875 protein-coding genes, 27 tRNA genes, 6 rRNA genes, 2 other RNA genes, 15 pseudogenes, 2 riboswitches and 1 other annotated feature (1 of these 928 only partly in view) are annotated in these 922,746 nt (G+C 43.5%); of the genes and pseudogenes, 775 read left to right on the forward strand and 150 right to left on the reverse strand.

Annotated elements, in window-relative coordinates; genetic code table 11:
- From dnaA to J1C77_RS00015, 3 genes are all read left to right on the forward strand, one after another.
- Window positions 1–1,353, forward strand: a complete 1,353-nt coding sequence (dnaA, locus tag J1C77_RS00005) for a chromosomal replication initiator protein DnaA (RefSeq protein ID WP_002922822.1) — start codon at window positions 1–3, stop codon at window positions 1,351–1,353.
- A gap of 158 nt (window positions 1,354–1,511) precedes the next feature.
- Complete coding sequence (gene dnaN, locus J1C77_RS00010; RefSeq protein ID WP_002922820.1) at window positions 1,512–2,648, forward strand: DNA polymerase III subunit beta; 1,137 nt, start codon at window positions 1,512–1,514, stop codon at window positions 2,646–2,648.
- Between the two features lie 127 nt (window positions 2,649–2,775).
- Entirely contained in the window at window positions 2,776–2,970 is a 195-nt protein-coding gene (locus tag J1C77_RS00015) for a DUF951 domain-containing protein (RefSeq protein WP_002894296.1), read from the forward strand.
- A 125-nt stretch (window positions 2,971–3,095) separates the two neighbouring features.
- Here the strand turns inward: J1C77_RS00015 and J1C77_RS00020 are convergent, their stop codons facing one another.
- The gene (locus tag J1C77_RS00020; protein WP_002922817.1) at window positions 3,096–3,587 is read right to left on the reverse strand and encodes a DUF1307 domain-containing protein; all 492 of its coding nucleotides are present in this window, start codon (window positions 3,585–3,587) and stop codon (window positions 3,096–3,098) included.
- Between the two features lie 166 nt (window positions 3,588–3,753).
- Between J1C77_RS00020 and ychF the strand changes: the two genes are divergently transcribed.
- From ychF to purH, 51 genes are all read left to right on the forward strand, one after another.
- The gene (gene ychF / locus J1C77_RS00025; protein WP_002922816.1) at window positions 3,754–4,869 is read left to right on the forward strand and encodes a redox-regulated ATPase YchF; all 1,116 of its coding nucleotides are present in this window, start codon (window positions 3,754–3,756) and stop codon (window positions 4,867–4,869) included.
- Window positions 4,870–4,942: 73 nt separating this feature from the next.
- Entirely contained in the window at window positions 4,943–5,512 is a 570-nt protein-coding gene (pth, locus tag J1C77_RS00030) for an aminoacyl-tRNA hydrolase (protein ID WP_002922815.1), read from the forward strand.
- The gene (mfd, locus tag J1C77_RS00035; protein ID WP_002922813.1) at window positions 5,505–9,008 is read left to right on the forward strand and encodes a transcription-repair coupling factor; all 3,504 of its coding nucleotides are present in this window, start codon (window positions 5,505–5,507) and stop codon (window positions 9,006–9,008) included. The genes pth and mfd overlap by 8 nt, the downstream gene beginning before the upstream one ends.
- Window positions 9,009–9,098: 90 nt before the next feature.
- Window positions 9,099–9,365 carry an RNA-binding S4 domain-containing protein gene (locus tag J1C77_RS00040; RefSeq protein ID WP_002894302.1) on the forward strand — a complete coding sequence of 89 codons (267 nt, stop codon included), beginning with the start codon at window positions 9,099–9,101 and terminating at the stop codon, window positions 9,363–9,365.
- Window positions 9,358–9,726: a septum formation initiator family protein gene (locus tag J1C77_RS00045; RefSeq protein ID WP_002894303.1), complete on the forward strand. Its 369-nt coding sequence runs from the start codon at window positions 9,358–9,360 to the stop codon at window positions 9,724–9,726. Before J1C77_RS00040 ends, J1C77_RS00045 begins: the two co-directional genes overlap by 8 nt.
- Window positions 9,727–9,728: 2 nt before the next feature.
- Complete coding sequence (locus J1C77_RS00050) at window positions 9,729–9,857, forward strand: SP_0009 family protein (protein WP_002922810.1); 129 nt, start codon at window positions 9,729–9,731, stop codon at window positions 9,855–9,857.
- On the forward strand, window positions 9,850–11,133 hold the full coding sequence (locus tag J1C77_RS00055) for a serine hydrolase (RefSeq protein ID WP_002922809.1): 1,284 nt from the start codon (window positions 9,850–9,852) through the stop codon (window positions 11,131–11,133). Before J1C77_RS00050 ends, J1C77_RS00055 begins: the two co-directional genes overlap by 8 nt.
- A complete protein-coding gene (tilS, locus tag J1C77_RS00060; RefSeq protein ID WP_002922808.1) occupies window positions 11,130–12,407 on the forward strand; it encodes a tRNA lysidine(34) synthetase TilS in 1,278 nt (425 codons plus the stop codon). The genes J1C77_RS00055 and tilS overlap by 4 nt, the downstream gene beginning before the upstream one ends.
- A 4-nt stretch (window positions 12,408–12,411) precedes the next feature.
- Window positions 12,412–12,954 (forward strand): hypoxanthine phosphoribosyltransferase, encoded by a 543-nt coding sequence (gene hpt, locus J1C77_RS00065; protein ID WP_042763234.1) that lies wholly within the window; start codon window positions 12,412–12,414, stop codon window positions 12,952–12,954.
- A 17-nt stretch (window positions 12,955–12,971) separates the two neighbouring features.
- Complete coding sequence (ftsH, locus tag J1C77_RS00070) at window positions 12,972–14,951, forward strand: ATP-dependent zinc metalloprotease FtsH (protein ID WP_002894312.1); 1,980 nt, start codon at window positions 12,972–12,974, stop codon at window positions 14,949–14,951.
- 104 nt (window positions 14,952–15,055) lie between these two features.
- Window positions 15,056–15,127: transfer RNA gene (locus tag J1C77_RS00075), tRNA-Glu, on the forward strand.
- Window positions 15,128–15,132: 5 nt separating this feature from the next.
- Window positions 15,133–15,206: transfer RNA gene (locus J1C77_RS00080), tRNA-Asn, on the forward strand.
- A 210-nt stretch (window positions 15,207–15,416) separates the two neighbouring features.
- A complete protein-coding gene (locus J1C77_RS00085; protein ID WP_002894314.1) occupies window positions 15,417–15,902 on the forward strand; it encodes a sigma-70 family RNA polymerase sigma factor in 486 nt (161 codons plus the stop codon).
- A gap of 265 nt (window positions 15,903–16,167) precedes the next feature.
- Window positions 16,168–17,715: ribosomal RNA gene (locus J1C77_RS00090) — 16S ribosomal RNA — on the forward strand.
- 64 nt (window positions 17,716–17,779) lie between these two features.
- Window positions 17,780–17,852, forward strand: a tRNA-Ala gene (locus J1C77_RS00095).
- 127 nt (window positions 17,853–17,979) lie between these two features.
- A 23S ribosomal RNA gene (locus J1C77_RS00100) occupies window positions 17,980–20,880 on the forward strand.
- Window positions 20,881–20,996: 116 nt separating this feature from the next.
- Window positions 20,997–21,112, forward strand: a 5S ribosomal RNA gene (gene rrf, locus J1C77_RS00105).
- The 16S, 23S and 5S rRNA genes sit together here with 18 tRNA genes alongside, the layout of an rRNA operon.
- A 3-nt stretch (window positions 21,113–21,115) precedes the next feature.
- Window positions 21,116–21,188 (forward strand) — tRNA-Val (locus J1C77_RS00110).
- Window positions 21,189–21,204: 16 nt separating this feature from the next.
- Window positions 21,205–21,277 (forward strand) — tRNA-Asp (locus tag J1C77_RS00115).
- A 32-nt stretch (window positions 21,278–21,309) separates the two neighbouring features.
- Window positions 21,310–21,382: transfer RNA gene (locus J1C77_RS00120), tRNA-Lys, on the forward strand.
- Window positions 21,383–21,387: 5 nt separating this feature from the next.
- Window positions 21,388–21,469: transfer RNA gene (locus J1C77_RS00125), tRNA-Leu, on the forward strand.
- Window positions 21,470–21,485: 16 nt separating this feature from the next.
- Window positions 21,486–21,558, forward strand: a tRNA-Thr gene (locus J1C77_RS00130).
- 14 nt (window positions 21,559–21,572) lie between these two features.
- Window positions 21,573–21,644: transfer RNA gene (locus tag J1C77_RS00135), tRNA-Gly, on the forward strand.
- Between the two features lie 7 nt (window positions 21,645–21,651).
- A tRNA-Leu gene (locus J1C77_RS00140) sits at window positions 21,652–21,737 on the forward strand.
- A gap of 31 nt (window positions 21,738–21,768) precedes the next feature.
- Window positions 21,769–21,842: transfer RNA gene (locus J1C77_RS00145), tRNA-Arg, on the forward strand.
- Window positions 21,843–21,862: 20 nt separating this feature from the next.
- Window positions 21,863–21,936 (forward strand) — tRNA-Pro (locus tag J1C77_RS00150).
- A 5-nt stretch (window positions 21,937–21,941) separates the two neighbouring features.
- Window positions 21,942–22,015: transfer RNA gene (locus tag J1C77_RS00155), tRNA-Met, on the forward strand.
- A 13-nt stretch (window positions 22,016–22,028) separates the two neighbouring features.
- Window positions 22,029–22,102: transfer RNA gene (locus J1C77_RS00160), tRNA-Ile, on the forward strand.
- A gap of 12 nt (window positions 22,103–22,114) precedes the next feature.
- Window positions 22,115–22,204 (forward strand) — tRNA-Ser (locus J1C77_RS00165).
- A gap of 19 nt (window positions 22,205–22,223) precedes the next feature.
- Window positions 22,224–22,297: transfer RNA gene (locus J1C77_RS00170), tRNA-Met, on the forward strand.
- Window positions 22,298–22,302: 5 nt separating this feature from the next.
- A tRNA-Phe gene (locus J1C77_RS00175) sits at window positions 22,303–22,375 on the forward strand.
- A gap of 20 nt (window positions 22,376–22,395) precedes the next feature.
- Window positions 22,396–22,466, forward strand: a tRNA-Gly gene (locus J1C77_RS00180).
- Between the two features lie 34 nt (window positions 22,467–22,500).
- Window positions 22,501–22,574, forward strand: a tRNA-Ile gene (locus tag J1C77_RS00185).
- A 9-nt stretch (window positions 22,575–22,583) separates the two neighbouring features.
- Window positions 22,584–22,671, forward strand: a tRNA-Ser gene (locus tag J1C77_RS00190).
- Window positions 22,672–22,743: 72 nt separating this feature from the next.
- Window positions 22,744–23,559 (forward strand): rod shape-determining protein MreC, encoded by an 816-nt coding sequence (gene mreC / locus J1C77_RS00195; protein WP_002922805.1) that lies wholly within the window; start codon window positions 22,744–22,746, stop codon window positions 23,557–23,559.
- A gap of 1 nt (window position 23,560) precedes the next feature.
- Window positions 23,561–24,061, forward strand: a complete 501-nt coding sequence (gene mreD, locus J1C77_RS00200; RefSeq protein ID WP_002916819.1) for a rod shape-determining protein MreD — start codon at window positions 23,561–23,563, stop codon at window positions 24,059–24,061.
- 96 nt (window positions 24,062–24,157) lie between these two features.
- A complete protein-coding gene (gene pcsB, locus J1C77_RS00205) occupies window positions 24,158–25,372 on the forward strand; it encodes a peptidoglycan hydrolase PcsB (protein WP_011836283.1) in 1,215 nt (404 codons plus the stop codon).
- Window positions 25,373–25,496: 124 nt separating this feature from the next.
- Window positions 25,497–26,462: a ribose-phosphate diphosphokinase gene (locus J1C77_RS00210; protein WP_002894321.1), complete on the forward strand. Its 966-nt coding sequence runs from the start codon at window positions 25,497–25,499 to the stop codon at window positions 26,460–26,462.
- Window positions 26,463–26,776: 314 nt separating this feature from the next.
- Complete coding sequence (locus J1C77_RS00215) at window positions 26,777–27,346, forward strand: LPKTxAVK-anchored surface protein (RefSeq protein WP_002905703.1); 570 nt, start codon at window positions 26,777–26,779, stop codon at window positions 27,344–27,346.
- A 94-nt stretch (window positions 27,347–27,440) separates the two neighbouring features.
- Window positions 27,441–28,283 carry a class B sortase, LPKTxAVK-specific gene (gene srtB / locus J1C77_RS00220; RefSeq protein WP_002922803.1) on the forward strand — a complete coding sequence of 281 codons (843 nt, stop codon included), beginning with the start codon at window positions 27,441–27,443 and terminating at the stop codon, window positions 28,281–28,283.
- 179 nt (window positions 28,284–28,462) lie between these two features.
- Entirely contained in the window at window positions 28,463–29,635 is a 1,173-nt protein-coding gene (locus J1C77_RS00225; protein ID WP_002922801.1) for a pyridoxal phosphate-dependent aminotransferase, read from the forward strand.
- On the forward strand, window positions 29,628–30,401 hold the full coding sequence (recO, locus tag J1C77_RS00230; protein ID WP_002922799.1) for a DNA repair protein RecO: 774 nt from the start codon (window positions 29,628–29,630) through the stop codon (window positions 30,399–30,401). Before J1C77_RS00225 ends, recO begins: the two co-directional genes overlap by 8 nt.
- A 5-nt stretch (window positions 30,402–30,406) precedes the next feature.
- Entirely contained in the window at window positions 30,407–31,405 is a 999-nt protein-coding gene (gene plsX / locus J1C77_RS00235) for a phosphate acyltransferase PlsX (protein WP_002922797.1), read from the forward strand.
- Between the two features lie 2 nt (window positions 31,406–31,407).
- Window positions 31,408–31,656, forward strand: coding sequence for an acyl carrier protein (locus J1C77_RS00240; RefSeq protein ID WP_002907649.1), 249 nt, complete (start codon window positions 31,408–31,410; stop codon window positions 31,654–31,656).
- Window positions 31,657–31,807: 151 nt separating this feature from the next.
- On the forward strand, window positions 31,808–32,515 hold the full coding sequence (gene purC / locus J1C77_RS00245) for a phosphoribosylaminoimidazolesuccinocarboxamide synthase (protein ID WP_002905710.1): 708 nt from the start codon (window positions 31,808–31,810) through the stop codon (window positions 32,513–32,515).
- 19 nt (window positions 32,516–32,534) lie between these two features.
- On the forward strand, window positions 32,535–36,269 hold the full coding sequence (locus tag J1C77_RS00250; RefSeq protein ID WP_002920490.1) for a phosphoribosylformylglycinamidine synthase: 3,735 nt from the start codon (window positions 32,535–32,537) through the stop codon (window positions 36,267–36,269).
- 98 nt (window positions 36,270–36,367) lie between these two features.
- A complete protein-coding gene (gene purF / locus J1C77_RS00255; RefSeq protein WP_002922794.1) occupies window positions 36,368–37,810 on the forward strand; it encodes an amidophosphoribosyltransferase in 1,443 nt (480 codons plus the stop codon).
- Between the two features lie 39 nt (window positions 37,811–37,849).
- Entirely contained in the window at window positions 37,850–38,872 is a 1,023-nt protein-coding gene (purM, locus tag J1C77_RS00260) for a phosphoribosylformylglycinamidine cyclo-ligase (RefSeq protein WP_002917939.1), read from the forward strand.
- A complete protein-coding gene (gene purN, locus J1C77_RS00265) occupies window positions 38,869–39,420 on the forward strand; it encodes a phosphoribosylglycinamide formyltransferase (protein WP_002922792.1) in 552 nt (183 codons plus the stop codon). The genes purM and purN overlap by 4 nt, the downstream gene beginning before the upstream one ends.
- Before the next feature lie 44 nt (window positions 39,421–39,464).
- Entirely contained in the window at window positions 39,465–39,929 is a 465-nt protein-coding gene (locus J1C77_RS00270) for a GNAT family N-acetyltransferase (RefSeq protein ID WP_002922789.1), read from the forward strand.
- Between the two features lies 1 nt (window position 39,930).
- Window positions 39,931–41,478: a bifunctional phosphoribosylaminoimidazolecarboxamide formyltransferase/IMP cyclohydrolase gene (purH, locus tag J1C77_RS00275; protein ID WP_002922788.1), complete on the forward strand. Its 1,548-nt coding sequence runs from the start codon at window positions 39,931–39,933 to the stop codon at window positions 41,476–41,478.
- A gap of 136 nt (window positions 41,479–41,614) precedes the next feature.
- Here purH and J1C77_RS00280 read toward each other — a convergent pair whose 3' ends face one another.
- The gene (locus J1C77_RS00280) at window positions 41,615–43,570 is read right to left on the reverse strand and encodes a GBS Bsp-like repeat-containing protein (RefSeq protein ID WP_002922787.1); all 1,956 of its coding nucleotides are present in this window, start codon (window positions 43,568–43,570) and stop codon (window positions 41,615–41,617) included.
- 320 nt (window positions 43,571–43,890) lie between these two features.
- Between J1C77_RS00280 and purD the strand changes: the two genes are divergently transcribed.
- The 9 genes from purD to J1C77_RS00325 are packed head-to-tail and all read left to right on the forward strand — an operon-like array spanning window position 43,891 to window position 51,731.
- On the forward strand, window positions 43,891–45,150 hold the full coding sequence (gene purD / locus J1C77_RS00285; RefSeq protein WP_002920486.1) for a phosphoribosylamine--glycine ligase: 1,260 nt from the start codon (window positions 43,891–43,893) through the stop codon (window positions 45,148–45,150).
- Window positions 45,151–45,204: 54 nt separating this feature from the next.
- Window positions 45,205–46,398 carry an ATP-grasp domain-containing protein gene (locus tag J1C77_RS00290; RefSeq protein WP_002917927.1) on the forward strand — a complete coding sequence of 398 codons (1,194 nt, stop codon included), beginning with the start codon at window positions 45,205–45,207 and terminating at the stop codon, window positions 46,396–46,398.
- A gap of 19 nt (window positions 46,399–46,417) precedes the next feature.
- Entirely contained in the window at window positions 46,418–46,906 is a 489-nt protein-coding gene (purE, locus tag J1C77_RS00295; RefSeq protein ID WP_002917921.1) for a 5-(carboxyamino)imidazole ribonucleotide mutase, read from the forward strand.
- A complete protein-coding gene (gene purK, locus J1C77_RS00300; protein WP_002922786.1) occupies window positions 46,893–47,984 on the forward strand; it encodes a 5-(carboxyamino)imidazole ribonucleotide synthase in 1,092 nt (363 codons plus the stop codon). Before purE ends, purK begins: the two co-directional genes overlap by 14 nt.
- Window position 47,985: 1 nt before the next feature.
- Window positions 47,986–48,249 carry a hypothetical protein gene (locus J1C77_RS00305; protein ID WP_002931759.1) on the forward strand — a complete coding sequence of 88 codons (264 nt, stop codon included), beginning with the start codon at window positions 47,986–47,988 and terminating at the stop codon, window positions 48,247–48,249.
- Window positions 48,250–48,269: 20 nt separating this feature from the next.
- The gene (locus tag J1C77_RS00310; protein WP_002922785.1) at window positions 48,270–48,497 is read left to right on the forward strand and encodes a hypothetical protein; all 228 of its coding nucleotides are present in this window, start codon (window positions 48,270–48,272) and stop codon (window positions 48,495–48,497) included.
- Window positions 48,498–48,546: 49 nt separating this feature from the next.
- A complete protein-coding gene (locus tag J1C77_RS00315) occupies window positions 48,547–49,527 on the forward strand; it encodes a hypothetical protein (protein ID WP_042763077.1) in 981 nt (326 codons plus the stop codon).
- A gap of 41 nt (window positions 49,528–49,568) precedes the next feature.
- Window positions 49,569–50,861: an adenylosuccinate lyase gene (purB, locus tag J1C77_RS00320; protein ID WP_002922783.1), complete on the forward strand. Its 1,293-nt coding sequence runs from the start codon at window positions 49,569–49,571 to the stop codon at window positions 50,859–50,861.
- A gap of 9 nt (window positions 50,862–50,870) precedes the next feature.
- Window positions 50,871–51,731: a hypothetical protein gene (locus J1C77_RS00325; protein ID WP_002922781.1), complete on the forward strand. Its 861-nt coding sequence runs from the start codon at window positions 50,871–50,873 to the stop codon at window positions 51,729–51,731.
- Between the two features lie 263 nt (window positions 51,732–51,994).
- Here the strand turns inward: J1C77_RS00325 and J1C77_RS00330 are convergent, their stop codons facing one another.
- Together J1C77_RS00330 and J1C77_RS00335 are read right to left on the reverse strand one after the other, a co-directional pair.
- Complete coding sequence (locus tag J1C77_RS00330) at window positions 51,995–52,561, reverse strand: NAD(P)H-dependent oxidoreductase (protein ID WP_002922778.1); 567 nt, start codon at window positions 52,559–52,561, stop codon at window positions 51,995–51,997.
- The gene (locus tag J1C77_RS00335; protein WP_002922773.1) at window positions 52,558–53,154 is read right to left on the reverse strand and encodes a TetR/AcrR family transcriptional regulator; all 597 of its coding nucleotides are present in this window, start codon (window positions 53,152–53,154) and stop codon (window positions 52,558–52,560) included. The genes J1C77_RS00330 and J1C77_RS00335 overlap by 4 nt, the downstream gene beginning before the upstream one ends.
- 216 nt (window positions 53,155–53,370) lie before the next feature.
- Here J1C77_RS00335 and dhaK point away from each other — a divergent pair, with 216 nt between their 5' ends.
- The 3 genes from dhaK to dhaM are packed head-to-tail and all read left to right on the forward strand — an operon-like array spanning window position 53,371 to window position 55,323.
- Window positions 53,371–54,360 (forward strand): dihydroxyacetone kinase subunit DhaK, encoded by a 990-nt coding sequence (gene dhaK, locus J1C77_RS00340; RefSeq protein ID WP_002922771.1) that lies wholly within the window; start codon window positions 53,371–53,373, stop codon window positions 54,358–54,360.
- A gap of 10 nt (window positions 54,361–54,370) precedes the next feature.
- Window positions 54,371–54,949, forward strand: a complete 579-nt coding sequence (gene dhaL, locus J1C77_RS00345; RefSeq protein WP_002922769.1) for a dihydroxyacetone kinase subunit DhaL — start codon at window positions 54,371–54,373, stop codon at window positions 54,947–54,949.
- Window positions 54,949–55,323: a dihydroxyacetone kinase phosphoryl donor subunit DhaM gene (dhaM, locus tag J1C77_RS00350; protein ID WP_002898815.1), complete on the forward strand. Its 375-nt coding sequence runs from the start codon at window positions 54,949–54,951 to the stop codon at window positions 55,321–55,323. The genes dhaL and dhaM overlap by 1 nt, the downstream gene beginning before the upstream one ends.
- Before the next feature lie 328 nt (window positions 55,324–55,651).
- Here dhaM and J1C77_RS00355 read toward each other — a convergent pair whose 3' ends face one another.
- Entirely contained in the window at window positions 55,652–56,368 is a 717-nt protein-coding gene (locus J1C77_RS00355; protein ID WP_002901967.1) for a GntR family transcriptional regulator, read from the reverse strand.
- Between the two features lie 139 nt (window positions 56,369–56,507).
- Between J1C77_RS00355 and J1C77_RS00360 the strand changes: the two genes are divergently transcribed.
- The 32 genes from J1C77_RS00360 to J1C77_RS00515 all read left to right on the forward strand — a co-directional run bounded on the left by J1C77_RS00360 (window position 56,508) and on the right by J1C77_RS00515 (window position 87,540).
- The gene (locus tag J1C77_RS00360) at window positions 56,508–58,295 is read left to right on the forward strand and encodes a glycoside hydrolase family 35 protein (RefSeq protein WP_002922768.1); all 1,788 of its coding nucleotides are present in this window, start codon (window positions 56,508–56,510) and stop codon (window positions 58,293–58,295) included.
- The gene (locus J1C77_RS00365) at window positions 58,292–58,768 is read left to right on the forward strand and encodes a PTS system mannose/fructose/N-acetylgalactosamine-transporter subunit IIB (protein ID WP_002898809.1); all 477 of its coding nucleotides are present in this window, start codon (window positions 58,292–58,294) and stop codon (window positions 58,766–58,768) included. Before J1C77_RS00360 ends, J1C77_RS00365 begins: the two co-directional genes overlap by 4 nt.
- Before the next feature lie 25 nt (window positions 58,769–58,793).
- A complete protein-coding gene (locus tag J1C77_RS00370) occupies window positions 58,794–59,699 on the forward strand; it encodes a PTS mannose/fructose/sorbose/N-acetylgalactosamine transporter subunit IIC (protein ID WP_002922767.1) in 906 nt (301 codons plus the stop codon).
- Window positions 59,686–60,510: a PTS system mannose/fructose/sorbose family transporter subunit IID gene (locus J1C77_RS00375; RefSeq protein WP_002914222.1), complete on the forward strand. Its 825-nt coding sequence runs from the start codon at window positions 59,686–59,688 to the stop codon at window positions 60,508–60,510. Before J1C77_RS00370 ends, J1C77_RS00375 begins: the two co-directional genes overlap by 14 nt.
- A gap of 11 nt (window positions 60,511–60,521) precedes the next feature.
- Complete coding sequence (locus J1C77_RS00380) at window positions 60,522–60,926, forward strand: PTS sugar transporter subunit IIA (protein WP_002894390.1); 405 nt, start codon at window positions 60,522–60,524, stop codon at window positions 60,924–60,926.
- A gap of 310 nt (window positions 60,927–61,236) precedes the next feature.
- Window positions 61,237–62,415, forward strand: a complete 1,179-nt coding sequence (locus J1C77_RS00385) for an SIS domain-containing protein (RefSeq protein ID WP_002922765.1) — start codon at window positions 61,237–61,239, stop codon at window positions 62,413–62,415.
- Window positions 62,416–62,429: 14 nt separating this feature from the next.
- A complete protein-coding gene (gene lacD / locus J1C77_RS00390) occupies window positions 62,430–63,467 on the forward strand; it encodes a tagatose-bisphosphate aldolase (RefSeq protein WP_002922764.1) in 1,038 nt (345 codons plus the stop codon).
- Between the two features lie 24 nt (window positions 63,468–63,491).
- Window positions 63,492–64,538, forward strand: a complete 1,047-nt coding sequence (locus J1C77_RS00395) for an aldose epimerase family protein (RefSeq protein WP_002922763.1) — start codon at window positions 63,492–63,494, stop codon at window positions 64,536–64,538.
- Between the two features lie 560 nt (window positions 64,539–65,098).
- Window positions 65,099–66,097: a Holliday junction branch migration DNA helicase RuvB gene (ruvB, locus tag J1C77_RS00400; protein WP_002922762.1), complete on the forward strand. Its 999-nt coding sequence runs from the start codon at window positions 65,099–65,101 to the stop codon at window positions 66,095–66,097.
- The gene (locus J1C77_RS00405; RefSeq protein ID WP_002922760.1) at window positions 66,094–66,663 is read left to right on the forward strand and encodes a nucleotidyltransferase family protein; all 570 of its coding nucleotides are present in this window, start codon (window positions 66,094–66,096) and stop codon (window positions 66,661–66,663) included. Before ruvB ends, J1C77_RS00405 begins: the two co-directional genes overlap by 4 nt.
- A 274-nt stretch (window positions 66,664–66,937) precedes the next feature.
- Window positions 66,938–67,360, forward strand: a complete 423-nt coding sequence (locus J1C77_RS00410; protein WP_002922758.1) for a low molecular weight protein-tyrosine-phosphatase — start codon at window positions 66,938–66,940, stop codon at window positions 67,358–67,360.
- The gene (locus J1C77_RS00415; protein ID WP_002901981.1) at window positions 67,353–67,778 is read left to right on the forward strand and encodes an MORN repeat-containing protein; all 426 of its coding nucleotides are present in this window, start codon (window positions 67,353–67,355) and stop codon (window positions 67,776–67,778) included. Before J1C77_RS00410 ends, J1C77_RS00415 begins: the two co-directional genes overlap by 8 nt.
- On the forward strand, window positions 67,768–69,573 hold the full coding sequence (locus tag J1C77_RS00420; protein ID WP_042763073.1) for an acyltransferase family protein: 1,806 nt from the start codon (window positions 67,768–67,770) through the stop codon (window positions 69,571–69,573). The genes J1C77_RS00415 and J1C77_RS00420 overlap by 11 nt, the downstream gene beginning before the upstream one ends.
- Window positions 69,574–69,594: 21 nt before the next feature.
- Window positions 69,595–69,867 (forward strand): hypothetical protein, encoded by a 273-nt coding sequence (locus J1C77_RS00425; protein WP_002894417.1) that lies wholly within the window; start codon window positions 69,595–69,597, stop codon window positions 69,865–69,867.
- Between the two features lies 1 nt (window position 69,868).
- Window positions 69,869–70,228, forward strand: a complete 360-nt coding sequence (locus tag J1C77_RS00430; RefSeq protein ID WP_002922755.1) for a hypothetical protein — start codon at window positions 69,869–69,871, stop codon at window positions 70,226–70,228.
- Window positions 70,219–71,844, forward strand: coding sequence for a virulence protein (locus J1C77_RS00435; protein ID WP_002922753.1), 1,626 nt, complete (start codon window positions 70,219–70,221; stop codon window positions 71,842–71,844). The genes J1C77_RS00430 and J1C77_RS00435 overlap by 10 nt, the downstream gene beginning before the upstream one ends.
- Window positions 71,845–71,858: 14 nt before the next feature.
- Entirely contained in the window at window positions 71,859–72,485 is a 627-nt protein-coding gene (locus J1C77_RS00440) for a hypothetical protein (RefSeq protein WP_002922751.1), read from the forward strand.
- Window positions 72,482–73,105 (forward strand): hypothetical protein, encoded by a 624-nt coding sequence (locus J1C77_RS00445; RefSeq protein ID WP_002922750.1) that lies wholly within the window; start codon window positions 72,482–72,484, stop codon window positions 73,103–73,105. Before J1C77_RS00440 ends, J1C77_RS00445 begins: the two co-directional genes overlap by 4 nt.
- A gap of 356 nt (window positions 73,106–73,461) precedes the next feature.
- On the forward strand, window positions 73,462–76,116 hold the full coding sequence (gene adhE / locus J1C77_RS00450) for a bifunctional acetaldehyde-CoA/alcohol dehydrogenase (protein ID WP_002922749.1): 2,655 nt from the start codon (window positions 73,462–73,464) through the stop codon (window positions 76,114–76,116).
- 362 nt (window positions 76,117–76,478) lie between these two features.
- Window positions 76,479–76,652, forward strand: a complete 174-nt coding sequence (locus tag J1C77_RS00455) for a hypothetical protein (RefSeq protein ID WP_002922744.1) — start codon at window positions 76,479–76,481, stop codon at window positions 76,650–76,652.
- Between the two features lie 82 nt (window positions 76,653–76,734).
- A complete protein-coding gene (locus tag J1C77_RS00460) occupies window positions 76,735–77,415 on the forward strand; it encodes a DUF6796 family protein (protein ID WP_002922742.1) in 681 nt (226 codons plus the stop codon).
- Between the two features lie 116 nt (window positions 77,416–77,531).
- Window positions 77,532–78,533: an alpha/beta fold hydrolase gene (locus tag J1C77_RS00465; protein WP_002922740.1), complete on the forward strand. Its 1,002-nt coding sequence runs from the start codon at window positions 77,532–77,534 to the stop codon at window positions 78,531–78,533.
- A 377-nt stretch (window positions 78,534–78,910) separates the two neighbouring features.
- On the forward strand, window positions 78,911–79,609 hold the full coding sequence (locus tag J1C77_RS00470; RefSeq protein WP_002922738.1) for an N-acetylmannosamine-6-phosphate 2-epimerase: 699 nt from the start codon (window positions 78,911–78,913) through the stop codon (window positions 79,607–79,609).
- 13 nt (window positions 79,610–79,622) lie between these two features.
- The gene (locus tag J1C77_RS00475; protein ID WP_002922736.1) at window positions 79,623–80,759 is read left to right on the forward strand and encodes an ABC transporter ATP-binding protein; all 1,137 of its coding nucleotides are present in this window, start codon (window positions 79,623–79,625) and stop codon (window positions 80,757–80,759) included.
- A gap of 257 nt (window positions 80,760–81,016) precedes the next feature.
- Window positions 81,017–82,336, forward strand: a complete 1,320-nt coding sequence (locus J1C77_RS00480) for an ABC transporter substrate-binding protein (protein WP_002922735.1) — start codon at window positions 81,017–81,019, stop codon at window positions 82,334–82,336.
- A 95-nt stretch (window positions 82,337–82,431) separates the two neighbouring features.
- Window positions 82,432–83,319 carry a carbohydrate ABC transporter permease gene (locus J1C77_RS00485; RefSeq protein ID WP_032906291.1) on the forward strand — a complete coding sequence of 296 codons (888 nt, stop codon included), beginning with the start codon at window positions 82,432–82,434 and terminating at the stop codon, window positions 83,317–83,319.
- Between the two features lie 16 nt (window positions 83,320–83,335).
- On the forward strand, window positions 83,336–84,166 hold the full coding sequence (locus J1C77_RS00490; RefSeq protein ID WP_002905745.1) for a carbohydrate ABC transporter permease: 831 nt from the start codon (window positions 83,336–83,338) through the stop codon (window positions 84,164–84,166).
- 4 nt (window positions 84,167–84,170) lie between these two features.
- A complete protein-coding gene (locus tag J1C77_RS00495; protein ID WP_002922732.1) occupies window positions 84,171–84,623 on the forward strand; it encodes a YhcH/YjgK/YiaL family protein in 453 nt (150 codons plus the stop codon).
- Window positions 84,624–84,644: 21 nt separating this feature from the next.
- Window positions 84,645–85,295, forward strand: coding sequence for a DUF624 domain-containing protein (locus J1C77_RS00500; RefSeq protein ID WP_002922731.1), 651 nt, complete (start codon window positions 84,645–84,647; stop codon window positions 85,293–85,295).
- 34 nt (window positions 85,296–85,329) lie between these two features.
- Window positions 85,330–86,247, forward strand: a complete 918-nt coding sequence (locus J1C77_RS00505; protein ID WP_002922729.1) for an N-acetylneuraminate lyase — start codon at window positions 85,330–85,332, stop codon at window positions 86,245–86,247.
- A gap of 33 nt (window positions 86,248–86,280) precedes the next feature.
- Window positions 86,281–87,165, forward strand: coding sequence for an ROK family protein (locus J1C77_RS00510; protein ID WP_002922727.1), 885 nt, complete (start codon window positions 86,281–86,283; stop codon window positions 87,163–87,165).
- Window positions 87,166–87,210: 45 nt separating this feature from the next.
- A complete protein-coding gene (locus J1C77_RS00515) occupies window positions 87,211–87,540 on the forward strand; it encodes a hypothetical protein (RefSeq protein WP_002922726.1) in 330 nt (109 codons plus the stop codon).
- A gap of 98 nt (window positions 87,541–87,638) precedes the next feature.
- Here J1C77_RS00515 and J1C77_RS00520 read toward each other — a convergent pair whose 3' ends face one another.
- A complete protein-coding gene (locus J1C77_RS00520; RefSeq protein ID WP_002922725.1) occupies window positions 87,639–88,703 on the reverse strand; it encodes a DUF4839 domain-containing protein in 1,065 nt (354 codons plus the stop codon).
- Between the two features lie 92 nt (window positions 88,704–88,795).
- A complete protein-coding gene (locus J1C77_RS00525) occupies window positions 88,796–89,635 on the reverse strand; it encodes a MurR/RpiR family transcriptional regulator (protein WP_002922724.1) in 840 nt (279 codons plus the stop codon).
- Between the two features lie 414 nt (window positions 89,636–90,049).
- Here J1C77_RS00525 and J1C77_RS00530 point away from each other — a divergent pair, with 414 nt between their 5' ends.
- The 13 genes from J1C77_RS00530 (at window position 90,050) to thrC (ending at window position 103,935) form a co-directional block, all read left to right on the forward strand.
- Window positions 90,050–90,373, forward strand: a complete 324-nt coding sequence (locus J1C77_RS00530; RefSeq protein WP_002922723.1) for a hypothetical protein — start codon at window positions 90,050–90,052, stop codon at window positions 90,371–90,373.
- Window positions 90,363–92,318 carry a V-type ATP synthase subunit I gene (locus J1C77_RS00535; RefSeq protein WP_002922722.1) on the forward strand — a complete coding sequence of 652 codons (1,956 nt, stop codon included), beginning with the start codon at window positions 90,363–90,365 and terminating at the stop codon, window positions 92,316–92,318. Before J1C77_RS00530 ends, J1C77_RS00535 begins: the two co-directional genes overlap by 11 nt.
- Before the next feature lie 132 nt (window positions 92,319–92,450).
- The gene (locus J1C77_RS00540) at window positions 92,451–92,930 is read left to right on the forward strand and encodes a V-type ATP synthase subunit K (protein WP_002898768.1); all 480 of its coding nucleotides are present in this window, start codon (window positions 92,451–92,453) and stop codon (window positions 92,928–92,930) included.
- 10 nt (window positions 92,931–92,940) lie between these two features.
- On the forward strand, window positions 92,941–93,531 hold the full coding sequence (locus J1C77_RS00545) for a hypothetical protein (RefSeq protein ID WP_002922721.1): 591 nt from the start codon (window positions 92,941–92,943) through the stop codon (window positions 93,529–93,531).
- Window positions 93,532–93,541: 10 nt separating this feature from the next.
- Window positions 93,542–94,555, forward strand: a complete 1,014-nt coding sequence (locus tag J1C77_RS00550) for a V-type ATPase subunit (protein WP_002922720.1) — start codon at window positions 93,542–93,544, stop codon at window positions 94,553–94,555.
- Window positions 94,542–94,862 (forward strand): V-type ATP synthase subunit F, encoded by a 321-nt coding sequence (locus J1C77_RS00555; RefSeq protein ID WP_002894448.1) that lies wholly within the window; start codon window positions 94,542–94,544, stop codon window positions 94,860–94,862. Before J1C77_RS00550 ends, J1C77_RS00555 begins: the two co-directional genes overlap by 14 nt.
- 7 nt (window positions 94,863–94,869) lie before the next feature.
- Window positions 94,870–95,571 (forward strand): GNAT family N-acetyltransferase, encoded by a 702-nt coding sequence (locus tag J1C77_RS00560; protein WP_042763067.1) that lies wholly within the window; start codon window positions 94,870–94,872, stop codon window positions 95,569–95,571.
- Window positions 95,572–95,686: 115 nt separating this feature from the next.
- Window positions 95,687–96,976: a hypothetical protein gene (locus tag J1C77_RS00565; protein WP_002917866.1), complete on the forward strand. Its 1,290-nt coding sequence runs from the start codon at window positions 95,687–95,689 to the stop codon at window positions 96,974–96,976.
- Window positions 96,977–97,013: 37 nt separating this feature from the next.
- Window positions 97,014–98,804 carry a V-type ATP synthase subunit A gene (locus J1C77_RS00570; RefSeq protein WP_002922714.1) on the forward strand — a complete coding sequence of 597 codons (1,791 nt, stop codon included), beginning with the start codon at window positions 97,014–97,016 and terminating at the stop codon, window positions 98,802–98,804.
- Window positions 98,791–100,185 (forward strand): V-type ATP synthase subunit B, encoded by a 1,395-nt coding sequence (locus J1C77_RS00575; protein WP_002902006.1) that lies wholly within the window; start codon window positions 98,791–98,793, stop codon window positions 100,183–100,185. The genes J1C77_RS00570 and J1C77_RS00575 overlap by 14 nt, the downstream gene beginning before the upstream one ends.
- Window positions 100,182–100,805 (forward strand): V-type ATP synthase subunit D, encoded by a 624-nt coding sequence (locus J1C77_RS00580; RefSeq protein WP_002894455.1) that lies wholly within the window; start codon window positions 100,182–100,184, stop codon window positions 100,803–100,805. Before J1C77_RS00575 ends, J1C77_RS00580 begins: the two co-directional genes overlap by 4 nt.
- Before the next feature lie 436 nt (window positions 100,806–101,241).
- Window positions 101,242–102,339: a LysM peptidoglycan-binding domain-containing protein gene (locus J1C77_RS00585; protein ID WP_002922711.1), complete on the forward strand. Its 1,098-nt coding sequence runs from the start codon at window positions 101,242–101,244 to the stop codon at window positions 102,337–102,339.
- Between the two features lie 111 nt (window positions 102,340–102,450).
- Entirely contained in the window at window positions 102,451–103,935 is a 1,485-nt protein-coding gene (thrC, locus tag J1C77_RS00590; RefSeq protein WP_002922710.1) for a threonine synthase, read from the forward strand.
- Window positions 103,936–103,978: 43 nt separating this feature from the next.
- On the opposite strand, the gene pulA is transcribed toward thrC, so the two are convergent.
- Window positions 103,979–106,054: a type I pullulanase gene (pulA, locus tag J1C77_RS00595; RefSeq protein WP_002922707.1), complete on the reverse strand. Its 2,076-nt coding sequence runs from the start codon at window positions 106,052–106,054 to the stop codon at window positions 103,979–103,981.
- A gap of 117 nt (window positions 106,055–106,171) precedes the next feature.
- Complete coding sequence (locus J1C77_RS00600) at window positions 106,172–107,155, reverse strand: LacI family DNA-binding transcriptional regulator (RefSeq protein ID WP_002922705.1); 984 nt, start codon at window positions 107,153–107,155, stop codon at window positions 106,172–106,174.
- Window positions 107,156–107,591: 436 nt separating this feature from the next.
- Between J1C77_RS00600 and malQ the strand changes: the two genes are divergently transcribed.
- The 5 genes from malQ (at window position 107,592) to nrdI (ending at window position 112,646) form a co-directional block, all read left to right on the forward strand.
- The gene (malQ, locus tag J1C77_RS00605) at window positions 107,592–109,103 is read left to right on the forward strand and encodes a 4-alpha-glucanotransferase (protein WP_002922704.1); all 1,512 of its coding nucleotides are present in this window, start codon (window positions 107,592–107,594) and stop codon (window positions 109,101–109,103) included.
- 33 nt (window positions 109,104–109,136) lie between these two features.
- The gene (gene glgP / locus J1C77_RS00610) at window positions 109,137–111,398 is read left to right on the forward strand and encodes a glycogen/starch/alpha-glucan family phosphorylase (RefSeq protein ID WP_002922703.1); all 2,262 of its coding nucleotides are present in this window, start codon (window positions 109,137–109,139) and stop codon (window positions 111,396–111,398) included.
- Complete coding sequence (locus tag J1C77_RS00615; RefSeq protein WP_002902014.1) at window positions 111,380–111,544, forward strand: hypothetical protein; 165 nt, start codon at window positions 111,380–111,382, stop codon at window positions 111,542–111,544. Before glgP ends, J1C77_RS00615 begins: the two co-directional genes overlap by 19 nt.
- Before the next feature lie 32 nt (window positions 111,545–111,576).
- On the forward strand, window positions 111,577–112,095 hold the full coding sequence (locus tag J1C77_RS00620) for an ABC transporter permease (protein ID WP_002902015.1): 519 nt from the start codon (window positions 111,577–111,579) through the stop codon (window positions 112,093–112,095).
- 62 nt (window positions 112,096–112,157) lie between these two features.
- The gene (nrdI, locus tag J1C77_RS00625) at window positions 112,158–112,646 is read left to right on the forward strand and encodes a class Ib ribonucleoside-diphosphate reductase assembly flavoprotein NrdI (RefSeq protein WP_002894111.1); all 489 of its coding nucleotides are present in this window, start codon (window positions 112,158–112,160) and stop codon (window positions 112,644–112,646) included.
- A gap of 31 nt (window positions 112,647–112,677) precedes the next feature.
- On the opposite strand, the gene argS is transcribed toward nrdI, so the two are convergent.
- Window positions 112,678–114,366 carry an arginine--tRNA ligase gene (gene argS / locus J1C77_RS00630; protein ID WP_002902017.1) on the reverse strand — a complete coding sequence of 563 codons (1,689 nt, stop codon included), beginning with the start codon at window positions 114,364–114,366 and terminating at the stop codon, window positions 112,678–112,680.
- A 300-nt stretch (window positions 114,367–114,666) separates the two neighbouring features.
- Here argS and argR point away from each other — a divergent pair, with 300 nt between their 5' ends.
- Together argR and mutS are read left to right on the forward strand one after the other, a co-directional pair.
- The gene (gene argR / locus J1C77_RS00635; protein ID WP_002902018.1) at window positions 114,667–115,104 is read left to right on the forward strand and encodes an arginine repressor; all 438 of its coding nucleotides are present in this window, start codon (window positions 114,667–114,669) and stop codon (window positions 115,102–115,104) included.
- Window positions 115,105–115,182: 78 nt separating this feature from the next.
- Window positions 115,183–117,732: a DNA mismatch repair protein MutS gene (gene mutS / locus J1C77_RS00640; protein WP_002922702.1), complete on the forward strand. Its 2,550-nt coding sequence runs from the start codon at window positions 115,183–115,185 to the stop codon at window positions 117,730–117,732.
- 48 nt (window positions 117,733–117,780) lie between these two features.
- On the opposite strand, the gene J1C77_RS00645 is transcribed toward mutS, so the two are convergent.
- Complete coding sequence (locus tag J1C77_RS00645) at window positions 117,781–118,251, reverse strand: DUF3021 domain-containing protein (RefSeq protein WP_002922701.1); 471 nt, start codon at window positions 118,249–118,251, stop codon at window positions 117,781–117,783.
- A complete protein-coding gene (locus J1C77_RS00650; RefSeq protein ID WP_002922700.1) occupies window positions 118,248–118,688 on the reverse strand; it encodes a LytTR family DNA-binding domain-containing protein in 441 nt (146 codons plus the stop codon). The genes J1C77_RS00645 and J1C77_RS00650 overlap by 4 nt, the downstream gene beginning before the upstream one ends.
- 184 nt (window positions 118,689–118,872) lie before the next feature.
- Between J1C77_RS00650 and mutL the strand changes: the two genes are divergently transcribed.
- On the forward strand, window positions 118,873–120,816 hold the full coding sequence (mutL, locus tag J1C77_RS00655) for a DNA mismatch repair endonuclease MutL (protein WP_002922698.1): 1,944 nt from the start codon (window positions 118,873–118,875) through the stop codon (window positions 120,814–120,816).
- 35 nt (window positions 120,817–120,851) lie between these two features.
- Here the strand turns inward: mutL and J1C77_RS00660 are convergent.
- Window positions 120,852–121,356, reverse strand: a pseudogene (locus J1C77_RS00660) (RDD family protein).
- Window positions 121,340–121,846 carry a helix-turn-helix domain-containing protein gene (locus tag J1C77_RS00665; protein WP_042763228.1) on the reverse strand — a complete coding sequence of 169 codons (507 nt, stop codon included), beginning with the start codon at window positions 121,844–121,846 and terminating at the stop codon, window positions 121,340–121,342. The pseudogene J1C77_RS00660 and the gene J1C77_RS00665 overlap by 17 nt, the downstream one beginning before the upstream one ends.
- 168 nt (window positions 121,847–122,014) lie before the next feature.
- On the opposite strand from J1C77_RS00665, the gene ruvA reads away from it, so the two are divergent.
- Window positions 122,015–122,605 (forward strand): Holliday junction branch migration protein RuvA, encoded by a 591-nt coding sequence (gene ruvA, locus J1C77_RS00670; protein ID WP_002922693.1) that lies wholly within the window; start codon window positions 122,015–122,017, stop codon window positions 122,603–122,605.
- A gap of 9 nt (window positions 122,606–122,614) precedes the next feature.
- Complete coding sequence (locus J1C77_RS00675; RefSeq protein ID WP_002922692.1) at window positions 122,615–123,187, forward strand: DNA-3-methyladenine glycosylase I; 573 nt, start codon at window positions 122,615–122,617, stop codon at window positions 123,185–123,187.
- A 9-nt stretch (window positions 123,188–123,196) separates the two neighbouring features.
- Here the strand turns inward: J1C77_RS00675 and J1C77_RS00680 are convergent, their stop codons facing one another.
- Window positions 123,197–124,045, reverse strand: coding sequence for a helix-turn-helix domain-containing protein (locus J1C77_RS00680; protein ID WP_002922691.1), 849 nt, complete (start codon window positions 124,043–124,045; stop codon window positions 123,197–123,199).
- Between the two features lie 346 nt (window positions 124,046–124,391).
- On the opposite strand from J1C77_RS00680, the gene J1C77_RS00685 reads away from it, so the two are divergent.
- From J1C77_RS00685 to J1C77_RS00705, 5 genes and pseudogenes are all read left to right on the forward strand, one after another.
- Window positions 124,392–124,613 (forward strand): hypothetical protein, encoded by a 222-nt coding sequence (locus tag J1C77_RS00685; protein ID WP_002922690.1) that lies wholly within the window; start codon window positions 124,392–124,394, stop codon window positions 124,611–124,613.
- A gap of 112 nt (window positions 124,614–124,725) precedes the next feature.
- Entirely contained in the window at window positions 124,726–126,708 is a 1,983-nt protein-coding gene (locus J1C77_RS00690; RefSeq protein WP_002922689.1) for a hypothetical protein, read from the forward strand.
- The gene (locus tag J1C77_RS00695) at window positions 126,708–127,331 is read left to right on the forward strand and encodes an ATP-binding cassette domain-containing protein (protein ID WP_002922687.1); all 624 of its coding nucleotides are present in this window, start codon (window positions 126,708–126,710) and stop codon (window positions 127,329–127,331) included. The genes J1C77_RS00690 and J1C77_RS00695 overlap by 1 nt, the downstream gene beginning before the upstream one ends.
- Window positions 127,328–127,819 (forward strand): hypothetical protein, encoded by a 492-nt coding sequence (locus tag J1C77_RS00700; protein ID WP_002922685.1) that lies wholly within the window; start codon window positions 127,328–127,330, stop codon window positions 127,817–127,819. Before J1C77_RS00695 ends, J1C77_RS00700 begins: the two co-directional genes overlap by 4 nt.
- Before the next feature lie 63 nt (window positions 127,820–127,882).
- Window positions 127,883–128,410: pseudogene (locus tag J1C77_RS00705) on the forward strand (ATP-binding cassette domain-containing protein); the annotation flags it as partial.
- 194 nt (window positions 128,411–128,604) lie between these two features.
- On the opposite strand, the gene J1C77_RS00710 reads toward J1C77_RS00705, so the two are convergent.
- Window positions 128,605–129,012 (reverse strand): helix-turn-helix domain-containing protein, encoded by a 408-nt coding sequence (locus J1C77_RS00710; RefSeq protein ID WP_002922683.1) that lies wholly within the window; start codon window positions 129,010–129,012, stop codon window positions 128,605–128,607.
- A 270-nt stretch (window positions 129,013–129,282) separates the two neighbouring features.
- On the opposite strand from J1C77_RS00710, the gene J1C77_RS00715 reads away from it, so the two are divergent.
- The 33 genes from J1C77_RS00715 (at window position 129,283) to J1C77_RS00875 (ending at window position 161,247) form a co-directional block, all read left to right on the forward strand.
- Window positions 129,283–130,539 (forward strand): competence/damage-inducible protein A, encoded by a 1,257-nt coding sequence (locus tag J1C77_RS00715; protein WP_002922680.1) that lies wholly within the window; start codon window positions 129,283–129,285, stop codon window positions 130,537–130,539.
- A gap of 57 nt (window positions 130,540–130,596) precedes the next feature.
- A complete protein-coding gene (recA, locus tag J1C77_RS00720; RefSeq protein WP_002922678.1) occupies window positions 130,597–131,745 on the forward strand; it encodes a recombinase RecA in 1,149 nt (382 codons plus the stop codon).
- An 85-nt stretch (window positions 131,746–131,830) separates the two neighbouring features.
- Window positions 131,831–132,229: a transcriptional regulator Spx gene (gene spx, locus J1C77_RS00725; protein ID WP_002894078.1), complete on the forward strand. Its 399-nt coding sequence runs from the start codon at window positions 131,831–131,833 to the stop codon at window positions 132,227–132,229.
- Window positions 132,230–132,369: 140 nt separating this feature from the next.
- Complete coding sequence (locus J1C77_RS00730) at window positions 132,370–132,942, forward strand: SP0191 family lipoprotein (RefSeq protein ID WP_002922677.1); 573 nt, start codon at window positions 132,370–132,372, stop codon at window positions 132,940–132,942.
- A gap of 105 nt (window positions 132,943–133,047) precedes the next feature.
- On the forward strand, window positions 133,048–133,590 hold the full coding sequence (locus tag J1C77_RS00735) for a hypothetical protein (protein ID WP_002907743.1): 543 nt from the start codon (window positions 133,048–133,050) through the stop codon (window positions 133,588–133,590).
- 177 nt (window positions 133,591–133,767) lie between these two features.
- Window positions 133,768–134,034, forward strand: a complete 267-nt coding sequence (locus J1C77_RS00740) for an IreB family regulatory phosphoprotein (RefSeq protein ID WP_002894075.1) — start codon at window positions 133,768–133,770, stop codon at window positions 134,032–134,034.
- Window positions 134,034–134,453: a Holliday junction resolvase RuvX gene (gene ruvX / locus J1C77_RS00745; protein ID WP_002922672.1), complete on the forward strand. Its 420-nt coding sequence runs from the start codon at window positions 134,034–134,036 to the stop codon at window positions 134,451–134,453. Before J1C77_RS00740 ends, ruvX begins: the two co-directional genes overlap by 1 nt.
- A gap of 24 nt (window positions 134,454–134,477) precedes the next feature.
- The gene (locus J1C77_RS00750; protein WP_002894073.1) at window positions 134,478–134,789 is read left to right on the forward strand and encodes a DUF1292 domain-containing protein; all 312 of its coding nucleotides are present in this window, start codon (window positions 134,478–134,480) and stop codon (window positions 134,787–134,789) included.
- A gap of 181 nt (window positions 134,790–134,970) precedes the next feature.
- The gene (locus tag J1C77_RS00755) at window positions 134,971–136,203 is read left to right on the forward strand and encodes a bifunctional folylpolyglutamate synthase/dihydrofolate synthase (RefSeq protein WP_002922671.1); all 1,233 of its coding nucleotides are present in this window, start codon (window positions 134,971–134,973) and stop codon (window positions 136,201–136,203) included.
- Between the two features lie 57 nt (window positions 136,204–136,260).
- On the forward strand, window positions 136,261–136,740 hold the full coding sequence (locus tag J1C77_RS00760; RefSeq protein ID WP_002922670.1) for an SP_0198 family lipoprotein: 480 nt from the start codon (window positions 136,261–136,263) through the stop codon (window positions 136,738–136,740).
- A gap of 194 nt (window positions 136,741–136,934) precedes the next feature.
- Complete coding sequence (cls, locus tag J1C77_RS00765; protein WP_042763064.1) at window positions 136,935–138,470, forward strand: cardiolipin synthase; 1,536 nt, start codon at window positions 136,935–136,937, stop codon at window positions 138,468–138,470.
- Between the two features lie 177 nt (window positions 138,471–138,647).
- Window positions 138,648–138,791 (forward strand): hypothetical protein, encoded by a 144-nt coding sequence (locus J1C77_RS00770; protein WP_002899268.1) that lies wholly within the window; start codon window positions 138,648–138,650, stop codon window positions 138,789–138,791.
- Between the two features lie 38 nt (window positions 138,792–138,829).
- A complete protein-coding gene (locus J1C77_RS00775) occupies window positions 138,830–140,377 on the forward strand; it encodes a hypothetical protein (RefSeq protein WP_002922669.1) in 1,548 nt (515 codons plus the stop codon).
- Window positions 140,378–140,598: 221 nt separating this feature from the next.
- Window positions 140,599–142,794: an anaerobic ribonucleoside-triphosphate reductase gene (nrdD, locus tag J1C77_RS00780; protein WP_042763226.1), complete on the forward strand. Its 2,196-nt coding sequence runs from the start codon at window positions 140,599–140,601 to the stop codon at window positions 142,792–142,794.
- 1 nt (window position 142,795) lies between these two features.
- On the forward strand, window positions 142,796–142,936 hold the full coding sequence (locus J1C77_RS00785; RefSeq protein WP_002894059.1) for a hypothetical protein: 141 nt from the start codon (window positions 142,796–142,798) through the stop codon (window positions 142,934–142,936).
- Window positions 142,937–142,988: 52 nt separating this feature from the next.
- Window positions 142,989–143,486 carry a GNAT family N-acetyltransferase gene (locus tag J1C77_RS00790; RefSeq protein WP_002922667.1) on the forward strand — a complete coding sequence of 166 codons (498 nt, stop codon included), beginning with the start codon at window positions 142,989–142,991 and terminating at the stop codon, window positions 143,484–143,486.
- 9 nt (window positions 143,487–143,495) lie between these two features.
- Window positions 143,496–144,041, forward strand: a complete 546-nt coding sequence (locus tag J1C77_RS00795) for a GNAT family N-acetyltransferase (RefSeq protein WP_002922666.1) — start codon at window positions 143,496–143,498, stop codon at window positions 144,039–144,041.
- Window positions 144,007–144,606 (forward strand): anaerobic ribonucleoside-triphosphate reductase activating protein, encoded by a 600-nt coding sequence (gene nrdG, locus J1C77_RS00800; RefSeq protein ID WP_002899261.1) that lies wholly within the window; start codon window positions 144,007–144,009, stop codon window positions 144,604–144,606. The genes J1C77_RS00795 and nrdG overlap by 35 nt, the downstream gene beginning before the upstream one ends.
- A 203-nt stretch (window positions 144,607–144,809) precedes the next feature.
- Window positions 144,810–146,318, forward strand: a complete 1,509-nt coding sequence (locus J1C77_RS00805) for an LCP family protein (protein ID WP_002922665.1) — start codon at window positions 144,810–144,812, stop codon at window positions 146,316–146,318.
- A complete protein-coding gene (gene cps4B / locus J1C77_RS00810) occupies window positions 146,315–147,046 on the forward strand; it encodes a capsular polysaccharide biosynthesis protein Cps4B (protein WP_002922663.1) in 732 nt (243 codons plus the stop codon). The genes J1C77_RS00805 and cps4B overlap by 4 nt, the downstream gene beginning before the upstream one ends.
- Window positions 147,047–147,053: 7 nt before the next feature.
- A complete protein-coding gene (locus J1C77_RS00815; RefSeq protein ID WP_002894051.1) occupies window positions 147,054–147,749 on the forward strand; it encodes a Wzz/FepE/Etk N-terminal domain-containing protein in 696 nt (231 codons plus the stop codon).
- Window positions 147,750–147,759: 10 nt separating this feature from the next.
- Window positions 147,760–148,458: a polysaccharide biosynthesis tyrosine autokinase gene (locus J1C77_RS00820; RefSeq protein ID WP_002894050.1), complete on the forward strand. Its 699-nt coding sequence runs from the start codon at window positions 147,760–147,762 to the stop codon at window positions 148,456–148,458.
- A gap of 38 nt (window positions 148,459–148,496) precedes the next feature.
- Window positions 148,497–149,873 (forward strand): sugar transferase, encoded by a 1,377-nt coding sequence (locus J1C77_RS00825; RefSeq protein WP_002922661.1) that lies wholly within the window; start codon window positions 148,497–148,499, stop codon window positions 149,871–149,873.
- A 34-nt stretch (window positions 149,874–149,907) separates the two neighbouring features.
- Window positions 149,908–151,080 carry a beta 1-4 rhamnosyltransferase Cps2T gene (gene cps2T / locus J1C77_RS00830; protein WP_042763062.1) on the forward strand — a complete coding sequence of 391 codons (1,173 nt, stop codon included), beginning with the start codon at window positions 149,908–149,910 and terminating at the stop codon, window positions 151,078–151,080.
- Between the two features lie 3 nt (window positions 151,081–151,083).
- Window positions 151,084–152,241, forward strand: a complete 1,158-nt coding sequence (locus J1C77_RS00835; protein WP_002922659.1) for a glycosyltransferase family 4 protein — start codon at window positions 151,084–151,086, stop codon at window positions 152,239–152,241.
- Window positions 152,242–152,243: 2 nt separating this feature from the next.
- Window positions 152,244–153,242, forward strand: coding sequence for a Stealth CR1 domain-containing protein (locus J1C77_RS00840; RefSeq protein ID WP_049547592.1), 999 nt, complete (start codon window positions 152,244–152,246; stop codon window positions 153,240–153,242).
- 34 nt (window positions 153,243–153,276) lie between these two features.
- Window positions 153,277–154,239 carry a glycosyltransferase family 2 protein gene (locus tag J1C77_RS00845; protein WP_002922656.1) on the forward strand — a complete coding sequence of 321 codons (963 nt, stop codon included), beginning with the start codon at window positions 153,277–153,279 and terminating at the stop codon, window positions 154,237–154,239.
- Window positions 154,240–154,278: 39 nt separating this feature from the next.
- Window positions 154,279–155,439, forward strand: a complete 1,161-nt coding sequence (locus J1C77_RS00850) for a hypothetical protein (protein WP_002922655.1) — start codon at window positions 154,279–154,281, stop codon at window positions 155,437–155,439.
- The gene (locus J1C77_RS00855; protein WP_002905538.1) at window positions 155,436–156,848 is read left to right on the forward strand and encodes a flippase; all 1,413 of its coding nucleotides are present in this window, start codon (window positions 155,436–155,438) and stop codon (window positions 156,846–156,848) included. The genes J1C77_RS00850 and J1C77_RS00855 overlap by 4 nt, the downstream gene beginning before the upstream one ends.
- Before the next feature lie 9 nt (window positions 156,849–156,857).
- On the forward strand, window positions 156,858–157,961 hold the full coding sequence (gene glf / locus J1C77_RS00860) for a UDP-galactopyranose mutase (protein WP_002922652.1): 1,104 nt from the start codon (window positions 156,858–156,860) through the stop codon (window positions 157,959–157,961).
- A gap of 25 nt (window positions 157,962–157,986) precedes the next feature.
- Entirely contained in the window at window positions 157,987–159,048 is a 1,062-nt protein-coding gene (locus tag J1C77_RS00865; protein WP_002922648.1) for a hypothetical protein, read from the forward strand.
- Between the two features lie 23 nt (window positions 159,049–159,071).
- Window positions 159,072–160,088, forward strand: coding sequence for a UDP-glucose 4-epimerase GalE (gene galE, locus J1C77_RS00870; RefSeq protein WP_002922645.1), 1,017 nt, complete (start codon window positions 159,072–159,074; stop codon window positions 160,086–160,088).
- A gap of 184 nt (window positions 160,089–160,272) precedes the next feature.
- On the forward strand, window positions 160,273–161,247 hold the full coding sequence (locus J1C77_RS00875) for an acyltransferase family protein (protein WP_002922642.1): 975 nt from the start codon (window positions 160,273–160,275) through the stop codon (window positions 161,245–161,247).
- Window positions 161,248–161,324: 77 nt separating this feature from the next.
- On the opposite strand, the gene J1C77_RS00880 is transcribed toward J1C77_RS00875, so the two are convergent.
- Complete coding sequence (locus J1C77_RS00880) at window positions 161,325–162,197, reverse strand: RluA family pseudouridine synthase (protein ID WP_002922641.1); 873 nt, start codon at window positions 162,195–162,197, stop codon at window positions 161,325–161,327.
- 176 nt (window positions 162,198–162,373) lie between these two features.
- Here J1C77_RS00880 and pbp2a point away from each other — a divergent pair, with 176 nt between their 5' ends.
- The 4 genes from pbp2a to nusG all read left to right on the forward strand — a co-directional run bounded on the left by pbp2a (window position 162,374) and on the right by nusG (window position 165,872).
- Window positions 162,374–164,602 carry a penicillin-binding protein PBP2A gene (gene pbp2a, locus J1C77_RS00885; protein ID WP_002894025.1) on the forward strand — a complete coding sequence of 743 codons (2,229 nt, stop codon included), beginning with the start codon at window positions 162,374–162,376 and terminating at the stop codon, window positions 164,600–164,602.
- Between the two features lie 68 nt (window positions 164,603–164,670).
- Window positions 164,671–164,823 (forward strand): 50S ribosomal protein L33, encoded by a 153-nt coding sequence (gene rpmG / locus J1C77_RS00890; RefSeq protein ID WP_002894024.1) that lies wholly within the window; start codon window positions 164,671–164,673, stop codon window positions 164,821–164,823.
- 9 nt (window positions 164,824–164,832) lie between these two features.
- Window positions 164,833–165,012: a preprotein translocase subunit SecE gene (secE, locus tag J1C77_RS00895; RefSeq protein ID WP_002894022.1), complete on the forward strand. Its 180-nt coding sequence runs from the start codon at window positions 164,833–164,835 to the stop codon at window positions 165,010–165,012.
- Window positions 165,013–165,335: 323 nt separating this feature from the next.
- Window positions 165,336–165,872: a transcription termination/antitermination protein NusG gene (gene nusG, locus J1C77_RS00900; protein WP_002894018.1), complete on the forward strand. Its 537-nt coding sequence runs from the start codon at window positions 165,336–165,338 to the stop codon at window positions 165,870–165,872.
- 86 nt (window positions 165,873–165,958) lie between these two features.
- On the opposite strand, the pseudogene J1C77_RS00905 reads toward nusG, so the two are convergent.
- Window positions 165,959–166,710, reverse strand: a pseudogene (locus J1C77_RS00905) (hypothetical protein).
- Between the two features lie 134 nt (window positions 166,711–166,844).
- Window positions 166,845–166,915 (reverse strand) — tRNA-Cys (locus J1C77_RS00910).
- A gap of 306 nt (window positions 166,916–167,221) precedes the next feature.
- On the opposite strand from J1C77_RS00910, the gene rpsB reads away from it, so the two are divergent.
- Window positions 167,222–168,004, forward strand: coding sequence for a 30S ribosomal protein S2 (gene rpsB / locus J1C77_RS00915; protein WP_002894015.1), 783 nt, complete (start codon window positions 167,222–167,224; stop codon window positions 168,002–168,004).
- Window positions 168,005–168,076: 72 nt separating this feature from the next.
- The gene (gene tsf, locus J1C77_RS00920) at window positions 168,077–169,120 is read left to right on the forward strand and encodes a translation elongation factor Ts (RefSeq protein WP_002894014.1); all 1,044 of its coding nucleotides are present in this window, start codon (window positions 168,077–168,079) and stop codon (window positions 169,118–169,120) included.
- A 99-nt stretch (window positions 169,121–169,219) separates the two neighbouring features.
- On the opposite strand, the gene J1C77_RS00925 is transcribed toward tsf, so the two are convergent.
- The gene (locus J1C77_RS00925; RefSeq protein ID WP_002922633.1) at window positions 169,220–169,708 is read right to left on the reverse strand and encodes a hypothetical protein; all 489 of its coding nucleotides are present in this window, start codon (window positions 169,706–169,708) and stop codon (window positions 169,220–169,222) included.
- Window positions 169,709–169,854: 146 nt separating this feature from the next.
- Between J1C77_RS00925 and J1C77_RS00930 the strand changes: the two genes are divergently transcribed.
- The 9 genes from J1C77_RS00930 to J1C77_RS00970 all read left to right on the forward strand — a co-directional run bounded on the left by J1C77_RS00930 (window position 169,855) and on the right by J1C77_RS00970 (window position 178,330).
- Window positions 169,855–170,319, forward strand: a complete 465-nt coding sequence (locus J1C77_RS00930) for a CtsR family transcriptional regulator (RefSeq protein WP_002922632.1) — start codon at window positions 169,855–169,857, stop codon at window positions 170,317–170,319.
- The gene (locus J1C77_RS00935) at window positions 170,320–172,749 is read left to right on the forward strand and encodes an ATP-dependent Clp protease ATP-binding subunit (protein WP_002920392.1); all 2,430 of its coding nucleotides are present in this window, start codon (window positions 170,320–170,322) and stop codon (window positions 172,747–172,749) included. It begins immediately after the preceding gene.
- A gap of 92 nt (window positions 172,750–172,841) precedes the next feature.
- Entirely contained in the window at window positions 172,842–173,585 is a 744-nt protein-coding gene (locus tag J1C77_RS00940; protein ID WP_002922631.1) for a DUF4272 domain-containing protein, read from the forward strand.
- 42 nt (window positions 173,586–173,627) lie between these two features.
- Window positions 173,628–174,113 (forward strand): hypothetical protein, encoded by a 486-nt coding sequence (locus tag J1C77_RS00945; protein WP_002899229.1) that lies wholly within the window; start codon window positions 173,628–173,630, stop codon window positions 174,111–174,113.
- Complete coding sequence (locus J1C77_RS00950; RefSeq protein ID WP_002894007.1) at window positions 174,097–174,498, forward strand: DUF4430 domain-containing protein; 402 nt, start codon at window positions 174,097–174,099, stop codon at window positions 174,496–174,498. Before J1C77_RS00945 ends, J1C77_RS00950 begins: the two co-directional genes overlap by 17 nt.
- Before the next feature lie 184 nt (window positions 174,499–174,682).
- Window positions 174,683–175,741, forward strand: a complete 1,059-nt coding sequence (locus J1C77_RS00955) for an AAA family ATPase (protein ID WP_427195105.1) — start codon at window positions 174,683–174,685, stop codon at window positions 175,739–175,741.
- A gap of 21 nt (window positions 175,742–175,762) precedes the next feature.
- Entirely contained in the window at window positions 175,763–176,578 is an 816-nt protein-coding gene (gene pnuC / locus J1C77_RS00960; protein WP_002922625.1) for a nicotinamide riboside transporter PnuC, read from the forward strand.
- Between the two features lie 54 nt (window positions 176,579–176,632).
- Complete coding sequence (locus tag J1C77_RS00965; RefSeq protein ID WP_002922623.1) at window positions 176,633–177,421, forward strand: NUDIX domain-containing protein; 789 nt, start codon at window positions 176,633–176,635, stop codon at window positions 177,419–177,421.
- Window positions 177,422–177,580: 159 nt separating this feature from the next.
- Entirely contained in the window at window positions 177,581–178,330 is a 750-nt protein-coding gene (locus J1C77_RS00970) for a hypothetical protein (protein ID WP_002922622.1), read from the forward strand.
- A gap of 39 nt (window positions 178,331–178,369) precedes the next feature.
- Here J1C77_RS00970 and dusB read toward each other — a convergent pair whose 3' ends face one another.
- Together dusB and hslO are read right to left on the reverse strand one after the other, a co-directional pair.
- The gene (gene dusB / locus J1C77_RS00975; RefSeq protein WP_002922618.1) at window positions 178,370–179,347 is read right to left on the reverse strand and encodes a tRNA dihydrouridine synthase DusB; all 978 of its coding nucleotides are present in this window, start codon (window positions 179,345–179,347) and stop codon (window positions 178,370–178,372) included.
- Complete coding sequence (gene hslO / locus J1C77_RS00980; RefSeq protein WP_002922615.1) at window positions 179,334–180,206, reverse strand: Hsp33 family molecular chaperone HslO; 873 nt, start codon at window positions 180,204–180,206, stop codon at window positions 179,334–179,336. Before hslO ends, dusB begins: the two co-directional genes overlap by 14 nt.
- 111 nt (window positions 180,207–180,317) lie before the next feature.
- Between hslO and J1C77_RS00985 the strand changes: the two genes are divergently transcribed.
- Complete coding sequence (locus J1C77_RS00985; protein WP_002922613.1) at window positions 180,318–181,136, forward strand: ADP-ribosylglycohydrolase family protein; 819 nt, start codon at window positions 180,318–180,320, stop codon at window positions 181,134–181,136.
- A 93-nt stretch (window positions 181,137–181,229) separates the two neighbouring features.
- On the opposite strand, the gene gshAB is transcribed toward J1C77_RS00985, so the two are convergent.
- Window positions 181,230–183,482, reverse strand: a complete 2,253-nt coding sequence (gene gshAB, locus J1C77_RS00990) for a bifunctional glutamate--cysteine ligase GshA/glutathione synthetase GshB (RefSeq protein ID WP_002922611.1) — start codon at window positions 183,480–183,482, stop codon at window positions 181,230–181,232.
- Between the two features lie 297 nt (window positions 183,483–183,779).
- On the opposite strand from gshAB, the gene J1C77_RS00995 reads away from it, so the two are divergent.
- From J1C77_RS00995 to J1C77_RS01075, 17 genes are all read left to right on the forward strand, one after another.
- A complete protein-coding gene (locus J1C77_RS00995; RefSeq protein ID WP_002899212.1) occupies window positions 183,780–185,072 on the forward strand; it encodes an adenylosuccinate synthase in 1,293 nt (430 codons plus the stop codon).
- A 244-nt stretch (window positions 185,073–185,316) separates the two neighbouring features.
- Window positions 185,317–185,787, forward strand: a complete 471-nt coding sequence (gene tadA / locus J1C77_RS01000; protein ID WP_002922608.1) for a tRNA adenosine(34) deaminase TadA — start codon at window positions 185,317–185,319, stop codon at window positions 185,785–185,787.
- Between the two features lie 34 nt (window positions 185,788–185,821).
- Window positions 185,822–185,907: signal recognition particle sRNA small type (gene ffs / locus J1C77_RS01005), an RNA gene on the forward strand.
- Window positions 185,908–186,213: 306 nt separating this feature from the next.
- Complete coding sequence (locus tag J1C77_RS01010) at window positions 186,214–187,563, forward strand: glucose-6-phosphate isomerase (protein WP_002902099.1); 1,350 nt, start codon at window positions 186,214–186,216, stop codon at window positions 187,561–187,563.
- Window positions 187,564–187,747: 184 nt separating this feature from the next.
- Entirely contained in the window at window positions 187,748–188,548 is an 801-nt protein-coding gene (locus J1C77_RS01015; RefSeq protein WP_002902100.1) for an SDR family oxidoreductase, read from the forward strand.
- A 62-nt stretch (window positions 188,549–188,610) separates the two neighbouring features.
- Window positions 188,611–190,437, forward strand: coding sequence for a BglG family transcription antiterminator (locus tag J1C77_RS01020; RefSeq protein WP_002902101.1), 1,827 nt, complete (start codon window positions 188,611–188,613; stop codon window positions 190,435–190,437).
- On the forward strand, window positions 190,437–190,934 hold the full coding sequence (locus J1C77_RS01025; protein WP_002902102.1) for a transcriptional regulator GutM: 498 nt from the start codon (window positions 190,437–190,439) through the stop codon (window positions 190,932–190,934). Before J1C77_RS01020 ends, J1C77_RS01025 begins: the two co-directional genes overlap by 1 nt.
- Window positions 190,931–191,473 (forward strand): PTS glucitol/sorbitol transporter subunit IIC, encoded by a 543-nt coding sequence (srlA, locus tag J1C77_RS01030; RefSeq protein WP_002902103.1) that lies wholly within the window; start codon window positions 190,931–190,933, stop codon window positions 191,471–191,473. Before J1C77_RS01025 ends, srlA begins: the two co-directional genes overlap by 4 nt.
- 16 nt (window positions 191,474–191,489) lie before the next feature.
- Window positions 191,490–192,470 carry a PTS glucitol/sorbitol transporter subunit IIB gene (gene srlE, locus J1C77_RS01035; RefSeq protein ID WP_009660130.1) on the forward strand — a complete coding sequence of 327 codons (981 nt, stop codon included), beginning with the start codon at window positions 191,490–191,492 and terminating at the stop codon, window positions 192,468–192,470.
- Window positions 192,471–192,568: 98 nt separating this feature from the next.
- On the forward strand, window positions 192,569–192,949 hold the full coding sequence (locus J1C77_RS01040) for a PTS glucitol/sorbitol transporter subunit IIA (protein WP_002902105.1): 381 nt from the start codon (window positions 192,569–192,571) through the stop codon (window positions 192,947–192,949).
- 323 nt (window positions 192,950–193,272) lie between these two features.
- Window positions 193,273–194,130, forward strand: a complete 858-nt coding sequence (locus J1C77_RS01045; RefSeq protein WP_002902109.1) for a hypothetical protein — start codon at window positions 193,273–193,275, stop codon at window positions 194,128–194,130.
- Window positions 194,131–194,209: 79 nt separating this feature from the next.
- The gene (locus tag J1C77_RS01050) at window positions 194,210–195,145 is read left to right on the forward strand and encodes a hypothetical protein (protein WP_002902110.1); all 936 of its coding nucleotides are present in this window, start codon (window positions 194,210–194,212) and stop codon (window positions 195,143–195,145) included.
- Between the two features lie 30 nt (window positions 195,146–195,175).
- Window positions 195,176–196,189, forward strand: coding sequence for a hypothetical protein (locus J1C77_RS01055; protein WP_002922596.1), 1,014 nt, complete (start codon window positions 195,176–195,178; stop codon window positions 196,187–196,189).
- A 349-nt stretch (window positions 196,190–196,538) separates the two neighbouring features.
- Entirely contained in the window at window positions 196,539–197,237 is a 699-nt protein-coding gene (gene dapD / locus J1C77_RS01060; RefSeq protein WP_042763054.1) for a 2,3,4,5-tetrahydropyridine-2,6-dicarboxylate N-acetyltransferase, read from the forward strand.
- 77 nt (window positions 197,238–197,314) lie between these two features.
- Complete coding sequence (locus tag J1C77_RS01065; protein WP_002922592.1) at window positions 197,315–198,448, forward strand: N-acetyldiaminopimelate deacetylase; 1,134 nt, start codon at window positions 197,315–197,317, stop codon at window positions 198,446–198,448.
- 20 nt (window positions 198,449–198,468) lie between these two features.
- On the forward strand, window positions 198,469–199,008 hold the full coding sequence (locus J1C77_RS01070; RefSeq protein ID WP_002922588.1) for a 5-formyltetrahydrofolate cyclo-ligase: 540 nt from the start codon (window positions 198,469–198,471) through the stop codon (window positions 199,006–199,008).
- A complete protein-coding gene (locus J1C77_RS01075) occupies window positions 198,989–199,672 on the forward strand; it encodes a rhomboid family protein (protein WP_002922585.1) in 684 nt (227 codons plus the stop codon). The genes J1C77_RS01070 and J1C77_RS01075 overlap by 20 nt, the downstream gene beginning before the upstream one ends.
- A gap of 98 nt (window positions 199,673–199,770) precedes the next feature.
- Here the strand turns inward: J1C77_RS01075 and galU are convergent, their stop codons facing one another.
- Together galU and J1C77_RS01085 are read right to left on the reverse strand one after the other, a co-directional pair.
- Complete coding sequence (gene galU / locus J1C77_RS01080; RefSeq protein WP_002893959.1) at window positions 199,771–200,676, reverse strand: UTP--glucose-1-phosphate uridylyltransferase GalU; 906 nt, start codon at window positions 200,674–200,676, stop codon at window positions 199,771–199,773.
- 16 nt (window positions 200,677–200,692) lie between these two features.
- The gene (locus J1C77_RS01085; protein WP_002922579.1) at window positions 200,693–201,715 is read right to left on the reverse strand and encodes an NAD(P)H-dependent glycerol-3-phosphate dehydrogenase; all 1,023 of its coding nucleotides are present in this window, start codon (window positions 201,713–201,715) and stop codon (window positions 200,693–200,695) included.
- Between the two features lie 159 nt (window positions 201,716–201,874).
- Here J1C77_RS01085 and J1C77_RS01090 point away from each other — a divergent pair, with 159 nt between their 5' ends.
- The 4 genes and pseudogenes from J1C77_RS01090 to J1C77_RS01105 all read left to right on the forward strand — a co-directional run bounded on the left by J1C77_RS01090 (window position 201,875) and on the right by J1C77_RS01105 (window position 205,352).
- Window positions 201,875–203,581, forward strand: coding sequence for an ABC transporter ATP-binding protein (locus tag J1C77_RS01090; protein WP_002922577.1), 1,707 nt, complete (start codon window positions 201,875–201,877; stop codon window positions 203,579–203,581).
- Between the two features lies 1 nt (window position 203,582).
- A pseudogene (locus tag J1C77_RS01095) lies at window positions 203,583–203,721 on the forward strand (ABC transporter ATP-binding protein); the annotation flags it as partial.
- Window positions 203,697–204,428: pseudogene (locus J1C77_RS01100) on the forward strand (ABC transporter ATP-binding protein); the annotation flags it as partial. The pseudogenes J1C77_RS01095 and J1C77_RS01100, both read left to right, overlap by 25 nt.
- Before the next feature lie 135 nt (window positions 204,429–204,563).
- Window positions 204,564–205,352, forward strand: coding sequence for an ABC transporter ATP-binding protein (locus tag J1C77_RS01105; protein ID WP_412774867.1), 789 nt, complete (start codon window positions 204,564–204,566; stop codon window positions 205,350–205,352).
- A gap of 117 nt (window positions 205,353–205,469) precedes the next feature.
- Here J1C77_RS01105 and J1C77_RS01110 read toward each other — a convergent pair whose 3' ends face one another.
- Complete coding sequence (locus J1C77_RS01110; RefSeq protein ID WP_002922575.1) at window positions 205,470–207,443, reverse strand: peptide ABC transporter substrate-binding protein; 1,974 nt, start codon at window positions 207,441–207,443, stop codon at window positions 205,470–205,472.
- A 228-nt stretch (window positions 207,444–207,671) separates the two neighbouring features.
- Between J1C77_RS01110 and J1C77_RS01115 the strand changes: the two genes are divergently transcribed.
- Window positions 207,672–208,361, forward strand: a complete 690-nt coding sequence (locus J1C77_RS01115) for a gamma-glutamyl-gamma-aminobutyrate hydrolase family protein (protein WP_002893948.1) — start codon at window positions 207,672–207,674, stop codon at window positions 208,359–208,361.
- A gap of 633 nt (window positions 208,362–208,994) precedes the next feature.
- Here J1C77_RS01115 and J1C77_RS01120 read toward each other — a convergent pair.
- The 16 genes from J1C77_RS01120 to J1C77_RS01195 form a co-directional block, all read right to left on the reverse strand.
- Window positions 208,995–209,339, reverse strand: a complete 345-nt coding sequence (locus tag J1C77_RS01120; protein WP_042763052.1) for a hypothetical protein — start codon at window positions 209,337–209,339, stop codon at window positions 208,995–208,997.
- 159 nt (window positions 209,340–209,498) lie between these two features.
- Window positions 209,499–209,690 (reverse strand): hypothetical protein, encoded by a 192-nt coding sequence (locus J1C77_RS01125; RefSeq protein ID WP_002922570.1) that lies wholly within the window; start codon window positions 209,688–209,690, stop codon window positions 209,499–209,501.
- A gap of 938 nt (window positions 209,691–210,628) precedes the next feature.
- Window positions 210,629–211,894, reverse strand: a complete 1,266-nt coding sequence (locus J1C77_RS01130) for a phage portal protein (RefSeq protein WP_042763051.1) — start codon at window positions 211,892–211,894, stop codon at window positions 210,629–210,631.
- Between the two features lie 115 nt (window positions 211,895–212,009).
- Complete coding sequence (locus tag J1C77_RS01135) at window positions 212,010–212,348, reverse strand: hypothetical protein (RefSeq protein WP_002922568.1); 339 nt, start codon at window positions 212,346–212,348, stop codon at window positions 212,010–212,012.
- Window positions 212,349–212,398: 50 nt separating this feature from the next.
- Window positions 212,399–212,977, reverse strand: coding sequence for a hypothetical protein (locus J1C77_RS01140; RefSeq protein WP_042763050.1), 579 nt, complete (start codon window positions 212,975–212,977; stop codon window positions 212,399–212,401).
- 161 nt (window positions 212,978–213,138) lie between these two features.
- Window positions 213,139–213,297, reverse strand: coding sequence for a DUF2292 domain-containing protein (locus tag J1C77_RS01145; protein ID WP_002922566.1), 159 nt, complete (start codon window positions 213,295–213,297; stop codon window positions 213,139–213,141).
- A gap of 562 nt (window positions 213,298–213,859) precedes the next feature.
- Entirely contained in the window at window positions 213,860–215,500 is a 1,641-nt protein-coding gene (locus J1C77_RS01150; protein ID WP_002922564.1) for a phage/plasmid primase, P4 family, read from the reverse strand.
- Window positions 215,497–216,012, reverse strand: coding sequence for a hypothetical protein (locus tag J1C77_RS01155; protein WP_002922563.1), 516 nt, complete (start codon window positions 216,010–216,012; stop codon window positions 215,497–215,499). The genes J1C77_RS01150 and J1C77_RS01155 overlap by 4 nt, the downstream gene beginning before the upstream one ends.
- Window positions 216,009–216,296: a hypothetical protein gene (locus J1C77_RS01160; RefSeq protein WP_002922562.1), complete on the reverse strand. Its 288-nt coding sequence runs from the start codon at window positions 216,294–216,296 to the stop codon at window positions 216,009–216,011. The genes J1C77_RS01155 and J1C77_RS01160 overlap by 4 nt, the downstream gene beginning before the upstream one ends.
- Before the next feature lies 1 nt (window position 216,297).
- Complete coding sequence (locus tag J1C77_RS01165) at window positions 216,298–216,516, reverse strand: hypothetical protein (RefSeq protein ID WP_002922559.1); 219 nt, start codon at window positions 216,514–216,516, stop codon at window positions 216,298–216,300.
- Complete coding sequence (locus J1C77_RS01170) at window positions 216,509–216,769, reverse strand: hypothetical protein (protein WP_002922558.1); 261 nt, start codon at window positions 216,767–216,769, stop codon at window positions 216,509–216,511. Before J1C77_RS01170 ends, J1C77_RS01165 begins: the two co-directional genes overlap by 8 nt.
- Window positions 216,759–217,055, reverse strand: coding sequence for a hypothetical protein (locus J1C77_RS01175; protein WP_002922557.1), 297 nt, complete (start codon window positions 217,053–217,055; stop codon window positions 216,759–216,761). The genes J1C77_RS01170 and J1C77_RS01175 overlap by 11 nt, the downstream gene beginning before the upstream one ends.
- 205 nt (window positions 217,056–217,260) lie before the next feature.
- Window positions 217,261–217,500: a hypothetical protein gene (locus tag J1C77_RS01180; RefSeq protein WP_002922555.1), complete on the reverse strand. Its 240-nt coding sequence runs from the start codon at window positions 217,498–217,500 to the stop codon at window positions 217,261–217,263.
- A 12-nt stretch (window positions 217,501–217,512) separates the two neighbouring features.
- Entirely contained in the window at window positions 217,513–217,743 is a 231-nt protein-coding gene (locus J1C77_RS01185; RefSeq protein ID WP_002922554.1) for a hypothetical protein, read from the reverse strand.
- Window positions 217,740–218,147 (reverse strand): DUF1492 domain-containing protein, encoded by a 408-nt coding sequence (locus J1C77_RS01190; RefSeq protein WP_002922550.1) that lies wholly within the window; start codon window positions 218,145–218,147, stop codon window positions 217,740–217,742. The genes J1C77_RS01185 and J1C77_RS01190 overlap by 4 nt, the downstream gene beginning before the upstream one ends.
- A 256-nt stretch (window positions 218,148–218,403) precedes the next feature.
- On the reverse strand, window positions 218,404–218,592 hold the full coding sequence (locus tag J1C77_RS01195) for a hypothetical protein (RefSeq protein WP_042763222.1): 189 nt from the start codon (window positions 218,590–218,592) through the stop codon (window positions 218,404–218,406).
- Window positions 218,593–218,764: 172 nt separating this feature from the next.
- Between J1C77_RS01195 and J1C77_RS01200 the strand changes: the two genes are divergently transcribed.
- From J1C77_RS01200 to J1C77_RS01255, 12 genes are all read left to right on the forward strand, one after another.
- A complete protein-coding gene (locus J1C77_RS01200) occupies window positions 218,765–219,256 on the forward strand; it encodes a helix-turn-helix domain-containing protein (protein ID WP_053092410.1) in 492 nt (163 codons plus the stop codon).
- Between the two features lie 295 nt (window positions 219,257–219,551).
- A complete protein-coding gene (locus tag J1C77_RS01205; RefSeq protein ID WP_002922544.1) occupies window positions 219,552–220,448 on the forward strand; it encodes an Abi family protein in 897 nt (298 codons plus the stop codon).
- A gap of 288 nt (window positions 220,449–220,736) precedes the next feature.
- On the forward strand, window positions 220,737–221,882 hold the full coding sequence (locus J1C77_RS01210) for a tyrosine-type recombinase/integrase (RefSeq protein ID WP_042763047.1): 1,146 nt from the start codon (window positions 220,737–220,739) through the stop codon (window positions 221,880–221,882).
- Window positions 221,883–221,976: 94 nt separating this feature from the next.
- A complete protein-coding gene (locus tag J1C77_RS01215; RefSeq protein ID WP_002922541.1) occupies window positions 221,977–222,423 on the forward strand; it encodes a dUTP diphosphatase in 447 nt (148 codons plus the stop codon).
- 9 nt (window positions 222,424–222,432) lie between these two features.
- Window positions 222,433–222,891: a cysteine hydrolase family protein gene (locus J1C77_RS01220; RefSeq protein WP_002922540.1), complete on the forward strand. Its 459-nt coding sequence runs from the start codon at window positions 222,433–222,435 to the stop codon at window positions 222,889–222,891.
- 18 nt (window positions 222,892–222,909) lie between these two features.
- Window positions 222,910–223,425 carry a histidine phosphatase family protein gene (locus J1C77_RS01225; RefSeq protein ID WP_002922539.1) on the forward strand — a complete coding sequence of 172 codons (516 nt, stop codon included), beginning with the start codon at window positions 222,910–222,912 and terminating at the stop codon, window positions 223,423–223,425.
- Between the two features lie 6 nt (window positions 223,426–223,431).
- On the forward strand, window positions 223,432–224,799 hold the full coding sequence (gene radA / locus J1C77_RS01230; protein WP_087941942.1) for a DNA repair protein RadA: 1,368 nt from the start codon (window positions 223,432–223,434) through the stop codon (window positions 224,797–224,799).
- Between the two features lie 116 nt (window positions 224,800–224,915).
- Window positions 224,916–225,632 (forward strand): TIGR00266 family protein, encoded by a 717-nt coding sequence (locus J1C77_RS01235; RefSeq protein ID WP_002902140.1) that lies wholly within the window; start codon window positions 224,916–224,918, stop codon window positions 225,630–225,632.
- Window positions 225,633–225,745: 113 nt separating this feature from the next.
- Window positions 225,746–226,441: a TIGR00266 family protein gene (locus tag J1C77_RS01240; RefSeq protein ID WP_002902143.1), complete on the forward strand. Its 696-nt coding sequence runs from the start codon at window positions 225,746–225,748 to the stop codon at window positions 226,439–226,441.
- Between the two features lie 147 nt (window positions 226,442–226,588).
- Window positions 226,589–227,086, forward strand: coding sequence for a beta-class carbonic anhydrase (locus J1C77_RS01245; RefSeq protein WP_002922537.1), 498 nt, complete (start codon window positions 226,589–226,591; stop codon window positions 227,084–227,086).
- Between the two features lie 97 nt (window positions 227,087–227,183).
- Window positions 227,184–228,050 carry an ABC transporter permease gene (locus tag J1C77_RS01250; RefSeq protein WP_002902146.1) on the forward strand — a complete coding sequence of 289 codons (867 nt, stop codon included), beginning with the start codon at window positions 227,184–227,186 and terminating at the stop codon, window positions 228,048–228,050.
- Window positions 228,047–228,805: an ABC transporter ATP-binding protein gene (locus J1C77_RS01255; RefSeq protein WP_002922536.1), complete on the forward strand. Its 759-nt coding sequence runs from the start codon at window positions 228,047–228,049 to the stop codon at window positions 228,803–228,805. The genes J1C77_RS01250 and J1C77_RS01255 overlap by 4 nt, the downstream gene beginning before the upstream one ends.
- 150 nt (window positions 228,806–228,955) lie before the next feature.
- On the opposite strand, the gene J1C77_RS01260 is transcribed toward J1C77_RS01255, so the two are convergent.
- Window positions 228,956–230,437, reverse strand: coding sequence for a M protein trans-acting positive regulator PRD domain-containing protein (locus tag J1C77_RS01260; protein ID WP_002922535.1), 1,482 nt, complete (start codon window positions 230,435–230,437; stop codon window positions 228,956–228,958).
- Between the two features lie 293 nt (window positions 230,438–230,730).
- On the opposite strand from J1C77_RS01260, the gene J1C77_RS01265 reads away from it, so the two are divergent.
- From J1C77_RS01265 to rpmH, 16 genes are all read left to right on the forward strand, one after another.
- Window positions 230,731–230,970 carry a GlsB/YeaQ/YmgE family stress response membrane protein gene (locus J1C77_RS01265; protein ID WP_002920347.1) on the forward strand — a complete coding sequence of 80 codons (240 nt, stop codon included), beginning with the start codon at window positions 230,731–230,733 and terminating at the stop codon, window positions 230,968–230,970.
- Between the two features lie 55 nt (window positions 230,971–231,025).
- Entirely contained in the window at window positions 231,026–231,607 is a 582-nt protein-coding gene (amaP, locus tag J1C77_RS01270) for an alkaline shock response membrane anchor protein AmaP (RefSeq protein ID WP_002922534.1), read from the forward strand.
- Between the two features lie 11 nt (window positions 231,608–231,618).
- On the forward strand, window positions 231,619–231,789 hold the full coding sequence (locus tag J1C77_RS01275) for a DUF2273 domain-containing protein (protein WP_002905455.1): 171 nt from the start codon (window positions 231,619–231,621) through the stop codon (window positions 231,787–231,789).
- A gap of 17 nt (window positions 231,790–231,806) precedes the next feature.
- Window positions 231,807–232,397 (forward strand): Asp23/Gls24 family envelope stress response protein, encoded by a 591-nt coding sequence (locus J1C77_RS01280; RefSeq protein ID WP_002907890.1) that lies wholly within the window; start codon window positions 231,807–231,809, stop codon window positions 232,395–232,397.
- Between the two features lie 76 nt (window positions 232,398–232,473).
- The gene (locus J1C77_RS01285) at window positions 232,474–232,677 is read left to right on the forward strand and encodes a CsbD family protein (protein ID WP_002893927.1); all 204 of its coding nucleotides are present in this window, start codon (window positions 232,474–232,476) and stop codon (window positions 232,675–232,677) included.
- Window positions 232,678–233,457: 780 nt separating this feature from the next.
- Window positions 233,458–235,125, forward strand: coding sequence for a ribonuclease J (locus J1C77_RS01290; RefSeq protein ID WP_002899143.1), 1,668 nt, complete (start codon window positions 233,458–233,460; stop codon window positions 235,123–235,125).
- Window positions 235,126–235,198: 73 nt separating this feature from the next.
- Window positions 235,199–235,978 carry an alpha/beta hydrolase gene (locus tag J1C77_RS01295; RefSeq protein ID WP_042763046.1) on the forward strand — a complete coding sequence of 260 codons (780 nt, stop codon included), beginning with the start codon at window positions 235,199–235,201 and terminating at the stop codon, window positions 235,976–235,978.
- 106 nt (window positions 235,979–236,084) lie between these two features.
- On the forward strand, window positions 236,085–237,542 hold the full coding sequence (gene gltX, locus J1C77_RS01300; protein WP_002922531.1) for a glutamate--tRNA ligase: 1,458 nt from the start codon (window positions 236,085–236,087) through the stop codon (window positions 237,540–237,542).
- Window positions 237,543–237,631: 89 nt separating this feature from the next.
- Window positions 237,632–238,267, forward strand: coding sequence for a DUF6287 domain-containing protein (locus tag J1C77_RS01305; RefSeq protein ID WP_002922529.1), 636 nt, complete (start codon window positions 237,632–237,634; stop codon window positions 238,265–238,267).
- Window positions 238,268–238,442: 175 nt separating this feature from the next.
- Window positions 238,443–239,642 carry an argininosuccinate synthase gene (locus J1C77_RS01310; RefSeq protein WP_002922527.1) on the forward strand — a complete coding sequence of 400 codons (1,200 nt, stop codon included), beginning with the start codon at window positions 238,443–238,445 and terminating at the stop codon, window positions 239,640–239,642.
- Window positions 239,643–239,656: 14 nt separating this feature from the next.
- Complete coding sequence (gene argH, locus J1C77_RS01315) at window positions 239,657–241,042, forward strand: argininosuccinate lyase (RefSeq protein WP_002922525.1); 1,386 nt, start codon at window positions 239,657–239,659, stop codon at window positions 241,040–241,042.
- 148 nt (window positions 241,043–241,190) lie between these two features.
- A complete protein-coding gene (gene rnpA / locus J1C77_RS01320; protein WP_002893914.1) occupies window positions 241,191–241,550 on the forward strand; it encodes a ribonuclease P protein component in 360 nt (119 codons plus the stop codon).
- Window positions 241,534–242,349 (forward strand): YidC/Oxa1 family membrane protein insertase, encoded by an 816-nt coding sequence (locus J1C77_RS01325; RefSeq protein ID WP_002922524.1) that lies wholly within the window; start codon window positions 241,534–241,536, stop codon window positions 242,347–242,349. Before rnpA ends, J1C77_RS01325 begins: the two co-directional genes overlap by 17 nt.
- A 21-nt stretch (window positions 242,350–242,370) precedes the next feature.
- Window positions 242,371–243,396, forward strand: coding sequence for an RNA-binding cell elongation regulator Jag/EloR (jag, locus tag J1C77_RS01330; protein WP_002917779.1), 1,026 nt, complete (start codon window positions 242,371–242,373; stop codon window positions 243,394–243,396).
- Window positions 243,397–243,445: 49 nt separating this feature from the next.
- Complete coding sequence (locus J1C77_RS01335; RefSeq protein WP_002922523.1) at window positions 243,446–244,078, forward strand: hypothetical protein; 633 nt, start codon at window positions 243,446–243,448, stop codon at window positions 244,076–244,078.
- 138 nt (window positions 244,079–244,216) lie between these two features.
- On the forward strand, window positions 244,217–244,351 hold the full coding sequence (gene rpmH / locus J1C77_RS01340) for a 50S ribosomal protein L34 (protein ID WP_002893904.1): 135 nt from the start codon (window positions 244,217–244,219) through the stop codon (window positions 244,349–244,351).
- A 61-nt stretch (window positions 244,352–244,412) separates the two neighbouring features.
- On the opposite strand, the gene J1C77_RS01345 is transcribed toward rpmH, so the two are convergent.
- On the reverse strand, window positions 244,413–245,030 hold the full coding sequence (locus J1C77_RS01345) for a helix-turn-helix transcriptional regulator (protein ID WP_002922522.1): 618 nt from the start codon (window positions 245,028–245,030) through the stop codon (window positions 244,413–244,415).
- A gap of 24 nt (window positions 245,031–245,054) precedes the next feature.
- On the opposite strand from J1C77_RS01345, the gene J1C77_RS01350 reads away from it, so the two are divergent.
- On the forward strand, window positions 245,055–245,519 hold the full coding sequence (locus J1C77_RS01350) for a pyridoxamine 5'-phosphate oxidase family protein (protein WP_042763045.1): 465 nt from the start codon (window positions 245,055–245,057) through the stop codon (window positions 245,517–245,519).
- 11 nt (window positions 245,520–245,530) lie between these two features.
- Complete coding sequence (locus tag J1C77_RS01355) at window positions 245,531–246,091, forward strand: DNA-3-methyladenine glycosylase I (RefSeq protein ID WP_002922520.1); 561 nt, start codon at window positions 245,531–245,533, stop codon at window positions 246,089–246,091.
- A gap of 130 nt (window positions 246,092–246,221) precedes the next feature.
- On the opposite strand, the gene J1C77_RS01360 is transcribed toward J1C77_RS01355, so the two are convergent.
- Genes J1C77_RS01360 through J1C77_RS01370 form a run of 3 tightly spaced genes read right to left on the reverse strand, consistent with a single transcriptional unit; the run spans window position 246,222 to window position 248,343 of the window.
- A complete protein-coding gene (locus J1C77_RS01360) occupies window positions 246,222–247,637 on the reverse strand; it encodes a DUF4153 domain-containing protein (protein WP_002922519.1) in 1,416 nt (471 codons plus the stop codon).
- A 2-nt stretch (window positions 247,638–247,639) separates the two neighbouring features.
- Window positions 247,640–247,858, reverse strand: coding sequence for a helix-turn-helix domain-containing protein (locus tag J1C77_RS01365; protein ID WP_002899126.1), 219 nt, complete (start codon window positions 247,856–247,858; stop codon window positions 247,640–247,642).
- Between the two features lie 8 nt (window positions 247,859–247,866).
- On the reverse strand, window positions 247,867–248,343 hold the full coding sequence (locus tag J1C77_RS01370; protein WP_002917772.1) for a DUF2975 domain-containing protein: 477 nt from the start codon (window positions 248,341–248,343) through the stop codon (window positions 247,867–247,869).
- Between the two features lie 205 nt (window positions 248,344–248,548).
- On the opposite strand from J1C77_RS01370, the gene J1C77_RS01375 reads away from it, so the two are divergent.
- The 7 genes from J1C77_RS01375 to J1C77_RS01405 all read left to right on the forward strand — a co-directional run bounded on the left by J1C77_RS01375 (window position 248,549) and on the right by J1C77_RS01405 (window position 254,549).
- Window positions 248,549–249,631, forward strand: a complete 1,083-nt coding sequence (locus tag J1C77_RS01375; RefSeq protein ID WP_002922517.1) for an ArsR/SmtB family transcription factor — start codon at window positions 248,549–248,551, stop codon at window positions 249,629–249,631.
- 130 nt (window positions 249,632–249,761) lie between these two features.
- Window positions 249,762–251,003 (forward strand): MFS transporter, encoded by a 1,242-nt coding sequence (locus tag J1C77_RS01380; protein ID WP_002922516.1) that lies wholly within the window; start codon window positions 249,762–249,764, stop codon window positions 251,001–251,003.
- A 95-nt stretch (window positions 251,004–251,098) separates the two neighbouring features.
- On the forward strand, window positions 251,099–251,869 hold the full coding sequence (locus tag J1C77_RS01385; RefSeq protein ID WP_002922515.1) for a TatD family hydrolase: 771 nt from the start codon (window positions 251,099–251,101) through the stop codon (window positions 251,867–251,869).
- Window positions 251,862–252,446 (forward strand): ribonuclease M5, encoded by a 585-nt coding sequence (rnmV, locus tag J1C77_RS01390; RefSeq protein WP_042763218.1) that lies wholly within the window; start codon window positions 251,862–251,864, stop codon window positions 252,444–252,446. Before J1C77_RS01385 ends, rnmV begins: the two co-directional genes overlap by 8 nt.
- Window positions 252,436–253,200, forward strand: a complete 765-nt coding sequence (locus tag J1C77_RS01395; protein WP_042763043.1) for a hypothetical protein — start codon at window positions 252,436–252,438, stop codon at window positions 253,198–253,200. The genes rnmV and J1C77_RS01395 overlap by 11 nt, the downstream gene beginning before the upstream one ends.
- A 12-nt stretch (window positions 253,201–253,212) precedes the next feature.
- Window positions 253,213–254,085, forward strand: a complete 873-nt coding sequence (gene rsmA, locus J1C77_RS01400) for a 16S rRNA (adenine(1518)-N(6)/adenine(1519)-N(6))-dimethyltransferase RsmA (protein ID WP_002922511.1) — start codon at window positions 253,213–253,215, stop codon at window positions 254,083–254,085.
- A gap of 56 nt (window positions 254,086–254,141) precedes the next feature.
- The gene (locus tag J1C77_RS01405; RefSeq protein ID WP_002922509.1) at window positions 254,142–254,549 is read left to right on the forward strand and encodes a hypothetical protein; all 408 of its coding nucleotides are present in this window, start codon (window positions 254,142–254,144) and stop codon (window positions 254,547–254,549) included.
- A gap of 15 nt (window positions 254,550–254,564) precedes the next feature.
- Here the strand turns inward: J1C77_RS01405 and J1C77_RS01410 are convergent.
- Window positions 254,565–254,647 (reverse strand) — tRNA-Leu (locus J1C77_RS01410).
- 194 nt (window positions 254,648–254,841) lie between these two features.
- On the opposite strand from J1C77_RS01410, the gene J1C77_RS01415 reads away from it, so the two are divergent.
- From J1C77_RS01415 to J1C77_RS01550, 28 genes are all read left to right on the forward strand, one after another.
- Window positions 254,842–259,524: a Cna B-type domain-containing protein gene (locus J1C77_RS01415; RefSeq protein ID WP_002922506.1), complete on the forward strand. Its 4,683-nt coding sequence runs from the start codon at window positions 254,842–254,844 to the stop codon at window positions 259,522–259,524.
- A 233-nt stretch (window positions 259,525–259,757) separates the two neighbouring features.
- Window positions 259,758–260,636: a ribosome small subunit-dependent GTPase A gene (gene rsgA / locus J1C77_RS01420; RefSeq protein WP_002922504.1), complete on the forward strand. Its 879-nt coding sequence runs from the start codon at window positions 259,758–259,760 to the stop codon at window positions 260,634–260,636.
- A gap of 11 nt (window positions 260,637–260,647) precedes the next feature.
- Window positions 260,648–261,307: a ribulose-phosphate 3-epimerase gene (gene rpe / locus J1C77_RS01425; RefSeq protein ID WP_002922502.1), complete on the forward strand. Its 660-nt coding sequence runs from the start codon at window positions 260,648–260,650 to the stop codon at window positions 261,305–261,307.
- Window positions 261,300–261,932: a thiamine diphosphokinase gene (locus J1C77_RS01430; RefSeq protein WP_427195107.1), complete on the forward strand. Its 633-nt coding sequence runs from the start codon at window positions 261,300–261,302 to the stop codon at window positions 261,930–261,932. The genes rpe and J1C77_RS01430 overlap by 8 nt, the downstream gene beginning before the upstream one ends.
- A gap of 1 nt (window position 261,933) precedes the next feature.
- The gene (rmuC, locus tag J1C77_RS01435; RefSeq protein WP_042763042.1) at window positions 261,934–263,190 is read left to right on the forward strand and encodes a DNA recombination protein RmuC; all 1,257 of its coding nucleotides are present in this window, start codon (window positions 261,934–261,936) and stop codon (window positions 263,188–263,190) included.
- Complete coding sequence (locus tag J1C77_RS01440; RefSeq protein ID WP_002922490.1) at window positions 263,180–264,124, forward strand: 3'-5' exoribonuclease YhaM family protein; 945 nt, start codon at window positions 263,180–263,182, stop codon at window positions 264,122–264,124. Before rmuC ends, J1C77_RS01440 begins: the two co-directional genes overlap by 11 nt.
- 92 nt (window positions 264,125–264,216) lie before the next feature.
- A complete protein-coding gene (purR, locus tag J1C77_RS01445; protein WP_032905583.1) occupies window positions 264,217–265,032 on the forward strand; it encodes a pur operon repressor in 816 nt (271 codons plus the stop codon).
- Window positions 265,033–265,053: 21 nt separating this feature from the next.
- Window positions 265,054–265,518: a hypothetical protein gene (locus J1C77_RS01450; protein ID WP_002922485.1), complete on the forward strand. Its 465-nt coding sequence runs from the start codon at window positions 265,054–265,056 to the stop codon at window positions 265,516–265,518.
- Between the two features lie 215 nt (window positions 265,519–265,733).
- Window positions 265,734–266,147, forward strand: coding sequence for a 30S ribosomal protein S12 (gene rpsL / locus J1C77_RS01455; RefSeq protein ID WP_002893867.1), 414 nt, complete (start codon window positions 265,734–265,736; stop codon window positions 266,145–266,147).
- A 19-nt stretch (window positions 266,148–266,166) separates the two neighbouring features.
- On the forward strand, window positions 266,167–266,637 hold the full coding sequence (rpsG, locus tag J1C77_RS01460; protein ID WP_002893865.1) for a 30S ribosomal protein S7: 471 nt from the start codon (window positions 266,167–266,169) through the stop codon (window positions 266,635–266,637).
- A gap of 240 nt (window positions 266,638–266,877) precedes the next feature.
- A complete protein-coding gene (gene fusA / locus J1C77_RS01465) occupies window positions 266,878–268,959 on the forward strand; it encodes an elongation factor G (RefSeq protein WP_002922484.1) in 2,082 nt (693 codons plus the stop codon).
- A 323-nt stretch (window positions 268,960–269,282) separates the two neighbouring features.
- Window positions 269,283–270,290 (forward strand): type I glyceraldehyde-3-phosphate dehydrogenase, encoded by a 1,008-nt coding sequence (gap, locus tag J1C77_RS01470; RefSeq protein WP_002893859.1) that lies wholly within the window; start codon window positions 269,283–269,285, stop codon window positions 270,288–270,290.
- 350 nt (window positions 270,291–270,640) lie between these two features.
- On the forward strand, window positions 270,641–272,452 hold the full coding sequence (gene glmS / locus J1C77_RS01475; protein ID WP_002920298.1) for a glutamine--fructose-6-phosphate transaminase (isomerizing): 1,812 nt from the start codon (window positions 270,641–270,643) through the stop codon (window positions 272,450–272,452).
- 214 nt (window positions 272,453–272,666) lie between these two features.
- Window positions 272,667–273,713, forward strand: a complete 1,047-nt coding sequence (locus J1C77_RS01480) for a uroporphyrinogen decarboxylase family protein (protein ID WP_002922482.1) — start codon at window positions 272,667–272,669, stop codon at window positions 273,711–273,713.
- A 56-nt stretch (window positions 273,714–273,769) separates the two neighbouring features.
- Window positions 273,770–273,970: a hypothetical protein gene (locus J1C77_RS01485; RefSeq protein WP_002922481.1), complete on the forward strand. Its 201-nt coding sequence runs from the start codon at window positions 273,770–273,772 to the stop codon at window positions 273,968–273,970.
- 87 nt (window positions 273,971–274,057) lie between these two features.
- Window positions 274,058–275,059 (forward strand): uroporphyrinogen decarboxylase family protein, encoded by a 1,002-nt coding sequence (locus J1C77_RS01490; protein ID WP_002922480.1) that lies wholly within the window; start codon window positions 274,058–274,060, stop codon window positions 275,057–275,059.
- 15 nt (window positions 275,060–275,074) lie between these two features.
- The gene (locus J1C77_RS01495; RefSeq protein ID WP_002922478.1) at window positions 275,075–275,959 is read left to right on the forward strand and encodes a transporter substrate-binding domain-containing protein; all 885 of its coding nucleotides are present in this window, start codon (window positions 275,075–275,077) and stop codon (window positions 275,957–275,959) included.
- A gap of 206 nt (window positions 275,960–276,165) precedes the next feature.
- Complete coding sequence (locus J1C77_RS01500; protein WP_002905414.1) at window positions 276,166–276,858, forward strand: amino acid ABC transporter permease; 693 nt, start codon at window positions 276,166–276,168, stop codon at window positions 276,856–276,858.
- A gap of 3 nt (window positions 276,859–276,861) precedes the next feature.
- On the forward strand, window positions 276,862–277,548 hold the full coding sequence (locus J1C77_RS01505; protein ID WP_002893845.1) for an amino acid ABC transporter permease: 687 nt from the start codon (window positions 276,862–276,864) through the stop codon (window positions 277,546–277,548).
- A 12-nt stretch (window positions 277,549–277,560) separates the two neighbouring features.
- Entirely contained in the window at window positions 277,561–278,325 is a 765-nt protein-coding gene (locus J1C77_RS01510) for an amino acid ABC transporter ATP-binding protein (protein ID WP_002899083.1), read from the forward strand.
- Between the two features lie 456 nt (window positions 278,326–278,781).
- Window positions 278,782–280,920, forward strand: a complete 2,139-nt coding sequence (locus J1C77_RS01515; RefSeq protein ID WP_002922475.1) for an ATP-dependent Clp protease ATP-binding subunit — start codon at window positions 278,782–278,784, stop codon at window positions 280,918–280,920.
- Between the two features lie 257 nt (window positions 280,921–281,177).
- Complete coding sequence (locus tag J1C77_RS01520) at window positions 281,178–281,447, forward strand: hypothetical protein (protein WP_002922471.1); 270 nt, start codon at window positions 281,178–281,180, stop codon at window positions 281,445–281,447.
- Between the two features lie 57 nt (window positions 281,448–281,504).
- Entirely contained in the window at window positions 281,505–281,840 is a 336-nt protein-coding gene (locus J1C77_RS01525) for a CPBP family glutamic-type intramembrane protease (RefSeq protein WP_235787769.1), read from the forward strand.
- Window positions 281,841–282,327: 487 nt separating this feature from the next.
- Window positions 282,328–282,600 (forward strand): TIGR04197 family type VII secretion effector, encoded by a 273-nt coding sequence (locus J1C77_RS01530; RefSeq protein WP_002922464.1) that lies wholly within the window; start codon window positions 282,328–282,330, stop codon window positions 282,598–282,600.
- 12 nt (window positions 282,601–282,612) lie between these two features.
- The gene (locus tag J1C77_RS01535; RefSeq protein WP_002922457.1) at window positions 282,613–282,975 is read left to right on the forward strand and encodes a hypothetical protein; all 363 of its coding nucleotides are present in this window, start codon (window positions 282,613–282,615) and stop codon (window positions 282,973–282,975) included.
- Window positions 282,965–284,545 carry a hypothetical protein gene (locus J1C77_RS01540; protein WP_002922456.1) on the forward strand — a complete coding sequence of 527 codons (1,581 nt, stop codon included), beginning with the start codon at window positions 282,965–282,967 and terminating at the stop codon, window positions 284,543–284,545. The genes J1C77_RS01535 and J1C77_RS01540 overlap by 11 nt, the downstream gene beginning before the upstream one ends.
- Before the next feature lie 17 nt (window positions 284,546–284,562).
- Window positions 284,563–284,883, forward strand: coding sequence for a DUF4176 domain-containing protein (locus tag J1C77_RS01545; protein ID WP_002922454.1), 321 nt, complete (start codon window positions 284,563–284,565; stop codon window positions 284,881–284,883).
- Window positions 284,873–285,283, forward strand: coding sequence for a hypothetical protein (locus J1C77_RS01550; protein ID WP_002922449.1), 411 nt, complete (start codon window positions 284,873–284,875; stop codon window positions 285,281–285,283). Before J1C77_RS01545 ends, J1C77_RS01550 begins: the two co-directional genes overlap by 11 nt.
- A 132-nt stretch (window positions 285,284–285,415) precedes the next feature.
- On the opposite strand, the gene J1C77_RS01555 is transcribed toward J1C77_RS01550, so the two are convergent.
- Window positions 285,416–285,556, reverse strand: a complete 141-nt coding sequence (locus tag J1C77_RS01555; RefSeq protein ID WP_173361598.1) for a hypothetical protein — start codon at window positions 285,554–285,556, stop codon at window positions 285,416–285,418.
- Between the two features lie 370 nt (window positions 285,557–285,926).
- On the opposite strand from J1C77_RS01555, the gene J1C77_RS01560 reads away from it, so the two are divergent.
- From J1C77_RS01560 to J1C77_RS01595, 8 genes are all read left to right on the forward strand, one after another.
- Window positions 285,927–286,184 carry a hypothetical protein gene (locus tag J1C77_RS01560; RefSeq protein WP_002893837.1) on the forward strand — a complete coding sequence of 86 codons (258 nt, stop codon included), beginning with the start codon at window positions 285,927–285,929 and terminating at the stop codon, window positions 286,182–286,184.
- Window positions 286,185–286,562: 378 nt separating this feature from the next.
- A complete protein-coding gene (gene tkt, locus J1C77_RS01565; RefSeq protein WP_002922447.1) occupies window positions 286,563–288,539 on the forward strand; it encodes a transketolase in 1,977 nt (658 codons plus the stop codon).
- A gap of 177 nt (window positions 288,540–288,716) precedes the next feature.
- A complete protein-coding gene (gene yajC, locus J1C77_RS01570; RefSeq protein WP_002893835.1) occupies window positions 288,717–289,052 on the forward strand; it encodes a preprotein translocase subunit YajC in 336 nt (111 codons plus the stop codon).
- Window positions 289,053–289,281: 229 nt separating this feature from the next.
- Complete coding sequence (locus tag J1C77_RS01575) at window positions 289,282–290,031, forward strand: isoprenyl transferase (RefSeq protein WP_002922446.1); 750 nt, start codon at window positions 289,282–289,284, stop codon at window positions 290,029–290,031.
- 18 nt (window positions 290,032–290,049) lie between these two features.
- Entirely contained in the window at window positions 290,050–290,853 is an 804-nt protein-coding gene (locus tag J1C77_RS01580) for a phosphatidate cytidylyltransferase (protein ID WP_002922445.1), read from the forward strand.
- 227 nt (window positions 290,854–291,080) lie between these two features.
- The gene (rseP, locus tag J1C77_RS01585; protein WP_002922444.1) at window positions 291,081–292,337 is read left to right on the forward strand and encodes an RIP metalloprotease RseP; all 1,257 of its coding nucleotides are present in this window, start codon (window positions 291,081–291,083) and stop codon (window positions 292,335–292,337) included.
- A gap of 65 nt (window positions 292,338–292,402) precedes the next feature.
- Window positions 292,403–294,253, forward strand: a complete 1,851-nt coding sequence (locus tag J1C77_RS01590; RefSeq protein WP_002922443.1) for a proline--tRNA ligase — start codon at window positions 292,403–292,405, stop codon at window positions 294,251–294,253.
- An 89-nt stretch (window positions 294,254–294,342) separates the two neighbouring features.
- Complete coding sequence (locus tag J1C77_RS01595; protein WP_032905620.1) at window positions 294,343–294,723, forward strand: PH domain-containing protein; 381 nt, start codon at window positions 294,343–294,345, stop codon at window positions 294,721–294,723.
- Between the two features lie 55 nt (window positions 294,724–294,778).
- Here J1C77_RS01595 and J1C77_RS01600 read toward each other — a convergent pair whose 3' ends face one another.
- Window positions 294,779–295,321, reverse strand: a complete 543-nt coding sequence (locus tag J1C77_RS01600; protein ID WP_002922441.1) for a hypothetical protein — start codon at window positions 295,319–295,321, stop codon at window positions 294,779–294,781.
- 166 nt (window positions 295,322–295,487) lie between these two features.
- Here J1C77_RS01600 and J1C77_RS01605 point away from each other — a divergent pair, with 166 nt between their 5' ends.
- The 5 genes from J1C77_RS01605 (at window position 295,488) to J1C77_RS01625 (ending at window position 302,334) form a co-directional block, all read left to right on the forward strand.
- Entirely contained in the window at window positions 295,488–299,876 is a 4,389-nt protein-coding gene (locus tag J1C77_RS01605; protein ID WP_049547652.1) for a PolC-type DNA polymerase III, read from the forward strand.
- Window positions 299,877–299,887: 11 nt separating this feature from the next.
- Window positions 299,888–300,574 (forward strand): class I SAM-dependent methyltransferase, encoded by a 687-nt coding sequence (locus J1C77_RS01610; protein ID WP_032906159.1) that lies wholly within the window; start codon window positions 299,888–299,890, stop codon window positions 300,572–300,574.
- Window positions 300,575–300,593: 19 nt separating this feature from the next.
- On the forward strand, window positions 300,594–300,746 hold the full coding sequence (locus J1C77_RS01615; RefSeq protein ID WP_042763034.1) for a hypothetical protein: 153 nt from the start codon (window positions 300,594–300,596) through the stop codon (window positions 300,744–300,746).
- A gap of 21 nt (window positions 300,747–300,767) precedes the next feature.
- Window positions 300,768–302,009 carry an aminopeptidase gene (locus J1C77_RS01620; RefSeq protein WP_002922433.1) on the forward strand — a complete coding sequence of 414 codons (1,242 nt, stop codon included), beginning with the start codon at window positions 300,768–300,770 and terminating at the stop codon, window positions 302,007–302,009.
- Between the two features lie 94 nt (window positions 302,010–302,103).
- A complete protein-coding gene (locus tag J1C77_RS01625) occupies window positions 302,104–302,334 on the forward strand; it encodes a GlsB/YeaQ/YmgE family stress response membrane protein (RefSeq protein WP_002893807.1) in 231 nt (76 codons plus the stop codon).
- 61 nt (window positions 302,335–302,395) lie between these two features.
- On the opposite strand, the gene def is transcribed toward J1C77_RS01625, so the two are convergent.
- A complete protein-coding gene (gene def / locus J1C77_RS01630; RefSeq protein WP_032905622.1) occupies window positions 302,396–303,010 on the reverse strand; it encodes a peptide deformylase in 615 nt (204 codons plus the stop codon).
- A gap of 211 nt (window positions 303,011–303,221) precedes the next feature.
- Here def and J1C77_RS01635 point away from each other — a divergent pair, with 211 nt between their 5' ends.
- From J1C77_RS01635 to rpsO, 3 genes are all read left to right on the forward strand, one after another.
- The gene (locus J1C77_RS01635) at window positions 303,222–304,391 is read left to right on the forward strand and encodes an MFS transporter (protein WP_002911656.1); all 1,170 of its coding nucleotides are present in this window, start codon (window positions 303,222–303,224) and stop codon (window positions 304,389–304,391) included.
- A gap of 11 nt (window positions 304,392–304,402) precedes the next feature.
- Window positions 304,403–305,131, forward strand: coding sequence for a pseudouridine synthase (locus J1C77_RS01640; protein ID WP_002922432.1), 729 nt, complete (start codon window positions 304,403–304,405; stop codon window positions 305,129–305,131).
- A gap of 166 nt (window positions 305,132–305,297) precedes the next feature.
- A complete protein-coding gene (gene rpsO, locus J1C77_RS01645) occupies window positions 305,298–305,567 on the forward strand; it encodes a 30S ribosomal protein S15 (RefSeq protein ID WP_004193424.1) in 270 nt (89 codons plus the stop codon).
- 500 nt (window positions 305,568–306,067) lie between these two features.
- Here rpsO and J1C77_RS01650 read toward each other — a convergent pair whose 3' ends face one another.
- A complete protein-coding gene (locus tag J1C77_RS01650; protein ID WP_002922430.1) occupies window positions 306,068–306,994 on the reverse strand; it encodes an alpha/beta hydrolase family protein in 927 nt (308 codons plus the stop codon).
- 288 nt (window positions 306,995–307,282) lie between these two features.
- On the opposite strand from J1C77_RS01650, the pseudogene J1C77_RS01655 reads away from it, so the two are divergent.
- From J1C77_RS01655 to J1C77_RS01675, 5 genes and pseudogenes are all read left to right on the forward strand, one after another.
- Window positions 307,283–307,696: pseudogene (locus J1C77_RS01655) on the forward strand (YjdF family protein).
- Between the two features lie 188 nt (window positions 307,697–307,884).
- Complete coding sequence (locus tag J1C77_RS01660; RefSeq protein WP_002899027.1) at window positions 307,885–308,106, forward strand: DUF4649 family protein; 222 nt, start codon at window positions 307,885–307,887, stop codon at window positions 308,104–308,106.
- An 18-nt stretch (window positions 308,107–308,124) separates the two neighbouring features.
- On the forward strand, window positions 308,125–308,439 hold the full coding sequence (gene trxA / locus J1C77_RS01665; RefSeq protein WP_002922416.1) for a thioredoxin: 315 nt from the start codon (window positions 308,125–308,127) through the stop codon (window positions 308,437–308,439).
- Between the two features lie 156 nt (window positions 308,440–308,595).
- Window positions 308,596–309,006 carry a hypothetical protein gene (locus J1C77_RS01670; protein WP_002922412.1) on the forward strand — a complete coding sequence of 137 codons (411 nt, stop codon included), beginning with the start codon at window positions 308,596–308,598 and terminating at the stop codon, window positions 309,004–309,006.
- Window positions 309,007–309,198: 192 nt separating this feature from the next.
- Window positions 309,199–310,170: a hypothetical protein gene (locus J1C77_RS01675; protein ID WP_002922409.1), complete on the forward strand. Its 972-nt coding sequence runs from the start codon at window positions 309,199–309,201 to the stop codon at window positions 310,168–310,170.
- Window positions 310,171–310,402: 232 nt separating this feature from the next.
- Here the strand turns inward: J1C77_RS01675 and J1C77_RS01680 are convergent, their stop codons facing one another.
- The 3 genes and pseudogenes from J1C77_RS01680 to J1C77_RS01690 all read right to left on the reverse strand — a co-directional run bounded on the left by J1C77_RS01680 (window position 310,403) and on the right by J1C77_RS01690 (window position 314,396).
- Window positions 310,403–311,050 carry a hypothetical protein gene (locus J1C77_RS01680; protein WP_002922406.1) on the reverse strand — a complete coding sequence of 216 codons (648 nt, stop codon included), beginning with the start codon at window positions 311,048–311,050 and terminating at the stop codon, window positions 310,403–310,405.
- 74 nt (window positions 311,051–311,124) lie between these two features.
- A complete protein-coding gene (pepF, locus tag J1C77_RS01685; RefSeq protein ID WP_002922405.1) occupies window positions 311,125–312,921 on the reverse strand; it encodes an oligoendopeptidase F in 1,797 nt (598 codons plus the stop codon).
- 115 nt (window positions 312,922–313,036) lie between these two features.
- Window positions 313,037–314,396 (reverse strand): annotated as a pseudogene (locus tag J1C77_RS01690) (MFS transporter).
- 425 nt (window positions 314,397–314,821) lie between these two features.
- Between J1C77_RS01690 and pnp the strand changes: the two are divergent.
- From pnp to J1C77_RS01735, 9 genes are all read left to right on the forward strand, one after another.
- Window positions 314,822–317,023, forward strand: a complete 2,202-nt coding sequence (pnp, locus tag J1C77_RS01695) for a polyribonucleotide nucleotidyltransferase (protein ID WP_002922399.1) — start codon at window positions 314,822–314,824, stop codon at window positions 317,021–317,023.
- A gap of 91 nt (window positions 317,024–317,114) precedes the next feature.
- Entirely contained in the window at window positions 317,115–317,732 is a 618-nt protein-coding gene (gene cysE / locus J1C77_RS01700) for a serine O-acetyltransferase (protein ID WP_002899011.1), read from the forward strand.
- 30 nt (window positions 317,733–317,762) lie between these two features.
- Window positions 317,763–317,981, forward strand: a complete 219-nt coding sequence (locus J1C77_RS01705) for a YdeI/OmpD-associated family protein (protein ID WP_002922398.1) — start codon at window positions 317,763–317,765, stop codon at window positions 317,979–317,981.
- Window positions 317,982–317,994: 13 nt separating this feature from the next.
- A complete protein-coding gene (locus J1C77_RS01710) occupies window positions 317,995–318,759 on the forward strand; it encodes a nucleoside phosphorylase (protein ID WP_002922396.1) in 765 nt (254 codons plus the stop codon).
- Between the two features lie 8 nt (window positions 318,760–318,767).
- Window positions 318,768–319,289, forward strand: a complete 522-nt coding sequence (locus J1C77_RS01715; protein WP_002922394.1) for a dihydrofolate reductase family protein — start codon at window positions 318,768–318,770, stop codon at window positions 319,287–319,289.
- A 17-nt stretch (window positions 319,290–319,306) separates the two neighbouring features.
- Window positions 319,307–320,650 carry a cysteine--tRNA ligase gene (cysS, locus tag J1C77_RS01720; RefSeq protein WP_042763030.1) on the forward strand — a complete coding sequence of 448 codons (1,344 nt, stop codon included), beginning with the start codon at window positions 319,307–319,309 and terminating at the stop codon, window positions 320,648–320,650.
- Window positions 320,643–321,035, forward strand: a complete 393-nt coding sequence (locus tag J1C77_RS01725) for a Mini-ribonuclease 3 (protein ID WP_002922388.1) — start codon at window positions 320,643–320,645, stop codon at window positions 321,033–321,035. The genes cysS and J1C77_RS01725 overlap by 8 nt, the downstream gene beginning before the upstream one ends.
- Window positions 321,036–321,054: 19 nt before the next feature.
- Window positions 321,055–321,486 carry a DUF6892 domain-containing protein gene (locus J1C77_RS01730; protein ID WP_002922387.1) on the forward strand — a complete coding sequence of 144 codons (432 nt, stop codon included), beginning with the start codon at window positions 321,055–321,057 and terminating at the stop codon, window positions 321,484–321,486.
- 286 nt (window positions 321,487–321,772) lie between these two features.
- Entirely contained in the window at window positions 321,773–322,195 is a 423-nt protein-coding gene (locus J1C77_RS01735) for a hypothetical protein (protein ID WP_002905370.1), read from the forward strand.
- Between the two features lie 124 nt (window positions 322,196–322,319).
- Here the strand turns inward: J1C77_RS01735 and J1C77_RS01740 are convergent, their stop codons facing one another.
- A complete protein-coding gene (locus J1C77_RS01740; RefSeq protein ID WP_042763028.1) occupies window positions 322,320–323,276 on the reverse strand; it encodes an aromatic acid exporter family protein in 957 nt (318 codons plus the stop codon).
- 151 nt (window positions 323,277–323,427) lie between these two features.
- On the opposite strand from J1C77_RS01740, the gene rlmB reads away from it, so the two are divergent.
- The 5 genes from rlmB to rpsI all read left to right on the forward strand — a co-directional run bounded on the left by rlmB (window position 323,428) and on the right by rpsI (window position 326,566).
- Entirely contained in the window at window positions 323,428–324,156 is a 729-nt protein-coding gene (rlmB, locus tag J1C77_RS01745; protein ID WP_002914047.1) for a 23S rRNA (guanosine(2251)-2'-O)-methyltransferase RlmB, read from the forward strand.
- Window positions 324,153–324,674, forward strand: a complete 522-nt coding sequence (locus J1C77_RS01750; RefSeq protein ID WP_002922384.1) for an NYN domain-containing protein — start codon at window positions 324,153–324,155, stop codon at window positions 324,672–324,674. Before rlmB ends, J1C77_RS01750 begins: the two co-directional genes overlap by 4 nt.
- On the forward strand, window positions 324,664–325,527 hold the full coding sequence (locus J1C77_RS01755) for a DegV family protein (protein ID WP_002922382.1): 864 nt from the start codon (window positions 324,664–324,666) through the stop codon (window positions 325,525–325,527). The genes J1C77_RS01750 and J1C77_RS01755 overlap by 11 nt, the downstream gene beginning before the upstream one ends.
- A 180-nt stretch (window positions 325,528–325,707) precedes the next feature.
- Window positions 325,708–326,154, forward strand: coding sequence for a 50S ribosomal protein L13 (rplM, locus tag J1C77_RS01760; RefSeq protein WP_002893769.1), 447 nt, complete (start codon window positions 325,708–325,710; stop codon window positions 326,152–326,154).
- A gap of 19 nt (window positions 326,155–326,173) precedes the next feature.
- Entirely contained in the window at window positions 326,174–326,566 is a 393-nt protein-coding gene (gene rpsI / locus J1C77_RS01765) for a 30S ribosomal protein S9 (RefSeq protein WP_002893764.1), read from the forward strand.
- Between the two features lie 106 nt (window positions 326,567–326,672).
- Here the strand turns inward: rpsI and J1C77_RS01770 are convergent, their stop codons facing one another.
- From J1C77_RS01770 to J1C77_RS01865, 20 genes are all read right to left on the reverse strand, one after another.
- Window positions 326,673–327,896: a site-specific integrase gene (locus J1C77_RS01770; RefSeq protein ID WP_002922380.1), complete on the reverse strand. Its 1,224-nt coding sequence runs from the start codon at window positions 327,894–327,896 to the stop codon at window positions 326,673–326,675.
- Window positions 327,897–327,950: 54 nt separating this feature from the next.
- The gene (locus tag J1C77_RS01775; protein ID WP_042763025.1) at window positions 327,951–328,223 is read right to left on the reverse strand and encodes a helix-turn-helix domain-containing protein; all 273 of its coding nucleotides are present in this window, start codon (window positions 328,221–328,223) and stop codon (window positions 327,951–327,953) included.
- Between the two features lie 19 nt (window positions 328,224–328,242).
- A complete protein-coding gene (locus tag J1C77_RS01780; RefSeq protein ID WP_002922378.1) occupies window positions 328,243–329,304 on the reverse strand; it encodes a phage tail tip lysozyme in 1,062 nt (353 codons plus the stop codon).
- A gap of 8 nt (window positions 329,305–329,312) precedes the next feature.
- Window positions 329,313–329,537: a hypothetical protein gene (locus J1C77_RS01785; RefSeq protein WP_002922377.1), complete on the reverse strand. Its 225-nt coding sequence runs from the start codon at window positions 329,535–329,537 to the stop codon at window positions 329,313–329,315.
- Window positions 329,538–329,539: 2 nt separating this feature from the next.
- Window positions 329,540–331,435, reverse strand: coding sequence for a hypothetical protein (locus tag J1C77_RS01790; protein WP_002922376.1), 1,896 nt, complete (start codon window positions 331,433–331,435; stop codon window positions 329,540–329,542).
- 12 nt (window positions 331,436–331,447) lie between these two features.
- Window positions 331,448–333,970, reverse strand: a complete 2,523-nt coding sequence (locus tag J1C77_RS01795) for an ATP-binding protein (protein WP_002922374.1) — start codon at window positions 333,968–333,970, stop codon at window positions 331,448–331,450.
- 11 nt (window positions 333,971–333,981) lie between these two features.
- Complete coding sequence (locus tag J1C77_RS01800) at window positions 333,982–334,398, reverse strand: conjugal transfer protein (protein WP_002922373.1); 417 nt, start codon at window positions 334,396–334,398, stop codon at window positions 333,982–333,984.
- Window position 334,399: 1 nt separating this feature from the next.
- Window positions 334,400–334,627: a hypothetical protein gene (locus tag J1C77_RS01805; RefSeq protein ID WP_002922372.1), complete on the reverse strand. Its 228-nt coding sequence runs from the start codon at window positions 334,625–334,627 to the stop codon at window positions 334,400–334,402.
- 17 nt (window positions 334,628–334,644) lie between these two features.
- Complete coding sequence (locus J1C77_RS01810) at window positions 334,645–335,637, reverse strand: conjugal transfer protein (RefSeq protein WP_002922371.1); 993 nt, start codon at window positions 335,635–335,637, stop codon at window positions 334,645–334,647.
- Between the two features lie 9 nt (window positions 335,638–335,646).
- Window positions 335,647–336,198 carry a hypothetical protein gene (locus J1C77_RS01815; protein WP_002922368.1) on the reverse strand — a complete coding sequence of 184 codons (552 nt, stop codon included), beginning with the start codon at window positions 336,196–336,198 and terminating at the stop codon, window positions 335,647–335,649.
- Window positions 336,199–336,204: 6 nt separating this feature from the next.
- On the reverse strand, window positions 336,205–336,657 hold the full coding sequence (locus J1C77_RS01820; RefSeq protein WP_002922365.1) for an LPD11 domain-containing protein: 453 nt from the start codon (window positions 336,655–336,657) through the stop codon (window positions 336,205–336,207).
- A gap of 9 nt (window positions 336,658–336,666) precedes the next feature.
- Entirely contained in the window at window positions 336,667–337,053 is a 387-nt protein-coding gene (locus J1C77_RS01825) for a hypothetical protein (protein ID WP_002922363.1), read from the reverse strand.
- A complete protein-coding gene (locus J1C77_RS01830) occupies window positions 337,031–338,263 on the reverse strand; it encodes a replication initiation factor domain-containing protein (RefSeq protein WP_002922361.1) in 1,233 nt (410 codons plus the stop codon). The genes J1C77_RS01825 and J1C77_RS01830 overlap by 23 nt, the downstream gene beginning before the upstream one ends.
- A 211-nt stretch (window positions 338,264–338,474) precedes the next feature.
- Complete coding sequence (locus J1C77_RS01835; protein WP_427195109.1) at window positions 338,475–340,115, reverse strand: FtsK/SpoIIIE domain-containing protein; 1,641 nt, start codon at window positions 340,113–340,115, stop codon at window positions 338,475–338,477.
- Window positions 340,116–340,121: 6 nt separating this feature from the next.
- On the reverse strand, window positions 340,122–340,532 hold the full coding sequence (locus J1C77_RS01840; RefSeq protein ID WP_002922355.1) for a DUF961 family protein: 411 nt from the start codon (window positions 340,530–340,532) through the stop codon (window positions 340,122–340,124).
- Window positions 340,533–340,567: 35 nt separating this feature from the next.
- Window positions 340,568–340,882 (reverse strand): hypothetical protein, encoded by a 315-nt coding sequence (locus tag J1C77_RS01845; RefSeq protein WP_002922354.1) that lies wholly within the window; start codon window positions 340,880–340,882, stop codon window positions 340,568–340,570.
- Between the two features lie 120 nt (window positions 340,883–341,002).
- Complete coding sequence (locus J1C77_RS01850; RefSeq protein ID WP_002922353.1) at window positions 341,003–341,230, reverse strand: hypothetical protein; 228 nt, start codon at window positions 341,228–341,230, stop codon at window positions 341,003–341,005.
- A gap of 4 nt (window positions 341,231–341,234) precedes the next feature.
- Window positions 341,235–341,465 carry a hypothetical protein gene (locus J1C77_RS01855; RefSeq protein ID WP_042763023.1) on the reverse strand — a complete coding sequence of 77 codons (231 nt, stop codon included), beginning with the start codon at window positions 341,463–341,465 and terminating at the stop codon, window positions 341,235–341,237.
- An 85-nt stretch (window positions 341,466–341,550) separates the two neighbouring features.
- Complete coding sequence (locus J1C77_RS01860; protein ID WP_002922350.1) at window positions 341,551–341,829, reverse strand: type II toxin-antitoxin system YafQ family toxin; 279 nt, start codon at window positions 341,827–341,829, stop codon at window positions 341,551–341,553.
- On the reverse strand, window positions 341,830–342,102 hold the full coding sequence (locus J1C77_RS01865) for a type II toxin-antitoxin system RelB/DinJ family antitoxin (RefSeq protein WP_002922347.1): 273 nt from the start codon (window positions 342,100–342,102) through the stop codon (window positions 341,830–341,832). It abuts the gene before it with no gap.
- 957 nt (window positions 342,103–343,059) lie between these two features.
- Here J1C77_RS01865 and J1C77_RS01870 point away from each other — a divergent pair.
- Both J1C77_RS01870 and J1C77_RS01875 read left to right on the forward strand, forming a co-directional pair.
- Window positions 343,060–343,422: a helix-turn-helix domain-containing protein gene (locus J1C77_RS01870; protein WP_002922345.1), complete on the forward strand. Its 363-nt coding sequence runs from the start codon at window positions 343,060–343,062 to the stop codon at window positions 343,420–343,422.
- Window positions 343,423–343,428: 6 nt separating this feature from the next.
- Window positions 343,429–344,280 (forward strand): ImmA/IrrE family metallo-endopeptidase, encoded by an 852-nt coding sequence (locus J1C77_RS01875; RefSeq protein ID WP_042763021.1) that lies wholly within the window; start codon window positions 343,429–343,431, stop codon window positions 344,278–344,280.
- A gap of 27 nt (window positions 344,281–344,307) precedes the next feature.
- Here the strand turns inward: J1C77_RS01875 and J1C77_RS01880 are convergent, their stop codons facing one another.
- Complete coding sequence (locus J1C77_RS01880) at window positions 344,308–344,655, reverse strand: hypothetical protein (RefSeq protein ID WP_223338222.1); 348 nt, start codon at window positions 344,653–344,655, stop codon at window positions 344,308–344,310.
- 87 nt (window positions 344,656–344,742) lie between these two features.
- Window positions 344,743–346,293, reverse strand: coding sequence for a DNA cytosine methyltransferase (locus J1C77_RS01885; RefSeq protein ID WP_002922338.1), 1,551 nt, complete (start codon window positions 346,291–346,293; stop codon window positions 344,743–344,745).
- A gap of 193 nt (window positions 346,294–346,486) precedes the next feature.
- Between J1C77_RS01885 and J1C77_RS01890 the strand changes: the two genes are divergently transcribed.
- Genes J1C77_RS01890 through J1C77_RS01910 form a run of 5 tightly spaced genes read left to right on the forward strand, consistent with a single transcriptional unit; the run spans window position 346,487 to window position 352,883 of the window.
- The gene (locus J1C77_RS01890; RefSeq protein ID WP_002922337.1) at window positions 346,487–346,948 is read left to right on the forward strand and encodes a helix-turn-helix domain-containing protein; all 462 of its coding nucleotides are present in this window, start codon (window positions 346,487–346,489) and stop codon (window positions 346,946–346,948) included.
- Window positions 346,948–348,168, forward strand: a complete 1,221-nt coding sequence (locus tag J1C77_RS01895; RefSeq protein ID WP_002922334.1) for an MvaI/BcnI family restriction endonuclease — start codon at window positions 346,948–346,950, stop codon at window positions 348,166–348,168. The genes J1C77_RS01890 and J1C77_RS01895 overlap by 1 nt, the downstream gene beginning before the upstream one ends.
- A 14-nt stretch (window positions 348,169–348,182) precedes the next feature.
- Window positions 348,183–349,361: an SIR2 family protein gene (locus tag J1C77_RS01900; RefSeq protein ID WP_042763215.1), complete on the forward strand. Its 1,179-nt coding sequence runs from the start codon at window positions 348,183–348,185 to the stop codon at window positions 349,359–349,361.
- Entirely contained in the window at window positions 349,358–351,265 is a 1,908-nt protein-coding gene (locus J1C77_RS01905) for an ATP-binding protein (protein WP_002922332.1), read from the forward strand. Before J1C77_RS01900 ends, J1C77_RS01905 begins: the two co-directional genes overlap by 4 nt.
- A gap of 19 nt (window positions 351,266–351,284) precedes the next feature.
- A complete protein-coding gene (locus J1C77_RS01910) occupies window positions 351,285–352,883 on the forward strand; it encodes an Abi family protein (protein ID WP_002922331.1) in 1,599 nt (532 codons plus the stop codon).
- A gap of 356 nt (window positions 352,884–353,239) precedes the next feature.
- On the opposite strand, the gene J1C77_RS01915 is transcribed toward J1C77_RS01910, so the two are convergent.
- From J1C77_RS01915 to J1C77_RS01925, 3 genes are all read right to left on the reverse strand, one after another.
- On the reverse strand, window positions 353,240–353,461 hold the full coding sequence (locus tag J1C77_RS01915; protein WP_002893762.1) for a tyrosine-type recombinase/integrase: 222 nt from the start codon (window positions 353,459–353,461) through the stop codon (window positions 353,240–353,242).
- Window positions 353,462–353,705: 244 nt separating this feature from the next.
- Entirely contained in the window at window positions 353,706–354,314 is a 609-nt protein-coding gene (locus J1C77_RS01920; RefSeq protein WP_002893760.1) for a DUF1269 domain-containing protein, read from the reverse strand.
- A 66-nt stretch (window positions 354,315–354,380) separates the two neighbouring features.
- Window positions 354,381–354,671 (reverse strand): hypothetical protein, encoded by a 291-nt coding sequence (locus J1C77_RS01925; protein ID WP_037614148.1) that lies wholly within the window; start codon window positions 354,669–354,671, stop codon window positions 354,381–354,383.
- Between J1C77_RS01925 and J1C77_RS01930 the strand changes: the two are divergent.
- The 9 genes and pseudogenes from J1C77_RS01930 to J1C77_RS01970 all read left to right on the forward strand — a co-directional run.
- Window positions 354,665–354,808 (forward strand): annotated as a pseudogene (locus J1C77_RS01930) (IS982 family transposase); the annotation flags it as partial. The gene J1C77_RS01925 and the pseudogene J1C77_RS01930 overlap by 7 nt on opposite strands.
- Before the next feature lie 3 nt (window positions 354,809–354,811).
- A pseudogene (locus J1C77_RS01935) lies at window positions 354,812–355,145 on the forward strand (diacylglycerol/lipid kinase family protein); the annotation flags it as partial.
- Window positions 355,146–355,293: 148 nt separating this feature from the next.
- Window positions 355,294–355,884 (forward strand): annotated as a pseudogene (locus J1C77_RS01940) (IS256 family transposase); the annotation flags it as partial.
- A 180-nt stretch (window positions 355,885–356,064) separates the two neighbouring features.
- On the forward strand, window positions 356,065–356,343 hold the full coding sequence (locus J1C77_RS01945; protein ID WP_002893755.1) for a DUF6110 family protein: 279 nt from the start codon (window positions 356,065–356,067) through the stop codon (window positions 356,341–356,343).
- 1 nt (window position 356,344) lies between these two features.
- A complete protein-coding gene (locus tag J1C77_RS01950; protein WP_002893754.1) occupies window positions 356,345–358,408 on the forward strand; it encodes a heavy metal translocating P-type ATPase in 2,064 nt (687 codons plus the stop codon).
- Between the two features lie 299 nt (window positions 358,409–358,707).
- Window positions 358,708–359,322 (forward strand): CadD family cadmium resistance transporter, encoded by a 615-nt coding sequence (locus J1C77_RS01955; RefSeq protein ID WP_002908712.1) that lies wholly within the window; start codon window positions 358,708–358,710, stop codon window positions 359,320–359,322.
- A gap of 11 nt (window positions 359,323–359,333) precedes the next feature.
- Entirely contained in the window at window positions 359,334–359,672 is a 339-nt protein-coding gene (gene cadX / locus J1C77_RS01960) for a Cd(II)/Zn(II)-sensing metalloregulatory transcriptional regulator CadX (RefSeq protein ID WP_002908713.1), read from the forward strand.
- Window positions 359,673–359,715: 43 nt separating this feature from the next.
- Window positions 359,716–359,850, forward strand: coding sequence for a hypothetical protein (locus tag J1C77_RS01965; RefSeq protein WP_263281412.1), 135 nt, complete (start codon window positions 359,716–359,718; stop codon window positions 359,848–359,850).
- Between the two features lie 69 nt (window positions 359,851–359,919).
- Window positions 359,920–360,204: a hypothetical protein gene (locus J1C77_RS01970; RefSeq protein WP_014334291.1), complete on the forward strand. Its 285-nt coding sequence runs from the start codon at window positions 359,920–359,922 to the stop codon at window positions 360,202–360,204.
- A gap of 422 nt (window positions 360,205–360,626) precedes the next feature.
- On the opposite strand, the gene J1C77_RS01975 is transcribed toward J1C77_RS01970, so the two are convergent.
- Together J1C77_RS01975 and J1C77_RS01980 are read right to left on the reverse strand one after the other, a co-directional pair.
- Window positions 360,627–361,505, reverse strand: a complete 879-nt coding sequence (locus J1C77_RS01975; protein ID WP_002922329.1) for a LysR family transcriptional regulator — start codon at window positions 361,503–361,505, stop codon at window positions 360,627–360,629.
- 127 nt (window positions 361,506–361,632) lie between these two features.
- Entirely contained in the window at window positions 361,633–361,983 is a 351-nt protein-coding gene (locus tag J1C77_RS01980) for a helix-turn-helix domain-containing protein (protein ID WP_002922328.1), read from the reverse strand.
- A 370-nt stretch (window positions 361,984–362,353) separates the two neighbouring features.
- Here J1C77_RS01980 and J1C77_RS01985 point away from each other — a divergent pair, with 370 nt between their 5' ends.
- The 6 genes from J1C77_RS01985 (at window position 362,354) to J1C77_RS02010 (ending at window position 367,511) form a co-directional block, all read left to right on the forward strand.
- Window positions 362,354–363,979 carry a malolactic enzyme gene (locus J1C77_RS01985; RefSeq protein WP_002922326.1) on the forward strand — a complete coding sequence of 542 codons (1,626 nt, stop codon included), beginning with the start codon at window positions 362,354–362,356 and terminating at the stop codon, window positions 363,977–363,979.
- A gap of 76 nt (window positions 363,980–364,055) precedes the next feature.
- Window positions 364,056–365,003, forward strand: coding sequence for an AEC family transporter (locus J1C77_RS01990; RefSeq protein ID WP_002922320.1), 948 nt, complete (start codon window positions 364,056–364,058; stop codon window positions 365,001–365,003).
- 555 nt (window positions 365,004–365,558) lie between these two features.
- On the forward strand, window positions 365,559–365,861 hold the full coding sequence (locus J1C77_RS01995; protein ID WP_006151097.1) for a TMEM175 family protein: 303 nt from the start codon (window positions 365,559–365,561) through the stop codon (window positions 365,859–365,861).
- Window positions 365,786–366,145 carry a hypothetical protein gene (locus J1C77_RS02000; protein ID WP_000397555.1) on the forward strand — a complete coding sequence of 120 codons (360 nt, stop codon included), beginning with the start codon at window positions 365,786–365,788 and terminating at the stop codon, window positions 366,143–366,145. The genes J1C77_RS01995 and J1C77_RS02000 overlap by 76 nt, the downstream gene beginning before the upstream one ends.
- On the forward strand, window positions 366,142–366,465 hold the full coding sequence (locus J1C77_RS02005) for a potassium channel family protein (RefSeq protein WP_000825751.1): 324 nt from the start codon (window positions 366,142–366,144) through the stop codon (window positions 366,463–366,465). The genes J1C77_RS02000 and J1C77_RS02005 overlap by 4 nt, the downstream gene beginning before the upstream one ends.
- Window positions 366,462–367,511 carry a DUF389 domain-containing protein gene (locus tag J1C77_RS02010; protein ID WP_000126416.1) on the forward strand — a complete coding sequence of 350 codons (1,050 nt, stop codon included), beginning with the start codon at window positions 366,462–366,464 and terminating at the stop codon, window positions 367,509–367,511. Before J1C77_RS02005 ends, J1C77_RS02010 begins: the two co-directional genes overlap by 4 nt.
- Window positions 367,512–367,991: 480 nt before the next feature.
- Here the strand turns inward: J1C77_RS02010 and J1C77_RS02015 are convergent, their stop codons facing one another.
- Together J1C77_RS02015 and J1C77_RS02020 are read right to left on the reverse strand one after the other, a co-directional pair.
- The gene (locus J1C77_RS02015; RefSeq protein ID WP_002922315.1) at window positions 367,992–369,128 is read right to left on the reverse strand and encodes a YcjF family protein; all 1,137 of its coding nucleotides are present in this window, start codon (window positions 369,126–369,128) and stop codon (window positions 367,992–367,994) included.
- Window positions 369,128–369,355 (reverse strand): hypothetical protein, encoded by a 228-nt coding sequence (locus J1C77_RS02020; RefSeq protein ID WP_002922313.1) that lies wholly within the window; start codon window positions 369,353–369,355, stop codon window positions 369,128–369,130. Before J1C77_RS02020 ends, J1C77_RS02015 begins: the two co-directional genes overlap by 1 nt.
- A 461-nt stretch (window positions 369,356–369,816) precedes the next feature.
- Between J1C77_RS02020 and J1C77_RS02025 the strand changes: the two genes are divergently transcribed.
- The 4 genes from J1C77_RS02025 (at window position 369,817) to J1C77_RS02040 (ending at window position 377,277) form a co-directional block, all read left to right on the forward strand.
- On the forward strand, window positions 369,817–370,260 hold the full coding sequence (locus J1C77_RS02025; protein ID WP_002922312.1) for a hypothetical protein: 444 nt from the start codon (window positions 369,817–369,819) through the stop codon (window positions 370,258–370,260).
- Between the two features lie 307 nt (window positions 370,261–370,567).
- On the forward strand, window positions 370,568–371,818 hold the full coding sequence (locus tag J1C77_RS02030; protein ID WP_002922311.1) for a dicarboxylate/amino acid:cation symporter: 1,251 nt from the start codon (window positions 370,568–370,570) through the stop codon (window positions 371,816–371,818).
- 14 nt (window positions 371,819–371,832) lie between these two features.
- Window positions 371,833–372,771 (forward strand): ATP-grasp domain-containing protein, encoded by a 939-nt coding sequence (locus tag J1C77_RS02035; protein WP_002922310.1) that lies wholly within the window; start codon window positions 371,833–371,835, stop codon window positions 372,769–372,771.
- A gap of 279 nt (window positions 372,772–373,050) precedes the next feature.
- Window positions 373,051–377,277: a GH32 C-terminal domain-containing protein gene (locus J1C77_RS02040; protein WP_002922304.1), complete on the forward strand. Its 4,227-nt coding sequence runs from the start codon at window positions 373,051–373,053 to the stop codon at window positions 377,275–377,277.
- 147 nt (window positions 377,278–377,424) lie between these two features.
- Here the strand turns inward: J1C77_RS02040 and J1C77_RS02045 are convergent, their stop codons facing one another.
- A complete protein-coding gene (locus J1C77_RS02045) occupies window positions 377,425–378,261 on the reverse strand; it encodes a MerR family transcriptional regulator (RefSeq protein WP_002922302.1) in 837 nt (278 codons plus the stop codon).
- A gap of 86 nt (window positions 378,262–378,347) precedes the next feature.
- Here J1C77_RS02045 and J1C77_RS02050 point away from each other — a divergent pair, with 86 nt between their 5' ends.
- Window positions 378,348–379,382: an NAD(P)H-dependent amine dehydrogenase family protein gene (locus tag J1C77_RS02050; protein WP_042763012.1), complete on the forward strand. Its 1,035-nt coding sequence runs from the start codon at window positions 378,348–378,350 to the stop codon at window positions 379,380–379,382.
- Window positions 379,383–379,440: 58 nt separating this feature from the next.
- Here J1C77_RS02050 and J1C77_RS02055 read toward each other — a convergent pair whose 3' ends face one another.
- Window positions 379,441–382,548: an LPXTG-anchored zinc carboxypeptidase gene (locus J1C77_RS02055; RefSeq protein ID WP_002922300.1), complete on the reverse strand. Its 3,108-nt coding sequence runs from the start codon at window positions 382,546–382,548 to the stop codon at window positions 379,441–379,443.
- 255 nt (window positions 382,549–382,803) lie between these two features.
- Here J1C77_RS02055 and J1C77_RS02060 point away from each other — a divergent pair, with 255 nt between their 5' ends.
- The 38 genes and pseudogenes from J1C77_RS02060 to J1C77_RS02245 all read left to right on the forward strand — a co-directional run bounded on the left by J1C77_RS02060 (window position 382,804) and on the right by J1C77_RS02245 (window position 422,150).
- The gene (locus tag J1C77_RS02060; protein WP_002893729.1) at window positions 382,804–383,070 is read left to right on the forward strand and encodes an ACT domain-containing protein; all 267 of its coding nucleotides are present in this window, start codon (window positions 382,804–382,806) and stop codon (window positions 383,068–383,070) included.
- 10 nt (window positions 383,071–383,080) lie between these two features.
- On the forward strand, window positions 383,081–384,418 hold the full coding sequence (locus J1C77_RS02065; protein ID WP_002922299.1) for a PFL family protein: 1,338 nt from the start codon (window positions 383,081–383,083) through the stop codon (window positions 384,416–384,418).
- Between the two features lie 132 nt (window positions 384,419–384,550).
- Window positions 384,551–385,447, forward strand: a complete 897-nt coding sequence (locus J1C77_RS02070) for a hypothetical protein (RefSeq protein ID WP_002922298.1) — start codon at window positions 384,551–384,553, stop codon at window positions 385,445–385,447.
- A gap of 131 nt (window positions 385,448–385,578) precedes the next feature.
- On the forward strand, window positions 385,579–386,280 hold the full coding sequence (locus tag J1C77_RS02075; RefSeq protein ID WP_002922297.1) for a histidine phosphatase family protein: 702 nt from the start codon (window positions 385,579–385,581) through the stop codon (window positions 386,278–386,280).
- Window positions 386,281–386,379: 99 nt separating this feature from the next.
- On the forward strand, window positions 386,380–387,078 hold the full coding sequence (locus J1C77_RS02080) for a histidine phosphatase family protein (RefSeq protein ID WP_002922296.1): 699 nt from the start codon (window positions 386,380–386,382) through the stop codon (window positions 387,076–387,078).
- Window positions 387,065–387,853: a M15 family metallopeptidase gene (locus J1C77_RS02085; protein ID WP_002893723.1), complete on the forward strand. Its 789-nt coding sequence runs from the start codon at window positions 387,065–387,067 to the stop codon at window positions 387,851–387,853. The genes J1C77_RS02080 and J1C77_RS02085 overlap by 14 nt, the downstream gene beginning before the upstream one ends.
- 214 nt (window positions 387,854–388,067) lie before the next feature.
- The gene (locus J1C77_RS02090; RefSeq protein ID WP_002911709.1) at window positions 388,068–388,391 is read left to right on the forward strand and encodes a PadR family transcriptional regulator; all 324 of its coding nucleotides are present in this window, start codon (window positions 388,068–388,070) and stop codon (window positions 388,389–388,391) included.
- Complete coding sequence (locus J1C77_RS02095; RefSeq protein WP_002922294.1) at window positions 388,391–388,963, forward strand: DUF2812 domain-containing protein; 573 nt, start codon at window positions 388,391–388,393, stop codon at window positions 388,961–388,963. The genes J1C77_RS02090 and J1C77_RS02095 overlap by 1 nt, the downstream gene beginning before the upstream one ends.
- A 41-nt stretch (window positions 388,964–389,004) precedes the next feature.
- The gene (locus J1C77_RS02100; RefSeq protein ID WP_042763009.1) at window positions 389,005–389,844 is read left to right on the forward strand and encodes an ABC transporter ATP-binding protein; all 840 of its coding nucleotides are present in this window, start codon (window positions 389,005–389,007) and stop codon (window positions 389,842–389,844) included.
- On the forward strand, window positions 389,837–390,565 hold the full coding sequence (locus J1C77_RS02105; RefSeq protein ID WP_002922291.1) for an ABC transporter permease: 729 nt from the start codon (window positions 389,837–389,839) through the stop codon (window positions 390,563–390,565). The genes J1C77_RS02100 and J1C77_RS02105 overlap by 8 nt, the downstream gene beginning before the upstream one ends.
- A 163-nt stretch (window positions 390,566–390,728) precedes the next feature.
- The gene (hrcA, locus tag J1C77_RS02110; RefSeq protein ID WP_042763211.1) at window positions 390,729–391,763 is read left to right on the forward strand and encodes a heat-inducible transcriptional repressor HrcA; all 1,035 of its coding nucleotides are present in this window, start codon (window positions 390,729–390,731) and stop codon (window positions 391,761–391,763) included.
- A gap of 35 nt (window positions 391,764–391,798) precedes the next feature.
- On the forward strand, window positions 391,799–392,335 hold the full coding sequence (gene grpE / locus J1C77_RS02115; RefSeq protein ID WP_002905347.1) for a nucleotide exchange factor GrpE: 537 nt from the start codon (window positions 391,799–391,801) through the stop codon (window positions 392,333–392,335).
- A gap of 15 nt (window positions 392,336–392,350) precedes the next feature.
- Entirely contained in the window at window positions 392,351–392,743 is a 393-nt protein-coding gene (locus J1C77_RS02120; protein ID WP_002922287.1) for a hypothetical protein, read from the forward strand.
- Window positions 392,744–392,867: 124 nt separating this feature from the next.
- The gene (gene dnaK, locus J1C77_RS02125; RefSeq protein WP_002922286.1) at window positions 392,868–394,697 is read left to right on the forward strand and encodes a molecular chaperone DnaK; all 1,830 of its coding nucleotides are present in this window, start codon (window positions 392,868–392,870) and stop codon (window positions 394,695–394,697) included.
- A gap of 227 nt (window positions 394,698–394,924) precedes the next feature.
- Window positions 394,925–395,557 (forward strand): DJ-1/PfpI family protein, encoded by a 633-nt coding sequence (locus tag J1C77_RS02130; RefSeq protein WP_002922285.1) that lies wholly within the window; start codon window positions 394,925–394,927, stop codon window positions 395,555–395,557.
- A 198-nt stretch (window positions 395,558–395,755) separates the two neighbouring features.
- Entirely contained in the window at window positions 395,756–396,889 is a 1,134-nt protein-coding gene (gene dnaJ, locus J1C77_RS02135; protein ID WP_002905343.1) for a molecular chaperone DnaJ, read from the forward strand.
- A gap of 320 nt (window positions 396,890–397,209) precedes the next feature.
- Window positions 397,210–402,942 (forward strand): ZmpA/ZmpB/ZmpC family metallo-endopeptidase, encoded by a 5,733-nt coding sequence (locus J1C77_RS02140; RefSeq protein ID WP_002922282.1) that lies wholly within the window; start codon window positions 397,210–397,212, stop codon window positions 402,940–402,942.
- 256 nt (window positions 402,943–403,198) lie between these two features.
- Entirely contained in the window at window positions 403,199–403,948 is a 750-nt protein-coding gene (truA, locus tag J1C77_RS02145; protein ID WP_002905341.1) for a tRNA pseudouridine(38-40) synthase TruA, read from the forward strand.
- On the forward strand, window positions 403,938–404,699 hold the full coding sequence (locus tag J1C77_RS02150; protein WP_002922273.1) for a bifunctional hydroxymethylpyrimidine kinase/phosphomethylpyrimidine kinase: 762 nt from the start codon (window positions 403,938–403,940) through the stop codon (window positions 404,697–404,699). Before truA ends, J1C77_RS02150 begins: the two co-directional genes overlap by 11 nt.
- On the forward strand, window positions 404,689–405,171 hold the full coding sequence (locus J1C77_RS02155) for an ECF transporter S component (protein ID WP_002898943.1): 483 nt from the start codon (window positions 404,689–404,691) through the stop codon (window positions 405,169–405,171). The genes J1C77_RS02150 and J1C77_RS02155 overlap by 11 nt, the downstream gene beginning before the upstream one ends.
- A gap of 12 nt (window positions 405,172–405,183) precedes the next feature.
- Window positions 405,184–405,747 carry a TIGR01440 family protein gene (locus J1C77_RS02160; protein WP_002898942.1) on the forward strand — a complete coding sequence of 188 codons (564 nt, stop codon included), beginning with the start codon at window positions 405,184–405,186 and terminating at the stop codon, window positions 405,745–405,747.
- A 79-nt stretch (window positions 405,748–405,826) separates the two neighbouring features.
- Window positions 405,827–407,110, forward strand: a complete 1,284-nt coding sequence (gene tig / locus J1C77_RS02165) for a trigger factor (RefSeq protein ID WP_002922272.1) — start codon at window positions 405,827–405,829, stop codon at window positions 407,108–407,110.
- A gap of 185 nt (window positions 407,111–407,295) precedes the next feature.
- Window positions 407,296–407,886, forward strand: a complete 591-nt coding sequence (rpoE, locus tag J1C77_RS02170) for a DNA-directed RNA polymerase subunit delta (protein WP_002898937.1) — start codon at window positions 407,296–407,298, stop codon at window positions 407,884–407,886.
- Between the two features lie 120 nt (window positions 407,887–408,006).
- Window positions 408,007–408,690: a B3/B4 domain-containing protein gene (locus tag J1C77_RS02175; protein WP_002922268.1), complete on the forward strand. Its 684-nt coding sequence runs from the start codon at window positions 408,007–408,009 to the stop codon at window positions 408,688–408,690.
- A 195-nt stretch (window positions 408,691–408,885) separates the two neighbouring features.
- Window positions 408,886–409,587, forward strand: coding sequence for an ABC transporter ATP-binding protein (locus J1C77_RS02180; RefSeq protein WP_042763006.1), 702 nt, complete (start codon window positions 408,886–408,888; stop codon window positions 409,585–409,587).
- 1 nt (window position 409,588) lies between these two features.
- Window positions 409,589–411,300, forward strand: a pseudogene (locus J1C77_RS02185) (FtsX-like permease family protein).
- Window positions 411,301–411,340: 40 nt separating this feature from the next.
- Window positions 411,341–411,427, forward strand: a pseudogene (locus tag J1C77_RS02190) (B3/B4 domain-containing protein); the annotation flags it as partial.
- Between the two features lie 198 nt (window positions 411,428–411,625).
- On the forward strand, window positions 411,626–413,239 hold the full coding sequence (locus tag J1C77_RS02195; protein ID WP_002922263.1) for a CTP synthase: 1,614 nt from the start codon (window positions 411,626–411,628) through the stop codon (window positions 413,237–413,239).
- 70 nt (window positions 413,240–413,309) lie between these two features.
- Complete coding sequence (locus tag J1C77_RS02200) at window positions 413,310–413,720, forward strand: GyrI-like domain-containing protein (protein WP_002913977.1); 411 nt, start codon at window positions 413,310–413,312, stop codon at window positions 413,718–413,720.
- A gap of 144 nt (window positions 413,721–413,864) precedes the next feature.
- A tRNA-Leu gene (locus J1C77_RS02205) sits at window positions 413,865–413,950 on the forward strand.
- Between the two features lie 177 nt (window positions 413,951–414,127).
- Complete coding sequence (locus tag J1C77_RS02210) at window positions 414,128–415,009, forward strand: class II fructose-bisphosphate aldolase (protein WP_002905307.1); 882 nt, start codon at window positions 414,128–414,130, stop codon at window positions 415,007–415,009.
- 317 nt (window positions 415,010–415,326) lie between these two features.
- The gene (locus J1C77_RS02215) at window positions 415,327–417,759 is read left to right on the forward strand and encodes a pneumococcal-type histidine triad protein (protein ID WP_002922262.1); all 2,433 of its coding nucleotides are present in this window, start codon (window positions 415,327–415,329) and stop codon (window positions 417,757–417,759) included.
- A 20-nt stretch (window positions 417,760–417,779) separates the two neighbouring features.
- A complete protein-coding gene (locus J1C77_RS02220) occupies window positions 417,780–418,697 on the forward strand; it encodes a metal ABC transporter solute-binding protein, Zn/Mn family (protein WP_002922261.1) in 918 nt (305 codons plus the stop codon).
- Between the two features lie 220 nt (window positions 418,698–418,917).
- Window positions 418,918–419,910: an ABC transporter ATP-binding protein gene (locus J1C77_RS02225; RefSeq protein ID WP_002922260.1), complete on the forward strand. Its 993-nt coding sequence runs from the start codon at window positions 418,918–418,920 to the stop codon at window positions 419,908–419,910.
- Between the two features lies 1 nt (window position 419,911).
- On the forward strand, window positions 419,912–420,730 hold the full coding sequence (locus J1C77_RS02230; protein ID WP_002922257.1) for an ABC transporter permease: 819 nt from the start codon (window positions 419,912–419,914) through the stop codon (window positions 420,728–420,730).
- A gap of 1 nt (window position 420,731) precedes the next feature.
- Entirely contained in the window at window positions 420,732–421,517 is a 786-nt protein-coding gene (locus tag J1C77_RS02235; protein WP_002905302.1) for an ABC transporter permease, read from the forward strand.
- A 50-nt stretch (window positions 421,518–421,567) separates the two neighbouring features.
- Window positions 421,568–422,026, forward strand: a complete 459-nt coding sequence (locus tag J1C77_RS02240) for a GNAT family N-acetyltransferase (RefSeq protein WP_002902392.1) — start codon at window positions 421,568–421,570, stop codon at window positions 422,024–422,026.
- Window positions 422,027–422,077: 51 nt separating this feature from the next.
- Window positions 422,078–422,150: transfer RNA gene (locus tag J1C77_RS02245), tRNA-Thr, on the forward strand.
- A 52-nt stretch (window positions 422,151–422,202) separates the two neighbouring features.
- On the opposite strand, the gene J1C77_RS02250 is transcribed toward J1C77_RS02245, so the two are convergent.
- Window positions 422,203–422,466 carry a SemiSWEET family transporter gene (locus J1C77_RS02250; protein WP_002902394.1) on the reverse strand — a complete coding sequence of 88 codons (264 nt, stop codon included), beginning with the start codon at window positions 422,464–422,466 and terminating at the stop codon, window positions 422,203–422,205.
- A gap of 272 nt (window positions 422,467–422,738) precedes the next feature.
- On the opposite strand from J1C77_RS02250, the gene J1C77_RS02255 reads away from it, so the two are divergent.
- The 16 genes from J1C77_RS02255 to J1C77_RS02330 all read left to right on the forward strand — a co-directional run bounded on the left by J1C77_RS02255 (window position 422,739) and on the right by J1C77_RS02330 (window position 436,969).
- The gene (locus tag J1C77_RS02255) at window positions 422,739–423,185 is read left to right on the forward strand and encodes a LytTR family DNA-binding domain-containing protein (protein WP_023917202.1); all 447 of its coding nucleotides are present in this window, start codon (window positions 422,739–422,741) and stop codon (window positions 423,183–423,185) included.
- Between the two features lie 5 nt (window positions 423,186–423,190).
- Entirely contained in the window at window positions 423,191–423,853 is a 663-nt protein-coding gene (locus tag J1C77_RS02260; protein ID WP_002905297.1) for a LiaF transmembrane domain-containing protein, read from the forward strand.
- Between the two features lie 126 nt (window positions 423,854–423,979).
- Window positions 423,980–424,168 (forward strand): 50S ribosomal protein L28, encoded by a 189-nt coding sequence (gene rpmB / locus J1C77_RS02265; protein ID WP_001140948.1) that lies wholly within the window; start codon window positions 423,980–423,982, stop codon window positions 424,166–424,168.
- 141 nt (window positions 424,169–424,309) lie between these two features.
- A complete protein-coding gene (locus J1C77_RS02270) occupies window positions 424,310–424,675 on the forward strand; it encodes an Asp23/Gls24 family envelope stress response protein (protein WP_002893676.1) in 366 nt (121 codons plus the stop codon).
- A 2-nt stretch (window positions 424,676–424,677) separates the two neighbouring features.
- Entirely contained in the window at window positions 424,678–426,342 is a 1,665-nt protein-coding gene (locus J1C77_RS02275) for a DAK2 domain-containing protein (RefSeq protein ID WP_002922255.1), read from the forward strand.
- Between the two features lie 109 nt (window positions 426,343–426,451).
- Complete coding sequence (locus J1C77_RS02280; RefSeq protein WP_002922254.1) at window positions 426,452–427,051, forward strand: SP0191 family lipoprotein; 600 nt, start codon at window positions 426,452–426,454, stop codon at window positions 427,049–427,051.
- Between the two features lie 416 nt (window positions 427,052–427,467).
- Entirely contained in the window at window positions 427,468–428,343 is an 876-nt protein-coding gene (locus J1C77_RS02285) for an ABC transporter ATP-binding protein (protein ID WP_002922253.1), read from the forward strand.
- Window positions 428,344–428,353: 10 nt separating this feature from the next.
- Window positions 428,354–429,088 carry an ABC transporter permease gene (locus J1C77_RS02290; RefSeq protein ID WP_002893671.1) on the forward strand — a complete coding sequence of 245 codons (735 nt, stop codon included), beginning with the start codon at window positions 428,354–428,356 and terminating at the stop codon, window positions 429,086–429,088.
- A gap of 4 nt (window positions 429,089–429,092) precedes the next feature.
- Window positions 429,093–430,193 (forward strand): sensor histidine kinase, encoded by a 1,101-nt coding sequence (locus tag J1C77_RS02295; protein WP_002922252.1) that lies wholly within the window; start codon window positions 429,093–429,095, stop codon window positions 430,191–430,193.
- On the forward strand, window positions 430,190–430,789 hold the full coding sequence (locus tag J1C77_RS02300; protein WP_002922250.1) for a response regulator transcription factor: 600 nt from the start codon (window positions 430,190–430,192) through the stop codon (window positions 430,787–430,789). Before J1C77_RS02295 ends, J1C77_RS02300 begins: the two co-directional genes overlap by 4 nt.
- A gap of 260 nt (window positions 430,790–431,049) precedes the next feature.
- A complete protein-coding gene (locus tag J1C77_RS02305) occupies window positions 431,050–432,750 on the forward strand; it encodes an acetolactate synthase large subunit (RefSeq protein WP_002922249.1) in 1,701 nt (566 codons plus the stop codon).
- The gene (gene ilvN, locus J1C77_RS02310) at window positions 432,743–433,219 is read left to right on the forward strand and encodes an acetolactate synthase small subunit (RefSeq protein ID WP_002898887.1); all 477 of its coding nucleotides are present in this window, start codon (window positions 432,743–432,745) and stop codon (window positions 433,217–433,219) included. Before J1C77_RS02305 ends, ilvN begins: the two co-directional genes overlap by 8 nt.
- 64 nt (window positions 433,220–433,283) lie before the next feature.
- The gene (gene ilvC, locus J1C77_RS02315; RefSeq protein ID WP_002902418.1) at window positions 433,284–434,306 is read left to right on the forward strand and encodes a ketol-acid reductoisomerase; all 1,023 of its coding nucleotides are present in this window, start codon (window positions 433,284–433,286) and stop codon (window positions 434,304–434,306) included.
- A 99-nt stretch (window positions 434,307–434,405) separates the two neighbouring features.
- On the forward strand, window positions 434,406–435,656 hold the full coding sequence (gene ilvA, locus J1C77_RS02320) for a threonine ammonia-lyase IlvA (RefSeq protein WP_002922248.1): 1,251 nt from the start codon (window positions 434,406–434,408) through the stop codon (window positions 435,654–435,656).
- 56 nt (window positions 435,657–435,712) lie between these two features.
- On the forward strand, window positions 435,713–436,645 hold the full coding sequence (locus J1C77_RS02325) for an SPFH domain-containing protein (protein WP_002898882.1): 933 nt from the start codon (window positions 435,713–435,715) through the stop codon (window positions 436,643–436,645).
- 108 nt (window positions 436,646–436,753) lie between these two features.
- Entirely contained in the window at window positions 436,754–436,969 is a 216-nt protein-coding gene (locus tag J1C77_RS02330; RefSeq protein WP_002893653.1) for a hypothetical protein, read from the forward strand.
- Window positions 436,970–437,063: 94 nt separating this feature from the next.
- Here the strand turns inward: J1C77_RS02330 and J1C77_RS02335 are convergent, their stop codons facing one another.
- Entirely contained in the window at window positions 437,064–437,804 is a 741-nt protein-coding gene (locus tag J1C77_RS02335) for an amino acid ABC transporter ATP-binding protein (protein ID WP_002893646.1), read from the reverse strand.
- On the reverse strand, window positions 437,801–439,366 hold the full coding sequence (locus J1C77_RS02340; RefSeq protein WP_002922245.1) for an ABC transporter substrate-binding protein/permease: 1,566 nt from the start codon (window positions 439,364–439,366) through the stop codon (window positions 437,801–437,803). Before J1C77_RS02340 ends, J1C77_RS02335 begins: the two co-directional genes overlap by 4 nt.
- Window positions 439,367–439,497: 131 nt before the next feature.
- Here J1C77_RS02340 and J1C77_RS02345 point away from each other — a divergent pair, with 131 nt between their 5' ends.
- The 9 genes from J1C77_RS02345 (at window position 439,498) to sufB (ending at window position 449,751) form a co-directional block, all read left to right on the forward strand.
- Window positions 439,498–441,393, forward strand: a complete 1,896-nt coding sequence (locus tag J1C77_RS02345) for a DUF2207 domain-containing protein (RefSeq protein ID WP_002922242.1) — start codon at window positions 439,498–439,500, stop codon at window positions 441,391–441,393.
- Window positions 441,394–441,532: 139 nt separating this feature from the next.
- Entirely contained in the window at window positions 441,533–442,375 is an 843-nt protein-coding gene (locus tag J1C77_RS02350; protein WP_002922240.1) for an undecaprenyl-diphosphate phosphatase, read from the forward strand.
- Between the two features lie 175 nt (window positions 442,376–442,550).
- Window positions 442,551–443,303, forward strand: a complete 753-nt coding sequence (gene mecA, locus J1C77_RS02355) for an adaptor protein MecA (protein WP_002922238.1) — start codon at window positions 442,551–442,553, stop codon at window positions 443,301–443,303.
- Window positions 443,294–444,460 (forward strand): glycosyltransferase family 4 protein, encoded by a 1,167-nt coding sequence (locus tag J1C77_RS02360; protein WP_002893637.1) that lies wholly within the window; start codon window positions 443,294–443,296, stop codon window positions 444,458–444,460. Before mecA ends, J1C77_RS02360 begins: the two co-directional genes overlap by 10 nt.
- 89 nt (window positions 444,461–444,549) lie before the next feature.
- Window positions 444,550–445,320, forward strand: coding sequence for a Fe-S cluster assembly ATPase SufC (gene sufC / locus J1C77_RS02365; RefSeq protein ID WP_002922237.1), 771 nt, complete (start codon window positions 444,550–444,552; stop codon window positions 445,318–445,320).
- A gap of 41 nt (window positions 445,321–445,361) precedes the next feature.
- A complete protein-coding gene (sufD, locus tag J1C77_RS02370) occupies window positions 445,362–446,624 on the forward strand; it encodes a Fe-S cluster assembly protein SufD (protein WP_002922236.1) in 1,263 nt (420 codons plus the stop codon).
- Window positions 446,625–446,664: 40 nt separating this feature from the next.
- A complete protein-coding gene (locus J1C77_RS02375; protein ID WP_002922235.1) occupies window positions 446,665–447,897 on the forward strand; it encodes a cysteine desulfurase in 1,233 nt (410 codons plus the stop codon).
- The gene (sufU, locus tag J1C77_RS02380; RefSeq protein WP_002905277.1) at window positions 447,884–448,321 is read left to right on the forward strand and encodes a Fe-S cluster assembly sulfur transfer protein SufU; all 438 of its coding nucleotides are present in this window, start codon (window positions 447,884–447,886) and stop codon (window positions 448,319–448,321) included. The genes J1C77_RS02375 and sufU overlap by 14 nt, the downstream gene beginning before the upstream one ends.
- Before the next feature lie 17 nt (window positions 448,322–448,338).
- Complete coding sequence (gene sufB / locus J1C77_RS02385) at window positions 448,339–449,751, forward strand: Fe-S cluster assembly protein SufB (protein ID WP_002922234.1); 1,413 nt, start codon at window positions 448,339–448,341, stop codon at window positions 449,749–449,751.
- A gap of 123 nt (window positions 449,752–449,874) precedes the next feature.
- Here sufB and pbp3 read toward each other — a convergent pair whose 3' ends face one another.
- On the reverse strand, window positions 449,875–451,143 hold the full coding sequence (gene pbp3 / locus J1C77_RS02390) for a D-alanyl-D-alanine carboxypeptidase PBP3 (RefSeq protein ID WP_002922233.1): 1,269 nt from the start codon (window positions 451,141–451,143) through the stop codon (window positions 449,875–449,877).
- A gap of 293 nt (window positions 451,144–451,436) precedes the next feature.
- Between pbp3 and J1C77_RS02395 the strand changes: the two genes are divergently transcribed.
- From J1C77_RS02395 to J1C77_RS02450, 12 genes are all read left to right on the forward strand, one after another.
- A complete protein-coding gene (locus tag J1C77_RS02395) occupies window positions 451,437–453,392 on the forward strand; it encodes a peptide ABC transporter substrate-binding protein (protein ID WP_042762998.1) in 1,956 nt (651 codons plus the stop codon).
- Between the two features lie 176 nt (window positions 453,393–453,568).
- Window positions 453,569–455,539, forward strand: a complete 1,971-nt coding sequence (locus tag J1C77_RS02400; protein ID WP_002922231.1) for a peptide ABC transporter substrate-binding protein — start codon at window positions 453,569–453,571, stop codon at window positions 455,537–455,539.
- A 232-nt stretch (window positions 455,540–455,771) separates the two neighbouring features.
- The gene (locus J1C77_RS02405; RefSeq protein WP_002922229.1) at window positions 455,772–457,757 is read left to right on the forward strand and encodes a peptide ABC transporter substrate-binding protein; all 1,986 of its coding nucleotides are present in this window, start codon (window positions 455,772–455,774) and stop codon (window positions 457,755–457,757) included.
- A 64-nt stretch (window positions 457,758–457,821) separates the two neighbouring features.
- The gene (locus tag J1C77_RS02410) at window positions 457,822–459,318 is read left to right on the forward strand and encodes an ABC transporter permease (protein WP_002911777.1); all 1,497 of its coding nucleotides are present in this window, start codon (window positions 457,822–457,824) and stop codon (window positions 459,316–459,318) included.
- A complete protein-coding gene (gene oppC / locus J1C77_RS02415) occupies window positions 459,318–460,244 on the forward strand; it encodes an oligopeptide ABC transporter permease OppC (protein ID WP_002898857.1) in 927 nt (308 codons plus the stop codon). Before J1C77_RS02410 ends, oppC begins: the two co-directional genes overlap by 1 nt.
- An 8-nt stretch (window positions 460,245–460,252) precedes the next feature.
- Window positions 460,253–461,320 carry an ABC transporter ATP-binding protein gene (locus J1C77_RS02420; RefSeq protein WP_002898856.1) on the forward strand — a complete coding sequence of 356 codons (1,068 nt, stop codon included), beginning with the start codon at window positions 460,253–460,255 and terminating at the stop codon, window positions 461,318–461,320.
- A gap of 10 nt (window positions 461,321–461,330) precedes the next feature.
- Window positions 461,331–462,257 carry an ATP-binding cassette domain-containing protein gene (locus J1C77_RS02425; protein WP_002922228.1) on the forward strand — a complete coding sequence of 309 codons (927 nt, stop codon included), beginning with the start codon at window positions 461,331–461,333 and terminating at the stop codon, window positions 462,255–462,257.
- A gap of 304 nt (window positions 462,258–462,561) precedes the next feature.
- A 16S ribosomal RNA gene (locus tag J1C77_RS02430) occupies window positions 462,562–464,109 on the forward strand.
- 64 nt (window positions 464,110–464,173) lie between these two features.
- Window positions 464,174–464,246: transfer RNA gene (locus J1C77_RS02435), tRNA-Ala, on the forward strand.
- A gap of 127 nt (window positions 464,247–464,373) precedes the next feature.
- Window positions 464,374–467,274, forward strand: a 23S ribosomal RNA gene (locus J1C77_RS02440).
- A 116-nt stretch (window positions 467,275–467,390) separates the two neighbouring features.
- A 5S ribosomal RNA gene (gene rrf, locus J1C77_RS02445) occupies window positions 467,391–467,506 on the forward strand.
- A 5-nt stretch (window positions 467,507–467,511) separates the two neighbouring features.
- Window positions 467,512–467,585, forward strand: a tRNA-Asn gene (locus J1C77_RS02450).
- Between the two features lie 238 nt (window positions 467,586–467,823).
- On the opposite strand, the gene J1C77_RS02455 is transcribed toward J1C77_RS02450, so the two are convergent.
- Window positions 467,824–469,188 (reverse strand): aspartate kinase, encoded by a 1,365-nt coding sequence (locus J1C77_RS02455; RefSeq protein ID WP_002922227.1) that lies wholly within the window; start codon window positions 469,186–469,188, stop codon window positions 467,824–467,826.
- A gap of 250 nt (window positions 469,189–469,438) precedes the next feature.
- Between J1C77_RS02455 and J1C77_RS02460 the strand changes: the two genes are divergently transcribed.
- The 17 genes from J1C77_RS02460 (at window position 469,439) to J1C77_RS02540 (ending at window position 487,006) form a co-directional block, all read left to right on the forward strand.
- The gene (locus J1C77_RS02460; RefSeq protein WP_002908889.1) at window positions 469,439–470,230 is read left to right on the forward strand and encodes an enoyl-CoA hydratase; all 792 of its coding nucleotides are present in this window, start codon (window positions 469,439–469,441) and stop codon (window positions 470,228–470,230) included.
- Window positions 470,231–470,371: 141 nt separating this feature from the next.
- Window positions 470,372–470,806, forward strand: coding sequence for a fatty acid biosynthesis transcriptional regulator FabT (locus J1C77_RS02465; protein WP_002901186.1), 435 nt, complete (start codon window positions 470,372–470,374; stop codon window positions 470,804–470,806).
- Complete coding sequence (locus J1C77_RS02470) at window positions 470,806–471,780, forward strand: beta-ketoacyl-ACP synthase III (RefSeq protein ID WP_002922214.1); 975 nt, start codon at window positions 470,806–470,808, stop codon at window positions 471,778–471,780. The genes J1C77_RS02465 and J1C77_RS02470 overlap by 1 nt, the downstream gene beginning before the upstream one ends.
- A gap of 55 nt (window positions 471,781–471,835) precedes the next feature.
- A complete protein-coding gene (locus tag J1C77_RS02475) occupies window positions 471,836–472,060 on the forward strand; it encodes an acyl carrier protein (protein ID WP_002893611.1) in 225 nt (74 codons plus the stop codon).
- 136 nt (window positions 472,061–472,196) lie between these two features.
- The gene (gene fabK / locus J1C77_RS02480) at window positions 472,197–473,171 is read left to right on the forward strand and encodes an enoyl-[acyl-carrier-protein] reductase FabK (protein ID WP_002902460.1); all 975 of its coding nucleotides are present in this window, start codon (window positions 472,197–472,199) and stop codon (window positions 473,169–473,171) included.
- Entirely contained in the window at window positions 473,164–474,084 is a 921-nt protein-coding gene (gene fabD, locus J1C77_RS02485; RefSeq protein ID WP_002922212.1) for an ACP S-malonyltransferase, read from the forward strand. The genes fabK and fabD overlap by 8 nt, the downstream gene beginning before the upstream one ends.
- 12 nt (window positions 474,085–474,096) lie before the next feature.
- Window positions 474,097–474,831 carry a 3-oxoacyl-[acyl-carrier-protein] reductase gene (gene fabG, locus J1C77_RS02490; protein ID WP_002922206.1) on the forward strand — a complete coding sequence of 245 codons (735 nt, stop codon included), beginning with the start codon at window positions 474,097–474,099 and terminating at the stop codon, window positions 474,829–474,831.
- A gap of 64 nt (window positions 474,832–474,895) precedes the next feature.
- On the forward strand, window positions 474,896–476,128 hold the full coding sequence (gene fabF / locus J1C77_RS02495; RefSeq protein WP_002922205.1) for a beta-ketoacyl-ACP synthase II: 1,233 nt from the start codon (window positions 474,896–474,898) through the stop codon (window positions 476,126–476,128).
- Window positions 476,129–476,134: 6 nt separating this feature from the next.
- A complete protein-coding gene (accB, locus tag J1C77_RS02500; protein ID WP_002922204.1) occupies window positions 476,135–476,623 on the forward strand; it encodes an acetyl-CoA carboxylase biotin carboxyl carrier protein in 489 nt (162 codons plus the stop codon).
- Window positions 476,620–477,042 (forward strand): 3-hydroxyacyl-ACP dehydratase FabZ, encoded by a 423-nt coding sequence (fabZ, locus tag J1C77_RS02505; protein WP_002922202.1) that lies wholly within the window; start codon window positions 476,620–476,622, stop codon window positions 477,040–477,042. The genes accB and fabZ overlap by 4 nt, the downstream gene beginning before the upstream one ends.
- An 18-nt stretch (window positions 477,043–477,060) precedes the next feature.
- Complete coding sequence (locus tag J1C77_RS02510; protein WP_002922201.1) at window positions 477,061–478,428, forward strand: acetyl-CoA carboxylase biotin carboxylase subunit; 1,368 nt, start codon at window positions 477,061–477,063, stop codon at window positions 478,426–478,428.
- A gap of 99 nt (window positions 478,429–478,527) precedes the next feature.
- Window positions 478,528–479,391 carry an acetyl-CoA carboxylase, carboxyltransferase subunit beta gene (gene accD, locus J1C77_RS02515; RefSeq protein WP_002901174.1) on the forward strand — a complete coding sequence of 288 codons (864 nt, stop codon included), beginning with the start codon at window positions 478,528–478,530 and terminating at the stop codon, window positions 479,389–479,391.
- Window positions 479,388–480,158 carry an acetyl-CoA carboxylase carboxyl transferase subunit alpha gene (locus J1C77_RS02520; RefSeq protein WP_002922199.1) on the forward strand — a complete coding sequence of 257 codons (771 nt, stop codon included), beginning with the start codon at window positions 479,388–479,390 and terminating at the stop codon, window positions 480,156–480,158. Before accD ends, J1C77_RS02520 begins: the two co-directional genes overlap by 4 nt.
- 199 nt (window positions 480,159–480,357) lie before the next feature.
- On the forward strand, window positions 480,358–480,906 hold the full coding sequence (locus J1C77_RS02525) for a carboxymuconolactone decarboxylase family protein (RefSeq protein WP_032911848.1): 549 nt from the start codon (window positions 480,358–480,360) through the stop codon (window positions 480,904–480,906).
- A gap of 18 nt (window positions 480,907–480,924) precedes the next feature.
- Window positions 480,925–481,989: an acyl-CoA dehydrogenase family protein gene (locus J1C77_RS02530; protein WP_002922197.1), complete on the forward strand. Its 1,065-nt coding sequence runs from the start codon at window positions 480,925–480,927 to the stop codon at window positions 481,987–481,989.
- Between the two features lie 72 nt (window positions 481,990–482,061).
- Window positions 482,062–482,979: a TDT family transporter gene (locus tag J1C77_RS02535; RefSeq protein WP_002922196.1), complete on the forward strand. Its 918-nt coding sequence runs from the start codon at window positions 482,062–482,064 to the stop codon at window positions 482,977–482,979.
- Window positions 482,980–483,307: 328 nt separating this feature from the next.
- Window positions 483,308–487,006 carry a pullulanase gene (locus tag J1C77_RS02540; protein ID WP_002922195.1) on the forward strand — a complete coding sequence of 1,233 codons (3,699 nt, stop codon included), beginning with the start codon at window positions 483,308–483,310 and terminating at the stop codon, window positions 487,004–487,006.
- A 95-nt stretch (window positions 487,007–487,101) separates the two neighbouring features.
- On the opposite strand, the gene J1C77_RS02545 is transcribed toward J1C77_RS02540, so the two are convergent.
- Window positions 487,102–488,067 (reverse strand): LacI family DNA-binding transcriptional regulator, encoded by a 966-nt coding sequence (locus J1C77_RS02545; RefSeq protein WP_002922193.1) that lies wholly within the window; start codon window positions 488,065–488,067, stop codon window positions 487,102–487,104.
- Window positions 488,048–489,502 carry a sucrose-6-phosphate hydrolase gene (locus J1C77_RS02550; protein WP_002922192.1) on the reverse strand — a complete coding sequence of 485 codons (1,455 nt, stop codon included), beginning with the start codon at window positions 489,500–489,502 and terminating at the stop codon, window positions 488,048–488,050. The genes J1C77_RS02545 and J1C77_RS02550 overlap by 20 nt, the downstream gene beginning before the upstream one ends.
- A gap of 195 nt (window positions 489,503–489,697) precedes the next feature.
- Between J1C77_RS02550 and J1C77_RS02555 the strand changes: the two genes are divergently transcribed.
- The 49 genes from J1C77_RS02555 (at window position 489,698) to J1C77_RS02795 (ending at window position 535,508) form a co-directional block, all read left to right on the forward strand.
- Complete coding sequence (locus J1C77_RS02555; protein WP_002922191.1) at window positions 489,698–491,662, forward strand: sucrose-specific PTS transporter subunit IIBC; 1,965 nt, start codon at window positions 489,698–489,700, stop codon at window positions 491,660–491,662.
- 157 nt (window positions 491,663–491,819) lie between these two features.
- Window positions 491,820–492,719, forward strand: coding sequence for a fructokinase ScrK (scrK, locus tag J1C77_RS02560; RefSeq protein ID WP_002922190.1), 900 nt, complete (start codon window positions 491,820–491,822; stop codon window positions 492,717–492,719).
- A 46-nt stretch (window positions 492,720–492,765) separates the two neighbouring features.
- Window positions 492,766–493,176 carry a peptide deformylase gene (locus J1C77_RS02565; protein ID WP_002910562.1) on the forward strand — a complete coding sequence of 137 codons (411 nt, stop codon included), beginning with the start codon at window positions 492,766–492,768 and terminating at the stop codon, window positions 493,174–493,176.
- Window positions 493,177–493,254: 78 nt separating this feature from the next.
- On the forward strand, window positions 493,255–493,590 hold the full coding sequence (locus J1C77_RS02570; RefSeq protein WP_002903845.1) for a hypothetical protein: 336 nt from the start codon (window positions 493,255–493,257) through the stop codon (window positions 493,588–493,590).
- A 174-nt stretch (window positions 493,591–493,764) separates the two neighbouring features.
- Window positions 493,765–494,223, forward strand: a complete 459-nt coding sequence (locus J1C77_RS02575) for a MarR family winged helix-turn-helix transcriptional regulator (RefSeq protein ID WP_002922188.1) — start codon at window positions 493,765–493,767, stop codon at window positions 494,221–494,223.
- Window positions 494,216–495,982 (forward strand): ABC transporter ATP-binding protein, encoded by a 1,767-nt coding sequence (locus J1C77_RS02580; RefSeq protein WP_002922186.1) that lies wholly within the window; start codon window positions 494,216–494,218, stop codon window positions 495,980–495,982. Before J1C77_RS02575 ends, J1C77_RS02580 begins: the two co-directional genes overlap by 8 nt.
- Window positions 495,972–497,729 carry an ABC transporter ATP-binding protein gene (locus J1C77_RS02585; protein ID WP_002922179.1) on the forward strand — a complete coding sequence of 586 codons (1,758 nt, stop codon included), beginning with the start codon at window positions 495,972–495,974 and terminating at the stop codon, window positions 497,727–497,729. The genes J1C77_RS02580 and J1C77_RS02585 overlap by 11 nt, the downstream gene beginning before the upstream one ends.
- A 299-nt stretch (window positions 497,730–498,028) precedes the next feature.
- On the forward strand, window positions 498,029–499,387 hold the full coding sequence (locus tag J1C77_RS02590) for a cobyrinate a,c-diamide synthase (RefSeq protein ID WP_042762988.1): 1,359 nt from the start codon (window positions 498,029–498,031) through the stop codon (window positions 499,385–499,387).
- A 1-nt stretch (window position 499,388) separates the two neighbouring features.
- Window positions 499,389–500,339, forward strand: coding sequence for an adenosylcobinamide-phosphate synthase CbiB (cbiB, locus tag J1C77_RS02595; protein ID WP_002922174.1), 951 nt, complete (start codon window positions 499,389–499,391; stop codon window positions 500,337–500,339).
- Between the two features lie 9 nt (window positions 500,340–500,348).
- Window positions 500,349–501,047 carry a cobalt-precorrin-8 methylmutase gene (locus J1C77_RS02600; RefSeq protein ID WP_002910554.1) on the forward strand — a complete coding sequence of 233 codons (699 nt, stop codon included), beginning with the start codon at window positions 500,349–500,351 and terminating at the stop codon, window positions 501,045–501,047.
- Complete coding sequence (locus J1C77_RS02605) at window positions 501,048–501,752, forward strand: cobalt-precorrin-8 methylmutase (protein ID WP_002922172.1); 705 nt, start codon at window positions 501,048–501,050, stop codon at window positions 501,750–501,752. It abuts the gene before it with no gap.
- Window positions 501,752–502,879, forward strand: a complete 1,128-nt coding sequence (cbiD, locus tag J1C77_RS02610; RefSeq protein WP_002922170.1) for a cobalt-precorrin-5B (C(1))-methyltransferase CbiD — start codon at window positions 501,752–501,754, stop codon at window positions 502,877–502,879. Before J1C77_RS02605 ends, cbiD begins: the two co-directional genes overlap by 1 nt.
- Window positions 502,870–503,502 carry a cobalt-precorrin-7 (C(5))-methyltransferase gene (locus tag J1C77_RS02615; RefSeq protein WP_002922168.1) on the forward strand — a complete coding sequence of 211 codons (633 nt, stop codon included), beginning with the start codon at window positions 502,870–502,872 and terminating at the stop codon, window positions 503,500–503,502. The genes cbiD and J1C77_RS02615 overlap by 10 nt, the downstream gene beginning before the upstream one ends.
- The gene (locus J1C77_RS02620; protein ID WP_002896464.1) at window positions 503,474–504,043 is read left to right on the forward strand and encodes a decarboxylating cobalt-precorrin-6B (C(15))-methyltransferase; all 570 of its coding nucleotides are present in this window, start codon (window positions 503,474–503,476) and stop codon (window positions 504,041–504,043) included. The genes J1C77_RS02615 and J1C77_RS02620 overlap by 29 nt, the downstream gene beginning before the upstream one ends.
- The gene (locus tag J1C77_RS02625) at window positions 504,043–504,816 is read left to right on the forward strand and encodes a cobalt-precorrin-4 methyltransferase (RefSeq protein ID WP_002896463.1); all 774 of its coding nucleotides are present in this window, start codon (window positions 504,043–504,045) and stop codon (window positions 504,814–504,816) included. The genes J1C77_RS02620 and J1C77_RS02625 overlap by 1 nt, the downstream gene beginning before the upstream one ends.
- The gene (cbiG, locus tag J1C77_RS02630; RefSeq protein WP_002922166.1) at window positions 504,806–505,867 is read left to right on the forward strand and encodes a cobalt-precorrin 5A hydrolase; all 1,062 of its coding nucleotides are present in this window, start codon (window positions 504,806–504,808) and stop codon (window positions 505,865–505,867) included. The genes J1C77_RS02625 and cbiG overlap by 11 nt, the downstream gene beginning before the upstream one ends.
- Window positions 505,868–505,943: 76 nt before the next feature.
- Window positions 505,944–506,669 (forward strand): precorrin-3B C(17)-methyltransferase, encoded by a 726-nt coding sequence (cobJ, locus tag J1C77_RS02635; protein ID WP_002896461.1) that lies wholly within the window; start codon window positions 505,944–505,946, stop codon window positions 506,667–506,669.
- Window positions 506,666–507,415, forward strand: a complete 750-nt coding sequence (cobK, locus tag J1C77_RS02640; protein WP_002910543.1) for a precorrin-6A reductase — start codon at window positions 506,666–506,668, stop codon at window positions 507,413–507,415. Before cobJ ends, cobK begins: the two co-directional genes overlap by 4 nt.
- Before the next feature lie 18 nt (window positions 507,416–507,433).
- The gene (gene cobA, locus J1C77_RS02645; RefSeq protein ID WP_002922165.1) at window positions 507,434–508,873 is read left to right on the forward strand and encodes a uroporphyrinogen-III C-methyltransferase; all 1,440 of its coding nucleotides are present in this window, start codon (window positions 507,434–507,436) and stop codon (window positions 508,871–508,873) included.
- Between the two features lie 13 nt (window positions 508,874–508,886).
- Window positions 508,887–509,654, forward strand: coding sequence for a sirohydrochlorin cobaltochelatase (locus J1C77_RS02650; protein WP_042762983.1), 768 nt, complete (start codon window positions 508,887–508,889; stop codon window positions 509,652–509,654).
- Window positions 509,655–509,663: 9 nt separating this feature from the next.
- Complete coding sequence (locus tag J1C77_RS02655) at window positions 509,664–510,365, forward strand: cobalt-factor II C(20)-methyltransferase (protein ID WP_002922163.1); 702 nt, start codon at window positions 509,664–509,666, stop codon at window positions 510,363–510,365.
- Between the two features lie 69 nt (window positions 510,366–510,434).
- The gene (locus J1C77_RS02660; protein WP_002901131.1) at window positions 510,435–511,169 is read left to right on the forward strand and encodes an energy-coupling factor ABC transporter permease; all 735 of its coding nucleotides are present in this window, start codon (window positions 510,435–510,437) and stop codon (window positions 511,167–511,169) included.
- Entirely contained in the window at window positions 511,166–511,471 is a 306-nt protein-coding gene (locus J1C77_RS02665) for an energy-coupling factor ABC transporter substrate-binding protein (RefSeq protein ID WP_002910535.1), read from the forward strand. The genes J1C77_RS02660 and J1C77_RS02665 overlap by 4 nt, the downstream gene beginning before the upstream one ends.
- Window positions 511,472–511,588: 117 nt before the next feature.
- Window positions 511,589–512,263: a CbiQ family ECF transporter T component gene (locus J1C77_RS02670; RefSeq protein ID WP_042762980.1), complete on the forward strand. Its 675-nt coding sequence runs from the start codon at window positions 511,589–511,591 to the stop codon at window positions 512,261–512,263.
- 62 nt (window positions 512,264–512,325) lie between these two features.
- Window positions 512,326–513,141, forward strand: a complete 816-nt coding sequence (locus J1C77_RS02675) for an energy-coupling factor ABC transporter ATP-binding protein (protein ID WP_002922161.1) — start codon at window positions 512,326–512,328, stop codon at window positions 513,139–513,141.
- The gene (locus J1C77_RS02680) at window positions 513,126–514,625 is read left to right on the forward strand and encodes a cobyric acid synthase (RefSeq protein WP_427195124.1); all 1,500 of its coding nucleotides are present in this window, start codon (window positions 513,126–513,128) and stop codon (window positions 514,623–514,625) included. The genes J1C77_RS02675 and J1C77_RS02680 overlap by 16 nt, the downstream gene beginning before the upstream one ends.
- Window positions 514,622–515,197, forward strand: coding sequence for a cob(I)yrinic acid a,c-diamide adenosyltransferase (locus J1C77_RS02685; RefSeq protein WP_002922153.1), 576 nt, complete (start codon window positions 514,622–514,624; stop codon window positions 515,195–515,197). The genes J1C77_RS02680 and J1C77_RS02685 overlap by 4 nt, the downstream gene beginning before the upstream one ends.
- Before the next feature lie 11 nt (window positions 515,198–515,208).
- Window positions 515,209–515,640: a precorrin-2 dehydrogenase/sirohydrochlorin ferrochelatase family protein gene (locus J1C77_RS02690; protein ID WP_002896443.1), complete on the forward strand. Its 432-nt coding sequence runs from the start codon at window positions 515,209–515,211 to the stop codon at window positions 515,638–515,640.
- Window positions 515,641–515,655: 15 nt separating this feature from the next.
- Complete coding sequence (gene hemA / locus J1C77_RS02695) at window positions 515,656–516,909, forward strand: glutamyl-tRNA reductase (protein ID WP_002922152.1); 1,254 nt, start codon at window positions 515,656–515,658, stop codon at window positions 516,907–516,909.
- Window positions 516,896–517,816 (forward strand): hydroxymethylbilane synthase, encoded by a 921-nt coding sequence (gene hemC / locus J1C77_RS02700; protein WP_002922149.1) that lies wholly within the window; start codon window positions 516,896–516,898, stop codon window positions 517,814–517,816. The genes hemA and hemC overlap by 14 nt, the downstream gene beginning before the upstream one ends.
- Complete coding sequence (locus J1C77_RS02705) at window positions 517,801–518,526, forward strand: uroporphyrinogen-III synthase (RefSeq protein WP_002922147.1); 726 nt, start codon at window positions 517,801–517,803, stop codon at window positions 518,524–518,526. Before hemC ends, J1C77_RS02705 begins: the two co-directional genes overlap by 16 nt.
- Window positions 518,513–519,484, forward strand: a complete 972-nt coding sequence (hemB, locus tag J1C77_RS02710) for a porphobilinogen synthase (RefSeq protein WP_002922145.1) — start codon at window positions 518,513–518,515, stop codon at window positions 519,482–519,484. The genes J1C77_RS02705 and hemB overlap by 14 nt, the downstream gene beginning before the upstream one ends.
- A gap of 43 nt (window positions 519,485–519,527) precedes the next feature.
- Window positions 519,528–520,826, forward strand: a complete 1,299-nt coding sequence (gene hemL, locus J1C77_RS02715; RefSeq protein WP_002922144.1) for a glutamate-1-semialdehyde 2,1-aminomutase — start codon at window positions 519,528–519,530, stop codon at window positions 520,824–520,826.
- Window positions 520,819–521,403: a bifunctional adenosylcobinamide kinase/adenosylcobinamide-phosphate guanylyltransferase gene (cobU, locus tag J1C77_RS02720; protein WP_002922142.1), complete on the forward strand. Its 585-nt coding sequence runs from the start codon at window positions 520,819–520,821 to the stop codon at window positions 521,401–521,403. The genes hemL and cobU overlap by 8 nt, the downstream gene beginning before the upstream one ends.
- Window positions 521,400–522,128 carry an adenosylcobinamide-GDP ribazoletransferase gene (cobS, locus tag J1C77_RS02725; protein WP_002922141.1) on the forward strand — a complete coding sequence of 243 codons (729 nt, stop codon included), beginning with the start codon at window positions 521,400–521,402 and terminating at the stop codon, window positions 522,126–522,128. Before cobU ends, cobS begins: the two co-directional genes overlap by 4 nt.
- Window positions 522,125–522,697, forward strand: a complete 573-nt coding sequence (locus J1C77_RS02730; protein ID WP_002922140.1) for a histidine phosphatase family protein — start codon at window positions 522,125–522,127, stop codon at window positions 522,695–522,697. The genes cobS and J1C77_RS02730 overlap by 4 nt, the downstream gene beginning before the upstream one ends.
- A gap of 51 nt (window positions 522,698–522,748) precedes the next feature.
- Window positions 522,749–523,852, forward strand: a complete 1,104-nt coding sequence (locus J1C77_RS02735; protein ID WP_002922137.1) for an NADH-dependent flavin oxidoreductase — start codon at window positions 522,749–522,751, stop codon at window positions 523,850–523,852.
- 175 nt (window positions 523,853–524,027) lie between these two features.
- Window positions 524,028–525,563 (forward strand): ABC transporter substrate-binding protein, encoded by a 1,536-nt coding sequence (locus J1C77_RS02740; protein WP_002922135.1) that lies wholly within the window; start codon window positions 524,028–524,030, stop codon window positions 525,561–525,563.
- A gap of 3 nt (window positions 525,564–525,566) precedes the next feature.
- Window positions 525,567–526,349, forward strand: a complete 783-nt coding sequence (locus J1C77_RS02745) for an ABC transporter ATP-binding protein (RefSeq protein ID WP_002922132.1) — start codon at window positions 525,567–525,569, stop codon at window positions 526,347–526,349.
- Complete coding sequence (locus J1C77_RS02750) at window positions 526,346–527,116, forward strand: ABC transporter ATP-binding protein (protein ID WP_002922130.1); 771 nt, start codon at window positions 526,346–526,348, stop codon at window positions 527,114–527,116. Before J1C77_RS02745 ends, J1C77_RS02750 begins: the two co-directional genes overlap by 4 nt.
- Window positions 527,106–528,089, forward strand: a complete 984-nt coding sequence (locus J1C77_RS02755) for a M14 family metallopeptidase (RefSeq protein WP_002922125.1) — start codon at window positions 527,106–527,108, stop codon at window positions 528,087–528,089. The genes J1C77_RS02750 and J1C77_RS02755 overlap by 11 nt, the downstream gene beginning before the upstream one ends.
- Complete coding sequence (locus tag J1C77_RS02760; RefSeq protein ID WP_002922121.1) at window positions 528,082–529,077, forward strand: ABC transporter permease; 996 nt, start codon at window positions 528,082–528,084, stop codon at window positions 529,075–529,077. Before J1C77_RS02755 ends, J1C77_RS02760 begins: the two co-directional genes overlap by 8 nt.
- Window positions 529,070–529,879 carry an ABC transporter permease gene (locus J1C77_RS02765; protein ID WP_002922119.1) on the forward strand — a complete coding sequence of 270 codons (810 nt, stop codon included), beginning with the start codon at window positions 529,070–529,072 and terminating at the stop codon, window positions 529,877–529,879. The genes J1C77_RS02760 and J1C77_RS02765 overlap by 8 nt, the downstream gene beginning before the upstream one ends.
- Window positions 529,880–529,964: 85 nt before the next feature.
- The gene (gene nikA / locus J1C77_RS02770; protein ID WP_002922116.1) at window positions 529,965–531,572 is read left to right on the forward strand and encodes a nickel ABC transporter substrate-binding protein; all 1,608 of its coding nucleotides are present in this window, start codon (window positions 529,965–529,967) and stop codon (window positions 531,570–531,572) included.
- 91 nt (window positions 531,573–531,663) lie between these two features.
- Window positions 531,664–532,605, forward strand: a complete 942-nt coding sequence (locus J1C77_RS02775) for an ABC transporter permease (RefSeq protein ID WP_002922114.1) — start codon at window positions 531,664–531,666, stop codon at window positions 532,603–532,605.
- The gene (locus J1C77_RS02780; protein WP_002922112.1) at window positions 532,598–533,404 is read left to right on the forward strand and encodes an ABC transporter permease; all 807 of its coding nucleotides are present in this window, start codon (window positions 532,598–532,600) and stop codon (window positions 533,402–533,404) included. Before J1C77_RS02775 ends, J1C77_RS02780 begins: the two co-directional genes overlap by 8 nt.
- Window positions 533,392–534,183: an ABC transporter ATP-binding protein gene (locus J1C77_RS02785; protein ID WP_002922110.1), complete on the forward strand. Its 792-nt coding sequence runs from the start codon at window positions 533,392–533,394 to the stop codon at window positions 534,181–534,183. The genes J1C77_RS02780 and J1C77_RS02785 overlap by 13 nt, the downstream gene beginning before the upstream one ends.
- Window positions 534,170–534,880 carry an ABC transporter ATP-binding protein gene (locus tag J1C77_RS02790; protein WP_002922109.1) on the forward strand — a complete coding sequence of 237 codons (711 nt, stop codon included), beginning with the start codon at window positions 534,170–534,172 and terminating at the stop codon, window positions 534,878–534,880. The genes J1C77_RS02785 and J1C77_RS02790 overlap by 14 nt, the downstream gene beginning before the upstream one ends.
- A gap of 52 nt (window positions 534,881–534,932) precedes the next feature.
- On the forward strand, window positions 534,933–535,508 hold the full coding sequence (locus J1C77_RS02795) for a flavin reductase family protein (protein ID WP_002922108.1): 576 nt from the start codon (window positions 534,933–534,935) through the stop codon (window positions 535,506–535,508).
- Between the two features lie 33 nt (window positions 535,509–535,541).
- Here the strand turns inward: J1C77_RS02795 and queG are convergent, their stop codons facing one another.
- Window positions 535,542–536,684: a tRNA epoxyqueuosine(34) reductase QueG gene (queG, locus tag J1C77_RS02800; RefSeq protein ID WP_002922107.1), complete on the reverse strand. Its 1,143-nt coding sequence runs from the start codon at window positions 536,682–536,684 to the stop codon at window positions 535,542–535,544.
- 183 nt (window positions 536,685–536,867) lie between these two features.
- Between queG and J1C77_RS02805 the strand changes: the two genes are divergently transcribed.
- From J1C77_RS02805 to recG, 31 genes are all read left to right on the forward strand, one after another.
- The gene (locus J1C77_RS02805; protein WP_002922106.1) at window positions 536,868–537,524 is read left to right on the forward strand and encodes a hypothetical protein; all 657 of its coding nucleotides are present in this window, start codon (window positions 536,868–536,870) and stop codon (window positions 537,522–537,524) included.
- 305 nt (window positions 537,525–537,829) lie between these two features.
- Window positions 537,830–539,146 carry a phosphoserine phosphatase gene (locus J1C77_RS02810; RefSeq protein ID WP_011836560.1) on the forward strand — a complete coding sequence of 439 codons (1,317 nt, stop codon included), beginning with the start codon at window positions 537,830–537,832 and terminating at the stop codon, window positions 539,144–539,146.
- A 39-nt stretch (window positions 539,147–539,185) separates the two neighbouring features.
- Window positions 539,186–539,620 (forward strand): EutP/PduV family microcompartment system protein, encoded by a 435-nt coding sequence (locus J1C77_RS02815; protein WP_080558718.1) that lies wholly within the window; start codon window positions 539,186–539,188, stop codon window positions 539,618–539,620.
- A gap of 63 nt (window positions 539,621–539,683) precedes the next feature.
- Window positions 539,684–540,778, forward strand: a complete 1,095-nt coding sequence (cobD, locus tag J1C77_RS02820; RefSeq protein WP_002922100.1) for a threonine-phosphate decarboxylase CobD — start codon at window positions 539,684–539,686, stop codon at window positions 540,776–540,778.
- Window positions 540,771–541,637: a hypothetical protein gene (locus J1C77_RS02825; protein ID WP_002922097.1), complete on the forward strand. Its 867-nt coding sequence runs from the start codon at window positions 540,771–540,773 to the stop codon at window positions 541,635–541,637. Before cobD ends, J1C77_RS02825 begins: the two co-directional genes overlap by 8 nt.
- Window position 541,638: 1 nt before the next feature.
- Entirely contained in the window at window positions 541,639–542,706 is a 1,068-nt protein-coding gene (gene cobT, locus J1C77_RS02830; RefSeq protein ID WP_002922095.1) for a nicotinate-nucleotide--dimethylbenzimidazole phosphoribosyltransferase, read from the forward strand.
- 12 nt (window positions 542,707–542,718) lie between these two features.
- Entirely contained in the window at window positions 542,719–543,318 is a 600-nt protein-coding gene (locus J1C77_RS02835; RefSeq protein ID WP_002922092.1) for a cob(I)yrinic acid a,c-diamide adenosyltransferase, read from the forward strand.
- Window positions 543,319–543,578: 260 nt separating this feature from the next.
- Window positions 543,579–543,727, reverse strand: a riboswitch (adenosylcobalamin (AdoCbl) riboswitch).
- Window positions 543,728–544,037: 310 nt separating this feature from the next.
- Complete coding sequence (locus tag J1C77_RS02840) at window positions 544,038–545,180, forward strand: 1-propanol dehydrogenase PduQ (protein WP_002896393.1); 1,143 nt, start codon at window positions 544,038–544,040, stop codon at window positions 545,178–545,180.
- Between the two features lie 96 nt (window positions 545,181–545,276).
- Window positions 545,277–545,621 (forward strand): BMC domain-containing protein, encoded by a 345-nt coding sequence (locus tag J1C77_RS02845; RefSeq protein ID WP_002898216.1) that lies wholly within the window; start codon window positions 545,277–545,279, stop codon window positions 545,619–545,621.
- A 24-nt stretch (window positions 545,622–545,645) separates the two neighbouring features.
- Window positions 545,646–546,221 (forward strand): ANTAR domain-containing response regulator, encoded by a 576-nt coding sequence (locus tag J1C77_RS02850; RefSeq protein ID WP_002902510.1) that lies wholly within the window; start codon window positions 545,646–545,648, stop codon window positions 546,219–546,221.
- Window positions 546,221–547,657 (forward strand): sensor histidine kinase, encoded by a 1,437-nt coding sequence (locus J1C77_RS02855; RefSeq protein ID WP_002922090.1) that lies wholly within the window; start codon window positions 546,221–546,223, stop codon window positions 547,655–547,657. Before J1C77_RS02850 ends, J1C77_RS02855 begins: the two co-directional genes overlap by 1 nt.
- Before the next feature lie 113 nt (window positions 547,658–547,770).
- A complete protein-coding gene (gene eutA / locus J1C77_RS02860) occupies window positions 547,771–549,204 on the forward strand; it encodes an ethanolamine ammonia-lyase reactivating factor EutA (RefSeq protein WP_002922089.1) in 1,434 nt (477 codons plus the stop codon).
- A gap of 31 nt (window positions 549,205–549,235) precedes the next feature.
- The gene (locus J1C77_RS02865; RefSeq protein WP_002903902.1) at window positions 549,236–550,606 is read left to right on the forward strand and encodes an ethanolamine ammonia-lyase subunit EutB; all 1,371 of its coding nucleotides are present in this window, start codon (window positions 549,236–549,238) and stop codon (window positions 550,604–550,606) included.
- 16 nt (window positions 550,607–550,622) lie between these two features.
- Window positions 550,623–551,543 (forward strand): ethanolamine ammonia-lyase subunit EutC, encoded by a 921-nt coding sequence (eutC, locus tag J1C77_RS02870; protein ID WP_002919542.1) that lies wholly within the window; start codon window positions 550,623–550,625, stop codon window positions 551,541–551,543.
- A 15-nt stretch (window positions 551,544–551,558) separates the two neighbouring features.
- Entirely contained in the window at window positions 551,559–552,212 is a 654-nt protein-coding gene (gene eutL, locus J1C77_RS02875; RefSeq protein WP_009659835.1) for an ethanolamine utilization microcompartment protein EutL, read from the forward strand.
- Window positions 552,213–552,227: 15 nt separating this feature from the next.
- Window positions 552,228–552,791, forward strand: a complete 564-nt coding sequence (locus J1C77_RS02880; protein ID WP_002922086.1) for a BMC domain-containing protein — start codon at window positions 552,228–552,230, stop codon at window positions 552,789–552,791.
- A 6-nt stretch (window positions 552,792–552,797) separates the two neighbouring features.
- Window positions 552,798–554,276 carry an acetaldehyde dehydrogenase (acetylating) gene (locus J1C77_RS02885; RefSeq protein WP_002901059.1) on the forward strand — a complete coding sequence of 493 codons (1,479 nt, stop codon included), beginning with the start codon at window positions 552,798–552,800 and terminating at the stop codon, window positions 554,274–554,276.
- A gap of 34 nt (window positions 554,277–554,310) precedes the next feature.
- Complete coding sequence (gene pduA / locus J1C77_RS02890) at window positions 554,311–554,592, forward strand: propanediol utilization microcompartment protein PduA (RefSeq protein WP_002898203.1); 282 nt, start codon at window positions 554,311–554,313, stop codon at window positions 554,590–554,592.
- A 55-nt stretch (window positions 554,593–554,647) separates the two neighbouring features.
- Window positions 554,648–554,923: a propanediol utilization microcompartment protein PduA gene (gene pduA / locus J1C77_RS02895; RefSeq protein ID WP_002896373.1), complete on the forward strand. Its 276-nt coding sequence runs from the start codon at window positions 554,648–554,650 to the stop codon at window positions 554,921–554,923.
- A gap of 196 nt (window positions 554,924–555,119) precedes the next feature.
- Window positions 555,120–555,761: a hypothetical protein gene (locus J1C77_RS02900; RefSeq protein ID WP_002901058.1), complete on the forward strand. Its 642-nt coding sequence runs from the start codon at window positions 555,120–555,122 to the stop codon at window positions 555,759–555,761.
- Window positions 555,762–555,784: 23 nt separating this feature from the next.
- Window positions 555,785–556,411, forward strand: a complete 627-nt coding sequence (gene eutD, locus J1C77_RS02905) for an ethanolamine utilization phosphate acetyltransferase EutD (protein ID WP_002922083.1) — start codon at window positions 555,785–555,787, stop codon at window positions 556,409–556,411.
- 31 nt (window positions 556,412–556,442) lie between these two features.
- Window positions 556,443–557,090: a hypothetical protein gene (locus J1C77_RS02910; protein ID WP_002922081.1), complete on the forward strand. Its 648-nt coding sequence runs from the start codon at window positions 556,443–556,445 to the stop codon at window positions 557,088–557,090.
- Between the two features lie 14 nt (window positions 557,091–557,104).
- Window positions 557,105–557,386, forward strand: a complete 282-nt coding sequence (locus J1C77_RS02915; RefSeq protein WP_002896356.1) for a EutN/CcmL family microcompartment protein — start codon at window positions 557,105–557,107, stop codon at window positions 557,384–557,386.
- A gap of 16 nt (window positions 557,387–557,402) precedes the next feature.
- Window positions 557,403–558,497: an ethanolamine utilization protein EutH gene (locus J1C77_RS02920; RefSeq protein WP_002896353.1), complete on the forward strand. Its 1,095-nt coding sequence runs from the start codon at window positions 557,403–557,405 to the stop codon at window positions 558,495–558,497.
- Window positions 558,498–558,514: 17 nt separating this feature from the next.
- Window positions 558,515–558,964, forward strand: coding sequence for a cupin domain-containing protein (locus tag J1C77_RS02925; protein ID WP_002922079.1), 450 nt, complete (start codon window positions 558,515–558,517; stop codon window positions 558,962–558,964).
- Window positions 558,965–559,465: 501 nt separating this feature from the next.
- The gene (gene secA / locus J1C77_RS02930) at window positions 559,466–561,985 is read left to right on the forward strand and encodes a preprotein translocase subunit SecA (protein ID WP_002922076.1); all 2,520 of its coding nucleotides are present in this window, start codon (window positions 559,466–559,468) and stop codon (window positions 561,983–561,985) included.
- A gap of 21 nt (window positions 561,986–562,006) precedes the next feature.
- Window positions 562,007–563,038 carry a 3-deoxy-7-phosphoheptulonate synthase gene (locus J1C77_RS02935; RefSeq protein WP_002919532.1) on the forward strand — a complete coding sequence of 344 codons (1,032 nt, stop codon included), beginning with the start codon at window positions 562,007–562,009 and terminating at the stop codon, window positions 563,036–563,038.
- Window position 563,039: 1 nt separating this feature from the next.
- Window positions 563,040–564,071 carry a 3-deoxy-7-phosphoheptulonate synthase gene (locus J1C77_RS02940; RefSeq protein ID WP_002901052.1) on the forward strand — a complete coding sequence of 344 codons (1,032 nt, stop codon included), beginning with the start codon at window positions 563,040–563,042 and terminating at the stop codon, window positions 564,069–564,071.
- Window positions 564,072–564,182: 111 nt separating this feature from the next.
- Window positions 564,183–564,545 (forward strand): holo-ACP synthase, encoded by a 363-nt coding sequence (acpS, locus tag J1C77_RS02945; protein WP_002922074.1) that lies wholly within the window; start codon window positions 564,183–564,185, stop codon window positions 564,543–564,545.
- Window positions 564,535–565,641 (forward strand): alanine racemase, encoded by a 1,107-nt coding sequence (gene alr, locus J1C77_RS02950; RefSeq protein WP_042762974.1) that lies wholly within the window; start codon window positions 564,535–564,537, stop codon window positions 565,639–565,641. Before acpS ends, alr begins: the two co-directional genes overlap by 11 nt.
- Window positions 565,642–565,746: 105 nt before the next feature.
- Entirely contained in the window at window positions 565,747–567,762 is a 2,016-nt protein-coding gene (recG, locus tag J1C77_RS02955; RefSeq protein ID WP_002922069.1) for an ATP-dependent DNA helicase RecG, read from the forward strand.
- Between the two features lie 714 nt (window positions 567,763–568,476).
- On the opposite strand, the gene J1C77_RS02960 is transcribed toward recG, so the two are convergent.
- Window positions 568,477–569,439 (reverse strand): asparaginase, encoded by a 963-nt coding sequence (locus tag J1C77_RS02960; protein WP_002922068.1) that lies wholly within the window; start codon window positions 569,437–569,439, stop codon window positions 568,477–568,479.
- A 180-nt stretch (window positions 569,440–569,619) separates the two neighbouring features.
- Between J1C77_RS02960 and J1C77_RS02965 the strand changes: the two genes are divergently transcribed.
- The gene (locus J1C77_RS02965) at window positions 569,620–571,011 is read left to right on the forward strand and encodes a Cof-type HAD-IIB family hydrolase (protein ID WP_042762973.1); all 1,392 of its coding nucleotides are present in this window, start codon (window positions 569,620–569,622) and stop codon (window positions 571,009–571,011) included.
- A 25-nt stretch (window positions 571,012–571,036) separates the two neighbouring features.
- Here the strand turns inward: J1C77_RS02965 and J1C77_RS02970 are convergent, their stop codons facing one another.
- Window positions 571,037–571,489, reverse strand: coding sequence for a universal stress protein (locus tag J1C77_RS02970; RefSeq protein WP_002896311.1), 453 nt, complete (start codon window positions 571,487–571,489; stop codon window positions 571,037–571,039).
- Window positions 571,490–571,831: 342 nt separating this feature from the next.
- Between J1C77_RS02970 and J1C77_RS02975 the strand changes: the two genes are divergently transcribed.
- The 11 genes and pseudogenes from J1C77_RS02975 to J1C77_RS03025 all read left to right on the forward strand — a co-directional run.
- On the forward strand, window positions 571,832–573,046 hold the full coding sequence (locus tag J1C77_RS02975; protein WP_009659361.1) for a pyridoxal phosphate-dependent aminotransferase: 1,215 nt from the start codon (window positions 571,832–571,834) through the stop codon (window positions 573,044–573,046).
- Between the two features lie 312 nt (window positions 573,047–573,358).
- Window positions 573,359–575,935, forward strand: a complete 2,577-nt coding sequence (locus J1C77_RS02980) for an SEC10/PgrA surface exclusion domain-containing protein (RefSeq protein ID WP_087941937.1) — start codon at window positions 573,359–573,361, stop codon at window positions 575,933–575,935.
- A 201-nt stretch (window positions 575,936–576,136) separates the two neighbouring features.
- Window positions 576,137–576,925, forward strand: coding sequence for a GTP-sensing pleiotropic transcriptional regulator CodY (gene codY, locus J1C77_RS02985; RefSeq protein ID WP_002896308.1), 789 nt, complete (start codon window positions 576,137–576,139; stop codon window positions 576,923–576,925).
- A complete protein-coding gene (locus J1C77_RS02990; protein ID WP_002922065.1) occupies window positions 576,925–577,482 on the forward strand; it encodes a cysteine hydrolase family protein in 558 nt (185 codons plus the stop codon). Before codY ends, J1C77_RS02990 begins: the two co-directional genes overlap by 1 nt.
- A 311-nt stretch (window positions 577,483–577,793) precedes the next feature.
- Window positions 577,794–579,530: an aspartate--tRNA ligase gene (aspS, locus tag J1C77_RS02995; protein WP_002922064.1), complete on the forward strand. Its 1,737-nt coding sequence runs from the start codon at window positions 577,794–577,796 to the stop codon at window positions 579,528–579,530.
- 203 nt (window positions 579,531–579,733) lie between these two features.
- Window positions 579,734–580,036, forward strand: coding sequence for an Asp-tRNA(Asn)/Glu-tRNA(Gln) amidotransferase subunit GatC (gatC, locus tag J1C77_RS03000; RefSeq protein WP_002896305.1), 303 nt, complete (start codon window positions 579,734–579,736; stop codon window positions 580,034–580,036).
- Window positions 580,036–581,502, forward strand: coding sequence for an Asp-tRNA(Asn)/Glu-tRNA(Gln) amidotransferase subunit GatA (gatA, locus tag J1C77_RS03005; protein ID WP_002922062.1), 1,467 nt, complete (start codon window positions 580,036–580,038; stop codon window positions 581,500–581,502). Before gatC ends, gatA begins: the two co-directional genes overlap by 1 nt.
- Window positions 581,502–582,935 (forward strand): Asp-tRNA(Asn)/Glu-tRNA(Gln) amidotransferase subunit GatB, encoded by a 1,434-nt coding sequence (gene gatB / locus J1C77_RS03010; protein ID WP_002922060.1) that lies wholly within the window; start codon window positions 581,502–581,504, stop codon window positions 582,933–582,935. The genes gatA and gatB overlap by 1 nt, the downstream gene beginning before the upstream one ends.
- 91 nt (window positions 582,936–583,026) lie before the next feature.
- Complete coding sequence (locus J1C77_RS03015; RefSeq protein WP_002922059.1) at window positions 583,027–583,383, forward strand: hypothetical protein; 357 nt, start codon at window positions 583,027–583,029, stop codon at window positions 583,381–583,383.
- 121 nt (window positions 583,384–583,504) lie between these two features.
- Window positions 583,505–584,551 carry a 2,3-butanediol dehydrogenase gene (locus J1C77_RS03020; RefSeq protein WP_042762971.1) on the forward strand — a complete coding sequence of 349 codons (1,047 nt, stop codon included), beginning with the start codon at window positions 583,505–583,507 and terminating at the stop codon, window positions 584,549–584,551.
- Window positions 584,552–584,658: 107 nt separating this feature from the next.
- Window positions 584,659–584,906: pseudogene (locus J1C77_RS03025) on the forward strand (EamA family transporter); the annotation flags it as partial.
- Window positions 584,907–584,971: 65 nt separating this feature from the next.
- Here the strand turns inward: J1C77_RS03025 and J1C77_RS03030 are convergent.
- A complete protein-coding gene (locus J1C77_RS03030; RefSeq protein ID WP_002922053.1) occupies window positions 584,972–585,598 on the reverse strand; it encodes a TVP38/TMEM64 family protein in 627 nt (208 codons plus the stop codon).
- A gap of 178 nt (window positions 585,599–585,776) precedes the next feature.
- Between J1C77_RS03030 and J1C77_RS03035 the strand changes: the two genes are divergently transcribed.
- The 12 genes from J1C77_RS03035 (at window position 585,777) to J1C77_RS03090 (ending at window position 594,192) form a co-directional block, all read left to right on the forward strand.
- Window positions 585,777–586,451 (forward strand): hypothetical protein, encoded by a 675-nt coding sequence (locus tag J1C77_RS03035; protein ID WP_002922052.1) that lies wholly within the window; start codon window positions 585,777–585,779, stop codon window positions 586,449–586,451.
- A gap of 194 nt (window positions 586,452–586,645) precedes the next feature.
- A complete protein-coding gene (locus J1C77_RS03040; RefSeq protein ID WP_042762970.1) occupies window positions 586,646–587,173 on the forward strand; it encodes a YqeG family HAD IIIA-type phosphatase in 528 nt (175 codons plus the stop codon).
- A gap of 2 nt (window positions 587,174–587,175) precedes the next feature.
- Window positions 587,176–588,282, forward strand: a complete 1,107-nt coding sequence (gene yqeH / locus J1C77_RS03045) for a ribosome biogenesis GTPase YqeH (RefSeq protein WP_002907110.1) — start codon at window positions 587,176–587,178, stop codon at window positions 588,280–588,282.
- A gap of 107 nt (window positions 588,283–588,389) precedes the next feature.
- The gene (gene yhbY / locus J1C77_RS03050) at window positions 588,390–588,701 is read left to right on the forward strand and encodes a ribosome assembly RNA-binding protein YhbY (RefSeq protein WP_002896287.1); all 312 of its coding nucleotides are present in this window, start codon (window positions 588,390–588,392) and stop codon (window positions 588,699–588,701) included.
- A 28-nt stretch (window positions 588,702–588,729) separates the two neighbouring features.
- On the forward strand, window positions 588,730–589,362 hold the full coding sequence (locus J1C77_RS03055) for a nicotinate-nucleotide adenylyltransferase (RefSeq protein WP_002907109.1): 633 nt from the start codon (window positions 588,730–588,732) through the stop codon (window positions 589,360–589,362).
- Complete coding sequence (gene yqeK / locus J1C77_RS03060; protein WP_002922050.1) at window positions 589,359–589,958, forward strand: bis(5'-nucleosyl)-tetraphosphatase (symmetrical) YqeK; 600 nt, start codon at window positions 589,359–589,361, stop codon at window positions 589,956–589,958. The genes J1C77_RS03055 and yqeK overlap by 4 nt, the downstream gene beginning before the upstream one ends.
- Window positions 589,955–590,458 (forward strand): cysteine hydrolase family protein, encoded by a 504-nt coding sequence (locus J1C77_RS03065; protein WP_002922049.1) that lies wholly within the window; start codon window positions 589,955–589,957, stop codon window positions 590,456–590,458. Before yqeK ends, J1C77_RS03065 begins: the two co-directional genes overlap by 4 nt.
- A gap of 9 nt (window positions 590,459–590,467) precedes the next feature.
- Window positions 590,468–590,833 (forward strand): ribosome silencing factor, encoded by a 366-nt coding sequence (gene rsfS, locus J1C77_RS03070; RefSeq protein ID WP_002922048.1) that lies wholly within the window; start codon window positions 590,468–590,470, stop codon window positions 590,831–590,833.
- Window positions 590,834–590,920: 87 nt separating this feature from the next.
- A complete protein-coding gene (locus J1C77_RS03075) occupies window positions 590,921–591,337 on the forward strand; it encodes a hypothetical protein (RefSeq protein ID WP_427195145.1) in 417 nt (138 codons plus the stop codon).
- A gap of 15 nt (window positions 591,338–591,352) precedes the next feature.
- Window positions 591,353–592,087 (forward strand): class I SAM-dependent DNA methyltransferase, encoded by a 735-nt coding sequence (locus J1C77_RS03080; protein ID WP_002922046.1) that lies wholly within the window; start codon window positions 591,353–591,355, stop codon window positions 592,085–592,087.
- Window position 592,088: 1 nt separating this feature from the next.
- On the forward strand, window positions 592,089–593,183 hold the full coding sequence (locus J1C77_RS03085) for a nucleotidyltransferase (protein WP_002922045.1): 1,095 nt from the start codon (window positions 592,089–592,091) through the stop codon (window positions 593,181–593,183).
- Between the two features lie 205 nt (window positions 593,184–593,388).
- Window positions 593,389–594,192 carry a DUF6612 family protein gene (locus J1C77_RS03090; RefSeq protein ID WP_002922044.1) on the forward strand — a complete coding sequence of 268 codons (804 nt, stop codon included), beginning with the start codon at window positions 593,389–593,391 and terminating at the stop codon, window positions 594,190–594,192.
- A gap of 90 nt (window positions 594,193–594,282) precedes the next feature.
- Here J1C77_RS03090 and J1C77_RS03095 read toward each other — a convergent pair whose 3' ends face one another.
- Complete coding sequence (locus J1C77_RS03095; RefSeq protein ID WP_002922043.1) at window positions 594,283–594,435, reverse strand: hypothetical protein; 153 nt, start codon at window positions 594,433–594,435, stop codon at window positions 594,283–594,285.
- Here J1C77_RS03095 and J1C77_RS03100 point away from each other — a divergent pair.
- The 14 genes from J1C77_RS03100 (at window position 594,434) to J1C77_RS03165 (ending at window position 606,266) form a co-directional block, all read left to right on the forward strand.
- Complete coding sequence (locus J1C77_RS03100) at window positions 594,434–594,799, forward strand: hypothetical protein (protein WP_002922042.1); 366 nt, start codon at window positions 594,434–594,436, stop codon at window positions 594,797–594,799. The genes J1C77_RS03095 and J1C77_RS03100 overlap by 2 nt on opposite strands.
- Before the next feature lie 267 nt (window positions 594,800–595,066).
- Window positions 595,067–595,783 (forward strand): YebC/PmpR family DNA-binding transcriptional regulator, encoded by a 717-nt coding sequence (locus J1C77_RS03105; protein ID WP_002901009.1) that lies wholly within the window; start codon window positions 595,067–595,069, stop codon window positions 595,781–595,783.
- A gap of 123 nt (window positions 595,784–595,906) precedes the next feature.
- The gene (locus J1C77_RS03110; protein ID WP_002922041.1) at window positions 595,907–597,013 is read left to right on the forward strand and encodes a DUF4352 domain-containing protein; all 1,107 of its coding nucleotides are present in this window, start codon (window positions 595,907–595,909) and stop codon (window positions 597,011–597,013) included.
- A gap of 112 nt (window positions 597,014–597,125) precedes the next feature.
- Complete coding sequence (locus J1C77_RS03115; RefSeq protein WP_042762968.1) at window positions 597,126–598,268, forward strand: M20 peptidase aminoacylase family protein; 1,143 nt, start codon at window positions 597,126–597,128, stop codon at window positions 598,266–598,268.
- Window positions 598,269–598,385: 117 nt separating this feature from the next.
- Window positions 598,386–599,213, forward strand: a complete 828-nt coding sequence (locus J1C77_RS03120; protein WP_042762967.1) for an amino acid ABC transporter substrate-binding protein — start codon at window positions 598,386–598,388, stop codon at window positions 599,211–599,213.
- A gap of 116 nt (window positions 599,214–599,329) precedes the next feature.
- A complete protein-coding gene (locus J1C77_RS03125) occupies window positions 599,330–600,712 on the forward strand; it encodes a M20/M25/M40 family metallo-hydrolase (protein WP_002922036.1) in 1,383 nt (460 codons plus the stop codon).
- A gap of 21 nt (window positions 600,713–600,733) precedes the next feature.
- Window positions 600,734–601,327 carry an MptD family putative ECF transporter S component gene (locus tag J1C77_RS03130; protein WP_002922034.1) on the forward strand — a complete coding sequence of 198 codons (594 nt, stop codon included), beginning with the start codon at window positions 600,734–600,736 and terminating at the stop codon, window positions 601,325–601,327.
- A 31-nt stretch (window positions 601,328–601,358) separates the two neighbouring features.
- Window positions 601,359–602,204 carry an SAM hydrolase/SAM-dependent halogenase family protein gene (locus tag J1C77_RS03135; protein ID WP_002898098.1) on the forward strand — a complete coding sequence of 282 codons (846 nt, stop codon included), beginning with the start codon at window positions 601,359–601,361 and terminating at the stop codon, window positions 602,202–602,204.
- An 11-nt stretch (window positions 602,205–602,215) separates the two neighbouring features.
- Window positions 602,216–602,758, forward strand: a complete 543-nt coding sequence (locus J1C77_RS03140; RefSeq protein ID WP_002900998.1) for an ECF-type riboflavin transporter substrate-binding protein — start codon at window positions 602,216–602,218, stop codon at window positions 602,756–602,758.
- Between the two features lie 315 nt (window positions 602,759–603,073).
- Entirely contained in the window at window positions 603,074–604,060 is a 987-nt protein-coding gene (locus J1C77_RS03145; RefSeq protein WP_002922032.1) for a rhodanese-related sulfurtransferase, read from the forward strand.
- 15 nt (window positions 604,061–604,075) lie between these two features.
- Complete coding sequence (locus J1C77_RS03150) at window positions 604,076–604,384, forward strand: putative quinol monooxygenase (protein WP_002922031.1); 309 nt, start codon at window positions 604,076–604,078, stop codon at window positions 604,382–604,384.
- Window positions 604,385–604,623: 239 nt separating this feature from the next.
- Window positions 604,624–605,427: a helix-turn-helix transcriptional regulator gene (locus J1C77_RS03155; RefSeq protein ID WP_032912510.1), complete on the forward strand. Its 804-nt coding sequence runs from the start codon at window positions 604,624–604,626 to the stop codon at window positions 605,425–605,427.
- Window positions 605,428–605,483: 56 nt separating this feature from the next.
- On the forward strand, window positions 605,484–605,897 hold the full coding sequence (locus J1C77_RS03160) for a VOC family protein (protein WP_002922030.1): 414 nt from the start codon (window positions 605,484–605,486) through the stop codon (window positions 605,895–605,897).
- A gap of 9 nt (window positions 605,898–605,906) precedes the next feature.
- Window positions 605,907–606,266 (forward strand): TfoX/Sxy family protein, encoded by a 360-nt coding sequence (locus tag J1C77_RS03165; RefSeq protein WP_002922028.1) that lies wholly within the window; start codon window positions 605,907–605,909, stop codon window positions 606,264–606,266.
- Window positions 606,267–606,305: 39 nt separating this feature from the next.
- Here the strand turns inward: J1C77_RS03165 and J1C77_RS03170 are convergent, their stop codons facing one another.
- Entirely contained in the window at window positions 606,306–606,557 is a 252-nt protein-coding gene (locus tag J1C77_RS03170) for a hypothetical protein (protein ID WP_002922026.1), read from the reverse strand.
- 3 nt (window positions 606,558–606,560) lie between these two features.
- Between J1C77_RS03170 and J1C77_RS03175 the strand changes: the two genes are divergently transcribed.
- The 6 genes from J1C77_RS03175 (at window position 606,561) to J1C77_RS03200 (ending at window position 612,483) form a co-directional block, all read left to right on the forward strand.
- The gene (locus J1C77_RS03175) at window positions 606,561–607,478 is read left to right on the forward strand and encodes a DUF4299 family protein (protein WP_002922024.1); all 918 of its coding nucleotides are present in this window, start codon (window positions 606,561–606,563) and stop codon (window positions 607,476–607,478) included.
- Between the two features lie 180 nt (window positions 607,479–607,658).
- A complete protein-coding gene (locus J1C77_RS03180) occupies window positions 607,659–607,919 on the forward strand; it encodes a SemiSWEET family transporter (RefSeq protein ID WP_002922021.1) in 261 nt (86 codons plus the stop codon).
- Window positions 607,920–608,139: 220 nt separating this feature from the next.
- Complete coding sequence (locus tag J1C77_RS03185) at window positions 608,140–608,901, forward strand: nucleoside phosphorylase (RefSeq protein WP_002922019.1); 762 nt, start codon at window positions 608,140–608,142, stop codon at window positions 608,899–608,901.
- Between the two features lie 9 nt (window positions 608,902–608,910).
- Complete coding sequence (locus J1C77_RS03190) at window positions 608,911–610,596, forward strand: ABC transporter ATP-binding protein (RefSeq protein ID WP_002922017.1); 1,686 nt, start codon at window positions 608,911–608,913, stop codon at window positions 610,594–610,596.
- Window positions 610,589–611,425, forward strand: a complete 837-nt coding sequence (locus J1C77_RS03195) for an energy-coupling factor transporter transmembrane component T family protein (protein WP_002922015.1) — start codon at window positions 610,589–610,591, stop codon at window positions 611,423–611,425. The genes J1C77_RS03190 and J1C77_RS03195 overlap by 8 nt, the downstream gene beginning before the upstream one ends.
- A gap of 107 nt (window positions 611,426–611,532) precedes the next feature.
- The gene (locus tag J1C77_RS03200) at window positions 611,533–612,483 is read left to right on the forward strand and encodes a hypothetical protein (RefSeq protein WP_049547432.1); all 951 of its coding nucleotides are present in this window, start codon (window positions 611,533–611,535) and stop codon (window positions 612,481–612,483) included.
- Between the two features lie 90 nt (window positions 612,484–612,573).
- Here J1C77_RS03200 and rsmG read toward each other — a convergent pair whose 3' ends face one another.
- The 5 genes from rsmG to J1C77_RS03225 form a co-directional block, all read right to left on the reverse strand.
- The gene (rsmG, locus tag J1C77_RS03205) at window positions 612,574–613,287 is read right to left on the reverse strand and encodes a 16S rRNA (guanine(527)-N(7))-methyltransferase RsmG (RefSeq protein ID WP_002922011.1); all 714 of its coding nucleotides are present in this window, start codon (window positions 613,285–613,287) and stop codon (window positions 612,574–612,576) included.
- A gap of 80 nt (window positions 613,288–613,367) precedes the next feature.
- On the reverse strand, window positions 613,368–614,111 hold the full coding sequence (locus J1C77_RS03210; protein WP_002922010.1) for an ABC transporter ATP-binding protein: 744 nt from the start codon (window positions 614,109–614,111) through the stop codon (window positions 613,368–613,370).
- Between the two features lie 57 nt (window positions 614,112–614,168).
- Window positions 614,169–616,505 (reverse strand): ABC transporter permease, encoded by a 2,337-nt coding sequence (locus J1C77_RS03215; RefSeq protein WP_002922009.1) that lies wholly within the window; start codon window positions 616,503–616,505, stop codon window positions 614,169–614,171.
- Window positions 616,480–617,763 (reverse strand): MFS transporter, encoded by a 1,284-nt coding sequence (locus J1C77_RS03220; RefSeq protein ID WP_002922008.1) that lies wholly within the window; start codon window positions 617,761–617,763, stop codon window positions 616,480–616,482. The genes J1C77_RS03215 and J1C77_RS03220 overlap by 26 nt, the downstream gene beginning before the upstream one ends.
- Before the next feature lie 61 nt (window positions 617,764–617,824).
- Window positions 617,825–618,442 carry a TetR/AcrR family transcriptional regulator gene (locus J1C77_RS03225; protein ID WP_002922007.1) on the reverse strand — a complete coding sequence of 206 codons (618 nt, stop codon included), beginning with the start codon at window positions 618,440–618,442 and terminating at the stop codon, window positions 617,825–617,827.
- A gap of 153 nt (window positions 618,443–618,595) precedes the next feature.
- On the opposite strand from J1C77_RS03225, the gene J1C77_RS03230 reads away from it, so the two are divergent.
- From J1C77_RS03230 to J1C77_RS03250, 5 genes are all read left to right on the forward strand, one after another.
- On the forward strand, window positions 618,596–619,165 hold the full coding sequence (locus J1C77_RS03230) for a LemA family protein (RefSeq protein ID WP_002915741.1): 570 nt from the start codon (window positions 618,596–618,598) through the stop codon (window positions 619,163–619,165).
- Window position 619,166: 1 nt separating this feature from the next.
- The gene (htpX, locus tag J1C77_RS03235; protein ID WP_042762965.1) at window positions 619,167–620,063 is read left to right on the forward strand and encodes a zinc metalloprotease HtpX; all 897 of its coding nucleotides are present in this window, start codon (window positions 619,167–619,169) and stop codon (window positions 620,061–620,063) included.
- 76 nt (window positions 620,064–620,139) lie between these two features.
- Window positions 620,140–621,519 carry an ABC transporter permease gene (locus tag J1C77_RS03240; protein ID WP_002922004.1) on the forward strand — a complete coding sequence of 460 codons (1,380 nt, stop codon included), beginning with the start codon at window positions 620,140–620,142 and terminating at the stop codon, window positions 621,517–621,519.
- A 459-nt stretch (window positions 621,520–621,978) separates the two neighbouring features.
- Complete coding sequence (locus J1C77_RS03245; RefSeq protein WP_002922003.1) at window positions 621,979–622,860, forward strand: helix-turn-helix domain-containing protein; 882 nt, start codon at window positions 621,979–621,981, stop codon at window positions 622,858–622,860.
- A gap of 69 nt (window positions 622,861–622,929) precedes the next feature.
- On the forward strand, window positions 622,930–627,624 hold the full coding sequence (locus J1C77_RS03250; protein WP_002922002.1) for a glycoside hydrolase family 70 protein: 4,695 nt from the start codon (window positions 622,930–622,932) through the stop codon (window positions 627,622–627,624).
- Window positions 627,625–627,753: 129 nt separating this feature from the next.
- Here J1C77_RS03250 and J1C77_RS03255 read toward each other — a convergent pair whose 3' ends face one another.
- Both J1C77_RS03255 and J1C77_RS03260 read right to left on the reverse strand, forming a co-directional pair.
- The gene (locus tag J1C77_RS03255) at window positions 627,754–628,995 is read right to left on the reverse strand and encodes a hypothetical protein (RefSeq protein WP_002922001.1); all 1,242 of its coding nucleotides are present in this window, start codon (window positions 628,993–628,995) and stop codon (window positions 627,754–627,756) included.
- 351 nt (window positions 628,996–629,346) lie between these two features.
- A complete protein-coding gene (locus J1C77_RS03260; RefSeq protein ID WP_002922000.1) occupies window positions 629,347–630,216 on the reverse strand; it encodes an Rgg/GadR/MutR family transcriptional regulator in 870 nt (289 codons plus the stop codon).
- Window positions 630,217–630,315: 99 nt separating this feature from the next.
- Here J1C77_RS03260 and J1C77_RS03265 point away from each other — a divergent pair, with 99 nt between their 5' ends.
- Entirely contained in the window at window positions 630,316–630,846 is a 531-nt protein-coding gene (locus J1C77_RS03265; protein ID WP_002900960.1) for a YceD family protein, read from the forward strand.
- Between the two features lie 289 nt (window positions 630,847–631,135).
- Here the strand turns inward: J1C77_RS03265 and J1C77_RS03270 are convergent, their stop codons facing one another.
- The 4 genes from J1C77_RS03270 to J1C77_RS03285 are packed head-to-tail and all read right to left on the reverse strand — an operon-like array spanning window position 631,136 to window position 633,874.
- The gene (locus J1C77_RS03270) at window positions 631,136–631,429 is read right to left on the reverse strand and encodes a DUF5960 family protein (protein WP_042762963.1); all 294 of its coding nucleotides are present in this window, start codon (window positions 631,427–631,429) and stop codon (window positions 631,136–631,138) included.
- Window positions 631,407–631,781 (reverse strand): hypothetical protein, encoded by a 375-nt coding sequence (locus tag J1C77_RS03275; RefSeq protein ID WP_049547436.1) that lies wholly within the window; start codon window positions 631,779–631,781, stop codon window positions 631,407–631,409. The genes J1C77_RS03270 and J1C77_RS03275 overlap by 23 nt, the downstream gene beginning before the upstream one ends.
- Window positions 631,778–633,193 carry a Y-family DNA polymerase gene (locus tag J1C77_RS03280; protein ID WP_002921997.1) on the reverse strand — a complete coding sequence of 472 codons (1,416 nt, stop codon included), beginning with the start codon at window positions 633,191–633,193 and terminating at the stop codon, window positions 631,778–631,780. The genes J1C77_RS03275 and J1C77_RS03280 overlap by 4 nt, the downstream gene beginning before the upstream one ends.
- A 3-nt stretch (window positions 633,194–633,196) precedes the next feature.
- Window positions 633,197–633,874 (reverse strand): helix-turn-helix domain-containing protein, encoded by a 678-nt coding sequence (locus tag J1C77_RS03285; protein WP_002921996.1) that lies wholly within the window; start codon window positions 633,872–633,874, stop codon window positions 633,197–633,199.
- A 142-nt stretch (window positions 633,875–634,016) separates the two neighbouring features.
- Between J1C77_RS03285 and J1C77_RS03290 the strand changes: the two genes are divergently transcribed.
- The 15 genes from J1C77_RS03290 to trpA all read left to right on the forward strand — a co-directional run bounded on the left by J1C77_RS03290 (window position 634,017) and on the right by trpA (window position 647,219).
- The gene (locus tag J1C77_RS03290) at window positions 634,017–634,505 is read left to right on the forward strand and encodes a YcxB family protein (protein ID WP_002921995.1); all 489 of its coding nucleotides are present in this window, start codon (window positions 634,017–634,019) and stop codon (window positions 634,503–634,505) included.
- A 69-nt stretch (window positions 634,506–634,574) separates the two neighbouring features.
- Window positions 634,575–635,123 (forward strand): 16S rRNA (guanine(966)-N(2))-methyltransferase RsmD, encoded by a 549-nt coding sequence (rsmD, locus tag J1C77_RS03295; RefSeq protein WP_002921994.1) that lies wholly within the window; start codon window positions 634,575–634,577, stop codon window positions 635,121–635,123.
- Window positions 635,113–635,607: a pantetheine-phosphate adenylyltransferase gene (gene coaD, locus J1C77_RS03300; protein WP_002921993.1), complete on the forward strand. Its 495-nt coding sequence runs from the start codon at window positions 635,113–635,115 to the stop codon at window positions 635,605–635,607. The genes rsmD and coaD overlap by 11 nt, the downstream gene beginning before the upstream one ends.
- Window positions 635,594–636,637 carry a SepM family pheromone-processing serine protease gene (locus J1C77_RS03305; protein WP_002921992.1) on the forward strand — a complete coding sequence of 348 codons (1,044 nt, stop codon included), beginning with the start codon at window positions 635,594–635,596 and terminating at the stop codon, window positions 636,635–636,637. Before coaD ends, J1C77_RS03305 begins: the two co-directional genes overlap by 14 nt.
- A 181-nt stretch (window positions 636,638–636,818) precedes the next feature.
- Window positions 636,819–637,400, forward strand: coding sequence for a YutD family protein (locus tag J1C77_RS03310; RefSeq protein ID WP_002921990.1), 582 nt, complete (start codon window positions 636,819–636,821; stop codon window positions 637,398–637,400).
- Window positions 637,397–638,485, forward strand: coding sequence for a 23S rRNA (adenine(2503)-C(2))-methyltransferase RlmN (rlmN, locus tag J1C77_RS03315; protein WP_002921987.1), 1,089 nt, complete (start codon window positions 637,397–637,399; stop codon window positions 638,483–638,485). The genes J1C77_RS03310 and rlmN overlap by 4 nt, the downstream gene beginning before the upstream one ends.
- Window positions 638,472–639,011 carry a VanZ family protein gene (locus tag J1C77_RS03320; protein WP_002921985.1) on the forward strand — a complete coding sequence of 180 codons (540 nt, stop codon included), beginning with the start codon at window positions 638,472–638,474 and terminating at the stop codon, window positions 639,009–639,011. Before rlmN ends, J1C77_RS03320 begins: the two co-directional genes overlap by 14 nt.
- A 75-nt stretch (window positions 639,012–639,086) precedes the next feature.
- Window positions 639,087–639,316 (forward strand) — a binding site (T-box leader).
- A 61-nt stretch (window positions 639,317–639,377) separates the two neighbouring features.
- Window positions 639,378–640,559: a tryptophan synthase subunit beta gene (trpB, locus tag J1C77_RS03325; RefSeq protein ID WP_002921983.1), complete on the forward strand. Its 1,182-nt coding sequence runs from the start codon at window positions 639,378–639,380 to the stop codon at window positions 640,557–640,559.
- Window positions 640,560–640,962: 403 nt separating this feature from the next.
- A complete protein-coding gene (gene trpE, locus J1C77_RS03330) occupies window positions 640,963–642,321 on the forward strand; it encodes an anthranilate synthase component I (protein WP_002921981.1) in 1,359 nt (452 codons plus the stop codon).
- The gene (locus J1C77_RS03335; RefSeq protein ID WP_002921980.1) at window positions 642,318–642,881 is read left to right on the forward strand and encodes an aminodeoxychorismate/anthranilate synthase component II; all 564 of its coding nucleotides are present in this window, start codon (window positions 642,318–642,320) and stop codon (window positions 642,879–642,881) included. The genes trpE and J1C77_RS03335 overlap by 4 nt, the downstream gene beginning before the upstream one ends.
- Before the next feature lie 10 nt (window positions 642,882–642,891).
- Window positions 642,892–643,896, forward strand: a complete 1,005-nt coding sequence (gene trpD, locus J1C77_RS03340; protein WP_002921979.1) for an anthranilate phosphoribosyltransferase — start codon at window positions 642,892–642,894, stop codon at window positions 643,894–643,896.
- The gene (trpC, locus tag J1C77_RS03345; protein WP_002921978.1) at window positions 643,893–644,660 is read left to right on the forward strand and encodes an indole-3-glycerol phosphate synthase TrpC; all 768 of its coding nucleotides are present in this window, start codon (window positions 643,893–643,895) and stop codon (window positions 644,658–644,660) included. Before trpD ends, trpC begins: the two co-directional genes overlap by 4 nt.
- On the forward strand, window positions 644,647–645,234 hold the full coding sequence (locus J1C77_RS03350) for a phosphoribosylanthranilate isomerase (RefSeq protein WP_002921977.1): 588 nt from the start codon (window positions 644,647–644,649) through the stop codon (window positions 645,232–645,234). Before trpC ends, J1C77_RS03350 begins: the two co-directional genes overlap by 14 nt.
- Window positions 645,224–646,447 carry a tryptophan synthase subunit beta gene (trpB, locus tag J1C77_RS03355; RefSeq protein ID WP_002896202.1) on the forward strand — a complete coding sequence of 408 codons (1,224 nt, stop codon included), beginning with the start codon at window positions 645,224–645,226 and terminating at the stop codon, window positions 646,445–646,447. The genes J1C77_RS03350 and trpB (J1C77_RS03355) overlap by 11 nt, the downstream gene beginning before the upstream one ends.
- Entirely contained in the window at window positions 646,440–647,219 is a 780-nt protein-coding gene (trpA, locus tag J1C77_RS03360; RefSeq protein ID WP_002921976.1) for a tryptophan synthase subunit alpha, read from the forward strand. Before trpB (J1C77_RS03355) ends, trpA begins: the two co-directional genes overlap by 8 nt.
- Here trpA and J1C77_RS03365 read toward each other — a convergent pair.
- Window positions 647,188–647,850, reverse strand: a complete 663-nt coding sequence (locus J1C77_RS03365; RefSeq protein WP_002921975.1) for a prepilin peptidase — start codon at window positions 647,848–647,850, stop codon at window positions 647,188–647,190. The two genes, trpA and J1C77_RS03365, sit on opposite strands and share 32 nt — an antisense overlap.
- Before the next feature lie 166 nt (window positions 647,851–648,016).
- On the opposite strand from J1C77_RS03365, the gene J1C77_RS03370 reads away from it, so the two are divergent.
- From J1C77_RS03370 to J1C77_RS03380, 3 genes are all read left to right on the forward strand, one after another.
- Entirely contained in the window at window positions 648,017–648,532 is a 516-nt protein-coding gene (locus J1C77_RS03370; RefSeq protein ID WP_002921972.1) for a Dps family protein, read from the forward strand.
- A gap of 91 nt (window positions 648,533–648,623) precedes the next feature.
- Complete coding sequence (locus tag J1C77_RS03375; protein WP_002921971.1) at window positions 648,624–648,842, forward strand: YqgQ family protein; 219 nt, start codon at window positions 648,624–648,626, stop codon at window positions 648,840–648,842.
- A gap of 1 nt (window position 648,843) precedes the next feature.
- The gene (locus tag J1C77_RS03380; RefSeq protein ID WP_002900929.1) at window positions 648,844–649,224 is read left to right on the forward strand and encodes a rhodanese-like domain-containing protein; all 381 of its coding nucleotides are present in this window, start codon (window positions 648,844–648,846) and stop codon (window positions 649,222–649,224) included.
- Window positions 649,225–649,288: 64 nt separating this feature from the next.
- Here the strand turns inward: J1C77_RS03380 and J1C77_RS03385 are convergent, their stop codons facing one another.
- Complete coding sequence (locus J1C77_RS03385) at window positions 649,289–650,014, reverse strand: 16S rRNA pseudouridine(516) synthase (RefSeq protein ID WP_002921970.1); 726 nt, start codon at window positions 650,012–650,014, stop codon at window positions 649,289–649,291.
- Between the two features lie 180 nt (window positions 650,015–650,194).
- On the opposite strand from J1C77_RS03385, the gene typA reads away from it, so the two are divergent.
- The 13 genes from typA to ileS all read left to right on the forward strand — a co-directional run bounded on the left by typA (window position 650,195) and on the right by ileS (window position 665,181).
- The gene (gene typA / locus J1C77_RS03390; RefSeq protein WP_042762961.1) at window positions 650,195–652,042 is read left to right on the forward strand and encodes a translational GTPase TypA; all 1,848 of its coding nucleotides are present in this window, start codon (window positions 650,195–650,197) and stop codon (window positions 652,040–652,042) included.
- Window positions 652,043–652,065: 23 nt separating this feature from the next.
- Window positions 652,066–652,335: a DUF3165 family protein gene (locus tag J1C77_RS03395; RefSeq protein WP_002898040.1), complete on the forward strand. Its 270-nt coding sequence runs from the start codon at window positions 652,066–652,068 to the stop codon at window positions 652,333–652,335.
- 219 nt (window positions 652,336–652,554) lie between these two features.
- Window positions 652,555–653,907: a UDP-N-acetylmuramoyl-L-alanine--D-glutamate ligase gene (murD, locus tag J1C77_RS03400; RefSeq protein ID WP_042762960.1), complete on the forward strand. Its 1,353-nt coding sequence runs from the start codon at window positions 652,555–652,557 to the stop codon at window positions 653,905–653,907.
- A gap of 1 nt (window position 653,908) precedes the next feature.
- The gene (locus J1C77_RS03405) at window positions 653,909–654,979 is read left to right on the forward strand and encodes a UDP-N-acetylglucosamine--N-acetylmuramyl-(pentapeptide) pyrophosphoryl-undecaprenol N-acetylglucosamine transferase (protein WP_002921967.1); all 1,071 of its coding nucleotides are present in this window, start codon (window positions 653,909–653,911) and stop codon (window positions 654,977–654,979) included.
- A complete protein-coding gene (locus J1C77_RS03410; protein ID WP_002921961.1) occupies window positions 654,976–656,187 on the forward strand; it encodes a cell division protein FtsQ/DivIB in 1,212 nt (403 codons plus the stop codon). The genes J1C77_RS03405 and J1C77_RS03410 overlap by 4 nt, the downstream gene beginning before the upstream one ends.
- Window positions 656,188–656,308: 121 nt before the next feature.
- Window positions 656,309–657,667, forward strand: a complete 1,359-nt coding sequence (gene ftsA / locus J1C77_RS03415) for a cell division protein FtsA (RefSeq protein ID WP_002904044.1) — start codon at window positions 656,309–656,311, stop codon at window positions 657,665–657,667.
- Between the two features lie 16 nt (window positions 657,668–657,683).
- Entirely contained in the window at window positions 657,684–658,961 is a 1,278-nt protein-coding gene (gene ftsZ / locus J1C77_RS03420; protein WP_011836648.1) for a cell division protein FtsZ, read from the forward strand.
- Between the two features lie 8 nt (window positions 658,962–658,969).
- Complete coding sequence (locus J1C77_RS03425; RefSeq protein ID WP_002921960.1) at window positions 658,970–659,641, forward strand: YggS family pyridoxal phosphate-dependent enzyme; 672 nt, start codon at window positions 658,970–658,972, stop codon at window positions 659,639–659,641.
- A 9-nt stretch (window positions 659,642–659,650) separates the two neighbouring features.
- Complete coding sequence (locus tag J1C77_RS03430; RefSeq protein WP_002921959.1) at window positions 659,651–660,238, forward strand: cell division protein SepF; 588 nt, start codon at window positions 659,651–659,653, stop codon at window positions 660,236–660,238.
- 5 nt (window positions 660,239–660,243) lie between these two features.
- On the forward strand, window positions 660,244–660,519 hold the full coding sequence (locus J1C77_RS03435) for a YggT family protein (protein ID WP_002921957.1): 276 nt from the start codon (window positions 660,244–660,246) through the stop codon (window positions 660,517–660,519).
- Window positions 660,516–661,301 (forward strand): RNA-binding protein, encoded by a 786-nt coding sequence (locus tag J1C77_RS03440; RefSeq protein ID WP_002921947.1) that lies wholly within the window; start codon window positions 660,516–660,518, stop codon window positions 661,299–661,301. The genes J1C77_RS03435 and J1C77_RS03440 overlap by 4 nt, the downstream gene beginning before the upstream one ends.
- A gap of 9 nt (window positions 661,302–661,310) precedes the next feature.
- Complete coding sequence (locus J1C77_RS03445) at window positions 661,311–662,105, forward strand: DivIVA domain-containing protein (protein WP_002898030.1); 795 nt, start codon at window positions 661,311–661,313, stop codon at window positions 662,103–662,105.
- A 283-nt stretch (window positions 662,106–662,388) separates the two neighbouring features.
- Window positions 662,389–665,181, forward strand: a complete 2,793-nt coding sequence (ileS, locus tag J1C77_RS03450; RefSeq protein ID WP_002921939.1) for an isoleucine--tRNA ligase — start codon at window positions 662,389–662,391, stop codon at window positions 665,179–665,181.
- A gap of 136 nt (window positions 665,182–665,317) precedes the next feature.
- Here ileS and J1C77_RS03455 read toward each other — a convergent pair whose 3' ends face one another.
- A complete protein-coding gene (locus J1C77_RS03455) occupies window positions 665,318–665,773 on the reverse strand; it encodes a MarR family winged helix-turn-helix transcriptional regulator (protein WP_002921938.1) in 456 nt (151 codons plus the stop codon).
- A 22-nt stretch (window positions 665,774–665,795) separates the two neighbouring features.
- Here J1C77_RS03455 and J1C77_RS03460 point away from each other — a divergent pair, with 22 nt between their 5' ends.
- Entirely contained in the window at window positions 665,796–666,230 is a 435-nt protein-coding gene (locus J1C77_RS03460) for a GNAT family N-acetyltransferase (RefSeq protein ID WP_042762957.1), read from the forward strand.
- Between the two features lie 26 nt (window positions 666,231–666,256).
- Here J1C77_RS03460 and J1C77_RS03465 read toward each other — a convergent pair whose 3' ends face one another.
- On the reverse strand, window positions 666,257–666,559 hold the full coding sequence (locus tag J1C77_RS03465; RefSeq protein ID WP_002898025.1) for a DUF1827 family protein: 303 nt from the start codon (window positions 666,557–666,559) through the stop codon (window positions 666,257–666,259).
- 67 nt (window positions 666,560–666,626) lie between these two features.
- Complete coding sequence (locus J1C77_RS03470) at window positions 666,627–667,076, reverse strand: NUDIX hydrolase (RefSeq protein ID WP_002921936.1); 450 nt, start codon at window positions 667,074–667,076, stop codon at window positions 666,627–666,629.
- A gap of 224 nt (window positions 667,077–667,300) precedes the next feature.
- On the opposite strand from J1C77_RS03470, the gene J1C77_RS03475 reads away from it, so the two are divergent.
- Entirely contained in the window at window positions 667,301–668,200 is a 900-nt protein-coding gene (locus J1C77_RS03475; protein WP_002921934.1) for a helix-turn-helix transcriptional regulator, read from the forward strand.
- A gap of 59 nt (window positions 668,201–668,259) precedes the next feature.
- Entirely contained in the window at window positions 668,260–668,874 is a 615-nt protein-coding gene (locus J1C77_RS03480; RefSeq protein WP_002921933.1) for a GyrI-like domain-containing protein, read from the forward strand.
- A 48-nt stretch (window positions 668,875–668,922) separates the two neighbouring features.
- Here the strand turns inward: J1C77_RS03480 and J1C77_RS03485 are convergent, their stop codons facing one another.
- Window positions 668,923–671,193 carry an ATP-dependent Clp protease ATP-binding subunit gene (locus tag J1C77_RS03485; RefSeq protein WP_002915692.1) on the reverse strand — a complete coding sequence of 757 codons (2,271 nt, stop codon included), beginning with the start codon at window positions 671,191–671,193 and terminating at the stop codon, window positions 668,923–668,925.
- A gap of 249 nt (window positions 671,194–671,442) precedes the next feature.
- On the opposite strand from J1C77_RS03485, the gene J1C77_RS03490 reads away from it, so the two are divergent.
- The 29 genes and pseudogenes from J1C77_RS03490 to J1C77_RS03630 all read left to right on the forward strand — a co-directional run bounded on the left by J1C77_RS03490 (window position 671,443) and on the right by J1C77_RS03630 (window position 696,948).
- Window positions 671,443–671,673 (forward strand): DUF1797 family protein, encoded by a 231-nt coding sequence (locus J1C77_RS03490; RefSeq protein WP_002896146.1) that lies wholly within the window; start codon window positions 671,443–671,445, stop codon window positions 671,671–671,673.
- A gap of 189 nt (window positions 671,674–671,862) precedes the next feature.
- The gene (locus J1C77_RS03495; protein ID WP_002921925.1) at window positions 671,863–672,717 is read left to right on the forward strand and encodes a bifunctional methylenetetrahydrofolate dehydrogenase/methenyltetrahydrofolate cyclohydrolase; all 855 of its coding nucleotides are present in this window, start codon (window positions 671,863–671,865) and stop codon (window positions 672,715–672,717) included.
- Window positions 672,714–673,487 (forward strand): HAD hydrolase family protein, encoded by a 774-nt coding sequence (locus J1C77_RS03500; RefSeq protein WP_002921924.1) that lies wholly within the window; start codon window positions 672,714–672,716, stop codon window positions 673,485–673,487. Before J1C77_RS03495 ends, J1C77_RS03500 begins: the two co-directional genes overlap by 4 nt.
- 107 nt (window positions 673,488–673,594) lie before the next feature.
- Entirely contained in the window at window positions 673,595–674,437 is an 843-nt protein-coding gene (locus J1C77_RS03505) for an NAD(P)H-hydrate dehydratase (RefSeq protein WP_002921923.1), read from the forward strand.
- Window positions 674,413–674,648: pseudogene (locus tag J1C77_RS03510) on the forward strand (initiator RepB protein). The gene J1C77_RS03505 and the pseudogene J1C77_RS03510 overlap by 25 nt, the downstream one beginning before the upstream one ends.
- Entirely contained in the window at window positions 674,593–675,933 is a 1,341-nt protein-coding gene (gene xseA, locus J1C77_RS03515; RefSeq protein WP_002921922.1) for an exodeoxyribonuclease VII large subunit, read from the forward strand. Before J1C77_RS03510 ends, xseA begins: the two are co-directional and overlap by 56 nt.
- Window positions 675,911–676,123 carry an exodeoxyribonuclease VII small subunit gene (locus tag J1C77_RS03520; protein WP_002896137.1) on the forward strand — a complete coding sequence of 71 codons (213 nt, stop codon included), beginning with the start codon at window positions 675,911–675,913 and terminating at the stop codon, window positions 676,121–676,123. The genes xseA and J1C77_RS03520 overlap by 23 nt, the downstream gene beginning before the upstream one ends.
- Window positions 676,120–676,995, forward strand: coding sequence for a polyprenyl synthetase family protein (locus tag J1C77_RS03525; RefSeq protein ID WP_002921920.1), 876 nt, complete (start codon window positions 676,120–676,122; stop codon window positions 676,993–676,995). Before J1C77_RS03520 ends, J1C77_RS03525 begins: the two co-directional genes overlap by 4 nt.
- Window positions 676,988–677,803, forward strand: a complete 816-nt coding sequence (locus J1C77_RS03530; protein ID WP_002921916.1) for a TlyA family RNA methyltransferase — start codon at window positions 676,988–676,990, stop codon at window positions 677,801–677,803. Before J1C77_RS03525 ends, J1C77_RS03530 begins: the two co-directional genes overlap by 8 nt.
- Complete coding sequence (locus J1C77_RS03535) at window positions 677,796–678,227, forward strand: arginine repressor (RefSeq protein WP_002902614.1); 432 nt, start codon at window positions 677,796–677,798, stop codon at window positions 678,225–678,227. Before J1C77_RS03530 ends, J1C77_RS03535 begins: the two co-directional genes overlap by 8 nt.
- 8 nt (window positions 678,228–678,235) lie before the next feature.
- Window positions 678,236–679,894, forward strand: coding sequence for a DNA repair protein RecN (gene recN, locus J1C77_RS03540; RefSeq protein WP_427195146.1), 1,659 nt, complete (start codon window positions 678,236–678,238; stop codon window positions 679,892–679,894).
- Window positions 679,895–679,946: 52 nt separating this feature from the next.
- Window positions 679,947–680,675 carry a metallophosphoesterase gene (locus J1C77_RS03545; RefSeq protein ID WP_002921908.1) on the forward strand — a complete coding sequence of 243 codons (729 nt, stop codon included), beginning with the start codon at window positions 679,947–679,949 and terminating at the stop codon, window positions 680,673–680,675.
- 283 nt (window positions 680,676–680,958) lie between these two features.
- Window positions 680,959–681,792 carry a DegV family protein gene (locus tag J1C77_RS03550; protein ID WP_002921902.1) on the forward strand — a complete coding sequence of 278 codons (834 nt, stop codon included), beginning with the start codon at window positions 680,959–680,961 and terminating at the stop codon, window positions 681,790–681,792.
- 112 nt (window positions 681,793–681,904) lie between these two features.
- Window positions 681,905–682,180 carry an HU family DNA-binding protein gene (locus J1C77_RS03555; RefSeq protein WP_002896125.1) on the forward strand — a complete coding sequence of 92 codons (276 nt, stop codon included), beginning with the start codon at window positions 681,905–681,907 and terminating at the stop codon, window positions 682,178–682,180.
- Between the two features lie 233 nt (window positions 682,181–682,413).
- Window positions 682,414–682,563 carry a hypothetical protein gene (locus J1C77_RS03560; protein ID WP_002921901.1) on the forward strand — a complete coding sequence of 50 codons (150 nt, stop codon included), beginning with the start codon at window positions 682,414–682,416 and terminating at the stop codon, window positions 682,561–682,563.
- A gap of 237 nt (window positions 682,564–682,800) precedes the next feature.
- Entirely contained in the window at window positions 682,801–683,121 is a 321-nt protein-coding gene (locus tag J1C77_RS03565; RefSeq protein ID WP_002896121.1) for a hypothetical protein, read from the forward strand.
- A 204-nt stretch (window positions 683,122–683,325) separates the two neighbouring features.
- Entirely contained in the window at window positions 683,326–683,769 is a 444-nt protein-coding gene (locus J1C77_RS03570) for a Fur family transcriptional regulator (protein ID WP_002896119.1), read from the forward strand.
- A gap of 467 nt (window positions 683,770–684,236) precedes the next feature.
- Window positions 684,237–684,983, forward strand: coding sequence for a hypothetical protein (locus J1C77_RS03575; RefSeq protein ID WP_002921900.1), 747 nt, complete (start codon window positions 684,237–684,239; stop codon window positions 684,981–684,983).
- A 149-nt stretch (window positions 684,984–685,132) separates the two neighbouring features.
- Window positions 685,133–685,825: a phosphoglycerate mutase gene (locus J1C77_RS03580; RefSeq protein ID WP_002896114.1), complete on the forward strand. Its 693-nt coding sequence runs from the start codon at window positions 685,133–685,135 to the stop codon at window positions 685,823–685,825.
- 209 nt (window positions 685,826–686,034) lie between these two features.
- On the forward strand, window positions 686,035–688,101 hold the full coding sequence (gene pbp2b / locus J1C77_RS03585; RefSeq protein ID WP_002921899.1) for a penicillin-binding protein PBP2B: 2,067 nt from the start codon (window positions 686,035–686,037) through the stop codon (window positions 688,099–688,101).
- Between the two features lie 103 nt (window positions 688,102–688,204).
- The gene (gene recR / locus J1C77_RS03590; protein ID WP_002921897.1) at window positions 688,205–688,801 is read left to right on the forward strand and encodes a recombination mediator RecR; all 597 of its coding nucleotides are present in this window, start codon (window positions 688,205–688,207) and stop codon (window positions 688,799–688,801) included.
- 218 nt (window positions 688,802–689,019) lie between these two features.
- On the forward strand, window positions 689,020–690,066 hold the full coding sequence (locus tag J1C77_RS03595; RefSeq protein ID WP_042762954.1) for a D-alanine--D-alanine ligase: 1,047 nt from the start codon (window positions 689,020–689,022) through the stop codon (window positions 690,064–690,066).
- A 75-nt stretch (window positions 690,067–690,141) separates the two neighbouring features.
- Window positions 690,142–691,512: a UDP-N-acetylmuramoyl-tripeptide--D-alanyl-D-alanine ligase gene (locus tag J1C77_RS03600; protein WP_002921892.1), complete on the forward strand. Its 1,371-nt coding sequence runs from the start codon at window positions 690,142–690,144 to the stop codon at window positions 691,510–691,512.
- Window positions 691,502–692,113 carry an NUDIX hydrolase N-terminal domain-containing protein gene (locus J1C77_RS03605; RefSeq protein WP_002897995.1) on the forward strand — a complete coding sequence of 204 codons (612 nt, stop codon included), beginning with the start codon at window positions 691,502–691,504 and terminating at the stop codon, window positions 692,111–692,113. Before J1C77_RS03600 ends, J1C77_RS03605 begins: the two co-directional genes overlap by 11 nt.
- Before the next feature lie 107 nt (window positions 692,114–692,220).
- Window positions 692,221–692,907, forward strand: a complete 687-nt coding sequence (locus J1C77_RS03610) for a TIGR02206 family membrane protein (RefSeq protein ID WP_002921890.1) — start codon at window positions 692,221–692,223, stop codon at window positions 692,905–692,907.
- 18 nt (window positions 692,908–692,925) lie between these two features.
- Window positions 692,926–693,612, forward strand: a complete 687-nt coding sequence (locus J1C77_RS03615; protein WP_002910285.1) for a TIGR02206 family membrane protein — start codon at window positions 692,926–692,928, stop codon at window positions 693,610–693,612.
- A gap of 433 nt (window positions 693,613–694,045) precedes the next feature.
- Entirely contained in the window at window positions 694,046–695,590 is a 1,545-nt protein-coding gene (locus J1C77_RS03620) for a peptide chain release factor 3 (RefSeq protein WP_002897991.1), read from the forward strand.
- A gap of 346 nt (window positions 695,591–695,936) precedes the next feature.
- Complete coding sequence (locus J1C77_RS03625; protein WP_002921889.1) at window positions 695,937–696,152, forward strand: hypothetical protein; 216 nt, start codon at window positions 695,937–695,939, stop codon at window positions 696,150–696,152.
- A 31-nt stretch (window positions 696,153–696,183) separates the two neighbouring features.
- Entirely contained in the window at window positions 696,184–696,948 is a 765-nt protein-coding gene (locus tag J1C77_RS03630) for a CPBP family intramembrane glutamic endopeptidase (protein WP_002921888.1), read from the forward strand.
- Window positions 696,949–697,086: 138 nt separating this feature from the next.
- On the opposite strand, the pseudogene J1C77_RS03635 reads toward J1C77_RS03630, so the two are convergent.
- Window positions 697,087–697,503: pseudogene (locus J1C77_RS03635) on the reverse strand (hypothetical protein).
- 521 nt (window positions 697,504–698,024) lie between these two features.
- Between J1C77_RS03635 and J1C77_RS03640 the strand changes: the two are divergent.
- The 4 genes from J1C77_RS03640 to icd all read left to right on the forward strand — a co-directional run bounded on the left by J1C77_RS03640 (window position 698,025) and on the right by icd (window position 704,127).
- A complete protein-coding gene (locus J1C77_RS03640; RefSeq protein WP_002921883.1) occupies window positions 698,025–698,933 on the forward strand; it encodes a magnesium transporter CorA family protein in 909 nt (302 codons plus the stop codon).
- Between the two features lie 211 nt (window positions 698,934–699,144).
- Window positions 699,145–701,808, forward strand: coding sequence for an aconitate hydratase AcnA (gene acnA, locus J1C77_RS03645; RefSeq protein ID WP_002921879.1), 2,664 nt, complete (start codon window positions 699,145–699,147; stop codon window positions 701,806–701,808).
- A gap of 2 nt (window positions 701,809–701,810) precedes the next feature.
- Window positions 701,811–702,929: a citrate synthase gene (locus J1C77_RS03650; protein WP_042762952.1), complete on the forward strand. Its 1,119-nt coding sequence runs from the start codon at window positions 701,811–701,813 to the stop codon at window positions 702,927–702,929.
- The gene (gene icd, locus J1C77_RS03655; protein WP_002921876.1) at window positions 702,916–704,127 is read left to right on the forward strand and encodes an NADP-dependent isocitrate dehydrogenase; all 1,212 of its coding nucleotides are present in this window, start codon (window positions 702,916–702,918) and stop codon (window positions 704,125–704,127) included. The genes J1C77_RS03650 and icd overlap by 14 nt, the downstream gene beginning before the upstream one ends.
- A gap of 36 nt (window positions 704,128–704,163) precedes the next feature.
- Here icd and J1C77_RS03660 read toward each other — a convergent pair whose 3' ends face one another.
- Window positions 704,164–704,562, reverse strand: coding sequence for a hypothetical protein (locus tag J1C77_RS03660; protein ID WP_002921874.1), 399 nt, complete (start codon window positions 704,560–704,562; stop codon window positions 704,164–704,166).
- Window positions 704,563–704,919: 357 nt separating this feature from the next.
- On the opposite strand from J1C77_RS03660, the gene J1C77_RS03665 reads away from it, so the two are divergent.
- From J1C77_RS03665 to J1C77_RS03690, 6 genes are all read left to right on the forward strand, one after another.
- A complete protein-coding gene (locus tag J1C77_RS03665; protein ID WP_002921873.1) occupies window positions 704,920–706,491 on the forward strand; it encodes a DEAD/DEAH box helicase in 1,572 nt (523 codons plus the stop codon).
- Between the two features lie 343 nt (window positions 706,492–706,834).
- Window positions 706,835–707,311 (forward strand): PTS sugar transporter subunit IIA, encoded by a 477-nt coding sequence (locus J1C77_RS03670; protein ID WP_002921872.1) that lies wholly within the window; start codon window positions 706,835–706,837, stop codon window positions 707,309–707,311.
- 20 nt (window positions 707,312–707,331) lie between these two features.
- Window positions 707,332–707,637, forward strand: coding sequence for a PTS sugar transporter subunit IIB (locus J1C77_RS03675; protein ID WP_009659841.1), 306 nt, complete (start codon window positions 707,332–707,334; stop codon window positions 707,635–707,637).
- A gap of 31 nt (window positions 707,638–707,668) precedes the next feature.
- A complete protein-coding gene (locus J1C77_RS03680) occupies window positions 707,669–709,144 on the forward strand; it encodes a PTS galactitol transporter subunit IIC (RefSeq protein ID WP_002910271.1) in 1,476 nt (491 codons plus the stop codon).
- A 256-nt stretch (window positions 709,145–709,400) separates the two neighbouring features.
- A complete protein-coding gene (locus J1C77_RS03685; RefSeq protein WP_002904081.1) occupies window positions 709,401–710,147 on the forward strand; it encodes a DeoR/GlpR family DNA-binding transcription regulator in 747 nt (248 codons plus the stop codon).
- 182 nt (window positions 710,148–710,329) lie between these two features.
- A complete protein-coding gene (locus J1C77_RS03690) occupies window positions 710,330–710,863 on the forward strand; it encodes an isoprenylcysteine carboxyl methyltransferase family protein (protein WP_002915656.1) in 534 nt (177 codons plus the stop codon).
- A gap of 44 nt (window positions 710,864–710,907) precedes the next feature.
- On the opposite strand, the gene J1C77_RS03695 is transcribed toward J1C77_RS03690, so the two are convergent.
- From J1C77_RS03695 to J1C77_RS03710, 4 genes are all read right to left on the reverse strand, one after another.
- On the reverse strand, window positions 710,908–711,774 hold the full coding sequence (locus J1C77_RS03695) for a DapH/DapD/GlmU-related protein (RefSeq protein ID WP_002921871.1): 867 nt from the start codon (window positions 711,772–711,774) through the stop codon (window positions 710,908–710,910).
- A complete protein-coding gene (locus J1C77_RS03700) occupies window positions 711,767–712,030 on the reverse strand; it encodes a GIY-YIG nuclease family protein (protein ID WP_002896092.1) in 264 nt (87 codons plus the stop codon). The genes J1C77_RS03695 and J1C77_RS03700 overlap by 8 nt, the downstream gene beginning before the upstream one ends.
- Window positions 712,020–712,766 carry a tRNA1(Val) (adenine(37)-N6)-methyltransferase gene (locus J1C77_RS03705; protein ID WP_002921870.1) on the reverse strand — a complete coding sequence of 249 codons (747 nt, stop codon included), beginning with the start codon at window positions 712,764–712,766 and terminating at the stop codon, window positions 712,020–712,022. The genes J1C77_RS03700 and J1C77_RS03705 overlap by 11 nt, the downstream gene beginning before the upstream one ends.
- 129 nt (window positions 712,767–712,895) lie before the next feature.
- Window positions 712,896–715,235: a cation-translocating P-type ATPase gene (locus tag J1C77_RS03710; RefSeq protein ID WP_002921869.1), complete on the reverse strand. Its 2,340-nt coding sequence runs from the start codon at window positions 715,233–715,235 to the stop codon at window positions 712,896–712,898.
- A gap of 157 nt (window positions 715,236–715,392) precedes the next feature.
- Here J1C77_RS03710 and J1C77_RS03715 point away from each other — a divergent pair, with 157 nt between their 5' ends.
- The 26 genes from J1C77_RS03715 to J1C77_RS03840 all read left to right on the forward strand — a co-directional run bounded on the left by J1C77_RS03715 (window position 715,393) and on the right by J1C77_RS03840 (window position 741,298).
- On the forward strand, window positions 715,393–716,133 hold the full coding sequence (locus tag J1C77_RS03715) for a lysophospholipid acyltransferase family protein (RefSeq protein WP_002896089.1): 741 nt from the start codon (window positions 715,393–715,395) through the stop codon (window positions 716,131–716,133).
- A 72-nt stretch (window positions 716,134–716,205) separates the two neighbouring features.
- Window positions 716,206–716,754 carry an HXXEE domain-containing protein gene (locus tag J1C77_RS03720; protein WP_002921868.1) on the forward strand — a complete coding sequence of 183 codons (549 nt, stop codon included), beginning with the start codon at window positions 716,206–716,208 and terminating at the stop codon, window positions 716,752–716,754.
- A 145-nt stretch (window positions 716,755–716,899) separates the two neighbouring features.
- Window positions 716,900–717,580, forward strand: a complete 681-nt coding sequence (locus tag J1C77_RS03725) for a helix-hairpin-helix domain-containing protein (protein ID WP_002921867.1) — start codon at window positions 716,900–716,902, stop codon at window positions 717,578–717,580.
- Window positions 717,564–719,804, forward strand: a complete 2,241-nt coding sequence (locus tag J1C77_RS03730; RefSeq protein ID WP_002921866.1) for a DNA internalization-related competence protein ComEC/Rec2 — start codon at window positions 717,564–717,566, stop codon at window positions 719,802–719,804. The genes J1C77_RS03725 and J1C77_RS03730 overlap by 17 nt, the downstream gene beginning before the upstream one ends.
- Window positions 719,805–719,929: 125 nt before the next feature.
- A complete protein-coding gene (locus J1C77_RS03735; RefSeq protein ID WP_002921865.1) occupies window positions 719,930–721,036 on the forward strand; it encodes a DUF805 domain-containing protein in 1,107 nt (368 codons plus the stop codon).
- 257 nt (window positions 721,037–721,293) lie between these two features.
- A complete protein-coding gene (gene holA / locus J1C77_RS03740) occupies window positions 721,294–722,340 on the forward strand; it encodes a DNA polymerase III subunit delta (protein ID WP_002921857.1) in 1,047 nt (348 codons plus the stop codon).
- A gap of 62 nt (window positions 722,341–722,402) precedes the next feature.
- Window positions 722,403–723,008, forward strand: coding sequence for a superoxide dismutase SodA (sodA, locus tag J1C77_RS03745; RefSeq protein WP_002896081.1), 606 nt, complete (start codon window positions 722,403–722,405; stop codon window positions 723,006–723,008).
- Between the two features lie 135 nt (window positions 723,009–723,143).
- On the forward strand, window positions 723,144–724,223 hold the full coding sequence (locus tag J1C77_RS03750; protein ID WP_002934461.1) for a serine hydrolase: 1,080 nt from the start codon (window positions 723,144–723,146) through the stop codon (window positions 724,221–724,223).
- 210 nt (window positions 724,224–724,433) lie between these two features.
- Window positions 724,434–724,574, forward strand: coding sequence for a hypothetical protein (locus J1C77_RS03755; RefSeq protein WP_002897970.1), 141 nt, complete (start codon window positions 724,434–724,436; stop codon window positions 724,572–724,574).
- 265 nt (window positions 724,575–724,839) lie between these two features.
- The gene (locus J1C77_RS03760) at window positions 724,840–725,340 is read left to right on the forward strand and encodes an ABC transporter ATP-binding protein/permease (RefSeq protein ID WP_002921856.1); all 501 of its coding nucleotides are present in this window, start codon (window positions 724,840–724,842) and stop codon (window positions 725,338–725,340) included.
- Window positions 725,341–725,355: 15 nt separating this feature from the next.
- Complete coding sequence (locus J1C77_RS03765; protein WP_002921855.1) at window positions 725,356–726,420, forward strand: ATP-binding cassette domain-containing protein; 1,065 nt, start codon at window positions 725,356–725,358, stop codon at window positions 726,418–726,420.
- Window positions 726,421–726,434: 14 nt separating this feature from the next.
- The gene (locus tag J1C77_RS03770; protein WP_002921854.1) at window positions 726,435–726,920 is read left to right on the forward strand and encodes a hypothetical protein; all 486 of its coding nucleotides are present in this window, start codon (window positions 726,435–726,437) and stop codon (window positions 726,918–726,920) included.
- A gap of 172 nt (window positions 726,921–727,092) precedes the next feature.
- Window positions 727,093–728,892 (forward strand): serine hydrolase domain-containing protein, encoded by a 1,800-nt coding sequence (locus J1C77_RS03775; protein ID WP_002915643.1) that lies wholly within the window; start codon window positions 727,093–727,095, stop codon window positions 728,890–728,892.
- Window positions 728,893–728,922: 30 nt separating this feature from the next.
- Window positions 728,923–729,747: a CPBP family intramembrane glutamic endopeptidase gene (locus tag J1C77_RS03780; RefSeq protein WP_002921852.1), complete on the forward strand. Its 825-nt coding sequence runs from the start codon at window positions 728,923–728,925 to the stop codon at window positions 729,745–729,747.
- A 128-nt stretch (window positions 729,748–729,875) separates the two neighbouring features.
- Window positions 729,876–730,784 carry a CPBP family intramembrane glutamic endopeptidase gene (locus J1C77_RS03785; RefSeq protein WP_002921851.1) on the forward strand — a complete coding sequence of 303 codons (909 nt, stop codon included), beginning with the start codon at window positions 729,876–729,878 and terminating at the stop codon, window positions 730,782–730,784.
- Between the two features lie 202 nt (window positions 730,785–730,986).
- Window positions 730,987–731,274, forward strand: a complete 288-nt coding sequence (locus J1C77_RS03790; RefSeq protein WP_002897962.1) for an autorepressor SdpR family transcription factor — start codon at window positions 730,987–730,989, stop codon at window positions 731,272–731,274.
- On the forward strand, window positions 731,252–731,761 hold the full coding sequence (locus J1C77_RS03795; RefSeq protein ID WP_002915640.1) for a hypothetical protein: 510 nt from the start codon (window positions 731,252–731,254) through the stop codon (window positions 731,759–731,761). The genes J1C77_RS03790 and J1C77_RS03795 overlap by 23 nt, the downstream gene beginning before the upstream one ends.
- A 494-nt stretch (window positions 731,762–732,255) precedes the next feature.
- Window positions 732,256–733,044, forward strand: coding sequence for a YhfC family glutamic-type intramembrane protease (locus J1C77_RS03800; RefSeq protein WP_042762946.1), 789 nt, complete (start codon window positions 732,256–732,258; stop codon window positions 733,042–733,044).
- Window positions 733,022–733,303: an autorepressor SdpR family transcription factor gene (locus J1C77_RS03805; protein ID WP_002900829.1), complete on the forward strand. Its 282-nt coding sequence runs from the start codon at window positions 733,022–733,024 to the stop codon at window positions 733,301–733,303. The genes J1C77_RS03800 and J1C77_RS03805 overlap by 23 nt, the downstream gene beginning before the upstream one ends.
- Complete coding sequence (locus tag J1C77_RS03810) at window positions 733,290–733,787, forward strand: DUF1648 domain-containing protein (RefSeq protein WP_002921849.1); 498 nt, start codon at window positions 733,290–733,292, stop codon at window positions 733,785–733,787. Before J1C77_RS03805 ends, J1C77_RS03810 begins: the two co-directional genes overlap by 14 nt.
- A gap of 47 nt (window positions 733,788–733,834) precedes the next feature.
- Window positions 733,835–734,521: a Crp/Fnr family transcriptional regulator gene (locus J1C77_RS03815; protein ID WP_002921848.1), complete on the forward strand. Its 687-nt coding sequence runs from the start codon at window positions 733,835–733,837 to the stop codon at window positions 734,519–734,521.
- 291 nt (window positions 734,522–734,812) lie between these two features.
- The gene (arcA, locus tag J1C77_RS03820; protein WP_002921838.1) at window positions 734,813–736,042 is read left to right on the forward strand and encodes an arginine deiminase; all 1,230 of its coding nucleotides are present in this window, start codon (window positions 734,813–734,815) and stop codon (window positions 736,040–736,042) included.
- Between the two features lie 49 nt (window positions 736,043–736,091).
- The gene (argF, locus tag J1C77_RS03825; protein WP_002897953.1) at window positions 736,092–737,108 is read left to right on the forward strand and encodes an ornithine carbamoyltransferase; all 1,017 of its coding nucleotides are present in this window, start codon (window positions 736,092–736,094) and stop codon (window positions 737,106–737,108) included.
- A gap of 166 nt (window positions 737,109–737,274) precedes the next feature.
- On the forward strand, window positions 737,275–738,222 hold the full coding sequence (gene arcC, locus J1C77_RS03830; RefSeq protein WP_002921836.1) for a carbamate kinase: 948 nt from the start codon (window positions 737,275–737,277) through the stop codon (window positions 738,220–738,222).
- Window positions 738,223–738,427: 205 nt separating this feature from the next.
- Complete coding sequence (locus J1C77_RS03835) at window positions 738,428–739,939, forward strand: YfcC family protein (protein WP_002921834.1); 1,512 nt, start codon at window positions 738,428–738,430, stop codon at window positions 739,937–739,939.
- A 21-nt stretch (window positions 739,940–739,960) separates the two neighbouring features.
- The gene (locus J1C77_RS03840; protein ID WP_002921833.1) at window positions 739,961–741,298 is read left to right on the forward strand and encodes a dipeptidase; all 1,338 of its coding nucleotides are present in this window, start codon (window positions 739,961–739,963) and stop codon (window positions 741,296–741,298) included.
- A 138-nt stretch (window positions 741,299–741,436) separates the two neighbouring features.
- On the opposite strand, the gene J1C77_RS03845 is transcribed toward J1C77_RS03840, so the two are convergent.
- The 3 genes from J1C77_RS03845 to J1C77_RS03855 are packed head-to-tail and all read right to left on the reverse strand — an operon-like array spanning window position 741,437 to window position 743,141.
- Window positions 741,437–741,907 (reverse strand): arginine repressor, encoded by a 471-nt coding sequence (locus J1C77_RS03845; RefSeq protein WP_002896068.1) that lies wholly within the window; start codon window positions 741,905–741,907, stop codon window positions 741,437–741,439.
- Between the two features lie 16 nt (window positions 741,908–741,923).
- Window positions 741,924–742,952, reverse strand: coding sequence for a tRNA preQ1(34) S-adenosylmethionine ribosyltransferase-isomerase QueA (gene queA / locus J1C77_RS03850; RefSeq protein ID WP_002919395.1), 1,029 nt, complete (start codon window positions 742,950–742,952; stop codon window positions 741,924–741,926).
- A gap of 9 nt (window positions 742,953–742,961) precedes the next feature.
- Complete coding sequence (locus J1C77_RS03855) at window positions 742,962–743,141, reverse strand: hypothetical protein (protein WP_002897949.1); 180 nt, start codon at window positions 743,139–743,141, stop codon at window positions 742,962–742,964.
- Between the two features lie 134 nt (window positions 743,142–743,275).
- Between J1C77_RS03855 and J1C77_RS03860 the strand changes: the two genes are divergently transcribed.
- From J1C77_RS03860 to J1C77_RS03975, 24 genes are all read left to right on the forward strand, one after another.
- A complete protein-coding gene (locus J1C77_RS03860; protein ID WP_002921832.1) occupies window positions 743,276–743,983 on the forward strand; it encodes a glucosamine-6-phosphate deaminase in 708 nt (235 codons plus the stop codon).
- Between the two features lie 150 nt (window positions 743,984–744,133).
- A complete protein-coding gene (locus J1C77_RS03865; RefSeq protein ID WP_080980209.1) occupies window positions 744,134–745,489 on the forward strand; it encodes a DUF1958 domain-containing protein in 1,356 nt (451 codons plus the stop codon).
- 94 nt (window positions 745,490–745,583) lie between these two features.
- Complete coding sequence (locus J1C77_RS03870; RefSeq protein ID WP_002921830.1) at window positions 745,584–746,753, forward strand: MFS transporter; 1,170 nt, start codon at window positions 745,584–745,586, stop codon at window positions 746,751–746,753.
- Between the two features lie 115 nt (window positions 746,754–746,868).
- On the forward strand, window positions 746,869–747,813 hold the full coding sequence (locus J1C77_RS03875) for a competence protein CoiA (protein ID WP_002921829.1): 945 nt from the start codon (window positions 746,869–746,871) through the stop codon (window positions 747,811–747,813).
- A 35-nt stretch (window positions 747,814–747,848) separates the two neighbouring features.
- Window positions 747,849–749,651: an oligoendopeptidase F gene (pepF, locus tag J1C77_RS03880; protein ID WP_042762943.1), complete on the forward strand. Its 1,803-nt coding sequence runs from the start codon at window positions 747,849–747,851 to the stop codon at window positions 749,649–749,651.
- A 1-nt stretch (window position 749,652) separates the two neighbouring features.
- Window positions 749,653–750,336, forward strand: coding sequence for an O-methyltransferase (locus J1C77_RS03885; RefSeq protein WP_002921827.1), 684 nt, complete (start codon window positions 749,653–749,655; stop codon window positions 750,334–750,336).
- Window positions 750,337–750,449: 113 nt separating this feature from the next.
- Entirely contained in the window at window positions 750,450–751,457 is a 1,008-nt protein-coding gene (gene prsA / locus J1C77_RS03890) for a peptidylprolyl isomerase PrsA (protein WP_002921825.1), read from the forward strand.
- A 140-nt stretch (window positions 751,458–751,597) separates the two neighbouring features.
- Window positions 751,598–752,179, forward strand: coding sequence for an LURP-one-related/scramblase family protein (locus J1C77_RS03895; RefSeq protein ID WP_002921824.1), 582 nt, complete (start codon window positions 751,598–751,600; stop codon window positions 752,177–752,179).
- 38 nt (window positions 752,180–752,217) lie between these two features.
- Window positions 752,218–754,836 (forward strand): alanine--tRNA ligase, encoded by a 2,619-nt coding sequence (alaS, locus tag J1C77_RS03900; protein ID WP_002921822.1) that lies wholly within the window; start codon window positions 752,218–752,220, stop codon window positions 754,834–754,836.
- Between the two features lie 241 nt (window positions 754,837–755,077).
- Window positions 755,078–756,100, forward strand: coding sequence for an N-acetyl-gamma-glutamyl-phosphate reductase (gene argC / locus J1C77_RS03905; protein WP_002921821.1), 1,023 nt, complete (start codon window positions 755,078–755,080; stop codon window positions 756,098–756,100).
- A gap of 17 nt (window positions 756,101–756,117) precedes the next feature.
- The gene (gene argJ / locus J1C77_RS03910) at window positions 756,118–757,311 is read left to right on the forward strand and encodes a bifunctional glutamate N-acetyltransferase/amino-acid acetyltransferase ArgJ (protein WP_002921815.1); all 1,194 of its coding nucleotides are present in this window, start codon (window positions 756,118–756,120) and stop codon (window positions 757,309–757,311) included.
- A gap of 11 nt (window positions 757,312–757,322) precedes the next feature.
- The gene (gene argB / locus J1C77_RS03915) at window positions 757,323–758,060 is read left to right on the forward strand and encodes an acetylglutamate kinase (RefSeq protein ID WP_002921813.1); all 738 of its coding nucleotides are present in this window, start codon (window positions 757,323–757,325) and stop codon (window positions 758,058–758,060) included.
- Between the two features lie 2 nt (window positions 758,061–758,062).
- The gene (locus J1C77_RS03920) at window positions 758,063–759,205 is read left to right on the forward strand and encodes an acetylornithine transaminase (protein ID WP_002921811.1); all 1,143 of its coding nucleotides are present in this window, start codon (window positions 758,063–758,065) and stop codon (window positions 759,203–759,205) included.
- Between the two features lie 146 nt (window positions 759,206–759,351).
- Window positions 759,352–759,684: a hypothetical protein gene (locus J1C77_RS03925; protein WP_002921810.1), complete on the forward strand. Its 333-nt coding sequence runs from the start codon at window positions 759,352–759,354 to the stop codon at window positions 759,682–759,684.
- Between the two features lie 18 nt (window positions 759,685–759,702).
- Window positions 759,703–759,912 (forward strand): helix-turn-helix transcriptional regulator, encoded by a 210-nt coding sequence (locus J1C77_RS03930; protein ID WP_002921807.1) that lies wholly within the window; start codon window positions 759,703–759,705, stop codon window positions 759,910–759,912.
- Window positions 759,913–760,003: 91 nt separating this feature from the next.
- Complete coding sequence (locus J1C77_RS03935; RefSeq protein WP_002921806.1) at window positions 760,004–760,768, forward strand: DUF3169 family protein; 765 nt, start codon at window positions 760,004–760,006, stop codon at window positions 760,766–760,768.
- 28 nt (window positions 760,769–760,796) lie between these two features.
- Window positions 760,797–761,339: a DUF3267 domain-containing protein gene (locus J1C77_RS03940; RefSeq protein ID WP_002921805.1), complete on the forward strand. Its 543-nt coding sequence runs from the start codon at window positions 760,797–760,799 to the stop codon at window positions 761,337–761,339.
- On the forward strand, window positions 761,336–762,037 hold the full coding sequence (locus J1C77_RS03945) for a CPBP family intramembrane glutamic endopeptidase (protein WP_002921799.1): 702 nt from the start codon (window positions 761,336–761,338) through the stop codon (window positions 762,035–762,037). The genes J1C77_RS03940 and J1C77_RS03945 overlap by 4 nt, the downstream gene beginning before the upstream one ends.
- A 21-nt stretch (window positions 762,038–762,058) precedes the next feature.
- Window positions 762,059–762,712, forward strand: coding sequence for a CPBP family intramembrane glutamic endopeptidase (locus J1C77_RS03950; protein WP_002921798.1), 654 nt, complete (start codon window positions 762,059–762,061; stop codon window positions 762,710–762,712).
- Window positions 762,713–762,873: 161 nt separating this feature from the next.
- Window positions 762,874–763,791 carry a diacylglycerol/lipid kinase family protein gene (locus tag J1C77_RS03955; RefSeq protein ID WP_002921796.1) on the forward strand — a complete coding sequence of 306 codons (918 nt, stop codon included), beginning with the start codon at window positions 762,874–762,876 and terminating at the stop codon, window positions 763,789–763,791.
- 351 nt (window positions 763,792–764,142) lie between these two features.
- Entirely contained in the window at window positions 764,143–765,078 is a 936-nt protein-coding gene (locus J1C77_RS03960; protein ID WP_002904132.1) for a helix-turn-helix domain-containing protein, read from the forward strand.
- A gap of 181 nt (window positions 765,079–765,259) precedes the next feature.
- Complete coding sequence (locus J1C77_RS03965; RefSeq protein ID WP_002921794.1) at window positions 765,260–767,683, forward strand: GBS Bsp-like repeat-containing protein; 2,424 nt, start codon at window positions 765,260–765,262, stop codon at window positions 767,681–767,683.
- A gap of 94 nt (window positions 767,684–767,777) precedes the next feature.
- Window positions 767,778–768,392 carry a DUF6287 domain-containing protein gene (locus J1C77_RS03970; protein WP_002904134.1) on the forward strand — a complete coding sequence of 205 codons (615 nt, stop codon included), beginning with the start codon at window positions 767,778–767,780 and terminating at the stop codon, window positions 768,390–768,392.
- A gap of 77 nt (window positions 768,393–768,469) precedes the next feature.
- Entirely contained in the window at window positions 768,470–768,775 is a 306-nt protein-coding gene (locus tag J1C77_RS03975; RefSeq protein WP_002900763.1) for a hypothetical protein, read from the forward strand.
- 58 nt (window positions 768,776–768,833) lie between these two features.
- On the opposite strand, the gene nrdF is transcribed toward J1C77_RS03975, so the two are convergent.
- The 3 genes from nrdF to nrdH form a co-directional block, all read right to left on the reverse strand.
- Window positions 768,834–769,793: a class 1b ribonucleoside-diphosphate reductase subunit beta gene (nrdF, locus tag J1C77_RS03980; protein ID WP_002921790.1), complete on the reverse strand. Its 960-nt coding sequence runs from the start codon at window positions 769,791–769,793 to the stop codon at window positions 768,834–768,836.
- Between the two features lie 156 nt (window positions 769,794–769,949).
- A complete protein-coding gene (nrdE, locus tag J1C77_RS03985) occupies window positions 769,950–772,109 on the reverse strand; it encodes a class 1b ribonucleoside-diphosphate reductase subunit alpha (RefSeq protein WP_002921787.1) in 2,160 nt (719 codons plus the stop codon).
- A gap of 160 nt (window positions 772,110–772,269) precedes the next feature.
- The gene (nrdH, locus tag J1C77_RS03990; protein WP_002897920.1) at window positions 772,270–772,488 is read right to left on the reverse strand and encodes a glutaredoxin-like protein NrdH; all 219 of its coding nucleotides are present in this window, start codon (window positions 772,486–772,488) and stop codon (window positions 772,270–772,272) included.
- A gap of 597 nt (window positions 772,489–773,085) precedes the next feature.
- Here nrdH and J1C77_RS03995 point away from each other — a divergent pair.
- The 28 genes from J1C77_RS03995 (at window position 773,086) to J1C77_RS04130 (ending at window position 802,261) form a co-directional block, all read left to right on the forward strand.
- The gene (locus J1C77_RS03995) at window positions 773,086–773,349 is read left to right on the forward strand and encodes a phosphocarrier protein HPr (protein WP_002921782.1); all 264 of its coding nucleotides are present in this window, start codon (window positions 773,086–773,088) and stop codon (window positions 773,347–773,349) included.
- Window position 773,350: 1 nt separating this feature from the next.
- Window positions 773,351–775,084: a phosphoenolpyruvate--protein phosphotransferase gene (gene ptsP / locus J1C77_RS04000; RefSeq protein WP_002900755.1), complete on the forward strand. Its 1,734-nt coding sequence runs from the start codon at window positions 773,351–773,353 to the stop codon at window positions 775,082–775,084.
- Window positions 775,085–775,319: 235 nt separating this feature from the next.
- Complete coding sequence (locus J1C77_RS04005; RefSeq protein ID WP_002921780.1) at window positions 775,320–776,744, forward strand: NADP-dependent glyceraldehyde-3-phosphate dehydrogenase; 1,425 nt, start codon at window positions 775,320–775,322, stop codon at window positions 776,742–776,744.
- 385 nt (window positions 776,745–777,129) lie between these two features.
- The gene (gene glgB / locus J1C77_RS04010) at window positions 777,130–779,040 is read left to right on the forward strand and encodes a 1,4-alpha-glucan branching protein GlgB (protein WP_002902694.1); all 1,911 of its coding nucleotides are present in this window, start codon (window positions 777,130–777,132) and stop codon (window positions 779,038–779,040) included.
- A gap of 6 nt (window positions 779,041–779,046) precedes the next feature.
- A complete protein-coding gene (locus J1C77_RS04015) occupies window positions 779,047–780,189 on the forward strand; it encodes a glucose-1-phosphate adenylyltransferase (RefSeq protein WP_002897914.1) in 1,143 nt (380 codons plus the stop codon).
- Window positions 780,179–781,318, forward strand: a complete 1,140-nt coding sequence (glgD, locus tag J1C77_RS04020; protein ID WP_002921778.1) for a glucose-1-phosphate adenylyltransferase subunit GlgD — start codon at window positions 780,179–780,181, stop codon at window positions 781,316–781,318. Before J1C77_RS04015 ends, glgD begins: the two co-directional genes overlap by 11 nt.
- Window positions 781,315–782,745 carry a glycogen synthase GlgA gene (gene glgA, locus J1C77_RS04025; protein WP_002900748.1) on the forward strand — a complete coding sequence of 477 codons (1,431 nt, stop codon included), beginning with the start codon at window positions 781,315–781,317 and terminating at the stop codon, window positions 782,743–782,745. Before glgD ends, glgA begins: the two co-directional genes overlap by 4 nt.
- Before the next feature lie 212 nt (window positions 782,746–782,957).
- Window positions 782,958–785,354: a glycogen/starch/alpha-glucan phosphorylase gene (locus J1C77_RS04030; RefSeq protein WP_002921776.1), complete on the forward strand. Its 2,397-nt coding sequence runs from the start codon at window positions 782,958–782,960 to the stop codon at window positions 785,352–785,354.
- Between the two features lie 142 nt (window positions 785,355–785,496).
- Window positions 785,497–785,997, forward strand: a complete 501-nt coding sequence (locus J1C77_RS04035) for a phosphatase PAP2 family protein (protein WP_002921775.1) — start codon at window positions 785,497–785,499, stop codon at window positions 785,995–785,997.
- Between the two features lie 125 nt (window positions 785,998–786,122).
- Entirely contained in the window at window positions 786,123–787,064 is a 942-nt protein-coding gene (gene manA / locus J1C77_RS04040; protein ID WP_002921773.1) for a mannose-6-phosphate isomerase, class I, read from the forward strand.
- Between the two features lie 264 nt (window positions 787,065–787,328).
- Window positions 787,329–787,529: a F0F1 ATP synthase subunit C gene (locus J1C77_RS04045; RefSeq protein ID WP_002896005.1), complete on the forward strand. Its 201-nt coding sequence runs from the start codon at window positions 787,329–787,331 to the stop codon at window positions 787,527–787,529.
- A gap of 35 nt (window positions 787,530–787,564) precedes the next feature.
- Complete coding sequence (gene atpB / locus J1C77_RS04050; protein ID WP_002896002.1) at window positions 787,565–788,281, forward strand: F0F1 ATP synthase subunit A; 717 nt, start codon at window positions 787,565–787,567, stop codon at window positions 788,279–788,281.
- An 18-nt stretch (window positions 788,282–788,299) separates the two neighbouring features.
- On the forward strand, window positions 788,300–788,794 hold the full coding sequence (gene atpF, locus J1C77_RS04055; RefSeq protein ID WP_002921770.1) for a F0F1 ATP synthase subunit B: 495 nt from the start codon (window positions 788,300–788,302) through the stop codon (window positions 788,792–788,794).
- Window positions 788,794–789,330, forward strand: coding sequence for a F0F1 ATP synthase subunit delta (locus J1C77_RS04060; RefSeq protein ID WP_002921768.1), 537 nt, complete (start codon window positions 788,794–788,796; stop codon window positions 789,328–789,330). Before atpF ends, J1C77_RS04060 begins: the two co-directional genes overlap by 1 nt.
- Before the next feature lie 15 nt (window positions 789,331–789,345).
- A complete protein-coding gene (atpA, locus tag J1C77_RS04065) occupies window positions 789,346–790,851 on the forward strand; it encodes a F0F1 ATP synthase subunit alpha (RefSeq protein WP_002904152.1) in 1,506 nt (501 codons plus the stop codon).
- A 15-nt stretch (window positions 790,852–790,866) separates the two neighbouring features.
- Window positions 790,867–791,748, forward strand: a complete 882-nt coding sequence (locus tag J1C77_RS04070; RefSeq protein WP_002895995.1) for a F0F1 ATP synthase subunit gamma — start codon at window positions 790,867–790,869, stop codon at window positions 791,746–791,748.
- A 38-nt stretch (window positions 791,749–791,786) separates the two neighbouring features.
- Window positions 791,787–793,193, forward strand: coding sequence for a F0F1 ATP synthase subunit beta (gene atpD, locus J1C77_RS04075; RefSeq protein WP_002895993.1), 1,407 nt, complete (start codon window positions 791,787–791,789; stop codon window positions 793,191–793,193).
- Window positions 793,194–793,203: 10 nt separating this feature from the next.
- A complete protein-coding gene (locus J1C77_RS04080; protein ID WP_002921766.1) occupies window positions 793,204–793,623 on the forward strand; it encodes a F0F1 ATP synthase subunit epsilon in 420 nt (139 codons plus the stop codon).
- A 174-nt stretch (window positions 793,624–793,797) separates the two neighbouring features.
- On the forward strand, window positions 793,798–794,028 hold the full coding sequence (locus J1C77_RS04085; RefSeq protein ID WP_002895990.1) for a DUF1146 family protein: 231 nt from the start codon (window positions 793,798–793,800) through the stop codon (window positions 794,026–794,028).
- 67 nt (window positions 794,029–794,095) lie between these two features.
- Window positions 794,096–795,376, forward strand: a complete 1,281-nt coding sequence (gene murA, locus J1C77_RS04090; protein WP_002921764.1) for a UDP-N-acetylglucosamine 1-carboxyvinyltransferase — start codon at window positions 794,096–794,098, stop codon at window positions 795,374–795,376.
- Window positions 795,369–795,551, forward strand: coding sequence for a DNA-directed RNA polymerase subunit beta (locus tag J1C77_RS04095; RefSeq protein ID WP_002917490.1), 183 nt, complete (start codon window positions 795,369–795,371; stop codon window positions 795,549–795,551). Before murA ends, J1C77_RS04095 begins: the two co-directional genes overlap by 8 nt.
- Window positions 795,552–795,609: 58 nt before the next feature.
- Window positions 795,610–796,470 carry a DNA/RNA non-specific endonuclease gene (locus tag J1C77_RS04100; RefSeq protein WP_002921762.1) on the forward strand — a complete coding sequence of 287 codons (861 nt, stop codon included), beginning with the start codon at window positions 795,610–795,612 and terminating at the stop codon, window positions 796,468–796,470.
- Between the two features lie 176 nt (window positions 796,471–796,646).
- Entirely contained in the window at window positions 796,647–797,366 is a 720-nt protein-coding gene (locus tag J1C77_RS04105; RefSeq protein ID WP_042762941.1) for a matrixin family metalloprotease, read from the forward strand.
- 4 nt (window positions 797,367–797,370) lie between these two features.
- Window positions 797,371–797,736, forward strand: a complete 366-nt coding sequence (locus tag J1C77_RS04110; protein ID WP_002921757.1) for a hypothetical protein — start codon at window positions 797,371–797,373, stop codon at window positions 797,734–797,736.
- Window positions 797,737–797,835: 99 nt separating this feature from the next.
- On the forward strand, window positions 797,836–799,731 hold the full coding sequence (locus J1C77_RS04115) for an ABC-F family ATP-binding cassette domain-containing protein (RefSeq protein WP_042762939.1): 1,896 nt from the start codon (window positions 797,836–797,838) through the stop codon (window positions 799,729–799,731).
- Between the two features lie 45 nt (window positions 799,732–799,776).
- Window positions 799,777–800,133: a hypothetical protein gene (locus J1C77_RS04120; RefSeq protein ID WP_002921752.1), complete on the forward strand. Its 357-nt coding sequence runs from the start codon at window positions 799,777–799,779 to the stop codon at window positions 800,131–800,133.
- Between the two features lie 4 nt (window positions 800,134–800,137).
- The gene (locus tag J1C77_RS04125; protein WP_002921751.1) at window positions 800,138–801,001 is read left to right on the forward strand and encodes an XRE/MutR family transcriptional regulator; all 864 of its coding nucleotides are present in this window, start codon (window positions 800,138–800,140) and stop codon (window positions 800,999–801,001) included.
- A gap of 78 nt (window positions 801,002–801,079) precedes the next feature.
- The gene (locus J1C77_RS04130) at window positions 801,080–802,261 is read left to right on the forward strand and encodes an MFS transporter (RefSeq protein ID WP_042762937.1); all 1,182 of its coding nucleotides are present in this window, start codon (window positions 801,080–801,082) and stop codon (window positions 802,259–802,261) included.
- An 18-nt stretch (window positions 802,262–802,279) separates the two neighbouring features.
- Here the strand turns inward: J1C77_RS04130 and J1C77_RS04135 are convergent, their stop codons facing one another.
- From J1C77_RS04135 to murT, 3 genes are read right to left on the reverse strand one after another with little or no spacing between them, the layout of a single operon-like run.
- Window positions 802,280–802,537: a LapA family protein gene (locus J1C77_RS04135; protein WP_002895980.1), complete on the reverse strand. Its 258-nt coding sequence runs from the start codon at window positions 802,535–802,537 to the stop codon at window positions 802,280–802,282.
- Window positions 802,538–802,555: 18 nt separating this feature from the next.
- Window positions 802,556–803,341: a lipid II isoglutaminyl synthase subunit GatD gene (gene gatD / locus J1C77_RS04140; RefSeq protein ID WP_002921749.1), complete on the reverse strand. Its 786-nt coding sequence runs from the start codon at window positions 803,339–803,341 to the stop codon at window positions 802,556–802,558.
- The gene (gene murT / locus J1C77_RS04145) at window positions 803,341–804,684 is read right to left on the reverse strand and encodes a lipid II isoglutaminyl synthase subunit MurT (RefSeq protein WP_002921748.1); all 1,344 of its coding nucleotides are present in this window, start codon (window positions 804,682–804,684) and stop codon (window positions 803,341–803,343) included. Before murT ends, gatD begins: the two co-directional genes overlap by 1 nt.
- Window positions 804,685–804,916: 232 nt before the next feature.
- Here murT and cdaA point away from each other — a divergent pair, with 232 nt between their 5' ends.
- From cdaA to J1C77_RS04180, 7 genes are all read left to right on the forward strand, one after another.
- Window positions 804,917–805,765 carry a diadenylate cyclase CdaA gene (gene cdaA, locus J1C77_RS04150; RefSeq protein ID WP_042762935.1) on the forward strand — a complete coding sequence of 283 codons (849 nt, stop codon included), beginning with the start codon at window positions 804,917–804,919 and terminating at the stop codon, window positions 805,763–805,765.
- Window positions 805,753–806,517 (forward strand): CdaR family protein, encoded by a 765-nt coding sequence (locus J1C77_RS04155; protein ID WP_002921744.1) that lies wholly within the window; start codon window positions 805,753–805,755, stop codon window positions 806,515–806,517. Before cdaA ends, J1C77_RS04155 begins: the two co-directional genes overlap by 13 nt.
- A 94-nt stretch (window positions 806,518–806,611) precedes the next feature.
- The gene (glmM, locus tag J1C77_RS04160; RefSeq protein ID WP_002921743.1) at window positions 806,612–807,964 is read left to right on the forward strand and encodes a phosphoglucosamine mutase; all 1,353 of its coding nucleotides are present in this window, start codon (window positions 806,612–806,614) and stop codon (window positions 807,962–807,964) included.
- Window positions 807,965–808,093: 129 nt separating this feature from the next.
- The gene (locus J1C77_RS04165) at window positions 808,094–809,770 is read left to right on the forward strand and encodes an Ig-like domain-containing protein (RefSeq protein WP_087941934.1); all 1,677 of its coding nucleotides are present in this window, start codon (window positions 808,094–808,096) and stop codon (window positions 809,768–809,770) included.
- 117 nt (window positions 809,771–809,887) lie between these two features.
- Window positions 809,888–810,016, forward strand: coding sequence for a DUF4044 domain-containing protein (locus J1C77_RS04170; RefSeq protein ID WP_002895969.1), 129 nt, complete (start codon window positions 809,888–809,890; stop codon window positions 810,014–810,016).
- Between the two features lie 50 nt (window positions 810,017–810,066).
- Window positions 810,067–811,377: a GTPase ObgE gene (gene obgE, locus J1C77_RS04175; RefSeq protein WP_002921741.1), complete on the forward strand. Its 1,311-nt coding sequence runs from the start codon at window positions 810,067–810,069 to the stop codon at window positions 811,375–811,377.
- An 11-nt stretch (window positions 811,378–811,388) separates the two neighbouring features.
- On the forward strand, window positions 811,389–811,550 hold the full coding sequence (locus J1C77_RS04180) for a hypothetical protein (protein WP_002895966.1): 162 nt from the start codon (window positions 811,389–811,391) through the stop codon (window positions 811,548–811,550).
- A gap of 88 nt (window positions 811,551–811,638) precedes the next feature.
- Here the strand turns inward: J1C77_RS04180 and J1C77_RS04185 are convergent, their stop codons facing one another.
- A complete protein-coding gene (locus tag J1C77_RS04185) occupies window positions 811,639–812,190 on the reverse strand; it encodes an ECF transporter S component (protein ID WP_002921740.1) in 552 nt (183 codons plus the stop codon).
- Window positions 812,191–812,203: 13 nt separating this feature from the next.
- A complete protein-coding gene (locus J1C77_RS04190; protein WP_002921738.1) occupies window positions 812,204–813,175 on the reverse strand; it encodes a nucleoside hydrolase in 972 nt (323 codons plus the stop codon).
- 120 nt (window positions 813,176–813,295) lie between these two features.
- Window positions 813,296–813,340, reverse strand: a riboswitch (PreQ1 riboswitch).
- A 132-nt stretch (window positions 813,341–813,472) separates the two neighbouring features.
- Here J1C77_RS04190 and J1C77_RS04195 point away from each other — a divergent pair.
- The 4 genes from J1C77_RS04195 to whiA are packed head-to-tail and all read left to right on the forward strand — an operon-like array spanning window position 813,473 to window position 816,681.
- Window positions 813,473–813,853 (forward strand): RidA family protein, encoded by a 381-nt coding sequence (locus J1C77_RS04195; protein ID WP_002895964.1) that lies wholly within the window; start codon window positions 813,473–813,475, stop codon window positions 813,851–813,853.
- A gap of 55 nt (window positions 813,854–813,908) precedes the next feature.
- Window positions 813,909–814,799, forward strand: coding sequence for an RNase adapter RapZ (gene rapZ / locus J1C77_RS04200; RefSeq protein WP_002921728.1), 891 nt, complete (start codon window positions 813,909–813,911; stop codon window positions 814,797–814,799).
- Window positions 814,796–815,773, forward strand: a complete 978-nt coding sequence (locus tag J1C77_RS04205; protein WP_002921727.1) for a YvcK family protein — start codon at window positions 814,796–814,798, stop codon at window positions 815,771–815,773. Before rapZ ends, J1C77_RS04205 begins: the two co-directional genes overlap by 4 nt.
- On the forward strand, window positions 815,770–816,681 hold the full coding sequence (gene whiA / locus J1C77_RS04210) for a DNA-binding protein WhiA (protein ID WP_002912116.1): 912 nt from the start codon (window positions 815,770–815,772) through the stop codon (window positions 816,679–816,681). Before J1C77_RS04205 ends, whiA begins: the two co-directional genes overlap by 4 nt.
- Before the next feature lie 33 nt (window positions 816,682–816,714).
- Here whiA and J1C77_RS04215 read toward each other — a convergent pair whose 3' ends face one another.
- Both J1C77_RS04215 and J1C77_RS04220 read right to left on the reverse strand, forming a co-directional pair.
- Window positions 816,715–817,683, reverse strand: a complete 969-nt coding sequence (locus tag J1C77_RS04215) for an NAD(P)/FAD-dependent oxidoreductase (RefSeq protein ID WP_002921725.1) — start codon at window positions 817,681–817,683, stop codon at window positions 816,715–816,717.
- A 111-nt stretch (window positions 817,684–817,794) separates the two neighbouring features.
- Window positions 817,795–819,111, reverse strand: a complete 1,317-nt coding sequence (locus tag J1C77_RS04220) for an FAD-containing oxidoreductase (protein ID WP_002921724.1) — start codon at window positions 819,109–819,111, stop codon at window positions 817,795–817,797.
- 188 nt (window positions 819,112–819,299) lie between these two features.
- On the opposite strand from J1C77_RS04220, the gene J1C77_RS04225 reads away from it, so the two are divergent.
- From J1C77_RS04225 to rpsU, 6 genes are all read left to right on the forward strand, one after another.
- Entirely contained in the window at window positions 819,300–819,656 is a 357-nt protein-coding gene (locus J1C77_RS04225) for a DUF1304 domain-containing protein (protein WP_002921722.1), read from the forward strand.
- Window positions 819,657–819,769: 113 nt separating this feature from the next.
- Window positions 819,770–820,147: a BlaI/MecI/CopY family transcriptional regulator gene (locus J1C77_RS04230; RefSeq protein ID WP_002895954.1), complete on the forward strand. Its 378-nt coding sequence runs from the start codon at window positions 819,770–819,772 to the stop codon at window positions 820,145–820,147.
- 15 nt (window positions 820,148–820,162) lie between these two features.
- Window positions 820,163–821,620 (forward strand): M56 family metallopeptidase, encoded by a 1,458-nt coding sequence (locus J1C77_RS04235; RefSeq protein WP_002921720.1) that lies wholly within the window; start codon window positions 820,163–820,165, stop codon window positions 821,618–821,620.
- Window positions 821,621–822,000: 380 nt separating this feature from the next.
- Window positions 822,001–822,732 (forward strand): polyphosphate polymerase domain-containing protein, encoded by a 732-nt coding sequence (locus tag J1C77_RS04240; protein ID WP_002921718.1) that lies wholly within the window; start codon window positions 822,001–822,003, stop codon window positions 822,730–822,732.
- Window positions 822,733–822,743: 11 nt separating this feature from the next.
- A complete protein-coding gene (locus tag J1C77_RS04245; RefSeq protein WP_002895949.1) occupies window positions 822,744–823,427 on the forward strand; it encodes a DUF4956 domain-containing protein in 684 nt (227 codons plus the stop codon).
- Between the two features lie 147 nt (window positions 823,428–823,574).
- Window positions 823,575–823,751, forward strand: a complete 177-nt coding sequence (gene rpsU / locus J1C77_RS04250) for a 30S ribosomal protein S21 (protein WP_000048054.1) — start codon at window positions 823,575–823,577, stop codon at window positions 823,749–823,751.
- A gap of 113 nt (window positions 823,752–823,864) precedes the next feature.
- Here the strand turns inward: rpsU and mscL are convergent, their stop codons facing one another.
- Window positions 823,865–824,248 carry a large conductance mechanosensitive channel protein MscL gene (gene mscL, locus J1C77_RS04255; RefSeq protein ID WP_002904176.1) on the reverse strand — a complete coding sequence of 128 codons (384 nt, stop codon included), beginning with the start codon at window positions 824,246–824,248 and terminating at the stop codon, window positions 823,865–823,867.
- A 154-nt stretch (window positions 824,249–824,402) separates the two neighbouring features.
- On the opposite strand from mscL, the gene dnaG reads away from it, so the two are divergent.
- From dnaG to J1C77_RS04355, 20 genes are all read left to right on the forward strand, one after another.
- Window positions 824,403–826,187: a DNA primase gene (dnaG, locus tag J1C77_RS04260; protein ID WP_312022633.1), complete on the forward strand. Its 1,785-nt coding sequence runs from the start codon at window positions 824,403–824,405 to the stop codon at window positions 826,185–826,187.
- A gap of 2 nt (window positions 826,188–826,189) precedes the next feature.
- The gene (gene rpoD / locus J1C77_RS04265) at window positions 826,190–827,302 is read left to right on the forward strand and encodes an RNA polymerase sigma factor RpoD (protein WP_002897871.1); all 1,113 of its coding nucleotides are present in this window, start codon (window positions 826,190–826,192) and stop codon (window positions 827,300–827,302) included.
- A gap of 116 nt (window positions 827,303–827,418) precedes the next feature.
- Complete coding sequence (locus J1C77_RS04270; RefSeq protein ID WP_002921714.1) at window positions 827,419–827,757, forward strand: metal-sulfur cluster assembly factor; 339 nt, start codon at window positions 827,419–827,421, stop codon at window positions 827,755–827,757.
- Window positions 827,758–827,838: 81 nt separating this feature from the next.
- Window positions 827,839–828,187: a transfer-messenger RNA gene (ssrA, locus tag J1C77_RS04275) on the forward strand.
- A gap of 166 nt (window positions 828,188–828,353) precedes the next feature.
- Window positions 828,354–829,199 carry a DUF695 domain-containing protein gene (locus J1C77_RS04280; protein WP_002921713.1) on the forward strand — a complete coding sequence of 282 codons (846 nt, stop codon included), beginning with the start codon at window positions 828,354–828,356 and terminating at the stop codon, window positions 829,197–829,199.
- 38 nt (window positions 829,200–829,237) lie between these two features.
- Window positions 829,238–829,325, forward strand: a tRNA-Ser gene (locus tag J1C77_RS04285).
- A 209-nt stretch (window positions 829,326–829,534) separates the two neighbouring features.
- Window positions 829,535–836,995 carry an accessory Sec-dependent serine-rich glycoprotein adhesin gene (locus J1C77_RS04290; protein ID WP_087941957.1) on the forward strand — a complete coding sequence of 2,487 codons (7,461 nt, stop codon included), beginning with the start codon at window positions 829,535–829,537 and terminating at the stop codon, window positions 836,993–836,995.
- Between the two features lie 343 nt (window positions 836,996–837,338).
- Window positions 837,339–840,563: an SP_1767 family glycosyltransferase gene (locus J1C77_RS04295; protein ID WP_427195152.1), complete on the forward strand. Its 3,225-nt coding sequence runs from the start codon at window positions 837,339–837,341 to the stop codon at window positions 840,561–840,563.
- Window positions 840,564–840,579: 16 nt separating this feature from the next.
- Window positions 840,580–841,584, forward strand: a complete 1,005-nt coding sequence (locus J1C77_RS04300; RefSeq protein WP_002921703.1) for a sugar transferase — start codon at window positions 840,580–840,582, stop codon at window positions 841,582–841,584.
- Between the two features lie 32 nt (window positions 841,585–841,616).
- Complete coding sequence (secY2, locus tag J1C77_RS04305) at window positions 841,617–842,840, forward strand: accessory Sec system protein translocase subunit SecY2 (RefSeq protein ID WP_002921702.1); 1,224 nt, start codon at window positions 841,617–841,619, stop codon at window positions 842,838–842,840.
- Window positions 842,841–842,848: 8 nt separating this feature from the next.
- The gene (asp1, locus tag J1C77_RS04310; RefSeq protein WP_002921701.1) at window positions 842,849–844,429 is read left to right on the forward strand and encodes an accessory Sec system protein Asp1; all 1,581 of its coding nucleotides are present in this window, start codon (window positions 842,849–842,851) and stop codon (window positions 844,427–844,429) included.
- Window positions 844,419–845,948 carry an accessory Sec system protein Asp2 gene (gene asp2 / locus J1C77_RS04315; RefSeq protein ID WP_002921696.1) on the forward strand — a complete coding sequence of 510 codons (1,530 nt, stop codon included), beginning with the start codon at window positions 844,419–844,421 and terminating at the stop codon, window positions 845,946–845,948. The genes asp1 and asp2 overlap by 11 nt, the downstream gene beginning before the upstream one ends.
- Window positions 845,945–846,424, forward strand: coding sequence for an accessory Sec system protein Asp3 (gene asp3, locus J1C77_RS04320; RefSeq protein WP_002921695.1), 480 nt, complete (start codon window positions 845,945–845,947; stop codon window positions 846,422–846,424). The genes asp2 and asp3 overlap by 4 nt, the downstream gene beginning before the upstream one ends.
- Entirely contained in the window at window positions 846,417–848,798 is a 2,382-nt protein-coding gene (secA2, locus tag J1C77_RS04325) for an accessory Sec system translocase SecA2 (RefSeq protein WP_002921693.1), read from the forward strand. The genes asp3 and secA2 overlap by 8 nt, the downstream gene beginning before the upstream one ends.
- Window positions 848,799–848,810: 12 nt before the next feature.
- Window positions 848,811–850,331, forward strand: a complete 1,521-nt coding sequence (gtfA, locus tag J1C77_RS04330) for an accessory Sec system glycosyltransferase GtfA (protein WP_002921691.1) — start codon at window positions 848,811–848,813, stop codon at window positions 850,329–850,331.
- Window positions 850,315–851,667 (forward strand): accessory Sec system glycosylation chaperone GtfB, encoded by a 1,353-nt coding sequence (gene gtfB, locus J1C77_RS04335; protein WP_002921690.1) that lies wholly within the window; start codon window positions 850,315–850,317, stop codon window positions 851,665–851,667. Before gtfA ends, gtfB begins: the two co-directional genes overlap by 17 nt.
- Complete coding sequence (gene asp4, locus J1C77_RS04340; RefSeq protein WP_002897858.1) at window positions 851,660–851,842, forward strand: accessory Sec system protein Asp4; 183 nt, start codon at window positions 851,660–851,662, stop codon at window positions 851,840–851,842. The genes gtfB and asp4 overlap by 8 nt, the downstream gene beginning before the upstream one ends.
- Before the next feature lies 1 nt (window position 851,843).
- Window positions 851,844–852,065 (forward strand): accessory Sec system protein Asp5, encoded by a 222-nt coding sequence (gene asp5 / locus J1C77_RS04345; RefSeq protein ID WP_002921688.1) that lies wholly within the window; start codon window positions 851,844–851,846, stop codon window positions 852,063–852,065.
- 173 nt (window positions 852,066–852,238) lie between these two features.
- Window positions 852,239–852,619, forward strand: coding sequence for a CidA/LrgA family protein (locus J1C77_RS04350; protein WP_002900667.1), 381 nt, complete (start codon window positions 852,239–852,241; stop codon window positions 852,617–852,619).
- Window positions 852,612–853,307 carry an LrgB family protein gene (locus J1C77_RS04355; protein ID WP_002900665.1) on the forward strand — a complete coding sequence of 232 codons (696 nt, stop codon included), beginning with the start codon at window positions 852,612–852,614 and terminating at the stop codon, window positions 853,305–853,307. Before J1C77_RS04350 ends, J1C77_RS04355 begins: the two co-directional genes overlap by 8 nt.
- A 42-nt stretch (window positions 853,308–853,349) precedes the next feature.
- Here the strand turns inward: J1C77_RS04355 and J1C77_RS04360 are convergent, their stop codons facing one another.
- Window positions 853,350–854,183, reverse strand: coding sequence for a hypothetical protein (locus J1C77_RS04360; RefSeq protein ID WP_002900664.1), 834 nt, complete (start codon window positions 854,181–854,183; stop codon window positions 853,350–853,352).
- A gap of 14 nt (window positions 854,184–854,197) precedes the next feature.
- Entirely contained in the window at window positions 854,198–854,905 is a 708-nt protein-coding gene (locus tag J1C77_RS04365) for an ABC transporter ATP-binding protein (protein WP_002900663.1), read from the reverse strand.
- Window positions 854,906–855,085: 180 nt separating this feature from the next.
- Between J1C77_RS04365 and J1C77_RS04370 the strand changes: the two genes are divergently transcribed.
- The 5 genes from J1C77_RS04370 (at window position 855,086) to J1C77_RS04390 (ending at window position 862,469) form a co-directional block, all read left to right on the forward strand.
- Window positions 855,086–858,196 carry a DNA polymerase III subunit alpha gene (locus J1C77_RS04370; RefSeq protein ID WP_042763208.1) on the forward strand — a complete coding sequence of 1,037 codons (3,111 nt, stop codon included), beginning with the start codon at window positions 855,086–855,088 and terminating at the stop codon, window positions 858,194–858,196.
- Between the two features lie 84 nt (window positions 858,197–858,280).
- The gene (gene pfkA / locus J1C77_RS04375) at window positions 858,281–859,291 is read left to right on the forward strand and encodes a 6-phosphofructokinase (protein WP_002895919.1); all 1,011 of its coding nucleotides are present in this window, start codon (window positions 858,281–858,283) and stop codon (window positions 859,289–859,291) included.
- Window positions 859,292–859,347: 56 nt separating this feature from the next.
- Window positions 859,348–860,853 carry a pyruvate kinase gene (gene pyk / locus J1C77_RS04380; protein ID WP_002921681.1) on the forward strand — a complete coding sequence of 502 codons (1,506 nt, stop codon included), beginning with the start codon at window positions 859,348–859,350 and terminating at the stop codon, window positions 860,851–860,853.
- Between the two features lie 181 nt (window positions 860,854–861,034).
- Window positions 861,035–861,592: a signal peptidase I gene (gene lepB, locus J1C77_RS04385; protein ID WP_002921679.1), complete on the forward strand. Its 558-nt coding sequence runs from the start codon at window positions 861,035–861,037 to the stop codon at window positions 861,590–861,592.
- 139 nt (window positions 861,593–861,731) lie between these two features.
- Window positions 861,732–862,469, forward strand: coding sequence for a hypothetical protein (locus J1C77_RS04390; protein ID WP_002921678.1), 738 nt, complete (start codon window positions 861,732–861,734; stop codon window positions 862,467–862,469).
- 32 nt (window positions 862,470–862,501) lie between these two features.
- On the opposite strand, the gene J1C77_RS04395 is transcribed toward J1C77_RS04390, so the two are convergent.
- The gene (locus J1C77_RS04395; protein WP_002921676.1) at window positions 862,502–863,698 is read right to left on the reverse strand and encodes a cation diffusion facilitator family transporter; all 1,197 of its coding nucleotides are present in this window, start codon (window positions 863,696–863,698) and stop codon (window positions 862,502–862,504) included.
- Window positions 863,699–863,956: 258 nt separating this feature from the next.
- Here J1C77_RS04395 and pcrA point away from each other — a divergent pair, with 258 nt between their 5' ends.
- From pcrA to J1C77_RS04435, 8 genes are all read left to right on the forward strand, one after another.
- Window positions 863,957–866,245, forward strand: a complete 2,289-nt coding sequence (gene pcrA, locus J1C77_RS04400; protein WP_002921673.1) for a DNA helicase PcrA — start codon at window positions 863,957–863,959, stop codon at window positions 866,243–866,245.
- Window positions 866,242–866,640, forward strand: a complete 399-nt coding sequence (locus tag J1C77_RS04405) for an NUDIX hydrolase (RefSeq protein ID WP_002921672.1) — start codon at window positions 866,242–866,244, stop codon at window positions 866,638–866,640. Before pcrA ends, J1C77_RS04405 begins: the two co-directional genes overlap by 4 nt.
- 98 nt (window positions 866,641–866,738) lie before the next feature.
- Entirely contained in the window at window positions 866,739–868,019 is a 1,281-nt protein-coding gene (locus J1C77_RS04410) for an O-acetylhomoserine aminocarboxypropyltransferase/cysteine synthase family protein (protein WP_002921671.1), read from the forward strand.
- A gap of 162 nt (window positions 868,020–868,181) precedes the next feature.
- Window positions 868,182–869,108: a glycosyltransferase family 2 protein gene (locus J1C77_RS04415; RefSeq protein WP_002921670.1), complete on the forward strand. Its 927-nt coding sequence runs from the start codon at window positions 868,182–868,184 to the stop codon at window positions 869,106–869,108.
- Window positions 869,105–870,589 carry a glucosyltransferase domain-containing protein gene (locus tag J1C77_RS04420; protein ID WP_002921669.1) on the forward strand — a complete coding sequence of 495 codons (1,485 nt, stop codon included), beginning with the start codon at window positions 869,105–869,107 and terminating at the stop codon, window positions 870,587–870,589. Before J1C77_RS04415 ends, J1C77_RS04420 begins: the two co-directional genes overlap by 4 nt.
- Before the next feature lie 261 nt (window positions 870,590–870,850).
- A complete protein-coding gene (gene rfbD, locus J1C77_RS04425) occupies window positions 870,851–871,705 on the forward strand; it encodes a dTDP-4-dehydrorhamnose reductase (RefSeq protein WP_002921668.1) in 855 nt (284 codons plus the stop codon).
- Between the two features lie 280 nt (window positions 871,706–871,985).
- Window positions 871,986–872,744 (forward strand): triose-phosphate isomerase, encoded by a 759-nt coding sequence (gene tpiA / locus J1C77_RS04430; RefSeq protein ID WP_002900651.1) that lies wholly within the window; start codon window positions 871,986–871,988, stop codon window positions 872,742–872,744.
- Window positions 872,745–872,809: 65 nt separating this feature from the next.
- Window positions 872,810–876,991 (forward strand): GBS Bsp-like repeat-containing protein, encoded by a 4,182-nt coding sequence (locus J1C77_RS04435; protein ID WP_002921667.1) that lies wholly within the window; start codon window positions 872,810–872,812, stop codon window positions 876,989–876,991.
- 32 nt (window positions 876,992–877,023) lie between these two features.
- On the opposite strand, the gene J1C77_RS04440 is transcribed toward J1C77_RS04435, so the two are convergent.
- The 4 genes from J1C77_RS04440 to J1C77_RS04455 are packed head-to-tail and all read right to left on the reverse strand — an operon-like array spanning window position 877,024 to window position 881,600.
- On the reverse strand, window positions 877,024–878,259 hold the full coding sequence (locus J1C77_RS04440; protein WP_002921663.1) for an aminoacyltransferase: 1,236 nt from the start codon (window positions 878,257–878,259) through the stop codon (window positions 877,024–877,026).
- Between the two features lie 14 nt (window positions 878,260–878,273).
- Window positions 878,274–879,488: an aminoacyltransferase gene (locus J1C77_RS04445; protein ID WP_002921662.1), complete on the reverse strand. Its 1,215-nt coding sequence runs from the start codon at window positions 879,486–879,488 to the stop codon at window positions 878,274–878,276.
- Window positions 879,488–880,297 (reverse strand): sugar-phosphatase, encoded by an 810-nt coding sequence (gene yidA / locus J1C77_RS04450; protein WP_002921661.1) that lies wholly within the window; start codon window positions 880,295–880,297, stop codon window positions 879,488–879,490. Before yidA ends, J1C77_RS04445 begins: the two co-directional genes overlap by 1 nt.
- 1 nt (window position 880,298) lies before the next feature.
- The gene (locus J1C77_RS04455) at window positions 880,299–881,600 is read right to left on the reverse strand and encodes an HD domain-containing protein (protein WP_002915501.1); all 1,302 of its coding nucleotides are present in this window, start codon (window positions 881,598–881,600) and stop codon (window positions 880,299–880,301) included.
- A 115-nt stretch (window positions 881,601–881,715) separates the two neighbouring features.
- Here J1C77_RS04455 and J1C77_RS04460 point away from each other — a divergent pair, with 115 nt between their 5' ends.
- The 3 genes from J1C77_RS04460 to J1C77_RS04470 all read left to right on the forward strand — a co-directional run bounded on the left by J1C77_RS04460 (window position 881,716) and on the right by J1C77_RS04470 (window position 885,964).
- On the forward strand, window positions 881,716–882,102 hold the full coding sequence (locus J1C77_RS04460; RefSeq protein WP_042763207.1) for a DUF1934 domain-containing protein: 387 nt from the start codon (window positions 881,716–881,718) through the stop codon (window positions 882,100–882,102).
- A 285-nt stretch (window positions 882,103–882,387) separates the two neighbouring features.
- Window positions 882,388–885,084: a cation-translocating P-type ATPase gene (locus J1C77_RS04465; RefSeq protein ID WP_002921658.1), complete on the forward strand. Its 2,697-nt coding sequence runs from the start codon at window positions 882,388–882,390 to the stop codon at window positions 885,082–885,084.
- 88 nt (window positions 885,085–885,172) lie between these two features.
- Window positions 885,173–885,964 (forward strand): DUF2785 domain-containing protein, encoded by a 792-nt coding sequence (locus J1C77_RS04470; RefSeq protein ID WP_002921657.1) that lies wholly within the window; start codon window positions 885,173–885,175, stop codon window positions 885,962–885,964.
- Here J1C77_RS04470 and J1C77_RS04475 read toward each other — a convergent pair.
- Complete coding sequence (locus J1C77_RS04475; RefSeq protein ID WP_002921655.1) at window positions 885,958–886,818, reverse strand: metallophosphoesterase; 861 nt, start codon at window positions 886,816–886,818, stop codon at window positions 885,958–885,960. The two genes, J1C77_RS04470 and J1C77_RS04475, sit on opposite strands and share 7 nt — an antisense overlap.
- Before the next feature lie 309 nt (window positions 886,819–887,127).
- On the opposite strand from J1C77_RS04475, the gene prfB reads away from it, so the two are divergent.
- From prfB to ftsX, 3 genes are all read left to right on the forward strand, one after another.
- Window positions 887,128–888,223 (forward strand): peptide chain release factor 2 gene (gene prfB, locus J1C77_RS04480; RefSeq protein WP_152905387.1). Its coding sequence is split into 2 segments (ribosomal slippage): window positions 887,128–887,199 and window positions 887,201–888,223, totalling 1,095 coding nucleotides; the frame shifts between segments, so codons are not numbered across the junction.
- Between the two features lie 44 nt (window positions 888,224–888,267).
- Window positions 888,268–888,960 (forward strand): cell division ATP-binding protein FtsE, encoded by a 693-nt coding sequence (gene ftsE, locus J1C77_RS04485; RefSeq protein ID WP_002895890.1) that lies wholly within the window; start codon window positions 888,268–888,270, stop codon window positions 888,958–888,960.
- Entirely contained in the window at window positions 888,953–889,879 is a 927-nt protein-coding gene (gene ftsX / locus J1C77_RS04490; protein ID WP_002895888.1) for a permease-like cell division protein FtsX, read from the forward strand. Before ftsE ends, ftsX begins: the two co-directional genes overlap by 8 nt.
- 69 nt (window positions 889,880–889,948) lie before the next feature.
- Here the strand turns inward: ftsX and J1C77_RS04495 are convergent, their stop codons facing one another.
- Complete coding sequence (locus J1C77_RS04495) at window positions 889,949–890,587, reverse strand: MBL fold metallo-hydrolase (protein ID WP_002921654.1); 639 nt, start codon at window positions 890,585–890,587, stop codon at window positions 889,949–889,951.
- A gap of 135 nt (window positions 890,588–890,722) precedes the next feature.
- Here J1C77_RS04495 and J1C77_RS04500 point away from each other — a divergent pair, with 135 nt between their 5' ends.
- The 9 genes from J1C77_RS04500 to J1C77_RS04540 all read left to right on the forward strand — a co-directional run bounded on the left by J1C77_RS04500 (window position 890,723) and on the right by J1C77_RS04540 (window position 902,612).
- Window positions 890,723–893,167, forward strand: coding sequence for a bifunctional DnaQ family exonuclease/ATP-dependent helicase (locus J1C77_RS04500; protein WP_002921653.1), 2,445 nt, complete (start codon window positions 890,723–890,725; stop codon window positions 893,165–893,167).
- A gap of 99 nt (window positions 893,168–893,266) precedes the next feature.
- Window positions 893,267–894,247 (forward strand): YeiH family protein, encoded by a 981-nt coding sequence (locus J1C77_RS04505; RefSeq protein ID WP_002921652.1) that lies wholly within the window; start codon window positions 893,267–893,269, stop codon window positions 894,245–894,247.
- A gap of 12 nt (window positions 894,248–894,259) precedes the next feature.
- Window positions 894,260–895,492: an FtsW/RodA/SpoVE family cell cycle protein gene (locus J1C77_RS04510; protein WP_002895877.1), complete on the forward strand. Its 1,233-nt coding sequence runs from the start codon at window positions 894,260–894,262 to the stop codon at window positions 895,490–895,492.
- 72 nt (window positions 895,493–895,564) lie between these two features.
- Window positions 895,565–896,113, forward strand: coding sequence for a DJ-1 family glyoxalase III (locus tag J1C77_RS04515; RefSeq protein ID WP_002921650.1), 549 nt, complete (start codon window positions 895,565–895,567; stop codon window positions 896,111–896,113).
- A 233-nt stretch (window positions 896,114–896,346) separates the two neighbouring features.
- Entirely contained in the window at window positions 896,347–896,913 is a 567-nt protein-coding gene (locus tag J1C77_RS04520) for an HAD-IA family hydrolase (protein ID WP_042762929.1), read from the forward strand.
- 12 nt (window positions 896,914–896,925) lie between these two features.
- Window positions 896,926–898,875 carry a DNA topoisomerase (ATP-hydrolyzing) subunit B gene (gene gyrB, locus J1C77_RS04525; RefSeq protein ID WP_002921648.1) on the forward strand — a complete coding sequence of 650 codons (1,950 nt, stop codon included), beginning with the start codon at window positions 896,926–896,928 and terminating at the stop codon, window positions 898,873–898,875.
- A gap of 86 nt (window positions 898,876–898,961) precedes the next feature.
- Window positions 898,962–900,686: a septation ring formation regulator EzrA gene (gene ezrA, locus J1C77_RS04530; RefSeq protein ID WP_002897820.1), complete on the forward strand. Its 1,725-nt coding sequence runs from the start codon at window positions 898,962–898,964 to the stop codon at window positions 900,684–900,686.
- Between the two features lie 150 nt (window positions 900,687–900,836).
- Complete coding sequence (serB, locus tag J1C77_RS04535; protein WP_032908843.1) at window positions 900,837–901,484, forward strand: phosphoserine phosphatase SerB; 648 nt, start codon at window positions 900,837–900,839, stop codon at window positions 901,482–901,484.
- 9 nt (window positions 901,485–901,493) lie between these two features.
- Window positions 901,494–902,612 carry a glycerate kinase gene (locus tag J1C77_RS04540; protein WP_002921646.1) on the forward strand — a complete coding sequence of 373 codons (1,119 nt, stop codon included), beginning with the start codon at window positions 901,494–901,496 and terminating at the stop codon, window positions 902,610–902,612.
- Here J1C77_RS04540 and J1C77_RS04545 read toward each other — a convergent pair.
- Together J1C77_RS04545 and J1C77_RS04550 are read right to left on the reverse strand one after the other, a co-directional pair.
- Complete coding sequence (locus J1C77_RS04545; protein ID WP_002921644.1) at window positions 902,609–902,947, reverse strand: hypothetical protein; 339 nt, start codon at window positions 902,945–902,947, stop codon at window positions 902,609–902,611. The genes J1C77_RS04540 and J1C77_RS04545 overlap by 4 nt on opposite strands.
- Before the next feature lies 1 nt (window position 902,948).
- Window positions 902,949–903,398 (reverse strand): DUF1694 domain-containing protein, encoded by a 450-nt coding sequence (locus tag J1C77_RS04550; RefSeq protein WP_002921642.1) that lies wholly within the window; start codon window positions 903,396–903,398, stop codon window positions 902,949–902,951.
- 208 nt (window positions 903,399–903,606) lie between these two features.
- Here J1C77_RS04550 and eno point away from each other — a divergent pair, with 208 nt between their 5' ends.
- Together eno and mgtE are read left to right on the forward strand one after the other, a co-directional pair.
- Window positions 903,607–904,911 (forward strand): surface-displayed alpha-enolase, encoded by a 1,305-nt coding sequence (gene eno / locus J1C77_RS04555; protein WP_002904241.1) that lies wholly within the window; start codon window positions 903,607–903,609, stop codon window positions 904,909–904,911.
- 350 nt (window positions 904,912–905,261) lie between these two features.
- Window positions 905,262–906,602, forward strand: coding sequence for a magnesium transporter (mgtE, locus tag J1C77_RS04560; protein ID WP_002921639.1), 1,341 nt, complete (start codon window positions 905,262–905,264; stop codon window positions 906,600–906,602).
- A 48-nt stretch (window positions 906,603–906,650) separates the two neighbouring features.
- On the opposite strand, the gene J1C77_RS04565 is transcribed toward mgtE, so the two are convergent.
- Together J1C77_RS04565 and J1C77_RS04570 are read right to left on the reverse strand one after the other, a co-directional pair.
- On the reverse strand, window positions 906,651–906,836 hold the full coding sequence (locus J1C77_RS04565) for a hypothetical protein (RefSeq protein ID WP_002921637.1): 186 nt from the start codon (window positions 906,834–906,836) through the stop codon (window positions 906,651–906,653).
- Window positions 906,837–906,904: 68 nt separating this feature from the next.
- Complete coding sequence (locus J1C77_RS04570) at window positions 906,905–907,915, reverse strand: lactonase family protein (RefSeq protein ID WP_002921635.1); 1,011 nt, start codon at window positions 907,913–907,915, stop codon at window positions 906,905–906,907.
- 241 nt (window positions 907,916–908,156) lie between these two features.
- Between J1C77_RS04570 and J1C77_RS04575 the strand changes: the two genes are divergently transcribed.
- The 11 genes from J1C77_RS04575 to J1C77_RS04625 all read left to right on the forward strand — a co-directional run.
- A complete protein-coding gene (locus J1C77_RS04575; RefSeq protein ID WP_002895853.1) occupies window positions 908,157–908,429 on the forward strand; it encodes a hypothetical protein in 273 nt (90 codons plus the stop codon).
- Between the two features lie 28 nt (window positions 908,430–908,457).
- Complete coding sequence (locus tag J1C77_RS04580; protein ID WP_049547914.1) at window positions 908,458–909,723, forward strand: efflux RND transporter periplasmic adaptor subunit; 1,266 nt, start codon at window positions 908,458–908,460, stop codon at window positions 909,721–909,723.
- Window positions 909,710–910,384 carry an ABC transporter ATP-binding protein gene (locus J1C77_RS04585; RefSeq protein ID WP_002895848.1) on the forward strand — a complete coding sequence of 225 codons (675 nt, stop codon included), beginning with the start codon at window positions 909,710–909,712 and terminating at the stop codon, window positions 910,382–910,384. The genes J1C77_RS04580 and J1C77_RS04585 overlap by 14 nt, the downstream gene beginning before the upstream one ends.
- Window positions 910,385–910,459: 75 nt before the next feature.
- Window positions 910,460–911,614 (forward strand): ABC transporter permease, encoded by a 1,155-nt coding sequence (locus J1C77_RS04590; protein ID WP_373197449.1) that lies wholly within the window; start codon window positions 910,460–910,462, stop codon window positions 911,612–911,614.
- Window positions 911,615–911,635: 21 nt separating this feature from the next.
- On the forward strand, window positions 911,636–912,292 hold the full coding sequence (locus J1C77_RS04595) for a response regulator transcription factor (RefSeq protein WP_002897805.1): 657 nt from the start codon (window positions 911,636–911,638) through the stop codon (window positions 912,290–912,292).
- Window positions 912,289–913,662: a HAMP domain-containing sensor histidine kinase gene (locus J1C77_RS04600; protein ID WP_002921631.1), complete on the forward strand. Its 1,374-nt coding sequence runs from the start codon at window positions 912,289–912,291 to the stop codon at window positions 913,660–913,662. Before J1C77_RS04595 ends, J1C77_RS04600 begins: the two co-directional genes overlap by 4 nt.
- Window positions 913,663–913,832: 170 nt before the next feature.
- Window positions 913,833–915,011: an AI-2E family transporter gene (locus J1C77_RS04605; RefSeq protein WP_002921630.1), complete on the forward strand. Its 1,179-nt coding sequence runs from the start codon at window positions 913,833–913,835 to the stop codon at window positions 915,009–915,011.
- A complete protein-coding gene (locus J1C77_RS04610) occupies window positions 914,998–916,227 on the forward strand; it encodes a tetratricopeptide repeat protein (protein ID WP_080980284.1) in 1,230 nt (409 codons plus the stop codon). The genes J1C77_RS04605 and J1C77_RS04610 overlap by 14 nt, the downstream gene beginning before the upstream one ends.
- Window positions 916,228–916,374: 147 nt before the next feature.
- Window positions 916,375–917,094: an acetolactate decarboxylase gene (budA, locus tag J1C77_RS04615; RefSeq protein ID WP_002921628.1), complete on the forward strand. Its 720-nt coding sequence runs from the start codon at window positions 916,375–916,377 to the stop codon at window positions 917,092–917,094.
- A gap of 72 nt (window positions 917,095–917,166) precedes the next feature.
- Window positions 917,167–917,658 carry a flavodoxin family protein gene (locus tag J1C77_RS04620; protein ID WP_002906824.1) on the forward strand — a complete coding sequence of 164 codons (492 nt, stop codon included), beginning with the start codon at window positions 917,167–917,169 and terminating at the stop codon, window positions 917,656–917,658.
- A 171-nt stretch (window positions 917,659–917,829) separates the two neighbouring features.
- On the forward strand, window positions 917,830–922,746 hold the start of the coding sequence (locus J1C77_RS04625) for a CshA/CshB family fibrillar adhesin-related protein (protein WP_002921626.1). The gene runs 5,262 nt beyond the window's last position; the window shows 4,917 of its 10,179 coding nt (coding positions 1–4,917); it begins with the start codon at window positions 917,830–917,832; its stop codon lies off the right edge, out of view.

Here is a 922,746-nt window from a genome sequence, read left to right on the forward strand (position 1 = left end):
ATGACCAAAGAACAGGACTTTTGGAATCGTATTTTAGAATTGGCTCATGCTCAGCTAAAACAGACAACTTATGATTTCTTTGTTGCTGAGGCTAAGCTTGTTAAAGTTGAAGAAAAACAAGCTATTATTTTCCTGGATAGTCCGGTGAAACAACTATTTTGGGAGCAAAACTTAGTAGGAGTTATTCTTACTGCAGGATTTGAGATTTTTAATGATCAGATTGCTGGAAAATATATTTTTGAAGAAGAAACTAACACTGAAACTCCGAAATCTGTAGTAACCAGTCCTCAAATCAGCACTGTTCAGCCAAGCTTGCCACCTATTGATACTGGCTTAAAGTCAAAATATACCTTTGATAATTTTGTTCAGGGAGACGGAAATATCTGGGCTAAAGCTGCTGCCTTAGCGGTATCTGAGAATCTGGCCACAACCTATAATCCTCTTTTTATCTACGGAGGACCTGGCCTGGGCAAAACTCATTTATTAAATGCTATTGGCAATCAGATTTTAGAAAATATTCCAGATGCGCGTGTCAAGTATATACCGGCTGAAACCTTTATTAACGACTTCCTCGAACATTTAAGATTGGGAGAGATGGATAGCTTTAAAAAAATCTATCGTAGTCTGGATCTTCTGCTAATTGATGATATTCAATCTTTGGGAGGAAAAAAGGTTTCAACTCAGGAAGAATTTTTCAACACTTTCAATGCTCTTCATGGTGAAAATAAACAGATTGTTTTAACCAGCGACCGCAGTCCTGATCATCTGGACAATTTGGAAGAACGCTTGGTAACACGTTTCAAATGGGGATTAACTCAGAATATTACACCGCCAGATTTTGAAACACGAATTGCAATTCTGCGAAACAAAATAGAAGATTTGGATTATATTTTCCCGAATGATACCTTGGAATATCTTGCAGGACAGTTCGACTCCAATGTCCGCGACTTGGAAGGTGCTTTGAATGACATCAGTCTCATCGCTAGAGTTCGTCATCTGAAGGAAATTACTATTGATATCGCTGCGGAAGCCATTCGAGCACGCAAACAGGATTCAAGCCAGGTAACAGTTATCCCGATTGATAAGATTCAGTCTGAAGTTGGGAAATTCTATGGTGTTAGTGTCAAAGAGATGAAAGGCAGCCGTCGAGTACAAAATATCGTTTTAGCTAGACAGGTAGCTATGTATCTGACTCGTGAACTGACTGACAACAGTCTGCCTAAAATTGGTCGTGAATTTGGCGGGAAAGATCATACGACTGTTATCCATGCACATGGAAAAATCAAAACTATGATTGAATCAGACGACAATTTGCGTTTAGAAATTGAAAGCATCAAGAATAAAATTAAATAGCGTGTGGAAAACTACAGATTTTTTTCAAAACTTATCCACACTTTGTGAACAAGTCTCAAAACTTGTTAGAATAAGGACAAAGCTATTTTTCCACATAATTCACACAAACTACTATTACTATTAATCTTATAATCATAAATAAATAAAAAGGAGATCCCATGATTCATTTTTCTATTAATAAAAATCTCTTCTTACAAGCTTTAAATACCACTAAAAGGGCTATCAGCCATAAAAATGCAATTCCTATTCTTTCTACTGTAAAAATCGATGTTACCAAAGAAGGAATCACCTTAATCGGCTCGAATGGTCAAGTGTCGATTGAAAACTTTATTTCTACTCAAAATGAAAATGCAGGCTTGCTTGTCAACTCAACAGGTTCAATTTTATTAGAAGCGACTTTCTTTATTAATGTTGTTTCTAGCCTGCCAGATATTATTTTGGATTTTAAAGAAATTGAACAAAAACAAATCGTCTTGACTAGCGGCAAATCAGAGATTACCCTGAAAGGAAAAGACGCTGACCAGTATCCACGAATCCAGGAAATTTCTGCTAGCAATCCCTTGGTCCTTGAAACAAAAATTCTCAAGGATGTCATTAACGAAACAGCCTTTGCAGCCAGTGTTCAGGAAAGCCGTCCAATTTTGACTGGTGTTCACTTTGTTTTGACAGATAACCGTTCTTTGAAAACAGTTGCGACAGACTCCCACAGAATGAGTCAAAAGAAAATTACTCTGGAGAAAAACGGAGATAATTTTGACGTAGTCATTCCAAGTCGCTCTTTGCGGGAATTTACGGCTGTTTTTACCGATGAAATTGAAACGGTAGAGATTTTCTTTGCTAACAATCAAATTCTTTTCAGAAGCGAAAATATCAGCTTCTACACCCGCCTCTTGGAAGGAAATTATCCAGATACAGATCGTTTGATTCCAACTGAATTTACGAGTGTCCTTACTTTTAATACTTCTGATTTGCGTGCAGCTATGGAACGCGCTCGTCTCTTGTCTAATGCTACACAGAATGGAACAGTTAAACTGGAGATTGCAGGCGGTATTGTCAGTGCCCATGTAAATTCACCAGAGGTCGGCCGTGTTAACGAAGAAATTGATACAGAAAGTGTAACTGGCGAAGATTTGACCATTAGCTTTAATCCAACTTATCTGATCGATGCTTTGAAGGCTATTGACAGTGAAAAAGTAACGATTAGTTTTATCTCATCCGTTCGTCCTTTCACTTTAGTACCGAGTGAAGACACAGAAAACTTTATTCAGCTGATTACACCTGTCAGAACTAATTAATATGAAAAGCAGTGGGCCAAGTTAAAGATTTTTACTTCTTGGTCCTAAGCTCTTTTCATTTACAAAGTATGATAGATGCTTAATATTTCTTCCTGGACTATGATAGTTCCTTGAAAGGAGAAAGAAAATGTATGAAATTGGTCATTTTGTAGAAATGAAAAAGCCACATGCCTGCACCATTAAAGCGACTGGGAAAAAGGCGAATCGCTGGGAAATCACAAGGGTTGGTGCAGATATCAAAATCCGTTGCACCAATTGTGAACATCTTGTGATGATGAGTCGTCACGATTTTGAAAGAAAAATGAAGAAAATAATTGATTGAACTAAAAATCATCGTAAATGCTATTGTGGAAAACTAATTTGCATTGCTGAAGATTAGATTTAGATTTTTTTCTGATTTTTCAATCAAAAATGGATAGGACTTTTTAAGTCCTATCCATTTTGCTTTTATTTAAGATCTTCAAATTTACCGTCTTTAACTTCTTTATAACCTGCTTTTTCGAGTAATTTAGCAGTTTCTTTGTAACTGATATAATCTGCTTTTTGATTACCAGATGTTTGAAGAAGCTGTTTACTTTGTAGTTCTTCAATATCAGCTTTGCTGAAATCGATTGTCAGTTTTTCAGTTAAATAATCATCTTTGTACTCAATTTTATGAGTTAATCCTTTGATACCCTCAATAGATTTAGCATAGGCTTCTGTCTGCTCTTTAGCAGTGTCTTTTGTCAAGCCAACTGGTTTATAGTAGAAGGTGTTGTTTGTTTCGTTTATAAGAAGCTCATCACCTTTGTATTCAACAGTGATGCGGCTATCTTGCTTAGTATTTTGGTCAATCAGCTGGAAATAAGCTTTTTTAGGACTGCTGCAGGCAGCTAAAACAAACAAAGCGGAAATCGCAAGGAAGGAAAGAAAAAGTGTTTTGAAAGTATTCTTTTTCATTAGGGACTCCTTTAATAAGAATATTAGCTATATTATACCATTTTTTTCTTCAATTTATTTTACATTTTTGTAAAGAAAGCTAGAAAAAATAACTTAAATCCGCTGTTTAGGATAAGGATTTATGGTATAATGGTTTGGATTGAAAAGATGAATGGAGAAGATAAGAATGGCTTTGACAGCAGGAATCGTTGGTTTACCCAATGTTGGTAAGTCAACTTTATTTAATGCAATTACAAAAGCAGGTGCAGAAGCAGCTAATTACCCTTTTGCGACAATTGATCCAAATGTCGGGCGGGTAGAAGTTCCGGATGATCGTCTGGATAAATTAACAGAACTCATCAAACCACAGAAGAAAGTTCCAACAACATTCGAATTTACTGATATTGCTGGAATTGTGAAAGGTGCTTCAAAAGGAGAAGGACTAGGGAATAAATTCTTAGCCAATATCCGCGAAGTAGATGCTATCGTCCATGTAGTGCGTGCCTTTGATGATGAAAATGTCATGCGGGAACAGGGCCGTGAGTCTGAATTTGTAGATCCAATGGCAGATATTGAGACCATTAATCTAGAATTGATTTTAGCAGACTTAGAAAGTATTAACAAACGTTATGCGCGTGTAGAGAAGATGGCTCGTACCCAAAAAGATAAGGATTCAGTGGCAGAATTTAATGTTTTACAGAAAATTAAGCCTGTCCTGGAAGATGGTCTATCAGCTCGTACAATTGAATTCACAGAAGAAGAGCAAAAAATTGTCAAAGGGCTCTTTCTCTTAACGACTAAGCCAGTTCTCTATGTGGCCAATGTCAGTGAAGATGAGGTGGATGATCCAGATAATATTGACTATGTGAAGCAGATTCGTGAATTTGCAGCTACAGAAAATGCTGAAGTTGTTGTCATTTCAGCGCGTGCAGAGGAAGAGATTTCTGAATTGGATGATGAAGATAAGTCAGAATTCCTGGAAGCTATCGGCTTGACAGAATCAGGTGTGGATAAACTGACCAGAGCAGCTTATCATCTGTTGGGACTTGGAACCTACTTTACAGCTGGTGAAAAGGAAGTGCGTGCTTGGACCTTTAAGCGTGGAATGAAATCTCCTCAAGCGGCTGGCATTATTCACTCAGACTTTGAAAAAGGCTTTATTCGAGCAGTCACTATGTCTTATGATGACCTAGTGCACTATGGTAGCGAAAAAGCAGTTAAAGAGGCTGGACGTTTGCGCGAAGAAGGAAAAGAATATATCGTTCAAGATGGCGATATTATGGAATTTAGATTTAATGTGTAAAGTATTTGTAAAGTCTAAAAATTCTAGGTTGGAAATTTTTTTCCAGCCCTTTTGGCTTTTATAAAGGAGAAAAATGGTAAAGTTAATAGTCGGTCTGGGAAATCCAGGAGAAAAATATATCGAAACCAAGCATAATGTTGGTTTTATGCTAGTTGACAAGATTTGTAAAGATCTTGATTTGAAGTTTACAGCTGATAAAATCTTTCAAGCAGATATCGCCTCTACTTTTCTAAATGGTGAAAAAGTCTATTTTGTAAAACCAACTACATTTATGAATGAGAGCGGAAAGGCTGTTCAAGCTTTACTGGCATACTATGGTTTAGATATAGAGGATTTATTGGTCATCTATGATGATTTGGATATGGAAGTTGGTAAGATTCGTTTGCGCAGCAAGGGTTCAGCTGGCGGCCATAACGGCATTAAATCTATTATCAAACATATTGGAAGTCAAGAGTTTAAACGGATAAAGATAGGTATTGGCCGTCCAAAAGAAGGCATGACAGTGGTCCAACACGTTCTAGGAAAATTTGATAAAGATGCTTATATAACAATTTTGAATACTCTTGATAAAGTTGACAATGCTGTAAATTATTATTTACAGTCAGGCAATTTTGAACAAACAATGCAGAAATACAATGGATAATAAAATGAACCTGATTGACTTATTTTGTCAAAACCAGCAAATTTCAGATTGGAAGAAAAATCTCCATAAAAGCAGCAGACAGTTGATAATGGGACTGTCTGCATCAACAAAAGCAATCACTATAGCGGCTGGATTAGAAGAAGCTGATAAAATCCTTGTGCTGACTTCTAGTCAAAATGAAGCAGATCGTTTGGCTAGTGATTTGATTTCTTTGTTGGGAGAAGACAAGGTCTATACGTTCTTAGCAGATGATACTCCTATAGCAGAATTTGTATTTGCCTCACAGGAAAAAATATTTTCAAGATTAGATGCTCTGAACTTTTTAATAGATCATCAAAAGTCTGGAATTCTAGTTACTAATGTTGCAGCCAGCAAATTACTCTTGCCTGATTCTATTGATTTTAAAAATACCAATATAAATTTGACAGTTGGACAAGAATATGACCTAAATAATCTTGTAAAGATGTTGTCAAGATCAGGATACAAGAAGGTGTCTCAAGTTTTAAGTCAGGGAGAATATAGTCTAAGAGGAGACATCTTAGACATTTTTGAGCGATCAGCAGAGGCACCTTATCGCCTGGAGTTTTTTGGTGATGAAATTGATGGTATCCGGATTTTCAATCCAGAAAATCAAACTTCAATTGAGAATATAGAAAGTATTTTGATTAAACCTGCTTCTGATATCCTGCTTTCTGAGAAAGATTATACTCGAGGACAAGAAAATCTGGAAGCAATTATAGAAAAAGCTGTTGATCCTACTTTGAAATCTTACTTAGAAGAGATACTAATCAGTGCCAAAGAGGAGTTCCATCATGCAGATATTCGTAAATTCCTTTCTTATTTTTATCAGAAAGAATGGACTATTTTAGACTACTTGCCTGTTCATAGTCCTGTGTTTTTTGATGATTTTCAAAAAATTGTGGATCGACATGCTCAATTTGAACTGGAAACAGCTAGTTTGTTGACAGATAATTTACAAAATTGTAAAGCTTTATCAAGTCAGAAATATTTTGCAGATAAGTACCAAGATTATCGTCAATATAAACCAGCAACCTTCTTTTCAAGCTTTCAAAAAGGTTTGGGAAATCTGAAATTTGATGCTTTGTATCAATTCAATCAGTACCCAATGCAAGAATTTTTCAGTCAGTTTTCCTTGCTCAAGGAAGAGATTAATCGTTATAAAAAATCTGGCTATACAATAATTTTACAAGCAAATTCTTCGGCAGGTTTACAAAGTTTACATAAAAATTTACAGGAATATGATATTCATTTAGACTATATAAAAGATGCTGAAATCCAAAAAAATGCAGTTCAACTTATTGAAGGAAATCTTGTTCAGGGTTTTAATTTCGTAGATGAGAAAATTGTTCTTATTACAGAGTACGAAATTATTCATAAGAAAATAAAACGAAAAATCCGGCGTCAGAATATCTCAAATGCTGAACGACTGAAAGATTATAATGAGCTAGAAAAAGGGGACTATGTTGTCCATAATATTCATGGGATAGGACGTTATCTGGGAATAGAAACGATTGAAATCTCTGGTGTCCACCGTGATTATCTGACAATTCAATATCAAAATTCTGATCGTATTTCGATTCCAGTTGACCAGATTGATCTCCTATCAAAGTATGTTGCCAGCGATGGAAAAACACCTAAGGTAAATAAGCTAAATGACGGTCGTTTCCAGAAGAGTAAGCAAAAAGTTCAGCATCAGGTTCAGGATATTGCGGATGATTTGATTAAACTATATGCTGAACGCAGCCAGCTAAAAGGTTTTGCTTTCTCAGCTGATGATTCCAATCAAGAGGAATTTGATAATGATTTTCCTTATGTTGAAACAGAGGACCAGCTAAGAAGTATTCAAGAAGTGAAGAAGGATATGGAAAGCAGTCGTCCGATGGACCGCCTCTTAGTTGGTGATGTCGGCTTTGGGAAAACAGAAGTAGCTATGCGGGCTGCTTTTAAAGCTGTCAACAATCATAAACAAGTAGCTGTATTAGTGCCAACAACGGTTTTAGCCCAGCAGCACTATACTAACTTTAAAGAACGCTTTAATGATTTTGCGGTCAATGTCGAGGTACTCAGCCGTTTCAGGAGTAAGGCAGAACAAAAACAGACTTTGGATAAGCTGCAGAAGGGACAGGTTGACATTATCATTGGAACCCACCGACTATTATCCAAAGATGTAGAATTTGCAGATTTAGGTTTAATTATCATTGATGAAGAGCAGCGTTTTGGAGTTAAACATAAGGAAACATTAAAAGAATTGAAAAAGAAAGTTGATGTCCTGACCTTGACAGCAACTCCTATTCCTCGAACTCTTCATATGTCTATGCTGGGGATTCGCGATTTGTCAGTCATTGAGACCCCACCTACCAATCGTTATCCTGTTCAGACCTATGTTTTAGAAAGCAATCCTACAGTGATTCGAGAAGCTGTCTTACGTGAAATAGACCGAGGTGGACAGGTTTATTATCTTTACAACAAGGTTGACACAATTGAACAGAAAGTTTCGGAATTAAGAGAGTTAATCCCAGAAGTTTCTATAGGCTATGTTCATGGTCAAATGAGTGAGATTCGTTTAGAAAATACTTTACTGGATTTCATCAATGGAGAATACGATATTTTGGTGACCACAACCATTATTGAAACTGGAGTTGATATCCCAAATGCCAATACTTTGTTTGTAGAAAATGCTGACCACATGGGGCTGTCAACCTTGTATCAACTTCGTGGACGGGTTGGACGCAGTAATCGGATTGCCTACGCTTATCTGATGTACAGACCAGATAAGATCTTAACAGAAGTTTCTGAAAAGCGTCTAGAGGCTATTAAGGGATTTACAGAGTTAGGTTCTGGATTTAAGATTGCCATGCGAGATTTGTCTATTCGGGGTGCTGGCAATATCCTAGGAAGTATGCAATCTGGCTTTATTGATTCTGTTGGTTTTGAGATGTACTCACAGCTTCTAGAAGAAGCTATTGCTAAAAAGCAGGGTAGAGAGAATAAGCGTCAAAAAAGCAATGCAGAACTTAATCTGCAGATTGATGCCTATCTGCCTAGTGACTATATTTCTGATGAAAGACAGAAGATTGAAATTTATAAAAGAATTCGTGAGATTGACAGCCGTGTAAACTATGAAAATCTACAAGATGAATTGATTGATCGTTTTGGGGAGTATCCTGATGTTGTAGCCTATCTGTTGGAGATTGGACTTGCTAAGTCCTATTTAGATCAGGCTTTTGTAAAGTCAGTGGAACGCCAGCAGAATGCAGTAATTATTCATTTTGAGAAGATTTCGCAGCAACTTTATCTAACGCAGGATTATTTTGAAGCACTTTCGATGACGAATTTAAAAGCTCGAATTGGTGAAAAAAATGGCTTAATTGAAGTGATTTTTGATGTGAGGAACAAAAAAGATTATGAGATTTTAGAAGGTCTAGTTAATTTTGGAGAAAAGATGCTGGAAATTAAACACCGCAAGGCAGAATAAAGGTTACAATTCAGTGAAGTTTGGCTTTTTAAGCTCTATTTTTCTCAAAAAATGGTAGAATAATAAATTAAGAGAAAATGAGGTAATAGGATGAGATTAGATAAATATTTGAAAGTGTCACGGATTATCAAGCGACGTCCAGTGGCTAAAGAAGTAGCTGACAAGGGCCGGATAAAAGTGAACGGTATCTTGGCTAAGAGCTCAACAGATTTAAAAGTGGATGACTTGGTTGAAGTACGCTTTGGTAATAAACTCTTGACTGTAAAGGTTCTGGAGATGAAAGATAGTACCAAAAAAGAAGATGCAGCTAAAATGTACGAAATAGTCAGTGAAACAAGGATAGAAGAAGATGCCTAAAAATATCGTCCAACTCAATAATCGTTTTATTCAAGATGAAAATCAACGCCGCAGATATGTGGATCAGGAACGGCGGAAACGCAACCGTTTTATGGGCTGGGTTCTGATTTTGGTGATCCTCTTATTTATTTTACCTACCTATAATTTGTACCAGAGTTATCAAACCTTGCTGCAGCGTCGTGAACAGTATTCTAAACTGAAGGAGAAATATCAGACGCTCAGCGAAGAAAAGGTCTATCAATCTGATATAGCAACAAAGTTAAAAGATGACAGCTATGCTGCTAAGTATGCACGCGCTAAATACTCTTTTTCAAAAGAGGGTGAGTACATTTATACTATCCCAGATTTATTACCGCAGTAGTTATGGAAGATTTACTAAAAACAATTGAGCAGTTCTTGGAATTTTCTGATGAAAAACTAGAAGAACTGTCTGAAAAAAATCAAGCTTTGAAACTTCAAGAAAATCAAGAGGAAAGGGGAAAACATGCGTAAGTTTTTGTTACTGATATTTTTGCTGCCAGCTTTATTTAGCAGTATCACAGTTATTAGTACCGAAAAAGATTTCGTATTAGACGAGGAAGAAAAATATCATTTTACAAGCACTGCGTATGGACGCTATTATGATAGCATCCCGACAAATCCTAATGTTTATGAAGAAACTCCTACATTTACAGATTCTACTCTGAGTAAGATTGCTGGAAAGCTAATTCCAGACCAGCCTATCCAGATAACAGGATTTTATGTAAATGAAGAAGGAGTCCCGATTTTCAAGCTGAAAAATGGGCAGTTTGTGATAGCGGATAAAAATACAATTTACGAAGATACTGTCCAGTTAATCGAAGATATCCATCAAGAAATGTGGCTGAAACCCGGCTTTACTCTTTATGATAAAGCCAATATCAACGGAGCTAAAAAAATCAATACAACGGTAGCTCCATATACAAAAGTAAACATTATTCAAATTGTCCAGACAGTCAAAGGAACTTATGCCCAGATTGAAGGACAGGGCTGGGTTTCTATGGAATTTCTGGATGAAACTGACAATCGAATGGACAAAGTTCAAGAAATTTTGAGCAGTAAGTACAACAAGGTGGACTACTCTATCTATGTAAAACAGCTGGACACAGGCAAAGAAGCAGGCATAAATCAAGATCAAGAGATGTATTCGGCCAGTGTGACCAAACTGCCTTATCTTTACTATGTGCAGGAACAGCTGGATCAGAAAAAACTTTCGTTAGATCAGAAGTTCAAGTATATTGGAGCAGTCAATGATTTTGCAGGTGCTTATGAACCAGAAGGAAGTGGCAGTATTGCTAAGTCAGCTGATGACAAGGAATATTCAGTTCAGGATTTGATAAATCGAGTGGCCAAAGAATCAGATAACGTCGCCCACAATATCTTAGGCTATTATGCAACCAATCAATCTGATAAAAATTTTCAGCAGACGATTAACAAAATAGCTGGAAAGAAATGGGATGTGGAAGAAAGACAGGCTTCTTCACGTATGGCTGGAAATGTTTTGGCAGCTATCTATGAGCAAAATGGCATGATTATCGATGCCTTGTCTCAGACAAATTATGATAATCAGAGGATTTCTAAAAATATTGATGCTAAAGTGGCTCATAAAATTGGCGACGCCTATGATTTTAAGCACGATGCTGCGATTGTCTATGCAGATTCTCCTTTTATTATTGTCATTTTTACTAATAATTCAAACTACGATAATATTTCTCAGATAGCAGACGATGTCTATGGAGTTCTGAAATGATTAAGCAAGAATTTCTTAAAAAAATGCAGGAGAAAAAGTATTTCCAAGACCATCAAAAAGTTTTGGTTGCTGTATCAGGTGGACTGGATTCTATGACACTGCTACAGCTGTTGATTGATTCTCAAAAAGAACTGGCTATCGAGCTTGCGATTGCTCATGTCAATCACAAACAGCGGCCAGAGTCAGAACAAGAAGAAAAGGCATTAGTAAAGATTGCGGAACAGCTTGGTGTAAAGATTTTTACATCAAGTTTTTCTGGTAATTTTTCAGAAAATGCTGCTCGGCAGTTTCGTTATGATTTTTTTGGGAAAGTGATGCAGGAGGAGCACTATACAGCTCTGGTAACTGCCCACCACGCAGATGACCAAGCTGAGACTGTTTTTATGCGGCTGCTGCGTGGAGCTAGACTTCGCCATCTGTCCGGCATGAAAGCTGTCCAGTCTTTTGCTTGCGGGGAGCTGATTCGTCCTTTGCTTACTTTTCATAAGTCAGATTTTCCAGATATTCAGCATTTTGAAGATAACAGTAATTTTCAAAATGACTATCTCAGAAATCGAATTCGTAATCTTTATCTGCCGAATCTAGAAAAAGAAAACCCACAATTTAAGGATTCTTTGCGGTATCTAGGAAAGGAAATTGAAGAGTGGCAGACCGCTTTGTCTCACTTGACCAGGGATTTAGATATAGAAAATGTACAAGTTTTTCATCAGCAAATCCCTCAAGTTCAACGTTTTCTATTGCAGAACTATCTCGAAAACTTTCCTGGTCTGAATCTGAGCAAGCAGCAGTTTGAGGAGGTTTTAAACATCCTGCGGACTAAGGCCAATTATCAGCATACTTTGAAAAAAGACTATGAGCTTGTTAAAGATTACCAGCGTTTTGAAATTAGAAAAATCAGTCGTAAGCCCGATTTAAAAATGGATTCAATTTTGTTAGAATTTGAGAATCTGATTGAGTTTGGGCATTATCGATTTTCATTCGGGATTCCTTTGAGCGGTGAAAATATCCAGAAAATTTTTGTTTCGCGTGAAACTTCGCTGACACTCCGTTTCCGAAAAGAAGGAGACAGTATTTTGCTGAATGGTCATCACAAAAAGCTTCGTCGTCTTTTTATTGATAAGAAGGTTTCCTTTGAAGAACGGAATTCATCTGTAGTAGTTGAACAAAATCATCAAATTTTAGCGATCTTAAATATTGCTATCAGTGATTTGAGTAAGGCATTAAAAAGTGATATAATGAGTACTGTACTTTATATTCAGAAAATAGATGGGTAAAATTATGCTAGAACAAGATATCAAAAAAATATTGATTTCCCATGATGAAATCGTGGATGCTGCAAAAAAGCTTGGTCAGCAATTAACCAAAGAATACCAAGGTAAAAATCCAATTTTTGTTGGAATTTTAAAAGGTTCCGTGCCTTTTATGGCTGAGTTAATCAAGCATATTGATACACATATTGAGCTTGATTTTATGTTGGTCTCCAGCTACCATGGTGGTACTGCTAGCTCAGGTGTTATTAATGTTATTAAGGACATTGATCAAGACATTACAGGACGTGATATCCTTTTTGTTGAGGATATTATTGATACTGGTCAGACTTTGAAAAATCTGTGCAATTTGTTTAAGGAAAGAAATGCTGCATCAGTAAAAATTGCTACACTTTTGGATAAGCCAGAAGGTCGTGTTGTTGAGATTGATGCAGATTATACATGTTTCACAATTCCAAATGAATTTGTTGTTGGATATGGATTAGATTACAATGAGAACTATCGTAATATTCCATATATTGGTATTTTGAAAGAAGAAGTTTATACAAAATAAAGGTTTACTATTAATAGATGAAAAATAAGCAAAACAATGGTTTTATAAAAAATCCATTTCTCTATATTCTGATTATTGTTGTCCTAGTGACAGGGTTTCAGTATTTCTTCTCAGGAGATACTGGCGGTCGCAGTCAGCAAATCAATTACACAGAATTAGTGAAGGAAATTAAGGAAAATAATGTCACAGAGATGAGCTACCAGCCCAATGGTAGTGTCGTAGAGATTTCAGGTACTTACAAAACACCTCAGGAATCAAAAGAAGATACAGGGATTTTATTTTTTACTCCAAACATTTCTAAAGTAGAGAAATTCACAAGTATTATTTTACCGTCAGATATTACAATTTCTGATTTACAAAAATTAGCCTCTGAGCATAACACTGAAATCAGCATAAAGCGTGAAAGTTCAAGCGGAATGTGGATTACAATCCTCACTTCCATCGTTCCTTTTGTGATTGTCATTTTCTTCTTTATGTCCATGATGAATCAAGGTGGTGGCGGCGGTGCCCGCGGTGCCATGAATTTCGGGCGCAATAAAGCGCGTGCTGCTAACAAAGAAGATATTAAAGTTCGTTTCTCGGATGTAGCTGGTGCCGAAGAAGAAAAACAAGAACTTGTAGAAGTTGTTGAGTTTTTGAAAGATCGGAAACGTTACACCAAACTAGGTGCTCGTATTCCTGCCGGTGTCCTTCTGGAAGGCCCTCCAGGAACTGGTAAAACCTTGCTTGCTAAGGCAGTTGCTGGGGAAGCTGGAGTTCCTTTCTTCAGTATCTCAGGTTCTGATTTTGTCGAAATGTTTGTTGGGGTCGGAGCAAGCCGGGTTCGTTCTTTGTTTGAAGATGCGAAAAAAGCAGCCCCTGCTATTATCTTCATCGATGAAATCGATGCAGTCGGTCGTCAGCGTGGTGTTGGCCTTGGCGGTGGTAACGATGAGCGGGAGCAAACCCTCAATCAGCTCTTGATTGAAATGGATGGTTTCGAAGGCAATGAAGGAATCATTATCATTGCGGCTACTAACCGTTCGGATGTATTGGATCCAGCCTTGCTGCGTGCTGGCCGTTTTGACAGAAAAGTATTAGTCGGTCGTCCTGACGTTAAAGGTCGGGAAGCTATTCTTCGTGTTCATGCTAAGAATAAGCCGCTGGCTAAAAATGTTGATTTGAAACTAGTTGCTCAGCAGACACCAGGTTTTGTTGGTGCTGATTTGGAAAATGTCTTGAATGAAGCTGCTTTGGTTGCTGCTCGTCGTAACAAGAAAGTCATTGATGCAGATGATATTGATGAAGCAGAAGATCGGGTAATCGCAGGACCTTCTAAGAAAGATAAGATGGTGTCTGAACGTGATCGTCAAATGGTTGCTTATCATGAAGCTGGACATACTATTGTTGGTTTGGTATTGTCAAATGCGCGTGTCGTACATAAGGTAACTATCGTACCTCGTGGACGCGCTGGCGGATATATGATTGCCCTGCCTAAGGAAGACCAAATGCTTCTATCTAAAGAAGATATGAAAGAACAATTAGCTGGTCTTATGGGTGGCCGTGTGGCTGAAGAGATTATCTTTAATGTGCAGACAACAGGTGCTTCTAATGACTTTGAACAGGCAACTCAGATGGCCCGCAGTATGGTAACAGAATATGGAATGAGCGAAAAACTTGGTCCGGTTCAATACGAAGGCAATCATGCTATGTTTGGTGCAGCCAGTCCTCAAAAATCAATTTCAGAACAGACAGCATATGAGATTGACGAAGAAGTAAGAGAACTTCTTAATGAAGCACGTAACAAAGCTGCAGAGATTATTCAGTCCCATCGCGAAACCCATAAATTGATTGCTGAAGCGCTTCTTAAATATGAAACTTTGGATAGCAATCAGATTAAATCATTGTATGAAACTGGCAAAATGCCAGAAGAGTCTGAACTTGAATTAGACAAAGAAGCTCATGCGCTTTCTTATGATGAAATTAAAACGAAAATGGAAGAAAAAAGTTCCGAGTAGAAGAAGTTGGAGAAATTCCAACTTTTTTCTCTTTTTCTGAAATAGTTATTGACAAAGGAAGAAAAGCTGATATAATGGAATATGTTCTGCAGAGGGACAAAAATGGTCCGTTGGTCAAGGGGTTAAGACACCGCCTTTTCACGGCGGTAACACGGGTTCGAATCCCGTACGGACTATATAATCCGCCATAGCTCAGTTGGTAGTAGCGCATGACTGTTAATCATGATGTCGTAGGTTCGAGTCCTACTGGCGGAGCTAGGTTTAAAAAATCAAATGTGTTAGCATTTGATTTTTTTGCTTTCATACTTCGCTCAATCCTCCCAAATGACTAAATATGTTCCTGAAATGACTTAAAAATAGTTATTCGAGTCAGAAGAGCTCCTAAAATATGCTTTTTAGAAGAAAGAGCCCACCTTGCTTTCTATTTACAGTAGAATTAAGTCAAGTAAATTTTAAGGAGGAACTATGGATTTTAGAACTACTTATGAGAAGGTGAAATGGATAGTTTGGAAGTGTAAGAAAGACTATTATATTCATTTGTGGGAACATAGTGATTGGGAGCAAGAAGGAATGTTGGTTTTATACGAACTTCTGCTTAAAGAAAAAGGAATTGAAAATGATGAGGAAAAACTCTATCGTTATTTCAAAACAAAATTCAGGAATCATATACATGATAAAATTCGTAAACAAGAAAGCCAAAAGCGCAAATTGGACCGCCAGCCTTATGAAGAAGTGAGTGAGATTGGTCATCGTTTGAAGTCAAAAGAGTTGTTTCTAGATGAGTTAGTTGCCTTCAGAGAAGCGATTGACAATTATAAAAGAACTCTTGATGATGTTGGATTGGATAATTATCAGAGGTTGATGAGCAACGAGCGCTTTAAAGGAAGAAGAGCCATGCTTAAAGATTTAAAAAATCACTTAAAAGATTTTCAAGATAATACGATTTTATAATAATCAAGCTTGATGAGTCGCTATCTGTTTTAATAGAATGGGTTCGACTATCAAGTTTTTTTATCAAGAAAAAAACAAAAAAATTGGAAAAAGGTATTGACAGGTAGTAGGTATAGGTGATATACTAATATAGTTGTCGCGAAAGACAAAGCCCTTTGAAAACTGAACAAGACGAACCAAGTGCAGGGTGACATAGAGATATGTAACCTGTCAAAAAACGAAAATAAATCTGTCAGTGGACAGTAATGAGTGCGAACTCAAACTTTTTAATGAGAGTTTGATCCTGGCTCAGGACGAACGCTGGCGGCGTGCCTAATACATGCAAGTAGAACGCTGAAGAGAGGAGCTTGCTCTTCTTGGATGAGTTGCGAACGGGTGAGTAACGCGTAGGTAACCTGCCTGGTAGCGGGGGATAACTATTGGAAACGATAGCTAATACCGCATGAAATTGATTATTGCATGATAATTAATTGAAAGATGCAATTGCATCACTACCAGATGGACCTGCGTTGTATTAGCTAGTTGGTGAGGTAACGGCTCACCAAGGCGACGATACATAGCCGACCTGAGAGGGTGATCGGCCACACTGGGACTGAGACACGGCCCAGACTCCTACGGGAGGCAGCAGTAGGGAATCTTCGGCAATGGGGGGAACCCTGACCGAGCAACGCCGCGTGAGTGAAGAAGGTTTTCGGATCGTAAAGCTCTGTTGTAAGAGAAGAACGGGTGTGAGAGTGGAAAGTTCACACTGTGACGGTATCTTACCAGAAAGGGACGGCTAACTACGTGCCAGCAGCCGCGGTAATACGTAGGTCCCGAGCGTTGTCCGGATTTATTGGGCGTAAAGCGAGCGCAGGCGGTTAGATAAGTCTGAAGTTAAAGGCTGTGGCTTAACCATAGTATGCTTTGGAAACTGTTTAACTTGAGTGCAGAAGGGGAGAGTGGAATTCCATGTGTAGCGGTGAAATGCGTAGATATATGGAGGAACACCGGTGGCGAAAGCGGCTCTCTGGTCTGTAACTGACGCTGAGGCTCGAAAGCGTGGGGAGCAAACAGGATTAGATACCCTGGTAGTCCACGCCGTAAACGATGAGTGCTAGGTGTTAGGCCCTTTCCGGGGCTTAGTGCCGCAGCTAACGCATTAAGCACTCCGCCTGGGGAGTACGACCGCAAGGTTGAAACTCAAAGGAATTGACGGGGGCCCGCACAAGCGGTGGAGCATGTGGTTTAATTCGAAGCAACGCGAAGAACCTTACCAGGTCTTGACATCCCTCTGACCGCTCTAGAGATAGAGTTTTCCTTCGGGACAGAGGTGACAGGTGGTGCATGGTTGTCGTCAGCTCGTGTCGTGAGATGTTGGGTTAAGTCCCGCAACGAGCGCAACCCCTATTGTTAGTTGCCATCATTCAGTTGGGCACTCTAGCGAGACTGCCGGTAATAAACCGGAGGAAGGTGGGGATGACGTCAAATCATCATGCCCCTTATGACCTGGGCTACACACGTGCTACAATGGCTGGTACAACGAGTCGCAAGCCGGTGACGGCAAGCTAATCTCTGAAAGCCAGTCTCAGTTCGGATTGTAGGCTGCAACTCGCCTACATGAAGTCGGAATCGCTAGTAATCGCGGATCAGCACGCCGCGGTGAATACGTTCCCGGGCCTTGTACACACCGCCCGTCACACCACGAGAGTTTGTAACACCCGAAGTCGGTGAGGTAACCGTAAGGAGCCAGCCGCCTAAGGTGGGATAGATGATTGGGGTGAAGTCGTAACAAGGTAGCCGTATCGGAAGGTGCGGCTGGATCACCTCCTTTCTAAGGAGTCCGTAAGGACACACGGAATGCACTTGAGTCTTGTTTAGTTTTGAGAGGGCTATGTGGGGCCTTAGCTCAGCTGGGAGAGCGCCTGCTTTGCACGCAGGAGGTCAGCGGTTCGATCCCGCTAGGCTCCATTATCTAGTTTGACTAGATAAAGAACTTGTCCATTGAAAATTGAATACCGATATCAAATAGTAACAAGAAAATAAACCGAAAACGCTGTGAAAATTAATGAGTTTAAGACTGAAAGGTCAAAAATAAGGTTAAGTTAGTAAGGGCGCACGGTGGATGCCTTGGCACTAGGAGCCGAAGAAGGACGTGACAAACGACGAAATGCCTCGGGGAGCTGTAAGTAAGCACTTGATCCGGGGATGTCCGAATGGGGGAACCCAACAGGTTGATGCCTGTTACCCATTTCTGTTAAGGGAATGAGGAGGAAGACGCAGTGAACTGAAACATCTAAGTAGCTGCAGGAAGAGAAAGCAAAAGCGATTGCCTTAGTAGCGGCGAGCGAAGAGGCAGGAGGGCAAACCGAAGAGTTTACTCTTCGGGGTTGTAGGACTGCAATGTGGACTCAGAATTTATAGAAGAATGACTTGGGAAAGTCAGCCAAAGAGAGTAAGAGCCTCGTATTTTAAATAGATTCTGTACCTAGCAGTATCCTGAGTACGGCGGGACACGTGAAATCCCGTCGGAATCTGGGAGGACCATCTCCCAACCCTAAATACTCCCTAGTGACCGATAGTGAACCAGTACCGTGAGGGAAAGGTGAAAAGCACCCCGGGAGGGGAGTGAAATAGAACCTGAAACCGTGTGCCTACAACAAGTTCGAGCCCGTTAATGGGTGAGAGCGTGCCTTTTGTAGAATGAACCGGCGAGTTACGTTATGATGCGAGGTTAAGTTGAAGAGACGGAGCCGTAGGGAAACCGAGTCTGAATAGGGCGCTTTAGTATCATGATGTAGACCCGAAACCATGTGACCTACCCATGAGCAGGTTGAAGGTGCGGTAAAACGCACTGGAGGACCGAACCAGGGCACGTTGAAAAGTGCTTGGATGACTTGTGGGTAGCGGAGAAATTCCAAACGAACTTGGAGATAGCTGGTTCTCTCCGAAATAGCTTTAGGGCTAGCGTCGACATAAAGATTCTTGGAGGTAGAGCACTGTTTGGGTGAGGGGTCCATCCCGGATTACCAATCTCAGATAAACTCCGAATGCCAATGAATTATGGTCGGCAGTCAGACTGCGAGTGCTAAGATCCGTAGTCGAAAGGGAAACAGCCCAGACCACCAGCTAAGGTCCCAAAATAATTGTTAAGTGGAAAAGGATGTGGGGTTGCACAGACAACTAGGATGTTAGCTTAGAAGCAGCTATTCATTCAAAGAGTGCGTAATAGCTCACTAGTCGAGTGACCCTGCGCCGAAAATGTACCGGGGCTAAAACAATTTACCGAAGCTGTGGATACCTTTTATAGGTATGGTAGGAGAGCGTTCTATGTGTGGAGAAGGTGTACCGTGAGGAGTGCTGGAACGCATAGAAGTGAGAATGCCGGTATGAGTAGCGCAAGACAGGTGAGAATCCTGTCCACCGTAAGACTAAGGTTTCCAGGGGAAGGCTCGTCCGCCCTGGGTTAGTCGGGACCTAAGGAGAGACCGAAAGGTGTATCCGATGGCCAACAGGTTGAGATTCCTGTACTAGAGTATGAAGTGATGGAGGGACGCAGTAGGCTAACTCGTGCGTACGATTGGATGTACGTCTAAGCAGTGAGGCGTGGTATGAGTCAAATGCTTATACCTCTAACGTTGAGTTGTGATGGGGAGCGAAGTTTAGTAGCGAGTGAGTGATGTCACACTGCCAAGAAAAGCTTCTAGCGTTGTATCATACTCTACCCGTACCGCAAACCGACACAGGTAGTCGAGGCGAGTAGCCTCAGGTGAGCGAGAGAACTCTCGTTAAGGAACTCGGCAAAATGACCCCGTAACTTCGGGAGAAGGGGTGCTGACTTTGGTCAGCCGCAGTGAATAGGCCCAAGCAACTGTTTATCAAAAACACAGCTCTCTGCTAAATCGTAAGATGATGTATAGGGGGTGACGCCTGCCCGGTGCTGGAAGGTTAAGAGGAGTGCTTAGCGGTAACGCGAAGGTATGAATTGAAGCCCCAGTAAACGGCGGCCGTAACTATAACGGTCCTAAGGTAGCGAAATTCCTTGTCGGGTAAGTTCCGACCCGCACGAAAGGCGTAATGATTTGGGCACTGTCTCAACGAGAGACTCGGTGAAATTTTAGTACCTGTGAAGATGCAGGTTACCCGCGACAGGACGGAAAGACCCCATGGAGCTTTACTGCAGTTTGATATTGAGTGTCTGTGCCACATGTACAGGATAGGTAGGAGCCTATGAAATCGGGACGCCAGTTTCGATGGAGGCGTTGTTGGGATACTACCCTTGTGTTATGGCCACTCTAACCCGGTAGGTTTATCATCTACGGAGACAGTGTCTGACGGGCAGTTTGACTGGGGCGGTCGCCTCCTAAAAGGTAACGGAGGCGCCCAAAGGTTCCCTCAGACTGGTTGGAAATCAGTCGCAGAGTGTAAAGGTATAAGGGAGCTTGACTGCGAGAGCTACAACTCGAGCAGGGACGAAAGTCGGGCTTAGTGATCCGGTGGTTCCGCATGGAAGGGCCATCGCTCAACGGATAAAAGCTACCCTGGGGATAACAGGCTTATCTCCCCCAAGAGTTCACATCGACGGGGAGGTTTGGCACCTCGATGTCGGCTCGTCGCATCCTGGGGCTGTAGTCGGTCCCAAGGGTTGGGCTGTTCGCCCATTAAAGCGGCACGCGAGCTGGGTTCAGAACGTCGTGAGACAGTTCGGTCCCTATCCGTCGCGGGCGTAGGAAATTTGAGAGGATCTGCTCCTAGTACGAGAGGACCAGAGTGGACTTACCGCTGGTGTACCAGTTGTTCTGCCAAGAGCATCGCTGGGTAGCTATGTAGGGAAGGGATAAACGCTGAAAGCATCTAAGTGTGAAACCCACCTCAAGATGAGATTTCCCATAACGCAAGTTAGTAAGAGCCCTGAGAGAAGATCAGGTTGATAGGTTAGAAGTGGAAGTGTGGTGACACATGGAGCGGACTAATACTAATCGCTCGAGGACTTATCCTAGAATAAGAGCTTCATCAGAGTGCAGCGAATGGTTTAGAGAAATGTGAGATTTGATATTGTATTCAATTTTGAGTTGACAAGGCTTGTCTGAGAGGACAGGAAAGTTAATTCAATAGTTAAGTGACGATAGCCTAGGAGATACACCTGTACCCATGCCGAACACAGCAGTTAAGCCCTAGAACGCCGGAAGTAGTTGGGGGTTGCCCCCTGTGAGATATGGTAGTCGCTTAGCGAAGGGAGTTTAGCTCAGCTGGGAGAGCATCTGCCTTACAAGCAGAGGGTCAGCGGTTCGATCCCGTTAACTCCCATATTCTGAAAAGAATAGGTCCCGTAGTGTAGCGGTTATCACGTCGCCCTGTCACGGCGAAGATCGCGGGTTCGATTCCCGTCGGGACCGTTGAAGTCGAGAAGATTTCAATAAAAGTAAGAGACTCGTTAGCTCAGTTGGTAGAGCATTTGACTTTTAATCAAAGGGTCACTGGTTCGAGCCCAGTACGGGTCATAAGAGCGGGTTTGGCGGAATTGGCAGACGCACCAGATTTAGGATCTGGCGCTTTAGGGCGTGGGGGTTCAAGTCCCTTAACCCGCATATAAGATAATAATGAGCCGGCTTAGCTCAGTTGGTAGAGCATCTGATTTGTAATCAGAGGGTCGCGTGTTCAAGTCATGTAGCCGGCATTTTTGAATAGGATGCGAACGTAGTTCAGTGGTAGAACATCACCTTGCCAAGGTGGGGGTCGCGGGTTCGAATCCCGTCGTTCGCTTGAGGCGGCCGGGGTGGCGGAACTGGCAGACGCACAGGACTTAAAATCCTGCGATTGGTAACGATCGTACCGGTTCGATTCCGGTCCTCGGCATAGACTTGTAAGAGGCAGTAGAAGAAGATGAGCACCCTTAGCTCAACTGGATAGAGTACCTGACTACGAATCAGGCGGTTAGAGGTTCGACTCCTCTAGGGTGCATTAAGTGAATAACTTAAGTTCGGGAAGTAGCTCAGCTTGGTAGAGTACTTGGTTTGGGACCAAGGTGTCGCAGGTTCGAATCCTGTCTTCCCGATAGATGGCGGTGTAGCTCAGCTGGCTAGAGCGTCCGGTTCATACCCGGGAGGTCGGGGGTTCGATCCCCTTCGCCGCTATAATGATCTTGTCGGACCTTTAGCTCAGCTGGTTAGAGCTCTCGGCTCATAACCGAGTGGTCGTAGGTTCAAGTCCTACAAGGTCCATAGTGTTATCTTGGAGGATTACCCAAGTCCGGCTGAAGGGAACGGTCTTGAAAACCGTCAGGCGTGTAAAAGCGTGCGTGGGTTCGAATCCCACATCCTCCTTAGGGACGAATAGTATTGACGCGGGATGGAGCAGCTAGGTAGCTCGTCGGGCTCATAACCCGAAGGTCGTAGGTTCAAATCCTGCTCCCGCAATAGTTGGCTCGGTAGCTCAGTTGGTAGAGCAATGGATTGAAGCTCCATGTGTCGGCGGTTCGATTCCGTCTCGCGCCATACTTTATCATAGTGGTGATGCGGGTGTAGTTTAGTGGTAAAACTACAGCCTTCCAAGCTGTTGTCGCGAGTTCGATTCTCGTCACCCGCTTTGAACGAAAGTTCATACCAAGTTTTTTGAACTTGGGCGCGTAGCTCAGGTGGTTAGAGCGCACGCCTGATAAGCGTGAGGTCGGTGGTTCGAGTCCACTCGTGCCCATTAAATATTGGAGAATTACTCAAGAGGCTGAAGAGGACGGTTTGCTAAATCGTTAGGTCGGGTAACCGGCGCGGGGGTTCGAATCCCCCATTCTCCGTATAATGAGGAGTTTAGCATTTGCTATCTCCTTTTCTTATACTTTCTCGTCCTGTTTAGTGAGGTTTTTCTGATGAATCGATTTAAAAAGTCTAAGTTTTTGATTTCTTTTTTTGTATTAGTTGTTGCAATGACGATACTCATCTTATCTACCTCTTCTAGTTGGTTTGTATCAACTACTTCAAATATTATTTCATTGGTAGATAGACTTGTCGGCTCTCCTTTTGCTTTTGTAGCTGATAAAAAAGAAGAAATGTCAGATTTGATGTCTACTTATAGAGAGAATCAGCAGCTCAAGAAAAATCTTTATGAGGTTGAGGAAAAGGCTGGGAAGGTAGATTCCTTAGAAGATGAGAATGAGCAGTTGCGAAAACTTCTGGAATTTAAAGAGGCTGATAAAAATCAAATACAAATTGCCAGCGAAGTGATTGCCCGTACGCCAGCATCCTGGAAAAATGAGCTGACTATTGACAAGGGGACATCTGATAATGTGACAGATGCTATGCTAGTAGTCGCTAATGGTGGTCTGGTCGGAAGTGTTTCTGAAACTAGTAGTCAGTCTAGCTTGGTTTCTCTACTGACTAACGAGGAAAACTCAACTAAAATTTCTGTTAGAATTCAAACGAAGTCTGGTCCAGTTTATGGGATTATTACGGGTTATGATGCAAAAAACTCTGCTTATATCATCAGTCAGTTAAATAGTGCTGAAGATATAAAAGAGGGAGATGAGGTGGCAACCAGTGGCTTGGGTGCTTATAATGCAGAAAATATTCCTGTCGGTAAGGTACTTTCCGTGTCTGAGGCTAAGGATCAGTTAAACAAGATTGTTCTGGTTAAGCCGGCTGCTGATTTGTCGGATATCCGTGCTGTAATGTTGGTAGGGAACTGATATGAGAGATATTAAAGAACATCTTTTGACTCCTATTATTTTATTTTTTGTTTTATTGATCGACGGGCAGATTTCGACTTTTCTGGCTAATATTCTGCCTTTACAATGGCACTTAGTCAGTCATTTTATCTTTATTTTCATGCTTTTTGTTTCCATCAACCTCTCTAAAAACTACAATATTCTCTTATTTTGCGGTTTGGGGTTGATTTATGATGTTTACTATTTTCATACCATCGGTATTGCACTTATTCTTTTTCCTCTTTTAAGTCTTTTGGTTTGTCAGTCTAGTTCAACTATGCTTTTAAATAAATTTACTCGCTTTTTATCTGTTTTGATTCTTGTATTTTTATTTGAATTAATCAGTTTTACTTTTGCGGTATTTTTGAATCTTTCTAGTCTGAATTTACAGGATTTTGTTCTTAGCATTTTAGTACCGACTATCCTTCTCAATGGCCTGATATTCCTCATTTTTCAGCCTATTTTCGAAAAAATGTATTTATGATAAACAAGAAATAAAAATGTAATAAAGGCGTAACATATGATACAGCATTTTCTGGTATACTAGTTAATGTCTTATAAGAAGGAGTGTATTATTTTTATGAAGAAAAAACTACTCACATCAATTTTATTGAGTACGGTTATCCTTTCACAAGGAGCTGCACTTGTGAGCGTTAAAGCGGAGACAACTGATGAAAAGATTGCTGCACAAGACAGCAAGATTAATAGTTTGACAGAGCAACAACAATCAGCTCAGGCACAAGTCAACGAGATTCAAGGCCAAGTATCTGCTATTCAAAAGCAACAAGAAGAGCTTAAAGCAGAAAATGAAAAATTGTCTGCTGAATCTGCAAGACTTTCTGCTGAGATTGATGAACTGTCTAAAAACATCGTAGCTCGTAATGAGTCACTTGCAAATCAAGCTCGCAGTACCCAAACAAATGGAACTGCTACTAGCTACATCAATACAGTTGTGAATTCTAGCTCTATCACAGAAGCTATTTCTCGTGTAGCAGCTATGAGCGAAATTGTTTCAGCAAATAATAAAATGCTGGAACAACAAAAGAAAGATAAAGAAGTAATTGCTGAAAAGCAAGTTGCGAATAATGAAGCTATCAATACTGTAATTGCTAACCAAGAGAAGTTAGCTGATGATGAGCAAGCTTTGGCAACAAAACAAGCTGAACTGAAAGCAGCTCAGGCAAGTCTTGCAGCTGAAAAAGCGACTGCTGAAAACGAAAAGAATTCTCTTCTTGAAGAAAAAGCAGCAGCTGAAAAAGCAGCAGCTGAAGCAGCGGCTCGTGAAGCTGCTTATAAAGCAGAGCAAGAGTCAAAACGCCAAGCAATTGAAGCTTCAGGAAACACTACCCTGCAAGCTCAGGTTCAAGCAGTTGTTAATTCAGCTCCAGCAGCTGAAGCAGCGGCTCCAGCAGCACCTGCAGTAACTCAATCTGTTGCCCGTGCGAATAGACCAGTTTATAGCTCATCTGCATCTTCTTATCCAGTAGGTCAATGTACATGGGGTGCTAAGACATTAGCTCCTTGGGCTGGCGATTACTGGGGTAATGGTGGACAATGGTCTGCAAGTGCAGCAGCAGCAGGCTTCCGTGTTGGTTCACAGCCAGAAGTTGGAGCGATTGCATGTTGGACTGACGGTGGATACGGACACGTTGCAGTAGTAACAGCTGTTCAATCTACTACAAGCATCCAAGTATCAGAAGCAAACTACCTTGGACAACAATCAATCGGTAACTACCGTGGATGGTTTAATCCAACAACTGCACAAGGTACAGTTTCATATATTTATCCGAACTAATCAGTAAAAAGCGCCTCTGGCGTTTTTTATTTTTAATTGAAAAATCAACTGAAAAAAGTTACAATGGTAGTTGGGAAAAGTTGTAATTGGACAATGAAAGACGATTTAGAATCTGGAGGGAATCATGTCTTTTTCTGATTTAAAACTCTTTGCTCTTTCTTCTAATCAAGAATTAGCGCAGCGTGTTGCTCAAGAGATTGGATTGCCACTTGGAAAATCAACTGTCCGTCAGTTCTCTGATGGAGAGATTCAAGTGAATATTGAAGAATCTATTCGCGGAAAACACGTCTTTATTTTGCAGTCTACCAGTTCGCCAGTCAATGATAATTTGATGGAAATCTTGATTATGGTAGATGCTTTGAAACGGGCTAGCGCTGAATCCATCAATGTTGTCATGCCTTATTATGGCTATGCTCGGCAGGATCGCAAGGCTAGAGCTCGTGAGCCAATTACATCTAAATTAGTTGCTAATATGTTGGAAATCGCTGGTGTGGATCGGATGCTGACTATTGACTTGCACGCAGCGCAAATCCAGGGCTTCTTTGACATTCCAGTAGATCATTTGATGGGTGCACCTTTGATTGCTGATTACTTTGAGCGCCGTAATATGACAGGGGGTGACTATGTGGTAGTCAGTCCTGACCACGGTGGTGTGAGTCGGGCCCGTAAGTTAGCAGAGTTTCTGAAAACCCCGATTGCCATTATTGATAAGCGCCGCAGTGTGGACAAGATGAATAGCAGTGAAGTCATGAACATCATTGGTAAGGTAGAAGGAAAAACTTGTATCCTAATTGATGATATGATTGATACAGCGGGAACTATCTGCCATGCAGCTGATGCTCTCGCTGAAGCAGGGGCTGTAGAAGTCTATGCCAGCTGTACTCATCCAGTCTTATCTGGTCCTGCTATGGATAATATTCAAAAATCGGCGATTAAAAAATTGGTTGTGCTGGATACGATTTATCTACCCCAAGAGCGCTTAATTGATAAGATTGAGCAGATTTCAATTGCGCATCTTTTAGGGGAAGCCATTGTCCGTATTCATGAAAAACGGCCACTGTCACCCTTGTTTGAAATAGGTAAAAAATAATCTGAGATATATGGCTGGGATGCTTGATTTCTGGCCTCTTTTTTATTCTATTCCTACTATCTTTTTTTAAAAAAGTCCGACATTCACTTTAAAAGAAAACTCAAATTACTTGATGTTTCAAATATAAATAAATGACCATTTAAATAGTTGGTAAATTGACAATTTGTCTCATCCCTTGGTATTATTTGGTTTTAAAAATTTTTATGTAGTAAAATTCTTGACTTTTTTTAGAGTTCGAACTATACTTAGTAGTAGGTAATATTAGGTAACGGGGAGTTACAATTATTTTTGAAAAGTAACGAGGAGATGAGATAATGAAAAAGGTTTTGCTTTCAAGTGCTGTGGCCCTTTCACTTTTCGCGGCTGCTGCACCAGTATTTGCTGAGGGTACAGCCAGTCTTTGGGTTAATGACATTGATAATAATGAAGTTCCCCAAGGCAGTACGGACTCAGAATCTAATAAAGTTATGGATGAGTTGCAGGCCTATAGAGATGCACAATCAGCTCTGGATCAGCAAGTTGCTGAAGCTAAGAAAGCTCCGGTTGGCAAAAGTGCTGTGATGGAGGATCAAGCTGGTAACAAAGTTCTTGTTATTGGTGAGGGAGAGTCGGCTAATGCGGATCAGCCTTCAGTGGCACCATCTACTACAGATCCATCTACACCGGCTTATTCGGCAGCACCTTACTCCACAGCCTCTTCATCAGTTCCAACTTTTCCAGCACCGTCTCAATCTTCGGCGGCATCCTCTTCAACAGCAGGTAAAAAGAAGGCTAAAAAATCAGAAAATAAAGCAAAAAAAGCTCCGGAAGCAAAAGAAGAGAATAAGGAAAATGAGGAAAATTCTGAAGAAAAGTCACTTCCTAAGACAAGTGCAGTCAAATAATTTTGTCTTTAATTTGTGCTAACGCCTAAATATCACTGAGCCTTCGTTCGGTGATATTTTTTGTAAAAAATGAAAAATAAAGGATTTTTAGATTATGCAAGAAAAAGATAGGAGTCAAGCTTCGAATAAGAAACAGCTCCTTGTTGTTGGCATCTGCCTTCTGCTGATTGTTCTGGTTATTTTTTCTGTTCTTTATGCTTTCCGTTCATCAGCATCAGGCAGTAAGCTTCGAGTTTCGCCTCCCAGTAGGATTGAAACGTCAAGCTCATCTGCATCTTCAAGTCGGACAGAAAAGGAATATTTAGCAGAACGTTTTGCTAAACTGAAGGCTGTGAATTCAGAAACGATAGGTTATGTCTATGCTCCTGGTACACAGTTGGATGAGCCAGTGGTGCAAACGAAAGATAATGCGACTTATCTGCTGAAGACTTTTGAAGGCAATCATGAGCCTTATATGGGTGCGGTCTTCATGGATAAAGATAATCATAAAGATTTCAGTGATCGTCTGACTTGGCTTTTCGGGCATGCTCGGGGCAGCAAGGCAGGAGATCATCGCATGTTTAATGATGTCAACTACTATGATCGTCAGGATTATTTTGACAAACATAGATATGTCGTGATTGAGACTCCTGAGCGTAAGTATTATTATCAAGCTATGGGACTGGTTATCGTGCCGGAAGAGACTGCTTTTTATCGGACGGAGTTTAAGGACGACGAGGACTTTACAACTCAGCTTAGAAATATCTATGAGGCTGCTCGGACAAAGGATCCTAAGATACAGATTAAGGCGAGTGACCGGTATTTGGTTCTTTCAACCTGCCGTGAGGAAGACGACACGATTCGTTCTAACCTTTATTTGCGGCAGATTCCTGATTCGGAATTGGAAGATTTTCTGACCAAGCATGGCAAGGAATTGACTTATACTCCGACTCGTTGATTGGCCAGTCACGTGAGATGGAGCTATATCCATTATCTGCCAGAGAAGAATTTTAAGGTAAGGAAAAAAGGGACTGAGTGCAATCTTAGTCCTTTTTCTGCATGGGAAATCATGTAATAGCTTTTGCTATGCTTCTGCATTTATAGTATAATAGTTCTATTGAGCGGCTGGAGGTATGTATGGATTTAAGTAAGAAATTTAATAAAAATTTAGAAAAAATAGAAATTTCGCTGATTCGTCAGTTTGACCAATCGATTTCTGCTATTCCCGGAGTTCTTCGGCTGACCTTAGGGGAGCCGGATTTTACGACACCGGATCATATCAAAGAAGCGGCCAAGGCAGCGATTGATGCTAATCAAAGTCACTACACTGGTATGAGCGGTCTCTTGGAGCTGCGTCAGGCTGCCAGCAGCTTTGTGAAAGAAAAGTATAATCTGCACTATCGCCCAGAAGATGAGGTCTTAGTCACTATTGGGGCGACAGAGGCCTTGTCAGCTACGTTGACAGCCATTCTAGAAGAAGGTGACAAGGTCTTGCTGCCAGCTCCTGCTTATCCAGGCTATGAGCCCATTGTCAATCTAGTGGGGGCAGAGATTGTCGAGATTGATACAACGGCCAATAACTTTGTTCTCACTCCAGAGATGCTGGAAGCAGCTATTTTGGAGCAGGGTGAGCAGCTAAAAGCAGTCATTCTCAATTATCCAGCCAATCCAACCGGCGTGACTTATTCGCGGGAGCAGATAAAAGCTTTGGCGGATGTCCTAGGAAAATACCAAGTCTTTGTGGTCTGTGATGAGGTCTATTCTGAGTTGACCTATACGGAGCAGGGGCATGTCTCCATCGCGGAGTATCTGCCAGACCAAACCATTGTCATCAACGGCTTGTCTAAGTCTCATGCCATGACTGGCTGGCGGCTGGGCTTTATCTTTGCTCCAGCAGTTTTCACTGCTCAGCTGATTAAAAGCCATCAGTATCTCGTAACAGCGGCCAATACTATGGCTCAGTTTGCCGGTATTGAAGCGCTGACAGTTGGGAAAGATGATGCGGAGCCAATGAAGGCTGAATATATCCAGCGTCGCGATTATATCATAGAGAAAATGGCTGAGCTAGGCTTTAAGATTATCAAACCAGACGGGACTTTTTATATTTTTGCTAAGATACCAGATGGTTATAATCAAGATTCATTTGCTTTTCTGCAGGATTTTGCAGAGAAGAAGGCTGTGGCCTTTATCCCGGGAGCGGCTTTTGGTCAATATGGGGAAGGCTATATCCGCCTGTCCTACGCGGCTAGTATGGAGACGATTCGAGAAGCTCTGAAACGCCTCAAGGACTACATGGAGGACTATGCTTAAATCTCTAACAAGTCAAGGTCTGGTTCTCTATAACCGTAATTTCCGTGAGGATGATAAGCTGGTCAAGATCTTTACTGAACAGGCTGGCAAGCGTATGTTTTTCGTCAAGCATGCTGGTAAATCTAAGCTAGCACCCGTCATTCAGCCTTTGACTGCGGCGAACTTACTGATGAAAATCAATGATGATGGTCTTAGCTATATCGAGGACTATCAGGATGTAGTCACCTACCATCGCATCAATGAGGACTTATTCATCATGGCCTATGCCAGCTATGTGGCAGCCTTGGCAGATGCCAGTCTTCAGGACAATCAGCCGGATCCTGCGCTCTTTGCTTTTCTGCAGAAAACCCTGGAGCTGATGAATAATGGTCTGGACTATGAGGTGCTGACCAATATCTTTGAGATTCAAATTTTGTCACGTTTTGGGGTTTCGCTGAACTTCCATGACTGTGCTTTTTGTCATCGGACGGGCTTGCCTTTTGACTTTTCTTTCAAATATAGCGGAGTCCTTTGCCCTGAGCATTACCATCAGGATGAACGGCGCTGTCATCTGAATCCCAACCTTCCTTTTCTGCTGGACCAATTTCAGGCGGTCCGCTTTAGCGAATTGGAGACCATTTCTTTGAAGCCAGATATTAAAAAGCAGCTGCGGGATTTTATTGACCTGCTCTATGATGAATATGTCGGAATCCATCTCAAATCCAAAAAATTTATAGATTCTCTGGGAGACTGGGGAAGCATTTTAAAAGATAAGAACGAGGAATAAATCGAATGAAAAAAATAGCTGTTGATGCTATGGGAGGGGACAATGCCCCTCAGGCTTTGGTGGAAGGAGTCAATCAAGCAGTACAGGAGTTCTCGGATATTGAAATTCTCCTTTATGGCGATGAGGCGAAAATTAAGCCTTATCTGACTGCTGGTGAGCGGGTCCGCATCATCCACACGGAGGAAAAGATTGACTCGGACGACGAGCCGACCAAGGCCATCCGTCAGAAGAAAGAAGCTAGTATGGTGCTGGCAGCTAAGGCTGTGAAGGCAGGGGAGGCAGATGCCATGTTGTCTGCTGGAAATACTGGAGCGCTTTTAGCCGCCGGTTTCTTTATCGTAGGGCGTATCAAGAATATTGACCGACCTGGGCTCTTATCTACTATGCCAACGGTTGGCGGTCAGGGATTTGATATGCTGGATTTGGGAGCCAATGCTGAAAACACAGCCCATCATTTACACCAGTATGCGACTTTGGGTTCTTTCTATGCTGAAAATGTCCGAGGAATCAAGAAGCCGAGGGTGGGTCTCTTGAATAACGGAACAGAAAGCAGCAAGGGCGACCCTCTGCGCAAGGAAGCCTATGAGCTTTTAGCTGGGGATTCAACACTTAACTTTATCGGCAATGTGGAAGCGCGTGATTTGATGGATGATGTGGCGGATGTTGTCGTTGCAGATGGCTTTACTGGTAATGCAGTTCTGAAATCAATCGAAGGAACTGCTATCAGTATCATGGGTCAGCTGAAGAAGTCTATTTTAGGCGGTGGTTTCAAGGCTAAATTGGGAGCTTGGCTGCTCAAGGACAGCCTGCGAGGGCTCAAGAATAGTCTGGACTATTCTAGTGCAGGAGGTGCAGTTCTATTCGGCTTGAAAGCGCCTGTTGTCAAAACGCATGGCTCTAGCGATGCTAAGGCTGTTTATAGCACGATTCGTCAGATTCGGACCATGCTGGAAACGGATGTTGTTGGTAAATCGGTCATTGAATTTTCAGATGCAAAGGAGTAACCATGAGCGAAAAAGAAATTTATGCAAAAATTGTCGAAATCATTCAAGAACATGACAGCAGCAAGCTGCATGTCACTCCAGAACTGAGCTTGAAAGAGGAGCTGGGAGTGGACTCTGTTGATTTGATGGAATTTATCATCAATCTGGAAGAAGCTTTTGATATTGAGATTCCTGATGAGGATATGGATAACTTCAAAACAATTTCCGATGTGGTGGCTTATATCCACGAAAAACTGAAGAAGCAACATTAAAAATCAAAGATCGGTATCTTCCGGTCTTTTTTCGTATCTTGAAAAGGGAACTATTTTCAGCTAGACACAGAAAGTTTATACGGAATTTCTTGTAAAATATATTCAAAGATGATAAAATGAGGGTATAAAACCACGAAAGGCGAATATTAAAATGTCTAATAAGTTATTATATTCGGGAAAAGCTAAGGATATTTTCTCTACAGATGATGAGCAAGTCATTCTGGCACGCTACAAGGACCAGGCAACGGCTTTTAATGGAGTCAAGAAGGAGCAGATTGCTGGTAAAGGAGTGCTCAACAACCAGATTTCATCTTTTATTTTTGAGAAACTCAATGCAGCTGGTGTGGCGACGCATTTCATTGAGAAGGTTTCGGATACAGACCAGTTAAATAAAAAAGTGGAGATTATTCCTTTGGAAGTGGTGCTGCGCAATTACACAGCGGGTTCTTTTTCCAAACGTTTTGGAGTAGAAGAGGGCATCGCGCTTGAAACTCCGATTGTGGAATTTTACTACAAAAATGATGATTTGGATGATCCTTTCATCAATGACGAACATGTGAAATTCTTGAAGATTGCCAGCGATCAAGAAATTGCCTTTTTGAAAGAGGAGACTCGTCGGATTAATGAACTCTTGTCAGACTGGTTCCGCCAAATCGGACTGAAATTGATTGATTTCAAGTTAGAGTTCGGCTTTGACAAAGATGGCAAGATTATTCTGGCAGACGAATTTTCACCAGACAATTGCCGTCTCTGGGATGCGGAAGGCCATCACATGGATAAGGACGTTTTCCGGCGTGGCCTTGGTGAACTGACAGATGTCTATCAGGTTGTTTGGGAAAAATTACAGGCGATTAAGTAAGGGCAGGGTGTGAAAAATCATGGACAAGCGTATTTTTGTAGAGAAGAAGAGCAACTTCGGTGTGAAGTCACAGAGCTTGGTGAGAGAGCTGACGCATAATCTTCAGTTGAAAACATTGTCAGATCTTCGGATGATTCAAGTTTATGATGTCTTTCATCTGGCAGAAGATTTGGTCGCTCGGGCTGAAAAGCATATTTTCTCCGAGCAGGTGACAGATAGATTGCTGACCGAGGAAGAAGTAGATGCTGCACTTGCAGAGACAGCGTTTTTTGCCATCGAAGCGCTGCCGGGTCAGTTTGACCAGCGGGCAGCCAGCTCTCAGGAGGCTCTCTTTTTGCTCGGCTCTGGGACAGATGTTCTGGTGAGGACCGCTCAGCTTTATTTGGTCAATAAAGACATCTCAGACAGCGAGTTGGCAGCAATCAAGAAATACTTGCTGAATCCAGTTGATTCACGCTTTAAAGATATTGAGCAGCCGATCCAGCTGGAGCAATTCTCCGAGTCTGACAAGACCATTCCGGTTCTGGACTTCTTTAAGGACTATACGGAAGCGGACTTTAAGGCCTACAAGCAGGAGCATGGTCTGGCTATGGAAGTGGCAGATTTGCTCTTTATTCAGGACTATTTCAAGTCGATTGGCCGTTTCCCGACGGAGACCGAGCTTAAGGTTTTAGATACTTACTGGTCCGACCACTGTCGACATACGACTTTTGAGACGGAGTTGAAGAAGATTGATTTTTCGGCTTCCAAGTTTGAAAAGCAACTGCAGGCCACTTATGATAAATACTTGGCTATGCGCGATGAGCTGGGACGTGGGGACAAACCGCAGACTCTCATGGATATGGCGACTATTTTTGGGCGCTACGAGCGAGCCAATGGCCGTCTGGATGACATGGAAGTGTCTGATGAAATCAATGCCTGCTCAGTCGAGATTGAAGTGGATGTAGATGGTGTCAAGGAGCCTTGGCTGCTGATGTTTAAAAATGAAACCCACAACCACCCAACAGAAATTGAGCCCTTTGGTGGGGCTGCGACCTGTATCGGCGGAGCCATTCGTGATCCGCTTTCTGGCCGTTCTTACGTTTATCAGGCTATGCGGATTTCTGGTGCGGGCGATATTACTCAGCCGATTTCTGAAACGCGAGCTGGCAAGCTCCCTCAGCAGGTTATTTCTAAAACAGCAGCGCATGGCTATTCTTCTTATGGGAATCAAATTGGCCTAGCAACGACCTATGTCCGTGAGTATTTCCATCCAGGATTTGTAGCCAAGCGGATGGAGCTGGGTGCTGTTGTCGGTGCAGCTCCTAAGGAAAATGTTGTCCGTGAAAAACCAGCAGCAGGTGATGTGGTCATCTTGCTGGGAGGTAAGACAGGCCGTGATGGTGTCGGCGGAGCTACTGGCTCGTCCAAGGTGCAGACAGCTGCGTCTGTGGAGACGGCGGGTGCGGAAGTCCAAAAAGGAAATGCTATTGAGGAGCGCAAGATTCAGCGCCTCTTCCGCGATGGCAATGTGACTCGTCTCATCAAGAAATCCAATGACTTTGGGGCCGGCGGTGTCTGTGTGGCTATTGGCGAATTGGCAGACGGGCTGGAAATTGACCTTGACAAGGTACCGCTCAAATACCAAGGACTTAACGGTACAGAAATCGCTATTTCCGAGTCACAAGAGCGGATGGCAGTAGTGGTTCGTCCAGAAGATGTGGAACAATTTATCGCTGCGGCAGCTAAGGAAAATCTGCTGGCAGTTGTTGTGGCTAAAGTGACAGAAAAGCCAAATCTGATTATGCACTGGAATGGGGAAACCATCGTTGATATTGAGCGGAGTTTTCTGGATACCAATGGTGTGCGCGTGGTTGTGGATGCCAAGGTTGTGGATGCTCAAGTAACATTGCCAGGGCAGGATGTAACTTCTGAAGCAAGTCTGGAACAGGACCTCAAGAGCTTACTCAGCGACCTCAATCATACCAGTCAAAAGGGGCTGCAGACGATCTTTGACAGTTCTGTTGGCCGCTCTACTGTTAATCATCCTATCGGCGGGCGCTACCAAATCACGCCGACTGAGGCTTCTGTGCAGAAACTGCCAGTTGAGCATGGCAAGAATGAGACGGTCTCTGTGATGGCGCAAGGTTACAATCCTTATGTGGCAGCTTGGTCTCCTTACCATGGAGCAGCTTATGCAGTGATTGAAGCGACAGCTCGCTTGGTTGCTGCTGGTTCGGACTGGTCCAAGGCTCGCTTCTCTTATCAGGAATACTTCGAGCGGATGGACAAGCAGGCCGAGCGTTTTGGACAGCCGGTCTCTGCTCTGCTTGGTTCGATTGAAGCCCAGATTCAGCTAGGTTTGCCGTCTATTGGTGGTAAGGATTCCATGAGCGGAACTTTTGAAGAATTGACCGTACCGCCGACCTTGGTAGCTTTTGGAGTGACTACTTCAACTGCTGGGCGCATCCTGTCTCCAGAGTTTAAGGCGGCAGGAGAGTCTATCTACTATTTGCCAGGACAGGTCCTGTCTCAGGATATTGACTTTGACTTAATCAAGAATAACTTTGAAAATTTTGCGGCCATTCAGACCAGGTATCAGATTACAGCCGCCGCCGCTGTTAAATACGGTGGTCTGGCAGAGAGTCTGGCCTTGATGAGCTTTGGTAATCGTATCGGTGCCCAAGTGGATGTTGCTGACTTGCCTTCCGTTTTGCAGGCCCAGTTGGGCGGATTCGTCTTTACCAGTCCGAAGCAGGATATTCCAGGTGCAGTGAAGATCGGTCAGACCAAGTCAGACTTTACACTGATTGTCAATGGTGTCCAGCTTGAGGGAGCAGAGCTTTTGGCAAGCTTTGAAGGCCGACTAGAGTCTATCTACCCGACAGAATTCAAACAGGAAACAGTTATTGAAGAAGTGCCGGCTCTTGTCGCTGATACAGTTATCAAAGCCAAAGAGACAGTAGCGGAGCCGTTGGTTTATATCCCAGTCTTCCCTGGAACCAACTCAGAATACGATTCAGCCAAAGCCTTTGAAGCAGCTGGAGCCAAGGTCAATCTAGTTCCGTTCGTTACTTTGGATGAAGCAGCCATTGTTCAGTCCGTTGACACCATGGTTGACAACATTGACAAGGCAAATATCATCTTCTTTGCAGGCGGCTTCTCTGCTGCAGATGAGCCAGATGGGTCAGCTAAGTTTATTGTCAACATCCTTCTCAACGAGAAGGTTAAGAAAGCCATTGATGCTTTTATCGCTCGCGGCGGTCTCATCATTGGTATCTGTAATGGATTCCAGGCTCTGGTAAAATCCGGTCTTCTTCCTTATGGAAACTTTGAAGAAGCAGGGGCTAGCAGTCCTACTCTCTTTTACAATGATGCCAACCAGCATGTGGCTAAGATGGTTGAAACCCGCATTGCCAATACCAACTCGCCTTGGCTGGCTGGTGTGCAAGTGGGAGATATCCATGCCATTCCGGTTTCACATGGTGAAGGGAAATTTGTCGTGACGGCTGAGGAATTTGCTGAGCTGCGCGATAATGGTCAGATTTGGAGTCAGTATGTAGACTTTGACGGTCAGCCGAGCATGGACAGTAAGTATAATCCAAACGGCTCTCTCTACGCTATCGAAGGAATTATGAGTAAGAACGGCCAAATCATCGGGAAGATGGGGCACTCAGAACGTTATGAAGACGGTCTTTTCCAAAATATTCCAGGTCAGAAAGACCAGAAATTGTTTGAAAGCGCCGTTCGTTATTTCCAAGCGAGTCACGAATAAAGCTGGCTTGCAAGAGCAAGCAATCAAAGAAGGAGTCTGCTTGGCCTGTTAGGCCAGGTTTTCTCCCTTTTACAAGACAAAAGAATTTAGGTAAAACAATGACATACGAAGTAAAGTCACTGAATGAAGAGTGCGGTATTTTTGGAATTTGGGGTCATCCACAGGCGGCTCAGGTCACCTATTTCGGACTCCATAGCCTGCAACACCGCGGTCAAGAAGGAGCTGGCATCCTGTCAAACGACCATGGAAAGCTCAAACGCCACCGCGATTTGGGATTGGTTGCAGAGGTCTTTAAAAACCCAGCAGATTTGGATAATCTGACAGGAGAAGCAGCCATCGGCCACGTCCGCTATGCAACGTCTGGTGGGGCCTCCATCAACAATGTCCAGCCTTTCTTCTTCAGTTTCTATGATATGCAGATGGGCTTGGCGCATAATGGTAATCTGACAAATGCCCATTCACTGAGACGGGAGTTGGAAAAGAAAGGTTCCATCTTTGCCAGCTCGTCTGATACGGAAATTCTCATGCACTTGATTCGCCATAGCGAGCAGGAAAATTTCTTAGATAAGCTTAAGGAATCCTTGAGACGAGTTCAGGGGGGCTTTGCCTATCTCATCATGAGAGAGGAAAAGCTCTACGCCGCGTTGGATCCTAATGGCTTTCGTCCTTTGTCCATCGGCCGCATGAAAAATGGGGCCTGGGTCGTTTCTAGTGAAACCTGTGCTTTTGAAGTGGTGGGTTCCGAATGGGTGCGCGACCTTGAGCCGGGGGAAATCGTGATTATCGATGATGAAGGAGTGACCTACGACAGCTATACGACAGATACCCAGCTGGCTATTTGCTCAATGGAATATGTCTATTTTGCTCGGCCGGACAGCGTCATTCACGGTGTCAATGTTCATGCAGCTCGCAAGCGGATGGGCCGCAGACTGGCTCAGGAATTCCAGCATGAGGCGGATATCGTTGTCGGCGTGCCTAATTCTTCCCTGTCAGCGGCCTCTGGCTTTTCCGAAGAGTCTGGCCTGCCAAATGAAATGGGTCTGATTAAAAATCAATACATCCAACGGACCTTCATCCAGCCGACGCAGGAGTTGCGAGAGCAAGGAGTTCGTATGAAATTATCTGCTGTTTCCAGCATTGTCAAGGGCAAGCGCGTGGTCATGGTGGATGACTCTATCGTGCGGGGAACAACCAGCCGACGCATCGTCCAGCTCTTACGAGATGCAGGAGCTGCTGAAGTCCATGTGGCTATTGGTAGTCCTGAGCTTAAATATCCATGTTTCTACGGCATTGATATCCAGAATCGTCGCGAGCTCATCTCGGCCAATCATACGGTTGATGAGGTCTGTGAGATTATCGGAGCTGACAGCCTGACTTATCTTTCGATTGATGGCTTGATTGATTCTATCGGGATTGAAACAGATGCACCAAATGGCGGTCTCTGTGTTGCTTACTTTGACGGAGACTACCCAACGCCTCTCTATGATTATGAAGAAGAATATCGTAGAAGCTTAGGGGATAAGACCAGTTTTTACAAATAGACGGATGAAGAGCCTCCATTAAGGGAAAGGAATAAACAAATGACAAATAAAAATGCATACGCTCAATCCGGTGTGGATGTTGAAGCGGGTTATGAAGTTGTTGAGCGGATCAAAAAGCATGTGGCACGTACAGAGCGGGCTGGCGTCATGGGGGCGCTGGGTGGCTTTGGCGGCATGTTTGACCTGTCTCAGACGGGGGTCAAGGAACCAGTACTGATTTCTGGTACGGATGGGGTCGGAACCAAGCTCATGCTGGCAATTCAGTATGACAAACACGATACCATTGGGCAGGACTGTGTCGCCATGTGTGTCAATGACATCGTCGCTGCAGGGGCTGAGCCCCTTTACTTCCTGGACTATATTGCCACTGGGAAAAATGAACCAGCAAAGCTAGAGCAAGTTGTTGCTGGTGTGGCTGAAGGCTGCGTTCAGTCTGGAGCTGCTTTGATTGGTGGGGAAACCGCTGAAATGCCTGGCATGTACGGTGAAGATGATTATGATCTGGCTGGTTTTGCTGTTGGTGTGGCTGACAAGTCAGAGATTATTGACGGCTCTAAAGTCGCAGAGGGCGATGTCCTTCTGGGGTTGGCTTCCAGCGGCATCCACTCAAATGGTTACTCACTCGTTCGACGTGTCTTTACAGACTACACTGGTGAGGAAGAACTGCCAGAATTGGAAGGTAAGAAACTCAAGGAAGTCCTGCTTGAGCCGACTCGTATCTATGTCAAGGCTTTGCTGCCGCTGATTAAGGAAAAGCTGGTTCATGGGATTGCCCATATTACCGGTGGCGGTTTTATCGAAAATGTGCCCCGCATGTTTGCCGATGACTTGGCTGCTGAGATTGAAGAAGACAAGATTCCAGTCTTGCCGATTTTTAAGGCCTTAGAAAAATATGGTCACATCAAGCATCAAGAAATGTTTGAAATCTTCAATATGGGGTTAGGGATGATTTTGGCTGTAGCTCCTGAAAATGTGGATCGTGTCAAAGAACTTCTTGACGAGCCTGTTTATGAAGTCGGCCGGATTGTCAAAAAAGAAAATGAAAGTGTCCTTATCAAATGAAAAAAATTGCCGTTTTTGCTTCGGGTAATGGATCAAATTTCCAAGTGATTGCTGAGCAGTTTCCTGTTGAATTTGTCTTTTCAGACCATCGAGATGCCTATGTGCTCAAGCGGGCGGATAAGCTAGGTGTCAAAAGCTATGTCTTTGAGCTTAGAGAGTTTGACAGTAAGATGGCTTACGAGCAAGCCATTGTAGACCTGCTAGAAGAACACCAGATTGACTTGGTTTGTCTGGCAGGCTATATGAAAATTGTAGGGCCAACCTTGCTTGGTGCTTATGAAGGACGTATCATCAATATCCACCCAGCCTATCTACCCGAGTTTCCAGGAGCTCATGGCATTGAGGATGCTTGGCAGGCTGGCGTCTCTGAGAGCGGTGTGACCGTTCACTGGGTGGACTCGGGTGTGGACACTGGAAAAATTATCCAGCAAGTGCGCGTGCCGCGACTAGCTGATGATACGATTGAAAGTTTTGAAGAACGCATCCATGCCGCCGAGTATCAGCTCTATCCTCAAGTGCTGGAAAGTTTAGGGGTGGGGAGAAGGTAGGAAGTAAATCAAGTTTTGATTGTACAATATTGCTAGGAGAAAAAATGATTGAGCTGAAATTAGTAGATGAGAGCAGTTTTCAGGCAGTGCTGGATTTGAAAATATCTGATGCTGATGAACGAGCACGTTTCGTAGCTCCAAATGTGCGCTCTTTAGCTGACGCATGGCTCTACCGGAAAAATGAAGATGTGTTTCCGATGGCAATCTATTGGGATAAGCAAGTGGTTGGCTTTCTCCTGCTGGAAATAGACAAGGATGAAGCGGAATACTTTGTCTGGAGGATAATGATTGGTCAGCAGTACCAAGGAAGAGGCTATGGTCGAAAAGCCTTGGAAGTTCTGATCAAAAAGGCTCAGATGGATAGAGCTTGCAGTCATATTATCGCAGATTATGTGGTTGGAAATGAAAAAATGAAGCACCTGCTGACTAGTCTGGGTTTTCAGGAAACAGGATTTATAGAAGAAAATAACGAAGTCGCTATGCGCTTGGACCTAAAGAAAGAGGAATAGAATGACGAAAAAAGCCCTAATCAGTGTCTCAGACAAGACAGGCATTGTAGAATTTGCGAAAGAGCTGAAAGCTCTGGGTTGGGATATCATCTCAACTGGTGGTACCAAGGTGGCCCTAGACAATGAAGGAGTGGGCACCATTGCTATCGATGATGTGACTGGTTTTCCAGAGATGATGGATGGTCGTGTCAAGACTCTCCATCCTAATATTCACGGTGGCCTCTTGGCTCGTCGGGACTTGGATAGCCACCTGCAAGCGGCCAAGGAGAATCAGATTGAGCTCATTGACTTGGTAGTGGTGAACCTCTATCCTTTTAAAGAAACCATTCTCAAGCCAGGTGTGGAGTATGCGGACGCGGTGGAAAATATTGACATCGGTGGGCCCTCTATGCTGCGCTCTGCGGCTAAAAATCATGCCAGCGTGACAGTTGTCGTAGATCCGGATGATTATGCTCTTGTTCTGGAAGAGTTGGCAGCAAATGGCCAAACGACCTATGAAACGCGGCAACGCTTAGCCGCCAAGGTTTTCCGTCACACAGCAGCTTACGATGCTTTAATTGCAGACTATTTCACGGATCAGGTGGGCGAAAGCAAGCCTGAAAAGCTGACCTTGACCTATGAACTCAAGCAGCCCATGCGCTACGGGGAAAACCCCCAGCAGGATGCGGATTTCTATCAGACGGCCTTGCCACTGGACTATTCCATCGCTTCCGCCAAGCAGCTGAATGGAAAAGAGTTGTCTTTCAACAACATTCGCGATGCCGATGCGGCCATTCGGATTATTCGAGATTTCAAGGATCGGCCAACTGTTGTAGCGCTAAAACATATGAATCCATGTGGTATCGGTCAGGCAGATGATATCGAGACAGCTTGGGACTATGCCTATGAGTCTGATCCAGTTTCTATTTTTGGTGGGATTGTCGTCCTCAACCGTCAGGTGGATGCTGCGACAGCTGAGAAGATGCACGGTATTTTCCTGGAAATCATCATCGCACCGAGCTACACGGCAGAAGCGCTAGCTATTTTGAGCAATAAAAAGAAAAATCTGCGGATTTTGGAGTTGGCTTTTGATGCTCAGGCAGCTTCTGGAGCCGAGAAGGAAGTGACCGGTGTTCTGGGTGGTCTCCTCGTGCAAAACCAAGATGTTATCGAGGAGAATCCAGCTGATTGGCAGGTCGTGACCAAGCGCCAGCCGACCGAGCAGGAGCGTGTGGCTTTGGAATTTGCTTGGAAGTCCGTCAAATATGTCAAATCCAACGGTATCATCATTACCAATGACCGTCAGGTGCTGGGAGTCGGTCCTGGTCAGACTAACCGTGTGGCTTCTGTCAAGATTGCTATTGAGCAAGCCAAAGATCGCCTTGACGGTGCTGTTCTGGCTTCTGACGCCTTCTTCCCTTTTGCGGACAATATCGAAGAGATTGCAGCCGCTGGTATCAAAGCTATCATCCAGCCAGGTGGTTCTGTCCGTGATGAGGAGTCTATCGAAGCGGCTGACAAGTATGGCTTGACCATGATTTTCACTGGCGTACGGCATTTTAGGCATTGAGAAATATAAAAAAATCCTCGGCTGACCCGAGGATTTTTGAGTAGACTTATACTCAATAAAATTCATTAACAAACTAAACAGGAGCAGTCTGCTCAAAGCACTGGTTTGAAGTGGTTTTGAGGAGTGCGAAAGCGACTTATTTAGGATAGATATAGGTCAGGCGGCCCCAGTAGGAAGCAGTTGGGTCAAACCAGCCACGGAAGTTGCTGATGTACTGCTTGCCGAGGTAGTTAGACTCTTGAATCTGGATGCGGGTATTGGATTCGACATGAGTCACAACACCAACGTGGCCGTAGCCACCGTCATCCCAGCAGGCGATGGCACCAACCTCAGGTGTACTGCCGGTACGGAATCCAGCTCTTCTGGCACTAGCTGCCCATTGACCGCCGTTGCCCCAGTAATTTCCTGCCCAAGGAGCTAGAGCCTTGGCTCCCCAAGTACATTGACCGACAGGATAAGTTGTCGCATTAGCAGCGGCATAGTTTGGCTGAATATTAGCTGATTGAATGCTTGATTTCTCAACCTGATAGCTAGTTCCAGTCAGGCCAGTCAGTTGTCCCGCTTTTCTACGATAGACATGGGTGTTAAATAGACCGCTCCCCTTGTGATTCTGAGTATCTACGGTAAACCTGTATGTTCCATTGCCGACCTTATTGGCAGTATACCATTTGATATCATCTTGCCCATTGACTTCTGACCAAGTTGGCAGAATAATATCGCCATCTCCGTAGGCGTCTGTCACTGTCACCTCGTAGCGATTAGCATCGGATTTCTTGACTGCAACCTTGGCTTGAATTTGGTCGGTAGACATTGGTGTGAGATCAGCTGCGTAGTTGTGTTCGCTACCATCATTGTAAGTGATATAGACATGATTATTATAGGTCCCAGACAAAGCCTGATGATTGCGGATATCAAAGGTCGCACTGAAGGTTCCGTCTCCGTTAGGAGTGGCTGCATACCATTTAAGATTGCTCTGATTGCTAGTGCTCCAAATGGGAACTTGGACAGACTTTATGGGTTTAGATAAAGCTGTTTCAGTGATTTTTACAGTATAGATTCCTTGTTTGGGGTTGATATTTTCTATAGTAAAAAGCGGCTTTTGCTCCTCTTCAGAAGGCAATTTTCCACTATCAATTTGTGCAGTAGTCCCTGAGAGACCTGTTAAGTCAGACTTAACATAACTTTCACCGTAAAGGTGGATATTGTAAATCCCAGTGTCGTAGTTATGCTTTCTGAGTTCCACCCGAGCGCTGTAGCTACCATCCGGATTTTTGCTTGCTTCGTACCATTGTAAATCATCTTGTCCATTTTTCTCAGACCAAGTTGGAAGAACAATTCGATGCATGGTGTCAGGTACGTTTTTGACAGTAATTTCCATGATACCAGTTTGAGGGAAGCTGGTTTCAACAGTAGGATTAGGTTTTTCTAAATTGAAAGTGGTCCCGTTTAAGCCAATCATCTTACCATCTTTATTTTCATAAGTATGAATGTGATAAGTTCCATAGCCTTTGTGATTTGAAAGTTCAAATTCAGTAATATCTTGTCCTGCATTGTACCATTTGATATCATCTTGTCCATTTTCATCAGACCAAACAGCATGTAGAATATTAGAATTTATTTGGTCTTTGTTGCGATTAAAGTGAATTTGAGCGGTTTTCCCTAGGATATTAGAAGTGACATTAATGGCTGGTTTATCGAGAGTAAAGGTTGTTCCATTCAGCCCAATTAATTTTCCATAGAGATCAATATAGGTATGAACATGAAAGGTTCCGTAACCTGGATGGTTACTCAGGTCAATGTCAGTGTTAGTAGTTGTTGTTGACGGTGCTTCATACCATTTGATATCATCCTGTCCGTTCTCATCAGACCAAACAGCGTGGAGAATACGATGAGGTTCTTGAGCTTGGGAACGGGTATAACTAATAGAGGCTGTACGATCGTTCACAGTCACATCGACATTGCTGGCACGATCAGTAGGGCCTAGAATTTTGACTTCAGATTCAGGCGTTTCGGTCGCATGAACTGTTGAGTGGCTCGCAAAGAGACCTAGGACAGCTCCGGATAATAAAAACAGTTTTTGATATTTCTTCATAAAACTCCTTTGTGAGAATGGTTTTGGATGGGCCCACCTGTATTATTCGGAAAACTTATTTGAAAATGATAGTAAATTTGAAAAGTCTTGAATATTTTATGTCTAAAATAGGCATAATCCACTCAAAAAGGATAAGTCTGAAGACAACAATAATTACGGCGATCATGTATAAGAGATATTCTTTTTCTCATTAGAATGGAATAAAACGAACGATTGTGATATAATTTAGATAAATAATTCGTAAAAATGCGGTGATTTTTACGTGATGTGTTAGCTCGGTGCGTAAGCACCTATGATATGAACATAGAGGTATCTCAGTTATGAAGCTTTTGGTTGTTGGTTCAGGCGGTCGTGAGCATGCGATTGCCAAGAAGTTATTGGAATCTCAGGGTGTGGAGCAGGTGTTTGTCGCTCCTGGAAATGATGGCATGACCTTGGATGGGTTGGATTTGGTGAATATTGGAATTTCCGAACATTCCAAACTAATTGAATTTGCCAAGGAGAATGATGTTGCTTGGTCTTTTATCGGTCCAGATGATGCGCTGGCAGCTGGAATTGTAGATGGTTTTAACCAAGCTGGGCTCAAGGCTTTCGGCCCATCTCGTTTAGCAGCGGAGCTGGAGTGGTCCAAGGATTTTGCCAAGGAAATCATGGTTAAATACGGTGTTCCGACAGCAGCCTATGGCACATTTTCTGACTTTGAGGAAGCTAAAGCCTACATTGAAAAGCAGGGAGCACCTATCGTGGTCAAGGCGGACGGCTTGGCTCTGGGCAAGGGTGTGGTCGTCGCAGAGACTGTGGAGCAGGCGGTCGAGGCCGCTCACGATATGCTCTTGGACAATAAGTTCGGCGACAGCGGTGCACGTGTGGTTATCGAGGAGTTCCTGGACGGCGAGGAGTTCTCCCTCTTTGCCTTTGTCAATGGCGACAGGTTCTACATTATGCCGACAGCACAAGACCACAAACGGGCCTACGATGGGGACAAGGGGCCCAATACAGGCGGCATGGGAGCTTATGCGCCAGTGCCTCACCTGCCACAAAGCGTGGTGGAGCAGTCAGTTGAGGCGATTATCAAGCCCGTTCTCAAAGGCATGATAGCTGAGGGCCGACCTTATCTGGGCGTGCTCTATGCTGGGCTGATTCTGACAGCAGATGGCCCTAAGGTCATTGAGTTCAACTCGCGCTTTGGCGACCCAGAGACCCAGATTATCCTGCCGCGTTTGACGTCTGACTTTGCGCAGAACATCACGGACATTTTGGACAAGAAAGAGCCTGCTATCACTTGGTTGGATGAGGGCGTGACCCTTGGCGTGGTTGTCGCTTCAGAGGGCTACCCGCTGGACTATGAAAAAGGCAAGCCTCTGCCGGAGAAGACAGCTGGCGACATCATCACCTACTATGCTGGGGCTAAATTTGCGGAAAATAGCAGAGCACTGCTGTCGAATGGCGGTCGAGTATACATGTTGGTCACCACAGCTGATACCGTCTCAGCTGCGCAGGAAAAAATCTACGACCAACTAGAAAAACAAGACACAACAGGCCTCTTTTATAGGCATGACATTGGTGGTAAGGCTTTGTAAATCAATGAAACTTTTAGCCGTGAGACTTAAATATAGAATTCAGGTGTTTGAAAAATGAAAAATAGGCTGCTATTTTTAGAAGGTTCAAGCTTGACCTCACGAGAAACTTTGACAGTTTTGTTGAAAGAAGACTATAAAATTGATGTATTATCTCCTAAAAGATTTTCCATTGCACACTTCAGTCGTCTAACCCATAGAGTTCCGATAGTTGATGTGAACCGTTTTCCTGTAGATTATTTGAGACAGGTTAGTCAGTTGCTTCGTAAAACCAATTACAAGGCCATTTTGCCAACACATGAGGAAGGCTGGTTATTAGCAAATGGAAAGCAATTTTTACCTCAATCGCTACCAATCGCCCTTGCTGATAAAGAACAGTTTGAAAAGTTAGCTGGGAAGATTGCTTTTGCTGAAACTGCGGATTTGTTAGGAATCCCCACACCTAAGTGGGAGCACGTGAAAGATGCAGACTCCATCCGGCTAGACTATCCTTATTGGCTGAAAGCAGATTATGGTACTGCCGGTCGCTCGGTTTATAAGATTTCAAGTAAGAAAGATTTGGCTGAAGTGACGAGCAAATTAACAGCGAGTGATGAGGAATGGATGGTTCAGCAAGACATAGTTGGAGACTATGGTCAGGTTCAAGCAGTGTTTGATCATGGAGAATTACTCGCAGTGCATTCTAGCGTAAAAGTAGGTTCTGGCGCGGGTGGTTCGGCTGCGGCAAGATTAAGCATAGAATCTAAAAGAACGAGAGAGCATATTGAAAAATTAGGACAATATATACAATGGCATGGTTGCCTAACCCTAGATTTTATACGTAGGGGAAACCAATTTTACTATATAGAGTGTAATCCTAGAATGGTAGAGCCTGCTAACGCCTATAAAGCAGGAGTTAATTTTCCAAAAATCATGATAGAACTAGCCAGTCACAGCTACGCTAAATCTGAGGTCATTCTTGGTCAAGCAGGTGTTGAGACGCATAGTCTGATGGCTTTGATTATTGGAACTGCTGAGAAGACGAAAAGTAGAAGAAAAATATTGCAGACAATAAAGTACTGGCTTTTAAGACGTGATAGTGAAGAAGTGTTGACACCTGTCTGGAAGGATTTGCCGAGCATTATACCTCTTGTGACAATTATACTTCGTTTATTGTTAAAACCTAAGAGCGTTGAAAATCTGGTTAATCAGACTGTTAAACATTATAGTGTTGAATCAGCCACTGTAAAAAATATTGAGCAAAAGAATTAGTTTATTCAGAGGAGAAAATATGAAACCAATTATTTCCATCATCATGGGCTCCAAATCTGACTGGGCAACCATGAAAAAAACCGCCGAAGTCTTAGACCGCTTCGGTGTAGCCTACGAAAAGAAAGTTGTCTCTGCCCATCGCACGCCGGACCTCATGTTTCAGCATGCCGAAGAAGCTCGCAGTCGTGGCATCAAGGTTATCATAGCTGGTGCTGGTGGCGCAGCCCATTTGCCAGGAATGGTAGCAGCAAAAACCACTCTGCCAGTCATCGGTGTACCCGTCAAATCACGCGCTCTTAGTGGAGTGGATTCGCTCTACTCTATCGTACAGATGCCGGGTGGTGTACCAGTAGCAACTATGGCCATTGGGGAAGCAGGAGCAACAAATGCGGCTCTCTTTGCCCTCCGCCTTCTTTCAGTGGAGGATCAGGCTATTGCGACAGCTTTGGCAGATTTTGCTGAAGAACAAGGAAAAATCGCTGAGGAGTCTAGCAATGAGCTCATCTAAAACAATCGGAATCATCGGTGGCGGTCAGCTGGGACAGATGATGGCCATTTCTGCCATCTACATGGGGCACAAGGTCATCGCGCTGGATCCTGCGGCGGACTGTCCGGCCTCTCGTGTGGCAGAGATTATCGTGGCGCCTTATAATGACGTGGACGCCCTTCGTCAGCTGGCTGAACGTTGCGATGTCCTCACCTATGAGTTTGAGAATGTTGATGCTGACGGTTTGGATGCCGTTATCAAGGATGGTCAGCTCCCTCAAGGGACGGACCTGCTCCGCATTTCGCAAAATCGCATTTTTGAAAAGGACTTTCTCTCAAACAAGGCCCAAGTCACCGTGGCACCCTATAAGGTCGTGACTTTTAGCCAAGACTTAGCAGATATTGACCTGTCGAAAAACTATGTTCTCAAAACGGCGACTGGTGGCTACGATGGCCATGGGCAAAAGGTCATTCGCTCAGAAGCAGACTTGGAAGAAGCTTATGCGTTAGCCGACTCAGCAGACTGCGTTTTGGAAGAATTTGTCAATTTTGACCTTGAAATTTCCGTCATCGTATCTGGAAATGGCAAGGACGTGACGGTTTTCCCAGTTCAGGAAAATATCCACCGCAACAATATCCTGTCTAAGACCATCGTGCCAGCCCGCATTTCAGAAAGTTTGGCTGACAAGGCCAAAGCTATGGCAGTGCGAATCGCAGATCAGCTTAACTTGTCTGGAACCCTTTGCGTGGAAATGTTTGCGACAGCTGACGACATCATCGTCAACGAAATCGCGCCACGTCCACATAACTCAGGGCACTATTCGATTGAAGCTTGTGATTTCTCCCAGTTTGATACGCATATTCTCGGTGTTCTCGGAGCACCGTTGCCAGCTATCCACTTACATGCGCCAGCTGTCATGCTCAACGTACTCGGCCAGCATGTCGAGGCCGCTGAGAAATATGTCACAGAAAATCCAAGCGCCCACCTCCACCTGTATGGTAAAATAGAAGCGAAGCACAACCGCAAGATGGGACATGTGACTTTGTTTAGTGATGTGCCGGATAGCGTGATTGAGTTTGGGGAGGGGATTGATTTTTGAAATGACAGAAGAATTTGATGAATTGCTAGATGACGAAATAACGACCGTAACACTGACTTATACGGACGATTTGATTGTTCCAGAGATTGCTGATAGAGAGGGGATTCATATTTTAGAGAGAGCTGGCAATCAGCTAGTCTTAGAATATTCTTGTTCCGTGAAGGAAGTTAAGGATTATCTGAGTAGTTACGGCCTGCCTAGACATCCTGAGAGAATTTCATTTGAATTTTCTATACATGAAGACTCAGAAAATGATAATCTTTAAAGCTAAATGGAGACCAGTTTATGATTCAAATTATTGTCAACGCTTTTGTGGAAAAGGATAAGACTGGAGCTGTCGTAGAAGTCTTGTTTGCTAGTAACAATCACGAAAAGGTGAAAGCCAAGTATGAAGAGCTAGTTGCTCAATACCCCGAAAACTATTTAGCAATTTATGATTTACCGACGGAAACGGACTTGAATACACTAGATCACTATCCGTCTGTATGGATTGGGAAAGAGGAGTTTGAGTGATAAAGGTAAAGTCTAAAGTTAAAATAATTTTTTATGAGGAGGAGAATGCTTGAACGAATTGGAAAATAATTATTATAAAAGTTGGACATTTAGGATCAGCATTGCATTGATATTTATATATATGGGAATGAGCTACTTTTGTAATTATTTTACTCAACATATCTTCAAACGAGGCTTTGGAGTTCCAATTTTTTTATTTGGAATTTTAATTATAAATTGGTTTTTTAGATTTAAAAAAACATTTTGGGCTGAACTAAGCCAAGATGATACTGGATTTACTGAGGATGAGTTTGAAAATTATAAAAAGAGTACTAATTGTTTATTCGGGACTTTTTTAGTTTTAAATTCAATTATTTGGTTCTTTTTAACCTATTGTACAAATAATTTTGAAGAAAAGTTGGTAGATTTTTTTGTGCTTGAATTTTTTCTTTCCTCCGTTTTATTTGTAGTGTTAATTGCTATATTTATACCACAACAAAGAGCAATATTAAAATATGATAATAAGGGAATCAACAAAAATTTTTACCTTAATGTTTGGAATTGCTATGTTTATAAAGACAAAGGGATTAAGAATATTGATTTATTTTTCTCAAATGCATCCAGTATTACGAATAATGAGTTAAACTTGGTAAAAGAAGGTTTGTCTAATGAAGAGATTGATCAACTTGAAAATTTTAAACTATATTCAGAACTGCCTAGGTATCGAGATAGTGTAGAGTTATCTTTTACAACAATAGTAAAAAAAATAGTTAAAGTAACAGGTTCAATAACATTGTTTGGTTTACTATATAAGTTGGGAAGCTTGATATTTACAGAAATTAACAAGGAAAATAGGGAGAGTAATAATATTATAAGATTGTTACTTAATTATGGTAGTACAATTGCTTCGTTAGTTATTCTGATTCTACTCTTTTGGTTTGTAATATCTTTGGTTTTCTATGAACTTTCTTCTGCACAAAAAAGAAAACAGATTGATTATATTTTTCCAAAGTTAGTTGAAGAAACTTTAGAAAAAAAGAGAAAAAATTAAATTAAAAGTAAATAATTATAGGAGAAATAAGGAGAAACAATATGATCAACCGTTATTCACGCCCCGAAATGGCGAACATTTGGACTGAGGAAAATAAGTACAAGGCTTGGCTGGAAGTAGAGATTCTGGCTGATGAGGCCTGGGCTGAGTTGGGTGAGATTCCCAAGGAAGATGTGGCCTTGATTCGTGAAAAGGCTGGCTTTGATATTGACCGCATCTTGGAGATTGAGCAGGAGACGCGCCACGATGTGGTGGCTTTCACGCGGGCGGTTTCTGAGACGCTGGGTGAGGAGCGCAAATGGGTGCACTATGGCCTGACCTCGACCGATGTGGTAGATACAGCCTACGGCTACCTCTACAAGCAGGCTAATGACATCATCCGTGAGGATCTGCGTCGCTTCACTGACATCATTGCAGAGCGGGCGCGGGAGCACAAGTTTACCATCATGATGGGTCGTACCCACGGGGTGCATGCGGAGCCGACGACTTTTGGTCTCAAGCTTGCGACTTGGTACAGCGAAATGAAGCGCAATATCGAGCGTTTCGAGCTTGCGGCTGCGGGTGTGGAAGCTGGGAAAATCTCTGGTGCGGTTGGGAATTTTGCCAACATTCCACCATTTGTGGAAAGCTATGTCTGTGAGAAATTAGGCATCCGTCCGCAGGAGATTTCGACTCAAGTCTTGCCACGCGACCTCCACGCTGAATACTTCTCAGCCCTAGCCTTGATTGCGACATCTATCGAGCGCATGGCGACCGAGATCCGTGGACTGCAAAAGTCTGAGCAACGCGAAGTGGAAGAGTTCTTTGCCAAGGGGCAAAAAGGTTCATCTGCTATGCCTCACAAGCGCAACCCTATCGGATCTGAAAATATGACTGGTCTGGCGCGTGTCATTCGTGGTCACATGGTGACAGCCTTTGAGAATGTCTCTCTCTGGCATGAGCGCGACATTTCCCACTCATCAGCTGAGCGGATTATCGCACCGGACACGACCATTCTCATCGACTACATGCTCAACCGCTTCGGTAATATCGTCAAGAACCTGACCGTCTTCCCAGAAAACATGAAGCGGAACATGAACTCAACCTTTGGTCTTATCTTCAGCCAGCGGGCTATGTTGACCTTGATTGAGAAAGGCATGACTCGAGAGCAGGCTTATGATCTGGTGCAGCCAAAGACTGCTCAGTCCTGGGACAATCAAGTAGACTTCAAGCCTCTGCTCGAAGCGGATCCAGAAGTCACTTCTCGTCTGACTCAGGAAGAGATCGATGAAATCTTCAATCCTACTTACTACACCAAGCGCGTGGATGAAATCTTTGACCGTATTGGATTGTGAGAGTAGATAATGAATGTAGATAATATACTAAGTTGGTTTGCTAATATAATTAAAACAACGCCAGATGGAGTAATTCAGGGCTTAATTGCAAGTGGTGCATTCTTTATTTTAAACAAAGTATTGAAGAAACTACCGGTGATAGGTCCAAGGTTTTCTGAATGGAGTAATAAACTATCAAACTTTTTTAATAAGAACTCACTAGAAATTTCAGAAAATACAATAATAATTCCAACGCCTAGGTATAAACCAGGATTGGATTTTAAAATAAGAAAGAAACCTAAGCAAGATCAAACTAATAAAAATATGAGTAATGATGATTTTTGGGGAATTATTATTTTATCGTTAATTGGTATTGTTGTAATAGTTTCTATGTTTATAGAGTATAAAAATGAAATTTCACTAGTTTTAAAATGGTATGGTTTAGTTCCTCTAATTTTCTCAATAGTAATTTTATTCATTGTTGCGATTAGTGGTCGTATTCAAAAATCTACATTAATTTATCTTATTTATTCGATACCTATCTCTATGCTTACTATTTATTATGGCGTTAATTTATTAAAATTATCAGAAGGCATGTCAGCGACTTTTACAAATGGTGAGCTAGTTAAAAGCGTGTATAAAATAATAGGTATATCAATCGCAGTTATCCAACAATTTGTAGCATATTTTATGATATTTAGAAACCTATTAATTCATGTTGCAAGAAAAATAAAAGTTCCTGAATTTATAAAAAGAGCTATACATAATACAGCATTTTTGGAATCGCAAATTGTTCTATTTACTATGATTATTTTATTTTCTTTGTTTTCATACTTGATGGCTTCGGGTATACTAATCTCGTGGATCCAAGATTTTTTCAAAATAATATAGCATACATATTATAAATCTTTAAAAATCATCAATAAGCAAATTTGCTATGCCACAAAAGCGTGTGGGGCTGGATTAAACATAAAAACGAGCCTGGACAAAAAGTCCAGGCTTTTTCTAAATTAGAAAAAATAGATGACGCAGTGGTTGATTGGTCTCTTCCTTCGCTTTTTAAGCTCCAAAGATGACCTGATCAACTGTGTGGGGGCGGGAAGACGAACTTTTTAACTTGTTTGAAGTTCTTTTCCACTCCCGTTTTCTTTATCTTAAATTTGACTGGCCAGCTGCCCAATTTTCTTGAGCATTTCTTGGCGTTGTTGGTCTGTTTTGCGTTCTACTCCGTTGAGCTCTGTCAGTTTGACGGGAGAAATACCGCAAAGTTTCAGGATTTGATTTTTAAGTACCTTGCCGTAGTCTTGGACGAAAGGCAGAGCAAAACCTGGAGTATTGTGGCTGACGATAATCCAGCCAGACTTGCCTTGCAGGTGACCTTGCATACCGACTTTCTTATAGGAGTAGGCGAAGTCAGCCGCAAAAACACGGTCGATAAAGCCCTTGAGAATGGCCGGCATACCGCTCCACCAGATAGGGAAAATGAAAATCAGATGGTCTGCCCAAGTAATCAAATCCCGGTATTTTGCCATTTCAGGGTCTTTGTGCAGGTCACGACGTCTATGTTCTTGGTCAAAGCGCAAGATTGGGTCAAAATTTTCAGCATACAAGTCCAAGGTTTTTACCTCATGCTTCTTAGAAAGGTTGCTTTGAACTTCTTTGAGAATAGCAGCATTGAAGCCTGTTGGGCTGGGGTGGGTGTAAATAATCAAGGTTTTCATGATCGTTCTCCTTTGATATAAATGTCAAGCATATGCTCAATCGTGCTTTGGATGGCTTGAGGATCAAGGTCTTGGCCGATAGGGCTATTAGCCAGAACGGCTAGGCCTGTGATAAAGCTCCAAAAGTGAAAAAGACTTTCCGCTTCGCTATTACTAAAATTTTCCTCCTTGCGAAGCTTTAAAACAAGCTCCTTAAATTTATCAAATCCAGGCAGGTCAGACTCCAAGAGTATGGTGTCCTGCGTCACCTTCATATATTTAAAAGGAAATTTGATAAAAAGTGCTTCAAAAAAATGAGGGTAGGTCTTGGCAAAAATAACGAAATTAAGACCAAGCTGGATCAGCTGATCACGCGCAGAAGCTGTCGCATCAATCTTTTCATTGATTTCCTGGTTGAGAAACAGCGAAAGCCGGGCCAAAACGACCTTGAGGTAGCCTTCCTTGCTCTCAAAATGTCGGTAAGGGCTGCCGTGAGTTACACCGCAGGCCTTGGCAACAGTCCTGAGCGAGAGCTGTTCAATTCCATGTTTTCCGATTTCTTCAATCCCTGTTTGAATGAGCTGTTCTTTCAGCTGGGCAGTATTGCGTTTCATTCATTTTCTCCTAAAGTATACACTGTCTACTTATCTATCTTTAGTATACGCTGTCAACTTTTTATTGTCAACTAATTTGATGCTTCCTTCTAATCTAGGATGTGGCAGAATTTGCTTTCAGTAAGATAAAATGTTAAAATAATATCAAAATGATAGCGCTTTCTTTTTAGGGCGAATTGCTCAATTTAGAGAAGCGCCGAGAAACGGAGGACACCTATGAAGAAAATTATCAACGACCCAACAGCGGTTGTGAACGAGATGCTGGAAGGATTGGCCTATATTCACAGCGATTTGGTTTATCGGGTGGAGGGCTTTGATATCATTGCCCGCAAGAGTGAGAAGACAGGCAAGGTTGGCTTGATTTCTGGCGGTGGCAGTGGTCATGAGCCTTCCCATGCTGGCTTTGTCGGTGAGGGCATGCTGTCGGCCGCTATCTGCGGAGCGGTCTTTACTTCACCAACACCTGACCAGGTCTTGCAGGCTATCAAGGAAGCAGATGAGGGAGCTGGGGTCTTCATGGTGATCAAGAATTACTCCGGTGACATCATGAACTTTGAAATGGCTCAGGAAATGGCTGAGATGGAAGGGATTGAAGTGGCTAGTGTCGTCGTAGATGACGATATCGCAGTGGAAGACAGTCTCTATACTCAAGGTCGCCGTGGAGTGGCTGGCACCATCCTTGTCCATAAAATTCTAGGAGATGCGGCGCGAGCAGGCAAATCTCTGACTGAAATCAAGGCTCTAGCTGATGAGCTGGTCAAAAATATCCACACGGTCGGCTTGGCTCTGAGCGGTGCAACCGTTCCGGAAGTCGGCAAGCCTGGTTTTGTTTTGGCTGATGATGAGATAGAGTTCGGCATTGGTATCCATGGTGAGCCCGGCTATCGCAAGGAAAAGATGCAGCCGTCTAAGGACTTAGCCAAGGAATTGATCGAAAAACTCAGTCAGTCTGTTGAGCTCAAATCTGGCAAGAAAATTGGCATTCTCATCAATGGTATGGGTGCAACACCGCTCATGGAGCAGTATGTCTTTGCGGCCGATGTAGCAAATCTCCTGGCAGATGCTGGAGTCGAAGTTGTCTATAAAAAGCTGGGTAATTACATGACTTCCATTGATATGGCAGGGATTTCTCTGACCTTTATCCAGTTGGATCAGCCTGACTGGCTGACAGCGCTCAATAACCCTGTCATGACAGCTGCTTGGTAAGGAGGTGCTTATGGACGCAGCAAGAGCAAAAAAATGGATGCAGTTGTTCAACGAGAAGATCCAGGATCAGAAAGACTATCTGTCTGACCTTGATACACCCATCGGTGATGGCGATCATGGTGCCAATATGGCCAGGGGAATGGCGGCAGCAGTAGAGAGTCTAGCTGCTAAGGACTTTGCCAGTGCGGCTGAGGTTTTTCAGGCTGTTTCTATGCAGCTGATTAGCAAGGTTGGCGGTGCTTCAGGCCCTCTTTATGGCTCGGCCTTCATGGGCATGGCCAAGGCTGAAAAAGACGGCAAGGACTTGTCAGAAGTCATCCAAGCTGGGCTGGACATGATTCAGAAACGGGGCAAGGCTGTGCCGGGTGAGAAGACCATGGTGGATGTCTGGTCGGGGATTCCTCTTTCTCTGCAGTCCGGAGACTTGACGCGTGAAATGATTGGTTCCCTAGTGGAAGCGACTAAGGATTTGAAGGCGACCAAGGGGCGGGCTTCCTATGTCGGTGAGCGCTCTATCGGTCATATCGATCCCGGTTCGGCTTCATCTGGTCTCCTCTTTGAGGCTCTTCTAGAAACGGAGGCAGGCTGATGGCAGATACTGGCATTCTTATCGTTTCCCATTCCAAAAACCTGGCCCAAGGCTTGTTTGATCTCATTTCGCAGGTGGCGGCAGATGTGGCCATCAGCTATGTGGGCGGGTTGGACGACGGCAGCATCGGGACGAGCTTTGAAGGGATTCAGGCAGCTTTAGATGCCAATGACAAAGACACTATTTTAGCCTTTTTCGATCTGGGCTCAGCTCGGATGAATCTAGAAATGGTCGCAGACTTTTCTGACAAGGAAATCATTATCAATAATGTTCCTTTGGTAGAGGGCGCTTATACGGCTGCTGCCCTTCTTCAGGCCGGGGCAGATTTGCCTAATGTTTTGCTTCAGGTCCGTGAATTAGAAATAAAGAAATAGCAGGTTTTCTAAAGACTTGATAAACGATTTCATTTGAAAAATAAAGAACATTTTATATCAAAAAGCTGAGATTTAATCCCAGCTTTTTTGCTTTATCACTGTACCAATTTTCAGGGGAACAACCAGTATTTCTTATTTCTTTCTTCTTTAAATTGATTAAAAATAGGACGAAATCATAAGTTTCGTTTACTTTTTGACAGAATTTACTTTTTAATGAACAAAAGTTCTTAGAATGGATTGCAAATTGGTATAGATAGACTTATAATAGATATAAGCACACAAGATGAAAGAAAAAACGACAGCCGATTAGAAGCCATCGTTTTTAATCTTAGTGGTCCCGATTGCAGGAAATGAACTTAATCTTGAAGAAGTCACCGCGTTTGTAAGTTTCGCTGTACTCTAAGATTTGTCCAGTGCTTTCCAGCTGGGTAATCTTCACCTGATGAACGGTCGGGAAGTTGGTATCAACTTCCAGTACTTTCGCAACATCTTTTGGTGTTGGGAAGACAATTTCATTGGTTTCTTCAAAATGCTCATCATTCATGTGAATGTGGTAGTCAGTTTTGAAGCGGTTGTAGATAGAGCTGTAGTAGTCCATATCTGGATAATTCGGATTGATGTACTGCTCAGGGATATAGGTTTGGTGATAGATATAGATTTTATCGCCAGTCCGTCTGACCCGGTCAATCTTATAGTAGAACTGCGTTGGTGCCAGTTCTAGCTTATCCAAGATTTTCAGGTCATTCCCACGCTTGATGGAGAGAACAGTCACCTTATCTTTTTGGATAGGGAAGGTCTCAACGTCAGAAAATTCCACCAGCTTGTGCTTTCTTGCACGTGAAACGAAGGTTCCCTTGCCTTGCTGGCGGATGATGTAACCATCGTTGGCCAGTTCATTCAAAGCGCGGACAACAGTAATGGAGCTGACATTAAACATCTGAATCAGCTCAGCCTCTGTGTAAAACTTATCGCCATTTTCAAATTTGCCAGAAATGATTTGCTGCTTGAGCTCATCTTTGATTTGTTGGTATTTTGGAATAGCCATTTTGTTCACCTCTCTTTTTTTACTTTTCTTACTTAAGATTTTAACATATTTTTAAAAAAAATGTTGACATTTATGCAAAAATTTATTATATTAATATTAATAAGAGATGAAAGCGGTTTTATAATTGAGGGAGCATCAGATGGCAAGATTCAAAATTGGTCATTCCTTCTGTTTGGATGATCGGGAGTTTAAGATTTTATCGGGAGCCATTCACTATTTTCGGGTACAGCCTGAGGATTGGTATCATTCCCTTTATAATCTCAAAGCTCTGGGCTTTAATACAGTGGAGACCTATCTTCCCTGGAATATGCACGAACCTCAAAAAGGTGTTTTTGACTTCCAAGGGATTTTAGATATTGAGGCATTTTTACGGACAGCTCAGGATTTGGGACTTTATGCCATTATCCGCCCTTCGCCTTTTATCTGCGCGGAGTGGGAGTTCGGTGGTCTGCCGGCCTGGCTGCTCAATGAGAACATGCGCATCCGCTCATCAGATGAGGCCTTTCTGCAGGCTGTAGCAAGCTATTATGACGAGCTGCTGCCGCGACTGACTCCAAGGCTTCTGGACAATGGGGGAAATATCCTCATGATGCAGGTGGAAAATGAGTACGGTTCTTATGGGGAAGACAAGGCCTACCTGAGAGCAATCAGACGGCTCATGGAAGAACGAGGTGTAACCTGTCCGCTCTTTACATCAGACGGACCTTGGCGGGCTACGCTTCAAGCTGGTACGTTGATTGATGACGATGTCTTTGTGACAGGAAATTTCGGCTCCAAGGCAGATTACAATTTTGCCCAGATGCAGGAATTCTTTGACGAGCATGGCAAAAAGTGGCCGCTCATGTGTATGGAGTTCTGGGATGGCTGGTTCAATCGCTGGAAAGAGCCTGTCATCAAGCGAGATCCAGACGAACTGGCTCAAGCTGTCCATGAAGTGCTCCAGCAGGGCTCAATCAATCTCTATATGTTTCATGGCGGTACCAACTTTGGTTTCATGAACGGCTGTTCGGCTAGAGGCGTTATTGACCTGCCACAGGTAACATCCTATGACTACGATGCTCTACTCGATGAGCGTGGCAATCCGACGGATAAGTACTATGCAGTCCAGAGGATGCTGAAAGAGCATTATCCAGAGTATCCACAGATGGATCCGCTGGTGAAAGAGTCTTTTGAGCTCAGGAATATTCCGCTCAGTCAGAAAGTCAGTCTCTTTGAGACACTGCCTGACTTGGCAGAGCCTATCGAAAGTCTCTATCCGATGAAGATGGAGGAGCTAGGGCAAAATGTCGGCTACCTGCTCTATCGGACTTGGGCTAGTTGGGATGCTGATCAGGAAAGGCTCCGTGTTATTGACGGCCGTGACCGTATGCAGCTCTATGTGGACGGTCAGTACATTGCAACCCAGTACCAGACAGAAATCGGTCAGGATATTCTGGTGGACGGCCAGAAAAAGGCAGAGTACCAGCTTGACATTCTGATGGAAAATATGGGTCGGGTCAATTATGGGCATAAGCTACTGGCAGATACCCAGCAGAAGGGTATTCGTACCGGTGTCTGTAAGGACCTGCACTTCCTGCTTGACTGGCAGCATTACCCATTGCCGCTGGATCATCCAGAAAAGATTGACTTTTCAAAAGGCTGGCAGGAAAATCAACCAGCTTTCTACGCTTTTGACTTTAAAATGAAAGCGCTTAAAGATACTTATCTGGATCTGTCCGACTTTGGTAAGGGCGTCGTCTTTGTCAACGGTGTCAGCATTGGCCGTTTCTGGAATGTCGGACCGACCCTATCGCTCTATATCCCGCACAGCTTGCTCAGAGAAGGCGACAATCGCATCATTATCTTTGAGACAGAAGGGATCTATAGCGAAACCATTCACTTAGTTAACCAACCTACATTTAAAACAATAAAGGGGGAAAATCTATGACAATAGTAGGTGCACGTATCGATGGACGTTTGATCCATGGACAGGTAGCCAATCTTTGGACTACCAAGCTTAACATTTCACGCATTATGGTGATTGACGATGAGGTAGCTGAAAATGCTATCGAAAAGAGCGGACTCAAGCTCGCGACGCCAGCTGGTGTGAAACTCAGTGTCTTGCCGATTGCTAAGGCAGCAGAAAATATCTTGGCCGGCAAGTATGATTCACAGCGACTCTTGATTGTCGCTCGCAAGCCAGACCGATTCCTGCGGTTGGTCGAAGCTGGTGTTCCGCTAGAAACGCTGAATGTCGGCAATATGTCTCAGTCAGACGAAACTCGCTCCATTACCCGCTCTATCAATGTGGTAGATGCAGATGTTGAAGCCTTTCACAAGCTGCACGAAAAAGGAGTCAAGCTGACAGCGCAAATGGTTCCCAACGATCCGGTTGAGGATTTCATGAAGTTATTAAAATAGGACAAAATTTTAGGAGGACATTGTTATGATACAATGGTGGCAAATTTTACTACTCACTTTGTACTCAGCTTATCAAATCTGTGATGAGTTGACTATCGTTTCGTCAGCAGGATCCCCTGTATTTGCTGGGTTCATTACTGGCTTGATTATGGGGAAACCAGTGACCGGTTTGTTTATTGGTGGTAGCCTGCAATTGTTCGTTCTTGGTGTGGGGACATTTGGTGGAGCTTCTCGTATTGATGCGACATCAGGTGCCGTTTTGGCGACAGCCTTCTCTGTAGCACAAGGCATTAAGCCAGAGTTGGCTATTGCGACAATCGCAGTACCGGTAGCAACTTTGCTGACTTACTTCGATATCTTGGGCCGTATGACAACGACTTATTTTGCGCACCGTGTGGATGCAGCAATTGAGCGCTTCGACTATAAAGGTATTGAACGCAACTATCTCTTGGGTGCCCTTCCTTGGGCTCTGTCTCGTGCCCTGCCAGTCTTTCTGGCTCTGGCTTATGGTGGAACATTTGTTCAAGCGATAGTAGATGGTGTTGCTGGTGTGAAATGGCTGGCTGCAGGTTTGACACTGGCAGGTCGTATGCTTCCAGGACTTGGGTTTGCTATCTTGCTTCGTTACCTTCCAGTTAAACGTAATCTTCACTACTTAGCTCTTGGTTTTGGCTTGACGGCTATGCTGACTGTTCTTTACTCAAATATTCAAACTTTGGGTGGGGCTGTATCTAGTATTGTTGGAACTCTTCCAAAAGATGCTGCGATCACATTTGCCAACAACTTCAAAGGTTTGTCTATGATTGGTGTAGCTATCTTTGGTATCTTCCTTGCAGTACAGCATTTCAAATACAGCCAAAGAACAGTAGCTGCTGCTCCAGCTGCTAGCACAAAATCAGAAAGTGAGGAAATTGAAGATGACGAACTCTAATTATAAATTAACAAAAGAAGATTTTAAACAAATCAATAAACGTAGCTTGTTCACTTTCCAATTAGGCTGGAACTACGAGCGGATGCAAGGTTCTGGCTATCTCTACATGCTCTTGCCTCAGCTGCGCAAAATGTACGGAGATGGCACTCCAGAATTGCAAGAAATGATGAAATTGCATACGCAATTCTTCAATACATCACCTTTCTTCCACACCATTATTGCAGGTTTTGACCTAGCTATGGAAGAAAAAGACGGCGTTAAATCAAAAGATGCGGTCAATGGTATCAAGACAGGTCTTATGGGGCCGTTTGCTCCTCTTGGAGACTCTATCTTTGGCTCTCTTGTGCCAGCTATCATGGGATCTATCGCTGCTACCATGGCTATCGCAGGCCAGCCTTGGGGAATTTTCCTTTGGATTGCTGTAGCAGTTGCTTATGATATTTTCCGTTGGAAACAGTTAGAATTCGCCTACAAAGAAGGGGTCAATCTCATCACCAACATGCAAAGTACTTTGACAGCTCTTGTTGAAGCGGCTTCTGTACTGGGTATCTTTATGGTGGGTGGTTTGATTGCTACTATGATCAACTTTGAAGTATCCTGGGTATGGAACATCGGTGAAAAAGCTATTGATTTCCAAGACATGATGAATCTGATTTTCCCACGTTTGATTCCAGCAGTCTTTACAGGCTTTATCTTCTGGCTCTTGGGCAAGAAAGGAATGAACTCTACTAAGGCTATCTTCATTATCATTATCATGGCAGTAAGCTTCTCTGCTATCGGCTACTTCCTGCTGGGACAAGTACCAGAGTAATGGAGTAATTTATGAGTAAGAAATTAGTTTTAGTCAGCCACGGTCGCTTTTGTGAAGAACTGAAAACAACTACGGAAATGATTATGGGGCCTCAGGAAGACATCCATGCAGTAGCCCTGCTTCCGGAGGAAGGTCCAGAAGATTTCGCAGCTAAATTCTTAGAGACGGTCAAAGATTTTGAGGATTACTTGGTTTTTGCGGATCTCTTGGGGGGCACTCCTTGTAATGTAGTCAGCCGCTTCATTATGGAAGGACAGGATATCGAGCTTTATGCGGGGGTCAATCTGCCCATGGTCATTGAGTTTATTAACGCTTCTTTGACAGGAGCAGAAGTTAGCTATCCATCCAAGGCAGCAGAGAATATTGTTAAGGTTAATGATGTTCTAGCTGGTCTAATGGATGATGAAGATGAATAAAGCTTGAACAACCACTTCTAGTTGGGTCAAGTCCTTGCACTGTCAGCAGATGGGAGACTGCTGATAGGTAAGGATTGGCCACAGTGGTTGATTCAGGCATATTGGTCTAAGAGGAATTTGGGAGATGCCTATTAGCCTAGGGAAATGGATGGTTCAGCATTGCAAAATGCAATCGCTGTCTGGTTTGAAAAAGCTTGTTAAAAGCATATTTCAAGTCTGGCCATCGCTGCGGGGGTGGGACAGCGAGTCGAAAATCTTAGATTTTCTGGATTTCTGTCTCGCTCCCCCTTTTTTCAAATGATGGAAAGGAATGAGAAAGAGAATGTTAGATTATTCACAGGAAGAATTGCAGCGTCTGGGGGCTGACATCACAACGAGAGAAATCTATCAGCAACCTGAGGTCTGGCAGGAAGCCTTTGAACATTACAAGGCTCAGGCCGCAGCTATCACTGCTTTTCTGAAAAAAATCGAGGATAAACATGACTACATCAAGGTCATTTTTGCCGGAGCCGGCTCATCAGCCTATGTCGGAGATGCCTTGACGCCTTATTTCAGGCAGATTTATGATGAGCGCAAATGGAATTTCAACGCCATTGCGACGACAGATATCGTTGCCAATCCCTTGGTGCATCTGAAGACAGAAGTGCCGACAGTCTTGGTTTCCTTTGCCCGCAGCGGAAATTCTCCAGAAAGTGTAGCGACTGTGGACTTGGCCAAGCAGCTGGTAGATGACTTGTACCAGATTACCATTACTTGTGCTGCTCAAGGCAAGCTAGCTCAGCAGGCCCAAGGTGATGAAAAGAATCTTTTGCTCCTGCAGCCAGAAGCTTCTAATGATGCTGGCTTTGCCATGACCTCTAGCTTCAGCTCCATGATGCTGACAGCCCTTTTGGTCTTTGACCGGGCTGATCTAGCTCAGAAAGAAGCCAAGGTCGCGGCTCTGCTTCAGCTCAGTCAGGATGTTTTAGAACGCGTTGCAGATGTGCAGCAGCTGGTTGATTTGGATTTCAGTCGGGTCATTTATCTGGGAGCAGGGCCTTTCTTTGGTCTGGCGCATGAAGCCCAGCTTAAGATTTTAGAGCTGACAGCCGGCCAAATTGCGACCATGTACGAAAGCCCAGTCGGTTTTCGGCATGGACCAAAGTCGCTGATTAACCAAAACACAGTCGTTCTGGTCTTTGGTTCGGCAGATGTCTATACCAAGGCTTATGATTTGGACTTGGTGCGGGAAGTGGCTGGTGACGGGATTGTCCGCAGACTAGTCTTGCTGACTGACCGGGAGGAGCTGTTGGAAGGAGTCGAGCAAGTAGTGCTAAGTACCCAAGAGCCTCTAGAAGATAGCTATCGCATCTTCCCCTACATCGTTTACGCTCAGCTCTTTGCTCTCCTGTCCTCGCTCAAGGTAAAGAACCGTCCTGACACACCGTCTCCGACAGGAACGGTCAATCGCGTAGTACAGGGAGTTATCATTCACTCTCTTGGACAGTAAGAAAAGGAAAAGTTATGGAGAAATTAAAAATCAGCCACAAAAAAGTAAGCCACTTGAGAAAATTGTCAGACGAGCAGGGGATTATCGGGGCTTTAGCCATTGACCAGCGCGGCTCGCTAAAGAAAATGCTGGCCAGCGGAGAACATTCGCCTTCTGGTGATCAAGCTCTGGTTCAGTTTAAAGAATTAATCTCCAGTCAGCTGACGCCCTATGCCAGCTCTATCCTGCTGGATCCAGAGTTTGGTCTGCCGGCAGCAGAGCTGCGGGATGCGTCCTGCGGGCTGATAGTGGCCTACGAGAAGACTGGCTATGATGCGACAGCGGAGGGCCGCCTGCCGGACTTGCTGCTAAACTGGTCAGCTAGTCGCATCCGAGACATGGGCGCAGATGCCGTCAAGGTCTTGATTTACTATGATGTGGACGACAAGCCAGAAATCAACGACATCAAGCAGGCCTGGGTTGAGCGCGTGGGCAGTGAATGCTTAGCTGAGGACATTCCCTATTTTCTGGAGATTTTGACCTATGATGCTAAGAGTGACAGTGTCTTGGATGCTAACTATGCCAAGCTTAAGCCGCATAAGGTCAACGAAGCAGTCAAACTCTTTTCAGATCCCCGCTATCATGTAGATGTCTTAAAGGTTGAAGTGCCGGTCAATATGAACTTTGTCGAGGGCTTCACCAAAGAAGGAGTTGAGCCAGTCTACAGCGTGACGGAAGCCCAAGCTTTCTTTAAAGAACAGTCAGATGCGACGCACTTGCCTTTCATCTTCCTCAGCGCTGGTGTCAGTGCTGAGCTTTTCCAAGAAACGCTGCGGCTAGCCCATGAAGCGGGCTCACAGTTTAACGGAGTTCTGTGCGGACGGGCTACCTGGAAGGATGCAGTTTCTGTCTTTTCCCAAGAGGGAGCTGCAGCAGCTCAGGAGTGGCTGGACGAGACAGGCCGTCAGAATATCGAGGATCTTAATCAAGTCTTGCGCCAAACAGCTGTGTCTTGGGTGGACAAGCTTGACCTGCCTTTTGAAGACAGGACTTGGCAAGTTCGTGATTTTTAACAGGATAGATAAAAGAGGTTTGGTATGAAATCTTACCGAGAATCCATTTTTGGCAAGCTAGGCAGTCAGGAGATTCTAGCTTACACTTTTGAAAACGATCGAGGTTATCGTCTAACAGTCATGAACTATGGAGCAACCGTCATCCAGTATGTTACTCCTGATAAAAATAATCACTTTGACAATATCGTTGTCGGGTTTGATCAGTTTGAGGACTATATTGGGAACAGTCCTAAGCATGGAGCCAGTATTGGTCCGGTGGCCGGACGTATTGCTGGTGCAACTTTTGAACTGAATGGTCAGACCTTTCAGCTAGAGGCTAATAATGGCTTAAACTGCAACCATAGTGGCTCCAGCGGCTGGGATAGTGCGGTTTTTGAAGTGGAGGAGGTCAGTAATGACGGACTTACCTTTTATACAGAGCGGACTGACGGAACTGGCGGCTTTCCGGGCAATCTGAAAATCTGGGTTTCCTATACCCTGACAAAGAAGGGCGAGCTGGAAATCTCCTATCAGGTCCAGACAGATCAGGATACCTTGGTCAATCCGACCAACCACAGCTACTTCAACCTGTCTGGTCGTTTCAATCAGCCCATTGATGACCATGTCCTTCAGCTCAATACTGATGGTGTCTATCCTATCGCAGCTGACGGCCTTCCTGGAAGAAAGGTTGATGCAGAGCGCGACTTTGTCAAGAAGCTGACCAAGGGCGCTGTCCTTAAAGAAATTTTCGATGCGCTTGACGAGCAAATCCAGCTGGTATCTGGCTTGGATCATCCTTTTGCTCTAAACCCAAGCCGAAACCAGGCAGGTACGCTCTATCATCCAGCATCGGGTCGCCGCCTGACTATTGAGACTCAGGCGCCCTGCCTGGTGATTTATTCAGCGAATTGCGTGGATGATTCGGTTCAATTTGACGGCCAGCCTATGATTCAGCATAATGGCTTGGCTCTGGAAGCCCAGGCTCTGCCGGATGCCATTCACAGCAGCCAGCAGTCAGATGTCATTCTCAAGGCCGTTCAGATTTTTACCAGCAGAACAGTGTATTTTGCTGATGTAAAAGCAACTTTATAAAGAAACAATCGCGAAAGAGCACAGAAAACGGCAGTACCTCCTTCTGCCGTTTTTCTTTATCCAGTTTTCAGCGACTATGTTTTCATAAGTAGCTAATCTTAAGCAAGGAAAAAGCCTCCACTATCAAAAGCAAAATCTTTTTTGCTAACTGAATTTTACTTTAAGTTTTTCTTAAGCTAAGGCTGCTATACTTATTTTTATCAAATGAAGCCCCCTAACTTTGTTTGATAATCCTAAACTTTTTCATAATAATCTCCCATAAAGGCCACCCAATCCGGTGGTCTTTTTTTGCTCAAATTTTAGAATAAGACAGGATGTTTATCGGATTGTAACTCAAATGTTAAATTTTAAAGGATACGTTATACAAAGTTAAGGTTTCTTTAAGTTAGGGGCAGTATACTATGAGTATCAAATGAAGACCTCCTAACTTTATTTGATAGAAATCCTAAACTTTTTCATAATAATCTCCCATAAAGGCCACCCAATCCGGTGGTCTTTTTTTGTGTTTAGACGCGAATTAGATTTGCTTCCTCGGCTTTATTTTCTGCTATAATAGTTCTATGAGTAGAATTTTAGATAATGAATTAATGGGTGATGAGGAATTAGTGGAGCGCACCTTGCGTCCCCAGTATTTACAGGAGTATATCGGTCAGGACAAGGTCAAGAACCAGCTGAAGATTTTTATTGAAGCGGCTAAGCTAAGGGATGAGGCGCTGGACCACACCCTGCTTTTTGGCCCTCCGGGTCTGGGGAAGACGACCATGGCCTTTGTCATTGCCAATGAACTAGGCGTAAATCTCAAGCAGACTTCAGGTCCGGTGATTGAAAAGTCCGGTGATTTGGTTGCAATCTTAAATGACCTTGAGCCGGGGGATGTCCTCTTCATAGATGAGATTCACCGCTTGCCAATGGCAGTAGAGGAAGTGCTGTACAGCGCTATGGAAGACTTTTACATCGACATTATGATTGGCTCAGGCGAGACCAGTCGCAGCGTCCATCTGGATTTACCGCCTTTCACTCTGATTGGGGCGACCACTCGGGCAGGTATGCTGTCCAATCCTCTGCGGGCTCGCTTTGGGATTACTGGTCACATGGAGTATTATGAAGCTGGCGACTTGACGGAAATCGTTGAGCGGACGGCAGAGATTTTTGAGATGGATATTACCCACGAGGCCGCGAAGGAGCTGGCTCTGCGTAGCCGAGGTACACCGCGGATTGCCAATCGTTTGCTCAAGCGGGTGCGGGATTATGCGCAGATTATGGGCAATGGCCTGATTGATGATAAGATAACCGACCAGGCTCTCTCCATGCTGGATGTAGACCAGGAAGGTCTCGACTACGTGGACCAGAAGATTTTGAAGACTATGATTGAGGTTTACGGTGGCGGTCCAGTAGGGCTTGGAACCCTCTCAATCAATATTGCTGAGGAGCGCGAAACAGTGGAGGATATGTACGAGCCCTACCTGATTCAGAAAGGCTTTGTCATGCGAACTCGGACTGGGCGCGTGGCTACCCGTAAAGCCTATGAGCATTTAGGATATGAGTATATGAAGGAATGATGACAGAAAAGGAGATTTTAGACCAACTAGGTCAAGATCCAGACATCCGAGCAATTTTGGAAATTATTCGCAGTCTGGAACTCAAGGATTCTTGGCTCGCTGCTGGTTGTGTGAGGAATTTTATCTGGAATATGCTGTCAGAGCGACCAGGTTTTGATTCTGACACGGATGTAGATGTCATTTTCTTTGATTCGAGTTATGCTGAGGCAGAGAGGATAGAGCTGGAAGCCAAGCTCAAGGCAGACTGGCCACAGTATCGATGGGAGCTGAGAAATCAAGCCTATATGCACCGGCATAGTCCTGGAACGGCGCCTTATAAAAATGCTTGCGAAGCCATGAGTAAGTATCCTGAGCGCTGCACGGCTATTGGCCTGCGCTTGCTGGCAAATCACAAACTGGAACTTTTTGCTCCCTATGGTTTGGAGGATATCTTAAACTTTCAGGTTAGACCGACTCCTCATTTTCTTGAAAATAAGGAGCGCCAACGTGTCTATGTTGAGCGCTTGACTAAGAAGAATTGGCAGAAACGCTGGCCGCAGTTGGAGTACCACTATCCTGATAAATGAGTACAAGCTAAGAGTAAAATGTTTAAGTTATTTTAAGGAAGTTTTAAGGAATGGATATTATACTATAACCAAGTTAAGAAATTAACTTAACTCCTAAAACTTTTTTCTTTTTAAAAAATAATCTCCCTACAAAAAGCCACCAAACGGTGGTTTTTTGCTATTTTCAGACATAATAGAGTAGGGCTTGCCAGTTTTCAACGAGAATCAGGAAACTGTAAACGATTCAGGGCTAGTTTTTGCCATTATTTTGTTATAATAGATAGCGAGGTATTCTATGAAGAAAATTGTATTTGTATGTTTGGGCAATATCTGCCGCAGTCCGATGGCAGAGTTTGTCATGAAGAGTTTAACAGACCAACTGAAAATCGAGAGCCGGGCAACCTCAAGCTGGGAGCACGGCAATCCCATTCATCAGGGAACACAGGCTATTTTTAAGAAATATGCCATTTCTTATGATAGGAACAAGACTTCTCAGCAGATTTCGGCAGCGGATTTTGCGGATTTTGACTACGTCATCGGTATGGATGAAAGCAATGTCCGAGATTTGAAGCGGATGGCGCCTGAGGATTTTCAGCATAAAATTTATCAGTTTGAAGAAGAAGGTGTGCCGGATCCTTGGTACACAGGAGATTTTGACCAAACCTATGATTTGGTCTTGGCTGGCTGCAAGAAGTGGCTAGAGCGTTTGGATGGATAGGAATATGGATAAAGTAAAAGAATTTTACGCTAAATACAAGGTCTATCTGACCCGGCAGAATTTAGAACTTTTGGCTGTAACGGTCATTGTACTGTCAGCTATTCTGGTTTTTACCTCGGGGATTCCTGGTAAGGGCGTTTTAACGCTGGATCAGGGGAAGATCAAGTATGACGGGACCTTGGTTCGCGGGAAGATGAACGGTCAGGGGACTATGACTTTTCAAAATGGAGACAGTTATAGCGGTCAATTTCGCAATGGCATCTTTGACGGCAAAGGAACCTTTACCTCGCAGGCTGGCTGGAAATACGAAGGGGACTTCAGCAAGGGCCAGGCCGATGGACAAGGAAAGCTAACGACAGAAGGCAATGTCGTTTATGAAGGAACGTTTAAACAAGGAATTTATCAAAATGCGCATTAAATGGTTTTCGCTCGTCAGAATCACGGGGCTACTTCTAGTTCTGCTTTATCATTACTTCCAGGGCGTTTTCCCTGGCGGTTTTATTGGCGTGGATATCTTCTTTACCTTTTCTGGTTTCTTGATTACCGCTCTGCTTATTGACGAGTTTGCTAAGAAGAAAGAAATCGATATCCAAGGCTTTTTCAGACGGCGTTTTTATCGGATTGTACCGCCTCTGGTCTTTATGATTTTGGTCGTTATGCCCTTTACTTTCTTAATCCGTAAGGATTTTGTGGCTGGAATTGGGACGCAGATTGCGGCTGCCTTGGGCTTTGTGACCAACTTTTATGAAATGCTCTCAGGCGGCAGTTATGAGAGTCAGTTTGTGCCGCACACCCTGATTCATACTTGGAGTCTGGCTTTAGAAGTGCACTATTATGTTCTGTGGGGATTGGCCGCTTGGGGCTTGGGCAAGGTTGCCAAGTCAACGGCCCGCTATCGCGGCATGATTGCGTTGGTTTCTGCAGGTCTCTTTTTGCTCAGCTTTGTATCAATGTTTGCTGGCGCTTTGACCACTAAGAATTATTCTGATATTTATTTTTCAAGTTTGACCCACGTCTTTCCTTTCTTTGCAGGAAGCATCTTAGCAACCTTGTCTGGTGTCGGCCATGTTAGCAATCGCTTTAAAATGCTGGAGCAAAAGCTGGCTCTCAAGCAAGTGCTAGGAATTATGGGGGGCAGCGCAGCTGTTTTGCTTTTGCTCAGCTTCCTACTCAAGTTTGACAATCTTTGGACCTACCTGGTAGGATTCTTGATTTCAACTATCTTGGCCTGTCTGATGATTTTTGCTGCTAGGATGCTGCATGACAAGCTTCCTGATGTGAAGGAACCTAGCCTTATCAACTTTATCGCAGATACCAGCTATGGTGTTTATCTCTTCCACTGGCCATTCTATATTATTTTTACCCAGCTGATGGGGAATGGCTTGGCTGTTCTCTTGACCACGTTGCTGTCTCTTACTTTTGCAGCCTTGTCTTTCTATATCTTGGAGCCAACTCTGGCTGGTCGTCAGCCGGTTATCATGGGAACCAAGATGGATCTGTCATCTCTTACCAGACCAATCTTTTACAGTATGATTCCGCTGACTTTGATTATGTTCTTTATCTCGGTGACAGCACCAAAGGTCGGAGCTTTTGAGGAAAGTTTAATTGTTAATGCTCTGAATCAAGCCGACACCAAGATGCAGACAACTCGGAGTCAGGTTGATCAGTCCAAGGCGACTGAGTACAATGTGGCGGACGGGATTACCATGATTGGTGACTCGGTTGCCCTGCGCTCAAGCGATCAATTGCAGCAGATCTTGCCAGGAATCGAGCTAGATACTGTCGTAAGTCGTAGTCTGAGCACAGGCTTGGAGGTCTACAAGACAGATATTGCTAATAGAGTGCTGAAGAAGCAGGTTGTCCTGGCTCTTGGAACCAATTCGTCTGGTTATTCAAATGAACTTTTGGATGAATATGTTTCCAGCCTGCCTAAAGGTCATCAACTGATTCTCGTGACTCCTTATGATGGTCGTTCAGAGGGCGGCGTCTTGGCCCAGCAGCGGGAGTATGAGCTGGAATTAGCCAAGAAGTACGACTATGTCTTTGTGGCTGACTGGCATCAAACTGCTATCGAAAATCCGCAGATTTGGGAAGGGACAGACTATGTCCACTTTGGCTCGAACTCAGAGTCTATGATTGAGGGGGGAACTCTCTATGCCAATACCATTAAGCAAGCCATAGATGAAGCAAATTCAGGTAATGTGAAGCCATAAATACCAAAAGGAGAAGCAACAATGGGACAAATTAAATCGAGCGCTATTTCAGCTGGCTCTGCTATCAGCGAGCTAGTTGGAGTTGATACTAGCAATGCACAAAATCAACAAGTCGAATTTTCCTATACAACAGGGATTGCTGGGATGGAAGCTGGCCGTCAGGCCTGCAATCAAATGCTGCAGGCTGTCAGTGACTTCAGCTCAGCTGTTCTGACTCAGGCCAATAAATTTCCAGAAATTGCTGCAAAAATTGAGAAACGAGATATTGAGGAAGCCAAGCGCTGGGAGAGTTGAGATGAAGGCAGATAAAAGCGAAAAAGAACGCCAGGCACTTTACGAAAAAATTCTCAAAGTTGACCAAAAAGAAGACGAATTTATGACGATGAAACGTCAATACGAGATTTCTCTGGCGAATTTTGCGACGGATTTCCAATACTTGACGACCCGAATGGAACATCTACTTTATGAACATCCTCAAAGCTCTGCTGCCCTCAGTCGTGATTTATCAGAAACTCAGTATCTTAATCGACAGGTTAAGAACTATGTGGATGTTCAGATGGATGAACTTGGAAAGCTCAGTCGTCAAACAAGAAAGACTATGGAAGAAGAGCGAGAAAAACTGACCAAAGAAAGGAATAGTCTGCCATGGGAGTAAAATATAGTGCAGCAGATTCAGCCCAGCTTATCCAAGCGATGACCAGCAACCTTCAAGTAGCCAATCAGGTGACCGATCGTCTATCTAGTGGTTGCGACTATCTGATTGCCTCTTTGGATTCGGGTGAGTTGCAGGGAGCGGCTTACACAGCGGGGAAAGGCTTATTTACTGATATTATCATCCCGGCTATCAAGAAGCTGCAAGAGGCTATTGATGATATTCAGGGAGAGCTTGCTTCCTATAAAAGTGCTGATTCCGAGGTAGCTGGATATGGCGAATTGGACTTGGATCTACTGAAGGAACAGCTGAAAATAAAAAATGAGCAACTGGCAAAAGTAGAAAAGCAGATTGCAGATAATCAAGATTTTTTCCGTAATGCAGGAGCTCTGCTGACAGGTAAGTTGGGAGACCTTTTATCTCAGACCTCTGCTTTAATGGAAGTTGAAACTCAACTAAATATCGGTATTCGAGAAATTCAAGAAAAAATAGATAAACTAGAATGGTTTGTGGCTCAGGTGTCTCAGTATTTCTCAGATAGCCTGCAGGTTTTGAACTTAGCTATCCAAGGAGCTACGCAGCTTAGTCAGGTATTGGTAGACAGTGAGGGTAATTACTCTACTGATGGCATAGATATGAGTTGGTCTGCTAAGATGAAGGCTCAAGAGATTCAGACTGTTTCAAAGAAAAAATATCTGGAACCTAAAGAACGACTGATTCAAGAAGCTTCTCGCAATATGATGCTATCGGATGAAGGTGATGCTTATTATCGTAGCCAACTCAAGGAAAAATTAAAGGGGAAACCTCGTTCAGAATGGGATAAGATTGTTGATGATTATAATCATACTCTAAAGATTGACAATGAAGGCAATATAATTGATATTTTTGATTTTAGAGCTTATAAGGATCGTCATTATCAAAAAGATGATAACTTTTCTGTACTAAAAAATGGAAAGTATGATAGTGCTTATACGAGAATGGTCAATGAAAAATACCAAGAACTTATTCAAGAAAATTTTGAAGCTAATTCTGTTGACTTGGCTAAGGGAGTAGTAGAAATTTTAGCTGGTCTTGGTATTTATGCTGGTACTTCTCTAGGAGCAGCTTTTGCTTTGGAGTGGGCTCCACTAACTGGAGGTGGCTCGGCGCTAGTAGCAGCAGCAGCTGTAGAAGCAGGGTATATTACTGCAGAAGGCCTAGTTGTAGATGGGACTTTGTCAGTTGCTAGAACTCTTTATGAAATTGATACAGCGAATTTAGGAGTTACCCTCAGTGCAGCTAGTAACTATAACAGCTGGCAGGCAAATAAACCGACGAGTAGGACGATTTCTGGCAAAGGTGGTAAACAAATTGAAGCCCGAGTAGGAAATCGAAAAGTGAACCTTCGTGTAGATTGGGAGCCAAGCAGTGGTACTAATGGTGATGGAGTATTCCAGGTTCAATCTGGAAGTGGAAAATCGGGGTACGGAGTGAACGAGCATATTGATATAGGAAAGATTTCGGATAGAAATTCAGTAATGAACTGGGTAAACAAAACAAGGAGACTGAAAAATCTTAATGAGAGTGTCAAAAATGAAATTGTAGATAGAATTTGGAAAACTTATCAAAATAATTACTGAAATTAGGAGAGAACATGAGACTATATATCAAAAGTGATTTTAAGAAAAAAATAACCTTTACGACAAGAGAGTTGCTCTGGAAAATGTGGTTTAAGGAATGGCATGGCCATCCTATTACATACTCAAACGTCGGTGATGATGAGATGTTACAGGATGATTTCTTTTTTGGTGTACAATTTGATAAATGGCGATTTGATGATAAACGATGGGATCATATACCGTATGACAAGAGCAATCCATGGAATTCGTATTCTGATGAAAATATTCAATTGGAATTTGAAAATGATTTTATTACTGATGGGAGAGAACGTGGAGAAAATCTTAGGATTGCTACGACACATACGGACATTTTAAAGGTTGATAAACGTGCTATGTATATCATGGCAGTCGAGGTGGCTTCTGCTATTGATGGGCAGATCAGCGAGGATGACAAGCTGACTTGGATAGATGTAGAGACTTTTAAGGAGTTGCACAAGGATGTCTTATCACTAACCTACGATCAAGCAACTGACATCAGTGTGGAAGAACTGAAAAATATGAAACCTGTAGAGGATTCCTTGTGGGATGAAGAAGAACGTCTTCGTGAAGAATATATCAAAATCCATGGTGAACGTGTTTATGACGAAGAGGAAGACGATTGAGAATTTACATCAAAGGTGATTACACCAAAGAAATTCCATTTGATTATTTAGAACTAGCGAAGAGGATGTGGTTTGAAAATTATCAAGGAGAAGGTATTCCTCTCTCCTATTCTGGTTTTCTTCAAATCAGAGATAGGAATGATATAGCAATTCATCTAAAACTAAATAAGCAAGAATATGATGAGCGCTGGTTTGAAGTACCTATTCAAGAAGGGATAAAATACCGTTTTTATTCACAAATTGATGAAGACCTAAATTTGGAATTTGAGCATGCTTATGTAACTGATTTTCGCGAAAATGGAGACTGTTTACGTTTGATCTCTACCCACCTTGAACTGCTCACTCTTGATAAAAGAGCGTTCTATATCATGGCCATTGAGATTGCCACAATCTTTAATGGACAAATTAGCGAAGATGACAAGAAAACATGGATAACAATCGATGAATTCAAGGAAAAACACGAAGATATCTTATCTCTAACCTTTGAGGAAGCAAATGAGATGAGTTTGGAAGAAATTCAGATGATTGATGCTATTGACGATCCCATCTGGGAAGAGTTGGATAGAAAACGCGAAGAATATATCAAAATCCATGGTGAACGAGTTTGTGATGATGATTGAGATTATCATTAAAAATAGAAATTAAGGTTCATCTTTTTGATGTTTATAAAGTAAAGATTAGCTCGGTCCATCTGAGCTTTTTATATCCAAAACAAGAAAGCGCTTTCATATATTATGTGAAAGTAAAAGTATGTGAAATCTTTAAAATGTAAAAAATTTTTTCACAATAACTAAAAGAATAGGCTGTAAAATAAGCGAATTTGTTATGTATTTCACAAATTAATAGAGAAAAGTTTGTGAATGTTAAGTGAAAGTGTTTACAAAAATCATTAAATGGGTTATAATTGAATTGTGAAATGTTTAACAAAGGTTAGGGTTCTTCGTCTAACCTAAGACAAAACCATTGGAGGAATAGAATGGCTGAAAAGAAGAAAACGGTAGAACAAGAAGACAAGGCTTTGGCAGCGCAAAAGCATGTCGACGAATTGGTGCAAAAAGGTCTGGTTGCACTCGAGGAAATGAGAAAGCTGAATCAGGAACAGGTGGACTACATCGTAGCCAAGGCCTCTGTAGCAGCTTTGGATGCTCATGGTGAGTTGGCTCTGCATGCTTATGAAGAAACGGGTCGCGGAGTTTTTGAAGATAAGGCAACTAAAAACCTTTTCGCCTGTGAGCACGTTGTGAATAATATGCGCCACACGAAAACTGTCGGTGTTATTCAGGAAGATGATGTGACTGGTTTAACCTTGATTGCGGAGCCAGTGGGTGTTGTCTGCGGAATTACTCCAACAACTAACCCAACTTCAACAGCTATTTTTAAGGCTTTGATTTCCTTAAAAACACGTAATCCGATTATCTTTGCTTTCCACCCATCAGCTCAAGAATCTTCTGCCCATGCAGCACAAATCGTGCGTGATGCTGCGATTGCAGCAGGTGCTCCTGAAAACTGTGTACAGTGGATTACAGCGCCATCGATGGAAGCAACTTCTGCACTTATGAACCACGAAGGGATTGCGACTATCCTTGCGACAGGAGGTAACGCAATGGTGAAGGCAGCTTACTCATGTGGTAAGCCAGCTCTGGGGGTTGGTGCCGGAAACGTACCAGCTTATGTGGAAAAATCTGCTAATATCCGTCAAGCAGCGCACGATATCGTTATGTCTAAGTCCTTTGACAATGGTATGGTCTGTGCTTCTGAGCAAGCCGTTATAATTGATAAGGAAGTTTATGATGAATTTGTAGAAGAGTTCAAATCTTATCATACTTACTTTGTAAATAAGAAAGAAAAAGCTCTGTTGGAAGAGTTCTGCTTCGGCGCTAAGGCAAACAGCAAGAACTGTGCTGGTGCTAAGCTAAATCCGGATATCGTTGGTAAGCCAGCTACTTGGATTGCAGAGCAAGCAGGTTTCAGCGTGCCAGAAGATACGAATATCTTGGCTGCAGAGTGTAAAGAAGTTGGTGAAAAAGAGCCATTGACACGTGAAAAATTGTCACCTGTCATTGCTGTGCTCAAGTCTGAATCCCGTGAAGACGGTGTTGAAAAGGCCCGTCAAATGGTGGAATTCCATGGTCTTGGTCACTCAGCTGCTATCCATACAGCGGACGAAGAGTTGACTAAGGAATTTGGTAAGGCTGTTCGTGCCATCCGTGTTATTTGCAACTCACCTTCTACTTTCGGAGGTATCGGGGATGTTTATAATGCCTTCCTGCCATCACTGACTCTGGGCTGTGGTTCTTATGGCCGCAACTCAGTTGGTGATAACGTTAGTGCTGTGAATCTCTTGAACATCAAAAAAGTAGGAAGACGTAGAAATAATATGCAATGGATGAAACTCCCTTCAAAAACTTACTTCGAGCGTGACTCTATCCAATACCTGCAAAAATGTCGCGATGTGGAACGTGTCATGATCGTAACAGACCATGCTATGGTAGAGCTTGGTTTCCTAGATCGTATCATCGAACAACTCGATCTTCGTCGTAATAAGGTTGTTTACCAAATCTTTGCAGACGTAGAGCCAGATCCAGATATCACAACAGTTGAACGTGGTACGGAGATTATGCGTACCTTCAAACCTGATACAATCATCGCGCTTGGTGGTGGTTCACCAATGGACGCAGCTAAAGTCATGTGGCTCTTCTATGAGCAACCAGAAGTGGACTTCCGTGACCTTGTGCAAAAATTCATGGATATCCGTAAACGTGCCTTCAAATTCCCGTTGCTTGGTAAGAAGACTAAGTTTATCGCAATTCCTACAACATCTGGTACAGGTTCAGAAGTGACACCATTTGCCGTTATCTCTGACAAGGCTAACAACCGTAAGTACCCAATTGCTGACTACTCTCTGACTCCAACTGTAGCCATCGTAGACCCAGCTCTGGTACTGACTGTTCCAGGATTTGTCGCAGCAGACACTGGTATGGACGTGCTGACTCACGCAACAGAAGCTTATGTATCTCAGATGGCAAGCGACTTTACGGATGGTTTGGCTCTCCAAGCAATCAAACTAGTCTTTGAAAACCTGGAAAGCTCTGTTAAGAACGCAGACTTCCACTCTCGCGAAAAGATGCACAACGCCTCTACTATCGCTGGTATGGCCTTTGCCAATGCCTTCTTGGGAATTTCCCACTCTATGGCCCATAAGATTGGTGCTCAGTTCCACACAATCCACGGTCGTACCAATGCGATCTTGCTGCCATACGTAATCCGCTACAACGGTACACGTCCAGCTAAGACAGCGACATGGCCTAAGTACAACTACTACCGTGCGGATGAGAAATACCAAGACATCGCTCGCATACTCGGCTTGCCAGCATCTACTCCAGAAGAAGGTGTTGAATCATTTGCGAAAGCTGTTTATGAACTGGGAGAACGTGTCGGTATCGAAATGAACTTCAAGGCTCAAGGTATTGACGAAAAAGAATGGAAAGAACATTCACGCGAATTGGCCTTCCTTGCCTATGAAGACCAATGTTCTCCAGCCAACCCACGTCTTCCAATGGTTGACCACATGCAGGAAATCATCGAAGACGCTTACTATGGCTACAAGGAACGCCCAGGACGCCGCAAATAAGCGAGTAGCTTCCTCAATAAAAAATAAGACAGTCTGTCGGTCATCCCCTACCCTTTGGTGGGGGATTTTTCTATGTGTCTTAGCGAGGCAAGACCATTGGTCGAAGCCAAGCTTAGAGACATTGATGCTGAGGAGCGGAGCGACGTGAGCGCTATGTGTCTTAACGAAACGTGTCTGTAGGACAAAGTTGAGTCATAGAGCAGTGGATGCAGTTTTGTCCGTTGGGACAAAAGCTGTACACCTTGAAGAAACACTTAGCGAGGCAAGACCATTGGTCGAAGCCAAGCTTAGAGACATGGATGCTGAGGAGCGGAGTGACGTGAGCGCTATGTGTCTTAACGAAACGTGTCCGTAGGACAAAGTTGAGTTATAGAGCAGTAGATGCAGTTTTGCCCTTTAGGACAAAAGCTGTATACCTTGAAGAAACATTTAGCAAGGCAAGACCTCTGTTCGAAGCCGAGCTTAGAGACATGGATGCTGAGGAGCGTAGCGACGTGAGTGCTAGATCTCTTAACGAAAAGAGCTTGCTGGGATAAAAAGACGTAAACCTTCTAACTACTTGTTATTGAGCGAGCTTTTGTGCTAAGATAAGGGGACAATGGAAAAAAGGAGAGCAATGTGATTTTTTTATCTTTGTGGGCTGGGCTGTTGAGTGGTCTTTGCTGGTTATTGGGGGATATTCTGCTGGTTGGCTTTGAGGTAGATAAGGAGAGTTATGACTCTTTTACGGAGCAGAGTCGGATTGGCAATAAGAAGCTGGCTATGCTGATGCTGTCTGGCTCTGTCGGTCGGCTGCGCCTGGGCGCTCTGGTGGCTAACTTCTCAATCCCTCTTATGTTAGTCTCGCTTTATGCTCTCTTTGGTTTGACAAATAAGGGCTTGTGGGCCTATCTGTCAATAGCCTTGTTAGGAATTGGATTTGCCCTGTCGCCAGTGGCACATGTGGCTTTTTACTACGTTGGGATCATCAGCAAAAAGGCTTATAAACGAAGCGGTGGACAGGTCTGCTCAGACGAAGATAGCGAGCTTATCAATGAAGCAGTGCTATTTCTAGATATAACCTGGCGGACAGCTATCGCTCTGACCGGTCTAGGCTGGCTCGTTTACTCACTGCTAATAGTTACCGGTCAGACAATGTTGCCTGCTTATCTGGGGTTACTGAGTCCTTTACCTCTCAGTCTGTTGACTATCTTACTGGTAGAAAAGCTGAGAATCGGACGCCCCTACCTTAACGGAGCCGGCCTAAACATAGGATTTAGTTTGTTCTATTTACTGCTCCTGCTTCATATAGGTTCTTAGGAGGTGAATCGGTAAAATTTCAGAAAAAACAGAAAATCTATATATTAACCTATTGAAGATTTCCTCTTTCTATGGTATGATGAAAGAGGTTTCAAGAATCGTTGGGAGGATAAGACATGAAAAACCCTACTTTACTTAAAGAAATGTTACATTATCGCGGAAGAGATGAAATGCCCGACGATTTTGATACCTTTTGGAATAAACACGTGGCAGAAGTGGAAGTGCCTCAGGACTATCAGTTGCTGGAAAAAGATTTTCAAATTGCATATGCGACTTGCTATGAGCTAACCTTCAAGTCTGGAAACGGTGGGCAAATCTATGCTAAGCTAGTTGTGCCTAAGTTATCAGAAAAAGTTCCGGTATTGTTTCATTTCCATGGTTATATGGGGCAGGGCTGGGATTGGGCTGATATGCTGGCCTATACGGCAGCGGGCTGGGGTGTGGTGTCAATGGATGTCCGTGGTCAGTCTGGCTATTCACTGGATGGTGATAGAGAAGTCCGCGGCAATACTGTTAAAGGACATATTATCCGCGGGGCTCTGGATGGACCGGATCAGCTTTTTTTCAAGGATGTCTATCTGGATGTTTACACCTTGGTCGAGCTAGTGGCTGGTTTGGACTTCGTGGATGAAAATCGTTTGTCTAGTTTTGGCGGTTCACAGGGCGGAGCCTTGGCCCTAGTGGCAGCTGCTTTAAACTCTCGGATCAAGCAGACTGTAGCCATCTATCCCTTCCTTGCGGACTTTAGACGGGTTTTGGAGATTGGCAATACCAGTGAAGCCTATGATGAGCTCTTTCGTTATTTCAAATTCCATGATCCTTTTCATGAGACAGAAGAGCAGTTGTTGCAGACACTTGCTTATATTGACGTGAAAAATCTGGCCCATCGTATTAGCTGTCCAGTGCAGATGATTATTGGCCTGGAGGATGATGTTTGCTATCCTATCACGCAGTTTGCCATTTATAACCGTTTGGCTGGAGAAAAGGAGTATCATCTCCTGCCTGAATATGGGCATGAGGCTATGAATGTCCGTGTCAGCGATACTGTTTTTAACTGGCTCTGCGGAACCAAAATAAAAAGACTTTCTCTCATTTCGGACTTTAAATCAGAGAGATAATATTCGTCCCCCCTTTGGGGCTAGGCCTTTGTCTAGCCCTTTTTACTTGCCTGAGGGAGTATAGAAATGAGAATCTTTTTAGAAGTTTGCTCGCTCTTTCATTGACTTTTCTACAAAACGGATTCCTGAAAGTACTTTCAGGAATTTCTGTTTTTCTGGAAAATTCGGAAACTAAAATCTAAATTCCAAACAATATTGAAAGCGCTTTAAAAATTATTTATAATAACATTATGAAATACTCGAGTTAAAAAATGGAGTCTAGGATAAGGAAGTAAAAATATTTGTTTGCGGCCTTCTTCCCTGCTCTACCTGAGGTCCGAGATAGTTGTTAGACTATCTGATCAGACCGATGTCATACGAAAGGAGATTGTATATTCATGTCACAGATTTTAAAAGATGACTTGATAGCCAAGATTAAAGACGGCATCATTGTTTCTTGTCAAGCCTTGCCCCAGGAGCCGCTTTATACGGAAGCTGGAGGAGTCATTCCTCTCTTGGTCAAGGCTGCTGAGCAAGGCGGTGCTGTCGGTATTCGAGCTAATAGCGTTCGCGATATTCGGGAGATTAAGGAAGTAACTTCTCTGCCCATCATCGGAATTATCAAACGCGACTATCCGCCACAAGAGCCTTTTATCACGGCTACCATGCGGGAAGTGGATGAGTTGGCTGCTCTGGATATTGAAGTCATTGCTCTGGACTGTACCAAGCGGGAGCGCCATGATGGCTTGACAGTTGCGGATTTCATCAAGCAGGTCAAGTCCAAGTATCCTCATCAGCTATTGATGGCAGATATCAGTACCTATGAAGAAGCTGCTGCTGCTGTAGAAGCTGGTGTAGACTTTGTCGGCACGACCTTATCGGGCTACACTTCCTACAGCCCTAAGGTTGACGGACCGGACATTGAGCTTATCCGCCGCTTGTGTCAAGCAGGCTTTGATGTCATCGCTGAAGGAAAGATTCACTATCCGAGTCAAGCCAAGCAGATACATGATTTAGGTGTAAGGGGCATCGTTGTCGGTGGAGCCATTACTCGGCCTAAAGAAATTACAGAGCGCTTTGTTGCAGGATTAAAATAAGTGAGGTAGATGAATGACAACCTTAACACTAAATAAACTATATAAAAAGTATCCTAATAGTGATTTTTACTCTGTTGAAAATTTTGATTTGGATATTAAGGATAAGGAGTTTATCGTTTTTGTAGGACCTTCCGGTTGTGGGAAATCAACAACCTTGCGGATGATTGCAGGACTTGAGGATATCACAGAAGGGGAGCTCTATATTGATCAAAATCTTGTCAATGACATTGCTCCTAAAGATCGGGATATCGCCATGGTTTTCCAAAATTATGCCCTTTATCCTCACATGACTGTTTATGACAATATGGCATTCGGACTCAAACTTCGCAAGTATGATAAGGCTGATATTGACAAAAGGGTTCAGGAAGCGGCGGAAATCCTTGGGCTGAAAGAGCTGCTGGATCGTAAACCAGCCGACCTATCTGGTGGTCAGCGCCAGCGGGTAGCTATGGGACGGGCAATTGTCCGTGATGCCAAAGTATTCCTTATGGATGAGCCCTTGTCTAACTTGGATGCTAAACTGCGCGTGTCCATGCGGGCAGAAATCGCAAAAATTCACCGCCGTATCGGAGCGACGACTATCTATGTAACCCACGACCAGACCGAGGCCATGACCTTGGCTGACCGCATCGTTATCATGTCAGCTACTAAGAACGAAGCAGGAACAGGTACTATCGGTCGAATCGAGCAAATCGGTACGCCTCAGGAACTTTATAACGAACCAGCTAATAAATTTGTGGCAGGTTTTATCGGCAGTCCAGCTATGAATTTCTTTGAAGTGAACTTAGAGGGCAATCAGCTTACAGATGGACAAGGCTTTGCTGTTGGACTTCCAGACGGTCAGCGTAAAATCCTAGAAGAAAAAGGCTATCAAGGAAAGAAAGTGATACTGGGCATTCGACCAGAGGATATCTCAGCTGAGTTGATAGTAGAAGATACTTTTCCAGATAGCACTGTAGATGCTGAAGTCACCGTTTCTGAGTTACTAGGCAGCGAGTCTGTTCTCTATTGTAAGGCTGGCGTACAAGAATTTTCAGCCAAAGTGGAAGCTTCTAACTATTTGAAGCCTGGCTCTAAAATTCGCTTTACCTTTAAGATGCCTAAGGCTCATATATTTGATTTTGATAGTCAGGAGAGAATCAAAATCTAAGAATTTTAAATAAAAATGAAAACGCTATCTTTAAAAAGAGAATTATTAAAAGGGAGTGAATTTATCGAGTTAAGGTTCTAAAAATACTTATTTACTGTTCTGAAGAAGCAGTAAAACAAGAAGGACTAACAGGTCCATGTCTGTCACCAGGTCCAATCCTTACTTGAAACTGGAAAAACAAAGACAAATAAGTCTCTCAGTTTTTGTAAAGAAAAGGACTAGATTTAAGAGAAATTCATTTTTAAGGAGAAAAGAATATGAAATTCGGAAAATTATTCGCATCGTTATTGACAGGTGCTGCAATTGTTTCTTTAGCAGCTTGTGGAAACAATGGCGGATCAGATAAAACAGCTAGCTCTGGCAGTAATTCTGGCAAAACAGAGATTACTTGGTGGGCTTTCCCAGTCTTCACACAGGAAAATGCCAACGATGGTGTTGGAACCTATGAAAAATCAATTATCGAGGCTTTTGAAAAAGCGAACCCAGATATTCACGTCAATCTAGAAACTATTGACTTTAAATCTGGTCCTGAAAAGATTACGACCGCTATCGAAGCAGGCACAGCACCGGATGTTTTGTTTGATGCACCAGGTCGGATTATCCAGTATGGAAAAAATGGTAAATTAGCTGATTTGAATGATCTCTTTACTGATGACTTTGTCAAAGATGTCAATAATGATAACATTATCCAAGCCAGCAAGGCAGGAGACAAGGCTTACATGTATCCTATCAGCTCTGCTCCATTCTATATGGCTTTCAATAAGAAAATGTTGGAAGATGCTGGTGTAGCAAATCTTGTCAAGGAAGGCTGGACAACATCTGATTTTGAAAAAGTGCTGAAAGCTCTGAAAGATAAAGGCTACACTCCAGGTTCCCTCTTTAGTAATGGTCAAGGTGGTGACCAAGGAACTCGTGCCTTCATCGCTAATCTTTACGGCGGATCTATTACAGACGAAAAAGTTACCAAATACACAACTGATGATCCTAAGTTTGTCAAAGGACTGGAAAAAGCAGTTGGCTGGATTAACGACGGTTTGATGATGAACGGCTCTCAATATGATGGTGGAGCAGACATTCAAAACTTTGCTAACGGCCAAACATCCTACACTCTTCTTTGGGCTCCTTCTCAAAATGGTATTCAAGCACAACTTTTAGAAGCCAGCAAAGTCGATGTGGTGGAAGTACCGTTCCCATCAGAATCTGGCAAACCAGCTCTTGAATATCTTGTAAACGGATTTGCAGTCTTTAACAATAAAGATGAAAAGAAAGTAGCAGCTTCTAAGAAATTCGTCCAATTTATCGCTGATGACAAAGAGTGGGGACCTAAGAATGTAGTTCGTACAGGTGCTTTCCCAGTTCGTACTTCATTTGGAAAACTCTATGATGATAAACGTATGGAAACCATCAGTGGCTGGACTCAGTACTATTCACCATATTACAACACGATTGATGGCTTTGCAGAAATGAGAACACTTTGGTTCCCAATGCTCCAATCTGTATCCAATGGTGATGAAAAGGTTGAACCTGCTTTGAAGACATTTACAGAAAAAGCAAACGAAACAATTACTAAAAAATAAGCAAATGTGAAATCTTCCCCTTTTTCTGTTGACGGTTTCTAGAAGTAGAAAAAGGGGGATTTTGTTAGAAAATCTTGAAAGAGGGGTACCTCATTGTGAAAGTCAATAAAATCAGAATGAAAGAAACCCTAGTATCATACGCGTTTTTAGCTCCAATTCTGATATTTTTCACGGTATTTGTCTTGGCACCTATGATTATGGGTTTTGTTACTAGTTTTTTTAACTATACGATGACCTCCTTTACTTTTGTCGGATTTGATAATTATATTCGGATGTTTAAAGATCCGGTCTTTATGAAATCGCTGATTAATACGGTCATTATCGTGGTCGGCTCTGTGCCGATTGTAGTTCTCTTCTCTTTGTTTGTGGCTTCGCAGACTTATGAGATGAATGCTGTCTCTCGTTCCTTTTACCGTTTTGTATTCTTCCTGCCAGTTGTTACAGGGAGCGTAGCTGTGACGGTCGTATGGAAATGGATCTACGATCCGCTGTCTGGTATTTTGAACTTTGTTTTGAAGTCAGGCCATGTCATCAATCAAAATATTTCTTGGCTTGGGGATAAACATTGGGCATTGCTAGCGATTATCATTATTCTCTTAACAACTTCTGTGGGCCAGCCTATCATTCTCTATATCGCAGCAATGGGAAATATTGATAATTCTCTAGTTGAGGCTGCACGAGTGGATGGTGCAACAGAAATGCAAGTCTTCTGGAAGATCAAATGGCCTAGCCTGCTTCCAACAACCCTTTACATTGCTATCATTACTACAATTAACTCATTCCAGTGTTTTGCCTTGATTCAGCTCTTGACATCAGGCGGACCTAATTATTCAACCAGTACGCTCATGTACTATCTGTATGAAAAAGCCTTCAAGTTATCTGAATACGGCTATGCTAATACCATGGGAGTCTTTTTAGCAGTCATGATTGCCATCATCAGCTTTGCCCAATTCAAGATTCTTGGAAACGATGTAGAATACTAGAGAAAGGAGAAAGAAGATGCAAACTAAAAAAATGAACGTTTTTAAGGTGGTATCAGGCTTTGTTTTGGCCATATTAACCATCCTCTTTGTCTTTCCTTTCTATTGGATTTTGACAGGAGCTTTCAAGTCTCAACCAGCAACGATTGTCATTCCGCCAGAATGGTGGCCAAAAATGCCAACGGTTGAAAACTTCCAGCAATTGATGGTGCAAAATCCAGCCATGCAATGGATGTGGAATAGTGTTTTCATTTCGCTTGCGACCATGTTTCTGGTCTGTGCTACTTCTTCTTTGGCAGGATATGTTTTGGCCAAGAAGCGGTTCTATGGTCAACGGATTCTTTTTGCCATCTTCATTGCGGCCATGGCTTTGCCTAAGCAAGTAGTACTGGTACCATTAGTGCGTATTGTTAATTTCATGGGAATTCACGATACCTTGGCTGCAGTAATCTTACCGTTGGTTGGCTGGCCTTTCGGAGTTTTTCTAATGAAGCAGTTCAGTGAAAATATCCCGACAGAGCTTCTTGAGTCTGCAAAGATCGACGGTTGTGGCGAAATTCGGACTTTCTGGAGTGTTGCTTTCCCGATTGTCAAACCGGGCTTTGCGGCTCTAGCTATTTTCACCTTTATCAATACCTGGAACGACTACTTTATGCAGCTGGTTATGTTGACATCTCGTCAGAATCTGACAATCTCGCTCGGGGTTGCGACTATGCAGGCTGAAATGGCAACCAACTATGGCCTCATTATGGCTGGAGCAGCTTTGGCTGCAGTGCCAATTGTGGCAGTCTTCCTCATCTTCCAAAAATCCTTCACACAAGGAATCACGATGGGAGCTGTTAAGGGATAGAAATATGATTTTTGATCAATTAGAGAATCTTGTTCGCTATCGAGGGATTCACGAAAATATCGATACAGCCATTGATTATCTCCTGAGTCACGATGTATCTAATCTAAACTCAGGGCGCTATGAAGTAGATGGTGATAGGGTCTTCTTCTTTTTGCAGGAAAATACTCTCAGTCAGCAGCAAGAGGAAAGCTTTGAATTTCACCAGAGATACTTGGACCTGCACTTTCTTTTGGAAGGGCATGAACTGATCCAATATGGCTGTCAGATTAGAGAAGTTCAGGAAGCCTATGATGAAGGGCGAGATATTGGTTTTGTTGTTTGCAAACAGACTTATCCGCTCTTGTTAGACGGTTTCAATTTTGCTGCTTTTTTGCCAGAAGAAGCCCACCAGCCTAATCAATTTGCTGGCAGAGAAGAGACAGTTAAAAAGTGTGTATTTAAAGTTTTGTTGGATTAATATTTGAAAAGGAGGCTAGCAATGGATAAAAGAGGTGCTCGATTGATAGAGACTATTTTTGATACGGATAATTTCTTTATGCAGATTTGTGAGAAAATCCTTGATTTAGCGACAGTAAACTTGCTTTTTCTGCTGACATCTCTGCCTCTTCTAACCATCGGTATTGCGAAGCTAAGCCTCTATCAAACTCTTTTTGAGATCAAAGGCGGTCGTCGTGTAAAAGTAACGGCTGTCTATATCAAGGCCTTCCGAGAAAATTGGCAGTTGGGCTTCAAGTTGGGCCTGCTGGAGCTGATGCTGTCTGCTATCAGTATTTTTGACCTTCTTCTTATCTGGGGTCAGGAGGCTCTACCTTTTCAAATACTGAAAGTTGCCTGCTTTGCTCTTCTTATCTTTACAACAGCGCTTTTTCTGTGTGTTTATCCACTGGCTGGCCGATTTGAGCAGTCTCTTATAGGTGGGTTACAGACTAGTCTAGTTTTGCTCAGTCTTAACTTTCCTTGGTTTTTCCTGATGATAGCTATTCTAGTAGCTATTTTGACAGTGCTTCTTAGTTCAGGACTTTTACTTTTACTAGGGCTATCGCTCTTTGTTTTAATCGGTTTTGCTGGATTGGCCTTCACGCAGATTACTGTTTTAGAGAAGATTTTTGCCAAATACGAAAAGCCTTAATTTATAGAAATTCTAGATTTGGAGATAAAAGAAAATGAAAAATATGACCAAATACCAAGGTGTCATTCCTGCTTTCTACGCTTGCTATGACGAGGAAGGTGAAATCAGCCCGGAGCGGACTCGCGCTTTAGTGGAATATTTCATCGCCAAGAGCGTACAAGGTCTTTATGTCAACGGTTCTTCGGGCGAGTGTATCTATCTGAGTGTAGAAGACCGAAAACGGGTTCTAGAAGAAGTGATGAAAGTTGCTAAGGGGCGTCTGACTATCATTGCCCATGTGGCTTGCAACAATACTAAAGACAGCGTGGAGCTGGCTCGTCATGCGGAAAGTTTGGGAGTCGATGCTATTGCAGCTATTCCGCCGATTTATTTCCGTTTGCCAGAGTATTCGGTTGCCCAATATTGGAATGACATCAGTGCGGCGGCGCCTAATACTGATTTCGTGATTTATAATATCCCTCAGCTGGCTGGTGTAGCCTTAACTCCTAGCCTTTACAAGGAAATGCTCAAGAATGAGCGCGTGATTGGTGTGAAGAACTCTTCAATGCCAGTGCAGGATATTCAGACCTTTGTAGCTCTTGGGGGAGAAGATCATGTGGTCTTTAATGGTCCAGATGAGCAATTCTTAGGTGGCCGTCTTATGGGTGCTGCAGCCGGTATCGGTGGTACATACGGGGCTATGCCAGAGCTCTTTCTCAAACTCAATCAATTGATTGCTGACAAGGAATTGGAACGGGCTAAAGAATTGCAATATGCGATAAATGCAATCATCGGAAAATTAACCAGTGCCCGCGGCAATATGTACGCTGTTATAAAGGGTGTTTTGGAAATTAATGAAGGCTTGACCATCGGATCTGTCCGTTCTCCTCTAACACCGCTACACGAAAGTGATCGGCCAATTGTGGAAGAAGCTGCTCAATTGATTAGACAAACCAAGGAGCAATTTTTATAAGCAACAGGATAAACACTAGAGAGAAGGTGTGCTATGAAACACTATGTTGCCATTGATATTGGCGGTACCAATATCAAGTATGGCTTGATCAACGAGGCTGAGACCTTGGTGGAAGCACATGAAATGCCGACAGAGGCCCACAAAGGTGGTCCGGGAATTATGCAAAAGGTTGAAGCGATTGTTGCAGCCTATTTAGAAAAAGGACCTCTGGCTGGGATTTGTATTTCTTCGGCTGGTATGGTGGATCCAGACAAGGGTGAAATTTTCTATGCTGGGCCACAGATTCCTAATTACGCTGGGACCCAGTTCAAAAAAGTGCTGGAAGAAACATTCTCCCTGCCTTGTGAGATTGAAAATGATGTCAACTGTGCTGGTCTGGCGGAGGCTATGTCGGGTAGTGGCAAGGGAGCGAAGATTGCCCTTTGTTTGACAATCGGTACAGGTATTGGAGGCTGTCTGGTCGTAGATGGTCAGGTCTTCCATGGCTTTAGTAACTCTGCTTGTGAGGTCGGATACCTGCATCTACCAGACGGAGCTTTCCAAGATGTGGCATCTACAACAGCTCTGGTCAATTATGTGGCTGAGCTACATGGAGAAGACGCAGAGTATTGGAATGGCCGTCGGATTTTCAAAGAAGCAACTGAGGGCAATAAACTCTGTATCGAAGGCATCGATCGCATGGTTGGCTATCTGGGTCAAGGAATTGCCAATATCTGCTATGTCGTTAATCCAGAAGTTGTTATTCTAGGCGGAGGCATCATGGGACAAGAAGCTATCCTTAGACCGCGTATTCAGGCGGCTTTGCAGGATGCTTTGGTTCCAAGCATTGCTGACAAAACCAAACTGGCCTTTGCTCATCATCAAAATACTGCGGGTATGTTTGGAGCCTACTATCATTTCAAAAATAGACAAGTTTAACCTGAGATTTTTCTCAGGTTCCTTGTCTTTTAAGAGGAAAATCAAATGGCAGAAAGAAGTTTCATTCAGGAAGCTGCTCAGCTTCTAGGTTCTTTGATGGAAGATTTTCAAAAGAAGGCAATTCGGTCAAGAGATGAAATCCGCTTTTACGAGTGCTTAGCAGAAGTTTTAAGGAGCTTGGAGAAAACCAAGGCCCTGGATAACCGTCTTCTCATTGCTCTTGAAAGCTTCCATAAAAGTGCTAGTTTTTTAATTGGTCTTAGTAGCCTCAAACTGGATCAGCCTACTTATCAAAAGTGGCGTGCCTACGATGCCTTTCATATGGAAAAAGTTCAGCCCCAATTAGAAATCTATGGGCCAATCCTCCCCTTGTGAAAGAAAGAGGAAAAATTTAGACCAAAAAAGAAAACGAGTCAGAAAATCCTGATTCGTTTTTATCGTTTGTGGGTATTGCGGCGGTAGTAGGTTGAAGTCTATCGGGGTTTCACTTCAATAGGGTCAAGGCCAAATAAATAATTATCTCTAGGAACAATTGTAGCTTTAATATGGACATTTTGATTTATTCCAGTGACTCCTTGTTTAGATAGATTGGTAAGACTAACTCTATGAAGTTGGAAAGCTGGACCTGTGAGTGCTCCTGTATCGCCTGCATAAATCAGTACATCAGCATTATATTTTGTATTCGTAAGGCGTTGGATGTCCGCGATATATCCATCAAATTCAACAACTTTCCCAGAATATTTCTTTGTAAATTCTTTTATTTTTCCCTCTTCATCAGTTTGTAGAATGGATGCAAATTCGGCATTGTTTTCGGTAGTTATTACTTCTTGAGTAGAAGAACTAGAGTTTTGTATGTTCTTTTCAGTTGAAGCGGCTGCACTGGAATTTTCAACATCACTCACAGGTGATTTTTCTTCAGTTGTCTGTTCAGGAAAAGTGTGGTAAGAAACAATTATTTCAGTATCTTTATTAATTTTTTCATTTTTCTTGAAATCTGTTATTCCATCTACTTTAACTTGATCAATTGTTCCATCTTTTTTTAACCACCCAAATACCAAATCATCAATTTTTTCAGTTTTTATGTTAGTGAATCCAGCTTTTTTCAGTTTTTTAACAATATCTTTATAATTTTGTTTTGAAATTTCTTTAGAAGAAAAGGGGAGACTAATTAAATTCTCATCCGCTTCGTTGGAAGCAAAAGAGTGATATGAGATAGTAATTAAGGAATCCTTTCGAAATTTATCACTACTGTTGAATTTTGTTTTTCCGTCAATTTTAACTTCTTCAACATCACCATTTTCAATGTCCCCTTCTTTAGTAAAAACTCCGAGTGGTAAATCCTTAATTTCATTGGTTTTTATATTAGTAAAACCTGCATCGTTTAACTTTTTGATAACGTTTTGATATTCTTGATATTTAGCTTCTTTACTGGAAATAGTTACCTTAATGGAATCCGTAGAATTCGCGTTGACAACATAAGCAGTTTGTAATGAAGTTAATAATAAACCGCAAGAAAGATAAATTCCTAATTTTTTCATAATAAGCTCCTTTTAACCTTTTAGTTAGAGTATAACATAACAAGTAGGACAATAATATAATTTGTAAAATTATTTCAATATTTATTTTCTTGTTATCTTCTCCGATAATAACCATTCAATTTCTGATTCTCCCAAAAGCTGTTAAAGATTCTTTCTTTCTTCTCGCGGTTAATCTCGAGGAAAAAGGCATAGATGAGGTCAATCATGAGAAGCATGGGGAATTGTGCGGAAATCCGTAGGATAAACTCAGGCTTGCTTTGAAGGGCAACAGGAACGACTTCAGTGAAGTCTTCTTGAATCTTTTCAGGTTGTCCAGTCACCAAGATGGTTTTTGCTCCCATATTTTTAGCGTCAATCAAGCTGTCAATGATGGACTGGGTCTGTCCGGATAGAGAAAATCCGATAACGAGGCAGTTCTTGTCCAGAATACTAGTTGTCCAAGCGAAGCCATCTTGGTCGGTTAGGGCTTCACAAACGACTCCCAGTCTCATGAAGCGCAGCTTCATATCACGTGCTACTAAGCCTGAGCTCCCTGTTCCAAAGAAATAAACACGGTCGGCCTCTTCTATGATTTGAGCCACTCGCTTCAGCTTTTCCTCATCTATCAGTTCTTTTGTCTGCTGGTGGATTTGATTGTAGTTGTACAAGACATGACGTGATAAGCTGCTTTGCATATTATCCGCCTCGATTTGCGACTTTTGTAGGTCCTGTAAATATTGAAAGCTAAATTCCCGATAACCTTTAAAGCCACATTTTTTGGCGAAACGGGTCAAGGCTGCTTGAGAAATGTGCAAGGTTTGAGCGACTTGCAAAGAGGGTAAATCCTCTTGAATACTATTTGGATTCAAAAAATAGTGACCAATCCTCTGTTCCAAGTCGGTCATCTTGTCAAGATGGCTCTCAATGATAGCCAAGATATTTTGCTGACTCATAAAATCACTTTCTTCATGGGATAATGTTTATTAAAAGTTTAGGGCTGTTCTGGCTGGAAGGTACATTTGAAGCCACTTTTACTATTCTGCCATTCTATATTTGTCTTAGAATTTGTTTATATTATAACATAGTTATAGACAAATAAACCGTTTGCAAGACTGAAACTTATCAAGAGTGTACAGCTGAGACTGATTTGTAAGTATTGAAATGAATCAAATCTATATGGGCTTTTCCTATCAGTTTGAGATAGATGTTTAGCAATCTCTGACTGTTTTTCTGAAAATATGTTATAATTTATGCAAGTACGAAGCTGTATTCCAGAAGATGAGTTTGCCAGATGGTTGGACAGTCAGCCAGGAATGCAGATTTTAAAATCCGTTTTCGAAGGTTTTTGAAAACGAGGGGGTGAATAGATGGCCAATGAAACACTTGAAAAAATGCAGGAAATTGAAACTGCTGCAGAAGAAGTTTTGATGGGCTACAGGACACAGGCTCAGGAGCTGCGACAGCAGGTAGATGAAAATCTCAGACAGCTAGGTCTGACTTATGACGATGAAACGCAGAAGCTGGCTGAGGAATTAACCGCGACTTCTCAGCAAAAGTTGGTGCACCTGCAGCAAGACTTGGAGCAGACAACCCAGCAGAATGAGGACAAGGTTGCGGCTGCGCTGACAGATAAGAAAGCAGACTTGGCGCGAGTCATTGTAGAGAAGGTGGTAGAAGCCTATGGCCATTAGTCAAATGCGGCAGTTGTCTCTGCTTCTGCCCAAGGAACTGCTGGATCAGCTTCTCTTTTACCTACAGGGTTTAGAGTCGGTTCAGATTCATGACTTGCGGCAGGAAGAGGACTGGCAGGCAGCCTTTGAGCAGACTTTAGTCGGCCGACCGGATCAGCAGCTATCTCAGCAGGATTTGCTCAGTCGTCAGGAAAAGCTCGAGAGGCTAATTGCAGAGCTAGAGTCTTTTATGCCCAAAAAGAAACTGCTGGAATCCTTAAAAGAAGAGCCTTTGGAGCTGTCCTTTGCTGCTTTGGAGCAGGCAGGGAAGGCCCGAGATGAGGAGGCACTGCTGGAAGGAATCAGCAAGCAGCTCAAGGTCTTGCAAGAGGCCAAGGGTCAGATAGAAGCTGATCGCTTAGAAGTGGCTGCGCTGGAGAAGTGGGAGCCACTGGAGCTAACACCGCAAGCAGCTGCGACTTTCAGCCATCTGGGAGCTTTGATTGGGACGATTCCTAATACCGACGACGATGCTCTGCGCTTGGCTCTGGGAGCACATCCTGACCTGAAGTTTCAGGAAGTCTTTACCGATGATACGGAGCATGGGGTTCTTATTTTTTACAAGACAGGCTCTCTGGAAGAAGTACGCAAAATCTTGAAAGAGTATGGCTTTAAGCCTTTTGAGTATGACCGTGAGGAGCTACCTGCTGAGCGGGTAGCCCAGCTCAAGGCCAATATTCGACAGCAGGAGGCGGTGGCAGATGTTATGACCAAGAGTCTGGCAGCTTCCAAGAATGAACTGGATCAACTCAAGGTTCAGCTGGACTATCTCTGCAATCTCTCCTCTCGCCAAGAAAGTAAAAATCAGTTAGCCAGCACGCAAAATCTGGCAGCCTTGGAAGGCTGGATCGAAAGCAATCAGGTTCAAGCTCTTGAGGCTTGCTTGACGGAGCAGTTCGGCCAGAGCATTCTCATTCAGACCAGAGAAATCCGAGAGGGCGAGGAAGATAAGGTTCCGACCAAGCTTAAAAACAATGCCTTAGTGGAGCCTTTCGAGCTAGTGACGGAGATGTATTCCCTGCCTAAGTATGGTGATAAGGATCCTACCCCCGTCGTTTCCCTATTTTATTTTGTATTCTTTGGGATGATGGTTGCAGATATCGGCTACGGACTCTTGCTCTTTGTGGGCACCAGCTTGGCGCTGCACTTCTTGCATGTCAAGTCGGGGTTGGCTAAGAATCTGCGATTCTTCCGCCTGCTGGGCGTGGCAGTCATTATCTGGGGACTGGTTTATGGCTCTTTCTTTGGCTTTGAACTGCCCTTTGCTCTGATTAGTACCAGCTCAGACGCCATGACGATTCTGGTTATTTCGGTCGTCTTTGGCTTCATTACAGTGCTGGCGGGCCTCTTCCTCAGCGGTCTGAAAAATATCCGCCTCAAGGATTATGCAGAAGCTTATAATGCAGGCTTTGCTTGGGTGCTGATTTTGCTGGGGCTGCTACTCTTGGCCTTGGGAAATTTCTTCCCATCCTTGGCCTTTGCAGCAACGATTGGTCAGTGGCTGGCCATCATCAATGCTCTGGGCATACTGGCAGTATCCATTGTCAGTGCTAAGAGCTTGGCAGGATTAGGGTCAGGTCTCTTTAATCTCTACAATGTCAGCGGCTATGTAGGAGACCTTGTCAGCTTTACGCGGCTGATGGCTTTGGGGCTTTCGGGAGCCAGCATTGGCTCGGCTTTTAACTTGATTGTTAGCCTCTTTCCACCTGTCGCTCGCTTTAGCATCGGCATTCTGCTCTTTATTGCTCTGCATTTGGTTAATATGTTTCTATCTTTTCTGTCCGGTTATGTACACGGAGCGCGTTTGATTTTTGTGGAATTCTTCGGGAAATTCTATGACGGTGGCGGCAAGCCTTTCACTCCGCTCAAGCCTAGTGAGAAATACGTTCAGCAAAGCAAGAAATAAAGATTAGGAACTATGATAAGAGACGAGAAACTCATCTTTATAAAAACACTTTCTACATCATCAAAACAAGCATTATTCATTCAACTAGCTGTTGGTTTTACGACGATTACAGCATTTTCATAGGAGTAAATCATGGAACATTTAGCATCATATTTTGGAACTTACGGCGGCGCCTTTTTTGCAGGTCTGGGAGTAGCTTTGGCGGTCTTTCTCAGTGGAATGGGTTCAGCGCTGGGTGTTGGAAGCACTGGTCAGGCAGCAGCAGCCCTCTTGAAAGAGCAGCCGGAAAAATTTGCTCAAGCTCTGATTCTGCAGCTTTTGCCAGGTACCCAAGGTCTCTACGGCTTTGTTATCGGGATTACCGTCTTCTTTAATATCAAGCCAGAATTGGCTCTGCAATCAGGCGTGGCTTATTTCTTAGCTGCTTTGCCAGTTGCGATTGTTGGTTACTTTTCAGCCAAGCATCAAGGACGAGTGGCGACCGCTGGTATTCAGATTTTGGCCAAGCGACCAGAAGAGGTTATGAAAGGGGTTATCCTAGCGGCCATGGTTGAAACCTACGCCATCTTGGCCTTCGTTGTTTCCTTCATCATGGTTCTGAATGTGAAGTAAGGAGGCTTTTATGTCTGACATATCAGATCTCAAAGCTTCTGTCTTGGAGCAGGCTCACGAGAAGGGGCGTCTGCTTTTGGCCGAGGCTACTGAGAAAATAGAACAGGAAGCCAAGGAACGTGAGGCCCAGCTGGTTCGGCAAAAGCTTGGACAGCGAGAGCAGCAGCTGAAAGAAATCAGTCGGCGCAGTCAGCGCGATATTCAGCAGCTGGAAAATCAAAAGCGCCAGTCTACTCTGGTCATCAAGCAACGGGTTCTCAGAGAGCTTTTTGAGGAGGCTTATGCTCAGATGATGGCTTGGTCACCAGCTGAAGAAGAGCAGTTTCTAAAGAGTGTCTTGGCTAAATACCCAGAGAAAGAGTTGACACTGGTTTTCGGTGCTCTATCAGCTGAGAAATTCAGCTCCAGTCAGTTAGAAGACTTGAAAAAAGCCTTTCCGCAAGTGCACTTTTCAGACCAGTCCATAGCCGGTCAGGCAGGTTTTGTGCTGAGCCAAGGACGAGTGGATGATAGTTATCTCTATCGCGACTTGCTGGACTCAGTCTGGCAGGAGGAAAGCTATCGTCTGGCTCAGGATATTTTCAAAGACCAGGCAGAATAGGAGGCGGACCATGAGTGAAACAAGCTTCTCTCAAGTCAATACAGCCATTAGCGTGCAGGAGGCTTCCTTTTTGACGCCCCAGCAATATGATCAGTTGCTGCAGGCTGACGATGCTGCCAGCCGTTCGGCTCTTCTGCAGGGAACGGTCTATGCCATGGATGCTGAAGCTATCAAGGATCTCAATGCCATTGAGCAAGTACTGATGAAGCATTTGTATTCCGTTTATAATTGGGCGCTTGAGATTAGTCCAAGTAAGGAGTTAGTGGAGATTTTCACACTCCGCTATACCTACCACAATCTCAAAGTTTTTCTTAAAGGTCGGGCGACAGGTCAGTCCTTGGAGCATTTGCTGATGCCGGTGGGGACCTATTCGCTGGAGGTTTTGGAGCACTTGGTCATGGCCTTTTCGGCTGAGTATTGTCCAGATTTCATGCTGGACGAGGTGCTTGCGACCTGGCAGGAATACCAGGATTATCAGGATGTGCGCGTCTTGGAGATTGGCATGGATATGGCTTATTTCCAGCATCTCAAGCGCCTGACACAGGTGTTGGAAGATGACCGCTTGCTGCAGCTGGTGAATCTGACTATTGATTTTTACAATGCCATCACCGTTAAGCGGGCTGTTGACTTGGGAAAACCGCGCAGCTTTATGAGGCAGCTCCTGTCTGATGAAGGGAGCCTCTCTGCTACCAACTGGATTGCCATGGCAGAGCAGGGAGATTTCTTGACCTGGTTTAGTCAGGTCAATCCCTGTGATTACGATCTGGATCTGCGCTCCTATGAGGAGAAAATGCGGAACCAGACCCTGACGACAGTAGAGTTAGAATATCTAGCGGACCTCTTGCAGGCCAAGTTGCTGGCGACTGGTCAGTTTGAGACAGATGGCCCGCTTCCTCTGGCCCGCTATCTGCTGGGCAAGGAGTTGGAAGTCAAGAATCTGCGGCTGATTTTGACCGGTATGGACAATCAGCTGCCAGTAGAGCTTATCAGAGAAAGGATGCGACCGATTTATGGACAAGACTAGCTACAAGATTGCTGTCGTGGGGAATCGCGACACCATCCTCCCTTTTAAGCTGATTGGTTTTCAGACCTTTCCAGTGAAAGAAGCTCAGGAGACGGTCAATACCCTGCGTCGGCTCGCCCGTGAAGATTTCGGCATTATCTATCTGACGGAGGATATGGCTGCGGATATTCCAGAAACCCTGGCCTACTATGACCAGCTGGAGATTCCTGCTCTTGTGCTCATTCCTACCCACAAGGGGAGCACGGGACTGGCTCTTTCGCGGATTCATGAAAATGTCGAAAAGGCTGTCGGACAAGATATATTGTGAGGTTTTTATGCGAATGAATGAACTAGGCCAACCCATTGGGGATGCTCTGCCGGATTTTCAGCCGGGGGACTTGCCCAATCTGGAGCGAATCGAAGGCCAGTATGTTATTATCGAGCGTTTGTCCAAGGACAAGCATGGAGCGGATTTGTATGAGGTGTATGGCCCAGATTCTCCTGCGGATATGTGGACCTATCTCTTCCAAAATCCTGCCCAAAATCAGGCAGAATGGTCACAGAAGCTAGATCAGATGCTGGCAGCACAGGATCGTTTCCACTATGCGATTGTGGACAAGGAGAGCGGCAAGGCTCTAGGAACTTTTGCCTTGATGAGGATTGACCGAAATAACCGCGTTATCGAAGTGGGAGCGGTGACCTATTCACCCAAGCTGAAGCGCACCAGACTGGCTACGGAAGCCCAGTACTTACTGGCACGCTATGTCTTTGAAGGGCTGGAGTATCGCCGCTATGAATGGAAATGCGACTCCCTCAATCAGCCTTCAAGACGGGCAGCAGAGCGGCTTGGTTTCATCTATGAGGGTAGGTTTCGTCAGGCGGTAGTCTATAAGGGGCGCAATCGAGATACTGACTGGCTGTCCATGATTGACAAGGATTGGCCGGCCGTCAAGAATCGTCTAGAAAAATGGCTAAGCCAAGACAATTTCGATAAAAACGGCCAGCAAATAAAAGCCTTATCTGATTTTAAGGTATAGTTTCTTAGTGGTGAAATAGTTTTAAAATATGAAAATATCAGAAAGTTTCACATAGTTCTTCTCTGTCGCGAATTCATAAAAATGTTAAAACACTAAAAATTAATATAGAGTATGTATGCTAAAAAAAATATTTCTAATTCTCCTTGTAATCTTACTTCATTTTAATGGCATAAATAATATGTCTGGTTATATTAATGTCTCAAATGGAGATTTGTTTAAGTTTCTTAACCTGCTTTTTTTATACTTTTCTATATATGTCCTTGTAACATCTATAGTGTTTGTGATTTTATTAAGTTACGATTTCTTGATAAATATATCCTATACTCGATTGGAGTTGATTGTTGAAGAACGTGGAAGATTGGCTATAAAAGAAAGAAATATTCGAGCCTCTCTTATCTGGATTAGGATTGATTATTCCTTATCTAAAATATATTATAAAAATAGACTAGGTTGGGTTACTTATGGTACCTCTCCTAATGATAGTAAAGTATGGAGAGGAATTATAAATAAACCTATCAAGAAGATTTTAAATTTTTTAATCAGTATACCTGCGGTTATTTCTCTGGGAATGACTAGTTTATTGTTATTGTATCTTAATGATAGCAAGCAATTCCTTTTGTATATAGATCTAATCAAAACTACTTTATTCAAATTGTTAAGTTTAGAAATTAATTTTGGAGAGGTACTTACGAGGCTTCCGGCAATGGTAGCATTGATTACGATTATCCCTACGTTATTCTTCTTTTACTTTTATAATCAGCAAAGAGAGGTAAAAAGAGTGATTGATGAGAAGCATGGGGAACTGTTTAGAGAAATTGTGCTAAAACATGAAGAATTATCTAACATTATGGATAAGTTAATTTATGATTTTTCTATGAATATGGATTATGTAATCAATGATCAAGATATAATAGTTAAATCATTTTTAAATAAAATGATTCCAAACTACAGCGAATTAGATAAGAGTTATTATTTTAATGAGTTTGGCATGTTGGATAAACATTTAAATAACTTTGTAGAGATTAAAAATATGGCAAAAGTAATTAAATTTCTTTTGCAAACTAGAGATAAAACTTCTATTTGGAAATTATTTGTAAAAAGATACGATATACTACAGCTATGTACCCAGTTTTCTAAATTAGATACAGAGGAAAAAATTGATAGATTGTTTTTTACTAAAAAAGGTATGAGTTTGAGATTATCTAGTGTTGATATGAAATCATGCACTTATGATATAAATTCACTGGACGAAGAAACTACAAACCAACTTGATGTTCTATTATATGATATTTATGAATCTATAAGAACGCTTTATTCTCTTAAGAAGTATAATGATTCTTTAATAGGTTATCTATACCCAACAGCGTTTGAAAAAACATTATTAAAAATATTTATAAAAAAATAAAAGTATATACAATCTTTACAAAGAATGGAGGAAGATTGTGAGTCAAGGAAAGATTATCAAAGTTTCTGGTCCTCTGGTGCTGGCATCAGGGATGCAGGAAGCGAATATTCAGGATATCTGCCGGGTTGGCGATTTGGGGCTGATCGGTGAAATTATTGAAATGCGGCGGGATCAAGCCTCTATTCAGGTTTATGAAGAAACTTCTGGCTTGGGTCCGGGGGAGCCGGTCATCACGACTGGAAGCCCTCTGTCTGTTGAACTGGGTCCAGGTCTGATTTCTCAGATGTTTGACGGAATTCAGCGGCCTTTGGAGCGTTTCCAGACCATCACGGAGAGCGACTTCCTCGTCCGCGGTGTCCAACTGCCAAATCTAGACCGAGAGACTAAGTGGGATTTTGTTCCAAGTCTGTCTGTCGGAGAGGCGGTTGAGGCTGGCGATATTCTGGGAACGGTGCAGGAGACCAATCTGGTAGAGCACCGCATCATGGTGCCAGTCGGCGTCAGTGGCTGCTTGGCCAACATCTCAGCAGGTAGTTTCACTGTTGAAGAGACTGTTTATGAGATTGAGCAGGCGGACGGGTCTATCTTTAAAGGGACTCTGATGCAAAAATGGCCAGTCCGTCGTGGGCGTCCTTTTGCTCAAAAACTGATTCCGGTTGAGCCTTTGGTGACAGGTCAGCGGGTCATTGATACCTTCTTCCCAGTGACCAAGGGTGGGGCAGCTGCTGTACCAGGACCATTCGGAGCTGGTAAGACTGTCGTCCAGCACCAGGTGGCCAAGTTTGCCAATGTTGACATCGTTATCTATGTCGGCTGCGGAGAGCGTGGCAATGAGATGACCGACGTACTCAATGAATTTCCAGAACTAATTGACCCATCAACTGGCCAGTCCATTATGCAGCGGACGGTGCTGATTGCCAACACCTCCAATATGCCGGTGGCGGCTCGGGAAGCGTCGATTTACACAGGGATTACGATCGCAGAATACTTCCGTGACATGGGTTATTCCGTGGCCATCATGGCGGACTCCACCTCTCGCTGGGCAGAAGCTCTGCGGGAAATGTCCGGCCGTCTGGAAGAGATGCCAGGCGACGAAGGCTATCCTGCCTATCTTGGCAGCCGAATTGCTGAATATTATGAGCGGGCTGGTCGGGTCAAGACACTCGGTTCAACTGCGCGCGAAGGCTCTATAACCGCTATCGGGGCCGTATCACCTCCAGGTGGAGATATTTCTGAGCCGGTAACGCAAAATACCCTGCGGATTGTCAAGGTCTTCTGGGGCTTGGATGCCCAGCTGGCTCAACGCCGGCATTTCCCAGCTATCAACTGGCTGAGCTCATACTCACTCTACCTAGACGAAGTGGGAGCCTATATCGACCAGCATGAGAAGATTGCTTGGGCTGAGAAAGTCACCAAGGCCATGAATATCCTGCAAAAGGAAAGCGAACTGCAGGAAATCGTGCGTTTGGTGGGCTTGGATTCCTTGTCTGAAAAGGACCGGCTGACCATGAATGCGGCCAAGATGATCCGCGAGGACTACCTGCAGCAGAATGCCTTTGATTATGTAGACACCTATACTTCTTTCAAAAAGCAGGTAGCTTTATTGAGCAATATCCTGACCTTCGATGCGGAGGCCAATCGTGCCTTGGAGCTGGGAGCTTATTTCCGGGAAATCATGGAAGGAACAGTGGAGCTGCGTGATCGAATTGCCCGCAGCAAGTTTATCCATGAAGACCAGCTGGAAAAAATTCAGGCTCTCAGTCAGACTATCGAGGAAACCCTGCACCAGATTCTTGCCCAAGGAGGACTAGACAATGAGCGTCATTAAAGAATACCGCACCGTCAGTGAAGTTGTCGGCCCTCTGATGATTGTCGATCAGGTTGCTGGCGTGCATTTCAATGAATTGGTAGAAATCCAGCTACATGACGGTAGCAAGCGTCAGGGCCAGGTTCTGGAAGTCCAAGAAGACAAGGCTATGGTCCAGCTTTTTGAGGGATCTAGCGGCATCAATCTGGAAAAAGCCAAGGTCCGCTTTACCGGCCGTCCGCTAGAGCTGCCAGTGTCAGAAGACATGGTAGGCCGGATTTTCAATGGAATGGGCAAGCCGATTGATGGTGGCCCAGCTATCTTGCCAGAAAAATATCTGGATATTGACGGTCAAGCCATCAATCCAGTAGCTCGCGACTATCCTGATGAGTTTATCCAGACCGGTATTTCAGCCATCGATCACCTCAATACCTTGGTTCGGGGACAAAAATTGCCAGTATTTTCTGGCTCTGGTCTGCCCCACAAGGAATTAGCTGCTCAAATCGCCCGTCAGGCTACCGTGCTTAATTCTGATGAAAACTTCGCCGTGGTCTTTGCGGCCATGGGAATTACCTTTGAAGAAGCTGAGTTCTTTATGAATGACCTCCGGGAGACAGGAGCCATTGACCGCTCGGTGCTCTTTATCAATCTGGCTAATGACCCAGCTATCGAGCGGATTGCAACGCCGCGGATTGCCCTGACAGCAGCTGAGTACCTGGCTTATGAAAAGGATATGCACGTTCTGGTTATCATGACTGACATGACCAACTATTGTGAAGCCCTGCGGGAAGTTTCCGCAGCTCGGCGTGAAGTGCCGGGTCGACGTGGGTATCCGGGTTACCTCTATACTAACCTATCCACCCTTTATGAGCGGGCTGGACGTCTGGTCGGGAAGAAAGGCTCAGTGACTCAGATTCCGATCCTGTCCATGCCAGAGGATGATATTACCCATCCGATTCCAGACTTGACGGGTTATATTACGGAAGGTCAGATTATCCTTTCACGCGACCTTTACAACAGTGGTTATCGTCCGCCCATCAATGTCCTGCCATCTCTGTCTCGTCTCAAGGACAAGGGTTCAGGTGAGGGCAAGACTAGGGGAGACCATGCTGCGACTATGAACCAGCTTTTTGCCGCCTATGCGCAAGGCAAGCAGGCTAAGGAGTTGGCTGTCGTTCTGGGGGAATCCGCCCTGTCCGAAACGGACAAGCTCTATGTGCGCTTTACCGACCGCTTCGAGCAGGAATACATCAATCAAGGTTTCCAGACCAACCGAACCATTGAAGAAAGTTTGGATCTGGGCTGGGAACTCCTGTCCATCTTACCTAGAACGGAGCTCAAGCGGATCAAGGACGATATGATTGACCAATACTTGCCGCAGACCAAGGAGGAAGAAAGATGACACGACTCAATGTCAAGCCGACTCGGATGGAGCTGAATAACTTAAAAGCCCGTCTCAAAACGGCTGTCCGTGGGCATAAACTGCTCAAGGACAAGCGGGATGAGCTGATGCGGCGCTTCATTGAGTCTGTCCGTGAGAACAATCAGCTCCGCCAAAAGGTCGAATCCGCTCTGGTTGGCCACCTACAGGATTTTGTCATGGCCAAGGCGCTGGAGAGCGACCTCATGGTCGAGGAGATTTTTGCCGTCCCCACGCGGGAGGTCAATCTACATGTGGAGACTGAGAATATCATGAGTGTGCGCGTGCCCAAGATGCACGCCCATATTGACAATCCGCACAGTGATGACGAGGGAGATGTGGTTTATAGCTATGTGGCGTCTAATAGCCAGATGGATGAAACCATTGAAAGCATGAGCGATCTGCTCCCTGACCTGCTGCGACTGGCTGAAATTGAGAAAAGCTGCCAGCTAATGGCGGATGAAATCGAGAAAACCCGCCGCCGGGTCAATGGACTAGAGTATGCTACCATCCCTGACCTCAAAGAAACCATCTACTACATCGAGATGAAGCTGGAAGAAGCCGAACGGGCCAGCCTCGTCCGAATGATGAAGGTGAAGTAAGATGTGGAGGCGTTAAAAAACGACTGAAAAATAGGAACTGGACGATGGATTCGATGAATCCGAGCCAGTTCTCTTTTTTCCGAGTTTTTAGCCGAAGCTCGATTTAGCTGAGCTAACCCAGAGTGAATAGATATATTCACAGCAAAAATAGACGAAGAAGCGACAGCTTCTAGGAGATTTTCTCTTTTTTGCCAAGAGCTTAGGTCGGATTCAGTTTAGCTGAATACCAAGAGTTCAAATAAGCCCAAAAGAAAAAACAGAACCTCTCTAAATGAGGTTCTTTTGCTTGCTGCAATTTTTTATATGTTACAAACAAATCTCCATATTACAGGGGGCAGACAGTTTTGTTAAATAGGTCGAAAAAGGCTTTTTTCTTAGAAGATTTATGGTAAGATGGTTTTCGTATCATGAATGATTAGGAAGGTGCATTTTGCATATGAAAATGAATAAGAAATTACTTTTGGCTTCAACTGTTGCTTTGTCAGCATTGCCTTTGTTGACAACGCGAGCTGAGGAGCAGCCACAAAACTGGACTGCCAGAACAGTTGAGCAAATTAAAGCGGATATTACGAGCAATGAAAACCAACAAACTTACACTGTTCAATATGGTGACACTTTGGGAAATATCGCTCAAGCGATGAACATTGACCTTGTTGACTTGGCTAAAATCAACCAAATTGCCAATGCTGACTTGATTTTCCCAGGTACTGTTTTGACTATTACAACAAATGGCCACAACGAAATTACCTCTGTAGAAATCCAAAGCTACCAAGCGGGCAATAATGCAGGATTGGTAACGGAAGATTATACAGCTAGCGAGATTTTTGGTGCTGAACAAGCCGCTCCAGCGGCGCCGGCTCAAGCAGCAGAAACTCCAGCTCCGGCTGTTGAGGAAGCTGTTGCAGCTCCAGCAGATCAAGTATCAGCGCCTGCTGAAGAAGCTCTTGCCCCAGTAGCAGAAGTTGCAAGTGAAGCAGCCCCAGCTGCGGAAGCAAATGCAGCCGCTCCTGTAGAAGCAGCGCTACAGCCGGCAGTGGCTGCAAGTCCAGAAGCACCAGTAGAGGCGGCTCCAGCAGCTACTGAATTAGGCCAAGACCAAGTCAGTCAAGCAACTGCCGCTGTTGAGCCAACAACTTACAATGCTCCAGCTGTAACAGATGCTGCTAGCGTGACAACTAACAATCCTGCTAATGAAGGTCTTCAGCCACAAACTGCAGCTCTGAAAGAAGAGATAGCAGCTAAATATGGCATTACAGAATTTAGTCTCTACCGCCCAGGTGATAGTGGTGACCATGGTAAGGGCTTGGCAGCTGACTTTATCGTTGGTGAGAATACTGAATTAGGAAACCAGGTCGCAGCCGATGTTACTTCTAATATGACTGAAAGAGGAATCTCTTACGTTATCTGGCAGCAACAGTTCTATGCACCATTTGAAAGCATTTATGGACCAGCTAATACTTGGAACCAAATGCCAGACCGTGGTAGTGTAACTGAAAATCATTACGACCACGTTCACGTATCTATGAATGAATAAGATGAAACAAGCCCAGAAATGGGCTTTTTCTGATATTCTCTGTGAAAAAGCGAGAATTTTCTGATAAATTTTGGTATAATAAAGCGAACTACAGATAAAGGATGAGAGAGAATGACCTTAGTTTATCAATCAACACGCGACGAAAAGAATAGAGTAACAGCTAGCCAGGCGATTCTGCAAGGCTTGGCAACAGACGGCGGGCTCTTTACGCCCATTACCTATCCGCAGGTCGATTTGGACTTTGCCAAGCTCAAAGACGCTTCTTATCAGGAAGTAGCCAAGCTGGTTTTGTCTGCATTTTTGGATGATTTTTCTGAAGCGGAGCTAGACCACTGTATCAACCATGCCTACGACAGCAAGTTTGATGATGCGGCGATTGCTCCTTTGGTCAAGCTGGATGGTCAGTACAATCTAGAACTTTTCCACGGAGCGACTATTGCCTTCAAGGACATGGCTTTGTCTATCCTGCCTCACTTGATGACGACAGCAGCCAAAAAGCACGGCTTGGAAAACAAAATTGTTATTCTGACGGCGACCTCTGGCGACACAGGTAAGGCAGCTATGGCAGGTTTTGCGGATGTTCCTGGGACTGAGATTATCGTCTTTTATCCCAAAGACGGTGTCAGCAAGGTCCAAGAGCTGCAAATGACGACCCAGACAGGTACTAATACGCATGTCGTTGCCATTGATGGCAACTTTGACGATGCCCAGACCAATGTCAAGCGCATGTTTAACGACCCAGACCTACGAGCTCGTCTCTTGGAGCATAAGCTGCAGTTTTCATCAGCTAATTCTATGAATATCGGCCGTTTGGTGCCTCAGATTGTCTACTATGTCTATGCCTATGCTCAGCTGGTGAAGGCGGGAGAAATCACAGCAGGAGACAAGGTCAACTTTACAGTTCCGACAGGGAACTTTGGTAATATCCTGGCGGCCTACTATGCCAAGCAAATCGGTCTGCCGGTTGGCAAGCTGATTTGCGCATCAAATGAGAACAATGTCCTGACGGACTTCTTCAAGACTCAGGTTTATGACAAGAAGCGGAGCTTCAAGGTGACGTCTAGTCCGTCCATGGATATTCTGGTTTCCTCTAACTTGGAGCGCTTGATTTTCCATCTGTCTGGTAACAGCGCTGAGAAAACAGCGGCCTTGATGGTGGCCCTGAATGAGCATGGACAGTATGAACTGACGGACTTTGACGCTGGGATTTTAGAGCTCTTTGCGGCTGATTATGCGACAGAAGAAGAAACAGCAACTGAAATCAAGCGGGTCTATCAGGCCTCTGACTACATCGAAGACCCTCATACAGCCGTTGCGTCCGCTGTCTATCAAAAATACTTGGCAGAGACAGGTGATCAGCGCAAGACTGTTATCGCGTCTACCGCTAGCCCTTATAAATTCCCAGTCGTGGCTGTTGAGGCTGTAACTGGCCAGACAGGACTTAGTGACTTTGAGGCTTTGGACCAACTGCACGAACTTTCTGGCGTAGCTCTGCCACCAGCTGTGGATGGCTTAGAAACAGCCCCAGTGCGTCACAAAACGACGGTCGCTGCAGACCAAATGCAGGCAGCAGTCGAAGATTATTTGGGATTATAAAAAACAAAAACATCAGCTTATTCATTGGCTGATGTTTTATAATCTATTTTAACACAATCAACTGCTTGCCAGCTAGGCTGTAACTGTCAGCTAGCGGTGCAATTGGTTTTTGGACATCAATGGCTGGATACTGGAGATGCAATCTTTGCTTGTTTTTATTTTCGTAGTCAGCCTCTTGGTTGCCAAAGTTGATGACGATTGTCATACTTTCTTTCCTGTCTTGAATTTTGTACTCCAATAAACTGTCTGTCAGCCAGTTGACCTGACAGGCTTGCTTGATAGCGGCGCTGGTCTTTAGATGCAACAGCGGATGTGCCCTGCGAAAAGCAATCAGTTGTTTAAGAAAAGCAATATCCTCTGTGTAATGCAGGGAGCGCAGCCAGTCTAGTTTATTGATTTCGTCAGGCATATTGTAGGTGTTATCAATCAAATTTTTAGTCCGGAAAAATTCCTGACCGCTGTGTATAAAGGGCACGCCCTGGGCCAGCAGGACGAGTTGGAGAGCCAGCCGTGAATTGGCCAGCCGATCCCGCAAGGTGATAGCAGGGTTGACGATATCAAAGTAGTCAAAAACCGTTGCATTGTCATGGCACTCCACATAATTAATAGCTTGCTGGGGCGCTATGAAGTGAGCCTCGCCTTTTAGTCCGACATTGGCTGTCAGGACGTTTTCAAGCTGACTGGCAGGAGTCTTGCTCTCGATTTGCCGGCCTTGAGCGATGGTCTGCTTGAGACTGTCGCGAAAATGGTCGCTGAAGAACCCATAATCTAGCAGCTGGGAAGCATTGTACTGATGAGCCAAACGTTCACTTGCCAGCCCAGTATCCATCTGCCAGCCTTCGCCGTAGAGGTAGATGTTAGGATAGAGCGTCTTGAGTTCGTCAGCTATCTGCTGCATGGTTTGGATATCTAAAATCCCCATCAGATCAAAGCGGAAACCGTCAAAACCATAGAGGCTGACCCATTGCTTGACAGACTGCTTGATATAGCGGCGGACCATAGCCTTTTCACTGGCCACATCATTACCACAGAAGGTTCCGTTGGTCCGGTAACCCATGTCATTGAGCCGGAAAAAATAGCCGGGCACGATTTTTTCAAAAGCATAGCTGTTGGCATCATAGACATGATTGTAGACCACGTCCATGATGACGCTGATATCAGCATTGTGGTAGGCATTAATGGCCGCCTGCAATTCTAAGATGCGGGCATAAGGGTCTCGCGGATCGCTGGCAAAACTGCCATCTGGGACATTATATTGGACAGGGTCGTAGCCCCAGTTGTAGACGAGCTCAGGATGCTTTTCATCAACGCTGCCGAAGTCATAGACAGGCATAAGTTGCACGTGGCTGATGCCTAGCTCTTTCAGATAGTCCAAACCGAACTTCTGGCCGTGGACGACTGGTGATTCGCTCAGCGAGGCAAACTTCCCAGGATAGGAGAAGCCAGCTTCTTTCTGCATAGAGAAATCGCGGACGCTCATTTCATAAATGACGGCTTCTGTCGGATCCAGCTGTGTTTTCGCTCGTTTGATAGGCTTTTTAATCTTTTCTAAATCAATGATATAGCTGTTGCCCGAATTAACATCTGAGGATAGGGCGTAGGGATCATGGACTTCTACCCACTTGCCATTGATCTTATGGAGATAAGAATAGGAGGCTCCCTCTAAATCTCCTTCAATGCGGGTATGCCAGACTCCCTTATCCAGACGCTTGAGATGGTGAACCTGGTCTTTCAGATGCAGGAGGACTTTTTCGGAAATGGGTGCCCAGAGTTTGAAGTCGGTGGCTTGGGAGCTGTACTGAGCTCCCAAATCGTCGCCTGCATAGTCAAAAATCTCATCGAAAATAGGCTTTTTCACGATATGGCGGTACTGCAGGTCGGTATGATTGCGGTCTTGGTCATAGACCTTGTAGGACTGCGTCAGGTCAATGGGCTCATTAGCCGATACGGTGTAGATAATCCGATCTTCCTGATTGTTGATGTTTTTGATGGTTAAGGGGCTGGAGCTGTGCTTGTCTTCCAGTGTAAAGTGGATGGAGTAGGCATCAAAGCTCTTTTCCAGTTCGATGGTGATGATGTTTTCGTCATCTAAATAGGCTTGAAAAATACGAAAGGCCATGTTTTTCCTCTTTCTTTGTCGGTTTCTCTTCGGGTAATTGCTTTTAGTTCAGGCTCTGCCCTGGGTTGGGACAAGGCCGTTCAGTGAATCGTTGATAAATGAGCAAAAGCACTCGGATTAGCGAGTGCTGATGCTATGCGGAATCAGCTGGCGATAGCAGATCTGCTTGTCTTCTTTATTGTCCTTGATGATTTGGAAGAGGGTCCGGAAAGACTCTTTCCCAAGCTCAAGGGCATTGATATCGATATAAGCATCCACATCAATGCGCGGTTTGAGAGAATCAAAGGTGATAATGGGAATCTGGTAGTCCTGATCTTTGAGATAGTGCAGGGCTCCTTCTGCTACCAAGGTATCAGAGGTCACGATGGCTTCAATCTCGTCCAGCGGCAGCTCCTCCATAATCTTGTAACTGTTGTCTTCCAGAAGGAAACCGAAGGCAAATTTGATAATGCGTTCATCCAAAGGCCGTTCTGCTTCATTCAGAGCTTGCTTGTAGCCTGTGTAACGATCCTGAGAAACGACCAGCTCCTTATTCCCGGCTAGAAAGGCAATTTTCTGATAGCCCTTGTCAAGGAAATATCTGGTCGCGTCATAGCCGGCCTTGATATTGTCATTGTCCACCAGAGAGATGAAAGGAGAGACAGCTTTCCCTAGGATAAGGAAAGGGAAGTTGTTCCTAACTGCAAAGTCGACCAAAGGATCGTCCTGCTTGGAGTAAAGGAAAATCAGTCCATCTACTCTCTTGCCTAAGATCATCTGCTTCATATTTTCTAAGCGGTGCTCTTCATCTTGCCCTGTGCTGATCTGGATGGCATAGTCATAATCAGAAGCAATCTGAGAAATCCCCCGCAATACAGTTGGGAAGAAAGGGTTTTGATAGAAGACATCTGAGTCGTCCGGCAGGACCAAGCCGATGACCTGGCTGGATTGGCTGACCAGACTTCTGGCATTGAGGTTGGGATGATAGTCCAGCTCCTTCATAGCAGCACGGACCCGTTTTTTGGTTTCTTCACTGATGGTTGATTTGTTTTGTACGACGCGGGTCACGGTAGAGGGCGACACGCCTGCTAGTTTTGCGACTTCTTTGATAGTAACTCGCATAAAAACCTCCTAAAGGCCTGCATTTGCTGGAAATCCTTACGATAACATGAACTATTTTAAATCTACTAGTAGAAGCACTTGCTTTCTAAGAGTCATGCAAACCTGTGCCAAAAATAGCTAGCAGCGACAGTGGTTTTGCCTGACTATTGTGGTCAAAAAAGCAAGTATGAGGCGGATTCTCCACAAACGCAAACGTTTTCTGTTTGTAAGAACATTTTAACACAAAAAGAGAACGCTTGCAAGAAGAGAAAAACGGTAAACAATTGGGGCAGTAGGAGAGTCCTAAAAGAGCATTATATCCATTAACCAATAAATTGAAAAAAATCTCAAAAACCCCTTGCACTTAAAAAAAAAATAGGTTATAATCAAGTCGACGCAAACGTTTGCATTAAGTAAAAATGAAAAGGCGTAGAGGAAAAAATAACGAGGTGACAAAATGAAAAAACGTCAAAGCGGTGTGCTCATGCACATTTCATCCCTTCCGGGCAAGTACGGTATCGGATCTTTTGGCCAAAGTGCTTATGATTTTGTAGACTTCTTGGTTCGCACCAAGCAGCGCTATTGGCAGATTTTGCCACTGGGAACGACCAGTTATGGTGATTCTCCTTATCAGTCTTTCTCTGCTTTTGCGGGGAATACCTACTTTATCGATTTTGATATTCTGATAGAAGAAGGTTTGCTGAACGAGGCAGATGTCAAGGGAGCTGATTTCGGAGATGATCCTAGAAAAGTAGATTATGCAAAGATTTTCGATGCTCGCCGTCCAATCATGGAAAAAGCAGTAGCTCGCTTCTTAAAAGCAGATGATCTATCTGACTATGAGAGCTTTGTAGAGCAAAATGCAGCTTGGTTGGAAGTTTTCGCTGAGTACATGGCTATCAAGGAGCATTTTGATAATCTAGCTTGGACAGAGTGGCCAGATGAAGCGATTCGCCGCCGTGAGGCTACTAGCCTCGCTTCTTATCGTGAGAAGCTGGCTAACAAGCTGACTTATCATCGTGTAACCCAGTATCTCTTCTTTAAGCAGTGGTTAAAATTAAAAGCCTATGCTAATGAACATCACATCGAGATTGTCGGTGATATGCCAATCTATGTGGCAGCTGACAGTGCTGATGTCTGGGCACAGCCGCACTTCTTTAAGACAGATGCTGTTGGCAAGCCAACTTGTGTGGCAGGCTGTCCGCCAGATGAATTTTCAGAGACTGGTCAGCTTTGGGGCAATCCTATCTATGACTGGGAAGCTATGGATAAAGATGGCTATGCATGGTGGATTGAGCGTCTGCGTGAAAGCTTCAAGATTTACGACATTGTCCGTATCGACCACTTCCGCGGCTTTGAGTCTTACTGGGAAGTACCTGCTGGCTCAGAAACATCTGCTTCTGGTAAGTGGGTCAAAGGTCCTGACTACAAGCTCTTTGCAGCGGTTAAGGAAGCCTTGGGTGATTTGAATATCATCGCAGAAGACCTAGGCTTTATGACGGACGAAGTGATCGAGCTGCGCGAGCGCACTGGTTTCCCAGGAATGAAGATCTTGCAATTCGCCTTCAATCCTGATGATGAAAGCATCGATAGCCCGCATCTGGCGCCAAACAACTCAGTCATGTATACCGGAACCCATGATAACAATACTGTTTTGGGCTGGTACAAGGATGAGATTGACGACGCTACTCGCCAGTACATGGCTCAGTACACCAACCGTAAGGAGTACGAAACAGTACCTCATGCAATGCTGCGCACAATCTTTGCTTCAGTCAGCTTTATGGCCATTGCAACCATGCAAGACCTGCTGGAATTAGATAGTGCAGCACGGATGAACTATCCATCCACAATTGGTGGCAACTGGACTTGGCGGATGACAGCTGAAGAGCTGAATCCAATCGTCGAAGGTGAGCTTTACAGCTTGACCAAGACTTACCGTCGTATGAATACCGATTTAATTAACGAATAAAGAACAGCCGAATCAGGCTTGAAGGGATTAATCATGTCAAACTTACAAACTTATATCAAAAATACTTATTCAAAAAATCTTGCTGATTGCAGCAACGAAGAACTTTACCTGGCTCTTTTGAACTACACTAAATTAGCCAGCGCTCAAAAGCCAGTCAATACTGGTAAGAAAAAACTCTACTATATCTCAGCTGAGTTCCTGATTGGTAAACTTTTGTCTAACAACTTGATCAACCTTGGACTTTACGATGATGTGAAGCAAGAGTTGGCAGATGCTGGTAAAGACTTGATCGAGGTAGAAGAAGTTGAGTTGGAGCCGTCTTTGGGTAACGGAGGCTTGGGTCGTCTGGCTGCCTGCTTCCTGGACTCTATTGCGACACTTGGTCTTAATGGTGATGGTGTAGGACTGAACTACCACTTTGGTCTTTTCCAACAGGTTTTGAAAAACAACGAACAGACAACTATTCCTAACTTCTGGCTGACTGAGCAAAACTGGTTGGTTCGCTCTAGCCGCAGCTACCAAGTGCCATTTGCTCACTTTACCCTGACATCTACTCTTTATGATATTGATGTGCCAGGTTACAAGACAGAAACTAAGAACCGTCTTCGTCTCTTTGATTTGGACTCAGTGGATGCGGATATCATCACAGACGGTATTGACTTTGATAAGACAGATATTGCCCGCAACTTGACCCTCTTCCTCTATCCAGACGATAGTGACAAGCAAGGGGAATTGCTCCGTATCTTCCAGCAGTACTTCATGGTTTCAAATGGTGCTCAGCTGATTATTGACGAAGCGATTGAAAAAGGCAGCAACCTGCACGACTTGGCAGACTATGCTGTCATCCAAATCAATGATACCCACCCATCTCTGGTTATCCCAGAAATGATCCGTCTCTTGACTGAGCGTGGTTTGGATCTGGATGAAGCAATTGCCATCGTACAGAAGATGACTGCTTATACGAACCACACGATTCTAGCTGAAGCTCTTGAAAAATGGCCTCTGGAATTCTTGAAAGAAGTAGTACCGCATCTGGTACCAATCATCAAAGCGCTTGACAAGCGCGTTAAGGCTAAATACGTAGATCCAGCAGTGCAAATCATTGATGAGGACGATCGTGTGCACATGGCGCACATGGATATCCACTACGGATACAGTGTCAATGGTGTTGCTGCTCTGCATACAGAAATCCTGAAAAACTCTGAGCTTAAAGCCTTCTACGATATCTACCCTGAAAAATTCAATAACAAGACCAACGGTATTACTTTCCGCCGCTGGCTCATGCATGCCAACCCACGTCTGTCTCATTATCTAGATGAGTTGCTGGGTCGCGACTGGCACCATGATGCAACTAAGCTCGAAGGCTTGTTGGAATTCACTGGCGCTGCAAATGTTAAAGAAAAATTGGAAGGCATCAAGGCTCACAACAAGCGTAAATTGGCTCGTCACTTGAAGGAAGCACAAGGTGTGGAAATCAATCCAGAATCTATCTTTGATATCCAAATCAAGCGCCTGCATGAGTACAAGCGCCAACAAATGAACGCTCTGTACGTTATCCACAAGTATCTGGACATCAAGGCTGGTAACATCCCTGCTCGTCCAATCACTGTCTTCTTCGGTGGTAAGGCTGCTCCTGCTTACACGATTGCACAGGACATCATCCACCTCATCCTTTGCTTGTCAGAAGTGATTGCTAATGACCCTCAAGTAGCTCCACACCTGCAAGTAGTTATGGTAGAAAACTACAACGTTACAGCGTCTAGCTTCTTGATTGCAGCTGGTGACATTTCTGAGCAGATTTCCCTGGCTTCTAAGGAAGCATCTGGTACTGGTAACATGAAGTTCATGCTTAACGGTGCCTTGACTCTTGGTACTATGGACGGAGCGAACGTTGAGATTGCAGAGCTGGTCGGCGAAGACAACATCTACATCTTCGGTGAAGATTCTGAGACTGTTATTGACCTCTACGCAAAATCCGCTTACAAGTCTAGTGAGTACTATGCACGTGAAGCTATCAAGCCATTGGTTGACTTTATCGTTAGCGATGAAGTATTGGCAGTTGGTAAAGCTGAACGCTTGGAACGTCTTTACAATGAACTGATCAGCAAGGACTGGTTCATGACCCTGCTGGATCTGGAAGACTATATCCAAGTGAAAGAGCGCATGCTGGCGGACTACGAAGACCGCAATGCATGGATGGACAAAGTCATCGTCAATATCGCCAAAGCTGGATTCTTCTCATCTGACCGTACTATCGCTCAATACGAAGAAGAAGTATGGCACTTGAACAGCTAATATTCTTTAAATCAAAAAAGCCGAGACAGCAGTGTTTCGGCTTTGATTTTTTAGTCGAAGAAATGAATAAGGATTTAGCTATTGTGTGGGCTTCTGAAAAGGTGAAAGCTTCTTGGTCTTGTCAGCTTTTTCTTTTCGGTGTATAATAAGTGAAAATATTTCTTTACAGGAGGCGTTCATGAAAAAGAAACCAATTTATCTTTATGTTTTGCTGGTCTTGTCAGCAATCGGAACTTTACTGGGAGTATGGAGCCGTTTTTTCTCAAAGTTTTCTGAGGTAGATTATACACAAATCGGTTTCTCAAAAGAGTTGAGTGATCAGACAAATCAGTTTAATAAACTTTATTTTGAATTTCTTCGTAATGGAATGAATATGATGATTTTTTTCGTTATGACGGCTCTGTTAATAGCATCTATCGTCTTTTTGGTTAGAAAAAATCTGCAGATGGCTAATATTAGCTATATCGTTTATATACTAGTCAGTTTGTTATCTCAAGTTTACGTCTATATTTCATCGAAAGGGATTGTTGGCAAGGTATTTACAAGCCCTGAGAACATTGCAACGCATTCAAACAGTCTTCTTTTAGGAACAGTGCTGGGCTTTATCATCAGTTTAATTTATCTTTCCATCGTCGTCTTTAAGCTAATCCAGCAGCAAAAAGAGGCTGAAAAAGCAGAACTAGCTGCAAACGAATAAGATTTGACAAATAACAGATAAGTGCTTACAATTTTAAGAAGCAGTATCTGTTATTTTTTAGAATGGAGAGTAAAATGACAAAGGTTTCCTTGGTTTACATCAGCTTGAGCGGCAATACAGAGAGTTTTGTCCGTCGGCTGACAGACTATTTGCTGGAGCAGCATCCAAGCCTAGAAGTAGAGAAGATTCATATCAAAGACATGGTAAAGGAAGGACAGCCCTTTTTTGAAATGGACAATCCTTTCATCGCTTTTCTGCCGACTTATCTGGAGGGTGGCAATGGTGTGGACAATGGCGATGTAGAAATTCTGACAACCGATGTGGGGGACTTTATCGCCTATGGTCAGAATGCCAGCAAGTGTCTGGGTGTCATTGGCAGTGGCAATCGTAACTTTAACAACCAATACTGTCTGACAGCCAAGCAATATTCAGAGCGCTTCGGTTTTCCAGTTTTGGCTGATTTTGAAATGCGTGGCATGTTGGGAGACATTAAGAAGGTTGCGGGGATTATTGAAGAGCTCTATCACATTGAAAAAAACGAAAACCAGTGAGGTTTTCGTTTTTTGATGTTCTAAATCAAGCTTACATCTTTTCTGGTGCTTCTACTCCCAGCAAGCGCAAAGCTTCTTTGAGGACAACAGCTGTTGAGTAGCTGAGAGCCAGACGGCTGTCGCGTTCAGGGCTTTCATCCAGAATCCGAGTGTGCGCATAGTATTTGTTAAAGGCTTGAGCCAGACTGATAGCGTATTTGGCAATCAGAGATGGCTCATAGTTGTCAGCAGCACGCTTGACAACACGGCCGAAGTCTTGGAGCAACTTGATAATTTCCCAGCTTTCTGGATCGTTCAGGCTGTACGTAGCCTCTGCATCTGGCTGGAAGTTAGCCTTGCGCAGGATAGACTGGATACGAGCATAAGCATACTGGATGTAAGGACCTGTTTCTCCCTCGAAGGAAACCATAGCTTCCAGGTCAAAGTCGTAACCATTGCGGCGGTCGGTTTTGAGGTCGTAGAACTTAACTGCTCCTACCCCAACTGCACGAGCAACAGCGTCCTTGTTTTCCAATTCTGGGTTTTTAGCTTCAATCTGACTTTTTGCTCGGCTGATAGCTTCCAGCAGAGTTGGTTCGAGGAGGATGATATTTCCTTTACGTGTAGACAATTTTTGACGGTTCTTAGTCACCAGTCCGAAGTCAACGTGAATCATGTCATCGCTCCAGTCAAAGCCCATCTTTTTCAGAACGGCCTTGAGCTGTCTGAAGTGGTTAGCCTGCTCTTGACCTACAACATAGACATTTTTGACAAAGTTGTAAGTGCGAGCCCGGTAGATGGCTGTTGCGATATCACGTGTGATGTAGAGGGTAGCACCGTCTGATTTTTTAATCATAGCAGGCGGAAGGTTAAAGTCTTCCAAGTCTACAATGCTAGCTCCTTTTGATTCCTGCAGGAGACCCTTGTCTTCAAGGATTTGAATCCCTTCGTCCATCTTGTCATTGTAGAAGGCTTCACCGTTTAGGCTGTCAAACTCGACACCTAGGAGTTCGTAGATACGGTTGAATTCTGTCAGACTTTCGTCGCGGAACCATTGCCAAAGCTCAGTTGCTTCTGGGTCGCCATCTTCTAGCTTCTTGAACCAAAGGCGGCCTTCTTCATCCAGAGATGGGTCATTTTCAATCTCGGCATTGATACGCACGTAGAGTTTGAGGAGCTCGTCAATAGGGTTAGCTTCAACAGCTTCCTGACTTCCCCACTTCTTATAAGCTACCATCAAGAGACCAAACTGTTTGCCCCAGTCTCCCAAGTGGTTGATTTTGATGGTGTTGTAGCCAATCTTGCGGAAGATGTTGGAAAGAGCGTCACCGATAACAGTAGAGCGCAAGTGGCCGACTGAGAAAGGCTTGGCAATGTTTGGACTGGACAGGTCGATGGTGATATTCTGATTATTTCCTTCGTTTTGCTGGCCGTAGTCAGCTCCGTCTTTGATGACTTCTTTGATAACTTGGCCGGAAATTTCAGCCTTGCTGAGGAAAAAGTTAACATAAGGACCAGTCGCAACGACTTTGTCAAAATGCGCTGTGTCAATCTTTTCAGCGATATCAGCAGCGATGATTTGAGGAGCTTTGCGCTCAGTCTTTGCCAGAGAAAAGGCTGGGAAGGCGATATCGCCAAGTTCAGAGCTCTTTGGCTGCTCCAATAAATTTAAAATAGCGTCTTGATCAAGGCTGTCAATAACCTTGGCCAATTCGCCGGCAATCAACTGTTTGTTATCCATATTTGCTCCTTTGTGTCTTTTGTTATTATTTTATCACATTTTTCAAGGAATCTTCAATTTTTTTGGGAATAATTTTTGGGCTAATAGGAATTTTTCTGATATAATAAGAGGGATAAGAACCTGTATTTATAGATGAGTTTTCTATCTAATTGCTTTCTTCTCTATTACTCTTCGTTAAAGTTTTTTGTTTATTCTCAGTATTCCTGCAAATCTTTGCCTAGATTGATGGAGAAGCGGTCTTTGATCGGATGGAGTATTCTTCATGAATGCAGCTTCTAAATATTCAATAATGAGGTAAAAATGAGAAAGAATGACCGTCATCAGTTAGTCAAAACGATGATTAAGGAGGAAAAGCTAGGAACGCAAAAGGAGATTCAGGATCGTCTGGAAGCACAAGGGATATATGTGACGCAGACTACCCTGTCGCGTGACCTTCGTGAAATCGGCCTGACCAAGGTTAAGAAGAAGGGGCTGACTTATTATGTTTTGGCGCATGAGACTGAAGAGATCGATTTTATAGAGTTTTTAGCCAAGCATGTGGAGAGTGTGGCCAGGGCAGAGTTTAGTCTGGTTCTTCGTACGGGCCTGGGAGAGGCAACAGTGCTGGCCAATGTCGTGGATAGCTCGTTCGATAGCCGCATTCTGGGAACCGTTGCGGGTGCCAATACTCTTTTAGTGGTTTGCCGGGATCAGGCAGCTGCTCAGGAGATTGAAGAGCAAATACAGGAAGTGATGTAAGAGTCACAGTTTTTTCAGGAAAAATGGAGAGGTTTGAGACAGAAGTCCTGACCTCGTTTGTTTTTAGAAAGGATAGAGATGGCAGTAGAAAAGTTATCGCCAGGCATGCAGCAGTATTTGGATATCAAAAAGGACTATCCAGATGCTTTCTTGCTCTTTCGGATGGGGGATTTCTATGAGCTGTTTTATGATGATGCAGTCAATGCCGCCCAGATTTTAGAGATTTCCCTCACCAGCCGCAATAAAAATGCAGAAAATCCTATTCCCATGGCCGGAGTTCCCTATCATTCGGCTCAGCAGTATATTGATGTTTTGGTCGAATCAGGCTATAAGGTAGCGATTGCGGAGCAGATGGAAGATCCCAAGGAAGCCAAAGGAGTTGTCAAGCGGGAGGTCGTTCAGGTTATCACGCCGGGGACGGTGGTGGACTCCAGTAAGCCGGACTCTGCTAATAACTTTCTGGTGGCTCTGGATTACTCAGAGGGCCTCTATGGTCTGGCTTATATGGACTTGGTGACCGGTGAGTTTCAGGTGACTAGTTTAGAGGACTTTGCCTTGGTCTGCGGGGAAATCCGCAATTTGAAAGCTAGAGAAGTGGTGCTGGGCTATGACTTGCCAGAAGCTGAGGAGCAGGTCTTGGCTGGGCAGATGAACCTTTTGCTGTCCTATGTACAGACAGCCTTGGATGATGTCCAGCTACTGGGAGAGGAACTGTCTCCGATGGAACGTCAGGCAGCGGGGAAATTGCTGGAGTATGTGCACCGAACCCAGATGAGGGAGCTCAGCCATTTGAAGAAGGCCCAGCATTATGAAATCAAGGACTTTCTGCAAATGGACTATGCCACTAAGGCGAGTCTGGATTTGACAGAAAATGCTCGCTCGGGCAAGAAGCACGGCAGTCTTTATTGGCTGATGGACGAGACTAAGACGGCCATGGGTGGCCGCATGCTGCGCTCTTGGATCCAGCGTCCGCTGATTGATGAAGCGCGAATTAGCCAGCGACAGAATGTCGTTGAGGTTTTTCTGGATCATTTCTTTGAGCGGAGTGATTTGACGGAGAGCCTCAAGGGAGTCTACGATATCGAGCGGCTGGCTAGTCGGGTGTCTTTTGGCAAGACCAATCCCAAGGATCTGCTGCAGCTGGCAGCTACATTGGGCAATGTGCCTCAGATTAAGGCTATCTTGCAAGGAATCGGCAGCCAGCATCTAGCTCGTTTGATTGAGGGCTTGGATCCTATTCCAGAGTTGGCAGGCTTGATTAGCTCAGCTATTTCGCCGGATGCGCCCCATATCATCACCGAGGGCAATATCATTCGGACCGGTTTTGATGAGACCTTGGATCAGTATCGGCTTGTGCTGAGGGAGGGGACTGGATGGATTGCGGAGCTGGAAGTTAAAGAACGTGCCAATAGCGGCATCAGCAATCTGAAGATTGATTACAATAAAAAAGATGGTTACTATTTCCACGTGACCAATTCCCAGCTGGCTCATGTGCCTAGTCATTTCTTCCGCAAGGCGACCCTGAAAAATTCGGAGCGTTTCGGAACGGAGGAGCTGGCCAGGATTGAGGGAGAGATGTTGGAGGCGCGTGAAAAATCTGCTAATTTGGAATACGAGATTTTCATGCGGATTCGCGAGGAAGCTGGCAAATACATCCAGCGCTTGCAGGCCTTGGCACAAACGCTGGCAGCTGTAGATGTACTGCAGAGCTTTGCTGCGGTAGCGGAGCAACTACATTTGGTGCGCCCCGTCTTTACTGCAGAGCGCCGTCTGCAGATTGAAAAAGGCCGGCATGCCGTTGTGGAAAAGGTCATGGGAGCCCAAAGCTACATTCCAAATAGTATTCTGCTGGACCAGGAAACGGACATCCAGCTGATTACCGGGCCTAATATGAGCGGGAAATCGACTTATATGCGCCAGCTGGCTATCATCGTCATTATGGCACAGATGGGCTCTTATGTGCCCGCTCAGTCTGCCAGTCTGCCGCTATTCGATGCGATTTTCACTCGCATCGGCGCAGCGGATGATCTGGTATCTGGCCAGTCCACCTTTATGGTGGAGATGATGGAGGCCAATCGGGCCATTCGACAGGCCAGCGAGCGTTCGCTCATTCTCTTTGATGAGCTGGGCCGTGGGACGGCGACTTACGATGGGATGGCGCTGGCTCAGGCTATTATTGAGCATATTCATCATTATACTGGAGCCAAGACCCTCTTTGCCACCCACTATCATGAGCTGACAGCTTTAGAGAATAGCTTGGAGCATTTGGAAAATGTCCATGTAGCAACCTTGGAAAAGGACGGGCAGGTGACTTTCCTGCATAAGATTGAGCCGGGTCCGGCTGACAAGTCCTACGGGATCCATGTGGCTAAAATTGCCGGACTTCCTGAGAAATTACTGGAGCGGGCGGATAGCATTTTGAGTCATTTGGAGAGTCAGGATACAGGACTAGGCTCAGAGCTTCCTACTGCATCCAGACCGAAGCAGTCGCAAGTGGCGGAGCAGATGTCTCTTTTTGCAGAAGGAACGGAAAATCCAGTCCTGACTGAACTACGAGACTTGGACATCTACAATATGACTCCCCTGGAAGTCATGGCAGCAGTGGCCGAGCTCAAGAAGAAGTTGTAAAAACAAAGAACAGACTTGTTAATGCCTCAAGTCTGTTCTTTTTGTTTCTCACGATTTGCTAGACAAACCGCTATTAATTTTTTGAATGTTGCGGTAGGTGTGGTAATAGATGATTCCTGAAATAATCAGATAAATGAGAGTGAATTCCCCAACGGCAGTCAGTGTCAGGCTGAGTATTTTTTCTCTTGGGAAAAATCCAGCTAGGTTAGCTAAAAGTGCAAAGGTTAGAATCATCACGCCAAAGTGGCTGACGATGGAGCGCAGGATGCTCCAGTCTCTTTGGAAGAAGCTTCCACTCCATCTGAAAATAGCTCCCATGATAAACCAGATAAGCATGCAGTAGAGCATGATGAGGGAAACATGGACATGCTGGCTCAAAAAGAAGTGGCCGGTAGGAGAGCGAGGGTGCAGCGGTAGATAAGCTGGATTGTAAAAATAAGAAACAATCATGGAGAAGAAGAGACCGATGAAAATCCCTCCAATTCCTCCGAAAAAGAGTTCTTTAAGACGAGTTTTCATAATTGCAACCTTTCTTTAATGGATTTGAGATAACGGCGGGACGAGTATGTCTGATCACCGTTTTTCAGAAATATTTGAATCAGGCCATTTGGAGTCAGCTTGAGGTGGCTGATTTGTCGGCTGTTGATAATTTCCGACTGAGAAATCTGCAGAAAATAGTCCGGAAGGATCTGCAGCAACTGATAAAGAGCTTGTTGAGCTCGATAGCCGTCTTTTGCTGTTCGGACCTGAATATAACGATTTTCTGTATAGACTCGGTGGATTTCCTTAGCGTCCAGCAGATAGATGTTGTCTTCTTTCTTGACATGAATCTTGTCTTCTTTGCCTAGATGTTGAGCAAAGTGGACCAATTCCTGAATGCTTTCAGTCATGAGACGAGCTTCAATGCTGACGGAGTCTTCGGCGACTTGAGAATCGATTCTTAGCTTAACTTTCATAACTTCCTCCTTTCACCTTTATTAAACCGCAACTTGGCAGCGAAAACAAGCCCTTTTGTCTATGTGGCAGCTATTTGTGTCTATATGGTTTGTCTTGTGAGCAGAGCGGGCAAGATAAGTCTGCCCTCTGATAGAAAGAGCCCAATGTGTTATAATAGATAGCAGAACAAATACGGAGAAAAAGATGTCAAAAATTATCGAACTTCCAGAAATTCTAGCCAATCAGATTGCGGCCGGCGAGGTCATTGAGCGGCCTAGCAGCGTGGTCAAGGAGCTAGTGGAAAATTCAATTGATGCGGGTGCAAGCCAGATTACCATCGAAATCGAGGAGGCCGGACTCAAGAGCATTCAGGTAACGGATAATGGCGAAGGCATAGACCACGAAGATGTTCCTCTGGCCCTTCGACGCCATGCTACCAGTAAAATCAAGAAGCAGGCGGATCTCTTTCGGATTCGGACACTGGGTTTTCGTGGCGAGGCCATTCCTTCCATTGCTTCTGTCTCGCGTTTTACTATTGAGACAGCGACGGAAACGGGCCAGCACGGGACTCTGCTGGTTGCCCAGGGTGGCGAGATCGAAGAGCATGAGCCTACCAGCAGTCCGGTAGGAACGAAAATCAAGATAGAAGATCTCTTCTTTAATACTCCAGCCCGGCTCAAGTATATGAAGAGCCAGCAGGCAGAGCTTTCCCATATCGTTGATGTGATTAATCGGCTTAGTCTGGCCCATCCGGAAGTGGCTTTCACCCTTATCAGTGACGGCCGCGAAATGACACGGACTGCCGGCAGTGGTAATCTGCGTCAGGCTATTGCAGGAATCTATGGTCTGGCAACAGCCAAGAAAATGGTGGAAATCTCTGCTTCAGATTTGGACTTTGAAGTGAGCGGCTATGTCAGTCTGCCTGAGTTGACTCGTGCGAATCGTAATTATATTACGATTCTCATTAACGGCCGCTATATCAAGAATTTCCTGCTTAATCGTGCTATTCTGGACGGCTACGGCAGCAAGCTGATGGTAGGCCGCTTTCCACTAGCGGTCATCAATATTCAGATTGACCCCTATCTGGCCGATGTCAATGTCCATCCGACCAAGCAAGAGGTGAGGATTTCTAAAGAACGCGAACTCATGGCCTTGATTTCGCAAGCCATTGCGACCAGTCTCAAGGAGCAGGACCTTATCCCAGATGCTTTGGAAAATCTAGCCAAATCAACTGTTAAGCGTGCGACTAAACCCGAACAGACCAGTCTTCCTCTGAAAGAAAATCGCCTCTACTACGATAAGGAGCGGAATGACTTCTTCCTCAAACCAGAGGTGGCAGAGCAGCAGTTATCCTTTGAAGAGTCAGCAAAGCCTGTTCATCAAGCGACAGATGAAAAATCAGAACCGCAACCGACTTCGGTCAAATTCGCAGAGAGAAGGCCAGTTAGTTATGACCAACTAGACCATCCAGAGCTAGACCAGGCCAGTCTGGAGCGGGCTGTGGATAAGTTGGGACAGGAAGAGAAATCAAGCTTCCCAGAGTTAGAATATTTCGGCCAGATGCATGGCACCTATCTCTTTGCTCAGGGCAAGGGCGGTCTTTACATTATTGACCAGCATGCTGCTCAAGAGCGGGTCAAGTATGAGTATTATCGGGAGAAGATTGGGGATGTGGACAATAGCCAGCAGCAGCTCTTAGTGCCCTATATCTTTGAATTTCCAGCGGACGATATGTTGCGAATCAAGCAGCGGATGAAGCTGTTAGAAGATGCTGGCATCTTTTTAGAAGAGTACGGAGCCAACCAATTTATCCTCCGCGAGCATCCCATTTGGTTCAAGGAAGAGGAGATTGAAGCCGGCATCTATGAGATGTGCGATATGCTTCTCCTGACCAAGGAAGTTTCCATCAAGAAATATCGAGCAGAGCTAGCTATTATGATGAGCTGCAAACGCTCCATCAAGGCCAATCACAGTCTGGATGACTACTCTGCGCGTGACTTGCTCTTTCAGCTGTCCCAGTGTGACAATCCCTACAACTGCCCACACGGCCGACCGGTCTTAGTCAACTTTACCAAGTCGGATATGGAAAAAATGTTCCGCCGCATTCAGGAAAATCATACTAGCCTGCGGGAGTTGGGGAAATACTAAACTCTATAGAAGATCAAACAGCCCTAGTCATAGAACTAGAGCTGTTTTGAATTTTTGAGCTGAACTTGCGTTCCAGCAAGCAAATCAGCTGGATGGCGTTTGTCCTTGCGAAGTAGTCCCATCAGCAGAAAGATCAAGAAGAGAATCCCTGCTGAAGTTGACAAGAAAATTGACAGGGCATCTGCTTGATAAGCACTACGGATAGCTCCCATATGTCCCAGCTGCCAAGGGAAAAACTTGATAGCAGATCGCAAAAGGCTGTGGGAAAGGCTCCTATGTTTGTAAACCAACTGTAAACCTGCCCAACGCTTGCCAAAACTTCCTTTTCTATAGTCTAACCAAGCAAAGATAATAGTTAGAGGCAGGACTGAGGTAGAAAAAGCCAGAAGCTGGCTCTGGACTTCAGTGAATGCAGGAATGCCTCCTAAAACCAGATAGTAAAAAAAGAGCAATGAGGTAGCCTGAGATGAAGAGCCAGTCTCCAATCAGCTCTTTCAGACGAGTTTTGACAGGTATGGGATTGTCAGTTTTCAGCTTCATCTTGAGCACCTTCTTTCTTAGAATCCTCATCAAGGCCTATAACCTTGTCCAGATACTTTTTCTTAATTTTTAGCGCCTTGTTAATAGCCATTGCTGATGCGATTAAGAGGAAAAATGCCAACCAGACTAGGGCAGTGAATGTTGCTGGAAAGCTAGAACCTGCAAAGAAGAGAAAGATAGCTAGGGCAGATATAAAAATATACAGAACCTGCCAGAAGCTATAAGATTTCACTTCCTTGTAGTAGCGATCTTTTTCGTCTTCTGAGAGGACGGGGTTTATTTCTGGTTTGTCGCTTTCTTCTAAAAGCAGATAATCTGTCGTCACCTGGAAAATCTTGCTCAGCTCTACAATTTTCTCCAGCTCTGGCAGTGCTTGGCCAGATTCCCACTTGGAAATGCTTTGGCGAGAGACATTGATCTGTTCAGCCAGTTTTTCTTGTGACCAGCCTTTTTCTTTTCTTAGTTCAAATAATTTATCAGCGAGTTTCATCATTGCAGCCTCCTTTTCTTTGCTAACTCTATCCTAACAGCTTTTATTTATCTTGAGAATACAGCTTCCTGTACATTTTGTCAACCGCTGGTTGCACTTCTATTAGCAGTTTCCAGACAGAAAATATGATATACTAGATAGGCAAAATGATACAGAAGAAGGAAGATTATGTACGAATATTTTAAAGGAATCGTCAGTAAAATTACAGCCAAGTACATTGTATTGGAAGTCAACTCTATCGGCTATATTCTTCATGTGGCCAACCCCTATGCTTACTCAGGGCGTCTTCATCAGGAAGCCAAGGTCTATGTGCACCAGGTGGTGAGAGAAGACGCGGAGCTCCTGTACGGTTTTGCGACCGAGGAGGAGAAGCAACTCTTTCTCAGCTTGATTTCAGTCTCAGGTATCGGCCCAGTGTCTGCCCTGGCTATTATTGCGGCGGATGATAATGCTGGCTTAGTGCAAGCCATTGAGCAGAAAAACATCACCTACCTGACCAAGTTTCCTAAAATTGGCAAGAAGACAGCCCAGCAGATGGTGCTGGACTTAGAAGGCAAGGTAGTGGCGGCGGATGGTCTGGCAGAAAGCAAGGCACCCGTCCAGACTGTGGATAATCAGGAGCTGGAAGAAGCCATGGAAGCCATGCTGGCTCTGGGCTACAAAGCTACTGAGCTCAAGAAAATCAAGAAATTCTTTGAAGGCACGACGGATACAGCAGAAAACTATATCAAGTCTGCTCTTAAGATGTTGGTGAAATAGGAGAAAGCTATGACCAAACGCTGCGGCTGGGTAAAAATGAACAACCCCTTATATGTGGCCTATCATGATGAGGAGTGGGGCAAGCCTCTCCATGATGATCAGAAATTATTTGAATTGCTCTGCATGGAGACTTATCAGGCTGGACTTTCTTGGGAGACCATTCTGAATAAACGTCAGGCTTTTCGGGAAGCTTTTCATTTCTATGATGCCCAGAAAATTGCTCAGATGACGGATGCGGATCTGGATGATTTGTTGGGCAATCCCGACATCATCCGTAACAAGATGAAAATTTATGCAACTAGGGCTAATGCCCAAGCTTTTTTGGCTGTTCAAAAGCAGTTTGGCTCTTTTAATGACTATATCTGGTCCTTTGTAGATTTCAAAACGATTGACAATGAAATTTTGGACTACGAGGAAGCACCAACTAAGACCGAGCTTTCAGAAACTATGTCCAAGGAGCTGAAGAAGCAAGGCTTCAAATTTGTCGGTCCTGTTTGTGTCTATTCATTCCTAGAAGCAGCTGGGCTTATCAATGATCACGAAAAGGATTGTGACTTTAATCCACATAAAAATACCGTTTGAGAAAGATTCTCAACGGTATTTTTCAATTTCTTCTTTTAGAGATTTTACTAGCTCTTTTTCATCGGCAAGTTGTAGTAGAGCAATCCCTTTTTTTATTAATTCGTTATCATTTTTGCAAATTCCAAGTCGAATCTGTGAAAGCCCGAGGGAATCATAACGTTTTTCTTTTTTTGACAAATCGTAAATGTACTTAGTAATTTCAGCGCATTCTCTCTTTAATCCATTATAAAGATAGATGGTAGAAAGGTTGACTAAGAGTCCGATTTGTACATTATTCCCATAGCGAAATGATTTGTATTTTTTTATGCTATTTAAAATCTTTTGGGTAAATTGTTTGATATTTTCTAAAGGGAAGAAATAAAGGATAGTAGAAAGAAGTCGAAAATCACTTTCATACCAAGTGTCCTGTTTTTCTAAATACGCCCAAATTTTATTGGTAGTAGCATTAATTTCTTTTGTCTCAGAAATGCCATTTTGTCTCAGATGAATAGTAATATTGATGCTATCTAAAGCATGTTTAATCGGAATATCGGAATGTTTATATAGATATGCCTCGCATTCTCTCTTCAATTGTAACAAACCTTTCGTCCCTACAATAGACTCACCTTGGTTATAAAGAGAATTTAAAATTTTCTGCCGTTGACTAGGTTGATAATAATCACAAATGTATTTAAATTCTTCTAGTGTCATATCTATCTGGCGAAGTAAAAAAATCATGGTATCGAACTTTGGCACGACTTGCCCGCTTTCAATTCGTGCCAAAGTTGAGCGAGCTAAAAAATCTCCACAAATTTCTTCTTGAGTCAACCTTTTTGATTTCCTAATTTCTTTATAGATTTTTCCATAATCCCAGCGCATAAGAACTCCTTTTTAAAATGTTACTAAAAGCTACATTTTGAAAAAATATTTTAAAATAGTATATCATGAAATAAAAAGGAGGGCAAAAATGAAGAAAGTGAAATACAATTCTATTTTATTGGCAATGACGCTAATAATGCTTGTAAATGCACTCCCATGGTGGTGGCCGTGGAGATAAGGTGGATAGGATAGAAGTGGAGTGAGTTCAATGTTCTAAATATTTCAAAAAAGTAGGCAAAGATTAAATATATATATATTTAAAAATTAGAATCTATAAAATTTAAGAATTAAAAATAAAACATTAGCTTTATTAGCTACAGTTTCTTTAGGTTTTGGGCTAACTACTATGACTAGTATCGTTAGTGCAGAAGTAGCATATCCAGCCCCATATCCGATTATTGATGAATGGAATTATGGTGTGAATGATAACTATGGTTATTCTAATTACTATGTTAAATCTCCGAATAATATTGGTTCAAAATCTTCGATAACTAATCTTTGGGGAACTGTTAAGTCATCTGATTCTCAAAAATATGGATGGGCAATGTCAAGTTCAACAAAAAGTTGAAATGATGTTCGATTAAATGCACATTGGAACTACTTTAAATTTTAACAATAGTTTATGAAAGTTGGAAGATCCAATAATATTATAGGGTCTTTTATAATATAGGTAGGAGCTTATGAAATTAAAATTAGGTGTTATAGGACTCTTTTTTTGCTTAATTGCTGCCATTGGTCTGGTTAGTATTAGTGATACTCAAAAACCAATACCTTTACCAATTGATGGTGCCTTCTCCATTCAAGGGAAAAGCAATCTTTCTAATGAAGAAATATATCAAATGATTAGTGGCCTATCAGAAGAGAAAAAAGTTAAAATATACAAGCCGGTAGTTCAGAATTCAGGACAGTTGACTTATATAAATCTTGATGATGCCAGCCATGAACAATTAAAGTCTGTACCGATAACAGGGATGTACTATACTCTAGGGGAAATAGATTCAAATGGTTTAAAAAAACTTACGTCTACAGGTCTGCAAGTAGTATATATGGCTTACCCTTGGTATATGGGAGGAATGATACAATTTACTGGCTCTTTAAGATTTTTGTTAATGATTTCAATTTACTTAACCTTATTAGTTGTTTTATTTGTTGTTAGAGCGAGAAAGATTAAAGAAGGGATGATAAGACGTTCTTTAGGATTGCCTGTGTATAACCTAAAAAAGGATTATTTAATTTCTGTTACTTTTGAGCTGATTTTAGTTGCTTTATTGATGGTTTTCTATGGCTCTTTTCTGGGGAGTGGTCTCTTCACCTATAGTTCCAAGTTATTCTTCTCTCTACTTCTAACCAATTTTATAATTTTTCAAATCATTGATCTCATCACCTTTGTTTTATTTTGGCTGACGATTCAGGTTGAAAAGCCTATTGAAATTATAAAAAATAAGGCCAAAAACAGCCTCATTTTTATCGTATGGCTTGCGGTTATTTCTAGCATAATAGTTGTTTCAGGAGTCTTTTTACGGGAAACAAAGGCTAGTCAATCAAAGATAAATATACAGATAAAGCATTTAGAACCATGGAGTGCAGTAAAAGATTGGAAAAGACTAGAGTTTTTGGGTATTGAAAATGAATCTGTTACTAATGGAGAAGAAGCAAATGACTCAGGAGCTAAGTATATAGAGATTGCTAAAGCCTTAAAAAAACTGGATTTTATATATATCAAATCATCTTCAGCCTATGTTCCAGATTTTATGAAAACTTCTCATGTTACAGAAGATTTTTCTAAGCAATTAAAAAGTGATGGGATAACGAATCCAGAGGTTAATAAAAAGCTGGTTTATATCAATCAAACAGGTGCTAAGGTACAAAATAAAGTTAATGGAACAAACTATCGTATTTTAGATAATAAAATAGCAACCATCTATATTCCTAATAAATTTAAAGAGAATAAGGCATCAATCGAGAATACGGTTGTAGCAGAACAATTTACTGGTACAAACTATACAAAAGATGATCTTACGGTGCAAGTCATTCCTGATGGGCAAGAATTTTTCTATTTCAATGAAAATGGCAGTAGTGTCCCTGAAAATAAAGATAATCTACCTTTGGAAAGTGTGACAAATAGTAAGAGTAATATAGTGGTTGTATTAGATACTGATAAAATGGTAGAAACTAACGATTTTATTTTGGCAAGCAATATCATATATAACTCACTTTTTAGTCCAGAAGCAATTAAGGACATCAACGATTTGAGTGCTAGTTTGAATTTTTCAATCAATCCAGTCGAGGTTTACCAAACTGTGAAACTTAATATTCAATCTTTAGAGCACCAAATTCTCCTTTCAAAAATACTGCAAATAGTTATTTGCGGAATTGTATTTCTACTCATTTATCAATATGCTCAAATGTTTGTTGCCTTAAAACAGAATGACTATGTCAAAAAAATCATTTTAGGCCTATCGAAAACAGGTATGGCCATTTCAAGTCTAAAATATTTTATGATAACGATTATAATGGTTATCTTATTGACATTTATCATGACAGGACAAATAGAGTTATTGTATATTGGTCTTGCTTCTTTAACGGTTTTAATGATGTCAATAATAATAAGTTTCAGAAAATTATCTGATAGATACACTCAAATTCTAAAAGGAGATGACTAATGACAATTGAAATTGTGAATGTTACAAAAAAATATGGCTCAAAAGAAATATTTACAGATTTAAATTTAACCTTTGAAGCTGGGAAAAGCTACGCCTTGATTGGCGGTTCGGGTTCAGGTAAAAGTACCTTGCTAAACATTATAGGAAGGCTAGAAAAAATTGACAGTGGAAAAGTGTTAGTTGATAAACAGGATATTTGGAAAACAAAAGAAAGAACCTATTTTAAAAATACTATTGGGTATGTATTCCAAAATTATTCTTTGATAGAAAACAAAACAGTATATGATAATTTAAAACTCCTCAATAAAGACAAAAAGATTATATCTGAGATACTTGAAAAAGTAGGCCTTTCTACGGACTATTTAAAACATAAAATATATGAATTGTCTGGGGGACAGGCTCAGCGTGTAGCTATTGCAAGAATGTTAATGAAACCGCGTAAAATTATTTTAGCGGATGAACCTACAGGAGCCTTGGATAGTGAGATTGGGAATGAAATCATCAACTTATTATTGAGTGAAGCAGCCAAGAATAATTATGTTATTATAGCAACACATGATCCAGCTGTATATAGTAAAGTTGATGTTATCGTTGACATAAAAGATATAGGAAGTCAGGCATGAAAAAGAAAATTTATATTAGTTTGCTACTAGTCATTGGAGTACTCGCAATCGTCTTAATTGGCAAACAAGTGATTAAAAAAGAAAATCCCAATAAACCTTCGGTGGATTTAACAGTCTATACAATCTCTTCGAATGATACCGAAAGATGGGATAAGGTAAGGCAAGTAGAAACAGAAGATGCTGTCTATCTAATATCTGTCAAAGAAGTAGCATCTTCAGAAGAAGTGTTTTCAAATATTATTGCAGATGGCACTGCTATGGGGTTTGGGGTTAGTGAAGAAGAAGTTAAACAATTTAACAATAATTTAGGAACTACTGTAGTAGATGCTAAAAATAATAAATTGATTGGGATAGAATTCTTCACTTTTTCTGATGATGGCAAGGGGTTTTCAGTAGCGAATTTTGATTACGGCAAAAAAGAGTTTAATAATCAAAAAAAAGAAAAGAAAGAGTTCTATAAAAAACTATACGAAGCGTTTAAAAAATAATTTATGATGACACGACAAACGCATAACATAAAGAGAAAAGTTCCAATAAATTTTTGAAATACAAATAAATCTTATGCTCTGATTGGGCCGTCAGGTTCAGGAAAAACAACGTTATTAAATGCAATCGCCCGTCTAGAAAAGCCTAATAACGGCAAGGTCTTACTGAATAATAAAGATATTTGGGCTATGAAAGAAAGAGACTATTTTAAAAACTATCTGGGTTATGTTTTTCAAAACTATGCTTTGGTGGAAGAGGAGACAGTCTGGGATAATTTAAAAATGTTAGCAGGTAAAGCAGAAGTGGCTACTACTTTAATGAAAGTAGGACTGGATGAGTCATTCCTTAACTCTAAAATTTATGAACTTTCAGGTGGTCAGGCTCAGCGTGTTTCGGTTGCCCGACTCTTGCTCAAAAAAGCCAAGATTATTTTGGCTGATGAGCCGACAGGAGCGCTTGATCGGCAAACCGGTCAAGCTATTATAGAATTGTTGTTAAGTCTGGTTGCACCAGATACGGTTGTAATTTTTGCCACTCATGATCCCAATGTGTTTAAACAAGTTGATATTGTTATTGATGTTACACAAATCTGATCTTGATTGAGCTCATTTGTCAAAGGTAGCTGCAGTTTTACTTTCCTCTTTTTTCCTTGCTGTCTTATATATAAAAAGCGAACGCAATCTTTACTTGTCAGTTCTCTTTCATAATTTTCATAATAGTGCGACTATATTTCTTGTTTCATAGAAAAAATTCCTTGGTTTTCTAACATCCAAGGAATTTTATTTAGTTATCCTTTCTGTATCCAAATCTTTTCCTTGATAAAGATGCGTAATTCATAGAAAAGCATAAAGAGGGTGGAGATGAGGAAGCCAGCCATAAAGATATGGTGCAAGTAAGCGAAGGCACCAATATAAACCAAGATGGAAAAAAGGTAGAGGATGACTAAATAATGCCATTTCTTGGCCTTGCTATCTTCGATGACCTTTTTCTCCAAGCGCTCATCCTCCTTGATGAGTGTGTCCAGACTGATATCAAATTCCCGACTGATAGTGATGAGATTTCCAATATCAGGGATACCTTTTTCGCTTTCCCAGCGGGCAATGGCAGAGCGGGAAACCTTGAGCCTTTCTGCCAAAGTCTCCTGAGTGAGTTGATTTTGTTGACGAATGTCTTTGAGAACTTGTGAAATTTTCATGATGGTTCCCTTTCTAACGAAATGAATAAATTACTTTTACGTCCTTTTCATGTTTATTATAAAAAGAAAAGTTTCCTTTGCCAATAGCATTTCCCTAACAATCTGGTTATTCTGCATAACACTAGTCGTTTTTAAAAGTTTTCCACAGCATATTGACAAGTTTGTCAAGGAACTTGACAGCTCTCTTTATTTTCTGAAATAAAAATCAACTTTTTAAACATTTTTTGTGATAAAATAAAGCCAATTCCGAATAGTAAGGTAGGAGGTTCTATGAAAGCAGAAATTATTGCTGTGGGCACCGAGATTCTGACAGGTCAGATTGTCAATACTAATGCCCAATTTTTATCTGAAAAACTGGCGAGTCTGGGGATTGATGTCTATTTTCAGACAGCAGTGGGGGACAATGAAAATCGTCTCCTCTCTGTTTTGGAAATTGCTCAAAAGCGCAGTAATCTAATTATCCTGACTGGTGGTTTGGGGCCAACAGAGGATGATTTGACCAAGCAGACCTTGGCTAAGTTCTTAGGGCGTGAGCTCAATTTTGACTCACAGGCTGTGGAAAAGCTGGATCGCTTTTTTGCCAGCCGGCCGGATTATGCTCGAACACCCAATAATGAGCGTCAGGCTCAGCTGGTCGAAGGCTCAACTCCGTTACCAAATGCGACCGGCTTAGCTGTCGGAGGCTTGTTAGAAGCAGACGGAGTGACCTATGTAGTCTTGCCTGGCCCGCCTAGCGAGCTTAAACCTATGGTCAATAATGAGCTGGTTCCCCTCTTATCGACAGGTCAGAAATTGTACTCACGGGTGCTGCGTTTCTTTGGTATCGGCGAGAGTCAGCTAGTGACTATTTTGTCAGAGATGATTGAGCAGCAGAGTGACCCCACTATTGCTCCATATGCAAAGACGGGAGAGGTTACCCTACGACTGTCTACCAAAGCTCTGAGTCAGGCAGAAGCGGATGCTAAGTTTGAGGCTGTGGAAAAGGAAATTTTGGCACATAAGACTTTTGAGGGACAGCCCTTGTCAGAGATTTTCTATGGTTATGGAGATGACAATTCCTTGGCACAGGTGGCTTTTGAGTTGCTGAAGAGTCAAGGGAAGACGATTTCAGCGGCAGAGAGTCTGACAGCTGGTCTCTTTCAGGCGACTTTGGCTGATTTTGCTGGCGCTTCCGCTATTTTTTCAGGTGGCTTTGTCACCTACAGCATGGAGGAAAAGAGCCGGATGCTGGATATTCCGTTGGGAGAACTGGAGCAGCACGGTGTCGTTTCAGCTTTTACGGCTGGAAAAATGGCAGAGCAGGCTAGAAAGCTGACCGAAAGCGACTTAGCTGTCAGTTTGACAGGTGTGGCAGGCCCAGATTCACTGGAAGATCATCCTGCAGGGACCGTTTTTATCGGTTTAGCTAGTGCTTCAGGAACGGAAACTATTAAGGTCAATATTGCTGGACGCAGTCGTCGTGATGTGCGGAAAATTGCTGTTCTGCACGCCTTCAACCTAGTACGAAAAACTTTATTAAATAGCTGAATTTTGGTATAATTAACAGATGGCCAAAAGACATTTTAGAAAAAACAGGAGAAATAAATGGCAAAGAAACAAAAAAAATTAGACGAAATCTCAAAGAAATTCGGCGATGAGCGCCAAAAAGCCTTGGATAATGCCTTGAAAAACATTGAAAAGGACTTCGGTAAGGGAGCCATTATGCGTCTTGGCGAGCGGGCAGAGCAAAAGGTTCAAGTCATGAGTTCAGGCTCTCTGGCTTTAGATATTGCTCTTGGCGCTGGGGGTTATCCTAAGGGACGAATTATTGAAATTTACGGTCCAGAGTCTTCTGGTAAGACAACCGTTGCTCTTCACGCAGTTGCTCAAGCGCAAAAAGAAGGTGGTATCGCAGCCTTTATCGATGCTGAGCATGCTTTGGATCCGTCATACGCGGCTGCTCTGGGTGTCAATATTGATGAGTTGCTGCTGTCTCAACCTGACTCTGGCGAACAGGGACTGGAAATTGCTGGCAAGCTGATTGACTCAGGTGCGGTGGACTTGGTGGTTGTGGACTCAGTTGCAGCCCTGGTACCACGTGCAGAAATCGATGGCGATATCGGTGACAGCCATGTTGGCTTGCAGGCTCGGATGATGAGTCAGGCTATGCGCAAACTGTCTGCTTCTATCAACAAAACGAAGACGATTGCGATTTTCATTAACCAGCTGCGTGAAAAAGTTGGCGTTATGTTTGGTAATCCTGAAACAACACCAGGTGGTCGTGCACTGAAGTTCTATGCTTCTGTCCGTTTGGATGTCCGTGGCAATACTCAAATCAAGGGAACTGGTGATGAGAAGGATACCAATGTTGGTAAAGAAACCAAGATCAAGGTTGTTAAAAATAAGGTAGCTCCGCCATTCAAAGAAGCCTTCGTAGAAATCATGTACGGAGAAGGCATTTCTAAGACAGGTGAGTTGATTAAGATTGCGACTGATTTGGATATCATCAAAAAAGCTGGTGCTTGGTACTCCTACAATGATGAAAAGATTGGTCAAGGATCTGAAAATGCTAAAAAATACTTGGCTGATCATCCAGAAGTCTTTGACGAAATTGACCGCCAAGTTCGTGTACGTTATGGTCTGATTGAAGGCGATGACTTGTCAGAAGCAGTTGGCAGCAAGACTGACAGCCCTGTGGAAACGATGGAAGAAGTGACTCTGGATTTGGACGATGCTATCGAAATTGAAGAGTAATTTTGCAAAATAGGTCGCAAGACCGATGGTTTTTGTGATATAATAGACTACGATATTAGTATCGTGTAGCGAAAGGAGTACTTACATGATCACAATCTATACTGTCTCAAGTTGTACTAGTTGTAAAAAAGCAAAAACCTGGCTAAACGCTCATCAATTAACTTATAAAGAACAAAATTTAGGCAAAGAAGGCATCACCAAAGAAGAACTTCTGGATATTTTAACCAAAACAGAAAATGGTATCGCGAGCATTGTTTCATCAAAAAACCGCTATGCTAAGGGTTTGGGTGTTGACATTGAAGAGTTGAGTGTCAACGAAGTTCTTGACATCATCATGGAGACCCCGCGTATTTTGAAAAGTCCCATTTTAGTGGATGATAAACGTCTCCAAGTTGGTTACAAAGAAGATGATATCCGTGCTTTTCTGCCACGTTCTGTTCGCAATGTTGAAAATGCAGAAGCTCGTCTGCGTGCAGCTCTCTAATCTTTGAATAAAACTGAAAGAGTCGGGAAGAGAATCTCGGCTCTTCTTTTTGTTCGGGTTGATAGAGGGGAGGGCTTTGGCGACTGGATGGATTGACAAGGAGCAGAACTGTGATACAATATCTCTGAGGAGGATGGAAGATGAAGAAAATTTTGTTAGGACTGGGATTGAGTGTGGTACTGCTAGCAGGCTGTGGACATAAAAAGACAGAGACGAATTCGAATGCGGCTGACAAGAAAGAAATCAGCAATAATCTGCCTATCATTGATAATGCCAAGCAGCAGGAAGTGATTACTCGGACTCTTGTTTTTCCAAAGGATGAACGAGGAAACCAGCAGAGCCAGACAGTGACTTATCAGGGAGAGCATTTTAAACGCTTGGTTATTGAAAGGCTGACTGCGACTGATGATGAGATGAAAGAAGCCATCAAGCAGATGGGGCTGGAGGAAGCGCAGAAGTCTCTCAATGAGTCACTGGAGCAGGATGCACACTATGTGCAGGCTCGTGGACTTCAAGGTTTTAGCGGTTCAGTGACAATTTTGAATGAGAACGAGCTGAAAATGACTTCTAGCTATGATTTTGAGAGCCTAGATATCGAAAAGGCAGCGTCTATGCCTTATTTTCAAAATCTCAAGCTCAAAGAAATGATTAAGCTGACACCAGAAGAATATATCAACAATCTCCTGATGAATGGAGCAGAAGAGCAGAAATAAGCTGCTCTTTTTTATTACATTTTAATGACAGAGTGACAATCAGTTTGACAGCGCCGATTTTATAATGATATGATAAAATCAGCTCAATATTGAAGGAGATAAGACATGAGAAAATTAATTGTCTTTTTGCTGGCAGCTTTGGCAATCTTAACAGCTTGCAGTCAGCAGTCAAATAACAGTTCATCCTCGCAGGGAGGGGCTGGAAAAGGAGATATTGTCACTAAGTCCTATAAAACTGAGAAGCAATTAGAACATGGAAAAGAAACCAGGATCTTAACTGTCAGCTACAGCGGACAGAAGTATGATAAGGTTATTCTGCATGTCAGCAAGGCTATTCCTGACAACATCAAGGAAGCTCTGTCAAAGCAGGATGTTTCCACTGTGAAGAAGGAAATGCTGTCTTTGATCGAGGAAGCACTGGGTCTGAAAGAGGCGGTGAATATCACCGGTCTTGACTTGAAAACAGATATGACAGCGGAAGAGATTTCTCTGGAGATGACTATCGATCCTGAGAACCTAGACTACGAAGCAGCCAAAAAGCTTCCAAACTACGCGCAGCTGTTTGAGCAGATCGAGACCCTGACTCCGGAAGAATTGCTGAATAAGTTTAAGGGAAGCGACGGCGTGGAAGTGCCCGCTTCAAATTAGGAAATTTTCATCCAGTTCTCTGAAGAGAGCTGGATTTTTGCTGGATTTCAGAGTCAGACTTCGGATAAATATTAGCTAAAGCTTATTGAAAAATTAGGGAAATTCAGGTGAATTAAATTTGTGAAAAGCCTATAATTATGCTATAATAGGGATATTCTAAAGAAAGAGGGTGTAATTGTGGGATTTACAGATGAAACAGTACGTTTTAATCTCGATGATTCAAATAAAAAGGAAATTAGCGAGACTTTGACCGATGTCTACAAGTCGCTCAATGAAAAAGGATACAATCCAATCAATCAAATCGTGGGATACGTACTCAGTGGTGATCCTGCGTACGTACCTCGCTATAACAATGCTCGCAATCAAATCCGCAAATATGAGCGCGATGAGATTGTTGAGGAGTTGGTTCGTTATTATTTGAAAGGACAAGGCGTCGATCTCTAATGAGAATTATGGGATTAGATGTGGGCTCGAAAACGGTTGGGGTTGCCATTAGTGATCCTCTTGGTTTTACGGCTCAAGGACTGGAGATTATTCCGATTCATGAAGAAAAGGGCGAATTCGGCCTAGAGCGCTTGAGCGAGCTAGTTAAAGAGTATAAGGTTGATAAGTTCGTTATTGGCCTGCCTAAGAATATGAACAATACCAGCGGGCCTCGAGTGGAGGCTAGCCAGGCTTATGGTCAGCGTATTGCTGAGCTTTTTGGTCTACCGGTTGACTATCAGGATGAGCGCCTGACGACGGTGGCTGCTGAGCGCATGCTGGTGGAGCAGGCGGACATTAGCCGCAGTAAGCGCAAGAAAGTTATTGATAAGCTGGCGGCGCAGCTGATTTTGCAGAATTATCTGGATCGAAATTTTTAGAAAAGAAATGAAGGAGACACTAGTATGACACATGATCATAACCATGACCACGAGCATGAAGAGCGTGAATTAATCACCTTGGTTGACGAGCAAGGAAACGAAACTTTATTTGAAATTCTTTTGACCATTGATGGTAAGGAAGAGTTTGGCAAGAATTATGTTCTTTTGATTCCAGCTAATGCGGAAGAAGATGAGAACGGTGAAGTAGAGATTCAAGCTTATTCCTTTACTGAAAATGAAGATGGCACAGAAGGCGACCTGCAGCCAATCCCAGAGGACTCAGATGCTGAGTGGGATATGATTGAAGAAGTCTTCAACAGCTTTATGGAAGAGTAAGACTGGCCTAGTCTCGTTTCCAGAAATGGACAAGTGCGGGCGAAAAGCTGGCTGAACTTGACAGATGAAGGAAGTAGCCAAGGCTCGGCTATTTTCCATCTCATATCATAAAGATTAGAAAGAGGAGCGAGTTGCAATTCAGATTTGAATTCTGCTTCGCTGCTCTTTTTTAGGTAAGAAAATGAATGAAATTGAAGAATGGCTGAACAGCCGAATTGGTCTAAACTTTCGTTCGGGTCTAGGGCGGATGCAGCAGGCTGTAGCTCTTTTTGGAAATCCTGAGCAGAGTTTTCTAACGATTCATGTAACTGGTACAAATGGCAAAGGCTCTACTATTGCTTTCATGCGTCAGCTGTTTGCGGGGCATGGTCGCAAGACAGGGAGTTTTACCTCGCCTCATATGATTAGTATTCACGATCGGATTTGTATCAACGGTCAACCGATTGCTCCAGCTGATTTTATCCGTCTGGGTCAAGAGGTGCAAAAGATGGAGCAAGAACTGCTCAAAAGCCATGACCAGCTGTCCTATTTTGAAATTCTGACCTTGATTGCCTTTCTCTATTTCAAGGAGCAGGAAGTGGACATAGCCCTGATTGAGGTGGGGATTGGCGGACTCTTAGACACGACTAATGTCATTACGGGAGATATTGCGGTCATCAGCTCCGTAGGCTTGGATCACCAAGAGACTTTGGGAAGGAGCTTGACGGCGATTGCGAAGCAAAAGGCAGGGATTTTTAAGCCGGGGCGGCCAGCGGTCATCGGGCCACTGCCAGAGGAAGCGCGATTGGTTTGTGAACAGCGAGCTGAGGAGCTGGGAATAGAACTCTATCAGTATGGTCGCGATTTTTCTCTGACGAATCAGACTTTTTCTAATTCTACTATGGCCCTATCCAATCTTGAACTGGGACTCAAGGGAGGCTATCAGGAGGAAAATGCAGCGCTGGCTCTGCAGGCTTTCCTGCTCTTCATGCAGCAGCAGGGCTGGGAGATAGATTCTGCTAAGATTCGGACGGCCTTGCAGGAGACTCGCTGGGCAGGGCGCTTGGAAGAAGCCAGTCCAGGTATTTATCTAGATGGAGCCCATAATCTGCCTGCGCTGGAGAGGTTAGTAGAGTTTATCCAGAGCCAGAATGACAAAGAGTGCTTGCTTCTTTTCGGTGCTCTCAAGCGTAAGGACTATAGCGCTATGCTGTCTTATCTGCGAGAGGCTCTGCCAAATGTTCAGTTGACGGTTACTTCCTTTTCTGATGGAGATTCCCTTGGTCAAGCTGAAGCGGAAGGCTTCTTATACATAGAGGATTATCGGCAGCTTATTCAGAATTTTCAGGAGAGACAAAACGATAATCAGCTGCTTTTCATTACGGGCTCTCTCTATTTTATTGCGGAAGTCAGAGCTTATTTGACAAGTTTATAAATTGACCGCCAGAGTCCCGCTTTGGTACAATAAAGACAGAAGAAAAAGGAGAATACTATGGCAATTTCTAAAAAGTTAATGTTTTCGGGTCTAGCTGCTGCGGCTGTTTTGGCCTTGACAGCTTGCGGTTCTAATCAGAACCAGACGGCACCTTCCTCTCAGTCTCAGTCAGCCGCTTCCAGCAAGCCAGCAGAGTCTTCGTCAGTAGCTAGCACGTCTAGTGCGGCCAATAGCAGCTCATCTGCTTCTGCATCCTCTTCCGAGCAAGTAGCCAATGGCGAGCTGGATGGCAGCTATCAGACAAGCCATGAAGGTGATCAGCTGACCTTGCAGATTTCAGGAACTACTGGCCAGCTGACTAAGGTCGAGTCGGATGGTGAGCAGGAAATTGAACAGGTTCAGATTGATGCTACCAACCAGACCATGATTATCGGAGATGATGTCAAGCGCTATCGCATTGAGGGCAATCAGCTGACAATTGAGGATCTTTCCCAAGAACCTTATGATGATGACACACTGGTCTTTACGAAACAATGATGAAAGAGCCCTGTCTTGAATAGGGCTTTTCCTTTTATCAGTTGTAATCTTGTATTGAAATTTTGAAGATAGTAGTATTCAGAAGCTGTGCTTGGATTTTCATCAGCTAGAAATACGATTTGCATTGATATAAACGTTGTTTTAAGGCGGCTTTACTGCTATACTAGAATATATGCAATGAGATAGGAGAGTGTATGACTTTCAGGAAATTCTGCTTATTAATGTCAAAATACGGTTTCAGCATCATTATTATGCTGCTGGAGCTAGCCTTTGTCTTTGTTGCGTTCTTCTATTTTAATGAGATTGCACCCAACTGGCTGTCAGTGGCGATGATTGTTTTCCTGTATATTGGGACTATTTTAGCGATTGTCAACCGCAATATGCCGCCTGAGAGCAAGGTGACTTGGCTTTTGATTGCCGTGGTGCCGGTCTTTGGTTTCCTACTCTATCTGATGTTTGGCGAGCGGCGGCTGTCTAAAAAAGAAATGATTCAGCTGGAAAATATGGACTCTATGAAATTTCGTGAGGACAACAGCTACGATCTTCGTGTCCAGCTGAAAAAGAAAAATAAGTCAGCCTACGGTATTATCAAATCACTGCTGAGTATGGACAATAATGCGGATGTCTATGACGGTACAGCTTCTCGCTATTTTCCTATCGGAGAGGAGATGTTTGAGTCCATGCTGGCTGATCTGCGGGCTGCTGAGAAATTCATTTTTCTGGAATTTTATATCATCGATGAAGGTCTGATGTGGGACAGTGTTCTGGAAATCTTGGTCGAAAAAGCTGCGCAGGGCGTTGAAGTCAAGCTGCTCTATGATGATATTGGCTGCATGGCTACTTTGCCGGGCGATTATACGCGTAAGCTGCGCAAGATGGGCATCGAGACTTATAAGTTTAACAAGGTGATTCCGCGAATGACGGTATCCTATAACAATCGTGACCACCGCAAGATTTTGGTCATTGACGGCCAGGTTGGCTATACTGGCGGTATCAATCTGGCTGACGAGTACATCAATCATATCGTTCGTTTTGGACACTGGAAAGATGGCGGTGTGCGCTTGGAAGGTCGGGCGGTCAAGGCTTTGACGCGGCTCTTTCTCATGAACTGGTATATCAACCGTGGGGAAATCACAGACTTTGACAAGTATCATCTGGAAAATAAAGCTGTCGAAGGCAAAGGGCTTTACATTCCCTATGGCAGCGGGCCTAAGCCCATTTATAAGGGTCAGGTTGGTAAAACGGTCTATCAAAATATCATCAGTCAGGCTACGGACTATGTCTACATTACCACGCCTTATCTGATTATTGACTACGACCTGACGGAGGATATTAAGAATGCTGCTATGCGGGGAGTGGATGTCCGTATCGTGACTCCTTTCATTCCGGACAAGAAGCTGATTCAGATTGTTACCCGTGGAGCCTACCCGGATCTGATGGAAGCAGGGGTTAAGATCTTTGAGTACACGCCAGGATTTATCCACAGCAAGAATGTGGTGGCCGATGATGAATTTGCCGTGGTAGGGACGATTAACTTTGACTACCGCAGTCTGGTGCACCATTATGAAAATGCTGTCCTGATGTATCATACGGAGAGTATTCCAGCTATCAAGGAAGATTTTGAAGCCATTTTTGAGGCTTCTGAAGAAATCCTTCCTGAAAATCTTGATAGCAGCTGGTATCGTCGCTTTATCAAAGAAATCATGCAGCTCTTTGCACCTATGCTCTAATACCGGAGGAGGGTAAGTTCTGCAGCAATATACAGAAAATCTGAGGCGGAAGTCTCAGTTTTTTTGCAGGTGCTTTTGCGAATCGTGTGGAGATGTGTTCTTGTCATTTTTTCTTTTACATTGGGACGGATTTTTGCTCTGTTTTTACGAATGTAAAAAATAAAGGAATTTTTTAAGATGACAATGGAGAAAATTTCCAGTCAGCCACTTGCCTATGAAACGAGAGAATATCGCTGTTTTCGGGAACTGGAGGAGCTGGCTAGAAGCTATAATGCTCAGAAGAAGGGTCAAGAGAAAGCTGACAGGAGGACAGGAATTTGATATACTAGATGGGACTGATATCAAGGAGAATATTTTATATGCATGATACAACGGAAGAAAAAGTTTTAGAGGTTTCAGAGGAGCAGCTGACTAGGGCTGAAAGGTCTGAGCAAAAATTCATCAAGCCAGAGCCGACGCCCTATTTTTTGACCCTCTTGTGCAGTTTGGCTATCAGCCTACTGAGTGTGGTCAATCCTTTTTTGACCAATCTAGCAACGAATTTACAAAGTCAGAATCTCTATGCCGGCTGGGCCATGACTCAGGGGCAGGTGCCATATTCGCAAATATATGGGACTAGTGGTCTGCTTTACTATCTGATGGCTTGGACCAGCAGTCTGGCTTTTGGACAGCTTTTGTGGATGGTCTTTCAGACGCTGGCTCTGTGGCTGGCTGGACTTTTCCTGCACAAGACCTTGGTGCTCTTACAGCCTAAACAGGATTTATCACGCAGCCTCTTGGTGCTCTTTTACCTGCTAGTCTTTGCCCTTGGATTTGGGGGCCTTTACTCTAGTATTTTTGTTCTGCCCTTTATTTTTTGGGATCTATCTTTCTTGGTGCGCTATCTGCAGGATTCAATCAAGGATGAAAAGTTCATTCTATATGGAGCTTTTGGAGCTCTTGCTTTTATGATTGATCCGGTTTCCAGCCTAGTCTTCTATTCTTTGACTGCTCTGGTGCTTTTGGTCTACAATATCGCAGCCAAGCGTGCGGCTCGAGGCTTCTATCAGCTTTTAGCTGGTCTCTTTGGCTTCTCAGTGATTTTTTATCCTATCGGCTACTTTACTGTTGCCAATCAAACCTTTGGCCAGGCTATCAGTCAGGTGACCTATGCTTGGGATTCCATCAGCTTAATTGGCAGTCATAGTCTTTCTAATTTGATTTATTATGGCTTGCTGACGGTCGGTCTAGGTTTCATTTCTGCTTTGGGTGTCAATCTCTTTTCAAGAGAAAAGGGGCAGGCAACCAGCCTGCGCGTCTTGCGCTTTATCGGCTTGCTAGGGCTTTTCATTACTGTCTTTGCGACTTTTATCCTGCCAGATCAGGGCAGTTATCAATTGCTTCCTGCCCTGCCTTTTGCCATGATTCTTTTTGCTTTGTGGTTCAATAAAGGTAAGCAGCAGGCACCGGGGCGTCACCGCCGGGATCGTCGTCGTCCTACGATGTGGACTTCCTATCTCTCAGGCCAGTTCTTTTTGCCACTCTTAGCCATCTTTTACCTGATTGGCTATCCTTTGGTGAATGAGTATATCCTTTCCAGAGGTGTATCTGCTGAAAGAAGCGAGGCAGCTCAGTACATTAAGGAAAAGACCAAGGACGGGGATACTATCTATGCCTGGGACACCTCGGCTAGTCTGTATCAAAAGAGCGGCCGCCTATCAGCTGTTTCTCTCTTGTCTCCAACTTTGTATGTGGGAACGGCTGAAAATCGTTTGGGTCTTCAGAATGGGCTTGAAAACAGCCAGCCCAAGTATATTTTGGTTAACAATGATGTCAAACTGCTGTCGGATGTGAAACAGCTAATTTCCAAAAATTATAAGGAATCTGACCTCAAACTCGACCATTTCAAGCTTTATCAACTTAAGTAGTAAAAAATCAATATGTTGTGTCTAAAGTTAAAAATTAACTTTTTTGCCACAACATATTGATTTTTAATTTTAACGTGCTATAATGAGACTTGTATCGACTTATTTAAAAAATACTGTTCTTTGGATGAACTGCTGTCGGAGATTTCTTGGAAATTTCTTGGCAGGTGGGTGGTCTGAAGAGACTTGATTTGTCCCAAAGGCAGGAAAAGGAAGTGTTCATGATGATTTTAAGGGAAGAGAAGTTTGAAATTGCTCCAGCGATTTATGTGGAGAAGCGGGATGGCCGCAGAGTGGCTTTTGATGTGTCAAAGATTTATAAGGCTATGGTGCGGGCAGCTCAGGAAGTCGGTCCGCTGAATCCAATGCTGGAAGCCAAGCTAGAAGCTATCACAGACCGCATTGTGGCAGAAATCAGCAGTCGCTTCGCTAAGTATGTCAAAATCTATGAGATTCAGAACATCGTTGAGCATGAGCTTTTGAATGCCAAGGAATATGCCATTGCAGAGAACTACATCACTTACCGCACCCAACGGGATTTTGAGCGCTCAAAAGCGACTGATATCAACTTTACTATTGACAAGCTCCTCAACAAAGACCGCACGGTGGTCAATGAGAATGCCAATAAGGACAGTGATGTTTTCAATACCCAGCGGGATTTGACAGCTGGGATTGTCGGCAAGTCCATTGGACTTAAGATGCTGCCGCCTCATGTGGCCAATGCCCACCAGAAGGGGGACATCCACTACCATGACTTGGACTACAGCCCTTATACGCCAATGACGAACTGCTGTTTGATTGACTTTGACGGCATGCTGAAAAATGGCTTCAAGATTGGGAATGCAGAAGTAGAGAGTCCCAAGTCTATCCAGACCGCGACAGCTCAGATCTCGCAAATCATTGCCAATGTAGCTTCCAGCCAGTACGGCGGTTGTTCGGCCGATCGAATTGATGAGGTCTTGGCGCCCTATGCTGAGCTTAATTATCAAAAGCACCTCAAGGATGCAGAGCAATGGGTTTTGCCGGATAAGCAGGAAGGGTACGCCTGGGCAAAGACCAAGAAGGACATCTACGATGCCATGCAGTCGCTAGAGTATGAGATCAATACCCTCTTTACCTCTAATGGTCAGACTCCTTTTACTTCGCTAGGCTTTGGTCTGGGAACCAATCGTTTTGAGCGGGAAATTCAGAAGGCCATTCTCAATATCCGTATCAAGGGACTGGGAAGTGAGCACCGCACAGCAATTTTCCCTAAGCTGATTTTCACCCTTAAGCGTGGGCTCAATCTCGAGCCGGGAACGCCTAACTATGACGTCAAAGAACTGGCTCTGGAGTGTGCCACTAAGCGCATGTATCCAGATGTGCTTTCCTATGACAAGATTATCGACTTAACTGGATCGTTCAAGGTACCGATGGGCTGCCGTTCTTTCCTACAAGGCTGGAAGGATGAAAATGGTCAGGAAGTTAATTCCGGCCGTATGAATCTAGGTGTCGTTACTGTCAATCTACCGCGGATTGCGCTTGAATCCGAGGGGGATTTGGATAAATTCTGGGAACTTTTTAACGAGCGGATGAATATCGCTGAAGATGCTTTGGTTTACCGAGTGGAGCGGACCAAGGAAGCCAGTCCAGCTAATGCGCCGATTCTTTATCAGTATGGGGCTTTTGGCCAACGCTTGGGCAAATATGATCAGGTAGACCAGCTCTTTACTCACCGTCGTGCCACGGTGTCTCTAGGCTATATCGGTCTGTATGAAGTGGCAGCAGTCTTTTACGGCGGTAATTGGGAGACCAATCCTGAAGCCAAGGACTTTACGATTGCCATTGTCAAAGATATGAAGAGTCGAGTGCAAGAGTGGTCAGATCAGTATGACTATCATTTTTCTGTCTACTCGACGCCATCTGAAAGCCTAACTGACCGTTTCTGCCGTTTGGATACAGAGAAGTTTGGCGTCGTTCCGGATATTACTGACAAGGAATACTATACTAACTCCTTCCACTACGATGTGCGCAAGAATCCAACGCCTTTTGAAAAGCTGGACTTTGAGAAGATTTATCCTGAAGTGGGAGCCTCAGGCGGCTTTATCCATTATTGTGAGTACCCTGTGCTGCAGCAAAATCCAAAAGCACTGGAGGCTGTTTGGGACTATGCCTATGATCGGGTTGGCTATCTGGGAACCAATACGCCGATTGACCGCTGTTACAAGTGTAACTTTGAGGGAGATTTCACGCCGACCGAGCGGGGCTTCACCTGTCCAAACTGCGGCAACAGCGATCCCAAGACGGTCGATGTGGTCAAGCGGACCTGCGGTTATTTAGGAAATCCGCAAGCCCGTCCAATGGTCAACGGCCGTCACAAGGAAATATCAGCTCGGGTCAAGCACATGAATGGCTCGACTATTAAGTACGAAGGAAATTAAGATGGGAAAGTATCAATTGGACGACAAAGGAAAGGCTCAGGTGCAGCGTTTCCATGAAAAACATTCGCAGGGTGGCAGCGGCAAAAAAGAACGATTAGCCAAACTGCGTCAGCAATTTTTAGAAAAGAACAAGAAACAATAGAAGTCAGAGTGGGACGCAAGGCGGTCTCACTCTCTTCGTATCAGGAGGTACTATGGAGCTGAGACGACCGGAACTAGAAGACAAGGAAAAGATTTTAGAAATGCTGGCTGACTTTGAAGCAGCTGGCAGCCGGCAGGACGGCTTCTTTGGCGGAGCGGATTTTGTCTACGAGGACTGGCTGGAGACGATTCAGCTAGCTGAGGCAGGTCTAAGCTTGCCGCAAGGGTTTGTGCCTTACATCCAACTAATCTCTTTTGCTGCGGATGGTCAGGCTGTAGGCTTTCTCAATCTGCGCTTGCGGCTCAATGACTATTTGCTCCAAGAAGGCGGGCATATCGGCTATAGTATCCGTCCCTCTGCGCGTGGGAAAGGATTGGCAAAAGAGCAGCTGAGACAAGGCTTGCAAGTGGCTAAAAGTAAAAATATAAAACGAGTCCTAGTGACTTGCGATAGTGACAATGCTGCCAGCCGGGCAGTGATTCTGGCTAATGGCGGAGCTTTAGAGGATGTTCGAGGCGGAAAAGAGCGTTACTGGATTGATGTCAATTAAGGAGGTAACATGGAGCTAAGAAGACCAACTTTGGAGGATAAAGACGCAATTTTAGAGATGATTGCGGAGTTCGATGCTGCAAAATCTTATATGCATGGTGGCATGGGCTCCACTTGGAAGCGAGCAAAGGATTATGAGGATTGGTTAAAGATTGTAGAGCAGCAGGAGGATGCTGCCAATTTGCCAGCAGGCTGGGTTCCTGCAATCAAATTTTTATCCTTTGATGAGACCGGCTTGCCTTTGGGATTTTTAGCCCTGCGCCTGTCCTTGAATGACAAATTATTTGTAGAGGGTGGGCATATCGGCTATTCTATCCGGCCCAGTCAACGCAGAAAGGGATTGGCTAAGTTGCAGCTAGAGCTAGGACTAGCAGAGGCTCGAAAGCAAGGACTGGAACGAGTGCTGATTACCTGCGATGAAGACAACGAAGCCAGCCGCCGCACCATTCTCTCCGCTGGCGGTGTTTACGAAAATACAATCGACAGAAGTCAGCGCTACTGGATTGATTTGGAGGATGAAGATGAACAATCCCAAACCTCAAGAATGGAAAAGTGAGGAGCTGAGCAAGGGGCGAATCATTGACTATAAGGCCTTTAACTTTGTAGATGGCGAAGGTGTCCGCAACTCCCTCTATGTCAGTGGCTGTATGTTTCACTGTGAGGGCTGCTATAATGCAGCAACCTGGTCTTTCAACGCCGGCATTCCTTATACCCAAGAGTTGGAGGAGCAGATTATGAAAGACTTGGCGGAACCTTATGTGCAGGGACTGACCCTCCTAGGCGGCGAGCCTTTTCTCAATACAGGCATTCTCCTGCCCTTGGTCAAGCGGATTCGGAGAGAGCTGCCGGACAAGGATATCTGGTCCTGGACGGGCTACACCTGGGAGGAGATGATGCTGGAAACGGAGGATAAGCTGGAGCTGCTGAGTCTGATTGATATTCTGGTGGACGGCCGTTTTGACCTTACCAAGAAAAATCTCATGCTGCAGTTCCGTGGTTCTTCTAATCAGCGCATCATTGATGTGCAGAAGTCCCTTCAGTCAGGTCAAGTAGTCATCTGGGATAAGCTGAATGATGGCCTCCAGGCCTATGAGCAAGTTGACAGGGATAAGATGCTTTAAAAAATAAGCAAAATGCTGATATAAAAGAGGTTTTACCTCTTTTTCTGTTGTCAAAAACAGTATAAAATATTTGTTTTTCGAGAAGAAAGAAAGAATTTACCGAAAATTAATACAGACTGTCCTTTTTTGTCAACAAATTTTGGAAAAAACTAAAATATTTTTAAATATTTTAGTGTATCATAATGCATTTATGATATAATAAAATGTATTTATATCTCAGGGGAGAAAAAGGGAGAATTATGAATCAACATAGGAGAAATGTGCCTGCTTCTAAAAAGGGGAAGAAGCTTAGGCTCTTTAATGCAGCTTTACTGACATTGGTAAGCTTGGTTTCAGGTTTGCTTGTTTTTTCTATATTTAAAAATAATGTTCTGGCGTTTCATCACCTGAACCTTATTTTGTCTGCTCTTTTGGCGGCTGTTATTTTACTGGCAGCCTTCTTTGTATGGAAAAATAAGTTCAAAGTCCTGACCACGGTGCTTTTGTTTGTGACCTTGCTGGTATCCTCAGGAGCTATGTACGGGGTCAAGGAGCTGATGGACTTATCTAGAGGTGTGAACTCCACCTCAAATTACTCTGAAATTGAAATGGCCGTTTATGTCCGGACAGACAGCGATAAATCAGATGTAACTCAGCTGAAGAAGCTGACAGCTCCGACTGAAAATGGGGATAAGGACAATGTGACAGCTCTTCTGGACCACATCAAGAAGACTAAAAAGACAGAACTCACAGTGGAAAACAGCTCGTCTTATATCGCAGCCTACAAGGCCCTCATCAATCAAGAGACTGAGGCCATTGCCCTCAATAGCTCGTTTGGAGACATGCTGGCTTCTCATGATGCTGACTATGCTTCAAAGATAAAGAAAATCTATACTTATAAAATCACCCGTCAAGTAGAGACAGGCAAGCGCAGGGATGATGCCAATGCAGATGTCTTCAATATCTATGTCAGCGGTATTGACACCTATGGCTCGATTTCATCTGTCTCACGCTCAGATGTCAATATCATCATGACGGTTAATCGCAAGACCAAGAAAGTCCTCTTGACGACAACTCCTCGTGATTCTTATGTGGCGATTGCAGATGGAGGGGCTGGGCAGATGGACAAGCTGACTCATGCAGGGATTTATGGCGTGGATGCTTCTGTCCACACGCTGGAAAATCTTTACGGTATTCGCATTGACTACTATGTTCGTCTGAACTTCTCTTCTTTCCTCAAGCTGGTAGACCTGTTGGGAGGGATTGATGTTGAAAATGACCAAGAATTTACCAGCCGACATGGTAATCATCATTTCCCAGTAGGGAAAGTTCATATGAACTCAGATCAGGCACTAGGCTTTGTTCGCGAGCGTTACTCCCTTCAGGGTGGCGACAATGACCGCGGAAAAAATCAAGAAAAAGTTATCGAAGCAGTCATTAAAAAGCTGACTTCAACTAGTGCTTTGAAGAACTACAACGAGATTATTTCCGGCTTGCAGGACTCTATCCAGACCAATATGGAGCTGCCTGTTCTTATGAATCTGGTCAATACCCAGCTGGAGTCAGGTGGAAGCTATCAAGTTCAGTCACAAGCCATCAGCGGAAACGGTCGTATGGATCTACCATCCTATGCTATGCCAGATTCCAATCTCTACATGATGGAAATCCAACCGGAAAGCCTTGATAATGCTAAGGCAGCGATTCAGCAGGTAATGGAAGGGAAAACGCCATGATTGACATCCATTCTCATATTATCTTTGATGTGGACGATGGCCCTAAGAATTTTGAGGATTCCAAAAAACTGTTGGAAGAAAGCTATCGACAGGGAGTTCGGACTATTATCTCTACTTCTCATCGCAGAAAGGGCATGTTTGAAACGCCTGAGGAGACAATAAGCGCTAACTTTAAAATGGTGAAAGAATTGGCAGAGCTTGTGGCGCCTGACTTGACGGTTCTCTATGGGGCAGAGGTTTACTACACCAGCGATGTGGCGGATAAGTTGGAAAAGGGGATTTTCCCCAGTCTAGCTGGTACACGCTATGTGCTGATTGAGTTTAGCATGGCAACGCCTTATAAAGACATCCATAAAGGCTTGGCTCAGATTCTGCGCTTAGGTCTAACACCGGTCCTTGCTCATATTGAGCGCTATCACTGCCTGGAAAATGATGAAAAGAAGGTGCAGGAACTCATTAATATGGGCTGCTATACTCAGATTAACAGCTCCAGTGTTCTGAAGCCTAAGTTGCTTGGAGACTCGCATAAATTTATGAAAAAACGTGCTCAGTTCTTTTTGGAGAAGGACTTGGTCCACTTTGTTGCCAGCGACATGCACAATCTAAGCCAGAGACCGCCCTTTATGAAAGAGGCCTTTGACATCGTCGCTAAGAAATACGGTTCCCGCCGGGCAGAGGCCCTCTTTGGCGGCAACCAAGCATTATTATTGAAAAATGAATTGATTTAGGGGAAAAATGGAAAAACAAGAAAAGCAAATCGTAGAAATCGATATTCTGTCCTTGCTGAGAGCCTTATGGCTGAAGAAATTTACCATCGTATTGGGAGCGGTGCTCTTTTCTTTGCTGGCTTTTGGCTACAGCGTCTTTATTGCTAAGAAAATGTATCAGAGCACCACACGCATCTATGTGGTTAGCCGTCAGAACGAGACGCAGGCAGCTTTGACCAATCAGGACCTGCAGGCGGGTTCATACCTCGTTAAGGACTTTAAGGAAATCATTCTGTCACAGGCGGTTCTGTCACAGGCAATTAGTGAGTTGAAACTGCAAACGTCACCAAGAGAGCTGACGCGTCACATCACCGTTTCCGTTCCGGCGGATACTCGTATCGTTTCGATTACAGTTAAGGATGACAATCCAGAGGAAGCGGCTCGCATTGCCAATGCCTTTCGTAATATCGCCGCTGAGAAAATCATCGAGGTGACAAAAGTTTCTGATGTGACAACTTTGGAAGAAGCAACAGTCCCAGCAGAGCCTTCTTCACCAAATATTCGGCGTAATGTTATCTTAGGATTTTTAGGGGGCAGTGTCCTGATGTCGATCTTTATCATCGCTGTAGAAATCCTGGATGATCGGGTGAAAAAGCCAGAGGACATTGAAGAAGTCATGGGCTTGACGTTATTGGGCGTTATCCCAGATATGAACAGAATGTAAGGGAGAGAAAATGGCAACCTTAGAATTAGTTAGGAAAAAAAGGAACCTTGTCAAACTAACCGAGGAATACTACAATGCTCTAAGTACTAATGTACAGCTGAGTGGCGCCAATATCAAAATGGTCGAAATAAGCTCGGTGACGGCAAATGAAGGAAAGTCTACAACCTCAGTGAACCTCGCAGCCGCCTTTGCCAGAGCTGGTCACAAGACCTTGATGATCGATGCGGATATCCGCAACTCAGTCATGTCAGGTGTGTTTAGCAGTCAGAGAAAAGTATCAGGACTGACGGACTATCTGTCAGGACAGGCTGCCCTGCACGAAGTCATCAACGATACAGATCTGGAAAATCTGGATGTGATCTTATCTGGTCCAGTATCACCTAATCCGACGGGGCTTTTGCAAAGCAAGCAGTTTGATGCACTTTTGACTGACTTGCGTGTTCGTTATGACTACATCATTGTGGATACTTCACCGATTGGTCTGGTCATTGATGCGGCTATCATCGCTCAGAAATGCGATGCCAGCTTCTTGGTGACACAAGCAGGCCATATCAAACGAAAAGCAGTCATGAAAGCTAAAGAGCAGTTGGAACAAACGGGAACTCCTTTTTTGGGTGTTGTCCTCAATAAATATAACATTGATTTGGAACGCTATGGCGCCTACGGAACTTATGGGGGATATGGCAGCTATGGCAATTATGGGAAATAATAGGGATTAAAGAGTTTTAGGATAATTGGGAGATTATTATGTTTAGGGACAGGAAGGAATTTCAAAAGGCAGAACTTGCCTTTGTTCAGCTTTTTGCTGTACTCTTTACAGGATTTTTAGTGAGTCCTTTAAGGGAAACGGAAATCAATCAGCACAGTATTTTAGTGCTTGCATTCTTGCATGTCATTGCTTTTTATGCCAGCGATTTTTGCTATGACATCCTGAAGCGAGGCTATTTAGAAGAGTTTATTTTCACTGTGAGATATAGTATTTTTTATAGTTTGGCAATTAGTTTTGCTTCTTTCATGATGCAAGATAGTTTTTCTATTTCTCGAAGAGGGCTTATTTACTTTGTCATTGTAAATGCAGCGCTAGTCTATTTTGTTAATTTGGCTTTTAAACGTTATCAGAAGACTGTTTATCCAAACTTGAAAAATAGTAAAAGAGTTTTTCTAATTACAACAGGTGATTCTCTGGATAAGGTCTTTGAACGCCTGCAAGAATCATTCGATATAGGGGGCAGGATTGTTGCGGTGTCTTTGCTAGATGATGCTCCGTTTAGCAATCCCAATGTAAAAATCGTTCCTAAAGAAGAAATTGTCTCATTTGCGACACGCGAAGTAGTGGATGAAGTATTCATCAACCTGCCAAATGAGGAATATAACATTGAAGGCTTTATTTCACAATTTGAAGCAATGGGAATTGATGTTTCTGTTAATATCAATGTCTTTGATTTTATTTCTATGGGAGAAAAGCGGGTTCGAGAAGTTGCAGGCTTGAGTATGGTCACTTTTTCGACAAACTTCTACAAGTATGGTCATGTGCTAGCAAAACGCACGCTGGATATTATTGGTGCTCTGGTTGGTCTCTTCTTCTGTGGTTTGGCTGCTCTTGTTTTAGTTCCGCTTATCAAGAAGGATGGTGGACCTGCTATCTTTGCCCAGGAGAGAATTGGGAAGAATGGGCGTCGTTTCAAGTTCTATAAGTTCCGGTCTATGTACACTGATGCTGAAGAGCGGAAAAAAGATTTGTTGGCGCAGAATACGATGGTTGGCGGTATGTTTAAGGTCAATAATGACCCACGGATTACGCCTATCGGCCACTTTATCCGTAAAACTAGCTTAGACGAACTACCGCAGTTTTATAATGTTTTAATTGGGGATATGAGCTTGGTTGGTACGCGACCGCCAACTGTTGATGAGTATGAGCAATATACACCAGAACAAAAACGCCGCCTCAGCTTTAAGCCAGGTATCACAGGTCTCTGGCAGGTTAGTGGACGCAGTCAGATTACAGACTTTAATGAAGTGGTGCGTTTGGATGTTGCTTATATAGATGAATGGACGATTTGGTCAGACATCAGAATTTTGCTAAAGACTTTTAGAGTTGTATTGGCTAGAGATGGAGCAAAGTAGGGGGAGAAACAGTTCTTTTGCAGTTAGGAGGAGTATGAAAAAGTCAGTTTATATCGTGGGATCTAAAGGTATCCCAGCTAAATATGGTGGATTTGAGACCTTTGTTGAGAAGCTGACCGCCTGCCAGAAAAATTCTAATATCCAGTACTATGTGGCTTGTATGTGGGAGAATTCAGCCAAGTCTGGGATTTTAGAGGATACTTTCGAGTATAATGGAGCTATATGTTACAACATAGATGTGCCTAAGATTGGCTCAGCTCGAGCGATTGCCTATGATATTGCTGCGCTAAATAAGGCTATTGAGCTAGCTGAGCAGAATCAAGATTCTGAGCCAATTTTCTACGTTCTAGCTTGTAGAATTGGCCCTTTTATCGGAAACATCAAAAAGAAAATCAAAGCACTGGGCGGCAAGCTCCTTGTCAATCCTGATGGTCATGAATGGCTGCGAGCGAAGTGGAGCATGCCAGTACGCAAGTATTGGAAAATTTCTGAAGCACTGATGGTTAAGCATGCAGATCTCTTAGTTTGTGATAGTGAGAATATCGAATCTTACATAAAAGCAGACTATTTGAGATATGCTCCAAAAACAACTTACGTTGCCTATGGGACAGATACAAGCAGGTCTGAGTTGTCTGCTAACGAAGACAAAGTTCGATCATGGTATCAGGAAAAAGATATTGCTGAGAATGAGTATTACTTAGTTGTTGGGCGCTTTGTGCCAGAAAATAACTATCGAGCCATGATTAAGGGGGTTATGGCATCTCATTCTAAAAAAGACTTTGTCCTGATTACCAATGTTGAAGAAAACAAGTTTTACAATCAGCTGCTCAAAGACACAGGATTTGATAAAGATCCAAGAATTAAATTTGTTGGAACAGTTTATGATCAAGAATTGCTCAAGTACATTCGGGAGAATGCATTTGCCTATCTTCATGGCCACGAAGTTGGCGGAACAAATCCGTCTCTTTTGGAGGCCTTGGCATCTACTAAATTAAATCTCTTATTGGATGTTGGCTTTAACCGTGAGGTTGGTGAAGACGGGGCCATTTATTGGAAAAAAGATGAGTTGGCTCGTGTCATTGAGGAAGTAGAAGGATTTGATCAGGCAGCAATAACTGACTTGGATTTCAAGTCAAGTCAAAGAATCCTCTCAGCTTTCACATGGGAAAAGATTGTGTCAGATTATGAAGAAGTGTTTAAAGGATAGGGAATGAAACGGATTTTATACTTGCATGCTGGTGCAGAAATGTATGGAGCAGATAAGGTTTTATTGGAATTGATCAAAGGATTGGATTCCAAAGAATTTGAAGCTCATGTCATCCTGCCAAATGATGGTGTTTTAGTCGAGGCCTTGCGTCAGGTTGGGGCTCAGGTCAGTGTGTTGGATTATCCGATTTTACGAAGGAAGTATTTTAATCCCAAAGGCATTGCCGACTATATTCGCTCTTATAATTTCTATGCTAAGCAAATCGCCCTCTATGCTCGAGAACACAGTATAGATATGGTTCACAATAATACAGCGGCTGTTTTGGAGGGCATCTATTTGAAACGCAAGCTCAAGCTGCCTTTGATTTGGCATGTTCATGAGATTATCGTCAAACCCAAAGCTATTTCTGACTTTATCAATATGCTCATGGGACGATATGCAGACAAGATTGTGACGGTGTCCCAAGCGGTCGCTAATCATATCAAGCAGTCTTCCTTTATCAAAGATAGCCAAGTGGAAGTGATTTATAACGGTGTCGATAATGCTGTCTATTATCCAATGGATGCGTCTTCTATTCGTGAAAAATTTGACATTGCGCAAGATGCACTTGTGATTGGCATGATTGGTCGGGTCAATGCTATCAAAGGACAAAATGATTTCATAGAAGCAGTCGAGCCACTTTTGGAAAAGAATGAGCAAGCGGTGGCTTTCCTAGCTGGAGGTGTTTTTCCTGGTGAAGAATGGCGCTTAGAAGAACTAGATAAGAGAATAGCTTCTTCATCTGTTGTGTCACAAATTCATCGTATTGATTACTACGATAAGACTTCTGAACTTTATAATATGTTTGATATCTTTGTCTTACCAAGTATAAAACCTGATTCCCTACCTACAGTAGTCCTAGAAGCCATGGCTTGTTCAAAACCAGTTGTTGGTTATAACAATGGGGGAATAGCTGAAATGGTAGTAGATGACAAAAGTGGTTGCTTAGTCAAACCAAATCGTCCTCAAGAACTTTCTAATGCCATTTCTCTCTTACTAGATAGTTCTGAAAAAAGAGAAAAATTTGGGCGAGTAGGATATCAGAGACAAAAAGAGCTGTTTTCTTTGGAGAGTTACATCAAGAACTTTTCGGAGTTGTATAAAACAGATAGAAAAGATTAGTTATGAATAAAATAGATTTTGTTGTTACTTGGGTTGATGGGAATGATCCTGTGTGGCAAGAAAAAAAATCAAGCTATGATGGCTCGGTTAATACTTCTAAACAGAGTATGAATTCAGTCAAGTCTTACCGAGAATGGGGGACCTTTAAATATTGGTTTAGAGGAGTTGAAAAATTTGCTCCTTGGGTCAATAAGGTCTACCTCGTGACCGACCAGCAAAAGCCAAGCTGGTTAGATATAAATAGTGAAAAATTGGTGTTGGTAGATCATACAGAGATTATCTGTAATGACTACCTGCCAGTTTTTTCTGCCAATCCTATCGAAAGTAACATCCATCGAATCCCTGGTCTCTCAGAGCATTTTGTTTTTTTTAATGACGATATGTATTTGACAGCTCCAGTCGAGCCGACAGATTTTTTCTCAGAGGATGGTTTACCCAAATATAATACGGCTCTTTCACCGATTATTCCTGAGCGATATGGAACGGGGAATTTTCAGATAAATGACATGGAGATTGTCACTAGCTATTTCAGTCGAAATGAAATTTTGAAGAATGGCCAATTCTTTGATCCAAAGCAGGGATTAAAAACTATCGTTAAGTCGCTACTATACAGAAATAGTCAGTTTATCTGTGGTTTCTGGGAGAGTCATCTGCCCTATCCTCTACTAAAATCAACTATGGACTTGGTATGGGAAAAGGAAAAAGCTATCTTGGAAAAAACCTCAGCAAGTCGTTTTAGAAGTCCATCTGATACCAATGTTTGGCTCTTTAAATATTGGCAAATTGCCAGTGGTCAATATGCTATTGGGAATCCTAAATTGGGTGGTCTTTTTTCCCTAGATAATGCCGGACCAGATTTTTGGAGCTTGATAAACTCTGGCAAATACCAAATTATGTGTATCAATGATGGATTTAACATTCAAGACGAGGAGCAGGTGATGACAGACTTTATCAAGGCTATGGATCAACTGCTTCCAGATAGAAGCTCATTTGAGATTTAAACTGTAAAACTAAGTAAGAGAAAGAAAAGAAAATATGATTTCGGTAATTGTGCCTGTTTATAATGTGGAGGACTACCTTCATTATGCCATGGAGAGTTTGGAACATCAGACTTACAAGGATATGGAAGTCCTCTTGATTGATGACGGCTCGAGTGATGGCTCAGGACACTTGTGTGACCAGTATGCCCAGCAATATGATTGGGTGACTAGCTACCATAAGGTCAACGGTGGCTTGTCTGATGCTCGGAACTATGGGGTCTTGAAAGCCAAGGGTGACTGGATTACTTTCCTAGATCCAGACGACTATCTGGAACCTTGCGCCTTGGAACTGCTAGCAGAGCTACAAAGTCATACCCAATCAGATATGGTGAGTGGCAAAGTAGAGCCAACAGCTCAATATCATCGTTTTCAAAATTTTCACTTGGATCAGCTTGATTTAGACCAAGTTAAGGTCTATGACAAGGCAAAGGCTCTGACTGAGATGCTCTACGGAGACCTTGTAACGGTCTCTGCTTGTGGGAAACTCTATCGGAAAGAACTTCTTGAGAAAGCTCCCTTCCCCAAGGGGCGCATCTACGAAGACCTCTATGTTATCAGTGAGCATCTCAACCAAGTCCAATCTGTGGCCTTGTACCATCTTCCGATTTACCATTATTACCATAGACCTGGTAGCATTACTGCCTCAGCTTTCACGCCAAAACAATACGAGTTTTACGAAGCAATTGATCATTTAAAAGAGGTTGTGAATGCAACCTATCCTGAGAGTTCAGAACTCCAAGAAGCCATCATTTCACGCTTCTTTACAGGAAGTCTTCTTATTTTTACGATGATTCAGGATGGAAATCCAGCAGAGTTCAAGCGTCTTCAGGAGAAGACGAGCCCCTATTTGCCTCTTGTCTTGAAGAATGCTAGAGTTAGTAAGAAACGTAAGATTCTATATATTTTGATTAGTAGGTATCCACACCTCTATTTTTACTTTAAAAAGTGGAAGCAATAAACGACTGAATGATTCAGAGATTAGAAAAGGAAAAAGAAAATGTTAAGGATAGAACGAGATAAATTACTGATAGGGGCGGTTTTAATTCTTATTATTTCGCTTGATATGTTTAATACATCTATGTTGACAACTATTCTACCAAGGATTTCAAATTCAGCACCTTTTTTTGCAATTTTTTTATTGCTCCTTCGTTTTCGCTATATCTACCACTATTCTTTAAGTTACTTACTGATAGCAACTATTTTGTTTTCATCTGGATTGTTGGTTTATTTTAATGCAGGGAATCTCAATTTTCTTATGTATATGCTTTTAGTCGTCCTTCTTTACAAGGCGGATATGGAAAGTGTTTTAAGGATTTACGTTGGAGTAAGTAGCTTTTTTATAGTCATGGCTCTTTTGCTGTCCTTGTTAGATGTGATTCCTAATCTCCAGTTTGCACAGTACCGTTCAACAGGAATAGTGGTTCGAAACTCTTTTGGATTTATTTATCCGACAGATTTTGCCTCTCACTGTTTTTATCTCTATACTGCTGTCTCCTATCTGTTAAGAAAAAAATTTATTTTTTTGCGTACTGTATCTGGTTTAGGGTTAGCTTTTTTCATTATTAAATATTGTGATGCTCGTTTAAATGCGGCCTCTATTGCGTTAATGTCTCTTGTTTTTCTGTATTTTTATTATAGAAAAGACTTGAAGTCTTGGCTAATGGCTTTCTTGCCGTTATCATCTGGTTTGGCATCTTCGCTAATGATTTATCTCTCTCAAAATTTTAGCTGGTCGAATCCAACATATGTTGCCTTGAATAATTTTACCAATATGCGGTTGCACTTGGGGCATGAAGCGTTTAAGAAGTATGGCTTAGAGTGGTTTGGTATTCGGGGGATTTCCTTTATTGGCTACGGCGGAAAGACGGAAACTGTTTTGAGTTATGACTATGTTGATTCTTCTTATGTCCAGATGCTGTTTACTTATGGGATGATTCCAGTCATTATCTTGGTTTTACTCTATATATTTCAGTCTTGGAAACTCTATCAAAAGAGAGAGTATTTGCTCTTAACAGCTTTGTCCTTGATTGCAGTCAACTGTATGTTTGAAGCCTTCTGGGTTCGTCCGTCTTACAATATTTTTATGTTTATTTTATTTGCAGCATTGCCAGCAGCCGACCTTGTATCAAAGAAATCTAAAACGAGGAACTCCGTGTGAGAGTATTAAAAAATTATTTATATAATCTATCTTATCAGTTGCTAGTAATCGTTTTGCCAGTCATTACTACACCTTATATCACTCGAGTTTTCTCGTCCAATGACTTAGGTTCCTACGGATACTACAACTCAATAGTGACCTATTTTATACTTTTAGCGACACTTGGAGTGGCCAATTATGGGACTAAGGAGATTTCAGGGCATCGCAAAAATGTTCAGAAAACTTTCTGGGGGATCTATAGTTTGCAAGTCTTGGCGACTTGTTTAGCGCTTGTTCTTTACATAGCTACATGCCTACTCATTCCGTCCATGAATAATCTGATAGCCTATATTTTGGGCTTCAGTTTACTTTCTAGAGGCCTAGATATTTCCTGGCTTTTTCAAGGGATGGAAGATTTTAAAAAAATCACGGTTCGGAATACAGCTGTTAAACTCCTAGGCGTTGCTTCCGTTTTTATCTTTGTAAAAAAGCCATCGGATTTATATCTGTATATTATCCTGCTGGTTGTTTATGACTTGCTAGGACAGTTAAGCATGTGGCTTCCGGCTAGAGAACATATTGGCAGACCTCATCTAGATATAGTTTATGCTAAGCGGCATATTAAACCAGTTATTTTATTGTTTTTACCCCAGATTGCCATTTCACTCTATATCACCTTGGATCGGACCATGTTAGGTGCCTTGTCTTCAACAACTGATGTAGGGATTTATGATCAGGCTCTCAAGCTTTTAAATATTTTGTTGACGATTGTGACTTCCCTAGGAAGTGTTATGCTACCGAGGGTATCTAATCTGTTGTCATTGGGGAATCAAAAAGCAGTTAATAAACTACATGAAATGTCCTTCTTGGTATATAATTTAGTGATATTTCCGATGATTGCTGGTATTTTAATTGTTAACAAAGATTTTGTCAATTTTTTCTTGGGTCAAGACTTCCAAGAGGCGCGGCATGCCATTGCCATTATGGTCTTTAGAATGTTCTTTATTGGTTGGACCAATATCATGGGGATTCAAATCCTGATTCCTCATAATAAGAATCGTGAGTTCATGTTATCTACGACCATTCCGGCTTTCTTTAGTGTAGGATTGAATATCTTATTGATTCCCTCTCTTGGTTATATCGGTGCATCTATCGTGTCGGTGGATACTGAAGGTTTGGTCTGGTTGCTTCAGCTTTATTTCACTCGTTCTTATTTGAAGGAGATAAAGATTCTTCCATCCATGTTGAAAATACTAGCTGCTTCCCTCATCATGTACGGGATTTTGTATATCATCCAGCCCCTACTTCACTTTCCTTCCGTCGTCAATGTATTGATTAGTGCGATGTTGGGATTGTTCATCTATGCTGGATTAGTATTAACCTTGCGTGTCTTGGATTTTCAAGAACTGAAAAGTGTATTTAAGAAATAAGGATATGTTATGTATGATTATTTGATTGTCGGTGCAGGGCTGTCAGGGGCAATTTTTGCTCATGAAGCTAGGAAGCGTGGCAAAACTGTTAAGGTCATTGATAAAAGAGACCATATTGGTGGGAATATCTACTGTGAGAATATTGAGGGAATTAATGTTCATAAATATGGAGCCCATATTTTCCATACATCTAATAAGGAAGTTTGGGATTATGTGAATCAATTTGCTGAATTTAACAACTATATCAATTCACCTCTAGCCAATTATCAAGGTCAACTTTATAATCTTCCCTTCAATATGAATACCTTTTATGGCTTGTGGGGAACTAAAACGCCACAAGAAGTCAAGAATAAGATTGCAGAGCAGACAACCCATATGCAAGATGTTGAACCCAAAAATTTGGAAGAACAAGCTATTAAGCTAATTGGAACGGATGTATATGAGAAGCTAATCAAAGGCTACACAGAAAAGCAATGGGGGCGTTCAGCGACGGATTTACCACCTTTTATCATCAAGCGTCTACCTGTGCGTCTGACTTATGACAACAATTATTTTAATGACCGTTATCAAGGGATTCCAATTGGCGGGTATAATGTAATAGTTGAAAAATTATTAGAGGGTATTGAACTGGAGCTTGGAACGGATTTCTTTGAAGATCGTGAGAGATGGGAAGCATCAGCTCAAAAGATTGTCTTTACTGGAATGATTGATCAGTATTTTGATTACAAATTTGGTGAGTTAGAGTATCGTAGTTTGCGTTTTGAGCATGAAGTTTTAGACGAAGCGAACTATCAAGGAAATGCTGTCATCAACTACACTGAGCGTACTATTCCTTATACACGTATCATTGAGCACAAGCATTTTGAGTTTGGGGCTCAGGAGAAGACAGTTATCACTCGGGAATATCCAGCTGATTGGAAAAGAGGTGACGAGCCTTATTACCCGATAAATGATCAGAAAAATAACGAAGTCTATGCGCAATATTTAGCAGAATCTAAGAAGAACGATAGAGTTATCTTTTGTGGGCGCTTGGCAGATTATAAATACTACGATATGCACGTAACCATAGAGCGTGCGCTGGATGTTGTTAAAGAAGAATTGGGGAATTTTTAGGAATAATGGGAGATAAAGAGGATAAATGGTCAAGTATTATCTGAAAGATTCATTTCTGCATAATGCACATGAAAAAAATGCGGGAAATAAAGCGCGAGACGATGCAGAAGCAATCTTTATTTCTACAGGCTATAAAGGACTAGAGCTTCGAGTAGAGAATTGGTACGAGATGAATTTTTTCAAAGCTCAAGCGCACAAGTATCGTGCGACAAAAGCCGTTTTCGATCAGTTGGGTGCTGGGGATGAATTAATAGTTCAGTTTCCTATAATCCACCATACATTTTTTCATGCACATTTGATAAAGCAGGCGCAAAGCCGGGGAGCAAAAGTATTTTTCCTGATCCATGATTTAGCCATTTTGCGGGATAGCAACCATTCCAGCGTCAGATTCCGTCAGAAAGTCAGAACCTTATTGCAGGAGAAACAAGTCTTGCGGGCAGCGGATGGTCTGATTGTGCATAATGATAAGATGAAAGAGTTTTTGAGCAATCATGGAATCCAACAGTCTAATATGGTTAGTTTAGAAATTTTTGATTATCTCATACCTGATTTTCAAGAAAAAGAAGAACCAAGTAAGGACAGCCCGATGATTGTCGCTGGCAACTTAATGCCAGATAAGACGGGCTATCTTTATTGCCTGCCTCAAGAACCTGACTACAATCTTTATGGACTAGGTTTTGAAAGCGATAGAGCACTAAAAAATCAAACTTATTTCGGTTCTTTTATGCCAGACCAACTGCTGGCTGTACTCAGCGGCAGCTTTGGCTTGATCTGGGATGGAGACAGCGCGGAAACCTGTAGTGGAGTATATGGAAATTATCTGCGTTTTAATAATTCTCATAAAGCTTCTCTTTATTTAGCAGCAGGATTTCCTGTAGTAGTTTGGAAAGAGTCGGCTCTGGCTCATTTTATATTAGAAAAAAAATGCGGTTTGGCAGTTACTTCTCTTTATGATCTAAAAAATGAGTTGGATACTTTGACAGAGGGAGAATATAAGAAAATGTTGAAAAATGCTAGACAGATTGGCAGTGAACTTCGGGAAGGTCGCTATTTAAGTACTGCATTAGCAAAATTAAAGAGAGTTTAAGGGTTTACTAGAGGGGAAATATTATGAAAAAAATATTAGTTACAGGAGGAGCAGGTTATATAGGTAGTCATACAGTCGTTGAATTAGTCACGGCTGGCTACGAAGCTATTATTGTGGATGACTTTTCGAATAGCTCCGCCCAAGTACTAGCTAGATTGAAGTCTATCACATGCAGAGAAATTTCCTTTTATCAAGGTTCCGTTTCGGATAAAGAGTTTATGAATCGGGTTTTCGAAGAGAATCATATTGATGCAGTAATCCATTTTGCAGCATACAAAGCTGTAGGGGAATCAGTGCAAGAGCCACTAAAATATTATAAGAATAATGTATGTGGCACCATCTCTTTGCTTGATGTTATGAAGTTGCATAAAGTGGAACATATTATCTTTAGTTCAAGTGCCACTGTCTATGGTATGAATAATATTTCACCACTGACAGAAGATTTGTCTACTTCAGCGACCAATCCCTACGGCCATACTAAGCTGATGATGGAGCAGATTTTGACGGATCTTGCTCTGGCAGATTCAGATTGGTCTGTGACTAATCTTCGTTACTTCAATCCAATTGGTGCTCATGAGTCTGGTCTGATTGGTGAGGCCCCAAATGGAATTCCTAATAACCTCATGCCTTATATAACTCAGGTTGCGGTCGGTAAATTGCAAGAGCTTAGCGTTTTCGGAAACGATTATGATACGCATGACGGTACAGGAGTGCGGGATTATATTCATGTAGTCGATTTAGCCAAGGGCCATGTTTTGGCTTTGAAACATAATTTAGAAAACAAGGGAGTCGCTGTTTTCAATCTTGGTACAGGAATCGGTTATAGTGTACTGGATATGGTTAAAGCCTTTGAAAATGTCAATGGCGTGAAAATTCCTTATGCTATCAAGGATAGACGACCTGGAGATGTGGCGACTTGCTATGCTGATGCAAGCAAAGCGAATGACATTTTGGGCTGGAAAGCTGAGAAAACTCTCCAAGATATGATGCGAGATTCTTGGAGATGGCAAAGCTCAAATCCTAATGGCTATGAAAGCTAATGTAGAATATCAATCAGGTGAATAAAACTCTTCTGTGATAGTGCAGAAGAGTTTTTTTGTATAAGAACTGTCTTCTCCCGCAGATGCAAAACTTTTTAAAGAATGTCATCAATTGATATGTTTTTTAACGGGCGTGTAATCTGGTCTTGATGAGCTGTAATAATAAACATGCTATAATGTCTGCATGAAGACTGAAAACACAACTTTGCACGCTTTTAAGGCCCTTGCTTGCTTTAGTATTGTTTCCTTACACTTTCTGCTGCCGGGGCAATTTGGCGTTTTTTATCAAATTGTGGCCCGCTTTGCAGTTCCCTTTTTTATGATGCTGTCGGGCTATTTTTCCTATAATATTTCCAGAGATAAGGTCAAGTATCGTCTCAAGCAGATGCTCCTTTTGACAGCTGCCAGTCTCCTGTTTTACACGATTGTGCATTTTGTCAACTTGCTGCTGACAAGGGAGTTGACAGAAAAGATGGCATCTATAGACTTATCTGATTTTGCGGACTTTTTCCTCTTTAACAGTCCCAGAGACTTGATTGGCTCGGCTTCCACACCGACATGGTATTTGCTGGCTATCTCCTATATCTATACGCTTTATCTGATTTTTTATAAGCATTTCCACCGCTTAACTAGCTTTGGTGTGTCATTGTTCTTATTGGTTCTGGCCTTTTGTATTGAGTTCAATACAGATAGCGAATTTTACTATCGCAACTTCTTGTTTATGGGTCTTCCCTTTTTTATTCTAGGCATGCAGTTTGCCAAGCATCGAGATCGGATTTTAGCCTACGACTTGTCTTCTGTCAGGAAATGGGAGATTGGCTTGGGAATAGCAGGCTTGATTCTGCTTGAGTACTGTTTCATGGGCACGGAGTATGACCTCTATCCTAGTACCCTTTTGTCTTCCAGTGCAATTTTCCTCTATGCGGTCAGAAACGGGACCAATATTGATATTCCGATTTTGAATAATATTGCCAAAAAGTACGCCACCATGATTTATATCATCCATCCTTTTATTATCTTCATTTTCAGGTCAATAATGCCTCGGAATACCATATACAGTTTTGGCTTTTTTATCATTTTCTTACTGTCTTACTTGCTGAGCATAGCTTTTCAGAAAACCATCAGGCCCAGACTTATCAGTGCACTTCCGGCTCAGTGATGTAAGCTGTCATAGCTTATCCTCGCTTTGACTCCAAACTAAAAGCAACAGGTAATTCTGTTGCTTTTCTTGGTCTATCATGGCTTCAGACTGCTCAATACTTTTTCAAAACTGTCAGAGCGGGCTTCGACGGTGATTTTTTCTAGAGTAAAAGGGTGGGTGAAGGTCAGCCGATGGGCGTGGAGCATAAGCCGGCCTTGGGGCTGCGGATGATAAAGGGGATCACCGACCAGTTGGTGTCCGTGGTGAGCCAGATGGACACGGATCTGATGGGTGCGGCCAGTCTTGAGTTGGCATTTGACCAAGCTAGCCTGCCCAAATTGCTTGAGCCGATTCACATGAGTCTCTGCATAGAGTCCTTTTCGGGGGTCGACCAGCCGTTTCCTGCGATCATGGCGGTCGCGGCCGATCTTGTCTTTATAGATAAGCTTTTTGCTTGGGAACTTGCCTTGGACCAGAGCCCAATATTCACGGCTGATTTCTCGCTTTTCCAGCAGTCGATTGAGGATGGGCAGGACAAAGGGATTCTTGGCAAAGAGGACAGCACCGCTGGTTTCCTTATCCAGCCGGTGAACGACATAGCAGGTCTCACCGACGTAAGCAGAAACATGATTAAGCAGGGCCAACTCTGTTGGTTCATTAGCGTGGGTTTTCATACCCTCAGGTTTATTGACGATAATGAGATGTTGGTCCTGATAGAGCTCCTCTACGAGTTCGCCATTTCCAAATAAGATTGTCTTTTGAGGATAATCCTCTTCATCAAATATCAGGCAGATGTCATCTCCGGGGTTGACTACAGTCTGCCAGTTGATAGCTAGGCCGTTGACGGACACATGCTTTTTGGTCCGCAGAAAGTGCCGAATTTTTCGCGGAATGAGAAATTGTTCTTCCAGCAGCTCTTTGACTGTCATGGCGGGCAGTCCATCTGGGATAGTCAGTGTAAATTTCATACATTTATTGTAGCAGAAAGCCAGAACTTTGAAAATAGGCAGTGTCGGATAAGACTTGCTGCAGAGGGCTTTAACAGGCTATTTAATATACTCTTTTTCTTAAAAATAACTAAAAATCATACAGGAAATAGGGTACTTTCTTGTCTGCACCTAAATAAGGTGATAAAATAAGGTTTATGAAGAATTTAAAAGATTTGTTTGAAAAGTTAGTAGATTATTTTACTATACAGAAACCTCAAAAAGAAGCAGCAGAGGAGGTAGAGCTGACAGAAGAGCAGGCTAAGTCTGGTCTCAGCCGTTCGGGCAAGACCAAGAAGAAACCTCTCTCTCAGCACCCTATCCGCCGTTTTTGGCGCAGGTTTCATCTGACCAAGATATTCCTGATTCTCGGCTTGACCTTTGGTCTGGTGGTCGGCGGCTATCTCTTTTATGTGGCTAAGACGACCAATGTCAAGGATTTGCAGAATGCCCTCAAAGCTACCACGCTCATCTTTGACAAGGATGGCAATGAAGCGGGAAGCTTGTCTGGTCAGAAAGGAACTTATGTTGAGCTGACCGAGATTAGTCAAGACTTGCAGAATGCTGTCATCGCGACAGAGGACCGGACTTTCTATGAGAATGGCGGGATTAACTACAGTCGTTTTATCTTGGCTATTTTGACAGCTGGTCGCTCGGGTGGGGGTTCTACCATCACCCAGCAGCTGGCCAAGAATGCCTATCTGTCTCAGGACCAGACCATTGAGCGGAAGGCCAAGGAATTTTTCCTGGCTCTGGAAATCAATAAGAAATACAGCAAGCAGGAAATCCTGACCATGTACCTCAATAATTCCTATTTTGGGAATGGGGTCTGGGGTGTGGAGGATGCCTCTAAGAAATATTTCGGAGTTTCGGCTAGTCAGCTTAGTCTGGACCAGTCGGCTGTTCTGGCTGGTATGCTCAAGGGACCGGAGATTTATAATCCGCTGTATTCAGTTGAAAATGCGACCAATCGTCGTAATACGGTGCTGCAAAATATGGTTGCTGCAGGCTTTATCGATCAGGGGACGGCCGATCAGGCTGCCGCTGTAGGAATCGGTGGCCAGCTGGTTGATGCTTATGCCGGTAAGTCAGAAGACTATCGCTACCCATCCTATTTCGATGCGGTCATCAATGAAGCAGTCAATGACTACGGCTTAACTGAAGAAGAGATTGTTAATAATGGCTATCGCATTTATACTGAACTGGATCAGAACTACCAAGCCAGCATGCAGGTTATTTACAGCAATGTCTCTCTCTTTCCTGTAGCAGAAGATGGTACTATGGCTGAGTCGGGCAGTGTTGCCTTGGATCCAAAAACCGGCGGTGTGCGAGCATTAGTTGGCCGAGTCAATAGTGCAGAAGGCTCGACCTTCAGAAGCTTTAACTATGCAACTCAGTCCTCTCGTAGTCCCGGCTCTACTATCAAGCCTTTGGTTGCTTACAGTCCAGCCGTCGCTGCTGGTTGGCCGACAGATAAGGAGCTGGATAATACCAGAACCACCTTTGGCGACTATACCATCAACAATTACGGCAATATCCAAAGCTCCCCTAAAGTTCCAATGTATCAAGCCTTGGCAGAATCTTTGAACATTCCAGCTGTTTCAACTGTAGATGAGTTAGGCATTAACAAAGCCTTTGAGTACGGGAAAAAGTTTGGTCTGAATATGGACAAGGTTGATAAGACTTTGGGCGTGGCTCTAGGAAGCGGAGTTACGACCAATCCAATGCAGATGGCGCAGGCATATTCAGTCTTTGCCAACGGCGGTGTGATGAATGATGCCCATCTCATTACAAAAATTGAAAATGCCAGCGGTCAGGTTGTCAAGACCCATCGCCAAACCTCTACCCGAGTTCTCAATAGCTCAACGACTGACAAGATGAACAGCATGATGCTGGGGACTTTCTCGAACGGTACAGGTATCTATGCGGCTCCGTATGGCTATACTATGGCTGGTAAGACCGGTACGACTGAAACGGACTTTAACCCAGATCTATCTGGTGACCAATGGGTTATTGGTTATACGCCAGATGTGGTTATCAGCCAGTGGCTAGGCTTTCCAAAAACTGATGAGACCCACTATCTGACTGGGACCAGTGCGAATGAAGCCTCGGCAGTTTTCCGAAATGTTGCCAATAGCATTCTGCCATATACAGAAGGAACTTCCTTTGAAGGGCAGAAGAATGCCTATGCTGCCAACGGCATTGCCCCTGTGGACACCTATGGTACGGAGGAAACGGGTACTACAACTGAAAACAAAGACTTCCTGCAGGACGTTCAGGACCGAGCTCAAAATCTGGTAGATGAAGCCAAGAAAGCCATTGATGACACTGGTATTCCTGAGAAAGCTAAGAATCTCTGGGATACTGTTACCAGTTGGTTTCAATAGGATTTAAAAGAGCTGAACGGCTTGTCAAAAGTATAGAATCCTGCTATAATAAGAAAGATGGAGGCGTTATGGCATTAAAAAAAGCGAGTCTAGCGTGTACAGTCTGTGGTTCTAGGAACTACTCGGTTAAGCTCAGTAGCACTCCAAAACCAACGCGTTTAGAAGTTAATAAATTTTGTAAGCATTGCAGTAAATACACCCTGCATAAAGAAACTAGATAGGAGATTGTTGTGAAATTCTTTAAAGACGTTTTTAAATTATTGAAAGATACAACTTGGCCTACACGAAAAGAAAGATGGACAGATTTTATTTCTGTCATGGAATACACTGCATTCTTTGTAGTAATCATCTATATCTTTGACAAAGTAGTGGCAAGCGGTCTTTTCCAGATTCTGAATATTTTCTCTTAATAACTGTAGAGGAAATAGAAAAGAATACTGCGACAGATATATCATTCAAAGTCCCACCTATTGTGAGTAGGTGGGATTTTTGGCGTATGTCCTTATTTACGCGCCGACAATTTCAAAAAAATCAAATCTATAATTCATCGTTTGAAATAAAAATTTCTCATACTAGACAATACAAATTCAAGAATTTTTGGGCAGAATTGCAAGACTTTGATTTGTCAGGAAAATAGTTAATAAATTCCTTTGCATTTAAGGAAATTATGGTATAATAGGGCTAGAAAGAAGCAGAAGCCCGCAGGCTTTTTTATTTAGGAAAGGATGAACTCATGGACAGTTTTGACAAAGGCTGGTTTGTACTGCAGACCTATTCAGGCTATGAAAACAAGGTAAAAGAAAATCTTTTGCAGCGCGCTCAGACTTATAATATGCTGGAAAATATCTTGCGCGTGGAAATCCCTACTCAGACCGTGCAAGTAGAGAAAAATGGCAAGACCAAGGAAATCGAAGAAAATCGCTTCCCTGGTTATGTCTTGGTGGAAATGGTCATGACAGATGAAGCTTGGTTTGTCGTGCGGAATACTCCGAATGTAACAGGATTTGTCGGCTCACACGGGAACCGCTCTAAACCAACGCCACTTTTGGAAGAAGAGATTCGCAACATTCTCATCTCCATGGGCCAAACAGTGCAGGAGTTTGACTTGGACGTTAAGGTTGGGGATACTGTTCGTATCATCGATGGTGCCTTCACTGACTATACAGGTAAGATTACTGAGATTGATAATAACAAGGTCAAGATGATTATTTCCATGTTTGGCAATGACACCGTGGCCGAAGTTAATCTCAGCCAAATTGCAGAGCTTTAATCGACGAAGTTGTTATCCTCGTCAAAAATAAAAATCCAAGACTGAAAAGATCTTGGATTTTTATGTTTTTGGAACTGATTAGAAGATTACTTATCCTTAATGACGGAGTCAATAATGTCTTTAGTTTGTTTCATTTGATAGGTAGACATTACCCCAACGATTTGATTGTTCTGGGTAGAGAAACTAAACTGTTCGTCATTGGAATTTTTATAGACAAAGGTTGTATCGCGTTCTGAACGCATAATCATTTCCGGACGACCAAGCTTGTCGAAAGCTGTCTTGGGAGTGTCGGATGTGGTGATGCTAGAATAGCTGCTTTTGGCCGGCTGAGCGTCTTTTAGACTAAAACTCAAATTCGTCAGGACATTATTGGTAAAGTAGCACATAATGTCTCCGTTGTCTGTGTGCCAGATGTTGACAGAGTTGCTAGGGTCATTCTCATCAGTGCTGAATGTAGGTTGGCCTAGAGCTACTGTTACTTCATCGTAAGACGTTTTAGGTTTGTCACCATTGATATCCTCTCCGTTTACCTGAATGACAAAGCCAGTGGAAATATGAAAATTTCTTATTTTCTCTAATTCAGGAATAGAAGCTGCATCTGGTATGTATTGTAGTGCAGAAGCATCATCTGGATCAAAGGTAGCACGTTTCTGAAATACCTCATCACTACTTTCATAGGTGCTAGAGCTACTGCTAGATGATTTGCTGGATGTTTCCTTAGAGGATGAACTTTTCGAAGCTTTGAGGGAGCTAGGCGTCTTTTTTCTTTGCTGCGTCTGCTTGGCAGGCATGCAGGCTGAGAGAGCTAGCAGAGAGCATAGAAGCTAACTTTTTTCATAATCAATCTTTTTTCCTTTCGCTGATGATGAATGGTAATTTTACAATCTACATTATATCAGCAAAATTTGCTAGAAACAATAGTAAATGAAATGAAAAAAGCCCTTTGGTGGGCTTCTAGAAATGTATTTTTGAAGGCGGTAGACGGATTTGAACCGACGATCAAGCTTTTGCAGAGCCGTGCCTTACCACTTGGCTATACCGCCGCAACTCTTATTATTCTATCGTAAATACTTGCTTTCGTCAAGAGGCTTTCATAGTCAAAGCAGAAAATGTTAGACGCTGCCATTCTGAACGCTTCGGGAACAAATGTTCTGCTGAGAAGTGGAAATCGTACTTAGTGGCAGAAAATCTGGCAAACACCTTGTCAAAGAGCTGCGCTTTTGTTATAATAGGGGATGCCGTATAAATGGCAAAATACTCATTTTAGATGAATTGTGGGACTGTTGCCCTTGGGTGGTTCTGCGAGCTGAAATCTAAAAGAGGAAAAAAACAAAAAGGAGAATTTACTCATGGCAGTAATTTCAATGAAACAACTTCTTGAGGCTGGTGTTCACTTTGGTCACCAAACTCGTCGCTGGAACCCTAAGATGGCTAAGTACATCTTCACTGAGCGTAACGGTATCCACGTAATCGACTTGCAGCAAACTGTAAAGTATGCTGACCAAGCTTACGACTTTATGCGTGATGCTGCTGCTAACGATGCAGTTATCCTCTTCGTTGGTACTAAGAAGCAAGCTGCTGACGCTGTCAAAGAAGAAGCAGAACGTTCAGGTCAATACTTCATCAACCACCGTTGGTTGGGTGGAACTCTTACAAACTGGTCTACTATCCAAAAACGTGTAGCTCGTTTGAAAGAAATCAAACGCATGGAAGAAGACGGAACTTTCGAAGTTCTTCCTAAGAAAGAAGTCGCTCTTCTCAACAAACAACGTGCTCGTCTTGAAAAATTCTTGGGCGGTATCGAAGATATGCCTCGCATCCCAGATGTGATGTACGTAGTTGACCCTCATAAAGAGCAAATCGCTGTTAAGGAAGCTAAAAAATTAGGTATCCCAGTGGTTGCTATGGTTGATACTAACACTGATCCTGATGATATCGATGTGATCATCCCAGCGAACGACGATGCAATCCGTGCGGTTAAATTAATCACTGCGAAAATGGCTGATGCTGTTATCGAAGGCCGTCAAGGTGAAGATAGCGTTGAATCAGTAGAAGCAGAATTGGCTGCAACTGAAACTCAAGCAGATTCTATCGAAGAAATCGTTGAAGTTGTTGAAGGTTCAAACGAATAATCAGTAAACTAACCTAAAGGGGCGGGGCTCAGCCCAGCTCCTTTATTTACATTAAAAAATAGGAGAAGAAAAATGGCAGAAATTACAGCTAAGCTTGTCAAAGAATTGCGTGAAAAATCTGGTGCTGGTGTCATGGACGCTAAGAAAGCACTTGTTGAAACTGATGGTGACATCGAAAAAGCGATTGAATTGCTTCGCGAAAAAGGTATGGCAAAAGCAGCTAAGAAGGCTGACCGTGTTGCCGCTGAAGGTCTGACAGGCGTTTACGTAAACGGTAATGTTGCCGCTGTTGTTGAAGTGAATGCTGAAACTGACTTCGTTGCGAAAAACGCTCAATTCGTTGACTTGGTAAATGCAACTGCGAAAGTAATCGCTGAAGGTAAACCAGCTAACAACGAAGAAGCTCTTGCTTTGACAATGCCTTCAGGTGAAACTCTTGAAGCTGCATACGTATCTGCAACTGCAACTATCGGAGAAAAAATCTCTTTCCGTCGCTTTGCATTGATTGAAAAGACAGATGCTCAACACTTTGGTGCTTACCAACACAACGGTGGCCGTATCGGAGTTATCTCCGTTATCGAAGGTGGAGACGATGCTCTTGCTAAGCAAATCTCTATGCACATTGCTGCGATGAAACCAACTGTTCTTTCATACAAAGAATTGGATGAGCAATTTGTTAAAGATGAATTGGCACAATTGAACCATGTCATCGATCAAGACAACGAAAGCCGTGCAATGGTTGGTAAACCAGCTCTTCCACACTTGAAATACGGTTCTAAAGCTCAATTGACTGATGCAGTTGTTGCTCAAGCTGAAGAAGACATCAAAGCTGAGTTGGCTGCTGAAGGCAAACCAGAAAAGATCTGGGACAAGATTATCCCAGGTAAAATGGACCGCTTCATGCTTGACAATACTAAAGTTGACCAAGCTTACACACTTCTTGCACAAGTATACATCATGGATGACAGCAAGACAGTTGAAGCTTACCTTGAATCAGTAAATGCTTCAGTAGTTGAGTTCGCTCGCTTTGAAGTTGGTGAAGGTATCGAAAAAGCTGCTAACGACTTTGAAAACGAAGTAGCTGCAACAATGGCTGCTGCTCTTGGTCAAAACTAATCGTTTTTAGCTTAGAAATAGAACGATAAAAAGGTCTGAGATTTTTTCTCAGACCTTTTTATAGGTTTTTAAACATCAAGTTTAGAATGGTGAGCAGCATTACTTAGCTGCTTTTTCTCTTTCTTCCTTATGAGCAATCAAGCCGTTGGTAAAAATCAAGACTGCCAAGAGGAAGAGAAGCACTGTCGTTTGGGGGTAAGTTAAGCTAAACTGGTAGACTTTGGTAATAAACAAAAGGGGCAGAGTAACCACCATCATAATCAGAAAGCTATACCATTTGACTCGGTTGCTGACCAGCTCCTGTTCGAAGAGCAGGGGAGCATAAAGACAGGCGATGAGAGCTCCGATAGGAATATCAACATAGTCAGCAGAAAAGATGGTGAAAATACTCAGGGCTGCAAAGAGCCATTTGAGCACATGACGAGAATAGTTGAGCCAATCCATTTTCATTGGATTATCCTCCTTGTTTAGATGATAGTTGGCAGGCAGGAGTTTCTGTCTGTCTTTTCCTTGTGGATTTCCACCTATATTATAACGCTTTAAAAGCAAAAAGCAAGCGGTTACACAAGCCTGACAAAGCTTTTTCACTAGTTTGAATTGTCAGACCTTTCAGTCATCCCTTTTTCTTTCAAAATAGAGACTTTTCCGGTATAATATTAGTCAAAGATAGTCAATGTTAGAGAAACAAGAAAAAAAGAAATTTATTCTGAAATTCTCAACTGGAAAGGGAAGTCATGAGTGCAAAAAACACATCGGACAGTATTGAAGCATATATCAAGTCTATTCTGGCTCAGGCAGGGATGGTTGAACTGAAACGCAGTGAACTGGCTGATGTTTTTCAGGTGGTTCCCAGTCAGATTAACTATGTGATTAAGACGCGTTTTACGGAAAGTCGGGGCTATATCGTCGAGAGTAAGCGTGGCGGCGGAGGTTATATTCGGATTGGAAAGATAGAATTTTCCGACCGGCATCAGATGCTTTGCGGCCTGTGCGACAGTGTGGGAGAGCGTGTCAGCCAGCAAGTTTTCACAGATGTTATTCAGCTTCTTTTTGACGAGAAGATTATGACTGAACGTGAGGGCAATCTAATCTTGTCAACAGCATCGGACTCGATTTTGGGTGATGGAGCTGCGGTGATTCGTGCCCGAATATTAAAAAAGATTTTACAACAACTAGACAGAAAAGGAATGGAATCATAAATGAAATACTCAAAAGCCTTAATAGAAAGCTTGGAAGCAGCCCAGCTCTTGGCCGGCCATTTTACGACAGATTATCTGGAATCATGGCATCTGCTGATTGCTCTGGCTAATAATCCCTACAGCGTTGCTGGCTCAGTCCTCAATGAGTTTCCTGTGGAAGTTGATGGATTTGAAGAAGCAGCTTTTCAGATTACTGGTCAGGCTTATCAGAAAGACGGTCACTTCGAGCTGCTGCCTTTTTCTTATCGCTTAGAGGAGCTGTTTGAGGAAGCGGGCCAGATTGCCGAAGCTGTTCGCGCTAAGCATGTAGGTACCGAGCATGTACTGCTGGCCATGCTATTTGACCGGGGAACCTTGGCTTCTCGTATCCTGGAATTTACCGGCTTTAGCTACGAGGATAAGGAGCAGGGACCGAAAATTAGTGATTTGCGAAAGGTCTTGGAGCAGCGAGCTGGCTGGGGCAAGGAAGATATCAAGGCTATTCGCAGTCTGAATAAGGGAGTAATGGCCGCTAAGCAGACCATGGCCAATATGATGGGGATGCCGGCTTCTACTAGCGGAGGCCTAGAAGACTACACCCGTGATCTGACCGAGCTGGCTAGAGATGGCCGATTGGAGCCCGTCATTGGCCGCGATCAGGAAATTTCACGGATAGTTCAGATTCTCAGTCGCAAGACTAAAAACAATCCAGTGCTGGTTGGAGATGCTGGGGTTGGTAAGACAGCTCTGGCCTTAGGACTGGCTCAGCGTGTAGCGGCTGGTCAGGTTCCCGCTGAACTTGCCAAGATGCGGGTTTTGGAGCTGGACTTGATGAATGTAGTTGCTGGCACTCGCTTTCGCGGAGACTTCGAGGAGCGGATGAACAACATCATCAATGACATTGAAGAAGATGGTCATGTCATTCTCTTCATCGATGAGCTGCATACCATCATGGGCTCTGGCAGCGGTATTGACTCGACCTTGGATGCGGCCAATATCCTGAAACCGGCTCTGGCTCGCGGAACTCTGCGGACAGTTGGCGCTACGACGCAGGAAGAGTATCAGAAACATATTGAAAAAGATGCGGCCCTTTCCCGGCGTTTTGCTAAGGTCAGCATAGAAGAGCCTAATGTGGCTGACAGCATTGCTATTTTACAAGGCTTGAGAAAGAGCTATGAGGACCATCACAAGGTGCAGATTAGTGATCAAGCGATTGAGACGGCGGTGAAATATGCCCATCGCTATCTGACTAGCAAGCATCTGCCGGACTCTGCCATTGATCTTTTGGACGAGGCCAGTGCGACAGTGCAAAATAGAGGGCCGCAGAATTACGAGCAGTCGGATTTGACGCCAGTGGATCAAGCCTTGATGGCAGCGGATTTTAAAAAGGTTTCACAACTGCTTGAGCAAGAGCAGCAACCTAAGCTCTATAAACTGAAAGTGGAAGAAGACGATGTCTTGGCAACACTTAGTAGCTTGTCTGGTATTCCTGTGCAGAAGCTGACTCAGACAGATGCGAAGAAATACCTCAATTTGGAAACAGAACTGCATAAACGCGTGATTGGGCAGGACGAGGCGATTTCAGCTATCAGCCGAGCTATCCGACGGAACCAGTCTGGTATCCGCAGTAGCAAGCGTCCGATTGGCTCCTTTATGTTCCTAGGTCCGACAGGAGTCGGAAAAACAGAGCTAGCCAAGGCCTTGGCCGAAAGTCTCTTTGATGACGAATCTGCCCTTATCCGCTTTGATATGAGTGAGTACATGGAGAAATTCGCGGCTAGCCGCCTCAATGGAGCGCCTCCAGGCTATGTAGGCTATGAAGAAGGAGGGGAGCTGACGGAAAAGGTGCGCAACAGACCTTATTCTGTCCTGCTCTTTGACGAGGTGGAAAAGGCGCACCCGGATATTTTCAATGTTCTCCTGCAGGTCTTGGATGATGGTCAGTTGACTGACAGCAAGGGCCGCAAGGTGGACTTCTCCAACACGATTATTATCATGACCAGCAATCTGGGAGCAACTAGTTTGCGGGATGATAAGACGGTGGGCTTTGGTGCGCGTGACATTCGCTTGGACCATGCCAATATGGAAAAACGGATGTTGGAAGAGCTTAAGAAAGCTTATCGACCAGAGTTTATCAACCGTATCGACGAGAAGGTAGTCTTCCACAGCTTATCTGCAGAAGATATGCAGGAAGTGGTCAAGGTTATGGTCAAACCGCTCATTGCCAGTCTTGCTGATAAGGGAATTGAGCTGAAGTTCCAGGCTAGTGCCCTTAAGCTGCTGGCTCAGGAAGGCTACGATGTGGAAATGGGGGCACGGCCATTGCGCCGCACTCTGCAGACCCAGGTAGAGGACAAGTTGTCTGAGCTCCTCTTGACAGGAGACTTGACGACGGGTCAGACTCTTAAGGTCGGGGTCAAAGCTGGCCAACTCAAGTTCGAAGTGGTCTAGAAAGCGAACCTTGCAATGGGAAATGGTGTGCTCGCGGTTAATCACGTATAGCAATCATACCTATAGATACCGAACAGTTGTTTCATCATTCAATGAAACTGGGAATTGAAGGATTGGAGGCTGATATGTCGTTTTTTAAAGACTTGTTTGCTGGCAAGAAAGCCAGAGCGAAAACACCTGAAGATCGCAAGGCGGCTAGTATCCAGCGCTTGAAAAAGGAAGGAATTCCTTACATTGAGCATTTGCCGGTCATCGAAAGTGCTGAGCAGGTGCGGCCGCGCTCGCTAGAAGAAATTGCGCGTCGGGCTATTACCAGCCTCTTGATTATTCAGGCGGCCTTGGATATCGAAAATAATAATTATAATGAGGAGAGCCGCCAGTGGCTGCAGGATAAACTGCAGCAATACGGAGTGCAGGAAGAGTTGACGCCCAAAGAAAGGGCGGTTTTGGAAGATCGTGCCGACCCGGCAGCTATCATCAATATGGTTTGGAAATACGAGGCCTATTGGTCCTTGATTTGGCACTTGGGTTTAGTAGATGCTTTGCCGTTTCCAGATAAGATTTGTGATTGTGATGCTGCTATTGACGCAGTCGCTAGTGCGGTTGACTTTCAGGAATTTCTGGGAAAATGCCAACCGCGCAGCTTAGAAGAGTTGCTGGATGAGGATGACTTGATTTATTGTTATCATTGGGCCTGTGTTGAGGCTCGGATTCATGACCAGCCAGCACCGGTTGGTCTTGATGAAAGTGTTGTTCTGGAGAGGCGGTCTGGTCTTGACTGGCTGCTGGGGCTGAATACGGCCCAGGACTGGGATGCTGTTGAGCTGCATACCTAGTCCAACTTCTATTGATTCACTCAATTAGAAAAGGAGGTACCTTTGTCCGCTCGTAAAATGGCTAAAATTGCCATCCTATCGGCTCTATGTGTGGCCTTTCGCTATGCATTTTCCTTTCTGCCCAATGTGCAGCCTATCTCAGCTATCTTTTTTCTGATCGTTATCTTTGAGGATTTGCAGACTTCACTTCTAGTGATGGCTGTGACGATGTTTACATCAGCCTTTCTTTTGGGGATGAGCCCAATCGTCCTCTTTCAGTTGCTGTCCTTTGGACTGATTCTTTGCCTTTGGCGACTGCTCTATCCTCGCTTAAATCTAGTGGGACAGGGAATAGTAGCAGCTCTCCTATCCTTTGGCTATGGCATTGCCATCGATACACTGACAGCCTTGCTTTACAACTATCACTGGTGGTCTTATGCGATTATCAACGCTTTGACCTTCAATATAGCGCACGGACTGTCGACCTTGTTTTTTTACCCACTCTTGTACCCTATTTTAAGGAGGCTCTATAATGAAAAAAATCTTTAGTTTGCTCACACTTGCTTTTGCCCTTCTCCTTGTAGGTTGTGGCAGCAGCCAGACAAATACTGACAAGGGCTCTAGTTCCGCTGATTCTTCTGTCAAAAAGGAACTGAAAATCAGCATCAGTATTGCACCAGATGGTCAGGAGAAGAGCGAGAAAACGGTGGCTGTTGAAGAAGGAAAGACAGCTATGGATGCTTTGAAGAAGGCCTATAAAGTCGAAGAAAAAGATGGTTTTATCACTTCGATTGACGGTCATGCTCAGGATGAAGCAAAGGGCCTCTACTGGATGTTTAAGGTCAACGGAGAAATGGCTCCTAAGGCAGCCAATCAAATCACTGTCAAGGATGGAGACAAGTTGGAATTCTACCAAGAAGTCTATCAGCAATAAATCTTGTAAAAAAGAATCTGATGCTTAAGGCATTAGGTTCTTTTTTTGTGCTTAATACAGTTTTAAAGTGTCTGAAAAATATTTTTATAAAATTTTATAAAAAACTATTGACAAAAGAAAAATATAGTTTATAATAAAATCATATAAAGAATAAAATATAAAAAACAATAAAAAGGTTAGATATATGAAAGAAAAAATTGCAATCGTCTTTGGAACATTTGCTCCCTTGCATCAGGGGCATATCGATTTGATTCAGAAGGCTAAGCGTTCTTACGACAAGGTGCGCGTGGTGGTTTCAGGTTATCAGGGAGATCGTGGGCAGGAAGTGGGTCTGTCTCTGCAGAAGCGTTTTCGCTATACTAGGGAGACTTTCGCAGATGATGAACTGACTCAGGTTTACAAACTGGATGAAACTTCCTTTCCCCGCTATCCTCTGGGTTGGGACAAGTGGCTGTCAGCTCTATTAGAGTTGGTGAGCTATGATGCAGAACGGGAGGAACTGATTTTCTTTGTTGGTGAGGCTGACTATCAGGAAGAGTTAGAAAAGCGTGCTTTCAAAACTTCCTTGCAGGAGCGACAGTTTGGTATCTCAGCTACGATGATTCGGGAAAATCCTAGTCTTTATTGGAAATATATAGCCCAGCCTTTCCGCCGTCACTTTACCAAGAAAGTGCTGATTATGGGTAGCGCTAGCAATGGTAAAACGACCTTGGCCAAGGACTTAGCTCGCTACTATGATGCTCCAGTCAGCCTGGAATATGCTCGAGAATACCAGATTCAAAATAATGTGAGAGACGATGAGCTGACTCCTAAAGACTACTATTATCTGCTCTTGGGACAATATGCTCAGACTTCCCGCTTGATTGACAGCAGCGCCAACCGTGGTCTGGTCGTGGCTGATACAAATTCACTGGTAACCAAGGCTTACTATGATTACTATCTGAAAGAAAGTCCGGTTCAGGACGAAGAGACAGATACTTTTGATAATCTCTTTGCCAGCATTTTGTCCAAGGAAAAATGGGATTTGATTCTCTTTGCTGAGCCGGTTGGGGCCTATGTTAACGATGGCTTTCGTGATATGAGCATGGCAGACGAGTCTATCCGCAGTGATTTTTCAAGCCATCTAAAAAGGCTGAAAGAGCAGTGCTTGGCTCATATTCCGACGGTCTATCTGGCTGGCAGTTATTTGGACAATTATCAGGCGGCCAAAGAAGCGATCGACATGATTTATCAAGCAGATTAAAAAAGAAAGTGGTAAAATAGAATGGTAGAAAAAAATCAAAGACTCTCTCCTGCAGCTCTCTATGCAGGACTGAAACAAAAATCTCAGACCTTTGTTCAGAATTTCCGCAATGTCTGTGCGGCAGCTAAAAAGCAGGGTATAAAAGGGGTCGCGAAATTGCTCTGGCAGGATTTATTTGGCGGGCGTAGCTTGACTCAATGGCTCTACTTGATAGCTCTCTCTAGTCTGCCTTTCATTTTGGAGTTCACCAGTGGTCAGGAGCAGCATGACTGGCTGGGACTCTTTGCTTCTTGGACAGGCATCGTCTGCGTTATTCTAGTAGCCGAGGGGCGGGCCAGCAATTACCTCTTTGGAGCGATTAATTCGGCAATTTATCTCCTATTGTCCTTTCAGGCTAGCTTTTATGGAGAAGTGCTGACTACGGTCTACTTCTTTATCATGCAGCCAATCGGCCTTTATACTTGGCTGTCCAACCGGGTCAATGAACAAGATAAGGAAGAACCCTCTCATTTCGAAGCTAAGAAGTTAGACTGGCGTGGCTGGCTTAAATATTTGGCCTTGACTGCCTTGATTTGGATTGGTATGGGCTTTGCCTATAAGAGCATTCACAGTCACCGGCCTTTCCGTGATAGCGTGACAGATGCGACCAATGGTATCGGTCAGCTTCTCATGACTGGTCTCTATCGCGAGCAGTGGATTTTCTGGATTGCGACCAATCTCTTCAGTATTTATCTCTGGTGGGGTAGCAACCTTCACATACAGGCTATGTACTGGGTCTATACCCTCAATAGTATCGTTGGATGGTATCAGTGGACCAAGGCGGTGAAGAAAGCTTAGACTAAGATTTGAGATTTTTTGATAGAAAAAATAGCTTAGGAAAGGAAGAAACTCATGACCAAACAGGATATCCCAGCGGGAATGTCGGAAAAAGAGTACTATGAAACCATGGCGGATGAGTCCGCCTTTTTGGCATGGTACAAGACACAGGATTTGCCAAAGTACGAGACGCCCAGCGTAACAGCGGATATGGTAGCCTACTGTTTCGTGGAAGGTCAGATAAAACTCTTGGTCATCAAGCGCAAGGCTCACCCTTATCAAAATAAATATGCTTTGGTCGGAGGTTTTGTAGACAAGCATGAGGATGCCTATCAGGCTTGCATTCGGGAAGTCAAGGAAGAGGTGGGGCTGGAGATACCGCTGGAAAAGGTGGAACAGCTGATGACGGTATCTACCCCTGGGCGTGATCCGCGAGGTTGGGTCATCACTATTGCCCATCTGGTCTATCTGCCGGCCATAGCAGTAGACCAAGTACAAGCTGGCGATGATGCCAAGGAAGTCACCTTTCTTGATGTAGACTTTAAGACAAGGAGTTTTAGAGACGGTGAGCGGCTCCTGACAGCAGAGGATTTTGCCTTTGACCACTACCAAATCCTGCTGGAATCTATCAAGCGGATTCAGGGGCGACTGGACTGGAATCCAACTTTTCTCCATTTGCTAGAATCACCGTTTACTGTCTATGAAGGGACTGAGTTGGTCAATCTCATCACGCCTAGACGACCTATTGTCAGCAATAATTTTCTAGTGAAATTTGGAGAATACCTAGAGGAGGCAGGCGTTAAGCGCGTGCCAAAGAAGAAGCCGAGAAAAGTGTATCGGCTGAAGGTAGAAAAATCAGATTAAAGAAAGTTGATCATATATTTCTCTTGCAGGACAAATTTGTCCTGTTTTTTCGTTTTTAATCACGAATAGATAAGTAGGAGCGAGTTTCTCATGACAAAAGAAACAGATTGAGAAACAGAACTTCGCTTGAGAAAAAAATTTTTTAAGAATCTTGCATAAATGATTGACATAGAAAAATTACAGTGTTACAATAATGTTACAAAAAGATTTCTTAATATTACAAGGAGACAAAAGATGAAAACACGTACTTATACAAAAATGATGGCGGCTGCAGTTCTGGCTTCTAGTTTGCTTTTAGGGGCATGTGGTAAGAAAGAAGAAAGTGCAACAAGTGCTAGTTCTAGCAAAACTGTTCAAGCTTCTTCTAGCTCAAAAGTTGCGTCATCCAGCAAGGCCAGCGCTTCTCCTAAAGTTAATAATAGAGCTTCTTCAGAAGGGGCAGTTAGCCAGTCTGGACAAACCCAAGCTCCTGCCAGTCAGCAACAGTCTACTGTCGAAGCTCCTCAAGCCCAACAACCGCAGCCACAGCAAGCTTCAGGTCGACAAAATACTCAGAGTCAAGCAACTCAACCAGCCCAAGCGCCCGAAAGCAATCGCCAGCTTCAGAATAAACAGGCAGCCAGCAATGCTCGCTATAAAGGTGTCTTGACAATGGTGGATGGGGATTTCTCAGCGGCTGCTGGTACTTGGAAGGATGCCAATGGAAATAGTGTGACCGTATCAGGTAATGGTCAATTCACAGTCCAGTCTGCAGATGGAAAGACAGATAATTATTCCATTGCTTCCTACTCTTATACACTGGATGATGGCAAATACAATGCGCAGTTAAGTGGTCAAGGCAATGCCAATCTGCAGATTACAACAGGAGCAGATGGTTCAGTAACAAGCGTTGTGGTAACTCAACCCTAAACAGAACAAAAAGGAAGTCCAATTGGCTTCCTTTTGGTTTTATTTTTGAATTTGTAAGAGTTCTTCGATTTCAGCCAGACTTTCAGCTTGCGAAATAGCACCGCGGAGCTTGGCTGCTCCGGCAGTACCGCGCAGATAGTGCGGAGCTAGACCACGGAATTCGCGGATGGCCACATATTCTCCTTTGAGATTTACCAAGCGAGAAAGGTGATCGTGAGCGATTTTCATCTTGTCTTCGAAGCTGAGGTCTGGAAGGATTTCGCCAGTTTCAAAGTAGTGGTTGATTTGGTTAAAGAGGTAGGGATTTCCCATAGCTGCTCGACCTACCATGACGGCATCGGCACCGACTTCCTCGATACGCTGTTTAGCGTCTTGGACGCTGCGGATATCACCGTTAGCGATGAAAGGAATCTTAGTCAGAGCATGGGCTACGTCGTGCAAGGTCTCAAGGTCAGCATGACCAGTATACATTTGCTCACGGGTGCGGCCGTGCATAGCTAAGGCTGAGACTCCAGCGGCTTCAGCTGCTAGAGCATTTTCTACAGCTAGTGAGCTGTCAGACCAGCCAGTCCGCATCTTGACTGTCAGGGGAATATCTAGCACTGACTGGACCTTGTTGATGATTTTATAGATTTTCTCAGGGTCCTTGAGCCATTTAGCTCCAGCTTCGTTTTTGACTATTTTATTGACCGGGCAGCCCATATTGATATCGACAATATCCGTCTTGGTGTTTTCTTGGATAAATTCCGCTGCGCGGGCTAAGCTATCTTCGTCACTACCGAAAAGTTGGATAGAGACTGGATTTTCTCCTTCATCAATGTGGAGCATATGAAGGGTTTTTTCGTTGTTATACTGGATGCCCTTGTCAGAGACCATTTCCATCACGACCAGGCCTGCTCCCAGCTCTTTGGCAATGGTCCGGAAAGCAGAGTTGGTTACGCCGGCCATAGGCGCCAGAACTGTGCGGTTGGGAATTTTGACTTTCCCGATCATAAAAGGGGTATTAAGATTTGTCACGAATCAGTTCCTCCAGGTCATTTTGGTCAAAGTGATAGGCAGTCTGGCAGAATTGGCAGACGATTTCGGCTCCTTGGTCTTGGTCACGCATCTCTTCTAAGTCAGCCTTTGGCAGGGTAGCCAAGGCATTCATGAAGCGCTCTTTGCTACAGTCACACTGGAAGCGGATTTCTTCTTCAGACAGGCGTTTGTATGGCTCATCACCATAGATGGCAGCCAGCAGAGCTTCGATATGGTCATCGGATTCCAGCAGTTTTGAGATGGCAGGCATTTCTTGGATCCGCTTCTCAAAGCGGGCGATTTCAGCTTCCTTGGCACCAGGTAGAACTTGTACCAAGAAACCGCCAGCAACCTTGACTTTATCATTCTCATCCAAGAGGACGTTGAGACCAACTGCGGAAGGTGTTTGCTGGCTTTCGGTTAGGTAGAAAGCTAGGTCTTCACCGATTTCTCCAGAGATGAGAGGAGTCATGGAGTTGTAAGGATTACCCGTACCGTAGTCCGTGATAACGAGGAATTCGCCTTGGCCAACAAAAGGACCAACTAGAACCTCACCGGTGGCAGTTTTTTTGATATCTACACCGGGATTCTGTACATAACCTTTGACATTGCCCTCGGTATCTGCCACTGTGATGATAGCACCTAGTGAGCTGGTCCCGAGGACCTTGACAGTAATCTTGGTCTGGCCTTTTTCATTTGCAGCCAAAATCTGACTGGCAATCAGTGTGTGGCCAAGTGCAACGGTAGAGCTTGCTTGAGTTTGATGTTTTTCTTGAGCGGTCCGAACCGTCTCTGTGCTATCCAGCACATAAGCACGGAAAGAACCATTTTCTGAGATAGTTTTGATAATTTTGTCCATACCTTTTATTTTAACACAAAAAAGAAAAACAAGCGCATGACTGTGCTTGTTTTTTGGGGTTAGGAAGCATTTTAAGACCAAAAATAGTATAATAAAACAAAGGAGGCTAGCATGAACCAATCTTTGAAAGCGGCAGTCTATGGTCTGGCAGTAGCTGATGCATTAGGTGTTCCGTATGAATTTTTAACCCGAGGCAGTTTTAAAGCGATTGAGATGGTGGGTTATGGCAGCCATCAGCAACCTGCTGGAACTTGGTCAGATGATACTAGCCTTGTTTTGGCGACCTGTGATTCTATTAGGGGAAAAGGTAAGATTGACCCTGTCGATATGCAGCAGAGGTTTAAAAATTGGCTCTTCGAGGGAGCCTACACGCCAGATGGTTTGACCTTCGATGTAGGAAATGCGACTCGCGAAGCTTTGACAAGAGGACACGGTCTGTCTGATGAATATTCCAATGGAAATGGTTCTTTGATGCGGATTCTGCCCCTTGCCTTTACGGAAGCCGGTCCATCTGACGTTGAGGCTGTTTCCAGTATTACACATGCCCATGCGACTTCTGTGGAGGCCTGCCAGCTTTATGTGGATATTGCTCGTAGGCTCTTAAAAGGCCAGCAACTATCGGAAATACTATCAGGCTTAGAGACTAGTACGACCTATGCTCGTTTGCAAACTTTAGCAGAGCTGACCGAAGATGACATTCGCTCTACTGGCTATGTGGTGGATACCTTGGAAGCAGCGCTGTGGTGTCTGCTGACTAGCACTTCTTATCTGGAAACTGTCCTGAAAGCTGTTAATTTGGGCGATGACACTGATACAGTAGCAGCAGTTGCTGGCGGCTTGGCTGGTATCATCTATGGTTTGGAAGGGATCCCTGACAACTGGCTAGCCCAGCTGCGCCATAAAGAACTGTTGGAAAGTTGCTTGTTTTAAGCTTGTAAGTCAAATGCTTGTTGTGCCTGTTATAGAGTTTTGCTATAGCTATCAAACAAAAATCGCAGGGCATTCCTTGCGATTCGTGTTTTATCAGTCCATTTCTGGGAAAAGTTTAGCCAGTATTTTAGGGGTGATGCTTTGTCCCGGCCCCTCAGCACAGTAGGTATGCATATACATAGAGGGATTGAAGTTGAGCTCAATGCAGGTACAGTTGGGATTTTCCTTTGTGGAAATAGCAGAGCTGTCAGGGATGATCAGGTCAACGCCACAAGCCCAAGCTCCCATAGCCATGGCCATGTCTGCGGCAAGTTCCTTATAAGATGGGTGCATGCTGTCTGTGACATCAATCGAGTCTCCGCCAGTAGAAATATTGGAATTGCGCCGCAAGTCAACCTTGACTCCAGCAGGCAGGATATCATCTGGTCCATAACCTTGCTGGTCCAGCATGAGCAGTTCAATGTCCCCCAGTTCAATGATTTCGAGCGGTGAGCGATGGTCTCGACCGCGCAGGGGATTGTCGTTTTTGATGGCAACCAATTCTCTCACGGTATGTTGACCGTCTCCGACGACATTGGCTGCTACTCGCAAGAGGATTGCCTCACATTGACCGTCTAAGACAAAGAAGCGGTATTCCGTTCCAGCGACAAATTCCTCCACTAGGACAGCAAGGTCTTCTGAAAAAGCAATCTCCAAAGCCTTGCGATAAGCTTCTAGACTAGCTGGTTCTTGGAAGATAGAGATGCCCAGTCCGAAGTTGGTTGACTTGGGTTTGACGACAATTTGTCGGTCCTTAATCAAAGGGTAATAGGCCAATCCATCCTCTAGGGAAGAAAATTCTGCTCCAGCCGGAACGGGAAAGTCAGCTGCAGCCAAAATCTTTTTGGTGACTGTTTTATTGGCCATGGCCAGAGGGATGACATAGTTATCCTTGGAGGTCATGTTTCCGTTCTTGACATACTCCACATGGTGACCGTGCCAAAGCTTGAGAAATTGGTCATTTTTATCTAAAATTTCTACATTAAGCCCTTTTTGAATAGCATCAAAGAGTAGCATCTGGGTGGACAGTTCCATATTTTCGTAGCCTTTGAGGGCATAAGGAGCAGTCCAAGCGTAGCGGTGATATTCCTCTGCTTTTTCTAGCCCAAAGGTCATTAAGGAATCGTGCTGGATATGAGGCAGGAGTTGACCAGATAGGGTTAGCTGAGGATTTAGTAGTGCCTCTTTAAGCTGCTGAAGCAAGGTTTGGTAGTATGTCGGCAGTTCAAAATGTTGAATGAGCTCTTCCATGGCTTGGAGCGGTGCTGAGCTGTCTGCCTCATCTGGCAGGGCAGTTAGCGGGTGGCTACAAGCAATCTTTTGGTTCAAGTCGCGGGCAGCTTTTAATGTCGTATCAACATTTTCTACATCATCTAGCCAGAGCAGGCTCAGTAAAAAGAGATGGATGGTATCTAAGGTTTCCTGGCTAATGCCTAAATGGTCAAAAGGATTGAGGTCAAAGCAGCGGAATTCCAGATAAGTGATGCCTTGCTCCAGATAGGCACGATTGTGCTTCTGTCCACGGAAGCGAACGGCTGAGTAAAATTCCTTTTCAGCGCTGAGCTCGCCTGACTGAACGTAGTTTTCAATATCAGTTACATATTGCTCCAAAGAAGCGTAGGACACCTGAATATTCTCGTCATTGACATAACCATAGTCGCTGTTACGAAAAGAGCGGATAGGCTGGGGAATGTCCTGAATGTAGAAGCCAGCTTCTGCCAAAGGGGCTGCCCCGTAGAGATAGGTTAAAATCCAGCGGAAGCGCAGAAAGTTTCGAGCCAGCTTGAGATAGAGGTCATTTTTAAAGTCCTTGAGTGAATGGTAGGAGCTGACTTGAAAGAGAGAAGTGACCAGATCTTTTCCTAGCTCCATATTGTAGTGGATGCCAGAGATAGCCTGTAGTTTTTTGCCATATTTTTTCGCTAAGCCCTCTCGGTAGTGGCGCTCATAGTCGTTTTCCAGATGGGCGATGGCAATCTCTTCTTCCGTCAGCTGTGGTGGCATGGACAGAGGCCAGAGGCGTTCATTCTGGTCAATCGAGCGGCCAGCCACATCGCTGATAGCTCCCAGTAAGCGTCGTGCTTCCTTAGTCGAGTGAGCGATAGGTGTAATTAGTTCCAGTTGTTGCTCGCTGAAGTCTGTTTGGATGGTTGGGTGGAAATTGCGGGAACCCAGCTGACTCGGATGAGCAGTTTGAGCTAAGTGTCCATCAGTTGTCACCCGTAGATTTTCCCTCTCCAGACCAAAGGTCGCTTGGAGAATGGGGCTTGCTGTATCCAGTTTCTGCAGTAATTGATTAATCGTCATCGTTTCACCGTCCTATGATAGTAATTTTAGTCTATTACAAACGGAAAAAGAAAACAAATTTTCGCTACGATTTTACAAAAATTCCGAACTTTTATTTTTAATAAACTAATAAATTTCAGAAAATACAGATTTTGTGAAAATTTAATTCGTTTTCAAAAGGGAAAAAGCAAATTAAGAATGGATCCCACCTTGAAAAATTGTTAAATTTTTCATATAATGAGGTATAAAACATAATCGCAGGTGAGATTCCTGCCTGCTTTTCAAGAAAGGAAGAGCTGCTTCAGCTCAGACAAAATTATGACATCAGTAGTTGTTGTAGGAACCCAGTGGGGAGATGAAGGAAAAGGGAAGATTACAGACTTCCTTTCAGCCAATGCCGAAGTGATTGCCCGCTATCAGGGTGGTGACAATGCCGGACACACTATCGTGATTGACGGCAAGAAGTACAAGCTGCACCTGATTCCGTCAGGGATTTTCTTTCCAGAAAAAATCTCTGTCATTGGAAATGGAATGGTGGTCAATCCCAAATCTCTGGTCAAAGAATTGAACTACCTGCATGAAGAGGGTGTGACGACGGATAACCTTCGTATCTCTGATCGAGCGCATGTCATCTTGCCTTACCATATCGAGCTGGATCGCCTGCAGGAAGAAGCAAAAGGTGACAATAAAATCGGGACGACAATCAAGGGAATCGGTCCTGCCTATATGGACAAGGCTGCTCGTGTCGGTATCCGCATTGCTGACCTTTTGGATAAAGATATTTTCAGAGAGCGCTTGGAGCGGAATCTAGCTGAGAAAAACCGCCTCTTTGAGAAATTGTACGATAGTACAGCAATCAGCTTTGATGATATTTTTGAAGAATACTATGAATATGGACAGCAAATCAAGCAGTATGTGACCGATACCTCTGTTATCCTCAACGATGCCCTGGATCAAGGCAAGCGAGTGCTCTTTGAAGGGGCTCAAGGGGTTATGCTGGATATTGACCAAGGGACTTATCCATTTGTAACTTCTTCTAATCCAGTTGCAGGGGGAGTCACCATCGGTTCCGGTGTTGGTCCGAGCAAGATTGACAAGGTAGTTGGTGTCTGCAAGGCCTACACCAGTCGGGTCGGAGATGGACCATTCCCAACAGAGCTTTTCGATGAAGTAGGTGACCGCATTCGTGATATCGGCCATGAATATGGCACTACCACTGGCCGTCCGCGTCGGGTAGGCTGGTTTGACTCGGTTGTTATGCGCCATAGCCGCCGTGTCTCAGGGATTACCAATCTTTCGCTTAACTCCATCGATGTTTTGAGCGGTCTGGATACAGTGAAAATCTGTGTAGCCTATGACTTGGATGGTCAGCGCATTGACCATTACCCAGCTAGTCTGGAACAGCTCAAGCGTTGCAAGCCGATTTACGAAGAGCTGCCAGGCTGGTCAGAGGACATCACAGGTGTTCGCAGTCTGGAAGACTTGCCAGAAAATGCCCGCAACTATGTTCGCCGAGTGAGTGAGTTGGTTGGTGTTCGTATTTCTACCTTCTCAGTCGGTCCTGGCCGCGAGCAGACAAACATCTTGGAAAGCGTCTGGTCAAATTTATAAAAAAGTCAGCACAAGGAAATTGCTTCTTGTGCTTTTTTGTAAGAAAATTTCATATTAAGACTCATTTAAGATATATATTTTATACTAACAGCATAAACAAAGACCTCCTAACTTTGTTTAAAAATCCTAAACTTTTTTCATAATAATCTCCTGAAAGTCACCCTAGTGGTGGCTTTTACTTTTTCTGAGAAGTGCGGCAGGCTTGTGGTATAATGGGATAGACGACTACAGATTTAGAAAGACAATGATGAATTATACGATTGAAGAAAAAGAAGCATTTATGCGGGAAGCTTTGAAGGAGGCGGAGATTGCCCTAGCTTATGATGAAATTCCCATCGGCTGTGTCTTGGTTAAAGAGGGAAAGATTATCGGCCGCGGTCACAATGCACGTGAGGAGCTGCAGCGGGCTGTTATGCATGCGGAAATAATGGCTATCGAAGAGGCGAATCGGCACGAAAATAGCTGGCGCTTGCTTGATACAACGCTTTTTGTGACCATTGAGCCGTGTGTCATGTGCAGCGGAGCGATCGGTCTAGCGCGCATTCCTCACGTTGTCTATGGAGCAGCAAATCAGAAATTTGGAGCAGCTGGCAGCCTTTATGATATTTTGACAGATGAGCGTCTGAATCATCGAGTAGAAGTGGAGACAGGTGTTCTCCAAGAAGAGTGCGCTCAAATCATGCAGGATTTTTTCAGACAGAGAAGGAAAAAATAAAATTAGCCAAAATCAAAAGTTTGTGTTATACTAATTAATGGAGCAACAGTTTTGCGTGAAGCGGGTCAGGGGAGGAATCCAGCAGCCCTAAGCGAAGTAAGCTGTGTGCTCTTTTTCTATGTCTCTTAACGAATCAAGTCCGAAGGAGGAAGATGAGTTTAGAGACATTGACGCAGTTGAATTTACATGCTGGTCTTTTTTATTTTTAGTAAAACGTTATAAAGAATTTATTCGGAAGAAATGGCAATAGCTAACCCTGTTTTCATAAGATAAATGCAAACGATTGCTCTCAGTCATGTCCTAGGATTAGCTTATTTAGAAAAATAGTATATAATAAAAAATGTAAACGTTTTAAAATAGTAAAAGCACTTGCTTATTTTTTCTTAAAGCGTTATCATAAAAGAAAAGAACAATTGGAGGATAAACATGACACATATTAAATTTGACTACTCAAAGGTATTAGATAAATTTGTAGCACCACATGAACTAGATTATATGCAGCCTCAAGTGACTGCAGCAGATTCTGCTCTGCGAAATGGTACAGGTCCTGGGGCAGAAATGACTGGCTGGTTGAACTTGCCTGAAGAATATGACAAAGATGAATTTGCTCGTATTCAAAAGGCTGCTGCTAAAATCCAATCTGATAGTGAGGTATTGATCGTAATCGGTATTGGTGGTTCCTATTTAGGAGCTCGTGCAGCTATTGATTTCTTGAATAATTCATTTGTAAACTTGCAAAGCAAAGAAGAACGCGAGGCACCTCAGATCCTCTATGCTGGAAACTCTATCTCTTCAAGCTATTTGGCTGATTTGGTAGACTATGTATCAGACAAAGATTTCTCTGTCAATGTTATTTCTAAGTCAGGAACAACAACAGAGCCTGCTATTGCTTTCCGTGTCTTCAAAGAACTCTTGGTTAAGAAGTATGGTCAGGAAGAAGCAAATAAACGGATTTATGCAACTACAGACCGCGCTAAAGGTGCAGTTAAGGTTGAAGCAGATGCTAATGGCTGGGATACTTTTGTAGTGCCTGATAGTGTAGGTGGTCGTTTTACAGTATTGACAGCAGTGGGACTCTTGCCAATCGCAGCTGCAGGGGCTGATATCAGCAAGTTGATGGAAGGAGCAAATGCTGCTCGCAAGGCTTATGCTTCTGATAAGTTGGCTGAAAATGAAGCATATCAATATGCAGTTGTACGCAATATCTTGTACCGTAAAGGTTATCTGACAGAAGTTCTAGCTAACTACGAACCATCTTTGCAATACTTCTCAGAATGGTGGAAGCAATTGGCTGGTGAGTCAGAAGGTAAAGACCAAAAAGGTATCTACCCAACTTCAGCCAACTTCTCAACAGACCTGCACTCTTTGGGGCAATTTATTCAAGAAGGAACTCGTATCCTCTTTGAAACAGTTATTCGTGTAGATAAGCCTCGCAAAAATGTGTTGATTCCTGAATTAGCAGAAGACTTGGATGGCCTTGGCTATCTGCAAGGAAAAGATGTTGACTTTGTCAATAAGAAAGCAACAGATGGAGTGCTGTTAGCTCACACAGACGGCGGAGTGCCAAATATGTTTGTGACCCTGCCTGAGCAAGATGAGTTCACTTTGGGCTATACTATTTACTTCTTTGAGTTAGCTATTGCTCTTTCTGGCTACCTGAATGGTATCAATCCATTTGACCAGCCAGGAGTTGAGGCTTATAAGAAAAACATGTTTGCTCTTCTTGGGAAACCAGGCTTTGAAGAGCTGGGTGCTGAGTTGAATGCACGCCTTTGATTCTCATATGCTTTGAGTTCATTTAGAATATAAAAAGATCCACAAGTTCATTTCTTGTGGATTTTTTAGTACAAGCCTCTTAATTAGTTTATTATTTTTTTGAACAGTGAAAAAAAGAGTGTCTTAATTCTTTTATGAAAGCGCTGTATAATTGCCTTGTAAATAAAATTTGAGAGGTATCAAAATGAATGATTGGTTAGACATTAAAGGCAAAACAGTTCTTGTGACGGGTGCGTCATCTGGGATCGGTAAGGCAATCGTCGAAGAATTGTTGGAATTAGGAGTCAATGTAGCGAATTTTGATCTTAGCGACAACGATTTGCGTCACCCGAATCTATTATTTGTAAAAGTTGATGTAACTTCTCGCTCTGAAGTAGAAGAGGGTGTTGCCAAAATAGTTGAAAGATTTGGCAATATTGATGCGGTAGTCAACAATGCGGGGATTAATGTCCCTAGATTATTAATCGATGCAGAAAATCCTAAAGGTCCTTACGAGTTGGACGATGAGACGTTCGAAAAAGTAACAATGATTAATCAAAAAGGTTTGTATCTGGTTAGTCAGGCAGTAGGACGTATTTTAGTGAAAAATGGGAAAGGTGTAATTGTGAACATGGCTTCAGAAGCAGGCTTGGAAGGTTCTGAAGGACAAAGTGCCTATGCTGCAACGAAAGCGGCAGTCTATAGTTATACTCGTTCATGGGCGAAAGAGCTTGGGAAACATGGTGTACGTGTGGTTGGAATTGCTCCAGGAATTATGGAAGCTACGGGTCTTCGAACTCTTTCTTACGAGGAAGCTCTTGCTTATACCCGTGGAAAGACGGTAGAAGATATTCGAGCTGGTTATGCTTCAACTTCAACGACTCCATTGGGACGGAGTGGGAAACTACGGGAAGTAGCTGATCTTGTAGCGTTCTATATTTCAGACCGTTCTAGCTATATAACAGGTGTCACTACAAATATTGCCGGAGGTAAAACTCGCGGTTAAAACAATGAAGGTAGGGAAGAGAGTTGACCTTAGTAAATCGGTGGTATAATATTTTAGATAAAATGGTCTCGCAGCCAACTTATTCCTTGGTAGATATGCGCTCAGAACTGGATATTAGCTTGCAAACCTTGCAAAAGAGTATCCAACAATTAAATGATGTTTTGGCTCCTAATATCCAGATTATCGCACAAGATGATCAGTTAATGTTAGAAGTGTATGACTATACAGAGTTGGAAAGGATTTTATCTGGTAGTTTAAAACAGGAGAGTGACTTCAATTCTTCCAGTAAAAGAATTGCCTATTTGCTAAAACGTTTAATTGAGTCAACCTCCCCTCTTCTTATTGACGACTTGGCTGAGGAAGTAGGTGTTAGTAGAAGTACCCTTAATAAGGATTTAAAACAAGTAAAATCTTTGGCAGAGAGTTACTCTATCACTATTTCAGGAAAGCCCAACCGTGGGCTGGAGGTCTTGGGGAGCGAGCTGAATTTGCGCTTGCTCTATATTCACCAAGTGGCTCCTTACTTTGAAGGAAGGACACTCACTGAGGCAACATCTTCTTTTCTGGAGACGCTAGTCCAGGACTATAAAATCCCTAAAGAAACACAGGAACTCCTTCGAAAGACCATTTCAATTATGGTGGAGCGTATTCATACATCTAGAGTGTTGAATTGTCCTATTCCTTACTATAGGAATGATTTAACAGAGACACCTTTAGCTGAGAAATTAATCTATCATATTGAAATGACTTATAAGATTTCCCTCAGTCAGTTTGAGATAGACTTTTTGTGTTTTCCGTTTAATGTCCGTTTTATTGACACTTTAAGCAAGACATCTTATCAATCTGAACAGCTTGCAAAGATTTTTCAAGGGATTGTCAAGAAAGTCAAAGAAACAATGTTGGTTCACTTTGATGATGAAGAATTATTTGAAGAAATCAAATCTCATCTAGGCCCCTTAATCAATCGACTGATTTTCCATGTGCAAGCTAATGATATATTTCATGGCGAGGTTCAAACTCAATATCCTTTTGCTTTTGAAATGGCAAAAATAGCTGGAGAAGAACTATCTGCAATTTTTGGTTCTGAATTGGAATTATCTGAAATCGGATATCTGGCTTTGTATTTTGAAATGATTTTAAGAAAGCAAAATTCTGCTGTAAAGGGTTCTCGCAAGCAGATAGCTGTAGTTTGCACAACAGGAAGAGGAACTGCTACGATGATTATTCAGCAACTCAGACGAGTCCTTGGAAATGATGTAGACATTACTCAGTATTCTGAAGAGGATTTTAATGTGGATTTGAATCAGGACTATTTCGCGATTTTTACGACAGTTCCTCTAAAATATAAAGATTCTAAATCTCCAGTCATTCAAGTTAATCATCTTTTTGATGATCAATGGCTGCAGGAAGAATGGCAGAGGGCCAATGCTTTTCATCAAAAAAATCTAGAAACAGTCAGCTTACGTTTTCTTCGGTTGAGCCCCCAAAAAACCTATCAGCAATACTTGCTAAATATGGTTGCAGAGTTAGAGAAACTTCAGATGATTGATGAAGGTTTTAGAAATCGGATAATTGATAGGGAGAAAAAGCAATCAACCATTTTTGGTGGAGGAATTGCCTTCCCCCATACAATTAACCAGGGTTATGCAAAGACTATTTTAATGTTCGGAAAACTAGAAGAGCCTTATCAAAAAGGAGATGAATGGATTGAATTTATCTTTCTAGTCGCCATACCCTCAGAAATTGAAAGAAAAATGGAAAGTGAATTGCTGGAATTGTATGACGATATTTTTCGAATTGCAGGAGAGCCTTCTCTAAAAGAAGCATTGAGGGCTGTAGAAACAGAGACAGAGTTTCTATCATTTTCTAAGAGCAAAGGAGTATTTTAATGAATTCGCTAATAATTTTCGCTGTGTTTGTCATGGCAGCTTATATATTTCAAATGTTCCTCGGCTGGCAGCAACTCAAAGACTTCAATAAGACCTATACGATGCTCCGAAAACTGGGGCGCGTAGCGATTGGCAGGAAGTCCGGAAGAATAAAATCCGGTACGATTGTCATGTTCGCGGTTGATGAAAACGGTCGGGTTCTTAAAGCTAGCAAAATGCAAGGAGTAACAATCTTAGCGCGTTTTCAAAATATGGATGATTATGTCGGAGAAGACATCCATTATTTTGACAAGTATAATCCTCTTGTGAGAAAAGAAAATAAGTTGATGCAATCAGTCATAGAAGATGCTAGAAAAGTCTATCTTTGGCATGAGGCAGGTATTGAGAAAGAGACAAGTTCTTCTGATTCTTTTCTGGGATTCGGCTTTTATACGAATTACTTACAATTATCTATTAAACAGTTATTTAAAAAAAATAAGAAAAGGAGTTCCTTATGAATCACATTACAAAATTTGCAGAGAGTTTTATGAAACTCTTCCAATTAGGTGGAGAAACCTTTATTAGCTGGATGACAAATATTGTACCGCTTGTCTTAATGCTATTGATTGCAATGAATACCCTTATCGCTTTCTTGGGAGAAGAAAAGGTCAATTCCTTGGCTAAGATTTCTGCCAAAAATCCTGTTAGCCGTTATATGATTTTACCTTTCATTTCAGCCTTTATGCTGGGGAATCCGATGGCGATCAGTATGGGACGCTTCTTGCCAGAATATTATAAACCTAGTTTTGTAGCAGCTCAGATGCAGTTCTGCCATACTTCAAACGGGGTATTCCCGCATATCAATCCTGGGGAATTGTTTGTATGGATGGGAATTGCAACAGGAATTCAAACTTTAGGTTTAAGTCAAATGGACTTAGCCATTCGTTACATGCTTGTTGGGCTTGTCATGAACTTTGTAGGCGGTTGGGTAACCGATTTTACAACTGCTTATGTAGCAAAACAGCAAGGTGTTACCTTGAGTAAAACATTTGATTGATAGAAAGAGTGAAATTATGTCATATAAGAGTATAAAAGTTGTTAAAGGAAATGGCGGTTTCGGAGGACCTTTGGTCATTACCCCTAGTGAGGCTAAGCATAAATTTATCTATATCACTGGTGGCGGAGAAAAGCCAGATATTGTAGATAAAATTGCTGATTTGACCGGTATGGAAGCTGTTAATGGGTTTAAAACTTCTATCCCTGATGAGGAAATTGCTTTAGCAATCGTGGATTGCGGCGGTACTCTTCGCTGCGGTATTTATCCTAAAAAGGGGATCCCTACAATCAATATTGTCGCTACAGGGAAAAGTGGCCCTCTAGCACAATATATCACCGAGGAAATCTATGTGTCAGCAGTTGGCCTTAATCAAATTTCTGCTGCTAATGAAGACGAAAAAGCGACAACTGTGGTAACAGAAAAGCCAACTTACGATACTAGTAAAAAAATTACAGAGCAAAAAGCTGAAACAAGTATTGTAGCAAGAATTGGGATGGGCGCTGGGAAGGTCGTTGCGACTTTCAACCAGGCAGCTCGTGAAGCCATCCAAACAATGCTCAACACAATCATTCCTTTCATGGCCTTTGTTTCCTTGCTGATTGGGGTTATTCAAGGTTCAGGTGTTGGAAATTGGCTGGCAAAATTAATGGTTCCCCTAGCGGGGAACATCTGGGGACTCATTTTGATTGGCTTTATCTGTTCCTTGCCATTCCTATCTCCTTTGTTAGGCCCCGGAGCTGTTATCAGTCAGATTATCGGAACCTTAATTGGAGTCGAAATCGGAAAAGGGAATATTCCGCCCCAAATGGCTCTGCCAGCTATATTTGCTATCAACACTCAAAACGGTTGTGATTTCATTCCTGTAGCACTCGGTCTATCTGAAGCCAAGTCTGAAACAGTTGAGGTTGGTGTCCCTTCTGTGCTTTATTCACGCTTTCTCAATGGTGTTCCGCGGGTGCTAGTAGCTTGGATAGCTAGTATTGGTCTTTATCAATAGACCTTTGATAGATGCACGTAAACAAAGCAACTATTATGTTAAACTTATCTATAAGCATAAGTTTAAGACAAATTAGAGAAAGGATAAATAGGAATTAGATGAAGAAAATTTTTGAAGCTAAAGTAATTCAAGTGGGACCTGAAGCTCAGAATATGATTCAAGATGCCAATATGCTCATTTTATTTGGAGAAGAAGCACCGGAAGATTTAGCAGAGTATTGTTTTAAGATTGATAACAAAAATCTGCTAGGTTCAATACTAGAAGGCGGCAAGCTGGTGGTAGATAATCAGGAATATTCAATTAGTTCTGTGGGAAATGTAGTAGAAAAAAATTTAACTGGACTGGGCCATATCACGATTTCTTTTGATGGTTCAAAAGAGGGGAGTCTTCCTGGTACACTCCATGTCGCAGCAGACCAAGCAGTAGTAATTGAAAAAGGCTCTACCATTCAGATTTTTGAAGTAGCTCAAGTAGGATAAAATATCTAAATAAGAATACTAGAAAAATAAGAGTCTAAAAACTTGATTCAGAGCCTGGGCAAAAAGTCCAGGCTTTTGGGTCTAAATTAGAAAAAATAGATGACGCAGTGGTTGATTGGCATCTTCCTTCGCTTTTTAAGCCCCAAAGATTGCCTGATCAACTGTGCGGGGGTGGGAAGACGAACTTTTTAACTTGTTTGAAGTTCTTTCCCACTCCCTTTTTGATTGGAAGAATAATTTATGTTATAATATTGTAAAATTTGTCATTATTTTTCAATATTTTCGCAATATGACAAATCAACAAAATTTATAAGGAGAAAACCATGTCAGATAAAGATGGACAAGGTCAAGTGCAAGGGGCTTGGCAAGAAAATCAAACTAGCCAGCCAATGCAAGGGAATTTCCAGCAGCTTCAGTCGCAAGAATTACCTGATAAGAAAGGCAATATCGGAAAAGTCATAGGACTTTCAGTTTTTGCTCTTATAATTGGTCTTTTGATTGGTAGCGGTTCAGCTTATTTTATCGGCAAGCAGGCGCAGACAAATAAGGATATACAAAGGATTAAGCGTCTGAGTAAGGCTCAGGAAGAAGCTAAAGACAAGAGTTACAGCTTTACTACAGACGGGCAGTCGGTTCAGTTTAATTGGACTTTGAAAGACTTGGGACGGTTGAGCTATACAAATGATGAGGGATTAGGCCTGACGGCTGATCAAATCGTTGAAACTTATGGCTTGGCTAGTTCAGCAGAATATGATCGTAATCGTCTGTTACTCCGATGGGGCCCTTCTGTCAGGGATAAGGAGCAAAATATTTCTTTTCAATTTGATAAAGTTGACCAGAACTACTATCTGAGACAAGTGGTAGTTGGAGATTCTTTTAAAGAATATAGAAAAGGGAAGGAAACGACAGATTGGAGCGTATTATCTCCCAAAGACCTTGAACGTTTGAAAGAAGGAGACAAGGAAACGGGTGAAGGAGGAATAGCTTTATCAGAGGTCCTGAAGAAGCATCCTGTTCCGTCAGAAATTGTCATCGCAACCGAACGTGACGTAGATAATAAGATTATCTCCAACCGTCTGATTGCTGAGGTAACTTATAAAACAGAAGATGGTTATGAATACCTATTGTTTGTAGGCCAGCCAGATGGAAATTTCTTATATATAAAGTCAGAGGAAATGTAAGTTTTTAGTTATTTAGTTTATCTTTTGTGACTGACTGCTTTCAAAGCATTTCGTTATTAAAAGAGAACTGATAAAACTATTGGAAATAAACAAGAAAGAGGAAAGAAGATTGACAGAACAGCAATCACAGCATTCTTTTGAATCGTCAAAGAATGTTCGGCCAGAAGAAGGAATTCCGCGACATTTTCAATCTCAGCAAGGCCATGTTTTCAGTCCGCAGGGACCAACCCCACCTTTGGCCAAGAATAAATCTTGGAAAGGAATCCTGATAGGCGGAGCCTTGCTCTCTCTTGGTCTTGGACTAATCGGAGGGGGAATCTGGGGCTATAGAATGGGAGTAGCGGATGTTATCAAAGGGGAATATCCTGTGCTCCATCCTTTAGCAGATGCTGGGGAATCAAAGAGAGATCAATCAGATCAGTACATTGACCCTGATACTACTGAGTTCAAGTGGGATATTGATAGTTTGTCAGAGTTACGGTTCAATACTATTCAGACAGATACGAATGGTACTTCTGTGGAAGATATTCTTGATAAATATGGCAAGGCTTTAAAAGAAGAAATCTCTCATGACAGCCTTGATTTAGAGTGGGGAACGCTTCAAGATTCTGATGATGAGGAGGACTGGCCAGTTTATTATACAGATCAAACTGCTTCTCTGGATTTTGAGAAGAAAAAAGATGGTTTCTATCTGAATAGCCTTCATATCTATAATATTCGCTTTGAAGGAAGCAATCATAATGCTAAGGACGAAGCCATGGCCGCTGATTACTTTGAAAAACTGAAAAAAGGCGATGCAAAGACTGGTAAGGACGGCATTTCCTATAAGGAAGTTTTTAAGGAATATGGCAGTCCGCGAAGTATCTCTATTCGTGTAGATGAAGATTTCAGTGAGGATACTAGTCAAACCATTATGGAGGCGGCTTATGACGCTCCTAATGATGGTACTTATAGGTTGTTCTTCGTTCAGCAGGAGGACGGAAACTATCTTTTGTCCATTACTGCCAACAAATAAAACAGAACTCAAATAATAAAAGGAGAAACGATGTCAGAACAAAATAAACCGCAGGAACAATCTTTAGAAGGATTAGCTCCGTATCCACAGCAAGTCCCGTCATCAGATCCAGGACAATTTGTAGCTAACTCAGTAGAGGGGCAGCCTCTTCCAGCAGAAGGAGGCAGTCCTGAGATGCCGAATCCTAATCAAGATTTTGGTGTTCAGCAACCCATTTTTGATGCTCCTCAACAACAGATGCCTCAGCAGGATAATTGGGGAAATCCCGCTTTTCAAGGAGCAATTCCTCAGGGATTTAATCCAGCTGGTCAGAACTTTGCCGGACCACAGCAAGCTGCAAACTTCGCTGGCCAGCCAAGTCCAGAGCCAAAGAAAAATAGTACGGGCAAGCTGATAGGATTTTTAGGAATAGGCCTGGCAGCGGGACTATTGCTAGGAGGTCTTGGCGGCTATTTCCTAAATGATTTTATGGGTGGGGGAAGTGTGCCAAGTCTGTCTCGAAAGGGACATCAAAGCGATGTTGCTTCTTTTGTGGCTCCGTCAAAAGAGGATGTGTATGAGTGGGAAGTGAAAGACCTTGAAAAGCTGAGCATTGTTAGTGCGGATGATGAAGGATTGACCCCTGAACAAGTAGTCAAAGATTTTGGCTTGGCTAGCAGTGTGACGTTTCAGGAAGAAGGGCTCTCATTGTCTTGGTTACCTGACTCTAGTTACACCACTCTGACCTTTATGAAACACGAGGATGGCAGCTACCATCTTCAGGGTATGAGTATTATGCCCGGCAGTGATGGCTATAATAAAAAGGTATCTAGCCAGATTACAGAGAGCTTAAAGACAGGTGATGCGGAAACAGGCGAGGGCGGTTCTTCCTTTAAAGAAGTAATCAAGGAATACCCAGAATATCAACATATCTCAGTTTATGGGGATAGTGAATCAGAGCCGAAGATGCTTGTAAACTATGAAACCTCTTCAAATAAGGAGATAACTTTGACTTTTATCCGTCAGGAAAACGGACAGTATCTATTGAGTAATCTTTCTAAATAGAATAAATGAATAAGAGTGCTTATATCACAAGCTGGAAACTCTGAACGGTACGCAAAAGATTAAACTGACCATTGATGCCAACAGTGGGAACATTTTGAACGAAAGAATTAAATAATATCGTTGGTATATAGTTTGGAATTGCTTTGTTGGGCACGGACGAGAGTTCGTGTCTTTTTACAATCTGTATCTCATGTAGAGAGTCTTATAGGAGTTTTGTAATCCCCTTTTTTGTGTTATAATATTGTCTAATCAAGCTTCTTGGTTTACTTCAATTGTTCTTCAAGTTGTTGGAGATTGCGAAGATAAACAAACTAAAAGGCTAAATCATTCACGAATCGAGGGAAAAATCATGTCTGCTACTAAAATGAACGCTCAAGAAATTATCAAATTTATCGCTGATGCCAAGAAAAAAACTCCGGTCAAGGTGACCTTTAATGGAGAATTGCACGGATCAATCCCTTGGTCTGTTGTGAAGTTAGGCAATGTTCTTTTTGGAGACTGGGAAGAAATTAAGCCACTCCTAGTGAACTTAGAGGAAAATAAGACCTATGTCGTAGAGCAGGATGCCCGCAACTCAGCGGTGCCGCTTTTGGACAAGCGCGACATCAATGCCCGCATTGAGCCGGGCGCTATTATCCGTGACCAAGTCGAAATTGGTGATAATGCTGTCATCATGATGGGGGCAGTCATCAATATCGGTGCGGAGATTGGTGCGGGAACCATGATTGATATGGGCGCTATTCTGGGAGGCCGAGCGATTGTCGGAAAAAACAGTCATGTCGGTGCTGGTGCTGTTCTGGCGGGAGTCATTGAGCCGGCTAGTGCTGAGCCAGTTCGGGTTGGAGACAATGTGCTGATTGGTGCCAATGCGGTTGTAATCGAAGGTGTACAAATTGGCAGTGGTTCCGTTGTTGCGGCCGGTGCGATTGTGACCCAGGATGTTCCGGAAAACGTAGTAGTTGCTGGTGTTCCGGCACGAGTTATCAAGACCATTGACGAGAAGACCCAGCAGAAGACAGCTCTGGAAGACGCCCTGCGTACTCTTTAAAAATGGCATAAAGATGAATTGATTGGGCCTAGCCCAAAACTTTGACAGGTCTGACAAGATTTTAAAGGAAAGAAACAATGCTTGATTACCTGAAAATTCGCCGTGATTTACACCAGATACCAGAAATCGGTCTGGAAGAATATAAGACTCATGCCTACCTGATGCAGGTCATTGATGGACTGACAGCAGGTCTAGACTTTGTGGAAATCCGAACTTGGCGGACGGGTATTTTGGTCTTTATCAAGGGAAGTTCACCGGATAAGACGATTGGCTGGCGGACAGATATTGATGGTTTGCCGATTGTGGAGGATACAGGACTGGACTTTGCCAGTACCCATGCAGGTCGGATGCATGCCTGTGGACACGATATGCATATGACGGTGGCTCTTGGCCTACTGGAGAAAGCTGTGAGCACTCAGCCCACCCATAATCTACTCTTTCTCTTTCAGCCTGCTGAGGAAAATGAAGCTGGCGGTATGCTCATGTATGAAGACGGTGCCTTTGGCGACTGGCTGCCAGATGAGTTTTACGGTCTCCATGTGCGACCAGACCTCAAGGTCGGCGATATTGCCACTAACAGAGGAACGCTTTTTGCTGGTACCTGTGAAGTCAAGCTGACCTTTAAGGGGAAGGGAGGCCATGCGGCCTTTCCTCATGAAGCCAATGATGCTTTGGTGGCGGCTAGCTACTTTATCACCCAGGTGCAGACCATTGTCAGCCGCAATGTCGATCCTATCGAGGGGGCGGTTGTGACCTTTGGTTCGCTCCATGCTGGCACGACCAACAATGTCATCGCAGAAACGGCCTTTTTGCATGGCACCATTCGGACTCTGACTCAGGAGATGAACATCTTGACTCAGAAGCGCTTACGGGAAATAGCAGAGGGCCTAGCCCAAAGTTTCGGTCTGGAATTGGACTTGGAGCTTAAACAAGGTGGCTACCTGCCTGTGGAAAATCATCCTGGCTTAGCAGACGAATTGATGGACTTCTTCCAGAAGGAAGAAGGAGTGCGACTGATTGATATTGCGCCGGCTATGACAGGCGAGGACTTCGGCTATCTGCTCAGCAAGGTCAAGGGCGTCATGTTCTGGCTGGGAGTGGATAGTCCCTATGCCCTCCATCATCCCAAGATGACACCGGACGAGGCAGCATTGCCCTTTGCGATTGAAAAGATTGGGAAATTCCTAGATTATAAAATCAACGAAAGATAAGAAAAGGGTGGACGAGCTGCATGAAAAAAGAGCTGAGACAAACTGTACTGAACCAGATGAAGAAACTATCAGGAAAAGAAAAAGAACAGGCAGATAGCTGGCTGACCCAGCACTTGCTCAGTTCAGCAGCTTATCAAAACGCTCAGGTTATCGCTACCTATCTTTCTATGCCGCATGAAGTCTCAACTGCAGCCTTTATCAGACAGGCTCAGTTGGACGGCAAGCGGGTTTTAGTGCCTAAGACCTATGGCCAGGGTCGGATGATATTTGTGGATTATGATGAAAGTCGCCTTCAAAAAAGCTCTTTTGGACTTATGGAGCCGATAAGTGAAGAGGCTGTGGAGAAGACGGAGATTGATCTGATTCATGTGCCGGGTGTGGTCTTCAATTCTCAAGGCTTTCGGATTGGTTATGGCGGTGGCTACTATGACCGCTATCTGGTTGATTTTGCAGGAGCATCCATCAGCAGCATCTATAGTTTTCAACAGTCTGATTTTGAACCCGATTATCACGATATAGCAGTAAAGGAAGTACTGATTTATGAACTACATCTACGATAAAAAATATCCTGTGACCAGTATTTTGCTAATTCTGACAACGCTTGTCTTTGTGGGGATGCTTATTTTACGTGGCTTTTCTTATGCTGAAGCACAAACTGTCTTTGAATTTGGAGCAGTGTATTCTCCAACTATTATCATGAATCCCATTCAGATATGGCGACTCTTTTCTGCTATCTTTGTGCATATTGGCTTGGAGCACTTTGTGGTAAATGTCATTACTCTTTATTTTATTGGACGGCAGGCAGAAGACATTTTTGGCTCACGAAATTTCTTTCTGCTCTATATGATGTCTGGCCTAATGGGAAATATCTTTGTCTTCTTTTTCAGTCCGGATACTCTGTCAGCAGGAGCCTCTACAGCCTTGTTTGGACTTTTTGCCTCTATCGTGACCCTGCACTATGTCGTTCGCGACAGCTACATTCAGCAGCTGGGGCAGTCTTATATGACCTTGATTGTGGTCAATATCATCTTTAGTTTCATGCCTAGTATCAGCCTGGCTGGGCATTTGGGAGGTTTGATTGGTGGCATACTCTGTGCGGTCATTCTCCCTATCAAAGGCTCAAGCAATGCTTTTAAACCTGCTCAGCGCTGGCTAGTCCTATTCGGTTATCTAGCCTTGGCTGCCCTTCTAATTTTTCTAGGCTTTCATCATTCCTTGATTTAACAAGTGTGTATAAATAACTAACGATATATAAAAAAAGAGGTTGAAAACCTCTTTTTTATAGCTGAAATTTTATTTTTAAGGCTAGTTGTTTGGATTAATTATTTTTTACTTTGTTTTTTCTCTAATGTATGACCCAAGTCAATGATATACTGCTTCAGGGAGTCTTTGACCTGCGGATGCTTGAGGGCGTAGTCGATTGAAGTCTTCATAAAGCCGAACTTGTCACCGACATCATAGCGATCGCCCTTGAATTCGCGAGCGAACACGCGCTGCGTCTTGTTAAGAGTATCAATCGCATCGGTCAGCTGAATCTCATTTCCAGCACCTGGCGCTTGTTTTTCCAAGATTTCAAAAATTTCTGGTGTCAGCAGGTAGCGGCCGATAATAGCCAAATCACTCGGTGCATCTTCAGGTTTTGGCTTTTCGACAAAAGTTTCCACGCTGTAGAGACCTTTGACACCTTCGCCTTGAGGGGCAATCACACCATAAGAGGAAACTTCATCATGAGGTACCTGCATGACAGCGATGGTAGAAGCGTGAGTAGCCTCGTAGTCATCAATCAATTGCTTGGTCAGCGGCACAGCCTTATCATTGGTGATGTCCATAAGATCATCGCCCAGCATGACAACGAAAGGCTCGTTTCCTACGAAAGCTTTGGCCTGAAGGACAGCATCTCCTAGTCCGCGCGGATGGCTTTGACGGATGAAGTGCAGACCGATACCAGTGGTTTCATCAACCAATTTTAGCAAATCGTCTTTACCCTTTTCTTTGAGGTTGTATTCTAATTCAAAGTTTGAGTCAAAGTGGTCTTCGATTGAGCGTTTTGACTTACCTGTAACAACTAGAATATCTTCAATTCCAGATTTGAGAGCTTCCTCAACGATAAACTGGATGGTTGGCTTGTCGACAATCGGCAACATTTCCTTGGCCAGTGCTTTAGTAGCTGGCAGGAAGCGGGTTCCGAGACCAGCTGCAGGGATGACGGCTTTCTTAACTTTTGACATAATTATTTCCTTTCTATTAGAACGAAGTCCATTCGTTCTCAGCCTTGAATTCATTGTTCATGATTTCATAAATGGCATCTTTGATATTACAATTTTGATAAATAACCTTGTAAATAGCCTGGGTAATTGGCATATAAACATCCAGCTCTTGAGCGAGTTCATAGGCTGCCTTGGTGGTAGAAATTCCTTCGATAACCATGCCCATATTGGCTTCAATATCAGCTAATTTTTCACCGCGTCCTAGAGCATTGCCGGCCCGCCAGTTGCGGGAGTGGACAGAGGTCCCTGTGACAATCAGGTCACCGACACCAGATAGACCGCTGTAGGTGAGAGGGTTGGCTCCTAACTTGACACCTAGACGCGTGATTTCGGCCAGACCGCGTGTGATAATAGCTGCCTTGGCGTTATCACCATAGCCTAGTCCATGGAGAGCACCAGCTCCAACTGCGATGATGTTTTTCAGAGCGCCGGCAGTCTCCACTCCGATGACATCGGTGTTGGTGTAGAGGCGGAAGTAGTGATTGCTGAAGAGCTCCTGCACATACTTAGCTGTTTCCAGATCCTTAGAAGCAGCGGTGATCAGGGTAATATCGCGTACAATGGTTTCCTCAGCATGGCTGGGACCTGAGACGACGACAATCTCGCTGCGTAGCTCTGCAGGGATTTCTTCTTCTAGGATAGTTGAAATCCGTTCGTGGGTATTGGGCTCCAGTCCCTTGGAGGCGTGCATGATTTTCACCTTGTGGTCCAGAGCTTGAGCTACTTGTTTGGCTACCAGACGGGTTACCTTGGTAGGAACGACAAAAAGTACAGCATCCGCATCTTTTAAAGCTTCTTCTAGGTCATGATAAGCCTTGATCTTTTCGTCCAGTACAATATCTTTGAAATAGCGTTTATTGGTGTGTTCGTCGTTGATTTCGTTGATTTGCTCAGCGATATTTCCCCAAATACGAACCTCATGTCCGTTGTCATTTAGCACTTGTGATAGGGCTGTTCCCCAAGAACCAGGACCAATCACAGCAACTCGTTGTTTATCCATATCTTCTCCTTATGATGAAATTCCGAGTCTGAATTTAAATCGGTTTTAGAGTCTATATCTCATTTTACCATATAATATAAGAAATTTCTTGCTTGACATTGTTTTTATCTGTGATATAGTAAGGAAACTAAGTCAAATAAGAAAAAAGTAGGAGGAAGCATGTTTTTTAAAAGTCTATTACGGTATAAATGGTATGCCCTGAGTTCGCTTTTGATGACCTCGCTGATGATTGCCAGCTCTCTTTTACTGCCCTGGTTTTTAAAGCACATCTTAGATGCTCTGCAGGAGCAAAATAGCCAGACCATCTACAGTATGGGCGGCTGGCTAATTGGCATCGGTTTTGTCGGACTGGTGGCAGGAGGGATTAATGTGACCTTGGCGGCTTATATTGCCCAAGCTGTCTCATCAGATCTCCGCGAGGAGACTTTCCGCAAGATTCAGACCTTTTCTTATGCCAATATCGAGAAATTCAACGCTGGTAATTTAGTCGTGCGGATGACGAATGACATCAATCAGATTCAAAATGTAACTATGATGCTCTTTCAAATTCTTCTTCGACTGCCCATTCTTTTTATCGGATCAGTTATCTTGGCCATTGTGACCATGCCCTCTCTCTGGTGGATTATCTTCTTGCTGATTGTGCTCATAGCTGGTCTAACGGCTGTCATGATGGGGATGATGGGGCCTCGTTTTAAGAAATTCCAGACTCTTTTGGATAAGATTAATGCCATTGCTAAGGAAAATCTTCGTGGTGTGCGAGTGGTCAAGTCCTTCGTTCGGGAGGAAGAACAGTTTCATAAGTTCAGTCAGGTGTCTGATGAACTTTTGTCAGAGAATCTCTATATTGGCTACGCTTTTTCAATCATTGAGCCAATGATGATGTTGGTCGGCTACAGCTCTGTTTACTTGGCTATCTGGACTCTATCTGGCATGATTCAGGCGGAGCCAGGACTGGTCAGCTCCATCGCTTCTTTTATCGGTTACCTGAGCCAGATTATTTTCACTATCATTATGGTTGGCTTCTTGGGAAATGGCGTGACGAGGGGAATCATTTCTATCCGTCGGATCAAGGAAGTATTGGCGACGGAGCCAGCTATGACTTTCCCAGACTCACCAGATGAAGAACTAGAAGGCAGCCTCAGCTTTGAGCATGTGACTTTTTCCTATCCCAATGATGACGAGCCAATGCTAAAGGATATCAGCTTTGAGGTTGAGCCGGGGCAAATGATTGGCGTTGTCGGTGCGACAGGTGCTGGTAAGTCTACCTTGGCCCAGCTGATTCCCCGTCTTTTTGATCCGCAAGAAGGTTCTGTCAAGATTGGCGGTCGAGATCTGCGAGAGCTTAGTCAGGGAACTCTTCGTAAAAATGTTTCCATCGTGCTCCAGCGGGCGATTCTATTTAGCGGGACCATTGCGGACAATCTCCGTCAGGGCAAGCTCAACGCTTCACTGCCTGAAATGGAGCGAGCGGCTCGTATTGCCCAAGCCAGTGAATTTATCAGCCGTATGGAAGAGAGTTTTGATAGTGCAGTGGAGGAACGTGGCAACAACTTCTCCGGCGGTCAGAAGCAGCGGATGTCCATTGCCAGAGGTGTTGTCAACAATCCCAATATTTTGATTTTAGATGATTCGACCTCAGCCTTGGATGCCAAATCGGAAAAGCTGGTTCAAGAAGCCTTGAACAAAGAGCTGCAAGGAACGACGACGATTATCATTGCTCAAAAGATTAGCTCTGTTGTACATGCAGATAAGATTCTGGTCTTGGATCAAGGACGGCTGATTGGGCAAGGGACGCATGCAGAATTGGTCGCCACTAACGATGTTTACCGTGAAATCTACGAAACTCAGAAAGGAAAGGAGGACTAAGATGCGGACGATTGCATTTTTTTGGCAATATTTTAAGCGTTACAAATTATCCTTTGTCATTGTGCTCTTGATGATGGTAACAGCGACTGTTTTTCAGGTCCTTTTTCCGGTTTATGTCGGTCAGGCTGTTCAGCATTTGGTTGAGTTGGGACGTGCTTTTGCGGAGAAGGGTGAGACTGATCAAATTCTGTCGATTTTTGGCAGCGTCATGGGCAGTGTATTGGTGTCCTTTGTCTGCTTGTCTGTTTCCAGCTTAATTTACATGGTTTTGATGACCCGAGTTATTGCCCATTCGACCAATGAGATGCGCAAGGGCCTGTTTGGCAAGCTGTCCAAGATGACAGTTGCTTTCTTTGACCGCCATCAGGATGGAGACATTCTGTCGCGCTTTACCAGCGACTTGGACAATATCCTGCAAGCTCTAAATGAGAGCATGATTCAGGTGATGAGCAATGCCTTACTCTATCTGGGGCTCGTGATTATCATGTTTGTCCAAAATGCTAGATTAGCCTGGATAACGGTAGCCAGCACACCGGTTGCTTTTCTTCTCCTAGTGGTCATTGTTAGGCTGGCTCGGAAATACACCAATCTTCAGCAAAAAGAAGTCGGCCGCCTCAATGCTTATATGGACGAGACTATTTCCGGTCAGAAGGCTGTTATCGTTCAGGGGATGCAGGAGGAGGTCATCAAAGGGTTCATTGAGCAGAATGACCGAGTACGCTCAGCGACCTTTAAAGGCCGAACCTTTTCAGGCCTTCTCTTCCCAATCATGAACGGGATGAATTTGATTAATACAGCCATTGTTATTTTTGTTGGATCGGCTGTCTTACTGAGCGATCCTAATGTTGAAACGGCTGTTGCAGTTGGCCTGATTACTACTTTTACTCAGTTTTCCCAGCAGTATTATCAGCCCATCATCCAGATTGCAGCCAGCTGGGGCAGTTTGCAGTTGGCCTTTACAGGGGCTGACCGGATTCAGGAGATGTTTGATGCGCCGGAGGAGGTCCGGCCAGAGAATGCGCCTGCTTTCACAGAGCTCACAGACTCCGTGGAGATCAAGCATGTGGACTTCTCTTATGTAGAAGGCAAGCCTATTCTCAAAGACGTATCTATTTTAGCCCCTAAGGGCAAGATGACGGCTGTTGTTGGCCCTACTGGTTCAGGTAAGACGACCATTATGAACCTGCTCAATCGCTTTTATGATGTGGATAGTGGTAGCATTGAGTTTGACGGTCGCGACATTCGAGACTATGAGCTGGATAGCTTACGGAGTCATGTGGGCATTGTCTTGCAGGATTCGGTGCTTTTTAGCGGTACTATTCGGGATAATATCCGCTTTGGTGTGCCGGATGCCAGTCAGGAGATGGTCGAAACGGCTGCGCGTGCGACTCATATTCATGACTATATCGAAAGTCTGCCAGATAAATACGATACCATCGTGGATGATGATCAAAATATCTTCTCAACTGGGCAGAAACAGCTGATTTCCATTGCTAGAACTCTGCTGACTGACCCGCAAGTCTTGATTTTGGATGAAGCGACTTCCAATGTCGATACGGTGACGGAGAGCAAGATTCAGCAAGCCATGGAAACCGTTGTAGCTGGCCGGACTAGCTTTGTTATTGCTCACCGTCTCAAAACTATCCTCAATGCCGACCAGATTATCGTCCTCAAAGATGGAGAGGTTATCGAACAGGGCGATCATCACCAGCTCCTCAAACTCGGTGGCTTCTACTCGGAACTTTATCACAACCAGTTTGTCTTTGAGTAGATGGTTGGTTTTGCAGCTGGATAATCAGCCAGGCTTTGAAAATATTAGATAGAAAATTTTAAAAAATCCAGCAGGTTTCTTTTCCTGCTGGATTTTTAATTAACATCAAAGTAGTGATTATTTCACATGTTTAGCCAGATCCTCTTGGGCCTTTTTATTGGATTCCTCTTTTTCTTTTTTCCATTTTTCTTGGGCCTTTTGATAGTCTTTAGTCGTGACAATCTCATCACTGATTTCTACATATTTATGATAGTTAGCGTCTTTTGTACCTGTCTGCGCATAAGAGTTTGTAAATGGCACAATCCGAGAAATGAATGGTGCTGCTCCTCTGCTGCTCATAGTTGGCACAACGAGGGCGCTATCTGTCAGCCATGCTTGAGCTGCAGCATATTTTTCATAACGCTTGTCAACATCTTGTGTTTCGTTTCCGGCTTCTTCAATCAGTTTACTATACTCATCCAGTCCTACAGCTTTAGCAGCAGCATTGTCTTTGTCTTCAAATCCAAGGTAGGTTCTGGTCTGAGTGCTGTTACCTGGGACTAAAATATCCAGGTAAGTAGATGGATCTTGGTAGTCTGGATCCCAGGCAACGAGACCGTTGATATCCCAGTCTTCCTGGCTAGCAGCTTCAGCATTGAAGGTGATGTTTAGTGCTTCGTCCTCAGCCAGCATCTGCAGGTCTACAGAGACATTGTCCTTGCCTAAAGCCTCTTCTAATGACTGTTTCAGAGATTGCATACGGTTGACGAAGTTAGTAGAATTCTGAGCGACAGGAACGTCTAGATGGATTGGGAATTGTACGCCTTCATTTGCAAGAGCCTGCTTAGCTTTGGCAAATTCCGCTTTGGCTTTGTCAGTATTGTGGAGACCGTCTTGGCCGTCATCCAGCTTGATACCTTTCCACTCGTCACCATAGGAAGCCAGTGATTCTTCGACAAGAGTGCCAAATTCCTTGCCATTGGCTTGAACAAAAGTTGGCGGAACAAAGAGATTACGGACAGCTGGCTTGGCTGCATCTTCTCCGTTGACCTGAGCCGAATAGCTTTCGCGGTTAAGGGCAAAGGCTAGAGCTTGGCGGAAGTCTTTGTTCAGCAGAGCTTTTTTGGTAGCTTCTTTTTGTTCATCGCTGGTTTTAGAAGTGTGGTTATAACTTTGACGGTCAATGTTAAAGCTGATTAGAGCGACACCCGCTCCTGCTTCTGTCATGAAGATATTATCTTTGTATTTCTCAGCGATTGAGGAATAACTGGAAGTGGCTGGGTAGAGTCTTGCCAAACTGTAGCCGCCATCTCCAAAGGTCCGCGCTAATGAATCTTGGTCAGAACCATCGTAGTAAGACAGTTTGACACCATCAATCTTGACCTTGTCCTTATCCCAGTAGTTAGGGTTCTTCTCAAATTCGACAGAGGATTTAGAAGTAATGGATTTCATGATAAATGGACCGTTATACAGAATGGAGTCGGCTTTGGTTGCCTGACCGAATTCCTTGCCTTGCTTTTCTAGGAAGGCCTCGTTGACCGGCATCATAACACCTGATGTTGTTTTAGAGTTCCAGTAGGTTTCAGGCTTGTTGAGTGTATATTGAACCGTATGATCGTCCAGTGCCTTGACTCCAACAGCTGAAAAGTCTTTGTTGGTACCGGCTGCATATTCACTCAGCCCCTTGATAGAATCTTGGATAAGAGGGAGGGCGTCTGATTTGATATCGGCAGCATGTTTGATACCTGCAACAAAGTCCTGAGCCGTGACATCTGCGTATTCTTCGCCATCAGCGGTATACCACTTGGCATCTTTGCGCAGCTTATAGGTATAGACGAGACCATCTGGAGAGACTGTCCAATCTTCTGCGATAGACGGAGCTAAGTTTCCATATTTATCATTTTCCAGCAAGCCATCTACACCATTTGTAGTCAGCTCGTGGGTAGACCCCTTTGCCGACTGGATGTAGTCCAAAGTTGTTGGATCAGACGTAAAGACATAGCTGTAGATTTTTTTACTGGATTGGGAACTTCCGCCTCCAGAGCAAGCTGTAAGTAAGCCGACAGAGAGCAGAGTGAGCCCTGCGGTAAGAAGAATTTTTGATTTTCTCATAGGGACCTCCAAGTCATGAGTTTTTACACTGCTTATTATAACAAATTTCTGTCAAAAGTAAATAATTTTCTGATAATTCTGAAATGTTTTTCTAAATTTTAAAAAAGAGATTTATAGTGTTGCATATTCTGATAAAAAATTTTTATAACCAGCTTTAAAAAAATCTATTGGACGGCTTCGCAGAGGAGTGGTAAGATATACTATATCAAAATAAGGGGGAATCACGGTATGTGCAGAACAATTGTTGGAATTTCAGCCAATCTTTGTCCAGTCGATGAAGCTGGGAAAAATATTCACACCTCTGTTTCACGCAAGTTTGTAGACGGTGTACGAATGGTTGGTGGCCTGCCGATGGTGATTCCCGTTGGAGATAAAAGTTTAGTTCAGGATTATGTAGAAACGATTGACAAGCTGATTTTGTCAGGCGGGCAAAATGTTCACCCACAATTTTATGGGGAAGAAAAGACCATTGATAGTGATGATTACAATATTGTCCGCGATGAGTTTGAGCTAGCACTTTTGAAAGAAGCTCTGCGTCAAAACAAGCCTGTCATGGCTATTTGCCGCGGTCTGCAGTTGGTCAATGTTGCTTTTGGTGGCACTCTTAATCAGCATATCGAAAATCACTGGCAGGGCTTGCCATTTGGTACTTCGCACTCCATTCGCACGGAGAAAGACAGTGTTGTGGAGCGTTTGTTTGGTCAGGCTAGCCAGATTAATTCGGTTCATCGTCAAAGCATCAAAGACTTGGCGCCTAATTTCCGTGCGACAGCCTTTGATCCTAGAGACAATACCATCGAAGCGATTGAATCGGTTGACAATCATCGTATCATCGGCCTTCAATGGCATCCGGAGTTTTTAATAAACGAAGAAAAGGGCAATTTGGAGCTATTTCAGTACCTCTTGCAAGAGCTGTAAAAAATTATTTTATTTTTTTAAGTTACTTTTAGGAAAATTTAAGATAAGTGTTCTATACTAAGACCATAAACAAAGACCTCCTAACTTTGTTTAGAAATCCTAAAACTTTTCTTTTTCATAATAATCTCCCTATAAGAACCGCCCAATTGGCGGTTTTTTTGCTTGTTCTTTGCGAATTTAGTATAATAGGGACAGCAAAAATAGAAAAGAGAAATGCATGAAAATTCGCGGAATATTCTTCTAGTTATTCTTATAGCTCTTTTTAAGCTATTAACCCTTGATTGTATAAGGTTTTAGAAGAAATTATATATCATACAAGGTATTTGATGTTCTCTCTTAGTCCACAAAAAGGTGAACAAAAAAAGCCCTAAAAAAAAGGGCGTGAAAATTATGAGTTCAGCAGGCAAGAAACTAGCACGGTCAAACGTGCTTTTTTAATTGCTTGATGTCATTATACCATATTTTGCTTTTTGAATGTAACGTATCTCACCAGGGCATAATACTTTTTTAAAAAGAAATGTTGTATGTTAAAATGAGATAAGGAACTGGTTTGGCACCCTATGGCCTCTTTGAGGTCGGCGCCTAAGTCAGTTCCTTTTTGTAGTTCGAGATAGAGCAACAAGGATATAAAAATCATGTCTTATACACCAATAAAGCGCCCTCCCGATAGCTTTTAGCAAAATCAAGCAAGATTTCAGTTTTAAGGCACTTATACTCTATTTTATCAACGCAAAGCACTTTGTATAAATCGCAAAGCTTTTTGGTCTCTTTTGGCTTTTTTGTAAACAAATTAGCGAATATCTCACGCTTTACCTCGTCCAGATTATCTCTGTAAGCTTCAATCTCTGTAACCAACTCCACTGCCTTATCCTTGAATGCTCCATGCTCGTTTTTTCGTTCCGCTAGTGTATGCAGCGATTTGTAACTTTTTAGAAAATAGTAGGCTCTTCGTGTGCTCTCTATTTCATCTAAAACCATATAGCTTAATCCTTTCCCTTTTAAGTAAAAATATTGTATACTAAAATTAAACAAAGGAAGTAATCTTGTTCCCCTTGTCCACTGTGTGGTCGGAATGATGGTTTCTTCCTTTTTTGTACTCCTGATCACAATATAAGCACCCTGACAACTGCAACGTGCTTATAATATAATTTTAACTTCCTTAATTTCGTACTCGAAGAGTTTCGTCCATCGTATTCCTGACTTAACTGACAGCGCATCATATTCTTCATCAAAGATATCTTTATCCTCATAAAGACAGATACCTTCAAATTTTTGATTATCAATATCAATAATTCTGACAACTTTGTTATTGAATTTCTTGAGTTCCATCAGTCTCCCCCTTTCTCAGTATGTCAGTAAAATGAACATCAGTTAGCCTATATTTAAATGAATTGATTGTCTCATTGCTTATTTTCAGGGGTGATTTTGTTTAACCAAGCATTAGACTAGTATTCTTCAGAAAAAGGCCTTGTCAATCAATCGCTCATATTTCTCAATGGCATTATACTCAAAATCTTGAAATTTCGCCACAGATATAGGAGTGTTTTTGATATCTAAATCAGATATAGAATTATTTTCTTAGGTTAACTGCCCCAAAGTTCAAACAAGCAGAATTTCCTCTCTTTTCCCTTTCTTTTCAAGCAAAAATGTTGTATACTCTAAGTGATGAGGATTGGTTTCGTGCCCCTTGTCCGTTTTCACGGTCGGCACTATAGTCAATTCTCTTTTTTTATGCTCTGATAAGGCTCCCTTGCTTTCTTTCAGGCCGATTAACTTTCTTTCTTCAGCTGCAGCCTTTTTCTCCGAACTCCATTTTTTAGAATAGACAATCTGCCTGCGCCCACTTCCTGAAGGTAGTCAACAGGACACCTGGAATTACTGTGCCTCTTATATACTTCAATTAGGAGTCTGGATAATTATAAGCTCCTGCTATACCCTTAAATCAAGATTCTACTGTCTAGCTGATTTACAAGGCCGTCTAACTTATATCGATTTAAAATCGAACTATGAACAGAGGTCTTGTTTTTAGATTCATCATTCAGAATATTTTAGATAAACTATGAGTACACGATTGCTTTGTCATAATCACCGCCTAAAAAGCCCTCTAACAACCTCTTAGCTATATTGCAATACCCAATGCCATCTGATAAATTAGAAGCTGTTAAAGAGCCACTCAGAGCCTCAGAGAGAGTCCGACCGTCATTCTTCCTGAAGAGGTAGAGGCCTTTCTGGCGCTGAGTTATCAAAAAAATATAGGGGCAATATCTTTAACCTTTACCCTGACCTGACTCTTGAGCATTCGCAGGCTTATCAGAGCCCTTTATGCCTGTCAAGTCTCGGATGATATCAGCATCAAGATAGCCAGGTATTGCTTGATTGAGCTTGATAGCTCCATCACCAATCATGGTCAAGGTGTTAGCGTCTGCCTCAAAGAGAGGTTCCCATTTCGCGACCGTATTCACAAACTGACTGCGCAAGTATTTCCATTCATCACGCAAGCAAGCTGCTACATACGCCACATTCAGCAAACCAGACCCAAGAGAGCGCTGTGCCTTGCGTCCAGCAAGTCGCAGATTCTCATGGCTTGCCCTGATAGCTTCTGCAGAGGATGGATTGTCTGATACAAAGCCAAGGTCATCGAGTGTCAATCCCATTTCACCAGCAAAACCGGCCGCTGCTAGTCGAAGCTGTTCGGTAAATGGTGACATGTCCGATGTAGTGAACTGACCAACTGTAGGCTTCTCCTCGTCGTCATCCTTGGTGAACTGCAGCATGCTGGAGACAGTTGCTTTCCAAGTATCCATTGGCTCAGCGTCTTGACTCAATCCCAAGACATACTTTTGAGGGAATGAGTAGAACTCAGCTGTCACATCGGCTCGCTCAAGTGTCCGTTTAGCATACCTCTGATATGACATACAAGCCCTTGTTATCCTTGACCGTCCAAAAGGACGCACAGCATCTGGTCTATGAATAATCGGAACTAATAAAGGAGTACCTGCAGGATTTGGAATCATGAAATCTTTTCCTTGTTTCAACAAATACCAGGTTTCTGTCGGTGTGAAATAAGCCTCTAAAACGGGCACCCCATACTCATCCCTTTTTAATACTGCATATCCTTCGGTTAGTAAGCCAGTGATAGGATCTATCACACCAGTAGCGTTGCTGGCCTCGATTACTTGTAGTCTAGGTGTATCATCTTCACCTTTAGAGATATAGACGAAAGCACAAGAGCCAATTAAGGCTGATAAGATGACCGAGTCAAAAAAGACATCAGGATTATTTGCCTGAAAAATCTCATTAACCTGAAAATCATCGTTTTCAAACTCTCGGAACACCAAACGATCCGCAAGGCTATCAACACCCTTAGCAGCCCATCCAAGAACAGCTCTATACTGTTCACGAATATTAGCTGGTATCGTGATGCTAATCATTCTCTCACGATATTGCATCGCGTACTGCTTATATCTCATGTCAACCCTATCCCTGACATTTGCCAGCTTATTTCTTAGATAAGGTATTCCTTTTAAATCCATTTTGTTTTCATATCCTTTCATTTCGCGCGAGAAAATTTGTACAGTGACGGCGTGAAGCTCTCAAACTCCAAAGGGGAGGGGGCTACCCCCCATACCAGATTTTAAAAAGAAAATTTTAAAAATAATTATTTAGTTCTTTTGTCATTTTTCTCATTGCATCATCCAGCGCCTTTTCATCATCTGTCTTTACACCGTGAGCTTTTTTAGAAGCTTCTAGCTGTTGTTTTGCTTCAAGTTCTGCTGCTTGATAGCCTGCAGCTTCTCGCTCCTCTTTCATCTTGTTCAGTGATTTCATCCAGAGTTCTTGTGTTGAATCATATTGAGCTTGAGACTTTCGTCTTATCGCTTCTAGGCCTTCCTCTGCTTTCTTGCATCGCTCTTCTTGTTCCTGGGTTGCTCCCTCAACCATTTTGTCATACCAAGAATAAGGATTGTTCTGTTCTGTTTCTGTCATATTGTAGTCTCCTGGTTCTTTCTATTACTTTTTGTTATGGTTTATTATTATCAATGATCAAGAATGTGATCAAAAAGTTTTTCTAATTGATTTTTGTAGTGATATAAGGCTTGTCTAGGTTCATAAGAAATACCGAAATAGAGGTTACTAATTATTGCACCATCTTTGCTTTTTTTATAATCCTCATTATTCTTACCTAGCTCTTTGACAATTTTCTTTAATAATGCATCAATGCTTTGAGTTTTTTCTAAGGATTTATCTCCTATTTTATTGATTTCTGTAATTTTTTCATAAGCTAATTCAAAGTATGTTTTTTGTTCCTCGTTTGCGAATTTTTCAACATCTTTAATCATTGCATGAAATTCTTCGTAAGGAATCAAAGGGGAGTTTTTCAATGTGGTTAATTGTTTGTCATAGAACTCTCTTGTATGTTCTGCAATCCATAAGTCGTCCTTAGCTTTGACATATTTTTGTGAATCGATTTCTTTTTGAGCCTGTATCAGCTTTTCTTGAGCATTTGAAACGGCTTGATTCGCCTTAACCAATTCAGCTTCAGCTTTCTGAATATCTTTTTTATTTTGTTCAATCATTTTTTCGATTTTAGTTTCAATAGTTTGTAGTGTTTCCATGTTTCGTTCCTCATTTCTTTTGTCTTTTTTGATAGTACTTATTGTTTTCGATTTTCTACTGGATCTTTGTTGTTCACCTTTTACCCTCTTGACTAAAAAGAAAAAGAGACGCAACAAAAAGCTACTTAGCTTTAATGTTACGCCTCTAGTTGTCTAGTCAGCTATCTTTCTTTAATTGTTGTTTCAATCTGGATAATTCTTCCATCTTGACTTGTGAATACCACATTTCCATAGTCTGGTATTTTCTTCATCTCAATTATACCATTTTTTGGGAAAATAATAAAGTTATCCTGTAAAAATGGCGTGTAATCTTTACTCATATTTACCTATTTTTCCTTTCTTCTACAGTATCCTGAATTTAACATATCTTACATTCTGTTAGATTCAACTAGTCTCGCTCAACCTTAGTCTTATCAAGGCATTGAGCTGTTTTTCTAAAAATGAATTTACAAACTCTCAATATGTTAAATACAATAGATTTTTATTGCTAAAATTCAATGTATTTCCAACCGTGCCATGATAGTTTATGAAAATCCTAGACCATGAGCTACTTACTGTATTTCTAATTCCTCTGAGCTAGAAAATTGCTAATATATGATGTAGTTTTAAGTTTTTTTCTAATTGAGGATGGTTTTTCTCTCAATTGATGCCGGTTTTGATGTCGGTTTTTATTTTTGAAAATCCAGTATTACCAAGGGTTGATGACGGATGAGGACGGTGATACGGTTTTTTTTAATTTCTTTTTTAATTTCTTTTTTTTATTCCTTTATTTTTTATTTTTTCTATTTTTCTTAAAAATATCCGTCATCAATCATCAAAAGGGTACTCAATATATGATAATAAAGGATTTTTGCTTTTCACCTATCCGACATCTTGCCGGCATCATCCGTCCTCCAATTCCCTGTTTTTCAAATAACCCTTTTCTTGCCCTCTCTTTTCTATTCCCTTGCCTTGCATTCTATCTGTGCTGTAGTTTTTAGCTGCATAGTGAGGGAGGTCTTCCTTAGGTGAAAATCCTCTTGGCAACATTTGACCAGCTGGAATGTTGGCTTTGCCAGGTTTAAAACCATCTGGAAGATTGTTTTTAATCTCTCTATGCAGAGCATTGGGAGTCAGATCATTTTCTATCTGATAATATTCTTTAAAGCTCAGCCAAACCCACCAGACAAAGGAGTTAGGGAGAAAGGAAGATACTAAGTTTTTCTTAAAGAAATTGCGAGTAAAGGATACCACCTCATTCACCTCTTCTTGAAAGTCGTAAACTGCTTTTTGAGACGCTTGAGGATTTAACTTTAAATCTGTCTTAGTGTTTAAAGCTAGGCAAAGTAAATACTCTAGTACCTCTCTACGGCAGATATAGTCATCTTTGATGGCTGGGTTTACCTTTCCAGCAAAACCGCCTTTAAATGGCAAAATCCGGAATCGTCGACCAATAGCATCAGAATCACCGTTTATGATAGGCAGACCATTGGATGACTGGATGATAGTCATTTTTAAATTGACAGAGTAGGGTGTTTTCCCTTTTTCTTCAATTTTGATAGGATCTCCAGTGGTTAAACTAAAGAATGTCGATACATCTTTGATTTTCACTCGAACTTGGACATCATCACCTATTACAACGGTCTTGCCTACCAGTACAGAGGTCTCAAACCGGCTTTTATTCACCTCGTTTATTTTTAGGTTTGCCACATTTTGAGCGCCTACAAGATTTTTTATCAGCTCTTGAAAGGTTCCTTTACCAGTTCCCCCTTTGCCTAGTAGCCAAAAAACATTTTTCAAGCTCTCGCCTGTGACGCTGGCTTTGATGATCTGCAGTGCCATCCTATACAGTTCATCGTCTCCTCCGAACAGATTTTTCAGCCATTCAGTTACTTTCCAGCCTTTTATATTAGGTTCTTTTGCATCTGCAATATAATTACAGTCAATCTTCCTAATTACAAGCTTTTGGGGGCTAAATGGCTCTGTTTCGCCGGTTTTAGCATTGTAAAGCAGATTTCCCAATGCAGTATAACGATTATCAGCTTTTCTGCTGATGGCTGCTCTGGATAGCTTATAAATGACATCAAGGGCCTTGCGTTCCGTCAGCTCTGGATTGATAACGAAAATCAAATCTTTTATAAATTCCTCGTTTGTCTCGTAGAAGCCCCTATCAGGGTTGTAATAATACAACGGCTCTCGTTGGCCCTCCATGTCATTCTTTAATCTGACAAAGTGTAGCCGTTGGCTTAGAAATTCAGCAATTTGTAATGCGCTCCGAGGCATTTTCCTTGCGGCGGCTTTCCTAGCCTTTTCCTCGGCTGTCTCTTCTGCAGTTTCTGGAGCTGTTGACAAGGCTTTCTGATAAGTCTGTTCGTACAAACTTTGGAGATCATCTTTTAAAAGCTTCCTAACGCCCTTGAAAGTCTTAAAATAACAGTCTTCTTGGGGCTGTCTTCGTTCCTGGTTGTCCAGTTCCGTTGATTTACCTTGCTCTATCCCTCTGTCATCCTCGATAATCGACTGTATGATTTCTTTTTCTGTCAAGTTACACCCCTTTCTAAATTGCTTAATTCTTTAATAAAATATCTGGCAAGGGCTGGGCGCTTCACAATAGCGGAGAATAGCCCTGCTATATCTTCACAACTATAACCATTGATATATAGCAAGCGGACGAATAAGGCTGTTTCTTGCTTGGTGTAAAGGCCTAGCGTCAAAGTTTCTAGTATCCAGCCAGTCAGTTTTATCCCGGTTCCCTGGCGGTTTTCTTTGATTCTGACTTTTTCAAGGTCTTTTAAGACGGTTATTAGTTCAGGCTTAGCCAGAGATATTGGCATATCTCTTACTAATTTCCAGCCGGCTAGTTTCAGATCCTTGCTTTCTAGCTTTCTAAATTTGATGCCTTTATAAGTGAATTCTGAAATATAAACATCCAGTGGCTCAAAATAGAGGAACTTGTAGTAATTCCCTTTTTTATAGACAGCAGTGGGGTTTTCTTTCAAGAAGCTAAACAGTTTCATAGTCTGAGGAGTAAAAGTTAATTCCATAATTGTATTCATGCTCTTCCTCCGTTATCATCTACTCCCAGGAAAATCAAAATATCTTTTATTTTGTAAAATACCTTACGAGTATCTTCGAGCGGCGGCTGGTAGCGCCTCAAACCTTCCGACTCCCAACGTTTCAAAGTGTTGGCCTTAATTCCTAATTCCTCTCGGACCTCCACAGCAGACATTAAACCCAGGTGTTTAGCTTTTGGACGTGCATAGGATTCCAAGAAGCCAGCAACCAGAGATAGAGCCTCTGTTTTTAATTCTTTTTCAGTTTCTGCGCTGAATAGTGCCATATCAAGGCCACCTCCTCTGATTTGCCATGACCTTGCCGGCAATTTTCCCTAGAGTTTTATTCATAAGCAATATTTTTTTATCTTGCTGCTCCAATAGGTCCAATGTTTGACACAATATCTTGGCCATAAGTTGCTGGTTTTCTCTTGTTGGCTCATTCTGGCAAGTTTCAATAGCTTTAAGGCTTTCTTTTATTGCTTTGATATCTTTAGACTTAATCAATGTTCGTGCCTCGCTTTTTTCTTTTTAGATTTTCAATTTCCTTAGCCATGCTGCGAATGGTTTTCTGTTGTTCTTCCAAAATCCCAATTATTCTGCCTATATGGTTACTTATTCCAATAGCGAACTCACAAACCATGCTATTGAATGATCCATCATTCTGAAATTTTGCTAGATTTGCTTCCTGGTCTTTTAACTCCTGCATATACTCAGAGAAATTGACAATATTATTGCTTAATTCAAATTTATCGGCCATTTTTGAAAGCCTCCAGCTCCTCAGCATCGTCGCACTCCAAAAGCTGACTAGCTATATCATCAAGCTCGGCTATAATCGTTTCAAATACTTCATAGGAAGAGCTTAGATAGTTTGTTGCTAGGTGTGTAAAGGTGAATAAATCTCGTTCTTTTGCTAGAGACACCCCAGCTTGAGCCACTTGATCCATTTTTATTGTCTTTAGGATATTAGACAGTCGGCAACCTAAGTTCTGCAGCTCTTCGACAGTAAGTTGTACAGTTTTAGTTTGTTCTGTTTTTTCAGCCATTTTCTTGTTCCTCGCTTTTATAGTGCTTATTTTCCGTATTGCCGGATAAGTGTTTGTTTTTCTTCCTCGTTTACTGTATCTGCTATAAAAAGCACATCCAGTTTTTTATCGTAAAATGCGTTACGATTTAGTTTGTTGTGGTCAAAAATTGAGATTTCCATATTCTTGTCTTTCTTAGCTATTTCTAATTGCTAGTGCTTATCATTTAGAAGTCCTGGAAGCTGTCGCAAATTCGATTAAATACGTCCTTTAGGTCAGTGTCCTCGATATATACAGCAACAAGCTGCCCATTGCCTTTATAAGTCAACTCAATCACTGGCTGGTGGTACGTCCCTAACATGTACCCCATAAGTGCATGACCTGCTGTCTGGGCTGTCTGATGGTCTGCGAAAGAGTGAGTAAAAGTAAATGTTTTTGCTTTATCTGAAAATGTTTGTAGTTTCATGTTTTTGCTCCTTTAGTTGTACTTGCGTCCTGCAAGTTGGATATATGCCCCATATTCGGGGGTTAGTTTGTTGGCGGTGCTTTCTTCCGTCTGAGAGCTTTCAGCCACTCTAAGGCCCTCTAGTGAGCTCTGATTGCTGTTTAGATGCCAAAGCTTCCAGATTAGGAATAGCAGTAGTGAGACAAAGATGATTGCTTGCCCTGGTGTCATGTCAATTTCTTGAATCATTTGTTTTGCCCTCATTCAAAAATTTCTGCGAGTTCTTTATAGATATGATCAGGAATTTCATTCAGCGCTTGCTGCTGTAGCTGGATAGCTTTGAGGCGGTTGGTGTCACTAGCAGTTTTCTTTTCGATAATCTCGCGAGTAGCCATTACTTGCTTGTAATAATCTTCTAACTTTAGCTTGCGGCCGCCTGATGTCTGTTCTTCTTCCTGCTTCTTGTTTCTCAAAAGATCAAAGCTGACAATTTCCTTGTTCTTTATGGTGAAAGCTATAGCCTTGCGAGCTTTCCAGTTGTTCAAGCGAACTTTTATCTGTCTGTCTGTCCAGTCTGGCAGGCGCTTTCTAAGAATGTCCATAGTAATCTGACCTTCGTCTTGCCAAAGCTGGGCTAGGTCTCCTTGTGTAAATGGTGTTTTAGTCATGTTTATTATCCTTATCTCTTTGTTTTAGTCTATATAGGCAGTTTATAGAGTCGCCTCTCTGAGCGGTTGCATTTGATATCCCTTTTTGGTATAATCCAAGTATAAAAAGTATTCTTAAAACCCTTACGGCTTGCCTACTAGTAAGTGTTTGAATATCTTAGTGTGAAAGGCTTGTCAGTTGGTTCCTGCATTAAGCCTTTTTTTTGTTGCTTCTAGACTTATTCAGCCTAATTGTATTAGTGATGTAATCTCCTTTCTAATAATCTTTGGCTAGCCATTCCATTACGCTCATATAAATTCTTTTAGGAGCATTATAATCTCCTTTCAAAATTTTAGGAACTGTTCTTGGTGCTACACCAATTTCAAAAGCGAACTCATAATTTTTTAGTTGCAAGTCAGCTTTTTTTCTCCTTAATGCTTTCGCCTGTTCTTGTGTGATAAGCATTTTTCTTTCCCCTTTCCGTTGTTTCATTCTCAATTTAAGAACAATTTGATTATATACTCTTATTTTGAGAATGTCAAGTATTTTTCATTCTTTTTTTGAGAATTTTTTTCTAGATAAAATTTTATCGCTATGATATAATCTACTTACAAGTAATTAAATTAGGTAATGTAATGTGAAAATAAAATTAAAAAAATTAAGAGAGAAAGAAAATTTATCCTTAAATAAACTCAAAAAAATTTTAAAAGATAAATACAATTTTTCAGTTTCCGATAGTCAACTAATGTACTATGAAAATGAAATTAGAAAACCGAGAGATGAAAAAATTTGGACTCATTTAGCAGATTACTTCGGAGTTAGTGTAGGTTATTTGCTTGGATATAATGATGAAATTATGACCTTTGACAGCGGAGAAGAGTTCGAAAAAGAAAAAATGAGAACTCTAAATACAATTTTTCTGTCTGAATTACAAAAGTCTCAAGAAAAAGATGCCATTCAAATTGATGTGCTAGCGGCAATAAAATTTTTGGAAAGTGCTTTAGAAAAATTAAAAAAACATTCTAAAAATGTTAAAAATTCATATATTACAGATCTACAGAAAGCCCTCGATACTTTGAGTAAGATAGCTGATGGCCTGGCAGGAAAGAATGGAAGTAACGATAAATAATTTTGTGGCACTTGATTTTAGAAAAATTTACGAAGACAAGTAACATCGTTGACAAAAGGTAAACAATATCATAGAATGGAGGTACTTAAGAAATAGCTATCAGGAAAACCTACGGGCCCTGACTGCGGAAGGCATCTCCAAGGAGGTGTCTTTTTTGGTTTGACCATTCTTTAAATATCTTGTCTAAAAAGAGAGTAAATACTGTAATATAGTTGATAGCGATATTACTCAAATATTCTCCAAAAGCCCTAAAAAAAGCTTCTCTGATTTTTTAAAGACTCATGAAAGGAAATAAATGACTAAAAGAAAAGAACTTTTAACTTATCCCCAGTTATTATCTAAAATGTCAGATATTGGGATAGGATTTAATGAATGGGATACAGAGCAAGCAATTGAATTTCTTCAAGAAAAGAATTATTACTATAAAGTATCTAGCTATCGAAAACTATTTCCTAAAATTGATGGTAAATATAATATTGAATTTTCAACACTTGCTGATATTGCTGTGATTGATATGAGATTGAGATATTTACTTCTTGGAATATGCCTTGATATCGAACACAGTATAAAAACAGCTATTATGGACATTGTGACAAAAAATCCTCGTATCGATGGCTATGATATTGTGAAAGATTATGCTGTATATAATCCTCAAGGTTATAACAACACTATAAACGCCTTATCTAAAAATGCTTATCTGAAAAATATTTATTTGAAGCATCATCAAGATATACCTATTTGGGTACTTGTTGAGGTAATGGATTTTGGGAACATATGTTATTTTATCGAAATGTATTGCAAGAAATACCCTAGCAACAAACGATTAAAAAAGGCTAAGCAATTCAGTTCATATGCTCGTCATATTAGGAACGCTTGCGCTCATAGTAATGTTTTACTTGTTGATATGCTTAATCAGAAGCTTAAACAACCATCAGCTGTTATCCTCTCGCTTGGTGAATCATTTGGATTGGACAGATCAGATTTAAGATATAGAAAATTACATGACATTTTTTCTCTTATTATCCTTCATCGAGAGTATTGCGGCGATAAATTAAAGCGACATAGACGACTAGAGGCTATAGAACTTGCTAAGCGTTCAAAGAGATATATGAAATACTACGAAGAAAACGAGGAGCTGAAAAAAATTTATCAAATCCTTTGCAAAATTCTTGTAAAACAGTCTAAAACGTGATATGATATGAACAATTGTAAAAGAAACCTACCAAGGTTACACTGCTCTAGGTTTGTATATCTATACAAATAAGGGTTAAAACGAAATGAGCGTATCATCTTGCGAGATGGTACGCTTTTTTCAAAGCTCATATAAGCTGATTTAAACCTTGTTTTTCTTTTTTCTGGATAGATTATACCGACTAACTTATCAAAACGAATTCTAGGGCATTCTACAACGCCCTGGATCCATTTAACCCTTTCTTAAAACCCTTACGGCTTGCCTGCTGATGAAAAGAAAGGGGAACCAATGAAAATTACTGAAGTCAAAAAGAAAAACGGTACTATCGTTTACCGAGCTAGCGTCTATCTAGGAGTTGACAAGGTTACTGGTAAAAAAGTAAAGACAAGTATCACTGGACGGACAAGGAAAGAGGTCAAGAGTAAAGCCCAGCAAGCGCAGTTTGATTTTAAATCTAATGGATCGACAGTCAAAAAGACGGTACAGGTCAAGACCTACAAAGAGCTTGCTGCCCTATGGCTAGAAAGTCACAAGCTTACAGTTAGACCGCAAACATTTGCTGTGACCAGGAGGCAAGTTAATCATCATCTTATCCCTGAGTTTGGGAGTATGAAGATAGACAAGATAACGCCTAGCAGCATTCAGGAGTTTATAAACAATCTGGCCTATAAAATTGTGAATTTCAAGGAGATTAACTCGATTAATAGGAGAATACTGCAGCATGGTGTAACATTGCAGCTGCTGGCATCTAACCCTGGGCGTGATGTGATTCTACCTAAGAAGCAAAAGAAAGGCAGAGAAGCGGTTAAGTTCATAGATCCGGATGATTTAAAGATGTTTATCGATTATGCTGAAAAGCTATCTACAAAGAGCTACAAGCATTATTACCGCTTTGTGGTCTTTAAGTTGCTACTGGCCACAGGCTGCCGCATTGGAGAGCTGGCAGCCCTGGAATGGTCTGATATTGACTTAAAGGAAAAGACAATCACAATCAGTAAAACCTACAGCCAAGAAATTCGGATGATAGGGGAAACAAAGACAAAAGCAGGTACTCGAAAGATAAGCATAGATTCCAAAACTGCGCTGATGCTGAAGCAGTACCAGAATCGTCAGCGCCTAATGTTCTTAGAAGTTGGGGCTCAAGCTCCGTCTGTTGTCTTTGCCACTACGGTTAGAGAGTATCTGCCAAGGCATTCTCTCCAACAGATTATAGATAAGCGTTGCGAGACTTTGGGTATCCCACGATTTACTTGTCACGCTTTCCGCCATACTCATGCTAGTTTATTGCTGAATGCTGGTATCAGCTACAAGGAGTTGCAATATAGGTTAGGACATTCTAATATATCCATGACCTTAGATGTGTATAGTCACCTCTCCAAGGACAAAGAGAAAGAAGCCGTTTCATATTATGAAAAAGCTATAAATAGTCTATAAGTCCACAAAAAGGTGAACAATTTTATAAAACGACTTACTTACAAAGGTTATAAACCTTATTAAATCAACGTTTGAAAGGATAATAAAAGAAAATATGACGAAAATTCGCGGATTCGAGCTGGTTTCCAGCTTTACAAATGAAGATTTGTTGCCCAAGAGAGAGACGGCTCACGCAGCTGGCTACGATTTGAAAGTGGCAGAGCGCACCCTCATTGCGCCAGGGGAGATTAAGCTGGTTCCGACTGGTGTCAAGGCCTATATGCAGCCGGGCGAGGTGCTCTATCTTTACGACCGCTCGTCCAATCCTCGTAAAAAAGGTCTAGTCTTGATTAACTCCGTTGGGGTCATTGACGGCGACTACTATGGCAATCCTGGAAACGAAGGCCATATCTTTGCCCAAATGAAGAATATCACGGATCAGGAAGTCGTCCTTGAAGTTGGCGAACGTGTAGTGCAGGCTGTCTTTGCACCATTTCTGATTGCTGATGGAGATGAAGCGGAAGGTGTGCGGACCGGCGGATTTGGATCGACAGGGAAATAGAGAAAGAAAATGGCAGACTATTTATTAGTTGTAGATATGCAGTCAGATTATGTTGCTGCAGGAAAAGCATATGATAATGAAGCACTGACTGTGGCTGTAAATGACAAAATTGCCAGCTATCCCAGCAATCGTGTTATCTATATTCTCAACCGTTTTTTCTGGGAGAGAAAAGATAGGAAGAAGAAATTTACGACTGGTTTGCAGGTTGTATCTTCTCACATCTTTGAGAAGCGTCGGGCTTCTTGCTTTACTAATCCGGATTTAAAAGATTTTTTAGAGGGAAACGGTGCTAAAAGTTTAGAGTTTATAGGGGTAGACGGCAATGGCTGTGTCAAGGCTTCCGTTTCGGCAGCAGTCAAGGAGAATTATCAGGTTTCCATCGATTTGTCCGCTGTGGGAGTTGCTAACCAGAAGAAATTCTCTAAAACACTGAAGCAATGGCAAGATTGCGGAATCAAGATTAGATAGCTTTATGAGGATATTAGTATGAAAATCATTTTTATCCGTCACGGAGAGGCAGATTATTCACTATTGGAAGAGGCTGGTTATACTGGCTTTGGACTAGATTTGGCTCCCTTGTCGGCTGCTGGTCGTCGGATGGCGACAGAGGCCGCTGCTAATCCTTTGCTGGAACAAGCGGAAATTCTGATTTCCTCTTCTGTGACGCGGGCTTTGGAGACGGCCTCCTATTTGATTCGAGACCGCCAACTGCCGCTTTTTGTGGAGCCTTTTCTACATGAATGGCAGGTATATGAAAGTGGGACAGAAAAGTTCGAGCAGGCTCGGAAGTTATTTTTTGAAAATAATGGTTCCCTTCCTGCAGGAAGTCCTGTCCGTTATGAAACGGCTGAGCAGATGAAAGACCGCTTTGTGCGTACCCTAAGTAAATACAGAGAATACGAGACGGTAGCTCTTGTAGCCCACCGCATGCTCATCCGCCAGTTTGTAGCTGATCAGCAGATTGATTTTTGCCAGTTTGTTGAATGTGAATTAGAAATATAAAGGAGAATCACCATCGCTAAGAAAAAAACGACCTTTGTCTGTCAAAGTTGTGAATATCATTCGCCAAAGTATCTAGGCCGTTGTCCTAACTGCGGCTCTTGGTCTTCTTTCGTTGAGGAAGTAGAAGCTGCAGAAGTCAAGCATGCCCGTGTTTCCTTGACAGGCGAAAAGACCCGGCCCATGAAGCTGGCTGAGGTCACTTCGATTGATGTCAATCGGACCAAGACGGAAATGGACGAGTTCAACCGTGTGCTGGGTGGTGGCGTAGTGCCTGGTAGTCTGGTTCTGATTGGCGGGGATCCCGGTATCGGGAAATCCACCCTGCTTCTGCAGGTATCCACCCAGCTTTCCCACCAGGGCATCGTCCTATATGTCAGTGGGGAGGAATCAGCTGAGCAGATTAAGTTGCGGGCGGAGCGTCTCGGTGATATTGACAGTGAATTTTATCTCTACGCCGAGACCAATATGCAAAATATCCGCACGGAGATTGAGAAAATCAAGCCAGATTTTCTGATTATCGACTCTATACAGACGGTGATGTCGCCGGAAATTTCCAGTGTTCAAGGCTCTGTTTCTCAAGTTCGAGAGGTGACAGCTGAGCTCATGCAGCTGGCCAAGACCAATAATATTGCGACCTTTATCGTTGGTCACATGACCAAGGAAGGAACCTTAGCTGGTCCTCGAACTTTGGAGCACATGGTGGACACCGTGCTTTATTTTGAGGGTGAACGTCAGCATACTTTCCGTATCTTGAGAGCAGTCAAGAACCGCTTTGGCTCGACCAATGAGATTGGTATTTTTGAGATGCAATCTGGCGGGCTAGTTGAGGTTGTCAATCCCAGTGAAGTCTTTCTGGAAGAGCGTCTGGACGGCGCGACAGGCTCGTCTATTGTCGTGACCATGGAAGGAACGCGGCCGATTTTGGCTGAGGTGCAGGCTTTGGTGACACCGACCATGTTCGGCAATGCCAAACGAACCACGACTGGACTGGACTTTAACCGAGCCAGCCTCATCATGGCTGTTCTGGAAAAGAGGGCGGGACTCCTTCTGCAAAATCAAGATGCCTACCTCAAGTCAGCTGGCGGCGTCAAGCTAGATGAGCCAGCCATTGATTTGGCAGTAGCGGTAGCCATTGCTTCCAGCTACAAGGATTTACCTACCAATCCTCAAGAGTGCTTTATCGGTGAAATTGGCCTGACTGGCGAAATCCGACGGGTCAACCGCATCGAGCAGCGCATCAACGAAGCAGCAAAGCTGGGTTTCACCAAAGTCTACGCTCCTAAAAACGCTCTGAACGGCCTCAAAGTTCCAGACAATATCCAAGTCATTGGTGTGACGACGATTGGGGAAGTGTTAAAGAAAGTATTTTCTTGATTAAAGTAGTATTGCGAAAAGTTGTTGTGCGTGCTATAATATTGCTAGAAAAAATAGGATTTATCTGGAATTTCCTATAAGTTGTTTTTCCAGATTTTTTAGGAGGATAATCAACCATGGTAGATCATCGTATGAATGTTTCTATTACCAACAATGCTCAATTTCCCTTGGCGGAGATTGCCTTAGATGCATCAGAGTCTGTTCGTATTCAGACCGGGAGCATGATATACCACACTCCCAACGTTGTCTTGAATGCTAAAGTGAATGCAGAGTCTCAATCAATCTTTGGCAAGGCAATCCAAGCTGTGGGCCGTTCTATGGCTTCTGGCGAAGGAGTGTTTATCACTGAAGCAACTGCTCAATCAAATAACGGTCGTCTAGCCTTAGCGCCTAATGTACCTGGTCAGATTGTTGCTCTGGAACTAGGCGAAAAGCAATACCGCCTTAATGATGGAGCTTTTCTGGCTATGGATGGTTCTGCCTCTTATACTTTGGAGAGGCAGTCGGTGGGTCGAGCTCTCTTTGGTGGCCAAGGAGGCTTTTATGTGATGAGTACCCAAGGTCAGGGGACACTCTTGGTAAATTCCTTTGGCTCGATTCAAAAGGTCGAGCTGCATAATGATAGGATAACGATTGACAATGCCCACGTAGTAGCATGGAGTCGAGAGTTGGAATATGATATTCATTTAGAAAATGGTTTCTGGCAGTCCATGGGAACTGGTGAAGGAGTGGTTAATACCTTCTATGGAACTGGCGAAATTTACATCCAAAGTCTCAATATTGAAACCTTTGCAAATGTTCTTCGCCCACACCTGAATATTGACAATTCTTGAAAATTTCTAGGAGAGACTCAGGCTGTCTCTTCTTTTTTGATGCTTCAGTTTTCCTTTGTCCAAAATATATGAAAATGTTATAATCAAGTCATAATAAGAAGGAGGTATTTCTTATGCGATTTTCTATGGATAGTAATATGCAGTTTCCTTTGGTTGAGTTGTCGCTCAATCAAGGTGAAACCGTCTTTATCCAGCGTGGCAGCATGGTCTACCACACGCCGAATGTGACTCTGAATACTCAGCTAAATGCAAGCGGTTCTGGCTTGGGACGTTTTGTCAAGGCTGTAGGTCGGTCAATGGTTTCTGGTGAAAGTACCTTTATTACTCAGGCTGTTGCCCAGTCTGATAATGGCTACCTTGCTTTAGCGCCAGATGCTCCTGGTCAAGTCATTCCCCTTCAGCTAGGCGAAAAGCAATATCGGCTGAATGACGGTGCCTTTCTAGCTCTTGATGGTACAGCTTACTATACCATGGAGCGCCAGTCTGTTGGGAAAGCCCTCTTTGGCGGGCAAGGCGGTTTCTTCGTCATGACGACCCAAGGTCAGGGAACTCTTTTGGCTAATGCTTTTGGTTCTATTAAGAAACTTGAGCTTCATAACCAAGAAGTAACAATTGACAATGCCCATGTAGTGGCTTGGAGCCAGTCTTTGAATTATCATGTTCATTTAGAAAATGGCTTCTGGCAGTCTATCGGAACGGGAGAAGGAGTGGTCAACACCTTCCAAGGTACTGGTGAAGTCTATGTGCAAAGTCTCAATCTTCAAACCTTTGCAGGCTCACTCAGCAAGTTTATTCCAAGAAGCTCATAATAAAGAAAACTAGGACAGAAGATCAGGCTAGATGCTGGATTTGACTGTCCTATTTTTTTTAACAAAGTCGAGAACTGACAAATAGCAGAAAAGATGGTAAGATAATATAAAATTATTTGAATATCAAAGTATCAGCAAGGGGAAAGAATGTCATATTTTGAAAACTTTATGAAGGCCAATAAAGCTTATGTCGATCTGCATGGAACGGCACATCTGCCCATTAATCCCAAGACCAAGGTAGCTATCGTGACCTGCATGGACTCTAGGCTTCACGTGGCTCAGGCTCTGGGTCTAGCGCTTGGAGACGCTCATATTTTGCGCAATGCTGGCGGTCGGGTGACGGAGGACATGATTCGCTCGCTGGTCATCTCTCAGCAGCAGCTAGGAACGCGGGAAATCGTGGTTTTGCATCATACAGACTGCGGGGCACAGACTTTTAAGAATGAGGAGTTTACGGCCTATCTTCATAAAGAGCTAGGTGTCGATGTCAGTGATCAGGACTTTTTACCTTTTACAGATGTAGAGGAAAGCGTGCGTGAGGATATGGCCTTGCTGCGGCAGTCGCCGCTGATCCCAGCTGATGTAAAAATCTCAGGCGCGGTTTATGATGTAGATACTGGTCGAATGACAGTTGTTGAGGAATAGTTGGGAAGTCAATTTCTTTGTCTGCGCATTGGCATTGAAATTGGCTCCTTTTTTATGTTAAAATAGAGAAACGATTTTAATTAGTTAGGACAATGTTATGATTCTTTCCATTATTTCTCAGGGATTGGTTTGGGCCGTTTTAGGTCTAGGTATTTTTATGACCTTCCGGATTCTGGGCTTTCCTGATATGACGACAGAAGGCTCCTTCCCCTTGGGCGGGGCGGTGGCTGTTACCTTGATTACCAAAGGAGTCAATCCTTTTCTAGCAACTGCAGCGGCCGTTTTAGCGGGCTGTGCTGCGGGTGCCGTGACAGGTCTGCTCTATACCAAGGGGAAAATTCCGACCTTGCTTTCAGGGATTTTGGTCATGACCTCCTGCCACTCTATCATGCTGATGCTGATGGGCCGTGCCAATCTGGGGCTTTTAGGCAGCAGTAAAATTCAGGATATTCTGCCTTTTTCAGGGGAAGTCAATGACCTCTTGACTGGTTTGATTTTTGTCAGTCTAGTGATTGCAGCCCTGCTCTTTTTCTTGGATACTAAGCTAGGGCAGGCTTATATCGCGACCGGAGATAATCCGGATATGGCTCGCAGTTTTGGAATCAATACTGGCCGTATGGAGTTGATGGGACTGATTCTATCAAACGGCTTGATTGCTCTGGCTGGGGCGCTGATTGCCCAGCAGGAAGGCTATGCAGATGTTTCCCGCGGGATTGGAGTAATCGTAGTTGGTCTGGCCAGTCTTATCATTGGCGAGGTACTCTTCCGGAGTCTGACCTTGGCAGAGCGGCTGATTACCATTGTAGTTGGTGCGATTGCCTATCAGTTCTTGATCTGGGGTGTCATTGCTCTCGGCTTCAATACCAACTATCTCCGTCTTTACAGCGCGGTGATTCTGGCCGTCTGTCTCATGATTCCAACCCTGAAAAATAAATTCTTTAAAGGAGCCAAGTTAAGCAAATGACAGCGATTGTAGAATTAAGAAATGCAACCAAGCTTGTAAAGAGCGACTTTGATGAAGAAAAAATCATCCTAAATGATGTTTCTTTAGACATTCACGAGCATGATTTTATTACAATTTTAGGTGGAAACGGTGCAGGAAAGTCAACCCTGTTCAATGTCATTGCCGGAACTCTCCCTCTGACCAGCGGCAGCATTCATATCTTGGGGGAAAATGTCACTCATTTTTCACCAGAAAAGCGGGCCAAGTACCTGTCCCGTGTCTTTCAGGATCCTAAGATGGGAACGGCTCCGCGGATGACAGTGGCGGAAAATCTTCTCATTGCCAAATTCCGAGGCGAAAAGCGTGGCTTGGTACCCCGTGGGCTCAACAGTTACAGGGAAGAGTTTCAGGCGACGATTGAGAAAATTGGCAATGGCCTGGACAAGCATCTGGATACACCGATTGAATTTCTTTCTGGCGGGCAAAGACAGGCTTTGAGTCTGCTCATGGCAACGCTCAAGCGCCCAGAGCTTTTGCTTCTGGATGAGCATACTGCGGCGCTAGATCCTAAGACCAGTGTTGCCTTGATGGAGCTGACCAATGAGTTTGTCAATCGTGACCGCCTCACAGCCCTTATGATTACTCATCACATGGAAGATGCCCTCAAATATGGCAACCGATTAATCGTCATGAAAGACGGGCAGATTATTCAGGATTTAAACAAAAACGAGAAAGCCAAGATGACCATCGCGGATTATTATGGCTTGTTTGAATAGGCTTGCTCAGAGTTTTGTAAAAACAAGAGAAAGAATACGTACTAAATAATGTACTGCTCCCACAAAGTTAGACAATTAATGTTCAAAAGGCTCTCGTAGATTAATAAAAACCGCTAGATTGCGGTTTTTTTGTTATCAAAATAGTCTAAATCACTCATCTAAGCGAATAAACATCATTGCGTTAAGTAAGGAGATGAGTGCGACCGTATTAATATTATTGGAATAGATCAGTCTTTTGTTCTCAATGGGTGGAATAATAAAATTAGAAATGATGATATCGTAAGGTGATTCTTTTAAAGAATCGATTGATAATTCTAATTTATTCCAAACTTCAAGTTCAAAATTATTACTGCAATAATAAGAAAGTGTCTCTGCTACCGATCTTGCATGATACTGATCAAAATTACTCATGACTAAAACCTTTAATTTAGGCTGATTTTGTAAAAGATTCAGCACTAAATGTTTGCTATGAGTGATAAAAGTATAGGATAGGTGGTTGACTTTCATTGGTGTGCTATAGATATCCAAAGTCTCTAGGTAATGTTCAATCCCTTTTTTAATATCTGAAACAAATTGAGGGAAAATATTTTGAAAGTTCTTGATTGTATTGCCTTTTTGATCAAACAGAATAAACTCTGTAGATAGTTCCTGACGGTGCAGATGTGCTGTATTATGCAAATGCCAAATAAGATTGTCCTTATTGTCTATTTTTAGATTATATTTGCTTTCTATCTGATCAATTAAATCACTTAATAATTGATACGAATTTTTTACATAGCTGTCTGTCTTTGCGCAGCTCATAAATAGATTTTCATCAATGAAAAACATTTTTTGAAAATAGGAGACAAATAGTTGAGCTATCACTTCTTTATTCAAAGAGATATGGTATTCAGAATCAAAGCTTGCTACAATGTCTTCGATTCCTTCTGCCTGCATGAAAGATTCTAACAATTGATTGTTAAAAGAATCTTTCTCAACTTCCAAGAAATGACCAAACTTTATTCGATATAAATTTGTAACCAGGAGCAATTTTAACATTCGTTGAGTTGCGAAATTGACAGGAAATGCAGTTTCTTTATAGACCAGTGCCAACAGCTTACACAAAGGTTCTACTGAAAAATCTGTAAAGGGCCATTCAAGAAAATAATATTTTTCCGAAAAATATTGTGCAAAAAAATAACGGATATCAATCTCATCTCCAATAATCCGAGCAGGATTGAGACTAATTTTAAAATTATATTGTTTTTTTATAATTTTGTTAATATGACTGATTATACGATAGAGTGAGGAAGAACTTATATAAAACTCTTTACAAATACTCTCAGTTTCATATCCTTCGTTAAAGAAGATGAATTCTAAAATTGAAAAATGGGTTGAGTGCTTAAAAAAATGGTGATAGACCATCTCAATATCACTATCATCGGTATTAATGATACGTATGCCATTAGTAGACGAGTGAAAAATCAATTGAGGAAACGCAGACTTGACATGGGATAAATCATCTTTTACTGAACGTTCTGTACAATTCAATAGTTCAGCCAGTTCAGAAATATGAAACCAGCGTTTGTTTTTAAATAGTAGTTCTAGTAGTTCTAATTGCCTGTGGCTCTTTTTAGATAGTAATTCTCGCATTAAAATATTATCTTTCTTTATATAGTGTTTTTATTATCAGGCAATTATACCATATTTTATGCGTTTAACCTCATTTAACAACTCTAAAATATATCTAAAAATGCTGATAAAAGCCTATAGAAAAAGGAATTCTTATCTTTGCGTATCTATAGTACAGATAAACGGAAAGAAAACTAAGTTGAATTATTATGTTTCCAAGTTGGAAAATTATATAATTATGTTAATCAAAAAATAATAGTAAAAAATATTATTAAACAATTTTGATTTAGAAAAAATTAGAAAGGAGAATCAATATGCTTTGGTCTATTATTGTTGGAGGTGTTATTGGTCTTATTGCTGGATCAATCACTAAAAAAGGCGGCTCAATGGGTGTTATTGCAAACGTTGTTGCAGGTTTAGTTGGTTCTGCTGTCGGTCAGTCACTTTTAGGAACTTGGGGTCCTAGTTTGGCTGGTATGGCCTTGCTTCCTTCTATCATTGGTGCAGTTATTGTAGTAGCTGTTGTATCATTTTTTGTAGGTAAAAATGCATAAATTGTCTTTTTACTTTCAAAATACAATTTAAAATTTAATGATGTGAGGATTCAATATGTCAAAATCAAGAAAAATACTTTCCCTTATTTTCTGTATTTTAATCTTGACAATTTTGATTCCTGTTTTGCTAGACTTTCATAAAGTCAGCGGTCTGGGGCTCCAGTTATTTAGCTGGAAGTTATTCACTTGGAAGAAGATTCCTTTTGTGGGCTACTATCTTTCTAGGTATGTTTTCTGGGGCACTGTGGTTTTAGCAAGCTTAATCTTACTACTGATGTTAGTGATAGTTTTTTATCCTAAGAGACGTTTGGAAATTCAGCTAGCTGATACGGATGGGAAACTGATGCTGAAAAATTCAGCCATTGAAGGGTTTGTTCGTAGTCTGTTAACAGAACACGGTTTAATTAAAGATCCTACAGTTTCAGTAAATAGCCGTAAAAACAAATGCATGGTTTCCGTTAAAGGGGCAATTGTTCCTTCGGAAAACATTATCAAGAGAAGTCAGTTGATTCAAGAAGAAATTGCGTCTGGATTGACAGAATTCTTCGGAATCAATCATAATGTCAAGCTTAAAATCTCTGTCTCAGACTTCAAGCCAAAAGAAGCGGCTAAAAAAACTACTAGTCGTGTAAAGTAAGGAAGTAAAAAATGGAATGGTTTAAAAAATATCAATATCCAATCTTGTCTGGATTAGCAGGCATTATTCTAGCGTGTTTTATCCTATCCTTTGGCTTCTTTAAGACTCTATTTGTCTTGATTTGCGCTACTCTAGGGGCAGGAATCGGATATTATATTCAAAAAAATAATATATTTAAATAAAAATAAAGGAGTTTAACATGTCAAATAAAGATGTTAAAGATGTTGCTAAAAAAGAAGTTGCTCAAGCAGCTCATGAAGTAAAAGGTGAATTGACTTACGATGATAAGGTCATTCAAAAAATTATCGGTCTCTCTTTAGAGAAAGTTTCAGGTTTGCTGGCTGTTGACGGTGGCTTCTTCTCTAACATAAAAGATAAATTGGTCAACTCTGACAACGTGACTCATGGTGTCAATGTTGAAGTTGGTAAAGAACAAGTAGCTGTTGACTTGAATGTGGTTGCGGAATATCAAAAGAATGTTCCTGCTCTATACAAAGAAATCAAGAAAGTTGTTGTAGAAGAAGTTTCTAAGATGACTGATTTGGAAGTTGTTGAAGTAAATGTCAATGTTGTTGATATTAAAACGAAAGAACAACACGAAGCGGATTCAGTAAGCCTTCAAGACCGAGTGACAGATGTTGCTGAATCAACAGGCGAATTTGCTTCAGAGCAATTCGAAAAAGCAAAATCTGGCATTAGCGGTGGTTTCTCAGCTGTTCAAGAAAAAGTTGGCGATGGTGTAGAGGCTGTTAAAGACGCTGCATCAAATGAAAAAGCTCGCGTTCGTTAATTCTCTAACTAAGTTTAGGAATTCTTATATTCTTTCATTTCTTTAAAAATGGAAACTAATAACGGAGGTATCAATTATGTCTACAGAAGAAAAATTCAACCAAGCTAAAGGTTCTGTTAAAGAAGGACTAGGCAAATTAACTGGTGATAAAAAAACAGAAAAAGAAGGAGCTGCTGAAAAAGTAGTTTCTAAAGTTAAAGAAGTTGCAGAAGATGCCAAAGATGCCGTTGAAGGCGCAATCGAAGGCGTTAAAAATATGGTTAAAAAAGACGATAAATAAAACCAATAGTTGATTTTCCTTATAAAAAGTCTTTGTTAACTATAGTCACTGATAAAAATTATCTAGAGTTTAAAGGAGATCATTTTAAGGTCTCCTTTCTTTTTTTTCTTGATTTCTTTTTAGCTAAAAAGTTTTTTAATTTCTTGATTGTAAACGCTTGCAAAAATTAAAATAGAGTACTATAATAGAATTAAGGAAATAGAAAGGAAACCAAATTCATTCGCTTTTAAGTTTACTTTGTTGGTATAGTTGTTTGTAATACATAAGTAGTTGCTTTACTTGACATATTGGTTGAATTGTCAGACAGGCCTGCTTAGCTTGCCTGATTGTAACGATAGTATAGAAAGTAGAAGCTTTTAGATGGTTTTCAAACTTCGAGAATTCAATCAATAGTGCTTTATTATGTTATAGAGATTTCCAATGCTAAGATAAAAAGAAAATCATTAGCGGTTGAAGGAATTAAAAGTTTATAAAAAATAATAAAAACAATAAATCAAAAAAATGTTATTCAGTTACACCTTGGATGAACTGATTGCTCTCATACCAGCGAAGTAAACCAGACCTCTAGCCGAGTAAAGCTAGAGGTCGTTTTTTTGTAGCCAAGGGTGTGAAGAAGGCACACTTGACTTTGAAAAAACATGAAAAAATGCTATAATAGGTTGGATATGCGAACCTTTGGTTTGTAAGACTGTAATTCGACTTGGCTAGCCAAGGACCGTTAGTAATAAAATAAAGAATCTTTGATAAAAGTAAGGTTCTGAAAATTGAATAGGAGAAAAAATGAGTAAGAGCAATATTAAATTGATTGCTTTGGGCGGCGTACGTGAAAATGGTAAAAATCTCTACGTTGCTGAAGTGGATGATTCCATTTTTGTATTGGATGTTGGGCTGAAGTACCCAGAAAATGAACAGTTGGGTGTGGATTATGTCGTTCCCAACATGGACTATTTGTTTGAAAATAAGAAGCGGATTGCGGGTGTCTTTCTGACGCACGGGCACGCGGATGCGATTGGTGCTCTGCCTAATCTTTTGGCAGATGCTAAGGTGCCGGTTTTCGGATCAGAGTTGACGATTGAGCTAGCTAAGCTTTTTGTTAAAAATAACGATGCGGTTAAGAAGTTCAATGATTTCCATGTGATTGATGAAAATACTGAGATTGAATTTGGCAAAACAGTAGTTTCCTTCTTCCGGACGACTCACTCGATTCCTGAGAGTTTGGGAGTTGTCATCAAGACCAGAAAAGGCAGCATCGTTTATACAGGCGATTTCAAGTTTGACCAGTCTGCCAGCCCGTCCTATGCGACAGACTTTGGCCGTCTGGCTGAGATTGGCCGCGAGGGTGTTCTGGCCTTGCTCAGTGATTCAGCCAATGCAGATAGCACTGTTCAGGTGGCTAGTGAGAGCGAGGTTGGCAAGGAAATCGAAGATACGATTGCTGACTGGGATGGTCGTGTGATTGTTGCGGCGGTTGCCAGCAACTTGTCTCGTATCCAGCAGGTCTTTGATGCAGCGGCAGAGACTGGCCGCCGCGTGGTTTTGACAGGCTTTGATGTTGAAAATATCGTTCGTACGGCTATTCGCCTCAAAAAGCTGTCCTTGGTGGACGAACGCCTCTTGATCAAACCTAAGGAAATGTCTAAATTTGAAGATCATGAACTGATTATCTTGGAGACTGGCCGGATGGGTGAGCCTATCAATGGTCTGCGCAAGATGTCAATCGGCCGTCACCGCTATGTGGAAATCAAGGAAGGCGATTTGATTTACATCGTAACGACACCGTCTATTGCCAAGGAAGCGGTCGTAGCTCGTGTGGAAAATATGATTTATCAAGCGGGGGGCATTGTCAAGCTGATTACCCAAAACCTGCGGGTTTCAGGTCATGGAAATGCGCGTGATTTGCAGCTCATGATTAACCTGCTGCAGCCTAAGTACCTCTTCCCTATTCAGGGTGAGTACCGCGGATTGGATGCTCATGCCAAGGCTGCCATGGAAGTTGGCATGCTGCCGGAAAATATCTTCATTCCTAAGCGAGGCAGTATCATGGAATACGACCATGGTGATTTTGTGCCAGCTGGTGCTGTGTCAGCAGGAGATGTCATGATTGATGGAAATGCGATTGGCGATGTGGGTAATATCGTCCTGCGTGACCGCAAGGTCTTATCTGAAGATGGTATTTTCATCGTGGCACTCACAGTTAACCGTAAGGAAAAGAAAATTATTTCCAAGGCTAAAGTACATACCCGTGGATTTGTCTATGTCAAGAAGAGCAGAGATATTTTGCGCGAAAGCTCTGACATTATCAATAAAACCGTGGAAGACTATCTGGCGCAGGATAGCTTTGACTGGGGTGAGCTGAAGGGTGCTGTCCGTGACAGTCTGGCCAAATATCTCTTTGATCAAACCAAGCGTCGCCCAGCTATTTTGCCAGTTGTTATGGAAGTGCGGTAAAAATCTGAACACAAATACAAGAAAAGTCGGGTTTCGGCTTTTTCTTGTCAGAAAGATAGAAGGAGAAATGCGAATGGCAGTGATGAAAATAGAGTATTATTCTGAGGCTTTGGAGATGGAATGGGGCGTCAATCTCCTCTATCCGGACGCAGCTCGTGTAGACAAGCCGGATGATAAGGACATTCCTGTTTTGTATCTGCTTCATGGTATGAACGGGAATCACAATAGCTGGCTCAAGCGCTCAAATATTGAGCGTCTGGTTCGCTCGACTAATCTGATTGTTGTCATGCCTAATACCAGCAATGGCTGGTATACCGATACTCAGTATGGCTTTAACTATTACGAAGCCATCGCTGAGGAGCTGCCTCGGGTGCTCAAGCGCTTTTTCCCAAATATGTCAGATAAGCGAGAGAAGAATTTTATCGCTGGTCTTTCCATGGGCGGATATGGAGCCTTTAAGCTGGCTCTCAAGTCTAACCGCTTTTCATACGCGGCTAGTCTTTCAGGCGCTTTGAGTTTTCTTGATGCTCGTCCAGATAATGCTGAAATGGCAACGCCAGCCTATTGGCGAGGAGTTTTTGGAGACTATACAGACTGGACCAGCAGCCCTCATTCGCTGGAGAGCATAGCCAAGCAATCTGATAAAAAGACTAAGCTTTGGGCATGGTGCGGCGAAGAGGACTTTCTCTACAAGGCCAATCAGGAGGCGGTGAAAAACCTTCAAGACTTAGGCTTGGAGATTGCATACAGCCACAGTCCAGGTAAGCATGAGTGGTATTACTGGGAAAAGCAGATGGAGAATGTACTGGCCTGGCTTCCTATCGACTTCCAGCTGGAAGAGCGCCTGTCGTAAAAATAGACTGTAAAGTCGTATTATGCCTTCAGAGTATGATATAATGATAACGTTTGAAAATCGGAGTGGGAATGATTCCCCGAAATACAAATAGGAGAATGGAACTTTGACAAAAGCGATTCGAGTGCGTTATGCACCAAGTCCGACTGGACTTTTACACATCGGAAATGCGCGGACTGCGCTCTTTAACTACCTCTATGCTCGTCACTATGGCGGAACCTTCATTATTCGTATCGAGGATACAGACCGCAAACGCCATGTAGAAGACGGAGAACGCTCACAGCTTGAAAACTTACGCTGGCTGGGTATTGACTGGGACGAAAGTCCTGAGACTCACGAAAACTACCGCCAGTCTGAGCGCTTGGATATTTACCAAAAATACGTCAATGAACTCTTGGACAAGGGCTTGGCTTACAAGTCCTATGTGACTGAGGAAGAATTAGCGGCTGAGCGTGAACGTCAGGAAGCAGCTGGTGAAACACCGCGTTATATCAATGAGTTTCTAGGTATGTCAGAGGAAGAAAAGGCAGCCTATATCGCTGAGCGCGAAGCAGCGGGTGTCATTCCTACGGTTCGTCTGGCTGTCAATGAAGCTGGTGTCTACAAGTGGACTGACATGGTCAAGGGCGAAATTGAGTTCGAGGGTGGCAATATCGGTGGTGACTGGGTTATCCAGAAGAAAGACGGCTACCCAACTTATAACTTTGCTGTGGTTATTGATGACCATCTGATGGAAATCTCGCACGTTATTCGTGGAGATGACCACATTGCTAACACACCTAAGCAGCTCATGGTTTATGAAGCCCTCGGCTGGGAAGCTCCAGAATTTGGCCACATGACCTTGATTATCAACTCTGAAACAGGTAAGAAGCTGTCCAAGCGCGATACCAATACCTTGCAGTTTATCGAGGATTATCGCAAGAAGGGCTACCTGCCAGAAGCAGTCTTTAACTTTATTGCGCTGCTGGGCTGGAATCCTGGCGGCGAGCATGAGATTTTCTCTCGCCAAGAATTAATCGAGCTCTTTGATGAAAAACGTCTCAGTAAGTCCCCAGCTGCCTTTGACCAGAAGAAACTGGACTGGATGAACAACGAATACATCAAGAATGCAGATTTTGACACGATCTTCGCTCTGGCTAAGCCATACTTGGAAGAAGCGGGCCGTTTGACAGATAAGGCAGAAAAGCTTGTTGAGCTCTACAAACCACAAATGAAGTCTGTGGATGAAATCGTGCCGCTGACAGACCTCTTCTTTGCGGACTTCCCAGAGTTGACAGATGCGGAGCGTGAGGTCATGGCTGGTGAAACGGTACCGACTGTGTTGACAGCCTTCAAGGAAAAGCTAGAAGCTATGTCGGATGCAGATTTTGTGACGGAGAATATCTTCCCGCAAATCAAGGCTGTCCAAAAAGAGACAGGAATCAAGGGCAAAAATCTCTTTATGCCGATTCGGATTGCCGTTTCGGGTGAAATGCATGGACCAGAGCTGCCAGATACGATTTACCTATTAGGCCGCGAAAAATCCATCCAGCATATCGAAAACATGCTGAATCAAATTCAATAAGATAAACCAGCTTTCGAGCTGGTTTTTACTTTGCAAATTTTTGTTTTTATGTCACACTTGTAATAAGAAAATCCTTTAAGGAGATTAATATGAAAAAATGGATTATCATTTTGGTTGGAGCGTTAGTAGCCTTACTCGTGCTAGTAACCTGTAACCAAAAGAAAGAGCAGACGGCTCCTGCTTCCAACAATTCTAAAGCAAGTTTGACTAGCTCCGCATCTTCTAAAAAGTCTGAAAGAGGGACCAATTCGAGCGAACTTGATGGCCAAGCGGACAATCAGGAAACTTCTGATACAGGCTCTCAGCAGCATTCGGAAACTGAAGCTGAAAAGTCTACCAAGGAAACTAGCAAAGGAGAGAAAGAAACGGCATCAACTTCTAGTTTGGATATGAAGGCTATTGCTTCTGGAGATTTTTCTAGCATGATTGGTACTTGGCAGGATGCCAAAGGGAACACTTATACATTTGATGCGTCAGGTATTGAGTCAGATGTTGCCAAGCTTGAGACAGGAGATTACTCTGGGCCAGATGAAAATGGGATTTACCGAGCAGGGATTCGTTGGAAAAACCAAACCGGTGCTGCCTTTCTTATCATTCCAGCAGGAAAGAGTCTGCTAGCTGGGGAGACTGTCAATGGGACAGATCCGACTGATACCAGTCAAGATCGTTTCATCATCACCCAGAGCGTTTCCGAACATCCCGATGTTTTTTACCGCGTAAAATAAGGAGTCTTGACGGACTCTTTTTTTCTTGTTTTGAGTCCAGTATATAATATATTGATTCTGAATAAAAATTTATAAAACGTTTTTATTTTAATAAATATTAAAATTTCTCTTGACATTCGCATTTTCATACAGTAGAATGTTTAAAAATAAAATGTAGAAGGATAGAGGTAATCATATGGTTAAAGAGAAAGTCATTTTAGCATATTCCGGTGGTTTGGACACTTCGGTGGCCATTACTTGGCTGAACAAGGATTATGATGTGATCGCGGTCTGTATGGACGTAGGTGAAGGAAATGATTTGGAGTTCATTCATGACAAGGCGCTGAAAGTAGGTGCTATCGAATCACATGTTATTGATGTTAAAGACGAGTTTGCGGAAGACTACGTCTTGGTTGCTCTGCAAGGACACACCTTCTACGAACGAAAATATCCTCTAGTGTCCGCTCTGAGCCGACCTTTGATTTCTAAGAAATTGGTTGAAATTGCCCACAAGACGGGGGCGACAACCATTGCCCATGGCTGTACCGGAAAAGGAAACGATCAGGTACGTTTTGAAGTGGCTATCGCATCCTTGGATCCCAGTCTCAAGGTCATTGCTCCGGTTCGGGAGTGGAAGTGGTCTCGGGAAGAAGAAATTAATTACGCCAAAGCTAATGGTGTGCCAATTCCTGCAGATCTGGATAGTCCTTACTCAGTCGATCAAAACCTTTGGGGACGAGCCAATGAGTGCGGTGTCTTGGAAAATCCTTGGAATGAAGCACCGGAAGACGCCTATGATTTGACGGTTGCACCAGAAGCAGCACCAGACAGCCCACTCTATGTAAATATTGACTTTGAGGCGGGCGTGCCAGTTGCTTTAGATGGCAAAAAGATGAAGCTGGCGGACTTGATTCTTGAGCTAAATGACCTAGCTGGACAGCACGGTGTTGGGCGGATTGACCATGTAGAAAATCGTCTGGTAGGGATTAAGTCTCGGGAAATCTATGAATGCCCTGGGGCGGTGACTCTATTGGCTGCCCACAAGGAAATCGAGGATCTGACTCTAGTCAGAGAACTGGCTCATTTCAAGCCAATTATCGAAAACGAACTATCTAATCTCATCTACAATGGCCTCTGGTTTAACCCAGCGACAGAAGCTCTGATTGCCTATCTCAAGTCCACCCAGCAGGTGGTCAATGGTACAGCTAAGGTGAAGCTTTATAAGGGAACTGCGACAGTCGTAGCGCGTAAGTCTGACAATTCTCTCTACGACGAAAGTCTGGCTACCTATACTAGTGCAGATACTTTTGATCAGGATGCCGCAATTGGCTTTATTAAGCTATGGGGTCTTCCGTCTAAGGTTCACGCAGAGGTCCAGGCTCACAAAGACAAATAGAAAGGGGCTTTCCTATGGCGAATCATAAACTGTGGGGCGGGCGTTTTGAAGCCTCTCTGGAAGGCTGGGTAGAAGAATTTGGTGCCAGCATCGGATTTGACTATCGTCTGGCTCCTTATGATCTAGAGGGGAGCCTAGCCCATGTCAAAATGCTAGGGCAGACAGGAATCATTGCTCCAGAGGAAGCAGCTGCTATTCAGGCAGGCTTGGAAAAGCTGTTGGCATGTTATGAGTCTGGAGAGCTTGAGTTTGATGTGCGTAATGAAGATATTCATATGAATATGGAGGCTCTTCTGACTGAGGAGATTGGGCCAGTGGCTGGCAAGCTTCATACGGCTCGCTCTCGTAATGATCAGGTGGCGACAGATATGCACCTTTATCTCAAGGATCAGATCGGTCAGATTGCGGATAAACTCTTGAATCTGCGTCAGGTGCTATTGGACTTGGCAGAAGAGCATGTAGAGACCATCATGCCAGGCTATACCCATCTGCAACATGCCCAGCCGATTAGCTTTGCTCATCATCTACTGGCCTATTATCAGATGTTCAGCCGGGATAGTCAGCGCTTTGCCTTTAATCTGGAGCATACCGATTTGTCTCCTTTAGGAGCAGCGGCTCTAGCTGGGACAACGTTTCCAATTGACAGGGAGCTGACGGCTGATTTATTGGGCTTCAAAGGCATTTACCACAATTCCTTGGATGCGGTCAGTGACCGAGATTTTATCTTGGAGTTTCTATCTAACAGCAGCATTCTCATCATGCATCTGTCTCGTCTCTGCGAGGAGTTGATCAACTGGTGCAGCTATGAATATGGCTTTGTCAGTCTGTCAGACACCTTTAGTACTGGATCTTCCATCATGCCGCAAAAGAAAAATCCGGACATGGCGGAGCTGATTCGGGGCAAGAGCGGCCGGGTTTATGGCCATCTTTTCAGTCTTCTGACGGTAATGAAATCCCTGCCCTTGGCCTATAATAAGGACCTGCAGGAAGACAAGGAGGGCATGTTCGATACAGTAGATACCATCACGAAGTCGCTAGATATTATGGCGGGTATGCTGTCTAGTATGACAGTAAACAAAGAAAAAATGCTGGTTTCAACTCAGCAGGACTTCTCCAATGCGACAGAATTGGCTGACTATCTGGCCAAGAAAGGACTGCCTTTCCGGGAAGCCCATGAGATTGTCGGAAAGTTGGTGCTGGAATGCAGCAAGGCAGGCTATTATCTACAGGATATTCCGCTGAGCCGCTATCAAGAAGTGTCATCACTGATTGAGGAAGATATTTATCAAGCGCTCGAATCACAAACGGCTGTACAAAAGCGGAATTCCCTTGGCGGGACAGGATTTGCACAGATTCGTCAGGAGTTGGAAAGAGCTAAGAAACAGCTGGAAAAGAAATAGGATATAGGGAACATCGCAAGGGAATTGCGGTGTTCTTTTGGTGAATCGACCTTTTAAATATTTGCAAAAACGGCGTCATAGCAGGACTTATTGGCATTTTCTAAAAATATGGTATAATAGATATAATTTTGGTGGATGGAGTTGAGTTTTGAGAAAAAACTATCGCGTCAAGAGCGAAAAAGATTTTAATGCGATTTTTAAAAGTGGACAGAGTTTTGCTAATCGAAAATTTGTCGTTTACATGTTAGAAAAAGAGCAAAAGCATTTTCGAGTAGGAATTTCCGTCAGTAAAAAGTTGGGGAATGCAGTAGTTCGTAATCGTATTAAAAGAAAAATCCGCCATGTCTTGATGCAGCATCAAAAACATCTAGTCCAGGCAGACTTCGTAGTTATTGCTCGCAAAGGAGTGGAAGAGTTGGACTACCACCAAGTTGAACAAAATTTATTGCATGTATTAAAGATTGCTAAACTTTATCAGGAAGGATTCATTTGTGAAACAGAAAAGTAAATTAGGGATTTTGCTGGTTGCCTCGTTGCTCTTTCTTACAGCCTGCGGAACTAGTCAAGTAACGGCCGATTCATATGGTTTCTGGGAGAAGCTGGTCTATTTCTTTGCGGACACCATTCGTTTTCTATCCTTTGGCGGAAGCAAGGGAATTGGGATTATTCTCTTTACCTTGATTATCCGGACAGTTCTCCTGCCGGTCTTCCAATTCCAGACGACTTCTTCGCGCAAGCTGCAGGAAGTGCAGCCGCATATCAAACAACTGCAGGAAAAGTATCCTGGCAAGGATATGGAGAGCAGAACAGCCTTGGCTGAGGAAACGCAAAAACTCTACAAAGAAAAGGGTGTCAATCCCTATGCCTCATTCATTCCGCTCTTTATCCAGATGCCAGTGCTCTTGGCTCTGTTTCAAGCCCTGACTCGGGTTGATTTTATGAAAACAGGTCACTTCCTCTGGCTCAATCTAGGAGCGACAGATCCGACCTTTATTCTTCCGCTGTTGGCGGCTCTCTTCACTTTCTTCAGTACTTGGCTTTCAAACAAGGCCTTGCCTGAGAGAAATGGCGGGATGACAGTCATGATGTACCTGATGCCAGTTGTGATTTTCTTTTTTGCCCTCTATGCAGCGAGTGGGGTGGCCCTCTACTGGGCGGTCTCAAATGCTTATCAGGTGGTTCAGACCTTGCTGCTGAGCAATCCTTTTAAAATCATTGCCGAGCGGGAAGCCAAGGAACGGTCAGAGCGCCAATTGGAACAGAAAAAGAAACGTGCCCTAAAAAAAGCACAGAAAAAGAAAAAGTAAGTAAGAAGGAGGACTCTTGCAATGGTTATTTTTACAGGAGCAAGTGTTGAAGAAGCCATTCAAAATGGTTTGAAAACGTTGGATATTCCACGTATGAGAGCGCATATCACTGTTATTTCACGTGAGAAAAAAGGCTTTTTAGGTCTGTTTGGCAAGAAGCCAGCTCAGGTGGATGTCGAGCCGATTGCTGAGACGACAGTTGTTAAAGCCAATCAAAAGGCTGTAAAAGGTGTTCCCGAAGAGATTAACGCTCAGAATGAGCCTGTGCAGTCTGTCAGTGAAGCAACGGTTGATTTGGGCCGTGTGGTAGCTGCTATCAAGAAGGTCGAAGGAGAAGGCGAAGTTATCTCGGATGAGGTCAAGGCTGAAATTCTCAAAAATGACAAGCAAGCCAATACGATTTTAGAAGAGACTGGTACCATTGATCTTCTCAAGACCAATCAAGCTATTGATGAGGCCGTTGCTCAAGCAGAAGCGGACGATAGCAAGGTTATCTCTTTTGAACAAGCGGCTAAAGACAAGACTGAGCCGACAGAAACAGAAGAAAGCTCTTTTGCTGACTTAGGTATCCAAGTCGAAGCAGACTATGATATCGAAGAAGTAGTTGAAAACGTAACGAACTATGTTCAGCAAATCGTGGATGAGATGGATGTGGAAGCGGGCATTTCCAGCAGCCACAACCGCCGAACTATCAACATGCAGATTGATACCAATGAACCAGGGCGCGTGATTGGCTACCATGGAAAAGTCTTGAAAGCTCTGCAGCTATTGGCGCAAAACTATCTTTATAACCAATATTCTAAGAGCTTCTATATTTCCATTAATGTCAATGACTATGTTGAGCATCGGGCAGAAGTACTGCAAAGCTATGCGCAGAAACTGGCTCAGCGGGCTTTGGAAGACCGACGCGGTCAGCACACAGACCCTATGTCTAACAGCGAGCGCAAAATTATCCACCGCATCATCTCTCGCATCGATGGCGTGACAAGCTATTCCGAAGGCGACGAGCCTAACCGCTATGTCGTTGTAGATATTGACAGCGAATAAAAAGAAAGCCAGCAGAGATGCTGGTTTTTGTATATAGAAAGGATTTTTTATGTCACTTTTTCCAGCTATTGAAAGTTATCTGCCTCATCAAGGGGCTAAGTATATATCTCCAGACAAGGCAGGGCAGCTGCGTGAGTCTATGTTGGAGTTGAGAGCTAAGGGCCAGGCGGCACGTAAGGAGTTTGCGGATTTGGTCAAGGATTTTCAGAGCCTCTATCCTAAGCTGACCTTGGAGCGAACCAGCCAGTGGATGAATCAGGCACAGATACTGCGGCCCCATTTTTGGAATTATCTTAAAGGCTATGGAGAAATCACAGAACCGATGTTTGCTCTGCGCTTGTATGGGACTGCAGAAGATTTTGGAGTGTCACTAGAGGTGAGCTTTATGGAGCGTAAGAAAGATGAGAACAGCCTCAACAAGCAAAATCGGGTACTGAATCTGCCTATTCAGTCGCCAGCTTACTATTTTGCCCAGATTGATGGTGTGAGTCAGCGCTTTGAAGGTACTGAGGAAAATCGCCAGTTCCTTACTCAGCAGCTGGCAGTCGGTCAGGTTCGTAAGGTCTTAGTCAAATACGATATTCCCCTTTCTCAGGCTGCTTCAAGAGAGCAGGTGCTTTCCCAGCTGCAGGAGGCCATGACAGCTTTGATTCCCTTTTATGAGGCGACTCGGACCATATGATTACGTTTACAAAGAGAAAGTTATTTAAGTAAGTATTGACAAAAGCCCCGGAATCATATAGAATGGTAAAGTATGTTTAGTAACTGATCACAACTAGCCGGCTAAACGAATACAAGAATCTAAGAGGAGGTATTCATCGTGAAACGTACTTATCAACCAAGTAAAATCCGTCGTGCGCGTAAACATGGTTTCCGCCACCGTATGTCAACTAAAAACGGTCGTCGTGTATTGGCAGCTCGCCGTCGTAAAGGACGCAAAGTTTTGGCTGCTTAATCCAAACGATTAATCAAGAAACCAGCGGAGACTCGAGACCGCTGGTTTTTTTGTGTTAAATTCACGGGTAAAATTCAATAGACTGGCAGGAAAGTTCCTCTTTTTGGCCAGTGTCTTTATTTATGACCTCTGCATACCAATCTCCTTTGTGGCTAAATAGTTTGATAAATTGAACCTGAAGATACTGCTTTTCATACTTAATTGGAAAAAATTCTTCCTGCCTGTGTAATAAAATATCAAGAATGATTCGCAACTGAGAGTTGTTGATTGTTTTCCTGACTTCTGGTTGAAGGATTTTCTCAATTTTTGTGATCTTGCTTAACTGCTGTTCTGAAATCGAGTTTTCAAATTTTTCTTTTAATTTTTGCAGGTCAATATCAAAAGGGCACATATTGTAGTTTTCCAGAGTCAGCATGGAAAAATACAAGGCAGAAATTTCATCTATGGAGAAAATAATAGGAGATAACAAGTCGTTGCTAAGAATTTTATAACTGCCATTCCGGCCTAAGTCAGAATAAATAGGAATTCCCAGCGTTTCAAGGCTGGCAATATCACGAAGGGCAGTGCTTTTTGAAATATGATATCGATTCATAATATCTTTTAGGTTGAATTGTCTTTTCTTATTGAGAAAAATAAGCATATCGTTAATTCTTTGAGATTTATTCATGAGAAACTCCATATTTTTATTAAATGGTTTCAAATAATGATACCTTTTTATATTATACTAGTTTTAGAGAAAATAATAAAGGAGTCAAATATGAATCAATATTTTAAGGCCTTATTGGCAGAACAGACAGAAATGGCTCTAGCTACTTCTGTAAAGGATATCCCAAATGTAAGAATTGTAAATTTTTATTATGATGATGAGACAAAGAAATTGTTCTTTATCTCATTTAAAAATAGTCATAAAATCCAAGAGTTGGCAACCAATAATCGTATTGCTCTTACAACAGTCCCGAAAGGTGATGGGAGGTATGTCCGGATTCAAGGGAGAGTCAAAGAAAGCCAGCTTTCTATTGAGGATATAAGAAGCGTTTTTATCCAGAAGTACCCTTATTATCAAGCTATTATTGAGCAGCATAGCAACTCCTTGCAACTTTTTGAAGTATCTTTTTCGGATGCTTTCTTGGTCTTAGATAATAATCAAGTTGAGAAAATCAAACTATAAGGAGAAAATAGATGGTTGAGATAAAAAGGTGCGATTGGGCCGAAAATAGTGAGCTTGAGAGAAACTATCATGACCATGAATGGGGGCGACCTGTGCATGACGAGCATAAACTCTTTAAAATGTTGATTTTAGAAGGTCAGCAGGCGGGCTTGAGCTGGCAAACTATTTTGTCAAAAATGGATGCTATGACAGATGCTTATGAAAACTTCAATCCTGAAATAGTCTCCAACTATGACGAGCAGAAGATTGAAGAATTGCTTAGTGATCAAAGAGTGATACGAAATAGACTGAAAATAAAGGCAGTTATAAAAAATGCTAAAGCCTATTTAAAACTAAAAGAAGAATATGGTAGTTTGGATTCTTATATTTGGTCTTTTGTAAAGAATGGACCGATTGTCAATTCATGGTCCAGTATTGAAGAGGTGCCCGCTCGAACGGATCTATCCGATAAAATCAGCAAAGAACTCAAAAAGAAAGGTTTTTCTTTTGTTGGTTCTACGACTGTATATGCCTTTATGCAGTCAATTGGCATGGTCAATGATCATTTGCTGACCTGTGATTTTAGAATATAATCATTTTTCCTTTGAATTAGAAGAATGAGCGGTCTATTATCGAACGCTGGTAAATGATATAAAAAGAGAATAAAACCAGAAAGAAATTGATTTTCTTTCTGGTTTTTTGTGTATAGTTAAGTACAGTTGCTTATTTTGCTACTGGTAAAAGTATTGGATACAGATAGCAGAGTAAGGTAAAGCTAATCAAGGCGTAAAAGATGCCGATGCGGATAGCTTGTATAGGTTTATAGAAACGAATCAGGGTCAGTAGGCACCAAACCAAGAGAACTAGGATGAACCATGCTGAAATCAAGCGCAGCGGTGTTGGTCCGTAAAGGTAGATGTAGATGCCAAATAATTTCCAGCCAGCTAGTAAGGCCAGTAGACCGGTAAAGATAAAGAGAATAGTAGCTGCGGATCGTGTCCCTTTCTGGTCCCAGAGCGGTTTTTTGGCAATCAGATAGAAGACGCCTAGGACTGCAAAGTTAAGGATAGACACCCGAACCAGCTGCCAGAAACCAGCTACGGCAACAGTCGAAGCATTCTGGGGAGAAATAGCCTGAGCTACTGTTCCGGCGCTTAGGAGCTGACCGAGCTCACCCAGACCCGTCAGGAAAAAGAGCGCATAGGTCAAGCAGAGGCTGCCGATGATAATGTAGGCTGCGAAAGCGGGTGCTACTCGCAAAGGGCGGATACTTGCTTGGAATTTTTTGTAGCTAAGTTTAGTATCTTTTTTGCCTAACAGACTGCCGGCTAGGAGGCCATACAAGTAGAGACTGACAGGAACAGCCAGGAAGGCCTTGAAGAGAATCATGCTGCTATCAAGACTTGAAAAGAGGGAGTCAAGGAGATTCTCAATGAAATCAGCGGTATTACTGAAGAAAGAGGCAAAGCTGTCTGAAACCTGACTCAGCTGGGACCAGACAAAGTAGACCAAGATTCCTGCGACAAAGAAACTGCTGACGATAATCGCGAGCTGTTGGGCTTTCTTTGAAGACAGACTGTCAGAGCTGTCGGAAGAGTCCTGCTGCTTGCCTTCAATAAAGACTAGAATAGCAGCAATGAAATTTTTAAAAGGCAGGATGCAGAAGGCTTGAATGGCATCAAACCAGACTAGGATACCCAAACGCCCTTGACTCAACCAGCCAGTACGGGACAGAATATAGAAGGCGAATGAGATGTGGATGGCTAGAAATTGGAAAAATTCTAGCTGGCGATGAAGTCCCCAGAGACTTAAAGCTAGGGCTTGAGCTAGCGTCATGATCAGAAAGCTTCTAGTCTCTAATCTGCTGTCAAGATTTTTTATCTGCAGAGATGGATAGGCTAATTTCCTGATTAGGGCTTCACTTAATAATATAAGGCCGATTGCAAAAGGGAAAAAGGATGCAGTTTGATAATTAAAAAATACAGCAGAGTAAAAGTAGGTTAAGAGATAGAGGATTAGATAGCTGATTTTAAAGAATCGCAGTTGCTTGTCCTCTAGGCCTGTGAAGATGGTCTGTCGTTCTGCTTCTGCGGGCAGACAAGGCTGGACATTCATCTGATCTTGTGCTGGGTATTCCATAATTATTTCTCCTCCTCATCGTCAGGGATATACTCCAAAATATCGCCAGGCTGGCAGTCTAATTCACGGCAGAGAGCGTTGAGTGTTGAAAAGCGGACAGCCTTGGCTCGATTATTTTTTAGGATAGATAGATTGGCTGGTGTTAGGTCAATCAACTCTGCTAAACGGCCAGCACTGATGCGCTTTTGCGCCATGACAAGGTCTAAATTTATCTGAATCATAAGACCTCCTAAATAGTGTAGTCCACTTGATCCTGCAGCTCAATGGCCTTGCCAAAAGCATTGCGGATGACACGGATAATCAGGGTCAAGATACTGCAGGAAACAGTGACTAAGAGCATGGGCAAGTAGGCTGTCAGTCCCATAAAAAGAGAGATAAGAGCGACAGTACCCACTTCCCAGCCAAGATAGCGCATGTACTGAACATTTTGTGTGATAAAAACCTGATTTTTACCAATGCGGCTAAGGAGTCGATAGAGATGGACAATGCAGGCCAGCGCTAGGCAGCCTAGGACATAGCCGAGCAGCAGCAAGATCCAAAAGCGCGTCTCCCCTTGAAAGAAAGGAGAGGGAAATTCAATAACTAGGTTGACGACCCAAGGTCCTAGGGCTATCAGGATAATGGAAGCAATAAATAAAAGGCTGATACTGATTTTTGTAAGAGTGATGCTCATGTCTTCAGCAGTCTTTTTCATTTTGTCTGTCATAATTTCCTCCGACTAACGTTTCATTTCTTAGTAACTATAGCACAAATTTTATCGATAATCAATAAAAATCTATCGAAAAAGGATAAAATCAGTCTTAAGGACTAGATGAAAGTTTCTAAAAATTTCTTATTTTACAGAGATGGATTTCTTGTCAGGAGATGAACTGAGCAGAAGACGATGAATATTTCGCCTGATTTTTGGTATAATGAAAAACAGGAATTGTATACTCTTTCTGGTCAGAAGCGGAGTATGTGTAAGGAGGGAAGAATCTGTGGGTGTAAAGCTTGTTCACTATCGTAGTAAGTTATATGAATTTCTCATGGTGCCTGCCATCGTTTCAAGGGAAGATAAACATATGTGGAAGGATTTACGGCAGAATCAAAAGGAGCTGCTTCTTGATGTACAGCCGCACTATGATAAGCTTTATCAGGATTTACTTCCTTTGAAAAGCGAGCTTGTTGCGGTTAGTTTGTTCGAAGGAGCTACAGTGGGACTGGCTCCGCTCCTCTACCTCTACTTGCTAGAAAAAGGAGAAGATCCGGCCAATTTGCATGACTTGTTAGAATGTCTGAAAAAACTAGACGCAGAGCAAATCATCTATTGCTTATCGCTTAAGCTTTCTGCTGGAGAAGTTGCCAAGCGACGTCCTGAGAATCTGCTGGCTTTTATAGAGAATAGTGACAAGTCTCCGGGAAATAAATGGTACTGGTACCAAGCAATTCAGCATCCAGAGAAGCTTCGGGACCAATTAGTTTCCTTGCTGGAAAGAGTGTTCGAGCTCTATCAGCCTATTTATGAGCAGTTTGAGCAGGAAGTTCTAGCTTTTGAGCAAGAATTTAGCCTATCAGATGTGATGGATGATGAAGAGCAGAATGCCAAGCTTCTTGAAAAGGACACTCAAGTCTTTGTTCTGTCACCCATGTTTATTGACTCTTTTCTCGAAAAGGTTCCTGATTTCACTTCCTATTCCTTAGTCCTTTCGACGAGAAGTTCCCAGTTATCAAAGGCGGAATCGGAGCTTAACGATGAAACATTGGCTCTGACCTTAAAAACTCTTGGAGATGAAACCCGCTATAAAGTCTTGATTGAATTGATTCAGCCGCATGCCAAGAATAAAGATATAGCTAAAAAATTGGGGCTTACAAGAGCCTCTATCTCATTCCATACGCAGAAGCTGCTAAATTCTGGCTTGCTGGAGCTTGTGATGGATGATGATTGGGTTAAATACACGGTCAATAAAGAACTGATTCAAAAGATTATAGAGAAGTTCAAACAGGACCTAAAATAGTTTAAGAAGACCTAGATTCATTCTAGGTCTTTATTTTGTAAAATAATAATCAAATAAAAATTTGACAATCGCCTAATTTATTGTTATGATTTGTTAAACAAAAATCTAACAAGAGTAAAGGAGATGTCGTATGATTGTTTTTGCAAAAAACAAAAATTTTCGCCAGTTGCTCATCAATCAATGGATTTCAGGTTTTGGAGACATTGTTTTTTATTTGGCTTTGATGAACTATGTTTCTGCTTATTCCTTTGCTCCACTTGCGGTTTTATTGATTTCTCTTTCTGAAACGCTACCCCAGTTAATTCAAGTTTTTACGGGAGTTGCGGCGGACTTTCAAAAGAATCGTATTCATAAATACCTGCTTATACAGTTTAGTAAGGTGCTCTTATATAGCTTGGTAACGTTTTTGCTTCTTGGACAAGATTTCTCTTTCTTGACTCTGCTTGTGATTTGCTTGATTAACTTTCTGTCGGATAGTCTGAGTTATTTTTCAGGTGCCATGCTGACCCCAGTTTATGTAAAGGTGATTGAGCAAGATATGACCTCTGCTATGGGCTTTCGGCAGGCTAGTATGAGTCTGGTTCATATTTTGGGAAATCTAGCTGGCGGTTTTCTCATCGCTTGGATGAGTATTGGAGCTTTGGCAGGACTAAATGCTCTGACATTCTTGATAGCTTATCTTGGATTTTGGCATATTAGTAAAAATTTACAGGAATTAGAACCAGAGCTAGGTAATGCAAAGAAGCTAAATAGAGAGAATTATTGGCAGCATTTATTGAATTCTCTTAAAGTCTTGCTGGGATTGAAAAACGTTGTGAGGTTGTTATTGGTTTCAACCTTTGGGCAGGTCACTCTGAATATTCTGACGCCAGTAGCGACTCTTTTATTGCTGAAAAGGCCTTTTTGGAATTTGCAGATCGGTCAGTCCATTGCCGTGTTAATTGTTTTAAGTTCCGCTGGTTTGATTTTAGGGAACATTTTGAGTGGCAGTTTGCTGAAAAAACTTTCTACTAAGCTTGCTATGTATAGTAGCCAAGTATGTGAAAGTTTTATTCTTTGCGGTTTTTTCTGGCAAAACTTTTTACTTGTCCTGATAGCGAGTTTTGCTTGCTCTGTTACAGTCGGTCTGCTGAGTCCAAGATTGCAGAAATCTGTCTTCAGCCTAATACCAGAAGAGTCCATGGGGGCTATCCAGTCGGCTATTAATCTATTTAGCATGGCTGTTCCGAGTGTTTTATCCATGCTGTTAATAGCTCTTGCCAGCAGTATGGGAATTATTTATATTCTCCTCCCGCTTGTGTTAATGCTGGCACTTTCTTTTTACTTAATTATTCCAATGGAGAACTTGAAGACAGATTCGGATAGCTGTTGAATGGCAGCTATCTTATTTTTCTGCTTTGAAGAGACTTCTGATTTTTTAGGTCATTTTTGGTATAATAAAGGACAGGAAAGACAAGGAAGTAAACCATGAAGATTTTTGATACACACACGCATTTAAATGTGGAAGAATTTGCTGGTCGAGAGGCAGAGGAGCTCCAGCTGGCTGCAGAAATGGGCGTCAGCAAAATAAATATTGTCGGTTTTGACCGACCGACCATTGAGCGTGCCTTGGAGTTGGCCGACAGCTATGATCAGCTTTATGCTACGATTGGCTGGCATCCGACTGAGGCTGGGACGTATGATGAGGCGGTGGAAGCCTATCTGCTGGACAAGCTTCGTCACCCCAAGGTGGTGGCTCTGGGCGAGATTGGGCTGGACTATCACTGGATGACTGCGTCTAAGGATGTTCAGGAGCGGGTTTTTCGACGCCAAATCCAGCTCTCTAAAGAGCTGAACCTGCCCTTTGTCGTTCACACACGTGACGCATTGGAGGATACCTATGAGACTATCAAGAGTGAGGGTGTAGGTCCTCGAGGCGGTATTATGCACTCTTATTCGGGTTCTTTGGAAATGGCAGAGCGCTTTATCGAGCTAGGAATGATGATTTCCTTTTCTGGAGTTGTGACCTTTAAGAAAGCGACGGATATTCAGGAGGCTGCGCAGAACCTGCCTTTGGACAAAATCCTCGTCGAAACTGATGCGCCTTACTTGGCGCCTGTTCCCAAGCGTGGACGAGAAAACAAAACAGCCTATACCCGTTATGTGGTAGAGAAAATTGCTGAGCTTCGTGAGTTGACTGTCGAAGCAGTAGCGCAGGCGACTTATGCCAATGCAAAGAAGGTGTTTGGGCTTGACTGAAAAGATAAAAATCCCCCAGGTAATCGTCGTTGAGGGCAAGGATGATACAGCCAATCTGCAACGATTTTACGAAGTTGATACTTACGAGACGAGAGGATCTGCGATTAATGAAGAAGACTTGGAACGGATTGAGAAATTGCACCAGCTACGTGGGGTTATTGTCTTTACCGATCCAGACTATAACGGTGAGCGTATCCGTCGAATGATTATGGAGGCTGTGCCAACTGCTCAGCATGCCTTTCTTCGCCGTGATGAGGCGGCTCCCAAGTCTAAGAACAAGGGTAAATCGCTTGGGGTAGAGCACGCTTCATTTGAGGATTTACAGCAGGCGTTAGCTGGGCTGGTCGGATATTTCGATGATGAGGATAATTTTGATATCACCAAAAGTGACCTCGTACGACTGGGTTTGCTTATGGGAAGCGACAGCCGTCAGCGTCGAGAGTATCTGGGTGAAGAACTCCGTATCGGCTATTCTAACGGCAAGCAGCTGCTCAAACGTTTGGAACTGTTTGGGGTGACTTTGGCGGAAGTGGAAACTTTAATAAAAGATTATGAAAGGAAACAACATGGCAAATAGAAGCTATATTTATTTAAAAAACGGCGATGAGGCACGTATTCTAACGGAGGGAGTTTACACAATTCCTTGTTTTTGGCAATTATTTTGGGATGAAGAAGATTTGCAATCAGTTATTCCTATATGGGAAAAAGCGGAACAGCTCGAAGAAGAAGATGATGATGAGGCAGAAAGATTTTACCAAGAGCAGAATGTGGATATCTTAATTCCTATTGAAAAATTCCAGAAAAATGCTCTCCAAAATCGGTCTTTTTTAGAACAGTATGCTCCTCAGACCCTGCAACTGTATGATGACTTTGTTCGCTATATTCTTGTAAATGCTAAAGATGGTGATATGCTAGGATTCTATGTTTTAGAAGTTGTTTTTATGGACGAGTTGTCTATAGCTTCTGATAAACTTTTAAAAAATATCCGAGCTATTCAGGAAAGTGAAGCAAAAGATTTGGATTTTTCTTTAACAGGTAAGGACTTAATTGCTCTTGCTATGGGGTTTCCTGATTATTATGCCTCAGAATTATTGCCAGAAGACAATATTCTCGACTCGGTTGCATATCAAAATGAGTTGAAGAAAATGCAAGGCCAAGAAGCTAAACAAGAGCAAAGGCAAGAAGAGCTGGTACAAGTCCAAGAAGATGATCAAGGGCTTGATGAGACTGGGGTCGATGCAAAAGAGAACAAGCGAGTTAATGGCGTCATATATTTGCTTTTATTGGCACTAGTAATTAGGTTGATTTTTTATATGATGGTTAAGAGATAGAAAAGAGAGAAGATGAGAATTGCAGACCATAGTGTGACCCGTGCCATTCTGGAGCGTCACGGTTTCACTTTTAAAAAATCTTTCGGTCAGAATTTCCTGACGGATACCAACATCCTCCAGAAGATTGTGGATACAGCCGAGATTGATAAAAAGGTCAATGTCATCGAAATTGGGCCTGGTATTGGGGCTTTGACAGAATTTTTAGCGGAAAGTGCCGCAGAAGTTATGGCCTTTGAGATTGATGATCGTCTGGTGCCAATTTTGGCGGATACCCTGCGCGATTTTGACAATGTGACAGTGGTCAATCAGGATATTCTTAAGGTTAATCTTGCCCAGTACATAGCGGAGTTTAAGAATCCAGACCTGCCTATCAAGGTAGTGGCAAACTTGCCCTACTACATCACGACGCCGATTCTCATGCATTTGATTGAGAGCGGGATTCCTTTTAGTGAGTTTGTCGTTATGATGCAGAGAGAAGTGGCAGATCGGATTTCGGCTCAGCCTAATACCAAGGCTTACGGCAGTTTGTCGATTGCAGTGCAGTATTACATGACTGCCAAGGTTGCCTTTATCGTGCCGCGTAAAGTCTTTGTGCCTGCTCCAAATGTGGATTCGGCAATTCTCAAGATGGTGCGCAGAGAGCGGCCAGCTGTTGAGGTACAGGACGAGAAATTCTTTTTCAAGGTCTCCAAGGCCAGCTTTGTCCACCGTAGGAAGACTCTCTGGAATAACCTGACCAGTTATTTTGGGAAGTCTGAGGAGACTAAAGGCAAACTGACAGCAGCTCTAGAACGAGCGGAGTTATCTCCAAGTGTTCGGGGAGAAGCTCTGAGTTTAGAGGAATTTGCGCGCTTGGCAGACGCTTTGAAGTCTGAAGGATTATAAAACAATAGAAGATCCGCTCTATATAGCTGGTCTTCTATTTTGCTAATGAGGTAAATATGAAAGTGAAATTTCTGTCTTTGTTTTCTGCCCTGCTCTGGTTTTCGCAGTCTTTACCCCATTTCCTGCTTATGCTAGGTCTGCCTCTGGGACGTTTGGTATTTGGCGGCGCTTATATAGTATTTCCTTTATGGTTGCGGCCAGTTAACTTCCTGCTTTTCTTGCTGTGGGCTTTCTTTAGTCTTAGTTATCTATCTTTGGGCGGTTGGCTAAGAAGTAGCTTGAAGTCTTCTGTTCTGAGAAAGATCATCTTAAGCGGAACTGTTTTTCTCTTTTTGGCTACTGTTTTCAATTTCTTTGTGACCGCGAGTCTATTAGAGAAATATTTAACAGGGGGACTGACCTTTCTGGCTTTTCTCAGCAGTGTAATTCTACTTCATAATAACAAAAAATCCTATCAATCATGATAGGATTGCTTTTTATGCGGAGGAAGGGATTTGAACCCTCACACCCGTACGGGCACATGCGCCTGAAGCATGCGTGTCTGCCGTTCCACCACCTCCGCTTGAGATTCTATTATAACTTATTTTTGTGAAAATGCCAATAGCGAATATCAGTTTTTTTCATACAGTGAAAGAAGCAGAAAAATTTCTATTTTTTCTTTACTAAAATAGTTCTATGATATTGCCATTATAGCAAGTATTTGTTACAATTAGATTAATTACTTATTTAGGTAACGAAATAAAAAAGGAGAATGTTATGAAACTGAAAAAATGGCTTCTGTTTTTGATGCTGCCCCTTCTGTTTTTGCTGGATTTGAAGCTGTTCACTGCAACTGCTCAAGCGGATGCTTTGAAGAATGCAATCACAGATATTAAAATCTGGGACCACTCTAATGGCCGCGAAGCAACTAAGGTTAACGGTGCTTACAATTTGGTTCAAGGGGGAAATTATCGCTATGAGCTAGTTTTTGATTTGTCTGCTTATGATAACAAGCTCAAGGATGGGGATACCTTTACCTTTACAGTACCAAACGGTGCAACCATTGCTAATGGTACAACCTTTACCCTGACGGATAATGAAACGCAGGTCCAGCTTGGAGCTGCTAAGATGACGTCGAATGGTTCGGGTAAGGGCGGTTTGATTACAGTTACTATTCAGAATTTGGCAGATTACAAGGCCAAGACAACTGCTAGTGGAGTTAGAGGGAGCTTCTTCTTTGATTTTCAGGCGACGACAGTAGGTGCTGAGCAAGACTGGAATTATAAGCCTGAGGAAACTCAAGGAGCGATGAGCCATAAGGTCACCATTAACGAGCGCAAACAGAGCAGTTTTTCAACAGCCGGTGAAAACTACGCTAAGATTGGAGGGGTCATTGCTAAGAAGCCATATAATTCAGCTATTCTAGGCAAGAGCGGTGACTACTCACATAACTGGACTGTTCGTATCAATACTCAGCAAAAGACCTATAATTCTCCGATTGTTATCAAGGATGTCATTCCAGATAGCAGTGCACCAATGCAATTCGTTCCGGAGCAACTTGTCCTTCGCCAAGGGGAGTACACGCAGAGTTTATCAAGTATTGCGAATTCTGTCATCTTGAAAGAAGGTCAAGATTATACGGTTGCCTATAATGACACTTATACAGAGTTTACTCTAACTATCAATAACCCAGGCAATCGTGCCTTTATGTTGAATTATATGACAACTTCACCAGCTGATGGTTCTTTGGTATCCAATACGGCTGAGATGGAAGTTGATAATACAAAACTGCCATTCAGAGATGATCGCCCTGGTCAGACGAGCTCTACGATAGAGCGTAGCAGCCGGATTACAGAAGGCGGTGTTATCACAGCAGATATCAGCAACAGTCTGGTTCTCTACAAGCAAGATTCTAAGACTGGTAAAATGCTGGAAGGTGCTGTCTTTAAGGTGACAACTCCTAGCGGCCAAGAGATTACTCTGCCGCCGACAGATGCTAACGGTCGGGTTTCTACACAGCCTTTCTCAAGTGAAGAAATCAAGAAAGGCCAATTCACAGTAGAAGAAGTCACAGCTCCAGAAGGCTATGTACTGGACAGCAATCCGATGAAAGTGACTATCAAGGCTGATGGTGCAGTCAAAACAGTCAAGAATACGGTGGATCCAAATGCCAGCAAAAAGCTGACAGTCAAGAAAATTTGGAAAGATGAAAACAATCAGGACGGCAAGCGTCCAGCTTCTATTGCTGTAGATGTCTACGCTAACGGTCAAAAACTGGCTGATAAGACAGTGACCGTAACTGGTGGCAGTACTGATGCGGAGTGGACAGCTCAGACAACTGATTTACCAATCTTTGATGCCAACGGACAAAAAATCACCTATACAATCGGTGAAGATCAGCTTGATGGCTACGATGCTCCAGAAGTAGATCAGGGGAATCTCACTGTTACCAATACTCGTACGCCAGAGAAAATCTCTATCAAAGCCAGCAAGAAATGGGATGATGCCGAGAATCAAGATGGTAAACGCCCTGCCAATGTTGTTGTCAAACTTTATAAAGAAGTCGGCGGTCAGAAATCAGAAGTTGCGAACAGAACTCTGACCGAAGCTGACCAGTGGGCGACTGAGTTCACTAACTTGAACAAGTATGAAAAGGGCCAAGAAGTTGTTTATTCTCTGGAAGAAGACGCGGTTCCTCACTATCAATCTCAGGTAACTGGCAATGCTGCTGATGGCTTTGTAGTGACCAACACTTATAAACCAGAAACGGTTAAGATTTCTGGTCAGAAGAAGTGGGAAGATGCGGAAAACCAAGACGGCAAGCGTCCAAATGCTGTTAGAGTCAAGATCTTGAAAGGCCAAGATATTGTCGATGTGCAGGAAGTGACGGCTGCTAACGGTTGGAAATATGAATCTAATCCTCTTCCTAAATATGCGTCAGGTCAAGAAATTGCTTATACTGTTGTAGAAGAAGCTGTACCGGGCTACACGAGCAAGGTGGACGGCTACAACATCACCAACTCTTACACCCCAGAAACGGTCAAGGTTTCCGGTCAGAAGAAATGGGATGATGCGGAAAACCAAGATGGTAAGCGTCCAGCTTCTGTTAAGGTTAAAATTCTGAATGGTGATACGGTTGTGGATGAGCAAAATGTGACTTCCGCTAACGACTGGAAGTATGAGTCCAAGGCTTTGCCTAAGTACGCAGCAGGCCAAGAAATCACTTATACTGTAAGTGAGGAAGCTGTTCCAGGTTATACTAGCAAAGTGGATGGTTACAACATCACCAATTCTTACACTCCAGAGACAACGACTGTGTCTGGAAGCAAGACTTGGGAAGATGGCGATAACCAGGATGGCAAACGTCCAGCTTCTATAACAGTTAATCTGCTAGCTGACGGTCAAAAAGTCAATACCCAAACAGTCGGTGAGGCAGAAGGCTGGTCTTACAACTTTACTGGCTTGCCAGTCTACAAGGATGGCCAACGGATTACCTATACAGTGACGGAAGAATCTGTACCGGGTTATTCAACCAATCTCAACGGCTACAATATCACTAACTCTTATACACCAGAAAAGACAGAAATCACTGCCAGCAAGAACTGGAATGACAGTGACAATCAAGATGGCAAGCGTCCAACTAAGATTAGCATTAAGCTGATGAAGACAGTCGGCGGTGTCAAGACAGAAGTCGCTAGCAAGGAAGTGACGGCTGCTGATCAATGGCAAACCAAATTTGAAAATCTGCCAGTCTATGAAAATGGTCAGAAGATTGATTACTCTATCGAGGAAGATGATGTAGCTGGCTACACTAAAGAAATCAAAGATTTCACAGTTACCAACTCTTACACTCCAGAGATGATTAAGATTTCCGGTCAAAAAGTCTGGGATGACGCTGATAACCAAGATGGCAAGCGTCCAGCTTCTGTTAAGGTTAAGGTGAAAAATGGCGATACTATCGTAGATGAGCTGGAAGTAACAGCTGCTAACGATTGGAAGTTTGAGTCTAAAGCCCTTCCTAAGTATGCAGCAGGTCAAGAGATTGCCTACACTGTTACTGAAGAAGCAGTTGCGGAATATCAAACTAAGATTGATAAGTTCACCATTACCAATTCTTACACTCCTCAAAGTACGGAGTATGCTGTTACGAAGGTCTGGGATGATGCAGATAACCAGGACGGCAAGCGTCCGGCTTCTATCACAGTGCAGCTGTATCGCTCAGTAAACGGTCAAGAGCCAGCTGCTGTCGCAGGTAAGACATTGACCTTGACGGCTGATAATGAGGTGGCTGCCAACACTTGGAAAGCCAGCTTCACCAATCTGCCTCAGTTTGACAAGGGGCAGGAGATTACCTACTCTGTCAAAGAGGATGATGCAACAGTAGCCGCTTTGAAAGAAAAAGGTTACAGTCCGAAAGTAGAAGGTCAGACAATCACTAACTCTCATACTCCAGAGCAGGTTAAAGTTTCTGGTCAGAAAGTCTGGAATGATGCAGATAATCAAGACGGCAAACGCCCAACATCTATTACAGTTAAGGTAATGGATGGAAGCACCATTGTTGATACACTTGAAGTAACAGCTGCTAATGGATGGAAGTTTGAATCTAAAGACCTGCCTAAATATAGAAATGGTCAAGAGATTGCCTACACACTTAAGGAAGATGCTGTTGCTCAGTATGAAACTAAGATTGATAAGTTCACCGTTACCAACTCCTATACTCCAGAAACCGTTAAAGTCTCTGGTCAAAAGGTTTGGGATGATGCTAATAATCAAGATGGCAAGCGCCCAGCATCTATCAAGGTCAAGATTTTGGACGGAGATAAGGTGGTAGATGAGCTGGAAGTGACAGCTGCTACTGACTGGAAGTTTGAGTCCAAAGATCTACCTAAGAATAAGAAGGGCAAGAAAATCAACTATACAGTCCTTGAAGAAGTGACAGTTGAGGGTTATAGCAGCAGCCAAGAACAAGCAACAGATGGCAGCTTCACTTTGACCAACAGCTATAAACCAACACAGATTGCTGTTAAGGGAACTGCTGTATGGTCAGATGCTGAAAATCAAGATAAGGTGCGACCTTCTAAGATTACTGTTCGCCTCTTGGCAGATGGCAAACCAATCAAAGAAGAGGTTGTGTCAGGAGAAAATGGTTGGCAGTATGACTTTAGCGGCCTTCCTAAGTACAAGGACGGCAAGGAAATTGTCTATAGCGTTGCGGCTGATCCAGTAGATGGCTACAAGCTTGAGATCAACGGTACTCAGCTAACCTTCAGTCATATCCCTGCTAAGAAAAAGTCTGTTGAAGGAGTGATAACTAATAAGCCAGGCGGTCAAGCTCCGAAAGTCGGAGGGAAAGCTCTTCCTCGTACTGGTCAGGAAGAAAATCTCCTTGTTACTATTCTTGGCTTCCTAGCAGCGCTTCTCGCAGGAGGAATGCTGATGGCTAAGGCGAAACGCAGCTAATCAGTTTTGTGACTTACTGAAAAATACAGTGAGCATCTCATTCGATATAAAAAAGCGAACAGGTTCTTTTGGACTTGTTCGCTTTTATCATGCCAGTTTCATCCCAAGTATTTTTAGCAGCTGCTTTCTATGAAAAAAGAAGTCAACATTAAGAAATGTCTTCTGTGCAAAACAAGCAAGCTAAATCTCGCTTTTTTTGTTATAATGAGTGTATTAACTTTTAAGGAGCAATCTTGCAAGGAAAAATCATTAAGGCTCTGGCTGGTTTCTATTATGTAGAGTCGGACGGACAGGTTTATCAAACCAGAGCGCGGGGTAATTTTCGCAAAAAAGGGCAGACACCCTATGTCGGTGATGAAGTCGAATTTTCAGCAGAAAAAGACTCGGAAGGCTATATTTTAAAAATAGCAGAGCGTAAAAACAGTCTTGTGCGACCTCCTATTGTCAACATTGACCAGGCAGTTGTAATCATGAGTGCGAAAGAGCCAGATTTCAATGCCAATCTGTTGGATCGCTTTCTGGTGCTTTTAGAGCATAAGCGGATTCATCCTATTATCTACATCAGCAAGTTAGACCTGCTTGAAGATGAGCAGAGCTTGGATGTTTATGTACAGGCCTATCAGGCCATCGGCTATGAGGTCGTTAAAAGCACTGAGGAGTTGCTACCACTGCTGACAGGGAAAATCACTGTTTTTATGGGACAGACTGGGGTTGGAAAGTCCACCCTGCTCAATAAGATTGCCCCAGACCTGCAGCTGGAAACAGGAGAGATTTCTGAAAGTCTGGGCCGCGGCCGTCATACGACACGGGCTGTCAGCTTTTACAATCTAAATGGTGGGAAGATTGCCGACACACCAGGATTTTCATCTTTGGATTACGAGGTGACTACAGCTGAAGATCTCAATCAAGCTTTTCCAGAGATTGCTGAGTTCAGCCAATCCTGTAAGTTTCGTACTTGCACTCATACTCACGAGCCAGCTTGTGCCGTTAAGCCAGCAGTTGAGGCCGGTCAGATAGCTTCATTCCGCTTTGATAATTACCTGCAATTTCTTAGCGAGATCGAAAATCGTCGGGAGACATATAAAAAAGTTGCCAAAAAAAATTCTAAATAAGGAGAAGAACTATGACTTCATTCAAAATTGCCCCTTCAATCTTAAGTGCGGACTATGCTAATTTTGAATCAGAACTGAAAAAGTTAGAAGCAACAGGCGCTGAGTATGCCCATATTGATATTATGGATGGTCATTTTGTACCCAATATCAGCTTTGGGGCTGGGGTTGTTGCCAGTATGCGTCCTCACAGCAAGCTAGTCTTTGACTGTCATCTGATGGTTTCCAATCCTGAGCACCATATCGAAGAATTCGCTCGTGCTGGTGCAGATATCATCAGCATCCATGCCGAAGCGACACCTCATATCCATGGAGCGCTGCAGAAGATTCGAGCAGCAGGGGTCAAGCCTAGTGTTGTGATTAATCCGGGAACACCAGTCGAAGCAGTCAAAAATGTTTTGAATTTGGTTGATCAAGTCCTTGTGATGACAGTTAATCCAGGCTTTGGCGGTCAGGCCTTTCTGCCAGAAACCATGGATAAGATTCGTGAACTGGTCGTTCTGCGCGAAGTCAATCAGTTGAATTTTGATATTGAAGTGGATGGCGGTATTGACGATAAGACCATTGGGATTGCTAAAGAAGCTGGTGCCAATGTCTTCGTGGCTGGCAGCTATGTCTTCAAGGGTGATGTCAATCATCAAGTTCAGACCTTACGGGATGTCCTGCATGACTAAGGTGGCGCTGTTTGCTGGCGGAAACTTGGAACATTTTAGCTTAGATTTTGATGTTTTAGTTGGAGTAGACCGTGGAAGCCTCTTTCTGCTTGAGCAGGGAGTTTGTCCTGACTTGGCTGTCGGAGATTTTGACTCTGTGAGCAAGGAAGAATTGCTACGTATAAAAGATAGAGCTAAGGAAGTCGTTCAGGCCCATCCTGAAAAGGATGATACAGACTTGGAGTTAGCTGTTCTGGCTTGTTTTGAACGGTATCCAGATGCCCGTTTGACCATTTTCGGCACCTTTGGGGGCCGTCTGGATCATGCCTTGGCCAATGTTTTCCTACCCAGTAATGAAAAAATTGCACCTTATATGGAGAAGATTTTTCTGGAAGACGAACAGAATCTGCTGACCTATGTTCCCAAGGGGCGCCATGAAATCAAACCAGTAGCTGGCATGCGTTATCTAGCCTTTCTGCCGTCGGATGATGCTGCCTTAACAATTGAGGGCGCCAAGTATCCGCTCAATAAAGATAACTTTTTTTTCAAAAAAGTGTATGCTTCTAACGAATTTATAGATAGGCCCATTTATTTGGACTTTGATAGCGGCTATACAGTCGTCATTTACAGCAAAGACAGGAGCTGATATGGAGTTTATAATCATCCTCATTCTTTTGGGAAATCTAGTGCTGACCTTTCTTCTATGGCAAAAGCTTAGTCAGCAGACCGAGACGCTAAAGCAAGTCTTGGAAAATCAGGCAGATCATCTATCGGATCAGTTGGACTATCGCTTGGAGCAGGAAAGCCAGAAAAAGCAAACGGCTCAGAAAGAGCTGGAATTAGCTCTGGGAGACCGTTTGAGCGAGGTCAGAACAGATTTGCACCGCAACTTGACAGAGCTGCGCTTGGAAATCAGTGACAACCTGACCAAGAATCGGGATAAAACTGACGAACGTATGCGGCAGATTCAAGAGTCCAATGAAACACGTCTAGAGCAGATGCGGCAGACTGTTGAAGAAAAACTGGAAAAAACACTTCAGACTCGTCTTCAGACTTCTTTTGAGACCGTTTCTAAGCAGTTGGAGTCTGTTAATCGCGGTTTGGGAGAAATGCAGAGTGTTGCCCGAGATGTCGGCACACTGAATAAGGTCTTATCCAACACCAAGACTCGGGGGATTCTAGGGGAGTTGCAACTGGGGCAGATTATTGAGGACATCATGACGGCCAGTCAGTATGAGCGAGAGTTTGTGACGGTGGCCTGCTCCAGCGAGCGTGTCGAATATGCCATTAAACTGCCAGGACAGACGGAGCATGATTATGTCTATCTGCCCATTGATTCTAAGTTTCCTCTGGCTGATTACTACCGTTTGGAAGATGCTTATGAGTCTGGCAGCAAGGAAGAAATTGAGCTCTATCGCAAGTCTCTCTTAGCAAGTGTTAAACGCTTTGCCAAGGATATTAAGAGTAAATATCTGGCACCGCCAGCTACGACCAATTTTGGCATTATGTTTCTGCCAACGGAAGGTCTTTATTCGGAAGTTGTCCGCAATCCAGCCTTTTTTGACAGTTTGCGGAGGGAGGAGCAGATTGTGGTTGCGGGGCCATCTACCCTCTCTGCTCTTCTCAATTCACTGTCTGTTGGCTTTAAAACGCTCAATATTCAAAAAAGTGCGGACGACATCAGCAAGGTTCTGGGCTCTGTCAAATCCGAGTTTAACAAGTTCGGTGGAATTCTGACCAAGGCACAGAAACATTTGCAGCATGCTTCGGGCAATATTGATGAACTATTAACCCGGCGGACAGGAGCTATCGAAAGAACCTTACGCCATATTGAGCTGTCTGACCAAGACCTCGATTTGAACTTACTTGATTTTTCAGAAGAAAGGGAAAACAATGAAGATTAATCAAATGAAAAAAGATGAACTGTTTGAAGGTTTCTATCTGATCAAGTCAGCAGAAGTCCGTCAGACAAGGGCTGGGAAAAATTATCTGGCTTTTACTTTCCAAGACGATACAGGGGTAATCGAGGGCAAACTCTGGGATGCGCAGCCACATAATGTTGAAGAATTCACTGCTGGCAAGGTCGTGCACATGCAAGGTCGACGGGAAGTCTACAATAACACGCCCCAGGTAAATCAACTGACCCTGCGTCTTCCTAAGGCAGGAGAGCCCAATGATCCAGCGGATTTCAAGGAAAAACCGCCAGTAGACCAGAAAGAAATCCGAGATTATTTATCTCAGATGATTTTTAAGATTGAGAATTCGGTCTGGCAGCGCGTGGTCCGCTCGCTTTATAGCAAGTACGACAAGGAGTTTTATTCTTATCCAGCTGCCAAGACCAATCACCATGCTTTTGAGTCTGGCCTAGCCTTTCATACCGCTACTATGGTCAAGCTGGCAGATGCTATCGGAGACATTTATCCTCAGCTTAATAAAAGCTTGCTCTTTGCTGGGATCATGCTCCATGACTTGGCCAAGGTTATTGAGCTCAGCGGTCCGGAAAATACAGAGTACACCGTGCGAGGCAATCTGATTGGTCACATTGCTTTGATTGATGAAGAATTGACCAAGACCTTGATGGAGCTGAAAATTGATGATAGCAAGGAAGAGGTTATCGTCCTGCGGCATGTCCTTCTCAGCCATCACGGTCTCTTGGAATACGGTAGTCCTGTACGGCCGAAGATTATAGAGGCAGAAATTCTGCACATGATTGATAATCTGGATGCGGAGATGATGATGATGACGGCTGCCTTAGGACTTGTTGATCCAGGTGAAATGAGCAATAAAATATTCGCTCTTGAAGGCCGTTCCTTCTACAAACCAAAACTTGAACAGTAAAATACGAAAAATGGACATTACTTGGAAAAGAATGTTCGTTTTTTTGTTTCTGTTATGGTATAATGAATAAAATAACTTTAATTGGTGAAAAAATGAAATTAAGAAGAAGTGAGCGTATGGTGGTTATTTCTAATTATTTGATTAACCATCCTTATGAATTAACGAGCTTAAATACATTTGCAGAAAAATACGAATCTGCCAAATCTTCTATTTCAGAAGATATTGTCATTATTAAGCGAGCCTTTGAAGAGATTGAAATTGGAACTATCGAAACGATTACTGGTGCCGGTGGAGGAGTGATTTTCAGCCCATCCATCTCCGATACAGAAGCTAAGACTATTGTACAAGGTCTTTGTGATCAGCTGTCTGAAAGCAATCGGATTCTTCCTGGGGGCTATATTTATCTATCTGATCTGCTCAGCACTCCATCTATTCTGAATAATATCGGGCGAATCATTGCCAAGAGCTTTAAAGATCAACAGATTGATGCGGTCATGACAGTTGCGACTAAGGGTGTTCCTTTGGCCAATGCAGTAGCCAATGTTCTCAATGTACCTTTTGTCATCGTTCGTCGGGATTTAAAGATTACAGAAGGGTCAACCGTCAGTGTCAACTACGTATCGGGATCCAGCGGAGATCGTATCGAAAAGATGTTCTTGTCCAAGCGCAGTCTCAAGGCCGGCAGTCGCGTCTTGATTGTGGATGACTTCCTCAAAGGTGGGGGGACTATTACAGGGATGATTAGCCTCTTATCTGAGTTCGACTCTGAGCTGGCAGGTGTAGCTGTCTTTGCAGACAATGCACAGGCCAATCGCGATTATCTGGACTATAAATCGCTCTTGAAAGTAACCAATATTGATGTCAAGGCGAATACCATTGATGTGGAAATTGGAAATATATTTGATTAGGGAAAAGGGCGGAGATTATAGATGAAAACAGTTTTAGAAAAGTTTGACCACAGTCCGCTGTGGATTCGTTTAGGAGTATTGTCGATTTTATTTGGGATTCTGATTACCGGCATGGTTTTTGTACAGGGACAGGCTAATTCCACCAGAAATTCAGTTAGTTCAGCCGCTAGCATCGCATCGAGCAGCTCTTCCTTACAACTGTCTTCTGCTCAAAAAGAAGCACAGGAAAAAGAAGTTCAGGAAGAGGAGCAAGCAGTTCAGGGCGCAGAAGAAGCGGTTAAACAGCTTGAAACCATGCAAACTTTGGAAGATTTGCAGCTTGCTAAGACTGCAGTAGAGAAGGTCAAGGATGCAGCGACGAAAGCTAGATTCCAAAGTCGTATTCAGGCGATAGCAGTCTTGATTGATCCGGAAGCAGCTCAGGCCGCTGTTTCTGAAAATCCAGCTGCTGCATCAGAAGAAGCAGTGGCTCAGCCGCAGCAATAAGTTAGCAGCAATCTAATAAGCAGAGATAAGCTTAAAATAGAAAAAATGTATTGACAGAAAAGTATCGTCGTGCTATAATGATAGACGGTACTTTTTACTTTTGGTCTCTCAAAAGTGTACAGAGACGTGCTGACAAATGTTGCAAAAGTACACGCAGATGATAGCTGTCACCAAGTGTATCATCACCAAAATTAAAAAAATACAGGAGAATGTAGATGCCTACAATTAACCAATTGGTTCGCAAACCGCGTAAATCAAAAGTAGAAAAATCTAAATCACCAGCTTTGAACGTTGGTTACAACAGCCATAAAAAAGTTCAAACAAACGTATCTTCACCACAAAAACGTGGAGTTGCAACCCGTGTCGGAACTATGACACCTAAGAAACCAAACTCTGCCCTTCGTAAGTTTGCCCGTGTACGTCTGAGCAACCTGATTGAAGTTACAGCTTACATCCCAGGTATCGGACACAACCTGCAAGAGCACAGCGTAGTGCTTCTTCGTGGTGGACGTGTAAAAGACCTTCCAGGGGTACGTTACCATATCGTCCGCGGTGCACTTGATACAGCAGGTGTTACTGATCGTAAACAAGGCCGTTCTAAATACGGTACTAAAAAACCAAAAGCATAAGGAAAGGGGAGAAAGATAAATGAGTCGTAAAAACCAAGCGCCTAAGCGCGAAGTATTGCCAGATCCGCTTTACAATTCAAAATTAGTTACTCGTCTTATCAACCGCGTTATGCTTGATGGTAAGCGTGGTACAGCAGCTTCTATCGTTTACGGAGCTTTTGACCAAATCAAAGAAGCAACTGGAAACGATGCGCTGGAAGTATTTGAAACAGCTATGGAAAACATTATGCCTGTACTTGAAGTTCGTGCTCGCCGTGTCGGTGGTTCAAACTACCAAGTTCCGGTTGAAGTTCGTCCAGAACGTCGTACAACACTTGGACTTCGCTGGTTGGTAACTATTGCTCGTCAACGTGGTGAGCACACAATGGTTGACCGCCTTGCAAAAGAAATCTTGGATGCTTCTAACAACACCGGTGCAGCTGTTAAGAAACGTGAAGACACTCACCGTATGGCTGAAGCCAACCGTGCCTTCGCACACTTCCGTTGGTAAGAATAAGATACTAAGGGCGTTAAAAAAGCGACTGAAAATTAGGAAGCTTGACGCAGAATCAAAGATTCTAGAAAAGCTTATCTATTTTCTGAGTTTTTAGCCCGAGTTCAATTCAACTTATCTACAAGTTGAAACCAACAAAACAAGATAAACATTGAGAACGGGTAGGTCCTGCCTATCCGTTTTTGCTAAATAATGTTATAATAAACTGTAAAATAAATTAATAGGAGAAATAACCAAATGGCTCGCGAATTTTCACTTGAAAAAACTCGTAATATCGGTATCATGGCCCACGTCGATGCTGGTAAAACAACAACAACTGAGCGTATTCTTTACTACACTGGTAAAATCCACAAAATCGGTGAAACTCACGAAGGTGCGTCACAAATGGACTGGATGGAGCAAGAGCAAGAGCGTGGTATCACTATCACATCTGCTGCGACAACTGCTCAATGGAATAATCACCGCGTAAACATCATCGACACACCGGGACACGTGGACTTCACAATCGAAGTACAACGTTCTCTTCGTGTCTTGGACGGCGCTGTAACCGTTCTTGACTCGCAATCAGGTGTTGAACCTCAAACTGAAACAGTTTGGCGCCAAGCAACTGAGTACGGAGTTCCTCGTATCGTATTTGCCAACAAGATGGATAAGATTGGTGCTGACTTCCTTTACTCAGTAAGCACTTTGCATGATCGTCTTCAAGCAAACGCTCATCCAATCCAATTGCCAATTGGTTCAGAAGATGACTTCCGCGGAATTATCGACTTGATCAAGATGAAGGCTGAAATCTATACTAACGATCTTGGTACAGATATTTTGGAAGAAGATATCCCAGCTGAATACCTTGAGCAAGCTCAAGAATACCGTGAAAAATTGGTGGAAGCAGTTGCTGAAACTGATGAAGACTTGATGATGAAATACCTTGAAGGTGAAGAAATCACTAATGACGAATTGAAAGCTGGTATCCGCCGTGCGACTATCAACGTTGAATTCTTCCCAGTATTGTGTGGTTCTGCTTTCAAGAACAAGGGTGTTCAGTTGATGCTTGATGCAGTTATCGACTACTTGCCAAGCCCACTTGATATTCCAGCTATCAAAGGTATCAACCCAGACACTGAAGAAGAAGAAACTCGTCCTGCATCTGATGAAGAGCCATTTGCAGCTCTTGCCTTCAAGATCATGACTGACCCATTCGTAGGTCGTTTGACTTTCTTCCGTGTTTACTCAGGTGTCTTGAACAGCGGTTCATACGTATTGAACACTTCTAAAGGTAAACGTGAGCGTATCGGACGTATCCTGCAAATGCACGCTAACAGCCGTAACGAAATCGAAACAGTATACGCTGGTGATATCGCTGCTGCCGTAGGTTTGAAAGATACAACTACTGGTGACTCATTGACAGATGAAAAAGCTAAGATTATCCTTGAGTCTATCAACGTTCCAGAACCAGTTATTCAGCTGATGGTTGAGCCTAAGTCTAAAGCTGACCAAGACAAGATGGGTGTTGCCTTGCAAAAACTGGCTGAAGAAGATCCAACATTCCGTGTTGAAACAAACGTTGAAACTGGTGAAACAGTTATCTCTGGTATGGGTGAACTTCACTTGGATGTCCTTGTTGACCGTATGCGTCGTGAGTTCAAGGTTGAAGCAAACGTAGGTGCTCCTCAAGTATCTTACCGTGAAACTTTCCGTGCTTCTACTCAAGCTCGTGGATTCTTCAAGCGCCAATCTGGTGGTAAAGGTCAGTTCGGTGATGTATGGATCGAGTTCACACCAAACGAAGAAGGAAAAGGCTTCGAGTTTGAAAATGCTATCGTCGGTGGTGTGGTTCCACGTGAATTCATTCCAGCGGTAGAAAAAGGTTTGGTTGAGTCAATGGCTAATGGTGTCCTTGCTGGTTACCCAATCGTTGACGTGAAAGCTAAACTTTACGATGGTTCATACCACGATGTCGACTCATCTGAAACAGCCTTCAAGGTTGCGGCTTCACTTGCTTTGAAAGAAGCTGCTAAGACTGCTCAGCCTGCTATCCTTGAGCCAATGATGTTGGTAACAATCACTGTTCCTGAAGAAAACCTTGGTGATGTTATGGGTCACGTAACAGCTCGTCGTGGACGTGTTGACGGTATGGAAGCACATGGTAACAGCCAAATCGTTCGTGCCTATGTTCCACTTGCTGAAATGTTCGGTTATGCGACAGTTCTTCGTTCAGCATCACAAGGACGCGGTACTTTCATGATGGTATTCGACCACTACGAAGATGTACCTAAGTCAGTACAAGAAGAAATCATTAAGAAAAACAAAGGTGAAGCTTAAGCTTTGAGCTAAACCTTGGCACTCGCGTTTGCGGGTGCTTTTTCTATTTTTTAGAGAAGCATATCCTCAATAAAAAGGGGAAATGATTTATCTTGTAAGTTGTATTCCCGCATTTTCAAAAGTTACTGCTTTGCTTTTTCAAATCAATGAAAGCCGAAATGAAAGTTAGTGAAAGAATTCATAATACTTGTTAATAACAATGAAATCAGTTGCATTTTACCTCAATTAAGTATATAATAGAAATGTTGAAAGGTGATTTGTAGCAACTCAAGTTACTCTTTTCACATAAAAATTTTTTGATTTTCATAAGGAGGAAATCACGAATGGTAGTTAAAGTTGGTATTAACGGTTTCGGTCGTATCGGTCGTCTTGCTTTCCGTCGTATCCAAAACGTAGAAGGTGTTGAAGTTACTCGCATCAACGACCTTACAGATCCAGTAATGCTTGCACATCTGTTGAAATATGACACAACTCAAGGTCGTTTCGATGGTACTGTTGAAGTTAAAGAAGGTGGATTTGAAGTTAACGGTAAATTCGTTAAAGTTTCTGCTGAACGTGACCCAGAACAAATTGACTGGGCTACTGACGGTGTAGAAATCGTTCTTGAAGCAACTGGTTTCTTTGCTAAGAAAGATGCTGCTGAAAAACACCTTAAAGGTGGTGCTAAGAAAGTTGTTATCACTGCTCCTGGTGGAAATGACGTTAAGACAGTTGTATTTAACACTAACCACGACGTTCTTGATGGTACTGAAACAGTTATCTCAGGTGCTTCATGTACTACAAACTGCTTGGCTCCAATGGCTAAAGCACTTCAAGACAACTTCGGTGTTGTTGAAGGATTGATGACTACTATCCACGCTTACACTGGTGACCAAATGATCCTTGACGGACCACACCGTGGTGGTGACCTTCGTCGTGCTCGCGCTGGTGCTGCAAACATCGTTCCTAACTCAACTGGTGCTGCTAAAGCTATCGGCTTGGTTATCCCAGAATTGAACGGTAAATTGGACGGATCTGCACAACGCGTTCCAACTCCAACTGGATCAGTTACTGAATTGGTTGCTGTTCTTGAAAAGAACGTAACAGTTGATGAAGTAAACGCAGCTATGAAAGCAGCAGCTAACGAATCATACGGTTACACAGAAGATCCAATCGTATCTTCAGATATCGTAGGTATGTCTTACGGTTCATTGTTCGACGCAACTCAAACTAAAGTTCTTGATGTTGACGGCAAACAATTGGTTAAAGTTGTATCATGGTACGACAACGAAATGTCATACACTGCACAACTTGTACGTACTCTTGAATACTTCGCGAAAATCGCTAAATAATTCAATGGTAAAAGAAAGAGACTCATTTGAGTCTCTTTTTCTGTACCTTGCTTTGTGAGAATCATCAAAGACAGGTTTGTGGTTTATTGAGCTTCTATTTTCCAAATTTTTAGTCATATAGAAAGTCAGTTCTGATACTTCTGTCCATTTTTCTAAATGCTTCAAGGGGCTGTTTTGCGGTAAGAGAAGCTAAGCATACTTTTCTTAAAGAAAACTATACCAATTTCATGCTTGACAAACCAAAAAAGAGTTTGTATACTATCTCTATTGAAGTTATTTAACTTCAATAGAACTATACCAATTTTAATAAGAAGGGCTGGTTTCTAAGACTAGAAATCAGAAGTAATGTTATGTGTGGAATTGTCGGAGTTGTCGGAAATCGCAACGCAACAGATATTTTGATGCAGGGCTTGGAAAAGCTGGAATACCGAGGTTATGACTCAGCTGGAATTTTTGTAACAACAGGGAAAACTTCTAGTCTGATCAAGTCGGTCGGTCGTATCGCTGACCTACATGCTAAAATTGGCATTGATGTTGCTGGGACTACTGGTATCGGACATACTCGTTGGGCTACTCATGGAAAACCAAGTGAAAACAATGCCCATCCTCATACTTCACAGACCGGCCGTTTTGTCTTGGTTCATAATGGTGTAATTGAGAACTACCTTGATATTAAGAATACTTATCTAGCTGGTCATGACTTCAAGGGGCAGACAGATACAGAGATTGCTGTGCATCTGATTGGCAAATTTGCTGAAGAAGAAGGCTTGTCTCTTTTAGAAGCCTTTAAAAAAGCTCTTCACATTATCCGTGGTTCTTATGCCTTTGCTTTGGTGGATTCAGAAGATGCAGATGTTATCTATGTTGCTAAAAATAAATCTCCACTACTAGTCGGGCTTGGTGAAGGCTACAATATGGTCTGCTCAGATGCTATGGCCATGATTCGCGAGACAAGTCAGTTTATGGAAATTCATGACCAAGAGCTGGTTATTGTCCGTAAAGACAGTGTGGAAGTGCAGGATTATGACGGGCATACTCTGGAGCGTGAAAGCTATACTGCTGAGCTAGATCTGTCCGATATCGGTAAGGGGACTTATCCATACTATATGCTCAAAGAAATCGACGAGCAGCCAACTGTGATGCGTAAGCTAATCAGCGCTTATACAGATGATAAGGGGCAAGTATCAGTTGATGCGGATATTGTCAAGGCTGTTCAGGAAGCTGACCGTCTCTATATCCTTGCGGCTGGAACTTCTTACCATGCTGGCTATGCTTCTAAGCGTATGCTGGAAGAGCTGACGGATACACCTGTTGAGCTGGGCATTGCCTCTGAGTGGGGTTATGCTATGCCGCTCCTTAGCAAGAAGCCTCTCTTTATCTTTATCAGCCAATCTGGCGAAACAGCTGACAGCCGTCAGGTCTTAGTCAAGGCGAATCAGATGGGCATTCCAAGTTTGACCGTGACCAATGTTCCGGGTTCTACGCTTTCTCGGGAAGCCAATCATACCATGCTGCTGCATGCAGGTCCTGAGATTGCGGTTGCTTCTACTAAGGCCTATACAGCTCAAATCGCAGCCTTGGCTTTCTTGGCTAAAGCTGTTGGCGATGCCAATGCTTCTGAGAAAGCGGCAGCCTTTGATTTGGTTCACGAGCTGTCCTTAGTTGCGCAGTCTATTGAGTCCACTTTGTCAGAAAAGGAGTTGATTGACAATAAGGTCCGCGGCCTTCTAGAAACAACTCGCAATGCTTTCTATATCGGCCGTGGTCAAGACTACTATGTGGCGATGGAAGCTAGCTTAAAACTCAAAGAAATTTCTTATATCCAGTGTGAAGGCTTTGCAGCTGGTGAACTCAAACACGGTACGATCTCTCTGATTGAAGACGGAACGCCAGTTTTGGCCCTGCTTTCAGACGAAGTCTTGGCTAGTCATACTCGGGGCAATATTTCAGAAGTCGTAGCTCGGGGTGCCAAGGTGCTGACTATTGCTGAGGAGAATGTAGCCAAAGAAGGCGACGATATCGTACTCAATCAGGTTCATCCATACCTGTCACCAATCTCTATGGTGGTACCGACACAGCTCATTGCTTACTTTGCAACCTTGCACCGTGGTCTGGATGTAGATAAGCCTCGTAATCTGGCTAAGTCTGTCACTGTAGAATAAGCACAGAGGGCCATTGCCTATAAAGATTGCCTATCTCATCCATAGAAAATATATATATATGGTACTTATCTAAAAAAGGTACAAAAAACAAGGTTATTCAGCAGAGGCTGAAAAGCCTTGAAAAAGCTAGCTTAGTCTAGCTTTTTTATTTTGCTTTGATAAATATTTTTAATCAGGCTGATAGGGAAAATATATTTCCCAGGAGAAGGAGAGGATGGTAAGATATATTACAAATTCAAAGAAGGAGGAAGTAATGGTCAGTAAGAAAGAATTAGTGCTGAGAGCTTTTCGAGGTGAAGAAGTTGACCGAGTACCAGTTGGTTTTTGGTTTCACTTTGTAAGCCAAGAGGAAAAGATGCTGGGCCTGGATAATCCAGTGATTTTCAATAAAAGTGTTGAGGGGCATGCTGCTTATGTTCGAGCTGCACGGCCAGACTTTGTCAAGATTATGAGCGATGGCTTCTTTAAGTATCCTAGTGCGCTTTATTCGGATCATATTGAGTCCATTCGGGACTTGGCTGCTATTCAGTCTATCGGCGAGTATCATCCTTGGATTGAGCAGCAGATTGAGATGGTGAAGGCTGTAAAGGCAAGCTATCCGGAGGACCTCGCTTCCTTCTACAATATCTTTGCACCGGTCTCCTATCTCAAGCGCTGGTTCCGCAGGGAAGGGTCGCGAGGAGATAGAGAAATTGCAGATTTTCTGGCAGAGGATCCTGAGCTGACAGGACATGTTCTAGATGTCATTGCTGGTGATATTGCTATTTTGACTAGGCGCATCATTGAGGAAGCGGGCATTGAGGGGATTTATCTCAGTACCCAGCAAATCCAAGACGGCCGAGTAGATGCGGCCAGTTATCGTCGTTATATTGAGCCTAGTACGATTAAGGTTCTGGAAGCAGCCAATGCGGCTGGCGGTCAGAATATTCTCCATATCTGCGGCTTTGAAGGAGCCGGCAATGATTTGGAACTGTTCAAGGACTACCCAGCTCAAGTCTTTAACTGGGCAACCCATCATGAGGGGGTCAGCTTAGCGGAAGGGCGCAAGCTCTTTGGTGGTCAGACTGTCCTGGGCGGCTTTGAAAATGGCAGAGCAGCTCTTCTAAATACAGGCAGTCGTGCGGAATTAGAGGCTGAGACCAAGCGGCTGCTGGCTGCAGCTGGCAGCCAGGGAGTGATTCTTGGGGCTGACTGCACAGTACCAGATGATTTCGAAATAGAAAGACTGGACTGGATTCGTCAGGCAGCTAGTCAGTTCTGATAGATTTGCCAAAGCAATCAAAGAGTAATTTTCAACTCTTTCAAGGAGGAAGATAGATGAACTGGTATCAAAAAAGGCTTGCTGCTCTTGCTCTGATGTTCTTGATAATAGGAACATTTCTGAGCATCGTTCAGATTTACGCTCACCAGTCTTCAGACAAAAAAGAAGATGATTTGCAGGTGCTCAAGAAATTACCAGAGCAGTCAACTGGTTTGATGCAGCCCAATGATATCGCTGCCCTGCTCTTGTCGGATTAGAATTTTTACTAAAAGGTTGACTCAGCCCAATGAGAAAGCTAAAAACAACTCATTGGCTAGATAGGAACGATTTAAAAAGGAGAGAAGATGACTTCAAAAAGAGAATTAGTACTGAAGGCATTCAGAGGAGAGCCTGTTGACCGAGTGCCAGTTGGTTTCTGGCATCATTTTACCAGCGAAGAGGAGTGGCTGGCTGGTTTTGGGAATCAGACCATTATAGAGAAAAATCTAGCAGGCCATCAAGCTTTTCTGGCAGAAGTCGAGCCAGACTTTATCAAGCTGATGAGTGATGGTTATTTTGCCTATCCTAATGAACGCTTGAAAAAAGTCCAATCTATCAAAGACTTGGCAGATATTGAGCCGCTAGGTGCTGACCACCCTTGGGTTAGTGAGCAGGTGGAGCTGGTTCAGAAGATTAGGGCTGGCTTTACAGAGGACTTGGTTGCTATTTACAATATTTTTGCGCCAGTGACCTACTTCAAATGGTTGGTCGGTAAGGTTGCTGGTGGAGATGATATCATTGCAGATTTCCTGGCAGAGGATGCGGTGCTCACGAAGCGGGTGCTGGATGTGATTGCTAAAGATATTGCGGCTTTGACGGAGCGGATTATCAAGGAAGCTGGTGCGGATGGAATCTACCTTAGCGTTCAGAGCATTCAGGATGCGCGGGTATCGGCTGAAGACTATAAGGCTTTTATTGCTCCTAGTGAATTGGCGGTGCTGGAAGCAGCCAATGCAGCTGGCGGAGTGAATATCCTGCACATTTGTGGCTACGAAGGCGCGCGAAATGATGTTCATCTTTTCACAGATTATCCAGCTCAGGTCATCAACTGGGCAGTGGGGCCAGAAGGCATCAGCCTAGCGGAGGGCCGGAAATTATTTGGCGGTCGGACTGTCCTGGGTGGCTTTGAAAATGGCAAGGACGGCCTGCTCTACACGGGCAGTCAAGCGGCTATTCAAGATGAGACCAAGCGGCTGATAGCAGGAGCTGGCAAGGAAGCTTTGATTATCGGAGCTGACTGTACTATTCCAAGCGATATTAAGGCAGAGCGGATTCAGTGGGTTCGCCAAGCAGCAAGCTTAACATAAGAAGGAGACGAAAGAATGAGCAAGAAAAAATGGATTATTGGTGGAGCAGCAGTGATTGCTATTGTAGCGGCGACTTATTTGGGGCGGACCTTGACAGGTGCTTCATCTAGCAAGACGAGCAGCTCTGCATCAGGCGGCGGTAAGGTCACGACTTTGAAAGTGGCACATACACAGAACTATGTTCCTTATGACTTTGTGGATGAAAAAGGTGAGTCAGATGGCTATGAGGTTGCTGTTCTCAAGGCCATTGATGAAAAGCTGCCAGACTATCAGTTTGAATATACTGGTACTAGTGATGAGGATCTCTTAGTTGGTCTGGAATCTGGAAAATATGACATCGGAACCAAGGGAGCATGGTACACCGAAGAGCGGGCGAAGAAGTTCATCATTCCCAAAAGCCCAATCGGCGCTAGCATTATCGGTTTCACTATCCGCAAGGAAGACGCTGAAAAATACAAGACTATTGATGACTTTGCCAAGGAAAAGGGCAAGCTGGTACCAATCTCTCCGCAGAATGCTCAATGGGCGGTTATTGAAGAGTATAATCAGAAGCATAGCGGTGCTCCTATTGATTTGACTGCAGCAGAGTCCTTTAAGGTAGCTGATGCTTATGCTTGGGTTTTGGAAGGGCGCTACGATGCTTTCTTTGACATCAAGCTGTCTTTTGAAAAAGCTGTGACAGATAAAGAAGGTTCTTACCATCAGTATGCGGATCAACTGACTTGGTTCCCTTACAAGGGGATTCCGACCTATCCCCTGCTTCACAAAAACGAAAAAAATCAAGAATTTGCCAAGGCATACGAGAAGGCAATTAAGGAACTGGAAAAAGACGGAACCTTGGCTAAACTATCTGAAAAGTATTTCGGAGAAGATGTCTTCTCTTATGTGGACAAGGATTAGTTGCTGCTCTCTGCTGCTCATGGAAAACAAAAGGCTGACTGAGAAGCTAGCTGAATGCAGAACTGGAGAGTTCCGAGCTGGCCTTGATACTGTTTGAGGGAATTTTCAAAGAGGATAACTAGGCGAGAGCATGGCTGCTCCAATCTGAAAGTGTCCGTCCAAGAGAAGCTTATTCTATCTAATCATTGTCGAAGGAGAAGAAAATTATGGTCTCGTATGACTTATCCCGTGTCTTTGGTCTGCTGCCTAGTCTGCTGCAGGCTCTGCCGACCACTTTATGGATCATGTTTGTGACAGCTTTGATTGGATCCTTGCTGGGTGGTCTGTTGGCCTGGGCTCAGATTGCCGAGGAACAGTCTTTTGCTGGTCTGGCTAGAGGATATATATTTATCCTTAGATGTACACCGCCTATCGTCTTGCTTTTCTTGGTTTTTTATGGCATTCCAGAGTTTTTAGAATGGTGGCTGGGGCTGGATATCAATAATTGGTCGCGGACTGTTTTTGTTATCATCACCATGATTCTGCTCTTTGCGGCCATGATTGCGGAAGTCTTCAAGGCAGCTTATCTTGCTGTTCCCAAGGGACAGACCGAGGCAGGTCTCAGTATTGGCTTGACACCGGCGCAGACTTTTCTGCGCATCGTCCTGCCACAGGCTTTTCGCATCGCCCTGCCCAATCTGACTACTGCCCTTCTTAATCTCATGCGGGATGCTGCGCTGGCTTATACGATTGGGGCAGTGGATGTCATGGGAGCGGGGCAAAATCTCATCAGCCGGAATCTGGGCAATTATTCCCTAGAAACCTATACAGCGGTGGCCTTGATTTACTGGGGGATTGCTCTAGTGGTTTCGCTGGCTTCCCAGCTTCTGGAAAAAAGTCTGACAGTCAAGGAGAGGTAAAGCATGGATTTGAATTATATTGTAAATACCTTTCTGGTTACTTTGAAAGGCATACCAGTAACCCTGATTATTATGGTGGTTGCTATTCTGCTCAGCTTTATTCCGGCTCTGCTTCTAGCTCTGGGACAGATTTATAAAGTTCGGGGTGTTCGGACCTTTTCGGTGGTTTATCTGGCCTTCATTCGGGCAACGCCGCCCATTTTGCTCATTCTCTTTTTCTACAGTCTTTTTCCTAGTTTACTGAATCAAATTTTTAAAAGTCTGGGCAGTCAGGTAGACGTCTTTAAGTTCAATCCGCTTTACTATGCTTTCATCATCTATAGTCTGATGACGACAGGCAGTTTGTCGGAAATTCTGCGCTCTGCCATATTGACAGTGGATAAAGGGCAGTTGGAGGCAGCTCAAGCGATTGGTTTAACGAATTTTCAAGCTTATCGGAGAATTGTTTTTCCTCAGGCTCTGCGCTCTGCCCTGCCCAATCTGGCCAATCTGGTTATCAATCTAGTCAAGGGAACTTCGTTGGTATTTGTCATGACAGTCAAGGATATCACAGCACTGGCTAAGATAGAGGCCTCCCATTCTTACCAGTATTCAGAGTCTTATCTGGTGATTTTTGTTATTTATCTCATTATTTGTGGCTTGATTCAGTGGATTTTTAGGGGCTTGGAAAAGCGCTATGCTCTTGCTTAGGAAGGAATGATTATGTTAGAAGTAAAACATATCTCCAAACGATTTGGAGAGCACCAGGTGCTGGCAGATGTCAGTCTCAAGGTCAATCAAGGTGATGTTGTGGTTATTCTGGGACCCTCAGGCTCTGGGAAAACAACATTTCTGCGCTGTCTGAATCACTTAGAAAAAGCGGATAGCGGCCAGCTGACTTTGTCTGGTAAGGACTATGATTTGGCTAAACTCAGCAAAAAGGAGATTTTGGAAATTCGTAGAAAGACAGCCTTTGTCTTCCAACATTATAATCTCTTTGCCAATAAAACAGCCCTTGAAAATATCTTAGAAGGCTTAGTGATCGCTCGTAAGATACCGAGGGAAGAAGCGCTTGAGATTGCGGAAGAGTCCTTGAAGCGCGTGGGTCTCTTGGCCTACAAAGACTACTATCCTTCTCAGCTATCAGGCGGCCAGCAGCAGCGGATTGGGATTGCGCGTGCCATTGCTGTCAAGCCAGATGTCATCCTTCTGGATGAACCAACTTCGGCTCTAGATCCGGAATTGGTTGGTGAAGTTCTCAGTGTCATGAAGCAACTAGCTCAGGAGGGAGTGACCATGGTCGTTGTGACCCACGAGATGAGCTTTGCTCGTGATGTGGCCAACCATGTCATCTTTATGGACGGCGGTCACATCGTCGAAGAAAATCCTCCTCAGGAATTCTTCAGCAGTCCAAAGGAAGAGCGGACCCAACAGTTTCTGTCCCGCATTCTGTCCGATGCCAGCTATAGTGTAGAGTATATGATTTAAAATCTGGATTGTGTCCAGATTTTTATTATAAAAAGGCGTCTTTATAGGAATGAAAAGGTCCTCAACGACTTTCTCGATTACATTTGTAAATTTATTTTAAAAAATTATGTAAAATCTATTGACAAATAAATTCTGTCATGATAAAATTACAACTGTAAACAAAAAAGTTTACGTAAATTTAATCAGAAGATGTGAATATAGCCGGAAGGCGATTATTTTTGGGAGGATTAAAAATTATGTAAAATTATCTTCTTCTGAAAGAGATCAAATCACTCATAAAAATAGAGACTGAATCAGTCTTGATTTTTGAAAAGAGAATAAGTTATGTAAAATAATAGATTGCAGAAGATCTCCCAAATCAAAATTTATAGTGGATAAGGAAGAGATTTCTTATCTGAAACTTTGGTAAAATCAAAAATTATGTAAAGCAAAATATGAAAAAAGCGAGGTAATGCTATGAACAACAACTACAACAATTTTAACAATATGGACGACCTTTTCAACCAACTCATGGGGCGCATGGGTGGCTACAACAGCGAACATCGGCGCTACTTGATTAATGGTAGAGAGGTCACACCGGAAGAGTTTGCTCAGTACCGGGCTACTGGTAAGCTCCCTGGTCAAGGAACAGGTGAGCAGACTGGACAAGCTACTGCTCAAGGACCTAAGCAAGATGGTATCCTGGCTAAGCTGGGTCGCAATCTGACCCAAGAAGCGCGTGATGGAAAGTTAGATCCAGTCATTGGGCGCAATAAGGAAATCCAAGAAACTGCAGAAATCCTTTCTCGTCGAACCAAGAACAATCCTGTATTGGTCGGAGACGCCGGAGTTGGTAAGACAGCTGTCGTAGAAGGATTGGCTCAGGCTATCGTCAACGGTGATGTGCCAGCGGCTATCAAGAATAAGGAAATTATTTCTGTTGATATTTCCGGTCTGGAAGCTGGAACCCAATATCGTGGTAGCTTTGAAGAAAATATCCAAAACCTGGTCAATGAAGTCAAGGAAGCCGGCAACATTATCCTCTTCTTTGATGAAATCCATCAAATCCTAGGAGCAGGATCTATCGGTGGAGATAGTGGCTCTAAGGGCATGGCGGATATTCTTAAACCAGCACTTTCTCGTGGAGAGTTGACCGTCATCGGGGCTACTACTCAGGACGAGTATCGCAATACCATTCTCAAAAATGCAGCTTTGGCTCGCCGATTCAATGAAGTCAAGGTCAATGCACCGTCTGCCGAAGATACCTATCAGATCCTTCGAGGCATTCGGGACTTGTACGAAAAGCACCACAATGTCATCCTGCCGGATGAAGTGCTGAAAGCGGCTGTGGACTACTCTGTCCAGTATATTCCACAGCGGAGCCTGCCAGACAAGGCGATTGACCTGGTCGATGTGACTGCTGCGCACTTGGCAGCCCAGCATCCAGTGACTGATGTTCATGCGGTTGAAAATGAGATTGCTGAACAGAAAGACAAGCAGGAAGCGGCTGTTGAGAAAGAAGATTATGAAGCAGCTCTGAATGCTAAGACTCGCATTGAAGAGCTAGAAAAGAAAATTCAAAATCACACTGAGGATATGAAGGTGACAGCTACGGTCAACGACGTAGCAGAGTCTGTTGAACGGATGACGGGTGTACCAGTATCTCAGATGGGTGCCAGCGACATTGAGCGCCTCAAGGGCATGAATGACCGTCTCAAAGCTAAAGTTATCGGCCAAGATAAGGCTGTAGAAGCCGTGGCTAGAGCTATACGCCGTAACCGTGCAGGATTTGATGAAGGCAACCGTCCAATCGGAAGTTTCCTCTTTGTTGGACCAACTGGTGTTGGTAAGACTGAGCTTGCTAAGCAACTGGCTCTGGATATGTTCGGTACCAAGGAAGCCATCATCCGTCTGGATATGTCAGAATACTCTGATCGGACTGCTGTTTCCAAGCTGATTGGTACGACTGCAGGCTATGTCGGCTATGATGACAACAACAACACCCTGACCGAGCGTGTGCGCCGCAATCCTTACTCTATCATTCTCTTGGATGAGATTGAAAAGGCGGATCCACAGGTGATTACCCTTCTCCTTCAAGTTCTGGATGACGGCCGTTTGACGGATGGTCAAGGGAACACAGTCAACTTCAAGAATACGGTTATTATTGCGACTTCCAATGCTGGATTTGGATATGAAGCAGGCTTGGAAGAGGATGCTGAAAAGCCTGATTTGATGGATCGACTCAAAGCTTATTTCCGTCCAGAGTTCCTCAATCGTTTCAATGCAGTTATTGAGTTCTCTCATCTCAAGAAAGAAGATTTGATGGAGATTGTTAATCTCATGCTGATTGAAGTGAATCAAACCTTGAGCAAGAAAGAAATTGATCTGGCTGTATCTGATGCAGCTAAGGAATTCCTGCGCGATGCTGGTTATGACCAAGTCATGGGTGTTCGTCCACTCCGCCGTGTCATCGAGCAGCAAATTCGTGACAAGGTGACTGACTTCCACTTAGATAATCTAGATGCTAAGCACTTGACGGCCGATTTAGAAGATGGTGTCTTGGTTATCAAGGAAAAGGGTGCTGCCACATCTGAAGAAGACAAGCAAGCAGAATAAAGCTTACTAAGTCAACTAAATTTTCAAAGACCTCCTTCTTAGATGAAGGCAGGTCTTTTTTGTTAAGTAGGAATTACAAATTACTTTCTGTGAATAAATTAGTATCTATCCCAACATCTCAACTTGACTCTCCTTAATAGAACCTAAAAGCAAGCAACTTTATAAAGCCAGTATATTAGCCTATCAGGGGGATCAGCTTTATGCAGAAGGATTTAAAACAAGAGAGGTGAATATTTTTTTGACGAAAGGAGACTGCTATGAAACAGTCCATAACTACAATTAAGCGCAATGCCATTATCTTTGCCACTCTCAGCACCCTATGTGGTTGGATTAGTTATGTTGTTGATAAAGTAACAGGCCAGGCTCATTACGAAAATATCGGAACAGAGATAGGAAGCGGCTCTTTAGGGATGCTGATTTGGTTGATAACTCCGTTAATCTGTACCATCTTTCTTCGAAGCTTTGGCGGAGACGGCTGGAAAGAGGCGGGGTTTTCCATTCATTTTAAAAATAATAAAAATTTTTAGCTTGTTAGTTTTTTAGTCTACCCTCTTGTTATGATAATAGTGATATTCTTGGGGCTGATGACACAAGGCATCAGAGTGACATGTGTGAAGGTTGAGTTCACGGCCTATCTTGGAATCTTGCTAACACAGGTAGGGACTCAATTCATAAAAGATATTTTTGAAGAATCTGTTTGGAGGGCATATCTTACCAATCAATTAATCGAATTAAAATTATCCGACTTAAAACTATATCTACTTGTTGGCTTTGTCTGGTGGATTTGGCATCTGCCTTACATTATGAAGTTTCTGTCTGAGAGAAATCCAAAATACCTTGCCGGTTGGAAGGTTTGCATTCTTCCTTATCGGGATGATAACTGTTGTATGCTGGACGGTTATGTATACAGAGATTTTTAGAATTACTAAGTCAGTATGGCCGCTAGTAATTATGCACACTATAGAGGATGCGGTTATAAATCCTTTACTATTACTAGGATTTGTCTCGGTAAAAAAAATCAAGCTTTCCTCTTCTCGCTTTCAGTGGGGATGATTCCGACCGTTCTTTATTTTACAGTCGGTCTAGTGATACGAAAGCGGAGGGGAAAAAGCAGGAATACGGAAATGCGAGCTAACAAAGTAACAGAAAGCAGATTCCTGATAATGTTGCCGGCTCTCGCTTGAATCATCCGGCTGTCAAAGATTTGGAAGGCGATCTGGAGAATGAGTTTCTGCTCATTAGGAAGCGGAAATCAGAGACTTTAAAAGCCCCAGCATAAGCAGGATTAGCAATTAACAAGATTGGAATTATTTATCAGTCTTGTTTCTTTTTGGTTAAAAAGCAGGCGGAGACTTGAAGTTATAATATAAATGTCATAAAATAAAAGCAAAAACAGAGGAGCAAGCAATGTCAGATATTAAAAGTGATAATGGACTAGCAGCTAGCCATGCTAATAGCTTTTCAGCCACTTCCAGTCAGATAGGTGCAGCATCTCAGGTTGACAAGGATGCTATCAGTCGTTTGGAAGGAAATAGCCGGGCAAGTGAGGAAATTGATCATTCCAGTACGGCGTCAGCTGATATCGCCGATAAGATTACAAGCTTCAGTCAGCTCCTGCAAAGCGTAGCAGAGGAATTTCAAGCGACCGACCAAGGACTGGCTGCGGATATTGAGGGATAAGGGGGAAGTAGTATGAAGAATTCCCAAACTCTAGCTGCTGAACGCCTGCAGGCATTTGAAAAGCTGGATAAGGCTGAGGAGCAAAAGCGCCGTCTGGACCGCTTTGAAGAGGATATTGATTATCTCTATGATCGGGGACTTTTGGCTTTAAGAGAGCTGGATTATCTGCCCTTAACGGCCAAAGACAGTCAGGATTTTTATGATATTATGGGTCTGGTTGAGCACAGTCATCGACTCTTGGATTTGGATATCCAAGAGGGGCAGGATCGGCTGGATAAGGAAAGAAAAAAGCTAGACCGTCAGATTGAGACTATCCAGAGTCAGTATAGACAAGCTCTGGAAGCAGAAGAAAAGGAGGCTGGATATGGGCGCTAAGATGGAACTCCCCGCTTCCAACCAGCAGGCAGGGTCAATGGCCTCAGCAGGCCAGGTGAGGATCGCGGCTTATGAATCTGCCATGCAGGCCATGGAAAGTTTTGCAGGGGAAAGCGGGCTGACCGGAACAGCATATGACAGTGCTAAAACCTACTGTCAGGGGATGTTTCTTCCCCTCTTTAAGGCAGCGATTCTATTTGAAGAAGAGCTGGTCAAAGCTGGCAGCGACCTGCCCAGCCGTTATGTCAGTGAGGTGGCAGAAGAGAGTTTGGACCAAGATGTCCTGGAGAGTCAGATTGCTTCCTATGATCAGACCATTGACAGCCAAAATCAGGCTCTGACCGAGGCCAATAAACAGAAGGATGTGGCTGATTCTACCAAAAGTAGCATCCAGAATGCCATTACAGCAGCTCAGGACAAACGTCATGAATTGCAGGACAAGCTGAATAAACTGCTGGCCTTTTATTCGTCGTCTGCTACTATTTTCGATAATCTGCCGGGGCTGGCTGTTGCTTTGGACCAAGCTCTGAGCTTGATGACAGAAGGGTTTACGAATTTTAACGGCAGCTTTGTCCTGCCTAGTCCGGACAGGATGACCTGGACCCAGACTGTTGAAACAGCTTGGGAGAGCAAAAAAGCAGTTGAAGCTGCCTTTCAAAAGGTCATGGATAAGCTAGACAGCGGTGAAGAGCTGACTCCGGAGGATATCCAGGCTGTCCAGGCCTATCTAGAGCGCTATCCCAGCCGGAACATTCCGCAGGCCCTCCGCAGCCATCTGGAAGAAGCGGTCCAGCAGGCTGATCCCATTCTCAAGGCACGACTGGACCAGGCCAAGGCAGATCAGGCTTCTGGTAGTCTCTCGCAGGCTGCTTTCAATGGGCTGTGGGCTGGGGCTATGCTGGGCTTTATGAAGCAAGCAGGCAATCAAACTGGTGCCCAAACAGTAGCTATGCCTGCTGCCAAACAGTCTGCTGGTAGTAGCGGTGGTTCATCGGGCTTTTGGGACTTTCTTTTTGGTCATACCAATACCCTGGAACACTCCAAAAAGACTGACTGGAGTACAGGCTGGTTATATAGTACCTATGCCAAATACTCGACAACTGTGGAAGAAGACGATCCTGGTATTTTCAAGTACAAGACAAATAATGGTATTTTTAATGGAGTGGCTGTAGATTTGGGTGTGGCTTCTGTTGATATAGATGCCAGTGACTGGAAGCTGAATGCCAGCCCTCAAATCAGTGTCGGTGGCTATCATATTGGTGTCAATGGCAGTGTTGGCTTAAATACAGACACAGGTTGGCTCCCTATGCCGGAGATTAATCTCTCTCTACATGCTGGAACAGAGCAGCACGATACTGCGGCCGGTCTTAAAGTATCTACTGATATCTGGAATGGTATGGTTGGAGTCTATGGCGTCGACTCGAACATCAGTAAAGACTCGAATGGAAATAAAACGGTGAATTCGGTTGAAACGGGGGCGCAAACCGTGAATGGTCTGGAAGTTGCAGCTGTAGTAGTTGCAGTGACAGTAGCTCCTGTAGTCGCCCTCCCAGCGCTTGCTCTGGCTTAAGGAGAAAGGAGACTTTGATGAAACAACAATTACCTATCGGAAGTGTAGTCATGGTTAAGGGCAGTTCTCAACCCCTGATGATTGTCAGCCAATTTCCTGTGACGACCCTTGACGGACAGACCGGCTACTTTGACTTTGGGGCAGTAACCCTGCCCTCCGGTCTGACGGGAAAAGAATTAATCTTTTTTAATAAAGAAGATATTGGGCGGCTGGTCTTTGTTGGTTATGTAGATGTGACTTTTCAGGATTTGCTCCAGCGTTATGACGAGCTGATAGCTGATATCCCCTATCCCAGGCTGACCGTCCCGGAAAGAGCAGGAGCGGCAGATGAAGCGTAAGACAATTATTTTCTCAGGCCTGGTCCTCCTTGCTTTAGCTTTTGGAGCTCTCTTCCTCTTTGCCAGCCTGAATGAGGCCAGTCTGGACGGAGTGTATTACCGCCAGATTGAGGATGGGGCAGACGGCTTCAGTGGCTTGGACAAGGAAACGATTCTGAATCTCAGAGACCAGCAAGTCACCTTCTATAAAGAGGGTCTGGAAGAGAAGGGCAGCATTGACCGCAAGGCCGGCAGTATCCGGCTAGGGTCTAAATTTTACAGCTATGTCCACAATGGGGATTTGCTCATGCTCAAGCTCAAGGAGGATCCGACCAATTCCAAGGAGAGCCTTTATCTGGTCAGAAAAGACAGCCCCTCAGCCAAGAGACTGGAGCAGAAGTCTAAATCTCAGTCTCCTTAATGCACAGCTACATCCGTCTCGTTCTAGCGAGGCGGATTTTGTCATTTGAACAGGCTCCTGCAGCAGCGAAAGAGCTGATAAGCCTTATACAAGTCTTCTATCAAAACCTTTCTATTGGCTTGGTGCTCCATTTCATAATTTGGAAATACTTGCAAGGGCATAAGAACTATCACTTGTCATCTGCTCTTTGTTTTCTTCTAGATACTGCCGTTCTCTCTGATAGACTAACATACTGGCTTCATGAGGCTGCTTACTTTTTAGAAAGGTTAACATTGCTATTTTCCTCTAAATTTTTTAAGTTTTTTCTTGAAAACTCTAAAGCAGACTAGTGTAAAATGCGGGAAAGCAATACTGTATTTCATCAGCTTTCAGAAAATTAAAAAAAACTATTGGATGACACTCACATAATCTGAACTAGCATGATTTAGGCTTCTAAAAAATGTTTAGATAATTTGGAGGAAGACAGCGAATGACAATTGAGCATTTTAACTTTTTTTAGATAATGGGGATAAAACATGAAAAGTTGACACTTCAATAGATTGTGTTCTAATTTTTTTGTACATTTTCAAGTTTTTATATATGTAAATGTCAGAAAAAAGTGTATAATGGATTAGTAAATTAAATTTTAGGAGAGGATTTAATTATGAAAAAGTTGGATATTACAACTATGCCTGACTATAGGAAAGTCGAGGCTGTTGTTCAGTTGTTAGTTAATGGAACCTTAACTAGTTATCGAATTGCGACGGATGCAAACATCAGCAAGATGAGTATCCTGACCTTAACTAAAGGGACCAGCAAAATTAAGAACATTACTTATCAAACTGCGATGGCCTTAATTAATTGGTATGAAGAAAACCATGAAAAATACGGCATCACCATTCATCAAAAGGCCGCAGGATAGTCTAAAACTATGATGTAGCTCAACCCTAACCCAGCTAACCATTTGGATAGCTGGGTTTTTCTATGCCTCTTAATGAGACAAGCCGTGGGCGCAGTCGGACTTAGGAGCAGCGATGCTCACTTTCTTACTTTTTTCTGTCCTTAGGGGCAGATTTTTTTGACAGTCCAAGAGTGAACAGTTACCTGTGTAATTCTTGGTCTTTTTGTTACCGTTTTCAAGATTTATAATAAATCTATAAAAAAGATGAGATTATCCCTATCTTGCGATATAGGGATAATTTTCTTATAATAGATATGAGACAATTTTTATCGTTTCTACGACCATTGTTTATCCTGTTCTGATGTCAGGACAGATTTTAGTAAAAATAAGGAGAATCCAATGTCACAATTATCAGTTAATGCCATTCGCTTTTTAGGGATTGACGCGATTGAAAAGTCTAAGTCAGGTCACCCTGGCGTAGTCATGGGCGCTGCGCCGATGGCTTATGACTTGTTTACTAAACAATTGCGTATCAATCCAGAAGAGCCAAACTGGATTAACCGCGATCGCTTCGTCCTGTCTGCAGGACATGGTTCTATGCTGCTTTATGCCTTGCTTCATCTGTCTGGCTTTAAAGATGTCAGCATGGACGAAATCAAAAACTTCCGCCAATGGGGCTCTAAGACACCAGGTCACCCAGAGTTTGGCCACACAGCTGGTGTCGATGCTACTACTGGCCCACTAGGACAGGGTATTTCTACAGCTACTGGTTTTGCTCAGGCAGAGCGTTTCTTAGCTGCTAAGTATAATCGTGAAGGCTACCCAATTTTCGACCATTACACTTATGTCATCTGTGGTGATGGTGATTTGATGGAGGGGGTTTCAGCTGAAGCTGCTTCTTATGCTGGCCTACAAAAGCTAGACAAGCTGGTTGTTCTCTATGATTCAAATGATATCAACCTAGATGGAGAGACTAAGGATTCCTTTACAGAAGATGTTCGTGCCCGCTATGAAGCGTATGGTTGGCATACTGCCTTGGTAGAAGACGGAACAGACCTTGCAACGATTGATGCAGCTATCAATGAAGCTAAAGCTTCTGGCAAACCATCTTTGATTGAAGTTAAGACTGTTATCGGTTACGGTTCTCCAAACAAGCAAGGCACTAATGCAGTTCACGGTGCTCCTCTGGGAGCAGAAGAAGCGGCAGCTACTCGTAAAGCCTTGGGCTGGGACTATGCGCCATTTGAGATTCCTGAGGAAGTCTATGCTGACTACCGTACAAATGTGGCGGAGCGTGGTGCAGCAACATACGATGCTTGGAAACAGCTAGTAGAGGACTACAAGCAAGTCCATCCAGAATTGGCAGCAGAAGTAGCAGCTATCATCGCTGGTCAGGATCCAGTAGAAATCAAACCAGAAGACTTCCCAGTACTTGAAAATGGCTTATCTCAAGCAACCCGTAATTCTAGTCAGGATGCCCTCAATGCAGCAGCTAAGGTCCTTCCAACTTTCCTTGGCGGTTCTGCTGACTTGGCTCATTCCAATATGACCTACATCAAGGAAGATGGCCTGCAAGATGATGCCCACCGTCTCAACCGCAATATCCAATTTGGTGTGCGCGAGTTTGCTATGGGAACAATTCTCAACGGTATGGCGCTTCATGGTGGTCTTCGCGTTTACGGTGGTACATTCTTCGTATTCTCAGACTATGTCAAGGCAGCTGTCCGCTTGTCTGCCCTTCAAGGCTTGCCAGTGACTTATGTCTTCACACACGATTCTATTGCAGTTGGTGAAGACGGCCCAACTCATGAGCCGATTGAGCACTTGGCTGGTCTGCGTGCTATTCCAAACCTGACTGTTTTCCGCCCAGCAGATGCGCGTGAAACTCAGGCAGCTTGGTACCTGGCCCTTAAGAGCCAATCTACTCCGACTGCACTGGTCTTGACCCGTCAAAATCTGACAGTAGAAGAAGGCACAAACTTTGACAAGGTAGCTAAAGGAGCTTATGTGGTTTACGAAACAGGAGCAGATTTCGATACCATCTTGCTGGCTTCTGGTTCTGAGGTTAATTTGGCTGTTGCAGCTGCTAAAGCACTTGCAGCAGAAGGCGCTAAAATTCGTGTGGTCAGCGTGCCATCAACAGAGCTTTTTGATGCTCAAGATGCAGCCTACAAAGAAGAAATTCTTCCAAATGCAGTTCGTCGCCGCGTAGCAATCGAGATGGCAGCTAGCCAGCCTTGGTACAAGTATGTCGGTCTGGACGGTGCAGTTATCGGAATCGACCAGTTTGGTGCATCTGCTCCAGCAGGTAAGGTGCTGGAAGAATACGGCTTTACAGTTGAACACGTAGCAGAAGTTGTTAAAAATCTTAAATAAGAAGACATAAAATCAGGGTGTTAGTCATCCTGATTTTTGCTTTTTAAAAAATGTGGTTAGGCCAGTCATGCTTTGTCCGACTTGAGATGGACTTTGCCTGAAAAGTCAGAATCGTCTTGTAAAAATAAGGGAAATCTGCTATAGTAGTTCATATATGACATTCGAAGGAGAAAAGATATGAATCCAATTATGCTTATTGTATTTGCGGTTGTACTGGTAGGGATGACTTATTTCCAGATGCGTGCCCAAAAGAAACAGGCTCAGCAGCGTATGGAAAGCCTTAACAAGCTGCAAAAGGGTTATGAAGTCATTACCATCGGCGGTTTGTATGGAACGGTAGATGAAGTGGACACAGACAAGAAAACAGTTGTTCTGGATGTGGACGGTGTTTACCTGACCTTTGAACTGACAGCAATTAAGACCGTACTGCCATTAACGGAGGGGATTCCTGCTGTTGCTGGTGGTGAAGGAAGCGTTGACGTTCCTGAGGAAGAATCAGCGATTGAAGAGTAAAGAAATAAACAGCTTGCGGGCTGTTTTTTGTTTTGACTCATACGTTTAGAAGGTGTCTGGTTTCAAGCTTATTCGCCTCGCAGTTTGGACAGGCTGGGTGAGTTTGGATTTTTTAGTTGACATTCTGTCCTTATTTTATGCCCTCAGGCTTGAAAAAGCGGATGAATTGCCCACATTCCAAGGATTTATGATATAATGAACTGACAAAACTTTAAATAGGATAAAAAGTATGTTTAGTTTTAAGAAAAAAGAAAAGCTGAACGCACCGCTGAATGTTCCCAAACACATTGCTGTTATTATGGACGGCAACGGCCGCTGGGCCAAAAAAAGGATGCAGCCGCGCGTGTTCGGTCATAAGGCTGGCATGGAAACCTTGCAAAGGGTGACGATTGCCGCCAAGGAAATGGGTGTTCAGGTCTTGACTGTCTATGTCTTTTCAACGGAAAATTGGTCTCGGCCGGAAAAGGAAGTTTCCTTTATCATGAATCTGCCGGTTGAATTTTACGACCGCTATGTGCCGGAGCTGCACAAGAACAATGTTAAGATCCAGATGATTGGTGACACGGCTAAGCTTCCTAAGGCGACATTTGAAGCTCTGGAAAAGGCTGAAAGCCTGACCAAGCTCAATACAGGTTTGATTCTCAATTTTGCCCTAAACTACGGTGGCCGATATGAGATCAATCAGGCGGTTAAACTGATTGCTCAGGATGTTTTGGATGCCAAACTCAGTCCCGGTGACATTACTGAGGAAGTCATTGGCAACTACCTCTATACCAGCAACTTGCCTAAGATGCTGCGCGATCCGGATCTGGTGATTCGGACCAGTGGAGAGTTGCGCCTCAGCAATTTTCTGCCTTGGCAGTCAGCCTACAGTGAGCTGTATTTTACGGATATTCTCTGGCCTGACTTTGATGAGAAGGCTTTGAAGACTGCAATTGCAGAATACAGCCGTCGGAATCGACGCTTTGGCGGTGTTTAAGGGAGAAAGTAAAAGAGTATGAGTAAAAATTTACAAAAACGTCTAATCTTTGGGGGAATCGCTCTTGCTATTTTTATTCCTCTGGTATTGACAGGAGGCGTCATCTTTCAGATTTTTGTGGGCCTGCTGGCCATGCTGGCGGTGCATGAATTTCTCCAAATGAAAGGTCTGCCGACAGCGACTATCGAAGGTGTCTTAGCCATGCTGGCAGCCTTTGTTCTAACCCTGCCCCTGGAGAACTATCTGAAGTTTCTGCCGGTCGATGGCAATGTCGTGGCCTATGGCTTGGTCGTCTTCCTTCTCTTGATTTCGACTGTTCTAGGTTCCAACTACACCTTTGAAGATGCTGCCTATCCGATTGCGACTAGTTTTTATGTCGGTCTTGGTTTTAATGCTTTGATTGATGCCCGCTTGATGAATATTGACAAGGTCCTGCTAGCTCTCTTTATCGTCTGGGCTACTGACAGCGGAGCTTATCTGGTCGGGGTGCGTTTCGGTAAAAGAAAGCTGGCGCCGAGAGTTTCTCCTAATAAGACTATTGAAGGAAGCCTGGGCGGCATTCTATCAGCCGTTCTAGTGACTGGAATCTTCATGTTGGTTCGACCGCAAGTGTACTCACCTTACAATGCCTTTGTCTTTTTGATTCTGGCAGTGCTCTTTAGTATTGCAGGTCAGTTGGGAGATTTGGTCGAAAGCTCAGTCAAGCGTCATTTCGGGGTCAAGGATTCTGGTAAATTCATTCCTGGCCACGGCGGTGTCTTGGATCGCTTTGACAGCCTTCTCTTCGTCTTTCCGCTGATGCATTTCTTCGGCTTGTTCTAAGACAGTCGAGCATAGCTGAAAGCAAGGGATGGCAAGCTTGTCTAACGACCGCACAATCTGAGAAGAAACTGGGATTTGGAGCTCAAAAATTTTGAATTGAGCTTCTAACCTATTTTCAAGAGTGTCAGCTATGCAGGAGCGGGAAGCTCGGTATTTGGCCGTTTTCTGCTCCTTCTTTGATTTAAAGAAAAAACAAGATTTCTAGGAAAGGTAAAATATAGAAGTCCATGCAGTTTATAACCTTTATTATTATTTTTGGGATCATTGTGGTGGTCCATGAGTTCGGACACTTCTACTTTGCAAAGAAGTCCGGCATTTTGGTCAGAGAGTTCGCTATCGGTATGGGACCCAAGATTTTCTCCCATATTGGTAAGGACGGGACGGCCTACACGATTCGGATTTTACCCTTGGGGGGCTATGTGCGTATGGCCGGCTGGGGGGAAGACTCCACTGACATTAAGGTGGGGACACCGGCTAGTCTGACCTTGGATGCAGAGGGCAAGGTGGTTCGTATCAATCTCTCTGGCAAAAAGGTTGACCAGACAGCTCTGCCCATGAATGTGACTGGCTTTGACTTTGAGGAAAAGTTGGAAATCACTGGTCTGGTCCTTGACGAGCTCAAGACTTATGCAGTAGATCATGATGCAACGATTGTTGAAGAAGATGGCACTGAGGTGCGGATTGCACCGCTGGATGTTCAGTATCAGAATGCTAGTATCTGGGGTCGTCTCATTACCAACTTTGCTGGGCCTATGAATAACTTCATCCTGAGCGTGCTGGTATTTATGCTGCTGGCCTTTGTTCAAGGCGGCGTTCGCGATGAAAACAGCAATCATTTCCAAGTTATGGATGGCAGTGCTATAGCAGCTGCTGGGGTTCAAAATAACGACCAAATCCTTAAGATTAATGACTATAAGATTAGCAACTGGGCGGATCTAACCAGCGCTCTGGCGAAAATCACAGCCAAGAGCAAGGAAGCGCCGACCTTGTCAGTTACCTACAAGCACGGCAGCGATACGAAAGAAATTACCGTACAGCCTAAAAAAGACGGCAATCGTTATCTGCTAGGGGTATCTCCAACGGTCAAGACAGGCTTCTGGGACAAGGTCATTGGCGGCTTTACTGCAGCTTGGTCTACCACGGTTCGCATTTTGTCAGCTCTGAAAGATATCATCTTCAACTTCAATATCAATAAGCTGGGCGGTCCGGTCGCTATTTACAATTTCAGCAGTCAGGCTGCCGAGCAAGGCTTGCCAGCAGTACTCAGCCTTTTGGCCATGCTGTCGCTCAATATCGGTATTTTCAACCTGATTCCTATTCCAGCCTTGGATGGCGGAAAAATCGTCCTCAATATTCTGGAGGCTATTCGCAGAAAACCGCTGAAAAGAGAAACGGAGACCTACATCACTCTGTCTGGAGTGGCTATTATGGTCATCTTGATGATTGCCGTTACTTGGAACGATATTATGAAATTATTCTTCTAAGAGCTCGAAGCTCATAGAGCCATGAAAAAGAAATTATTCAATGAAAGTCAAGGAGTTTTGTTTTTATGAAACAAAGTAAAATGTTAATTCCAACCCTGCGTGAGATGCCTAGCGATGCTCAAGTTATCAGCCACGCTCTGATGCTGCGGGCTGGCTATGTCCGTCAGGTTTCAGCCGGGGTCTATTCTTATCTGCCGCTGGCTAATCGTGTGATTGAAAAAGCAAAAAAAATCATGCGGGAAGAGTTTGACAAGATTGGTGCAGTGGAGATGCTGGCTCCAGCCCTGCTCAGTGCGGACCTCTGGCGCGAGTCTGGCCGTTATGAGACCTATGGCGAAGACCTCTACAAGCTTAAAAATCGTGAGAAATCAGACTTTATCCTAGGACCAACCCATGAGGAAACCTTTACGGCTATCGTCCGTGATTCGGTTAAATCCTATAAACAGCTGCCACTCAATCTCTATCAGATTCAGCCTAAATACCGTGATGAAAAGCGTCCTCGTAACGGGCTCTTGCGGACGCGTGAGTTTATCATGAAAGATGCCTACAGTTTCCATGCTAACTATGACAGCTTGGATGCGGCTTATGATGAATACAAGTCTGCCTATGAGAAAATCTTTACCCGCAGCGAGCTGGATTTCAAAGCTATTATTGGTGATGGTGGTGCCATGGGAGGTAAGGACAGCCAAGAATTCATGGCCATTACGCCGGACCGGACGGATGTGAACCGCTGGGTTGTCTTGGACAAGTCTGTGGCCAGCTTTGATGAAATTCCTGAGGATGTTCAGGAAGCAATTCGGACAGAATTGACCAGCTGGATGGTATCTGGTGAGGATACCATTGCCTACTCCAGTGAGTCCAGCTATGCTGCCAACCTTGAAATGGCGACGGATGAATACAAGCCAGCAGGACGTGTCGTGACCGAGGAAGAAGTTGCCCGCGTTTCAACGCCTGACTGCAAGACCATTGACGAAGTTGCTGCCTTCCTTGGGCTGGATGAAAGCCAGACAATCAAAACCTTGGTTTACATGGCTGACGAGTCTCCTGTCGTAGCACTTTTGGTCGGCAATGACCAGCTTAATGAAGTCAAGCTGAAAAATCATTTGGCAGCGGATTTCTTTGAAGTGGCGAGTGAAGATGAAGTCCGTCAGCTCTTGGGAGCAGGTTTTGGCTCACTAGGGCCAGTCAATCTGCCAGAAGGCGTGAGAATCATCGCTGATCGTAAGGTGCAAGACCTGGCTAACGCTGTGGTTGGCGCTAACGAAGATGGTTACCACTTGACCGGTGTCAATCCAGGCCGTGACTTTACCGCTGAGTATGTGGATATCCGTGAAGTTCGTGAAGGTGAGATTTCGCCAGACGGTCAAGGCATCCTCAAGTTTGCTCGAGGGATTGAGATTGGACACATCTTCAAGCTGGGAACTCGCTACTCTGACAGCATGAACGCTAATGTCTTGGACGAAAATGGCCGAGCAGTACCGCTGATTATGGGTTGCTACGGTATCGGTGTCAGCCGTCTCCTGTCCGCTGTTATGGAGCAGCACGCCCGTCTCTTTGTCAATAAAACTCCTAAGGGCGAATTCCGCTATGCTTGGGGCATCAACTTCCCGAAAGAGCTGGCACCATTTGATGTGCACTTAATTCCGGTCAATGTCAAGGACGAGGAAGCCTTGACTCTAACAGACCAAATTGAGGCTAACTTGCTAAGTGCTGGTTATGAGGTCTTGGTGGATGATCGCAATGAGCGCGCTGGTGTTAAGTTCAGCGACAGCGATTTGATTGGTCTCCCAATCCGTGTGACAGTTGGTAAGAAAGCTGCAGAAGGCATTGTCGAAGTCAAGATTAAGGCTACTGGCGATACCATTGAAGTCCACGCCGATAATTTACTAGAAACCCTGTCAATTTTGACAAAATAAAACAAACTGCCAGTTTTATCTGGCAGTTTTCTTTTGCTTATTGGAGGTGAAAATGCTATAGTAGGAAAAAATAGATTGGAGGACCGATGATGGGATTATTCAGCGGTTTATTAGGCAATGCCTCTCAGAAAGATATTGAAAAAACAGAAAGACAATTAGAGGATATTCTGACAACAACAGAGAATGTGGAACTGGCTTTTAGCCTTATTCGCGACTTGATTGTCTTTACAGATAAGCGTTTAATCTTGGTCGACAAGCAGGGAATGACTGGCAAAAAGACTTCTTATAAGTCCTTTCCTTATCGCTCTATCAGTCGTTTCTCAGTAGAAACAGCCGGCCATTTCGACCTAGATGCCGAGCTGAAAATCTGGGTTTCCAGCGCTCAAGAGCCAGCAGAAGTCCTGCAATTTACCAGCGATCGCAGCGTCATCGCTATCCAAAAAGCCTTAGCGGAAGCAGTGTTAAGATAGACAGAAAAAGCCTTCTGAGCATTAACTGTAAAGTTAAATCACTCAGAAAGCTTTTTTATTCTTCTTTAAGTCCTTGCTCTTTGATAGCTTCAAAAAAGTCTTCAGGTTTATCTTTTAGTCTTTCAAATACAGTGTCCTCTTGGTTCGTCACTCCAAAAGCAGCAGCGGCTTCGTCTATATCAATCGTATTCAAATCTAAGGTGACAGATTGATGAACTATTTTTTTATCTGCAGAAATTCTAACCTCTGACTCAATCCCCTTGGTCTTGTGAACCGCTTCAAAATTGGGACTGCTTTCCATGTCTTTTTGATAAATATCAGCCAGCTCTTTGCGACTTTTACCTTTTTCCTCATCAGGAATCTCTTTTTCTGTAATGAAAGAAAAAGCAGTAATCTTATCTTTTTGATAGTAGACTTTGACTTTTATGACGGAATCATCGCTTACTGAACGTGAAAAAGTTTTCGTCTTCACCTTTTCTTCTTTGGTTTTACTTTGGCTCTGACTTTGGTTGGGTTTGTTTTCTTGCTTATTTTGATTAGGCATGCTGCAGGCAGTCAGGGTCAGCAGACAGGCGCTGGCTAGTAAAATTTTCTTCACAGTTAAGACTCCTTTTGATAAATGTTCTGTTCTATTATATCATAACTTAGTGTCAAGAAGAATGCATTGACAATTGTGTAGGAGTCGCGCTTTGCCCTACTCTTTTTCTGTCGAAAAAAGTGCTGATTTATGGTAAAATAGGGTCACTACTGTACGAGGAAATGTCATGTCAAACAAGTTTGAAATTTTAATGAATCAGCTGGATATGCCACTGGAAATGAGAAGTTCAGAGGCCTTTTTGAATGCAGAAATTGAGAAGGTTCTGGTCCACAAGGTCAGTCGGGTCTGGGAATTTCATTTTTCTTTTGCGAATATTCTGCCCATTGAGATTTTTCGGGAATTGCAGAAGCGCTTAGCTCAAGAGTTTTCTAAGACAGGTAATCAAGCTGTTTTTGAAATTCATTGTCAGGCGCCTCAGGTATCGGATGAGCTCTTGCAGGCTTATTACCAGCTGGCCTTTGAGGAAGGTCCATGTGCCAGTCATGGCTTCAAGAGCCTGTATCAGGATTTGCGGGTTCATTTGGATGGGGACAAGCTGCTGATTGAAGGAGCTTCAACCATTGATACGGAGCATTTTCGCAAGAATCATCTGCTCAATCTCAGCCAGCAGCTGGTCAAGTACGGCTTTCCTCAGCTGACCTGTCAGGTTCAGCACAGCGATGAGCTGACCCAGCAACAAGCGGAGAATTTCCAGGCAGAAAATGACAAGATTGTTCAGGCGGCCAATGAAGAAGCGCTAAAAGCTATGGAATCCCTGCAGCAGATGGCACCACCTCCGGAGGAAAAGCCGGCCTATGACTTCCAAGCTCGCAAGGCTGCGGCTAAACCAAAGCTAGACAAGGCAGAGATTACCCCTATGATTGAAGTTCAGACTGAGGAGAATCGTCTGGTCTTTGAGGGAATGGTCTTTGACCTAGAGCAGAAGGTCACTCGGACCGGCCGGGTCTTGCTCAATTTCAAGATGACAGACTATACTTCCAGCTTCTCCTTGCAGAAATGGATGAAAAATGAAGAAGAAGCCAAGAAGTTTGACATGATTAAGAAGGGCGCCTGGCTGCGCGTGCGGGGAAATGTGGAGATGAACAATTTCACCCGCGACCTGACCATGAATGTGCAGGATGTGCAGGCCGTTACCCACTATGAGCGCAAGGATTTGATGCCCGAGGGTCAGAAGCGGGTCGAATTTCACGCCCATACCAATATGTCTACTATGGACGCCCTGCCTGAGGTCGAGGAAATCGTTGCAACGGCCGCCAAATGGGGCCACAAGGCTGTCGCCATTACCGACCATGGCAATGTGCAGAGCTTTCCCCATGGCTACAAAGCTGCCAAGAAAGCTGGTATCCAGCTGATTTACGGTATGGAGGCCAATATTGTAGAAGACCGAGTGCCTATCGTCTACAATGAAGTGGACATGGAGCTGAGCGATGCGACCTATGTTGTCTTTGACGTGGAAACGACGGGGCTTTCAGCGGTCTACAATGACTTGATTCAAGTCGCTGCTAGCAAGATGCACAAGGGCAATATCATCGCTGAGTTTGATGAGTTTATCAATCCGGGCCATCCTCTGTCGGCCTTTACGACGGATCTGACTGGGATTACGGATGAGCATGTCCGCAATGCCAAGCCGCTGGAGCAGGTGCTGAAAGAATTTCAGGAATTTTGCCAGGACAGTGTCCTCGTTGCCCATAATGCTACCTTTGACGTGGGCTTTATGAATGTCAACTATGAGCGGCATGGCCTGCCGAAAATCACTCAGCCTGTCATTGACACGCTGGAATTTGCCCGCAACCTTTATCCGGAGTACAAGCGGCATGGTCTGGGGCCTTTGACCAAGCGTTTCCAGATTGCTCTGGAGCATCATCACATGGCCAATTATGACGCGGAAGCGACGGGCCGCCTCCTCTTTATCTTTATCAAGGATGTGGCTGAAAAACATGGTGTGACCAATCTTAAGGATTTGAATACGGATCTGGTCGATGAAAATTCCTACAAGAAGGCTCGGGTCAAGCATGCGACCATTTATGTGAAAAATCAGACGGGACTCAAGAATATTTTCAAGTTAGTCAGTCTGTCCAATACCAAGTATTTTGAAGGTGTCCCGCGAATTCCACGGACCGTACTGGATACCCATCGTGAAGGTCTGATTCTGGGCTCGGCCTGCGCGGAAGGCGAAGTCTATGACGCCGTTGTCTCTCAGGGAGTGGATGCGGCTGTCGAAGTAGCCAAGTATTATGACTTTATCGAGGTCATGCCGCCGGCTATCTATGAGCCGCTGATTGCCAAGGAGCAAATCAAGGACCAGAAAGAACTGCAGACCATTATTCGCAATCTGATTGAGGTCGGAGAACGCTTGGGCAAGCCTGTCCTTGCGACGGGGAACGTCCACTATATCGAGCCGGAAGAAGAAATCTATCGCGAGATTATCGTTCGGAGTCTAGGTCAGGGAGCCATGATTAACCGGACCATTGGTCACGGTGAAAATGCCCAGCCGGCTCCGCTTCCTAAGGCTCACTTCCGGACCACCAATGAGATGTTGGACGAATTTGCCTTTCTAGGCGAGGATTTGGCTAAGAAGCTGGTCATCACCAATCCGAATCAGCTGGCGGAAACCTTTGAGCCGGTAGAGGTGGTCAAGGGCGACCTCTATACGCCTTTCATTGATAAGGCTGAGGAGACGGTTGCCGAGCTGACTTATCAAAAAGCCTTTGAGATTTATGGCAATCCGCTGCCAGATATCGTGGACTTGCGGATTGAAAAAGAGCTGACCTCCATCTTGGGGAATGGCTTCGCCGTGATTTACCTGGCTTCACAGATGCTGGTGCAACGCTCCAATGAGCGGGGCTATCTGGTAGGCTCGCGGGGGTCAGTCGGATCCAGCTTTGTCGCGACCATGATTGGGATTACCGAGGTTAATCCCTTGTCACCCCACTATGTCTGTGGCAAATGCCAATACAGCGAGTTCATCACGGACGGCTCCTATGGTTCTGGTTTTGATATGCCGGATAAGGACTGTCCAGAGTGTGGTCACAAGCTGAGCAAGAACGGTCAGGATATTCCATTTGAGACTTTCCTTGGATTTGACGGGGACAAGGTACCCGATATTGACTTGAACTTCTCTGGAGAGGATCAGCCGAGCGCCCATTTGGACGTGCGGGATATCTTTGGTTCAGAATACGCCTTTCGGGCTGGAACTGTTGGTACCGTTGCGGCTAAGACAGCCTATGGATTTGTCAAGGGCTACGAGCGCGACTATGGGAAATTTTATCGGGACGCCGAAGTTGAGCGTCTGGCGCAGGGAGCTGCCGGAGTCAAGCGGACGACTGGACAACACCCGGGCGGAATCGTTGTTATCCCTAACTACATGGATGTTTATGACTTTACACCAGTCCAGTATCCAGCTGATGATGTGACGGCCGAGTGGCAGACCACCCACTTTAACTTCCACGATATCGATGAAAATGTCCTCAAACTTGATGTTCTGGGACACGATGATCCGACCATGATCCGGAAGCTTCAGGACTTGTCTGGCATTGATCCGAATGACATTCCTATGGATGATGCCGGTGTCATGGCCCTCTTTTCTGGGACAGACATTCTGGGGGTGACTCAGGAGCAAATCGGCACGCCGACTGGTATGCTGGGGATTCCGGAGTTTGGGACTAATTTTGTACGGGGTATGGTTGATGAGACCCATCCGACCACCTTTGCGGAGCTCTTACAGCTATCTGGTCTCTCTCACGGTACGGACGTTTGGCTAGGCAATGCTCAGGATTTGATCAAGCAAGGGATTGCTGACCTGTCCACCGTAATCGGCTGTCGGGACGACATCATGGTTTACCTCATGCACAAGGGCTTGGATCCTAAGATGGCCTTTACGATCATGGAGCGCGTGCGGAAGGGCCTTTGGCTGAAGATTTCTGAAGAAGAGCGCAATGGCTACATCGCAGCCATGAAGGAAAACAATGTGCCAGAATGGTACATCGAGTCCTGTGGAAAAATCAAGTACATGTTCCCCAAGGCCCATGCGGCAGCCTACGTTATGATGGCTCTGCGGGTAGCCTACTTCAAGGTACATCATCCGATTTATTACTACTGTGCCTACTTCTCTATTCGGGCCAAGGCATTTGATATTAAGACCATGAGTGGCGGACTTGATGCCGTCAAACGCCGGATGAGCGAAATCGCTGAAAAGCGCAAGAACAACGAAGCTTCCAATGTAGAAATTGACCTTTATACGACTCTGGAAATCGTCAATGAAATGCTGGAGCGGGGCTTCAAATTCGGAAAGCTGGACCTCTACAAGAGCCATGCAACGGAGTTTCTCATCGAAGGGGATACCCTTATCCCACCATTCTCTGCCATGGACGGTCTGGGTGACAACGTTGCCCGCCAAGTAGTCAGAGCGCGCGAAGAAGGCGAATTCCTTTCTAAGACGGAGCTCCGCAAGCGCGGCGGTCTCTCTAGCACCCTAGTCGAAAAAATGGACGATATGGGTATTCTAGGCAATATGCCTGAGGATAACCAGTTGAGTCTGTTTGATGAGTTTTTTTAAGAAGGATGTTTATGGAAAATATTACGGAACAATTTAATGCGGTTGCTTTAGAATATGATTGGGTAACTACTCTTTTGGAAGGCAAGCCCGATTATCTACTGGATAATTTGCCTGACCGTAGAGTTTCCGCTTTGGATATTGGTTGTGGCGGAGGGAATACCTGCATTTTTCTGTCTTCATATTTTCAACATGTGACAGGAATAGATCTTTCTGTGGATTTTCTGCAGATAGCAAAAGATAAAGTAGAAAAAGAAGATTTACAGAATGTAGAATTACTGCAGGATGATTTTTTAACCGCTGTTTTTGAGAAACAATTTGATTTTATTTTCAGTCGAACTACATTTCATCATTTGGACATCCCTGAAGCTTTGGAAAAATGTAAGAAATTACTAAAGCCAGGTGGCATCCTGTTTGTTATGGACAATGTATCAGAAAAGCCCACTCCTTCAACTTGGACCTATGTTGTAGGCGCTTATTTAGATTTTCCTCGACACTGGAAAAGATTCGGCTTGAAAAATGCCAGAAGAATCTTCAAACATAGCACCTCCAAATCTTGGCTCAATCATTTAGCAACAGATCGCTACCTTTCTAAAAAAGGATATGAAGAGATTTATGGGAAGTTGCTGCCAGGCTGTAAATTAATTCAGGATGGTTGGAATATGAAAGTCATCTGGCATCATAAACCAATAGATGGTTAACAAAGGAAAGGACTCTCTCATGAAACTTAGAATAAATGCCGAAGATAAGCCTGCGCAAAAGGTGTTTGATTACCAGCTGGATCTTGACCCAGATACGATTTTGAAAATGACCGCTTTGATTTGCGGTAAGGTGGCAGCGGTTAGCCTGCTGTCCCTGTTTAAAGAGAATTAACAAAAGAAAAGGAGAAGCAGCATGGTTCTGCCAAATTTTAAAGAAAACTTAGAAAAATACGCTAAACTATTGGTTGCCAATGGTATTAATGTGCAGCCGGGTCACACGGTGGCGCTCAATATTGATGTGGAGCAGCGTGAGCTGGCTCACTTGATTGTCAAGGAAGCCTATGCTCTGGGTGCTCACGAGGTCATCGTCCAGTGGGCGGATGATTTGACTACGCGGGAGAAATTCCTCCATGCACCGATGGAGCGCTTGGACAATGTTCCAGACTATAAGGTGGCTGAGATGAACTATCTCCTCGAAAAGAAAGCCAGCCGCTTGGGCGTTCGTTCATCTGACCCAGGAGCTTTAAATGGCGTGGATGCCGAGAAATTATCAGCTTCTGCTAAGGCTATGGGGATAGCTATGAAGCCGATGCGGATTGCAACCCAATCCAATAAAGTCAGCTGGACAGTCGCTGCTGCAGCTGGAGCAGAGTGGGCTAAAAAGGTCTTTCCAAATGCAGCCAGCGATGAGGAAGCAGTAGATTTGCTTTGGGATCAGATTTTCAAAACCTGCCGTGTCTATGAGGATGACCCAGTAGCCGCTTGGAAAGCTCATGAAGAAAAACTCAGCTCAAAGGCTAAAGTTTTGAATGAAGAGCAATTCACTGCTCTGCACTACACAGCTCCTGGAACAGACTTGACATTGGGCTTGCCCAAGAACCATCACTGGGAGTCAGCTGGCAGTCTCAACGCTCAGGGCGAGTATTTTATTGCCAATATGCCGACAGAAGAGGTCTTTACAGCACCGGACTTCCGCCGAGCTGAAGGTTATGTGACTAGCACCAAGCCTCTCAGCTACAATGGCAACATCATCGAAGGCATCAAGGTGACCTTCAAGGATGGCCAGATTGTGGACATTACTGCTGAAAAGGGAGAACAGGTTATGAAGGATCTTGTCTTTGAAAATGCGGGTGCGCGTGCTTTAGGTGAGTGTGCCTTGGTGCCAGATCCAAGTCCGATTTCTCAGTCAGGTATCACCTTCTTCAATACTCTCTTTGATGAAAATGCTTCTAACCACTTGGCTATCGGTGCAGCCTATGCGACTAGTGTAGTCGGTGGAGAGAATTTATCCGAAGAAGAGCTGGAAGCAGCGGGTCTCAACCGCTCGGATGTCCATGTGGACTTTATGATTGGCTCTGATCAGATGGATATTGACGGTATCCGCGAAGATGGCAGCCGCGTAGCAATCTTTAGAAATGGAGACTGGGCAATCTAAGCTTTCGAGTTGCCTTAAATGACGCATTCCATAATGACAGCTTCCACTTGCTTCTTGAGAAGCCTTGCTAGAAATATAGAAAGAAGGGGCATATATGATTGGTAGTATGTTTGTCGGTTTTATTATCGGCCTTATCGCCGGGGCTATTACCAGCCGTGGGGAGCGCATGGGCTGTATCGGAAAAATCCTTTTGGGCTGGTTTGGTTCCTTGATTGGTCAATTTCTCTTTGGCCACTGGGGACCAATGCTGGCTGATACAGCTATTGTTCCATCAGTGCTAGGGGCAGTTATTCTCTTGGCTATTTTCTGGAGACGGGATAGTTAGAATAGAAAAAATACCTAGATAGTTTCTATCTAGGTATTTTCGATAATGATATGCAAGTTATTTACTCAATCACCAACATGCCGTCTTTGACTGCAAATGGGTCTTTTTCATTAATACGGTCATAGAACATGATGCCGTTGATATGGTCGATTTCATGCTGAACAACAATGGCGTTATAGCCCTTGAGTTTGATACGATGCTTTTGACCATCCTTGTCAAAGTAATCCACGGTCACTCGTGCATGACGAACTACGTAGCCCGGTACTTCTCGATCGACTGACAGGCAGCCTTCACCATCAGCTAAAGCTGCATCCTGAACGGAGTGGGCTACAATCTTAGGATTGTACATCAGCGTTTGCAGACTATAAGCTTCCTTAGGCGGATTGCCCTCTTCGTCGTCAGGGTTGGGAACTAAAACAGCGATGAGCCGTTTGGAAATATCCAGCTGGGGAGCGGCTAGACCAACACCGCCGCGCAGCCCCATTTTTTCTGCCGTGACTGGGTCCTGGGAATGCTTGAGAAATTGCATCATCTTCTCGCCCAGAATGATTTCTTGGTCTGATAGAGGGAAGCTGACTTCCTCAGCGATAGCGCGCAGGGTTGGATTGCCCTCGCGGATAATATCCTTCATATCAATTAAATGGGCTGGTTTGGTTAATCGTTCAATAACAGATATTTTTTCACTCACAGACATGATTCTCTCCTTTTTCTATCCTTCATCATAACATAAAACCTGTAAGAAATAAAGGCGGGAGCGGTTTTGACTGGCTGGGGGTGTCTGCTTTTTGATGGAGCCACAGGGACCCATAATATTCCTGACAAAGAAATTGCGTCTTGACCCAAAAAACTGTATGATAGAGGTAGTGTGAATTTTAAAGGAAAATAGAATGAAAAAATTGATGGAAAAGGTGAGTATCCTCTCGCTTTCTTTGATTCTGACGACGGCTTTTTCGATTTCCAGTGCCCAGTCGGCCATGTTTGCTTTTTATAAGGGGATTCCAGAAAGTTGGGTAGAACTATTGGTTTCTTTGCCTTCGGCTGGGATTATGCTCATGTTACTGTTAAATCGTGTCATTGAAAAGTACCTGACCGAGCGCCAGATGATTGTGAGCGGACTTGTGATTTTTTCACTTTGCGGGCTTCTTCCTCTTCTTAACCAGTCTTACTGGCTTATGTTTGCCTCTCGGCTTGTCTTTGGGATGGGAATCGGTCTGCTTAATGCCAAGGCTATCTCAATTGTTAGCGAGCGCTACAAGGGACAGGAACGTGTTCGGCTTTTAGGACTGAGGGGATCAGCAGAAGTAGTCGGGACAGCCCTCTTAACTTTTGGCGTCAGTTGGCTTCTTCCTCTCGGTTGGCAGGCTGCCTTTCTCGTCTATAGCTTCGGTCTTGTGGTTTTGGCGCTTTATCTGCTTTTTGTCCCTTATGACAAGGTCTCTGAAAAGCAGCAAGAACAGTCTGAATTGGCTCCTAAGCTAAGCCAGCAGGATTGGCAGTTAAGTCTAGCTTTTGCCTTTGTGGCGGGGGTTATTGTGCTGACCTATATTGCCATCAATGTGCGGGTGCCGGGGATTGTGGAGAAGTCTGGTATGGGAACCGCCCAGACTGCAGGCGTGATTCTTTCCTTGATGCAGTTGATTGGGATTGCAGCGGGCATCAGCTTTGCTAGTTTGACCCGTCTTTTTAGAGATAAACTGCTGATGCTTTCTGGTCTGGTTTTTGGACTGACTCAGATTATCATTGGCTTCTCACCTAATCTTTTGTCACTCAGCATGGCTACTATTAGCGCCGGTTTTGTCTATAGTGTCGGTCTGACGACCATTTTTTACACCCTGTCCGAGCGCATTTCCGCCCACCTACTCAATCAAGCTACTTCTATCGTGATTTTAGGTTGCAGTATCGGAGCAACGGCCACTACATTTGTCCTCAGTTTCATCGGGAGATTCTCCAACGTCCCAGCCTTTATCTTCAGCGTTTTGGGACTAGCTATGATTTTGACCTCGCTCTTTGTTCTAAGATTTAGCAAAGGAAAGAGCGGATTGGCCCCAAAAAGCTAGGAGGTTATACGATGCGTCTGGATAAATTTTTAGCAGAAAATGGTCTGGGCTCACGTGCTCAGGTCAAGCAGTTCCTAAAGAAAGGGCTGGTTTTGGTCAATGGCAGAGCAGAGAAATCACCTAAGACCCAGATTGATGAGACAGCAGATGAGATTGTCGTTTCTGGCCAAAGGCTGACCTATGAAAAATTCGTCTACTATCTTCTCAACAAGCCGCAGGGAGTCATTTCGGCGACAGAGGATGACCGTCATAAGACGGTTCTGGACTTGCTGGACGAGACTGCCCGTCAGAAAGAAGTCTTTCCTGTCGGCCGTTTGGATATTGATACCCACGGCCTGCTCCTTCTGACCAATAATGGCAAGTTGGCTCATGCCATGCTGTCACCCAAAAAGCACGTAGAAAAAATCTATCGTGCTCAAGTGGCAGGCCTGATGAACCAAGCAGATGTAGAGCGCTTTGCTGCAGGAATAGAGTTGAAAGATTTCACCTGCCAGCCAGCTCAGCTCAAGATTGTAGAGCTGGACGAGGCAAAAGAGACTTCTCTCGTAGAAATTACTCTAGCTGAAGGCAAGTTCCACCAGGTCAAGCGCATGGTGGCTTCCTGCGGAAAAGAAGTGACGGATCTTCAGCGCCTCACGATGGGATCCCTACAGTTAGATTCCGCACTTGCACTTGGAGAATGGCGGAGGCTGACCGAGGAAGAAATGCTTTCTTTAGAAATCTTTGGGGTAGAATTGTAAATGAAAAAGCCTGAATTCCTCATACAAAAGAGTTGAAACAGAATCATTTGACAAAGGTAGACCTTCTTGGTAGAATAAGTATGTCGTAAAGACAAATAACTTCTTCTTGGTTGCAGGCCATGCCAAACCTGTCACTCGGATGAAGCGTAAAGAAAAGGAGTATATCATGGCAATCTCAAAAGAGAAAAAAAATGAAATCATTGCACAATATGCACGTCACGAAGGTGACACTGGTTCAGTGGAGGTACAAGTTGCTGTCCTTACTTGGGAAATCAACCACCTCAACGACCACATCAAACAACACAAAAAAGACCACGCTACTTACCGTGGTTTGATGAAGAAAATCGGTCGCCGTCGTAACCTCTTGGCTTACCTTCGTAAGAACGACGTTAACCGTTACCGTGAGTTGATCAACTCTCTTGGACTTCGTCGCTAATCTTGCGTCTAAAACGTTTCTATACTTCGTTGACTTCGCCTCGATGTACCATTAGTACAATCTTCGCCTCGTCGCCTAGTTTATAAACGTTTTATCCAGCAAGAATCATGATGCTAAGGGCGTCAAAAATCCGTATGAAAATAGGGAAACGACATCGTGTTCGATGAACACAAGGAGTTTCATCTTTTTCACGAGAATTTTAGTTCGAGCTCAAATTAGTTCTCTGATTTCAGGGAGCTTTTTTGTTTTATCAACTCACTTAGGCCGTGTTCAATTGAATTCATAAAGTTGAAGCTGCTCTACTAAAGAGTAGTTTTTCTTTTTCGCTAGGATTGTAACCTGAACTCAAGTTAGCTCTCTGGTTTTGGAGGCATTTTTATTCATCGCTCCTCTTAGTATATTTCAAAATATTCAAATATCGTTTCCTACTCTAATTCTTCTTATTTTTCCAAATAAAAAGCTCTTCTATGATTTTAGAAGAACTTTTTCTATCAGCGGATTTACTCTTTCAAGAATTTTTGGATTGCAGGAGCGGCAGTGATAGCAAATCTTTCGTCGATGCGATGCTCCCCACCTTCCACAGTGACCAGCTCTGCATTTGGAATGGTCTGGCTGGCTTGAACCGCATACTGGTAGGGAACGACTGCATCATCAGTGCCGTGGATAATGAGGGTCGGAGCTGTGATTTTGGTCTGTTCGGCTTGGATGTCAATGTCTAAGGCATCGATTAGATAAATCTTGCCCAGAGTAGTATTGTGGTGTGTCAGGCTGTCTGGAAGTTGATCGAAGTCAGGACTTTCTAGATTACGATAGGTCTCTTTGGCATCATCAAAAAGAACGAAAGCTGGAAAGATAAGCAGGAGTTTGTGTACGCGGTCCGGATAAGCAGCAGCATAAAGACTAGCAACAACGCCGCCTTGGCTAGCACCGAACAAGCTCATTTTGCTTTTATCTACAAAGGTCTCGGAACTCAGTTTTTCCATGACTTGAGTCAAGTCTGTGAGTTCGGTTTTGACCGACATATTCAGCATATCCTGTCCGCCGCTTTTCGATTGGCGGCTGCCGCCGTAGAAATCAAAGCTGTAAACCAGATAACCTTGCTTTGCCAACAGCTGGCTATACATTTCATATTGCTCAAGGGTATTGTTGAATCCATGTGCGATAACAATAGTCGGCAATTTTTTACTCTTGTAGTCAGAAGGAGCAGTAATCTTTCCGTAGAGTTGCTTGTCATTGTATGAAACGCTGTACTCTTCAGACACGATGTCTTCTGTTGGAGTCGGTTGCTTGTCGCTTTTCTCACTAGAAGCTGTTTGTGTGGTTTCTGGCTTAGGAGGGGTAGGATTCGGTTTGGTCTGGGAGTGCCAGAAGAACAGAGCCAGTCCAGCCAAGCTCAAGGCTGCTAAGAAAGCCCAAATATACTTCATAGTTCTCTCCTTTCAGTATTTGTAGTATTATAGCGGAAATGAATGTATTTTACAAGAAGAGAGCTTTCTTGTCTTTTGATTTTTCTGCCTTTCATACAAGAAAATCCAATTCACTTATCTAAGCGAGATTCTGATAATCTTGAATTTTTTAGAAAATCTTGCTAGACTGTAGCTACTAAGATAAAAACACAGTTCTGGTTGGTAGTCCAGACGCAAAAAACCATTTTTTGTCAGTAACCTTCCTCCTTGGTTGTCCATTCTTAGGGATTTTTTAAAGGAGGTGCTGTCATGGATAAGATTTCAATGACGCTGACAGTTTATTTTGAAGAGGGATTTTGGCACGGTCTTTTCGAGCAGGAACATGCTTAATCTTATAGAGTTTGCCGAGTCACCTTTGGTGCAGAGCCTAGCACGCAGGAATTGTTGGATTTTCTAAACCGTTATTATCATCGGTTGCAGTTTAGTCCTAGCATCAGAGTGAAGGAGAAGACTAAGTCGGTCAGTCCTAAACGCCTGCAGAGACAGGCTAAAAAGGAGCAGCTGGCTTCACGTTCTTCAAAGTCTCAGGAAGCGCTGAGTCTGCAATTAGAAGAGCAAAAGATAATTGCTCGAGTCAAGCACAAGCAGCAGAAAGAACTGGCTAAGCAAAGGAAATTCGAACTCAAACAGCAAAAACGATTGGAAAAGCACAAGGGGCATTGAGCCTGCTTTTTCTCATTTATATGGGAAAGTCTTCCGATGGGAGGCTTTTTTGTTTGTCAGGAAATCAGTGAGTGGCTTGAAAAGCGAAGTTATTTCTCCAAGTCGTTTTATTTGACAGATGTAACTAAAGATATTACAATATAATCATAAAATAAAAATTACAAGAGTAATTTGAAAAAGGAGAGTTTATGATTGAAATTACATATTTGGATGCTGTCAAGCAGGAGCGCAAGATGACCTTTGAGTCTTATCAGGAGTTTGAGCAGTCCCAGCAAGCCTGCTTGATTGGAGTGGCAGATTATTACCCAGTTAAAAAATTGACTTATAAAGGTCATGATTTGAACTACCAGGGTACTTATGGCGATGTCTTCTTTTTCCTGATGAAGCAGGATTTGACAAAGTTTGACTAAGAATAAAGGAGAAAAATAATGGTAAAAGCAATCACAGATGCAACATTTGAGCAAGAAACAAAAGACGGATTAGTGCTCATTGACTTTTGGGCGACTTGGTGTGGGCCTTGTCGCATGCAAGGGCCAATCCTTGACAAGCTCTCAGAGGAACTTCCCGAAGATGAGCTTAAGATTGTCAAGATGGATGTGGATGAAAATCCAGCTACAGCACGCGACTTTGGCATCATGTCTATCCCGACCTTGCTCTTTAAAAAAGACGGTCAGGTCGTCAAGCAGCTAGCGGGTGTTCATACTGCCCAGCAGATTAAAGCCATTGTGGCGGAGTTGGGATAGTCAGTGAGTACAAGACTAAAATAGACCTGTTTTAAAATGAGACTGCTCTTGTTTGGAGCGGCCTTTTTTATTTCGATTGTAACAATAAGAAGTCAATTTTAAAAATTTGTTCGAAAATTCACTTTTTAAGGTATAATAAGTAGAAGTATTTTTTCAATGGGTCTCGTTAGGGAGCCGGGTTATTTAAAACATGATGGGAATGAAGTAATGTTAATGATTGAGTTTCTAAAACATCTTTTATTTGTCTTTATGATTTTTACACCATTCATCGCTCCAGCGGTTTTATGTTTCTTTGTGGGGTGGATGATTCCTAGGGAAGAGATAACGCAAAAAAGAATCATACTAGTATTAGCCTTGTTGATCCCTGTTTTGCTTTTAATTTCATATTTTGCCCCTCAGATATTAGGCCTGGTTTTTTGGAGTCTGATCTGGTTTTTCATCGGGCTGTTGCGAATGAAGAATTATACTAAGTCACAGTACTGGACAAGATGGCTTATATTTATCGCTTGTTTTAGTGCCTACATTTTACTTTATTTCCACTTTTTTGGGCCTCTTTATTTTTATTAAACTATTTAAAAATCAGCTTGAAGCAAATCTTCAAGCTGATTTTGTTTATTCTTTATTCCCCCAACTATTTGCTGTAAGAAATATGATAAAGAAACTGGAAAATCAAAATCTTCTTGTTCCAGACTCGTCAAAAAAAGTTATCATGATATAATAGATAGTAGTCATTAAAATCAATTGGAAAAGGAGCATATCATGAGAAAGATATTTAGATTTTATTTCCTTGTAGCTATAGCAGCTTTATTAGTTGGATGTTCGTTTAATCGCTCAAATACTGCAAGAAATAGTTCAGAAGCCCCAAAAAACACTGAGACTTCGACCTATCATAATACGGATGTAACTGGCCCTGCTGCATCATTTGACTGGAATGCAAAAGTCGGGCCTGTTTCCTATGAGAAAACATATATTGAAACAAATAGCGGCAAGGAAATTAATACAACTTTAGATGGCGTTAAACAGGCGGCTGATAATCTTGAAAAGAAGAAAAAAGAAATTTCTGACCCTAAGGTTCAAGCGGCCCTTAAATTGGTGGATGCCGTCTTTGTCAATCAAGAAAACTTCGATTTGGTTCTGAAAGCTACAGGTACAAGCAATCAAGAAGAATTTTTTAACAAAATTTGGAATGAGGTTTTAATCCCTACCTTATCTGAACGCTATTCAACTTTTTCAAATGATACGGTCTTTAAGTATAAGGGAGAAAGTTATCCAATCAAGGTATACGCACCAATGTTTTTCAAGGTGAATACTAATGCATTGGGAAAAGCTGGGGCCTATACTCTTGAGGATTATAAGGTAGAGGGCGACATGGTTTATTTGCAATTTAAGGCTCCATCAGTAGATACTTATCAATATGAAGTGAAGGCTTCTTATCATGATAACTATAAAGAATTCTTCCAAGGAATGGTAGATGAACACAATAAGGTTGTCGAAACCAACTATGCCAAAGGATTGAATATTCGATTTGTCTATCAATTAGCTGCTCTTGATTTTAAAGCAGACAACTATGTGGATTTACAGGGGATGGATTATCTTGATAATAGTACCCATTACCTTGCTATTAAGGTAGATAGTAAGGGAAAAGCTACAATAGACAAAGAAAATATTGCCAATTTTTTACAAATCAATATGACACCAGCAAATGAAGCGAATAAAAAGAAATTTGAATAACCTTTAGTCAGAGCTCTTCGATACATGCGCACTCATATCTTCTGCTAGTTGGACATTGAGTAGATAAAAGCTACCTAGATTGCATGAAAAAATCACCCGTTTTGTACTGACCCCAAAAAGTTAAACAATTTATTTAAGCGAAGGACTTAGTCCTGTACAATACAGAACTAAATCCTTCGCTTAAATTATTTATCTAGTTTTTGGGGTCAGTACAGCTACCTAACACTCTTCATTAATCCGTCACGGCACCTGTTCCATCAAAGCTCCAAGTATCTTTGACATAAGTTGTCAATTGAGCTATTGTTTTTTCATTGCAAACACACGTAATGACATACACCTTATCATCCTTTTGGAATGTCCAGAAAATAATATAATTGCCTGATTTAAGACTCATATTTACTTGAATTGCTTCGTTTCCTCCAACATTAGCAGAAGATCTTGAAACCTTAACAACTTTATTTTTTCCGTTCATGGCACTTTCAAATCTTTGAGCCATCATCTCAGCACTAAATTCCTCTCCTTCAGCTACATTTGCTTTTTCTCTATTGGAGGCATTTAAAATAATAGCATTAGTACCACTCTGATCTTTGTATTGGATGTTATCTCCACCTTCTACATATTCATATTTTTTCCAGTCACTCGGGATATTGACATATCCATAATCTGCTGAACCGATACGTTTAGTTTCTTCAGAACTCTGATTACCATCTGATGTTTTTTCCTCTACCTTACTACTCGATTCTGTAGTCTCTTTTACAACACTTGTGGAACTAGATTCCGAAGATGATGAGTTACTGGACTCTTTCTTTGGACTGCTACAAGCAACAAGACTAACTAAAGACAAGACTGCAACAGCCACTAGTAGGGGCTTATTTTTCATGTTATCTCCTCATTGATAGATTTTTACTAACTAGTCTAACATATTCGCCAACGAATTCCTCACGGAATAAGTATCTATTCCCCCAACTCCTCGCTGTAGGCAATAATCTGATCAACTGTGTCGGACAAGAACTGGATGGTATCGCGGAGCGGTTTGTCTGTCGAAATATCTGCTCCGATAATCATAGCTGACTCAAGTGGCGTTTTGCTGCCGCCGGATTTGAGTAGCTCAAGCCAGTCGCGGGCACCATTCTCGTCATTTTTTAAATGTAGGTAACCGGCAGTAGAGATGACCAGACCTGCTGAGTAAGTATAGCTGTAAAGCCCCATGTAGTAATGCGCTTGGCGCATCCAAGTCAGGGCAGCATCGTCGTCAATCTCAACGGCATCGCCCCAGAATTCTGTCAAAACTTCTTTCATGATAGCGTTGAGTTTGCTTGCACCGAAGGTTCCGCCTTCTTCAATCAAAGTATAGACCTTGCGTTGGAAGGCAGCTTCCAGCAAGTGGGTGATGAAGTTGTGGAAGTAGGTATCCGTCAGACGGTGAGCCAGGGCAAAGCGTTTCTGGCGTGGATTATCAAATTGGCGTTCCAGATAATCACTGAGCAGGAGTTCATTAAAGGTAGATGGTGCTTCCACATAGTAGGTGGACATGTGGGCGTTGAAATAGCTTTGGTGATTGTCTGAGAAGATAAATTGACCGGAGTGGCCAATCTCGTGAATCAGAGTATAGACATCGCTCATGCGACCAGTCCAACTCATGAGGACATAAGGGTGAACCCGATAAGGATCAGCAGCATAGCCTCCAGAGTCTTTCCCGGCATTGGCCGCAAAGTCGACCCAGCGTTCTTCCTTATAGCGGGCAACTTCTTGGCAGTATTCGTGTCCGAGTGGCTCGACTGACTTCATGACCAGGTCATAGGCATCATCAATGCTGACTTCAGGATTAAGCTCGCTGTCCAAGTCCAGCTTCCAGTCGGCAAAAGTCATTTTTTTAAGTCCGTTTACCTTAGCGACATGCTTGAGGTATTTCTGAGCTACTGGGGCAAATTCACTCATAATCAAGTCAATCTGCCGGTCAAACATAGAGCGATCAACTTCTTGCTCAGCTAGCAAATAGTCAAAGACAGAGTCAAAGCCTTTCATGTCAGCCAGCAGTTTTTCAGACTTGACCTGAGCCAGATAGGCAGCAGCAGCGGTATTTTGGTGCTGACGAAGGCCTTCTGAGAAAGAACGGAAAGATTTTTCGCGGATTTCTGCATTTTCATGGTTTTGATAGAAGTTCTCATAGGTGACAAAGCTGTTTTTGTAAACCTTGCCGTCCACTTCAAAGTCAGACATAGCAAAGTCGCCGGCTCGCATCTTGGTGTAAATATCCTGTGGACTGTAAAAGACCTCGCCCAGATTAGTCAGAGCTTTTTCGACATCCGCTCCCAGATAGTGGGCTTTTTTGATTTTAGCTTGGCGAATGGCTGAGGTCAGATGGGACTCTTGGCCTAGTCTCTCTAGGACAGACTCATCTGCACCGACCAGAGCGTCGTCAAAGAAGCTGAGTGCGACATTGGCCTCGGTCTCAAACTCCATGGCTGCTTGGGCGATCTGCGCAAAGCTCTCATCACCAAAGTCAGTGGTCTGTGGCATAAAGCCGTAGTTACCGATGTGGCTGATTTGGATATAAATCTGCTCTAACTCAGCAAATGCCCGTTCAAAATCTTCGAAAGTGCTGAGATTACCTTGGTAATCACGGACGAATTTTTTGATATCCTCTCTGGCCTTCTCAATGGCTCGCAGGAAGTCCTCTTGATCTTGGTAAAGGGCCGTTAGGTCCCAGAGTTCATTTTCCGGAAATTCAGAACGATGTTTTTGTTCCATAGTCTACTCCTTTTGTCGTATATAGAAATAGTATAGCAAAAAATCCCCCAAAATGTCTTTGGGGGAGAAGGATAAGTCAGTAATTTTTAGCTGTTTATCAGATCGAGGATAAAAGTCAATGTTTCTTTGCTGCAATCCTTTTAAAAAGCAGTAAATAAGACAAGAATACGAAGATAACCAGGCCTAATAGCAGGGTGAAGACGTTTTGAGTTCCTTTTGTCATATTGGGAGCTTGATTGGCGATGACAGCCGTTACTGCGGTACTATAGCACCCGCAAAGGTCTGGGCCAGCTGAAACAGCGCAGTCGTATCTGCAGTCTTTCCTTTATCAACTTGAGTCGTGGCTAGAGCAAGTGTGTTATTGAAGGCCATGTTTCGCCCCAAGGTAAAGCAAATATAAATCGCAATAACAGCTGTTAAGGTGAGTTCTTTTGTGAAGATAAGGAGCAAGAATACAGCAAGGAAAAGAAGTGAATTTCCTGTAAATAGAGTTGGTTTCGGACCTTTTCTATCATAGAGTTTACCAAATACAGGAGAGAGAAAGGCTCCGAGCATGGTTCCCGGAAGTAATGCAAAGCCTGCCTGAGCGGTTGAAATGTCTTTTTCTATGACCAGGAAGTTGGGAATCAGAAAATTAGCCGATAGGTTTATAAATTGAAAAATGAAGAAGGGTAGAATAGCCAATAAGACCGTTGGTTGCTTTAAGATACGAATATCTAAGAAGGGATGATCAATCTTCAAGCTCCGATAGATGAAGAAAGCTAGTGGCACTACACAGAGAACAAGATAGAGCCAATCGATATGTCCTTCTTCTAAGCTGGAGATGGCTACAATGGCAAACACGAGTGAGCTTGCTAAGAGGAGAAATGAGAGAAGATCAAAGGCCCGTTTCCTAGACTTCTCGGAATTTCTTAAAAAGAAAAAGCCAAGGATAAAGGAAATGATTGGGACAGGAAGAATAAAGGTATAAATCATATGCCAGTCAAAACGACTAATCATAAAACCACCGTAAGTCGGCCCAATTGCTGGTGCTAGGCTGACCACCATCCCAGACAAGCCCATGTAGGTTCCAATTTTTTGCTTAGGAACACGCTCAACAATCAAGTTAAAGAGCAAAGAAATGGCTAATCCAGTAGCTCCTCCTTGTAGGATTCTCCCTACCATCAAGATGGGAAAGCTTGGAGCCAACATGGCAATCAGTGTGCCCAAGCAAAAGTTGGCCAAAGCGGTAAAGAGGATGGTTCGCTCTTTCCAATTGTGAGCTAAGGTCGCTCCTAAAGTAATCGTGATGGCCACTGCTAGTAAATACCCTGTTGTAATCCATTGCAGCGTTCCCAATCCTAATCCAAAGACCTTACTTAGATGCGGGAAGGTTACATTCATACTGGTTTCAGATAAGATGCCTGCAAAGCTGACTAAGGCTGTCGCAAGGAGCGAGAAAAATCTTTCTTTTCAACTGTTTGATGATCTGGCACGATTGTCTCCTTTACATGTTTGAAATGAGTCACTGTCTTTATTATAAAGCAAGAAATCCTCTTTGAAAAGTGAATAGTGGCTATACCGCCATCTTATTTGACGAATCGAAAGGTGAAAAACGAACTCTGACAGCCAACTATAATTAGCTATAGAAAAGAAAAATGGATTTTCAGTACTTTTATAGAAAAAAGCCATTTCCAGCCTTTTTCTTTTGCTTGAAATTGTGGTAAAATAAGGTCTGTACGTGCTTGATACAAAGATGAGGATATAATAAGCTGCTAAGACCATGATATCAAAGCTAAATTTCTGAGAAGGTTAGTTGTCAGCTGTGATTATGCTATGAGCTTTTGACGGTCTTAATATCTTGATCTTTGTAGCCAAGACGTATTAAAAAATTTGAGCATGTGCTCGGCAAGGAGTCTTTATGACAAAACAAGTTTTTAAAACTATTTTTGCAGGCCGTGAGCTGGTAGTTGAAACCGGTCAGGTTGCAAAACAGGCAAATGGCAGCGCCGTTGTTCGATATGGAGAAAGTACCGTTTTAACTGCGGCAACTATGTCCAAAAAGATGGCTACTGGGGACTTTTTCCCATTGCAGGTCAACTATGAGGAAAAAATGTATGCAGCTGGGAAATATCCTGGTGGCTTTAACAAGCGCGAAGGCCGTCCATCAACAGATGCGACTTTGACTGCCCGCTTGATTGACCGCCCAATTCGTCCTATGTTTGCGGAAGGCTTCCGCAATGAAGTTCAGGTTATCAATACTGTTCTTTCTTATGACGAAGATGCTTCGCCTCAAATGGCTGCTATGTTCGGTAGCTCTCTGGCTCTTTCTATCTCAGATATTCCTTTTAATGGCCCTATCGCAGGAGTTCAGGTTGGCTATGTAGATGGTGAATTTATCATCAACCCTAGCAAGGAACAAAAAGAAGTTTCACTTTTAGAACTGACAGTGGCTGGTACCAAAGAGGCTATCAACATGGTAGAGTCTGGAGCCAAGGAGCTGTCTGAAGATATCATGCTGGAAGCTCTTCTCAAAGGGCACGAAGCGGTCAAAGAATTGATTGCCTTCCAAGAAGAAATCGTTGCGGCAGTCGGCAAGGAAAAAGCGGAAGTAGAATTGCTGCATGTTGATGAAGAGCTGCAGGCAGAGATTGTCGCAGCTTACAACAGCGACTTGCAAAAGGCTGTTCAGGTAGAAGAAAAGCTAGCACGTGAAGCCGCAACCCAGGCTGTCAAAGACCAAGTCACAGCAGTTTATGAAGAAAAATACGCGGATCACGAAGAATTCGACCGCATTATGCGTGATGTGGCTGAAATCTTGGAGCAAATGGAGCACGCGGAAGTGCGCCGTTTGATTACTGAAGATAAGGTCCGTCCTGACGGCCGTAAGGTTGATGAAATCCGTCCGCTGGATGCGGAAGTGGATTACCTGCCGCGAGTTCATGGTTCTGGTCTCTTTACTCGTGGTCAAACCCAAGCCTTGTCTGTCCTGACTCTGGCACCAATGGGCGAAACGCAAATCGTGGACGGCTTGGATCCAGAATACAAGAAACGTTTCATGCACCACTATAATTTCCCGCAATACTCTGTCGGTGAAACAGGCCGTTATGGGGCTCCTGGCCGTCGTGAAATCGGACACGGTGCTCTTGGGGAACGTGCCTTGGAGCAAGTCTTGCCTAGCTTGGAAGAGTTTCCTTACGCTATCCGTCTGGTAGCGGAAGTCTTGGAGTCAAACGGCTCTTCCTCCCAAGCCTCTATCTGTGCGGGCACTTTGGCTCTGATGGCCGGTGGTGTGCCGATTAAGGCTCCGGTTGCAGGAATTGCCATGGGCTTGATTTCAGATGGCAGCAACTACACGGTTCTGACGGACATTCAAGGTTTGGAAGACCACTTTGGCGACATGGACTTTAAGGTAGCTGGTACTCGTGAAGGGATTACCGCCCTGCAGATGGATATTAAGATTGAAGGAATTACAGCAGAGATCTTAACAGAAGCTCTGGCTCAGGCTAAGAAAGCCCGCTTTGAAATTCTGGACTTGATTGAAGCGACGATTCCAGCTCCACGTCCTGAGTTGGCTCCAACTGCTCCGAAAATCGACACTATCAAGATTGATGTGGACAAGATTAAGATTGTCATTGGAAAAGGTGGGGAAACCATCGACAAGATTATCGCTGAGACCGGTGTTAAGATTGACATTGATGAAGAAGGAAATGTATCCATCTACTCCAGCGACCAAGATGCGATTAATCGTGCCAAGGAAATCATTGCTGGCTTGGTCCGCGAAGCAAAAGTGGATGAAGTCTACCATGCCAAGGTTGTTCGAATTGAGAAATTCGGTGCCTTTGTCAATCTCTTTGACAAGACGGATGCACTGGTTCACATTTCAGAGCTGGCTTGGACTCGGACTAACAACGTCGAAGATGTCGTACAAATCGGTGATGAAGTGGATGTCAAGGTGATTAAGATTGATGCCAAAGGCCGGGTAGATGCTTCCATGAAAGTATTGCTGCCGCGTCCACCAAAGTCTGATAAGCCAAAACATCATCATGACAAGGGACATCATCCGCGCAAGGAGCACAAGGGTCATAAGGACCATCAAGAAAGCCCTAAAACAGAAGAATAAGAGGTCGCTCATCCCTGTAGACCTCATCAGAAATCGGCAGAGGCGAGCCTAGTTCTCGTCTCTCCTTGTTTAGAGAAGGAAGGAGGCTAGTATGGGTTGGTGGAAGGAATCCATTGATATTGTAAAGGAAAATGATCCAGCGGCACGAACGTCGCTGGAAGTCTTGCTAACCTATCCGGGCATTAAAGCTTTGGCGGCCCACCGCCTCTCGCATTTTTTGTGGCGGCACGGTTTCAAGCTGCTGGCGCGCATGCACAGTCAATTCTGGCGTTTCTGGACCCAGATTGAGATTCATCCCGGCGCTCAGATTGAGTCAGGTGTCTTCATTGACCATGGCAGTGGTCTGGTGATTGGAGAAACGGCTATTGTGGAGAAGGGGGCCATGCTTTACCACGGCGTGACCCTAGGCGGTACGGGCAAGGATACAGGCAAACGCCATCCGACCGTCCGTAGGGGTGCCTTGGTCTCTGCCCATGCCCAAGTTATCGGACCAATTGAGATTGGCGAGAAGGCCAAGGTCGGAGCTGGTGCAGTTGTTGTAGCTGATGTTCCAAGTGATGTGACGGTGGTTGGCGTACCAGCCAAGATTGTCCGTGTTCACGGTGAGAAAGACGAGCCAACCATTCACGAGGTAGAGGAAAAACGGGAATACTATCTAGACAAGCTAGAGCATGCCCGTGAAGCCAGCCACCATTCATCAAGTCTATAGAAAAGGTTAGCAAAGTTATCTAAGTAAAATATGACGGGAGGAACCGACATGTCAGATTTATCAGATGCTATTTTAAAGCAGGTAGTCCTTGAACTGAAAGAAGGTTTGGACGGTCTTGCCAAGGAGCGCTTTACCAAACTACCGCCTAGCCACCAGCGCGAATGGGCTCGCTATATCAGTGAAGCCAAGAAAGATGAGACCAAGCTGCGCCGCATAGAAAAGATGAAGGCGGATTTGCTGAAGCCTTAAAGAAAGAGAACTTATGCTATTAGAGGAATTTGAAGTTGTAGCTGGGGTTATTGAACCAACAGATAGGCAGATTATTGACAAAGGTGAGGTATGCGAAACCATCATCCTGTCCTTTAATGGCGAAATTCTGAAACGTTTGATTGAGTCAGAAGAAGTCTATCCAGGAGGCTATTTGAAAAGCATAAACGGACAGCATCCATGGTATATTTACCGCCAAGGTCCTAGCAAACTAGCAGTTATGTTGGCTCCGATTGGGGCTCCCATGATAGTCGGCCAGCTGGAGGAGTTGGCGGCCAGAGGCTTCAAGAATTTCATCATTCTAGGTTCCTGTGGCGTTTTGGAACGCTCAATTGAGGCGGATAAGATCATCCTGCCTGCGACCGCATTGCGAGATGAAGGGACTAGCTATCACTATGCCCCACCGGGTGATGAAGTTGCCTATAACGAATCACTGTTGATTAAGTTGGAAGCCATCTTTGATAAGCACAATATCGAGCATATCCGCACCAAGTCTTGGACGACTGATGCCTTTTATCGAGAAACGCCTGATAAGGTCAAGCGTCGCTTGTCTGCTGGAGCACAAGTGGTGGACATGGAAGCTTCGGCTATCATGGCTTGGAGCCAATTTCGCAAGAGTAAAGTCTATCAGTTCTTCTACACAGCTGACTATGTGGATCATCATAACCGAACCTGGGATGCCCGCCATGAAGAGCGGACGGCTGATGCCATGACTTTTTTCACTATCGCCTTGACAATAGCAAAGGAATTAGAAAGGTAACTACAAGAATGGCAGTATATTTTTACGGCTGTATCACCATGGATGGCTACTTGGCAGACAGCCAGCACAGGATAGACTGGTTGCATCAGCTTGGTTCTGTAGAGGATACAGGCTATGATGACTTTTACAGGCAAATGGATATCACCATCATGGGCAAGCGGACCTTTGAGGAAATCCAAGATTTGCAAGATGTAGAAAGTTTTTATCAAGCTACGGAAAACTATGTCTTTACGCATGATAGGCACCTGCCTGTCAGCAATTACCAGCCAGTAGCTGGGGATGTGGTGGACTTTGTTCACCAGATTGACAAAGGCAAAAATGTCTTTGTGATTGGTGGTAATTCTTTGGTAGGACCGCTCTTGGATGCGGATCTTTTCGACCACCTCATTATTCAGATAGCGCCCCTTATCCTAGGAAAGGGGGTTCCCCTCTTTACCCAAGAGGAAGGGCAGCGCTTTTACCAACTGGATAGCCTCAGACAATTTGACCCTTTTGCAGAGCTGGTTTTCAGCCGAAAAAGTCAGAAATAGAGAAGGGAGTGGACCGCATGATTAAAATTTACGACACCATGACCCGCAGCCTACGTGAATTTATGCCCATTGAAGAGGGCAAGGTTCGCATGTATGTCTGCGGTCCGACGGTTTATAACTATATCCATGTCGGCAATGCCCGCTCAACAGTAGCTTTTGACACAGTTCGTCGCTATTTTGAGTATCGGGGATTTGAGGTCAATTATATTTCCAATTTTACAGATGTAGATGATAAGATTATCCATCGCGCCAAGGAAGAAGGCATCACACCAAAAGAAGTGGCGGACAAGTATATCGCGGCTTTTCGTGAGGATGTATCAGCTTTGGGTGTTAAGCCGGCTACTCAGCATCCGCGCGTGATTGACTTTATGGAGGCAATCATTGACTTTGTGCGGACTTTGGTGGACAAGGGCTATGCCTATGAGTCAGAGGGCGATGTCTACTTCCGCGTCGAAATGTCTCACAATTATGCCAAACTAGCTAACAAAACCTTGGCAGACTTGGAGTTAGGTGCTTCTGGTCGGACAGATGAGGAGACCGCTCGCAAGGAAAATCCAGTTGACTTTGCCCTCTGGAAGGCGGCTAAGCCGGGCGAGATTTCCTGGGACAGTCCTTGGGGAGCAGGTCGTCCGGGCTGGCACATCGAGTGCTCGGTCATGTCAACGGAGATTTTGGGTGATACTATTGATATTCACGGTGGTGGGGCAGACCTAGAGTTTCCTCACCATACCAATGAAATCGCCCAGTCAGAGGCCAAGACTGGTCAGACTTTTGCCAATTACTGGATGCACAATGGCTTTGTCAACATTGACGACGTCAAAATGTCCAAGTCTCTAGGTAATTTTATCACCGTTCATGATGCCCTCAAGACCATTGATGGTCAGGTGCTGCGTTTCTTCTTTGCGACCCAGCATTATCGTAAGCCAATCAACTTCACGGAAAAAGCTGTTCATGATGCAGCGACTAATCTCAAATATTTGAAGAATACCTATGAGCAGCCTTTCACTGGTCAGGCAGATTCTGCTCAGCTTAAGGCCTTTCTGGACAAGTTCACCACCGCTATGGACGAAGATTTCAATGCGGCTAATGGTATCACAGTTGTCTTCGAGCTAGCCAAGTGGATCAACTCTGGCAACTACACAGCTCAAGTCAAGGAAGCCTTTGCCAAGCTCTTAGAAGTTTTTGGCATCGTCTTTGTAGAAGAAGTCTTGGAAGCGGACATTGAGCGCTTGATTGAGGAACGCCAAGAAGCGCGTGCTAATCGAGACTTTGCAACTGCCGACCGTATTCGGGATGAATTGGCTGATCAGGGCATCAAGCTTTTGGATACAAAGGACGGAGTGAGGTGGACCCGTGACTGATGTCAACCTGATTAACGGCATTGCCCTCGCCTTTGAGGGAGATGCTGTCTACTCCATGTATATCCGGAGGCACCTGATTTTTCAAGGTCTGACCAAGCCCAATCAGCTGCACAGGGAAGCGACCAAGTACGTTTCTGCCAAGGCTCAGGCTAATCTCATCTCTCTCATGCTGGAAGAAGAGATTCTGACGGAAAAGGAAGAGGATATCTACAAGCGTGGCCGCAATGCCAACAGCCACACCAAGGCTAAGAATACAGATATCGTCACCTATCGGATGTCTACCGGCTTTGAGGCGGTCATGGGCTACCTGCATATGACCGAATCTATTGAGCGACTGGAAGAGCTGATTGATTGGTGCATTCGGAAGATTGAGGCTTCGTTCTGATTATGAAAGGAACTAATTTATGAGTGATTTCTTACAATTTGATAATTTTAATTTCAAGTTGGCTATTATTCAGGAGTTAATGTATGAACAAAACATGCTTGAACCACGATTTGACGTTTACAGTTTTTGTGAATCTGAGAAATTATCTATAGATCCAGAAGACTTCTATGAGACACCAATTCCTGAAGTAGAGGCTTATTTCGAACGATTGGAAATACCTAAAGAGTATGCGCAGAATGTGGAAAGCCTCTTCTTTGATGGAGGTAATGATATCTATGCGCAATTAATCCCTTTATGGGATGGTGAAGATGATCAATTTGATTTGGAAAATGTGACTGAAAAGGAACTATCGCAGTTTTCGAATTTAAAAACCATAGACGGAACAATCTTTCCATTTTCTAAAGAAGTACGTGATTTATTTGAATCCAAAGGAATTGATATCGAAGAGTGATATTATTGAATAAAGGAATCTTATGAAAAAATTTATATTGTTTGCAGTCTGCTTGTTTAGTCTGATGACACTTAGCGCCTGCATGTTTGTCCCTCTTTTCAGACGAAGTGGCAATACCTCTTCCTCATCGAGCTCTAGCTACTCTAGAAAACAGAGCTCATCTTCGAAAAAAGAATACTCTGATGACGACTATGACTATAGCTCATCTAGTTCGTCTTCTTCAATTGAAGATGATCCATATACTCTCTTTAATGACTTTGGTCAATCTTTGGATGCTCTTACTGATATGCAAGATATTGATAAGTGGGAAGAATTTAAATCCATCAATCTCATTTATTTTGAAGAAGAGTCCGATCGGGTTGCTACTAAAAAGGATGAAGTACGTGCTAAACTAGGTCAGCCAACTTCAGAGCTAAGTAGTGGAGGTGACCTGTGGAAGTCGGATAATTATACAATCCTTATTGGTTATGATGAAAATTCTGTTGTTATGAATAAGCTTATTACATTCACTTCCTCTAAGCAGGTGGAAAGTTTAAGCGGTATTTCCAAAGGAATGTCAGCCCAAGATGTTGTCAAAAAACTAGGTAAACCACGTGGACTGGATGTGACAGGCATGTTTACTCGCTTCGTTTGGGCGGACGAGGATGATAAGGACTATTACGTCTATTTTAAGGGAAACAAGGTTTATGATACTAAGGAACCTAATTAAAAAGACATCAGCTTTATAGCCGATGTCATGAAATGAAAAATAGTTGTTTTAATGTAGAGATAAAGATGATTAAAAGTCTTTATCTCTTTTTTGATATTAGTGCTTTATTTGCCAAACAAAACAGCTAGTCTTCTTTATAATTCTCGTAAAATTCCACCTTAATCCTAATAAAGGTTTCCAAGTCTCGCAAAAGTTGCAGGAGCATGGCACGGGTTTCAAATTCTTGGCGGGTCTTAGGGAGTGGTCGCTCGCGAAAAACGGCTAGATAGTTTTCAATCTCGTCCAAGAGGTCTCGGGCGGGATTTTCTTGGCTCAGTTGCTTAGCGGTCTGGGAGAAGAGACGGGCTAAAATCAAGCTTTCACTGGCTGCTAGATGGCAGTTATTGATATTGCTGGCCATGTCTTGCAGGATACGGTTTTGGGCCTGCCGCATTTCGAAATAGTGGATATGGTAGTTAGTTTGGTGAAAGAGATGGTTGGAGTGGTCCAGATAGACCAACTGCAAGGCCTGCTGCAGAATTTTATCTAGCTCCTTGATCAGAGCTGCATCATTTCGGCCGTCTCCAGCTTTTAAGAAATACTCAAAGCGCAGGAGAATTTTTTTCAGCTGTTCTTCCACTTGCTCGTGGTAACTGTCAATTTCTTGCTGGCGGGAGGGCATATAGAGATTGGCAAGGAGGGCAAAGCCAGTTCCGATGAGAAATAGAGCTAGCTCATTGCCAAGCAGAGACGAGGAGGTGGATTTTTCTAAGAGCAGATGGGTGACAAGGACGGTGCTGGGTGTGATGCCGATTTCCCAGCCAAGCCGAAAGGCCAGAGGCACATAGATCGCGATATAGATGGCCAATGCTCCGAGATGAAAACCTAGAAAGTGAAAGGCCAGGCTTCCGATAGCCAGAGCCAGCAGGGTAGATAAAAAGCGATTGCCAGCTAGCTTTGCAGTGCTGCGGCGGGTATCAGTCACGCTGAGGATGGCAATAATACCAGCTGAAGTTGAGTAGGTCAGACCTAAAAAGTCAGCCAGCCAAGCAGCGAGACAGGTAGCTAGTACTAACTTGATGGTGCGTTGGAGGAGAGACATGAGTAAGAGTTCCTTTTTTAGACTTCTTTCTATTATAGCACGACTAGCGGGGAATTTTGGGGACTGCTGATTGCTTTTTATCAGAGCAGAATTCTGTCTCGCCCGAGTAAATCCTGCCGCCATTTTTTCGCCATTGTGTTATACTAGTCCTATGGAAAAAAACGATATTGTCTACGGTGTGCATGCGGTGACAGAGGCTCTCGCAGCTAACACTGGAAATAAACTCTACATTCAAGACGACCTGCGTGGTAAAAAGGTCGATAAAATCAAAGATTTAGCAGCGGAAAAGAAGGTTTCTATCTCCTGGACACCTAAGAAGACCTTGCAGGAGATGACAGACGGGGCTGTTCACCAAGGCTTTGTCCTGCGGGTGGCTGAGTTCGCCTATACTGACTTCGAGGTGCTGTTGAAAAAAGCAGAGCAGGAAGACAATCCGCTCTTGCTGATTTTGGACGGACTGACTGATCCGCACAATCTGGGCTCTATCTTGCGGACGGCTGACGCGACCAATGTGGCTGGAGTTATCATTCCCAAGCACCGAGCAGTCGGTGTGACACCAGTCGTAGCCAAGACTTCAACGGGTGCCATTGAGCATATTCCCATTGCCCGTGTGACCAATCTCAGCCAGACCTTGGACAAGCTCAAGGAAGCTGGTTTCTGGATTTTCGGTACGGATATGCAGGGGACGCCTTCTCATAAGTGGAATACGGCAGGCAAGCTGGCCCTCATCATCGGCAACGAAGGTAAGGGGATTTCAAGCAATATCAAAAAACAGGTGGACGAGATGATTTCCATTCCCATGAATGGGCATGTCCAGAGTCTCAATGCCAGTGTCGCAGCGGCTATTCTCATGTATGAAGTCTTTCGCAATCGCCTATGAAAAGAAAAATCTTACTGGTGGACGGCTACAATATGACAGCCTTTTGGCGGGAGACTCGTCCTTACTTTAACCGCGGAGAGTTAGATGCTGCACGAACGATTCTGCTCCAGAAACTCAGTAATTATGCCAGCTTTGAAGGACTGGAAGTTATCTGCGTCTTTGATGCCCAGTATATGCCGGGAGTTCGGCAGACCTATGAAGAGTTTAATGTAAAAGTCGTTTTCACCGAGGAGGAGGAAACGGCGGATGACTATATCGAGCGCTTGGCAGCTGAACTCAATACACCCAAAAATCAGGTGTCGGTTGCGACCAGCGATCTCAATGAGCAGTGGACTGTCTTTGCCCAAGGGGCTTTGAGAGTTTCCGCTAGAGAGCTAGAGAAGCGAGTGGCTGTTACCAAATCAGACCTCAATAAGCTGAGCGGACAAATCAACCTGCAAAGACCGCCCTTGCGACCGATGGACAGCCAATCTTTGCGCGATTTACAAAAAATGATGGAGAAAAAAGATGACCTTTAAAATTTTAACCGATTCAACAGCAGACCTGCCAGAAAACTGGATCCAGGAAAATGATGTGCAGGTCCTAGGCCTGACCATTCAGCTGGATGGCCAAACTTATGAGACAGTTGGTGCGGACAAGCTGACCAGCCAAGAACTTCTGGACAAGATGGAGTCCGGCAGCAAGCCGACTACCAGCCAGATTAATGTCGGCCAGTTTGAAGATGTCTTTCGAAGCTATGCCAAGGAAGAGACACCAGTTCTCTATGTAGCCTTTGCTTCGGCTCTATCAGGTACTTATCAGAGTGCTGTCATGGCACGGGAGATAGTCTTAGAAGATTTTCCAGATGCACTGATTCGTATCATTGATACCAAGGCGGCTTCTATGGGTGAAGGACTTTTAGTCATGAAGGCGGCAGAAGCTAGAGCGGCAGGCCAGACCTTGGAGCAGACAGCGGACCTGATTGAGAGCTTGGTGCCTAAGGTCAAGACATATTTTCTGGTTGATGACCTCAATCACCTCATGCGGGGAGGTCGGATTTCCAAAACTGCTGCGCTTATGGGGAGTTTGGTCAATATCAAGCCGATTATCGCTGTCAGGGGAGATGGGACTCTGGACTCGGTCGCTAAGGTTCGCGGCAAGAAGAAGGCGCAGGCAGAAGTAGTCCGCATGACTCTGGAAGGAGTTGCTGACCCGCGGGTGGTTATTGCCTATGCAGGTGCCAAAGAAGTTGCTGAGAGTCTAAAAGCCCAGCTGCTGGAAAGCGACCAAGTAGAGGAAGTTCTCCTCATGCCTCTGGGACCTGTCATTTCTACCCATACTGGTCCTGGAACTTTGGGACTCTTTAGTATTGCCCAAGACATTCAAGACTAAGAAAACATGAAATCGCTATTTCATAAATAATTGCTTCAAATCTATTGCTTTTGCCTACTATTTTTGATATGATAGTAGGCGGTATTGTTTACCCCATTTGTAAGGCCCCGGAACCTTTCAAATAACTCGCGGACCGGAACATCCGCCCTGTAAACAAAAACGATATTCATAGGAGAAATCATGAACAAAACAACATACATGGCTAAGCCAGGTGAAGTTGAACGCAAATGGTATGTAGTGGACGCTACTGATGTCCCTCTTGGACGCCTTTCTGCTGTTGTAGCAAGCGTACTTCGCGGAAAAAACAAACCAACCTTTACACCACACACTGATACAGGTGACTTCGTAATCGTTATCAACGCTGAAAAAGTAAAATTGACTGGTAAAAAAGCGACTGATAAGATCTACTACACTCACTCTATGTACCCAGGTGGATTGAAACAAATCTCAGCAGGTGAGCTTCGCTCTAAGAATGCTGTTCGTTTGATCGAAAAATCTGTTAAAGGTATGCTTCCGCACAATACTCTTGGCCGCGCTCAAGGTATGAAGCTGAAAGTATTTGTAGGCGCTGAGCACACTCACGCTGCACAACAACCAGAAGTTCTTGATATTTCAGGACTTATCTAAGGAAAGGAACAAATAAGCTATGTCACAAGCACAATATGCAGGTACTGGACGTCGTAAAAACGCTGTTGCACGCGTTCGCCTTGTTCCAGGAACTGGTAAAATCACTGTAAACAAAAAAGATGTTGAAGAGTACATCCCACACGCTGACCTTCGCTTGGTTATCAACCAACCATTCGCAGTTACTTCAACTGCAGGTTCATACGACGTTTTCGTTAACGTTGTAGGTGGTGGTTACGCTGGTCAAGCAGGAGCTATCCGTCACGGTATCGCTCGTGCTCTTCTTCAAGTAGACCCAGACTTCCGCGATTCATTGAAACGCGCAGGACTTCTTACACGTGACTCACGTAAAGTTGAGCGTAAGAAACCAGGTCTTAAGAAAGCTCGTAAAGCTTCACAATTCTCAAAACGTTAATTATCAGCGATATATCAACGTTACAAAGCACTCAAGAGTTTACCTCATGGGTGTTTTTTATTGCACTTTTTAGAAAGTTCACCTCAAAATTTACCTTATTTTTACCTTACTTATTTTTGAGTTCTCTATAAGCGACTTCTCCTGCACTAAGAGGAACCACATTTGAAGTATTAACATAAACTCGGGTTGTACTCAAATCACTATGGGTTAATGCTTCTGAAATAGCCTCTAGAGACATGCCAGCTTTTTTAGCTAAGGTAGCCCCAGTATGGCGTAACATATGAGGAGTAGCATGTTTGAGGTTCTTATGACGACGTTCTACTGATTTCATCTTATTATTAAGATAATCTGCGTGTAGGCGACTATTGACATTTCCTTTAGTGTCAATATAAGTAAAAACATACTGTTCATCTGATTGTATGATACCAAATTTTGCTAATTCTATCTTTTGTTGTTCTTTCCATTGATGTAATAGAGCAGTCAGTTCTTTTGGAATCAAAAAAGTGGTTTTCTTTATCCCTTTGGTAGATTTTGGATTTTTATACTTATCCAAAGCTTGAAGTAATTCAATTTCTGAATTATCTAGGAAAATATGTTTCCATTGGAGAGCATAGCTTTCTGATTTACGGTCATTTAAAATAAAGGTTGTAAAAAATAAAACATAATCTTTAAGGGATAGTTTATTTTGCCTTAGGTCTTCTTTAAATGCACTAAACCAATCTTGCAATTCGTTTAGAGAAAGGTATAAGTTCTTATCTACTTTGTTTTCTTGAAGTCTAATTTTTTTAGTAGCTTTCACACGACTGATTGTTTTAGATAGACGGTTTGTTTCAATAAACTCTAATTCTTCCGCCCAATCAAATATAGAATTAACGTAGCTACGTATGACCTTAAAATTCGCATATTCATTTGCTTTAGTAGTCATCAGATTTAAGACGACTGTTTTATTCTGATTTAAAAACTTAATTGAATAGTTTCCAAACATTGGTAAAATATGTAATCTGAAGATAGCTTCTGTATTATTAACGGTTGGGAGAGTAGGAGGTTTATTGGTTGAAGTTGTTTGACCTGCTTTATATGCTTCCCACCAAAAATTATGGAAAAAATCTTTGAAAAGAATATCACCATTGATTGCTTGATGAGGGAGCGCTTCCCCTTTTTGGATTGTATTGATGTCGGTTAAAATCTGTAATTCAGCTTCTTTAGCCTCCTTCTTTGTTTTAAAACGTTTATCATAATAATTGCCTGAAATTCCAAGTGAAGTTCTAACTTCTGCTGGGACATAGACTTTTAAACGATAAGAACCATTAGTTGTTTTTGTAATTGTCATAGTAACCTCCTGTTTACTGAGCTAGAAAATTACCATGACCCTATTATAATGAAATCAAAAGTGATTTTCCAGTTGTATCATCCACCTACGAATGCTATCCTTATCAAATCTGAGTGTTTTTCCAATCCGAATATGTGGCATTCCTTTTCTTATCCAGATGTCTAGCGTATTATTTGATATACCTAGATACTGACAAGTTTGCTTTTTATTTAAAAATGGACTGATTTGTCCTGAATCCTTTTTAACAGTTTCAATCTCATCTTTGATAAGATTTGCAATAAAAAGTTGGATTTCTTTCGTTTGTTCTTCTGGTAAAATAACCTGCATATTGTTTTCCTTTCTTTCTTTATTTTCCAATCACATAAGTAAACTGGCTAGCGGTTGCTTTGTCGAAAGTTCGGTAAGAGATAGTCCCTAATCCCTTAACATTTGCTTCTGATATGAGAATGGAGCCGTCAGATTTTACCTGCTCCACAAAGGCAACGTGTCCATAAGTAGGGTCTGCCCCTGCTTGTCCGGGAGAGAAAGATAAGGCGCTGTGTTCAGTAGGTGTATTTGTGGTTTGATAGCCTGCTTTATTTTTCCAGTCTCCCCCATTTCCCATATAAGGGTCAAAGGTTACTCCAAGCTCCTTCCCTCTGTTATAGACAAACCATGTGCATTGTCCCCAAGGGTAAGTTGCGGAAGTATAAGCTGATGATTCTATTTTCTTTGTTAGACTATACCCTGCTGGTATATCTGCCGAAGTGACCCCTCCGCCGTCTCGTGTTTGAGCTTTGGTCTCACCTTTTAGGCTATCTTTGAAAATATCATGCCATTTCTTCGCATTTTTCTTTAGTTCACTTGTTTTTGTTTGACCGTCCGATAAAGCAACACCTTCATAGTGTTCTGACCAGTAAAGAGCGGCTTGTTCAGGGTCATTGGCTTTTTGCATTTCCGTTTTTACTTTACTATAAGCTCCGTTTAGCTCGGTTGATAATAAGTCTAGTTCTACATCAGAATCTAGTTTTCTTTGTTTCGCTTGTGCCCACCGGTTACCGTTGATGGTTGATGACCAGCCTGACCATTGAAAATAGCCTGCGACCCCACCACTTGTATTAACTGCTTCAGGGTCAAAGCCACTTTCTCGCTCTGCCACGGCTAAGCTTCCAGAAGCTCCTGCAATCGTAAATTGTTCTTGGGAGAGTTCATAATTGAGAATTTTAATCACATCAACAGCTCTTTCTTCAGAAATATTGGCTTTTTGAGCCACCTCTTGAGCTGTTAGAGTTGTCTGTAACCCCGTTTGGCTGTTTGTGTTAGTACCCCCTCCCCCAGTTCCTGCGATTGCCCCCATCACAATCACAACTAAAAGCAGAGGGAAAAGAAACATACCTAAACCGCCAAAAAGTAATAGTTTTTTCTTCATAGGTTCTCCTAAGTTTTGACATAAGCCGTAAATAGAACTGTTCCAAATTTCCATTGCGCCGATAAGACAAGGGGATTTTCTTTTACCATTGTCAACAGCTTTTCTTTCTCTGTTTCCTTCACCGAAAATAAAAGGAGAAAATCGACTGAGCGCTCTCTCCTTTCATAGGCTTGACTGATGGCATTATCAATCAGTCGGTTTGCTCCTTTTTGGGAATAAATTCTTGCATTCATTTTTAATTGTCTCCTCTCAATCTAGCCAGTTCGTCTACAATTTGATTGCGACGGTTGATATTGGCTTTCAATTTATCATCTTTTGGCAAGGTCTTGCGATAATTCCTGATAAAAGTATTTGAGCCTTGCGCTTGGTACAATGCTTCATCATCTTTGTAAGGTTCTAGCTCTCTTTCTAGTTTATTGATTTTATGTTTTTGTCTCCAAGATAAGCGATTTTGACGGCGTTCTTCAAATTCTTCTTGGTTTGTATCCATCAGAGGAGGAGAATCAAGGTTAAAGAGGTTCTTCTTTCTTGGTTCTTCCGTAATCGCTGATTTCTGGAATGAATTATCAGAAGTTCCGTTTTGGTCACTTATTTCTTCAAGCGGTTGACCATCTAAAGTTGTTTCCTCTGTATTGCTAGGAGGAGCGGGAGTTTCAGGAACATCTGATGTGGGTTGATTTTTTGAAAAGAAGTCTTTAACATGCTTGCCAGAGTTCATGAATAGCCCTGCTCCAAATCCTGTTCCTGCAAGGATAAAGTTAGCTGATTTTTGAGCTCTTTCAAAAGCATTGGTAGCTGATGTTGGAAGTTGCTGGATAGTTTCTTGTCCATTTGATACGGTTTGCTGAACACTAGTATTCATATCATCAAATGTGATACGTGCTCTTGACCCAAGCAATAACTCAATCAGTTCTCCCTTATATTTCCAAAGAAGCCAGTAAATGACTGCCTTGGCAAAAACAGAGACCATTAACTTAAACAGAGCACTGAAAGTAGATAAAGAAGAAAAGCTCCCAATGACTTTATCAAAGCCAGTACCAATCAAGCCCTCAATGATTTTTTCAAGGTAGAAAATAGATAACGTTAATAAGCCAGCAATAACAGGAAAGGCAAGTCCACCAAACATGACTTTAAAAACACCAAAGAGAATATCCTGCATTTTGGGGAGAAAAGATACTAGTAGAGCAATCGGAAAGAGTAAAATCATAATCAGTACAAGGGATTGTGCAATGACATTTAAGAGTTGAATCAAGACAATTGGGATGGCAATGACAATCGCTTCAATGATTTTAAAGAAAACATAGAAAAATTTTACAAAAAGAAAATCAGAAACTGCTGAAACCCAGCGGTTATGCTCGTTATCATTATCAGCGTCATTTCCTAGTTTATCTAAATAATCTTTTCTCTCCCCATTGGAAACGGCTTTAAACTTTCCTGATTTATCCGTAGTTCCTAATACTTTTGAATCTTCAAAGGTTTCTTCTTTTCCTGTTTGTCGGTCTTTGTACTTGCCATTTTCTTGACCTGTATTGACAAAAAGATAAGCCTCGTAAGAAGTTTCTGCGATATAACTATCTGCCATGGAAGAACCGATTTTTAGTTGTTGCTTATCACCATAGGCTATAGAAATACTAGAAATTTTACTAATCGCTGTATTCGCAACATTATTGACGGTATTTAGGATATAAAGTCCGCCAGAAGTCCCAGAAACTGTCCCAAACCAACCAAACCCAAGAACAATTACTAAAAGAACATGAAGCAATCGTTGAGAGAAGTTTCCTTTAGAAAAAAGGAATTGATAAAACAGGTAAAAAGCAAGAAAAAGGAAAATGAGGAAAACAAGCGAATTTTGAGCAAAGCCAGAAGTAGCTCCTGTAAATCCTCGCCAAATGGATTGAGCTCCATTAAAAACGTATTGTTTGTAAGTATCATAGAGATTGATATTTTCGAGAATGCGAATGAATACAGAGAAAAAACCAACTACTAAGTTAAGAAGAAAGAAAAGGCAATTAACGAATAATTCAGTAAGCATTGCCCATACTCCGCTCATATTAGGAAAGTTCGTTGGCTCAATATAAGACTTTAAAGAAAAAATATCTATGCCCTTTAGTTTTTCAAATACTTCTTGCACATACTCACCTCCTTATGCTGCATATTTATTTTCAAGATTAGAAGAAACAGTGGCTTTCATTGGTTTTAAGAGTGGGTCAATGCCTTCAAAAATATTATAAACAGAAATCATATTGAGATTTCCATATACATCTTTATAGAGACATTGCCCAGAAATCATATTTTTGAGCCATTCCAAGTTTTCTTCGTTGGCATTTAGACCGACATGTTCTAAAATATCGGGTAGTTCATTATCTTCTCTGAAAGCAAAGAGTGTTCCAAAGCCCGTGGTATCGTCATCTCCTTCAGCGTCATGTACCGATTGGGTAATGAGGCAGAGGATATTATTATAAAAACGTCCGACACGACGCATGGACTGGATAACTGCTCGCCCTTCAGCTGATTTCATCAATACCCATGCTTCATCGAAGAATTCTATTGTGTCTTCATTGCGATTCAGTTCACCGAAACGACTACAGAAAGCACCCAAGGCAAACATGAGAGCTGTAGAATTGATTTCCTTGTCTTCTAAGGTCACTTCTTGTTGATTCTTCTTATTATCAGGTAAAGATAGGTCTGCGACTTCTAAAACCGTTACCCGTTTATCATAAGAGAGACCTTCCACATCACCATAAGAAAAAGCAAGCTCTAAAATAGAATTTTTCACTACGGAATGAAGATATTTCCCAACAGAACGAATTTCTTTTTCTTCATCTTCTAAGAGTAAGTCAATGACGTGTTTTAGCCCTACCGTCTCGCCTTTTTGGCGCTTTTCTACAATCGTATCAATAGCTTCTTTAATCGCCGTCATTTGGTCCATGGTGACCTTGATGTTCTTGTTAGAAAAGATAAGGTAGTTGAGCATGTTTTTTGAGACAGAAACGGCGTCATCTTTATCTAACATAACAATCGGGTCAAGTGCCCCATGATTGGATTCAACCTTACTATCTAGGGTGACAAAATTCATCTCTTTGATATGTTGGGCAAGAAGTGGAAACTTTTTTTCAAATGCTGGTTGATGGATAATTTCTTCAAAATGTTTACGAATAGAGCGTTTTGGGTCAATGTACAAACATTTGACATCTTGAAGGGACGTAAGAATAAAAATCAATTCCGCCAAAAAAGATTTTCCTTCCCCAGTCGCTCCTGTAATGAGGATATGCGGATTCTTTGTCAATTTTCCTGCAATCCCCTCTTTGTTTCCGACTGTCGCATTAAAAAGAACCATATTTTTAGAAGATTCCTGTGCTTTTTCGATACTTTCCCAGCGACCTGTCCAGTTATCCACTCGACCGATATGCCAGCCAACGTGATTTCCTGATGAAGTATTGGTAAAAGGCATGAGTTCCGCAAAGCCTCTTGGTGTGACATAATGTGTCCATGTTCGGGTTTTGTTTTCAAGCGGTTGACCATAAAGCAAAGATTGGAAAAGATAGGGCGTATCATGGCTTGCCTCACTAATTTCTACGTGCATATCTTCAAAATAGTTTAGAACAACTTGGCGTCTGCGTCGTAGCTGAGATAAACTAGAAGCTGTTACAATCAGATAGGCTCCATACTCAATGACTTCTTCTTTTCCGCCTACCTTTTTCATCAAATCTTTGAGAGACATAGCCCCGAGGATAATATCATCTTGTTGGGCAGTATCTGTACTTTCTGCCTCATTCATGATATTTCGATAGCGAATATTGGAACGCCCCATCCGACCTTTGAGGGAGTTCTTTTCCATAAACTCGGCTTTAATTCGTAATTCTACAGGGAAATTAAAGCGTTGGGTAAATTCTCCAAGGTGGAAGCCATTAAAAATAATGGGTGTTTTAGCGATAGGAAGAATGGTTAAGAAAGAAGAACCATAAGGACTATCTAATTTGATAAAGCCTCCAGCCATTGGTTTGATAACCGTATCTGTTACATTCAATAAGGAACGATTGGCGGTTACCTCCTGCTTCAAGTGTGGAATATAGCGTAGATATTGCATGCGCTGATAATAAAAGAGTTCTTCATTGGTCAAGCGTTGAGCACGCAAGGAAGAAAGAAGTTGATAAATGGCGTCTTCATTCACTAAATAGTCTTGATACCAATTTTCAGAAATATCATATTGAAAGCCCAGACCGTTGGCGACCATTTCAGAGACTTCAGAAAAGCGCTCTAAAGCCATTCCTTGAACTGTTGTATCCTCACTGTCTTTTAGGACATTTACGCCTACTAACCAATCAAACTGATAGGGAATTTCCATTTCCTGTGTCAGCTTGTCGGTAGAATAGTTTAACATTTCTTCTCCAAGTTTTCGGCTATCAGGAGAGAGGGCGTCCGAAAAGTCTTTCATCTTTTCTTCTAGTAAATAGTCTTTGGGGATGAGAGATATTTCAAAGGTTTTGTTTTTGACGAGCTTCTTAATCAGTTGAGCGATGGTTAGTTTGTGCTCTTGTTTCTTTGTCCGATTAGTAATCGTAATATGGGTGTTGGGAATACGATAGAAACTCATGACGGATTTATCTGTTTTTAGGGCTAAGTTTTCATGTGTTTTGAGAATAGGATAAACTAGTTTGATAGTCATATAACCTCCTTTTATAAATCTGTTTTTTCAAAGACAATTTCTTCCTCCTCATAGGTTTTCACTCTATCTTCGTGGTAAATAGCCTTGTGATTTAAACGAAAATCAATGATGTATCGGATATAATCAATTAAGAAAATGTGCATTTTCTTCCCTTGTGGTTCGTATTCGGTGTAGAATCTAGCCAGTTTGTAAGGAATATACCAGTATAGATAAAGGGAGATAGAATGGGTTAATTTGACTAAGGGAAGAAGAAAGGAGCTAAAAACAGTCAACATTAAAATGAATACAAGAATAAAGATAATAAAAAAGGAAAGCTGCATTGGCGTTGCAAAATACCAAATGCGTTTTCCCTTTTGTGTTTTTATCTCTTGAATCCAGTAGGGGGCATTTATCCCCCTAGCGTAATCATACAGTTTTTCATCTTCCATATCAGAGCCCCGTTTCAATACCAAAGAGACGGAGGAACCAACCAAGGAAGCTAAGTAATTGTCGTCCTCCTCCTGTGAGAGAAGCAATCACGGCATAGAAGACTAGCGTCGTAAAGAGTTTACCCCAAGAGCTGTTTCTCCATGCAATGATAATCAAAATAATAGCACCAAAAGTAATAAACCAGAAGCCGTCTCCTTGTAGCCATGCTTGTAAATTTGATGAACTCATATATTAGAATCTCCTTTTTATTTTTTTGTTTCTGCATAATTTGCAGGAATGGTGTGGCTTAGTTTCTCAACATAATAAGACTTCCCTTTTTCGGATATAGTGAAAGTGAAATTTTCAGCATGCGTTGTACCTGCTACTTCAAAAGTAGCTTGAACATAGGCAATGATATTCTTATCTGTTGAGGTATAATAAGAAAAATCCAAGGTTTTAAAGGTTGTCTCTTTTACAACCGTTAGCTGGTGAGCCACTAAGTCCAAGTTGTCTTGGTCAGTAGTATAGTTAGTGAAGAAGACATGGAGAAACTTGTCTAGTTTTTTCTTTGTCTTATCTGAAACATTATCTGACTGATTGAGTTTGAGTTGATTATCCTTGTTTATCTTGTCTGCTTGGTCGTCCACAAGACTAGAAAACCAAGGCAAGCCCGTTACATAATATCCCTTATCTGTTTTGGCATAGGGGATATTAAAAGCGGTGATTACTTCTTGTTCTTCCGTCTTATCGCCATTTTTAACGGTTTGTTTATAATGCACTTCATAGGTCGCAACATTATCTTGAATCGTCAGCAAACGTGACCAATCAAGTTGACTAGGATTTTTGACTTGACCCTGTGCTTGAATATCTGGCTCTGTACCATAAAAACTATTTAGCTTCTTGGCTTGTTCAGCTTGACCGTCCGAATCACTAGGAATAGTGAAATAACAAGCTACAAAGTCATTTAGATAATATTGCAAGCGATTATCTATTTCAGAAGTAGTAGCTTTACTAGTGGAACTGGACTTATTAGATGAGATTGTTTTTTCAAGGTTTGTTACCTTGCTGGATAAAGTCATGGCTCGAATGCCTCCTAGCAAGCCGACAAACAAAATAAAGGCCAATCCTGACAGAACTGCAAGATTGACTGTTTTCTTATTGACCGTAGCTAGCTTAGGCTTTCCTCGCTTTTTAGGGCGTTTAGAAAACTGACCAAAATAACTTTTTAGATAATGATAAATAGATTTCAGTTTATCCATACTTCCTCCTTACTGGTTTGCCAGTTCAATCAATTTATTTCCTTTAGCATATAATTGCTTGTGAAGTTTATTGATTTCACCGTTGACATAATAGTAACCTGAAAGCTCTTTGCGGATAGGTTCCACAAAACCAGCGGTTAAGTTTTGGGCTTCTTCTGTTTTTAAAAGTCCATTTAATTCACCAGCTTTTGTCCACGCTTCCTTGTTTTTGTGGGCTTTCATTAGCTCTCCCAGCTCAACTAAAACTGCTTTGATTTTCTTTTCAAGTGTTGCTTGTGTTGCCATTTGTATTTCCTCCATAAATTGATTGTTATTTTCTTGGAATAATTGGTGGAATAGCAGAATTAAGTCTGATTTCATTTGACAATCAAAATCTACTACCTCACCTTTTAGATTAAAATAAGCATATTCATAGGTTCGCTTATCTCCCTCATCAGAAATATTTCTAGCAAAAGTGCTATAAAAGTAGTCTTTTTCTTTCATCAAGCTAACAAAGACTTTCCAAATTTCGTTGCGATTAGGAAGATAAGTAAATCCTTCATACATTTTTTTGATAAGCATAGGTCTTTAGAGATATTTTCTTTGTTTCATCTTTTTTTCGTATTCGAGAATTTCTTCCCAAGTCAGCCATTCAGGTTTTTCTCCTTGGGGAAACTTTTTCCATATTTTTTTCATTTCTGCGATTTGGGCTTCGACATTATCTGCCCACAGCCTATTTTCATCCCCATTCCCATTTCCTAAATAATAATTACAGTCTTCTTGTAGTCTGCCTAACATCATATAGTCAAAATGAAAGGGGTTCTGTCTATTTTGATAACTCCGAAGGAAGTCTTTTAGTTCATAGAGTGTCAAATACCCGTCCAGTCCATAACCAAAAGTATCTACTCCGTCTACAAAGACTTCTTTTTCAAACGTTTCATCTACTCCAATTTTAGATAGAGATATAGGATTGAAAGGCAGTGGGAATTGTGCTTTTTGTCCCGTTACGGTATTGGTAATGGTAATCGTTGCTTGTGTCATGGTTCCTCCTTATAAAACAAATTGTGCATAGCCTGTCTGTACGAGCATTTCTGCTACCCACCTGACATTTTCACTCATCTTTTTAAGTGGCTTGGTGGTCAATTCATCAAAAAAAGGCTGTCTAGCCTCTTGTCTAGTCGCCTTTTTAATTGCATTTTTACGGTGGTCTTCGTCTTGAAAGTTTCTATCTCGGAATAAGTCAATGTATTTCAATTCAGAATCTTTCTTTGGTTCTCTATACAAGAGCCCCCAAAAGTCTATCAAATCTTTTACCAAGTCAACATCATAGAAAGACAAGTGAAGTTCCTCATAACCGATTGGAAAAGACTTAGTTTGAACGGGACGATTGAATTTGTCAGGGATATTGATAGGCTTATATCTGTCCAATGATGACATTAAAATCTACTCCGTTTCGTTCGCAAATTTCTTCAGCTAGCTTGGTATGATTGTTACTCAAGTAAGCTTCAGAAATGATTTCAGAAAGTTCATCTGTTTGATAAACCATATCTACTATTTTCAGCAGTTTTAAAGCACTGGAAACTTGCTTAGTGACCCAGTGCTTTGTCCTTGAATAGTCGATTTGACGGGGACGTGTGACAAATTTAAACCCTTCTTGTGTTCCTAGCAGGTTATCCCACTCGCTATCATAGTTACCCTGCCAATCTTTAACTTCAAAATAGTTATTTAAGATTCTAGCTCCGATTTTTGTTAAGTCCGTTTCCAGCGTGTACCATTCTTCCAAAATATCAAATGCTTTGGTATCATGAAGTTCAATTTCATAGCGGTTTTTGAAATTATAGGCTTCATGGATATAGTCAACAGACACATCTTTTAGAAGCGCCTGTTCGTAGTCTTTTTGATAAAAGCGAATCATGAGACTAGATTGACGGCTGCCAAAGTTTAGGGTTAAGCCTTGATTGACAAAGCGATTTTCTACTTTTTTCAAGCCCTCAATAGCAGTAAAGGTACGAAGTTTTCGCATGATAATTTTATTGTCAAAAATACGTGCCTTTATATCAAACAAATCAAGGTTGCCAGATTTTTTATAGAGTTCATCAAGAGCAATATCAAAGCGAGGAAAGGCTAGAAAATCTTCTAGGGTTCTATCTTTCCGTTCTTGTTCCGCAAAGAGAAAGACATCATGAAGGAAAGAAAACCAATCCCGCCCTTGTTGCAAGAGTAGTAATTCAAGCTCTCTACAACCCGTCCCTGTTAAATCAATGAGCGTTCCAGCTTCCGCTTTTTTCTCGGAATCGGAATAAAGAACACGGATAGAACCATAGGTCACCATATTTGAATAACTGTAGAGACTTTTTTCTTCATGAAAGAAGTCAGCGGGCTTTAACTGCAAAACCTGTATAATGACCGCTTTAAAATCTAGAGTTTTAAACCGAATTTTCAACCAGTCCACGGTACTTTCTAGTTTTGTTTCAGATTGACGATTTAAGAACTGAAAGAGAGAGTTTTCAAATTCCTTGGTCATTTTTCGCTGTCCCTGCTCGATATTACGGTAATTGTAGTAACTATAGCCGATAGTATCCGCCATTTTTCGCTGGGTAAAACCTAACTCCAGCCTAATACGCTTTAAATCCGTATTGCTTATCAATCTGTTTAACCTCCTTTTGTGTTCATTCTAACGGTGTCTAGGAACGGGCAAGCTAACAGTCTTTTTAGAGCTTGTGTTAGTTTTAACCCCCCTATTAGTATCGGGTGGTTAAGCCCTTTTGGGGCGTGCCTACGGCACACCCCAAAGCGCCAAGCTTGTCAGCTCGGTCGGGCAGGTCGGACGGGCTACGCCCTGACCTTGACCTTCGTGCCTACGCTGGCTCAGTAGCTGTAAAATGCTCTAAGACGACCTGTTTATAAGATAAGCCTGATTGTTCCTTTTCCGTTAGTAATTCCTCCAATAAGCTAATATCCGCCCTATCTAGCATAATACGATTCTCTGCTCTTGTAAATGTATAGTTCTGTTCTTCTATATATTTGACAAGATTTCGTAGCGTTGAAACGGATATTTCAGCGTCTTCCGCAAATGTATTGAGAGATAGTAGTTTATCCTCTGTTTCTTCTGTTTCAACTGTGTTAGGTAGATGATTAGCAGGTTGGTTGATTGCCAAAGGGTCTTCAAGAGGAGGCAACTTTTTAAACTCATCAAAGAAAGAAAAACCGTCATCAAGTGGTACAAGAGGAGAATAAAATTCTCTAGCGATTTCTCCGCCGTTAGCGATATAGCCACGACCAGAAATTTCTTCTCCGTCAATCTCATCTATTTTCTTGAAAAGTTTATTCGCATTAGCGTCCCCGAACATCATCTTATAGCCAACGTCTTCTAAGTGACCGACTGAAATTCGCTTCATGAATTGGTCACGCAAAGAGGTTTTTAGATATTCCCCGTCAGGTCTTTGCATAGCAGAAATCATATAAACCCCTGATTGACGACCTTTTAGAATTAACTCTGTTAGATACTCAATAAAGGCACTAGCAGAAGTATAGTCTCGCTCTAGTTTAGCAGCTAAAGCAGCTAGTTCATCAATGATAATAAAGCGAGGCTTCAAACCATAGGCAAAATATTTTTTCCCTGCTTGATAATCAGACTGACTTGTCATGTAATCAAAGCGCCTATCCATCTCCTGCTCCGCTTCTTTGAGACAATTCAGCATATCTTCTTTCTCCCAGAAAACACGTCCTTTAAATACAGGGATATTTTTTAAGCCGACAAAATCCGAACGTTTGGGGTCAAGGATTTCAACATAACCAATTTGAGCTAAAATCCAGACTAAAACCATAATAAGAATGGTTTTACCTCCACCAGTCCCACCACCGATTAGCAAGTGTGGGTGTTTATCAAAATCCCAATAGACACCTTTCATAAGGCGGATTCCCTTATCTGTCATCTTCACATCAAAGATAGACAAGCGCCCTGAAAATTGGTCAATCGCAATGGTATAAGAGACGTAGCCGTTGGTAAATTGCTTATTCATAAAATCCCCGTCAAACATAATTTCTAGAGATTTTTCAAGGGATATAAAGCGTTCTTGAAATCGGCTTCCTTGAAGCTGAAAGGTCACAGTGACACTAAAGCGGTCACGTTTGAGATACACTTTAGGCAAGCTTGTTCGTTCAATAAATCCTTTTTCTGTTTTGATTTTCTTGACCAGCACTAAGTTATTTTCTATCAAAAAGTGGGAAATAATTCGCAAGCTATCTAATCGACCAAAAAAGAGTAACTTCTGGTAACAAATTGCTTGAAGAAGAAGCAGAAGGAGTATGACTATTAAAAGACTTACTCCTAAGCCAATACCATAAGGAAGAGGGAACTGTTGAAGCTGAACCTGATGAGCGTAAATAAAAAAGCCAAAACCAATTAGGAATGGTAGTAAAAAAATAAAGAAGGTTGTTCTTCTAATCTTTTCATGGTATTTTTTGACACGAACACCACGATAGGTGAACAGCTTCATAGCTTATCACCCTTCCTTTTTAGCTTCGGGTTTATTGAGCAGGGACACATCTTTAGCACGGATTTTTACACCGCTTGATACAACACGGTTGCCGTTAATGGTTTCCGTATTTGTCCAGAAACGAGCAGTAGGAGCAACTAGCACCACTTCATCATTGTAGTTCTTTTCAGCGGTCATTTGGGCTACCTTTGCTTCAGGCGGAACCGTTACTGTAATATCCCCATTTACGGCAGAAGAATAGAGTTTGACATCAACTTCTTCCACAAAATCTGTTTCCCGACGTTTTTCTTCGCCTGTTGCTTCATCTACATAATCTTCCCATTTTTTGTGAAGAATCGTTTCTAGGAAGTTTAGCGTTCCTAGTGTTTTTTCAGTATCAAATGTTTCAATTACATCAGTCGCATATTTTACAGTCATATTTATTCTCCTTTATTTAGCTATTTTCTAGGTTTTTATTTTGTTTTAATAATCCGCATTTCTTCAGCTACAAAGACATTTTCACGTTTTCGTTTTCCTCCAAAGCGGAAGTTGTGGCGCTCAATTGCAATCCCACGAGGGAAGACAATTTTTTGACGACCTTCAGGGACATCTGACATTTTAAAGCCTTCTACAATCAAGAAAGCGGATGGCTCTTTACGGCTTGAAATTTCAAAGACACGATAAGAGACAGGATTATAGTCATTGGCACGAATTTCTTCCATACCTGATACAAAGACCTCATTTCCAAGGACAGTGTTTTGGTCAACATAAACTTTTGTAATTTCCATTGATTTTTACCTCATTCATTTGTTTTTCAGACCTTTTCATGACTTGTCTATGTCAATTTAAGTAATAATTGGTTCAAGTTTTAGTGATTTGGTGCTCTTACTCTAGTCATTTCTATCTCCTCATATTCCTAGATAGGCTTTTTTGACTTTGCGTTGAAAAGCATTCTTACAGTCCAGAAGCTTTTTAGCAAATAGGTCATGGGTATCATGGCGCAAAAAAAGACTGTCCATTTCACCTAGGCAGTCTTGGTAGCAGGCTTCACGACGTGAAGAATCATAACTATAAATTTTAAGAGAGAAAAGAAATTTCTCATAAATCTGTTGAAATCGTTCTTCAAAGTAACTCATCTATTTAACCTCCATTCATCATGTAATAGTGTTGTACTTTAAATTTGTAGTGATTTTTCCATTGTATTAAGGGATAAAGTGGCAATTCTAGCTGTCGGTAATGTTCAAATAAGGTATCTATCCTTTCTAAAATCTGATGAAGTAAGAGTTTTTGGTGGTATTCATCAGGATATATTTTTAAAGAAAAAACGAAGCTTTCATAGATTCGTTGAAAACTTCGTTCATAATAGTTCATATCAGTTCCTCCTTTTTATGATTTTAACTGTTTCATCAGCTTAAAAGAGTAGAAAACAAAAAAGACAGCTCACAAAGAACTGTCTTTACATCTTAAACAAATCCGCATGACTGCCTGTATCGGCTAAAGTAAGGGTTAGAATATCGTCTTCAATCAGATAAATCAAGAGCCAATCGGGTTTGATATGGCATTCCCTAAAACCGACGAAGTTCCCCTTCAATTCATGGTCACGGTATTTTTCTTCGAGTGTCTGCCCTAGGCGAAGTTTTTCAATTACTTCATCTAACAGGGCTATATCTAAGCCTCGTTTTTTCATTCGTTTATAGCTCTTTTTGAAAGCAGAGGTAAACTTGACTTGATACATTTAGGCTTCCAGAGCTTTTTTTAAATCTTTCATATTGTCATAGGAGACTACAGAATTATCACGAGAAATCCGTTTCGCTTCAGCAACAGCTTCGAGTGTTTTTGCATTGTAGTTTGGTACTTCCACCGCAAAAGGAATCCCTCCACGTAAGACACATTGGCGAAGAAAAATATTGACTGCGCTGGACATATCCATGCCCAAATCATTAAATAATGAAGTTGCTTGCGCTTTTACGGTCTCATCAATCCGAATTTGAGTTGGTATAGTTGCCATTAGCGTCACCACCTTTCATCATTTATTATAATACGATTAGTTTACATTGTCAATCATTTGTATTTGTTTCAGATGTTTTCTACTCTTCTAAATAGATGATTCCTGCTTAAAAGAGTAGAAAATCATATGATAAAAATAAAGGAGCAAATCATGTCTGGTTCAAAAAATAAAAAACGTATTGCCCTACGGTACTCAGAACATCTAAGCAAAATGAAAGATAAAGATAAAAAATACTGAAGAAAAAAAAGACATAAAAAGAAAAATCCTTCCTCAACCTCATCAAATAAAAAAATCCATATCTCATACACTATCAAATAACCATTTTCTATTCTTCTAAACAGAAATATATCTATCTAGGCGTGCTCGTATCTTCGCAACGCTACTTTCGTTATGTCTCACGACAAAACTACTCACTCGAATAAGTCACGAATTTTGCCACAACTCAATGTACCATCTTTCTCACCTTATCCATTAGCAAATCTCTTAGATTCACATACCGCCCGCATATAGTTCTACTTAGCTATCCGTCTCTCTACGTTTTTACTAACTAGTGCCTCCACCTCTCGGTAGCAGTTCCCCTTTGTTATTCGGTCAAGAGGGGCAAAAAGCCGAGTGCGTGAGATAATAACATCATTCCATTCTAGGTTCATCTACTCCAACCCTTGACTTTTTGCGATAAAACCTGTACAATAATAATTGCTAAATGATTATTGTGTGTTGGTCAGCTAAGCTTGAGTGAGGTTGTCTGACGCACTTTTTTATTCAATTTTCAAAGGACAAATTCAACTATTTTGCTAAATTACCTTCTCTATTCTTTATTGAACCTAGTTTCACTTTTAGGTCAAATTTAGCAAAATCATTATATAGCTAAAGGCTATATTTATATAGTATACCCTTTGGCTATATTTGTCAAGAGTTTTTTGTAAAAAAAATTAAAAATTTTTAAAGAGGTACAAAATGTTTTCCGAACGCTTAAAAGCTCTGCGTTTAGAAGCTAATCTAACGCAAAATGACGTTTCGCGACAATTTGGGGTATCACAACCAACTTATTCAAATTGGGAAAAAGGCGAAAAAAAACCAACTCCAGATAAGTATCCTAAAATTGCAGAATTTTATAATGTCTCTACGGATTATCTTTTAGGTAAATCTGACTACAAAAATTCAGATGAAATTGATTTATCAACATTTGAAGTTCTATATCGGAAAACCTCTAAAAATTTATCTGATGAAGAAAAAAAGATATTAGAAGAAGATTTAAGAGAATTTCTGTTAGAGAGAGAAAAAGCCATTAAGGCTATGAATAAAGAAAAGAAAGACTGATGTTTCGTGCAAAGAATTTACTTTAATGTTTGGAATCGTGTAAAACAATCACTTTATCCATTCATGAAATTAAATAAAATACATCCTCTTTATTATACTTTTCAAGATTACTTCAATTATGAAGTTGACAAGAAAAATATACTGGTCATTCCTCATCATATCCGAATAGATATAGCAGGTTTTAATATCAATGATGATGTTTTAACAATTTCATATCAAGATAGTGATTCTATCAATCGTCAAAATTTTACAAAATGTCATGAATTAGGGCACATCTTATTACATCACAGTGGGCGAGTGTTCACCGATTTTCATGACGATTCTTTACAAGAAAGGGAAGCCAATTTTTACTCAGCTTTTCTTCTAATGCCTGATATTGTGCTTCTAACTAAGATTTTTTACCAACAAATGACTTTTCAAGAGGTAGAAGCAGCACTACAAGTTTCTGGTCAAGCTCTCAAAACTCGTTTGACAGACTTCTTAAATTTTGAATTAGACATCAATAGACTATCCGCAAAACAGATTGTAGAGGATTACCTAACTAGAAAAAACAAACACATTGTCGGCTACTTTGACCAAGTGAAAGACTATATCATCTCTGATTACAATGAATTTGAACCTTGCGTATTAGATAAGTTCAACCATTTAATAAATCAATCAAACTTCATTTCAGATATTGACTTACCAGAGTTAGCAGATACTCAATTCACCTCTTTGATAAAACAATGCTATCCCAAATTCAAAGTTTGGGGAATATATGAGAAAGGAAAGTCAATTAGCTATGCTTGGAATCCAAAGCAAATGACAGAAGCAGAAGCTAAACGACATGCAAAGCTCATTTTAATAACAAAAAAATGACTTAGAGAAAATTTTCTAAGTCATTTTTTATTTATCATATCCATATTTCTTCAGAGCTTTTTTATAGGCTTCACTACCTTTTTTGTAATAATCTCGTTTAACACCTGTCAGATTGGCTGTAAATACACCATCTTTGTAGGTATAGTCATTCGTTGTTCCAGATGAAGTTTTGTAAGTTTTTTTATCCATATCTAAAGTAATGCTATATCCACCATCGCTATTAACAGTTCCCTTGTTATTGTCAATGGTTAGAACTAGGTCATTGCGAACATCATCAATCCAATAATACTCTCCATTTAAACTATCTTGTTTGGAGCAAGAAATCAAAAATAGAGCAGCTATACCCAAAAATAACAAAGTAAATAATTTTTTCATTGCAAGAGCCTCCTTTCGTAATATTATACTAGAAGAATGTTACAGAAATAGTTCAAAATGAAATATTTGGAGTATATAAATAACTTTTTAATCATTGCTTAGAGCAATCATCACCTGTTCAGCAATTGCTTTAGCCAGTAGTGGAGGAACAGCATTTCCTACTTGAGTAAATTGTGGTGTCTCTTTTGCTCGTTTATCTCCGCCAGTAGTGCGCTTCCCTAAAAATTCGAAACTATCATCAAAGGATTGTAGCCTTGCCATTTCTCTAACAGTTAAAACGCGGTTAAAGAATGGGTGGATATAGTCATCTGGCAATGTTACCATGGTAGGAGAAATGGTATTTTGGTCAAGACGAACTCGAATACTCTTTTTAGTAAAGATTGCTTCGATTGCCGCAGGAGTTAAATCTCCATCTCTCAGCATTTTTGAAAACTTATCTTCCGTAATATCTGAATTCAAATGGTTCTTGATTTCATTCCAAAATAGTTCAGCCTCCTCAAATGAAGTTTTTAATCTAAGCGCTAATGATTTTAAAATATGTTGTTTAGCAGAGTTATCCGTATCATTCATTGATAATAACCCAAGCTGACGATTGGTAAATTGTAACCATCTCTCGGATTTAAAACTTTCTTGAAGCAAATTCTGTTTTTTTAGTTGCTTGATAATGTGAAGCTGGTTAGCTTTACCATTGATTTGAAATAGACTTTCAATAAATAGGTTTGGATAATCCTTTTTTAATTCTAGTCCTTCTAATTGGATTCTATTAACGGCTTTAGCTCTATTTTCTCCTTGTTGATACAGTGAGAATCGCTGTGTAACAATATCATCGTGTCTTGAGATTTCCATATTCAACGGATTATCATTTGTAATGGGGTGACCATCAGTATTAGGAGTCCTACCCAGTCGACTTTGTAGGGAATAATCTGTTTCATAGCTAAATTCCCCACCATAAAGGTCTCCTAAAGCGTCATAGACAGTAGCGTTTGGAATATCATTATCACTTTCTGGATATTGAAGGGGTGCTACGTCATTACGGTATGCTAGAAATACAACACGATTTCTTTGTTGTGGGACACCAAAGTTTGCGGCATTAAGAACCTGCACATCAAGTAAAGTATATCCTAATTCTTCCAGCTCATTTCTAAGAATGGACTGAACCAAATGTTGTCCCCCGTAGATTCTATCATCGAGTACGCTAGGGAAGTCTAACATCTGCATATCTAAAATACCAGTTACATTTTCCATAACAACATAACGTGGCATAACATCTTTTATAATACGCAAATATTCATGAAAGAGCATATTTCTAGGGTCTTTGGAATCTCTTTTTCCTAAACGACTGAATCCTTGACAAGGAGGACCACCAAAAATGACATCAATAGTTCCTCTTTCAAAAATATTTCCATATTTTAACGAGTTAATAGATTGAAAAATTTTGTCAGAAGTTAATTCTTTTATATCTGCGAGTTCAAAGTGTGTATCGACACCTTCTACTAAACCTAGTTGTTTATGTCGGTTTGTATAAGTTTCTTCTACCATTGGGCTTTTATCGCTAGAGAAGATAATATCAAATCCAGCTTGTAGAATTCCTTCACTGAATCCACCAGCACCACAGAATAAGTCTATTGCATAGGGCATAATTTACCTCGAATTGTGTATTTACTACTTTAGTAGTATATCAAAATTTCATTGAAAAGTCCAGGTGTTACTACTTTTCTACTTTATACATGCGTAAAATTTTTCTAAAACCAGTCAAAATGTAAAGTAAAATGAATTTTATTGTAATTAAAAGCTTTAATATAAATAAAAACAATAGTTGGAGAAAATAGATATGGAACGCTATGTTAAAGAAAATATTGAAAGGTTACTTTACACAAGCGGATTAACACAAAATGAGTTAGCTGATAAGGCGAATCTTAGCAGGCAAACTGTCAATAAACTATTATCTTCTAATGAAAAGTATAGTCCTAAACTTTCAACTTTAATAGCTATTTCTAATGTTTTATCAATAAACTTTCCAGAACTCCTTATTAGAACCAATAAAATAAGTGCTTCTATAAACTTTACTCTAAATTCTGTAGAAGAATATCAAAATACACTTATACAGAATGTGAAATTATATTTGAGAGGTTGGAAACAATTTTCACTAAGTAATTCCAGTGGAGTAAGAGAATCTACGATAAGTAATCTTGTAAATGGTAAATACTCAGACGTATATTTTTCAACAATAGAAAGCCTTGCTAAAGAAATGGAAGTTCCGCTTGCTGATTTATTTAAGAGGGGAGAAAGCTAATGCAATTTATTCCATATGATGATGAGTTAGAGGTTATCAATAATCTACATAAGTACAATTCTAATGATTATACTGTTATCAGATTGACACAAACCATGCTAAATAAAAGTATTATTGATGCAAATGGATTTCTAAGAACCTTGCTATTAGATAATGACTTGTTAGATTTTAGGAATTTGACTGATAAAGTTTATTTGACAGCTAATCTTGTACTGGGCAACCAAAAGCATGAAGTGAAAATAAGTTTCTATAAGGCTAACAAAAGAGGAGATGAAAGATTTTGGATATATGGATTAGGGAAGTTCATTAAGTCATCTCAAATCAATGTAAACGACTTGATTTATATAACCGTAGATAATCAAAAAGAACTTACATTATTTAATGTTACACATAGCATTCCTCAAAATAGCACTATTATAGAACTATTTGGACAAGATAAAGTTGAAGATTCACTAAATAGGTTAATTCCACAGATTAGAGCCATAGCAAGACAAGGCTTTCATAGTAATTCTAAGGGAGCAGGTAAGATTGCACCAAAAGACGCTGGAGATACCCTAGAATCACTTTTGGGAATTAAAACCAATAATAGCCAAGAAGCCGATTTTGAAGGAATCATTGAGCTAAAATCAAAATCTTCTAAAACGTTAGATACCCTGTTTACTTTACGTCCAAATTTCGAAGGAACGCCTGTAGCAGAATTTGAATCTAATGATAGGAGTAGGGTATCGGCGTTTGCTCGTCTGTATGGCTATAACTCAGATAAGCATTCGGGATATAAGAGCTTATACATTACAATAGGTTCAGAAGAAAATCCTCAAAACAATCAAGGGTTCTATCTGGAAGTTAATGATAGAGACAATCTTGTTGAATTAAGAAAACAAGAAAATAACAAAAGTATTTTAACTGCATTTTGGACATTTAAAGCACTAGAGGAAGAATTACAAAAAAAACACCCAGCTACCTTATGGGTAAAAGTGGAATCCGAGATGGACGGTGAAACAGCACAATTCAAATATGTTGAAGCTGAGTTAACTCGCTCACCACAATTTATGACTTTTCTTTCTCTGATAAAATCAGGAGCGATTACTTATGATTGGCGAGGATATACTACACCATCAGGAAAATACGCAGGTAAGAATCATGGTAACGCTTGGCGTATAAAAAACAAACAAAGAAATTTGTTATTTGGTAGTACAGAAAAAATTAAACTTGAAGATTGAAAGTGAGCAATAAGATGAATTCTGACCAATTTCTAAAAGATATTCAGGGCAAAAATGTTAACTTTTTAATAGGTTCAGGAGCTTCTTTTGGAGTAGTTCCAACATTGTGGGTGAAATCAATAGAAAAATCTTTTGAAGAATTATTGACTTCAAAAAATTATGACGAAAATCAAAGAAAAGTTCTTTATTTTATTTGGTTTGAGCTTTGGATACGTAAAACAAAGATACTTGATTTTGATAAAAACAATGAGGTTCATGTTCAATATAAACGTTTTGTTCAAAATTTAATTGATTTTCTTAACAATGAAGGCTTCGATAAACCAAAAAGAGTTAATGTTTTCACATCAAACTATGATACGCTATTTGAAATGACTTTTGATGAACTTAGCAAGAAGAATAGATTGACTTACTTTAATGATGGAAGTAGAGGTTTTTTCAAAAAGTATATCTCGACAGAAAACTATCACTTAAAAATATCTCATTCTGGAATGAGTGATTCTTTTCAAAGGGAAATACCGACAATCAATCTGCTAAAAATTCATGGTTCAATAACCTGGACCAACAGTAACAATGAAGTCGAAGTGAGCCTAGAAAATCCTATATTTAATGAATTATGTAATTTAAGTGATGACATTGTAAATTCCATAAATGAATTTAATGATTTAAATTTTTTTAGTGAAGAAGACAACTTATTACTTCCTGAAAAATACGAAGAAACTATTCTCTTTGGAAGTTTAACCGAGGAGATGCTTAGTCAGGAATTAATCAGAATCTATGAGAAATTCTCTGATAAAGTAGAGTTATTTTATAAATTATATAAAACCTTTCCGGTAGTAAACCCTACAAAAGAAAAATTTTCTGATACTGTTTTTCAGCAACATTACTATCAATTGTTGAGAATGTTAAGTTTTGAGTTGGAAAAAGCAGATAGTGTTTTAATAGTTTTTGGTTTTTCATTTGCTGATGAACATATCTTAGAGATTGTACGTCGTTCAATAGTTAATCCTAAGCTCAAGATTTATGTTATTGCTTTCAATGAAGGTGCGAAGAAGCAAATAAAGGAAAAATTAGGAAATTTAGGAGGAAATATTATAGAGTATTTTCCGTCCAGCTTATCTCCAGATGGTAATGAAGTTCAAGGAAATTTTTCATATCTCAACTCATTATTTGATGGAAAGGGAAGCGATAAATGACAAATGAAAGTTATGTAGTAGGGACTGTAAGAGAAATTAGGGGAACAAATGTGGTTATTCGATTATTTGATAACTCATCACAAATGACCTATTTCTTTAATGGGAAACGTTACTCGGGTATTATGATTGGTTCATATATTGGAATCAAACGTGGCCATTATACTATTGTGGTAAAAATTGAAAAAGAGTATGCACAGGATGTTCTACGGGATACAACAGTTCAGGAGTTTTCTAAAGATAGATTTTTTAGAGAATTAGAAGCAAAAGTAATCGGAAGCTTTGTTCGTGGAAAATATACATCAGGAATGGAAGCTTTCCCACAAATATTTAATGATGTTATTCTATTACCAAGTGAGCAAATTACTGCTATAATAAGCGGTGAAAGTTCGGGAGATAACAGGTCGCCTTCGAATCCAAATTCATATTTTACTATAGGAGAAATATGGCCAGAAGGTATCCCCTATAAAGTTAATTGGACAACAATTTTTAATACTCATATTGCAATTTTTGGTAATACTGGGAGTGGCAAATCCAATACCTTGACTAGACTTTATAAAAATTTATTTGACTTAAATAAAGAGCGGGTTCTAACATTTGGAAAATCTAAATTTGTAGTAATTGACTTCAACGGAGAGTATGTGGGTGAAAGAGTATTAGCTGATGATAAGAAAGTTTATAATCTAAATACTCGAAAGTCGGAGGGGGATAAAATTGCAATACCTGCTAATAAATTTTGGGATAAAGAAATGTTATCCATTTTATTTGGAGCGACTGCACAAACTCAACAACCGTTTTTAAATAGATTATTAAAGTATTATTTTTTAAAAAATAATTTTGAAGAAAATGTACTAGAATATCTTTGCAGAGCTTTTAGAACGGTTTATAGTGCCCCGTCAAAAGAATCTCTGGATTTACTTAAATATGCGCTTGATGTTTTAGGGATAAATCATGATAGTTTTTCTTCTTGGGTTGATTTAAGTGTTTTTAATCCCAATAATTCAAATGCATATTATAGTGTTCAACTCCTAGAAGGTTGGAACAGTAGTGGTAGTAGGTGGTACTTTAATGCTGATGAACTCATCGAAATATTAGAGCACGAAATAGCAAATATTAAACAACGGACTTCAATATTTATGACATCGGAGTCAAATGAAAAAATCCAAAATCCGATTATTCAACTGAGATTAGCAGCTTATTTTCAGATGATTTTTGATTTATCTCGCCATACTATACAGTACGACCATATTTCACCTCTTATTCATAGGATAGAGGCGCGTTCCAGTGACTTTGATAAAGTTCTTCAGATTGACAATTTACAAGAGGATAACTTTCAAGAAATGTTTACTGAAAAAAATATAAGTGTTATTTCGTTAAAAAATGTCAATAAAGATATAAAGATGTTGTTGCCAATGTTAATAGCTAAAATTAGCTATGATATACATAGAACTAGATTTAAGCAGGATAGTATATTTAATCTTATTATTGACGAAGCACATAATATTCTTTCGGAAAATTCAACTATTGAATCTGAAAAATGGAAAGATTACAGGTTGGATGTTTTCGAAGAGATTGTAAAAGAAGGACGTAAATTTGGATATTACCTTACAATAGCTAGTCAAAGGCCCTCTGATATTTCGCCTACAATTGTTTCGCAGATTCATAACTATTTCATCCATCGATTGGTAAATGATAATGATTTAAAGCTACTAGATAGAACGATGACATCTTTAGATTATATTTCAAAGTCAAGTATTCCAAATCTATCTGCGGGTCAAGCAATCATTACAGGTGTTTCATTTGATTTACCTGTAATAGTTAAAATTGCTCAGCTTCCAAAAGAAGAAGCACCAAACAGTTCCAACAGTGAACTTTTAAAAATATGGCAGGTCAGTAAGGATAAATAAAATAAGGTGGTATAGTTGAATGGGGAAAAATAAAAACAAGAAGAAAAGGGGAATTGGAAAAATAATTTCAATTCATCGTAATTATGGCTTTATATCAACAGATAGTTTCGGTCAAAAAGGAGAGGAAATTCCTTTCGAAATAAGCCTTGATATGATAAAGATTGTTAATGGAAAAGAACAGATTGAATATAGCGAAGAAGTGAGTTTTGATTTAAGAAAAGGCGTACTTCTGCGAGATAAAAATATCAGAGAAGCTTACAATCTGAAATTTAATGAAAAAAATTTGATTCTCAAAGAAAGAATAACTTCTAAACCATATCTTCAACAAATTAGAGAAAAATTCACTTTATTCAATATTGATATACCAGATTCGGAACTTGCAAAAAAGGAGCTGACAGATTCAACAGCTATCATTCAAGAATTAAAAGAGCAGGGAACTTCTGAGGAGGAATTGCAGGATATTGTAGAATCACTTAATAGAAGCAACGAAGCAATATTTAAAACTGATGATGATGTTTTATATGAGTATTTAAAATTTAAAGGTTTCCAGCCCAATATGTTAGAATATCTTATTAATGGACTTTTTCTTGATAAGAATATATTGTTCAAAGTTCATCGTGTTTCAGATGACAAACAGAAGCATTACGAAATTTCAGACTTAATAAAGCTTGATGAAGTGGATATTGTTTTTAGAGAAAAAATACTTAAGTGGATTTTAGGGATAGAAAATGCTTATAAATCTCTTATGAGCAGAATTTCTACGCAAGAATTGGGAGGAGAACAAATATCTGAAAAAGTAGTATTATATTGGAAAAACTCAACGGATAGAACCAAACAAGAACAGTATAAGCGAGCAAAGAATCGATATAAATATCTTCCATATTCTGACCAATATGACTATATCACTAATCCCGATATTTTTCCTCTAGATGATTTAATGTCTCAGATGGATTTAACCAGTTTAGAAGGATTATTAACTATTTTTGACAGATTTTCTAAAGAAGAACAAAATATTTCTGGAAATAGTATAAAATCAATTTTTCCTTGGATTAGAGATATTGTTATTCATAAACAAATTTTACGAGACCTTAGAGTGTTAAGAAACGCAGCGGCCCATGGAAGGCCTATACTCCCTATACTCATGAATCCAGATTATAATCCAAATTGGGATTTAGAATTTGATAACCCAGAAGGGCGGACAAACATTAAAAAATGGGACTTATTTGAGCCCCTTAAGCGAATGAATCAAATAATTTTTTCAGTTGATGAACAAACCTCAATACAGATAATGCAACCTATCTTTGGAAATCCTTATAGAAAAGCATGGATTGAATTAAACTTTATATATCATCGATTTATTAGTCTTTTTGATAACAAACGGTATAGTGACTTCCTTTTAGAATCTAAAGAATTTTTAGATTATGAAAGTATTGATAGTAGAACCGACTTGGAAAAGGAGCTCTATCCAAAACTATTTGATATTGGAGATACCACGGCTTTTTTACAAACAGGTACACCACCAGCATATTGTGTGTTATCAAATGAGGCTACGATGGCTTCTATGGCAGCTGATATTCACAGAGAAAATATGAATTCAAATATAGAGAAATATCTTTAAAAACAACGAGGAAAATAAAAAGTCATCTTCCACAATAAGATAACCTCTAGCTCAGTATTCTATTTTTTTGAAGTGTTGAGAAATTTACCTTATTTAAATGAAATTATTTGAAATTATATAACATAAAGTGAAAAGTACATAGTGACAAAAGTGCAGAAATAAAGGCTTTTAGTATTTAAAGAGATGTAGGTGCCACCAACCAGGTCTTAAGAAAGCTCGTAAAGCATCACAATTCTCAAAACGTTAATCAATACGATTATATCAACGTTTACAGACATTCAAGAATTATTTCTTGGATGTCTTTTTTGTTTCAAAAAATCAAAGTTCACCCCAAAATTCACCCCATATTCACCCCATCAATTTTTTAAACTACGAAAAGCAATATCACCTACAGTCTGATTGACTTTATCTTTGATATTAACGTAAGTTTTTGTAATCTCTTTATCACTATGAGTAAGAGCTTCTGAGAAGGCTTCAAGAGAAACACCTGCTTGTTTAGCAAGAGTAGCACCAGTATGTCTTAGTTTGTGTGGTGATGCTGGTGCTAATTCGGGATGTCTTCGTCTGACTGATTTCATCTTGATAAAACTTAAAATTTTTCTAATTATAACGAAGCATAGTCAAAAAGCTATGACCTCTATATTCACAAAAAAATCCAGACCAATACTAGTCCAGATTTCTTGTCTATTAAACATTCTTTTCAAAGAATGGAAGAACGGCTGTAACGGCTTTGTCAACGCAATTATTTAACTGTGAGAATCCGACGCACATAAATTTTAAATGGCGTCTCAGTCACATTTAAATTTATGAGACGCTTAGACGTTAGGCTTTCAATTTGTCAAATTTTGCTTTGACATTTGCCTTGAATTCTTCAAGTTTAGCCTTGCGTTCGGCTTTACGTTCAGCCTTCATTTGTGCACGTGCCTGGTTGTAGAGGTCTTCTTGGACTTGCAGAGCTGCTTCGATTTCGGCTACGACGGTTGCTACATCCCAACGCACGATTTGGGTGTCGTACTTGGTGAAGTAAGCATCGATGACTGCTTCGTTGTTTTCTTGCACCAAGGCGACAACGGCTGTTTCGCCGTCGATCAATTTTTGAGACACAACGTCAATCAAGCCAGCTTCTGCCGTATCAACGGTATCACCAGCAGCCAAACCATAGAGGCTGCCAATACCATAACCAAACAAGACGCCGATAGGACCACCCAAAAGCCCGATAACTGCACCGAGCAAGCCACCTTCTAGGGTTGCATCCGTCGTTGAATCTTCAAAGTCATAGCGTTCTTTTTCAACGATGTGACCGTTTTCATTTTTGACCAAGGCGATTTGAGCAACCTTGGTCGTCTGAGTTTGGCGGAAAGCCTTCAAATCCGCAAAGGACTGATAAGCTTCGCTTTCAGTGTTAAAGACTGAAACTACTAGGTTTTCCATAGTTAGTACCTCTTTTCTAAATATATACGTTCATTATAATACAATTTCAATCACTTTTCAATCATTTTAGTGCGACATTTTAATTGATATGTCGCGTTTATCAGCGTCAAAGAACAGTTTCAGGCAGCGGTATATCTTTGCCATATCCCAGCCCAGACACTCTGGCGACTCTGAGTGATTATCAAGAAAGGCGTCCAGCAACATCTTAAAGCCTCCCGTGCAAAAAGTAAATAAATAGTGTTTTTCCTGTATGCCTGTCACACGGCTAAAAGACCGCTTGACCAAATCTTCCAGAAAATTATAGCAGATATTATGTACCAGCTCTGTGTAGCGAGTCTGATGAGCGTGCCGAATCACATCGACACTTTTATAGAATCTGCCAACTGTTTCCTTATGGTCGAATCCTTGAAAGAAGTCGCTTTATTCGTCGGTCAAGACAATTAATTTGGCTGGTGCAACTGATTCGCCAAGCTATGAACAAGCAATTATTACCTTTTGAAAGCAAAAATGGCAATTATGAAGGTGAAGCTACTCAGGTCTTAGTTCTTCTATCCAATTACTATGCAGACAAAAAACTATTTGATGAAAATACAGATGAATATGGAAATATCTTGATTTTAAAGGATTCATCCATCATTTCTAAATTATCGGCTATCCCAGATTTATTAAAAAGGGGATCTAGTAGGTAACAATAATATCGAATATATCAAAGTACGCAATATTAGGATTTCTTCAGAGGTTGAGTTAGAGTCAGATGTTGATGGGGATAAGTCGGATAATCTGCCAATAGATATAAAAATACTAGAAAACAGGCTTGAAAAAGGCTCGTAAAGCTAGCCAGTTCTCTAAACGTTAATTCGTTGCTGGACAGCAGAATACAAACGAAAACACTTTGCATCTTGCAAGGTGTTTTTTTCTATGAGAACTGGCGGTGCGCAATTAGGATAGCTCTAGCGACTTTAGTCGCATAGAGATATGCTATGCACAGTTGCCTCAAGAAAACAATGCTTCTTGGTCCACCCTGTTAGACAAGCTTCAAAACCAAGGAATCCAACAGATTTCTCTTGTAGTTACAGATGGCTTTAAGGGGCTTGAGCAGATTATCAGTCAGGCTCACCCATTAGCTAAACAACAATGTTGCTTAATTCATATTAGTCGAAATCTAGCTAGTAAAGTGAAACGAGCAGATAGAGCGGTTATTCTGGGGCAATTTATAATGATTTATCGTGCTGAAAATTTAGAAATGGCAGGACAAGCTTTAGAGGACTTTCTCGCCGAATGGAAACCAAAGTATAGGAAAGTCATGGAAAGTCTGGAGAAGACGGATAATCTTTTAACTTTTTATCAGTTTCCCTACCAGATTTGGCACAGCATGTATTCGACAAACCTCATTGAGTCTCTTAACAAAGAAATCAAACATCAAACGAAAAAGAAGGTTCTTTTTCCTAATGAGGAGGCTCTGGAACGTTACTTAGTTACGTTGTTTGAAGATTATAATTTCAAGCAAAGTCAACGAATCCATAAAGGGTTTGGTCAATGTTCTGATACACTTGAAAGCTTATTTAATTAACACTCCGTAACTCTACTTAAGTGTTTACACATAATTATTTACAGTATCAAAAAATAAAGTATATTGTTTTCATCATAATATAATTAAATATCAGTATAGAGAATTTTATCTATATATCAGATATCAGCAATTGCTTTTGCTGTCATTTTTCGCTACAATAGTTACAAGGAGGAAATAAACATGTTAAAAGAAGTATTAAACGTCGCAAAAGTTGCGAAAAAATCATCTCTCTTCTTAGGAGGGGTAGCATTTGGGACGCTTGGCTTGAAAGTCTTAGCAAGTAAAGAAGCTAAGAAAGGCTATTCTAAGGCCTTGGCTAAAGCTTACAAATTGAAAGATGGACTGGATGCATCTGTTTCTGTTGTAAAACAACACGGTGATGATGTTTTACAAGACGCTAAATATTTATACGAACAGGAAAAGAAAGAAGAACAATTAGATAGCCTGACAGGTGAATAATATGTCTTTTAAAGTGCTACACAGAGGATATCAACATATCCGATTATCGTCCTCGTTTTCACTGACCTTGGATATTCAAGATTATCTTCGTTCCTTGGCTAAAGATGAAAAAGGGATCGACTCTATTCAGTTTTATATGGATCAGCAGCACTTTACTCTACGTATGAAAGAAGGCTTCTCTGTATTAGAAAATGCAGAGGCCTTTTTAAAAAAAATTGACAAGGGGAAAGTTTCGGACTTGATGACTCTTCCCATTCGTAGAGAAGAGAGTGCTTATTCAATTGTATCGGGTGCAGCGATTAAGCGTTTGCTGTTTCGAAGTTTTGTACCCTACCCTATTCGTTATATTTGGACTTGTTATCAGGCTTTGGGTTATGTCAAAGAAGCCTATCAAACTTTAGCGCGCAAGGAACTAACCATGGAGGTCTTGGACTGTTCGGCCATTTTGTTGTCCTTGTTTATGAACCAATCCAAGACAGCTAGCAACATCATGTTTATGCTTGATTTGGGTAATCATCTGGATCAGTGGTCTTTAAAAAAAACAGCAACAGATTTGGAACAAAGCCTTCTTGCTAAAGAAAGTGATGTTTTCTTAGTGCGGGGAGACATGGTCATCAGCATCAAGAGTTCTGATGTTCAAGTAGGTGATGTATTAGTTGTCTCCCAAGGTAATGAAATCTTGTTTGACGGCCAAGTGGTTTCAGGATTAGGCATGGTCAATGAGAGTTCCTTGACTGGAGAGAGCTTCCCTGTTGAAAAGAAAGAGGGAGATTCTGTATGTGCGAATACTGTTTTGGAAACAGGAGAGTTAAGAATTCGTGTGACTGATAATCAGATAAACAGTCGTATTTTGCAACTCATCAATCTGATGAAAAAATCTGAAGAGAGTAAGAAGACAAAACAACGTCATTTTATTAGGATGGCAGACAAGGTTGTAAAATATAACTTCTTAGGTGCTGGTTTGACTTATCTGTTAACAGGTTCGTTTTCAAAAGCCATTTCCTTTTTATTGGTGGATTTTTCATGTGCTCTAAAAATATCCACACCTGTAGCCTACCTTACGGCCATAAAGGAAGGTCTAAATCGAGAAATGGTTATTAAAGATGGTGATGTATTAGAAAAATATCTGGAAGTGGATACTTTCTTGTTTGATAAAACGGGTACCATCACGACGAGTTATCCTTTGGTTGAAAAGGTTCTTCCTTTCGGAGATTATACTGAGAAAGATATTTTAAGAATAAGTGCATGTTTGGAGGAACATATCTATCATCCTATTGCCAATGCAATTGTTAAACAAGCTGAAATTGAAGGCATTGAACACGAAGAAATGCATGGCAAGCTTCAGTATGTTGCAAGCAAAGGGATTAAATCGCAAATTGATGGTCAATCGGTTGTCATTGGAAATTATGTACTAATGCAAGACGAACAGGTAAGAATTAGTTCTGAGCAGCTGGCCTTGATTGAGCAATATAAGACTCATTACAATTTATTGTTTTTGGCTTATAAGAAAGAATTAATTGGGATGTTTTGTATCCACACTCCCTTGAGAAGCGAGGCGAAAGTTGCATTGAAAAAGCTAAAGCGCCAAGGGAAAAAACTGATTCTGGCAACTGGTGATACGTTGGCTAGAACAGAAGAGTTGGTTAAAGATCTGCCATTTGACAACGTTTATACTGATTTAAAACCAGATGGTAAGTTTCAGTTGGTTCAGGAATTACAGAAAGCTGGCCGAACTATTTTGATGGTTGGAGACGGGTTAAACGACTCTGCTGCCTTGACGCTTGCAGATATTGGGGTTGTGATGAATGAAAGTGCTGATATTTCTAAGCAGATGAGTGATATTTTATTATTAGATAATCGTTTAGATTTCTTCGAGGAATTGAATTCTTTATCTGAATCGTTGCAGAAATTAATTCAAAGAAATATTCAAGAAACAGTTGTAATAAATGGAAGTTTAATTGGATTTGGGTTGTTAAATTGGTTAAGCCCATCTAATCTTTCGATATTGCACAATCTGACTACTTTAAGAATCGTCCTTCGTAGTCTTTCTATTAAAAGTAGGTAAGAGACCGAGAAGCTGAGGTTATAAAAACTAAAAGGAGTTGTCTCATTTGAGAATAACGGCTCTTTGTCAACTGTAGTGGGTTGGTGGAAAATTATACCCTGGAGAGGACCAAATTGGTTCTCTCCTTTTAAATATTGAAAAAACCATTGGCAGTGGACATACTTTAAGACTATATATTTCTGAAACTAGTTTCACAATACAAATATTGACATGCAATTATTAATTGGTGGATTTTAAGTTGACATCTACAAAGGTTAATGTTAAAATACATTCAAAAATATATTTGAATGAGGTGCTTTATGGTTCAAAATGTTGTTACTTCAATAATCCTGTATTCTGGGACAGCCGTAGACTTACTTATTATCCTAATGTTATTTTTTGCCAAAAGAAAAAGCAGAAAAGACATCATTAACATCTATTTAGGACAATTTCTAGGCTCTGTTAGTCTAATATTGCTAAGTTTACTTTTTGCATTTGTCTTAAATTATATTCCTAGTAAAGAGATTTTAGGTTTGCTCGGTTTGATTCCAATTTTCCTAGGACTCAAAGTTTTGCTTTTAGGAGATTCTGATGGAGAAGCTATTGCAAAAGATGGTTTGCGCAAAGATAATAAAAACCTGATTTTTCTAGTCGCTATGATTACTTTTGCAAGTTGTGGTGCTGACAATATTGGTGTTTTTGTCCCATATTTTATTACCTTAAATTTAGCGAATTTGATAGTGGCTTTACTTACCTTTCTAGTCATGATTTATCTCTTGGTTTTTTCTGCCCAAAAATTGGCACAAGTCCCTTCTGTTGGAGAAACTTTGGAAAAATATAGCAGATGGTTTATTGCCGTTGTCTATTTAGGATTGGGGATGTATATCCTGATTGAAAACAACAGCTTTGACATGCTAAGGGCTGTGTTAGGCTAGGAGAAAAAATTATGAAAAAAGATAGTATCTGTCAAGTGGATGTTATTAATCAACAAAATGTTACAACCGCAACGAACTACCTTGAAAAGGAAAAAGTCCAAAAATCACTTCGCATTTTATCAAAATTTACCGATAATAAACAGATAAATATCATCTTTTATCTCCTTGCTGTTGAAGAACTCTGTGTCTGTGATATAGCCTATTTACTAAATCTCAGTATGGCATCTGCCTCCCACCATCTTCGTAAACTAGCCAATCAAAACATCTTGGATACTAGAAGAGAGGGGAAAATTATATATTATTTTATAAAAGATGAGGAAATCAAAGACTTTTTTAATCAACTAGGATAACAACTATTTTTACTACTTTTCCATGATTATAGGGAGATTATATATGAAATTTTTTGATGAAAATTACTCACAAGAAATACCTACTCGTATTAAATGTTTAAGAAAAAAGTATAATTTAAAGCAAAGCGACCTAAGTAATGCAGGTCAAGTTAGGCAAATTGAAAAGGGAGAAATTTGAAAGAATTTGTATCTTTTATTTTTTGTTTCATTTATGCCCTATGCTACTGGAATAGTTAGTAGTCATTTCATGAATCATACGGCACAGCTCTTTTATGGACTGATCGTTATTGTTTCAACGGTAGCAAACTGGTTTTTACATAAAGTAATTGATAAACCCAATATAGATCAGAAAGAATTACTTGAAGCTACCGCACAATATAGAAAGTTATTGATACCTGACCTAATAATTAAAGGAGTGGGATTGATTCTATCCTTAATTCTCTATCCTCCGATTATGATGTATAGTGTTTTAATTGCGGCATTTTACATCATAACTTTAAAAACACTATCTGAAAAAAGAGTGAATAACTAGAAAACGGTGACCAAAGTTAGGTGTATTATTTTAATGCTTACAGACCTAAACTATTCCCCTATTTATAATCTATTGATTCATATTTTATGAAATTAATCAGTAGATATCATTCTGAAAAGCCTTGATATTACGCTGTTTTTAGTCCAACTGAAACCCATACTTTCCAACCAGGTCTTAAGAAAGCTCGTAAAGCTTCACAATTTAGTAAACGTTAATTCGAGAGAATTACAATACATACAAAGGGCACCTTTCGGGGTGTTCTTTTTTATCGACACTTTGTAGATTTATAATTGGGAATCTCGTTGAATGGTATCAGATAAATGAAAAGATTCGTTGATAATATCCTATTTCTTCGTACTTTAGTCTAATACCTATAATGTAAAAAACTCTAGCTATCAGGTAGTTGATAGTTAGAGTTTTTTCTATTCATATGATTTAATGAGATTAAATAAGGCTTCTACTTCTAATGACAGTGTAGCTGATTTGAGATAAGCGTAATAAACTGTAAATGTTATCTGGTCCTCTGGTATTAGAGGGATTTTTATTAAATCATCATCTTCATCAGAAAGTGCGATATCAGCCAGTAAACTTACGCCAATCCCTTTCTTTAAAAGTTCTTTAATAATGATAATGTCGTCACTCTTAAAGAATATTTCTGCCTTGTTTTGATACTTTTGATTAAGTAGTTCAAAAGCTTTCAGGTGAACAAAGTGTTCGTCTAAGAGTATAAAGGATTGATCTACTAATTCTTCAAAAGTGAGGGAAGGAGCAGTAGCAAGAGGATGGTTCTTAGATAAAACGACATAAAGTTCTTTATGAAAGAGTTCATGCGTCTCTATTGAAGGATGATTGAGTGGTTCAATCAATCCGAGTAAGCTCGCATCTAGTTCTCCCTTAAGGAGAAGGTTTAATAATTCTACGGATCCACCACGAATAGGACGTACCTTTTTTAAAAAATCAAATTCAGTTTCTTTATGTAAGACAGAGAAAAGATACTGAATGATAATAGGAGGGAATCCTACAGTAGAGCAATGCGCCAAAGAGCGATTAATTTCTTTGCGAGTAGAAATGACCTCAGGTAAAATCAGTTCTGTATGCTTCAGAAGGATTTGTCCTTGATTAGTTAATTTAAAGGAGCGATGTGAGGGATCATGGTGAATCAATTTGCAATTAAAGGAGTCCTCTAAGCGCTTGATGGCATAAGAAATAGATGGTTGGCTGACATTGTGTTGTTTTGCCACTTCCGTATAGGATTGAAGCTGGCAGAGGTCATAAAAATATTGCAGATCTTTTAAATTCATATGGGCTCACTTTCAATAGTTGGAGAAGGAAAATAAGTGGAAATCACCAGATAAATAAATTTTATCCGTATCCTACAATTTGACTATACGAGTATTCGCTGGTTAAAATGTAAGTGAGTCAGGGATATCAAAGATTATCTAAGATACTTTCAAAAATGACCAAGATCTTTTCTCGTTTATCAATAGGGAGCTGTTTAATCTTCATGTTGATTCTTTTGAGTGAAAGATTGTCAGTCTTATCAGAGGTTGATTCAAGGCTATCAAAATTGAAAAATTCCTCTGGGATCATTTCTAGGGCGTCAATCACTTTTTCAAGACTGTGAATGGTCAGATTCACATTTTGGTTTTCTAGTTGGTTGATATACTTAAGCCCAAGTCCCGCTTGTTCCGAAAGTTCTTCCTGGCTCATTTTGTTTTGTGTTCGAAAATATTTCACTTTTTTGGAAATATATTGTTGTAAATAGTTTTTAGTTGTCATATAAATAGAATACAAGTTTTGTATGACAAAAAAACATCTTAAAAAATACGAAGTATTGTATAAAAAACTTAAATGATATTTATCTATTGTAATTTGCCTTATAAATTTATATTTTAGTATGGCTTTATTTGTCCGATGGTAAAGAGCGATTACCGAAAATCTTATGAGTATAGAAATTTATAACATAAAGAGGTTAAAGAATCACAAAATGGTGCTTTGAGTAATAATCTACAGAATAAAGAGTTTTCAATAACGCTTTACTTCTAGACTCATTATAACATATACACTAACGATTGTATTTTTTAAATAACAAAGTTCGCCTAAAAATACATATTAAGTGGTATAATATTATCAAAAAGGAGGTTGCACTATGACTGCACATGATATTTTAAACAACCCTTTCCTTAATAAAGGGACTGCCTTTACCTTAGAGGAACGGAAGGAACTAGGTCTTATTGGTTTATTGCCACCTTATGTTCAAACCATTGAAGAACAAGCGGCACAAACTTATGAGCAAATGCAAACAAAAGCAAATGATTTGGAAAAACGTCTTTTCCTAATGGAAATTTTTAATACCAACCGTACTCTTTTCTATTATCTATTTTCTCAACATTTGGAAGAATTCAATCCAATTGTATATGACCCAACCATTGCAGATACCATTGAAGGCTACAGTGACCTCTTTGTAGATCCGCAATATGCGGGGTATCTTGATATTAATCATCCTGAAAATATTGAAGCCACTTTGAAAAATGCTGCTGGTGATCGCGAGATTCGTCTCATTGTTGTAACAGATGCAGAAGGAATTCTTGGAATCGGTGACTGGGGAACAAATGGTGTCGATATTTCTGTCGGGAAATTGATGGTCTACACGGGTGCTGCTGGAATCGATCCTTCTATGGTTCTTCCTTTAGTCATTGATGCAGGGACTAACCGTGAAGAACTTCGGAATAGTCCTAATTACTTAGGAAATCGTCACGAACGGGTCCGTGGGGATCGTTACTATGACTTCATTGACCAATTTGTTCAAACGGCAGAGCGTCTCTTTCCTAAGCTCTACCTTCACTGGGAAGACTTCGGTCGCTTGAATGCTGCCAATATTCTTGAAAAATACCGAAAACAAATTCCAACTTTTAATGATGATATTCAAGGTACAGGAATCGTTACCTTGGGTGGTATCTTTGGTTCACTGGATATTAGTGGTGAAAAATTAACAGATCAAGTTTATCTCTGCTATGGTGGTGGTACTGCGGGTGCAGGAATTGCCTCTCGTGTTCTTCGTGAAATGGTGAGTGAAGGTCTTTCTGAAGAAGAAGCTTATAAACGTTTCTTTATGGTTGATAAACAAGGTCTTCTCTTTGATGACATGGATGACCTAACTCCTGAACAAAAACCGTTTGCTAAGAAACGTGCTGACTTTAGTAATGCAGACAAGTTGACTGACCTGCTTGAAGTAGTGAAGACTGTTAAGCCAACCATTCTTGTAGGAACGTCAACTCAACCTAATACCTTCACTAAAGAAGTAGTAGAAGCTATGTGTGAAAACACAGAACGTCCAATGATCTTCCCTTTGTCAAATCCAACCAAATTGGCAGAAGCAAGTGCCAAAGATTTGATCGAATGGTCAGATGGCAAAGCGTTTGTTGCAACGGGAATTCCTGCTGATACGGTTTCTTATAAAGGTGTCGACTATGTGATTGGTCAAGCCAATAATGCCTTGATTTACCCAGGTCTTGGTCTAGGTATGCTGGCTTCTGAAGCAAGTCTTTTGACTGATGAAATGATTGGAGCAGCGGCTCATTCATTGAGTGGAATTGTGAATCCAGGACAACCAGGAGCTCCTGTTTTGCCGCCGTTCAAGTATGTAGCAGATGTTTCTATTAAAGTAGCGGAAGCAGTCGCTAAAAAAGCGCAAGAGCAAGGTCTTGCACGTGCTAAGGAAACAGATATGGCTAAAGCAGTTCGTGATTTGAAGTGGGATCCAGAGTATAAATAATTCATTTCTGCTGCTATCCTTCTATACCGACAGATTTATATAGGCTGTGGACTTAAGAAATTTAGAAAGGATACCTATGTCACTCTTTTTAACCTCGATTACGAGTATCATTCCGATTATCGCTATTATTGTTTTGGGGTATATTCTTCAGGTTAGGGGATGGTTTGGAGATAGCTTTGGTCCCAACCTGTCTCGTTTGATCATGAATGTAGCCTTGCCAGCGTCAATCTTTGTGTCGGTGATGAAATACCTAACACTAGATAAACTAATCAGTCTTTCTGGAGGCCTCCTTTATACTTTTGTGGCATTTATCTTAGGATATATCGTAGCTCATATTGCAGTTATGCTTTTCAAGATCCGTCCAGGACGACGAGGAACCATGATTAATACCTTTGTTAATGCCAATACTATTTTTATCGGTTTACCTTTAAACGTTGCTCTTTTTGGGGATCAGGCTCTTCCTTATTTCTTAATTTACTATATCACCAATACGATTTCCACATGGACATTGGGCGTGTATTTGATGACGAGCGACAGTAAATCGGGTCAAAGCAAGGAGACAACTAAATTTGACTGGAAGAAATTGCTACCAGCTCCGCTTGTAGGTTTTCTTGTCGCCCTACTATTTTTGATTCTCCGAATTCCTATTCCAGATTTCGCAACGAACACCTTAACCTATGTTGGAAATATCGTCACTCCCTTATCTCTGATTTATATTGGTATCGTTCTTGCTAAGGCAGGCTTGAATACCATTGCTTTTGATAAAGATACAATTGTCACTTTGGTTGGACGCTTTATCCTAGCTCCTCTGATCATGCTTCTTGTATTGAAGTTCTTTTCCCAAAATATGGCAACAGTAGAATTTAAGACCTTTATGATTCAGTCTGCGACACCAGCTCTAGCCGTTCTCCCAATCCTTGCTAATCAGGGAAAAGGAGATGTGGAATTCTCTACGAATGTAGTGACTCTAAGTACGGTTCTATTTATCGTTGTTATTCCAATATTACAAACTTTATTAGGATAAGAAGGAAGAGGATAGGATTGAAAGTTCTGAGTTAAGAAATTTCCCTATTTAAAAAATATTGATTCATATTTTATGAAATTTATCAGTAGATATCGTTCTGAAAAGCCTTGATAATACGCTGTTTTTAGTCCAACTGAAACCCATACTTTCCAAACCAGGCTTGAAAAAAGCTCGTAAAGCATCACAATTTAGTAAACGTTAAAACTTATTTAAACTTATTGAAAGCATTTCGTATCAAAAATACGGGATGCTTTTTCTGTTCACCCCAAATTTTTGTAACTAGGTGATACTTGAAATTAATACAAATTTGGTTGTTTTTGATAAATCTAAGCAACACTACATGATGAAGTGAAAGGGGATGAATCTTTGATAGTATTCACTTATTGTGAAATATGATATATTTATTAATTAGATGGATGAATACTTCTAGAGTTAAATATAGTATAATAGGGACATACTTTTTGGTTTATTTTTGTTTGTAGTCGGATTATGAAAGAATATCCAATATTATGCGATAAGATAGAATGTTACAAAAAAGAAAGGGGATGCAATCCGATGAAGAAAGACAGATTAATTGTATTGACAGATGCTGTTCTAGCAATTATTATGACCATCTTGGTTTTAGAGTTAGAAAAACCAACAACACCAAGTCTTGAAGCTTTTTGGGATTTACGGCAAAATTTCTTTGCTTGTTTTCTTTCCTTTTTCTGGTTGGGATCGTTATGGATGGCACTAAACACATTATGGGAAAAGGTTGAGAAAATTTCCTCAGAAATTATTTGGTGGAATTTGTTTCTACTCTTGGAGCGGCAGGAGTTCTCTTTGGAGAATTTCATGCCATCCAAGATACCAGTCTGAATGATGTGGTGGACCGGATCTATATAAATGTCAAGGATTTACCGTTTCAGTCCTTGGGAGCTTTAGCTAATATCCTGTCTGATATTAAGAAGGGACTGATTCAAGACAGTCATATCTGGTCTTTCTTCCAGTCATTTTTCAAACAATATCAGTTGATAATCAGCTTAAATCAGATCTATCAGTTTGTCTATCTTTCTCTGATGGAGATCATGTCCTATCTTCACTTTGATTATTGGAAAAAAACGGCTCGGTCAGGAGCTAGTATGAATAAGGAGAACAAATGAAACGTTTAAAAATGTTATGGCATATTATGCAGGTTACGGGTTTTACTCGGTTTGCTCTGAGTTTTGTGACCTTTGTTTTTGGGTCAGGAGGCGTGCTTTTCCTAGTTGAACCTGCTATCACAAATTACGGAGACGGTCTTTGGTATGCTTTTGTGACTTCGACGACTGTCGGCTACGGGGATCTCCTAGCTGTGACCTTGATTGGAAGGATTACCAGTGTCTTCTTGACGATTTATGGGCTCATATTTTTTGGCTGTTTATCAGCTGTTATTTTTAATTATTATACCAATTTAAATAAGGAAAGAGGAGAGGACAAATGACTGCCAATTATTCAACACGGGAATACCGTGAGAAATTATACGATGACCTTCATGTTCGATTGAGAGATACAGCGATTTTGATGTGTGCAATTTTTATTGCCTCTATCGGACTAAATATGAATTCAACAGCTGTCATTATAGGAGCCATGTTGATTTCACCTCTCATGACACCGATTGTTGGACTGGGATTCGGTTTAGCTATTTTTGATACGCGTTTAATCAAGCAATCTCTAGAGGTTTTATTGACTCAAGTGTTGGTCAGTTTGCTTGTCTCGACTCTGTATTTCTGGATTTCTCCCTTGTCTTATGCAAGTAGCGAGTTGATTGCACGAACCTCTCCAACCATTTGGGATGTCCTCATTGCTATTGCTGGTGGGATTGCTGGTGTGATCGGTTCAAGGAAAAAAGAAGCAAACAATATCGTGCCAGGAGTAGCCATTGCTACAGCTCTGATGCCGCCTATCTGTACTGCTGGCTATGGTTTAGCTAATGGGAATGTACGATTTTTATTGGGGGCTCTCTATCTTTTCTTGATCAACTGTGTCTTTATCATGCTAGCCAACATTGTTGGAACAAGAATTTTGATGAGAAAATCTCCTTTAACTTCATTTAAAGAGCTGAGCATTAAAATGAGAATTGGCTTGATATCTTTGATTGTATTGTTGATTCTTCCAGCTAGCTATTCGGCAGTTACTCTGACAATAGAACAAGCGCGCAAAGAAGGGATCAAACAGTTTGTAGGAAAAGAGTTCGCCAATTATACGGTTATTAATCAAGTCTACAAGTCAAGTAACAATGAATTGGTCTTGACGGTTGTTGGAGATCCGATTTCAGAAGAAGAATTAGAAACACTCCACCAAAAACAAGCCTCTTACGGTATTCAATCTGTTCAATTGAAAGTGAATCAAGTTCAGAACTCGCCAACATTAGATAGTGAAGCGACCAAGGAATTTTATGAAAACATTGACAAGTATATTGATCAAAAACTCTCTGAAAAAGATTCACAAAACGATCTCGTAAAAGAAAATGAAGCAGACAAGGATTGAGGACAATGAACTGAATCGGTTTTTACGCCGTGTTTTTCTTGTATCTTCCTCTTTCTTACTTATAGCAGGTTGTTTTTGCTTGAATAAGAAATAAATTAGAAGTTCTATCATCTAAGAAAAATGATGAACAAAAAATCATTTAACTAATGGTGTGAACGTTTAGTGTTTATCAGCTCCATTCTCTGTAATTTTGGGGGTAAAATCCACACCATTCGGATAAAATTAGTTGAATTTGATTGGAAAAAAGCTTTTATAAAAGCGGAGAAAAGTCTTGATATTACGCTGTTTTTAGTCCAACTGAAATTCATACTTTCCAAACCAGGTCTTAAGAAAGCTCGTAAAGCTAGCCAGTTCTCAAAACGTTAATCAAAGCTTTTATATCAACGTTTACGGACATTCAAGAGAACTCTCTTGGATGTCTTTTTTGATGTAAAAAGGAATTTAACCTAAAAATACCCCAATATTCAAAATCTTGGGGTATTATCTTTTTTTAGATAGTTGTTCTCTAAAAAGTTTTGTCATTTGTTTTTGTCCGGCAGGAGTACCTAGTGCTTCTTTGCTTATTTCTCCTTTAAATATTTGTTCCATTAAAAATAGGTAAGCCTCGCCTAAAGCAGTTGTAATTAATCCAGCTGTGGTTCCAGAAATCGTTCCGCCAACTGCTGTGCCTACTCCTGGGATAAATTTGAGTATATTAGAAACGATTGTTTTTCCAAGGAATGTTGCTCCCCCAGATCCTAAAGTTGAGGATACAAAGGCGGTTAGAAAGGTTTTATTTATATCAAGCCCAAATATTACTGTGATGCCAGTAATCATGCTTATCTGGGTCGGTACAAGCATGAATGCATCTGCAAAAGGAACTGGCGCGAAACCTTCACCAAAACTTGCTGCTACTGCAGTCGCAATGACTGCCCTAGCATGTTTTTTTTTAGATTCCAGAGATACTTTTTGGATATTTTGGAGAGTATCTTGTAGTTCAGTTGGCAATACCTCAGACATTACATCAATCAAAGTATCTAATCCAAAAGCTTTAGCGACATATTCCTCATCAAAATCCATATCTTGAGCTAAAATTGGCACAACTTTACAGACGTCTAAGTTTTCCTGCTCAACATGAGCTTTCATTTCTAATGCTTTCTTCTTAGGTACAGATTGAGTAAGGACAACAATGATTGGTACCTTAGACGTTTTATTCTTCTCAGAAAACTCTCTGAGCCATTCCACTTCCGAACTATCAAAAGTACGGTTTGAACCGACATTAATACAATACCAAATGCAGTGAATCACCTCATTGATATCATTAGAAGAGTAACCGTTGTTAATTAGTTTAATGACTTCATCTTTGACACTCTCCTGTTGGGTATATGACAATTCAAAGCCGGGTGTATCATAGATTGCCAAAGGATATCCGGTTTTTTCAATTTTGCGAATTTCTTGAGTTACTGGTCGACCCAATCCAGTATCAGCAAAATTCCCTCTAAACAAACTATTAATTAGTGTGCTTTTGCCAACACCTGATTTGCCAATGACGATGATGTTTAATCTTTTTAAATTATTAATTTTATCATTAATTGCGTTGAGACATTGCTGCGCAATATTATCTGTATTAATTTGCATTATCTTCTACCTTTGTTATAGTCAGATTTTTTAACTAACGTGTCCTTCCCATCAAAACTAGTTTTTAGATGATTGGTTAGTGTTACTTGTTTTTTATATACATAATTTCTAGTTTTTTTCAAAACTTTAGGCAGAAGAACTGTAGAGGCTAAAATTAAAGCTCCGCTTCCTAGGATATATTTTACTTTAGAAGAATTTCTTTTTTTGTTACCTTTTGTCTTTGACATAATATTCTCACTAATATGATATTTTAAATAATTATATCATATTAGAAATTAAAAGAGTCAATTTAATGATTTTGCTTATCTCTTTGTTTTAAAGATTTTAGAACAACTTCTCCGATAGAAATTGAAGTAATGTTAGCAGAGATCTATTAGTTGTAATGAAGAGGGGGCAAAGATATTGAAGATAGAAAAGTAGTTATGTGGCTTTCAGCTTGTCTCACTCTCCAAGGTACAAGAAAAATAAACCACCTGCCTTGCGTGTGTGGTCCCTAGATGGGTGGCTATGATTTGTAAAATAAGTCTAAGTAAATAGCTTGATAAGATTTAGTAATTTATAGATTTTAAAAAATTTATATAGTAAACTAGATGTGTAACATTGGGTTTTGAGTGACTGAAAAATTAGTATGGATCGTACCAGTTGTTTTAGAGAATTAATGTGGTATCAAAAAAATTAAGGAGACGTTATGAAAAAACGAACGAAAAGCATAATTGCAACAATTGCATCAATAGTGGCGCTCGTAAGTCTGGGAGGATGTGCCATGACTCAAAAAGAAAGTAATAAACAAGATAAGAAAGTTGCTTCTTCAAAAAAGGCTATCAAAGATGATAAAGAAGCCATCAAGCAAAAACAGCTTGCTTATCTAAAAAAGCATGAGCAAGAAATTATAGATTTGGTAAAAGCTCAAAGTCCGAAAGTTGAATCAGTTCAGATTGATTGGGAACAGACGCAATGGAGTGATGGTGGGCTTACAAATCCTGAGTATTATATTAATGTTTTTGGGCGAATCAATAATATTGAAGAATCGGGTTGGGGAGTGGATATACCGATTGATGATGATAATACAGTAAATATAGATGATATGTATTTAGGATCCGATATTAGAATTGGAGGTAGATTAATGTTTTAAGGGGAAATGGTTACAGACATTCAAGAGTTATTTCTTGGATGTCTTTTTTCTTAAAGTTAATATGTTCTCTAAAAATTATCGGTTATTCCAGGATTCATTTTTCTGGGTTTCTAAAAGTGATTTTAGTGATGATTAGATTTACCAGATTAGTTCTATCTGCAGAATTTGCAAATCTAGGAATGGAGTGTTTTTTACATTATTCAACTCACCTATAAAATTCTTCTATTGCTTTCATAGAAAATGTATATTAGCCAGATAGGGGCAATCATAGTAAAATAGCTATCAAAATAGACTAAAGGAGTTTGGAATGAAAATCGTTTCTTTATGGTCAAAGGTTTCTCTGGGCTTGCAACTCTTGATTGCTTTAATTTTGGGTGTTCTTGTTGCTCTTATCTGGCCACAGTTTTCGGCTTTTTACCAGTTTTTGGGTCAAGCTTTTATCAGTTTGATTAATATGGTGATTATTCCGCTGGTCTTTCCGGTTGTGGTCGTAGCTGTGGCTGGTGTGATTGGTAAGAAATCTTTTGGGAAGCTCTTGTCAAAGAGTCTGCTCTATTTCTTTGGGGTCACGACGGCGATTACCTTTATTTTTGTCTTTGCAGCTTATTATCTAGGCTTTGGTCAGGGAGTCAATATCGGTCAGGCGGGAGCCAGTATTGACGGGATTGCCAAAAGTATTCAGCTGGATGAGTTCTTGCTTAGCTTCATTCCCTCCAATATCATCAAGTCGCTTTCAGAAGGAGCTCTGCTTCCTATTATTGTTTTTGCTCTATTTTTAGGATTTGGGCTTGGAAGCCTCAAGGAAGAAAAGACTCAGAAAGCTGTTGAGCTGCTGCAGATTTGGATTGAGGCTATTTATAAAATTGTCGGTGTGATTGTGAAGCTGTCTCCGATTGGTATTTTTGGTTTTATTGCTAAGGATGTGGCTACGACAGGAGTTGACAAGTTGGTCGGTTTGGGGCAATTTGTAGCAGGGACTTATCTGGCTTATGCAGTGCTAGCTTTAGTGATTTTTCCTTTGATTGCTTTTGCTTTCAGAATTCCTTATCTAACAAGCTTGCAACGGATTTGGAGCCTTTTGACTTTGGCTTTTGTCTCTGGAAGTTCCAGTGTTGTCCTGCCGCCACTGTTGAAAGATTTAAAGAAGCAGGGGCATGATGAGCATGTCATAGATTTGGTTGTGCCTTTGGGTTACACTTTTAATCTTGAAGGGGCTGCTGTCTATTTCTCTGTAGCAACTGTTTTTATTGCTCATGCTTATGGGATTGCTTTTTCTGTCTCAGGACTTTTCTTTACTGTTTTGCTTTTGACATTGATTGGTAAAACAGCTGCAACGGTGCCTTCTGGAGCGATTGTTGTCTTGCTGGCAGCTGCGCCTCAGCTAGGCCTACCGGTGGAAGGCGTTGCCTTGATTTTTGCGGTTGATTTCTTTGTCAATGCTGGTCGCACTGCCCTCAATGTTCTAGGTCAGGTCTTGGCCGTCAGTGTTATTGAAAAGACGGAAGGCAATGTAGTAGAAGAATCGAAAAGCAGCAAGCTGGCTGTTCGATATTCCTAAAGGAGAGAAGACTTATGAGTCAAGCAAAAGTTTATGTTATTCATGAAAATTTGGAGTGGACGCAGCACTTGGTCAAGTGGCTAGAGGAAAAAGATGTGCCCTATGAACTTTGGGATTTGTCAAGTGGGATCCTAGATCTGCAGAGTCCGCCCCCAACAGGAATTTTCTACAATCGGATGTCAGCTTCTTCTCATACGCGTGGACACCGCTATGCACCAGAATTTACAGAGCAGGTTCTAACTTGGCTGGAAGCTCACGGTCGCAAGGTCATCAACGGAAGCGGAGCTATTAATCTGGAAATCAGCAAAATTAAACAGTATTTGAAGCTTTCTGAGGTTGGAATTGCTTATCCAGAGACGGTAGCCGTTTTGGGACAAGAGAATATTCTGGAGGCAGCTAGAAAACTGAATATTTATCCCCTGATTACCAAGCATAATCGGGCTGGGAAAGGTTTGGGAGTGCAGCTCTTCAATAGTGAGAAAGAGTTGGAAGCCTATGTAGATAGTCCTGCTTTTGAGCCTTCTGTGGATGGGATTACCCTGCTTCAGGCCTATATCAAGCCTGCGGATGGCCGGATTCGTCGTTCGGAGTTTATCAACCAGAAGTTTCTTTATACAGTGTCCATCGATTCATCAGATGGTTTTCAGCTTTGTCCGGCAGATGGGTGTCAGATTGGGCAAAAGCCTGCTCAGTTGGAAACATCGGATAAGTTTCAAATCACGGAGCCACTGCCTGTTAGTCAAAGTCAGGCTTACGAGACATTTCTAGCTCAGGCTGGTATTGATGTGGCGGCTATTGAGTGGGTAGAGTCGGAGGCAGGTCAGATCTATGTCTATGATGTGAACACCAATACCAACTATAATCCGACAGCAGAAGAAAAAGCAGGAATTTTTGCTCATCAGCACTTGGCAGAATATCTAAAGAACGAGCTGGCCGCATCCTATTCAGAATAAATTTAAAACAAACAAAAGCTTTCCGTTTAGGAGGCTTTTTGTTTGTTCTTCGTTTCCAAAATATGACATCTGTCATTTTGTTTTTGTGACAAGCGTCAGGTGAAGCGCTTACAAAAATTTGTTATATTTAGATTATTGAGATTGCTTCTTTTTTATAAAGGAGTTAGGTGCTAAATGAGGTGTTCATTTTGAACAAGAAAAGGTGAAAGGAGTGCCTTATGTAGAAGTAAATTTGGTTGTGAGGAGTCTGATTTTATTTTTAGAATATTGAGGTGTGTCATGAAAAATCATCAGGAAAAAGTGTGTAAAAATTGGTTTATGAGAAAAAGCGGCAAGCGTTGGGTGTTTGGGTGCGCCCTGCTTGCTTTTGGAGCTTTCTTGTTAGATGGTGGCGGAGTGGTTTATGCGGATGAGGGGAAGGCTAATCCAGCCCCTGCTCAGTTCTTGCAGACTGATTCATCAGCTGTCTCGGAGCCTGAGAGTGAGCAAACAGCTGCTTCTACAAGGAATGCCGATAAGACAGAGAACATTGTAGCTGGGGAGACTGCTGCAACTGTAGCGACGGAAGCAGGTAGTCAGGATGCAGCAGTAGAGTCGGCTAATCGAAAGGCTGATAAGGAAGATCAAGTCACAGCAAATGCTAAAGAGAGCAAACAGGAAGAAGACGAACAGCCAGTAACGAAGGAAGTTGCTTCGGAAAAACTCCCTGCCGCAGAGACTGTAGATAAGCAGTCAGGCTTCAATACTAATTTGGCAGAAGCCAAGGGAGACAAAAATGGAGTTTGGGAAGTCCGGGAGCAAGGACTTTATAGTGATGCCAGAGGCAAAGGTGATAGTTTTCTTTACTCTCAAAGTCAGGGCAAGGATTTTGTTTACTCAACGGATGTAACTTTCCTCAGTAAGGAAGGGGCGGCAGCCCTCATTTTCCGCAGTAATAATAATCCGGATGACAAGAGCAGCTATGCAGTTAATATTGATGGTGGTAGCAGCAATGTGAAGTTTTGGCGTTGGCAAGGCGGGCGTGACTATCAGTTTATCAATGAAAAACATATCGAGCCAACGGATGATAATAAATATCGACTCAAGGTCGTTTCTATCGGCTCTTGGGTATCCTACTATGTCAATGATATTCTAGTGGCCAGCTCAGGAGATTACACGCTTCAGAGAGATGATAAGGGGCAGAATACTTATCTGTCAGAAGGTTATTTTGGCTTACTTAACTGGAATAGCGAGCTGCTTTTTCAAAATACCTTTTATAAAGAAATCACTTCTCAGTCTAATCCTGAGTTGGAGGATATAAGGGTGACTTCTTCGGTTGGGAAAGTGGAGCAGAAAGGTCAGTTTACTGCTCCTATTACCATCCAGTATGTCAAGCATGATGCTGAGACTGTAGACTTGACCGTCGTAGCAAAAAATCCTGCTGCCAAGGTAAGCGTGACCGATGCTGCAGGTAGGGTTTATAGTGATTTGAAGAATATTCCGCTGGCAGTGGGGGCAAACTATCTGACTGTGACCAGTACTGTGACGGATGCGGATGGGCAGGAGGTCAGCCTGACTTACCGGCTCAATGTCCATCGTCGGCAGGCAGATGAGATTTACTACAATGAGCTCTATCGCGGTCAGTATCATTATTCGGTCAAGGACGGTTGGGCCAATGATCCCAACGGGCTGGTTTATTACAAGGGAGTCTATCATTTCTTCTATCAGTTTTATGACGATACCAAGTGGGGGCCTATGCACTGGGGCCATGCGACCAGCAAGGATTTGATTCATTGGGAAGAACATCCGATTGCCTTTTATCCGGATGCTAATGGGGCTATGTTCTCAGGCTCTATCGTAGCAGATACCACCAATTCCTCTGGTTTGTTTGACAATGACCAGGGCGGTTTAGTTGCGCTGATTACTGCCGATGGAAACGGTCAGCGCATCAAGTTAGCCTACAGTAAGGATGAGGGTCGGACTTGGACGAAGCTTGATCAAATTGCAGCTGACTGGACGGATGATCCACTGCAATCTCAGGATTTCCGTGACCCCAAGGTCTTCCGTTGGGAGGGTAAATGGTTTATGGTCGTTGCAGGCGGACCGCTGAGAATTTATTCGTCTGATAATCTGCGTCATTGGAAGGTCGAGTCAACTTATGCGGATCTCCATACGGAGTGCCCAGATCTCTATCCTCTACTGGCAGATGATGGTAGCCTAAAATGGATCCTGTCTCGTGGCGGGCGTTCCTATAAGGTCGGTGATTTTAGACAGGTGGAGGGCAAGTGGACCTTCGTCCCAGATGCTGAGTTTGCTCAGGCTGATCAGGTCATGAACTTTGGTAAAGATTCTTATGCGGCCATGACTTACTACGTTCAGGACTTTGGCAGCAAGGCTAATCCAACCCTGCCTGACATTATTGAGTCTAACTGGATGAATACCTGGGAAGACTACTGCAATCTGGTAGCCGATACCGTCGGTCAGAAGTTTAACGGCACCTTCAATCTTAACCTCAAACTAGGCCTTATCAAGCAAGACGGCAGCTATCGGCTGACTCAGACGCCAATTACAGCTTATCAGTCTCTGCGTCAGGAAGACAAGGCTGTGTTGTATAAAGACGTGGAAGTTAGTGAGAAGAATGGGCTGTTGAAAGATTTTTCTGGTGATCAGTATGAAATTGTCTCTACTTTCCGGCCGAGTGAAACGACTAAGAAAGTCGGTTTTAACCTGCGGGTTGGAGATGGAGAAGTGACTAGAGTTACCTATGATTTAGAAAAGGAAACTCTCTCTATTGACCGCAGCCGGTCCGGCATTCTTCTCAGTAATAAATTTGCTCAGGTGGATAGTCAGTCCGTCAAGCGCAATGCGGATGGCAGCATAGATCTGCATCTCTATGTGGATCGCTCCAGCCTAGAAGTCTTTGCCAAAGGGTATACTGTAGCGGGTGCCAATCAGATTTTCCCTGCGCCAAATAGTCTTGCCGCTAGTGTGTTTGTAGAAGGTGGTGCAGCTAAGGCTGACATTGCTCTTTATCCGCTGAAGGGCATCTGGAAAGACAAGCAGGCAGTGACCAAACCACTGGAACTAGTGCAGGCTTCTCCTGTAACAAATAATATTTATGTCGGTGATACTTTGGATTTGAAAGCATATGTCATGCCAGCAAGTGTCTCTCAAGCGGTCAGCTGGAGTGTGGATCAGCCAGGCTTGGTCTCTGTCACGGAAGATGGCAATAAGCTGCGAGTGACTGCTCTGCAAAGGGGTGTGGTCAAGGTAACGGCGACCTCTAAGGAAAATCCAAGCCTTTCCAAGGTCTTCACCATCAATATCAGCCGTAACGACTTTAAGACCAATGTTCCAGATCTAAAAGCTGTTTCCGGTAAGTGGTATGTCGACGGTGAAAGCCTCTATAATCAGAATGCCAGCGCCAATGATTATTATATGGGAGGTCAGAAGATTCCTTTCCCTGAGTATAACTTGGATGTGGATCTCAAGTATCAAAAAGGCTTGATTAACATTTTCTATGCGTCTGAAAATGTTGATCCTCGCAATGCTTATTCTATTCAATTTGGCGATAATGATAAGATTCGACTTTACCGCTTTATGGGAGAGACGATTGCAGAAAGTAGCATGAATGGCAAGCATCTTAATGACGGCCAGTTCCACCATGTTAAGCTAGTGAAAACTAAAAATGGTGTCAGTGTATCTGTGGACGGTGTAGAATACCTGAAACACCAATTTGATACGGTTGAGCCTTATTATAATGATGCCTACATTGGTCTGGGACTCTGGGATGGGGATTTGGAAGCTCGCAATTTCTTTGTGACCAATCTTCATGCGCCAGCAGTTAATAAGGCTTCTCTGCAGAAAGTGGTAGACAGTACGGCTAGTCTAGGTCCAAGCCTCTACACAGATGAGACAGTTCAGGCTTACCAGTCAGCCTTGGCTCGAGCCCAGTCTCTCTTGGCAGATGAAAAAGCGGAGCAGGCAGATTTAGATAGAGCAGAACAGGATCTGAAGGCGGCTCTTGCTGCTCTGGCTGTGAAACCTAGTCATCAGGTCACTCCAGAAGAAGGGATAAAGGACCTAGTGGAAGAAAAGCCGTTCTTAGAAGTCGTAATGGAAGAAATTGCATATCAGACTCGAGAACAGGAAAATCCAGAACTGGAACAAGGGCAGCGGCGGATACTTGTAGCCGGCCAAAAGGGTCAAAAGCGAGTCTTTGTAGAAGTCTTGAACGGTCAGCGAACCGTCCTCGGTCAGGAAGTGCTCTCTCTAGCAGTTGACGAACTAGTAGAAGTTGGCAGCAAGGTGGTGGCTGAAAGTGCTAAACAGCCTTTGACAAGGACCCAGCCTCAAGCTCAGAAGCAAGGTGAGGAAGGAAAAGTTATTCCAACGCCAAGATTGCAGCCAGCTCCCGACTCAGCTCTGCCTAAGACTGGCACTCAAGAAGATAAGTTTCTGCCTCTGGCTGGTTTAGCTTTTCTGGGAATGGGGCTTCTAGCTGGAAGAAAGAAGCAAGAAGACTAAGGTGCTAAGCAATGGTTATTTGCACATAAAAAGGATGGGGTTTTCCCGTCCTTTTTTGATATAGATAAGGCTTGTGAAGTGATTCGTTTTTAGCTGAACATGCTGCGGTATCTGTCAAGAATTCCGATACATCCATCTGCTTGCTTTTTAATTCTCTATCTGAACTTGCATCCGGATGAACATATCGCGGTGCTGCTCTTGGAGTTGTGGTTGTTCATGAATGACCTCGCAGATATAATCGCCCACAGGAGTATATCCAGCTTGGGTTAGAGCCTGGTAAAAATGCGGCAGAGCTTTAAGTTCATTTGCAAAGGAGGAGCAGTAAGCAACAGCATAATTTCCTGCCGGCAGCAACATTCGATTTAAGTGAGGGAGTTCATTGGGAGTATGATGGAAGAGACAGAGTTGTTTGGAAATCCATCTTTCTTTTTGGAAATCTTCTTGTTTCATAATGGAACCAACACGGCTGAAATGGGTGAAAAAAGGACTGTAACGCAGGATTTCTTGTTTGAAGTAGCGGAGAGCAAGTTCGTATTCCTCACTTTTCATTTGATAAATATTTTGATTAATTTCAAAAGTAAGCAGCTGCCGTTCAGGAAAAGTTAGGATTTCCAGCTCTTGCTCGCTCTGCTTTTCGCCATAGATACGGGCACCAGACCGAAAGATTTCGATTTCTTGGATTTGTTTTTCTAAATTTTCTTTTTCCTCTAGAAGGCGCTGATAGCGTTCCTCGATAAGCTGGTGCAGTTGAAAATGGTCTTTGTCAGATAGGATTTCTTTGATGTCTTCTAGAGAAAAATTCAGTTGACGCAGGTACTGAATGGAGTCAACCAGAGAAGATTGATTGATGTGGTAGTAGCGATAGTTGGTTTCTGGATCGACTTTATAGGGTTTTAAAAGACCGATTTGGTCATAGAATCTTAGAGTTTGGATGGAAATCTGATTTATTTGGGAAAATTCTCCAATACGCAAAATTTTTTTCATTTTTTAAAACCCTCTATTGACTCTCTAGTTACTAGAGATATTATACTATAATTGTGAAAATAATAACAATTAATGGAGGGTTTGCCATGAGAAATACAAAAATTCGTGCTGTTCAGTATGGCTGCGGCAAGATGTCTAAAGTGATTTTCAAGTACCTACTGGATCACGGTGTAGAAATTGTCGGAGCTATTGATAACAATCCTGCTGTAGTAGGACAGGATGTTGGTGATTTTGCAGAGCTAGGCTATAAGACTGGTGTCCTGATTTCTGATAATGCTGAACGTGTCTTTGGAGAGTGTGACGCTGACATTGCCATTGTCACCATTGCTTCCTATATGCCGGAAATGTATGATTTTTTTGAAACAGCCATCAAACATGGAGTTAATATCATCACGACCTGTGAGGAAGCGATCTACCCTTGGACGACGTCGCCATCTGAAACAAACCGCTTGGACAAGCTGGCTAAAGAATATGGTGTCACTGTAATGGGATCTGGCATGCAGGATATTTACTGGATTAATATGCCTTGCTTGGCTATGTCTGGCCTTAATCGCATTCAAAAGGTGAAAGGGATTGTCAGCTATAATGTGGAAGATTATGGTCTGGCCTTGGCAGAAGCGCATGGTGCTGGTTACGATTCAGAGCGATTTGAAAAGGAAATTGCCAGTGCTGAGAGTCTGCCGTCCTATATGTGGAATGTTGCTGAAGCTATTTGCTCTAAGATGAACTGGACCATTCAGGATATTTCACAAAAGAGCGTTCCTTACATTTTGGATGAAGATGTTTATTCTGAAACGCTGGGACGTATAGTTCCGGCGGGGCAAGTAACGGGTATGTCAGCTGTGACAACCATTCATACCCATCAGGGAATTGAGTTGGAAGTAGAGTGTATTGGCAAGGTCTATCGTGAAAATGACGGAGATATGTGTGATTGGGAAATTACTGGCGAACCGAATCTAGTCTTCTCAGTCAGCAAACCTGATACCGTCGCCTTGACTTGTGCCACTATCATCAATCGAATCCCTTCTGTGTTAGATGCACCGGCAGGTTATGTAACCTCAGAGTTGGCGCGTGAGTTGGCCTATCCGACCTATCCGCTTCATACCTATGTGGAAAAATAACAAAGCTTATAACTAAAAATACATCTCCCGCATCAATTGGGAGGTGTATTTTTAAGTATTAGTCTTCCTTTTTCTTTAAAAGTAAGAGTCCAGCTGCTCCTGCGATTAGGAGTCCAGCTAGAGCAAAGCTAGCAGTTTTTTCTTGACTGCCGGTCTGCGGAAGGGTCTGGCTCTTGTAGGTCAGGACTACCGTTTGAGCCGGTGGATTCACTGTAGCAGGCTTCCAGTCAAGGACAGTCTGACTTGGCGCTTGATAGGTTGGGTCAGGTGCCGCAGGACTTGGGAGGTCTGTCAGCTCGGCCAACTGGCTGCCAAAGATAGCGTTGGAGATCCAGCGGTAGAAGTGAACAGGGTGAAGACGATTGGTCGGATTGCCAGCATAGACAAAGAGAGGTTGTTCTTTATAAGTGCCGGCAATGGCTACGACTTTGTTGGCCAGTTGTTCATTGCCAGGCCACCAGCCAGCGATATAGAAGTCGCTGCCAGCAATGCTGGCAAGAGTCCTAAAGTTGGCAGGAATCTTAGCAATCCAGTTACCAGAGTTGGAGTAAAAGAGTCCATCCTTTTTGTAGCCGCTGGTCAGCGGGTCTTGGTCTTGGATAACGGCCTTCATAAGTCCTTCATAATCACTGCCGTTCTTGAAGAGCTCAGCGTCAAATCCATCTAGGATGCCTAGTTTTTCCAAGCGCTGCATAGCAGAGCCTCCGACGACGATGGTTGGCTTAAGTCCGACAAGAGACTTGTCATAGTTGTTGCTTTCAAGGACGATGACGTCCGCTTCTTCTGGGCTGTCAACAATTTCAAAGCCCATGTTTTTCAGTGCCAAAGCAGTGTGAGCTGGTGAGTCCACACCTGCCCATGAGAATTGATGCGGTGGTGCGTAGACCTTGAGAGGCTTCAGAGTTGGTCCCTGTGGAATCTTATAGAGGGCATCACCGTAAATGGCATAGCGATCCAGAAGGCTGGTAAAAGTCGGAGTATCAACAATATAGCCGTCATCTGTCAGATAAACCTTTTTTCCTTCTGCAAGAGCTTGATTGACGGCCTTAACGGCACTTTCAGACGTATTGGCAATGACATAATAAGGCACTTTCTGATCAACCTGACTGGTACGTGCAGCACGGAGGGCTGTCACGTCGCCTAGCTTGCCTTCAAAGAGCTTGTCGCCAAAGACTGGTTGGGCTTTGAAGCCTTTCATATCAGGAAAATTGACGACCAATTCCGCATACATGGCAGCCCACTTGGATTCATTTGAGCCTTTGTAGAGGACATGATTGGCATAGCCACGCTTGGCCTGTGCCATATCGACAACCAAATCACCTTTTTTATAGTTGCCGCTGTCTTCTTTGAGTTCTTTGACAAGCACACCGTTGCGCTTGAAATAGTCAATCATATTAAAGGCTTCTTGGCTATCGTTATCTTTATCTAGCCCCATCGGGATGACATAGTAGTCTGGGAAGAATTTTTCTTGGCCTTTTTTAATTCGGCCTACAACCTGGCCATCTGGTCCGACTAGTTCATTTTCTGCCTTAGGATCTTCGACTTTATTGATGCCGCGCAGGTAGAAGTTGAGACGCATCTCCATGAGCTTATCGGGGTTCTGAGCTAGATAGTCAAGGCCTCCTAAAACTGCATAATATCCAGCCTTGTAGGACTCTTGATTGCCCTCCGGAATTTCGATGGTATGTCCCAGGATGCCATGGTACATAGAATAAACCGCTGTGTAGCCGGAGAAGGAATCGTCCCATCCGTCTCCCCAGTCCAGTTTTGGAATGATGTATTTGTCGTAGCCAGAGTTGGCAACGCCGGCCCGTCCCATATGATGGGCATTGTCCAGCATGAGGTCAGCTAAAAGGTCATATTCAAAGTTAGGATCGTGAGGCGGGGTTGCCGGCTCAATCAGGAATTCCTTGACAAATCCGTGGATATCATAGAGGGCAATTGGGTTCCATTTGTTAATCAATCCAGCAACAGTACGGGTTTCAGGATTGGCTTGGTAGCCAGTATCACGGTTAGGGTCAAGTCCATTGGCCAGAGCCCGAGTGTTGAGGACATCGCCGTCAGGATTCTCCGTAAAGTCAAAGAGAAAGATAAACTTCTTCAGTAAATCTTGGATTTTGAGAGTGACAAGTTTTTCAGAACCATCTGCAGCGGTTGTTTTGAAGCTGATTTGGTCTTTAGTTGCAAAAGTTTTAAAGAGACCTGTGATAATATCAATAGCAGGCTGTTCATCAGCGTGAGTGTTGTTAATGAGCACAGGTAGTTTATAGTCTAAGTTGCCATTTTTGAGAGCTGCCAGCATTTCTGCTGGTTTGGTCAAGGCCTGTGGATTAGTTGTGCTGAGGTAGTCGTCAATGCTCTTTTGGTCAGAACTGATGATACCCAACTTGATATCGCGACCCTGAGCACTCTTTCCGATGTTCTCAATCTGTACCAAGCGATCGGTCTTGGCATCCTGTCTGCTCTTTTCGATGGATGCCAGCATCTCCTCATGGCTGTGGGAGTCTTCATAAGGGCGCAAGACGATATTTTTGCGAATGGTCAAGCTCAAGTCCTGGCTCGTACCAACCAGTTCATGGCTGCCAATGAAGTTTCGATAGGTCCGGCGAATATTATGGGAAGAGCGCAGGCTGAGATCGTCTCCGAAAAGCTTTTGAAACTGCAGATTCAGATGAAGATCGTTCCCGTCGGCCTTTTCCTCAATTGTGACAAAGGGTTGGCCGGTAAAGGTGCCGCTGTCCATGTTCCAGGTTTTCCAGTCGGCAATCGGTTTATTGTCCAGAGTCCAAGTCAGCTTACCCGCCTGAGAAGCCTGTCCTTGGACGGTTTCCTTGACCTCTGCAGGCTCGGACATATAGACAGTGCTGTCGGCCAGCTGGGTCTTGCCTTCTTCAGAAGCAACTGCTCTTGTTTGAGTTGCTGCAGAGACAGCTGGATTGTCCGCTGCAGGAGCAGGAGTCTGTTCTTTTTCTCCTGTCTGATTTGGAACAGCTTGAGCAGCTTCTGTCGCAGGAGTTACAGCCTCTATCTGATTGGCGGCTGGCTGTGACTCAGTGCTGTTCTGCTGGTCAGCTGCGGCCTTGCCCTGAGCTAAGACAGCCATCAATACAGCGGCTGATAAACTCAAGACTTGAGTATAGAGACGCTTCTTGTATGAATCGTTCATTAGGAAATCTCCTTTGTGTAAAATATTCTATATTTAGTATAACAAATATCGAAAGCGCTTTCAAACAAAAAATAGAAAAACATACAAAGATGCTCAAAATAGTTTCTCAGGTGAATTGCTGAGCATGGAGGCATCTTCCTTGTTCCGAATGCTATTTGCAATATCCGAACCTTCTGTCTTTATTTTCTGAAATAGTATACAAAATCCTCGAATTTATGCTACAATGAGACAAACTAAAAATGATTGGAGCCAAGCATGAAAGCAATTATTACCGTTGTCGGAAAAGATAAAACAGGGATTGTAGCCGGAGTTTCCACTAAGATTGCGGAGCTGGGGTTGAATATTGATGATATTTCCCAAACCGTTTTGGAGGAATATTTTACCATGATGGCCTTGGTGTCCAGCGATGAAAAGCAAGATTTTACGGCCCTTCGCAATGAGTTTGAAGCTTTCGGCCAAGAGCTCAATGTCAAAATCAACATTCAAAGCGCAGCCATTTTTGATGCCATGTACAATATCTAAGGAGTGAAGGATGGATATTAGACAAGTAACAGAAACCATTGCCATGATTGAGGAGCAGAATTTTGATATTCGGACCATCACCATGGGGATTTCACTCTTAGACTGTATCGACACAGATATTGATCGGGCGGCGGAAAAGATTTACCAAAAAATCACGACCAAAGCGAAAGACCTGGTAGCAGTTGGGGATGAAATTGCAGCAGAGCTCGGGATTCCTATCGTCAACAAGCGGGTCTCGGTGACTCCGATTTCGCTGATTGGGGCAGCGACAGACAGTAGTGACTACGTGCCTCTGGCCAAGGCTTTAGACAAGGCAGCCAAGGAAATTGGTGTTGACTTTATCGGCGGTTTCTCGGCCTTGGTCCAAAAGGGCTATCAAAAAGGCGATGAAATCCTCATTAATTCTATTCCACGTGCTTTGGCTGAGACAGACAAGGTCTGCTCCTCTGTCAATATCGGCTCAACCAAGACCGGCATCAACATGACGGCAGTTGCGGATATGGGGCGGATTATCAAGGAAACAGCCCAGCTTTCTGACATGGGGGCGGCCAAGCTGGTCGTCTTTGCTAATGCAGTAGAGGACAATCCTTTTATGGCAGGCGCCTTCCATGGTGTTGGTGAAGCAGATGTGGTCATCAATGTCGGAGTTTCTGGGCCTGGTGTTGTTAAACGGGCCTTGGAAAAGGTCCGTGGTGAGAGCTTTGACGTGGTGGCTGAAACGGTCAAGAAAACAGCTTTCAAAATCACCCGTATCGGTCAGTTGGTCGGTCAGATGGCCAGCGAGCGTTTGGGTGTCAAGTTCGGGATTGTTGACTTGAGTCTGGCTCCAACACCGGCGGTCGGGGACTCGGTCGCCCGTGTCTTGGAAGAAATGGGTTTGGAAACAGTCGGCACTCATGGCACGACAGCAGCCCTTGCCCTGCTCAATGACCAAGTCAAAAAAGGCGGTGTCATGGCCTGCAATCAGGTTGGCGGACTGTCTGGTGCTTTCATCCCTGTGTCAGAAGACGAGGGCATGATTGCGGCTGTGCAAAATGGCTCGCTCAATCTAGAAAAGTTAGAAGCTATGACAGCTATCTGCTCGGTAGGTTTGGATATGATTGCTATTCCAGAGGCGACGCCAGCTGAAACCATCGCAGCCATGATTGCGGATGAAGCGGCTATTGGCGTCATTAATCAAAAGACGACAGCTGTGCGGATTATTCCGAAAGGCAAGGAAGGCGATATGATTGAATTTGGCGGGCTCTTGGGAACAGCTCCGGTCATGAAGGTCAATCAAGCTTCGTCTGCTGCCTTTATCGCGCGGGGCGGTCAGATTCCAGCGCCTATTCACAGCTTTAAAAACTAAAAAGCTAGATTTGAAACAGTTTTTAAGAAAGTAGCGTAAAGGACAGTTATTCAGTTTCCGAGTAGGAGTTTGCGGGATTGAATCTAGCTGGATGCTTGAAATGTAGGGGATTATAAGGAGATTGTTTAGGTTATGAATAAAAGAGAGCTAGCTGAGCTGGCCCTTGATTTAGGTTTGGATTTTGATAAGGAGAGTGGCATTATATATGGCCGTAGAAGGGATTATGCTTTTTATCTAGAGACCATAACAGATGGCGACGAATTTGCGATTTTCTTTTCAGTCAGATGTGAGCAGGGCTATATCGGTCGAGATGCCTTGGAAGCTTTGATCAACGATTCTGAAGTTTTGATTGATTTTGAGAGAGCTGGCTATAACCTGGCCTGTCAGATTTTAGCTGATCAGGATCGGGATTTGCTGCCGGATATTTTGGAGGAGGCTATCGAGGACTGCACCCGCTACTTTGAGGAGCAAGGGCTGGTTAGTGCCTGTGAGAAAACCGGTGAAACCGGAGAGGTCGACCTGTATCAGTTCAAAGGAGATTGGCTCTTTCTCACGCCATCTAGCTATGAGCGGATGGTTTCCATCTCGCAGGATAAGGTGACAAAGCGCTCCCTTCCTCATCAAAGTCCGCAGAAAATACATTATTTTCTGGGTGTTCTCGGAGCATTCTTGACGAGCTTGCTTGGTGCATGTCTTGTCTTCTTTCTGACAGGTGCATCCTTGGCCATGGGCTTCATATCAGGTTTTACACTGCTATTTAGCATTGCTTGCTATGAAAAGTTTGTCAAAGGCATTTCTGTTTTAGGAATTGTAGCAAGTTTCTTTTTTACTTTAGCAATGAGTTTTGTAGCTGTTCAAATCGGTTATGCTAATTCTTTTTACCAAGGGGAAGGCAATATTTTGCAAGCCGTTATCGCTATTAATAAAGCGGCTCTATCCGGACAGTTTGGTCTTAATTACTGGCTCCATTATCTGTACATTATTCTTGGGTGTGTCAGTGCCGTAAAAGTTCATATTAAGTCTCTATAGTTGATTAGATGCTGACTTCACAGTGAGAAGCTGTCTATCATAGTGGGAAACCGAGTTCTCCCTCTTCTTTATCCTAAAGAATCCGAAGGCCTATACTATAATAAACAAAGGAAAAATAAAAGAGGTAAACTATGTCAAAAACAAGACTCTATGTTATCCGTCATGGCAAGACCATGTTCAATACTATCGGCCGGGCTCAGGGCTGGTCTGATACCCCGCTGACTGCCGAAGGCGAGCGAGGTATTCGTGAGCTAGGCATCGGATTGCGAGAGTCGGGTTTGCCTTTTGTCAGGGCTTTTTCCAGTGATAGTGGCCGGACCATTCAGACTATGGGGATTATCTTAGAGGAGCTGGGCCTGACTGGCCAGATTCCCTATCGCTATGACAAGCGTATCCGGGAGTGGTGTTTCGGCAGTTTTGATGGTGCTTATGGTGGTGAGCTCTTTCATGGTGTTATCCCGCGGGTTCTTAAGACGGATAATTACAAAGAACTCAGTTGGCCAGATTTGGCGAATGGTCTGGTAGAAGTGGATACGGCTGGCTGGGCTGAACCTTGGGACAAGCTTAGCGGTCGGATTTTAGAAGGATTTGAAGCCATTGCTAGAGAGGTTGAGTCCTCAGGCGGTGGCAATGCTCTGGTCGTTAGCCACAGCATGACCATTGGTACCCTGGCTTATCTGGTTGATGAGAATATCACGAAAAATCCTAATGTCGATAATGGCAGTGTCACAGTGCTGGAGTATGAAAATGGTCGCTTTAGCATTCAAGCTCTGGGAGATGTGTCTTACCGTCAGGTCGGCGCAGCTATATTGGACCGAGAAAATCAAGAATGAGCAGGAGTTTTGAGACTCCTGCTTTTTGCTTTGAAAGCCGGATGGCGCCAATTTCTTCATAAAATGGTATAATATGAAAAGAACAACGGAGGAAATGAAATGGCAAAAACAAGATTATACTTGGTTCGTCATGGCAAAACCATGTTTAATACTATCGGCCGGGCCCAAGGCTGGTCTGATACCCCATTGACTGAAGTCGGGGAACGTGGTATTCATGAGTTGGGCATTGGCCTGAGAGAAGCTGGACTTGATTTCAAATTGGCCCGTTCCAGCGACAGCGGCCGAACTATTCAGACCATGGGCATTATTCTAGAGGAGCTGGGTCTGACAGATCAGATTTCTTATACCTTTGATAAGCGGATTCGCGAATGGTGCTTTGGCAGTTTTGATGGTGGCTATGATGGAGAACTCTTTATGGGTGTGATGCCCCGGGTTTTCAATATTGAGCATGTTCATCAGCTTAGCTATGCTGAGTTGGCAGAAGGCCTTGTAGAAGTCGATACAGCGGGCTGGGCAGAAAATTGGGAAAAGCTTAGCGGCCGAATTTGGGAAGGCTTTTCAGCCATAGCTGAGGAACTGGAAGCTGCTGGCGGTGGCAATGCCCTTGTAGTCAGCCACGGCATGACCATCGGAACCTTTGTCTATCTAATCAATCGAACTCGGCCTCATGGTTTGGACAATGGCAGTGTGACGGTTGTAGACTATGAAGATGGTAAATTCACAGTAGCTTGCGTCGGAGACATGTCTTATCGAGAGGCCGGTGCTAAAGTAATGGAGGAAGAAGTTGAAACGCGCTAAACATCGCAAAGAAAAGAGAAAATCGAAGTCTAAGAAGATTGGGTTGACACTTTTGCTGTTAATCGTCTTGTGTCTGGCAGCTGGAGGAACGGCGATTTATTTCCGTCCGTCCTTGTTACAAGATCTGCTTGCAAAGATTCAGTTTTCGGGTTCGTCTAGTAGTTCTGCTACGAAGGGCTCTTCTAGCTCAGAGAGTTCGCAGTCTGATTTGCCCAAGGTTTCTTCTACTGACTGGAATTTGATATTGGTCAATCGTGACAACCAGCAAGAAGAAAAGACACCTGATCTGACTCAGATTGGTGAGGTACAGGTTGACAGCCGCATTGCTGAAAATACTCGGCAATTCCTAGCTGCAGCTCAGGCGATAGCTCCTGAAGAAACTTTAATCTCTGGCTATCGCAGCCGAGCTGAGCAGGAGGAACTCTATAACGAAAAAGTTGCTGGGGAAGTCGCCAAAGGCTTGTCAAATGAAGAAGCAGTCAGCATCGTGTTGAAGCAGGTGCAGCTTCCAGGAGCCAGCGAACATCAAACGGGCTTGGCTATTGATATGAGTGCTCCAGAAGGCCAGGAGGATGAATTGGCAGCCAAAATTGCCCAACTAGCTCCGCAGTATGGCTTTGTCCTTCGCTATCCAGATGGCAAGAGTGACATTACTGGAGTTGATTTTGAGAACTGGCATTACCGTTATGTCGGTGTGGAGAATGCCCAGTATATGCAGAAGCATAATCTGGTTCTGGAAGAATATATCGCCCTGCTTAAGGCAGCGGGAAAATAAACAAGTAAGTCAGGTGTTCCTGGCTTTTTTTATGCTGATTTAGATTTCTAATCCTTTTAGCTTCTGATTAAAGCAGCTTTAGCAACAAACATAGAGATACAAAAACGAACCACTTTCTGTAAAAAATATTTATAAATCCTTGACAACTATATCGGACTGCGATATAATATTTATATCAAGGTTCGATATATCAAGGTGAAAGTGAGATAAAAAGATGAGTGGATTGACAGAAAAACTTAGGAGAGTCTATGTGCCAATGACAGAGACAGGTTTTTATATCCTCTTCTGTCTTCAGAAAGAAAGGCATGGCTACAGTATTACTCAAAAAGTCAAGGAGCTGACAGAAGGACAGCTATCTATCAGCCCGGGCACCATGTACGGGACCTTGGCAAAGATGGAGAAAGATGGTCTGATTGCCTTTGTTCGCGAGGAAGAAAAGAGAAAACTCTATTCTATCACTGAGCTTGGGAAGCAGATTTTAGAGTTGGAAATCCAGCGGATTGAGCGTCTTTACCGCAATAGTAAGGAGGAAGTTTGATGGAAAAGAAAATTGTCTATAAAATCTTTACCATTGCAGACTATGACAGAGAAGCAGCTTATTTTAAAAAAATGCATAGCCAAGGCTGGAAATTGAAAAAAGTAAGTTATTCTCCCTTTCTTGTTGCGGTTCGTTATACATTTGAATCCTGTCCGCCTCAGGACGTGGCCTATCAATTAGATTTTCGCCCCATAAAGAAGGCGGAGCAAGAATCCTATTATCAACTGTTTGAGGATTGTGGCTGGGAGCATATTGCAAACTTTAATCAATTTTCTTATTTCCGCAAGCCAGTTTCTCAGATTGATGCGGAGAGCAATCTTGAAATCTATAATGACGCATGGTCTAAGCTAGAAATGGTCAAGCGTTTACTTGTATGGCGGTTTTTGCCAGCCATCATGGTTTTGTGTGTCACGACTTATCTCATTCTAGATATTTCCCAGAAAAGTTTGAAAGCAAGTCTGTTATTCAAATCAATCTTAGCAATAGACTGTCTTATATTGCTCATTCTGTTCTGTCAACTGGTCCATATTGCCTTGCGTTTTTGGAAAATGAGGCAGGAACTGAAAGACTGATTGCAGTTTTGTTAAATACTGTTGTGAAAGCGAGGAAAACAATGAAAAAGACCATTATTGAAGTGCAAGGCTTGAAAAAGAAATTCAAGGAACAAGAAGCCTTAGCAGGAATCGATTTTTCCATCCGAGAGGGAGAAATCTTTGGCTTCCTAGGACCATCTGGATCTGGTAAAACGACGACTATCAATATCTTGACTGGTCAGTTGTCTGCAGATGCTGGGACAGCTCATGTGCTGTCTGCACCGGTTGAGGATTTAAAGGCAGAAGTGCTGGAGCAGATAGGGATTGTCAGCGATGGCAGTGGTTTTTATGAAAAGATGTCACTTTATAAAAATCTCAAAGCCTATGCCATGCTCTTTGGGGTTAAGATGACAGAAGTCGATGAACTTCTCCGAAAAGTTGGGCTTTATGATAGCCGCAACAAGGTGGCTGAAAAATTATCTACTGGTATGAAGCAGCGCATGTTACTGGTGCGTGCCTTGATTAATCGACCTAAACTGCTCTTCTTGGATGAGCCGACCAGTGGCTTGGATCCGTCAACCTCTCGCACCATTCACGAATTGCTGCTGGAACTAAAAGCACAAGGGACAACTATTTTTCTGACGACTCATGACATGCAGGAAGCTACCCTCTTGTGTGATCGCTTGGCCTTGTTAAGTAAAGGAAAACTAGTTGAAGTAGGCAGTCCGCATGAGATAATCCAAAAGTATAATACAGATAAGAAGGTTCGTTTAGAATATGTAGATTTGACGACGAAGACGGTGGCTTTTGAAGAACTGCAAGGAGGCTTGGATTTGTCCAATGTTATCAGTATTCATTCCTGCGAACCAACTTTAGAAGATGTTTTCATCACTTTGACAGGAGGTACCTTAAATGTCTAATAAATTCAAAGGTATGATTTGGCTGAGAGGTCAAGTGACGCTAGCTAATAAAAGTATTCTGTTGCAGGTTTTTATGCCGATTTTCCTCATTTTTCTCTATAAATTTATTTTTTCTCTGAATGGAGCAGGTAAGGAAATTGGAGCGGATAAACTAGCTACTATGTTGCTTACTATCTCTCTGCCCTTTTCTCTAGCCATGTCAGTTGGAACCCCCATTATCATCATCCTAGCTGAGGAGAGGGAAAAACATAATTTGCAAAGTTTGCGCTTGGCTGGTGTGACAGCGGGTCAATACATTCTCTCCGCTTTAATCTGGCCAGCGATTATTGGGATTTTTTACATCGTCATTACCCCACTTTTGGTGGGAGCTAAGCTTTCTAATCATCTGTTCAGTTATAGTTTGGTTCTCTTGTTGACCATGCTGGTCTTAATTTTCTTCTTTTTAATGGTTGGTCTGTTTTGTAAAAATCAGGTCATGGCACAATCCCTTAGTGTTCCGGCTATGCTCTTGGCAGCATTTATTCCTATGTTTTCAAATATGAGCGAGGATTTATTTAAGGTGCTGCGTTATAGCTTTATGGGCCTATTTACTAGCTATATGAAAGATTGGTCTCATTTCCATTTATGGAGCGGAGAATCTTTGGCTCTACTACTTTGGCTGCTTCTTTTTGCAGGAATTTCTTTCTATTTGATGCGCCGTTTGCAAATCTTGGACGACTAATCTAGGTCGCTAGACTGATTTTTAGCACTCTTGTAAAAAGAGTGCTAATTTTTTGAGTTTTTGTCTTGACTTTGGTGTGGAAGAGTGTATAATAGAATCATGAGTTAGCACTCGAGGTAGCTGAGTGCTAATTGACAGCAGAATCTTGATTGGAGGTGATGCCGTGGTCACGGAGCGTCAAAATGAGATTTTGAATTTGATTATTGATATCTTTACCAAGACTCACGAGCCGGTCGGCTCCAAAGCCCTGCAGGATTCTATCAATTCCAGCAGTGCCACCATCCGAAACGATATGGCGGCTTTGGAAAAGCAGGGGCTTCTTGAAAAGGCGCATACTTCCAGCGGCCGTAAGCCTAGCGTGGCTGGTTTTCAATACTTTGTCAAGCATTCTCTGTCCTTTGATCGTCTCGCTGAGAATGAACTTTATGAGGTTATCAAGGCCTTTGACCATGAGTTTTTCAACTTGGAGGACATTCTTCAACAGGCAGCGGACCTTTTGACCAAGCTCAGTGGATGTACGGTTGTTGCACTGGATGTAGAACCCAGTCGGCAGCGTTTGACAGCTTTTGACATCGTTGTGCTAAGTCAGCACACGGCTCTGGCGGTCTTCACCCTGGATGAGTCCAATACCATCACTAGTCAGTTTATGATTCCGCGCAACTTCCTAAGAGAAGACCTTGATAGGCTTAAAGGCCTAGTAAGGGAACGGTTCTTGGGACAGACAGTGCTGGACATCCATTACAAGATTCGGACGGAAATTCCGCAGATTATCCAGCGCTATTTCACTACGACGGACAATGTCATCCAGCTCTTTGAGCATATCTTTGGTGATATTTTCAAGGAAAATGTGATTCTGTCTGGCAAGGTTCAGCTCTTGGAATTCTCAGATCTGACGGCCTATCAGTTTTTTGATGACCCGCAGAAAGTAGCATTTGAAATTCGCGATAGTTTGGCTGAAGATCAGATGCAAAGCGTGCGCGTGGCAGACAGTAGAGAAAGCTGTTTGGCTGATTTGACACTAATTTCCAGCAAATTCCTGATCCCTTATCGAGGCTTCGGAGTGTTGGCAGTTGTCGGTCCGGTCAACCTTGACTACCAGCGACTGGTCAGTCAGATGAATGTCGTTAACCGCGTGCTGACTATGAAACTAACCGACTTCTATCGTTACCTTAGCAGTAATCACTACGAAGTCCACTAAATATAGTATAAATATTCCTAAAAAGGAGGTGCCTTGTGGCAAAACATAAACAAGAAGAACATCCAGAAGATGTAGAAGTAAAAGAGGAAGCTGTAGAAACAGCTGAGCAAGCTGAATCAGCAAGCCCTGAAAAATCAGAATTAGAACTAGCTAATGAGCGGGCAGAAGATTTTGAAAACAAATATCTCCGCGCTCATGCAGAAATGCAGAACATCCAGCGCCGAGCAAATGAAGAACGCCAGCAGCTGCAAAGATACCGCAGCCAGGACTTGGCAAAAGCTATTTTGCCTTCGATAGATAATCTGGAGCGCGCGCTTGCCGTTGAAGGTCTGACAGATGATGTCAAAAAGGGGCTGGAAATGGTGCAGGAAAGCTTGATTCATGCTCTCAAAGAAGAGGGCATCGAAGAAATTCCAGCTGACGGAGCTTTTGACCATAACTATCACATGGCCATTCAAACAGTTCCAGCTGATGATGAGCACCCAGCTGACACTATAGCGCAGGTCTTCCAAAAAGGCTACAAACTTCATGACCGTATCCTGCGCCCAGCAATGGTAGTGGTGTACAATTAGAGAGGGATAGGATAGATGGAACAAATAAATTTATTAATCCAATTGGTAAAGGAATATGGATTAGTAACAGTAATAGTGCTAGTAGCAGTAGTGTTACTATGGTTAGTGATTGTTTATCCAGTTTTACGACTTTTTTGGGGTTTCTTAAAAAATCTTTTTACAACTAGAAAACGAGCTTCAAAAAACAATTGGAATTATCAAAGTCAGGAAACAGTTTTTAAGTTTGAACGAACTGAGAAAAAAAGGCTGGAATATTTTGAAGGGCTTGAACAATGGGATGAAATCATTCTAAATGGCGGCAGTGTTTATGAAATTAATCATAAAACTTATCCAAATAGAACTTTAAAACAGAAAATTTTGGAGTGGGATAAAGTGGAGATTGTTATTACATTGACCCCTAAAAAATAAGAACTTGTCCGAAACGACAATAAACTATGAAGAAAGAAAACATTCGTTTAGCTTTGCTTCTAACGAGTGAAGCGAACCAAAGAAGAGTATCAAAAATAAAATTAAAGTAAAAAGAGGTAAAAACATGTCTAAAATTATCGGTATTGACTTAGGTACAACAAACTCAGCAGTTGCAGTTCTTGAAGGAACTGAAAGCAAAATCATTGCAAATCCAGAAGGAAATCGTACAACACCATCTGTAGTGTCATTCAAAAATGGTGAAATCATCGTTGGTGATGCGGCAAAACGTCAAGCAGTAACAAATCCAGATACAATCATTTCCATCAAATCAAAAATGGGAACATCTGAAAAAGTAGCTGCCAATGGCAAAGAATACACTCCGCAAGAAATCTCAGCTATGATTCTGCAATACTTGAAAGGCTATGCAGAAGAGTACCTTGGTGAAAAAGTAACCAAAGCGGTTATCACAGTGCCAGCTTACTTTAACGATGCACAACGTCAAGCGACTAAAGATGCTGGTAAAATCGCTGGTCTTGAAGTAGAACGTATCGTCAACGAACCAACTGCAGCAGCCCTTGCTTACGGTCTTGATAAACAAGATAAAGAAGAAAAAATCTTGGTCTTTGACTTGGGTGGTGGTACCTTCGACGTTTCAATCCTTGAGTTGGGTGATGGTGTCTTTGATGTATTGGCAACTGCTGGTGACAACAAACTTGGTGGTGATGACTTTGACCAAAAGATTATCGACCACATGGTGGCTGAGTTCAAGAAAGAGAACGGCATCGACTTGTCAAATGATAAGATGGCGCTTCAACGCTTGAAAGATGCAGCTGAAAAGGCTAAGAAAGACCTTTCAGGTGTGACTTCTACTCAAATCAGCTTGCCGTTTATCACAGCTGGCGACGCTGGACCTCTCCACTTGGAAATGACTTTGACTCGTGCTAAATTCGACGATTTGACTCGTGACTTGGTAGAGCGCACTAAAGAACCAGTTCGTCGTGCTCTTTCTGATGCAGGCTTGAGCTTGTCAGAAATCGATGAAGTAATCTTGGTTGGTGGTTCAACTCGTATCCCGGCTGTTGTAGAAGCTGTTAAGGCTGAAACTGGTAAGGAACCAAACAAATCAGTGAACCCTGACGAAGTAGTTGCTATGGGTGCTGCTATCCAAGGTGGTGTTATCACTGGTGATGTTAAAGACGTTGTCCTTCTTGACGTAACACCATTGTCACTTGGTATCGAAACAATGGGTGGTGTCTTCACTAAGCTGATTGACCGCAACACAACGATCCCAACTTCTAAATCACAAGTCTTCTCAACTGCGGCAGACAATCAACCAGCCGTTGATATCCATGTTCTTCAAGGTGAACGTCCAATGGCAGCAGATAACAAGACTCTGGGGCGCTTCCAATTGACAGATATCCCAGCAGCTCCTCGTGGAATCCCTCAAATCGAAGTAACCTTTGACATCGATAAGAACGGTATCGTATCTGTTAAGGCTAAAGACCTTGGAACTCAAAAAGAACAACACATTGTTATCCAATCTAACAGCGGCCTGACTGACGAAGAAATCGACCGCATGATGAAGGATGCAGAAGCGAATGCTGAAGCAGATAAGAAACGTAAAGAAGAAGTTGACCTTCGTAACGAAGTTGACCAAGCTATCTTTGCGACTGAAAAGACTATCAAGGAAACAGAAGGCAAAGGCTTCGACGCAGAGCGTGACGCTGCCCAAGCTGCTCTTGATGAACTTAAGAAAGCGCAAGAAGATAATAACTTGGACGACATGAAAGCGAAATTGGAAGCTCTCAACGAAAAAGCTCAAGCGTTGGCAGTGAAACTCTATGAACAAGCTGCTGCGGCTCAACAAACCCAAGCAGGAGCAGAAGGAGCTGAAAACGCGGGCTCAACTAAAGCAGACGACGATGTTGTAGACGGAGAGTTTACTGAAAAATAGGCGGTGAGACAGAACTAAAAATTGAAAGTTTTTAGTTCGTAGTCGAACCCCCGCGAGGATGATTAGGATTTTTGGGAGTCTGAAAGACGAACCTAAAATCCAATCAGCTACCGCGTCAAAAATTTTTCGAAAAATATTGTTTTGAAAATTTCACGTCGTAATGATAGGAAGAAATCCAGAGGTTGCAACCCAGCCTCTGTTTTTCGCTAAACTAGAGGGTGACGCTCATGAAGAAAGTGCTCTGTTTAATTTATCCTAATTTCTCACTTTATGAAGTAGTTGGTCTGACCAGTACTTTAGCTCTATCTTTTGGTGTTGAGGTTGATTATGCTAGTTCAGATAGAAATGTTATAAGAACGGAAGATGGGCTTCCTTGTCAACCTACTAGAATACTGGATGAAGTAGTTATCGAAGACTATTCTTGTGTCATTTTGCCAGGAATGATAAATATCGTCCCTGCTTTGCATGATGAAAAATTGATTTCTTTCCTAAAAAGTTTGAAGCAGCAAGAAGTTTTAATTGCAGCTATTTCATCAGCACCCATTTTATTGGCGAAAGCAGGTTTGTTGAAGGACGCTAAATTTACTGGTGGGATTTGGCAAAACTTCTTTGACTATTTTGAATTTCTTCCACGGGAGAATTTCAAAGCTCAAGCGGTCCTGCAAAATAAGAACATCATTACGGCTGTTGGCTTTGCACATCAAGCGTTTGCGAGAAAAGTGCTTCTTAGTCTAGGTTTGGTAGATAATGCTGACAACTATTTTAAAGAACGGAATCAATATTCGGAAGAGGACTTGATATTCACTTTATCAGAAGAAGAGTTTGCTGAAATGAAGCATGAATTTGAAAATACCCTCTGATCAATATTTTCTAAAATTTAAAGAAAGGAACATGGGTGTTCGCAACTGAACACGGGTTCCAAAAATTCTGACTCAATATAAAAGAAAGGAACTGAACCCGACCTAAATTCTCGGAAAAGAGAGAAATCTGTCTAGGAGCATCGCTCCGTCGCCTGATTTCCTATTTTTCAGTCGAATTTTACGGTCTTGGTATCTTACATGAACAATACAGAATATTACGACCGTCTAGGTGTCTCTAAGAATGCTTCTCAGGATGAGATCAAGAGAGCCTATCGGAAATTATCTAAAAAGTACCACCCCGACATTAATAAGGAAGCTGGGGCGGAGGACAAATATAAAGAAGTCCAAGAGGCTTATGAAACGCTGAGCGACGAGCAAAAGCGGGCAGCCTATGATCAATACGGTGCAGCGGGAGCTAATGGTGGCTTTGGCGGTGGTGCAGGCGGCTTCGGTGGCTTTGATGGCTCCGGCTTTGGCGGCTTCGAAGACATCTTCTCCAGCTTCTTTGGTGGTGGCGCTTCGCGTAATCCTAATGCTCCGCGCCAAGGGGATGATCTTCAGTATCGTGTAAATCTCCGCTTTGAAGAAGCGATTTTCGGAGCTGAGAAGGAAATCAAGTATAACCGCGAAGCGACTTGTCGTACCTGTGACGGGTCTGGTGCTAAGCCAGGAACTAGCCCTGTTACCTGTGGTCGCTGCCATGGCTCAGGTGTCATCAATGTTGATACCCAGACACCGCTTGGCATGATGCGTCGGCAAGTGACCTGTGATGTCTGTCATGGCCGAGGAAAAGAAATCAAAAGTCCTTGTGAAACCTGTCACGGAACGGGTCATGAAAAACAGGCTCACAGCGTTAAGGTGAAAATCCCAGCTGGTGTGGAAACTGGTCAGCAGGTCCGTCTGTCTGGTCAAGGTGAAGCAGGCTTTAATGGCGGCCCTTATGGTGATCTTTATGTTGTGGTCCAAGTTGAGCCGAGCGATAAGTTTGAGCGAGATGGCTCTACCATTTACTACAAGCTCAATCTCAACTTTGTCCAAGCAGCTCTTGGTGACAGCGTGGATATTCCAACTGTTCACGGGGATGTTGAGCTGAATATCCCAGAAGGAACACAGACTGGCAAGCGTTTCCGTCTGCGTGGTAAGGGAGCACCGAGTCTGCGTGGTGGAAGCATGGGTGACCAGTATGTTACTGTCAATGTTGTGACGCCGACCGGCCTCAACGACCGTCAAAAAGCAGCCCTCAAAGAATTTGCGGAAGCTGGCAATATCTCGGTCAATCCTAAGAAAAAAGGCTTCTTCGACAAAATGAAAGATGCCTTGGAAGATTTGTAATCATATAAAAAGGAGCAGCCTAATGCTGTTCTTTTTATGTTTTCTAGAAGGCTATTGGGCAAATGTAGTCAAAAAAGAGAGCAGCTCTGATCAGCCCTTTAATCAAAAGAAATTCACTATAAAAAGTGTAAAGAGATTTTCTCTATTTACTTTTATAAAAATTAATTGTTTTTTTAAGTAAAATCTATTGTAAAAATTTCCTAAAAGATATATGATAATACTATATGTATAAAACGCATCTTTTTAGCCTGCTGGGGAGTTGGCTAGAGAGATAATGGGAGATTAGCTTTATACATTTTAGGAAAAAGGGGATTTATAAAGTGAAACGTTTTGAAAAAGTGCAGGAGCGAATTCAGAAATATTCGATTCGCAAATTATCTGTCGGTGTGGGCTCAGTTGCCATTGCAGCTCTGATTTTTGGGAGCTCTTTGTCCAGTTCGACAGTTGCTGCAGATGAAGTAGGAGGCGGTGCGACTGCTCACTATAGCTATGTCGAAGAGCAAGAGCTAACAGAGCAGGAAAAAGGGCTGATTAAGAAAGGTCTGCCTGAAAATCTGCAAACAGGGGAAAATTATTACCTGATTTATCGGAAGCAAGATGGGCAAACTGTCTTGCCGAGTACAGGAAATACTGGTCAGCCGCTTCTCGGCTTATTTGCGGGAACTGCTATTTTGGCTGTCTTGGTATTCTCACGTAAGAAATCTGGTAAGTTACTAGGAGTGCTTTTGCTAGGTAGCTTGGGACAAACTGTGTTACAGTCTCCTCAAGCGTTTGCGCTAGAAAATCGGGAATTGCTTTCTTATAATCGTCAAGTTGCGGTTTCGTCAGCAGTCTCTGAAGCGGATGTGACCATTGCAGGCTATAACTATATCGGTTACTTTACCGCTTCTGATTTGCGTACTTTGACAGAGACCAAGCCGGCCTCTCTGCCATCTGGTCAAGAGGCTCAAGCGCAAGCAGAAGTGTCAGAAGCTGCAAAAGAGGATTCTGATTCTATTGATCGAGCTGCTCAGGCAGGGTTGCAGTATCAGCTGAATCCTGATGAAAGTGATTCTGGCCAGATAGGGAATCTTCCAACTCCAGCTCCAACTCCAAATCCTAGTCCAGCTCCTCAGCCGTCAAATCCACCTATAGAAACGGCAAAAGGGGAAAGTTTACAAGAACCTGCCTTGCCAGAGTACAGCGGCGCTGTGAACGGTGAGTCGCTAGTTCAAGCGGAAACTCCAGTCTATACTGCCCCAGTTGGTACAGTTGGAGACACGGCTCCGGTTGAGCCCGCCCTCCCAGAATACACAGGCGGAGTTAATGGCGAATCGCTAGTTCAAGCAGACAATCCAGTCTATGATGCTCCAGTAGCTACAGTTAGTGACGTGGCTCTGGTTGAGCCCGCCCTCCCAGAATATACGGGTGGTGTTAACGGCGAGTCGACAGTTCAAGCAGACAATCCAGTCTATGATGCGCCAGTAGGCACGGCAGGAGACATAGCTCCGGTCCAGCCAGCTTTACCAGAATACACAGGTGGCGTTAACGGCGAATCGACAGTTCAACCGGAACAGCCTAGTCTGCATACAGACATCAAGCTAGAAACGATTGAACCTCAAGTTGTCAACAAGACAGATGATAGCAAGTATCTTGATGAGGAGACCACTGTTGAAGGAACTCCAGGACAAAAAGAAATTGTAACCAGCTATGAAGTCTTGGACGGTAATCGCATATCAGAGCCACAAACAACTGAAAGAATCTTGCATGAAGCAGTTGATACAGTGGTCACTCGAGGTAGCAAGGCTCGCATCAATAAAGAAGAATTAAGCAAGCAGCTAGCTTTAGCAGCGGCTGTGGATCCTGCAGTTTACACTAATCAATCCTACCAGCAGCTGCAAGCAATTAAGAATATGGCTACAACGGTTTATCAAACTTCGTCAAGTCAAGATGAAGTAGATGCGGGTGTCAACCAACTTAAGCAGGCTTTGGCCGACTTATTGGCCCTTAAAGCAGCGCCAACTCTGACTGTTTCAGCGGTTAAGAAGGATGAATTGCAGAAGTCAGTTCAGGTCCAATACCAGCTGACAGACAGAGATCAAGCCTTTACCAGTGCTCATGTTCGTCTGAAGAAGGATGGCCAGCTGATAGCAGAGCAGAACTTGGCGGCAGGCCAGCTGACTGCCAGCTTCAGTGGTTTGGACTACTATACACCGTATAAGATTGAGACGACCCTGTCCTATGACTTAGGAAATGGCTCGGAAAGTCAGGAATTAGCTCAAGAGACAGTCCAGCTTGACCTAAAGAAGGTGGAACTCAAGTCCATCACTAATGTCGCTTTGATGAAGGTTGAAAATGGCCAGACAAAATTGATGCCTACTCTGGCTGAGAAACCAGAAAATCTGGACCAATATTACCTGCACTTTACATCCGACCAGTTTAAGGACACTGTCCTGCCGGTTACCTCTATTGAGGAAGTGGTCGTTGATAACCAGCCTGTCTTTAAGATCCAGGCTCAGCTGCCAGACTTGCTGCAAAGAAGCGCAACTGGTCTTCAAAACAGCTTTGATTTCTATCTGGAAAAGGCCAAGAAGCGTGAAGGAAATGTCTATTATGACTTCCAAGACCTCCTGGACGGTATCAAGGAAGATCCTTCTGGAACCTTTATTCTGGGCCGCAGTATCAGTGCCAAGCTGATTGACAAACCTGCCAACAGCAAGTCTTACCTGCAAGGTGAATTCAAAGGTCAGCTGATTGGGGGGCAAAATGGTGAGCGTCATGCGATTTTAGACTTAGCGCATCCTCTATTTGATACGATTACTGGCGGAACGGTCAAGGATATTGACTTTAAGCGAGTCAATATGGTTTATCCAGATTCGCAAGCGGGCGATACTATTGCGACAATTGCTGCCCGCTTGAAGAATAAAGGAGTAATCGAAAACGTCAATGTCCAAGGCTACTTGGAAGGAAGAGACCATATTGCCGGTCTGGTTAACAATATAGAAGGCCAATCTCGAGTTGAAAATGTTTCCTTTAAGGGTCAGATTAAGTCCAAGGGTGGAAACTCTGTTACAGCCGGTATCGCTGGAACCAACGCCATGTCCTTGGTAAGCCGAGCTTACGTCGAAGCAGATATTTGGGTCAAGAGTGGTCAAAATGCAGGTATGCTGGTCGCTCAAAACTTCACTAACTATTCAGGTGCAGGCTGGGGTAATTGGGGCAAGCTGACTCAGTCCGTTGCCAAAGGTAAGTTGGAGGATGCAGGCTCAAGAAATGCGGCTGGTATCGCTGCTTCCATTTGGCCGTATGGAACTATCAATGACACTGTCAGCTATGCCACAGTAGTGAACGGAAAAGAGCTCTTTAGCTCTGATAATGAGATTACCGATGCTTGGATGGGGCAAAAACTCCAAAACCTCTTTGGTGTTACGGGACACAGCTCTGGAACCAAGACAGGAAAAGATGCCAAGTTCCGTCGCTTGACAGAAGCTGAAGCGGAGCAAAAAGTCAAGAGCTATCGGATTACGGCTCTTGAACAAACCAGCGCCAATGAAGTAACGACTGAGAAGCTGAATGCTGCCATCCTGAGAACAAGTACTTATCAAGATAAGACAGGTTACAAGGCAGAAAATGAACAGCTTTATCAAAATCTAGAGCGCTTTATGCCTTTCTACAATCAAGAGTTCTTGATTCATGAAGCCAATAAGCTGGTGGATGCTGGTAAGGCGGGCGACCTGTTGACTAAGAAAGTTCTATCTGTTCAAGCGCTGAAGGGCAATCAGTTTGTTGCTGGCGGAACGGATGCGGATAAGATTTTGGTTCATTTTGAAGATGGAAGCAAGACTATCTACAATCTTCAAAATCAAGCACGATTTGAACAGACTGCTCTGCCGGAATATCAGATTGCAGAGCTTGGTACGGTCTATACTCCAAATCACTCAACCGCAGTCAAAGAAGACCTGCTGACTCAGCTGACTGAGAGCTTGAAGAGTTTTGAACTATACAGTGATGAAGTCTATCGTTCTGTTGGTCTGCCTAATGATAATGACAAGGTCAACAAAGTGAAGCGTCTCTTCTTGGATGAATCTCTGGCTGAGGTGAAAGCCAACTTGCAGGATATGCTTGGTAAGCTCCTGGCCAATGAATGGACAAGATTCCATGCAGACAATCCAGCAGCCAACGAAGCTATGAAAGCTAAAATCGAAGAGAATAAGACCGCTATCATGCTCGGTCTGACCTACCTCAACCGTTATTACGATCTCAAGTTTGGTGACTACAACCTCAAGGAGCTGGTGCTCTTCAAACCAGACTTCTATGGTGAAAAAGTGCCATTGCTGGATCGCTTGATTAAGATTGGTCGTTCGACAGAAAATCAACTGAAAGGGGCAGACAATGTCAATATGTTTGCACGTCAGTTGAAGGCTGAGTCCAAGTCTAGTGATTTGGTGGCTTACTTGGATTACAATCGTCGCCTGCTGACTGACTTTGCGGACATGGATTCATGGTTCAAGGATGCAACCCGAGGCTTTATTCAGTTTGAAGAACGCCAGTCAGAAGTCGAGGAGATTAAGTCTGCTAAGTATCGTGTCTTTGATAACCTCAACTCTGAATATTTCAGCAACTATATCCTTCCGCTGCTAACCTTGAAGAATACGCGCTTAGCTATTCTGTCAAACTATAGCACGATGGCCTTTGTCAACAGAGACAAGCGCCGCTCATGGTCTGATGAACGATTTAATGCGCGCATCAAGGAAGTAGCGACCCAGCATCGAAATCACGTAGACACTTGGTACAAACTGCTCTCAGATGATATCAAGTCCAGAATGGTCAAGCAAAATGTAACGGCTGTATGGGATGGTTTCGATGTCGAAGGACGTGGCTGGATTGATGTCAACGGAAATGATAATAAGGGCAATCCTTATGCACCATCCCGCGAGTTCTTCAACCTAGTTGGGGGCAGAGCTGGTGGCTGGTACAAGTCAAATGGCTATGGTGCCCATGCTGCCGGTTCAATCCGTGTGAACTTCGAAGCCTTTGACCTCTTGACGGAATATGGTGTATCCGTCTTCACGCACGAACTCACCCACGTCAATGACGGCTATATTTACCTGGGCGGACATGGCAGACGACAAGGTATCGGACCAGAAGGCTATGCCCAAGGGTTGCTCCAATCGCCTGTTCCTGGTCAGCCGGGCTGGGGTGCTCTGGGTCTCAATATGGCCTTTGATCGTCCAAATGATGGCAGTCTCATTTTCAATAGCTCGCCAAGTCTCTTCAAGAACCGAGCAGACATCGACCATTACATGAAGGGCTATAATGATACCCTCATGCTGCTGGATTACCTTGAAGGTCAAGCGGTAGTGGCTAAAGGAAATGAAGCCGCGGCTAAATGGTTCAAGAAAGTTGAACCGAGGGTTGTAGATGCTCGGACTCAATACGATGTTGTGAGAGAGTTGACGGCAGAGGAGAAAGCGGCCATGTCAGTCTCATCTGTAGAGGACTTGGTTGACCAAGGCTTGCTGTCTAACCGTGCGGTTGACAATCGAACTTATAACCCTGCTGACTATGACTCTAGTTACATTGCTATCGACTTTATGACAGGTATCTATGGTGGCGGCCAAAACAATACTGGAGCGCCAGGTGCCTTGATGTTCAAGCATAATACCTTCAGAATCTGGGGTTACTATGGCTATGAAAAAGGCTTTGTAAGCTATGCTTCCAATAAACACCGTAAGACAGCCAATGAGCAAGGGGTGACTGGTTTGAGCGATAACTTTATCATCAAGCAAATTTCTGAAGGCGAATTTGAAACCATGGAAGCCTTCAAGAAAGCTTACTTCAGAAAAGTTGTGGATAAAGCACAAACCTCAGGTATTAAGCCAGTGACTGTCAACGGAAAAGTCTATAGTACTTATGAAGAGCTGAAAGCTGGCTTTGCAGAAGCTGTTGACAAGGATCTGAAGAAGTCTCGTGTCGATGAACGGGCAACCAAGGACTTCAAGTATGCTGTCTTTACGCAGTTGCTCAAGAATACCAACAGCTTTATGGATGAAAACTCCATTTGGGGTTCCTAAGAAAAAGTGTTTAATTGCCTACATGAGTAGCTGCAAATAATGACCTTTAGCAATATGTGATCAACAACCCATTTGAATTAGCTCTGTTTGTGTCGTCACTGACAGTCTGATTCAGATGGGTTGTTATGTTGCATAACGGCAACAAACAGTATCGATTATCTCTAATTCTTATATGGTATTTTCATAAAAATCTGTCCCCAGACAGTTCCTGCTTTTAGGGCTTGCTGGGGGCTTTTTTTCCTGCTAAAATAAACACATGACACGATATAAAGCGATTATTTCCTATGATGGTTATGACTTTGCTGGCTTTCAGCGACAGCCCCATGCCAGAAGTGTTCAGGAAGAGATTGAAAAGACCCTGACCCGTATCAATAAAGGCCAGCCTGTGGTGATTCATGGAGCGGGCCGGACAGACAGTGGTGTTCACGCTCTGGGCCAGGTACTGCATTTTGATTTGCCTGAGGATCGTGATGAAGAGAAATTGCGTTTCGCCTTGGATACCCAGACGCCGGAAGATATTGATTTTATCAGTGTGGAGCAGGTATCGGAAGATTTTCACTCTCGCTACAATAAGCATAGCAAAACCTATGAATTTTTGGTGGACATCGGCCGGCCTAAAAATCCTATGATGCGCCATTATGCCACGCATTATCCTTATCCGTTGGAGCTGGGTCTGATAGAAGAAGCGATTGCTCAGTTAGAGGGGACGCATGATTTTACTGGATTTACGGCTTCGGGGACCAGTGTGGAAGACAAGGTTCGGACCATTACCGAGGCCAAGGTCCGCTATGATGCAGAGCGTAATTTTCTGGTCTTTACTTTTTCGGGCAATGGCTTTCTTTACAAGCAGATCCGCAATATGGTCGGTACCCTGCTTAAGATTGGAAACAAGCGCATGCCAGTGGAGCAGATTCAGAGGATATTAGCGGAGAAAGACCGTCATCTGGCAGGACCAACAGCTGGTCCAAACGGCCTTTATCTAAAGGAGATTCGTTATGAAGAATAAGTTGATTTTAGCCCTTTCAGGCAATGATATTTTCAGCGGTGGCGGACTGCACGCTGATTTGACTACCTATACAGTCAATGGTCTGCATGGGTTTGTAGCTGTGACTTGTCTGACGGCTATGACCGATAAGGGATTTGAGGTCATCCCAGTTGAGGAAGAGGTTTTTGCCCAGCAGTTATCCAGTCTCAAGGATGTTCCTTTTTCTGCTATTAAGATAGGGCTTTTACCCAATCTGGAAATAGCAGAGCAGGCATTGGCTTTTGTCAAGCAGCATGGGGATATACCAGTAGTCCTGGATCCTGTTTTGGTCTGCAAGGAAAATCATGATTTGGAAGTCAGTGCACTGAGAGAAGAAATCATCAAGTTTTTCCCTCATGTCAGCATCATCACGCCAAATCTGGCAGAAGCTCAGCTATTAACCCAAAAAGAAATCAAAAGTCTGGAGGATATGCAGGCTGCAGGAAAGGAGCTCCATGATTTGGGGGCCAAGCATGTGGTGGTTAAGGGCGGCAATCGCTTGAGCAAGGAGCGGGCGGTGGATGTTTACTATGACGGCCGAGATTTTGAGGTCATGGAATCGCCAGTGCTGGCCAGCAATAATACCGGGGCAGGCTGCACATTTGCTTCCAGCATTGCCAGTCAGCTGCTTCTAGGCAAGTCTCCGCTTGCAGCAGTTCAAATTTCTAAAGATTTTGTTTACCGAGCGATTCAGCGCTCGGATCAATATGGGGTAGTTCAGTATGAGAAATAATCAGGTTAAAAAATTAGTTATCTTAGCTTTCATCACAGCTCTATCTGTGGTTTTGGGGAATTTTTTAAAAATCCCAACTCCGACAGGCTTTTTGACACTGCTGGATGCAGGGATTTATTTTACAGCCTTCTACTTTGGCCGCAAGGAAGCGGCTATTGTCGGAGGCCTTTCAGGCTTTTTGATTGATATGATTGCCGGCTATCCTCAGTGGATGATTTTCAGTCTGATTTGCCACGGACTTCAGGGGTTCTTTGCTGGCTTTGAGGGCAAGAAACGCTACCTTGGGCTGGTCTTGGCCGCAGTGGCTATGGTCGGTGGCTATGCCCTCTTTGGTAGTATCATGAATGGTGTCGGGGCTGCCCTAGCCGAAATCTTAAGTAATTTTATGCAGAATGCATTTGGTTTAGCAGTCGGTTTTGCCCTCTACAAAGCCTTCCCAGAGAGTTTGAAAAAGACAGTCACAGTGAAATAAGTGAGGTGAGACATGGACTTAGCTAAGATTGGAGCAGACACTCGTCAGATTCTTCTAGACGTTTTGGACAAGGCTGCCTTGGTAGAGGGAGATATTTTTGTTCTGGGTCTATCCTCTAGTGAGGTTGTTGGAGGCCATATCGGTCAGAATTCCAGTCTGGAAGTCGGACAGGTCATTGTCAAAACCATACTGGATATCTTAGAAGAGAAGGGTATCTTTCTAGCAGTTCAGGGATGTGAGCATCTCAATCGGGCCCTCGTAGTCGAAAGAGCCTTGGCGAACAAGAAGGATTTGGAGATAGTCAATGTTCTGCCTACTCTTCATGCTGGAGGCAGCGGTCAGCTAGCGGCTTTCCAATACATGAAGGATCCTGTTGAAGTAGAGTTTATCGTTGCTCAGGCGGGGCTGGATATTGGCGATACTGCTATTGGCATGCATGTCAAGCATGTGCAGATTCCTATCCGACCGATTCTCAAGGAATTGGGAGCTGCCCATGTCACAGCTTTAGCCAGCCGTCCCAAGCTAATTGGCGGCGCCAGAGCGGCCTATACAGAGGATAAAATCAGGAAGGGATAAAAGGAAAAATAATTTTGAAAAAAACTCTAATTATGCTATAATGGGTTGTATTCAATAAATTTTAAGGAGAAATGACAGAATGTCTGTATCATTTGAAAACAAAGAAACAAATCGCGGTCTTTTGACTTTTAGCATCAGTCAAGAGAAAATCAAGCCAGCCTTGGACCGTGTATTTAACTCAGTAAAAAAAGATATTGCTGTACCAGGTTTCCGTAAAGGTCGCCTTCCACGTGCTATCTTCAACCAACGTTTTGGTGAAGAAGCCCTCTACCAAGATGCTTTGAACGCTCTTCTTCCAGAAGCATACGAAGCGGCTGTTAAAGAAGCAGGTATCGAAGTAGTTGCTCAGCCTCAGTTTGATGTAGAGTCTATGGAAAAAGGTCAAGACTGGGTTATCAAAGCTGAAGTAGTCACTAAGCCAGAAGTTAAGCTGGGTGCTTACAAAGACTTGGAAGTAACTGTTGAAGCTACTAAAGAAGTGACTGACGCTGAAGTAGATGAGCGCATTGAGCGTGAGCGCAACAACTTGGCTGAGTTGGTTCTCAAAGAAGGTCCAGCAGCAGACGGTGATACAGTTGTGATTGACTTTGTTGGTTCTGTTGACGGCGTTGAATTTGACGGCGGCAAGGGCGACAACTTCTCACTTGGACTGGGCAGCGGTCAATTCATCCCAGGATTTGAAGAGCAGTTGGTTGGCCACAGTGCAGGTGAAACAGTGGACGTTGTCGTAACCTTCCCAGAAGACTACCAAGCAGAAGACTTGGCAGGCAAGGAAGCTAAGTTTGTGACAACTATTCACGAAGTTAAAGAAAAAGAAGTTCCAGCATTGGACGATGAACTTGCAAAAGATATCGACGAAGAAGTTGAAACTCTTGACGAGCTGAAAGAAAAGTACCGCAAAGAATTGTCAGAAGCTAAGGAAACTGCTTATAAGGATGCGGTAGAAGCAGTAGCTATTGATCAAGCAGTAGCAAACGCTGAAATCGTTGACTTGCCAGCAGAAATGATCCACGAAGAAGTACACCGCGCTGTTAATGAATTCTTGGGCAACATGCAACGCCAAGGAATCTCACCTGACATGTACTTCCAAATCACTGGCACTACTCAGGAAGACCTGCACAAGCAATACGAAGCAGATGCTGAGTCACGCACTAAGACAAACCTTGTCGTAGAAGCAGTTGCTAAGGCAGAAGGTTTTGAATCTAGCGCAGAAGAAATCGAAGCAGAAGTAACTTCATTGGCTTCAGACTACAACATGGAAGTAGAACGTGTTCGCCAATTGCTGTCAGAAGATATGCTGAAACACGACATTGCTATCAAGAAAGCTGTTGAAGTGATTACAAGCACTGCGAAAGTGAAATAAGCTTCATCATTCAAAACGAGATCATTTGAAACTAGTGTACAGATGCACTAGTTTCTTTTTGTACTTGTTCCGTGATTTTTCCTGGATTTTCTTTTGACGAAAATAGAAATTTATCGTACAATAGAAAGTAGCGAAAAATTGCAAGAGGGCGACAAGCCTTTACTTAATCTTAAAGGAGATCAACTTTGGAATTAGAAGTATTTGCTGGACAGGAAAAAAGTGAGCTTTCTATGATTGAAGTGGCGCGTGCCATTTTGGAAGCCCGCGGCCGCGACCATGAGATGTATTTTAATGATCTGGTCAATGAAATTCAAAACTATCTGGAAAAATCAAACAGTGAGATTCGTGATGCTCTGCCTTTATTCTACACAGAACTCAATGTAGACGGCAGCTTTATTCCGCTGGGAGATAATAAATGGGGCCTGCGTTCATGGTATGCCATCGACGAAGTGGATGAAGAAATCATCGCCTTGGAAGAGACTGATGAGGACGACGCACCTAAGAAACGTAAGAAGAAACGCGTCAATGCCTTTATGGATGGCGACGAGGATGCCATTGACTACAGCGATGACGATCCAGAAGATGAGGACGGCTACGAAGCAGATCCAGCTCTCTCATACGATGAGGAAAATCCAGACGATGAGAAGAATGAAGTGGAAGCTTATGATGCTGAAATCAACGAAATCGCTCCAGATGATCTAGGTGAAGAAGTCGAACTCAACGAAGAAGATGACGACTACTCTGATGAAGATACGGAGACTGAAGAGGAAGAATAAATCAACCAAAAGAAACAAGGGACGAAATCCCTTGTTTCTTTTAATATTCCTTGAAATATAAGTTCGGAAGGTGTAGAATACTAATAAAATTTAATAAAGAATAGATGGAGGAAGACTGCTATGAAATTTGTCATTGATAAGAGTCTGGGTGAACTAGGCATAAAAAGTGTTGCTATCGGGATTGCCAAGAATGTTAATCCGCATGCAGAACTGTCTCCTTCATTTCTAAAAAAGAAAAAGGAAATGGAAGACTGGGCTCTGGAATGTGACTTGGATGAGGTGCTTGAGTCGTCAGTGGTTCAAGGTTATGTGGAAATACTGCAGCGCGTAGGTCGCAGTGTCAAGAAAAATCCTCCGACGGTTCCTGCTCTGATTCGCAATATCCAGCACCGAGGCTCGCTCCCTCGTATTAATAGCATTATTGATATTTATAATGTCGAAGCCCTACATTCTCTACTGGCTATTGGTGGGCATGATTTTGATAAGATTGAAGATCAGATAGAATTCACCGTAAGCCAAAAGGAAGATGTCTTTCTGCCTATTTTGTCCAAGGAGAAGCATGTTGCCAAGACGGACTATGTCTATCGGGATGCCAAAGGCATTTTGGCTTGGCTGGATGTCCGTGACAGCGAGTATTATAAGTTTGATGAGGAGACCAAGGATGCCATTTTCATCATTCAGGGGAATGCCAATACCTCTGTCGAAATGCGTCTGGAAGCCTTGGAACGAATCCGACACGATTTAGCAGAGTGTATGCCTGATGTAGAATTTGAAACACATGTCATCAGTATTGAGGAAAATTAACTGGAATAGGCTTTCCAATTTTGATTTTCACTGACTAGCAGCTTCCTGTTTTTAGGGAGCTTTTTTGCATGCTTTTGATTTCTTTTGTCAGAGTCGTGGTTGAAATAATGAGAAATGAGCACAGTTTGCTTTTCTGAAAATAGGAGACATTACTCAATAAAAAATGGTATAATAAACAAAGAAAAGGAGCGTGCGATGACAGAAACACTATTAGAAGCTAAATCAATCAGCAAAAAATATGAGGATGAGTATGTCCTGCAAAATACGGATTTAAAAATTAATCAGGGGCAGTTTGTAGCAATCTTGGGTCACAGTGGCTCAGGAAAGTCAACGATGCTGAATATCCTATCTTCTCTACTGAGACCAAGTTCAGGACAGGTCTTATACAAAGGAAAGGAGATAGGTCAGCTGAGCAAATCGGCAGTGGCCAAGTTTAGGAGAGAAGACATTGGTTTGGTCTTTCAGCACTATATGCTAATTCCTAATCTGACAATGGAGGAGAATATTCAGATGGGCAGCAAGTATGCCGCTGAGGCAGCGGACCTAGAAGAATTGGCTTCGCTATTGGGGATTGAGAAACTTTTGAACAAATATCCTCATCAGCTGTCGGGCGGTGAGCAACAGAGGGTCTGCATTGCCAGAGCTGTGATCAAGAAACCAACTATTTTGTTTTGTGATGAGGCGACAGGCGCTTTGGACAGCGAAAATAGTAAGAACATTATTGTTTTATTGCATGCTATCAAGCAAACCTACGGGACCAGTATCCTTTTTACGACACATAATCGAGAAATTGCCAGAACAGCAGATCGAATACTGATCTTAGAAGATGGCCGTATTGTTAGGGACGACATGAATATGGAGAAGCTGTCGCCGGATCAAATGAGTTGGGAGATTTAATATGGATTTGCTATTTAAATATCTATCCAGAGACTTTTTTGCTAAGAGGACAATGGTGGCCATTCTATCTCTGATTATAATCTTCACTTCCTTTATGTACTTCTTCGTTCATTTCGCGATTGATGCCAATTTACTTCGTTTAGGTGGAGAGCAATTATCAGGCAATGAGGCTAATTATTTCACAGCTTTGAAAAGTAATCAACTCTTAATCAGAAACATTACTGTCGCCATGGTAGCCATTTTCTCCCTCATTTTGTTCTTATTCATCAGAGGGACGCTTCAAAGAAATCGAGTACAGCTAGCCCAGCTGATGTCCCTTGGCTTTTCTTTCTCCAGTGTGCTGGCAAGCTATGCGCTATTAATCTGCGGGTTATCCTTGATCAGTTCCTTGATTGGCTTAGTCTTGGGTTTCTGGGGATCCGATATCCTACTTTCTGCTAATAGCCAGACCTATCTCGTTCAAGGGTTGAGTAAAGGACTTTCTCTGCAGTCGGTTATGACGGGAATCCTCTTCCTAAGTCTTTTCTTAGGAGCTCTTACTTATTTGGCAGGACTGACAGTGAGAAAGACAGACCTTGCTCTAATGATGAAACAGACTGACGGAAAAAGCATCCGTCCTGGTTTGATGGAGAAGCTGATTCAAAAGCTGCCAATGAAGCATAAATTCAAATTTAAGCTAACTCTAAATCATTTCAGCACCTTGGGGCTCTTGTTGATTGCTATCGTTACGTTTAGCATCATGTTCGTCTTAAGCCTGTCTCTTACTTTTAGCTCCTCTAAAATCCTTGAATCTCAGAGGGAAGGCCGGCACTATTCTTATGAGGTCAGCTATGATAACTACCGAAAGGAGGAGGCTGAGTCAGCTTCAGATTCAGATTCTGTAACCTATCTGAGATACGATGTTGATCTAAAGATAAAAGGCGAAGCTATAGCCTATCAGGCCCTTTCGCTTACAAGCCAAAATGACTTGTTTCAGCTGATTGGCAGTAAGGGAGAAATTCTAGATCCCACACAAGGTGTCTTTGTAAACCCTGAATTGCGGGAGAATTATGGTCTTAAAGTTGGGGATACTCTAGAGTTAAGAGTAAAGGGAAAGCGGCATCTGATAAAGATAGCTGGATTTGCGGAGAATGCTGATTTAAAGACAATATATATTCCCAAAGACCAAGCATCCGCCATGGTAGATGAGACTCATGATATTTTTAATGGTAGATTGACCAATAAGCCTCAAGAAAAAGGTGAAGGAAAAGTTCGCTCCCTAGAGGAAAAATTATCAGCTGTACAAAGAAGTCAGACCGCCAACAAAGCAAGTGCTATTATCAACCAAAGTATCGGTGTCATAACGGGATGTTTATTGATTTACTTAGCAGTGTTTATCGGCTTGAATGGTAATATGAAGACTCTATTGATGTTTGATTTACTAGGATATGAGGAGAGAGAGGTTTATCGTATCCTGCTTAACCCCTACATTGTGATCAGCAATCTACTTTTCTTGCTCACTCTGCCTGTGGCCATCTATGCTGCAAGGAATGTCCAGATTATGACTTCTCTTCAGACAGGGGACTATATGCCATTCCAGCTCAACTGGATTACCTTTGTTTATATGTTTGTTATCTTGAATGCCCTGTGTTTTATTATTAGATTTTTATTTATTCAAAAGGTAAAAAAATCAGGGATGATAATCGGCAGGCAGAATTCTTATCAGAATGGTGAGAAACAGCATGAAGATTTTTAAGATAAGAAGTCGGACATCTTGAAAGGAATCCGACACGATTTAGCAGAGTGCATGCCCGATGTAGAATTCGAAACACATGTCATCAGTATTAGTGAAAATGGATGAAAACCGAATGAAATCATTTGACAATTTTTTAGGTTTGCGATATCATACTGTTCGGGCACCTCTTTTAGAGGTCAGAGCTTCCTGTTTCCAGGGAGCTATTTTTCTTTTTCAGACAGATTACGGAAAATCCTCCTCTAGATAAGATTCCAGCAACTGTGATGCTTGCTGGAACGAATTGTTTTATGAAAAGGAGCACGTATGTCAACTAAATATATTTTTGTCACCGGTGGCGTAGTTTCATCTATCGGGAAAGGGATTGTGGCAGCTAGCTTGGGGCGGCTTTTGAAGAATCGCGGTCTCAAGGTTACGATTCAGAAATTTGACCCTTATATCAATATTGATCCTGGTACCATGAGCCCTTACCAGCATGGGGAAGTGTTTGTCACAGATGATGGAGCCGAGACGGATCTGGATTTGGGGCATTATGAGCGTTTTATTGACATTAATCTCAATAAATACTCCAATGTCACCACTGGTAAAATCTATAGCGAAGTCCTGCGCAAGGAGCGTAAAGGCGAGTATTTGGGAGCGACGGTCCAAGTCATTCCGCATATTACGGATGCTCTCAAGGACAAGATCAAGCGGGCAGCACGGACGACGGACTCGGATGTAATTATTACAGAGGTCGGTGGTACAGTGGGCGACATCGAGTCTCTTCCTTTCTTAGAAGCTTTGCGCCAGATGAAGGCGGATGTCGGTGCAGACAATGTCATGTATATCCATACAACTCTCCTGCCCTATCTCAAGGCAGCCGGAGAAATGAAGACCAAGCCGACTCAGCATTCTGTCAAAGAGCTGCGCGGTCTGGGGATTCAGCCTAATATGCTGGTCATCCGGACAGAGAAGCCAGCTGGACAAAATATCAAAAACAAACTGGCTCAATTCTGTGATGTGGCGCCGGAGGCGGTCATTGAGTCGCTAGATGTGGAGCATCTTTACCAAATTCCTCTTAATTTGCAGGCGCAAAAGATGGACCAAATCGTCTGCGACCATCTGAAGCTGGATGTGCCGGCAGCGGATATGACGGAATGGTCAGCTATGGTAGAGAAAGTGATGAGTCTGGAAAAGCAGGTTCGTATTGCTCTGGTCGGCAAGTATGTTGAGTTGCCAGATGCCTATATTTCAGTTGTTGAAGCGCTCAAGCATGCCGGTTATGCCAATGATGCAGAGGTTAAGATTAACTGGATCGATGCGAATCAGGTAACTGCTGAAAATGCAGCAGAGCTTCTTGGAAGTGCGGATGGGATTATTGTTCCGGGCGGCTTTGGTCAGAGAGGAACTGAGGGGAAGATTCAGGCAATCCGCTATGCGCGTGAGCAGGATGTGCCTATGTTGGGGATTTGTTTGGGCATGCAGTTAACCTGTGTCGAATTCGCCCGTCATGTCCTAGGATTGGCAGATGCCAACTCAGCGGAGCTCAATCCAGACACACCGTATCCGATTATTGACCTCATGCGTGATCAGATTGATGTCGAAGACTTGGGTGGAACGCTGAGATTGGGGCTCTATCCTTCTAAACTTAAGAGTGGCTCTAAGGCAGCAGCGGCTTACGACTATCAAGAAGTCGTGCAGCGCCGTCACCGTCATCGCTATGAGTTTAACAATGCTTTCCGCGAGCAGTTTGAGGCAGCTGGATTTGTATTTTCAGGAGTTTCACCAGACAATCGCTTGGTCGAAATAGTGGAAATCCCAGAAAATAAATTCTTCGTAGCCTGTCAGTATCACCCAGAGCTTTCTAGCCGACCGAACCGACCTGAAGGTCTTTATACAGCCTTTGTCACAGCAGCGGTAGAAAAGAGCTCGGATAGATAGACTTGCTTTGTCTGACCTAAGCGACTTTTTTAGAGAAATGTTATAATAAAAAACAAAAGGAGGGAAGAAGATGTTTCTAAACATTTTAGCTAGTATTCGTACTAATAATTTTCAAGATGAGCATTGTATAGAAAAAATCCAGGCTCTCTGGCAGGAACAAGAGGAAGCGGTGAAAGAAGCTTTTGCCCAAGGGGAACCGGTTTATGCTGTCTATCATGACTATGCTAGTGATTACAAAGGAGACTACAGCCTCTCTATCTGTCGTTTGACAGATGGGGACGTCTATGATTTTGATACATCCGAGCAGACCTATCAAGTATTTGAAGCGGATAAGGAAGATACGCAAGCGATTCTTCATGCTTGGCAGAGGATTTGGCAGGCAGAAGAAACAGGTGAGCTTCATCGGGACTACACTATTGACTTTGAAAAATACGATCCCGACCAAACGGTGGCTGTCTTTATTGCGACTCAACAACCTTGAGTTTTCGGTGTTCCTTCCTTAGCTTCATTTTCGCTTAGATTTCCTAGATTTGCTGATTGAGTAGAAAGTTGATTTTTTGAAATAAAGTCAAAAATTTTCTTGACAAGCCTTAGCTGTCCTGTTATACTAGTAAGGTACTCAATCGCGGGGATGGCGGAATTGGCAGACGCGCAGGACTAAGGATCCTGTGACCGCTTTAGGTCGTGAGGGTTCAAGTCCCTCTCTCCGCATCAAGTAAGCTGACTTCGGTCAGCTTTTTCTTTTTCCACTAGAGACGCTTAAAAAGGCTGAGTGTCTCCCTGTAATTCTTTAAAATTTCAGGAAAAACTAGCAATTTTAGTGAAAAAGTGATAAAATAAACAATGTAAGTGGTTTAACCACAAAAAATAAGAGGAGGCCTGATAAGAATGGCAATCGTTTCAGCAGAAAAATTTGTCCAAGCAGCTCGTGACAATGGTTACGCAGTTGGTGGATTCAACACAAACAACCTTGAGTGGACTCAAGCTATCCTGCGTGCGGCAGAAGCAAAGAAAGCACCAGTGCTTATCCAAACTTCAATGGGTGCTGCTAAATACATGGGTGGCTACAAAGTTGCTCGTAACTTGATCGCTAACCTTGTAGAATCAATGGGCATCACTGTACCAGTTGCGATTCACTTGGACCATGGTCACTACGAAGATGCACTTGAGTGTATCGAAGTTGGTTACACTTCTATCATGTTTGATGGTTCACACCTTCCAGTAGAAGAAAACCTTAAATTGGCTAAAGATGTTGTTGAAAAAGCACACGCTAAAGGTATCTCAGTAGAAGCTGAAGTTGGTACTATCGGTGGTGAAGAAGACGGTATCATCGGTAAAGGTGAATTGGCTCCAATCGAAGACGCTAAAGCGATGGTTGAAACTGGAATCGACTTCTTGGCAGCAGGTATCGGTAACATCCACGGTCCATACCCAGCAAACTGGGAAGGTCTTGACCTTGACCACTTGAAGAAATTGACAGAAGCTCTTCCAGGCTTCCCAATCGTATTGCACGGTGGTTCAGGTATTCCTGATGACCAAATCCAAGCAGCTATCAAACTTGGTGTTGCGAAAGTTAACGTTAACACTGAATGCCAAATCGCATTCGCTAACGCAACTCGTGCATTCGCTCGTGACTACGAAGCAAACGAAGCAGAATACGACAAGAAGAAACTCTTCGACCCACGCAAATTCTTGGCTGACGGTGTAAAAGCTATCCAAGCATCAGTTGAAGAACGTATCGACGTATTCGGTTCAGAAGGTAAAGCATAAGAAGCTTGATATATTTTTAAAAAAGTTTATCCGAAAGGATAAGCTTTTTTGTATTATGATAATTGGACAAGTAAAGAATAAATAATATTTTTCTTACAATCTAATAAAAAATCTTGACAGATTAGATGATGAGGAGTAAAATATTAACCAGTTAATTAACCAGTTAATTAGTTTAGTAAGTTGTTAAAAATTGAGTTTCTTCTATATTTTATAGAAAAAATATTTAGATGATTTCTTTGGGGGTATATTATGAGTTAATTGTAAATTGTGATAGGTTTTAGCGAATTCTATGTAATCAAAAAAGAAAGTGATATTCAATGGAAAAAAATAAGAAATACTTAACAGGAATTGTTGTCATTGCTACTGTGGGTCTTTTTGCTCATCAGTTAGGTTATTATCAGGCAAACAGTTCGATTAAAAAATCCAATCGAGTTAGCTATATTGATGGTAAGCAAGGTGTTCAAAAGTCTGAGGAGTTAACGCCTGACGAAGTAAGCAAAAAAGAAGGGATTAACGCGGAGCAGATTGTTATCAAGATTACTGATCAGGGTTATGTTACTTCTCATGGTGATCACTATCATTATTATAATGGGAAAGTTCCATATGATGCTATTTTCAGCGAAGATCTTTTGATGAAAGATCCCAACTATCAACTTAGGACTGAGGATATTGTCAATGAAGTCAAGGGTGGATATGTTATCAAGGTTAATGGCCAATATTATGTTTATCTGAAAGATATAGCTCGCGCGGATAATATTCGCAGTAAGGAAGAGATTAATCGTCAAAAGCAGGAACATAGTCATAATGTTACGAAAATAAGCAATGAAGTAGCAACAGCTAGAGCTCAAGGCCGTTATACAACAGATGATGGCTATGTTTTTAATGCTTCAGACATTATTGAGGATACGGGAGATGCGTATATTGTACCTCATGGTGATCATTTTCACTATATCCCAAAGAGTGATTTGTCGCCTAGTGAGCTAGCTGCAGCTCAAGCTTACCTATCAGGTAGAGGAAAAGTAGCTAGTACTGTAGTCAGCCGTTCGTATAATAATGGAAGCAGTGGCTGGATACAGACACAACCTACTTTTACTCAAATTTTAAACAACTATCAACCGAGTCAAGGAGAAGATGTTAAGGGTCTCCTTCAGCAACTTTATAATCTTCCACTTAGTCAGCGTCATGTTGAATCAGATGGCTTGATCTTTGATCCAGCACAAATTACTAGTCGAACACAAAATGGAGTAGCAGTGCCGCATGGTAATCATTATCACTTTATTCCTTATACACAAATGTCGGCATTGGAAGAAAAGATTGCTCGGACAATTCCTCTTATAAGTCAGCCTAATAAACCTATGTTAGGATTGACACCTTATAGACCTATACCAACTCCGATACTAACTCCATCTCAACCAGCTTTAAAACCGATTCTTCCTCCAAAGTTAAATTTGGAACATGCGGATTCATTGGATAAGGATTTAATCCAGCAGGTCGTTAGGAAAATAGCTGACGGTTATGTGCTAGAGGATAAAGGAGTGTCCCGCTATCTTTTAGCTAAAGACTTGCCTAAAGAGATTATTACAGCGATTGAAAATAAATTGGCGAAGCAGAAAAGTATATCTCATGTCCTGCAAGCTAAGAAAGAATCAGTTGAACCGAAAAATCAAGAGTTTTACGATAAAGTATATGGTCTTCTGACACAGGCCCATCAGCAATTACTAGAAAATAAGGGACGTTTGTCAGATTTTCAAGCCTTGGATGATTTAATGAAGCGTTTGAATGATGAGACAAGTGATAAGGTGCAATTAATTGATGACTTATTAGCATTTCTTGCGCCTATCAATCATCCAGAACGTCTCGGCAAAGCAAATTCACAGATTGAGTATACTGAAACCGAAGTTCGAGTAGCCCAGCTGGCTGACAAATATACGACATCTGATGGATATATCTTTGATGCCCGGGATATTATCAGCGACGAAGGAGATGCTTATGTAACCCCTCATATGGGACACAGTCACTGGATAGGAAAAGATAGTCTTTCAGCTAAAGAAAAAGCAGCTGCTCAGGCGTATACTAAAGAAAAAGGTCTGCTTCCACCTGCACCAACAGATGATTCCAAAGCTAATCCAAGTGGAGAAAGTGCGGCTGCTATCTACGAACGTGTTCAAGGAGAGAAACGGATACCGCTCGTTCGTCTGCCTTACAATGTTGAGCATACTGTAGCAGTAAAAAATGGTAATCTGATTATCCCTCATAAGGATCACTACCACAATATCAAATTTGCTTGGTTCGATGATAAGACTTACCGAGCTCCTAATGGCTATACATTAGAGGATTTATTTGCAACTATCAAGTATTATGTTGAACATCCAGATGAGCGACCACAGTCTAGCGATGGATGGGGGAATGCAAGTGATCATGTTTTAGGTAAAAAAGATGACAAGGAGGATGCTGTTAGCCCAGAGAAACCTCAGGAAGAAGTTGAAGAGGAAACACCAACTGAGCCAGAAGTACCTCAAGTTGAAACTGCTAAAGTAGAAGCTAAGTTGCAAGAGGCGGAAGACTTACTTGAAAAGACGAAGGATCCAAGTTTGAAATCCAATGCAACTGAGACCTTAACAGGATTGCGAAATAATCTTAATTTAGGGACTATGGATAATAATAACATCATGGCAGAAGTAGAAAAACTGTTAACCTTGTTGCAATCTGCTTCTTCAACTTCTGTGTCAAGTACAGAAGTAACTGATTAGCTGAGGTGAAGGAGTATTGTATGAAAAAAAGAACTGCAGTATTACTAATGCTGAGTATACTAGTTTTGATGCTGGGAGCGTGTACTCAGAAAGAAGAACAACAAGCTAAAGGTTTGAAGATTGTGACCAGTTTTTATCCGGTTTATGCCATGGTTAAAGAAGTATCTGGTGATTTGAATGATGTTCGCATGATTCAATCTAGTACAGGGATCCATTCTTTTGAACCATCGGCTAATGATGTAGCTGCTATCTATGATGCGGATGTTTTTGTCTATCATTCACATACCTTAGAGTCGTGGGCGGGGAGCTTGGATCCAAATTTGCAAAAATCTAAGGTGAAAGTACTTGAAGCTTCCGAAGGAATGCCCCTGGAACGTGTACCGGGTTTGGAAGACGTGGAAGCTGGCGAAGGAATCGATGAAAAAACTCTTTATGATCCTCATACCTGGCTAGATCCTGAAAAAGCTGGTGAAGAAGCACAGATTATTGCGGATAAGCTATCTGAACTCGATAAAGAACACAAGGAAATATATCAAAAAAATGCTAAGAAATTCATTTCTAAAGCTCAAGAATTGACCAAAAAATACCAACCAATCTTTGAAAAGGCTAAGCAAAAGACTTTCGTCACTCAACATACTGCGTTCTCGTATTTAGCAAAGCGGTTTGGTTTGCAGCAGCTAGGTATTGCAGGGATTTCTCCTGAACAAGAGCCAAATGCAAGGCAGCTTACTGAAATTCAAGAATTTGTGAAAACCTATAAAGTTAAGACGATTTTTACCGAAAGCAATGCATCGTCGAAGGTGGCAGAAACTCTCGTAAAGTCAACAGGCGTCAAGCTGAAAACGCTCAATCCTTTGGAAGCAGATCCTCAAAATGATAAAAACTACCTAGAGAATCTAGAAGAAAACATGAGTATCTTGGCTAAAGAATTGAAATGAGAAGGTAAAGCATAATCTAGCTGAACAATACAAAACAGAAACCTGCCCGTAAGGGTGGGTTTTTTGGTGTGTGATAAAATATAATAATTATTTTTAAATTTCCTATGTTAGTTTGAAAGTAAAAGTGGTAGTATAGTGAGGAGATAAGATTCTGTTTTTCCTGAGTTAGGTGGGGAAATGGTCTGTAACATGAATTGAATGATAGGATATTGAGAAGCGTATGGCAATGATAGAAGTAGAACATCTTCAGAAAAATTTTGTGAAGACAGTCAAGGAACCGGGATTGAAGGGGGCTTTGCGCTCCTTTATTCATCCTGAAAAGCAGACCTTTGAAGCGGTCAAGGATTTGACCTTTGAGGTTCCAAAAGGGCAGATTTTAGGATTTATCGGAGCCAATGGCGCAGGGAAGTCGACAACTATCAAAATGCTGACCGGGATTTTGAAACCGACATCTGGTTTGTGTCGAATCAACGGCAAAATTCCGCAGGATAATCGCCAAGACTATGTCAAGGATATTGGAGTGGTCTTCGGACAACGCACCCAGCTATGGTGGGATTTGGCACTGCAAGAAACCTATACAGTCTTGAAGGAGATTTATGATGTACCAGATTCACTTTTCCATAAGCGCATGGACTTTTTGAATGAAGTCTTGGATTTGAAGGAATTTATCAAGGATCCCGTGCGGACTCTTTCACTGGGGCAGCGGATGAGGGCGGATATTGCGGCTTCCTTGCTCCACAATCCTAAAGTTCTCTTTTTAGATGAGCCGACCATTGGTTTAGATGTTTCGGTCAAGGACAACATTCGTCGGGCTATTACCCAAATCAATCAGGAGGAAGAGACTACTATTCTCTTGACCACTCATGACCTGAGTGATATTGAGCAACTCTGTGATCGGATTTTTATGATTGACAAGGGGCAGGAGATTTTTGATGGAACGGTGAACCAGCTCAAGGAAACCTTTGGCAAGATGAAGACTCTTTCCTTTGAACTGGTACCAGGTCAAAGTCATCTCCTTTCTCACTATGAAGGCTTTTCGGATATGACCATTGATAGACAAGGAAATAGCCTCAACATTCAATACGATAGTTCCCGCTACCAGACGGCTGATATTATCAAGCAAACCTTGTCTGATTTTGAGATTCGCGATTTGAAGATGGTGGATACGGATATTGAGGATATTATCCGTCGCTTCTACCGAAAGGAGCTCTAAGATGGTCAAATTGTGGAGACGTTATAAACCCTTTATCAATGCAGGGATTCAGGAGTTGATTACCTATCGAGTCAATTTTCTTCTCTATCGGATTGGCGATGTCATGGGGGCTTTTGTGGCTTTTTATCTCTGGAAGGCAGTCTTTGATTCCTCGCAAGATTCCTTGATTCAGGGCTTCAGTATGGCGGATATTACCCTCTATATCATCATGAGTTTTGTGACTAACCTTTTGACCAGGTCGGACTCTTCCTTTATGATTGGAGAGGAAGTCAAGGACGGCTCCATTATCATGCGCTTGTTGAGACCAGTGCATTTTGCGGCTTCTTATCTCTTTACCGAGCTTGGTTCCAAGTGGTTAATTTTTGTCAGCGTTGGACTTCCATTTTTAAGTGTTATTTTTCTGATGAAAATCTTATCTGGGCAAGGCATTGTAGAAGTATTGGGTTTAACTGCACTATATCTTTTTAGCTTAACCCTAGCCTATCTGATTAACTTTTTCTTTAATATCTGCTTTGGATTTTCAGCCTTTGTATTTAAAAATCTATGGGGTTCTAATCTACTCAAGACTTCTATAGTGGCCTTTATGTCGGGGAGTTTGATTCCCTTGGCTTTCTTTCCTAAAATTGTTTCAAATATTCTTTCCTTTTTGCCTTTTTCATCCTTGATTTACACTCCGGTTATGATTATCGTTGGGAAATACGATGCCAGTCAGATTCATCAAGCGCTTTTGCTACAGTTTTTCTGGCTCTTAGTGATGGTGGGCTTGTCTCAGTTGATTTGGAAAAGAGTCCAGTCATTTATCACCATTCAAGGAGGTTAGTATGAAAAAATATCAGCGCATGCATCTGATTTTTATCAGACAGTACATCAAGCAAATCATGGAATACAAGGTTGATTTTGTGGTTGGTGTTTTAGGTGTCTTCCTGACCCAAGGCTTGAACCTCTTGTTTCTCAATGTCATCTTTCAACACATCCCCTCGCTAGAAGGCTGGACCTTTCAAGAGATTGCCTTTATCTATGGTTTTTCCTTGATTCCCAAGGGACTGGACCATCTCTTTTTTGACAATCTCTGGGCACTGGGGCAACGATTGGTGAGAAAGGGAGAGTTTGACAAGTATCTGACTCGTCCTATCAATCCTCTCTTTCACATCCTAGTCGAGACTTTTCAGATTGATGCCTTGGGTGAGCTCTTGGTCGGTGGAATTTTACTAGCGACAACGTTCTCTAGCATTACTTGGACTATTCCCAAGTTCTTGCTTTTCCTAGTCTGCATTCCTTTTGCGACCCTGATTTATACTTCTTTGAAAATCGCGACAGCCAGTATCGCTTTTTGGACCAAGCAGTCAGGTGCTATGATTTACATTTTCTATATGTTTAATGATTTTGCCAAGTACCCGATTTCCATTTACAATTCGCTCCTTCGTTGGTTGATTAGTTTTATCGTTCCTTTTGCTTTTACAGCCTACTATCCTGCTAGCTATTTCTTGCAGGACAAAAATGGGCTCTTTAACATTGGTGGTTTGATTCTGATTTCCCTTGTTTTCTTTTTCATTTCGCTCAAACTCTGGGATAGGGGATTGGATGCCTACGAAAGTGCGGGTTCGTAAGATGGAAAATATGTTTAGTCCTAAAGCTTAAAACATGAAAGGATTTAAAGATGGTAGCGATTGAAGAAGTGAAGGAAGAAAAACAAAAGATGATAGCAGTCAGTGAAGTTTTAAAGGATCTACCAGAATGGTTTGGAATACCTGAAAGTACACAAGCTTACATTGAAGGAGCTAGGGATTTACAAGTTTGGGTTGCTTATCAGGAGAGTAAATTGGCTGGCTTTGTAAGCTTATCTTATTCTAGTGAAGATTGTGCAGAGATTGACTGCTTAGCTGTTAAGAAATTCTATCATAGAGCGGGAATTGGTAGTCAACTTCTAGAAGTTTTAGAAAAATCTGCTCGTCAAAAAGCATCCTATCTGCAAGTAAAAACGGTAGCACCAGGTTATTATCCTACCTATGACAGAACTAACGCTTTTTATCAGGCTCAGGGCTTTAAAAAGTTAGAAATTTTTCCTGAACTTTGGGATAAAAGCAACCCTTGTTTGATTTGGGTTAAGAAATTGTGAAATTCTAACTTGACAAAAAAACTCAAGATGCTAAAATAAAGGGGAAAAGACGCCGATTTAGCTCAGTTGGTAGAGCAACGCACTCGTAACGCGTAGGTCACAGGTTCGATCCCTGCAATCGGCAGAAAGAAAACCAGCAACTTTTTCATGGGTTGCTGGTTTTGTTTATCTAATTCTTATAAAGAAGTAAGAAAAGTTAGACCGCCTAATATCACTCCTGCCGCATTGGGAATGATAAGGATCCAGTCTTTTTTAGGTTCTTTGGTCCAACCATAGATTACCCAAATTAAACAAGAAACTGCTGCGAATAGTGGTTGGAATGGTTGAGCTTTTTCTCCTTGCAAGTTAGCGATAATTTGTGGAATATATGCAATAAAGACAAGAATCCCAATAAAAGCTCCAATAGATCCGACAAAGCGATTAATTTTTTGTTTAGACATATAGTACCTCCTGAGGTACTATTATATCAGAAGGAAAAAAGTTTTCAAATTTGTTTGATCATAAAATAAGACAGATATTCAATATGTGTAAGTCGTGCTTTTATACTAAACGAATCTATTGGAGAGTCTAGGATGAGAAATCAAATTTGCTTAACATTTTTTGAGAAGGGTAAGCTACCACTTAGTTATCAAAAATAACCACTTACTGAAAATGCCTTGTTTCTTTTTTGAAAATTGTTATAATGAAGTCAGAAGCAAGGAAAGGAGTGGCTATGAAGATTAGGATTGAGCTTGATACAGATATGGCAGAAACTGAAGTCGTTATCCGAACGGCTCAATATGGTGAAGAGGTGGCTCGGATTCAAGCAGCTCTTGAACAAGCCAACCGTCAACCGATAGCTTTCTATAAGGATACAAGTGAATATTTTGTCGATTTGAAGAATATTTTATTTTTTGAAACGGATGCTACCAAAATTTATGCTCATAGCAGGGATGATGCTTATGAAGTCAAATTGAAGCTATACGAATTAGAAGAGAGACTTCCGGCATATTTCTGTCGCATTTCAAAGTCTACTATTGCCAATGCCAAGGCTATTTACGCTTTGGATAAATCATTTTCGGGAACCAGTACTATCCAATTTTATGACACACATAAACAAGTGCACGTTTCCCGACACTACTATCAAATTTTAAAAGAAAAGTTAAACGAAACGAGGTAATTTTCATGAAAAAAACAATTTTTGGAATCGGCTTTTTAGTCTTGGCAGCTTGGGTTCTGCTGCAGGGGAATTTTGGGATTCCTGCCTTCAATTTTAATATTTGGCCCATGCTAGTAGTTGCAATGTTTGCCTATTTCGCCTTGGAAAATTTCTTAGAAAGAGACTTTGGCACTGGGCTGATCATGGCAGTTATTGCGCTGATTATTGCCAATGCCGTTTACCACTTTTTAGCTATTTCAACAGGAACCTTGGTTTTGGGTGGTATTCTGGCTTGCATCGGTCTCAATATGATTTTCAAGCCCCGGCGCATTTTTAAGGGGCGTATCTTCTCAACTGCCTCTTCTTCCTCAAAAGATGATATTGCTTTTGGCAGCGGCACGCGCTATATCAACTCAGATAACTTCACCTATGAAAAGTTAGACTGTGCTTTTGGCAGTGCATCGGTTTATTTTGATAATGCGACTATCGAAGGGGACTCAGCAACTTTTGAAGTGGATCTGTCTTTTGGCAGTGTGATGCTTTATGTGCCCAGCGACTGGCGTGTAGAGCTGGATGTAGATAATGCCTTTGGCTCTGTCTACAATCCCCGCAATGTCAATGAAAAGAGAAAAACTCTCTATGTCAAAGGCAACGTAGCTTTCGGTTCTTTGAAGATTAGCTATGTTTAGGAAAACGGATTAATTTCGAAACTTTGGACAAATGTACTTGTCAAACGTCAAGTTTTTTGGTAATATAGGAAGGTATGTGGTGCTAGCACATCCGTAATATTAGATCTAATAGGAGGAAACACGATAATGGCTAAAGTATGTTACTTTACTGGTCGTAAGACTGTATCAGGAAACAACCGCTCTCACGCGATGAACCAAACAAAACGCGCTGTTAAACCAAATCTTCAAAAAGTTACTGTTTTGATTGACGGTAAACCTAAAAAAGTTTGGGCTTCAGCTCGTGCCCTTAAATCAGGTAAAGTTGAACGCGTTTAATTTTTATTTAAAAGGATGGAAATTTTCCGTCCTTTTTTGCTTGTAAATTTCCGCCTAGACAGTTGATTTAGACCCTTCCTCTTTTACACCCTGTATAAAATATGGTAGAATAAACTATAAAATACTTTTGAGGTACAAATTATGACTGTGAAAATTAATACAAAAGATGGTCAAATTGAGCTGACTGATGATGTGATTGCGACAATCGTCGGCGGTGCAGCGACTGAAATTTTTGGTGTAGTTGGCATGGCCAGCAAAAATGCAATCAAGGATAATTTTCAAGCCCTTTTAGGAAAAGAAAACTATGCTAAGGGCGTGGTTGTGAAAGCGACTGATGAAGGTGATATCGCAGTTGATGTCTACACTGTGTTAAGCTATGGAGTCAAAATCAGCGAAGTTTCCAAAAACATCCAAGAGCGTGTTAAATTCAGTTTGGAAAACAAGCTCGGAATTACTGCCCATGCAGTGAATGTTTATATCCAAAATATTAAAGTCGTAGGAGAATAATCGTGGCAAATATTACTACTAGTTTATTTCAAGAAATGGTGCAGGCGGCATCTACTCGCTTAAATAAACAGGCTGAATATGTAAACTCTTTGAATGTCTTCCCGGTTCCAGATGGCGATACAGGGACCAACATGGGCATGACCATTGAAAATGGTGCCAAGGAAGTGTCAGATAAGTCTGCTTCAACAGTTGGCGAAGCGGCGGGTATCTTTGCGAAAGGCCTTTTGATGGGCGCGCGTGGTAACTCAGGAGTTATCACTTCCCAGCTTTTCCGCGGTTTTTCTCAAAGTGTGAAAGAGCATGAAGAGCTGACTGGTGAAGATCTAGCTCTGGCCTTTCAGTCTGGTGTAGAAGTGGCTTACAAGGCAGTTATGAAGCCGGTTGAGGGAACGATTTTGACTGTTTCCCGCGGTGCGGCTATCGGAGCCAAGAAGAAAGCTGAAGTCACTAATGATGCTGTAGAAGTTATGAAAGCAGCTCTTGAAGGAGCAAAGGCTGCTTTGGCTAAGACACCGGATATGCTGCCGGTTCTGAAAGAAGTCGGCGTTGTGGACTCTGGCGGTCAAGGGTTGGTCTTTATCTACGAAGGCTTCTTGTCTGCACTTACAGGCGAATATATCGCATCTGAGGACTTTGTGGCGACACCTGCGACCATGTCTGAGATGATCAATGCTGAGCATCATAAGTCTGTAGCTGGCCATGTGGCAACAGAGGACATCACTTACGGCTACTGTACAGAAATCATGGTGGCTCTCAAGACAGGTCCAACCTATGTAAAAGACTTTGATTATGATGAATTTCGCAACTACCTCAATGATTTGGGAGATTCCCTGTTGGTAGTCAACGATGATGAAATCGTCAAAGTCCATGTCCATACTGAAGATCCAGGACTGGTTATGCAGGAAGGTCTCAAGTACGGTAGTTTGGTCAAGGTCAAGGTTGACAATATGCGCAGCCAGCACGAAGCCCAGATTGAAAAGGAAGAGCGCTCAGCTAAGCCGGCTCAAGAAAAAGAGTTTGCGATTATTGCTGTAGTGGCTGGTGATGGTCTGGCTGAAATCTTTAAGGCTCAGGGAGTTGACTACATCATCTCTGGCGGTCAAACTATGAACCCATCAACGGAAGACTTTATCAAAGCTGTGGAGCAAGTCAATGCTCGCAATATTATTATCTTGCCAAACAATAAAAACATCTTTATGGCAGCCCAATCAGCAGCAGAAGTGATTGAACAGCCAGCAGCTGTTATTGAGACTCGCACAATCCCTCAAGGTTTGACCAGTCTCCTAGCTTTTGATGGCGGCAAGACTATCGAGGAAAACCAAGAGCGTATGACTGCGGCCTTGGCAGAAGTGGTCAGCGGCAGCGTGACGACTGCGGTTCGCGATACGACGATTGATGGCTTGGAAATTCATGAGAATGACAACCTTGGTATGGTGGATGGTAAGATTGTTGTTTCAAATCCCGATATGCTGGCAACTTTGAAAGAAACGTTCAGCAAGATGCTCAATGAAGACAGCGAGATTGTCTCTATCTATATCGGTGAGGACGGTAGCGAAGAGCTGGCTAGCAGTCTTGCTCAAGATTTGATGGAACAATTCGAGGATGTAGAAGTAGAAATTCATCAGGGCAGTCAGCCGGTTTATCCATATATTTTTAGTGTTGAATAGCATAAAAAGGCAATCGAAAGGTTGCCTTTTGTCATTTTATAGAAAACACTTAGACAAGAAACTGGTATTATGTTATACTGTAACAAATAAAAAGTAAAAAAGGTGAACTATGAAAAAATTTTTCATTCTTGTTATTTCTGCTTCGGTACTCTTGACGGGCTGTGTGTTTCCTAACTTCAGCAAGCATCGTCCTAGACATTCTTCTGAATCAGCTTCTTCTAGGCGGACTAAATCTAGCTCTAGCTCTAGCAAGTCATCCAGTTCTTCTTCCGAAAGTACAGAGATTGTCTCTAAAACCTTGGTTGGAGACATTGAAGGAATCCATCATCGTGATACAATTACCTATCAGGGCAAGAAAATCTTGAATCTTCGGATGGAATTGCTTACTTCCTTGCCAGAAGAAGCTAGTGCGGCATCAGCTACTTTGACTCCAGAGGAAATGACGACTATCATTCGTGAAGGAATGCAGTCTGATTCAAACTATGTAGCAGCTAAGAGTCTGGAAGGTGTTAATATTGATTATTCAGTTACAGCAGAGAAGAAATTGCAGACCTTGATTGAAATTGATTTGCAAAAGGTCAATGTCGAAGAGGTGGAAAAGAACAGTTTCTTCCAAGGCTTTGGACTAAAGGACATTAAGGATATTACACCTGAGATGTTCATTCTGAGTCTGAAGCTCAATGGTCTCAAAGAAGAGGTGCAGAGCTAAAGTTTAAAAGCGTTGGTCGCCTCATCTTACAGATTGAGTAGCTAGTTTATTGAAAAATTTTTTAGATTAGGCTGCTTTAATTCCAGCTTCTATCTAAATTGCAACAGACATACAACTAGTCGGCTCCTCTCAACGAGGGGGACCGGCTTTTTTGTGTCTTCATGCAGAAGGGAGATAAACAAATTATTCCAATATTTGCTAGCTTTGTGCTCTAAAAGCAGAATAGTGACATTTGTCATGTCAGCTGGTGACAAAATCAACTAGTAGGAAAAATTTCTTTGCCTTATAATATAGTTAACAAAATGATAAAAGGTTGCTGTAGGCATTGAAAAAGCGATAGTGCTTAGTATTCTTCCGGCTTTGGAAAAATAAAGGAAAGATGTACATACGGTTCATCAAATCAAAGGAGGAGTAAAATGGAACTGATTGAAGTAAAGAAGCTTTCAAAAAGCATTCATGGTAAGGAGATTTTAAAGGATATTTCGTTTGAAATCTCCCAAGGTGACTGTGTGGCCTTGATTGGTCCCAATGGAGCAGGGAAAACGACTCTCATGGATTGTTTGCTGGGTGATAAGTTTCTGACAGCAGGTCAGGCAAGGATTCAGGGACTCAAGCCAACTGATAGTCAACTCAAGCAGTCGGTAGCGATTTTACCACAAGAAAATACAGTGGTGGAGGATTTGAAGGTCAAGGAACTCTTGACGTTCTTCCAAGCGATTTATCCAAATAGTCTGTCCAATCAAGAAATTGATGATTTGTTGCAATTTACAGATAAGCAAAAGAATCAGTTGGCCAGTAAGCTATCTGGTGGGCAAAAACGCCTCTTCTCTTTTGTTCTAAGTCTGATTGGCCGTCCTAAGATTCTATTCTTGGACGAACCGACTTCTGCTATGGACACCTCTACTCGTCAGCATTTCTGGGAAATTGTTAATCAGCTCAAGCAGCAGGGAGTGACCATCGTTTATTCTTCGCACTATATCGAAGAAGTCGAGCATACGGCAGATCGGATTTTGGTGCTGCACAAGGGCGAGTTGATTCGGGACACGACGCCTTATGCCATGCGCAGTGAGGAGCAGGAAAAACACTTTACCTTGCCGCTGACTTATCAGTCTGTGCTGGAAAAACTGGATAATGTGACTGATTTAGAAATCAAGCAAAAGGCTTTATCTTTTGCTACTAGGGATGCTGGACAGGTCTGGCAGGTTCTTCAGGAAAACGGCTGTACAATCGAAGAGATTGAAGTACGTAACCGTACCCTCTTGGATAGTATTTTTGAAACGACACAAGAATAGGAGAGTAATCATGAAAAATATGGCAAGTCTTATGAAGATTGAGTTGATTTTAATGAAGCGGCAGGCTGCTTATTATCTCTTGTCTATTGGTCTGCCCAGCGTCTTTTACCTGATTTTCTCAGGAATGATGTCTGGAAGTGATACGTCTGAACTTGTGCTTCGAGGCTACCTCTTCTCTATGACTCTTTTTAGTATCATGTCTAGTGCCTTCTTTAGCATTCCAAGCACTTTGCAGTCTGATAAAAATAATAACTGGCAAAAAATGATTCAGCACTCGCCGATTTCTATGGTAAAATATTATATATCAAAGCTTTGCAGTACGCTGTTGACTTTTATGCTTTCTATCATCGTAGTCTTCTCGATTGGGCATTTTGTTCGCGGGGTTAATCTGCCAATGGTGGACTGGCTTCTTATTGCCTTAATCCTTCTGGTAGGAAGTGTGGTCTTTATTGCCATGGGTGTATTGGTCAGTCTCTTGCCAAGTGCTCAGCTCATGTCTGTTGTGGGAAATATCGTCTATATGGCACTGGCTGTTCTGGGCGGTCTATGGTTTCCTCTAACTATGTTTCCAAAATGGCTCCAGCCAATCGGTAAGTTGACGCCAAGTTATCAACTGATGCAAGTCGTGTCTTCTTACCTAGAACACCATCAGTTTAATGGCAAGGCTGCTTTGATTGTTCTGATTTATACGGTTTTGGTCAGCATTCTTGTGCTGCAGCTCAAAAAGCGAATTGAGGTAAAATAAAAGCATGTGGGAAAAACTTAAACAAGTCCACTATATGTTTCATATTGCGTTGGTCTTTATCATCTTTCCAGTGGCGGGAGTAATCAGCGGGGAATACCCGCTTTTCCTCTTGCTTGGGACAGCTATTTTTGTTGCGGCTTACTATGCGGTTTTGCTAAGTAACCATCGCCTTATTCAATTTTTTTCTTGGTGTTTTTTGGTTGCTTACATATACTATGGTTCTGTCTGGCTAAATACAGGTTTTACCTGGTATATTTTTTATCTATCTAATCTGCTGATTTATGAGCTGGATGATGTCTCGTTTAAATCCTGGCGTTTTTGGACCTTTATTGATTTGCAGCCTGCTATTGTGCTGACTAATTATTTGATGGGTAATGTTGGTCCAGCAGAACTACTCTTCTTTATTGTCACTTTTCTCTTTTCGGATGGTGTGACCTTTGGTCTCCATCGGATTCAGACGGCAGAGCAGATCAAGGAAGAAAAGGTCAAGCAAAATGCCCAGCTGAATCTTTTCCTGGCAGAAGATGAGCGGAATCGGATTGGCCGTGACTTACACGATAGTCTAGGGCATACCTTTGCTATGCTCAGTGTTAAGGCGGAGCTGGCTCAGCAGTTTTTGCAGATGGAAGCCTATGACAAGGCAGCAAAAGAACTGCAGGAAGTGCAAGAGATCAGCAAGAAGTCCATGGCTGATGTTCGGCGGATTATTAATGATCTAAAGAATCGGACGCTGGACGAGGAACTAGTGACCATTCGTGCCATGCTGGAGATGAGCGGTGTTCAGGTAGAAATGGATAACCAGCTCAATGTTGCCAGTGTCCCACCGAGTCAGCAGTCAACGATTAGTATGATTTTGCTAGAGGCAGCGACCAATATCATTAAACATGCCAAGGCTAAAAAGAGCAATTTTTCTTTGGTAAAGAAAAACGAAAAACTTGTTTTAGACATTCAGGATGATGGTTGTGGTTTTCAAAAGCTGACTGGTCGGGAGTTGCATAGTATTCGAGAGCGACTGTCTGCCTTGTCAGGAAGGCTTGAGATTCTTAGCAGCCAAGATCCGACGTGGATTCGAATTGAATTGCCATACGGAGGGAAGGAAGCATGAAACTTTTGTTAGCAGAAGATCAAAGTATGCTGAGAGATGCTCTAGCTCAGCTCTTGCAGCTGCAGCCAGATGTCGAAGAAGTCTATCAGGCCGCAGATGGGCAGAAGGCTATTGACTGTCTTAGCTCAGAAACTGTTGATGTAGCTATTTTGGACGTGGAAATGCCCCACCAAACCGGCCTAGACGTTCTCGAATGGGTCAAGGCCAATCGACCCAACATCAAGGTCATCATCGTCACAACCTTCAAGCGACCGGGCTACTTTGAGCGAGCTGTTAAGGCGGATGTAGATGCTTATGTGCTCAAAGAGCGCAGTATTGCGGATTTAATGAAGACCATTCACACTGTTCTAGATGGACAGAAGGAATATTCGCCGGAATTGATGGAGGTACTGATGACCAGCAGGAACCCTCTCTCTCAGCAGGAGAGGCTAGTCCTGCAAGCTGCGGCGACTGGCCTATCCAATAAAGAAATTGCTGAAAAACTCTACCTGTCAAATGGAACGGTTCGTAACTATATGTCTGCTATTTTGACCAAGCTAGATGCTGAAAATCGAACAGAAGCCGTCCGAATCGGGCAAGAGAAAGGCTGGTTATAGCTAGAAGATTCAGTTTTGGAGAAAAGGTGGAATAAGAGAGTTTTTAGCTAAAGAAAATATTTGTGTGAGGAATATTCCAATGAAGTGTCGGGACTATAAATATAGTTCTGACTTTTTATCTTTTATTAGAAAAAACATTCAGATTTAGAGAAAAAATGTAGAAAAACATTCTGCATGGCTTGCAATTTTTTTCAAAAATGTTATCATAGTAGAAAGCTTTTTGAATTTTTAGAAAATTGTAAATAAATGAAAGGGGAAGAATGGAGAAAATCAAATTAGAAACTTCTAAGACAGGTTCAGAGCTTGTTTTGGAAACCTTGAAAAATCTTGGTGTTGATACGATTTTTGGCTATCCCGGTGGCGCTGTACTGCCGCTTTATGATGCTATTTATAGTTTTGAAGGCATCCGTCATATTCTAGGCCGCCATGAGCAAGGCTGTGTTCACGAAGCAGAAGGCTATGCGAAGTCTACTGGGAAAATCGGAGTTGCAGTTGTGACCAGCGGTCCGGGAGCGACTAATGCCATTACCGGCATTGCCGATGCCATGAGTGATAGCGTCCCCCTTTTAGTCTTTACTGGTCAGGTAGCCAAGGCTGGGATCGGTAAAGATGCTTTTCAGGAAGCGGATATTGTTGGGATTACGACTCCTATAACCAAGTATAATTATCAGGTTCGGGAGACGGCAGAAATTCCGCGTATCATTACAGAAGCTATTCACATTGCGACGACAGGTCGTCCTGGGCCAGTCGTTATTGATTTGCCTAAGGATGTCTCCGCTCTGGAAACGGACTTTATCTATGACAGTAAGTTGCATCTGCCGAGCTATCAGCCGACTATTGAGCCTAATGAATTGCAGATTAAGAAGATTATCAAGCAGATTTCTAAGGCTAAAAAGCCGGTTCTTCTTTCGGGAGGCGGTATCAGTTATGCCGAGGCAGCAGCAGAGCTGGTTGCTTTGGCAGAGCGGTATCAGATTCCAGTAGTCACTACATTGTTGGGGCAAGGGACCATTGCGACAGACCATCCTTTGTTCTTAGGTATGGGTGGGATGCACGGTTCTTTTGCGGCCAATATTGCCATGACTGAGGCCGACTTTATGATTAGTATCGGCTGCCGTTTTGATGACCGTCTGACCGGTAATCCGAAAACCTTTGCCAAGAACGCTAAAGTAGCACATATTGATATTGACCCAGCGGAAATTGGAAAAATTATCAGCGTAGATATTCCTATCGTAGGGGATGCTAAGAAAGCCCTGCAGATGTTGCTGAATGAAGAGCAGGTGCATAATAATACCAGCAAGTGGATTGAAAAAGTAACGCAAGATAAGGAACGGGTTCGCTCATATGATAAGAAAGAACGTGTCGTACAGCCCCAGGCTGTCATTGAGCGCGTGGGTGAGCTGACCAAGGGTGATGCCATCGTTGTAACAGACGTCGGTCAGCACCAAATGTGGGCCGCACAATATTATCCGTATAAAAACGAGCGTCAACTGGTAACGTCTGGTGGTCTAGGAACCATGGGCTTCGGTGTACCTGCAGCGATTGGAGCTAAGATTGCCAATCCAGATAAGGAAGTGGTGCTCTTTGTCGGAGATGGTGGCTATCAGATGACAAACCAAGAGATGGCTATTCTCAATATCTATAAGATTCCGATTAAGGTCATCATGCTTAACAATCATTCGCTAGGCATGGTGCGCCAGTGGCAGGAAGCTTTCTATGATGGTCGTACCTCTGAGTCTGTCTTTGAAACTTTGCCAGATTTCCAGCTCATGGCTCAGGCCTATGGTGTTAAATCCTATAAATTTGACGATCCGGAGACTATTGTCCAGGATTTGGAAGTGCTGAAGGAAGATATACCGATGTTTATCGAGGTAGATATCTCTCGCAAGGAACACGTTCTTCCAATGGTGCCGGCTGGCAAGAGCAATCATGAGATGTTGGGGGTGAAGTTCCATGCGTAGAATGTTGACAGCTAAACTCCAAAACCGTTCGGGTGTTCTAAACCGCTTCACGGGTGTCCTTTCCAGACGTCAGGTTAATATTGAGAGTATCTCAGTCGGAACGACGGAAAATCCGGAAGTATCCCGTATCACCATCATCATTGATGTGGCTTCATTGGCAGAAGTCGAGCAGATTATCAAGCAGCTCAATCGTCAGATTGATGTGATTCGGGTTCGAGATATCACGGACCGTCCTCACTTAGAGCGTGAAGTGATTCTGGTTAAGGTCTCAGCTCCAGCTGATAAGCGAGCAGAGATTCTGTCTATTATCCAGCCATTCCGGGCGACAGTTGTGGATGTAGCACCTAGCTCTATTACCGTTCAGATGACTGGTGATGCGGAGAAGAGCGAGGCTCTGCTTCGAGTCATTCGCCCATATGGTATTAAAAATATTGCTCGGACTGGAGCGACAGGCTTTACCCGAGATTAAATCAAACCTTTAATTTGTTAAAACCGCCTAATAGGCAATAAAAATAGAAAAGAGAGTAAAACTTATGGCAGTAACAATGGAATACGAAAAAGATGTAAAAGTAGCAGCGCTTGACGGTAAGAAAATTGCCGTAATCGGCTATGGATCACAAGGTCATGCTCATGCGCAAAACTTGCGCGATACAGGCCACGATGTGATTATCGGTGTTCGTCCTGGTAAGTCATTTGACAAGGCTAAAGAAGACGGCTTTGATACTTATACAGTAGCAGAAGCAGCTAAATTGGCTGATGTTATCATGATTTTGGCTCCAGATGAAATCCAACAAGATCTTTATGAAGCAGAAATCGCTCCAAACTTGGAAGCTGGAAACGCAGTTGGATTTGCTCATGGTTTTAACATCCATTTTGAATTTATCAAAGTTCCTGCCGATGTAGATGTCTTTATGTGTGCACCGAAAGGCCCTGGTCACTTGGTTCGCCGTACTTTCGAAGAAGGTTTTGGTGTACCAGCTCTGTATGCAGTCTACCAAGACGCTACTGGAAATGCCAAAGACATCGCAATGGACTGGTGTAAAGGTGTTGGTGCGGCTCGTGTTGGTTTGCTTGAAACAACTTACAAAGAAGAAACTGAAGAAGATCTTTTTGGTGAACAAGCTGTCCTTTGTGGTGGTTTGACTGCCCTTATCGAAGCAGGTTTTGAAGTCTTGACAGAAGCAGGCTATGCCCCAGAATTGGCTTACTTTGAAGTTCTTCATGAAATGAAATTGATCGTTGACTTGATCTATGAAGGTGGCTTCAAGAAGATGCGTCAATCTATCTCAAATACAGCCGAATATGGTGACTATGTATCTGGTCCGCGCGTGATTACTGAGCAAGTCAAAGAAAACATGAAGGCGGTCTTGGCTGATATCCAAAACGGTAAATTTGCGAACGACTTCGTTGATGACTATAAAGCTGGTCGTCCAAAACTGACTGCTTACCGCGAGCAAGCTGCTAATCTGGAGATTGAAAAGGTCGGTGCAGAATTGCGTAAAGCAATGCCATTCGTTGGTAAAAACGACGACGATGCTTTCAAGATTTACAATTAAGGTAAAGAGCAGATAAGACATTAGGGGTTGGAATGCGAATTCCCAGCCCCTTGTTTTGCTTGATAGAGAATAAACTGGAGAGACAGGGAAGGAAAAAATATGCTCAGAGCAAAAGATATCACGCATGCTCATAAAGTGTTAAAAGATGTGGTTGTCAATACTCCGCTTGACTACGACCACTATTTGTCGGAGAAGTACCAAGCCAAGATTTACCTGAAGAAGGAAAATATGCAGCGGGTGCGCTCTTTTAAACTTCGCGGGGCTTATTATGCCATTTCTCAACTTAATGAAGAGGAGCGCCAGCGTGGGGTTGTCTGTGCTTCTGCGGGAAATCACGCCCAAGGAGTGGCCTATACTTGTAAGGAAATGAAAATTCCAGCAACTATTTTTATGCCCATCACGACTCCTCAGCAGAAGATTAGCCAGGTCCGCTTCTTTGGTGGTGAATTTGTGGATATCAAGCTGGTTGGAGATACCTTTGATGCTTCGGCCAAGGCTGCGCTTGACTATACTAAGGCTGAAAACCGCACCTTTATCGATCCTTTTGACAATGAAGATGTCCAAGCGGGTCAAGGGACTGTAGCTTATGAAATCTTAGACGAGGCCAAGAGAGAAGCTATTACTTTTGATGCAGTTTTGGTACCAGTTGGCGGCGGCGGCCTGATATCAGGAGTCTCAACCTATATAAAAGAAAGTCAGCCAACTATTGAAGTCATTGGTGTGGAAGCCAACGGTGCCCGCAGTATGAAAGCAGCTTTTGAAGCAGGTGGTCCAGTCAAGCTCAAAGAAATCGACAAATTTGCGGACGGTATCGCAGTCCAGAAAGTCGGTGCATCAACCTATGAGGTCACACAAAAGAATGTTCAAAATCTTATCGGTGTAGATGAAGGGCTTATTTCAGAGACCATCATTGATCTATATTCCAAGCAAGGGATTGTCGCAGAGCCAGCTGGTGCTGCAAGTGTTGCTGCTTTGGAAGTGCTGAGTGAGTATATCAAGGGGAAGACTATCTGCTGCATTATCTCAGGTGGTAATAATGACATCAACCGAATGCCAGAGATGGAAGAACGGGCTCTTATTTACGATGGCATCAAGCACTATTTCGTGGTTAACTTCCCACAGCGTCCAGGTGCCCTGCGTGAATTCGTAAATGATATTTTAGGACCCAATGACGATATTACTCGTTTTGAATATATCAAGCGGGCAAGCAAGGGAACGGGTCCAGTTCTCATTGGTATTTCTCTGGCTGATAAGCATGATTATGCTTCTTTGATTAACCGTATTGAGCAGTTTGATCCCTCCTTTATCAATCTGAACGGGAATGAAACACTCTACAATATGCTTGTCTAATTGTAAATATATTTTAGCCTAATTTGTATGCTTTCGTTTGAAACTGCAAATTAAATATGTTAGAATATACTATAGTGAATCAAGGAGGCTTGAACATGTTTTTTATTCCATTTTTCTTTATCATATTGATCATAATCTTTATATTCTTGCTGCTTAGTGCAGTCTATGTGGTTCGTCAGCAATCTGTGGCAATCATTGAGCGTTTTGGACGTTATCACAAAACCAGCAGCAGCGGTATCAATTTCCGTCTTCCTTTAGGGATTGATAAGATAGCGGCTCGTGTTCAGCTGCGTTTGCTGCAGAGCGAGATTGTCGTTGAGACTAAGACACAGGATAATGTTTTCGTAACTATGAATGTTGCGACCCAGTATCGCGTAAATGAGAACAACGTGATTGACGCTTATTACAAGCTTATGCGGCCAGAAGCTCAAATTAAGTCCTATATTGAAGATGCCCTTCGTTCCTCCGTTCCAAAACTGACCTTGGACGAGCTCTTTGAAAAGAAGGACGAAATTGCCCTAGAAGTCCAAAAGCAAGTGGCAGAAGAAATGTCAACCTATGGCTATATCATTGTCAAAACCTTGATTACCAAGGTTGAGCCTGATGCTGAAGTTAAACAGTCTATGAACGAAATCAATGCGGCGCAGCGTAAGCGTGTGGCTGCTCAGGAATTGGCTGAAGCGGATAAGATTAAGATTGTGACAGCTGCTTCTGCAGAAGCTGAGAAAGACCGTCTGCATGGTGTTGGTATTGCCGAGCAGCGGAAGGCCATTGTGGATGGTTTGGCAGATTCGATCAAGGAATTGAAGGGAGCCAATATTGAGTTGACTGAAGAGCAGATTATGTCTATTCTTTTGACCAACCAGTACCTGGATACGCTAAATAATTTTGCAGATAGTTCGGGTAATAATACCATTTTCCTTCCAGCAAATCCAGAAGGTGTCGAAAGTATTCGGACTCAGATACTTTCAGCCCTCAAAGCTAAGTAAAGAAAATTCAGAATTATTTAATTTGTTCGAATTTGGTCTGTTTAAGTTGACAAACTGTATAAAAACAATTATAGTAGTTGATGTAGCTAGAATAGAGAGGAGTAAGAAATGGCTAAATCTAATTTCGAGAAAGTAGAATCTGTTGTTAGTTGGGTACGTGATAAGAAGATCACCGGTTACCGTATTAGTAAAGAAACAAATGCACGTGAAATGTCTATCATTGCTCTTGCTCAAGGACGTGCAAAAGTGAAAAATATCTCTTTTGAAACAGCTCTTGGCTTGATTGATTTCTACGACAAAAACCATGAAAAATTTGAAGACTAAACTTCAAAATCGTGCAACTGATATTGCTCATTAAATCAAAAAAGGAATCTGGACTTAGTTCCAGATTCCTTTTTTGATTTTGAAAATAAATAGTTTAGCTGAGGAAACGTTGCAGGAATTCTTTGGTTCTTTCTTCTTTGGGATTGGTGAAGATATCCTGCGGGCTGCCAGCTTCAGCGATGACGCCCTTGTCCATAAAGATAACACGGCTGGAGACATCACGGGCAAATTCCATTTCGTGGGTTACGACTATCATAGTCAGCCCTTCCTGAGCCAGTTCTTTCATGATTTTCAGAACTTCACCAACCATTTCAGGGTCGAGGGCTGAAGTCGGCTCGTCAAAGAGGATAGCATCAGGATTCATAGAGAGGGCGCGGGCAATAGCGACCCGCTGCTTCTGACCGCCTGAGAGTTGCTTAGGCTTGGCCTGCCAGTATTGCTCGCCCATTCCAACCTTGTTGAGGTTTTCTTTGGCAATTTTCTCAGCTTCTGACCGTTCTTTTTTCAGGACCGTTGTCTGAGCAACGATGGTATTTTCCAGGACATTAAGATTTTCAAAGAGATTGAAAGACTGAAAGACCATGCCCAGCTTTTCACGGTAATGGGTCAAGTCGTAATTCTCGTCCAGGACATTCTTGCCGCGATAGAAAATCTGTCCGCCAGTTGGTGTTTCCAGAAGGTTAATGGAGCGCAGGAAGGTTGACTTTCCGCTACCGGAACTGCCGATGATGGAAATCACTTCTCCTTTATGAACAGTGAGGGAGATGTCCTTGAGGACTTGGTTTTCACCGTAGGACTTTTTGAGGTTTTTAATTTCTAGAATAGTTTCTGTCATGATTTTACTTCTCCTGTCTGCATTTGATTGGCACCTGTCGTGTAGTTGTCTGTGTCGAAGCGTTTTTCAACATAGCGAAGGATGCGTGTCACGCTGAATGTCAGGACAAAGTAGATTACAGCGATGATGGTAAAGGTTTGGAAGTACTGGTAGGTCTGGGTAGCGATGGTATTTCCAGAGAAATAAAGCTCAACTACCGAGATAACGTTCAACACGGATGTATCCTTGATATTGATAACAAATTCGTTACCAGTTGCAGGCAGAATATTGCGGACGACCTGAGGCAGAACAATCTTGCGCATAGTCTGGCCGTGGGTCATACCCAGTGCTGTTGCGGCCTCGAATTGCCCCTTATCAACGGCAAAGATACCACCGCGGACAATCTCACTCATATAAGCTCCGGTGTTGATGGAGACGATGAAAATGGCCGCGATAGTTCGGTCGATAGAGATTCCGAAAGCCTGGGCTGTTCCGTAGTAGATAACCATGGACTGAACAATCATGGGAGTTCCACGGAAAATCTCAATATAGATATTTAAGAACCAGCCGAAGATTTTTTGCAGTGATGCTAGGAGTTTATTCTTAGAAGCTGGTGCCGTCCGATAAACGCCAATCAGCAGTCCGATGATGAGGCCTGCAATGGTTCCTGTTATCGAAATAAGCAAGGTCAACCCAGCTCCGCGTAGGAATTGAGGCCAGTTTTCAGCCAGAATCTTAGCAACTTGACTGAAGAATGATTCATTCGTTGTTTCACTATCCGTATCAACAGGCTGTTTCTGAATCATCTCATCCATCAGCTTGACTTGGTCATTGGTAGTAATCTTAGCGATTGCTGCATTGGCTTGCTCGATACGATTGTCATCCTTGCGCATCCCAATGGCAATGGAAGCATCTTCTTCTCCGACCTCAAAGCCTTTCTCAAACTGAATCATTTTGAAGTTGGAGTTGGCAGTCTCGGCAGTCAAGGCTTCTGGCCGCTCAGAGATATAGCCATCAATAACGCCGGATTCCAAGGCTTGACGCATCTGAGCAAAATCGCCCATAGCTGTTTCTTTTTTGGCACCAGGCAGCTGGTCAATAAGATTGTAGAGATAAACTCCTTGCTGGGAAGTGACTTTAGCGTCTTTGAAGTCTTCTAGAGTCTTAGCAGATGCATATTTTCCATCTTTACGAACTAGGAGAACTGGTTCGCTGGTGTAGTAACTGTTGGAAAAGGCAATTTCCTTTTTCCGCTCGGCAGTTGGACTCATCCCCGCAATAATCATGTCAATTTTTCCGGAGGTCAGAGCAGGAATTAAGCCATTCCAGGAAGTTTTGACAACCAGAGGTTCCTTGCCCATCTCTTGAGCAATTTTTTTGGCAATCTGCACATCGTATCCGTTGGCATATTGGTTGGTTCCTTCGATTTTTACAGCACCGTTGGAATCGTCATCCTGAGTCCAGTTGAACGGCGCGTAGGCTGCTTCCATACCGATTCTCAGATAGTCATCGGCCTGAATAACATGGACCGTTCCTAAGGTGACCAGGAGGGCTGTAAATAAAGTGAGTAATAATTTCTTCATGGGTTTCTCCTGCTTATCTAATAATAGTTCTTCCTATTCTATCGAAAATTGCGGTTCTTTTCAATCCTAGTAAGCCCTTACTTGATAAAAATGATATAATAGAACAAAATATCTGTAAAGAGAGGTTGAGTATGAAACGATATTTTTATCTCCTGTTAGTTTTATTTTCCTGCCTTTGTTTTGGTCGGGTTGTCTCGGCTGTTGACTATGATATTGAATCCTATCAAGGCGATCTGGCCTTGCGTGAGGACAATACAGCTACCTACACAGAGAAAGTGACCTACAAGTTTAATGACGACTATAATGGTCAGATTGTTTCGCTGGGCTCTGCTGGAAAGATGCCTAATGGCTTTGCCATTGATGGGAATCCGACGGTCTCGGTTCTGACAAATGGTGAGCCAGATATGGACATTAACCCCCAAGTCAGAGACTTGGGAGATGGCTATGAAGTCAAAATCTATAATTCCGGAAACGACGGTGACAGAGTTGTTGTTACTGTGACTTGGCAGCTGAGAAATCTCCTTTTTCTTCACAAAGATATTGCTGAGCTCAACTGGACTCCTATCAGCGACTGGGACCAGGGGATAGGAGAAGTCGTTTTGACAGTTTCTGGCTTGAGCAATCCAGATAAGAGCGAGCTTTTTGCTCATAGTGGCTACTTTGGAACCCAGCCTTTCGTGGATAAGGATGGCACCGACTATCTGGTCAAACTCAATGGAATTGGCTCGGGCGATAATGTCGAGCTCCACGGCTATTGGGATCGACAAGCGGTCTCTCTTGTGTCCCAGAACGAAGACGAGAGTGACTACTTGCCAACTTTTAAAGCTCAAGAAGAAAAAATTGCCCGCAAGACGATCTTTTACCGGCAGCTAGGAGAAATTTATATACCCTTGCTGCTCCTATGTGCCATCCTTGCAGCGGCTATTCTTTATTTTGTCTTTGCTAAGAAGATCAAGCCTAAGCAGTCTTATCCCCAGAATGCCCGTCTATACGAAGCTCCTCAGGACTTGGCTCCCCTTGTCTTGGCGGAAAATATTTACGCAGTAGACATGGAGGATGTCGATCCGACTAGGGGCGGCAAGGCAGTGCTGAACTTTGAAAACATGGTTCAGGCGACTTTGTTAGACCTGCTGGATAGGGGCAATCTCCTCCTGCAGGGAGATGCTGAAAATCCTGTTCTGCAAATTGCGACTTATGATGGGCTGGCAGACTTTGAGAGACGTTTTCTGGGCATGGCTTTTAACAAGCAATCCCAAGCAAAAGTCAAAGATCTCTTTTCAGCCTATCAAATTTCAGAAGATATTTATAAGCACAAGTCTTCTGCGGATGAGTCCTATATCCGTAACATTGGTAGCAATATCAAGTCCTTATTTACTAACAGTCTGCGCTCCTTATCTAAAGAAGTGCGCTCTGAAGGCAAGCGTTTGGGTCTCTTTGGTCACTACCGGCCTCTGAAAGTTCAGGAAAAGAGATTGCTGATTACTGCCATCATTCTAGCTAGTGCTGTTTTGTTGTTCTCTCTTGGAGTTTTGTTTGTCTATATGGCCGCTTTTGAAAGTCTTATCTGGATATATATTCCCTTAGCACTGGTGGGACTTGTTATGATTTGCATTTTTGCTAGTAAGGCGCAGCTTTATTGGCGAGATGGTGTCCTGAATGACGAAGGCGCGTATGATTACTATCTGTGGAGAAGTTTTTCCAATATGCTGCGAGATATTGCCCATCTGGACAATACAGAAATTGAAGGTATTATCCTTTGGAACCGTCTCTTGGTCTATGCGACCCTCTTTGGCTATGCAGATCGCGTCAGCCGTGTCATGGCTCTGCGTCAGATTCGCTTGCAAAATCCATCTATGGACAGCTATGTTCAGGCTAACTTGCACTATGCCTTCTATAGCAGTATGCACAGTTTCTCAAACTACGGCCATGTAGCGACCACAGCCAGCAATTTCTCTGTCTCTTCTGGCGGAAGTTCAGGTGGTGGGTTCTCCGGTGGCGGAGGCGGTGGAGGCGGTGGAGCTTTCTGATAGATAAGCTCCCTCCTAGCCAGAAAAGTCTTAGTACTGGCTTTTCCTAGCCTTTAAATTGTGATATAATAAGACCTAATACTCTTTGGGAATTTAATTGCGACTTTCCTTGAGTAGACCCTTGTTTCAGGAGTATTCTATGTTTATCATTGAAATTTTTATCTCTATTATTTTCGGTATCATCGAAGGAATCACAGAATGGCTGCCGATTTCTAGTACAGGCCACCTGATTTTGATTCAAGACTTTATCCAGTTTAAGAATCAAAGTCCAGCCTTTATGGAAATGTTTAATGTCGTTATCCAGCTGGGAGCTATTTTGGCGGTTGTCGTTATCTATTTTGACAAGCTCAACCCTTTTAAATCAGGCAAGTCAGCACGTCAGGTTCAAAAGACCTGGCAGCTTTGGGCCAAGGTCGTCGTGGCAGCCTTGCCGGCTGCTGTTATCGGCTTATTCTTGGATGATTGGTTTGAAGCGCATTTTTATAATCTGGTCTCTGTGTCAGTGATGCTGATTGTCTATGGGGCGGCTTTTATCTATCTGGAAAGGCGTGAGCATGAGGAGCCTGCTGTGACAGATTTAGCTTCTCTTCCTTACAAGACTGCCTTGCAAATTGGTCTCTTTCAGGTTCTAGCTCTCTTTCCTGGGACTAGCCGTTCTGGTGCCACCATTGTCGGCGGTCTCCTAAATGGTGTCAGCCGTTCTGTCGTGACAGAGTTCACTTTCTATCTAGGGATTCCCATTATGTTTGGCGCTAGCGGCTGGAAAATTCTCAAGTTTATCAAGAATGGGAATAGTCTAGGATTTGGGCAAATCTTCTTGCTCTTAGTTGCTATGGGGGTTGCCTTCGGTGTCAGTCTAGTCGTGATTCGTTTCTTGACAGACTACGTCAAAAAGCATGACTTTACAATTTTTGGGAAATATCGGATTGGCCTAGGCGGCGTGCTTCTGGTTTATGCAGCAATCAAAGCTTTGATGGGATAAAAGGGGGCGATTTTAATGTTTCCCTGACTCTCTCATGTAGTGAAATAAGAAACTCTCGGAATTTTCTGAGAGCTTTTTCTTGCAACTTCCATTTTCAGAGCTATACTAGCTATTTTTTGAAATACGGGGGATTTTTTAGTATAATAGTAGGACTAGAAGTGTATGAGGTAGAGATATGGAAATGAAACAGATTAGTGATTCGACCATAAAAATCACGATTCAGCTGGAAGATTTGGAAGAGCGTGGCATGGAAATGGCCGATTTCTTGGTTCCTCAAGAAAAGACGGAAGAGTTTTTCTATACTATCTTAGATGAGTTGGAAATGCCGGATAATTTTTTGGACAGCGGTATGCTGAGCTTCCGTGTGACGCCTAAGCCAGATAAGGTGGATGTGTTTGTTACCAAGTCTAAGTTGGATAAGAATCTGAGTTTTGAGGATTTGGCAGATCTGCCAGACATGGATGAGCTGTCTCATATGTCTCCAGATGAATTCCTCAAGACACTGGAAAAGAGCATTTTTGAAAAGAGTAAGGAAGACATAGAAGCAGTCCAATCTTTGGAAACAGCCGAAGCAGAGGAAAGAGAGCAGCTTTCTCAGGAGGCGGCGGATGAGCAGTCGGCAGAAAATGCAGAGCGCTATATATACTATATCCTGCGCTTTGAAGATATTAAGGCTGCTGCGGCCTTTGCTCAGACGGTGGACTATAAGATTGACTTATCAGAACTTTATAAGTATGATTCAGCTTATTATTTGACGATTTTGGTGGACGTTGAGGGCTTCCCAGAGCGCTATCCAGCTTGGCTTTTGGCCAAGATGCGTGAATTCGCAGATGACTCAGATATCACACGGGCAGCGCTGCAGGAGCACGGTCATCTGCTTTTGGTGACAGATGCCGTCTCCGGCCTGCAGAAGGTTGAATGCCTATGATTACTTTTCCGTTAAAGTTTATCTTGGTATTGCTGGGAACTTTTTTTATCGGGGTGATTCTGACGCCCTTGGTTCGGCTCTTAGCCTTTAAGATTGGTGCGGTAGATTATCCCAATGCTCGCCGTATCAATAAAAAGCCCATGCCTAGCAGTGGCGGGTTGGCGATTGTAGCGGCCTTTTCTATCTCTACTCTGCTCTTGATGCCGCAGATTGTTGCTGTAGATTTTTTTGGACAGACCTATTTTGATTATGTTTGGCCGGTCGTTCTAGGTGGTTTGATTATTGCCTTTACAGGGCTGGTCGATGATATCAAAGAGCTGTCGCCCCTGCTGAAAATGGGTGGAATTGTTCTAGCAGCCAGTCTAATCTGGTGGCTGACTGATTTCCGATTGGATGATTTTAAGATTCCTTTTGGCGGACCTTTCCTGCATTTTGAGCCGTGGCTGTCCTATATTTTGACAGTGGTGTGGATTATTTCTATTACCAATGCGGTTAATTTAATTGACGGTTTGGATGGTCTGGTGAGTGGGGTGTCCATCATCTCCTTGGTGACGATGGGGATTGTTTCTTACTTCTTTTTGCCCCAGCACAATCTCTTTCTGACCTTGACTATTTTCGTCTTGGTCTTGTCAATTGCAGGTTTTTTCCCTTACAATTACCACCCAGCTATTATCTATCTTGGTGATACGGGGGCCCTCTTTATCGGCTTTATGATTGCTGTCTTGTCCTTGCAAGGGCTGAAAAATGCGACGGCTGTTGCGGTGGTGACGCCTATGATTATCTTAGGAGTGCCGATTACGGATACTTTTCTGGCGATTATCCGCCGTACTCTATCTGGTCAGAAATTCTACACGCCTGACAAGCACCATCTCCATCACAGGCTCTTGTCCTTGGGATTGACTCACCGGGGAACAGTGCTGGTTATCTATGGGATTTCGCTGGTCTTTGCCATGATTTCTCTCTTGTTGAATGTTTCCAGTCGAATTGGTGGCGTGCTCTTGATGATAGGCTTACTTCTGGGTGTTGAGCTCTTTGCTGAGCTGGTCGGAGTTTTGGGGCCTAATCGTACTCCTTTGCTCAATATTCTCCGCTTTATTGGGAACTCCTCCTACCGTGAGGAAGTTCGGCGGAAATGGCGTCAAAAGAGGAATAAATAAGAATAGCTCTAAACAAAATAAAAGCCTTTTGGGCTTTTTTTTGGTATACTAAAGTATGTAAATCAGCTAAGCAAAGAAAGGAAAAAGAAATGTCTATCTTAGAAATCAAAGATCTTCATGTCGAAATCGAAGGAAAAAAAATTCTCAAAGGGGTGAATCTCACTCTGAAAACAGGAGAGGTTGCAGCCATCATGGGCCCAAATGGAACAGGGAAGTCCACCTTGTCTGCAGCAATTATGGGCAATCCTAACTACGAAGTGACTCAAGGAGAAGTGCTTTTTGATGGAGTCAATATCTTAGAATTGGAAGTGGATGAGCGTGCTCGCATGGGACTCTTCCTGGCTATGCAGTACCCTAGTGAAATTCCTGGTATTACTAATGCAGAGTTTCTACGTGCAGCTATGAATGCTGGCAAGGAAGAAGAGGAAAAAATCTCTGTCCGCGACTTTATCATGAAGCTGGATGAAAAGATGGAACTGCTCAACATGAAAGAAGAAATGGCTGAGCGTTACCTTAATGAAGGTTTCTCCGGTGGTGAAAAGAAGCGCAATGAAATCCTGCAGTTGCTCATGCTTGAGCCGACTTTTGCACTCTTGGATGAGATTGACTCAGGTCTGGATATCGATGCTCTTAAGGTTGTGTCCAAAGGGGTTAATGCTATGCGCGGTGAAGGCTTTGGTGCTATGATTATCACCCACTACCAACGCCTGCTCAACTATATCACTCCAGATGTGGTTCATGTCATGATGGATGGTAAAGTCGTTCTTTCTGGTGGTCCAGAATTGGCAGTCCGCTTGGAGAAAGAAGGCTATGCTAAATTGGCTGAAGAGTTGGGCTTCACCTATACCGAAGAAGCCTAGTCAAACATTCTTTTGACTTTGATAAAAGATAGGAGAATGACATGACTAAAGAATTGATTCAAGAATTTTCACAGCTACATGCAGAGCCAGATTGGCTCTTTCAACTGCGCCAGCAGGCCTTTGATAAGATTGACCAGTTAGAATTGCCGCGTATTGAGCGGGTTAAATTTCACCGTTGGAATCTGGGTGACGGCCGTATTTCAGAGAGTGAGCCGCTGACAAGTGTTCCAGACTTTACAGCCCTAGATGACAATCTCAAGCTTGTTCAGTTGGGAACTCATACTGTTCTGGAGCAATTGCCGGCTGATTTGGCAGCACAAGGTGTGATCTTCACAGATTTCCACACAGCTTTGGAAGAGATTCCAGAGCTGGTAGAGAAGCATTTTATGTCCGCAGTCAAGTATGACGAGGACAAATTAGCGGCTTACCATACGGCCTATTTCAACAGCGGAGCAGTTCTTTATGTGCCGGACAATGTTGAGATTGACCAGCCGATTGAAGGGATTTTTTATCAGGACAGCGAAAGCGATGTTCCTTTTAACAAGCATATTTTGATTATCGCAGGCAAGCATTCCAAAGTTAACTACTTGGAACGCTTGGAAACTTACGGCGAGGGCTCTGTTCCAGTAACAGCCAATATCACTGTCGAAGTTATTGCTCAGGCTGGAGCTCAGATTAAGTTTTCAGCTATTGATCGCTTGGGCGAAAATGTAACGGCTTATATCAGCCGTCGTGGCAAGCTGGATAATGATGCCATGATTGACTGGGCTATCGGCGTTATGAACGAAGGCAATGTCGTGGCTGACTTCGATAGTGACCTCTATGGCAAGGGTAGCCATGCGGATATGAAGGTGGTAGCTCTCTCAAGCGGTAAGCAGGTTCAAGGGATTGACACCCGCGTAACTAACTATGGCTGCAACTCTATCGGAAATATCCTGCAGCACGGGGTCATCCTAGAAAAAGGAACCCTGACCTTCAATGGTATCGGTCATATTATCAAAGGGGCTAAGGGAGCAGACGCCCAGCAGGAAAGTCGGGTTCTTATGCTGTCTGATCAAGCGCGCTCAGATGCTAATCCAATCCTCTTGATTGATGAAAACGATGTGACAGCTGGTCACGCAGCTTCTATCGGTCAGGTAGATCCAGAGGATATGTATTACCTCATGAGTCGGGGGCTTGATAAGGCGACGGCTGAACGCTTGGTCGTGCGCGGCTTCTTGGGCTCAGTGATTGTGGAAATCCCTGTTAAGGAAGTCCGTGATGAAATGATTGAAAATATCGATATTATTCTCGCAAAAAGATAAAAAGCTGGGCCTTGTCCCGTATAAGTAGATAGGAGTCTTCATGTCCATGTTTAATGCAGAAGCAATCAAGCAAGATTTTCCCATTTTGGACCAAATTGTCAATGATGAGCCTTTGGTTTATTTGGACAATGCGGCGACAACCCAGAAACCCAAGCAGGTGCTGGCGGCTATCGAGAACTACTATCTTAGAGACAATGCTAATGTCCACCGCGGTGTGCATACGCTAGCTGAGCGGGCGACAGCAGCCTATGAAGCATCCCGAGAAAGAGTTCGTGCTTTTATCAATGCGGCTTCTAGCAGAGAGGTTCTCTTTACACGAGGAACTACGACGGGCCTTAACTGGGTGGCTCAGTTTGCGGCTGAAAGGCTGCAGCCTGGTGATGAAGTGATGATTTCGATCATGGAGCACCATTCTAATGTCATTCCCTGGCAGGAAGCTTGTAGGAAGACTGAAGCCAAGTTAGTCTATGTCTATCTCAAAGACGGTGCTCTGGATATGGGAGATTTCCGTGCCAAGCTCAATGAGCGGACCAAGTTTGTCTCTCTGGCTCATGCTTCTAATGTCCTCGGTGTCATCAATCCCATCAAGGATATTGCCCAGCTGGTTCATCAGCAAGGAGCGCTTTTGGTGGTGGATGGGGCTCAATCCATTCCGCACATGAAGATTGATGTGCAGGATTTGGATGCGGACTTCTTCGCCTTTTCGGGACATAAGATGGCAGGCCCAACTGGCATCGGGGTTCTCTATGGCAAGGAAGAATTGCTAGAGCAGATGTCACCAGTCGAGTTCGGTGGCGAAATGATTGATTTTGTCTATGAACAGGAGGCGACATGGAAGGAATTGCCTTGGAAGTTTGAGGCCGGCACTCCGAATATGGCAGGAGCAATCGGTCTTGCGGCGGCCATTGATTATTTGGAAGACTTGGGTATGGATGCTATTGCCCAGCATGAGCAGGACCTGATTGCCTACGTATTTCCTAAGCTACAGGCAGTGGAAGGTTTGACCATTTATGGCTCTCAGGATTTGGCCCAGCGCTCAGGCGTGATTGCCTTTAACCTGGATGGTCTCCATCCGCATGATGTCGCGACGGCTCTGGACTACGAAGGAGTGGCTGTTCGGGCGGGTCACCATTGTGCCCAGCCCCTGCTCACCTATCTGCAGGTGCCAGCGACTGTGCGGGCTAGCTTTTATATCTACAATACCTATGCGGATTGTGACAAGCTGGTAGATGCTTTAGAAAAGACAAAGGAGTTTTTCAATGGCGCTTTCTAAGTTAGACAGTCTTTACAAGGCGGTTGTGACTGACCACTCGGGTCACCCCCATCACCATGGGAAACTGGAAGATGTGGAGCAGGTAGTCCTCAATAACCCGACTTGTGGCGATGTTATCAGCCTGTCTGTGAAGTTTAATGCTGAAAATCAGATTGAGGATATTGCCTTTGTGAATTCCGGCTGTACCATTTCAACGGCTTCGGCCAGCATGATGACAGATGCGGTTCTGGGCAAGACAAAAGAGCAGGCGCTGGAATTAGCAGAAGTTTTCTCGCAGATGGTTCAGGGTCAAGAAGACAGTCGCCAGAAAGAATTGGGAGATGGCGCCTTTTTAGCAGGCGTTGCCAAATTCCCGCAGCGGATTAAGTGTGCGACCTTGGGTTGGAATGCCCTCAAGCGAGCGATTGAAGAAGATAAAAAGTAAGAATGTGAAAGGAAATTATGTCAGAAGAAAGAGTAGAACCAAAACCGATTGATCTCGGTGAGTACAAGTTTGGTTTCCATGACGATGTTGAACCTGTTCTCTCGACAGGGAAAGGGCTGAATGAAGCGGTCATTCGTGAGCTTTCTGCAGCCAAGAATGAACCAGAGTGGATGCTGGATTTCCGCCTCAAATCCTACGAGGCTTTCAAGAAGATGCCTATGCAGACTTGGGGGCCGGATTTGTCAGAAATTAATTTTGACGACTTGATTTATTACCAAAAGGCCTCTGATAAGCCTGCTAGAAGCTGGGATGAAGTGCCTGAGAAGATCAAGGAAACCTTTGAGAAGATTGGGATCCCAGAAGCAGAGCGAGCATACCTGGCTGGTGCGGCGGCCCAGTATGAATCAGAAGTGGTCTACCACAATATGAAGGAAGAGTTCCAAAAGCTTGGGATTGTCTTTACGGATACCGACTCAGCTCTCAAGGAATATCCAGAGCTCTTCAAGCAGTATTTTGCTAAGCTGGTCCCTCCAACAGATAACAAGCTAGCAGCTCTAAACTCCGCCGTCTGGTCTGGTGGTACCTTCATCTATGTGCCAAAAGGTGTCAAGGTAGATGTTCCCTTGCAGACTTATTTCCGGATTAACAATGAAAATTCTGGTCAGTTTGAGCGGACACTGATTATCGTTGATGAGGGCGCTAGCGTCCATTATGTTGAGGGATGTACTGCTCCGACTTATTCTAGCAATAGCTTGCATGCTGCGATTGTTGAAATTTTTGCCCTCGATGGTGCCTATATGCGCTACACCACTATTCAAAACTGGTCAGATAATGTCTACAACCTCGTGACCAAGCGGGCGCGGGCCATGAAAGATGCAACGGTTGAGTGGATTGATGGAAACCTTGGTGCGAAAACAACTATGAAGTATCCGTCTGTCTATCTGGATGGGCCTGGGGCGCGTGGAACCATGCTTTCCATTGCCTTTGCCAATACCAATCAGCACCAAGATACAGGGGCTAAGATGATTCACAATGCTCCGCATACCAGCTCATCTATCGTGTCTAAGTCCATTGCTAAGGGCGGAGGTAAAGTGGATTACCGTGGTCAAGTGACCTTTGGAAAGAATTCACAGAAATCCGTCAGCCATATTGAGTGCGATACGATTATCATGGATGATATTTCGGCGTCAGATACCATTCCCTTTAATGAAATTCATAACTCTCAAGTAGCTTTAGAGCATGAGGCCAAGGTTTCTAAGATTTCAGAAGAACAACTCTACTATCTCATGAGCCGTGGCTTGTCTGAATCCGAAGCAACTGAAATGATTGTCATGGGCTTTGTCGAGCCTTTCACCAAAGAACTGCCTATGGAGTATGCTGTTGAGCTGAACCGCTTGATCAGCTATGAAATGGAAGGATCAGTTGGATAAAATTTTAAATCACTGCTTGAAGAACCGCATTGCGAGTTAATATTCAAAGAAGTTTACTAGTTCTAGTCCAACATTTACAAAACATACAAAACAACCGCGAATCATTTGATTCGCGGCTTTTCTTTATAGTTTCTCGTTGACATAGCGGACGAAGTCATTCCACCAGACCTTGAAGAAAATGCTTTTTTCCACTTCTTGGCCGGCCACCATCGTGACAGAAGGTGCTTTGTTTTCCAGATAACCTTGGCCGATTGGCTCAGGGTCGGTATAGGTCAAGGTTCCGAGCTCAGTATTTTTTTTCAGCGGAGCTTGGAAGCCTTTTTCGTTGGTGGAAAATTCCACCTTGTGCTCAGCCTGATTGGCGATGCGCTCAATGATGGTGAAATCCTTGCTGGCAACGGCTGGCACGGTCTTTTGCTTGCCGTCAATAACGGTTGACTTGCTTTTATTGTAAGCTTCCCCCTCAGCCACAATAGTCGTCTGGGTGAAGTTTTGCGAAACATAGTTCATCAAAGATGCTGTGGCTACAAAGCGTGCGTAGGGGTCGCCATCAGTTTGCTCAACGTCCAGCACAACAGTAATCATGCGGATGCCATTCTCAGTAGTCGTCGCAACAAAGGAAGAGCCTCCCTTATCCGAACTGCCGGCTTTGAGTCCGTCTACACCTGAGCGGAAGTTGGACTGGTTTTCCAGCATGAAGTTATAATTTTCCAGACTCGTCCCCGCGATTTTGGCTGTAGACTTGGACGTGATGTCTGTCACTTGAGGGAAGTCCATAATCAGATGCCGGCTGATAACAGCCAAGTCGTAGGCGCTGAATTTGTTTTCAGTGTCCTTGCTTTTTTTAGATGTGCTAGCTGAGGCGCTATACTCTGTTTCTTCAGTTGCGTATTCCAGAAGAAGAGTATTCAGCCCTGTGGAGTTCACAATAGTAGCATCTTTGATACCCCATTCTTTGAGCTTGGCCTTCATCATTTGGACGAAATTTTCTTCGCTGCCCCCAACCTTCTCAGCCAAGGCAATCGTGGCACTGTTGGAGCTGGACATCAAGGAAGCGGCAATCAAGTCTTTGACTTTGTAACGTTTGGCTTCCAAAGGGACATTACTGATATTTGGATTAGCTGTCAAATTGTAGGCGTAGTCTGAAATATCAACATAAGTATCGGCAGTCAGGTCTCCTCTGTCAATGGCTTCATAGACCAGATAGACGGTCAAAAGATTGGTGATAGAGCCGACCTCGATTGGAGTATTAGCATCTTTTTCGTAGAGAATCTTTCCAGAAGTAGCGTCCACAGCCATTGCACTCTTAGCGGCAATGTTGAAATCATCTGCTGCAACCTTGCTGGCGGTCATTCCGACCAGAACTAGTAAACATAGGAATAATCGTTTCATTTCTTTCCCCTAAAACAAGATATAACCATTGTATCATAAAATTCTCTTTTCTTTTACAAATCAAGGATAATAAAAGATTACAAGATAAATGTAAAGAAAAGTAGAGTAATCCCCTTAAAGAGATTTTTTATAAAAACATCTTTCAAAAAAATCTCACAAAATAGAAAAATATTTGAAATAATACAGATATACAAGCTGAAAAATAGAAAATTATTATTTTTCTACATAAAGCATTTGTTTTTATAAAAAAATATTGTATAATAATACAATATAAATTGAGAAGGAGAATGCTCATGAAAAAATCTAAATGGTTGGCCATTACTGGACTGACAGTCGTGTCAACACTGATTTTAGCTGCTTGTGGAAGCTCCAGTGCCAGCAATACATACTCTTATGTTTATATTGCTGATCCTGATACCTTGGACTATGTAAACTCCAATCGGGGAACGACTTCTGATGTGGCTTCAAATCTGGTTGATGGTCTTTTGGAAAATGACAAGTATGGTAATCTGGTTCCATCTATTGCGGAAGACTGGACGGTTTCAAAGGATGGTCTGACCTATACCTATAAGCTTCGTAAAGATGCTAAATGGTACACTTCAGATGGAGAGGAATATGAAAGTGTCAAAGCCCAGGACTTTGTCACTGGTTTGAAGCATGCGGCAGATGAAAAATCAGAAGCTCTTCCAATTGTTCAAAGCTCTATCAAAGGCTTGGATGCCTATGTCAAGGGTGAGTCAAATGACTTTTCAACGGTTGGCGTCAAGGCTGTCGATGACTATACGGTCGAGTACACTCTTAACCAGCCAGAAAGTTATTGGAATTCTAAGACGACTATGGGGATTCTCTTTCCGATTAACAAAGAATTCTTGGAATCAAAAGGAAAAGATTTTGGTACTGTAAAACCTTCTTCCATTCTTTATAATGGTCCTTATATTCTGAAGGCTTTTACTTCTAAGTCTGTCATTGAATATGCTAAAAACCAGAACTACTGGGATAAGGACAATGTCAAGGTTGAAAATATAAAACTGACTTATTTTGATGGTTCAGATCAGGAATCCTTGATCCGCAACTTCTCAGACGGAGCCTATTCTCAAGCACGGCTTTATCCGACAAGTTCTAACTACGCTTCTGTTGAAAAGCAGTACAAAGATAATATTATCTACACACCACAGAACTCAACTAGCTATTTCTTTAGCTTCAATCTGAATCGTAAGACTTATAATCATTCGTCTAAGACATCAGATGCTCAAAAGGCATCAACTACAGCTGCTATTCAAAATAAAGACTTCCGTCAGGCGATTAACTTTGCCTTTGACCGGACATCTTTTGGAGCTCAGATGAATGGTAAAGATGGAGCGACTAAACTCATCCGTAGCTTGCTTGTTCCTCCTAGCTTTGTGCAGGTGGACGGTAAGGACTTCTCTGATGTAGTAGAGAGCCAACTTTCATCTTATGGAGATGAGTGGAATGGCATTAAGCTGGCGGATGCTCAGGATAGTATCTACAATGCTGATAAAGCCAAGGCGGAATTTGCCAAGGCAAAAGAAACCTTGCAAGCTGAAGGTGTAGAATTCCCAATCCATATTGACGTCTCTGTCGATCAGTCTGACAAGGTTTTGGTACAACGGACGAACTCCTTCAAACAGTCTGTCGAATCAGCGCTTGGCCAAGAAAATGTCGTTATTGATGTTCAGCAAATGTCAACAGATGACTTTGATAATTCTGCCTACTTTGCAGAAACAGCAGCTCAGAAAGACTACGATCTCAACATTTCTGGCTGGTCAGCAGACTACCAAGATCCATCAACTTATCTGAATATCTTTAACCCTGAAACAGGTGATGCTGCAGATAATATTGGTATAGAAAAAGGGAAAAATGCTGATGTGGCAAATAAGGTTGGCTTGAATGAATACAAGGCTTTGCTGGATGAAGCTGATCAAGAAAAACAAGATACAGATGCTCGTTACACCAAGTACGCAGCAGCTCAGGCTTGGTTGACGGATAGCTCCATTGTTATTCCTAGTGTTTCTGGTGGTGGTTCACCAGTCGTTCAGAAGGTTGTGCCATTTACCAAGTCTTACTCTTATGTCGGAATTAAAGGAGATGCCTATGTCTTTAAGAACATGGAGCTCCATAATGATATTGTGACAGCTAAAGACTACGAAGCTGCTCTTAAGAAATGGGAAAAAGAAAAGGAAGCATCCAATAAAAAAGCCCAAGAAGAGCTAGAAAAACATATCAAATAAGATTCTGAACAGCAAAAGTTTGCCCCTTTGCTAGCTGTCTTGAATCAAGTTGTTTAGTTGAGAGAACATTTTTGTTCTCTCTTTTTTTATATCGGCCTTCATCGCATTGAAGCGTTTACATCCTGTCGCAGAAGTGCTATAATGAAAGTAATCTTAATGAAAACTGGAGGAAGTTTATGAAAACATCTAAGTTAGCTGCAGCTGCTGGGCTTGTCATTCTCTCTGCAGGAATTTTGGCTGCCTGTTCGTTTGGCGGCTCCAATTCATCTGGGAAAAACTATAGTTATGTTTATACGGCAGATCCAGATACGCTGGATTACACTGTGTCCAATAAACGGGCAACCAATGAGATTATGGCTAATGTAGTGGATGGTTTGCTGGAAAGTGATAAGTATGGTAACTTAGTGCCTTCTCTAGCAGAAGATTGGACCGTTTCAAAAGATGGTCTGACCTATACTTATAAGCTTCGTAAGGGAGTGAAATGGTATACTTCTGATGGTGAAGAATATGCAGATGTGACTGCTAAGGATTTTGTGACCAGTCTGAAGCATGCTGCAGACAGCAAGGCTGATGGTCTCTATATCGTTCAAAAATCCATTAAAGGCTTGGACGACTATGTTAATGGTAAAATAACTGACTTCTCCCAAGTTGGTGTTAAGGCGGTGGATGATTCTACTGTTCAGTATACTTTGAATCAGCCAGAAAGTTTCTGGAATTCTAAGACAACCATGGGGATTCTTTTCCCAATCAATGAAGAATTTCTGAAATCAAAGGGTGACAAATTTGCTCAGGGGACAGATCCAACCAGTGTTCTCTATAACGGTCCGTTTATCTTGAAATCTATCACCTCGAAATCTCAAATTAGCTTAGAGAAGAATCCTAACTATTGGGATAAGGAAAAGGTGAAAATTGATACTGTCAAATTCTCTTACTATGATGGTCAAGATACAGAATCTCTGGTGCGTGGCTTCTCTGACGGCAATTATACCATCGCTCGTCTTTTCCCAAATAGCTCCAACTTTGCCAGTGTGAAGAAACAGTACGGCGACAATATCGTCTACACTCCTCAAGGTTCAGGAACCTTCGTCGTTACAACTAATATTGACCGTCAGTCTTACGAGCATACCTCCAAGACAACGGATGCACAGAAATCTTCCACTAAGAAAGCACTGCTCAATAAAGATTTCCGTCAGGCTCTGCTTTTTGCCTTTGACCGTACTGCCTATTCTGCACAAACCAATGGCGAAGAGGCAGCAGACAAGCAACTTCGTAATACCTTTGTTCCGCCAACCTTTGTTCAAGCTAATGGCAAAGAGTTCGGCAGCATTGTAGAAGAAAATCTGGCTAGCTACGGTGATGAGTGGAAGGAAGTCAAATTAGACGACGCTCAGGATGGTCTTTATAATCCAGAAAAAGCCAAGGCAGAATTTGCCAAAGCCAAAGAAGCGCTGCAGGCAGAGGGAGTGGAATTCCCAATCCATCTGGATATTCCGGTTAGCTCAGCAGATACCAATGGCGTTAAGAGTGTTCAGTCACTGAAGCAGTCTATCGAAGCTAATCTTGGCTCTGACAATGTGGTGATTGATATTCAGCAGATGACAGATGATGAGTTGAATAACATCACCTACTTTGCGACCTCGGCATCTCAAGAAGACTGGGATTTGAATAATAATCTTGGCTGGAGTCCAGATTATAACGATCCATCTTCTTATCTGGAAATCACTGGCTCTAAGACTGGTGAGAATGTTGACAGCTACTTTGGTTTTGACCCTGGAACAGATAATGCAGCAGCTAAAGAGGCCGGCTTTGAAGAGTATGACAAGCTCTTGGAAGACGCAGCTGCGGAAAACGAGGATATTAACAAACGTTACGAAAAATATGCTGCAGCTCAGGCTTGGCTGACAGACAGTGCTCTGTTGATGCCAGCTTGGTCATCTGGTGCAACACCAAGTGTCCGTAAGGTTGTTCCATTCTCAGGACCATTTGCTTGGACTGGAAACAAGGGTGAATACAGCTTTAAATATGTTGAAATCCAAGATAAACCAATAACGACTAAAGAATATGAGAAAGCTCGTGAAAAATGGGCAAAAGAAAAGGAAGAATCCAACAAAAAAGCTCAAAAAGAACTCGCAGAACATATCAAATAAAGCAAAAAAATCCCATTGTAACAACAGTGGGATTTTTGATGATTTTGAAGGCGGAATGGGCGAGGTTGAGCTTGTCTAGTCCTATATAACCAACATCCGAGAAAACCAATTGCATAAACATCTGAGGGTGTTAGTGAGCTAACTTAATATTCTGAAAATTTATTTTACTTTTAGTACTATCTATGCTATAATCTTAATTAAATCTAAAAATCTAAAAGATGGAGAAACCCATATGAAACAAAGCAAAGTCCTTGCGCTAGCAGGAGTTACTCTTCTTGCAGCTGGCTTTCTTGCGGCTTGCTCTGGCTCTAAGCCAAACACAAAGTCAGGCAGCTCAGACTCTTCTAACACCTTTAATTATATTTACGAGACAGATCCTGAAAACTTGAACTATCTCACTTCAAGTAAGGCTGCTACAACAGACTTGACAGCCAATGTCATTGACGGTCTTTTAGAAAACGACCAATATGGGAACTTGGTTCCTTCAATGGCAGAGGAATGGACTGTATCACCAGATGGAAAAACTTATACTTATAAGCTTCGCAAAGACGCTAAGTGGTATACTTCCGAAGGTGAAGAGTACGCAGATGTGACAGCAGAAGACTTTGTTACAGGTCTTAAGTATGCAGCAGACAATAAATCTGAAACAATCTACTTGGTTCAGGATTCTGTCAAAGGGCTTAAGGACTATATTTCTGGGAAGATTGATTTCTCAGAAGTAGGGATTAAAGCAGTTGATGATCATACCGTTGAATATACTCTTAATGAGCCAGAAAGCTTCTGGAATTCTAAGACGACAATGGGAATTCTCTACCCAGTAAACAAAGACTTTTTGGAAAACAAAGGAGATAAGTTCGCTCAAGCAACCGATCCAACAAGCTTGCTTTATAACGGACCTTTCTTGCTCAAATCATTGACTTCAAAATCGGAAATCCAATTTGAGAAGAATCCTAATTATTGGGACAAAGAAAATGTTCACGTAGATGCAGTGAAACTCTCTTTCTATGATGGACAAGATCAAGGGAAACTAGCTGATCAGTTCAGTCAAGGGGCTCTGACAACAGCTAGACTCTTCCCAACTAGTGCGACTTATGAAAAGGTTGAAAAAGACTTTAAAGATAATATCGTCTATACACCTCAGGATGCCTCAACTTTCTTGGTAGGCACAAACATTGATCGTCAGTCTTACAACCATACTGCTAAGACGTCAGAAGCTCAAAAGACTTCAACTAAGAAAGCCTTGCTTAACAAGGACTTCCGTCAGGCTTTGACCTTTGCTTTCAATCGTGAGTCTTATGCATCTCAGATTAATGGTAAGGACGGAGCAGACAAACTTCTTCGTAACCTTTACATCCCACCTACATTTGTGCAGGCTGGTGACAAGTCCTTCGGTGACCTAGTTAAGGAAAAAGTAGTAACTTATGGCGACGAATGGAAAGATGTTGACTTCTCAGATGGTCAAGATGGTCTCTATAACGAGAACAAAGCCAAGGCTGAATTTGCTAAAGCAAAAGAAGCTTTGAAAGCCGATGGCGTAGAATTCCCAATCCATCTGGACATTCCGGTTGATCAAACAGCTACTTCTAAAGTACAACGTGTTCAATCCCTCAAGCAGTCTATTGAAAAGACCTTAGGAAAAGATAATGTTGTGATTGATGTTCACCAATTGTCTAAAGATGAAGTGACCAACATTACCTTATTTGCACCTTCTGCTGCTGAAGAAGACTGGGATATTTCAGACAATGTCGGCTGGACTCCGGACTATCAAGATCCATCTACTTATCTTGATATCATCAAACCTGGTGGTGAAAATACCAAGACCTTCTTAGGATTTGATGGCACAGATAATGCCGCAGCGAAACAAGTTGGTTTGGATGAATATACCAAGTTGGTGGACGAAGCGGGTGCAGAAAAGCAAGATTTGAACAAGCGCTATGAAAAATATGCGGCAGCTCAGGCTTGGCTAACTGATAGTGCTTTGTTGATTCCGGTAACTTCTAGAACAGGCCGTCCAACCTTGACTAAGGTAGTACCATTCTCAGCACCGTTTGCTTGGTCTGGTGCTAAGGCGCGTGAAGCAGCAAGTTATAAGTACATGAAATTACAGGATGAGACTGTAACGACAAAAGATTATAATAGCGCTCAGGAAAAATGGAATAAAGAACGTGCGGAATCTAATAAAAAAGCTCAAGAAGAATTAGCAGACCACGTGAAATAAGCTTGCTAAGAGAACTTTCTCTAATAGAGGAGAAAGTTCTTTTGGAATTTAAAGGAAACGATAAATGAAAAAATATATTTTTATGCGTATCTTACGCTCAATTGTGTCGATTTTCTTGGTGACGACCCTGACTTATGCCATTATCTATACTATGGTGCCAAGAAGGTTGATTTTCAAGCAGGATCCCAACTATAATAAAATAGCGACCAATAAAGATAAAAAAGCTAACTATGAAAACACCATCTTTGAGCGGATGGGTTACATTGACTATTATGATACCAAGGAACTGCAGGAGAAAGCCAGCAAGGAAGATTCTTCTGTTACCACAGAAGCTACTGAAGCAAACGAGAAGATTTATCAGAAGTATATTGATAAACTTGGTAATGGCTGGAAATTGCAGAAATTCCCACTGAGCGGAGAATTCTATGCTGTACGTGAAGTACCTGTTTATGAACGTGTCTTTGAGTTCTATGCTAATTTGATTCAAATTGACCATCCAAATGTTATTCAAGATGAGGAAAATCCGAACCTAGAGCGTTATATCCGGTTTGAAAATGATCCTTCTGTTGGTTGGTCTCTTGTAGGTTCTGGTACCAAGCATAAGTATCTGCTGTACTTTAACGGTCAGTTCCCATTTGTCCACCAGAACTTTATTACCTTTAATTTAGGGAATTCTTATCCAACCTATGCCAATATCCCTGTTCTGCAGGTTATTACACAGGGACAAGGACAAACTAAGTCTTCTGAAGTTCAATTCCCAACTGGTAAAAAGACATCGTCTGTTAATATTTATTCTCGTACTTACAAGACGCCAAGCAAAGCCGATTCACAGGACATTGCTAAGTTTGGTAAGGGAGATGCCTATACAGCGACTCAAAGCAACTATCAAAATCCATCCATGATTACCAGCTCAGCCATTATCGGTTTGATTGGTGTGGCTCTGTCTTATCTGATTGCTATTCCACTCGGTTCCTACATGGCTCGACTCAAGAATACATGGTTTGATAGCATTTCTACAGCGGGCTTGACCTTTATGATGTCACTGCCAACCATTGCCTTGGTTTACATTGTCCGTTTGGCGGGGTCTGCTGTTGGTCTTCCAGATTCCTTCCCAATCTTGGGTGCGGGAGATTGGCGTTCTTATGTTCTGCCAGCTGTCATTTTAGGGCTTTTGAGTGCTCCTTGGACAGCAGTTTGGATTCGCCGGTATATGATTGACCTGCAGTCTCAGGACTTTGTCCGCTTTGCGCGTGCAAAGGGACTCTCTGAAAAAGAAATTTCTAACAAGCACATCTTTAAAAACGCTATGGTGCCGCTGGTATCTAGTATCCCAGCTTCTATCGTTGGTGTTATTGCAGGTGCGACCTTGACAGAAACAGTCTTTGCTTTCCCTGGTATGGGTAAGATGCTGATTGATTCCGTCAAGGCATCCAATAACTCTATGGTTGTTGGTCTTGTATTCATCTTCACATGTCTGTCTATCTTTGCTCTCTTGCTGGGTGACATTCTGATGACTGTACTGGACCCACGTATTAAGTTAACATCAAAAGGAGGTAAATAATGGCTACAATTGATAAAAGCAAATTCCAATTTGTCAAACGTGACGATTTTGCCTCTGAAACGATTGATGCTCCAGCCTATTCTTACTGGAAATCAGTCATGCGTCAATTTCTGAAAAAGAAATCAACCATTACCATGCTCGGGATTCTGATTGCCATTATTCTTATGAGTTTCATTTATCCTATGTTTTCAAACTTCGACTTTAATGACGTGAGCAAGGTAAATGACTTTAGCATGCGTTATATCAAACCAAGTGCTCAATACTGGTTTGGAACGGATAGTAATGGTAAGTCTCTCTTTGACGGTGTTTGGTTTGGTGCCCGTAACTCTATTCTCATTTCGATTATTGCGACGGTTATTAATCTGGCTATCGGAGTTATCATTGGCGGTATCTGGGGAATTTCCAAAACAGTTGACCGTGTCATGATGGAAATCTACAATATCATTTCAAATATCCCAGCCCTCTTGATTGTCATCGTCTTGACTTACTCTATCGGTGCTGGTTTCTGGAATTTGATTTTTGCCATGACGATTACTGGTTGGGTCGGTATTGCCTACACCATCCGTGTGCAGATTATGCGCTATCGGGATTTGGAATATAACCTTGCCTCTCGTACCCTTGGTACACCGACCCTCAAGATTGTAACGAAGAACATTATGCCGCAGTTGGTATCTGTTATCGTGACCACCACTTCACAAATGTTGCCAAGCTTTATCTCTTACGAAGCCTTTCTGTCCTTCTTTGGATTAGGGCTTCCTGTAACAGTGCCAAGTTTGGGACGCTTGATTTCGGATTATTCACAAAACGTGACGACAAATGCCTACCTCTTTTGGATTCCACTTACAACTCTGATTTTGGTATCCCTTACTTTCTTCGTAGTTGGTCAAAACTTAGCCGACGCCAGCGATCCACGTACACATAGATAGGAGTAAATATGACAAAGAATGAAAATGTAATATTGACTGCTCGCGATATTGTCGTGGAATTCGATGTTCGCGATCGTGTCTTAACCGCCATTCGTGGAGTCTCTCTGGACTTGATTGAAGGCGAAGTTCTGGCTATTGTTGGTGAATCAGGTTCAGGTAAGTCTGTATTGACCAAGACTTTTACTGGTATGTTAGAAGAAAACGGCCGTGTAGCTAAAGGAACCATTGACTACCGCGGCAAAGATTTGACAACTCTTCGTAGTAATAAGGACTGGGAGCCAATTCGCGGTGCAAAAATTGCGACTATCTTCCAAGATCCGATGACGAGCTTGGATCCCATTAATACTATTGGAAGCCAGATTACAGAAGTCATTATCAAGCACCAGGGAAAATCAGCCAAAGAAGCTAAAAAAATGGCCATTGATTACATGAGCAAGGTCGGGATTCCAGATGCGGAAAAACGTTTCGAAGAATATCCTTTCCAATACTCGGGTGGTATGCGTCAGCGGATTGTTATTGCTATTGCTTTGGCTTGCCGTCCTGATATTCTTATCTGTGATGAGCCGACAACGGCCCTCGATGTAACGATTCAAGCGCAGATTATTGACTTGCTCAAATCTTTGCAGCAAGAATATCATTTCACAACCATCTTTATTACGCACGACCTTGGTGTTGTGGCTAGTATTGCAGATAAGGTTGCGGTCATGTATGCCGGTGAAATTGTAGAATACGGTACTGTTGAAGAAATCTTTTACGAGCCAAAACATCCTTACACATGGAGCTTGCTATCCAGCTTGCCTCAGTTGGCAGATGCGAATGGTGCGCTCTACTCGATTCCTGGAACTCCGCCGTCACTTTATTCACCAATTAAAGGGGATGCCTTTGCTTTGCGGTCTGACTATGCCATGTCAATTGACTTTGAAGAAGAAGCACCAGCTTTCAATGTTTCAGATACTCATTGGGCTAAGACTTGGCTGCTGCACGAAGATGCACCTAAGGTTGATAAACCAGAGATCATCGAAAATCTGCATGAAAAAATTCGTTCAAAAATGGGCTTCAATCAATTAGAAGCTTAGGAGGAAGGAAATGACTGAAAAATTAGTTGAAATTAAAGATTTAGAAATTTCCTTCGGCGAAGGAAGTAAGAAATTTGTGGCAGTTAAAAATGCAAATTTCTTCATCAATAAGGGAGAAACTTTCTCTCTTGTAGGAGAGTCAGGCTCTGGTAAGACTACTATTGGTCGAGCTATTATTGGCCTTAATGATACCAGTGCAGGTGATATCTTCTATGAAGGCAAAAAGATTAATGGTAAAAAGTCAAAAGCAGAAGAAGCGGACTTGATTCGCAAGATTCAGATGATTTTCCAAGACCCGGCTGCCAGTCTGAATGAACGTGCAACGGTTGACTATATCATATCTGAGGGTCTCTATAATTACCATTTGTTTGATAGCGAAGAAGATCGTCAAAGAAAAGTCAAAGATATCATCAATGAAGTTGGCTTGTTAGCTGAGCATTTAACTCGCTATCCTCACGAATTCTCTGGTGGACAGCGTCAGCGGATTGGGATTGCTCGTGCTCTGGTCATGCAACCAGACTTCGTAATTGCAGATGAGCCGATTTCTGCCTTGGACGTATCTGTTCGGGCTCAAGTTTTGAATCTTTTGAAAAAATTTCAAAAAGAGCTTGGCTTGACCTATCTGTTTATTGCCCATGACCTTTCGGTAGTTCGTTTTATTTCTGATCGTATCGCCGTGATTTACAAAGGTGTCATTGTAGAAGTGGCAGAGACAGAGGAATTGTTCAACCATCCTGTCCACCCTTATACACAATCCCTGCTCTCAGCTGTTCCAATTCCAGACCCAATCTTGGAGCGTAAAAAAGTGTTGAAGGTCTATGATCCTGAACAGCACGATTATTCTGTTGATAAACCAGAAATGGCAGAGATTCGTCCGGGACACTACGTCTGGGCTAATAAAGCTGAACTCGAAAAGTATAAACAAGAACAAAAATAGAAAAAATGCCCGAAAGGGCATTTTTTCACCTTTAAAAAGAAAGAATGTAGGTCAATTTACTAGCCTCAAAGGTATGTAAAACTATCAACCAATTTAAAAACAATAATTTTTTTAAAAAAATTGGAAAAAGGTATTGACAGGGAGTGTGGTTGGGTGATATACTAATATAGTTGTCGCGAAAGACAAAGCCCTTTGAAAACTGAACAAGACGAACCAAGTGCAGGGTGACATAGAGATATGTAACCTGTCAAAAAAAACGAAAATAAATCTGTCAGTGGACAGTAATGAGTGCGAACTCAAACTTTTTAATGAGAGTTTGATCCTGGCTCAGGACGAACGCTGGCGGCGTGCCTAATACATGCAAGTAGAACGCTGAAGAGAGGAGCTTGCTCTTCTTGGATGAGTTGCGAACGGGTGAGTAACGCGTAGGTAACCTGCCTGGTAGCGGGGGATAACTATTGGAAACGATAGCTAATACCGCATGAAATTGATTATTGCATGATAATTAATTGAAAGATGCAATTGCATCACTACCAGATGGACCTGCGTTGTATTAGCTAGTTGGTGAGGTAACGGCTCACCAAGGCGACGATACATAGCCGACCTGAGAGGGTGATCGGCCACACTGGGACTGAGACACGGCCCAGACTCCTACGGGAGGCAGCAGTAGGGAATCTTCGGCAATGGGGGGAACCCTGACCGAGCAACGCCGCGTGAGTGAAGAAGGTTTTCGGATCGTAAAGCTCTGTTGTAAGAGAAGAACGGGTGTGAGAGTGGAAAGTTCACACTGTGACGGTATCTTACCAGAAAGGGACGGCTAACTACGTGCCAGCAGCCGCGGTAATACGTAGGTCCCGAGCGTTGTCCGGATTTATTGGGCGTAAAGCGAGCGCAGGCGGTTAGATAAGTCTGAAGTTAAAGGCTGTGGCTTAACCATAGTATGCTTTGGAAACTGTTTAACTTGAGTGCAGAAGGGGAGAGTGGAATTCCATGTGTAGCGGTGAAATGCGTAGATATATGGAGGAACACCGGTGGCGAAAGCGGCTCTCTGGTCTGTAACTGACGCTGAGGCTCGAAAGCGTGGGGAGCAAACAGGATTAGATACCCTGGTAGTCCACGCCGTAAACGATGAGTGCTAGGTGTTAGGCCCTTTCCGGGGCTTAGTGCCGCAGCTAACGCATTAAGCACTCCGCCTGGGGAGTACGACCGCAAGGTTGAAACTCAAAGGAATTGACGGGGGCCCGCACAAGCGGTGGAGCATGTGGTTTAATTCGAAGCAACGCGAAGAACCTTACCAGGTCTTGACATCCCTCTGACCGCTCTAGAGATAGAGTTTTCCTTCGGGACAGAGGTGACAGGTGGTGCATGGTTGTCGTCAGCTCGTGTCGTGAGATGTTGGGTTAAGTCCCGCAACGAGCGCAACCCCTATTGTTAGTTGCCATCATTCAGTTGGGCACTCTAGCGAGACTGCCGGTAATAAACCGGAGGAAGGTGGGGATGACGTCAAATCATCATGCCCCTTATGACCTGGGCTACACACGTGCTACAATGGCTGGTACAACGAGTCGCAAGCCGGTGACGGCAAGCTAATCTCTGAAAGCCAGTCTCAGTTCGGATTGTAGGCTGCAACTCGCCTACATGAAGTCGGAATCGCTAGTAATCGCGGATCAGCACGCCGCGGTGAATACGTTCCCGGGCCTTGTACACACCGCCCGTCACACCACGAGAGTTTGTAACACCCGAAGTCGGTGAGGTAACCGTAAGGAGCCAGCCGCCTAAGGTGGGATAGATGATTGGGGTGAAGTCGTAACAAGGTAGCCGTATCGGAAGGTGCGGCTGGATCACCTCCTTTCTAAGGAGTCCGTAAGGACACACGGAATGCACTTGAGTCTTGTTTAGTTTTGAGAGGGCTATGTGGGGCCTTAGCTCAGCTGGGAGAGCGCCTGCTTTGCACGCAGGAGGTCAGCGGTTCGATCCCGCTAGGCTCCATTATCTAGTTTGACTAGATAAAGAACTTGTCCATTGAAAATTGAATACCGATATCAAATAGTAACAAGAAAATAAACCGAAAACGCTGTGAAAATTAATGAGTTTAAGACTGAAAGGTCAAAAATAAGGTTAAGTTAGTAAGGGCGCACGGTGGATGCCTTGGCACTAGGAGCCGAAGAAGGACGTGACAAACGACGAAATGCCTCGGGGAGCTGTAAGTAAGCACTTGATCCGGGGATGTCCGAATGGGGGAACCCAACAGGTTGATGCCTGTTACCCATTTCTGTTAAGGGAATGAGGAGGAAGACGCAGTGAACTGAAACATCTAAGTAGCTGCAGGAAGAGAAAGCAAAAGCGATTGCCTTAGTAGCGGCGAGCGAAGAGGCAGGAGGGCAAACCGAAGAGTTTACTCTTCGGGGTTGTAGGACTGCAATGTGGACTCAGAATTTATAGAAGAATGACTTGGGAAAGTCAGCCAAAGAGAGTAAGAGCCTCGTATTTTAAATAGATTCTGTACCTAGCAGTATCCTGAGTACGGCGGGACACGTGAAATCCCGTCGGAATCTGGGAGGACCATCTCCCAACCCTAAATACTCCCTAGTGACCGATAGTGAACCAGTACCGTGAGGGAAAGGTGAAAAGCACCCCGGGAGGGGAGTGAAATAGAACCTGAAACCGTGTGCCTACAACAAGTTCGAGCCCGTTAATGGGTGAGAGCGTGCCTTTTGTAGAATGAACCGGCGAGTTACGTTATGATGCGAGGTTAAGTTGAAGAGACGGAGCCGTAGGGAAACCGAGTCTGAATAGGGCGCTTTAGTATCATGATGTAGACCCGAAACCATGTGACCTACCCATGAGCAGGTTGAAGGTGCGGTAAAACGCACTGGAGGACCGAACCAGGGCACGTTGAAAAGTGCTTGGATGACTTGTGGGTAGCGGAGAAATTCCAAACGAACTTGGAGATAGCTGGTTCTCTCCGAAATAGCTTTAGGGCTAGCGTCGACATAAAGATTCTTGGAGGTAGAGCACTGTTTGGGTGAGGGGTCCATCCCGGATTACCAATCTCAGATAAACTCCGAATGCCAATGAATTATGGTCGGCAGTCAGACTGCGAGTGCTAAGATCCGTAGTCGAAAGGGAAACAGCCCAGACCACCAGCTAAGGTCCCAAAATAATTGTTAAGTGGAAAAGGATGTGGGGTTGCACAGACAACTAGGATGTTAGCTTAGAAGCAGCTATTCATTCAAAGAGTGCGTAATAGCTCACTAGTCGAGTGACCCTGCGCCGAAAATGTACCGGGGCTAAAACAATTTACCGAAGCTGTGGATACCTTTTATAGGTATGGTAGGAGAGCGTTCTATGTGTGGAGAAGGTGTACCGTGAGGAGTGCTGGAACGCATAGAAGTGAGAATGCCGGTATGAGTAGCGCAAGACAGGTGAGAATCCTGTCCACCGTAAGACTAAGGTTTCCAGGGGAAGGCTCGTCCGCCCTGGGTTAGTCGGGACCTAAGGAGAGACCGAAAGGTGTATCCGATGGCCAACAGGTTGAGATTCCTGTACTAGAGTATGAAGTGATGGAGGGACGCAGTAGGCTAACTCGTGCGTACGATTGGATGTACGTCTAAGCAGTGAGGCGTGGTATGAGTCAAATGCTTATACCTCTAACGTTGAGTTGTGATGGGGAGCGAAGTTTAGTAGCGAGTGAGTGATGTCACACTGCCAAGAAAAGCTTCTAGCGTTGTATCATACTCTACCCGTACCGCAAACCGACACAGGTAGTCGAGGCGAGTAGCCTCAGGTGAGCGAGAGAACTCTCGTTAAGGAACTCGGCAAAATGACCCCGTAACTTCGGGAGAAGGGGTGCTGACTTTGGTCAGCCGCAGTGAATAGGCCCAAGCAACTGTTTATCAAAAACACAGCTCTCTGCTAAATCGTAAGATGATGTATAGGGGGTGACGCCTGCCCGGTGCTGGAAGGTTAAGAGGAGTGCTTAGCGGTAACGCGAAGGTATGAATTGAAGCCCCAGTAAACGGCGGCCGTAACTATAACGGTCCTAAGGTAGCGAAATTCCTTGTCGGGTAAGTTCCGACCCGCACGAAAGGCGTAATGATTTGGGCACTGTCTCAACGAGAGACTCGGTGAAATTTTAGTACCTGTGAAGATGCAGGTTACCCGCGACAGGACGGAAAGACCCCATGGAGCTTTACTGCAGTTTGATATTGAGTGTCTGTGCCACATGTACAGGATAGGTAGGAGCCTATGAAATCGGGACGCCAGTTTCGATGGAGGCGTTGTTGGGATACTACCCTTGTGTTATGGCCACTCTAACCCGGTAGGTTTATCATCTACGGAGACAGTGTCTGACGGGCAGTTTGACTGGGGCGGTCGCCTCCTAAAAGGTAACGGAGGCGCCCAAAGGTTCCCTCAGACTGGTTGGAAATCAGTCGCAGAGTGTAAAGGTATAAGGGAGCTTGACTGCGAGAGCTACAACTCGAGCAGGGACGAAAGTCGGGCTTAGTGATCCGGTGGTTCCGCATGGAAGGGCCATCGCTCAACGGATAAAAGCTACCCTGGGGATAACAGGCTTATCTCCCCCAAGAGTTCACATCGACGGGGAGGTTTGGCACCTCGATGTCGGCTCGTCGCATCCTGGGGCTGTAGTCGGTCCCAAGGGTTGGGCTGTTCGCCCATTAAAGCGGCACGCGAGCTGGGTTCAGAACGTCGTGAGACAGTTCGGTCCCTATCCGTCGCGGGCGTAGGAAATTTGAGAGGATCTGCTCCTAGTACGAGAGGACCAGAGTGGACTTACCGCTGGTGTACCAGTTGTTCTGCCAAGAGCATCGCTGGGTAGCTATGTAGGGAAGGGATAAACGCTGAAAGCATCTAAGTGTGAAACCCACCTCAAGATGAGATTTCCCATAACGCAAGTTAGTAAGAGCCCTGAGAGAAGATCAGGTTGATAGGTTAGAAGTGGAAGTGTGGTGACACATGGAGCGGACTAATACTAATCGCTCGAGGACTTATCCTAGAATAAGAGCTTCATCAGAGTGCAGCGAATGGTTTAGAGAAATGTGAGATTTGATATTGTATTCAATTTTGAGTTGACAAGGCTTGTCTGAGAGGACAGGAAAGTTAATTCAATAGTTAAGTGACGATAGCCTAGGAGATACACCTGTACCCATGCCGAACACAGCAGTTAAGCCCTAGAACGCCGGAAGTAGTTGGGGGTTGCCCCCTGTGAGATATGGTAGTCGCTTAGCAGTTATCCGCCATAGCTCAGTTGGTAGTAGCGCATGACTGTTAATCATGATGTCGTAGGTTCGAGTCCTACTGGCGGAGTTTCAAAGAGGTTTTTACCTCTTTTTTATATTTTTACTGATAGGATATACTGGAGACGGAGACAAGGTATTCTATGGTTTTATTGATGAGCTATGAAACTTTTATTAGTACTTAGTGTATTCTGAATTTTATTTTCTTATTCTTTATAGTTGAATGAAAAAAGCAGAAGTTAGTCAGTGACTAGTTCCTGCTTTTTTCATTAGAGTTTGTTTGATAAAAATGGTTTCTAGGTCTGGTCTTACTCCTGTGTTTGGGGTTCAAAGAAAGCTCGGTAAAGTGCACGAATGGCAGCTTTTTCTTGATTTTTTTCAACAACAAACATGATGGATACTTCGCTTGAGCCTTGGGACATCATTTGAATGTTGATGTTATTTTCTGAAAGGGCTTTGGTTGCAGTGGCTGTTACACCAATATGACTTTTCATTTTTTCGCCGACAATCATGATAATGGAAAGGTCGTGTTCAATTTCTGCATGATCAACCTCTGCTTTTTGGACAAGTTGGCGAAGAATTTCTTCCTCTTTGATAGGAGTTAATTCGCGCTCGCGCAAGATAATGGAAAGGTCATCAATTCCTGTAGGCATGTGCTCCCAACCAATATTCAGGTCTTCGAGAATTTGAAGGACGCGTCTACCAAAGCCGATTTCTCTGTTCATTAAGTACTTGGACATGTTAATGCTGACAAATCCTGCATCTCCAGCAATCCCAACGACAGGGAGATGGTCCTTACTGTGTTTATGGACAATTTGAGTACCTGGATATTCTGGATTGTTGGTATTTTTAATAACCAGCGGAATTTTGCCGCGGTATGCTGGAAGCAGAGCTTCATCGTGGAGAACGGTAAAGCCAGCGTAGGCCAATTCTCGCATTTCACGGTAGGTTAGCTCGGGAATAGAATGCGGTTTGTGTACAATGCCGGGATGGGCAGCAAAGATTCCGTCAACATCAGTAAAGTTTTCATAAACATCTGCTTTGACTCCCGCAGCAATGATAGAGCCCGTAATATCAGAACCCCCGCGAGAGAAAGTGCAGATTTGTCCATCTTGAGTTACACCAAAGAAACCAGGAATAACTAGAACTTCATCAGAATTGTTGAGTTCTTCAATCTTATCATAGCTGGAAGGAAGAATTCTTGCATTGCCAGGTTCACTGGAAACGACGAGTCCCGCTTCTCTCGGATGTACATAGCTAGCTGGAACGCCATTTTGACTGAAATAAGCTGCAATTAATTTGGCATTGTTATTTTCTCCTGCAGCAAGAAAAGTATCATAAAGAAATGCGTTATCTTCAATTGGCAAAGTTGCAAGGCTTGTGATGCTTTTGGAAATTTTCTCCAGAACTTTTGGTTTCAAGCCTAGTTCTGCCACCATATCTGCATAGCGATTGATAATCCACTGTTGGTTTGGAGTGACATCATTTCCTGCTATATACTCTCGGTAATATTTAATCAGGGCGTCGGTTACTTTGATATCGTCATCGTGGCGTTTTCCTGGCGCTGATACTACAACAAACCGACGTTCAGGATCAGATTTGACAATATTCAAAACTTTTTCTAATTGAGTCGCAGAAGCCAGTGAACTTCCGCCAAATTTTACAACTTTCATAGGTTCTCCTATCTTATTTTAAAAATTATAACAAAATTCTGAAAATTATTCAAACGCTGTTTTTATACTATTTTTATCCATAATATTGCTTTTACACTTTAAATTTGAAGACCATCTAATTTTTCCCATTTTTTATTTCCTTTCTTTTATATTTTATGATAAAATATAAGTTGTGTATAATTTGAATATCAAATTATTTAAGAATAAAACAAAACGGCTGATTTGAAATCGGGTCGGGAATGGAGCTGAAATGACATTTAATGGAATTCTCTATCACGTAGCAGATGAGGTAGCAACGATTACTTTTAATCGCCCTGAAGTTTCAAATGGCTTTAATATTCCTATGTGCGAGGAAATTTTAGAGGCTATTGAACTTGCTGCTAAGGATGAGTCCGTCAAATTTTTAGTTATCAATGCGAATGGCAAGGTTTTTTCAGTGGGTGGGGATTTGGCTGAGATGCAGAGAGCTGTCAGTGATGATGATGTCCAATCCTTGGTGAAAATCGCGGAACTGGTGAATGATATTTCCTTTGCTATGAAGCGTTTGCCTAAGCCGGTTATCATGAGTGTTGATGGCCCTGTTGCTGGTGCAGCTGCTAATATGGTCGTTGCAGCAGATTTCTGCATTGCCACTGAAAAATCCCGTTTCATTCAGGCCTTTGTTGGGGTTGGTCTGGCGCCAGATGCTGGCGGTCTTTACTTACTGACTCGTGCTATCGGGGTGACTAGGGCGACCCATCTGGTTATGACTGGGGAAGCTCTGACTGCAGAGAAAGCTCTGGATTACGGCTTGCTTTATAAAGTCTGTGAAGCAGAAAAGTTGGAAAAAACAACGGAACAGTTGCTGAAGAAGCTGAAACGTGGCTCTCTAAATTCTTACAGAGCCATGAAAGAAATGGTCTGGAAGAGTTTGTTCAGCGGCTGGTCTGAGTATGCTGAGCTAGAATTGGAGCTTCAGAAATCGCTGGCTTTCACAGAGGATTTCAAAGAAGGGGTTCGGGCTTATTCTGAGAAGCGTCGTCCAAACTTCACTGGTAAATAATGTATTGGTTCAAGGTTGCTTATTTTGCAAGTTGTTTACAAAAATATTTGAAAATCAAATTAATTTTCAAAAAAGCTTGCAAATTACTTTTCTATCTGATAAAATTTGATTGTCAAAGTATTTTCTTAAGGAGGTATGGTTTTGAATTTTCAGTTAGTAAATGATTACTTAACGTCTATTTTCAATAATGTCTTGGTTATTGAAGAATCGAGCCTAAGAAGCAGTCGCTTCAACGATGTCTCCATTAAGGAAATGCATACGATAGATGTCATCGGCACAACCCCAAATGCTACTCCAAGTGATATATCACGAGAATTGATGGTTACCTTGGGGACTGTTACGACTAGTTTGAATAATCTGGAACGTAAGGGTTATATTGAGCGGCGTCGGTCGGAAGTTGACCGTCGTGTGGTGCATCTGAATTTGACAAAGAATGGGCGGCTTTTGTATCGTCTTCACAAGCGATTCCACAACCGTATGGTCATGCAGGTAGTGGATGGGATGAGTCCAGAAGAGAGACAAGTGATGCAAAAGGGCCTGCAAAATTTATATAGTTTCCTAGAGGATTTGAAATAATGAACTATGCTAAGATTAGCCAAGCGGCTCATTATGCTCCCCGTCAGGTTGTCAGTAATGATGATCTAGCAGAGATTATGGATACCAGTGATGAGTGGATTTCAAGTCGAACTGGGATTAAAAAACGCCATTTATCGTCAGATGAAACGACCAGTGATTTAGCGACAAAAGTAGCAGAGAATTTGCTGCAAAAGTCGGGAATTTCTGCTCAAGACCTAGATTTTATCATTGTTGCTACCATTACACCCGATTCTTTAATGCCTTCAACGGCTGCGAGAGTACAGGCAAACATCGGTGCTAACAATGCCTTTGCCTTTGATCTGACAGCGGCCTGCAGTGGTTTTATCTTCGCCCTATCTACTGGAGAAAAATTTATTTCTTCAGGCCATTATCAAAAGGGTTTAGTCATAGGAAGTGAAACTCTCTCTAAGACGGTAGATTGGTCGGATCGTTCAACAGCGGTTCTCTTTGGAGATGGTGCTGGCGGTGTACTGTTGGAAAGTGCTTCAGAACAGCATTTTTTGGCAGAAAGTCAGTTTACAGACGGATCTCGCGGAGATAGTCTGACCTGCGGAAAAATCGGTTTGTCTTCACCTTTTTCTGAAAAGGGTGAGAATCAGCCTTTTCTGACAATGGACGGTAGAGCTATTTTCGACTTTGCTATTCGTGATGTTGCTCGTTCTATCAGGGAAACCATTGAAAGCAGTCAGCTTTCAGCGGAAGATTTGGATTTTCTGTTGCTGCATCAGGCCAATATCCGTATTTTGGATAAAATGGCTAAGAAGCTTGGTGTTGCGCGGGAGAAACTTCCAGCCAACATGATGGAATACGGCAATACTAGCGCTGCTAGCATCCCGATTTTATTATCTGAGTGTGTGGAGCAAGGACTGATCAAACTGAACGGAAATCAGACAATTTTGATGTCAGGTTTCGGTGGAGGTTTGACATGGGGCACGCTTATTGTTACAATTTAGTTAATCAAGTGGAAACACATGATAAAAAATATTTTATTTTTAAAGGAGTCTATCCATGGCAGTATTTGAAAAAGTACAAGAAATTATCGTTGAAGAACTTGGTAAAGAGCCATCAGAAGTTACTCTTGAGTCAACTTTTGATGATCTTGAAGCAGATTCATTGGACTTGTTCCAAGTGATTTCAGAAATTGAAGATGCATTTGACATCCAAATCGAAACTGAAGAAGGTTTGAACACAGTTGGTGATTTGGTTGCTTATGTAGAAGAAAAAACTAAATAAGCAAGTAACTGAGAGTATCGAAAGATATTCTCTCTTGTTTAGGTAATAGTTTGACTGTCAAAGTAAAGAAAATACATCTAGCGTGTGGTAGTTTGAGATCAAGCTATTACTTAAGCAATGATAAAAGGAAGGTATTATGCAAACACGTATTACAGAATTATTGAACATTGATTACCCTATTTTCCAAGGCGGAATGGCCTGGGTTGCTGACGGTGATTTAGCTGGTGCAGTTTCAAAAGCTGGTGGTCTTGGTATCATCGGTGGCGGAAATGCACCTAAGGAAGTAGTAAAGGCTAATATTGATAAGATTAAGTCCTTAACAGACCGTCCTTTCGGTGTTAATATCATGCTCCTGTCTCCTTTTGCGGACGACATTGTTGATCTCGTCATTGAAGAGGGAGTAAAAGTAGTAACAACTGGTGCAGGTAATCCAAGCAAGCACATGGCTCGTTTCCATGAAGCGGGGATTACAGTTATCCCTGTTGTGCCAAGTGTGGCCTTGGCTAAGCGGATGGAAAAAATCGGTGCGGATGCAGTCATTGCAGAAGGTATGGAAGCCGGTGGCCACATCGGGAAATTGACTACCATGTCCTTGGTTCGTCAGGTTGCAGAAGCAGTCAGCATCCCGGTTATTGCTGCTGGTGGTATTGCAGATGGTGCTGGAGCTGCGGCTGGATTTATGCTGGGAGCGGAGGCCGTTCAGGTCGGAACTCGCTTTGTCGTTGCTAAGGAATCCAATGCCCATCAGAACTATAAGAACATGATTTTGAAGGCTCGTGATATTGATACGACTATCTCTGCCCAGCATTTCGGCCATGCGGTTCGTGCTATCAAGAATAAGCTGACGCGTGATTTCGAAAAGGCAGAAAAAGAAGCTTTCAAGCAAGAAAATCCAGATTTGACTGTTTTTGAAAATCTTGGAGCTGGTGCTTTGGCCAATGCGGTTGTTCGCGGAGATGTGGAAAATGGTTCCGTCATGTCTGGTCAAATTGCTGGTTTAATCAGTAAGGAAGAAACAGTCGAAGAAATCCTCAAAGATATCTACTATGGTGCTGCTGAGAAGATTCAGCAGGAAGCGAAACGTTGGGCAGGAGTAACTAGAAATGACTAAAAGAGCCTTTCTCTTTGCCGGTCAGGGAGCGCAGTACCTTGGAATGGGGCGTGAGCTTTATGATCAGTATGAGCTTGTGCGGTCAACTTTTGATGAGGCTAGCCAAGTTCTAGGCTATGATGTCCGAGCTTTGATCGATCAGGATGAGGAAAAGCTCAATCAAACTCGCTACACGCAACCGGCTATTTTAACGACTTCAGTAGCTATTTATCGGCTCTTGGCTGATAAGGGAATCGAGCCTGATATGGTAGCAGGTCTCTCGCTTGGAGAATATTCTGCCTTGGTAGCTGCTGGCGCCCTTGATTTTAAGACTGCAGTGGCCTTGGTTGCTAAGCGCGGTAGCTTCATGGAAGAGGCTGCTCCAGCTGGCTCTGGGAAAATGGTCGCTGTTTTAAATGCAGAGGTTTCTCTCATTGAAGCAGTCTGTCAGGAAGCAAGTGCTATTGGTGTAGTCTCACCAGCCAACTATAATACGCCTAGTCAGATTGTTATTGGCGGTGAAGTCGCAGCGGTAGATAAGGCTGTGGAGCTTTTGAAAGATGCTGGTGTCAAGCGCTTAATCCCGCTCAATGTATCCGGACCTTTCCATACAGCGCTTTTAAAGCCAGCCAGTGAACGATTGGCAGAAGTCTTGGAAACAGTTGAGTTTTCAGATTTTGTACGGCCATTAGTCGGAAATACTGAAGCAACTGTGATGGAAAAAGAAAGAGTCAAAGAGCTTTTGACTCGTCAGGTAATGGAGCCAGTGCGCTTTTATGACAGCATTGCTACAATGCAGAAAGCTGGTGTGACTGAATTTATCGAAATCGGTCCTGGCAAAGTCCTATCTGGTTTTATTAAGAAAATTGATAAATCTGCGGATGTACGCCAAGTTGAAGATGTAGAAAGTTTGAATGCTCTTCTAGAAAAATAATGAGGAATCATCATGGAATTACAAAACAAGAATGTGTTAATTACAGGGTCCGCTCGTGGGATTGGGCTGGCAATTGCGCATAAATTTGCCAGTGTCGGAGCCAATGTTATCTTAAACGGACTAAGCGGGATTTCTGATGATATTTTGGCTGAATTTGCCGGCTATTCTGGTAAAGTCGTAGCTGTTATTGGGGATGTGTCTAAATCTGCGGATGCTCAGCGGATAGTGGAAGAAGCTGTTGCGGCTCTGGGATCTGTGGATGTATTGGTCAACAACGCTGGTATTACCCGTGATAAGCTCATGCTGAAAATGACGGAAGAAGATTTTGAGCAGGTGCTGAAAGTGAACTTGACTGGAACGTTCAATATGACACAATCAGTCCTGAAACCGATGACAAAAGCTCGTCAGGGTGCTATTATCAACCTATCGAGTGTCGTTGGTTTGGCTGGAAATATCGGTCAGGCAAACTATGCAGCTTCCAAGGCCGGTCTGATTGGTTTTTCTAAGTCAGTAGCCCGTGAAGTGGCAGCGCGTAATATCCGTGTGAACTGCATTGCCCCTGGCTTTATTGCATCTGATATGACAGATGTACTTCCAGAAAAAGTAAAGGCGGCGTCTCTGGCACTCATTCCGATGAAGCGTTTTGGTACTCCGGAAGAAGTAGCAGATGTTGCTCTCTTCTTGGCGGGTCAAGAATATCTGACGGGTCAAGTCATCACGATTGATGGCGGCTTTACTATGCAGTAAGTCATAGTTTTTGAATATTAACGAGTAGAAAATCAGTTGATTCATCTAAATAAAGGAGCTCAATATGAAACTTAATCGAGTTGTTGTAACAGGATACGGTTTAACTTCACCTATCGGCAATACTCCAGAAGAATTCTGGAATAATTTAAAAGAAGGCAATATTGGAATCGGTCCAATTACTAAATTTGATCATAGTGAATACAGTGTTCACAATGCGGCAGAAATTAAGGATTTTCCTTTTGATAAATACTTTGTCAAAAAGGATACCAACCGTTATGATAATTACACACTTTATGCGATTTATGCTTCTCAAGAAGCGGTCAACAATGCTCACTTAGATGTAGATGCGTTGGATAAGGATCGCTTTGGTGTCATCGTTGCTTCAGGTATCGGCGGGATTCAGGAAATTGAAGAGCAGGTTGTTCGCTTGCATGAAAAAGGTCCTAAACGTATCAAACCTTTGACGTTGCCAAAAGCCCTGCCAAATATGGGGGCAGGAAATGTAGCGATGCGCTTTGGAGCCAATGGTATCTGTAAGTCTGTCAATACAGCTTGTGCCTCAGCTAACGATGCGATTGGTGAAGCTTTCCGCTCAATTAAATTTGGCTATCAAGATGTAATGCTGGTCGGTGGTTCAGAAGCTTCTATTACACCATTTGCGATTGCTGGTTTCCAAGCTCTGACGGCTCTTTCTACGACAGAAGATCCTAAGCGTGCTTCTATTCCTTTTGATAAGGACCGCAATGGTTTTGTCATGGGTGAAGGTTCTGGTATGCTGGTTCTAGAAAGTTTGGAACATGCTGAGAAACGCGGAGCTACTATCTTGGCTGAGGTAGTAGGATACGGCCACACTTGTGACGCTTACCATATGACCTCTCCGCATCCAGAAGGTTTGGGCGCTATCAAGGCGATCAAACAGGCGGTTGAAGAAGCTGAAATTGAGCCAAAAGATGTGGCTTATGTCAATGCGCACGGTACATCAACCCCTGCTAACGAAAAAGGCGAAAGCGGAGCCATTGTTTCTGTCTTTGGTAAAGATGTAGCGGTGTCTTCTACCAAATCCTTTACAGGACACCTGCTTGGTGCAGCGGGCGCGGTTGAGGCTATTGCGACGATTGAAGCAATGCGTCATAGCTATGTGCCAAAAACAGCTGGTACAACAGAGCTGCCAGACTATATTGAAGCCAACGTTATTTACGGTCAAGGTAAGGAACAGGAAATCCCTTATGCGATTTCCAATACATTTGGCTTTGGCGGCCACAATGCCGTTCTTGCCTTTAAACGCTGGGAGGCTTAAAAACCTATGAATATCAACGAAATTAAAGATTTAATGGCGCAGTTTGACCAGTCTAGTCTGCGTGAGTTTTCTTACAAGAATCAGAGCGATGAGCTGACTTTTAGTAAGAATGAAGGTCAGGCTGCAGTTCCAACAGCCAGTGTTGCTCCAATTGCTGCACCTTCGCAGGCTGCGAGTGCGCCTGTGATTGAGCCAACTCCTCAAGCAGCTCCGTCTGCAGAGCCAGAAATAGCTTCAGAAGCTCCGGCACCTGCTGCTGAAGGTGATGTTGTGGAAAGCCCTTTGGTTGGTGTGGCTTACTTAGCAGCTGGTCCAGACAAGCCGCCGTTTGTATCAGTTGGAGACCAAGTTAAAAAAGGTCAAACCCTGATGATTATTGAAGCAATGAAGGTCATGAATGAAGTTCCAGCACCGAAAGATGGTCTGGTTACAGAAATTCTAGTTCAGAATGAAGAAATGGTTGAATTTGGGAAAGGGCTGGTACGCATCAAATGATTGATATCAATTCAATAAAAGAAGCACTTCCGCACCGTTACCCAATGCTTTTGGTGGATCGTGTTTTGGAAGTTAGTGAAGATGAGATTGTTGCTCTGAAAAATGTGACAGTCAATGAGCCTTTCTTTAACGGGCATTTTCCTCAATATCCTGTTATGCCAGGTGTCTTGATCATGGAAGCTCTAGCTCAAACAGCCGGCGTGCTGGAATTGTCCAAAGAAGAAAATAAGGGCAAACTGGTCTTCTATGCTGGCATGGACAAGGTTAAGTTCAAGAAACAAGTTGTACCAGGTGACCAGCTGATTATGACAGCTAAGTTTGTCAAGCGTCGCGGAACCATTGCGGTTGTAGAGGCGAAAGCAGAAGTTGATGGAAAACTTGCAGCCAGCGGTACCTTGACCTTTGCGATTGGCCAGTAGATAAAAGGAGCTTTCACCATGTTTCGTAAAATTTTAATTGCTAACCGTGGGGAAATTGCGGTCAGAATTATTCGTGCAGCTCGCGAGTTGGGAATTGATACGGTAGCTGTTTATTCAACAGCTGACAGGGAAGCACTCCATACCCTACTGGCTGATGAGGCTGTCTGTATCGGTCCAGCCAAGTCCACTGATTCTTATCTGAATATGAATGCTGTCCTATCTGCTGCTGTCCTAACAGGTGCAGAAGCCATTCATCCTGGTTTTGGTTTTTTGAGCGAAAACTCTAAATTTGCGACCATGTGCGAAGAAGTCGGCATTAAGTTTATTGGACCTTCAGGTGCTGTTATGGACATGATGGGGGACAAGATTAATGCTCGGGCTCAGATGATTAAGGCGAAAGTGCCAGTTATCCCAGGTTCTGATGGAGAAGTTCATACCTCTGAAGAAGCCTTGGAAGTCGCCGAGAAGATTGGTTATCCAGTCATGCTTAAAGCTTCTGCTGGCGGCGGCGGCAAGGGCATTCGTAAGGTTGAAAAGGCTAAGGATTTAGTAGCGGCCTTTGAGTCTGCGTCTAGCGAAGCCAAAGCGGCCTTTGGTAATGGTGCCATGTATATGGAGCGAGTCATCTATCCAGCGCGCCATATTGAAGTGCAGATCTTGGCAGATCAGCAGGGGCATGTGGTTCACTTGGGCGAGCGGGATTGCTCTTTGCAGCGTAATAATCAGAAAGTACTGGAAGAAAGTCCATCTGTGGCAATTGGGAAAACCTTGCGTCAGCAGATTGGTGAAGCAGCTGTTCGGGCTGCTCAGTCCGTCGGCTATGAAAATGCTGGAACGATTGAGTTTCTGCTTGATGAGGCCAAGGCTGAATTCTACTTTATGGAGATGAACACTCGGGTGCAGGTTGAGCATCCAGTCACCGAGTTTGTTACTGGTGTGGATATTGTAAAAGAGCAAATCAAGATTGCAAACGGTCAAGAGCTGTCCTTCAGTCAGGATGATGTTGAAATCCGAGGGCATGCGATTGAGTGTCGGATCAATGCTGAAAATCCAGCCTTTAACTTTGCGCCGAGTCCAGGTAAGATTTCAAATGTCTATCTGCCAAGCGGTGGAGTGGGGCTGCGCGTGGATTCAGCCGTCTATCCTGGCTACACCATCCCCCCTTACTACGATAGCATGATTGCGAAGATAATTGTTCATGGGGAAAATCGCTTTGATGCTCTCATGAAGATGCAACGTGCACTCTATGAATTAGAAATTGACGGTGTTGTGACCAACAGCGGTTTCCAACTGGACTTAATCTCAGATTCTAATGTAATTGCTGGTGATTATGATACTGCCTTTCTCATGGAGAAGTTCCTTCCGGCTTATCAAGAGAAACAATAGATGAGACATGAAAGAGCTGCTCTGTAAACTCGAAAGATAGTGGCTCTTGCGATTTGATGTGCCTGAGTATAAAATCTTGAAAAGGAGAAGACGTAAACGATGGCTTTGTTTTCAAAGAAGGATAAATATATCCGTATCAATCCTAATCGAGCGAGTCGGGAAAAGCCTCAAGCAAAGCCTGAGGTGCCAGACGAACTCTTTTCGAAATGCCCAGGTTGTAAGCATACCATTTACCAAAAAGATCTTGGAAATGACAGTGTGTGTCCTAACTGTGGCTATAATTTCCGTATTTCTGCTCATGAGCGCTTAAATCTAACTGTGGATGAGAACAGTTTTGAGGAGATGTTCACTGGAATTGAAACCAAGGATCCTCTGAACTTCCCAAACTATCAGGAGAAGTTGGCTCTTACCCGTGAGAAGACGGGACTTGATGAGGCTGTTCTGACTGGGACGGCTAGCATCAAGGGGCATAAAACGGCTCTTGGTATCATGGATTCAAACTTTATCATGGCATCTATGGGGACAGTAGTGGGTGAAAAGATTACCCGCCTCTTTGAGTATGCGACAGAGCATAAATTGCCGGTCGTTCTGTTTACGGCTTCTGGCGGTGCCCGGATGCAAGAGGGCATTATGAGCTTGATGCAGATGGCTAAGGTCTCTGCGGCTGTTCAGCGGCACTCTGCTGCAGGCCTCTTCTATTTGACTGTCTTGACAGATCCGACAACTGGTGGTGTCACAGCCTCTTTTGCTATGGAGGGTGATATTATTCTGGCTGAAACTCAGGCTCTTGTTGGGTTTGCCGGTCGTCGGGTTATTGAGTCCACAGTTCGTGAGAAGCTGCCAGATGATTTTCAAAAGGCTGAATTTCTCATGGAGCATGGTTTTGTAGATGCCATCGTCAAGCGTGGTGACATGAGAGATACACTTGCTACCTTATTAGCATTCCATGGAGGTCAAGCATGACAAAAATCACTCGGATTATTAAAGAAGCGCGTGATCAGGCTCGTTTGACTGCGCTGGATTTTGCACAAGGAATTTTTGATAACTTCGTCGAGCTGCATGGAGATCGCTCTTTTCGAGATGACGGTGCGGTGATTGGCGGTATTGGGACGCTAAACGGTCAGCCTGTAACAGTGGTCGGTATTCAAAAGGGTCGTAATTTGCAGGATAATTTGCGCCGAAACTTTGGACAGCCGCATCCGGAAGGCTACCGCAAGGCTCTGCGTCTCATGAAGCAGGCGGAAAAATTTGGCCGTCCTGTGGTAACCTTTATCAATACGGCTGGTGCCTACCCTGGTATCGGTGCTGAGGAACGTGGTCAAGGGGAAGCCATTGCCCGCAATTTGATGGAAATGAGCAATCTCAAAGTGCCGATTATTGCCATCATCATTGGTGAAGGTGGCTCAGGCGGAGCCTTGGCTTTGGCTGTAGCAGACAAGGTCTGGATGCTGGAAAACTCTATGTATGCAGTTCTCAGCCCGGAAGGTTTTGCTTCTATCCTCTGGAAAGACGGCAGCCGCGCTATGGAAGCGGCAGAACTGATGAAAATTACTTCACACGAGCTCTTGCAGATGGAAGTGGTGGATAAGGTTATTCCTGAAAGAGGCTTTAACAACCATGAATTACTGGCTGCAGTGAAAGAAGAAATTGCTGCTGAGTTGGATAGTCTGTCTCAGCTTCCCTTGGAGCAATTACTGGAAAATCGCTATCAGAGATTCAGGAAATATTAAAAAATCGAAGCCAAAAGGCTTCTTTTTCTCATTTCGGCTTCTTGTTTGAAATTGATGTGGAGCTACCTTACGAGGGTAATATATTTTGGTTTGAAAAATCGCATTATATTCTCTTTATAGGACTTATATAAAATATATATTATACAAGCCATTGGTCCTATGTTAAGATAGTTTCTAATTAAAAGAAATGAGGTTTCATATGTCAGAATTTACTATCCACACGATTGAGTCCGCACCAGCTGAGGTAAAAGAAGTCCTGGAAACTGTTCAAAAAGATAACGGTGGCTACATTCCCAATCTTATCGGTCTTTTGGCCAATGCGCCAACGGCTTTGGAAACATATCGGACGGTTGGAGCCATCAATCGCCGTAACAGCCTGACACCGACTGAGCGTGAAGTAGTGCAGATTACGGCTGCAGTTACTAATGGTTGTGCTTTCTGTGTAGCGGGTCATACAGCTTTTTCAATCAAGCAGATTCAAATGAATGATGATCTTTTGGAGGCTCTGCGCAATCGTACTCCGATTGATACAGATCCGAAGCTAGATACACTTGCTAAATTTACCATTGCAGTTATCAATACCAAGGGACGGGTCGGAGATGAGGCTTTGTCAGACTTCCTAGAAGCAGGCTATACGCATGAGAATGCACTGGATGTAGTTCTGGGTGTCAGCCTTGCGACTCTTTGCAATTATGCCAATAACCTGGCCAACACACCAATTAATCCGGAATTGCAGCCTTATGCCTAGTCTTTGAGGAGGTGGCAAATGACATTTTTTTCAGAAGAGTTTATCAACTGGTTGGATGACCACGCTGACCAGATTGACAAAGAATCCTGTGCAGCGGGTAACCAATTGATTGAGCGTATCGCCGCTGAAGGAGCCTTTCGGGTTGGCGTTCCAGAAGAGCTGGGAGGCCGAGGTGGCAATGATACGGATGTGATTGAAGTGCTCAAGGAGCTGGCTCACCATTCTTTGACCGCTTCCTTTATCTCTTGGGGGCAAAGGACCTTTATTGATAACATTTTAAAATCTCCTAATCCCTACTTTAGAGACCACTATTTGGAAGGTCTCCTGTCAGGGGAATATGCAGGTGCGACAGCCCTGTCCAATGCTGTCAAATTCCTGTCGGACTTAGAAGAGTTAAATGTGTCTATTGTGGAGGAAGACGGACAGCTTTATCTCAAGGGACGTCTGCCTTGGGTAACCAATGCTCGCGCGGATCGCTTCCTCAGCATATTTGTTGCTGGTTTCGAAGACGGGAGCCACCAGCCGCTGGTTCTAGCTGTGCCGTCTGACGCAGAGAATTTCTCCCGTTCAGCGGATTTAGAGTTTGTATCTTTGCAAGGGGGAAATACAGCTGCCCTGACCTTTAATCATGTGCCTTTACGAGAGGAATGGATTCTTGCACAAGATGCCCAGGCCTTTTTGGCAGAAAATCGCCCAGCTTTTCTAGGTTATCAGTTTGGTTTGGCTCTTGGCTTAGCAGAGAAGTCTCTGGAGGAGGTTGAAGCTAATCTGTCAGTCCGCTCTATTTTGAGAGAGGAGTGGGAGGAGCAAGTGGCTGCTCTGACTGCGATCCAGGAACAGCTCTATAGAGGTCTTCTCCAGCCTGGTTATTTTGTTGAACGTCCTAAGGAGCTCTTCCAGCTGCGAATTGATATAGTTGATGTGGTGGCCCAAAGTCTGCTCTTGGAGCTGCAGGCTAGTGGAGGCAGAGGATATTTGAGTAATTCGACTTCTGGTTTTATCCGCCGTTGGAACGAAGGAGCATTTCTTCCCATTGTCTCACCGAGTGCAGTCCAGCTGCGGCATATTTTAGAAGTTTCATAGAAATGATAGCAAACAAACGTCTGATTGGCATTGAAAAGGGACTTCAAAACATTACTATAAAGGAGTTGCTTCGTGAACAGCAAACGACCGCCCATTCTCTTATCTGGGTTGATTCTTGGCCTATTTGGTTTGGCCAATCTTTTACTGAACTACCATTCTATCTTTTTCCACTTCTTGAATGGTCTGGCATTGATACTTTGGCTTTATCTGACACTGGCTTTAGTACTGTCATTTTCGGACTATTGGCAGGATTTGCAAAAGGCCCCTTTCTTATCGAGCTTTGCGACTTATCCTATGGCCAGTATGCTATTAGCTGCTTACCTAAACAAGCTTGGTTTACTTTGGATGGGTCAGTTGCTTTGGTATATAGCCTTGCTGCTGCATATTTTTCTAATAGCTATCTTTACATGGAAGTATGTGCTTAAGGCCGAGGGATTATCTTTGACCCCGAGTTGGACGGTCCTCTATGTTGGATTGGCCATAGCAAGCTTGACCCAGGGTGTAGTTCATCAGCCGTTTTTAGGCTATTTGGCTTGGTTTTTTGCTCTGCTACTGAGTTTGATTCTCTATCCCTTGTTTTACAAGGCTAGGCGGGCACAAAGGCTGCCAGATACTTTAAAGCCGCAGTGGGCCATTTACTGTGCACCTTTCTCGCTCCTGCTGGGAAGCTATATTCGTTTAGCTGGTTCTGATGCTGAAGGTTGGTTTGTCGCCTTGCTGCTCCTCTTATCGCAGGCCTTTTATCTCCTGGTTCTATGCCTTTTACCTCGTATTTTCCGACTGGGGCCTCAGCTTAGCTGGTCAGCCTTGACCTTTCCTCTTGTCAATACAGCTTTTGCCCTGAAACTAGGACTTGATTATCTAGGTTGGACCTGGCTTGTTTGGCTAAGTCATGCAGAAGCTCTGCTAGCCGTCGTAATTGTCCTCTATGTTTGTTTTTACTATACAGTCTCATTGCGAGCCAGAAAGATAACAAAAAATCCGAGATGATACTCTTTGAAAATCAGTTTTTGATTTTCTCTGAGTTGATCTCGGATTTTTTTTATTTTAGCAAAATAAGTCTGCATTTAGACTTAGTGATAAGGGAAAAGTTGTGTACAAGTCATCCGTTTTTAAGGTGGTTCATAACTGTCAAAGGTGGTTTAAACCAGAAATAGTTTATCCTAATCATCAAAATCTGCTCAGAGAGCATGAAGTATCTGAGTGAGAAAAACTCTTATTGAAAGCCTTTACAACTTGAAAAAGAATCGGTATAATAAATACAGAAAACGTTTGCATAGATGTTCTCTATAAGAAAAAATAAAGGAGTTTTCTGTTTATGAAAAATAACTATCACCTACAGTCTCAGATGGGCGAAAAGCGTCATTATTTTGGCATCCGTCGTTTAAAAGTAGGAGTAGCCTCTGTTGTCATTGCCTCAGGTTTCCTACTGGGAAATGCCCAATTAGTCCGAGCGGATGAGGCGAGCACATCGACCAGCCCAGCAACAGAAGCAGTCTCTGATATAAATGCGGCAGCCCAACCTAAGTCAGCAGATGAAGAAAAAACTGGAGAGGCAGGTAGTTCAGGAGCGGGGGCTTCAGAGCAGGCTGCTCCAACTGGTGTGCTAGCAGATCAAGCTCCAGCTGGTGCAGGTTCAGAAGCAGCTGGTCAAGAAGCTGCAAATCCAAGTGAAAAAGACAAGCAAGAACCAGCTAGTCAGCCGCAAGCTTCGGCGAAAGACGCTATCGAAGAAGGTAATATTCGCTTTCATTTCAAAACCTTGCCGTCACAAAATCTAGACAGCTTGGGCTTGTGGACTTGGGACGATGTTGAGACACCTTCTAGCCAAAAGGGAGGTTGGCCGACTGGAGCAACTAGCTTTGCGACTGCTAAAGAAGACGACTACGGCTATTATCTTGATGTCAAGATGGCCGAAAAACGAAGCAAGATTAGCCTTTTAATCAATAATACAGCTGGGCAAAATATTACAGGTGACAAGACAGTTGAGCTGCTCAGTCCTCAGATGAATGAGGTTTGGTTTGACACAGACTATCAACCTCATACTTATGAGCCTTTGAAAAAAGGGATGGTTCGAATCAACTACTATCGTACAGATGGGCAGTATGATAAGAAGTCGCTCTGGCTCTGGGGAGATGTCCAAAACCCAAGCAAGAATTGGCCTGACGGAGTGGACTTTGAGAAGACTGGGAAATATGGTCGCTATGTAGATGTTCCTTTGAAAGATGCTGCTAAGATGATTGGCTTTTTACTTTTAGACGAAAGCAAATCAGGAGATGATGTGAAGATTCAAAATCAGGATTATAATTTCACGAATTTGGAAAAAAACAGCCAAATTTTCTTGCGTGATGCGGATCCGAAAGTTTATACCAATCCTTACTTTGTCAACGATATTCGTATGACGGGGGCCCAGCATATTGGCTTGACCGAGATTGAAGCCAGCTTTTCTACCTTAGAGAATGCTAAAAAAGAGGACATTTTAAAGAACTTAAAGATTACAGACAAAGATGGCCATGAAGTCGTTGTTAAAGATGTGGTTCTGGATCCTAAGACCAAAAGTGCCAAATTCATCGGTGATTTTAACCAAGCTCAGTCACCTTATCTTATCAAATATGGCAATGATCAATTCAAAACCAGCATGAACTGGCAGCTGAAGGATAGTATCTACAAGTATGATGGTGATTTGGGAGCACGTGTTTCTCAAGCGGGCAAACAAGTGGACCTAACCTTCTGGTCACCAAGTGCGGACCAAGTTGATTTGGTGGTCTATGACAAAGAAGATCAGAACAAGGTTATTGGACGCTTGGCTATGCAGAAAGGGGAGTCTGGCACATGGACCAGCAGCTTAACGCCTGAGAGCGGCCTGGGGATTTCTGACTATCGTGGCTATTTCTATCATTATGAAATTACTCGCGGCGGCAAAAAGGTTCTTGTGCTGGATCCCTATGCCAAGTCTTTAGCCGCTTGGAACAGTGAAGATGCGGACAAGGGGGATGCTTACAAGATTGCCAAGGCAGCCTTTGTAGATCCAAGTGAATACGGACCGAAAGACCTGACCTATGCTACTATTCCGAACTTTAAGAAGCGGGAAGATGCTTTGATTTATGAGGCGCATGTTCGTGATTTCACCTCTGATCCGGCTATTTCAAAGGATTTGAAATCTCAATTTGGAACCTTCTCAGCTTTCATTGAGAAATTAGATTATTTGAAAGACTTGGGAGTGACCCACGTTCAGCTCTTGCCAGTTCTGAGTTATTACTTTGTAAATGAGCTGAAAAATGCTGAGCGTATGGACAAGTACGCTTCCAGCAACAGCAACTATAACTGGGGCTATGACCCGCAAAACTACTTCTCACTGACAGGTATGTACTCCAGCGCGCCGACAGATCCAGCCAAGCGCATTGAGGAATTCAAAAATCTTGTCAACGAAATTCATAAGCGGGGTATGGGTGTTATCCTGGACGTGGTCTATAATCATACGGCTAAAACCTCTATCTTTGAGGATTTGGAGCCCAATTACTACCACTTTATGGATGCGGATGGTACACCGAGATCCAGCTTTGGCGGCGGCCGCTTGGGTACTACTCACTATATGAGCAGACGGGTCTTGGTGGATTCGATCAAGTACCTGACAGAGCAGTACAAGGTAGATGGTTTCCGCTTTGATATGATGGGGGACCACGATGCTGAGTCCATCCAAAAAGCCTTTGAAGAAGCCAAGAAGCTGAATCCAAATCTCATTATGCTGGGTGAGGGCTGGAAGACTTATGCAGGTGATGAAAATAAAGCTGTCCAGCCGGCTGACCAATCTTGGATGAAGTCAACAGACACGGTAGCAGTCTTCTCAGATGATATTCGCAATACCTTGAAATCAGGTTATCCAAATGAGGGAACACCAGCCTTTATCACCGGTGGCAAACGCAGTGTGGAAAATGTCTTCAAAAACATCAAGGCGCAGCCAACCAACTTTGAGGCGGATAGTCCAGGGGATGTGATTCAATACATCGCCGCCCATGATAATCTGACACTCTTTGATATCATTGCCCAGTCAATCAAGAAAGATCCGGCAGTGGCTACCAATAATCAAGAGATTCATCGCCGCCTGCGTCTAGGAAATCTGATGATTCTGACTTCGCAAGGGACACCATTTATCCACTCTGGTCAAGAGTACGGCCGGACCAAGCAATTCCGTGATCCCGAGTATAAATATCCTGTCTCCGAAGACAAGGTTCCAAACAAAGCGCATTTGTTGACCAATGAAGACGGCACGCCGTTTGACTATCCGTATTTCATTCATGATTCTTATGATTCGAGTGACGCGGTCAACCACTTTGACTGGACCAAGGCGACTGATTCAGATAAGTTCCCTGAAAATGCCAAGAGTCGTGCCTATATGAAAGGCTTGATTGCCTTGCGGAAATCAACGGATGCCTTTACCCGCAGCTCCAAAGATGAAGTGGAGCAAAATGTGACCCTCATCACTCAGCCTGACAAGGATGGTGTTGAGAAAGAAGACCTTGTGCTCGGTTACCAAGTAGTTGCGTCAAATGGCGATATTTATGCGGTCTTTGTCAATGCAGACACCAAGGAACGACAATTCAACTTTGGTCAAGCCTACAAGCATCTAGCAGGTGCAGAGGTTGTGGCAGATGGCAATACCGCAGGAGTGACAGCCATTTCTGATCCAGCAGGTGTCTCCAGAAATAGCAATGGTTTAGCCCTAGCTCCGCTAACAGCGACTATTTTGCGACTTCGAAAAGCGGCCCCAGCTCAGGAAGAAAAATCCCAAGCTCCAGCAGCTCAAGAAGAGCAACTGTCTGCCTCTTTTGTAGCAAACGCTCAGCCTCAGGCTTTATCCTTGGATGGGCAAAAACCTCAGGCTTCAGCAGTAAAAGAAGCGGCTAGCCAAACAGAAAAAATCTTGCCAAAAACGGGAACAAGCACTTCCCTACTGGCACTTTTAGGTGGCTGCCTTGCTTTCCTAGCAGGAGTGCTGATTCTCAGAAAGAAACAGTAATAATTTGATGAATGCCCTGTGAGAAATTTTTAGATTATGGCTAAATAAAGACGACTTCCAATAATGGAGGTCGTCTTTCCTTGTTTATATAAGTTTCAAACACTCTTACCAGGCAAGAGGCTGACTGGTAGGAAATAGCCAGTTGTTTGGACTTCTTGGCCAGCAATTTTTTTGAGGAGCAGGTCTACAGAGAGACGGGCGATATCTTTCAGTGGCTGCTTGATAGTTGCTAGCTGCGGGTAGTAGTTCTCTACAAAGTAGGTGCCGTCGTAGCCAATGATTTTCAAATCTTCAGGAATCTGGATGTCTAGCTCCTGAGCGACTTTCATAATTAAGATGGCTGTCAAATCATCTGAAGCAAAAATAGCATCGGGCTTAGTTTGACTGAGGATTTGCTTGATTTCCATTTCCTTTCGGACGGGAGAAAAATCACTGGATACATTGATAATCGGTGCGTCTGGCAGGACGGAAGCGAAGCCAGCGTGGCGCAGGCCGGTTGGCGAGTTGGAATTGTCATTGCCAGTAATCATGATGATGTTTTGAGCTCCAGCCTTGACCAAGGTCTGGGCCGCCAGCACTCCGCCACCATAGTTGTCTGAGGAGACGACAGGGATATCCGGCGAAAGATTGCGGTCAAAGGCAATGATTGGTGCTGTCACGCGATTGTAGTCCTCGATGCCTAGATTGTGGCTGCCAGAAATGATGCCGTCCACCTGATTGGCTTCCAGCATCTCAAGGTATTCGCGCTCCTTGTCTGAATCATGCTCACTATTGCAGATAATGGTTTTATAGCCCTGTTTAAAGAGCTCATGCTCCAACTTGTCAATCAATTCTGCATAAAAGACATTGCTGATATTAGGGAAAATGAGTCCGATTAGCTTGGCTGATTTACCTTGGAGGCTGCGCGCCAGATTGTTAGGCTTGTAGGCCAGCTCTCGCATGGCTGCCTCAACCTTAGAGATCGTTTTGTCGGACAAGTAGCCCTTTCTGTTGATGACGCGGGAAACAGTTGTGGGGCTGACTCCTGCAAGTTTCGCTACATCAGTTAGCTTTGCGACCATAATCTAATTCATAGTAAATACCGGTTGGATTGCCCTTGGTAATGGCAATGCCTGTCTGGTCTTCTCTCGGGAAGACACGGCCGGAAAATACTTTCTCTCCTTTATTGATGAAAATTTCAAAAATCGATTTATCGATGAAGATAGTAGCGCTCGTTGCTTCTTTGTCAATATTACAGCTTCGGCTGGTTCCAAAGTCCAGAGCAAATGGCTCACCAGCCTGACTGCGGTCAACGGTCACTTGACCTGCCTTGAGGTCGAAGTTGATGCGTAACCCCTTGCCATCCTTGTCTGCAAAGAGGACGATTTCGTGTTCAGTGTCCGCAGCGAGATTCAACTCTAGTTCGTAGCTATTCTTGCTTTCTACCAAAGCAGCGAAAGGTTGTTCCTCTGCTCGCAAATTCTTGATAGCAGGCACGGGGTATTGATAGAGCTTGCCGTCTTTCAGGGTTAATTCCTTGACGAGAGAGAAGGCCCCTTGATGGTCGAAGCGGTCAGATGGGTATTCCACATCAGGCAAACCTAGCCAGCTGACAGCGAGTGCACGGCCGTCAGGCGCGTTAAAAGCTTGGGTCGCGTAGCAGTCGAAGCCGTAGTCCAAATTTTGGATAGGGCTAGGATTAATCATAGCAGCTTTGTTTGTGTCAAACGATTGACCTATTTTATACATGTTTGGATAAATGTTGCCATAATCCAGCACGTCCTTGGACAAACCTTGAGGGCAATAGAGCAGGATTGGCTGGTCGTTGATAAAGACTAGATTAGGACACTCCATCATATAGGATGTCTTGTCATTGGTGAAGTCCAAATTGCCGACGACTTCCCAGTTGGTATAGTCGTTATCAACAGCCTTGTACAGCTTGACATAGCCTTGTTTGTTTAGATTTTGTCCTCCGACGATAGCATAGAATTGTCCTTTGTAGTTGAAAATCTGGGGATCGCGGAAGTGGTCGGTCGCTTCAGTAGGCTGCTCAATCAAGACCTTGTCAATTTTTTTGAGATTGCCTGATTTATCTAACAAGGCACCGATTTGATAAGGATGACGCACCCAGTTTTCATCACGAACATTGCCAGTATAGAAGAGAAAGAGCTTGTCGTCAAACTGCATGGCAGAGCCAGAATAGGCGCCGTGGCTGTCCAGAGCAGTATCTGGCAGCACTCGAAGACCAGTTTCCGTGAAGTGAACTAGGTCGTCACTTTCCATCTGGACCCAGCACTTGAGACCGTGAGCTGCTCCGAAAGGAAAGTTTTGGTAGAAAACCACCCACTTGCCGTCAAAATAAGAAAAGCCATTGGGGTCATTGAGCAGACCTGTTTGAGGCTCTACATGGTAATTAGCCCGCCAAGGAGATTTAGCGATATTGTCTTTGATGTGCTGTAGCTCTTCCTGAGTCCAGTCTTCATAGCGTTTGTAGCGTTTTTCAGTCGTCCAAGCCAATCTTTTATCCTCCGAATCATATTATTTCTTATTACTATAGTAAACGTTTTCCGATGAAAAATCAACATTTAACAGTGAAAAAATATTTTTTCTGCAAAACGCTTGACATATTTTTGAATCATGGTAAAATAATATTCGTAAAGGCGATAAAATCGCTTTCAAAAGTTAAAAATATTTATAAGGAGATTTTTGCAAATGAATAATACTGACATTGCAAAAAAAGTCATCGAAGCCCTTGGCGGACGTGAGAATGTTAACAGTGTGGCTCACTGTGCGACTCGCTTACGCGTGATGGTTAAAGATGAAGGTAAAATCGACAAAAATACTGTCGAAAATCTGGAAAAAGTTCAGGGTGCCTTCTTTAACTCAGGCCAATACCAGATTATCTTTGGTACCGGTACGGTTAATAAAATCTATGACGAAGTTGTAGCTTTAGGATTGCCAACTTCATCAAAAGATGACATGAAAGCAGAAGCTGCTAAGCAAGGGAATTGGTTCCAACGCGCCATCCGTACATTTGGTGATGTATTTGTTCCAATCATCCCAGTTATCGTAGCAACAGGTCTCTTCATGGGTGTTCGTGGACTCTTGAACGCTCTTGGAATGACGCTTCCAGATGATGTGAAGACCTATACAGAAATCCTTACGGATACAGCCTTCATCATCTTGCCTGGTTTGGTTGTTTGGTCAACTTTCCGTGTATTTGGTGGAAATCCAGCTGTTGGTATCGTCCTTGGTATGATGCTGGTGTCTGGCTCGCTTCCAAACGCTTGGGCAGTAGCATCAGGTGGCGAAGTGACTGCCATGAAATTCTTTGGCTTCATCCCAGTTGTTGGTTTGCAAGGTTCTGTTCTTCCAGCCTTCATTATAGGGGTTGTTGGAGCTAAGTTTGAAAAAGCTCTCCGCAAGGTTGTGCCAGATGTCTTGGATCTCTTGGTGACACCATTCGTTACGCTTTTTGTAATGTCTATCCTTGGACTTTTCATCATAGGACCAGTATTCCACGTTGTTGAAAACTACATTTTGTTTGGAACAAAAGCAATCCTTGCTTTACCATTTGGTTTAGGCGGTTTGGTGATTGGTGGAGTTCACCAATTGATTGTCGTATCAGGTGTTCACCACATCTTCAACTTGCTTGAAATTCAGTTACTTGCTACTGATAAGGTGAATCCATTTAATGCAATTATCACTGCTGCCATGACAGCCCAAGGTGCAGCTACTGTAGCCGTTGCGTTCAAAACGAAAAATCCTAAATTAAAAGCTCTTGCTTTCCCAGCTGCTCTTTCTGCCTTCCTTGGTATTACAGAGCCGGCTATCTTCGGGGTTAACTTGCGTTACCGCAAACCCTTCTTCCTTTCATTGATTGCTGGTGCAATTGGTGGTGGCTTGGCATCTCTCCTTGGGCTTGCCGGTACTGGTAATGGTATCACTATCATCCCTGGTACAATGCTTTACATCGGTAATGGACAACTCTTACAATATCTCTTCATGGTAGCTGTATCATTTGCTCTTGGATTTGCATTGACTTATATGTTTGGTTTTGAAGATGAGAAAGATGAGTGGCAAGATAAAATGACAGATGTTTTATCAAAAGCTTCAATCCCTAGCGTTGCTTTGAGAGTTGCACTTGATAAAAAAGATGAAAAAGCCGAAACTGAAAAACTGGTCGAAGAAGAAACAACTGGTAATGTGTCAGCTGCCCTCCAAGACGAAACGATTATTTCTCCAATTGTTGGTCAGGCAGTAGCTTTGAGCGATGTGAATGATCCTGTATTCTCTAGCGGAGCGATGGGACGAGGAATTGCTATCAAACCTAGCGAAGGTGTGGTTTATGCTCCGGCTGATGCAGAAGTTACGATTGCATTCGCGACTGGCCATGCTTATGGTTTGAAGACAGCCAATGGTGCTGAAATTCTGATTCACGTCGGAATCGACACAGTGTCTATGGGCGGCGAAGGTTTTGACCAAAAAGTTGCTCAAGGCGACAAGGTCAAAGCTGGTGATGTGCTGGGAACATTTGAAGCTGAGAAAATTGCAGCTGCTGGTCTGGATGATACGACTATGGTCATCGTTACCAACACAGCTGACTATGCTTCTGTGACTCCAGTAGCAGAAGGAGCTCTTGCTAAAGGCGACGCAATTATCGAAGTGAAAGCCTAATGGAATTTAGAAAACGAACAAAAGTTGATTTGTTCGTTTTTTCTAATAACGTAAGTCTATCTATAAGAGTGTCATAAGGAAAGTTTTTGGTAAATAGTCTGCAAGAGATATGCTATAATGAATAGAGTAGAAATCAAATTTTAAAAGAGGATTTATAATGACAAAATTGTATGGAAGTTTGGAAGCGGGCGGCACTAAGTTTGTCTGTGCTGTAGGCGATGAACGATTTGAAGTTGTTGAAAAGACACAGTTTCCAACGACCACGCCTATTGAAACGCTAGACAAGACGATTGAGTTCTTTTCTCGTTTCGACAATCTGGTTGGTCTGGCTGTTGGATCTTTCGGGCCAATTGATATTGACCCTAATTCAAAGACTTACGGCTTTATCACGACTACGCCTAAGCCGCACTGGGCTAATGTGGATATTGTCGGAGCTTTGCGCCGGGCCCTCAATGTGTCCATTTACTTTACGACGGATGTTAATAGTTCAGCTTACGGTGAAGTAGTAGCCCGCAACAATGCTGGCGGCCATATTGAAAATCTGGTCTATTATACGATTGGGACAGGAATCGGTGCTGGTGCTATCCAGCGAGGCGAATTTGTAGGGGGGACAGGCCACCCAGAGATGGGGCATTATTATGTAGCTAAGCACCCTATGGATGTAGAAAAAGAGTTCAATGGCGTTTGTCCTTTCCACAATGGCTGTTTGGAAGGATTGGCGGCTGGACCAAGCTTAGAGGCACGGACCGGAGTTCGTGGGGAAAATATTAAACTCAATAGTTCTGTCTGGGATATTCAAGCTTACTATATTGCTCAGGCGGCTATTCAGGCGACAGTAACTTTCCGTCCAGATGTCATCGTCTTTGGTGGTGGGGTTATGGCTCAGCAGCACATGCTGGATCGGGTTCGTGAGAAATTCACAGTTCTTCTGAATGGCTATTTGCCAGTTCCTGATGTCCGTGACTATATCGTGACACCGGCTGTTGCTGGAAATGGCTCCGCAACGCTGGGCAACTTTGTACTGGCTAAAGAAGTTAGTGAGCGCCACGCAAAATAAGCTTAGAGGGTCTGATTTATCAGACCCTCCTCTATGAGGAAAAATAATGGAAAAAGCAATTGTCAAAGATATTTTCTTTCTGCAGCAGCTGTCTGAGCGGGCTAGCAGAGAAGACCTTTATCTGGCTCAAGACTTGCAGGATACTCTGCAGGCCAATCGAGAAAACTGTATAGGGCTCGCAGCAAATATGATTGGTGTCCGTAAGCGGGTCATTATCTTTCTATATGGCTTGGTGCCGGTAGTCATGTTTAATCCGGTGCTGCTCTCTAAGTCAGGCCCTTATAAGACAGAAGAGGGCTGCCTGTCCTTGGTTGGAAGCCGTCCCACTCAACGTTATCAGGAAATCACAGTCGATTATCTGGATAAACATTGGCAGCAGCAGACCATGACCTTGAAAGGCCTGCCTGCCCAAATCTGCCAGCATGAATTGGATCATTTGGAAGGGATTATCATTTAGAAAAATTTGACAAAATTGCAAAAAATGTCTAAAATTAGAGATAATTAGCAGAATAATATTGAAGGAGGCAAGATGTAAATGAAAACAAAAACTTTAGCACTGATAAGCGGTCTGGTTGGTTTGATTGGAGGGACTATTTTGCTGCTCTCGAATATCTTTTTTGTTCCTTTTTCAGCCCTACTAGGTGATTCTGGCCTGAATTTACTGGGAGCGGTGATTAAATTGGCAGCTCTGGGATTGGGAATTACTTCCTTGGCTTATTACAAAGGTCAAATGCGTTTCAGTGTCGCAGCGGGCGTCCTCCTTATCGTCGGAAGCAGCAACATCGCGCCCATTCCATTTATAGGCTGGATTGCAGGCATTCTCCTTATCATTGGAGGGGCTCTATTCCTCGCTTCTTCTTCAAAATTTTAATGCGGGACCAATCAATTTTTAGGCTGTTTGTCAGTTTGAAAGGAAGGGTGAAGAAATTTTCTTCGCTTTTTTTCTTGTTGAAAAAATAGTTCTCATGGAAACTTTTTTCTTGACTTTCTTTTTTCTTGTGTTAAAATAGTTCTCACGAAAACTATTTTTACAAAGGATACAGGTATGGATAAGCCTTTACTGGAATTGAAGCGTTTTGGACGAAAGATTCATCTCATAGCGGAAAAGCTTGCCAAGGAGCAAGGGATTGAGTCCATGGCTGGGCCTCAGGGGCAGGTCTTGCATATTGTCGCCTGTCGTATGGAAGAGGGGAAGGATACCCTTATCAAGGATATTGAGCAGAAGTTGGATATTTCCAAATCGGTGGCCTCTAACTTAATGAAAAGGATGGAGAAGAATGGCTTTATCCAACTGGAAACGAGCAAGACAGACAAGCGGGCCAAGTATATCCGCCTTACTTCGCAGTCGCAGGAAAGAATGAAAAAAATCCGTGACTTTTTTGATGAAATGAACCTTTCTATTTTGAATGGTGTTTCTGAGCAGGAACTGCTGATTTTTTCTCAAGTCATGGCCAAGTTTTATCAGAATATCGAAAGTTTAGAAAATGGAGGGAAAGATGTTTAAGTTATTTAAACGGCTGACGGTAAGGGAAGTGAGCATGATTGTTCTCAGTGTGCTCTTCACCTTCCTAACAGTATATTTGGAATTAGAAGTTCCAACCTATATTTCGACGATTACAGAGCTATTGCAAACGCCGGGGACTGGTTTGGCGGATTTGTGGGAGCCAGGTCTGAAAATGATTGGTCTGTCTTTTGCTAGCTTGCTGTCAGCTATTGTGGTTGGCTTTTTTGCCGCTCGTATAGCAGCTAGCTTTACCCAGAGTTTGCGGAGCGATATTTTCAACCGTGTGCTGGACTATTCGCAGACGGAAATTAAGAAATTTTCGATTCCTAGTCTGCTGACTCGGACAACCAATGACATTACCCAGGTACAGACCTTAATTACCATGGGGCTGCAGGTGGTGACTAGGGGACCGATTATGGCGATTTGGGCTATGACCAAGATTATTGGCAAGTCCGAGAACTGGCTGATAGCTGTTCTTATTGCTGTTATAGTCAATATCCTGCTGACAGTAGTTTTGGTGACATTGGCCTTTCCTAAGCAGTCAGTTGCGCAGCGCTTGGTCGATAAGCTAAACAGCGTCACTAGAGAGAGTCTGACTGGGATTCGCGTGGTCCGAGCTTACAATGCTGAGGATTATCAGGATAAGAAGTTTGCGGCGGCCAATGATGAAGTAACCCGGCTCAATCTTTTTATCGGTCGTCTAATGGCTATGATGAATCCAGTTATGATGGGGATTTCTAGCGGCTTGACACTGGCGATTTACTGGATTGGTGCTTATTTAATCCAGGAGGCTGGGCTGCAGGAGCGTCTCCCACTCTTCAGTGATATGGTTGTCTTTATGTCCTATGCTATGCAGATTGTGATTGGATTCTTGCTCATGGGTGCTCTCTTCATCGTCCTGCCTCGGACCATTGTATCGGCTGGCCGGATTAATGAAGTACTGGACCTGCATTCTTCTATCACCAGTCCGGAACAGCCTAAGGCAGCATCGGATAGCAAGGGAGAGGTGGTCTTTCGAGATGTGTCCTTCCGCTATTCCAAGAATTCAGAAGCGGTCATTGAGCATGTTAGCTTTACAGCGCAGGCTGGTGATACCGTGGCCTTTATCGGTTCAACCGGTTCAGGGAAATCCACGCTAGTCAATCTCATTCCTCGTTTCTATGATGTGACTGAAGGAGAGATTCTGGTAGATGGTGTCAATGTTCAAGATTACCAGCTGGAAGACTTGCACAATAAGGTTGGTTACATCCCGCAAAAGGCGGTGCTTTTCTCTGGAGATGTTGAGAGCAATCTGGACTTCGGTCAAAGCAAAGAAAGCCCGCTGGATGAGCAGAAAATGTGGGAGGCTCTTGATCTGGCACAAGCCAAGCCCTTTGTTCAAGAGAAGGAAAAGGGGCTGAAAGCAGAAGTGGCTCAAAGCGGGACCAACTTCTCTGGTGGCCAGCGTCAGCGTTTGGCCATTGCCAGAGCTTTGGCTCGTAAGCCAGAAATCCTCATCTTTGACGACTCCTTCTCAGCCCTAGACTATAAGACAGACCGCATTTTGCGAAAGGAACTGGCTGAGCGGACGCAGGATATGACCAAGCTGATTGTGGCACAGCGGATTTCTACTATCATGGATGCGGATCAAATCTTGGTCTTGGATGCTGGTAAGGTGGTCGGTCAAGGTACCCACCGAGAGCTTTTGGCCAGCAACGAAGTCTATCAAGAAATTGCCTACTCACAACTATCCAAGGAGGAATTAGAAAATGGAAAATAAGAAGCCTTCATTATTTAGCCAGATAAGGCCTTATCTCAAAGGCTTCCAGCTTCCTCTTGCTTTGGCATTTGTGGGAGCTGTCTTGTCAAACATTATCACGGTCTATGGGCCAAATAAATTAAAAGAAATTACCAATCTCATTTCTGATGGTCTGGCTACCAGCATTGATTTAAAATCTGTGTCTCAGATTGCCTTTCTGCTGACCGTGTTCTATGCAGTCGGAGCCTTGCTCAACTACGGCCAGTCCTTTATCATCAGTACAGTTATTCAGTATTTCTCCAAGCGGCTGCGGACGGCCATTGCAGAGAAAATTAACAAGCTGCCGTTGGGCTATTTCGATGGTCATTCTCAAGGAGATACACTGTCGCGCGTGACCAATGACGTGGATACAGTCGGCCAATCCCTCAACCAGAGTCTGGGGAATGTTATCTCTGCCAGCCTGCTCTTGGTGGCTGTGGTTTTGACCATGTTCTTCATGAACTGGATCTTGGCCTTGGTAACCATCTTGGCTACTGTACTCGGTTTTGTCTTTGTCGGGCTCATCATGGGCAAGTCTCAGGGTTATTTCACCGCCCAGCAAAACGATCTGGCGGCTGTCAACGGTTATGTAGAGGAAATGTACTCCGGTCATAATGTCGTTACCAGCTATAATGCCATTGAGCAGTCAAAGGAGCGCTTTGCGGTTCTCAACCATAATCTCTATAACAGTATTTGGAAGTCTCAATTTATCTCTGGCATGATGATGCCGCTCATGTTCTTTACGGGGAATTTCGCCTATGTGCTGGTTATTTTGGTCGGTGCTGCTCTGGCGATTAATGGCTCTATTAGTATCGGAATTATTGTCGCCTTTATGGTTTATGTGCGGACCTTCTCTCAGCCATTGTCACAGATTGCTCAAGGTATCACTGTCTTGCAGCAGGCTGGTGCAGCACTGGTTCGTGTCTTTGAATTTCTAGCTGAGCCGGAGATGGAAGACGACCAGCATAAAGAGCGGCAGCTTGCTGCTGTCAAGGGAGATGTTGCCTTTGAAGATGTCTTCTTCGGTTACAAGCCAGACCAGACAATCATTCATGATTTCTCAGCCCAGGCCAAAGCCGGACAGAAGATTGCCATTGTCGGCCCGACGGGTGCTGGTAAGACGACTATCGTTAATCTCCTTATGAAGTTCTATGAAATTAATAAAGGGCGTATCAGCATTGATGGTATAGATATTAAGGATATGAAACGCTCCGAGGTTCACGATGCCTTTTCAATGGTCTTGCAGGATACCTGGCTCTTTGAGGGGACGATTCGGGAGAACTTGATTTACAATCAGGAGCATGTGACTGATGAAGCAGTTGTTGCTGCAGCGAAGGCGGTCGGTGTTCATCACTTTATCATGACTCTGCCGCAGGGCTATGATACAGTGCTGGATGACACGGTCAACTTATCGGTCGGTCAGAAGCAGCTGCTGACCATCGCTCGTGCTCTGCTGAAAGATGCGCCGCTCTTGATCTTGGATGAGGCAACTTCGTCAGTTGATACGCGGACGGAGGAGCTGATTCAAAAGGCTATGGACAAACTCATGGAGGGCCGGACTTCCTTTGTCATTGCCCACCGACTGTCTACTATCCGTAATGCGGATCTTATCTTGGTCATGCGCGATGGAAATATCATCGAGCAGGGCAACCACGATGAACTCATGGCTCAGAATGGCTTCTATGCGGACCTCTATAATAGTCAGTTTGTAGAGGAAGATGCAGGTTGATGCTCAAATAAAACATCAGGAATGTTCGTTTTTCTGATGTTTTTTTAAATTTAACAGAATTGTAAAAAATGCTCAATTTTCAGTGAAGACGCTCTAAAATCCTGACTTTTTTCGCAGATGCTCTATCAAAAACTTGACAGTTTTTATGCTTTATATTAAAATAAATTTAATATAAGAACTGAAAGCGAACACAACGGGGTGTTTGCTCTACATAATAAGTGAGCAACGGTGCTACAAAAAAATAAAAATTCCTTATTTTTTTGTAGTACTTTTTTTATCAGCGAATCTGGAGTAAAGCGATGAAGCAATTTATGCTAGCTGGTGTTTCCAGCGGTGTTGGAAAGACTACAGTTACCCTAGGGATTTTGAAAGCTCTGGCAGACAGAGGTTATCAGGTCCAGCCTTATAAGGTAGGACCTGATTATATTGATACAGCTTATCATAGTCGGATTACCAAGCGACCGTCGCGGAATGTGGACAGCTTTATGATACCGGACGATCAGAGTCTGGCTTGGTCCTACTATAAATGGCATGGAGATGCTGATGTGGCAGTGGTCGAAGGAGTCATGGGGCTCTTTGATGGTCTGGGAACGGACAAGGACTGTGCGTCTTCTGCTTCTGTTTCTAAGAAGCTGGGCATTCCGGTTATCTTGATTATTGATGGGAAGGCAACATCCACCTCAGCAGCTGCTATGGTCCATGGATTTGCGACTTTTGATTCGGATTTGGATATTGCTGGGGTCATTATCAATCGGGTGGCTTCACAGACTCACTTTGAACTCATCAAGGGCGCCATTGAGCGTTATACAGATGTGGAAGTGCTGGGCTATCTGCCTAAGAATGCAACAGCAGAGCTGCCATCACGTCACCTGGGTCTAATCCCTGACGTAGAAATGGATGATTTGGACCGTCGATTTGAGGAATTGGGAGCGGCAGCAGCCAAGTATATAAATCTAGATAGATTGCTGGAAAAGGCAGAACTTCCCGATAAGCAGATGGCCAATCCTTTTCATATCCGCAACGATCAGACCTTGACTTTGGCCTATGCCTTGGATGATGCTTTCCACTTTTACTACGAAGATAATCTGGACTTTCTAAGAGAGCTCAATGTCCAGCTGGTACCTTTCAGCCCTCTGAAAGATAAGGAACTGCCAGCAGCAGATGCATATTATTTTGGTGGCGGTTTTCCAGAAGTCTACGCTCAGGAGCTGATGGCAAATGCTGACTTTCGGGCTTCGGTTAAGAAAGCTCACGAGCAGGGGCGGCCAATCTACGCAGAATGCGGCGGACTCATGTATCTGGGAGAGATACTGGAAGTAGATGAGCAGGTCTATGAAATGGTTGGAATTTTCAAGGGCAAGAGCCTGATGACCCCCGGCCTGAAAAGCTTTGGTTATTGCCAAGCAGAAACGCAGGTAGACAGTCTTTTTGGTCCTAAAGGTACAGCGGTCAGGGGACATGAGTTTCACCATTCGGTCTTTGAGACGGAGGAAGATACAGTCCTCAAGCTAGAGAAGGTCAGAGACGGTCAGGTCGTAGCTGCCTGGACAGGCGGTTATCAAAAGGGCCGGACCTTTGCTAGCTACCTGCATGTTCATTTTTATCAGGATGAGCAGCTGCTGGCCAACTGGCTGAACTATATCAAAGAGGCGAACTGATATGACACTCATTGCAATTTTTTTGGCCGTCTTACTGGACTGGCTCATTGGCGACCCCTATAGCTGGCCTCATCCAGTCAAGTGGATGGGTTCCTATATTTATTTATGTATGCGTTTGCAGGAGAAAAGGCAGTTTTCGCCCTATCTATTTGGCTTCTTCCTCTGGCTGACAACAGTAGGACTGGCGCTGGGAGTGAGCTACGGGTTGCTCTGGCTGGCTGGTCTGGTTCATCCCGTCCTCTACTGGATCGTCTGGATCTATCTGGCCTATGCCAGTCTGGCAGCTAAAAGTCTGGCTTTTGAGGCCCAAAAAGTTTACCATACGCTCAAGTTTGGAACTTTGGAAGAAGCTAGAAAACAAGTTGGCATGATTGTCGGCCGTGAAACTTCCCAGCTGACTCCAGAGGAAATCAGCAAGGCGACAATTGAGACGGTGGCTGAAAATACCAGTGACGGGGTTATCGGGCCTCTGCTCTGCCTCTTTCTAGGAGGACCCATTCTAGCCATGACCTATAAGGCCATCAACACCTTAGATTCTATGGTAGGCTATAAGACGGAGAAATATCGCAAAATCGGCTTGATATCCGCTAAGATGGATGATCTGGCCAATCTGATTCCTGCGCGTTTGACGTGGCTGTTCTTGATTCTCAGTAGTCAGATTTTACTGTTGGATGTCAAAGGAGCCCTGCGGATTGGCTGGCGGGATCGCTACCAGCATGCCAGTCCCAACAGTGCTTTTTCGGAGGCAGTTGTAGCTGGAGCTTTGGGCATTCAGCTGGGTGGACCGCACGTCTATCACGGAGAGCTAATCGAGAAGCCGACCATTGGAGAAGCTTCCAGACCGGTTGCGGCGGATGATATTCAGACGGCTATCTCTCTGCTTTATACAAGTACCATGACAGGTTTAATCTTGTTCACTCTTTTTTATTTAGTAAAGCAAGCATATTTCTAGGAGTATACTATGACATATATCCAAAATCCTTCCTCTATTGAGGAAAAGAGCTTTCAAATTATTCAGTCTATGATTACTGAAAAAGATCCTGATTATGTCTTCCATTCGGAAATGGAAGAATCCATCATCAAGAGGGCAATCCATACGACGGGAGATTTTGATTATCTCTATACCATGCGCTTTGAGCACGATGTCCTTAAAAAAATAGAAGAAGTAATCAGAGCTAAGGGTACCATCCTGCTAGACTCTAATATCTCTCTCAATGGCATTAATAAGCGCGTGCTGGACCAGCTGGGTGTGAGCTACCGCTGTTTGATTAGTGATGAAGAAGTGGTTGCGCTGGCCAAGGAAAAGCAAATTACCAGAGCTATGGCGGCTGTTGAGATAGCAGCTAAGATTGAAGGGCCTAAAGTATTTGCCTTCGGTGGTGCTCCTACGGCTCTGTCTTACCTGATTGAGCTGGCAGAGCAGGGATTGGTAGAAGCAGATGCAGTGATTGGGGTTCCAGTCGGCTTTATCAATGTCGAAGAGTCAAAAGAAGAACTGCTTCAGTCAGGTCTTCCTGCCCTTGTCAATCTCGGAAGAAAAGGTGGCAGCACGATTGTAGTAGCCATTGTCAATGCCATTATCTACCAGCTGAGAGAAGTGGTGACAGATGACTATGTCCGCTACTCTACACCATCCAGTAAAGAAGGAGGAAAGAACTAGATGTCCTATCTAAAAGCAGCGCATAAGATCGAAGAAGCTAGTTTCAGCAAGATTCAGGAAATTATTGACCAAGAGCATCCAGATATTCAATTTTCGGATCCTTTTGAAGAGGCAGTGCTTAAGCGGGTTGTCTTTACCAGTGCAGACTTTGACTACCTCTACAATATCAAGTTTTCCAATCAGGTTATTGAGAAGATTCTCTATGTCCTCCGAAACAAGGGTACCATTTTTACGGATACGACCATGGTCTTGGGTGGTTTTAATAAGAAATTGCTGGATGACCTAGGTGTCAACTATCGCTGTCTGGTCAATGAGCCAGCAGTCTTTCAGGAAGCTAAGGAAAAAGGAATTACTCGCTCCATGGCTGCTGTAGAATATGCAGCTAAAGTGGATGGTCCAAAACTTTTTGTCTTCGGGAATGCTCCAACGTCCATCTTCAAGGTTTTGGATATGGTCGAAGAAGGAAGCTTGCAGCCGGATGCAGTTGTCGGAGTTCCAGTCGGCTTTGTCGGAGCGGCAGAATCCAAGCTCAAACTGCATGAAAGTTCGGTGCCTTCTATCGCGGCACTGGGTCAAAAGGGCGGCAGTACCATTGCAGCAGCTGTGGTCAATGCCATTCTCTACCAGCTCAAGCTCGACACTACAGACTATGAGCGTTACAGTGTTTCAGATAAAAAGCAGGCTCCGGAGAAAGGAGAGGGCTAATGATGGATGAATACGCTTATGTCAATGGAAAGAAATTAAGAAAAGGTTTTACAACTGGTACTTGTGCGACGGCAGCGACTGTTGCAGCCTTGAGTATGATTCTAAATCAGGAAAGAGAAGAAAAGGTTACTGTGCATACGGCTTCAGGTGTGGAAGTGACCATGGATGTTCACAATCCTTCCTTCGGACCAGAAGAAGCGACCGCGGCCATTGAAAAAGATGGCGGCGACGATGCAGATGCGACGCACGGCCTCTTGATTTATTCGACCGTGACCCTTCTGCCAGATCAGACGGAAATCGAGATTGACGGCGGTCAGGGAGTCGGACGTGTGACTGAAAAGGGACTGGCCTGCGATGTCGGCATGGCAGCTATCAATCCGACTCCTAGACGGATGATTGAGCAGCATGTCCGTGAGATTATCGGTCCCAACTGTGGAGCACGGGTTATCATTTCTGTTCCTGGTGGGGAAGAAACGGCCAAGCTGACCTATAATTCCAGACTAGGTATTGTCGGTGGCATTTCAATTTTAGGAACGACAGGGATTGTCAATCCTATGTCCGAGGATAGCTGGAAGGCATCCATCACGATCGAGTTAACCATGCTCTATAATCAAGGGCATCGTTCAGTCGTCTTGGTACCGGGAAATTACGGTGAAGATTTTGCTACTAATACTGTGGGGATTCCAGCTGGGCGCATCGTCAATATGAGTAACTTTGTCGGCCATGTCCTCAAAGAAGTGCAGCGCATCGGCTTTACCAAGGTTTTGATGATCGGTCACATGGGCAAGTTTGTCAAAGTGGCGGCTGGGATTTTCTCTACCCACAGTAAGGACTCGGATGCCCGTATGGAAACGCTGGTGGCTAATCTAGCTCTGATGGGAGCGCCCATAGAGTTGCTGGAAAAGGTTGATAAGTGCTTGACGACCGAGGCAGCTGGGACAGCCATTAAGGAATTTTCTTATGAGGGCGTCTATCAGGTCTTGGCGGATAAGATTAAGGCTAGAAGTGAGCGTCTGCTCCGCTATCGTAAGCCAGAAGTCAGTATTGAAGTGGTCGTCTTTGGGACTGAGGAAGGCTATCTGGCATCAACCCAGCCTTTAGAGCAGATAAAGGAGGAATGGACATGATTTATGTTATCGGAATTGGTCCGGGAGATCCGAGCTATGGTCTTCTGAGACAGGAAGCCTACTTTGAAAAGGCTGACCGCATTTTGGGCAGTGAACGCCATCTGGAAATTTTACCGCCGGCTTATCGGGACAAGGGCCTGGTCCCTCCTAAAAAATTGGCTGCGTTAGCAGAATTGCTGGAAAGCTTTGGTGAGGATGAAGAAATTTTATATCTGGCCTCAGGCGATCCCCTGATTTACGGCTTGGGCAAATGGCTGTCAGAGAAATTCAAGGGGCGCGTGCTTATCTCGCCAGGTATCAGCGCCATGCAGTATCTGGCCAGCAGAATTGCCCTGCCCATGAACGATGCTTATCTTACGAGCAGTCATGCTAAGGTGCCTAACTTTGACTTGATTATGAGTCTGTCAAAAGTCTTTATGGTGACGGATCAGAAAGTCGGTCCCTACGAGATTGCTCAAGAGGCCGTTAAAAGAGGTTTGGATAAGGTGCTGGTCATTGGTGAGCAGCTGAGTTATGAAGACGAGCGTATTACCATTCTGCCTGCGAGTGAGGTAGAAGATAGAGAATATGAAATGAATGTGGTGGTGGTGTTAGATGAGGGATTCGGAATTTATCAGGGCTAAAGTCCCTATGACTAAGGAAGAAGTCAGAGCCATCAGTTTGGATAAGTTGGAGCTGCATCGAGCCAAGCGCATGCTGGATGTCGGCTCTGGCACTGGCAGTGTCACGATTCAGGCAGCCCGAACCTATCCAGAACTGGAAGTGGTGGCAGTGGAGCGCAATGAAGATGCGGTGGCTTTGACGCAGGAGAATATCCAGCATTTTGGCTGCCACAACGTCCGTCTCCATCAAGGACTGGCTCCGATTGAGCTGGAAGGCAGCTTTGATGCCATCTTTGTCGGAGGGACCGGGGGCAATATGCAGGAGATTTTTGACTGGTGTGCCCAGCTCATGGAGCCGGGTGGTCGGCTGGTCTTGAACTTTATCCTGCTGGAGAATGCTCTGGAAGCGGCTCAAATAGCGGAGCAGATGGACTGGGAGGATCTAGAGATTGTCTCGGTTCAGGCTAGTCGCTGGACAGCTATAGGCAAGGGGCACTACTTTAAGCCTCAGAATCCGACTATTATCGTTTCCTGTAAGAAAAAAGAAAGAGAGGCTAATTGATGTCCAAAGTACATTTTGTTGGAGCGGGCCCAGGTGATGTGGAGCTGATTACGCTCAAAGGTTACAAGCAGCTGTCTGAGGCTGATGTGGTCATTTACGCAGGCTCCTTGGTCAATCCAGACCTGCTGAACTACTGTAAGGAAGGGGCTGAGATTCATGATAGCGCCAGCATGCACTTGATGGAAATCATCGATGTCATGGAGGCTGGAGTCAAGGCTGGTAAAGATGTGGTCCGCCTGCAGACGGGAGATTTCTCCATCTATGGCTCCATTCGAGAGCAGATCGAAGAGATGAAGAAGCGCGACATAGAGTTTGACTGTACGCCGGGCGTCAGCTCTTTTCTGGGAGCTGCTTCCAGTATCGGGGCAGAGTATACCGTACCAGAGGTTTCTCAAAGCCTCATCATCACTCGGATGGCTGGCCGGACGCCTGTGCCAGATCGGGAATCCCTGAAAAGCTATGCTCAGCATCGGACCTCTATGGCTATCTTCCTGTCCGTTCAAGGCATTGAAAAGGTCGTCAGCGAGCTGATCGAGGGTGGCTATCCTCCAGAAACACCTGTGGCTGTTATTTACAAGGCAACTTGGCCGGATGAAAAGAAGGTCTTTGGGGATTTGACAAATATTGCTGAGAAGGTCAAGGAAGCTAAGATTAGAAAGACAGCTTTGATTTTGGTCGGTGACTTTTTAGGTCAGGAATTCTACTATTCCAAGCTCTACCATGCGGATTTCCAGCATGAGTTCAGACGGGGGAAGAGCAGCCATGCCAAGTGATTCTCAAGCCCGCTACGCAATCGCAACAGTGACAGCAGTCGGCAAGGACTTGGCTCTGACTCTGCGAGAAAAGCTAGGCAAGGAAATCCCTATCTATACGACACCTCGATTGGCAGATGACAGGGTCATTGCCATCGAAGGACGAGTGATTGAGGCACTTGGTCAGCTCTTTCAGGAAGTGGATGTTCTCATTTGTATCATGGCTATCGGGGCAGTTGTGCGAGCTATTGCACCAGTCTTGAAAGACAAGGCGAGCGACCCAGCAGTGGTGGTCATGGATGAGAAAGCGACGAATGTCATCAGCCTGCTGAGCGGGCATCTAGGCGGAGCCAATCAAGTGACGCGAGACATCGCAGAATTGCTCGGTTCCAATCCTGTTATCACGACAGCGACAGATGTGCAGAATGTAACAGCTCTAGACAATCTGGCTCAATCAGTCAATGGCTGGAGGCCGGAATTGAGAGAGTTCATCAAACCTTTCAACAGCTATCTAGGCAGTGGCCGAACCGTCTATTTCTATCAGGAAAAGGACTGGGTTACGGACCTTCGCGGTCTGACTCTCGTTGATGATGAGGAGCTACCGGCTGTTCTCAAGGGAAAGGAACCGCTAATTCTGCTGACTACAGAAAAAAAGGACATTCAAAGAGACAATCTGGCTCTCATCTATCCTCAACCTTATATCTTAGGAGTTGGTGCTAGAAAGGATGTGGCTCCTGCTGTCTTCCAAGAAGGCTTTGAGGAATTCTGTCAGCAGCAGGGGATTTCTGCCAGTGAGATTTCCAAAATCGTCAGCATTGATGTCAAGAAGGATGAAGCAGCTATTCTAGCCTTAGCTGAGGAATTGTGCTGTCCCTTTGAGACCTTTAGCAAGGAGGAGCTGTCTGTCGTAGCAGATCGCTACCCTCAGTCAGAATTTGTCAAAAAGACAGTCGGAGTCGGCAGTGTCGCCTTGGCCAGCGCAGATCTGGCCAGTCAGGGTCAAGTCCTGACAGAGCGCTTTGCCAAGAACGGCTGTACCTATGCGCTTGCAAAAGCAATAACCAAAAAGTAAATCAAAAAGAGCAGACGGTCTTATGAACCAACTGCCCTTATAAAATTTTATCATACCCATAAAGGAGAAAAAATATATGTTATACGTTATCGGATTAGGCCCAGGTAAAGAAGAATTGATGTCACAAGAAGCATTGGCTGCTATAGCAGATTGTGAAATTATCGTCGGCTACTCAACTTATATGAGATTGATTCTTGATTTGGTCAAGGACAAAGAGCTCGTAGCGAATGGTATGCGCCAGGAAATCGACCGTTGTCAAAAGGCCATTGATTTGGCTAGAGAGACTGGCAAAAATGTCGGAGTTGTTTCCAGTGGAGATGCCGGAGTCTATGGAATGGCTGGCTTGATTTTAGAATTGCTGGGAGATGCCAGTGATGTAGAAGTTAAGGTGGTTCCAGGTATCACAGCTAGTCTGGGTGCTGCTGCAGTTATGGGAGCTCCCCTCATGAACGATTTCTGTCATATCAGTCTGAGTGACTTGATGACGCCTTGGGAAATGATTGAGAAGCGTCTGCATGCCGCAGCTCAAGGTGACTTTGTAGTCTGCCTATACAACCCTCGGAGTAAGGGGCGTCCAGACCATCTGACAAAAGCACTTTCTATCATGTCTGAGTACAAGTCAGAGGATACTATTGTCGGTATCGGTAAGGACATTGGCCGTAAGGATGAGGAAATCATCTTGACGACTATCAAAGACCTGGATGAGACTTTGGTAGATATGACGACAATCGTTATCGTTGGTAACAAAGAAACTTATGTTAAAAACGGACGCATGATCACACCTCGAGGATATACTTTATGATGAAATTACTGCTGGGAGGGACATCCGACAGCACCGCTATTTTAGAAGTGCTTGACCGCTTGAAAATTGATGTGACCAGCTCTGTTGTCACAGACTACGGCCGGCACTTGGCTTCCAAATACGGCCAGCCAGTCATTCAGGGCCGGCTGACAGCTGAGGACATGGTTGCCTTTATCAAAGAGAATGATGTGGATGAAATCATTGATGCGACCCATCCTTTTGCGGACATTGTGTCCAAGGAAGCCATTCGGGCGGCAGAGATGGCTGGTGTATCTTACCTGCGCTTTGAGCGTCAGGCGACCTTGGATTTGAGCGGGGCCATCGTGGTGCACTCGACCCAAGAAGCGATTGATGAGATTGCTAAGCGCGGCTACAAGACTGTTTATCTGGGAACGGGCAGCAAGACCTTGCCACTCTTTGTCAAGGGGCTGCCAGAGCAGCGGATTGTCGTTCGCGTTCTGCCGACTTCGGAAGTGCTTCTGGCTTGTGAGCAGCTAGGACTGGTAGCGGATCAGATCGATGCGATTAAGGCTCCATTTTCCAAAGAGTGTAATAAAGAGCTCTTGCTGCGCTCGGGAGCAGATGTTTTTGTTTCCAAGGAGAGCGGTACCGTCGGTGGTATTCGTGAAAAGATTGATGGTTGCCAAGAGCTGGGGATGGACTGCATTATCATCTCTCGGCCAATTGTGGCCTATCCGCAGATGGTTTCTAACTTAGAAGAGTTAGAGGCCTATCTGACAAAATAGCTAATAAAAGGAGAAAAAATGTCCGGTTTAGTAACATTACTGGGAGCAGGTCCAGGCGATGCAGAGTTGTTGACCCTCAAAGGAAAGAGACGGCTTCAAGAAGCAGATGTCTTGGTCTTTGACCGCTTGGTCAATCAAGAACTCTTTCAGCATCTAAAGTCTGACTGCGAAAAGATAGATGTCGGCAAAAAGCCAGGCCAGCCCTGCATCCGACAGGAAGAGATTGAAAAGATTCTCATCGAAAAAGCTCGTCAGGGTAAGCGGGTAGTCCGCCTCAAGAGCGGTGATCCCTATATCTTTGGCCGAGGCGGAGAAGAAGGAGTCAAGCTGGTGGAAGCTGGCGTGGACTTTGAAGTGGTGCCAGGTATCACCTCTGCTGTGGCTGGTCTAACCTATGCTGGGATTCCTATGACTTATCGAGATGTAGCGACAAGCTTTCATGTCTTTACAGCCCATCTCAAGGATGAGACAGAAATGCTCAACTGGGAAGCAATTTCTGAACTCAAAGGAACCTTGGTCTTCCTCATGGGTATGAAAAATCTGCCTTCCATCGTCCAAGAGCTGACGGCTAGAGGCTATGGCAAGGACAAGCCAGCCGCCATCGTTGAATGGGGAACCCATCCTCAGCAGCGCTCGGTGGACGGAACCTTGGGCAACATAGTCGAACTAGCAGAAGCAGAGGACTTTAAGGCACCGAGTGTCATCGTGGTAGGTGATGTCGTGGCCTATAGACAGCAGCTGAATTTCCATGAGAATCTGCCACTTTTCGGTCGTAAAATCCTTATCCAACAGTCAGAGACTGGCAGACTTCCTCGCTTGCTCAAGGATGCTGGAGCTGCACTGACCACTTTCCCTGCTCGAGATTTGGTTGAAGAGTTAGAATTGCCGCTGCCGGACTTGGAGCAGGTAGACGGTCTCCTCTTTGCAGATATGCAGAGCTGGCCGCTCTTCTTGAAAGCTCTCCGCAAGGCAGGCAAAGACTTGCGCAGTCTGCCGCACATCCGCTTTGCAGCGATTGGTCATCATACGGCTAAGTCTATCGAAGCGAGCGGTATTGTGCTGGATCGGATGACGCCTCAGCAGTCGGATGCGGATTTCGCGGCTGCTCTTGAAAAAGAAGGCGGCAACTGGTATATTCTGACTGCTGAACATAAGAAAGCCAGTCTGGCAGAACTCTATTCGCTACCGATTATTGCTAGCCACAGACTGGCCTTTGACAGTCAGATTAGCAGTGACAATTGGTCAGAGATTGAAGTAGTCTGTCTTCCGAACTCTGCTGCGGCCATGAATTTTGTGGCAGCCAGTCAGGAAGCTGGATTTGACTGGACAGATGTTCCTATCGTTGTCATGGGTGCCAGCACACGGGCTGTTTTAGAAGAAGCAGGCTTTAGCAAGATTGTTGAGACAGATGAAGCGACTATTGCTTCCATCATTGACAAATGTCGGGAAATTCTCTGAAAGGATGCAGGTCATGAGTAAAGCTATAGTAGTAGTCAGTTTCGGAACGACCTATCCCGAGACCAGACGCAAAACAATTGAGGCTTGTGAGCAGGCCATTCAGGAACATTTTCCAGACTATCCAGTCCACCGAGCTTTTACCTCCAATGTCGTTAGGCGGCGGATTAAGAAGCAGGAAGGGCTGGATATCCCTACGGTCAAAGAAGTTTTAGAGCAGCTCCTGGAAGCGGGCACTGAAGAGGTCTATATCCAGCCTCTCCATGTCATTTTGGGCAGCGAGTATGAGAAGATTCTCACCCAAGCCAAAGAGTTTGAATCTGCTTTTAAAAAGCTAGTCGTTGCCAAGCCTCTGCTCAATAGTCAGGAAGACTATGAGGCTGTCAAGGATATTCTGCTGGAACGGTATGGCCATGAGGGTCAGGATGCAGCAACAGTTCTGATGGGCCATGGCAGCCAGCATTATGCTTTTACAGCTTATGCAGCCTTGGATCATATGATGAAAGGAAACTCAGTCTATATCGGTTGTGTAGAGAGTTATCCTCCGGTTGAGCTGATTGAGCAGGAACTGAAGAAAGAGGGTGTCCGAGAAGTGCATCTGGCACCTTTCATGCTGGTAGCGGGCGACCATGCGACCAATGATATGAGCTCAGATGAGGAAGGTTCTTGGTATCACTTCTTCAAGGAGCAGGGATATGAGGTTAAGGCCCATCTAGTTGGTCTGGGTGAATACCCTGAGGTTCAGCAGCTCTACATCCAGCATTTAGAAGAAATCATTGAATAGGAGGAAGGAATGGCAAAATTTTACGGAATTGGTGTAGGACCGGGTGATAGCGAGCTAGTGACTATCAAGGCCAGTCGGCTTTTGGAAGACTTAGATATTCTCTATACACCGGAAGCTAAGAAGGGAAGCAAGAGCTTTGCATTAGGTATTGCAGAACCCTACCTGAAAGAGCATCTGGAAATTAAGCAGCGGCATTTCCCTATGGTTCGTTCCAATTCGACCAAAGAAGTCCAGTGGCAGGCCATCTCTGCTGAAATCGCAGAGGATGTCAAGTCTGGCAAGAATGTCGGCTTTATCACACTGGGTGACCCCATGGTCTACAGCACTTACAGTTATCTGCTGGCTCTGCTGGAAAAGGAAATTGACTGTCAAACCATCCCTGGTATCACCTCTTTCTGCAGCATGGCTTCTGAGTTAGGTCAGCCCCTGACTATGGATGAGGAGTCTCTGGCGGTTATGCCAGCTACGGCTTCTGCTGAGAAGATTGAGGCGGCGCTTGAGCTGCATGACTCAATTGTGCTGATGAAGGTGGCCAATCACTTAGATACCGTCTTGCCCCTGCTCGAAAAGCTCGGTCTCTTGCAGCAGACTTTTATGGTTAGCAATTCTTCGACGGATAAACAGCAGACTCTGCTGGGCCTCGAAGGAATCACACTAGAAACCAAGCTGCCTTATTTTACTACCCTCCTCGTGAAAAAGAAGATTTTTTAATATCAGAGCCCATGTTCGTGGATAAACATTTATCCTTTTGAGCTTAGGTTCTTAGTAAAGGAAAAAAACATGAAACTATTGAAAAATAAAAAAGTAACTTTTGTGGCCTTGCTGGCTATTTTGGCGGTACTGAGTACCCAGTCTGTGTCTGCGATGCATATCATGGAGGGCTATCTTCCACTCTTTTGGTGTATCTTCTGGTTCGCCGTTTTCCTGCCTTTCTTTGTGGTCGGTTTGATGCGCATCAAGAAAATCGTTGCAGAGGATCCAAATTCCAAGACTATGCTGGCCTTGTCCGGTGCCTTTATCTTTATCCTGTCTTCTTTGAAGATTCCATCTGTTACAGGATCTAGTTCGCATCCGACTGGGGTTGGTCTGGGGACAGCTATGTTTGGCCCATCCGTTATCAGCGTTTTGGGAACCATCTGCTTGCTCTTCCAAGCTCTTCTCTTGGCTCACGGCGGCTTGACAACTCTGGGTGCCAATGCTTTCTCAATGGCAGTAGTTGGTCCATTTGTTGGTTATTTCGTCTACAAGTTTGCTAAATCCATCAAGCTTTCTACACCAGTTTCTATCTTTATCTGTGCTGTGATTGCGGACTTGGCGACTTATGCGACAACTTCTATCCAGCTCGGTTTGGTCTTCCCAGATGCTAACAGCGGTTTTGTTGGTTCTGCACTGAAGTTCATGGGTGTCTTCTTGACTACTCAAATCCCAATCGCTATCGTAGAAGGATTGCTGACAGTTGTCCTCTATAACTTGATCTCAGAAAATGTCAAAGAAAGAGCAGGTCTGTTCAAATGAAAAAATACAAGAATCTCATCTTAATCTTGGCTGCAGTAGCAGTCACTCTAGCTGCCTTTATCTTTGCCCCTAAGGGTGTGGAATACAGTGGAACAGATGACGCTGCTGAAAAAACCATTAGCTCTATCCAAAAGGACTATGAGCCTTGGTTTTCACCGATTTTTGAGCCAGCAGGTCCAGAAGTAGAAAGTCTGCTCTTCACCCTGCAAGGCAGTATCGGAGCGGGTATCATCTTCTATGTCATTGGCTACCATAAAGGGAAAAAACAGGGCCAACAAAAGGAAGTTTCTGAACATAAATAAAAGCCTTCAACAGTATGAGCGAGCTCTGGTTCTTGATAGCGATTCAGCTTGTTTGGGACCGGAGCTGCTCTGTACTGGGGGCGTGGTAAAAACAAAGCTAGAAAGGAGTACCTCCACTTGTTTGCGATTGATAAATATGCCTATCAAAATCGGCTGAAAAATCTGCCGGTTGCTTATAAATTTGTCATCTATGTGCTCTTGTTAGCTGTCAGCTTTTCTGGTGTCAGGAGTCTGCAGCTAGGACTTATCGTCTTGGTGGCGCCTCTGACTTGCTATGTGGCTCGGCTTCCGTGGCTGCGCTATCTGAAGTGGTATCTGCATGCCAGTATCTTTATCCTGATTAGTCTCTTGACCTTTGTCTTGACCTATCAGAACAGTCAGGAGCAGCTCTTGCTGGCCTTGCCTTTAGGTCAGGGCTATCTGGGCATCAGCCAATCCTCTGTCCAGCAGACCATTTTTATCCTCTTGCGCATCTATTCATCTTTGGTTTCGACTTATTTCTTTGTCCTGACGGTGCCTTTTGCTCAGATGCTGCGGCTTTTTAAAGCCATGCATGTGCCACGGGTACTGCTAGACTTGATTGTCCTCATGTATCGCTTTATTTTCCTGGTCTTCTATGAGTTTGTGACCATTCGGGATACCTTGGACTTGAAATTCTCCTTTTACAATAAAAGGAAGCAACACCAAGCTTGGGGCAGATTAGCCAATACTCTTTTTGTTAAATTGCTAGATGATAATCAGCATTTAAATGAAGTACTGACGCTAAGATTTGATGCAGAGCACAGTGAATAATGAAAGCGCATTTACAATAAGACTGCTTTTATACTATAATGGAAAGTAGATAGGAAACATAGATGTTACAAGTAAAGAATATTTCTTTTTCGTATGACGAAAATCCAACGCTGCACGATATTTCTATGGACTTCGAAGAGGGCCGGATTACTGGCATTCTGGGAGTCAACGGTTCAGGTAAGTCTACCATCATGAAAATCATCACCCGACTGCTCCAACCGCAGAAGGGCAGTGTTTTATATGATGGTCAGCCTGTAGGCGAATCTAAGAAGGCCTTGTTCCAGTATCGGCAGCATGTCAATATGGTCTTTCAAAATCCAGAGCAGCAGCTCTTTTATACCATTGTGAAGGACGATATTGGCATGGCCTTGGAAAACTTAGGCTATGAAGAAGACGAGATAACCAGCAGAGTGGCGACGGCTTTAGAGATGATGGACATTTCTCATCTGCAGGACAGACCGCTGCAGTATCTGAGCTATGGCCAGAAAAAGCGGGTGGCTATTGCTGGCATGCTGGCCCTGCAGCCCAAGTATCTGCTGCTTGATGAGCCTACGGCAGGATTGGATCCCAAAGGGCGGGATCAGATGGCCGAGACCATGAAAAAGCTGGTTCAGGCTGGGACAAACATCATCGTATCCAGCCATGACATGGATCTGATGTATGACTGCTGCGACTATGCCTACCTGCTGCAGAAAGGGCATTTGATTGCGGAGGGCAGCAAGTTTGATTTCTTCCAGCAGGGAAATCTGCTAGTAGAGGCAGGCTTGGCTGTGCCTTGGATTGTCAAGCTTCATCAGACTATCCAGACGCCACTGGCAGAAAATGAAGCTGCTTTCTTTGAGCAGCTAGGAGGAAATGTAAAATGGTCAAATCATTGATGGTACAGGGGACTGCCTCAGATGCTGGGAAGAGCATTATAGCGGCTGGGCTCTGCCGGATTTTCAAGCAGGATGGCCTAGAAGTGGTGCCTTTTAAGTCGCAGAATATGGCGCTTAATTCCTTTATCACCAAAAAAGGAGATGAAATGGGCCGGGCTCAGGTCGTTCAGGCTGAGGCAGCTGGCAAAGAGCCGGATGTCCGCATGAATCCAGTCCTGCTCAAACCCACCTCTGACCGCAAGTCTCAGGTTGTTTTTCTAGGCCGTGTACTGCGGGATATGGATGCTGTCGAATACCATGAATACAAGCAGCAGCTCCTGCCTAAGATTAAGGAAGTCTATGAGGAGCTGGGCGCTGAGAATGATATCATCGTCATTGAGGGCGCTGGCAGTCCAGCTGAAATAAATCTCAATGACCGAGACATTGTCAATATGGGCATGGCCAAGCTGGTTGATGCGCCAGTTATTTTAGTGGCAGATATTGATAAGGGAGGCGTCTTTGCCTCTATCTACGGAACGATTGAGCTCATGCCGCCTGAGGACCGCAAGCGGATCAAGGGGGTTATTATCAATAAATTCCGTGGCGATGTGGCCTTGCTGCAGTCTGGTATTGATATGATTGAAGAGCTAACTCAGGTGCCGGTTATCGGAGTCGTGCCTTATGCCCAGCTGGATATTGACAGCGAAGACAGTGTCGCACTGGTGCAGAAGAGCCGGCGCTTTGATAACAGAAAGAGTCTGGATATCGCAGTTGTCAGCCTCAAGCGCCTATCCAACTTTACGGATTTCCATAGTCTTGAAATTCAGCCGGATGTTTCTGTCCGCTATGTCCAGCCTGGTGATGCGATTGGTCGGCCGGATCTATTGATTCTGCCGGGCAGCAAAAATACCATCGAAGACATGAACTATCTGAGAGAGTCTGGTCTTGAAGCCGAGATTCTCGAGTGTCTGGAGCAGGGCGTGCGAATCTTTGGGATCTGTGGCGGCTATCAGCTGCTGGGGCAGAAGATTAGCGACCCGCTGCACCTAGAGTCTGACTTAGAAGAGATTAGCGGTCTAGGGATTTTAGAGACAGAGACGGTGCTTCAGCCGGTCAAACGGACGACTCAGGTCAGAGCCCTGCATGAGGGGCAAGAACTAGAGGGCTACGAGATTCACATGGGAGAAACCCAGCTAGCGGATAGTCTGAAGCCATTCTCCATCATCAAGGAGCAAAATGGTGAGGCAACCGAGCGTCCAGATGGGGCAATGGCTTATGATGGCCAGGTCCAAGGGACCTACCTACATGGGGTCTTTGACAATCTAGAATGGACTCGTCGGTACCTGAATGAACTTCGTCTGGCTAAGGGCTTAGAGCCGCTAGAGGACCAGCTTGTCAGTATCAAAGACTTTAAAGACAGAGAGTATGATAAGTTGGCAGACGTCCTGCGCCAGTCTTTGGACATGGAGCAGATTTATCAAATCATCAACAGAGAAGAAAAATGAGAATTTATACGAAATACGGAGACAAGGGCTTCACACGGCTCTACGGTGGGGACCGAGTATCCAAGACCCATATTCGGGTCGAAGCTTATGGAACAATGGATGAGCTATGCTCGCATCTAGGCTATGTCGTATCTGAGATGCGTGACTATCCTATCTTGGACGACTTGCGTCTGGAATGCGAGGAAATCCAGCAGCATCTCTTTGACTGTGGCAGCGACTTGGCTACACCGAGGGAATTGCGTCCCTACAAGCAAGAGCCAGCCAATGTCAGCTGGCTGGAGGAGCGGATGGATGAGTATATGCATGTTCCTCCGAAAATCGACCGCTTTATCATTCCGGGTGGTCATCGGATTGCCAGTCTCCTGCATGTGGCCCGCACCATGACCAGACGCTTGGAGCGCCGTATGGTAGCTGTTATAGAGGCAGAAGAAGCAGTCAATGAGGTAGGATTGATTTATATCAACCGTCTGTCGGATTACTTTTTTGTATTGGCTCGCTTGGTCAATGACCGTCTAAAGGAGCCGGATACAGTATACAAACGCAGCGCGAAAATCTTTCGGGAAAAGAAATAGGAGAAGCTAGCATGTATCCAGTCATGATTAATATCAGAGAGAAGAAAGTCGTGGTAGTGGGAGGCGGCAAGGTCGCAGCGCGGAAGATTAAGACCCTGCTGGCTGAGCAGGCTGCTGTGACGGTGGTCAGTCCGACTCTGCATGCTGACATTCCGCAGGCGGAGATCCAATGGCTAGCTAGACCTTACCAGACAGGTGATTTGGAAGGCGCAAAGCTAGTCTTTGCCTGTACAGATCAGGCGGAAGTCAACCGCCAGATTATGGAGGATGCGGCACCCAGTCAGCTGGTAAACAATACGGGCGACAAGACCTTTTCTGACTTCTACAATGTAGCCATTGCGAGAAAGAAGGACGTATCTGTTATGATTTCGACCAACGGCCTCTCGCCCAGCCGTTCCAAGGAGATTCGCAAGAAGATAGAAGCAATTTTAGACCAACTTTAAAAGAAGGAAAGAAGCATGCACCTATTATATGTGGGTTTGACCCATCGGGAAACGCCGCTGCCAATTTTGGAAAAAGTACATTTTTCAGATCAGGAGAGACTAAAAGCTCTAAAGCTCCTGAAAAGAGAAAAAAGTATCTTGGAAAATATCATCCTGTCTACCTGCAATCGGACCGAGCTCTATCTGGTGGTGGACCAGCTGCACACTGGCCGCTACTATTCCAAGCATTTTTTGGCGGACTGGTTTCAGATTCCTGTCAAGGAGCTGGAAGAGTATTTAGTCTTTCGTGAGGGGGATGAGGCCTTGCGGCATCTGCTGCGGGTCTCCATCGGCCTGGAATCCAAGATTGTCGGTGAAAGTCAGGTCTTGGGCCAGCTCAAGCAGGCTTTCTTGACAGCGCAAGATGCTGGTACGACTGGAATTGTCCTCAATCAGGCTTTCAAGCAGGCGCTGACCTTTGCCAAGCGCATGCATGATACTTATCGAATCAATGACCGGCCTATTTCTATTGGCCTGACGGCCATTCAAGAATTGGACCGACTGGGGCTGGATTACAGCACTAAAAAGGTAGCTGTGATCGGTCTGGGAGAGATTGGTCAGTTGGTGACTAAGTATGCCTTGCAACGGCCTTTCAAGTCAGTCATGCTGCTCAATCGGACGGTCAGCAAGGCTCAAGCATTTCTGACAGAGGACAGGGTGTCTGCCCATGGCTGGGATGAATTGGAAGCAGTGCTGGCGGATGCGGATGTGGTCTTTTCAGCGGTTAAAACGGAAGAATACATTATCTTTCCCTCCATGCTTAAGGCGGATGCGGTCGTGTTTGACCTCTGTCTGCCTCGTTCCTGCCATCCAGGCTCATCTCTGAAGCTCTATAATATCGAAAATCTGACCAATCAACTGGAGCAATACAAAGCGGAACGGCAGGAGATTGCCGGTCGGATTGCTTTGGAGATTGATGAGGAGCTGGTCAAGTTTGCTGACTGGCGTCAGCAACTGGGCATTATTCCTCTGATTCAGGAAATCAGGGATAAGGCTTTGGAAGCTCAAGCTTCGGCCATGGAAAGCCTTAATCGTAAGTTTCCGGATTTGACCGAGCGGGAGCAGAAGCAGATTTCCAAGCACATGAAGAGTATTATCAACCAAGTCTTGAAGGAGCCAATCTTGCAGCTCAAAGAGCTGTCAGTCGGAGAGCATTCAGACTATGACATTGCCTTGATTGCCAAGATATTTGGCTTGCACAGAGAAAGGGGAAAAGATGAAGGTCATTAAGGTAGGAACCCGCAAGAGTAAGCTGGCTATGACCCAGACCCAGCAGTTAGTGGACCAGCTCAAGGCGATCCATCCAGAGCGGGATTTTGTCCTCGTTCCCTATACCACAAAAGGAGATCGCTTGACCCATGTCAGCCTCCAGGAAATTGGCGGCAAGGGAGTCTTTGTCAAGGAAATCGAACGAGCCCTCTTAGCTGGTGAGATTGATATGGCGGTCCACAGTCTCAAGGACATGCCGGCTAAGCTAGCTGAGGGCTGTGCGCTCGGTGCGATTAGTCAGCGAGAAGATGTTCGAGATTGCTTGATTTTCCGTCAAGCTGGCCAGACGCTGGCTAATCTTCCTGAGGGCGCTCTTATAGGAACCAGCAGCATTCGCCGGCAGGTTCAGCTGCAGGCTCAGAGACCGGATTTGGCGTTCAAGCCACTTCGAGGCAACATTGATACCCGCATCAAGAAGCTGGAAGAGGGTGAATACGATGCGATTGTCTTGGCTATGGCCGGTCTTAAACGTTTGGGCTGGCTGGACCAAAGCCGTCTTCACATTCAGCCTTTAGAGACCAGTCTTTGCCTGCCGGCTATTTCTCAGGGAGCTTTGGCGGTGGAATGCCGGGAAGAGGATGAGGAGCTACGGAGTCTCTTGGCAACTGTTCAGGACGAGAAGACAGCTGCTGAAGTGGCAGTTGAGCGGGCAGTTTTGGCTCAGATGAATGCAGACTGCACCTTCCCTATCGCTGCTTTTGCCCAGAAAAACGGTCAAAACTACCAACTAGAGGCCATGTTGGCCAAGGAGGACGGCCAATGTGTCTTTGTCAGCCTTCAAGGGCAGGATGGCCAGCAATTAGCAGAGCAGGCTGTGCGCCAGTTAGCCGATAAGGGAGCAGTAGGAATGCCATGGTTAAAAAAATAATCTTTACCAGAGAGCAGGCGCCAGACTCTGCCTGGCTAGAAAAGATCAGACAGGCTGGATTTGAGACGCATCATGTTCCTCTCATTCGCTGTCAGTCTTTACCTTTGCCAGAAGCTGTCCAAGCAGTTCTGCCAGAAGCTGACTGGGTCTTTTTTACCAGTGCTGTCGCAGTAGAGGCTTTCAGTCCCTATCTGAAAGTTGATTACCAGATTGCGACCATCGGGCCGCAGACCAGTCAGGCGCTGGACAAGCTAGGCCGAGACTGTGATTTTCAGGCCAGCAGCCACTATGGTCTTGACTTTATTCAGGAGTGGCTGGATTTGGCTCTGCCGACGCAGAAGATCTTGCTGCCCCAGAGTAGCTTGTCCAATCCCAGTTTGGCTGAGAAGTTAAAAGAAGCAGGTCATGATGTCTGGGCTTGGCCTATGTACGAAACGACCTCAAATCCTGCTGGTCAGGACCAGCTCGAGACCTATCTGTCCCAGGAGAATGTGATTTGGACCTTTGCCAGTCCATCGGCTTGGCAGAGTTTTTGTGCTATTAAGCCCCATCTAGCATCTAGCCATCAGATTGCAGTGATTGGTCAGACAACGGCTCAGGCAGTCAAGGAGTCAGGCTATAGGGTAGACTACCAGCCCCAGAGTCCTTCTGTTGAGGAAATGGTCAAGGAAATAATCAAGAAAGAAGAGAAGAAGCATGGAATTTTATAGACATCGCAGACTGAGGAGAAGCAGAGGTCTGCGGCAGCTGGTTCGAGAAACCAAGCTGTCTGTGGATGATTTTATCCAACCCTTGTTTGTCAAGGAAGGCTTGACTGAAAAGCAAGAAGTAGCCTCCATGCCGGGAGTTTATCAGTTCTCCCTCGAGGATTTGCTGCCAGAAGTTCAGGAATGTGTGGACTTGGGTATTCGAGCTTTTATCGTCTTTGGCATTCCGTCAGAAAAGGACGAAATAGGCAGTCAGGCTTCAGCTGAAAATGGCATTGTCCAAGAAGCTATCCGTCTAATCAAGAAGCATTTTCCTGAGACGGTCGTCATTGCAGACACCTGCCTCTGTGAGTTTACCAGTCACGGCCACTGTGGCATTTTGCGAGGGGAAGAAGTGGACAATGATCTGTCTCTGACTAGACTGACAGAAGTTGCTGTCAGCCAAGCCAGGGCTGGAGCAGATGTCATTGCGCCTTCCAATGCCATGGACGGTTTTGTGGCGGCTATCCGTCAGGGGCTTGATGCGGCAGGCTTTGCAGACATTCCGATCATGTCCTATGCGATTAAGTTTGCCTCTAGATTTTATGGACCTTTCCGAGATGCTGGCGAGAGTGCTCCGGTCTTTGGCGACCGCAAGACCTATCAGATGGATCCGGCCAATCGCTTGGAGGCTTTGAGAGAAGCCAAGAGCGATGAGGAGCAGGGAGCAGACTTTCTCATGGTTAAGCCGGCTCTGGCCTTTCTGGATATCCTCAGAGAGCTGCGCCAGGAAACCCAGCTGCCTCTGGTGACCTATAATGTTAGTGGAGAATACGCCATGGTCAAGGCAGCAGCTCAGCAGGGCTGGATCAATGAAAAAGCCATAGTTATGGAAACCTTGACCAGTATGAAGCGGGCTGGTGCAGACTTGATTATCACTTATTTTGCCAAGGATGCAGCTGGCTATCTGAAAGAAGGATAGAGACTGCGGAAAATCAGCAGTTTTCTAGATAAGGAGGACGAACTTGAAGAGAGAACATTCCAACCAATATTTCACAGAGGCTCAAAAGCTCTTTCCAGGCGGGGTCAACAGTCCTGTCCGGGCTTTTAAGGCTGTGGGCGGCCACCCGCTTTTTATCGAAAAAGCCAGCGGAGCCTATCTGCATGATGTCGATGGCAACCGCTATATTGACTACGTCCTGTCTTGGGGGCCTATGATTTTGGGGCATGCTCCTAAGGATGTTTTGCCGGCAGTTGAGGAAGCTATTTGGGAGGGGACCAGCTTTGGTGCTCCTAGTCCCAGAGAGATTGTCCTCGGCCAGCTGGTGCAGGAGCGTCTGCCTTTCATGGAAAGAATGCGGATGGTCAATTCGGGAACGGAAGCGACCATGAGCGCCATTCGGGTAGCGCGTGGAGTGACCAAGCGTTCTAAAATTGTCAAATTTATCGGCTGCTATCACGGCCACAGCGATTCCTTTTTGGTTCAGGCTGGTTCAGGCTTGGCCAGCTTTGGGATTGCTGATTCTGCCGGAGTCATTGCTCAGGTAGCTGGGGAAACTCTGGCCTTGCCATACAATGACAAAGATGCTCTCAAGGCTTGCTTTGAAAAGCATGGAGATGACATTGCCTGTGTCATTTTAGAAGCAGTTGCTGGCAATATGGGCTTGATTCCAGCGGATGCGGACTTTATCAGTACTATTCGCTCCCTCACTCAGGAATACGGCTCTCTCTTCATCGTGGATGAGGTTATGAGTGGTTTCCGAGCTCATTACCAGGGGGCAGTTGGCCTCTATCAGACAGATCCAGACCTTGTCTGCTTGGGCAAGGTTATCGGTGGCGGCTTCCCAGTCGCAGCCTTTGGCGGCAAGGCCGTCTATATGGATCAGGTAGCGCCTCTAGGCAGTATCTATCAGGCTGGTACCTTGTCGGGCAATCCAGTCGCCATGACGGCTGGTTATGAAACCCTGAAACAGCTGACACCTGAACTCTTTGCTGAGATTGAAGAGAAAACAAGCTACCTCTGTGATGGCTTACGAAATCTTGCTGACAAGTACAGTATTGATCTGCAAGTCGTATCAAAAGGTACCATGTTTGGCTTCTTCTTCAGCCAGAAGCCGGTCCGCAATTTTGAGGATTCTAAGGCGGCTGACCATGTACAGTTTGCACGATTGCACGGTCTCTTGCTGGAAGAGGGTATCTATCTGGCGCCATCTCAGTATGAAACCAATTTTATGTCCAGTGCCCATACTAGAGCGGATCTAGACCAGACCTTGGCAGCCTTTGAGCAGGCATTTCAAGCAATGAAAGAAGAAGCAAATGGCTAAGATTGTGTTAGTAACAGGCGGGGCCAGAAGCGGCAAGTCGGCATTTGCGGAGGAGCAGTTAGCGGACCGAGAGCGAGTTTGCTACATTGCGACCGGCCTACCTCGAGAAGAAGATCCAGAATGGCAGGAGCGGATTCGGCTGCACCAAGAACGGCGGCCGGCTTCCTGGACGACTCAGGAGCAGTATGCAGGGCTGGCCGACTGGCTGCGAGAGCAATCGCATCCAGTTTACCTGCTGGACTGTGCCACACTTCTGACCAGCAATCGCCTCTTTGATTTGATTGCCCAGCATTTTCCAGACAAGCTGGAGCTGACGGAAGAAAACTTTCTCAGCCGGCAGGAGCAGTCTTTCCTGCTACAACTCTTGGAAGAAGAATGGCAAGAGCTTCTATCTACAATTCGTCAGATAGATTCTGAGTGCTGGATTGTAACGGACGAGGTTGGACTGGGCATTGTCCCGGAGACCAGACTAGGACGCTTCTTCCGTGATGTGCAGGGCAAGATCAACCAACTGATTGCAAAGGAGGCGAGTGAGGCTTATCTGGTCATCTGTGGCCTCGCTCAGCAGTTGAAATGATAAAGGCATTGATTATCTATACCCAATTTTTTAGCCGGATTGTGATTCCAAAGGCAGTGGATATTTCCTATCTGCGACGGGGACTTCCTTTTCTGACCCTCTTTGGTCTCTTGCTGGGTTTGATTTCAGGAGGATTTTATTTCCTGATGAGTCTAGTTCTGCCTGGAATGGTTGCTTGGGTTCTGACCCTTGCTTTCGATGTTCTGCTAACGGGCGGTTTTCACTTAGATGCCTTAGCAGATACGGCAGACGGTCTCTTCTCCTCTCGTAAGAAAGAGCGGATGCTGGAAATTATGAAGGACAGCCGCATTGGCAGCAATGGCGTACTGGCACTCATTCTCTACTATGCTCTGATGCTGGTTCTCTACCCTTATCTGCCAGAGCCTCGCTGGTTTATCGTGGCTAGTCTGACCATGATTGGCAAGGCCGGTCTGAGTCTACAGCTTTACCGGATGACCTATGCCAGAGAAGGCGGTGGCTCAGGAAATTTCTTCAGTGGCAGCAAGACGAGTCATATCCTGCTTGCCCAGCTTCTACCCTTGCTCTTATCTCTGCTGGTTTTCAGTTGGAGAGGTCTCTTGGCTTATGGCTTAGTATTTCTGGGAGCAATCGGCTATCGCCGGTTCGTTTATAATAAAATTGATGGCCACACAGGCGATACGTTAGGAGCCTACGTAGAAATTGCCCAGCTCCTCTATCTCTTGGGATTGGTGGTGCTAGGATGAAAAGATGGTATCTGATGCGGCATGGTCAGACAGACTATAACCGCAGACGCTGTTTCTACGGCAGCCATGATGTCTCTATCAACGAGCAGGGCCAAGAGGATGCTAGGCAGCTGGAGCTTCTGATGCAGGAGCGTACGGTTGATGCAATCTACACCAGTTGTCTCAAGCGGACGCAGGAAACAGCCCAGCTGGCTTTTCCAGAAAGGCAAGTCCAGCCTATAGCCGACTTTGACGAGCGGGGCTTCGGGCAATGGGAAGGATTGACAGCTGATGAGATTGAAGCGGCTTTTCCAGAAGTCTGGCAGGCTTGGCTGGAAGCCCCCTTTGAGGTCACGCCTCCTGAAGCAGAAGTTTTCTCAGACTTTCAGACCAGAGTCTGGACAGCAACAGACCGCCTGCTAGATACTACTGATGAGTCAATCGCTCTAGTGGCTCATTTGGGAGTCCTTCGCTTGATTTACCAGCATTTGGTTGACCGAGAGGCTGTTTTTTGGAACATTGATGTCCCCCAAGGACGAGTGCTGCTCTTGGAAGAGCGGGACCAGACTTGGCAGGCAACCTTACTCTAAGGCTTTATTATTAAAAAACAACATGATTTATCTTGGGAAAGAGGTGACCAGATGAATACACAGATTCAGGATGAATTTACTTTTAAAAATGGTCAGGCCATGCGCAATCGCGTTGTCTTAGCTCCTATGACCATCTGCGCTAGTGAGCCCGGTGGCTATGTATCTCAGGCAGATATTGACTTTTTTGCCCGCCGGTCTAGGTCGGTTGGCATGGTCATTACTGGCAGTACCTATGTCCATCCTCTGGGAAAGTCCTTTGCGGAGAGCTTCAGCGGCGCCGAGGATGATAAGATTGAGGGGCTTAGCCGTTTGGCCAAGGCCATCAAGGACCAAGGGGCTCTGGCTATTGTTCAGCTTTATCATGGTGGTCGCATGGTTCTGCCTGATTTGATTGACGGTCAGCCAGTAGCACCCAGCGCTGTCAAGGCTCCGCGCGATTATCTGGCAGAGCCGAGAGCGCTCAAGAATTCTGAAGTAGAGCAGGTGATAGAGGACTTTCTGTCAGCTATCAGACGGGCGATTCAGGCTGGCTTTGATGGCGTCGAGCTTCATGGAGCCAATACCTACCTGATCCAGCAGTTTGTCTCTCCCCATTCCAATGTCCGTCAGGACAAGTGGGGCGGCAGTCTTAACAACCGCCTGCGCTTTCCAAAGACCTTGCTGAAAAGAGCCAAGCAACTAGTCAAAGAAGAGGCTGACCGCCCCTTCCTGATTGGCTACCGCTTTTCTCCGGAAGAGATTGAAGAGCCAGGAATCCAGCTTTATGATACCCTGCAGTTGCTGGAGCAGCTCATCTATCATCAAGTGGACTATCTACATATTTCGACCTCTGATGTCTGGCGCTCGTCTATCAGAGATTCTCAGGACTCAGAGCCAGTGATTCAGAAAATTATCAAAAAAATTAATGGTAGAGTACCCCTTATTGGTGTCGGTCAGATAAAGACCAAGCAGGATGCCCAGCGAGTATTGGATGCGGGGATTCCTCTCTTTGCCCTCGGCAAGGCCCTACTCCTAGACCCAGACTGGGCTGAAAAGGTTGTCTCCGGCCGAGAGGCAGAAGTCATCAGAGCTTATCGCGATGAGTTGCAGGCTGACCTGGCTTTGCCAACTGCCTTTGTCGAAGATGCTAGAAGCTATCTGGAAGGAAAAGATTAAGACAAGCACATCCCCAAGGAGGACAGAGAATGAGCAATCACTTGTTTTTCACTCGTTTGCTCTCTCATCTTCAGGACATAGAACCACCTTAGACAGAGAGCCAATAGTATTTAGATTTGACTAGGATAGACCGTCTTAAATTAGTTTACAAAATAGAAAAGGAATTTGAATATTTATGAAACATTTTAAAAAAATAATGGTTTTAGCCTTGGCAGGCCTAGCCCTAGCCTCCTGTGTAAACCCTAGCAAAACCAGCGAACCTGCTGGCGATAGTGGCAGTAAGACTGTAACCATTGGCTATACACAATTTCCAGCAAATGTGGACCCAGCAGCGGAATACAATGGCTGGTTCACGGTCCGTTACGGAGTGGGAGAAACCCTCTTTAAGATGGACGACAAACTTGAGGTAAAACCTTGGCTGGCTGAGAAAATCGAAGCAGTCTCAGACCTAGAGTGGAAAATCACCCTCAAGGATAAGGTGACCTTCCAAAATGGTGAAAAAATGACCGGTGAAAAGGTCAAAGCTTCTCTGGAACGCTTGATTAAGACCAGCGAGCGGGCAGCATCAGATATGGGCATTGACAGCATTTCTGCAGAGGGTCAAACCGTGACCATCAAGACAAAGGCTGTTCAGCCGATCATGGCGAATCTCTTGGCAGAGCCCTACTCCGCTATTGTGGATACGACTGGCAAGAGTGCATCTGACAAGGCTCCAGTCGGAACTGGCCCTTACATGGTGACCAAGTACACTCCTGAGAGCGGAGCAGAACTCAAGGCTTATGACGACTACTGGGATGGTAAGCCAAAAGTTGCTAATCTGAAGATTAAATACTTCTCTGATCCGACAGCTATTTCTGCAGCCCTCAAGTCTAAAGAAGTCGATGCTGTCTATGGTCTGCCTTATGCAAATCTAAGTACCTATGCTTCCGATAAGAACTACAAAATTTCTGAAGTAGAAGGTTCCCGCTACCTAGCTTACTACTATAACTTTGAAAATCCTTACGTAGCAGATGACAAGTTCCGTCAGGCTTTAGATACCTTGGTAGACAAGAAGACCTACTCAGAATCCCTCTTTAAAGGCTCCGCTGTACCAGCTGTTGGACCTTTCCCTAAAGGGTTTGCCTTTGCCCTGCAAAAGAGCGTCCATGAATTTAACGTAGACAAGGCTAAGAAACTCTTGGATGAAGCTGGCTACAAGGATACTGACGGCGATGGCTACCGTGAAAAAGACGGTCAAAAAGTCAGCATTGAGCTGCTGTCCTTTACTCGTCTGCCTGAAATGCCGCTGGCTGTAGAAGCAAGCCAACAACAACTCAAGGAAGTCGGAATCGAAGCGACTATTAAGAAAGTTGAAGTCAGTGCCGTTGCCAGTGAAAAGGACTATGCCTTCACACCTTATGCGGTGGTAGCAGCTCCTATCGGTGACCCGTATGCCTTCTTCAACAGTGCTGTTAAGACCAATGGTACAGCCAATATCGGTCACTACAGCAACCCAGAAGCAGACAAGAAAATTGAAGAGCTGGCGACTGAAACGGATCCAGCTAAGCGCAATCAGCTCAGCAAGGAAATCCAAGAAATCATGGATAAGGACTACGGCTTTACCATTATCGGCTTCTTCAAGGTCGCTCTGGTAATGGACAAGTCGGTCTCTGGTTTGGAATCCCATCCAACAGACTACTATCACGTCAGCAACAAACTATCAAAGGAATAAAACATGCTGGAAATGAAAGATCTGCTGGTGCAGTCAGCAGATAAAGTCATTCTCGATCGGGTCTCCCTCTCTCTTGCTGAGGGGGAGTCCCTTTCGATTGTGGGCGAGAGTGGCAGTGGCAAGTCTACCCTGCTCAAGATGCTGCTAGGTCTCCCTCTTAGGGGGCTGACAGTAACAGAGGGCAGTATTACCTTTGAGGGGCAGGAAATTCAGCCCCAGGACCACCGCATTTATCTGCCTTTTGTAGGCCGAGAAGTGGCCTGGATTAGCCAGCATGCCAGTCTCAGCTTTAATAACCGCCGTAAGATCAAAAAGCATTATCAGGACTTGGTGAAGAATCAGGGCCAGCAAGCATCAAATCTCCGTCCCTTGGAAGAATGCCTAGAGATGGTGGGACTGCTGCCTGAAAAAGTCGTCAATAAGTATCCTTTCGAGCTCAGCGGTGGTATGATGCAGCTAGTCGGTGTAGCGCTGGCTTTAGCCAGCAGGCCCAAACTGCTGCTGGCTGATGAGCCGACTAGCGCTCTGGATGTCCTGTCGAAAATGAAGCTGCTTGATCTCTTGAGCCAGCTTCATCAAGAGGAAAACATGGCTATTCTCTTTGTCACACATGATATCAGCGTAGCTGAGCATCTGGCACAAAAAGTAGTCGTCATGAAGGAAGGACAGATAGTCGAAAGCGGTCCAGCCCATAAAGTTCTTCGCTATCCTGAGCAGGCTTATACCCAGAAATTGCTGAAGGCCGTGCCTAAGCTAGCAGCATTTAGAGAAGGGGGGCAGCTATGAATCAAGTATTGGTTGGTCAGCAGTTGACCTACGAGCACAGTCAGATAGGCGAGCGGAGAATCGGTGTCTTTGATATTGATATTAGCTTGGGAAAGGGACAGGCTTTGGGTCTGGTCGGTGAATCAGGTTCAGGTAAGAGTACCATTGCCAAACTCATCTGCCGCTTTTTAAAGCCGGACCAAGGGGAGCTGACTCTACTGGGCCAGCCAGTCTCTGCCTACAAGGATAGGGACTACTATGCTCGGGTCCAGTATATCGCCCAGCAGCCCCAGTCGACCTTTCATCCCAAGCGTAGCATTCAGCAGAGCCTAGAAGAGGTCTGTCGAAACTTCTCTCTCTATCAGCAGCAGTCAGATAGAAAGCAGGCCATCCATGACTTGCTGAGTTCGGTTGGTCTGACACCTGAGCTTGCCCAGAGGCTGCCACATCAACTGAGCGGAGGAGAATGCCAGCGAGCAGCTATTGCCCGTGCCCTTCTGATTAATCCCGATGTGCTCATCTGTGATGAAATCACCAGTGCCCTGGATGTGACCGTTCAGTATGAAGTCATGCAGCTGCTGGCAGATATTAAGGAGCGTTCGCAGACATCCTTTCTCTTCATCTCTCATGACATCGCACTGGTCAGCAATTTTGCGGAAGATTTGGTCGTCCTCAAGGACGGAATCGTGCAGGAGAAAGGTAGCATGCGAGAGGTCGTTTCTGCTCCCAAGAGTGACTATACCAAGCTCTTGCTCAGTCAGTACAGGGAGGATAAAGATGAGGATTAAGCAAGAACTAGACTCTATGGCTCCATGCAGCAGCTATCAAGGAAGTCTGCCTATCACGGATGAGCTGGCTATCCAGTACACTCTGCTTAAAGGACAGGCTACCCAGCCCTTGCTGACCATGAGTGCTGCAGTCCATGGCTGCGAGTATGTCGGAGTTAAGGCGCTGATGGACTTGGCGCATGAATGGGACTTTAACTTTCAGGGCTCTGTCCTCCTCTTGCATGCAGTTAATATCAGCGGCTTTTGGGCTCGGGAGACGACGCTTGTACCTGAGGACGGTCTCAATCTAAACAGGATCTTTCAGGACCAAGGGCCAGTTTCCAGCCTCAGCTATCAGATTCGGTCTGTGATTGAGAGCCAGGTCTTTAGTGTCAGTGACTTCCTCATTGACCTGCACAGTGGTAATCGGGAAGAACTGCTGACACCGCATGGTTACTACTCTTTGCGGGCAAATCCAGAGGTGGTTGAAAAGTCCTATCAGATGCTACAGGCTTCTGGGACACCGATTATCTACCAGTCTCAGGACCGCGGCAATCTTTATCACGCTGCCTCAGTGGACTATGGTTTGCCTAGCATCCTGCTGGAACAGGGGGAAAACGGCACCTGTCTGCCAGAGGATGTGCTGGCCATGAAGGAGTCAGTCAAACAAGTCGCCCGCTATCTTTTTGAAGGGACCATGCCCTATTATAAGCAGGCGCCGCTGATTTTTGACGATAGTTACTATCTGACCTGTCAGAGGTCGGGCTGCTGGATGTGCTTTGTCCAGCCCAATCAAACAGTACAGGCTGGTCAGGTCATCGGTGAAATCTGTGATATTTATGGCAATATTTTAGAAAAGGTGACTGCCAAGGAAGACGGTCTGGTCCTCTACCAAAAAGCGACCTTGGTCGTCCGCCAAGGCGAAGTGCTGTTGGCTGTAGCTAGCAAGAAGCCTGGAAGCTGCCAGATATCTGAAAGGGAGGCGCATGATTAAATTTATTATCAAAACTATTCTGCAATTCGTCCTCATCCTGCTCTGCGTCAGCTTTATCTCCTTTTTACTGGTTTATCTAGCACCGGGAGATCCGGCTGAGAGCATCCTCAACGCTCAGGGCATTCCTTTTACCAAGGAACTGCTGGAAATCAAGCGGGAAGAGATGGGACTGAATGGCAGCTTTATGGAGCAATATCTGGCCTGGCTGGGCAGGATTATCCATGGTGACTTTGGTGTGACCTATAATTCTGGAGCTTCGGTCTGGGAGCAGCTGGTTTTCTATTTTCCCAATACAGTCTACCTAGCTTTTTATACCCTGCTAGCGACTCTGGGAATTTCCCTGCCGACAGCTCTCTACACATCCTACCATGCTGGAAAGCCTATCGACCGCTTCCTGATGGGAGGTCTGGCTTTTCTGAATGCCATTCCTAGCTTTGTTATGGGGATTATCCTGATTTTGCTCTTTTCCGTTCAGCTGCATTGGTTTCCCATTCAGGCAACGGCTAATGAGCTGGGGCTAGTCTTGCCAGTCATGACACTGGCCATGGTCATGTCCACTCGCTATATTCCACAGCTGCGGACCGCTTTGATTGAAGTGTTGCATTCACCAGAAGTCGAAGGTGCGCGTGGTCGGGGGATTCGAGAGGGGCATATCCTGTTGCATGATGTGATTTACAATGTCCTGCCCTTTCTTCTCACCTTGGTCAGCCTTTCTCTGGGCTCGCTCTTGGGTGGCGTGGCTATTATCGAGCATCTCTTTTCCTGGCCTGGCATCGGTAAGATGCTGATAGGAGTCGTCGCCAAGAGGGATTACCCCCTCATTCAGGGGGCGGTCCTCTTTATCACAGCGGGAGTCTTGACTGTAAATCTAGTCTTTCAGCTGCTTACGGTTTGGCTCAATCCTCGCGTTCGTCTGGCTCAGGAAAATCCCAAACTGCTGCCGCGTATGAAGAAATTAAAAGCAAGCAAGGAGGGTTCGTATGGATAAGAAAATCAATCGAAAACTCCTGGTCTTGGGCGGTCTCATCGTCCTGGCCCTGATCCTATCCTCCTTGGCTCCTCATCTCTTGGGTGACAGTTTGACCAAGGTCAATCTGAGCCAAGCCCTGCAAGGGCCGAGCAGCAGTGAGTGGTTCGGAACGGACGCTCTTGGCCGGTCTGTCTTTGCGCGTGCAGTGAGCGGAGGTGCGGAAACGGTCCTGCCAGCCCTGATGATTCTGATGTTGATTGCGGCGGTGGGATCCTTTATCGGGGTGACTAGCGCCTTCATCGGCGGGAAATTTGACCAGTTCATCTTGCTGGTAATCACGGCTTTTCAGTCTTTCCCCTCTATCATTCTGGTCATTGCCATAGTCAGTATCTTGGGCATCGGTCTCCAGCAGACCCTCATCGCTATCTGCCTGACGGCCTGGACCAAGTATGCCTACCTGATGCGCTCTATGACCCTGCAGCTGAAAAATGAACCCTATATCCAGTCCTCGAAATTGTATGGCAATAGTTTTTGGACAAGCCTGAAAAATTATTATTTCCCCAGTCTTTTTCCTCAGATTCTGACGACCATGAGCTTTGACATCAGCACCATTATCATGGAAATCGCTGGTCTCAGCTTTGTCGGTCTGGGAGCTCAGGCACCGTCGCCTGAGTGGGGAGCCATGATCAATGACGGACGGATTTACATTCAGGAGGCCCCTTGGATTGTGGTCTTCCCTTGTATCTTGCTGATTCTGACCATTCTCCTCTTTACCAAGTTCGGAGACGCTCTGAACAGCAAGTACAACCGCATGAATTGATCATCAAAAAAACATAAACTATAGCCCCTATCTTTTGGGACTGCAATCATAAAAAATATGAATACAAGAAAGTGATTCAATAAAAATGAGAAAAAAATTATTTTTATTAGTTGTCCTCTTGCTGCCTTTATTCTTGGTAGCATGCCAGCAAAACTCAAACTCTTCCCAACAGGTCAATGAGAAAGATAAACTCACTATGGTTTGGGGCGAAGACTTTGGGGATGTTAATCCTCACCGCTACAATCCAGACCAATTTGTCATTCAGGATATGGTCTACGAGGGCCTTGTCCGCTACGGTGACAATGGGAAAATCGAGCCAGCCTTGGCTGAAAGCTGGGATATCAGCGAAGATGGTAAAACTTATACCTTCAAGCTGAGAAAGGCAAAATTCTCAGACGACTCTGACTTTAATGCTGAGAATGTCAAACGCAATTTCGACACCGTCTTTTCAGAAGAAAATAGGAAAAACCACACTTGGTTTGACTTTACCAACCAGCTGGAAAGCTATCGAGTTGTAGATGACCATACCTTTGAGATCAAGCTCAAACAAGCTTACAGTGCGACTCTCTATGATTTATCAATGATTCGTCCGATCCGCTTCGTAGCTGATGCTGCCTTCCCTGATGGAGACGACACAACTAAGGACAACCTCAAAAAGCCAATCGGAACTGGTCAATGGGTTGTCAAAGACAAGAAGCCAAACGAGTACATCACCTTTACCCGTAATGAAAATTACTGGGGTGAAAAGCCTAAATTGAAAGAAGTAACGGTCAAGATTATCCCAGATCCACAAACCCGTGCTTTGGAGTTTGAGTCTGGAAATGTAGACTTGCTCTATGGAAATGGCGTTATCGGTTTGGATAACTTTGCTAAGTATGCCAAGGATGACAAGTACACGACAGATGTATCTCAGCCAATGTCCAGCCGCCTCATGCTCTTGAATGCCAAGCAAGAAATCTTCAAAGACAAGGCTGTCCGTCAGGCGATGAACCATGCAGTTGATAAAAAATCAATCGCGAAAGACATTTTCCGCGGAACAGAAACACCAGCTGATACCATCTTCTCTAAGTCTACCCCACACTCTGATGCCAATCTGACTCCGTATGAATATGATATCGAGCTGGCTGAAAAGATGCTGGATCAAGCAGGCTGGAAGAAAGGCTCTGACGGTATCCGCGAAAAAGATGGCAAGAAACTAAGTCTAAATGTTCCTTATATCTCGTCTAAGGCGACAGACAAGGACTTGGTTGAGTACTTCCAAGGCGAATGGAAGAAAATCGGTATTGATGTTCAGCTCAAAGCGATGGAAGAAGATGACTACTGGGAAAATGCCAAGACAGGAAACTTTGACCTGATGTTGACGTATTCTTGGGGAGCACCGTGGGATCCGCATGCTTGGATGACTGCCCTGACTTCACCAGCTGACCATGGCCACCCAGAAAATGTTTCCCTAGAAGCTCTGCCATCTAAGCCAGAAATTGATAAAATTATCAAGGCGACTCTGGTCGAACCAGACGAGGCAAAAGTCGATGAAGGCTACAAGAAAGTCCTCACCATGCTCCATGATGAAGCTATCTATATCCCTCTGACTTACCAATCCGTTGTTTCCGTCTACCGCAAGGGAGAACTCGATGGCATGCGCTTTGCTCCAGAAGAAAATGCTTTCCCACTGCGCTATATTGAGAAAAAATAAAAACTGGCTTCATAACTGCAAATTTTAATATAAAGGGAGTAGTGCTTCTAAGTTGAAAAGCTTATCAGCCGCCCCTTTTCTTTTAAGGACTATGAAAAAAGATTTATTTAAAAAAATAGTTTCTTTCTTGGCTGCCCTATTGATGATATCAGTATTGACCTTTCTCTTGGCCAAGCTATCCTCAGCTGATCAAGCAGAAAATTATTTAAGGGTATCTAAGATTCAAGTGACTCCTCAATCTTTGGAAAAAGCCAGAGATTATCTGGGCCTCAATCAACCTTGGCCCCAGCAGTATCTAGGTTGGCTGACAAAGGCGCTTCGTGGGGATTTTGGGACGTCTTATCTATTAAAGGTTCCTGTCCTGCCCTTGGTGCTGGAGCGTTTCCAGTCGACTCTTTCTCTGGGCTTGACATCCTTTGCTCTCATTTTGCTTACGTCCATTCCTTTGGGGATTTTTAGTGCAGTCTACAAGGGTTCTCTCTTTGATAAGGTCACTCGCTTTCTATCCTTTTCCAGCGTTTCCATGCCCAGCTTTTGGCTAGGCTACATGCTGATTGTGATTTTTGCTGTTCAGCTGAGGTGGCTGCCAGTTTCGGGCAAGCAGGACCTTAGCAGCTTGATTCTTCCTAGTCTGACCCTCAGTATGTCATTGATTGGCCAATATACCGCTTTGATCCGCAAGGCTGTGCTGGAGCAGATGAACAGTGTCCATGTCGAAAATGCCCTCCTGCGCGGAGTCAGTAAGTTCTTCCTGGTCAAGAATCATCTCTTGAGAAATTCCCTGCCAGCCATTGCGACAGGCCTGAGCCTGACCTTGGTCTATCTCTTGACAGGTTCCTTAATTGTCGAAGAAGTCTTCTCCTGGAATGGTGTCGGCTCCCTCTTTGTAGATGCGCTGCAGTCTGTGGACCTGCCCATTATCCAGTGCTGCATGCTTTTATTTGGCCTATTATTCTTGGGGAATAATATTCTAACCCAGAAGTTGCCGCTCTGGATAGACCCTAGAGTCAGAAAAAGGAGGAGCAATGTCTAAACGATTTATTTTTTCAAGTGTCATTTTGCTGGTCCTCTTTATCTGCGCTCTCTTTGCTCCCTATCTATCGAGTTTCGACCCCCAGCAAGTAGAGATCTCAAACAAACTAATGGCACCTGACGCTGTTCATCTGCTGGGAACCGATCAGCTGGGCAGAGATGTCTTGTCTCGTCTGCTGCACGGGGCTCGTTATTCCCTCTTTTTATCTTTGACTATCAGTCTGCTGGAAGTGGTCATCGGTGTAACAGTCGGCTTGCTGATCGGATGGTACCAAGGAAAGGCGGAAGCTACCTTCCTATGGTTTGCAAATGTTATTTCCGCCTTTCCTAGCTTCCTGCTATCGCTAGCTACTGTTGGGATATTGGGACAAGGAATGACCAATATGATTCTAGCCATTGTCATCATAGAGTGGGTTTACTATGCAAGGGTGACGGCCAATCTGGTCAAGAGTGCCAAGGAGGAAGCCTATGTCATTTCTGCCCAGACCATGGGACTCTCTCAGGTTCATATTCTCAAAACTCATATCCTGCCCTTTATATACAAGCCTATTTTGATTATTGTGTTGATGAATATTGGGAATATCATTCTCATGATTTCTGGCTTTTCCTTTCTGGGAATCGGTGTCCAGCCCAACATTACCGAGTGGGGCATGATGCTGCATGATGCTAGAAGCCATTTTCAAACGGCAACTTGGATGATGCTGGCGCCCGGACTGGCTATCTTTCTGACTGTGGTCGCCTTTAATCTATTTGCCGAATGCTTTGAAGAGAAAGGCTGGAAACAGATATGGAAAAAATAGTTGTAAAGCAACTGACAGCCCAGATTGAGGGAAAGACCATTCTGCAGGACATCAACTTTGAAGTGGAGGCGGGTCAATCACTGGTCATCATTGGGGAGAGTGGTTCTGGTAAAACCCTCTTAACCAAGATATTGATTGGCCAGCTGCCTTCATCCTTGAGCATACAAGGAGAAGTTCACTATGGCACTATGTCTCTAGAGCGCGAGTCTCTCAAGAATTGGCAGCAGCTGCGGGGGAGCCGAGTAGCCTATATGTCTCAAAATCCTATGGCTATGTTCAATCCCTTTCAGACCATTCAAAGCCATTTTTGGGAAACCATGCGCAGCCATAGCAAGATTTCAAAAAGCGCTTGTCTGACTAAGGCCGTAGCCTCTATGAAAGAGGTCAGACTGGGAGAGCCGGAAGAACTTTTGAAGAAATATCCTTTTGAGCTCAGCGGCGGTATGCTGCAGCGTGTCATGCTGGCTATCTTGCTTTGCCTAGAGCCAGAGACTATTATTTTGGATGAGCCTACTTCGGCGCTAGATATCCACAATCGCGAGCAGATTATTCTCATCTTAAAGGAGCAGTTAGCTAAAGGAAAGACCCTCATCACAGTGACCCATGATTATCATTTGGCGCAGGAGCTGGGAGGCAAGATGCTTGTCATGTATCAGGGGGCTATCATGGAGGAAGGACCGGTTGCTAAGCTCCTCGAAAGTCCTTCGCAGGCCTATAGCCAAGACCTTATCTTAGGAAATCCATACGAACGGTTGGTGAGACAAGATGCTGGAATGTAGACATGTTTTTAAAAAATTCGAGGACAAAATGGTTGTCAAAGACTGTAACTTCACCGTCCAGAAGGGTGAAATGATCGGTCTGATGGGCGAGAGCGGCAGTGGCAAGAGCACGCTGGCTAAATTGCTGATCGGTCTAGAAAAGCCCAGTCAAGGCCAGGTCTTACTGGATGGCCTGCCCTACTCAGTCAAAAAGTCTGGCGTGAGAATTTTACTGGTCTTTCAAGACTCACTCCATTCGGTCAATCCGCATTTTACAGTCGAGCAGGTCTTGACAGAGGCCCTGCCAAAAGATGTGGCTAGAGAAGAGGTAGAATCCATTCTAGAAGACGTCGGTCTGGATAAAAGCTATCTAAATCAGCCTGCGCGCCAGCTCAGTGGTGGCCAACTCCAGCGGATTTGCATCGCCCGCGGCCTGCTCTTAAAGCCAGATATTCTTATCTTTGATGAGGCTCTGAGCGGTCTGGATCCCATTGTTCAAGGCAGGTTGTTACGCCTCTTATATGATTTGTGGGAGAAATACCAGCTGACCTATCTTTTCATCTCGCATGACTTCAAGCTGAGCTACGCTCTCTGCCATCGGATTTTAGTCATGGCAGACGGGGAAATCGTTGACGAGATAAAGGACTTTGAGCTTCCTATCCAGGCTCATCACCACGTGACAAAAAAATTGATAGGCGACAAGGGACATTTCAGTTGATGCATGCCCCAGTCAGCTAATCTATTTTAGAATTAAAAATAAAGGAACATATATGAAACGTACTTTTGAAACGAGAAAACTTTACTTCGGCTTTCCAGTCTTCTTTTTAGGCTATAAGGACGATGTGCACGGCTATAATATTTCAACCTCAAGCTCGGTTTATTCCTTGGGTAGCATGATGGTTATTGCCATGCGTACCAAGGGAAATGCCATTACAGAGATTACCAAACACCAGCAATTCACAGTCAATGTCCCAGAGAAGGATTTGACCAAAGAGTCTGAAATTGCTGGCTTCAACAGCCGCAAGGACAAGTTTGCCCTGACTGGTCTTAGCTACACAATCGGCGAGACCGTGGATGCTCCGCTGGTAGACCAATGCCCTGTATCCATTGAGTGTCAGGTGCTGGATATGGTCGAATGCGGTGCCTTGACCAATGTCATCGCCCGTGTCACTCGGCGCGTGGTAGATGAGGACTTGATTGATGAGAATGACGCTTTCCGCAGTGACCGTTTTTCTCCTATCAGCTACATGGGAGATGGAGATGGACGGCTTTACCGCTATTTCAGCGACGAGTCTGTCAAGATGGGCTCTATCATCAAAGAAATCCGTAAGGAAGAAGAAAAATAAAGAAACCGCTGAGATTTGAAGAATCTCAGCGGTTTAGTTTTCTATCACAAGTTTTTCTTCTAGGCCAAATTTCTCTAGAAAACGGCCTTGTTCTTCTTGGATTTGAGGAGTTGGATTTTTGATGCCCATGACCAGTTCTATCATTTCTGGATGGACCTCACGCACCAGCTGACTCAGAGCCCAGATAGCTGTGGCGACATGAATCGGATTTTGCCCCTTGTCAATAATTTCCAGCATTTTGGGAATAGCAGAGCGATCATTGGCATTTGCAAGAGCGATAATGGCATTGCGCTGCAGGATGTTTTTTCCCCGCCAGCTGCCGGCCACATGACCGAATTTTTCCTTAAACTGACCATTGGAAAGCTCCAAGAAGGGCAGGAGCTCTGGATGAGACAGGTCGGGGTCAATCTCTGTTGCGAGCGGATTGTCCAAACCTTTATTGTAAGGGCAGCAGATTTGGCAGATATCACAGCCGTAGATGACGGTTTTAATCTTCTTGCGAAATTCCAGATCCATGACGCCCTTGTCCTGAGTCTGAAAGGATAGACAGCGCTTTGCATTCATGCTGCCATCGCCAATCAGGCAGGAAGTAGGACAGGCTGTCACGCAGCGGTTGCAGTCTCCGCAGCCGTAGTTGACAGGCTGATCAGGCTCAATGTCCAGATTGGTGATTAGCTCTCCCAAAAACATATAGGAGCCAAATTCCTTGGAGATGACCAAGCCGTTCTTGCCGATAAAGCCGATTCCTGCTCTTTGGGCTACGGCGGTATCGACCAAGGCGCCCGTGTCCACCATGCCCTTGTATTCAAAATCAGCGGTCAGCTCTTCGATTCCCTTGGCAAGCCGGTCCAGCTTGTCCTGCAGGACATAGTGGTAGCCCAGCCCCCAGCTATTAGGGGTGAATTTCCCTCGCTTGTAGGCCGTTTTCTGAGGCTGCTGCTTGAGCTTGTGGGGGTAGGCGACTGCGATAGAGATGATAGTCTTGGCTGAAGCCAGACTCAGCTTGGGCTTGATTCGTTCCTCAATATTCTTGTGTTCAAATCCTGAATTTCGCCCTTCGTCTACAGCCGAGAGCAGTGATTTCTCCAGATAGTCGAAATCATCCGCTGTCGTAAAGCCAATCTTAGAAATCCCAATGTCTTTTGCTAAGTTAATAATTTCTTCTTTGATGTTCATCCCTACTATTATAGCGGAAAAATGCCAACTTGGCGAATGATTGAGAAAGGGAACTATCCTATAGAACTATACCTATAGTTTTATAAGACTTCCTTAGCCTATATACTGTATGATATAATGAAATGTGGAATTTTTTTATAGAAAATTTCGCGAAGTTTAGGGGAAATTTTATAAAGTTAAACAATGGGAGTTTACAAAATGAAAAAGAGATATTATGAATTTTTGAATGTTCTTGTTACGGATTGTAATCCAATCAGAAACTTAGATTTTTATAAGGCTGGTTTAATTGAGTTGTTTTTTATCTCACTGGTATCTATCGTTTCGATTTTCTTACGCGGTGAGATGCATGAGCGGAGCATGATGGTCATGCAGTTTACTATTGGGCACATCGCTATCTTGTTGCTAGCCTTCTTATTGTTCCAAAAGTTTTTTGATACCAAAGCCTTGCAGCTCATTCCGACCAGCTCTTACCTATTTCTGCATTTTGAATTGCTTTTTTGGGGCTCCATCTTTTTTGGTGAGAACCACTTAGCATTTTTTATGATTTTTATCATACTCAGCTTGTCTTATCAGTTGATTAATTTGCTCTATCAGATGGTGATCGTTTCAAAATTGAGATATTTTGAACAGAAACAAAAGATCAATATTTTGCAGATTCACGCCATCGTCCTGTGCTGCTTGTCAGCTGCAGTAGCAGTCATCACTCGCTTGTTTATGCTGTCAGGACTCTATATGATTATTGCCTTGGTAGGTTTGAGCATCGCATTGACGCCCTTGTATCTATTGGGCTATGCACAAGTTTTCACTGGCTGGAGAAATCAAGTGCCTGAAAAATTGTAGAATTAAAGGGGATTGTCTGTCTAGTCTTGAATACGTTAGGTTTCCTCTAACACATTGATTGAGAAGATTAGAGTATATGCATTTTAATCAGTAAGGCAGAGAAATAATTTTTCTCTGCCTTTATTTTTTTACAAATCTGAAAGCGCTTCATTGACAAAGTCTGTCAGATAGTTTATAATATAATAACAGTATAGAAAATGGCAAGGAAGCCTGATTTGATCGCAATGAAGCGAGTGTTTCAGAATCAAAGGGGTTTTCTATGCCATTTTTTTGCGCACTATTATTTTTTATGGAGGATTGTTTCTATGCGGACAAAAGGAATTGTGCTGCTTTGTAGTTTGGCTTTGCTTCTGGGAGCTTGTCAAGCGGGGAATAATAAGACGACGACTGAGTCATCCTCGGCTAAGACAGAGACAACGGATAAGGACAAGGCTAAGACTTTGGATAAGGGCGTCTGGGAAGACAAGCTTTATGCCCGTCTGACCAAGCTCATCAAGGAAAATGGGAACACCAGCTCTAGCTACGATAAAAATAAAAAGCCTTATGCCGTCTTTGACTGGGACAATACGACAGTCATTAACGATATTGGCGAAGCAACCTTTACCTATCAAATTGAAAATTTGGCCTTTAAGATGACGCCGGAAGAATTTGACCAAGCAGTGCGGACCAATATACCAAGCGACGATTTCGTTGAGGATTTCCATAACAAAGATGGTGAACCAGTGAACATTGACAAGATTGCAGCTGACTTGCTTTCTGACTACACGGCTATTTACAATAGCTATAAGGGAATGCAAGGAGACAAGTCTCTGGAAGAAGTCAAAAAGACCGATGAATACCAAGACTTTGCTGCTAAACTCCGCTATCTTTACGAAGCGATTGGTGACACCTTCAGCTCTGACATCAGCTATCCATGGGTGACCTACCTCTATGCAGGTATGACTTCTGAAGAAGTTCAAGCCCTATCTGAAAAGTCTATTGACCAGGCTCTCCAAGACAAGCTGACTTCTGAAACTTGGGAAAGTCCAGAAGGCTTGAAAGGTGAGTCAGGCCAAATCACTGTGACCTTCAAGCGTGGTGTTCGCTCAGTCAAGGAAATGCAAAATCTCTATAAGACTCTGATGGCTAACGGCATTGATGTCTATATCTGCTCAGCGTCTTATATCGATGTGATTATCCCTTATGCTAGCAATTCTAAGTATGGCTACAATATTCCTAAAGAAAATGTTACTGCTATGCGCCTGAAAAAGGATGACAAGGGAGTAATTCAGCCAGAATATGATACCAACTATGCTCAGACTCAAGGTGAGGGCAAGACAGAGACCATCAAGAAGCTGATTGCTGTCAATCATGACAATCAAGAACCAATCCTGATTGCCGGTGACAGTAATGGCGACTATGCTATGCTCAAGGATTTCCCTAAACTGCAAATGGGAATCATTTTCAATCTCTTGAGAGATCCTAGCAAGGGAATCGGTCTTTTGCAAACTAAGGCAATTGAAACTTACGGCCAGGAAGATGCCCTTTACTACCTGCAAGGTCGCGATGAAAATAAAGGTGTACTGCTCAACGGCAGGGAAACTATCAAACTAGATAGTAAGGAAGCCCAGCTAAGCAGATAGCAGGCAGTTCCCTGTCATAGAGAGGAATGGATGCAAGATATGAAAAAAATCATGTTTGTCGGTCCGGTCGGAGTGGGTAAGACCACTCTGACCCAGCGACTGAAAGGCTTGGAGCTAAGCTACTTTAAGACTCAGGCTATTGAGTTCTATGATGCCATCATTGACACGCCTGGAGAATTTCTCCAGCATCGTAAGTATTATAATGCTCTGAACGTGACGGCAACGGAGGCTGATGTGATTGGTCTCTTGGTGGCGGCTTCCAATCAGATGCAGACCTTTCCTCAGGGTTTTTCTTCCCTCTTCAATAAAGAAGTGATTGGCATTGTCACCAAGATTGATATGGCTGAACAGCCGGAGCAAATCGAAAAAGCACGGCGGCAGCTGAAAGCGGCTGGAGCCAAGGAAATTTTTGAAATATCAGCGACGGAAAACGAAGGAATTGACCGTCTCCAGGCTTATCTGGAGTCAGACTAGGGACGAAAAGCCGAATATGGTATACTAGATTCTAACAAGGAAACGAGGAAGGAATGTCTATTTATGAAAGTAGAGCACGGTGGAAATGCGGCAGCTTTGGCTGAGGAATTTGGTTTTTCTCTAGAAGACTGTCTGGATTTCAGTGCCAATATCAACCCTTTGGGGATTTCTCCGCGGCTGAGGGCTTGTCTGACCGAGTCCATTGATTGGCTGGTTCATTATCCAGACATCAGCTACAGTCGCTCCAGAGAGCTTTTGGCACATCATCATGGACTAGAAAAGGACAAGGTCCTGTTGGCAAATGGTGCGGTAGAAGTCTTTTATGAGCTGGCCCGCTTCCTGCGTCCAAAAACGGTCCTGACTCTGAGCCCTACTTTTATGGAATATGAAAAAGCCTTTTCGCAAGTGCAGGCCAAGGTGGAGCGCTTTAGCCTTCCTTCTCCATTCTATGAATGGAATTTAGCTGACATGTTGCCAGCCTTGGATTTACTGACTGCAGGAGACGCTGTACTCATCTGCAATCCCAATAATCCGACGGGTACCTTGATTCGGCGTACTGAGTTAGAAAAGCTAGCTGACTACTTGCAAGAGCGGCAAATCTTTTTGATACTGGACGAGGCTTTTATGGACTTTCTGGACGATGAGGAGGACTATAGCTTCGTCTCACGTCTGGCTGCCTATCCAAATGCAGTAGTGGTGCGGTCTCTGACCAAGTTTTATGCCATTCCTGGCCTGAGATTGGGCTACGCTCTCAGCTGCCATTCGACTTGCTTTGATGAGATAGAGGGGAGCCGCGCTCCTTGGTCGGTTAATGCTATGGCGGATCGCGCCCTGCCTGTCCTTTTGGAGGACGAGGCCTATCAGCAAGCTACCAAGCAGTGGCTTCGAGTAGAAAGAGATTTCCTTTTTCAAGGCCTGACTGCATTTTCACAGATTCGGCCGGTAAAGCCTAGTGTCAACTATATCTTCTTTGAATATTTAGGTCAGCAGGACCTGCGTCAGGAGCTTCGGCAGAGAAAGATTTTTATCCGTTCCTGTCAAAATTATCATGATCTGACAGACCGGCATTACCGCATAGCCATCCGCAGCCATCAGGAAAATGAACAGCTTCTGGCTTGTCTGACAGAGGTATTGGCGAAAGAGGCTCTTTATGACTAAGGGAATCGTTTCCTGTCCAGGTTCCTGCGGTGAATTATTCCAAGGTTTAGTAGGAGAGCAGGAGGTTCTGCTCTCCTATGGGATTGAGAAGTACAGTCGAGTGAGATTGGACGGGGCTTCGTCTCTCGCAAGGCAAGCCCAAGGTGAAAAGGTACGGCGAGCTTTGGAGCTCCTGCCTGAGTCCAATGCTTTCTCTTTTGTTCAGGAGTCAGACCTGCCTATCAGCAAGGGCTATTCCAGCAGCACGGCTGATATGATTAGCTGCCTGCAGGCGGCCTCTCTGGGGCAGAAGCAGCTTCTAAAAGCAGCAGATTTGACGCGTCTCTGTGCCAAGATTGAGCCTACTGACTCGGTGGCTTTTGCGGACTGGACGGTCATTAATCCCCTGACTGGTCAAGTTGTCTGGCAGACAGACTGGCGACCGGAGCTCTATGTTTATATCTTGGAGCCTGTGGAGATGGTGACAACTCTTGACTTGGTTCGGATGAAGGACAGTCCTAGCTATCCGCTTGAGGAGTCCAAGCGCTTGCTTCCTCTCTTTCAGGCGGCTTGTCAGGAGAAGAGTTTGGAAAAACTTGGCCATTTAGCGACCTATAGTGCTTTGTTGAATAACCAACGGCTGCCCAAGCCCTATCTGGAAGAATTACTGAATTTGGTAAAAAAATACCAATGCTTAGGGCTCAATGTTGCCCATAGTGGCACATTAGTTGGTCTGCTGCTGAGCAGGGAACAGCTAGAAGTCTTGCCCAAGCTAGAGGCTGAACTAGCTCGCTCAGCCAGCGGGGCTTATTATCAGACTCGGACCTTGAGCAAGATTATTTTTGAAGGGGTGCAGCCGGTCAGGGAGGAGACAGACTAGTTTGAAAGACTTAGAAAAAATTATTGAGCAGATTCTTCCGATAGATAAAGACAAGCTTCAAGAAGGCCAGCGCTACTGTGATCAGCTAGGAAAGCCGCCAGGCTCCTTAGGGAAGCTCGAGACCATCTATGCTCGCTTGCATGCCATGTTTTCTGGTCCCATTGATTTGGAGAAGAAGATTGTTCTCGTCTACGTGGCAGATAATGGCATCGTGGCTGAAGGCGTTTCAGCCAATCCTCAGGAAACGACCTATACTGTTGCTTGCAATATTCTAGCAGGGAAGTCAGGCTTGTGTGCTATTTCCAAACATGCAGGTTCAGACATCTGCCTGGTAGACATTGGCTGCAAGAAGGATATTTTTGAGGAAAATAAGGACAAGGTCTGTCATGGGACGCGCAATATGCTAGAGGAGCCAGCCATGACTCGCGAGCAGGCTATAGCGGCAATTCTAGTCGGCTACAAGAAGACAGAGGCCTTGATTAAAGACGGCTATCGTCTCTTTGGAACAGGAGAAATGGGGATTGGCAACACCACCACCTCAGCTGCTGTTATTGCTGCAGTTCTCGGTCTTAAAGCAGAAGACGTCACAGGCTATGGAGCTGGTCTGACTCAGGATATGAAGGCTCATAAAACTGCCGTTATCCAGCAGTGTTTGGATCGTCACGCTCCTTATGGAGATATTCTGGATCTGACCGCTAAGCTGGGTGGGCTGGATATGCTGGCTATGGCAGGCACTCATCTCGCCTGTGCCCACTATCAGCTGCCTTGTGTAGTGGACGGTCTTATCTCTCTAACGGGGCTTCTGATTGCCCATCAGCTGACTCCTCATGTCTTGGACTATACCTTTGCTTCCCATGCTTCGACGGAGCCTGCTTACAAACTGGTCAGTGACTTTCTAGGACTGGAGCCTATGCTTTTGCTGGATATGCGGCTAGGTGAAGGCTCGGGCTGTCCTTTGGCTTTCTTTCTGCTGGAAAATGCTGTTTACACCATGGAGCACATGCCAACCTTTGCAGAAGGCAGCTTGAAAGAAGAAGATTATGTTGATATTCGCAAAAATATGACTTAAAGGAGGAAAAATATGCAACTCTATACAAAAACAGGTGACAAGGGCTTGACCAAGCTAGTTGGCGGTCAAAGTGTTGCCAAGGATGCAGAACGGGTTAATGCTTACGGGACCATTGATGAGCTGAACTCTTGGATTGGTTATACTATTACCAAGCTGGACAAGGATGATAAGCTGAGAGATGAGCTGCTCCAGCTACAGCATTATCTCTTTGACTGTGGTTCAGACCTCTCTACTCCTAAGGGAGTTTACCCTTATAAGGTCGATCAGCAGCTGATTGACTGGATTGAGGAGAGGATTGATACTTACGCAGAAATTCCACCGGCTCTGGAAAGGTTTATCCTGCCAGGCGGTGACGAGATTGCTTCCATGATTCATGTGGCTCGGACCATTGCAAGACGGGCAGAGCGCCATATCGTAGGGGCTATGTGGACTACAGAAATTAACAATAATGTCCTGATTTTTGTCAACCGTCTATCAGATTACTTCTTTGCCTTGGCTCGAGTAATCAACTTTACTAAAAACCAAGAAGACATCGCCTATGAAAGAGGTACCAAGGTCTTCCACAATATCACCAAGGCAGATGTTGAGCGTTGGGCAAGCAAACGCCAGTGACAAAAAGAAACAGAAAAAGTTCTGTCTTTCCAAATTGACTTTACCAAGTCTTGGAAGGACAGAACTTATTTTAATCTTCTAAAAAAAGAAAGCCGCCTATACATCATTGTATCTTCATGCTAAGCTTCGTTGATTAGCACTAGCTTTCCAATTATTGACTCTGCTCCTTTGCAGAAAGACAAGTGAAACCTCATCTTTAGAAAATTAACGTACTTAAACGTAGAGTCAATAATGGAAACTAAGCTAAAATGTTTGTTCCAAACTGACATCACTACCTTACATCGAGGCATGAAATCTACTAAAATTTAAGAATAAAGACCTGACTTAAAGCTGAAAAGCTTATCACAGTGGCGGGACCGCGCTGGATTTGCACCAGACTTCCATATCCTTAAAAGTACTAAAATCAATTTCCTAGTAACTAGATTGTAACACCTTTCACAGGGAATTACAAGGAAAATGAACTAAATTTTAATAAAAATTTAATTCTTCAAATAAGCTTGGCTTTGCAAGGGGATGCGGCACTAAAAATTTCTTATATTAATGACTTTTTCATTGCCTTGAAAGCGCTTTTGTGTTATAATTCAATATAGTACAAAGGGGTACTGAAGATAAATAAGCAATGAAGCTATATGAAAATGCTGTGACGTGTGTAGGGGAGCAGTCTTATTTTCATATAGCTTCTTTTTGTTTAAAAATAGATACAACAGAAAGGAGAAAAGATGTATAAGATTTCCTATAAGACTGAATTGCATGTGGGCAAGGGCGCTCTGCAGCAATTAAGCCATTATAAAAATGAGCATATTTTAGTCGTTGCCGATCCTTTTTTGAAGACATCTGGCACGCTGGATGCTATTTTAGCCAACTTTGATGACAGCAATGATATTGTTGTTTTCACAGATATTGTGCCTGATCCGCCAATCGAAACAGTTGTAGCTGGTATCAAGAGTGCAGGAGACAAACCAATCAGCATTGTGCTTTCTATTGGTGGCGGCTCTGCCATTGATGCTTCCAAGGCTATGTACTATTTTGCTAAGAAGCAGGGTGCCTTCTCAGAGGCTATTCTCATCGCCATCCCGACGACAAGCGGAACTGGATCTGAAGTAACGTCCTTTTCTGTCATCACGGATGCAGAGAGAGGTACCAAATATCCTTTAGTGACCAAAGAAATCCTTCCGGATGTTGCGATCTTAGATGCGGATTTGGTTCTGTCACTTCCTGGGAACATCACGGCTGACACTGGAATGGATGTACTGACCCATGCCATTGAAGCTTATGTATCGACCAAGGCTACGGACTTCTCTGATGCCTTGGCTGAAAAGGCAATCAAGCTGGTCTTTGAATACCTGCCTAAAGCCTACAAAAATGGTCAGGATGTAGAAGCGCGTGAAAAGATGCATGCAGCATCCACTCTGGCTGGTATGGCCTTTAACACAGCTTCTTTGGGTATCAATCACAGTCTGGCACATGCGGCAGGAGCTAAGTTTCATGTACCTCATGGTCGTTTAAACAGTATTTTAATGCCCCATGTCATTCAGTATAATGCTGGTATCGAATTCAACAATCGGAACCGGCAGGCGACAGACAAGACTGTAGCGAGCCGCTATCAGGATATTGCCAAACTACTGGGATGCAGTGCTTCAAGTCCTGTGTCAGGAGTAAGACAGCTGGTTGAAGCCATCAAGAAACTACAAAGAAAGCTGGAGATGCCAACTTCTCTAAGAGAATATGGTGTGAAAGCAGATGCTTTTGCTCAGTACAAGGTAGAAATTTCAGAAGCTGCTCTGCATGATGGCTGTACTCCGACTAACCCTCGTGTCCCTACGGCAGAAGAGCTGCTTAAAGTATTAGAGAAAGCGTTTTAATCCTCTGAATTGCTGTTATGCCAAAATTATTGTATAATGATTAAGAGCATGCAGTACACTTCTGAAGGTTTAAAATCATGAAGAAGGTTTACTAAATTGGAAGAAAAACAAAGAATGATACAGGAATACGTTCCTGGGAAACAAGTGACCTTGGCGCACCTTATCGCTAATCCTGATGAAGTCATTTTTGAAAAATTGGGATTGCAGGCAGAAATCAAGGATGCGATTGGAATCTTGACGATCACTCCGAGTGAAGCGGCTATCATTGCGGTTGATATTGCGACCAAGGCTGCGGATGTTCAAGTTGGTTTTGTGGATCGTTTCAGCGGCTCTGTCGTGATGACAGGTGACGTTTCTTCTGTTGAGGCAGCTCTCATTGCCGTTTTACAAGGTCTGGAAGAGATTTTAGGTTTCTCCAGCACTGTCGTAACGCGGACATAAAAAATCAAACTGTCGAGGGGAAGTATGAAAGGCAGAATACTAATTGTTGATGATGATCCAATTGTAAGATTAGATATCCGAAATATATTAGAGGCAGCTGATTATGAAGTGGTGGCTGAGGCATCCGATGGCTTTGAGGCTATTGATTTGTGTCAGAAATATCGTTGTGACTTGGTCATGATGGACATCAAGCTTCCACTTTTGGATGGCCTGACAGCGGGTAAGAAAATACTCGAAGATGCCTTAGCCTACAGTGTGATTCTACTGTCAGCCTACAGTGATGAACACTATGTTCAAAAAGCTAAAACCAATGGGATTAGTGCTTACTTGGTTAAACCTTTGGATGCCAAGTCCTTGATTCCAATGGTAGAGGTCTGCATTGAGAAGGGCCGCCAGCTACAGCAGATGTCCAATGAAATGGTCAAGCTGTCGAAAAAAATAGACGATCGGATTGTGATTGAAAAGGCCAAAGGCTTGCTGATGGCTCGTGATCATTTGTCAGAGCCTGAAGCTTTCAAGCGCATTCGAACAATTAGTATGCAAAAGAGAGTGCCAATGATTGAGATTGCTAAATTGCTGGTACTCCAAGATGATGTGTAATGATGTATAAAGATAAGATAAAGCAGCTTTGTCAGGAACAGACAAATTTGGATGAGGCTGATATCGAGCATCTTGTCCAACAGGCTGACGAATTATTGAAAAACTCAGCTTATGCCAATGAAGATGTCTTCATTGACGTAAAGAATATCTTTTCAGAACATGCCATTGTCATCTTTCACAAAAAACCGGAAAGCAAGCTCAGCTTGTACGAAAACTCGGTCGTAGGTGCTATGGCCTATCTGGAAAATGAGCCAGGTGTTATCCGGACCTTGGAGACGGGCGCTCCTTCGATAGGGCTTTCGGCCAGATCGCAGGAGGGCTTAGCCATCCATCAGACGGTCTTTCCGATTATGAGAGAAGAGCGCGTCATTGGAACGCTGATTATCGAAAGAAATGCTCCCCAGACTTTACCAGACCACTTTTCTTTAGATAAAGAGGATGACGGTTTTGAGTTGCGGAGCACTCCTGAGATTTCAGCCCAAGAGCAGTTTGTTTTATTTGATCATATTGACGAAGCTTGTTTGGTCTTTGACCGGCAGGGCTATCTCAAGTATTTCAATCAAGCAGCTGCCGATTCTTATCGCCATAAGCTGGGCTATATGGACTCGATTGAGGGAATGCACTACAGCAATCTGGTCTTAGACAGTCTGACTTTTGAAGAAATCCAGCAACTGGGACCGCAAGCCCCTCAAGAAAAACCTCACCAAGTTGAGGTACATTATGGCACTTATTGCTTTTTGGTCAAACGCTATCTGCTGGCTGAGAGTGAAAATGTGGTCATGATCTGTAAGGATATTACAGACATCAAGGAAAAGGAAGCACAGCTCTTAACCCATACAACTACCATTCGTGAAATGAACCATCGGGTAAAGAATAACTTGCAAACCGTTGTTTCCTTGCTGCGACTACAGGCTCAGCAAAGTCCAGGAGCAGACACCAAAAAAGCTCTTAAAGATAGTATGAATCGTGTGCTCTCCATAGCGGCGACTCACGAGCTCCTGTCTTCTCAGCAGGATGACAGCATTCAGATTGAGCATCTGCTGAAGAGAGTTATCGAAAATGTTCAGCGTTGTTTTTCCGGGCATAGGGAAATAACCCTTACCTATAGTCTGGAACCGGAACTCTGTCTCGATAGCAGCCGGGCCACTTCACTGGCGCTAATCGTCAATGAATTACTGCAGAATAGCTATGAACATGCTTTTAAGGACAAAAAAAATCCAGAAAAACCGCAAATCCGTTTGCAGGTTGGACTTAAAAATGATATAATAACTTTAAAAGTACTGGATAATGGTAGCGGTTACAATCAAGAGCACACCTTTGAAAATCATCTAGGCCTGCTCTTGGTGGAACGCTTTGTCCAAGGAAAGTTGTTTGGAACCTTGTCTATCCACTCAGACCATGAGGGAACGGCAACGACCATTCGTTTTAAAAAATAAATACTACCAGACTAACAATGATGTCAGTCGAAAAAAGCAATGACGCTTGAAGAATGTAAATGAACTCTGTTTGTTTGCATTGCTTTGAGCGTCTTTTTTTGGAGGTTTTTAGTATGTCAGATAAAATTTTGAGTGTGGGGCTCGATATCGGGACAGCCACTACACAGCTAATCTTGTCAGAGCTTACCATCGAGAATATTGCTTCTGTATTTACTATTCCTCGTGTCTATATTACAGATAAAAAAGTTCTTTATAAAAGTGAAATTATCTTCACACCAATTTCGGATCAACTTTTGATCGAGGTGGATAAGATCAAAAACTTTGTTCTGAATGAATATGCGAAAGCAGGTATTCAGAAAAAAGATATTCAGATGGGGGCAGTCATCATTACTGGTGAGACGGCTCGCAAGGAAAATGCCAGTCAGGTGCTTCAAGCACTGAGTGGCTATGCTGGTGACTTTGTCGTTGCGACGGCCGGTCCAGACCTTGAGAGCATCATTGCTGGTAAAGGGGCCTGCAGCCATCAGTATTCTCAAGAGCATCATACATCAGTCGTCAATATTGATATTGGTGGGGGGACTTCCAATCTGGCGGTCTTCCGAGAAGGAGATGTGATTGATACAGGGTGTTTTGATATCGGAGGTCGGCTGATAAAGATGGATCCGCAGACCCAGCGGATTAGCTATATTGCTCCAAAACTGCAGACTATCATTGCAGAGCAGGGGCTTCAGCTGGCAGTTGGTGAAACAGTCCATCGGGCTGATTTGGATCGACTGATTCAAGAAATGGTCTCCGTATTAGAACAGTCTGTAGGAATTGACAATCACAGTCCTTACTATGAGCTCCTACAGACCAACCACGGTCTCAAGTTGAACTATGATCTCCACTGCGTATCTTTCTCTGGTGGTGTAGCTGATGGAATATACTTGGAAACGACCTCGGCGGATGATTTCCGCTATGGGGATATTGGTATCCTGCTTGGTAGGGCGCTGAGAAAATCCAAGATTTTTGATCAAAAGAAAGTCATCCAGTCAGCTGAGACCATCCGGGCAACCGTTGTTGGAGCGGGCAGCCATACGACCGATGTCAGCGGCAGTACCATTACCTACATCTCTGATATCCTCCCTATTAAGAACATTCCAGTTCTCAAACTGGCTGCTTCTGATGAGCATGAGGATAAGGAGGGGCTGCAGCAGATTATCAAGGACAAGGTGGCCTGGTTCACACTGGAAAATGAAGTCCAGCAGGTGGCTTTGGCAATCAATGGAGAAAAAAGCCCAAGCTTCGCCCGGGTTTTGGAATACGCAGAGGCTATTGTCAAGGGAATGAGCGAAAGCATTGAAAAGAAAATTCCGTTGCTAGTGGTGGTCAGAGAAGATATGGCCAAGGTTCTAGGCCAATGTCTCTTTGCTCAATTGCCTAAGGATTATCCATTTGTCTGCATTGACTCAGTGGATGTTCAAAATGGCGACTATATCGATATTGGGAATCCAGTCATTGAAGGCTCGGTCTTACCGATTGTCGTGAAAACATTGGTGTTTAATTAAACTTTTATTTACACGAAGGAGGAAGTAATCCATGATTTTGAAAACAAAATTGTTTGGTCGGCTTTACGAATTTAAATCCGTAAAAGAAGTGCTGGCCAAAGCCAATGAGTACAAATCCGGGGATCAGCTGGCCGGAGTAGCAGCAGAATCTGCCGAAGAGCGTGTCGCTGCTAAGGTTGTACTAGCTCAGCTGAAACTGTCTGATTTGTTCAATAATCCGGTAGTGCCTTATGAAGAAGATGAGGTAACACGGATTATCATCGACGATGTCAATCTTCGTACTTACGAAAAGATTAAGAATTGGACAGTAGAAGAGTTACGTGAATGGATCTTGGATAACAAGACTAAGAACGTAGATATTCAGTGGCTGTCTCGTGGGTTGACTTCTGAAATGGTAGCAGCAGTTGCTAAGTTGATGACCAACTTGGACTTGATTGTAGCTGCCAATAAGATTGTCATTACCAAACATGCCAATACAACGATTGGTATGCCGGGAACATTCTCTTCTCGTCTTCAACCAAACCATACCACAGATGATCCAGATGGTATCATGGCTTCTACTATGGAAGGTTTTGCTTATGGATGTGGGGATGCTCTCTTAGGCTTGAACCCAGTAGATGACTCAGTAGAAAGTACCAAACGGGTCTTGCATAAGTTTAACGACTTCATTGAAGAGTACAAGATTCCAACTCAGCACTGTGTGCTGGCTCACGTTACTACTCAGATTGAAGCCATGAATCAAGGTGCTCCGACAGGATTGGTCTTCCAGTCTATCGCTGGATCTGAAAAAGGAAATGAAGCCTTTGGTTTTGATGCTAAAATCATTCAAGAAGCTTGGGATACAGCTCTGAAAGTGGGAACAGCTGCTGGACCGAATGTCATGTACTTTGAAACAGGTCAAGGTTCTGAACTTTCATCTGATGCTCACCATGGAGCAGACCAAGTGACTATGGAAGCTCGTTGTTATGGCTTCGCTAAACGCTTTGATCCATTCTTAGTAAATACCGTTGTTGGATTCATCGGGCCTGAGTATCTCTACGATTCTAAGCAGGTTATCCGTGCTGGTTTGGAAGACCACTTCATGGGCAAACTGACTGGTATCTCAATGGGTTGTGATATCTGCTACACTAACCACATGAAAGCTGACCAAAACGACGCTGAAAATCTCTTGGTTCTTCTCGGAGCAGCCAATGTTAACTACATCATGGCGATTCCTCATGGTGACGATATCATGCTTAACTATCAAACAACTGGTTACCATGAAACAGCAACCATGCGTTCACTTCTCAATAAACGTCCGATTAAGGAATTTGAAGAGTGGATGGAAAAGATGGGCTTGATGGAAGATGGTCACCTGACAGAAATCGGCGGAGACGGCTCCATCTTTATGAAATCAAATTAGCAAGGAGGAAATCATTGTGGATGAATTGCAATTAAAAGAAATGATTCGCTCATTGTTAAATGAGATGGGCGGCGACTCAGCTGTTAAAGAAACAGCAGCGACTGACCAGAACAAAGCTGAAAAACCTGCGGTTTCTCTGCAGGAAGAAGTCAAACAAGACACTTCAGTAATTGAAGATGGCATCATTCCAGATATAACAGAAGTAGATATTCAGGAGCAGTTCTTGGTTCCAAATGCCATCAATGAAGAAGCTTACCGGAAGATTAAGAAATTTACTCCGGCACGTCTGGGCTTATGGCGGGCAGGTGATCGTTACAAGACACAAAGTGTTTTGCGTTTCCGTGCAGACCATGCGGCAGCTCAGGATGCGGTCTTCTCCTATGTCTCAGATGACTTTATCAAGGAAATGGGCTTCATTCCTGTACAGACTAAGGCGACTACTAAAGATGAATATTTGACACGTCCAGATTTTGGCCGGGTCTTCCCAGAAGATCAGCAGGCTATTATCAAGGAAAAATGCAAACCTAATGCCAAAGTTCAGATTGTCGTTGGTGATGGTCTTAGCTCATCAGCTATCGAGGCTAACGTCAAAGACTTCCTGCCAGCTCTGAAGCAAGGTCTGAAAATGTTCGGACTGGACTTTGGTGAAGTACTCTTTATCAAGCATGCTCGGGTCGCAGCTATGGACCAAATCGCAGAACTGACTGGAGCAGAAGTTATCTGTATGCTGGTTGGTGAGCGTCCAGGTCTGGTAACAGCTGAGTCTATGAGTGCTTATCTGGCTTACAAGCCAACAGTTGGTATGCCAGAAGCGAAACGGACTGTTGTTTCCAACATTCATAAAGGCGGAACACCAGCCGTTGAAGCTGGAGCCTATGTAGCAGAAATCATTAAGAAGATTCTTGATAATAAGAAATCAGGAATTGATTTGAAATAATAGGAGGTAGTGGCTTTGAAAAATGATCGATTAGGTGCAAATGTATTAAGTGCCCTTCTGATTTCAAACGTGGATGCAGGTTTGGCAGCTTCTTTGGAGCTTAAACCACATCACAGAAGCCTGGGAATTATCACTTCTGACTGTGATGATGTCACTTATGTAGCCTTGGATGAAGCAACCAAGGCAGCAGATGTCGAAGTGGTCTATGCTCGCAGTATGTATGCTGGTGCAGGAAACGCTTCAACTAAGCTGGCTGGTGAAGTCATCGGTATCTTGGCTGGTCCAAACCCAGAAGAAGTTCGCAGCGGTCTGGATGTAGCAGTCTATGAAATCGAAAATGGGGCTAGCTTCTACAGTGCCAATGATGATGACAGCATTCCTTATTTTGCTCATTGTATCTCTCGTGCAGGCTCTTACCTGTCAGAGGGTGCTAATGCAGAAGAAGGAACAGCAATTGCTTACTTGATTGCTCCACCGGGTGAAGCTATGGTGGCACTGGATGCGGCTTTGAAAGCGGCAGATGTGCAAGTTGGTGCCTTCTATGGACCACCGAGTGAAACCAACTTTGCCGGCGGACTTCTAGTCGGATCACAGTCAGCATGCCGAGCTGCCTGCGACGCATTTGCGAATGCAGTCATCGCAGTAGCAAATGATCCTAAAAGTTATTGATTAGGAGTTGATTAAATGGCAGATAGAGCACTAGGTTTAATTGAAGTAAAAGGTTATCTAGGTGCTGTAGTTGCGGCAGATGCGGCTTTGAAGGCTGCCAATGTATCATTGCTTAATATTGAAACGGTCAAAGCTGGTTTGAATACGGTTCAATTAATAGGCGATGTCAGTGCAGTCCGCTCAGCGGTTGATGCAGCAGTTGAGTTGGTACAGGATAAACCTTACTATCTGGCCAGCCATGTAATTTCTAGGCTGGATAATCAGACAGACCTTCTCTTTGTACCAAAGAGAAACAGTAAAACAACTAAAAAAGAGATTGCTTCTACGGCGGAAACAATCCCTTCAGAAAAAATCGAAGAAAAGCCTCAGCCTGTAAAGGAAACTAAGGCTGAACCAGCAAAGAAGCTTGAAGGAGAGACAAGGACCTACACCAGAGAAGAACTGGAAAAACTAAAAGTCGTCGAACTACGCAGCCTTGCCTATCATCAAGAAGGTATCCGTCTCAGCAAGAAAGAAATCAAATTTGCCAACAAGAAACTTCTCGTTGAGACTTTGATGGAAACAATAGGAGAGGAGTAATTGCGGATGTTTTTAGAAGATAAAGATTTGGTATCGATTCAGGAAGTAAGGAATTTGATTCGGGATGCAAAGAAAGCCCAAGCAGAACTTGCTAAAATGAGCCAAGAACAAATTGATACCATTGTAAAAGTAGTAGCGAAAGCTTGTTATGATGAGCGTGAACGCCTAGCTAAAATGGCGGCTCAGGAAACAGGCTTTGGCCGCTGGGAAGACAAGGTATTGAAAAATGCTCTTGCTTCCAAAGGTATTCTTGAAGAAATCAAGGATATGAAAACGGTTGGGGTTCTCAGCGAAGACAAGGAAAAGAAAGTCTTGGAAGTTGGGGTTCCAGTCGGTGTCATTGCTGGCTTGATTCCATCAACCAACCCGACCTCAACGGTTATGTATAAGGCTTTGATCGCTTTGAAGGCAGGAAACAGTATCGTCTTCTCTCCTCACCCAAATGCTCTTAAGTGTATTGAGGAAACGGTGGAAATCATCAAGAAAGCTGCTAAATCAGCTGGCTGTCCAGATGGAGCCATCAGTGCGATTCATCGGGTATCCATCGCAGCTACAAATGAGTTGATGCGACACAAGGATACAAATCTAATTTTGGCGACTGGCGGAAATGCCATGGTCAAAGCAGCATACTCATCTGGTACACCAGCAATCGGTGTAGGTCCTGGTAACGGTCCAGCCTTCATCGAAAGAACAGCAGATGTGCCAAAAGCAGTTCGTCAGATTTTGGATTCTAAAACTTTTGACAATGGTGTGATTTGTGCATCTGAGCAGTCTATCATCGTTGAAGAAGATATGAAGGAAAAGGTTGTAGCAGAGTTCAAGAAACAAGGTGCTTACTTTGTTCCAGCAGAAGATGCTAAGAAACTAGGCTCCTTCATTATCCAGCCGAGTGGCGCAATGAATCCGAAGATGGTTGGTAAAACACCGCAAGTGATTGCTGAGTTAGCTGGTATTTCAGTTCCAGCTGATGCTCGGGTCTTGATTGCAGAAGAAACAGGCGTCGGTAAGCAGTATCCATATTCTATGGAAAAACTGGCTCCAGTCTTAGGTTTCTACACTGTCAAGGACTGGTTGGAAGCTTGTGAGCTGAGTATTAAGATCTTGCATCATGAAGGTGCAGGCCACACTCTTGCTATCCACAGTCAAAACGAAGAAATTATTCGTGAATTTGCACTGAAAAAACCAGTATCTCGTCTGCTGATTAATACGCCAGCAGCTCTAGGTGGTGTCGGTGCAACGACTGGTCTTTTCCCAGCCTTTACTTTGGGTTGTGGAGCTGTGGGTGGCAGCGCGACATCTGATAATGTCAGCCCGCTCAATCTCTTCAATATCCGTCGTGTAGCGTACGGTACATCAGAACTGTCAGACCTGCGACAAGCAGAAAATATGGCAGTGGAAGAACCAAAAGCAGTAGCAGTTGACGGATCAAACGAAGAAGAACTGGTAACCTTGTTGGTTCAACGCGTATTGGAAAAACTAAAATAGTCAATATTAAACATTATAATTGGAGGATACAATCATGGCAAACGCAAATGCATTAGGAATGGTAGAAACAAGAGGACTTGTCGGCGCAATCGAAGCAGCTGATGCAATGGTCAAAGCCGCTAACGTAACTTTAGTTGGTAAAGAACAAGTCGGCGCTGGATTGGTAACAGTCTTGGTTCGTGGTGATGTCGGTGCAGTCAAAGCAGCGACAGATGCTGGAGCAGCTGCAGCTGAAAACGTTGGTGAATTGATTTCAGTTCACGTAATTCCACGTCCACATGCTGAAGTAGAAGTAATCTTGCCTCATCAAGAATAGGATTACAGACTTTCATATAAAATTAAAAACAAGAAAATAATCGGAGGAAATAAACATGGCAAACGCAAATGCATTAGGAATGGTAGAAACAAAAGGACTTGTCGGCGCAATCGAAGCAGCTGATGCAATGGTCAAAGCGGCTAACGTAACTTTGATTGGTAAAGAACAAGTTGGTGCTGGTTTGGTAACTGTAATGGTTCGTGGTGATGTCGGCGCAGTCAAAGCAGCGACAGATGCTGGAGCAGCTGCAGCTGAAAATGTTGGTGAATTGATTTCAGTTCACGTAATTCCACGTCCACATGCTGAAGTGGAAGTCATTCTGCCCAAATAATCTGGGACAGATAAATATTTGCTGAAAGGGCCTGTATTGTAGTGTTCAGGCTTGATACAGGCCTCTGATGCAAATAGAATACTCAGTGAAAATGAAGCTTATGGGCAGCAGCTCGATACTAGACAGAAATGTTGATTTTCGGAGAGTATCAGATTGATTTTCACAGAGTATCAACGGAGTAGAAGGATGTGAATACATGTCAGTTTTTACAGAAGCTAAGATCAGAAAGCTTTATAGAGAATCCGTTCTCGCTGATAACGGTGTCTTTGAATTAAACAAAGATGAAAAACTGACGCCAGCAGCCAGAGGTTTTCTCAATGATCACCATATTCGAATTATCTGTTCAGGTCAGACCAAAGGGAAAACAGCCTCAGCTGCTGATGCTATCAGGGTGCCGATTACAAACCTTGAGGACTCTGCTGTGTATCCACGACTATTTAGACTGACTAAACTTTATACTTGCTTTTTGAAGAACCAGAGAGAATTGCATCAGGCTTTTCAGGATGAAAAGTGTGAGCAAGTTGGCCAACTATTGAACATAGTAGAACAAATCGTCGGCCATCATATTCTGGATGATATTTCTGATTACCAGACAGACCTGCCTAGCAATGCAGAATTGCAGGCCATTCGGGTCAGTCGACAGCTCGATCAAGAAACGGTTATGATGAGTTATCAGGAGCCGACTTGGCAGCTGAATTGCTATGAAACATATATCGAAACGACCCTCCTGCGCAAAGAATTGGAGCAGGCTGCTGATGGTGACAGAGATCAATTTGCTTGTAAGGTTTCTCAATTATTAAAATCAATTGAAGTCTTGCTCTGGTTGATAGCAAGCTAATAACAAGAGAAAGAAGAACAGCAATGACTTTAGAAAATTTGGTAAATAAAGTAATTGATAAAGTTCAGGAAGAATTGCAGGGGTCATTTGAGGTAGAAGCGAGCGGACGTCATGTCCATTTGAGTCAGGAAGATTTGGAAGCCTTGTTTGGTCCCAACTATCAATTAACAAAAGCAAAAGACCTATCACAGCCAGGCCAGTTCGCTAGTCAAGAAAGACTGACAGTTGTCGGTACAAAAGGCGCTTTTCACAATGTGGTTATTCTGGGACCTGTTCGCAAACATTCTCAGGTAGAAGTTTCCCTGACAGACTGTTTGCAGCTGGGTACCAAGGCACCCATTCGCGAAAGTGGCGATATTGAAGGAACACCGGGTGTTATCTTGGCTCATGGAGACAAGGCAGTTTGTCTGGATAAAGGCCTGATTGTAGCTAAGCGTCATGTTCATATGACACCGGAAGATGCCGAACGTCTGAATGTAAAAAATCACGAGATTGTACAAGTCAGAGTAGAAGGAGCTCGTCCGCTGATTTTTGACGATGTGGTTATCCGTGTTAGTCCCAAGTTTGCGACCTATATGCATATTGACTACGATGAAGCCAATGCTTGTGGTTTCAAAAAAGGAACACGCGGACGGATTATTAAAAAATAAGTCGTATGAGCAAATAAAAGGTAGGTAAAGAATGGAAAATCTAGATCATTTAGTAGATTTGATTACAGACCGCCTGATGGAAAAGTTGAAGAAAAAGCCTCAGAAACCCTCAGTATACGTCATTGGAGGCGATAAGATTCCTGACTTATTAGAAGGGGAAGGCTTTCAAGTCGTAAAAGATTCTTGCACAGCAGAGATTGTTGTTGTTGAGTCGCTTGGTTTTGATGCTTTTCTAAGACTCTCATCCCTTTGCCCTTTAGCGGTGGAGGAAGCAGTCATTTTAAAGAGTCTTTTGAAAGGCAAAAAAGTCCTCGTATCAGACAGCGTCTTTGCTATTCAACAGTACAAGCAATCTTCTAAAGTGTACTTGTATCAGGAACTGCAGGGACAGCGAGAAAAGCTGATTCGCTACGGTCTGCAATTTTATAAAGAAGGCCAACTCTTAGCACTCCTAGAAAGCGATCAGGCTGAAGAGCCTCGCCCGGAAGTGAAACGGGCGGTGGCAGAAGAAGTCAGCCAGAAGACTAAGGCTCCGAGCAAGCCGGTTTTGCTGACAGAGAAGAGGCTGAGAGAAATGGGCTTACCTGAAAATGGAAGCTTTAAAATAGAAAAAGGAATGATTGTGACAGCCTTGGCGAGAGATTATCTAAAACGTCAAAAAATAGAAATCATAGAATAAAGGAGTGGGTAGAGATGTTTGTTGGTAAAGTAAAAGGAAGTCTTTGGGCGACTAGAAAAGACGAAAATTTAAATGGTTTGAAATTTTTAGTGGTCGAACGGCAGCTAAATGAACATCAAAGTGACCCAGCTCTGCTTATTGTGGCCGACTGCATCGGTGCAGGCGAAGGAGACCAAGTAATGGTAACCACTGGCAGTTCTGCCCGGATGAGCCTAAATAAGACGAATATCCCTGTGGATATGGTCGTTGTGGCTATCATTGACAAGGTTGACTATCACAGTGATGAAGAATATTAGAAACTAAGGTAATGTTATGAGTATCAATGAAATTATCATTTATATCATGGTTCTATTCATGCTGATCGGTGCAGTGGATAAATGTATCGGTGGCAAACTAGGACTAAGTGAAAAATTTGAAGAAGGAATCATGGCTATGGGAGCTTTGGCTCTGTCTATGGCTGGGATTATGGTAATCGCTCCCCTCTTGGCGGATGTCTTGAAACCAATTGTCGTGCCTTTGTATGGCTTGGTGGGCGCTGACCCGTCTATCTTTGCGACAACCTTCATTGCCAATGATATGGGAGGAGCTCCTCTGGCTCTCAGTCTGGCTCAGGATCCAGCAGTAGGAAATTTCGCTGCCTTTGTACTGGGCTCTATGATGGGGCCAACCATCGTCTTTACGATTCCAGTTGCCTTGGGTATTATTGAAAAAGATGACCGTCCGCTTTTGGCTCGCGGAATCCTATATGGTTTGGTAACTGTTCCGATTGGCTGTCTCCTCGGAGGAATTTTCGTGCCAGGTCTGCCTTTTGGAACCTTGGTTGTCAATCTTATCCCGATTATCATTGTATCTGCTCTGATTTTCATAGGATTGCTTTTGGCACCTAATGCTATGATTAAAGGTTTTGAAGTGTTTGGTCAGATTATTGTTATCTTGGCAACGCTTGGTTTGGCCTTTGGTGCAGCGCAGCTTCTGACTGGAAATGAATGGCTCATCAGCCTCTATCCAAAAGGTGCTGAGACACTGAAGGAAGCCTTTGAAGTTGTCGGAACGATTGCCGTAACCTTGGCTGGAGCCTTTGGTCTGGTAGCTGTCTTTACCAAGGTAGCCAACAAACCGCTTTCTGCTATCGGAAAATCCCTAGGAATGAACGAAGTTGGTGCAGCTGGTTTGGTAGCTTCTCTGGCTAATAACATTGCCATGTTCCAGATGATGAAGGATATGGACAAACGCGGTAAGATTATCAACGTAGCCTTTGCCGTATCTGCTTCCTTCGTTATCGGAGATCACCTAGGCTTCACAGCTGGTCAAAAACCGGAAATGATTGTGCCGATGATGATTGGTAAATTTGTCGGCGGTATCACAGCGGTATTACTGGCTTTCTTCCTAACGAAGAAGGAAGCTTAGACTTGGAGGTATGAAGTATGGCAGATATTAATCGTTCTGACCTAGAAACATTGGTTCGTAAGATTTTATTGGAAGAATTAGCCACTAAAGATGGTGGGAAGAAGGTCAGCAAGGCAGGAGTGGCTTCTATCGCCCTGCCTGGTCTGGATGTTCGTCCAGAAGATCGCTTGGATACAGGTGATTCCAGCCATCAAGTTTATACACGAGACTTGCTGACCTTAGACGAAAGCCCAAGATTGGGCTTGGGTCTGATGACCATGGAAAAGACAACTTTCCCTTGGCATCTGGACTATGATGAAGTGGACTATGTTATTGAAGGGCGTCTTGATATTATCGTTGGTGACGAAGTCATGACAGCTGGCCCTGGCGAAGTACTCTTTATCCCTAAAGACAGCGACATTCAGTTCTCTGTCAGAGATAAGGCCCGCTTTATCTATGTGACTTATCCGGCTGACTGGCAAGGCTAGTTTGTTGGAGGATTAAACTATTGGATTCAATAGTTTGATTCCCCGCTAAGGGGAAGTGAAATACGGATGGTATCCCCATATAAAAACCAGTGCCTCTGTACTGCACTACAAAAGTTAGACACAAAAATCTAACTTTTTAGAGTCAGTACACTTTAGGTGCTGGTTTTCGTTTATATAACTATCAGCCCGTCTAGTTCCATAAGACTCTAGCCAATAAATCACGCCATGCAGGCGCAAATTGAAGATTCTCTTAAAAAATCCAAATGCGATACAATTAAGGTGTTGAAGTTTGCTCAAAACTGAGAGGGGAAAATATAGATTGAAAAGCACATAGTTTATCATGCACAAATTATCCTCGAATATCCTGCCATCTCCCAGTTCTGTAAGCACAGTCTGATGGAGCTTTTTTGCTTTTTTCATTCTTGAAAGATATAGGAAAACATGCTATAATGAAAAGAACATTCTAAAAATCAGAAAGATTATTATATAGTAAGGAAAAAAATGGCGAATATTTTAAAGACTATCATTGAAAATGATAAAGGTGAATTAAGAAAATTAGAAAAAATGGCTGACAAAGTCTTGGCCTATGAAGACGAAATGGCGGCTTTGTCTGATGAAGAACTTCAGGCAAAAACAGAAGAATTCAAGAAACGCTATGCTGATGGTGAAACTTTAGATCAGCTCTTATTTGAAGCTTTTGCGGTTGTCCGTGAAGGAGCTAAGCGAGTGTTGGGTCTTTTCCCTTATAAGGTTCAGGTTATGGGAGGGATTGTTCTCCATCATGGTGACGTTCCAGAGATGCGTACCGGTGAAGGAAAAACCTTGACAGCGACAATGCCAGTTTACCTAAATGCCCTTGCAGGAAAAGGTGTGCACGTTGTCACAGTCAACGAATATCTGACTGAGCGTGACGCGACTGAAATGGGTGAACTCTATTCTTGGCTGGGCCTTTCTGTCGGTATCAATCTGGCCGCTAAGTCTCCATCTGAGAAGAAAGAAGCATACGCTTGTGATATTACCTATTCAACCAATGCTGAGATCGGCTTTGACTACCTGCGTGATAACATGGTAGTCCGCGCTGAAAACATGGTACAGCGCCCACTCAACTATGCCTTGGTCGATGAGGTGGACTCAATCCTGATTGATGAAGCCCGGACACCATTGATTGTTTCCGGACCGGTTTCTTCAGATACCAACCAGCTTTATCATATGGCTGACCACTATGTCAAATCTCTGGATAAGGACGACTACATCATCGATGTTCAGTCTAAGACGATTGGTCTGTCTGATTCAGGGATTGACAAGGCGGAAAGTTACTTCAAGCTGGACAATCTCTACGATATTGAAAATGTTGCCCTGACTCACTTTATCGACAATGCTCTGCGAGCTAACTACATCATGCTCCTTGATATTGACTATGTGGTCAGTGAAGATCAGGAAATTCTGATTGTCGATCAGTTTACCGGTCGTACAATGGAAGGCCGTCGTTACTCCGACGGTCTCCACCAAGCGATTGAAGCCAAAGAAGGTGTACCGATTCAGGAAGAAACAAAGACCTCTGCTTCTATCACTTATCAGAACCTCTTCCGTATGTATAAGAAGCTGTCCGGTATGACAGGTACAGCCAAGACAGAGGAAGAAGAGTTCCGCGAAACATACAACATTCGTGTTATCCCGATTCCAACCAACCGTCCGGTAGCACGTATTGACCATTCTGACCTGCTCTACCCAAGTATTGATTCTAAGTTTAAGGCAGTTGTTCAGGATGTTAAAGAGCGTCATGAAAAAGGCCAGCCTGTTCTGGTCGGTACCGTTGCGGTTGAAACCAGTGATTATATTTCTAAGAAATTGGTAGAAGCTGGGGTTCCTCACGAAGTTCTTAATGCGAAAAACCACTATAAAGAAGCACAAATTATCATGAACGCCGGCCAACGTGGTGCAGTTACCATTGCAACCAATATGGCCGGACGGGGAACCGACATCAAGTTGGGTGAAGGTGTTCGCGAACTGGGCGGTCTCTGTGTTATTGGTACAGAGCGCCATGAAAGCCGCCGGATTGACAATCAGCTACGCGGACGTTCAGGCCGTCAGGGTGATCCAGGTGAGTCACAATTCTACCTGTCACTGGAAGATGAGCTGATGCGCCGCTTTGGATCAGAGCGCATTAAAGCCCTCTTGGAACGAATGAACCTTAGTGACGAAGATTCTGTTATCAAGTCTGGCATGCTGACCCGTCAGGTAGAGGCAGCTCAGAAGCGTGTCGAAGGAAATAACTACGATACGCGGAAACAAGTCTTGCAGTATGATGACGTGATGCGTGAGCAGCGGGAAATTATCTATGCTGAGCGCCACGATGTCATTACTGCTGACCGTGACCTCAGTCCTGAAATCCATGCTATGATTAAACGGACTATCAATCGCATCGTTGATGGCAGCAGCCACTCTGATCAGGATGATAAGATTGAAGCAATTTTAAACTTTGCTAAGTATAACTTGGTTTCAGAAGATTCCATTTCTGACAGTGATTTGGAAGGCAAGTCTGATCAAGAAATCAAAGATTATCTGTTTGAACGTGCATTGGAAGTCTATGACAGTCAGATTGCTAAGCTGCGAGATGAAGAAGCTGTGCGTGAATTCCAGAAGGTCTTGATTCTGCGCGTGGTGGACAGCAAGTGGACTGACCATATCGACGCCCTTGACCAGCTGCGCAATGCTGTTGGACTGCGCGGTTATGCACAAAATAACCCAGTTGTCGAATATCAAGCAGAAAGCTTCCGTATGTTCAACGACATGATTGGCTCTATTGAGTTTGATGTGACTCGTCTGATGATGAAAGCGCAGATTCATGAGCAAGAGCGTCCACGGACAGAGCGGGCTATCAGTACAACAGCTACCCGCAATATCTCTGCTAAGGCGCCAAATATGCCTGAGAATACAGACTTGTCTAACGTAAAGAGAAATGACCCTTGTCCATGTGGTTCTGGCAAGAAGTTCAAGAACTGCCACGGCCGCAAAAAGTAAAACATAAAAGAAGGAGAATAGATGACCTTTAAAGCAACCAGTCAACCCATTGATGTGGCAGAAGTTCGCCAACTTGCTAAGCTAGAAGGCGACATGTTAGCTCGCAAGGAAAAGCGTGACCGAGAGTTGGAAGCAATTCTGCGTGGTCAAGATGACCGCATTCTCTTGGTTATCGGCCCCTGCTCTTCAGATAATGAAGAAGCGGTGCTGGAGTATGCCAAGCGTCTATCTGCTCTCCAAGAAGAAGTAAAAGATCGCATCTTTATGGTCATGCGGGTTTATACTGCCAAGCCTCGGACGAATGGAGATGGCTACAAAGGCCTTATTCATCAGCCTAATGCGACAGCCGCTCCTAGTCTGATTAACGGCATCAAGGCAGTCCGTAATCTGCACTATCGGGTTATTTCTGAGACAGGCATGACCACAGCTGATGAGATGCTCTATCCAGAAAATCTGCCTCTGGTAGATGATTTGATTTCTTACATGGCTGTCGGAGCTCGGTCGGTCGAAGACCAGCAGCACCGCTTTGTGGCTAGTGGAGCGGATCTACCGACTGGCTTGAAAAATCCGACTTCTGGTAATCTCAATGTCATGTTTAACGGTATCTATGCAGCTCAGAACAAGCAGAGTTTCCTCTTTTCTGGTAAGGAAGTCGAAACATCTGGGAATCCTTTGGCGCATGCCATCTTGCGCGGTGCTCTGAATGAATATGGCAAGAACATTCCTAACTACTATTATGATAACCTACTGGACACCATTGCCCAGTATGAAAAAATGGGCTTAGAAAATCCCTTTATCATCATTGACACCAATCATGATAACTCTGGTAAGCAGTATCTGGAGCAAGTGCGTATCGTTCGCCAGACTCTGATTAACCGGGACTGGAATGAAAAGATTAAGGCTACCGTACGGGGCTTTATGATTGAGTCTTATCTGGAAGACGGTCGTCAGGACGAGCCAGAAGTCTTTGGCAAGTCCATTACTGACCCTTGTCTGGGCTGGGCAAATACAGAACAGCTGGTTCGTGAAATTTATGATACATTAGGAAAATAGTATGGCATTTATTGAAAAAGGTCAGAAGATTGACATTGAGCAGATTAAGTCCAGAACCAGACTGACTGGTCAGGCCTTGACTCATAAAAACAAGCGAGACCAAGAACTAGCTGAGATTCTCAGTGGGGAAGACGAGCGTATTCTCTTGGTGATTGGTCCTTGCTCGTCAGACAATGAAGAGGCTGTGCTGGAGTATGCCCGCCGTTTGTCAGAGCTGCAGAAGAAGGTCGCAGATAAGATTTTTATCGTCATGCGCGTCTATACTGCTAAGCCGCGGACCAATGGGGATGGCTATAAGGGCTTGGTTCACCAGCCAGATACTTCTAAAGCTCCTAGTCTTATCAATGGTTTGCAGGCTGTTCGTCAGCTGCACTACCGTGTCATTACAGAGACTGGTCTGACGACGGCTGATGAGATGCTCTATCCGTCCAATCTTGTGCTGGTAGACGACTTGGTCAGCTATCATGCTGTGGGGGCTCGCTCAGTCGAAGACCAGGAGCACCGTTTTGTGGCGTCAGGTATTGACGCTCCAGTAGGCATGAAAAATCCAACTTCTGGCAATCTGGGGGTTATGTTTAACGCTGTCTATGCGGCACAAAATAAGCAGACTTTCCTTTTTCACGGTCAGGAAGTAGAAACCTCTGGGAATCCGTTGGCTCACGTTATTCTGCGTGGGGCAACCAATGAATACGGTAAGAACATTCCAAATTTCTACTATGAAAATATGCTGGATGCCATTTCCTACTACGAAAAGATGGGCTTGGAGAATCCTTTCATCGTCATCGATACCAATCACGATAACTCTGGCAAGCAGTACCTGGAACAGATTAGGATTGTGCGTCAGACCTTGCTGAATCGGGATTGGAACGAAAAGATTAAGAGAGCGGTTCGTGGTTTTATGATTGAGTCTTATCTGGAAGACGGCCGGCAAAATGAGGCGGAAGTCTTTGGTAAATCTATCACTGACCCTTGCCTGGGCTGGGATAATACAGTTCAGCTCATTGAAGAAATTTACAACACTTTATTTAGATAATTAAGGAAAATTGAAAGGGACAGTCTTGACCTGTAAAGAGGACTAACTGTCGGGTGAAGACGAACTCAGCTGGCGGCCCAGCTGAGTTTTGTCGCCTTTCCAGAGAATGATATGATAAAAGGACATGGAATTGATATAGAAGAGTTAGCTGCCATTGAGCGAGCCTATCTGAAAAATGCCCGCTTTGCAAAGAAGGTGCTGACCGAGGCGGAGCTTTCTCGTTTTGAGGAGTTATCCGGCAAGCGGAAAATAGAATTTCTAGCTGGCCGTTGGGCTGCCAAGGAGGCTTTTTCTAAAGCTTGGGGAACCGGTATCGGTAAACTCAGGTTTCAGGACTTAGAGATTTTAAATGACCGTCAGGGAGCGCCTTATTTCAGCCGGTCACCCTATACTGGCAAGGTTTGGATTTCGCTCAGCCATGCTGCTGGCCTAGTTACAGCCAGCGTTATTTTGGAGGAAAATGATGAAAGCTAGTCTGCATAGACCCAGCAAGGCAGTGATTGATTTAGCTGCCATTGCTTTTAATATTAGACAACTGAGTGCCCATCTGCCTCAGACGACTGAAAAGTGGGCTGTCGTTAAAGCCAATGCTTATGGTCATGGAGCTATTGAGGTTTCTAGGCATATTGAGCCCCTCGTAGATGGATTTTGTGTGTCTAATATCGATGAAGCCTTGGAGCTGCGCTCAGCGGGCATTGGCAAAAAAATTCTGGTGCTAGGAGTGTCAGATCTGGCTGCGCTTCCGCTGGCTAGAAAGGGAAAGGTGTCTCTGACGGTAGCCAGTCTGGAGTGGATGGATCTAGCTTTAGACGCTGAAGAAGACTTGACTGGATTGAATTTTCATATCAAGATTGACTCTGGTATGGGGCGGATTGGTTTTCGAGATAGTCAGGAAGCCCAGGAGGTAATCCATCGCTTGCAGGCTGCTGGGGCTGTCGCAGAGGGAATTTTTACCCACTTTGCAACGGCAGATGAAGTGGATCACTATAAGTTTGAAGCCCAGCTGGCTCGTTTCCATCAGATCTTATCTGAGCTGGACAGTGTTCCTCCTCTCGTTCACGCTAGTAATTCTGCCACCTCTCTCTGGCACAGTGAGACTGTTCTAAATGCCGTCCGGCTGGGTGACATCATTTATGGCCTCAACCCTAGCGGAAGAGTCTTAGAACTTCCTTATGAATTCAAGCCAGCTCTGTCGCTGGTCTCAGAATTGGTGCATGTCAAGGAAGTTGAGGCTGGAGCAGATGTTGGCTATGGAGCCACCTACACCAGCAAGTCTCAAGAGTGGATTGGCACCATTCCTTTGGGTTATGCGGATGGCTGGACACGCGATATGCAGGGCTTTGATGTCTTGATTGATGGTCAGCTCTGCCCTATTGTTGGCCGCGTTTCCATGGACCAAATTACAGTGCGCCTGCCTCAGTCTTATCCCCTTGGCACGCCGGTTGTGTTGATTGGAAATAGCGGAGCGGAGACCATTACGGTGACAGATGTGGCAGAAAAGCGTGGCACCATTAACTATGAGGTGGTTTGCTTGATTAGCGACCGTGTACCGAGGGTATATAAAGACTAAGAAGATTAATGTAGGGAACCGCTTGAAGTATTTGATAATGTTCTAGCTTGAACCCCCTGTCTGCGATATTAGCACCGCAGCAGCATCAGAACTGAAAGAGGAATTATGAATTTACACCAACCTTTGACGGTTCTGCCTGGTGTGGGACCGAAATCAGCAGAAAAATTTGCCAAGCTGGGTCTAGAGACCTTGCAGGATTTGCTGCTTTATTTTCCTTTTCGTTATGAGGATTTTAAGAGTAAGAATGTCCTAGACTTGGAAGATGGAGAAAAGGCGGTTGTTTCTGGTCAGGTCGTAACCCCGGCTAATGTCCAGTATTATGGCTACAAACGCAATCGCCTGCGCTTTACCATCAAGCAAGGGGAAGTCGCTCTGGCAGTTAATTTCTTTAACCAGCCTTATCTGGCGGACAAGATTGAAGTGGGAGCCAATATAGCTGTCTTTGGCAAGTGGGACAAAGCCAAGGCCAGTCTGACTGGAATGAAACTGCTGGCTCAGGTAGAGGACGACTTGCAGCCTGTCTATCGGCTGGCTCAGGGAATTAGTCAGGCTAGTTTGGTCAAGCTGATTAAGACTGCCTTTGACCAAGGATTAGACATGCTCTTAGAGGAAAATCTGCCCCAGCCCCTACTGGAACGCTACCAGCTAGTGAGCAGAGTGGAGGCTGTGCGGGCTATGCATTTTCCAAAGGACTTGGCGGACTACAAGCAGGCTCTTCGGCGGGTTAAATTTGAAGAACTCTTTTATTTTCAAATGCAGCTGCAGGTCTTAAAGAGAGAAACCAAGGCTGTCAGCAATGGATTAAAAATTGATTGGCAGTTGGATGCTGTGGCCGAGAAAAAGCAGAGCTTACCTTTTGAACTGACTTCAGCTCAGGAGCGCAGTCTGACAGAGATTTTGCAGGATTTGCGGTCGCCTGGACATATGAATCGCCTGCTGCAGGGCGATGTGGGAAGCGGAAAGACAGTAGTCGCTGGTCTAGCTATGTATGCTGTTTATACAGCTGGCTTTCAGTCAGCTCTGATGGTTCCAACAGAAATTTTGGCTGAGCAGCATTTTGACAACCTAGCTCAGCTATTTCCAGAATTGAAGCTGGCCCTGCTAACTGGTGGGATGAAAGCAGCTGAACGCCGGGCGATATTATCAGCGATTGAAAACGGTCAGGTGGACATGATTGTCGGAACCCATGCCCTGATTCAGGAAGGAGTCCGTTACCATGCATTGGGTTTGGTCATTATTGACGAGCAGCATCGCTTTGGTGTAGAGCAGCGCCGGATTTTACGGGAAAAGGGAGACAATCCTGATGTTCTCATGATGACGGCGACGCCTATTCCTAGAACCCTTGCTATCACAGCATTTGGTGATATGGATGTGTCTATCATTGACCAGATGCCGGCGGGACGCAAGCCTATCATCACCCGCTGGGTCAAGCATGAGCAGCTGGAAGTCGTCCTCGACTGGCTGAAAAAAGAGCTCCACAAGGGTGCTCAGGTCTACTTTATTTCTCCTTTGATTGAGGAGTCAGAAGCTTTGGATCTTAAGAATGCCATTGCCCTAGAAGAAGAACTGACAGCCTATTTTGGTCAGCAGGCCCAAGTGGCTCTGCTTCATGGCAAGATGAAGAGCGAGGAAAAAGAGGCGATTATGCAGGACTTCAAGGAAGGACGGACTGATATTCTGGTCTCTACCACAGTCATTGAGGTTGGAGTCAACGTCCCAAATGCTACGGTGATGGTCATCATGGATGCGGACCGCTTCGGGCTCAGCCAGCTTCATCAGCTGAGAGGACGTGTCGGCCGAGGCAGCAAGCAGTCTTATGCGGTCTTGGTTGCCAATCCAAAGACGGAATCGGGCAAGCGCCGCATGAAAATCATGACTGAGACAACCGATGGTTTCCTGCTGGCTGAGGAGGATCTGAAAATGCGAGGCTCTGGAGAAATCTTTGGCACTCGACAGTCTGGTATTCCTGAGTTTCAAGTGGCAGATATCGTGGAAGATTATCCGATTTTAGAAGAAGCCAGAAAGGTTGCCAGTCAGATTACAGCTGATCTGAACTGGCGGACAGATCCTAGTTGGCACTTGATTGCTCTTCATTTGGACAAGCGAGATTACCTAGATTAAAGGTTCTTTGAATTAAGTTTCCTGCAAGTTATTTATAAGTAGGCTTTAAGTTTGAGGGATTATACTATTGTCAAATCAAAGAAAGAGGTAGGACCAATGACAATGTAAACACCCCTTAAAATCTGGTAACCAAAGCTTGAAGACTAGAAGACCTGCGAGGTATGTGTTTCTCAAAGAATAAGAATAATTTAGAATTTTTTCATCATAAATCTCCTAACAATCACAAGCTTCACCCAATCGGTGAAGTTTTTTTGTATGTGGTTGAAAAGACTTGTTCCTTTCAAATAGTAGATAGGAATTGCTGCCGGATTTCTTTGACTATAAGCTTTCCCTAAGAAATCTATAAGAGATTCTTAAGTTTAGGGCTGTATCCTTATATCCAAGTAAGAACAAAAAGATTAGAGACCAAACTTGAGGTCAAACACTCCAAGAGTTTCGTTTTTGCTCTTAAAGAATGAATAATAAGAGAGGAAAAAGCTATGAAAGTTGCAATCAAAGTCCACTATCCGAAAACATTTAAGCAAGCTCAGAAAATGGAGCTGACCTATGGTAAGTGATTATATTTTTGAAATTCTAGAGTCTCTGTTTGAGGTTATCTTTTAAGGCTGGCGATTCAATGAAGTTTTCCCAATGTTAGAATATGAAAGAGTCAAAAAAGTGCTAAGCAACCTTAGCACTTTTTGATTTAAAGAAAGTAAATAAGGACTTTTTCTCTCAGCCTTCCATATAATCTCGTAGTTCTTGGTCTTTGAGTCCAGCATTCAGGGCGATGAGCAGTTTGATTCTGGCTTTTTGAGCATTGAGCTCCTTGACAAAGAAAATACCAGCCTGGTGCAGTTGAACGCCGCCTCCTTCATAAGCATAGACTGGCTCAGCAATTCCGTTGAAGCAGCGAGAGACCAGAGCAACTGGCAGGCCGCTTGCTATCATATTAGACAGTTTGTCAGCTACTTCCTTGGGGAGGTTGCCAGCACCGAATGCTTCTATGATGAGGCCGTCTATCTTGTCTAAATCCAGCATGTCCAGAAGCTCTGTCTTCATACCAGCATAAGCTGGAATGATGGGCACCAGACCAGAAATGCTGTTCAAGTCAAAGCGGACTCGAGGCTCCGCTGTCTTAAAATAGAGAATTTCCTGCTTCATAATCAAACCAAGTGGTCCGTGAGTCGGCGTCTGGAAGGTGCTGACATTGGTCGTGTGGGTTTTGGTTACATACTTAGCAGCATGTGCCTCGTCATTCATAACGACAAGTACGCCTTTATCACTAGCTTTTTCATCACTAGCCACCCGCAGGGCTGTCAGGTAGTTATAGACTCCATCGCTCCCCAGCTCATTGGAACTACGCATAGCTCCGGTCAGAACGACCGGAATCTTCGGCAGCTGCATAGTATCCAGAAAATAAGCTGTCTCTTCTAAAGTGTCTGTCCCATGAGTAATGACTACTCCGTCAAACTGGTCAGCACTGGCTTTGATTTTTTGATAAAGCTTGAGCATATGCTGGGGTGTGATATGAGGACTGGGAATATTAAAAAAGTCAATGACTTCCGTCTCTATCCCCTCAAGCGGAACGGTCACATGGTTCATAGGGTTATCAGCATTGGTAACGACAGCCCCAGATCCGTCAGCCTGCATGGAAATGGTTCCTCCTGTGTGCAGGACCAAGATTTTCTTTGTCATAAATCCTTTTTCTCCTTATAGTCATGATGCAGAGTTGAAAAAATACATTATATTTTCATAGAGTTTTCAATCCTATTGCATAGATATTACTCCAGCTTTTCTTTTCTGCAATTCATGTGATTGTATGTCATTTTTGTGTTATAATTTATTGTATCATAAAAGGAAAGAATGAGAAAATCAATGGAAGTAAAGGCCGTCTTTTTTGATATTGATGGGACACTGGTCAATGACAGTCGAACGGTTTTGAAATCTACAGAAAAAGCTATTCAGAGTTTAAAGGAGCAAGGAATATTGGTCGGTTTGGCAACAGGCCGCGGTCCTTTCTTTGTCAAACCTTTTATGGAGCAATTGGACTTAGACTTTGCTGTGACCTATAATGGCCAGTATATTTTTTCAAGAGATAGGGTGATTTCTGCCAGTCCCATTGACAAGCAGAGTTTACGGGATTTAATCGCCTATGCTAAGAAGCATCGGAAAGAAATTTCCTTGGGGACGGCTGAGGCTATGCTGGGCTCCAAGATTATGTCCTTCGGCATGAGCCCTTTCTCCCAGTGGACTAGCCGCTTAATCCCTAAGAGAATGGCGCGAACAGTCAGTCACGGTTTTAATAAAGTCATCAGCAAGGCCCTGCCCCAGCATGAAAAGGATCTCCTGCAGCTGATTCAGGAGCCGATTTATCAAGCTTTGATTTTGGCCAGTCCAGAAGAAAGCCGTAAGATTGAAGCAGACTTCCCTGATTTGAAATTTACCCGCAGTAGCCCCTATGCGGTTGATATTATCAATAAAAACACATCTAAGCTAGAGGGGATTCGCCGAGTCGGCAAGGAATATGGTTTTGACATTCATCAGGTCATGGCCTTCGGCGACTCTGACAATGACTTGGAAATGCTATCGGGAGTTGGCCTCTCCATTGCTATGGGAAATGGAACCAGCTCGGTCAAGGAAGTGGCCAAGCATACGACTAGCAGCAATAGTCAGGATGGGATTCACAGGGCTTTGGAGCATTTTGGTATCCTAGCGAGGGAAAAGGTCTTTACCAGCAGCGACCATCACTTTAATAAGGTAAAAGAGTTTCATAGTGTCATGGATGAAAGCACTCAGGAAGAGCCGATTGCTTGGTCGCCTCAGGACGCTCGCTATCGGGCAGGCTTCAAGCTGGAAGAACTGGTCGAGTTTCTGCGAGCAGCTAGTAATTCAGAGGAAGACTTTGATAGCTCTGTAGCCTATCTCCATCAAGCGCTTGACAAGGCTGCTGACAAGGTTCGCTCAAAAAGTCAGGCCGAGGTTTCTCTAGTCGGTCAAGTAGATGCCTTGATTGATACTCTATACTTCACTTATGGCAGTTTTGTTCTGATGGGAGTGGATCCAGAGCAGCTGTTCGATATTGTCCATCGGGCTAATATGGGCAAAATTTTCCCAGATGGGAAGGCTCACTTTGACCCCGTCACCCATAAAATCCTCAAACCAGATGACTGGGAAGATAAATACGCTCCTGAAGGAGCAATCAAAGAAGAACTGGAACGACAAATTCAGGCCTACCAGCGTACCATAGAGCAGAAAGAAGAAAACTAGAGCAGTCATTGAACTGCTCTAGTTTTTATAAAGTTTTTTCTGGGTCTCTGACCACCAGCAAGTCAACCTTGGCGTGGCGTAGGATATATTCAGATGAAGAGCCGACTAGCAGCCGTTCAAAGGCATTGAGACCGGTAGCACCGACCATAATTAGATCTACCTTGTGCTCTTCTGGGATATCTGTAGCCAAGAGAGTCTTGGGATTGCCCATCTCAATGACAATGTCAACATACTTGATACCGGATTTTTGAGCCTTTTCTTTCAGCTCTGCTGTCAGCTTTTTGGCATCTTCCTGCAAGTCCTCATAGACATCTGCATCAAAGGTTGAGACACTTTGCAAAGCTCGGGTATCAATGACATGGGCGATGGTGAGACGAGAGCCGTTTCGGAGAGCCACGTTAACGCCCTTTTCAAAGGCTAGTTCGGATTCATGAGAACCATCCACAGCAACCATAATGTTTTCATATTTCTGAGTCATAGAGCTACCTCCTTTAAAATGGTCGGCAAAGGACGTCGAATCATTCACAGAATGATTGGGATGACCAAAAATCAATCAGTCCATAACGTCCGAGGGATTTGCAACTATTTTCTTGTTTCTATTGTAACCCTTTTCAGAAAAAAAGTAAAGATAAAATGAAATGCTGTCAGGAAATTGCAAGCTGAGAAAAAGTCCTTTACTTTGAGGAATTAGAAGAAGAATGGCGCTTTGTATCCTATGATTCTCTTTTTAATTACCTGAAAAGCGAGTTTATTTTTTGTTGTCAATCGCTTTTTCTGGTGGTATAATGATAACATTCTGATGAATAGAGGAAAAATAAGAATGAAAGAATTTGACAAGTCCAGCAAGCTGGAACATGTTGCTTATGATATTCGCGGTCCGGTTTTGGATGAAGCTATGCGCATGCGGGCCAATGGCGAAAAGATTCTCCGCCTCAATACAGGGAATCCGGCTGAATTTGGTTTTACCGCTCCGGATGAGGTTATTCATGATTTGATTATGAATGCTCGTGACAGTGAAGGTTACTCTGACTCCAAGGGAATTTTTTCAGCCCGTAAGGCTATCATGCAGTATTGCCAGCTTAAGAATTTTCCTAATGTAGATATTGATGACATTTATCTGGGAAATGGTGTCAGTGAGCTGATTGTCATGTCCATGCAGGGACTTCTGGATGACGGAGATGAGGTGCTGGTACCAATGCCAGACTACCCACTCTGGACAGCTGCAGTCAGTCTGGCTGGTGGGAATGCTGTTCACTATGTCTGTGATGAGCAGGCAGAATGGTATCCAGATATTGACGATATTAAGTCAAAAATCACATCTAATACCAAGGCTATCATTATCATTAACCCTAACAATCCAACGGGAGCGCTTTATCCTAAGGAACTGCTGCTGGAGATTGTGGAAATTGCTCGCCAAAATAATCTCATTATCTTTGCGGATGAAATTTATGACCGCATGGTGATGGACGGCAATGTCCATACGTCTGTGGCTAGTCTGGCTCCTGATATCTTCTGTGTCAGTATGAATGGTCTTTCTAAGTCGCACCGAATCGCAGGCTTCCGTGTTGGCTGGATGGTATTATCTGGACCTAAGCACCATGTTAAGGGGTATATCGAAGGGTTAAACATGCTCTCCAACATGCGCCTGTGCTCCAATGTCTTGGCTCAGCAAGTCGTCCAAACCTCACTTGGCGGTCACCAATCTGTGGATGAACTGCTTTTGCCAGGTGGTCGTATCTATGAGCAGCGTAATTTCATCTATCAGGCTATTCAGGACATCCCGGGACTGTCAGCTGTAAAACCTAAAGCTGGTCTCTATATTTTCCCGAAAATTGACCGGAACATGTATCACATCGACGATGATGAGCAGTTTGTCCTTAATTTCCTCAAGCAGGAAAAAGTCCTTCTCGTCCATGGACGAGGCTTTAACTGGAAGGATCCAGATCATTTCCGCATCGTTTATCTGCCTCGAGTAGATGAGCTAGCTCAAATCCAAGAAAAAATGACGCGCTTCTTGCGCCAATATCGCCGTTAATAAGCGGATGTTACAAAAAGGCTGGAAAATATTCCGGCCTTTTTCTTATCAATCTTACATATTTTTTAGTTTAATGGCTGTCTTTGAATTGCAAAAATAAGATGCTCTGAAAATTGAATTTGAGGTCGATTGGTAAAAATTATAGGCGGTTTTACCGACATTTTTTAGGAATTTGTCCAACATTTTTTATGTATCTGTCCAAAAATGCTTAAAAAAATGTGTTAGCGTCTTCCTTCCAGAAGACAAACATGGTAGAATGTGTTTGTCAATGTTTTTAACAATGATGAAAAAGTGGAGGAGATTATATTGACAATGAAAAAGACACTTAGTGCTTTTTCTGTCAGTGCAGCGGCATTGTCTTTGGTGCTCGCAGAAGGAGTTCAGGCTGATCAATTAGTTGATAATCAGTCTTATTCTGATGCGCCCGTTAGTCAAAGCCAACCACAGGCAGAAAACACACAGAAGGATGAATCTGTTTCGAAAGAACAGGTAGACGCTGCTCAGGCTCTTGTACAAGAAGCCGACAGCAATGTTGCACAAGGGAAAGCTGATTTGGCTCAAGCTCAAGCAAATACTGCTGCCGCTCAAAGTCAGGTCGAGCAAGCACAAGCTGAAGCTAACCGGGCACAGGAGGCAGCTGATAAAGCTGGTCCGGAAGCTATTGAAACAGCTAAGCAAGAAGAGAGCAATCAAAAAGCTCAAGTGGACAGCAACAAGTCAGAATTGGCTAAAGCTGACCAAGCAACTAAGACGGCTGAAGCTGAGCGCGATGCCCAGGCAGCCAAGACTAAAGAAGCTCAAGAGCAAGCGAAAACTCAAGAAGGGCGTCTTGCTAAAGCTCAAAATGACGTGAAGGAAGCTCAGGCCAACCTAAGTGGGGACGCTACAGCTAAAGCAGAAAAAAATGTGAAAGCAGCCCAAGACAAGGTGGTAGCTGACCAGTCTGCTGTTGAAACAGCTCAAGCAAAAGTAGCTACAGCTCGTCAGACTGACAGTCAGAAGCAGGCTGAGGTTGCAAAAGCTCAGACCAACCAGACTCAGGCTAAGACGGCTCGTGATGCTTCTCAGAAGAACTTGCAGGACAAAACTGCTGCAGCTGAGAAGACCCAGTCAGACTTGAACCAAGCTCAACAAGCTTTGCAAAAGGCTCAAGCTGGAAAAATTACTACTGAAGCTTCTAGTAATAAAAACCGTGTGTCAATGACTCCGGAATACATTGCAGCCTTGAGAGAGCTAATCGCACCGAATTTATCAGAGCAAAAAACTAATGAGATTCAAAATAGACTGGCTGCACTTAATGCCAGTGCTAAGGCTCTCAATCGTTATGTAGCAGATCCTACAGATAGCAAAGCTTTGATTGATACCAACAATATTCCACAGAATGTTCGTCAGGAACTTTCACAGTTTGCTTCAGAACTCATCAACCAGCTGCGTGCTCAGATGGGAACTGGTGAAGTGGCTGTGACACCGTCATCAATTGATTTCGCTGATAAGGTGGCGACAGAATATCGCAAAGACAACTGGAACTGGGATTTGATGGAGAAATACCATCACGATGCTAAAGCAATTAACCGCGTAGCGCGTGAATATGGTTTAATGACCACAAGTGCTGAGCAAGAGAGCAAAGGTCTCCAGTATTATGAAAACGCTTATATTTGGAGAGAAAAAGCTGGCCAAATGAGTGTGGCTGAAATGAAGAGACGAATCTATGATTCTGTTGTTGAATTCATGTTTAATGGCTATGAATGGCTGCATGCTACATCTATTTCTGGTCTCAATACTGGTCGCCAGAAAAACTATCTGGGAGTCGATTTCTCAATGGAAGGTGACATCACTATGGCTCATTTCACCATGGTGTCAGAAGATCAAGTCAAATATGCCAGCAAAAAGAACTTCAATGCCAGCCCGATTACAGGCAAAGCTGCAACAGCAAAAGTAGATCCGCAGGAAGTAGCTCAGGCTCAAACTGCCTATGACGCTGCCTTCAAGGCTAATCAACTGGCTCTGGCATCTAAGGGAGTTGCTCAGACTACTTACAATCGGAAGGCTGCAGCTCTAGAGCAAGCCAACCAGCAACTGGCTCAGGCACAAGCTCAAGCAGGTGAGTCAGCAACTGCTCAGGCCCAAGCAGCTCTTGCTGCAGCTCAAGAGAAGTTGGCAGCTGATCAAGCGGATTTGGCAGCAGCACAAGCAGCCCTGCAAAACTCAAACTTGGATGACAAGACTAAAGCAGAAAAATTAACTCAGGCCCAAGCAGCTCTGACTGCTGTTCAAGCGACAGTTGCCGCAGCTCAAGAAGCTCTAAAAACTGAATCAGATAAGTTGGCTCAGCTAGACGCAGCTTTGAATGCAGCAAAAGAAAGAAAGACTAATCTTGAAAAAGCTGTTACAGATGCTGAAGCAGCATTGCAAATGGCTAAAGAGTCATTGTCAAATCTTGAAAATGCAGAAGAAAACTTGGAACAAGCTAAAACTAAACTAGCCGCAGCTCAGGCTGCTTACCAAGCAGCTCTTACAGCTCAAACAGATCAAGAAGCAAAAGTAGCAGTTTTAACTGCGGTTCAAGCACAAGCTAAGGCGACATATGACTTGCTAGCTCAAACTTATGCTGAGCAGAATAAGGAAGAAGATATTCGCTATTACCAATCTGTTTTGGCTCACACAGAGGAGCGTTTCGCTCGCTCTCCGCTTGCTGGACAAGTAGGAGATCCTCAGCATACAGCTCTTGGAACTACTGGAAATGCTAGCTCTGGAAATCATAAGCAGACAGCTGCTTCAGGTCATGCCTTGCCTAAGACAGGAGAAAACTCTTCTTGGCTTCTTCTAGCAGGCCAAATGCTTCTGCTCATGGCTATGAAATTGTTCTACAAGAAGCGTTCTCTTGATTAGAAAGAACAAAAGTAATCAAAAACAGTCAAATTCTTGACTGTTTTTTGTTTAATATAACTTGACATATCAAGTCATATACCTGAAAAATTCTTTATTTTATAGAATTGTATGTAATTGTTTTTCAATAAAAAATTTTCAGATAATTATTGAAATTTCACTGCTTTTATGTTACAATGAAGCTAATAAATATGAGGTAAAAATATGGCCGATTTACTAGAAAAAACACGAAAAATTACGTCTATTCTGAAACGCTCGGAGGAGCAGATGCAGGAAGATTTGCCCTATAATGCTATTACGCGTCAGTTGGCTGATATTATCCACTGCAATGCCTGTATTATCAATAGCAAGGGCCGTCTTCTAGGCTATTTCATGCGCTATAAGACCAATAATGACCGCGTAGAAGCTTTTTTCCAAGATAAGAATTTCCCAGAGGAGTATGTCCAAGAAGCCAATCTGGTTTATGAAACGGAGGCTAATCTACCAGTTACGCATGATTTGACGATTTTTCCGGTAGAGACCAAGGATGATTTTCCAGATGGCCTGACTACCATTGCTCCCATTCATGTGTCAGGGATTCGTTTGGGCTCATTGATTATCTGGCGTAATGACAAGGAATTTGCGGACGATGATCTGATTTTGGTTGAGATTGCCAGCACAGTGGTTGGTATCCAGCTGCTTAACTTCCAGCGGGAAGAGGATGAAAAAAATATCCGCCGCCGGACGGCAGTGACCATGGCAGTCAATACTCTGTCTTACTCAGAACTGAGAGCTGTTTCAGCAATTTTGGGCGAGCTGAATGGCAATGAAGGCCAGCTGACTGCATCTGTCATTGCTGACCGTATCGGGATTACCCGCTCAGTGATTGTTAATGCCTTGCGCAAGCTGGAAAGTGCTGGGATTATTGAAAGCCGCTCGCTGGGGATGAAGGGAACTTATCTGAAAGTCCTGATTCCGGATGTCTTTGATGAAATTAAAAAGAGGGACTATTAATGGCTAAAGCACTGATTTCCATTGATTATACAGTTGATTTTGTTGCAGATGAGGGCAAGCTGACAGCAGGAGCACCAGCACAGGCGATTTCTGAAGCCATTGCTCAAGTGACGGAGGCAGCTTTTGACAGAGGAGATTATATCTTCTTTGCTATTGATGCCCATGATGAGAATGATGCCTTTCATCCTGAGAGCAAGTTGTTTCCGCCTCATAACATCAAAGGAACTAGCGGTCGCAATCTTTATGGCTCTTTGGCTGATTTTTATGACAAGCATCAAGCAGACTCTCGGGTCTTTTGGATGGATAAGCGTCATTATTCTGCCTTTTCTGGCACGGATTTAGATATTCGATTGCGGGAAAGAAAGGTAGATACAGTTATTTTGACAGGAGTCTTGACGGATATTTGTGTCCTGCATACAGCGATTGATGCCTATAATCTTGGTTATCAGATTCAAGTGGTAGAGCCAGCTGTGGCTTCTCTGTCAGAGGAAAATCACAAATTTGCCTTAAACCACTTGCAAAATGTTCTGGGTTCGACTATAATAGATACAATTTAAAAGTAAAAGAGAAGCAGAGTAGGTTTGCTGACTTGCACAGAGAGTGCTGATGGCTGAGAGCAGTACCAAGAAAGCAAAAACCGAAGAACATGTTTCGTAATCTTTTGTGTGATTAAGCACAAACGTCACTCACGTTACGAGCTCAGAGGCTGCCTTTTAGGGCGGCGAATAACAGTGGTACCACGGCTTTCGTCTGTTTTATAGACGAAAGCTTTTTATTTTGCAGTAGGTCCAGTGAAGAAAATAGAAGAATACTTCAAATATCCTTAACAGCTAGGCGGAACTACGAATTGATTTGAGAGGGAAAGAACATGAAAGAAATTTTTATCGGAAACTATGGTTTAGAGCAGGTTGGACAGACCATGACCGCAACTGGCTGGGTGGCTAATATCCGTAATCACGGCAAGCTGGCCTTTATTGAATTGCGGGACCGCGAGGGCTTGCTTCAGGTTTTCGTTGGCGGTGACATTGAAGATTTTGCTAAGCTGGAAGACATTGGCAAAGAGGACATCATTGCAGTGACGGGGCAAGTCGTTCAGCGGGAAGAGCGTTTTGTCAACAAGTCCATCAAGTCTGGTCAGGTTGAGCTGAGGGCTGAGAAGATTGAGGTTATTGCTAGCAGCAAGGCCCTGCCTTTTGAGCTGGACCAGCATGCCCATACAGGGGAAGACCTGCGTCAGAAATACCGCTACCTGGACTTGCGCCGTGAGAAGATGACACATAACCTCAAACTGCGCCATCAGGTCACCTCAACCATTCGGGAATATTTGAATGGTTTGGACTTTTTGGAAGTGGAGACGCCTTATCTGACCAAGTCAACTCCTGAAGGAGCTAGGGATTTCTTGGTGCCTAGTCGGGTCTTTAAAAATCAATTCTACGCGCTACCTCAGAGCCCACAGATGCTCAAGCAGTTGTTGATGGGAGCTGGACTTGAGCGTTATTATCAGATTGTTCGTTGCTTCCGTGACGAAGACTTGCGAGGGGACCGGCAGCCAGAGTTTACTCAGGTGGATTTGGAGTTGAGTTTTGCCAGCGAGGAAGAAATCCGAGCTCTGGTTGAAGCTATGCTCAAGGCTGTTGTCAAGAAAACTCATGGTTTAGAGCTGACGGAAGCTTTTCCGGCGATCAGCTATGAAGAGGCTATGAGCCGCTTTGGTTCTGATAAGCCAGATACACGCTTTGGTTTAGAGCTGAAGAGTTTGACGGATTTATGCCAGTCCAATGAATCGCTTCTTATCAAGAAAGCCTTGGATAACCAAGAGGAAGTGATGGGAATCTGTGTGCCAGATGCGGCTAGTGCTTTTAGCAAGAAACAGCTAAGTCACTACTATCAGGAAATGAAGGAATTTGGTTGTAGCCGCTTTGCCAGCCTCAAGGTTGAAAATGGCCAGTTGGTTGGTGATTTGGCTAGCACCTTTGAAGCTGAAAGTCAGGAGTTACTGACACGTTTTGAAGCAAAGGATGGAGATTTAATCTTGCTAGTCATGGCTAAGAAGCGTCGAGCTCAGGAAGCTTTGGGACATCTTCGCCTAGAAGTCGCAAAAGCTTTAGACTTGATTGATCCGAGTCTGCTTCATTTCCTCTGGGTTGTGGATTGGCCGCTACTGGAGTGGAATGAAGACCAAAACCGCTACCAAGCCATGCATCATCCTTTCACACAGGGGATTTTTGAAGATGGACAGGAGCCTGGTCAATTCCGTAGCCATGCCTATGACATCGTCTTGAATGGCTATGAAATTGGTGGAGGCAGTCTTCGGATTCATGACCGGAAGGCTCAGGAAGCCATGTTTGAGCTATTGGGCATTGGCCGGGAAGACTATGAGCGGGACTTTGGTTTTTTCCTAGAAGCTTTGGAGTACGGCTTCCCACCACACGGCGGTTTGGCTCTAGGCTTGGATCGCTTGGTTATGATTTTGGCTGGGGAAGAAAATATCCGCCAAGTCATTGCTTTTCCGAAAAATGGTACTGGCTTTGATCCTATGCTGGAAAGCCCGAGTTTGGTTGACCAAAGACAGCTCAAAGAACTGCATTTGGAATTGAAGAATTAGCCTGAAATATGGTAAAATGAAATGATGCGAATTCCTGAAGAATAGCAGGAAGAAGCTGAAGAAAAGAGCTAGTCGATGGCAAATAAATGAGCGTCCCTAGCTTGTCAAAGTAAAGGTGAGCTGAAGCTTGGAAATAAAGATGGCATCTAGAAATTGTTATTTTCAGTCGCTAAAGCTCATATATCTTACGAAAGGAATCAGAGATGAAGATTACTCAAGAAGAAGTAAGTCACGTTGCTAAGCTGTCAAAATTGGCTTTTTCACCAGAAGAAACAGCTGAGTTTGCGACGACCTTAACCAAGATTGTCGATATGGTCGAATTGCTCAATGAAGTGGATACGGAGGGTGTGCCTTTCACTTCTAATGTAGCTGCCAATATCAACTATATGCGAGAAGATGTGGCTCAGCCAGGCTGGAACCGGGAAGAGCTTTTCCAAAATGTACCTGAAAAAGAGCGGGGCTACATCAAAGTGCCTGCCATCCTAGATGACGGAGGAGATGCCTAATGACTTTTAATCACAAGACCATTGAAGAGTTGCATGATTTGCTGGTCAAGAAAGAAATTTCTGCGGTAGAGTTAACTCAGGCAACTTTGGCGGACATCAAAGAACGTGAAACAGCTGTGGACAGCTTCATTACTGTCAGCGAAGAGGAGGCTTTAGCTCAGGCTACGGCTCTAGACGCCAAGGGCATTGATGCGGACAATCTTATGAGCGGCATTCCGCTGGCAGTCAAGGATAATATCTCAACCAAGGGGATTTTGACGACGGCTGCTTCTAAGATACTCTACAATTACAAGCCGATTTTCGATGCGACTAGCGTAGAGAAGCTTTACGGTAAGGACATGATTATCGTTGGTAAGACCAACATGGACGAGTTTGCCATGGGGGGTTCTAGCGAAAACTCTTACTTTAAGACGACTAAGAATGCTTGGGACAGCAGCAAGGTTCCTGGTGGATCATCTGGTGGTTCAGCGACAGCTGTTGCCTCTGGTCAGGTTCGTCTGTCACTGGGTTCAGATACGGGTGGTTCTATTCGCCAACCGGCTTCCTTTAACGGTGTAGTCGGCCTCAAGCCAACCTACGGACGAGTTTCTCGTTTTGGGCTCATTGCTTTTGGTTCTTCTTTAGACCAGATTGGATCGTTCTCTCAGACAGTGAAGGAAAATGCTCAGCTCTTGAATGTTATTTCTGGTAATGATCCTAAGGATTCTACATCATCACAAGAAGCAGTGCCAGACTTTACCAGCAAGATTGGACAAGACATCAAGGGGATGAAGATTGCCCTGCCTAAGGAATACATGGGTGAGGGAATTGACAGCAAGGTCAAGGAAACGATTTTAGCAGCAGCGAAGCATTTGGAAAGTCTAGGAGCTATCGTTGAAGAGGTTAGCCTGCCTCACAGCAAGTACGGCGTGGCTGTTTACTATATCATTGCTTCCTCTGAAGCTAGTTCTAACCTGCAGCGTTTTGACGGTATTCGCTATGGCTACCGCGCAGAAGGCATTGAAAATCTAGAAGATGTCTATGTCAAATCTCGTAGTGAAGGCTTTGGTGAAGAGGTGAAACGCCGGATTATGCTGGGAACTTTCAGTTTGTCATCTGGTTACTACGATGCCTACTTCAAAAAAGCTGGTCAGGTTCGGACCTTGATTATGCAGGATTTTGCCAAGGTTTTTGAAAAATATGATTTGATCTTAGGTCCAACTGCACCAACTGTAGCTTATGACTTGGGCAGTCAAAACCAAGATCCAGTGGCTATGTATCTGGCTGACCTTTTGACCATTCCAGTCAATCTGGCTGGCCTGCCGGGCATTTCAATCCCAGCTGGCTTTGCAGATGGTCTTCCTGTCGGCTTGCAACTGATTGGTAACCACTTTGATGAAGAGACCATCTATCAGGCAGCCGCAGCATTTGAAGCAACGACTGACTACCACAAACAGCAGCCAGTTATCTTTGGAGGTGAAAAATAATGAACTTTGAAACAGTTATCGGACTGGAAGTCCATGTTGAATTGAAGACCAATTCAAAAATTTTCTCTCCAGCTCCAGCTCACTTCGGTGAAGATCCAAATGCCAACACCAATATCATTGACTGGTCCTTCCCAGGTGTTTTGCCTGTTATGAACAAGGGTGTTATTGACTATGGTATCAAGGCTGCTCTGGCTTTGAACATGGATATTCACCAGAAGATGCACTTTGACCGCAAGAATTACTTTTATCCGGACAATCCAAAAGCCTATCAAATTTCTCAGTTTGATGAGCCGATTGGCTACAATGGCTGGATTGAGATTGAGCTAGAAGATGGCACGACCAAGAAAATCCGTATCGAGCGGGCCCACTTGGAAGAAGATGCCGGAAAGAATACCCATGGCAGCGATGGTTACTCTTATGTGGACCTCAACCGTCAAGGGGTGCCGCTGATTGAGATTGTATCGGAAGCAGATATGCGCAGTCCAGAAGAAGCTTATGCCTATCTGACTGCCCTCAAGGAAATCATCCAGTACACGGGTATTTCGGATGTCAAGATGGAAGAGGGCTCCATGCGGGTGGATGCCAATATTTCTATCCGTCCTTACGGTCAGGAAGAATTTGGTACCAAGACTGAGCTGAAAAACCTTAACTCCTTCAACTTTGTCCGCAAGGGTCTGGCATTTGAGGAAAAGCGCCAAGCTGAAATCCTACGCAGCGGTGGTCAAATTCGTCAGGAAACCCGTCGTTATGACGAAGCAACTGGCGAAACCCTGCTCATGCGGGTTAAGGAAGGTTCAGCGGACTACCGTTACTTCCCAGAGCCTGATTTGCCAATCTTTGAGATTGAGGATGCTTGGATTGAGCAAGTGCGCAGTAGCCTGCCAGCCTTTCCAAAAGAACGCCGAGCTAAGTATGTGGGCGACTACGGTCTGTCTGACTACGATGCCAAGCAGCTGACAGCGACCAAGGCTGTGTCAGACTTCTTTGAAGCAGCTCTTGCAGCAGGCGGTGACGCCAAGGCTGTCTCTAACTGGCTCCAAGGGGAAGTGGCTCAATACCTCAATGCCGAAGGCAAGACCATCTCTGAGATTGAGCTGACACCTGAGAACCTGACTGAAATGATTGCATTGATTTCAGACGGAACGATTTCTTCTAAGATTGCTAAGAAGGTCTTTGTCCATCTAGCTAAAAACGGTGGCTCTGCCAAGGAATATGTGCAGAAAGCAGGCCTGATTCAAATCTCAGACCCAGCCCAGCTTCTTCCAATCATCCAGCAAGTCTTTGCGGATAATGAAAAAGCTATCAATGACTATAAGGGTGGCAATAAGAATGCGGCCAAGTCACTGATCGGTCAGCTCATGAAGGCTACTAAGGGTCAAGCCAATCCACAAGTAGCACAAAAACTGCTCAATGAAGAGTTGGAGAAACTTTAAAAAAGATAGAAAACCAGCCTCAAGGCTGGTTTTCTATCTTTTATTTAGCCATTAGTTGTGTTAAAATAATTAAAAAAACAAAGGAGTTTTTATGTCAGAAATTAAAATCAAACGCGAGACAGGTTTTGTAGGGATTATTGGGAAGTTTCCAATCTTTATCAATGGTCAGAAAGTTGGCGCAATCAAAAACGGAGAAGAGGTTGTTTTTCCAATCGCAGCTAATGAAGCAGAAGTCCGTGCTGGATCTGCTCCTATGAAAACCAAGCCAGTGATAGTTAAAGCAGGACAGACCTTGTTGATTGAAACAAATTTTACTAATTTTTCTATTTGTTTGGGAACTTTAGTAGTTGCTCTTCTATTTGGTGGATTGCTTCGTGCGATTCTCTTGATTCTTTATATTGTTTTAATGTTCTTTCTTCCTTTCTACTCTGCTAGAATTGCAGAATAAACTTGAGACCAGCTGATGCTGGTTTTTTGTATGCTATTTTTTGAAAATGTAGTTAATCTTTTGACAAGATTTCTGAAAGGGTTTACAATAAAACTAACAAATTATAAAGCGAGGTATGTTTATGGCAAAAATGAATGCTGCGCGTTGGTATGGCGCTAAAGATGTCCGTATTGAAGAAGTGGATGTACCGGAAGTCCAACCGCATCAGGTCAAAATTGCGGTCAAGTATACAGGAATTTGTGGAACTGACTTGCATGAATATCTGGACGGACCGATTTTTATTCCGACAGAAACAGAGCATGTCTACTCTGGCCAGAAAGCGCCTGTAACTTTGGGACATGAGTTTGCTGGGGAAATTGTTGAGGTCGGCAGTGCTGTGACACGGGTCAAAGTTGGCGATCGGGTAACAGTTGAGCCCATTTTAGCTAAGCATAATCTTGTCGGTGACTATAATCTGGACCCTAATCTAAACTTTGTTGGTCTGGCGGCAGACGGCGGTTTTGCCAAATACTGTGTTTTGGACGGAGACATTGTTCACAAAGTTCCAGACAGCCTTAGCTATGAGCAGGCAGCCTTGACAGAACCAGCTGCTGTGGCTGTTTACGCGGTCCGTCAGTCAGCTCTTAAGACGGGCGATACTGCGGTGGTCTTCGGTTTGGGACCAATCGGGCTCTTGATTGTTGAGGCTTTGCGGGCGGCCGGTGCCTCTAAGATTTATGGTGTTGAGTTATCTCCAGAACGCCAAGCCAAGGCAGAGGAGCTTGGGGCCATCATTGTGCGACCAGAAGAGGGTGAAGACGTGGTAGCTGCTATTCATCGTTTAACTGGTGGCGGGGCAGATGTATCTTATGAAGTGACCGGGGTGCCGGTTGTGCTGGGACAAGCTTTGGCTGCTGTCCACAAGGCTGGAGAATGCATGGTAGTTTCTATCTGGGAACGAGAAGCTAGCATCAACCCTAATGAATTTGCCATTCAAGAAAAATCGCTTAAGGGTATTATCGCCTATCGGCATATTTTCCCTAAGGTGCTGGAATTGATGGAGCAGGGCTATTTCTCTGCTGACAAGCTTGTGACCAAGAAGATTAAGCTAGAGGATATTGTGCAAGAAGGCTTTATCGAGCTGACTCAAGACAAGGCGCAGATCAAGATTTTGGTATCGCCAGAATAAAATCTTTGCATAATCATGAGAAGAAAAATCAGTCAAAACTGGCTGATTTTTCTTTATGGATTGTGCTATAATAAGTAAAGATATAGAAAGAGATTGGGATGTCAAAAGTTTTGAAAAGGACCATATTTTCCTACACGGTCTTTTTTAAGGGTACTTCCCTGATAGGTCCTGTCAAATCCAGTCTTCTAGCTTCTATTGAGCCTATTTCAACGTTCTTCTTTGCTTTTTTCTGATGAAAGAGAGCTTTTATGTTATTGTTCTGATAGGGATTGCTATGATTTTAATAGCTGTTTCACTCATTTCCCTTAAAGACTTGTGGCTGCAAAAAAAAAGTCCTGTAGCCTCTCCTAGTTGAACCACTATATATGGGAGACAAAAAGGATAAATAAAAAAGGAGTTGACTCTTCAATCAACTTCTTTTTATTTGGAGACCATTTTCCAGAAAAAATCAATGATATAGGTCAGTCCGTAGGTATAGATGACGAGAGTGATGGGCTTGCAAAGAAGGATAATCAGCATGTACTTTTTGAAAGTCATCTTAGTCAAGGCTGCCAGCATGCAGAGAAAGTCGGCTGGACTGATGGGCCAAATCATCATGAAAATAAAGAAGCGCTCAAAGCGGTTGCCCTTATCCAGCCAGCCGATATATTTATAATAAGTACGCTTGCTGACGACAGACTTGACAAAAGCCGGACCGTAGGTGCGGGCCAGGTGAAATATAATGGCGCAACCAATGACAATACCGATATAGTTATAAATGGTGCCGACGATATGACCGTAGATGAAAACACCAGCAACAGAGGTCAGGGCGCCAGGGATAATGGGCACGACCGTCTGTAGAATCTGCAGGAAGATAAAGAGGGGTGGGCCCCAAATGCCCGCCTGCTGGATAAAGGCTGAGAGAGTTTCCTTGGACTGGAGAATACCTGCGAAATAGGCCCAAAGACAAAAAGCCACCGTTCCTAGAGCACCAATGGCGGACGACCAGTTGATAATCTTTTGCAAAAGAGGGGAAACAGCTTGCATCTGCCTGTTTTTTTCTGCCATACAAACCTCCAGAACATTTATACTATCACCACTATAATATCATCTTTTTTCCTTTTTGTAACTCTTGAGGCTGAGGGTGCCAAAAAGCCTCAAAGATGATATAATGATGTAATTAGTAAAGCATAAGTTTTCAAATAATCGTTCAAAATCAAAAAAATGCGTAAGAGGAGAGCCTATAGTGGAAGAATATCTAAATTTATATCATCAAAAATTATGGGAGGTCGCTAATGATAATATTGTAGGGGTCTTTATAAATCCTCTTATACTTTCTTTGGTATTATTTTTCTACCCTATTATTGTATATCATTTTGTAATAGAAACGAAACAGGTTAAACTCTTATTAATGATGTCAAGCATCCCTATTATTTTTGGTCTTTCTTGCCTAATCATAGAATACAGAGATGTTTATAATCAAATCGTAAATTCTACATCTGATAAACATAAGGTCTTTTTTCTTAACTATCAAGATAGAGAGGGATTCTTGGGCTATTCAAAAAATGACGAAGAAATCCAATTTGCAAGTGTTGATGGGAAATTGCATGAGAAAGATATCATAATGTTTGTAAATTCTAACGTTTTCTACACTGGATTATTAGATGATTTATCTGCAAAGTTACCAGGTGGACATCAACCAACCAGAATTATTCCAATTGTTCTGGTTGGTTATACAGAAAAAGATGAAATTTGGGAATCAATAGATATTCGTATATCACCTGGAGATAATAAAGAAGATTTTGAAAAGTTCTCTAAATTGATACACATCAAAAAAGAGGATACAATTAGCTCCAAATTTATATCCGATTTTCAGGAATTGTATCAAACAGATCTACATATGAAGGAAAAGAATTATTAAAATTTTTCTTTTAGATTATGTAAGTAATTTCTCAATATTAAACTAATAGCTTCCACTTTTAGGGAGCTGTTTTCATTTGCTTGAAAAATAGAAAAGTGAACATCACCTATTCACTCTAGAAGAAATAGGACCATGAGTGCCAAAAAGCCCATTTTATGCTATAATAATGAGAATACGAATTTTTGGAGAGAGATGTGGCGATTGAAGATTATATGCCGGACTTTGCGGTTGAGGCAGTTTACGATTTGACAGTAGAGAGTTTGAAAAAACAGGGTATCAAAGCGGTTTTGGTGGATTTGGATAACACCTTGATTGCTTGGAATAATCCTGACGGGACCCCAGAGATGAAGAAGTGGCTCCATGATTTGCGGGACGCGGGTATTCGGATTATCGTGGTGTCCAATAATAACCAAAAACGGGTCAAGCGGGCTGTTGAAAAGTTTGAAATTGACTATGTCTACTGGGCCATGAAACCCTTCACTTGGGGAATTGATCGAGCACTCAAGCTTTTTCATTTCGAAAAAAATGAAGTGGTCATGGTGGGTGACCAGCTCATGACGGATATTCGGGCTGCTCATCGGGCTGGGATTCGTTCGATTTTGGTCAAGCCACTGGTCGAGCACGACTCTATCAAGACCCAGATCAATCGGGCGCGTGAACGCCGTGTGCTCAAGAAAATTACTGGAAAATACGGCCCAATTCAATACAAAAAAGGAATTTAAGTATGGAAGAACTTCTCTGTATCGGCTGCGGAGCCACTATTCAGACAGAAGATAAGAGCAAGCTAGGGTACACGCCCCAGTCAGCTCTAGAAAAAGGCTTGGAGACAGGTGAACTCTATTGTCAGCGCTGTTTCCGCCTGCGCCATTATAATGAAATCAGCGATGTCCAGCTGACGGATGATGACTTTCTGCGGCTTCTGCATGAGGTTGGAGATAGCGACGCTTTGGTCGTCAATGTTGTCGATATTTTTGACTTTAATGGATCGGTCATCCCTGGCCTGCCTCGCTTTGTTGCTGGAAACGATGTTCTCTTGGTTGGGAATAAAAAGGACATTCTGCCTAAGTCGGTCAAGGATAGCAAGGTGACCCGGTGGCTGACGGAGCGGGCTCACGAAGAAGGCCTGCGTCCAGTCGATGTGGTCCTAACCTCTGCTCAGAACAAGCAGGCGATCAAGGACTTGATTGACAAGATTGAGCATTGCCGCAAGGGACGTGACGTTTATGTGGTCGGCGTGACCAATGTGGGCAAGTCCACTTTGATTAACGCCATTATTCAAGAAATCACGGGCGATAAGGATATTATTACGACTTCGCGCTTCCCGGGCACAACTCTGGATAAAATCGAGATTCCTTTGGCAGATGGCAGTCATATCTATGATACACCGGGCATTATCCATCGTCACCAGATGGCTCACTATCTTTCTGCTAAGAATCTCAAATACATCAGTCCCAAAAAGGAAATCAAGCCCAAAACCTACCAGCTCAATCCTGAGCAAACCCTCTTTTTGGGTGGTTTAGGTCGCTTTGACTTTGTGGCAGGCGATAAGCAGGGCTTCACAGCTTATTTTGACAATGAGCTTAAGCTCCACCGGACCAAGTTGCAAGGTGCTAGTGATTTTTATGACAAGCATGTCGGCAGTCTCTTAGTACCTCCCGTTGGCAAGGAAAAGGAAGAATTTCCAGCTTTGGTCAAGCATGAATTTACCATCAAGGACAAGACAGATATCGTCTTCTCAGGTTTGGGCTGGATTCGCGTCAGTGGTCCTGCCCGAGTAGCTGGTTGGGCGCCAGAGGGTGTGGCGGTTGTCACTCGGAAAGCTATTATATAATACTCAAGACACCAAGGGGAAGAAATTCCCTTAAAATAAGGAAGGAAAAGGCCATGAATAGTGGGGAGTAAAGCGAATCCTAGCTGTATCAAGCCTTATAGAAGAACATGACACTAACATCAAAACAACGCGCCTTTCTCAACAGTCAGGCACATAGTCTCAAGCCTATCATTCAGATTGGGAAAAATGGACTTAATGACCAAATCAAAACCAGCGTCCGTCAGGCACTGGATGCCAGAGAGCTGATTAAGGTTACGCTCTTGCAGAATACAGATGAGAATATCCATGAAGTTGCTGAGATTCTGGAAGAGGAAATCGGAGTGGATACGGTGCAGAAGATTGGCCGGATCTTGATTCTCTACAAGCAGTCCAGCAAAAAGGAAAATCGCAAACTCTCTGTCAAAGTCAAGCAAATTTAAGGAAAAATTTCTGTGGAGATGTCAGCCTATGGCTATTGAATTACTAACCCCCTTTACCAAGGTGGAATTAGAACCAGAAGTTAAAGATAAAAAACGCAAGCAGATTGGTATTTTAGGCGGGAATTTCAATCCTGTCCACAATGCTCATTTGGTCGTGGCGGATCAGGTCCGGCAACAGTTGGGCTTGGATCAGGTTCTGCTCATGCCAGAGTACGAGCCGCCCCATGTGGATAAGAAAGAAACTATTGATGAGCAGCATCGGCTGAAAATGCTGGAGCTGGCTATTGAGGGCATTGAAGGACTAGGGATTGAAACCATTGAGCTGGAGCGCAAGGGAATTTCTTACAGCTACGACACCATGAAGCTACTGACAGAGCAACATCCAGATACGGACTATTACTTTATCATCGGTGCGGATATGGTGGACTACCTGCCCAAGTGGTACCGGATTGATGAGCTGGTTGAGCTGGTTCAGTTTGTCGGTGTTCAACGACCGCGCTACAAGGCGGGGACTTCTTACCCTGTCATCTGGGTGGATGTCCCCCTTATGGATATTTCCTCCAGTATGGTGCGGGATTTTCTGGCTCAGGGACGGACTCCTAATTTCCTGCTGCCTCAGCCGGTCTTAGACTATATTGAGAAAGAAGGGCTTTACCTATGACCTATGAAAGTTATATCAGTATGAGTCGTGAGGCCTTACTGGCTAAGATGGAAACTGTCATGCCTGAGAAACGCCTGCGGCATTGTCTAGGTGTGGAAAAGGTTGCCCGTGAATTAGCGGAGCGCTTCAGTCTTGACGTCGAAAAAGCGGGTCTGGCAGGACTCTTGCACGACTATGCGAAAAAGGTCTCGGACGAGGATTTTCTTGCCTTGATTGACAAATACCGGCTGAATCCTGACCTGAAAAACTGGGGCAATAATGTCTGGCATGGCATGGTGGGCATTTACAAGATTCAGGAAGATTTAGGCATCGAAGATGCAGAGATTCTCCGAGCCATCGAGATTCATACAGTAGGCAGTGGCACCATGTCTGAACTGGACAAGGTCGTCTATGTCGCTGACTATATCGAGCACAACCGAGACTTTCCGGGAGTGGACAAGGCCAGAGAGCTGGCTCAGCAGTCGCTCAATCAAGCTGTGGCCTATGAAACAGCAAGGACGGTGGAGCATCTAGCCCATAAGGGGATGCCCATCTATCCGCAGACCTTGGAGACTTACAATGCCTTTGTAGGATATTTGAAGGAAATAGAAGAATGAAAACAGTTCTAATCATTATAGATGTCCAAAATATCTTAGTGGAGACAGGTTTTCAGTCTGATAAAATGATGGATAAAATTTCCTTTCTGCAGCATCAGGCTAGGAGTAAAGGTGCCGAAATTATCTATATTCAGCATGTGGAAAATCCAGAAGACAATGCATTGGAAGATTGGCAGTTGTCTCCTCTCTTGAATCGAAAGTCAGACGAAAAGGTCTTTCAGAAGAAGTATAATAGTATATTTAAAGAGACAGGTTTGAAGGATTACTTGGAAAAAGAAGATATTGGTCGTCTAGTTTTATGTGGAATGCAGACGGAATATTGTGTAGATGCATCAGTTAAAGTTGGATTTGAATTTGATTATAAACTTATCATTCCAGAAGGTGCTTTTACAACTTTTGATGGAGAAGACGCTTCGGCAGAAAAAATAAATACATTTTACCAAAAAATTTGGGACGGACGTTTTGCGGATGTTCTAGATTACAAAAACATTTTTAATTAAAGAGGAACTATGAAAGAACAAGAATTATTAGAACTGGTCGTGAAGGCGGCCGATGAAAAGCGTGCAGAAGATATTGTAGCTTTGGATTTGCAAGGTCTGACTACTGTGACAGATTACTTTGTCATCGTCAGCTCGATGAACAGTCGTCAGCTGGATGCAGTCGCTGAAAATATCCGTGAGAAAGCTGCGGCGGTGGGTGTTTCTGCTGGTCATGTTGAGGGTGACGCAGCAGGTGGCTGGGTGCTCTTAGACTTGGGCGGCATCGTTGTCCATGTCTTTTCAGAGGAGATGCGGGCGCACTATAACCTTGAAAAACTCTGGCACGAAGCAACTGGTGTGGATGTTGCAGCTTTATTGGAAGAAAAAAACAAGTGATTTTTTGTCCTTAGGCAGAAAGCAGAATTCGGCTCAGTCAGCCTGCTGGCTGGGCTATTTTTGAAAGGAAGGAATTGGAATTTGTAAATGAATCGAAAAAAGAATTTAAGAGAAAAATATTTTAAAGAGCATAATATTGATGATACATACCAAACTATTGAATATGAAATTCACCATATTGTGGAATTTAGTGAAGCTGAAAAAGGTTTAGTTCCGAAACAAGAGATAGATAGTGTGGCAAATTTATTGCTTATTAGTAAAATAAAACACGATATTATTACAGCGAGAACCAATCAATTCAGAGAGTCGAATATTGGACAGGATAATACCAAACCCAGAAAGTTTTATAAGATTGAATTTGATAAAGATGTGATAACTCTGATAAATATAAATGATGATGTGGAAAAAATTGAATTAAAAATAGGAGAAGATATTTTTTTACGTAATGATATGATTCCGATTATAATGGAGACGAATGAACAGCTGTTAAAAAAATATTTTTAAAGTGAGTAGAAAAGTATGGCAACTTATGAAACCTTCGCGTCGGTTTACGATGCGATTATGGATGATTCTTTGTATGAGAAGTGGACGGATTTCAGCCTGCGTCATTTTCCCAAGGATAAGAAAAAGCTGCTGGAGTTGGCCTGTGGTACGGGCATTCAGTCTATTTATTTTAAGCAGGCTGGTTTTGATGTAACGGGGTTGGACCTTAGTCAGGAAATGCTGGATTTGGCGGAGAAACGTAGCAGAGAGGCCGGTTTGGATATTCCCTTTATCCAGGGCAATATGCTGGATTTGAGTGGTGTCGGTCAGTTTGATTTGGTGACGTGCTATTCAGACTCGATTTGCTATATGGAAGACGAAGTCGATGTCGGTCAGGTCTTCACTCAAGTTTACCAGCATCTAAATGAGGGCGGTCGCTTTATCTTTGACGTACATTCGATTTACCAGATTGATGAGGTTTTTCCAGGCTATTCTTATCATGAAAATGCTGAAACCTTTGCTATGGTCTGGGATTCCTATGCGGACGAACCGCCTCATTCCATCGTGCATGAGCTAACCTTCTTTGTCCAAGATGAGGATGGCCGCTTCACGCGCCATGATGAGGTGCATGAGGAGCGGACCTATGAGATTCTGACCTATGATATCTTGCTGGAGCAGGCTGGCTTTAAGAATGTCAAGGTTTACGCGGACTTTGAGGACAAGGAGCCAACCGAAAAGAGCGCTCGCTGGTTCTTTGTAGTGGAGAAATGAGATGACAGTTACCGGTATTATCGCAGAGTTTAATCCTTTTCATAATGGGCACAAATATCTGCTGGAGCAGGCTTCTGGTCTGAAAATCATCGCCATGAGCGGCAATTTTGTTCAGCGAGGGGAGCCGGCTATCGTGGACAAGTGGACTCGGGCGCAGATGGCTTTAGAAGCTGGAGCGGATCTGGTTCTTGAGCTACCTTTCTTGGTCAGCGTTCAGGCGGCAGACTTTTTCGCTAAGGGAGCGGTAGACATCTTAGAGAAACTAGGCATTGATCATCTGATGTTTGGGACCGAGGAAGTGCTGGATTATGAGAGTATTTCCAAGGTCTATGGTGAAAAGGCAGAGCAGATGGAGGCTTATCTGGCTGGCTTGCCTGATTCCCTCTCCTATCCTCAAAAGACTCAGGCTATGTGGCAGGAGTTTGCAGGGCTCAACTTCTCAGGCTCTACTCCCAATCATATCTTAGGATTGGCTTATGCCAAGGCTGTGGCGGGAAGAGATATGAAACTGTGTCCGATTCAACGTCAGGGAGCTGGCTACCATTCCTTGTCAGCTGATCAGGAGTTTGCTTCTGCAACTGCCCTTCGTCAGAAGCTGGATCAGCCGGACTTTATCAAAAAATTCACTCCAGCATATCACTTGCTTGAAATGGCTCCTAAGGTGACCTGGTCGGACCTCTTTCCTTATCTCCGTTACCAGATAGTGACCTGTCCGGATTTGACAAACTTTTATCAGGTCAATAAGGAGTTGGCTGTTAGAATTAGAGAGGCCTTGAAAAGCAGTGAGACCATAGAAGAGCTAGTTGAGCAAGTGGCGACCAAGCGCTATACCAAGGCTCGGGTTCGGCGTCTGCTGACCTATATCTTGGTCGGAGCTAGGCAAGAAGAACTGCCGTCTGGCATACATATTCTAGGCTTTTCTGAGCAGGGACGCCAGCACTTGTCCAGCCTCAAGGAAAAAGTTGAACTGGTCAGCCGTATCGGCAAGGAACCGTGGGATAGTCTAACCCAGCAGGCTGATAAGGTCTATCAACTAGGCAATCCTGCACTTACGGAACAGAACTTTGGACGAGTTCCGATTATGAAAGACAAGTAAGGCTGAATGTTCAGCCTTTTTGCTTTGTTTGCGACGGTAAATAAAAAATGGTATAATAAACAAATAAACTTGTTTTCACTAAGGAGCATGATTTGCTTTTTAGCGGTTTGATTGTAGGTATGAAAGCTAACATTCGATCAATAACACATTGCTGTGCTGATTGAATGCTTGTCTTTCATATCTATGTCTCAAAGGAGGAAGACTCATGAAATTCAAAAAGATTACCTTTATGGCCCTTACAGCTTTACTGACGCTTAGTTTAGGGGCTTGTAGCTTGATTGGGCAGAAGCATTCTCAAAAGAATCAGGGTGGGACTGAGAATAGCTCCCGTGAGAGCCAAAAGAATACTTCTTCTGACGATATTGAAGAACTCTTGGAGAAAGCAGAAACTGCGAATGAAGATCTAACTTCAATGAAAATGAAGGTGAAATTATCTATCACTGTAGATGGTTCCAATAAAACTCAAACGATGAGCGGGGATCTTCTCTATGATAAAAGCACTGATGAGCTGGCCAAGGGGCATTTAGTCATAGATGGAAAAGAGAGCGGTCAGGAGAGTTATCAAGAAGCGATTATGCCAGGCGGAGAGAATAAACTTTTGTATACTCGTTCTTCTAAAAATGGAACCTGGTCTAAGCAAGAAATGGGAAGCGGGGCAGATTATTATGTTCAGCCCGATTATTTCAAACTCATGGATGGATTTTATCAAATGGCTGATGATGTCACTGTAAAAGAAAGCGGTGATGAATATATCTTTAAATTAAGCAGCAAAAATGCTGATTTACTGGGGCTCTTTGGTGAAGAATTCAAACTAGAGTTGACAGGTGTTACTCAGGCTGATATGGATAAAACGTTAGAAGTACACTTGGATAAAAAGACCTTATTCTTAAAAGACTTTAAGCTAGGTCTATCTTATAAAGGTGAAGAAGGTAGTTTGGATGTTCAAACAGACACTCAATATTCTGACTGGAATAAGGTAGAGGAAGATGAATTTAAGGCGCCTCAGTAAAGCATTGACAGAATAGCTTCTAAACTATTAGCTGAGAAAGAAAGGAAAAGTCATGCCTTTATTGTTTGCTTTTCGCTACCGTAGAGGACTCTATTTGACCATAGTAATCTTGACCTCTGTCTTCTTAGTCTCAGGCATCATTTTCGGCGCTTTAGCTTCCTTGCTCTTGTTTTCAATTGATAAAGCCATGCCTGGAGCAGGAATACGCTCGTTCAGTTTGCCTTTTATACTTGCTTTTTTCATGACTGCTGTAATCGAAATATTTGCAATAGTTCATGCGGGACGCAAGCTGAGTAAAAAGTGCTTTGTTCTTGCAGGAACAGAATGGGGTTTGACCGTGCGAGGAGCTTTCTTGAAAGAACATAGCTTGGCTTGGAATCAGCTGGAAAGTGTCTTTTACCGGCCGGCTTGGGGCCGAACTTCTGAAGGGCAGGTTTCTTTTCGACTGGGAGTCAGGCACTATCGGAGAGACTACCTATATGTCAAGCCTTATCATGGTAAGTCCGTCCGAGTAGATGTCACATTTTTGGATGGCAGAATAGAGGATGTTTTTGCCTGCTTAAGCAGGTGCAAACCGGATTTGCCTATTGTGAAAAATGATCAGTGATATTTTTGATGGATTTCGGCAAAGGTCCGTTATGACAGGCCTGCTAGTTTCAGGAAATAGAATGTACCGTCCAGTTGCTCTTTTAGCGGCTGGATTTTTTATGGAAGGAAAACAGAAATCAATTTTGTCTCGATTTCAGTCCAGCAGAAGTTGAAGAATGCAGGCTGAATCTTCTAGAAGCTATCATTTTTTCTTAGTGATTTTTCTGATTCCCTGTGTTATAATAAGAAAGATTAAAAATGTAATTTATCAAAAGGAGAATCTCCAATGGGACGTAAATGGGCCAATATTGTGGCAAAGAAAACGGCCAAAGACGGCGCGAACTCAAAAGTATATGCTAAGTTTGGTGTGGAAATCTATGTAGCAGCTAAAAAAGGTGATCCAGATCCAGAGTCTAACACAGCTTTGAAATTCGTTATTGACCGAGCTAAGCAGGCTCAGGTGCCGAAGCATGTCATTGACAAGGCCATCGATAAGGCAAAAGGAAACACTGACGAAACCTTTACTGAAGGCCGCTATGAAGGATTTGGGCCGAACGGTTCTATGCTGATTGTCGATACCCTGACTTCAAATGTCAATCGGACTGCAGCCAATGTTCGTGCTGCCTTTGGGAAAAATGGCGGTAATATGGGAGCTAGTGGCTCTGTATCTTATCTTTTTGATAATAAAGGCGTGATTGTCTTTGCTGGGGACGACGCTGACAGTGTCTTTGAACAGCTGCTGGAAGCGGATGTGGATGTTGATGATGTTGAAGCAGAAGAAGGAAGCATCACTGTTTATACAGCGCCAACTGACCTTCACAAGGCTATCGTGGCTCTGCGTGAATCTGGCATTCAAGAATTCCAAGTAACCGAGCTGGAAATGATTCCTCAGTCTGAAGTAGAGTTGACCGGTGAAGACCTCGAAACCTTTGAAAAACTCTATAGCGTTTTAGAAGACGACGAAGATGTCCAAAAAATCTATACGAATGTAGATGGATTCTAAAGATACTTGACCTGTAGTTGGAGCTACAGGTTTTTCTGTGATTAGAAGTCTCAAACTGTATTTACCAATGCAGCTAAGTATGGTAAAATAGAAAGGTCATATTATTAAGTTATTAAGGAGACAATGATGAAAAAAGTATTTCAATACACAACCTTGCTTTTAGCAGGAATGAGCTTAACTGCCTGTGCCTTGCTTCCGACTCCAAATCAGGATCTTACAAGTAAGCAAAGTCAGGAGAAGAAGGACAAGAAAGTAGCCAGCAATGGACAGGTAGATATCAAGATTAAGGATGGCCAGTTTATTTTGCCAAGCAACGGGGCCGCTGATTCAAAATACTTGGCTTTGTCATTGGAAATTAAGAATAAAACGGATGAAAAAATTATGATTTCCTCCTCAGACATTGGTTTCTACGATTTAGAAGGTGAGAAAATCCAACCGGTCGGAGTTTATGATGATGCAGAAAACTTTAAAATACTAAAATATGAAGATTTAGCTAAGGGAAAGACTCTGTCTGGTTATCTTGTATTTAAGGTTGAAAAGGATAAAAAATATGAACTGCACTATGAGAAGAAAACTTATGATGCTGATGAGAAAAGCAAAGAAATCAAGCTAAATGTTGATCCTTCGAGTTATCCTGATCAAATCGAAGATTCAAAGAAATTAGCTTCTGATTATCTGAATGCCGTTTTCTTAGGTGGAGACGCCAAAAGCAAAGACAAGGCAAAGTCGTCCAATAGCAAGGAAAATTTTGTCTTGGGCGGCGATTTGGAGCAAGATAAAAAGGACTTTAGAGCAGCTTTTGCTGAAGACTTCAAACGTAAATTGCATGACTATCCCTTTACTGATAAGGAAGTCAATGCCTTTATCGATGCCTATGTGGAAAATAATGCAAAACGCTCCGAAATTTCTTATACAGTAGCCCAGTACATGCCGAATGAGATAGTGATCAAGATTAAACCGAGAACGGTCAGTCTAAGCAAAACCATCCTGAACTACAGTAAAGAGTTTTCTGATAAGCATCGTTCTGAGTATGCGAATCTTTCGGAATTCTATAAAGCACAAGATAAGAATTATGCTGATGACATGATGGCTGGATTGGACTCACGGCCGCTTCTCACCCCAGAACGAGATTATCAGCTGAAATTTGTCAAGACAGATGGCAAATGGGTCTTGGAGCGTGATTTTTCTTATGAATCCATTGTCATTTCTTTCGAAGGCGATATCTCATAATAGCAAAATTAGAGGGCTGATTATTGATTATTTGCTCTCTATTTTTGTTTCCGCGTCCAGCTTTGTGCTATACTGGATGGTAGATAGGTGTATTCGAGTAAAGGAGTCTGCCATGAAAAAATTTTATGATAAACTGATGCAAACGCGGCATTATCTTCATCAGCATCCAGAGCTGTCTGGGCAGGAATTTGAAACGACAGCTTTCCTAAAAGGCTATCTGGAAGATTTGGAGATTAGGATTTTGGAATCCGGTCTGAAAACGGGCTTGGTTGCCGAGGTTGGCTCTGGCAAGCCAGTTATTGCCCTGAGGGCTGATATCGATGCTCTGCCCATTTTGGAGAGGACTGGTCTGTCTTATGCCAGTCAGAATGTAGGCGTCATGCACGCTTGCGGCCATGATTTTCATCAGACCAGCCTTTTGGGGGCAGCGGAGCTGCTCAAGGCTATGGAAGGAGATTTGAGAGGGACAATCCGTCTGATTTTCCAGCCAGCTGAGGAAACTTCTCAGGGAGCCAGTCAGGTTCTTGCGACAGGTCTGCTGGACGATGTGTCTGCGATTATCGGCTTTCACAATATGCCCCAGCTTAAGGCGGGGCAGCTAGCACTTAAAGCTGGAGCCATGATGGCTGGGGTTGAGAAGTTCAAGGTGGAGGTAGAAGGAGTCAGTAGCCATGCGGCTAGGCCAGATTTGGGTGTTGATACGGTATTAACTGTGACTAGTATGATTCAAAATCTGCAGGCTCTAGTGGCTCGCACAGTGTCTCCTTTTGAAGCGGCTGTCTTATCTGTGACTCATATCGAAGCTGGAGCGACCTGGAATGTACTGCCGCAGTCGGGCTTTTTTGAAGGAACGATTCGCAGTTTCAATCCGACCTTGCAGCAGCGTCTCAAGGAAGACTTTATCCGAATTGTAGAGAATACAGCGGAGAATTTTGGAGCTCAGGTCAGGATTTCTTGGGACCATACACCGCCAGTGACCTATAATGATCCAGAATTGGCTGAGCTGCTCTACGAGCACTCACGGAATCTAGCAGAGGTCCTGGCAGCCAGTCCATCCTCGGCTGGAGAAGATTTTGCCTTTTATCAGGAGAAGCTTCCAGGTGTCTTTGCCTTTATCGGCTCAAATGGGGCAGAAAATGCTCCTGACCTCCATCACGACAGCATGGTCATTGACGACGAAGCCTTCAAAGTTTCCGTTCCTTACTATGTCGAAAGTGCCCTCTTTCTCCTGCAGCACTACAAGCAAAAAGCCTAGAAATGGCTGCCTCAAAGCTGATAAAGAAAAGCTATCACCTCCATAAAAAATATATAATGGTCAAGTTTCTCCTTATTTGATATGATAAAGAAAGACTTTTTAGGAGGAATTCGAAATATGAACCTGAAGAAAACCTTGAAATACTTCTCTCTGGCGGCTGTCAGTGTCTTGGCCATTGGTGCCTTGGTGGCTTGCTCATCATCAAGTAATAAGAAAACAGAGAAAACAAAGGTAGAAGTCGGAACAGTGGGAACGACCAAACCATTTTCATACGAAGATAAAGATGGTAAACTGACTGGCTACGATATCGAAGTCCTTCGTGCTATCTTTAAGGACTCAGACAAGTATGAAGTTAATTTCAATAAGACCAAGTGGGCTTCTATTTTCTCAGGTCTGGACAGCGATCGCTACCAGATCGGTGCCAATAATATCAGCTATTCCGAAGAACGGGCTAACAAATATCTCTATGCTAGTCCATATGCGAAAAATCCAACAGTTTTAGTTGTCCGTAAAGGCGAGGGCATTAAATCGCTGGATGACATTGGCGGCAAGTCTACTGAGGTTGTTCAGGGGACTTCAACAGCTCAGCAACTAGAGGACTACAACAAGGAACATAGCGATAATCCGACAAAAATCAATTATACGGACGGAACTATTCAGCAAATTTTGGCCAATCTGAATGACGGCCGTACGGACTATAAGATTTTTGAGCGCATAACTGTAGAGTCTATTATCAAAGACCAAGACTTGAAAAATCTGGAAGTGATTGAACTTCCAAGCGACCAGCAGCCTTATGTCTATCCGATTATTGCAAGCGGTCAGGAAGACCTGCAAAAATTTGTCAACAAGCGAATCAAGGAACTCTATGAGGATGGTACGCTTGAAAAACTATCACAAGAATTCTTTGGCGGTTCTTACCTGCCAGATGCAAAAGACATCAAGTAAGAAATCCCATCAAGTCCAGTCTGCATTTGGCTGACTAGACTTTGATACAAGAAATACGATAAGGGCGGGGAAGCTTATTTCCCCAGCCCTTTATCTGCTGTTAATAGGAGTAACGCATGCCTTTCTCAACTGAGACTGAACAAATCAAGAAATTTGAAAACGACGAGGTTGCCCAGCACTATTTTGAAGTGCTGCGGACCTTGATCTCTAAAAAATCAATCTTTGCCCAGCAGGTTGGCTTGCAGGAAGTAGCCAATTATTTGGGAGAGATTTTTACAGCTGCAGGTGCCAAGGTCATGATTGACGACAGCTATACTGCTCCATTTGTTTTGGCGGAGTTTCTTTCTTCAAATCCTGCTGCTAAGACCATTATTTTCTACAACCACTACGATACAGTGCCGGCAGATGATGACCAGCCTTGGACCAATGATCCCTTTACACTGTCGGTTCATTACGGGATTATGTATGGGCGAGGAGTGGATGATGACAAGGGGCACATTACTGCTCGTTTGACAGCCGTTCGCAAGTATATTCGAGAGCACGGTGATTTACCAGTCAATATCATCTTTATGATGGAAGGGGCAGAAGAGTCTGCTTCGACAGACTTGGATAAATATCTGGCCAAGCATCGTAAACGCCTGAGAGGAGCAGATTTGCTGGTCTGGGAGCAAGGCAGCCGCAACAATCTTGGACAGCTAGAAATCTCGGGCGGTAACAAGGGAATTGTTACCTTTGATATGACGGTTAAAAGTGCAGATGTAGACATCCATTCTAGCTTCGGCGGTGTTATCAATTCAGCTTCTTGGTATTTGCTCAATGCTTTATCCAGCTTGCGCAGTCCAGACGGCCGCATTCTAGTTGAAGGCATTCATGAGCAGATTCAAGAGCCAAATGAACGGGAGCTGGCTCTGATTGAGGAATATGCCCTGCGGACTCCTGAAGAGTTGAGTCAGGTCTATGGCTTGAAATTGCCGGTTTTGTTGGACGAACGGAAGGAATTCCTCCGTCGCTTTTACTTTGAGCCTTCGCTGAATATTGAAGGCTTTGGATCAGGCTATCAAGGCCAAGGGGTTAAAACCATTTTGCCTTCAGAGGCCCAGGCCAAGATGGAGGTTCGTTTGGTGCCTGGTCTGGAGCCAGAGGATGTGTTAGACAAGATTCGTCAGCAGCTAGATAAAAATGGCTATCCAGCGGTTAAGCTGACCTATACCTTGGGAGAAATGAGCTATCGCAGCGACATGAGCGCACCTTCCATTCTCAATCTTATCGAGCTGGCTAAAGATTATTATCAAGAGGGCATCTCTGTACTGCCGACCTCAGCTGGAACTGGTCCGATGCACACGGTCTATGAGGCCTTGGAGGTTCCTATGGCGGCTTTTGGACTTGGAAATGCCAACAGCCAGGATCATGGCGGAGATGAGAATGTGAAAATTGCTGATTATTATACACATATAGAGCTCATTCAAGACTTGATTGGCAGTTACCATCAAACTGACTAGACTAGTGGGAAAGGAAGGCTTATGCTATACTCTATAAGAAAAGACAAACTGAAGCAGGCTGGCTTCTTTTACCTCTTTTATTTTTTAGCCATGCTCTTAGGCGTCTTGGTTGGACTTCTATTTGATCGCTCAGGCAATATGTTTTATGCTCCGGCTTTTACAGCTTTCTTTGGTGGAGTTATGTTCATCTTCTATACGGAGAAAATAAAGACCTTCGGTCTAATCAGCGGTCTAGGCTGTCTGCTAGGTTTCTTCTTTTTGCTTAGTCGACATGGCTTTGGAGCTTTTCTACCAGGTTTGATTTGTGGTATTTTAGCGGATCTTATAGCTCGGTCAGGCAGTTACCAGAAGACTGTTAGAAGCTTGCTAGCTTTTATGGTTTTCAGCTTTAGCACAGCGGGTCCTATTTTCCTAATGTGGCTGGTGCCCAAGCAGTATGAAGCTAGTCTTCTTGCTAGAGGAAAGACTCAGGCTTATATCGGGCAAGTCATGCTTAAGCCGGAACCCAGCTTAGTCCTCTGGTTTGTGGCCAGCATTTTACTGGGTGCTTTACTTGGAGCCCTGTTAGGAAAGAAAAGCCTTAAAGCTAGACATTCCAAGTCAGCTTCGGTCTAAATATCATTGAAAATATAACTAAGGAGAAAACATGAACAATTTACTTGTACTCCAGTCGGACTTTGGTCTGGTAGATGGAGCTGTGTCAGCCATGATAGGAGTAGCGCTAGAAGAGTCGCCCACTCTGAAAATTCATCATCTGACTCACGATATCACCCCCTACAATATCTTTGAGGGAAGCTATCGTCTCTTTCAGACAGTTAACTATTGGCCAGCAGGAACGACCTTTGTGTCAGTAGTGGATCCGGGCGTTGGCTCCAAGCGTAAGAGTGTGGTAGCCAAGACTAAAAAGGGCCAGTACATCGTCACGCCTGATAACGGTACCCTGTCTTTCATCAAGAAGCATGTCGGCATTGAGGCCATTCGGGAAATTTCTGAAGTGGAAAATCGCCGCAAGGATACGGAGCATTCCTACACTTTCCACGGTCGTGATGTCTATGCCTATACAGGTGCCAAGCTAGCCAGCGGCCATATCAGTTTTGAAGAAGTTGGACCAGAGCTTAAAGTTGAAGACATCGTCGAAATTCAGGTAGTAGAGACTACGCTTGCGGAGAATTATGTCAGCGGAGCTATTGATATCCTGGATGTCCGCTTTGGTTCTCTCTGGACCTCTATCACCCGCGAGGAATTCTACACCTTAAAACCAGAATTTGGTGACCGATTCGAGGTTACCATCTATAACAATGACATGCTGGTTTATCAAAACCAAGTAACCTATGGCAAGTCCTTTGCGGATGTCCGCATCGGCCAGCCTATCCTCTATATCAACTCCCTCTATCGGGTTGGCTTAGCGATTAACCAAGGTTCCTTTGCTAAGGCCTACAATGTTGGCGTCGGTGCCCAGTGGCATATTGAAATCAAGAGAATTGAAAATTAAGGAAGAAGAACATGAAAAATAATACAATCAGAAACGTAGTCGCAACAGGAATTGGAGCAGCTCTATTCGTGGTCATCGGAATGATCAATATCCCAACTCCTGTACCCAATACCAGCATCCAGCTCCAATACCCTCTGCAAGCTCTTTTTAGCGTCATCTTTGGACCTATCGTTGGTTTCCTGATGGGCTTCATTGGCCATGCCATTAAAGACGCTATGAGCGGTGGCGGACTTTGGTGGTTCTGGATTGCCGGTAGCGGAGTCTTCGGTCTATTGGTTGGTTTCTTTAGAAAATTCTTCCAAGTGGAAGAAGGAAAATTTGAAGTCAAGGATATTATCCGCTTTAACTTGATTCAGTTTGGAGCCAATGCAATCGCTTGGCTAATCGGCCCAATTGGTGACGTGATTGTGTCTGGTGAGCCGGTCAATAAGGTTATTGCTCAAAGTATTGTAGCAATTCTGGTGAATTCTGCGACAGTAGCAGTCATCGGAACTGTCCTGCTGACTGCCTACGCTCGCACCCGCACCCGCGCAGGAAGTCTGAAAAAGGATTGATTACATCAAAAATTGACAGATTGGGAGAATTCCCAGTCTTTTTTGTACAAAATAAAAAACAAAATGTAAATTATATATTGTATTATAGAAATTTATAAAGTGAAAGGAAAATCTGTAAGAGAATGGCAGTAAAAGCGCTTTGAGAAGTATTTGGATCAATTGGAAGAAGAGTGATAACTTGTCCTTCTCGCTTAAACTTTCCAGCTCTGCTATTTTTCAAACAAATATTTTGCCCAGCTTTTCTTCTCGCGTTATAATAAATAGATGAATTAAAAAATTCAGAAAATTTTATAGAGAAAAGAGAGTTGAAATCTTATGGCAAAAGATATTCGCGTCCTACTTTACTACAAATATGTTCCGATTGAGAATGCTGAGAAATTTGCAGCTGACCACCTGGCCTTCTGTAAATCCATCGGTCTTAAAGGCCGTATCTTGGTGGCAGATGAGGGAATCAATGGAACGGTTTCTGGTGATTATGAAACCACTCAAAAATACATGGATTATGTGCACAGCCTTCCGGGCATGGAAGACCTTTGGTTCAAGATTGACGAAGAAAATGAGCAAGCCTTCAAGAAAATGTTTGTTCGCTACAAGAAGGAAATCGTGCACTTGGGCTTGGAAGACAATGATTTTGATAATGACATCAACCCACTGGAAACAACAGGAGCTTACCTATCACCTAAGGAATTTAAGGAAGCCCTCTTGGACGAAGACACTGTTGTCCTAGACACTCGTAACGACTATGAGTACGATCTGGGTCACTTCCGCGGAGCCATTCGTCCAGACATCCGCAACTTCCGAGAGTTGCCACAATGGGTTCGTGATAACAAAGAGAAGTTCATGGACAAGCGCGTGGTTGTTTATTGTACCGGTGGTGTTCGCTGTGAGAAATTCTCAGGCTGGATGGTGCGGGAAGGCTACAAGGATGTCGGTCAGCTTCATGGCGGTATCGCGACTTACGGCAAGGATCCAGAAGTTCAAGGTGAGCTTTGGGACGGTAAGATGTATGTCTTTGATGAGCGTATCTCCGTTGATATCAACCATGTTGATCCAGTTGTGATTGGGAAAGACTGGTTTGACGGTACTCCTTGCGAGCGCTATGTCAACTGTGGCAATCCAGAGTGTAACCGCCGCATCCTGACTTCAGAAGAAAATGAAGACAAGTACCTCCGTGGCTGTTCTCATGAATGTCGTATTCACCCTCGCAACCGCTATGTTGCTGAAAACGGCCTGACCCAAGCAGAAGTGATGGAGCGTTTGGCTGCGATTGGAGAAAGCTTGGAAACATTGGTGGCTCAGTAATAAGGAGAGATCCTAATGGAAAAATTTTGTGTTTATGGGAAATTAATGGCCCAAGAAGGAAAGGTGCAGGAACTTACTGCTTACATGCAAGAAGTTGTCAAAGAAATGCAAAATCTTGACACTTGTTTCTGCTATATCTTAGGTGAGAAGGCAGATGAACCCAACAGCATCTATATTTACGAAGTTTGGGAGAGCGAGCAAGCTCACAATGACAGTCTGACCTTGGAAGTTTTTCAAAATCTCATTGCAAAAGCTAGACCCATTATTTCAGGCATGGAAAATTTGCATAAGCTGACTATTTTTGATGGTAAGGCAAGTTTCTAAATTCCTAAGAAAAACTAAAAACTTTAGACGATTCAAACGTCTAAAGTTTTTTTATCATTTATCTACAGGTAAAAGTCTTGTTGGACAGAGATTTTGGAAAGCAGACTATTTCCGCCAGTTCTTAGATCATCTCTCAGAGTATCACTTGATTTCTGATTTTCTTTCTGCGGTTTCGATTTTTTGTCCTTTCTTTTTGATGTGATATAATGGGCTTAAATAAATGGGAAAGGAGCAAGTCTATGTCTAAAGCTATCATGGAAGAAGTGGCGGCCTATCTACGTCAGCATACAGATCAAGAGCTGAGTCTGACCGATTTGGCTCAGTATTTCCATTATAGTCCTTCCCATCTATCCAGAACTTTCAAGAAAAAGATGGGCTTTTCTATCAAGCAATATATGGAAGCTCTTAAGATGGAAAAAGGAATTCAGGAGATTGTAGAAGGCCGGCAAAATGTGACTGAGACCTCTATGGAAGCTGGTTATGATAGTCTAGGCAGTTTTTCCAATACTTTTAAGCGGCATACTGGACTTTCGCCTAAAAAATATTATCAGGAATCAACCAAGGCTTATGATTTCATGATTAAACAGCTAGATGAGAAGGGAGCTTTCTTGCATCAGGATCCCGACTGTAAAAGTGGCAATCGGTTGACTGTGGCGCTATCTTATCCTGAGGGCTATGAACCACGCATTAGCTGTATCGGGCTTTTTAAAACACGCATACCTAAAGAAGAGCCAGTTATCGGAGTAGCACTAAGTCAGGAGAGCCAGTTTACTTTTGAAAATGTACCAGATGGTCACTACTATCTTTTGGCTTGTGAATTGCTGGAGGATTTACGCCTAACTAAAAACTATGTCTTGAAGCATAACTTTCGCTGGGGCAGCGATGAGCCTCTCACTTTTTCAGGCGATAACATCTATCAAGAGGAAATCAGCATGCGTAGGCCCTTGTCCAGCGATCCCCCTATTACAGTTAATCTTCCAGTTTTAATTATGCGTTCCCTAGCCAAACAAGCGCAATTGAGAATAAGAAAATTTTTATCTTAATTGATAAACTGATACTAGAGATTTATTCTCAGATATAAAAAATTGGAGGAACAATAATGAAATTAGACGTATTTTTAAGTTTTAATGGTCAGGCCGAAGAAGCTTTTCGTTTTTATGCAGATCTTTTTCAGACAGAGATAAAGGGACTTGTACGAGCCAGTGAGATGATGGATCCAGCTGACCTTCCTGCAGAAAAACGGAATAAGCTTGCTTGGATTGCCTTAGATACGGAAAACTTAACCCTGAATGGTGAGGATGTAGGCATTTTTAACGACCTATCTATTCCTAGCAATCATCAGCCCAATCAATGGTTGGTTCTGAGTCCAGACAGTAGAGAAGAAGCCGATGAGCTTTTTGCCAAACTTGCTGAAGGTGGACAAATTCTCTATCCTTTAGAGGAACAAGCTTTCGCAGAGTTTTATGGCCGCTTGATTGACCGTTTTGGTATCGGCTGGGATGTGATGAAATGAGGCAGAAGGATGGCTTATAGTGAATCCTTAGCCCAGCAAGTTCGTGCCATTTTAGCTACTGAACTTCCTCCTCATGTTTTTGAAGAAGAGGTAGAAGAGAAGAAGATGTTTGGTGGATTGGCTTTTATGGTTCGAGGTAAGATGACCCTTACTGTGAGTTCGAGAAGTCAAGAGCTTGTCATGGTACGCATCGGTAAGGAAATGGAAAAGCAGGTCCTGCCTAAAAATGGTGCCAGTGTGACGTTAATGAAGGGCAGGCTTTATCATGGCTATATTGATTTAGATGCCGAAGGACAAAAAGAACTGTCTTACTGGATCAAGCTAGCCTTGTCCTACAATCAGGAGCTGACGCAGCAGGATAAAAAGTAAGAAGTGCTCAGAATGAGTCTTGCTTTCTTAGAAGTTTATTCATTGCCTTTTTATGAAGTTCAAATATATTCTTAGAATCTGTATTGATGAAGCTTTCAATCGGAATGTCTCTTCATGGATACAGGTTTTTTCGTCTTTTTCTTCCAAAAATGTTATACTAATACCAGAGTCCGTTTTAAGAATGGAGTTTATCCTTAAAAGTCTTGGAGAAAAGCTAGTTTGTACCAGTATTGAGTTTTGATTTTGCATTTTCTCGCTTTTTGAAAGGCTTTTGTAGTTAGAAAGGAGCATGGTATGAGTATTTCTTTTTACATTCAGAACCGAAAGGGCTTGTTTAGCTATAAGGCGGTCGAAACACCCTTGTCTTTGGTTTCCTTGGTAGAAGGGCTGGAAGTCGTAGGTCTCGAGGGTGATAAGGCTTATCAATCCTTGGATCAGGTCGGAACTTTTCTGGCTGTCTACTGGGAAGGGGCAGGCCGAGGGTTTGAAGTTTATTATCTGCCAGACCGAGAAACCTATCAGATCCGCGTCTTGACACCATCGACGGTAGGCGACTGGAAAGGAGCTATTCTCTTTATGAGTCGTTTGGCTCAGAAGATGAAGCAGGATATTGTCGATGAATACGGCACCACTTACACTGCTGACGGGATTTTTAATATTGATTTTGAAGCGGATATTCTCTACGGCCTGAACGATGCCAGAGTTGCAGCTGCGCCCATTCATGTTTTCGAAGGCTATGCTCATGATTTGTACATGTCGCAGGAAAAACTTCTGGAACTTTTCAAGGCAGAAGATCCTGTGGAGGAGTTTGGCAGGCAGATGGCTGAGATGCAGCAGGTTCAGAGTCAATTTTCTACTCCTAAGTATTATAAGGATCAGGGTGGGAAATACCTGGGTTCTTATGTCTTGGCAGAAGGAGTGGATACAGTCCTTCCGACTCAGCCCATGCCCAAGGGCTACTTGGTTAAAGAGATGATTGAGAGCGGTGCTAGTCAAGATATGGAATGGCATCTTCATATCCTGATAGAGGATGCCAGCAGTCCGCAGGGCTATAAATATCTGACAACAAAGGATTTAAAAGCTTTTTTGGAGAAGATTCCAGAGACTCACCGCAGCTATCTGGATTCCAGTCAGATCCGGATTCAGCCACTCAATCGGCTGGAACTGGAAGCCATTTTGGATCAACTTCCCGATGGAGAACCGAAGTTTTAGCGCTAGGAAATTTTACTTTTTGAATCTTAACAGAGCTGCTAAAATGCAGCTTTTTTAGGACTGTCAGCAGTTCTCACAATTTTGTGACTCTTTTCGTTTTAGTAACATTTTTGAAAACAACTTGAAAATTTCAGAAAGAAGCTATAGAATAGAGGTCAGTTTTATAAAAAGGAGAACGAAATGAAAGAAAAACACATGCTGATCTTGGGCTGGGTGGCTACTTTTATGTCTGTTATGATGTATGTTTCCTATATCCCACAGATTATGAATAATCTAGCTGGCAATAAGGGTGATTTTATCCAGCCTTCAGTAGCTGCTCTAAACTGTACTCTCTGGGTCATTTATGGCCTATTTAAAGAGAAACGGGACATTCCTTTGGCAGCAGCTAATATGCCGGGCATCGTATTTGGCTTGATTACTGCTGCAACGGCCCTTGTGTAAGATGAGATTGGGATTTATGCCCAGTCTTTTTTTGTTGGAAAATCATTGGATAAAGTACTCACTTCACTTGTAGCTATAGAGCCTGCCTATGGCTTTTGCTATGTAGAAAATATGCAGGCAGCGTTCAGCAGACCGTCTTTTTATGATACAATGGTAAGATGAAGTCAGTAGACATCTGCTGGCTGTTTCATCAGGAAGAGAGGGATGAGAGAGCAAGCCTATGATACTTGAAGAATTTGACCAAAGTCGCAGGGCCATCATCAACCCAGAAGACTTGAATGAATCCATAGAGGGTTTTCCGGAGACGGCTGTTTCTTGCTTTGCCAGAGAGACTTTTGCGCGGATGTTGGCGGATTTTGAGCATGAGCTGATTACGACAACTAGCATGGCTAATATTGAAATTCCTATCTATCGTATTTTCGCGGATGGACGGGAACTGGCTCTCTTCAATGCACCTGTTGGAGCTTCGGCCTGTGTGGCTATTCTGGAAGACCTGATTGCTTTTGGCATGAAGAAGCTGGTGCTTTTCGGTACTTGCGGTATCTTGGATGAGGAGATTAAGGAAACGTCCGTCATTATCCCGACGGAGGCCCTGCGTGATGAGGGAACTAGCTATCACTACCAGCCAGCTAGCCGTGAGCAGGAAGTCAATCTTGACTTGAAAGACTTTTTGACGGATTTTCTGGATGCGCGCGGTATTTCCCATAGCAAGGGCAAGGTCTGGACGACAGACGGCATTTACCGTGAGACGCCAGCTAAGCTCCGCCAGAGAAAGGCCGAGGGAGCTATCTGTGTGGATATGGAATGCTCAGCTGTAGCGGCTTTAGCAGCTTTTCGAGAGATAACCGTCTGCCAGTTCTTTTATGCAGCCGACCACTTGTCTGAGGAAGCTTGGGATATGCGCAACCTAGCCAATCATGCAGACTTAGACGAAAAAGATAAGATTGCCAATCTAGCGATTCAGATTGCTTTGGCACTATAGAGAAATAAGATGAAAAAACCAATTATCCAATTTGAGGACTTTAGCTTTCAATATCAGGCCCAGTCTGAACCGACCCTGAAGCAGATCAATCTGACAATTTACGAGGGGGAGAAGGTTCTGATTGTCGGGCCATCTGGCTCTGGTAAATCAACGCTGGGTCAGTGTCTCAATGGAATTATCCCCAACATTTATAAAGGAGAGGCCAGCGGTCAGCTCTTGATTAAGGGGCAGCCAGTCTTTGAATCCAGCATTTATGATAAGTCCAATCTAGTCAGCACGGTCTTGCAGGACACGGATGGCCAGTTTATCGGGCTTAGCGTAGCAGAAGATTTGGCCTTTGCGCTGGAAAATGATGTGATGGAGCTGTCGCTTATGCGCGAAAAAGTCCGAACCTGGTCAGAGAAGCTGGATTTAGCGGAGCTTTTGCAGCATCGGCCCCAGGATCTATCAGGCGGTCAAAAGCAGCGCGTCAGTCTGGCTGGGGTTTTGATTGACGAGAGTCCTATTCTGCTTTTTGACGAGCCCTTGGCCAATCTGGATCCCAAGTCGGGTCAGGATACCATTGATTTGATTGACCAGCTTCATCGGGAGACGGCAACGACGACTCTGATTATCGAGCACCGCTTGGAAGATGTTCTTTACAGACCGGTAGACAGAATAGTGCTTGTCAATGACGGACGCATTCTCTTTAATGGACAGCCGGATGACCTGCTCAGAACCCAGCTGCTAGCTGAAAATGGCATCCGTGAACCGCTCTACATTACGACCCTGCGCCTGCTGGGCGTTGATGTGGAAAAGACTGAAGGATTGTCACGCTTGGAACAGTTACAGCTAGCAGATGTGACCTTTGAGGGCAGGGACTGGTCTGACTCTGACAAAGAGTCTCAGGAGCCCTTACTGGAACTGGAGCACGTTTCCTTTTCTTACCAGAGCGGCGGCAAGCCTATTTTGCAGGATATGAGCCTGAAGATTTTCAAGGGTGAGCGGATAGCTATCGTTGGTAAAAATGGAGCTGGTAAGTCAACCCTGGCCAAGGCCCTCTGTCAGTTTATTGAGACTGAGGGGAGCTATAGATGGAAAGGTCAGGATATCAAAGGAGACTCCATCAAGGAGCGAGCAGAGCGGATTGGTTATGTCCTGCAGAATCCCAATCAGATGATTTCGGCAGCCATGATTTTTGATGAAGTAGCCTTAGGCTTACGCCTGCGCGGACTGGCAGAAGCGGAAATCGAAGAGCGGGTCCATGCGGCTCTTAAAACGTGCGGCCTCTATGAATTCCGTAGTTGGCCGATTTCGGCCCTGTCTTTCGGTCAGAAAAAGCGGGTAACCATTGCATCTATCTTGGTGCTGAATCCAGAGATTATCCTCTTGGATGAGCCGACAGCTGGTCAGGACCAGCGCCATTATACAGAGATGATGGACTTTCTAGACGAGCTCAACCAGCAGGGACATACGATTATCATGATTACCCACGATATGCAGCTGATGCTAGATTATTCAGATCGGGCAGTAGTTGTGGTGGATGGTCAGATTTTAGCCGATAAGGCGCCTGCTCAGGTGCTGACAGATCAAGAGTTGATTGCGGCGGCTCATCTAAAGGAAACGTCAATCTTTGCTCTGGCTAAGAAGATTGGTGCCGCCCCTCTGGCTTTGACCGAGTTTTATATGCGAAAAAAGGAGGACAAGCATGCTTAATCAGCGAAAATTAATCGGCTACCATTCAGGCAACACGTTTCTTCATGGTCTGTCCGGTGCCAGCAAGATGCTGTTCTTCGTTCTGGTATCAGTGGCGGCCATGATTAGTTACGATACTCGCTTTTTGCTGGGGCTAGCCCTGCTGTCCCTCTGTCTCTTTCGGCTGTCCCATATCCGCATTCGAGACATTTCATTTGTTTTAGTCTTTGCGGAATCCTTTGCGGCCCTTAACTTAGTGATGGTCTATCTTTTCGCGCCTCAGTATGGTGTCGATATCTACGGAGCCAAAGATGTCCTCTGGACTGGATGGGGAGCCTATAATCTAACAGCTCAAGAGCTGTTCTACCTCTTTAATCTCCTGCTCAAGTATGTTTCTACTATTCCTCTGGCAGTGATTTTCCTCATGACAACCCATCCCAGTCAGTTTGCTTCCAGCCTGCATCAGCTTGGTATTTCTTATAAAATTGCTTACGCGGTCAGTCTGACGCTCCGCTATATTCCGGATTTGCAGGAAGAGTTTTTCCTGATCAGGATGTCTCAGGAAGCGCGTGGGCAGGAATTATCCAAGAAAGCCAAACTGGCTCAGCGCGTGAAGGGAAATCTGCAGATTATCATTCCGCTGATTTTCAGCTCCCTAGAGCGCATAAATACCATTGCCACAGCCATGGAGCTGCGTCGTTTCGGAAAAAATAAAAAACGCACCTGGTATACCTATCAGGCTCTAAGCAAACGAGATATGCTGGTGCTGACACTGGCAGTCGCCTTTCTATTACTTTGCTTTGCCCTCTTCGCAGTCAATCACGGACGCTTTTATAATCCGTGGAGGTAGGATGTAAGCATGTTTCTTATGAATGTACGGTTTCCTAAAGTATCTTCTATTTAGATGCTATTTTAGTAACTTTTTGAGACTTACATGCTGAAAGAGGAAGGAGTAATATGAAGAAAAAATGGAAATTTATAGCAGTGCTCGTAGTTGTTTTGTCTTTAGTTGGCTCTTACGATGCGTATCGATATTTTACTGTAGAGCGATATAAAGTGGTTTCGTTTGAAATTGAGCCTAAGGATTATGCATTTATTGCAGATAAACAAGGTCTAGTTATCACTTGGAAACCTGTTAATTCTAATATCAAACAAAAAAATTTAGGCGGCGGCAAGATTGCTATATATGGGAAACGATATATCGCTACTGAAAGTTATCAATTTACTCATCGATTTCATGATTCTGACTTTGATTTGAAACATCTAACTTGGGGTGAGTACTGGAAGATTCAAGTATATGATACTAGTACGGATAATTTAGACCGTAAGGAGTACGATTTGCTTGAGGCTATTCGGGAATATGATGATAGTTACGTTCCATTTTCAAGTTATACAGCCTTCTTTAGTCATGATAATGAAGAGTATCGGACTATAGAATTAGAAAAAGTGGGAGGAGGAAGTGGTCGTGAGGTTTTGTTTAATCTGAGAACGGGAAAAATAGAAGATGTTCCAAAAGGGGCGAATGTAGGTAGGGATGGGCGAAATAGTATTTTTGTCAACTATACAAGTCTTAAAAATTACTATTCAGAAAGTATGGCAAATACTAATTCTTCTCTCTATTTCCCCAATTCAGTTATTAAACAATCTTCTGATTGGCGCCTAAAGGACGAATACCCTAAAGTTTATGATTTGATGACGAAGCAAGGAGGTCAATTATATCTTTTGACGGATAAGACAGATCCTAAACTGATGTCAGACATTTACAGTCTTTTAATACCGAAAGATAAGCAACTATTTGATAACTTAACTGTTTATGGTAGTATCACAAAAGACGGTCAAGACCATGTGGTCAATTCTTATGAAGAATTTATCAGTGTTTTAAAACTGGAGGAACAGGACAGTAAGTAAGCGACTTGTTATACTTGCCGTAGTTTTGTAGTACATTGAACTTCTAGTCGGTTACATAAAAAATCAGACAATCCTTGCCTGATTTTTTTCTTATAACGGTCTTTTATTTGGCATACCAGCTTTGCGGGGGTATTTATTGGGGGTTTCTTTCTTCTTTTCTACCACTGTGATAAAGCGGGGATCGCCGTTTGGTAGGGCATAGCTGAGGTTGTCTTGGACCTTGCTAAAGAGTAAGTTAAGGGCATTTTTGGCTTCTTCCAGTTCTTCTGGAGCATTGGAAGCCTTGAGCGCTAGGAGTTTCCCGCCAACTTTCAGATAGGGAATGGTCAGTTCAGACAGAACTTGCATCCGAGCAACTGCACGGGCAGTGACCAGGTCAAATTGGGCCCGAAAGGCCTTGTCCTGAGCAAAGTCTTCTGCACGACCGTGGTAGAAGTGAACCTTGTCCAGCCCGATCTCTTCTGCCAGCAGTTTGAGGAAGTTGATTCGTTTATTGAGCGAGTCAATGATAGTCACATCCAGCTGAGGATAGATGATTTTCATAGGGAGACTAGGAAAGCCGGCCCCGGCTCCGATATCTAGTAGCTTAAGCTCCTGATTATCAATCAAACCTTGCAAAACGGGTGCTATTGAATCATAGAAATGCTTGAGATAGACTTCATTTTTCTCTGTGATAGCTGTCAGATTGATTTTTTCATTCCATTCGACCAAGAGTTCAAAATAACGCTCAAACTGGTCTTTCTGGCGGTCGGTCAGCTCGATTCCCTGCTGGCTCAATAGCTGGTAAAATTCTTGCGGTGTCATAGTTTCATCCTTATCTGTCAGTATTCAACCTATTATATCATAAAAAGGAGACCCCAGCATTCTGCCGAAGGGCCTCTTTTTTATATGCCAATCTGATTGAGGTCCGCCAAGAGCAGCTGGCGGCGCTCATCTTGATTAGTAGCTGGGTCAAAGAGAATTTCTTTTTTTATCTTGCCATCTAAAATGAGCAGAACCTTGTCTGCATAGGTAGCCACACTGGCATCATGCGTCACTAGGAGAATGCTTGCACCCTGCTGGTGGAAGTGCTGCATGAGCTCCATAGCTTGACGGCCAGCCAGAGAGTTGAGCGCTCCTGTCGGCTCGTCAGCAAAAATGATTCGAGGCTGGTTCATGAGAGCCCGGCAGATGCCGGCTCGCTGGAGCTGGCCGCCCGATACCTGATGGATAGAGCGGTGAGCAATGTCCTTAATGCCAGTCAGAGCCATTAACTCCTTGGCTCGCTCATAGGCTGCCTTTCGCTCGCTGCTTTTCTTACCAATAATACTCGGTAGGCAAATATTGTCTAGGATATTGAGATTTTTCAGGAAGGTTGCCTGCTGGAAGACAAAGCCGAAAGCCTCTCTGCGAAGGCGGTCTAAGTCCTTATCTTTCATGGCTAGCAGGTCCTGTCCCTGGTAAAGAATCTGTCCTTGGTCAGGTCTGTCAATGGTGGACAGAAGATTGAGAAGAGTGGATTTCCCGCAGCCGGACGGCCCCATGATGGCGATGAATTGGCCGCTTTCAATCTCTAGCGACAAATCACGGAGAATGGGCTCCTGATTTTCCTGATAGCTTTTGCTGAGGTTATGTGCTTCTAATAACATAGGCTTCTCCTCGGATGTAAAATAAATGCTAAGCGCTCGAAAGCTATCTGCTTAAGATTAATGTTCCTTGAGATAGCGTCCAATTTCCAGCTTGTTCAGAGCTCGGAGACTGATGTGTGCTGCTGTGAGTCCGCTAAGAAGCAGAGTCAGCGGTGCCCATAGAAAAGTAAGGGACTTATTGATGATGAGCTGGAGTTTGCTGATACCGAAGCTGCTGAGCAGCAGACTGCAGACTTCTTGCCCAAGACTAAGGAGCAGCAGGTCGGCTATTGCCAGAGCCAGCATCAAGATGAAGCAGACAGCGAGCAGGTAGTGGCTCCTGAGTCGTTCACTGCCAAATCCCAGCATCCGATAAAGCGCCAAGTCAGCTTGGTCCTTGGTGAAAATCATATAGACAAAGAGAGTCATAAGGATGAAGACAATGCTGAGTCCTGTCCAGAAAACGCTGGTCTGAATCAAGCGGAGCATGGCTAGCGTGTCATCAAAAGTCTGATGGAAAAAGTCTTCTACGTCGGTTAATTTATAATTGGAATAGCGTTTTTTCCATTCGTTGATTTTTTGAGTTTTGTTGCTAGCATCTTTAAGGTGGATGGTCGTCAGACTATTGAGTGTTTGCGCTTGCTTTGTCACAAAGACAGCCTTGGCGGTCTTGCCGCCGTAGGTCAGGTCTGAGTAAATACCGACTACTTTTAATTTTCTGGGTTGACCGTCTACCGTCAAGGTCAGGCTGTCTCCTACTTTTAGCTTGAGCTCTTCTGCCTTAAGCTTGGAGAGGGCAATTTCATGCTCGTTTTTAGGATAGCGACCTTGGCTGTATTTGACTGGAAATCCTGCATTGTTTCCCAGAGTTACCCGCAACTGCTGGGTCTGACCTTGCTGGTCTTGATAGGAGAAATTCTGGCTCTGGTACTGATTGATTTCTGCGATATCCTTGTCTGCCTGCAGTTCTTTCAGAAGCTGGGCAGCCTTGGTATCGATATCATCAGTCTGAGAAATATCAACCAACACATCTGACTGACCAGCTCCCAGATACTGGATGAAGTTCTTGTCCATCACAGTACTGTAGAGACTGGCTGGCAGCAGGATAAGCAGGCTAATCAGACTAACAATGAACAAGATAGTCAAATAGAGCTTTTTATGACTGAGAATCGTTTTTAGGGCGAAATAGGGTCTGTCTAAGAAGGGGATAGTCGGTAAGCCCATTTTCGGAGTAGAACGAGTCTCAGTCAGACTGTTGGCAGAAGCTAATCTTAAAGCTTGGCCGGGTGTCATTTTCTTAAAGGAGCTGAGAGGACGGGCAGTCAGCCAGAAGACCAAGAGACAGAGCAACAGAGCTACTAGCATTTCCAGAAGATAGCTATAGAAGGGCGTCGGACTTTGCCCCATAGACAGTGCCATCTGCTTTTTAAAAGGAGAACTCAGAAGAAAGGACAGTCCCCATCCTACGATGGTTGCCAGAGCTAGGCAGAAATAATACTTGGTCAGGTAGACCCTGCTGATAAAGCTTTGGGGCAATCCCATCACCTTCATAACGGCAATCTGCTGCAGTTCTTCTTGAATCTTGGTCAAGAGGGCAAAGCGCATGCAGAGAAAGGTGATGCCAATGATGGCCATAACCAGCAGCCCCATGACTAGGATGACTAGAGCATCATTGAAGCCGTTAATCATCTTGATCGTCGGATAGGTAATCATAGGCGGTCCATTGGACTCAAGCTCTGCATTTTTATAGGCTTGCTCGATGGTAGAAATCTGGCTAAGCTTATGTACTCGAAAGGCAATCAGGTTTTCATTAGATGCAACTGCTTCTGTTTTCAGAATCTGCAAATCAGTCTGTGAGATGAGGAAGCGTTTGGAGGAGACTAGACCGGCATTCATCTGGGCATCTCGGATAAATCCCTGGACAGTCAGCTGCAGCTTGCCGACCCTTATTTGGTCACCGATCTTGATTTTTCCGCTGTTATAGTAGTATAGGGGGATGAAAACTTGCCCCGGCTGAGGCTGGGCAGGCTGGTTATTCTGATCCAGCAGAAAGTCAAAGTTTTGGTTCTGACTGGAAAAGCCATTATCCTGGGAGCTATCCTGAAGCGAGTTCTGCCCATTGATGTGGATGGCTGACCCTTCCACATTGACAAAGTCTGTCAGCTGCCATGAGGCAATTTCTGGATGCTGCTGGACAAAGTTTTGCAGCCGTTCTCGGTCGACGTTTCCGCTGTGCATCTGTAGCAGGTGAGGACTTTTAGCTGTTTCCACAAAGCGCTCAATTGAGCTAGTCAGACTGATGGTTAGGCGCGTGGCTGCAAAGCTCAGGGTCAGAGTCAGAAGCAGGAAAAGCCCGATGACCAGCATACTGACTTTGTTTTCTTTTAAATCATTTTTTATCAAGCGTTGAAACATATTCCAGCTCCTTTACTGAGCGTGCTCGGGAGAGCAGATAAGCACCGATGCTGATAGAGATACCGGATAGGATAAAGAGCAGACCGTAGCCTCTGCCTCCTCCGACACCGATGATTTTTCCGACAGAATTTGCCAGCCAGCCAAAGTAAGTCAGTGAGGGCTTGAAAAGAGTGTCCGCGACCCAACCCATGCCGGCATAAGCTAGCACATAGCCCAGCTGAGAAATAATCCCAATGGTCCCCCAGACCTTGCCTTGATCGGCTTTGTTAATATTGATGCGGACCAGGTAGTCAATGGCTGTATTGGCAAAAGGCAGAGCAGCAAAGAGGAGAAAGCCAAAGCTGCAAATCCAGATGAAGTTTTCCTTCATTCCCAGCCCAACCATGAAGAGCCCCAGTAGAAATAGAGATAGGCAGAGCATACGATGGAAGTGTTTTTTGATAGCAAATATCCCCAGAACCAAGCCTCCTATCAGCATACCACTGCTAGAGATGGTCATGACCCAGCCGGTTGTTTTGGCGTCTGAGAAAGCCAATACCAAGGGAGAAAGCAGGATTTGGACTGTTCCCAAAAAGAAGGAAAAGCCTGTTCCAGCTAGAACTAAAATCCAGATGCCTTTTTTTCCATAGACGATTTGAAAACCTTTAAGGAAATCCACCCAGAAACGACTATCACTGCTATAAACTTGTGTGTGAATGGCCCTCCGAGCGAGCAAGGTGCAGGCTACTGTCACGAAAATGGTCGAAAAATCCAGCAACAGAATCGTGCTGATATGTCCACTCGCCAAAATCATTCCAGCCAAGGCTGGTGAAATCAGATAGCGGGCAATGCCATTAATCTGGGACAAACCAGTTGCTTTTGATAACTGGTCCTCAGGCAGCAAGTCGGAAATCGTAGCTCTAAAGGCTGGATTTACCAAGGCTGAAAAGAGTGAGCTAATCGCAGCTCCGATACAGATAAAAATTAAAGCAGGATTCTTCAGACTAAAGTAAATCCAGAGAACTCCTAAGCCCGACAGGCCGTCTCCCAGAGCCATCAGCAATCTTCGGTCATAGCGATCTGCCAGAATTCCAGCCAGAGGAGTAACTAAAAGACCGGGTAGAAAAGCACAAAGAGTAACAAAAGAAGAAACAGAAACCAAACCGGTTAGCTGGAAGATATAAACTCCTAAAGCGAAAGAGGTCATACCAGAGCCGATTTCCGAGATGAGACTCCCTATCCAAATCAATAAAAAGAGTCTAAAGCCTGATTGTTTCATAGTTGCCTCCTTATGTTTGCAATGTCAAGTAATTGGAAATAGTGAATTAGTAATTAGCTTTCTAGCTGCTTTTGGTCTGAATCAGAGATAGAAAGGGGTCGAAGTAGCCTTGCCGGCTGTGAAAAAGAGTTTCTAAAAGATAGAGAAAGGCCTGAAGTTTTTGCTGCTGTTTTTCTGGGGGGAGAGCCTGAAAACTACTGCCAAAAACTTGAAGCGAATAAGTTAAAACCATTTCCAGGCTTTCGTAGGGATAGTCGGTCCTCATATCTCCAGCGATGATGCCGTCTTGGATGATGGGAAGTAGAATCTGAGGCGCCCGTTCAAGAAGAATTTGATTGGTCTTTTCGTGCAGGAGCGCATTTTGCGGCTGATTGAGATGCAGCAGCACTTCCTTTCCCTCTTGATGATTAAGATTTAGAGCAGCCATGCTGCCAACCAAGCGCTCTATGATAGTCAATTCACGATTATCAGCAAAGGCTTGGGAAGCTGTAAATGCTCTTTCAATGGTTCGCTCAATGATGGCATCCATTATCTCTTCCTTAGAAGAAAAGTAATAGTAGAGAGTACCGCGGGCGATTTGAGTTGCTTCTAAAATCTGGGAGATCGAAGTCTGGTCAAAGCCTTGCTCCATAAAAAGCTCCTGAGCGGTATCTAAGATAAAGTCTTTTTTATTGGCCATGTTTGCATCCTTTTTAGTAGTAAAATTTTATTCGACCGACAGTCGGTTTATTCTTTCCTTTATCATACATCTTTTCTAAATCCATGTCAAGAATAAAGACAGTTCCACTATTTTTTGATATAATAAGTCTAATCAAAATTGAAGGAGTATATCATGACTTTTATTATTGTTCTTATTATTGTCGCGGTTTTAGCATTCTTCGTTGTTGGTGCTTACAATACTTTGGTAAAAAGCCGCATGCAGACTCAGGAAGCTTGGAGTCAGATTGATGTGCAGCTCAAACGTCGTAATGACCTGATTCCTAACCTCTTGGAAACGGTCAAAGGCTATGGCAAGTACGAGCAGGCAACCTTGGAAAAGGTAACACAACTGCGCAACCAGGTAGCTTCAGCCGCTTCACCAGCCGAAGCCATGCAAGCCAGTGACGCCCTTTCTCGTCAGATTTCTGGAATCTTTGCAGTAGCTGAAAGCTATCCAGATCTGAAAGCTAACACCAACTACCTGAAGTTGCAGGAAGAGCTGACCAATACAGAAAATAAAATTGCTTATTCTCGTCAGCTTTATAATTCAGTAACTAGCAACTACAATGTCAAGCTGGAAACTTTCCCAAGCAATATTGTTGCAGGAATGTTTGGCTTTAAAGCTGCAGACTTCCTCAAGACACCAGAAGAAGAAAAGGCTGTACCAAAAGTTGACTTTGGCAGCACTGGACTAGGTGACTAAGATGCTATTTGATCAAATTGCCAGCAATAAAAGGAGGACTTGGCTCCTCCTTATCGCTTTTTTCGGACTCTTGGCTCTCCTTGGAGCAGCTATTGGCTATCTCTGGCTGCGCTCTGCTGTTGGTGGTGTCTTGCTAGCCTTGATCATCGGAGCGATTTATGCCGGAGTGATGATTTTTCAGTCTACAGAAGTGGTCATGGCGATGAACGGAGCTCGCGAGGTCTCTGAGCAGGAAGCACCTGAACTCTATCATATTGTTCAAGATATGGCCATGGTCGCTCAGATTCCTATGCCACGTGTCTATATCGTAGAGGATCCCTCTCCCAATGCTTTTGCGACTGGCTCTAAGCCTGAAAATGCAGCTGTTGCAGCAACTACAGGTATCTTGCAAATCATGAATCGTGAGGAGCTTGAGGGAGTGATTGGCCATGAAGTCAGTCATATTCGCAATTATGATATTCGAATTTCAACGATTGCTGTGGCTTTGGCCAGTGCTATTACCATGTTGTCTAGCCTAGCTGGCCGTATGATGTGGTTTGGTGGCGGACGGCGCAGTAGTAATGATCGAGATAACGATAGTGGTTTGGGAATTATTCTCCTTATCATATCGCTGATTGCTATCGTTTTAGCTCCTCTGGCAGCTACCTTGGTGCAGTTGGCCATTTCTCGTCAGCGGGAGTTTCTGGCTGATGCTTCCAGTGTTGAGCTGACCCGCAATCCGCAAGGGATGATTAATGCCCTACTCAAGCTGGATCGCAGCGAGCCTATGGAACATCATGTCGATGATGCCAGTGCAGCTCTCTATATCAGCGATCCCAAAAAAGAAGGCGGACTGAAGAAACTTTTCTATACGCACCCTCCTATCTCAGAGCGGGTGGAGCGCTTGAGACAGATGTAAAAGCTGGGAGAAATCTCAGTTTTTTTATTGTTTATGCTATAATGATAGACGAATAATATAGTAAGTAGGAAATATAATGAAAAAACTAAAAGCCTCTAAAGATTTATTTGCAATTTTTTATATTGTTAATTGGATTTTGTCTATAATAATAGCCCCTTTGGGTGGCTATGCAGTTATAGTTCTAATGCTATCTACTATAGAATTTCTGAGTTCAGGCAAGACAAGCATATTAATGCAGTTTATGATGTTTAGTATGATTTTTAAGTTTGTTGTTCTAATCTATCTGTTTATTTATCTGATTTTGAGCCTTCGTTCGCTGATTCAGAGTATAAAGACAAGCAAGGACTCGCTTCATCTGGCTCCAATCAGTTTAATTCTGACTCTGTTGCTTCAGCTATTTCCATTCATCTCTGCTTTGAAAGATACGCGAACCATAGAACCTTATCGCTGGTTGATAGGGGTTGTGCCACTATGCTCGATTTTGTCTTTCCTCAGCTATCTTTACGCTCGGTATGGACTCAAAGGACAAAGAAAGAAGGCACTGCTCTGGGCAGGGCATATGGTTAATGGCATGCTAATTTTGCTCATGATTGTAGCTTTTTTTCAGCCTATCATTCCCCAACTAACACGAACCAGTCGAGTTCTCAGCAGCTTGGAGCAGGAGTACAAAAAGCGAGGTATGGATGCTAAGGTAGAGGCTGTACCAAGTGGATACGGGAAAGAAGATTCGAATAATCCAGACTTTAATGATATATACCCAATCGGGAAATTTAAAGTAACTATTGGCAAGCATTCTTTTTATGAAGAAGTTCGAGTCAATAAGGCAGGAGGCATTGAAGAAGCTGCGTTTATTGATCCGAAAACAACACCTTCTCCCATCCTGCGAGTTATTCTCCAAAAGGAAAATAGTCGAGAAAATCTAATCAGAACGAAAGAAAATGTAGAAAAAAGTCTAGATAATATAGATGAGAGTGTTAATATCATTCCTCATTATGGGAATACAGAGGTTTCTGTAGAGTACATAACTAATCCTAAGCGCTCAAAACCCAAGAGCTTTGAGGAAAAAGATTTCAAGTTAAATTCTCTCTTTGATATTACTGATGAGAAATTGCTAGAAAAAGAAGATGTTTGGATCAGTATTAGAATTGAGCTGAATCTGAAGCAAGGACTCTTTGCTTCAGATTCAGGAGAAAAATTCTTGCATGATATGGACTATTCCCTCTTTCAGACAGGAAACTATGTCTTTGAGATAGAGGAGACAGACAAGGATAATGTTACTAGCAAAAAGCAATTTTTTGCTAAAATTAAGGACGGAAAGTTAGTCCAGTTAAACAAGAACGACAGTGACCAAGACTTGACTGAAGGGTCAGTATCATTGCTAGAATACTCTTATCGTGGTAGTATAGGCTATTCCATAGACGAAGGGTATGACCACATGGTTGATTGGCCTGATTGATACGGAAAGGAATAGAAGAGGGGGGGGATTTTATGATTCTATTCCCTCTTTTTTTAGTCAAATCTATTTTAGTTCATTAGGCAGATTCATTTTACTTCCTTTCATTCATGTCTAAAAAGATGTTTACTCAGATTGTGTTACAGTTTTATTTCAGTCATCCATGAACCTCAGATTATCCAAGTTTATTTTTGTATAAGTAAGGAGGCTAGTTTTGAAAAAGCCAGTGTTTTCAAGTTGTCAGGTTGAACCCTTCTGAGATTATTATAAAATCAATATTTTCTTGAAAACCATATAACTTTCAGAAAAAATCACTATATTGAGTATTCCTATCTTTCAAATTAATCTATTTGTATTATTTGGAAATATAAAGTAATTTTCTTGTAACATATTTGAAATATATTACTAGTATATTAAATTTAGTAAAAAATTTTATTGCATATATGAAACCGAGGGCTCAATATGTTGAAAACATTTGGAAAAATTTTCAAAGTCATTAGAGAATCAAAAAACATGTCTCTTAAAGAGGCGGCAGCCGGAGATATTTCAGTGGCTCAGCTGTCTCGTTTTGAGCGGGGAGTCAGTGGTATTACGCTTGATTCTTTCTATTGCTGCTTAAAGAATATGGCTGTTTCTCTAGACGAGTTTCAGTATGTTTACCATAACTACATTGAGGCAGATGATGCGCTTTTCTCAAAAAAAGTAGCTGATGCTTATCAGGAAAACAATGTTGTCAAACTCCAAAGTATATTGGCTAGCTCAGAAGCTTTGGCTGAAAAGTTCCCTGAGAAGAAGAACTATAGGCTTAATACAATTGTTGTTAGAGCAGTATTGTCTTCCTGCAGTCCAGATTTTCAGATTAGCAAGAAAGATGTAGAATTTCTGACCGATTATCTCTTTTCCGTTGAGGAGTGGGGGCGTTATGAGCTCTGGCTCTTTACTAATAGTGTGGATCTATTGACCTTGGAAACACTGGAGACCTTTGCTAGTGAGATGATTAACCGCACCCAGTTTTATAATAATCTACCGGAGAATCGCCGGCGTATTATCAAGATGCTGCTTAATGTTATCAGTGTCTGCATAGAGAGTAATCATTTGCTGGTTGCTATGAGATTCCTCAATTATCTTGACCATTCTAAAATCCCTGAGACAGATCTTTATGATCGGATGCTGATTAAGTATCATAGGGCTCTTTATTCTTACAAGGTTGGGAATAGCTATGCTCTGAGTGATATTGAGGAGTGCTTATCTTTCTTGGAATTTTTAGATTCCTTCGGTGTTGCTCAGAAGCTCAAGGCTCAGTTTGAAAGAATTTGCCTTTCGCAGTTGCAGATGTGCAAATAAAATAGACTCATTTCTAAAAATATACTAGAATAAGAGTATAACTTTATACCAAATTCAGAAGGAGGCTTTATGATGGAGAAAAAAATTCATTATAAGATGCATAAAGTTAAGAAGAACTGGGTAGCCATCGGTGTGACTACCTTAGCACTTATCGTAGCACCAAAAGTACTTGGTCTCGAAGCAGGTCTTGTCCACGCTGATGATGTTAAGCAGGTGGCAGTTCAAGAACCAACTGCAGCTCAGGATAGTGGCTCAGGGCAGCCAGTTCAAGTACAAGCTAACTCAGCTTCTCAGTTGGAAGCAGAAAAAGCAACTTCTGCAGACAAGGTGACTGATGCTGCTGTAGCCAGTGAAAAAACTGCAGCAAATACGGAAGCAACTGCTACTCAAGAGCCAGCTAAGCCGGCAGTAGCAGAAGCAGCAACTACAGAAAAAGCGGCCGTTGCTGAAGAAGCAAAAGCAGCTAATGCAACATCAGAAACTGCTAAAACTGCAGCAATTGCTCAAGATAGACAAGCAAGTCCAGCAACTGCTGACAAACAAGCAAAGAAGACTGTTACAGACAAGATTGTTGCAAATCCAAAGGTTGCAAAGAAAGATCGCTTGCCAGAACCGGCTCAAAGACAGGGAGCGATAGCTGAAAGAATGGTGGCTGCTCAAGCCCAAGCGGCGCCTGTTAATACTGAGCATGATGATGATGTGCTGGCTCACATCAAGACCATTGATGGCAAGAAATACTATGTTCAGGACGACGGTACAGTTAAAAAGAATTTTGCAGTTGAGCTTAATGGAAAAGTTCTTTATTTCGATGCAGAGACTGGAGCATTGATTGATTCAGCTGAGTATCAATTCCAGCAAGGTATTAGCAGTCTCAATAATGAATTCACTCAAAAGAATGCCTTCCATGGCACTACGGAAAAGGATATTGAAACAGTTGACGGCTACCTGACAGCAGATAGCTGGTATCGTCCAAAGTTCATCTTGAAAGACGGAAAAACATGGACAGCATCAACAGAAACAGACCTACGTCCGCTTTTGATGGCTTGGTGGCCTGATAAGCAAACGCAGGTTAGCTATCTCAACTATATGAACCAGCAAGGTCTGGGAGCAGGAGCTTTTGAAAACAAAGTGGAACAAGCTATCCTGACAGGTGCTTCTCAGCAGGTTCAGCGAAAAATTGAAGAAAGAATCGGTAAAGAAGGCGATACTAAATGGCTGAGAACACTGATGGGCTCATTTGTCAAAACTCAGCCAAACTGGAACATCAAGACAGAGTCTGAAACAACCGGTACGAATAAGGACCACTTGCAAGGCGGAGCTCTGCTTTATACCAATAGTGATAAGACTTCTCATGCTAATTCTAAGTACCGTATCCTGAACCGCACACCTACCAACCAAACTGGTACACCTAAGTACTTCATTGACAAGTCAAATGGTGGTTATGAGTTCCTGCTAGCTAACGACTTTGACAACTCTAATCCAGCTGTTCAGGCTGAGCAACTCAACTGGCTGCACTTTATGATGAACTTCGGCAGCATCGTAGCTAATGATCCGACTGCTAACTTTGACGGAGTCCGTGTCGATGCGGTAGACAATGTCAATGCGGACTTGCTCCAGATTGCCTCTGACTACTTCAAGTCTCGCTACAAGGTTGGAGAAAGTGAAGAAGAAGCCATCAAGCATCTGTCTATCTTGGAAGCTTGGTCTGACAACGACCCTGACTACAACAAAGACACCAAGGGTGCACAATTACCGATTGATAATAAGCTTCGTCTATCCTTGCTTTATTCGTTCATGCGTAAGCTTTCTATCCGTAGTGGTGTAGAGCCAACGATTACGAATAGTCTGAATGACCGTTCTACTGAAAAGAAAAATGGCGAACGGATGGCCAACTATATCTTTGTTCGGGCTCATGATAGTGAAGTGCAGACCGTTATTGCCGACATCATTCGAGAAAATATCAATCCAAACACGGATGGTTTGACCTTTACCATGGATGAGCTCAAGCAAGCCTTCAAGATTTACAACGAAGATATGCGCAAGGCGGACAAGAAGTATACGCAGTTTAATATCCCAACTGCTCATGCTCTCATGCTCTCCAACAAAGACTCCATCACTCGGGTCTACTATGGTGATCTCTATACAGATGACGGCCAATACATGGAGAAAAAATCTCCTTACCACGACGCTATCGATGCCCTGTTGCGTGCTCGGATTAAGTATGTAGCTGGTGGCCAGGACATGAAAGTCACCTATATGGGTGTACCTCGTGAGGCTGATAAATGGTCTTACAATGGTATTTTGACTTCTGTTCGTTACGGTACTGGTGCTAACGAAGCAACAGATGAAGGAACAGCAGAAACCCGTACCCAAGGGATGGCTGTTATTGCTTCTAACAACCCTAACCTCAAGTTAAATGTATGGGATAAACTGCAAGTCAATATGGGAGCAGCCCATAAGAATCAATACTACCGTCCTGTGCTCTTGACGACCAAAGATGGTATTTCCCGCTATCTAACTGACGAAGAAGTGCCGCAATCCCTCTGGAAGAAGACAGATGCCAATGGTATTTTGACCTTTGATATGAATGATATCGCAGGTTACAGCAATGTCCAAGTTTCTGGTTATCTGGCTGTTTGGGTACCAGTTGGTGCTAAGGCAGATCAGGATGCTCGTGTAACAGCCAGCAAGAAGAAAAATGCCAGCGGTCAGGTTTACGAGTCTAGCGCAGCCCTTGATTCTCAGCTGATTTACGAAGGCTTCTCTAACTTCCAAGATTTTGCAACTCGTGATGACCAGTATACCAATAAAGTCATTGCTAAAAATGTCAACCTCTTCAAGGAATGGGGAGTGACTTCATTTGAGCTGCCGCCTCAATATGTATCTAGCCAAGACGGAACTTTCCTAGATTCTATCATCCAGAATGGTTATGCCTTTGAAGACCGCTATGATATGGCAATGAGTAAGAACAATAAATATGGTTCTTTAAATGACCTGCTCAATGCTCTCCGTGCTCTTCACAGTGTCAATATCCAAGCCATTGCGGACTGGGTGCCAGACCAAATCTACAACCTGCCAGGTAAAGAAGTGGTAACGGCAACTCGTGTCAACAACTATGGAACCTACCGTGAAGGTGCAGAAATCAAGGAAAAACTTTACGTTGCCAATACTAGAACGAATGGTACAGACTATCAAGGCAAGTATGGTGGAGCCTTCTTGGATGAACTCAAAGCTAAATACCCAGAAATCTTTGAACGAGTACAGATTTCCAACGGTCAAAAGATGACGACTGATGAGAAGATTACCAAGTGGTCAGCTAAACACTTCAACGGTACCAATATCTTGGGGCGTGGTGCTTACTATGTCCTTAAAGACTGGGCTAGCAACGAATATCTCAACAACAAGAATGGTGAGATGGTACTGCCTAAACAATTAGTTAATAAGAATGCCTACACAGGATTTGTTAGTGATGCTAGTGGTACTAAGTACTATTCAACTAGTGGCTATCAAGCTAGAAATTCCTTTATCCAAGATGAAAATGGAAATTGGTATTACTTCGATAAACGAGGTTACCTAGCAACAGGTGCTCATGAAATTGATGGCAAGCAAGTTTATTTCCTCAAGAATGGTATTCAGCTGCGTGATTCTCTCCGTGAAGATGAAAACGGCAATCAGTACTACTATGATAAGACTGGTGCCCAAGTTCTCAACCGTTACTACACTACTGATGGCCAAAACTGGCGTTACTTTGATGCCAAGGGTGTCATGGCTAGAGGCCTGGTAACCACGGGCGGCAATCAGCAATTCTTCGACCAAAATGGCTACCAAGTCAAGGGCAAGATTGCGCGTGCCAAAGATGGTAAACTTCGTTACTTTGATAAGGATTCAGGTAATGCTGCTGCTAACCGCTTTGCCCAAGGTGATAATCCAAGCGACTGGTACTATTTCGGAGCAGATGGTGTTGCAGTAACAGGTCTTCAAAAACTTGGCCAGCAAACACTTTACTTCGACCAAGATGGCAAGCAAGTCAAGGGTAAAATCGTGACACTTGCAGACAAGAGTATCCGTTACTTCGATGCCAACTCAGGGGAAATGGCAGTCGGCAAGTTTGCAGAAGGATCTAAGAATGAATGGTATTACTTCGATCAAGCTGGTAAAGCAGTGACAGGTCTTCAGAAGATTGGCCAACAAACGCTTTACTTTGACCAAGATGGTAAGCAAGTCAAAGGTAAAGTAGTAACTCTGGCTGATAAATCAATCCGTTACTTCGATGCTAATTCCGGAGAAATGGCAGTCGGCAAGTTTGCAGAAGGTGCCAAGAATGAATGGTACTACTTCGATCAGGCTGGTAAAGCAGTGACAGGTCTTCAGAAGATTGGTCAACAAACCCTTTACTTCGACCAAAATGGTAAGCAAGTCAAAGGACAGCTAGTAACTCTGGCTGATAAATCAATCCGTTACTTCGATGCTAATTCCGGTGAAATGGCAGCCAACAAGTTTGTTGAAGGTGCCAAGAACGAATGGTACTACTTCGATCAGGCTGGTAAAGCAGTGACAGGTTTGCAGCAGATTGGCCAACAAACCCTTTACTTCGACCAAAATGGCAAGCAAGTCAAAGGTAAGATTGTCTATGTCAATGGTGCTAACCGTTACTTTGATGCCAATTCCGGAGAAATGGCGCGCAATAAATGGATCCAGCTGGAAGATGGAAGTTGGATGTACTTTGACCGCAATGGTAGAGGCAGACGCTTCGGCTGGAACTAATAGCAATAGAATAGGCTAAATGAAACTTAATCTTTAGCTTTCTAATACACAAAAACGATAACTTCTTGTTTGGAAGTTATCGTTTTTGCTGTCTTTTAGGAGAACAAATATAAAAACAAAATTGATCTATCACATTTCTTTAACATCTTTCTTTTTTTCGATAGATAGGAGCAGAGCAATCACACCGATAATGCTGAAGATGAGCCAGCTAGCGTTCATATTCCAGAGGGCTAGGCTGCTGAAGACCATAGTACCAAAGGGAACAGAGAAAGAAAAGAGCAGACTCAGAAAGCTGGAAGTCTGAGCGAGAACATCAGAAGGCAATTTGCTCAGTAAGAGGGTGTTGATTTTGGGATTGATCTTACCGGAGATATAAGCTAGTAAAAATCCGAAAGCAATACCGACGAAAACAGGCAGGTGTAAGAAATTGCTGATAGCAAGCAGAATCATTGTGAGAGCAGCCCAGAGGGTTAGTTGATTTAGAGAGAGACGGCTAAAGTAATCGTTGGGAGTCAGACTGGCTGCAATCATGGCTAGGACAAGAGTTGTCTGAAGAACCAAGAGAGACTGGCTAAAGGATAGCTGGAAGATGGGGTTATCCAGCAAGTAGAGATTATAAAGAGCTATAAGAGAACCTGCCATAGCGTTGACGATCAGGATTTGAGCCAGCAGTTTGAGAAAATTGTTAGAACCTTCCTGCTCAAAAATGAGCTTGGACGATGTGTACATTTTCTTCAATTCTTCTTTCAGAGGAGCTTTTCTCTCAGAAATTGCCACTGGGTCATGGGTCAATCTGTGGCGGACTAGGTAGAGGATGGTGGAGGATAGGAGAAAGGTTAAAGCATTGACCAAAGCCACTAGGAAAAAGTCTTGCTGGCTGACGGTTAAGAGCCAAACTCCCAAAGCTTGTCCAGCCAGGCTGCAGAGAAAGCTGATAAGCTGGGTAAAAGAGAAGGCTTCCATAAGGTCTTTCTCTGGAACATTCTTTTTTAAAATCGGCATTTGCAGGCCGCTACGATAGTCGCTGATGATATCTGAAAGAATATTCATCAAGCAGACGGCTGAAAAGGCTAGATATGAGCTAGAGCGAGTCATGAAGGCGACAAGGACAAAGAGCAGGGCTTGAAGATAACCAAAATGAATCAGCCAGCGAGCCTTGTGAACGGTCTTGTCAGCTTTGATGCCGGCAAAGATAGTAAAGAAAGTCGGAACCAGGACGATAAAATTAGCCGCGGCAATAGCAAACTTGGGATTGGGCATGCTGGAAGCAAATACCACAAAAACAATATTGAAAATAGAAGCTCCCAAGGTGTTGAAGATTCGGGAAAGGCTGAGTGAGGCATAGACCCCATTTTTAAAAAATAATTTCATCGTAGACTCCTTTTCTAAACTGCTAGATTGTATAAAAGCTGATTGGGTGCATCTGTAATCTGGCTTTTGTTTTTTCTCTTTCTGATGACCATTATAGACCGTTTAAAGCCAAAAACAAGGGCTTTTCGGCAACTGGTTAGGTCTCATAAGTAAGTGGTAAAATTCTGAAAGTGACTTGCGCTAGCTCTTTCTGTTTTTAGTATAAAATAGAGAATCCAATCTGCAGGAAACATTGCATATATTCAACGATTTTCGGGTAGAAACTTTTAAATCAGAAAGGTGGAGCTTGAGTAGGAACAAAAAAACCACTTTCCAACTCAAAATAGCTGAGCTTAAAAGTGGAGATTTGCATTATTTGCTATATTTTTGAAAAGCAGTATCAAGAGCTTCTTGATAGTAGTCAGCGCTATGCTGACAGTTCAAGATTCGGAAAATATCAATAGCTTGTTTCATTTGCGTGAGCCCCTCTTCTGTTTTCCCTTTCAAACAGATCAACTCTCCCTGAGCAAAGAGATAGACAATTCGGAAGTAAGTCTCATTTTCTTCGTAAAAGTGTCGCTCAATGACTTGTTGGAAATAGTCTGCCTGGGTGATATTTTCCTGACTGATGGCCAGCAAATATCCATTAAGAAAAGTAGTGTGCAGGGTGTTGCGGTTGTTGGCAAACAAGGCGGCAAAATCCTTTCTTGAGAGGATTTCTTTGGTGTATTGGGAAAACAAGTCTAGGGATAAAACTGGAGTGCAGACAGAGAAGAGATTGAGCTCGTAGCGCCCCCAAATATCAACTGAAAAGAGGTAATCATGCAGGAAATCCAGCTCGCCTGGGCTAGCCTTCTCAGACTCTTTGAGGGCACAGAGATAGGCCTTTACAATCAGGCGTTCAACCCAATCACTAGCATGCTTGCTTTTTTGAGTGATTTTTTCTTTTTTCAGATAAAGTTCTTCTAAGAGATCAAGCTGATTGGCTTGCAACAGGTCTTGAATTTGGCTTAAGAGTTCCTTGTGAGAATGATGATTCTGGATGCCGGCTGCAACGGTAAATTCTTCCGTTTCCGTGCGGATGGCGCTGAGAGCGCTAAAAAGTTTCTGTGCCGAAAGTTCGCTCTGCCCATTTTCAAAGCGAGAGAGCATAGATTTTGAAAATTCTCCGCCAGTCGCCTCGGATAAAGAGATGTGCCTTGCCTCGCGAAAAAATCTAAAAACCTGTCCTAGATGTTCCATTGTCTTCCCTCCTTACAATTTATTATAACAAAATAATTTTCAATAACATTGAAGCGCTCAAACATGATATAATATAAAGAAAAAAACAAAGAGGAACTTATGTTGCATATTCAAGAAATTCGGAAGAATCCAGATGGACTAGCCTTTGAGAAAAAGCTGGACTTGGCAGAGGAGTTAAAAGAACGCAATCCTGAGATTTTAGATGTTCAGGATATTGTAGCCAAAGGAAAAGTTCAATATGAAGACGGCCTTTATTTTCTGGATTATGACCTGTCTTATACCATTACCTTGACGTCCAGTCGCAGTATGGAGCCGGTGGAGCTCAAGGAGTCTTATCTAGTCAACGAAATTTTCATGGAAGAAGGCCAGGCTGCATCGCAGGAATTGATTGATCAGGACTTGGTGCTTCCGATTGAAAATGGCGAGATTAATATAGCCGAGAGTGTAGCTGATAATATCCTGATGAATATCCCGCTGAAAATCCTAACAGCTGAGGAAGAAGCCGGTCAAGGTTTTCTGTCTGGTCAGGACTGGCAGGTTATGACAGAAGAAGAATTCGCCGCTGCCCAGGAAGCTCAAAAAGAGAAGAACAATCCTTTCGCCGGTTTGCAAGGACTGTTTGATGAATAATTCTTGTAAAAATTTTGACACCGATAAAAAATAAAAGAAAAGATAATTCGCTTTGACTTTCACCCCAAAAGTTAGACAGAAAATCTAACGATTGGGGTGTTTTTAGTATGAAATTAGTTTATACAAATGAACTGAATAGATAACCTAAAAAGAATGGCGCTTCTTGGCTTTAAATATAGCTGGCTCAAATCTTTAAAGTTATTTACCTGACTTAAAGCAAGAAATAATTGAGAAGATACTAGTAGATGGCCAGCCCTATACAATAAGCTCCCAGACTCAGTTTGGGAGCTTATTGATTTATATCTTCTGTTTGGCCTTGATAGTGGTAAATGCAGAGTCGGTTTGCTTGGTCTGGTCGACTGACGGTAAAGTGGAAGTAATGATCCTTTTTATCCAAGCTTTTGGTCTTGGAGAGTTTGAAATAAGTGACCTGGCGGCTGGCCATGTGGAGTAGGATGTCATCTTCCATGACCATCAGAGGCTGGGGAAGATTGGAAAATTGATAAAAATCCTCTTGAAATTGATAGTAATTCTGGGAAAAATAGTCAAATTGAAGTTCCTCATGTACATTTTGAGTGGTCATCTGCGCCTCCTGAAGCTTGTATCGAAAGAATCTGATGGATAGCAAGGCCTTTGTAATGGTCACCTTCCTGCAGGAGGACCTGCTTGCAGTCCAGATGAAAGACGGTAGCAGTAATGTCGGTCAGCTTTCCCTGATTAAGAAAGGTGATTCTGATGGGAACTTGATGACTGTAGGCTTGGTTGAGTAACTGGAATTTCTCCTGTCTGTCAAGCTGGGCCAGGCGACTGATATCTAGTTCTTTTTTGGCCAAAGCAGTGCTATGCTCAGAGAGGAAAAAGCCAGCCCACTTAGCCATGCCCCGATCCTGAAAGTTACGAGCTGACTGATAGGGGAGGTAGGATCGGTCAGTCATGATAAGCCCTCCAGCCCTCCAGCTGAATGGCCACCTGTCAGCTTGCTTCGAGCGATGGCACGGGAGGAGCCCAGTAAGGCTGTTCCCTTCAGTAGAGAGGCAAATCCGAAGCGATCTCTGATGCGGTCAATCGTCTGTTGGAGCTCCTCTTCTTTTTGAATTTGCAGGGGATCGTCAAAGAGAGAAATCAGACCATAACCTTGATCGACAAAATCACTGTAAAAAACGCCAATCTGGCGGATAGCCCCGCCCTGATATTTGGAACGAAAAAGCTGAACGACGATTTGAGCCAATCGATCGCTGTTGTTAGTGGGCTCAATTTTTTTCTGTGTATGAATGGAAGGCAGGAGCTCCTGCTTGGAATAGCGGGCATAGATGGAGACACGCTGGCATTTCTTACCAGAGCGTCTGAGCCGAATGGCGACCTGCTCAGCCATTTCTCGAAAAACAAGCTCAATCTTTGCCTGCTGTCTATAATCTCGGGGGAGAATTTGCGAATTTCCCAGGCCGTGTGACTTGACCTGATAAGGCTTGTGAACATTGCTTTCATCAATGCCGTGAGCGTGAAACCAAAGCTGCAGGCCCAGGACTCCCATTTCTTTTTTGAGAATATCGGGATTAAAGTGAGCCAAATCATAAATGGAGTGGATGCCTAGCTTCTTAAGACGGGTGGCTGTTCGGTGGCCAATGCCCCAAAAATCAGTCATGTTTGGAATAGTCCAGACCTTACTGGGAACATCCTCGTAGGACCAGTTGACCCGCATTTTTTTTGTATGTTTGGCTTCAATGTCCAAGGCTAGCTTGGCGAGAAGGGGATTGGCGTTACTCAGACCGATAGAGGCATAAATCCCGGTCTTCTTCCATATAGCATGTTGAATGCGGGCAGCCAGCAGGTCCAGTTTGGTCCTGCGGTCCAGCGTCTGATCAGGAATGAAGTAGTTGATAGAGCTTGTCAAATCTAGGAAGCCCTCATCGATTGAGTAGGGGAAAATGTCATCGGGAGCTGCGAAATCCTGGAAAATTTTTTGAATTTCCATGTTTTTCTGGATGTAGTAGTTCATCCGAGGTGGGACCAATAAGGTCTTTTGAGCAGCATCTTCAATAAAACGCACATAATCTGCTGTAATCGGTAGTCCCTGCTTGCGGGCAGCAGCATAGTTGAACTTACGGGTGTGGACATCAAAAGGAAGATTATAGCTTCGGCTGACATTCTGGCTGCCGAAATTCTTTTTAAAGAGAGGGGTGGCAGCTAGTATCAGTCCAGCGGAATTTTCAATTCGGCTCATGACACAGAGCGAGGTTTTTAAAGGGTCAAGGCCGAGAGCAATGCATTCGCAAGAGGCATAAAAACTTTTCATATCCACAAAAGCGATGTCTGAACGAGGCTCGCGTGAATAATCAAATAGGACCATAGCTTATACCTCAATCGGCAGAAAATGTCCGACTACGATACCAACAATGCTAGGTTGGTCTTCGTAGGGAGCAAAGAGATCCTCGTAGTCAGGATTGATAGACTCTAAACGAAGTCCTTCAGCTTCTCGATAGACTTTTTTGATATAGGTCTTGCCATTCCACATAAGAGCATAGACAGCCCCATCGTAGTCGAATCCCGTCTGTTTCATAAGGGCAACAGAGCCATTGGGATACTTAGGCTCCATAGAATCCCCAGAGACCCAGGATGCAAAGTCGTGCTGGATATCTTGATCAAAGTAGACAGTTTCGTAGTCTGTTTCATTGTCATAGTAACTGTGCCCGCGACCTGCAGCCAGCTCAACGGACAGAACCTTATAGGCTGTAAGAGAGCTAACCTTGCGCTGTCTCTCTAGGAGCCGACTAGCGAGTTGGTCTACTTCTTTTTTATGTGGTGCGGTTAGTAAAGGGTAGGTGTAGAGCGTACTGGTTTCATCCACAAAGTAGTTCTCTTGGACCTTGAGACAGGTGGCCAACCTCCTGAGATTTTTTGCGTGGGGTTCTGCTAGGCCATTTTCCCAGGCAGAGTACGTCTTTCTGGAAATTCCGAGCTCTTGGTAAATGGAAGACTGGGTCAGATTAAGCTCCACCCGGCGTTTTTTTAATTTTTCATGCGAAAACATATCACACCTCCTATGTAACGTTTTAAAAGTTACACACAGTATACCAGATGAAATCGAGAAAAGCAAGTTCTTTATTGAATATTGTTATTTCCAGCAAGAGTGTGGTAAACTGTAGGAAGGAATATAATCAGGAGGTAGAGAGATGTTTCCTATGACAGCAAAAACGATCATGACAGAAGAAGCTTATCGCCGTTTCGCTTGGACCAATTTTTGGTATAAAAAGAATGGAATCTTCTCACTGATTCTCCCTGAGATAGTGGTGCTGATATGCGGTGCAATCTGTTTTTTTATCGGGGAACCTTTGCCAGGCGTAGCTTTTCTTGTTACTGTGGCTGTCCTTCCTTTTCTTTACTATCTGTCCATGAATCGACATATTAAAAAGTTTTATAGAGGCAACCCCCTCTGGCATGATATAGAGCAGGAGTTTAGCTTCTATGAGACAGACTTTCGTGTCGTTAATCGGAATAACAATGCCAGATTTGACTACCAAGATATTATGGCGATTATAGACAAGCCAGAAACTTTTTATATTATGGTTGGTCGGTCAATGGGACTGATCTTGGATAAGGCAGACTGCCAGCCTGAATTAATTGATTTTTTACTGAAATTAAAAGAAAACAGAAGTCTCTAATTTGGGGTGCTTCTGTTTTTAATCTGTCAAGTTTTCAAAAAATTGGCCTCTTGTAAGATGTGTGTTATAATGTTTTTTATGAGAGTTGTTGCAGGTAAATATGGGGGTAGGCCCCTCAAGACTTTGGACGGCAAAACGACTAGGCCTACGACTGATAAGGTCAAGGGGGCGATTTTTAATATGATTGGTCCCTATTTTGACGGCGGTCGGGTGCTGGATTTTTATGCTGGGAGCGGGGGTTTGGCCATTGAAGCTATTTCGCGAGGCATGGAGGAAGCTGTCTTAGTCGAAAAGGATCGCAGAGCTCAGGCTATTATTTCAGAGAATATTCAGATGACCAAGGAGCCGGAACGTTTTGACTTGCTCAAGATGGAGTCTGGCCGAGCCTTGGAAATGTTGACAGGGTCTTTTGACTTGGTTCTCTTGGACCCGCCTTATGCCAAGGAGCAGATTGTGGAGGACCTTGAGAAGCTAGAGGAGCGCCAGCTCTTGGGTCAAGATGTCCTGGTAGTCTGTGAGACAGACAAGGAAGTGGAATTGCCGGAAGAAATTGCAGGGCTAGGCATTTGGAAGCAGAAGATATATGGAATTTCAAAGGTGACGGTGTATGTCAGATAAGATAGGATTATTCACAGGGTCTTTTGACCCGATGACCAAGGGCCATGTGGACCTGATTGAGCGGGCCAGCAGGCTTTTTGACAAGCTCTATGTAGGGATTTTCTATAATCGGGAAAAGTCTGGCTTTTTCACAATTGAAGCCAGAGAACGGATAGTCAAAGAAGCTCTGCAACATTTGCGAAATGTCGAGGTCATCACTTCTCAGAATGAGCTAGCAGTGACAGTGGCCAGAAGACTAGGAACCCAAGCCTTTGTGCGCGGTCTCCGTAACAGTCAAGATCTAGACTATGAAGCCAATATGAACTTTTTCAATCAGGAATTGGCAGGAGAAATGGAGACGATTTTCTTGCTCAGCAAACCAGTCTATCAGCATATCAGTTCATCACGTATTCGTGAGCTGATTGCTTTTCAGCAGGATATCGCGGCCTATGTGCCCCAAAGTGTAATCAAAGAATTAGAAAGAATCAACGATGAAAAGAATTAAGAAGTATCTATGGCCGACGGTCATTGGCGTCACTATTGCCTTTTTTATAGCAGCTTTTTGGGTTCGTCTGCCTTATTATATAGAAGTTCCTGGTGGTGCCGAGGATGTTCGGCAGGTCTTGCTGGTTGATAATAAGGCCGACAAGGAAGCGGGTTCCTACAACTTTGTGACGGTCGGAGTAGAGCAGGCAACCTTTGCTCATCTGGTCTATGCTTGGCTGACCCCTTTTACAGATATTTATTCCGCCAAGGATATGACAGGGGGATCCACGGATGAGGAGTTCAATCGGATCAACCAGTTTTACATGGAAACATCACAAAATATGGCTAAATATCAAGGGTTGACGACAGCTGGTAAAGAGATCAAAATGGACTATCTGGGAGTTTATGTCCTACAGGTGGCTGATAACTCAACCTTCAAGGGAGTTCTCAATATTGCTGATACGGTAACTGGTGTCAATGATAAGACATTTGAAAGCTCTGAGGAGCTGGTTAAGTATGTCAACTCGCAGAAGCTTGGGGATAAAATCAAGGTGACTTTCCAAGAAGATGGTCAGGAGAAATCGGCAACTGGTAAGGTTATCAAGTTGGAGAACGGTAAGAACGGGATTGGGATTAGTCTGATAGACCGGACGGAAGTCAGCAGTAATATTCCGATTACATTTTCAACTGAGGGTATCGGCGGTCCTAGTGCTGGTCTCATGTTCAGTCTCGCTATTTATACCCAGTTGGCTGATCCGACCCTTCGTGACGGCCGCGATATTGCAGGGACCGGCAGCATCAGCCGAGAAGGCGAAGTTGGTGAAATCGGCGGAATTGATAAGAAAGTTGTTTCAGCAGCCCAAAGCGGAGCAGATATATTCTTTGCACCGAACAATGAACTCACAGAAGAAGAGAAGAAGCTTTCTCCTAATGGGAAGAATAACTACCAAACGGCTCTGGAGACAGCCAAGAAGATTAAAACGGATATGAAAATTGTTCCAGTTAAAACGCTGCAGGACGCCATTGACTATCTGAAAAAGAATAAGTAAGATCTTAGCTTTTGCTAAGATTTTTCTTGTGAGACAGACAAGATCAGCTGGTCTTCTCTGCTTTAAATCGTCTGACTTTTTTCAGAAAGGTATTTTTGATGAAAAGTCCGCGAAATACTGGCTGATTTATGATAAAATAAAGTGTTGTAGATAAACTATCCAAGATTGTTAAAGGAAGAGTATGCGTAAAGATATTTCACCTGAATTGTATAATTATAATAAATTCCCAGGACCGGAGTTTAAACAGATTGACAGCAAGATTGTTGCAGAAAAATTCGAGTTTGAATTGATTGAGAACTATAAGGAAGGCTTTGACTTGACGGCCTTTCATCAGCGTTTTTCAGAAATTCTCACTAAGTTTGACTATATTGTCGGTGACTGGGGCAATGAGCAGCTGCGCCTGCGTGGTTTTTACAAGGACGAGCGGGCTAATGAAAGCGATGAGAAGATCAGTCGCTTAGAAGACTATTTGCTGGAGTACTGCAGCTATGGCTGTGCTTATTTTGTCTTGGAAAATCCAAATCCCCAGCGCGCTTCCTTTGATAAAAAATCGCATGGCAAGAAAGAGTCAGAAGGTCGGTCAAAACGTTCTCGCAATAGCCGTTCTGGGAGCAACCGCAATCGCAGAAGCGAGCGAGACCGAGACAGTCGTTCTAAAAGGGACAATAAGCGCTCTCGCAACAATTCCCAGCAAGATAGGCAGAAAAAGCAAAAAGACAGCAATCGCCATTTTGTAATTCGTCAGAATAAAGGAGAAAAATGAAACCATCTATTTATAGCTTAACGCGTCAGGAAATGATTGAATGGGCGGAAGATCAGGGAGAAAAGAAATTCCGTGCTGCCCAGATTTGGGAGTGGCTCTATCGCAAGCGGGTCCAGTCTTTTGAGGAGATGACCAATCTATCCAAGGACTTGATTGCCACGCTAAATGATCAGTTTGTCGTCAATCCGCTTAAACAGCGCATTGTTCAAGAGTCAGCTGACGGTACGGTCAAGTACCTCTTTGAGCTGCCGGACGGTATGCTGATTGAGACGGTGCTCATGCGCCAGCACTATGGACTTTCTGTCTGTGTGACCACCCAAGTAGGTTGTAATATCGGCTGTACCTTCTGTGCTTCTGGCTTGATTAAAAAGCAACGCGACCTCAATAACGGTGAGATTGTCGCTCAGATTATGCTGGTTCAGAAGTATTTTGACGAGCGTGGTCAGGATGAGCGGGTCAGCCATATCGTGGTTATGGGAATCGGCGAGCCTTTTGACAACTATGACAACGTGCTCAAGTTTGTCCGGACGGTCAATGATGATAAAGGTTTGGCTATCGGTGCCCGCCATATCACGGTTTCGACATCAGGTCTGGCTCATAAGATTCGTGACTTTGCCAATGAAGGTGTGCAGGTCAATCTAGCTGTATCCCTCCATGCCCCGAATAATGATTTGCGGACCAGCATCATGCGGATTAACCGGTCCTTCCCTATCGAAAAGCTTTTTGCGGCTATCGAATACTATATTGAGACGACCAACCGTCGTGTGACCTTTGAGTACATCATGCTCAATGAAGTCAATGACGGGGTAGAGCAGGCCAAGGAATTGGCAGAGCTGCTCAAGAACATTAAGAAGCTATCTTATGTCAATCTCATTCCTTACAACCCCGTTAGCGAGCACGACCAATACAGCCGCAGTCCCAAAGAGCGCGTGATGGCTTTCTATGATACCCTCAAGAAAAACGGAGTCAACTGCGTGGTTCGTCAGGAACATGGTACAGATATTGATGCAGCCTGCGGTCAGCTGCGTTCTAATACTATGAAGCGTGATCGCGAGAAAGCATTGGTAGAAAATGTTCAGCCTTAAGAACTATCTGACTTCAGACGGTGAGCTAACAGCCAAAGGGCGGAAATTGCTTGTAGGGGGAAGCTGGCTCTATTTCTTGATGCTTTGCATTCTGTGTTTTATTCCTCAGGTTCCAGAGCCGGGAATGGAGACGCCGGGAATCCAGTATTTTGGTCGAATAGTGGTTTTGTTAATCCCTTTTAATTCCTTTGTCAATATTGGAGAGATCACTTCTTGGATTCAGCTGGTCAAGGTCTTTATCCAAAATCTAGCCAATATCTTTCTGCTGTCGCCCTTAATCTTTCAATTGCTTTGGCTCTTTCCAAAATTGCGGAAGACCAAGAAGGTCGTATGGCTGAGCTTTGGGATGAGTCTGTCTATCGAAGTGACTCAGATTCTGCTGGACCTTCTTATCAACGCCAATCGAGTCTTTGAGATTGATGATCTCTGGACCAATACTTTGGGTGGTTATCTAGCTTGGCGGGCATTTCAGCTTGGTCAAAAAATCTGGAAAAATCGTCAAGACGACGCTTTCAAGACAGATTAGCCAGCGAAAGATTCGGATTTAGGAGAAAAAATTAAATTTTTTCTTGACAAGAAAAAGGGAAAGGCCTATAATAAAATAAATCATCAGAAAAGTAATAATTTTTTCTGCTTTCAGGGAGCCTGTGGTTGGTGGAAACAGGCAGTGGAAGATTATGAAGTGGGCTGATGCAAAAAATGAATTTGAAGCAATAAAAATTCGGTGAGCACACCTTACAGTGCAGCTTGTTGTTAGACAAGACAGAGATATGGAGGCAGTCTATACTTTGCTCCATAATTGAGGTGGCACCGCGATTATACGCCCTCACACAGATTTTTTCTGTGTGTGGGCTTTTGTTTTGCTTGAAAATAAAGAAATGAGGCAATCAAGATGACAGAAACTAAAGGATATTTTGGACAATTCGGCGGCTCCTTTGTACCGGAGCCTATCCAGGCCTTGCTGGATGAATTGGAAGCAACTTTTGAGAAGTATAAGGATGATCCAGAATTTTTAAATGAATACCGGCATTATTTGGCAGATTATTCAGGCCGGGAGACTCCGCTTTACTTTGCAGAAAGTCTGACCCAGCATCTGGGCGGGGCTAAGATTTATTTGAAGCGGGAAGATCTCAACCATCTGGGCTCACACAAGCTCAATAATGTTTTAGGTCAGATTCTTCTAGCTAAGCGCATGGGCAAGACCCGGGTCATTGCTGAAACTGGAGCTGGCCAGCATGGTGTGGCAACTGCGGCAGCCGCAGCTAAGTTTGGTATGAAGTGCGATGTTTACATGGGTGCAGAGGATGTAGAGCGCCAGCGCCTTAATGTCTTCCGCATGGAAATGATGGGAGCGACTGTTCACGCTGTGGAAACAGGAACCAAAACCCTCAAGGATGCAGTGGATGCAGCCTTTGGAGCTTGGATGAACGATTTGGAAGCCTTCTATGTCTTGGGCTCAGCTGTCGGTCCTCACCCCTATCCGACGATTGTTCATGAGTTCCAAAAGGTGATTAGTGAAGAATCTCGCCGTCAGATTTTGAACAAGGAAGGCCGCTTGCCAGACTATGTCATTGCCTGTGTAGGCGGTGGCTCCAATGCTATCGGCGCTTTTTCTCAGTATGTGGCGGATGAAGAAGTCAAGCTGGTTGGTGTTGAAGCGGCTGGACGGGGTCTTGATACAGACCAGCATGCAGCGACCATGACCAAGGGAAGTGTCGGAGTAGTGGACGGCATGAAGACCTACGCTGTCTTTGCTGAAGATGGTCAGGTGGCGCCGGTCTACTCCATTTCGGCAGGCTTGGACTATCCTGGAGTTGGTCCTGAACATGCTTTCTTTAAAGATTCCGGTCGAGTAGAATACGTGGCAGCGACAGATGATGAAGCTGTGGATGCCTTGCTTCTCTTGACACAAAAGGAAGGAATTTTGCCAGCGATTGAAAGCTCTCACGCCATTGCTGAAGCCATCAAGCGAGCTCCGCAATTATCATCTGACCAAATCATCATTATCAATGTATCTGGTCGTGGAGACAAGGATGTGGCAGCCATTGCCGACTATCTAGAAAAACGAAAATAAAATACCCAGCAGAAGAGTAGTAACATCCCTCCTTTCAGAGAGTCTGTGGTTGCTGAGAACAGGCAGGAGAAGTTATGAAATGGGCTGTTGGAGTCAACATTTTGTCCTTTAGTTGAACTTTTATTATTTTGTTAGTATGCTTTGCTGTAAACCAGTATGCTGACTTGAACTAAAAGGGATCTAAATGACTGCAAATAGGTAAATGAGATGTGGAGCCTGAAAACTCCATAACTGAGGTGGCACCGCGATGATACGCCCTCACAGGATGAACTGTGTGGGCGTTTTTCTGTAGTTCTGGAGCCAGTTATGACAGTGGACAGGTGCTATCTGTTCTTGTGGAATGCGGTCATAGCTAGTAGTTTGTTCCTCCTTAAACGCTTCTGATTAAATAGAAAGAAAAATTATGCAAAAGATTTTACCAGCTGATATTTTATCGCCGATTCTGGCTTACATGCGGATTCAGGGCGACCACAAGGTGATTTTGGAAAGTATTCCGAGAGATAGCGAGACAGCCCGCTTTTCTATCCTAGCCTATAATCCAGTCTTTGAAGTCCGCTATGAAAATGGCCAGTTAACAAAGAACGGGCAAGTAATTGAGGCAGATCCATTGGACTATCTGCATGAATTAGCCGTAAAAAAAGATCATCATTCAGACCTGCCTTTTGGAGGTGGAGCCATCGGATTTGTCGGCTATGATATGATTTCCCTCTATGAGGAGATTGGCCAGATTCCAGCTGATGTGATTGGAACGCCGGATATGCACTTTTTCGTCTATGAGAGTTACATGGTTTTTGACCATAAAAAAGACAAGGTCTATATCGTTGAGGAGGCACTCTACAGTGATAGAGGCGAAGCTGATTTGGCTGCTAGTCTGGAGCGTATCATGGCTGAGCTGGCGCAGCCTGCGGCAGATGAATTTTCACCACTGGAACTGTCCAGTTTGAACTTCCAGAGCCATATCGAGCAGGCATCTTTTGAAAAAATGGTGGAAGAAGCGAGGAGTTTGATTCGGCAGGGAGACATGTTCCAATGTGTTCTCAGTCAGCGTTTTTCAGCAGAGTATTCTGGTAGACCGCTGGATTACTATCGCAATCTGCGTGTGACCAATCCTTCCAACTATCTCTACTTTTATGACTTCGGAGATTATCAGATTATCGGAGCTAGTCCAGAGAGTCTGGTTTCTGTCAAGCAGGGGCAGGTTACGACCAATCCTATCGCTGGGACCAGGCCGCGCGGGAAGGATGAGAGAGAGGATAAAGCCTTGGCAGAGGAGTTGCTGGCTGACGAGAAGGAAGTGGCGGAGCACCGCATGTTAGTTGATTTGGGGCGTAATGATATTGGTAAAATTGCCCAAAATAACAGCGTGGAAGTCACTAAGTACATGGAAGTGGAGTATTTTCGCTATGTCATGCACCTGACCAGTGTAGTTCGTGGTCAGCTTCTGCCTCAACTGACAGCTATGGATGCACTCAAGTCCACCCTGCCTGCCGGCACTGTCTCGGGCGCGCCTAAGATTCGGGCCATGAAACGCATTTATGAGCTGGAGCAGGAAAAACGTGGCGTTTATGCGGGGGCTATCGGCTATCTGTCTGCGACAGGTGATATGGATTTTGCCATTGCTATCCGGACTATGATTTTGAAAAATGGCAGAGCTTACGTTCAAGCTGGAGCGGGTATTGTTTATGACTCAATCCCTGCTAATGAATACCAAGAAACCATCAATAAGGCCAAATCAATGACCAAGATAGGAGAGATGCAATGATTTTATTGATTGATAATTATGATTCTTTTACTTATAATCTAGCCCAGTATATTGGAAATTTCGCAGAAGTTAAAGTCTTGCGAAATGATGATGCAGGCCTTTATCAAGCGGCAGAAGAAGCAGATGCTTTGGTTCTTTCTCCGGGTCCAGGCTGGCCAGCAGATGCAGGACAGATGGAGGAAGTTATCCGTGATTTTACTGGTAAGAAGCCGATATTGGGGATTTGCTTGGGACACCAAGCCATTGCAGAAGTGTTTGGCGGAAAGCTAGGTTTGGCTCCCAAAGTCATGCACGGCAAGCAAAGTATTCTGCGCTTTGAGGGGAAATCTCCTATCTATGAGGGTCTAGAGGATGAGCAACCAGTCATGCGCTATCATTCGATTTTGATTGAGGAGATGCCAGAGGACTTTGAAGTGACGGCTCGGGCAGCTGATGATAACTCGATTATGGCTATCCAGCATAAGAGCCTGCCTATTTATGGTTTTCAGTATCATCCAGAAAGTATTGGCACGCCAGATGGCTTGTCATCTATCAAGAATTTCATTGACTTAGTAAAATAGAGGAAACGATATGAAAGAAATTATTGCAAAACTAGCTGATTTTAAGGATTTAAGCAGCGCTGAGATGACAGATGTGATTGAGCGTATTGTCACTGGACGGGTGACAGAGTCTCAAATTGTAGCTTTCTTGCTGGGGCTTAAGATGAAGGGGGAGACGATTGAGGAACGAACTGCTTTGGCTCAGGTAATGCGAGGCCATGCTAAGCAGATTCCGACCACTATTCGCACTGCCATGGACAATTGCGGTACAGGTGGGGACAAGTCTTTCAGCTTCAATATTTCAACTACGGCAGCTTTTGTACTGGCAGGTGGCGGGATTAAGATGGCTAAGCACGGCAATCGCTCCATTTCTTCTAAGTCGGGCTCAGCTGATGTGTTAGAAGCTCTGGGTATCAATCTAGACTTGGATGCTGCTAGCTTGGGTAAGGTTTTTGAGCAAACAGGCATCGTCTTTCTCTTTGCAAAGAATATGCATCCCGCTATGAAATACATCATGCCAGCTCGTCTTAGCTTAGGCATTCCCACAATCATGAATCTAACTGGTCCGCTCATCCATCCCATGAGTCTAGAAACTCAGCTTTTGGGGACCAGCCGGCCAGATATGCTAGAGAGCACAGCAGAAGTTTTGAAAAATATGGGGCGTAAGCGTGCAGTAGTCGTGTCGGGTCCAGATGGTCTTGACGAGGCCGGTCTTCATGGCTGTACCCAGTACGCTCTGCTGGCAGATGGGCAAATCAGCCTGCACAGCTTTCTGCCATCAGATATTGGCATGGAAGAAATACCTCTTGAAGCGATTCGTGGAGGCAATGCTAAGGAAAATGCAGAAATTCTGCTATCTGTCCTGCAAAATCAAGCCAGCCCCTATCTAGAAACGACAGTTCTGAATGCGGGAATGGGTTTCTACGCTAATGGAAAATCAGACAGTATAGAAGCAGGAATAGCTTTGGCTCGCCAAGTGATTGCTAGTGGCGCAGCCTATGAAAAACTCAAGCAACTACAGGAGTATCAAAAATGAGCAAAGAATTTCTCCCAACCATTCTAAAGCAAAAAGAGCAGGAAGTGGCGGCTATGTCTTATGAAGAGCTGCAACCTCTGCGCTCGACCTATTCCCTCTATGATTATCTTAAAAGCCATCCTCAAGAGCTGCAGCTGATTGCTGAGGTTAAAAAAGCCAGCCCAAGTCTAGGAGATATTAATCTCGGTGTGGATATTGTTGAGCAGGCTCGCACCTATGAACGATGCGGTGCAGCTATGATTTCGGTCCTGACAGATGAGATTTTCTTCAAAGGACATCTGGATTACCTGAGAGAGATTTCCAGTCAAGTGACCATTCCAACCCTCAATAAGGACTTTATCATTGATGAAAAACAGATTGTTCGCGCCCGCAATGCTGGAGCGACAGTTATTCTTCTGATTGTGGCTGCCTTGTCTGAAAAGCGGCTGCAAGAACTCTATGATTTTGCGACAGGTTTAGGCTTGGAAGTTCTGGTCGAAACCCATAATCTGGCGGAGCTGGAAATTGCCCATAGAATAGGAGTTCGGATTATCGGTGTCAATAACCGCAATTTAGTCACTTTTGAGACAGATATCAATACAAGTCTCCAGCTGTCTGCCCATTTCAAAGATGATAGGGTTTACGTATCAGAGTCAGCGATTTTCAGCAAGGAAGATGCTGAGCTGGTAGCTCCTTATTTCCATGCGGTTCTAGTCGGAACAGCCCTGATGCAGGCAGAGGATGTGGCAGAAAAAATTAAGGAGCTGAAAATTGACAAAGGTTAAGATTTGCGGCTTATCAACGGCTAGCGCTGTGGAAACAGCATGCCAGGCTGGTGCAGATTACATTGGCTTTGTCTTTGCTGAGAGCCGTCGGAGGGTCAGTTTGGAGCAAGCTCAGGAGCTAGCTGCCTTGGTGCCGCCTGCTGTCCGAAAGGTAGGAGTTTTCGTCTCTCCGAGCTTGGCAGAGTTGCAGGAAGCTATTTCAGTGGCAAATCTGGATTTGGTGCAGATTCATGGTGATTTTGATGAAGAGCTTCTGACTGAGATCGGCCGTCCGGTTATTCGAGCTTATCAGGTCAAGGGAGCGTTAAAAGGAGTCAGCCAACAAGCGGACTACCTGCTCTTTGATGCACCTCTTGCTGGTAGTGGTCAGACCTTTGACTGGCAAGCTTTTGATAAGAGTCAAATCCACCAGCCTTTCTTTATTGCCGGTGGTTTGAATGCAGGAAATGTTCGAGACGCTATTCAGCACTTCGCCCCTTACGCAGTAGATGTCTCAAGCGGTATTGAGACTGATGGCCAGAAGGACTTAGAAAAGATAAAAGAATTTATAGAAAGAGTGAAAGATGGCATATAATCAACCCAATCAAGAAGGATTTTACGGTGAGTTTGGTGGACGCTTTGTTCCAGAAACGCTGATGACAGCAGTTTTGGAGCTGGATAAAGCCTACCGTGAGAGTAAAAAAGACCCAGCCTTTCAGGCTGAGCTGGATGAGTTGCTGAAGCAGTATGTAGGGCGGGAGAATCCTCTCTATTTCGCTAAAAATCTGACAGCCTATGCTGGCGGTGCTAAGATTTATCTGAAGCGGGAAGACCTCAACCATACCGGAGCTCATAAAATCAATAATGCCCTAGGCCAGGTCCTATTAGCCAAGCGAATGGGCAAGAAGAAAATTATTGCGGAGACTGGTGCGGGCCAGCACGGAGTAGCCACCGCCACAGCTGCAGCCCTTTTCAACATGGACTGTACTATCTACATGGGTGAAGAAGATGTCAAGCGCCAAGCCCTTAATGTCTTTCGGATGGAACTTCTGGGAGCTAAGGTAGAGTCTGTGACCGATGGTTCTCGAGTCCTCAAGGATGCAGTCAATGCTGCCTTGCGAGCTTGGGTGGCTCAGGTCGATGATACTCACTATATTATGGGCTCAGCCTTGGGACCTCATCCCTTCCCAGAGATTGTCCGCGACTATCAGAGTGTGATTGGGCGTGAGGCCAAGCGTCAGTTTGCTGAGCAAAATGCAGGTGCCCTGCCAGATGCTTTAGTCGCCTGCGTTGGCGGTGGTTCCAATGCTATTGGGCTCTTTTATCCCTTTGTAGACGATAGCTCAGTGGCTATGTATGGAACAGAAGCAGCTGGGCGGGGCGTGGATACAGATGAACACGCTGCGACCTTAACCAAGGGCCGCCCGGGGGTTTTGCACGGTGCCTTGATGGATGTCTTGCAGGATGAGCAAGGGCAGATTCTGGAAGCTTTCTCTATCTCTGCTGGGCTGGACTATCCGGGCATCGGTCCTGAACATTCTCATTTTAATGCTATCCAGCGCGCCACTTATGTCCCAGTCACAGATGAAGAAGCCTTGGAAGCCTTCCAGCTCCTGTCTCGTATCGAAGGGATTATCCCTGCTCTAGAGTCTAGCCACGCTATTGCTTACGCAGTTAAGCTGGCTAAGGAGTTGGGACCAGATAAATCAATGATTGTCTGCCTATCCGGCCGTGGTGACAAGGATGTCGTTCAGGTAAAGGAACGCTTGGAAAAAGAAGCGGCTCAAAAAGGAGGTGCCCATGACTAAAACACTCACTCAGCATTTAGAAACCATCAAAAGAGAAGGCAAGGGAATTTTCCTTCCTTATATTATGGCTGGTGATCACGAGAAAGGTTTAGCCGGATTACCAGAAACTATCGCATTTTTGGAAAACTTGGGTGTGTCAGCCATTGAAATCGGTCTGCCTTTTTCAGACCCTGTTGCAGATGGGCCAGTTATTGAAGAAGCCGGTCTGAGGAGCCTGAGTCACCATACTTCGGCCAAGTCTTTAGTTGCAAGCTTGCAGAAGTTGGACACTCAGCTGCCTCTCATTATCATGACCTACTTCAATCCCATTTTCCAGTACGGTCTCAAAGATTTTGTCAAGGATTTGGCTAGGACGCCGGTTAAGGGATTGATTATTCCGGATTTGCCCTACGAGCACAGAAATTTCATCTTGCCTTTACTGGAAGATTCAGATCTTGCTCTTATTTCTTTAGTGAGCCTGACGACTGGACTAGAACGTCAGCAGGAGTTGATCAAGGAAGCTGAAGGTTTTATCTACGCTGTAGCCATCAATGGTGTGACGGGTAAGAGCGGAAGCTACCGCGATGACTTGGACCAGCACTTGAGCAAGCTTCGTGATATTGCAGAGATTCCAGTACTGACGGGCTTTGGCGTTTCGACTTTAGAGGATGTTGACCGCTTCAATCAAGTCTCAGATGGAGTCATTGTCGGATCTAAGATTGTCAAAGCTCTTCATGAAAAGGACGCCAGTATAGCAGCCTTTATCCAAGAAGCAGCAGCTTATAAGAAATAAGTACCACCACACCAAACAAAAGACAGGGGACAAAAGCTAGCCTGTCTTTTTTCTTTTTAAAGCAAAAACAGGCGAGACCGGAGAAGCTAGCGGTTTGGATAAGAATGAGAATCTCTGTCAGGCTGAAAATAGCTGAGCAGGACGCCAGAAAGAGAAAGTCGCCAGCTCCAATACGAAAATTATAAAAGAAGGCTAGAAGTCCTAGGGTTAAAAAGAAGAACATGAGAGGATTGACACTTGTTATCATCATCAGCGAAAGCTGAAAAAACAGCCAGACCATCAGGGGATATTGCTGCTCTCTTTGATCGTAGATGGCTAGGGTCAAGCCCATGGTAAGTAGCAGGAGTTGACTGACGGAAATCGTGCCGAGCGAAGTTGCCAGAAAAAGACCGCCCAAGATAGATTCAAAAAATAAATAGCGTAAGGGAATCTTGTCTCCACAGAAGCGGCAACGAAGACGGTTCATGACTTGAGAAAAAATAGGAATCAAATCACGCGGTGCCAATCTTTTCCCGCAGGCATTGCAATGGCTAGCGGGAGTGATGATAGACCGCTCTGGGAAGCGGTCAATGACCAAATCTAGGAATGAGGCAAAGACAGTGCCAAGGATAAAAAAGTATAGATGAATCATACTTATTTATTCGTAATTTTAAACTGAAAAATTCTGAAATTTTGCAACTTTTCTAATAAAGTCTTTTTTTGAAACTTTTGTCTTGACTTTCTTATTTAGAAACATTATAATTAAACCATAATCTAAAAAGATTAGAATCATTATAAATAAAAACGAGGTAAATACAATGACACAAGTAAAAAATGGTGCAGCAACTGACGTAGCAACTTTCAGCAATCAAAAGGCTTTGCCAAAGACTAAGGCTATTCTTAATCAAGTAGTGGCAGACCTTTATACAGCTCATATTGCTCTTCACCAAGTTCACTGGTATATGCGTGGCGCAGGCTTCATGGTTTGGCATCCAAAAATGGATGAATACATGGAAACTTTGGATACAACTTTGGATGAAGTCAGCGAGCGCTTGATTACACTGGGAGGCAAGCCTTATTCTACCTTGACTGAGTTTATCCAACACAGCAAGATTGAAGAAAAAGCTGGTGAATTCAGCAAGGATGTAGAAGAAAGCCTGGCGCGTGTGATTGAGATTTTCCGTTATCTGACAGGTCTTTACCAAGAAGCTTTGGATGTAACAGACCAAGAAGGAGACGATGTAACCAATGATATCTTTGTCGGTGCCAAGGCTGACCTTGAAAAGACTATCTGGATGCTGACAGCTGAAATTGGTCAAGCACCAGGTTTATAAAAAATGATCCATGCCAAGCAGAAGGGAACAGACTTTCCTTTCTGCTTTTTTCATCTTGAAAAGCGCTGGAAAATCTGATAAAATATAGCTCATGAAAACCCTGTATGATGTTCAGCAATTTCTTAAAAGTTTCGGAATCATTATCTATATGGGTAAACGCCTTTATGATATTGAAATGATGAAAATCGAGCTGAAGAGGATTTACGACGCCGGTCTAATGGATAAGCTAGCTTATTTTGAGGCGGAGGCAGTCTTACGCCGAGAACATCGATTAGAGTTAGAATATTTAGCAAAGAAAAAGGAGACTTGAGATGACAATTTGGATTTTGTGGGCGGTACTTTTGGGAATAATTGGCTGGATGGGCTTTAATTATCTGCGCCTTCGTCAGGCGGCAAAAATCGTGGATAACGGGGAATTTGAAGACTTGATTCGCCAAGGTCAGTTGGTTGATCTGCGGGATCCATCTGATTTTCACCGGAAGCATATCTTAGGTGCTCGCAATATTCCATCTCAGCAGCTCAAGGATAGTGTTGGTGCACTTCGCAAGGACAAGGCTGTTCTCCTCTATGAAAATAGTCGTGGTCAGCGCGTGACCAATGCGGCTCTGTATCTGAAAAAACAAGGATTTAAAGAAATCTATATTCTTTCTTATGGGTTGGATTCTTGGAATGGCAAGGTGAAAGCTAGCTGATAAAACATTCATGAACGGATATAGGAATTAAGAAAAAAGCTTTATTTTTTAAAGCTTTTTTGTTTTACCAACTTTTCTCCAAAGATTCTTTAATAATCTCTAATTCTTCTTGGTTTAAAGGACGGCAATCACCTTTTGCTAGGTCTGGGTCTAATGTAAAATTCCCAAATTGAATCCGCTTGAGATAAATGACCTTGACACCAACTGCCAGAAACATCTTTTTAATCTGGTGGAATTTCCCCTCAGAAATCTTGACGGTAGCACGGCTCAGACTAGAGCTGCTGGAGAGGATAGAGAGCTGGGCGGGCTGACAGATGGTGCCGTCTAAAAAGCGAATGCCTTCTTGAAAGGCAATTTTATCCTGAGAGGTTAAAGGTCCATTGACTTCTACATAGTAAGTTTTTTCGACATGATATTGAGGGTGCAGTAGCTGAAATCCCAAAGGACCATTATCGGTAATCAGAAGAAGTCCTTCTGTATCTCTATCCAGCCGTCCGATAGAGTAAAGATTTTCTTTCTCTATCTCCTTATCCAGCAAATCCAGGACAGTCAATTTTTCAGCGTCACGATTGGCTGTGACTGCGCCAGAGGGTTTATTCAGCATATAGTAACGGTGGGCAGGGCCGCTGACATGTTTGCCTTGAAAAGTAATCTGCTGCAGGCCGGTATCAACGTTTTGGCTGAGTTTGTAGGCGGGCTTACCATCCACTAAAATCTGTTTTTGTAAATGGCTTTGTTTCATCTTTTTTCGGCTGATATGATTGGCAGCCAGCAGTTGGTCGAGGCGCATCTGTTTTCCTTATTTTTTTCTAAATCATATCATAAATTTTCAGGATGGGAAATGCAAATCCTCATGGAGCTCCCATATTTTTTAATGAAAACATTTACACTTATCAAAGCCGTGTTTTTTGCCTGCGTCTGTGGTATAATTGTTCAGTTAGAAATAAAATTTAAAAATTCAGAGGAAATCATGACAAAATTAAGAGAAGATATCCGTAACATTGCGATTATCGCCCACGTTGACCACGGGAAAACAACCCTCGTTGACGAATTATTGAAGCAGTCTGAAACTCTTGATGCTCGTACAGAGTTGGCAGAGCGTGCTATGGACTCAAACGATATCGAAAAAGAGCGCGGTATTACGATCCTTGCTAAAAATACAGCCGTTGCTTACAACGGAACTCGTATCAACATTATGGATACACCAGGACACGCGGACTTCGGTGGAGAAGTTGAGCGTATCATGAAAATGGTTGACGGTGTTGTTTTGGTGGTAGATGCCTACGAAGGAACCATGCCACAAACTCGTTTCGTATTGAAAAAGGCCCTTGAACAAGACCTTGTCCCAATCGTTGTTGTCAACAAAATCGACAAACCATCAGCTCGTCCAGCAGAAGTAGTGGACGAAGTATTGGAACTCTTCATTGAGCTTGGTGCAGATGATGACCAGCTTGATTTCCCAGTTGTTTATGCTTCAGCTATCAACGGAACTTCTTCACTTTCTGACGATTCTGCTGATCAAGAAAAAACAATGGCACCAATCTTTGATACTATCATCGACCATATCCCAGCTCCAGTGGACAACTCTGATGAACCTTTGCAGTTCCAAGTCTCACTCTTGGACTACAATGACTTTGTAGGTCGTATTGGTATCGGACGTGTCTTTCGTGGTACTGTTAAGGTTGGGGACCAAGTTACCCTTTCTAAACTAGACGGAACAACGAAGAACTTTCGTGTCACAAAACTCTTTGGTTTCTTTGGCTTGGAGCGTCGTGAAATCCAAGAAGCGAAAGCGGGTGACTTGATTGCCGTATCAGGTATGGAAGATATCTTTGTTGGTGAGACGATTACACCGACAGATGCCATTGAACCTCTTCCAATCCTTCACATCGATGAGCCAACGCTTCAAATGACTTTCTTGGTGAATAACTCACCATTTGCTGGTCGCGAAGGGAAATGGGTAACTTCTCGTAAGGTAGAAGAACGTCTGCAGGCCGAACTGCAAACAGACGTATCCCTTCGTGTTGACCCAACAGATTCACCAGACAAGTGGACAGTTTCAGGTCGTGGCGAATTGCACTTGTCAATCCTAATCGAAACCATGCGTCGTGAAGGATATGAGTTGCAAGTATCTCGTCCAGAAGTTATCGTAAAAGAAATCGATGGCGTTAAGTGCGAGCCATTTGAGCGTGTCCAAATTGATACTCCAGAAGAATACCAAGGATCTGTTATCCAAAGCCTTTCTGAACGTAAGGGTGAAATGTTGGATATGATTTCAACTGGTAATGGTCAAACTCGTTTGGTCTTCCTAGTTCCAGCGCGTGGCTTGATTGGTTACTCAACTGAGTTCTTATCCATGACTCGTGGTTATGGGATTATGAATCATACATTTGACCAATACTTGCCATTGATTCCAGGGGAAATTGGTGGCCGTCACCGTGGTGCTCTAGTATCTATCGATGCTGGTAAGGCAACGACCTACTCTATCATGTCTATCGAAGAGCGCGGAACTATTTTTGTTAACCCAGGTACTGAGGTTTACGAAGGAATGATCATCGGTGAAAACTCTCGTGAAAATGACTTAACTGTTAATATCACTAAAGCCAAGCAGATGACCAACGTTCGTTCTGCAACCAAGGATCAGACAGCTGTTATCAAAACACCTCGTATCTTAACCTTGGAAGAATCTTTGGAATTCTTGAATGATGATGAATACATGGAAGTAACGCCAGAATCCATTCGTCTGCGTAAGCAAATTTTGAACAAACAAGAACGCGAAAAAGCCAATAAAAAGAAAAAATCAGCTGCAGCTGAATAAGCAAAAGGGAAAGGAGCAGCAAGATGGTTTATCTTATCATTGGGATTTTAATCCTCTTTTTCTACATTTTTGCTGTTCCATCCAGTATTAAAGGGACTGTTAATGCTGTGACCATGGTTTTACTGATTGTGGCCTTAATTATTTTATTTGGCTTAGGTATTTTTAAAATTTTCCAGTTGCCGGCTGAATATTTTGTAGGTTTCGGCCTATCCGTAGTGACCGTCTTGGCTTTACGGGATATCAATCGCCTCAAGCCGCCTAAGAAATCAAAAAAGAATTTTGATGAAGAATAATAAATGAGCAAGAACTTAGAAAGCTAGATAGACTTTTTGAGATTTTGCTCTTTTTCTTTACAAAAACAATAGGTTTATGTTACAAAATATTTCAAATAGATGAAAACATATCATTTTTTTCAAAACTTGCTTACAGTCGAAAATAAAAGACTCCTATGACTTTTTTATTTTCACAAAAAAAGGTAAAATAGAATGAAGTATGAATGGAAGAGGTTGCTTATGAAAAAAATAGCAAATTTTGCCAATAAGAAGGTCTTGGTTCTGGGATTGGCCAAGTCGGGTGAGTCAGCTGCTCGCCTTTTAGATAAATTAGGAGCTATCGTGACAGTTAACGACGGCAAACCTTTTGAGGAAAATCCTGCTGCCCAATCTTTGCTAGAAGAAGGTATAAAAGTGGTGACAGGAGGTCATCCTTTGGAGTTGCTGGACGAAGACTTTGAACTGATGGTGAAAAATCCGGGTATTCCTTATGACAATGACATGGTCGTTCGAGCTCTGGAGAAGAAGATTCCAGTCATTACTGAAGTCGAGTTGGCTTATCTGATTTCTGAAGCACCGATTATTGGTATTACGGGTTCAAATGGTAAGACGACGACCACAACCATGATTGCGCAAGTCTTGACAGCTGGCGGTCAAAATGGTCTCTTGTCTGGTAATATCGGCTTTCCTGCCAGTCAAGTAGCTCAAACAGCCAGCAGCAAGGATACACTGGTCATGGAACTGTCTTCCTTCCAGTTGATGGGGATTGAGGCTTTTCATCCGCAAATCGCTGTTATTACCAACCTCATGCCGACACATTTGGATTATCACGGCTCTGTTGAGGAATATGCAGCAGCCAAGTGGAATATCCAGAAAAACATGACAGCTGATGATTATCTGGTTTTGAATTTCAATCAGGACTGGGCCAAGGAAATGGCCAGCCAAACTCAGGCAGCTGTTGTGCCTTTTTCAACGACTGAAAAGGTGGATGGTGCCTATTTAGAGGGTGATGTCTTGACCTTCCGTGGAGAAGCGATTATGCAGGCGGCTGAAATCGGCGTTCCTGGCAGCCACAATGTCGAAAACGCTCTGGCTACGATTGCTGTGGCCAAACTGCGTGGCATTGACAATCAGACGATCAAAGAAGTCTTGTCTGCTTTTGGTGGTGTTAAGCACCGTCTCCAGTATGTGGGACGTGTAAATGAGGTTGCCTTTTACAATGATAGTAAGTCTACCAATATCTTGGCAACCCAGAAAGCCCTATCTGGTTTTGATAATAGCAAGGTGATTCTGATTGCAGGCGGCTTGGACCGTGGCAATGAATTTGACGAGTTGGTGCCTGACCTCAAAGGGCTCAAGAAAATGGTGATCTTAGGACAATCAGCTCCGCGTGTAAAGAGGGCAGCTGATCAGGCTGGTGTTTCTTATCTAGATGCGACTGATGTCTGGGATGCAGCTCATAAGGCCTTTGCGCAAGCGGAGCCAGGAGACATTGTCTTGCTCAGTCCTGCCAATGCCAGCTGGGATATGTATAGTAATTTTGAAGTCCGTGGCGATGAGTTTCTCGCTGCATTTGAAGAATTAAAAGGTTAAGATGAAAAAGATTGTATTTACAGGCGGAGGAACGGTTGGCCATGTAACCCTCAACCTTCTCCTGATTCCGAAATTTATCAAAGAAGGCTGGCAGGTCCACTATATTGGCGATAAGCATGGTATTGAGTATCAAGAAATCCAAAAGTCAGGACTGGATGTAACCTTCCATTCGGTAGCTACGGGCAAGCTTCGCCGCTACTTTTCTTGGCAGAATCTGCTGGATGGCTTTAAGGTTGTCTGGGGCATTTTCCAGTCGCTGGGCATCATGCTCAAGGTGCTGCCGCAGGCTCTCTTTTCTAAGGGAGGTTTTGTGTCCGTTCCACCCGTGATTGCAGCCCGGCTGTCAGGAGTTCCTGTTTATGTTCATGAGTCGGATCTATCCATTGGCTTGGCCAATAAAATCGCTTATAAGTGTGCGACCAAGATGTATGCGACCTTTGAGCAATCTTCCAGTCTGACCAAGATTGAGCATGTAGGTGCTGTGACCAAGGTCGGTAACCAAGAGTCAGTCCTACCGCAGGAACTAGAAGAAATTCGTCAGTATTTTGATAAAGAGCTGCCAACCCTGCTTTTTGTCGGCGGTTCTGCTGGTGCTAAGGTCTTTAATGACTTTGTCAGCCAGAATCAAGCTACGCTTACCGAACGCTACAACATTATCAATCTGACAGGCGATGCAAGTTTGGATGTTCTGTCTGACCGTCTCTTTCGCAGAGCCTATGTGACCGACCTCTACCAGCCTTTGATGGACTTGGCAGATGTAGTGGTTACTCGCGGCGGTTCCAATACAATCTTTGAGCTCTTGGCCATGGCTAAGCTGCACATTATCGTTCCTCTGGGACGCGAAGCCAGCCGCGGCGATCAGATTGAAAATGCGGATTATTTTGTGAAAAAGGGATATGCCAAGCAATTGGCAGAGGAACAGCTGGATATGAGCCATTTACAGGCAGCACTTGATGACCTTTTGGCTAATCAAGTTTCTTATCATCAAGCTATGCAAAATTCTCAGGAAATCAAGTCTGTAGATGAATTTTATGCTTTATTGAAAGCGGATATTGACAAGGGAAAGAAATGAGCAAGAAAAACAATGATGAGCCAAAGGAAGAGGTAAGTGAGCCCCTCTCTGAATGGCAGAAACGACATAAAGAATATCTTGAAAAGAAGGCTCAGGAAGAGGCCAGTAAACAAAAGGAGCTGGAAGAAGAGGAAGTAAAAGAAGCTGAAGCTGAGGACTCAATCGAAGGCGAAGAAATAGCTGAAGAGACGGAAGAAGATGACTCATCTTATGAAGAGGAAGAAACAGAATATTTGGAAGATGAATCATCCGAATCTGAGCTAGAGACCGAATTGAGCGAGAAAGAGCGCAAAAAACTTGAGAAACTTCAGAAAAAGGCAGAAAAAGAAGCTGCTAAGGTGCATATTTCGAGGATTCATATTTATCGAGCGCTGCCGGTTTTGCTGGGCAGTGGTTTGATTTTTCTCTTGTCAGTCTATTTTTTGACGCCACTGGCGACCATGAAGACTATCAAATTTTCAGGGAATCAAATGGTCAGTCAGGAAGACCTGCTCAAAAGCAGTAAGATTGATGAGAAGGACTATACTTTAACAACCTTTATCAATGGCGGCAATCATATCCGCAATATGAAAGCGTCTAGTCCTTGGATTAACAACCTGGAGATAGCTTATCAGTTTCCGATTACTTTTCAGGTAAAGGTCAAGGAGTACGGTGTTCTGGCCTATCTGCATGAGGGTGGTCAGTACTATCCTATTCTGACAAATGGGGAAATTATTTCGGAACCAACTGCTGCAGATTCTTTGCCAGAAACCCATATTTCGATAGAGTTTTCAGATAAAAAATTGATTAAGGAATTTGCCCTTCAAATTGAAAAGGTACCGGCTTCGGTCAAGAAAAATATTAAGACAGTTCAGTTGACTCCAAGCAAGGTGACACCGGACTTGGTTACGCTGACCATGCATGATGGCAACAAAGTCTTGGTACCAATTTCGCATATTTCCAAAAAACTGCCATATTACAAGGGAATCCAATCGCAGCTGGAAGAGGATGTGCCTAGTGTTGTAGATATGGAGGCTGGGATTTTTAGTTATGTTGAAGGAGCTCAAAACGAGTCGTCTTCTTCTGACGAAGAAAAGCAAAAAACAGAAGAGGAACCGGCGGGACGGCCAACAGAACAAGCGGCTGAGCAGGTGACAGAAAGTCCGGAAGAAGAACCTGCAGAGCCACAAAATTCGACAGAAAACCCGGTAAATAACGAAAATCGCTAAATTATATGTAGAAAAACTGCACATTTTCATTTTCTTTATGTTATAATAAAGCTTGGATAACTCTAATTTTTAGCGTTATTAGTATAGACCGGAAACATGGAAGATAGAGAGGACTGATGTAATGGCTAGAGACGGCTTTTTTACTGGATTAGATATAGGAACTAGCTCAATTAAAGTGTTGGTGGCAGAGCACATCAACGATGAAATGAATGTTATTGGGGTCAGCAACGCAAAAAGTGCTGGCGTTAAAGATGGAATTATTGTTGATATTGAGGCTGCTGCTGCTGCCATTAAGACAGCTATTTCTCAAGCAGAAGAAAAGGCAGGCATTTCAATTGGCTTAGTTAATGTCGGACTTCCAGCTAATCTCTTACAGATTGAGCCTACTCAGGGTATGATTCCTGTGACTAGTGATTCTAAGGAAATCACAGATACAGATGTAGAGAATGTTGTTAGATCTGCTCTGACGAAGAGTATGACTCCTGACCGCGAGGTTATTACTTTCATCCCAGAAGAGTTTGTAGTGGATGGTTTCCAAGGGATTCGTGACCCACGAGGTATGATGGGGATTCGCTTAGAAATGCGTGGGCTTCTCTACACTGGACCACGGACTATTCTCCACAACCTCCGCAAGACAGTGGAGCGTGCGGGAGTTCAGCTTGAGAACGTTATTATCTCCCCATTGGCTATGACTAAGTCAATCTTGAACGAAGGGGAACGTGAGTTTGGTGCAACTGTTATTGATATGGGCGGCGGCCAAACTACAGTGGCTTCTGTTAGAGGTCAAGAACTTCAATATACGAATATATACCAAGAAGGCGGCGACTACGTAACCAAGGATATCTCCAAGGTTTTGAAGACTTCACAAAAGTTGGCTGAAAGTCTCAAGTTTAACTATGGTTCTGCTTATGTTCCTGAAGCTGGGACAGAATCTTTCCAAGTAGAAGTGATTGGAGAGATTGAGCCGGTTGAAGTAACTGAAAAGTATCTGGCTGAGATTATTTCTGCTCGTATCCAACACATTTTTGAGCAAATCAAACGCGATTTAGATAGAAGGCATCTCCTCGAGTTGCCAGGCGGCATTGTGATTATTGGTGGAGCAGCTATTCTTCCAGGAGTGGTTGAGCTTGCTCAGGAAGTGTTTGGCGTAAATGTCAAGCTTTATGTGCCAAATCAAATCGGCATTCGCAATCCTGCTTTCGCACATGTTATCAGTTTGTCAGAGTATGCTGGAAACTTAACAGATGTGGATATGCTGGCTCAGGTTGCTGTTCATGGTGATGAGCAACTGCGCCATCGACCTGTATCCTTTGAGCGTCCTGCTCAGTCAGTACCACGCTTTGAACCTCAACCAGCTGATGAGATTCCTGAGGAGCCGGTCCAAGAAGTTCCAGTTGCTAGTGCTGATGTGCCAAACCAAGAACCAAAAACCGGTATTACAGATCGGATGCGCAACCTAATTGGCAAAATGTTTGATTAAGGAGAATACAGAGAATATGACATTTTCATTTGACGCTGCTGCTGCACAAGGCGCAGTAATTAAAGTTATTGGTGTCGGTGGAGGTGGCGGTAACGCCATCAACCGAATGATTGATGAAGGTGTTGCTGGTGTTGAATTCATCGCAGCAAATACAGATGTTCAAGCTCTTAGCAGTGCCAAAGCTGAAACAGTTATTCAGCTTGGTCCTAAGCTGACTCGCGGACTTGGTGCCGGAGGTCAGCCTGAAGTAGGACGTAAGGCAGCTGAAGAAAGCGAAGAAGTCCTGACCGAAGCTCTGCAAGGAGCAGACATGGTCTTCATCACTGCTGGTATGGGTGGTGGATCTGGGACAGGTGCTGCTCCAGTGATTGCTCGTATCGCAAAAAATGTTGGTGCTCTGACTGTTGCTGTAGTTACACGTCCTTTTGGTTTTGAAGGAAGCAAGCGTGGAACTTTTGCGGTAGAGGGAATCAACGAACTTCGCGAGCATGTAGACACACTCTTGATTATTTCAAATAACAACTTGCTTGAAATTGTAGACAAGAAGACTCCGCTCCTTGAAGCACTCAGTGAAGCAGATAATGTTCTTCGCCAAGGTGTCCAAGGGATTACTGACTTGATTACCAGCCCAGGACTGATTAACCTTGACTTTGCCGACGTGAAAACAGTTATGGCAGACAAGGGTAATGCTTTGATGGGAATTGGTGTTGGTAGCGGTGAAGAACGCGTCATCGAAGCTGCTCGCAAAGCTATTTACTCACCTCTTTTGGAAACAACCATTGATGGTGCAGAGGACGTAATTGTCAACGTTACTGGTGGCTTAGATATGACCTTGATTGAAGCAGAAGAAGCTTCAGAAATTGTCAACCAAGCAGCGGGTCATGGTGTGAACATCTGGCTCGGTACTGCTATTGATGAGTCCATGAAGGATGAAATCCGCGTGACTGTTGTAGCTACTGGTGTTCGTCAGGACAAGGTTGAAAAGGTCAGTGGCATTCGTCAGACACCACAACCTACTAGTCCAAGCCGTCCGCAGCAAGTTGAGCCAAACCGCGAAGTTCGCTCAGGACAGTTTGAACGAAACTTTGACATGACCGAAACAGTTGATATTCCTGCTCCAAGCCGTCAAAGAACGGATGCACCTAAAGGTTCCGCTTTTGGTGATTGGGATCTTCGCCGCGAAGCGATTGTTCGTCAGGCTGAACCAAGTTCGTCAGCCCGCGTGGAACGCTATGCAGAAACTAATGAAGATGATGATGAATTGGAAACACCTCCATTCTTCAGAAATCGTTAATCTAAATCATGAATTTGCAGAATAATAAAGAGTTGGTCTTTCAATCCGTCGCTCAAGCGGCGGAGCAAGCCCAGCGTTTGAAAGATTCAGTAAATATCATTGCAGTTACCAAATATGTTGACTGCGAAACAACTCAGGAGCTTGTTCGTACAGGTATTCAGCATATCGGAGAAAATCGGGTAGATAAATTTCTAGATAAATACCATGCTCTGAAAGATGAGAATCTGACCTGGCACCTGATCGGCAGTTTGCAGAGGAGAAAAGTCAAGGATGTGATTAACTATGTTGATTACTTTCACGCTTTAGATTCTGTAAAATTGGCCAAGGAGATTGACAAACGGGCCCAACATGTGATTAAATGTTTCCTGCAGGTGAATATTTCTAAAGAAGAGAGCAAGCATGGCTTTTTGATTGAAGAACTTGAAGTTGTCCTGCCTGAACTTGAAAAATTAGAAAATGTTCAAATTGTGGGATTGATGACTATGGCTCCGTTTGAAGCTAGTCATGAGGAGCTGAACCAAATTTTTGAAAAGGCTCATCAACTACAAAAAGAATTAAAAAAGAAACAGTTAAATAATATGCCCTTTTCTGAATTAAGCATGGGAATGAGCCGTGATTATCCAGAAGCAATTGCCTATGGCTCGACCTATGTCAGAATCGGTACAGCATTTTTTAAATAGGAAAGAAATATGTCATTAAAAGATAGATTTGATAAATTTATAGATTATTTTACAGAAGATGGAGATGAGACTGAGGTTCAGGAGCAGACTGTCAGCAGACCTGCAGCGCCTGTTAAGCAGAAGCCTGAATTGGTTCAGCCTAAACCAGTCAGAGAGAGCAAGCCAGCTCCTCGTCCGGTTGCTGCGGCCAAGCCACAGCCTAAACAACAGCCACAACAGAAATCTTCTACAGAGAATATTACCAGACTGCATGCACGTCAGCAGGAATTGGCTCAGCACCGTGCAAATGCGGATGAGAAGATTACGATTGATGTTCGTTATCCGAGGAGATATGAGGAAGCGACTGAAATTGTTGACCTGCTTTTGGCCAATGAAAGCATCCTGATTGACTTCCAGTATATGACTGAGGTACAGGCTCGTCGCTGTTTAGACTATCTAGATGGTGCGCGTTATGTCTTGGCTGGAAATTTGAAAAAAGTTGCAAGCACTATGTATTTGCTGACTCCAATTAATGTAGTGGTAAATGTGGAAGATATCCGCCTGCCTAACGATGTTGAAATCAGCGAATTCGACTTTGATATGAAGCGCAGTAGATAAGAGATATGATATATTTTGTAATTCGTGCCATCTCTAATCTTTTCGATCTTTATAGCATTGCCTTGATTGTCTATGCACTTCTATCTTGGTTTCCAGGAGCCTATCAAACCAAATTCGGAGAGTTTCTAACACGAATTGTAGAACCGTATTTAAAATTTTTCCGCCGTCTTCCCTTGCAATTTGCAGGGTTGGACTTTACCGTTTGGGTTGCAATTCTGGCTTTAAACCTTTTAAATCGTGTGGTCTTTTATTTAATAAGCGTCTTACTAATGTTATTATGATGAAAGATTTATATCAACACTTTTCGCATGAGGATCGAGAGTTTATTGATAGGAGTCTGGAGCTGCTTCAGCGGGTTCAAGATACCTATGCGTTTGAAACAACGTCTTTTCTGAATCCCCATCAGGTTTCGATACTGAAGAATATTGGCAAGCAATATGATGTGCAAGTCTTTGCTAGTTCGGATTATTTTCCAAGCGAATTGGCAAGAGTTCTTGTGGCGCCTTCTTATTACCAACTGAATATGGATGATTTTGAATTGAGCTTGCTGGAAATTTCCTATGCAAGCAAATTTTATAAAATCAGTCATTCGCAGATTATGGGGACCTTGCTCAATCAATTGGGGATTGAAAGACGGACCTTTGGCGATATTCTTGTAGTTGGAGACCGTGCTCAGCTCTTTGTAGCTAAAAGACTGGCTCAGTATTTTATAGATCATGTCACTAAAGTAGCAAAGATGCCTGTCAAACTAAAGGAAGTTTCCTTTGCGGAGCTGCTGAAAGAGCAGAAGCAGGCTGTCACCAGAGAAATTTTGGCATCTAGTCTTCGCTTGGACAAGTTGGTAGCCAGCACCTTTAAGTTATCAAGGAGCCAGGCTGCTCAGCTAATTTCTGGCAAGCATGTGAAAATGAACTATGCTGTTAATGACAATCCCAGCCAGCAGGTCGGGCTTGAAGACTTGATTAGCGTTAGACGATTTGGAAGATTTAAGGTTTTAAGAGAAAATGGCCTTTCCAAGAATGGAAAACATAAGTTAACCGTTGAATTATTAGCTAGTAAATGAGGAGGAACTATGACACTTACAGCATTAGAAATTAAAGATAAATCCTTTGGAACCAAGTTTAGAGGCTATGATGTTGAAGAGGTAGATGAATTCCTTGACATCGTTGTCCGTGATTATGAGGACTTAGTTCGTGAAAACCACGAAAAAGAAGCAAAAATTCGTAATCTGGAAGAACGTCTGACATATTTTGATGAGATGAAAGACTCTCTCAGCCAGTCTGTCTTGATTGCTCAGGATACGGCTGAGCGCGTTAAAGTGGCTGCTAACGAGCGCTCTACAAATATTGTCCGTCAGGCAGAGCAGGATGCGCAGCATTTGTTGGATGGAGCTAAGTACAAGGCTGATGAAATTTTGCGTCAGGCAGCTGACAATGCTAAGAAAGTAGCCATTGAAACTGAAGAACTGAAAAATAAAACACGTGTCTTCCACCAACGCTTGAAATCAACCATTGAGAGCCAACTCAGTATTGTAAATTCATCTGAATGGGAAGAAATCCTGCGTCCGACAGCTACTTATCTGCAAACCAGCGATGAGGCCTTCAAGGAAGTTGTATCGGAGGTTCTGGGAGAAGAAGCAGTTGTCCGCGAGGAAGAGGTGGATGTGACTCGTCAATTTTCTCCAGAAGAAATGGCTGAGTTGCAAGAGCGCATTGAAGCTGCAAACCGAGAATTGGCTGCGACCCAAGCTTTTTCTCCGCTCAGCGATGAAGATATTGAAGCTCACGCAGCTGAGGAAAACTCAGAAGCTGATCATCACGATGATGATACAAATGGGGAACAAAAAGTTCCAGTAAATATTTTATAATTTTTAAAGAAGATAAGATTGTAAAAACACAGACCAAGCAAAATACTTTCAGCGAGCAGATGATGGTGAGAGATCTGCAGTCCATCTTGCTTGGGCTATCATTTTACAGAACTTTCGTCTGAAATCAGTAGGATGAGACGGCAGTCCACGTTACGGACAAAGAGGGGCAAGAGGAGCATCATGTAATTGTCTTGCCTAAACAAAGGTGGTACCGCGAATTTTCGTCCTTTTTGGAGAAGTTTGCGGTTTTTAATTTGTAATTTTAAAAATAAAGAGGAATAGAATGAAACTGAAAGAAACACTCAATCTTGGAAAAACTGCTTTTCCTATGCGGGCCGGTCTTCCAAATAAGGAGCCAATCTGGCAGAAGGAATGGGATCAAGCTAAGCTGTATCAACGCCGTCAGGAACTGAATGAAGGCAAGCCGCACTTTATCCTGCATGATGGCCCTCCTTATGCTAACGGGAATATTCACGTTGGCCATGCTATGAATAAGATTTCTAAAGATATCATTGTTCGCTCAAAGTCTATGGCTGGCTACCATGCGCCTTACATTCCTGGATGGGATACGCATGGTCTTCCAATTGAGCAGGTATTGGCGAAGCAAGGCGTTAAGCGCAAAGAGCTGGACTTGGTAGAGTACCTCAACATGTGTCGGGACTATGCGCTTAGCCAAGTTGAGAAGCAAAAAGAGGACTTCAAGCGTTTGGGTGTTTCTGGTGACTGGGACAATCCTTATGTAACCTTGACACCAGATTATGAAGCGGCTCAAATCCGTGTCTTTGGTGAAATGGCTAAGAAAGGCTATATCTACCGTGGTGCTAAGCCCGTTTACTGGTCATGGTCTTCTGAGTCAGCCCTTGCTGAAGCGGAAATTGAATACCATGACTTACTTTCAACTTCCCTTTACTATGCTAACCGCGTCAAAGACGGAAAAGGTGTGCTAGATACAGATACTTATATCGTCGTATGGACAACCACGCCATTTACCATCACAGCTTCTCGCGGTTTGACAGTTGGAGCAGATATTGATTACGTAGTCGTTCAACCAGATGGTGAATCTCGTAAGTTTGTGGTTGCTTCAGAATTGTTGAATAGTCTGTCAGAGAAATTTGGCTGGACTGATATTCAAGTTTTGGCTACCTACCGTGGTCAAGAATTAAACCACATCGTGACAACTCACCCATGGGATACGGCTGTAGATGAACTTGTTATCCTTGGTGACCACGTTACGACAGATTCTGGTACTGGTATTGTCCATACAGCGCCTGGTTTTGGTGAGGATGACTATAATGTCGGTGTAGCTAACGGCTTGGAAGTATTTGTCACAGTCAACGAGCGCGGTATCATGATGGAAAATGCTGGTCCTGATTTTGCAGGCCAGTTCTATGACAAAGTTGCGCCAACAGTTATTGAAAAGCTTGGCGACTTGCTCCTTGCTCAGGAAGAAATTTCTCACTCATACCCATTTGACTGGAGGACCAAGAAGCCAATTATCTGGCGGGCAGTACCACAGTGGTTTGCATCTGTTTCTAAATTCCGTCAAGAAATTTTAGATGAAATTGACAAGATTAAATTCCATTCTGAATGGGGGAAAGTACGCCTCTACAATATGATTCGTGACCGTGGTGACTGGGTTATCTCTCGTCAGCGGGCTTGGGGAGTTCCACTTCCAATCTTCTATGCCGAAGACGGAACACCAATCATGACGGCCGAAACCATCGAACACGTAGCTCAACTCTTTGAGGAGCAGGGCTCTATCGTCTGGTGGAAGCGTGAAGCCAAGGACCTCTTGCCAGAAGGATTTACTCATCCAGGTTCTCCAAACGGCGAATTTACCAAGGAAACGGACATCATGGACGTTTGGTTTGACTCAGGCTCATCATGGAATGGTGTAGTGGTCAACCGTCCGGAATTGACTTACCCAGCTGATCTTTATCTAGAAGGTTCAGACCAATACCGTGGTTGGTTCAACTCATCCCTCATCACTTCAGTTGCCAACCATGGCGTAGCTCCTTACAAACAAATCTTGTCACAAGGATTTGCCTTAGATGGTAAGGGTGAAAAGATGTCTAAATCACTTGGAAATACCATTGCTCCAAGCGATGTAGAAAAACAATTTGGTGCGGAAATCTTGCGTCTCTGGGTAACCAGTGTTGATTCTAGCAACGACGTTCGCATCTCTATGGATATCTTGAGCCAAGTTTCTGAAACCTACCGTAAGATTCGGAATACCTTGCGTTTCTTGATTGCCAATACCTCTGACTTTAATCCAGTTGAGGATGCTGTAGCTTACGAAGAGCTTCGCTCCGTTGATAAGTACATGACTATCCGCTTCAATCAATTAGTAGAGACTATTCGCAAGGCTTATGCGGACTTTGAGTTTCTGACTATTTACAAAGCGATTGTCAACTTTGTGACTGTTGACTTGTCTGCTTTCTATCTGGACTTTGCCAAAGATGTCGTCTATATCGAAGCAGCTAAATCATTGGAACGTCGTCAGATGCAGACTGTTTTTTATGATATTTTAGTCAAGATTACCAAGCTGTTGACGCCAATTCTGCCACACACAGCAGAAGAGATTTGGTCTTATCTGGAGCATGAAGAGGAAGAATTTGTTCAGTTATCCGAATTGCCAGAAGCTCTGACTTTCCCAAATCAAGAAGAAATCTTGGACACTTGGTCTGCCTTTATGGACTTCCGCAGTCAGGCTCAGAAAGCCTTGGAAGAAGCCCGCAATGAGAAGGTTATCGGGAAATCGCTGGAAGCACACCTGACTGTCTATCCAAATGAAGTCATCAAGACCTTGCTGGAAGCAGTTAATAGCGATGTGGCTCAGCTTCTCATCGTTTCTCAATTGACGATTGCTGAAGGACCTGCTCCAGAAGGCGCTCTAGTCTTTGAAGATGTAGCTTTTGTTGTAGAGCATGCGCAGGGGCAAGTCTGTGATCGCTGCCGCCGCATTGATACAACAGTTAAAGAGCGCAGCTATCAAGCCCTTGTCTGTGACCACTGTGCAGAAATTTTAGAAGAAAACTTTGCTCAAGCTGTCGCAGAAGGCTTTGAGAGCAAGTAAGTTTCCAAAATAAAAAATGGCTTTGCCCTTTAGTGGCAAGCCATTTTTTAGATAGATTGATTTGAAAATTTGTTAAATTAAAACTAAATTAGAAAAACCAAATAGTTGCATTTGCAACTGTTTTCTGTTATACTACTTATAACTTAGGAGTGCTTATTTTAGCCAAAATGTTTTGGAGCTGAAAGAGCTCAGAGGAAGTCAGTTGCTGCAGAGCCTGACTGGCGTAGGTATTTTCAAAACCAATCAGCTGGTCGTAGAGTTTGAGAGCCTGACTGCTAGGATAGAGCTCTTTGAACTTCTTATTTTGAGCTTTGGTCTTTTTGATAATCAAGCCTCTATCTTCCAGCTTTCCTAGAGAACGGCTGAGAGTAGTCTTGTCAATCTGCACCAGTTCTGCCAGTTGTGACTGGCTGATACCTTCTTTTTCGACGATACGAATGAGCAGTAGAAATAAATTATTGTCTAGGCAGTAGTTACTGGCTTTCTGATTCATTTTCATCATGGCTTGTCTGGAAATAAATCCCATTTGACGGAAAAGTTGACGATAATCCATAGGAACTCCTTGATAGTTGCATTTGCATTTATTATACATTAAAAAGATAGAGGAAACAAGTATGTGGTCTAGGAAAAAATTAACAGAGCTGACCCCGATAGAATTTTATCAAATCTTAAAATTGCGCATTGACACCTTTGTGGTGGAGCAGGAGCGAATTTATCATGAGCTGGATGAGAATGACCTAGAAGCAGTGCATGTTTACCATGCTAATGAACAGGGGGAAATTGATGCTTATGCCCGTGTCTTTGAAGAGGGAGAGCATTTAGTCTTTGGTCGAGTAGTCACAGCTCAGTCTGCACGAGGACAGGGCTTAGGAGGACAGCTTATCAGAGAAATCTTGCAATTATGTGCTGAAAAATGGCCAGGAAAGGAAATCGAAATAGAGGCTCAGGTTCAGGTTGCTGCTCTCTATGAAAAGTATGGCTTCAAATCAGTTGGCCAACCCTTTATTTTTGAAGCTACACCTCACATTACCATGATCTATAAACAATAAAAACCTAAGGCGATGGCCTTAGGTTTTTACTGTTTCACAGGAATGGAAATTTCGATTAGATTATTAGCATAAATCGTGCGGATAGCAGCTCTATCAATAGTATTTGCATCAATTTTTCTCTTCAAGAAAAATTCTCTGATTTTTTCGATTTCCTGTTCACGTACAGCACGGTGCATGTTTGAAATCAAAATTTCATAGTGAAGAGGAGCTTGTGTAAAAACAACATCGCTGTTTCCAGCAGAATAAACTTCGACTAATATCGCATCGGTGCTTTCCAATTGGCTTTTGACAAGGTCAGCATGACTGTTTGTTGTATTAATAAGCTTCATACGATTTCCTCCTGCTTTATACCTGCTATTATTATAACATGTTTGCTATGAATTGTGAATGATTTCTTTAAGCTTTAAGCGTATTTTTCCAGGCTTGGATACCCCATTTATGGCTGCCGCGTTTGAGTGTTTCGATAGCTTCATCGACTGGGAACCAGGCAAGCTGGTTGAAATCTTCCAGCGGTTTTTGGACTTCTTGGAAAGAGGTGACCTCATACAGGTAGGCTGGGTTGTAAAAATAGGTGTCGCGATGGCGGGAGTAAAAATATTCATCAGCTTGTCCAAGATAGCGTCCAAGCTGGGCTGTGAATCCAAGTTCTTCCATCAGCTCGCGTTCAAGGGCAGTCTGATGGTTTTCCCCCTCTTCAATCTCTCCACCGGGCAGAAACCAAGCCCCGTTAGGCGCCTGAACCAAAATAATCTTTTCTTTCTTCTCGTCTGGGATAACGGCATAGACTCCGTAACGGGTCACATATTCTACATTTGCTTCCTTTTCACCAAAGGTTGGATTTGTCATTCTAATATCCTCAATCTCTAGTCAGTTTACTATCTATCATAATGGACTAAGGGCCAGCTGTCAAGAATTTACTCGGTTTATTGGACAGAAAAAGAATGATAGTCCTTGAAAGAAATCCCCTTCAAATAATAAATTCTTTCCTTTGAATATTAAAAAATCTCTTCTTTATGGGAATAGGAAAACATTTATTGAAGAAATTGTTATAATAGTAGCGAGGTGGTTTTATGACAGAAAGCAGACTTTTTAAAATCCTATATCTTCTTTTAGAGCAGGGCCGCACAACAGCTCCCGAATTGGCCTCACTATTTGAAGTATCTATTCGGACCATCTATCGAGATGTGGACAAGCTGAGTTTGGCAGGAATTCCCATCTATTGCAACCCAGGCAAGGGCGGAGGGATTTTTCTGATGAAGGATTTTGTCTTGGACAAGGCCTTGTTTTCGGAGTCTGAGAGGGATGAGCTATTAGCAGCTCTTCAAGGCTTGCAGATTTTAACAGATGGCGAGCAAGTAGAGACCCTGTCTAAGCTACAGTCCTTGTTTCAAGTTCAGGCAACTTCATGGCTGGAGGTGGATTTCACTGATTGGCGCAAAAAAGCAAATCAGAAAGAACTGTTTGATACCATTAAGCAAGCAATCTTGCAAAGAAGAGTCTTGTCTTTTTCTTACTTGAATGGGTGTGGAGAAAGAGGGCAGCGCAAGCTAGAGGCGCTGAAGTTAGTATTTAAAAGCCAAAACTGGTATGTTGCTGGCTTTTGTCGTTTAAGACAAGCCCCGCGCTTTTTTAAACTCAGCAGAATGAGAGACTGTCAGATGTTAGAGGAACGATTTAAGCAGAGAGTCTTGGATGAGAAATTTAGCCCCGAGGAGTGGCTAGGAGATACTGTAAAAGTCCTCTTGAAATTTGACCGGAAGCATTCCTTTCGGGTGTACGAGGAGTTTTCCGAAGCAGAGATAGAGGAGACTGAAGGGAGCCTTTATGTCCAAACGCATTTGCCGAGTCACGATAGTCTTTATACCTACTTGCTATCCTTTTTGGATGGAGTTGAAATCATGGAGCCGCCTCGGTTACGGGAAGAATTCAAAGAAAAGTTAAAAGCTATTGCCGATATTTATAAAAGCTGACAGAGGTTGTCAGCTTTTCTTTGCTATACTGTTTGTAGTAAAGAAAGGAGGGCTCTCTCATGAAATATGAATGGAGAAAAGCCAATCGAGAATTATATCAAATCAAGTCTGCTCCCTGTCTCATAGATGTTCCTGCCCAGTCTTTTATCATGATTGACGGCAAGGGCAATCCTAATGCTGCAGACTTTTCGGAACGGGTTGGTGCTCTGTACAGCTTAGCCTATGCTATCAAGATGAACTACAAAAAGACAGCGGTCGAGCAAGAATTTACTGATTTTACAGTCTATCCCTTGGAAGGACTTTGGCAGCAAGAGCAAGCAGGAGAACTGATTAAAGAAGAATTGATTTATACCATTATGATTGGACAGCCGGACTTTATCACTGAAGAGATGGTGAAAAAGGCTCTGGAACAAGTCCGTGTCAAAAAGCCTAATCCTCTCTATGACGAGATTCGTTTTGAAGAAATGACGGAAGGAATGTGTGTCGCCATGCTGCATCTTGGTTCTTTTGACGAAGAACCTCAATCCTTCGCTAAAATGGATGCCTTTTGCCAGAATCACCAGCTGACACGGATTTCACACACTCATAGAGAAATCTATCTCAATAATCTGAATCGGACAGACCCTAGCAAGCTGAAAACAATTCTGCGCTATAGAGTTCAGAAAAATCAATAAAGAAATAGAGCAGAAAACTAACTGTTTTCTGATCTATTTTGTCGACAATTATTTTTCTTCTTGTGATGAATGAACGGACTCTGTGCTTTCAGTTTTCTTGGCTGACTTGATGAGAATCTTGCCATTGCTGGTCATGATAGCTTTGAGCTCTTTTTCGCTTGGATTTTCCAGATAAAAGTCAGTAATAGCATCTTCGATATGGTCCTGAATGGTACGGCGCAGTGGGCGAGCGCCCATTTTTGGATCGTAGCCCAGGTCAACCAATTTTTCCTTGACCTTCTCCGTAACATCCAGATGAATGTCATTGGTTGCCAAACGTTGATTAACATCGTCCAGCATAAGGTTGACGATTTGCAGTAGATTGTCCTTGCTGAGCGCCTGGAATTCGATAATGCCGTCAAAGCGGTTCATAAACTCAGGACTGAAGAAGTTCCCTAATTCACCCAAAACGGAGTTAGTGCGGCCTTCACGCGCTGCCCCAAAGCCGACACTGGCTTCAGCTTTGCCGGTTCCGGCATTGGATGTCATGATGATAATGGTGTCTTTGAAGCTGACAGTCCGGCCTTGACCATCGGTCAGGCGGCCATCATCTAGAACCTGCAGGAACATGTGCATAACATCAGGATGGGCCTTTTCTACCTCATCAAGCAGAATGAGTGAGTAGGGATTGCGGCGGACGCGCTCAGTCAATTGACCAGCTTCATCATAGCCGACATAGCCCGGAGGCGCACCGACCAGCTTGGCCACGCTGTGTTTTTCCATATATTCACTCATGTCAAAGCGAATCATGCTGTCAGCCGAGCCAAATAGCTCAATGGCTAGTTGCTTAGACAGCTCAGTCTTACCGACACCAGTAGGTCCGACAAAGAGGAAGCTGCCGATTGGGCGATTAGGACTTCCTAGTCCGACTCGGTTGCGGCGGATGGCCTTGGCAATCTTATCCACAGCATCGTCTTGGCCGATGACATGGGCCTTTAGGTCGCTGGCGAGATTGACCAGCTGAGACTGTTCCTTTTCTTTGAGGTCGCCAACTGGGATATTGGTCTTTTGCTCTACAATGTGCTCAATCGTTTTCTCGCTGATAATCGGAGTATCCTTGTCCAGTACACTTGTCTGCTGGAGTTCCTTGTACTTGGCAATCTGATCACGGAAGTAAGCTGCTTTCTCGAAATCTTCGTCACGAGTTGCCTGAGCCTTGAGGTTTTCGGCCTCAATCAGACGCTGGTCAATGACCTTGGGATCAACAAAGTTGAGGGTCAGATTCATCTTGGATCCTGCCTCATCCAAGAGGTCAATAGCCTTGTCTGGTAGGAAGCGATCTTGAATGTAGCGGTTGGAGAGAAGCGCAGCAGCTTCGATGGCAGCATCTGTGTATTTGACGTGATGGTAGTCTTCGTATTTTTTCTGAATCCCTTTAAGGATGGTAATCGTTTCCTCTACCGTCGGCTCGTCTACCTTAACGGGCTGCATACGGCGCTCCAGTGCAGCATCCTTCTCAATGATACGGTATTCATTGAGGGTGGTTGCTCCAACCATTTGGAGTTCTCCGCGAGCCAGAGCTGGTTTGAGAATGTTTCCAGCGTCCATATTGCCATCGCCAGCAGAGCCTGCTCCGACAATTTCATGGATTTCATCAATGAAGAGAATGACATCCTGACGAGAACGAATCTCATCAATGAGTTTCTGCATTCTCTCCTCGAATTGGCCACGGATACCAGTTCCCTGTACTAAGCTGACAACGTCTAGGCGGATAACTTCCTTGCCTTGGAGTTTATGAGGCACATCACCATCGACAATTTTCTGGGCCAGACCTTCCACCACGGCTGTTTTTCCGACTCCTGGCTCTCCTATGAGAACAGGATTGTTTTTGGTGCGGCGGTTGAGGATTTCAATGACACGGACGATTTCTTCATCACGGCCAATAACAGGATCAATCTCGCCTCGGCGGGCCAACTCAGTCACGTTGATACCAAACTCTTCCAGCAGGCCTTTTGGCTTTTGCGGACTTGGCTGAGGCTGACCACCCTTGCTAGGATTTGAACCGTAGCCGCCACCGCCCCCATAGGCTCCACCAGATTGGGTAGGAGGAGTAGTTGGTTCCTGAGGCTGTTGAAAATTGCTGAGGCTGTTGAAAAAGTCATCAATAGGATCTGTTCCGTGATTGTTGGCATTAGCAATTCCGCCGAACAAGGAATGTTCAGGGTCTGTTTTCATGATTTGGTAGCAGTTTTGGCACAAATCCACCTGCTGTTTATGGCCATTTACGTTGGTATAAAGGTGAATCGTAGATTCATTGATTTTACAATTTTGGCAAAGCATGCAGATACCTCTTTTCTTTTAGTGTGCAAGCTATTTATAGAAATGATTAAAGGTCAAAAATAGTCAAAGTTTTATAGTTTCATTATATCAGTATTCTCGAACTTTGCAAGAATTTACTACAAAATCCTCCCTTAGACCGAGCAGAATGAAAACAAATTCTTGAAAAATTGCAAAAAATAGGCTTTTAGTGGTATTTCAGTCGCTATTTATGGTAAAATAAGAGGGAACTAAGTAAATAGGAGAAACAAAATGGAATCACATTTAGTTAGAATTATTAACCGCTTAGAAGCTATGGCTAAGGATGGCGGAAATTTGAAACGTAATTTTGAGCGTGAAGGAGTGGTTGTAGCAGAAGTAGCTTACAGTTACGACGAAGAAAACGGCTCTGTCTTCACCTTGCGTGATGTTGCAGCGCGTGAGACCTATACTTTCGACAGCATTGATTTGATTGCAATGGAAATTTATGAATTACTCTACTAAAAAGCACGTCGTTGCTTTTTATTTTTACCCTTTTTATCTTGTTTTGAAAAAGATTTAGTAGGTCTGAAAATTTTACCACTAGCTGCCAATGAATCCTCGTCTTATAACCTTGTATAAGAAAAAGTTATAGGCTGGGCACAGATTTTTTTGGTATAATGAAAAAGATAATGAAAAAGAAATGAGAATGACATGGCGCAGATTATTGATGGTAGAGGTTTGGCAGAGAAGCTTCAGAAAAAATTAGCTGAAAAAACGGCTCGCCTCAAAGAAAAGACAGGTCAGGTTCCGGGCTTGGTAGTGATTGTGGTGGGAAATAATCCAGCCAGTCAAATCTACGTCCGTAACAAAGAGCGCTCAGCCTTGGCTGCAGGATTTCGGAGTAAGGTAGAACGTCTGCCAGAAGAGACCAGCCAGGAAGAGCTCTTGAGCTTGATTGAAACTTATAATCAAAATCCTGACTGGCATGGGATTTTGGTCCAGCTGCCCTTGCCTGAGCATATCGATGATGAAGCTGTGCTGCTGGCCATTGATCCAGACAAGGATGTTGATGGCTTTCATCCGCTTAATATGGGCAAGCTATGGAGCGGCCATCCGGTTATGATTCCGGCTACTCCTGCGGGCATTATGGCAATGTTCCATGAATATGGCGTTGAACTGGAAGGCAAGCGAGCGGTCGTCATCGGGCGGAGTAATATTGTTGGTAAGCCCATGGCTCAGCTGCTTTTGGCTAAGAATGCGACGGTTACTCTAACACATTCGCGGACCCACAATCTAGCCAAGACTGCTAAGCGGGCAGATATTTTGGTGGTGGCTATCGGACGTGGACATTTTGTGACCAAGGACTTTGTCAAGGAAGGGGCTGTTGTCATTGACGTCGGGATGAACCGAGATGAAAATGGCAAGCTGATTGGCGATGTTAAGTTTGATGAAGTGTCTGAACTCGCCAGTCTGATTACCCCTGTACCTGGAGGTGTTGGGCCTATGACCATTACCATGCTGATGGAGCAGACCTACCAGGCCTTTAAACGGAGTCTTGAATCATGAAATTTGTTTTTGATTTGGATGGGACCTTGTCCTTTGATTATATGACGATTGATGAGGAGATTAAGCAGGTTCTGATGACGGCTCCTCAGTTTGGGCATGAAGTTCTGTTTGCTTCGGCGCGCTCCTATCGAGATTGTCTGGGACTATTAGGTCCGGAATTGAGCCAGCAGATTGTGATTGGCCTGAACGGCGGAGTGGCTTATCAAGATGGACAGCTGATGTTTGAGCGCCAGCTGCATCAGTCAAGTTATCAAGCCATTTTAGATACTTGTTTGACCTATAATTTGCCTTTTTTCGTTGATAATACTTTTGACTACAGCGGCCAGATTTTAGAAAAAATTCCTTTTATTGCCAGTGTGGATCCTCTCAAGCGGGCAAGACGTCTGGAACTGACTGAACTCCAGCATCCTATTAAGGTCGTTATTTACATGGGGAATCACGAGCAGCTCTTAGATGATGTACAGGCTCGTTTTGCAAACTTGCCCAATCTAAGTCTAGACTATCATGAACATGAGAAATGTTTTTATATCAATCCGGCTGAAACCAATAAAGCTTCAACTGTAAAGGAACTCTGCGGTTCGGATTATGTAGCTTTTGGTAATGATCAAAATGATATCCAGCTCTTTAAGAATTCTCTCTATGCTGTGCAGGTTGGGGATTTCCCGGGCTTGAGCGATTATGCGGATGAGCAGGTCGCCTTTCAGGAAAATTTACCCAAGGCAGTCGCAGCAAGAATCTTACAAAAATTTGCAGATTTCCGAAGAAAATAACTTTCTTGCGATACGAGGCACCTGTTTAGGTGCCTTTTGGTGAATAATGAAGATAGGTTTGGTCATCTTGAGACCAGTGCAGGATGAAGTTGGTCTAGGAGAATATCATGTCAAAAAATGCTGAAAATATTTTAAAAAGAGTCATTAGGGTACGTCCCTTGGATAGTCACAAAGGTGACTACGGCCGTCTCTTATTGATTGGGGGAACCTATCCTTATGGGGGCGCCATTATCATGGCAGCTTTGGCAGCAGTAAATAGTGGGGCCGGTCTGGTGACTGTTGCTACAGATAGAGAAAATATCGCCCCTCTGCACAGTCATTTACCGGAGGCCATGGCCTTTGACCTAGAGGAGCAAGACCGATTGACAGAGCAACTGACCAAATCAGATCTAGTCTTGATTGGTCCGGGTCTGGCGGAGAATCAACTAGGTCTAGACATCCTACAAAAGGTATTTCAGACTGTGGCAGAGCAGCAGATACTTATCATGGATGGCGGAGCCATTTCACTTTTTAGCAAGGCAGCTTTGCCATTTCCAAAAGCCCAAACAGTTTTTACTCCTCATCAAAAGGAGTGGGAGGGCTTATCGGGTTTGAGCTTGTCAGATCAGACAGCGGCAGCCAATCAGGCGGCGGTCAATCAGCTGCCTTTGGGCAGTATTGTTGTGCAGAAAAAGCATGGGACGACCATCTATCAAAGCGGGCAAGAGCAGGTCTTTGAGCTGACAGTAGGCGGACCCTATCAGGCAACTGGTGGAATGGGGGATACGCTGGCTGGTATGATTGCTGCTTTTGCTGGACAGTTCAAGTCAAGCAGTCTCTTTGAGCGAGTGGCGGCTGCAACCCTTCTTCATTCCCTTATCGCAGATGATTTGAGTCAGGAAGCTTATGTCGTCCTGCCAACGGCAATCAGCAGAGCCATTTCAAGGTGGATGAAGGAGATGAGTCAGTAGACATTTTCTTGGGTTTTAAGTCAGCTGGGTTTCTTTTGTGGAAGCCCAGTTTTTTTCTTGCTTTCAGGGAATTTTTAGACTTTGTAATCGGTTTTTTATGCAGTTTTTTGTTATAATAAAAGTTACGGAAAAACTAGAAATGAAAGGAAAAGGGCATGCCAGAGTATTTGTCGGTTTCGACCTTGACCAAGTATCTGAAGATGAAGTTTGAGCGGGATCCTTATTTGGAGCGGGTCTATCTGACTGGTCAGGTGTCCAATTTCCGCCGGCGTCCTAATCATCAGTATTTCTCATTAAAGGATGAGAAGGCTGTCATTCAGGTAACGATTTGGTCTGGTGTCTACCAGAAGTTGGGCTTTGAGCTGGAAGAAGGCATGAAAATCAATGTCATTGGTCGGGTGCAGCTATATGAGCCGAGCGGTTCCTATTCTATCATCATTGAAAAAGCAGAGCCGGATGGTATCGGAGCTTTGGCTATCCAGTTTGAACAGCTCAAGAAAAAACTGGGAGAAGAAGGGCTTTTTCAAGATAAATTCAAGCAAGCCTTGCCCCAATTTCCTAAGAAAATCGGTGTTGTAACCAGTCCCAGCGGAGCGGTCATTCGGGATATTATCACGACGGTCAGCCGTCGCTTTCCGGGAGTGGAGATTGTCCTTTATCCGACAAAAGTGCAGGGCGTTGGGGCTGCAGCTCAGGTTGCTGACCACATTAGACTGGCCAATGAGCGGTCCGATTTGGATGTGCTGATTATTGGTCGAGGCGGCGGTTCTATCGAAGATCTCTGGGCTTTCAACGAAGAGGAAACAGTTCGGGCTATTTTTGAGTCTCGGATTCCTGTTATTTCTAGTGTCGGCCATGAGACAGATACGACTTTGGCGGACTTTGTAGCAGATCGCAGGGCTGCGACTCCGACAGCTGCGGCTGAGCTAGCAACACCGGTCACGAAGCTGGACCTGCTGGGACATTTGCAGCAGCAGGAAAACCGCATGTCTCGAGCGATTTCCAATCGCCTGAGCTATTATCGAGAGCGATTGAATAAGCTAACCCAGTCTGTTATCTTCCGACAGCCAGAGCGTCTTTACGATGGCCATCTGCAGAAGTTAGATCAGCTTAACCTGCGACTGAAGCAAAAAATTCGCGAATATTATAGTGAAGAGCAACAGCGGGTCAAAATCTTGCAGCATCGTTTGGAGGCATTGAATCCGCTCAGTCGCGTTCAGCGTCTTCAGGAGCAGACTGCCCAGCTGGAGCGTTTGCTGCGCAGCAACATGGCGGTTATTTATGATAACAAGGTGGCTCAAGTCAGGAGATTATCCGAGGCCTTGCTTATGCTGGATACCAGTCGAATCGTGGCGCGTGGCTATGCTATTGTCCAAAAGAATCAAAAGGTTGTCGAGTCAAGTGCAGGCATTGAAGAAAAAGATGAGCTGACCCTGCTTATGCGGGATGGGCAGCTGGAAGTAGAGGTAAAACATGTCCAAAGAAAAGAAATTTGAAGAAAACTTAGCAGACTTGGAAGTCATTGTCCAAAAGCTGGAAAATGGTGACGTAGCGCTGGAAGAGGCGATTGCGGAATTTCAAAAGGGAATGAAGCTTTCAAAAGAACTTCAGGCTAGTCTGGACAAGGCTGAAAAGACCTTGGTTAAGGTCATGCAGGCAGACGGCACAGAAACGGAAATGGAATGACAAGAAACGAGAAACTGGAAAAAATTGGTCTGACGATTGAAGATTTTTATAGGTCTCAGCAAGTGTCGTCGGATTTATCAGAAGTTATTTTGTACTCGGTGCAGGCTGGCGGCAAGCGGATTCGTCCTCTATTGCTATTGGAGTTGATTCAAGCCTTTGGCCTAGAACTAGCTGAGGCTCACTATCAGGTTGCCTCTGCTCTTGAGATGATTCACACTGGCAGCCTTATCCATGATGATTTGCCGGCTATGGATGATGACGACTATCGTCGCGGTCGCTTGACTAGCCATAAGAAGTTTGGAGAGGATATGGCTATTTTAGCGGGCGATTCTCTCTTTTTGGACCCCTATGGACTATTGGCAAGGGCCGAGCTGCCCAGTCAGGTCAAGGTGGACTTGATTTCTGAGTTGTCTCTGGCAGCAGGGAGCTTCGGTATGGTTGCGGGTCAAGTTCTGGACATGCAAGGCGAAGGCCAAGCAATTAGTTTAGAAGATTTAAAAACTATCCATGCCAATAAGACTGGAAAACTTCTGATGTATCCTTTTGTCGCAGCTGGTTTGATTGCGGAGGTCGAGTATTTTGTTCAGGACAAACTTCGTAGGATTGGAGAGCTCTTAGGGCTGGCCTTTCAAGTGCGGGATGATATTTTGGATGTGACAGCCAGCTTTGAAGAGCTGGGTAAAACCCCGCAGAAAGATTTAGCTGCGGCCAAGTCGACTTATCCAGCTTTTCTGGGACTGGACGGAGCTAAGAACTTTTTCAATCAGACCCTTGATGAAGCTGTGGACATTCTGACAGACTTGGAAGAAAAGACAGAGTTTTCTGGCGGAGAAATTCAAAAGATAATAGAAAGTTTGAGATTGAATGGCTAAGGAAAGAGTAGATGTGCTGGCCTACAAGCAAGGGCTCTTTGAGACCAGAGAGCAGGCTAAGCGTGGTGTAATGGCTGGACTGGTTATTGCTGCAGCCAATGGCCAGCGCTTTGACAAGCCTGGTGAAAAGATTGACGCAGTCACAGAGCTGCGCTTAAAAGGCGAGAAACTCAGATATGTCAGCCGAGGCGGCCTCAAGCTAGAAAAGGCTTTGCAAGTGTTTGATATTTCGGTCACTGACCGAGTGACCCTAGATATCGGAGCTTCGACCGGCGGTTTTACAGATGTCATGCTGCAGCACGGAGCTAAGCTGGTCTATGCAGTGGATGTCGGTACTAATCAGCTGGCTTGGAAGCTCAGACAGGATGAGCGGGTCGTTAGCATGGAGCAGTTTAATTTTCGCTATGCCCAAAGGACTGACTTTGAGCAGGAGCCGAGCTTTGCCAGTATTGATGTCAGCTTTATATCGCTGAGTATGATTTTACCAGCTCTGCATGAGATTTTGGCTCGGGATGGCCAAGTGGTTGCATTGATCAAGCCCCAGTTCGAAGCGGGCCGCGAGCAGATTGGGAAAAAAGGAATTGTCAAGGATAAAAAGGTCCATCTGGCAGTTCTGGAAAAGGTCATAGCATTTATGATGGAAGCTGGATTTTCTGTTAGGGGACTGGATTTTTCGCCTATTCAGGGCGGTCAGGGCAATGTGGAATTTCTGGCCTATTTAGAAAAGAGCACAGAGCCGCAGTCTCTTGATTCAGCGATGATGATAGCTGTCGTAGAGGCAGCACACAAGGAATTTAAGGATGAATAAGAAGGATAGATTAGAAAAGATTAGACGCTTTGTCAGTGACTATGACATTGGCACACAGGAGGAAATTGTAGAATATCTCAGGGAATCTGGGATTACAGCGACCCAGGCTACGGTCTCTAGGGATATCAAGGAGCTGGGGATTGTTAAGATACCGCTCAAGGATAACACCTATATCTACGAGCTGCCTAAGACCATGACCAGCAGTCTGGGCTTGGCTGAAAATAACGTCCTGTCCTGTCAGGTCTTGGGAAATATGATCAATCTCAGTCTGGTGCCGGGGAGCACAGCACTGGTCAAGCGCCATCTTAGAAATGAATTTGCTGAAGATATTTTCAGTATCTTGGCAGACAACGACAGTATTTTGATGGTTATGATGACAGAGGAAGCAGCTGCAAGGGTTGCAACCATCATTCACCATTGGTAGGAAAGCCTATGTTATTAGAAATTTCGATTAAAAATTTTGCCATTATTGAGGAGATTTCCCTTAATTTTGAGCAAGGTATGACCGTGTTGACCGGGGAAACCGGAGCTGGCAAGTCTATTATTATTGATGCGATGAACATGATGCTGGGCAGCCGTGCTACGACGGATGTTATTCGTCATGGGGCACCCAAAGCCGAGATAGAGGGACTTTTTTCGCTGGAAAATAGCAGAGCTTTGCGAGAGATTTTTGAGGAGCAGGGCTGGGAGTTGACCGACGAGCTGATTATCCGTCGAGAAATTCTGCAAAACGGCCGCAGTGTCAGCCGTATCAATGGCCAGATGGTTAATTTGTCTGTTCTAAAGGCTGTTGGCCAGCACTTGGTGGATATCCATGGTCAGCATGATCAGGAAGAACTGATGAGACCCCAGCTTCATATTGCCATGCTAGATGAGTTCGGAACAGCAGACTTTTTGCATCTCAAAGGCCGCTATCAGGAAACCTTTGACCGCTATCGAAGCCTGCGCAAGCAAGTCCTGACTTTGCAGAAAAATCAGCAGGAGCATAAGGCCAGGATTGAGATGCTGGAGTTTCAGATGGCGGAGATTGAGAGCGCAGCCCTCAAAAGCGGTGAAGATACTGCCCTGCATCAGGAGCGGGACCGCTTGCTCAACCACAAGCTCATTGCCGATACGCTGACGAATGCCTATACCATGCTGGATAATGAAGATTTTTCCAGTCTGACCAATGTCCGTTCAGCTATGAACGACCTTGAGTCTATCGAAGATTACGATCCAGCCTACAAGGAGCTTTCCGGCAGCTTGTCAGAGACTTATTATGTCTTAGAAGATGTCAGCAAGCGCTTAGAGGATATTTTAGATGGACTGGACTTTGACGGAGATCGGCTGCTGCAGGTAGAAAGTCGCCTAGACTTGATTAACAGCATCACACGTAAATACGGCGGCCAAGTAGATGATTTGCTGGATTACTTTGCTCAGATTTCCAAAGAATACAGCCTTTTAACTGGAAGCAACTTGTCCTCAGAGGATATGGACCGAGAGCTGAAGGCCTTGGAGAGAGAGCTGGTAGAGCTGGCCCAGGAGCTGAGTCAGGCTCGTCACGGCCTAGCAGCCCAGCTGGAAGCAGAAATCAAGCAAGAGCTACAAGACCTCTACATGGAAAAGGCACGCTTTAAAGTGCAGTTCAGTAAGGGCAAGTTCAACCGTGAAGGCAATGAACAAGTAGAGTTTTACATCTCAGCAAATCCGGGCGAGGATTTCAAACCTTTGGTGAAGGTTGCGTCTGGCGGGGAGCTCTCCCGTCTCATGTTGGCTATCAAGTCTGCTTTTTCTCGTAAGGAAGGCAAGACCAGCATTGTCTTTGACGAAGTGGATACGGGCGTTTCTGGCCGAGTGGCCCAGGCTATTGCTCAGAAGATTCACAAGATTGGCTCCAATGGGCAAGTCTTGGCCATTTCCCATCTGCCGCAGGTCATTGCGATTGCCGATTATCAGTTCTTTATTGAGAAGATTTCGGATGAGAATTCGACCGTCTCAACGGTTCGCCTGCTGACGGCTGACGAGCGTGTTCAGGAAGTTGCTAAGATGCTGGCTGGCGAAGATGTAACGGAGGCTGCTTTGACTCAAGCCAGAGAATTATTAAAAAAATAAACAAGCGAGGCTGAGACACTAGTGTTTCGGTCTCCTTTAGAAGGTGGCGCGTATGACAGAGTATTTTACAATTGGTGATGTCCATGGCAAGGCCAGCATGCTAGATGAGCTGCTCCAGCACTGGGACGGTCGCAGCCAACTAGTCTTTCTAGGGGACTTGATCGATCGTGGCGAGGACAGCCGAGCAGTTTTGGAGCGGGTTAAGGGCCTAGTGGACCAAGAAGGAGCTGTTTGTCTGTCTGGCAATCATGAGTATATGTTTCTGACTTGGCTGGACAATCCTGAAAAGTCTTATGACCACTACCGACGCAATGGCGGAGATACGACGATTAATTCGCTTTTAGGCCGACCTCTTAATGCTCCTGTAGATGGACTAGCAGACGCGGAACGTGTCAAGACGGAGGCGGCCGATTTAGTAGATTTTATTCGCCAGATGCCTTTCCTATTGGAGACGGAACAGTACATTTTTGTTCATGCCGGCCTAGATTTGGATCTGAAAGACTGGCGAGAAACCAGTGATTATCAAAAAGTTTGGATTCGCGCTCCTTTTCACGAAGGCAGCAATCAGACTGGCAAATCGATTGTCTTTGGCCATACACCGACATTTTACCTCTTGCATAAGGCACCGGGAACTGATCAGCTATGGATGACTGAGGATGGCAAGATTGGCATGGATGGCGGAGCTGTTTATGGAGGAGTCCTCCATGGAGTTCTCTTTGGCCATAATGGCATTATAGAGCAGTATGCTATAAAAAATGATGGTTTGGTAGCTGAAGACTGAAAAAAGATTGGGAAAATCCAATCTTTTTTTGCTGAGTTTCTCTCTGAAAACCAGCTTTTTCCCAAAATTTTCCCCAACAAAGCTAAAAAAGCTGCATGTAAACACTTTTTCATCTAATTTTAAAGAAGCGCAAAAAGATTAAAAAAATAAAACAAGCAGATTAAATTTAGGAAACGCTTGGCCTGAGCTGTGATTTTAGCGAATATTCCCCCACAAAACCATAAAAATTTGGTATAATGTAGTGTAATAACAAGTTAAAATTTAGATACAGAGTAGGAAATCTATGACAAAAATAAAAATCGTAACTGACTCATCCGTAACCATTGAACCAGAGGTTGCTAAGGAATTAGACATTACAATTGTACCTCTCTCTGTTATGGTGGACGGGGTGGTCTATTCGGATGCAGACCTAGAGGAAGGTGAGTTCCTCCGTCTTATGCAGTCTAGTCGCAACCTTCCTAAAACCAGCCAGCCGCCTGTCGGAGTCTTTGCTGATGTTTTTGAGCGCTTGGCAGAGGATGGAGCACAGATTATCTCCATTCACATGTCTCACGCCTTGTCAGGGACTGTCGAAGCAGCCCGTCAGGGAGCGACTCTGGCTAATGCTGATGTGACGGTTGTTGACAGCTCTTTCACTGATCAGGCTATGAAGTTCCAGGTCACTGAAGCAGCTAAAATGGCCAAAGAAGGAGCTAGCCTGGAGGAGATTCTGGCTAAAATCGAGGAAGTGAAGGAAAAGACAGAGCTCTACATCGGTCTCTCCACCTTAGAAAATCTGGTTAAAGGAGGCCGTATAGGTCGAGTTTCCGGTCTGATTAGCTCCTTACTTAATATCCGAGTTATCATGCAAATGAAGGACCATCAGCTGGAGCCCATTGTCAAGGGGAGGGGAGCTAAGACCTTTAAGAAATGGTTGGATGATTTGACAGAAAGTCTGCAAAATAAGCCAGTGGCTGAAATTGGAATTTCCTATGCAGGCAGTCCAGAATTGGCACTAGAAATGAAGGAAAGTTTACAGCCGTATGTCAAGAAACCTATTTCAGTGCTGGAAACAGGGTCCATTATTCAGACGCATACTGGGGAAAATGCTTGGGCTGTGCTGATTCGTTACGAATAAAACCATAATAATTTAGAAAATAGCGGTTTAGTACTTGACCTGAATGCTTTTTTTAGATATGATAATATTTGTTAGGGTTATTAACCCAGAAAAAATTTGGAGGATTTGTTAAATGGCTAACAAACAAGATTTGATCGCAAAAGTAGCAGAAGCTACAGAATTGACTAAAAAAGATTCAGCAGCAGCAGTTGACGCTGTATTCGCAGCTGTAACTGAGTACCTTTCAAAAGGTGAAAAAGTTCAACTTATCGGTTTTGGTAACTTTGAAGTTCGTGAGCGTGCAGCACGTAAAGGTCGCAACCCACAAACTGGTAAAGAAATCAAAATCGCAGCTTCTAAAGTACCAGCTTTCAAAGCAGGTAAAGCTCTTAAAGACGCTGTAAAATAATTTTGGTTAATAAAGCCTGATACACTTGCCTCTGGCGAGTATGTCAGGTTTTTCTTTTTGCTCTCATTTCTTGAGCTTAATAAGAGATTTAGGTGATTCGAGAAAGTTAATTTATGAACTTTCTTGGAGTTTTTACTTTGCAGTAAAGTGAAAGAATTTGTCTCTAAACAAAAGAAAATGATAATAGACAAACGTATTTAAAGACGTGAAATAAAAAGTTTAGGAGGTGAGAAATGAAATGGAAACCACTTCAGGGCCTACTGCGTCCTGTTAATCCTTTTGGCAGCAAATTTCGCCTGCTGATGGGATTATTTGTTGTGCTTTTTTCAATCTTTTTGCTCCCCATTCAGACCTTGTCTGCCTTGGAGGAGCAGTTGGCTTGACCAAACGTCAGCGTGACTAAGAGTAAGCTTCAGTAAAATACCTTGAAAATATAGAATATATGAAAAGTCTGTTGTCTCAATTTTTGTTGGGAATAGCAGGCTTTTTATTTTCAAGGAAAGATAAGCATTAGAAGCAGTCAAATGCTTGATTTTTTCATAAAATTAAAAATGAGCTTGTATTTTTCTAGCAAATATGGTAAACTATTTTAGTAAAAAATTATATAAAGGAGACTGTTGATGAAGACAAAAACATTAGCACTCGTAAATGGACTTGTTGGACTTATTGGTGGTATTATTCTACTTTTGTGGCCTTTCTTCATTTGGGTTATTTATTTTATGCTAGGTGTATTTGACATCCTGAAAATTGCAATCCTAGCTTTGGGAATTGCTGGTATTGTCTACTATAAGGATGACAATCGTGTGGGACCAGCAGGCTCTATCTTGATGATTGTAGGTGGAATTTTTACCTTTAATGACTTCTTGGGCTGGATTGGTGCTATTCTTTCTATCATAGGCGGTTCTCTTTATTTAGCAAGCTTGAAGAGATTCCAAGCATAGAGCGAGGATTGAAAAAAATACTAGTTTAAAGCTTGAATTGCCTTAAATGGATAAACAATCATGCAGAAGCAGGATGATGAACTTTGGTTAGTTCTGTCCGGCTTTTTTCTTTTTAGCTTATTTACAATCATTCTTAATAGCCAAGTAAGCCTAGTCATGGTATAATGGTAATGACTTAGATGAGAGGCTATAACGGAGTAAATAATGAAACAAGAACATCAGCATGATTTTGACCAAGTAATTGGCCATTTGCGCGCCAAGGGCGTGCGTATTACAGAAACGCGGAAGGCGGTAATTGACTATATTATCCAAAGTCACGACCATCCTAGCGCTGAAATGATATATCAGGACTTGAAGCCCAATTTCCCTAATATGAGTCTGGCAACAGTCTATAATAATCTCAAGGTTCTGATTGATGAGGGTTTTGTCGCTGAGCTCAAGGTTCGCAATGATACGACAACCTACTTTGACTTTATGGGCCATCAGCACCTCAATGTCATCTGTGAAAAGTGCGGCCGTATTGCTGATATGGAGCTGGAACTTCCGGATGTGAAGCATGAGGCTGAAGTGCAGACTGGCTACCACATCACCCAAAGCCAAACGACTGTCTATGGCCTATGCCCCCAATGCCAGCAGGAGGCGGTGTGACTGCGAGGATGATTAGGAGCTTTTTGGAGCCTCAAAGACGAACAAAGTTGTGACTCGCTTCGCAAATTCTATCTGCAACTTCAAAGCAGCAATTTGACAATCGGCTATTGCGTCAAGATTCTATTTCTAATAAAAAGCAAGGCTAGAACTTATGTCTCTTAGCCTTTTTCTATGTGTTTTAGCAAGGCATGTTCGCAGGATATCATCTGAGCTTAGAGACGTTGGTACCTAGTCAAGTACAGCACTTAGCAAGATCAGATATTTTAAGGACAACCCCTTATATACTTATGCTATTATTTTACAGGCCAATTCTCTTTTGATATAATGAAAGCAGAATAAAGCCTTGTACAAAGAGATTCAAAGAGTTCTGAAGGATTTACAATATAGGTAAATTCGTCATAAGTCTGTAGTATCGAAATCTTTAAGGGGTATTACTTTGTGGGTAGGTTAGATTTTTAGGAGGTCTTATGTTCTGGTGGAGAAAGAAATGGCTGGATGAGTTGTCAGACAGTGATGAATCGCCTCTTTTGGAATGCCGTCATCTTCTCTTTGAGGATGAGGCGGGCTATCCTATTTGTCCTTCCTGCGGTCAACTCATAAAAGAGAATTTTCCTAAGAAAGGCGCGGACAAAGCACGTCTGCACCTGATACGGGAGAAGATGCAGCGAGTATGGAGCGTAAGATTTGGAAGGGAATTTTCAGCAGCTTTGTTTGTGATACCAGCTATTTTTCTTCCAGAATTTTTAAGCCGTTGGATTTTAACCACTGGAGATTACGGCTTTTCTAGCTTTTTCATTGCTAGCCGTCATACGCCTACAATGATTAGCTTCACTTATGAAGGCTACATTCCTTTATTCATCTTTTTTATGGGCAAAGAACGCTTTAAACGTTTCTCTACTTTTTCTTTAGGATTTGAGCGTTTTCATAAAATCCTTTATTCTTGGCCTGTTCGGCTTGTTACTTTTATCGCTGTTATTTGCTTTATTAATATTATTATGCCAAAGATTTATGGGGTTGAAGGAGATGTCTTTATAGGTAAACATAGCCAGTTAACTCAGGCCCAGCATGCTAAAGGTGTAGAACTTTTCATCTTTGTCAATATGCTCTCCATATGGATTGTATCTGCCTTACTGCTTATTTATCAGTTGATAGACAGGCGGCGGACTTGGTGGCTCAAGGAAGCTAATGAGGCTTATCTGTCTGGCGGGTGCTAAGGCAAAGGTTTCTGCTAGGAAATACAAAAGCGCTTTCTTGCTGAAAAACGTCTGATTTGACGAAATAGGCTAGCTTTTTAGGCGAAAATTTTGTAAAATAGAATAGATAAACGGGGACTGCCTCGGAAAATAAAAGGAGAATCCATCTAATGGTAAAATTAGTTTTTGCTCGCCACGGTGAGTCTGAATGGAACAAAGCTAACCTTTTCACTGGTTGGGCTGATGTTGACTTGTCTGAAAAAGGTACACAGCAAGCAATCGACGCTGGTAAACTGATTAAGGAAGCTGGTATCGAGTTTGATCAAGCTTACACTTCAGTTTTGAAGCGTGCGATTAAGACAACTAACCTTGCTTTGGAAGCGGCTGATCAGCTTTGGGTACCAGTTGAAAAATCATGGCGTTTGAACGAGCGTCACTATGGCGGTCTGACTGGTAAAAATAAGGCAGAAGCAGCTGAGCAATTTGGTGATGAGCAAGTTCACATCTGGCGCCGTTCATACGATGTATTGCCTCCAGCAATGCCACGTGATGATGAGTACTCAGCACACACTGACCGTCGTTATGCTTCACTTGACGACTCAGTAATTCCAGATGCTGAAAACTTGAAAGTGACACTTGAGCGTGCCCTTCCATTCTGGGAAGACAAGATTGCTCCAGCTTTGAAAGATGGCAAAAATGTCTTTGTAGGTGCACACGGTAACTCTATCCGTGCTCTTGTGAAGCACATCAAACAATTGTCTGACGATGAAATCATGGATGTGGAAATTCCAAACTTCCCACCATTGGTATTCGAATTTGACGAAAAATTGAATGTAGTAAAAGAATACTACCTTGGAAAATAAGCTTAAAGGAATCTGAGATTATTCTCAGGTTCTTTGCTTTTCCAGAGAGGAAGGACAAGGATTGTTAGAAGCCTAGCTAGCAAGTCTTGTCTGTTCAGTGGTTTGACGGACTTCCTCTTAACTCGTCCACATTTTCAGATTTTCTATCAGTTTTGAAACATTCATCGAGCTGGATTTATGGTAAAATAAAGGTCAGAACTTTTACTAGAATGAGAGAGAAGATGGCAAGGAAGAAGAGAAAATTTGACAGTCATTCCATCACCAGAAGGCTTTATCTGCTGTTTGGAATCGTTATGTTTTTGTTTTTAGCCTTGATTGCCCGTCTGGGCTATATGCAGGTGGTCAATCAGGACTTTTACACGGATAAGTTAGCCAAGGCCAGCAAGACCAAGATTACCACTAGCTCAGTGCGTGGGCAGATTTATGATGCTACTGGCAAGCCCTTGGTGGAAAATACGACCAAGCAGGTGGTGACCTATACGCGGGATAATCGGCTGACGGCTGGGGAGATTCGGGCGACAGCTCAAAAGCTCCTGACCTATGTCAGTGTCAGCGATACAGAGGTGACAGACCGCCAAGAGGTGGATTATTATTTGGCGGACAGTGCAGTCTATCAGGAAGTAGTAGAAAAGCTGCCCAAGGACAAGAAATTTGATACAGATGGCAACCGCCTGCCTGAGTCCAAAATCTATAAGGCGGCAGCTGAGAGCATTGACCCTAAGCAGCTGGGCTATACGGATGAGGAAAAGAAGGCCATTGTTCTCTTTAGTCAGATGAATGCCATTTCCAACTTTGCGACGGGGACCATTCAGACAGATCCGCTGACAACAGAGCAGGTAGCTGTACTGGCTTCTAGCAGCAAGGAGCTGCCAGGTATCAGTGTCTCAACGGGCTGGGACCGTAAGGTCTTGGATACCTCGCTGGCTTCCATCGTGGGTAATATCTCGACGGAAAAGACTGGACTTCCGGCTGAAGAAGTGGATGATTACCTGAAAAAAGGCTACTCCCTCAATGACCGGGTGGGGACCTCCTATCTAGAAAAGCAGTATGAGTCAGTCTTGCAAGGCAAGCGAGCTGAGAAGGAGATTCATCTGGACAAAAATGGTAATATGGAGAGTGTGGAAAATATCTCTGACGGCAGCAAGGGAGACAATCTCAAGCTGACGGTGGACTTGAACTTCCAGCAGGGAGTGGAGGACATTCTCAAAAATGCCTTTAATGCAGAGTTGGCTAGTGGCAATGCGACTTACTCTGAGGGTGTCTACGCCGTAGCTATGGATCCAAATACCGGCGCCGTTTTAGCTATGGCAGGCATCCGGCACGATCTGGAAACGGGAGAAAGCTCGGTCGATGCTCTGGGGACCATGACTAATGTCTTCGTTCCGGGATCTGTGGTCAAGGCTGCAACTCTGACCTCGGGCTGGGAGAATAATGCCATTAGCGGCAACCAAGTCCTGACAGACCAGCCGATTAGCTTTGGCGGTACGGACAGTATCACTTCTTGGTTTACCCAGTATGGTTCACGTGCTATCACAGCCCAAGAGGCCTTGGAATACTCTTCCAATACCTATATGGTGCAGGTAGCGCTGAAGATGATGGGGACGCCTTACTCAGCTGATATGAAGCTAGATTTTGATGAGCTGGATCCGTCCATGAAAAAGTTGAGGTCGACTTTTGCAGAATATGGTCTAGGCACTTCGACAGGGATTGACCTGCCAAATGAGTCCACAGGCTATCTTCCAGACAAGTTTACGTTTGCCAACTATCTGACCAATTCGTTCGGCCAGTTTGACAACTATACAACGCTTCAGCTGGCCCAGTATGCCTCAACAGTAGCTAATAATGGCAAGCGTGTGGCTCCGCATATCGTTGAAGGCATTTACGGCAACAGCGACCAAGGAGGACTGGGTGATTTGGTGCAGAAAATTGACACCAAAGAGCTGAACCAGGTCAATATCTCTGACGAGGATATGAGCATTATCAAGCAAGGCTTCTATCAAGTGGTTCATGGCAGCAGCGGCTTTACGACTGGTCGGACCATTTCTCAGGGAGAGAGTGTGCCAATCAGTGCCAAGACTGGTACGGCTGAGACCTTTGTGGACAAGGGCAAGAAAGAAGCCATCAATACCAATGTCGTGTCCTATGCACCGAGTGAGAAGCCGCAGATTGTCGTGGCGGTGGTGTTCCCTCACAATACGAACCTATCTTCTACTGTTAGCCACAGTATCACTCGCGATATTATCAATCTTTACAACCAACAACACCCTATGAATTAGTGCTCAATGAAAATCATCAGCAAACGGAGAAAGCTTAAGTTGTCAGTGCTCAAGTAGAGCAATCTGGTTTGAGGAGATTTTTTGAGAATAGAGAAAGGATTTTATGCTTTACCCAACCCCTATTGCCAAGCTGATTGACAGTTTCTCTAAGCTGCCCGGCATTGGCATCAAAACAGCCACTCGACTGGCTTTTTACACTATTGGCATGAGCGATGACGATGTCAATGAATTTGCCAAGAATCTGCTGGCTGCTAAGCGTGAGCTGATCTACTGCTCTGTCTGCGGCAACCTGACGGACGAAGACCCTTGTGCAATCTGCCAAGACCAGTCGCGCGATCAATCAACTATTTTGATCGTTGAGGACAGCCGAGATGTGTCAGCCATGGAAAATATCCAGGAATACCACGGACTCTATCATGTCCTGCACGGTTTGATTTCACCTATGAATGGCATTGGACCGGACGACATCAATCTCAAGAGTCTGATTACTCGTTTGATGGATAGTGAAGTGACGGAGGTTATCGTCGCAACCAATGCGACTGCGGATGGCGAAGCGACCTCCATGTACATCTCCCGGGTCTTGAAGCCCGCTGGGATTAAGGTGACTCGTCTAGCGCGTGGTTTGGCGGTTGGCTCCGACATTGAGTATGCGGACGAGGTCACATTGATTCGCGCTATCGAAAATCGGACGGAATTATAAACATAAAGGATTTTTCTGGCTCTAGCTGGCTGGAAGAGTCCTTTTTTCTGTTCAAAAATGCTGGGAATTGTGATATACTAAAACGGACTGATACAGAAGCTCCTGCTTAGAAGAATCGACTAGCTAGGTAGATGCAAAACCAAGCTTTTTAGGTTGTTTTATTTCGAGCTGGCAGCTTTTGTAAATCGTACTATTTTTAGAAAATGATAGGAAAAATCATGGCAAAACAAAGATTGATTTTATTGTATGGCGGACGCAGTGCAGAGCGGGAAGTTTCGGTTTTATCAGCTGAGAGCGTCATGCGGGCTGTCAATTATGATAGATTCTCGGTGAAGACTTACTTCATCACCAAGGATGGAGATTTTATCCAAACTCAGGAATTTGAAGCAAATCCGGCGGCTGATGAGAAGTTGATGACTAATGCCACAGTGGACATGTCTCGGAAGATTAAGCCCAGCGATATTTACGAAGATGGAGCAGTGGTCTTTCCAGTCTTGCATGGTCCTATGGGCGAAGATGGCTCTATCCAAGGCTTCCTAGAAGTGCTCAAAATGCCTTATGTCGGCTGTAATATTTTATCTTCTAGCCTAGCTATGGATAAAATCACGACCAAGCGAGTGCTGGAATCAGCAGGCATCGCCCAAGTGCCTTATGTGGCGCTGGTCGATGGTGAGGATCTAGAGCAAAAAATCCAGGAAATCGAGGAGAAATTGACCTATCCCGTCTTCACCAAACCTTCCAATATGGGCTCCAGTGTCGGCATTTCTAAATCGGAGAACCAAGCAGAACTGCGTGCTTCTCTGGACCTGGCTTTCAAATACGACAGCCGGGTACTGGTTGAGCAGGGAGTGACAGCTCGGGAGATTGAGGTTGGGCTTCTAGGCAATGTTGACGTCAAGAGTACCCTGCCTGGAGAGGTGGTCAAGGACGTGGCTTTCTATGACTACGAAGCCAAATACATTGATAATAAAATTACTATGGATATTCCGGCCAAGATTCCAGAAGAAGTGGTGAGCCTGATGCGTCAAAATGCAGAGACCGCTTTCCGAGCTCTGGGAGGTCTAGGACTGTCCCGCTGTGATTTCTTCTATACAGAAGATGGTCAGGTCTTCCTTAATGAGCTGAATACCATGCCAGGTTTTACCCAGTGGTCCATGTATCCACTGCTTTGGGAAAATATGGGGCTGGCCTATCCTGACTTGATTGAGAAGCTAGTTGGCCTAGCTGAAGAGGCATTTGCTAAGAGAGAGGCGCATCTTCTCTAAAATATGATATAATAGAGGGGCTGAAAATTTTCGGTCCTTTCTTTTTGCGAGCAAACCGAAAAACGAGGAAGAAGTATGAAATTAGATTTATATGAAATCGCAGAAGTCCTATCTGCGAAAAATGATGTGACTCAGTTTGAAAATGTTGCGCTTAGAAATGCGGAGTTTGACAGCCGCTTGATTGAGCCAGATGACCTTTTTGTGCCGCTTAAGGGAGCGCGTGATGGCCACGACTTTATCCCAACAGCCTTTGCTCAGGGAGCTGCTGCCACCCTATCTGAGCGTCCAGTAGCAGAGGGAGCTTATATCTTAGTTGACGATGTTCTGATGGCCTTTCAGCGCTTGGCCCAGTATTATCTGGAAAAGATGCAGGTGGATGTGCTGGCGGTGACAGGCTCCAACGGTAAAACGACGACTAAGGATATGCTGGCTCAGCTACTAGCAACCAGCTACAAGACCTATAAGACCCAGGGCAATTACAATAACGAAATTGGTCTGCCTTACACGGTTCTTCACATGCCTGAGGACACAGAGAAACTTGTCTTAGAAATGGGGCAGGACCACTTGGGCGATATCCATCTCCTGTCTGAACTTGCCAAACCTAAGACAGGCATTGTAACTCTGGTTGGAGAAGCCCATCTGGAATTTTTTGGCAGCCGAGCTGAAATTGCCCAAGGCAAGATGCAGATTGCGGACGGTTTGAGAAAAGATGGTCTCTTGATTGTTCCGGCGGATAAGATTGTCAATGAATTTCTGCCAGCAGACTGCAAACTGGTTCGCTTTGGTCCTGATGCGGATATCTTCCTGACGCGTCTGGAAGAGCGCAAGAACAGCTTGAGCTTTGAATGCAACTTTTTAGAGCAGAGGATTGACCTGCCTGTGACCGGTAAGTATAATGCAACCAACGCCATGATTGCAGCCTATGCAGCTCTGCAGGAGGGGGTATCTGAGGTGGCTATTGCTCAAGCCTTTTCTGAGCTGGAGCTGACCCGCAATCGAACAGAGTGGAAGAAAGCTGGTAATGGCGCAGATATCCTATCGGATGTCTACAATGCCAATCCAACAGCCATGCGCTTGATTCTGGAGACTTTCTCGACCATTCCGGCCAATCCAGGCGGACGAAAATTGGCAGTGCTGGCGGATATGAAAGAGCTGGGAGCGGACTCTAAGTCCATGCATGGCTCGATGATTACCAGTCTCAATCCAGAAATTGTGACCGACCTTTTCCTTTATGGACAGGACATGGAAGCTCTCTATGACTATGCCAAGGAGATTTACCCGCTAGGCAAGGTCCATTACTTTATCAAAAATGACGAGAAAGACCAGTTTGAACAGCTGACCAAAGCTGTCAGAGAGAAGCTTACTCCTGCCGACCAAATCCTTCTCAAAGGCAGCAATTCCATGAATCTGGCTAAGCTGGTAGAGGACTTGGAAGATGGAAACTAAAGAAATTGCAAAAACCATTCAACGTCTCCTTTCTATTACAGAGACTGGACTGGCATTTAGTCGTGATGAATTTGATCGAGAGCGTTACTTAGAACTCCGTCAGCTTTTGGGACACCTTCTGGCTGATTGGTCAGATTTGGATGGGAAAGAATTGGCAGAGCTGTTGCGCCCAACGGATTTTTATGCCACTCCCTTGATTGATGTCCGCGCCTTACTGGTTCGAGACGGAAAAGTGTGTTTAGTCAAGGGTAAAAATGAGAAAACTTGGGCTTTACCTGGCGGCTTTTGTGAAGTCGGCCTATCTCCTAAGGAAAATATCGTCAAGGAAGTCCAAGAAGAAACGGGATTTAATGTTTCAGTTTCTCGTCTGCTTGCAATTTTTGATACTAATAAATTTCAATTTCAGAGTAAGCAATATGCTAAACTGGTCTTCGAGTGTCAGATAGAGGATGGAGATTTTCAGCCTAATACAGAAATAGAAGAGTTAGCTTTCTTTGATATCCAATCTTTACCAGAATTATCTTCTAAGCGGACTACAAAAGAACAGTTGGAAATCCTTTGGGAGATTTATCAAGGAGATAGAGAACAGTATGTGGATTAGTTAAGTAAGTTTCTGGGATACTTTTTGTCTGAAAAAGCTAGAAATTATTGCAAAAACAGGCAAACTCAACCTTGTTCAAACCTTATATTAGAATGGGAGTCTAGGAGATGGGAATAAGAGATATGTTTACAACCTATAAAACCGAACCGCCTCAACTGGGACTTTGGTATTTTGTTCTTTTGGGCCTGGTCTTTGCGATTATCTGGCTTTCCTATCGCTACTACAATCGGAAGCCTTACCAGCAGCTATTTGTCGGGATGCAAGCTTGCCAGCTGATAGGCCTCTACTCTTGGTATATGCTGACTGCTGCCCCACTGTCTGAAAGTCTGCCTTTTTATCATTGCAGGATGGCCATGTTTGCCTTGATGTTTCTGCCTAATCGCTCAGTGTATAAATTTTATTTTGCACTTTTGGGGACTTTTGGATCGATTGTAGCCTTTATCTATCCGATTTTTGATCCTTACCCTTTCCCCCATATCACTATTTTGTCCTTTATCATTGGCCATCTAGCGCTCTTGGGAAATTGTTTGATTTATCTTTTCAGATATTATCATACTTTCTCTATGAGCTGGCAGCGAGTGGTGTGGACGACCTTTATGATGAATGCTTTTTTGCTTGTTATCAATATGTTGACAAAGGGTTCTTATGGATTTCTTACAGATCCGCCGCTTGTTGGCAATCACGGACTCCTGCTCAATTATCTGCTTGTCTCAATTGTCTTAAGTGCAGCAGTTTGCTTGGTTTCTGAAATTTTTAAGCGCGTGGAGCAGACCAAGACAGTTTCCCTAACTTAATTATCTCATGGAGGATTTATGAAAGATTTTTTAACTACGACAAAAACGGTGGCACCGCCTATCTCGATTTTATGGTATGCTGTGATGATTGCTCTGGTCTTGCTGTCTATTTGGAGCTCGCTCAAATACCATGATAATCCGCGTTTTGTTAAAGCTTTTAAGTGGATTCAGATTGCTCAGCTGCTGATGCTTTATAGCTGGTATTTTGGTTTTCGAATTCCCTTTTCCAATAGTCTGCCCTTCTATCATTGCCGCCTGGCTATGTTTGCGGTGGTCTTTCTGCCAGACAAATGGCGCAGCAAGCAGTATTTTGCTCTTTTAGGAGCTAGCGGAGCGGTCTTTGCCTTGGGCTATCCAGTCTTTGACCCCTATGATTTCCCGCACATTACCAGCTTTTCTTTCCTGATTGGCCACTATGCACTCTTGGTTAATTCCTTGATTTATCTGATGAATCACTACGACAAGAGCCTGCTCAAGAAATACATGATTGTAGCCTACACCTTTGGACTCAACCTTTTCCTAGTCGGCGTTAATCAAGTGACGGGAGGTAATTACGGTCTGCTAAAAAGTCCGCCTTTCATCCCTGATGCCCCCCTATGGATAAAGTACCTTCTTGTGTCGGTCATCCTTTCTCTGGCCCTGGTTCTCTTCGATATATTGTTTAAGAAACGGTGGAAAAAGCAGTTAAGTCTGGTCCGCAGTTAATTCACTTTAAATTTATAGCTCCTGTCAAGTTAATTTGGCAGGATTTTTTTATTAGGAAGCCTTATCACGCCCTGCTTTGCTTCTAGTAACAAATGGACTATTTGTCTATTAACTCTTTAAGCTGGTTCAACTAGACGCTTCTGTGACAGCTGAAGAGAAAGAAGAACTGGAAATCAGAAAAAACGCCTGCTCCATTTACTGGGTTTGAACTTAATAGTTGCAATTTGTGTCATTGTCAGATTTTAAGGGAAATTTTATTGACATAGGAGAATAGAATCGCTCGAAAGGGCGATTTTTATCTTCTTTAGATAATTGAAAAAAAGCGCTAAATCCGCTATAATAGGTAGGTTGAAAGGATTGAAATACTCCGATGTAAAATAAAAAAACAAATACTAAGATTTACAATTATCCTAAATGAAAGAAAGAGAAGAAGATGACTTTACAAGAAGAAATTAAGAAACGCCGGACCTTTGCCATTATCTCCCACCCGGACGCGGGGAAGACGACTATTACGGAGCAGTTGCTCTACTTCGGAGGTGAGATTCGTGAAGCTGGGACAGTCAAGGGAAAAAAGACGGGTAATTTTGCCAAGTCTGACTGGATGGATATTGAGAAGCAGCGGGGGATTTCAGTGACTTCCTCTGTCATGCAGTTTGACTACGATGGTAAGCGGGTCAATATCCTGGATACGCCAGGACACGAGGATTTCTCAGAAGATACTTATCGGACCTTGATGGCGGTGGATGCTGCGGTCATGGTTATTGACTCGGCCAAGGGGATTGAGGCTCAGACCAAGAAGCTCTTTGAGGTTGTCAAGCATCGTGGTATTCCAGTCTTCACTTTTATGAACAAGCTGGACCGTGATGGTCGCGAGCCCTTGGACTTGCTGGAAGAACTGGAAGATATTTTGGGAATTGCCAGCTACCCAATGAATTGGCCGATTGGAATGGGGAAGAGCTTTGAAGGTCTTTATGACCTCTACAATGAGCGGCTGGAGCTTTATAAGGGCGAGGAGCGCTTTGCGACTCTGGCAGAAGGTGACCAACTGTTTGCTTCTAACCCTTTCTATGAGCAAGTTAAGGAAGATATTGAGCTCTTGAGCGAAGCTGGGAATGAATTCTCAGAAGAAGCGATTTTGGAGGGCAAACTGACACCTGTTTTCTTCGGCTCAGCCCTGACCAACTTTGGCGTCCAGACTTTCCTGGAAACCTTCCTCAAGTTTGCTCCGGAACCGCATGGCCATAAGAAGACAGATGGCGAGGTAGTCGAACCACTCAGCCCAGACTTCTCAGGCTTTGTCTTCAAAATTCAGGCCAATATGGACCCGCGCCACCGTGACCGTATCGCTTTTGTCCGTATCGTTTCTGGCGAGTTTGAGCGCGGTATGAGTGTCAATCTGCCTCGCACTGGCAAGTCTGCTAAGCTGTCTAATGTTACCCAGTTTATGGCAGAAAGTCGGGAAAATGTGACCAATGCTGTAGCTGGTGATATTATCGGGGTTTATGATACGGGGACTTATCAGGTCGGTGACACCCTGACTGTAGGCAAGAATAAGTTTGAATTTGAACCTCTGCCAACCTTTACTCCAGAGATCTTTATGAAAGTTTCAGCTAAGAATGTCATGAAACAAAAATCCTTCCATAAGGGGATTGAGCAGCTGGTACAAGAGGGGGCCATCCAGCTTTATACCAACTACCAGACGGGCGAGTACATGCTGGGCGCTGTCGGTCAGCTCCAGTTTGAGGTCTTCAAGCACCGCATGGAAAATGAATACAACGCTGAAGTAGTCATGAATCCTATGGGCAAAAAGACAGTCCGCTGGATTTCACCAGATGACCTGGACGAGCGTATGTCTTCTAGCCGTAACATCCTAGCCAAAGACCGCTTTGATCAGCCAGTTTTCCTCTTTGAAAACGATTTTGCCTTACGCTGGTTCGCGGACAAGTATCCAGATGTTAAATTGGAAGAGAAGATGTAACGTACTAAGATTGCTTGGCTACATAGTAGTCTAAGCAATCTACGCCATGTCCTATGGGACCATGGCTAAGTACCTTACTAACTGCGTTTGGCAAATAAAATCGATTTGCCAAACTCCGTGTCGTAACGCATTGTTTGCCTGATTTAGGCTGATTCATTGACTGAATCTGAATCAAAAGTTGCTAATCAGTTGATGGCAATCGCTATGGTGATTGTCTAGCTATCTTACTAATTTTGTCGAGTAATTTGACTCTATTTGTTTGATTTTATGTTGTAATTAATAGAAGGAATATTATTAATGAAGTCAACTATATGTGGATAATGAGGAAAAAGAAATTATATGAAAAATGCCTTTTAATCCATTAAAAGACAAGGCGGCTAAAGAATATATGATTAAAGAAAATGCAGGAATGCAATTCACTTCCAATATAACAGAGCAGATAGGTGGACGGTTGAAGGTAGGGCTCACTTTACTTGATATATATGAAGATACGAATGGCTCTGGTAGGTTTCATGAACTGAATATTAAAACCTATATTGCAACTAAATCAGTTAAAAGATAGAAATGGGTAAATTAAAATTTAGGGGAAATTTATGAGTCGAAAAAAAGCGATCATCCTTTATTTACTAGGGACCCTAGGTCAAATATGGCTGATATCTATTATAGTTTTTGTATTGCGTCATTTGGGTATGGTTGTAGATTATACAACGCTAATGGGAATAGTTGTTATTGGAATAGGTGGCGTTTCATCTGCTCTATGGGGAACTATTATTGCAGTTAGATACAAAAAGTACAGTACGAAGAAAATATTAAAGGATTTTTTCGCTATAAAGCAAAACAGAGGCAGTTATTTATTCGTTATTGTGTTCTTGTTTTTGGATTTTTGCTATGTTGCATTTGATGGGGAATTAGCGTTTAATACGTGGTATATTCCTATTATCTTATTTCTTAAAGCAATCCTTTTTGGTGGAATTGAAGAAGTAGGGTGGAGATATGTTTTTCAACCAATTATGATGGAACGCCATAGTTATATTAGTTCAACTTTATTTACTTTTGTTCCATGGGGAATATGGCATTTTTCTTATTTCTACATTGAAGGCACATTGCCACAGGTACAGGCATTTGGATTTTTGCTTGGATTGTTGACTAATTGCTTTATTTTGTCCGCATTATTTATAAAGACAAACAGTTTGTGGATATGTGTGATGACACATTCGGTAATAAATGTTTTCTCACAATTAGCAGTAGGTGGTAATCAAAATATATTTTATGCTTGTAAAATAATTATTATAGTAATGGCAACTGTTCTTTCGATTAGAGAGCAAAATAAAAAGGTAACGGATGTGTCAGTTCTTTAAAGAGCGACAAATTCCAGTTTGTCTAACTTAAACAATTAAATAAAATGCTACAACATTCCATTACTTTAGCTAAAGCTGTTTTGCGTTAGTTCTCACTAAAGTTTTGAAACGGATTGCTAATAAAAACACCCAAAGCGACTAGGAGATTTCTCTAATCAGGAGAAGTCTCTTGGGCGCTTTTCTTTCTTTTTTCATTTCAATGCTTAATCCAATTATCCACAAAAGCACGAGCAGATAATTCTCAATCCAGCCCACCAAATTAGCTTGATTGGCTCGCTCTAGATAACCCATTAAATGGTTTGTACCAAAACCTAGTCCTCCTAGTATCAGTGTTAGTAGGGTCATCTGTAGGTAAAATCAGTCATACTTGAGCTTGACTGCTAATAGCAAGGGTAAAATGGCTAGATTCCAAAAGCCGATTTCTCGCTGCCAATGAATAGATAGACCATAAGCTGATTTCTCGCCTAAAAGGTGAGGTAGAAAAATTTGGATGATTGCAGCGCTCAGCATAGTTAGAATAACCAAAATAAATATAGCACGTAAAAATTTATTCATAGTTCGCCTCCTTTTCCTATCAATTTCAACTATTTTAAAAGTGATTTTCAATTTTTCGTTTTGTTTCAAAATGAGTGTTAAAGAGAAAAGATTTTATATTCAAGTTCTATCTTTTTATATACTTTTGTGATATACTAGGTAAGTTGCAGTTCTGTTTGAGGAGTAGTATGCGATTCCTATTGAGATATTGCAGCAGATACAATGGGAAGCGATTCCCTATATTGGATGCTAGCCGCAATTAGGTGGACTAGCTAACAGCTTTGCTAACTCATCGGCGAAAAAAGTTCGTTTTCGCCTTTTCGTGTCGTAGTGAATGGGATTGTTATGATTGTATAACAAACTAAAGTTACTAAGGCCGAGTTCAGTTGGCCCCTTGCTAGCCACTTGACTAATCTCGTCAGGCGAGGCAGTTGATTTGATTGGTTTTGTGCTTTGACATTGCATATTTGCTTGCAGGAAGAGTTTATGAAGTTGAGCGCTAGTTTATTAGAGAATTATTCTACATTGTAGAAAGGAGCTCCATGTTTCTGGAAAGAAAACTAAAAGATCAGTCTGTCTGGATTAACATTGACTCAGATAGTTTCAAAAAGAACGCCCGGATTTATCAGGATTATGAAATTGATAAAGAGACCATCGAGTATGCGCTTGATAAGAACGAGCGGGCTCACATGGACTACAATCGTGAGAATGGAACAGTTGTCTTTATTTACAATGTCCTTAATCTAGCGACAGACAAGGAACATTATGAGACGATTCCTATGACCTTTGTGGTGCAGCAGGGGCGGCTCATTACTATCAGCAACCAAGACAATGCCTATGTTGTGGACATGATGAAAGCCTATACTGAGCATCATGAGCCAGTATCGGTCTATAAGTTTCTCTTCGCTAGTCTGGAGTTGGTCTCCAATTCTTACTATCCGGTTGTTGAGCGGATGGACAAGCGTAAGGATGAGATTAATGCTCTCCTGCGTCAGACCACTACCAAAAAACACCTATTTGCCCTGTCTGACTTGGAAACATCTATGGTCTATCTGCTTGCAGCTGCTAAGCAGAATCACATGCTCCTAGAACATATCAAAAGCCATGGCATTTACCGCCGTTTTGATGAATTAGAAACCGAGCAGTTTGAGGACGCCATGATTGAGGCTCGTCAGCTCGTCTCCATGACCGATTTGATTGCTCAAGTTCTCAGCCAGCTCTCTGGCTCCTACAATAATATACTGAATAACAATCTGAATGACAATTTGACGGTCTTGACCATCATTTCGGTTCTTCTGGCAGTACTTGCAGTTATCACTGGTTTCTTTGGTATGAATGTTCCTCTGCCCTTGTCTAATGATAAAAACGCCTGGATTTATATTGTTGTCATTAGTCTAATCATCTGGGGACTTCTGACCAAGCTTCTTAAATGGTTAGCCAATAAGAAGTGAACATTTGAGATTATTTTACCTATAACAAGCACCGAGAATGGTGCTTGTTTTTTCGTGCTTGGTAAAAATAATGATTAGTACAGTTTGTCTAGATTTAAAAAACTGTTATTTTATGTTATAAAATATAACATAAAAATTATAATTTTTATTGCATAAAATTTCATAATAAAGTATAATATAAAACAATTTAAAATAAGTGAGGGGTAGAAATATGGCAGAATACCTAAACGATTTAAATTACAAAGGTAAAGTATACCAATATACAGACCTTGAAAAAGCCTCAGATGTACTAGGAGGGGATATAGAAGGACTTCCTTATTCTATACGAATATTATTAGAAAGTGTTCTTCGTAAGGAAGATGGGATTGATGTAATAAAAGATAACATTAGCTCTTTGATTCATTATCGAGCTAAATCACCAAGCGGAGAAGTTCCTTTTAAGCCTAGTCGAGTTATTCTCCAGGATTTTACAGGTGTTCCTGTTGTAGTGGATTTGGCTAGTATGCGCGATGCTATTGTCGGGCAGGGAGGTCAGGCCAATCAGATTAATCCAGAGATACCAGTTGATTTAGTCATTGACCACAGTGTTCAGGTGGACTTTTATGGCTGTGACACAGCTCTGGAGGCCAATATGACCCAGGAATTTGTCCGCAACAATGAGCGCTACGAATTTCTCAAGTGGGCAGAAAAATCATTTGATAATTATCGAGCAGTTCCTCCTGCTACGGGGATTATCCATCAGGTCAATATCGAGTTTCTCAGTGATGTCATCATTGAAAAGGATGGCCAACTCTATCCGGACAGTATGTTTGGGACGGACAGTCATACGACCATGATCAATGGGATTGGTGTTCTGGGCTGGGGAGTCGGTGGGATTGAGGCTGAAGCTGCCATGCTAGGTGAGGCTTCATATTTCCCAGTTCCTGAGGTGATTGGTGTTCGTCTCTTGGGTAAGCTGCCTAAGATTGCGACAGCGACGGATTTGGCTTTAAAGGTCACGCAAATCTTGCGGCAGGAAAATGTTGTTGGTAAATTTGTCGAGTTCTTTGGACCTGGCTTGTCTAATCTAAGCCTGGCTGACCGGGCAACAGTGGCTAATATGGCGCCGGAATACGGAGCTACCTGTGGTTATTTTCCGATAGATGAGGAAACGCTCAATTACATGCGTCTGACCAATCGGTCAGAAGATCATATCGAGCTGACCCGTCTCTATGCTCAAAAAAATCACCTCTTCTATGATGAAAAGGTTGAGCCGAACTATACCAAGGTAGTCGAAATTGATTTGTCCAGTATTGTACCGAGCATCTCAGGACCCAAGCGGCCCCAAGATTTGATTGAATTAACAGCTGCTAAAGAGGAGTTTCAAGCTAGTCTAGTCAGAGAAGCGGGAGTCCGAGGCTTTGGTCTAGATGAGAGCGAGCTGGAAAAGTCTGCAGTGGTTCAATTATCTGATCATGAGGAGACGATTAAGACAGGCCATGTGGCCATCGCTGCCATTACTAGCTGTACCAATACATCTAATCCCTATGTCTTGATGGCGGCAGGACTTTTAGCCAAGAACGCAGTAGAAAAAGGCTTACGCGTTTCAAAGACTGTCAAGACTTCATTAGCTCCGGGCAGCAAGGTGGTCACAGGTTATCTCAAGAAGAGTGGTCTGCAAACTTATCTGGATCAGCTTGGTTTCAATGTTGTCGGCTATGGCTGCACTACTTGTATTGGAAATTCAGGAAATCTCCGACCGGAAGTGGCTCAAGTGATTATGGATACTGACTTGCTGGCTAGTGCTGTTCTTTCAGGAAATCGGAATTTTGAAGGACGGATCAATCCATTGGTCAAGGCCAATTTCCTAGCTAGTCCGCCCTTGGTAGTTGCCTATGCTCTGGCTGGAAATACCAATATCGATCTGACTAGTGAGCCGTTGGGTTATGATCAAAAAGGGCAGCCAGTCTATTTAATGGATTTGATGCCGGAGCATGACTTGGTTGCTGATTATGTTCAAAAATATGTGACGCGACAGCTTTTTGAAAAAGAATATGCCCATGTGTTTGACGACAATGAAAAATGGAATCAGATTCCGACAGCCTCTTCTCAGAATTATCAGTGGAATCAGGCTTCGACCTATATTCAAAATCCACCTTACTTTGATGGCTTAGCTGATGATTTAGCCATTCAGCCACTGAAAAATCTTGCGGTGCTGGCGAAATTTGGGGATACGGTGACGACAGACCATATCTCCCCAGCAGGAAATATTGCCAGAAACAGCCCGGCAGCTTCCTATTTGCTAGAGCACGGAGTGGATTACCAAGAGTTTAATTCCTATGGCAGCCGTCGGGGGAATCATGAGGTCATGATGCGGGGGACTTTTGCCAATATTCGGATTAAAAATGAACTGGCAGATGGAAAGATTGGTGGTTACACAGATTATAGAGGAGAGTTGCTATCCATTTATGAGGCAGCCATGCGCTACAAGGAGGAGCAAATTGACACCATTGTCCTAGCTGGCAAAGACTACGGTATGGGGTCCAGTCGTGATTGGGCAGCCAAGGGGGCTAATCTTTTGGGTGTCAAGGTGGTTCTGGCAGAGAGTTTTGAGCGTATCCACCGGTCCAATCTGGTCATGATGGGGGTTCTTCCGCTGCAGTATCTAGAGGGTGAAAATGCGGATAGTCTGGGCTTAACAGGCAAGGAGACTTTCGATATTAATCTGCCACAGAACCCACAAGTTGGTCAGTTAGTTGATGTGGTAGCTCGAAAGGGTGCTGAAGAAATAGCTTTTCAAGCTCGGCTGCGCTTTGATGCAGAGGCGGATATTCGTTACTATGAAAATGGGGGGATTTTGCCCATGGTCGTTAGAAAGAAATTAGAGGAGGTATGAGCATGAGTCAGACGGACGGTTTGAAAGATACCATTGCTTGTGATACCAGAATTAGCCAGATTGTGGATGATTCTTTGTCTTATGCAGGCTACAATATTTCTGAATTGGTAGAGCACCATGCGAGTTTTGAAGAGGTGATTTATCTGCTCTGGCATTTGCATTTACCGACTCAAATTGAGCTTAAGCATTTTGAGGAAGATCTGCGAGCTAATTATGCTATTAGCGATGCAGTGGAGCAGTGCATCCTTATCCAGTCCCGCAAGCATCTTCATCCCATGAGTGTCTTGCGCTCAACGGTCAGTCTTCTGGGTGTTTATAATGTCCATGCTGAGGAAGCGTCTTTAGAAGCGACCTATGAGCAGAGCATCCAGCTTATGGCAAAGATGCCGACCATTATTGCGGCTTTTGCCAGACTGAGGTCGGGTCAGACTCCGATAGAGCCGCGGGAGGATTTAGGTTTTGCGGCTAATTTCCTTTATATGCTCAAGGGAGAAGAGGCGAGTGAGCTTGAAGTCAAAGCCTTTAACTGTGCCTTGGTGCTCCATGCCGACCATGAGCTCAATGCTTCAACTTTTGCAGCTCGAGTCTGCGCCTCAACCTTGACCGATATTTATTCCTGCGTGACAGCAGCTGTAGGAGCGCTCAAGGGTTCCCTTCATGGCGGCGCTAATGAATGTGTCTTTGATATGCTGAAAGAGATTAGAGCAGAAGGGAATTGCCAGGCCTACCTAGACCGAAAGCTAGCCTCTCACGAGAAGATTATGGGCTTTGGCCACCGAGTTTACAAGACTCAAGATCCGCGTGAAAAATACCTGCGACAAATGGCCAAAGACTTGACGCAGGGAACTAAGGATGAGGTCTGGTACCAGCTTTCAGAGGAAATTGAAGCCTATATGAAGCATACCAAGCATCTGATACCGAATGTCGATTTTTATTCGGCTACGGTTTACCATGTACTGGGCATTGACAGCAGTATCTACACCCTGATTTTTGCCATGAGTCGGGTGGCTGGCTGGATTGCCCATATTCAGGAACAGCGCAAGAACAATAAGCTGATTCGACCACGTTCTAACTATATTGGTGCTCAAGGTTTGGAGTATCTTCCCATTGGAAGGAGATAAAATGGCGAATAAGATTTTGTTTGAGAAAGGGTGGTTGCAGGTACCAGATGCTCCTATTATTCCTTACATTCAAGGTGACGGGATTGGGGTTGATATCTGGAAAAATGCCCAGCTGGTCTTTGATAAGGCTTTAGAAAAGGCTTATGGTGGCCAGAGAAAGGTTGTTTGGAAGGAAGTTTTGGCTGGAAAAAAAGCAGCAGACCTGACGGGTGATTGGCTACCGAATGAAACGTTGGCAACGATTAAGGATTGTCTGGTGGCTATAAAGGGGCCGTTAGAAACCCCAGTCGGAGAAGGGATTCGTTCCTTGAATGTGGCCCTGAGACAGGAATTGGACCTTTACGCCTGTCTGCGGCCGGTTCGTTATTTCAAGGGAGTTCCCAGTCCGCTCAAGCACCCAGAGAAGACTGACATTACAATTTTTCGGGAAAATACAGAAGACATCTATGCAGGGATTGAGTGGGAGAGTGGAACGGCTGAAGTCCAAAAAGTTATCGATTTCCTGCAGGAGGATATGCAGGTTGACAAGATTCGCTTCCCAGAAAGCTCTGCTATTGGAATCAAGCCTATATCTAAGCAGGGCAGTGAGCGGCTGATACGGGCGGCTATTGACTATGCGCTAGCCAAAGGCCTGACGCGGGTAACACTGGTCCACAAGGGCAATATCCAGAAATTTACAGAGGGTGGTTTTCGGAAATGGGGCTATGAGCTAGCTCAAAGAGAGTATGTGGACGAGCTGGCTTCTGGAAAACTAGTTATTCAGGATGTTATTGCAGATAATTTTCTGCAACAGATTTTGCTCTATCCCGAGAAATTTGATGTTGTTGCCTTGACCAATCTAAATGGTGACTATGCCAGCGATGCCTTGGCTGCTCAGGTGGGCGGGATTGGTATTGCGCCAGGAGCCAATATCAATTACGAGACTGGTCATGCTATTTTTGAAGCTACTCACGGAACGGCGCCAGATATAGCGGGTCAAAATAAGGCTAATCCTTGTTCACTTCTCTTATCAGGGGCCATGCTCTTTGATTACATTGGTTGGCCGGAGGTCTCTCATCTCCTGACTAAGGCCATTGAGAAGGCTCTCTTTGAGCAAAAAGTGACAGGGGATTTTGCCAGTCATCTGGAAGGAGTAGCAGCCTTGACCACTGGTCAATTTGCCGAGGAGCTGCTGGCTAATATAGAAAAGTGCTCATAGTGAAGAAAAAAGCGATGAGGAAACTGCCTATCTAATCTAGACGGTCTCTTCATCACTTTTTTGTCTTTTTCGATATTCCAGTCCCCAGCCGATGATCCAGCAGAAGACGAGCAGATAATTTTCAATCCAGCCTAGTAGATTGGCTTGATTCGCCTTTTCCAGATAGCCTAGCAGATGGTTGGTGCCAAAGCCCAGCCCGCCCAGAATCAGTGCTATCAGGGTCATACGCAGATAGAACCAATCATACTTTATGTTGGTGGCAATGACTAAAGGCAGAATAGCCAAATTCCAGAAACCAATTTCCCGCTGCCAGTAGGGAGCTAGACCATAGATGGACTCATTTCCCAATAGTTGGGGCTGGAAAATCTGGATCATAGCCGCACCCAGCATAGCTAAGATCAGTAAAATGAAAGTCACTCGTAAAAATTTATTCATACCTGCCTCCTTTCTTCTTTGTAGATTATAATGTTTTTGAAAATGATTTTCAAGTTTTCATTTTTTACAAAAGAAATCTCTAATAAAATATTTTACAGGCAAGTTCTATCTTTTTAGGTGCTTTTGTGGTATACTAGATTAGTTGCAGAAATACAGTTTTTCTATTCAGTGGGAACTAGCGACCGAGTCGGCGCTTTTTTAGTGCCTAGACTTGAGAGACCATATTTATGAAGAGAAGAGCGAATACTCTCAGAAAATCAAGATTTAGCAAGCGACAAGTGCTTGGTATGTTTCGATAGTTGAGTATCAAAAGCCTTATAAGGTGGCTTCGCACCGCCTTTAGAAAGAAGAAGAACATTGAAATTTAATGAATTACATTTATCTACTGAATTACTAGCAGAGATTGAAAAAGCTGGCTTTGTAGAAGCAAGCCCTATTCAAGAGCAAACAATTCCACTTGCCATGGCAGGTAAGGATGTCATTGGTCAGGCCCAGACAGGGACAGGAAAGACAGCGGCCTTTGGCTTCCCAACTCTGGAGAAGATTGATACAGATAATCCTGCTGTGCAGGCTTTGATTATCGCTCCAACCCGTGAATTGGCTGTGCAGAGTCAGGAAGAGCTTTTCCGTTTTGGCCGCAGCAAGGGTGTCAAGGTACGCTCTGTCTACGGTGGCTCCAGTATCGAAAAGCAAATTAAGGCCCTCAAGTCTGGTGCCCATATTGTCGTAGGAACACCTGGCCGTCTCTTGGATTTGATCAAGCGCAAGGCGCTTAAGCTGAATCAGATTGAAACCTTAATCTTGGACGAAGCGGATGAAATGCTTAACATGGGCTTTTTGGAAGACATTGAGTCTATCATTTCACGTGTGCCAGAAGAGCGTCAGACCTTGCTCTTTTCAGCGACTATGCCGGATGCTATCAAGCGTATCGGTGTCAAGTTCATGAAGGAGCCTGAGCATGTTAAGATTGCTGCTAAAGAGCTGACGACGGAGCTGGTAGACCAGTATTATATCCGTGTCAAAGAAAATGAAAAATTTGATACCATGACCCGCCTGATGGACGTGGAGCAGCCTGAGCTGTCTATCGTCTTTGGCCGGACCAAGCGCCGGGTGGATGAGCTGACTCGTGGCCTGAAAATCCGCGGTTTCCGAGCAGAGGGTATCCATGGTGATTTGGACCAAGGCAAGCGACTCCGCGTTCTGCGCGACTTTAAAAACGGCAATCTGGATGTCTTGGTGGCAACAGATGTGGCCGCGCGTGGATTGGACATTTCTGGTGTGACCCATGTCTACAACTACGACATTCCGCAGGATCCAGAAAGCTATGTTCACCGGATTGGTCGGACTGGTCGCGCTGGTAAGTCAGGTCAGTCTATCACTTTCGTAGCGCCAAATGAAATGGGCTATCTGCAAATCATCGAAAATCTGACAAAGAAGCGTATGAAAGGCCTTAAGCCTGCGACTGCAGAAGAAGCTTTCCAAGCTAAGAAAAAAGTTGCTCTTAAGAAGATTGAACGTGATTTTGCGGACGAAAGCATCCGTTCTAACTTTGAGAAATTTGGCAAGGATGCCCGCAAGCTGGCAGCAGAATTCAGCCCAGAAGAGCTGTCTATGTATATCCTCAGCTTGACGGTGCAGGATCCAGATGCCCTTCCTGAAGTAGAAATTGCCCGTGAAAAACCATTGCCATTTAAACCGTCTGGCGGTGGCTTTGGCGGAAAAGGCAAGGGCAGTCGTGGCGGAAATAGCAACCGTCGTAGCAATGACAACCGCCGTGACCGAGGTGGCCGTCGCGACCAATTTAAGAAAGGTCGCAAAGACGAGCGTTTTGATAAAGAAAATCGCTACCGCAAGGACCACAAGAAGCCACGCAATACTTCTAGCGAAAAGAAAACCGGCTTTGTCATCCGTAACAAGGGTGATAAATAAAAAGTTAGAACTCTGATACATCAAATATGTATCGGAGTTTTTTCTTTTGATGAGATGTTAATGCTATTATACTCGTCTTTTGTAAAAAAATTGATTGGAACATTTAAGTATTTTATGATAAAGGGCGCCACAATCTTGTGGCGTTTTGTGTGAGAAATCTTATAAGCAAAAAGTACATAAAGTGTAATTTAGTTACTTGGTTATCAAATCAAACAAAATAGTACACGATTTATTAATTATTGTAAACAAATAATTTATAAAAAATATATAATAAGCTATTGACTATATTATATCATAATGATATAATGAATTTACAAACAAAAAGAAACAAGGTGAGGTAATAATGGAGCTTTCTCAATTGTTTGATAAAGAGTTAGTTTTTTGTCTAACTGCAAAAAGTCAAGAAGAGTTATTTTATCAGGTAGCTGATTTACTGGAAGAGAGAAAAATTGTCAAGCCTTCTTATAAAGAGGCTCTGATAAAAAGAGAGCAATCTTTTCCAACTGGATTGGATATGGAGTTTTTAGGCAAAGACTTGCCAAATGTAGCCATTCCCCATACGGACATTGAGCACAACTTAACAGAGAATGTGGTTGTGGTTAAGTTGGAACAGCCTGTGACTTTCCACAATATGATTGCACCTGCACAGACAGTTTCAGTCTCTCTTTTATTCTTTATTATTAACCATTCTAGCTCAAGTCAAACTAACATTTTGGCACAGCTTATGGACTTCTTCACTAGCCAAGGTAATTTAGCTGAGCTAGCTAAATGTAGCACTGAAGAAGAGTTGTTTCACTATATTTCAACAGTCATCAAATAAATAAAATGGAGGTTTTTACCATGATTAAAATTTTAGCTGCCTGTGGAGCTGGTGTGAATTCCAGCCACCAAATCAAAAGTGCCCTTGAGGAAGAGTTGTCAAACCGCGGTTATGATGTTCATTGTGATGCAGTAATGGTCAAGGATGTCAATGAAGATTTAATTCAAGGATACGATATCTTTACACCGATTGCAGCAACAGATTTGGGCTTCACACCAGAAATTCCTGTTATTGAAGCAGGACCGATTCTCTTCCGTATCCCAGCTATGAGTGCTCCGGTGTATGACAACATTGAAGCGGCCATTAAAGAGCATGGTCTAAGTTAGGTTATAAAAGATTAAACCAGGAGGTTTTGTTATGAATGCTATTATTGATATAGCGAATAAGTTCTTTGATCCCATTATAAAAATGGGCGGCCCGATAGTCATGCTGATTATCTTGACTGTCTTGGCTCTGTTATTTGGTGTGAAATTTTCTAAAGCTTTAGAGGGTGGTATTAAGCTAGCCATCGCTTTGACGGGTATCGGGGCCATCATCGGTATGCTGAATGGAGCGTTCTCAGCTTCACTTGCAAAATTTGTTGAAAATACAGGCATTCAGCTTAACATCACAGATGTTGGCTGGGCTCCTTTAGCAACGATTACTTGGGGTTCTCCATGGACCTTGTACTTCTTGCTTATCATGCTGATTGTCAATGTCGTTATGCTGGTTATGAAAAAGACCGATACACTGGATGTTGACATCTTTGATATTTGGCACTTATCCATCACTGGACTACTAATTAAGTGGTATGCGGATAACAATCATGTGAGTCCAGCTGTATCACTACTGATTGCGACTGCGGCAGTTGTCTTAGTCGGTGTTTTGAAAATCATCAACTCAGACTTGATGAAGCCAACATTTGATGATCTTTTGAATGCGCCAAGTTCATCTCCGATGACATCTACTCACATGAACTATATGATGAATCCTGTCATCATGGTTTTGGATAAGATTTTTGATAAATTTTTCCCTTGGCTAGATAAGTATGACTTTGATGCTGCGGCACTAAATAAAAAGATTGGTTTCTGGGGCTCTAAGTTCTTTATCGGTTTCCTTCTCGGGGTGGTCATTGGTTTTATGGGAACTCCACACCCTGTAGCAGGTGCAGAAGATGCAAATACTTGGCAATTAGTCATTAAAGGTTGGTTGACTCTAGGTTTGACTGCCGGTGTCTGCTTGGAATTGTTCTCATTGATTGGTTCATGGTTCATTGCAGCTGTAGAACCACTTTCACAAGGTATTACAAACGTTGCTACAAAACGTCTACAAGGCCGTAAATTTAATATCGGTTTGGACTGGCCTTTTATTGCAGGTCGTGCTGAAATCTGGGCTTGTGCTAACGTACTTGCACCAATCATGCTGATTGAAGCAGTTCTTCTTTCTAAAGTAGGGAATGGTATTCTACCATTGGCTGGTATCATTGCAATGGGCGTAACTCCAGCGCTCTTGGTAGTTACACGTGGCAAACTCTTACGTATGATTGTGTTTGGAAGTCTTTTGCTCCCGCTCTTCCTGTTGTCAGGAACTCTGATTGCACCATTCGCAACAGAACTTGCTAAAGGTGTTGGTGCCTTCCCTGAAGGAGTCAGCAAATCGCAATTAATCACTCACTCTACGCTAGAAGGACCGATTGAGAAGCTACTGGGCTGGACTATCGGTAATACTACAACTGGTGATATCAAAGCAATCATCGGTGCAGTTATCTTCTTGGGAGCTTATGTAGGAATCTTTGCTTGGTATAGAAAACAAATGATCAAACGTAACGAAGCCTACGCTGCAAAGGAAAAATAAAAGCTTGTGGCTAGAATAAGATATAAAGTAAGCCATAAAAACAAATAGTCAAGCGAAGAAAACTAGGCTGATATAGATAAAGTCTAGTTTTCTTGTTGTAGAACAGATTAAATAGCACTAATTTACATAATTAAATTCAACATATCAGCTATTTAAAATAAAAAAATTCACAAATCTTTGTTTATATGCTGGAACTGTTGTATAATAAGGTGAAGGTGAGTCTGTAAGAAATTCAGGAGCAAAAGGAGAATGTAAAATGAAAGAAAGTAGACATAGAATCATTCTGCAAGAACTGGATCAAACAGGTGTGGTTGCTGTGAAAAACCTCAAAGAAATGCTGGGCGTTACGGATATGACTATCCGTCGAGATTTGATTGATTTGGAGAAGCAGGGCATGCTGACCCGAGTTCATGGCGGAGCCCATAAGAAGGTCAAAAATGCTCTCAATGAGATTTCCCACTCAGAAAAGCAAATGCTGAATGTTGAGGAGAAGAAGCAGATTGCCCGTAAATGTGCGGATTTGATTGCTGACGGGGATACGGTCTTTATTGGGTCAGGCACCACAACCGATTTTATAGGAGACTATTTGGATGGCAAAAATATCAGCATTGTCACCAATTCGCTGCCGATTTTTGAAAAGTTAAAAGAAAGGTCCAATTTAGATTTAATTCTGATTGGAGGACGTTATCGTGCTAAGACTCAAACCTTTGTCGGTCAGTTTGCCAATAATCTTTTGAAAGAAATCAAGGTTTCTAAGGCCTTTATTGGAGCGAATGGCATTGACGGTCATAATGTTACGACCAGCAATGAAGAGGAAGGCAACGGCGACGCAATTATCCTTAACAATGCCATCAGCAAATATATTGTAGCCGATAACAGCAAGTTTGACAGCTATTCTTTCTATTCTTTTTACCGGCTGGACAACCTCAGTGCAGTTGTGACGGACGACAATATCGCTCCGAAAGTTAAGGAAAAATACAGCACTTATGTTGAAATTTTGTGATGTCTGACCGATGAGAGAAACTTGCTTCAAATAAATATTTTATAGAGGTTGTGACTGGGATTTTGTCTAGAAATTCTAGTCGCAGCTTTTTTATATCTTGGTCGATTTTGTAAACAACAGTCTTGACTTTGCTGCGGAATTCCTTATATAATAAAATGTATTATTAAATTTTAGGAGGTCTTATGACAATCAATATAGTGATTTTTGTGGCTGTGTCGCTTTTTCGTTTGGTGTTTTTGAGGAAATCCTCTCAGAATGAGCAGGATATTCTGGCCAAGGGTGGCATGGAGTATGGGGTGAAAAATTCAAATATCATGAAGTACCTGCACATGCTTTTTTACGCGGTCTGCTTTCTGGAATTGCTGCTGAAAAAGCCAGCTTTTGACTTGGTCAGTCTATTGGGAGCTGTGTTGTTGCTCTTTTCTATGTTTATGCTCTACCTTGTTGCCAAGCTCTTGGGACCAGTTTGGACCATCAAGCTTATGCTGGTTAAAGATCATAAGTTTGTTGACCACTGGCTCTTTCGCAATGTCAAACACCCTAATTATTTCCTGAATGTTGTACCAGAATTGGTGGGCTTGGCCCTGCTCAGTCATGCTTACTTTGCTCTTTTTATCCTCTTCCCGCTCTACTGTATCACCCTCTATGTCCGTATCAAGGAAGAAGAGCAGCTGCTCAAGGAAGTTATCATTCCAAATGGAATTGCTGGTGAATAAAGTTAATAAAATGCATATCGACTGCAAAAGAAAGGCTAGGATGTTTATGTCCTAGCCTTTTCTTGCATTAATTTTCGTATTTCATCAGCCATTTGCTGGGGTTGGTTCGCTTCAAAAAGTAAAGTATTTTCTTCAGGCTGGTGGGCGGTTTGGCTGAAAGCTAAAACTGGCTTCCCCTTGCTGATAGCCCTTTGGACAATCTGGTCTACCTCTCCCCAGTGATTGATATCCAAGTAAATATCCGCCCTATCGAGCAAGTCCTCAATAAAGTCATCCTGGTGGATATTGGTGTAGAGGTTGATATTGGGATAGTCATTAAAGCTGGCTAAGTAAGGAGAAATATTGGTCTTAGCAGCTATGTGAAATTCCAAGTCTGGCAGATTTTCTGCTAAATAAGCCAATTGTTCCAAAGTATCAGAAGCCGTCAGCGTGAAGGCATGGAAATTACCCTGTGGACGCTCTTTGATGATAAGCTCTTCCTTGCTCATGGCGATAGAGTTGCTGGGAATATCCTGGAAAATCAAGCTGTTGGCTCCAATGATGACATTATCACCAATGGTCACACCTTTGAGAATCACAGTATTGGCCCCAATCCAGCAGTTAGCTCCAATCTTGACTGGCGCAACACTATAATCAATCTTCTCGATATGGTAATTAGAATACTGATGATTGTGGTCAAAAATACGGACGCCATCACCAAACATGGTGTCCTTGCCGATTTCGATAGAGTGCTGACAGCGGACAGTACAATGGTCGTTAAAGAAAACCCTGGTTCCTAGCTTGAGTTGTGCGCCACTTGCTACATTGAGGCTGGTAAAAGATTGGAAGATGACATCTTGACCGATATCGAGCTGGCTGTCTGGGGAAATTTCGATATGATGAAAGTCGCCTTTAAACTGGATTTCAGGCATTTTGAGTCCTTTCTTTGATGTAAGCTAGTTTGGCTTGTCTAGTTTTCTTTTTAAAGAGGGCTTCAGCCGACATGGCAGCCGGCTTGCTAGGGTGTTCTTCTTGGTAAAGTAAGGTAACTGGCAGGCGAGCGCGAGTGTATTTGGCTCCTTTGCCAGCTTGATGTTTTTTGAGTCGGGCTTGGACATCCGTTGTGTAGCCGGTATAGAGGGAGCCGTCCCCGCATTCAAGCACGTACATATAGGCTTTATTTTCCATAGTAAATCTCGTGAATCTCCGGAGTGTAGCTGCCGTCCTGATTGTGAATAAAGAGAGGGGGCAGGATTTTTAGACCGTCGCGGGAACCATCTTTAATAGCTTCGATAAGCAGCATATTGGCCTCTTTGCCCAGCTTTGGATAGACAAACTGGATGCGCTTGGGAGCCAGGTTGTGGGCTTGCATGGTATCTAAAATATCTAAAAAGCGTTCTGGTCGATGAACCATAGCCAACCGACCATTGGATTTGAGGACTCGCTGGGCAATCTTGCAAATCTCTCCCAGATTGGTTGAGATTTCGTGGCGGGCTAAAAGGTAGTGCTGGCTTTCATTGAGATTAGATTTCTTGTCAACCTTGAAATATGGCGGATTGCAGAGAATCATATCAACCTTGCTGCCAGTAATATATTGTCCTAGGTTTTTCAGATCGTCCTGAATGACCTGCATTTGCTGAGTCAAATCATTGAGTTCAATGGAGCGCTCGGCCATGTCAGCTAGACGTTCCTGGATCTCAACTGCCAAAATCTGAGCCTTGGTACGAGTGCTGGCAAAAAGTCCGACAGCCCCATTTCCAGCACAAAGATCGACAATCAGACCCCGCTGGGGCAGCTTGGGAAAGCGGGAGAGCAGCACGCTATCTACCGAATAGCTGAAGACCTCACTATTTTGAATAATCTTGACATCCGTCGAAAAGAGCTGGTTGACTCGTTCTCCGTCTTTTAGTTTTGCTTCGTTCATAAGTCAATTATAGCATGATTTAGCAAGGATTCCAAAGGGATATGGGAAGTTTTTGCACAATCAAAAAAACATGCGAGGGCTCTCGCATGTTTCCATGAGCTTAAATGATAATTCTTTTTTAGCTAGCTCTTAATCAAATCTGTATTTCTGCTTGATGGTGCAGGCAACAAAGACAAGTCCGAAAATGACCATGAGAATCAGATAGACTGGCAAAGTTGCGGCTGTCAGCGTTGCAATTTCCAAAAGGTGCTGCAGGACAAAGGCTGATAGATAGAAGCCAAAGACAGAAAAGATAATGAGCAGGCTGCGCCAGAGATTGAGTGGCAGGCAAGCCCGAATGACTGACAAGAAGCTGATGCTGCCTAGCAAGTAATAGGTCAGGGTGGACATTTCTATGTCACTCCAGCCATGACTGCTGCCCCAGATGCGGACAAATAGCACGCTGAAGACAATCATGAGGGAGCTTGGCAGAGCTAGCTGCAGGGAGCGTTTGAGGAAGTGCTTTTCAACCGGCTTAATATTGCGCTCAAAGGTGAGGACAAAGGGTGGAAAGCCTTCGACAAACTGGTCAATCAAGGTGATTTGAATCGGAATGAATGGGAAAATCAAGAGGTATTCAGATTTTCCTAGCAGGATACTGGCGATACAGATGATAGCCAGGATAAAGGAGTATATGGTCTTGATGAAGAAAATCGGAGCAATCCGGCCAATGTTGTTAACAACTCGGCGGCCTTCAAAAAGAATCTCAGGGACATCGTTAAAGTCAGAGTTAAGAAGGACCAGGTTGGCAATTTGCCGAGTTGCGGGGTCGCCCTCCGCCATGACGATGGAGCAGTCTGCTTCACGCAAGGCCAAAATATCATTAACACCATCTCCCGTCATGGCTGTTGTCCGACCAGCGGCCTTGAGAGTCTGGATGAGCAGCTTTTTCTGATGAGGAGAAACACGGCCGAAGATAGCTGTTTCTTCGGCCTGCTCAACCAGTTCTTGATCGCTGATTTTAGAGCAGTCGATGTAGCTGTCGTAGTTGGCAAATCCAGCCTGGCTCGCAATATGGGAAACGGTCACTGGATTGTCACCAGAGATGATTTTCAGATCAACATCCTGAGAACGCAGGTAGTCCAGTGTCTCGGCCGCTCCCTCACGAATAGGGTCAGTGATTTCCAGAACAGCTAAAGCGGTCATATCTTCAGGCAGTTGGATACTGTGTTTGTCTAGCACTTTATCGCTGTGAGCCAGTACCAAAACCCGCGATCCACGTTTTTGGGCCTCTCCAACCGCTGCAGGATTGCTGTCCAGTAGCATTTCAGGTGCTCCCAAAAAGATAGTTCCGACACTGGATAAATGCATAGCCCCCCATTTTCGGTCACTAGAAAATGGGATGACATTGTCGCTAGTATAGGCATGGTCCAGATGGCCGTAGCCCTTGCGGATAGCCTGAGCTGTTGGGTTATTATCCTCGCTGGTTTGGATGTAGGCTGCTAAGATTTGACCGACAGTCTCATCAGAAAACTTATCCGACAGGCTATGCAAGGCTTCAACAGTCATCTTACCTTGGGTAATTGTCCCGGTCTTGTCTAAGCAGAGAGTATCTACCCGAGCTAAGGTCTCAACAGAATACATTTCCTGAACAAGAACCTTGCGCATACCTAGCTTGATGACGGCTGTCAGGAGTGACGTGACTGTCAGCAGGGCGATTCCCTTAGGCAGCATACCCAAAAGGGCTGTCGAGCTGGTAATGACAGAGTTTTTGACAGGCAGTCCCTTTATCATTAGGGCTTCAAAGAAGAGAGCCAATCCGAAAGGAATGATGATTTTTCCAGTAAAGCGGGAAATTTTCCCAAGATTGTAAAGAATGCGCGAGTTGATAGGCTTGAGAGTTTTAGCCTCAGTCATGAGCTTGTTGGCATAGTTGTCTGCACCGACATGGTGTACCTCAGCATAAATCTGACCACTAGCCAGAAAGCTACCAGACAGCAGCTCAGCGCCTTCTTCCTTGAGAACCAAGTCGCTCTCCCCTGTCAGCATGGCTTCATTAGCCTCGGCAACACCCTCTACTACACGGGCATCACTGGGAATTTGCTCGCCGGCTGACAGCTTGATCAGATCGCCCAGTACAATTTCTTCTGGCTGAATCTTGACTTCTTGGCCGTCGCGGATGACTGTGACCAGCTCTCGGCTGACCAGATTAAGCTTGTCAATCATGCGTTTGGCTCGCAGTTCCGTAATAATACCAGTGACGGCGTTAAAGCTGATAACAGCGAAGAAGACCAGATTGCTCCAGGCTTGGACAGAGACCAAGGCTAGAGCAATAACAAAGTTAAGGGCATTAAAAAGGGTGAAAACATTCCGCTTAACGATTTGCCAGTTACTAGTGCTGGTGTCACTTGTAAAATCGTTGGTCAAGCCCTGCGAAATCTTTTCATCTACTTGGGTTTGGTTTAAACCGATTAATTCTTTCTTGTTCATGAGATTAATGATACCATTTTTTTATGGAAATGGCTATCAGAATCAGCTGTTACAGCCAAAGTTTGGAAAAATATTGCAGACTATAAGGGTATAGGGTATAATGAGAAAGGATGTAATAAATTTCAAGTACAATCACAGTTTGAAATAAGGAGAGTTTATGTTTTATACTTATTTGCGAGGTTTAGTGATTTTTATCCTGTGGACCTTGAACGGCAATGCACACTACCACAATAAAGAAAAGATTCCTTCAAAAGATGAAAATTATATCTTGGTTGCCCCTCACCGGACATGGTGGGATCCAGTTTACATGGCTTTTGCGACCAAGCCCAAGCAGTTCATTTTCATGGCCAAGAAACAGCTTTTTGAAAATCGCGTGTTCGGCTGGTGGATTCGCATGTGTGGTGCCTTTCCTATCGACCGGGAAAATCCTGGTCCGTCAGCTATCAAATATCCTGTCAATATGCTGAAAAAGAGCAATCGTTCTCTGATTATGTTCCCAAGCGGCAGCCGCCATTCTACGGATGTCAAGGGAGGAGTGGCAGTGATTGCTAAGATGGCTAAAGTCCGTATCATGCCAGTAGTCTATGCTGGTCCCATGAGCCTCAAAGGCTTGGCAGCTGGGGAGCGCGTGGATATGAATTTTGGTAATCCAATTGATATTTCAGACATTAAGAAGATGAATGATGAGGGAGTTGAGGAAGTGGCTCGCCGTATTCATTCTGAGTTTGATCGTCTGGATGCTGAAGTGGCCCCTTACCAGACACAAAAGAAAGGCAATATCTTCTTACGGATTTTACGTGCCTTTGTCTTTATTCCTGCTATTTTGATTGGAATTTTGACCATCATTTTCAGCTTTTTTGCTAGCTTTGTCTGGGATCCGGATAAGCACAGAAAATAAGAGACTAATCAGCTTGCTGAGCAATCTTGCTTGAGAGCTGATTTTTTTATGTGAGTGAGCTATAATGTTTGTATGTTTTATAAGGAGGATGCTATGTCTCTTACTTTTTTATCTTTTGTAACCTTATCGTTTTTCATGCTGCACGAGTTTGATGAGATTATCCTGGTTCGGCCTTGGATTTCTCAGAATCAAGACCATCAAGACTATCAAAAGGAGATGTTCATTGCCAGAAGAGGAAGTTATCTTTCTACTGAAAGCATTGCTCTGATGATTGCGGAGGAATTTCTACTGGCTTTTATTCTCTTGCTGCTTGCGATTCTATTTCGCATTCCCGAGCTGGCTCTGGCTATTGGCTTCTGTCATACTCTCCACCTGCTGGGCCATATCATGCAAGTGTTTCGCTTTCGTCGCTGGGTACCGGGTGGCTTCACAGCTTTGACGACTTTTCCTATACTCATCTTAGTCTTTATCCTTTATCTGAGTCAGCAGTCGATTTCTTGGTCGCTACTTCTGATTCTAAGCGTGTTAGTGATGGCTTTTCTTTTGTCAAATCTGGCTTTTTTACATAGCAGAGCTCAAAAGATAGAAGCTTGGATATACAGGATAAGCAAAGCAAATTGATATTACAGCTCCTATTTTCATCAATGACCCTTCTATCTATACGACTTCTTGCAAAATAAAGATTTTAAAATATGACAAGCTGAAAATAATCTCGGCTTGTCATTTTTTTGAATTTTTTACGAATAAAAAGACAAAGGAGAAAAATATGCTTGAAGAAATCATTGAAAAGCTAAAAGAATACAAGCTCTTTGTCGGTCTGGCAGTAGTTGGCGCTGTGCTAGGTGGCTTTTTCCTCATCAAAGGAAATCACCAGCCGAAAAATCAGGTAGCCGCCTTGAGCCAAGAAATAACTTCCTCATCCAGCTCAGCTGATGAACAGAGTGAAAAGGTAATTTCTAAATCCAAGGCGGACGAAGAGGAAAGTGAGCAGGTCACTGTGGATATTAAGGGAGCAGTCAAGAATCCTGGCGTCTATGAGCTGAGAGCAGGAGCGAGAGTCCATGAAGCCATCCAAAAAGCTGGCGGATTGACAGCAGACGCCGAGGCTAAGTCCATCAATCAGGCTCAAAAATTAACAGATGAAGCAGTAGTCTATGTGGCAAAGATTGGTGAAGAAAGAGCCGATGTCACACAGACCGGCCAGCATCAAGCAGGAGCTTCTGATTCTGCTGGTGCCAGTGGTGGAAAGTCGGACAAGGTCAATCTAAATACGGCGACAGAGGCTGAGTTGCAGACCATCTCAGGCATCGGACAGAAGCGGGCTTCAGACATCATCGCCTACCGCGAAAGCAATGGCCGCTTCAAGTCAGTAGATGATCTGAAAAAGGTGTCAGGGATTGGAGATAAGACCTTAGAAAAGCTGAAAGAATATGTCACAGTGGATTAAAAAGTTACCTCTCACCCCTATCTATCTGGCTTTCATCCTTGTATGGGCCTATTTTGCAGTCTATTCTGGCAGTTCCTTGGCTTATTTTGGGTTGGGAGTCCTTCTGCTTCGTCTCTTTTTCAGCTATCCCCTCAAAAAAAGTCTAGCTGCCTTGGCATTCCTGTCCCTTTTTGTCCTCTTTTTCTTGCTTCGTCGGGAAATGGCAGAGCAGGCCTTTAGGCAGGAACCTCCTTTAGCTAGCGCGGTTCAGGTCTTGCCAGATACAATCAAAGTCAATGGAGACTCCCTATCCTTTCGAGGGCGAACTAACGGTCGACTTTATCAGGTCTTCTACAAGATCAAATCAGCCAGTGAAAAGGAAGCTTTTCAGCAGCTGACAGATTTGGTCGTCCTTGATATGGAAGGAGAGTTTGAACAGGCCCAGCAGCAACGAAATTTTTCGGGCTTTGACTATCAGGCTTATTTAAAGAGTCAGGGTATTTACCGTACCTTAAAAATCAATAAAATTCAGTCACTAAGACCAATTTCCAGCCTGAATCCACTGGATTGGCTGTCTGTCTGGCGGAGAAAAGCGCTAGTTTATATTCGAAGTAATTTTCCTAGTCCAATGAGCCATTACATGACTGGACTCTTGTTTGGTGACTTAGATACGGAGTTTGCAGAAATGAGCAATCTGTATTCTAGCTTGGGTATCATCCATTTGTTTGCCTTGTCTGGTATGCAGGTAGGTTTCTTTTTGGATGGTTTTCGCAGAATTCTTCTACGTTTGGGGATGAAGAGGGAGACAGTAAACGCCTTGCAGCTGCCTTTTTCATTTATCTATGCTGGACTGACGGGTTTTTCAGTTTCTGTCGTCAGAAGCTTAGTCCAGAAGTTGTTAGCCCAGCAAGGATTGACCAGATCAGATAATTTTGCTCTGACACTGATGATTCTCTTTATCATCATGCCCAATTTTCTTCTGACAGCAGGCGGTGTCTTGTCCTGCGCCTATGCCTTTTTGATTTCTATGATGGATTTTGAAAAGTTGCCGCCGATTCGGAAACTTTTAACGGAAAGTCTGACTATTTCATTGGGGATTTTGCCTATACTAATCTACTATTTTTCTGAATTTCAGCCCTGGTCCGTGATTTTAACTTTTTTATTTTCACTACTCTTTGACCTGCTGATGCTACCGGGGTTAACCCTCATTTTTATTTTGTCACCACTTTTAAAAATCACTCAAGTCAATTTCTTCTTTGAGTTACTTGAAGATGTGATTCGTTGGGTAGCTGATTTTGCTCCGCGCCCTTTGATTTTTGGAAAGCCCAACCTCTGGTTACTGATCGCTCTGCTTTTGGTTTTGGCTTTAATCTATGACTTTCGGAGAAAGAAAAGCTGGCTTTTATCTTTTAGTTTGCTAGCTCTTCTCTTATTTTTCCTAACAAAGCATCCGCTGCAAAATGAGATTACAGTGGTGGATATTGGTCAGGGGGATAGCATTTTTCTCCGGGACTGGCAGGGCAGGACGATTTTGATTGACGTTGGAGGGCGAGTCGAGATAGGAAAGAAGGAGGCTTGGCAGGAGCGACAGACTTCATCCAATGCAGAAAAGACCTTGATTCCCTATCTCAAAAGTCGTGGTGTTGGTAGTCTGGATGTATTGGTCCTGACTCATACCGATACCGACCACATGGGCGATATGCTGGAGGTAGCCCAACATTTTTCCATCAAGGAAATCTATGTTTCTAAAGGAAGTCTGACTCAGCCTGATTTTGTTCAAAAGCTGGAGCAGATAGAAACTTCTGTCCATGTCGTAGAAGTAGGAGATGAGATTCCGGTATTTGACTCAGCTTTGCAGGTTCTCTATCCTAGTGGAACAGGCGACGGTGGAAATGATGATTCGATTGTACTCTACGGGGAGTTCTTTCAGACAAAATTTTTGTTTACAGGTGATTTGGAAAAGCAAGGAGAAACTGAACTGCTGCAGCGATTTCCTCAGCTGAAAGCAGATGTCTTAAAAGCAGGGCATCATGGCTCTAAAGGCTCTTCCAGTCCAGAGTTTTTAGAGCAAATTCAGCCGAAACTGGCCTTGATATCAGCCGGTCAGAATAATCGTTATCAACATCCGCATCAGGAAACTTTGCAAAGATTTGAGAAGTTTAATACAGCCATCTATCGAACTGACCAGCAGGGGGCCATTCGGTTGACTGGTTGGAATTCCTGGAGGATTGAAACGGTTCACTGATAGCCGCGCTAAAGATGTCAACTCATACTTTGTAGACTGCTTAGCTTCAGTCAGGAAGTCATATTGATTTATTTATGCATTTGTGATAAGATAATGGGTATAAAAAAATTATAGAGGAGAATTTTATGTTTGCTGCATATAAAAAATTCTGGACACACTATGCTGATTTTTCAGGCCGTTCAAGTCGGTCAGACTATTGGTGGGCGTTTTTGTGTAACATGATTATCATCGTACCATTGTTTATCATTATTTGGGTTTCTGCATTAGGAAGTATTTTTTCTGTAGCTCAGGACGCAGCTTATGGATATGAACCAGATCCATCAGCATTCTTGGCTGGGGCAGGATTTGCTGTTATTTTTTGGTTTATCCTACTGATTTATTATTTAGCTATCTTAGTTCCTAGTATGGCAATTATAGTTCGCCGTCTGCGGGATGCTGGTTATCATTGGGCTTTCCTATTTTTGGCTATTGGTCCGTCCATTGCGATCCTTATTCCTGTTCTAAATATTATTGCAGGTCTTGTAGCTCTTCCATGTTTTATTGCTTTGATTGTTTTGCTTTGTCAAGGATCTAAGCCTGAAATGGTTGGAAATTCATACGGTCAGCAATATGGTCAGCAAAACTTCCAAGGACAACAGTTTGGCCAACAGTCACAGCAAGGTGGTTTCCAAGGACAACAGTTTGGTCAACAGCCACAACAACCAGTTCAAAATCAACAGTTTGGCCAGCAGTCACAGCAAGGTGGTTTCCAAGGTCAGCCATTTGGTCAACAGCCTCAGCAAGGTGGTTTCCAAGGTCAGCCATTTGGTCAACAACCACAGCAACCTGTCCAAAACCAACCATTTGGTCAACAACCGCAACAACCAGTTCAAAATCAACAGTTTGGCCAACAGCCGCAACAAGGTGGTTTCCAAGGACAACAGTTTGCTCAACAGCCACAGCAACCTGTCCAAAATCAACCATTTGGTCAACAACCACAACAAGGTGGTTTCCAAGATCAGCAGTTTGGTCAACAGCCACAACAACCTGTTTCTGAACAAAGTCAGGCAGTGGAGCAAGTAGAACCTGTTCAAAATCCATTTACTGCTGAAACACCTGAGCAGTCAACACCTCAGGATTTTGGAACTCAAGCACCTGTTGAGGATAATCCTTTTGTTTCACCAATTCAAGAGGAGCAACCTTCTACACCAGTTGAAAACAGTGTAGAGGATGCAACTGAAAACCAAGAATAAACAAAGAAAGAGTTGGAAGTTTTCCAGCTCTTTTTGCTCTGTCGCTCGCAGAAAAGTTTTAACAGAACGAGGCATTGATTGCTTTTCATAACAAAGAAAAATAAAGCCAATGACAGTTCATATTTATATAGCAGATATACTCAAAAATTAGATTTTTCTATCTAACTTTTGGGGTGCGGTTCACTTTCGGCCTCTTTTTTGTTACAATCAATACATGAAAAAAATTGACAAGAAATATAAAGCAAGGGAGACTTTCGGTGTTAGCTATTGAGGAAATTAAAAAAATCACGCCAAGCAATCTTCCTGCTTTGACCATTTTGACTGGGGATGACTTGGGGCAGTTTGAGTTGTTGAAGGAGCAGTTTCTCCGCCAGATTCAGTTTCAACCGGGCGATTTGAACACTGCTATTTTCGATATGAAAGAAGCAAACTATCAGGATGTGGAGTTGGACTTGGTCAGTCTGCCTTTTTTTACGGATGAAAAAATAGTGATTTTGGATCATTTTGCTGATTTGACAACAGCCAAGAAGCGCTATCTGACTGATGAAGAACTCAAATCTTTCGAAAATTATCTGGAAAATCCAGCGGACACGACTCGTCTGGTTATCTTTGCAGAAGGCAAATTGGATAGCAAGCGCCGTCTGGTCAAGCTGCTGAAACGGGATGGGAGAATTTTTGAGGCTGCAGAACTCAAGGAAGCAGATCTAAGGGCTTATTTCAGCAAGGAAGCGCAGGCAGAAGGATTACAATTTGCTCCGGCAGCTTTCGATCAGTTGCTGCTGAAATCAGGTTTTCAGTTCAGTGAAATCAGTAAAAATTTAGCCTTTCTGAAAGGATATAAAGAGTCTGGTCAGATTGGTTTAGAAGACATTGCCGAGGCCATTCCCAAGACTCTTCAGGACAATATTTTTGACCTGACCCAGCTTATTTTGCAGCAGAAGATTGATGAGGCCAGAAGCTTGGTCCGAGATTTGACTCTTCAAGGTGAGGATGAAATCAAGCTTATTGCCATTATGCTGGGGCAGTTTCGTATCTTTACGCAGGTTAAGGTTTTAGCGGAAAATGGCAGAGCTGAGAGTCAGATTGTGTCTGATTTGTCCGACTATCTAGGCCGCAAGGTCAATCCTTATCAAGTCAAGTTTGCCTTAAAGGATGCTCGCTCACTGAGTTTAGCCTTTCTTAAAAAGACTATGGCCTGTTTGATTGAAACAGATTACCAAATTAAATCGGGGCTGTATGATAAAGATTACCTGTTTGATTTGGCTCTGCTCAAGATTGCGACGGGTGAGCTACAAGCAAAATAGTTGAAAAATTCTAATGATTGCGTTATCATTTTTATAATCATATAGAAAAAGAGGTCTATCAAATGGCAATTATCTTACCTGATCTTCCTTACGCTTACGATGCTTTGGAGCCTTACATTGATGAAGAAACAATGCACTTGCATCATGACAAGCACCACAATACCTATGTAACGAATGTTAATGCTGCGCTTGAAAAACATCCTGAAATCGGTGAGGATTTGGAAAAATTATTGGCCGATGTGGAGTCTATTCCAGCTGATATTCGCCAGGCTGTCATCAACAACGGTGGTGGTCATCTTAACCACGCTCTTTTCTGGGAATTGATGACACCAGCGGAAACATCACCATCTGCAGAATTGGCAGCAGATATTGAAGCTACTTTTGGATCATTTGAAGACTTTAAAGCGGCTTTCACTGCAGCGGCTACAACTCGTTTTGGTTCTGGCTGGGCTTGGTTGGTTGTCAATAAAGAGGGCAAGTTGGAAGTGACCTCAACAGCAAATCAGGATACTCCTATTTCAGAAGGTAAAACTCCAATCTTGGGACTGGATGTTTGGGAACATGCTTACTATGTGAAATACCGCAATCTTCGTCCGAACTACATCCAAGCTTTCTTCTCAGTTATTAACTGGAAAAAGGTTGACGAACTTTACGCTGCTGCTAAATAAACAGGCAGTTTCAATAGATAAAAAGGCGAATCGATTAATGATTTGCCTTTTTTGATGCTTAAAATGCCTTTTTTCTGGGTTTCACTTGTTATTTTCCTCATAATTTTTTATAATACAAATGCTAGGAGAAATGTTTTGAGTAAAAAAATTGTAACGATTATCGTAGCTGTCCTTTCTTGTCTTTGTCTGCTGGGCTTCATCTTCCTTTTTATAACCCAACGAAATAAGGCTATTGAAAAGAAAGCACAAGAGGCTGCCCAACTTGCAAAGTCTGGCGAGCAAGAACAGGAAGAAGAGAAAGTCAAGCCTGATTCCAAACTAGTTGAAGAAAAGCCCAAGCCTGTTGAGAAAAGTCCAGAGGAGAAGCAGAAGGTCATGGAGGCGGACGGCCCGACTATGGATGCTTTGGGGCTGCGATTTGACTATGCAAATTTGGATTTGACTCAGGTCATTCAGGCTTATATGACTGAAATGGGAATTGAACCCTCCCAGGTTGCATTTTCATATAAGGATTTGACGACTGGCAAGACCTTTGCAATGAATGATACCCAGCCTATGACTGCGGGATCGACCTACAAGCTCCCTCTCAATATGCTGGTAGTAGATGAGGTTGCTGCCGGCAAACTTTCTATGGACGAGCGGTTTGATATTACCAATACAAACTATGAATATAGGGGCGAGCATGATAACTATGTTGGTGCTTTCAACGGTGCTATGAGAATATCAGACATGCAGGAATATTCCTTGGTTTATTCTGAAAATACTCCAGCCTACGCTTTAGCAGAGCGTCTAGGCGGCATGGAAAAGGCCTATGATATGTTTAGTCGCTACGGTCAGTCCAAGGCTGATATTAAGACGATCAGCCGGGAGAATAATAAGACCACGACGGACTACTATATTCAGGTCCTTGAGTATTTGTCTAAAAATCAGGAAAAGTACAAGGATATCCTTTATTATATAGGCGAATCCTTCCCAGGTGAATACTATAAGCGCTATCTGCGTGACATTACCATCTATCAAAAGCCTGGATATGTTCGTGAGGCGCTCAATGTGGATGCATTAGTTATGGAAGAGAAGCCCTATATTATAGCTCTCTATACGGCTTATTTAGGTGGTAGCACCGAGGCCAGTGATGAGATCAGTGGTGTCGGAATTGAGCAAGTTGGTCAGTTAGCCTACGTCATCAATGAATGGCATCGGGTTAATATGAACTAAGAGCAATCTAGTCTAGACAGGCTAGATTTTTTGATAGCTATTTAGAAAAAAACCAAAATACCTCTTGCTTTTTTGAAAGAGAAGTGTTACAATCTATTTAGAAGATGTTCTAATTACTTCATTCTGCTCTGTTTAATTAGTCACTGAGCAATTTTTTATAAAAGCTATTTAGAAAAAATTCTAAATTTCTCTACTCAAAAAGGAGGAAAAATGAAGAAAGCAAGAAACTCAATCCTACTAACCGTAGTAGGTCTAGTGACGGGTCTATCCATTTGGCTGGCTGTTTTTTCCTGGGTGCTCTATAAAAATAAGGACGACCTGCAAAAAATATCCAATCAAAAACATTTTTAAATACAAAATAGGCAATCTAGTTTTTCTAGACTAGATTTTTTAATCCAGAGTATTTAGAAACAAATCGAAATACCTAAGAAGGATTAGATTGCTTCGTTTCGTACTCTTTATTTAGAAAATTTTCTAAATAGATAGATAAAGGAGAAAAGATGAAAAGAGGATTACTTTTATTGCTTATAGGCTTGCTCACGGTTTTATCCGTCTGCTGGGCAATCCCGTCTTGGATCGTTTTCAAAAGTAGACGAAAATTGGAAGGAAAAATTAAATGTTGAAAGAAATTTTACGGAAATACCGCGCTTCTTATCTGGGTGCGACTATCTTTAGCATTGGAGCAACGATTTTTATCACTTTGTTTTCTTTGCAGCTAGGAGTTGTTGTGGACAGTGCGCAGAAGGCTCATTCTAACTTGCTTGGACAATTCTTTATCTGCCTTTTTTGCACTTGTGCTTGGTCTCTTTGCAGCTTGCTGGCTATTTGGTTCAAGAACAATCATAATAAGCAAGTCTTGGAAGAAGTCAAAACGAGGCTTTTCCATTCTTTTTATGACAAGAATTTGCATGACAAGGCTTCCGAGCAGGAAAATAGCTATCTCAACACAACGACCAAGAATATGGATATTTACCAAGAGAATTACTTGACCCCGCGCTGTGATATTGTGGCTGCCTTTTCTTCAGTTTTTATCAGTACACTGGCTATTTTTTGGATTGAATGGCGCATGGCTCTGGGCTTTATTCTCATTTCTTTTTTGACCATGGCTGCGTCATAAATTCCAGGGATATTGATGCGCAAGGCGACAGCGAATTTCACTCAGAAAAGCAATTACTTTTTGAAGCAAGTCACCAATTTTTTGGAAGGCTTTGAGCAAATCAAACTTTTGCAAATCCAAAAAAGGGTGGTTGAGCACCTGTCTAGCAGCAACAGCGACTTTGAGCAAGCCAGAAAAAGCTATAATGCGGCTAAGGAGGTCGCTGTGACTCTGATGATGTTCTTTAGCTTTCTGTCTCAGATATTTTGTATGTCTCTGGGGATTTGGTTTGTCAGCCAAGGGTCTCTGACCATTGGGGCTTTGATTGCCAGTGTTCAGCTTTTGAACTTTGTCTTCACTCCTTTGCAGCTTTTTATCAATAACAAAAATCTCATGAGCACGGTCAAGGATATTGAGAATGATTTTGATGCTAAGTTGGCTAAGAAAGAAGCGGAGCCCGCTCAAAATCTGACCGAAACGATTGATCGGATTGATTTTGAACATCTCGGTCTGGAGTTGGGCGACAAGGCTCTCTTTCAGGATTTTTCTTATCAGTTTGCCAAGGACAAGCACTATGCTATTATCGGCGAGTCTGGTCGGGGCAAGTCAACCTTGATGAAGCTCTTGCTCAATTATTTTGATAGCAAGGACTACGCTGGTCAAATCATGGTCAATGGTCAAGCGGTCAGCCAGCTAGCAAGCGACAGTCTCTATCAGAAAATCGCCTTTATCCAAAAGAATGACTTTTTTATCGAGGGAAGTGTGGCGGACAATATCGCGCTATACAGAAATATAAATGCACCTGACCAAACTTTCTTGTACCAAAGTCTGCATTTTAATGAGGCTTTCTTGAGCAAGAAGCTGGATTTGGAGCGGCAGGAAGTTTCCTATGGTGAAAAGCAGCGGATTGATTTGGCGCGTTTCTTGGTTAAGGATTATGATGTGCTGATTTTTGATGAGCCGACCAGTAATCTTGACCCGAGCTTGGCGGCGGAAGTCATGGACTATATCTTGTCCATCAAGGACCGCATTGTTATCGTTATTACTCATAATCAAGGCAGGGCACTCTTAGACCGCTTTGATGACTGTCTGGAATTATAAAAGGAGGAAAGAAAATGAAATTAAAATGGAAAGAATTAGTGGCAAGCCTAATCGTTATTTGGCTACCGCTTATCTACGCTTTGTCAATCTATGCAGGCCTACCTCAGCTAATCAGAGGGCATTTGCCCTATAGCGGTCTAGGCATGCCCAAGCAAGTCTTTATCTGGTTTCTGCCAGTTCTCTTGAGTGTAATTCAACTGATTGTTTGCTACACGACGACTATTAAAGAGATTATCGACAAGCAATTTGTCCATTTCCTTTACTGGCTGGTTCCCTTTATCAATGCCGTAGTTTATATCAGCGTTCTTCTTTATGGGCTCAATCCGGCTTTTCCGGTATTTAAGGTCAATGGGATTATGTCTGCAATCATCCTTAATGCTGTCAGCTACTTCCTCACGAGAAAAATAGTGGCAGACCAAGAGCCGGCTCCACGCGTTTTAGCTTATATCTTCGGAGGAGTTAGCTCAATCCTGTTTCTGGTCAGTCTCTTCCTCTTTTAAAATAGCAATCTGATAGGAAAGGAGAAAATCATGTTTCATATTTTTACTTTTGTTAAAATGCTTTTATTCTTTATCTTTGGCTGGATCTGGCTCCTTCTCGGTCTACTCAGTTTGCTCTTTCTTTTTCCTTTTTAAGTGAAGGAAATATAGAAAATAATGATTGGAGATCATCATGAAATCATCATTTTTGAAAAGCACTGTGGCGCTGGTAACGTGTGGCTTGCTAGCTTTTGGAGCAGCCCACGCTTACGCCGACCAGCAAAAATTGCCGTCAGGCACGTCTTACGACCAAATCGGTCAGAAGATTGAAAATTACTACCAAGAACACGAAAAAACCAGCGCAGGACTGGCAACAACGGTCTTTGACAAAGACGGCAATACTCTCTATCAAAAGAACTTCGGCTATACGGACAAGGAAAAGAAGCTAGCGGTGGATGACAAGTCGGTCTTCGAGTGGGGTTCAACCACCAAAATCACCGTCTGGGTCAGCGTCATGCAGCTTTGGGAGGAGGGCAAGATTGACCTGAAAACGGACATCAGGGAGTATCTGCCCCAAAATCTCCTAAAAAATCTCAAATACGACAAGCCCATTACCATGCTGGACCTCATGAACCACCAAGCGGGCTTTGAAGATTACCCTTTGTATATAGGCTCCGACAAGGATTTAGGAGCATTGATGAAAAAAACTCCGTCTCAGATTTATGAGCCGGGGACGGTGACATCCTATTCAAACTATGGAACAGCGCTGGCGGGCTATATCGTGGAGCGCATTAGCGGGCAATCCTTTGCCGACTATGTCCACGAGCATATTTTCCAGCCCTTGGGTATGAAACACACCGCACTCAAACCTGATTTATCAGATAATGTATTTGTACAAAAACAGCGGGAGAAGGAGAAAACTTATGATACAAATGGAGACTTACTAAAAGGCGACCAACCCTTTGTTCTTGGAGAATATCCAGCGGGGCGGGCAACAGGAACATTTGCCGACATCAAGAAATTTGCCCAAGCCCTCCTGCAAAAGGAGAAGCTCTTTAAAAGGGCAGAGACTTGGGAGAATTTTTACAGCGCTAGCCATACTTATCCGGGTACAGATATTCCCGTCAATGCTCACGGACTTTGGGTGACGGAGTTTGAAAACACCAGAACTTTTGGGCACGGGGGAAACTCACCAGGCTTTACGACCAGCCTCTTGCTTGATTTGAAGTCAGGGATTGGCTCAGTCGTTACAGTCAATCAAAGAAATGAGTTTCATTTCGCTCTTAGCATGCCTGACCTCATTTACGGTAAGAAAAAAGAAGCCTCAAAGGCAGCTCAAAAGGACTTTCAAGCTGGTTTTTACCGCGAAGCGCGTATTTATAGTGGAGGTCCCCTATCTATATTTAGGGTTTTCAAGTCGACTAGCTATCTAACTAACCCTTCTGAAAATGCGGCTATCAAAGACTATTTTGGTTTTTGGACGGCAGGAGAAAGAGGAGGGCACTATATTCTGAACCTGCCTATTTCAGATAGGACAAAGCTGCCCTTGTTGGATGTTATCAAAGATTATGGTAGTTTATTACTCGCTGGGCTTGCCGCACTGTATGTCGCCCTTTGCTATCTCAGCGGTATTTTGGCAAAATTGTATCGTTTGCTCACTAGGAAAAACAAGGGAACAGGTTCGGTTGTCTGGTCTAGTTGGCATTATCTGACTGGCTTCCTTATTCTTTGGGCTTTTCGTAATTTGTTCTCATTTTTCTCAATTATTCTCGCGAAAAATTCTTTCGATCTCGCTGGTTTGACGGGGCATTTCCAACTGTTTGCCTTGCTTGCTGTGGTCTTGCTGATTAGTGCTTTTCTTCCCTATCTGCCCTTCTTCAAAGCGAGGTTGAAGCAAGGGAATAAGTACCTCACGCTAGCAACTAGCTCCGTCGCTTTTATCATCGCTTTTAATATTTTCTATTGGTCGCTATACCAATGGTGGACTTTATAATTTTACAAATGACAGAAAGGAGCATTTTATATGCAAAACACAATTTCAACTTCAACCATTAAAAGGTTTCTAGCATGGGCGTTTGGGCTCGCTTGGCCAGGTATGCTAGTCATAGCTTACTTTTATTCGATCAATCAGAAACTTGTCGGTAACATTTTATCCGCAAGTGTGGTAATGTTCGCCCCTATGGTGGCTGCTTTTTTGGCTAAAGCTCCTGTAAAGTCTATCGGCTGGAAATTGAAGCTCGCCAGTAAATGGCGCGATTACCTAGCCTGCTGGTTAGCCATTTGTAGCATTATACTTGGCGGCGCACTTGTCTATTTTGCTGTCTTTCCGCAGCATTTGGCTTTTGCCCTGAACCCACAAGTCGCCCTTCAAATTTTAATGATTCTTACGGTCTTAACTCTAGCCATCAGTCTTTCTGGCTTGGGCGAGGAAGTTGGCTGGCGGGGTATTCTCTATCCTTATTTGAAAGAGCGCTACGGACGGACTAAGGGACGCATCATTGGTGGTCTCATCTGGGCTATTTGGCATTTTCCTGTCAATATGATTGGAGCAGGGACGCTGGGTGAGCGTTTCTTAAATTTAATTCCCTATTATATCATGGCTATTTCTTTTGGGATTATCCTTGATATTTACTATGTACGTAGCAAAACCATTTGGCTGCCAGCCTTTGGACATGGGGTCATTGATGCCGTTGCCATGATAACTACCGTTTTCACTGTTAGTGGGGTAGAAACGTTTAAATTCCTTGGTCCTGGTCCAACTGGACTTTTTAGCGCTCTCATTGCTCTTGTCATTGCCGTTTGGCTGACCAAGCGCGAAGAGAGAGAAAGTCAGCAGGGGATTTCTTAATCTTTTTTAGGTAATTTTTCTACCACTTACTAGCGCAATCTAACCACTTACCAAAGAGAGCTTGATTTGGTGTACTTCTTTTGTTAGGATAAGGGTGTAGGGGAAAATACACCTTAAGGAGGTCACACATGACACATACTTATCAAAAGACAGCCCATCGCTCTAGTCTGGAAATCTTGCAAGAAGAAGCAGGGGCAAAAAATTGGTGGCTGAGCCTGCCGCTGGCTTTTCTTGCGATTGCTGCGGGAAGCCTCATCAGCGGAGCTTTGTCCCAATGGCTCTTGCTGCCGAGCATGACGGACGCCAATCGCTTACTGATAGGCATCGTTTCTTTATCCGTCTTTTTAGGTAGCAGTTTACTCATCATTCTCTTCGTCGCTAAATTTTGGGAGCGGCGCAGCCTTGCCAGTTTTGGACTTTGGAAGGAAAAATTAGGGTTCAATCTGCTGCTTGGTACAGCACTGGGTTTCTTCTTAGTCCTTCTGGCTGTGGGCTTCAATCTGCTCGGCGGACAGCTCCACATTCAAGTCGAAAAGCAGTTCAATCTAGGAATTTGGCTCTTTTTCCTGGTCAATTTCTTCTTTCAGGCGCTGGCTGAAGAGATGATTTACCGCGGCTTTGTCATGAACAAACTCCGCACCAAGCTGGACTTGCTACCGGCTGTCCTGCTCAACTCCCTGCTCTTTGCGGTTATCCACATTTTTAAAGGTGGAACGCCCGTCCTTTATATCCTCAATGTCTTTCTGACCGGGATTTTCCTTTCCCTCCTTTTTGCACTGACGGACAATCTCTGGCTGGTCATAGCGCTGCATGCGGCTAATAACATGATTTATCTAGGTGTCTTTGGAGTGATTGGGACGGGCAACAATCTCCAGCACGGTAGTTTCTTACAGACGACTTTGACCAGTCAAGCCAACAGTTTCTTAGCAGGAACGCCAAGCGAACCTCTATCAGGCGGGCTGATAACAGTCATCGTTATGGCGCTGGCTGCTCTTCTCACCGCCTATCTAGCCAAGAAAAAGCAAGTGTTTAGCTAAGCCCTCCTTGTCTTTTATCCTCAAAAACAGTATAATGGAGAAAAGAATTTGAAAGTTCTCTAAATAGTTTTAGGAGGATTGCTGGCAGAAAATCTTGTCCGTTTGAGTAGCGCCTTGCTTACATTTGTAGGAGCCATGACTTATCTAGAGCTAGTTGCTTTGTTTGTCCTTAGCTAGAAATCAATTTTAAGAGGTATCAAAATTGGGAATTAGTGAAACCATGAAAGCCCTAGCTGATCCAGTTCGGCGGGAAATATTAGAAATATTAAAAAAAGGTCCTAAGTCGGCTGGTGAAATCGCTCAAGTCTTCGATTTGACGGGAGCGACGGTATCCTACCATTTGTCCCAGTTGAAAAAAGCGGGGCTCATCTATGAAGAACGGCAGAAAAATTACATTTACTACCATTTAGATGCCACGGTTTTTGAGGAAATTTTGGTCTGGATTGCCGCGCTAGGAGGGAAAAATAATGAAAACGAAACTGAGAAATAACCTTAGGGAATTGCTGCTGACTTTCTTGGTTATTTGGCTGCCACTTGCTTATGCCTTATGGATTTATCCTAGTTTGCCAGAGAATATTAGGATCAATTTCGTGTCGCTGATTAGCCCGACATTTGAGTATGCACCCAAATTTCTCTTTATCTGGGGTCTGCCAATCTTTATGACTTTGATACAGCTGATTGTTTATGGGGCAACGGCTTACCGAGAAATCACCAAGCCCGCTTTTGCCCGCTTCGTCCTTTGGATTGTTCCTTTGACCCATATTGCTGTCTATCTTTCCATTCTGTTCTATGCTCTTGATTCCCACTTCAACATTAATAAAATTGCAGCGATTTTTTCGGGGGTAATGTTTCTAATTTCTGGAAATTATATGCCTAAGAAAATGGTGGTGGAAGAAAAACCAGCGCCGCGTTGGCTAGCCTACCTCTTTATCCTGGTCGGATTGACAGCCGTACTAGTGGGACTCTTTCTTTTGTAAATTAAGTGAAAACAAAGTGCACAGATTGTGCGCTTTTGTTTAGTCTCATTCTGACTCTTTGTCAACTGTAGTGGGTTGATGAGAAGTTATAATCTGGAGAGGACTAAATCAGTCCTCTCCTTTTTGATGTTCAAAGCGATGATTTCTTTATGAGTTCCAGCATCTAGAACATCCAAGATTATGATGTTAGGGTCTTTTATTCCCAGTAAGTTTGTGATAAAATTGAACTGTTCCATAAGAGTCTTTCTAATGATGGTTTTGTCGCTTTTCATTATAGGTCTTATGGGACTTTTTTTCTACAACAAATAGGCTCCATCATTCCTACAGTGGTTTTACCCACTACAGAAATTATAGAGCCGTTTTTTATTGCAGTAGAGCTTGATGATTTTTAGATTGAAGTTATTTAGAAAAAACTCGAAATAGATTTGACAGAAAGAAAGGAAAGATGTATAATCTATTTAGAAAAAAACCAAAACAGTTTAGGAGAAAAAACGATGATTTCCATTCATATCTTGATTGCTATGCTGCTGATTTTAGGGACAGTCCTTGTTCCTTTGGTTTATTTTAAAAAGACCAAGCACATTTCTCTATTAGTCTTTCTTTTAGGGGGAGTCGGTTTTTATTTATCGAGTCAAGTTCTGGAAAATATTTTGCATCGTATCGTTTTACAGCCTCAGGCTGATGGAACTATCGCTTTGCAGACGGAAAAACCTTGGCTATACGTTCTTTATGCTATTGCTGCGGCAGCTATTTTTGAAGAAACAGCCCGCTGGGTCATCTTTTACTGGTTGCAAAAGAAGCGCCCACTGACCTTTAGGGATGGTGTGGCCTATGGCTTGGGGCATGGTGCTATTGAGGCTCTGTTTGTTGGTATTGTCAGTCTCTTAAACTTTTGGGTTATAGCTCAAGTAGTGACTCAGGGGAATGCTCAGACGCTGGCTCAAATTCCTCAAGCAGTTATTGACAATGTCCGTTCCATGAGTGCTGGCAGCATCTATCTTTTGACTCTTGAGCGGATCTTGGCTATTCTCATCCAAATTTTACTGACTTTCTGGGTTTGGAAGGCGGTCAAGGAGAAAGCTCCCGTGTATTTTTTAGCCGCTCTGGGACTTCACGCACTGATTGACTTAGCGCCTGCTCTGGCTCAGGTAGGCGTTCTTCCGCCGCTTGCAGTTGAAGCTTTGCTCTTGGTAGAAGTAGTGGCACTAGTCTTTCTGACCAAGAAAATTTTGAAAGTTTACCTGAAGGAAAGGTTCAATCATGGGCATCAGTCAAACGCTTAAAGCCCTAGCTGACCCAGTTCGAAGGGGGATTCTGGAAATGCTCAAGCATGGTCCGAAGTCTGCTGGGGAGATTGCTCAAGCTTTTGAGCTGACTCCTGCGACGGTATCCTACCACCTCTCTCAGCTAAAGAAAGCCGGTCTGCTCATAGAAGAAAAGCAGAAGAACTTTATTTATTACAGCTTAGATGTCACTGTTTTTGAAGAAATTCTTGCCTGGTTTCAATCTCTTGGAGGAGGAAACGAAAATGAAAAAAAATAGTTTACAAGAATTAGGTTGGGCGCTTGGCGTCATGCTCTTGCCAGTTTTATATGCCGTATGGGTCTATCAAACATTACCAGAAAACTTGGCTATTCACTTTGACTTATCTGGAAAAGGAAATGCTTTTTTACCTAAGTTTTTAGTAGTTTCGGCTTTTCCAATTGTCATGATGCTGCTAGAAGTTATGATCTATTGGACAACCATTGCCAAAGATATCTTGAATAGAACCTTTAAGCACCTTATTCGCTGGATATTTCCTTTTACCTTTATTTCGCTATATCTAGCTACTATTTATCGGGGCTTAAATGAGAGTTTTGATGTGCGTAAAATAGCAACTATGCTAGTTGCTTTGGTTTTCATAATTGTAGGCAATTACTTGCCCAAAAAAGTACAAGCTGACAGAGATTCCATGAATAGAAAATGGGCACACCTCTTTGTTTTGTTAGGATTTATTACTTTTATAGTCAGCATTTTCTATTTGTAAGCGGATTTATGCTATAATGGTATCAAGTATCAAATAAAAGGGTTATCATGATTACCAAGGAGCATTATCAATATATCCGGCAGCACCCTGCCTTTGTCAATCTGCCAGTGGAGCTTTTCGATAAATTAGCAGTGGAGATTCAGTATCGCAAGATTCCAAAAGGGCAAATTATCTTTTTTGCAGGAGACCGACGAGAGCGCCTTTTTCTCTTGTCTCAAGGCTATGTTCGGATTGAGCAGTATGATTCGACAGACACATTTTCTTATATGGATTATGTCAAGAAAAACAGTGTTTTCCCCTATGGAGGTATGTTTTTTGATGAACGCTACCATTATACAGCCAGCGCTGTCACCAATGTCGAATATTTCTCCATTCCTATCGATTTGTTTGAAGATTATTCAAAGAAGAGTGTGGACCAGCTGTTGTTCATTACCAAGCGCTTATCGCAAATCTTGGAATTTCAGGAATTGAGATTGCGCAATGTCGTAGCGGCCAGTGCCAGTGAGCGTGTTATCCAGTCTCTATCACTGCTCTGCATGGATTTGTGCAAGGAGGGAGACGGCCTGCCCTTTCCTATCAGTATGAAAGAGTTGGCAAAGCTAGGAGCCACGACCCGGGAAACGGTCAATCAAGTTCTGAAAAAGCTCTTGGATGAAGGTCGAATTGAATACGAGCATAAAAAATTAACCTTTAAGGATAAAGAATATTTCATGAAATATCTTGCTGGAAGCTAATCTATTTTGATTGGCTTCTTTTTTTGGACAGATAAGTTCAAAATATTCTAATATTAACCATTTACTGATTTTCTTTGAAAAAATAAATATTCACAAAAGTAATATAACCCATAAAATACCCAAAGAAAACGCTTTAAAAAAGAATATTATAAACATAGCTACGAAAAAAAGCAAAGAATTTAGCATTTTCAATGTAGGCTTTTTCTTGAAAGCGGTAACATTAAATGCTAGAATAGTACATGTAAACGGGCTTAGGAAAACCTAAACCGCAAAGAAAAAGGAGGATAGTAGATGTCTACACATCCAATTCATGTTTTCTCAGAAATTGGAAAACTGAAAAAAGTTATGTTGCACCGTCCTGGCAAGGAGTTAGAAAACTTGCAGCCGGACTACTTAGAACGTCTTCTTTTTGACGATATTCCTTTCTTGGAAGATGCACAAAAAGAACATGACAACTTTGCTCAAGCGCTTCGCAATGAGGGAGTTGAGGTGCTCTATCTTGAGCAGCTGGCTGCTGAGTCACTGACTTCTTCAGAAATCCGCGAGCAATTCATTGAAGAATATCTGGAAGAAGCAAATATTCGCGGCCGTGAAACTAAGAAGGCTATTCGCGAACTGCTCCGTGGTATCAAAGATAACCGAGAGTTGGTTGAAAAAACAATGGCAGGGGTTCAAAAAGTTGAGTTACCAGAAATTCCTGAAGAAGCAAAAGGCTTGACGGACTTGGTGGAATCTGATTATCCATTTGCTATTGATCCGATGCCAAACCTTTACTTCACACGTGACCCATTTGCTACGATTGGTAATGCAGTATCGCTTAACCACATGTATGCGGATACTCGTAATCGTGAAACTCTCTACGGTAAATACATCTTCAAATATCACCCAGTATACGGTGGAAATGTTGAACTTGTATATAACCGTGAAGAAGATACACGTATCGAAGGTGGGGATGAACTGGTTCTTTCAAAAGATGTGCTGGCGGTTGGTATTTCACAACGTACAGACGCAGCTTCTATCGAAAAACTCTTGGTCAATATCTTCAAGAAAAATGTAGGCTTCAAGAAAGTTTTGGCTTTTGAATTTGCCAACAACCGTAAGTTCATGCACTTAGACACTGTCTTCACTATGGTTGACTATGACAAGTTCACGATTCACCCAGAAATCGAAGGAGATCTTCGCGTTTACTCTGTGACTTATGTTGATGACAAACTTAAGATTGTTGAAGAAAAAGGTGATTTGGCAGAAATCTTAGCTGAAAACCTTGGTGTGGAAAAAGTTCATCTGATTCGCTGTGGCGGTGGCAATATCGTAGCTGCTGCGCGTGAGCAATGGAATGACGGTTCTAACACCTTGACTATTGCACCTGGTGTGGTAGTGGTGTATGATCGTAATACCGTTACTAACAAGATTTTGGAAGAATACGGCTTGCGTTTGATCAAGATCCGCGGAAGTGAATTGGTTCGCGGTCGTGGTGGACCACGCTGTATGTCTATGCCATTTGAACGTGAAGAAATTTAAGCATACAAGTGCTAACAATACATAAAGAAAAGAAAGAGGAAATAATAGAATGACACATTCAGTATTCCAAGGACGTAGCTTCTTAGCAGAAAAAGACTTTAGCCGTGCTGAGTTAGAATACCTTATCGGTCTTTCAGCTCACTTGAAAGATTTGAAAAAACGCAATATTCAACACCACTATCTTGCTGGCAAGAATATCGCTCTCTTGTTTGAAAAAACATCTACTCGTACTCGTGCAGCTTTTACAACAGCAGCCATTGACCTAGGGGCACATCCAGAATACCTTGGTGCTAACGATATCCAGCTTGGTAAGAAAGAATCTACAGAAGATACTGCGAAAGTTTTGGGCCGTATGTTTGACGGGATTGAATTCCGCGGCTTCAGCCAACGTATGGTAGAAGAATTGGCAGAATTCTCAGGTGTTCCAGTATGGAATGGTCTGACTGACGAATGGCACCCAACTCAAATGTTGGCTGACTACTTGACTGTTCAAGAAAACTTTGGCCGTCTGGAAGGCTTGACATTGGTATACTGTGGTGATGGACGTAACAACGTTGCCAACAGCTTGCTGGTGACAGGAGCTATCCTTGGCGTAAACGTTCACATCTTCTCACCAAAAGAACTCTTCCCAGAAAAAGAAATCGTTGAATTGGCAGAAGGCTTTGCGAAAGAAAGCGGCGCACATATCCTCATCACTGAAGATGCTGACGAAGCAGTTAAAGGTGCTGATGTTCTTTACACAGACGTTTGGGTATCTATGGGTGAAGAAGACAAGTTTGCAGAACGCGTTGCCCTCCTCAAACCTTACCAAGTAAACATGGATTTGGTGAAGAAGGCTGATAATGAAAACTTGATTTTCTTGCACTGCTTACCAGCATTCCACGATACAAATACTGTTTACGGTAAAGATGTCGCTGAAAAATTCGGTGTAGAGGAAATGGAAGTAACAGACGAAGTCTTCCGCAGCAAATATGCTCGTCATTTTGACCAAGCAGAAAACCGTATGCACACAATCAAAGCGGTTATGGCTGCAACTCTTGGAAACCTCTACATTCCAAAAGTATAATCTTACCTAAGAAACCGTCTACCAACAGCTATGAGGGCTGCGACTAATAGCTTTAGTCCGGCCCTCTTTTATATGATAAGGAAAGCTCATTTTCTTATTGAAAATTAAAAAATCTACTAAAATAAATTGGAAGCGCATTCATTAGAGCGCAATTAAGGAGAATTTAATGGGAAATCGTAAAATCGTTGTAGCCTTGGGAGGAAACGCCATCCTTTCATCTGACCCATCAGCGAAAGCACAGCAGGAAGCCTTGGTGGAAACTGCTAAACATTTGGTAAAATTGATAAAAAACGGGGATGATCTTATCATTACCCATGGAAATGGTCCACAGGTAGGGAATTTGCTGCTGCAACAGTTGGCAGCGAACTCTGAGAAGAATCCTGCTTTCCCACTAGACTCTCTTGTGGCTATGACAGAAGGCAGTATCGGCTTCTGGCTGCAGAATGCTTTGCAAAATGCTCTCTTGGATGAAGGTATTGAAAAGAATGTCGCTTCTGTTGTGACGCAAGTAGTGGTGGATAAGAACGATCCAGCCTTTGTCAACCTCAGCAAGCCAATCGGACCTTTCTATTCAGAAGAAGAAGCAAAAGCGGAAGCTGAAAAGAGCGGAGCGACTTTCAAAGAGGATGCCGGCCGTGGTTGGCGTAAGGTCGTTGCTTCACCAAAACCAGTAGACATCAAGGAAATTGAAACGATTCGTACGCTTTTGAATCAAGGTCAAGTAGTAGTGGCTGCGGGTGGCGGCGGAATTCCTGTCGTCAAAGAAGACAATGGCCATCTTACTGGTGTTGAAGCTGTTATTGACAAGGACTTTGCTTCTCAGCGCTTGGCGGAGTTGGTTGGCGCAGACCTCTTCATTGTCTTGACTGGTGTGGACTATGTCTTTGTTAACTACAACAAACCAGACCAAGCAAAACTAGAGCATGTGAATGTTGCTCAATTGGAAGAATACATCAAGCAAGAACAATTTGCACCAGGCAGCATGCTTCCAAAAGTAGAAGCAGCTATCGCCTTTGTCAATGGCCGTCCAGAAGGTAAAGCAGTTATCACATCTCTGGAAAATCTTGGTGCTCTGATTGAGTCTGAGAGCGGTACGATTATTGAAAAAGACTAGACATAGAACTGATTGAAAAGCGATAGCAAGTAATCTCTATTGCTGATGGAAGTCTTTTCCTGAAAATCTTTGATTATTTTCAAAAATACTGGCTTTTTCAATGTTAATATGGTAAAATAAAAACAAAGTAAGCGTTTTCTTGTTTACTCATACAGGGAAATGTAGGTTCGTAACCTCGTTAAAAAATTTTTAGGAGGGAATACAAATGAGTGAAAAAACAAAAAAAGGGTTTAAGATGCCTTCATCTTACACCGTATTGTTGATAATCATTGCCATTATGGCAGTGCTGACTTGGATTATCCCGGCAGGGGCTTTTGTAAAAGGTGTTTATCAGCCTCAGCCACAAAATCCACAAGGGATTTGGGATGTCCTGATGGCACCGATTCGTGCAATGCTGGGTACGCATCCAGAGGAAGGATCCTTAATCAAGGAAACTACTGCTGCGATAGATGTTGCCTTCTTCATCCTCATGGTTGGTGGTTTCCTTGGTGTTGTCAATGAAACTGGCGCTTTGGATGTGGGAATTGCCTCTATCGTTAAGAAGTACAAGGGTCGCGAAAAGATGCTGATTGTTGTCTTGATGCCTCTCTTTGCCCTCGGTGGTACTACCTATGGTATGGGTGAGGAAACCATGGCCTTCTATCCGCTTTTGGTGCCAGTGATGATGGCGGTTGGTTTTGACAGTCTGACTGGGGTGGCCATTATCCTGCTTGGTTCGCAAATCGGATGTTTGGCTTCTACGCTAAATCCATTTGCAACGGGTATTGCTTCAGCTACTGCTGGTGTTGGTACCGGTGAAGGGATTGCTCTCCGTCTCATCTTCTTGTTTGTCATGACAGCTCTCAGCACTTGGTTTGTTTACCGCTATGCAGATAAGATTCAAAAAGATCCGACCAAGTCATTGGTTTACAGTACTCGCGAAGAAGATTTGAAACACTTTAATGTTGAAACTTCTTCATCTGTTGAGTCAACTCTGAGCAAAAAACAAAGAACAGTTCTATTCCTGTTCATCATGACATTTGTCCTTATGGTATTGAGTTTCATTCCTTGGACAGATCTCGGTATTACTATCTTTAAGGACATCAATGCCTGGCTGACAGGTCTTCCAGTACTCGGTAAGATTATTGGTTCATCTACTTCTGCACTAGGTACTTGGTACTTCCCAGAAGGAGCTATGCTCTTTGCCTTCATGGGAATCTTGATTGGCGTTGTTTACGGTCTCAAGGAAGATAAGATTATCTCTGCCTTTATGAACGGTGCAGCTGACCTGCTTAGCGTAGCCCTAATCGTAGCAATCGCTCGTGGTATTCAAGTTATCATGAATGACGGTATGATTACAGACACTATTCTCAACTGGGGTAAACAAGGACTCAGCGGTCTATCATCACAAGTATTTATCGTCTTGACTTACATTTTCTACCTGCCGATGTCCTTCCTTATCCCATCATCATCAGGTCTGGCCAGTGCGACTATGGGAATCATGGCTCCTTTGGGAGAATTTGTCAATGTCAAGGCTAGCTTGATCATTACAGCTTATCAGTCTGCTTCAGGTGTGCTGAACCTGGTTGCTCCAACTTCTGGTATCGTTATGGGAGCTTTGGCGCTCGGACGTATCAATATCGGCACTTGGTGGAAATTTATCGGCAAGCTGATTGTAGCGATTATTGCTATCAGTATTGGTCTCTTACTCCTAGGAACTTTCCTACCGTTCCTATAAGCTAGAAGCTGAGGTGATTCCATGAAAAATTTTATAACAGAAGAAGTTAAAGAAGATTTTCTTGAATCTTTGAAAACAATCGTTTCTTATCCTTCAGTACTGAAGGAAGGTCAAAATGGAACACCTTTTGGACAAGCTATCCAAGATGTCCTAGAAAAAACTTTAGAAATCTGTCGGGAGCTAGGTTTTACAACTTACCTTGACCCTAAAGGTTATTACGGATATGCAGAAATCGGTCATGGAGCTCAGCTTCTGGCCGTTCTCTGTCATTTGGATGTTGTTCCATCGGGTGATGAGTCGGACTGGCAGACGCCTCCCTTTGAAGCCACTATCAAGAATGGCTGGATTTTTGGTCGTGGGGTGCAGGATGACAAGGGACCTTCTATGGCTGCTCTTTATGCTGTAAAGGCATTGCTAGACAGCGGAGTGGAATTTAAAAAGCGGGTTCGCTTTATCTTTGGTACAGATGAGGAGACGCTTTGGCGCTGTATAGGCAGGTATAACCAACTAGAAGAGCAGGCTACACTTGGCTTTGCGCCAGACTCTTCCTTCCCTTTGACCTATGCTGAGAAGGGGCTTCTGCAGCTCAAGCTGGAAGGGCCGGGCTCTGATACTATAGAGCTCGAAGCTGGTCAAGCTTTTAATGTCGTTCCTGCCAAGGCTTCCTATTCGGGCAGCCTACTGGAATCGGTCGTCACTGGACTGGAAGATTTAGGCTATGAATATGAGCGAACGTCAGAAGAAGTGACGGTTATCGGCTTGCCCAAGCACGCCAAGGATGCCGCCCAAGGAGTCAATGCCATTATTCGCCTAGCCAAGGTCTTGCAGCCCTTGGATTCTCATCCAGCTCTTGCCTTTCTGGCTCAGGCGGTTGGTGAAGATGCGACAGGCAGCCATCTCTTCGGGCCTGTGTCTGATGAACCGACAGGCTTTCTTTCCTTTAATGTTGCCGGTCTGACGTTAACCTCTGACCGCTCTGAGATTCGGATTGACATGCGAATTCCGGTCTTGGCAGACAAGGACAAGTTGGTTGAAAAGCTGGCAGAAATAGCCAGTCAATACGGGCTGACCTATCAGGAGTTTGATTACTTGGCTCCGCTATACGTACCTTTGGACAGCGAGTTGGTCAGCACTCTGATGGCAATTTATCAGGAAAAAACAGGAGACGACAGTCCAGCTATGTCTTCGGGTGGAGCGACCTTTGCTCGTACTATGCCTAACTGTGTTGCTTTCGGCGCTCTCTTTCCGGGAGCTGATCAGACAGAGCATCAGGTCAATGAACGATTGCGCTTAGATGATCTGTATCGGGCAATGGATATTTACGCGGAAGCCGTTTATCGTTTGGCTACAACACCTTAAATGCTGACTTTTTGAAAAAACTTTAAAATCTTATCGGTCTTGCTCTACTCTAGTCAAGTATGGCTTTCTGATTTGCTAATGGGTTTCATTGAGGAAAAATGGTAAATAGAAAAAGCTGAGGCAATGTTGTCTCAGCTTTTATTTACTAAAGAAGAATGGTGGGGTGAATTCTTTGAGCTTCTCAAAGCAGTCAAGGGCCCCTTGATCATCCTCGCAGATAATCAGACAGACGTCATCACCACAGACAGTAGCAACAATCTGCGGCAGCTCTAAGGCGTCTAAGATTGCACCGAAAGACTGGGCCAACCCAGGCAGGGTTTTCATGACGACTTGATTTTGAACTGGTCGCAGCATGACTAAAGCATCCTCCATATAGAAACGGAGGCGTTTTTCCCAACGGGATGGTGCAATGCTGTTGATGATATAGTAGGAAGTATCGTTTTCACTAACCTTGACCAGATTGAGTGCTTTCATATCTCGTGAAAGAGTGGACTGGGTTACAATGACGCCGTTGGCTTCCAGATGCTCCTGGAGTTCTTGCTGGGTATGGATTTTCTTTTCCATGATTAAGGAGCGGATGAGACGATGTCTGCTTTCAATTTTATTCATAAATTTTCACCTATAGTTATTTGATAAACATGGCATCACCAAAGCTGAAGAAGCGATAGCGCTCAGCAATGGCATGCTCATAAGCTTCAAGTGTTAAGGAACGTCCGGCAAAGGCAGAGACTAACATGACCAGAGTTGACTTGGGCAGGTGGAAGTTGGTTGAAAAAGCATCAACGACCTTCCAATCGTATCCCGGCTTGATAAAAATATTGGTCCAGCCAGAGTCAGCCTGAATCTGACCCTGAAATTTACTGCCAATTGTCTCCAAGGTGCGGATAGATGTCGTTCCGACTGCAATGACACGTCCGCCATTAGCCTTAACCTGACGAAGTGTCTGGGCAGCTTCCTCGGACAGACTGTAAAACTCGGAGTGCATCTCGTGATCATCTAAACTGTCCACTGAAACCGGTCGGAAAGTTCCCAGTCCGACATGAAGGGTGAGATAGACCAGCTTGACTCCCTTGGCTGCAATCTGCTCCAGCAGCTCTTCTGTGAAATGAAGTCCAGCAGTTGGCGCAGCAGCAGAGCCGTTTTCTTTAGCATAGACAGTCTGGTAGCGTTCGCGGTCTGCCAGTTTTTCGTGGATATAAGGCGGAAGCGGCATTTCTCCCAAACTTTCCAAGACTTCTAGGAAAATCCCTTCGTAGGCAAAGCGCACAATTCGGCCGCCATGGTCAAGCTCCTCTACCACAGTAGCAGTTAAGCGTCCATCACCAAAGGAAATCTGAGCACCTACTCTGAGGCGCTTGGCTGGCTTGGCTAGCACTTCCCAGTCATCTCCTTGAGTATTTTTCAGCAGCAGCAGCTCGACATGGCCCCCTGTCTCAGGCTTGATACCATAAAGGCGGGCAGGCAGGACACGCGTATTATTCATCACTAGGGCATCGCCGGGCTGGAGCTGATCAATAATCTGGTCAAAGTGCTGGTCGGAGAAGGCTCCCGTTTCTTTATCAACCACTAGCAAGCGGGAAGCATCCCTTTTCTCTAAAGGCGTCTGTGCAATCAGCTCTTCGGGCAAGTCAAAATCAAAATCAGCGGTATTCATCGTATCTCCTTATATTGTTTTCATCAGCCAGAGTAGATAGGCAGCGAGTAGGAAGGGACTAGCTGTAAGCAAGCCGCCCAAAATCAAACTTACAATCTGCCAGCCTGGTTGTTTTTTCATGAGGAAACTCAAGCTGCAGAGTAAGACTCCGACTAAAAATAAAATCAATAAAACAATCAGTAAAAACATGTTTCTATTATAACACGATTTGCTGCAAAAGGAAGCGAGCATGACTAAAAAGTATGTCTATTTTGCATACTTTTTCTTGACAAAAATTGGTCTATACCATATAATAAAATTAAGAACAGAAGTGGAGGTAGAAAATGAAAATTATTCAAGTGGAAAACCAAGTAGAGGGTGGCAAAGTGGCTTTCGAACTGCTCAAAGAAAAGCTAGCTCAGGGGGCGAAAACTTTAGGCTTAGCTACAGGTAGCAGCCCAGAAGGATTTTACAAGCAGATTGTTGAGAGCGACCTTGATTTCTCAGAGATGTTCAGTGTTAATCTGGATGAATATGTCGGTTTGCAGGAGGACGATCCTCAGTCTTATCGCTATTTCATGAACCAGCACCTCTTTAAACAAAAGCCTTTTAAGGAAAGCTTCCTGCCCAATGGCGCAGCGAAAGATTTAGAAGCAGAGGTGGCGCAGTACAATCAGCTTCTTACAGAGCATCCGGCTGATTTGCAGATTTTGGGAATCGGTACGAATGGTCATATCGGCTTCAATGAGCCGGGGACTAGTTTCGACAGCCAGACTCACTTAGTGGATCTGACACCGTCCACCATTCAATCCAATGCTCGATTCTTCGACAAGATGGAAGATGTTCCGACTCAGGCTATTTCCATGGGAATTGGCAATATTCTCAATGCTAAGTCCATCATCCTCTTTGCTTACGGTTCAGCTAAGGCCAAAGCCATAGCAGGGACTGTTGAGGGTGAGGTGACAGAGGAGCTGCCAGGCAGTGCTCTCCAGAAGCATCCAGATGTTGTGATTATCGCTGATAAGGAAGCACTTAGCTTGTTAAATCACTAAGATTTTGACGTTGTTGCTAGAAAACTGGCTTTGCCAGATAAAAGTCTCTTAATTTCCTATCTATTTTTTAGGTAGGATTTTTAGATTTATGGTTGACTTTGCGTAAAATATGATATACTAGATAGGTATAATTGTTCTTTGGAGGATCCTGTGAAGAAAAAGCTTTTGTTATTGGGAATTGCGTTCCTGACCTCTTTAGCGCCACTAGCTGCTAGGGCTGATGAATTGGTGGATATGGCTAAAAAGATGTATCCGCATGATAATGTTCAGGCGATTAATCGTCCCAAGTCTTCTCTCGTTATTGATGGCAGTACAGGTGATGTTGTCTGGGAGGATAATGTCGATGAGGTGCGTGATCCCGCTAGTATGAGTAAGCTCATGACGCTTTACTTGGTCTTTGAAGCGATTAAGGAAGGAAAAATCAGCGAAAAGACGGTCATTACAGCTACACCTCAGGATCAGGCTACCGCTAATATTTATGAAATTTCTAATAATAAAATTGTCGCTGGTGTGGACTATACCGTATCTGAGCTGATTACCATGACAATCGTGCCGTCATCCAATGCGACAACTGTCATGCTGGCCAATTATCTATCTGACAATGATCCAGATGCTTTCTTGGATCGGATGAATGCCAAGGCTCAAGAGCTGGGCATGACCAATACCAAGTGGTTCAATGCCAGCGGTGCAGCGGCGGTTTCTTTTAAGGGCTATTATAACCCTCAAAACTACGATAATTATGCCAGCAATCAAACAACAGCCCGTGATTTGGCGATTCTGGCTTATAACTTTGTCAATCACCATCCTGAAATTCTAAACTATACTAATAAAGCCAAGGTTACGGTTAAAGCTGGAACTCCTTACGAGGAGACCTTTGAAACCTATAATTACTCCCTTCCGGGTGCTAAATACGCGCTCAAGGGCGTAGATGGTATGAAGACGGGCTCTAGTCCTAACGGTGCTTTCAACTATATCGCGACCATTAAGCGTGGAGATCAGCGCATGATTGCTGTGATTATGGGAGTCGGTGACTGGTCTGACCAAGACGGTGAGTATTACCGCCATCCTTTTGGTAATGCTTTGATTGAGAAGGCTTATGCGGACTATGAGTACAAAAAACTCTTATCCAAGGGTGAGCAGGAGATTGATGGACAGAAATATAAGCTGCCTGAGGATTTCTACGCTACTGTTAAAAAGGGAACCGAGCCTAAAGTCAAGGTTGAAAACAATGTTCTCAAGGCTGAAAATGGCTTGAAGACCTTGTCGAGCAAGATCTCTGATGAAATGAAAGTCGAGAAAGTTGAGAATCCAGTTGCTCAGGCCATTGAAAATGTGACTGGCAGCAAATCAGAAAGCAAGCCTTGGTATGGTGTGTTCTTCAGTGATAAGATGCTAATTCTGTTGCCTGTTGGCATCCTGCTAATCATTCTGTCCTTTGAATACCGCAGTCGTCAAAAACGCAAGGCTGCAAAACAGGAACGTCGTAGAAATACAGATGTTGAATAAATGGAATGTACTCTGTAATGTACGAACGGAATGACTTTCCAAGCTAAAACTCAGTGATTTTGCTGAGTTTTCTTTCTGTTTTAAGGAGATTTTCATGCGAAAAAAGTTTCACAACAGCTATCTAGCTCATTTTTTACTCTTTAATTTTTTCTTCTTAGCCTACTCTCTTTTTTCGACCCTGATATCAGTCTATATGCAGGACTTAGGCTATTCTAATGCTCAAGTATCGCTAGTAGTGTCGTCTTCGTTCTTTGCCTCCATGTTGGCTCAGCCGATTTTTGGAGTTCTCAGCGATGCTTTGGGAATTAAAAAGATCTTTCTTTTTAGCTTTCTAGCTATGATGGTTGGGGCTGTATTTTTCATGAAGGCAACTCAGCTTTGGCAGCTCTTGGTCTGGTATAGTCTAGTGCTCATGTTAATCAACGGAGTCAATCCAGTCATGGATGTTCTTGCGGCTCAAAGTCCTTATACTTATGGTAAGATTAGGATTTGGGGAACCATTGGCTATGCACTAGGCTCTCAGCTGGCCGGTCTAATCTATCAAAGAGTCGCACCGCAGGCTATTTTCCCAGTCTTTATTGGTATGATGCTTATCAGCAGTCTAGGACTTTTGGGAATCCAGCCCAAGCACGACCGAGCAGCCCTAGAAAGCAGGAATATCCGCAAGCAGACAGGTCTGGGGAAGCTCTTGACCAACAAAACCTATCTCTTTTACCTGCTTTTGGTCGCCCTCTACTCAGGGGTGGGGAATACTGGTCATACCTATATCCCTGCCATGCTACAGCATAGTGGCTTAGAGGTGGATATGGCTTCGACTGTCGTTGCCTTATCAGTTCTGGTTGAAGCGCCTTTTATCTTTTATTCCTATCTCTTTATGGACAAGCTTTCGATGAAGAAGCTTCTTTATATCTGTTTGGGAACCATCTTTCTCCAGTACAGCGTCTATGCCTTGGACCTAGGTTTGATTTCGAAAATCGGGATGACTCTCCTTTCCAAGCACGTGACGGGCATGGTTTTGATTATGGTGACCCTGAAAATCGTAGCCAGCTTGGTCGATGAAAAATACCTGGTAACTGCCATTGCTCTGGTCCAGACAGCCCGCAGTCTAGGAACCATTCTCATTCAAAATCTGGCCGGCCATTTTCTGGACAGTTGGGGTTACGAAGGAATGAACCTCTTTCTAGCAGCAGTTATCTGTCTAGTCTGTATGCTGGCCCTCTTTCTAAAATTGCCAGAACGAAAAGGAAATCAATTATTTGGATAATAGAAAACGAGTCGGAGAGATGTTCTCTTGACTCGTTTTTTGATGGTGTAGATAGTTTCTCTTTTCTTTTGCGAATATTCTAGTAAATGAGAGAAATTTTAGAGGGGGCTAGGATATGTTTGTAGCGCGAAATCATAAGGGACTTTTGTGTAATGCTCTGGAGGAGAAGATTGAAAAGGGGGCTGATTTCGTTTGCCCAGCTTGTTCGGGGGCAGTCCGTTTTAAAAAAGGCAAGGTCATGCAGCCGCATTTTGCGCATGTTTCGCTAGAAGAATGTCGTTTTTACAGGGAAAATGAGAGCGCTGAGCACCTGAACCTTAAGGCCGAGCTTTTTCGCTGGGCTGTCCAAACAGAAGAAGTTGAGGTGGAGGCTTTTTTGCCTGCTCTGCAGCAGATTGCAGATTTGCTGGTTGATAAAAAACTGGCGCTTGAAGTCCAGTGCAGCCCCCTAAGTATAGAACGGCTGCAGGAACGGACGCTTTCTTACCGCCAGCATGGCTATCAGGTTCTCTGGCTTTTGGGGCGAAAACTTTGGCTCAAGGATTCCCTAACCCGCCTGCAGAAGGATTTTCTCTATTTTAGTAAAAATATGGGCTTTCATCTTTGGGAGCTGGATCAAGAAAAGCAAGTTCTGCGTCTCAAATACCTGATTCACGAAGATCTGCATGGAAAAGTCCAGCACAAGACCAAGAACTTTCCCTTTGGTCACAGTCAGCTTTTGGATATTTTGCGTTTGCCCTTTCAAAAGCAGGAGATGAACAGCTTTCTGGCCCAGCAAGATCCGCAGATCTGCAATTATATCCGCCGTCAGCTTTATTACCAACAGCCTAGATGGATGCGGCTGCAGGCTCAGCTCTATCAGAATGGCGCTAATCTCTTGACTAAGACTGCAGAGGATTTTTATCCACAGGTTCGGCCGATACAGGCTGCCTCCTTCTGTCAGATAACTACCGACCTGACTGACTATTACCAGCAGTTTGAGAATTATTATGTCAATCTCCAGCAAAAAAATCTGCAAATTGTTTATCCACCGGCTTTTTATACAAGGATTTTACGTTGATTTGTGATAGAATAGGGGAGTCGGAGGATTTTTTTATGGCAAAACAAAGAAATGAAATTGAAGAAAAATATACTTGGGATTTGAGCACCATTTTCCCAACAGATGAAGCCTTTGAAGCGGAATTGGCTCAGGTTTCAGAAGAAGTGAAGAAAGTAGCTGGTCTGACTGGGCATTTGCTGGATTCAGCGGATAGTCTCTTAACAACGACTGAAGTTCAGCTGGACTTGATGCGTCGTATTGAAAAGCTTTATTCTTATGCTCATATGAAGAATGACCAGGATACACGTGTGGCTAAGTACCAAGAGTATCAGGCGAAAGGCATGACTCTTTACAGCGATTTTGGTCAAAGCTTTGCCTTCTACGAGCCCGAATTTATGGCGATTACAGAAGAACAGTACCAAGCTTTCCTAGCTGAGCAGCCAGCCCTGCAGCTGTACCAGCATTATTTTGACAAGCTTTTGAAAAAGAAAGCCCACATCCTGACACAGCGCGAAGAGGAGTTATTGGCCGGTGCTGGTGAAATTTTTGGGGCAGCGGGCGAAACCTTTTCTATTTTGGATAATGCTGATATCGTCTTTCCTATAGTGCATGATGAAGATGGAAATGAAGTTCAGCTCAGCCACGGTAACTATATCACCCTGGTCGAGTCTAAGAACCGAGAGGTTCGTAAGGAAGCTTACGAGGCTCTCTACAGCGTATACGAGCAGTATCAGCATACCTATGCCAAGACTTTGCAGACCAATGTCAAGGTCCATAACTACAATGCGAAAGTCCGCAAGTTCTCATCTGCCCGTGAAGCGGCCTTGTCAGCGGACTTTGTTCCAGAAAGTGTCTATGACAGCCTAGTTTCAGCTGTCAATAAGCATTTGCCTCTTTTGCAGCGTTATATCGCTTTGCGAGCGAAGATTTTAGGCATTTCTGACTTGAAGATGTATGATATGTACACACCTTTGTCAGAGACAGACTACAAGTTCACTTATGAGGAAGCCTTGGCTAAGTCTGAGGAAGTTTTGGCTATTCTGGGTGAGGATTATTTAAGCCGAGTGAAGACAGCTTTTTCAGAGCGTTGGATTGATGTTCATGAAAATCAAGGCAAGCGCTCAGGAGCATACTCAGGCGGTTCTTATGATACCAATGCCTTCATGTTGCTCAACTGGCAGGACACGCTGGATAATCTATTTACCTTGGTGCACGAGACAGGCCATAGTATGCACTCAAGTTATACCCGTGAGACCCAACCTTATGTTTACGGTGACTATTCTATCTTCCTAGCTGAGATTGCTTCAACGACTAATGAAAATATTCTGACAGAAAAGCTTTTGGAAGAAGTAGAGGACGATGCTACCCGCTTTGCTATCCTCAATCACTTTTTGGATGGCTTCCGAGGTACGGTCTTCCGTCAAACCCAGTTTGCTGAGTTTGAGCATGCTATCCACAAGGCTGACCAAGAAGGGCAAGTTTTGACCAGCGAGTTTCTCAATGAGCTCTACGCTGACTTGAACGAAAAATACTATGGACTGAAAAAAGAAGACAATCCACAGATTCAGTACGAATGGGCTCGGATTCCTCATTTCTACTATGATTACTATGTTTTCCAATATTCGACAGGATTTTCAGCGGCTTCTGCCCTGGCTGAAAAGATTGTCCATGGCAGTCAGGAAGACAAGGATAAGTATCTGGACTATCTGAAAGCTGGGAACTCTGACTATCCGCTCAATGTCATCAAAAAAGCAGGTGTGGATATGGAAAAGGAAGACTACCTAAATGCTGCTTTTGCTGTCTTTGAGCGTCGCTTGGACGAATTTGAAGCCTTGGTAGAAAAGTTGGGACTGGCATAAGATGGTCGAAACTTATAATCAAAACTCTAATCCCAATATGCGCCGGCCAGTGGTCAAAGAGGAAGTCGTAGACTTTATGAGACAGCGTCTCCAGCCAGTCACTGGTGGACTCAAGGAACTAGAGGATTTTGCCAGAGCTGAAAATGTGCCCGTGATTCCCCATGAGACAGTGGCTTACTTCCGCCTGCTACTCGAAAGTCTCCAGCCAGAGAAGATTTTAGAAATTGGGACTGCTATTGGTTTTTCGGCCCTTTTGATGGCAGAACATGCTCCTCAGGCTCAGATTACGACCATTGACCGCAATCCAGAGATGATTGAGCTTGCTAAGGCTAATTTTGCCAAGTATGACAGTCGTCAGCAAATTACGCTGCTAGAAGGCGATGCGGTGGATTTACTTGAGACGTTAGAGGATTCCTACGACCTTGTCTTTATGGACTCTGCTAAGTCCAAGTATGTGGTCTTTCTGCCTCAGGTCCTCAAGCGCCTTAATCCTGGTGGCCTGGTCCTCATTGATGATGTCTTTCAAGGCGGAGATGTTGCCAAGCCTTTTGAGGACATTAAGCGTGGCCAACGAGCTATTTACCGTGGCTTGCACAGCCTGTTTGACGCAACTTTGGATAGTCCAGATTTAACTTCCAGTCTGCTTCCCTTGGGAGATGGGCTGCTTATGATTAGAAAAAAATGACATCTCTGATTTTTTCCTAATTTCCAAAAATTTTTAGTAAAATTTAAGATATCAATTCAAATTTGTGCTACAATAGAAAACGTGAACTTTTAAGAATAAGGAGTCAATATAAAATGAAGAAAAAAATATTTGCAGGAGCAGTGACACTCTTGTCAGTCGCTGTATTAGCAGCATGTTCTAACTCAGAAGGTAAGGACATCGTGACCATGAAAGGCAACACGATTACTGTCAATGAATTTTACGATCAAGTGAAAAACAATGGTGCAGCTCAGCAGGTCTTGCTGCAGATGACTATCAAAGAAATCTTTGAAGAAAAATACGGCAAAGACGTCAAAGACAAGGATGTTAAGGATGCTTTCGAAAAGTCTAAAACGGCTTACGGTACAGCTTTTGCCCAAGTCTTGGCTCAAAACGGATTGACCGAAGATGCCTACAAGGAGCAAATCCGCACCAATATGCTAGTAGAGCATGCTGTTAAGAAGGCTGCTGAAAAAGAGCTGACTGACGAAAACTACAAGGCTGCCTTTGAAAACTACACGCCAGAAGTAACAGCTCAAATCATCAAGGTTGACAGCGAAGACAAAGGTAAGGAAGTTCTCGAAAAAGCTAAAGCAGAAGGAGCAGACTTCAGTCAAATCGCTAAGGAAAACTCTACCGATGCTGCCACTAAGGAAAAAGGCGGAGAAATTAAGTTTGACTCTGGCTCTACTGATGTTCCAGATGCTGTCAAAAAAGCTGCTTTTGCTTTGGAAGAAAATGGCGTTTCAGACCTTGTGACTGTTCCAGATTCACAGTACTCAGCAAGCTACTATATTGTTAAGCTGGTCAAGAAGTCAGAGAAATCTTCTAACTGGAAAGACTACAAAGACAAGCTGAAAAAGATTATCATTGCGCAAAAAGAAAAAGATACTAGCTTCATCCAAAGCGTTGTGGCGAAAGAGCTGAAAGATGCCAACATCAAGGTTAAGGACAGTGCTTTCCAATCTGTCTTTGCTCAGTATATTGAAACGACAGGCTCTTCAACTTCTTCATCAAGTGCTGCCAGCAGCTCAAAGACTTCTGAGTCTAGCTCAGCAGCTGAAAGCAGTTCAGCGGAAGCTTCATCATCAGCTGCAGAATAAGGTTGACGAAAAGAGAATAAGCAAGTATAATAAGACTGGTGAGAATTGATTTTTCAAGTTCTTAGTTCAGAGAATTGGCGGTGCTGCGAGCCATCTGAGACGGAGAATCATGCTACTCATCTTGAAAAATAGAATATGAAATGAGAATGACAAGTTCATTGAATGAAGGTGGTACCGCGGTTTTTCGCCCTTCGGACAAGGAACTTGTCTTTTATGTTGACTGTGGAGGTAATATAATGAAAACCTATCTTGTCAAACAGAAATTTCGCTTAGGCGGCGAACGCTTTGATATCAAGGATGATCGAGGAAATGTGGATTATCAAGTGGAAGGCTCTTTCTTCCAGATTCCTAAGACCTTTACTATCTATGATAGTCAAGGACAAATCGTCAGTCAGATTACCAAGACCCTTATAACCCTCCTGCCCCAATTTGAAATCAAACTCAGCAGCGGGCATAGCTTTTATATCCGTAAGAAATTCTCTTTTTTGCGTGATAAATATAAATTTGATAATTTGGGTCTTCGAGTTGAAGGGAATATCTGGGATTTAAACTTTCGTCTGCTGGATGACAGCAATCAAGTCGTTGCAGAAATTACCAAGGAGCTCTTTCATCTAACCTCTACTTATCAGGTGAATGTCTGTGATGAGACTTATTCAGATTTGGTGATTTCCCTCTGTGTCGCTATTGACTATGTCGAAATGCTGGAAAGTTCGTCGTCATAATGCAATTATTTTTAGAAAAAAATTAAGGAGAAAAAGAAATGAAACAAATGTCAAGTGCTCAGGTTCGTCAAATGTGGCTGGATTTTTGGGCAACTAAAGGTCATGCAGTAGAACCATCTGTTAGCTTGGTGCCGGTCAACGATCCAACCTTGCTCTGGATTAACTCTGGTGTAGCGACCCTCAAGAAATACTTCGATGGAACTATCATTCCAGAGAATCCTCGGATTACCAATGCTCAAAAGGCCATTCGGACCAATGATATTGAAAATGTCGGAAAGACTGCCCGCCACCATACTATGTTTGAAATGCTGGGCAACTTCTCTATCGGCGATTATTTCCGCGATGAAGCGATTGAGTGGGCTTACGAGCTTTTGACTAGTCCTGAGTGGTTTGATTTTCCCAAAGACAAGCTCTACATGACCTACTACCCAGACGACAAGGACTCTTACAACCGCTGGATTGCTATGGGCGTTGAGCCTAGTCATTTGATTCCGATTGAGGACAACTTCTGGGAAATCGGTGCGGGACCTTCTGGGCCGGATACAGAGATTTTCTTTGACCGGGGTGAGGCTTTTGATCCAGAAAATATTGGGGTCCGTCTCTTAGAAGAAGATATTGAAAACGATCGCTATATCGAAATCTGGAATATCGTCTTGTCACAATTCAACGCAGACCCTGCTGTACCTCGTAGTGAGTACAAAGAATTGCCACATAAGAACATTGATACGGGCGCAGGTTTGGAGCGTTTGGTCGCAGTTATCCAAGGGGCTAAGACTAACTTTGAGACCGACCTCTTCATGCCTATTATTCGTGAAGTAGAGAAGCTGTCTGGCAAGGTCTATGACCAAGATGGCGATAATATGAGTTTCAAGGTTATCGCAGACCATATCCGCTCGCTTTCCTTTGCCATTGGTGATGGCGCTCTTCCTGGAAATGAAGGCCGTGGCTATGTTCTTCGTCGTCTGCTTCGTCGTGCTTCAATGCATGGCCAAAAATTGGGTATCAATGAGCTATTCCTTTACAAACTGGTTCCAACTGTGGGCAAGATTATGGAAAGCTACTACCCAGAAGTTCTTGAGAAGAAAGACTTTATCGAAAAGATTATCAAGAGTGAGGAAGAATCTTTTGCTCGTACTCTGCACTCTGGTCAACATTTTGCAGAAACAATTGTGGCAGATTTGAAAGCTAAGGGACAAACTGTTATTGCTGGTCAAGATGCCTTCAAACTCTACGATACTTACGGCTTCCCACTGGAGTTGACTGAAGAAATTGCTGAAGAAGCTGGCATGATTGTGGACCGAGTTGGCTTTGAAGCGGCTATGAAAGAGCAGCAGGATCGGGCGCGTGCGTCTGTCGTCAAGGGTGGATCAATGGGCATGCAAAATGAAACCCTGCAGGCCATCACTGTAGAGAGTGTCTTTAACTACGAAAAAGAAGAGCTGACTGCTGAACTCCTTGCTATCGTGGCGGATGATGCGGCAGTCGAATCTGTTGAGTCAGGAACAGCTGCCCTCATCTTTGCAGAAACGCCATTCTACGCAGAAATGGGTGGTCAGGTAGCCGACCACGGTCAAATCTTTGATGGAGCAGGTAATCTGGTAGCGCAAGTTACGGATGTGCAAAAGGCACCAAATGGTCAGCCACTGCATACTGTAGAAGTTTTGGCTCCTCTGGCTCTGGGTCAAAGCTATAAACTAGAAATTGACCACAGCCGTCGCCATCGTGTTATGAAGAACCATACGGCGACCCACCTCTTGCATGCTGCCCTGCACAATGTTCTTGGTAACCATGCAACCCAGGCAGGCTCTTTGAACGAAGTAGAATTCCTGCGCTTTGACTTTACGCATTTCCAAGCAGTGACAGCAGAAGAGCTGCGTGCTATCGAGCAAGAAGTCAATGAGAAAATCTGGGAAGCTCTTGCTATCGAGACAGTAGAGACAGATATTGACACGGCTAAGGAAATGGGTGCCATGGCGCTCTTTGGCGAAAAGTATGGTAAAGAAGTTCGCGTCGTAACCATCGGCGACTACTCTGTCGAGCTTTGCGGAGGAACTCACGTGGGCAATACTTCTGAAATCGGTATTTTCAAGATTGTCAAAGAAGAGGGCATCGGCTCTGGAACTCGCCGTATCTTGGCGGTTACCAGCAAGGAAGCTTTCGAATCCTACCGTGAGGAAGAAGAGGCGCTCAAGGCTATCGCAGCGACCCTCAAAGCACCGCAAATCAAGGAAGTGCCTCACAAGGTTGAAGCGCTGCAAGAGCAGCTGCGTCAACTCCAAAAAGAGAATGCAGAGCTCAAGGAAAAGGCAGCAGTAGCGGCCTCTGGTGAAGTCTTCAAGGATGTTCAAGAGGCAAATGGACATAGCTTTATCGCTAGTCAGGTCTCTGTGTCTGATGCAGGCGCCCTGCGTACCTTCGCGGACACTTGGAAGCAGAAGGACTATTCAGATGTTCTCGTACTGGTCGCAGCAATTGGAGACAAGGTCAATGTTCTTGCAGCCAGCAAGACCAAGGACGTACATGCTGGTAATCTGATTAAGGAATTGGCACCGATTGTAGATGGTCGAGGTGGCGGTAAGCCAGATATGGCTATGGCCGGTGGCAGCAAGCAATCCGCTATTCCAGACCTGCTAGCAGCAGTTGCTGAGAAGTTGTAATATTAGATAACAGATAGATGAAAAGGTCTGCTCTTTGGGCAGACCTTTTTCTGTGCTCTTAGCTCGCTTACGTCTCTATATGATAAGCAAATAAGCCGCTTTAAGGCAAGAAATCATGAGTGTTTTTTAAATAATTAATGATATTTTCAAAAATATTGCATAAAAATACATAAAATACTTGACAAAGGGAAAATATACGAGTAAAATAAAACGCATATTTATACGGAGGTGTTTTAAAAATATGCGAATTTCGATTGTAGGAATTACTGGTTACTCAGGAATGGAACTCCTCCGTATTTTGCTGCAACATCCGCAGGCGGAAGTCGTTTCCCTTCATGCCAGTCAAGATATGGAGGCTCCTGTGTCAGAGCTTTATCCTCATTTGAAGGGGATTTGCGACCTGAAAATAGAAGCTTTCGACAGTCAGGAAATAATGCGACGAGCAGATCTTGTTTTCTTTGCAACGTCAAGCGGAGTGGCTAAAGATTTGTCAAAAGACTTTGTTGAAGCAGGATTTCCAGTCATTGATCTATCAGGAGATCATCGTTTGCCAGGGAATATTTATAAAAAATGGTATCAGAAAGAGCCGGCTAAAGACAATGTTCAAAAAGAGTTTATTTATGGGCTGTCTGAGTTTACAGATGTCAGAGGGAAGCGATTTATTGCCAATCCTGGCTGTTATGCGACGGCTTCAGAGTTGGCCTTGATTCCCTTGCTGCAGGCTCAGGCTATTGAGCTGGACTCTATTATTGTCGATGCCAAGAGCGGTTTGACAGGGGCAGGGAAAAATCCAGCTGCATCCAGCCATTTTGTCCATGTTCACGATAACTACGTGACTTACAAGTTAAATCAGCATCAGCATATTCCGGAGATTGTGCAGCAGTTGCAGCATTTTGATGAGGGATTGCAGCAGATTCAGTTTTCAACTTCCCTTATTCCGCTCAATCGTGGCATCGTGGCGACAGTTTATAGTAAGTTGAAAACACCTTTGACTCGAGAAGAGCTGACTGCTATTTACCAAGATTGCTATCAGGATAAGCCTTTTGTCCGTATCCAAGCTGCTCTGCCGAGTCTGCACCAGGTTGTCGGTACTAATTATACAGATATTGGTTTTGACTATAATCCTGTAACAAACATTTTAACGGTAGTAGCTGTGCTGGATAACTTGATTAAGGGGGCTGCTGGTCAGGCGGTTCAAAATATGAATCTAATGCTGGGCTTTCCCGAAACAGATGGCCTGCTCAGTCAACCGTCCTATGTCTAGATGAGAAAGGGTTAAATATGAAGATTATTGATGGAACGATTGCCAGTCCGCTAGGCTTTTCAGCTGACGGTTTACACGCTGGCTTTAAGAAAAAGAAGTTGGATTTTGGCTGGATTGTATCAGAAGTACCGGCAAGTGTGGCTGGAGTCTATACGACCAATAAAGTCATTGCTGCTCCGCTTCTAGTGACCAAAGCCTCAATCCAAAAGAGTCAGAAATTGCAGGCAATAGTGGTTAATTCTGGTGTTGCCAATTCCTGTACAGGCCAGCAGGGACTGGACGCTGCCTATGAAATGCAGCGATTGGCTGCTCAAAAGCTGAAGATTGAGCCCGACTTGGTAGGTCTGGCTTCTACAGGAGTCATCGGTGAGCAGCTTCCAATGGATGCTCTGAAAAATGGTCTGTCACAGATTCTAGTGAGTGGTAATTCAGAAGATTTTGCTGAGGCTATCTTGACGACGGATACTTGTACCAAGACCTGTGTAGTCACAGAAGAGTTTGGCACAGACCTGGTGACTATGGCGGGGGTGGCCAAGGGCTCGGGCATGATTCATCCGAATATGGCGACTATGCTGGCCTTTATCACCTGTGACGCTAATATTTCTAGTGCTACCTTACAAGCGGCTCTCAGTCAGCATGTGGAGACGACTTTCAACCAAATCACGGTGGATGGGGATACATCGACCAATGACATGGTGCTAGTCATGGCAAATGGCTGCCGACAAAATGAAGAAATTCTGCCAGATACGGAAGAATTTGAAAAGTTTTCTAAGATGCTCCGCTATCTTATGGCTGACTTGGCTAAGAAAATTGCCAAGGATGGCGAAGGAGCAACCAAGCTGATTGAAGTCAATGTTCGGCATGCCAAGGATGAACAGAGCGGCCGTATGATTGCCAAGAGTGTCGTTGGCTCTAGCCTGGTCAAAACAGCTATTTTTGGTCAAGATCCCAATTGGGGCCGTATCTTAGCAGCTATTGGCTATGCGGGAGCAGATGTCTCAGTGGACAATATTGATATTTGGATTGAGGGGATTCCAGTTATGCAGGCTTCTAGCCCTGTGGCTTTTGACCCCGAGGAGACGAGTGATGCCATGGCTGGGGAGCTGCTGACCTTGACCATTGACCTGCACGATGGGGAAGCTGAAGCTCAGGCCTGGGGCTGCGATCTATCCTATGATTATGTGAAAATCAACGCCCTCTATAGAACCTAAGGAGAAATGCAATGAAAGATGTGATTGTTATAAAAATTGGCGGTGTTGCTGCGCAAAAGCTGTCTGATAAGTTTATCAAGCAGATGCAAGAATGGATAGCAGCTGGTAAGAAAATCGTAGTCGTTCACGGGGGCGGTCTGGTCATTAATCAACTCATGAAAGAGCGCCAGCTGCCTACTCGCAAGGTTAAGGGGTTGCGGGTGACAGCTAAGTCTGACTTGCCCATCATTGAGCAGGCCCTGCTAGGTCAAGTCGGCCGAACGCTGACACAAGAATTGAACGACTCAGATATTGAAAGCGTTCAGTTGGTTTCACATTTGGGAAAGACAGTCTCGGCAGATTTTATCGACAAAGACCTCTATGGTTATGTCGGTCAGGTGACGGCGATTCAAACTGCCTATCTAGAGCAGCTGCTGGTTGCGGACATCGTCCCAGTGCTGGCTTCGTTAGGAGAAAATGCAGCTGGTGAGCTCTTAAATATCAATGCAGACTATCTAGCTGCGGCAGTTGCTAGCAGCTTGCAGGCAGAGAAGCTAATCCTGATGACAGATATAGAAGGAGTTCTAGAGGACAAAAAGGTCCTGCCCCAGCTTCTGACCAGTCAGGTTTCCAAGAAGATTCAGACAGGTGTCATCAAGGGCGGCATGATTCCTAAGATTGAGAGTGCTGTTCAGACTGTGCTTTCCGGTGTCGGACAGGTTCTGATTGGTGACAATCTTTTGACAGGCACCTTGATAGCAGAGGGATAACGATGACTTATTTATTTGAAAACTACAAGAGGGCACCTATTGAGTTTGTTAAAGCAGAGGGCTCCTATCTGATTGACAGTGAGGGAAAGTCTTATTTAGACTTTTCATCGGGGATTGGTGTAACCAATCTTGGCTTTCACCCGCAGGTCCAGCAAGCTTTGATCCAGCAAGCAGGGCGCATCTGGCACAGTCCCAATCTCTATCTTAGCTCTCTGCAAGAGCAGGTGGCTCAGGAACTGGCAGGTTCTTATGATTATTTGGCTTTTTTTTGCAATAGCGGAGCAGAAGCCAATGAAGCAGCTATTAAGTTAGCCCGCAAAGCTACTGGCAAGCAAGGCATTATCACTTTTCAGCAATCCTTTCATGGTCGGACCTTTGGCGCTATGGCCGCAACAGGACAGGATAAGATTAAGGAAGGATTTGGTGATGGGGTGCCTCATTTTAGCTATGCGATTTACAATGATTTGGCCAGCGTAGAAGACTTGGCCAATCAGGATACGGCAGCTGTCATGCTGGAATTGGTCCAAGGAGAATCGGGGGTTCGTCCAGCAGAAGTAACCCTTGTCAAAGACTTGGCTGATTTTTGCCAACGAGAGGGGATTTTGCTGATTGTTGATGAGGTCCAGACAGGTATGGGGCGCACTGGTCAGCTTTATTCCTTTGAGCATTATGGGATTATACCGGATATTGTGACACTGGCTAAGGGTCTGGCCAATGGCCTGCCCGCTGGCGCTCTATTAGGAAAATCTAGCTTGGCTCCAGCTTTTGGACCTGGCAGTCACGGCTCTACCTTTGGTGGCAATAAATTAGCCATGGCAGCCGCCTTGGAGACCTTGCATATCATGAAAGAAGCGGGCTTTCTAGAAGAAGTCAGGTCTAAGAGTGATATCTTATTGGAGCAGCTGCAGCTTGCTTTTCAGGACCATCCAAAGATTTCTGCTGTTCGAGGTCTGGGCATGATGATTGGGATTGAAACAAGTGCCAGTCTGTCAAAGATTGTTGAAGCCGCTCGTCAGAAGGGATTGATTATCCTGACCGCCGGAGAGAATGTTATCCGTCTCCTGCCGCCTTTGACTGTCAGCAGGGAGGAAATTCAGCAGGGGATTGCTATTTTAAAAGAAGTATTTTCAGAAGTAGATGAATAAAGGAAAAGGATTCAGTTTGAGCTGGATTCTTTTTTGTCTATGGTAATAGCGTTTTTGACAATGATTATTATTTTTTTGACAAAGATACTTGTCAAAAAGAAAAGAATCTGTTACAATACTTTTGAACAGGAAATGGAGGGACGCTTATGAATGCATTCTTATGGTTCTTGCTTCCGATGACTTTTATGGTTTTTATCTTTGGGATTGATTCTTCCAATAAGCTAAAACGGATGCAGGGACGGATAAAGTCTTTAGAAAGAAAAAGAAAGGGGAACAAAACAATGTCACAATTTTTAAAAGAAATGATTGGAAAGAAGCCGACAATTATGAGCGAGTCAATTGGAACCAATAACTGGCTGGTAAACTGGCTGGTAGTGGATGTGGATGAAGAATGGGTCAAGCTGAGCATGACAGATAAAAAAGGTCAGACCAAGACCAAGCTGATTCGTATTGAAGACATTCGGTCTATCGAGCTTTAGGAGAAGTGGGGGATTTTAATGAAATTAAGAAATCGACTCAAGGAGTTGAGGGCGCGTGACGGTCTCAACCAGACAGAACTGGCTAAGCTGGCCGGTGTTTCCAGGCAGACAATCAGCCTTATAGAGAGAGGCGAATATACCCCATCGATTGTGATTGCCCTTAAGATTGCCCATATTTTCAACGAAAATGTTGAGAATGTCTTTCGGCTGGTGGAGGAAGAAGAATGAAGAAGCAATTGAGATTCATTTCAACAGGAACTAAAATAGTCTATCTGCCTTCCTGTATCATCTATTGTAAAAAAATAAAGGAGAAGAAGTCGTGAAAGAGCAAAAACGTATATCTAAACAGAAAAGAGTTTTATATAATGTCCTTATATTGCTAGCTGGAGCTTTTATAGGTGGTCTGTCTATTTTGTTTTCTGAAACTGGTCTGCTAAAAAATATCAGTTGGTCGACTATTTTTACTGTTCAACTGCTGCGACAGTTAGGTCGGGCTAGTCTAATTATTCTTTATCCTTTAACCTTTTTCTTGATTTATCGGACTCGTAAATACAATGAAGCCTATGAAAAAGAAGCAGATGAGGATAAGAATTATGAATGGTACTGTTTAACATTTAAAAATTTGGAATACTCGACTATTGTCTTTAATATCAGCAGTGCTATCGTTCTTTTTACGATTTTAGTTGGAGTCGTTTATATCGGAAATATCACTAATCATAAGAGCCCGCTTCAGTGGAGTCTTGTAGATTATTCGATTGCCTTTCTTTATTTTATTTTGCAAGTTGTCTTTTTAAAGACAGTTCAGAAGGTGCGGCACTATAAGTTATCAGCCTTCCCGACTACTGAGGAAATAAAAGAATTTGTGCTCTCTTATGATGAATCAGAGCTGCAAGCCAATTATGAACAGTGCTATCTTATTCTCTTTAATGTAAATCAGAGACTTCTGCCAGCCCTCTATGTTATTTTAGGGATAGTGGGAACTTTCACACCCCTCAATGTCGTTTCTGGTTTTGTCGTCCTAGTGGTGATCCATATCTATATCAATCTTATGTATTATCCAATGGTAAGAAAATATTTCAAATAAGCTTATTTCCCGATGAAAGGCGGAAATTATGAAACTACTGAAAGAACTTGATTTTATCCATAATAAAAAGGTCAATCTGGCTCTGAATATAACGGCCGTATTGCTGATCTTCCCTTTTCTAGCCCTCTTTACCTGGATTGCTATTCTAATGTATGGCAAGGGCAGCGAAGTTTTTCATTTCTTTGACTTATTCTACCTCCTTGTTCTAATGGTCATCCATGAGCTGATCCACGGCTTTTTCTTTAAGGTCTTGGGGGATGAAAATACCAAGGTCAAGTTTGGTTTTAAGAGCGGCATGGCCTATGCGACTAGCCCAGGCAGTCGTTACAGTCGGAAAAGGATGCTCGTCATTATCCTGGCACCATTCTTTCTGATTAGCCTAGCCCTGACCTTGATCTATGCCTTGCATATTCTGACTGCGACCTCTTATATCGTTCTTGCTAGCTTCCATGCAGCCGGCTGTGCAGGAGATTTTTTTCTGGCTGTCGCTATTCTCCGGCAGAAGGGTGATATCGCTGTTGAGGATACGGAAGTCGGTATTAATATTTATCAAAAGGAGAGTACAAAATGAACAACTTCAAATCAACTGCTTTAGGACTTGTAAAATGGATAGGCTTAATTGCTCTTAGCCTCCTTATAAATATTGCTCCGATGCTATTCTTGAGGCTCGGGAAGAGTTTACCTATATATGCAGAAATCTTATTGGTAGCCTTGTATCTGATTTTAGTTTTCCTGATTTTTCGTAGCTTGTGGCGGCGTTATCAGAAGCATGTGCCTGAAGAAAAGAAAAAATTCAAACAGTCTGGCAAGGACATCGGTTTTGCTTTTCTATTCTTTTTCCTTGCCAGAGTGGCTGCTATTGTCGGTGTTTATCTCAATCTCATCCTGAGCGGCAATTCCCAGACCAGTAATGACAGCGCCATACAAGGGCTAGGGGGAATGATGTCTTCGCAGCATATCTTTTTTGCCTTGCTCTTTGTTGCAACGATTGCTTTTATCGCTCCTATCATGGAAGAATTAATTTTCCGCGGTTTTGGGACTGCCTTCTTTTTCAAAAATAATCAAAAAGTTTTGGCTGCCATTGTGACTTCTGTGGTCTTCACCCTGCCTCATATCACCCAATTGACTGAGTTTCCAATTTATTTCGCACTTGGGCTGGTTCTTTATTTATCCTATGCTCGTCGGGGGAATATAAAAGATTCCATGTTGGTTCATATCCTGAACAATCTCCCCATGGCTATAATACTGCTGCTAGCTATGTTTAAGTAAATCAATCTATAAGGAATCACTATGAAATTAAAAACTTTCTTTACTAATTTTGGCCTTTATATTCTTGTCCTCTTGGCCTATTCCTATATCTTTTCGGCTATAGTTGTCTTCACTATAGGTTCTCTGACAGGGGGATCTTCTCAACTATTGATTTTGCCGATTTTTGTCATACTTGCCAGTCTCTATTCTTTTGCCATGTGGAAATGGTACCAGAAAGATTTGAAACTGGAAATCAAAAATACCAAGCTGACCAGCTCTATCTGGCTTCCCAGCGCCCTCTTGCTTACTTTTATCATCTTCCAGCAGCTCGTTCCTATTGAATCTTCTGCCAATCAGAACACTGCTGTACAATTGATTCAGCAGCAGCCGGCCTTTGCTTTTCTATACATGGTAATCTTTGCTCCTATTCTTGAGGAGTTGCTGACACGAGGATTTTTGGCTAAGTTTCTCTTTCCTGACCAAAATAGCTTGGCGAAAGTCCTGCTCTATTTAACTGTATCTGCCAGCTTTTTCTCTCTTCTGCACATGCCGGGCAATCTTGTCCAGTTTCTCGTTTACTTCATCTTAGGGGCAATCTTTGGCCTAGGCTATTTGGCTAAGAAGGATCTGCGCTACTCAATTGGCCTACATCTGGCCAATAACCTAATTGCCTTTGTTCTCATTGTCTTCTTTTAATAGAAAAACTAAATATAAGACAGCACTTCTAAAGTTAGGCAGAAAAGTCTAACGGCAGAAGTGTTTTTCTGTGGAATGGATTTTAAATACCAAACTGCTTTTCTGATCTTTCGAAAGCTAGCAGTTTCAAATTCTTGTGAAAGTGTTTTCCAGATGGTATAATGAGCTATCAAATGAAAAGAGGTTTCCTTATGTCTAAAGTCCTATTAATTGTCAACCCTAGCTCGGGAGGAGAAAAAGCCAAGTCCTATGAAGACTTGGCAAGGGAAAAGCTGGCAGAATGTTTCGATGAGGTAGTGGTCAAGCATACTGAAAAAGGTGGAGACGCAGCAGTTTTTGCTAAGCAAGCCGCAGAAGACCATTATGATAGCGTCTTTGTCATGGGTGGCGATGGTACTGTCAATGAAGGAATCAGCGGCCTGGCTGAACTAGACTATCGTCCGACTTTTGGCTTCTTTCCACTTGGTACGGTCAATGACTTGGCGCGTGCTCTTGGCATTCCCCTAGACGCTGAAGAAGCCATTCAGAATCTGGATATCAATAAAGTCAAGCCACTTGATATCGGCAAGATTAATGACCAGTACTTTATGAATGTGGTTGCCATTGGAACTATTCCTGAATCGATCAACAATGTAGATTCTGAAGACAAGACCAAGTGGGGCAAGTTTGCCTACTTTATCTCAGGCTTCAAGCAGTTGATGGATACTAGTTTTTACGAGTTTCACTTGAAGATTGATGGAGAAGAGCGCACGATAAAGAGCAGCACACTCTTGATTGGCTCTACCAACTCAATCGGAGGTTTCGAAAGCATTCTCCCTGAAGCCACTGTCAATGACGGCTTGCTTCATCTTTTGTATCTTAAGGATAAAAACCTCTTGGACACCTTGGTTTCTGTGCCGGATTTGATCTCGGGAAATGGCGAAGAAAGTAATAATATCGAGTATCTGACCTTCAAGGAAATCACAGTTAAGTTGGCTGATGACAAGGCAGAGCTCAGCGTCAACGTTGACGGAGATGAGGGCGACCAACTGCCTGTGACGATTCGTGTCTTGCCATCTCACTTGAATGTGTATTGCTAGTTTTTTGTGTTTAGGCTTAAAAAAGAATATGGTAGAAGGACTCCAAACTTTTAAGTTTGGGGTCCTTTAATATTTGTAATATGCTAATTTTTAGATTTACATACTTTTCTCAAGTGATGGCGGACGTCAGCGACCTCCTGCAGAGTTCCATGACTAGCTATTGAGCCTAAGGTCTCAATAGCTCCGCTCTACCTAACTGTTGCAACAGTTAGGTAGATTTCATCACTGAGAAAAGGAAGTAATCTTTTTGGAATTTTATTAGTAAAATCTTTCCAATTATGCTATAATAAATCTAGAATAACATGATAACATAACCAAAAGTTTCCTGATTTATTTGGGAGGGGATTGACGATGCAAGGAAAAGAATTTGGACAGCATTTGAAACAGCTTCGATTAAATAGGGGCTGGACTAAGGAGCAATTGTGTGGTGATGAGTCAAAGCTTTCTATACGGCAGTTAACCCGTTTGGAGTCAGGCATTTCCCAGCCTACTCTTTCTACTTTAGAATATCTGGCTTTCTGTCTAGAGGTCGATTTGACAACTTTGACAGGAAGTAAAAAAGAAGATGTAGCTCTACCTACTGACTATCAGCGCTTGAAGTATAAGCTGATTCGGACGACCACTTATGGCAATACCGAAGCTTTGTTCGAATTGGAGCATATCATAGATGAAATTTTTGAAGTTTATTATGATGATTTGCCAGAAGCTGAGCAGAATGTAATGGATATCTTGCAATCAAAGATTTATACTTATACTTCTGAGAAATTCCATAAGTATGGAATGACTCTCTTTGCCCAGCATTTGGACGATTTGCAGAGTAAAAAGCATTATGACGTGAATGATTTACTCTACATCCAGCTCTATCAGATCTATGTGGGAGATGAAGAGGAGATTCGGTCAGCTAAGTTTGATAAGGAATTATATGCAAGAATCGCTCAGCGATTACTGCAGTCAGTTGACTATATTCCAAATGAATATCTCTTTCTCATGCGAGATGCTCTACTGACAATCCCAGGTATTGAGTGCGAGCGAAAAGAGTTCATTTATACAAAAGATACGCTCAACAAACTTAATGTAATCATGGAATTGACAGAGGACTATCAAAAGAAACCGCTGATAAGAATGTTAGAGGGAGAATATGAGCTTTTCGTACACAAGGACGAGAAAAAAGCTCAACAATACTATGAAGAGGGACTGACACTGGCAAGATTGTTAGGTCATACTTTTCTATCTAAAAAAATGGCTGAGGAGTGGAATAAAGAACTTCGGCTCTATCATCAAGGCTAGCAGGACATCTATGTCCTGTTTTTTATTTGTAATTGAGTCTATAATTGAAACATGGAAAAAGTTAAATAGGAAAGGAGAGAATCACATGTTTAGGATTTCTTATTATCTCGCCATGATTTGGTTTTGGCTTTAGGAAATTAAATGTTGTCGTGCACAAAGATTAATAAAGGGAGCAAATAAAATGAAAAATCAATTTTTTAATAAGCAGGTTCAACGTTTTTCTATTCGTAAATATTCTCTAGGAGCAGTTTCAGTGCTTCTAGGAACATTATTATTTGCAGGGACTCAAACAGTTGCTGCTGATCAAGTAATTTCGCCAACTGGTACTGATTCAGTAGTTTCTACAGCACCTTCTGACATAGCTGTGGACACAAATCAGAGTGTTTCAGAAAAGTCAAATGCAACAGTAAGTTCTGATATTGAATCGGAAACAAAAAATGCTGTAAATAACAATTTAGTTAGTATTGAAAATGGAGTAACTTCTGAAGTTCCTGAACCACTAGAAACTGAAAATAAAGCGACAAATGCAAATGATATTCCAATCAACACTGAGCCTGTTTCTGATCAAACTTCAACAGTTAATGAAAAACAGAAAACTGTTGAAATAAATCCAGTTATAGATGATCCTACTAATCCTAAACATTTAGTAACACGTGGCTATGCCGCTTCGAATGTAGATAAGCCAGCCACCTCAATTGTTAATGATGTCAGCCGCCGCCGTGCAACTAAAGAAGAAAAAACAACTCTCAAAACAACTGTTGGTAAAGTTGCAAACGGGACTGGACATACGACTTTACTGGCTACAGGGAATGGTTCAATCGCTCGAGGCGATGATTATCCAGTAAGGTTTAAAAATCTCCCTGATTATGCTGCGGACGATTGGGGACTTATTGTTAAAAATTGTACTTCATTTACTGCTTATAGATTAAGTTCAGTTAATGGTTTTAACATTCCTCGTGCGTACGGAAATGGCGGTGAATGGGGGTATCGGGCAAGAAGAGAAGGATATAGGGTAGATAATCATCCAGCTCTTGGCTCAGTCGCTTGGATTGATGATGGAAGTTACGGACATGTAGCATGGGTGTCCAATGTATTGGGAAATAATGTAGAAATTGAAGAATATAACTATGCTTGGAGTAAAAGTTATAATCGCAGAGTAGTTGCTGCAAGTTCAATCTCAGGCTTTATACATTTTAAAGATATCATTGGAGGTACATCCACACCGATTTCCCAGCCTTCTGATAATCAAGGAATCCCTGCCAGTGGAGTGTATCATTTCACTCAAAGAGCCTCCATTAAAGCTGAGCCTAAGATGTCTAGTCCTGAATTAGCTTATTATGATGCAGGACAAACTGTTACATATGATCGTAAATTGGAAGCAGATGACCATCAATGGATTAGCTATCTCTCCTTTGCTGGAAATCGTAGATATATTGCCATTGGAGTAACAAAGACAAAGGCTCCTTTAAAGGGAACCTTGACTATCCAAAACAATAATGCTCAGACAGGGACTTTTGATGTCATTGTATCTGATGTCTCTAGCCCGTATGGTGTGAAAGAAGTGAAATTACCAACTTGGTCAAGTGAAAATGGACAAGATGATATTGTTTGGTACACTGCTGCTAAACAGCCTAATGGAACATATAAAATAACTGTCAATGCAAATAAACATAAAGGTTCTACGGGAGAGTATAATATCCATCTATATTATGTTCAAAATAATGGGGAAATGGTTGGAGCTGGGGGAACGAAGACTACCGTTTCTATTAAGAAGCCTGAAGGGAAAATTACTATTCAAAATAATAATTCAAAAACAGGAACCTTTGATGTTGTTATATCTAACATTTCCAATCCTGGTGGTGTAAAAGAAGTAAAAGTACCTACATGGTCTAGTGCGAATGATCAAGATGATATTATTTGGTATACTCCTAAAAGACAATCGGATGGCACTTACAAATTGACAATAAAGGCTAGCGATCATAAATATTCCACTGGAAAATATAATGTGCATTTATACTATGTTCAAAATAATGGCCAAATGATTTGTGTAACAGGAACGACGACAGAAGTCTCTTTGGATAAGGAATTAATCCGGCCGACAGGAACTATTACTATTCGGAATAATACTTCAAAGACAGGTACCTTTGATATTATTGTGTCTAATGTTTCTAATCCTGGTGGTATAAAAGAAGTAAAGGTACCTACATGGTCTGCTGCCAATGACCAAGATGACGTGGTTTGGTACACTGCTAGCAAGCAACCAGATGGGACTTACAAACAGACTGTTAAAGTAAGTGATCATAAAAATTCCACAGGGAAATACAACGTTCATCTATACTACGTTCAGGATGACGGAAAACTTGTAGGTGCCGGCTCAGCTACTACGGAAGTCTCATTACCAGCTATATCTATTCCATCAAAAGGGAACTATGTTTTTCAAGGTTATGCTTCTATTCGGTCTGAAGCTAAAATATCAAGCCCAGAACTAGCAAACTTTGACAAAGGGAGCACAGTCTTTTATGATCAAACTTTTATTGCAGATGGCCATCAGTGGATTAGCTATGTTGGGTATAGTGGTAGCCGTCGTTATGTAGCAATAAATTAATTTTATAATATTTCAATATGATTATTGATTTTATTAATTCAAAATGTTACAATAAGATTACAAAAAGGTATTAATTCATGAGGAGGCCTCTTTTATGAAAAATGCAAAATTAATGTTTCTTGCGACTGCACTCACTTCTTCCATTATCTTGCTTGGTGCTTGCAGTAAACAGCAGGACAAGCAAACATCTCAAAGTAGTAGCTCTAGCCAAACAGTTCAAACTTCTAAATCAGATTCTAAGTCTGAAGCGAAAGCTGTTCCATCAGCTAGCCCAGATGAAACTGATGCAGCGTCAGTATCTTCTGAAGCTCAGCCTAAAAATGAAACAAAGTCTGACACGAAAGACCCAGCCACTCCAGCAGCGGGTATCGATGTCAATGCTTTGGCAGCAGGAGATTTTTCGACTGTAGCCGGTACTTGGCAAAATGATTTGGGGGATGCGATAGTATTGAATAATCAAGGGGTCGTTTCTCATACTCTGAATGGAAAAGAATCCAGCGATTATACTTTACTAAAAGGTCAAGTAAGCGATGGTAGTTATGTATCTACTCTTGCTTATACTGCTGGTAGCAGTAGCGCAACCTTTTTAGTAATTCCAGAAGGAGCTGTTTTGCCTGATACTGGAAACGAGAATCCTAAAGCACAGATTCGAGTTGGACAAGATGCTATCACTGCTTCCCAGCATCCGTATTATCGCGTATCTAATTAGTGACTGCATAAGTGGAGTTAGGGATGATGTTCCTAGCTCCACCTTTATTTGGATAAAAAACATGAAGGGAGGAAAAGATGGCTACTTTAATGATGAAAAAAATAGCTGAGGATTTAAATAAGACTAGAGTATTGGATGAAAATGGAGCTTTGGTAGCTTATTATGCCCTTCTGCCAGCTGACTTTTCTGGTGGTGACAGCAAGCTTTATCTTGAAAATCCAACGAGTCAAAGGCGGATGTATAGAATTTATCAAAATATGAAGCCCTTTTTATTTCCTATTGTCCCAGCTCATGACTGTACCGTGATTTATCTAACATCTGATGTTGGAGTTGAGATTACAGTCGCAGAACATCTGGAAGAATATATCTATGATAGTCAATAGATTAATAGTCAGTCAAAGACCCCCTCTTTCCGTATTTTGGAAAGAGGGATTCTTTTTCTTATAAACCGTAATTATAGTCGTCATCCTGCATGGCTTCAACTTCGCCCAGCAGGTAGCCGTTACCCACCTGGGAGAAGAAGTCATGGTTGGAGGTACCGGTTGAGATACCATTCATGACGATAGGATTGACATCGTCTGCCGAGTCTGGGAAGAGTGGATCTTGTCCCAGATTCATCAGAGCCTTGTTGGCATTGTAGCGCAGGAAGGTCTTGACCTCTTCGGTCCAGCCGACTGTGTCATACAGGCTTTCAGTGTAGCCTTCTTCATTTTCATAGAGGGTGTAGAGCAGGTCGTACATCCATTCTTTGAGTTTTTCTTGCTCGTCTTCTGGCAATTCGTTAAAAGCTAGCTGGAACTTATAGCCGATATAGGTTCCATGGACAGACTCGTCACGGATAATCAGCTTGATAATTTCAGCAACGTTGGCCAGTTTGTTATTACCCAGATAGTAGAGCGGAGTGAAGAAACCAGAGTAAAAGAGGAAGGTTTCCAAGAAAACGCTGGCTATTTTCTTTTCCAGAGCTGTACCATTCAGGTAAATCTCATTGATAATCTCAGCTTTCTTTTGCAGGTATGAGTTTGTATTAGTCCAAGCAAAGATTTCATCAATTTCTGACTTGGTGTTGAGCGTAGAAAAGATAGAAGAGTAGGACTTGGCGTGAACGGACTCCATAAATTGAATGTTGTTGAAGACAGCTTCTTCGTGAGCTGTTCGGACATCCTTGCGCAGGGCATCCACACCAGACTCAGACTGGAGGGTATCCAGCAGAGTCAGGCCACCGAAGACCTTGCCGACCAAGTCTTTTTCCTTGTGGGATAGCTTTCTCCAGTCATCTAGGTCATTGGATAGGGGAATCCGCGTATCCAGCCAGAATTGCTCAGTCAGTTTTTCCCAAGTGGACTTATCGATAACATCTTCGATAGCGTTCCAGTTAATGGCTTTGTAGTAAGTTTGCATTCTTTCTCCTTTAGTAGATGGTACGACCTGATGGGGTATCAGCTATCATTTCTTGGATACTACCCCAATATTTCACGATTTTACCTTCCTGTCCATGATGGGGAAGGTAAAATTGTGAAATGGTCGAATTTCCTTTTCTTTTTCTAAAATCTCTTGTTAGATCACACAGCTTTCACAATGGTTGGCACCTACTTCGCCACCATCATCAGTGAAGGTACGGACGTAGTAGATGGACTTGATACCCTTGTTGAAGGCATAGTTACGTAGGATAGAAAGATCGCGGGTTGTTTGCTTGCTTTCTTTTTTCCATTCGTAGAGGCCCTGAGGGATATCGCTGCGCATAAAGAGAGTTAGGGAAAGACCTTGGTCCACATGCTCAGTTGCGGCTGCATAGACATCAATAACCTTGCGCATGTCCATGTCATAAGCACTGGTGTAGTAAGGAATAGTCTCAGTTGACAGACCAGCAGCAGGATAGTAGATCTTACCGATTTTCTTTTCTTGACGTTCTTCGATCCGCTGGGTAATTGGATGGATTGAAGCAGAAACGTCATTGATGTAGCTGATAGAGCCATTAGGTGCAACTGCTAGGCGGTTTTGGTGGTAGAGGCCATCGGCCTTGATCTTGTCGCGCAACTCTACCCAATCTTCTGAAGATGGGATAAAGATGCCTGCGAAGAGTTCTTTGACACGGTCAGACTTAGGTACAAATTCACCCGTCAGGTATTTGTCAAAGTAAGTGCCGTTAGCATAGTCAGATTTTTCAAAGTTATGGAAGGTCACGCCACGTTCGCGAGCGATATTGTTAGACTCGACTAAAGTCCAGTAGTTCATGAGCATGAAGTAGATGCTAGTGAACTCTACAGCTTCCGCTGATCCATAATCGATCAGCTGCTGTGCCAAGTAGCTGTGCAGTCCCATAGCTCCCAGACCAAAGGTATGCGCCAGACTGTTACCATTGTCGATAGAAGGCACAGCTGTGATGTGCGAGCTGTCTGTGACAAAGGTCAAAGCGCGTGTCATAGTTCGGATGGATTTTCCGAAGTCAGGCGAAGTCATCATGTTGACAACGTTGGTAGAGCCTAAGTTACATGATACATCTGTTCCCAGGTGAAGATACTCTTGCGCATCATTCAAAAGGCTAGGCTCTTGTACTTGCAGGATTTCAGAGCAAAGGTTACTCATGACGATTTTACCGTCAATTGGATTTGAACGGTTGGCCGTATCAATGTTTACGACATAAGGATAGCCAGATTCTTGTTGGAGTTTAGAAATTTCTGTTTCCAAATCACGAGCCTTGATCTTAGTCTTAGTGATATTTGGATTAGCGACCAATTCATCGTATTTTTCAGTGATGTCGAGGTAGGCAAATGGCACACCGTACTCGCGTTCAACAGAATATGGGCTGAAGAGGTACATTTCTTCATTTTTACGCGCCAATTCGTAGAACTTATCCGGAATGACGACGCCGAGTGAGAGGGTTTTAACCCGAACTTTTTCGTCGGCGTTTTCTTTCTTGGTAGAAAGGAAAGAGATGATATCTGGGTGGAAAACATTGAGGTAAACAACCCCAGCTCCCTGACGTTGGCCCAGCTGGTTAGAGTAAGAGAAACTGTCCTCAAAGAGTTTCATAACAGGCACAACCCCAGATGCAGCACCTTCATAGCCCTTGATAGGAGCTCCAGCTTCCCGCAGATTGCTGAGGGAAATACCGACCCCGCCTCCGATACGAGACAATTGCAGGGCAGAGTTGATGGAGCGACCGATTGAGTTCATATCATCTGTTACTTGGATGAGGAAGCAGGAAACCAATTCGCCGCGACGAGCCCGACCAGCGTTGAGGAAGCTTGGTGTCGCCGGTTGGTAGCGCTGGTGGATAATCTCATTTGCAATATCCTTGGCAATGGCTTCATCTCCGTTGGCAAAGTAGAGGGCGTTGAAGAGTACCCGATCTTCCATGCTTTCCAGGTAGTATTCACCATCATTTGTCTTTAGTGCATACTGGTTGTAGAACTTATAAGCAGCCATGAAAGATTTAAACTTGAAATCTTGAGCATGGATAAAAGCAGTCAGCTCCTCGATGTATTCTGGAGAATAAAGTTCAATAAATTCCTTTTCCAAATAGTTCTCTTCTATTAAATATTTAATTTTTTCTGTGATAGAAGAAAATTGCTTGGTGTTTGGCTCAACGTTTTCTTTAAAAAAAGCTTTTAAGGCTTCTTGGTCTTTATGAAGCATAATCTGACCATTAACTGGACGGTTGATTTCGTTGTTGAGTCGGAAGTATGTCACATCCTCTAAATGTTTGAGTCCCATGTTTTCCCTTTTCTATATAAATAAGATAATTAGCTAGCGGAAAAATATCCGCCTTACAAAAGAAACGGCTCCTATGAGCATAGGAGCTGCAGTTTGCCCTGATAATCTATCTTTTAGTTTATCTCCCGATCAAGGCGCGCTACCCTCAAAATAAACTACATTAAGACAGTTTTTTCAATTTACCAGGTTGGAAACCAGAAAATGCCTCAGTTGCTGTCTGAATCACAGGAGCAGCATTGAAACCAAGATCTTTGACATGGTCAATGAATTCTGGCTGTTCGTCCAAGTTGATTTCGCGGTATTCTACATGATTAGTATCTAAGAAGCGCTTGGTCATTTTGCACTGAACGCAGTTGTTTTTTGAGTAAATAGTTACCATTAAAAATTCCTCTAAACTTTCGTTTTTTCTTTTAAATAATACGAAACTAGTATATCTAAAAGAAAATAGAATGTCAATAGTTTTGAACTAAATATTGTGTGATATTTTGTTATAGGATAGATTACAATACAATATATAGTGTTTATATAAGCGGTGAAAAGAAGTGAAAAATTGCAGAAAAGGAGCAAAATGCTGATGCGGCAATGCTTAAACAAGTCTTAAAATGTTAGAAAAATGACTGGCGGCTTTTCCGCCAAAAACAAAAATCCAATATCTTGTGTTACAGAATTTAGGGAATCACTAGGAGGAGTGGAGGGAGGAGTTTATATTCTTAATTTATGGAAATTAAGAATATAAAAATAAGAAATTTATGATTAAAAACTTGGTGGAAGCCATTTTTGAATAAAGCTTGGGGAATGTGGGATTTTGCTCGAAAATTCTCTTTTCAATATAATAAGAAGAGTTTTCATTTCCTAAGAAATATTTTGTAAGCGGGCTATAAAATTCTTGAAAAAGATTTCAAAAGGTGATATAATATCAACTTGTAAGGGTTATCACAATAACTCAAAAAGAATTATTTAAAAGGAGAGTCTAACTATGGCTTCTAAAGATTTCCACATTGTAGCAGAAACAGGTATTCACGCACGTCCAGCAACTTTGTTGGTTCAAACTGCTAGCAAATTCGCTTCAGGCATCACGCTTGAATACAAAGGTAAATCAGTAAACTTGAAATCTATCATGGGTGTTATGAGTCTCGGTGTTGGCCAAGGAGCTGATGTTAAGATCTCAGCTGAAGGTGCAGATGCAGACGATGCTATCGTTGCAATCTCTGAAACAATGGAAAAAGAAGGATTGGCTTAATATGACAGAAATGCTTAAAGGAATTGCAGCATCTGACGGTGTTGCCGTTGCTAAGGCATATCTATTAGTTCAACCGGATTTATCATTTGAGACTGTTTCAGTCGAAGATACGAATGCAGAAGAGGCTCGTTTGGATGCAGCTCTTGAAGCTTCACAGAACGAGCTTTCTGTTATCCGTGAGAAAGCAGTAGATAGCCTTGGTGAGGAAGCCGCTCAGGTATTTGACGCTCACTTAATGGTACTTGCTGACCCTGAAATGGTTGGGCAAATCAAAGAAACAATCCGTGCGAAAAAGACCAATGCAGAAGCTGGTCTGAAAGAAGTAACGGACATGTTTATCACTCTCTTTGAAAACATGGACGACAATCCATATATGCAGGAACGTGCGGCAGATATCCGCGACGTGACAAAACGTGTTCTTGCTAACCTTCTGGGCAAGAAATTGCCAAATCCAGCGTCTATCAATGAAGAATCAGTTGTCATTGCTCATGACTTGACTCCTTCTGATACAGCACAGCTGGATAAGAAATTTGTTAAAGCTTTTGTAACTAATATCGGCGGCCGGACAAGCCACTCTGCTATCATGGCTCGTACGCTTGAAATCGCAGCAGTATTGGGAACTAATAATATTACTGAGCTTGTAAAAGATGGCGATGTGATTGCAGCTAACGGTATCACTGGTGAAGTGATTATCAACCCAACTGAAGAACAAATCGCAGCATTTAAAGCAGCTGGTGAGGCTTATGCTAAGCAAAAAGCTGAATGGGAATTGCTTAAGGATGCTCAGACTGTGACTGCAGATGGCAAGCACTTCGAATTGGCTGCCAATATCGGTACACCAAAAGACGTTGAAGGTGTCAATGCTAATGGTGCAGAAGCGGTTGGTCTTTACCGGACTGAGTTCCTTTATATGGACTCTCAAGACTTCCCGACAGAAGATGAGCAGTATGAAGCATACAAGGCTGTGCTTGAAGGAATGAATGGAAAACCAGTAGTTGTTCGTACAATGGACATTGGTGGAGATAAGGAGCTTCCTTACTTCGATATGCCGCATGAAATGAACCCATTCCTTGGTTTCCGTGCTTTGCGTATCTCTATCTCTGAAACTGGCGATGCTATGTTCCGTACACAAATCCGCGCTCTCTTGCGTGCTTCTGTACATGGACAATTGCGTATCATGTTCCCAATGGTAGCCCTTCTAACAGAATTCCGCAAAGCTAAAGCGGTTTATGACGAAGAAAAAGCTAAGCTGCAAGCTGAAGGCGTTGCAGTAGCAGACAATATCCAAGTGGGTATTATGATTGAAATCCCAGCAGCAGCTATGTTGGCGGATCAATTTGCCAAGGAAGTAGACTTCTTCTCTATCGGTACCAACGACTTAATTCAGTACACTATGGCAGCTGACCGGATGAATGAGCAAGTCTCTTACCTCTATCAACCATACAACCCATCTATCCTTCGCTTGATCAACAATGTTATCAAAGCAGCTCATGCTGAAGGCAAGTGGGCAGGTATGTGTGGAGAAATGGCCGGCGATCAAACTGCGGTGCCATTGCTCGTAGGTATGGGCTTGGATGAATTCTCTATGAGTGCAACTTCTGTACTTCGGACTCGTAGCCTCATGAAGAAGCTGGATACGAAGAAGATGCAAGAACTGGCTCAGCGTGCACTTACTGAATGTGCAACGATGGAAGAAGTTCTTGAGCTTGAAAAAGAATATCTGGACTTTGATTAATCTGAAAAATTAAGATCAGGGAGATTTTCCTGGTCTTTTTTAGTTTTCTTCAAGGGAATAGTGAAGTTTGTGAAGAAAGTTGAAATCAAAGAAAACAGAAAATAAGCAGATCTAATATGAACAAAATTAGATAATCTATCTTAATTGTGAAAAAATTCTTTAAATTTATAACTTTTGGTTGAAATTTTCAGAAAATTTGGTAAAATAATATTTAATAACATTTTGGAGGGGACACGTGACACAATATAAAAACTATATAAATGGAGAGTGGAAAGTTTCTGAAAATGAAATTACCATCTCATCTCCTATCAACAATGAGATTTTAGGAACTGTGCCTGCCATGACTCAGGCAGAGGTTGACTATGCGATGGCAAGCGCTCGTGCGGCTTTGCCAGCTTGGCGAGCTCTTTCAGCAGTTGAACGTGCAGCTTATTTGCATAAGGTTGCGGATATTTTGGAACGCGATCAGGAGAAGATTGGCGAAATTCTTGCAAAAGAAGTTGCCAAGGGGATCAAAGCGGCAGTCGGAGAGGTAGTCCGGACAGCAGACTTGATTCGCTATGCGGCTGAAGAAGGCATTCGTATTCACGGTCAGGTTATGGAAGGTGGCGGCTTTGAAGCTGCCAGTAAGAAAAAACTGGCTGTGGTCCGTCGTGAGCCTGTAGGAGTTGTATTGGCTATTGCGCCATTTAACTACCCAGTTAATCTGTCAGCTTCGAAAATTGCTCCTGCCCTTATCGGCGGAAATGTAGTGATGTTTAAGCCGCCTACTCAAGGCTCAATCTCTGGTTTGCTCTTGGCTCAGGCTTTTGCTGAGGCAGGTCTGCCTGCTGGTGTTTTCAATACCATCACAGGACGTGGTTCAGAAATCGGGGATTACATCATTGAGCATAAGGAAGTAAACTACATTAACTTTACTGGCTCCACTCCAATCGGTGAGCGCATCGGTAAGTTAGCTGGTATGCGTCCAATTATGTTAGAATTGGGTGGTAAGGATGCTGCAGTTGTTCTGGAAGATGCTGACTTGGAGCATGCAGCTAAGCAGATTGTTGGCGGGGCATACAGTTATTCCGGTCAGCGCTGTACGGCTATTAAACGTGTCATTGTCATGGAGAGCGTAGCAGATAAATTAGCGGCGCTGATTAAGGCAGAGGTAGAGAAACTGACGGTTGGTGATCCCTTTGATAATGCGGATATCACACCAGTCATTGATAATGCATCAGCAGATTTCATCTGGGGCTTGATTGAAGATGCTCAGGAAAAGGGAGCGTCAGCCTTGACAGAAATCAAACGTGAAGCAAATCTCATCTGGCCTGCCTTGTTTGACCATGTGACACTGGATATGAAATTAGCTTGGGAAGAGCCATTTGGTCCTGTTCTTCCGATTATTCGTGTGACTTCCGTTGAAGAGGCTATTCAGATCTGTAACCAGTCAGAGTTTGGTCTTCAATCTTCAGTCTTTACAAATGATTTCCCTAAAGCATTTGAAATTGCTGAGAAACTGGAAGTGGGTACTGTACACATCAATAATAAGACCCAACGTGGTCCAGATAACTTCCCATTCCTTGGAGTTAAGGGATCTGGAGCCGGAGTGCAAGGGATTCGTTACAGTATCGAAGCGATGACACAAGTGAAATCCATCGTGTTTGATGTGAAATAATGAGAAAGGCGGCTTTGTGCGGCCTTTTTTCTTACATTGATTAACTTGTATATTTAACAAGATTATCGAATCATTTGAAAAGAATTAAGCATTTATATGTTTAATTGCTTATTATTTTAAAATGTAAATTTACATATTGGTCTATATCTTTATGAAAATTTTCATCTTTTTCTTGTTTTGGACAGCTCCTATATTTAGCGAAAAAGGAATAAAAACATACTTAGAGGCACAAAATGCAGTGTTTTCTCTCTGATTTATTACTAATTTTAGCTAATGTTCGGTTTTAGTGATTTTCCGTAAGGATATTTGAAATTTACTTGAAAAAGAGATAAAAATAATGTAGAATAGTATTATAGAAAACGCTTACAAATAGAAAGGTGATTGCATGGATAAGAACGAAGCATTAAGAACCTTTACAACAGGTGAAAACTTTCATTTGCAGCATTATCTAGGGGCGCATCAGGATGAAGTGGACGGCAAGTCTGGCTACTCTTTCCGCGTTTGGGCGCCTAATGCTCAGAGTGTCCATTTGATTGGAGATTTCACCAATTGGTATGAAGAGCAGATTCCAATGGTCCGAAATGAAGCGGGCGTTTGGGAAGTCTTCACAGAGCTGCCTAAGGAAGGAGATATTTACAAGTACAATATCAAGCGCAGCAGTGGTCAGGAAATTTTGAAAATTGATCCGCTGGCTATCTATCTGGAAGAGCGTCCGGGCACGGGAGCAGTTATTCGCACTATTCCTGAGAAGAAGTGGAAAGACGGTCTTTGGCTGGCACGCCGGAAGCGTTGGGGCTTCTTCTCTCGGCCGGTCAATATCTATGAAGTGCATGCCGGATCTTGGAAACGCAATGAAGACGGCAGTCCTTATAGCTTTGCCCAGTTAAAAGAAGACTTGATTCCGTATCTGGTGGAGATGAACTACACACATGTGGAATTCATGCCGCTTATGGCTCATCCACTTGGACTTAGCTGGGGCTATCAGCTCATGGGCTACTTCGCCTTTGAGCACACCTATGGCACGCCTGAGGAGTTTCAGGACTTTGTTGAAGAATGTCACTTGAACAATATCGGTGTCATTGTGGACTGGGTACCAGGTCATTTCACTATTAATGATGATGCTTTGGCCTACTATGATGGGACACCGACTTTCGAATATCAGGATCACGATCGGGCTCATAACTATGGCTGGGGTGCTCTCAACTTTGATTTGGGTAAAAATCAGGTTCAGTCTTTCTTGATTTCCAGCATTAAATTCTGGATTGATTTTTACCATCTGGATGGGATTCGGGTTGATGCTGTCAGCAATATGCTCTATCTGGACTATGACAGCGGCCCATGGCAACCAAATAAAGATGGCGGCAATCGCAACTATGAAGGCTATTACTTCCTGCAACGCCTCAATACGGTTATCAAGTTAGCCCATCCTGATGTCATGATGATTGCAGAGGAAAGTTCCTCAGAAACCAAGATTACTGGTATGAGAGAGCTGGGTGGTCTTGGATTTGACTACAAGTGGAATATGGGCTGGATGAATGATATCCTTCGTTTCTACGAGGAAGATCCGATTTATCGTAAGTACGATTTTAATCTGGTGACCTTTAGCTTTATGTACGCTTTCTCTGAAAATTTCCTCCTGCCATTCTCGCATGATGAAGTGGTTCACGGCAAGAAGAGTCTCATGCACAAGATGTGGGGTGACCGCTACAATCAATTTGCAGGGCTCCGCAACTTGCTGACCTATCAGATCTGTCATCCGGGCAAGAAATTGCTCTTTATGGGATCAGAATTTGGTCAGTTCCTAGAATGGAAGTCAGAAGAGCAACTAGAATGGTCTAATCTGGACGATCAGATGAACAAGAAGATGCAGGGCTTTACTGCTGCACTCAATGCCTTCTATAAAGACAATCGTCCGCTTTGGGAGATTGATCTGAGCTACGATGGCATCGAAATCATTGATGCGGATAATACTGATCAAAGTGTCCTCTCCTTTATCCGTAAGACGGAAAAAGGAGATATGTTAGTTTGTGTATTCAATATGGCGCCGGTAGAGCGGAAGAACTTTACCATTGGTGTTCCAGTGGAAGCCATTTATGAAGAAGTATGGAACACTGAATTAGAAGAATGGGGAGGTGTTTGGAAGGAACATAACGAAACAGTTCAGTCTCAAGAAGGACTTTGGAAAGATTATCCACAGACCTTGACCTTTACACTGCCAGCTCTTGGAGCCAGCATCTGGAAGATCAAGCGTCGGATTGCTCGTAAAAATGTTAAAAAAGATTCCACAAAGGAGTAATAGTCTATGAAGAATGAAATGCTAGCTTTGATTCTTGCCGGTGGGCAAGGAACTCGTCTTGGAAAGCTCACACAGAGTATCGCAAAACCAGCGGTACAGTTTGGCGGTCGCTATCGTATTATTGACTTCGCCTTGTCTAACTGTGCCAACTCCGGTATTCATAATGTCGGTGTCATTACTCAATACCAACCACTAGCTCTGAACAGTCATATCGGAAATGGTTCTAGCTGGGGGCTCGATGGTATTAACTCAGGCGTGTCCATTCTTCAGCCTTATTCTGCGAGCGAAGGAAATCGCTGGTTTGAAGGTACCAGCCATGCGATTTATCAAAATATCGACTATATCGACAGCATTAATCCTGAATATGTCCTGATTTTGTCTGGGGACCATATCTATAAGATGGACTATGATGACATGCTTCAATCTCACAAGGACAACAATGCCAGCTTGACAGTTGCCGTTCTGGATGTGCCTCTCAAAGAAGCCAGCCGTTTTGGTATCATGAATACAGATGCTAATAATCGGATTGTTGAATTTGAAGAAAAACCAGAACATCCTAAGTCAACCAAGGCTTCTATGGGGATTTATATCTTTGACTGGCAGCGTCTGCGCAATATGCTGGTAGCTGCTGAAAAGAGCAATGTGGATATGTCTGACTTTGGTAAGAATGTTATCCCTAACTACCTTGAATCTGGCGAAAGCGTTTATGCTTATGACTTTGCAGGCTATTGGAAAGACGTTGGTACAGTAGAGTCTCTCTGGGAAGCCAACATGGAATACATCAGCCCAGAAAATGCTCTGGATAGCCGCAATCGTCGCTGGAAGATTTATTCTCGCAACTTGATTTCTCCGCCAAACTTCATCAGTGAAAATTCCCACGTGGAAGACTCGCTGGTCGTTGATGGCTGTTTCGTTGACGGTACAGTAAAACACTCTATTCTTTCTACTGGTGCTCAAGTCAAAAAGGGCGCAGTCATTGAAGACTCTGTCATTATGAGTGGAGCTGTTATTGGCAAAGACGCTAAGATCAAGCGGGCCATTATCGGCGAAGGTGCTATCATCTCTGATGGTGTAGAGATTGATGGTACAGAGGAAGTATATGTTGTTGGATACAACGAGAAAGTGGGGGTACCAAAAGATGAAGATTGATAAATACTCAGCAATTTTAGGAAACACAGTCGGCTTCCATGATATGTCAACTCTGACAAATCATCGTCCAGTAGCCAGCTTGCCATTCGGTGGAAAATACCGCTTGATTGACTTCCCGCTTTCAAGTCTTGCCAATGCTGGTATCCGCAGTGTCTTTGGTATCTTCCAGCAGGACAATATCAGCTCTGTCTTTGACCATATTCGTTCTGGTCGTGAGTGGGGTCTATCTACCTTGCTCAGCCACTATTACCTGGGAATCTACAATACCCGTGTAGAAAGCTCTACAGTCGGTGAGGAATACTATGATCAGCTTTTGACCTACCTGAAACGTTCCGGTTCCAACCAAACGGTCGCACTTAACTGCGATATCTTGGTCAATATTGACCTCAATCAAGTTTTCCATTTGCACAATACAACAGAACAGCCAATCACAGTTGTCTATAAGAAATTGCACAAGGAAAATATCTCAGATGTGAATGCTGTCCTAGATATTGACGAAACGGACCATGTCAGAGGGCATAAACTCTTTGATGGCCGAGAAGATGCTGAGCTCTTCAATATGTCTACAGATATCTTTGTGGTGGATACTCCATGGCTGATTGAAAAGCTGGAAGAAGAAGCTAAGAAAGAGCATCCCCAAAAACTGCGCTATGTCCTGCGTGATTTAGCAACTCAGGAAGGGGCATTTGCCTACGAATATACAGGCTATCTGGCTAATATCTATTCTGTAGAGACCTACTACAGATCCAACATCGATATGCTTGAAAGTAAGAAATTCTACTCTCTCTTCAGTCCGAACCAAAAGATTTACACCAAGGTTAAGAATGAAGAGCCGACTTACTATGCTGAGTCTTCAAAAGTATCTCGCTCTCAGTTTGCGTCAGGAAGCATTGTGGAAGGTGAGGTCATCAATTCTGTAATTTCACGGAATACCAAGATTAAGACTGGAAGCAGTGTCAAACACAGTGTTCTCTTCCCTCGAGTGAAAGTTGGAGAAAATGCAACTGTCGAGTATGCGATTGTGGACAAGGGTGTTGAAATTGGCGAAGGAGTGGTGATTCGCGGAACAGCAGAAGACCCAATCGTAGTCAAGAAGGGCCAAAAAGTTACAGAGGACATAATTCGATGAAGATTTTATTTGCAGCAGCAGAAGGAGCCCCATTTTCTAAGACAGGTGGTTTGGGAGACGTTATCGGTGCTCTCCCCAAATCACTGGTCAAGGCTGGCCATGAAGTTGGTGTCATTCTGCCATACTATGACATGACCCATGCCAAATTTGGCGACCAAGTGGAAGACCTTTTCTACTTTGAAGTCAGTGTTGGCTGGCGCCGCCAGTACGTTGGAGTCAAGCGACTGGTCTTGAACGGTGTGTCCTTCTATTTTATTGACAATCAGCATTATTTCTTCCGCGGCCATGTTTACGGGGACTTTGATGACGGTGAGCGCTTTGCTTACTTCCAGTTAGCAGCAGTAGAGTTGATGGAGCGGATTGATTTCATTCCAGATGTTCTGCATGTTCACGATTATCATACAGCTATGATTCCTTTCTTGGTTAAGGAAAAATACCATTGGATTCAAGCATATCAGAATATCAAAACCGTCTTGACCATCCATAATCTGGAATTCCAAGGTCAATTCCCTGACAGCATGCTTTGGGAACTGTTTGGAGTGGGCTACGAGCGCTATGCAGACGGAACCCTGCGTTGGAATGACTGTCTCAACTGGATGAAGGCCGGCATTCTCTATGCGGACCGAGTGACAACTGTATCACCAAGCTATGCAGGTGAAATCCGTACACCAGAATTTGGCTGTAATTTGGATCAAATCCTGCGGATGGAGTCTGGTAAGCTGGTCGGAATTGTCAACGGTATAGATACAGATATCTATAATCCAGAAACGGATCCGCTATTAGCCCATCATTTTAACAAATCTGACTTATCTGGTAAACTAGAAAACAAGCGAGCTTTGCAAGAGCGAGTTGGTCTGCCTGTGCGTGATGATGTGCCGGTAGTTGGGATTGTTTCCCGTCTGACCCGTCAGAAAGGCTTTGATTTGGTAGTGGAAGAGCTGCACAATCTCCTCCAGGAAGATGTGCAGATTATCCTCTTGGGAACAGGGGATCCAGCTTTTGAACAGGCTTTCGCTTGGTTTGGCCATGCCTATCCTGATAAGCTTTCAGCCAACATTCTCTTTGATGTGACCTTGGCTCAGGAGATCTACGCTGCCAGCGATATTTTCCTCATGCCGAGTCGCTTCGAGCCTTGTGGCCTGTCACAAATGATGGCTATGCGCTATGGAACCCTGCCTTTGGTGCATGAAGTGGGTGGTCTGCGTGATACCGTAGAGCCTTACAATGTCTATACAGGACAGGGAACTGGCTTTAGCTTCAATAACTTTTCTGGCTACTGGCTGACTTGGACCTTCAAGGAGGCACTCAAGCTCTATGCCGATGACAAGGAAGCTTGGAAATCTCTGCAAGAGCAGGCGATGGAGAGAGACTTCTCTTGGGATACAGCCAGCAAGGCATACAGTGATTTATATCAATCACTTCTATAACATTTACTTTGGAATCAGTATAAAAAATCCTCTCTTGTCCATGGGACAAGGGAGGATTTCCGTGAGAATTACATTTTTATATATTATCATACTGTGTTGGAGCCCTGTTTTTAGCTTGTGGCTGAAGTGAGCGATTCCCATCTTGATTGAAAAAAGTATTTCTACGTTTAAATCTGCTTCCCGCTATTAAGAAAGGGAGATAACCATCCACTATGGAACTAACAAAAGAACGTTTTATTCGAGATTTTAAGGATATTCTACATGAAAGACAGCTGATTAAGGTTGCTGATGCGACTTCAGTGGAGCTCTTTCAGGCTTTGGCCAGCACTGTCCGCAAGTATATCACGCCCCTATGGCTGGAGCGTCGCAATCAGTTGATTGAGCAGCAGCAAAAGACAGCTTATTACTTTTCTATCGAGTTTCTTCCAGGACGCATGCTGGAAACCAATCTGCTCAACTTAGGTATCCTCGATACGGTCAAGGAAGGCTTTGCTGATTTGAGCGTTGACTTTGAGGATGTTAAGAATGCTGAGTATGATATGGCCTTGGGAAATGGCGGTCTGGGCCGCTTGGCGGCTGCCTTCATGGACTCGCTGGCAACCACTGGCTATCCAGGATTTGGAAATGGGATTCGCTATCGCTATGGACTCTTTAAGCAACGCATCGTAGATGGCTATCAGGTAGAAATTCCTGATGCTTGGTTTGGCAGTCTGGGCAATGTCTGGGAGACCCGTAAGGACCATGATATTGTTGATGTTAAAATCTTCGGAAATGTTTCCCTCCATGCCAATGAAAAAGGCCGGATTGTGCCTCTTTATGAGAATTCCAAAACTTTGCGGGCCGTTCCTTACGATGTGCCGCAGATTGGCTTTGGCAATGACAATGTCAACAATCTCCGGCTTTGGGATGTTGAAATTCCAGAAGAGCATGAACTGGACTATCCGACCATTGAGGCTCGTCGCCGGGTGCAAGATATCACTGCCATTCTCTATCCAGACGACTCTAGCTACGAAGGAAAAGAGCTGCGCCTGATCCAGGAATACTTCATGACCAGCGCAGGTCTGCAGACCATTATCAAATCCTACCTCAAGCAGGGTCGTCCGCTCAAAGATATTCATGAGAAGGTCTCTGTCCATATTAACGATACTCACCCAGCTGTTGCACCGGCTGAGTTTATGCGTCTCTTGGTGGATGAGTACGACCTGGAATGGGCAGATGCTTGGAATGCTACGGTTAAAACCATGAGCTATACCAACCATACCATTCTGTCTGAGGCCTTAGAAAAATGGGATGCAGAGCTTTTTAAGAATGTCCTGCCGCGGGTTTATCAGATTATCCTAGAAATCGACAACCGCTATGTAGCTGAAATGGCTGGGCGTGGCCTTGATCCGCAAGTCATCGAAAACACTCGAATCGTCAAGGACAATCAAATCCACATGGCTCACTTGGCTATCATCGGTGGTCATTCAATCAATGGTGTTGCCAAACTCCACACCGAACTGCTCAAAGAAGACACCTTGCGTGATTTCTACAGCATTTACCCAGAGAAGTTTAACAACAAGACCAATGGCATTATCCAGCGCCGCTGGCTGCAGATTGCGGATGAGCCTCTGTCAGCTGAGATTGATAAACTAATTGGTAAGGGCTGGAGAAGTGATATCCATGAGCTGCGTAAGCTTTTGGAATTCAAGGATGATCCGCAAGTGCTGGGCGATTTTTATCGAGTGAAGCAGGAAGCCAAGGCTCGTCTGGCTGACTTCATCAAGGAATCAACAGGAGTAGAAGTTTCTACAGAAGCCATCTTTGATGTGCAGGTGAAACGCCTCCACGCCTACAAGCGTCAGCTACTCAACCTGCTTCATATCATCAAGCTCTACTGGGACCTCAAGGACAATCCTGACAAGGATATGGTACCGCGCGTCTTTATCTTCGGTGCCAAGGCTGCTCCTGGCTACCACTTTGCTAAGTCGGTTATCAAGCTGATTAATGAAGTAGCCAATCTGGTCAACAAGGATGAAAGCCTGCAAGGCAAACTCAAGGTTGTCTTCTTGGAAAACTACCGCGTCAGCCTGGCTGAGCTCATCATTCCTGCGGCAGATGTATCCGAGCAGATTTCTCTGGCTTCCAAGGAAGCATCTGGTACTTCCAACATGAAGTTCATGATGACAGGTGCCATTACCTTGGCTACTCTGGATGGAGCCAATATCGAAATTAAGGACGAGGTCGGTGACGACAACATTGTTATTTTCGGGATGGACAAGGACCAAGTTTACGAGCACTATGCCCGCCATGATTATTACTCACGAGGTGTCTATGAAAGCAATCCAGATATTCGCCGAGTGGTCGACACCTTTGTCAACGGCACCATTCCAAATGTTCGTGAAGAAGGCTCTGAAATCTACGAAGCCCTCATCACCCACAATGACGAATACTTCCTCTTGGAAGACTTCCACTCCTATGTAGAAGCTCAAGAGAAGATTGATGCTCTCTATCGTGACAAAGAAAAATGGGCCCGCATGAGCTTGATTAATATCGCTACATCTGATAAGTTTACCTCAGATGATACCATTGAGCAATATGCCAAGGAAATCTGGAACTTGGAGAAATAATACTCCTGAGAAAACATGAATAATAAGAGATTGGGTCTTGGGTCTCAGTCTCTTTTGCTATCTATCTACCATCTTGTCTAGAAATATGCTATAGTAGAGAAAGTATGAGAGTCCAACTTTTAGAAAAGCAGGGTAAGCAAGCATGAAAGACTACACGATTTTTTATCAACAATTAACAGCTCCCTTTCGTAGCCGCCCTCAATGGCTGAAAGGGTTGGTTTACTTCAATCGGGGAATGACCCTCTTCATACCTATCGTTTATGGTCTCGTTCTAATCAGTGCCTTTCTGACGGAAGGCTGGAAAGGGTTGCTTACTTTTTTCTTCTTACCAGCTATCGGATTTGGTCTGCTGTCGGCTATTCGTAAACGGCTGAATCAAGCACGCCCTTACGAGAAATGGGCTATTCAACCCTTGCTGACCAAGGATACATCAGGCAAGTCCATGCCCAGTCGCCATGTCTTTTCGGCGACAGTGATTTCCATGTGCTTGCTCTACTTTTTCTGGATGCCGGGGCTTATCTGCCTCTTACTTTCAGCAGGACTTGCCGCAGTGCGCGTGATTGGCGGAGTGCACTATCCAAAGGATGTGCTTGTAGGCTATCTTTGCGGAATTTGCTGGGGAGCTTTACTTTTTTTATTATAAAGGACCTGTTTTCGGAAGAGAGTAGACAAAGGACCTCCAGCTATATTATAATAGAAGCAGTAACAACCGTTTCGACACCAAGGGTTATTCCTTGCTGGATGTAAAAAATATTTAAGGAGTCTACTATGTCAGAACCATTATTTCTACAGTCTGTGATGCAGGAGAAGATTTGGGGTGGGACCAAGCTGCGCGATGTCTTTGGCTATGAGATTCCCAGCGACCATGTAGGAGAATACTGGGCTATCTCGGCTCATCCTAATGGTGTGTCAACCATCAAGAACGGACGCTTTGCAGGCCAGAAGTTAGATGCGCTTTATGCCGAGCACCGTGAGCTTTTTGGCAATCGTCCGGAACCTGTCTTTCCACTTTTGACCAAGATTTTAGATGCCAATGACTGGCTTAGTGTTCAGGTCCATCCTGATGATGCCTATGGACTAGAGCACGAAGGGGAGCTTGGTAAGACTGAATGCTGGTATGTCATTGCTGCAGATGAAGGAGCTGAGATTATTTATGGTCACAATGCCAAGAGCAAGGAAGAGCTGCGCCAGCAGATTGAGAGCAAGGACTGGGACCATCTCCTGACCAAAATCCCAGTCAAGGCTGGTGACTTCTTCTATGTACCAAGTGGCACCATGCATGCCATTGGCTCGGGGATTCTGATTTTAGAAACTCAGCAGTCCAGTGACACAACCTACCGTGTCTATGACTTTGATCGTAAGGATGATGCTGGCAATCTTCGTGAACTACATTTGGAGCAGTCGATTGATGTTTTAACTATCGGTGAGCCAGCCAATAGCCGTCCTGTTACCATTCAGGCAGATAGTTTGACTTCTACTCTTTTGGTGGCCAATGACTTCTTTGCTGTTTACAAGTGGGATATTGCCGGTTCAGTCAATTTTAAAAAGACAGCAGACTATAGCTTGGTCAGTGTCTTGGAAGGTGTCGGTGAGCTAGAAGTTGGTGGGGCAGTTTATCCTCTTGAAAAAGGGGAGCATTTCATCCTGCCTAACGATGTCACAGAATGGACCTTGTCTGGAGATATGCAGTTGATTGTTAGCCATCCATAATCATAGAAAAATCAAGAGCAAATAATCACTTTGCTCTTTTTTCTTTAAAAAACATATGAAATAAGTGAAATTTTAATCACTTTCTTCTTATTTATATAGCAGAATAGTTTGTATATCAATAATAATTCAATTGTTTTGACAGGAAAATTTATAAATCAAAAGAATAAAACAAAAAACGCTTACAATGGTGGCAAAAGATTGACTATTCGATATTTTAGGAGTAAACTAAGGAAGTAAATTTTAAAATATAAAGGAGAAGTCATCATGAATTTAACATATTTAGGACTTTGTTTGGCCTGCTTAGGCGTATCAATTGCTGAAGGTATGATTATGAGTAATCTATTTAAGGCAGCAGCTCGTCAGCCAGAAATTATCGGTCAATTGCGAAGCCTCCTAATCTTGGGAGTAGCCTTTGTTGAAGGTACTTTCTTTGTAACGCTGGCTATGTCCTTTGTTATCAAATAAGAAAGGATTCTCTTTAGAAAAGGGGGTGTCATCTGTTGGAAGAAAGTATCAATCCAACTATCAATATAGGTCCTGTGACCTTTGATTTGACCCTGCTGGCCATGACTCTGCTGACGGTGTTTGTAACTTTTGGACTTGTTTATTGGGCAAGTCGAAAGATGACGATTAAGCCGTCAAGAAAGCAGAATGCTTTGGAATATATCTATGACTTTGTCATAGATTTTACCAAGGGAAACGTTGGCGAGCATTATATGAAGAATTACTCGCTTTTTCTATTCTCCCTCTTTCTTTTCGTAGCTGTGGCGAATAACTTGGGATTAATGGCTAAGGTCCAGACAACCAATGGTTTTAATCTTTGGACATCGCCGACAGCCAATCTCGCTTTTGACTTGGGCTTCTCTCTTTTAGTGACGGTATTCTGTCATGTAGAAGGAATCCGTCGTCAAGGTATAAAAGGATATCTAAAAGGTTTTGTGACTCCAGGTATCATGACACCCATGAATATCTTGGAAGAATTTACCAATTTTGCTTCGCTAGCCTTGCGGATTTATGGGAATATTTTTGCAGGTGAAGTATTGGCTGGTTTGCTCTTGACTTGGGCACATCAAGCAGCGTATTGGTATCCGATTGCCTTTATTATGAACATGGTTTGGACTGGTTTTTCCATCTTTATTTCCTGTATCCAAGCCTATGTTTTTACCATGCTAACATCTATGTATCTTGGTAAAAAGATTAATGGTGAGGTAGAATAAAAAGAAAGGATAGATAAAATGAATATAACCGTAGGTGAAATTATTGGCAACTTTATCTTGATTGCCGGCTCCTTTCTTCTTTTAGTATTTCTCATTAAGAAGTTTGCTTGGGGCAATATTATCGGGATTTTAGACCAGCGTGCTCAAAAGATTTCAGACGATATTGATGGAGCAGAATCTGCTCGCAAAAAGGCAGAAGATTTAGCGCAAAAGCGTGAAGAAGCCTTGGCAGGCAGTCGGGTCGAAGCAGTTTCTATCGTTGAGACTGCTAAAGAGACAGCTGAGAAGAATAAGGCTGGAATCCTAGCTAATGCAGCAGAAGAAGCAGGGCGTTTGAAAGCTAAAGCCAATCAGGAAATTGCCCAAAATAAGGCAGAGGCTATGAGCAGCATCAAAGGAGAAGTAGCTGACTTGACAGTGACTCTGGCTAGTAAGATTTTGAGCCAGGAACTGGATAAGGAAGCTCAAAGCGAGCTCATCGACCGCTATATCAAACAGTTAGGAGATGCCTGATGGATAAGAAGCAATATGCAATCATTGAGAAATATGTTTTGCCTTTTGTTCAGACGGTCTTTGAAAAAGGTCAGCAAGAAGATGTTTTTGAAAAACTGAGTCAGATTAAGGCTGTTTTCGCGGAGACCGGCCTTGCTGACTTTTTGTCACATATCGGCATCAGTGACCACGAGAAAGAAAAGAGTCTGCGGCTCTTTCAAAACTCAGGCTCCCAGCTGCTTGATAATCTGATTGAAATCGTCATTCTCAATCATCGTGAGGACCTCTTTTATGAGATTGTGCTGGAGAGTCAGCACCAGCTTGAAAAGATCAGCAATGAGTTTGAGGTGACGCTGCGCTCTGTTCAGCCTTTGACAGCCAGTCAGAAGGAAAAGATTCGACCGATTATTGAGCAGAAGATGGGCCTAAAAGTCCGCTCGCTCAAGGAAGAATTGGACAGCAGCTTGATTGGCGGCTTTGTCATCTCTGCCAATAACAAAACAATTGATGCAAGCATAAAACGTCAATTGCAAGTCGTAAAAGAAAAATTGAAATAGAAAGTGGTGTGAATTTTGGCGATTAACGCACAAGAAATCAGCGCTTTAATTAAGCAACAAATTGAAAATTTCCAGCCAAATTTTGACGTCACGGAAACAGGGGTCGTCACTTATATTGGTGATGGAATCGCGCGTGCTCATGGTCTGGATAAGGCTATGAGCGGAGAGTTGTTAATCTTTGAAAATGGCTCTTATGGTATGGCGCAAAATCTAGAGTCGACCGATGTTGGGATTATCATCTTGGGAGACTTTACAGACATTCGTGAGGGAGATACCATCCGCCGGACTGGTAAAATCATGGAAGTTCCTGTGGGAGAGGCCTTGATTGGACGGGTTGTTGATCCGCTGGGTCGTCCTGTTGATGGACTTGGTGACATTGTCACGGACAAGACACGTCCGGTTGAAACACCGGCTCCGGGTGTCATGCAGCGTAAGTCAGTATCTGAGCCTTTGCAGACAGGTCTCAAGGCTATTGATGCCTTGGTTCCGATTGGCCGCGGCCAGCGGGAGCTGATTATCGGGGACCGTCAGACTGGGAAGACGACCATTGCCATTGATGCCATCCTGAACCAGAAAGGTCAGGATATGATTTGTATCTATGTGGCGATTGGTCAGAAAGAATCTACAGTCCGTACACAGGTAGAAACGTTGCGTCAGTATGGTGCTTTAGACTATACGATTGTCGTGACAGCCTCTGCTTCACAGCCGTCGCCTTTGCTCTTCCTAGCGCCTTATGCTGGTGTAGCGATGGCAGAAGAGTTCATGTATAATGGCAAGCATGTTTTGATTGTCTATGATGACTTGTCTAAGCAGGCTGTAGCCTACCGTGAATTGTCCCTCTTGCTCCGTCGTCCGCCAGGCCGTGAGGCCTTTCCAGGGGATGTTTTCTATCTGCATAGCCGTCTCTTGGAGCGTTCAGCCAAGGTTTCTGATGAGCTAGGCGGTGGTTCGATTACAGCTCTGCCATTTATTGAAACGCAGGCAGGAGACATTTCGGCTTATATCGCGACCAACGTGATTTCAATCACTGATGGACAAATTTTCCTCAGCGACAGCCTGTTCAATGCTGGGGTACGTCCGGCCATTGACGCAGGTTCTTCTGTATCACGGGTTGGGGGCTCTGCCCAAATCAAGGCTATGAAGAAAGTAGCTGGAACCCTGCGTATTGACCTGGCTTCTTATCGGGAGCTTGAGGCCTTTACTAAGTTTGGTAGTGATTTGGATGCGGCAACGCAGGCCAAGCTCAATCGTGGTCGTAGGACTGTAGAAGTCTTAAAGCAGCCGATTCATGAGCCGCTGCCGGTTGAAAAGCAGGTCGTGATTCTCTATGCTTTGACCCATGGTTTCTTAGACAGTGTGCCGGTAGATGATATTTTGCGCTTTGAGTCAGAATTATTCGCCTACTTTGATGCACATAAAGAAAGCATTTATGAAACCATTCGGACAACGAAAGACCTTCCAAGTGAGGAAGTCTTGGATGCTGCCATTACTGAGTTTATTGACCAGTCTAGCTTCAAATAAGAATCGAGGTGTCAGATGGCAGTTTCATTAAATGATATTAAAAATAAAATTGCATCCACGAAAAACACCAGTCAAATCACCAATGCCATGCAGATGGTTTCTGCTGCTAAGCTGGGAAAGTCTGAGGAAGCAGCTAAGAACTTTCAGGTCTATGCCCAGAAAGTGCGTAAGTTAGTTACGGATATGCTGCATGGCCACGAGGCAGAAAATGCCCGTCATCACTCGATGTTAATCAGTCGGCCAGTTAAGAAATCAGCCTATATCGTCATTACTTCTGACCGCGGGCTGGTAGGTGGCTACAACGCGACTATCCTTAAGGCTTTGATGGAGCTGAAAGCTGAGTACCATCCGACTGGAGAGGACTTTGAAGTAATTTGTATCGGAAGTGTCGGTGCTGATTTCTTCCGAGCTCGGGGCATTCAGCCGGTTTATGAGCTACGAGGTCTAGCCGATCAGCCTAGCTTTGATGAGGTTCGTAAAATCATTAGCAAAACCATTGAGATGTATCAGAATGAACTCTTTGATGAGCTCTATGTCTGCTATAACCACCATGTCAACAGTCTGACCAGTCAGATGCGGGTGGAGCAGATGCTGCCAATTATTGACTTGGACCCCAATGAAGCTGATGAAGATTATACGCTGAATCTGGAACTGGAGTCCAGTCGGGATTCTATCTTGGACCAACTGCTGCCCCAGTTTGCAGAGAGCATGATTTACGGTGCTATTATTGATGCCAAGACGGCTGAGAATGCTGCCGGCATGACTGCTATGCAGACAGCGACAGACAATGCTAAAAAGGTCATCAGTGATTTGACTATTCAGTACAACCGCGCTCGGCAGGCTGCCATTACGCAGGAAATTACTGAAATCGTGGCGGGTGCAAGTGCCCTAGAATAAGGCCACAAATGAATTAGAAATTAAACGAGGGAAAAAACATGAGCTCAGGCAAAATTGCTCAGGTTATCGGGCCGGTCGTAGACGTTGCGTTTGCTGCCGGAGACAAACTACCTGAGATAAATAATGCACTTGTAGTCTATAAAAATGATGAGAAAAAATCAAAAATCGTCCTTGAAGTAGCTCTTGAGCTTGGTGACGGTGTGGTGCGGACCATTGCCATGGAGTCGACCGATGGTTTGACACGTGGTTTAGAGGTCTTGGATACTGGTCGTCCGATTTCTGTGCCAGTTGGCAAGGAAACTCTGGGGCGGGTGTTCAATGTCCTAGGAGACACTATTGACTTGGATGCGCCTTTTGCAGAAGATGCAGAGCGCCAGCCGATTCATAAAAAGGCACCGACCTTTGATGAACTATCAACTTCATCAGAAATCCTGGAAACAGGGATCAAGGTTATCGACCTTCTGGCACCTTATCTGAAAGGTGGGAAAGTTGGCCTCTTTGGTGGTGCCGGAGTAGGGAAGACTGTCCTGATTCAGGAATTGATTCACAACATTGCCCAAGAGCACGGTGGGATTTCTGTCTTTACAGGTGTTGGTGAACGGACGCGTGAAGGGAATGACCTCTACTGGGAAATGAAAGAGTCTGGCGTTATCGAAAAGACCGCCATGGTCTTCGGTCAGATGAATGAACCGCCAGGAGCTCGGATGCGGGTTGCTCTTACAGGACTGACTATCGCCGAATATTTCCGTGATGTGGAAGGTCAGGATGTGTTGCTCTTTATTGACAACATTTTCCGCTTTACTCAGGCTGGTTCGGAAGTGTCTGCCCTTTTGGGCCGCATGCCGTCAGCCGTTGGTTACCAACCAACACTTGCGACAGAAATGGGACAGTTACAAGAACGTATTACCTCAACTAAGAAAGGTTCCGTTACTTCCATCCAGGCTATCTATGTGCCAGCGGATGACTATACTGACCCTGCGCCAGCGACAGCTTTTGCTCACTTGGACTCTACAACCAACCTAGAACGGAAATTGGTTCAGCTGGGGATTTATCCAGCCGTGGATCCATTGGCATCCAGCTCGCGTGCCCTTTCGCCTGAGATTGTCGGAGAAGAGCACTATGCAGTAGCTGCAGAGGTCAAGCGGGTTCTGCAACGTTATCATGAATTGCAGGATATCATTGCTATCCTTGGTATGGATGAGTTGTCAGATGATGAGAAGACTTTGGTTGCGCGTGCGCGGCGGATTCAGTTCTTCCTGTCACAGAACTTCAATGTGGCAGAGCAGTTTACCGGTCAGCCAGGCTCTTATGTACCAGTAGCTGAAACGGTTCGTGGTTTCAAAGAAATCCTTGAAGGTAAGCACGATAAGCTGCCAGAAGACGCCTTCCGTGGTGTGGGCTCTATCGAGGATGTATTGGCCAAGGCTGAGAAAATGGGATTCTAAGAGGTGAATAATGGCTCAAATGACAGTACAAATCGTGACACCGGATGGTCTTATTTATGATCACCATGCTGCATTTGTTTCCGTAAAGACCATTGATGGTGAGCTGGGGATTTTGCCCCGCCACATCAATACCATCGCTGTTTTAGAAGTGGATCAGGTTAAGGTGCGCCGGGTTGATGATGACAAGCATATCGACTGGATTGCGGTTAATGGCGGAATCATTGAAATTGCAGATAATGTCATTACCATTGTGGCAGACTCAGCTGAGCGTGAGCGAGATATCGACATTAGTCGGGCTGAGCGAGCTAAGCTCCGAGCTGAGCAAGAAATCGAAGAAGCACATGATAAGCATTTGATTGACCAAGAACGCCGGGCTAAGATCGCCCTGCAGCGGGCAATCAACCGAATCAATGTCGGAACAAGATTATAAGAAGCTATTTTGCCTAGATTGATGGAAGTCATTAATCATTTGGTAAGATGCTTTCATGAATACAAACTGAATACGCAAAACTGAGGCAGATTTGTCTCAGTTTTCTTTTCCAAAGAAAAAGGGAAGGACTGTTTAGTTCGTCCTTGACTGGAGTCTTGTGGTATAATAAAAGTTATGGTAGAAGTTGTTTTTAAATTATGCAGTCATTTGCTCTTTATTTTCTTTGCCTTTCATCTGCTGTCAACGGTTGTTGAGTGGGAGAGGTTTTTCAAGGTTAATGCCGATAATGCGATGAAGATTCGCTTTTTGATTCTCTTGTTCAGTATTGCCTTGGGCTATTTAGTCAGCCTTTTCTTCATTGGTATTTACGATATGAGCCGGGCGATTTTTAATGGTACTTTATAAGGTCATATTTTTGATTTTATGGTATGATAGTATGGATGATTTTAAAAATTTAGAGTAAGGAATCGGTATGGAAAAAATTATTATTCAAGGTGGAGATAATCGCTTGGTCGGAAAGGTCAAGATTGAAGGAGCAAAAAATGCGGTGCTGCCTCTCTTGGCAGCGACAGTCTTGGCTAGTGAGGGCCAGTCTGTGCTGAAAAATGTTCCGGTCTTGTCTGATGTCTTTACCATGAACAATGTGGTCCGCGGTTTAAACACTCAGGTGGATTTTAATCAGGAAGAAAATACAGTTGTTGTGGATGCCACCCAGCCCTTGTCTGAGGAGGCGCCTTACAAATACGTCAGCAAAATGCGGGCGTCTATCGTTGTTTTGGGGCCAGTTCTAGCTCGTAATGGTCATGCTAAGGTTTCCATGCCAGGCGGCTGTACGATTGGTAGCCGGCCTATTGACTTGCACCTGAAGGGCTTAGAAGCAATGGGCGCTCAGATTACCCAGACAGCGGGTTATATCGAAGCGAAGGCAGATCGGCTCAAGGGTGCTCACATTTACATGGACTTTCCTAGTGTGGGAGCAACTCAGAATATCATGATGGCTGCAACGCTGGCCCAAGGCACAACAGTGATTGAAAATGCTGCTCGGGAGCCTGAAATCGTTGATCTAGCCCTATTTTTGAATGAAATGGGAGCCAAGGTCAGAGGAGCGGGTACAGAGACTCTGACGATTGTCGGAGTGGATCAGCTGCGCGGGGCCAAGCATAATGTGGTTCAAGACCGTATCGAAGCAGGAACTTTTATGGTTGCTGCAGCTATGACCAGCGGTGACTTGCTGATTGAGGATGCCATTTGGGAGCACAACCGTCCCCTGCTTTCCAAAATGCAGGAAATGGGAGTGGAAGTGACAGAGGAAGATGAAGGGATTCGGATTCGTTCCGATGTTTCGAAACTTAGACCGGTTGCGGTCAAGACCCTTCCTTATCCAGGCTTCCCAACGGACATGCAGGCTCAGTTTACGGCGCTCATGGCCATGGCCAAGGGCGAGTCTACGATGATTGAGACTGTCTTTGAGAACCGCTTCCAGCATCTGGAGGAAATGCGTCGGATGAGGCTGCACTCTGATATCATGCGTGATACAGCTCGTATCTGGGGCGGTGGCAGTCTTCAGGGAGCTGAAGTCATGTCAACTGACCTTCGGGCTAGTGCGACTTTGATTCTGATGGGCTTGATTGCCGAAGGCGAGACTAAGGTCAGCAAGCTAGTACACTTAGACCGAGGCTACTATAAATTCCATGAGAAATTGGCAGCCTTGGGAGCCAAAGTGAAGCGTGTAAAGGAAGAAGACGATGAGTGAAAATCTTAAATATTTAGGCCGGCAGATTGGCCTTGTTTTACTGGTTCTCTTGGTAGCTGTGATTCTCTTTTTCGTGGCTTTGATGATTGGCTATAATGTTATCGGAAACGGTAAGGGCTCTATCTGGTCACCAGAAACCTGGCAAGAATTAATCGGGAAGTTTACTGGAAACTAGCTCCTAGTTGAAAAGATTGGCTGAAATGAATCCAGTTTGCTAAGTTGAAAGAAAGAAGATGAAAAGAAAGACTAGTCAGAAAAGGAATTCTAAGAGCCTGCAAGGCTGGGCTGGGCTGACTCTGGCCTTGATTTTAGCTCTGGCTGGCTATTTCTGGGGACAGGATGGTCAGCAGCCACTTCAGAGTCCAAATTCAGAAATCAGGGTTGGGCAAGTCCAAGATCAGGGCACTCCTAGTCGGGAACTGGCTGAGAGCGTTCTGACGGATGCTGTCCGAGCTCAGCTCAAAGGCAGCATTGAATGGAACGGAGCTGGTGCCTTTATCGTGAATGGGAATAAGACGGACTTGGATGCGGGGATTTCTAGTAAACCCTACGCTGACAATAAGACCAAGCTTGTTCAAGGGCAAACTCTTCCGACAGTGGCGAATGCCTTTTTATCCAAGTCTACCCGCCAGTACAAAAAACGGGAAGAAACTGGAAATGCCAACACTTCATGGGTACCGGCAGGCTGGCATCAACTCAAGAACCTCCCTGGTGAGTACAACCACGCTGTGGACCGAGGACATCTCTTGGCCTATTCGCTGATAGGTGGTTTGAAGGGCTTTGATGCCTCCACCAGCAATCCTGCTAATATCGCTGTGCAGACGGCCTGGTCCAACCAAGCCAATGAAGCAGACTCGACAGGGCAGAATTACTACGAGACAAAGATCCGTAAGGCCCTTGATAAGAACAAGCGGGTGCGCTACCGGGTAACCTTGATTTACGCCACGGAGACGGATTTAGTACCGGTTGGGTCACATTTAGAGGCCAAGTCCAGCGATGGCAGTTTGGAATTTAATGTCTTTATCCCAAATGTGCAAAAAGGGATTCGCCTGGACTACAATAGTGGCAAGGTCAGTCTGGATAGAGGTTCTTAATTTGATACTCAAAAATGGATTTGCAAAGAGTATTCAATAGTATGAAAAGAAATGGTTGCAGATTTGTAGTCATTTTCTTTTATACTAATAGATGAAAGAAGGCGAATTTTTCAGTCTTCTTTAAGAAAGCGGTGGTAAAATCAACGTTCTCTTACAATCTAGTAAAGGAGGTTGCGATGAGACTTATTTTTAAAAGCATCCGGTTTCTCATGCGTCTGATTGGGCGTGTAGTTTGGGGACTTGCCTGGTCCTTTGTCCTGAGCTTTATGGTTATTGTCGGAATTTTCTATTTTACCACTTCGACAAAACCGGGTACAGAGGGACTGACGCAGGCTGTTCAGACAGCTGTTGGCAGAGTGGATCAATTTTTAAATCACCAAGGCATTTCTACGGGGCTTCACAGCAGTGAGGAGACGCAGACGGATCCGCTGACAGATGAGAATGCAACAACAGGGGCTCGTTGGGATCAGCCAAGCGCTACAATTTATATCGATACAAATAATGAAACCTTCCGTTCAGCCTATAAGGAGGCTATTGATTCTTGGAATCAAACAGGTGCCTTCACCTTTCAAATCATCAATGACAAAGACAAGGCGGACATTGTTGCGACGGAGATGAACGATGGCAATGTCAGTGCAGCTGGTGAAGCTGAGTCGCAGACTAATCTCCTAACCAAGCGGTTTACCCATGTCACAGTTCGCCTTAATAGTTACTACCTGCTAGACAGTCGCTATGCTTATTCTCATGAGCGGATTGTCAATACAGCGGCGCACGAATTGGGCCATGCTATCGGATTAGACCATAATGAGGAGGAATCAGTGATGCAGTCAGCAGGCTCATTTTACAGTATCCAGCCGACAGATATCCAGGCTGTAAAAGACTTGTATCAATCGTAAGCCTATGTTAAAATCTATTTTTTACTTGATTCGACACTTTCCAGAGCAAGTTTTTCTCTTTGTTTTTAACTCAGGAATCTTTGTCTGGCTATGGAAAAGCGGCAATGAGATTGCCAACCAGCTAGGAGTGACAGCGGCTTGGGAAAATCATGTTCCGGCGCCCATTCAGGTCTTCTTCGGTCAGAATATTGAGGCGGTTCAGGAATTTTTTCACAATTCCGCCTTTATGTGGTTAGTTGGATCCATGATTATCCTTTTGGCTATTCGTCTGATCAAGGGAATGATTAAATTTATTGTCTTTGCGGTTCTGATTTTACTGGGAATTTATCTGATTTTGCAGAATCAATCTATTCTCAATAGTTTTATGTAAGGCAGTCAGCTATGGCTGTCTTTTTTCTTTTGGGGAGCTGAGTTCGCTTTCTCTTGAATTCTGATAGCTGTGCTTCTGGAAATCTGCTATAATGGTCTTATGATTATTTTACAAGCAAGCAAGATTGAGCGCTCTTTTGCAGGGGAGCTTCTTTTTGACAATATTAACCTGCAGGTGGATGAGGGTGATCGGATTGCCCTCGTCGGTAAAAATGGAGCTGGGAAGTCAACCCTGCTCAAGATTTTGGTGGGCGAGGAAGAGCCTGCGTCTGGTCAGATCAATAAAAAACGAGACTTGTCCCTGTCCTATCTGGCTCAGGACAGCCGCTTTGAGTCGGAGAATACTATCTACGACGAGATGCTGCTGGTCTTTGATAGTCTGCGTCAGCAAGAGAAGCGCTTACGGCAGATGGAGCTGCAAATGGGAGAATTGTCAGGGGAAGACCTGACTGCTCTCATGACCCAGTATGATCAGCTGTCAGAGGACTTTCGCCAGAAAGGCGGTTTTACCTACGAGGCCGATATTCGAGCGATTTTGAATGGCTTCAAGTTTGACCAGTCCATGTGGCAGATGAAGATTTCTGAGTTGTCGGGCGGGCAGAATACCCGTCTGGCTCTGGCTAAGATGCTCTTGGAAAAGCCAGAGCTGCTGGTCTTGGACGAGCCGACCAATCACTTGGATATCGAGACCATTGCCTGGCTGGAGACTTACTTGATTAACTACAGCGGTGCCCTGATCATCGTCAGCCACGACCGCTATTTCTTAGACAAGGTTGCAACTATCACGCTGGATTTGACCAAGCATTCCTTGGATCGCTATGTGGGTAATTATTCTAGCTTTGTGGTCCAAAAGGAGCAGAAGCTGGCTACTGAAGCCAAGAACTATGAAAAGCAGCAGAAAGAAATCGCTGCGCTGGAGGACTTTGTCAATCGTAATCTAGTTCGGGCTTCCACTACCAAGCGGGCTCAGTCCCGTCGTAAGCAGCTGGAAAAGATGGAGCGTTTGGACAGGCCGGAGACCAGCAGTCACTCGGCTAATATGACCTTCAAATCCGATAAGGTTTCGGGCAATGTTGTTCTGACCTTGGAAGATGCAGCTATTGGCTACGACGAGGAAGTTCTGTCGGAGCCGATTAACCTTGACATTCGCAAGTTTAATGCGGTAGCCATTGTCGGGCCAAATGGGATTGGAAAGACGACCTTGATTAAATCACTAATCGGACAAGTGCCCTTCATCAGAGGCAAGGAGCAGCTGGGGGCTAATGTGGAAGTGGGCTACTATGACCAGACCCAGAGCAAACTGACTCCCAGCAATACGGTTCTCGATGAGCTATGGAATGACTTCAAGCTGACGCCAGAGGTCGAAATTCGCAATCGCTTAGGCGCTTTCCTCTTCTCGGGAGACGATGTCAAGAAGTCTGTCGGCATGCTATCGGGTGGAGAGCGGGCGCGACTGCTTCTAGCCAAGCTGTCTATGGAAAACAACAACTTTCTCATCCTAGACGAGCCGACCAACCACCTGGACATTGACAGCAAGGAAGTGCTGGAAAATGCCCTGATTGACTTTGACGGCACCCTGCTCTTTGTCAGCCATGACCGTTACTTTATCAATCGCGTGGCAACCCAGATTATTGAGCTCTCTGAAACAGGCTCCACCCTTTATCTGGGTGATTATGACTACTATCTGGAGAAAAAGGCAGAGCAGGAAGCCTTGCGTGAGGAGACGGAGCAGGTTGATTTAGATAAGCCTGCCCCTGCCAATGACTATCAGCTTCAAAAGGAAAACCAGAAAGAACAGCGCCGGCTGGCCCGCCGCCTAGAGCAATTGGAAGCGCAAATCGAGGACTTGGACAGTCAGATCAGTCAGCTTCAGGAAGCCATGCAGGCCACTAATGACGCCGGCGAACTCATGGAGAGCCAGCAGCAAATCGACCAGCTGACTGCTGCCCAAGAAGAAGCTATGTTAGAATGGGAAGAACTGGCGGAGAAGGTGTAGTATTTTTAGGGGCAGTCAGTCCGCCCGCTTTGAAAGGAGCTACTGATGACGACAGAAAACGATTGGTTTATGCGGCAGATCAAGGGAGCGGCCAATATGCTTGGTTCGGCTCTGCGCCTAACAATCCAGCATTTAGATCTGGGGCAGTTTGAAGATGAGCAAGGCCGGCAGCTTGATGGAGCTGATTATTTGCAAGAGCTGCTGGAAAGCGAGCATTTTGCAGAGGCTGCTGATTTCGTTCAGGCCAAGATGAAGCGCCTGCCTTTCCATCAATATGAGATACTGGCGGACCAGTTCTTGCTTTATCTGGCCAGTCTAGAAGCCCCAGCAAAAGACCGGAATGGCTTGGATGAAGCCTATTTACAGGATTTGGAAAAGCAACTGAAAGAATTTAAGTGGTAAACAAATGGAAGATTTAGGCAAAGTTTTTCGTGATTTTCGTTTAAATGGACATTATTCATTGAAGGAAGCGGCGGGTCAGGTTTGCTCGACTTCTCAGCTGTCTCGTTTTGAGCTGGGTGAGTCGGACATGACCCTCTCGAAATTTTTAGATCTCTTAGATAATATTCATGTGACCCTTGAAAATTTTATAGACAAGGCACGGAATTTCCAGCAGCATGAGCACGTGGCTATGATGGGGCAGATTATCCCTCTTTACTACTCAAATGACATCAAGGGATTTCAAGACTTGCAAGCGGAGCAGTTGGAAAAGGCCAAGGCCAGCAAGGCGCCTCTTTACTATGAACTGAATTGGATTTTGATGCAGGGCTTGATTTGCCAGCGTGACAGTCAGTTTTGTATGCAGCAGGAAGATTTGGATAAGGTGGCCGATTATCTCTTTCAAGTGGAAGATTGGACCATGTACGAGCTTATCCTCTTTGGCAATCTCTATAGTTTCTATGATGTGGACTACGTCTACCGTCTGGGCAAGGAAGTCATGGAGCGGGAGGACTACTACAAAGAAATTGGTCGCCATAAGAAATTAGTCTTGATTCTAGCTCTCAATTGTTATCAGCATTGTTTGGAAGGTCGTTCTTTTGACAAGGCTAGCTGTTTTGAGGCTTACGTAGAGAAAATCATTGGCAAGGACATCAAACTCTATGAACGCAATGTGTTCCTCTATCTCAAGGGTTTTGCGGCTTATCAGAAGGGACAGAAGAAGCAGGGAATCAAGCAAATGCAGGAAGCCATGCACATATTTGAAGTGCTGGAACTACCTGAGCAAGTCGCCTATTATCAAGAGCATTTCGATAAGTTTGTAAAAGCATAATTTCCCAAATATGGGAAAAATAAAGAACCTCCCTCCATTCCTGATACAATAGTTTCAGAAATGGAAGGAGGTATTTTTATGAATCGAAATGCAGCACAGCTGATTACACGGGCTGCTATTAATAAAATTGGAAATATGCTCTATGACTATGGAAACAGCATCTGGCTTGCTTCTTTGGGAGCTCTGGGACAGACGGTCTTGGGCATTTATCAGATATCAGAGCTAGTCACTTCCATCTTATTCAATCCTTTTGGGGGAGCTATTACGGACCGCTTTTCCAGACGTAAGGTGCTGATGGTAACGGACTTGATTTGTGCTGGACTTTGTCTGCTGATTTCTTTTATTTCTAATGACCAGCTCATGATTGGGGCGCTGATTTTTGCTAATGTGGTCCAGGCTATAGCCTTTGCTTTTTCTAGGCCAGCTAATAAGTCTTATATTACCGAAATTGTAGACAAGGAAGACATTGTAACCTACAATTCTCATCTGGAATTGGCCTTGCAGGTTATCAGTGTCTCAGCCCCAGTTTTATCTTTTATCGTGATGCAGTATGCAAATCTGCGCATGACTCTTCAGCTGGATGCCCTTAGTTTCTTTCTAGCTTTTGCCTTGGTTTACTTTCTGCCTAATCATGAGCCAAGCAAGCAGAAGTCTCCCATCAATCTTGGCAATATCCTGAGAGATATCAAGGAAGGGCTAGTTTATATCCGTCAGCAAAAAGAAATCTTCTTTCTGCTCTTGGTAGCTTCCGCCGTCAACTTTTTCTTTGCGGCCTTTAATTACCTACTGCCTTTTACCAATCAGCTCTACGGCAAGACCGGCTCTTATGCAACTATTTTGAGTTTGGGAGCTGTAGGCTCAATCGTTGGAGCTATTCTAGCCAGCAAGGTTAAGGCCAGTATGGAAAATCTTCTTGTAGCTCTGCTATTGACTGGTGTTGGAGTCCTGGTCATGGGCATCTCTGCCTTGCTACCGGTTCATCCATATTTCTCCTATTCTGGTAATCTTATCTGTGAGCTCTTTATGACTGTGTTCAATATTCATTTCTTCAGCCAGGTTCAGACCAGGGTGGACAAGCAGTACCTAGGACGAGTTTTCTCAACGATCTACACGCTGGCAATTCTTTTCATGCCTCCTGCGACTTTTCTGATGACTCTTCTGCCGAGTGTCCGCACCCTTTCCTTTCTCCTGATTGGTTTCGGAGTGATGGGATTGGCTTTGATTTCCTACCTTTATCAAAAGAGAATACAAACAAACTAGGCTGGAGTGATTTCCAACCTAGTTTTCTGTATGGGAATTTTTAAGTGCTTCTTTGGTTTTTTTAAGTTCTTTTTTCAGCGAGAAATTTTTTAACATGCTGATGAGAAAGGTCGTGACAGAGCCGAGGAGCACTGAGACCAAAATCAATATGATTAAGGGAAGTTTGAAGCTGAACAAGATAAAGCTAACATTGACGCTCTGCATATTGGCCAAGGAAATACCGGCAACCAATAAAACGGTAATTAAAAGCAGAATATAATGCAATTTTTCTTTCATAGTGATTCTCCTGTTTGTCTATTCAAACTCAGCCTTGCTTTTGATATCTCCGTATTCTTCTGGGATTTCTTGGGCAAGGATATCTTCATAAGCAGCCAGTTTAATATCTGATCCATACTTATTCTTCAGAGCTGTGGTCACCAGACGGTAGGCCAAATTCGCATTGCGAGACAAGATAGGGCCATGGAAGTAGGAGCCAAAGACATTTTTATAATGAACGCCTTCGCAACCATCCTCTTGGTTGTTGCCATTTCCATAGACGACTTTGCCCAGAGGTTTTTCATCGTCAGCGAGGAAAGTCCGTCCTTGGTGATTTTCAAAGCCGTAGTAGGTTTCATCGAATTCTTCGTTATGAATCTTGATGTCACCGATATAGCGATTATTGGTCTGGTTGAGGGTATAGTGACCCATGATGCCCAGACCTTCGATTCGTCGGCCAGAAGCTTCTATATAGTATTGGCCTAAGAGTTGGAAACCACCGCAGATAGCTAGCACAACGCCATTTTCATTGATAAAACTTTCCAAAGCTTCTTTTTTAGACGGCAAGTCACGAGCCACAATCGTTTGCTCATAGTCTTGACCTCCGCCAAAGAAGACGATGTCGTAGCTGTCCTTGTCAAAGTCATCTTCTAGAGAGACGATATCGACTTTAACCCTAGCGCCTAGCTTTTCAGCCACATACTTGAGCATGAGGACATTGCCGTTGTCGCCGTAGGTATTCATGAGATTGCCATAGAGATGAGCAATCTTTATATCATAGCAATAGTCCTGGTTTTCAGGAGAAGTGAGGGATCTGTATACCATTAGTTCATCTCCTTTCTGACCACTTGTCGTTCTGCCAGCAACTCGCGGAATTCCAGCATGGCAGTATAAGTTGCTAAGATATAGGCATGCTTGGTTTCTTGCTGTTCAATGGTCTTAAACACTGCTTCCAAATCCTTGACTTCGGTAATCTGATCTGCTGGATAGCCCGTAACCCGCAGTCGACGAGCAATCTCAGAGTGGCGGACACCGCCTGCAATGACATGAGGAATCTCCATGTCTAGAATTTTCTCAAAGTCAGCATCCCAAATCCAGCTGGTATCAATGCCGTCCGCATAGTTGGCATTAAGGAGGACGGACAAACTAAAGTCAAAGGGCGCAAGTCCAATCATATCTAAAGCTTGGGTCGCACCGACTGGATTTTTAATCAAGACCAAGGTACATTCCTTATCGCCGATTTTAAAAGTTTCCTGACGGCCAAAGACAGCTCGGCTCTTGTCAAAGCCAGCCTTGATAGTAGCCGGCTCGACACCAAAGAATTGAGCTACTGATACAGCGGCCAAGGCATTGTAGATATTATAAAGGCCTCCGATATTGATTTGATAGTCTTGACCATCAATGGTAAAGGCCGAGCGGTTATGCTCAAGCGTTTTGAGAGCGGTCAGGCTGTAGTCAAGCTTAGGACGCTTGAAGCCACAGTCCTCACAGGTATAAGCTCCCAGATTGGCATAAGTGTTGAGCTCATACTTGAGGATATGCTCGCACTTGGGACAGAGGATGCCTTCTGTATTGTAATGAGCAAGCTGAGCCTGTCCTTTCTCGGTATCAAATCCATAGTAGCGGACAGGATTCTTCAGGCTGACCGAGTTAAAGAGAGGACTGTCCCCATTCATCAGTACAGTTGCTTCTGGCACTTTAGCTGCAGCATCCAGAATCATCTGGTAGGTCGTGTAAATCTCACCATAGCGGTCCATCTGGTCGCGGAAAATATTGGTAAAGACGAAGAGGCTAGGCTTGATATAATCACAAATCCGAGATAGGCTGGCTTCATCGATTTCCAGCACAGCGATTTTCTTACCAGATTTGCCTTTTTTAGCAGTCAGGAAGGTTGTCGTAATCCCCGTAATCATGTTGGCACCGCTGGGATTGGTCACCACTTCTCCGAAGGCTTCCTTGAGAATGCCTACTGTCAGAGCTGTAGTCAGAGTTTTCCCATTGGTTCCGGTAATAACCACGACCTCATAGTTCTTTGCTAGATTTTGTAAAATATTCTTATCAAATGTCAGGGCAACTTTCCCCGGCAGAGTCGAGCCGCGTCCCATTTTGCTGAGAACAAAGTGGGAGGACTTGCCTGCCAAGAGGCCCAAGGCTGTATTTATCTTCATAAGAAATATTTTATCATAAAAAAGTAAAGAAGGTTACAGAAAAATATTGACAAACGTGATATAATGGGTTGGTAAGTCTTTAAGCATTAAGACCCACTGTAAAATAAAAAGAGAGAAGTTAATTGAGTAAACTCTAATTACAAGATAAAATCAGGCTGTGACTAGATTTAATAAGTTCGATTTGTTGCTACAGCTGTTTGACTTTGCTTGTAGAGGAGTAGGAAGTCTAAGTATGAATTTTCAACAACTAACCAATCTCCAATATTGGGCCAGTTTGTTTTCGGACCCTTGGAGGATTGTAATTAATATTATTGACGTCGCTATCGTCGCATGGATTTTATATTATCTAATCAAGGCCATTGCCGGTACCAAGATTATGATTCTGGTCCGCGGGGTGCTCTTCTTTATCTTGGCACAGTTTTTTGCCAATATCATCGGCTTGACCACCATTTCTTGGTTGATTAATCAGGTCATCACTTACGGGGTTATTGCGGCTGTGGTGATTTTCTCGCCTGAGATTCGGGCAGGATTGGAAAAGCTGGGTCGAGCAACAGATATTTTTTCTACAACGCCCATCAGTAACGAAGAAAAAATGGTTCAAGCCTTTGTCAAGTCTGTTGCCTATATGAGTCCGCGGAAAATCGGGGCTTTGGTGGCCATTCAGGGAACCCGCACCTTGCAGGAGTACATTGCAACAGGAATCCCCTTGGATGCAGATGTATCCGGAGAGCTGCTAATCAACATTTTTATCCCAAATACGCCATTGCACGATGGAGCTGTCATCATAAAAAACAATAAGATTGCGGCTTCCTGTGCCTACCTGCCTCTGACAGAAAGCAGCGGCATCTCTAAAGAGTTTGGAACCCGGCACCGCGCAGCTATTGGCCTGTCTGAAGTATCCGATGCGTTTACTTTTGTCGTTTCAGAAGAAACCGGCGGGATTTCCACTACGCACAATGGGATTTTCAAGCATGATTTGACTTTGGATGAGTTTGAGATAGAGCTGAGAAAGGTCTTCTTATCAGAGCAGGACAAGCCAGCGGATTTGAAAAAACGCTTCATGGGAGGATGGAAGAAATGAAAAAACGTAAAAAAATTCTTTATATCATCTCTTCGTTTTTCTTTGCCCTAGTACTTTTTGTCTATGCAACCTCAAGCAGTTATCAAAACAATACTGGAGTTCGACAGGTCACATCTGAAACATATACCAATACGGTTTCCAATGTGCCGATTGATATCAAATATGACAGCGAGAATTACTTTATCAGCGGCTTTACTTCTGAAGTTTCCGTTGCCTTGACAGGCTCCAACCGTGTCAATCTAGCCAGTGAAATGCAGGAAAGCACTCGGAAATTTAGAGTCGTTGCTGATCTTTCCAAGGCTACAGAAGGAACAGTAGAGATTCCGCTAAAGGTTGAAAACCTGCCAAGCGGTCTGACTGCTACAGTCACTCCGCAGAAGATTTCTGTTAAGATTGGTAAAAAGGCCAGCAAGAAGGTTGAAGTCCGCTACCTCATCACTGACAGCCAGGTGGCTGAAAATGTGTCTATCAGTGGTGTGACCTTGGAAAATAAGGAAGCTACAGTAACCAGTGACGAGGAGACCCTGTCTAAGATTGAATATGTCGTAGCTATTCTCCCGACCAATGTCATTATCACCGGCAACTATAGCGGGACAGCGCCGTTGCAGGCGGTTGATGGTCAGGGAAATGTCATGCCAAGCGTGGTGACACCATTTGAAACGACTATGCGTGTCAACACTAAAACAGCAGACAGCTCAGGCTCGTCCTCCTCTAACAGTAGCTCAAATACGAGCTCATCAAATAAAAACTAAATAAAATTTTGAAAATAAACTTGGATGAATTTAGCCTGCCTGATTTGCAGCCTAAATCTTTACATTCAGGTCTTATGAAAGGAAACTATTTATAATGGGTAAATACTTTGGAACCGATGGTGTTCGCGGAGAAGCAAATGTGGAATTAACGCCGGAATTGGCCTTTAAACTCGGTCGCTTTGGTGGTTATGTTCTGAGCCAGCACGAAAGTGAAGTTCCTCGGGTCTTTGTTGGCCGGGATACTCGAATTTCAGGAGAAATGCTGGAAAGCGCCTTGGTTGCAGGACTTTTGTCCGTTGGGATTCATGTCTATAAGCTGGGTGTCATTGCAACGCCTGGTGTAGCTTATTTGGTCAAGTCAGAGAAGGCCAGCGCCGGAGTCATGATTTCTGCCAGCCACAATCCAGCTTTGGATAATGGTATCAAATTCTTTGGTGGTGACGGCTATAAGCTGGATGATGAGCGTGAGTTGGAAATCGAAGCTTTGCTGGATGCAGCAGAAGATACTTTGCCACGTCCAAGCGCAGAAGGATTGGGTGACTTGGTGGACTATCCAGAAGGACTGCGCAAGTACCAACAATACTTGGTTTCAACTGGCTTAGAACTAGAAGGAATGCATGTAGCTTTAGATACGGCCAACGGTGCGGCTTCAACCAGCGCCCGTCAGATTTTTGCAGACCTTGGAGCACAGTTGACGATTATCGGAGAAAATCCAGACGGCCTCAATATCAATCTGAATGTCGGGTCTACACATCCAGAAGCTTTGCAGGAAGTTGTTCGTGAGTCTGGTGCAGCTATTGGTCTGGCCTTTGATGGAGATAGCGACCGCCTCATTGCCGTGGATGAAAATGGTGAGCTGGTAGACGGTGACAAGATTATGTACATCATCGGTAAGTACCTGTCTGAGAAAGGCGAGCTGGCGCAGAATACCATTGTTACGACTGTCATGTCCAACCTAGGCTTCCATAAGGCTTTGGATCGCGAAGGTATTCAAAAGGCTGTGACAGCAGTTGGTGACCGCTATGTAGTAGAGGAAATGCGCAAGAATGGTTATAATCTTGGTGGCGAGCAGTCAGGACATGTGATCATCATGGACTACAATACGACAGGTGACGGTCAGCTTTCAGCTGTGCAATTGACCAAGGTCATGCAGGAAACAGGTAAGAAACTATCCGAATTGGCCGCTGAAGTAACCATCTATCCGCAGAAACTAGTCAATATCCGTGTGGAAAACAGCATGAAGGATAAGGCGATGGAAGTTCCACCTATTAAGACGGTCATTGAGAAAATGGAAGCTGAAATGGCCGGCAATGGCCGGATTTTGGTTCGTCCGAGCGGAACAGAGCCTCTGCTGAGGGTCATGGCTGAAGCACCAACTGACGAAGAAGTAAATTATTATGTAGATACCATTGCTAATGTTGTTCGAGATGAAATTGGAATTGAGTAATAAAACGTAAAGAAACTGAGACACAACGTCTTGGTTTTTTTACATTGTTATGAATTTTTAAACACTACGAATAAAAATGTTGATAAATTGCAATACTCTTGGTATAATAAGCTACGAAAGGAGAAAAAGATGAAAAATAAAAATACAATTATTTTTAAAATTCTTATCTTATTAACAGCTATTGTTACAGGTTTAGGTTTTGCTGCTCGAACTCAGGCTTCTGAAGTAACTGAATACAGCCAGCAAACCAGCATTACTAAGGATGGTGAGTCATTAACAAGTGACTCAACTGTTAAGACTAATGAAACCTTGTCTGTAACAACCAACTTCACATTTCCTGCGGCTCAAACGATCGCTGAAGGAGATACCCTGACTTTTAAACTTCCGGAAGAGTTAAGTCTGATTACTGCCTTAAACTTCGATGTCTATGATGTTGTTAATCATACGGGAGAGTTAGTCGGTACAGCTCAAACTGACCCGGCGACTCAGTCAGTTACAGTGACTTTCAGTAACTACTTTACAAACTATACCCAAAAGAAAGAGCTATCTTTGGGCTTTAACGTTCGCATCAATAACGAAAAAGTCAAAGAAACAGGTCCTGTTTCCTTCAAATTTGGCCAGACAAACTTTTCTTTCCAATACCAGAAAGAAGAAGGAACTGCTGGTGAGTATGAAATGAAATATGGCTACCAGGACAGCACTGATCCGAGTATTGTTAAATGGCGTATTATCCTGAATGCAAGACAGGACATGCTTCGTAACATGGTAATTTCAGACACCTTTGGTGATGGTCTGACACTGGTTCCTGGTACGCTGCGGGCTGTCCGCTATGCTCCTGTAGAAGGTGGTATCCGCAATGAAGCTCATATCCTGACTCTGCCTGTAGTTGATAACTTTACTAACAAAGCAGTCCTAACCCAAAACGCTAATGGCGATGCTAACGGTTTTACCATCAACTTTGGTGATAACTATAACTGGCCAATGTACATCGAGTACTCTACTCGCGTACCAGAAGGTACAAAAGTGGGCGATGTGGTTAATAACAAGTTATCTTGGACAGCAAAAGGCTTCCCAGAACGCACTATTACTAAGTCAGTCCGCTTGGAAGAGGGCTCTGGTAAAGGAAGCGCTGTGCTAGCAAAAGATGTGAAGATTCAGGCACAGAAAAAACTTGTTAATAAAGTGTTAGAGAAGGGTCAATTTACTTTTGGTCTCTTTGACGAAAACGGTGTTTTACTTCAAACAGCTACCAATGAAGCTGATGGTTCTATCAATTTCAAAGCCTTGAACTATAATGCAGCTGGTACTTACCGCTACAGCATTAAGGAAATCCCAGGAAATGATCCTAATTACGTCTATGATGACAAGGAAGCACAGCTGACAGTTACTGTAACAGATGTTAATGGTGAGCTTTTGGGCTCTGTCAAGTATGACTTGGATCCAGTCTTTACAAATACTTATAGAGGTAATGATCCAGGTAAGTCAGTTCAGCCGCCAACTCCTGGCAATAACAACAATCCAAACAACAACCCAAATAATAATCCAAACAATAATCCAAATAACACTCCAGGCAATGGTAACAATACCCCTGGTAACAGTTCCGACAATCCAAAGGGTGGAACAGACAATCCAGGGAATGGAAATAACAATTCAAACAATGGTACCAATGATCCGGGTGCTGCAGGAGGCAACAAAAAAGTTCTGCCTAAGACTGGTCAAGAAACTACACTTTGGCTGTCAGTTGCAGGTTTGGCAATCTTAGTTGGCTTTGGAAGCTATGTCTTTCTTCAAAAAAAGACTAGATAAGATTCAAAGGTTTTAAGAGTTTTCTCTTAAAACCTTTTTGCATGGTTTTCCATTTGAAAAAACGGAGCAATCATGTTAGAATAGACCTAGTAATTTTTAAAGGATAGAGGTGTTATCGTGGCTTTTGGAGATAACGGACAACGCAAAAAAACAGGATTTGAAAAATTGACGATGCTGGTCGTGATTATCATGCTTATCGTGACAGTTGGAGCGATTTTTGCTTCCGCTCTCAGTGCAATCTTTTAATCCAAACGCTTCAGGGCGTTTTTTTAGACTAGAAAAAGAGAATAGAAAAAATGAGTATGTTTTTAGATACGGCCAAGATTCAAGTTAAGGCTGGCAATGGTGGCGATGGCATGGTGGCCTTTCGCCGTGAAAAATATGTTCCTAATGGAGGTCCTTGGGGCGGTGATGGCGGTCGTGGCGGCAATGTTGTTTTTGTCGTAGACGAGGGCCTGCGCACCCTGATGGATTTTCGCTATAATCGCCACTTCAAGGCTCAGTCTGGTGAAAAGGGCATGACCAAGGGCATGCATGGCCGTGGAGCTGAGGACTTGATTGTCCGCGTACCTCAGGGGACGACGGTTCGTGATGCTGAGACTGGAAAGGTGCTGACAGACTTGGTAGAAAATGGTCAAGAATTTATCGTAGCGCGTGGTGGCCGAGGCGGTCGCGGAAATATCCGCTTTGCAACGCCTAAAAATCCTGCTCCAGAGATTTCTGAGAATGGAGAACCAGGTCAAGAACGGGAGCTTTTGTTGGAACTCAAGGTTCTAGCAGACGTTGGTCTGGTCGGCTTTCCTTCTGTCGGAAAATCCACTTTGCTCAGTGTTATCACAGCAGCTAAGCCTAAGATTGGCGCCTATCATTTTACGACCATCGTTCCCAATCTAGGAATGGTTCGCACTCACTCAGGAGAGTCCTTTGCGGTGGCGGATTTGCCAGGTTTGATTGAGGGAGCTAGCCAAGGGGTTGGACTGGGAACCCAGTTTCTCCGTCATATTGAGCGGACACGGGTCATCCTGCATGTCATCGATATGTCAGCTAGTGAGGGGCGTGACCCTTATGAGGACTATCTAGCTATCAATAAAGAGTTAGAATCCTACAATCTTCGTCTCATGGAGCGGCCGCAGATTATTGTTGCCAATAAGATGGATATGCCTGATAGTGCTGAAAATCTTAAGGTATTCCAAGAGAAATTAGCAGCCAATTATGATGAGTTTGCGGATTTACCGCAAATCTTCCCGATTTCCAGCTTGACCAAGCAGGGACTTGCGCCCCTCTTGGATGCGACCGCAGAATTACTGGATAAAACACCAGAGTTCTTGCTCTATGATGAGTCTGAAATGGAGGAAGAAGCTTACTATGGCTTTGACGAAGAAGCACCAGCCTTTGAAATTTCTCGTGATGATGATGCGACTTGGGTGCTGTCAGGTGACAAGCTTGAGAAACTCTTTAATATGACCAACTTCGATCGAGACGAAGCAGTCATGAAATTTGCCCGTCAGCTTCGCGGTATGGGAGTTGATGAAGCCCTTCGTGCTCGCGGAGCCAAGGATGGGGATTTGGTTCGCATCGGCAAGTTCGAGTTTGAATTTGTTGACTAAGGAGGCTTGCAATGGGTGATAAACCAATATCCTTCCGAGATGAAAATGGAAATTTTGTCTCTGCAGCCGACGTTTGGAATGCAGAAAAGCTAGAAGAGCTCTTTAATAAACTCAACCCCAAACGCAAGCTGCGTCTGGAAAGAGAAGCATTAGCTAAAGCAGAAGAGGAATAAGATAAAAAGCAGCTGAGCAGGAAATAATCCTACTCAGCTGCTTTTCTTTGCGCCAATGATGTATTCGTTAAGGTAATTAATCTTTGTTTTAAGCAAAAATTTTAGGACTGACTGCTTTTATTCGAGGGAGAGCAGCTATGCAGACACCTAGAACGATAAGCTTGTCTGCATAGTCAGTTAGTATTTGGACGAGGACGATACTAAGGATGGGGTTGACTCCCATTCCCCGCAGGGCTTGGACGATGAGGCTGGATCCGCTGGATGTTATGCCTCCGAAGAGCAGGACAGTTATTGCAGAGGCTACTAGGGTACCCGGAAGGGCTACCAATAGAGTTTTCCAGAGAAGACTGAGCTTTAAGCTTCCTTTTTCTTTAAAAAACCAAGCTGCTGAAAGAGCGATGATGATAGCGACTGGCGAGTAGTAGAGAGAAAAGATATCGGTTGTCATCCAGCCAATGAGGGCGCTGAGAAAGGCAACGCCGGCCCCAGCAAGAGGCCCTAAGGTCAAGCTAGCTAGAATCGTTCCAAAGGTATCTAGATAGATAGGTAATTTTAGAAATAGTGCAATATTAGCTCCCACGTAGTTAAGAGCGATACAGATAGACAAAAAGCTTAGGATAAGGGGTGTTGATTTTTTCATGATAAAGTTTTCCTCATAAAAATGATGATAGGTCTTGAGCAATCGTTTCCTTAGGTTGATTCAGTAGGATAGCTAAGAAGTCTTGGAAGAAGAGTGAGGGACTGACTTGAGTTGCAATATAGGCATTGGCTGGTTTATGATAGAAGTCATAAGCATCAACCACAGTCTGTCCAAGAGCAATGCCTTCGGTTACGACTTCAACATAGGAGTCGAAGCCCATACAAAGGTTCTCATGCAGAAAATGAGCAATAGCCAGCGGATCATTGATTACACAGCCAATGATGTGCTCGTATTCCCAGTGAAAGTCCCAGTAAAAACGCGTGATACGGCCGACAAACTCAGCTACTTCTGGCTGCAGGAAACGCATGTACTCTAATAGATTGGGGGTGAGGACGATGGCGCGTGTGACATCCAGTCCCACCATCTCGATTTTTCGGCCTAACTTTTGATAGACAAATTGAGCGGCGTGTGGGTCACACCAGTAGTTATACTCTGCTACAGGTGAGCAGTTGCCATGAGATTTGTAGCTGCCGCCCATGCTGACAAAGCGCTTGATATGTTTTCCTATTTGGGGATTTTGCTTTATAGCCATTGCTAGATTAGTCAATGGTCCCAAGGTGATAAGGGAAGTGTCCTGAGCCTTCTGGAAATAGGTAGCCAGAAATTCAGAAGCTTTCTGAGGCTGGGGCTGACAATTGCTTGTTCGATTGATTCTGCTCTCGCCTAAACCATCCATACCGTGGGTATCTTGAGCTGAAACGAAATCGCGGACTAGGGGCTTGTCTGCCCCTGCATAGACTGGGATATCTAACCGATTCAGTCTTTCTAATATTTTAAAGGCATTTTCAACACCAAGGTCTACTGGGACATTTCCAGCGACGATGGTCAGTGCTACAACTTCTAGATCGGGATGTTGAATGGCATAGATTAGGGCTAGACTATCATCTATACCAGGGTCACAGTCAATAATGACTTTTCTTTTCATGAGTTCTCCTTTGCCTATATAAAAATGAGGTTGAGACAATTGGTCCCAACCTCTTAACTGCCTGCCTAATCGAGGAGACAGCAAAAAAACTATGCGCAAGACATTTTATATACAATATAAAGGCACTTAGTTTTTTATTCTGGGAAGTTTTCGAACCAGTCCAAAACCGAGGTTTTGATTTCTCTATTTTTCTATCATAAATAAAAATAAGGAAAAAGTCAATGGGAGTAAGCCTAACATGGTCACCCCAATCTTTTTATGGTATAATGAAAAAAATAAGTAGGAGAAGTGATAATTATGGCAAAAACGATTCATACAGATAAAGCACCAGCAGCGATTGGACCTTATGTTCAAGGAAAAATTGTTGGCAATCTTTTGTTTGCGAGCGGGCAGATTCCTCTGTCTCCTGAAACTGGAGAAATCATTGGGACAACTATTGAAGAGCAGACTCAGCAGGTGCTGAAAAATGTTTCAGCCATTTTGGAAGCCGCTGGAACAGACTTTGACCATGTGGTCAAGGCTACTTGCTTCTTGAGTGATATCAATGATTTTGTGGCCTTTAATGAAGTTTACAAAACAGCCTTTACAGAAGCATTTCCAGCTCGTTCAGCAGTAGAAGTGGCTCGCCTGCCTAAGGATGTGAAGATTGAGATCGAGGTTATTGCCGAGATTCTCTAAAAAAGAGCGGGGGAAAACCACTCTTTGACAGATTCTATCTGATGAAAGGATTATTATGTCTGAGAAGAAAATTCAGCTTGTCATTGTGACTGGAATGAGCGGGGCGGGGAAAACCGTAGCCATCCAGTCCTTTGAAGACTTAGGTTATTTTACCATCGACAATATGCCGCCAACTCTGGTGCCGAAGTTCTTGCAGCTGGTCGAAGGGACTACTGACAATGATAAATTGGCTCTGGTTGTCGATATGCGCAGCCGTTCCTTCTTTTTGCAAATCCAGAACGTTTTGGATGAATTAGAGCAAAATGAGAACATTGATTTCAAGATTCTTTTCCTAGATGCGGCGGATAAGGAGTTGGTGGCTCGTTACAAGGAAACGCGTCGCAGCCATCCGTTGGCAGCTGATGGACGGATTTTAGATGGGATTAAACTGGAGCGCGAACTTTTAGCTCCTCTGAAAAATCTTAGCCAAAATGTTGTGGACACAACAGATTTGACACCACGGGAGCTCAGAAAGACCATCTCTGAGCAATTTTCAAATCAGGCTGATATGCATAGTTTCCGCATTGAGGTCATGAGTTTTGGTTTCAAATACGGTCTGCCTTTAGATGCTGACTTGGTTTTTGATGTGCGCTTTCTGCCAAATCCCTACTATAAGCCTGAGCTACGCAATCAGACAGGATTGGACAAGGATGTCTTTGATTATGTCATGAACCATGCCGAGTCAGAAGAATTTTACAAGAACCTGCTAGGCTTGATTGAGCCCATTTTGCCGGGCTATCAGAAGGAAGGCAAGTCTATCCTGACCATTGCAGTGGGCTGTACGGGTGGTCAGCACCGCAGTGTAGCCTTTGCTCAGCGCTTAGCTGATGATTTGGCTAAGAATTGGCCGGTCAATGCTAGTCACCGCGACAAAAATCGTCGGAAAGAAACGGTGAATCGCTCATGAGAAAGCCACGAATTACAGTCATCGGCGGTGGAACAGGGATTTCAGTTATTTTAGACAGCCTGCGTAAAAAGGACGTAGAGATCACAGCCATTGTCACAGTAGCAGATGATGGAGGCAGTTCTGGTGAGCTGCGGAAAAACATCCAGCAGCTAACTCCGCCAGGTGACCTTCGAAATGTTCTGGTAGCCATGTCTGACATGCCAAAGTTTTATGAGAAGGTCTTCCAGTATCGCTTTGCGGAAGGAGATGGCGTTCTAGCGGGGCATCCCTTGGGCAATCTGATTATTGCCGGTATTTCCGAAATGCAGGGCTCAACCTATAATGCCATGCAGCTTCTGACCAAGTTTTTCCATACGACAGGAAAAATTTACCCTTCTAGCGACAATCCACTAACTCTGCATGCTGTGTTTGCAGATGGGACGGAAGTTGTAGGTGAGAGCAATCTGACCAGCAAGAGCGGGATGATTGAGCGGGTCTATGTTACCAATACCTATGATGACAAGAAGCCTGCTGCCAGTAAAAAGGTAGTCGAGAGCATCTTAGAAAGCGATATGGTGGTTCTGGGACCAGGTTCACTATTTACCTCTATCTTGCCTAATCTCGTTATTGAGGAAATTGGCCAAGCTCTTCTAGACACCAAGGCAGAAGTGGCCTATGTCTGCAATATCATGACCCAACGCGGCGAAACAGAGCATTTTTCAGACAGCGACCACGTCCAAGTTCTGCACCGTCATTTAGGCAGGAATTTTGTAGATACAGTCTTGGTTAATATCGAACCTGTCCCTCATGAGTACATGGACAGTAATCAGTTTGACGAATATCTGATACAGGTGGAGCATGATTTTCAGGGGTTGCAAGAGCAGGTTCCGCGAGTTATTTCTTCGAACTTTCTGCGTTTGGAAAATGGCGGAGCGTTCCATGACGGCGAGTTGGTTGTTGACGAATTGATGCAGATTATACAGGTACGCAAATGAGCTTTACAGTAAAAGTAAAAGAAGAACTGCTGAGTCTGGCAAGCAGAGATAAAAATGAGCTGTCAGCCATGATAAAGATGTCTGGCAGTCTGGGCTTGGCCAGCAGTGGTTTGACCTTATCAGTCACAACAGAAAATGCCAAAATTGCCCGCCATCTCTATGAGTTGCTGTCGGACCTTTATCAGGTCAAGTCAGAAATCCGTCACCATCAGAAGACCAACTTGCGCAAGAATCGAGTTTATACAGTATTTCTAGATCAGAAAGTAGAAGAAATCCTTTCTGACCTGCACTTGGCTGACTCTTTTTTTGGTATCGAGGCCGGGATTGACCAGGCCATTTTGTCAGATGACGAAGCTAGCCGAGCCTACCTCCGGGGAGCCTTTCTCTCAAATGGCAGCATGCGGGAGCCAGACTCAGGTAAGTACCAGCTGGAAATTCTGTCCGTTTATCTGGATCATGCTGAGGATTTGGCTGCCTTGATGCGTCGTTTCCTACTGGATGCCAAGACCATTGAGCGTAAGAAGGGGGCTGTTACTTATCTGCAGCGTGCTGAAGACATCATGGATTTTCTCATTGTCATCGGGGCTATGGAAGCCATGGCTGAGTTTGAGTCTCTTAAGCTCATGCGGGAAGCGCGCAATGACCTCAACCGCGCTAATAATGCGGAGACAGCGAACATCGCCCGCACGGTCACAGCCAGTATGAAAACTATCAATAATATTGCCAAAATCAGCGATAATATTGGCATAGAGAGTTTACCTGTAGACCTGCAGGAGGTAGCCCAGCTTCGTATCCAACATCCAGACTACTCCATCCAGCAGCTAGCTGATAGTCTGAGCCGGCCTCTAACTAAGAGCGGTGTCAATCATCGCTTGAGAAAAATCAATAAAATCGCAGATGAATTATAAAAGCTGCTGAGCTTGAGCTCGGCAGCTGTTTTTTTATAGGCTTGTAGAATGTTTGGGTTGGACTTTTTGCTCAGGATAGATATGGTTAATGGCATTGTTGACAGCAGTAGGTGCCTCACCTAACCCAGTCGCAATCAAGTCAATCTTTCCCTCGTAGCTGCAGCAGTCACCAGCTGCATAGATACCTGGCACGGAAGTTTCTTGCTTGCTATTGACCAAAATTTTGTGACGGTTGAGCTCCAAGCCCCAATCTTTGAGATTGCCGACAGAGGATTTAAAACCGTAGTTGACAAAGAGGTGATCCAGAGGCAGAAGCTGACTTTCCTCTCCTTTGACTTGGCTGATTTCCAAGTGGGTTATCTTGCCATTTTCACCAACCAATCGGCTCGGTATAAATGGTGTCTTAATCTCAACACTAGAAGCCTTGAGTTCTTCCACACTATGCTCTAAAGCTCGGAAGTTGTCCCGACGATGAACCAGACTGGTTTCTGCAATCTTTTCAAAAGCTAGCGCCCAGTCAACAGCCGAGTCACCGCCGCCCAGAACAACAACCTTTTTGCCTGCGTACTGGCTGATGTTTGAAACGTGATAGTGAAGGTTGCTGTAGCTTTCAGCATCATCTAGCTCCAAAGCCCTTGGTTTGAAGGCACCGCCTCCCATGGCGATGATAATGGTTTTGGTCTGATGCTGAGCTTGAGAAGTCGTGATGGTGAAGCCATCATCAGATTTGGCGATATCCAGCACTGTTTCATTGAGGCAAATCTCAGTCTGGAAAGTTTCCAGCTGCTCAATCAGACGCTGTGTCAGTTCTTCGCCACTTAGATTGGTAAAGCCCGGTACATCCAGAATCTTCTTCTCTGGATAGAGAATGGCTGGCTGACCACCCAGCTGAGGCAGAGAATCAATGATTTTAACCTTGGCTTGGCGCAGATGGGCGTAAAAAGCTGCGAATAGGCCAACTGGACCGCCGCCGACAATCGTAATATCATACAGTTCAGACATAATCTTCCTCAATCTTTTTAAAATAAACTAGCATTATTGTACCACAAAAAGGGGTTGAAATGTAAGCAAATGTTTTAAAGACATCTTAAAAGCCCCACTAGGGGCTTAAAATTAGATAGCAAATAAATCATTGAGGTTTTCAGCCAACGTTGGGTGGGTGAAGATTTGCTTGCTCAAGTAGGTGTAAGGAATCTTATTATCCATGGCTACAGTCAGGATATTGATAATTTCCTGAGCTCCAGCTGAGAAGATAGTCGCTCCGACGATTTCCTTGGTTTCAGTGTTGACAACGGCCTTGAAGGCACCGCGTAAGTCAGCATTGACATGTCCACGAGGCATTGCTGCAACAGGAATCTCCTTCACTGCAATCGGCAGGCCTTGCTCTTTGGCTTCCTTTTCAGTCAATCCGATTTGAGCTAAAGGCGGTGTGATGAACATGCTGGTAGGGACGTTTTTACGGTCTTCCAGTGTGTAGCTGCCATCGCCAGCTAGATAGCTATAAAGGATACGGAAGTCATCCAATGAGATATAAGTAAACTGCAGACCGCCATTGACATCGCCCGCTGCAAATACACCAGGTACAGATGTTTCCAAGTGCTTATCGACCTTAATCGCTCCGCGCTCTGTCAGCTCGATATCTGTATTTTCCAACTGTAGTGGTTCAACATTCGGCTTACGACCGGTAGCATAGAGTAGGGCATCAAAGCGGAATTCTCCAGATTCTGTCACAACTACAACTTCGTCACCATCATTTTTGACCTGTGTGGTACGTACATTTTGTAAGAGTTTGATTCCGTCTTCTTCCATGTATTGCTTAGCTAGAGCAGCGATAGAAGGCTCAACTCGAGGGAGAAAGACAGGAGCAGCATCCAGCACAGTCACCTGACTGCCCAATTTGTTGTAGAGTCCAGCGAATTCTAGGCCGATGTTACCGCCGCCCAGAACTCCCAAGCGTTTAGGAAGTTCTTCCAGATTTTGGATGCCAGTTGAGTCATAGACGTGCTCGGTCTCAGTCAGTCCTGGAATTGGCAGGACATTGGAAACTGCACCGGTATTGATGACAATAGTTTCAGCAGTCAGTTCCTCTTTCTCATCGCCAGCTGTGATTTCGATGACTTTATTGGAAAGGAAATGAGCTTCCGCATCGATGATGTCAACACCAGCGCCACTGATTGCTGCGTAGTTCTTCCCGTTGAGACGGCTGGTTACAGCGTTCTTTTCAGCCATGACTTGATCGAAAGCCAGGCCTTTTTCAGCTGCGACAAGCAGGGTCTTGGTTGGGATGCAGGCGATATTGATACAGGTTCCCCCGTACATAGCCTTGCTTCGCTCAATCAAAGCAACTTTTTTTCCTTGGGACGCCATTTTGGCTGCCAATGTTTTACCGGCCTTCCCAAAGCCGATGACAATTAAATCATAGGTTAACATAACTTACCTCCATTTTTCAAAAAGATTGTATCACATCTAGTCAGAAATTGCTGATTTCTGCTACGCTTTTTTTCTTCAGTATTTTTAGCGCTTGTTTTTATACAGAACGTCCATTTTTGAGCAATGTTTTCGCAGTTCCAGTCAGTCTGTGTTATACTAAGTTTCGTTATTTATTTTAGGAGGACAAAATGTCTATTATTACACTTATTTTAGCAAGCTTGGTTGCCTTGGAATTTTTCTATATCTTGTACTTGGAGACCATCGAGACGACTTCTGCAGCGACAGCTCGGGTTTTCGGTATGTCACAAGAGGAGTTGGAGCAGCAGTCAGTCAATACTCTTTTCAAAAATCAAGGAGTATACAACGGGCTGATAGCTGTTTTAGTCTTGATTGCGGCCTTTGTACAGCCTAGTCCCGTTTGGCTGGGAATTTTTATGGTTTATATCATCTTGGTAGCTGCTTACGGTGCAGTGACCAGTGACCCCAAAATCCTGTTCAAGCAGGGGGGGCTGGCTATGCTGACCCTGCTTAGTTTATTTTTCTAATAGAGTGAGGAAAATTGATTTCCCACTCTTTTTTATATAATGATTGACTTTTTTGTTAGACAAGTGTAGAATAAAATTAGAAATAGCATTAATTTAGAAAGTGCGTGGGAACGATGAAAAGATCTATTAAACGTTTGCCAGACGGGGAATTTACTATTTTAAAGGTAATTTGGCAACTGCCTACCCCGACGACCTCTGCCCGTATCATGGAAAAGCTGGGACCAGACAATCACTGGAAGCCCCAGACTTTGCTGACAGTCTTGGCTCGCTTGACTGAAAAGGGCTTTTTAGAAAGTGTCCGCAAGGGGCGTGAAAGGCAGTATACAGCCTTGATCTCAGAAGATGAGTATCTGGAAGTTGAGGCTTCGGATTTCTTGAAGCGTCACAGCGGCCGTTCTATGGGCGGGTTTGTCAAAACACTCTTTTCTTCTAACTCCTTTTCGGAAAATGAATTGGATGAGCTGCGTAGTTTGCTCAACCAAGGAAAGTAGGATGGAGGGATAAGCATGAAACAGTTCCTTCTTTCTTTTCTGCTGACCAGTTTGTCGACATCCATTTTGGTGCTTTTGCTTAGTCTGCTTTTTACGGTCTTTAAGACCAAGATTTCGGTCAGAGTGAAGTATTTTATTTGGTTTTTGATATTGCTGAGTTTTCTGTTTCCGTTCCGTCCTCAGTTTGGCTCAGGCCTGATTCGGCTGAATACAGGATCGGTAGTTCAGACAGCAGTGACTGCCGCCCAGACAGGTGGAGCTCAGGGCGCTTCTCCAGCAGTTGAAAAAGCTGCCCAGACAAATCTATGGGAGGCTTTTCTGGGCCTACCTTGGTTTGAAATTCTCTTTGCCATCTGGCTGATTGGCTTTGTCTTTAGTATTGGAAGATATGCTTATTCTTATATTCGCTTCAGAAAGATGCTGAAGCGCTGGGGCACGGAGTTTCAGGACGAAGAAGCGATGGCTCAGCTGCGGGCTGTTCAGCAGGAGATGGGAGTTAAGGGTCGGATTCGTCTGCTCCACTATCCTATGTCCCAAAGTCCTATGCTGCTAGGTTTCAGAGATATTTTAATCGTGCTGCCAGAGTTGGACTACACAGAGGAAGAGCTACAGCTGATTTTTAAGCATGAGCTGACCCACTATAAGCACTGTGATGTTTTAGTTAATCTCTTGGGGATTTTTGCTAAGAGTCTGCACTGGTTTAACCCAGTTGTCCGCTTTGCCTGCCGAGAAACCCAGGAAGCAGGAGAAATGTACTGTGACTACGATGTTCTGAGCAGTAGAGATACAGAGTATCGGACTTTCTACGGTGAAACGATTCTGACCATGATAGACCGCAGTAAGAAGACCCCAATTGCCCTGACGACTTGCTTTTACTCAGACAAGTTTAATCTTAAGCGGCGGATTGTCGGTATTATGGATAACCGCCTGCCTAAGAGGTTTCTGTCTGCTGCCTTTGTAGTAGCCGTTCCTATCCTTTTGCTCTTGACTAGCTCGGTCTTTGCTCTAGAAAGTCCAGCTGCTCAACAAAGCAGACCTGTTGAAGGGCAAAAACAGTCTCAAGGGCTCAGTCAGCGTCAGGCTCTAGCGTCCGTCTTAAAAGAGCTGTCTCTTTCTGAAAAAGATATTAAAGATTTACAAATTTCGCGTGAGAAAGACAGCTATAAAATCCGCTTCTCGCACGGGCAAACAGCTCATGAAACCATTGTCAATGCTAAGGATGGAAAACTAATCCAATCCAAGCAGCATACTATTGTCGAAAAGACGGTAACGGTTGAAAAAGAAGTCAGTCCATCCTCGTCTGCTGCATCAACTCCAGCTGATAACAGCTCTACTGCAGGTGCAGGAAATACGGGAGCAGCGGGTTCTACTGGAGCTAGTACATCAACAGTTCAAACTCCGTCTCAGAACAGTTCCTCTCATACGACAGACACTGATGATTCGGACGATGATGATGACCATGATGACGATTAAATAAAGGATTCTGCCAGTTTAAGTTTCTTAAAAGATTAGACTGGTAGAATTTTATTATCTTCTCAAAGGGGGATTTGGTAATCCTCCAAGAGCAGTTTGTCATCAGTTTATCTTTATTTTAGGACGATTTTGCTTACAGTTTGCACTTCGTTTCCTAATACCAAAAACAAACTGAAAGATTATTTATCTTTTTTCTTGACATTCACAAACGACAATTGTAGAATATACTTATAAACTACATTTGTAGAATATTTTTTGAAAAATACTGCTTGGAAAGGAGAAGAAAGCAAAGCTTATCCAGACGCTTGTAGGATGCAGAGCGGAAGCTCTATTTCTTTTAAAAGTACAAACTACATTTGTAGAATCAAAGGAGAATTCAAATGAAACAAAAGCAAATCCAAACAAACTTCCAACGAATCGAAACGAAGTATATTCTTGACCGAGCAATGCTAGCTCGTCTTGAAGCTGACATGAGACCTTACCTAACCGCAGATGATTATGCGACATCAACCATTTCTAATGTGTATTTTGATAATGATGAGTTCCAGATGATCCAGGATTCCATTGCCAGAAAAGGTGGTCGCGAAAAAATGCGGATGCGGACTTATGCTGAGCAGCCGAATGATGATAGTCAAGTTTTCTTAGAAATCAAGAAGAAACGTGATGAAGTAGGCTTCAAATACCGTTTGGTTTCGAATCCTCTCTCTGTTACCAACTATATTGTAAATGGTGTGGCAGACCATACTATTTCCGATGACCGGGTCAAGGCAGAAGTGGAGCAGTTGCAGGAGCGCTATATAGACTTGAAGCCCAAAATGGTGATTAGTTATGATCGCTACTCTATGAGAGGCTTCGGAGATAAAAAGGTACGTGTGACAGTTGATTCCAACATCCGCTACCGAGATTATGATGTAGACTTGGCTTTAGGCCGCTATGGACTGCCCTTGCTGGATGACGACAAGGTGATTATGGAAATCAAGGTTCCTGGTCAATATCCTCAGTGGTTGGCTGATATTCTGAACAAATACGGTCTTGAAGACCAGTCCTTCTCAAAATACGGTAATGCCTACCTGAAAACTAAAGAAAGGCTGACTCGAACAGTCAAGGCCTGAGGAGGTAGTCTATGCTCAATCAGTTATTTAACAGTATCTACTCCTCCACGGAAGTCAAGATAAATCCTTTAGCATTGATTTTTTCACTAGCAACTAGTGTAGTCTTAGGAATTATCTTGGCCAAGGTCTATAAGCGCCAAACCATTTATACCAAGGAATTTGTCGTCACCCTCTCCCTTTTGCCAGCCATTATTTCCATTATCATCTTCTTGGTTAATGGAAATCTGGGTACGAGTGTCGCCGTAGCGGGAACTTTCAGTTTGATTCGCTTCCGGTCAGCTGCAGGTGGCTCCAAGGAGCTTCTAGCCATCTTTATGGCGACGGCTATCGGGATTACAACGGGGATGGGCTTTGTAGCACTGGGAATTGTTTTTACTCTAGCTATTTCAGGCATCTGGATGCTCTTTGAAAAGATGAGCTTTACTTCAGTCAGTCCGACCAGACGTTATGTCCAGGTTCAGGTTCCAGCTGACTTTGACTACGAAGTACTCTTTGATGCTATCTTTGAAACGACTTGTAAATCAGCTGAACTGACTTCTCTCAAGTCGGCTGAAAAGAAGTCTATCAAGTTGGACTATGTTGTTGATTTGAATCCTGACATGAGCGACAGAGAGCTCATTCAGCAGTTCCTGTTCTATGATAAGGTGCAGGACATTTCCCTTTCCAAAGCCGCTAAGAAGCGTAAAACCCTCTAAGCAAAAGAAGACCAGCTGCAGCAGAGCAGTTGGTCTTCTTGTTTGTATCATAAAAAGGAGCTACATCATACTTACAGAAAATACTTGACACTCTTTTCTATATGTGGTATGATTATATAGATTTTGGACTTGAAGGGAGTGAAAAAAATGTCAAAAACAGTAGTACGCAAGAATGAATCACTTGATGATGCACTTCGTCGTTTCAAACGTGCGGTTACTAAAGCTGGTACTCTTCAAGAAACACGCAAACGTGAATTCTATGAAAAACCTTCTGTAAAACGCAAACGCAAATCAGAAGCAGCTCGTAAACGTAAAAAATTCTAATTGAACAAAAAAGCAGACTCCGGTCTGTTTTTTGTTTTGGCTCTTTGGAGAGAAGAGGATGATCATGAGCAACAGGCAAGAAAAAAACACTGATTTTCATCAGTGAATTCTCTTTATTTTTTCTCAGCCAACAAAGCTTTGATTTCTTGCAGGACTTCCAATTCAGTTGGTCCAGCTGGCGCTTCTTCAACTTCTTCCTTCTTCTTAGCAAGGCTTTGTGCTTTTTCAGCAGACTTGACGATGAAGAAAAGAACAGTACCGATTACCAAGAAGTTAATTACGGCGCTCAAGAAGTTACCATAAGCAATTCCGTTCCATTTCAATTGAGAAATTTGCTCCAAGTTTGCAGCTTTCAAAATTGGGTTGAGGAAGAGGGGAGTGATTACGTCAGTAATCAATGAAGTGACGATTGCTCCAAAAGCGTTGGCGATGATTACACCGACTGCCAAATCAATCACGTTCCCGCGCAGCAAGAATTCTTTAAGATCCTTTAACATTCTTTCTTTCCTTTCAAGAATTTATTAATGAGATTATATTATAGCTTATTTATATGACATCCTCAAGATATTTGTTTGTCAAATATTTTACATTTGCATCATTTTAGTATAAAATATAGAATGATATTCTATGATAAATTGGAGGTATTGTCTCTTGATTGATAAAGAAATCATTTCTGAAATTAAAAACAGCGTCAATATCGTCGATGTCATAGGAGAAACAGTGGCCTTGACTAAGGCCGGGCGGAATTATCTGGGACTCTGTCCCTTTCACGGTGAAAAGACGCCCTCTTTTAACGTTGTAGAGGACAAGCAGTTTTATCACTGTTTTGGCTGCGGCAAGTCGGGCGATGTCTTCAAATTCATTGAGGATTATCGAGGCGTTTCCTTTATGGATGCTGTGCAGATTGTAGCAGAACGGGCAGGGATTCCCTTGGCTGTAGAGACAGCGGGCAATGACCGACCGAGACAAAGCCATCCGCATCAAGCTCTCTACGATATCCATACCGAGGCAGCGAAATTTTACCATGCGGTCCTGATGACGACCAAGATGGGAGAGGAAGCGCGGGCTTATCTCTACCAGCGCGGGCTGACAGATGATGTTCTTAAGCATTTTCAAATCGGGCTGGCTCCTAATGAGGGCAATTATCTTCATAAGAGTATGGCTGGCAAGTTTGATGAGAATACCATCATGAACTCAGGCCTCTTCAATCTAGCGGAGAATAATCTGGTCTATGATGCTTTTCAAAACCGGATTATGTTTCCCCTGACCAATGACAGTGGGCAGGTTGTGGCCTTTTCCGGTCGGATTTGGCAAGAGGCGGCTTCAGATGGTCATCAGGCCAAGTATAAAAATAGTCGCAGCACCGCTATTTTCAATAAAAGCTACGAGCTCTATCATCTGGATAAGGCCAAGCCGGTTATCAAGAAGAGCCATGAGGTTTATCTGATGGAAGGCTTCATGGATGTGATTGCGGCTTATCGGGCCGGGATTGAAAATGCGGTTGCCTCTATGGGAACAGCTCTGACGCCTGAGCATGTCCAGCATCTGAGTAAGTATTGTAAGAAGATTATCCTGTCTTACGATGGAGATCGGGCAGGGCAGGCAGCAACTGCTAAGGCTTTGGATGAGCTGAGAGATATGACGGTGGAAATTGTTCGGATTCCGGATAATTTGGATCCGGATGAATTTCTCGCTAAAAATTCTGAGGAAGATCTGCAGCATTTGCTGAGCAAAACGCGAATAAGTAATGTGGAGTTTCTGCTGCATCATCTGAAACCAGATAATATTGAAAATCTACAGGCTCAGATTGAGTTTGTAGAGAAGATGGCACCGATTATTGCGAAGACCAAGTCTATCACAGCTCAGAACTCCTATATTTACATGCTGGCTGAGTTGCTTCCGGATTTTGACTATCAGCAGGTGGAGCAGACGGTAAATAACAGTCGCCTGGCTGAGCGATCTAGTCGCAGTCAGGAGGCGCCCACTCATCAGTCTCAACCAGTCGTCATGCAGTTTTCGCCCTCAAACCGGCTGAGTCGTCTGATGAGGGCGGAAAATCATATCTTTCACCGCATGATACATCATCCTTTGATTTTGAACCAATACAGGCTGAGAGAAGACTTTGTATTTGACTCGGAAGAATTGCAGACCTTGTATGAGATTTTGCTGGCAAATGGTGAGGTGACACCGCAGGATTTGTCCCAGCTGCCAGATCATGTTCAGCAGGCTTGGTACCGCGTTTTAGAAGAAGACTTGCCTGATGAGGTTTTGGAAGATGAGTTGAAAGAAGTGGAAGAAACCAGAGAGCGGGAGATTTTGCGCAAGCATAATCAGTTTATTAGTAAGAAGATTCGAGAAGCCTCTCACAGCGGAGATACGGATACAGCCCTGTCCGAGCTGGAGCGCTTGATTGAGCAAAAAAGAAGAATGGAGTAGGAATGGCTACAAAACAAAAAGAAGTAACAACATTAGACGTTCAAATTGCAGAATTTATCCGCAACCACAAGCAGACAGGGGTTGCGACCGATGATGAAATCAATGACCAACTGGTTATTCCTTTCACTTTGGACGCTGATGGGATTGAGGATTTGCTGCAGCGCATCCAGGATGCGGGTATCTCAATTACGGATAAGGAAGGAAATCCCAGCGCGCGCGTCTTAAATAACGAAGAGGAAGAAGCAGAACTGACGGATGAAGAACTCCTAGGCAGCAATTCAGCCAAGGTCAATGACCCAGTCCGCATGTATCTGAAAGAAATCGGGGTTGTGCCCCTTCTCAGCAATGAAGAAGAGCAGGAGCTGGCTATCTTGGTAGAGCAGGGAGACTTGGAAGCCAAACAGCGTCTGGCTGAGGCCAACCTTCGTTTGGTTGTTTCCATTGCTAAGCGTTATGTCGGCCGTGGTATGCAGTTCCTTGACTTGATTCAAGAAGGAAACATGGGGCTGATGAAGGCTGTTGATAAGTTTGACTACACCAAAGGATTTAAGTTTTCAACTTATGCGACTTGGTGGATTCGTCAGGCCATTACCCGTGCGATTGCTGACCAAGCTCGGACCATTCGGATTCCGGTCCACATGGTAGAAACCATTAACAAGCTAGTCCGTGAGCAACGCAATCTCTTGCAGGAATTGGGGCAAGACCCAACACCAGAGCAAATCGCTGAGCGGATGGATATGACACCTGACAAGGTTCGTGAGATTCTTAAGATTGCTCAGGAGCCAGTGTCGCTGGAGACCCCTATCGGTGAAGAAGATGACAGCCATCTTGGGGACTTTATCGAAGACGAAGTGATTGAAAATCCAGTTGACTATACTACTCGTGTCGTTCTTCGTGAGCAGCTGGATGAGGTCTTGGATACGCTGACAGACCGCGAGGAAAACGTCTTGCGACTGCGCTTTGGTCTGGACGATGGAAAAATGCGGACACTGGAAGATGTCGGCAAGGTCTTCAATGTCACCCGCGAGCGGATTCGCCAGATTGAAGCCAAAGCCCTGCGTAAACTTCGCCATCCAAGCCGCAGTAAACCACTCAGAGATTTTATCGAAGATTAAGAACTGAAGAGCAAAAAGGGGCAGAGCAGGAAGCATCAAGCCGGTAATCCTAGCTGAAAGCAAAAGTCCCTCGAGCTAACTTGAAATTTCTGCTATATCTATAAGGAGGATATTGCATGTCAGAAAAAAAATACAGCCCTGAAGAAGTTGAAAAGATTAAAACGCGTATTTTGGAGAGCTTAGAGCAGGTCATCGACCCAGAGCTGGGGATTGATATTGTCAATCTAGGCTTAATCTATGAAATCCGTTTTAACGAGACCAATGGGGAGACGGAAATCGATATGACCCTAACAACCATGGGATGCCCTCTGGCGGATCTTCTGACTGACCAGATCTATGATGCCATGTCTGATGTTCCAGAGGTTACCAAGACGGATGTTAAGTTGGTTTGGTACCCAGCTTGGACGGTGGAAAAGATGAGCCGCTATGCTCGGATTGCTTTGGGGATTCGCTAAGAACTGATAGTGAGTGCTGGCCTGCTATGTGCAGGCTTTTGCTTTCTTTAGTAGATTCTGTTATAATGTTCTTATTGTCTTGGGGTCGTTACGGATTCGACAGGCATTATGCGGCACATTTTGCAACCCATCTAGCGGATGTAAAACGCCAGTTAAATATAACTGCAAAAAATAACAATTCTTACGCTTTAGCTGCCTAAAAACCAGCCAGCGTGACCCGATTCGGATTGCTTGTGTCTGATGACAGGTCTTATTATAAGCAAGCTACGGCAAAGTCTAGTCTAGGGATTTTGCAAGAGATTGATAGACTCGCTTGACTTGGGCTTGAGCTATGTGTCAAAGTGAAGTTAAACCAATACATAGCCTATGGTTGTAGACAAATGTGTTAGCAGGTGTTTGGACGTGGGTTCGACTCCCACCGGCTCCATTATTTTAAAATCTTTCTAAAACGTTGAGAAATCAGCGTTTTTTGCTTTTGTAATGTTCAGGAAATCTTGATTTCTATCTGAAAAAGTAATACAATGATGTTAGTGATGACAAAGGAAATATTTGTATTTCTATTGGGTTGATTTCATAAGTATTAAGGGAAGTTTGATATGAGTTTTTTTAAGAATCTGTTTGGTAAGAAGCGAGAGCAAGAGGAAGAGAAAGTAGAAAATGTAGAAGAAGCAGTGCTTGATGTGCCTTCTGAAGATCCTTTTCCGAGTGAGTGGGGCTCTTTCTCAACCTATATTGATGACAAGTTGGCTAGTATCCGTCTGAATCTAGCTCTTGCTAATGAGGCCCCCTATCCTCTCTATGCCTATGCTATGAGACTCAAGGTAACGCTCCTCCAGTACGATGGGGAGACGGGTTTTCCATCTAGTGATGAGTTTAAAGAGCTGAATGTGATTGAGGATCGGCTTTCTGAGGCTTTGGGCCAGGTCGGTGGTATTCATGTCGGTGTGATTACGACAGATGGAAATATTGAGTTTTACTACTATCTGCAAGACAAGAAAAGCCATCTGGAGCCAATTGCCGAAGTGATGCGCGACTTTCCAGACCGCCGCTATGACTCAGCAACCCTTGAAGACGAGGAATGGAATCAGTACTTTGACTTTCTCTATCCCAATGAATACGAGTATCAGACCATTCTCAACCAGCGGGTCTGGTACCAGCTGGAGCAGGACGGCGATGACCATAGTCAGGAGCGCGAGATTGACCATTGGGCTTATTTTGCTTCGGAGGAAGAACGGGATGGTTTCCTAAAGGAAGTCGAAGAGCTGGGCTATAGCCTCGTATCAGCTGAAAAGATAGAAGATGCTGACAAACCATATCAGCTGCATGTGATTCGTATGGATACGACGGAAATCTTTGATTTGAACCAGAATGTTTGGACTTTGGTTGAATTTGTGAAAAAATTTAACGGAAACTATGGCGGTTGGGGCTGTAATGTGGTATAATGGTTAAAGTTTTGAGAAAGCTGGGCTTTCTCTTTTGTGGAAGATTACTCAAGAGGCTTAAGAGGCTGTGTTGGAAACGCAGTAGGCGTGTAAAAGCGTGCGTGGGTTCGAATCCCATGTCTTCCGTTATAAGATGCAAGAAACGCTGTTTGGCGTTTTTTCTATTGCAAAAGGTTATGGAAGAAAGGCGAGTCTTTTTGAATATGAATATTTTTGGAAATGCTTGAAAACAATTTCAGCAAAAAAAATAAGTAATTTATTGTTCATTTTATATAATAGTGTGGTAAAATGGGATTAATGGATTTTTAAAAAGGATATAAATTAAAGGGAGAATTATGTTTTTTAAACGTCAAAAAGGTAAGTACCACGAAGTAGAGCGTGTGACTCGTTTTAAGCTGATTAAATCGGGTAAGCATTGGCTGCGTGCTGCGACATCACAGTTCGGCCTTTTTAGATCAATGAAGGGGGGAGGCCTTTCATCGATCGAGCTCAAGGTAACGGAAGAACAAGTTACCGATAAAAAGAGCGGCATAGACTTTTTGAGGGGCATTGTCGCCACAGGGGCCGTGCTGGGCGGAGCTGTTGTGACAAGTACAACTGTTCATGCAGAAGACGGTCAGGCTCTGGAAAAGGTCATTGATACGACAGACGTTTTAGCGACACGTGGTGAAACAGTTTTAGGAGAAGAAAGCAGTGCTACTGAAGCAGCAACTGCAACGGCAAGCTCACATACTGAGTCAGAGTCTGTATCAGATACATCCTCAGCCAGTGCCAGTGCTTCTGTCAGTGCATCTATCTCTGCCAGCATCTCAGCTTCAGAGTCAATGTCACAGTCTAGCTCTGCCTCTATCAGTGCCAGCACATCTCAAGCAGTCTCAGATTCCTTAAGTGTATCTGAGTCTCTTTCAGTGTCTTCAAGTACATCTGATTCGGTTAGTGCATCTCAGCCAGCATCTACCTCAGCTAGCTTCAAGTCAGAATCTACTGTAAACAGTCAAAGCGCATCATCTGAAACCAACAGGTCTTCGACTAATAATGGCTCAGCCAGTTCCTCAACTGAAACGGCTCGTGTTCGGAAACGCCGAGCTACAGATACAACCCCACCTACAATTACAGTACCTCGTGATATAGTAGTTTATCGTGATGAAGCGTTTGAATTTTATTTTGAAATAGTAGATGATAGCGGTCAAGTTAAAAACATTGAATTAAGTACTTTTGGTAAAGCACTGGGTTTTGATTGGTTAAAATATTCAGAGGATAATTTCAATGTACCGGGAAATGCCACCTCTGCTAATCCCTTGCGTGTTAGAGCATATGGTAAAGTTCCAAAAGAATTAGAAATTGATTCAAGAAATGTAAATGCTGCTCAATATACTCGAACTATTAGAGCCTGGGATGTTGCTGGTAATGTTACTTCAAATATTACTTTTGTAATTAAGTATAGACCACAATCTTATAAATATGATCCTGCTGATCCGACAATCACTTATGTAGATAAGCTTTCTAGTTTATCCCCAAGTGAGAAAAGTGCAGTAGAGGCGGCAGTAAGAGCAGCCAATCCTCAGATTCCTGAAGCTTCTAGAATTACTGTCTCTCCAAATGGAACAGTCACCATTACTTATCCAGATAATTCTACAGATACTATTACTGCAAATAGAGTAGTAAAAGATCTTGCATCAAGTCGTTCAGCTTTAACATCAGCTTCTACATCCGCCTCGACCAGTGCTTCAGTGTCTGCTAGTACCTCAGCGTCCCTTAGTGCATCGACCTCAGCGAGTCAGTCTATTGTAGATAGTAAATCTGCTTCTGTAAGTGCATCAACCTCTGCTAGCACGTCAGCTTCAACGAGTGCGTCAGTATCAGCAAGTACGTCGGCCTCAACGAGTGCATCAGTGAGTGCAAGTACGTCCGCTTCAACGAGTGCATCAGTATCAGCAAGCACGTCCGCATCAACTAGCGCATCCGTATCAGCAAGTACGTCAGCTTCAACGAGTGCATCAGTCAGCGCAAGTACGTCCGCTTCAACGAGTGCATCAGTGAGTGCAAGTACGTCAGCTTCAACGAGTGCATCAGTAAGTGCAAGTACGTCAGCTTCAACGAGTGCATCAGTGAGTGCAAGTACGTCCGCGTCGACGAGTGCATCAGTATCAGCAAGTACGTCCGCGTCCACAAGTGCGTCGGTAAGTGCCAGCACGTCTGCGTCAACTAGCGCATCAGTGAGCGCAAGTACGTCAGCTTCAACGAGTGCATCAGTAAGTGCAAGCACGTCTGCTTCGACGAGTGCATCAGTCAGCGCAAGTACGTCCGCGTCGACGAGTGCATCAGTGAGTGCAAGTACGTCAGCTTCAACGAGTGCATCTGTATCTGCAAGTACGTCCGCGTCCACGAGTGCGTCAGTGAGTGCAAGTACGTCCGCGTCAACGAGCGCGTCAGTAAGTGCAAGTACGTCAGCTTCAACGAGTGCATCTGTATCTGCAAGTACGTCCGCGTCCACGAGTGCGTCAGTGAGTGCAAGTACGTCCGCGTCAACGAGCGCGTCAGTAAGTGCAAGTACCTCAGCATCAACAAGTGCATCTGTGAGTGCAAGTACCTCAGCATCAACGAGCGCTTCAGTATCCGCAAGCACATCGGCTTCAACAAGCGCATCCGTATCCGCAAGTACATCAGCGTCGACCAGCGCATCCGTAAGTGCAAGCACGTCCGCTTCAACGAGCGCGTCAGTGAGCGCAAGTACTTCAGCGTCGACAAGTGCATCCGCAAGCGCAAGTACGTCTGCCTCAACGAGTGCATCCGTGTCCGCAAGTACATCTGCGTCAACTAGCGCGTCAGTAAGTGCAAGCACGTCTGCCTCAACGAGTGCGTCTGTATCTGCTAGCGAGTCCGCGTCAACCAGCGCATCCGTAAGTGCAAGCACCTCAGCGTCGACGAGTGCGTCAGTAAGTGCAAGCACCTCGGCTTCAACGAGTGCGTCAGTAAGTGCAAGCACCTCGGCTTCAACGAGTGCATCCGTATCAGCAAGTACATCTGCTTCGACCAGTGCCTCAGTGAGTGCAAGTACGTCAGCTTCAATGAGTGCATCTGTATCTGCAAGCACTTCAGCGTCGACAAGCGCATCTGTATCAGCCAGCACCTCAGCCTCGACGAGTGCATCTGTATCTGCAAGTACGTCTGCCTCAACGAGTGCATCCGTGTCCGCAAGTACTTCAGCGTCGACAAGTGCATCTGTATCAGCCAGCATCTCGGCTTCAACGAGTGCATCTGTATCAGCCAGCACCTCAGCATCGACAAGTGCGTCTGTAAGTGCAAGTACGTCTGCATCGACCAGTGCCTCAGTGAGTGCAAGTACTTCAGCGTCGACAAGTGCATCTGTATCAGCCAGCACCTCGGCTTCAACGAGTGCGTCTGTAAGTGCAAGTACGTCCGCTTCAACGAGTGCATCCGTATCAGCCAGCACCTCAGCCTCGACGAGTGCATCTGTATCTGCAAGCACGTCCGCGTCCACGAGTGCATCAGTAAGTGCAAGTACGTCCGCTTCAACGAGTGCGTCAGTATCTGCAAGCACCTCAGCCTCAACCAGTGCCTCAGTAAGTGCAAGCACGTCCGCCTCGACGAGCGCGTCAGTATCAGCAAGTACGTCCGCGTCCACGAGTGCATCAGTGAGTGCAAGTGAGTCTGCTTCCACGAGTGCATCAGTTTCAGCAAGCACATCGGCATCAACCAGTGCCTCAGTATCAGCAAGTACGTCCGCGTCCACGAGTGCGTCTGTGTCTGCGAGTGAATCTGCATCGACGAGCGCATCAGTGAGCGCAAGTACGTCCGCGTCGACGAGTGCTTCAGTGAGTGCAAGCACGTCAGCATCGACGAGCGCATCTGTATCAGCAAGTACGTCCGCGTCGACAAGTGCTTCAGTGAGTGCAAGTACATCGGCGTCCACAAGTGCGTCAGTAAGTGCCAGCACGTCCGCGTCAGTGAGTGCCAGCATGTCTGCGTCGACTAGCGCTTCAGTATCCGCAAGTACCTCGGCGTCCACAAGTGCGTCAGTAAGTGCCAGCACGTCCGCGTCGACGAGTGCCTCAGTAAGCGCAAGTACGTCTGCTTCAACGAGCGCATCAGTAAGTGCAAGTACCTCGGCGTCCACGAGCGCGTCAGTAAGTGCAAGTACCTCAGCGTCCACGAGTGCATCGGTAAGTGCAAGTACCTCAGCATCAACGAGTGCCTCAGTAAGCGCAAGTACGTCCGCGTCCACCAGCGCATCAGTAAGCGCAAGCACGTCCGCATCGACAAGTGCGTCCGTAAGCGCAAGTACCTCAGCATCGACGAGTGCGTCGGTATCCGCAAGTACCTCAGCGTCCACGAGTGCATCTGTGAGTGCAAGCACCTCAGCGTCTACTAGCGCGTCAGTCAGCGCAAGCACATCTGCGTCCACGAGCGCGTCGGTATCCGCAAGTACCTCCGCCTCAACCAGTGCCTCAGTAAGTGCAAGCACCTCAGCGTCCACGAGTGCTTCAGTGAGCGCAAGCACCTCAGCGTCGACAAGTGCGTCCGTATCAGCAAGCACCTCAGCGTCGACAAGTGCGTCAGTAAGTGCAAGCACGTCTGCCTCCACGAGCGCATCCGTAAGTGCAAGCACTTCAGCATCGACAAGTGCGTCAGTAAGCGCAAGTACGTCCGCGTCCACGAGTGCATCTGTAAGTGCCAGTACGTCCGCGTCGACGAGTGCGTCAGTCAGCGCAAGTACGTCCGCGTCCACCAGTGCATCAGTGAGTGCAAGTACGTCCGCGTCCACCAGTGCATCCGTGTCCGCAAGTACATCCGCTTCAACGAGTGCATCTGTAAGTGCAAGTACGTCTGCTTCAACGAGTGCATCCGTCTCAGCAAGTACGTCAGCATCAACAAGTGCATCAGTTTCAGCAAGCACGTCCGCTTCAACGAGTGCATCAGTTTCAGCAAGCACGTCCGCTTCAACAAGCGCATCAGTATCTGCCAGCACGTCCGCGTCGACGAGCGCGTCAGTAAGTGCAAGTACCTCAGCGTCGACGAGCGCATCAGTAAGTGCAAGTACGTCAGCGTCTACCAGCGCGTCGGTAAGTGCCAGCACGTCTGCTTCAACGAGTGCATCAGTAAGTGCAAGTACCTCGGCGTCCACGAGCGCGTCAGTAAGTGCAAGTACCTCAGCGTCCACGAGTGCGTCAGTGAGTGCCAGCACGTCCGCATCAACGAGTGCCTCAGTAAGCGCAAGTACGTCCGCGTCCACCAGCGCATCAGTAAGCGCAAGCACGTCCGCATCGACAAGTGCGTCCGTAAGCGCAAGTACCTCAGCATCGACGAGTGCGTCGGTATCCGCAAGTACCTCAGCGTCCACGAGTGCATCTGTGAGTGCAAGCACCTCAGCGTCTACTAGCGCGTCAGTCAGCGCAAGCACATCTGCGTCCACGAGCGCGTCGGTATCCGCAAGTACCTCCGCCTCAACCAGTGCATCTGTAAGTGCAAGTACGTCTGCTTCAACGAGTGCTTCAGTGAGCGCAAGCACCTCAGCGTCGACAAGTGCGTCCGTATCAGCAAGCACCTCAGCGTCAACAAGTGCGTCAGTAAGTGCAAGCACGTCTGCCTCAACGAGCGCATCCGTAAGTGCAAGCACTTCAGCATCGACAAGTGCGTCAGTAAGCGCAAGTACGTCCGCGTCAACGAGTGCGTCAGTAAGTGCAAGTACCTCAGCGTCGACGAGCGCATCAGTAAGTGCAAGTACGTCCGCGTCGACGAGTGCGTCAGTGAGTGCAAGTACATCAGCGTCGACGAGTGCTTCAGTCAGCGCAAGTACGTCAGCTTCAACGAGCGCGTCAGTAAGTGCAAGTACATCAGCGTCAACAAGTGCGTCAGTAAGTGCAAGTACGTCCGCGTCTACTAGCGCGTCTGTGTCTGCAAGTACGTCCGCGTCAACAAGTGCCTCAGTAAGCGCAAGCACGTCCGCGTCCACGAGCGCGTCAGTATCTGCAAGTACATCCGCGTCGACGAGTGCATCTGTATACGCAAGCACGTCCGCATCAACGAGTGCCTCTGTATCAGCAAGTACGTCCGCATCAACAAGTGCGTCCGTAAGTGCCAGCACGTCAGCCTCAACGAGTGCGTCAGTAAGTGCAAGTACCTCAGCATCAACGAGTGCGTCAGTAAGTGCAAGTACCTCAGCATCAACGAGTGCGTCAGTGAGTGCCAGCACGTCCGCATCAACGAGTGCATCAGTTTCAGCAAGTACATCCGCGTCGACAAGTGCGTCCGTTTCAGCAAGTACGTCTGCTTCAACGAGTGCATCTGTATCAGCCAGCACGTCAGCCTCAACGAGCGCATCCGTAAGCGCAAGTACGTCCGCATCGACGAGTGCGTCCGTAAGTGCCAGCACGTCCGCGTCCACAAGCGCATCAGTATCCGCAAGTACTTCAGCGTCCACAAGTGCATCCGTAAGCGCAAGTACGTCTGCCTCCACGAGTGCCTCAGTAAGTGCCAGCACGTCAGCCTCAACCAGCGCGTCTGTGTCTGCAAGCACGTCCGCGTCGATGAGTGCGTCAGTGAGTGCCAGCACATCGGCATCTACGAGCGCGTCAGTAAGTGCAAGTACGTCAGCGTCCACGAGCGCATCCGTAAGTGCAAGTATGTCCGCGTCTACCAGCGCATCAGTAAGTGCAAGTATGTCTGCTTCAACGAGTGCGTCTGTAAGCGCAAGTACCTCAGCTTCAACCAGCGCGTCAGTTTCAGCAAGTACGTCCGCATCGACAAGTGCGTCAGTGAGTGCAAGTGAGTCGGCTTCAACTAGCTCATCTGCGAAAGCGAGTGAATCCGCATCGACGAGTGCGTCTGTATCAGCAAGCACGTCAGCCTCAACGAGTGCGTCTATGAGTGCCAGCACGTCCGCATCTACTAGCGCATCTGTATCAGCAAGCACGTCTGCATCGACGAGTGCGTCAGTGAGCGCAAGTACCTCAGCATCGACGAGTGCGTCAGTGAGCGCAAGTACCTCAGCCTCAACGAGTGCGTCTGTATCTGCCAGCACGTCCGCGTCGACGAGTGCATCAGTGAGTGCAAGTACGTCCGCGTCTACAAGTGCGTCAGTGAGCGCAAGCAAGTCTGCCTCCACGAGCGCTTCAGTATCCGCAAGTATGTCCGCGTCAACCAGCGCATCAGTTTCAGCAAGTACGTCTGCATCGACCAGTGCGTCAGTGAGTGCAAGTGAGTCAGCTTTAACTAGCTCATCTGCGAAAGCGAGTGAATCAGCTTCAACTAGTTCATCCGTATTTGCGAGCGAATCGACTTCAGTAAGTACATCTGCTTTAGCGTTGGCAAGTATATCTGCTTCAGTAAGTGCCTCAGAATCCGCAAGTACTTCAGCTAGTCTGTCTGGTTCAGAAAGTGCTTCGATTAGCGATTCGCAGTCAATCAGTGAGTCTACCTCAGTGAGCACCAGCACCTCAGTCTTGCATAGTCAGCTGGATCTGGTTCATGAGAAGGAATTCTACTCACTAAGCCTTTCTACAAGCGAGTCACTGTCAGCAGCAGTCAGTCTCAGCGAGCTTGCTCGTGTCAGTCAGTCTGTATCGGAAAGCCTGTCTACGAGCCTGTCAGCTAGTCAGAGCACATCTGAAAGTCTGTCCGCTTCAGCAAGACAGTCTGAGCTGGATCTGATTTCCAGAGGTCGTCTGCCTCAGACAGGGGAAACGGAGAGCAAGGCTTCCATCCTGGCTCTGGGCTTAGGAGCGTTGGGCTTGGCCTTCAAGAGACGTAAAAAGAAAAGCGACTCTGAGGAGTAGCAGTAAATAGAGCCGATCAGTTTATCTTTTAGTCCGTCAAAAGTCCACTCTGTTAGTGAGCTGTGGAAGTGATGGACAAAGTAAGTCTTAAGGAAATAATTGGATTATTTCTGGTGCTTGCTTCCTAAAATCCTAGACTAGGAACTAGTAAAAAGAAACCGAGAGGCTATAGAAACAGGAAGTTTTGACAACTTCCTGTTTTTTTGACAATTTAGTAGAAAAAAGTATCCTTTATTCTGCAGGAAAGTCCTTGAGAATATAGATTTTTTGGACAATATTTTATATAATATCAAGTATAGAAATGATGTTTTAGAGTTTATGAAATGAAAGAGTAAGGGAAGAAATGAAAACGATTGTTTTGGTTGGGGATCAGGCCTATCAGGAGCAAGTTTCGACTACAATTAAGTCGATTTTATATTACAATAAAAATGTAAAAATCTATGTTTTCAATCAGGGATTAAGTGACGAGTGGTTCCGTGATTTTAAGGAGCTGGCTGAGCAGGTGGATAGTGAATTGGTCAATGTCAGCTTGGACCAAGTGACTATCAGTCCAGAGTGGCTGACTCAGGACCATATCAGCTCAGCAGCCTATGCACGCTATTTCATTCCGCAGTTTGTAGCAGAGGAGCGCGTCCTTTATCTGGACAGCGATCTGGTGGTCAATAGAGATTTGCAGCCTTTATTTGATATTTTTCTAGAAGGCAAGCTTGTTGCAGCGGTTGGAGATGCTGGTGGTTATGGATTTAACTCTGGAGTTATGCTAATTGATAATCGAGCATGGAAAGAAAAGCAGCTGCAGGAGACCTTTATCAAGGAAACGGACCGCATCATGGGCTTGGTCCAGTCTGGCCAGATGGAGGATTTCAACGGCGATCAGACGGTTTTAAATCATGTGCTGGCTCAGGACTGGCTGCCCTTGGATAAGATTTACAATCTGCAGGTAGGCCATGATTTGGTGGCCTTTTACAGCGGCTGGAATGGGCATTTTGAGCTGGATAAGGAACCGATGATTATTCATTATACGACTTATCGTAAGCCTTGGAATTCGGAGATCAGCTATCGCTACCGTCAGCTTTGGTGGGACTTTCAGGCTTTGAGTCTGGAGGATGTTTTAGCCCATCATCGGGGAGAGTTTGAGATGCAGGACCGTTGGGAGAAGGCCGCTCTGAACTGTATGCTCCTGACAGATGTGCAAGAGCTAGAGCAGATTGAGTTTTTAGCCCAGTCCCTGCCTAGCGTTCATTTTTATATAGCCTGTTACACAGATATGGGAGATTATCTGCGTTCTTTGGATCGCTATGAAAATATCCATCTCTATCCGCAGGTTATCCATGCAGTGCTGGATGAGCTCATTGATAAGTGCCAGGTCTATTTGGATATTCACCATGGGAATGAGCACTATGAACTGAGTCGTCGTTTCAAGACGCTGGGCAAGCCAGTTCTGGCTTTTGACAATACTAAGAAAAATGAAAACGAAGAACTGGTCTATCCCCATGAGCACCCTCAGGAGATGGTGAGAAAGCTGTGCAGTCTGATGAAAAAAGAGAAGCCGCAAGCCTTTCGGGCTGTGGTGCTGGCGGCTAATGCTGCCTATAGTGAGCAGGTCTTAACCACCATTAAGTCCATCGTTTGCCACAATCGCTTTATCAAGTTTTATGTCATCAACAGTGACTTTCCGACAGAGTGGTTTGTCAGCATGCAAAAGAGACTGGCCAAGCTAGACTGCCAGATTGTCAATGCTCGGGTGGATGGCAGTCATATTAGTCAATATAAGACAAATATCCATTATTCAGTTTTTTTGAGATATTTTACAGCTACTTTTGTACAGGAAGATCAAGCTCTTTATTTGGACTGCGATATTGTAGTAACACGTGATTTATCAGAAATTTTTGCAGTTGATTTAGGTTCCTATCCGCTTGGAGCGGTAAGAGATCTGGGTGGAGAAGTATACTTTGGCGAGCAGATTTTTAATTCAGGTGTTTTACTAATTAATGTGAACTACTGGAGAGAAAACGATATTGCGGGTCAATTGATTGAGATGACTGATAGCTTGCATGATAAAGTTACTCAGGATGACCAAAGCATTCTCAATATGCTCTTTGAAAACCGCTGGCTTGAGCTGCCTTTTGCTTATAACTGCATTACGCTGCACACGACCTTTTCGGACTATGAACCTGAAAAAGGTCTCTATCCGCCTGTGATTCACTATCTGACCGAGCGCAAGCCTTGGAAAGAGTATACCCAGTCTATCTATCGTGAGGTCTGGTGGTTCTATCAGGGACTGGATTGGTCGGATATGGAGGAGCCAGTCGGAGCCCTGACTCAAAAGATGGTGGAAGGTGAAGGGGGCTCAAGTCTGTCCTGCCTAGTCTATACCTACTCTTGTGACCTGATGCATATCAACTATCTGATTCAAGCCCTGCCTGCCTGTCATTTCTACATTGCAGCACCGGTAGTGGTAGCAGAGCCAATCACGCGTCTGCTCCATTATCCTAATGTCAGCGTCAGCTCAGATATTGCTGGGATTCCGGCTCTCTTGGAGTCGCTGGAAGTCAAGTCTCAGCTGCTACTGGATATCAATGCTGGTGATGAGGTGGGTGATATCATTGCTCGCTTTAAGTCTGCTGGTAAGCCAGTCTTTGCCTTTGACAGTACAGCCCATGGCCAGCAGGGGCAGGAAGTCTTTCCAACCGATAATCCTGAAGTCATGGTGCAGGCTATTGAGAAGCTGGGCTTAGCCGAGCCTGAAGAGCGGCAGATTTCTGTCCTCTCTATCGACCAATCACTGGACTATCTCTTGGAGAAAGGTGCTTCAGTGGTTCGCTTTGGAGATGGGGAGATGGATTTGATTGCGGGCCGTAGTATCGTCTATCAGGATTTTGATCCAGAACTGTCAGCGCGCTTGAGAGAGATTATGTCTATGGAGAGCGATGAGCATTTGATGATCTGTCTGCCCGATGTTTTTACAGGGCTAGAGCGCTATTCCATTGATGCCCAAAATTTTTGGAGTCTAAATCATTTGCCACATTTTCTTGAGAAATATAAAAATATTTGCCGAGCATCTTGGTACGGCTCGACTTTTATTTCCCGTCCTTACATCGACTTGGAAGATAAGACGCCGTCTGCGGGCTATTTTGCAAAGCTCAAGCAGCTATGGCAGGACAAGGACCTCTTAATCGTAGAGGGCTTGACTTCTCGCTCTGGTGTGGGCAATGACCTTTTTGATGGGGCTAGGTCCATCAAGCGGATTATCTGTCCTTCTCGCAATGCCTACAGCAAGCTGGAGGCCATCAAGCAGGCTGTTCGAGAGCATGCGGATAATCGTCTGATTTTGACCATGCTGGGGCCGACGGCCAAGGTCTTAGTCTATGATCTGGTTCAGGAAGGTTATCGAGCGCTGGATATTGGGCATATTGACTCAGAGTATGAATGGTTCCAGATGGGAGCTAGCCACAAGGTCAAGCTGTCGCACAAGCATACTGCTGAGCACAATTTTGATCAGGATATTGAGTTTAGAGACGACCAAGCTTATGACAGTCAGATTGTTGCCAATCTGGCTCAGGAATGAAGATTAGAAAAAGAATATGAAAGTTAATATTACCAATCTATACGGTATGTCTGGCCAGAGTACGGCCTTGATTGCCCAGAATGATGTGACCAAGCTCGCCAAGCAGCTGGGCTTCAATGAACTGAGTTTTTACTTTTACGATATATACAGTGACAGCCAGTCGGAGCTCAGTCGTCGTCTGGACGGCATTATGGCCAGTGTGGGCTATGGCGATGTGGTTATCTATCAGTCGCCGACTTGGAATGGCCGGGAGTTTGACCAGGCCTTTATCAGCAAGCTGAAGATTTTGCAGGCTAAGCTGGTGACCTTTATCCATGATGTGCCGCCGCTGATGTTCCCGTCAAACTATTATCTGATGCCGGAGTATATCGATATGTACAATCAGTCAGATGCGGTCATCGTGCCTTCTGAGCAGATGCGCGACAAGCTTCTGGCAGAGGGGCTGACGGTGGACAAGATTTTGGTCCAGCGCATGTGGGATCATCCCTATGATTTGCCCCTGCACCAGCCTCAGTTTGCGCCTAAGCTGTATTTTGCCGGAAGTGTGGAGCGTTTTCCGCATCTGATCAATTGGTCTTATGCTACGCCGCTGGAGATTTTTTCGCCTGAGGAAGAGTTAAATCCAGAGGCCAATGTCAGCTATCGCGGCTGGGTCAGCCGGCCAGAGTTGCTCTTGGAGCTGTCCAAGGGTGGTCTAGGTCTAGTCTGGGGTGTTGAGGAAAATCCAGCAGACGAGCCGGAATACTATGGTCTCAATATCTCTCATAAGTCTGCCACTTATCTGGCAGCTGGGATTCCGGTCATCGTCCCTTCTTACCTGTCCAATGCAGAGCTGATCCGTGAGCGCGGTCTGGGCTTTGTCGTAGACAGTCTGGAAGAGGCCAGTCGGATTGTTGAAAATCTGACTGCTGAGGAGTATCAGGCTATGGTCGAGCGGGTTAGAAAGTTCTATTTCTTGCTTAAGGAAGGTTATTTTAGCAAAAAAGTCTTAGTAGATGCGGTGATGGAAGTTTTATCTTAGAGCCTTTCCAGCCATCGTCATGAGGAGTCAGTGTGAAGTCATTTTTTAAACCGGTCATTATCAAGAAGTTTCTGTGGACCTTATTTTTCTTATTTATCTATGTCTTGGGAACCAAGCTGACCCTGCCTTTCATCGATATGAGTAAGGCAGCTGCCATGGACGGAACCTCTACGACCTTGAACTATGCGACAGCCCTGATGGGGGGAAATCTGCGCAGTATGTCGCTCTTTTCTGTCGGCCTGTCTCCTTGGATGTCCTCTATGCTGATCTGGCAGATGTTTGCTGTGTCCAAGCGCCTAGGCTTGAGTAAACTCCCTCTGGAAGTACAGGAAAGGCGGCGGATGCTGCTGACCTTGGTCATTGCCTTGATTCAGTCCGTAGCCCTGGTCCTAAATCTGCCACTGCAAGAATCAGGTGGGGCGGATATGACTACGATTATGGTCTTAGATACCTTGATCTTGATGGCTGGGACCTACTTTCTCATCTGGCTGACGGATTTGAATGCTGCCATGGGACTTGGCGGCTCCATCATGATTGTCATGGCCAGCATGATTGCCTACATTCCGCAGGATATTTGGAATTCCATTCAGGAGCTGAAGATTTCTTCACTTTGGCTGGCCTTGATGCTGGTTTTCAGTCTAGTCTTTCTCTATCTGGCTGTTACAGTTGAGCGGTCCAAGTACCGAATTCCAGTCAATAAGATCAATATCCATAACCGTTTTAAGAAATACTCTTATTTGGATATTCGTCTTAATCCTGCTGGTGGAATGCCCATCATGTATGCGATGACCTTGGTCAGCATTCCCCAGTATTTCCTTTTGATTATCCACTTTATCCAGCCGAACAATCAGCTGATTGATCAGTGGATAGAAGCGCTGTCTATGGGAAGTCCAGCTTGGTTTATCCTCTATCTGCTGACCATTTTCATCCTGGCGCTGGCCTTCGCCTTTATCAATATCAGTGGCGACCAGATTGCTGAGCGGATGCAGAAGAGTGGAGAGTATATTGAAAATATTTATCCGGGAGGAGCAACCCGTCGCTATATCAATGGTTTGGTGACTTATTTTGCACTAGTGGGGGCTTTCTATCTTATCCTGATTTCTGGCCTGCCTATGTTGGTGGTGCTTCTGGACATTCGCTATCTGCGGCTCAGTATGATTCCGGGGATTTTTATGATTTTTATCGGGATGGTCTTTTCTATTAAGGACGAGGTGGATGCCTTGACGCTTAATGACCGTTATCGTTCATTGTTGTAGGAGAAACTATGTATTACTTTATTCCTTCATGGAGTGGCAGTGGGGATCGGGTTTGGCACCGGGATATTGTCCCTTGGTACCGCTCCATGCAGCGACTGGAGTTTGATGACTCGATTCATCAGATTCGGATTTTTCAAAGTGAAAATTTGCCAGTCCAGCTGCTTTTGCCAGCCTATATGCCGCATGCCCGTTACCTCTTGCATCGGCAGGATATTTTTGAGACGGACTATTACTCGGTCTTTGATGAGATTCAGGGAATCCAGTCTAAAGAAATGCAAGTACTGCAAATCAAGGATCTGGACTGGGAACCAGACTGTGAGTTTGTCTATACGCCCTTTCTAATCATGGTCCGCAGGCAGGGACAGCTCTATGCCCATGTCGAGTTTGGAGTAGAAGGCTTTATCAGCTTCATCAAGTTTTTCAAGGATGACCAGCTGGACAAGTTTTATATCTTTGATGACCGGGGCTTTGTCTCCAGTATCACCTATTATGAAGATGGTCAGCCCCTTTATCAGGACTACCTGCAGCCGGATGGTGACTGGCGGATTCGTGAGCATCTCAAGCCTGACGACAGTCGGATAGAGGTCAATCCTGCTTACTTACTGGACTTTGATAAGCTGGAGTATGAGCGGATGCCGGACTTGATCTTGGAGAAATTGGGCCACTATATCGAGCGCAATGCAGGAGAGGACAGCCGGTTTGTCCTAGCAGCGCATCCCTTATACACTCAAGCCATTTTGCGCTTATTGCCCAAGAATGTTCAAATCATTCTCAGCTTTTTCCACGAGCGCAATCATACAGTGGATTGGCCAGTTTTAGGAGCAGATTTACAGCAGGCGGATTTAGTCTTGACTGATCGTATGGACTTCAAGAAGGTTATTCAGCGTTACCTGCCTGGGCAGGCTCAGAAGGTGCATTACCTGTCGCCTTTTGATACCCGTCTGCAGCTGGGCAAGAGCCAACGCCGCCGCGAATCCAAGATTTTTTATCAGATTAATCTGGAAGAAGGGCTTAATGACTATGCTATCTTCAAGGTTCTCCACTATGTGGCCAAGCATACGGATACGGAGCTGACTATCGGTGTTTACAATGCCTGGCAGGAAGGAATCCAAAAGGTGGAGACTAAGGTGCAGGAGGTCATTGATGAATACTTGAATCGGTATGAATTTGTCAAGAACTACCGCCGCAGTGAGCAGGCTGAGAATGCCCTGCTGGAAAATCAGGAGCAGGACCTCCGTTTCACCATTAAAAATATCACAGACGAGCTCAGCTTGATTCAGGAGCTGGATGATACGCGGTTAATCATTGACCTGAGTGAGCAGCCCAATCTCTATACGCAGATTGCTGGGATTTCTGCCGGGATTCCGCAGATCAATATGGTGGGCTCGGACTATGTGACCCATCTGCAAAATGGCTATATCTTGGACTCTATCTCTGATCTACCTACTGCTGCAGACTATTACTTGGAAGGTTTGAAAAATTGGAATCAGGCCCTGATTTATTCTATTGAAAAAATCCATCATAATACTGGTCTGGAGCTGATTGGCCGGTGGGAGCAGTGGCTCAAGGAGGCTGAGAATGCAAAATAAGCTGAAAATCTTACAGATTGGCTCAAGCGACTGGAGCAAGGAGCTTGCTATTCCAGACAATATGAACTGGTATTATTTCTTTCCCAACTCCAATCTAGCTATCAAAAAGGTCATGGAGATGGATAAGATTGGCAAGTTTGATGCGATTCTGGTAGACGATTTGCGTCGGATCCCAGATTTGTTTATGATTGAGGCCAAGATTATTCCTTATACTGTTTTCTATGATCAGGAACAGGAAACCCAGGAAGCGGATATTGAGTACTTCCTCAAGCGTCACTGCGTTCAGCCAACGGATATGAGCGATCGAGCTGACCTGCTCCGCAAGCTGTCAAAGGCTCTCTTTTCCGGCCAGTATGGCGATAAGATGACCCCGCTTGATATGGTGGTCAGTCCCGGATTTCGGGGCAAGATTTGCTACAATGGCTATGAAAATCTAGAGCTGGAAGGGGATTTTGGTCAGGACTTTCAGCCAATCCTGTCTTGGAAATATAATATTATAGCCAACAAGTTCAATCCAGTTGAACTCTGGCTTGAGTATGAAAAGTCAGGCAGCTGTGAGCTGAGGTTGCGGCTCTATAATATCCAGGAAGGCTCGACTGCGGACATCGCTCGGGAGACTATTTTCGCAGAAGAGGACATGCGGGAATCCATGGTTCTGGACAATGACTTTACTTCCTATCTGGGAGTCAGTTTGGAGGCTAGAGGCGAGGGACGGATTCAGGTTGGCGCTCTGCATCAGCGCCTGACCCGCTTTGAGTTTGGCAAGTATGTTCTGGGTGGGAAGATTTTTCGCGATAGCCACCGTCAGGAGATTAATTACTTCTTTTATCCGGGAGATTTGAAGCCGCCTTTGGCTGTTTATTTTTCTGGTTACCGTCGGGCGGAAGGCTTCGAGGGCTTTGGAATGATGCGGAGTTTAGGCTGTCCTTTTCTCTTGTTTTCAGATCCGCGCGTGGATGGCGGTATGTTTTATCTGGGCAGTCAGGAGCTGGAGAGCAGTATTCATAAGATTATCCAAGAACATTTGGACTTTCTGGGCTTTACCGAGCGGGATTTGATTCTATCAGGCATGTCAATGGGGACCTATGGTGCGGTTTATTACGGTTCGGAGTTTCGTCCGCGGGCTATTGTTTTGTCCAAGCCCTTGGGAAATCTAGGCACTATTGCCCAACGTGGTCGTTTACGCCTGCCCGAGGTCTTTCCAACGGCTCTAGATGTCCTTCACCGTCACACGGGTGGCAAAGATCAGGAACATGTAGAAGAACTGAATCAACGCTACTGGCGTAAGTTTGAGAAGGCTGATTTCAGCCGGACGACCTTTGGTATCGCCTATATGAAAGAAGAGGACTATGATCCGACGGCCTATGAGGACCTGGTGGCAGCTCTTCATCTGACCGAAGCCAAGCTGATTAGCAGAGGTGTTCCGGGACGCCATAATGACGACTTAGCTGTGTCTGTGTCTTGGTTCATGAATTACTATCGAATGATATTGGAAAAGGAATTTGGGAGAAAGAAATGAACATTCAAAAAAGAAAGGGAATTTATTGGGGAGAGCTGAGAGGGGTTTCGGCAGCTGGTAAAATGACTGACTTTACCTATCTCTATGGCACTACCCTTATCATTCATTCCCCTTCACATATATTTTTTGAAAATAAACTGATGGCCTCCGGCCAGACCATCCATGAATGGTCTTCCAAATGGAACTATCAGCGAGACCGGCAGGTGCCTGCTCTCCCCTTGCTCAAAAAGGGAGCTCGCTATTGCCTGTCTAGAGATATGACCACCTATCCTGAATCCAGCGTCTTTCTGAAAATCATCTTCTTTGACCGCTATGATAAAGAAATCAGCAATCAAGTGGAGCGCTCGGAGAGTATGATCTTTACCTACCCAAACGAAGCCTATAGCTATAAGGTTCAGCTGCTTAGTGCAGGAGTTGAGTCCTTAGAGTTTCATTGCCTAAACATTGACCAAATCATAGAGGAGTCTGATGATTAAAAATCATTTTCAAATTCAGCGCTTAAAGAAAATCTTAGCTAAAGTCAAGAGCTTTGAGTCAGAAATGGCCGGCTTGTCAGACGCTGATCTGCGAAAGAAAACACAGGAATTTAAGGAGAGACTGACCGCAGGTGAGACTTTAGACGACTTGCTGCCGGAGGCTTATGCTGTGGTGCGGGAAGCGGACAAGCGGGTGCTGGGCATGTTTCCCTACGATGTGCAGGTAATGGGGGCGATTGTTCTCCATGAGGGCAATGTCGCTGAGATGGCTACAGGGGAGGGCAAGACTCTGACGGCTACAATGCCGCTCTATCTCAATGCCCTGTCTGGACAAGGAGCTATGCTGGTGACCACCAATACCTATCTGGCTCTGCGGGATGCTCAGGAAATGGGGCAGGTCTATCGTTTTCTTGGGTTGACTATTGAGGCAGCGGTGGTAGCTGATGGGTCTGGAAATTTGACGCCCAAGCAGAAGCGGCTGATTTACCAGGCGGATATTGTCTATACGACCAATAGTGCCTTGGGCTTTGACTATCTGATTGAAAATCTAGCAGAGAATAAGGATAACCAATACCTTAGTTCTTTCAACTATGTCATCATAGACGAGATTGACTCCATCCTCTTGGACAGCGCTCAGGTGCCTCTGGTTATCTCTGGTGCTCCTCGGGTTCAGTCAAACTTCTATAGTATCATGGATACCTTCATTACGACTTTGAAAGAAGACGAGGATTATCACTACGATGACGAGAAGAATGAAGTCTGGCTGACCTCGAAAGGTATTTTAGCAGCGGAGTCTTTTCTTGACTTGGAGCATCTTTTCTCCAAGGAAAATCAAGAATTGGTCCGCCACCTCAATCTAGCCTTGCGGGCCCATAAGCTCTACAAGAAGGACAAGGACTATGTTGTCCGCCAGGGTGATAAAGAGGCAGAAGTTGTGCTTCTGGATCGTTCAACCGGCCGTCTGCTGGAAATGACCCGGCTTCAGGGAGGGCAGCACCAGGCCATTGAGGCTAAGGAGCATGTCAAGCTGACGGAGGAAACGCGTGCCATGGCATCCATCACTTATCAGAATCTCTTCCGGCTCTTCCGGAAAATCTCTGGTATGACCGGGACCGGCAAGGTGGTGGAGAGCGAGTTTATGGAAACTTACTCCATGTCTGTCATCAAGATTCCGACCAACCAGCCAGTTATTCGACAGGATTTGCCAGACCAGCTTTACCAGACCCTGCCAGAAAAAGTCTTTGCTTCACTAGACGAGGTCAAGCACTACCATGCCCAAGGCAATCCGCTCTTGATTTTCACCGGCTCAGTGGAGATGTCAGAGATTTACTCATCCCTACTGCTGAGAGAAGGAATCGCCCACAATCTGCTCAATGCCAACAATGCGGCGCGTGAGGCACAAATCATCGCTGAGTCTGGACAGAAAGGTGCTGTGACGGTGGCTACATCCATGGCCGGTCGCGGTACGGATATAAAGCTAGGACCAGGTGTCGCAGATTTGGGTGGTCTCGTGGTGATTGGTACTGAGCGGATGGAGAACCAACGGATTGACCTACAGATTCGTGGCCGTTCAGGCCGCCAAGGTAATCCGGGGATTAGTAAGTTTTTCATCTCGCTAGAGGATGATCTGCTCAGGAAGTGGGGGCCAGATTGGCTCAAGAAGTTCTACAAGGACTACTCAACTGAAGAAGTTCAGCAGCATCCAGTCCAGCTGGGACAGCGCCGCTTTAGACGCTTAGTAGCTAAGGCCCAGAGAGCCAGCGAAAGCAGTGCCAAGATGTCCCGTCGGATGACGCTGGAATATGCCCAGTGTATGAAGATTCAGCGGGAGATTACCTATGCTGAGCGCAATCGCTTGATTCAAGCTGAAGAGCGGATTGATGAAGAAATCAGCCGTGTCCTCAGTCAGGTCATTCATCAGGCGGCCTATGAGCAGTCCTATGAGACGCGAGCTGACCTCTATCGCTTTATTTTAGACCATTTCAGCTATCATGCTGAGCGTATTCCTTATGATTTCGATATTTATTCGCCAGAGAAAATTGCAGAGTTCTTGCAGGATATTGCCGAGCAGGAATTGCAGGCAAAGAAAGCCTATCTCAAGTCTGACAAGCTATTCACCCATTTTCAGCGGGTGTCCGTTCTCAAGGCTATTGATGAGAACTGGGTCGAGCAGGTGGACTATCTGCAGCAGCTCAAGACAGCCTTGAGCGGTCAGCATTTCTCTATGAAAAATCCTCTGGTAGAATACTACCAAGAGGCTTACGATGGCTTTGAATATATGAAGGAGCGCATGAAACAGCAGATTGTCAAGAATCTTTTGATGAGTGAATTGGCACTCAACCCTAAAGGAGAAGTCATCATGTACTTCCCGTAAGACGAGGAGAATATGACAGTATATAACATCAACTTAGGCATTGGCTGGGCCAGCAGCGGTGTAGAATACGCCCAAGCTTATCGGGCCCAGCTTCTGCGCAGGATCCAGCAGCCGGCTAAGTTTATCTTTATGGATATGATTTTAGCGGATAATATTCAGCATCTGACGGAAAATATTGGTTTTCTGGATGAGGAAGTTATCTGGCTTTATAACTATTTTACTGATATCAAGATTGCACCGACGACGGTGACGCTGGATCAGGTGCTGGCTCAAGTAGCTGGTCAGCCGGAGCGCTCGGAGAGAGAGGGCAAGATTGTCCGCTATTTCTATCCGCAGGATGATCAGTTTATCACTTGCTATCTGCGGCAGGAAGACCAAGACTTTGTGGAGCATGTGGAATATGTCTCGAGGGGGAGATTGATTCGCAAGGATTATTTCTCCTATGTCCGCTATGCCAGCGAGTACTTCGCACCTCACAATGATGCTGCAACCCTATACCAGCGCCGTTTTTACCACGAAGACGGCAGTGTGGCCTATGACATGCTGATAGAGGATGGTCAGGAAGAGCTCTATCGCTTTCCAGACCGGATTTTCTATTCCAAGGCTGAGCTAGTTCGTTATTTTCTTCAGAGCTTGGAGTTGAAATCTGATGATGTGGTCATCTTAGATAGAGAGACAGGGATTGGTCAGGTTGTCTTTGAGGAGAGTCAGAAGGCTAAGCTGGGAGTGGTGGTCCATGCAGAGCATTTTAGTGAAAATGCCAGCAGTGACGACTACATTCTCTGGAATAATTTCTATGACTACCAGTTTACCAATGCTGATAAGGTGGACTTTTTCATCGTTGCAACAGAGGCTCAGAAAACGATTCTAGAGCAGCAGTTTCAGCATTACTCGGACAAGCAGCCCAAGATTGTCACCATACCGGTAGGGAGTCTGGACCAGCTGACTTATCCCAAAGAGCCTCGCAAGCCTTACTCCATGATCACGGCTTCGCGTCTCGCTACGGAAAAGCATATCGATTGGCTAGTGGCAGCGACTGTCCAAGCCCATGCCCAGCTACCTGAGCTGACTCTGGATATTTACGGTAAGGGGGGCGAAGAGGACAAGCTGCGCCGCAGGATTGAGGAAGCAGGAGCTCAGGACTACATTCGGCTTAAAGGGCATGCAGATTTGAGCCAGATTTATGCAGGCTATGAGCTTTATCTGACGGCTTCAACCAGTGAAGGCTTTGGTCTAACGCTCATGGAAGCGGTTGGATCAGGTCTGCCCCTTATTGGCTTTGATGTCCGCTATGGCAATCAGACTTTTATCGATGATGGTAAAAATGGCTATCTGCTGCCGGTCAGTTCCAATCAGGTCGAGGACCAGATTATTGCTGCTTTTGTGGAGAAAATAGTTGCTCTCTTTAGTCAAGGACGCCAGCAGGAGATGAGCCAACACTCTTATCAAGTGGCCGAGAATTATTTGACCAGCCGGGTTGAAGCGGCTTGGTCCCAGCTTTTAAAGGAGGTCAGAGATGATTCAGCTCTTTGATTATTACAATCAGGAAACCCAGGATCTGCATGATTCTCTCCTTGCAGCTGGCTATGACTGTCCGACCATTGTCATTGAGGCCAATGGCTTTCTGCCGGACGACATGATCTCCCCCTATACTTATTTTTTAGGGGATGAAGAGGGAGTAGATCACCCGCTCTTTTTCAATCAAGTGCCAGTGCCTCCTTTCTGGGAAATCACAGGCGACCATCAGGCGGCGCGTGTCAGTGACATGGGGGAAGAAAGAGCACGGATTCACTATGCCAGTCAGGCCAAGGGTCGCTTAGTCAAGCAGGTGGATTGGCTGGATAAAAAAGGCCAGCTGCGACTGAGTGAGCGTTATAATAAGCAAGGCCGCTACTTTGCGAAAACAGCCTATAAATCAGGCCAGGAGGCTTTCAACACAACCTATTACAGCACTGATGGTCAGGAGCGTATCGTGGAAAATCATGCCACTGGTGACATCATCCTGACTCTGGACCAAGAGCCCTTGCGGATTTTTAAAAGCCGAGTAGATTTTATCCATTTCTTTTTAGAGCGGCTAGACTTTGACTTGGATCACATTCTCTTTAATTCGCTGGCTTATTCTTTCCTAGTTTCCCACAGTTTGAGAGGTAGAGCTGGGCAGGATATTCTCTTTTGGCAGGAACCTCTGTATGATGAGCTTCCGGGCAATATGCAGCTGATTCTAGAAAATAGTCAGCTGCGGGCGCAGACCATTGTCATTCCAGATTTAGCAACTTATGAAAAGGCCAAGAGTCTGGCAGCGACTGACCAGCAGCAGAAGTTCCTGCATCTGGGCTATCATTATGACTTCAAGCGGGACAACTACCTACGAAAAGATGCCTTAATCTTGACCCATTCGGATCAGATTGAAGGCTTAGAGACCTTGGTTCAGTCCCTGCCGCAGCTAGTATTTCGCATTGCTGCCCTTACGGAAATGTCGCCTAAGCTCTTGTCTATGCTGTCCTATAAGAATGTCGTCCTTTATCAAAATGCCAGTCTCAAGCAGATTGAGCAGCTCTACTTGGAATCAGACATTTATCTGGATATCAATCACGGCGGTCAGGTCCTGCAGGCAGTGCGCAAGGCTTTTGAGAACAATCTCTTGATTCTAGGCTTTGAGCAGACCCTGCATGACAGGCACTACATTGCCCGAGAGCATATTTTTGACAGCAGCCAGCCAGCTCAACTGGCATCAACTTTGGAAGAAGCCTTATCTGGTGTTGAGCAGATGCGGTCAGCCTTGCAAGCTCAAGGCCGACATGCCAATGATGTACCCGTCAGTCTTTATCAGGAGACTCTCCAAAGCTTATTAGGAGGTCAGAATGGCTAAAAAAGATTTATTTCATAAGGATATTGAGGGGCGGTTAGATGAGCTCAAGCATGGCAAGCCTAAGAAAGAGAAGGCCAGCTTGGGAGAAAATCTCAACAAGGCTTTTGTCATCGCCTTGGGCTTGATGATCTTGATTGGCTTGATTTTTACATTGATTGGAGCCTTGAGGAAATAAAATGCAAACAATATTGATTACACTTACCATTGTAGCAGCCCTTGTCTTGATTTTGCTGGTTAGTCTTCTTCCCAGAGAAAACCAGCAATTTTACAGAGACACCAATACATCAATCGGCAAGTCAGGCTACTGGGAAACCCACCTCGCAAAGAAAATCCTCGTTCTTTTGGCAAGCGTTGCCTTGATTATTCTCATGATTTTTTTTATGATTCAATCCCTCTAGCATCTGTTTAGGAAGTTACTCAGACGACTGCTAAATAAGAAAGACCCTCTATTGCAGACAATAGAGGGAATTTTTATAAGCAAATTTTGGATGTAAAGGTTTTAATTTCTGAAAGCACCTTGATATTTTTCTGAAAAGGAGTAAACTGGATATACAAGTGATGGAGGTTTGGTATGAAATTATATGTTCAGTTGATGATTATTTTCATGATTTCCCTCGTTGGAGAAGGAATTTCAAGTGTTTTCCACCTGCCCGTTCCGGGCAGTATCATTGGTTTAGTCTTGCTGTTTTTAGCTCTGCAGTTTAAGCTCCTGCGTTTGCGTCATATCAGTATGGTTGGCAATTTTCTCTTGGCAAATATGACCATCCTTTTTCTGCCTCCTGCAGTTGGTATCATGGATAAATTTCAGGTCATTGCACCTTATCTGCTGCCGATTATTTTGATTGTTTTAGGAGCGATTGTGCTCAATGTCTGCGTGATTGCAGTTGTGGTGCAGCTGATTAAGACTCGTTTTGAAGGAGATTATGAGGAAGGAGACGCCAGTAATGTCTGATTTATGGAGCAACCCTCTCTTTGGCCTTGCCTTGTCTATCTTGGCCTATCTGTTCGGCCTATTGATTTTTCGGAGATTTCCTCATCCCTTGACAACACCTTTGTTGATTGCAGCAGTTTTGGTTATTGCTTTTTTGAAACTATCTGGTATTTCCTACAAGGATTACTATGTCGGCGGCTCCTATTTAAACAATCTTATTGTGCCATCTACAGTTGCTTTGGGGATTCCGCTTTACAAGACTTTTCATTTGATGAAGCACCATGCGCGCAGTATTTTGATTGGGACCTTTGCGGCAGTTGTAGTCAATACCAGCTTCACTGCTCTGCTGGCTAAGTTTTTCGGCATGGATTTCTTTCTGGCTGTTTCTCTTTTTCCGAAATCTGTCACAACGGCCATGGCTGTCGGTATCACAGACAAGCTGCAAGGGATTGCTACAGTGACATTAGTGGTGGTGGTTGCGACGGGCATTCTGACCAGTGTCTTAGGACCAACGCTTCTTAAGCTCTTAAAAATAACGGATCCAGTAGCTATCGGTCTAGCTCTAGGGGGAACAGGCCATGCGGTAGGAACGGGAACTGCCTTTAAATACGGTCAGGTCGCAGGAGCTATGGCAGGACTTGCGATTGGCGTGACCGGCCTCATGTATGTTCTGGTCAGCCCCATCGTGGCAGCAATTATTCTGAAGTAAAAATAAACAAGGTTGAAACGTTTTGTTTCAACCTTGTTTTGCTTATTGAAGATTTAGTTTGTTTTTTACAATGGTATAGATTGTAAAATAGAAACCGAAAATTTTGACCAGTTCAAAGACGATTCGGATAATAATGAAACCATCTAGCATCTGTTCAAAGTCCGAAGAGGAGTAACTATAATCATATAAACTAAGTAGTCCATATGAATCAAAAGAACTAGGTAAGAAGAGTGACAAGACTGCCAGAACAGTCCAAATTAAAAATCCGAAGAGCACAGCCATCATAATCCGATTCTTCTTGAAAAGCTGTCCGACTGAGATTGCTAGGTAAAAGAAGAGGATACCAGAAAGGATTTGAAGGAGATTAAGGAAGCCGTATTTGACAATCCATAGCCACAAATCTGGTATTTCACCAATAAATTTAAAAATCTCATCGAATGAATAGCCTACAAGGGGAAGAGCAATGCCAAAGATGACTAAACCACTAATAAACATGGTCAGCATACACAAGAGGGTCCAAACAAATGCGGAAAGAAGCTTGGACAGAAGAATCTGATGCGGGGTGACCGGCAAGGTCCAAGTCAGGTAGCCTTCTCTCCCAAAGACATTTTTATAAAATCGACGGATAATAATGATGGTATTGGATAGAAAGACTGCGCAAGATGCAGAAAACAGCAAGAGAAATAGTAGATAGAAAGTGATAATAACACCACTAATAGACAATGGATGTTCACTATAGCGATTCATCGCCTCAGGTCTTAGGATGCTGCCAGCTATGATTCCCATAAAGACTGATAGAGTGAGAAGAATGGCAAAGGTGATACAATACCATTTGTAATTAGACTTAAAGTCGTATTTAAACAGTTTTCCAAACATATAATGAAGCCCTCCTAATAAAAGCGAAACTGGCTGCGGAAGAGATTATCAATGGATTGATTGTACTGTTGACGCAGCTGATTAGCATTTTCATGCAAAAAGATCTGACCTTGGTTAATCAGGATTACTTCATCCAAGATTGGCTCGATATCTGCGATCAAGTGGGTGGAAATGATGACAGAAGACTGAGGTGTGCGGTTTTGAATGATGGTCTGCAGGATATAGTCGCGAGCAGCCGGATCAACACCACCGATAGGCTCGTCTAGGATATACAGTTCCGCATGGCGGCTCATGACCAGAATGAGCTGCATTTTTTCTTTATTTCCTTTTGAAAGGCTTCCGATGCGTGCTTGAGGATCGATATGAAGATCCTTTAGAAGCTGCATAGCTTTCGCGCTGTCAAAATTATCATAAAAATCTTGGAAATATTTTACAGCTTCGATTACTTTGGAGCTGTCGCTCAGATAAGTCGTATCTGGCAGATAGGAAACGATTCTTTTGGTATCAGGAGAAGGTTTGACGCCTTTGAGATAGATATGGCCAGAGGTGGGCTGCAAGAGACCATTGATAAGCTTGATAATAGTTGTCTTGCCGCTGCCATTAGGACCTAGAAGTCCGATGATTCTGCCGGGCTGTATGTTTAAGCTCACATCATACAGGGCGGGTGCGTCGCCATAATTTTTATGGACATGGTCAAGATAGACCAGAGGATACTGATTCATACATGTCTCCTTTATTTTCTTCAATTTACAATTATTATACCTTTTCCTTAGGAAAATGGCAAAGAAAGCCGGAAAGGGTGAATGGAATCTTTCTGTTCAGTCAAACTCCTATTTCCCTCATTCAGTGAATTGCGGTATAATAGTTATAAGAAGAAGCAAAGCATGTTCAAGGAGAAAAATGTGGTGATACAACTTGATACCAAAACTGTTTACAGTTTTATGGATAGCTTGATCCCGATAAAGAAATATGTGCAGAAAGCCAAGGAGTTAGGATACAGCCATCTGGGCATGATGGATGTGGACAATCTCTATGGAGCCTATCATTTCTTAGAGGAAGCCGAATCTGCGGGACTGCAGCCACTTTTAGGCTTGGAGCTGAGTCTGATCAAGGCAGAGCAGGAGCTTCATCTCCGTCTGCTGGCCTTAGACAGTCAGGGCTATCGCAATCTGATGAAAGTCTCGACTCTCAAGATGATGGGACAAAAAAATTGGGAGGATTTCCAGCATCTCTTTAAGGGCTTGGCTGTGATTGTTCCTGCTTTTGACGGAGTAGCAGATCTGGATTTGGGGTTGGATTTTTACATTGGAGTTTTTCCAGCAACGCCCCAGCAGGAGTTTGGTCGACCAACCCTGCCCCTGCATACCGTCCGATATTTTGATAGGGGGGATTTGGAAACCTTGCAGATGCTCCGGGCTATTCGAGAAAATGCCAGCCTGCGGGAGATTGGCAGCCTCCCTAATCATGAGTTTTTGCTGGCACCAGATGCTCTGGCAGGAGCTTTTAAGGAAACTTTCCCAGAGAGTCTGGCTAATCTTGAGAAGCTAGTCCGTGATGTTCATTACGATATCAATAGGGAGCTGAAACTGCCCCGCTTTAATCGGGAGCGGCCAGCCGTGGAAGAGTTGCGGGAGCGCTCCAAAGCTGGCTTAAAAAAACGCGGTTTAACAGGTAAACTTTATCAGGAACGGCTGGATCAGGAGCTGGATGTCATTCATCAGATGGGCTTTGATGATTATTTCCTCATTGTCTGGGATTTGTTGCGCTTTGGTCGCAGTCAGGGTTATTATATGGGCATGGGCCGAGGATCTGCTGTTGGCAGTCTGGTGGCCTATGCTTTGGAGATTACTGGGATTGACCCAGTCAAGAATAACCTGCTTTTTGAGCGCTTTCTAAATCTAGAGCGCTATACCATGCCCGATATTGATATCGATATACCGGATGTTTACCGGCCGGAGTTTATCCGCTATGTTCGCGACCGTTATGGCAGCATGCATGCGGCTCAGATTGTGACCTACTCGACCTTCGGAGCTAAGCAGGCCATTCGCGATGTTTTCAAGCGCTTCGGTCTGCCAGAGTATGAGCTGACCAATATCACAAAGAAAATCCGTTTTGGAGATAGTCTGACCTCTGCTTATGAGAAAAACATGGCCTTCCGTCAGATTATCAATAGTAAGCTGGAATATCAAAAAGCCTTTGATATTGCTAAAAAAATCGAAGGTCATCCCCGTCAGACTTCTATCCATGCAGCTGGCGTTGTGATGAGCGACAGTGACCTGACTGATCAGATACCGCTCAAATACGGCGAGGACATGTATATTACCCAATATGATGCCCACGGTGTGGAGAGCAATGGACTGCTCAAGATGGATTTTCTGGGCTTGCGCAATCTGACCTTTATCCAGCGGATGAAAGAAGCAACCCTGAAAAAATATGAGGTAGATATTGAAATTGCAGAGATTGACTTGGAGGATGCAGACACTCTGAAACTCTTTGCGGCTGGCCAGACCAAGGGGATTTTCCAGTTTGAGCAGCCGGGCGCTATCAGTCTGCTCAAGCGGGTTCAGCCAGTTTGCTTTGAGGAAGTAGTAGCCACAACCTCTCTCAATCGTCCTGGAGCCAGTGATTACATCGACAATTTTGTCAAGAGAAAGCATGGGTTGGAGCAGGTGGAGTTAATTGATGAAAGTTTGGCTGATATTCTAGCTCCGACTTACGGTATCATGCTCTACCAAGAGCAAGTCATGCAGGTGGCCCAGCGCTTTGGTGGCTTTAGTCTGGGGAAAGCCGATATTTTACGAAGAGCAATGGGCAAGAAAAGCGCTGCTGAAATGCACCGCATGCAGGAGGACTTTGTCGCAGGTGCTCTCAAACTTGGTCACTCGGAAACCAAAGCCAAGGAAGTCTTTGCTATTATGGAGAAGTTTGCTGGCTATGGCTTTAACCGCAGCCACGCCTATGCCTACTCAGCTCTGGCTTTTCAGTTGGCTTACTTCAAGGCTCACTATCCAGATGTTTTCTTTGATATCATGCTCAATTATTCTAGCAGTGACTATATCAACGATGCCCTGAGTTTTGACTTTGAAACAGCACCCCTCAGCATCAATAATATTCCCTACCATGATAAGTTTCAGGATAAAAAGATTTTTTTGGGTCTGAAAAATATCAAAGGCCTGCCTAGGGATTTGGCTTACTGGATTATCGAAGAGCGACAAAATGCTGCCTTTACTGGGGTGGAAGACTTTATTCTGCGCCTGCCTAAGAATTACCATAAGATTCCGCTGCTGACTCCTCTGATCCAGCTGGGGCTCTTTGACAGTTTTGAGAAAAATCGCCAAAAAATTCTAGCCAATCTGCCTAATTTATTTGTATTTGCGGATGAGTTGGGCAGTCTCTTTGCGGATACGACCTATTCTTGGACAGAGGCTCAGGATTTTAGCGATGCTGAAAAGTTTGAGCTGGAACAGAGCATTATCGGTGTGGGGCTTAGCGATCACCCCTTGGTTAAACTGGCCAAAGAAGCGGACCAGCCCTTTAGCTGGATTAGTGATTTGACGGAAAATAGCAGAGCTAGGATTCTGGCTGAAGTCCAGTCTATTAAGACTATCCGGACCAAAAAGGGCGAGAATATGGCTTTCTTGCAGGTTTCAGATACGAAGAAAAAACTGGATGTTACCCTTTTTCCTGATACCTATCGTCAGTTGGCCAAACGTATTAAGGAGAAGGGGATTTACTACTTGACCGGCAAGGTGCAGGAGCGGGATGGTCGTTTACAGTTGGTCTTGTCAGATATAGAAGAAGCCACTACAGAACGCTTCTGGATAAAGCTTGCGGGCCATGAACATGATCGGGAAATATCTCAGATTTTGCAGAAATACCCCGGTAATATTCCGGTTGTCCTGCGCTATGAAGATGAGAAGCGAACCATATCTGCACCTCATTTCCGAGTGGAGAAATCGGAGCAGCTGCAAGAGGAATTGAAGAATTATACTATGAAAACGATTTTTCGTTAAAAAATATGGAAAATAAGAGAATTTTCATGATGATTGTGGTATAATCTATAAGAATGTTAAAAAGAAAAAGGAGCAAAAAGCGAAATGAAACGTATTGCTGTTTTGACTAGTGGTGGTGATGCCCCTGGTATGAATGCTGCCATCCGTGCGGTTGTTCGTAAAGCAATTTCCGAAGGAATGGAAGTTTACGGTATTTATGATGGTTACGCTGGAATGGTAGCTGGCGAGATTTACCCACTTGATGCGACATCAGTTGGTGACATTATTTCTCGCGGTGGAACTTTCCTTCACTCTGCTCGTTACCCTGAGTTTGCCCAAGTTGAAGGGCAGCTGAAAGGGATTGAGCAGCTTAAAAAACATGGAATCGAAGGTGTCGTTGTTATCGGTGGTGATGGATCTTACCACGGTGCTATGCGCTTGACAGAGCATGGCTTTCCAGCTGTCGGTGTTCCAGGAACCATTGACAATGATATCGTCGGAACAGACTTCACTATCGGTTTTGATACTGCTGTTACTACAGCTATGGATGCGATTGACAAGATTCGGGATACCTCATCCAGTCACCGCCGTACTTTCGTTATCGAAGTAATGGGTCGTAATGCTGGTGATATTGCTCTTTGGGCAGGTATTGCATCTGGTGCGGATGAAATCATCGTTCCTGAAGAAGGTTTTAAGATCGAAGAAGTTGTTGAAAGCATTAAGAATGGCTATGCCAAGGGTAAGAAACACAACATCATCGTCTTGGCTGAGGGTGTCATGTCAGCGGATGAATTCGCTGAGAAGCTGAAAGAAGCTGGAGATATGAGCGATTTGCGTGTCACAGAGCTCGGACATATCCAGCGTGGAGGCTCACCGACTGCGCGTGACCGTGTTCTTGCATCTCGTATGGGAGCACATGCTGTTAAACTGCTTAAAGAAGGTATCGGCGGAGTTGCTGTTGGAATCCGCAATGAGCAGATGGTTGAAAGCCCAATTCTGGGAACTGCTGAAGAAGGAGCACTCTTTAGCTTGACTGCTGAAGGCAAAATTGTCGTTAACAATCCGCACAAGGCTGATCTGGACTTGGCTGATTTGAACCGCAGCATCAATATTTAATTATTATTTGTTATTCAGGCCAAGAGGCCAAATAGAAGAAGGAGTTTCATACAATCATGAATAAACGTGTAAAAATCGTTGCAACATTAGGTCCTGCGGTAGAAATCCGCGGTGGAAAAAAATTCGGTGATGACGGATATTGGGGAGAAAAGCTGGATGTTGAAGCATCAGCTCAAAACATTGCTAAGCTGATTGAAGCTGGCGCAAACACATTCCGTTTCAACTTCTCACACGGTGACCATGCTGAGCAAGGAGAGCGCATGGCAACTGTTAAGCGTGCAGAAGAAATTGCTGGTCAAAAAGTTGGTTTCCTTCTTGATACAAAAGGACCAGAAATTCGTACAGAATTGTTCGAAGGCGATGCAAAAGAGTATTCATACAAAACTGGTGAAAAAATCCGTGTTGCTACTAAGCAAGGTATCAAATCTACTCGTGAAGTCATTGCTTTGAACGTTGCTGGCGGATTGGACATCTACGATGATGTTGAAGTTGGCCGTCAAGTATTGGTTGACGATGGTAAACTTGGTCTTCGTGTTATCGCAAAAGACGCTGCTACTCGTGAATTTGAAGTAGAAGTTGAAAATGACGGCATCATTGCTAAGCAAAAAGGTGTGAACATCCCTAACACTAAGATTCCTTTCCCAGCACTTGCTGAGCGTGACAATGACGATATCCGCTTTGGTCTTGAGCAAGGAATCAACTTCATCGCGATTTCATTTGTACGTACTGCAAAAGACGTTAACGAAGTTCGTGCAATCTGTGAAGAAACTGGTAATGGCCATGTTCAATTGTTCGCGAAAATCGAAAACCAACAAGGTATCGATAACTTGGACGAGATCATTGAAGCTGCTGACGGTATCATGATTGCCCGTGGTGACATGGGTATCGAAGTGCCATTCGAAATGGTTCCAGTTTACCAAAAAATGATCATCACTAAGGTAAATGCAGCTGGTAAAGTGGTTATCACAGCAACTAACATGCTTGAAACCATGACAGAAAAACCACGTGCAACTCGTTCAGAAGTATCAGACGTATTTAACGCTGTTATCGACGGAACTGATGCAACTATGCTTTCAGGCGAGTCTGCAAATGGTAAATACCCACTTGAGTCAGTAACAACAATGGCGACTATCGATAAGAATGCTCAAACCCTTCTTAACGAATATGGCCGTTTGACAACTGACAACTTTGAGCGCAACTCTAAGACTGAAGTTATGGCTTCAGCAGTTAAAGATGCTACAAATTCAATGGATATCAAGTTGGTAGTTACCCTTACTAAGACTGGTCACACAGCTCGCTTGATTTCTAAATACCGTCCAAACGCTGATATCTTAGCTATCACTTTTGACGAATTGACTCAACGTGGTCTTATGCTGAACTGGGGTGTTATTCCAGTGACTACTGAAACTCCATCTAATACAGATGATATGTTTGAAATCGCTGAAAAGATTGCGGTTGAGCAAGGATTGGTTGAATCTGGCGATGATATCGTTATTGTTGCTGGTGTGCCGCTTGGTGAAGCAGTTCGTACCAACACAATGCGCATCCGTACAGTACGTTAATTTAAGACAACAAAAAAGAACCGTTGATTGGAAAATCACCGGTTTTTTTCTTGTCTATGTGATACCACTTATCTTACTTGAGAGAAGAACAAGTTTGAGAATTGATTTTTGAAATAAAATTGTACCTTTGTCTATTTTGTCTAAAAATGATATAATGGTATAAAAGAGATGGGGGAGACGAATGTTAAAGAGAGATTTATTAAGAAATATTATTATTTTTTCAGTACTAGCAGCTATCATTATAGGGCTGAGAGTTTTTATTTATACGCCTTATCGGGTGACTGAGCAAGACAGCAATGCTTACTTGGCAAAGAATGACTTGGTCTTGGCGACGAGAAAGCAAGACATCAAGCGTGGGGATTTTGTCCTCTATGAAGTGGACGGCAAAGACTATGTCGGCCGGGTCATTGCCCAGGAAAAGGATCAGGTAACCTATATGGATGATCTTCTTTACCTGAACGGCCAGGTCATGTCGGAAGAATACATTGAGAAAATGCGAGAGAAGTATCTGGCTTCAGCAGGAAGTTCGGGATATTATACTCATGATTTCTCTATTATGGATTTAAAAGACTCAAAATCTGATAAAATTACTAAAGATTCTTATTTGATTCTTAATGATCGACGGGAAAATACGAAGGACAGCCGAGAATTTGGGCTCATCAAAGCCAGTCAAATCAAGGGAGTGGTGGAGTTCCGACTTTCACCGCTTAATGAATTTGGTTTTATTAAGAATAAGTAAATTAAAGTCTATTTTCAACCAAGGCAGGGCAACCTTGGTTTTTTTCTTTGAAAATCAACTTTAAAGTTACAAGTAAACATAAAGATACTTGTTCTGATGTGGTATACTAATATCAAAAGACTGTTAAAGGAGACTGCTCTTGAAGTCAAGAAAGAAAAAAATATTATTTTTGACTATACTTGCACTGAGTTTTCTGACTGCATGTAGCGGCATAGTAAATAGAGATGGTGAAAAAATATGGATGTCAGATACAGAAATGACGGAGCTTCATAAGAAAGAGCAAAAGCTTGCACTTTATATCATTAATCATTATGAAGATGTTCAAAAAATTGAATTTGATGAATTTTCCAAGGGAAAGTTCTGGGAAGCAGGTTCTGTTAGTGTGATTGTAAATGACACCAGCTATATACCACACATTTCTTTGGACACAAAAGATGAGAACTATAATATAAATGATAGCTCTCACACTGATTCGACAGAATTGACTTTTCGTCTGAAAAAGAAAGAGAAGGTCACAAATTTTAAAGATACGGGTGAGACGGATGTTATTTACTCTGGAGAAAATGCTTGGCTGACGACTGAGGAAAAAGTAAAGGTGCGCAACCAGGAAGAGGGACTGGCTTTATTTTTACTGAATCACTATGAAAATGTTGAAAAAATTGAATTTACAAAGATTTCAAGAAAGCCTTTTGGACAGGCAAGATATGCTGCTTTACTTGTTAATGATAAGATAAAGATTTATACCGACCTAGATGATAGCTATGACAACTATCATTTGTCTGACAATCCTGAAAAAAACGGCCTGAAAGCTAAAGAGAAACCAACAAATTTGCAAAGTCTAGATAGTATTACTGTTATTTATTATACAGGGAAATGAAGGATGTGTTGCAATGAAAAAGCCAGACTGACTTAATCATCAGACTGGTTTTTTCGTGTCTCTTGGTGAAAGATATTTTGCCATACTTCGTGGCGGCGCCAGAGGCTGGTATGGATAACACCGTCCATTTCATAGCGGATGAGCTTGGTTTTCTGGCTGACAGAGAGCAGTTCAAAGTTTTTGATAGGTGTTTTTGAGGCTCTTTCTGCCTGAAACTCAGCCTTGTTCAGCTGTCGGCCATCTTGGGAAATATAGAGAAATTCAGCAGACAGAAGCGTATCCAGTTGGCTGCCTTGCTCTACTAACTGCTCACGCATGAGCAGGTTTGGGTAAAGAGTGTCCAGCGTCTCATCTTCGGGAATGGGAGCGGGCTCAATATGAATATCAATGTCAAAGACCCCAAAGCGCTCCATAAGTATATCTTCGACTTGGTCCGCAATCTCATGGCTTTCAAAAACAGATAAATCAGGATTCATTTCAAGAATAATATCCAGATAGATATTACTACCATAGGTCCGGCCACGCTGCGACTTGACCTGAGTGATTTTAGGAATTTCCAGTATAGCTTGCTTATAGTCCTGCAGCAAGCTTTCATCAAATCCGTCGGACAGGCTGAAGGAAGATTCCATAAAGATATCATAGGCAGTCTTGAGAATGAAGAAGGTAATGATAATGGCTGCTAGCTTATCAACGATTGGGAAATTGAAGGCACTGGCAATGATAGCAACTGAAGTGCCAATAGAAGTGACAGCGTCTGATAGGTTATCCTTGGCTGCGGCATCCAGAGCCTTGGAGTGAGCTTTTTTAGCTAGCGTTTTATTGTAAAAATAAACACCCAACATAATGATTGACGAGATAATCCCGACCACGGCACCAACAGGGTCAAGCTTGGTTTCTTGATTGGAGATGATCTTCTGAATGGTCTCAATCAAGACATCAAATCCAACGAAAAACATGATGAAAGATGTGATGAGACTGGCCAGATCTTCTATCTTCCAGTGGCCAAAGCGATGGTCACGGTCGGCTGGTTTTCTAGCCATACGCAGGCCAATTAAAACGGCGATATTAGCCACGATATCAGAGACGTTGTTGAAGCCATCGGCCGTCAGACTGGAGGACTGGAGGGTCGAGCCTGCGATAATCTTGAACGCGGAGAGAATCAGATAGGTAGCGATGGAAAGGATGGCTCCTCTCTCCGCTAGCTTCAGATTGTTACTAGGATTTTTCATGACAGCCTTTCTTTTTATGCGGGGCAGTAGAATGGAAAAGAGACTTGCGAAAAAGTCATCTCTGAACAGTTGCTCTAAGTCTCATATGGGCATATTATAGCAAAAATAGGCCTGATTTTCAATTTGCGTCGGGCTTAGGGTGCCTTAGATGACTTTGTCGAAAATCTAATCTAAAATCAGGAATTCCTCTTCTTTCTGGTTTAGCTTCATCAGGATTTTTGTTATAATAGTAGCATTGACTTTGAAAGAGGAAGAAAAATGCATCCTTTATTAAACGGTATGAATGACCGTCAGGCTGAGGCGGTTCAAACAACAGAAGGGCCTTTGCTGATTATGGCGGGAGCTGGATCGGGTAAGACCCGTGTCCTGACCCACCGCATTGCCTATTTGATTGATGAAAAAATGGTCAATCCTTGGAATATCCTTGCCATTACCTTTACCAATAAGGCGGCGCGGGAGATGAGAGAAAGGGCTGAAAAACTTAAAACGGAAGCTCAAGATTGCTTAATCGCTACCTTCCACTCCATGTGTGTGCGTATTCTGAGACGAGAAGCAGATCATATTGGCTACAACCGCAACTTTACGATCGTTGATCCTGGCGAACAGCGGACTCTGATGAAGCGAATTCTCAAAAATCTCAATCTGGACCCTAAAAAGTGGAATGAGCGTGCCATTCTGGGAACTATTTCCAATGCTAAGAACGACCTGATTGATGAGGTAGCCTATGCAAATCTAGCTGGTGATATGTATACAGAGATTGTAGCTAAGTGCTACACGGCCTATCAAAAGGAATTGCGCCAGTCTGAGGCTATGGACTTTGACGACTTAATCATGCTGACCCTGCGACTCTTTGATCAAAATCCTGACGTTTTGACCTACTACCAGCAACGCTACCAGTACATCCATGTGGACGAGTATCAGGATACCAATCATGCTCAGTATCAGCTGGTCAAGCTCTTGGCTTCCCGCTTTAAGAATATTTGCGTAGTCGGAGATGCTGACCAGTCTATCTATGGCTGGCGGGGAGCCGATATGCAGAATATCCTGGACTTTGAAAAGGATTATCCAGAAGCTAAGGTAGTTCTGCTAGAGGAAAACTATCGTTCCACCAAGACCATTCTTCAGGCAGCTAATGAAGTCATCCGAAACAACCGCAACCGCCGTCCTAAAAATCTCTGGACTCAAAACGAAGACGGTGAGGAAATTGTCTACTATCGGGCTAATGACGAGCAGGATGAAGCTCTTTTTGTCGCCCGAACTATTGATCAGCTGAGCCGAGAAGGATACAGTCATAAGGATTTTGCAGTTCTTTACCGGACTAATGCCCAGTCACGGACAGTGGAGGAAGCCCTGCTAAAGTCCAATATTCCCTATACTATGGTCGGTGGCACCAAGTTCTACAGCCGCAAGGAAATCCGCGATGTTATTTCTTATCTCAATCTCATCGCCAATCCTAGCGATAATATCAGCTATGAGCGCGTGGTCAATGAGCCTAAGCGTGGTGTCGGACCAGGAACGGTGGAGAAAATTCGGGATTTTGCGTCCAGTCAGGAAATCTCCTTGCTAGATGCGTCGGCCAATATCCTGCTGTCTCCAGTCAAGGGCAAGGCGGCTCAGGCGGTCTATGATTTTGCTAATATGCTTCTGGATTTGAGGGAGCGCTTGGACGACTTTACAGTGACGGAGTTGGTAGAAGCCGTACTGGAAAAGACAGGTTATGCTGCGGCCTTAGCTGCGCAGGCAACCTTGGAGAGCCAAGCTCGGATTGAAAATATTGAAGAATTCCTGTCTGTAACCAAGAATTTTGACGAAAGTCCAGACAATCCTACTGATGAGTCTGGTCTTGATAAGCTCAGCCGTTTTCTCAATGACTTAGCCTTGATTGCAGACACAGATGATGGGGATACGGAGAGTTCCGAAGTGACTCTAATGACCCTCCACGCAGCCAAGGGATTGGAATTTCCGGTCGTCTTTCTGATTGGTATGGAGGAAAATGTCTTCCCTCTAAGTCGGGCATCTGAAGATGAGGATGAGTTGGAAGAGGAGCGGCGCCTGGCCTACGTCGGCATCACCCGAGCAGAGAAGATTCTCTATCTGACCAATGCCAATTCCCGTATGCTTTATGGTAAAACTAATTTCAATCATCCTACTCGCTTTTTGAGAGAAATCAGCTCAGACCTGCTAGACTATCAGGGACTTGCTCGACCAGCAAACAGCTCCTTTAAGGTCAGTTATACCAATAGCGATACTACCAAATTCGGTCAGGGCATGAGTCTGGCCCAGGCTCTACAAGAGCGGAAGCGTCAGGCGGCACCAAGTTCCATTTCTACAGGCAGTCTGCCTTTTGGAAAGAGCGGTCAGAACCAGCCATCTAAGCCGGAAGTTGCTTGGGCAATCGGAGATATTGCTCACCATAAGAAATGGGGAGATGGAACAGTTTTGGCAGTCTCTGGCAGTGGCAACAGTCAAGAGCTCAAGATTAATTTCCCAGAAGTCGGTCTGAAGAAAGTGCTGGCCAGCATAGCACCGATTGAGAAAAAATCATGATGAGGCGGTCGATTGAAGCCTGGATCTATCATCCAGAGGAACGAGAAATCCTGCTCTTGAAAGTGGAAGCTGAGAAAGTTTCCTTTTGGCAGCCCATTACTGGTGGGATTGAGAGTGGCGAGAGCCCAGAAGAGGCCTGCCTTCGTGAAATAAAAGAGGAGACCGGCATGCTCTTAGCTTGTTCAAGTCTGACGACTCTTGGAGATTTCACAGTAAAGATTGATGAAAATCTGACCATCCACAAAAATCTCTTTCTAGTTCTGACAGAACAGAAGGAAATCCAGATTTCTGATGAGCATGTGGGGGCTCAGTGGGTAGCTTTAGACAAAGTTTCGTCGCAGCTTTATTGGCCCAGCAATCAAGCGACTTTTGAGATGATATCTGAGAAGCTATAAGATATAGCTTCTCTTTATTTCTTTTGATAAGGAAATTCTATTAGTCAAGCGGGGCGTTTAATGGTAGACTTATCACATAACTATAGTGAGGTGACCTTATGACACGTGAATTTAAATTTGAAACTCTGCAGCTTCATGCCGGACAAACAGTGGACCCGACAACCAAATCACGGGCTCTGCCTATTTACCAGACAACTTCCTATGTGTTTGACGATACTCAGGAGGGAGAAGATCTTTTTGCCCTACGCAAACCGGGCAATATCTACACTCGGATTACCAATCCGACCCTGTCTGCTTTTGAGGAGCGGATTGCGGCTTTGGAGGGCGGAGTTGGAGCACTAGCGACAGCTTCTGGTATGGCGGCTCTGACCTATACCATTTTATCCTTGGCGCATGCTGGCGACCATGTAGTAGCAGCCTCTACCATCTACGGTGGCACCTTTAATCTGCTCAAGGAAACCCTGCCTCGCTATGGCATTACCACGACTTTTGTTGATATTGAAAATCTGGCTGAAGTAGAAGCAGCCATTCAGGACAATACCAAGCTGGTTTTGATTGAAAGCTTGGGCAATCCTTTGATAAATATTCCTGACTTTGATGCTTTGGCCGAGCTTGTTCATGCCCATAAAATTCCGCTGATTTCCGACAATACCTTTGCTACACCTTATCTGATCAATGTCTTTTCTCATGGAGTGGACATTGCGGTACATTCTGCGACCAAGTTTATAGGTGGTCACGGAACTAGCATCGGCGGTGTGATTGTGGATAGTGGTCGTTTCGACTGGGAAGCTTCTGGTAAGTTTCCCCAGTTTGTAGACCCAGACCCGAGCTATCATGATATCAGTTATACGCGCGATGTAGGAGCAGCAGCCTTTGTTACTGCTGTCCGGACCCAGCTCTTGCGCGATACGGGCGCAGCAATGTCCCCCTTCAATGCCTTTCTCTTCTTGCAGGGGTTGGAAACTCTCTCTTTGCGCGTAGAGCGCCATGTGTCCAATGCCGAGAAGATTGTAGATTTCCTAGCAGGGCATCCTAAGGTTGAGCAGGTCAATTATCCCAAGCTTGCTGACAGTCCTTATCATGCTCTGGCAGAAAAATATTTTCCTAAAGGTGTGGGCTCCATCTTTACCTTTAATGTCAAAGGTGGGGAGAAAGAAGCTCGTAAGGTTATTGACAGCTTAGAGATTTTCTCTGACTTGGCCAATGTAGCAGATGCTAAGTCCCTGGTCGTCCATCCAGCTACGACGACTCATGGTCAGATGTCGCCAGAGGCTCAGCTAGCAGCAGGCATTACACCAAATCAAATCCGTCTCTCTATCGGTCTGGAAAATGTGGAAGACTTGATAGAGGATTTGAGAATCGCCTTGGAATCTATCTAATTTTCAAGTCCTCTAGACAGAGCAAATAAGATTAAAACTAGGTTGCAAATAAGCTGCACCCCAAAAGCTAGATTTTTTTGTGTCTAACTTTTGGGGTGCAGTGCATTTCGCCTAGTTTTTTGTTATAATAGGATGAAATATATAAAATAGTAGGAGATTAAAATGACAATTTCGGTGATTGTTCCGTGTTTCAATGAAGAAGAATCTATTCCTTTGTTTCATGAAGCTATGGAAGCGGTCAAATATCAAATCCGTGACCAGTTTGAATATATTTTTGTCAATGACGGATCGACGGATCAGACTTTGCCTGTTTTACGTGAGCTCAGCAGTCGCTGTCCAGATGTACACTATCTGTCCTTTTCTCGCAATTTCGGAAAAGAAGCAGCCCTCTATGCTGGTTTGCAAGAGGCGAGTGGGGATTTTGTGACGGTAATGGATGTGGATTTGCAGGATCCGCCAGAGCTCCTGGTTGAGATGAAGGCTATGCTGGACTCGAATCCTGAGCTGGACTGTGTTGGTACCCGTCGCACTACTCGCGAGGGAGAGCCGCCTATCCGAAGCTTTTTTGCCAATTTGTTCTACAAGCTGATAAACAAGATTAGTCAGGTAGAGATGGTGGATGGTGCGCGTGACTTTCGACTGATGCGCCGCCAGATGGTAGAAGCTATTCTGGAAGTTTCAGAGTATAATCGCTTCTCCAAGGGGATTTTTGCCTGGGTAGGCTTCAATACCGCGTACTTGGAATACAAAAATGTCGAACGAGTGGCTGGCAAGACCTCTTGGAATTTCTGGTCTCTTTTCAACTACTCTTTGGAAGGCATCGTCAATTTCTCTGATGCGCCGCTCAACATCGCCTTTTTAGGAGGTATCCTGTCTTGGATTTTAGCCTTTATTCTGATGGCAGTGATTATTATTCGCACCTTGGTTTTTGGTGACCCGACATCGGGTTGGCCGTCTCTTATGACTGTCATTCTCCTTATCGGCGGCTTCCAGCTGCTGACCATCGGCATACTGGGTAAATACATTGGTAAAATCTTTATGGAAACCAAGCATCGGCCGATTTATGTGATTAAGGAGAAGAGTAAATGATTTTCCAGAAACTTTTTTCTGATTTTAAAAACTATCTTCTTTTAAATAAATCGTCTGCCCTAGTTATTTTTATTATTTATTCAGTAGTCAATATTAATATCGGTTTAGCTGAGTATCCCTATATTGATGATATTGGAAGACAATTACAAGGCTATTCAAAATTCTCTGAACATTATTCAAGATATTTAAGTGAGTATTCCGCTCGATTAATACAAGGTGGGGATCATCTGACAGAACTAGGCTTGACTTCAAATATTCTGTCAGCTTGTTTTTTAACTTTAGCGAGCTTAATTTTATTGTTTGTCTTATATCCCAATAAAAAGATTTCTTTCATAACAGCATGTGTTTCAACTATTATAGGGATTAATCCGTGGTTTTTAGAGCCATTAAGTTTTAGATTTGACAATCCTTTTATGACTTTAAGTATATTAGTTTCCATCATTCCATTTATTTTCTGGGATAATAAAAAAATATTTGGAGTTATGTCAGTTCTTGGTATATTCTTAATGTGCAATTCATACCAAGCTTCTTCAGGAGTGTACATTATTGTAACCATGACGCTAGTATTTTTAGAATTATTGCAAGGAAGTTATTTTAAAGAAAAAATTCCTAAAATTTTCATCTCAATGTTGTCATATGTAATTGGTTTGCTTTTATATCGTATACAAATTTTTATAAAGCCACCGATTTTTGCTGATCAAGCTGATATTCCAAAGGGATTAGAGATGATTAAAATAATTGGGGTGAATGCTACAGGATATTTGAACAATATATTTTTTCAAAGTTCAACTATCTGGGTTTTATTAACGATAATTGCTATATTTCTCTTAACTATCAGTGTGATTCGCTTATCCAGTACTAAATTCTTTTTAAACTTTGTTTACATGCTGATTTGGCTAAGTTTAGGAAGTATGTTTAGCTATGGAACCTATTTGATTTTGTCTAATCCTTATTATCTTATGAGACCAAGATATGAATATGGTTTCGGAATTTTTTTAGCGATTATCCTAATTGTTAGCTTAGAGTGCGTTGAAAAGAGTAAAATTCTACGTAGAGGAAAGTCCTTCGTCTCAGGATTATTAGTTTTTTATTTCTTATCTTTCTCTTTTACTTATGTGAGCAGTTTAAAACAACAAAATGAAATGTTCAAAGCGCAGAGCATATTGCTAGCTTCCTCTCTAAACAAGTACATTACACCCGAAAAAACAGTTATTAATGTGAATCGCTTTCTTTCTGATTCGCCAGTATTTAGCAATACAGCTTCTGTTTATCCAATGTTAAAAAGTTTGATTATGCCAAATACAAATGTTTCTTGGGATATGACATTGAGATTTAATAGCATAACGAACTTAAACGTCGATTTCAAATTAATCGATATTGCTAATATAGATTTTAGTAGTGAAAACTATACATTACTTGAAGAAACAAAGTTATATAATATTTATCTTGAAAATAATGAATTATTTGTTATCATGAAGTAGAATCTTTCTAAGATAGAAATAAAGAAAAGATTCATTTTAATATGATTATGCATTGTTAAAGTTTATACTGTCAATTTGAAATGATGCTAAGTTTTCTGATTATCACTTGCATAATGTTGTATCATTTATATATGGAGTATAAAAAGTATGAGATTTTATTTTCTAAAAATGACTAGAGGTATGATTCGATCAAGCAGATTTTTTCTGCTTTTTTTGTTATAATAAACTCATTGAATGTTTATGATGTGAAAGGAAAGACAAATGATTTTAATTACAGGTGCAAATGGACAGCTGGGTACAGAGCTTCGCTATCTTTTGGATGAGCGCAATGAGGAGTATGTGGCTGTTGATGTGGCAGAAATGGATATTACCAATGCCCAAATGGTGGACAAGGTCTTTGCGGAAGTCAAGCCAAGCTTGGTCTATCACTGCGCAGCTTATACTGCAGTTGATGCGGCTGAGGACGAAGGAAAAGAGCTGGACTATGCCATCAATGTGACCGGTACCGAAAATGTGGCAAAAGCTGCTGAAGCACACGGAGCGACCTTGGTCTACATCTCAACAGACTATGTCTTTGACGGACAAAAGCCTGTCGGAGAGGAATGGGAAGTAGATGACCGGCCGGATCCGCAGACAGAGTATGGCCGTACCAAGCGCATGGGTGAGGAGCTGGTTGAGAAATATTCCAGCTGTTTCTATATTATCCGTACTGCTTGGGTCTTTGGTAACTACGGTAAAAACTTTGTCTTTACCATGCAAAATCTTGCTAAGACGCACAAAACTCTGACTGTAGTCAATGACCAGCATGGCCGTCCGACATGGACTCGTACTCTGGCTGAGTTTATGACTCATTTGGCTGAAAACCAAAAGGAATTTGGTTATTACCATCTGTCTAATGATGCGGCTGAGGACACCACTTGGTATGACTTTGCAGTGGAAATTCTCAAAGATACGGATGTGGAAGTCCAGCCGGTTGATTCCAGCAAATTCCCGGCCAAGGCTAAGCGACCTTTCAACTCAACTATGAGCCTGACCAAGGCCAAGGCTACAGGCTTTGTCATTCCGACTTGGCAGGATGCCTTAAAAGAATTTTACAAGCAAGAGAAGAAACAGTGATTTTCTTTGAAGTTTATAACAGCGATAGAACTTAGTCTCAGACTAGGTTCTGTTTTTTCTTCTGGCAGACTGAAGAGGTGATTTTGAGGTGCGTGCTCTGGTGGAGAAAGAGCTGGCTCGAAGATGCGGGTGGGAAATGATAATGAGAAGAATTTTCCACAGATCTTATCCCCTTAAAATAAAGATGTTTCAATTTGATGAAATTCTGTGGATAACCTTTATTATTTCATTCAACTATGTTACAATGTTACTATAAATAAAATAGAAGAGGTGTGTGAATATGTCACGTAAACCATTTATTGCTGGTAACTGGAAAATGAACAAAAATCCTGAAGAAGCAAAGGCTTTTGTAGAAGCGGTTGCTGCTAAGCTGCCTTCTTCAGATTTAGTAGAAGCTGGTATCGCTGCTCCAGCACTTGATTTGACAACTGTTTTGGCAGCAGCTAAAGGAAGCAATCTTAAGGTAGCAGCCCAAAACGCTTACTTTGAAGATGCAGGTGCCTTCACTGGTGAAAACAGCCCTAAAGTTCTTGCAGAAGTTGGAGTTGACTACATCGTTATCGGTCACTCAGAACGCCGCGATTATTTCCATGAAACAGACCAAGACATCAACAAAAAAGCGCATGCTATCTTCCGCAATGGTCTGGTGCCAATCATCTGCTGTGGTGAGTCGCTTGAAACTTACGAAGCTGGCAAAGCTGTAGATTTCGTTGGTGCTCAAGTATCAGCTGCTTTGAAAGACTTGACAGCTGAACAAGTTGCATCATTGGTTATCGCTTATGAGCCAATCTGGGCTATCGGTACTGGTAAGTCAGCAACTCAAGACGACGCTCAAAAGATGTGTAAAGCAGTTCGTGACGTTGTCGCAGCTGATTTTGGTCAAGAAGTAGCAGATAAGGTTCGCGTTCAGTACGGCGGTTCTGTAAAACCTGAAAATGTTGCGTCTTACATGGCTTGTCCAGATGTTGACGGTGCTCTTGTTGGTGGTGCATCACTTGAAGCTGAAAGCTTCTTGGCATTGCTTGATTTTGTAAAATAAAAAAATGTTGAAAAAAGACTTGTCCTCCCAAAGGTGACAAGTTTTTTAAAAGTTGGAGAGAAAAGTTGAAATCGAAAGAATTAGTTTATTTAGCGAGTACGGCTATTTTGTTGGCAGCGACTGCCAATGTTGCAAAAGCCGAGGAACATACTGTCGCTGAGTCAGGAGTTTTAAAAACAGAAAGGTCTGTTAGTTCCCAGAATCAGACAGTCAATGCGGCCGCATCACAAACGTCTAATCAGCCGACTGTAGCAGTATCATCTGCAGAACAGTCAGTTCAAGCTGTTAAGCAAGAGGAGGAAGCAACGAACGCTACAGGAACAGCTGTTGAGTCTGGAGGAGCAGCTCAATCAGTTCCTGTAGAAACTCAGGTAGCTTCTGCTAAGCCAGAAGTGCAAAGTCAGCCAGATGCAAATGCTTCTAATCAGAATGAAACTGCAGCTGATCAGTCAGCAAAAGCAAGTTCTTCTGTTGCAGATTCTGCTACTGCCTCAGAGCCAAAGGCCAGTCCTGCAGTAGCATCAGCACCAAAAGCTAGTAATGCTGGAAAAACTGTATTTTATAATGCTGGGTCAAAGGCTCAGGCAGCCCGCGGGAATTCCCAAGCAGAGATTAAAGGTACTTCCTTTGTAGATGTCAGCAGTCACAATGGCCATATCAGCGTAGACGACTATCGTAAATTAGCCCAGCAAGGGGTTGGTGGTGTCGTTGTCAAATTGACTGAAGGAACCCATTACACGAATCCATTTGCTGAGTCTCAAGTGAGAAATGCACAGGGAGCTGGTTTACAAGTATCGACCTATGCCTTCTCACACTATACCAGTGATGAAGAAGCGAGAGCCGAAGCTCGTTATTACGCTGCCTTTGCTAATAGACTAGGTCTTCCTAAAAATACAGTTATGGTCAATGATATGGAAGATCCTAAAATGCAAAATGGGATCAACCAGCATACTCAGGCTTGGGCGGATGAGATGCGCAGACTGGGTTATTCAAACCTGATGTATTATACTAGCGCCAGCTGGCTGGATCAAAATAATCTTCGTAGCAAGGGACCGGTTAATACATCGCAATTTGGCTATAGCAACTTCTGGGTGGCCCAGTATCCGTCTTCTAATTTAAATCTTGATGGAGCTAAATCTCTCAAATACAACAGTGGCGCTGGAGCATGGCAGTTTACAGCTCAGGCTCAGCTGTTAGCTGGCAAGCATGTATTTGACCATAGCGTTGACTACTCCGGAAGATTTACCCAGCAGTCTGCTCTTGCTAAGCAGCCTTTAAATGGTAACATCAGTATTCAGAATAAGAATAATGTCAACGGCAGCTTTGATGTTGTGATTTCGAACGTTTCTGCTCCTTATGGAGTGTCTGTCGTTAGTGTTCCAGTGTGGTCTGAAGCTAATGGTCAAGACGATATTATCTGGTACACAGCCACTCAGCAGGCTAATGGTACTTATAAAGTTTCTGTTGATTCTAGCAGACATAAGGATTCAGTTGGCAAGTACAATGTCCATCTCTACTATGTCCGCAACGACGGTCAATTAGTCGGTGTTGGTGGTACTACAACCAATGTATCTGTCATCAAGCCACAGGGCAAAATCAGCATTCAGAATCGCAACAGCGAAACTGGTGATTTCGATATTGTAGTTTCAGGTATCTCATCTCCGGGTGGTCTTAAGACTGTCTCTCTGCCAACTTGGTCAGAGGCCAACGGCCAAGATGATATCAAATGGTATACTGCTGAACGTCAGGCTGACGGCACCTATCGTAAGCGTGTCCGTCTGAGCGATCACAATAATGTGCAGGGCGAGTACAACGTCCATCTCTACTATGTTCAAAATGACGGCCGCTTGGTTGGTGTAAGCGGCACTAAAACGACCGTTTCTCTTGGAAAACCTAAGGGCACCATCAGTATTCAAAATCGAAATAAAGAAACCGGCGATTTTGATATTGTGGTTTCAGGTATTTCATCTCCGGGCGGTCTGAAGGAAGTTTCCCTGCCAACTTGGTCAGAGGCTAACGGCCAAGATGATATCAAGTGGTACAACGCTGAGCGTCAAGCTGATGGCACCTATCGTAAGCGTGTCCGTCTGAGCGATCACAAAAATGTTGAGGGTGAGTACAATGTGCATCTCTACTATGTGCAAAATGATGGCAGCTTGGTAGGTGTAAATGGCACTAAAACGACTATTTCTATAGAAAAACCAAAAGTTCAAGGTAAAATCAGTATTCAGAATCGCAACAGCGAAACTGGCGATTTTGATATTGTGGTTTCAGATATCGTATCGCCAGGCGGTCTGAAGGAAGTTTCCCTACCAACTTGGTCAGAGGCCAATGGCCAAGATGATATCAAGTGGTACAATGCAGAACGTCAGGCTGATGGTACTTATCGGAAACGAGTTCGCCTGAGCGATCATAACAATGTCCAAGGCGAGTACAATATTCATCTCTACTATGTGCAAAATGATGGCAAGTTAGTAGGAGCAGGCGGTATCAAGACCAACGTTTCTATCAGCAAGCCGCAGGGCAAAATCAGCATCCAGAATCGCAACAGCGAAACTGGCGATTTTGATATTGTGGTTTCAGATATCGTATCGCCAGGCGGTCTGAAAGGAGTTTCCTTGCCAACCTGGTCTGAAGCCAACGGCCAAGATGATATCAAGTGGTACAACGCAGAACGTCAGCCGGATGGTACCTATCGTAAGCGAGTCCGTGTGAGTGATCACAAAAATGTTGAGGGCGAGTACAATATTCATCTTTACTATGTGCAAAATGATGGCAATCTGGTTGGTGCTGGTGGCATCAAGACTAATGTTTCTCTAGGCAAGCCAAAGGGCAACATAAGTATTCAAAATAAGAATAATGTCAACGGCAGTTTTGATGTTGTGATTTCGAACGTTTCTGCCCCTTATGAAGTGTCTGCTGTCAGTGTTCCGGTTTGGTCTGAAGCTAACGGTCAAGACGATATTATCTGGTATACAGCTACTCAGCAGGCTAATGGTACCTATAAAGTTACTGTTGAATCTAGTAAACATAAAGACTCAGTTGGTAAGTATCATATCCATCTTTACTATGTCCGTAACGACGGGCAGTTAGTCGGTGTTGGCGGTACTACAACCAATGTGTCAGCAGTTAAACCACAGGGTAAAATCAGTATCCAGAATCGTAACAGCGAAACTGGCGATTTTGATATTGTGGTTTCAGATATTGTATCGCCAGGCGGTCTCAAGACTGTTTCCCTGCCAACCTGGTCAGAGGCCAACGGTCAGGATGATATCAAGTGGTACAACGCGGAACGTCAGCCGGATGGTACCTATCGGAAGCGAGTTCGTGCGAGTGACCATAACAACGTTCAGGGCGAATATAATGTACATCTCTACTATGTGCAAAATGATGGCAGGCTGGTAGGAGCAGGCGGCATCAAGACCAATGTTTCTATCAGTAAGCCGCAGGGTAAAATCAGTATTCAAAATAAGAATAATGATACTGGAGAGTTTGACATTGTAGTATCAGGCATTGTGGCACCAGAAGGCCTCAAGACAGTTTACTTGCCGACTTGGTCAGAGGCCAACGGCCAAGATGATGTCCAATGGTACACGGCTGATCGTCAGGCTGACGGTACTTATCGTAAGCATGTTTACGCACGTGACCATAAGAATAATGCAGGCGAATACAATGTTCACTTGTATTACTTAAATAATCAAAATCAGTTGCAAGGAGCTGGTGGAGAAAAGACCTCTATCTCCGTGAACCGTCCTCAGTCAGCTAGTCAGCGCGACCGTGTTCTTGCAGCGGCAGCTGCAATGGTAGGTGTCAGGGGAGGTAGTGCTGAGCATCAGCGCTTGGTCAACGATTATAACAGTGTCAGACCGCTGCCAGTTGGCTACGCTGTAAAAAACACAGATGACTGGTGCGACATTTTCACGACGGTTATTTTCCAAAGAGAAGGCTTGAGCGATCTTATCGGCCGTGAGTGCGGTGTAGAGCGCCATATTCATATTTTCCAAAGACTAGGTATCTGGAATGAAGATGGTAATTCGACTCCTAGCGCAGGTGATATCATCACCTTTAACTGGGACAAAGATACCCAGCAAAATGATGGCTGGGCTGATCATATCGGTATTGTCGAAAAAGTTGAGAATGGTATCATTCACACGATTGAAGGCAACAGCAATAACGTAGTTAAACGCAACACTTACCGCATCGGTCATGGAAATATCCGTGGTTTTGCGACACCTCGTTATAGATAAACATACAAAAAACCAAGGTTTCCCTTGGTTTTTTAACGTCTTAGAATTTTTTTTATGAGCTGAAGCAGCTTAAACTTGATAGGGTTAGGGTAGTAGCGGAAAGTTCCCATTTTTCGGATGATGAAGCCGTTGAAGTTTTGTTTGAAGCGCAGAACACCGTCAGAACCGTCGAAAATTCCCATAATACCGAGGAAATTGTAAAATGGAATGCCTCTCTTGATACTTTCGGTCATAACGTATTCCTGTAGCAGGGCTGGAGCGTAGAATTTATTAAACTCAGGATAGGAGCCGCTGAAGAGATAGGTTGCTTCCTGGGGGGTATAGATAAAGAGGCTGGCAGCCAGGATTTGGTCTTGGTCGCCGTACTTATCAATTAGTTCTTGGGCTTCAGCTTTGCGGGTTTCAAAGCTATCAAACTGGCTGGAAAGTTCTCGCAGCTGATTTTGTTTCTTTTCAGATTGAGGATTTTTTTCCAAGTCCGCCTGCAGTTTCTGGATTTTCTGGCCCAGTTTCTCTTGGTCTTTTTGTAAGTTCTGAAGATAATCCTTGAAGTTGAGACTGGCTGTCATAAAGTCCGCCTGCTGACCAAAGCTATCATAAAAATCTTGATAGTAGTCTAGTGGCTTGTCATCATATTCCCGCCGGTCAGAAGTAGCAGCTGTGATGTCTTTGAAAACGCTGAGTTGGTCACGTTCTAGCCTTTTTAGCTTGATGCCAAAGGTATTCGCCTTTTTGACGGTCGCCTTGCCGTTTTTACTGAAGGACTTGAGCAAGTCTTTCTCTGTCAGACCAGTTAAGTCTTTGACATAATGCCAATCAGGCTCCCCGCCTGGATAGCCTGTCTGTAAGCCGTCAAAGTCAAAGCCCAAATCAGTCAGTTGCTGGATAAGCTCGACTTTTTCATCAGATGTGGGCTGGCCATTGCTGTCAAAGGTCTGATAAGTCTCGTAGGGCTTGATGATGAGCTCTAGAGCGCCTTCTTTTTTAGCGTAAGCCTGCAAAGCTTGATAGAAGGGAGTCAAGTATTGAGCATCGGTAGAGACAGGGCCGCAGTTGATTTCCATATGGAGGCCGCCAGTCATCGGCATACTGTAGAGGACAGCAGACACCACTACCTGTCCCTGTGGGTCAGTGTAGCCAACATACTGGGTACTGAAGCCACGCTTGCTCAGTAGCTCTGCCATTTCTACGGTCTGCATGAAAGAGCGTTGGGAGCTAGCTGAGGTATGCTGGATGAATTCTTCTTGGCTGAGAAGTTTAAAGGTCATAGGCTTCCTTTCTTTTAATGCTTGCTGCGCAGTTTCTTTCTGAGAGTGTAGGCCAGATTGGAGAGATGGTAGAGGGGATTAGTTGGCAGATTAAACTCACCAGCGAATTCCTCAATGGTCGGATTGAACTTGGATTTAAAGCTGTAGAGACCGCCCTTGAGATCGTTTTCGATTCCGCCCATATTTTGCCAATCAGCTCCGCGCTCAAAAGCATGTTTGGCCGTTTCGTACCAAGTGATGATGGCTGGCTGGTAACGGCGGTAATCCTCGTCCATTCCGGCATAGATATTTTCAGAGGTCTTGCCGTATTCTAAGACCAGTGTACCAGATAGGGGAACGACAGCAGCTCCTTGGCTGATTTTATCCTGCAGGAAGTCAATTTCTTCTTGGAGACGTTTTTGTTCTTGCTGGTTATTCTCAATCTTGCCAGGCTTGGTTTTCTCGGTAAATTTCTCTGCTTCTTTAAGTGTCTTGGTCAGCTGAGTCTGCAAGTCTTCCAAGCGTGCCTTTAGATCAATGCTGGATAAGGTGATGTAGGAGTGCTCAGGATAAGTATCCAAAAGTTTTTGGTAATAGTCTTTGTCGCGTAGGTGGATATTTTTTCTATTTTCCGTTTTCTTCATCAAGGCTGAAAAGTCATCCAGTAATTCTGCTCCGCCAAATTGGATTTGAATGCCTTTGTTACGGGCAGTGCGAATAGCCTGTCGGGTACTCTTAGAAAGCAGCTCCTCGCTGAAGTCTTCTTTATGAATATTGGCCTGCAAGCGAGGCTGGATGGTTTCGTCCAGAGACTCAGTCCGTCCAACCCAGACAGCGCCTGCTTGCTGCAGCTTTTGGATCAGCTCAAGCGTTTCTGCTTTGTCTTGCAATTCGTCGCCCATCTTGCTTTCTGCCAGAAAGAGGCTAGGGTCAAACTTGACAAAGAGCGCTTTTTTCTCCTTGGCAAATTTCTTGAGCGACGCCAAAACAAAGGTCAGCAGCTCCTTGTCACCATAGTCCATTATGGGACCGCGCGGAATATAAAGCATGGTCATCCCCAAGGGCAGTGGTTTGATCAAGACACTGGCTGCAGCAACCAAGTGGTCGTCTTTATAGAAGCCCAAGCGTTCGTTTTCCCAGTTGTCCTTGATTTGAGCCCAGGCTGAACTCTGCAGAAGATTGGCCTGCGGATGAGCCGTGACAAAATCGTCGTGTTCCTGAGCTGAAATTCCAATTTTGTAGCTAAACATTATTTTAAAACCCACTCTCTAATGGCGTGTGCTACGCCGGATTCGTCGTTCGATTTGGTGATATATTTGGCGATTTTCTTGAGTTCTTCCTTACCGTTTTCCATGACAACAGGAGAGCCAACAGCTTCCAGCATGGCGCGGTCGTTTTCTTCATCACCGATAGCCATGGTCTGCTCCTTGCTCAAGCCAAGCTTTTCAGCCAGATGAAGGATAGCAGCTCCTTTATTGACAGTCTTTTTGACAATTTCCAGATAGAAAGGAGCTGACTTGACCAGTGTATATTTTTCGGCTAATTCCGGAGGCAGCTTAGCAATGGCCGCATCCAGAATTTCCGGTTCATCAATATACATGCACTTGACGATTTCTTTATTGGCCATTTCTTCAGGTGTGCGGTAGAAGATAGGCATGCTGACCAGATTGGACTCGTAAACAGTGTACTTGCCGATGTTGCGATTGGCAGTATAAATGCCGTCCTTGGTGATGGCATGCATGTGGACGCCTAATTTTCGCCCGAGCAGTTCGATATCCAGATAGTCGTCGTAGGTCAGTGTTTCTTTGATTAATTCTTGACCTGTAACAGTATCCTGCACCAGTCCGCCATTGAAGGTAACGACATAGTTGCCTGGCTGATTAAGCTCTAGCTCCTCGAGAAGCTTTTGAACACCCGCAATAGGACGGCCGGTTGCAATGACGATCTTGACACCAGCAGCCTTGGCATCCTGAACAGCGCTGAAGACTTCAGGAGTGATTTCTTTTTGGTTATTTAAAAGGGTACCGTCAATGTCAACGGCAACTAATTTGATAGACATATTATTCTCCGTAGGTAAATTGGTCGTTTTTGATATAGTGCATAAAAGTCTGATTTTTTTCGCTGAAAAGTCCGGTCTCTGCTAGCATTTCCTTGGGGAAGTAGAAGCGATTATCGCCTTGTCTAGTTCCGGCTAGCGAATGAACGATAGGAGACAGGCTGGACAGTTCTGCTAGGCTACCATCTTTTTGCAGGATTTCAATCTGGGTCCGGGGTTTTTCAACGTCAGGCCGGTAGAAATCATAAGGCAAATCAAAATTACGATGGATAGCAGTATAGTAATCAGGGTCAAAACCAACTTGTCCAACTAGGTCTCGCATGATATCCAAATGCGCTTCGTTTTCCTGAGAGAAGACGATAGACTTAAAGACCTTGCGGTTGATGAAACGCTGAGCCAAGTCAGATAAAATCTTGTCTGGACTAGTCATCCAGACTTGGAAATAGGTATTCATAACACCATCATCCAAGGCCAGATAATCCTGCAGGGTCACTCTGTTTTCAAAGAATGGAATGAGATTGGGCGATGACAGCGCAAAATAATCCTTCTGAGCCGGATAGAGGAACTTAGCCCGCTTGAGCAGATTTTGCAGCAGAACTTCCATAGCACGGCTGGCCGGGTGGAAATAGACCTGCATATACATTTGGTAGCGGCTGACTACATAGTCTTCAACCGCATGCATGCCATTGCGCTTGAAGGCAATGCCGTTTTCTACTGGACAAATCACTCGTAAAATTCTAGTTAAGTCAAATTGCCCATAGGAAGCGCCAGTAAAGAAGGAATCGCGTAAGAGATAATCCATCCGGTCCACATCAATCTGGCTGGAAATCAGCTGGACCACCTGCTTATTGGGATAGGTATGGTTGATGACGCTAGCTACCTTTTCTGGGAAATCTGGTGAAACTTGCACCAGTACCTGATGAATCTCCGTCTCTGGACTGGTGATGATTTGCCGCGTAATGTCCTCGTGATTAGTATCAAAGAGGCGCTCAAAAGTGTGTGAATAAGCTCCGTGCCCCAAGTCATGCAGGAGAGCGGCTGTCATCGTCAGCAGACTTTCATGGCTGTCCCAGTTGGCTTGGTATTTTTCATTGAAAATCTTGGTGATACGCCGGGCAATCTCATAAGCTCCCAGACAATGCGAAAAACGGCTGTGCTCCCCGCCGTGGAAAGTATAGCCAGAAGTACCCAGCTGTTTGATGCGGCGCAGCCGTTGAAATTCTTTGGTATTGATTAAATCATAAATAACCTGATGGTCCACATGAACATAATTATGAACCGGGTCCCGAAATACTTTTTCAATCATGCTACCATTATACCACAAATCATAGTAGGAAAAAAATCAAAGCTGCAACTGAAAGAAGAGCAATTTTGTTCTTTTTTTGATAAAATAGGGAAAGAAAAAGAGAAACGAGATGAAGATGCAAATTAGAATAAAAAATCACATCCAGCTGGACGGGCATACCGAGCTAATCGATCAGGTCTACGATACGGACTGGACGCAAAAAGGAGACTTTCATTATCTGCTTTACAAGAATGAAGAAGGGGAGAAAGTAGTTCTGAAGTTTCACGATAAAGAGTTGGTTATGACGCGCTTTTCCGAGCCTAAGTCCATCATACGCTTCATCAGTCAAGGACAGGCGCTGGTTGGCATCCATACACCTGTGGGCTTGCAGCGGTTTGTGACAGATACTCCTTTCTATAAGGTTGATTTTACCAAGCAAATTCTGCAACTTCATTATCAGCTGAAAACTGTTGATGGAAAGCAGATTTTTGCCAGCTATGAAATGGAGATTAGCTGGGGTTAATTGCTATTCTCCAAGAAAACTCTTGAAAATCATAATGTTTCCCCTTGCAAAAGCGTGAAAATTTGGTATAATAGTTTCTAACTCAAGGGAGTAGCTAACGGAATAACCGTTACAAGGTCGTCAATACGAAAGAAATTTCCGGCCTTGTATGAAATAGCGAGACTTGTTAATAAACAGGTCTCTTTTTTGTTTCTGACTTTTTGGATATGACTGATTCGGCTTGAGATGATGAGTCGTAGTGGTTAGAAAAGTTCAGAAATAAAAGAGACCAAGAGGAGGAATACATTGTCAAAAGAACAAAAGCGCCAAGCTTTTTACACCCAGAGTCCTGAGGAAATTTTCAAAACTTTGGACGCTTCAGAGCAAGGTTTGTCCAGTCAAGAAGCAGCCAAGCGTTTAGCTGATTATGGCCGCAATGAACTGGATGAAGGGGAGAAAAAATCTCTCTTAATGAAGTTTTTGGAGCAGTTTAAGGATTTGATGATTATCATCTTGTTGGTAGCAGCTGTCTTGTCTGTTGTCACATCAGGTGGTGAAGACATCGCAGATGCTTTAATCATCTTAGCGGTCGTAATCATCAATGCCATTTTTGGTGTCTATCAGGAAGGCAAGGCTGAAGAAGCGATTGCGGCTCTCAAATCAATGTCCAGCCCGGCTGCGCGTGTCCTTCGTGATGGCCATGTCACAGAAGTAGATTCTAAGGAGTTGGTACCTGGTGATATCGTTAGACTGGAAGCCGGCGATGTTGTCCCAGCGGATATGCGGCTTTTAGAAGCTAATTCACTGAAAATAGAAGAAGCGGCTCTGACAGGTGAGTCTGTGCCGGTTGAGAAAGATTTGACTGTTGAGGTAGCTGCAGATGCTGGTATTGGCGACCGGGTCAATATGGCCTTCCAAAACTCAAATGTGACCTATGGTCGAGGGGTTGGATTGGTTGTTAATACAGGGATGTATACGGAAGTCGGTCACATCGCAGGTATGTTGCAGGATGCGGATGAAACGGACACACCGCTCAAGCAAAATCTTAATAGTCTGTCTAAGGTTCTGACCTATGCTATCTTGGTGATTGCTGCAGTGACTTTTGTAGTCGGTGTCTTCATTCAAGGTAAAAATCCACTGGATGAGCTGATGACTTCTGTAGCCTTGGCAGTTGCGGCTATCCCTGAAGGTCTGCCTGCTATCGTTACCATCGTGCTGGCTTTGGGAACTCAGGTTCTTGCTAAGCGGAATTCGATTGTCCGTAAGCTTCCGGCTGTTGAGACTTTGGGTTCAACTGAGATTATCGCTTCTGATAAGACTGGTACCCTGACTATGAATAAGATGACGGTCGAAAAAGTCTTTTATGACGGGGTCCTGAATGAAGCTGGACAAGATATTGAACTTGGACTGGAGCTGCCGCTCTTACGTTCGGTTGTTTTGGCCAATGATACCAAGATTGACCAAGAAGGAAAGCTAATTGGTGACCCAACGGAAACAGCCTTTATCCAGTATGCTTTGGACAAGGGCTACGATGTGAAGGCCTTTTTAGAGAAATATCCTCGAGTAGCTGAGCTGCCCTTTGATTCAGATCGTAAGCTCATGTCTACTGTCCATCCATTGCCAGATGGGAAATTCTTAGTGGCAGTCAAGGGAGCACCAGATCAACTATTGAAACGCTGTGTTGCCCGTGATAAGGCTGGAGATGTTGCAGCGATTGATGATGCTACTTCACAGCTGATTAAGTCTAACAACTCAGACATGGCTCACCAAGCTCTGCGCGTGCTGGCTGGCGCCTACAAGATTATTGATGCAGTTCCGACTGACTTGACATCTGAAAATCTAGAAAATGATTTAATCTTTACTGGTTTAATCGGTATGATTGACCCAGAACGTGCAGAAGCAGCAGAAGCTGTTCGTGTAGCCAAGGAAGCAGGTATTCGTCCAATTATGATTACCGGTGACCATCAGGATACAGCAGAAGCTATCGCTAAGCGCTTGGGTATCATCGAAGAAGGAGATACTGAAGACCATGTCCTGACTGGCGCAGAGCTCAATGAGCTTTCTGATGAAGAATTCGAAAAGATTGTTGGCCAATACTCTGTCTATGCCCGAGTTTCGCCTGAGCATAAGGTTCGGATTGTCAAAGCATGGCAAAACCAAGGTAAGGTCGTAGCCATGACAGGTGATGGTGTTAATGATGCGCCAGCTCTGAAGACAGCTGATATCGGTATCGGTATGGGTATTACAGGTACAGAAGTATCTAAGGGGGCTTCAGATATCATTTTAGCGGATGACAATTTTGCGACAATAATCGTAGCCGTTGAAGAGGGAAGGAAAATATTTTCTAATATTCAAAAGACTATTCAATACCTACTTTCAGCTAATATAGCAGAAGTATTAACGATATTTTTTGCAACGTTATTTGGTTGGGATGTGTTGCAGCCAGTTCACCTACTTTGGATTAACCTAGTAACAGATACCTTCCCAGCTATTGCTCTGGGAGTTGAACCAGCTGAGCCTGGTGCTATGAATCATAAACCTCGTGGTCGTAAGTCAAGTTTCTTCTCAGGTGGAGTCATGAATTCAATTATTTATCAAGGTATTCTACAAGCTATGTTAGTCCTGTCAGTCTATGGCTATGCTATTTCGAATCCAGTTCATCTTGGTAATCAAACTGCTATCCATGCGGATGCTCTGACAATGGCCTTTGCAACTCTTGGACTCATCCAGCTCTTCCATGCTTATAATGTGAAATCTGTTTATCAATCTATCTTTACAGTTAGTCCATTCAAGTCTAAGACCTTTAACTGGTCTATCCTGGTTTCTTTCATCCTATTGATTTCAACCATTGTAATTGATCCACTGGAAAAGATTTTCCATGTGACCAAGCTGGACTTGTCACAATGGACAGTTGTTTTGCTTGGTAGCTTTGCCATGATTGTTATTGTTGAGATTGTTAAGTTCATCCAACGTAAATTAGGTATGGATAAGAATGCTATTTAACAGCAAAAAGTCATCTGCGGATGGCTTTTTTACGTACAAGGCGATATAATCAAATTTAAAGAAAGCAACTTGAAAGGACGATGAAAGTATGTATCAAAACTTACGAGAGAAGTTGGAAGAAGCTTCTCCTTTATATTATGAGGAAGAAATCTTATGGTTACTGGATCATATTGGTCATCCAGAAGTGGCAGTCCGTGATGAGTTAGTCTTTTCGTCCTTAGCGAGGGGACTTCAGACTGATCTGCTTTCAGTTGAACAGTTTCGTTTCTTGGCTCAAGAAGCAGTCAAAAGACAAGGACCTTTTTACAAGAGTGACGAAAATGATCAAGCCACCTTAACACGTTCCTTCACGGCTTTACTTTATGCTAATCTCTTAAACTGCGATGGTAATCCAGACTCTTCGTATTATCAGGCTTTACCTATGCAAGGAAGAAAATATTTACTAGATAAGGGGCTAATCTACTTGTCAGTAGAAAGAGACACAAGAGGTTACTCTAGAAAATACGGTTGGGTTCATGCCTTCGCTCATGGAGCAGACTTATTGACAGAAGTGGCTTGTCATCCGGACTTTCTCTCCAGTAGGATGCCAGAGGTTTTAGAGGTCATTCATCAAGTTTTTAAAAGAGTTTCAGTCCGTTTCGGAAATGATGAGGATTGGCGCTTAGCCCAGGTGCTCTATCAAGCTGTCTTAAAGAAAAAACTGTCGCAGCATGAACTTAGACTGTGGCTTCAATCACAGAGTTTTCCATTGGAAAACAACCAAGATTTCATTGCTTTTTCCAATTTTCGTTCCTGCTTATTAGAAGTTTATGTGCAGTTGGACAGCAAACAGCAGCTCTCAGATGAGCTAAGAGCTGCTATTCAACATTTCCATTACTGAACTTCAATCACCGTTAAAGCATCTCGCAGTTCGTCTGCTAGGTGTTTTTTCTTATAGTCTCGAAATTCGGCTAAATCTTTGACAGCATTATAACGCTTATGCAAGCGATACATCTGAGGAATCTGATACTGAGGAAAATCATTAAAAAAGTTCCGAGTCAGTTCCCATTCACGAATGTAGCCCAGAGGACGCATATGGTAGCGGACACCTTCGATGACACGGCTTTGGTGGCGGTGATGGAGATGACCGAAAACCACCTCTTTCACTCTGTATTTGACAAAGAGCCGATGAAAAGCTTGGCTTCCTAGAAAGGCGTTGAAGCGCTGGAAATAGGGATGGTCGTATAGAAAGTCTTGATGGGGGACAAAATGCAGAGCAACGATAATGGGGTCATCTAAAGTAGCCAGCAGTTTTTCTAACTTTTGCAGTGTCTGGGCCGTAATACTGGGATCGTCGAATTGACGCTCCAATCTGCGGTCAAACCAGAAATTAGTCTTGGTTCTCAGATGCTCTTCCTTGCTTTTTTCTGGAACAAAGCTGTAGTCATACCAGCCAGAAAAGCTGACGAGCTTGGTCTGGCCGAACTGTTGGACCTGAAAATCATAGGTTGAAATTTCTTGCTCAGAAAGTCCCAGCATATCGTGATTTCCTAGATTAAAAGAAAGGGGAATCTCTTGCTTTAAAGTTTCAAGAAAGGGCAAACTAATCTTGGTTAGGTCGTTGGACAGGTCTCCAGCGATGTGTAGGTGGTCAATCCCTTCCTCTTTTAAAAGATGGCGAAGAGCTTGGCGCTCAAAATCTCCAAACTGATTGGAGTCCAGATGGAGGTCGCTCATAAATCCGATTCTTGTCATGGTTTTAGTCTAGCATATTTTTCAAAACTTGGAAATGCTTAAGCCTCCATGGAGAGTCTCCCTTTTATCTGAATACCTCATAAATTATCGTAACCATGTATTTCGTTTATCCATGGTCGAGGTCTAGGAGGCTTGAAATAATTCTTCCAACCCCATGTCATTATATTACTTTTCTAACAATTGGGTGACAAGGAGTCGCTTGTCTTGCCTAGCTAGGGAAAATCCGATAAAATGTAAGCTGCTGAATGTGAGATTAGGCAAACTGTTTAATTTATGTTATAATTAAACGATATGTGAAAAGAGGTATTTATGGACATTTCAGAAATTCGTCAAAAAATTGACGCAAATAGTGAAAAATTAGCTTCTTTCAGGGGGTCTCTTTGACTTAGAAGGTCTGGAAGAAGAAATTGCCATCTTAGAAAATAAGATGACAGAACCCGACTTTTGGGATGACAACATTGCAGCCCAGAAAACTTCTCAAGAGCTGAATGAACTCAAGCAAACCTATGAAAATTTCCATCAGATGACTGAGCTTTTTGATGAATCGGAAATCTTGCTTGATTTTCTGGCCGAGGATGAGTCAGTTCAGGGTGAGTTGGAAGAAAAGCTGGCTGAACTCGAGAAAATGATGACCAGCTATGAAATGACCCTGCTCCTATCTGAGCCTTATGACAATAATAATGCCATCCTTGAAATTCACCCGGGCTCTGGTGGTACAGAGGCCCAGGATTGGGGAGATATGTTGCTGCGTATGTATACACGCTTTGGTAATGCCAAGGGCTTCAAAGTAGAGGTCTTGGACTATCAAGCTGGAGATGAGGCAGGCATTAAGTCAGTGACCCTTTCATTTGAAGGGCCGCACGCTTATGGTCTGCTTAAGTCAGAAATGGGGGTCCACCGTTTGGTTCGGATTTCGCCATTTGACTCAGCTAAACGTCGCCATACTTCCTTTACCTCAGTAGAGGTCATGCCAGAGCTGGATGACACCATTGAGGTGGAAATTCGCGATGACGATATTAAGATGGACACTTTCCGCTCGGGAGGAGCCGGCGGGCAGAACGTCAATAAAGTTTCGACTGGTGTGCGACTGACGCATATTCCTACAGGAATTGTGGTGCAGTCTACGGTTGACCGGACTCAGTATGGAAATCGTGATCGGGCGATGAAGATGCTACAGGCCAAGCTTTATCAGCTAGAGCAAGAGAAACAAGCAGCCGAAGTCGATTCACTCAAGGGAGATAAGAAGGAAATTTCCTGGGGCAGCCAAATCCGCTCCTATGTCTTTACGCCTTATACCATGGTCAAAGACCATCGAACTAGTTACGAAGTAGCTCAGGTGGACAAGGTGATGGACGGAGATTTGGATGGTTTCATCGACGCTTATTTGAAATGGCGTTTGAACTAGGAAATGTAAGAGATTAGAATTAGATTGAAAGGAAATTTCAATAGATGTCAATAATTGAAATGAAAGATGTTGTCAAGAAGTATGGCAACGGGACCACTGCTCTGCGTAGTGTGTCTATTAATGTAGAACCTGGGGAGTTTGCCTATATTGTAGGCCCTTCAGGAGCGGGAAAGTCAACCTTTATTCGTTTGCTTTACCGGGAGATAAAGCTGGATAAGGGAAGTCTGAAAGTAGCTGATTTTGACTTAGCTAAGATTAAGAAGCGTGATGTTCCAATGTTGCGCCGTCAGGTCGGAGTCGTCTTCCAAGACTACAAACTTCTTCCTAAAAAGACGGTGTATGAGAATATTGCCTACGCCATGGAAGTTATCGGTGAGCGCCGCCGCAATATTAAAAAGCGGGTTATGGAAGTGCTGGACCTGGTTGGTCTTAAGCACAAGGTCCGCTCATTCCCTAACGAGCTGTCCGGTGGTGAGCAGCAGCGGATTGCCATTGCGCGTGCTATTGCCAATAACCCCAAAGTCCTGATTGCGGATGAGCCGACAGGAAACTTGGACCCAGATAATTCTTGGGAGATTATGAACCTGCTGGAGCGGATTAACCTTCAGGGAACAACTGTCCTGATGGCAACCCACAACAGCCAGATTGTAAATACTCTGCGTCACCGCGTTATTGCTATTGAAAATGGCCGTGTGGTACGTGATGAAGCGGAAGGAGAATACGGATACGATGATTAGAAGATTTTTTCGTCATTTGATTGAGTCGCTTAAGAGTCTTACGCGGAATGGTTGGATGACTGTAGCGGCTGTCAGCTCGGTTATGATTACCTTGAGCTTAGTAGCTGTTTTTGCTTCAGTAATTTTAAATACAGCCAAGCTGGCAAATGATATTTCCAATAATGTCCGCGTTATGGTATACATGCGTAAGGATGTTTTCGATAATAGCGAAACGATTGTAAAAGAAGGTCAAACAGTTCAGAATGAGGACTACCACAAAGTCTATGATGCTCTGACTTCTATGAAAAATGTAGAGAAGGTTACTTTTTCTAGCAAGCAAGAGCAGTATAATAAGCTAACAGAGACCATGGGTAGTGAGTGGGATGTTTTTGATGAAGAAAATAATCCTCTTTACGATGCTTATATTGTTGAGACCAAGGCACCTAAGTATGTAGAATCTGTTACAAAAGATGCTCGTAAGATTGATGGTGTTTCAGAGGTTCAAAATGGGGGTACCAATACCAAAAATCTCTTTGCGTTTTCTAATTTCATCCAAACCTGGGGATTGATTGGGACAGCGCTTCTGATTTTCATTGCTATCCTTCTCATTTCCAATACTATCCGGATTACCATTATTTCCCGAAGTCGCGAGATTCAAATCATGCGCTTGGTTGGTGCTAAGAATAGCTATATCCGCGGACCATTCCTGTTTGAAGGAGCATGGATTGGCTTGCTAGGAGCAACAGTTCCGTCACTTGTAGTGTATTTGACATATGGTATAGCCTACCAGACTATGAATAAGAGCTTAGTAGGTCAAGGACTTTCTATGATTGATCCAAAACTCTTTAGTCCGATTATGATAGCAGCACTCTTTGTGTTGGGAATTCTTATCGGATCATTGGGATCTATCATCTCTATGAGACGCTTCTTGAAGATTTAACAAATCATAAAAAAACAGAGTTTGAAGAATTTCAAACTCTATTTTTGTTATAGTTAATTGCTTTAATGGCTACTGAGCTAAAAATGGGTTAAAGATTTTTTCATGTGAAATAGTGGTATCATGACCGTGACCAGGATAAACAGCGTAGTCTTTGGGGAGAACCAGAAGTTTCTCACGAATGGACGTCAGCAATTGTCCCATGTTCCCTGTCGGCAGATCCGTTCGTCCAATGCTTTCCCGAAAGAGGGCATCACCTGTCAAAACAAGGCGGTCATTTGGAAAGACTAGAGAGACACCTCCGATGGAGTGGCCAGGTGTTGCAAGCACATAGAAGTGAAAGCCTCCAAGATCATAGTCTGTCTCGTAGGAGAAAAACTCCTCTGCTGGTCGACAGATAATATCATCCAGATCAGCATGGCGCGCCAGACCAGATAGGTTATCTGTCGGTGTGTAGAGCCAGCTGCTTTCGCTATCGGCCACATAGACAGGTGGGGCGGCAAAGTGCTCCCGGACCTTTTCTAAACTCATAATGTGGTCATAATGGGTATGGGTCAAGAGTATAGCAATCACAGGCTTGGCGAGTTCCTCTAGCTTGCGCTCAATCTTTTTCCAGTCGCTTCCAGGATCGACGACTAGGAGGCCTTGATCGTTCTCTAAGATATAGGTGTTTTCAAAAGCAACAAGGTTGGTAATTTTATGAATCTTCATTTGATTTCCTCGGAAAATGTATTCTGCTATTGAGTGTAACAGAAAAGCGGATTTTTTGCACAGAATTGCTTCATAGGCTATGGCTGAAAATTTTCAGATGTCTCAGAATGGCTTTTATGATATAATCATAGCAGTATGACACAAAATGATTATAAGTATGCCGTTGTGGACTTGGAGGCTACAGGAACGGGCAGCAGTGCAAAGATTATTCAGATTGGCATTGCTCTGATTGAGAATGGAATCATCACCAAGACTTATGAAACAGATGTCAATCCTCATGAGGAACTGGATGAGCATATCAAAGAGCTGACAGGTTTGGATGATGAGCGGCTTGGCCGAGCCCCGGAGTTTTCTCAGGTAGCAGCTGAGGTATATGAGTTGATTCAGGATGCGATTTTTGTCGCTCATAATGTCAAGTTTGACGCTAATCTACTAGCAGAGGCCCTTTTCTGGGAAGGGTTTGACTTGCTGACACCGCGTGTGGACACGGTAGAGTTGGCTCAGGTCTTTTACCCGACCTTTGATAAATACTCCTTGGGGAATCTCTGCGGTCTGCTGGATATTTCTTTAGAAAACGCCCACACTGCTCTGGCAGATGCTCAAGCAACGGCTCAGCTATTTTTAAAAATACAAGACAAAATCAAGAGCCTGCCCAAGGCCTTGGTTGAGAAAATGCTAACTTTGGCGGACAGTATTATCTATGAGTCGCGCTTGGCTATCGAGGAAGTTTATCAGACGATGCCGGATCAGCAAGATAAGGAACTGCAATCCTGCCATTGTATTTTCCTGCGACGTTCCCAAAAGCTGACTTCGGAAAAGAAGCTGTCGCAGGATTTCCTCACCAATCTATACCTGCTGGGCTTAGAAGAGCGGCCAGAACAGCTCAAGTTTGCTCGCTTTATGGAGGAAGCTCTAGACCAGCAGGAGCCTAGTTTTTTAGAGGCGCAGACTGGCTTAGGTAAGACCTTTGGCTACTTGCTGCCCATTCTATCTAGAGGCCGGGAAAAAGTACTAGTTACGGTTCCGACTAAGATCCTGCAGGACCAGCTGCTGCAAAAGGAAGGACGATTGTTGGAGGAAGTCTTTGGTATTTCCTTTCACAGTCTCAAGAGTCCGGAGAATTATCTCAAACTGGACCATTTCTATCAGACATTGGATAGGGAATATGACAACAGTCTGGTGAATCGCTGCAAGCTACAACTCTTGGTTTGGCTGACAGAAACTAAAACAGGTGATTTGAACGAAATCGGGCAAGCTCATCGCTTCTCAAGCTACTTCAATGAAATCCGTCATGATGGCAAGCTAAGCAAACATTCTCTTTTTTATGAGGAAGATTTTTGGCGGTTGGGACAGGTCAAGTCAGCTACTAGTCGAGTCGTGATTACTAATCATGCTTACCTGCTGACGCGTTTAGAGGATGACCAGTCTTTGCTGGACAATCGTGTTCTGGTAGTTGATGAAGCTCAGAAGATGTTTTTCGCCTTGGAAAGCTTCTCTCAGGCCAGTATAAATCTAACTAAAACGCTGCAGCAGATAAATCATCTCCTTCAGGAAGAAGGGGAACTTCTGCAGCAACGGCTTTTGCAAAGCATTCAGTTTGAGCTGGCTGATGCCGCAGAGAAGCATCGCAAGAAAGCATCTGAGCTAAGTCCGGAAAAGATTGCCCGACTGCTTCAGGATGTGTCCGAGTTAAAGACTAGTGCATTGCCTGAGCTACAGCACTTGTTCAGTGGCAAATACCAGTATTATTGGTTGGTTGATGAAGTTTTGGCAGATCATCGCTTGATGACTCTGCATGCTGGCCGTTCAGAATTGCTGCATTTTACTGACTTCCTGCCTGAAAATGCTAAGATTATCTTGGTTTCGTCTACTCTGGAAATCAGCTCTAAGGTCAATTTGGCGCAGTTGCTAGGCTTTGAAAGTTATCACTTTTACAAGCTGAAAAGCAAGAAGAAGCCACTGCAGAAGCTCTTTTTAGATGAAAGTTTTCCGGCAATAGTGGATTTGTCAACTGAGGATTTTGCTCGAGAGATTGTTGCTTGCCTGCAAGAAGTGGCAGAACTTGGTCTGCCTATCGTTGTCCTCTTCACCTCTAAAGACTTGCTTTTGGCTGTTTCGGACTGGCTGGCTCTGCCGCATTTGGCCCAATATAAAAATGGCGATGCCGGTAATATCAAGCGGCGTTTCGATAGAGGAGAGGCAGGTATCCTTTTGGGCTCTGGCGGCTTCTGGGAGGGGGCGGATTTTGCTGAGCAAGACCAGATTATTCAGCTGATTACTCGGATTCCATTTGACAATCCCAAGGATTTCTTCGTACAAAAGATCAACAGCCGCCTGAAAGCGGAAGGTAAGAATGCCTTTTATGATTATCAACTGCCTCTTGCCATCTTACGGCTTAAGCAGGCTATTGGCCGGACCCGGCGTAATGAGCATCAGAAGTCAGCTGTCATTCTTTTGGATAATCGCATTTCTAGTAAACGCTATGGAAAGCAGATTCAGCATCATCTATCACAATTGGCTTCTTTGGATATTCTGCCAGAGGCAGCCATTATGCAGGAGTTACAAGACTTTTTTGACTGAAACTATCTGAAATCAGCTGAGTTTTATCAGCTGATTTTTTAGGTTCATTCAGATTTTTGGGACAAAATTTGTTATAATGAGAGGCATAGGAAAGAAGGGGTGTTCGTGAAAAAATATTTACCAGGAATTCTGTTATCCTTTGGCATAGCGGCTGTTTCTATCTTTTTAGGCGGCTTGCTTCCCTTGATAGGCTCTAGTGTTTTGGCTATTGTCTTGGGGATTGTTTTGAACAACAGCATGAAGCTGCCGGCTGTTTTTCAGGAAGGACTCAGCTATTCGGGGAAGAAATTGCTGCAGTATTCCATCATCTTTTTGGGATTTTCCATGTCCATTGGTCAGGTTTCTGAGACGGGGATTTCTTCTCTTCGTATCAGTCTTATTACGATTCTGATAGCCTTTCTGGCGGCCTATCTGGCTGGCCGTTTCTTTAAGATGAATCGTGTCTTGACTATTTTAATTGGTTTTGGAACAGCCATCTGCGGTGGCTCTGCCATAGCGGCTGCTTCACCAATCTTGGAAGCTGATGAAGAGGAAATCGCTCTGTCTATCTCCACTATTTTCTTTTTCAATATTTTAGCAGTATTCATTTTCCCTTTTTTAGGGCATTTGTTGCAGATGTCGGATACCTTTTTCGGGACTTGGGCTGGAACAGCCATCAATGATACTTCGTCAGTAGTGGCGGCAGGCTATACATATAGCCCGTCAGCTGGCGACTTGGCGACCATTGTTAAGCTTAGTCGGGCTCTGATGATTGTACCGGCCTGCTTGATCTTTGCAGCTTATCGCTATATCAAGTCTAAGAAGTCGTCACAAAAGACAAACTTGAAACAGATTTTTCCTTGGTTTATAGCTTGGTTTGTCCTAGCTTCACTTATCAGCAGTCTTGGATTTCTGCCGGCTGCTGTCATCCCTTATACAAAATTCATTTCTCAGTGGCTGATGGCTATGGCCTTGGCAGCTATTGGCGCCAAGGTTTCCTTTAAGCAGTTTAAGCAAGCAGGAGCAGCGCCTTTGCTGACTGGTGCCTTTGCTTGGTTTTGCGTCGCTGTTTCTAGCTTGATTATCCAGTATTTTTTCTAAAAAGGAGGGACTATGCCCTATCAAAGACGGACGTTTGAGTCTCGGATTGATTATAGTTTAATTTTGCCCGTTTTGATGTTGCTCTCAATCGGAGTTGTAGCTATTTACATTGCTGTTAGTCATGATTATCCTGACAATGCCTGGCCCATGGTTGGTCAGCAAATTGCCTGGATTGCGGTGGGTTTCCTGCTCAGCTTTATCCTCATGTTCTTTAACACCAAGTTTCTCTGGAAAATTACGCCTTATCTCTATGTTTTTGGTCTTGGCCTCATGGTCTTGCCTCTGATTTTTTACAGTGAATCTCTGGTAGCCTCCACTGGTGCCAAAAACTGGATTGCTATTCGTGGTGTGACCCTTTTTCAGCCCTCGGAGTTCATGAAGATTTCATATATTCTCATGCTGTCGCGGCTGGTGGTTCATTTTCTCCAGCAGCACAAGCAGGATGAGCGAACCTTGGCTTTAGACTTTTTTCTGATTCTGAAGCTTGGGCTCTACACAGTGCCTGTTCTGGTTCTGTTAACCCTTCAGAGTGATTTGGGAACAGCTCTGGTTTTTGTTGCTATATACGGCGGCATTGTTCTACTGTCAGGTGTTTCTTGGAAGATTATCCTGCCGGTCTTTCTGACGGGAGTCCTGCTGTTGGGAGGATTTCTCTTTATCTTTATTTCTGATGGCGGTCGTGCCTTTCTGCATAATCTAGGCATGCCAACCTACCAAATCAATCGGATTTTGGCTTGGCTTCATCCCTTTGACTACGCTCAGACGACCACCTTCCAGCAAGCACAGGGACAAATCGCTGTCGGAAGCGGTGGTCTGACTGGCCAAGGCTTTAATGTTTCCAATCTCTTGGTGCCTGTTCGGGAAAGTGATATGATTTTCACCGTCATTGCAGAAGATTTTGGCTTTTTGGGCTCGACCTTGGTTATCATGCTCTATTTACTGCTGATTTATCGCATGCTCAAGATTACGATTAAATCCAACAACCAGTTTTATACCTACATCTCAACTGGCTTTATCATGATGCTGCTCTTCCATATCTTTGAAAATATTGGAGCGGTGACGGGAATTCTGCCTCTGACAGGTATTCCGCTGCCCTTTATCTCACAGGGTGGCTCTTCCATCATCAGTAATCTTATTGGAGTCGGTCTCCTGCTGTCTGTCTCCTATCAGAACAGCTTGACGGATGAAAAGAAGGAGCGAATTCCAGCTGTCCGCAAAAAGGTCGTACTGAAGAAATTAAAATAAAGATAAAGCAAGTTTTTGACTCACAAATCAGATGTGATTTTGTGACTGGCTTATCTCAGAAAGGATATTTTTATGAAAAAAGCAGCTTTACTCTTAGCTCCCGGCTTTGAAGAAATCGAGGCTTTGACAGTTGTGGATGTCTTGCGCCGTGCAGGTCTTGTCTGTGATATGATTGGTTTTGATGAATCAGTGACTGGTTCTCACGCCATCACTGTTCAAGCGGATCAGGTCTGGAAGGGGCGACTGGATGACTACGATATGGTCATTTTGCCAGGTGGGATGCCAGGATCGGCCAATCTTCGTGATGATGACAGCCTGATGCAGGTTTTGCAGGACTTTCAGCAGGAGGACAAATTCATCGCTGCCATTTGTGCCGCTCCCATTGCTCTTGACCGCGCAGGTATCTTGACTGGTAAGTATTTCACTTGCTATGATGGTGCGCAAGACAATATTAAAAATGGAACTTACCGTAAAGAAACAGTTCTTGTTGATGGGAAGCTGATTACTAGCCGTGGTCCATCAACTGCCTTGGCTTTTGCCTATGAGCTGGTTCGTCAGCTGGGAGGAGACGCTGACCAGTTGGCTGATGCTATGCTTTATACAGATGTATTTGGAAACTAAAAATAGGCTGGGACTCAAAATATGTCCCAGCTTTTTTGAAGTCTTATTTATCTTCGTAGTCCTCTATATGGAACGGGTTTAGAGCTGTTGAAAAGGACGAAACCATCATCCATTTTTAAATTTTGGATTTTTGAGATATTTTGTTTAGAAAAAGGGTTGAAAAAGTCGGAAAAGTGCTGGATTCAGGTAAATATTAGCCCCTTTTTCATGAAAATTATGGTATAATGAAAAGTATGAATTATCAAGATTACATCTGGGATTTAGGTGGAACACTCTTGGATAATTATGAAACTTCGACAGCAGCTTTTGTTCAAACCTTGAAAGAGTTTGGTCTGCATGCTGGTCACGACGAAGTTTATGAGGCCCTCAAGGTGTCTACAGACTATGCTGTCCAGCAGTTTGCTCCCCAAGAAAAAGACTTTTTGAAGTTTTATAAGGCCAATGAAGCAGAAGAGTTGACTCATCCTGTCTTATTTGACGGCGCGGCAGACTTGCTTAGGCGGATTGTGGCCAAGGGTGGTCGGAACTTTCTGGTCTCCCACCGGGACAACCAAGTGCTGGAAATCTTGGAGAAAACTGCCGTTGCATCAGCATTTACAGAAGTGGTGACATCGGCGAATGGCTTTCCAAGGAAACCCTCACCAGACTCCATGCTCTATCTAAAAGACAAGTATCAGATTTCCTCTGGCTTGGTCATTGGTGACCGGCCGCTGGATATTGAAGCAGGGCAGGCAGCTGGCTTTGATACCTATCTCTTTGATAATATGCAGCATCTTGAAGAATTTATAGATATTGATTAGAAAAGGAACACTATGACAGAAGAAAAGCAGAAAGATATACAGGCCCAGAAATATGATGCCAGTCAGATTCAAGTCTTAGAAGGCTTAGAAGCCGTTCGTATGCGTCCGGGGATGTATATCGGTTCGACCTCCAAGGAAGGTCTTCACCATTTAGTATGGGAAATTGTTGACAACTCAATTGATGAGGCGCTGGCTGGTTTTGCCAGTCACATTCAAGTCTTTATCGAAAAAGACAATTCCATCACTGTAGTCGATAACGGCCGGGGAATTCCCGTTGATATTCAGGAGAAAACAGGCCGTCCGGCCGTGGAAACTGTCTTTACCGTCCTCCATGCCGGAGGAAAATTCGGTGGTGGCGGATACAAGGTATCAGGAGGTCTGCATGGTGTGGGCTCTTCCGTTGTAAATGCCCTGTCCACTCAACTGGATGTCCGCGTTTATAAAAACGGCCAGATTCATTACCAAGAATACCGTCGCGGTCATGTAGTCGCGGACCTAGAAATCATCGGTGAGACAGACCGTACTGGTACGACAGTTCACTTTACACCAGATCCAGAGATTTTCACTGAAACAGTAGAATTTGACTTTGAAAAGCTCAATAAGCGGGTGCAAGAATTGGCCTTCCTCAACCGCGGTCTCAGAATTTCCATCACTGATAAGCGAGATGGAATGGAGCAGGTCAAGGATTACCACTATGAAGGTGGGATTGCCAGCTATGTCCAATACATCAATGAAAACAAGGATGTAATCTTTGAAACGCCGATTTATACCGACGGCGAAATGGACGACATTACGGTTGAAGTAGCTATGCAGTATACGACTGGCTACCATGAAACAGTCATGAGCTTTGCTAATAACATCCACACCCACGAGGGTGGAACGCATGAGCAAGGTTTCCGGACTGCCCTGACAAGGGTTATCAATGACTACGCTAAGAAAAATAAACTTCTCAAAGAAAACGAGGACAATCTGACTGGGGAAGATGTGCGAGAGGGACTGACAGCGGTCATCTCTGTCAAGCACCCTAACCCTCAGTTTGAAGGTCAGACCAAGACCAAGCTTGGAAATAGCGAAGTGGTCAAGATTACGAATCGCCTCTTTAGTGAAGCTTTCTCAGATTTTCTTTTGGAAAATCCTGCGGTGGCTCGAAAAATCGTTGAAAAAGGGATTTTGGCTTCTAAGGCCAGAATTGCTGCCAAGCGAGCTCGGGAAGTAACCCGCAAAAAGTCTGGCTTGGAAATCTCCAATCTGCCAGGTAAATTGGCCGACTGTTCGTCTAACGACCCTCAGGAAACTGAACTCTTCATCGTGGAGGGGGATTCAGCAGGTGGTTCAGCTAAGTCCGGCCGTAACCGTGAATTTCAGGCCATTCTGCCAATTCGTGGTAAGATTCTCAACGTTGAAAAAGCCAGCATGGATAAGATATTGGCCAATGAAGAAATTCGCAGTCTCTTCACTGCTATGGGAACTGGCTTTGGAGCTGACTTTGATGTCAGCAAGGCCCGCTACCAAAAATTAGTCATCATGACCGATGCCGATGTAGACGGTGCTCACATTCGGACCCTGCTCTTGACTTTGATTTACCGCTATATGAAGCCGGTTCTAGAAGCTGGATTTGTCTATATCGCTCAGCCGCCAATCTACGGTGTCAAGGTCGGAAGTGAAGTCAAAGAATATATCCAGCCAGGTGCTAATCAGGAAGAAGAGCTTCAAGCTGCTTTGGCTCGCTACAGTGAAGGTCGCTCCAAGCCAACCATTCAGCGCTATAAAGGGCTCGGAGAGATGGATGACCATCAGCTGTGGGAGACAACTATGAATCCTGAACATCGCTTGATGGCACGGGTTTCAGTGGATGATGCAGCGGAAGCTGACAAGATTTTTGACATGCTGATGGGGGATCGCGTTGAACCTCGTCGTGAATTTATCGAAGAAAATGCTGTATACAGTACGCTCGACGTCTAAAAAAATCAGAAAAATCAACCATTATGGGCAAAAATATGATATAATCATTATGTTTGCTTTATAGTAACAATGTGAAGGAGTTCTATATGTCTATTGGACTAGTTATTCTCGTTGCTGTGGTAGCTCTGCTTTTGGTTGTCGGCTATGGTACTGCAGTTCTGATGAGAAAGAGAAATGAAGCTTTACTTCAAAATTTGGAGGAGAGAAAAGAAGCACTCTATAATCTCCCTGTGAATGATGAAGTTGAAGAAGTAAAAAATATGCATTTGATTGGGCAGAGCCAGGTAGCCTTCCGTGAATGGAATCAAAAATGGGTAGACTTGTCCTTAAATTCATTTGCTGATATCGAAAATAATCTATTTGAAGCAGAAGGTTACAATAATTCTTTCCGTTTCATAAAAGCCAAGCATGCCATCGGCAATATTGAGAGTCAGATTGATTTGATTGAAGAAGATATCAAGATGATTCGTGCAGCCTTGGAAGATCTTAAAGAGCAAGAGTCTAAGAACAGTGGCCGAGTGCTCCATGCCTTGGATTTGTTTGAAAAACTGCAAACCCAGGTTGCGGAGAATGCAGACTCGTATGGGCAAGCCCTAGCTGAGATTGAAAAACAGCTGGAAAATATCCAGTCAGAGTTTTCTCAGTTTGTGACTCTTAATTCTTCAGGTGACCCGGTTGAGGCAGCTGAAATCTTGGATAAAGCTGAGGATCATATCCTTGCTCTGACACATATCGTTGAGAAAGTTCCTGCCATTGTTGAAGAGTTGACTGTGAAGCTGCCAGATCAGTTGGAAGACTTAGAATCTGGTCATCGTAAGCTCTTGGAATCTGGTTATCACTTTATCGAAACAGATATAGAGTCTCGTTTCCAACAGCTTCATGCGAGTCTCAAACGCAATGAAGCCAATATTTCAGCCCTAGAGCTGGATAATGCTGAGTATGAAAATGAGCAAGCGCAAGAAGAGATTAACGCTCTCTATGAAATTTTTACGCGGGAAATTGAAGCTCACAAAGTAGTGGAGAAGCTGATTAAAAACTTGCCTAGCTATCTGGCTCATACAAAGGAAAACAACCAGCAACTCCAAAAAGAGATAGAACGTTTATCTCAAACCTTCCTTCTCTCTGATACAGAAACTTCTCATGTCAAGGAGTTGCAGGCTGAGCTTTCTGCACAGGAAGATGTGGTGCTTAGCGCGGTAGAAGATTCTTCTGAAACCAAGCAAGCTTATTCTGTGGTTCAGGAAGAGTTGGAAGCTATCCAAGAGCGTTTGAAAGAAATCGAAGATGAGCAGATTTCTCTTGGTGAAGCACTGGCAGAGATTGAAAAAGATGATGCCAACGCTCGCCAAAAAGTCAATATCTATGCTAACAAATTGCATACCATTAAGAGATATATGGAAAAACGCAATTTGCCAGGTATTCCAGACTCTTTCTTAGAAATTTTCTTTTCAACTAGCAATAATATTGAAGAGTTGGTTAAGGAATTGGAAGCTACACGAGTCAATATCGAATCAGTTAACCGTTGGCTGGAAATTCTAGGAAATGATATGGAGCAATTGGAAGAAGAAACCTATCGTATCGTCCAAGATGCTACCTTGACTGAGCAGCTGTTGCAGTATTCAAACCGCTATCGTTCCTTTGATGATAACGTACAAGCAGCCTTCAACAAGTCCTTGTATGTCTTTGAACATGACTACGACTACGCTCAATCTTTGGAAATCATTTCAAAAGCTTTGGATCTTGTCGAGCCAGGCGTGACAGAGCGTTTTGTGACATCCTACGAAAAAACACGCGAGAATATTCGCTTTTAAAAGAAGTTCCTTCGGGAACTTTTTTCTTTTACAAAGAGAACGCTAGAGAACAGTCAGTAACAAGGATTCTGAGACTTCAATTTTTCCCAGCTTGTTTTGAAATAGAATTTCCTGTATAATACAAAAAAATAGAAAGAATGAGGTCGGATGATGAAAACAGTCAAAGGATTGTTAGTCATGGATGTAGACAGCACCTTAATCATGGAAGAAGGGATTGACCTGCTAGGAGAGGAAGCGGGTGTAGGAGCTCAGGTTGCGGCTATTACCGAGCGTGCCATGCGAGGAGAGTTGGACTTTGAAGCTGCCTTACGTGAGCGAGTCGCCCTTTTAAAAGGTCTGCCAGAGGATATTTTTGCTCGAATTGCTGAAAGGATCCACTTCACGCCAGGAGCCGAGGACTTGGTCAAGGAGCTGCATAAACGTGGTTATAAAGTAGGCTTAGTGTCAGGTGGTTTTCATGAGACGGTGGACAGACTGGCTGAGCAGCTTGGAATTAACTACGTCAAGGCAAATCGTTTGGAGATCCAGCAGGGGTTTTTGACAGGCCAAGTCTTAGGAGAGATTGTCACTAAGGATACCAAGCTTGCCATGCTAAAAGCATGGGCGGCTGAAAATAAATTGGAATTAAATCGAACAATTGCTATGGGGGACGGCGCCAATGATCTGCCTATGATTCAGACAGCTGGGATGGGAATTGCCTTTATGGCCAAGCCGATCGTGCGAGAGCAGGCTCCTTACCAGATTCAAGAATGCAATCTCTATCGGGTCATTGATCTTTTAGACAATAGAAAAGCATAGGAGAGTAATATGCATATTCTAATTGCACCGGATTCTTTCAAGGAAAGTTTGTCAGCGGCTCAGGTTGCTCAAGCTCTGCAGACGGGCTTTTCTCAGGCCATGCCAGATGCCAGCTTTGACTTGCTACCGGTCGGTGACGGCGGCGAGGGGACAATGGCTGCGCTGACAGCGGCCTTGGGCTGGGCTGAATTTCATCACACTGTGACTGGACCCTTTGGCCAGCCAGTAAAAATGCCCTACGCCAGAAATGGTCAGCAAGCGCTTTTTGAAATGGCTGACTTGGTAGGACTTGCCTCTATTCCTAAGGAAAAAAGAAATCCCTTGGCCATAGAAACCAGAGGATTGGGAGAATTAATTTTGCGTCTGGCTGAAGACGGTGTCAGAAAGATTTTAGTTGGTGTTGGAGGTTCGGCCAGCAACGACGGTGGGATTGGACTAGCAGATGGCCTTGGCTATGAATTTTTCGATGCGGATAACCATAGACTGCGCCCCATTGGCTCGTCTTTGGGAAAGGTCGCTCGAATATCAGCTGAGCAGGTTCCTGCTTTCTTGAAAGAAGTTGAGATTGAGATTTTGACGGATGTTGACAATCCTCTTTGTGGTGAGCGCGGTGCGACAACTGTTTTCGGAGGTCAGAAAGGTCTATCTCCCTTACTCTTTTCTCAAGTAGACCAAGCAATGGTTGCTTTCTATCAGTTGGTCGATCCTCAGGCGATTGATATGGATGGAGCTGGAGCCGGAGGCGGGATGGCAGCAGGACTGGTTGCTTTTGCTGGAGGAAAAATTGTTTCGGGTATTGAAACCTGTCTAGATTTACTGGATTTTGATGAAAGAGTAAAAAAAGCAGACTTGGTCGTCGTTGGCGAAGGGCGGATGGACCGTCAGTCTTTGGCGGGTAAGGCACCAGTTGGGATCGCAAGACGAACACCTGACGGCATCCCTGTACTGGCTATTTGCGGTAGTCTGGCTGATGATTTACCGGATTTCCCAGTTGAGAATATCCAGGCAGCTTTTCCGATTATTGCGCGAGCAGATAGTTTGGATAGGGTTTTAGCGCAGGCGGAGCGAAATTTGATTCGAACGGCCAGAAATATTGGCAATGTACTAAAAATGAAAAAAAGCGGTTAGTCCGCTTTTTTTAGTAGGTATTCAATTTCTTTGACTATCATGCCCTTTTCAAAGAAGAAAATGTCACAAGACAGGTCACCAAAGTCATTTTCTAAAAGGGTCACAATCCGATTCTGGTCGGAATTAAGCTGATAATAAGTGCAACGAAACTGGACGGGGGTGTTATGGTAGACTTTTTGAATTTTAGTCAGGTAGTCCACTTTACCTTTGATGATTTCGATTGTGTCATCCTGTAATTCCCAGCTAACGTGATCAGAAAGAAAGGTCTGATAGGTTTGCCAATCACGCTGGTTTTCAGCTTCAAAAAAGGCAAAAAGTTTTTCTAAATTTGTCATTTTATCCAAACCATTTTTTCCAAAAGGAGGGCTTTTCTTTTGCAGGTTTTTCTGTTGGCTGAAGGAGACTAGCAAACTGTTGGTTCATATCCTTATCATCTACTTGGACAAGATGGTCGCTATGGACAATCAGACCAAAAGGAGAAGACTGGTAATCGCTTGAGACAATAGTAGCCTCGCAGCCCAGTTCCTTGGAGGTTTTTAGATAAAAGATTTGATTGCCTGACTCGACTTCTGGGGAAATTTTGACTATTACAGGTTGACAGTTTTTTATGATGCTGCTGAGCATTTCCTTGAAATGACTGCGAATGAGAGTCTCGTTGGCTTGCTCAATAGAGCAGGAGGCCAGCACTCGCTCCTCAAAAGTCCCTAAAAACCTACGCTGTTCATCAGGATTGAGCTTGGCTCCGCCCTGAGCTTTTTCCATGATTACTTTATTAATATCAGTCATAATAAAATTGTACCATAAAAGGAGAAATTCTAAAAGCTCGAATCTCTGTTCTGATTTGCTGGAAAAGCATTTATATAGTAAATTTGGAATCGTTTTCTTGTGCAAAATTTCTCAAATTTGCTTAGTTTCTCTATTTTTCCTTGAAAAAAAAGCGTTTTTGAGGTATCATAGACTAGTAAATAATTTTAAATAATAAGGAGAGTAAGAAATGTCAATTATTACTGATGTTTACGCTCGCGAAGTCCTAGACTCACGCGGTAACCCAACACTTGAAGTAGAAGTTTATACTGAATCAGGTGCTTTCGGACGTGGTATGGTTCCTTCAGGAGCTTCTACAGGTGAGCACGAAGCGGTTGAACTTCGTGATGGCGACAAATCTCGTTACGGTGGTCTTGGTACACAAAAAGCAGTTGATAATGTAAACAACGTTATCGCTGAAGCTATTATCGGTTACGATGTTCGTGACCAACAAGCTATCGACCGTGCAATGATCGCCTTGGACGGTACTCCTAACAAAGGTAAATTGGGTGCAAACGCAATCCTTGGTGTGTCTATCGCTGTAGCTCGTGCTGCTGCTGACTACCTTGAAATCCCTCTTTACAGCTACCTTGGCGGATTCAACACTAAAGTTCTTCCGACTCCAATGATGAACATCATCAACGGTGGATCTCACTCAGATGCTCCAATCGCATTCCAAGAGTTCATGATCTTGCCAGTTGGTGCTCCAACATTCAAAGAAGCTCTTCGTTACGGTGCTGAAATCTTCCACGCTCTTAAGAAAATCCTTAAATCTCGTGGTTTGGAAACTGCCGTTGGTGACGAAGGTGGATTCGCTCCTCGCTTTGAAGGAACTGAAGATGGTGTAGAAACTATCATCGCTGCTATCGAAGCTGCTGGTTATGTTCCAGGTAAAGATGTATTTATCGGATTTGACTGTGCATCATCAGAATTCTACGATAAAGAACGTAAAGTATACGACTACACTAAATTTGAAGGTGAAGGCGCTGCTGTTCGTACATCTGCAGAACAAATCGACTACCTTGAAGAGTTGGTTAACAAATACCCAATCATCACTATCGAAGATGGTATGGATGAAAATGACTGGGAAGGTTGGAAAGCTCTTACTGAACGTCTTGGTAAGAAAGTACAACTTGTTGGTGACGACTTCTTCGTAACAAACACTGACTACCTTGCACGTGGTATCAAAGAAGGTGCTGCTAACTCAATCCTTATCAAAGTTAACCAAATCGGTACTCTTACTGAAACTTTTGAAGCGATTGAAATGGCTAAAGAAGCTGGTTACACTGCAGTTGTATCACACCGTTCAGGTGAAACTGAAGATTCAACAATCGCTGACATCGCAGTTGCAACTAATGCAGGTCAAATCAAGACTGGTTCACTTTCACGTACAGACCGTATTGCTAAATACAACCAATTGCTTCGCATCGAGGATCAACTTGGTGAAGTTGCTCAATACAAAGGTCTTCAAGCTTTCTATAACTTGAAAAAATAATCTAACAGCATATAAGAGGAGCTAGGACTTAGTCCTAGCTTTTTTGATGTGTAAAGATATAACAATGGATATTTTTGATTTAGGATCAACCCTAATTGATGAGAGGGAGATTTATCATCTTTTCCTAGAAAATTGCCTAGAAGTAGTGTGTAGGGCTGGTCATGCTCTTTCCCTTGAAAAATTGGGGGGACAAGATGACTGTTTTTCTTTCGGAAATATAATCAAGAGATCCCTGCGTTTCTTTGTGACTACATGATTGAAAAAGTGAGTCATTTACTGAAGATTTTATAGCTTTCTTGTATCAAAATCAGTCTTTTATGGTATACTAGCAAAGTGGAAGGAGGAGTATAATGGAAGAATTATTAAATCAGGTCTTACTATCACAGGATAGTGAAGTTTTCAATCAGATATTTGATGATTACTATCCCATTGATATTGCTCTTTCTTTGGAGGCCTTGGAGGATGAGGAAGGGAATCTTCTCAAAACCTTTACAGAAATGGCTAGTGATGATCAATTGGTAGAGATTTTAAAAGAAGCCGAGCCGGAGTTGCAACGACAGATTATCCAATCGATTTCTTTCAAACGTACCAGCACTCTTTTTCATCTTATGCCAGATGATGATGTGGTAGATATTTTGGGTTACTTGAGTGTGGACTTGCGTAAGCAATACTTAAGTATGATGAAAAATACCAGTCAAGAGAATTTGAAAGCTATGTTGGCTTACGATCCTCAGACAGCTGGTGGTCTGATGACGACAGAATTCATCACCTTAAATGAAAATCTGACCGTCTCAGCAACTCTCAATAAATTGAGAGAGATTTCGCCCAATACGGAAGTTATTGATACCTTATTTATAAGGAATGTGCATCATTCGCTAGTTGGCTGGATTGATATCCGTGATTTGTTTATTCATGGTGCGGAGATGAAACTCAGTGAATTTATGAATACTCAGATAGTGAGTGTAACGCCAGAGGTTGACCAAGAGGAAGTGGCACAGCTTTCTGCTAAATATAATTTATCTGTCGTACCGGTCGTCAATCATCGGCAGGTATTGCTAGGAATCATCACAATTGATGATATCGTCGATGTTTTGCAAGAAGAGTATCAAGAAGATATCCTGCGGATGGGTGGTGTCCAAGAAAGTGAAGAAATTGGAGGACCTTTCAAAGAATCACTCAAGAAACGCTTACCTTGGTTGATGATTAACCTAGTGACAGCCTTTCTAGCTTCTGCGACAGTGGCACTTTTTGATGATACGATTTCAAAAGTTGTAGCATTAGCAGCGATTAGTCCTATTATTACGGGAATGGGCGGAAATTCTGCCTCTCAGACACTTGCTTTGGTTATCCAGGGAATTGCCTTGGGGAAACTGGATTTGAAAGAAGATCAGAATTTAGTATTCAAAGAAATCGTGCTAGCTTTGGTTAATGGTTTCTTTACTGGCTTGATTGCAGCGATTGTCATGTTTGTCTTCTATCAAAATTTCTATCTATCTGTTATTGTGGTATTGGCTATGATGATCAATCTAGCATGTGGTGCTCTATTTGGTTACTTTGTACCGCTGATTATCAAGACACTGCATCAGGATCCGGCTCTAGCCTCGACCATTTTCATTACCACAGCAACAGATGTGTTAGGTTATCTAGCTTTTCTAGGCTTAGCACAAATTTTCTTACCATTGATTTTATAAAAAAGAATAAAAAACGCTTGATTTTTCAAGCGTTTTTGTTATGTTTACTTAGAACAAACCTTTAATTTTATCAATTGCGCCGCTGGCCATTTCATTTCCAGCTACTAATTTTTTGGCTTGATCAAGGTATTCACCGAGTTTGTCTTTGTTTTCTTCGATAAACTTTTTGGCGCCATCAAAGTCTTTCTTTTCAATCATTTCTTTTACTTGGTTAAATAAATCTAATGGATTCATAGTTGTTGCTCCTTAGTAATTTTTTATACTATTTAATCAAATTTCTAATAGAAAGACAAGAATTCTGCTTATTTAAAGGTCACACAAACAGCTTCGGGAACGTAGAAATCATGGGAGATTTCTGTTAATTTTCCACTCTCCGCATCGCGTTTGAAGATAGTTGCATTATCAGAGTCTTGATGGACAGCAATGATATGGTTTTGATCTGGTGTGATGTTGAAATCCCGCGGATTTTGACCATTGGTAGGTGCAATCTGGATTAACTCCAAACTGCCGTCGGCTAAGATTTTGTAAACGGTAAGAGAGTCATGACCGCGGTTGGAACCGTAGAGGAACTTGCCGTCAGCAGACAGGCGGATAGCGGCTGTTCCATTGGCTCCTTCAAAGTCCTCTGGCAAGGTGGAGACGGTTTGCAGGTGTTCAAAATGGCCGACTCCATCGTAAATCAGGACTTCAATAGTAGAATTAAGCTCACAGATTAAATAGGCGATTTTGTAATGATGGTGGAAAACGATATGGCGGGCACCAGCTCCAGCGGCACACTTGTAGGTGTTCAGAGGAGCGATCTTTCCATCTTCAGCAACATCATAAGTGGTTACTTCATCAGTTCCCAAGTCGCAGGTGATCAGGTATTGATCTGGTGTAAGGTCAGCATAGTGGACATGGGCAGACGCTTGGTTGGCGTGTGGTCCTTGCCCTTGGTGGGTAGCTGAGTCAGCCAGTTCTAGTCTGCCATCAGTCAGACGTCTGTAGACCAAGACTTGTCCCTTATGATAATTAGCACCGTAAACCAAGTTACGCTCTTCGTCGACTGCGACATAGCAAAGCGGAGCCCCTTCTTCAACGACATGGTTGAGGAGCTGACCTGCCTGGTCAAAGGCTGCAATCCCTCCCTGTCCGTCCTTTGCTCCGACAGAATAGAGATGTCCAGCCTTATCAAAGGCTAGATAGGTTGGACTAGGCTCTTCAGCAACCAAGGTCAAGTTTTCTAAAGTTCCTTTTTTAGAATTAAAATCTGCCTTGTAAATTCCCTTGGAATCTCTGCGAGTATAGGTTCCAAAGTAAACTGTTTGTGTCATGACATTACCTCGTATATATTTAGATTGCTTGCTACTATTATATCATAAAAGCAGATGATAGGCTTGAGAGCGGAGGATTTGTCTGATTTTCAAAAGAATAGTATTAATCCGAAAAAATAGATAAAAAACAGATAGCGGGTAGGAAGGGGATAGATGGCTTTGTTAGAATAGAATTGTTCAAAAAAACAATTACTGTCAGGAAGCAACAAACTTCCTGCTTGCTAAACAAAGGAGAAATCAAATGAACGTTAAAAAAATTGCTATGCTTGTTGCTCTTATCGGAATGTCAGGATTCTTTTTAGCCGCATGCGGAAATAAAGAAGCAGATAATTCAGAAATTAAGGATGGAAAACAAGTAGACTTCCAGAAGGATGCTGTTGACAAGAAGACCAAGACAGTCGATGGCAAAGAAGTGACAGAATACACAATGCCGGATGGAAATGTTATCCAAATCCCAGCAGATGGTGAGGAAATTCCAGAAGATGGATCAGGATCTAGCTCAGAAGCTGAATAAAGATTAAAACATGTAGGTTGGAGGCAATATGTTTCGAAGAAAAAAAATGAATCGTAAGACCATTCTATTGGGCAGCACGGTCATTCTTGCTTGTGCTGGGCTGGGAGGCTATCTGTATTTTAGACAGATCAATCAACAACAGGCCATGAAAATGGCAGATAAGACGATTGATTCGCTGACAGTCCAAGAAGCTGTCAATAACAGCAAAAAAACAAGCCTGGTTTTATCTGGGGAAGTAGTTGCCAACAATAGCAGTAAGGTCAAGATTGACCCGTCTAAAGGGGAAGTCAAGGAAGTATTTGTCAAAAATGGTGATACTGTTACACAAGGACAGCCGCTCTTTTCCTATGCGACAGAGCAGCAATTGACAGCCCAGTCGGCTCAATATGATGCCCAGTCCAAGGCAAATGGCATTACAGCCGCTCAAAATAGCGCTGCCATTAAATGGGAAACCTATAATCGCAAGTTAGCCAGTCTCAATGCTCTCAAGGACAAATACAATTCCAGTCAGGATGAGTCATTACTGGAGCAGATTAAGTCAGCTGAAGACGAGCTGGCTCAGGCGTTGAGCGATGCTAAGACTGCGGATAGTGAAGTGACGACAGCTCAGATTGAGGCTGAAAAGGCCCAAGTGACAGCCCAGACAGAATCAGACCGAATGAAGTATGATACTGTGACTGCCGATACAGCAGGAACAATTACTTCTATGAATGAAGATTTGCCTAATCAGTCCAAGGCCAAAAAGGAAGAAGAAAACTTTATTGAGATTATGGACAAGTCCAAAACTCTGGTCAAAGGGACTGTCAGTGAATTTGACCGTGAGAAGCTGAGTGTCGGCCAGAAAGTGGAAGTGGTGGATCGCAAGGATCCTAAGAAACGCTGGAGTGGTACGGTAACTCAGGTAGGCAGTCTGACAGCAGAAAATACTTCCAATAATAATGGTGGGAATAAGCAACAGGAAAATCCCAACCAAGGTAAGTATCCTTATACAGTTGAGCTGGATCAGGGTGGCGAAATGCCACTGGTGGGCTCCCATTCCTATGTCAACATCGTGGAGAATGCTCCCGAGGCCGGCAAGGTAGTAGTCAATAAGGCCTATACTTTCAGTAAAAACGGCAAGACCTATGTCTGGAAGGTAGAGGGTAAGACTCTGAAAATGCATGAAGTCAAGACCAAGAAAGTTTCTGACCGTTTGGTGGAGATTACAGAAGGTTTGACTATGCAAGATACCATTTCGACCCCAAGAGCAGGTATGGAAGAAGGGATGGAGGTAGGACAGCATGTTAAAGCTTAAGGATATCCACAAATCTTATCAGCAGGGCAGTCAGGAATTTCCAATTTTAAAAGGAATTGATCTGCATGTGAAAGAGGGGGATTTTCTGGCTATCATGGGACCGTCTGGATCTGGTAAGTCCACACTGATGAACATTATCGGCTGTCTTGATAAGGCAAGTTCTGGGACTTATCATATTGAAGGGACCGATGTGTCTGAGCTGTCCGACAATCAGCTGTCCGATCTGCGCAATCAGAAGATTGGCTTTGTTTTTCAAAATTTTAACCTCATGCCCAAGCTGACGGCCTGTCAAAATGTAGAACTGCCTCTGACTTACATGAAAATTCCTAAAAAAGAGAGACGGGAGCGGGCTCTGGAAATGCTGCGATTAGTTGGCCTGGAAGAAAGAAGTGATTTCAAGCCTATGGAGTTGTCCGGTGGTCAAAAGCAGCGGGTAGCCATTGCACGAGCCTTGGTAACCAATCCTAGCTTCATCCTTGGTGACGAACCAACGGGGGCCCTGGATACCAAGACCAGTGTGCAGATTATGGACCTTTTCAAGCAGTTTAATGATGAGGGAAAGACCATTGTCATCATTACCCATGAGCCGGAAGTAGCCCAACTCTGCAAGCAGACGGTTATCCTGCGGGATGGTAATATAGAGAGCAAAGCGATAGGATAGAAAGGAAGCTGTATGGAAGATATTTTTGTAGCTCTGAATTCAATCTTGTCGCATAAAATGCGCTCTATGCTGACCATGTTGGGGATTATCATCGGGATAGGTGCTATCATCGCTATCTTTTCTATCATTGAGGGAAATACGGAAAATACCAAGCGTCAGCTCATCGGCGGCAACAATAACACAATCAAGGTCGTTTATGATAAGAAAAGCGCCATCGATCCAACCATTCCAGAGAAATCTCAAGCTCAGAAGCCTTCTTATATTCCCTTTATGGGAGAGGATGTGCTGAGCAAGATTAAGGAAATCTCTGGGGTCAAGAATGCTCTGCTGACCTATGGTACAGATGAGAAGATTTACTACCTGAGCCAAAAGTCATCTGGGAAGATTCAGGCTGTTTCGCAGACAGCCGCTGACATCAAGCAGCAACGTCTGCTAGAAGGTGAAGGATTTGACTCAGAAGCCTTTAAAAATCAAGAGCAGGTGACCTATCTGGAAAAGTCCCTTTATGACAGTCTTTTTCCAAAGGGTGATGGTATCGGCAAGTATGTGGAAGTCTTGGGCAATCCCTTTAAGGTCATTGGCGTGTTTGAGTCGACTGAGCAGAGTGGTTTAACAGCTGGTGCGGAAAAGGTGGCCTATATTCCCCTGCAGCAGTGGCATCGGATTTTTGATACCATTAATGTCAGTCCTGAAGTGACTGTCCAAACCCACAAGGCTGATGATTTGAAGAAAGTGGCCAAGAAGGTCAGTGATTATCTCAATCAGCAAATGCCCCCGTCAGACTATATGTTTGGTGTGCTCAACCTGCAGGAATTTGAACGGCAGCTGGACAATCTCAACAAGTCTAACTTCGTCTTGCTAGCAGGTATTGCCAGCATCTCTCTCTTAGTCGGAGGTATCGGTGTTATGAATATCATGCTGGTTTCAGTGACAGAGCGGACTCGTGAAATCGGGATTAAAAAGGCTCTGGGAGCTAGGCGGAAGATCATTCTCAAGCAGTTCCTGATTGAGGCGGTTATCCTGACTCTGATGGGAGGGATTATTGGCGTGGTGGCTGGTATCGCCTCGGGCTTTGCCATCACCCAGTCTCTAGCCTATCCATATATTCTATCCCTCTTTTCTGTCTTTGTAAGTTTGCTCTTTTGTTGTATAATAGGAGTAGTATTTGGGCTCCTGCCAGCTGTGAAAGCATCCAAGTTGGATCCGATCGAAGCCCTGCGATTTGAATAGGTAAAGGAGAAAAATCTAAGTATGCACAAGATTCTAGTGGTGGAAGATGATACGACGATTAATCAAGTGATTTGCGAGTTTTTAAAGGAAAGTCAGTATGAGGTGAGGCCAGTATTTGATGGTGGCGATGCTTTGCAGGCTTTTGAAGAAGAACCCTTTGATCTAGTCATCTTAGATATGATGCTGCCAACCAAGAGTGGGCTGGAAGTGCTGAAGGAAATCCGCAAGACTTCTCAGATTCCGGTCATGATTTTGACAGCACTTGATGACGAGTATACCCAGCTGGTCAGCTTTAACCATCTCATCAGTGATTATGTAACCAAGCCTTTTTCACCGCTAATCTTGGTCAAACGGATTGAGAATATTCTGCGCAGAAATACTGTTGCTTCAGAGATTGCTGTTGGTGACCTGACGGTTTCTATTGATGACTGCACGGTTTACTGGCAAGGCGAGAAAATGCCTCTGACCAAGAAAGAGTATGAAATCTTGCAGACTCTGGCTAAGAGGAAGGGTCACTTGGTGACTCGTGATCAGCTGATGAATACCATTTGGGGTTACAGCGAGCTGGATAGTCGGGTGCTGGATAATCATATCAAGAATATCCGTAAAAAGATTCCTGGTGTGCCGCTGAAAACCATTACGGGTATGGGTTATCAGCTTGGAGGAGAAGACAAGTGAAAATTGTCAAAAAGAACTTTCTCTTGACCTCGTCTATCATTTTCGTGGTGGTGACTATCGTTCTAGCCAGTCTTTACTTTGCCATGCCGGTGTATTATCAGCAGGTTAAGAGTGGAGAAGCTAAGAGAGAATTTGACCAAGTTTCCAAGCAAGTCAAAGGAAAGTCCAGTCAGGAAATCGGCGAGCTCTTGAGTGATTATAGTAAAAAGAGTAATCTGATTTGGTTTACCTTGCTTGCGAAAGACAATACGATTCTCTATCCTTCACTCGAAGCTGGCGATGAAAGTTCTCTGCAGCTGACCATCGTTCCGACAATTGCCAACAGCGACTATGAGAGCAAGAGTTTATCAGAAAGCTTTCGAACTTCAGATGGTAAAGAAGTTGTCCTGAGAGGGGAATATTCCTTACAGCCTGTTTCTGATGCTAGTCGGATTTTGCTTAATCTCTATCCATTTGTCTTGCTTGTATCTCTGAGTCTGGGTGGTCTGGCAGCCTATCTCTACAGCCGGACTTCCAGTCAGCGTATAAAAGCCATCTCTAAGAGCACCCGTCAAATGACGAGTCTGGCTCCAGATGTGACCTGTCAGGTCAAGGGGCGTGATGAGATTGCCGAACTGGCCCAAGATATCAATCATCTCTATGCCAATCTGCTGACCAGTATCGAGGCTCTGCGCCTGGAAAATGAAAAGGTAGCAGAAAGCGAGCGGGAAAAGGCTGAGTTTTTGCGAATGACATCGCATGAGCTCAAGACACCCATTACCAGCATGATGGGGATGGTTGATGGCATGATCTATGGAGTAGGAGAGTTCAAGGATCGAGACAAGTACTTGCAGAAGTGCCGAGAAATTCTAGAGGAGCAGTCGGAGTTGGTCCAGTCTATCTTAGCCATTTCTAAACTGGAGATGAAGACTGAAACTGAACAGGAAGTCTTTTCACTCAAGCAGGTCTTGGAGGAAAATCTGAGCACCTATCGAGTTTTAGCAGATGTCAGACACTACCATTTTCAGGTTGAGCTGGCAGAAGCGAAGGTCAAGGGTAACCGCACCTATCTGCTCAAGGCTATCAAAAATCTTCTGGACAATGCCTTTCATTATACAGTAGAAGGCGGACAGATTCTACTTAGGCTGGAAGAGCGTAAGTTAGTCATCGAAAATGAGGCGGAACGAGTCTTAAACGAAGACCAAATCCAGCAGATTTTTCAGCCTTTCTACCGTCCAGACTACAGTCGTAATCGCAAGGATGGGGGAACTGGTCTGGGACTCTTTATCGTTCAGCAGATTTTGGACAAGCATGGTCTGCGATACCAGTTTGAAGCCGTTGATGGGCGGAAGATGCTCTTTAGCATTTCTCTGCCAACTGTCGAGAAATAGCCTTGCGTTCTAGCTGGCCTTGCAGGAGCCGAAGAGAGAAGTCAGAAGCTGTATTTTGTGAAAAATACAAGTCTTCTGTCTCCTCTCTTTTTTTGCTTTTCTCTATAGCTGAGCTAAGAATTTTTCTACGAAAAATGTTACAATGAAATGACAAGTCAAAGGAGGAGAATATGGAGCACAAAGAAAAAGATTTTAGCCTATCTTGGTTTTTTAAATGGTTTTTGGATAACAAGGCCATTACAGTATTTCTAGTAACCCTTTTGATGGGGCTAAATATTTTTATACTTAGTAAAATCAGTTTTATTTTTAGTCCAGTCATTGAATTTTTGGGAGTAATCATGCTGCCGGTTATTTTAGCTGGTCTGCTTTATTATCTGTTAAATCCCATCGTCGACTGGATGGAAAAGCATAAGATTAATCGACTGGTTGCTATTACCATTGTCTTTGTTTTAATTGCTTTTTTGATTATCTGGGGCTTGGCTGTTGCTATTCCTAGCTTGCAGCATCAGGTCATGGCCTTTGTCAGAAATGTTCCAGCTTATCTGAAACAGGCTGACAAGTTCATCGACGATGTCGTGACTAAGTATATTTCGGCAGATTTCAAGCCGCAGATTGAGGAATACACTAGCAATCTGTCTAGCCAGATTACCGATTGGGCCAGCAATTTTTCATCGCGGGCAGTCAATTGGGCGGGGAACTTAATCAGTACAACTTCGCAGATCATCGTGGCAATTATCATCATGCCTTTTATCCTTTTTTACCTGTTGAGAGACGGGAAAAACCTGAAAGGCTATGTGACCCAGTTTCTGCCAACTAAATTCCGCGCTTCCTTTGGTCAAGTGATGACGGATATCAACAGCCAGCTGGCCAACTATGTGCGCGGTCAGGTGACGGTCGCTATCATTGTAGCTCTGATGTTTATTGTTTTCTTCAAGATTATTGGTCTGCGCTATGGTGTCACTCTTGGAGTAATTGCGGGCGTTCTCAATCTGGTACCTTATCTGGGCAGCTTTTTGGCCATGCTTCCGGCTCTGGCAATCGGTTTGATTGCTGGAGGTCCAGTGATGCTGGCTAAAGTCATTGTTGTTTTCATAATTGAGCAGACAATCGAGGGGCGTTTTGTTTCTCCTCTGGTCTTGGGCAGTCAGCTCAGCATTCATCCAATTACGATTTTATTCGTATTATTGACTTCTGGTACCATGTTTGGCATTTGGGGCGTTTTCCTGGGAATTCCTGCCTATGCTTCAGCCAAGGTTGCCATTGCGGCCATCTTTAAGTGGTATCAGAAAGTAAGTGGCCTCTATGAAGCCGATTTTGAACAAGAAGGAGAAATCAGTGAGCAAGAGTGAGCAAATGTTGGCAGCTTTACAGGAGCAGGACCTAGCTCTGGCTGATCGCTATTTCGAGCAAGCCCTGACTACAGACAGCGAAGAAGAATTATTGGATTTGGCCGATTACTTAGAGAGTATCGGCTTTTTCCCTCAGGCCAAGCGTATTTTCGAAAAGTTGGCTCCTGACTATCCAGCTTCTTATATCAGTCTGGCAGCTATTGCCAGTGATGATGGGGACTTGGAGCAGGCATTTGCCTATCTGGAGGAGATTCAGCCAGACAGTGACTGGTATGTTGCTGCTCTCTTGGCTAAGGCTGATCTCTATCAGCTAGAGGGGCTGCCTGATGTAGCTCGTGAAAAACTGGCTCAGGCAGCGGCGCTGACTGATGAGCCTTTGGTAACCTTTGGTCTGGCTGAGATAGATTTGGAGCTGGGGGATTTTTCTCAGGCGATTAAGGAATATGCCCAGCTAGATAATCGTACAATCTTTGAGCAAACAGGCGTCTCAACCTATCAGCGGATTGGGGTATGCTATGCCAGTCTTGGAAAATTTGCAGCGGCCATTGAGTTTTTGGAGAAAGCAGTTGAGCTGGAGTATGACGATGCTGCGGTTTATGAGCTGGCGACTATTTTAGCGGACCAAGAAGAATACCAAAAGGCCAATCTTTATTTCAAGCAATTGGATACTCTGTCGCCGGATTTTGAAGGCTACGAGTATGGCTATGCCTTGTCTCTTCATGCGGAGCATCGGACGGCTGAAGCCCTGACTCTTGCTCAGCAGGGCTTGGCTAAGAATCCTTTTGAGACTCGGCTCTTACTTTTAGCATCACAGCTTTCTTATGAACTTCATGATGAGAAAGCGGCTGAACATTATCTCTTGCAGGCTCAGGAAGATGCGGATGATTTGGAAGAGATTACCTTGCGACTGACTACTCTTTATTTGGAGCAGGAGCGCTATGAGGATATTTTAGAATTTGCAAAGCAAGAAGTCGATAATGCCTTGACCCGCTGGAATCTAGCGCGTGCTTATCAGTCCTTGGAAAATCTGGAAAAAGCAGAGGAACTCTATAATCAACTGGCTCGTGAATTGCAAGACAATCCAGAGTTTTTGGAGCAGTATGTCTATCTTTTGCGAGAACTAGGCCGATTTGAAGAAGCTAAAAAGGCTGCTGTTTCTTACCTGAGATTAGTACCTGATGATGGGAGTATGCAGGAGCTTTATGAAAGCTTATAAGAGTTTAAGAAGCACTCGCTCAGCCCTTTCCCACAATTTATGGTATAATGATTGGCGTAGAAATTCAGTAAGCCAATGTAATAAAGATGAAAAAACTTAGCTGGATGGGCAATAATATTTTTAGAAGAGAAAGATTAAGGAAAAAGAATGGCAGAACCAATCAAATTATTTCAATATAATACTTTGGGAGCTTTGATGGCTGGTCTTTACGATGGCAGTATGACTGTTGGAGAGCTGCTTCAGTATGGAGATTTGGGCTTGGGAACGCTGGACTCTATTGATGGTGAGCTCATTGTTCTCAATGGTAAGGCTTATCAGGCAAAGGGCTCTGGAGAAGTGCCAGAAGTGGTTGAGGTGTCACCCGATATGACAGTGCCTTATGCGGCAGTGGTTCCTCATCAGGCTGAGGTCATTTTCCGTCAGCGCTTTGAGATGGATGACAAGGAGCTGGAAAAGCGGATTGAGTCTTACTATGATGGCGAAAATCTTTTCCGCTCTATCAAGATTCATGGCGATTTCGCCCGCATGCATGTTCGGATGATTCCCAAGTCTACGACGGAACGGAAGTTTGCAGAAGTAGCAGTCAACCAGCCTGAGTATCGTAAGGAAAATGTCACGGGCACCATCGTTGGTATCTGGACACCTGAGATTTTCCACGGGGTCAGTCTGGCAGGCTATCATCTGCATTTTGTATCGGATGATTTGACTTTTGGCGGTCACGTCATGGACTTTGTCATCAAGGAAGGTGTCGTCGAGTTGGGTGCTGTAGACCAGCTGGATCAGCGTTTCCCGGTACAAGATCGCAAGTATCTCTTTGCCAAGTTTAATATGGATGAGATGAAAGAAGATATGGAAAAGTCGGAATAAATAGTAGGGGTGAGCATTGTTTGCTTCCCTCTTTTTTGATATAATTGGAAAAAATAAAGGAGAAAAGAAGCTATGATTTATTTGGTAAACGCCAGCCCGAATAGGAATGGTAATAGTTTTAAGTTGGGGCACTTTTTTCTGCGGGATAGAGATTATGAGGCTCTTCAATTAGTGGATTACCACATTGAGCAATATGGGCAGTCAGCAGAAAACGACCAGTTCTTTCAAGTCTATGAGCAGCTGAGTCAGGCTGATGTGCTGGTCTTTACCAGCCCTATTTATTGGTGGTCTTTTTCAGGTTTGCTAAAAACTCTGTTGGACCGAGTGGCTGATGTACATGAGCCGCAGGAAGCACTTAAGGGCAAAAAGGTATTTTTTCTCCTGCAAGGTTCTCAACCCAGCAAAGAAATTGAAATGCTGGACTACGTGATGAGCCGCTTTTGCCAGAACTGCGGACTCGAATATGAGGGGCTGGCCGTAACCACTCATGAACTGAAAGAAATTGAAGGTTGGGAATTAGCAGCCTTGCAGGAAAAATTAGATAAGGTTTTATCAGAAGGTTAAAAGTGAGAAGATTCGTTTGCGGATCTTCTTTTTTTACTATAAAAATGGAGCCTTTTTTTTATGTGTCTATTTTTGGACACAATGGCCCTCAACTACAGTCATATCCATGGCTAACTAAATATAAATGTTGTATAATACCAATTGCTATTAAATATTAATATAGGAGATTCTATGGGAAAAGAATTATTTAACCCCCATTTAAATAAGTTTTCAATTCGAAAATTAAATGTCGGAGTTTGCTCGGTATTATTATCTACCGTTTTTCTTTTAGGTACTGCGGCTACGGTCAATGCAGATGAAACTGCCAGCGGATCTGTAGATGATAATATCTCACTGCCAGAAAAACCGACGGACTCTGCTATGAGTCAGCCAGTCAGTCAGCCTGCTCTTGAGAATACAGCAACATCTGCTGTTCCTGAAACAGCTAACTCAGAAGCAAGTGCTGATCAAAATCAGCTGGTAAGTCCAGCTGCAGTTTCAGAGCAAACAGCACCTGAAAAGGCACAAGAAGCTAATCAAACAGCTGAGACCTCTAATGAAGCCAGACCAGCTGAAGCTAGTCGGACGCGCTCTTATTCAGTGCAATATACGCCAAAACCAAGTTCTGCGGCTATGCCAAGGTCTGATCGTAATGGTCAGCCAATGGAGGCAGGAACTTCATTCCGTACAGCCAGTCCTGCTGGTCAAGCTAGCTCTGCTATACAAGATGCGACACCTAATCCTACAGTTTCTAAACCAACACTGGAAGAATCAGTGAGGAAACGTTCTGATGAGTTGATGAAGCAGGTAAACTGGCTAGATTTTGGTGATACTAAATCACTGAGAAATCTAGATAAAGATGGCTCCTTTAAAGTTGGAACAGTATATGAGAAGGAAATTTCTCCAGGCTATGTGGTCAAACTGACTGTGACGGAATTGAAACCTTTCTATGCGACAGAGATCTATCGTGATCGAGTAAAGGGAACTGAGTACGAAAGCAGTTATGATCCCAATGCAAAAAATACTTGGCTTCAATATAACAATAGCAATAATTATGCTTATCAGTATTGGTATGGTGATGATTACCGTCCTAAAATTACTGGTGCTGCTCAGAATCAATATTCAGCTATTAAGTCAGAGGGAATTGATACCAAAGGGCGTAAGACCCAACTGCAGGTTCCTAAAGATGAAGCTAACTATGGCGTGAAGTTCAAAGTTGAAGCTAGATATCGTGGGAAGCCTGTTAAAGCAACCGTTGTCATGGCTGATGGAGAAGAGGCAAACCCTGGTGAGTATGCTATCTTTACAACCAATGGTAAGGGTTGGGAACATTTGGCCGAATGGAAGCGTACAGTTACAGACGCAAATGGTGTGACTACTGAGATTACAGAAACCTATAAGCCAATGAAGCCTACTACAGAAGGCCAATTTATTGGAAATGACGGTACTGGGGTTCATTGGCAGGCCTATGTCAGTCCTGATCAAAAGACTGGCGGACTGGGAAGTCAAGTATTTGGACCGAATGTTTCTAGAAATAATACGATTCCACTTGTGATGACTCGTGGTGCTTCAGAGGTTGGTATTTACATAGCTTCTTCTGGTCAGCAGGCTGCGATGATTGGTTTTATGGCAATTGATGAAGGTGATGCACCGGATTCCTATGGAAAAGCGATTCATGCTATTTCAAGATACAATGCAGAAACTGGCGGTCAAAATCCACAGCCATTCTTGGGCCGTGTTGCGGCTGATATTGATACCACATCTGGAAACAACTGGAAGCATGACGATCAGAATGATTTAGCCGATGAAGGTATTAATCAGCTCTTGTCTGATGATTTAGTCGGGAAAACCAATGGTCTTTTTCCAGTAAACCGTCTGCATGACGGAGATTATTCTCTCCGCATCCATGCTTCGGCTAATGGATACGAAAAAGCCTATGTTCGCGCGTGGATTGACTTCAATAATAATGGTGTCTTTGACGAAGACGAAGCCAGTGAATTTACCGAAGTAACAACTGCGGGAGATTATACTGTCAACTTTAAGAAGAATCCAGCTATGACTAATCCTGAACTTAGCAAGTTGGGAATGCGGGTTCGTATCGCCTTGAACAAGGGAGATATTGAAAAGCCAACCGGAACTGCATTTAGTGGTGAGGTGGAAGATCTAGAAGTTGAACTGACCTATCCACCAAAAGGTGAGAAGAAGGAAAGTACTGGAATCCGTGATCAGAGACAGACAGCCACTCTTCATTTTACTCCGCAGGGGATTGCTCAAAATACTGAAAATAAGAAAGTAGCGATTGATACTACTAAAGCTCCGATTGTATTGGATGCGAGAGGAAATGCCCTGACTGCTGATGCAGCAGGCTGGTACAACACTGCTGAAGGCCGTTATAAAGTAACAGCAAATGCTGCTGATGTAGATGTGGTATATGAGCCTAAAGCTGGCTTTATCGGCACAGCTCAGGGGATTAACATTCGTCGTTTTGATACTAACGGCGCAAGTACAGATTGGATTGCCAAGAATCAGGCTGAAGCAGTCATCAATGACCAACTCAATACCATGGATGGACGTTATGTACCAACCGTGCTCAATGTTCCTAAGTATGAAACAACGGATGCTCAAGGACTGACGCAAGAAAAGACGCCTGTCTTTAATGATGGTGATGCTGACAAAACTCCGGCAAGTCCGACGGCAGCAAATCCTGTAAAATTTGTGAAAGCAGATGGAACGACTACAGATGATACTAGAGTTCTAGCTTTATCAAATGGTCGGGAAGTCGGTCGTTTTGAAGTCGAATCTGCAACAGGTAAGATTACTTTCAAACCAAACAAAAACTTTGTTGGTACTGTAGACCCTGTGTCTGTTCAAATGATTGATGGCAAAGGCATTCCGCATCAAGCTGTTTATCAGCCAAAGGTGACACCTGTTAGACCAACTGCTCAAGGTGCCAGCAGTGAGGGCATTCAAGGTGCAGTTCAGACAGGACAGTTGAGCTTCAATCCAGGCAATAATCGTGTGCCCATTGATAGCAAGAAGTTGCCAACCTTTGATAATGGCAGCCAAACTAAAACAATTGTTGATGTTGGTACTTATCAGGTGGATAATCAAGGCCTAGTTACCTTTACTCCACTGCTAACTTATACTGGACGGCCAGCGGCAGAGACTGTCAAGCGAGTAGATGTCAATGGAACAGAAGTAACAGCTACCTATCAGGCTGATGTAAAAGCAGCAGCACCAAGTGCGACGAATGCTGAAACCAGTGGTATACAAGGCCAAGTTCAGCGAGGAAAAATCAGCTTCACAGAAGGTTCTGCGCAAGTCAACGGTCAAAAACAAACAGTGGTCTTTCCAGCTGGCTCAACTCCGCTCTTTGACAATGGTTCGACTGTTAAAGAAGTGCCTACTGTTGGTAAGTTTGAAGTGGACGTGAATGGAAATGTAACCTTTACTCCAGAGAAACAATTTAAAGGCCTTACGCCAGACATCAGGATTACTCGTACAGATACGAATGGCAGCACAGCTACAGCTATCTACAAGGCAACAGTCACTGCTGTAACTCCAACCGGAACAAACATTACCAGCACTGGTAAACAAGGCCGTCCACAGACAGGTAAGCCAAACTTTGTCAGTGGCAACCCAGATGTACCATTGGATAATGATACTCCAGCGACTTTCGAAGATGGAAGCAAGCGCAAGGTGGTTCCAAATGTCGGAATCTTTGAAGTGGCACCAGATGGATCTGTTACTTTCACACCGGACAAGCAATATGTTGGGACACCAGACCCGGTTGTTGTTAAGCGTGTAGATAAGAATGGCACTCCTGTGACGGCTAAGTACACGCCTACTGTTGAGAAGGTGACCCCAAAAGCAACAGGCGCTCAGACGAAAGGCCCTCAAGGCCAAGTTCAAAAAGGAAAAGTTACTTTTGAACCAGGAAGTCCTCAAGTTGGTTTCCCAGAAAACAGCACCCCAGTCTTTGACACCGGCACGAATGTGAAAGAAATTGCCAAAGTCGGTAAGTTCGAGGTTGATACGGAGGGTAATGTCACCTTTACTCCAGTCAAAACCTTTGTAGGCAAAACTCCAGAAGTCGAACTCAGCCGTACAGATGTTAATGGTACAGTAGCCAAGGCCAAATATCGGGCGACTGTGACCGCTGTGACTCCGACGGGAACTGGAGATCAGACAGAAGGTCCGCAAGGCCAAGTCCAAAAGGGCCGTGTAACTTTTAAAGCTGGCGATCCAAAAGTAGAATTCCCAGCCAATAGCACGCCAGTCTTTGACACGGGTACGAATGTGAAAGAAATTGCCAAAGTCGGTAAGTTCGAAGTAGATGCTGAGGGCAATGTCACCTTCATGCCAGACAAGCGCTTTGTAGGTGAAACGCCAGAAATTAGCATTTCTCGCAAAGATGCAAATGGTATTGCAGCAAAAGTCACTTATATCGCGACAGTTACATCAGTAACTCCAACAGGAACTAATGTGACTAGCACTGGTCCTCAGGGTATCCCGCAAACAGGTACCCCAACTTTCCAAGGTGGTGATCCGCTAGTTCCGATTGATGAAGCAGTCGAGCCTACCTTCAAAGATGGCAGCAAGGAAAAGACTATTCCAAGCCAGGGAACTTACACCATCACTCCAGATGGCGCAGTGACCTTCACACCGGAGAAGCAGTTTGTAGGCAAACCTGATCCAGTTACCGTTAAGCGAGTGGATAAGAATGGCACTCCAGTGACAGCGACCTACAGTCCAGAATTCACCAAGGTAACTCCGACTGGTACTGGTGATAAGACAGAAGGATTGCAAGGTCAGGTTCAAGAAGGCCATGTTAGCTTCACACCAGGTCATGATTCTGTGCCGTTTCCAGCTGAAACAACTCCGCTCTTTGACAATGGTTTGACTGTTAAAGAGATTCCAACCGTTGGTAAATTTGAAGTGGATGCCAATGGCAAGGTGACTTTCACGCCAGACAAGCAGTTTAAGGGAATCACTCCTGATCTGACATTGGTTCGAGCAGATGTGAATGGCACTCCTGTTACCGTCAAATACCAAGCAGTGGTGAAAGAAGTGGTTCCAACGGGAACAAATATCACCAGCACTGGTGAG

The organism is Streptococcus sanguinis (genome assembly GCF_050223295.1).
GTDB lineage: Bacteria > Bacillota > Bacilli > Lactobacillales > Streptococcaceae > Streptococcus > Streptococcus sanguinis_X.

Bases quoted from the DNA above. Each gene is read 5' to 3' on its own strand.
- dnaA (WP_002922822.1), top strand. From the start codon at position 1: ATGACCAAAGAACAGGACTTTTGGAATCGTATTTTAGAATTGGCTCAT.
- dnaN (WP_002922820.1), top strand. From the start codon at position 1,512: ATGATTCATTTTTCTATTAATAAAAATCTCTTCTTACAAGCTTTAAAT.
- J1C77_RS00015 (WP_002894296.1), top strand. From the start codon at position 2,776: ATGTATGAAATTGGTCATTTTGTAGAAATGAAAAAGCCACATGCCTGC.
- J1C77_RS00020 (WP_002922817.1), bottom strand. From the start codon at position 3,587: ATGAAAAAGAATACTTTCAAAACACTTTTTCTTTCCTTCCTTGCGATT.
- ychF (WP_002922816.1), top strand. From the start codon at position 3,754: ATGGCTTTGACAGCAGGAATCGTTGGTTTACCCAATGTTGGTAAGTCA.
- pth (WP_002922815.1), top strand. From the start codon at position 4,943: ATGGTAAAGTTAATAGTCGGTCTGGGAAATCCAGGAGAAAAATATATC.
- mfd (WP_002922813.1), top strand. From the start codon at position 5,505: ATGGATAATAAAATGAACCTGATTGACTTATTTTGTCAAAACCAGCAA.
- J1C77_RS00040 (WP_002894302.1), top strand. From the start codon at position 9,099: ATGAGATTAGATAAATATTTGAAAGTGTCACGGATTATCAAGCGACGT.
- J1C77_RS00045 (WP_002894303.1), top strand. From the start codon at position 9,358: ATGCCTAAAAATATCGTCCAACTCAATAATCGTTTTATTCAAGATGAA.
- J1C77_RS00050 (WP_002922810.1), top strand. From the start codon at position 9,729: ATGGAAGATTTACTAAAAACAATTGAGCAGTTCTTGGAATTTTCTGAT.
- J1C77_RS00055 (WP_002922809.1), top strand. From the start codon at position 9,850: ATGCGTAAGTTTTTGTTACTGATATTTTTGCTGCCAGCTTTATTTAGC.
- tilS (WP_002922808.1), top strand. From the start codon at position 11,130: ATGATTAAGCAAGAATTTCTTAAAAAAATGCAGGAGAAAAAGTATTTC.
- hpt (WP_042763234.1), top strand. From the start codon at position 12,412: ATGCTAGAACAAGATATCAAAAAAATATTGATTTCCCATGATGAAATC.
- ftsH (WP_002894312.1), top strand. From the start codon at position 12,972: ATGAAAAATAAGCAAAACAATGGTTTTATAAAAAATCCATTTCTCTAT.
- J1C77_RS00085 (WP_002894314.1), top strand. From the start codon at position 15,417: ATGGATTTTAGAACTACTTATGAGAAGGTGAAATGGATAGTTTGGAAG.
- mreC (WP_002922805.1), top strand. From the start codon at position 22,744: ATGAATCGATTTAAAAAGTCTAAGTTTTTGATTTCTTTTTTTGTATTA.
- mreD (WP_002916819.1), top strand. From the start codon at position 23,561: ATGAGAGATATTAAAGAACATCTTTTGACTCCTATTATTTTATTTTTT.
- pcsB (WP_011836283.1), top strand. From the start codon at position 24,158: ATGAAGAAAAAACTACTCACATCAATTTTATTGAGTACGGTTATCCTT.
- J1C77_RS00210 (WP_002894321.1), top strand. From the start codon at position 25,497: ATGTCTTTTTCTGATTTAAAACTCTTTGCTCTTTCTTCTAATCAAGAA.
- J1C77_RS00215 (WP_002905703.1), top strand. From the start codon at position 26,777: ATGAAAAAGGTTTTGCTTTCAAGTGCTGTGGCCCTTTCACTTTTCGCG.
- srtB (WP_002922803.1), top strand. From the start codon at position 27,441: ATGCAAGAAAAAGATAGGAGTCAAGCTTCGAATAAGAAACAGCTCCTT.
- J1C77_RS00225 (WP_002922801.1), top strand. From the start codon at position 28,463: ATGGATTTAAGTAAGAAATTTAATAAAAATTTAGAAAAAATAGAAATT.
- recO (WP_002922799.1), top strand. From the start codon at position 29,628: ATGCTTAAATCTCTAACAAGTCAAGGTCTGGTTCTCTATAACCGTAAT.
- plsX (WP_002922797.1), top strand. From the start codon at position 30,407: ATGAAAAAAATAGCTGTTGATGCTATGGGAGGGGACAATGCCCCTCAG.
- J1C77_RS00240 (WP_002907649.1), top strand. From the start codon at position 31,408: ATGAGCGAAAAAGAAATTTATGCAAAAATTGTCGAAATCATTCAAGAA.
- purC (WP_002905710.1), top strand. From the start codon at position 31,808: ATGTCTAATAAGTTATTATATTCGGGAAAAGCTAAGGATATTTTCTCT.
- J1C77_RS00250 (WP_002920490.1), top strand. From the start codon at position 32,535: ATGGACAAGCGTATTTTTGTAGAGAAGAAGAGCAACTTCGGTGTGAAG.
- purF (WP_002922794.1), top strand. From the start codon at position 36,368: ATGACATACGAAGTAAAGTCACTGAATGAAGAGTGCGGTATTTTTGGA.
- purM (WP_002917939.1), top strand. From the start codon at position 37,850: ATGACAAATAAAAATGCATACGCTCAATCCGGTGTGGATGTTGAAGCG.
- purN (WP_002922792.1), top strand. From the start codon at position 38,869: ATGAAAAAAATTGCCGTTTTTGCTTCGGGTAATGGATCAAATTTCCAA.
- J1C77_RS00270 (WP_002922789.1), top strand. From the start codon at position 39,465: ATGATTGAGCTGAAATTAGTAGATGAGAGCAGTTTTCAGGCAGTGCTG.
- purH (WP_002922788.1), top strand. From the start codon at position 39,931: ATGACGAAAAAAGCCCTAATCAGTGTCTCAGACAAGACAGGCATTGTA.
- J1C77_RS00280 (WP_002922787.1), bottom strand. From the start codon at position 43,570: ATGAAGAAATATCAAAAACTGTTTTTATTATCCGGAGCTGTCCTAGGT.
- purD (WP_002920486.1), top strand. From the start codon at position 43,891: ATGAAGCTTTTGGTTGTTGGTTCAGGCGGTCGTGAGCATGCGATTGCC.
- J1C77_RS00290 (WP_002917927.1), top strand. From the start codon at position 45,205: ATGAAAAATAGGCTGCTATTTTTAGAAGGTTCAAGCTTGACCTCACGA.
- purE (WP_002917921.1), top strand. From the start codon at position 46,418: ATGAAACCAATTATTTCCATCATCATGGGCTCCAAATCTGACTGGGCA.
- purK (WP_002922786.1), top strand. From the start codon at position 46,893: ATGAGCTCATCTAAAACAATCGGAATCATCGGTGGCGGTCAGCTGGGA.
- J1C77_RS00305 (WP_002931759.1), top strand. From the start codon at position 47,986: ATGACAGAAGAATTTGATGAATTGCTAGATGACGAAATAACGACCGTA.
- J1C77_RS00310 (WP_002922785.1), top strand. From the start codon at position 48,270: ATGATTCAAATTATTGTCAACGCTTTTGTGGAAAAGGATAAGACTGGA.
- purB (WP_002922783.1), top strand. From the start codon at position 49,569: ATGATCAACCGTTATTCACGCCCCGAAATGGCGAACATTTGGACTGAG.
- J1C77_RS00325 (WP_002922781.1), top strand. From the start codon at position 50,871: ATGAATGTAGATAATATACTAAGTTGGTTTGCTAATATAATTAAAACA.
- J1C77_RS00330 (WP_002922778.1), bottom strand. From the start codon at position 52,561: ATGAAAACCTTGATTATTTACACCCACCCCAGCCCAACAGGCTTCAAT.
- J1C77_RS00335 (WP_002922773.1), bottom strand. From the start codon at position 53,154: ATGAAACGCAATACTGCCCAGCTGAAAGAACAGCTCATTCAAACAGGG.
- dhaK (WP_002922771.1), top strand. From the start codon at position 53,371: ATGAAGAAAATTATCAACGACCCAACAGCGGTTGTGAACGAGATGCTG.
- dhaL (WP_002922769.1), top strand. From the start codon at position 54,371: ATGGACGCAGCAAGAGCAAAAAAATGGATGCAGTTGTTCAACGAGAAG.
- dhaM (WP_002898815.1), top strand. From the start codon at position 54,949: ATGGCAGATACTGGCATTCTTATCGTTTCCCATTCCAAAAACCTGGCC.
- J1C77_RS00355 (WP_002901967.1), bottom strand. From the start codon at position 56,368: ATGGCTATTCCAAAATACCAACAAATCAAAGATGAGCTCAAGCAGCAA.
- J1C77_RS00360 (WP_002922768.1), top strand. From the start codon at position 56,508: ATGGCAAGATTCAAAATTGGTCATTCCTTCTGTTTGGATGATCGGGAG.
- J1C77_RS00365 (WP_002898809.1), top strand. From the start codon at position 58,292: ATGACAATAGTAGGTGCACGTATCGATGGACGTTTGATCCATGGACAG.
- J1C77_RS00370 (WP_002922767.1), top strand. From the start codon at position 58,794: ATGATACAATGGTGGCAAATTTTACTACTCACTTTGTACTCAGCTTAT.
- J1C77_RS00375 (WP_002914222.1), top strand. From the start codon at position 59,686: ATGACGAACTCTAATTATAAATTAACAAAAGAAGATTTTAAACAAATC.
- J1C77_RS00380 (WP_002894390.1), top strand. From the start codon at position 60,522: ATGAGTAAGAAATTAGTTTTAGTCAGCCACGGTCGCTTTTGTGAAGAA.
- J1C77_RS00385 (WP_002922765.1), top strand. From the start codon at position 61,237: ATGAGAAAGAGAATGTTAGATTATTCACAGGAAGAATTGCAGCGTCTG.
- lacD (WP_002922764.1), top strand. From the start codon at position 62,430: ATGGAGAAATTAAAAATCAGCCACAAAAAAGTAAGCCACTTGAGAAAA.
- J1C77_RS00395 (WP_002922763.1), top strand. From the start codon at position 63,492: ATGAAATCTTACCGAGAATCCATTTTTGGCAAGCTAGGCAGTCAGGAG.
- ruvB (WP_002922762.1), top strand. From the start codon at position 65,099: ATGAGTAGAATTTTAGATAATGAATTAATGGGTGATGAGGAATTAGTG.
- J1C77_RS00405 (WP_002922760.1), top strand. From the start codon at position 66,094: ATGATGACAGAAAAGGAGATTTTAGACCAACTAGGTCAAGATCCAGAC.
- J1C77_RS00410 (WP_002922758.1), top strand. From the start codon at position 66,938: ATGAAGAAAATTGTATTTGTATGTTTGGGCAATATCTGCCGCAGTCCG.
- J1C77_RS00415 (WP_002901981.1), top strand. From the start codon at position 67,353: ATGGATAGGAATATGGATAAAGTAAAAGAATTTTACGCTAAATACAAG.
- J1C77_RS00420 (WP_042763073.1), top strand. From the start codon at position 67,768: ATGCGCATTAAATGGTTTTCGCTCGTCAGAATCACGGGGCTACTTCTA.
- J1C77_RS00425 (WP_002894417.1), top strand. From the start codon at position 69,595: ATGGGACAAATTAAATCGAGCGCTATTTCAGCTGGCTCTGCTATCAGC.
- J1C77_RS00430 (WP_002922755.1), top strand. From the start codon at position 69,869: ATGAAGGCAGATAAAAGCGAAAAAGAACGCCAGGCACTTTACGAAAAA.
- J1C77_RS00435 (WP_002922753.1), top strand. From the start codon at position 70,219: ATGGGAGTAAAATATAGTGCAGCAGATTCAGCCCAGCTTATCCAAGCG.
- J1C77_RS00440 (WP_002922751.1), top strand. From the start codon at position 71,859: ATGAGACTATATATCAAAAGTGATTTTAAGAAAAAAATAACCTTTACG.
- adhE (WP_002922749.1), top strand. From the start codon at position 73,462: ATGGCTGAAAAGAAGAAAACGGTAGAACAAGAAGACAAGGCTTTGGCA.
- J1C77_RS00465 (WP_002922740.1), top strand. From the start codon at position 77,532: ATGAAAAACCCTACTTTACTTAAAGAAATGTTACATTATCGCGGAAGA.
- J1C77_RS00470 (WP_002922738.1), top strand. From the start codon at position 78,911: ATGTCACAGATTTTAAAAGATGACTTGATAGCCAAGATTAAAGACGGC.
- J1C77_RS00475 (WP_002922736.1), top strand. From the start codon at position 79,623: ATGACAACCTTAACACTAAATAAACTATATAAAAAGTATCCTAATAGT.
- J1C77_RS00480 (WP_002922735.1), top strand. From the start codon at position 81,017: ATGAAATTCGGAAAATTATTCGCATCGTTATTGACAGGTGCTGCAATT.
- J1C77_RS00490 (WP_002905745.1), top strand. From the start codon at position 83,336: ATGCAAACTAAAAAAATGAACGTTTTTAAGGTGGTATCAGGCTTTGTT.
- J1C77_RS00495 (WP_002922732.1), top strand. From the start codon at position 84,171: ATGATTTTTGATCAATTAGAGAATCTTGTTCGCTATCGAGGGATTCAC.
- J1C77_RS00500 (WP_002922731.1), top strand. From the start codon at position 84,645: ATGGATAAAAGAGGTGCTCGATTGATAGAGACTATTTTTGATACGGAT.
- J1C77_RS00505 (WP_002922729.1), top strand. From the start codon at position 85,330: ATGAAAAATATGACCAAATACCAAGGTGTCATTCCTGCTTTCTACGCT.
- J1C77_RS00510 (WP_002922727.1), top strand. From the start codon at position 86,281: ATGAAACACTATGTTGCCATTGATATTGGCGGTACCAATATCAAGTAT.
- J1C77_RS00515 (WP_002922726.1), top strand. From the start codon at position 87,211: ATGGCAGAAAGAAGTTTCATTCAGGAAGCTGCTCAGCTTCTAGGTTCT.
- J1C77_RS00520 (WP_002922725.1), bottom strand. From the start codon at position 88,703: ATGAAAAAATTAGGAATTTATCTTTCTTGCGGTTTATTATTAACTTCA.
- J1C77_RS00525 (WP_002922724.1), bottom strand. From the start codon at position 89,635: ATGAGTCAGCAAAATATCTTGGCTATCATTGAGAGCCATCTTGACAAG.
- J1C77_RS00530 (WP_002922723.1), top strand. From the start codon at position 90,050: ATGGCCAATGAAACACTTGAAAAAATGCAGGAAATTGAAACTGCTGCA.
- J1C77_RS00535 (WP_002922722.1), top strand. From the start codon at position 90,363: ATGGCCATTAGTCAAATGCGGCAGTTGTCTCTGCTTCTGCCCAAGGAA.
- J1C77_RS00540 (WP_002898768.1), top strand. From the start codon at position 92,451: ATGGAACATTTAGCATCATATTTTGGAACTTACGGCGGCGCCTTTTTT.
- J1C77_RS00545 (WP_002922721.1), top strand. From the start codon at position 92,941: ATGTCTGACATATCAGATCTCAAAGCTTCTGTCTTGGAGCAGGCTCAC.
- J1C77_RS00550 (WP_002922720.1), top strand. From the start codon at position 93,542: ATGAGTGAAACAAGCTTCTCTCAAGTCAATACAGCCATTAGCGTGCAG.
- J1C77_RS00555 (WP_002894448.1), top strand. From the start codon at position 94,542: ATGGACAAGACTAGCTACAAGATTGCTGTCGTGGGGAATCGCGACACC.
- J1C77_RS00560 (WP_042763067.1), top strand. From the start codon at position 94,870: ATGCGAATGAATGAACTAGGCCAACCCATTGGGGATGCTCTGCCGGAT.
- J1C77_RS00565 (WP_002917866.1), top strand. From the start codon at position 95,687: ATGCTAAAAAAAATATTTCTAATTCTCCTTGTAATCTTACTTCATTTT.
- J1C77_RS00575 (WP_002902006.1), top strand. From the start codon at position 98,791: ATGAGCGTCATTAAAGAATACCGCACCGTCAGTGAAGTTGTCGGCCCT.
- J1C77_RS00580 (WP_002894455.1), top strand. From the start codon at position 100,182: ATGACACGACTCAATGTCAAGCCGACTCGGATGGAGCTGAATAACTTA.
- J1C77_RS00585 (WP_002922711.1), top strand. From the start codon at position 101,242: ATGAAAATGAATAAGAAATTACTTTTGGCTTCAACTGTTGCTTTGTCA.
- thrC (WP_002922710.1), top strand. From the start codon at position 102,451: ATGACCTTAGTTTATCAATCAACACGCGACGAAAAGAATAGAGTAACA.
- pulA (WP_002922707.1), bottom strand. From the start codon at position 106,054: ATGGCCTTTCGTATTTTTCAAGCCTATTTAGATGACGAAAACATCATC.
- J1C77_RS00600 (WP_002922705.1), bottom strand. From the start codon at position 107,155: ATGCGAGTTACTATCAAAGAAGTCGCAAAACTAGCAGGCGTGTCGCCC.
- malQ (WP_002922704.1), top strand. From the start codon at position 107,592: ATGAAAAAACGTCAAAGCGGTGTGCTCATGCACATTTCATCCCTTCCG.
- glgP (WP_002922703.1), top strand. From the start codon at position 109,137: ATGTCAAACTTACAAACTTATATCAAAAATACTTATTCAAAAAATCTT.
- J1C77_RS00615 (WP_002902014.1), top strand. From the start codon at position 111,380: ATGGCACTTGAACAGCTAATATTCTTTAAATCAAAAAAGCCGAGACAG.
- J1C77_RS00620 (WP_002902015.1), top strand. From the start codon at position 111,577: ATGAAAAAGAAACCAATTTATCTTTATGTTTTGCTGGTCTTGTCAGCA.
- nrdI (WP_002894111.1), top strand. From the start codon at position 112,158: ATGGAGAGTAAAATGACAAAGGTTTCCTTGGTTTACATCAGCTTGAGC.
- argS (WP_002902017.1), bottom strand. From the start codon at position 114,366: ATGGATAACAAACAGTTGATTGCCGGCGAATTGGCCAAGGTTATTGAC.
- argR (WP_002902018.1), top strand. From the start codon at position 114,667: ATGAGAAAGAATGACCGTCATCAGTTAGTCAAAACGATGATTAAGGAG.
- mutS (WP_002922702.1), top strand. From the start codon at position 115,183: ATGGCAGTAGAAAAGTTATCGCCAGGCATGCAGCAGTATTTGGATATC.
- J1C77_RS00645 (WP_002922701.1), bottom strand. From the start codon at position 118,251: ATGAAAACTCGTCTTAAAGAACTCTTTTTCGGAGGAATTGGAGGGATT.
- J1C77_RS00650 (WP_002922700.1), bottom strand. From the start codon at position 118,688: ATGAAAGTTAAGCTAAGAATCGATTCTCAAGTCGCCGAAGACTCCGTC.
- mutL (WP_002922698.1), top strand. From the start codon at position 118,873: ATGTCAAAAATTATCGAACTTCCAGAAATTCTAGCCAATCAGATTGCG.
- J1C77_RS00665 (WP_042763228.1), bottom strand. From the start codon at position 121,846: ATGAAACTCGCTGATAAATTATTTGAACTAAGAAAAGAAAAAGGCTGG.
- ruvA (WP_002922693.1), top strand. From the start codon at position 122,015: ATGTACGAATATTTTAAAGGAATCGTCAGTAAAATTACAGCCAAGTAC.
- J1C77_RS00675 (WP_002922692.1), top strand. From the start codon at position 122,615: ATGACCAAACGCTGCGGCTGGGTAAAAATGAACAACCCCTTATATGTG.
- J1C77_RS00680 (WP_002922691.1), bottom strand. From the start codon at position 124,045: ATGCGCTGGGATTATGGAAAAATCTATAAAGAAATTAGGAAATCAAAA.
- J1C77_RS00685 (WP_002922690.1), top strand. From the start codon at position 124,392: ATGACTAGTATCGTTAGTGCAGAAGTAGCATATCCAGCCCCATATCCG.
- J1C77_RS00690 (WP_002922689.1), top strand. From the start codon at position 124,726: ATGAAATTAAAATTAGGTGTTATAGGACTCTTTTTTTGCTTAATTGCT.
- J1C77_RS00695 (WP_002922687.1), top strand. From the start codon at position 126,708: ATGACAATTGAAATTGTGAATGTTACAAAAAAATATGGCTCAAAAGAA.
- J1C77_RS00700 (WP_002922685.1), top strand. From the start codon at position 127,328: ATGAAAAAGAAAATTTATATTAGTTTGCTACTAGTCATTGGAGTACTC.
- J1C77_RS00710 (WP_002922683.1), bottom strand. From the start codon at position 129,012: ATGAAAATTTCACAAGTTCTCAAAGACATTCGTCAACAAAATCAACTC.
- J1C77_RS00715 (WP_002922680.1), top strand. From the start codon at position 129,283: ATGAAAGCAGAAATTATTGCTGTGGGCACCGAGATTCTGACAGGTCAG.
- recA (WP_002922678.1), top strand. From the start codon at position 130,597: ATGGCAAAGAAACAAAAAAAATTAGACGAAATCTCAAAGAAATTCGGC.
- spx (WP_002894078.1), top strand. From the start codon at position 131,831: ATGATCACAATCTATACTGTCTCAAGTTGTACTAGTTGTAAAAAAGCA.
- J1C77_RS00730 (WP_002922677.1), top strand. From the start codon at position 132,370: ATGAAGAAAATTTTGTTAGGACTGGGATTGAGTGTGGTACTGCTAGCA.
- J1C77_RS00735 (WP_002907743.1), top strand. From the start codon at position 133,048: ATGAGAAAATTAATTGTCTTTTTGCTGGCAGCTTTGGCAATCTTAACA.
- ruvX (WP_002922672.1), top strand. From the start codon at position 134,034: ATGAGAATTATGGGATTAGATGTGGGCTCGAAAACGGTTGGGGTTGCC.
- J1C77_RS00750 (WP_002894073.1), top strand. From the start codon at position 134,478: ATGACACATGATCATAACCATGACCACGAGCATGAAGAGCGTGAATTA.
- J1C77_RS00755 (WP_002922671.1), top strand. From the start codon at position 134,971: ATGAATGAAATTGAAGAATGGCTGAACAGCCGAATTGGTCTAAACTTT.
- J1C77_RS00760 (WP_002922670.1), top strand. From the start codon at position 136,261: ATGGCAATTTCTAAAAAGTTAATGTTTTCGGGTCTAGCTGCTGCGGCT.
- cls (WP_042763064.1), top strand. From the start codon at position 136,935: ATGACTTTCAGGAAATTCTGCTTATTAATGTCAAAATACGGTTTCAGC.
- J1C77_RS00770 (WP_002899268.1), top strand. From the start codon at position 138,648: ATGACAATGGAGAAAATTTCCAGTCAGCCACTTGCCTATGAAACGAGA.
- J1C77_RS00775 (WP_002922669.1), top strand. From the start codon at position 138,830: ATGCATGATACAACGGAAGAAAAAGTTTTAGAGGTTTCAGAGGAGCAG.
- nrdD (WP_042763226.1), top strand. From the start codon at position 140,599: ATGATTTTAAGGGAAGAGAAGTTTGAAATTGCTCCAGCGATTTATGTG.
- J1C77_RS00785 (WP_002894059.1), top strand. From the start codon at position 142,796: ATGGGAAAGTATCAATTGGACGACAAAGGAAAGGCTCAGGTGCAGCGT.
- J1C77_RS00790 (WP_002922667.1), top strand. From the start codon at position 142,989: ATGGAGCTGAGACGACCGGAACTAGAAGACAAGGAAAAGATTTTAGAA.
- J1C77_RS00795 (WP_002922666.1), top strand. From the start codon at position 143,496: ATGGAGCTAAGAAGACCAACTTTGGAGGATAAAGACGCAATTTTAGAG.
- nrdG (WP_002899261.1), top strand. From the start codon at position 144,007: ATGAACAATCCCAAACCTCAAGAATGGAAAAGTGAGGAGCTGAGCAAG.
- J1C77_RS00805 (WP_002922665.1), top strand. From the start codon at position 144,810: ATGTATTTATATCTCAGGGGAGAAAAAGGGAGAATTATGAATCAACAT.
- cps4B (WP_002922663.1), top strand. From the start codon at position 146,315: ATGATTGACATCCATTCTCATATTATCTTTGATGTGGACGATGGCCCT.
- J1C77_RS00815 (WP_002894051.1), top strand. From the start codon at position 147,054: ATGGAAAAACAAGAAAAGCAAATCGTAGAAATCGATATTCTGTCCTTG.
- J1C77_RS00820 (WP_002894050.1), top strand. From the start codon at position 147,760: ATGGCAACCTTAGAATTAGTTAGGAAAAAAAGGAACCTTGTCAAACTA.
- J1C77_RS00825 (WP_002922661.1), top strand. From the start codon at position 148,497: ATGTTTAGGGACAGGAAGGAATTTCAAAAGGCAGAACTTGCCTTTGTT.
- cps2T (WP_042763062.1), top strand. From the start codon at position 149,908: ATGAAAAAGTCAGTTTATATCGTGGGATCTAAAGGTATCCCAGCTAAA.
- J1C77_RS00835 (WP_002922659.1), top strand. From the start codon at position 151,084: ATGAAACGGATTTTATACTTGCATGCTGGTGCAGAAATGTATGGAGCA.
- J1C77_RS00840 (WP_049547592.1), top strand. From the start codon at position 152,244: ATGAATAAAATAGATTTTGTTGTTACTTGGGTTGATGGGAATGATCCT.
- J1C77_RS00845 (WP_002922656.1), top strand. From the start codon at position 153,277: ATGATTTCGGTAATTGTGCCTGTTTATAATGTGGAGGACTACCTTCAT.
- J1C77_RS00850 (WP_002922655.1), top strand. From the start codon at position 154,279: ATGTTAAGGATAGAACGAGATAAATTACTGATAGGGGCGGTTTTAATT.
- glf (WP_002922652.1), top strand. From the start codon at position 156,858: ATGTATGATTATTTGATTGTCGGTGCAGGGCTGTCAGGGGCAATTTTT.
- J1C77_RS00865 (WP_002922648.1), top strand. From the start codon at position 157,987: ATGGTCAAGTATTATCTGAAAGATTCATTTCTGCATAATGCACATGAA.
- galE (WP_002922645.1), top strand. From the start codon at position 159,072: ATGAAAAAAATATTAGTTACAGGAGGAGCAGGTTATATAGGTAGTCAT.
- J1C77_RS00875 (WP_002922642.1), top strand. From the start codon at position 160,273: ATGAAGACTGAAAACACAACTTTGCACGCTTTTAAGGCCCTTGCTTGC.
- J1C77_RS00880 (WP_002922641.1), bottom strand. From the start codon at position 162,197: ATGAAATTTACACTGACTATCCCAGATGGACTGCCCGCCATGACAGTC.
- pbp2a (WP_002894025.1), top strand. From the start codon at position 162,374: ATGAAGAATTTAAAAGATTTGTTTGAAAAGTTAGTAGATTATTTTACT.
- rpmG (WP_002894024.1), top strand. From the start codon at position 164,671: ATGGCATTAAAAAAAGCGAGTCTAGCGTGTACAGTCTGTGGTTCTAGG.
- nusG (WP_002894018.1), top strand. From the start codon at position 165,336: ATGGACAGTTTTGACAAAGGCTGGTTTGTACTGCAGACCTATTCAGGC.
- rpsB (WP_002894015.1), top strand. From the start codon at position 167,222: ATGGCAGTAATTTCAATGAAACAACTTCTTGAGGCTGGTGTTCACTTT.
- tsf (WP_002894014.1), top strand. From the start codon at position 168,077: ATGGCAGAAATTACAGCTAAGCTTGTCAAAGAATTGCGTGAAAAATCT.
- J1C77_RS00930 (WP_002922632.1), top strand. From the start codon at position 169,855: ATGAGTGCAAAAAACACATCGGACAGTATTGAAGCATATATCAAGTCT.
- J1C77_RS00935 (WP_002920392.1), top strand. From the start codon at position 170,320: ATGAAATACTCAAAAGCCTTAATAGAAAGCTTGGAAGCAGCCCAGCTC.
- J1C77_RS00940 (WP_002922631.1), top strand. From the start codon at position 172,842: ATGAAACTGGGAATTGAAGGATTGGAGGCTGATATGTCGTTTTTTAAA.
- J1C77_RS00950 (WP_002894007.1), top strand. From the start codon at position 174,097: ATGAAAAAAATCTTTAGTTTGCTCACACTTGCTTTTGCCCTTCTCCTT.
- J1C77_RS00955 (WP_427195105.1), top strand. From the start codon at position 174,683: ATGAAAGAAAAAATTGCAATCGTCTTTGGAACATTTGCTCCCTTGCAT.
- pnuC (WP_002922625.1), top strand. From the start codon at position 175,763: ATGGTAGAAAAAAATCAAAGACTCTCTCCTGCAGCTCTCTATGCAGGA.
- J1C77_RS00965 (WP_002922623.1), top strand. From the start codon at position 176,633: ATGACCAAACAGGATATCCCAGCGGGAATGTCGGAAAAAGAGTACTAT.
- J1C77_RS00970 (WP_002922622.1), top strand. From the start codon at position 177,581: ATGATTGACATAGAAAAATTACAGTGTTACAATAATGTTACAAAAAGA.
- hslO (WP_002922615.1), bottom strand. From the start codon at position 180,206: ATGGACAAAATTATCAAAACTATCTCAGAAAATGGTTCTTTCCGTGCT.
- J1C77_RS00985 (WP_002922613.1), top strand. From the start codon at position 180,318: ATGAACCAATCTTTGAAAGCGGCAGTCTATGGTCTGGCAGTAGCTGAT.
- gshAB (WP_002922611.1), bottom strand. From the start codon at position 183,482: ATGACGATTAATCAATTACTGCAGAAACTGGATACAGCAAGCCCCATT.
- J1C77_RS00995 (WP_002899212.1), top strand. From the start codon at position 183,780: ATGACATCAGTAGTTGTTGTAGGAACCCAGTGGGGAGATGAAGGAAAA.
- tadA (WP_002922608.1), top strand. From the start codon at position 185,317: ATGATGAATTATACGATTGAAGAAAAAGAAGCATTTATGCGGGAAGCT.
- J1C77_RS01010 (WP_002902099.1), top strand. From the start codon at position 186,214: ATGACACATATTAAATTTGACTACTCAAAGGTATTAGATAAATTTGTA.
- J1C77_RS01015 (WP_002902100.1), top strand. From the start codon at position 187,748: ATGAATGATTGGTTAGACATTAAAGGCAAAACAGTTCTTGTGACGGGT.
- J1C77_RS01020 (WP_002902101.1), top strand. From the start codon at position 188,611: ATGGTCTCGCAGCCAACTTATTCCTTGGTAGATATGCGCTCAGAACTG.
- J1C77_RS01025 (WP_002902102.1), top strand. From the start codon at position 190,437: ATGAATTCGCTAATAATTTTCGCTGTGTTTGTCATGGCAGCTTATATA.
- srlA (WP_002902103.1), top strand. From the start codon at position 190,931: ATGAATCACATTACAAAATTTGCAGAGAGTTTTATGAAACTCTTCCAA.
- srlE (WP_009660130.1), top strand. From the start codon at position 191,490: ATGTCATATAAGAGTATAAAAGTTGTTAAAGGAAATGGCGGTTTCGGA.
- J1C77_RS01040 (WP_002902105.1), top strand. From the start codon at position 192,569: ATGAAGAAAATTTTTGAAGCTAAAGTAATTCAAGTGGGACCTGAAGCT.
- J1C77_RS01045 (WP_002902109.1), top strand. From the start codon at position 193,273: ATGTCAGATAAAGATGGACAAGGTCAAGTGCAAGGGGCTTGGCAAGAA.
- J1C77_RS01055 (WP_002922596.1), top strand. From the start codon at position 195,176: ATGTCAGAACAAAATAAACCGCAGGAACAATCTTTAGAAGGATTAGCT.
- dapD (WP_042763054.1), top strand. From the start codon at position 196,539: ATGTCTGCTACTAAAATGAACGCTCAAGAAATTATCAAATTTATCGCT.
- J1C77_RS01065 (WP_002922592.1), top strand. From the start codon at position 197,315: ATGCTTGATTACCTGAAAATTCGCCGTGATTTACACCAGATACCAGAA.
- J1C77_RS01070 (WP_002922588.1), top strand. From the start codon at position 198,469: ATGAAAAAAGAGCTGAGACAAACTGTACTGAACCAGATGAAGAAACTA.
- J1C77_RS01075 (WP_002922585.1), top strand. From the start codon at position 198,989: ATGAACTACATCTACGATAAAAAATATCCTGTGACCAGTATTTTGCTA.
- galU (WP_002893959.1), bottom strand. From the start codon at position 200,676: ATGTCAAAAGTTAAGAAAGCCGTCATCCCTGCAGCTGGTCTCGGAACC.
- J1C77_RS01085 (WP_002922579.1), bottom strand. From the start codon at position 201,715: ATGGATAAACAACGAGTTGCTGTGATTGGTCCTGGTTCTTGGGGAACA.
- J1C77_RS01090 (WP_002922577.1), top strand. From the start codon at position 201,875: ATGTTTTTTAAAAGTCTATTACGGTATAAATGGTATGCCCTGAGTTCG.
- J1C77_RS01105 (WP_412774867.1), top strand. From the start codon at position 204,564: ATGTTTGATGCGCCGGAGGAGGTCCGGCCAGAGAATGCGCCTGCTTTC.
- J1C77_RS01110 (WP_002922575.1), bottom strand. From the start codon at position 207,443: ATGAGAAAATCAAAAATTCTTCTTACCGCAGGGCTCACTCTGCTCTCT.
- J1C77_RS01115 (WP_002893948.1), top strand. From the start codon at position 207,672: ATGTGCAGAACAATTGTTGGAATTTCAGCCAATCTTTGTCCAGTCGAT.
- J1C77_RS01120 (WP_042763052.1), bottom strand. From the start codon at position 209,339: ATGGTTTTAGATGAAATAGAGAGCACACGAAGAGCCTACTATTTTCTA.
- J1C77_RS01125 (WP_002922570.1), bottom strand. From the start codon at position 209,690: ATGGAACTCAAGAAATTCAATAACAAAGTTGTCAGAATTATTGATATT.
- J1C77_RS01130 (WP_042763051.1), bottom strand. From the start codon at position 211,894: ATGGATTTAAAAGGAATACCTTATCTAAGAAATAAGCTGGCAAATGTC.
- J1C77_RS01135 (WP_002922568.1), bottom strand. From the start codon at position 212,348: ATGACAGAAACAGAACAGAACAATCCTTATTCTTGGTATGACAAAATG.
- J1C77_RS01140 (WP_042763050.1), bottom strand. From the start codon at position 212,977: ATGGAAACACTACAAACTATTGAAACTAAAATCGAAAAAATGATTGAA.
- J1C77_RS01145 (WP_002922566.1), bottom strand. From the start codon at position 213,297: ATGAGTAAAGATTACACGCCATTTTTACAGGATAACTTTATTATTTTC.
- J1C77_RS01155 (WP_002922563.1), bottom strand. From the start codon at position 216,012: ATGAATACAATTATGGAATTAACTTTTACTCCTCAGACTATGAAACTG.
- J1C77_RS01160 (WP_002922562.1), bottom strand. From the start codon at position 216,296: ATGGCACTATTCAGCGCAGAAACTGAAAAAGAATTAAAAACAGAGGCT.
- J1C77_RS01170 (WP_002922558.1), bottom strand. From the start codon at position 216,769: ATGGCCGATAAATTTGAATTAAGCAATAATATTGTCAATTTCTCTGAG.
- J1C77_RS01175 (WP_002922557.1), bottom strand. From the start codon at position 217,055: ATGGCTGAAAAAACAGAACAAACTAAAACTGTACAACTTACTGTCGAA.
- J1C77_RS01180 (WP_002922555.1), bottom strand. From the start codon at position 217,500: ATGAAACTACAAACATTTTCAGATAAAGCAAAAACATTTACTTTTACT.
- J1C77_RS01185 (WP_002922554.1), bottom strand. From the start codon at position 217,743: ATGAGGGCAAAACAAATGATTCAAGAAATTGACATGACACCAGGGCAA.
- J1C77_RS01190 (WP_002922550.1), bottom strand. From the start codon at position 218,147: ATGACTAAAACACCATTTACACAAGGAGACCTAGCCCAGCTTTGGCAA.
- J1C77_RS01195 (WP_042763222.1), bottom strand. From the start codon at position 218,592: ATGCTTATCACACAAGAACAGGCGAAAGCATTAAGGAGAAAAAAAGCT.
- J1C77_RS01205 (WP_002922544.1), top strand. From the start codon at position 219,552: ATGACTAAAAGAAAAGAACTTTTAACTTATCCCCAGTTATTATCTAAA.
- J1C77_RS01210 (WP_042763047.1), top strand. From the start codon at position 220,737: ATGAAAATTACTGAAGTCAAAAAGAAAAACGGTACTATCGTTTACCGA.
- J1C77_RS01215 (WP_002922541.1), top strand. From the start codon at position 221,977: ATGACGAAAATTCGCGGATTCGAGCTGGTTTCCAGCTTTACAAATGAA.
- J1C77_RS01220 (WP_002922540.1), top strand. From the start codon at position 222,433: ATGGCAGACTATTTATTAGTTGTAGATATGCAGTCAGATTATGTTGCT.
- J1C77_RS01225 (WP_002922539.1), top strand. From the start codon at position 222,910: ATGAAAATCATTTTTATCCGTCACGGAGAGGCAGATTATTCACTATTG.
- J1C77_RS01235 (WP_002902140.1), top strand. From the start codon at position 224,916: ATGGTAGATCATCGTATGAATGTTTCTATTACCAACAATGCTCAATTT.
- J1C77_RS01240 (WP_002902143.1), top strand. From the start codon at position 225,746: ATGCGATTTTCTATGGATAGTAATATGCAGTTTCCTTTGGTTGAGTTG.
- J1C77_RS01245 (WP_002922537.1), top strand. From the start codon at position 226,589: ATGTCATATTTTGAAAACTTTATGAAGGCCAATAAAGCTTATGTCGAT.
- J1C77_RS01250 (WP_002902146.1), top strand. From the start codon at position 227,184: ATGATTCTTTCCATTATTTCTCAGGGATTGGTTTGGGCCGTTTTAGGT.
- J1C77_RS01255 (WP_002922536.1), top strand. From the start codon at position 228,047: ATGACAGCGATTGTAGAATTAAGAAATGCAACCAAGCTTGTAAAGAGC.
- J1C77_RS01260 (WP_002922535.1), bottom strand. From the start codon at position 230,437: ATGCGAGAATTACTATCTAAAAAGAGCCACAGGCAATTAGAACTACTA.
- J1C77_RS01265 (WP_002920347.1), top strand. From the start codon at position 230,731: ATGCTTTGGTCTATTATTGTTGGAGGTGTTATTGGTCTTATTGCTGGA.
- amaP (WP_002922534.1), top strand. From the start codon at position 231,026: ATGTCAAAATCAAGAAAAATACTTTCCCTTATTTTCTGTATTTTAATC.
- J1C77_RS01275 (WP_002905455.1), top strand. From the start codon at position 231,619: ATGGAATGGTTTAAAAAATATCAATATCCAATCTTGTCTGGATTAGCA.
- J1C77_RS01280 (WP_002907890.1), top strand. From the start codon at position 231,807: ATGTCAAATAAAGATGTTAAAGATGTTGCTAAAAAAGAAGTTGCTCAA.
- J1C77_RS01285 (WP_002893927.1), top strand. From the start codon at position 232,474: ATGTCTACAGAAGAAAAATTCAACCAAGCTAAAGGTTCTGTTAAAGAA.
- J1C77_RS01290 (WP_002899143.1), top strand. From the start codon at position 233,458: ATGAGTAAGAGCAATATTAAATTGATTGCTTTGGGCGGCGTACGTGAA.
- J1C77_RS01295 (WP_042763046.1), top strand. From the start codon at position 235,199: ATGGCAGTGATGAAAATAGAGTATTATTCTGAGGCTTTGGAGATGGAA.
- J1C77_RS01305 (WP_002922529.1), top strand. From the start codon at position 237,632: ATGAAAAAATGGATTATCATTTTGGTTGGAGCGTTAGTAGCCTTACTC.
- J1C77_RS01310 (WP_002922527.1), top strand. From the start codon at position 238,443: ATGGTTAAAGAGAAAGTCATTTTAGCATATTCCGGTGGTTTGGACACT.
- argH (WP_002922525.1), top strand. From the start codon at position 239,657: ATGGCGAATCATAAACTGTGGGGCGGGCGTTTTGAAGCCTCTCTGGAA.
- jag (WP_002917779.1), top strand. From the start codon at position 242,371: ATGGTTATTTTTACAGGAGCAAGTGTTGAAGAAGCCATTCAAAATGGT.
- J1C77_RS01335 (WP_002922523.1), top strand. From the start codon at position 243,446: ATGTCACTTTTTCCAGCTATTGAAAGTTATCTGCCTCATCAAGGGGCT.
- J1C77_RS01345 (WP_002922522.1), bottom strand. From the start codon at position 245,030: ATGGAGTTTCTCATGAATAAATCTCAAAGAATTAACGATATGCTTATT.
- J1C77_RS01350 (WP_042763045.1), top strand. From the start codon at position 245,055: ATGATACCTTTTTATATTATACTAGTTTTAGAGAAAATAATAAAGGAG.
- J1C77_RS01355 (WP_002922520.1), top strand. From the start codon at position 245,531: ATGGTTGAGATAAAAAGGTGCGATTGGGCCGAAAATAGTGAGCTTGAG.
- J1C77_RS01360 (WP_002922519.1), bottom strand. From the start codon at position 247,637: ATGGAATACCCAGCACAAGATCAGATGAATGTCCAGCCTTGTCTGCCC.
- J1C77_RS01365 (WP_002899126.1), bottom strand. From the start codon at position 247,858: ATGATTCAGATAAATTTAGACCTTGTCATGGCGCAAAAGCGCATCAGT.
- J1C77_RS01370 (WP_002917772.1), bottom strand. From the start codon at position 248,343: ATGACAGACAAAATGAAAAAGACTGCTGAAGACATGAGCATCACTCTT.
- J1C77_RS01375 (WP_002922517.1), top strand. From the start codon at position 248,549: ATGAAAAACAGGAATTGTATACTCTTTCTGGTCAGAAGCGGAGTATGT.
- J1C77_RS01380 (WP_002922516.1), top strand. From the start codon at position 249,762: ATGATTGTTTTTGCAAAAAACAAAAATTTTCGCCAGTTGCTCATCAAT.
- J1C77_RS01385 (WP_002922515.1), top strand. From the start codon at position 251,099: ATGAAGATTTTTGATACACACACGCATTTAAATGTGGAAGAATTTGCT.
- J1C77_RS01395 (WP_042763043.1), top strand. From the start codon at position 252,436: ATGGCAAATAGAAGCTATATTTATTTAAAAAACGGCGATGAGGCACGT.
- rsmA (WP_002922511.1), top strand. From the start codon at position 253,213: ATGAGAATTGCAGACCATAGTGTGACCCGTGCCATTCTGGAGCGTCAC.
- J1C77_RS01405 (WP_002922509.1), top strand. From the start codon at position 254,142: ATGAAAGTGAAATTTCTGTCTTTGTTTTCTGCCCTGCTCTGGTTTTCG.
- J1C77_RS01415 (WP_002922506.1), top strand. From the start codon at position 254,842: ATGAAACTGAAAAAATGGCTTCTGTTTTTGATGCTGCCCCTTCTGTTT.
- rpe (WP_002922502.1), top strand. From the start codon at position 260,648: ATGACTTCATTCAAAATTGCCCCTTCAATCTTAAGTGCGGACTATGCT.
- J1C77_RS01430 (WP_427195107.1), top strand. From the start codon at position 261,300: ATGACTAAGGTGGCGCTGTTTGCTGGCGGAAACTTGGAACATTTTAGC.
- rmuC (WP_042763042.1), top strand. From the start codon at position 261,934: ATGGAGTTTATAATCATCCTCATTCTTTTGGGAAATCTAGTGCTGACC.
- J1C77_RS01440 (WP_002922490.1), top strand. From the start codon at position 263,180: ATGAAGATTAATCAAATGAAAAAAGATGAACTGTTTGAAGGTTTCTAT.
- purR (WP_032905583.1), top strand. From the start codon at position 264,217: ATGAAATTAAGAAGAAGTGAGCGTATGGTGGTTATTTCTAATTATTTG.
- J1C77_RS01450 (WP_002922485.1), top strand. From the start codon at position 265,054: ATGAAAACAGTTTTAGAAAAGTTTGACCACAGTCCGCTGTGGATTCGT.
- rpsL (WP_002893867.1), top strand. From the start codon at position 265,734: ATGCCTACAATTAACCAATTGGTTCGCAAACCGCGTAAATCAAAAGTA.
- rpsG (WP_002893865.1), top strand. From the start codon at position 266,167: ATGAGTCGTAAAAACCAAGCGCCTAAGCGCGAAGTATTGCCAGATCCG.
- fusA (WP_002922484.1), top strand. From the start codon at position 266,878: ATGGCTCGCGAATTTTCACTTGAAAAAACTCGTAATATCGGTATCATG.
- gap (WP_002893859.1), top strand. From the start codon at position 269,283: ATGGTAGTTAAAGTTGGTATTAACGGTTTCGGTCGTATCGGTCGTCTT.
- glmS (WP_002920298.1), top strand. From the start codon at position 270,641: ATGTGTGGAATTGTCGGAGTTGTCGGAAATCGCAACGCAACAGATATT.
- J1C77_RS01480 (WP_002922482.1), top strand. From the start codon at position 272,667: ATGGTAAGATATATTACAAATTCAAAGAAGGAGGAAGTAATGGTCAGT.
- J1C77_RS01485 (WP_002922481.1), top strand. From the start codon at position 273,770: ATGAACTGGTATCAAAAAAGGCTTGCTGCTCTTGCTCTGATGTTCTTG.
- J1C77_RS01490 (WP_002922480.1), top strand. From the start codon at position 274,058: ATGACTTCAAAAAGAGAATTAGTACTGAAGGCATTCAGAGGAGAGCCT.
- J1C77_RS01495 (WP_002922478.1), top strand. From the start codon at position 275,075: ATGAGCAAGAAAAAATGGATTATTGGTGGAGCAGCAGTGATTGCTATT.
- J1C77_RS01500 (WP_002905414.1), top strand. From the start codon at position 276,166: ATGGTCTCGTATGACTTATCCCGTGTCTTTGGTCTGCTGCCTAGTCTG.
- J1C77_RS01505 (WP_002893845.1), top strand. From the start codon at position 276,862: ATGGATTTGAATTATATTGTAAATACCTTTCTGGTTACTTTGAAAGGC.
- J1C77_RS01510 (WP_002899083.1), top strand. From the start codon at position 277,561: ATGTTAGAAGTAAAACATATCTCCAAACGATTTGGAGAGCACCAGGTG.
- J1C77_RS01515 (WP_002922475.1), top strand. From the start codon at position 278,782: ATGAACAACAACTACAACAATTTTAACAATATGGACGACCTTTTCAAC.
- J1C77_RS01520 (WP_002922471.1), top strand. From the start codon at position 281,178: ATGAAACAGTCCATAACTACAATTAAGCGCAATGCCATTATCTTTGCC.
- J1C77_RS01525 (WP_235787769.1), top strand. From the start codon at position 281,505: ATGACACAAGGCATCAGAGTGACATGTGTGAAGGTTGAGTTCACGGCC.
- J1C77_RS01530 (WP_002922464.1), top strand. From the start codon at position 282,328: ATGTCAGATATTAAAAGTGATAATGGACTAGCAGCTAGCCATGCTAAT.
- J1C77_RS01535 (WP_002922457.1), top strand. From the start codon at position 282,613: ATGAAGAATTCCCAAACTCTAGCTGCTGAACGCCTGCAGGCATTTGAA.
- J1C77_RS01540 (WP_002922456.1), top strand. From the start codon at position 282,965: ATGGGCGCTAAGATGGAACTCCCCGCTTCCAACCAGCAGGCAGGGTCA.
- J1C77_RS01545 (WP_002922454.1), top strand. From the start codon at position 284,563: ATGAAACAACAATTACCTATCGGAAGTGTAGTCATGGTTAAGGGCAGT.
- J1C77_RS01550 (WP_002922449.1), top strand. From the start codon at position 284,873: ATGAAGCGTAAGACAATTATTTTCTCAGGCCTGGTCCTCCTTGCTTTA.
- J1C77_RS01555 (WP_173361598.1), bottom strand. From the start codon at position 285,556: ATGTTAACCTTTCTAAAAAGTAAGCAGCCTCATGAAGCCAGTATGTTA.
- J1C77_RS01560 (WP_002893837.1), top strand. From the start codon at position 285,927: ATGAAAAAGTTGGATATTACAACTATGCCTGACTATAGGAAAGTCGAG.
- tkt (WP_002922447.1), top strand. From the start codon at position 286,563: ATGTCACAATTATCAGTTAATGCCATTCGCTTTTTAGGGATTGACGCG.
- yajC (WP_002893835.1), top strand. From the start codon at position 288,717: ATGAATCCAATTATGCTTATTGTATTTGCGGTTGTACTGGTAGGGATG.
- J1C77_RS01575 (WP_002922446.1), top strand. From the start codon at position 289,282: ATGTTTAGTTTTAAGAAAAAAGAAAAGCTGAACGCACCGCTGAATGTT.
- J1C77_RS01580 (WP_002922445.1), top strand. From the start codon at position 290,050: ATGAGTAAAAATTTACAAAAACGTCTAATCTTTGGGGGAATCGCTCTT.
- rseP (WP_002922444.1), top strand. From the start codon at position 291,081: ATGCAGTTTATAACCTTTATTATTATTTTTGGGATCATTGTGGTGGTC.
- J1C77_RS01590 (WP_002922443.1), top strand. From the start codon at position 292,403: ATGAAACAAAGTAAAATGTTAATTCCAACCCTGCGTGAGATGCCTAGC.
- J1C77_RS01595 (WP_032905620.1), top strand. From the start codon at position 294,343: ATGGGATTATTCAGCGGTTTATTAGGCAATGCCTCTCAGAAAGATATT.
- J1C77_RS01605 (WP_049547652.1), top strand. From the start codon at position 295,488: ATGTCAAACAAGTTTGAAATTTTAATGAATCAGCTGGATATGCCACTG.
- J1C77_RS01610 (WP_032906159.1), top strand. From the start codon at position 299,888: ATGGAAAATATTACGGAACAATTTAATGCGGTTGCTTTAGAATATGAT.
- J1C77_RS01615 (WP_042763034.1), top strand. From the start codon at position 300,594: ATGAAACTTAGAATAAATGCCGAAGATAAGCCTGCGCAAAAGGTGTTT.
- J1C77_RS01620 (WP_002922433.1), top strand. From the start codon at position 300,768: ATGGTTCTGCCAAATTTTAAAGAAAACTTAGAAAAATACGCTAAACTA.
- J1C77_RS01625 (WP_002893807.1), top strand. From the start codon at position 302,104: ATGATTGGTAGTATGTTTGTCGGTTTTATTATCGGCCTTATCGCCGGG.
- J1C77_RS01635 (WP_002911656.1), top strand. From the start codon at position 303,222: ATGAAAAAATTGATGGAAAAGGTGAGTATCCTCTCGCTTTCTTTGATT.
- J1C77_RS01640 (WP_002922432.1), top strand. From the start codon at position 304,403: ATGCGTCTGGATAAATTTTTAGCAGAAAATGGTCTGGGCTCACGTGCT.
- rpsO (WP_004193424.1), top strand. From the start codon at position 305,298: ATGGCAATCTCAAAAGAGAAAAAAAATGAAATCATTGCACAATATGCA.
- J1C77_RS01650 (WP_002922430.1), bottom strand. From the start codon at position 306,994: ATGAAGTATATTTGGGCTTTCTTAGCAGCCTTGAGCTTGGCTGGACTG.
- J1C77_RS01660 (WP_002899027.1), top strand. From the start codon at position 307,885: ATGATTGAAATTACATATTTGGATGCTGTCAAGCAGGAGCGCAAGATG.
- trxA (WP_002922416.1), top strand. From the start codon at position 308,125: ATGGTAAAAGCAATCACAGATGCAACATTTGAGCAAGAAACAAAAGAC.
- J1C77_RS01670 (WP_002922412.1), top strand. From the start codon at position 308,596: ATGGGTCTCGTTAGGGAGCCGGGTTATTTAAAACATGATGGGAATGAA.
- J1C77_RS01675 (WP_002922409.1), top strand. From the start codon at position 309,199: ATGAGAAAGATATTTAGATTTTATTTCCTTGTAGCTATAGCAGCTTTA.
- J1C77_RS01680 (WP_002922406.1), bottom strand. From the start codon at position 311,050: ATGAAAAATAAGCCCCTACTAGTGGCTGTTGCAGTCTTGTCTTTAGTT.
- pepF (WP_002922405.1), bottom strand. From the start codon at position 312,921: ATGGAACAAAAACATCGTTCTGAATTTCCGGAAAATGAACTCTGGGAC.
- pnp (WP_002922399.1), top strand. From the start codon at position 314,822: ATGACAAAACAAGTTTTTAAAACTATTTTTGCAGGCCGTGAGCTGGTA.
- cysE (WP_002899011.1), top strand. From the start codon at position 317,115: ATGGGTTGGTGGAAGGAATCCATTGATATTGTAAAGGAAAATGATCCA.
- J1C77_RS01705 (WP_002922398.1), top strand. From the start codon at position 317,763: ATGACGGGAGGAACCGACATGTCAGATTTATCAGATGCTATTTTAAAG.
- J1C77_RS01710 (WP_002922396.1), top strand. From the start codon at position 317,995: ATGCTATTAGAGGAATTTGAAGTTGTAGCTGGGGTTATTGAACCAACA.
- J1C77_RS01715 (WP_002922394.1), top strand. From the start codon at position 318,768: ATGGCAGTATATTTTTACGGCTGTATCACCATGGATGGCTACTTGGCA.
- cysS (WP_042763030.1), top strand. From the start codon at position 319,307: ATGATTAAAATTTACGACACCATGACCCGCAGCCTACGTGAATTTATG.
- J1C77_RS01730 (WP_002922387.1), top strand. From the start codon at position 321,055: ATGAGTGATTTCTTACAATTTGATAATTTTAATTTCAAGTTGGCTATT.
- J1C77_RS01735 (WP_002905370.1), top strand. From the start codon at position 321,773: ATGCAAGATATTGATAAGTGGGAAGAATTTAAATCCATCAATCTCATT.
- J1C77_RS01740 (WP_042763028.1), bottom strand. From the start codon at position 323,276: ATGTCTCTCCTCCAACGCACCATCAAGTTAGTACTAGCTACCTGTCTC.
- rlmB (WP_002914047.1), top strand. From the start codon at position 323,428: ATGGAAAAAAACGATATTGTCTACGGTGTGCATGCGGTGACAGAGGCT.
- J1C77_RS01750 (WP_002922384.1), top strand. From the start codon at position 324,153: ATGAAAAGAAAAATCTTACTGGTGGACGGCTACAATATGACAGCCTTT.
- J1C77_RS01755 (WP_002922382.1), top strand. From the start codon at position 324,664: ATGACCTTTAAAATTTTAACCGATTCAACAGCAGACCTGCCAGAAAAC.
- rplM (WP_002893769.1), top strand. From the start codon at position 325,708: ATGAACAAAACAACATACATGGCTAAGCCAGGTGAAGTTGAACGCAAA.
- rpsI (WP_002893764.1), top strand. From the start codon at position 326,174: ATGTCACAAGCACAATATGCAGGTACTGGACGTCGTAAAAACGCTGTT.
- J1C77_RS01770 (WP_002922380.1), bottom strand. From the start codon at position 327,896: ATGACAATTACAAAAACAACTAATGGTTCTTATCGTTTAAAAGTCTAT.
- J1C77_RS01775 (WP_042763025.1), bottom strand. From the start codon at position 328,223: ATGCAGGTTATTTTACCAGAAGAACAAACGAAAGAAATCCAACTTTTT.
- J1C77_RS01780 (WP_002922378.1), bottom strand. From the start codon at position 329,304: ATGAAGAAAAAACTATTACTTTTTGGCGGTTTAGGTATGTTTCTTTTC.
- J1C77_RS01785 (WP_002922377.1), bottom strand. From the start codon at position 329,537: ATGAATGCAAGAATTTATTCCCAAAAAGGAGCAAACCGACTGATTGAT.
- J1C77_RS01795 (WP_002922374.1), bottom strand. From the start codon at position 333,970: ATGACTATCAAACTAGTTTATCCTATTCTCAAAACACATGAAAACTTA.
- J1C77_RS01800 (WP_002922373.1), bottom strand. From the start codon at position 334,398: ATGGAAGATGAAAAACTGTATGATTACGCTAGGGGGATAAATGCCCCC.
- J1C77_RS01805 (WP_002922372.1), bottom strand. From the start codon at position 334,627: ATGAGTTCATCAAATTTACAAGCATGGCTACAAGGAGACGGCTTCTGG.
- J1C77_RS01810 (WP_002922371.1), bottom strand. From the start codon at position 335,637: ATGGATAAACTGAAATCTATTTATCATTATCTAAAAAGTTATTTTGGT.
- J1C77_RS01815 (WP_002922368.1), bottom strand. From the start codon at position 336,198: ATGCTTATCAAAAAAATGTATGAAGGATTTACTTATCTTCCTAATCGC.
- J1C77_RS01820 (WP_002922365.1), bottom strand. From the start codon at position 336,657: ATGACACAAGCAACGATTACCATTACCAATACCGTAACGGGACAAAAA.
- J1C77_RS01825 (WP_002922363.1), bottom strand. From the start codon at position 337,053: ATGTCATCATTGGACAGATATAAGCCTATCAATATCCCTGACAAATTC.
- J1C77_RS01835 (WP_427195109.1), bottom strand. From the start codon at position 340,115: ATGAAGCTGTTCACCTATCGTGGTGTTCGTGTCAAAAAATACCATGAA.
- J1C77_RS01840 (WP_002922355.1), bottom strand. From the start codon at position 340,532: ATGACTGTAAAATATGCGACTGATGTAATTGAAACATTTGATACTGAA.
- J1C77_RS01845 (WP_002922354.1), bottom strand. From the start codon at position 340,882: ATGGAAATTACAAAAGTTTATGTTGACCAAAACACTGTCCTTGGAAAT.
- J1C77_RS01850 (WP_002922353.1), bottom strand. From the start codon at position 341,230: ATGAGTTACTTTGAAGAACGATTTCAACAGATTTATGAGAAATTTCTT.
- J1C77_RS01855 (WP_042763023.1), bottom strand. From the start codon at position 341,465: ATGAACTATTATGAACGAAGTTTTCAACGAATCTATGAAAGCTTCGTT.
- J1C77_RS01860 (WP_002922350.1), bottom strand. From the start codon at position 341,829: ATGTATCAAGTCAAGTTTACCTCTGCTTTCAAAAAGAGCTATAAACGA.
- J1C77_RS01865 (WP_002922347.1), bottom strand. From the start codon at position 342,102: ATGGCAACTATACCAACTCAAATTCGGATTGATGAGACCGTAAAAGCG.
- J1C77_RS01870 (WP_002922345.1), top strand. From the start codon at position 343,060: ATGTTTTCCGAACGCTTAAAAGCTCTGCGTTTAGAAGCTAATCTAACG.
- J1C77_RS01880 (WP_223338222.1), bottom strand. From the start codon at position 344,655: ATGAAAAAATTATTTACTTTGTTATTTTTGGGTATAGCTGCTCTATTT.
- J1C77_RS01885 (WP_002922338.1), bottom strand. From the start codon at position 346,293: ATGCCCTATGCAATAGACTTATTCTGTGGTGCTGGTGGATTCAGTGAA.
- J1C77_RS01890 (WP_002922337.1), top strand. From the start codon at position 346,487: ATGGAACGCTATGTTAAAGAAAATATTGAAAGGTTACTTTACACAAGC.
- J1C77_RS01895 (WP_002922334.1), top strand. From the start codon at position 346,948: ATGCAATTTATTCCATATGATGATGAGTTAGAGGTTATCAATAATCTA.
- J1C77_RS01900 (WP_042763215.1), top strand. From the start codon at position 348,183: ATGAATTCTGACCAATTTCTAAAAGATATTCAGGGCAAAAATGTTAAC.
- J1C77_RS01905 (WP_002922332.1), top strand. From the start codon at position 349,358: ATGACAAATGAAAGTTATGTAGTAGGGACTGTAAGAGAAATTAGGGGA.
- J1C77_RS01910 (WP_002922331.1), top strand. From the start codon at position 351,285: ATGGGGAAAAATAAAAACAAGAAGAAAAGGGGAATTGGAAAAATAATT.
- J1C77_RS01915 (WP_002893762.1), bottom strand. From the start codon at position 353,461: ATGAAATCAGTCAGACGAAGACATCCCGAATTAGCACCAGCATCACCA.
- J1C77_RS01920 (WP_002893760.1), bottom strand. From the start codon at position 354,314: ATGGAAAACCTAGTAGTTTCAGTCTTTAACACTGAAAGCGAAGCTTAT.
- J1C77_RS01945 (WP_002893755.1), top strand. From the start codon at position 356,065: ATGTTAAAAGAAGTATTAAACGTCGCAAAAGTTGCGAAAAAATCATCT.
- J1C77_RS01950 (WP_002893754.1), top strand. From the start codon at position 356,345: ATGTCTTTTAAAGTGCTACACAGAGGATATCAACATATCCGATTATCG.
- J1C77_RS01955 (WP_002908712.1), top strand. From the start codon at position 358,708: ATGGTTCAAAATGTTGTTACTTCAATAATCCTGTATTCTGGGACAGCC.
- cadX (WP_002908713.1), top strand. From the start codon at position 359,334: ATGAAAAAAGATAGTATCTGTCAAGTGGATGTTATTAATCAACAAAAT.
- J1C77_RS01965 (WP_263281412.1), top strand. From the start codon at position 359,716: ATGAAATTTTTTGATGAAAATTACTCACAAGAAATACCTACTCGTATT.
- J1C77_RS01970 (WP_014334291.1), top strand. From the start codon at position 359,920: ATGAATCATACGGCACAGCTCTTTTATGGACTGATCGTTATTGTTTCA.
- J1C77_RS01975 (WP_002922329.1), bottom strand. From the start codon at position 361,505: ATGAATTTAAAAGATCTGCAATATTTTTATGACCTCTGCCAGCTTCAA.
- J1C77_RS01980 (WP_002922328.1), bottom strand. From the start codon at position 361,983: ATGACAACTAAAAACTATTTACAACAATATATTTCCAAAAAAGTGAAA.
- J1C77_RS01985 (WP_002922326.1), top strand. From the start codon at position 362,354: ATGACTGCACATGATATTTTAAACAACCCTTTCCTTAATAAAGGGACT.
- J1C77_RS01990 (WP_002922320.1), top strand. From the start codon at position 364,056: ATGTCACTCTTTTTAACCTCGATTACGAGTATCATTCCGATTATCGCT.
- J1C77_RS01995 (WP_006151097.1), top strand. From the start codon at position 365,559: ATGAAGAAAGACAGATTAATTGTATTGACAGATGCTGTTCTAGCAATT.
- J1C77_RS02005 (WP_000825751.1), top strand. From the start codon at position 366,142: ATGAAACGTTTAAAAATGTTATGGCATATTATGCAGGTTACGGGTTTT.
- J1C77_RS02010 (WP_000126416.1), top strand. From the start codon at position 366,462: ATGACTGCCAATTATTCAACACGGGAATACCGTGAGAAATTATACGAT.
- J1C77_RS02015 (WP_002922315.1), bottom strand. From the start codon at position 369,128: ATGCAAATTAATACAGATAATATTGCGCAGCAATGTCTCAACGCAATT.
- J1C77_RS02020 (WP_002922313.1), bottom strand. From the start codon at position 369,355: ATGTCAAAGACAAAAGGTAACAAAAAAAGAAATTCTTCTAAAGTAAAA.
- J1C77_RS02025 (WP_002922312.1), top strand. From the start codon at position 369,817: ATGAAAAAACGAACGAAAAGCATAATTGCAACAATTGCATCAATAGTG.
- J1C77_RS02030 (WP_002922311.1), top strand. From the start codon at position 370,568: ATGAAAATCGTTTCTTTATGGTCAAAGGTTTCTCTGGGCTTGCAACTC.
- J1C77_RS02035 (WP_002922310.1), top strand. From the start codon at position 371,833: ATGAGTCAAGCAAAAGTTTATGTTATTCATGAAAATTTGGAGTGGACG.
- J1C77_RS02040 (WP_002922304.1), top strand. From the start codon at position 373,051: ATGAAAAATCATCAGGAAAAAGTGTGTAAAAATTGGTTTATGAGAAAA.
- J1C77_RS02045 (WP_002922302.1), bottom strand. From the start codon at position 378,261: ATGAAAAAAATTTTGCGTATTGGAGAATTTTCCCAAATAAATCAGATT.
- J1C77_RS02050 (WP_042763012.1), top strand. From the start codon at position 378,348: ATGAGAAATACAAAAATTCGTGCTGTTCAGTATGGCTGCGGCAAGATG.
- J1C77_RS02055 (WP_002922300.1), bottom strand. From the start codon at position 382,548: ATGAACGATTCATACAAGAAGCGTCTCTATACTCAAGTCTTGAGTTTA.
- J1C77_RS02060 (WP_002893729.1), top strand. From the start codon at position 382,804: ATGAAAGCAATTATTACCGTTGTCGGAAAAGATAAAACAGGGATTGTA.
- J1C77_RS02065 (WP_002922299.1), top strand. From the start codon at position 383,081: ATGGATATTAGACAAGTAACAGAAACCATTGCCATGATTGAGGAGCAG.
- J1C77_RS02070 (WP_002922298.1), top strand. From the start codon at position 384,551: ATGAATAAAAGAGAGCTAGCTGAGCTGGCCCTTGATTTAGGTTTGGAT.
- J1C77_RS02075 (WP_002922297.1), top strand. From the start codon at position 385,579: ATGTCAAAAACAAGACTCTATGTTATCCGTCATGGCAAGACCATGTTC.
- J1C77_RS02080 (WP_002922296.1), top strand. From the start codon at position 386,380: ATGGCAAAAACAAGATTATACTTGGTTCGTCATGGCAAAACCATGTTT.
- J1C77_RS02090 (WP_002911709.1), top strand. From the start codon at position 388,068: ATGAGTGGATTGACAGAAAAACTTAGGAGAGTCTATGTGCCAATGACA.
- J1C77_RS02095 (WP_002922294.1), top strand. From the start codon at position 388,391: ATGGAAAAGAAAATTGTCTATAAAATCTTTACCATTGCAGACTATGAC.
- J1C77_RS02100 (WP_042763009.1), top strand. From the start codon at position 389,005: ATGAAAAAGACCATTATTGAAGTGCAAGGCTTGAAAAAGAAATTCAAG.
- J1C77_RS02105 (WP_002922291.1), top strand. From the start codon at position 389,837: ATGTCTAATAAATTCAAAGGTATGATTTGGCTGAGAGGTCAAGTGACG.
- J1C77_RS02120 (WP_002922287.1), top strand. From the start codon at position 392,351: ATGGAACAAATAAATTTATTAATCCAATTGGTAAAGGAATATGGATTA.
- dnaK (WP_002922286.1), top strand. From the start codon at position 392,868: ATGTCTAAAATTATCGGTATTGACTTAGGTACAACAAACTCAGCAGTT.
- J1C77_RS02130 (WP_002922285.1), top strand. From the start codon at position 394,925: ATGAAGAAAGTGCTCTGTTTAATTTATCCTAATTTCTCACTTTATGAA.
- dnaJ (WP_002905343.1), top strand. From the start codon at position 395,756: ATGAACAATACAGAATATTACGACCGTCTAGGTGTCTCTAAGAATGCT.
- truA (WP_002905341.1), top strand. From the start codon at position 403,199: ATGACACGATATAAAGCGATTATTTCCTATGATGGTTATGACTTTGCT.
- J1C77_RS02150 (WP_002922273.1), top strand. From the start codon at position 403,938: ATGAAGAATAAGTTGATTTTAGCCCTTTCAGGCAATGATATTTTCAGC.
- J1C77_RS02155 (WP_002898943.1), top strand. From the start codon at position 404,689: ATGAGAAATAATCAGGTTAAAAAATTAGTTATCTTAGCTTTCATCACA.
- J1C77_RS02160 (WP_002898942.1), top strand. From the start codon at position 405,184: ATGGACTTAGCTAAGATTGGAGCAGACACTCGTCAGATTCTTCTAGAC.
- tig (WP_002922272.1), top strand. From the start codon at position 405,827: ATGTCTGTATCATTTGAAAACAAAGAAACAAATCGCGGTCTTTTGACT.
- J1C77_RS02175 (WP_002922268.1), top strand. From the start codon at position 408,007: ATGAAATTTGTCATTGATAAGAGTCTGGGTGAACTAGGCATAAAAAGT.
- J1C77_RS02180 (WP_042763006.1), top strand. From the start codon at position 408,886: ATGACAGAAACACTATTAGAAGCTAAATCAATCAGCAAAAAATATGAG.
- J1C77_RS02195 (WP_002922263.1), top strand. From the start codon at position 411,626: ATGTCAACTAAATATATTTTTGTCACCGGTGGCGTAGTTTCATCTATC.
- J1C77_RS02200 (WP_002913977.1), top strand. From the start codon at position 413,310: ATGTTTCTAAACATTTTAGCTAGTATTCGTACTAATAATTTTCAAGAT.
- J1C77_RS02210 (WP_002905307.1), top strand. From the start codon at position 414,128: ATGGCAATCGTTTCAGCAGAAAAATTTGTCCAAGCAGCTCGTGACAAT.
- J1C77_RS02215 (WP_002922262.1), top strand. From the start codon at position 415,327: ATGGAAAAAAATAAGAAATACTTAACAGGAATTGTTGTCATTGCTACT.
- J1C77_RS02220 (WP_002922261.1), top strand. From the start codon at position 417,780: ATGAAAAAAAGAACTGCAGTATTACTAATGCTGAGTATACTAGTTTTG.
- J1C77_RS02225 (WP_002922260.1), top strand. From the start codon at position 418,918: ATGGCAATGATAGAAGTAGAACATCTTCAGAAAAATTTTGTGAAGACA.
- J1C77_RS02230 (WP_002922257.1), top strand. From the start codon at position 419,912: ATGGTCAAATTGTGGAGACGTTATAAACCCTTTATCAATGCAGGGATT.
- J1C77_RS02235 (WP_002905302.1), top strand. From the start codon at position 420,732: ATGAAAAAATATCAGCGCATGCATCTGATTTTTATCAGACAGTACATC.
- J1C77_RS02240 (WP_002902392.1), top strand. From the start codon at position 421,568: ATGGTAGCGATTGAAGAAGTGAAGGAAGAAAAACAAAAGATGATAGCA.
- J1C77_RS02250 (WP_002902394.1), bottom strand. From the start codon at position 422,466: ATGTCTAAACAAAAAATTAATCGCTTTGTCGGATCTATTGGAGCTTTT.
- J1C77_RS02255 (WP_023917202.1), top strand. From the start codon at position 422,739: ATGAAGATTAGGATTGAGCTTGATACAGATATGGCAGAAACTGAAGTC.
- J1C77_RS02260 (WP_002905297.1), top strand. From the start codon at position 423,191: ATGAAAAAAACAATTTTTGGAATCGGCTTTTTAGTCTTGGCAGCTTGG.
- rpmB (WP_001140948.1), top strand. From the start codon at position 423,980: ATGGCTAAAGTATGTTACTTTACTGGTCGTAAGACTGTATCAGGAAAC.
- J1C77_RS02270 (WP_002893676.1), top strand. From the start codon at position 424,310: ATGACTGTGAAAATTAATACAAAAGATGGTCAAATTGAGCTGACTGAT.
- J1C77_RS02280 (WP_002922254.1), top strand. From the start codon at position 426,452: ATGAAAAAATTTTTCATTCTTGTTATTTCTGCTTCGGTACTCTTGACG.
- J1C77_RS02285 (WP_002922253.1), top strand. From the start codon at position 427,468: ATGGAACTGATTGAAGTAAAGAAGCTTTCAAAAAGCATTCATGGTAAG.
- J1C77_RS02290 (WP_002893671.1), top strand. From the start codon at position 428,354: ATGAAAAATATGGCAAGTCTTATGAAGATTGAGTTGATTTTAATGAAG.
- J1C77_RS02295 (WP_002922252.1), top strand. From the start codon at position 429,093: ATGTGGGAAAAACTTAAACAAGTCCACTATATGTTTCATATTGCGTTG.
- J1C77_RS02300 (WP_002922250.1), top strand. From the start codon at position 430,190: ATGAAACTTTTGTTAGCAGAAGATCAAAGTATGCTGAGAGATGCTCTA.
- J1C77_RS02305 (WP_002922249.1), top strand. From the start codon at position 431,050: ATGGAGAAAATCAAATTAGAAACTTCTAAGACAGGTTCAGAGCTTGTT.
- ilvN (WP_002898887.1), top strand. From the start codon at position 432,743: ATGCGTAGAATGTTGACAGCTAAACTCCAAAACCGTTCGGGTGTTCTA.
- ilvC (WP_002902418.1), top strand. From the start codon at position 433,284: ATGGCAGTAACAATGGAATACGAAAAAGATGTAAAAGTAGCAGCGCTT.
- ilvA (WP_002922248.1), top strand. From the start codon at position 434,406: ATGCTCAGAGCAAAAGATATCACGCATGCTCATAAAGTGTTAAAAGAT.
- J1C77_RS02325 (WP_002898882.1), top strand. From the start codon at position 435,713: ATGTTAGAATATACTATAGTGAATCAAGGAGGCTTGAACATGTTTTTT.
- J1C77_RS02330 (WP_002893653.1), top strand. From the start codon at position 436,754: ATGGCTAAATCTAATTTCGAGAAAGTAGAATCTGTTGTTAGTTGGGTA.
- J1C77_RS02335 (WP_002893646.1), bottom strand. From the start codon at position 437,804: ATGACAGAAACTATTCTAGAAATTAAAAACCTCAAAAAGTCCTACGGT.
- J1C77_RS02340 (WP_002922245.1), bottom strand. From the start codon at position 439,366: ATGAAGAAATTATTACTCACTTTATTTACAGCCCTCCTGGTCACCTTA.
- J1C77_RS02345 (WP_002922242.1), top strand. From the start codon at position 439,498: ATGAAACGATATTTTTATCTCCTGTTAGTTTTATTTTCCTGCCTTTGT.
- J1C77_RS02350 (WP_002922240.1), top strand. From the start codon at position 441,533: ATGTTTATCATTGAAATTTTTATCTCTATTATTTTCGGTATCATCGAA.
- mecA (WP_002922238.1), top strand. From the start codon at position 442,551: ATGGAAATGAAACAGATTAGTGATTCGACCATAAAAATCACGATTCAG.
- J1C77_RS02360 (WP_002893637.1), top strand. From the start codon at position 443,294: ATGCCTATGATTACTTTTCCGTTAAAGTTTATCTTGGTATTGCTGGGA.
- sufC (WP_002922237.1), top strand. From the start codon at position 444,550: ATGTCTATCTTAGAAATCAAAGATCTTCATGTCGAAATCGAAGGAAAA.
- sufD (WP_002922236.1), top strand. From the start codon at position 445,362: ATGACTAAAGAATTGATTCAAGAATTTTCACAGCTACATGCAGAGCCA.
- J1C77_RS02375 (WP_002922235.1), top strand. From the start codon at position 446,665: ATGTCCATGTTTAATGCAGAAGCAATCAAGCAAGATTTTCCCATTTTG.
- sufU (WP_002905277.1), top strand. From the start codon at position 447,884: ATGGCGCTTTCTAAGTTAGACAGTCTTTACAAGGCGGTTGTGACTGAC.
- sufB (WP_002922234.1), top strand. From the start codon at position 448,339: ATGTCAGAAGAAAGAGTAGAACCAAAACCGATTGATCTCGGTGAGTAC.
- pbp3 (WP_002922233.1), bottom strand. From the start codon at position 451,143: ATGAAACGATTATTCCTATGTTTACTAGTTCTGGTCGGAATGACCGCC.
- J1C77_RS02395 (WP_042762998.1), top strand. From the start codon at position 451,437: ATGAAAAAATCTAAATGGTTGGCCATTACTGGACTGACAGTCGTGTCA.
- J1C77_RS02400 (WP_002922231.1), top strand. From the start codon at position 453,569: ATGAAAACATCTAAGTTAGCTGCAGCTGCTGGGCTTGTCATTCTCTCT.
- J1C77_RS02405 (WP_002922229.1), top strand. From the start codon at position 455,772: ATGAAACAAAGCAAAGTCCTTGCGCTAGCAGGAGTTACTCTTCTTGCA.
- J1C77_RS02410 (WP_002911777.1), top strand. From the start codon at position 457,822: ATGAAAAAATATATTTTTATGCGTATCTTACGCTCAATTGTGTCGATT.
- oppC (WP_002898857.1), top strand. From the start codon at position 459,318: ATGGCTACAATTGATAAAAGCAAATTCCAATTTGTCAAACGTGACGAT.
- J1C77_RS02420 (WP_002898856.1), top strand. From the start codon at position 460,253: ATGACAAAGAATGAAAATGTAATATTGACTGCTCGCGATATTGTCGTG.
- J1C77_RS02425 (WP_002922228.1), top strand. From the start codon at position 461,331: ATGACTGAAAAATTAGTTGAAATTAAAGATTTAGAAATTTCCTTCGGC.
- J1C77_RS02455 (WP_002922227.1), bottom strand. From the start codon at position 469,188: ATGAAAGTTGTAAAATTTGGCGGAAGTTCACTGGCTTCTGCGACTCAA.
- J1C77_RS02460 (WP_002908889.1), top strand. From the start codon at position 469,439: ATGACATTTAATGGAATTCTCTATCACGTAGCAGATGAGGTAGCAACG.
- J1C77_RS02470 (WP_002922214.1), top strand. From the start codon at position 470,806: ATGAACTATGCTAAGATTAGCCAAGCGGCTCATTATGCTCCCCGTCAG.
- J1C77_RS02475 (WP_002893611.1), top strand. From the start codon at position 471,836: ATGGCAGTATTTGAAAAAGTACAAGAAATTATCGTTGAAGAACTTGGT.
- fabK (WP_002902460.1), top strand. From the start codon at position 472,197: ATGCAAACACGTATTACAGAATTATTGAACATTGATTACCCTATTTTC.
- fabD (WP_002922212.1), top strand. From the start codon at position 473,164: ATGACTAAAAGAGCCTTTCTCTTTGCCGGTCAGGGAGCGCAGTACCTT.
- fabG (WP_002922206.1), top strand. From the start codon at position 474,097: ATGGAATTACAAAACAAGAATGTGTTAATTACAGGGTCCGCTCGTGGG.
- fabF (WP_002922205.1), top strand. From the start codon at position 474,896: ATGAAACTTAATCGAGTTGTTGTAACAGGATACGGTTTAACTTCACCT.
- accB (WP_002922204.1), top strand. From the start codon at position 476,135: ATGAATATCAACGAAATTAAAGATTTAATGGCGCAGTTTGACCAGTCT.
- fabZ (WP_002922202.1), top strand. From the start codon at position 476,620: ATGATTGATATCAATTCAATAAAAGAAGCACTTCCGCACCGTTACCCA.
- J1C77_RS02510 (WP_002922201.1), top strand. From the start codon at position 477,061: ATGTTTCGTAAAATTTTAATTGCTAACCGTGGGGAAATTGCGGTCAGA.
- accD (WP_002901174.1), top strand. From the start codon at position 478,528: ATGGCTTTGTTTTCAAAGAAGGATAAATATATCCGTATCAATCCTAAT.
- J1C77_RS02520 (WP_002922199.1), top strand. From the start codon at position 479,388: ATGACAAAAATCACTCGGATTATTAAAGAAGCGCGTGATCAGGCTCGT.
- J1C77_RS02525 (WP_032911848.1), top strand. From the start codon at position 480,358: ATGTCAGAATTTACTATCCACACGATTGAGTCCGCACCAGCTGAGGTA.
- J1C77_RS02530 (WP_002922197.1), top strand. From the start codon at position 480,925: ATGACATTTTTTTCAGAAGAGTTTATCAACTGGTTGGATGACCACGCT.
- J1C77_RS02540 (WP_002922195.1), top strand. From the start codon at position 483,308: ATGAAAAATAACTATCACCTACAGTCTCAGATGGGCGAAAAGCGTCAT.
- J1C77_RS02545 (WP_002922193.1), bottom strand. From the start codon at position 488,067: ATGGTCGCAAAGCTAACTGATGTAGCGAAACTTGCAGGAGTCAGCCCC.
- J1C77_RS02555 (WP_002922191.1), top strand. From the start codon at position 489,698: ATGAATAATACTGACATTGCAAAAAAAGTCATCGAAGCCCTTGGCGGA.
- scrK (WP_002922190.1), top strand. From the start codon at position 491,820: ATGACAAAATTGTATGGAAGTTTGGAAGCGGGCGGCACTAAGTTTGTC.
- J1C77_RS02565 (WP_002910562.1), top strand. From the start codon at position 492,766: ATGGAAAAAGCAATTGTCAAAGATATTTTCTTTCTGCAGCAGCTGTCT.
- J1C77_RS02570 (WP_002903845.1), top strand. From the start codon at position 493,255: ATGAAAACAAAAACTTTAGCACTGATAAGCGGTCTGGTTGGTTTGATT.
- J1C77_RS02575 (WP_002922188.1), top strand. From the start codon at position 493,765: ATGGATAAGCCTTTACTGGAATTGAAGCGTTTTGGACGAAAGATTCAT.
- J1C77_RS02580 (WP_002922186.1), top strand. From the start codon at position 494,216: ATGTTTAAGTTATTTAAACGGCTGACGGTAAGGGAAGTGAGCATGATT.
- J1C77_RS02585 (WP_002922179.1), top strand. From the start codon at position 495,972: ATGGAAAATAAGAAGCCTTCATTATTTAGCCAGATAAGGCCTTATCTC.
- J1C77_RS02590 (WP_042762988.1), top strand. From the start codon at position 498,029: ATGAAGCAATTTATGCTAGCTGGTGTTTCCAGCGGTGTTGGAAAGACT.
- cbiB (WP_002922174.1), top strand. From the start codon at position 499,389: ATGACACTCATTGCAATTTTTTTGGCCGTCTTACTGGACTGGCTCATT.
- J1C77_RS02600 (WP_002910554.1), top strand. From the start codon at position 500,349: ATGACATATATCCAAAATCCTTCCTCTATTGAGGAAAAGAGCTTTCAA.
- J1C77_RS02605 (WP_002922172.1), top strand. From the start codon at position 501,048: ATGTCCTATCTAAAAGCAGCGCATAAGATCGAAGAAGCTAGTTTCAGC.
- cbiD (WP_002922170.1), top strand. From the start codon at position 501,752: ATGATGGATGAATACGCTTATGTCAATGGAAAGAAATTAAGAAAAGGT.
- J1C77_RS02615 (WP_002922168.1), top strand. From the start codon at position 502,870: ATGGACATGATTTATGTTATCGGAATTGGTCCGGGAGATCCGAGCTAT.
- J1C77_RS02620 (WP_002896464.1), top strand. From the start codon at position 503,474: ATGAGGGATTCGGAATTTATCAGGGCTAAAGTCCCTATGACTAAGGAA.
- J1C77_RS02625 (WP_002896463.1), top strand. From the start codon at position 504,043: ATGTCCAAAGTACATTTTGTTGGAGCGGGCCCAGGTGATGTGGAGCTG.
- cbiG (WP_002922166.1), top strand. From the start codon at position 504,806: ATGCCAAGTGATTCTCAAGCCCGCTACGCAATCGCAACAGTGACAGCA.
- cobJ (WP_002896461.1), top strand. From the start codon at position 505,944: ATGTTATACGTTATCGGATTAGGCCCAGGTAAAGAAGAATTGATGTCA.
- cobK (WP_002910543.1), top strand. From the start codon at position 506,666: ATGATGAAATTACTGCTGGGAGGGACATCCGACAGCACCGCTATTTTA.
- cobA (WP_002922165.1), top strand. From the start codon at position 507,434: ATGTCCGGTTTAGTAACATTACTGGGAGCAGGTCCAGGCGATGCAGAG.
- J1C77_RS02650 (WP_042762983.1), top strand. From the start codon at position 508,887: ATGAGTAAAGCTATAGTAGTAGTCAGTTTCGGAACGACCTATCCCGAG.
- J1C77_RS02655 (WP_002922163.1), top strand. From the start codon at position 509,664: ATGGCAAAATTTTACGGAATTGGTGTAGGACCGGGTGATAGCGAGCTA.
- J1C77_RS02660 (WP_002901131.1), top strand. From the start codon at position 510,435: ATGAAACTATTGAAAAATAAAAAAGTAACTTTTGTGGCCTTGCTGGCT.
- J1C77_RS02665 (WP_002910535.1), top strand. From the start codon at position 511,166: ATGAAAAAATACAAGAATCTCATCTTAATCTTGGCTGCAGTAGCAGTC.
- J1C77_RS02675 (WP_002922161.1), top strand. From the start codon at position 512,326: ATGTTACAAGTAAAGAATATTTCTTTTTCGTATGACGAAAATCCAACG.
- J1C77_RS02680 (WP_427195124.1), top strand. From the start codon at position 513,126: ATGGTCAAATCATTGATGGTACAGGGGACTGCCTCAGATGCTGGGAAG.
- J1C77_RS02685 (WP_002922153.1), top strand. From the start codon at position 514,622: ATGAGAATTTATACGAAATACGGAGACAAGGGCTTCACACGGCTCTAC.
- J1C77_RS02690 (WP_002896443.1), top strand. From the start codon at position 515,209: ATGTATCCAGTCATGATTAATATCAGAGAGAAGAAAGTCGTGGTAGTG.
- hemA (WP_002922152.1), top strand. From the start codon at position 515,656: ATGCACCTATTATATGTGGGTTTGACCCATCGGGAAACGCCGCTGCCA.
- hemC (WP_002922149.1), top strand. From the start codon at position 516,896: ATGAAGGTCATTAAGGTAGGAACCCGCAAGAGTAAGCTGGCTATGACC.
- J1C77_RS02705 (WP_002922147.1), top strand. From the start codon at position 517,801: ATGGTTAAAAAAATAATCTTTACCAGAGAGCAGGCGCCAGACTCTGCC.
- hemB (WP_002922145.1), top strand. From the start codon at position 518,513: ATGGAATTTTATAGACATCGCAGACTGAGGAGAAGCAGAGGTCTGCGG.
- cobU (WP_002922142.1), top strand. From the start codon at position 520,819: ATGGCTAAGATTGTGTTAGTAACAGGCGGGGCCAGAAGCGGCAAGTCG.
- cobS (WP_002922141.1), top strand. From the start codon at position 521,400: ATGATAAAGGCATTGATTATCTATACCCAATTTTTTAGCCGGATTGTG.
- J1C77_RS02730 (WP_002922140.1), top strand. From the start codon at position 522,125: ATGAAAAGATGGTATCTGATGCGGCATGGTCAGACAGACTATAACCGC.
- J1C77_RS02735 (WP_002922137.1), top strand. From the start codon at position 522,749: ATGAATACACAGATTCAGGATGAATTTACTTTTAAAAATGGTCAGGCC.
- J1C77_RS02740 (WP_002922135.1), top strand. From the start codon at position 524,028: ATGAAACATTTTAAAAAAATAATGGTTTTAGCCTTGGCAGGCCTAGCC.
- J1C77_RS02745 (WP_002922132.1), top strand. From the start codon at position 525,567: ATGCTGGAAATGAAAGATCTGCTGGTGCAGTCAGCAGATAAAGTCATT.
- J1C77_RS02750 (WP_002922130.1), top strand. From the start codon at position 526,346: ATGAATCAAGTATTGGTTGGTCAGCAGTTGACCTACGAGCACAGTCAG.
- J1C77_RS02755 (WP_002922125.1), top strand. From the start codon at position 527,106: ATGAGGATTAAGCAAGAACTAGACTCTATGGCTCCATGCAGCAGCTAT.
- J1C77_RS02760 (WP_002922121.1), top strand. From the start codon at position 528,082: ATGATTAAATTTATTATCAAAACTATTCTGCAATTCGTCCTCATCCTG.
- J1C77_RS02765 (WP_002922119.1), top strand. From the start codon at position 529,070: ATGGATAAGAAAATCAATCGAAAACTCCTGGTCTTGGGCGGTCTCATC.
- nikA (WP_002922116.1), top strand. From the start codon at position 529,965: ATGAGAAAAAAATTATTTTTATTAGTTGTCCTCTTGCTGCCTTTATTC.
- J1C77_RS02775 (WP_002922114.1), top strand. From the start codon at position 531,664: ATGAAAAAAGATTTATTTAAAAAAATAGTTTCTTTCTTGGCTGCCCTA.
- J1C77_RS02780 (WP_002922112.1), top strand. From the start codon at position 532,598: ATGTCTAAACGATTTATTTTTTCAAGTGTCATTTTGCTGGTCCTCTTT.
- J1C77_RS02785 (WP_002922110.1), top strand. From the start codon at position 533,392: ATGGAAAAAATAGTTGTAAAGCAACTGACAGCCCAGATTGAGGGAAAG.
- J1C77_RS02790 (WP_002922109.1), top strand. From the start codon at position 534,170: ATGCTGGAATGTAGACATGTTTTTAAAAAATTCGAGGACAAAATGGTT.
- J1C77_RS02795 (WP_002922108.1), top strand. From the start codon at position 534,933: ATGAAACGTACTTTTGAAACGAGAAAACTTTACTTCGGCTTTCCAGTC.
- queG (WP_002922107.1), bottom strand. From the start codon at position 536,684: ATGAACATCAAAGAAGAAATTATTAACTTAGCAAAAGACATTGGGATT.
- J1C77_RS02805 (WP_002922106.1), top strand. From the start codon at position 536,868: ATGGGAGTTTACAAAATGAAAAAGAGATATTATGAATTTTTGAATGTT.
- J1C77_RS02810 (WP_011836560.1), top strand. From the start codon at position 537,830: ATGCGGACAAAAGGAATTGTGCTGCTTTGTAGTTTGGCTTTGCTTCTG.
- J1C77_RS02815 (WP_080558718.1), top strand. From the start codon at position 539,186: ATGAAAAAAATCATGTTTGTCGGTCCGGTCGGAGTGGGTAAGACCACT.
- cobD (WP_002922100.1), top strand. From the start codon at position 539,684: ATGAAAGTAGAGCACGGTGGAAATGCGGCAGCTTTGGCTGAGGAATTT.
- J1C77_RS02825 (WP_002922097.1), top strand. From the start codon at position 540,771: ATGACTAAGGGAATCGTTTCCTGTCCAGGTTCCTGCGGTGAATTATTC.
- J1C77_RS02835 (WP_002922092.1), top strand. From the start codon at position 542,719: ATGCAACTCTATACAAAAACAGGTGACAAGGGCTTGACCAAGCTAGTT.
- J1C77_RS02840 (WP_002896393.1), top strand. From the start codon at position 544,038: ATGTATAAGATTTCCTATAAGACTGAATTGCATGTGGGCAAGGGCGCT.
- J1C77_RS02850 (WP_002902510.1), top strand. From the start codon at position 545,646: ATGAAAGGCAGAATACTAATTGTTGATGATGATCCAATTGTAAGATTA.
- J1C77_RS02855 (WP_002922090.1), top strand. From the start codon at position 546,221: ATGATGTATAAAGATAAGATAAAGCAGCTTTGTCAGGAACAGACAAAT.
- eutA (WP_002922089.1), top strand. From the start codon at position 547,771: ATGTCAGATAAAATTTTGAGTGTGGGGCTCGATATCGGGACAGCCACT.
- J1C77_RS02865 (WP_002903902.1), top strand. From the start codon at position 549,236: ATGATTTTGAAAACAAAATTGTTTGGTCGGCTTTACGAATTTAAATCC.
- J1C77_RS02880 (WP_002922086.1), top strand. From the start codon at position 552,228: ATGGCAGATAGAGCACTAGGTTTAATTGAAGTAAAAGGTTATCTAGGT.
- J1C77_RS02885 (WP_002901059.1), top strand. From the start codon at position 552,798: ATGTTTTTAGAAGATAAAGATTTGGTATCGATTCAGGAAGTAAGGAAT.
- pduA (WP_002898203.1), top strand. From the start codon at position 554,311: ATGGCAAACGCAAATGCATTAGGAATGGTAGAAACAAGAGGACTTGTC.
- pduA (WP_002896373.1), top strand. From the start codon at position 554,648: ATGGCAAACGCAAATGCATTAGGAATGGTAGAAACAAAAGGACTTGTC.
- J1C77_RS02900 (WP_002901058.1), top strand. From the start codon at position 555,120: ATGTCAGTTTTTACAGAAGCTAAGATCAGAAAGCTTTATAGAGAATCC.
- eutD (WP_002922083.1), top strand. From the start codon at position 555,785: ATGACTTTAGAAAATTTGGTAAATAAAGTAATTGATAAAGTTCAGGAA.
- J1C77_RS02910 (WP_002922081.1), top strand. From the start codon at position 556,443: ATGGAAAATCTAGATCATTTAGTAGATTTGATTACAGACCGCCTGATG.
- J1C77_RS02915 (WP_002896356.1), top strand. From the start codon at position 557,105: ATGTTTGTTGGTAAAGTAAAAGGAAGTCTTTGGGCGACTAGAAAAGAC.
- J1C77_RS02920 (WP_002896353.1), top strand. From the start codon at position 557,403: ATGAGTATCAATGAAATTATCATTTATATCATGGTTCTATTCATGCTG.
- J1C77_RS02925 (WP_002922079.1), top strand. From the start codon at position 558,515: ATGGCAGATATTAATCGTTCTGACCTAGAAACATTGGTTCGTAAGATT.
- secA (WP_002922076.1), top strand. From the start codon at position 559,466: ATGGCGAATATTTTAAAGACTATCATTGAAAATGATAAAGGTGAATTA.
- J1C77_RS02935 (WP_002919532.1), top strand. From the start codon at position 562,007: ATGACCTTTAAAGCAACCAGTCAACCCATTGATGTGGCAGAAGTTCGC.
- J1C77_RS02940 (WP_002901052.1), top strand. From the start codon at position 563,040: ATGGCATTTATTGAAAAAGGTCAGAAGATTGACATTGAGCAGATTAAG.
- acpS (WP_002922074.1), top strand. From the start codon at position 564,183: ATGATAAAAGGACATGGAATTGATATAGAAGAGTTAGCTGCCATTGAG.
- alr (WP_042762974.1), top strand. From the start codon at position 564,535: ATGAAAGCTAGTCTGCATAGACCCAGCAAGGCAGTGATTGATTTAGCT.
- recG (WP_002922069.1), top strand. From the start codon at position 565,747: ATGAATTTACACCAACCTTTGACGGTTCTGCCTGGTGTGGGACCGAAA.
- J1C77_RS02960 (WP_002922068.1), bottom strand. From the start codon at position 569,439: ATGACAAAGAAAATCTTGGTCCTGCACACAGGAGGAACCATTTCCATG.
- J1C77_RS02965 (WP_042762973.1), top strand. From the start codon at position 569,620: ATGGAAGTAAAGGCCGTCTTTTTTGATATTGATGGGACACTGGTCAAT.
- J1C77_RS02970 (WP_002896311.1), bottom strand. From the start codon at position 571,489: ATGACTCAGAAATATGAAAACATTATGGTTGCTGTGGATGGTTCTCAT.
- J1C77_RS02975 (WP_009659361.1), top strand. From the start codon at position 571,832: ATGAAAGAATTTGACAAGTCCAGCAAGCTGGAACATGTTGCTTATGAT.
- J1C77_RS02980 (WP_087941937.1), top strand. From the start codon at position 573,359: ATGAAAAAGACACTTAGTGCTTTTTCTGTCAGTGCAGCGGCATTGTCT.
- codY (WP_002896308.1), top strand. From the start codon at position 576,137: ATGGCCGATTTACTAGAAAAAACACGAAAAATTACGTCTATTCTGAAA.
- J1C77_RS02990 (WP_002922065.1), top strand. From the start codon at position 576,925: ATGGCTAAAGCACTGATTTCCATTGATTATACAGTTGATTTTGTTGCA.
- aspS (WP_002922064.1), top strand. From the start codon at position 577,794: ATGAAAGAAATTTTTATCGGAAACTATGGTTTAGAGCAGGTTGGACAG.
- gatC (WP_002896305.1), top strand. From the start codon at position 579,734: ATGAAGATTACTCAAGAAGAAGTAAGTCACGTTGCTAAGCTGTCAAAA.
- gatA (WP_002922062.1), top strand. From the start codon at position 580,036: ATGACTTTTAATCACAAGACCATTGAAGAGTTGCATGATTTGCTGGTC.
- gatB (WP_002922060.1), top strand. From the start codon at position 581,502: ATGAACTTTGAAACAGTTATCGGACTGGAAGTCCATGTTGAATTGAAG.
- J1C77_RS03015 (WP_002922059.1), top strand. From the start codon at position 583,027: ATGTCAGAAATTAAAATCAAACGCGAGACAGGTTTTGTAGGGATTATT.
- J1C77_RS03020 (WP_042762971.1), top strand. From the start codon at position 583,505: ATGGCAAAAATGAATGCTGCGCGTTGGTATGGCGCTAAAGATGTCCGT.
- J1C77_RS03030 (WP_002922053.1), bottom strand. From the start codon at position 585,598: ATGGCAGAAAAAAACAGGCAGATGCAAGCTGTTTCCCCTCTTTTGCAA.
- yqeH (WP_002907110.1), top strand. From the start codon at position 587,176: ATGGAAGAACTTCTCTGTATCGGCTGCGGAGCCACTATTCAGACAGAA.
- yhbY (WP_002896287.1), top strand. From the start codon at position 588,390: ATGACACTAACATCAAAACAACGCGCCTTTCTCAACAGTCAGGCACAT.
- J1C77_RS03055 (WP_002907109.1), top strand. From the start codon at position 588,730: ATGGCTATTGAATTACTAACCCCCTTTACCAAGGTGGAATTAGAACCA.
- yqeK (WP_002922050.1), top strand. From the start codon at position 589,359: ATGACCTATGAAAGTTATATCAGTATGAGTCGTGAGGCCTTACTGGCT.
- J1C77_RS03065 (WP_002922049.1), top strand. From the start codon at position 589,955: ATGAAAACAGTTCTAATCATTATAGATGTCCAAAATATCTTAGTGGAG.
- rsfS (WP_002922048.1), top strand. From the start codon at position 590,468: ATGAAAGAACAAGAATTATTAGAACTGGTCGTGAAGGCGGCCGATGAA.
- J1C77_RS03075 (WP_427195145.1), top strand. From the start codon at position 590,921: ATGAATCGAAAAAAGAATTTAAGAGAAAAATATTTTAAAGAGCATAAT.
- J1C77_RS03080 (WP_002922046.1), top strand. From the start codon at position 591,353: ATGGCAACTTATGAAACCTTCGCGTCGGTTTACGATGCGATTATGGAT.
- J1C77_RS03085 (WP_002922045.1), top strand. From the start codon at position 592,089: ATGACAGTTACCGGTATTATCGCAGAGTTTAATCCTTTTCATAATGGG.
- J1C77_RS03090 (WP_002922044.1), top strand. From the start codon at position 593,389: ATGAAATTCAAAAAGATTACCTTTATGGCCCTTACAGCTTTACTGACG.
- J1C77_RS03100 (WP_002922042.1), top strand. From the start codon at position 594,434: ATGACTGCTGTAATCGAAATATTTGCAATAGTTCATGCGGGACGCAAG.
- J1C77_RS03095 (WP_002922043.1), bottom strand. From the start codon at position 594,435: ATGAAAAAAGCAAGTATAAAAGGCAAACTGAACGAGCGTATTCCTGCT.
- J1C77_RS03105 (WP_002901009.1), top strand. From the start codon at position 595,067: ATGGGACGTAAATGGGCCAATATTGTGGCAAAGAAAACGGCCAAAGAC.
- J1C77_RS03110 (WP_002922041.1), top strand. From the start codon at position 595,907: ATGATGAAAAAAGTATTTCAATACACAACCTTGCTTTTAGCAGGAATG.
- J1C77_RS03115 (WP_042762968.1), top strand. From the start codon at position 597,126: ATGAAAAAATTTTATGATAAACTGATGCAAACGCGGCATTATCTTCAT.
- J1C77_RS03120 (WP_042762967.1), top strand. From the start codon at position 598,386: ATGAACCTGAAGAAAACCTTGAAATACTTCTCTCTGGCGGCTGTCAGT.
- J1C77_RS03125 (WP_002922036.1), top strand. From the start codon at position 599,330: ATGCCTTTCTCAACTGAGACTGAACAAATCAAGAAATTTGAAAACGAC.
- J1C77_RS03130 (WP_002922034.1), top strand. From the start codon at position 600,734: ATGCTATACTCTATAAGAAAAGACAAACTGAAGCAGGCTGGCTTCTTT.
- J1C77_RS03135 (WP_002898098.1), top strand. From the start codon at position 601,359: ATGAACAATTTACTTGTACTCCAGTCGGACTTTGGTCTGGTAGATGGA.
- J1C77_RS03140 (WP_002900998.1), top strand. From the start codon at position 602,216: ATGAAAAATAATACAATCAGAAACGTAGTCGCAACAGGAATTGGAGCA.
- J1C77_RS03145 (WP_002922032.1), top strand. From the start codon at position 603,074: ATGGCAAAAGATATTCGCGTCCTACTTTACTACAAATATGTTCCGATT.
- J1C77_RS03150 (WP_002922031.1), top strand. From the start codon at position 604,076: ATGGAAAAATTTTGTGTTTATGGGAAATTAATGGCCCAAGAAGGAAAG.
- J1C77_RS03155 (WP_032912510.1), top strand. From the start codon at position 604,624: ATGTCTAAAGCTATCATGGAAGAAGTGGCGGCCTATCTACGTCAGCAT.
- J1C77_RS03160 (WP_002922030.1), top strand. From the start codon at position 605,484: ATGAAATTAGACGTATTTTTAAGTTTTAATGGTCAGGCCGAAGAAGCT.
- J1C77_RS03165 (WP_002922028.1), top strand. From the start codon at position 605,907: ATGGCTTATAGTGAATCCTTAGCCCAGCAAGTTCGTGCCATTTTAGCT.
- J1C77_RS03170 (WP_002922026.1), bottom strand. From the start codon at position 606,557: ATGCTCCTTTCTAACTACAAAAGCCTTTCAAAAAGCGAGAAAATGCAA.
- J1C77_RS03175 (WP_002922024.1), top strand. From the start codon at position 606,561: ATGAGTATTTCTTTTTACATTCAGAACCGAAAGGGCTTGTTTAGCTAT.
- J1C77_RS03180 (WP_002922021.1), top strand. From the start codon at position 607,659: ATGAAAGAAAAACACATGCTGATCTTGGGCTGGGTGGCTACTTTTATG.
- J1C77_RS03185 (WP_002922019.1), top strand. From the start codon at position 608,140: ATGATACTTGAAGAATTTGACCAAAGTCGCAGGGCCATCATCAACCCA.
- J1C77_RS03190 (WP_002922017.1), top strand. From the start codon at position 608,911: ATGAAAAAACCAATTATCCAATTTGAGGACTTTAGCTTTCAATATCAG.
- J1C77_RS03195 (WP_002922015.1), top strand. From the start codon at position 610,589: ATGCTTAATCAGCGAAAATTAATCGGCTACCATTCAGGCAACACGTTT.
- J1C77_RS03200 (WP_049547432.1), top strand. From the start codon at position 611,533: ATGAAGAAAAAATGGAAATTTATAGCAGTGCTCGTAGTTGTTTTGTCT.
- rsmG (WP_002922011.1), bottom strand. From the start codon at position 613,287: ATGACACCGCAAGAATTTTACCAGCTATTGAGCCAGCAGGGAATCGAG.
- J1C77_RS03210 (WP_002922010.1), bottom strand. From the start codon at position 614,111: ATGTTATTAGAAGCACATAACCTCAGCAAAAGCTATCAGGAAAATCAG.
- J1C77_RS03215 (WP_002922009.1), bottom strand. From the start codon at position 616,505: ATGTTTCAACGCTTGATAAAAAATGATTTAAAAGAAAACAAAGTCAGT.
- J1C77_RS03220 (WP_002922008.1), bottom strand. From the start codon at position 617,763: ATGAAACAATCAGGCTTTAGACTCTTTTTATTGATTTGGATAGGGAGT.
- J1C77_RS03225 (WP_002922007.1), bottom strand. From the start codon at position 618,442: ATGGCCAATAAAAAAGACTTTATCTTAGATACCGCTCAGGAGCTTTTT.
- J1C77_RS03230 (WP_002915741.1), top strand. From the start codon at position 618,596: ATGACTTTTATTATTGTTCTTATTATTGTCGCGGTTTTAGCATTCTTC.
- htpX (WP_042762965.1), top strand. From the start codon at position 619,167: ATGCTATTTGATCAAATTGCCAGCAATAAAAGGAGGACTTGGCTCCTC.
- J1C77_RS03240 (WP_002922004.1), top strand. From the start codon at position 620,140: ATGAAAAAACTAAAAGCCTCTAAAGATTTATTTGCAATTTTTTATATT.
- J1C77_RS03245 (WP_002922003.1), top strand. From the start codon at position 621,979: ATGTTGAAAACATTTGGAAAAATTTTCAAAGTCATTAGAGAATCAAAA.
- J1C77_RS03250 (WP_002922002.1), top strand. From the start codon at position 622,930: ATGATGGAGAAAAAAATTCATTATAAGATGCATAAAGTTAAGAAGAAC.
- J1C77_RS03255 (WP_002922001.1), bottom strand. From the start codon at position 628,995: ATGAAATTATTTTTTAAAAATGGGGTCTATGCCTCACTCAGCCTTTCC.
- J1C77_RS03260 (WP_002922000.1), bottom strand. From the start codon at position 630,216: ATGGAACATCTAGGACAGGTTTTTAGATTTTTTCGCGAGGCAAGGCAC.
- J1C77_RS03265 (WP_002900960.1), top strand. From the start codon at position 630,316: ATGTTGCATATTCAAGAAATTCGGAAGAATCCAGATGGACTAGCCTTT.
- J1C77_RS03270 (WP_042762963.1), bottom strand. From the start codon at position 631,429: ATGACCACTCAAAATGTACATGAGGAACTTCAATTTGACTATTTTTCC.
- J1C77_RS03275 (WP_049547436.1), bottom strand. From the start codon at position 631,781: ATGACTGACCGATCCTACCTCCCCTATCAGTCAGCTCGTAACTTTCAG.
- J1C77_RS03280 (WP_002921997.1), bottom strand. From the start codon at position 633,193: ATGGTCCTATTTGATTATTCACGCGAGCCTCGTTCAGACATCGCTTTT.
- J1C77_RS03285 (WP_002921996.1), bottom strand. From the start codon at position 633,874: ATGTTTTCGCATGAAAAATTAAAAAAACGCCGGGTGGAGCTTAATCTG.
- J1C77_RS03290 (WP_002921995.1), top strand. From the start codon at position 634,017: ATGTTTCCTATGACAGCAAAAACGATCATGACAGAAGAAGCTTATCGC.
- rsmD (WP_002921994.1), top strand. From the start codon at position 634,575: ATGTTTTTTATGAGAGTTGTTGCAGGTAAATATGGGGGTAGGCCCCTC.
- coaD (WP_002921993.1), top strand. From the start codon at position 635,113: ATGTCAGATAAGATAGGATTATTCACAGGGTCTTTTGACCCGATGACC.
- J1C77_RS03305 (WP_002921992.1), top strand. From the start codon at position 635,594: ATGAAAAGAATTAAGAAGTATCTATGGCCGACGGTCATTGGCGTCACT.
- J1C77_RS03310 (WP_002921990.1), top strand. From the start codon at position 636,819: ATGCGTAAAGATATTTCACCTGAATTGTATAATTATAATAAATTCCCA.
- rlmN (WP_002921987.1), top strand. From the start codon at position 637,397: ATGAAACCATCTATTTATAGCTTAACGCGTCAGGAAATGATTGAATGG.
- J1C77_RS03320 (WP_002921985.1), top strand. From the start codon at position 638,472: ATGTTCAGCCTTAAGAACTATCTGACTTCAGACGGTGAGCTAACAGCC.
- trpB (WP_002921983.1), top strand. From the start codon at position 639,378: ATGACAGAAACTAAAGGATATTTTGGACAATTCGGCGGCTCCTTTGTA.
- trpE (WP_002921981.1), top strand. From the start codon at position 640,963: ATGCAAAAGATTTTACCAGCTGATATTTTATCGCCGATTCTGGCTTAC.
- J1C77_RS03335 (WP_002921980.1), top strand. From the start codon at position 642,318: ATGATTTTATTGATTGATAATTATGATTCTTTTACTTATAATCTAGCC.
- trpD (WP_002921979.1), top strand. From the start codon at position 642,892: ATGAAAGAAATTATTGCAAAACTAGCTGATTTTAAGGATTTAAGCAGC.
- trpC (WP_002921978.1), top strand. From the start codon at position 643,893: ATGAGCAAAGAATTTCTCCCAACCATTCTAAAGCAAAAAGAGCAGGAA.
- trpB (WP_002896202.1), top strand. From the start codon at position 645,224: ATGGCATATAATCAACCCAATCAAGAAGGATTTTACGGTGAGTTTGGT.
- trpA (WP_002921976.1), top strand. From the start codon at position 646,440: ATGACTAAAACACTCACTCAGCATTTAGAAACCATCAAAAGAGAAGGC.
- J1C77_RS03365 (WP_002921975.1), bottom strand. From the start codon at position 647,850: ATGATTCATCTATACTTTTTTATCCTTGGCACTGTCTTTGCCTCATTC.
- J1C77_RS03370 (WP_002921972.1), top strand. From the start codon at position 648,017: ATGACACAAGTAAAAAATGGTGCAGCAACTGACGTAGCAACTTTCAGC.
- J1C77_RS03375 (WP_002921971.1), top strand. From the start codon at position 648,624: ATGAAAACCCTGTATGATGTTCAGCAATTTCTTAAAAGTTTCGGAATC.
- J1C77_RS03380 (WP_002900929.1), top strand. From the start codon at position 648,844: ATGACAATTTGGATTTTGTGGGCGGTACTTTTGGGAATAATTGGCTGG.
- J1C77_RS03385 (WP_002921970.1), bottom strand. From the start codon at position 650,014: ATGCGCCTCGACCAACTGCTGGCTGCCAATCATATCAGCCGAAAAAAG.
- typA (WP_042762961.1), top strand. From the start codon at position 650,195: ATGACAAAATTAAGAGAAGATATCCGTAACATTGCGATTATCGCCCAC.
- J1C77_RS03395 (WP_002898040.1), top strand. From the start codon at position 652,066: ATGGTTTATCTTATCATTGGGATTTTAATCCTCTTTTTCTACATTTTT.
- murD (WP_042762960.1), top strand. From the start codon at position 652,555: ATGAAAAAAATAGCAAATTTTGCCAATAAGAAGGTCTTGGTTCTGGGA.
- J1C77_RS03405 (WP_002921967.1), top strand. From the start codon at position 653,909: ATGAAAAAGATTGTATTTACAGGCGGAGGAACGGTTGGCCATGTAACC.
- J1C77_RS03410 (WP_002921961.1), top strand. From the start codon at position 654,976: ATGAGCAAGAAAAACAATGATGAGCCAAAGGAAGAGGTAAGTGAGCCC.
- ftsA (WP_002904044.1), top strand. From the start codon at position 656,309: ATGGCTAGAGACGGCTTTTTTACTGGATTAGATATAGGAACTAGCTCA.
- ftsZ (WP_011836648.1), top strand. From the start codon at position 657,684: ATGACATTTTCATTTGACGCTGCTGCTGCACAAGGCGCAGTAATTAAA.
- J1C77_RS03425 (WP_002921960.1), top strand. From the start codon at position 658,970: ATGAATTTGCAGAATAATAAAGAGTTGGTCTTTCAATCCGTCGCTCAA.
- J1C77_RS03430 (WP_002921959.1), top strand. From the start codon at position 659,651: ATGTCATTAAAAGATAGATTTGATAAATTTATAGATTATTTTACAGAA.
- J1C77_RS03435 (WP_002921957.1), top strand. From the start codon at position 660,244: ATGATATATTTTGTAATTCGTGCCATCTCTAATCTTTTCGATCTTTAT.
- J1C77_RS03440 (WP_002921947.1), top strand. From the start codon at position 660,516: ATGATGAAAGATTTATATCAACACTTTTCGCATGAGGATCGAGAGTTT.
- J1C77_RS03445 (WP_002898030.1), top strand. From the start codon at position 661,311: ATGACACTTACAGCATTAGAAATTAAAGATAAATCCTTTGGAACCAAG.
- ileS (WP_002921939.1), top strand. From the start codon at position 662,389: ATGAAACTGAAAGAAACACTCAATCTTGGAAAAACTGCTTTTCCTATG.
- J1C77_RS03455 (WP_002921938.1), bottom strand. From the start codon at position 665,773: ATGTATAATAAATGCAAATGCAACTATCAAGGAGTTCCTATGGATTAT.
- J1C77_RS03460 (WP_042762957.1), top strand. From the start codon at position 665,796: ATGTGGTCTAGGAAAAAATTAACAGAGCTGACCCCGATAGAATTTTAT.
- J1C77_RS03465 (WP_002898025.1), bottom strand. From the start codon at position 666,559: ATGAAGCTTATTAATACAACAAACAGTCATGCTGACCTTGTCAAAAGC.
- J1C77_RS03470 (WP_002921936.1), bottom strand. From the start codon at position 667,076: ATGACAAATCCAACCTTTGGTGAAAAGGAAGCAAATGTAGAATATGTG.
- J1C77_RS03475 (WP_002921934.1), top strand. From the start codon at position 667,301: ATGACAGAAAGCAGACTTTTTAAAATCCTATATCTTCTTTTAGAGCAG.
- J1C77_RS03480 (WP_002921933.1), top strand. From the start codon at position 668,260: ATGAAATATGAATGGAGAAAAGCCAATCGAGAATTATATCAAATCAAG.
- J1C77_RS03485 (WP_002915692.1), bottom strand. From the start codon at position 671,193: ATGCTTTGCCAAAATTGTAAAATCAATGAATCTACGATTCACCTTTAT.
- J1C77_RS03490 (WP_002896146.1), top strand. From the start codon at position 671,443: ATGGAATCACATTTAGTTAGAATTATTAACCGCTTAGAAGCTATGGCT.
- J1C77_RS03495 (WP_002921925.1), top strand. From the start codon at position 671,863: ATGGCGCAGATTATTGATGGTAGAGGTTTGGCAGAGAAGCTTCAGAAA.
- J1C77_RS03500 (WP_002921924.1), top strand. From the start codon at position 672,714: ATGAAATTTGTTTTTGATTTGGATGGGACCTTGTCCTTTGATTATATG.
- J1C77_RS03505 (WP_002921923.1), top strand. From the start codon at position 673,595: ATGTCAAAAAATGCTGAAAATATTTTAAAAAGAGTCATTAGGGTACGT.
- xseA (WP_002921922.1), top strand. From the start codon at position 674,593: ATGCCAGAGTATTTGTCGGTTTCGACCTTGACCAAGTATCTGAAGATG.
- J1C77_RS03520 (WP_002896137.1), top strand. From the start codon at position 675,911: ATGTCCAAAGAAAAGAAATTTGAAGAAAACTTAGCAGACTTGGAAGTC.
- J1C77_RS03525 (WP_002921920.1), top strand. From the start codon at position 676,120: ATGACAAGAAACGAGAAACTGGAAAAAATTGGTCTGACGATTGAAGAT.
- J1C77_RS03530 (WP_002921916.1), top strand. From the start codon at position 676,988: ATGGCTAAGGAAAGAGTAGATGTGCTGGCCTACAAGCAAGGGCTCTTT.
- J1C77_RS03535 (WP_002902614.1), top strand. From the start codon at position 677,796: ATGAATAAGAAGGATAGATTAGAAAAGATTAGACGCTTTGTCAGTGAC.
- recN (WP_427195146.1), top strand. From the start codon at position 678,236: ATGTTATTAGAAATTTCGATTAAAAATTTTGCCATTATTGAGGAGATT.
- J1C77_RS03545 (WP_002921908.1), top strand. From the start codon at position 679,947: ATGACAGAGTATTTTACAATTGGTGATGTCCATGGCAAGGCCAGCATG.
- J1C77_RS03550 (WP_002921902.1), top strand. From the start codon at position 680,959: ATGACAAAAATAAAAATCGTAACTGACTCATCCGTAACCATTGAACCA.
- J1C77_RS03555 (WP_002896125.1), top strand. From the start codon at position 681,905: ATGGCTAACAAACAAGATTTGATCGCAAAAGTAGCAGAAGCTACAGAA.
- J1C77_RS03560 (WP_002921901.1), top strand. From the start codon at position 682,414: ATGAAATGGAAACCACTTCAGGGCCTACTGCGTCCTGTTAATCCTTTT.
- J1C77_RS03565 (WP_002896121.1), top strand. From the start codon at position 682,801: ATGAAGACAAAAACATTAGCACTCGTAAATGGACTTGTTGGACTTATT.
- J1C77_RS03570 (WP_002896119.1), top strand. From the start codon at position 683,326: ATGAAACAAGAACATCAGCATGATTTTGACCAAGTAATTGGCCATTTG.
- J1C77_RS03575 (WP_002921900.1), top strand. From the start codon at position 684,237: ATGTTCTGGTGGAGAAAGAAATGGCTGGATGAGTTGTCAGACAGTGAT.
- J1C77_RS03580 (WP_002896114.1), top strand. From the start codon at position 685,133: ATGGTAAAATTAGTTTTTGCTCGCCACGGTGAGTCTGAATGGAACAAA.
- pbp2b (WP_002921899.1), top strand. From the start codon at position 686,035: ATGAGAGAGAAGATGGCAAGGAAGAAGAGAAAATTTGACAGTCATTCC.
- recR (WP_002921897.1), top strand. From the start codon at position 688,205: ATGCTTTACCCAACCCCTATTGCCAAGCTGATTGACAGTTTCTCTAAG.
- J1C77_RS03595 (WP_042762954.1), top strand. From the start codon at position 689,020: ATGGCAAAACAAAGATTGATTTTATTGTATGGCGGACGCAGTGCAGAG.
- J1C77_RS03600 (WP_002921892.1), top strand. From the start codon at position 690,142: ATGAAATTAGATTTATATGAAATCGCAGAAGTCCTATCTGCGAAAAAT.
- J1C77_RS03605 (WP_002897995.1), top strand. From the start codon at position 691,502: ATGGAAACTAAAGAAATTGCAAAAACCATTCAACGTCTCCTTTCTATT.
- J1C77_RS03610 (WP_002921890.1), top strand. From the start codon at position 692,221: ATGGGAATAAGAGATATGTTTACAACCTATAAAACCGAACCGCCTCAA.
- J1C77_RS03615 (WP_002910285.1), top strand. From the start codon at position 692,926: ATGAAAGATTTTTTAACTACGACAAAAACGGTGGCACCGCCTATCTCG.
- J1C77_RS03620 (WP_002897991.1), top strand. From the start codon at position 694,046: ATGACTTTACAAGAAGAAATTAAGAAACGCCGGACCTTTGCCATTATC.
- J1C77_RS03625 (WP_002921889.1), top strand. From the start codon at position 695,937: ATGCCTTTTAATCCATTAAAAGACAAGGCGGCTAAAGAATATATGATT.
- J1C77_RS03630 (WP_002921888.1), top strand. From the start codon at position 696,184: ATGAGTCGAAAAAAAGCGATCATCCTTTATTTACTAGGGACCCTAGGT.
- J1C77_RS03640 (WP_002921883.1), top strand. From the start codon at position 698,025: ATGTTTCTGGAAAGAAAACTAAAAGATCAGTCTGTCTGGATTAACATT.
- acnA (WP_002921879.1), top strand. From the start codon at position 699,145: ATGGCAGAATACCTAAACGATTTAAATTACAAAGGTAAAGTATACCAA.
- J1C77_RS03650 (WP_042762952.1), top strand. From the start codon at position 701,811: ATGAGTCAGACGGACGGTTTGAAAGATACCATTGCTTGTGATACCAGA.
- J1C77_RS03660 (WP_002921874.1), bottom strand. From the start codon at position 704,562: ATGAATAAATTTTTACGAGTGACTTTCATTTTACTGATCTTAGCTATG.
- J1C77_RS03670 (WP_002921872.1), top strand. From the start codon at position 706,835: ATGGAGCTTTCTCAATTGTTTGATAAAGAGTTAGTTTTTTGTCTAACT.
- J1C77_RS03675 (WP_009659841.1), top strand. From the start codon at position 707,332: ATGATTAAAATTTTAGCTGCCTGTGGAGCTGGTGTGAATTCCAGCCAC.
- J1C77_RS03680 (WP_002910271.1), top strand. From the start codon at position 707,669: ATGAATGCTATTATTGATATAGCGAATAAGTTCTTTGATCCCATTATA.
- J1C77_RS03685 (WP_002904081.1), top strand. From the start codon at position 709,401: ATGAAAGAAAGTAGACATAGAATCATTCTGCAAGAACTGGATCAAACA.
- J1C77_RS03690 (WP_002915656.1), top strand. From the start codon at position 710,330: ATGACAATCAATATAGTGATTTTTGTGGCTGTGTCGCTTTTTCGTTTG.
- J1C77_RS03695 (WP_002921871.1), bottom strand. From the start codon at position 711,774: ATGCCTGAAATCCAGTTTAAAGGCGACTTTCATCATATCGAAATTTCC.
- J1C77_RS03700 (WP_002896092.1), bottom strand. From the start codon at position 712,030: ATGGAAAATAAAGCCTATATGTACGTGCTTGAATGCGGGGACGGCTCC.
- J1C77_RS03705 (WP_002921870.1), bottom strand. From the start codon at position 712,766: ATGAACGAAGCAAAACTAAAAGACGGAGAACGAGTCAACCAGCTCTTT.
- J1C77_RS03710 (WP_002921869.1), bottom strand. From the start codon at position 715,235: ATGAACAAGAAAGAATTAATCGGTTTAAACCAAACCCAAGTAGATGAA.
- J1C77_RS03715 (WP_002896089.1), top strand. From the start codon at position 715,393: ATGTTTTATACTTATTTGCGAGGTTTAGTGATTTTTATCCTGTGGACC.
- J1C77_RS03720 (WP_002921868.1), top strand. From the start codon at position 716,206: ATGTTTTATAAGGAGGATGCTATGTCTCTTACTTTTTTATCTTTTGTA.
- J1C77_RS03725 (WP_002921867.1), top strand. From the start codon at position 716,900: ATGCTTGAAGAAATCATTGAAAAGCTAAAAGAATACAAGCTCTTTGTC.
- J1C77_RS03730 (WP_002921866.1), top strand. From the start codon at position 717,564: ATGTCACAGTGGATTAAAAAGTTACCTCTCACCCCTATCTATCTGGCT.
- J1C77_RS03735 (WP_002921865.1), top strand. From the start codon at position 719,930: ATGTTTGCTGCATATAAAAAATTCTGGACACACTATGCTGATTTTTCA.
- sodA (WP_002896081.1), top strand. From the start codon at position 722,403: ATGGCAATTATCTTACCTGATCTTCCTTACGCTTACGATGCTTTGGAG.
- J1C77_RS03755 (WP_002897970.1), top strand. From the start codon at position 724,434: ATGAAGAAAGCAAGAAACTCAATCCTACTAACCGTAGTAGGTCTAGTG.
- J1C77_RS03760 (WP_002921856.1), top strand. From the start codon at position 724,840: ATGTTGAAAGAAATTTTACGGAAATACCGCGCTTCTTATCTGGGTGCG.
- J1C77_RS03765 (WP_002921855.1), top strand. From the start codon at position 725,356: ATGCGCAAGGCGACAGCGAATTTCACTCAGAAAAGCAATTACTTTTTG.
- J1C77_RS03770 (WP_002921854.1), top strand. From the start codon at position 726,435: ATGAAATTAAAATGGAAAGAATTAGTGGCAAGCCTAATCGTTATTTGG.
- J1C77_RS03775 (WP_002915643.1), top strand. From the start codon at position 727,093: ATGAAATCATCATTTTTGAAAAGCACTGTGGCGCTGGTAACGTGTGGC.
- J1C77_RS03780 (WP_002921852.1), top strand. From the start codon at position 728,923: ATGCAAAACACAATTTCAACTTCAACCATTAAAAGGTTTCTAGCATGG.
- J1C77_RS03785 (WP_002921851.1), top strand. From the start codon at position 729,876: ATGACACATACTTATCAAAAGACAGCCCATCGCTCTAGTCTGGAAATC.
- J1C77_RS03795 (WP_002915640.1), top strand. From the start codon at position 731,252: ATGAAAACGAAACTGAGAAATAACCTTAGGGAATTGCTGCTGACTTTC.
- J1C77_RS03800 (WP_042762946.1), top strand. From the start codon at position 732,256: ATGATTTCCATTCATATCTTGATTGCTATGCTGCTGATTTTAGGGACA.
- J1C77_RS03805 (WP_002900829.1), top strand. From the start codon at position 733,022: ATGGGCATCAGTCAAACGCTTAAAGCCCTAGCTGACCCAGTTCGAAGG.
- J1C77_RS03810 (WP_002921849.1), top strand. From the start codon at position 733,290: ATGAAAAAAAATAGTTTACAAGAATTAGGTTGGGCGCTTGGCGTCATG.
- J1C77_RS03815 (WP_002921848.1), top strand. From the start codon at position 733,835: ATGATTACCAAGGAGCATTATCAATATATCCGGCAGCACCCTGCCTTT.
- arcA (WP_002921838.1), top strand. From the start codon at position 734,813: ATGTCTACACATCCAATTCATGTTTTCTCAGAAATTGGAAAACTGAAA.
- argF (WP_002897953.1), top strand. From the start codon at position 736,092: ATGACACATTCAGTATTCCAAGGACGTAGCTTCTTAGCAGAAAAAGAC.
- arcC (WP_002921836.1), top strand. From the start codon at position 737,275: ATGGGAAATCGTAAAATCGTTGTAGCCTTGGGAGGAAACGCCATCCTT.
- J1C77_RS03835 (WP_002921834.1), top strand. From the start codon at position 738,428: ATGAGTGAAAAAACAAAAAAAGGGTTTAAGATGCCTTCATCTTACACC.
- J1C77_RS03840 (WP_002921833.1), top strand. From the start codon at position 739,961: ATGAAAAATTTTATAACAGAAGAAGTTAAAGAAGATTTTCTTGAATCT.
- J1C77_RS03845 (WP_002896068.1), bottom strand. From the start codon at position 741,907: ATGAATAAAATTGAAAGCAGACATCGTCTCATCCGCTCCTTAATCATG.
- queA (WP_002919395.1), bottom strand. From the start codon at position 742,952: ATGAATACCGCTGATTTTGATTTTGACTTGCCCGAAGAGCTGATTGCA.
- J1C77_RS03855 (WP_002897949.1), bottom strand. From the start codon at position 743,141: ATGTTTTTACTGATTGTTTTATTGATTTTATTTTTAGTCGGAGTCTTA.
- J1C77_RS03860 (WP_002921832.1), top strand. From the start codon at position 743,276: ATGAAAATTATTCAAGTGGAAAACCAAGTAGAGGGTGGCAAAGTGGCT.
- J1C77_RS03870 (WP_002921830.1), top strand. From the start codon at position 745,584: ATGCGAAAAAAGTTTCACAACAGCTATCTAGCTCATTTTTTACTCTTT.
- J1C77_RS03875 (WP_002921829.1), top strand. From the start codon at position 746,869: ATGTTTGTAGCGCGAAATCATAAGGGACTTTTGTGTAATGCTCTGGAG.
- pepF (WP_042762943.1), top strand. From the start codon at position 747,849: ATGGCAAAACAAAGAAATGAAATTGAAGAAAAATATACTTGGGATTTG.
- J1C77_RS03885 (WP_002921827.1), top strand. From the start codon at position 749,653: ATGGTCGAAACTTATAATCAAAACTCTAATCCCAATATGCGCCGGCCA.
- prsA (WP_002921825.1), top strand. From the start codon at position 750,450: ATGAAGAAAAAAATATTTGCAGGAGCAGTGACACTCTTGTCAGTCGCT.
- J1C77_RS03895 (WP_002921824.1), top strand. From the start codon at position 751,598: ATGAGAATGACAAGTTCATTGAATGAAGGTGGTACCGCGGTTTTTCGC.
- alaS (WP_002921822.1), top strand. From the start codon at position 752,218: ATGAAACAAATGTCAAGTGCTCAGGTTCGTCAAATGTGGCTGGATTTT.
- argC (WP_002921821.1), top strand. From the start codon at position 755,078: ATGCGAATTTCGATTGTAGGAATTACTGGTTACTCAGGAATGGAACTC.
- argJ (WP_002921815.1), top strand. From the start codon at position 756,118: ATGAAGATTATTGATGGAACGATTGCCAGTCCGCTAGGCTTTTCAGCT.
- argB (WP_002921813.1), top strand. From the start codon at position 757,323: ATGAAAGATGTGATTGTTATAAAAATTGGCGGTGTTGCTGCGCAAAAG.
- J1C77_RS03920 (WP_002921811.1), top strand. From the start codon at position 758,063: ATGACTTATTTATTTGAAAACTACAAGAGGGCACCTATTGAGTTTGTT.
- J1C77_RS03925 (WP_002921810.1), top strand. From the start codon at position 759,352: ATGAATGCATTCTTATGGTTCTTGCTTCCGATGACTTTTATGGTTTTT.
- J1C77_RS03930 (WP_002921807.1), top strand. From the start codon at position 759,703: ATGAAATTAAGAAATCGACTCAAGGAGTTGAGGGCGCGTGACGGTCTC.
- J1C77_RS03940 (WP_002921805.1), top strand. From the start codon at position 760,797: ATGAAACTACTGAAAGAACTTGATTTTATCCATAATAAAAAGGTCAAT.
- J1C77_RS03945 (WP_002921799.1), top strand. From the start codon at position 761,336: ATGAACAACTTCAAATCAACTGCTTTAGGACTTGTAAAATGGATAGGC.
- J1C77_RS03950 (WP_002921798.1), top strand. From the start codon at position 762,059: ATGAAATTAAAAACTTTCTTTACTAATTTTGGCCTTTATATTCTTGTC.
- J1C77_RS03955 (WP_002921796.1), top strand. From the start codon at position 762,874: ATGAGCTATCAAATGAAAAGAGGTTTCCTTATGTCTAAAGTCCTATTA.
- J1C77_RS03960 (WP_002904132.1), top strand. From the start codon at position 764,143: ATGCAAGGAAAAGAATTTGGACAGCATTTGAAACAGCTTCGATTAAAT.
- J1C77_RS03965 (WP_002921794.1), top strand. From the start codon at position 765,260: ATGAAAAATCAATTTTTTAATAAGCAGGTTCAACGTTTTTCTATTCGT.
- J1C77_RS03970 (WP_002904134.1), top strand. From the start codon at position 767,778: ATGAAAAATGCAAAATTAATGTTTCTTGCGACTGCACTCACTTCTTCC.
- J1C77_RS03975 (WP_002900763.1), top strand. From the start codon at position 768,470: ATGGCTACTTTAATGATGAAAAAAATAGCTGAGGATTTAAATAAGACT.
- nrdF (WP_002921790.1), bottom strand. From the start codon at position 769,793: ATGCAAACTTACTACAAAGCCATTAACTGGAACGCTATCGAAGATGTT.
- nrdE (WP_002921787.1), bottom strand. From the start codon at position 772,109: ATGGGACTCAAACATTTAGAGGATGTGACATACTTCCGACTCAACAAC.
- nrdH (WP_002897920.1), bottom strand. From the start codon at position 772,488: ATGGTAACTATTTACTCAAAAAACAACTGCGTTCAGTGCAAAATGACC.
- J1C77_RS03995 (WP_002921782.1), top strand. From the start codon at position 773,086: ATGGCTTCTAAAGATTTCCACATTGTAGCAGAAACAGGTATTCACGCA.
- ptsP (WP_002900755.1), top strand. From the start codon at position 773,351: ATGACAGAAATGCTTAAAGGAATTGCAGCATCTGACGGTGTTGCCGTT.
- glgB (WP_002902694.1), top strand. From the start codon at position 777,130: ATGGATAAGAACGAAGCATTAAGAACCTTTACAACAGGTGAAAACTTT.
- J1C77_RS04015 (WP_002897914.1), top strand. From the start codon at position 779,047: ATGAAGAATGAAATGCTAGCTTTGATTCTTGCCGGTGGGCAAGGAACT.
- glgD (WP_002921778.1), top strand. From the start codon at position 780,179: ATGAAGATTGATAAATACTCAGCAATTTTAGGAAACACAGTCGGCTTC.
- glgA (WP_002900748.1), top strand. From the start codon at position 781,315: ATGAAGATTTTATTTGCAGCAGCAGAAGGAGCCCCATTTTCTAAGACA.
- J1C77_RS04030 (WP_002921776.1), top strand. From the start codon at position 782,958: ATGGAACTAACAAAAGAACGTTTTATTCGAGATTTTAAGGATATTCTA.
- J1C77_RS04035 (WP_002921775.1), top strand. From the start codon at position 785,497: ATGAAAGACTACACGATTTTTTATCAACAATTAACAGCTCCCTTTCGT.
- manA (WP_002921773.1), top strand. From the start codon at position 786,123: ATGTCAGAACCATTATTTCTACAGTCTGTGATGCAGGAGAAGATTTGG.
- J1C77_RS04045 (WP_002896005.1), top strand. From the start codon at position 787,329: ATGAATTTAACATATTTAGGACTTTGTTTGGCCTGCTTAGGCGTATCA.
- atpF (WP_002921770.1), top strand. From the start codon at position 788,300: ATGAATATAACCGTAGGTGAAATTATTGGCAACTTTATCTTGATTGCC.
- J1C77_RS04060 (WP_002921768.1), top strand. From the start codon at position 788,794: ATGGATAAGAAGCAATATGCAATCATTGAGAAATATGTTTTGCCTTTT.
- J1C77_RS04070 (WP_002895995.1), top strand. From the start codon at position 790,867: ATGGCAGTTTCATTAAATGATATTAAAAATAAAATTGCATCCACGAAA.
- atpD (WP_002895993.1), top strand. From the start codon at position 791,787: ATGAGCTCAGGCAAAATTGCTCAGGTTATCGGGCCGGTCGTAGACGTT.
- J1C77_RS04080 (WP_002921766.1), top strand. From the start codon at position 793,204: ATGGCTCAAATGACAGTACAAATCGTGACACCGGATGGTCTTATTTAT.
- J1C77_RS04085 (WP_002895990.1), top strand. From the start codon at position 793,798: ATGGTAGAAGTTGTTTTTAAATTATGCAGTCATTTGCTCTTTATTTTC.
- murA (WP_002921764.1), top strand. From the start codon at position 794,096: ATGGAAAAAATTATTATTCAAGGTGGAGATAATCGCTTGGTCGGAAAG.
- J1C77_RS04095 (WP_002917490.1), top strand. From the start codon at position 795,369: ATGAGTGAAAATCTTAAATATTTAGGCCGGCAGATTGGCCTTGTTTTA.
- J1C77_RS04100 (WP_002921762.1), top strand. From the start codon at position 795,610: ATGAAAAGAAAGACTAGTCAGAAAAGGAATTCTAAGAGCCTGCAAGGC.
- J1C77_RS04105 (WP_042762941.1), top strand. From the start codon at position 796,647: ATGAGACTTATTTTTAAAAGCATCCGGTTTCTCATGCGTCTGATTGGG.
- J1C77_RS04110 (WP_002921757.1), top strand. From the start codon at position 797,371: ATGTTAAAATCTATTTTTTACTTGATTCGACACTTTCCAGAGCAAGTT.
- J1C77_RS04115 (WP_042762939.1), top strand. From the start codon at position 797,836: ATGATTATTTTACAAGCAAGCAAGATTGAGCGCTCTTTTGCAGGGGAG.
- J1C77_RS04120 (WP_002921752.1), top strand. From the start codon at position 799,777: ATGACGACAGAAAACGATTGGTTTATGCGGCAGATCAAGGGAGCGGCC.
- J1C77_RS04125 (WP_002921751.1), top strand. From the start codon at position 800,138: ATGGAAGATTTAGGCAAAGTTTTTCGTGATTTTCGTTTAAATGGACAT.
- J1C77_RS04130 (WP_042762937.1), top strand. From the start codon at position 801,080: ATGAATCGAAATGCAGCACAGCTGATTACACGGGCTGCTATTAATAAA.
- J1C77_RS04135 (WP_002895980.1), bottom strand. From the start codon at position 802,537: ATGAAAGAAAAATTGCATTATATTCTGCTTTTAATTACCGTTTTATTG.
- gatD (WP_002921749.1), bottom strand. From the start codon at position 803,341: ATGGTATACAGATCCCTCACTTCTCCTGAAAACCAGGACTATTGCTAT.
- murT (WP_002921748.1), bottom strand. From the start codon at position 804,684: ATGAAGATAAATACAGCCTTGGGCCTCTTGGCAGGCAAGTCCTCCCAC.
- cdaA (WP_042762935.1), top strand. From the start codon at position 804,917: ATGAATTTTCAACAACTAACCAATCTCCAATATTGGGCCAGTTTGTTT.
- J1C77_RS04155 (WP_002921744.1), top strand. From the start codon at position 805,753: ATGGAAGAAATGAAAAAACGTAAAAAAATTCTTTATATCATCTCTTCG.
- glmM (WP_002921743.1), top strand. From the start codon at position 806,612: ATGGGTAAATACTTTGGAACCGATGGTGTTCGCGGAGAAGCAAATGTG.
- J1C77_RS04165 (WP_087941934.1), top strand. From the start codon at position 808,094: ATGAAAAATAAAAATACAATTATTTTTAAAATTCTTATCTTATTAACA.
- obgE (WP_002921741.1), top strand. From the start codon at position 810,067: ATGAGTATGTTTTTAGATACGGCCAAGATTCAAGTTAAGGCTGGCAAT.
- J1C77_RS04180 (WP_002895966.1), top strand. From the start codon at position 811,389: ATGGGTGATAAACCAATATCCTTCCGAGATGAAAATGGAAATTTTGTC.
- J1C77_RS04185 (WP_002921740.1), bottom strand. From the start codon at position 812,190: ATGAAAAAATCAACACCCCTTATCCTAAGCTTTTTGTCTATCTGTATC.
- J1C77_RS04190 (WP_002921738.1), bottom strand. From the start codon at position 813,175: ATGAAAAGAAAAGTCATTATTGACTGTGACCCTGGTATAGATGATAGT.
- J1C77_RS04195 (WP_002895964.1), top strand. From the start codon at position 813,473: ATGGCAAAAACGATTCATACAGATAAAGCACCAGCAGCGATTGGACCT.
- rapZ (WP_002921728.1), top strand. From the start codon at position 813,909: ATGTCTGAGAAGAAAATTCAGCTTGTCATTGTGACTGGAATGAGCGGG.
- J1C77_RS04205 (WP_002921727.1), top strand. From the start codon at position 814,796: ATGAGAAAGCCACGAATTACAGTCATCGGCGGTGGAACAGGGATTTCA.
- whiA (WP_002912116.1), top strand. From the start codon at position 815,770: ATGAGCTTTACAGTAAAAGTAAAAGAAGAACTGCTGAGTCTGGCAAGC.
- J1C77_RS04215 (WP_002921725.1), bottom strand. From the start codon at position 817,683: ATGTCTGAACTGTATGATATTACGATTGTCGGCGGCGGTCCAGTTGGC.
- J1C77_RS04220 (WP_002921724.1), bottom strand. From the start codon at position 819,111: ATGTTAACCTATGATTTAATTGTCATCGGCTTTGGGAAGGCCGGTAAA.
- J1C77_RS04225 (WP_002921722.1), top strand. From the start codon at position 819,300: ATGTCTATTATTACACTTATTTTAGCAAGCTTGGTTGCCTTGGAATTT.
- J1C77_RS04230 (WP_002895954.1), top strand. From the start codon at position 819,770: ATGAAAAGATCTATTAAACGTTTGCCAGACGGGGAATTTACTATTTTA.
- J1C77_RS04235 (WP_002921720.1), top strand. From the start codon at position 820,163: ATGAAACAGTTCCTTCTTTCTTTTCTGCTGACCAGTTTGTCGACATCC.
- J1C77_RS04240 (WP_002921718.1), top strand. From the start codon at position 822,001: ATGAAACAAAAGCAAATCCAAACAAACTTCCAACGAATCGAAACGAAG.
- J1C77_RS04245 (WP_002895949.1), top strand. From the start codon at position 822,744: ATGCTCAATCAGTTATTTAACAGTATCTACTCCTCCACGGAAGTCAAG.
- rpsU (WP_000048054.1), top strand. From the start codon at position 823,575: ATGTCAAAAACAGTAGTACGCAAGAATGAATCACTTGATGATGCACTT.
- mscL (WP_002904176.1), bottom strand. From the start codon at position 824,248: ATGTTAAAGGATCTTAAAGAATTCTTGCTGCGCGGGAACGTGATTGAT.
- rpoD (WP_002897871.1), top strand. From the start codon at position 826,190: ATGGCTACAAAACAAAAAGAAGTAACAACATTAGACGTTCAAATTGCA.
- J1C77_RS04270 (WP_002921714.1), top strand. From the start codon at position 827,419: ATGTCAGAAAAAAAATACAGCCCTGAAGAAGTTGAAAAGATTAAAACG.
- J1C77_RS04280 (WP_002921713.1), top strand. From the start codon at position 828,354: ATGAGTTTTTTTAAGAATCTGTTTGGTAAGAAGCGAGAGCAAGAGGAA.
- J1C77_RS04290 (WP_087941957.1), top strand. From the start codon at position 829,535: ATGTTTTTTAAACGTCAAAAAGGTAAGTACCACGAAGTAGAGCGTGTG.
- J1C77_RS04295 (WP_427195152.1), top strand. From the start codon at position 837,339: ATGAAAACGATTGTTTTGGTTGGGGATCAGGCCTATCAGGAGCAAGTT.
- J1C77_RS04300 (WP_002921703.1), top strand. From the start codon at position 840,580: ATGAAAGTTAATATTACCAATCTATACGGTATGTCTGGCCAGAGTACG.
- asp1 (WP_002921701.1), top strand. From the start codon at position 842,849: ATGTATTACTTTATTCCTTCATGGAGTGGCAGTGGGGATCGGGTTTGG.
- asp2 (WP_002921696.1), top strand. From the start codon at position 844,419: ATGCAAAATAAGCTGAAAATCTTACAGATTGGCTCAAGCGACTGGAGC.
- asp3 (WP_002921695.1), top strand. From the start codon at position 845,945: ATGAACATTCAAAAAAGAAAGGGAATTTATTGGGGAGAGCTGAGAGGG.
- secA2 (WP_002921693.1), top strand. From the start codon at position 846,417: ATGATTAAAAATCATTTTCAAATTCAGCGCTTAAAGAAAATCTTAGCT.
- gtfA (WP_002921691.1), top strand. From the start codon at position 848,811: ATGACAGTATATAACATCAACTTAGGCATTGGCTGGGCCAGCAGCGGT.
- gtfB (WP_002921690.1), top strand. From the start codon at position 850,315: ATGATTCAGCTCTTTGATTATTACAATCAGGAAACCCAGGATCTGCAT.
- asp4 (WP_002897858.1), top strand. From the start codon at position 851,660: ATGGCTAAAAAAGATTTATTTCATAAGGATATTGAGGGGCGGTTAGAT.
- asp5 (WP_002921688.1), top strand. From the start codon at position 851,844: ATGCAAACAATATTGATTACACTTACCATTGTAGCAGCCCTTGTCTTG.
- J1C77_RS04350 (WP_002900667.1), top strand. From the start codon at position 852,239: ATGAAATTATATGTTCAGTTGATGATTATTTTCATGATTTCCCTCGTT.
- J1C77_RS04355 (WP_002900665.1), top strand. From the start codon at position 852,612: ATGTCTGATTTATGGAGCAACCCTCTCTTTGGCCTTGCCTTGTCTATC.
- J1C77_RS04360 (WP_002900664.1), bottom strand. From the start codon at position 854,183: ATGTTTGGAAAACTGTTTAAATACGACTTTAAGTCTAATTACAAATGG.
- J1C77_RS04365 (WP_002900663.1), bottom strand. From the start codon at position 854,905: ATGAATCAGTATCCTCTGGTCTATCTTGACCATGTCCATAAAAATTAT.
- pfkA (WP_002895919.1), top strand. From the start codon at position 858,281: ATGAAACGTATTGCTGTTTTGACTAGTGGTGGTGATGCCCCTGGTATG.
- pyk (WP_002921681.1), top strand. From the start codon at position 859,348: ATGAATAAACGTGTAAAAATCGTTGCAACATTAGGTCCTGCGGTAGAA.
- lepB (WP_002921679.1), top strand. From the start codon at position 861,035: ATGTTAAAGAGAGATTTATTAAGAAATATTATTATTTTTTCAGTACTA.
- J1C77_RS04395 (WP_002921676.1), bottom strand. From the start codon at position 863,698: ATGAAAAATCCTAGTAACAATCTGAAGCTAGCGGAGAGAGGAGCCATC.
- pcrA (WP_002921673.1), top strand. From the start codon at position 863,957: ATGCATCCTTTATTAAACGGTATGAATGACCGTCAGGCTGAGGCGGTT.
- J1C77_RS04405 (WP_002921672.1), top strand. From the start codon at position 866,242: ATGATGAGGCGGTCGATTGAAGCCTGGATCTATCATCCAGAGGAACGA.
- J1C77_RS04410 (WP_002921671.1), top strand. From the start codon at position 866,739: ATGACACGTGAATTTAAATTTGAAACTCTGCAGCTTCATGCCGGACAA.
- J1C77_RS04415 (WP_002921670.1), top strand. From the start codon at position 868,182: ATGACAATTTCGGTGATTGTTCCGTGTTTCAATGAAGAAGAATCTATT.
- J1C77_RS04420 (WP_002921669.1), top strand. From the start codon at position 869,105: ATGATTTTCCAGAAACTTTTTTCTGATTTTAAAAACTATCTTCTTTTA.
- rfbD (WP_002921668.1), top strand. From the start codon at position 870,851: ATGATTTTAATTACAGGTGCAAATGGACAGCTGGGTACAGAGCTTCGC.
- tpiA (WP_002900651.1), top strand. From the start codon at position 871,986: ATGTCACGTAAACCATTTATTGCTGGTAACTGGAAAATGAACAAAAAT.
- J1C77_RS04440 (WP_002921663.1), bottom strand. From the start codon at position 878,259: ATGACCTTTAAACTTCTCAGCCAAGAAGAATTCATCCAGCATACCTCA.
- J1C77_RS04445 (WP_002921662.1), bottom strand. From the start codon at position 879,488: ATGTTTAGCTACAAAATTGGAATTTCAGCTCAGGAACACGACGATTTT.
- yidA (WP_002921661.1), bottom strand. From the start codon at position 880,297: ATGTCTATCAAATTAGTTGCCGTTGACATTGACGGTACCCTTTTAAAT.
- J1C77_RS04455 (WP_002915501.1), bottom strand. From the start codon at position 881,600: ATGATTGAAAAAGTATTTCGGGACCCGGTTCATAATTATGTTCATGTG.
- J1C77_RS04460 (WP_042763207.1), top strand. From the start codon at position 881,716: ATGCAAATTAGAATAAAAAATCACATCCAGCTGGACGGGCATACCGAG.
- J1C77_RS04470 (WP_002921657.1), top strand. From the start codon at position 885,173: ATGTATCAAAACTTACGAGAGAAGTTGGAAGAAGCTTCTCCTTTATAT.
- J1C77_RS04475 (WP_002921655.1), bottom strand. From the start codon at position 886,818: ATGACAAGAATCGGATTTATGAGCGACCTCCATCTGGACTCCAATCAG.
- ftsE (WP_002895890.1), top strand. From the start codon at position 888,268: ATGTCAATAATTGAAATGAAAGATGTTGTCAAGAAGTATGGCAACGGG.
- ftsX (WP_002895888.1), top strand. From the start codon at position 888,953: ATGATTAGAAGATTTTTTCGTCATTTGATTGAGTCGCTTAAGAGTCTT.
- J1C77_RS04495 (WP_002921654.1), bottom strand. From the start codon at position 890,587: ATGAAGATTCATAAAATTACCAACCTTGTTGCTTTTGAAAACACCTAT.
- J1C77_RS04500 (WP_002921653.1), top strand. From the start codon at position 890,723: ATGACACAAAATGATTATAAGTATGCCGTTGTGGACTTGGAGGCTACA.
- J1C77_RS04510 (WP_002895877.1), top strand. From the start codon at position 894,260: ATGCCCTATCAAAGACGGACGTTTGAGTCTCGGATTGATTATAGTTTA.
- J1C77_RS04515 (WP_002921650.1), top strand. From the start codon at position 895,565: ATGAAAAAAGCAGCTTTACTCTTAGCTCCCGGCTTTGAAGAAATCGAG.
- J1C77_RS04520 (WP_042762929.1), top strand. From the start codon at position 896,347: ATGAATTATCAAGATTACATCTGGGATTTAGGTGGAACACTCTTGGAT.
- gyrB (WP_002921648.1), top strand. From the start codon at position 896,926: ATGACAGAAGAAAAGCAGAAAGATATACAGGCCCAGAAATATGATGCC.
- ezrA (WP_002897820.1), top strand. From the start codon at position 898,962: ATGTCTATTGGACTAGTTATTCTCGTTGCTGTGGTAGCTCTGCTTTTG.
- serB (WP_032908843.1), top strand. From the start codon at position 900,837: ATGAAAACAGTCAAAGGATTGTTAGTCATGGATGTAGACAGCACCTTA.
- J1C77_RS04540 (WP_002921646.1), top strand. From the start codon at position 901,494: ATGCATATTCTAATTGCACCGGATTCTTTCAAGGAAAGTTTGTCAGCG.
- J1C77_RS04545 (WP_002921644.1), bottom strand. From the start codon at position 902,947: ATGACAAATTTAGAAAAACTTTTTGCCTTTTTTGAAGCTGAAAACCAG.
- J1C77_RS04550 (WP_002921642.1), bottom strand. From the start codon at position 903,398: ATGACTGATATTAATAAAGTAATCATGGAAAAAGCTCAGGGCGGAGCC.
- eno (WP_002904241.1), top strand. From the start codon at position 903,607: ATGTCAATTATTACTGATGTTTACGCTCGCGAAGTCCTAGACTCACGC.
- mgtE (WP_002921639.1), top strand. From the start codon at position 905,262: ATGGAAGAATTATTAAATCAGGTCTTACTATCACAGGATAGTGAAGTT.
- J1C77_RS04565 (WP_002921637.1), bottom strand. From the start codon at position 906,836: ATGAATCCATTAGATTTATTTAACCAAGTAAAAGAAATGATTGAAAAG.
- J1C77_RS04570 (WP_002921635.1), bottom strand. From the start codon at position 907,915: ATGACACAAACAGTTTACTTTGGAACCTATACTCGCAGAGATTCCAAG.
- J1C77_RS04575 (WP_002895853.1), top strand. From the start codon at position 908,157: ATGAACGTTAAAAAAATTGCTATGCTTGTTGCTCTTATCGGAATGTCA.
- J1C77_RS04580 (WP_049547914.1), top strand. From the start codon at position 908,458: ATGTTTCGAAGAAAAAAAATGAATCGTAAGACCATTCTATTGGGCAGC.
- J1C77_RS04585 (WP_002895848.1), top strand. From the start codon at position 909,710: ATGTTAAAGCTTAAGGATATCCACAAATCTTATCAGCAGGGCAGTCAG.
- J1C77_RS04590 (WP_373197449.1), top strand. From the start codon at position 910,460: ATGTTGGGGATTATCATCGGGATAGGTGCTATCATCGCTATCTTTTCT.
- J1C77_RS04595 (WP_002897805.1), top strand. From the start codon at position 911,636: ATGCACAAGATTCTAGTGGTGGAAGATGATACGACGATTAATCAAGTG.
- J1C77_RS04605 (WP_002921630.1), top strand. From the start codon at position 913,833: ATGGAGCACAAAGAAAAAGATTTTAGCCTATCTTGGTTTTTTAAATGG.
- budA (WP_002921628.1), top strand. From the start codon at position 916,375: ATGGCAGAACCAATCAAATTATTTCAATATAATACTTTGGGAGCTTTG.
- J1C77_RS04620 (WP_002906824.1), top strand. From the start codon at position 917,167: ATGATTTATTTGGTAAACGCCAGCCCGAATAGGAATGGTAATAGTTTT.